Genomic DNA, 710,065 nt, shown 5'->3' on the forward strand with positions numbered 1-710,065 from the left:
CCAGTTGTTCGTCGTCGAACAGGGCGTCGCTCAAGATCAGGCCGCCTTCGGCTTCTTGCCGGACAGACGTCCGATGATGTCGTCGATCGGGTTGTCCACCTTGTAGCGGCGGAAGATCACGTACTGCTGGGCGATCGTGAGCAGGTTCGACCACGTGTAGTAGATGATCAGGCCGACCGCGAACTGCGACAGCATGAAGGTGAAGATGATCGGCATGTAGGCGAAGATCTTGCGCTGGACCGGATCGGCCGGCGGCGGGTTCATCGCCTGGCTCAGCCACATGGACACGCCATAGGCGATGCCCCAGACGCCCAGGTGCAGCGGGCCGTTCAGCAGGCCGCCCACCACCGGCAGGAGCGCCGGGTCGTAGGGGATGACGCCGAACAGGTTCCAGATCGTCGACGGATCGCGCGAGGACAGGTCCTTGATCCACCCGAAGAACGGCGCGTGGCGCATTTCGATGGTGACGGTCAGCACCTTGAACAGGGCGTAGAAGACCGGGATCTGCACCAGCATCGGCAGGCAGCCCATGAACGGGTTGACCTTCTCGCGCTGGTAGAGGGCCATCATCTCCTGCTGCTGCTTGGCCGGATCGTCCTTGAAGCGGCCGCGCAGTTCTTCGACCTGCGGGGCGACCTTCTTCATCTTGGCCAAGGACTCGTAGCTCTTGTCCGCCAGCGGGTAGAACAGCAGCTTCACCAGAACGGTCAGGGCCAGGATGGCCAGACCGAAGTTGCCCACCTGCTTGAAGACGAACTCCAGCACCAGGAAGATCGGGCGGGTGAAGAACCAGAAGTTGCCCCAGTCGACGGCCATGTCGAAGCGGGGAACGCCCAGCTCCTTCTGATACTCGCGCAGGACCGGCACGGTCTTGGCGCCGGCGAACAGGCGGCTGGTCTCGGTGATGGCGGCGCCCGGCTGCACGGTGCGGGCCGAGCCCAGCCAGTTGGCGTCGTAGATGTCGGAGCCGGCCACGGGGGTGACGCGGAACTGGCCCTTGATGGTTTCGGTCTGGGACGGGATCAGGGCCGCCAGCCAGTACTTGTCGTTGATGCCGATCCAGCCGCCCTTGGAGGCGAAGGACTGGTCGGGCTCCTTCTTCCACTTCTTGTACTTGGCTTCGTGCAGGTCGGGCTTTTCCGTGCCCAGCATGGCGATGCCGCCCTCGTGGACGATCTGGTTCGTGCCCAGGTGCTGCGGCACGCCCTGGCGCTGGACCGAGGCGTAGGGGGTCAGGCTGACCGGCGCGCCGCCCGTGTTGCGGACGGTGTCGCTGACGGTGAACATGAACTTGTCGTCCACCTCGATCCGGCGGCTGAACTGCAGACCCTGGCCGTTGTCGTAGGTCAGGACCAGCGGACGGCCCGGCGCCAGCTTGTCGCCCTGGGCCACGGTCCAGACGGTGTTCGGGCCCGGCAGGCCGAGCAGGTTCTGACCGACCCAGCCGAAGTCCGCGAAGTAGGCGTGCTCAGCGCCCTCGGGGCGGAACAGCTCGACCGGCGGCGAGTTGCGGGTCACCGCCTCGCGGTACTGGGTCAGGTAGAGGTCGTCGATGCGGGCGCCCTTCAGCGACACCGAACCCTTGAGGGCCGGGGTGTCGATGGCGACGCGCGGGCTGCCGGCGGCGGCCTGGGCGCGGTTCACGCGCTGGGCCGGGGCCGAAGCGTTCGGACCCAGGGGCCCGGCGTTGGACCCCTTCTGCGATTGCTCGACGGCGGCGCGGGCGCGCTGCTCCGCCTGACGCTTCTTGGTCGCCGGCTCCAGCACGAAGAACTGGTAGGCGATGAAGATGACGGCCGCGCACACGACGAAGATGATCGTATTGCGGGAGGAGTCGTTGTTCATGCGGGGCCTTGGAAGCGGGGAATGGAGCCTGCGGCTCATATAGGGGCGTCTTGGCCCTTTGCGGGCGCGCGTTCGGCCGCGAGGCTTATCAGCGCGCTTTTCACGTCGTCAAGCAGACGCGGCCAGGAGCGCGTCGCCGTGCCGCCCCTGGCGACGAACACATAGTCGCATCCAGGCTTGCCCAACTCGGGCAGAAGCAGCCGCGCGGCCTCGCGCAGTCGGCGCTTGCAGCGGTTGCGGACCACAGCCCCGCCGACCTTGCGGGTGGCGGTGAAACCGGCGTGGACCACGGGGTCGCCGTCGTTGCGAGGCAACATCTGGACCATGACTGCGCCGCGGGCCAGGTACGGCCCCTTGGCCGCCGCCAGGAACTGCGGCCGGACCTTCATGCGCTCGATGGTCAGGGACTGGATCATGGGTCCTGAAACGACAATCGCCCCGCCGACATGATCGACGGGGCGAGAGATGTCTTCAAGTTCCGCGTCGGCCATCAGGCCGGACGTGGATTAGGCCGTCAGGCGCTTGCGGCCCTTGGCGCGGCGACGCGCGACGACCTTTTGGCCGTTCTTGGTGGCCATGCGCGCGCGGTAGCCGTGACGGCGCTTGCGCACGAGTCGGGACGGCTGGAAGGTCCGCTTCACGATGTGGCTCCGAAATTGAGTTTCACGCCGGGAGAAGCCCCGTCGCGAGTGAGCGGCGGTGGATAAGGGAAGGCCGCCAGCCTGTCAACTTGAGTCTGGCCCGCCGGGCCGGGTTTCGACCCTGCGAGCGATCAGATCCTACCGCTTCTTGCCCAGTTCGGCGGCGATGTCCTTGGTCAGGCGGCCGACCTTGCGGTGCGCGGCGGTGATCTGGTCGCGCGTCACGCCCCAGCGCTTCATCCAGTATTCCACGGCCTGGCGCTCCGACAGGTCGAGTCGCTCCTTATCGATGAAGCCGCGCTTGTCCTTCAGTCCCGCCATATCCGCCTCCAGCGTCCCTGGCGAAGCGCCGACGCGGAGCCAGGATAGGCGCAAGCCTGACCGGAGCCTAGAGATCGGGGCGGATGACGGCCTTGCCCACCACCTGGCGGTCGGCCAGCAGGTTGAAGGCCTCGCGCCAGCGGTCCAGGGGCAGCTCGGCATGAACACGGGGTTTGATGCGGCCCTCGTCGGCCAGGCGCCAGACCGATTCCCGGTCCTCGGCGCCGCGCTCCGGGAACTGACGGCCATACTCGCCGGCCCGCACGCCCATCACCGAGAATCCCTTGATGAGCGGGATGTTGGCGTCGACGTTCGGGATGCGGCCGGAGGTGAAGCCCACCACCAGCAGGCGGCCGTCAAAGGCGACGCAGCGGCAGCTTTCATCGAAGATGTCGCCGCCGACCGGGTCGTAGATGATGTCGGCTCCCCGCCCGCCGGTGATCGCCTTCACCCGCTCACGGAAACCGCCGGTGACGTTCACCACCGCGTCCGGCGCGTATTCGGCCTGGAGAATCGCCAGCTTTTCGTCGGAGGCCGAGGCGGCGATGACCCTGGCGCCCAGGGCCTTGGCCAGATCGACGGCGGCCAGACCGACACCCCCCGCCGCACCGTGGACCAGAACCCACTCCCCCGGCTGCAGCCGCGCGCGGCGGACCAAAGAGACCCAGGCGGTCAGATAGGCCGCGCCATAGGCGGCGGCCTGGGCGAAGGACAGACGCTCAGGCTTGGGCTTCAGTCCGGCGGCGGACAGGACGGCGTATTCGGCGAATCCCCCCAGGCGCGCGCCGCCCACCACGGCGTCGCCAACCGCGAACGAGGCGACGCCCTCGCCCAGGTCGGCGACTTCGCCCGCCAGATCGAGGCCCGGCGTGAACGGCAGGGGTGGCTTCAGCTGGTACTCGCCCCGGGTCATCAGCAGGTCGGGGAAATTGATGCTGGCGGCGCGGACGCGGACCAGCACCTCGCCCGCCCCCGGTTGGGGCGTCGGAACCTCGCGCACGGCGCAGCCGGCATAGTCCTGGCCCAGGCTTTCAACGACCAGGGCGCGCATGGCCCCTACGCCTGCCGGCCGTCGTAGGCCTGGCGGATCAGGTCGGCGATCTCGCGGCAGGCGGCGTCGGCGGCGGGCACCGCGCCGGTGAAGGCGGTGAAGCCATGGGCCAGACTGTCATAGCAGCGATAGACCGTAGGGACGCCCTCGGCCTTCAACGCCTTGGCGTAGGCCTCGCCCTGGTCGACCAGGGGATCGAAGCCGGCGGTGACCACCACGGCGGGGGCCAGGCCGGACAGGTCCTTGGTCACGTTGGGCGACAGGCGCGGATCGGCGGGGCTGGCGTCCGGGCCGATGTAGTGGCCCATGAACCACTCCATGATCGACCGCGACAGCGGATAGGCGTCCGCATAGGTGGTCATGGACTGGGTTTCGCTGGCCACGTCCACGGCGGGATAGATGAGCAGCTGCAGGGCCGGCTGCGGCTCGCCCGCGCGCTTCATGTCCTGGGCGATGATGGCGGCGAAGTTGCCGCCCATGGAATCGCCGCCGATGGCCGCCACGCCGGACGGGGCGCCGAAGCGGTCGGCGTTGTCGCGGGCCCAGCGATAGGCGGCCAGCACATCCTCAAGCCCCGTGGGGAAGCGATGATCGGGCGCCAGGCGGTAGTCCACCGACAGCACCGCGCAGCGCACGCGCCGGGCGATGATCGAGCAAAAGGCGTCGCAGGTCTCCAGATCGCCGATCACCCCGCCGCCGAAGTGGGCGAAGACCAGGATCGGCGCCGAGGCGTCCTGGTCCAGGGGGCGATAGGCGCGCAGGGGGATGCTTCCGGCCGGTCCGTCGATGGACAGGCTTTCGGTCCGCACGCCCGGCTCAACCGGGCCGGAGACCGCCGCCAGGCCGCGGGCGCTGCCGATGCGCGCCTCCTCCGGCGACAGGGTTGTCATGGAGGGCAGCTTGCGCGCTGCGTGGGCGAAGAACTGGAAACGCGGATCGAGGGTGCGCCCGCCCTTCCAGACCACGCCGCCGCCCGACATGGCCCGCAGCAGCGGGGTCGGCAGGGACAGGATGGTCTTGAGGACCAGCTTCTGGACGGCGGGACTGGCCATGCTTGCTTCCTAGTCGGCGTAGAGGCGCGGCAGGCCGGCGACCCCGCCCATGATCATGCCCACCGCGAAATCGGCGGCGACGCGGGTGTCGATCGGTCGGCGCTGCAACATGCGCTCGCCGATCTCGCGCGAGACGGCGATGCAGGCCACGGCCAGATAGTCGGGGTCCACGCGGGGGGCGTCGCCGCGCTCCATCACCTCGGCCAGGGCGTCGCGGATCTCGTCGAACACCGCCGCCATCTCGGGCGTCTGGACATGGGTGTGAGGCAGGCGCTCGCCGGCCGGGCGGCGGGCCTGCCAGTTCTCGTGCTCATCGGCCAGGAAGTCGAAATAGGCTTGGATGGCGCCGCGGACGTAGGACTCGAAGCCCTCGGCGCTCTCATAGGCGGCGCGCAGCAGCGGCCGGAAACGGCGCGCGCCGTCGTCGGCCAGGGCCTCGAACACTTCTTCCTTGGAGCGGTAGTAGTTGTAGAAGGCGCCCACGGACAGGCCGGTGCGGCGGATGATGTCGCGCACCGTGGCGCTTTCGTAGCCCAGCTCCCCGAACACCTCGCGCGCGGCGTCGAGGATGGCGCGGCGGTTGGCCGCCTTGGTCTGTTCACGCTTGCCGACGGGCAGATAGGCGACTTGTGACATCGTGCGCTTCAGGCGCGGCTCGAATCTGACGCCGCGTCACGATCAGAGCCTCAATCGGCCCCCTCGCGCAAGCGGCTTACCGTCCGGGGCGCGCCGAGGAGACGCGGCCGCGCAGCAGGCCGAGGTTGCGGATCTCGCCTTCCACGGTCTGACAGCGGCTGCCGTAGTTGTCGTCTTCGCACAGGCTCCAAAGGCCCACGGCGCGGGCGCTCATGGCCTTGTCGTTGAAGTCCTGCTTGGCCAGACGGCCCGACTTCTTGGTCAGGACCAGGGTTTCGCCCTGGAAGTCCGGGGCGGAGTAGAAGGTCAGCTGCGGCGCGGCCTTGGCCGGCTTCGCCACGCCCGAACCGCGCACGAAGGCGGCGGAGGACAGGGCCGGCAGGCCGGCGGCGGCCAGATCGGGGATGTCCGCCGACACCACCTCGCACTTGCCGCGCAGGCGGGAGTCCTCGCACAGGCGCCATTGGCCGACGACGCGGGCGCTCTTGGCGCGGTCGTTCATGTGCAGACGGGTCAGGTTGCTTTCGGCGGTGCGGATGGTCACCGCGCGGCCGGTGTAGTGAGCCCCTTCGAACAGGACCAGACGGCGCTCCTCCTTCTTGGGGAAGACGCGGCCGGGGATCGCCCCGAAGTCTGGCAGGTTCGGCTTGGGCAGGGCGTGGGCGGAAGGGGCGGCCAGGGCCAGCAGGCCGGCGGCGAGGATCAGACGCTTCATCGGCGCGCTCCTGAAAAATTACGCGGGGCGCTGACAAATGCGCCTATCGCCGGTCTGTCGCGCTGAACAGACCGGCGGTCAAGCGCAGCTTATCGGCCCAGAGGACGGACCGAGGTGATCAGGCGGTTCATGCCCAGGACGCCCAGGTCGCCGAAATCGCCGTAGAGCATCTCGCAGCGGCGGCCGAAATCGCGGTCCTCGCACACCTGCCAGCGGCCGACGGTCCGGGCGCTCATGGCCCGGTCGTTGAAGCCGCGGCTGGAGAGGTTTCCCACCGTATCAAACACCTCGATCCGCTGGCCGCGGAAGTTCGGCTCGCTGAACAGGATCAGTTGCGGCGGATCACCAGGGCGCGGGCCGCCGCCGGGGAAGCCGGGACCGCCGGGGCCAGGCCCTGGGCCGTTTCCGGGGCCGGGACGGCCGTTCTCCACCCAGGCGGCGGAAGACACCTTACGATCCATGCCGAAGGCGCCGAGGTTCGCCACGTCGCGATCCACCACCTCGCAGCGGCTGCGATAGTCGCGGTCCTCGCACAGACGCCAGACGCCGCTGACGCGGGCGCTGCCGGCCCGGTCGTTGAAACCGGTGTCAGCCAGATTACGCACGCTGCCGGTGAAGGTGATCGAGCGGCCGCGGAAGTTGGGACGCTCGAACAGGGTCAGGCTCGGCCGCTCCCAGCCGCCTGGACGGTCGGGACGTCCCGGGCGGTCCGGCCGCCACTGGGCCGCCGCCGGAAGGGCCACGGCCGTGATGGCCGCCGCCAGGATCAGTCGTTTCATGGCTTTCATTGGCATCGTGCTCTCAATCCAGCGCCTTGATCAGCGCCTGCGCGGCGGCGGGCGCGCGCACCTTTCCTTCGTGGATGAAGAACGCAAAGACGTCCCTCGGTTCCCGTGAAGCTTCCTGGGCGGACACCTTGTGCAGGTCGTCCGGCGCGCCGCCGGCCGCATAGGTTTCGAATCGCTGGGCCCAGCGCTTGATCTCGGCGGGCTTGTAGGCGGTCGGAACCTCGTCCACGCCGGTCATCAGGCGGGCATAGACGAAGCTCGACGTCACGTCGGCGATCATCGGGAAGGTCTCGTGGTCGGCAAGGCAAATGGCGACATCGTGCTTGCGGCACAGGTCGATGAAGGCGGGGGTGCTGAAGCTGTCGTGTCGCACCTCCATAACATGGCGCAGGGCCAGGCCGTCCTGCTTGCGCGGCAGCAGCTTGAGAAAGGCCTCGAAGTCGTCCGGGTCGAACTTCTTGGTGGCCATGAACTGCCAGACGATGGGGCCGAGCCGGTCGCCCAGTTCGGTGATGCCCTGGGTGACGAACTTCTCGATGGAATCCCCCGCCTCGGCCAAGACGCGGCGGTTGGTGCAGTAGCGGGAAGCCTTGGCGGAGAAGACGAAGCCGTCGGGGGTTTCGTCCCGCCACTTGGCGAAGGTGGCCGGCTTCTGGCTGGAATAGTAGGTGGAGTTGATCTCGATCGCCGTCAGATGGCGGCTGGCGTAGGACAGCTCGTCCTTCTGCTTCAGGTCGTCGGGATAAAAGGTCCCGCGCCACGGCTCGAAGATCCAGCCGCCGATGCCGGCGCGAACTTTACCCTTGGACATGGCGACCTCCATTGGCGGGCCGCCAATTCAGCATTCCGCAGGCTGCTTCGCCAGCCCCGACGATCAGTACTTCACAGACACCCGCAGGCCAGGATTCTTGAACTGCGGCCGCACCACGACCGGTCCGACGGTCTTGGCGGCGGCCAGGACGGTCGGGCTCCAGCTCAGGCGGTATCGGACAAGATAGCCGTCGTGGTCCGAAAGCCGCGCCTTCAGCCCGTCGAAGCCGAACAGGGTGTCGATGCGGACGGGGCGGACATCCACCGGCCCCTTGCTGACGAAGGCCTGCAGATCCTGCGACTTCAGCCAGGGCTCGGCCACGGCGGCCTGGCCAACGCAGCCGGCCGACGGGCTGCTGCAGAACTCGCTGACCACCTGATACGGGCGGGCCGAGGCGCGCCAGCCGTAGCGGTCGGGGGCGTTCTTGACGTTGAAGTCCCCGCCCACCAGCAGGGGCCGTTCGGCGGTCCAGTTGGCCTTGATGAAGCCCAGCAGTTCGTCGGTCTGCAGGCGGTGCGCCTGCAAGGACCGCTCGGTGGGCACCTTGGCGGCCTTGCGGGAATTCATGTGAGTGTTGACGATGTCGATCTCACCCGGCCCGCCGGGCAGGGAAAGGCGCACCATCATCACGCCCTTGTTGGCCAGGCAGTCGAAGCCCGCGCAGTAGCGATAGGGCGCGGCCCGGACCTCGAGAATCGGCAGATCGCTGAGCACGTGCAGGCCGGCGCCCGTCAGCTTGCCCCACCCCTCGCCCGAGCGCAGGTAGCGGATCGGACGGAACAGCTTGGCCTCTTCCGGGGCCGGACCGGCGGCCCGCTCGGAGCGGCCGGGCCCGCGAGCCCAGTGTGCGTAGCCGCTGGCGGAGACCAGATCCTCGATCTCGTCGCGGAAGCCTTCCTGGATCAGGACGACGTCGGGCTGCCGGCCGTCGCGGCGCAGCTGAGCCAGCTCCTCGCCGATCTCGCGCAGAGCCTCGGCCCGCCCCTTGGCGATCGGCCAGGGCAGCCCCTTCACATTATAGGTCAGCACGCTGATTTCGGTGCTTTGCAGATCGGCCTTCGCCGTCAGTTCCGCTGCGGGCGTGACGGGGGCGGTGAGAATGGAAGGGGTTTCGTTGGGGATCGCCGCGGACGCCGCTGTCAAAGCGGCGGCCAGGGTCGCAGATGCCAGATACGCCATACGCCGCTCCTAGACATGCGGACCGCGATGCTTGGCCGAACTAGAGATGGCCGAGGTCCACGTTGTTCAGATGCAGCCGGATGTCTGTTGATCTATTCCCGGCGTCGCCTCTCTCCACGCGTTCGATGACGCTGTTATGAAAAGGCGGCGAAAGTTCCGTGGGGGTTTGTGACAGCCAGTGTCACAAACCCCATCGCGGATTTAGTCGTCGAGACGTTCGCGGACGATCTTGCCGGAGGCGTCGACGTCCAGATCCATGCGGCGGCCGTCGCGGGCGATGGCCTCGATGTCGAAGCCGCTGCGGTCGCGATCCATCTCCAGGATGGTGTAGCCAAGGGCCTCGACCCGTTCGGCGGCGACCGAGAACTTGGCTCCGCCTTGGGCGGGAGCCCCGGTCTGGGCGACAGCAACGGCGCCGCCGGCGACGAGGACGGCCGCGCCGGCGGCCAGGATCAGGTTGCGGGTCTTGAAGGTCATGGGTTCGCCTTTCGTGATTGAACTTCGCCACCTTGCGCCCCGCCTCCTGACGTCCCGCCGGTCTTGGCCGTCAGCCACGCGTCAGGTTTGATGGGGCAGAGCTTTCCCATGCGCGTCACACGCCTTCCCCTTCTGGCCGTCCTGGCCGCCCTCAGCCTGGGCTCCCCCGCCCTGGCCGGCGACTCCGATCACGAGCGCGCCCGCAAGGCCGTCGCCAGGGGCGAGGCCCTGCCGCTGGACGTCATGCTTCAGCACCTGGCCAAGGTCGCTCCGGGCACGGTCATCGAAGTCGATTTCGAACGTGAGCGCGGCCGCTGGGTCTATGAGTTCAAGGTCCTCCAGTCCGACGGAGCGATCCGCGAGGTGGAGATGGACGCCAAGACCGCCAAGGTCCTGGAGATCGAGATCGAACGTCCATGAGAGTGCTGGTGGTCGAGGACGACGCCGTCCTGCGCACGGATCTGGCGGAGGCTCTGACCGCCAGCGGCTTCGCGGTGGAGACCGCCGAGGACGGCGAGACCGCCTGGTTCCTGGGCGACACCGAAACCTTCGACGCGGTGGTGCTGGATCTGGGCCTGCCGATCCGCGACGGGCTCAGCGTGCTGAAGCTGTGGCGCGGCGCGGGCAACCGCACGCCCGTCATCGTGCTGAGCGCGCGCGGCTCGTGGATGGAGCGGGTCGAGGGAATCGACGCCGGCGCCGACGACTATCTCGCCAAGCCGTTCGAGATGGTGGAGCTGGTTTCGCGTCTTCGCGCCCTGACCCGCCGTGCGGCCGGGCAGGCGGCGGCCATCCTGACCCGCGGCCCGCTGGTGATCGACACCCGGCGGATGTCCGTGGCGGTGAACGGCCGGGCGCTGGAGCTGTCGCCGCTGGAATACCGCCTGCTGCATTATCTGGCGCATCACGCCGAGCGGATCGTGCCGCCGGCGGAACTGGCTGAGCATGTCTATGGCGACGCCGACGCCCGCGACCCCAACGCCCTGGAAGCCCTGATCGCCCGGCTGCGGCGCAAGACCGGTCCCAAGGTGATCGAGACCCGGCGCGGCTTCGGCTACGGCCTGGCGGCGGACGCATGAAGAGCGGCTCCCTGCGTCTGAGGCTGCTGGCCATGGCCGGCACCGCGATCGCCGCGGCTCTGTTCGTGGCCTTCATCGCCCTGTCGGCCATGTTCGAACAGCATGTGGAGCGGCGCTATGGCGAGCAACTGGATATGCACGTCCAGAGTCTGGCCGCCCGCCTGACCCTGACGCCGGAGCGCCAGCTGGCGCTGTCACGCCCCTTGAGCGACACGCGGTTCAGCCAGCCGCTCAGCGGCGTCTATTGGACCGTGACCGACCCTGTCACCGGCCGGCAGATCCACTCCCGCTCGCTCTGGGACCGCCAGCCGCCGCCGCCGGGCGCGGAGACCGAGGTGGGCCGCCCCCGCCGCGAGGCCGGACTTCTGGTGGCCGAACGCCGGGTCCGCCTGATCCGCGACGGCCGCCCCTACCCCGCCATCCTGCAGGCCTCCATGGACGACACCGCCGTGGCCGACGCCCGGCACGAGTTCAACGAGGACCTGGCCCTGTCGCTGATCGTGGTCGGCATCGCCCTGTCGCTGGCCGCCTGGATTCAAGTCGAGGTGGGGCTGCGCCCGCTGGAGCGGCTGCGCAGCGCCGCCGACCGACTGGACGATCCGCAAGCCCGCCTGGCCGAACGCCACCCCAGCGAGGTCCTGCCCCTGGTGGCCGCCATCAATCGGCTGCTGGACGCCCGGGCGGCCTCGATCCAGGCGGCCCAGGCGCGGGCCGGGGATCTGGCGCATGGGCTGAAGACCCCGCTGGCGGCCCTGCGCAATCAGGCCGGTCGCCTGGCCGCCGCCGGGCACGAGGACGCCGCCGCGGCCATGCAGGCCGCCGTGACGGCGATGGAGCGGCAGGTGAACCGCGAACTGACCCGCGTGCGCGCCGCCGCCGCCGCCGAGGCGCCGCGCCAGGTCTGCCGCATGCACACCGTGACCGGCCAGCTGATCCGGGTGATCTCGCGCACCACCGAGGGCGAGCGCCTGACCTGGCGCAACGAAGTGCCGGAAGACGCCGTCGGCCCGATCAGCCACGCCGATCTGGCGGAAGCGCTGGGGGCGATTCTCGACAATGCGGCCCGACACGCCCGCGCCACGGTTCGGATCGGCGTCGAGGACGCCGCCCTGGTGGTTGAGGACGACGGCCCGGGCATGGACGAAGCCCAGCGTCAGACGGCCGTGCGCCGAGGCGGGCGGCTGGACGAGCGGGGATCGGCCGGCCTGGGCCTGGCCATCGCGACGGAGGTTCTGGCGGCCTACGACTGGTCGCTGTCCCTGGAGAAAAGTCCGCTCGGCGGGCTTCTTGTCCGCCTTTCTCCAGAAAACTGACATCACATCGTCGTCGTCGTCAGCCGAACGTCAGGTTCGCGCGTTCAAGCTTCAGCACCGCACGCCAACCCGCTGACAGGGAGACGTCATGAACCAGATTTCCGAATTGCTGCAGGATGCCGCCACGGTCCTGTCCATGCCGCCGGAGCGCAACGAGGCCCGCTATCGCAAGATCATCCTGGAGCTGCGCCGTTCGGCCGGCAGCTTCGAGGCCCGCTACGACGACTATGTCCGCAGCGAGGTCTATCGCCGGGCGCTGAGCACCCGGTTGAACCGGTCGGCGCGAGCCTCCTGAACCGTCAGCACTCGACGCGGTTGACCGCCAGGCCGACCGCGAGGCCGCCGAGCGAGGTCTCCTTGTAGATCTCGCTCATGTCGTCGCCCGTGCGCTTCATGGTGGCGATGACCTTGTCTAGGCTGACCGAATGCTGCCCGTCGCCCAGCAGGGCGAGGCGGGCGGCGTCGATCGCCTTGATGGCGCCCATGGCGTTGCGCTCGATGCAGGGGATCTGCACCAAGCCGCCGATGGGATCGCAGGTCAGGCCCAAGTTGTGCTCCATGCCGATCTCGGCGGCGTTCTCGATCTGGGCGTTGGTGGCGCCCAGGGCCGCGGCCAGGCCGGCGGCGGCCATCGAGCAGGCCACGCCGACCTCGCCCTGACAGCCGACCTCCGCCCCGCTGATCGAGGCGTTGCGCTTGTAGAGCGCGCCGATGGCGGCGGCGGTCAGCAGGAAGGTGTGTATCTGCTCGGGCGTGCCCTTGTGGAAGCGCACGAAGAACCGCAGCACCGCCGGGATCAGGCCCGCCGCGCCGTTGGTGGGGGCGGTGACCACCCGGCCGCCGGCCGCGTTCTCCTCGTTCACGGCCAGGGCCCAGAGGTTCACGAAATCCATGGCGGCCAGCGGGTCGCTGATCTGCCGCTCCATGCGGTCGCGGACCTTGTCGTGGACCTGCTTGGCGCGGCGCTTGACGTTCAGGCCGCCGGGCAGAGCGCCCTCCTGGCGCAGGCCCCGGTCGATGCAGGCCTCCATCGCCCCGAACACGGCATCCAGCCCGGCTAGAACATCGGCCTCGGGACGGACCGCGGTCTCGTTGCGCAGCATCAGTTCGGCGATGGTCAGGCCGGCGGCATCTGCGCGAGCCAGCAGGTCTGCGCCGGATTCAAACGGATAGGGGACCTCGGGACCGGCTTCGTCCCGGTCGTTCCAGCCCATCTCCTCCTCGTCGCGGACGAAGCCGCCGCCGATGGAGAACCAGGTGCGCTCGTCCAGCGTCTCGCCGGCGGCGTCGAAGGCGGTGAAGGTCAGAGCGTTGGGATGTTGCGGCAGGCGCTCATGCCCGGCCCAGACGATGTCCCGCGCTTCGTCGAAGGCGATGGAAGCCTCGCCGGCCAGCTTCAGGTGCTGTTCGGCGCGAACCGTCGCCAGGACGCGTTCGCCCTCGTCCGGGTCCAGGGTGGCGGGCGCGAAACCGGCCAGACCCAGGATCACGGCGCTGTCGGTGGCGTGTCCCCGGCCGGTGAGGGCCAGCGAGGCGTAGAGCTTCACCTCCACGCGCGCGACGCGGGGCAGCAGCCCCTTCTCGCGAAGGCGTGCGCAGAAGCGGGCGGCGGCGGTCATCGGTCCCATGGTGTGGGAGCTCGAAGGACCGACGCCGAGCTTGAACAGGTCGAAGACGCTGGCGGTCATGGTGAGCGGCCGCCCGTGGGAGACGGGCGGCGCGATCCTTACTTGCGTTCGGACTTGGAGGCGTCGCGGGCGGCCTTGAACTCCTGCCCGTCGGCCCATTCCGGCCAGCGGTTGGAGTCCGCCAGGGCACGGCCCGTGTCGTAAAGCAGGCTCAGGTCGGCGACCATGCCGGTGAACGGCCAGCTTTCCTCGAACTCGTCCGCCGGCTGGTGATAGCGGTCGCGGCCATAGGTTTCGCCCCACGCCTTCGACGCTTCACGGCCGCCCACGACCATGTCGCGGCCCGACCCGAAGGACAGGGCCGGCACGCCGCGCTTGGCGAACGGGAAGTGGTCCGAACGGTAGAAGCCGCCAGACTGCTGGTTGGGGTCGCGGATGAAGGTGCGGTTGTTCTTGGCGCCCTCAGCGATCAGGTCGTCCAGCAGGCCGAACTCGGCCGATCCGCTGATGGTGAAGTCCTTGGCCGGGCCCTGCGGGCTGATGGAGTCCATGTTGATGACCCCGGCGGTTTTGGCCAGCGGGTACAGCGGGTTGGCGGCGTAGTACTCCGAACCCAGCAGGCCCTTCTCTTCCGCCGTCACGGCCATGAACACCACGGTGCGGTCAGTGCGCGGAGCCTTGGCGTAGGCGCGGCCCAGCTCCAGCAGGCCGGCGATGCCGGTCGCGTTGTCGATGGCGCCGTTGTAGATCGTGTCGCCGCGGGCGTCCGCCAAGCCGACGCCCAGATGGTCCCAGTGGCCGCTGTAGATCACCGTCTCGTCCGGACGGGTCTTGCCGGTCAGCTTGCCCACCACGTTCTTGGAGACGATCGTCTCCTGCTTCACGTCGTAGTCGGCCGAGAAGGTCACGCCGTTCAGGACCACCGGCTTGAACGCGCGGGTCTGGGCCTGCTTCTTCAGCGCCTCGAAATCCAGTCCGGCCTGCTTGAACAGGTCCACGGTCAGGTCGCGCTGGATCCAGCCCTCGACCGGGGCATGGGTGTCGCCGGGGTTCTTCCGCACCACGTCGAACATGGTGTTGGTGTTGGAGTTCTTGACCGTCGCCCAGCCGTAGGAGGCCGGCGCCGTCTCGTGGATGACGATGAAGCCGACGGCGCCCTGGCGCGCGGCCTCTTCGTACTTGTAGGTCCAGCGGCCGTAGTAGGTCATGGCCTTGCCGCCGAAGTCGCCCTGCCCGGTCTCGAAGTCCGGGTCGTTGACGAGGACGAGGGCGATCTTGCCCTTCAGGTCCATGCCCTTGAAGTCGTCCCAGTTCTTTTCCGGGGCGCTGACGCCGTAGCCGACGAACACCACCGGGGCGTCCTTCACCGACACGTGGCTTTCGCCGCGCATGTTGGCGCGGATGGCCACGTCCTCGCCCTGGCGCAGCGGCTTGGCCAGACCGCCGATGGTCAGGCTCAGGCTCGGCGTGCCGACGATGTCCGACTTGGCCAGCGGCACGTCCTGGGTCCAGGCGCGCTTGCCGTTCTTCAGGTCGCCGCCCGGCTCCAGGCCCGCGGCCTTCATCTGGGCGGAAATGTAATCGACAGTCTTGACCTCGCCCGCCGTGGCGGGCCCCCGGCCTTCGAAGGCGTCGGAGGACAGGGTCTTCACATCCGCCTTCAGGCGAGCCGCTTCCATGGGCGGCGCGGCGAAGGCCACGACCGGCAGAGCGGCGAAGACGGTGCAGAGCAGAAGCTTTTTCATGGACGTTTCCAGACGACCTTATCTTTGAGGCGGCGGACCCTAGCGCCGCCTTTGCGCCGCCGCTAGGGCCGTCCGAGAGACCATCGGTCACGGTGCCGGTCACGTCGCAAACTTGAGCTTGTGGCGCACGGATTGGAGCACCATCCGCGCCTTCGGACACCCGCGAAGGCCGAACGATCGTTTGAACCGCGCCCGACTTTGCGCCTAAGCTCCGCGCCAAAACACGCCGCGTCGGCAAGGGAGACCGCCTTATGTCATCGACCAACTTCGAACAGGGCCTGCAGCTTCATTCAAAGGTCACCTCCGGCGGCGAGCTGGAGCTGAGCCTGGCGAAGGTCGCCACCCCGACCCCGGGAGAGAACGACATCGTCGTGCGGGTGGAGGCGGCGCCGATCAATCCGTCCGACCTGGGCCTGCTGATCGGCCCGGCGGACATCTCCACCGCCACGTCCAGCGCCGGCGAGTTCGGCCCCGTGGTCCGCGCGCCGGTTCCGCAAGGCGCGCTGAAGGGCCTGAAGGCCCGCCTGGATCAGCCCATGGAGGTCGGCAATGAAGGCGCGGGCACCGTGGTGGCCGCCGGCTCGGGCGCGGCCGCCCAAGCCCTGATCGGCAAGCGCGTGGCCCTGGCCGGCGGCGCCATGTTCAGCCAGTTCCGCGTAGTCGACGCCCGCCAGGCCTTCGTCCTGCCGGACCACATCACCTCGGAACAGGGGGCCTCGGCCTTCGTCAATCCGCTCACCGCGCTGGGCATGGTGGAGACCATGCGGATGGAGGGCCACACCGCCCTGGTCCACACAGCGGCGGCCTCGAACCTGGGCCAGATGCTGAATCGCCTCTGCCAGGCCGAAGGGATCGGTCTGGTCAATGTCGTGCGCAGCCCGGCTCAGGCAGACCTGCTGCGCCAGCAAGGCGCCAAGCATGTGGTGGATTCCAGCGCCGAGAGCTTCATCAACGACCTGACCGCCGCGATCACCGAGACCGGCGCGACCCTGGCCTTCGACGCCGTGGGCGGCGGCCGACTGGTGGGCCAGATCCTCACCGCCATGGAGGCGGGCGCGGTGGCGCGCATGTCGGAGTACAGCCGCTACGGCTCCACCACCTTCAAGCAGGCCTATATCTACGGCGCGCTGGACACCCGGCCGACGGAGCTGTCGCGGGCCTTCGGCTTCTCCTGGGCCATCGGCGCCTGGCTGCTGACGCCGTTCCTGCAGAAGATCGGCATGGAAGGCATGATGCGCCTGCGCGCCAAGGTGGCCGCCGAGCTGACCACCACCTTCGCCAGCCGCTATCACCAGACCCTGTCGCTCAGCGAGGCCCTGGAGCTGCCGAACCTCGCCGCCTATGCGCGCCGCGCCACCGGCGAGAAGTACCTGATCGACCCCAGCCGCTGATCCGGCCCGCCGAACCCGCGCAACCCCTTGGCGAAGCAGCGGGTTCGGCATAGACCGGCGTTCAGGGACATACGGGGCTTCCATGCGGAAATTTTTGTTGGCGGCGGGAGCCGCCTTTGTCGCGCTGTCGGGTTCGGCCAGCGCGCAAGAGGTCTTCGTGGGCGTGTTCGGCCACGACGTGACGTTCATCGGCAGCGCCCTGGGCGTGGGCGCGGCGGGCAAGGAGGACGGGGTCGACATCATGGTCGGCGTGCGGTCCGACCGCTGGGAGCGCGCGCCCTGGCTGGGCAAGCCCAAGTTCTACGCCCAGGCCAGCGCCAACACGTCTGGCGACACCAGCTTCGTATCGGGCGGCCTGGTGTGGCCGATCGATTTCGGGGACGAGGACGGCTTCTACTTCCAGCCCGGCCTCGGTCTGGCCTATCAGGACGGCTATTCGAAGCTGCCCAGCTTCCGGGAGCCGAACCTGACGCCGCAGGAGCTGCAGCGCCGCATCGACCTGCGCGAGGAGCGCATCGAGTTCGGCTCCAAGATTCTGTTCCAGCCGGAACTGACCCTGGGCTACCGCTTCAACGAGAAGATCGCCGCGGAATTGTCCTGGGTTCACCTCAGCCATGGTCAAATCCTGGCCAGCGGCAAGAACGAGGGCCTTGACGACGTCGGCGTGCGGCTGGTTTACAGCTTCTGACTTTCGGGCGGCCTTCCCGCCGCCCTCCTGACAACCTGATAACCGCCCCCTGCCGAGACCTGTCGAAGGGCTTGGGGCGTCGCCGGGCAGGACGAGAAAGCGTATCCGAAAATGGCCAACGTCACCGTGATCGGCGCCCAATGGGGCGACGAGGGCAAGGGCAAGATCGTCGACTGGCTCAGCAACCGCGCCGACGTGGTCGTGCGGTTCCAGGGCGGCCACAACGCCGGCCACACGCTGGTCGTGGACGGCAAGGTCTACAAGCTGGCCCTGCTGCCGTCGGGCGTGGTGCAGGGCAAGCTGTCGGTCATCGGCAACGGCGTGGTCATCGACCCCTGGCACCTGCTGGACGAGATCGGCCGCATCGCCGACCAGGGCGTGGCGATCACCCCCGAGATGCTGGTGGTGGCGGACAACGCCTGCCTGATCCTGCCGCTGCACAAGGACCTGGACCAAGCGCGGGAAGCCGCCTCGTCCCAGAAGATCGGCACCACCGGCCGCGGCATCGGCCCGGCCTATGAAGACAAGGTGGGCCGCCGCGCCATCCGCGTCGCCGACTTGGCCGATCCGGAAGCCCTGAAGCCCAAGATCGAGCGCCTGCTGAGCCACCACGGCGCCCTGCGCCGCGGCCTCGGCCTGCCGGAAGCCGACGGCGAGGCCCTGCTGGCCCAACTGCTGGAGATCGCGCCGAAGATCCTGGCCTACGCCAAGCCGGCTTGGCGCCTGCTGGACAAGGCCGCCAAGGAAGGCCGCCGCATCCTGTTCGAAGGCGCGCAGGGCGCCCTGCTCGACGTGGACCACGGCACCTATCCGTTCGTCACCTCGTCCAACACCGTGGCCGGTCAGGCCGCGGCCGGTTCGGGCATGGGCCCGCGCGGCCCCGGCTACGTCCTGGGCATCGTGAAGGCCTACACCACCCGCGTGGGCGAAGGCCCCTTCGCCGCCGAACTGAATGACGAGGTGGGCAAGCACCTGGCCACGGTCGGCCGCGAGGTCGGCGTGAACACCGGCCGCGCCCGCCGCTGCGGCTGGTTCGACGCGGTTCTGGTGCGCCAGTCCGTAGCCCTGAACGGCATCGACGGCGTGGCCCTGACCAAGCTGGACGTGCTGGACGGCCTGAAGACCCTGAAGATCTGCGTCGGCTACAAGATCGGCGACCGCACCCTGGACTATCTGCCCGCCGGCATGCGCGACCAGGCCGCGGCCATCCCGATCTATGAAGAGATGGAGGGGTGGGACGAAAGCACGCAGGGCGCCCGCTCGACGAAGGATTTGCCCGCGAATGCGGTGAAATATGTCCGTAGAATCGAGGAGTTGATCGAAGCGCCGGTCGCATTGCTCTCGACCAGCCCGGAACGCGACGATACCATCCTGATGCGTGACCCCTTTCAGGGGTGAAGCGGATGTGGTTAGCCAAGCTCAACCACACGCGACGTGGTGGGGCTTTTGGCTACGGGGGAGGCGAGACTTTTGTCCGCCCTTGGGAAATTCGGATCCGGCGGCGGTGATCGCTCGGCGCGTGGCTTGCGCGCCCTGCAAAAGACCGCGTCGACCAGCCGTGTTCTCAATCTACCCGCCGTTGAGATGCAGAGCGGGACCCGTCCTGAGTATCTGGAATCACCGCTTTTCCGCAGCCGGGTGCTCAACACCGCGCTGATCATCAAGCACCGGCTGCGACCCGACGACTCCTACCTGTTCGACGACGCGCGGGCGACGGCGACCAAGATCATCATCCCCTTCGAGCGCAGCGACCTGGGCCTGGGCGGCCAGTCGCTGTTCGTGGGGCAGCGCGGCTGGACCGACATCCTGCGCGAAGCGTGCCGCGACGTGCCGGACATCACGGGCGACCTGCGCGTCCTGCGGATCATCGACGCCCTGCCCTCGCTGGACCCGTTCCTGCTGCGCGAGAACCTGCGCCGGCACGGGCACCGCGTGGCGCCCTGCTACTTCGCCATCTCTCAGGCGGACATGGAGCAGATGCAGAGCTTCGTGGGCGGGCAGATCTCCGAGCTCACGCGCCTGGCCTACGACGGCAAGACCAGCGCCAACGAGACCGGCAGCCTGGTGAAGGCCCTGCTGTCCACGGACGTGGACGAGCGCCTGGAGCCCCTGCGCCGCACCCTGGTGCTGGAGGGCGAAAGCTTCCGCGAGGGCGTGTTCAGTTGGAAGGGCGTCCTCTACTACAAGTGGATGTTCAGCGTGCTGGAGCCGCAGCTGCGCTCCGTGGTCCGGGAACTGGGCGACCTGGTGGCCAGCCGCGTGCCGGACCCCGACACGGCCTCTCATATCGACACCGTCCGCAAGCGCCTGCAGCGGTCGATCCTGCTGCAGAAGCGCGACGTCCAGCGCACGCTGGAAGTCTATAATGACGCCTTCCGCGACCTGACCATCAACGGCAAGGCCCAGGCCTTCCGCGCCTTCCTGCTGTCGGCGCCGGAACTGTTCCTGTCTTTGGGCGAGAAGATCGGCGCGATCTCTCACATCAGCAGCTTCTGGCGTTACCGCTTCCCGGCGGGTCGTCCGCCGGTGGCGCCGGTGGACGAGGTGTACGACATCCTCAACGACTTCGAGGCCAGCCTGCAACGGCAGCAGGAAGCGTAAAGCCGCCGCATGTCGCTCGATCCCAAGCTGAGCCGGGCGGTGGCCGAACGCGTGGCCCGCGTCCTCATCATCAACCGCGACGCCGCACCGGCCCGGATGCTGGCGACCCAGCTGCGCGACCTGGCGCCGAGCGAGGCGACGATCGTCGCCGACACCGCGACCGGGCTCAAGGCGATCAACGACCTGAACCCGACCCTGATCTTCGTGGAGCATGTCTCCGGCGAGATGGATGGGCTGGAGTTCACCCGCCGGCTGCGCCGCAGCATGACGCCCGCGCGCGGCACGCCGGTGATCCTGACCACCACCGAAGCCACGGCGGCCGTCCTGTTCGGCGCGCGGGACGCGGGGGTGCACGAGTTTCTCCGCAAACCCTTCAACCTGGGCGACCTGACCAAGCGGGTGGTGGCGGTGATCACCCCGCGCCCGTGGATTCAGGCCGAAAGCTATGTCGGGCCGGACCGCCGACGCTTCAACTCGGGCGACTACAAGGGACCGCCCAAGCGCCTGAGCGACAAGCGCGCCAAGGAGACCGTGGCCGTTCAGAAGGCGGTTCTGGCCTTGCTGCGCAACGCCGACGCAGCGTTGGATGTCAGCCCGGATGAAGTGATCGCCGCCCTGAAGGCTCGCGCAGACACCCTGTATCCCGCCTTTGAATCGATCCCCGGCGGCGGCCCGCTGGCCGTCGAACTCGCGACCTGGCTGGATCGGCCGGTGAGCAGCGGACCGCTGGCGCGCAATCAGCTCCGCCAGAAGATCCAGGCTCTTCTCGCCCTGGTTCCCGCTGGCTGATCCCTTGTGCGTCAAGGGGACGCACCAAGTGTTAACGCTCACAATCGTACGACAGACGACCCTCGTGGAGGTTCGTGTCGTGAATACGCCAACCTTGCTGCTGAACGACCCGGTCGTGCTGATCGTCGAGCCGCACGTGCATACGGCGCGCATGCTCGCCAGCCTATTGAACAGCCTGACCCGCTGCGACATCCACTTCGCATTCGACGTGGAGCTGGCGGTGGAGTTGGCCACGACGCGAACGCCCGACCTGCTGTTCATCGCCCATGCGCCGGAGCAGGTGGACGGCCTCGAGTTCACCCGCAAGCTGCGGGCCAGCGACTGGGCCTGCCGCGCGGCTCCGGTGATCCTGACCAGCGCCGAGCCGACCGCTGCGCTCATCAACAGCCTGAAGGATGCGGGGGTGCAGGAATTCCTCCGCCGCCCGTACACCATGGGCGGGTTGTCGCAACGATTGGAGTCAGCAGCGGCGCGGATTCAGAAGAGCGAGGCTCCCGTCGCGCCCGTGGACGAAACACCACGCGAGGAGACCCTCGAAGAGATCCGGGAGCGCATCGACCGGGTCACCGACACCATGAAGCTCCTGCATCAGGCGCTCACGCTGTTCGACACGAACCAAGCTGAGGCCTGCCGCGCCCTTCTGGCTCAGGCGGAGATTCTGCGGACCTTCGACATCCCCGGCCTGCCTTACGCCGCCGGGGACTTGAAGGACTACATCACCATCAGTGGTGAAATCCTGGAACGCCGGCGGTTGAAGGACTCCATCAACGCCATCGTCACCGTCATCGCCGACGGACTGAAGAACGCCGCTTAGGCCTCAACCAGATTGCGCTCGCGGGCGGCGGCCTGCATCGACTTCTGCAGCTTTTCGAAGGCTCGAACCTCGATCTGACGCACGCGTTCGCGGCTGACGCCATACTGGGCGGCCAGCTCCTCAAGCGTGGTCGGATCGTCCTTCAGACGCCGCTCGGTCAGGATGTGACGCTCGCGGTCCGAAAGCTCGGTCATGGCCTCTTCGAGCAGCCCCATGCGCAGGGACTTCTCTTCCGTCTCGGCGACGGCGTCTTCCTGGCTGACCTGATTGTCGTCGGCCAGCCAGTCCTGCCATTCGCTCTCGCTGTCCGAACGCAGCGGCGCGTTCAGCGAGGCGTCCGGGCCCGACAGGCGCCGGTTCATGGAGATGACTTCGCTGTCCAGAACGCCCAGCTTGGTGGCGATGGCGGAGACCTGGTCCGGATGCAGGTCGCCTTCCTGGAAGGCGGCGATCTGGCTCTTGGCCTTGCGCAGGTTGAAGAACAGCTTCTTCTGCGCGGCGGTCGTGCCCATCTTCACCAGCGACCAGGACCGCAGAATGTATTCCTGGATCGAGGCGCGGATCCACCACATGGCATAGGTGGCCAGGCGGAAGCCTTTGTCGGGCTCGAACTTCTTCACCGCCTGCATCAGGCCGACGTTGCCCTCGGAGATCACCTCGCCGATCGGCAGGCCGTAGCCGCGATAGCCCATGGCGATCTTGGCCACGAGGCGCAGGTGGCTGGTGACCAGCTTGTGCGCGGCTTCGGGATCCTGGTGCTCTTTCCAGGCCTGGGCGAGCATGAACTCCTCGTCCTTGGCCAGCATCGGGAACTTGCGGATTTCAGAGAGGTACCGCGAGAGGCCGCCTTCCGGCGACATGACGGCGAGTGCGCTTGCAGCAGCCATTGCGATGATCCCCTTTTCTTCTTGGAGCTGTCCGCGCGGCGATCCGCGCGACGTCCCAGCCCCCATTGAAGGCATCAGATAGGAATGCGTTGCGGCGAAGGTAAGACCGATGACGCAATTGTAATGTCCGAGCGCCGGACTAGGACATAATAGCCCTGTCGATGGCGGCCGGACAACCACTCCATGGCGTGCAAACTAGCCGCCCCGGCTCTCCCGCGCTTGTATGTGGCCGATGCGAATCGCCGGAGCTATTTGCGCTCGGGCAGCGGGACCTCGACGTGCGGCTCCTTGTAGATGCGGCCGTCCTGCAGCATCAGCCGGCCGTTGACGAAGGCGGTCTTCACCCTGCGCAGGGCCGCGAAGTCCTGATCGGGGTTTCCATCGACGACGATGATGTCCGCCAGCTTGCCCGGTTCGATCGTGCCCAGCCGGTCGCCCATGCGCATGATCTCCGCGCCGGTCTTGGTGGCCGCCACCAGCGCCTCGCTCTTGGTGAAGCCGATGCGGGTGAAGCTCTCCAGCTCGTCGATATAGGAGCCCGGCAGGAAACCCGTGCCGGCAAGCGCCACCACATCGAGCCCGATCCCCATCTTCACCCCCGCGCGGCGCATCTTGGCGGCCATGGCCTCGATGGTCGTTTCATTCAGCTCGAAGCGGCGCGAGGTGGAGCCGAAGTAGCCGCCGCTGCCGCGCTGGATCACGCGATAGGCGATCATGGTCGGGACCGAGGCGATGCCGCGCTTGGCCATCAGGGCGACCGCGGCGTCGCTGCGCGGCAGGGGGTGCTCGATAGAGTCCACGCCCGCCTTGATCGCCATGTCGATGTACTGGGTCTCGGCGTCGACGGTCACCGGCAGGCCCAGGGAGTGCGCTTCGTCCACGGCGGCGGTGATCTCGTCCTGCGAGTACTCGCTGGCGAGCTTGATGAGGTCTGCGCCCTTGGCGAACTGGATGCGTACAGCTTCGCGCCATCCGTCAGGACCGGAGGCGATCCGCGCCATGCCATTGGGGTTGCCGTTCGCCACCTCCGGCCAGCCGGGCCCAAAGGTATGGATCGCGGCGTGCCCGCCCGTCTGGGTGATCAGCTGGCCCGCCGTGAAGATGCGGGGACCGGGAACCTCGCCGGAGGCCTGAAGACGCTTGAGAACGAACGGCACGTCGCCATGCGAGGCGACGTCCCGGACGCTGGTGATCCCCGATTCCAGATAGACCGACATGCGCTTCACCGCGCGCATGGTGGATTCCGAGGCGCTCAGATTGGCGCTGGAATAGACGCTGGCCGCGTCGGAGCCTGCCATGAAGGTCAGGTGCGTGTGCAAGTCGATCAGACCCGGCATCACCGTCTTGCCGGTCACGTCATGGACCACGGCCTCCGCCGGCCAGTTGCGGTCGCCGGGTTCGAGCACGGCGGTGATGGTCTTGCCGATGACCACGACCGTCGCAGGCCGCGCCGCCTTGCCGGTGCCGTCGAACAGCCGCCCGCCGACCAGCACGAAAGACCCCTTAGGGGCGTTGTAAGTGGCCGGCGTCGGAACGCGCAGCACGTCGTCCGAGGTCGGAACCGAAGGCGGCAGCCATTGATCGCGTTCATAGATCGGCCGCGCCAGAGGACCGCCATCCTGTGCGAAGGCGGCTGGCGTGAACAGCAGAGAGGCGCACAACACCGCGCCCATGAACTTGCCGGTCATCGTCATTCTGATCCCTGGAAGCCGCCCTATAAGACCGGCGATTGTGTGGGCGGCCGCGTTGCGCGCAACAGAGGAAACTTGGGGCAAAGGCTGAGAGTCCCTGGTGCTCGGAGCTGTGCGGCTCTCATCCACAAACCTGCCCCGTGACGCTCACGGGATCTGTTTCAGTCCGACGAGCACACAAAACATTCGCCTCATCCGCCTGTCATCGACCAAGCTGCCGACCGCGTGGTTCAGCAGCGCTTAGGGGTGATGATGTTCAGAACGACCTTGATGACGGCCGCCGCCGCGGCTCTGACTCTGGCGAGCGGAGCCGCTGCTCAGGAACAGGGCGCTAAGCCCGCCGCCAAGGCCCCGAAGGCCATGGTCTCGTCGGGCCATCCGCTCGTCACCCAGGCGATGATCGAAGTGCTGAAGAAGGGCGGCAACGCCATGGACGCGGCGCTCACCGGCGCCATCCTACAGAACGTCGTCGAACCGCAGATGGTGTCCCTGGCCGGGGCCCTGACCGCGCTCTACTACGACGCCAAGACCAAACAGTACTATTACCTCGACGCCGATCTCGACCACACGGCCAAGGGCGCGCCGACGGTGCCGGGCTGGGCCCAGGTCACGGGCGGGCCGCTGCCGACGGAGGCCACCTCCGGCCAGCTCGTCGCCGTACCCGGCGCGGTCGCCGGCCTGAAGGCGGCGGCGGACAAGTTCGGCACCCTGAAGTGGAGCCAGTATTTCCAGCCGGCGATCAAGACCGCCGAGCAGGGCTTCCCCATGTACTCCTTCCTGTACGGGGAGATGGCGGATGCGGCCCTGGGCCGGCTGTCGGCCTATCCCTCCGGCCGGGAGGAGTTCCTGCCCAACGGCTATGTCCCGCCGGTGGGCTCGAACGTCCAGCGCCCTCGCCTGGCCGCCACCATGCGCCGCCTGGCGAACGAGGGCCCCGACTACTTCTACACCGGCGACTTCAGCCGCAGGTTCGTGGCCGAGGTGCAAAAGACCGGAGGCTCGCTCTCGCAAGAAGACATGGCCGGCTACAAGGTCCGCTGGATCGAGCCCCTGCGCTTCACCTACAAGGGCCGGGAGATCATCTCCGCCCCGCCGCCGGGCACGGCCGGCGCGCTGATGGCGGTGGCCATGAACGTGGTCGAGCCCTGGGACCTGAAGGCCGGCGGGCACTACACGCAGTCGGCCGAGTCCCTGTTCAAGATCCGCAGCGCCTTCGGCTTCGCCGAGGATATGACGGACGGGTTCATCCAGGACCCCGAGACTTTCAATGTCCCGACCTCCGTGCTGACGTCCAAGGCGTTCTCCGCCCAACTCACCGCCTTGATCGACGGCTCCATGCCGAAGGTCGCGGCCACGAAAAGCGCGGCGGCCGAGAACGACGCCCTGGTCCTGGCTGGCGGCTTCGACCACAGCGACGTCCACGCGTCCGACACGGACCACATCATCGTCGCCGACGCGCAGGGCAACATCGTCTCCCTGACCCACAGCGTCATGGGCGCGACCTTCGCCACCGGGCTGGTTGTGGACGGGGTGGTGGTCAATGGCGGCAACTACTTCCCCGGCCGGAACCTGGCGAAGGGGCGGCGAGTGGTCAGCGGCTTCGCGCCGACGATGGTCGCCGAGGCGGGCGTTCCCACCCTGGCCATCGGTTCCCCCGGCCTGACCTCACGCGCCATCGCCCTGACCCTGATCAACCACTACGGCTACGACATGCCGCTGGAGCAGGCGGTGGACGCCGCCCGCTTCCAGGGCTCGCAACAGGGCCGAGCCATGTCCATCGAGGGCCGCATCACCGATGAGGTGCGCGCCCAGATGAAAGAGCTCTACGGCGTCACCGTTAAGATCACGACGCCCTACAACTGGCACTTCGGATCAATCCATGCGGCGGCGAAGCAGCCGGACGGAACCTGGCTCGGCGTCGCCGATCCGCGTCGGGGCGGGTTCGCCGCCGGCTACTAGACGGCGGGCGCGGGGGTCGCGGCGGCGGAGCGGTACTTTGAGGCGTCGGTCGTGTACTCGGCGTGCCCATACCGGGCCAGCAGGCCGCGCACCCGCCGCACCAGCACGGCGTCGGTCAGGTCCCGAAGCACCGGGACCTGACCGGCCATGCGGAAGGCCGCCATCCGGCCGTAGACCAGCAGGGCGCAGGCGACGAACACCGCCTCGTCCAAGCGGGTGACCTCGATACCCAGTTCGCGGGCCCGGACACGATCCCCCTCCATGAAGTGACGCAGGAAGAAGGCCTTGGCGAAGCGGCGCTCGATCCGGTCGTGCAGGCGGTTGGCCGGCGACCGATCCGGCGGCAGATAGGCGTCGAGGGTGGCGCGGATCAGCGCTCCGCAGGTGGCGTCGTCGAAGCCGCGCCGCAGGGTGCTGTTGCGGGCGGTCATGATCCTCACGATCCCCTCCGGCGTGTCGGCCAGCAGGTCCTCCGGCAGGCCCAGCAGGAAGCAGCGATAACGGGCCAGCTCCACCTTCGCCCGCTCGTCGCGGGTGAAGGTCGTGCGCCCCTTTCGGATCAGGGCAAAGGCCATGAGGAAGATCGGGATCAGACCCGCCGGCATTTGGTCCACCTGCGGGATCGGCACGCCATAGACCCGCGAGTCCCACTGGCCGGAGCGCAGGGCGTTGATGCGGACCATGGAGTGCATCAGACGCACCATGGCGGCGGCCTTGAACCCTTCGCCATGACGTTCCAGCGCCCCCGGCAGGACGGTTGTGGTGAAGAAGGTCGCCGTCTCGTTCACCCGCTTGGCCGCCGTATCGTTGCTGAGCGTGCCGGTCAGCGCCATGGGCAGGGCGGAGTACTTGTTCAGGAAGGTGGCCATGAACGCCCCGCGGATGGCGAAGGGCGCCAGATGGGCCGTGGCGTTGCGGTCCAGGCGCGCACCCTCGCGGACCAGGTCCATGTCCACCCAGTCGGGCGTGGCCTCCATGTCCGCGATGAAGGCGGCGAGTTCGGGCGGCGCGTCCTGAACGGCCTCGGCGCCCTGCTCGCAGGCCTGGGTCAGCATGGCGATCAGGCGGCGGAAGCCGTACTGCGGGATGAGCGCCGCATAGGCGTCCGCCACCTGGTCGCCGAGCATGGTGTAGGCCCGCACCCGGTCCAGGTCGTCCCGGGTCACGGCCACGCCCATGGGGATGCGGTCGGTAGCGACGGCCAGGCTGGCGTCCTCGGTGAAGCGTTCTGGCGTGTGGTCGAAGTCGACTTGACCATAGAAAGCCGGCAGCAGGGTCTTCTGGGCGGCCACACGGGCCCGGACCTCTTCGATCGAACGGATCATCGCGGCTCCTGCGCGTTGCGGATCCAGAATGTGGATCCTGTCTTCGCCCCACAGGTTATGTAAGCATTGCTCACGTTCCTACTCGCCTTCCCGCAGAGGCTGCAAGGACGCAGCGGAGACGCCGCAAGTGACTGAAAGAACGAGACGTTTCCCAACTCAGGCGCGAGCTGCATCAACCGTCGAGGCCATTCTTGACGCCACCTTTCAGCTTCTGGAGGAGACGGGGTTCGAGACCCTGACCACCAACCACATCGCCGCGCGGGCGGGGGTGAGCATCGGCACGCTGTACCAGTACTTCGCGGACAAGAACGACATCCTTGCGGCCATGGCCCAGCAGCGCGCCGAGAAGGTCCGCGACAGCATCGCCGCCATGCTGATCGAGCAACCGAACCTGGGCAGCGTGCGGCCGATCGTGCGGGCGCTGATGAACGGCTTCGAAGGGTCGCCGGGGACGCGCCACGCCCTGCTGGGCGCGCTGTTCAGCAAAGGCGACGAGGTGCTCTACAGGCACCACGAGCTGTTCCTGGCCGCCATCGCCGGCAAGGCGCAGCTGGATATCGAGCTGACGCCGGAGCGGGCCTTCATCCTGACCCACGCGGCGGTCAGCCTGCTGCGCGCCTCGGCGGCGGAGCAGGATCTGGCCCTCGATCCCGAAGCGCTCGAGGACGAGCTGGTCCGCCTGATGGAGGCCTATCTGGCCGCGTTGCGGACCGCCTGAAACGAAAACGGCCGGAGGCGGACCTCCGGCCGTTCGTCCTGATGGGATGACAGGTCAGGCGGCTTGGCGGACGCCCGATGCATGGGCGGCGGTGTGCCCCTCGATCCGGAAGCGGTCCACCAGACCGCCCAGGGTCGCGGTCTCCCCGCGCAGGGACTGCGCGGCGGCGGTGGCCTCTTCGACCATGGCGGCGTTCTGCTGAACCACCTGGTCCATCTGGTTGATGGCCGAGTTGACCTGATGCAGGCCGGTGGCCTGCTCCTGGGCCGAGGCGGCGATCTCGCGGATGCGCTCGTCGATGCTGACCACCTGATCGACGATGCGGCGCAGGGCTGCGCCGGTCTGACCGACGAGATCGACGCCCGCCGACACCTGCTGCTCGGAGGCGCCGATCAGGGCCTTGATCTCCTTGGCCGCTTCGGCCGAACGCTGGGCCAGGGCGCGCACTTCCGAGGCGACGACCGCGAAGCCCTTGCCGGCTTCGCCAGCCCGCGCCGCCTCCACGCCGGCGTTCAGGGCCAGCAGGTTGGTCTGGAAGGCGATCTCGTCGATGACGCCGATGATGTTGCCGATTTCCCGCGAGGAGCTTTCGATCTGGCCCATGGCGCCGACGGCCTGGTCCACCACCTTGGCCGAACGATCCGCGTCCATGCGCGCGTCGGCCACGGAGGCCGACGCGGTCTTGGCCCCGTCGGCGGTCCGGCGGACAGTGGCGGTGATCTGGTCGAGGGCGGCGGCGGTCTCCTCCAATGCGGCGGCCTGCTGCTCGGTGCGGCGGGACAGGTCGGAGGAGGCGTTGGCGATCTCGTCCGAGCTCGACCGCACGCTGCTGGTGCTGACATTGATGGAGCGCATGGCGCTCATCAGTTCGCCCATCGCCCGGTTGAAATCGTCCTTCAGGCTCTGCGAGCGCGGCGCGAACTCCGCGGTGATGCGGTGGGTCAGGTCGCCGTCCGCCAGACGGCTGAGCGCTTGGCCGAGAGCGTCAACGGCGACGGCGTCCTCCTTGGCCTGACGGGCCTTGTCCGCCTCGCGGGCGGCGCGTTCGCTTTCCGAAAGATTGCGGTCGGCCTCGCTGCGGGCCTCCAGGGCGATCTTCTCCAGGGCGGCTTCCTTGAAGGACAGGACCGCGCCGGCCATGTCGCCCAGTTCGTCCTTGCGGCCGACAGCCGGCACGTCCACGGCGTTGTCGCCGCCGGCCAAACGGCGCATGGCCTGGGTCATGGCGGCCACCGGCGATGCGATGGTCCCCGACAGCAGCCAGTTCATCAGGCCGGCGATGGCGATGGCCGCCACCGCAGCGATCGCCAGGGTCGTCACCATGGCGGTGGCGGCCGCGTCCTGCGCAGCGTTGCGGGTCTTCACCTCGGCGTTGGCGGTCGTCTGAATCTCAGAATAAAGCGCGCGCAGTTCGCCCAGCGACTTCTTGCCGACCAGGGCGACGGCGGTTTCACGGCCAGCAGGGTCGCTCATGGCGGATACGGCTGGATCGCCGACCTCCGCCCGCCACTTCGTCATGGCCTCGCGCATCTTCTGGGCGCGGGCCTTCTGGGCCGGCAGCTTGGTGGTCTCCTCGAAGTCATTGAGGGCCGCATCGAAGGCGGCCTTCTCTTCGGTATAGGTTTCCAGGAACGCCGGGTCGCCCAGCAGAGCGTAGCCACGCACGGCGTTCTGCTGCTCCAGCACGCCCTTCAGCAGGCCCTCGCCCTTGCCCGCCACGAGCTGGCCGCGAAGAGCCGCCGTGGACGCCGTATCCAGCTGCGAAAGACTGCTGAGGATCAGCCCCGTCGCCACGAGAAAGGCGGCGATGACCGCGCCGAAAGCCACCACGAGCTTGGCTCGTATGCGAAGATTGTTGAACGACATGCTACGCCCCGAAGCAGAAATATCGAAGCGTAGCCGTAAGGGCCGAAATACAATCCAAGGTTAACCGAGTTAAACCTTGATCGCCTCGCGTTGCGTCAAGCTGACGCATCACCTGTTCAGCGAACAAGGCTCCGCGCATCGACATTCACTGCCTCGATCGGCTGTCCGCGACACCGGTCGTCCGTACGCAGAGCATTGCAGGCCGCAGCGGCGCCGTCCGGCAGCCGTACGAAGTAGCCCCCGGCGAAGCGCGGGTCGGGCCGCATGTAGTCGGTGGAGATGTACTGCGCGCCGCTGGCGAAGGCGGCGTTGCGGCGGCGCGGGTCATTGGCGCGCGCCTCCCAGGTGTCGGCGTCAGCACGGGTGCGCACGACGAAGCCGGCTTTCACGGCGGCCTTGATGCGCGCCTGTTCGGCGATGGGGTCGTTGAGTGTCAGATAGGCGGCGGCGGGGGACGTCTCGTCCGTGTTCACGAACATGGCGCGGCCTTCCAGCGACCGGCGCCCGCCGCGATAGACGGCGACCTTCTCCGGGCTCTCATCAAGGGCGAAGAACACCTTGCCCCGCGCCGCGCCGAGGGTCGGCCAGCCGCCGGCCAGAACCGCATCACGCAGGGTCGCCTTCTTGCCCTGGACCTGATCAGGGGTGATCAGCTCGGCTTCCGAAAAGACCGAGCGGATCTCTGCGTCCAGAGCGTCGAACGCCTTGGCGTCATAGGCTGGCGCGACCACGCCGCCGGGCAGGTTCGGCCCGCCCTCCTTGGCGTTGATCATGATCAGGATCGGCGCGTGGGTGGGGTTCGCCTTGGACCAGGCGCGGACTTCGCCCAGGCAGGCGACGAAGGTCAGACAGGTGGAGCGGAAGTCCACGTCCTGCATGTGCAGAACCTTGTAGCCGGGCCTCGCCATGACCGCGGCGACGGCGGGCGACAGCGTCTCCTCCTTGCCCAGCGCCGTCTTCGGATGGGCGTACAGACCGCCGGCCGGATCCCGGGCCACGTCGATTTCAAGCTGGCGCGCGCCGCCGTCCAACTGCTGCGTCAGAGGGAGATGGCCGTAGTCGATGCCCAGAGCGCGCTGACCGCCGGCGGCGACCATGGCCGCCAGTTCGGCCGGCGGAAGGTGCTGCTTGTAGCTGTTGTGGGTGCCGACCGCGACGAGGTCGTTGAGCTTCAGCCCCTGCTCCATCCGGCCGCGCACGCAGGCGTCCTCGGTCGATGCCGGCGTGCAGGAAATGGCGGACGCCGCCGAGGCGGCGAGGAGGAAAGCAAGCATGGAGCCTCCGACTTTTGCGGCAGCTCTATTCCGCTTTCACGACAGCACTGCGTCAGCGCGGCCTAGGCGACGAAGCGCTCACGCGTCTCCTGCAGCGGGGCGTGCGCCGCTCCCTGCTCCAGGGTGAAGCGTTCGACCATGGTGCTCAGGCCGACAGCCTGCTGGTCCAGGGCGCGGGTGGCCGAGGCGCTCTGCTCGACCATGGCGGCGTTCTGCTGGATGACCTGATCCATCTGGTTCATGGCCTTGTTGACCTGCTCCAGGGCGGTGGACTGCTCCACGGCCGAATGGGCGATCTCCTGAACGAGGTTGGAGATCTCGCCCACCTTGCCGACAATGGCGGCCAGGGCCTCGCCGGTCTGGCCGACCAGGGCGACGCCGTTCTCCACCTGCTGGCCGGATCCGCCCACCAGGGCCTTGATCTCCTTGGCCGCCTGGGCGGAACGCTGGGCCAGGGCCCGCACTTCGGAGGCGACCACGGCGAAGCCCTTGCCCGCATCACCGGCGCGGGCGGCCTCCACGCCGGCGTTCAGGGCCAGCAGGTTGGTCTGGAAGGCGATCTCGTCGATCACGCCGATGATCTGGCCGATCTCCTGCGAGGACTCGGCGATCAGGCCCATGGCGGCCACGGCGCGCTTGACCACCTGGCCGCTGCGCTCGGCGTCTTCACGGGCCTGGATGACCACGCCGGTCACCTGTTCGGCGCCCTGGGCGGTGCGGCTGACCGTGGCGGTGATCTGGTCGAGGGCGGCGGCGGTCTCTTCCAGGGTCGCGGCCTGATGCTCGGTGCGCTGCGACAGGTCGTCGGAGGCGCGGGCGATCTCCAGCGAACCGGTGCGCACGGCGCCGGCGGCGCCGGCCAGGCCGCGGATCGTGGTCTCCAGCTGGGCTACGGCGGCGTTGAAGTCTTCTTTCAGCTCACGGTACTCGGCCGCCACTTCCTCGGTCAGGCGGACGGACAGGTCGCCCTCGGCCAGCTTGGCCAGTTCACCGGCCATGGCGTCGACCAGCTTCTTCTGCTCGCGCCCCGCGGCCTCGAAGGCGGCTTCGGTCTCGCGCAGGCGACGGTCCACATCGCGGTGAACCTCGGCGGCCTGAGCTTCAAGCCGCGAGCGGGCCAGGCCGTTCTCGCGGAAGACCTCGACGCTGCGGGCCATCTCGCCGATCTCGTCGCGGCGGTTCGCGCCGGGAATGGTCACGTCGAACTCGCCCGAGGCCAGCCGACGCATGGTCGCCGACATGCCGCCCATGGCCGAGATCACCAGACGCTCGAAATAGATGGCGCCGAGGATCACCCCGATCACGGTGCCCACACCGACGGCGATGCTGACACCGTCAGCGATGCGCAGAATGGCGTCCGCACGGGCTCCCGCGCCCGCCACCATATGCAGCAGAGCGACGTTCAACGCCGCCAGCGCAAGCATGGCCACCATCCCCATGAACCAGGAGACGCGCATCCGCGACTTGATCGTCCGCAGCATCAGATGAGCTCCGCTCATAAACAGAAGCTCCACCGCTAAGACTGAGTCGTTTATGGCGCATTGATATGGATCAGTATTCTTTCGCGGCTTAGCGCCGCGCTTCGAACGCCATGCGGACGGCGAGACCTCCGAGCACCGTGCCCATGATCCAGCGCTGCACCTTGGCCCAGGTCGGTCGGGCCGCCAGGAACGCGGCCACGCCGCCGGCCGCGTACACCACCATCCCGTTCACCGAGACGCTGACGATGATCTGGGTCGATCCCAGAAACAGGCTCTGGCCCAGCACATTTCCATGCTCCGGGCGGATGAACTGCGGCAGCAGCGACATGTAGAGGACGGCGAGCTTGGGGTTCAGCAGGCTGGTGGTCAGCCCCATGCCGAACAGCCGCGCCGGTCGATGGGCCGGCAGTCGCCGGACCTGGAACGGCGACACCGCGCCGGGCTTGGGTGCGTTCCAGGCCAGCCACGCCAAATAGGCCGCCCCACCAAAGCGCAGGATGTCGTAGGCGATCGGCACCGCCATGATCACCGCCGTGATCCCGGCCGCGGTCAGCGTCATGTAGACGAAGAAGCCGAGCCCCACCCCGCCGAGGGAGATAAACCCCGCCGCGCGGCCCTGGCTGATGGAGCGGGACAGCAGATAGAGCATGTTGGGCCCCGGCGTGCAGGCCATGCCGAATGTCACCAGGGCGAACGCCGCCCAATCCTTGAACTCAACCATCGCCATCCCCCGAAACCGCAGCCACGGTTAGGGCTTCGAACACGCCGGAAGCAAGTGCGCGCAAGAATTCGCCATATCCGCCGGCTGGAAGTGATTACTCCACAAGCGGGAAGACAGATTCCGCATCAACCGCCAAGGTCGCCTCGGCACAAGGGGACCGTTTCATGAGCCAGACCGCACCGCGCCTGGACCGCCGCAGCCTGATCCGGATGGGCGCCGCCTTGGGCGGACTTCAGGCCTTGGGCGGCTGCGCGACCGTGGCGTCCCAGCCGACGTCACTTCTGATGCCCGCGCCCGGCCTCGCTCCCGTTCGGGCGCGACCGGAGAACATCTTCAACATCACCGTCTGTTCGCGGCCGTTCCGCGCCGCCGGTCCGCGGCTGGATGCGGAGACGGTGGGCGACAAGCTGGTGGTCCATAATTACGGCCACGGCGGCAGCGGCTGGTCCCTGTCCTGGGGCTCGGCCGAGATCGTCGTCGGCAAGGCGTTGGCCGGCGGCGAGAAGGATATCGCCGTCATCGGCTGCGGCGCCATGGGCCTGACCGCCGCCATCACCGCCCAGCGCGCCGGCGCACGAGTGACCATCTACGCCAAGGAGCTGATGCCGGACGTTCGCTCCGCCCGCGCCACCGGTGTGTGGTCGCCGGATTCGCGCATCGCCCTGAGCAGCCAGGCGCCCGCCGGCTTCGACGTCCTGTGGGAGCAGATGTGCCGCCGGTCGTGGAAGACCTATGCCCGCTATCTGGGCGTCGACGGCGAGCCGGTGAGCTGGACCGACCGCTATGTCCTGTCCGACAAGCCCTTCGCGCCCTCGGCTGATCCCATGGGCTTCGCGCATTACGAGCGCATGGTCCCGGACCTGACGCCGCGCCCGCAGACCTTGGCGCCCGGCGAGCACCCCTTCCGCGTCGCTCACGCCCGGCGCGTGCCGACCCTGATGTTCAATGTGATGGAGCTGGGACGCACCTTGATGGGCGACTTCCTGGTCGCCGGCGGCAGGCTGGAGGTCATGGACTTCAAGAGCCCCGCCGACCTCGCCGCCCTGAAGCAGAAGGTGGTCATCAACTGCACCGGCTATGGCGCGCGGGCGTTGTGGAAGGACGAGACGGTCACGCCGGTGCGCGGTCAGCTCGCCTGGCTGCCGGCCCAGCCCGAGGTGACCTATGGCCTTTATTACCGCCACGTCTCCATGCTGGCCCGCCGCGACGGCATCATCCTCCAGCAGACGGGAGCCGATGAAAGCTACGGCTACGGGATCGAGGACGAACGGCCAGACCGGGCGGAGGCGGAGGCCGCCATCCGCACCATCGCGGCGTTGTTCGCAAAGGCCTAGGCGGGACGACGGGCGCGGAGGGCCTGGGCGATGGTGCCGTCGTCCAGCCAGTCGAGGTCGCCGCCCACCGGCACGCCGCGCGCCAGGGACGTGACGCTGGCGCCGGAGGGACCGAGACGCTCGGCCAGATAGTGAGCCGTGGTCTGGCCGTCGACCGTGGCCGGCAGAGCCAGGATCACCTCACGCACAGAACCGCCGGTGGAGCGATCCACCAGTTCACGCACGCGCAACGCCTCGGGCCCGACGCCGTCGAGCGCCGACAGCAGGCCGCCAAGCACATGGTAGCGCCCGCGGAAAGCGCCGGCCCGCTCCATGGCCCACAGGGCGCCCACATCCTCGACCACGCAGATCAGGGTCTGGTCCCGCGCGGTGTCGGCGCAGACGGCGCAGGGGTCCGTGGTGTCCAGCGCCCCGCAGACGCCGCAGGTCTTCACCCGATCGCGCGCGGCGGCCAGGGCGTCGGCCAGGGGAGCGAGCAGTTGGTCGCGCCGCTTCAACAGGGCCAGAGTGGCCCGCCGGGCCGAACGCGGTCCCAGACCCGGCAGCTTGGACAGCAGGGCGATGAGGCGCTCGATCTCGGGTCCGGCGGAAGCGGCCATCAGCGAGCCCTCTCCTCCCCCGTATGACGGGGGAAGGAGACCATGCGCAGCATGGTGGAGGGGGCGCGACTGGGCTTAGAGGAAGCGGTCGCCCCCTCCACCGCTTCGCGGTCCCCCTCCCCCGCACGCTTCGCTACGGGGGAGGAGAAACACATCAGAACTTCAGACCCGGGATGCCGCCCATCATGCCGGCCATGGGACCGGCGGCGGCGCGCATCATCTCGGCCTGCTGGGCGTCTAGGGTCTTCTTGGCGTTGGCATGGGCGGCGACGATCAGGTCGGACACGACCTCGCCTTCGCCCGGCGCCATCAGGCTCTCGTCGATCTTGATGCCGACCAGTTCACCGCCGCCCTTCAGGGTGACCGTGACCATGCCGCCGCCCGAGGTCCCCTCGGCGGTCAGTTCGGCCATCTTCTCCTGGGCTTCGGCCAGCTTGGCCTGCATCGCCTGGGCCTGCTTCATCAGGCCGCCAAGATCTTTCACGCTCTACTCCTCGTCGTCTTCGATGGGGTCCGCGGCCGGCAGGGCCTCGACCACAGGGGGCGCGACACGCACGCCGACAATCTCCGCTCCCGGGAACGCCTGCATGACGGCGCGCACAAAGGGATCGGCCTCGATCTCCGCGCGGGTCTCCCGCTCCTCGCGCTTCTCCCGCTCCCAGGCGCTCTCGGCCCCGCCGCCGCCGTCGGTGGCGATCAGCCAGTGCTGGCCGGTCCAGTCCTTCATGGCGCGGGCCAGACGGCCGGCCAGGTTGGCCGGCGCGCCGGGGGCCGGTTCGTACTCGATGACGCCCGGGCGCACGTTGATGGGCCGCACGAACCGCTGGACGTCGAGCTTCAGCCCGATGTCGCGCTTGGCGTCGATCAGGCGGACCACATCCTCGAAGCTGGCGATGACCGGCGCCGCCTGCTGGGCGGACTGAGGCATGGCGACGCCCTGGGCGACCACGCCGCCTCCGCCGCCGGCGGCCATGCCGCCCCCACCGCCGCCGCCGCCCGGCCCGCCGCCGATGGGCGAGCCCTCGCGAATGGCCTTCAGCGCCTCTTCAGGTCCTGGCAGCTCGGCGGCGTAGGTCAGGCGGATGATCGCCATCTCGGCGGCGGCCGGCGCGTCGGGCGCGCGGCGCACCTCGTCATGCGCCTTGAGCAGCATCTGCCACAGGCGCGACAGAACTCCGGCGGAGACGTTGGCCCCGATGGCGGCCAGGCGCGCGGCCTGCTCCTTGGGCAGGGACAGGGCGTCCGGCCCCAGGGCCTTGGCCACGGACGAGCCGTGGCAATGCTCCAGCAGGTCGAGCATGACCACCGCCGGATCGGCGCCGAAGCCCCACAGGGTGCGGAAGGTCTCCAGCGCCGGGCCGACCTCGCCGCGCATGACGTGTTCGAACAGGGCGATGGTCTGGGCGCGGTCCGCCAGACCCAGCATATCGCGGACCACGGCGGCGGTGACCGTCTGGCCCCGCTCGGCCTGGACAATGGCTTGGTCCAGCAAGGACAGGCCGTCACGCACCGAACCCTCGGCGGCGCGGGAGATCAGGGCCAGGCCGTCAGCCTCGACCATCGCGCCTTCCTGCTTGGCGATGCGCGCGAAATGTGCGCTCAGCACGTCCGGCTCCACGCGGCGCAGGTCGAAGCGCTGGCACCGCGACAGGATCGTCACCGGGACCTTGCGGATCTCGGTGGTGGCGAAAATGAACTTGGCGTGCGGCGGCGGCTCCTCAAGCGTCTTCAGCAGCGCGTTGAACGCCGCCGTCGACAGCATGTGGACTTCGTCGATGATGTAGACCTTGTACCGCGCCTCGACCGGAGCGTAGCGAACCCCGTCGAGAAGCTCGCGCATCTCGTCGACCTTGGTGCGGCTGGCGGCGTCAAGCTCCAGCACGTCCATGTGCCGGCCTTCGATGATGGCGCGGCAATGGCGCCCCTCGACGCTCAGGTCGACCGAGGGGGCGTGGACGGTGTCGCTCTCGAAGTTCAGGGCGCGCGCCAGCAGGCGGGCGGTGGTCGTCTTGCCGACCCCCCGCACGCCGGTCAGCATGAAGGCGTGGGCGATCCGGCCGGTGGCGAAGGCGTTGGCCAGGGTGCGGACCATGGCCTCCTGGCCGATCAGGTCCTCGAAATTGCGCGGGCGGTACTTGCGCGCCAGCACGGTGTAGGCAGCCGACGGCTCTTCCGACACGGCCAAGGGCGCCTGCTCGGCGGCTGGAGCCGGCGCGGCGGCGGGCGCACCGCCGAAGATGTCGGCGGTGTTCTCGTCGCGCTCGGGAACCTCGTCCGGCTCGAAAGGCGTGTCGTCGTCGATCAAAAGGCGTCCTCGACTCAGGCGTGGCCCGAGTTAGTCGGAAATATCCAACGCAATCTAGGACATCACACCCCGCATCCGAAAGGATGGCGGCGTCCGTTAGCCAAACATTTTGGGGAAAGGTGAAGCCGGCGCGACCCGGAGCGAAACTCGTTGTGGCTGCTGCCTTCCGGCCCTGACCAGATTGGCGAGGCGTCCGCCCGCGCCGACTTCGAGCGCTATATCGCTCCGCCGAGCCGATTTCGCAAGCACGACCGCGCTTGACCGGCCAACGCGGGTCAGCGACGAAAGCCGTCATGCCGCTTCCCACACCGATCAACACCTTCGCCGGAAACCCTCTGGACCGCGCCAGCGAACGGCGCGGCGACGAAGCCTGGGTGGCCGAGAAACTGGCCGACCCGACCTCCCTGGGCCTGGCCCTGTGGAACGGCAAGCCGTTGGTTGAGGACATCGAAGGCGGCAAGGGCGTGCAGATCGCCTACTTCCCCGCCGATCTCGCCAAGGAGATGGCCGGCGGCGACGAACAATTGCTGTTCATGGGCCTGTGGAAGGAGACCGCCGTCTTCGCCGTCGATCTGGACGGCATCGGCGATCCCGCCACCAACAGCGGGCTTCAAGGCATCGGCCGGTTCGAGGAGCTGCGCGCGGTCGCGCCGCAACTGCCCGCCGCCGACGCCGGCATCCTGGCCACCGCGAAGGCCATGTTCGAATGGCGCCGCCGCCATCGCTGGTGCTCGGCCTGCGGCCAGCCGTCCAAGGTCGCCGACGGCGGCTGGAAGCGCATCTGCCCCGCCTGCGAGACCGAACACTTCCCGCGCACCGACCCGGTGGTGATCATGCTGGCGGTGCATGGCGACAAGTGCCTGCTGGGCCGTCAGTCCGGCTGGCCCAAGGGGATGCATTCGGCCCTCGCAGGCTTCCTGGAGCCCGGGGAGACGATCGAGGAGGCCTGCGCCCGGGAGCTGGACGAAGAGGCTGGGCTGAAGGCGACCTCGGTCCGCTATCACTCGACCCAGCCCTGGCCCTATCCGTCGTCGCTGATGATCGGCCTCATCGCGGAGGTCGACAGCGACCAAGCGGCCCCTGACCAGACAGAGTTGGAATCCGTCCGATGGTTCACCCGCGAGGAGGCCGGCGCCCTTATCCGGGGCGAGATCAAGGACGCGTTCGCGCCGCCGCCGCTCGCCATCGCGCATCAACTGCTGAAAGCGTGGTCGGAAGGCTTCTGAGACGCAACGCCCTGTAGCGTAAACGACCACGAATCGCCGACCTTCGTTTCGACGCGGGGACGATGGCGCACATGACGACGACTGGGGAAAACGGCGCGGCGCCAAAGGGGACGCCGGTCCGGCACGTGGCCGCCGTGGTGGCCGGCAACGCGCTCGAGTTCTACGACTTCCTGACCTACGCTTTCTTCGCGGCGCAGATCGGGCGGACCTTCTTTCCCTCCACCGATCCGACCAGCAGCCTGCTGGCGTCCCTGGCGACCTTCGGCGCGGGCTTCCTGACACGGCCGATCGGCGCGCTGGTCATCGGCCGCCTGGCGGATCGCGCGGGACGCAAGCCCGCCATGCTGCTGACCTTCAGCCTCATGGGGGCGGCCATGGTGGGGATCGCCCTGACGCCGTCCTTCGCGGTGATCGGCGTCGCGGCTCCGGTCATCGTGATCGCTCTGCGCCTGCTGCAGGGGTTCGCCCTGGGCGGAGAGCTGGGATCGAGCACCGCCTATCTCGCCGAGGCCGCCCCGCCTCGTCGCCGCGGCCTCTACATATCGCTCCAGTACATGGGCCAGGACGTGGCCATCCTGATCGCCGGATGCCTGGGCGTGGTCCTGTCGAACCTGATGACGCCGGCGGATCTGGACGCCTGGGGCTGGCGGGTCGCCTTCCTGGCCGGCGCGGTGATCGTCCCTCTTGGTCTGATCCTGCGCCGCTCGCTGGAGGAGACCCTCAATGCGCCAGAACAGGCGCCGACCGCCGTCACCACCGGCCGGGACTATCGCCGCGTCGCCGTGCTGGCCCTGGCGATCCTGTCCAGCGCCACGGTGGCCTCCTACCTGCTCAGCTACCTGACCACCTACGCCAACTCGACCCTAGGCATGCCCGCCAGCCTGGCCTTCGGGGCGACGGTGGCGACGGGCCTGGCCGGCACGGTGTTCGACCCGGTGGGCGGCGCCCTGTCCGACCGGTTCGGCCGCAAGCCGGTGATGGTCGGATCCTGGACCATGCTGACCCTGCTGGTGCTGCCGGTGTTCTGGCTGGTGGAGCAGGCGCGTACGCCGTTGGTGCTCTATGGCGGCGGCGCCCTGCTGACCATCGCCTTCGTGATCGGGGCCTCAGCCGCCCTGGCCGGCATCACCGAGGCCCTGCCCAAGCGCTCGCGCGCGGGCAGCCTGGCGATCATCTATGCGGTGTCGACCGCCGTGTTCGGCGGCGTCACCCAGGTGTCGGCCGCCTGGCTCACCAAGCTGATCGGCAGCCCCATGGCCCCGGCCTGGCTGATGATGACCGCATCGGTGATCGCCCTGAGCGCCGCCCTCGGCCTGCGGGAGACGGCGCCCGCCAAGGCCGCCTAGACCAGGGCCAGGACTTCCCGCGCCGTGATCACGATCAGCGCGATGGTCGACAGCGAGAACAGGGCGAAACGGGCCATGACCAGATTGACCGTGCCCTGCACCAGGCTGTGCGCCACCCGCAGGCCCACATAGCTCCAAGCCAGACCGATGTTCAGGGCGTCGGCGTGACCGGCGAGATGCACATAGACCGCCAACGCATAGAAGATCGTCGGCTGCTCCATGAGGTGGTTGTAGTTATCGGCCACCTGCCGGACCCCGTCGGGCAACACCGACAGCGAGCCGGGGAAACGCGCGCTTTGCGGCTCGATCCGCGCCTTCTGCATGGCCGGAATACGTGTGGCGTACATCCACAGCCAGACGGCCAGCGACCAAGCCGTCAGAGCCAGTATCGGAGTCAGGATCGAATTCATCGGACGCCCTCCCAAGCGTTGTTTTCAGCAACCTTAGGAGAGAACGCCGCTCTGTAAAGCTTAGGTCAAACCCGGTCGCGGAAGGGGTCCGCCGGGAAGACACCCAGGATCTCGAACTTCTCGGAGAAGAAGCGCAGCTCCTCGAAGGCCAGGGCCAGGCCGCGATCTTCCGGACGGGCGTCCACCTCGGCGTAGAAGGTCGTGGCGGTGAAGGCCCCGTCCTCCATGTAGCTTTCCAGCTTGGTCATGTTGACGCCGTTGGTCGCGAAGCCGCCCATGGCCTTGTAGAGGGCTGCGGGCAGGTTGCGGACGCGGAACACGAAGCTGGTGATGCAGCGGGTGGTGAACGGCGGCGCCGGCGGGTTCGCGTCGGCGGTCATCACCAGGAAGCGGGTGGTGTTGGTGCGCTCGTCCTCGATGTCCTTCATCAGGATGTCGAGGCCGTAGATCTCCGCCGCCAAGGCTGGGGCGATTGCGGCCCGGGTCGGATCGGGGTTCTGCGCGAGGGCGCGGGCGGCGCCGGCGGTGTCGCCGAAGCCTTCGGTGCTCACGCCCAGCTTCTTCAGGCTCTTTCGGCACTGGCTGAGGGCGATGGGCATGGAGACCACCGTCTTGATCTGCTCCAGCTTCACGCCCTTGTTGGCCATCAGCTGGAAGCGGATCGGCTTGAACCGCTCGCCGATGATCTTCAGGCCCGAAGACGGCAGCAGGTGATGCACGTCGGCGACGCGGCCCGCGATCGAGTTCTCGACCGGGATCATGCCCAACTCGCAGGCGCCTGACTTGATGGCGTCGAAGGCTTCCTCGAACGTGGCGCAGGGCGAGGCCTCATAGCCCGGAAAATAGGTGCGGCAGGCCTCGTGGCTGTTGGCTCCGGGTTCGCCCTGGAAGGCGATCTTGGGCATCACGCTCATGAGTTTGTCCTGTCAGCGAAGGCTCGGGCCGCGGCCAGGTCGGCCGGGGTGTCGACGGAGATAGGCGCGTCATCGGCGACGGCGGCCCAGATGGAGAGACCCAGCTCCAGCGCGCGCAGCTGCTCCAGCTTCTCGCGCTGCTCCAGAGGCGAGGGCGCGGCGGCGTGGAAGGCCTTCAGCGCGGCGATCCGATAACCGTAGATGCCGATGTGCCGCCACACAGGCGCGTCGCCATAGAGGGTGGAGCGGGTGAAATAGAGCGCTCGGCCACCCTGTCCGCCGGGGTTCATGGACAGCACCGCCTTGACCACGTCCGGATTGGACCGATCGCCAGACGAGGCCTCCGGCGCGACCACTGTGGCGATGTCGCAGGCGGGCTGAGTCTCAAGCAGACGCGCGCACGCCCCGACCACCCCGGGTTCGACGAACGGCATGTCGCCCTGAAGGTTGATCACCACGTCATGGCGGCCTTCTGGATCGAGCTCCGCGAGGGCGGCGAGGATACGGTCCGAACCCGACGGCAGAGCCGGATCGGTCAGCACCGCGCGGCCGCCCGCGGCGTCCACCGCCGCGACGATTTCAGGGTCGCCTGCGGCCACGGCCACGGGCCCCACGCCCGCCGCCTCGGCCTGGCGCAGCACGCGGACGATCATCGGCAAACCGCCGATATCGGCCAACGGCTTCCCCGGAAGCCGGGTGGCGGCGAGGCGCGCGGGGATGAGAACGATGGGATTCATGATCACATGTCAGCGGCGAAAGGGCGCGAAGTCGTGCTGCGGAAGCCGCTCCGTCTTGCGCATGGGCCGGTAGCGTGTAAGAGACGCCGACGCAATAAGGGGGCGCTTTTGCGCCGTGATGATGATCGCGCTCTGCGCGGTTCTGCGAGAGGCTGAGTTAGGCGGGCATGAGCGATTTGACGTTCAACAAGATCGCGGGCGCGGTTCTGGCGACCGGTCTGGCTATCTTCCTTCTGCGCGAGGCGTCGGACGTGGTGTTCCACAAGGAGCATCCCGAGAAGGCCGGTTACGCCATCGCCGTTCAGGAAGAGACCGAAGGCGGCGCGGCCGAGGCCGAAGTCGCTCCGGACTGGGGCACGGTGCTCCCGGCGGCCAATATCGAGGCGGGCAAGGCGATCACCGCCAAGTGCGCCTCGTGCCACACCTTCGAGCAAGGCGGCGCCAACGGCACGGGTCCGAATCTGTTCGGCACCCTGGGCAAGAAGCCCGGCACCCACGGCGGCTTCGCCTATTCGAGCGCCATGGTCGACTACGGCAACGCCAACCCGGTTTGGGACTACGACAAGATCGACGCCTTCCTGAAGGCGCCGCAGAAGGACATCGCAGGCACGAAGATGACCTTCGTCGGCCTGAAGAAGCAGGAAGACCGCATCGCGGTCATCGCCTACCTGCACAGCTTGGGTTCGACCCTGCCGATCCCGGCGCCGAAGCCGGCCGCTGCGGCGGAAGCTCCGGCCGCCGACGCGGCTCCGGCCGAAGGCGCGGCTCCCCCGGCAGGCGAGGCTCCGACCACGGAAGCCACGCCGACCGCGCCGGCCACGGCCGCCAACCCGCACTAAGGCCCAGGCCGAAGTCGAAAATGTTTGAAGGCCGCGGGTCCGCAAGACCCGCGGCCTTTTTCTCATTCAGGCTCACCCAACATTTTTACCCGGACATATTGATTCTGAAATTTTACCCGGATAGAAGCGCGGCCAATCGGAGACCCGCATGCAGCCGCCCACCCCCAAGCCGCTCTGGCGGATGTTCCTGACGTTCCTTTGGCCGATGATGCTCAGCAACGTGCTGCAGGCGCTGTCCGGCACGCTGAACAACATCTTCCTGGGGCACATGATTGGTGTGAAGGCCCTGGCCTCCGCGTCCGTGGTCTTTCCGGTGGTCTTCTTCTGCATCGCCACGGTGATGGGCCTGGCCAGCGGCGCCACCGTGCTGATCGGTCAGGCGTTCGGCGCGCGTGACGAAGAACGCCTGAAGTCCGTGGCCGCCGTCGCGGTCGGGGCCACGGCGATCACCGGCGTGGCCATGGCCCTCGGGGGCCTCATCCTGGCGCCGGCGATGATGCGCGTGCTCGGCGCGCCGACCGACATCTACGCCGACGCCGTCGCCTATACGCGGGCCATCGCCTTCGCCATGCCGGCCTTGGTCGTGTTCCTGCTCTACACCGCCATGCTGCGGGGCGTGGGCGACACGCGGACGCCGCTGTGGGCCCTGGCCGTCTCCACCCTGGTCGGGCTGGTGGTGACTCCGCTGCTGATCAAGGGGTGGCTGGGCCTGCCGCCGCTGGGCCCTGCCAGCGCCGCCTGGGCCTCGGCCGTGTCCAGCGTGGCGGGCATGTCCTGGCTGGGCTGGACGCTGCATCGGCGCGGCCACGTCCTCGCCCCAAACAAGGCCTTCCTGGCGCACATGCGCATGGACCCGGCGATCCTGAAGCTGGTCCTGATCATCGGCGTCCCCGCCGCCCTGCAGATGGTGGCCATGTCCCTGGCCGAGATCGTCCTGCTGGGGCTGGTCAACAGCTTCGGCTCGGACGCCACGGCCGCCTATGGCGCGGTGAACCAAGTGATGGCCTATGTGCAGTTCCCGGCCCTCTCCATCGCCATCACCGCCTCGATCCTCGGCGCCCAGGCGATCGGGGCCGGGCATGCCGAGCGCCTGCGGCCCATCGTGCGCACGGCGATGATGATGAACCTGATCATCACCGGCGGCGGCGTGCTGCTCTGCTACATCTTCGCCGAACCTATCGTGCGGGCCTTCATCAGCCGGGGCGAGGTGGTGGAGCTGACCCAGACCCTGCTGCACATCGTCCTGTGGAGCTGCGTGGTCATGGGCATGGGCTCGATCCTGTCGGCGATCATGCGCGCCAGCGGCGAGGTCTGGGTTCCGACCCTGATCAGCATCGCGATCATCTTGGTTGTCGAGGCGCCGACCGGCTGGATTCTGAGTCATCGCTTCGGGGTGACCGGCGTGTGGTGGGCCTGGCCCGCCGCCTTCACGATGATCCTTCTGGCGCAGACGGCCTATTACAAGCTCGTCTGGAGCAAGAAGACCATCACACGGCTGATCTAGCTCAGGGCGCCAGATTGACGAGCACGAGGATGGGCCGTTGGTGCGACCACTGAGGCCGGTCGTGCGGCGGGGCCGGCGGCTGAGTGAGCCAGGCCGTGAAGAGGCTGGCCAAGGCTAGGCCAGCGACCAGGGCCGGGCCGACGGCGGCGGCCTTAGGGCCGGCGACCATCTGGGTGACGCGCACCTCCAGCGGATGCGGCGCGGGCGCCGGCCAGGCGCAGCCCAGCGGCGGCGGGGCGGGTGAAAGCTGGGTCTTCAAGAGCGCCTCGGCGTAGGCGCGGCGCTGGCGCGGATAGCGGGCCATCACCGCCGCGTCGCAGGCCAGCTCCTGGTCCAGGCGCATCAGGCGCACGGCCATGAACACCAGGGGATTGAACCAGGACAGGCACTGAAGGACGGCAGCGAGCGCCACGGCGCGGTGATCGCCTCGCGCCAGGTGCGCCTGCTCATGGGCGCGGACCAGGCGACGCTCCTCGGCGCCGTAGCGCGCCTCGTCAGCGGGCATGATGATCTTGGGAGACAGCAGCCCGACCACCGCCGGCCCGGCTCGGCCCGCCTTCGCGGCCCTCAGAAACCGCAGTTGCATGACGCCGAACATCGCGGCCACGATCAGCGCTCCCGCCAGCCAGACAACCGTCAGGCCTGGCGCCAGCCCGGCCCCTTCCAGAAGACCCGGCAGGTCGGCGAGGAAACCACGCTCCCCCTGTGGTGCGGCGGTGAGCGGCGGCAACAGCGCGCCGAGCATGGCCAGCGGCGGGGTGAGCCAGAGACCGTAAAGCGTCTGCGGCGCCAGCCGGCCGCGCGCCAGCGGCCGGATCGCCAACACCAGCAGAACGGCGACGGATCCCGCCAGGTTGGCGCGGATCAGGGCGGCCAGCAGCTCAGCCATCATCCTCCAACTCCGCGATCAGGCGCTTGAGGCGGGCGATCTCGTCCGGCGACAGGTCCCGGTGCTTGGCGAAGTGCGCCACCAGAGGCGACAGCTCGCCCCCGAAAAGCCGGTCGAGCAGACCCTGGCTCTCGACCGTCAGATAGTCGGTGCGGCTGACCAGGGGCCGATAGCGCACGCGCCCGTCCGCACGCTCGGACACCAGGGCATTCTTCTTGAGCAGGCGGTTGATCAGCGTCTTCACCGTCGCCTCGCCCCAATTCTGGGACTCGCCGGTTTCGCGCACGAGCTCTTCAGCGGTCGAGGGACCGTTCGTCCAGAGCGCCTCCATGATGCAGCTCTCGGCCGCGGAGATCTTGATCATGCGAGGAGCTTACGCCCCTGCGCGCCGATGTACAGCCGTAAACCTAAGGCCGCTTCGCCAGCCAGATCATGTGCTTGGCGCCGCGCCCCGTGCGGCTGGCGCGCACGCGGGCTTCCTCGACCTGAAAGCCGGCGCGCTTCAAGCGGCGGGTGAAGGCGTCGTCGGGCGCCGAGGACCAGACCGCCAGGACGCCGCCGGGCCGCAGAGCCGCCCGCGCAGCATCGAGACCCGCAGGGCTGTAAAGGCCGTCATTGGCCGCGCGGGTCAGGCCGTCGGGCCCATTGTCCACGTCCAGGAGGATGGCGTCCCAGGCGCCCTGCCCGCCCCGGATCAGGTCACGGACATCGCCCACATGGATGCTGACGCGCGGATCGTCGAGGCAGCCGTCGAACACGCCGGCGAGCGGCCCACGCGCCCAGGCGACAACCTCGGGCACAAGCTCGGCTACGGTGATCCTGGCGTCCGCGCCCCAGGCCGCCAGCGCCGCGCGCAGCGTGAAGCCCATGCCGAGCCCGCCGATCATCACGGTCGGTTTCGCGCGGTCAGCCAGGCGTTCGTGAACGAGGGTGGCGAGCGCCTCCTCCGACCCGCTGAGGCGACTGTTCATCAGCTCGATGGCGCCGGCCATGATCGAGAATTCATGGCCCCGCTGCATGAGGCGCAGCTCACCGCCCTGGTCAGGGACGACGGCGGTGTCGAGGTGCTTCCACGGGATCATGGGCGACCCATAGCGGAGGCTTCGCGCGAGGCCTAGACGGGGTGCGTTTTTAACAAAATGGGCACTGGCGAAGACGGTAATCCGCCATATATGCAGTTACAGTTCGCGTAGAAGGAACGCCTCTCTCATGACCCAAGCCCGCACCGTCGCCGTCATCGTCGGCAGCCTCCGCAAGGCGTCGCTGAGCCGCAAGATCGCCCACACCCTGGCCGCACTCGCGCCCGACAACCTGACCCTCAAGATCGTCGAGATCGGCGACCTGCCCCACTACAATCAGGACCTGGAAGAGGAAGGCCCTCTTCCCGCTGCCTGGACTGAATTCCGCCAGCAGATCGCCGCCGCCGACGCGGTGCTGTTCGTGACGCCGGAGTTCAACCGCTCCGTCCCCGGGGCGCTGAAGAACGCGATCGACGTGGGCTCACGCCCCTATGGCAAGAGCGCCTTCAGCGGCAAGCCGGCCGCCATCGTCAGCCAGTCGCCGGGCGCCCTGGCGGCCTTCGGCGCCAACCATCACCTGCGTCAGTCCCTTGTGTTCCTGAATATGCCGGTCCTGCAGCAGCCCGAAGCCTATGTGGGCGGCTCCGCCACCCTGTTCGACGAGAGCGGCGAACTGGTGAAGGACGACACCCGCGCCTTCTTCACCAGCTTCATGGCCGCCTTCGCCGCCTGGATCGAGAAGACGGCTTAAGGCCTGCGGAACGCCGTCGGCGGGCCATAGATCGCGCCAATGCGTGAAAGCGCATCGGCCAGCGGCTCGATGGTCACGTCCATGAAGTGGGCGTTGGCGTGGATGATGCGGGTCTCGTCCAGCATCATCACCACGTGGCCCTTCCAGAAGACGAGGTCGCCGCGGCGCAGTTGGTCCTGGGTGATCGGCTCGCCAAGGCCCGCCGCCTGCATGTCGGTGTCGCGCGGACAGCTGCGGCCGCAGGCGTAGAGCGCCTGCTGCACCAGACCCGAGCAATCGAGCCCCAGGCTTTCGCGGCCGCCCCACTGATACGGCGCGCCGATGAAGCGCTCGGCCACGGCCGCCGGATCGCTGTCGAACTCGCCCAGCGGCGCAAGGTGCGCCTCCACGAACCAGCCCGCGTCGGCCGCCCTGGCGAAGCGGCCCTCCCGCGCCTCAATGGTCACGAGAGCGTTGAGAGAGAACAGCCCCAGAGGCTTGCTCTTGATGTCTGGCTTGCTGAACGCATAGGTTCGGATGGCTGAGACGCGATGGGTCGCCGGCTCTCCGACCGGCCCCAGCGCCGCGCTCTCCACGAACCCTACATAGCCGTCGCGCGCCGCCTGGCCCCAGCAGAAGCCGCCGGCCTCCTCCAGCACATCGAAGGCCTCGCCGAACAGAAGCTGGTCCCACTGCTCGGCGTCGTTGGCCGGCGCCTTGCGCAGGGCGGCGGAGGCCTTGGTCACCACCATGCGGCGCGGCTCGGCGAACAGGTCGGCGCGCACCAGGCCTTCCAGGCCGATGGCGGCGAGGTCGGAGCGGGCCAGGGTCAGGCGCGGATCGAAGGTCATGCGTAACGCCCCTTGAGAACGGCGTAGAGGGCGCGGACCGCCTGGGCGGCGGCGCCCGACGGATGGCCCGGCCGCGCCTTCGGATTCCAGGCGAAGATGTCGAAGTGGACCCAGCTTCCCTCCGCCGGGGCGAAGCGCTGCAGGAACAGGGCCGCGGTCACCGAGCCCGCCTGAGCCCAGGCGTCGGGGTCGTTCTTCAGGTCGGCGATGTCGCCGTCCAGGGCGTCCTCGTAGCCGGCCCACAGAGGCATGCGCCACAGCGGATCATCCACGGCCCTGGCGGCGGCGGCGAGGTCACCCGCCAGATCATCATCGGCCGTGTAGAACGGGATCACCTGCGGCCCCAGGGCCACGCGCGCGGCGCCGGTCAGGGTGGCCATGTCGATGGTCAGAACGGGCGACAGCTCCTCCGCCCGGGTCAGGGCGTCGGCCAGGATCAGGCGTCCTTCCGCGTCGGTGTTGCCGACCTCCACCGTCAGGCCCTTGCGGGTCTGCAGCACGTCGCCGGGGCGCATGGCGTCGCCGCTGATGGCGTTCTCCACCACCGGCAGCAGGACGTGCAGCCGCACCTTCAGGCCCGCCGCCATGACCATGCGGCCCAGCGCCAGGGCGTGGGCGGCGCCGCCCATGTCCTTCTTCATCAGGCGCATGCCGCCAGACGGCTTGATGTCGAGGCCGCCAGTGTCGAACACCACGCCCTTGCCGACGATGGCGACCACGGGATGCTTTGGATCGCCCCAGGCCAGCTCGATCATGCGGGGGGCGCGGTCGGGATGGGCCGCGCGGCCGACCGCATGGACCGCCGGATAGTTCTGGGCCAGCAGGTCGTCGCCGACCACCACGGTGAACTGCGCGCCGTGCTTCTCGGCGATCTCGCGGGCGATGGTCTCGATCTGCAGCGGGCCCATGTCGTTGGCCGGCGTGTTGACCATGTCGCGGGCCAGGGCGCAGGCGTGCGCCACGGCATGTAGCTCATCCAGATCAACGCCCTCCGTCACCAGCCGGGGGCCGGCTTCGCGCGCTTTGCGATAACGGTCGAAGCGGTAGGTCCCCAAGGCGAAGGCCAGGGCCGCCTGCGGATGATCCAGGTCCGTCGGCGCCGTCTCCACACGATAGTCGCCGGCAGGCAGAGCGGCGCCGAGAGCGCGGAAGCTCGATGCGCCGCCAGTCTCGCCGAGACCCAGCAGGGCGATGGCCAGGGCGCCGTCCTGCCCCGGCACGGTCAGGACCTGTCCGGCCTTGGCCTTGAACTCCTTCAGGGCGGCGTAGCCTGCCACGAAGGGCGGCGCGCCTTTCAGGAAGCTCTCAAGCTGCGCGGGGCGCAGGGCGTGGACCGGGAGGACGGTCCCTTCGGCGGCGGCGATCAGGCTTTCAGACATGCGGCTCACACCACGGATTTATGCTTAACGCGTCGTTGAAGCCGGGCGCGCGAGGAACGAACAAGATGTGTCGCGGGAACTTCCGCCGCAACCATCCGCGACCGGACGTGAAATCGCCATGGTGCTGTTATTTCAACGGCGACGCTGAACGAAGCTTCACCGCAGGAATTGTGTCCGTCAGCGGCCAGGGGATCATCAGGTTGAAACAACCCTGAAATCCCGTTGCAACGTCAGCCCCGCATCAGGAAGCCGATCAGGCTCGCCTGGCTTTCTCCCCGCGCTCCCGGGCGCACGCACCAACGCTCCAAGGAGCATCGAAACTTGTCTCGTACTCGTCAGCGCCTCGTCACCGGCGCTTCCGTCCTGACCCTGCTCAGCCTCACCAGCCCCGCCTGGGCGCAGACGGCTGAACCCGCCCCACCCGCGCAATCGGCGGCCGCGGCGCAGGCCGCCCCTGACGAGTACGCCGACGAGACCGAAGTCGAAGCCCTGGTGGTCACCTCCAGCCGCAAGGAGCCCGGCGCGGTGGTCGGCGACATCCCGCCCGAGCTGCAGCTCACCCCGCGCGACATCCGCGCCTATGGGGTCAGCAACGTCTCCGAGCTGATCACCGCCCTGTCGCCCCAGACCACCAGCGGGCGCGGCAGCGGCCGGCCGATCATCCTGGTCAACGGCCAGCGCATCGCCAGCTTCCAGGAAATCCGCGATTTCCCCACCGAAGCCATCATGCGGGTCGATATCCTGCCGGAAGAGGTGTCGCTGAAGTACGGCTATCGGGCCGACCAGCGGGTCATCAACATGGTTCTGCGCAACCGCTTCCGTGCGCTCACCGTCGAGGGCGCGGTGAAGACCCCGACCCAGGGCGAAGGCGAGGTGTTTGAAGCCAAGGCCAACCGCCTGCAGATCCAGCGCGAGCGGCGTCTGATGGTGGACGCCAAGGTGTCCAAGACCAACGACATCCTCGAAAGCGACCGCGACATCGCCAACACCGAAGGCGACGCGAACTACCGCACCCTGCAGCCCGATTCCGAGAGCGTGACCCTGACCGCCGTGCTGGCGCGCCCGCTGAAGGAGGGCCTGTCCGCCAGCCTGAACGGCTCGCTCGACGCCAGCCGCAATGTCAGCCTGCTGGGCCTGGCGGACGGCGGCAACCTGAACCCGGTCGATCCTTTCGCCTTGGCCGATCCCCGCGCTCTTCGCAGGACGGCGGACGGCTTCGCAGCCCATGCCGGCGGCTCGCTCACCGGAGCCTACAAGGGCTGGATGTGGTCGCTGACCGGCAACGCCGACCACAACGACAATCTCAACAAGACCGACCGCGAAGTGGCCGGCGTCAGCTATCGCGACAAGTCCCGCTCGGTGACCCTGTCGGCCGACGCGGAGCTGACGGCCAACGGCGTCTTGATGGACCTGGACGCCGGGGCGGTGTCGACCACCCTGAAGGCCGGGCTCGCCACCTCGAACGTCGAGACGCGCGCGCTGCGCGCCGGCGTGCTGTCCACCGGCGACCTCGGTCGCGACACGGGCAGCTTCCAGGCCAATATCGATGTGCCCCTGGCCAGCCGGAACAAGGAGGTCCGCGCGGCCCTCGGCGACCTGTCGGCCAACTTCAACTTCGCCGCCGACGAGTTGTCAGACTTCGGCACCCTGACCGCCATCGGCTACGGCCTGAACTGGTCGCCCATCAAGCCCCTGCGGGTGATTGCCTCGGTCACCGACGAAGAGAACGCACCGTCGATTGAACAGTTGGGCGCGCCCGTCCTGGTCACCCCCGGCGCGCGGGTCTTCGACTTCGTGCGGGGCGAGACGGTGGAAGTCACGCGGATCGAGGGCGGCGCCCCCGGTCTCGACGCCGCCAACCGCAACATCATCAAGCTCGGCCTCACCCTGAAGCCTTTCACCGAGACCGATCTGACGATCAACGCCAACTGGGTGCGGACCGAGACCAAGGACCTGGTGGCGTCCTTCCCGTCAGCCAGCAACCAGATCGAGGCCGCCTTCCCCGAGCGCTTCATCCGTGACGCCGAAGGCCGGCTGCTGCAGATCGACAGCCGCCCGATCAACTTCGACCGGCGCGAGACCGAGGAGCTCCGCTGGGGCTTCACCTGGCGCAAGGCCCTGACCAACAACAACGCCGCCAACGCAGCGGGCGGAGCCAATCGCGGCCAGGGCGCCGGACAGCGCCAGGGCGGCGACCAACCACCGCAGCCCCCGCAGGATGGACCGCGTCCCGAAGGCGGCGGACCTCGCTTTGGTCCAGGCGGCGGCTTCGGCGGCCCTGGCGGCTTCGGCCCGCGCGGCGGCGGCGGCAACCTGCAGCTCGGCGTGTTCCACACCCTGCGCCTGCAGGACGAGATCTTCATCCGCCCCGGCGCCCCGACGCTCGATCTGCTGGATGGGGACGCCCTGGGCAACAGCGGCGGCCAGCCGCGTCACCAGATCGACCTGCAGGCCAACGCCTCGCGCAATGGCCTGGGCGTGGCGATGAACGCCCGCTGGCAGAGCGGCACGACGGTGGAGGGTTCGCGCCTCGGCGACCTGGAGTTCGAGGACCTGACGACGTTCAACGTGCGCGTCTTCGCGGACCTCGGGGCCCAGCCGTGGGCGCGTCAGAACCCCTGGCTGCGCGGCGCGCGCGTGTCGCTGTCGGTGGACAACGTCTTCGACGCCCGCCAGCAGGTGCAGACCGCCAGCGGCGAGACGCCGATCAACTTCCAGCCGGACTATCAGGATCCCCTGGGCCGTCAGGTGCGCATCAGCTTCCGCAAGCTGTTCTTCACCCCGCCGCCGCCGGCTCCGCGCCTGCCGGGCGCCACGGGCCAGCAGCGTATGCCGAGGCCCTAGGCCTGCCAGGGAAGATGATCGAGATCGACATTGCCGCCGGTGAGGATGACGCCGGCGGAGGCCCCCTGCAGGTTCAGCTTGCGCTCCAGCAGGGCCGCGACCGGCACGGCGCTGCTCGGCTCGATGACGATCTTCAGCACTTCCCAGACCAGACGCATGGCGTCCTTGATGCCGTCCTCGCTGACCGTGACGAAATCGTCGAGCAGGGCGTTCAGGATCACGAACCCGCGCTGGCCCAGGGTCGTGCGCAGACCGTCGGCGATGGTGTTCGCCGGGTCGCCGACCGTCCATTCCCTGGCCGTCCAGGAGCGCCAGGCGTCGTCGGCCTGAGCCGGCTCGGTGGCGACGATGCGGATCGAAGGCTTGACCGCCCGGGCGGTGATCGCTGTGCCGGACATCAGGCCGCCCCCGCCCACGGGCGCGGTGATGACATCCAGATCGGGGCATTCCGCCAGCAGCTCCAGAGCCGCCGTCCCCTGCCCGGCGATCACGCGGGAGTCGTCATAGGGATGAACCAGCTCGGCGCCGGTCTCATCCATGATCTTGCCACACGCGGCCTCGCGCGCGGCCACGGTCGGCTCGCAGAAGACGATCTGGCCGCCGAGACGCTTCACCGACTCCACCTTCGCCTTAGGAGCATTGCTGGGCATGACGATGTGGGCGGCGATCCCGCGATTGCGCGCCGCCAGGGCCAGAGCCGCGGCGTGGTTGCCGGAGGAGTGGGTCACCACGCCCTTGGCCGCCTCGGCGTCGCTGAGCGAGAAAACCGCGTTGTGCGCCCCGCGCGCCTTGAAGGCGCCGATGCGCTGGAGGTTCTCGCACTTGAAGAACACCCGCCCGCCCAGAATCTCGTCCAGCCGATGCGAATGCAGGACCGGCGTGCGATGGACGAAGGGCGCGATGCGGTCGGCCGCCGCGCGGATATCGTCGAACGAGACGGGAAGGTCGGTCATGCAGCGGCCCTAAACAGAGTGATGCATCTTGCTAGCCTTGGCCGCGCCGGTCGTCTCCTCAGATTTTGCGCACAACGGCGCCGTGCAGGCGCACAGCCCCCTACCCCAACCGGCGTTTTGCTGGTTCGATAACAGCCCCAGATGCAGAAGGACTTTCCCCCGATGATCCGAGCCGCCTCTTTCGCTCTCGCCGCCGCCATCCTCGTCGCGACGCCGGCCCTGGCCGCGCCTGACAAGAACCCGGCCGCCGCCCCCACCGGCGACTACAAGCTCGACGCCCGCCACGCCGCCCTGATCGCGCGCGTCGGCCATATGGGCGGCGTGTCCAAGAGCGTCTTCCGCTTCGACAAGCTGGAAGGGACCCTGAAGTGGAACGCCCAGGACCCGACCAAGTCGGCCCTGTCGGTGACGATCGATCCGAAGTCCATCACCACCAACGTCGCCGGCTTCGCCGAGGAGCTGAGCGGCGAGAAGTTCATGAAGACGGCCCAGTTCCCGACCATCACCTTCGTCTCCAAGTCGATCACCATGGACGACGCCGACGAAGGCAAGGTGACTGGCGACCTGACCTTCATGGGCGTGACCAAGCCGGTGACGCTGGATGTGGACTTCGGCGGTTCGGTGCAGTCGCGCGGCGCGGCCAAACTGGGCTTCGAGGCCGAAACCACCATCAAGCGCAGCGACTTTGGCTTCACCGCCCTGCAAGGGCCGATCGGCGACGAGGTCGAGATTCAAATCGACATCGAGTTCGATCAGATCAAGCCGGCGGCCTGATCATCGCCGCTTGAGCAAGGACGCCAGGAAGGCGGGCTTCTGGGCCGGCGGGGGTTCTCGCCGGCTCAGGGTCCAGGCCAGTTGCTCGATGCCTCGCGCCGCCTTCGAGTCCGGCGCGATCTGGCTGACCATCCGGCTGTGATTGGCCGCGTCACCGAACAGGCGCGGCTCGAACGGCAGGACCAGCGAGGCTTTCACGCCCAGGGCCTCGCAGAAGTCCTTGACCGGTATCTCCGGCCGCCCCGGGACACCCACCTGATTGAGCACCAAGCGCGGCTGCATGGCGCGGGGGCGTGACTGCCGCAGCAGGTCCAGCAGGTTCTTGGCGTTGCGCAGGGCGGTGAGATCGGGGGTCGCCACCAGCACCACCTCGTCCGCCCCGATCAGGGCCTGACGCTTCCAGGCGCTCCAGGCCGTCGGCATGTCGAGCACGATAGTCGAGGCGGCGGTCTTCACCTTGTCCAGGACAGCGCTAAAAGCGTCGGCCGCGATCTCGTAGTCCTGATCCAGGCGAGCGGGCGCGCCGAACAGGGACAGCCGCTCTGAGCACTTCACCAGCATCTGGTCGAGCGTGTCGGCGTCGAGCTTGTCCGGCGACGACAGCGCGTCCGCCACGCTCTTGAGCGGATCCTTGTCGAAGTCCAGGCCAGCGGTGCCGAAGGCCAGGTCGAAGTCCGCCAGCAGGGCGTCCGACTGCAGGCGTTCAGCCAGCACGTAGGCGAAGTTGTGCGCCAGGGTGGAGGCGCCAACCCCGCCGCGAGCCCCGATGAAAGCGATCTGACGGCCAGCCTTGGCCAGAGCGCGGTCGAGGCGCAGGTCGGCGATCGCGTCCGCGAGCGCGGCCTCTTCGGCGATGCTGGGCAGATAGTCATCCGCGCCGGCGCGCTTCAGTTGACGGAACAGGCCGATGTCATTGGCCTCGCCGAGCACGATCAGCTTCACGGCTGAACCGCACAGGCGGCGCAGCTCCTCGACCATCGACAGAAGGCGTGCGGGCGCCTCGCTGCTTTCGACCAGGATGAGCGGCGGCGGCGGATGAACGGCGTAGTGCTCCAGCGCGGCCGCCAGACCACCTATCCGGACATCGGCGGCCAGTCCGTTCAGACGCCGATCCGCCGTCGCCGCTTCGATCAGGCCGCCCGTGCGCGGCAACAGATAGAAGGCGTGGATCGCCGCCTTGGCGGGCGGCGCCAGCTCCACCGGCGCGGCCATGACCTGCTCTACATCGGCGATGAGGTCGCCGACGGGATTGGCCGAGTCATAGGGGTCGAAATCATCGTCCCAGGCGCTTTCCGCCGCTTCCGCCGGAGGCGCGTCGAACGCCCAGTCCGCATCCGCTTCAGCAGTCCATTGACCGAGGTCTTCATCCCGCTCGGCGGCAGGGAAGTCCGCGAAGGGCTCCTCCGCTTGCGGCGCTTCGACCGGCTCCGCGGCTTGCACCTGCGGGTCCGGCGACGGCTTGTGGTCGAAAGCGTCGTCCCACGGCGCGGCGGGCGGCGGCGTGAACTCGTCGTCGAACAGATTGGAGTCGGCCGAGCGCGACGTCATCGGAGTATGAAGCTCGCCCCTTGCGCGATCCGCCGGCCCGCCCCGACGGTTCCAGCGCATTCCGCCGGATAGCTCGAACACTTTGGCCATTATGATTAACGACCTCTGAACGGCGCCGCGCCAAGCCTTGCGCGAAACGTCGCATCCGTCAGCTCGCGGGCACGACGCGGCCCTTTCGGTCGCTGCTCCAGCCCGCCCGCCAGCCTTCTGGGCAATCCCCGATCAGGCGATAGCGGCGCGTCTGCTCGCGCACGATCTCGCCGCCGTCGAGGCTGCGCATCCGCATATAGACCGAGAAATCCTTGTCCCGATCTCCGGCCGTGAAATTCTCCACCAGCATAGGGCGGTTGTCGGCGATGCAGCGGATCTTCACGCGGTTGGGCAGGAACTCCGGCTGATCATTGAGGGCGCAGGCCTTGCCTTCGTGCATCGGAACCATGCGCTCGAAGCCCTCTTTCATCTCGGCGCTGGCGCACAGAGTGACCTTGGCGGCCTCCTCCCCGTTCTTCATCACGGCGACGGACCAAAGCCTGGGCGGATTTTGCGCGTCGGCGTCGCGGCTCAGCCGCTCGATGGCGGTCTCCTGGCGGCAACCGCCAAGCAGGGCGAACGCGCAGGACGCCAGGACCCAAAGCCGCGACATGATCTCTCCCGCCAAGCCACGAACGCAGCCTGGCGGAATTGATTACATCTGTAAAATAGAAATCAGCCTTCGACCTCTTCCTCGTGCTCCGTGATGGAGCCCTCGACGAACAGGTACTCGCGAAGCTGGGCGTCGAATTCGGCGTCGTTGCGACGGATCCATTCCAGAGCCATGGCCGCGTGCTCGATCTCCTCCCGCGCATTGTGCAGGAGGATCTTCTTCAGCTCTTCATCGTCGGTGTCGTCCGCACGCTGGCGGTACCAGTCGACCGCCTCCAGCTCCTCCATGAGGGAGGCGATGGCGTAATGCAGGTGCAGGGTCTTCTTCTGCAGGCTCTCGCGCGGCACGTGCAGGTCGGTGGAATTGTCAGGCATCGGGGTCTCCGTCTTGGACCACCACAACGCCCGACACGCCTCACGGCTCCGCTTGGACAAGTTCGGATCGACATTCCAGAGGGGACAGGCGGCGAATTATCCGCCCCCATCTTTCCTCCCGTACTCTTCATCCGTTCCCATCACGGGAAGGGCGCGCGGCCAGCGCTGTGTCGTGGAGGGGATGCGGTCGAGCGGGAAGCGCGACCGTCGGTGGTGAGAACGCGGGAGCAATCCCTGTCCGGACACTGCTCTTGCCCCAAAGCGGCAAGACATCGGCGGCGCGCAACAGGCGTGAGGGGGTTACTCACGCGGTCCGGGGCTGGGAACGCTGATCCCACCCGCCCGTCGGAGGCTTCGTCGGCTAAGCGCTAAGAGCGCTGCCTACCGACAGCTCCCGGATAATGACCGTGCGAGCGGAACGACCTGCGTCGAACCCGGCACTCCAAAAACTTCACCGCCTGACAAAGGTCAGGCCGCTCCGCCGCCCTTCCAACCTTGCGGGTTCTCGCCCGTGGGGGTGTTTCCGCGCGCCTCCCTCTCCCTTGATGGGAGAGGGATCGAGGGTGAGGGTGATTGCTGAAGCTCAGCCACACAGAACCCAACCGTCGCATCACCCCCATCCCTGCCCTTCCCCCATTGAGGGGGAAGGGAAAGACAAGAGCCCATCACGCGAAGCTCAAACCCCGACGCACCTACGGCTGCAGACGATACCCGCGGCCCCGTCACCAGAATCCGAGCCGCGTCCGGATCCCCGCCGCACGGACGAGGAGGTGGAGTAAAAAGACCGAATATCGATCCGGACTAGTCCTCTTCGCGGATCGCCCGTGCGCCGACCTTGGCGACACGCAAGGCGTTGGTGCCGCCCGCGGTGCCGAAGGGCACGCCGGCGACCACGACGATCTCATCATGCAGGGCCGCCAGGCCTTGGCGGCGGGCGGTTTCGCAAGCCTGCACCACCGCGTCGGTCATGCGCTCGACCGGCGGCACATCCACCGCCTCGACACCCCAGGCCAGGGCCAGACGGCGGCCGGTGTTGATCACCGGCGAGACGGCGACCACAGGACGCAACGGACGCTCACGCGAGATGCGCAGGGCCGAGCCGCCGGTCTGGGTGTAGGCGACGATGGCGGCGGCCTCGATGGCCTCGGCCACCTGGCGGGCGGCGGCCGCGATGGCGTCGCTGGAGCTGCGCTCGGGCTTGGAGCGGCGGCGGTCGGTCAGGGTCCGCCACCCTTCGTCACGCTCCACGCGCGCCAGGATGCGGCTCATGACGCTGACGGCTTCGATGGGGAACTGACCTGCGGCGGTCTCGGCTGAAAGCATCACGGCGTCCGTGCCGTCGAATACGGCGCCAGCCACGTCGGAGGCCTCGGCGCGGGTCGGGGTCGGGGCGGAGATCATGCTCTCCAGCATCTGGGTCGCGACGATCACCGGCTTGCCCAGGCGGGTGGACACCGAGACGATGCGCTTCTGGGCCAGCGGCACTTCTTCCGGCGGCAACTCCACGCCCAGATCGCCGCGGGCGACCATGACGCCGTCCGACAGTTCGACGATGGCCTCCAGGTCAGCGAGGGCCTGCGGCTTTTCGATCTTGGAGACGATCCAGGCGCGGTCGCCGATGATCTCGCGCGCCTCGATCACGTCGCGCGCGCTCTGCACGAAGGACAGGCCCACGAAATCGACGCCGGCCTCCAGGGCGAAGGCCAGGTCGGCGCGGTCCTTCTGGGTCAGGGCGGCGATGTCGAGGGCCACGTCAGGCACGTTGACGCCCTTGCGATCCGAAAGGCGGCCGCCGACGATCACCTCGGTCTGCAGGTGATCGGGAGCCACGCGGGTGACCCGCAGCTGGACCTTGCCGTCATCCAACAGCAGACGCATGCCGATCTGTGCGGCGGAGATGATCTCCGGGTGGGGCAGGTTCACCCGGTCGAGGTTGCCCGGCGTCGGGTCGAAGTCGAGGCGGAACGGGCGGCCGTTGGCCAGGACCACATGCCCTGCCTGGAAGCGCCCGATGCGCAGCTTCGGGCCCTGGATGTCGGCCAGCACGCCGATGGGGCGGCGATAACGCGCCTCCAGCGCCCGGATGGTCTCAAGCCGCGCGGCGTGGTCTGCGTGGTCGCCGTGGCTGAAGTTCAGGCGGAAGACGTCGACGCCCGCCTTGAACAAGCTCTCGATCACCTTCGGATCGGCGCTGGCCGGGCCCAATGTGGCGACGATCTTGGTCCGGCGGTCGCGGGAGATGCGGGGCGAGCGGACGGATCGAGTCATGAGGCTCTTCGGCTTTCAGAAGGTGGGAGGCCCGGTTGATCGACCAGCCGTCACGCTACGTCAAGCACGACAAGATGACAGCCCAATCCTGTTGCAGCGCAACATGTTGCGTCAAAGCGCGGCTGCGATCGCGCCGAAAAGCCGGTGAGCCGGGAGCGATGCGCCATCGAGGCGTGAGATCGCGCGCAGACCGATCAAACTATTTGTGATGAAAGCCCCATCGCAGCCGCGCAAAGCCTCCGGCGTGAAACGCCCCTCGACCACCTCTGTCCCGATCCGTCCGGCCTGCTCGATGACCCGCGCCCGGGTTGTGCCGGCAAGCACGCCGCACTCCAGGGCCGGGGTGACCAGCTTGCCGCCGATGATCCAGAAGATGTTCGCCGCCGAGGCGCAGGCCGGCTCACCGCGATTGTTCAGCATCAACGCCTCGTCGCCGCCGGCGGCCAGGGCCTCCCGACGTGCAAGGACGTTGTCGAGATAGGCGAGGGACTTCAGGCGGGAGGCCGGCGAGCCTTCGTTCCGGCGCACATGGCTGGTGACCAGCTTGGCCGGCGCCAGCACCGCGTCCGGCGCGGAGGCGACAGTGACGAAGACTCGCGCCGTGATCGCCGCCGGACGCTCCAGCCCCCGCCCGCCCGAGCCCGCGGTGAGCGTGAGGCGCACAGCCGCCCGCCCCTTGTTCAGAAGCGCCGTCGCCAAGGCGTTGGTGCAGGCCACCCGGGTCTGGAACTCGTCGGGAAGCGGCAAGCCCAGGGTGGCGCAGCCCGCAGACAATCGGGCCCAGTGCGCGGCCCAGTGCTCCATCCGTCCATCGACGGCGAGCATCGTCTCGAAAAGACCGTCGCCGAGCAGAAGCCCCCGGTCGTCGACGGGGATCATGCGGACGTCTCCGTGAGGGCCCGGCGCAGGGCGCTGATCTTGTCTTCGGTCTCCTGCCGCTCCGCAGCGGGATCGCTGTCGGCCACGATGCCAGCGCCCGCCCGCGCCTCGAAACGCCAGCCGGCGTCATCCTCGACGAAGGCCAGGGTGCGGATCAGCACGCTGGAATCCAGCGCCCCGTCGAAGCCGGCCCAGAACATCGAGCCGCAATAGGGCCCGCGCGGCGCTTCCAGTCCCGAGATCACCCTCATGGCCTGCACCTTAGGCGCACCGGTGATCGACCCCGGCGGGAAGGCGGCGCGCAGCAGGTCTATGGCGGTCAGGCCCTGCGCCAAGCGGCCCGTCACGGTGGAGACCAGATGATGGACGTTGGCGAAGCTCTCGATGCGGAACAGCTCCGGCGCCGCGACCGCGCCCGGCGCGCAGACCCGCGCCAGATCGTTGCGCATCAGGTCGACGATCATCAGGTTTTCGGCGCGGTCCTTGGCGCTGCCGCGCAGGTCCTCGATCAGCGCCTCATCCTCATCCGGCGTGCGGCCGCGCGGACGGGTGCCCTTGATAGGCCGCGTCTCGACGCGATAGCCGCCGGCGCTGGAGGCCAGGAAGCGTTCCGGCGAGTTGGACACCACAGCCGCCCCCGGCAAGCGCAGATAGGCCGCGAACGGCGCGGGGCTGTCACTCGACAGCCGGCGGATGACGTCGAACGGCCGGACCCTGGCCGCCAGACGCCCGCTCCAGCCGCGTGCGATATTCGCCTGAAAGAGCTCGCCCTCGACGATACGGCCGACCACCTCCGCCACCGCATGCTCGTAGGCCTGCGGCGCCTGCAAGGGTGTGAAATCCTCGGCCAAGGCGCCCGTGACCGGCGCATGCTCCACACCGTTCAGCCAGTCGCCGGCCTGTTGGGCGCAGGCCTCCGCGCGGGCGGCGTTCTCGCCCCGCCCCACCGCCAGCACACGTTTGGCGGCGTGATCGAAAGCCAGAAACGCCGGATAGCGGCCGACAGACAGATCCGGCCAGTGGCGATCCCGAGGCAGATCTACCGGCTCGAAACGCGCACCCAGCTCATAGGCGGCGAGTCCCGCCACCCCGCCCTGGAACGGCGGCCCGGACGGATCGTGCGGCAACGCCTCGCCAAGCAGATTCCGCAGGATGGCGGCGGCATCCCCTTCGTCCCCGGCGTGGAGGACGGCGGTGCGATCCGGCTGACGCAGGACATAGGACCACCGGCCATGCGCGCCGCCGCCGCCCGACAGCAGTCCCATGGCGAACGGCTCCTCGGCGAAGGCGCACAGCACAGCCGCCGGCTCGCGCCAGGGGAACGCCAGGATCGAAATGGCCTGCATCGCGCCTTCCCTTAAGGTTACCGACCGGGCCGCGCACAAAGCTTCGCCTTGGACGGCAAGGCAAGAGCCCTCTTTTGACTCTCATCACGTTTCACGCGTCGCGCCGCTCCAGCGGGCCGCCGCCGCGTATGAAGGCGGTGCCCGCCAGTCCGGCGAGCAGTAACAGCGCGATAGGCATGAATCCCGCGCGCTGGCTGTCGAAAGCCGCCGTGGCGAACTTCACCAGCATGGAGCCCAACCACATGGTGACCGTGCCGGACAAGGCGTAGAGACCGAAAAAGGCCGCCGCCCGCTCCGGCGGCGCCAAGCGGACCATCAGGGTCCGGCTGGAGGCGTAGGAGCCGGTGACGAAAACCGCCACGCCGCAGCCCAGGGCGAGATAAATCACCTCCGGCAGAGTCCGGAACATCGGACCATTCCAAAGGGCCGGCGAAGCCGTGTCGAACGGCAGGACGAACAGCAGGCGGTCCCGCGCCATGCCGAGCTGCGCGGTCAGGCAAATCACCGCGCCTAGGATCTCAACCTGCACCGCCCGCTTGGGCCCGAAAAGAGTGTCGAACCATCCGGCCAGGATGCCCCCCGCCGCGCCGAAGAGGCTGAGGCAGATGCCGAAAGCCAGCATCTCCAACACGCCCCACCGCATGACGCCCGCCGCATAGACGCCGCCGAACAGCAGCAAGGCGGTCATGCCGTCGGTATAGATCATGCGCGCGGCCAGGAAGACGGCGGCGTCGCGATGCGCGCGCAGTCCCCGCACCGTGGCGATCACCTCACGCAAGCTGCTGCGCAGCGCCCGCAATGGATGAACATCCGTGGCCGCCACGTCGCGCGTAAAGAAGAATAGGGGCAGCGAGGCGAGCGCCATGAACGCAGCCACGAGCGGTCCCACGATGCGATCCGGCTCGTGCGCTCCGGGATCGAGACCGAACAGCGGCGCCGCCGGAATGAAGCTCCAGTCCACGCGCCCCGGCAGAGCGAAGGCCCACAGCACGAAGAGCAACATGGCCACCGAGCAGGCGCTGCCCAGCGCCAGGGCGAGACCGGAGGCGTGCGCCGCCTGCCGCGGACCAGCAGCCTGACCGAGCAGGGCGTTGTGCAGCACCTCGTTCCAGGCGAACAGGACACCCACGGCGATGAGGATCATCGCCACGCCGGCGATCGGCAGAGCTGAACCGTCCGGCGCGGCGAACCACAGACAGGCGATCAGCGGAACCATCAGTCCGACCATCAGCGCCAGCAGCGGCTTTCGCGCACCAGATCGGTCGACGGCCGCGCCGAGCAGCGGCCCCGTGATTGCGGCGATCAGGCCGTAGGTCATCCCGATATCGGCGACCATCGCCTGCCCCCGCACCGGATCGCCGACCATGACGTTCGCGAAGTATGGGCTGAAAATGTAGATGGTGACGAGGATCACATACGGATCCCGCGCGCCCTGGAACAGGGCCCAGCTCAAGGCTCCGCGCGACAGTCCTCGGCCATCCACGGTCGATCCCGCCGCCAACGCGGCGCGGCTGTCGCTCATCGTTCCCTCTCCCCTTGCGCTCCGTCTACGTGCGGATCGTCAAGGCGCGTGAAGCTACGCCAGATCGCCGGGTTGTCACTCGCAAAAGGCGACCGACCTCCCAGATTTCAGAATTATGTCAACGGTCTCCGATTTGGGCTGTCGGCGGCACAGCCCTGGCGCTCCACCGCTTGAAGACCCCCCAGAAGATGGCGATCACGACCACCCAGTAGGTCAGCTGCAGCGCCGTCAGATAGGTTGGCGGCCAAAGCGAGCCAGCGGAGAACGCGAAGACCACATGGATGGCGACCGCGACCAACTGAGCTCCAGCGGCGACGACCAGCCAGTGCTTGTGGGTGCGGAGCCACAACGCCGTCAGCAGAACCATCAGAAGGGCGTCGGTGACAGCCGTGGCGTACTGCGGCGCGGACCAGCTTCGACTGTAGACAAGCAGGGATACGGCCCAGGCCGTAAAGGCGCCGAGGGTGGCGCCGCGTTCGGCCAACCCGCCCCGTCGCGCCGAAAGCCCGCAGGCGATCAGCAGCAGCACGATCCATAGGATCGACGAAATCAAAGCAATCAAAGCAGCCCCCATGTGTCGGGACCAGGATGGCCCGGCCCCGACAATTGGGGAAGATCAGGCCGCCTGCTCTTCGCCTCGCGCTTGAACCGGCACTTGACCGAAGTCAGGCTTCTCGGTCGGCCCGAACGCCACGTGTCCAAGGCCGACTTGGCGCTGGGTCGCCTCGAGCTTCTTATGCAGGGTCCAAAGCTTGGCGCGAGCCTCGGTGAGCAGGACGGTCACTTCACCAGCCGCTTCCAGCATCTGCTGTCCGTGAGCGATGCTCAGCCCCGCGCGAGACCTCGTGGCGGGAAAACGCGACATGACCGCAGCCACGCTGGCCAGCGAATTGTCGAGCGCTTCTTCGCCAGCGAAGAGGGCGGCGGCGATCTCAAGAGCCGCAGCCTCACGAATATCCATGCTCATATTGTGTGTCCTTGGGCGCCGGTCCGGCGCGGGAGTTAGGGTCGAGCGGGCCACTCGCAGACGGACGTGGCGACGCAGAGTCGATTGAGGATGTTCAAGGCGCCTGAGGTCGCCGCCAGCAGAAGCACCAGCGCGATCGCCGCGGCCGCCAAGACGCCGAGCTTGGCGATGAGGCTCAGGTCATCGGCGCCTCCGGTCCGTCCTCGAGCCCCGCCGCGAAGTCCTGATCCAAGGCGCTGTGCGCCACGACCAGAATGTTCTGCAGGAGAAGCTCGGGGGTCATGAACGGCGCTTGCTTCAGCACCGCCGCCAAGGCTCCCCTGACCACCATCTCGTGGACCGGCGTATGGGTATGATCGAGCAGGACCTCCTTCAGAGCCTCCCAGTCGAAGACCGGAAGCGGCGGAGCCTGGGTGACCAGACCGCTCCACTCCTCCCGCAGCCTCTGAAGTTCGCTGCGAAGATACGTCTCCATGGGATTTTCCAGACCCGTCCGATTCGGCATGCGCCCTCACGTCGCCACCCGGCGATGGGAAATGGGCGAGACCGGATTGGGCCAGTGCCATCGGGTTGGATTGCAATTCGATTGCACCGTCCGGCGCACCTTCCGCAGCAGCGAGAAACCGCGCCGCCTCAAAACGGTCGGCGGCGCCGAGCACCTGCTTGGCCCGCACCAGACGCTTGTCGATGGTCGATTTCGACAGGTCCAGCCGACGGGCGATCTGCTTGGAGCTGTAGTGCTGATAGACGAGCCGGAGGCATGCGCGCTCGCCTTCGGTCAGCCGAGCGATGCGTTCAAGATCGGGGCGCGTTGACGCCATCGCCATCTCCGATTGTGAAGCTTGTTGATCTCAATCAAGCAATCAGAAGGAGGCGCGGCTGCCTAGGGGAAAGGCGATGCAGTTGTTGTAAACGCACACTCAGTTGTTGAACTTGCATTGCACACTTTTGACGCGTATCTCCGAAGACCATGCACGAGACCGCGCACAAGGATGATCGGACGACCGCCGACCCCGTCGACGGACATGTAGGCGCCCGCATCCGGCAGGTGCGGCGGGCCCGAGGCGTGAACCAGGAGCAGCTCGCGGAATCGCTCGGCCTCACCTATCAGCAGGTGCAGAAGTACGAGCGGGCAGCCAATCGGGTCAGCGCGTCCAAGCTCTATCAGATCGCCCGCCTGCTCGAGACGCCGGTCAGCGCCTTCTTCGAAGGCCTCGAGGCGACAGACGCCAAGTCGCCAGACGTGCCGCCCGCGCCTGACCTGACCGCCTTCCTGCAGACCGCGGAAAGCAGCGACATCGCGCTGTGGTTTCCGCAGATCCGCACGGCTCGCCAACGCAAGCGCGTGGCCGAGCTGATCCGCTCCATGGTCGAGGACGAGCCGGAGCCCCGCGCTTAGCGGAAAGGCGGCTCGTCGAAGGCCCGCAGCTTGCGCGAGTGCAGGTTCGTCCCCTCGGCCTTCAACAGCTCGATGGTTGCCAGGCCGATCTGCAGATGCTGGCCGATGGCGCGCTCATAAAAAGCGTTGGCCTGGCCGGGCAGCTTGATCTCCCCGTGCAGCGGCTTGTCCGACACGCAGAGCAGCGTCCCGTAGGGCACGCGGAAACGATAGCCCTGGGCGGCGATGGTCGCCGACTCCATGTCGATGGCGACCGCTCGGCTCTGGTTGAAGCGCAGGGCGCTGAGCGTGTAGCGCAGCTCCCAGTTCCGGTCGTCCGTGGTGACCACTGTGCCGGTGCGCAGGCGGCGCTTCAGGTCCGCGCCACTCTCGCCGGTCACCTGCTTGGCTGCGTCGTAGAGCGCGCGCTGCACCTCGGCCAGGGCCGGGATCGGCACCTCCGGCGGCAGCACGTCGTCCAGCACATGGTCGTCGCGCAGATAGGCGTGGGCCAGGACGTAGTCGCCGATGGTCTGGCTGGGACGCAGGCCGCCGCAGTGGCCGATCATCAGCCAGGCTTCGGGACGCAGCACCGCCAGGTGGTCGGTGATGGTCTTGGCGTTGGACGGGCCGACGCCGATGTTGACCAGCGACACACCGCGGCCGTCCTCGGCGATCAGGTGATAGGCCGGCATCTGGTGGCGGCGCCAGGCGCTGGCGGCGATCACCTGATCGGGGTCCTTGGTCTCCTTGGTGACATAGACGCCGCCGGCCCCCGACAGGGCGATGTACGGGCTGCCTTCGCGGGCCAGTTCGTCCAGGCCCCAGCGCACGAACTCGTCGACGTAGCGATGGTAGTTCGTGAACAGGATGTAGCGCTGGGTGTGCTCCGGCGGAGCGCCCGTATAGTGCTTCAGCCGCGCCAGGGAGTAGTCGGTCCGCAGGCCGTCGAAGAGGGCCAGAGGCCGCGGCTCGTCGAACAACGGCTCGAACATGCCGTCCACCACCTCGTCGCCGATGAAGGCGAGCTCCGTGGTCGGGAAGTGCCGGGCCAGCGCCTGGGCGGTGACGTCCGCCAGGGCCATGTCCGCGGCGCCGTCCAGCACATAGGGGAACGGGATCTCCTGCGTCGAACGCGCCACGTCGACCCGCACGCCGTAGTCGGCGATCAGCAGGGCGAGCTGCTCGGTCAGGTACTCGGCGTAGAGGTCCGGACGCGTCACCGTCACCGCATAGGTTCCCGGGCGCGACAGACGCGCATAGGCGCGGGTCAGCCGAGGATGGGCGTCGGCCTCGCCATAGGTGATGCGCAGTTCGGGATAGGTGAAGGCGCCGTCGGCGCGCAGCTCGGCGTCGGGCGTCACGCCTTCGCGCAGATAGGCCCGCAAGGCCCCGCGCAGGGATTCAACCGATTGCTGGTAGGTCTGGGAAAGCCGCTCTACGATGGCGGCTGCGATTTTTTCATGCTCAGTCATGGCGTCTTATAGCGGCGCCGCGCGACACAAGCGAGACGGCCTTGCGCGCCTGCTGGGCGAGGCCACATAACACCTCATGCGCAACACTCTTCGCACCTTCATGCTTCTGGCGGCCATGACCGCCATCTTCGTGGTCGCCGGCTACATGATCGGCGGAGCGGCCGGCATGCTGATCGCCCTGGCGCTTGGCGGCGCCATGAACCTGATCAGCTATTGGAACGCCGACAAGATCGTCCTGCGCATGTACGGCGCGCGGGAGGTCGATGCGCACGATCCCGATCCGATGGTTCGCAACTACGTCCTCGACACCCTGGCCATGGCCGACCAAGCCGGCATGCCGCGCCCGAAGGTCTATGTGATCGCCCAGGAGCAGCCGAACGCCTTCGCCACTGGCCGCAACCCCGAGAACGCCGCCGTGGCCGCCACGGTGGGTTTGCTGCGCCTGCTGGACCGCCGGGAGATCCGGGGCGTGATGGCGCACGAGCTGGCGCACGTGAAGCATCGCGACACCCTGACCATGACGGTCACCGCGACCATCGCCGGCGCCATCTCGGCCCTGGCCAACATCGCCTTTTTCTTCGGCGGCGACCGCGACCGCCCCATGGGCATGATCGGCTCGATCCTGCTCGCCATCCTGGCGCCCATCGCCGCCGCCCTGGTGCAGATGGCGATCAGCCGAGGCCGCGAATACGAGGCCGACCGCGGCGGCGCCGAGATCAGCGGAGACCCGCAGGCTCTTGCCGACGCCCTGAGCAAGATCGAGGCTTATGCCCGCGGCGGCATGGTCAACGAGACGGCGGAGCGCAATCCCGCCACGGGCCAAATGTTCATCATCAACCCGCTGGCTGGCGAAGGCGCCGACAACCTGTTCTCCACCCACCCGGCGACCCACAACCGCGTGGCCGCCCTGATGGAGCTGGCCGGGCGCTCCGGCCCGCCGCGCCGCCCGGCGGCGACCGCTGTCCCGAGGACGTCGGGCACGGCTGTGCCGGTGACCCGCAAGGACCCTTGGGGCTCGTAACTACCAGCGGCGCATCCTGGCGACGCGTTCGGCGAATTCCTCGTGGCTCTCGTATCCGCCGTCATCCGTGAGGACGACGGACAGCGACGCCGCCTCCAGCATCCATCGCTTGGCCTGGGCGTAGCGCTCGGTGTCGGCATGGCGGACCACGTCCCAGATCATGGCGCGCAGCAGAAGCGTGGCGGCGAGCGGGTAGCGTCCTTCCAGGGCGCGAGCCCCGCGCTCCAACAGCTCCCACTTAGCGCCTGAAAGGCTGTCGCCCCGCTCGGCCACCAACCGCGCCGCAAGGTCGAACTTGGGCCAGTCGAGCAGGAAGCCCAGGGCGGCGTGGACATCGCGATGATCCAGCGCCAGGTCCATGGCGCGGTCCTCGGCCTCAACGTCGTCGAACTCGGGCAGCCGGCGCAGATAGGCGCGCAGCACCCCGGCGTCGAGATCGCGTTCGAAACTGGCCCACCGCGCGGCCTGCGCGCCCTCGGCGTCGCCCAGCCCCTCAAGCACCTCGATGCGGACCTGGGTCCAGTCCATGGCTCCGGGATCACCGGCGGCGGAGCGTTCGGGGGTCGAACGATCCAAGGCTTTGCGGGCCTCGCCCAGACGACCGGCGCCTAGCAGCCGGCGCGCGATCTGCGCTCCGACGGGGGGCAACACAGCCTCTGTCGGCGAGAACAGGGCGATGAAGCCGTCCACGTCGCCCTGCGCGTCGGCGAGAATCTGGGCGGCCGAACGCCACGCGCGCGTGGCGCCGCGCCCGCGCGCCACCGTCTCCAACCGTCCGCGCAGATCGGCCAGTGCCGCGCCGTGCAGGGCGGGCGCCGTGGCTCGAAGCAGCGGCAAGGCCATTCCGGCCGGCGCGTGATGCACGATATCGAACAGCCGGTCGGCCAATAGGCCCGCATCGGCGAGCGTCGCCTTGGGCGCGATCTCGGCCGCGTCGGTCACGGCCTCGGAGAACACCTCGGCCAGCTCACCCTTGGTGTCCTTGATGCGCGTGGCGAGACTGGCTGAAAGACCGATCAGCCGGACAATCAGATCAAGCGCAAGGTCCGGATCAAGCTCAGCCAGACGGCCGGCGATCGCCTGACGATGAGCGTCCAGGTCCCGGACGAATTCCTTATACTTGCGCCAATTGATGCGCGCCCGGCTGTCGTCGATCGCATCGATGCGCCGTGCGATCTCGGCGGCCAAGACCCCGGCGCCGGCTTCGCCGGCAAGCTCCAGCTTCAAGCGGCGCTTGATGGATGCTCCGCCTTCCGCGACCTCCATGAGCAGGACGGCGAGGCGCTCGGGCCCCAGCTTGGCGAGATTGGCGGCGTTCAGCGCCTTGCGTGCACCGGCCTTCTTCACCGCCACGGCGGCCTTTTGCGCGTTGCTCAAAACCGGCCTCTCGTCACGCTTTCCAATACAGCCATAAGCTGGGCAGCCTTCCCCGGCAACCTTCGTAATCCCTTGTTCCAACAGGGACTTTTGCTCCTTGATGAGACGTTCTGTCGCAGCGCCCTCAAGGTCAAGCTTGTGACACAAGCGAATCATGCTTCAGCGCACCACGCTCCTACTGATTCTCTGTGGGATCGTCAGCCTCTCCCTTCTCGGCGGAGGCGGGACGCTTGTCTTTCGTGGCGAGAAGATCTGGATGCTCGCCGCCGGCGTCGGGATGATCATCATCGGCCTGATCGCCGGCGTGGTGGCCGTTCTTGGCGCGATCGGCGACGAGCAGGCTTAGCGCCAGTCGAGCCCCGCGGCCTTGACCGCCCGCGTGCGGGTCAGACGCCCGACATTCTCGCCATCCAGCGCGCAGGCGGCGATCACGCCTTCCTGGGCGCGGCGCAAGGTCCGGCAGGTGATATTGCGCGCGAAGCTGGCAGCCATCAGGTCCCCGCGCGTCTCGGCGCGCTGACCACGCGGCAGCCGCACCTGAACCCACTGGGACGGATCGGTCCCCAAGGCCACGCAAAGAGTCTGCGCGTCGACGACCTGAAGCACCGGACCCGAGAACTCGGAACCGACCACCGGCTTGGCGGCCAGGCACGGCGCGATGATCGAGTGACGGGCTTCGGAGATGGACACGGCCTGACGCGCGGCGTCATCGACACTGACCGCTTGCACAGGGGCGGCGGCGGAAAGGCTTGCTGCGAGAAGCCAACTGATCGAGATCATCGCCCCCTCCAGAAGGTCATGACCCGGACTCAATTCTTAACGCGCCGGTTCGATCCCTGATCGCTGAACGATCGTCTGGCGTCTTGAACGAAAGCCGCCCCTCAATCCAAGTGACTCAACTCGAAGTGGGAGCGCAGGGCCTGCAGCACCTCATCAGCCATGGCTTGGCGCCCCTCGCGTGTCGCGCTGCCGCGATGGGGCTGGAGCACCACGTTGTCGAGCGCAAGCAGGTCCGCCGGCACATTCGGCTCGTCGGCGAAGACATCAAGGCCGGCCCCGCCTAGTCGCCCGAACTTCAACGCCTCGACCAAGGCCGGCTCATCCACCACCGCCCCGCGGGCGACATTGATCAGCAGGGCGTCTGGGCCGAGCGCCTTCAGCACTGGACCGTCGATCAATGGACGACTGCCAGGTGCGTTGCTGGCGGCGACGAACAGCACTTCCGACCAGGACGCGAGTTCGATCAGGGTCGGCATGGCCTGCTCGTCCCGCCCCGGCACGGCTGAGCGGTTGAAGTAGCGCACCTCGCTGGCGAACACCCGGGCTCGATCAGCGATGGCCTTGCCTATCCGGCCAAAGCCCAGGACACCCACCCGCCGTCCTGACGCCCGCACCGACAGGGCCGGCGCCGGCGTGGAGGGCCAGGCCCTCGCGCGGATATAACGCTCGCCCTCTCCCATCCGCCGCGACGCCGCCAGCCAGAGGCCGATGGCCAGGTCGGCGACGTCATCTGTAAGCGCGTCGGGCGTGGTGGCGATCCGCACGCCCAAAGCCTCGGCTCGCGGGACATCGACCCGATCCAGGCCGACCCCATGCACCGCGACGAGCCCTAGATTGGGCAGCAATGACCACAGGGCGTCGGGGACGCCGTATGAACCGGTGGTGACGAGGGCGGTCACATGGCTGGCGGCCCGGATGACCGCGTCCGGGTCCGCCGCGAGATAGGGACGCAGGCAGTGGAATTCCCGATCAAGCGCCGGATCCAAGAACTCCGAACTCGGGCGCAAGACCAGGATCTCTTGGAGCGCGTCGGCCATCGGTGTTCCTCTCACGAAAGCAAGGAGCCCGGCGCATGCGCCGGGCTCCATGACCTTCGCAAGGAATGGCGCGCCTTGTCAGCCCGCCGCGCGGCCGGCGTCGCCGACGAAGACCCGCAGGCGGCTGCGGGCGTCGGCCACCGGGTTGAGCCCCGCCTCTTCGTGTCCCCAGCCACCGGTTTCACCGCCGGTGCGGAACTGGCCGACAAGGCGGGCGAGTTCGCGGGATTCCATGGTGAGGTTGGAGGCCGCGGCGGTCGCCTGCTCCACCATAGCGGCGTTCTGCTGGGTGACCTGGTCCATCTGGTTCACGGCGGTGTTCACCTGCTGCAGGCCTGTGGCCTGCTCCTGGGCGGAACGGGCGATGTCGGACAGCAGGCTGTCGATCTCGGCGACCTTGGCGACGATGCCTGACAGGGCGCTGCCCGTCTCGCCCACCAGCTTCACCCCGTGCTCCACCTGATCAGTGGAGGTGTTGATGAGCGCCTTGATCTCCTTGGCCGCTTCGGCGGAGCGCTGAGCCAGAGCCCGCACTTCGGAGGCGACGACGGCGAAGCCCTTGCCGGCTTCACCGGCGCGCGCCGCTTCGACGCCGGCGTTCAGAGCCAGCAGGTTGGTCTGGAAGGCGATCTCGTCGATCACGCCGATGATCTGGGCGATCTCACGGGAAGAGCTCTCGATCTGGCCCATGGCGTTGACGGCTTCGCGCACCACCTGGCCCGAACGCTCACCGTCGGCGCGGGCGTCGGAGGCGCGGCTGGAGGCCATGCGGGCGCCCTCTGCGCTGCGGTTGACGGTGGCGGCGATCTCGTCGAGGGCGGCGGCGGTCTCCTCCAGCGAGGCGGCCTGCTGCTCGGTGCGGCGGGACAGATCGTCCGAGGCCCGAGAGATTTCATCCGCTCCGGTGCGCAGGGAGCCCGCGGCGTCGGAGATCGAGGCCAGGGTCTGGCGGACGCTTTCAACCGCTCGGTTGTAGTCGTCCTTCAGCTTGCGGTAGGAGCCGTTGAACTCCGCCTCCACCGAAGCGGTGAGGTCGCGTTCCGCCAAGCGGCGCAGACTGTCGGCCAGCACCTCGACCACCCGGGCCTGTTCGGCCTCCGCCTGTTGGCGCGCCGCTTCGTTGCGGGCGAAGGTCTGCTCGGCCTCGGTGATGTCCACCGCCAGCTTGATGACCTTGTACGGACGCCCCTCGGTGTCGAGCACCGGATTGTAGGAGGCCTGGATCCAGACCTCTCGCCCGCCCTTGGCGATGCGGCGGTATTTCCGCGCCGAGAAGTCGCCCCGGTTCAGGGTGCGCCAGAACTCGGCATAGTCGGCGCCGGCCGCCTCGACGCGGTCGACGAACATGCTGTGATGCTGTCCCTGGATTTCGTCCAGGCTGTAGCCCAGAGCCCCAAGGAAGTTCTCATTGGCGGTGATGATCGTGCCGTCGAGGTTGAACTCGATGACGGCCTGGGAGCGACTGATCGCCTCCATAATCCCAGCCAGATTCTGCTCGTTCTTCCTGTCGCCGCTGGCGTTGCGGGTCCCGAACAGCTTCATCCATCCACCCTTTGGCGTCACGGTTTCGATCTGGCGGCCCCTCGTCGCCAAACATCGCCCCGTGATTGCAACCATAAGGTGAGCTAAACTTAGTTACGCACCCGTTAACCGCGAAAATGTCGGAAATCCGACATTCTCGACAGGCGCAGCTACACTCGGTGGTTGAGCTTAGAACCCCTTGTCAGTGCTTGGGTCGCTTGCGGTTCGCCGGATCGGTCGCGGTGTAGACGACCACCCCGCCGAGCACGGCGGCGAAGCCGGTGAAGGCGAACACGACAAGGGCGAGATAGGCGGTTTCGATGACGGACATGACGTCTCCTCCAGATGAGACGTCCAGCGTGACTTGACCGACCGACAAGGACCTTGACCTTGATCAAGCAGGGTTCGCCCCGGCTTTGCGCCGCATCAAGGCCGAGCCTCGCCCCAAGCGCGATTGTCCCTTCGCCGGCTGCGACCGGCCCTCATAGGGGATAAAGAAATGAAGACCACGACCCTCCTCCTCGCCGGCCTCGCCGCGAGCGCGCTGGCCGCGCCCGCCATCGCCCAGGAGTTCACGCCCAAGACCGCCGGCGCCTTCGTCGTCACCGCCCGCGCCACCGGCGTCATGACCAAGGCCGATGACGCCATCACCACCGCCGCCGGCGCCGCCAGCGGCCTGAACGTCGACGTCAAGGATGACGTCATGCCGACGCTGGGCTTCACCTACTTCTTCACCGACAAGATCGCCGTCGAGGCGATCCTCGGCACCACCCAGCACGAGATCCGCGCCAAGGGCGGCGCCACCGATGTCGAGGTTCACAAGACCTGGGTGCTGCCGCCGGTCGTGACCGTGCAGTACCACCCCATGCCGGCCGCCAAGTTCAGCCCCTATGTGGGCGCTGGGATCAACGCCATGATCTTCTACAGCGGCAAGAACAAGAACGGCTTCGACGTCGATCTGGACAACGGCATCGGCTGGGCCCTGCAGGCCGGCGCCGACGTGGCCCTGTCGGGCCCCTGGTCGCTGAACCTGGACGCCAAGAAGGTGTTCTTCGACACCGATGCCGACATCAACAACGGCGCCCTGAAGAGCGATGTGAAGCTGGATCCGTGGGTCCTGTCAGCCGGCATCAGCCGCCGTTTCTAGTCCTCCCCCAGGATCGGAAAATGCAGAACCCGGCCGCCGACGCGGCCGGGTTTTTCATGCCTGGTGCTCAGGAACCCGCGCGGCGAACAGCACCCGCCCGTCTTCCGCCAGACCTTTGACCGCAAGCACCTGGCCGCACAGCGCCAGGGGCGCGGGCCGATGCGAAACGACGATCAAGCCCTGACCGCTGGCGGCCAGGCGATGGTCGAGACGCTCCAGAACCAGAGCTTCGGTGGCGGCGTCGAGCCCCTCGGTTGGCTCGTCCAACAACAGCCAGTCCGCCGGACGCAGCAGAGCACGCGCCAGGGTCAGGCGACGGCGTTCGCCGCCGGACAATTGCCCCGCCCCCTCTCCCAGCCAGGTGTCGAGACCGGACGGCATCCGCCGGACGCGTTCATCCAGCCCGGCGGCGAACAAGGCTGACCAAAGGGCCGCGTCGTCCGCCTTCGGCGCCGCCAGGCGCAGGTTCTCGCGGACTGTGCCGGTCAGCAGGACGGGCTCCTGGCCGGCATAGGCGAAGCTGGCCCGCAGAAGTTGCGGATCGAGGTCCGCGACCTCCAGATCACCGAGACGGATCGCGCCGCGTGGAGCGGACCTCATCGCCATCAGCTGTTCCAGCAAAGTGGTCTTGCCGACGCCTGACGGACCGCTGACGCCCAAGCGTTCTCCCGCCTTCAGCCGCACGCGCGCCTCGCTGAGCTCTATGCTCGGCGCCGTCAGACGCAAGTGGGTAAGCGGCGAAGGCGCGTGGCTCAAAACCGGCTCCAACCGTGCGGCGGCGGCTCTGGCGTCGCTGTCCTGCTCAAGGGATTTCACCAAGGCCTGGACGCCCTCCATGGTCATGGCGGCGGCCAGAACCGCGAGCGCGGCGACAGGCGGCGACGCATTGCGTGCAACCAGCAGGACGCTCGCCGCCGCCAGACCCGTGAGCGCCGCCTGGATAACCGCTGACGCGCCGAGGACGCGCGCGAGCCCAAGACGGCTGTGAGCTTGGCGTTCGTCTTCCGCCGCCACGCGATCAGCCGCCCATTTCTCCAGGCCGTAACAACGCAGTTCCGGGGCCGAGGCCGCCATATGCGCCACCACATCCTTCAACCGCCCTACGGCCTGCCTCACCTCGGCGGCGGGTGCGGCCATGGCGCGCCGGTTGGTCCACCAAGCCCAGCCCGCCGCCAGGCCCGCGAACAGGGCCAGCGCGAACGCGGCCCGCCACCCGGCGAAGGCGGTCAGAATCAGGCCGGCGATCAGGCTCGCCACCGCGCCGGCATGCGCGGACAGCCGGATGAACATGCCTTCAATCGCGTCCACGTCCTGAATGAAGCGCGCCGAAACCTCGCCCGCCGAATAGCGCAGCGCGGTGCGCGGCGGCGAGGCAGCCAGGCTTGCGAACAGACGGGGCCGGATGGCCGCCAGGGCGCCGAGCGCCGCCTGATGGCCTTGCAGCCGCTCCAGATAGCGGAAAGCGGTGCGGAGGATGGCCAGCAGACGGATCATGGCGCTGGGCAAAAGGAAGTTGAACGTATGGGAGGCGGCCGGGCCCGCCACGCCGGCCAAGGCCGCGGCGGTGATGAACCAACCCGAGATGCCGAGCAGGACCACGGCGGCGACAGCGGCGATCACGGCGCTGAGCCCGGCGAACCATAGGCGCCCGGCCTGGCGGCGCCTCTCGCCGGCGATCAGTTGATCAAGGGCGGTCTTCACAGGGTCAGGACCTGCGGGGCCATGCGGACCAGGCGTTCGTCATGCGTGGCGATGATCGTGGTCCGTCCCCGCGCCGCCTCCAGGATGAGCGGCAACAGGGCCTCCGCGCTCTTGTCGTCGAGGTTCGCGGTTGGTTCATCCAGCAGCAGGACCGGCGCGGGCTTCAGAAAGGCGCGCGCCAGGGCGAGCTTGCGCCGCTCCCCGCCTGACAGGCCGCCCCCACGCTCATCGAGCAAGCTGTCCATCCCCTCTGGCCGGGTGTCGATCAGCATCCCCAGACCCGCCCGCCGCGCGGCGGCCTCGATCTCGTCACGGGTCGCCTGCGGCCAGGCCAGGCCGATATTGTCGGCGAGAGAACCGGCGATGATCAGCGGCGATTGCCCCGCCCAGGCGGAGGAGGCGGCCAACGACGTCCCGATCTCCAGGGGCCGACCGTCCACCACGATCTTGCCGCCGCTCAAAGGCGCAAGGCCGAGAAGAAGATGAAGCAGGCTGCTCTTGCCCGCGCCGCTCGGGCCGACGATCGCCGTCAGGCCGCCGGCCGGCACATCGAGAAACAGGCCGTCGAGTACGGGTCGATCTCCGCCGGGATAGGCCAGGGTCACGTCATGCAGGCTGATCGCCGGCGCCTTCCGCAAGGGCTGCGACACAGCCCGAAGCTCGGTCGGGGGTGTAAGACGGGCGACCGCCGGCATGGCCGCCTCCGCCGCCTGTCGGTCATGATAGGCGGCGGCCAGACGGCGGAGGGGGGCATAGACCTCCGGAGCAAGGGCGAGGACGAAGAAGGCCCTAGCCAGATCCAGCTTCTCCGGCACAGGAAACGGCAGCAGCCCCAGAAGATTGAACCCGCAGTAGACGGCGACAAGCGCCACCGACAACGCGGCGAAGAACTCCAGGACCGCCGAAGACAGAAACGCTTTCTGCAGCACCCGCCCGGTGCGGCGCTCAAGCTCCCGCGAGCGGATGGCGAGGTCGTCGGTCGTGCGCCCCTCGGCCTGGAACGCCAGCACGGCGGGCAGAGCGCGTACGCGGTCGAGGAACAGCCCCGACAGCCGCTCCAGCGCCGCGAACTGTCGACGCGACTCCTCGGCCGCCGCCATGCCGGCGAGCGCCATGCCTATGATGAAGGGCAGCAAGGTGAAGAGCATGATCCCCGCGGCCACGGGACTGGCGAAGGCGGCGACCGCGATGAGCAGAAGCGGCGTCGCGCCGGCGGCCAAACGCGACGGCGCGAAGCGGGAGACATAGCCGTCCAGCGCCTCGACCCCCTCGACCAATGTGGTGACGGCGGCGTCTCCGACGCGGCGAGCCGGGACGAAGAGACCTGCCATGGCCTGCCGTCGGAGGTTCGCCTTCACCAGACCCGCGGCGTGGGCGCCGGCCGTCAGCACGCCCCGGGCCAGCAATCCGCGCAGAGCCGCGCCGAGGACGAGCAGAAGCAGCCACGGCCAGATCGCGGCCAGGCCGCCCTCCAGCCGCGCGACCGACATGGCGACCCCGCCGGCGAAGGCGGCTGCCGCCACGGCGTCACCAATCAGAAGCAGCGAGCCGCGGCGGCTGGACTTTCCGCCCGCGCGCGTCGCGTGGCGAAGCAGGACCTGGGGAGTCATGCTCCGGTCAGCGAGAGCGTTCTGTGCGGCGTCCATACAATCTCCTACCGCCGCAAACATGGCTTCAACTTGATCCGGATCAAAGAAGCGGATTCCCTTCGCCCATAAGGAAACATCGACGCGGTCGTCGCTGACGGCCGTTCCAGCGGAGCCGACCATGGACTTAGCCGTCGTAGACCTATCGCGCCTGCAGTTCGCCCTCACGGCGCTCTACCACTTCCTATTCGTGCCCCTGACCCTGGGCTTGTCCTTCATGCTGGTGATCATGGAGGCCATCTACGTGATGACCAACCGCCCGATCTGGCGGACGGTCACGCGGTTCTGGGGGACGCTGTTCGGGATCAACTTCGTCCTTGGCGTGGCAACCGGCATCACCATGGAATTCCAGTTCGGCATGAACTGGTCCTATTACTCCCACTATGTCGGCGACATCTTCGGCGCCCCGCTGGCCATCGAAGGCCTGATGGCCTTCTTCCTGGAAGCGACCTTCGTGGGCCTGATGTTCTTCGGCTGGGACAAGCTGTCCAAGGTCGGCCACCTGTTCGTCACCTTCCTGGTGGCGCTGGGCACCAACCTGTCGGCCCTGTGGATCCTGATCGCCAACGGCTGGATGCAGAACCCGGTGGGCGCGGCCTTCAACCCCGACACCATGCGCATGGAGGTCGTCGATTTCGGCGCCGTGCTGTTCAACCCCGTCGCCCAGGCCAAGTTCGTCCATACCGTCAGCGCCGGCTACGTGATCGCCTCGGTCTTCGTGCTGGGCGTCTCGGCCTTCTACTTGCTGAAGGGCAAGTGGACGGGTTTCGCCAAGCGGTCGATGACCGTGGCGGCGGCCTTCGGCCTGGCCTCATCCCTGTCGGTGGTCGTGCTGGGCGACGAGAGCGGCTACGCCCTGACCGACAACCAGAAAATGAAGCTCGCGGCCTTGGAGGCCATGTGGGAGACCGAGCCGGCCCCGGCGGGTCTGGCGGCCTTCGGCATCCCGAGCATGGCCGACCGCGAAACCCACGCCGAGATCAAGATTCCCTACGTGCTGGGCCTGATCGCCACACGCAGCATCGACCGTCCGGTCGAGGGCATTTTCGAGCTCGTCGCCCAGGCCCATGACCGCATCGAATCCGGCGTCGTCGCCTATGGCGCGTTGGAGACGCTCAAGGCCAATCCGCAGGATGTCGCCGCGCGCGCCGTCTTCGAGGAACACCGCCGCGACCTGGGCTATGGCCTGCTGCTTAAGCGCTACGTGGCCGATCCGCGCCAGGCCGACGCCGCGCTGATCGAGAAGGCCGCCTGGGACACCGTGCCCAACGTGCCGCTGATGTTCTGGGCCTTCCGCATCATGGCGGGCGTCGGCCTGCTGATGATCGCCCTGTTCGCCACGGCGTTCGTGCTTTGCACCCTGCGCAAGCATGACACCCGATGGTTCCTGCGCATAGCCGTGCTGGCCATCCCCCTGCCCTGGATCGCCACGGAGCTGGGCTGGGTCCTGGCCGAGGTGGGCCGTCAGCCCTGGGCGGTCGAGGGTGTCCTTCCGACCTTCCTCGGCGCCTCGTCGCTGACCGTGGCGCAGCTGTGGAGCACGATCATCGGCTTCACGGTGTTCTACGGCGCCCTGGCGGTCGTGGAGGTCGGGCTGATCCTGCACACGATCAAGAAGGGGCCGTTCGCCCAGCAAGAAGAGTTCGATCCGCAACGCGCCCCCGGCGCCGAAGCCGTCGCCTGACGCGCGAAGCAAGGAGAACGAGTCATGGAACTTCCTCTCGACTACGCCACCCTGCGCATCCTGTGGTGGGCTCTGGTCGGCATCCTGCTGATCGCCTTCGCCCTCACTGACGGGTTCGACATGGGCGTCGGCGCCCTGCTCCCCTTCGTCGCCCGCAAGGACGAGGAGCGGCGCATGGTGATCAACACCATCGGCGCGACCTGGGAAGGCAACCAGGTGTGGTTCATCCTGGGCGGCGGCGCGATCTTCGCGGCCTGGCCGTTCGTCTATGCCGTCAGCTTCTCCGGTTTCTACCTGGCCATGTTCCTGGTGTTGTCGGCCCTGATCCTGCGGCCGGTGGCCTTCAAGTACCGCTCCAAGCGGCAGGACCCGCGCTGGCGCGCGTTCTGGGACTGGGCGCTATTCGTGGGCGGCTTCGTCCCGGCCGTGGTGTTCGGGGTGGCCATGGGCAACGTCCTGCAAGGCGCGCCCTTCCGTCTCGACGGTGACATGCGCGCCTTCTACGAGGGGCCATTCCTGGGCCTGTTCACGCCCTTCACCCTGGTCTGCGGCCTGCTTTCGGTGGCCATGCTGGTGCTGCACGGCGCGGCCTGGCTGGGCGTGAAGGCGGAGCGGGGCCCGATCCTCGACCGCGCCCGCGCCTACGGCACGATCGCGGCCATCACCAGCGTGGCGCTGTTCGCCGTCGGCGGCCTGTTCATCGCCTTCGGCCCGCTAGGCTTCCGCATCGAGGGCGCTGCCGATCCCTTTGGGCCGTCCAACCCGCTGCGCACGGCCGTGGCGGCCGCTCCCGGCGCCTGGCTCGACAACTACGGCCGCTATCCCTGGATGCTCATCGCTCCGGCCTTGGGCTTCCTCGGCGCCGCGGCGGCTCTGGCCGGCCTGTGGAAGCGGTCGGAGCCCCTGGCCTTCGCCGGTTCGTCGGCGTCGACGGTGGGCATCATCTCCACCGTGGGCCTGTCGATGTTCCCGTTCATCCTGCCCAGCACGATCGATCCGCGCTCGAGCCTGACGGTGTGGAACGCATCGTCCAGCCACGGGACGCTGTTCATCATGCTGCTGGTGACCGCCGTCTTCCTGCCGCTGATCCTGATCTACACCTCGTGGGTCTACAAAGTGCTGTGGGGCCGGACGAGCACCGAAGCCCTGACCACCAACCCCGACCTCTACTGAGCCTCAAGGAGAAACCGTCATGTGGTACTTCGCCTGGATCCTGGGGCTCGGCCTCGCGGTGGCGTTCGGCATCCTGAACGGCATCTGGCACGAGTTTCATCTCTTCGACGGCGGCGACGAAGGTCTGTCGGAGCCATGAACGCCATCGTCCCGCGCCCCTGCGCCGCCGCCGCGCCGAGCGAGCTGATCGCCCGCCACGACGGCCGCGCTCCGCGCTACACCAGCTATCCCACCGCGGCGCAGTTCACGTCGGATGTGGACGCCGAGGTTCATCAGCAGTGGCTGGCCGCCCTGCCGACCGACGAGGGGGTGTCGCTCTACCTGCACATCCCGTTCTGCGAGCGCTTGTGCTGGTACTGCGGCTGCAACACCCGGGCGGTGACGCGCCGGGAGACGATCTCCGGCTATGTGGACCTGCTGGAGACCGAGCTTGCCCTCGCGGAAAGCGTCCTGCCCGGCAAGCTGCGCGCCAAGTCGATCCACTTCGGCGGCGGCACGCCCAACATGCTGTCGCCGGACGATCTGACCCAGCTGTTCGGCGTTCTGCGTCATGTGTTCGACGTGACGCCCGGCGCGCAGATCGCCGCCGAGCTGGATCCGGCGGTCCTGACCCGCGAGTGGGTTCAGGCCGCCGCCTTCCACGGGCTGACGCGCGCCAGCCTGGGCGTGCAGGATCTTTCGCCTGAGGTGCAGGCGGCGGTGAACCGGATCGAAAGCTTCGAGGTCATCGAAAACGCGGTCGGCTGGCTGCGTGAGGCGAACGTCGGCTCGATCAACCTCGATCTGATGTACGGCCTGCCGCGCCAGACCACGGACTCGGTGATCAACACCCTCGACCAGGTTCTGTCTCTGCGGCCGGAGCGCATCGCCCTGTTCGGCTACGCCCACGTGCCGTGGATGAAGAGCCACCAGCGCCTGATCGACGAAGGCGCCCTGCCCGGCTCCGAGGAGCGGTTCGTGCAGTCCGAAGCCGCCGCCGCCTATCTGTTCGCGGCGGGCTACGTGCGCATCGGGCTGGACCACTACGCCCTGCCGGAGGACGGCCTGGCCGTCGCCCAGGCCGAGGGCCGCCTGCGCCGGAACTTCCAGGGCTATACCGACGATCCGGCACACACAGTGCTGGGCTTCGGCGCCTCGGCGATCAGCCAGTTGCCGCAGGGCTTCGTCCAGAACCTGACCACCGAGCGCGACTGGCGCACGGCGGTTTCGGCGGGCCATCTGCCCACCGCGCGCGGCGTCGAACTGACCGATGAAGACCGCTTCCGCGGCGACATCATCGGGCAGCTCATGTGCCGCTTCCGCGTCGATCTGGACGCTGTCTGCGCCGATCATGGCCGGAGCCGGGATGAACTGGCCTTCGCCCTGTCGCATCTGACGCCTCTCGAGGCCGACGGACTGGCCGAATTGTCAGGCTCCATCCTGACCGTGACCGAGAACGGCCGCCCGTTCGTCCGCACGGTCTGCGCCCTGTTCGACACCCATCTCGACCGCGCCGCACAGCGACACGCGCGGGTCGTCTGAGGAAGACTTCATGAGTGACAAGTCCCTGCGCCTGAAGATCATCAAGGCGCTGGATGCAGAACGGCTGATCCGCAGCGAGCGCATCGGCGTCGCGGCGGAGCACGCCGAGGTCATCCTGTTCGGCAAGGTGGCCAGCGAGCGCGAGCGGCAGCTTGCGGTCGGCCTGGCCAGCGCGGTGAAGCAGGCGCGGTCGATCCGCGACCTGCTGGAGATCGCGCCGCCGGCCCCCGCGCCCAGCACGCTCTACGATCACGACAAGACCTATCAGCCGCCGTTTGCGCCGCTGCATATGGAGATCAAGGACGCCATCAGCCGCTACGAAACGGCTGAGCCGAAGGGCGAACCCGAAACGTGGTTCGAGGCCTTCTCCGAAAGCCTGATCCTGCCGATCTTCGCGGATGTGCTGAACACCGCACGGCGTGCGGGCCATGACGGCCAGGTCCTGCATCGCAAGGACCGTGACGCCCATGTCTATCGTCTGGAGCTGGTGCGGGCGGACCATCCTGCCAACCAGCCCGCGCCGTATCTGGAGCTGTCGTCCGCCGAAAGCGGCCACAGGGTCACCGTGGCCCGCGGCGGCGCCTATCCCGGGCCGGCCGACCACAATTTCGTCGACACCGAGATGACCTGGGACGACGTGGAGCCCCGCGCCGTCCAGAAGGAAGTCGTGCGCTGGGTGAAGCGGGTCTTCCGCAAATACGGCGAATAGAAAAGAGGCGCGGATCCGGGAGAGATCCGCGCCTTATCAGGAACAGGTCCAGACGGACCGGGGGTTCTTCAGGCTGCAGCCTGAAGCAGGCGGCGGTCGCAAAGGACCACATGGCGGGAGGTGGCGCGGTTGATGCGGTTCTCACGCTCCATCTGGGACAGGATCCGCGAGACCGTCTCGATGGTCAGGCCCAGGTAATCGGCGATGTCGGTGCGCGACATGGGCAGGTCCACGCCGTCGCAGGCGGGGGCGCGCTCGGCCATGTCGGCCAGGAAGGCTTCGACCCGCTCGGCGGCGGTGCGGCGGCCCAGCAGCATCATGTGCGCCTGGGTGCATTGCAAATGCTGGTCGGTCAGGGCCCACAGGCCGGCGCCGACGGCAGGATCGCAAGCCGCAGCCTTCTGAAGGGCGACGCGGCGGACCAGCATCACCTCGCACGCGCCGACGGCTTCGGCGGACGTGCGGTGCGTCGGGCATAGCTCCATGCCGAACACTTCGCCCGGCATGTGAAAACCCACCACGAGGCGACGGCCGTCGTCCAGGAAACGAAGGGTGCGGACCACGCCCGAGACCACCTTGTAGGCGAACTCGGCCGGCTCATCTTCGCCGAAGATTTCCTCGTTGCGCGAGAAGGTCATGCAGAAACCCGCGACATCGACGCCGGCCGCGAAAAGCGCCGGGGTTTGCGGCGGGACGGCGTGGACGACTTCCAGAGAACGCATGGCTTTCTAAGCTCCCCTCGTTGATGGGGAGGGTTTAGGTCCGGCCATGACCACACGAAATTCAGGGATATCGCCTACGTAGAATCCACAGGGTGCGCGCAAATCCCTTGCACGTAAGACTTCGCGGCTTCTTCTCATCCCATGCCGCCCGCGCTACAGCGGTCGTCGCATGCGGCAGCTCTGGCGCAAAATGGACGATCAAGCACGCCCGCTCACCGAAGGGATCGGTCACGCGTGCACATTCGCGTCGGTCGTCATCTGTCTGGTGATCTGGGCGGCCTTCGCACCCTTTCTGCCGCTCGGCTCCCAGGTCCTGATCTTCATTCCCGCCGTCCTCGTCGGCGCGGGCCTAAGCGGGATCGCCGGCGGCCTGGCGGCTGGCGCGGCGGGCCTGGCCGCCGGCGGCTGGGCGGCGTCCCAGGGCGGCTGGACCTGGGACGAGATGTTCCCCTTCGCCGTCTTCGCGATCGCCGGCCTGTCGATCACCGCCACCGGCGCGGCGGCCCGCCGCTGGCGCTGGCGCCACATAGAGGCCAACCGCCACCTGGCTGAGCGCGAGGCGCACCTGCGCTCCATCCTCGACACCGTGCCGGACGCGATGATCGTCATTTCCGAGGAGGGGCGGATTCAATCGTTCAGCCCGGCCGCCGAGCGGTTGTTCGGCTGGTCTGCCGCCGAAGTGCTGGGGAAGAACGTCAGCATGCTGATGCCGAACCCCTATCGGGATGCGCACGACGGCTACATGGCGCGCTATCACACCACGGGCGAGCGCCGCATCATCGGCCGCGGACGCGTGGTGGTGGGCGAGCGTAAGGACGGCTCGACCTTCCCCATCGAACTCTCCGTGGGAGAGATGAAGCCGGGCGAGCGCCGCTTCTACACCGGCTTCATCCGTGACCTCAGCGAGCGCCAGGAGACAGAAGCGCGGCTGCAGGAGCTGCAGTCCGAGCTGGTCCATATCTCCCGCGCAACCGCCATGGGCGAGATGGCTTCAGCCTTGGCGCATGAACTGAATCAGCCGCTGGCGGCGATCGCCAACTACCTGCGCGGCGCCAAACGCCTGATGGAGGCGGCGCCCGCGGCCGACGCGCGCGTGGGCCAAGCGCTGGACAAGGCGTCCGACCAGGCTCTGCGGGCTGGCCAGATCATCCGGCGCCTGCGCGACTTCCTGGCGCGCGGCGACACGGACCGCCGCGTGGAGAGCCTCAGCAAACTGGTCGAGGAGGCCAGCGCCCTGGCCCTGGTGGGCGCCAAGGAGCTGGGCGTTCGGGTGCGGTTCGACCTCGATCCGTCCGCCGATCTCGTGGTCGCTGACCGTGTGCAGATTCAACAGGTGGTTCTGAATCTCATCCGCAACAGCATGGACGCCATGGAGCAGTCTCCGCGCCGCCGGCTTGTGGTCGAAAGCCGCGCCGCCGAGGACAACATGGTGACGCTGTCCGTGTCGGATACCGGCTCGGGCCTGGCGGACGAAGTGCGCGACCACCTTTTCCAGGCTTTCATCACCACCAAGCCGACGGGTATGGGAGTGGGGCTTTCGATCTGCCGCACCATCGTTGAGGCGCATGGCGGCAAGATCTTCGCTCAGAACAACGCCGACGGCGGGGCGACCTTCGCGTTCACCCTGCCGCGCGCCGTGGAGGAGGAGCCCGCTGATGACCGCTGAAGGACAGGTTCACGTCATCGACGACGACGACGCCATGCGCGACAGCCTGTGCTTCCTGCTGGAGACTTCGGGGCTGACGGCCCGCAGCTTCACCTCCGCCTCGGCGTTTCTGGAAGCGCTGCCAACAGTCGGTGGAGGCTGCGTGGTGACCGACATCCGCATGCCGGGCATGTCGGGGCTGGAGTTGGTGCGCGTGCTGCGGGGCATGCGGCCCGACCTTCCGGTCGTGGTGATGACCGGCCATGGCGATATCCCCATGGCGGTCGAGGCCATGAAAAGCGGCGTGGTCGATTTCCTGGAGAAGCCCTTCCACGAGGACGCCATGATCGGCGCCGTGCGCAAGGCTCTGGAAGGCGGCCGCAACCCTGTCCGCGCCGCTGTCGACAGCGGTCCGATCCTCGCCCGGATGGAGACGCTGGCGCCGCGCGAACGTCAGGTGCTGGACGGGCTGGTGGCCGGCAAGCCCAACAAGATCATCGCCTTCGACCTGGATATCAGCGTGCGGACCGTGGAGGTCTATCGCGCCAACGTCATGACCAAGATGCAGGCTCACAGCCTGTCGGAACTGGTGCGGATGGTGCTTCTGGCCGGCGGCTGAACCGTGTTGCGCCAGATCAAGGACGCCTGCCCCGCCCCGCCGCAGGATGACGCGTGACTCCAGGGGAGACGCGCCATGTACCGAAATTCCTACTGCGCGATCGTCGTCGATGACGATGCCGCCGTCCTAGCCTCCATCCGCTTCGTTCTCGAAACTGAGGGCCTGTACGTCCAGACCTATGACAGCGTCGCCGCCGTGCTGGAGGCCGACCTTCCGGAACAAGGCTGCCTGATCCTCGACCAGGTGATGCCCGGCGCGACCGGCCTTGAGGTTCTGGCCCAGCTTCGCCGCCGCGGGGTCGATCTGCCCGCGCTGCTGCTGACCAGCAGCGCAACCCCAGCGGTGCGCCGCATCGCGGAGGCCGCCGGCGCCCCCGTCCTCGAAAAGCCGGTCTTCGGCGAGACCTTGGTCAAGGCCTTCATGGACACGCTCGCGATCGGATCGCCCACGCGACGTAGTATCTATCCGAGAACCGCCGCCAACGATCATTCGCCCCTGGTCTAGAAACGTTCGGCGAGTCTCGTCCGACCAGAAGTCCGCCGCCTAGCGTTGCCGTTGCGGCAGCCATGCCCTACGATTCCTGACACCGGTTACCATAAGCCGGACGGGAGAACGCCATGAGCAAGACCGCCCTGCTGCTGGGCTGCGCCAGCATCAGCCTATTGACGGCCAACCATGCCTTCGCCGCTGAACACGGCCTGCTGTTCCACCTGTCTGGCGACAAGGGCGCGACCGCCGACTTTGCGGCCGGCGATCCCGTTCCGAACTTTATCGACAAGGTCCGCCCCATCGCAAAAGGCAAGGCCGGACCCGGTCTGCACGCCGAGGACGACGGCATCCTGGCCTGGAACGCGCCGGGCAACATCCAGGCCCAGCGCGGAACCCTGTCGTTCTTCTGGCGCTCCGGTTACCCGGTCGGCGTCGCGCCGTTCGTGATCTTCCGCGTCGGCTATGCGGACCACACCAGCTGGGACATGGCGTTCCTGCGCATCGACTGGAACGGTCACGGCTTCGACGCCTTTGTCACCGACAACGGCCTGGCCCGCAGCCGCGTGTCCTTCCGCCTGGACCAACCGCCCAAGGCCGACGCCTGGACCCACCTCGCCTTCACCTGGGACGAGACGACCGGCGTGCAGCTGTTCGTTGACGGCAAGCTGGCCGCCTCCAAGTCCGTGAAGGCGGTTTACGATTCCGGCCTCGACCAGTTCGGCATCGCCGGCCGCGTCATCGCCCCGCACCAGGTGCAGAGCCGCTACAACTTCCTGCGCGGCGGCGAGATGGACGAGATCCGCGTCTATGATCACGCCTTGGAAGGGGCCGCCGTCGCGGCCCTGGCCCGCAACGAGACCCCCGCGCCCAAGGCTTCGGTCGACAGTCTGGATGATCCGGCGACGCGCGCTGCGTGGAACCTGCGCTACGGCTGGAACAAGGGCCTGCCGCCCTATCTCGACGCGCCTTCAACCCGGGTCCGCAAGGTGGAGTTCACCGACGCCAAGGACATGAAGCAGTGGATGTGGCGGGCGCTGGACGGCATCTCCGAAACCACCTGGCCTGGCGTCTACAACCGCTCGCGCCTGGAAGGACGGGACGACTACTTCCCGCTGCCCGATTGGAACGTCTATGTGGAGGGCGGCAAGACCCTGCGCCTGACCCTGCCGGACGAGCCGGTGAACCGCATCGAGATCCAGGGCCCGGCTTTCGGCGACCTGACCTGGGCCAAGACTGACGGTGCGGACGGCGCAAAGGTCGCCGCGCGCCCGAAGGGTCAGGCCCGCACGATCACGACCCTCGACAAGCCGCTGACCGGCGGGGTGCTGAGCTTCACCAACACCCTGCAGGAAACCCCGATCCAGGAGATCTGGGCCTATGACGTGGGCGCGGGCGCCGAGCCAAAGGGCGCCTTCACCATGAACTACACGGTGAAGTCGGAGGTCGCTCCCGACTACACCAACCTGACCGCCCTGAACGCCTATGTGGCGGGCCGTCACCCGGCCGGCGAGCGGGCGGTCGTCACCGCCGTTCCGGACGGCGCGCCAACGCGCAAGCGGCCGGCGGCCGAGCTGGACGCCAAGAGCCTGCCCATCGTTCATGTGATGATCCCGTCGGGCTTCGGCGCGGCTCCGGCGGCTCAGCCCCTGGCTCGCAACTGGGCCTATGGCTGGGAGAACGCCCGTGATGGTCTCGATGGCATCGCCGTCGACCTGCCGGCGCTGAAGGCGGCTGATCCGAACGCCAAGCTGATCGCCCTGAACATCCAGGTGAAGGACCCGATCTGGCCGGGCCGCAACATGATCGACGTCAGCGTCTCGGTGAAGCCCGGCGAGGCGCGGACCCTGTGGCTGGACCTGCGCGACCGCATCCTCACCGACGACAGCCTGTACCTGACCGTGGCCTCCAACGACGCCGCCTTCGGCCCTCGCGCCCTGGACGGCGCCAAAATCCGGCTGGTGTTTAAGGACCGCGAGGCGGCCAAGGCCGAACACATCGCCGACCGCTTCAACCAGGTGAAGGACAACTGGGCCTTCCTGGTGGAGGAGCACACCACCTCCCAGCGGCAAGGCCTTTATCGCCGCATCTATGCCGACATCACCGACCTGCTGCGCGTCGATCCTGACCACAAGCACGGCCGCGAATACTGGGGCGACATCACCTTCGGCAGCCAGGGCTGGCCTGCCTATGAGCAGCCGAAGGCGCCGGACGGCGTTCCGCTGTGGGCGTTCCGTCAGACCGAGGACCTCAAGCGGGTCTCCAAGTTCATCAACTGGTGGATCGACGAGCGCCAGGTTCCCTATGGCGACTTCGGCGGCGGCATCTCTGACGACTCCGACCTCAGCCAGCAATGGCCGGGCCTGGCGATGATGGGCGTGCAGCCGGACAAGATCCGCAACTCCGTCAATGCCCTGGCCGACGCCGCCTACAAGAACGGCATGTTCACAAACGGCCTGGCGACCATCGCCACTGACGAACTGCACGCCTACGAGGAAGGCATCAACACCAACAGCCTGGCCCTGGTCTCCGACTATGGCGACCCGCTGGCGGTGGAGCGGCTGTTCACCACGGTGAAGGCCCTGCCCCGGATCATCGACCGCAATCCGGCTGGCCATGTGCATTTCAACAGCAACTGGTTCAGCGGTTCGATGTCGTACCGCGAGGGTCCCTGGGAGTGGCAGAAGCCCTACTCCTTCGGGATCGTGCATCCCGCCATCGCCATCGGCGACTACAACGGCGACAAGGCGGCCCGCGATCTGGTGATCGGCCTGGCCGACGGCTATCTGGCCCACGGCAAGCCGGGTCCCGACGGCCAGATGAGCTATCCCAACGAGATCAATTGGCGCACCGACGCGGAGCGGGGCGGCACGGTGCTGCAGGGGTCCGGCGCGGGCGGACCGTTCCAGCTCTTCTGGACCGCCTGGCGCTGGACCGGCGACGACAAGTATCTGGCGCCTATCCGCTGGCGCATCGGCCGCAACGGCTGGCGCTCGCTGAACGACATCAACGAGAACGCCTGGACGCAGCTCGGCCTGGATGACGCCGGTCGGGCGGCGATCCTGAAAGCCGCCGAACGCGGCGGCGGTTTCGAGCGCTACGTGGCCTGGAGCCTGACGGGTGACAAGAAGCACCTGGAGGACCTGTACGCCGCCGAGCTGCAGTGGGCCGACCAGCACATGTACATGCACACCGAGGGCCACTGGTGGTCCGACCGTGTGGAAATCCCCAGCGACCTTCTGCAACGCTCGCGCCTCGGCGGCATCGCCAACAAGCGCGGCCAGATGCTGGCCAGCCACCGGGTCAGCTGGACCTTCGGCGACGCCTCCGGCGAGGACGTGGCGGTCCTGATCAAGGACGGCTCGACGAGCGGCTTCAAGGTCATCGCCTACAACCTCACGGACAAGCCGGTGACCGCGGTCATGACCGGCTGGGACGTTAAGGAAGGCCAATGGAGCCTGACGCAGGGCGTCGACGCCGATGGCGATGACGCCATCGACGGCGAAGGCCGGAAGCAGTCCATCGCCTTCGGACGCACCGGCCAGGTCAGCGTGGTCCTGCCGCCGCGTCGCACGGCGATCCTCGACATGGCCCTGACCTCCCCGGGCGACGCACCGGAGCGCCGCGCCGACCTCGGTATCGGGCGCGGCGACGTGACTGTGAAGGGCAGGACTGTGACCGCCGTGGTCCACAGCCTCGGCGCCGCCGACACCAATCCGGCGATGGTCGAACTGGTCGATGCTCAAGGGGCGGTCTTGGCGAAGGGTGCGATACCAGCGCTCAAGGCGCCGGCGGATCTCGAACCCCGCACCCATTCGGTCGGATTGACCGTGCCGGGCGGGATCAAGGCTTCCGGTCTGCGCGTCCGCCTCGTCACCGACCAGCCGCAGATCACCCGCCTGAACGACGAAACGACGGTCCCCTGAACGGGGCCGTCGCCCGGCCGGAACCTTCAGCTTTACGTATTGTTAAGACAAAACTTCGGAACCGGCCGCCTCGTTGAACGCTCAACACGGCATGCAAACGGCCGCCCCCATTTTGATCGTCGAGGATGATGTCCTCGTACGAATGGTGGCGGCGGCGGCTTTGGAAGACGCCGGCTATCGCGTGATCGAGGCCGATTGCGCCGCCGAGGCGCTGGAATTGCTGGCGGCGGAAGAAAGCGTCTCGGTCCTTTTCACCGACATCAACATGCCCGGCATGGATGGCATCCAACTGGCTCGCCTGGCCAGCGAACGGCGCCCCGGACTGACTGTCGTGCTCACCTCCGGCTACGAACAACCCTCTCCGGACGAACTGCCGGCGCGTGGTCGCTTCCTGCCCAAGCCGTATCTCCCCGAAGAGATGATGGCGGTCATCACCTCCATCGCCGCCTGAGCCGCCGTGGCGGGACGTCGGGCCATGGCCAGTTCAAGGTCGGGACGGAGCGGCGGCTCCGCCAGGGCTGCCTGAGGCGCTAGGCGGCGCTCAACGGCTGGTCTCGCCAAACCGTCCAGCTTCGCTCTTCGCGCTCGATCCGGTCCGCATCGCGATCCATCTCGCGCGCCATGACCTCCAGCACGCCGCGAGCGGGTCCGTCAGGCATGAGCGCCGCCTTGCGACGGGACTGTTCGGCGATGGCGCGGAGTTCGAGACTGTCGGTCATGGGCCGCATTAAGCGGCGCTGAAGCCGTTTGGTTCCTCAGCCTGCCTGAGACTGGTCCGGCCGAACCGCCATCCAGCGTGCGTACAGACCTTCAAGCGAGGTCCCCGCCGCCCGGGCCGCCGCCTTGGCGTCGCGTCGAGGGTCGGCCGGGCCCTCGATCCATGGGGCGCCCGCCGCTCTGGCGCGCGCCGCGACGGCGCGATCACCGCCGCCAGGAATGATCACGTCCGGCGTCACCGTTTGAGCCGCGTCGACGACCGCGCGCAGCGTCTCGGCGGGCCCTTCGGCCCCGGGGGCCTGAAGCTTGACGATCCGGGCGCCGGCGCGGCGCGCCTGATCCAGGGTGAGCTCGACGCCGACCCCCTGCAGGGCGCATCGCACCCCCAGTCCCTGCACCTCTTCGATGAACACCTTCGCATCGGCGACCATGTCCCGGGCGATAGGACGCATTTCCAGCACCAACCGCCGCGCCACATCAGGCTCTGCGACGAGTTCGGCGAGAATGCCGATCCACCATTCATCCAGCCGCGCGCTGGCCGCGGAAATGGGGCAGCCGAGCTGCAGGTCAGGAACGCACCGCAGGAAGGCGATGGCGTGACGCACCAGCCGCCAATCGAGATAACGGGTCAGGCCGAGCCCCTCGATTCCCGGTCTGAAGGTCTCCAGGTCCGTCCGCTCTCCGTCTGCGCCGACAACGAAGACGACCCAAGGCTCATACAGAATGGTCGCGCCGTCCGCCGAGCGAACGGCCTGGAAGCGAAACTCCAGCCGCTCCTGAACCACAGCAGCGTGCAAGGCCGCCGCCGACGCCATGTCCTCCACCCACCCAGCGCCGGGCGACTTGCGCGCACGAGCCGCTGGCGTCGCGGTCTGTGCATAGTGCGCGTCGAGAATTTCAGCCGCCGGCATGACGACGGCGGAGCCGACCTCCACCGGTTCGGCGCAGACGGCGCGCAGCACTTCTTCACGCCAGGCAGGACCAGGATCGGCATCCAATGTGGCCAGCCGGAAAACGACCCCGTCGGCCTCCATTCCGCCTTGGGCCATTCGCGCCCAAGACAAAGACGCGACGCGGCTCCAGGCGGCCCACAGAACGCGCACGAGGCCGCCTTCGCCGTAGGCTGCGCTGATGTCTCCGAGATTAGTGATGCGCAGGAAGAAGGCCTGGGGCTTGCCAGCCGGCGGCGCGGCCGAGCTCGACCGCGGAAATCCAACCACTGAACTTGTCTTGCGAGCCATACCGCCCTCCAAGATCACAACCCTGGCGCGTTCCACAGTGCGCCAACAATCCAACGCCCGCTAGTCCCAACCGTTGCTTTAATCCGCGAACATTGGATACAAAATTGGCATAACGCGGGTGTACAACGAAGTCATCAGCGCGCCTTTATCCCAGCATCTGCGACTAAAATGGCCTAGCCAAGTCGATCTTTATGCCAATTATTCGTCGCTTTCTGCCAAACCATACGGACAGCACCTCAGTCCCTTGAACCGGGGACACTCCTCGATAGTTTGCACCTGCGACAGAACGCCCCAGCATTTACTGGCTCAAACAGCCGGCAAAACTCAATTTCGAGGTCAGATCCGCGTCTATGGCTGCGCTGAACCGCAAGGTCGTCCTTCTGGCGTTCGATGGGGTGGAGATCCTCGACGTCAGCGGACCGGCCGGAGCCTTCGGCGCGGCCAACCAGGAACTGCTCAATCCCGCCTATGCCGTGATCGTGGCCTCCGCCATGGGCGGGGCGATCCGCAGCAGCTGCGGCATGCAGATCAGCACCACTCCTCTCTCGGACATCGGGGACATGTCGGCCGGCACTTTCCTGGCGGCCGGGGCGCCTGATCTTGAGTCCTTGCTGGCGACCGGCGCCGACCCGGAGGTGAAGGCGCCCGCGCTATCGATGCTGCAGGGCTGCGAACGCTATGGCGCGGTTTCCTCGGGCGCGATGATCCTGGCGCAATGGAACCTGTTGAAGGGCCGCAAGATAGCCACCCACTGGGAGTTCCTGGAGGTCTTTGACCGCCTTCACCCCGAGGTGGACGTCGAGACCGGCGCCACCTTCATCAACCAAGGGCGGCTATGGACGTCCGCGGGCATGACCGCCGGCATCGACATGGCTCTGGCGATGATCGAGGCCGACCTGGGGGCCGAGGTGGGTCGCGCCGTGGCGCGACGCATGGTGTACCAGCCACGCCCTGGCGGCCGGGCTCCCGCCCCGCCGCTCGATGCCGGGGCGAGCCATGGCTACGGCGACCTCATCCGCTGGATGCTCGGCAACCTGGATTCGCCGCTGGACGTGGAGACTCTCAGCCGCCGAGCGGGGCAGTCGGTGCGAAGCTTTCATCGCAAGTTCTCCGCCGCCACCGGCAAGACGCCCGCCGCCTTCGTCGAAGCGCTACGGCTGCAACAGGCCCAGATTCTGCTCTCCCAGGGCCTGCCGATCAAACAGGTGGCCACGGCGGTCGGCCTCGCTGACGCCAACAAGTTCTCACGCGCCTTCCGCCGCAGCCACGGCATGACGCCCTCGTCGTTCCGATCGTTGAAGGACCATCCCCACGGCCCGCGCCGCAGCTAGATCGAGCTTACCGTACTTCTACCGGATGGGGTCCGGACCGTCTCACGCCTATCAAGACAGGCGAGAGTGATGAGGCGGCCATGTATCAATTGCAGGTCTTCATGCCGGGCGAACATGCCCCGATCGAGATGACCACCCTGCCGCGCGGCGGTGAGGTGCTGGAGACGGTCAGCCTGCTGCTGCGCCAGTTTCCCGGTTGTGATCGGATCGAAGTTTTCGCCGGGGCGCTTCGCCTGTTCAGCGTCGAAGGCGACAGCGCCGAAGCGCGCGAGACGATCAGCAGCCATCCGGTCGTCGCCCGTTACCACTGATCTGTTGCGCGGCGGCGCTTCAGGACGCGCTGCGTGACAGCTGCGGCACCACGGCCACGTGATAATCTCCGCCCGCGGACAGGACGATCCAGTCCCCCGGCGCGGCGACGGCCAAGCCGCCAGGCGTGGCGACCTCCACAAGTCCATGGGAATTCTTGAGACGGCCGGCGCAACCCAGCCAAGTTAGGAGACGGCTCCACCCCAGGCCATCGGCGGGGGCGGGAACGCGCAAGGCGGCTCCGTGATCAAAGGCGGGACTGAACGCTGACATGTCGATCCGAACGTTGACGTGCGGATGACAGTCTTCGGTGCGTCGGTGACCGGAGCCTTAACGGCGGAAAGACATCCGCCGAACGTCGTCGACCTCAGGTGACGGAGGTGATCACCGCGGCGGCGAAGGCCACGAACAGCGACAGGGTGACCAGATCGGCCATGGCGTCTGAGACGATGGCGGGGTCGATCTTCAGGGTTTTGGCGATCGTTTGCATGCCCGAAGCACATCACGCTAAGCGGCTCACACGCTATTCACGGTTTCGCCAGCGGTTCGTGTGATCGATCACGCCTTCGGGAGCACCTTCGCGATCGCCCGAGTGAAGCTCGCCGCATCGATCGGCTTGTTGATCCAACCATCGAACGCCCGCTCCTGGCTGGCCGGGCCGCCGTCAGCGGAAAAGCCCAGGATCGGCGTGGCTTTGTTGGGCCCCGGCGCAGTGCGAATGGCGTCGAAAGCCTCAACGCCCGCCATATCCGGCAGGCGCATGTCGAGCAATACGACGTCAAAGTCCGCCCAGGCGGCTTCATCCACGCCGGCCTGGCCGCTGGCCGCCTCGACCACCTCCGCGCCGCAGGCCTCAAGCAGGGTCCGAGCCAATTCGCGGTTCACCGCATGGTCGTCGATCACGAGAACGCGAGCCGCGGTCAGGTCGGCATAACCCTTCTCGACATCCGCTTCAGCGGCGCCGAGCGCGGGAGGAGCGGGCAGGCGCAGTCGAAAGGTCGAACCGACTCCCGGCGTACTCTCCACGGAGATCGCGCCGCCCATGGCCTCGGCCAACTCTTTACAGATCGCCAGGCCCAACCCCGTCCCGGCATGCCGGCGGGTCGAAGAGGCGTCGACCTGGGAGAACCGCTGAAACAGTTTGGCGGCGTCTTCGGGCGCCATGCCGGGGCCTGTGTCCGAAACGTCGATGCCCAGCATCTGGCCGGCTTCGTCGTGCGAGACAGTGACCGTGACGCCGCCGACGTCCGTGAACTTCACGGCGTTGCCGACGAGATTGAGCAACATCTGGCGGACATGCTCGACATCGATCAGCAGCCGCTCGGACACGGGGCCCGCGAGACGCACCTCCAAGGTCAGCCCCTTGGCCGCGGCCTGCGGCCACAGGAGATCGGCGGTGTCGCGAACCAACGTCTCGGCCGAAGCCGGACGGCGATAAATCTTGGTCTCACCCGCCTCCAGCTTCGACAGATCCAGCACGTTGTTGACCAGACCCAGCAGCACCTGACTGGCATGGGCGATCCGATCTACCCAGTGGCTTGCTTGAGGAGGCAGGTCTTCGCGCGCCTTCATCAGGCTTGAGAAGCCGATCACGGCCGTAAGGGGCGTGCGGATCTCGTGGCTCATATTGGCCAGGAACTGGGATCTGGCGGCGGCGGCCTGCTCGGCCACGGCCCGGGCGGCGGCCAGGGCCTCGTTCTGCGCCACCCGTTCGGTGACGTCCCAGTTGCAGCCCACACGGGCGAACGGCACGCCCTGGGCGTCGCGGCGGATCATGCCGAAGGCGCGGATGACCCGTGTCTCTCCATCCGGCCGAATGATGCGGAACTCGGATTCCAACGGCCCCGGACGGTCGAAGGAGCCCTCCACGGCGTTGACCAGCCGCTCCAAGTCCTCCGGATGGAGACAGCGGGTGAAGACCTCCATGGCCGGCGCAGCATCGTTGGGCAGGCCGTAAAGAGCGAACATCCGCTCGTCCCACCGCAGCTCCTCGCTGGCGAAATCCCATTCCCAGACACCGATCTGCCCGGCCTCCGCGGCGAGCAGCACGCGCTCCAGGTCACTCCGCTGCATCTGGGCGGCCGTCATGCGGGCCAGCAGGCGCAGCTGCTCCAGAACCTCTTCGTCAGGCCGTCCCCGGGGTTGGGCATCTTCTACGATCAGAGCGCCGAGCGCCTGGCCGCCGGCGACCAGGGCCGCGCCGACCAGAAGGCCAGGTTCGCCTTCGAGCCGGTCATCCTCGGCGATGACCAGCAGTTCGCCCTCGGCCAGATCCAGCACCCGCGCCGCCGTCTCTTCCAGCGCCTCCGGCGAACCCGCCAGGACGAGACGGGCGTCCGGCGCGTCGAGCAAACGCGCGGCCATGGCGGCGACACGGTCAAGCTCGGCGCGGGTCAGGCCGTTGGCTAGAGCCCGCGAGGTGCGGGGAAGCGGCAGATTCATGGCGCGCCTTCATGCCTCAAGACGAACAGTGCAGGAACACAGAAAAAAGCGCCTGACGCTGCTTCAGTTCTCGCGTTCCAACGCACAGCGATGGCGGAACGGTGATCGGCCATTGCGGCTTCATCAGGGCCGGGCGGAGCCGCCGCCCCACCATTAAAGAAAGCCTCAATGGCCAAGTTGGGCCTGACCGACGTCGGCGAGAAGATGCGCGACATCGACTTCACCCACGCTCCGGGCGGCAGCTGGCGGGCCGACCGATGATCAACAATCGCGACGTGGCTTATGAGAGCGACAACTGGTTCTTCGCTCTGGAATCGACCAGCGCGGTGCGGGAGATAGCGGCCGATCCCAACGTCGCCCTGTCGTTCGCCGGCTCCAAAGGCCTGCTGGGCAAGCCGCCGATCTTCATCTCCGTCAGGGGCGCGGCGAGCTGATCCGTGACAAGGTCCACTTCGCCGAGCACCGACAAAAGGACTGGAGCGCTGGTTCGAGCAGGGTGTCGATACGCCGGCCTGGTGCTGATCAAGGTGCATGCCTCCCGCATCGCCTATGGGGATGGCGATGACGATGGCGAGATCGCGGTCTAGGGCGTCAGGCCGAACGCCTTGGCGAGAATGGCGCGCGCCCTGTAGAGCCGCATCTCCACAGCCTTTGGGGAGGCCCCGAGCACTTCGGCGGCTTCACGGACAGTGATCTCACCGAAGCCCGCGATCACGAACGCCTGCTTCAAAGGCTCGGGCAGCTTACGAATCTCCTGATCAAGATGCCGAAGCCGATCATTTTCGAGAGCGACTCGTTCTGGCGACGGCGCCGGATCCGGGTGAGCCTCGGCGGCGTCAAAGTCGTTTGCGCCCTCGACGAACACGGCGCGCCGCGTCTTCGCGCGACGACCGAAATCCCGGCATTTGTTGAAAGCGATCGCCCGCAGCCAAACCAGGAAGGGCCGGTTGGGATCGAATCGCTTGAGCGCCAGCCAGGCCGAGACGAAGCTCTCCTGGACGATCTCGTAGGCGGCGTCCTCGTCGCCTACGTAACGCATCACGAAACGGAAAAGCGCCTGCTTGTGGCGGCGCATGAGTTCGGTGAACGCCCGCTCGTCACCGTCGACGGCCGAGCGTGCGAGACGACCGTCCTCGACGTCGTCGCGGCCGCTCACGGCTCTTGCGTTGTCAGGGCTTCGGAGACCCGCTTGTCCAGGCGCGCGGCCTGTTCGGGATTGAGAACGGCGCGCATTTCCAGAACGTGGACGATGGTCTCCTTCTGGAACTCGCCCATCGCATGGTGGAAACGCTCGACGGCGGCCTGAACCTCCGGCGTGTAGGCGTGCCCCTTGAGGATTGCGGCGGCGAGCTCGGCGTTAGCCATTCTGAGCTCCGCCTCCCGGCGTTTCCGCAGGCTCTCGTATTCGCCTTCCAGAACCTTCAGGCGCTCATCCTGCTCAGGCGTGGTCTTGATGTCCTGCAAGAGGAGATTGTGGACGGTCGCCGAGTGACGCCGCTCGCTGACCTTGGAGGCGCCCAGCCAGCCGCCGAAGCCGGCGGCCAGGATCGCGGCGATGAAGGTGAGGACGAAGCCGAGCGAAATCGGCCTCACCCGATCCCCTCCAAAAGGGTGGAGGGTGCAAGGTTGATGCGCGTGCCGAAGGCGGACATCTCACCGCCGACCTGGCCGGCCGCGGCGGCCGTCGCGCCGCCCACCGCCAGGCCCAGAGCCAGGGCGCCCGACACCATGGCCGCCTTCAATCGCCAGCTGGCGGCGTTGGTGTTCGCCGGCGCATGACGCCGGATCCGCGCCCACACCTGATCTTCCAGGCCGTCGAGCTCCGCGGGTTGCTGGTTGTCGGCTTCGGCCAGGAGTTGATCGAGGGTCGAGGTCAAGGACATCTCCAAAGTCGTCGACCCACTATACGCGCCAAACGGGCCGATCCCTCAACCTCACCATCCAGGCGGGTCACAGACCAAGTTCGGGGAGACGGCGGAAGCGTCTCCCCGGCGCGGCGCATCAGAACTGATAGCTCACGCGGACATAGCCGCGGCGGCCCATCAGGTCGTAGGTCATCGTGTCGGTATTGGCGTCGGTATAGGACGGGATGTACGGCGCCTTCTTGTCCCAGATGTTGTCGCCCCCGACCGCCACGATGGCCTTGTCCGTCAGGCGGTAGGAGAACTGGGCGTTGTGGTAGAAGACGTTGGGCGTGCGGTAGCCGATGGCCGTGGGCGCGGCGTTGAAGTCGGTGGCCCGGCCGATCCACTGGATCGAGTAGGTCGCCGACCACTTCGGGTCATCCACGGTGAAGCTGGTCAGGCCGCGCCACTTGGGATAGCCGCCGTTGCCGCCGCCGATATGGCCGCGATACAGGATCGGCGCACCGCCCGGATAGGGAACGATCGTGTAGTCGTCCAGATAGGTGACGCCCGCATCGAACATGGCCGAGCGACCGGCCAGATCGAAGCTGTAGCGCGCGGCCGCATCGACGCCCTTCATGGTCTCGGAGCCGACATTGACCTGTTGCGAGGACAGGAAGTTGACCTCGCCGGTGACCGTGCTGCGGGTGAAGTTTTGCGCCGAGCAGAACGGGTGGTTCATGCCTGGCGTGTTGTAGCAGACCGACAGCTTGGTCGAGCCGGTGATCGAGCGGATGGCGTCGTCGATCTTGATGTCGAAATAGTCGACGGTCAGCGACAGGCCGCGCGCGAAGGTCGGCTCATAAACCAGACCCACGGTCAGGGTTTCAGCCGATTCCGGGGTCAAGTTCAGGTTGCCGCCCGTAGTGGTCAGGATGGAGTTGTTCGGCTGGATGTAGGCGGCCGGCACGCCGCTGGCGCGGCAGTTGGCGGCGACGACGGCGTTGGTGGTGCTGGCGTAGCGGCTGCACGGGTCAGTCGTGGTCAGCTGGCCTTGCGAGAGGCCGCCGAACAGTTCGGCCACGCTGGGCACGCGGAAGGCGGTGCCCCAGGTGGCGCGGGCGCGCAGGCCCCAGCCCATGGTCCAGTCCAGGCCGAGCTTGTAGTTCGTGTCGCTGCCGAAGCGCGTGTAGTCGGAATAGCGCACCGCGCCGTCCAGACGCAACATCTCCAGGAACGGCAGATCCTTCAGCAGCGGCGCGCTGAGCTCCGCATAAGCCTCGGTCGCCTCGACCTCGCCGTCGATGGGGCTTTGCTGGTTGGAGTTGGCGATGCCCAGGACGATCAGGTTGTCCGGATTACGCCAGCCATGATCCTTGCGGTACGCCACGCCGACCGCAGCCTGAAGCGCGCCGGCCGGCAGGGTGAAGAGCGAGCCGGTGGCGTCGAAGTTGGCGTTGACCGTCTCGTTGCCGCCGTAGTCGCGGGTGGTGGTCATGATGTAGCGCAGCACATCGGGGGTCAGGTCGCCGGCGCCCAGATAGTCGCCGCAAGGAATAGCGGCGCCGGCAGCGGGGCTGCAGATCGCCGTGTTCAGCGTGTTGGTGACGTGCTGCTTGTTGGCGATGTTGGTGAAGCCGTCGACGCCGGTGTTGCGGCCGTAGTTGACCGCCGCCTCCCAGGTCCAGTCACGCACGAGGCTGCCGCCGGCGCCCAGGGTGAACTGGTAGGTGTTCGTCTCTTGGAACGCGTTGCGCGGACCGCCTTCAACAAGGCGGCGCTGGATGATGTTGATGGCGCCGCCCGTGGGGTTGGTCGGGTTGTTGGCCGCGACCGGGAACCCGGCGAGCGTGCCTGGCGCGGACAGCTGGGTGGTCTCGCGGTGGGTGTAGAGGAACTCGCCGAACAGCTTGATGTCGTCGGTGAGCTGATAGTCGCCGAACAGGCCCGTGGTGATGCGGTCGATCGGGTTGACCGCGTTCAGGTACGGGTTGCCGTTGAAGCCATGAAGGGCGGCGCTGTACGGCTCGTAGGCGTTGCCTGTGGTGAAGTTGACGGTCTGGCCGTTGGCCAGGCTGACCCGTCCGCCGGCGGTGGAGCCGCTGCCCAGGCAGACCAGCGAACCCGTTGCGCCGCTCAGGCCGCACGGCGCGCGCGTGGCCATGTTGACCGCGTCGGTCGTCTGGTAGCTGACCGCGAAGGCGAGTCCGCCGCGTTCGCCCCGGATGCCGTAAGAGGCGTCCAGGGTCAGGTCGCCGCCATCCCCCTCGCCCGAGAGGCCGTAGCGGCCGGCGACAGCGAAGCCTTCAAGATCGGTCTTGGTGATGATGTTGACGACGCCGGCCACGGCGTCAGCGCCGTAGATCGCCGAAGCGCCGTCCTTGAGCACTTCGATCCGACCGATGATGGCGGTGGGAATGGTGTTGAGGTCAGGCGCGCTGTTGGCGCCGGTGCCGCCGTTCACCAGGCGCCGCCCATTGAGAAGCGTCAGGGTGCGGTTGATGCCCAGGCCGCGCAGATTGACCTGCGCCGTGCCCCAGCCGCGGCCGGTCCAATAGGCGTTGGTCTGATTGCCCGCCGCGCCCGCCGAGGCCGGAAGACGCTGCAGCAGGTTCTCGACGCTGACGATGCCGGTGTTGGCGATCTGCTTCTCGTCCAGAACCGTAACAGGGCCGACGCCCTCGATGTCGGCGCGGCGAATGCGGCTGCCGGTGACGATGATCTCCTCGACCGACGCCTCCTGCGCCATGCCCGCTACAGGCGCCGAGAGCATGCCGCCGGCGAGCGCCGTGGCGGCCAATAGAGCTTTGCGTACACGCATCGAAGATCCCCCTGTCGATGAGGCCCACTGAGGACCGGTCCACCTCACGCTCTGTGAGATTGTATAGACATGTCAAGACAGCGGATTGCTCGAGATGGCAATTTTTTGGCGAAAATAACATCGCTTGGGCGCACACTGAGCATGCTGATTAGATATTTTGCGCATAAGCGGGAATAATATTCCCCGACCACAATGACATGCGGAAACGTCCGGAGCCGAACCGGACGCCATCGCCTGACCCTTCAATTACGCGCGGCGAGCTGACGCCCCTCAGGGACGATGAACTTTTTTCTCGTGAGGGTCCGGAGCGCCCCGGACGTATAGACAACGGACGCCCGCCTTCCGCCGGCGCGTCGAATGGGGGATGGCATGCGGTGGCCCTGGCTCGCTCGGAGCCTGCACAAATGGCTGGCTCTGATCGTGGGCGTTCAGCTCGCGATCTGGACGCTCACCGGCCTCTATATGGTCGTGGTCCATATCGACATCATTCACGGCGACCACCTCGTCAGGACGCCGCCGAAGCCGCGGTTCGACCTGACGGGCCTGCGCTCTCCGGCCAGTCTCATGGACCATGGCTCCGACCACAGCGCTCGTCTGATCGCGCTGCGCGGCGCCCCCGCCTATGTCCTGGACGGCGCCGATGGCAGACGCGTGGTCGACGCCCGGAGCGGTGCGCCCCTTATCCCCCTGAATCAGGCCGAGATCGAGCCCATCGCCAAGTCCATCTATGCCGGCGAAGGCTCCATCGAGACCGTGGAGCTGCTGGCCGAAGCGCCCATGGAGATCAAGAACCGCGCGGTGCCGATCTGGCGCGTGGAGTTCACGGGCCTAGGCGATCCGACGCTCTACATCTCACCCCAGACAGGCGAACTCGTCGCCCGCCGGCACGATCTGTGGCGGGCCTTCGACGTCGCCTGGATGCTGCACATCATGGACTACAAAGAGCGGACGGACGTGAACAATCCGCTGCTGCGCGTGGTCACCGCCGCCGCCGCCGTCACCGCGATCAGCGGCGCCTGGCTGCTTGTCTACAGCTTCCCCAAACGCAAGCGCCGTCGCGCGCGGAGCGCGACCTGATGAACCTTCTTCTCCTTCGACGCCTGCACAAGTGGGTCGGGCTGGTGCTCGGACTGCAACTGGTCATCTGGACCATCTCCGGCGCGGCCATGGCGTGGATCGACCATCACGCCGTGGCGGGCGAAGGCCTGTCGGTCGAACAGCCCGTCCGACATGACGACACGCCCGCCGCCCCCATGGAGACTCTCATCCGGACGGCGGGATCGAGCCAGGCCGAGGGACTTCGCACCTTCTTTGTCGACGGCCGCCAGGTGACCGAAATGGCCACGCCGAAGGGGCGTCTTCTGCTCGACGCGTCGACCGGCGCTCCGATCTTCATCGACAAGGACAAGGCTATGGCGATCGCTCGCGGCGCCTATGCGGGTGAGGGGCAGGTCGGCGGCGTCGTCCATCACGCGACCCCGCCGCTCGAGGCCCGCAACGCCAGCGGTTCGCTCTGGGCCGTCGCCTTCGACGACAAGCCCAAGACGACCTTTTACATCTCGCAGGCGACCGGCGAGATCGTTGAGCAGCGCTCACGCGCCTATCGCGCCTGGGACTTCTTCTGGATGCTGCACAATATGGACTACGCCAACCGCAGCAGCTTCAACCACCCGCTGATCATCGCCGCGGCGCTGGGCTCGGTGTGGATCGCGCTGACGGGTGTGCTGCTGCTGTTCAAGGTCTTCCGCGCCAGCGACTTCACGAGGCTGGCGCGCTGGCGGACCTGATCGCCGTTAGTAAGGGCGGATCGCCGTCACGGTCTGGCCGGAAAGGGTGAAGCGCACCTTCTGGCCAGGCTTCACCGCCGCCAGGCCGGCCTTGTCGGAAACCTTGAACGACATGGTCATGGCAGGCCAGTTGATGGCCGGCATCGGCTCATGCGCGATCACCGCCTTGCCCGCCTTCACGTCGACGGAGCGAACGACACCCACGCCTTCGGCCGCGGCCGGCTTGGCCGCCGGAGCAGCGTGATGGTCATGCGACTGGGCGAACGCCGGCGACGCGGCAGCAAGGATAGCGGCGGCGATCAGAGCGGACTTCATTTCGTGGATCTCCATTTTCTGGGATTTTGTTTGGTTCAGAACCAGGCGCGCAGGCCGACGACGAAGCGGGTCGCCTTGACGTCCTCGTTCGCGGCGCGGGCGTAGTCGGCCGTTTCCCCGAACTTTCGTTCGTGCATCAGGCCGATATAGGGCGCGAACTCCTGGCGGATCGCGTAGCGCAGACGAAGGCCGACCTCGGCCGACGAAAGACCGGCGCCTTCGCCGAGTTCGGGAACGTCTTGCGCCTGGAGGTCGATTTCCGCGCGCGGCTCCAGGATCAAACGCTGGGTGATGCGCAGGTCGTATGAACCCTCGAAGCGGGCGGACAGATCGCCCTTCTGCGACAGGAACATCGCGCCACCGACCTCGAACCAGTAAGGGGCGAGCCCCTCGACGCCGAGCACGGCGTAGGACCGCGACGGGCCCGGCTCGAAATCGTGACGCACACCGGCCTGCAGATTGAAGTACGGGCCGATGGTGCGGGCATAGAGCGCCTGGATCTCGGCGGACTCCAGCGCGTGATCGTCGCCCTCGCCGGACGAGGTCACCACGAACCGATTGATGTCGCCGCCGAACGATGCGCGGCCTTCCCAGCCATAGCCGTCGCCACCGTCGCCGATCCGGCGCTCCGCCGTCTCGAACATCACTTGCGACCAACGAATGTCGCCATGCTCGGTGCGCAACTGCGCGCGCGCGGCGGTCATGACGGCCGGATCGTAGAAACGCTCGGCGGCGAAATCCTTGGGCGCCTCGGGCGGCTTTGTCGCCTCACCCGATGGCTGAGCGGGGACCGCTTGGTGTCCCTCGTGGCCAGAATGATCTTCCTGTTCCGCCGCCCACGGCGGCGCGCCATGACCGGCGTCGTCATGCTTGGCGTGGGCCGGCGCTGGCGTGGCAGGCATGTGGTGGCCGGCATGCGGATCGGTCTGGGCCAAGGCCGGGACGGCGACGCCAGATAGAGCGAGGATAAAGGCGAGACGGCTCATGCCTTCCCTCCTTCCTTGCGGACGGTGACCACGTTGAACATGCCGGCGTGCATGTGGATCAGCATGTGGCAGTGGAAGGCCCAGTCACCCTCGGCGTCGGCGGTCAGGTCAAAGCTGACCTTGCCGCCGGGCTGCACAGTCACCGTGTGCTTGCGCGGATGATGGCCGTCATGCCCGTTCACGACCTCGAAGAAGTGGCCATGCAGGTGGATGGGGTGGGACATCATGGTGTCGTTCACCAGGGTCACGCGCACACGCTCGTTCAGTCGGAACGGGATGGGCTCGACCAGTTCGCTGAACTTCTTGCCGTCGAAGCCCCACATGAACCGTTCCATGTTGCCGGTCAGGTGGATTTCGAGCTCGCGCGAAGGCGGGCGTTGATCCGGGTTGGGCTCCAGGGCGACGAGGTCGGTGTAGACGAGAACCCGGTGCTCCACCTCGGCCAGGCCCACGCCTCGGTCGCCCACGCGATCGACCGGCATGGGCGAGATCATCTGCACGCCGGGCGTCATGGCCACCTGGGGCGCCATCATCGGATCGCGCATGGACATGTCGCCGTGGTCCATGCCAGGCATGGAGTGATCCATGCCCATGTCCTTCATGGTCAGGATCGGACGGCGGCGCAGCGGCGGGACGGGCGCGCTCATGCCGGCGCGCGGCGCCAGCGTTCCCCGCGCCATGCCCGAACGATCGGCCGCCTCGGCGACGATGGTGTAGGCGCGATCGCCGGGCGTGAGGATAAGGTCGTAGGTCTCGGCCGGGGATATCTGCAGCTCGTCCACCTCGACCGGCCGGACCGCCAGGCCGTCGGCCTGAACCACGCTCATGGGCAGGTCGGGGATACGCAGGTTGAAGACCGACATGGACGCGGCGTTGATCACCCGCAGCCGCACCCGCTGGCCCGGCTCGAACAGGCCGGTCCAGTTGCCCTTCGGGCCGTGGCCATTGAGCAGGTAGGTGTAGGTCGAACCGGTGACGTCCAGGATGTCGGTGGGGTCCATGCGCATGGCCGACCATTCGGCCCGCTCGCGCAGCGACTGATCCTTGCCCTGCAGCAGCCCCGCCAGGGTCTGCTTCTGCATATTGAAGTAGCCGGCCTGCTGCTTCAGCCGCTGGATCACCTTGTGCGGGTGCATGAAGCTGTAGTCCGACAGCACGATCACATGCTCGCGGTCGTAGGGGGCGGGCTCAGCGCCCTTTGGGTCGATGACGATCGGCCCGTAGTGGCCTTCCAGCTCCTGAAGGCCGGAGTGGCTGTGATACCAGTAGGTCCCGGACTGGATGACCGGGAACTCGTAGACAAAAGTCTCGCCGGGCTTGATGCCCGGGAAACTGACGCCCGGCACGCCGTCCATCTGGAACGGCACCAGCAGGCCATGCCAGTGGATCGAGGTGTCCTCGTGCAGGTTGTTGGTCACCGCGATGCGGACGTTTTGACCTTCCTTCAGACGGATCAGCGGAGCCGGAACCGTGCCGTTGATGGTCACCGCATGGCCCGTGCGCCCGTCGACCGTCAGCTTCGAATGGCCGATGTTCAGACGGATGTCTTCGCCGGTCAGAGCCGCCGGCGACTGGCCCTCGAAGGCGCGAGCCCAAGCGGGAAAGAGAGCGGCGGCGGCGCCCACGCCCAGCATTCGCCGGCGAGACAACGCGTAGGAAGACCGAGACATATGATGACAGCCGACGCCCATGGCGCCGGCCCCTTAGGGACTAGCAACGCGTCTTATACGTGCGAAGGGCGGTCAAACCCTCACGACCATGATCCCGGATCGAGGAAAGTCTTCGCCGGCTAGGGCGCGGCCGGAGGGCCGCCGATCGAGACCAGATGGATCTTGAAGAACAGGGTGGCGCCGCCCGGAATGTCGCCCTTGCCCGCCGCGCCGTAGCCGAACTGCGCCGGGGCGAAGACCAGCCACTCGTCGCCGGGAACCATCAACGGCACCACCACCTGCCAAGCCGGGATCAGCTTATCGAGCGGGAAGGTCGAGGGCTCGCCCCGCGCGTAGGAGGAATCGACCACGCGGCCATCGGCCAACTTCAGCTCGTAATTGACCGTCACCGTATCGCGGCGCGTCGGATGCTTTCCGTCGGTCGGGCCGGACTTCAGAACGGTGTAGCTGAGCGCCGGCAGGGCGACCTGCCCGGCCAGTTGAGGCGCGGGAGCCGGCGCGGCATGGGCGATGGTGAAGCTGCAGAGCGCTCCGGCGACCATCAGCACCGCGCCGCATGCCGTCAGAATCTTCCTCATCGCCCTCTGCTCCTCGCTCTTGAGACTCGTCCGAAGATCGACGCAGCCGAGTCCCAAGGTCAAGCCGGACAAAAAGAGGCCGACGCTTTCGCGCCGGCCGAGGGGAGAGGTCGAAAAGATCGGCGGAGAGGGTGCGCCCCTCCGCCCCGGCCCGAACTAGAAGCGGGCGGTCGCGCTGGCGTAGACCACGCGGCCTTCCACGTCGTAGGTGGCGGAGAAGGTGTTGTTGGCCGGCGCCGAGGAGCCGACGATCGGCGGGTCCTTGTCGAACAGGTTGCGCACGCCGACCGTCAGGGACAGGTCCTCGTTCACGTCATAGACGCCGGTCAGGTCGAAGTAGTTCTGGGCCTTGATCACCGGATTGGTCAGGGTCGCCTTGTCCGGAGCGGCGGCGCCCAGGCGCTTGGGCAGCAGGTGGCTGTCCACCGTCACCTCGCCGATGAAGCGGTGACGCAGGCTCAGGGTCGCCGGGCCAGAACGCCAGGTGACGCGCGAGACGCCCTTCCAGCGAGGGATCGGCTGGCCGCAGGTGGGGCCGAACGAACCCACGCAGTAGTTCTTGGCGGCCGGCAGGGCCTGGACCGGGGTGGCGGTGAACTCGTCGGTGTAGGTGAAGTTCGCACCCACATCGAAGCGGCTCTCGCCGAACGGACCCCAGTCCATGCTGAAGCGATAGCTGCCGTCGAAATCGACGCCGGAGGTCTTCAGCCCGCCGGTGTTGTTGTTGGTGGTGGTGACATAGCCCGGCGCGGCGATCTGGCCGGTCATGGGGTCACGGGTGATCGCCCGGCAGAACACGCTGCTCGCGTCCTGGACGGTGTTGTAGCAGAGGCTCAGGGTGTTGGCGATGCCGCCGCCCAGCGGGGCGATGGCCCCGTCCAGGTTGATCTTGAAGTAGTCGACGCTGAACGCGAGGCCCGACAGGAAGCGCGGCTGCAAGACCACGCCAAAGGTGGTGGTGTCGGACTCTTCCGGCCCGATGTTCGGGTTGCCGCCGGACACCTGGCTGATGAAGGTGTTGGGCTGGACCGCCAGGGTGAACACGGCTGCCGAGGGCACGCCGGTGGCCACGCAGATGGCGCGGACGGCGGCGGTCTGCTGCGCCGTCGGCTGACGGCTGGAGCAAGGATCGACCGCCGAAGGGCCGCTGGTGGTGTTGCCGCCGAACAGTTCACCCACGTTGGGTGCGCGGATCGAGTGCTGGAACTGGCCGCGCACGGTCAGGTCGGAGACCGGCGCATACTCGCCGCCCACCGAATAGGTCCACACGCCGCCGACGCCCGACAGGTCATAGTCGGAATAGCGGAAAGCGCCGTTGGCGCTGGCCCGCTTGCCCAGCGACGAGTCGGCCAGCAGCGGCACGCGCACTTCGCCGAAGATCTCCTTCACCGACTGCGAACCTTCGGTCGGCAGGGCGGCGTTGAAGCCGGACACGTCGCCGGAGGCCAGGAAGCTGTCGGCCACGAACTTGGCCGAGGCCTTGCGCCATTCCAGACCGGTGCTGAAATCGATCGGGCCGGCCCAGGTGTCGAACAGCTCGCCGGCCAGGCTGGCGGCGATCACCTGCTGTTCGGACTCGGTGTAGTTGGTCGAGGCCACGGCGATCGAATTCGCGGCCTGCGGCGACAGATTTGCGCCGAAGATATTCAGCACCGGCGCGGCGCCGCCCACCGAAAGCAGGCCGCTCTGGAAGCGGCTCAGCGACGCCGCACCACCCGACACGCTGGTGTCCGTGGTGCGGGTGTAGGTGTAGTAGGCGTCATAGGCGAGGTTGCGCAGGAAGTCCTCGGACACGCTGCCCAGGTTGCCGCGCAGACCAATCGCCCCGCGATAGGCGGAACGGTCAGCGATGTTGGTGCGGTCGCCCACGTCGGTCAGACGACGGTTGATGTTGAGCACCGCCAGGCCGTCGCCCGCGGTCGTCGTCAGCGACGACGCGCCGTTGGTCACCCGCGTCGTGCCCGTCTCGCGCAGGTCGAGCTGGCGCATCACTTCCTGAAGCTGCGGCGTCAGGTACGGGTTGTTGGTGTTGATAAGGAAGTTGCCGCCGATGCCGCTGGGCGGCAGCTGCATGGACACCTGGTTGTTGCTGAAGTTGGCCTCGGCATAGCCGGTCATGCGCTCGTTGAAGTCGTAGTGCGCCGACAGATTGGCCATCCACCGCTTCTGCGGGATGATCAGATAGGCGGCCGGACCAAGGTCGTAGTCGTCACCCGGCGTCACCGCCGGACGGGCCGCCGTGCCGGCGTCGTTGAAGGTGAAGCCCCGCGCGCCGATGCCGCCGAGACCCGCCGCGATCAGCGCCGCGTCCAGCGCCGGGTTCGAAGCCGACGACCCCACGCTCGGGATGTTGGCGAAGCGGCCGTTCGGGATCGTGCCGCTGCCGCCGAAGATCAGACCCGGACGGCCGCCGGCCGCAAGGCAGGTTTGACCACCGGGAACGGCCAAGGGAATGCCGGCTTGGGTCTTGCTGAAGCTGGCGGCGGTGACGCAGCCGTCCGCCAGGCTGGGGACAGCCCAGCCGCCGCGGTCGCCGCGGGTGTAGCCGCCTCGGTCCAGATAGTTCAGCGCCACAACCACATTGCCGCGATCATCATCGAAGTTGCTGCCGAAGGTCAGGTCAGCGGTATAGGTCGGCGTCCAGGTATGGATGTCGCCGCGCGCCTGGGCGGTCAGCTCCACGCCCTCGAAGTCGTCCTTCATGATGAAGTTGACCACGCCGGTGATGGCGTCCGAGCCATAGACGGCGGACGAGCCGCCGGTGACCGTCTCGACGCGTTTGATCAGCGCCGCCGGGATCGTGTTGATGTCCGTGGTCTGGTCCGGACCGGTGATGGTGAAACGGCGGCCGTTGACCAGCACCAGGTTCCGCTGCGCGCCGAAGCCGCGCAGGTTCAGGGTGGCGGTGCCGCCCGGGACCGTATTGGCCGTCGGGCCGTTGTTCTGGGAGCCGATGAACTGCGGAGTGTCGTTGAGAAGCGTCTCCACATTCTGGGTTCCGCTCAGGGCCAATTCTTCGGCCCCCACCACGTTGACGGGCGTCGGCGCCTGGAAGCCGCGCGCCGCGAGGCGCGAGCCCGTGACGATCACTTCGGTGACGGTTTCAGCTTCCGGCGATGCGGTCTGCGCTTGTGCCAGCGCTGGCGCCAGAAAAGCTGCGGCGAGCGCGACAGCCGTGTCGCAGCCCATGAAGGTACGACGCCCCCTGCGGATCATAGTCTCGTCTCCTGCCTAATGTTACCGCTATCATTTGCGGCTATTGAGAGAACGCTAGTTCGAAATTTCAACATATGCAATAGGCCCTCAAACATTGACACCACGACATTCTTGGTGCGCCGTTCGTCGAAAGCGGGTCGTCAGGCTGCAGGGAGAATGAACTTTGAAGGCGGATCCTCGACAAGCATCCGGGCTGTCTCGCCGCGCTCTCATGACCGCGACGGGCGCCCTGCTGACCCTTCCGAGCCTGGCGCGGGCCGCCGCCGACCCATGGACGAAAGCTGAGCAAATTCAACGCGCCGCCAAGCCGCCGGTCTTTCCGCCGCGCCGTTTCAGCATCGTTGAATCCGGCGCCATGGAAGGCGACGTCGACGCCACCAGCGCCGCCTTCGCCCGCGCCATTGACGACTGCGCGAAGGCCGGCGGCGGGCGTGTCGTGGTCCCCGCCGGGACCTGGCCCACCGGCGCCATCCGCCTGCGCAGCCGTGTCGAACTGCACCTGGAAAAGGGTGCGCTGGTGGTCTTCAGCACCGATCCCGCCCGCTACCCGATGGTCGCGACTCGGTGGGAGGGGGTGGAGCTGATGAGCTACTCGCCTCTTGTCTTCGCTGACGGCGAACGCGATGTGGCCATTACCGGACAGGGCGTTCTGGACGGTCAGGGTGCGGCCTGGTGGTCGTGGAGCAGCGGCCAGCGCTTCGGCTGGAAACCCGGTCTGCCCAGCCAGCGGGAAGCCCGCGCCAGGCTCTTCAAGATGGCCGAGGACGGCGTGCCGGTCGCCCAGCGCGTCTTCGGCGAAGGCTCCTACCTGCGGCCCATGATGGTGCAGTTCCAGAACTGCACCAACGTGCTGGTCGAGGGTGTGACCCTCAAGGACTCGCCGTGCTGGACGCTGCATCCCGTGCTCTGCCGCAACGTGATCGTCAGCAACATCACCGCCATAGGCCATGGCCCGAACACCGACGGCTGTAATCCGGAATCGGTGGACGGCATGCTGATCGAGGGCTGCACCTTCGACAGCGGCGACGACTGCATCGCCATCAAGTCCGGCCGCAACGCCGACGGCCGGCGCCTCGCGGTCCCCAGCCGCAATATCCTGATCCAGGACTGCGTGATGAAGGATGGTCACGGCGGGGTCGTGATCGGCAGCGAGATCTCCGGCGGCGCGCACGACATCTTCGCCCGCCGCTGCCGCATGGACAGCGCCGATCTCTGGTACGCCCTGCGGTTCAAGAATAACGCCATGCGCGGCGGCGTCATCGAGAGCATCTTTTTCCGCGACATCGAGGTGGGCCAGGTTTCACGCGCCGCGGTGATCTGCGATTTCAACTACGAGGAAGGCGCCAAGGGCGGTTTCAAACCGGTGTTGCGCGGCGTGCGGATCGAGCGAATGCACAGCCGCGCGGCCGGTCAGGTCCTGGACCTGCAGGGCCTGCCCGGCGCGCCGGTGTCCGACATCCTGCTGCGCGACTGCCAATTCGACGACGTCACGCGGCCGAGCGTCATCGCCCATACACAGGGGCTTTCCCTGGAGAACGTCCGGGTCAACGGCCAGCCGGTCTCCGCCCTCTAAGGCAGCGGACGGAGCCCCTCGGAGCGGACCACCCAGCCTTCGCGCGGGAAGCCCGGCGCGTGGCCGCTCGACCCGTCCCAGCCGCCCGCCATCATGCCGACCGCCAGCAGCAGCGAACCGTTGGACGGGAAATAGGTCTCCGCCGCCCGGCGATAGCCCGGCCCGTCGGAGCCCCCTTCGCCCGTGTATTGCGAGGGCGTCAGGAACTGCTCCAGGTGGACGCGCGGGGTCATGCCGCTGACGCCCCACTGGTTGTTCTTTTGTGGTTTGAACAACCAGTCCAAAGCCGCTTCGGGTTCGCCGAGCCGCGCCGCGGTCATGGCGACCATGGGATAGTCCCAGCCCCAGGTCTGGCGCAGGTCCCAATCGCGCTCCACAGCTCGCAAGGTCGCACGCATCGTCTCGCGATCCACGCGCTCAGAGCCGATGAGGCCATAGGACATCAGGAACGACGGATGGTCACGATTGGGGCAATCCTCGAGCGCATTCCCTCGGCATCTTTCGGAGGCCGACTTCACCCACAGGTCCCGGTCGTTCTCGACCGCCAGATAGAGCCCATCACGGCGGGCCATGGGAGCCAGCTTGGCGATCACCTTGTCCCAGTCGGCGTCTCGCGCCAGCCCCCGGCGCACCCGCCAGGACTGGGCGGTGATGAGCCCCTGGCGGAAGTATTCCAGCTCAAAGGCCGGGTTCAGGGTGACCATGGGATCATGGTTCTCCTGCACCGGGATGATCGGCGGTCCCAGCACGAAGCGATCACCCGCCTCGTCCCACAACGGCCAGGTCGCCAATAGACGAGCGCTCTCCTCCACCAAGGCTCCATAGTGGTCCAGGGTCGCGCGGTCGGGATGGGCGCGGAAGGCCAACTCGGCCATCAGGATCGGGTGGGGCTGCTGCCACATGATGAAGGGCGAGATGGAGCTTGGGCTGTTGCGCCCCTCCGGCCCTGACATCTTCGGCCACCAGGCGCCGGAGACCTTGCGCTTACGCGCCTCGGCACGGGCGGCGGGCAGATGCGACACGTACCAGGCGAGGCTGCGCTCCAACCTGTCGGGGCGGCCCCAGGTCGCGAAATGGGCGGCGTGCCAGGGGTGCATCTCCAAATGGAACTTGCCGTTCCAGCTGTTGGAGAACAGCCCCTCCTCCTGCGGGGGAACCTGCCCCGAGCCGTTCACCGCCATCAGGTACTGCGACAGCACCACGCGGCGCTCCAGCTCGACGGCGCGCGGGTCAGTGCTGCCGGAGAAGTCGATGACGCCGCCCTTGGTCCAGTAATCGCGCCAGCGGGAGTCGGCGACGGCGGTGGCCTGTTCGAAGCTTATCGGAGGCGCGGCTCCGCCGTTTCGGTCGAAATCGATGGCGGCCTCAAGGCTGTCGCCTGCCGAGGTGATCTCGAAAGCATGGGCGCCGGATTGCGTGATCGCCGCGCCGGCCGCCTGTATGGTGGAGCCGTAGGTCGTCCCGTCCAGACGTCGGCTCAACACGACCCGACCGGACGATGATGCGACCTCTACCGTGCGATGTTCGTCAGGATGCGCCCAGTCGCTGGGGTCGGGATTGAGCTTAGCGGAAACGCCCGGATAGCGGACGATGATCCCCAGCCTCCCGGCCTTCACCAGCGGTGAACGGACAGCGACCAGGATCGTGTCCCGACCACCGGCGACGCGGGTCTCCACCACCACCGGCTCGCCGTCATAACTGAAGCGGCTGGTCAGGACGCCGGTCCACAGGTCGAGCGTCTGGCGGGTGTCGGACAGGTCTGAGAAATTGGCGGCCTGCCCCGTCTTGTCCTTGATCGTCAGGGCCACCCGGCCGAGGGAGAAGCGATGCGGGTTCTCCCGCAGCCAGGCGTCGGCAGGATTGGAATTGGCTTCCAGCCCCTGGTTCATCCAGGCGAAGGGCAACCTCCCCCGCCCCGGCACATCCACCGTCCGCAGGCTGGACGCCTCGGTGTAGCCCTTGGGATTGGGAAAGCTGTGCCAGGCCCACTGGGCCATGGTCAGCAACGGCGCGAGGTCCGAATACTGCTCAGGAAAAGTCTGGAGCCCGGTGATGTCGGCGGTGAAGCCCAGGTCGCCATTGCCGATCATCAAAGGCGCGTGGGGATCCACCTTGCTCAGGGACACGTTGTGGCGCGAGACCAGCGCCTGGCGATCTATCGGCTGCGCCGTGGCGGCGGACGCCGCCATAAGGACGACAGCCGCCAGCAGGCGCGCGATCACGGCGTCACCTTTGAAACCTTGACCCAGTCGAAGTCGGCCACGCCCTGCTTGGCCTGAGCCGGATCGCCGTAGGTGAACAAGGCCGGCCGCGCCCCCTTCCACCAGCTGAAACGCAGCGGCGCCGGACCGCCGAAGTCGGTGAAGGTCTTGCCGCCGTCGAGGCTGTAGCTGTAGCGCGCCTTCTGGTCAGAGACCGCCACGCGCAGATCGAGGAAGCGTCCCTTCAGGACAGGTCCGACGGTCTCCGCGCCCATGGCGGAATAGACCAGATGGCGGCCGCCGGACTTCTGGACGACGCCGATCCAGCTGATCCCCTGGCCGAACATGGCAAGGCCCGCACGCTGCCCCTCCACAAGACCACCCACATCAAGCCGCGTGGTGATGACCGAGGACTCGCTCTGCAGGACCTGGGTCAGAGTGTTGCGGGCGCTGACCAGATTGATCGCCGGACTGGCGGTGAGGCGCATGAAGCCCGGACGCTGGGTCAGGCTCCATCGGCGGTCATCCGGATTGTGGTTCCACTCCCACTGCACACCCAGCTTGGCGCTGTCGAAGGTGTCTGAAGTCTGCGGATGGACCGGTGGGAAACGCCCGCCCACATCGGGCATGGGATGCTCGGCGACCGGCTGGCCGCCGACAGCGTCGGGGCCCGCGCCAGGAATCGGCTCGCCCATGAACGGCCAGTCGTCCTTCCACGTCACCGGCTGCAGGTGGACGATCCGCCCATAGGCGCCCGCGCTGTTGAAGTGAATGAACCACCCCTGCCCCGACGGGGTCTCAACCCAACCGCCCTGGTGCGGCCCCTTCCACGGGGTTCTGCCGGGAACCAGCACCTCGCGGTGCTCATAAGGGCCCCAGATGTTCCGGGAGCGCAGGACCGCCTGCGGGCCGGTCTCCACCCCACCGATGGGTGCGAAGATGTAGTACCAGCCGTTGCGCTTGTAGAGCTTCGGCCCCTCCAGGATTGGCAGAGCCTTGGGATCCTCGGCGATCACCTTGGCCTCGCCAAAGACGCTCTTGCCGTCCGGCGCCATGCGGTGAAGGACAAGGGGACCCGCGCCCACCTTGCCGTGGACGAGATAGGCCTGACCGTCGTCGTCCCAGAAGGGACAGGGGTCCTCCAGACCAGGCCCGGGCACGACCACTGTCGGCGGACTCCACGGTCCTTCCGCGCGCTCGGCAGTGGACATGAAGACCCCCTCGTAGGGCGTCGCGAAATAGACGTAGAACAGCCCGTTGTGATGCCGGATCGACGGCGCCCAGACCCCGCCGGCGTAGCGCTGTCCCGAGGTCCGCTGCGGCGGCGGCATGCGCGCGCCGGTGTCGTCAGTGGGAACCGGCCCCGGCAGGTCATACTCCGGCGCGAAGGGCAGCTTGGGAAGGACGTGGCCGACGATCGTCCAGTGAACGAGGTCCTTCGACTTAAGGATCGGAACGCCCGGCGAGAAATGGAAGCTGGACGCAACCATGTAGTAGTCGTCGCCCACCCGGATCACGTCGGGATCGGAATAGTCCGCCGGCAGGATGGGGTTGCGATAGGTGGCCGGCGGTTGCGTCGCGGCGATGGCAGGCGCGCCGACCGCCAGGGCGGTCAAGGCCGCGCCGAACACCATCGCGGGGCGGATCATGGAAGCGAACATGAGATGACCTACCAGTTGCGGGTCTGCGTGCCGTCGAACTGCTGATCCTTCAACCAACGACTGCCGAAGCTGCGGAAGGCGGTGACATCTTCGAGGTGGAAACTCGGGCCCTTGGGAAGGCGCAGGCGGAAGAGATCGACCTCCTGCACGTCCTTCATCCAGAAGGCCGGGCGCGCGTCGGGCTTGTCGACCACCACCTCCACATTGCTCATCTCGATATTGCGGGCGTGGCGGATGAAGAAGCCGGTGGCCGGCAGATCGCCGAACATGTCCGGGTCGGGATAGGCCTTGTCCGCCTCCGGCGGCTGGCGCTTGGCGAGCTCCGCCGAGCCGCCGCCGAGCTGGTGGAAGTAGACGTCCGAAATCTTGACGTCCTCCACCGGGTGGCCGGCGACGCCGACGATGAGCGAGGGCTGTGGCGTGGCCGCGTAGCTGACGATGTTCTGGATGACGATGCGGCGCAGCTTGCCCACCGGCACGCCGTCCGGTCCGCGCATCCGGCTGCCCAGACGCAGGAACAGCGGCGGGAAGCCGATGCCGCGCATGGTGATGTTGGAGATGGCGATGTCCTCGGTGAGGCCGCCGTCCATGGTCTCCAGCGCGATGCCGTAGCAGTGGTCGAACACGCAGTTGGTGATGGCGATGTTCTTGAAGCCGCCGTTCGACTCAGTGCCCAGCTTGATGCGGCCGTAGCCGTGGTGGCCCGGCGGCATGGTCCTCCAGGTCCCGTCGATCACCGACCCGATCTCGTAGTTTCCGGTCAGGTAGCAGTCGGAGATCGTCACGTTCTCGGTCGGGCGCGCATACCCCAACGCAAACGAGCTCTTGGGGCAGATGCCGTCGTCGAAGGGTGAGTTGATCGTGCAGTTGGTCACCCGCACGTTGCGGCAGCAATCGATGTCGAGACCGTCGCGGTTGGTGTCGATGACCAGATTGTCGATGGTCATATTATCGACGCCGGTGGCGAGCAGGGCGAACCAGCCGGCCTGCAGCATCTTGAAGTCGCGCAGCAGGACGTTGCGGCAGTTCTTCAGGGCGATGGCCTTATCGCCGACGCCGGGGCCCGATATGTCCGGCGCATCGCCGGGGAAACGGTGGCCGCGCGTCAGACCGCGCCCCCAGATCAGACCCGTGCCGATGATCGAGACGTCGTGCAGACCCTCGCCGAAGAACAGGCTGTTGGACCAGTGGCTGTGCCCATAGTCTTGATAGGCGTTGCCGGCGCCGGGCCCGGGATCATCATAGCCGTTGGGCGCCACGCCATTGGGCGTCGCCGCCAGGATCACCGCGCCCTCGCCGAGGTGCAGGGTGATGTTGCTCTTCAGGCGCACCGTGTAGCAGGCGTAGGTCCCGGGCGGAAAATGGATCATCCCGCCGCCCCGCGCGGCGACGTGGTCGATGGCCTTGTTGATGGCGGGGGAGTCGATCGTCGCTCCGTCGCCGACCGCACCGAAGTCGCGGACGTTGAAGACCTGGGGCGTCGGTTGAACCGCTCCGCCCCCCGAAGCGGCCTGGCCCAAGGACGGCGCCAGCGCGGCCGATCCCATGACGCCGCCGAGCATCAGCCCGCGTCGATCCATTCTCATGACGTCCTCCCAAGCCCCGTTTTCGGGTTTTGCGGCATGCAAGCAGCCGCCTCAGGTCCAGTCAATGAAACTTGGTACCGGTATCATTAAAAATTGCGATCACATTCCACATGTTGAGAATGTGACGTCCGAATTCCTCAGAAGGCGTAGACCACGCTCATGCGGGTGGTCGTGTCGGTTTTCTCTAGCGGGATCGGGGGACTGGTCTCGTGCTTGACCAGGACGGAGGCCTGGGTCGACAGGCCGCCTATCAGCTTGAAGGTCAGGGCCGTGGTCGAGGCGAGCGTGCTGTTCTCATCCTGGAGATAGGTGGTCGTCTCGTTGGTCAGGCTTACGCCGTCGCGGGGACGCCAAGCCGCCTTCACGGCCGCCCGCCAGGCCAGGGTCTCTTCTTCGGAGCCGTCCACGAACCAGGTTTGCCGCCAGCCGGGACCGCCTTCGAGGTCGAGATCGATGTCAGGACGATCAATGGCCGACACGCCAACACCCAGCGCCTCGCTGAAACGACGGTCGAAGCCGCCGATCCGGTCCTGCTCCCAACTGGCCACCGCCAGGGCGTAGGCGCGCTCGCCGATGCGGCGGTTGACCTGATGGCTGACCAGATAGCGCTCGCGAGAGACGAGGCCGTTCTCCTTGGAATAGTCGCCGGAGGCCTTGAACTCGTGACGCCAAAGCGCGCTCTGACGCGCCAGTGAGAGACCCAGCGTTGCGCCGACACTGTCGTTGTTGCCGGTGGTCAGCGACCCGCCCGCGCGCGCCTCGCCCTTCCAGACCGCCGACGGCTTCGGCGCGGGCGGCTCGGGCAGAACGACCGCCGCGACGGGTGGCGGCGGGGGCGGCTCCGGCGCCTGCGGAACAAGCTCGGCGGCCAAACGATCGACATCGGCCGCCTGTTCGGGATGGGTCCTGCGGGCAAGGCCCACTGTGGTTTCGAGCACGCGCGGATCGCCGCTCTGGGCGGCGGCCCGGATCATCTTCTCCAGGGCCTCGGGCAGGGGTTCGGCATTGGCCGCTGTCCCCAGCAACAAGGTGGTCAGGATGATCCCCGTCTTGCGCATGCCATTCTCCCGGCCGTTGTCCCAGCCCCTGCCTGCCCTGCGAACGGGGCAGGAAGACGGCGAACGGCGGTTTGCTGCGCTCCCCCATACCGGCGCCGTAGTTCTACCAAATAGCGCCGGCCGCGCCGTCGTGGTCCAAGGAGCATGTCCTCAAGGAAGCCGAGGGAACAAGGAACCCCGCCATGCAGACCGCCGCCCAAGTCCAAGTGATCGCTGCCGATGACCAAGCCTGGAGCCCGCGTCGTTCGGCCCTGTTCATCCTGTTCGGTTCGGCCGTTCTTTGGGCCCCGGTCTACCTGGCCGTCCGCATCCTTCTGGGCTGATCACGACGCCCAGATCGGCCCCGTCTCCCCTGGGCCGGACGGGCGCGCGCCGTCAGCGCCGATCGCCCGCGAACGCTGCTTCGGCGAAAGCCGGCTAAGAACGCTCTCATCATCCCAGACCTGGCGGCGGCCTTCGTGCCAACGCCAGGCGCTCGCCAGGATGGACCGCAGATCATGCTGCGGCGACCAGCCCAACTCCTTAAGCGCCTTGCGATTGTCGCCGACAAGAACCGGCGGGTCGCCTTCCCGTCTCGGCGCCATGACGGTTGGGATTTCGCGGCCGCTGACCGCGGCCACCCCGTCGACAAGCTGCCGGACACTCGTGCCCTGTCCCGTGCCGAGGTTGTAGGCGCACGCCTCGGCGCCGCCCAGCAGCCGCTTGAGCGCCAGGACATGGGCCTCGGCCAGATCCAGCACATGGACATAGTCCCGGATCGCGGTGCCGTCGGGCGTATCGTAATCGTCGCCGAAGATGGTGAAGTGCGGCCGCAGCTTCTGCGCCACCTCGATGGCGATGGGGATAGCGTGGGTCTCGGGCTCGTGCCACTCGCCGATGCGGCCCTGCGGATCGGCGCCGGCGGCGTTGAAATAGCGCAGGCAGGCCGCATGGAATTGCAGGTAGCGGGCGTAGTCCCATAGAGCCTGCTCGATCATCAGCTTGGTGCGCCCATAGGGGCTGAGCGGGTCCTGCGGATGGTCCTCGCACATGGGCATCGAACGCGGCGTGCCGAAGGTGGCGCAGGTGGACGAGAACACCATGTTGCGCACGCCCGCCCGGCGGGCCGCTTCGATCAGGGTGATCGCCCCGCCCACATTGTTGTCGAAGAAGCGGCCCGGATCACGCGTGGACTCGCCCACCTCGATCAGAGCCGCGAAGTGCATGACCGCCACGGGCCGGTAACGGGCGAAGACCTCGTCGAGACGGGTCAGGTCGCGGATGTCGCCGATCTCCAGCGGTCCCCATTGGACGAACTGCCGATGCCCGTTGGAGAGGTTGTCGTAGACCACCGGCCTGAAACCCGCCTGCGTCAGGCGTAGACAGGTGTGGGAGCCGACATAGCCGGCGCCCCCGGTGACAAGGACCGTTTGCATCGCCCCTCCTTCACGCCGCAGATCGCGTTCAAGCCGAAGCGCACGTCAGAACGGTTCGTTCCGCACCGCAGCAATTAGGGCGCAACAAAGGCAGGCCAAGCTTTGCGGGCGCCTTCAGACGTAGCTGAGCGCGCTCAAAACCTGGGCTTCGGTGACGCCTACGACCCGGATCAGGGCACCCTCGGCGAACCCAACATAGACGTCGCCATCCAACACCTGGATAGCTGAGTAGCGGGCGTAGTCGTGGATCTCGATCCGCTCGCCGGGCTCGAGGTCCATGATCGTATCGAAGCCATAGCCGGCCTTGAACACGAAGACGTCCTTGCCCGCGCCGCCAACGAGGATGTCGTTCCCGGCCCCACCGTCGAGGCGGTCATTGCCGCCACGCCCCTCCAGACGGTCGTCGCCATCCATGCCCATCAGCAAATTGGCGCCGCTGTTGCCGATCATGAAGTTCGCAAGAGCGTTGCCGGTCGCGGAAAGATCGGCGCCGCTGCGCAGGTTGATCTGCTCGATGTTGTCGCTCAGCGTCCAGCTGACATAGGCGTTGACCAAGTCGTAGCCGCCGTCCTGCGCCTCGATGATGATCTGGTCCGGATTGGTGACGTCGTAGATGTCGTCGCCTGCCCCGCCGATGATGGCGTTCCGCTCGGCCCATTCGGCGCGCGCCGACAAGCTGCTCTGCAAGGTCTCATCGGTCAACGCGTAAGCGCGGATGTAGTCGATCTTCATCTCCGCCGGCAGGGCGCCGGCGTCCACCGCGCCAGCCCATCCGCCGAGCGCCAGGTTGGCGATCAGATACATGGGCTTGTTCATGTCGGCCGGGGTGTGGCTGCGGAAGACCTCCACATTGTCCACGTACCAGATGATCTCGAACGGCGTCCAAAGCGCGCCGTAGGTGTGCATGCCGTCGGGCGTGGCCGGGGTGTAGTTGGACTGTCCGCTTTGCGTATGTCCGCCCACGCTGGAGTGCGCCGTCGTATAGGTGCGCGTGTCGTCGCCGAGCACCTCCATGATGTCGAGCTCGGGGGGCCAGGAGCCGTCAGCCGGCAGCATCCAGAAGGCAGGCCAGGCGCCGGCCGCCTTGGGCAGGTCGGCGCGCATCTCGAAATAGCCGTAGGTCTGGCTGAAGCCGCCCTTGGTCGTGATCAGACCCGACGTGTAGCCATAGCCGAAGATTTCCGGGTTGTCGGACGGACGGGCCCAGATCGACAGCGTGCCGTCGGCGTTGCTGACAAACGGGGTCTCGGCGAAATCCCCGGCGTGGCCGCGGAAATAGGGCGAGGTGTAGATCTGCTTCTCGTTGTTGCCGGTCAGGCTGTAGCTGGTGATGTCGTTGGCGGCCTTCTGATAGTCGGCCCGCCAGGTCCCGCCCGGCGCGAAGGTCTTGTGATAGATCGACAGGGGGCCGTTGAATTCGTCACCGAAGGTCTGGATCGACTTGTGGGTCGGATCGAGCTCCAGCTGGAAGTTGGCCTGGGTCAGGCTCGCTGCAATTACATTGCGCAGGATGAGCGCCTCGCCGTCGCCCAGGTCGATCCAGGTGTCCGCGCCCTGCTGAGACAGACGAGTCTGGACCTGGGTGAAGTCCCATAGCCCCGCCTTCAGCCGCACCTTGTCTTCGGCGATGTTGAAGTCGCCGATGACGTCGCTGCCCTCGCCCTTGTGGACGATGAAGACGTCCTTGCCGGCGCCGCCGAGCAGGTAGTCAAGGCCGCCGCCGCCGTAGAGCTGCTGGCCCCCTTCGCCGCCCTGGACGACGTTGTCGAACATGTCGCCGGCGGCGAACAGCTTGTCGCCTATGACCTTGATGTTCTCGATGCCGGTGTAGTCGAGCAGGCTGGCGCTCTTCCAGGCGACGAGCGTGTCGATCCCCTCACCCGGAAGCTCGACGATCTTCAGCGCGGCTCCTTGCAGGTAGTAGGTGTCGTCGCCGGCGCCGCCGATCAGGGTGTCGCCATTCCCTCCCCACAAGCCTTCGGCGCGAATGCCTCCGATGAGCGTCTCGACGCCATTCGACCCGTAGAGGTTGATTTGCGCGACAGCGCTGAGCGGCGCGAGTGCGCCGCCGAATTTGGCGTAGGCCACGGCAAAGACTTTCAAGGCTCGATTAAAAGCGACGCGCCGAGCCCCCTCGCCGCGTGTAACCCTTATACTACAAAGGATCTTAAGCGACTGTGATCATCCGCGCGGCGTGCGGTCGCAGGGATCACGACATCTGTCATCGCCAAGCTTCACTCACACCGAACACTGTTGTTCGATGCGGAAACATCAGTTGATCGGCGCCGCAACATCTAAGGTGGAGCTAGTCGCCCATGGCCGCGTTCATACCCCGCCGGTTGACGCACGGACGCTGTCTTGGTTGCCTGTCGCGGGGCGAGCGGAACGAGATTTCATGACGACGCGCCACATCCCCAATCCACAGAGGGCTGACGATCGGGAGCCGCGTTTGCGCGCGCGGGACCTCCGCGCCATCGCGTTTCTTCTGCTCAGCACCTTGGCCGTTCTGGCCGCTTCCTGGTCGGTGATGAGCAATCTGGCGGCGGCCCTCGTGGTCACCGCCGCCTATGCTGTTTGGCTGGCCACGCGCCCGCGCATGCTTCGCGTCGCCCGTCGCCTGCGCGGCGAGCGGGTCGAACACATCAGCTACTACTCCAACTGACCCGAGGCGGAGCCGCGCGCCCTCAGGATGGTCGGCGCTCCAAGACCCAGCCGCACAGCGGTCAGCACACCCGTAGCATAGGCCCCAGTGTCGAGACCGATCCGGCTGTCGCAGACGGTCGGCTCAGCATCGACCCAGCTGTGGCCGTGGACGATGACCTTTTCGAACGGCCCCTTGGCGTCGATGAAGGGCTTTCTGATCCACAACAGATCCTGGCTGTCCTGCAAGGCGAGCGGCACGCCCGGCCGCACCCCGGCATGGACGAAGTAGTGGTCCCCCAGCTCCAGGGCTAGCGGCAGGGATTCCAGAAAGCGCAAATGAGCCGCTGGCATCAGACCCAGCAGAGCATCCCGCGCCTGACGATAGGCGGCGGCGTCCGCTTGGGGCGCGGGCGGCTCAAGGCCGTAGGAGACCATCGTCTGGGACCCGCCATAAGCGACCCAGATAGCGCCCCGCACAGGATCATCGATGAAATCCAGCAGGGCTTGCTCGTGATTGCCTCGCAAGGCGTTCAGTTGCACGTCCGTCCGGCGCTGAAGCTGAACCAGCGCCTCCAGCACGGCGGCGGATTGCGGCCCACGGTCGATGTAGTCGCCGCAGAAGACGAGAACCGGCCGCTGGGATGAGCCGCTCTGCCGATGGTCGGCGACGATGGCCTCAAGCAGCAGCTTGAGCAGGTCGTAACGCCCGTGGATGTCACCGACGGCGTAGACCAGCTCTCCGTTCACGCCGGGCCACGGGGAGGTTTCACACCCCAGCTCGGCCGACGACTTTGCCTTAAGTCCCCTCATGACTGGGCGTAACGGTGGGTCGCACGGTCGTCCCGTGCGATGTTGGTGGCCCGGGCGAGATCTCCACTTAGAGCCAGATAACCGCTGACCAGCCGCTCCGGCCGGTCAGGCGCCTCACGCCTCAGGTCGTCCCACCGCTCGCGCGTCGCCACCAGCGTCGCGCGCGGCACGCCCGCCTTGGAGGCGCGGGCATAGGCCTTGCGCAGCCCCCGATCCGCCGCCATGACGTCGGCGTGAGAGCAGGACTGTCCGTCAGCTCGGCCTGGGCATCCCTTGGCGCGCGGCTCCACGCGCTGCACGACCGGCTTGACCGACGGACGCGCCGCGGGCTTCGCCGCCTTGGCGACGCGGACCTCGGCCGGAGTTTCCAGCTCTTCGACGACAAGCTCGGCTGGCGTTGGCGCCGCGTGAACCGTCCGCCGCAGCGCCGACACCACCGGGCGCACATTCCCGGTGGCCGTGGGCGTGACGGCGAGGACAGCTTGATCCGCCTCAGCCGGCGAGGTCGACGTAACCGAAGCCTTCGGCGCCAGATAGATTCCCGCGGAGACCCCGACCAGCATCGCCGCCGCCAATCCGCCGACCTTCGACAGACGCGGCGTCCGCGACACGACGGACGGCGTCATGGGGACTTCGCGTGACCGGACAGGCTCTGGCGCCGACACGCCCAATCCTTCCGGTCCGAACACCTGGGCCAGATCTTCGGCCACCCGGTCGGCCAACCAGGAGCCGGAGGGGACGCGGAACAGATCTGAGGGCGACAGCTTGGCCATGGATAGGAAGGCTCCTGACGGACGCCGGGCTAATGCCTCGACGTGGACTTCGATCCTCGAGCGACAAGGATTGTGGCGAGGCGCACTGACCCGATCATGGCGGCGTCAGCACGGCGAATGGACTGGAGCAGGCGTCCCGAACGCCCGTGAAGACGATCTCGGCGGCGGGGACGCCCCCCTCCTCCAGATAGTTGGTGGTCATCATGAAGGTGGTGAGCAGACCTCGTTCGATCTCCTCGTGGCGCTTGCCGGGGCCTGGCGCCTTGGCAAGCGCGGCGACGCCGCCAGGGATCGCCTCCGCCAGACGCAGAAGCGCGCCCTTCCATCCGTTCGGCAGCGGCTCGCGGCGTTCGAAGACGTAGATGACCGCATCCAGATGCGTGTCCGCCATGCGGAACGGTCCGACCACCCGGTGCAGGATGGCGCGCGCCACATCGCCGGAGCGGACCGAGGCGACGACGGCTGAGACACCCAGCCCCACGACAGCCACGCCGCCCACGGCGCCGACCACCAGACCGCGACGGGAGAGTTCGCTCTTCATGCTCGGCTCCGAGAGGCAAGCCGGTCGGCCGCCCGCATGGACAGGGCCGCCACGGTCAAGCTGGGATTGGCGCAGGAGCAGGTGGTGAAGGTCGATGATCCGACCACGACCAGGTTGCGATAGCGATGATGGATCATGTCGGCGTCGATCACCGACGAAGCCGGGTCGGCGCCCATGCGCAATGTTCCCTGCAGATGAGATTCCGTGGGCCGCTCGCGGCGAAACTGGATGTCCTCCACCGGCAGCGGCTCCAGCAACTTGGGAAGCTTGGCCAAGGCCTCCGACTGCCCCTTCTTCGTGTAGCTGGAGGGACCGCCGTAGTGGACCCGGGCGACGCCGTCTTCGTCGATCTCCACCCGATCGTCGTCGTTCACCAGTTCTTCGGTGACGATCATCATCGGCAGGATCTGGCGGTGACGGCCACGCTCGGCGCGCAGACCATGGGTCCAGCGGTTCTCGAAGTAGACCAGGGCCGCGCCGTAGTCGGAACGGAACGCCCCGTCATAGAGACCGAAGTTGAGCCCCGTGGTGATGGTGCTGCCGTCGAAGTTGTCCATGCCATCCAGCATGGCCTCCACATAGGTTCCGTAGCTTTCGTGCAACCCCCGTCCCACCAGCGGACCGTCCATGGCCGATCGCTTGAGGATGGCGGGGCTCTGGATCGCATTGGCGCCCAGCACGAAGAGGTCGCCCGTCACGGCGACATCCTTCCCATCGAGGTCGAACACCGCGCTCGAAACCGACGAGGCGTCGGCCTCCAAGGTCCGCACCTGCGCGCCGAGCACCAAGGTCACGCGCGGATCATCGAAGATGTCCGTCATGCCGTTGTTGATGGTGAACTTGGCGTCGGCCGGGCAGAGCTGGCAACGCAGAGAGGCGCAGCAGGCGCCCCGCCCGTTGGCCGCCACGCGGGCCCGCGCCGTGGGCATGATGAAATGCTCGCTCGGGCGGGCGGCCTTCATGGCGCGATCCGGCGTCGTCGGATGATGCGCCGGCTGGGGAAAAGGCGTGGAGCGCGGCATGACCGCCGCCATGTCCGGATCGCCGGACACGGACATGATCGACTCGGCCTGGCCGTAGTAAGGCTCGAGATCGTCATAGGAGATCGGCCAGTCGGCGCCGACGCCGTAGAGGCTCTTCAGACGGAAGTCGCTGGGGTGGAAACGCGGCGTTTGAGCGAACCAGCAGTTGGTCCCACCCCCAAAACCGATCGTATAGTTCCAAGGCTTCGGATTTTGGGACCGATAGGTGTCCTGATGGGGGAGCGCTGAGTTCGCCTCGTTCTCCATCTGCCACTGGTGATCGTGGCGCTGCCCCCATTCAAGAACGAGAATTCGCCCCCCGTTTTCACGCAACAGGCGATGCAGGAAGAAGGCCGAGCCAAAGCCCGTGCCGACGATCACCACATCGAAGTGCTCGCCTGCGAGACGCGCGGGATCGGTCTCCAAGGCCATGCTTCCCCCCGGGGGTTAAGACTTGGCCGACAACGCAGACGCGCCGGAGGGGTTGCCGCCCAAATTAAGGCGGCGGCCGAAAATTCGTAGGAGATCAAAAAACGGGCAAGCGCTGATCAGGGGCTCTGCCGAAACGGTGACGAAAGTATGCAAGCCAGACGGGCCCGGTCTTTCGGGCCAGGCTCCGTCCGGCCCATTGGGCGCTCGTCTCCTGCACAGCCCGGCGCAGCCGAGCTAGCTGCCCAACGCGACCAAGCAGGATCGGTTCCTCGCCACCAACCCCTTATACGGCAAGGGGTTGAACGCGTTGGACATGCTAGTTGAGGGAGAACCAGATCGCGACGCCGGCGCCGATCAAGGCGCCCCACAGGATCGCGATGCTGGCGACGATGAACAAAAACGTCTGACGTTTGGACCACTTGCCCTCACGCCGCATGCGGCGGCGGCGTTGCGCACTGACGGCGGCGGCCGACCCGCCGGCGGAAGCGGCGGTGGTGGCGTCGGAGCTGGCGCCGGGGCGGCTGATCATCCTGGTGCGGAGCCTGTCCTTGTCGGCGGTCGTGGCGACCGTCCGGTTTCCATCCCTGCCTGAACTATAGCTCTACGCCCAAGCCGCGCAACGCCGGCCGGCTCCCGCTGCGCGCGACATATGCGCCCCACCCACCAAGCCAAGCTTCCCGCGCTCAAACGGGGTTGGAAAGAAATTCGCCTGTGTCGGGAACGCGACTCCGAATCTCGCGTTGAGCGATTTGCGGAAATCACCACATCCCCTGGAAGGCGGCCAGCGGCCGCGCGATTTCGCACGTCTAATATTCAAAACATCATTATACCGTAATGGCGAAGCTTAACTGTTCGCCACGAAAGCAACATACGTTGCTGATCAAAATTTCATCTATTGTGCATTGCAACAGCAATCGTAACGTGATGCCCCTATTGCGCCCCATTTCTATGGCGAACGTCCCACTCATCTGATTTACCAGCCTCACGAAGCTAGGAGATCGCTGATGCGCCCCATCGAAAGCGCTGCGAGCCTGTCCGGACGCGTCGATCAACTCGGCGGCGGCTCACGCCTTCGCCGCACCCGTTCGTGGAGTCGGAACCTCGATCCGGCCGAGGAGGCCCTGATCCGGGGTCTCGATGTTCTGATCGCCCTGGCCGCGTTGGTGGCCATCGCGCCGCTGATGTTGATCATCGCCGGCCTCATCAAGGCGCAGGACGGCGGCCCCGCCATGTTCGCCCATGGCCGCATCGGGCGCGGGGGACGCACCTTCCCGTGTCTGAAGTTCCGCAGCATGGTCATCGACGCCGAGGCGCGCCTGCAGGCGCTGCTCGCCCAGGACGAGGCCGCTCGCCGCGAGTGGGAGGCCGACCACAAGCTGCGCAACGACCCGCGCATCACCCGACTCGGTCTGTTCCTTCGCAAATCGAGCCTCGACGAACTGCCCCAGCTTCTGAATGTGCTGCGCGGCGAGATGAGCATCGTCGGTCCGCGCCCCATCGTGCAGGGCGAGGTGTCTCGCTATGGCCGCTGGTATGGCCACTACTGCGCGGTTCGCCCCGGCATCACCGGCCTTTGGCAGGTCAGCGGCCGCAACGACGTCACCTACCGTCGGCGCGTGGCCTGCGATGTGATGTACGCCCGCCGCAAGAGCCTGTCGGTCAACGCGCGGATCATCGCCGGAACGATCCCGGCGGTGCTGCGCGCCGACGGCTCCTATTGAGGCGCGCGCGATGTTTGGCGAGCGCTTCAGCCTTTTCGTTGTCCACGCCCAAGGGTGGCGTTGGAGCCTGGTCGGTCAGGACGGCGTGACCGCCGCTGGCGGAGAAGCCGGCGATCTGGACACCGCCCTTGAAGAGGCGCGCGCCAGCGCCGCCGCCTTCTCCCGTTCCTCGTCGATGACCGTCTCGTCCGGTCCGAACGCTTCCTGAAGGAGACGCCATGCGCATCGCTGTCATCGGTTCCGGCTATGTGGGCCTCGTATCCGGGGCCTGCTTCGCGGACTTCGGCCATGAAGTCACGTGCGTGGACAAGGACCCCGGCAAGATTGCGCGGCTGCTGGCCGGGGACATGCCGATCTTCGAGCCCGGCCTGGATGAAATGGTCGCCCGCAATGTCCGTGAGGCGCGCCTGCGCTTCACCACCGACTTGGCGGAAGGCATGGCCGGCGCCGAAGCGGTGTTCATCGCCGTGGGCACTCCGTCCCGCCGCGGCGACGGCCATGCGGATCTTTCCTATGTTCACGCGGCGGCCGAAGAGATCGCCAGCCTGATCGACGGCTTCACCGTGGTGGTCACCAAGTCCACCGTGCCGGTGGGGACCGGCGACGCCATCGAATCCATCATCCGCGCCCTGCGCCCGGAGGCGGAATTCGCGGTGGCCTCGAACCCGGAGTTCCTGCGCGAAGGCGCCGCCATCGAGGACTTCAAGCGCCCCGACCGCGTGATCGTCGGCACAGAGGATGAGCGCGCCCGGCAGGTGATGCGCGAGCTTTATCGCCCGCTCTTCCTGAACGAGACGCCGGTGCTGTTCACCGACCGGCGCACCAGCGAACTGACCAAGTACGCGGCCAACGCCTTCCTGGCGATGAAGATCACCTTCATCAACGAGATGGCGGACCTCTGCGAGAAGGTTGGCGCCGACGTGCAGCAGGTGGCCCGCGGCGTCGGCATGGACAAGCGGATCGGGTCGAAGTTCCTGAACGCCGGCCCCGGCTATGGCGGCTCCTGCTTCCCGAAAGACACCCTGGCCCTGGCGCGCACCGCCGCCCATGTGGGCGCCCAGCTTCGACTGGTTGAGACCACGGTTGCGGTGAACGACGCCCGCAAGGCCGCCATGGCGGATCGGGTCGCCGCCGCGCTCGGCGGATCGGTGGAGGGCAAGACGGTCGCCCTGCTCGGCTTGGCCTTCAAACCCAACACCGACGACATGCGCGACGCGCCCGCGCTCGATCTTGCTCCGGCCTTGCAGGCCATGGGCGCCAAGGTAGTGGCCCACGATCCGGAGAGCATGATCCAGGCCGAGCCGCTGTTGCCCGGCGTCGAGATGCGCGCCGGCCCTTATGAAGCGCTGGAGGGCGCTGACGCAGCGGTGATCCTTACCGAATGGGACCGCTTTCGCGCGCTCGATCTTGGCCGCGTCCGGCGGACCCTGGCGCAGCCAGTCATCGTCGACCTGCGCAACATCTACCGCCCCGAAGATATGGCCGCCGAGGGCTTCACCTATGTGAGCATCGGCCGGGGCATCGCGCCGCTGGAGGGGCGCGAGCCTCTTTCCGCGCAGGAAAGCGTCGATGAAGAGGCCTGAGCAAACCGGCTCCGTCGGCGTGGTCATCGCGGCCTATCGGGCGGCGGACACCATCGGCGCGGCCGTCGCCTCGGCGCTGGCCGAACCGGAAGTGGGACAGGTGGTCGTGGTGGATGACGCCTCGGGCGACGACACCCCTGCCGCCGCCCTGGCCGCCGACGACGGCAGCGGCCGCCTGACCGTGCTGCGGCAGGCGGTCAATCAAGGGCCAGCCTGCGCCCGCAACCGCGCCCTGGCGGTCTTGACCACGCCCTGGGTCTGCGTGCTCGATTCCGACGACTATTTCCTGCCCGGCCGCACCGCGCGCCTGCTGGCGCTGACCGAGGGCCAGGACCTGGTCGCCGACGCTCTGATCAAGGTTACGTCCGGCGCCGCGCCGCCCGCGCTTTCGACGACCACTCAGGCGGAGCAGATCAACCTCGAAGCCTTCGTGCGCGGCAATGTCAGCCGGCAAGGCCGTGACCGCCAGGAACTGGGCTTCATCAAGCCGTTGATGCGCATGGCCTTCCTGCGCCGGCACGCGCTCACCTATGACGACAGTCTGCGGCTGGGCGAAGACTACGCCTTCTATGCGGCCGCCCTGGCGCACGGCGCGCAGCTGCTGCTGACCGGACCGCAAGGCTATGTGGCGGTCACCCGACCCGACAGTCTCAGCGGCCGTCATTCGGAAGAAGACCTGCGGCGGCTGCGCGACTGCGATCGCGACATCGCCGCCGTCCGCCCCTTGAGCCGCGCCGAAAGCGCCGCCTTGGACGCCCACGCCGTCAGCGTCGATCAGCGTCTGCAATGGCGCCTGCTGATCAACGCCGTGAAGGCCCGCGATCCGGCGGCCATGGCGGCGACCGTCACCTCCTGGCCGGTGGCGCGATTCCTCGCCGCCCGCCTTATCGAACAGCTTTGGCTGCGCACTCTTGGCCGCGTGAAACGCGCGCCGGAGCCCGCCGCCCTCCCCCTACGTCCCGAGCCCAAGGCGAGGTCTTAGAACTCCATGCAGACGCTCCACGGCGCCGCGCCGCCCCACGCCCAGAACACGCCAGACACCGCAGCCGGCAACCGCTTGCGGCGGCGTCCGCGACCGGCCTCCCGCCCGCAATCGCTGTCGGAAGCGATCGACCTACGCGGCCTGATGCTGGTCTTCCGGCGTCACATCCGCCTGTTCTGCGCCCTGGCCCTGACGGTGTTCGCCCTCGCCGCGTTGGTCACCTTCACGGCCGAACGCAAATACACCGCGATCTCGCAACTCATGTTCGAGCCGGGCACGGAGCGTGTGGTCCGATCCGAGTCCGTGGTCCCGTCCATGCCCGCCGAAGAGGCGGCCGTGGACACCCAGGTGGAGGTTCTGCAGTCGCGTGAGATGGCTATGCGCGTGGTCCAGGCGCTGAAGCTTGAACAGGACCCGCGGTTCAACACCCGCCTGCAGGAACGCTCCTTCCTGCGCAAGATCACCGACAGCATCTCCGGCCGTCCCTACACGCCCGCTCCGCCGCTCAGCACGCCGCAGGGCCTGCGCCAGGGTCGTGACGCCGCGGCCGGCACGGTGCAGCGTTCAGCGAAGATTCGCCGATCCGGCATGACCTATGTGGTCGATGTGGCGGTGACCACCGTCGATCCGCAGATGTCGGCGCGCATCGCCAACGCCTACGCCAACCAATACGTGGCCAGCCAAGTGGAGCGCCGCGTGGCCGCAACCAGCAGCGCCAATCAATGGCTGGTCCGCCGCCTGGCCCAGCTCGAACCCGAGCTGGCGGCCAAGGAGGCCGCCGTGGCCGCCTATCGCCAGAGCAACGGCCTGCTCAGCGCCTCCGGCGCGACGATCGCCGAGCAGGAGATCTCCACCTACAACCAGCAACTGGCCACGGCTCGCGCCGAGCAAGCGACCGAGGAGGCGCGTCTGCGCACCGCCCGTGACCAGCTGGCCCGCGGCTCGCTGGGCGACGATGTGGGCGAGGCGCTCGACTCCCCGGTCATTCAGGGCCTTCGCGGGCAACGCGCCTCGGTCAGCTCGAAGGTCGCCGACCTTCGCCAGCGTTACGGCGACCGTCACCCGCAACTGATCCGCGCCAAGGAGGAGCTGGCCGACATCGACGCCCAGATCCAGGCCGAGATCAAACGCGTCATGTCCAACCTGGAAGCCAAGGTTCAGGTGGCGCGCGGCCGCACCCAGTCGGTGGCCTCGACCCTGGGCGGCGCCCGGGGAACCCTGGCCAGCAACAACGCCGCCGCGGTGGATCTGAACCGGCTGGAGCGCGACGCCCAGGTGGCCCGCGCCGATTACGAGAGCCTGCTGGCCCGTTATCGCGAGACCTCCAGCCAGACCGGCATCCTCGGCGCCAACGCCGCCGTGGCCTCCAGCGCCAAGGCGCCCATCCGGCCCAGCAACCCCAACGTCCCGCTCAACCTGACCCTCGGCCTCGCCCTGGCCTTCGCGGTCGGCGCGGCTGGCGTGGCGGTGGCCGGCGGCATGGACGAAGGGTTGACTACAGCGGATGACGTGGAGGCCAAGCTCGGCGTCGCCGCTCTCGGCTCCATCCCGCTGCTGAGCAGCATCGCCCAGCGGCGGGACCGCAATCTCACGCCGGGCCAGCACCTGCTGGCGCGGCCGCTGTCGGCCTTCGCAGAGAGCTTCCGGGCCCTGCGAACCTCCCTGCTCTACGGACGGTTGGACAACACGGTCAAAACCCTGGCGGTCACCTCGGCCCTGCCGGGCGAGGGCAAGACCACCACCAGCCTGTGCCTGGCGCGCTCCGCCGCCCAGGCTGGGCTATCGGTTGTGGTGGTCGACTGCGACCTTCGCCGCCGCAGCCTGAACCGCGCGCTAAGCCTGTCGCCCAAGGTCGGCCTGGTGGAAGTGCTGAACGGCCGCGCCACGCTCGACGAGGCTCTGGTGGAGGACGAAGGCGGCACTCTGGTCCTGCCCATCGCCGGCGTCGACGGCGCCCAGGACATCTTCGCGGGCCAAGCCCTGACCGCCCTGCTCAAGGACCTGGAGGCGCGCTTTGATCTGGTGGTGCTCGACACGCCGCCGGTCCTGGCGGTGGCGGACACGCGCCTGCTGGCCATGAAGGCCGACGCGGTGCTGTTCCTGGCCCAATGGCGGCGCACCTCCAGCCGGGCGGTGGAATCCGCCATCGGCATCCTGGAACAGTCGGGAGCCGTGATCGGCGGCGTCGCCCTCAACCAGGTCGATCTGAACGAGCAGTCCCGATACGGCTATGGCGACCCCGGGTACTATTACCCGCAGGTGCGCAAGTACTACGCCGGCTAGGGGAGCGCCGGCATGGCCCGTGATCTCGCCAGCCCGACGGTCAGCGTGTTGATGGCCAACCACAACGGCGCCCGGCACTTGGCTGAGGCGGTCCGTTCGGTGCTGGCCTCGACCCTGTCGGGCCTGGAGCTGATCGTCGTGGACGACGCCTCCACCGATGACAGCATCGCCCTGCTGTCACGGTTGGCCGAGAGTGACCCGCGCATGCGCGTGCTGGCCCGTCCCAGCTCCGGCGGCCCCGGTGCGGCGCGCAACCTCGCCCTGTCCCAAGCGCAGGGTGAATTCCTGGCCGTGGTCGACAGCGACGATTTCATACATCCCGAACGATTGGAGGCTCTTGTCGCCGAGGCGCGGGGCAGCGGCGCGCACATCGTCATCGACGACCTGCTGATCTTTGCCGACGACGGCGGGAGCCAGCCGCGCACATTGCTGCGCGGCGATCTGGCCAAGCGTCCGCAATGGATCGCCCTGCCCGACTACATCCGCAGCAACCGCCTCTACGGCTCTGCGCCGTCGCTCGGCTTCGCCAAACCGCTGATCCGGCGGCAGGTCCTGGCCGAGGCAGGGGTGACCTATGCCGAAGACCTGCCCGTGGGCGAGGATTTCGATCTGATAGCCCGCGCCATGGGAAAGGGCATGACCCTGTGGTGCACGCCGAGGATCGCCTACTTCTACCGCAAGCATCCGCAGTCGATCTCGCATCGCCTCGACCGACCCCGGCTGGAGGCCATGGCCGCCAACGCCGTGCGGCTTCGTCAGGCTGTGGGCAGCTCGAAGACCGCCGCCGCGCTATCGTCGCTTGAGGCCAGCATAGACGCGGCCCTGGGCCTGGACGACATTGTCCTGGCGCTGAAAGCGCGCCGCCCGGCGGCGGCGCTGGCGGCGGCCATGAGGACCCCTGCTGGCGCGGCCCTGTTGCGCGTGCCGGTCCAAGACAAGCTCGGACAGGCCCTGGCGCGGCTGCGCGGCGCTGAACGCGCAGCGGACGGAGCCGGGAAGGTGGTCGTGCTCTCGCGCCAACGGGTGGTGGGCTCCACCAACGGCAGCTCCACCTATCTGCTCAGCCTGTGCCGCGCGCTCAGGGAAGCTGGCCATCGCGTGACTTGGCTTGGCCCGACGCCCGCCACCTTTGGCCGCTGGCCGGTGCTGAAGCTGTCGGATGAAATGGCCCTGTTCGATGCCGTGCGCATTCGAGGCGGCTTGCGCGTGGGGCGATGGGTGGTCGCCAAGGACCCGCGCATCCTGGGCCGCGCCCTGCTCACCGGCATCGAGAAAGGCCTCGCCAAGCTGAAGCTCAAGCCGTCCGGCTGGGTGAAGCCCGCGCCCTACGCCATCGCCGCGCCCGCCACACGCGCCGACCAGATGTTCGTCGCCCGCCACGCACGCGGCGCCAAGGCTCTGCTCTGCGACTACGCCTTCGCCGCCCCCCTGGCGCCCTACGCCCTGACCCCGGCCGCACGGCGGCTGGTGGTCATGCATGACCTTTTCTCCTCTCGGGCCGCACAGTTCGCGGCGGTGGGCGGCTCGGACTCGGTGGCGGCCCTCTCCGCCGAGGCCGAGTACGCCCTCCTCGGCCAAGCCGACATCATCCTCGCCGTGCAGCAGGACGAGGCGGCGGCCGTCGCCGCAAACCTGCCCGGACGGCAGGTGGTGACCACGCCCATAGCGGCGGATCCAGTCTCCTCCGCCGCCCCCGGACGTGCGCCGGAGATTCTGTTCGTGGGCAGCAATACCGCGCCCAATGTGGTCGGCCTGCACTGGCTGTTCGACAAGGTCTGGCCCGCGCTGATCGCCCGCCGTCCCGATGCGCGTCTGACTGTGGTCGGCAATGTCAGCCGCGCCCTGGACGGCGCGCCGCAAGGTGTGACTGTGCTTGGCCCGGTACCGGACTTGGCGCCGCTCTACGCCGGCGCGGCCGTCGTGGTCTCCCCGCTGATCACCGGCTCGGGACTGAAGATCAAGCTGGTGGAGGCCCTGGCCGCCGGCAAGGCCGTAGTCGCAACCTCGGTCAGCCTGCAGGGAGTCGAGCGAGAGCTGTCTTCCGTGGTCCGGCGCGCCGACGAGCCTGAAGTTTTCGCCGCCCATATCGCCGACCTGCTGGATGACGATGAGGCCCGCGCCGCCCTGGCCGCAGCGGGTCTTGCGGCTGCTCGTGACGTGTTCGGAGCGCGGGCCTGCTACGGACCGATGCTGTCCCTGATCGCCGAACCCGCATGAGCCTGGCGGCGGCGCCGGCGGTGGAGAGCCCCGCCCCCCGGTCCGTCGGCCAAAGTGCGGTCCGCTCTCGGCAGGTTCAGGTGATGCGCGGCATAGCCTGCCTGCTGCTGGTCTTCTTCCATGTGGTGGGCGGCGGCGCCTCGGACGGCCTGCGCGTGTCAGATGACACGGTCCTGCGCAAGGTCATGGATCTGCTGCTCTACATCCGCATGCCCATCTTCGGCTTCCTGTCCGGCTACGTCTATGCGCTCAAACCCATGCGGCAGGGCCAGGCCGCGCCCTTTCTGAAGGGCAAGGCGCGACGGCTGGTTCTGCCGCTCGTCGCCGTCTCGACCCTATTCTTCCTGGTGTGGAACGGCTGGTACGGAAGCCTCGGCGCGGCGCTGCCGGACATGTGGCGCATCTACCTGTTCTCCTACGAGATCTACTGGTTCCTCCAGGCCATGGTACTCATCTTCGTGCTCGTCGCCATGCTGGAAAGTCTCGGCGCCTTGAGCCGCTGGCAGGGTGTCGCGCTGGCGGCGGCCGTGGCCTTCATCGCCGGCCATCCTCTGGAGACCACGACGTTCCTGTCGCTGGGCGGGGCGCTCTATCTGCTGCCCTACTTCCTGGCCGGGCTGGCGACCTTCCGGTTCAATCTGGCCAGCCGCCCTGCCTTGCTGACCGGCGTCGCGGCTTTTGTTTCGATCGCCCTTGTCATCCACGGCTGGCGGGTCGCACACCTGCCGCATGAGGTGGTGGCGGCGCGGGTGACGGTGCTGTCGCTGATCATCGGCGCCGGCGGCTCCCTGCTGCTCCTGCGCAGCGTGCCGGACAACGTCTTCTTGGCGCGGATCGGCTCGGCCTCCTTCGCCATCTTCCTGTTTCACATCTTCTTCGTGGTGGCGGCACGCACGGCTCTGGGAAAGCTCGGCGCGCCGCTGGCCATGCAGATCACGGCGGGGCTGGCGGCGGGCCTGGCCGGACCGATGCTGTTGGAGGCGGTTTTGATGCGCTGGGCGGGGACCCGGCGCGTCTTCCTGGGTTTGAGGTAGGCGAACGCCGGCTTGAGCGAGCCGGCCCGGGGATGGGACATGGGCGATCATGCGACAGCCGGTCGGGGGACCGGCTCATCGGCAGGCGACCAGATCGAGGTCGTCGACTGCGACGTCTGCATCGTCGGCGCGGGGGCGGCGGGCCTGACCCTCGCCCAAGCGCTGGACGGATGCGGCCTGAAGATCTGCGTGCTCGAAGGCGGCGGAAAGAACATCGACCCCGCCGCCCAGGCGCTCTTCGAAGGCGAGTCGATCGGCGAACCCATGGCGGTGCCTCAGGGGCGCTATCGGGTGCTGGGCGGAGCCACCCGCAAGTGGACAGGGCGCTGCGCTGAGCTGGACACACTGGATTTCGAGCCTCGCGCCTGGACCCCGTGGTCGGGCTGGCCGATCCGTCACTCGGACCTCGCACCCTATTACCGGCATGCGGAATCTGTGTGCGGGTTCACCCGACCATGGCGCGCCGACGACGCGGCTCCCCGCCTTCGCCAGGCCCGTTCACGCTACGGCCTCGAGGACATCGACTTCTTTGTCTGGCGCTACGCCGCTCAGCATTGGCGCACCTACCAGGACTGGGGCGAGCGCTTCGGCCAGCGCCTCGCCCGCTCACCCCACACCCGCATGATCCTCGGAGCCGACCTCATCGCGCTCGAAGGCGGCGAAGGACGGATCGAAGCCGCCCGCGCATGCCGTCAGGACGGCGCTCAGCTTCGTATCCGAGCCAGCCGGTTCGTGCTCGCCTGCGGCGGGCTGGAGAACAACCGCCTTCTGCTCAACTTCGCGCGCGATCCGGACAGCGGCGTCGCCGATCCGCACGAGGTCCTCGGACGATGGTTCATGCAGCACCCTCGCGCGGTCACCGCCGCCGGACCGCCGAGCCGGCAAGCCTGCGCCTTGTTTCATCTTGGGCAGGTGCGCAGGGGCGCCCATCACGAGATCGGTCTCGCCCTGTCGCCCACGGCCCAGGCGCGCGAAGGCCTGCTGAACGCCAGCGCCGTCCTGCGATATCTGCCCGATCCGCGCGACGGCTGGGAGGTCGCCAAGCGGATGGCGCGCGGAGAGGATGTCCGCGCCGACGAGGTCGCCGCCATGGCGCGAGACGCCGGCAAGATCGCCGCCAACTTGGCCCGCCGCGCCATGGGTCTGGGGCCCGTGCCCAGCGCTCCTCTGGCGGAGCTCATCGTCGATCTGGAACAGAGCCCCGATCCCGACAGCAGGGTTCTGCTCTCCGGGGCGCGCGACCGCCTCGGGCTCTTCACGGCCCGTGTTGATTGGCGGATCAGCCGCCAGGACCGCGCCACGGCGGCCTTCATGACCCGCGTCTGCATCGACCAGCTGAGGCGCTTCGGGCTAGCCGATCTGAGGGCGGCGGATGACCTTGAGGAGACCGGCGGCCTGACGCTCGGGGCGATGCTGGAGAGCTATCATCACCTGGGCGGGACTCGCATGAGCCGCGATCCGCGCGAGGGCGTAATCGACGCGGATCTGCGCTTCCATGGCCTGCAGAACCTATACGTCCTCGGCGGATCGAGCCTGCCCACCGGCGGTCACGCCAACCCGACCTTCACCATCGTCGCCTTGGCCCTGCGCCTGGCCGACCATCTGAAGGCCGAGCCCGCCAGCCGGATGATGGTCATTGAGGAGCCTCATCCTCCAGTGGCGGAGGCGGCGCCACCCACGCCCAGGCCGCGAGCGCGAACAGCAGCAGCGTCGTCGGCTGAAACGGCATGAAGACGTTCTCCACCTTGGCGCGGACAGCCATCACCAGGAACATGGCGGTGACGAAGGCCGGCGCCAGACCCGGCCGGCTGACTGCGTTGACGATCAGGCGCACGCCGCTGGCCCCAAGGGCGAGGCCGATGACCGCCGCGCCCACCAGGCCGAAGTCCACCGCCCATTCGCGATAGTTGTCGTGGAAGTGGAAGCCCTTGCCGTCCGTCAGACCGGCCCAGCGCAGCAGGCCGATGGTGGTGGCGTCATCACCTAGCCAGATGGACCGGTAGCCATGGCCGATGAGGGGACGATCGGCGATGAGCCGGTCGGCGAACGCCCACAGCCAGTCGCGCCCGGTGAGCCCGGCGTCCTTGTGCAGAACATCGGAGGCGAAGGTCTGGGCCTCCTCCACCAGGATCGGCATGGCCGCCGCCAGCGGCGCGAGCATCAGCACCAGGATCGCCGCCGCCGCCGCCCGCCCCTTTGGAGGCAGCCAGGCCAGCCCCGCGAAACCGGCGAGCAGAACGAGGCCCAGTACGGCGGTGATCATGCCGCCCGCCGACTGACCGGTGGCCAGAACGAAGAGCGCGGCCGGAATGCCGGCAAGGGCCGGCAGACGCGCCCACAAGGGCTGTCGGCCATCGCCCAGCACCGCCACACCGCTGACCAGAACGAGCTGCGCGAGGAAGGCCATGGCGTTCTTGGAGCCGAGAATTCCGATCAGCACCGGCCCTTCGGCCGAGGCGCCGCGCCGGCCATAGACGATGCAGATCGCCAGGATCATCAGGGTGCTGAGGAAGACCCCCCGCACATAGGTCCGCAGGGGACTGACCGCCACCACCGCCACGGCGATGGCCAGGGTCACGGCCAGCTGCGCGCCATAGCGCAGGCTCACCCCGGGGACGGTGGACCATAGCGTGGAGAGACAGGGCAGGACGCCGACGATCAGCAACGGCCAGCCGCGCTTGAACGCGTCGATCACCGTCACCGGCTTGAGCCAGACCAGCGCGCCCAGGACCGCCAGCTGCAAAAGGATGCTCAGGGCGCCGAGGATGCCGGTCCAGCTGAGGGTGAGCGCCGCCAGGGCGAGGCCCGCGATCAGAACATCGCCCCAGTCGCCCGGGCGTTCAGCCGAAGGCGGCCAGGGCTCGTCCTGCGCCAAGGTCTCGCTCTCTCGCCATGGCGCATGTGCGACGCCGGTCATGCTCGCCCCCTTCAGCGGCCGCCTGTCAGGCTCAACATCCCAACGCAGCTTGGCCTTGCGGGTTTCCTCTCGACGCCTCGGCGCCATGCGATGGCCGCAGTGGGCAGGGTCAATAGGGCCTCATGAGGGCGCCTGGCTCCCCGGCGCCGCGATTTTGATCAACCAAACGAGGCGAGCATGCGCATCACCCTGATGCTTGGCGTCGCGACGGCGGCCGCCTGGATGACGACGAGCGGCGCGGAGGCGGCCAGAGCCGAGCCGAAACCCGCTCCGGCGGTGGCGGCCGCGGCGGGCGCGCCCCTGCGCCTGACCTTCGATGACGGCTTTGATCAGCGGCCAGATCCCAAGCGATGGCGCACCGCCTACAAGACCGCCGGGCCGGAGCCCAAGAGCCTTTCCGACCGCAGCCTCTACAACAACCGCGAACGGCAGGTCTATTTCGACAAGGCGTTCATGGGCCTTGGGGTCGATCCGTTCTCGACAGGGGGCGGGGTGTTGACCATCACGGCCAAGCCCTTGGCCGAACGCGAACGCGCAGCCTTGGCCCGGGCGCTGGACCTGCAGCCGCAGAAGCTGCGGGCGGGGCCGTTGAAGGATGTCCGCTACAGCTCCGGCGTCCTGACCACACGCGGTCTGTTCGAGCAGAGGTACGGCTACTTCGAGATCCGCACGCGATGGACAAGCGGCAAGGGTCTGTGGCCGGCCTTCTGGCTGCTGCCGTCCAACGGCGCATGGCCGCCGGAGATCGACGTGATGGAGGCCTTGGGCCACGACATGCGCACCGTCTATCAGTCGGTGCACACCAAGGCTGGCGGCAAGCATGTGGGCCGCACCCAGAAGGCGCGCCTGCAAGGCGACGACGCCGCGGGCTTCCATACCTACGGCGTGCTGTGGACGCCTGGCAGCCTGCGCTTCTTCATCGACGGCGTGCAGACGAACGAAGCTGCAGCGCCTACCGACGCCACGGGTCCGATGTACATGATCGTCAACCTGGCGGTGGGCGGCAAATGGCCGGGTGACCCGGACGTGCGGACGCGCTTCCCCGCCCGGATGGAGGTCGACTACGTGCGGGCCTGGAAGCTTGGCTAAAGGCCATTGGCGCCATCTTGCCCGCGAGGACCGCCGCTCGACGTGACGCCCCAATAAGTATATACACCTTGTATATCCAGGGAGGTGGTCATGACCAAGACAACGCTCTTCCAATCCAATCGCACGCAAGCCGTTCGCCTGCCCAAGGACGTCGCCTTTCCTGAAGGCGTCAAGTCCGTCACCGTGCTCCGAGAAGGCAACCGACGCGTCATTGTGCCGTCTGACGCAGTTTGGGATGATTTCTTTGATGAACCGGGCGTCGATCTTGGCGTGCGGGAACAGCCCGCTATCCAGACGCGAGAAGCGTTTTGATGCTGCGTTATCTTCTCGACACCAATCTTTGCATCCGCGTTCTGAGAGACCGCCCGCAAGGTGTGCGCGAACGGTTTAATACGAATGCAGAGGCGCTTTGCACCTCGACGATCGTACTGACCGAGCTGCTACATGGTGCGGCCAAGTCGGCTCGCCCCGACGACAATCGACGTCAGGTCGAGCACTTCGCCGCGAAGCTTGAAGTTCTGCCTTTCGATGATCTCGCAGCGGATCATGCCGCCGACATCCGCGCGGACCTGGAGCGCGCGGGCCGCCCCGTTGGTGGTTATGATCTACTCATCGCGGGGCACGCGCGCTCCCGCGGCCTGATCGTCGTGACCGGAAATCTATCGGAGTTCCAGCGCGTCCAGGGGCTCCGCTGCGAGGATTGGCTCGCCGGCGCGCACTGAGGCCGATCATCAGCCGTCAGAACCGCAGCTATACGTGCGGGTCATCCATCGTTTCTGCGTGACTGAAGCGTTCGCTTGCGGCGTCGCCTTTCATGGCGGCGAAGGCGCGCCTCTATCCGAGGCCAGAACAGTCCCGTAACGAGGGCCGCGACGGCCACCGCGCTGGCCAGGTAGATCATGGGCGGGCGGGCTCCCGCCGCAGGCGGCCCGCGAGCTTGTCGATCAGCGGACGGACGACGCCGAAGGCGTCTGCAAAGGCGGCGCGCCCGCCCTTGAAGGCGAGCACCACCGTCCAGGCGCCCACATAGGCGATGGCGGCCAGCAGCATCAGATCGACGATGGCGATCCCCGTGCTGAACCGTCGCGCAACGGCCAGCAGCGCCGCCGCCGCCGCCGCGCCCGCCGCGAAGGGCGCGGCCATGACATAGAGGGCGCGCGTGCGCACCGGCCCCTTACGGCCGACCCACCACCAGACGATAGGCATGCGCAGGAAGAGGTCGGACAGGGCGTAGGCCGCCGCCACCCCGATCGCACCCCACGGAAGACCCGCCGCGAAGGCGGCGATGGAGGTCACAGCGTTGATCATGCCCCACCGCGCGAACTCACCGGTGCGCTGCTGGCTGATGAACAACCAGCCCACGGTGGAGGTCATGGGCTGGTGCAGCCCGGCCAGACCCAGCCACATGAAGATCGGCGCGGCTGCCGCCCACTCGTCGCCCATCAGGGTCGCGATCAGCTTGTCGGCAGTCAGGATCAGGAACGTCACCCCGGGCAGCGCCGCGAGAAGGATCAGTCGCACCGTCCGCTCATAGGCGTGGCGATAGCGGCCCGGTTCGTCGCGCAGGCGCGACAGCACCGGCACCATGACCCGTGACAGAGGTGCATTGATCTGCTGCAGCGGCCAGAGCAGCAGCTTGTAGGCGCGGTCGTAGAGGCCCAGCGCATCTGCGCCGGCGGTCCGACCGATCAGCACCTTGTCGATGTTGCGGGCCAGAAAGTTGGTGAGGTTGAAACCGGTCAGACCGCCGCCGAACCGCAGCATGGCGCCGACCTCACGGATCGGTCCCGGGCGACCGGGCCGCCAGTCCGCGCTCAGCCAGGCGCCGATCATGCTGGTCGCCATGGTCACGGCCACCGAAGCGAACAGCGCCCAGGGGCTGGGGCGGATCAGGGCGAAGACCACGGCGGTCGCGAAACCGAGGATCGTGCCTGCGATGTCGATCATCGCCATGCGCGAAAAACGCATGTGGCGCGTGAGCAGCGCCATGTGCTGCGCGCCGAGCCCTGCGATCATGACCGTGGCGGCCAGGGCCACCGCCATGCCGACGGCGCGCGGCTCGCCATAGAAGGCCCCGATCAGCGGCGCCGAGGCGGCCAAGGCGATCGCCAGCACAGCCGATAAGCCCACATTGACCCAGAAGAGCGTGCTGGCCTGGCGAGGCGTGATGCTGGCGGAGGTGACCACCGCCTGAGCCAGGCCCAGGTCCTGGAACATCATCACGAAGGCGGTGATGGGCATGACCATGGCGAAAACGCCGAAGTCGTCCGGCGACAAAAGGCGCGCCAGCACCACCACCGAGAGGAACTGGACGACCATCTTGATCGTTTGGGAGATGCCCGTCACCGCGACGCCGCCTACCGCCCGCGCTCTCAACTGATCAGAGGGCGCGGCTATCGGCGCATCAAGAAGTTCTTTCGAAGACTTCATTTGGGCACATTCTCAAAACATACAGGCGAAGCCAAATAACGCCTTGACGCACATCTTCGCAAGTGCAGCATAAATGTGCCGACCAACCGCGATGCGAATGAGGGATTCTCATGCATTACCGCTCCGTGGCCGACATGAGCGATACGATCACGCGTCAGTTACGAAAACTGCCGCCGGATATTGATCTGGTGGTGGGGGTTCCTCGCAGTGGCCTGCTGGCCGGATCGATGATCAGCCTGGCGCTCAACCTGCCCCTGGCCGATCTTGAAGGCTTCGCCGCCGGCCGCCTTCTGGCTACTGGCCACACGCGGCGACGCTCCGACGACGGAGAGCCTGCCGCACCACGCAGGATTCTGGTGGTCGATGACAGCATCAACAGCGGCGGCTCCATGGTGCAGGCGCGAAAGGCGCTGATCGAGGCGGGCGTCGAGGCCGAGCTGATCTTCTGCGCCGTCTATGGCCTGAAGCCCGAGCATCCCGAGGTCGATGTGGTCCTGGAGGCCGTCCCTTATCCGCGGATGTTCCAGTGGAACGCCATGCACCACAGCTATCTGGCCGACGCCTGCTTCGACATCGACGGCGTGCTTTGCTGCGACCCCACCAGTGAGGAAAATGACGACGGCGACCGCTATCGCGCCTTCCTCACCTCCGCCCGCGCCTTTCTGCGCCCGTCCAAGCCGATCGGCCATCTGGTGACCAGCCGGCTGGAGAAGTATCGGCCCGAGACCGAGGCCTGGCTGGCCGCGGAGGGGATCGAGTACGGCAAGCTTTGGATGCTCGACCTGCCGGACGCGGCGGCGCGGCGAAAGGCGGGCGCGCACGGGGCCTTCAAGGCGCGCGTCTACGCCAGCCTGCCGGACGCCGCCCTGTTCATCGAGAGCGAGGAGCGCCAGGCGGTCGAGATCGCCCGCGCCTCGGGCAAGCCGGTGCTCAGCATCGAAAGCCAGACCATTATCTATCCGGACCGGGTCGAGGAGTTGACCGCCATGCGCCAGCGGCGCGTGGGCTATGAGCGCCGCCGCCGCGAGATCGAGACCCCCGCGCCTTCGGGCCTGAAGGCCGCCGCCCGCCGACTGCTCGGCGCGCCGCTCTACGACCAGCTCAAGCGCGCGGTCCGCGCGCCCGCCGGCGCCTGAGCACTATCGAGACGAGGCAGCCCATGACCACGCCGAAAGCCGCCAATGACCAGCCGCTTCCCGTCACCGTCCTGGTGCCGACCTACAACCGGGCGGACTATCTGCCCGAGGCCCTGAACAGCCTGCTCGCTCAGGACCGAGCGCCCGCCGAGGTCGTGGTCGTCGACGACGGCTCCGAAACGAACGCCGCCGAGCAGGTGGTCAGGAGCTTCGGCGGCCGGGTCGGCTATCTGCGCCAGGAGAACATGGGCAAGTCGGCGGCGTTGAACCTCGGCCTCGCCAACACCCGCCAGCCCTTCGTCTGGGTTTTCGACGACGACGACATCGCCGAGCCCGACGCCCTCTCCTCGCTCTACGCGGCCCTCGAGGCGAACCCGGACGCCGGCTTCGCCTACGGCCTTTGCGACAAGTTCACCGGCGCCTGGCCCGCGCCGGTCAGCGATGCCAACACCGCCTACTGGTCCGACAATCGGCGCGCGCTCTATGTGCGGCTGCTGGAGGACTTCTTCATGTGGCAGGGCGCGATGCTGGTGCGCCGCTGCGCCTACGACGCCGTGGGCCCCTTTGATGTGCGCATGGCGCGCTCCCAGGACTACGAGATGAACCTGCGCCTGACCCGGCGCTTCACAGGCGCGGGCGTGCCCAAGGTGATGTTCCACCAGCGCCACCATGACGGGGTGCGCGGCCCCAAGGCGGCCCAGGTGAAGGCCGACGCGGTGGAGGCCGCTTGGCGACGCTACAACCAGCTGATCTTCAGCGAGATCCACGTCAGCCACGACCTCGACGAATTCCATGCGGATCCGGCGCACGGCGAGGCGGACGATCGGCGGCGGATCACAGCTCTGATCCAGAGGGGCTGCATCATGGCGCGGCGAGGCCTGTGGCCTCAGGCGACCCGCGACTTCGACGAAGCGGCGGCGCTTTGCGCCGGGGGGACCCTTTCGACGCTCAACGCCCAGGAGGTCGCCGCCCTGCGACGTGTCTTCCAGCCCGGGGCGCGATCCACCTTCGCGGACGCCGCCGAGGCGAAGGCCTTCGGCCGCGCGCTGGGCGGGTTCGCCGATGCGGAGCTGACGGCCCGCATCAGAGGCAACCTGCTGCTGCCGGTGAGCCATCGCATCAAGCAGCGCCTGCGCCGCCAGCCAGCCCCGCGCGGGGAGACGCGCCAGATTCTCATGATCCTGAGTCATCTGGCCGGGCCGGGTGCGATGATGGAGTACTTCAAGGCCAGGCGCGAGACCCTGCTCATGTACGGCGTCCAGCCCCTGGATGTCGCTGCCGGCGCGGCGGCCTGAGGCCGCCATGCGCATCGCCTACTTCGTGCATAACCTGCGGGATCCGGCGGTGCGGCGCCGGCTGTGGCTGCTTCGGCTGGGCGGGGCGGAGGTCAGCCTGCTGGGCTTTCGGCGCTCCGAAGAGCCTGTCGCGTCGGCGCCCGGCGAACCCGTCGTCGATCTGGGCCGCACCCACGATGCGGCCATGGGCCAGCGGGCGCTGGCCGTGGCCAAGGCCGTGGCGCGCACCCCTTTTCTGCGCGCCGCCGTCGCCGGTCGCGACGTGATCATGGCCCGCAACCTGGAGACCCTGGCAGTGGCCTGCGCCGCGCGAGCCGTTCACGCGCCGAAAGCCAAGCTGATCTACGAGTGCCTGGATGTTCACCGCAGCCTGTTGGGCGACGGGTTCAAGTCCAAGGCCATGCGATGGGTCGAGCGGGCCTTGATGGCCCGTTGCGATCAGGTGGTGGTCTCCTCCCCCGCCTTCGTCGAACACTACTTCCAGCCGCGCCAAGGCCTGTCGCGCCCCTGGCTGCTGATCGAGAACAAGCTGGTCCATGATCGCGGCCTGGACGCCGCTGCGGCCACGCTCGGCGGTCCGCCGCCGGGGCCGCCCTGGACCATCGGTTGGTTCGGCGTGATCCGCTGCGCCAAGAGCCTGTCCATGCTGCGCCAGATCGCCTCGGCCCTGCCCGACCAGGTCCGCGTGGTCATCCGCGGGCAGGTGGCGCGCCACGAGTTCGACGACTTCGACGGCCAGGTCGCCGCCACGCCGGGCATGTCCTATCTGGGACCCTATGAGCCTGCGGATGTGTCGCGCTGTTATGGCGAGGTCCATTTCAGCTGGGCGATCGACTATTTTGAGGAAGGGCAAAACTCCCTCTGGCTGCTGCCCAACCGCCTCTATGAGGGCGGCCGCAACGGCGTGCCGGCCCTGGCCTTGGCCGGGGTGGAGACCGGGCGCTGGGTGGCCGAACGCGGTGCGGGCCTGGTGCTTGCCGATCCGGTGAGGGAGGCGATCGCGCACCTGTCGAGCCTCACCGCAGCCGAGTACGCCGCCTTGCGGATGCGGGTGGAGGAACTCCCCCCCTCCACCTTCACCTATGACAGCCGCGACAGCGCCCGCCTGGTGGCGGCGCTAGCCACCCGCGCAGCCTGAGGGATCAGCCATGAACACGGACAAGCACGCCGATGTCCTGGTGGTCATCCCCTGCCTCAACGAGGCGGCGCATCTGCCTCACCTGCTGGAATGGCTGACCGCCGAGACGGGTGACGACGCCCTGATCGTCGTGGCCGACGGCGGCAGCCATGACGGAAGCCGCCAGATCGTCGAGGCCGCCGCCGAGCGCTGGCCCAAGGTGCGCCTGCTGGCCAATCCGGGCCGCATCCAGTCGATCGGGGTCAACGCCGCGGTCGCTCAGTACGGACGCGGCCGCCGGCACCTGATCCGTATCGACGCTCATGCGGGCTATCCCAAGGGATTCATCCGGGGACTGATCGAAACGGCCAGAACCATCGGCGCGCAGTCCGTGACCGTGCCCATGAGGACGATCGGCGAAGGCTGCTTTCAGCGCGCGGCGGCGGCGGCCCAAAACTCCTTCCTCGGCGCCGGCGGTTCGGCCCATCGGCAAGGCGCGGCCAGCGGCTGGGTCGATCACGGCCATCACGCACTCATGGATCTGACGGCCTTCCGCGAGGTGGGCGGCTATGATGAGGGCTTCAGTCACAACGAGGACGCCGAGCTCGACCTGCGCCTGACGCAGGAGGGCGGCCGCATCTGGCTGGCGGCGGATCTGGCGATTCTCTATCGGCCCCGCAGCCGGCCCGGCGCTCTTTTCACCCAGTATCGCAACTATGGCCGGGGCCGCGCCATGACGGCGGCGCGGCACAAGGTGCGGCTGAAGCCGCGGCAGGCCGCGCCCCTGCTGGTCGCCCCCAGCGTCGCGGCGGCCGTCATCGGCCTGGGATTCGCGCCGATCACCCCGCTGGCTCTGGGACTGGCGGCGCCGGCCGCCGCGTGGGCCGGGCTCTGCCTGGGGCTTGGCGTGCTCACGGGCCTCAAGGTCCGCGACCGCTGCGCCATGCTCTCCGGGGTGGCGGCCATGATCATGCATCTGGGGTGGTCGCTGGGTTTCTGGGGTGAGCGGCTGTCGGCGACATTGCAGCCCCCGCGTCTGCCGCTTCTGGTCAGGCCCGCCGTGGCGGACGCCTGACCTCGCCGCATCACGTCGACAAAAGGTCGTCGCCCGCGATTGAACGCTTGATCGCGGCGACGCTTGGCGACATCAGGGAACGCCCGCCGGAAAGCCGGCCAAACACGGACGAGATGATGAGCACCGGTCTTGAGGCCTATCTTCGCGAGCAAGGCGCGCCGCAGAGCCTGAGCGAGCTGATCCTGGCCACGGCCGACGCCTGCGTCGAGATCGCCCAGCTCGTGCGCTTCGGCGCCGCCGGCGACCTGGCCTCGGCCTCCGGCGCCGAGAACGTCCAGGGCGAGGTGCAGAAGAAGCTCGACATCCTGGCCAACGACATCCTGCTGCGCGACTGCGCCAAGGCCGCCGGCCTCAAGGCCATGGCCTCCGAAGAGATGGACGACGTCGTGCCGGTGCGCGACCTGGACGGCGAAGGCTGGCTGCTGCTGTTCGATCCGCTGGACGGCTCCAGCAACATCGACGTCAACGTCTCCATCGGCACCATCTTCTCGATCCTGCCCGCGCCGCGCACTGAAGCACGCCCGGCGATCGAGGCGGACTTCCTGCAGACCGGCCGCGCTCAGGCGGCGGCCGGCTATGTGGTCTATGGCCCGCAGACCACCCTGGTGCTGACCGTGACCGGCGCACCTGCGGTGTTCACCCTGGCCGCCGACGGAAGCTGGACGCCTTCGGGCGCGACCATGTCGATCCCGGCCAAGGCTAAGGAATTCGCCATCAACGCCTCCAACCACCGCCACTGGAGCGAGCCCATGCGCGCCCACGTGGAAGGCTGGCTGGCCGGCGCCGACGGTCCGCGCGGCCGCGACTTCAACATGCGCTGGATCGCCTCGATGGTGGCCGATGTTCACCGCGTGCTCACCCGCGGCGGCGTGTTCCTCTACCCCTGGGACAAGCGCATGGGTGAGAAGGCCGGCAAACTGCGCCTGCTCTATGAAGCCAATCCCATGACCCTCTTGGTGGAGCGTGCCGGCGGCGCGTCCTTCGACGGCAAGAACGGCTCGATCCTGGATACTCCGGTCACCGGCCTGCACCAGCGGGTGTCGGTGATGCTCGGGGCCAGCGAAGAGATCGCGATCCTGATCGAAGCAGGTCTCTGAGCCCCACCGGACGCCGACGCATGCATTGACAGCATTGCGAGCACGGGATGTACTTCTTACCTCGTGAGGTGAGAAATGGCGACACTGACGGTTCGAAACATCGACAATGAAGTGAAGGAGCGCTTGCGTGTGCAGGCGGCTCGCCATGGCCGGTCGATGGAAGAGGAAGTCCGGGCAATATTGAAGCGCGCCGTTGGTGGGATCGATGGGGCTGGCCTGTGGGAGCTGTCGCGACAGCTCTTTGAGGATCGTGGGGTTAGCCTGGAGCTTCCGAGCCGAGCTTCGGACAGGGCCGCGATGTTGTTCGACCCGAGTGAACACGAGTGATCGTTCTCGACACCAATGTGCTGTCGGAGTTGATGAAAGCGCAGCCTTCCCCGGGTGTCCGCGACTGGCTTTTGCAGCTTGGAGACGTCGCCATCTCCACCACGACAATTTCGATCTTCGAGATCGAATACGGGTTGGCGCGACTGCCCAGCGGTCGCAGACGTGACGACCTGACGGAGCGGTTCAACACACTGACCAGCGCCATGTCCATCTTGCCGCTTGATGACATGGCCGCGCGCGCGGCGGGCCGATTGCGCGCGTCTCGTGACGCGTCGGGACTGACCTCTCAGCCGTCCGACATGATGATCGGCGGCATCGCTTTCGTTACAAGCGCAATGCTCGCGACCCGTAATATCCGCGATTTCGAAGGGCTGCCGCTTCGACTTGTCGATCCCTGGCGATCTCATTGAGCCTTGGCGGCTCGGCCGGAAGCTTGGCCTCAAAGCCGCCGCATCCCTGTGATGGAAAGTTCATCACATCACGAAGACTTGTGACGCTTGCGCGCGTCCGGGCGCGGGATGCACGGCCTGGGCGGTGGACGATCCGCCAAAGCTGTTCTTTGCTTGGGGCATGATCGCTAGTCGATCACGGGGTCTGTCGGGGACTTGGGCATGGCGAGCCGCAAAGCTGCGCGTCCGGGATTGAAGCGCCTCATGGTGATGGCGCTGATCACCCTTACGAGCCTGCCGCTCACCGGAGCCGTCTGGTCGTTGATGGCGGCGCGCAGCTTCGGCGACGCCCTTTTCGTTGTCGAGGTGCTGGCCCCTGCGGCCCTGACCTTCGTGGCCGGCAACATCACCGCCTTGATCATCATCCGGCGCTCGACGCGCCGGCCGGTTCGGCCGCTGACCAGCCGCCTGACGCCCAACCGCTTCATGCGGTGACGTCGGCAGTGCGGCTCCCGATCATCCAGAGACGATCGGGAGCGCCGGGTCTTGAAGGTTCAAGTCGGTCCCGCGGTGAGGCCCCAGCCCCCTGATCGCGTTACACACCGCCCCCAGCTCTGGCGCGCGCGGCTGTCGGCCACACGGCCGAGCCAGAAGCGCGAAACCCAAAGGTTCGCCCCCAGAACTGCCTTCACTGGCGCGGCGCGGCCCCGGATGCAAAGGCGCGGTTACTCATATCGTGCGCAGCCAAGACCGCATCCCGCACAACCTGTTTGTTGAGCCGCATGGTGGTTGTTCAACCACAGCCCACGATCAGGCTTCGCTGACCCAAAGATGCGAGACTCCAAGCCGGTCGATCCGCGCCAGCATCCGCCGCAGATCGGCGTCATTGGCTTCGGCCATCCGGTGTAGTTGCGGAAGGACCGACCTTGGCGGCGTCGCAACGCAGCCATGCGATCCGCGGTGACAGAAGCCGGCGTTCTCAAGCAGCTGAAGATGACGGCGGACCGTCTCCCGGCTGAGCGTCAGCCCAGCGGTGAGATCGACGATGCGCCTTGGGCGGGCGTAATCGTGCGGCGTCCGCACCCATGCCCCCAGATCCTCGGGGTCGACACCTTCGATGTTCTCCATGACCAGTTGAAGAAGCACCAGGCTGGTCAGCACGCTGCCCGTCAACGTCACCAGGGCCGGACAGATGCGCAGAGCGTACTCGGAGACGATGCGGTTGACGGCCCGGATCAGCGGGTCGGCCGCCGGCTCCACATCCGGGCTTGGATCAGCGACCACGCCGCCTCGCCAGAGCTCCAGAAATAGGTCACGCGTCCGATCATATCGCTCCTGCTGCAAGGCGATGTAGGACTCCGACATCACCGCGCTGCGCGGGATGACCACTCCGGCCGGCGTCGTCACGCAAAGGCCGCGCTCGACCAGCGCCACAAAGCGCCGACGCACCGTCTCGAAGGGCAGGCCCAGGGACTGGGCCACCGCATTCATGCTCACCGGACGGCGAAGCTCGTCGGGCGCCGACTCCTCCAGCCGCCCGTAAAGGACCGCCAGATCGGCGTCGCGATCGACCGGAGCCATGTTGGCGTCGAGCGCGGTGGTGAAAACGAGGGCCTCGACAAGATCGCCCTCCCCGCCGGTGATGCGCACCAGATCGCGGACATAGGCGAGGCTCGCCAAGGTGATCCGCTGGAAGGCCGGGTCCGTGTCGAACGCCTTCGGCGACAGAGGATCGAGCATGACGCCAAGGATAGCGTCACGGCAGCGCTTGGTAAATGCGGCGGGCCTCTGCGCCCAGTATGCCGCCTAGCGCCTGATCTGCCCGTCGACGTACTTGCGCATGCCCATGCCATAGGGTGGACGCAGCATCTTCAGCGGGCCGATGTCCTTAGGTATTTGGGTGAACACCGCCTTCTTGTGGCTGAACTCGCGAAAGCCGTCCTCGCCGTGATAGCCGCCCATGCCGGCGGGGCCGACGCCGCCGAACGGCAGCTCCTCCTGGGCCACGTGCATGATCACGTCATTGACCGTCACCCCGCCCGAGGTGGTGCGCGACAGCACCTTGTCCCGCTCTGCAGTGTCGGTCCCGAACCAGTAGAGCCCGAGCGGCCGGTCGTGGGCGTTGATGTAGTCCACCGCCTCGTCGATCCGCTCATAGGTCTTGATGGGCAGGATCGGGCCGAAGATCTCCTCGCGCATGATCTTCAGGTCGTCGCTGGGGTCGATGACCAGGGTGGGGGCGATCTTGCGATGCTCCTGCTGGGCGAGGGTCTCGCCGGCGGGGTTGATCTCGATGACGCGGGCGCCGCTGGCCCGGGCCTCGTCCAGATAGCCCTGGAGGCGGTCATGGTGCCGCTGGGAGACCACGGCGGTGTAGTCGGGGTTGTCGCGGATCGTGGGGAACATCCGCTCCACCGACTTGGCGGCTTCGTCCACGAAGCTTTCCAGCTTGTCCCGGGGAGCCAGCACATAGTCGGGGGCCAGGCAGATCTGGCCGGCGTTGAGGGTCTTGCCGTTCATCACCCGGGCCGCCGCCGTGGCCATGTCGGCCGAACGGCTGAGGATCACCGGGCTCTTGCCGCCCAGCTCCAGGGTGACGGGGACCAGGTTCTCGGCGGCCGCCCGCATCACATGGCGGCCGATGCTCGTGGCGCCGGTGAACAGCAGGTGGTCGAAGGCCAGGCGGGTGAAGGCCTCGCCGATTTCAGGCCCGCCCACCACCACGGCGATCTCCTCTTCGGAGAAGGCCGAGCCGAACATCCGGGCCATCAGGGCCGAGGTTGCAGGCGTGTGCTCCGACGGCTTGATTAGGGCCCGGTTGCCGGCCGCCAGCACTCCGGCCAAGGGCGTGAAGGTCAGGTTCACCGGGAAGTTCCAGGGGCTGATGATCCCCACCACTCCCTTGGGCTGGAACACCAATTCGGCCCTGGCGCCGAACAGACCCAGGATCGCCGGCGTGGTCTTGCGCTTCTGGGGGCGCATCCATTTGGCCAGGTTCGCCTTGGCATGTTTGAGCGCCCCGATGGAGGCGGCGACATCAGTGAAGGCGGTCACGTCCGGCGAGCGGGCGCCGAAGTCCTCGTTGGCCGCATCCTCGATCTCGCGCCGATGATCGACCAGCAGGGCGATGCAGCGCTCGATCCGCTCGACCCGCACCTGGGCGCTGGGCGCGCCGTCGCGCAAGTGCGCCGCCTTCTGGCGTGCAAGCAGGGCTTTCATCGGACCGGTCAGGCTGGCGTCGAGGAGGAGGCGTCCGACCGGCCGCCGCCACGAACGAAGTAGAGCAGAACGAGCCCGGCGAGCATCAGGCCCGCGACGGGAGCGAACCCGGCCTGCTGGCTTTTGAAGGCGCGGGTGAAGCCGTCCACCAGCAGCGGTCCGAGCCACATGGTGGCGGTCTGCGACAGGGCGAAGAGTCCGAAGAAGGCGCCGGCCTCCCCCGGCGGGGTCAACCGCACCATCAAGGTGCGCGAGGACGCCCAGGACGCGGTGCCGAACACCGACAGGACAAAAGCCGCCGCCAGATAAAGCACCTCCGGCGCCGTGCCGAAGAGACCACCCCAAAGTCTTGCCTGCTCGTCGGCGGCAAAGAAGAGGAGCAATCTGGTCGGCGAGGTGGTGATCTGGGCCAGGAGCGCCAGAACAGTGACGACGATCTCCAGCTTGAAGGCCTCCCGCGGCCCCATGCGATCATCAAGCCAGCCGCCGAGAACACCGCCGGCCACGCCGCTGACGCAGGAGACGACGCCAAGGATCAAAAGCTCGGTGACGCCCCAGCCCATGACCCCGGCCGCATAGACTCCTCCAAAGACCAGCAGGGCCATCTTGCCGTCGATATAGAGCATCCGCGCAGCCAGATAGATCACCACGTCCCTCGGCGCCCTGGCCCCACGCAGCAGGCCGATCAGATGGCGCGCGCCGGCGACAAAGGCGCGAGGCAAACCCATCCCCGTCGAAGGGGCGTCCTTGGCGAAAAGCAGAACAGGCAAAGCGCCGATAAGGAAGACCACCGCAACGATCGGACCGACGATGCGGTCCGGCTCATGAGCCGCGCGCTCAAGGCCGAACAGGGGTTGCGCCGGAAGGAAGCTGAGCCCCGGCGTGCCCGGCAGAACGAAGGCGGCCAGCACCGCCAGCAGCAGGATGATCGAAATCCCATTTCCCAAAGACAGGGCCAGGCCCGAGGCGCGCGCCTGTTCTTGCGGCTTGGCCGCCCCCATAAGCATGGCGTTGTAGAATACGTCGCCGTAGGAGAGCAGGATGGAGATCGCCAGCAGAAGCAGGAAGGCTGCGCCGACTCCAAGTCCTGCGCCGCCGGCCGGCGTCACCAGCCAAAGCGCCGCGATCAGAGGGACCGCCGCCAGGCTCAGGCCCGCCAGCCAGGGACGCCGCGCGCCCATCTGATCGACCGCCGCGCCGAGAAAGGGCGCGGTGAAGGCCACGATCAGGCTGGACAGCAGGTGATAGGCCGCCACGGTCGACTGCCCCTTGACCGGATCGCCGACCACGGCGGTGGCGAAGTAGGGGATGAAGACGTAGGTGCCGATCAGGATGATGTAGGGGTCGCGCGCCCCTTGATAGAAGGCCCAGCTCCAGGCGCTGAGCGACAGCGGCGATCGTGCGCTGGGGCGGCTCATGACTTAGTCGGCTCGACGCCGAAGCGGCGCAGGACGTTGCGGGTGATGACCTTCACGAAGGGATCGTCGGCGGCCAGACCGTGGGCCCATTCGGTGGTGCCGCTGTTGAAGACTTCGCCCGCGCCCCGCCTGAAGCTGGCCAGGGCGGCGTGGCCGCGCAGCACCTTGGCCTGGGCCTCGGGGCTGTCGTCGTCGAAGGCGATCTTGGCGATGACGTCGAGCTTCTCGGGCGGGATGATCGGCATATAGCCGCGCCCCGCCTCCTCGCCGAAGGCGCAGGGCGCAAGACCGATGATCTGCAGGTCCTTCGGCACCCCCAGTAGGGGGGTGGCGCGCGGCAGGCCGTCGTCCGCGAACTGGAAGCGGCAGCCGTCGCTCTCGTAACCGATCAGCGGCAGGTCGCCGCCGATGACGTCCCCATAGAAGAGGTCGGATCCCTCCAGCGCCCAATGGCGGTCGTCATAGACGGTGAAGCCGCCCTGCCCGCGCGCCACGCAAAGACCCAGGCGATGGTATCCGGCGAAGATGAAGCTCAGGCCCGTCAGTTGGGCCTCGGGCCGCTCGAAGGCGGGGTGCGACCAAAGATGGGTGGCGGCCTGAGGGTCAGCGCGATCGGCCTCGTCCTCGAACCCGCGCCACTTCTTGCAGACATAGGTCTTGCCGTCGTCGTCCCACCGCACCTTCCAAAAGCAGGTGTTGCCCGACAAGATCGCCAGGCCGCCGCCAGCGTCAACGAACCGCTCGACCTGATCGCGCTCCTTGCCCGACCAGTACTCGCTGTGGCCGACGAAGAGCGCGCAGGCGTAGCCTTCGAGCACATCATCTTCGACGTCGAGATCATAGTCGGTGTGATAGTCGAGGGCGTAGCCTTCGGCCTCGGCCCAGGCGGCGAAGGCGTGCTCCCATTTGTGCAGGAAGCCGGCCGAGCCGTCGTAGGGCGAGGCGCGGTTGGCCACCATCCAGGCCATGTCCGAGGCGAAGGGCGGCTCCTCGAAGCCGCGCTTCCTCATATTGACCAGACGCGGCGCGCCTTCCGGAGCGCCGACGATGAGCGGCGAGAAGGGACGCTGCGCCGACAGCACCCCGATCGCGCCTTCCATCGCCTCGGGGAAGGGCTTCTTGCCGGTCATCAGGCTGGTGACGTCGCAATAGGCGTTGGCCCCGCCCCACCAGTTATAGGCGTGATAGGTGTTGGTCGCCAGGATCAGGGCGGCGCGGGCGCGGCGCCCGCCGCGCGGCGGGCGCACGCAAACAAAGTGACGAGCGACCTCTCCCTCGCCGTCGGTGAGCACAAGATCGTAGTAGCCGCTCGTCCACTCGTCCCCGACCACGAAGCTGGTCGTGGCGCTCCAGCCGCACCCCTTGGCGTCGACATCGGCGGGGACGGGCTGCGGGCGACAATCGATCCCCTCCAGAACCAGCACCTCTTCGCGCTCGGCTCCGACCCGGACGGCCTGAAGGCGGCAGGGACCTTCGGCGCTGATGAAGAGGACGACGACCTCCCCCGGACGAGCGCTCAGACGATCGGAATAGAATGCAGGCATGCGTCTCCCCTCACCACCCCGCTACGGTAGTTTGAATTATCGTATGAGCAAGCCCGCCCCCACCGCTACCCCAAATCCGCCGACGTCAGTCTGCGAATTGGGCGCCGCCGCTCCGTTGACGCGCAAAAAGCGACAAAAGACGCCCCTTGCAAACATAGTCTTCGATATTGAATAGTCGCGACTATCATAAACTGAGCCACGCGCATCACGGCGCGAAAGTGCTCAGCCGTAGGGGGAGTGACTGATGAAAGCGTTTTGGTTCGCCACCGCAGCCGCCGTTTCGATCGCCGGAGCCGCCGCCGCACAGACAGAGCCGTCGACCGCCGGCTTCGCCATCGAAGAGATCGTCGTCACCGCTCAGAAGCGATCGGAAAACCTTCAGGACGTGCCGGTCTCGGTGACCGCCATCACCTCCCAAGCGCTTCAGAACCAGGGCGTGACCAATGTCATGGGCCTCAACAACGTCGCCCCGGGCCTGCGGGTCAGCGCCGGCGACGCGGCGGCCAATCCGAAGATCTTCATCCGCGGCGTGGGCCTGTCGGATTTCAATCCCAACGCCTCCAGCGGCGTCGGCGTCTATGTGGACGGCGTCTTCGTCGGCTCGCCGCTGGCTCAGATGGCGGGCTTCTACGATCTGGGCCAGGTGGAGGTGCTGCGCGGCCCGCAAGGCACGCTCTACGGCCGCAACACCAACGGCGGCGCGATCAACGTGACCACCAGGCGCCCGACCTTCACCTGGACGGGCGATGCACGCGCCGAATACGCCACCTATGAAGCGGTCAATCTGCAGGGCGGCGTCGGCGGCCCCCTGGTCGAGGACAAGCTGGCCTTCCGTCTGGCGGGCCAGATGGTCGAGGACAACGGATACACCTTCAACCGGGTCACCGGAGACGACGTCAACGCCACCAAGTACTGGGCCGGCCGACTGTCGCTGCTGTTCACCCCCACCGAAGACATCGAGGTGCTGGGCAAGTTCGAGCGCTTCTCCAACCGCGGCGACGCGACCGCGCCCCAGCACCGCGCCCTGTTCCCTTCAAGCGCGGCGGTGACCGGACCCAACGGCCTGTGCATGCCCGGCGCCTATGCCAGCGGCGCCTGCACCGACCTGATGGGCTATGCGGACACCGACAAAGACATCCGCGCCGGCGACTACAACCAGGAGGGCAAGGACCGGGTCGACACCTGGAACGCCTCGACCCAGATCGACTGGGACCTGGGCTCGGTGGCGCTGGTCTCCGTCACCGCGTTTCAGCACGCCAACCGCAACGCGCTGGAGAACACCGACTCCAGCCCGGCGCAGATGATCGAGATCAACTACCGCGCCCGCGCCAAGGCCTTCACCCAGGAGCTGCGTCTGCAGTCCGACGATCCGTCGGCGGCGCTGAAATGGGTGCTCGGCGGCTTCTACATGGACGAGACGATCCGCGACAACAGCATCCAGGATGTCCTGCGCGACTATCGCCCGTTCTTCCAGTCGCCGGAGAACCCGCTGGGGATCAGCCCCGACGACAGCGTCGCGATCTTCGGCTACCCCTATACGCAGAAGACCAAGAGCTACGCGCTCTTCGGCCAGGCCGACTACAGCCTCACCGAGCGCCTGACGGTGACCGCCGGCCTGCGCTATTCGGCCGATGACAAGAGGTTCGACTATCGCAGCGAAATCGAGAACGGCTTGGCGACGATCCTGACGTCGAAGCAGGACAAGACCTTCTCGGCCTGGTCGGGCCGGCTGGGCGCCCGCTACGCGCTCACCGACGATGTCAATGTCTACGCGACGTACAACCGCGGCTTCAAAAGCGGCGGCTTCTTCGGCGGCCTGGCGACCACGCCCACGGAGCTGGAGCCCTATGACAACGAAAAGCTCGACGCCTTCGAGATCGGCCTCAAGGGCGAGTTCTTCGATCGCCGCCTGCGCTTCAACGCCTCGGGCTTCTACTACGATTACCAGGACCAGCAGGTCTTCGCCCAGGCGCTGCGCAACGGCCTGACGGTGCTGGTTCTGGACAACGCCGCCAGCTCGAAAGTTTGGGGCGCCGAGTTCGAACTGACGGCCCGGCCGACGGCCAACCTGCAACTCGACGCGGGCCTGTCCCTGCTCGACGCCGAATACGGCGACTTCATCTCCGAGGGCCAGGACTACACCGGCAACCGTCTGCCGCAGGCGCCCAAGGCGACCTTGAACCTGGCCGCCAACCACATCCTGCCCCTGGGTTCGGCCGGCGAAATCGTCACCCACTTGGACGCCACCTATTCGTCGAAGATCTACTTCGACAACTCCAACGCCGAACGCCTGTCCCAGGACGGCGTCTGGGTGGCCGGGGCCCAGGTCAGCTGGCGCGCGCCGAGCGGCGGCCTGGAGGCCGGCGTCTTCGCCCGCAACCTGTTCGACGAGAACTGGTTCGTCTCGATCTCAAACATCGACAGCCTGGGCGTCGATCTTCTGACCTACAACCGCCCGCGCAGCCTTGGCGTTTTCCTGCGCTATAGCTACTGACGAACTGAACGGCGGGGCCTGGCGCCCCGCCGACACGCGCCCCGGCGCCGAGGAGACGAGCATGGCCAAGCGACGGCCGGCGCAGACATCGCAAGACACGCCGCTCGATCCGAAGCTCGCCCCGACCCAAGCGCGCGCCCGCGCGACGTTCGAGACGGTCCTGGCCACCGCCGGAGCGCTCCTGGCGGAGGTGGGTTTCGAGCGGCTGTCGACCAACATGGTCTGTCAGCGCGCCGGCCTGACGCCGCCGGCTCTCTATCGGTACTTCCCCAACAAATACGCCATCCTCAGCGAGCTGGGCCGTCGGCTCATGGACGCCCAGGACGAGGCGGTCTTCGCCTGGATCGCCGAGGGCGGACTGGAGGCGCGGACCCTGGAGGAGGCGGTGGCCAAGAACCTGGCGGTTCAGACCCGGGTCAACCAGATCACGCGCGAGGCGCCCGGCGGCGTCTGGATCCTGCGCGCCATGCGGGCTGTACCGCTGCTGCACGAGATCCGCGTCAACTCCCGCGATCGCGTGGCGCGGCACCTGGCCGTACACATGCAGTCTCTCTATCCGGGCGCGTCGGTGGAGGAGCTGATGGCCGCCACGCGGCTGTCGACCGAGCTGATGTACGCCGCCACGGAGATGGCGCTCGAAGAGCCCTCGACCGAGGAAGCGCGCATCAACGAGGAGGTCTGCCGCATGATCAGCCTCTACTACGCCCACTTCGACGCGAGGCGGTTCAAGGCCTGACGCCGGCTCACAGGCACGCCATGCGCCTGCCTTTTCAAGGGCGGCGACGGGGATGATCGATACGTCGCCCTTTGGCGCAGCGCCGCCATGGCCCCCCTCGATCATGAGTGGCAGCGGGGCCCGGCCCATGGCTTTGCTGCGCCCTGGCGAACAAGCGCTGCCAGGATTACGCCATAACCCCAGCCGCTCGTGATGGCGCTTTCAATTGGACGTTGGCGAACTTTCGGTTGGACGCCCACAGTCTTTCAATTGGACACCACTATCCTTTCAATTGGACACCCGCATGCCAGCCCTCCGCCCGCGGTTGTCGCCGACCGGTGGTGCATGATCGTAATCCAACCCATCATGACGGCTAACTCCCCTTCAGTCACAGTTGAAGGAACGCGAGGAGAAATTGCCGCCCCCGGGGTCCGGCCGAGAAGACGCTAGGCCACGAGAGCTTCGATCGCTCCGAGTTCCTCGCGCTTTTCAATGAGCGCCTTCGAAAGATCATGCTGCGCCTGCAGGTTCATCCAAAACTGCGCGTCCATGCGAAAGACGCGCTCCAGTCGAAGCGCTGTATCTGGCGTGACGGGCTGAGCTTCACGCGTGAGACGCTCGATGCGCGTGCGGTCCTTTAGGCCCATGGCCTTGGCCAAGGCTCCGGCGGACATCCCCAACGGCGCCATGAAGTCCTCGCGGAGGATTTCTCCCGGATGCGGCAGGGGCGAGACAAAGTCGTTGTCGAACGTGGCCATCACCATTCTCCCTTCAGCGGTCGGCGTAAGCCGAGTGCTAGTGGTAGTCACCAAACCAAACGTCCTGGGGGCCTTCGGGACCCCACACAAAGACGATCCGAAACTGGTCGTTGACGCTCAGTGACCATTTGCCGGCCAAGTCGCCGCTAAGAGCATGCAGCCGGTTGCCCGGCGGATGCCGCAATTGTTCAACGGCCGTCACCGCATTCAACTGCGCCAGGAGGCGACGGGTCTTCTTGACGAGGTCTGAAGGAAAGCCCTTCGGAGCGCGCCCTTCAAACACCTCCTTGGCCGCATGGCTTTTCCAATTGCGTATCATCTGCGCGCCCCAGGATGACGACACCAATGTAGCGAGCCACGCTACAGCACGCAAGTTAGCGTAGCGCGATGCGCCACAACATCGGAGGCGACCATCAAGCCCGGGCCTTTCAAGGTCCAGGCGCGCCCGCTCGCGAAGCGTCAGGCTTCAACGGGCCTGCGCCGTGTGGCGGCCACGATGGCCATGGAAAAGCCGATGGCCGCAGCGGCGAAGATCGCCACCCCCGCGATGCCCTCGCTCTCCACGAGCACGGAGGCCGCCAGCGGGCCAAAGGCGCTGCCCAGCAACTGAGCGGCGCCGAGCTGCATGGCGCCGCGCCGGCTCGGATCAAGGTCGATCAGCAGGGCGGTATGGAAGGGCAGGCTGAACAGCCACGCAAAGCCGTAGATCGCGGCCGCCGCGATGAACACCCCGGCCGCAGGCGCCGCCCAGAGCGCGGCCAGGGACGCAAGACCGGCCGTCATAGCCAGGATCAGGGCTGGAGCGGCGCCGAGGCGTCCGCCGGCGGCGATGGCGGCGAACCCGCCGACCACTTGGGCGGCGAGAATGGTCGCCGTCGCCAGGCCCGCCATGCCGGCGGGCATTCCGGCATGGTCCGCCAGCGGCTCCAGATAGACGAACAGCGAGACATTGAAGGCCATCTGCAGGAAGGCGGCGGCCAGACCCGCCCACGCCGCCTTCGGCAGGCCGCCGGTGGTCTTGTCCGCATGGGCCAGCGCCGTCAGGGCGTCCGGCCCGCGCCAGACGATGGCCGCGGTCAGGATCGACAGGAAGGCCAGACTGGCGAAACCGCCAGCCGCACCGGCGAGCGCCATGGCGGTGAGCGGCAGGATGGCCGCCACCGCGAGTTGGGCGAGGGTCTGGACGGTGACGAAGGCGCCCGCCAGCCGTTCAGGCCGCCGGGAGCGGGCGATCATCGCCACGCAGGACCACAGCATCAGACCGGCCAGGGCTCCGGTCAAACCACGCAAAGCGATCAGGCCGCCGCCGACGGCAGGGATGCAAGCCAGATTGACCGCCGCGTGGGCGATGGCCGCCAGACTGAGCACGAGACGCATCCGGCGGGTCGGCAGGAACGCCGCCGCCAGGCCGCAGGCCACGCCGATGGCCAGCAGCTCCACCATGGCGGCCACACCGATCTGGGAGAGGGTCAGACGCCCCTCGTGCTCGAGCGCACCCAGAACGACCGGCTGAAGCCCGGCGATGAGGATCGCCACAACCCCCACCGTGAAGAGAATGAGGCTGGGCGGCGAGCCCGCCTCGGCTTCGCCGCTCGTGGTCATGAGGTCTTCCCGGCTTGAGGCTTTTGTCCGTATCGCGCGAAGGCCCGGGCGATCTGGCCCATCTGGGCGTCGTCGAGCAGCTTGGGGCCCCCGATGGCCAGGCAGCCCCAATAGACCGCCGCCTGCTCCTCGATCTCCTCGGCCACCAGCAGGGCCAGATCGAGGTCCGGGCCCAGGGCGATCTGACCGTGATTGGCCATCAGGGCGGCGCGCCGTCCGGCGAGGGCCTCGACCACGCCCTTTGCCAGCTCCTCGGATCCGAAGGTGGCGTAGGGCGCCACCGGCACGCGCGGGCCGCCGCTGACGGCGACCATGTAGTGAAGGGGCGGGATTTCATGCCCGGCGCAGGCCAGGATGGTGGCGTGGCGCGAATGGCAGTGAACCACGGCGCCGGCGTCGGGCCGCAGCTCGAGGATGGAATGGTGCATCCGCCACTCGCTGGACGGCCTGGCCTGCCCTTCGGGGATGTTCCCCCCCGCATCGATGAAGACCATCTGCTCGGGGACCAACCGGTGAGGCGGCACGCCGCTGGGCGTGACCAGCACGCCTTCGCCCAGACGGGCGCTGATGTTGCCCGAGGTGCCGCGATTGAGGCCGCGGGCGTCCATGGCGAGCATCACCTCGACCATCTTCTCGCGCAGGGCCGCTTCAGTGGCGTCCATCAGGTCAGTCCTTCAAGGGCAGGTCATGCATGGCGCGCACGACCGTATCGAAGTCGCGCAAGGCTCCGAAGACCCCAAGGCCCTGGGCGACCAGGGCGGCGGCGGCCACGGCGAAGCGCGCGGCGTCCAGGGGCGTCATCGCCTCGGCCAGCCCCCGGATGAAGGCCGCGCAGAAGGCGTCGCCGCAGCTGGTGGTGTCCACGGGCCGGATGTCGTGAGCGGAAATTCGGGTCGACACGCCGTCCAGATGGGCCACGACCCCGCGCGGCCCGTCCTTGATGAAGACGCCGCGCGGCCCGAGGCGAGACAACGCTTCGGCGGCGGCGGCGAGATCGTCCTGCCCGGTCAGGAAGCGGGCTTCCTCCGCGCTGGGCAGCAGGAAGTCCACATAGGGCGCCAGCTGCTCCAGCTCCTGCAGCGCGGTGGGCTGCGGCGAGATCAGATCGAGGGTGACAAGGGCGCCACCCGCCTTGGCCGCCTTGAGCAGGCGCGCGCCTTCCCCGCCGTCAAGCTTGGGGCCGCCGATGCCGCCATAGTGGACGAACCGGCTCTCGCCGGCAGCCTTGAGCGCCGCATCGTCGACTTCTGCGAAGAGGCCCGCGCCCAGGGCGTGGAAGTTGGGGCGACGGCCCTGGCTGTCCACCGCCAGCACCGTGGTCGAGGTCGGAAAGCCGGGCAGGACCGCCAGATGATCGAGGGAGACATTCCCCTCACGCAGGCCCATCTGCACGCAGCGGCCGGTGAAATCATCGCCCACCGCGCCGAGCAGCGAGACCTCAAGCCCAAGGCGCGCAGCGATCAAGGCCGCCCCGGCCGCGGTGCCGGCCGGATTGACCGCGATGCCCTCGACGAGAACCGTCCCTTCCTTCTCAGGCAGGGCGTCTATGGCGCGCGCCGTCACGTCCAGCGTCGTCAGTCCCACGCACATCAGACTCTTGGTCATGCCATCTCCTCCCGCACGGCTTGATTCATAGCGCGACCGGTCTATGGTAGTCAAAGCTACTTTTCAGGAGATGCGGACATGGGCTGGACCAACAGCAAGGATCGGGCGCTGCGCGAGCGGGCCATGGCGGTGATCCCCAACGGCATGTACGGCCATCAGTCGGTCATGCTGCTGCCCGACGACTATCCCCAGTTCTTCAAGAGCGGCCACGGCGCACACCTGTGGGACGTGGACGGCAACCGCTACGTGGATTTCCTGTGCGGCTACGGACCGAACCTCTTCGGCTACGGACACGAGAGCATCGACGCCGCCTATGTGGCGCGCATGAAGGAGGGCGACACCCTCACCGGTCCGGGCGAGGCGATGGTCGAGCTGGCTGAGGCCATGACACGACAGGTGGCGCACGCTGACTGGGCGATGTTCTGCAAGAACGGCACCGACGCCACGACCATGGCGCTGATGACTGCGCGCAATCACACGCGCAAGAACACCATCGTCCTGGCCAAGGGCGCCTATCATGGCGCCGCGCCCTGGTGCACGCCTCTGAAGTTCGGGGTCGCCCCCTCCGACCGGGCCAACCAGATCTTCTACGAGTACAACGACGTGGAGAGCCTGGAGGCCGCCGTCCGCGCCGCAGGCAACGATCTGGCCGCCATTTTCGCTTCGCCGATCAAGCATGACACCTTTGTCGACCAGCAGGACCCGACCGTCGAATACGCCAAGCGCGCGCGTGAGCTGTGCGACGAGCATGGCGCCCTGCTGATCGTCGATGATGTGCGGGCGGGCTTTCGCCTGGCGCGCGACTGCAGCTGGTCGCGCGTGGGCGTGCAGCCGGACCTGTCCACCTGGGGCAAGGCCATCGCCAACGGTCATCCGATCTCGGCCTTGCTGGGTTCGGACAAGGCCCGTTTCGCCGCGGCGATGATCTATGTGACCGGTTCGTTCTGGTTCTCCACCGCCCCCATGGCGGCGGCCCTGGAGACGATGCGGCTGATCCGCGAGACCGACTATCTGGAACGCACCCGGGCGCTGGGCCTTCGCCTGCGCCAAGGCCTTGATGAGACGGCGACGCGCCACGGCTTCGCCCTGCGCCAGACGGGGCCGGCCGAGCTGCCGCTGATCATGTTCGAGGACGACCCGGAACTGTCCAAGGGCTACTTCTGGAACGAGCAGCTGCTGAAGCGGGGCGTCTACTTCCACCCCTGGCACAACATGTTCATCTGCGCGGCCATGACGGAGGCCGACATCGATCTGGCCATCGAGGCCGGCGACGAGGCGTTCAAGCTGCTGAAGGCCGCCGGCCCGCTCGAGCCGGTCGCCAAGCTGCAGTTCCTGCATCAGGTGATGGCCGAACAGGAGGGCTGAGCGCTCGGTCCGCCGCCTGTGCCGGGAGCGGCCGGCTCGGGCGCTTAAGCCGCTACCCGCCCGGGTGCAGCCCCGGCGCTTCCTGGCCCGTGCGGGCGACATATTCGGTGTAGCCGCCGCCGTACTGATGGACGCCCTCTGGGGTCAGCTCCAGCACGCGGTTCGACAGCGCTCCCAGGAAGTGGCGGTCGTGCGAGACGAAGAGCATGGTGCCCTCGAAATCCGCCAGGGCCGCGACCAGCATCTCCTTGGTGGCCATGTCCAGGTGGTTGGTCGGCTCGTCCAGGACCAACAGGTTCGGCGGATCGAACAGCATCTTGGCCATGACCAGGCGCGCCTTCTCGCCGCCCGACAGAACGCGGCAGGGCTTCTCCACATCGTCGCCCGAGAAGCCGAAGCACCCCGCCAGGGTGCGCAAGCTGCCCTGGCCGGCTTGCGGGAACGACCGCTCCAGCGACTCGAAGATCGTCTCTTCACCGTCCAGCAGATCCATGGAGTGCTGGGCGAAGTAGCCCATCTTGACGCTGGCGCCGATGTTGACCGTCCCCTGATCCGGCTTCGCGTCGCCGGCCACCAGCTTCAGCAGCGTCGACTTGCCGGCGCCGTTGGCGCCCAGGACACACCAGCGCTCCTTGCGGCGCACCAGGAAATCGAGGCCTTCGTAGATCGGCCTGTCGCCATAGCCCTTGTGGACGTTGCGCACGCTGATCACGTCCTCACCCGACCGGGGCGGGCTCTGGAATTCGAACTGGACAGCCTGGCGGCGCCGCGGCGCCTCGACGCGTTCGATCTTGTCGAGCTTCTTGACCCGGCTCTGGACCTGGGCGGCGTGCGAGGCGCGCGCCTTGAACTTCTCGATGAACTTGATCTCCTTGGCCAGCATGGCCTGCTGGCGCTCGTACTGCGCCTGGCGCTGCGCTTCGGTGAGTGCACGCTGCTGGTCGTAGAAGTCGAGATCGCCCGAATAGGTGATCAGGGAGCCGGCGTCGATCTCCACCACCTTGCCGATGATGCGGTTCATGAACGCGCGGTCGTGCGAGGTCATGAGCAGAGCGCCGTCATAGTTCTTGAGGAAGGCCTCAAGCCAGATCAGGCTCTCCAGGTCGAGGTGGTTGCTGGGTTCGTCCAGCAGCATGCCGTCGGGCCGCATCAGCAGGATGCGGGCCAGGGCCACGCGCATCTTCCAGCCGCCGGAGAGCAAGCCGACATCACCGTCCATACGCTCCTGGCTGAAGCTCAGGCCCGCCAGAACCTCCCGCGCCCGCGCCTCCAACGCATAGCCATCCAACTCCTGGAAGCGCTCCAGCACCTCGCCGTAGCGCTCCATGACGGCGTCCAGCCGGTCGGCCTGGTCCGGATCGACCATGGCCGCCTCAAGCTGGGACATCTCGGCGGCCAGGGCGCTGACGGGACCGACTCCGTCCATCACCGCGGCGACCGCGCTCTGGCCCGACATCTCGCCCACGTCCTGGCTGAAATAGCCGATCGTCATCCCGGGATCGATCGTGACCAGTCCGTCGTCGGGCTGCTCCTGCCCCTTGATCATGCGGAACAGCGTGGTCTTGCCGGCTCCGTTCGGGCCGACAAGCCCGACCTTTTCACCCTTCTGGACGCCCATCGAGGCTTCGATGAACAGGATCTGGTGGCCGTTCTGCTTGGAGATATTGTCGAGGCGGATCATGGGGCGGTCTGCTAACGCGGGAGCGAGCAGAACGCCACCCTTGCAGTCACGCCAATCCCGACCTCGGCTCCGGATCGGCTAGATCGCAGCCCGACGCTGAACATCCGCTCGGCGGGCCTGAACCTCCATCCGCGCCCTGTCGATGGCTTCCATCTCGGTGGCTTGCAGCAGATCCTCGATCACCCTGTCCAGGTGGGCGCGCATGGCCGCCCGCGCCGCCGCCGCGTCGCGATCGCGGAGCGCGGCAAGAATGGTGTGGTGATCGTCGATGGCCGGACGGGATCCGGCCTTGCGGGCCCTGGCCAGCATGGTGGCGCACAGCGGCGACTTGTAGCGCCAGTCCCAGAGGGTCTCGACCATCAAGGTGATGGCGGCGTTGCGCGTCGTGGCGGCGATCTTGACGTGGAAAGCCCTGTCGGCGTGTTCTCCGGCGACGTCGCCCCGGTTTTCCTGGACCATCTTGGCGATGATCGCCTCAAGCTCGCGGGCGTCATCCTCGGTCATGTTCACCGCCGCCAAGGCGCAGGCTTCGCCCTCGAACATCCGCCGCGCCTCCGTCAGCTCGAAGGCCCCGATATCGAGCTCCATGGGCACTTCGGTCTGCTCGGGCGCCTGCAGCACCCAGACCCCGGAGCCATGACGCGTCTCGACCACGCCGCGAATTTCAAGGGCGATCATGGCCTCGCGGATCGTAGGCCGGCTGACACTGAGCCATTCGGCGAGATCCCGTTCCGACGGAAGCCGCGCGCCGGGCTTGTAACGCTCCTCGCGGATGGCCTGGGTGATGCGTTCAGCAACCTGCTGGTAGAGCTTTTGGGCGGTCTGACTCATGTCACGCCACCCGTTCGGCCATCGCCGTCCGCACCATCACAGCCTCCCCTTGTTCAGACATTGATGGGTGCGTGCAAGCAAATTGGTCAAGCCATTAGCGAAAAATCCGCTGACCAGAACAGGCCTTGCACAGCAGGAGAACCACACTTAGCCCTTTGGTTTCTCTAGACTTTCCCACCTTCAAGCCTTCACTCGCCGTAATATTTAGGAAACCGGTGGCAATACCAATCTTGACGGATAACGCAGATTGGCCTGATAACTTCCTGACAGACGCCGACAGCGCGTCAGGGAGGGATACGATGAGAACTGCTGATCGCGGGGCGCTGCGCGCCGCGCTCCTGGCGTCCTGCGCCATGATGGCCGCCGCACCGGCCTTCGCTCAGACCTCGGCGCCCGAAGCGGCGGCCGATGACGCGGTCGAAGAAGTGGTGGTCACCGGCTTTCGCGCCGCCTACACCAACGCCATCGCCACCAAGCGCGACACCCTGCAGATCTCCGACGGCATCTCGGCCGACGGCATGGGCCGCTTTCCTGACCTGAACGTGGGTGAAGCCGTCCAACGCATTCCCGGCATCCAGATCAACCGCGAAGCCGACAGCCGCAACGCCACCATCTCTCTGCGCGGACTGCCGGGCACCTTCGCCCGCACCACCTTGAACGGCGGCGCCTTCGCTGATCCGATCCTCAACGGCTCCACGCCGCTGGGCGCCTTCAACTCCGATATCTTCACCGCCATCAACGTGATCAAGTCGCCGACGGCGGCGGACCTGGCGGGCGGTCTGTCGGGCAATGTGGACCTGCGCATCGCGCCGGCGCTTGGCCGCAAGGACGGCGGCTTCGCCAAGGCCTCCTACGAGTACAACGAGCTCGGGGACCTGGGCAGCCCGCTGGGCACCATCGGCTACAACAAGCATCTCACCGACGACTTCGCGGTGTTCGGCGTCCTGGCCTACAAGCAGGAGAAGTTCCGCCGCGACTCCATCACGGTGAACTCCTGGGCCAACCGCCTGGGCTCGATCCAGGTCGGCAACCAGGCCGTCCCCGGCCAGAACCCCGTCTATGACGCCCTGATCGCCCAGAACCCGGGCGGCGTCTATTATCCGAGCCAGACCCGCCAGCTGGTGAAGTTCAACCGCGGCGACACCTGGTCCGGCGCCACCGGCTTCGAATGGCGGATGAACGAGTACTGGAAGATCGGCGCCAACGGCTTCTTCACCAAGCGCAAGCTGGATGAAGCCACCAACCACCTGCTCTACATCGACGCGACCGCCGGCCAGAACACCAACACCGCCCTCAGCGCCACATCGGCCGTGGCGCGGATCAGCAATCTGGGCACGCCCTACATCGTCAAGACGCCGAACGGCGACCGCGCCTACATCAACTCGTTCTCGGCCGAGAACATCAACACCTTCGACTCCATCCGATCGGAGCCGGCGGAGAACTCGACCTGGGCCATCAACCCGACCGTCGAGTTCGACAACGACGAATGGAAGGCCACCGCCAACCTGACGATCTCGCGCGCCAAGGCCCGCGCCGACCAGATCGAATTCGACATCGTCCAGAACCCGTACCGCAACCTCGGCCCGGCGGGCCTGAACGGCATCACCACCTCGGTGGCCCTGGGCGGCACGGACCTGTCCAACTATACGGCGGTCCTGAACACGCCCAAGGCGACCCACATCCCGACGGGCGGCTACACGATCCCGGCCACACCCAACGCCGCCACCCAGGCCGGCGCCCAGATGCCGGGCCAGGCGGCGGGCACTCCGGGCGACCGTTTCGGGGTCACCGGCACCAACGGCATGGCCAAGAACGAACTGGACTCCTTCCAGCTCGACCTGGTCCGCAGCTTCTCTGAAGACGGTCTTCTCACCGCCCTGAAGTTCGGCGGCCGCGCGGAACGCCGCGAGTTCACCTCTTCGGGCTCACGCAACACGTCGCTGGGTTCGCAGACCCAGAACATCACGCCGGCCATGGCCCAGCAGCTGGCTTACGCTCGTGACTTCTTCGGCGGCAAGGCGAACGGCGCCACGTCCAACTGGATGGGCGTGGACGTGAACCAGATCCTGTCGGTGGTCACGCCGATCAACACCAATCCGCGCAGCGCCGCCAACCCCAACGGCCTGCCCGACCAGTTCGCGATCAACGCTCCGGGCGTGTTCCTGACGCCCTACGGCTTCATCAACAACTACTGGGACGGCAACTATTGGAACAACAACTTCACCAACGCCGCCGACATCTATGCGGCCTATGCGATGGCGGAGTTCAAGACCGACCTGCTCAGCATTCCCGTGCGGGGCGCCTTGGGCCTGCGCTACGAGTACACCCAAAACGACATCACGGCGCTGAACTGCATCAACTGCTCGGCGGCCACCTCCGTGGTGGCCGGTCCGGTCAACCACTCGCTGACCACCACCAAGACCGAGGAGACCTACGACTACTGGCTGCCGTCCCTGGTGCTGGCCGCCGACCTGCGCGAGGACCTTGTCCTGCGTTTTGCGGCCTACTCCACCTATGTGCGCCCGCAGCCGCGCGACATCGTGCCGACCAGCTTCGTCCAGGAGCCGATCAACCTGACGCCGCCGGTCGACCCGGTCTACACCGTGACCATCGGCGCCACGGGCCTGAAGCCCTACACGTCCGACAGCTTCGACCTGTCGCTGGAATGGTACAACCGCCCCGGCGGCCTGATCGCCATCGCCGCCTACCGCAAGGAGATCAGCGGCTATATCGGCCCGATCACCGACCCGGCTCAGCTGTGCCCGGCCAACGGCGTCATCCCGGGCCTGAACGTGAACCTCGGGACCCTGTCGATCGACAATTCCGCCGGCACCCCGCGCTGCATCAGCTCGAACCAGTTCGTCGGCGCCGGCGGCGTCCTGCGCAACGCCCAGGTCAACGTCTCCGGCCAGACCAACCAGAACGACATGACCGTCACCGGCGTGGAGTTCAACATCCAGCAGAACCTCGACTTCCTGCCGGGCTTCTGGCGCAACTTCGGCGGCGCGTTCAACTACTCCTGGACCAACATCGACGGGAAGGATCAGGCGGGGCGCGACATCACCCTGCCCAGCGTTTCGAAGAACAACATCAACCTGATCGGCTACTATGAAGCCGACAAGTTCGGCATCCGTCTCGTCTACAACTGGCGTGACAAGTACGACCTGGCGGCCGGCAACTCCTTCGTCGGCGACGCGCGCACGGTGAAGGCCCGCAGCCAGCTGGACGCCTCGGCCTCGTACAAGCTGACCGAGCGCCTGACAGTTTCGGCGGACGCCTTCAACCTGACCGACGCGACCCGCTCCGAATACGAGAACGACCCGATGCTGCCGCGCCGGATCGACTACGACGGACGCACCTATCAGGTGACCCTGCGGGCCACCTTCTAAAGACCCTTCCTCGCGGCCGGGCTCCTTCGCGGAACCCGGCCGCTCTCTTTTTGCGAGGAGCCCGACAATGCGGACGACGCTGATCTGCGCAGCCCTGCTGACCACCCTGACCGCCGCGCCGGCCCTCGCCGCCGGCGGTTTCGCCATCTGCGCGCCAGCCAAGGCGCCCCTCAGCCAAACCACCCCCGCCGTTCAGGCGGCCATGGAACGCGCGCGCGCCAACCTCGCCCGGCCGCCCGCGCCGCTTGCGCGCCTGCACACCGAGGGCACCCTGCCCGGCCACGGCATCCGCGACATCAGCATCAAGGCCAAGGCCGACCACCCCATCACGCTGGACTTCGCCCTGGCATGGCGGGTGACCGGCGACCGCGCCTATCTCGACCAGGCCGGCCGGTATCTGAGCGCTTGGGCCGACATCTACGAGATGTCGTTCAACCCCATCGACGAGACCGGTTTCGACGCTCTGATCCTGTCCTATGACCTGACCAAGGCTGACCTTCCGACGGCGACCCGCACCCAGATGGACGCCTTCTGGCGACGCATGGCCGTCGGTTATCTGGACGCCATGGACGCGGGTCCGAAGAACGCTCACACCAATTGGCAGAGCCATCGCATCAAGCTGGCGTCGATGAGCGCCTTCGCCACCGGCGACGCCGCACTGATCGCTCGCGCTCGCAAGGCTTACGAGGCTCAGGTGGCGGCCAACCTGAACACGGACGGCACGACGTTCGATTTCCACGAACGCGACGCCCTGCACTACGTCACCTACAACTTCGATCCGTTGCTGATGGCGAACCTTGCCGCCAAGGCCAATGGCCAGGACTGGTTCAGCTACAAGGCGCAGAGCGGTTCGAGCCTGCCCCGGTCGCTCGACTGGTTCGCCGCCTATGCGCGCGGCGACAAGACCCATATCGAGTTCGCCAACTCCAAGATCCAGTTCGACCGTGACCGCGCCGCGTCAGGTCAGTCGGAATACGCGCCTCACCCCTGGAAGCCGTCCGCGGCGGTGAACACCTTCGCCTACGCAGCGGCGCTGAGTCCCGAATACGCCGCGCTCAGCCGCAGGCTTTCGGAGCAGTACTCGCGCCCGGCGCCGGCCTGGATGTCGGTCTGCCTGCCATCCAAGCCCTAAGCGTCTGTCCGGAGTGAAGTGATGATCCGCGCCGCCCTCATCGCCAGTACGGCCGCCTTCGCCCTGGCGGGCGCAACCCACGCCCAGACGGCGCATCCCGATCTGTGGCCGCACGCCAAGAGCCCCGCGGCCATGACCGACGACGCCACCGAGGCGAAGGTGCGCGAACTTCTGTCGAAGATGACCCTGGAGGAGAAGGTCGGCCAGACCATCCAGGCCGACATCTCCTACATCAAGCCCGAGGACCTCAAGACCTATCCCCTGGGCTCCTTGTTGGCCGGCGGCAGCTCCGGCCCCTTCGGCGACGAGCGCGGCGATGCGGCCAAATGGCTCGCCATGGTCACCGCCTTCCGCGAGGCGGCCGCCCAGCGCCCCGGCGCGAAGATCCCGCTGATGTTCGGCATCGACGCTGTGCACGGTCACAACAACCTGGTCGGAGCGACGCTTTTTCCCCACAACATCGGCCTTGGCGCGGCGCACGACCCGGACCTGATCGGCCGCATCGGCGAAGCCACCGCCAAGGAGGTCGCCGCCACCGGCGCTGACTGGACCTTCGGCCCGACCCTGGCCGTGCCCCGCGACGACCGCTGGGGCCGCACCTATGAGGGCTATGGCGAGACGCCCGAACTGGCGCGGGCCTATGCCGGACCGATGACCCTGGGCCTCCAGGGCAGGCTATCGGCCGGCCATTCTTTGGCCGACGGACGCATCGCCGGCTCGGCCAAGCACTTCCTGGCCGACGGCGGCACCGAGGCGGGCCTGGACCAGGGCGACTTCAAGGGAGGCGAGCGCGAGCTGATCGACCAGCACCTGTCCGGCTATCGCGAGGCGATCGACGCGGGCGTGCTGACGATCATGGCTTCGTTCTCAAGCTGGAACGGCGTCAAGCACACCGGCAGCAAGACCCTGCTGACAGACGTTTTACGCGGGCCGTTGGGCTTCGAGGGCTTCGTGGTCGGCGACTGGAACGCCCACGGACAGGTGCCGGGCTGCAGCAAGGAAAGCTGCGCCGCCGCCATGAACGCCGGCCTGGACATGTACATGGCGCCAGACAGCTGGCGCGGCCTCTACGCCAACACCCTGGCTCAGGTGAAGTCCGGCGAGATTCCCCTGGCGCGCATCGAGGAAGCCGCCGCCCGCATCCTGCGCGTGAAGATCAAGTCCGGCCTCTTCGGCCCGCGCCCGGCCATCGAGGGCGACTTCTCGATGATCGGCTCGCAAGCGCACCGCGATCTGGCGCGCGAGGCGGTGGCCAAATCCCTGGTGCTGATCAAGAACGACGGGGTCCTGCCGATCAAACCGGGCGCCCGGCTTCTGGTCGCGGGCAAGGCCGCCGACGACATCGGCCTGGCCTCCGGCGGCTGGACCATCTCATGGCAGGGAACGGGAACCACCAACGCCGACTTCCCCGGCGGGCAGTCGATCTGGGCCGGCTTGAAGCACGCGGTGGAGGACGCCGGCGGAAGCGCCGAACTGAGCATCGACGGCGCCTTCACGCAAAAGCCCGACGTGGCCGTGGTGGTGTTCGGCGAGGACCCGTACGCGGAGTTCCAGGGCGACGTGGACAATCTCGACTACGCGCCGCAGGAGCCCCTGGCCCTGTTGCGTGACCTGAAGGCCAAGGGCGTGGCGACGGTGGCGTTGTTCCTGTCCGGCCGGCCCCTCTGGACCAATCCGGAGATCAACGCCGCCGACGCCTTCGTGGCCGCCTGGCTTCCCGGCAGCCAGGCCGGCGCCGCGGCCGACGTCCTGGTGTCGGCCAAGAACGGCAGGGCGCCGCGCGACTTCACCGGCCGCCTGTCCTTCTCCTGGCCGAAGACCGCCGTGCAGGGACCGCTCAACATCGGCCAGCCCGGATACGATCCGCAGTTCGCCTATGGCTATGGCCTGTCCTACGCCAAGCCCGCTCGCGTCGGCCTGCTGAGCGAGGCTTCCGGCGTCACGCCGGGAGCTGGGCCCAGCGCCCGCTATTTCGCCGACGGCCGCATCGTAGCCCCTTGGTCCCTGACCCTGCAGGATGCGGACGGGCGCACCATGCGGGTCGGCCAGCTTCGCGAGTCCCGCAGCCCCGGCGGCGCTGTGTCCTATGGGATCGTCGATGGCGGCGCTCAGGAGTCGGCGCGGCGCTTCACCTTCGCCAAGGCGGGCTCGGCTTGGCTGGGCGGGCGCGCCCTTGATCTGAGCCCGTTGGCCCGGGAAGGTTACGCCCTGAGCGTGCGGTACCGTCGGATCGACACGAGCGGCGCACCTGTCTGGTTCGGACCGGAAGGCGCCCGACGCTCCCTGCCGGCGGTGGGCGCCTGGGCCACCGCATCCACGCCCCTGTCCTGTTTCACGGACCTCGATCTGACCAAGGTCGGCAAGCCCTTCGTACTGCATGCGGAGGGCGCTGCTGTTGTGGAGATCGAGGACGTCCGGCTGGTCAAAACGACCGCAGGTGGATGCCCGGCCTAATCCGAAAATTGGCTTGACATCATGTCGCCATACTCAACAAATGGCCTGACCAATATCTCGTTGCGCATTGACGTCTCTTGGTGCGCGGCGAGATCATCTCCCCTGCTAGGCCGGACCCCGACTTCCCCTGGGGTCCGGCTGTTTTTTCAGGCCTGACGCCTTGGATCTCAGGGAGCCCGCATGATCCGCTCCATCCTCACCGCCACCGCCTTCACGGCCGCCCTGACGGCCTCGCAGGCCCTGGGCCAGGTTCTCACCCGCGCCGATCTGCGCGACGGCCAGTCCCTGACCGGCGCCTGGACCTATTCGATCGATCCCTATCGCGACGGCCTGCTCGGCTTTCATCGCGGCGAGGCGGGCGTGGGTCATCGACGCTATGAGGACAGCGACGTCGATGCGGTGACCCGCGCCGCCCCGACCGCGCTCTATGAATACGACATGCAGCGCTCGGCCGTCGCCGACCTGCCGTCATCCTGGCTGACCCATGCGCCGCAGCTTCGGCATTATCAGGGACTGGTCTGGTATCAGCGCCGCTTCGCGGCCGCGCCGCCGGCCGGGCAGCGGGCCTTCCTGCGTTTCGAGGCGGCCAACTACACCGCCAGGGTCTATCTGAACGGCAAGCTGGTGGGCCAGCACGAGGGCGGCTTCACCCCCTTCGCCTTCGAGGTCACCAACCTGATCCGGGCGGGCGAGAACAATCTCACGGTGGGTGTGGATTCGACACCAACGCCCGAAGGCGTGCCGCCCCCGGTCACGGACTGGGAGAACTATGGCGGCCTGACCCGCCCTGTGCGACTTGTCTACGCGCCCGCCACCTTCGTGGACGAGGCCTGGGTGCGCCTGGACCGACAGGGGCGCATCGCCGCCGACATCAAGCTGAACGGCGCTCAGGCGACGGGCTCGCCCATTCAGGTGCGCATCCCGGCGCTGGGCCTGACTCTGTCAGGCAAGGCCGACGCCGACGGGGCCTGGAAGGGCGCGGCGAGCGCACCGCGCGGCCTCAAGCGCTGGTCGCCCAAAAGCCCGACGCTCTACGAGGTCGAAGTCACGGCGGGCGCCGACCGGCTGCGCGACCGGGTCGGCTTCCGTACCATCGAGGTGAAGGGATCGAAGATCCTGCTCAACGGTTCGCCCATCTTCCTGCGGGGCATCAGCATGCATGAGGAGGAGATCGGCGAAGAGCCCTCACGCATCATCACCGAGGCCTCCGCCCGCGCCCTGTTGACCGAGGCTCGCGATGGTCTGGGCGTGAACTTCGTGCGCCTCGCCCACTATCCGCACTCGGAGATCACGACCCGTCTGGCCGATGAGATGGGCCTGTTGGTCTGGAGCGAGATCCCCGTCTACTGGCTGGTGGACTTCGCCAATCCGCGCACCTTGTCTCTGGCCCGCGCCATGCTGGCCGAGAACATCCGCCGCGACCGCAATCGCGCCTCCATCGTCTTCTGGAGCGTGGCCAACGAGACGCCCGTGAGCGAGCCGCGCAACCGTTTCCTCGGCGCCTTGATCGACGATGTCCGCGCCTTGGACGACACGCGCTTGGTCACCGCGGCCCTACTGTCCAACCGTGTCGGAAGGGGCGCGGAGCGCCGGACTGTCATCGACGATCCGCTTGGGCCTAAGCTGGATGTGCTGGCCGTGAACACCTACAGCGGCTGGTACGGCGACGACACGCTCGATCAGGTGCCTGACATCCGTTGGGCCGCCACCGACAAGCCGCTCGTGTTCTCCGAGTTCGGGGCGGACGCCAAGGCCGGCTTCCACGACCCGCAGCTTCAGCGAAAGTTCTCCGAGGACTTCCAGGCGCGCTATTACCGTCAGACCCTGGCCATGGTCGACAAGGCGCCGAGCGTGGCGGGCATGTCGCCATGGGTGCTGAAGGACTTCCGCGCGCCGCGCCGCCAACATCCGGTCCATCAACAGGGTTGGAACCGTAAGGGCCTGATCTCGCCGACCGGCGAGCGCAAAGCCGCCTTCGAGGTCCTCGCGGCCTACTATCGCAGCCGCGCGGTCACCTCGCCGGATCATTAGAGCAGTCGAACCGGCGAGCACCGGTGTCGGTCTGTCGCGACCGGGTCCCGCCGGGTCGCATCAGCGATAGGTCAGCGTCCAGCTGATCGAGAACGGCGAGGATACGGTACGCGGCCCCGACGTGCAGACCAGACGCGTCTTCATGGGCCCCGGCGGCGTGCCCGCGTCCGCCGCGCTTTCGAATGGCCGCGCCTCGCAACCGTCCAGACCAGTCGCCGCAAAGCCGGTGACGTCGCCTGCGCCGAAGGCGAAGCCCTGGCCGGTCCACGACGGTTCGGCCGAGTAGGTTCCCAGCTCCAGGTCGATGGCGCCGAGCGCCAGCGGCGCCTTGGGCGTGTAGAGATCCGTACGCACGATCTTGCCGGGACTGAACACATAGGTGGTCCGAACCGATAGGCGATCATCGGGCCGGGGAGCCTTGTCGCCCATGCGGTCCACTTGATCCTGGCGCCAGGTGATGGTGGTCGTCTTGCCCGCCACGGTGACCTTTGCGTCCTTGAAATAGGCCAGGGGCATCAACTGGACGCCGTCGGAAAGCGTGAAGCGCGGGAGGAGGTTCGGCGCGTCACCGTCGGCCACGCCCGACAACATCCCCGCCGAGAACGGCACGGGAAAATAGGGGCTATGCATGTGCTGTCCGGTTCCGCCGTTGATCACCGGCAGGCTGAGCACATGGTCGCCGTCGCGGAATGTGACCACGAAGCGGTCATATCCGCCGCGCGCGAACCAGGTCGTCTGACGTTCGGGCAGGGACTTCAGCCAAGCGTCGAACCGGGGTGAGGGCGCCTTGTTGCGGAAGCCCTGCTCGTCCCAGATCCGGCTGGTGTAGATATGCTGGCGAGCGAGGCTGAGGTTCTCGCCCAGGATGCGGTGCTTGCCGCGATAGGCGTCGGTTCGGCGGCCGTTCTCCCACATGTCCACCGACCCCATCTTCGGATCGAACCAGAAGTCGGCGTAGCGGGCGGTGACGCGGGACGAGAAGGCGTAGGCCATCTCCTTCTCCTCGTCGGTGAGGACGCCCAGCACGGCGGCGGCGGTCATCACCTCCAGGAAGGCCGTTTCGCCATAGGCGCCGATGCTGCGCCCGTACTCGAAGCCCTCGCCGTAGCGGTTGAAGCGCGGCAGCATCATGTCGACCGACTTGCGCAGCCAACCCTTCAGCTCGGGCGTGGCGGGGATGCCGCTTTCGATGAACCGATGAGCGATCTCGCCGATCAGCAGAACACTGTAGCGGTCGAAGCGGCCGTCGCCATCGGTCTCGTCGGCGAAGCCGTACTCGCCGGAATACTTGCGATAGTGATCCAGCATCCGGGCCAGCAGGGCCTCGCTGGCCGAGGCGTCTTCCCAGCCCATCTGGTAGCGCAGGCGCGCCACGCTGAAGGCCACGCCGTAGTAGTTGTTGGGCAGGTCGATGAGGGTCAGGTCGTCGGAGCGGACGAAATGCCGCCAGTCCAGCTTCGCTCTCAGCCTGGCCCGGGTTTGCGCCGACACCGCGTCGTCCAGCAGGCCGGCCTCCTTCAGCATGTGGAGCGCCTGGATGTAGTAGTAGACGCCCCAGGTGTCGTTCTTCTCCTCCACCGTCATGTCCGCGATCTCGCGGAAGCCGGCAAGGTAGCGCCGGAAGCGCGGGTCGTCGCGCGGAGTGTCCAGCAGCAAGTAGCTGAGCCCGATGGCGATCTTGCCGGGCAGGAACTTGTCGTCCGCCTCGAAAACCTTGACCCCATCCAGGGTCATGTTCCGCTTCTCGGCCAGCAGCTTGCCCATCAACACGTCGAGCTCGGGCAGGATGCGCTGCTCGACCGTCGCGTTCATGGGGGCGACGGTTTCGTAGGCGACGCCGCGAGGCGCCGGCGCGGCGGCGATAGCCGGAGAGACGGAGCCGGCGAGCACCGTCGCCAGGACGAACGGAACGGGTTTGAACATCAGGCTGCTCGGATAAGGAGGCGGCGCGAGCCTACGCGATCACGCACCACCCGCCGCCAGATGAATTGGCCTGACCATTTGCTATCGGCCTAACCAATTCTGTCAAGCAACCTAGCGGCTTAAGCGCAATTTGCGCACTTCAGAACCGGCCAGCAGGAATGCGCCGACGCCATAGAGCTGGCTGTCCTCGCGCTTCACCTGCTCGGGCGCATTGCCCACCTGCTGCACCCAGCCAAGCTTGCCGTCGGGCTCGACCGCCGCCAGCAGGGCCGACCAGCCCTTGTCGATGACAGGCAGATAGGTCGCGCGATCCAAGACCCCGTGGTTCACGCCCCAGGCCAGGCCATAGACGAAGAAGCCCGCGGCGCTGGTCTCGGGGTTTTGCCCGGCCCCGCCATGCAAGGATGCCGGCCAATAGCCGGCGGGCGATTGCAGGGGAGCGATGGCGGAGGCCATCTCGCGCATCAATTGCTCGTAGCGCGGACGGCTGGGATGGTCGGCGGGCAGGGCCTCCAGCATCCGCACGATGCCGGCGAAGACCCAGGCGTTGCCTCGGCCCCAGAAGATCTTTTCGCCCTTGGGCCCCTTGCGCTCGAAAAAGCGGCTGTCGCGATAATAAAGGTGGTCGGTCTTGTCGTAGAGATAGTCCGTGGTCGCCCAGAACTCCTTGTCGCCGTAGGCGGCGTAGCGAGGATCGCCGGTCTCGCGGCTCATGGCGGCCCAGACAGACGGGGCCATGAACAGCGCGTCGCTCCAGCACCACCGCGGCTGGCAGGCGGACTCCATGCCCGGAACGCCGGGGACGAACTCCAGGCTGTTTTTCGGCGGATCGGCGAGGATGGCGTCGAAGCGGGTCTTGATGGCCGCCAGGGCCGCGTCGTTGCCGGTCTTTTCGTGGACCCACACCCAGGTCTGGCCGATGGCGTGATCGTCGGCGTGCAGGGGCCGATGGCCCAGGGCGTAGTGACGGTCGGCGCCGACAGCCTCGATAGCCCGGGCGTACTTGGGGTCGACATTCATGTCCGCCAGCTCGGTCATGCCGACCCAAAAAGCGGCCTGCACCCAGCCCGTCGGATCCTCGACCCGGTCGCGGAAGGCGGTGATGTAGTCGAAGTTGTCCAGGTGGGCGAGCTGCCAGTCAGCGACCCGGCGCATGGCGGAGACAGGCGGCTCCTGAGCGGGCGCGGCGGCCTGGACGGAGCCCGCGGCCATGGCGGCGAAAGCCGCTCCAGCGATCAACCAGTTCCTCATGGACGCCTCCCGGTTTTGATTTTGGAGGTCAGTTGCGGGAAGCGCGCGCCAGTGGTCAAGCCAAAATCAGCGACAGCGGTTTTGGTCCGGCCAGTTCGACCCAAGCTCAGATCGAACCGCGGCGCGCCAGTTCGACACGTCGCGCGGCGGTTTCGCTGCGGGCCTTCTGCAAGGCTTCCATCTCGGTGGCGGCGAGCAGGTCTTCGATGACGCGGCCCAGGTGGTCGCGCATGGCCTGGCGGGCCTGAACCGGGTCGCGGGTGCCAAGCGCTTCGAGAATCAGCTGGTGGTCGTCGATCAGGGGGCGGGAGCCGGCCTCACGCGCCCGGGCCAGCATGGCGGCGCAAAGCGGCGACTTGTAGCGGATGTCCCACAGCTCCTCGACCACCGTGACCAAAGCTGCGTTGCGGGTCGCCTGCGCGATGGTGACATGGAAGCTGCGGTCGGCCTTTTCGCCCGCCACGTCAGCGTCGTTCTCGGCGATCATCGCCTTGACGATCCGGCCGAGTTGCTCGAGCTCCTCATCATTGATCGTGGAGGCCGCCAGGGCGCAGACCTCGCCCTCCACCAGCCGGCGCGCCTCGGTCAGCTCGAAGGCGCCGATGTCCAGCTCGGGCTCGGCCTCGGCCGCCTTCTTGGCGCCGTCGGTGACATAGATGCCTGAGCCGTGACGGGCTTCGACCAGTCCCCAGATTTCGAGAGCGATCATCGCCTCGCGGATGGTGGGACGGCTGACCCCGAACTCTTCGGCCAGGTCCCGCTCGGACGGCAGGCGGCCGCCGGCCGGATAGCGCTGACGACGAATGGCCGTGGCCACGGCGTCAGCGACCTGCTGATAGAGCTTTCGGGCGTCGGCGGTCGTGGTGGTCATGGGAACTTTGTATCGCGGCTCGGCCATGGTTGTCAGGTCCCGGATTGGCCCCGACTTCAGCGATCATTCCACGAAAATAGCCCGACGGTCATCGAGCCTGCCCTTGACGTCGGCCTGACAGGTGACGCATTAGTGGCCTGACCAATTTCTCTGAGTGCTCTGATGAACGCCCCTGTCGCCCTGCCCCCGCTCTCCGAAGCCAACCGGTTCGCCCGGCCGCTGAAGATCACCGGCGCGAAGGTGATCGTGACCTGCCCCGGGCGCAACTTCGTCACCCTCAAGATCGAGACCGCTGAAGGCGTTTACGGCCTGGGCGACGCAACCCTCAACGGGCGCGAACTGGCTGTGGTCAGCTATCTGGAAGATCACGTCATCCCCTGCCTGATCGGGCGCGACGCACACCAGATCGAAGACATCTGGCAGTACCTCTATCGCGGCGCTTACTGGCGCGGCGGCCCGGTGACCATGACCGCCATCGCCGCCGTCGATACGGCTCTGTGGGACATCAAGGGCAAGGCCGCCGGCTTGCCGGTCTACCAGCTGCTGGGCGGCGCGTGCCGCACGGGGGTGACCGTCTATGGCCACGCCAACGGCGAGACCATCGATGAGACCATCGCCGAGGCGGTGAAGTACAAGGCCATGGGCTACAAGGCGATCCGCCTGCAGACGGGGGTGCCCGGCCTGGCCAGCACCTACGGCGTCTCCAGGGACAAGATGTTCTACGAGCCGGCCGACGCGGACATGCCGACCGAAAATATCTGGTCGACCCCGCAATACATGGCTCATGCGCCCAGGCTGTTCGAGAAGGCCCGCGAGGTGCTGGGCTGGGATGTGCACCTGCTGCATGACGTGCACCATCGCCTGACGCCGATCGAAGCCGGTCGCCTGGGCAAGGACCTGGAGCCGTATCGCCTGTTCTGGCTGGAGGACGCGGTTCCGGCGGAAAACCAGGCCAACTTCCGCCTGATCCGCCAGCACACCACCACGCCGCTGGCCGTAGGCGAGATCTTCGACTCGATCTGGAGCTGCAAGCAGCTGATCGAGGAGCAGTTGATCGACTACATCCGGGCCACCGTGGTCCACGCCGGCGGCGTCAGCCACCTGCGCAAGGTCGCCAGCTTTGCAGCCATGCACAACGTCAAGACCGGCTGCCATGGCGCCACCGACCTGTCGCCGGTCTGCATGGCGGCGGCCCTGCATTTCGACCTTTCGGTCCCGAACTTCGGCCTGCAGGAATACATGCGCCACACCGAGGAGACGGACGCGGTCTTCCCGCACGCCTACAGCTTCAAGGACGGCATGCTGCACCCGGGCGACAAGCCGGGCCTGGGCGTGGATATCGACGAGGTGCTGGCCGGAGAATACCCCTACAGGCGCGCCTACCTGCCGGTGAACCGCCTGCGGGACGGCACGATGTTCGACTGGTGAGCCCAAGCGCGCGTCTTGGCTGAGCCGATGCTTTCGAAAAAAGGCCGGAGCGACCGCTTAGCGCGCGCTCTTGGCCGTCAGATGGAAGACTGAAGTCAGGTCGACCTGGACCGGGACGTTGTCGGGGCGGGTCTGCATGATGTCCGCCATCATCGCCCACCAGCGCTGCATCAGCTCGGTTCGGGGAAGTCGGGCCATGGTGTTGTCGATCGTGCGGGTGAGGACGGCGAACAGGTGATGCGTCTCCTCGTCGAGGAAGATGCGGTAGTCGCGCACGCCGGCCTCGGTCAGGGCCGATGAGAGTTCGGGCCAGATCTCGTCGTGACGGCGCTTGTACTCCGCGGCCTGGCCGGGATTAAGCGTCATCCGAAAGGCGATGGTCTCGAGCGCTTCGCTCATCTTGGCTCCCCATGAAGCGGCCGGGCGCCCAGGGTGTTGCGGCCCCAGAGCCGCGCATAAGGCCAGCCGGTCAGATCCTCGACAACCTCGCCGGCGGCGCGGCTGGAAGGCGCGGTCGCGCCAACGCGCAGGTGCTCGATCTCCGCCATCAGCACCTCGTGTGTCCGCGCATTGAGGCGGAAGCGCCAGGAGGCGGCCAGACCCAGCAGCATCACCACCGCCGGTCCCAGGACCAGCAGCCAGGCGACCGTGGCCACGGCCTGCGGACTTTGCACGAGGGCGCCGCCCGCCGTCTTCGGAGAGACATAGCCGCCCAGATCGATGATCCAGCCCGTGATGATGATGGCGCCGGACTGAGCCACCTTGCGCACCAGGGTCATCACGCCGGCGAAGATGCCTTCGCGGCGTTGCCCGGTGACCGCCTCGTCCACGTCCGGCAGGTAGTTGTAGACCGACCAGGGCACGAAGTTCAGGGTCCCGCGCCCCAAACCCGCCAGGATGATGGGCCCCATCACCCAGACGACAGATGCAGGGTCGGTCGCCACGAACGCCGCGCTCCCCCCCGCGGCCGGCCGCGTCAGATAGATGGCCAGCAGCCACAGGAGCGCGGCCCCGAAGAAGGCGATGGCGATCCGATAGGCCGCCGCCGGCCCGATGCGGATCACCAGATTGATGGCGACCATCACCGACACCAGCTGGGCGGCGTACATGAGGGTCATCATCTGCGAGATCATCACCGTCGCGCCCATCATCACCGTGGCCACGAAGATCGGGAAGGCGGTGTTGAAGATGTCCTGCGAGATGTATCCGCCCAGATAGATCGACAGGTGCTGGCGGAAAGCCCGGATCCGCAAGGTCGAGAACAGGTCACGGAACATGCGGGCCGGGATCAGGAGCGCGGCCTTAAGGCTGAACGGCGCCGAACGGACGGCGCGTTCCTCGGCCGTGTACGGGCGCTCCCAGCTCAGGCAGACCACCACAAGCACCGTCAGGCTGAACATCACCCCGAAGATGCCGCCCATGATGAAGAAGGTCTGGGCGGAGTCCCGGCCGCCTACGGCGTTGATGATCACGGTGGGCAGATAGGAGGCGACGATGGCCGAGCCCTGTCCCACCAGGATGCGGGCCCCGGCGAAGCGGGCTTTTTGCTTGTAGTCCTTGGTCATCTCCGCGGCGAGCGTCTCCCACGGGATCAGGAACATCGTGTAGAGCAGCTCGAAGAAGACGAAGACCGCCAGGTAGTAAAGGAAGGTCTGGCCGGTCACGAAGATCAGCGCGAAGCTGGGCAGCAGCGGAATGGTGATCAGCAGGAAGACCTTCCGGCGGCCGATACGCCGGCCGATCCGGGTGTGCCGCAGATTGTCCGACAGGTAGCCGATCAGGGGACAGGTGATCGCCTCCAGCAGGCGCGGCAGGCCCAGGATCAGGCCGGCCTCCACGGCGGTCAGACCGCAGAAGGTGGTGAAGAAGTAGAACAGCCAGCCGGTGATGACCGCCTGGGCGCCGGCGCCCAGCACGTCGCCCGAGCCCCAGCCCCAATAGTTCCACCAGCGGGGAACGCGCGGCGCGGACTGCGAGGACGTCGTCACGATCAGATGTACCGCCGCATGAACTCGGCCAGGCACAGGATCGCCAGCGACTGGCCATAGGGCATGGAGGTCAGCGGAATGTCGCGATAGCCCTGCAGGTCGTCAAAGACCGGCGTGCCGAAGGAGACCTGCTGCAGCTCGCCCTCGGGCGAGATGTTGGCGAGAACACCCTTCACCGCCTTCAAGGCGACCGCCTCATACTCTGCGCTGATGTAGCGCTTGCGGACCGCCTTCAGGATCCCATAGGCGAAGCCGGCGGTGGCGGAGGCCTCCAGATAGCTGGTATCGTCCGGGATCAGGGTGCGCCACAGGCCGCTCTCGTGCTGGTGCGCGGCCAGGGCTTTGACCTGCGCCTCCAGGGTCTCGATCAGGAAGCGGCGCAGGCTGTCCTCGGGCGGCAGATCCAGAAGCTCGATGAACTCGGGGATGGCGATGGTCACCCAGCAGTTCCCGCGCGCCCACAGGGCGTCGGCGAAGTTGTGCCGCCCCAGGAACGTCCACCCGTGGAACCACAAGCCGCTCTTGCGGTCGAACAGGTACTTGATGTGGATGAGGAACTGCTTCTTGGCCTCCTCCACATAGTGATCACGGCCCAGCAGCAGGCCGATCTTGGCCAGCGGCAGGACGCTCATCATCAAGGTGTCGTCCCAGAGCTCCTGCGGGTTCTCGTCATTGAAGACGATGTGCTGGAACCCGCCCTCCTCGGTGCGCGGCAGGCCGTCCATCAGCCATTCGGCCCAGGTGTCCAGATAGGGGATGTAGGTCTGGTCGCCGGTCTGCTCGTAGAGATAGGCCAGCGTCAGGAAGGGCGAGACGGTGTTGATGTTCTTGGTCGGGGTGCCGGCGGCGAAGCGGTTCTCGAACCAGTCGAGCATGATGTTCAGCGTGGCCGCATCATTCGTCTGCTCGAAGAATTTGTAGAGGCCGTAAAGGCCGATCCCGTGGGTCCACTCCCAGTCGTTCCAGCCCTTGGTGTCGATCACCCGGCCGTCGTCCAGACGCAGCAGGAACGCACCGGACTCATCCTTGATGTTCACCAGGTTGTCCGTCAGCCGCGCGATGGCGTCGCGGATGTCGGCATAGGACAGGTCATGGACGAGGTGGGGCATGATCACTCCAGGCGGGTATGAGCATCGAGCGTGCGGCTGCGAGGCTGAGCAGGTCCTTACGAGAGCTGCGACGCCCGTTCCATACAAACCAGGGCTATGTCGTCGACCTGGCCAGGAACGGTTGGTCCTTAGCCACCACGATGCGTCCCTGGCTGTCGAATTCGATGCGCACCAGGCCCGGCTTCTCGCGGAAGGGCGCGCTGTCGTCATTGCCGAAGTAAGTCTGCCACCAGCGCCCCTGGTGATCTTTGAAGACATTGCCGCCGCCCCCGCCCGGCACGCCCTCGTGGCGGGTGTGGTATGGGCCAAACAGCTGGTCGGACATGGCGAAGGCGAAGGAGTATCGGCCGTCGGTCTTGTGGACGACGCCCAGATAGTAACGGCCGTCGTGCTTGAAGAGCGTGACCCCCTCGAAGCCGAGCCGGCGACGGCCCTGAGCATCGGTCTGCGCCGTCGCCTCGTCCAGCTTCAGGGGAATCCAATCGCCCTCGAAGGCGCTGAAGTCGCGCTTGATCTGGCGGATCGCCTCCCCCGCGCCGAAGCTCAGCCAGACGCGTCCGTCGTCATCCTCGAACAGAGTGGAGTCGATGTTGCCCTTGATCGGCGCCACATCGGAGATCACCGGCCGGTAGGGCCCCTCGGGCTTGCCGGAAACGCTCTTGAGCAGCCCCACGCCGACGCCGCTGATGGAGGTGCAGATGACCCAGGCGCCGGCCACGAAGTGGATCTCCGGCGCCCAGATCGCCCGGAACGGCACGCCCTTGCGCATCGTCCAGTTCTTCTCCCAGGTCCCGTCGCGCTCGATGCTCCAGACCAGACCCAGGTAGTCCCAGGTCTCCAGATCGCGGGAGCGCCAAAGCTCCACCCCGTCGTTGCAGGCCCAGATGTTGTCGCCCGTCGAGCCGGTCATGTAGTAGGCGCCGTCGGGGGCGGGCCGCACGATGGTGTCGCGAATGTGCGCGTCCCAGATTGGCCGGATCGGCGGCAGAAGCCCGTCCTTGACCACTGAACCGGAGGACGATCCGCCCCAGGGCGCCGTGGGATAGGACCGCGGAACCGGTCCCTCATAGCGCACGTCCGGCATGCCCGAGACCCAGCCGCCGCCCTGAGTGCGCGCGCTCACGGGCGCGCCGCCGCCGCTGACGCCGGAATAGGGCCAGTAGTCGCGTCTCGGCGCAGGGATGATCCTGCGGCTGTTGTCCACATCCGCCGCCAGCGGCTTGCCCGGCGGAGGCGGCGCGTCGGTGTAGACGGTCTGCGCCAGGGCCGCGCCAGGCGCCAGGGCGGCGAGGCCCAGCACGATGTCGCGTCGGTGCGGCTTGTGTCGATTCATGGCGGACTTGCCTCAGACTTTCGGGCGCCAGCCGTCGGCGCCGGCCAGGAACACGGACTTCGACCAGCGGGCGGCCTGCGCCCTGGTCAGCTGGTGCGTGCGCGGCTCGCGCGCCGAGACGTCGCCTCCCGGTCCCGTCGAGGCGAACTCGGCGAAATAGGCGGTGTCCAAAGTAGTGGTCCGGCCCGGATGCCATTCGCGCCAGCCAGCGGGATTCAGCGGCGCGCGGATGTCGGTGCGCATGAAGATCACCGCCGCGTATGGCCGCCAGGCGCGGCCCAGATAGACGTTCCCGGCCCCCGGCTCGGCGGTGATCACGCAGCGGTCGAAAACATAGGCGCTGTCCTGATCGGGGGCGTTCTTGCTCTGCGCCGTGATCAAGATCTCGTCATTGGTGATGGCGTGGATATGGCACCGGTCGAAGAAGGCCTTGGCGTCGCCGAAGATGAAATCAACGTGCCCCTCGATGCGGCAGTCATGGAAGTACTGGCGACTGGGCGGACGCCCCTTGCGGCTGGCCGCGTAGAGGGTGTCCTGAGCGCCGAGCAGCACCACCTTGTCGAACACCGCGCGGTCGCCGGTGATCGACAGCGCCACCGCCTGGGATCGCTGCGGATCACGCAGGTGGTAGTCGTTCTGGATTGTCAGATTGCGGGCGGTGAAGTCGTCGCCCGAGACGTTGAGGGTCGAGGACTTGAAGGTGCCGCCGGCGGTTCGTGCGCCGTCGCCAAAGACCAGCACCACATCGCCCGGCTTGGCCCCGAGCCCGGTCAGGGTGACGCCGCCGGCCTCGATGGTCAGCTTCTCGCGATAGGCGCCAGGCGCGATGAGCAACTCGCCGCCTTGCGGCGGCAGGGCGGCGAGACCCGCCGCGACCGTCGGGTGATGGCCTGGCCCCACCCGGACGCGAGAATGCGCGGCGGCGGAGGCGGGAAGGGCCGGCGCCAGGAGCAGCCCGGCGGCGACCGCGCGGCGGGACAGGGCCCTGTTCATTGCGACGCCCGCTTGGGATAGCCGCCGACCTCGGCCTCGTCGTCGATGACCCTGCCTGTCCCGTCCTTGACCTGACGCACCACGCGAAGGTCGGTCGCATCGCGGTCCCAGGGGCGAGCACCCGCCCGGGCCAGAACCTTGGTCTCCACCTGCGACGCCGGGATCGCCTTCAGGCCGCTTGGCCAGAACGGCGCCTTGGCGAGCGGCCGCACCTTGGGCAACGGTTCGGTGGGCAAAATGCGCAAGGGCGCCATGACGCGACCGTCGGCCAGATGTGCGAGGTTGTCCTTGGCGAACAGCTCCAGATCACCCTGCCCCTCGACGATGAGGAACGGCAGGTCCGGTCGGGTGGAGCGGCCGCCCTTGAGCACGTTGCCCACCAGGACGAGCTGGCCGACCTGCCAGGGGTGGCCGACCCACTCGGAGGCGTTGAGGGCATAGTGCATGGCTCGTGTGCCCGGGTCATAGATCAGGTTGTTGACCGACACCGCGTGGACCCCGCCCTTGAACAGCTGATTGCGCTCGAGGTTGTGGGCATAGAGGTTGCCGACGATCAGGATGCCCGTGGCGTTGTCGTGGATCAGGCTGCCCTTGGAGTGCTCGCCCTTGACGTGGCTGGCGTTGGACAGGCCCTCGGAGACGATGTTGTTGCTGAAGGTCACGCGGCGCGAGGTTCCGGCGCGCCAACCGGCGACGTCCTCTCCTCCCTCGAACCTGGGGCCGGAGGCCGACAGGTTCTCGTCCGTCGCCCACGAGATCGAGCAATGGTCGATGATCACGTCGCGGGCGCTGCGCAGGGAGATTCCGTCGACCTCGTAGCCGCTCTTGTCGGGCGCCCCGTCGCGGCCGGCCCGCACGCGGATATGGCGCACGATCACGTCGTGGGTGTTGATGGCCAGATCCCCCCGGATGAGGGTGACGCCCGGAGACGGCGCCCCTTCGCCATCGATCGTCACGAACGGCTCGCGCAGCTGGAGGGTCTTGCGGCCAAGATCGATGACCCCGCCCACGGCGAAGCTGATGATGCGCGGGCCCTTGGCCTTGAGCGCCGCGCGAAGGGATCCCGGCCCTTCATTGGCGAGGGTGGTGACGACGATCCTGCGACCGCCTTCGCCGCCGCGGGTGCGCGTGAAGCCGTCGTCCTCCGATGCCGCCGCGGCGGTCGATACGGCCGCAGCCGCAAAGACGGCGGCGGTGAACGTTCGGCGGCTGATCCGCCCGGTGCAAGGTCCCATCGGCTCCTCCCGAGCGCGCTCTTCCAGGCGTCTTGCACACGAAATGGTTGCGCTTCGACGAGCCGGCGAAGCACCCCTTTCCGTAGCGTCCTTATGGCCGCGACGTCCTTGGCGGGCTCATCAAACGAGGGGAGCCAAGGCTCGGTCAAGAAAAAACTGACACCGGTGGCATTGTCAGCAAACGGGGTTCGAGTTAGCAATGATACCGGTATCTTTCGCGATTTCACGACGAAAGGGCCGTTTTCGCCTGTCAGGGCGGGAGCAGAGAGATGACGGCCGTCCCCTGGGCTGGGCGGTTGTGAGCGAGCATCGGCCGGCGGGCGCGTCCCGTTCAAATCAGGCCGGGCATCGTGGGAGGAGCCCGGGGAAGAGACCTATGATTCAGATCACGCCACAATTGCGTGCGCGCCTCGGTTGTGGGGCGTCGTCGCGGGCCATCGCCATGGGCGCGGCGCTCGCCGCCACCCTCGTCTGCGGCCCCGTCATGGCCCAGGAGGCCGCCCCGGCGGAAGACACCGCCGTCGATGAAATCGTCGTCACCGGGTTCCGCGCGGCTTTGCAGAGCGCCCTCGTGCAGAAGCGCGAATCCAACGTCATGGTCGACGTCATCAACGCCGAGGACATCGCCGACTTCCCCGACGCCAACCTGGCCGAATCGCTTCAGCGCCTGCCGGGCGTGTCGATCGACCGGGTCAACGGCGAGGGCAACACCATTTCGGTCCGGGGCCTGGGGGGTGATTTCACCCGCGTTCGCCTGAACGGCCTGGAGACCCTCTCGACCTCCGGCTCCAGCACCGCCGACGGCGCGCTGAGCCGCGACCGGGGCTTCCAGTTCAACACCTTCGCCTCCGAGCTCTTCAGCTCGCTGCAGGTGCAAAAGACCGCCTCGGCGGAAGTGGACGAAGGCTCGCTGGGCGCTACGGTGGACCTGATCAGCGGCCGCCCGTTCAACTACAGCGGCCGGCGCATGGCCTTCACCGCCCAGGACGCCTATTACGAGAACGGCGGCAAGCATAACCCGCGCCTGGCCGGTCTGCTCTCGGATCGCTGGGACACGCCGCTGGGCCAGTTCGGCGTCCTCGGCTCGGTGGCCTACAACCGCCGCGAACAGGTCATCGACAGCTATACGCGCGGCCTGGGCGGGCCCGACTACACCTATCGCGGCTCCACCTACAACAACGCCGCCGCCGCGGCCGCGGGCGACCCGCAAGGCTTCGCCCTGCCCACCAATGTCAACGCCGCCAACGTCATTCCGCGCGTCACCAATCCGGAAGCCCTGCAGTATCTGATCGGCTCCAACCCGCGCGCCTATGAGCTGCTCTACGGGCCGAACAACTACCGCGGCTCGCTGGTGCGCATCCCCACCCTCTCGTCGCTCAACCACCGCGAACTGGAGCAGGAGCGCCTGGGCCTGACGCTTTCCATGCAGTGGAAGCCGACCGAGCGCACCACCATCAGCTATGACGGCCTCTACGCCGAGATGGATCAGACCGCCGACAACTACCAGATCGGCGCCATCGGCCTGAACCGCAACAACACCAACGGCAACCGCACGCCCACCAACTTCAGCTACCAGACCGCCACAACGGCCTCCGCCGCGCAGAACACCTACGCCAACCGCCGCACCGCCTACGCCAACTGCGCCACCCAGGCGGCGACGTCATTCCGCGACGCCATCGACTGCGGCCAATCGCAGTACGGCAACACGCCGGTGTTCAACTCGACCATTTATGGCGCGGGCGGCCTGCCGGCCGGAGCCGGCAGCTTCAACCCCAACAATCTCGAGGTCTACGACTACTACAACCAGCCCGGCTCAGTGGGTTATGTGGCCCACCCGCAAGGCCAGGCCATGCGTGCACAGTTCCTGGGCCGTCCCGCCACGCGCCTCATCGATGCGGGCCTGACCTCCGCGGGTGACAGCGCCAACTACCTGGTTCTGGGCAATGTCGACTTCCGCTCGGCCATCGACCAGGGCTCGTTCACCAACTACTTCGCCCAGAACTCGATCGACATCGAGCACGAGCTCACCGACAACCTGCGGGTCCACGGCCGCTACGGCCGCTCGCGCTCGATCAACAAGAACCGGGGTCTGCTGGCGGACTTCATCCGCCTGGATTCGGGCAACGGCACGGCCGGCAACGGTTACTTCGTCTATGACGACCGCCAGGGCGGCGCCATGCCGTCCATGGACTTCGGCTTCGACGTTGCCGATCCGACCAAGTGGGACTTCGTGAAGGGCTACTCGGCGCTGCGCCACTACTACACGATCGCGCGCAACGACTACGAGGCGATCCAGTTCGACGTCGCCTACGACCTGAACCCCAACTTCACCTTCAAGGCGGGGGGAAGCCAGCGAGAATTCGGCTTCTACTACACTCGCTATGAACGCCTGATCGGCGACACCATGAACCCCAGCCTGCTCGAAGGCGTGCGCGGCGGCCTGGTGGGCGCGACCACGGTCGGCCAGATGGGCAAGGTGGTGAAGTTCGGCGAGGGCCTCGACCTGCCGGCCGGCACGCCGCAGAGCTTCTTCGCGCCGAACCTCGACGCCTTCCGCGAGCGCTTCGGGTTCGACTGCAACTGCATCAACAAGTTCGGCGACTGGCGCCTGTCGGACCTGCGCAACGGCGGCGTCGGCACCTTCGGCGTCGATGAGAAGGACACCGGCTTCTTCGGCCAGGTGGACTACAATCTCACCTTCCTCGGCCGCACCTTGCGCGGCAATGTCGGGGTGCGTCAGGTCAAGACCGAGATCGAGGCTCGCGGCCGCACGCCCAGCGGCCGGCCCGTGGTGGAGAACCACGAGTACAACGACACCCTTCCGTCGTTCAACGCCGCCTATGAGCTCAACGAAAAGCTGATGCTGCGCGTCGGCGTGGCCAAGGTCATGGCTCGTCCGCAGCTTGTGGCTCTGTCGCCCGGGATCAGCAACCTGACGGTGCCCACGGGCATCGGCACGCAGCCGGCGGACTATGACGGCAGCAACGCCGCCATCACCGTGGGAAATGTGCGCCTGAAGCCGTTCCGCGCCACGAACTATGACGCCAGCGTCGAGTGGTACTTCGACACCGGCGCGGTGCTGTCGGCGGCGGTCTTCCGCAAGGAGATCAACAGCTTCCCGCAGATCGTCATCCGCGAAGGACCGCTCAGCTCGATCTTCGACGCCGAAGGCATCGCCAGCATCCGCGCCACCTACGACGGCCTGACGGACGATCAGTCGGCCAGCCGCCGGGCCTATCTGGATCAGGACCGCACCTTCCAGATCCGCCAGTACAACGACGCGCCGGGGGGCTACCTTCAGGGCTTCGAGCTGAACTATCAGCAGAACCTGACCTTCCTGCCGGAGACCTTCGGGTTCCTGCCGCAGTGGACCGAGAACTTCGGGGTCCAGGCCAACTACACCTATATCGACAGCGAGCTGGAGTTCATCCTCGACCCGGTCGCCAACATCACCGGCAAGGCGCCGTTCCTGGGCGCCTCGCCCAAGTCGGTGAACGCCACGGTGTTCTACGAGACCGACAAGTTCAGCGGCCGCTTCTCGGCGGCTTACCGGTCGCCCTACAAGACCACCTATCCGCTGGCCTCGGGCGGCTGCAATCCGGGCGTCTGCGATGCGCCGCTGATCAACGACTTCGTGTCGAGCAGGAAGACCTTCAACCTCGACGCCTCGTTCTCATATCAGTGGAACGACCACGTCACCTTCACGGCCGAGGCGCTCAACCTCACCGACCAGAAGGACCAGCGCTATGGCTACGAGAACGACCCGCTCGTCTCGCAGTACGCCAGCACCGGGCGCCAGTTCTTCGTGGGCGCGCGCATCGTCTACTGATCTCGAAGACCCCTTGGATCCCCTCCAAGGAAACTTCCGGGCGCCGGTTCATCCGGCGCCTTTTCTTTTCCGGCGGAACTCGGGGCAAAGTAGACAACTTTGTCAATCGTAACGCGTCACTTGACAACGGGGACTTGAAGTCCAAACTAGAACAATGGAGATCGAGAGCATCCGCCACAAAGGGCTGAAGCGTTTCTTCGAGACCGGCAATGCGAAGGGCCTGGTAGGCGATGTCAGCCGATTGCGCAGGATGCTGGCCTTCATCGACGCGGCCGAGGCTCTTGGAGAGTTGGTTACGCCTCCGAATTTCGGGCTGCATCAGCTTACCGGTGATCGCTCAGGCTTTTGGTCGATGACCGTGACGAAGAATTGGCGCCTGACGTTCTGTATCAATGATGACGGCGCGCTCATCGATCTGGACCTGGAGGATTATCATGGCTCTTAAGATGCATCCGTCCCTGGCCGTTCATGTAGGTGACTGGCTCAACGCCGAGATCGTGTCACCCGCGGGTGTGAGCGTGACCGCTCTTGCCGAGCACTTCAGCGTCTCAAGGCAGGCGCTCAGCAACCTGCTCAACGGTCACGCCAAGCTGTCGGCGGATATGGCGATCCGCTTTGAGAAGGCCTTCGGCGTCAAGGCCGACACGTTGCTGCGCATGCAGACGGCATATGAGTTGGCTGAGGCGCGTGCGCATGAAAGCTCCATCAAGGTGAAGCCATTCGCCAAAGCCGCCTGACTACAGGCGTCCTTCCAGCAGAGCGTTTGCGCACTACGACGGTAGGACGCGGCCGGCATCATTGCAGATGACGCAGACAAGGCGGTCATCGGCCGGGGGCAGCGATCTTGCCAAGCGGCACGATCCTCAGCCTGGCGAGTAGAGCTCGAAGGGGTTGAGAACCGCCGAGCCGAGCGTTTCGACATCCTTCGTACTGCGTGTAACGAGCGTCAGACGGTGAACCAGTGCGGTGGCGGCCAGCATGCTGTCGATCTTGGGACAGATCGAATTGCGCTCAGCCTGCCCCACTGTTCAGCAACGGCGGTGTCGACACTGAGGATGCGTCCTTGAAACGCCACATGAACATCATTCAGCCAAGCTTCCAGCATTCGTGCCTTGAGTTCATCCCGACGACGAACCTGCTCGACCCCCTTGCGGATTTCTCCCAAGACAAGCGCGCTTAGGAAGATATCGTCCGCATCGATCGATGCGTACCAGCGGGCTAGATTGCGATCACAAGCCTCGCCCTTCCGCAGTTCGGAAATGATGTTCGTATCGATGAGAAAACTCATAGATCGACTTCGCGGCCGACGTCGCGGTCGCGATCAAGCTCAATCCCGTCAAGCGGTGCTGACGCGAGCAAGGCTTTCAGGTCCGTTTGCGCGCCGCGCTGGAAGCGATCGCGCAGGAGGCGCCCTGTCTCATGCTGGAGCACCGGATCAGACAGAGCAGACGCCACACTACGCAGCAGGCTTGCGTCTTGCTTATCGACGCTAACCTCCAACCGAACAAATCCACGACGCGCGAGCTTTGCTCGACGCTTCCCAAGAGCGGACTGAGCAGTTTTAGTCATGGCAAACTTTCCATTTCCGGAAATTTTTCCGGAAGTATCTGACAAGGCAAGCTTCTCCAGGGTGAAGCCCTTCGGCGCGGCGCTCGCCTGACCGAACACGACACCGTCGCCCGCCCGGGCCGCAGACGCGTCTATGCTGCGAGCGCCTGCTCGCGGACCTTCCGATCTGGGTTTCAGCGCTCAGATGAGCACGCCGAACAGCCATCGAGGGGAACGGCGCTTTAGCGCGCCGAACCGGACGCGCTAGTAGGCGGTCTTCTGGAAGAGGACGACGAGGGCGGTCTTGATGAGGATCTTGAAGTCCAGGCCGATGGACCACTTCTCGATATAGGATACGTCCATGCGCACGCGCTCGTTCATGAGGCTGTCGCAGGACTCGCCGCGAAGGCCGGCCACCTGGGCAAGACCCGTAAGGCCCGGGCGGACCATGTAGCGGGCGTCGTAGTCGGCCACCTGGGCGCGGCACAGGATGTCGTGGTCCACCGCGTGGGGGCGCGGGCCGATCAGGCTCATCTCGCCTTTCAGCACATTGATCAGCTGCGGCAGCTCGTCGATGGAGGAGCGGCGCAGGAAGCGGCCGATGGGGGTGATGCGGTCATCGTCGCGGGTGGCCTGGCGGAACGAGCCGGCCTCAGCCACGCGCATGGAGCGGAACTTCAGAATCAGGAAGGTCTTGCCGTTCAGGCCCGTGCGGCGCTGACGAAAGAGGATCGGGCCCTTGGAGGACAGGGCCACCAGGATCGCCGCGGGCACGGTGAGCGGCAGGGTGAAGATCAGCATGCCCAGCGCCACCACGATATCCATGGCCCGCTTCAGCACGCTCGTCACCGCAGCCGGCGCGCGCTCGGCGGCCAGCAGTTCGTCCGCTGTCTCGATATTGAACATCCCAGCACCCCATGCCCACAACCACGGGGGAGCGTGGCAAGGACGGGGCCAAACTAGAAACGTAGTTATCAAATGGCAAAGAGATTCGGCGAACAGCGGGATTAAGCTTACTCAAACGCTGCGCGAAGGGGCGCCGTTTGACTATTCGGCGACAAATCCGAGCGATCCGAGACACTTATGTCGCCTGTCCGACAATATTCGGCCCGCGCCTCGCTCAGTCCATCTCAGGCGGATTTCGGATAACTTTGTTATCCGTCATGCAGCATTGACCGCGCCTCTCGTGCAACTGAAAGCTGCGCCAGTTTGGGACTCAGCAGGCGTTGGCCGCCCTCCACCGTGAAGTGGTTGTGGTCGCGCAGAAGCACCGCCCCGCCCAGGATCGTCGCGCACCGCGCGCCGTCGCAAAGATCGTCCCAGAGCGGCGCCCAGCGCACCCCAGGGGTGCGCGCGGCGATGCGAGCGAGGATGGCGTCGGCGTCCCGCGCCTCCTTCGCATTGATCGCCGTCCCGACGCGGCAGGCCTTCTCGTCCCGGCCGGCCTGGCGAGCGCGCGACAGGCACTGGGCCGGCCAGAAATCGAAGGCCGGGGTCGAGCCGAGGACCACGATCTCCACATCGGGGCCGAGAGCCTCGCGCATCCGCGTGAGACTGTACGTGGCGGCGCGCTCGAAGCCGCGCCCCCCGTCGGCCTCGGCGCCCTTGCGCATGATCCACCAGCCGGCGAGGACGACGGTCTTCAAGTCGGGATTAGCGGCGGCCTGGGTGAGCACGGCTTCGTTGAAGGCCGCGCAGTCGGCGGTCATCACCCCGACATTGGCGGCGACGCGGCCGTCGGTGAGGACGGGTCGGCAGGAACTCTTGCTGGCCTGGCGGGCCGGCACGCCGAGGCGATCGGCGAAGGCGTAAACGGCCGGGGCGAAATGGTCGGCGTGGCTGTCGCCCCACAGCAGGATGGCGGCATGCTCGCCCCCGGGGGTGCAGGCCTTCGCGGGGGCGGGAGCGCCGCTGGCGCTGTCCACGTGACACCTGGCGCGCCGGGGGTTGATGCTGCGGCCCGCGGCCTCGGCGACCGCCACGCCGGGCGCGGCGCGTTGCCTGAAACCGTCGCTCAGAGCCGCCGAGGCCCCTGCCCCGGCAAGCACGGCCAAGCCGGCCGCCGCGCCGCCGAGCACTTTCAGGTCGGGGCGCGGCAGGCGCACGTGGGTGCGGAAAGGACGCTCCACGTACCGCCAGGAGAGCCAGGCCAGCAAAAAGGCGAGGGTGACGGCGGCAGCGGCCTCCGCCGGCTCGAAGTCACGGTTGAGCGCGACCCGACCCAGCACCAGCACCGGCCAGTGCCAGAGATAGAGCGAGTAGGAGATCAGCCCCACACCGACCATCGCCTTGCTTGACAGGAGGCGCGTGACGGGGCCCGCGTCACGGCCCACATGCAGCAGCAAGGCGGCGCCCAGACAGGGCGGGATCGCCCCGAAGCCGGGGAAGGGCGTCGTCGCCTCATAGGCAAGCATGGGCCACACGATCAGTCCCAGACCCGCCGCCGCCAGGACGGCGCGCAGACGCGCCGGGCGGACCCTCGGCGCCATGCCCATGGCCAGCCCTGCCCCGAGCAGGAGCTCCCAGGCGCGGTAAGGCGCCAGATAGAAGGCCGCCTCGCCATTGCGCCCCACCATCCACACGCTCGCGGCCAGGGACAGTGCGCCGAGCCCCAGGACGGCGGCGAACATCCGCCGCCGGGTGGCGTGGCGCACCAGCAGGGCCAAAAGGATCGGCCAGACGATGTAGAATTGCTCCTCCACCGACAGCGACCAGGTATGCAGCAGCGGCATGTCTTCCGCCGCCCGGCCGAAATAGCCGCCTTCGTTGAAGAAGAAGATGTTGGAGGCGAAGATCGCCACCCAGACCGCGCTCTTGCCCAAGGCTTCGAGCTCTCCGGGCGGCAGCAGGACCAGGGCGGTCAGGAAGGTGGCCGCCAGACAGGCGAACAGGGCGGGCAGGATGCGGCGGGCCCGGCGTTCATAGAAGCCGGCGAGGCTGTAGCGCCCTTTGTCGAGATCCGAGCGAAGGATGCTGGTGATCAGGAAGCCCGAGATGACGAAGAAGACGTCGACACCCACATAACCGCCGGACAAGGTCTCGAAGCCGGCGTGAAAGAGCACCACCGGAATGACCGCGACCGCCCGCAGGCCGTCGATATCGGGCCTGTAGCCGCCCGGCGCGGCGGCCGCGGGAGGGGCTTGGGCGTCATCGTGCATCCGGCGCCTCGTCAGTAACTTGCTGCGGTGCAAACTAACCCTGCCGCCCATGGCGAAAAAGCGGCGAAGCCGGGGCGATGTCAGGATTTGCCGTCGCCATGTCCGGTTCCTTGGCGCCGAACATCTTGGCCTGCCGCGAAAAACCCTTGCGCTAAGCTTAAGCTTATCGGCCGGCGTTCTTCATTGCTTAAGCATGTCCGCCGACGGTTTGTTTAGGCCCGCGATCTAAAAGACGGGCTGTTCCAGAAGGGAGCCGTCCGGTGAAGCATAAGCGCAAGGTTGATCAGGGCATCGACGACGTCGTCGATCCGGCCGCCCCTCGTCTGCATTTGGCGACGGGCCTGGAGGCCAGCGCCCAAAGCCCTGCCCGTCAGATGCAGTCCGACCTGGACCGCGCCTTCTCCGAGGAGGCCAAATGGCCCCCGCGCGTGACGCTCAGCTTCATCGTCGCCACCTGCGGCGCATTTTGGGCGATCGTGTTCCTGGCCCTCAAGGTGCTGCTGGGCTGATCCCGCCGGCGGCGCCAGAGCGGGCCGACCAGGAACTGTCGGGTCGCGGCGGACTTGAGACGGGATGCCTGCGCATCCAGACACCCTTCGGCCGATGGAGGCCCGCCCGGCGCCGCAGCTGCCGTCGACGGACGGCTGGTGGTACGAGCCCAAGTGGGATGGTTTTCGCTGCCTGGCGTTTCGTCAGGGCGCGCAGATCGACCTCAGAGCCAAGTCCGGCAAGCCGCTGGGACGCTACTTTCCCGAGATCATGGCCGTTTTGGCCGCATTGCCGTTTGATCGTTTCATCCTCGACGGTGAGCTGATTGTCGAGGTGAACGGCGAGACCTCCTTTGCGGCCCTGCAGATGCGGCTGCATCCCGCGCCCAGCCGCATCCGGCGCCTCGCGGCAGAGACCCCCGCCCGATACATGCTTTTCGACCTGCTGCTCGACCCGCAAGGCGGCGAGCTTCTGAACGCTCCGCGCCGGGACCGCGCCCGGCGCCTCGCAGCGCTCCTGCAGGGGACCGACAGCCGCCAACTGGCTCTCACTCCCGGAACGGCGGATCTGGCGTGCGCCCAGGCCTGGCTTGACGCCGGCGACATCGAAGGCGTCATCGCCAAACGCGACGACGGGCCTTATGCCCCGGGCGAGCGGGCGATGGTCAAGGTCAAGCGGTTGCGGACGGCGGACTGCGTCGTCGGCGGCTTTCGCTACGATCGGGCCGGCGCGACGGTCGCCTCGCTGCTGCTTGGCCTTTATGATGAAGATGGCCGGCTCAACCACGTCGGCTTCACCTCCGGCCTGGCGGCGGCCGACAAGCCCGCCCTGACCCGAAGGCTGGAGGCGCTGCGCGGGGGGCCGGGATTCACCGGCGACGCACCCGGCGGCCGCAGCCGCTGGAGCGACGAGCGCAGCGCCGCCTGGGAGCCGCTTCGTCCCGAACTGGTGGTGGAGGTCGCCTTCGACCACGTCTCCGAAGCCCGCTTCCGTCACGGCACGCGGCTCGTTCGCTTTCGACCGGACAAGTCGCCGCGGCAGTGCCGCTGCGAGCAGCTTCAGGCGTGAGGCCGCGATCACCGGACAAGCCTGCGGATCTCGCCCCCCTGCCGCCGCCGCCCCCCCCGCCCTTTGCGGGTGACGTCGCCGCTGCCGCCGGTTCAGCCAGAGCCTGAAGTTTCCCAGTCTTATCCGATGTTAAGCGCGGACCTAACGGTCGGGCGCTGTCGTTTGACGGGAGCCGGAGGACATCATGTCCGCCGGGGCTCGGGAGGACATGAAGATGCGGGCTTTCCAGATGGACGTCGCCGGCATGCGCTATTGGGGCAGCTGGCTGCAGCAGGGTGAGAACATAAAGGTGCGGTGTGACTACGGCTCGGCCACCTTTCCCCTGGAAGGGCGCGATCCGCGCCACGTGGCTCGAGAACGTCTGCTGCAGTTGTTGCCGCCCCGCCCGTCCTGGAGGTGACATGCCATCCGTGCGGGGCTGATCGGGTGCGGCTCTCAACGGGCGCAAGCCGCGCGGCTTGCGCCGACGAGGGCGCACCGGGCGGCGCAGGCCGCCTCGGTTCCGGCCCGAGCCAGGTCCCCGAGCGACAATACGCCCACGAGGCGCCTGTCGATGTTCAGCACGGGCAGGCGGCGAAGCTGATGCCTCGCCATGCATGAGGCCGCCGCCTCGAGGCTGTCATCCTCCAGACAGCACCTCACCGGGGCGCTCATCACCCCGGCCACCGGCGCGCCCGGCCGAAGACCGCCGGCCAGTGCGCGCACCACGATATCGCGATCGGTGACCACGCCGACCAGACGATCGGCGTCGCCGACGGGCATTCAGCCGATGTCGAGGCTGGCCATGGTCCTGGCCACCCTCTTCAGACTGTCGGCGGGTCGGCAGATGGTCGCGCAGACGGTCATGGCGTCGCGGACCCGCAGGCCGGTCAAAGGTAGGCCGTGGGGCGATGGTCGGCCCACCCCGCCCGTCCCCCGTGCGAGCGGCTGTCAGCAATGTCCAGAAGCGTCGCCAGGCGGTCCCGGGCCCGGTTGATGCGGCTCTTGATCGTGCCGACCGCGCAGCCGCAGACCTCGGCGGCCTCCTCGTAGGACAGTCCCGAGACCACAACCAGGATAAGCGCTTCGCGCTGCTCGGGCGTGATCTTGTCCAGAGCCTGCAAAAGCTCGCCGAACCTCAGGCGCCACTCCTGATCCGGCGCCTGCCCCAGCTGGGCTGCGTGCCGCCCCTCGACATCCTGGACCATCGAGCGTTCGCGACGAAGCCTGGAGTAGAACACGTTGCGCAGGATCGTATGCAGCCAGGCGCGCAGGTTCGTGCCCTCCTGAAACTGGCTGCGATGGCGGCAGACCCTGAGCAGCATTTCCTGAACAAGGTCGTCGGCGTCGGCCAGCGACCCCGTCAGACTGGCGGCGTAACCGCGCAGCTGCGGAATGTAAGCGGTGACGTCGCGCATGAACTTGTCCATGGCCCCTCAACGGCGAAAGTGGATTTTCGCCATCAAAGACCCTACGGTCCGCATACACCTTATCTTATGATAGTCTTCTGCAGCATAATTTATTGTTTCTTACAACAAACGTCGGGAACAAATTCCGCAAATATTAAATGCGACGGGAACACCACTTTCATCAAGCTTCACTTTACACTGGGAAGGCGAGAAACTTGGAGATGTCGCGGGTCTGCGGCCGGCGCACGAGGCCGCGAGCAGGTGCAGGCCAGGCGCTCCAGCAGGGCGCGGTCCTTGATGATGGTTCGGGCGCGCACGACGCGCACCGCCTGCGCCTGCTGCAATCTGACAGCCGCATGGGTCACGCTGGTGCGCTGCACGCCCAGCGCCATGGCCGCGTCGTCCTGGGTCATGGGGACGGTGGACAGGTCGCCTCCCAAACGACTGAGGTCGAGGATGCGGCGGGCCAGCCGCTGGGCGACGGAGTGGCGGGCCTGACAGGCCAGGTTGAGCGAAACGCGCTGGACCAGGGGCGCGGCCAGGGCGAGCACGTCGGGCGCGGGCCGACCGACGGCGGACGCCTGAGCCAGGAGCGCGTCGAGCGAGACTATGCCCAGCTCGCCGTCGAGCGCGGCGGTGAACTGCCCGTGCGCCGCCGTCGGCGGCCAGCCCAGCCAGTCGCCCGCGCCGGCCAGGGCCGCCTCGATCGAAAAGCCGTCATCAAGCTGCACGGCGACCGAAACGGCGCCCTTCAGCACGATTGCGAGCTGGCCGGGGTCGGAGCCGATATGAATCTGCTGACGCGCCTTGAACGGGTGCGGAATGACGCCGGCGCGAGCCAGGAGCCGTGCGAGATCGGCGGGCGAAAATGGCGTCCGGCGCACGTCGTCGAGGTCGGAGGTGAGCAACTTCGGTCCGGGGCAGTCTGCAACGAGCCCCAGCCTGCCGCGCGACGGCGCGCAGCGCCTTCACATAGGTTAGGACGCCTCAGCGCCCTTGTGCCGGGGGGCGCGCAGGGCGTCTTCGTCGTCGTCCAGCAGCTCCGGATCGGCGGCCGCCGCGATCGCCTGCTCCAGACGCCGACGGTCGGTGTTGGGCGTGACGACCGGGACGCCGTGGGCATGACGGGTCAGGGCGAGCACGTCGTCCGGAGCCAGACCGCTGGCGATGAAGATCACCGGCAGCCCGGGCAGGCGCTCGCGGACCCGCCGCAGGGCGGCGAAAGCGGTCTCGGCGCCGTCGCCGTTAAGATCGATCAGCGCAAGGTCGCACGGCGCCCCCAGGTCGAAACTGCGCGGATCTCGCTTGCGCACTTCGTAGCCGCACTGTTCGAGCGCCACGACCAGTCCCGGCGTCGGGGATCGGGCGGCGACGACGGCGTAGGCGCGACGGGCTGTCATACGGCCTTCGGCGGCGTCTGGCGCCGCGGCCCCGGGCCGCGCCGCGGGTCATGGTCGCCGACAGGGGCGCCGGGGCTGTGCGCGGCGTCAGCGGCGAGTGCGATGTCGAAGGGCATGCCAAGGCTCGGGGTCTGTCGGACAGATCTGCATTACGCGTGCCGGAGCCGAAGCGTTCCCGTGTCGGGTGGGCGACCCTGAAATCCTTTAAATTCAAGGATCTGTGCGCAACTACACTGTGCTCGACCCGACGGAACTTGCCCGATCGAGCGGTCGTTTAGGCCGCAGATCACAAGGAGCGCCGGGATGGAGCGACCAGGGTTCAACTTCACCATCGAGCAACGCGGCCGCCTTTGGACCTGGACGGCGCGTTCGCCATACGCGTCCACGGAGAGCGGGGTGGCCCGCTCGCGCCGGCAGGCGGCGGCCTGCGTCATCCGCGCACTCGTCCGCGCCGAGACGGATCGGATGCATGACGCCCCCACGAGGGCCGCCTGATGCGCGTGATCGAGCGGGCCGTCTATCGCGGCCCCCACCTCTACAGCAGCCGGCCGATGATCCGCATCATGCTGGACCTGGAAGCCCTGGAGGACATGCCGACAAACCGACTGGACGGTTTCACCGACAGGCTGCTTGCGATCCTGCCGGGACTGGAGGCGCACGGCTGCAGCCTTCGACGCCCGGGCGGCATGGTTGAGCGCATGCGCGACGGCACCTGGCTGGGCCACGTGATCGAGCACGTGGCGCTGGAGCTTCAGACCCTCGCCGGCGCCGCCGCCACGCGCGGCAAGACGCGTTCGGTGGCCGGCCGACGCGGGGTCTACAACATCATGTACGTCTATGAGGACGAGCACAGCGGACTGGCCGCAGGGCGCATGGCGATCGAGCTTGTGTGCGGCCTGCTGCCCCGCGCGCTGGGCCGGGTCGAAGGGCTCGACCTCATCGCGCCGCCGCTTGCGCCGGCGTCCGGCGACGGCCCCCTGCCCGGTCTTGCAGCCCTGAGCCGCCTTCGCGTCCGACACGGCCTGGGTCCGTCCACGCGTGCGCTGGTGGACGCCGCGCGGCGTCGGGGCATTCCCTTCCGTAGGCTGGACGAGCACAGCCTGATCGCCTTCGGCCAGGGCTGCCGCCAGCAAAGGCTGCGCGCCAGCATCACGGGCCGCACCAGCCACGTGGCGGTCGAGACCGCCGGCAACAAGGATCTCACCAAGCGGCTGCTGGCGCAGGCGGGCCTGCCGACGCCGCGCGGGGAAGTGGTCCGCAGCGTCGAGGCGGCCATTGACGCCGCCGCGAGGCTGCCCGGTCCCGTCGTGGTCAAACCCCTGGACGGCAATCACGGCCGGGGCGTCTCCATCGGCCTGATCGGTCCCGAGGCGGTCGCCGCCGCCTTCGCCATGGCGCGCGAACACAGCCCGAGGATCATTGTCGAGCAACAGCTCGTCGGCCGCGATCACCGCGCCCTGGTGGTGGGCGGCAGGTTGGTGGCCGTGGCCGAACGGCGCCCCGCCCGGGTGGTGGGCGACGGCGAGGCCGACCTTGCGACACTCATCGAGCGGCTGAACGCCGATCCGCGTCGCGGAGACGGTCATGAGAAGATCATGACCAAGGTCAGGATCGACGATGCTTTGGCGGCGCTGTTGCAGCGCGAGGGTTACGGTCTTGATTATCGGCCCGCGCCGGGTCAGACGGTGGTGCTTCGCGAAACGGCCAACCTGTCCACGGGCGGCGAAGCGATCGATCGGACCGCCGAGGTGCACCCCGACAACGTCGCCACGATCGAGCGGGCCGCGCGCGTCATCGGCCTGGACGTCGCGGGGCTGGACATCCTGATCCCGGACATCAGCCGCCCGTTCAGTGAGGTCGGCGGCGGGATCATCGAAATCAACGCCGCGCCGGGCCTGCGCATGCACCTTCAGCCCTCCGACGGCCAAGCGCGCGACGTGGCGGGGCCGATCATCGAACAGCTCTATCCGCGCGGCTCGCGCAGCCGCATCCCGGTCATCGCGGTGACCGGCACGAACGGCAAGTCGACCACCGTGCGCATGATCGACCACATCCTGCGCGGCTGTGGCTGGACGGTGGGAATGACCACCACCAGCGGCGTCTATATCGACGGACGCCTGATCAGGAAGGGCGACGCCAGCGGGCCCCGCAGCGCCCGCATGGTGCTTGACGATCCGACGGTGGAGGCGGCCGTGCTGGAAACCGCCCGAGGCGGCATCCTGCGCGAAGGTCTCGCCTTCGATCGGGCCGACGTGGGCGTGGTGCTCAATGTGGCCGAAGATCATCTGGGCCTGAAGGGCGTCGAGACGATCGAGGACCTGGCCAAGGTCAAGTCGGTGGTTGTCGACCAGGTCAGCAGACGGGGGGTGAGCGTGCTCAACGCCGATGACCCCTACACGCTTCGCATGGCCAGGCACGCCAAGGGACGGGTCGGGTTCTTCTCGCTTCGCGGCGGCGCGGAGATGCCCGCGCTGCTGCAGAAACATCTGGCCCAGGGCGGCTTGGCGGCGGTGCTGGAGCCGTCGGTCTACGGCGGCCTTCTGGTCATCCACGACGGATCGACAAGGATCGAAATCGCCCGGGCCGCCGACATGCCCGCGAGCCTGGGCGGCGCCGCAAGATTCAATCTGCAAAACGCTCTGGCCGCCTGCCTGGCGGCCTATGTGCAAGGCGTGCCCGTGGACAAGATCGCCGCCGGACTGGCGTCGTTCGAAAGCTCCTTCGAACAGAACCCCGGGCGCCTCAATCTCACGCGGGCCCCCGGTTTCACCACCATCGTCGATTATGCGCACAATCCGGCGGCCCTGCAGGCCCTCGGCGGTCTGCTGGCGAAGATGCGCGCCGACCATGACCGTGTGATAGGCGTGGTCAGCATCCCCGGTGATCGTCGCGACGAGGACATCCGCGCCATGGGACAGCTGGCGGCCGAGCTCTTCGACGAGGTGATCTTCCGCGAGCGTCCCGACGGACGGGGCCGGGCCCCGGGCGGCGTTCTGAGCCTGCTTTCGGACGCGGCGATCGCCACCGGGATGGCGCCCGAACGCGTGCGTCGCATCCTTGACGAGCCGGCGGCGGTGGACACCGCCCTTCGCCTGGCGCGCGCCGGGGATCTGGTCGTGCTCCTGCCCACCGAGGTCGAGCAGGTCTGGCGTCAGACCCTGGCGTTCCGCATGGCGGGCGGCTCCGAAGACGGACTGGAGGCGCGCATTCATGCCTGAGATTGATACGGGCCGCTGGGCCATCATCGTCCACGGCGGCGCCAAGGACATCCCGCCGCAGCTTGAGGCCCGGCACCGTCAAGGCTGCCTGATGGCCGTGGAGGCCGGGGTGCGCATTCTGACGGAAGGCGGCTCGGCCATACAGGCGGCGCAGGCCGCCGTCCGCGTGCTGGAGGACGATCCGGTGTTCAACGCCGGCCATGGCTCGGTGAAGAACGCCGACGGCGACATAGAATGCGACGCGGCGATCATGGACGGATCGGATCTTTCGGTAGGCGCGGTGGCGGCCGTGCGGCGGATCCGCAACCCGATCGACGCGGCCGTGGCCCTGCTCAGCGACAAGACCGTGCTTCTGGTCGCCGAAGGCGCCGAGCGCTTCGCGCGAGCCCGTGGCGTGGCCCTTTGCGAGCCGAAAGACCTTCAGGCTGTCCCTCAGGCCTGTGATGCGGGCTGCGACACCGTCGGCTGCGTGGTGATCGACGGCTATGGCGACGTGGCGGCGGCGACGTCGACCGGCGGTCTGGACGGCGCGCGCCCGGGCCGGGTCGGCGACTCTCCGCTTCCCGGCTGCGGCCTGTCCGCGGAGAACGGCGTCGGCGGGGTCTCCCTGTCGGGGGAAGGCGAGGCGATCATCAGGACGGGCATGGCTCACTGCCTGATGCGCGCCCTGGAGTTCAACACGCCCGGGGATGCGGCGAAGGCGGCCTTCGAGCGGCTCGCCAGGGTCGGCGCAGAGGCGGGCGCCATCGTCATCGACGCCGAAGGCCGCATCGACTGGATGCACAACAGCCGCGACTTCGCTGTCGGCTACGCCCGGCACGACATGGCCGCGCGCGCGTTCACCCGCCGGGAACAGGATCCGGGAGAAACGGCTTGAGCGAAGGCCCCCTCATCATCATCGGCGGTCACGAGGACAAGACCGGCGACCGCGTCATCCTGCGCGCCGTGGCCAAGGCCCTGCGTGGCGGCAAACTCGTGGTGGCGACCCTGGCCTCCCACAAGCCGGAGGGCTATTTCGACGGCTACCGCAAAGCTTTCGCCGACCTCGGCGCCGGCGAGCTGGTCGAGCTTTACCTGGAAGATCGCGCCCAGGCGCAGGATCCTGAAAAGCTCAGGCTGCTGGAGGGCGCGGCCGGCGTCTTCTTCAGCGGCGGCGACCAGCTGCGCATCAGCAGCCAGATCGGCGACACGCCCCTGGAGCAGCGCATCCGCGACATTTGGCGCGGGGGCGGCGTGCTGGCGGGAACTTCGGCCGGGGCGTCGGTCATGAGCGACACCATGTTGGTGCGCGGGGCGAGCGCCGAGTCCTATCGCATCGGCGACCTGCACATGGCGCCGGGGCTGGGGGTCGTTCGGGATGTCATCATCGACCAGCACTTCGCCGAACGCGGACGGATCGGACGCCTGCTCGGCGCGGTGGCCCACAGCCCGCGGGTGCTCGGCATCGGCATCGACGAGGACACGGCGATCCGCGTCGATGGCGATGACTTCCAGGTCCTGGGCTCCGGCGCCGTCTATGTGGTGGACGGCGAAGGCGTGACCCAGTCCAACATCGCCGAAGGCCGCTCCGAATGCGCGTTGTCGATCTACGATGTGCGCCTGCACGTGCTGTCATCGGGAGACGGCTTCGACCTGCGCCGCCGCCGTCCTCATGCGCAGCCGGCGCCGGTGGGGCCCGACCGGTGAACGCGACCATCGAGGACACCGTCAGCGCCCATCTCCTGCTGGCCCGCCTGCCCGTGTGCGTCCAGTCCCTGGCAAACGCCCGGGCCGCCGCTCTCATCGGCGTGCACGACCTGAATGACGACCCGGAAGGAATCGAAGCCTTTGCGCGGGACCTGGAGGACAGCTGCAGCGGCTATGAGCCCATGGCGCTGGACGTGTTGCAGCTGGCGGCGGCCGTCCGGCTGATCGGCGCGACGGCGGCGAGCCGCAGACGGCGATGACCGCTTTGTGGACCGCAAAGGACCAGCCTCCGACGAAGGAGGGGTCGGACGCCCTGGCGCAGTTCATCCGGGCGTTGGAGCGCCGCGGGTACCTGTTCGTCACGCCGGGGGGCGCGACCATCGCCCTCAACCGCCGCGGACGGGCTGACGAGGCCCGCACCTTGCGCGACATATTCGGCTGGAGTCTGGATTTCGCCGAGAAGGACCTGGAGCCCGGGCTTTTCGCCCTGGCGACGCGCGCAGGAATCCTGCGCTCTAACGGTGACCGTTGGCGCAGCCTCGTGCGCATCTCGACGGTGGAGGGACGCCTCTTCGCCCACTCGGCCTATCCGCCCAAGGCCGCCGACGCGGTCTTTCTTGGCCCCGACACCTATCGCTTCGCCCGTCTGGCGGCCGCCGAGGCGGCGAAGGGCGGACAATCCGTGCTCGACGTCGGAACGGGCGCCGGGGTGGGGGCGATCATCGCGTCATCGCGCCTTCCCCGGGCGCGGGTGACCGCCTGCGACATCAATGCGGCTGCGCTTTATCTGGCGCAGGCCAACGCCGAGGCCAACGGGCGCCCTGTCGAGTTTGTCCTGAGCGACGGGCTCAGCGGCGTGGCGGGCGGCTTCGACCTCATCATCGCCAATCCGCCGTTCATCAGCGGCAGGTTCGGCCGCGTCTATCGTGACGGCGGCGCCGACAGGGGGCTGGAGGTTCCCATGGCCTGGGCGCGCGAAGGCGCGCAACGGCTCAATCGCGCAGGCCGCATGCTGATCTACACCGGAAGCCCGATCGTGGACGCGGAAGATGCGTTTCGCCGGCGGCTGGAGCAGATGCTGCCCGGCCTTGGCCTGCGGCTGGACTACGAGGAGATCGACCCGGACATTTTCGGCGGCATGCTGGAGCGTTCCGATTACCGTGGTGTCGAACGCCTTGCGGCGGTGGCGGCCGTCATCCGACGTCCCTGAGCGCGCAGCGAAGCTCCCGCGGTCAGACGGTCTCCTCGTAGAGCCGCAGATAGGCCGGATCGAACTCGCCAAGCTCGACAAGCCCGTCCCAGTCCAGAACCGTGATCTGCACCCCGGTCCGCTCGATGAGGCCGGCCCGTCGAAGGGTCATCATGCTGCGGTTGGCGTGGACGGCGGTGATGCCCAGAATGTCGGCCAACTCGGGTTGCGTGAAGGGCATGATGAAGGCTTCCGGTCCGCCCAGGCCGGCTGCGCGGGAACGCAGGGCGAGTTCACAGATGAGGTGGGCGGTGCGGGCCTGGGCTTCGAGCCGGCCCAGGCCATAGAGCCACTGACGGTGGATCGCCGCGTCTATGACCGTCTCGAGCCACAGCAGGCGGGTCAGATGCGGTTGCTCCTCGGTCATGCGGCGCAGCCTGGCATGAGAGGCTGACATCACGACGCAGTCGGTGAGCGCCACCACCCCGTGGTCCATCTGCTTCATGAGGAAGCTGTGCAGATCGAGAAAGTCGCCCGCGAGGTTCACCTGGGTGATCTGGCGCGCGCCGGTCGGTCCGCCGACGAAGCGCGAGCAGAAGCCTTCGACGAGGAGCGTGCTCTGGCCGGGGCGTTCGCCGGCGCGGACGATCTCGCCCCCGCGCGGGACGCGGCGAGGCGGCTCCAGCAACCCTTCCAGGTATCGGGCCTCGGCCGCCGACACCTCGTCGCGACGCTTGAGCTTGGCGATGAGGTGGTCGACGGACATGACGTGACGCTCCCGGGTGGCTGAGCCAAGACAAAGCCTGTTCCTTCGGAGGGTTCCGGCCGTGGCTGGCGCTCAGCGCGGCGGCGACAGGTTGTTGGAGCCGTCTTGGGGCGCCCGGTCACCTCCCGGCATTGGCCGCAAGCCGTCGCATTGGCTCAGGGCGATGGCGCCCCAACCCAGAAAGACCACGAGGACCAGCCAGATGAGCGGATGGACCTTGTGACGCTTCATCCCGGACGGCGCGCGCTCTTCTTTCTGGTCGTTGAGCGGCTGCTTCATCGGTGATCGTCTCCGGCCAGGTCGTCTTCGGCAAAGTAGTGGATGGTTCCGGCGATGTTGTTGAAGCGGTCGTGGATGCGCACCTCCACCTCGTGGCCCAGCTGAGCCAGCAGCAGAGCGGTCTGGCGCGCGCATTGCTCGGCCCGGCCGCCGGAGAGAAACATCAGATCGCCGGTCGCCGGGCAAACCAGCCGCCACCCCCCGTCCACCGGGGCCACATCGAGCCGCGCCGGCCTTGCCTGCGAGCCGCCCTTCAGCTCGGCTTCCAGATTGACCGCCGACAAAGACGCCTTCGAACGATCCCTTGCTTGCATGATCATCCTCCACATCGTGCGCGGCGGAAATCATCGGGGAGGCATGCAAGTTCCGCCTGGCCGTGGGGATCGGCGCCGAACTCGGCGCAGAGCGACGAAGGCCGCCCCGGGAATCGAAACGCGCGCGGTCTCGGGGCCCGCCTGGCCGTCGGCGAGCACCTCCAGGGCGACGAGCGCGCCGCCCTGCTCGCATGCGACCAGCATCCGCCGCTCATCCTCCATAAGCATGAAGTGACGCGGGGAGGCGCAGCCGACAGGGGCGGTTCCCATAAGCTCTAGCGAGCCTTGTCCATCGACGGCGAAGGTCGTCATGCTGTCGTCGCCGCGCGTGGTCACATAGAGGCGGCGGCCTGCGCGATCGAGGGCGATGTGTCCGCCCAGATCACCATTTTCGGGACGGCGGACGGTCGGATTTCTCGCTAAGAGGCCAAGGCTTCCGTCGGCCCGGACCTCCAGCGTGCAGATGCAGCAGTCAAGCTCGGTGAGAAGCCAGGCGACCGGCAAGCTCGGATGAAAGACGATGTGCCTTGGCCCCTGGCCGGGATCGGCCGCGAAGGCCGGCCTGGCGCCGCTCAGCGCCCCGGATACGCCGTCATAGTCGTGAACCACGACCTCGTCGGTCCCAAGGTCGGTGTGATAGAGCCGCCCGGCATGGAACCGTACGCAGTGGGCATGCGGCCCGTCCTGACGCGTCCTGTCGGGGCCGCCGCCCGCGCCGGCGTAGGTCGATGGCGGCGAAGCCAGATATCCGCCCTCCCCGGCCACCTTGAAGAGCGCCACGCTGCCGCTGGCGTAGTTGGCCGCCGCGACGATCTCGCCGCGCGGGTCGAACGCCACGAAGCAGGGCGCAGCCCCGCCCGTCCCGGCCGCCGCGATCCGTCGCCAGCCGCAGCGGCCATGCGGACGCGCCATCACCAGGGCGCCGTCATCGCTTTCGTCGACGAAGCACCAAAGACCCCGGCGAGGATCGTACGCCCCGAACGACGCGTTGCGCAGCGCGCGGCTGCGGCCGACAAGAGTGAGACTTTCAGCGGCCCGATCGAAGGCGACGGTCGCGACGCCGCCGGGATCGTAGTTGCCGACGGTGAGGGCGATGGCGGGCTGCATGTCCGGCTCCGGGCGTACGGCCTGCGCGGCCGCCCTGGTCAACCGCCCGCCCGTCCGGCGGTTCCGGCCAGCGGCCCACAAGGGGTCCGGACCGGCGCCGCCCCAAGCCCGGCTGGCCGCGGCGCCGGCGGGTTGTGGTCCACCACTCATAGGCGATCGCGCACAGAACAGCCGCACCGGCCTGCGGGGCGCGCAGGCCTTCGGACCTCCGCAAGGCTCAGCCTTGTTACAGGCCCCTGCGGGCGGCGGGCTCATCCCGGTCCTGCAGGTGCAGATAGTTGGGATTGAACATGGCCGCGGCCTCAAGACGTCCGAGGTCCAGGATCTCCACGTGCCGGCCGCGAAGCGTGAGTGCGCCCGAGCGCCGCAGCTCCTGGAGGGTGCGGTTCACGTGAACCGTAGAAAGGCCCAGCGAGTCGGCCAGTTCGGCCTGGGTGAGCGGCAGTTCGAAGACCCCGCCGTCGGTCAGCTGAACCGCCGACAGCCGGTGGTAGAGTTCGCAAAGCAGGTGGGCCAGGCGCTCCAACGCCGTCCGCTGGCCGATATTGACGACCCACTCGCGGGTGATCGCCTCATCCACCAGCGTCGACCACCAAAGCGCCCGCGTCAGCCGCGGAAAGCGCTCAAGAATATCGAGCACGGCCTCGCGCGAGAGCGTCGCCACGGTGGTCGGGGTCAGGGCGCCGATCGAATGATCCATGCTCTCCAGAATGAAGACACGCAGATCGCAAAGATCGCCCGGCACGAAGAAGCCGAGAATCGATCGCCGGCCGTCGGGGAGCATCTTGTACCGGCAGGCCAGGCCTTCCTGGATGAGATTGACCCCGCCCGTCGGGTCGTTCTCGTGGATGATGGACTCGCCCGCCGCCAATCTGCGGGTGCGCCCGGCGGCCTCGACGAGGGCCTGCTTCTCCTCCGCGTTCAGCGGCGCGAAGTTCTCCAGCTTACGGATCAGGGTGAGGCCCATTGGTCGAACCTCGCTTTCGCGCTGACGGATCACCGCGGGGCACACTGCTTGGCGACGGAAGGCAGAAGAATTTGCAGATCGACCGGCTTGATCAAGTGGATTCCGCCCTCGACGGCATCATCCACGGCCTCCGGATCGTATCCCGTGGCGCTCAGCAGGCGGCGTTCGCGCTTCACCAGTGTTTCGCCGGGGCCGGCGACGACTCGGGCCTGCGCGGTCTTGCGGACGCCACCGCGCCCACATCGGCGCAGCATGTGTCGATCATCGCGCGCCTGCGGGGCGACTAGGGACCATCGGCGACGGCGTCTTCGCCCCCCACGCGGCCCGGTCAACCGTCGGCGTCGGTGACCAGCGCGCGGGCGCGCATCAGGCCAGACGGATGGACTGGGCGTTCAGCAAGGTCGTCAGGCGGAGGTTCTGCGCCTCCGGCAAAGCCGAGCGCAGGCGCGGAAAGACCGTGGCCTCCTCTTCGGCCATGTGGGTCTCCAAGAGCGCCTTCAGAGCCCTGGCGTCCTCGATCCAATCAGGATGATCGGCGGGTCGATCGCGCAGGGACGCCAGGAGAATCTTGATCTCGGCGTGATCGTCGAAGAGCGATTTTTCACCAGCGCCGCCCAGTGCGCGCAGGGCCGGATAGATCACGGTCTCCTCTGCATAAGCATGTTTGGACAGGCCCCACTCGATCTTGGCCAGCAGGAGCTTTCGCCTGAGGCGCGCCTGCGGGGGCGTGTCCATGGCGCGATCAAGGAGCGACATGACCACCTTGTGCTCGGCGGCCAGCACCTGGTCCCACGGTCCGGCGACCGCGCTGGCGCCCTGCGCGAGAAGCTTGCGCAGGTGAACCAGACCCAAACCCAGAGCGAAGCCAAGGGCGAGCGGCCCGCGCCAACGGCGCCTTGTGGTCCTGTCAGACATCGTTCGGGCTCTTTCTTCAGGTGAACCTTGCTTGCGCCCGGCCGGACGGCCGAAGCGCAGGCCTGTCGTTCGAAAGTTCAGGCATGGCCGGGTGTGGCGGGCGCTCCCGGCCGCAGCCGGCTCCAGAACCGTTCATGGAAGGCGAAGGCGACGGTCTGCACCATGGGCTCGACGATGCCGATGGCGAGCGCGGCCTTCCAGCTGCGGGTCAGGGCGTAGGCCACGCAAATCGCCACGGTCAGATGCATCAAGGCGTAGCTGGCGGTCTTGAGGCAGGTGACCTTCATGCACGACATGGCCGCCTACCGCGCAACCGGCGTGGTCGAACCCGCCCCGGGACCGGCGCCCAGGTCGGCGCCCGTCACCGGATCGGCGTCCGGCCGGGACATGGTGCGCAGGGCGAAGGCCTCGACCGCGGCCTGCTCGTCGGCGGCAAGCTTCACGCTGGCCGCCCCGTCTCCTCCGTCGACGGCCATCTGTCCGGCGCGGTCACTGACGACCTCCCATTGCTCGCCGGAGTTCCAGGGTCCGCGGGCGGCGCCCTCGACCTCATCGTCGCCCTGAGACATGTCGTAATACTTGTCCGCGAACTCCGGCCGCCCGGGCAGCTTGCCGGCGGGGAAATTGGGCTCGATGGAGTAGAGGGCCTTCTCGAAGGACTTCTGGTGGGCCACCTCTCGGGTCATGAGGAAGGACAGGGCGTCCTTGATGCCCGCATCGTCCGTGACATTGATCAGCCGCTCATAGACGATCTTGGCGCGGGACTCGGCGGCAATGTTGGAGCGCAGGTCGCAGGCCGGATCGCCGATCGAGTCCACGTACGCCGCCGTCCAGGGCACGCCGGCGGAGTTGATCAACGCGGGCGCCCCGCCGTAGAGGATCGACGTCGTATGGCTCTCGCCCCCCTGGTTGATCGCTATGTACATCTCGGCCTCCTCCATGGAGGCTTCGGCCAACTGGCCCTTGACGCCGCGATTCAGCATCGAGACGATGGACCCGATCACCTCCAGGTGGCTCAGCTCCTCCGTGGCGATGTCCAGCAACATGTCCTTGCGACCGGGATCTTCCTCGGCGAGGCCCTGAGTGAAGTAGCGCATGGCCGCGGCCAGCTCGCCCTGCGGGCCGCCGAATTGCTCCAGCATCAGGGTGGCCAGGGCCGGGTTGGGCTCGTCCACCCGGACGGTATACATCAGACGCTTGTTGTGCATGAACACGGCGACACCTCGCGAAGGGCAGATGGGAATGTGCTGTTCTTAAGCGCCGGGCCGGGCCGTCGTTCCAAGCTCTACTTATCAAACTCCGTCATTTTACTGAATAGATACGGCTCAATAGTGCAGTCAGATTAACTTATGTTATGGCCACGCAAGATTACCGACCAATATCGACTGCGCCGAAGCTTTTGAAGGGGGCGGTCGAGGTGGAGGATGCTTGTCCGATGGCATCGGCAAGAACCTCCCGGGTGAACGGCACGGGAAAGCGTCCTTCGAACGCGAGGCTTCACCTGGCCATCCGGTCGTGCAGCTCGAGCAGAAGACGAACCACCCGCTCCCCGGCGTCTTGACGTCCGAGCCGCACGACAGGGTCGAGCAGCCGCACATCCTCCGGGCAGCGGCCCTGCCGCAGGCCGGCGCCGCCCGTCCGCAAGGCTGCGCTGGCGGCAGGCCCATCCCGACAGCATGATGCGCGGTATCGCGTTGCTGTCGCCCTCGCACGAAAGATGGCGCCGATCGGATGCGTCTGGATCGGCTCGGCGATTTTGGTGAGACGGTCACGACAGATTTCGTCGAGCGGATGCATGACGTTGATGTCGCGAATGAAGTGCTGCAACCGATCCACTCCGCCGCCCCGCCTCGTCATCAGCCCGCCTCGGACGTGCCCAGCCCCGATCGGGCCGACAAAGAACCGGAGCTGATGCGACCGGGGCCCCTGACGGTTGACCGGGTCCGCTGACGGTTAATGCAGCCGCGCCCTGGCCCAGGCGCCGGCCACATCGAGGCTTTCGAAGGTCGCGCTGGGAGTGACGGCGCAGCGGCCAAAACCCGCCTCGAGGTAGAAGGCGCCCTGAAGCTGGCCGTGCTCGCTGCCGGCCAGCCTGACGATGACGCCGACAAGCTGGTCGTCGGCCAGCATGAGGAACCCCTCGCGATCGGCGCTGTCGGTCGCGACAGTCACGGGCGTGAAGTCGATGCGCATGTCGAACCCCTGGCTAGGCGTGCCCCGGAGTTACGAGCGATATCGCGTTTCGGATGACGCCCCCGTGAATGGGATTGTCAGCTTCGCCCGCGCGCTGCGCCCCGGTCACGCCGCCGGGCGCCGTCGATGCTCGACTTCGCCTGCGGATCAATCACTGCCTGCGGGTCGTTGGCGCAGGTACGCGCACGCGCAGATGGCCACCAGGCTCGACCGCTCCACCAACGCCTACGACGAGACCGGCGCAGGCGCCGCGGCCCGGTCCGAAAACCCGGACCACGCCGCCCACTTCCCCGGGCGCTGACGTTCCGCTCGCCGCGCTCAGCCGCGGCGGGAGCGGCCGAAGGGACGGCTCAGAAACGCCGACCCATCGAGCCCGAAACGCCAGGGCGTCGAGGCCCCCCTGGTGACGCCGATGCGAGGTCCCGACATCACGGTCACGGCGCCCACCGCCGGGCCGAGGTGGAACGGCGGCTCGAACATGGAAGCGCCATTGAGACTTCGGTCGACGCCGAGCGCCTGACACAGATTGCCCGGTCCGGCGCACAGACGGTGCAGCGGCGCCTCCGGCCGGCGCATGCTCATCGTCTCGATCCCGGTCGTCGGCTGCAGGGCGCGCAGAAGCACGGCGCCTCCGGGGCGAGGGCCGCAGACCAGGTTGAGACACCAGTGCAGCCCGAAGATCCGGTAGACGTATGCGCGTCCCGCCGGGCCGAACATGGGAGCGTTGCGCGCCGTGGGGCCGATGAAGCTGTGCGAGGCTTCGTCATCCACATCATAGGCTTCGGTCTCGACGATCATACCGCCGGCTCCCGCCACGGTGAGGGTCGCGCCTATCAGATCGCGAGCGACGCGCCAGGGCGGCTCGCCGAGGTCGGGCCAGGTCCGGTTCATGACGCCTTAACGCGTCCGGCCGCCGGCGGCTGCGCTCCGCCATCCCGCCTGCACGGCAACGCGATCCGACGAATCGCGCGGCCGCCAAGTCCGGTGGCGCGCGTCACGGCGACCGGCTTTGCGCCGCGACGCTGCGTCGTGAGCTTTTCCGGCGCCGGCTTCGAAACTGTGATCGACCCTCGGCGTTGTGGCCCAACCCGGGAAGAACTCATGCAGTCCGCGCCTCCTCCAAATCCGCTTGAAGACGCCGGCGTCCTGATCGCCGGCGGCACTACGGGCATCGGCCGGGAGATCGCGTTGGGTCTGGCCCGCCGCGGCGCCCGGGTGTTTGTTTTCGGGCGCGAGGGCGAGCCGCTCGCCGAAGTCGCTGAACAGGCGCAGGCCTTCGGGGCGACCATTCGCGGCGTGACCGCGGACATGTCGATGCGCGCCGATGTCGACCGCGCTTTCGCCGCCTTCGATGCGCAGGTGGGGCGACTGGACGCATTCGTCGGCTGCGCCGCCCTCGGGGCCGGACCTCTCGCGCGGATGGAAGAGGATGCCTGGCGCTATGTCGTCGAGACCAATCTGATCGGCACCATGGCGTGCACCAGGCGAGCCATCGATCGTCTGAAGCCCCACGGCGGGCGCATCGTGCTCATCGGTTCGGTCGCAGCCGATCTGCGCGCCGAAGGCGAGTCCGTCTACGCCGCCACCAAGGCGGGGGTTCAGGCGTTTGTGGAGGCTTTGCGCCGTGAGGAGCGCGCCCACGACGTCCGCATCAGCCTGGTCGAGCCCGGCGCGACGGCCACCGACATGCAACCGATGAACCAGGACGCCAAGGCCAGGAGCACCGCCAGAGCACAGATGCTTCACGCCGCCGATATCGCGCGGGGCGTCCTCTACATGCTGAGCGAGCCGCTCCATTGCGATGTCTCGCTCATGCGCATCGTTCCGGCCAGGCAAGCCCTCTGACAGAAACGCGAGAAAGGCGAACGTAATGGCCAAGGTAGCCGAGTCAGGTCCCGTCCCCGCCGTCAGCCCTTTCGTCCTGACGCTGCAGGAGGATCTACGCGGCGCGAAGATGAAGCGCCTGGGCGCGTTCGGCCTCGGCGATCTTGAGGTTGAGGTGGCGCAAGGCAGCGACAGCCTCTGGGCCCTGATCCGGAAGGAAGGCCGCGGCGGGCTTGCCCTGCGCGCCGTCTACACGGCGGGAGCGGACATGACTTGCCGGCTGGTCCCCCCGGCCGAAGGCGAAGTCTTCGCCGTGGAGGTGACGAGCACCATGGGCCGCCACAGGGCCGGCTTCACCACCAGCGGCGATGATCTGCATCGCCTTCGCGCCGAGGTGCGCCTGACGCCCGCCGCCCCTCTCGTGCTGCCCTACATGCCGCGCGATCTTTATCCCCTGAGCGACCGCGACGACCCTGCCGAGGCCATGGGCAAGGTCGAGGCGGCGCAACGCGGCGTCAACAGCGGCGTCCTCTATTTTCGACACGACGGCCCGGACTTCGGCAGCGTGCTCTACTTCCAGAACTTCACGGCCCTGAACGACTTCTTCCGGGCGACAGGAACGACGCCGAAAGATGCGGTGGGCGGCCGGTGGCCGGAGCTGGGCTATCTGCCTCCCGCCCCGCCGGCCACCGGCGAGGAGGCGTTGAAGCCGCTGGAGGCCGGCAAGGACTATGTGCTGAGCGACGCCCTGCTCGTCTTCCGCGACTGGGCGGCCGATAACGAGCAGGAGATGGCCCGCCAGTTTCTGCAGATGCTCGGCGTCGCCTACAAGGCGCTGCGCCCGCCGCGGGTCGACTATCGTGACTGGCGCCGACGGGCGGAGCAGACGCTGAAGGATCTGCTGGAGGCGCCGGCGGCCACGCGGCGGCACTACGACCACCTCTATGTCATGCCTTACGTGGACGGCGAGTATCCCGACGCCATGGTTCAGATGTCGGTGGCGGCCGCCTTGCACGATTATGAAAAATGGCGCGGCGAGCCGGTCCCTCTCAAGGCCAGGCTCATGGCCGGCATGGAGCGGTTCTACGACGACAAGCTGAAGACACTGCGTCGCTACCTGCCCAATGTGGGCAAGGAGAAGGACGCCGACGCCGTGGACGCCTGGTATTATTATCACCCGCTGCTGAACCTTGGGCGGCTGGCGCTGGACGGCGACGAAACCGCAAAGGATTTGCTGCTGCGCAGCGCCGAATACGGGATCGAGGCGGCCCATCACTTCAACTACGTCTGGCCGATCATATACGACGCCAGGGATTTTTCGGTGAAGACGGAGGCGCGCAACGACGACGGACTGGGCCAGACCGATGTCGGCGGCATCTACGCCTATGTCATGCTGCAGCTGCACCAGCTGACCGGCGAGCCCCGTTATGTGGAGGAGGCGCGCGCGGCGCTGGACGCCGCGAAGACGATGCGTTTCGACCTGATGTACCAGGCCAATCTGACCGCCTGGGGCGCGGCGGCGTGCATCAGGCTCTGGCGCATCACCAGGGACCCCCAGTATCTCGCCCAAAGCTATGTTTACCTCGCCAGCTTTTTCCATAACTCCGAGATCTGGGAGTCGCAGATCGCCAACGCGGTTCACTACCGCAATTTCCTGGGCGTCACCTGTCTCCACGATGCGCCCTACATGGCGATCTACGAGTGCTTCGACGCCTTCACGGCGTTTCAGTTCTACCTGGCCGACAGCGGGCCTGACCTGGACCCGGCGGTGCGCATGCTGGTCTCCGAATACTGCAAGTACACCCTTGACCGGGCCTGGTACTACTATCCGAGCGAGCTTCCCGCCGAGATCCTCGCCACCGAACATCAAAGCGGCCGGATCGACCGAAAGCTCTCCTTCCCGCTGGAGGATCTCTATGGGGACGGTCAGCTCGTCGGGCAGATCGGACAGGAGATCTACGGATGCGGCGCAGCCTTCATCTTCGCGACACGGTCCCACCACAAGGTCGAGGACGCTCCATTCACGCTCTATTGCAATCAGTTCGTACGGGCGAGCGAGCGAACGGGGCGACGCGCCTTCACGGTTCAGCTGGATGGCGGGGAGACCTGCCCCGCGGATCTGAGCCTGCTGCGTTTGCCCCGCCGCAAGTTGCCCGTCGCGGTCGTGCGCGACGCCTTTGGCGAGGAGATCACGCCCCATCACGTCGGCGATGATCGGATCGACTACAGGATCGCGGCCCACGGCCGGCTGGTCATCAACTGGACGTGACGCAGCCGCCCCACCCGGGAACGGCCAACGGCTAGTCCGGGGCCGGTTCGAAGCCCCCGGCCCCGGATGTCGTTGCTGACGGCGCCCTGGCCGGCCACTCCGACCCCAGGGGCGTCATCGCTTTCAGGTCGGCCTGCGCCAGTTCGCAGCGCACGCCCTCGTCGGTGACCGTGAGACCGGCGACGGCAAGCGCGTGAAGGCGCTCGCCCAGGCCGACCAGCCCGCCTTCGCTCACCACCACGTAGCTCGTGGACAGATCATCACAGCGCAACATCGCGTCGACCACGGAGCCGATCACGCGGCCGTCGGGATCAAGCAGCCTGGCGCCGGCAAGGCCGCCGGCGGGAAAGAGCGTCGGCGCGCGAGACGCGGCGCTTTTGCGGCTGGCCGCCGCTCCGCCCTGCTCGTAGCGCGCCTGTCGACCCAACCATCGCCAGACGCCGACGGCATTCACCACGGTCAAAAAGCCATTGGTCCACAGCAGGTTCTGCTGATCGCCGGAAAGCGCTACGGCGATCCAGGCCATGGAGCCGACAAGAAACACGATGAAGCCGCAACCGGTGACCCGCGCTCCGAGATTGGCGGCGGTCATCACTGCGGCGATCATGGTCGCGGCCGGGGCGATCCAGCCCGCCGCCTGCGTCACCGACACGGCGCTTCGCCCCGGGTCAGACGCAAGATCGCGTGCGCGGAGCGGGCGCACGCAGGCAAAAATGATCGGGGCGGAGCGGCGGGCGCATGGGGCTGCATCGCAACCTAATCGCCGCCATGGCCGCCCTGTTCCCGGCGCCTTGCGACGAGAGGGTTTCTCCGCGCGTCACCCCCCGCCCGGGCCGCGCGCCATGCGGCGAACAATCTCGCCAACGACGTGCCCTGCCGGTCTGGCGGGCCGTGGGCCGTCAACCGGAGGTCGCCATACGATGCTCGGTCCGGCGCCGGGCTTATTTGCCGACGCGCTCGATGCACGGGACGGCGCTGGCCAGATGCCGCGGCCCGGCGGCGCAGGAGCCCATCCAAGTTCGGACATCGATGCGATGAGGTTGCGAAAGCGGCGCCGGGTCTTCGCCGGTGATCGGATCGAAGCGCCGTCGGCGACGTTGTCGCCCAGACAGCCACAGGAGATCGGACATGTCCCTGTCCTCCCTCATCACCTCGCGCAGCAGACCCCAGACCCGCAACCCCGCGGCGCCGCGCGACGATCTGTTCTCCCGTTTCTCGACAGCGCTGCAGCGTGCGGCGACGCACGCTCCGCAGCCATTGCGTCCCGCCGCCGAGCGCGCGGCCGCGTCCCCGCGTCTCGTCGCCGCCGGCCTGGGCGTCGTGGCGGTGGGCGTCGGCCTCGCCTTGGCGACCAACAAGCGCACACGCGCCGGCGTCGCGGCGATGGCGGGCGCCGCCGTCGGCCTGTCGGCCCGGCGCAAGGGCGCGGCCCGCTCCGGCCACTAGTCGCCGTATCGGACCATCGGGATCAAACCGCCCCCGCGGCGGGGTGATCTCGCAGGAGGAAGATGTCCATGCAAAACCCGTCCGCCCGCCAGCAAGGCGAAGCCATCGAGAAGTCCGCAAAGCCCGCGCGCCCATATATCTGGGCTCTGGTGGCCGCCGCCGTGCTCATCGTCCTTGTTGTCCTCATCGCACGGCCTGGTGACGAGGCCGCCGACGGCGTGACCGCCGGGATGAGCCAAGTGGAAAGCGCCCGCGATCCGGCCGGGTCGGCCAGAACCCCGGCGACGACCGATCGCTGAGCGCCCGACCCAGGCGTCGGGGAATGGGCCCGGCGCTTGGCGCCGGGCCTTCAGTCGCGTCGCGGTAGGGTCGCGTCGCACAGAGGAACGCGTTCGAAAGCCGGCGGCTTTCTCGCGCCCCTTCCGGCGTCCGGTTCGCCGCCGGCCGTCGGGCGAGCCAAGAGAGGGCTTGAGCATCGGCCGTCTCGCTGAACGGCTCACCTCATCTAGGCGCCCAAATTCGCGGATGCGCGGTGATGCGTCGCCACGTCGCGCCCGGCTGCGTCGGAACCGACGGGAGGCTGGGCCGGTTCAAGGGTGATCATTTCCTGTTGCGGAGGCTTTCATGGACGGCTGGAGGACTACGCCGATGCGCCTTGGCGGCGCCCTTGTCGCCTGCATCCTGATCACGGCCGCCTGCTCGGAGCGCACGACCCCGGCCGCCGCTCCCGAGAGCACCAGCGACCCCGCGGTTGAGACTTCACCTTCACAGGCGCGGCAGAAGACGCCGCAGGGCGAGGTCCCCGCGGAAAATCCGCCGCGCAGCTAGGGCCGGTGCCTAAGCCGTGCGGGCGCGCTCGCCGGCAAGGCCGCTGGCCACGAGCAGCAACTCCTCGGTCTCGGGCAAGACGGCGCGCCGGGCGAGCACGGCCAGGCCCCTGGACAGGGCGCTCACATAGTCGGCCAGATCGGCCTCCGATCCGGTCTGCGAGCCAGGCGATGGGGCCATGATGCGTCGGCTGAGAAGCAGGTAGGCGGCCCCGGCGTCGGGACAGCCATCCAGCACGAAATAGCGGCTCTCCACCCAGATCGCCTGACCGCTGGGGCGGACATAGCGCTTTCGAAGCATGAAGGGCTGGCCGGTCTTGCCGGCCATGTCGAAGAACGTCTCGTTGCATTCCACGTCGTCGGGATAGGTGACGTCGCGCATCCTGAGGCCGATGACGTCGCTCAGGTCTCGTCCGAGGATTCTGGCGAAACGCGCATTGGCCGATAGCACGCGCGTGTCCCGATGTCCGACCGCGATGCCCATGCGCAGCCTGCCCAGAATTTCGCTCATCACCCCTCCAGCCTTGTGGGAAGCAATAGGCGTAGCGCCGGCGTAGGCTCAACCCGAGAGCGAGTGGGGCGTAAGAGCTTTCAGTGGAAAGGCGCTTTTGTCGCGGAGGCGGCGCAGGCGGGCGTCGCAAGCCCGACAACGTGACCCCCGTTCGCCATCTTATGGCCACGCTGCCCGACCATGGCCCCATCCTGCCCATAAAGCGGGCCGAGTTGGCGAATAAGAAGGATTGTACGGCCGATCGCCGCGAGGAATTGAACTTCCGTTGAACCATAAGGGTTTGCGCGGGTTGAGGCTGCAAGGCAAAGACACGGCCAAGCTTTAGGGCGCTTAGATTTTGAAGACACCCAGCATCGAGTCGCGGCTTCCCGGCGAGGCCCCCCTGGCCATGCCGGCCCAGGACCTGAAGCTCGGCGCAACCGCCCCGGTCGGCGCAAGCGCTCCTGCCGGGGGGCGCGCCGTCCTGTTCGCCGCCTTCGGCGTGCTCACCGCCATCGGGGTGGTCAGCGCCGGGGTTCAACTGGGACGCCAGGGCTTGGGGCCGGTCGAGGTCGCAGCGCTTGTGCTGTTCTCAATCCTGTTCGCCTGGGTGGCCTTCGGCTTCGTAAGCGCCGTGGCCGGCTTCATGGTCCGGCTGCGCGACAGAAAGACGGCGGGCCGATCCCAGCCCCAGCCGATCCTGTTCACCCGGACGGCCGTCCTGCTGCCGGTCTACAACGAGGATCCCGGCCGCATTCTGGCGGCGGTCCAGGCGATGACCGAGGACCTTGCGGATCGCGGCGTCGCCGAATTGTTCGACGTCTTCATCCTGAGCGACACGCGGGACATGGCCGCCGCGCGCGCCGAACTGGCGGGTGTCGATCGTCTGCGTGCCAAGCTGCCCGCCTCGCCGGGGATCTACTATCGCCGTCGAGAGGAGAACACAGACCGCAAGGCCGGCAACATCGCTGACTGGGTCGAGACCTTCGGGGCAGCCTACACTTCGATGGTCGTTCTGGACGCCGACAGCCTGATGAGCGGCGAGACGCTCATCGAGCTGGTCGCGCGCATGGAGGCCGACGACGAGCTTGGCCTGCTGCAGACCTCGCCCGAACTGGTCAATGCCGAGACGCCCTTCGCGCGCCTGCAGCAGTTCGCCTCGCGCGCCTATGGACGCATGATCGCGGCCGGTCAGGACTGGTGGTCGGGCGCAGAAGGCAACTTCTGGGGCCACAACGCCATCATCCGCACCCGCGCCTTCGCCAGCTGCGCGGGCCTGCCCAAGCTGCCCGGCCGCAAGCCGTTCGGCGGCCTGATCCTCAGCCACGACTTCGTGGAGGCGGCCCTGCTGCGGCGGGGCGGCTGGAAGGTGCGCATGGCCGCCGACCTGGGCGGCAGCTTCGAGGAGACCCCGCCGACCATCCTCGACATGGCGATCCGCGACCGCCGCTGGTGCCAGGGCAACCTGCAGCACGCGGGCGTGCTGGGCGCGGCGGGTTTTCACTGGATCAGCCGCGTTCATCTGCTGCGCGGGATCCTTTCCTACGCCACATCGCCCCTTTGGCTGATGATGCTGCTGGCCGGCGCCGGGGTCTGGATGAACGGCCGCTCGGGCGGACTGATCGGTCCCTCCAACGGCGCGGCTTGGCTTTTCGGGGCCACCATGGCGATGCTGATCGCCCCCAAGCTGCTGTCCAACATCCTCACGCTCACCGACAAGCGCGAGCGGCAGGCCTTCGGCGGCGGCGCACGCTACGGCGCCAGCGTGGTTTTCGAGATCATCGGCTCGACCCTGGTAGCCCCGGTGCTGATGCTCATGCAGAGCGCCTCGGTGCTGCAGGTTCTGGCCGGGCGCGATTCCGGCTGGTCGACCCAGAGCCGCGACCCGGGCCGCCTCAGCCGTCGTGAGGCCTGGAGGCTGCACCGCGGACACATCATGATCGGCCTGGCTGCCGCCGCCATCGTGCTGGCCATTGACCCGGTGATGCTGTGGTGGTCGGCGCCGGTCTATCTGGGCCTGGTGATCTCCACGCCTCTTGCCATGGCCCTGTCCAATCCGGGCTTCGCCTCGTGCTTTGGCCTGCTGACGACGCCGGAAGAACGCGACGTCCCCGCCATCGTGCGGCGCGCCGGCGAGCTTCGCGCCGCCTACGACGCCGAGGCCGCCACCCGCGCCGAGATCGAGCGCCTCATGCGCGCCCCGGCGGAAATCTATCTGCTGTCCGGCGCCCGCGCGCTTGGCGGCCGCCAGACGCTCGCCGCCCCCGCCAATCCCGGTCCGCCCGCCCCGCTGGCCCGCCGCTGGTGGCGCGCCTACCGCTCGGCCGCTCGCGCCATGGCGGGGTGACGAAACGCCGCCGAACCGCCATCTATGGCGTATGAACATCGGCATCCTCGAGACCGGCGGCCCGCCGGATGATCTGGCCGGCCGCTTCGGCGGCTATGGCGACATGATGCGCCGCATGCTCGGCCCGTCCTTCAGCGCAACGACCTACAATGTGCGCGCCGGCGAGCTGCCCGCCGACGGCAAGGAACGTGACGCCTGGCTGGTCACGGGATCGGCCGCCGGCGTCTATGATTCCGACCCCTGGATCGCCGATCTGAAAACCTTCCTGCGGGACGCCTCGGGCGCCGCGCCCATGGTCGGCATCTGTTTCGGCCATCAGATCATGGCCGAGGCCTTCGGCGGAGAGGTGATCAAGTCACCCAAGGGCTGGGGCGTGGGGCTGCACACCTATGCGGTTCAGGACGCTCAGCCCTGGATGGACGACGCCGCGCCCATCCGGCTTTCGGTGTCGCATCAGGATCAGGTCATCGCCCTGCCGCCCGGCGCGCGCGTTGCCGCCGCCAGTGACTTCACGCCCCTGGCCATGCTTGCCTATCGGGAACGCCGCGCCCTATCGCTTCAGGCGCATCCGGAGTTCGAGGCGGCCTATACCCGCGCCCTGATCGAGAGCCGTCGGGGATCGCGCATCGATGAGGCCTTCGCGGACCAGGCCATCGCCTCGCTGGAGGGCGAGGACGACCGCCTACGTGTTGCCGGCTGGCTTCGGCGGTTCCTGACCACAGCCTGATCGTTGAAGCTTAGCTGATCTGCGTCACCTCTTCCCAGAACGCGTTAACACCGTCTGGAAGGATTTCGCCACGAACCAGGGCCGCCGCCGCATAGGTGTGGGCGATCAGCAGGCGGCGATCAGCTCGCCTGACAGCATGATAGCGGCCATCGACGAGCTCCTCGATATCGGAGCCCGCAAAGTCCGCCGGATTGTGGGTGGCCAAGAGCACCGCGCCGCCAGCCCATGCCGTCTCCAGCACATGACGGTCTTCTTCGTCCCCCAGGAAAGGACGCCGACACCCCCCAAGGTGAGAGAGGGCCCCTGTCTAGCGTAGGCGGCGATCGCTTCGATATAGGCGTGCGCCAGTGCTCGATCAGCACCGAGTGCGATGAGAACATCGGATAGGCGGTTCAGCATGCCCCAAGACACCACCAGAGAAACGGGCCCAAGCGCGCAGGCCCCATCCCTCACCGAGCTCACGAGCCGCTGAGCGGCCGTATCGCTGCGCCCCGATCCGTCGGCTTTCGCCGCGCCCACCCAGATGTTGAGGTCAAGACAGACGCGCAGCATGACGCCCTAGTCCTTGCGCACGGCCTGCGTCACTGAGGTCATGATCTGATCTTCCGTCGCGTCCTTGGACATATCGCAAAGAATGCTCCCACCCAGTTGGGCGGAAAGCCTATCGAATTCGCTGTCGAGCAGCCATCGCCCGAGCGCCCAGGCAGCCTCTTCCGCCGCCTTGTCTCCAGACGCCTCGATTCTTCGCAAAGCGTCACGCGCGCTCGAGGGCAGCCGAAGATACCATCGCAGAGCCGCAGCCGTGATCTGCGATGGCTTGCGATCCTCCAGGCGCGCAGTTTCAGAAATACGGTGGGCGATCTCGGCGTCGATGTGAGTCGAAATTGTCGGCATGAACCACCCTTTCTATAGAAACTATAGAATATGTCGGATCGCATGTAAGATCGTGTTGGTTCACGGGTGGGCCTGACGGCGCCACCCTCAACTAGCTGCGCGACCTTTGAGCAGGTTCAGTAGGACAAAAAGCCCATTCCAGGCTTGCAACCGCCAGCCTTTTTCACGCGGCGCAGCTCCCCGACTAGCGACCCAAGCCTCAAATCGGACGCTACAGGACTATAAGATTGGCCGCTGTCGTCACAGACGCGCTCCGCTCGCGTTGAACACCCACAAGCCTAGCGCTGTGCCTCCGGCAATGGCCCGATATCCAGCGGATCGCCGCCGCCCAGGGCCCGGTAGAGATCGATGCGGTTGACCGCCGTCTCCAGCTGGATCGCCACCTGCGCCTGCTGGGCGCTGTAGAAGGTGCGCTGAGCGTCGAGGCTGGACAGGAAGGCGTCAACGCCGCCGCGATAGCGCGCGTCCGCCAGACGATAGCTGTCGGCGGCCGCATCGAGCCGCAGACGCACCGCCGCGCCCTGGTCAGCGATCGTGCCGTTGCGGGCCAGCGCGTCAGCCGTCTCGCGGAAGGCGGCCTGGATTGCGCGCTCATAGGTCGCCACCGCCGCCTCCTGCCGTGCTCGGGCAGCGTCAACACCGGCCAGGCCCGCGCCGGCGCGGAAGAAGGACCAGGTCACGCCCGGCGAGATCGACGAGGTGAAGGCCCGGTCGGTGAACAGCGAGGACAGGGCGTCGCTGGCGAAGCCACCCGCCCCGGTGATGGAGATGCGCGGGAAGAGCGCGGCGCGCGCGGCGCCGATCTCCGCATTGGCCGCACGCAGTCCGTACTCGGCCTCGATCACGTCCGGACGATTGAGCAGGACAGTGGAGCTGAGGCCTGCCGCCGGCAGGGCCACGGCGCTGGCCGCATCGTCGATGGACGAGGCCAGCAGGCCGGCGTCCACCGGACCGCCGACCAGAAGCTGCAGGGCGTTGACGTCCTGAGCCACCACCGAACGCAGGCGCGCCACATCGGCGCGGGCGGTGGCGAGGATGGTTTCGGCCTGGCGAAGATCGGTGCGCGGCGCGACGCCGCCCCGAAGGCGCGCGCTGGTCAGGGAGACGCCGCGCTCGGCGTTGGCGGCGGTCTCTTCGGCGATCTTCAGCAGGCTCTGGTCAGCCGCATGGTTCAGCCAGGCCTCGGCGATGTCGCCCACCAGGGTCAGGCGGGTGGCGCGGGCGCCGGCCTCGCTGGCCAGGTAGCGGTTGAGGTCGGCGCGGGCCAGGGAGCGGACGCGGCCGAAGAGATCGACCTCGAAGGCGTTGATCCCGATCTCCGCCGCATAGCTCTCGCTGTTGCGGTCGACATTGGCGCCGGCGCCGGTCTGACCATTGGCCAGCGACCGGCGCGACGCGGTGTAGCGGCCCGAGGCGGCCAGCTCCGGCAGCAGAGCCGCACGCTGGATGCGGTACTGCGCGCGCGAGGCGGCGATGTTGGCCAGCGCCACGCGCAGGTCGCGGTTGTTGTCGAGGCCCGTCGCGATGAGGCGCTGCAGGCGCGCATCCAAGATCACCGGATTGGCCGCGCCGGCCTCGGCCGCCGGGGCGTTGGTCGGATAGGGACCGCCGACTGGCCACTGCGTCGGGATCGGCGCGTCGGGCCGCACATAGCGCGGCTCCAGGGTGCAGGCGGCGGTGGAGGCGCCGGCCAGCAGGATGATCAGCAGGCGACGCATCACGCGGTCTCCCCGGCCGGGGCGTAGCCGTCGCCGCGCAGACCCTTCAGCCCGTCGCGGCTGACGCGCCGCACCAGCACGAAGAAGAGCGGGATGTAGAAGATGGCCAGAACCGTGGCCGCGATCACCCCGCCGATCACCGCCGTGCCGATGGCGATGCGGCTGTTGGCCCCTGCGCCGGTGGAGATGGCCAGCGGCAGCACCCCGAACATGAAGGCCAGGCTGGTCATCAGAATCGGCCGCAGACGAAGGCGCGCCGCCTCCATGGCCGCGTCGATCACCCTTGCGCCGCGCTTCTCCGCCTGCTCGGCGAATTCCACGATGAGGATGGCGTTCTTGGCGGTCAGGCCCATGGTCGTCAGCAGACCGATCTGCAGATAGACGTCGTTGACCAGCCCGCGCAGGGTCACCGCCAGGATGGCCCCGATGAGGCCCAGCGGAATGACCAGCAGCACCGCGATCGGGATCGACCAGCTTTCATAGAGCGCTGCAAGACACAGGAAGACCACCAGCAGCGACAGGGCGTAGAGCATCGGCGCCTGGCCGGAGGACAGGCGTTCCTGGAAGGACAGGCCCGACCAGGCGACTGTGGTCCCCGGAATCTGAGCCGCCAGCTCCTGCATGCGGTCCATGGCCTCGCCCGAGCTGACGCCCGGCGCGGCCTGGCCCTGGAGCTCGAAGGACGGCACGCCGTTGAAGCGCGACAGGGTGGTCGGGGCCGTCGACCAGCCGATGCTGGCGAAGGAGGTGAAGGGCGCCATCTGGCCGTCGCGGCCGCGCACGAACCACTGGCCCAGGTCCTCGGGCTTGGCGCGGTAGGGCGCGTCGGCCTGGACGAAGACGCGCTTGACCCGCCCGCGATCGATGAAGTCGTTCACGTAGCGGCCGCCCCAAGCGGTGGACAAGGTGGTGTTGACGTCAGCCTGGGTCAGACCCAGCGCCGCCAGCTTCTCCTGGTCGGTGTTGACCTGCAGGGTCGGGATGTCCGGCAGCTCGCTCAGGCGCACCGAGGCGAGCTTGGGATCGCTACGCGCCAGTTCGAACAGCTTCTCACGGGCGGCCTCGAACTCGGCGCGGGGCATGCCGCTGGCGTTCTGAAGCTGCATGGTGAAGCCGTTGGACTGGCCAAGACCGCGGATGGCCGGCGGCTGCAGGGCGAAGACCCGCGCGTCGCGGAAACCGGAGAAAGCGGCCGAGGCCCGCTCGGCGATGGCGCCGGCGCTGTTCTCCTTGCCCTCGCGCTCCTTCCAGTCGACGAAGTTCAAGAAGCCCTGGCCGGTGTTCTGGCCGCTGGAGCCGCCGCCCCCGCCGCCGCTGACCGTGAACATGGTCTTGAAGTTGTCGGCCTCGTGGGTGCGGAAATACTGCTCCACCTGCTTTTGAACTTCATAGGTGCGTCCCTGGGTGGCCCCGGCGGGAAGCTGGAACTGCACGGAGATGCTGCCTTGGTCCTCGGTGGGCAGGAAGCCGGTGGGCAGGCGGATGAAGAGCACCGCCAGGAGCACGACCGACAGGCCGTAGAGGCCCAGGAACAGGAAGCGGCGGTTGATCACCTTGCCGACAGCGCGTTCATAGGACGCGCTCATTTTGTCGAAGACCTCGTCGAACTTGGTCGAGGCCTTGTCGATAAAGCCGGCGACCGCCGGAGCGCGGCGCTGGATGAGGCTCTGCCTGGTCTCCCCGTCGCCGGGCTTGCGGTGCTGGCGCAGCAAGGTGGCCGTCAGGGCCGGGCTGAGGATCAGCGCCACGAACACTGACAGGGTCATGGCCGCCACGATTGTCAGGGAGAACTGGCGGTAGATGACGCCGGTCGAACCGCCGAAGAAGGCCATGGGCATGAACACCGCTGACAGCACCAGGGCGATGGCCACCAGAGCCACCGAAATCTGCTTCATCGACTGGACCGTCGCCTCCATGGGCGACATGTCCGGGTTCTCGTGCATCAGCCGCTCGACGTTCTCCACCACGACGATGGCGTCGTCGACGAGCAGGCCGATGGCCAGCACCAGGGCGAAGAGGGTCAGGGTGTTGATCGAGAAGCCGGCCACATAGAACACGGCGAAGGTGCCCAGAAGCACCACAGGCACCGCCAGGCCCGGGATCAGGGTGGCGCGCCAGCTCTTGAGGAAGACGAACATGACGATGATCACGAGGATGATCGCCTCGATCAGCGTCTTCACCACTTCCTTCACCGACAGCTTGATGAAGTCGGTGGTGTCGTTGGCGTAGCTGAACTTCAGGCCCGGCGGGAAGTTCTTGGCCTGACGCTCCACCTCGGCCTTCACCCGGTCGGCGGTTTTCAGGGCGTCGGCGCCGGGGGCCAGCTGGATGGCGAGCCCCGCGCCCGGGTGGCCGTTGACCCGGCTGCGGGCGTTGTAGTTCTCGGCGCCCAATTCGACGCGGGCGACGTCCTTCAACCGGACGCTGGCGCCGCCCTGGCTGGTTTTGAGGATGATGTCGGCGAACTGATCGGGGGTCTGCAGGCGGCTTTGCGCCGTGACCGTGGCGTTCAGCATGTTGGTGTCGGGCTGCGGCTGACCGCCGATCTCGCCGGCGGCCACTTCGGTGTTCTGGGCCTGGATGGCCGAGATCACGTCGCCGGGGATCAGTTGGTAGGCCGCCAGGCGCTGCGGGTTCAGCCAGATGCGCATGGCGTAGGGCGCGCCGAAGACGTTGGTGTCGCCGACGCCCTCAATGCGGGCCAGGTTGTCCTGCAGGTTGGAGGACATGTAGTCGGAGACGTCCTGGTTGGTCATCCGGTCGGTCTCGTCATAGACGCCGACCAAAAGCAGGAAGTCAGGGTTGGACTTGCTGACCCGCACGCCCTGCTGCTGCACCTGCTGGGGCAGGCGCGCGACGGACTGCTGGACCTGGTTCTGCACCTGGACCTGGGCGATGTCCGGATCCGTGCCCTTGGCGAAGACGGCGGTGATGTTCACCGCGCCGCGCGAGGACGAGGTCGAGCTGAAATAGAGCAGGCCGTCGATGCCGGTGAGCGACTGCTCGATCACCTGGGTGACGCTGTTCTGGATGGTCTCGGCCGAGGCGCCGGGGAAGCTGGCGCGCACGTTGACCTGCGGGGGCGCCACGTCGGGATACTGCCCGACCGGCAGCGAGGTGAGCGCGCCCACCCCGGCCAGCATGACGATGATGGCCAGAACCCAGGCGAAGATGGGCCGCTTGATGAAGACGCCGGAAAACATCGATCAGCCGCCCTGACGCTGGCCGCCGCCCTGGCCGCCGTTTGGCCCGCCGCCCTTCGCGCCATTCTGGCGCGGAGCGATGGTCTGGGCCTTGCTGGCGGGAACCGGGCGGATCTGGGCGCCGGGCCGAAGGTTGGCCAGGCCCTGGGTGATGACCTTGTCGCCCGCCTTCAGGCCTTGGGTGACAACCCAGAAGGTGTCCTGGGTGCGTTCGGCGGTGACCGTCTTCTGCACCGCCTTGCCGTCCTCGCCGACCAGCCAGACGCTGGCCTCGCCGCGCGCGGTGCGGCCCACGGCCTGTTGCGGCACGAGGAAGACATTGCGGTCGATGCCCTGGGCGAAGCTGGCGCGCAGGAACATGCCGGGCAGCAGCAGGCCCTGCGGATTGGGCACGCGCACGCGCAAGGTCACCGCGCCGGTGGAGGGGTCGACCACCACTTCGGAGAATTCGACGACGCCGGTGTGGGAATACTGCGACCCGTCCTCCAGGGTCAGGCGCACCTGCGCGCTGGCGGGGGCGACGCCGCCGGCGGCGATGGCGCGGCGCAGGGTCAAAAGCTCGGCGGCCGACTGCTGGATGTCCACGAACATCGGGTCAAGCTGTTGGATGGTTGTCAGCGGATCGGCCTGGCTGGCGGTGACCAGGGCGCCGACGGTGAACAGGGATCGGCCCACGCGGCCGGTGATCGGAGCCGGCACGGTGGCGAAACGCAGATTGATGCGCGCGGTCTCCAGCGCGGCGCGGTTCTGGGCGACGCTGGCTTCAGCCTGGCGCGCGGCGGCCTCGGCGTTCGTGTACTCCTGCTTGCTGACCGCCTCGATCTCGGCGAGGGGCTTGAAGCGGTCGGCCTGGGCGCGGGCGGCGGCGAAGCTGGCCTGGGCGCTTTGCAGGTTGGCCTGAGCCTGCCCCACGGCGGCCTGATAGAGGCTGGGATCGATCTCGTAGAGGGGCTGGCCCTGCCGGACCAGAGCGCCTTCGGTGAACAGCCGCTTCTTGATCACGCCCGTGACCTGGGGGCGGACCTCGGAGCTCTGATAGGCGACGGTGCGGCCCGACAGCACGGCGTTGAGCGGCGCCTGCCCCGGCTGGACCACCACGAAGCCGACTTCGACGGGGCGGCCGCCGGGTCCGCCGGGGCCGCGCCCGCCATCGGCTTTCTTGTCGCCGCCTCCGCAGGCGCTGAGGCTGACGGCGCAGAGGGCGAGAACGGCGGCGGCGCTGACGCGCTTCCCGAGGGTTTGAGTGAGGCTCATGAGACCTGAGACGAAGACAAAGAGGGCAGGCTGCGAATGGCTCTTAGCGCCATCGCATGCCTCCAACGTTTCAAGCGTGAAACAAGCTTCGTCGCAATTGTGGCGAATGTGGTTTTCCGCGCCATAGGGCGGGTGATCGGTTTGGTTGGCGCCTTGCTCTGGACCACTCAATGGTCTAATTTTCTGAAAGCTTGGAGACGCCCATGCAGGTTTCCGTTACCGAGGCCAAAGGCCAGCTGACCGAGCTCGTTCGACGGGCGGCGGCCGGTGATGAAGTGGTGATCACCAGACACGGGCACCCGGCGGTTCGCCTTGTCCCGATCAAACCGATCAAGAACGAGGCGGACCGCCGCGATCTGATCCTGGCGGTCAGGCAGTCTGCCCTGAAGCGGCGACGGGCTGGCGAGACGGCCGCGCGCAGCCAGGACTTCCTTTATGATGACGATGGCCTGCCCGAATGATCGTGGTGGACACTTCGGCGCTCATGGCGCTCCTGCTCAACGAGCCCGAGGCGGATCGCTGCGCGGCAACTCTGGAAGCCGAGCCAGATCTGTTGATCTCTGCGGGAACTACTGCTGAGGCCTTCATCGTGGCGAGCCGCCGAGATCTGGGCGCGGAGATGGAAAGCCTGATCCGCGGACTTGGCTTCGAGATCGTCGACGTCACGGCCGCCTGCGCCGCGCGCATCGCTCAAGTTTATGCCCGATGGGGCAAGGGGGCTCATCCCGCCGCCCTTAATTTCGGGGACTGCTTCGCCTACGATCTGGCCAAGCAACGCGGATGCGGTCTGCTCTATGTGGGCGATGATTTCGCCCGGACCGATATCGTGTCGGTCCTGCGGCCTTAGCTGCGCGCCCTGATCAGCAGCTGGTGCAGGCTTGACTATCGACGGCTGCAGGGCGCGACCGGATCAGGACCGTCGCCGCGCCGAGGATGGCGACCGCCATGAGCCCGAGCAGCACTACAGTCGTCACGTCGGCAGCTGAAATACGGACCAGGCCCCGCGCCGCCAAGTAGCCCGGTGCGATGAAGGCGACGACCCAGACCACGCCCGAAGCGGCGTTGGTCAGATGGAAACGCAGCGGCGACATGCCGACGACGCCGGTGATGACGGGCACGAAGGCGCGCAGCGGCCCGCCGAAACGACCGGCGAACAGCGCCAGGACCCCATGACGGAGTGCGGCGTCGCGCGCCTTGGCGACCACCGCCTCGTGCGGCGCCAGCCACCGGTGGCGCAGCACCTGCTCGCCGAGCTTGCGGCCAAGGGCGTAGGAGACCGCATCTCCGACGATCGCGCCGGCGATCGCGAAGACGATCACCGAGGCGGCGTCCAGGGTTCCGGCGGCGATCAAGCCGCCCGCCGCCACCAGCAGGATGGTGGCCGGCAGGAAGGCGCCGATGACCAGCATGGATTCGCCGAAGGTCAGGAGCCCGATCACAAGCCCCGCCCAGGCGCTGTTCTGGGCGATCCAGCCCGAAACGGCGTGGGTGAAGGCGTCCATGATCTCGATGTCTCGACTGATGGCGCTCCGTCGCGGCGCGCCGACAGGCCGGATGTAAGCCAGTACAGTAAAAATGCAATATGCGTTTGATGTACGCCCCGATCGTCGTTTGCATGTGTGCGATGAAAGTCACACACAACGGGCCCGAACAGGGTGAGAACCGTCACAAATGAGCGGCAATCTGCGCAAAGAACGCCATTGCAGCGAAGTGGCGCTTGCAACTCTTCCCGTTGGCGTCATACAGCGAGATGTTGCAGTCGCGATGCCTTTCGGGTCGTCGTGCGCTGGAACATGAATTTCTAAGAACCGGGTCGAGATTGGCGTTGAGCAGCTGGCCCCAAGGAGCAGGCCATGGCGCACGGCGTCGTCAAGTTCTTCAACACCACCAAAGGCTTTGGTTTCATCTCCCCGGACGACGGCGGCGCTGACATCTTCGTCCACATCTCGGCCCTGCATAACAGCGGCCTGGAAGCTCTGAACGAAGGTGACCAGGTCAACTTCGAAGTCGAGCAGGACCGCCGCACCGGCAAGCTGAACGCAGTGGACATCCAGGTGACCTCGGCTGCTCCGCCCCGCGCTCGCGGCGGCTTCGGCGATCGTGACCGCGGTCCGTCCCGCGACCGCGGCTTCGGCGGCGGTGATCGCGGCGGCTACGGCGGCGGCGGCGGTTACGGCGGCGGCTCCTACGGCGGCCAGAGCGGTTCGCTCGGCTCGGGCGCCGGCGTCGTGAAGTGGTTCAACTCCACCAAAGGCTTCGGCTTCATCCAGCCGTCGGACGGCGGCGCGGACGTGTTCGTGCACATCTCGGCGGTGGAACGCGCCGGTCTGCGCGGCCTCAACGACGGCCAGCAGGTCACCTACGACCTGGAAGCCGACCGCCGCTCGGGCAAGACCTCGGCCGTGAACCTGCGCGTCGACTAAGTCGGCGTCTGAAATGACCGAAGCTCCGCGCCGTCCGATCCTGAAGCTGAAGACGGCGCCCAAAGCGATAGAGCCCGCCCCGGTTCCCGAACCGGCGGCGGGCCTCCCGCGCTGGAAATGCAAACCCTGCGGCGCCGTCCTGACGGTCGCCGAGGACCTGCCCGCCGATGACGTCATCCGCTGTGGGTCCTGCGGCGCGCGCCTGGGCAAGGCCGGGGAGTTTCATGAGGGCGCGAGCAAGGTTCGCGCCCGCCGGCTGCCCGACTAAGTCGTCCGCAGCCCTACTTCGGGTCGTCCTTCACGGCGTCCTTGACGTCGTCGACCGTCTCCTTGACCCCGCCGACCACCTGATCCTTCTCACCTTCACGCTGAAGGCGCTCATTGCCGGTCACGTCGCCGACCGCCTCCTTGATGTCGCCCTTGGTGCGCTGAGCCGAGCCGTCGCTCTTGTCGCCGCAGGCCATGAGCAGGGTCGAGGCGCCAAGAAGCGCAAGAACGAGAGCGGTCTGTTTGCGGGCCATGCATGAACCTCCGAAGCTTGGCTGAAACATCTCCTTTTCAAAAGCGCGGCGGCTGCGAAGGTTCACGCACGACATTCGCCACCTTGGCAATTGATATCATTTTTACATAGCGATATCATCGACATCGTTCAAAATTGGATGCTGTCGAATGCCTGCCGTCACCATTCGAAATATTTCTGATGAGGTTCACCGAGCCCTCAAGGTGCGTGCGGCTCATCACGGCCGCAGCACCGAGGCCGAAATACGCCGCATTCTCGAGGCGGCGGTTCGGCCGGCAGAACGCCTGCGGATGGGATCGGCGCTCTCGGACCTGGGCCGTGGAGCCGGCCTGACCAATGAAGACGTGGAAGCTCTTGAGCGTGGCCGCGACCGGACGCCAGCCAAGCCCATGAACTTTGAATGATCGTTCTCGACACCAACGTCGTCTCCGAGGCGATGAAGCCGCATCCGGCTCAATCCGTCCTCGATTGGCTGGATGATCAGGCCGCGGAGACGCTCCACCTTTCCAGCGTCACCGTAGCCGAGCTCCTGTTCGAAATCGGCGTGCTGCCGGAAGGGCGGCGAAAACAGGCCCTCGCGACGACGCTCGACGGGCTTCTGGCGCTCTTCGAGGGCCGGATCTTGCCATTCGATACGGCGGCGGCGCTGCAGTATGCCGACCTGGCCGTGACCGCGCGCAACGCCGGCAAAGGCTTCCCGACGCCTGACGGCTACATCGCCGCCATCGCGGCCGCCCGCCGCTTCGCGGTCGCTACACGCGACGCCAGCGCCTTTGAGGCGGCGGGCGTCGCGATCATAAATCCCTGGCGGGCCGCTACTGACCGGCCGCGCTTGGCGTGATCCTTCTGCACCTGCGGTGCGCCAAGAACCAAGCGAAGGTTCACGAACCACGCGGTTAGCCCTCTAGGCAGCGCCCGCGCTTCGTTCCAAACAAGGGCGATGAGCGACAGGCCAGAGGGCGCAGGGGCGGCGCAAGGCGAACTGACGCGCGCCTATCTGGCGCGCCGCGGCGACCTCGTGCGCTTCTTCGCGGCCCGTCTGCGCTCGATGGCGGCGGCCGAAGACCTGGTCCAGGAGCTCTACGTCAAGATCCGTCAGGCGCCGGACGCCCCTGTCGCGAACCCCGACGGCCTGCTTTTCACCATCGCCAGCAACCTGATGCTCGACCGCCAGCGCGGCGACCGGCGCGCACGAGCGCGCGACGAGCGCTGGACCGAAGCCAATCTGACGATCCTTGGCGGCCAAGCGGTGCAGGAGACGCCCTCCGCGGAGGCCGCCCTGGCCGCCAAGCGGCGGCTGACGCGCATGCTGACCCTGATGAGGGATCTTCCTCCCCGCACGCAAGAGGCTTTCAAGCTGCACAAGCTGGAGGGGCTGAGCCACGCACAAACCGCCGCGCGGATGGGGATTTCCGCGAAGACGGTGGAAAAGCAGATCAGCGCCGCTCTACGCGCCATTCTCGAGCGGCTGGAGCCCGATGATGAAATTTAGCGACGCGCGATACGGGGGATGCGGCCCCACGTCGCCGTCTTCTCCTCAAGAGGTATGTTGATGAGCCGGCGCGAGGACGATCTGGCCGAGGCGTGCGATTGGGTCGCGCGGCTCGAAGCCGATGAGAGCGGACCAGAGGACTGGGCCGCCTTCACCGCCTGGCTCGATGGCGGCGCGGACCGCCGCGTGGTCTTCGACCAGGCGCAAGCGCTCTCCCTCATGGCCTCAACGCATCGGAGCCCTGCAAGCGGCGGCGTTCGCCGGACACGCACGCTGCGCACACCCCTGTCGCGGCGGACACTTCTATGGAGCGGATTGGCGGCGGCGGCCTGCGCCGCCCTGGTGGCGGCTCCGCTGCTGGTCGATCGCCAGGAGACGCCGGTCCAGACCTTCAGCGCGCCCAAGGGCGAGCGGCGTCAGATCGCCCTTGAGGACGGCTCTTCGCTCTGGATCTCCGGCCCCGCGCGCCTGGACGTGTCCATGAGCGCAAAACAGCGGCATGTGCGGCTGCTTGAGGGCGAGGCGGCTTTCGATGTGCGCCATGACCCCGCCCGTCCCTTTGTGATCGACGTGGATCAACGCAGGGTCACGGTCCTTGGGACCGAGTTCAACATCCGCCGTGATCCGGAGCGGATGATCCTGACCGTACGACGCGGCCTGGTTGAGGTGGCGCCCTTGGGCGATCCGCGGCGCGGGGCGGTCCGTGTGCCGGCAGGCCAGCGTCTTGTTCACGAGACGGGCGCTACGCGGGCCAAAATGGCCGCCGCCGATGTGGAGATGGCCTTTGCCTGGCGCGAAGGTCGCCTCGTCTATCGTGACGACCGCTTGGGCTCGGTGATCTCTGACCTGAACCGATACCTGGCGACGAGCGTGCGCCTAGAGGACGAGGCGCTGGCCGCCCGCCCGTTCTCCGGCGTCGTGCGGTTGGACGAGCCCGATGTGGTCATCGAGCGCGTCTGCCGCCTCGCAGGCTTGAAGTCGCGGATACAGAACGACGTTGTGGTGCTAGGAGCGGATCAGACCTGACGCCGTTCGAAAGGCGCGCCTGTTGTCCGTGCGAACCGCCGCCCTGCTCGCCGCGCTCGCCGCCGCCACACCCGCGGCGGCGCAGGGCCAGCGCGCCTACGCGGTTCCCGCAGGTCCCGTGAGCGACGCCATTGTCGCCTTGGCCGATCAGGCCAAGATCTCCATCGCCGGCTCGACCCCTTGCAACGGCGACAGCCCGGGCTTTCGGGGCCTGGGCTCGACGGACGCCGCTCTGACAGCGATCCTTGTCGGCTCCACCTGCCGCTTCGAGCGGATCGACGCGCGAACCTACCGGCTGCTTCCGCGTCCGACGCCTCGCCCGCAGCCGGCAAGGTCCACTTTCGTAGAGACGCATCCCGGCCCTTTGCCGGAACTCCTGGTGACCGCCACGCGGCGCCTCTCCACGCTGGACCGCATCGCCGGCGGCGCCAGCCTGGTGGCCGGCTCTGATCTGCGGCGCGCCGGGGTGCGCACCGCCAGCGACCTGACCGGGCAGCTCGCCGGGGTGACCATCACCAATCTCGGCGCGGGTCGCGACAAGATCATGCTGCGCGGCCTGTCGGACGGGGTCTTCACCGGTCAGGCCCAGTCCACGGTCAGCGTCTTCCTCGACACCGCTCCGGTCACCTACAACGCGCCTGACCCCGATCTTTTGTTGGTGGACATCGAGGCGGTGGAGGTGCTGCGCGGTCCCCAGGGGTTCATCGACAGCGCCGGCGCCATGGCCGGTGTCTATCGGATCGTCACCCGCAAGCCGAAGCTCGACAACTATGAGGGTGAGCTCTTCGCCTCGTTCTCGGCGACGACGGGCGGCGCCCCGGGGTCGAGCCAGCGCGGAATGATCAACCTGCCCCTGGTCAAGGACGCGGTCGGCCTGCGAGCGGTGGCCTGGCGCCAGGTCGACGGCGGCTATATCGACGACCTGACCTTGCAGGCCTCGAATGTGGGCCGCACCACCCGCGAAGGCGCGCGCGCAACCGTGGCCGCCGAGGACCTGGCGGGCTGGAGTCTCACCTTGAGCGGGACCTGGCAGGAAATCTCGGCCAACGACACCCAGTATGTGTCGCCCAGCATGGGCCGCTTCTCCCGGGCGCGGGAGATCAGCGAGATCTACGCCACGCAGTTCAGTCAACTGACCTTGAACGGCGAGAGGACCTTCGACGCGATGAAGGTCTCCGCCTCGTTCTCGGCCGGCCGGCGGCTCCTGGACACCCGCGCGGACGCCACCGCGGCGCTTCCTAACTTCGGCGCGCCCGGACCTGGCATCGGCGTGTTCGACGAGGCGATCGACCAGCGCTCGATCTTCGCCGATGTCGCCGCCTGGTCCACGGGCGAGCGCGCGGTCGAGTGGCTGGCCGGCGCCGATCTTTGGGTCTCGCGAGAATTGACGGGCGGCGAACTTCGCCTGCGTCAGCGCGTGGCCGCAGGCGTCGTGACCCGCGTGCGTCGCGAAAACCGCGAGGACGAGCGGCTCAACCTCGGCGCCTTCGGCGAACTGACCTCCAGGCTGCGATCAGACCTGACCCTGGCCGCCGGCTTGCGGGTCTCACGACGCGATCTGCGCACCCATTCGGACCTGATCATGCCTCTGGCCGGTGCGCCGACGCGCTTCACAGGCGAGCGCGACCGTTGGGAGCTGACCCCGAGGATCGCGCTGCAATGGGACCCCGCGCCGAACACCGTGGTCTATGGCCTGATCTCACAAGGCGGGCGCAGCGGCGGCTTCAACACCGCCGGCTTCCCCGACGGCGTGGTCGATCCGGAGTTGGCCAGGAGCGGTCTTGCCAGATCCTACGAGGCCGACACGCTCTGGAACTTCGAGGGCGGACTGAAGACGCGCTTGTGGGACGACCGATTGCGGGTTCGGGCCGCGGCGTTCCATGCGCTGTGGTCCGACGTCCAGACCAACCAATTCCTGTCCTCGGGCCTGGCCTATACGGCCAATGCTGGGGATGCGCGCAACCTCGGCCTGGAGGCGGAGCTCAGCTACGCCTCGCCTTCCGGCCTGCATGTGGCGGCTCAGGCCTTCGCCAACAATCCGCGTCTGCGCCGCGCCGCGCCCGCCTTCGCCCAATGGAAGGACGCTCGCCTTCCGGGCGTGCCTGCGATCTCCTTGGGCGCCAATGTCAGCCGGGCCTTCACCTTGAGGCCCGACGTGGCCCTGTCAGTCTCGGCGGCCGCCGAATACGTAGGCGCGTCGCGGGTCACTTTCGAGCGCGCCGCGCCACGCATGGGAGACTATGTGACGGCGCGCCTGAGCGCTGAACTGGCGGCGCGCCACTGGCGGCTGTCCGCCAGTCTGGACAACCCCTTCGACAGCTCCGGCGACACCTTCGCCTACGGCAATCCGTTCAACTTTCACCGCCAGCGCGAGATGACGCCGCAACGGCCGCGCACCCTCACATTGGGACTGGCCGCGACATTCTGACCAGCCGATGGGGGAACGCCGCCCGAGGCGGCGTCATCCCTTCAAAACGGAGGGAAGGCGATGTCAGGGGTGACGCTTTCGGCGGTCGTGTGCGCGCACAACGAGGAGGCGCGCCTGGAGGCGTGCCTGCGACGCCTCGCCTTCGCCGACGAGATCGTCGTTCTGCTCGATCGCTGCACCGACGGATCACAAGCCATCGCCGAGCGGCTGGCGAACAAGGTCGTCATCGGCGCCTTTCCGCTTGAGGGGCCCCGTCGCGCGGCCGCCGTCGCCGCCGCCAGCGGCGCGTGGATACTCGAAGTCGACGCCGACGAGGCGATCAGTCCCGCCCTGGCTGAGGAGATCCGCCAGCGCGTCGCCGCCCCTGGCCAGGCGGACTATTTCCAAATCCCGGTGGACAACTATGTGGGCCGGCGCCTGGTGCGCTATGGTTGGGGCGGCTCCTTCGGCACCAGCTCGGTCTCGCGGCTGTTCCGCGCCGGCATCAAGACCTGGGGCGACGAACAGGTCCATCCCACCACCCGCTTCGCCGGCGTGCGCGGCCCGTCTCTGACCAATCCGCTGGAGCATGACGTGGACCGCGACGTCACCGACATGCTGCATCGCTTCGACCGTTACACCGCCCTGCGCGCCCAGGACTTGGCGGTGCGCCCCAAGGGCGGGGTGCTGTCCAACCTATTCCGCGCCGTGCGGCGCTTTTGGAAGTGCTACGTGTCGCGCAAGGGCTACCGCGAGGGTGATTGGGGCTTCTTGATCGCCCTGCTGGCGGCGCTCTACCCGTTGGTCTCAACCCTGCGGGCACGGCTTGAGCGGGAGATGGCCGCCCCCGCAGGCAAGGCGTGACCCCCGCCGCCTGGACCTTGAAGCTGGAGCTCGCCGCCTGGCGGCGCGCCGGCCGACGGCCGCGCCTGTGGTGGCGCGACGATGACGCCGGCTTGGAGGATTCCAACCTCGAGCTTCTCCTTGATCTCGCCTCCGAAACGGGCGTGCCCATCGCCCTGGCGGTCATTCCCGCGGAGGTGTCGACCCAAACCGTGGTGCAGGTGAACGCCTGCCGGAGAGCCACGGTTCTTCAGCACGGCGTGGACCACCGCAACGCCGAGGCTGACACGGCGCCTCGCCAATTCCCCAGGGGTGAGGCGCCGAATGTCATTGCGCAAAAGCTGATCGACGGCGCCGAGCGCCTGAACGGCTTTAACCGCCGCTTGCCGGTCTATGTTCCGCCCTGGAACGCCTTTGACGACAACCTTCTGGAGGCCTTGCCTCTGGCGGGCCTTGAGGGGCTTTCGGCATTCGGCGACGCGCGCTCGTGCGACGTCGTCGTCCGCGTCGACGCGCACCTGGACATCCTGCGCTGGGCCGGCGGCGCACGGTTCAAAGGCGAAGGCCGGCTGCTGGGCCGCTTGACCCGTCTGCTGGCGGCACGCCGCCGCACGGGCGCCTGGGACGAGCCGATCGGTCTGCTCAGCCATCATCGCGATCATGATCCCGCCGCCTGGCGGTTTCTGGCGCTTTTCCTGACCAACAGCCTTGAGTGGGCCGACTGGCTGGACGCCGGGCGGCTGTTCTCGCCCCAAAGCCAACCCCGGATGGCGCATGCCTGAACGGCCGGCCGCGGCGCCAAGCGCCGCCGAAGAGATGACGACCTCCAACGCCTGGCGCACACGCCTCAAGGCGGCGGCGGGCTATTGGCTGTTGCTGCTCTGCGCGCTCTTCATCGTCAGCGCCTTCCTGGCGCCGCAAAGCTTCGCAGTCCTTGCTGCGGCCGGCGGCTTGGCCATGCTGGGCTTCGTTGCCCCGAGCCGGACCCGCGCGGCCGGCTTCTTGCTCCTGAGCCTGCTGTGCGCCTGGGCCGCCGGCCCGCAACTGGCGGCCATCACCTCCGCCAAGAGCGTGACCAGCTATGATCAGCTGGAGCGCCTGACCAGCCTCAAGCTCGTCTTGATGTCCGTCCTGTTCCCCGCCCTTTGCCTGGGCGCGATGTGTCTGCCCAAGGCGGCCCAAGACCGATTGTCGGCCATGATCGCCTGGGGAATGGCCTGGGTCGCGGGCCTGATCGTCATCGACGCCGCCCTGCAGGGCGCTGTGTTCAACGCCATCGCCACGGCGGCTGGATCACCACCACGCCCGGACTTGGCGCCGGTCAAGGCCGCGCAGGGCGCCTACCCCATCGCTGTGCTCATCGCGCCCGTAAGCCTTTGGATCTGGCGGCGAGGCCCGCGCTCCGCCGTCGGCGTTCTGGCGGCCGCGCCGGCGGCGGCCTGCCTTGGCCTTGGCGCCGACGCGCCCTTCGCGGCGGCCCTTGCGGCGGGCGCCGTCTTCGTCGCGATGACATTGCGTCCCGGCCTGAGTCTCAAGCTTCTGGCCGCCTTCGGGAGCCTTTATTTCCTCGCCGCACCCTGGCTCGTACGGCTTGTGCCCGCCAGCGGCGAGGGCTCCGCGCTTCCCGCCTCCTGGGCGCACCGCGAACGGATCTGGCGCTTCGTCAGCGACCGCATCCTGGAACGCCCGCTGCTTGGCCACGGCCTCGACGCCAGCCGCGGCTACGGCGACCAGGTGCCGCTTCACCCCCACAACAGCGCGCTGCAAATCTGGCTTGAGCTCGGCCTGCCCGGCGCGACGTTGATGGTCGCGCTTTGCGTCTGGCTGGTCTGGCGCATCGGCGCCGTAACCGATCCGCTGTGGCGGGCGGCGGCCGGGGCCAGCCTGACCGCCTACGCCGTCATCGGCGCCTTGAGCTTCGGCGTCTGGCAGGAGTGGTGGCTGGGTCTGGCGGCCTTCGCCGCGCTCTTCATCGTCACAGGCGCGCCCGCGCGCGCCATCCCATCTTCTTGAAACCTAGGACCTGGACACCGCAGTGGCTTACCTTCGTCGTCGTCGCATCATTGAAATGGCCGCCCTCGACCGGCCCTGGATCGGAGAGCTGTTCGTGCGCGGGCGCGGCGAGACGGCCTATGACCGCCCCGCCGATCACTGGGACAACGAGTTCGCCTCCGGCGCCTTCGACCGCCTGTCGCGCAGCGATCAGCGCCACCACCTGCGCCTGCTGGCCGGCATGATCGCCGAGACCTTCCCCAACCCCAAGATCATGGAGATCGGCTGCGGCGACGGCGCCTTCCATCGCGCCATCGCCTCGCACGGCCCCGAGCGCTATCTGGGCGTCGATCTTTCCAGCGTCGCCGTCGAGCGCGCCCGCGAGCGTTACGGCAAGCGCGCCGGAACCGAGTTCGTGGTCGGAAACGGCTCGAACCACCAGACCGATGAACTGTTCGACGCCGTGGTCTTCCCCGAATGCATCGAATTCCTCGGCGATCCGGTGGAGGTGCTGCGCCATTACGCCAAGAACCTGAAGCCCGGCGGCCTGTTCGGCATCACCCAATGGCTGGCGGCCAAGCCGTTGCGCATCTGGCGCGCGGTCAAGGACACCCACGAGGTGGTGGACGAGGCCGTGGTCAACGCCGCCTGGGGCGGCGCCTGGCAGGTGTGGACCTGCCGCCCGAAGAACGGCTGAGGAGGATCTGGCGGGGGGGGCCTGGCCGCCGGTCCTGAACAAGCGGCCGGCGTCGGGCTCAGCAAAGTTTCCTTACTGGAACCCGGGCGAGCTTCGCGGGATATGGCCGGCCATGCATTCCCCCCACCTTGCTTCGCGGCCCGCCAGGCGCGGCCATGCGAGCGGCCGCACCATCGTGCTCGCCGCCCTCGTCAGCCTCGCCGCCACTCCTGCTCTGGCCGCTGAGGAGGATTTCCAAAGCTGGCTTTCGGCGACGGGCACGACAGCGATTTCGCCCAAGATCGACGCGACCATGGAGGCGCATTTTCGCTTCTATGACGACGCCTCCTATCTTGGGCAGCTGCTGCTTCGCCCAAGCCTCACCTACAAGCTGGAGGGCGGCTGGTCCTTAAGCGGCGGCTACGCCTACGCCCGCACCGATCCCGGCTCCGCGGACGTCTCCCACGAGCATCGCGCCTGGGAGCAGGTGGGTTATCGCTTCGTTGGCGATGAGCGGTTGACCATCACCGGCCGCACGCGCTTGGAGCAAAGGTTCGTGGAGGGCCGGGACGGAACCGGCTGGCGCGTCCGCCAGCAGGTGCGTGCCGCCTTCACCTCGTCCGGCGCCGGCAAGGTTCAGGCCGTGGCTTGGAACGAGACCTTCTACAGCCTGAACGACACCGTCTTTGGCCAACGGGCGGGTTTCGACCAGACGCGGACCTTCATCGGCGCGTCCCTGCCCCTGGCGCGGGGAACCACCATCGAGCCCGGCTACCTGAACCATCGCACCTTCCGTGAAGGGCCGGACCGGGTGAACCACATTCTGGCGGTCAATCTCTTCACGCGGTTCTGAGGGCGGCCGCCGGTCTTGAGCGATCGGCGCCGGTGCGGTTTGCGGGCGCACCGCCAATGTAGTAACATGCCTACATTGAGCGGCGGAGCCTTCGCATGACCATAACCACGCTTTCCAGCAGGCAGTTCAATCAGGACGCCAGCGGAGCCAAGAAGGCCGCCGCGCATGGGCCGGTGATCATCACCGACCGTGGTCAGCCGCGACATGTTCTGCTGACGATCGAAGAGTATCGAAGACTGTCGGGCGGTCGTCGAAGTCTCGCCGACGCCCTTGGCATGGCTGATGGCGGCGAGATCGATTTTGATCCGCCGAAGGCCACGATCGCCTTGCGTCCCGCGGACCTGGACTGATGTTTCTCCTCGATACGAACATCGTCTCGGAGTTGAGAAAGTCACGGCGCGGCGGCGCCGACCCCCGCGTCGTCGCCTGGGCCGAGCAATCGGAGGCGGACGCCTTCTTTATTTCGGCGATCACGGTCCTTGAACTCGAACTGGGCGTGCTGCGCATGGAGCGTCGCGATCCTCGACAAGGCGCCGCGCTTCGCGACTGGCTCGATCATCAGGTGACGCCCGAGTTCAGGGACCGGGTCCTGCCCGTCGATGGAGCGGTCGCCAGAACCTGCGCCGGACTGCATGTGCCGGACTCGCGCGCCGAGCGAGACGCCTTGATCGCCGCGACCGCCCTCACCCACGGCATGATCGTCGCCACCCGCAATACGTCGGACTTCGTATCGACGGGGGTGAAGCTGGTCGACCCCTGGCAAGCTGACGGCAGCCGTTGACCCCGACATCCTCCATACCGCGACTTTCCCGGACGGCGGGGACTCAACGATGAGCATAGCGCGCCGCATCGTCGGCTGGCTGGGCGGCACAGCGGCCCTGTACATCGTGCTGGTCCTGGCGATCCTGGCCGGCGGCTTCGTCGCGCCCTGGATCAAGTCGCAGTGGCGCGACCCGGCACATCAGCTCGCCCTGGCCGACCGCATCGAACAGCAGGTGATCGCACCTCTAGCCAGGGAGCGGGACGAGGCGCAGAACCGCCTGGAGCGGATGGGCGTGGAGGCGCGCGCCCAAAGTCTCGACCAGCTCGACCGGTCCATCGCCAGAGCGCGCTCGGCCAGGAACACCGAGACGGATGCTCGGCGCGGGGGTGCGGCCAAGGCGCTCAGCCTGGCCCGAGGCGACGCCGGCGCCCTGCTTGAGGACGGTCGGCGGGAGCTGCGGATCAACGCTCTGGACGCCGAAATCACCGGTCTGACCGCAGCGCGGGAGCGCATCGTCAAGGGCGAGCTGGTCAATGCGCGTGGGCTTGATGTGGCCGCCGCCCGGGCGACCGCCGATGAGGCGCGGACCGCCTGCCGCGCCGCCCGGCTGGCCTTCGAGGCTGCCTCGGGCCGCTGGTCGGTGAAGGCCAGCCTCGGGATTTATGATCGCCGGAACGTCGAGGCTCTGCGCTCGGCTATGCAGACGCGTTGCGACGCCTCGCGGGCGGCGGATCGGCGCCAACTGGACGCCCAGAGAATCCAGGATGTGGCGGCCCGCTCCTATACGGCGGCGCAGACCTGGACCAACGTCCGCATCGCCCCGGTCACCGGCGACGCCGAAGCCTGGATCGCCGAGCGCCGCTTGGAGGCGCAGGGGACGCTCGGACAGAAACTCTCCTTGTGGGCCGAGCGTGTCCATCTGAACGCCGCCCTTTGGAAGGCGGGCGTGGCGCTGGCCCTGATCATCGCCTCGCCGTTCCTGATCCGCCTGTTCTGTTACTTCGTGCTCGCACCCCTGGCCATGCGCAGGCCTCAGATCCGCGTCCTCGATGGGGTGAGCGAAGGCGCGACGATCAGGCCGGCGGAGCGCTCTTCAGCCTCGGTGAGCGTGCGGCTAAGCGAGGGCGAGGAGCTTCTGGTGCGCCATGGCTACCTGCAAACCACCAGCGACGCCGGTCCCAAGAGCACCCAGTGGCTGCTGGACTCGCGCCACCCGATCACCAGCCTGGCCAGCGGTCTGGTCTTCCTCACCCGCGTTCGCGGCGAGGATCAGGTGACCACGGTCTCGGCCACCCGGGACCCGTTCTCGGAAGTGACGATCCTCGACCTGCCCCAGGACGGCGCCTGCGTGCTGCAGCCGCGCGCCCTGGCGGCCGTGGCCCAGCCCATAGGACGACGGCTGAAGATCACCAGCCACTGGCGGCTGTTCTCCCTCAACGCCTGGCTGACCCTTCAGCTGCGCTTTCTGGTCTTCCACGGCCCGGCGCGCCTGGTGCTGCAAGGCGGGCGGGGCGTGCGCGTCGAGCGCGCCGAGCACGGCCGGATTCTCGGCCAGGATCAGGTGGTCGGCTTCTCCACCGACCTCGCCTATTCGGTGACCCGCACGGAGACCTTCTGGCCCTATGTCCTTGGCCGCGAGCCCCTGCTCAAGGACCGGGTCGCAGCCGGCCAGGGCGTGGTGATCATCGAGGAGGCGCCGCTTTCGCGCCTGCGCGGCGGCCACCGGCCTCGGGGCATCGAAGGAGGCCTCGACGCCCTGATGAAGGTGTTTGGCCTGTAGGGGTAAGTTATCTTGCGGCGCCACCTGACCGGGGCAGCTTCAGGAAGATAGGATCCCGCCGCCATCGATGGCATACTTTGCCATCGTGTTACGCTTCGCGCCGGGAGGGCCCGATGGCCACGATGAATGTATCGCTGCCCGACCCGATGAAGGCCTGGGTTGAACGCCAGACTGCCGAAGGACGTTACGGCAACGCCAGCGACTATGTTCGGGATTTGATCCGCCGCGATCAAGAGCGTCGAGCGTCACAGGACGCCCCCCAGAGGGCGATTTGGGAAGGCGACGTCAGCGGCGAAGCCCAGCCCTTCGATCCGCAAGCCTTCAAACGACGCGTGCGCGAACGGCATATCGTTCGGTGATTCCCGATCTTACCGTCTGACGCCGAGAGCGCTGTCAGATCTGGAGGATATTGGCGATACACGGCAGAGACTTGGTCAATCGTCCAAGCCGACGGGTATGTGGACGACCTTGCCGCTGTGTTCGATATGATCGCGACCTTGCCCAGCCTTGGACGTGAATGGACGCTGTTCGATCCGCCGGTCCGCACTCATGTCCATCGACAGCAATTGATTGTCTATCGGCTGGAGGATGATCATCTGGCCATCCTGCGTCTTCTGGGCGGAGCGCAGGATTGGATCTCAATCCTGGCCGCTGCGGACCGATCCTTCGCCAACTCCGCCTGGCCGCCGCCGATCCACAGAGGCGCCAGACCGGCCAAGGCCGTGCGTCCGCCGTCGGCAACGCCTAGCTGACCCTGCAGCTGCGCTTTCTGGTCTTCCACGGCCTGGCCCGCCTGGTGCTGCAGGGCGGCCGGGGGGCGAGCGCGCCGACCACGGCCGGATTCTCGGCCAGGACCAGGTGGTCGGCTTCTCCATCGGCTGCGCCTATTCGGTGACCCGCACGGAGACGTTCTGGCCCCATGTCCTTGGCGGCAAGCCCTGCTCAAGGACCGGGTCGCGGCGGGCCATCGGGTGGTGATCATTGAGGAGGCGCCGCTTTCGCGCCTGCGCGGCGACCGGAACGCCCCCCAAGAACCGCGAGCCTTCCTTAGCAGCGCCTTTGGAAGTTTATCGCTTTCGATAAAACGCATGCCATGAACACTGGCGCGGCATCAATTTACTGCTTTGAGTAAAATCTACTTGCCGGCGAACGCGCGAGCAGTTATTTTATCGAATACGGTAAAGGTGAGCGTCATGACCGAGTTTGAACGCAGCAAGCTTGCCTTGGTGGGAGGACGCATACGCAAGGTCCGCGAAAGCAGCGGCTTGAACCTGCATGAGCTCGCCCGCCTTAGCGGCATCAGTGCCCCCGCCCTCTCTCTGATCGAGACCGGGAAACGCGATCTGCGCATCACAAGCCTTTACAGGATTGCCGACGCGCTGCGCACCCAAGCCCGTGATCTCCTCGGTGAGCCGCCAGCCGAGCCGCTGAAGCCAGAGCGCCCTGACGTCCAGGGCTACGACCTCACAGATTACACATGACGTCATCGGTTCCGGTCTGGTTCGGCGACCTCCAGGTGGGCGATGTCACGGTCGAGGACGACGGCTCTCTTGGGTTTGAGTACGCCGCACGATGGCGCGCGACCCAAGGCGCCTTTCCGATATCCTTGACCCTTCCGCTGACCGCTGGGCGTTTCGAAGCTGGCGCCATTTCGCCCTGGCTCGCAAACCTCCTGCCGGAGGAGCGGCAGCTCAAGGTTCTGACCCGCACCTATGGCCTGGACCATGCGGACACCCTGGCTCTGCTGAAGGAAATCGGCGGCGATACGGCCGGCGCGCTGTCGTTCGGCGCGCCGTCCACGAGGGCTAGGTGGACCTATACGCCGCTGACCGAATTCTACGGCGTCGACGATCCTCAAGCCGCGCTGGAGCGCCACTTCGAAGATTTGAGGGCCCGCCCTTTTCTTGCGGGCGAGGAAGGGGTGCGCGTCTCGCTGGCCGGCGGTCAGGAAAAGTCGGCCCTAGCGGTCCTGGACAGCAACGGTGTCGCCGTACTGCGGCTGCCGCAGGACGGCGACATCATCGCCATTCCCCGCGATGGCGCCCCTTCCACCATAATCCTCAAGCCGGACAATCCCATCCTGCCCGGCATCGTGGAGAACGAGACCTACTGCCTGCGTCTTGCGCAGGCGGTCGGCATCGAAAGTGCGGACGTCACGATACTTCCCGCCGGCGCTCGCAGGGCGATCTGCGTCCTGCGATATGACCGACGCATCGGGAGCGAAGGCGGCCTCCGGAGAGTTCACCAGGAGGACTTCGCGCAGGCAAACGGCGTGCCGCCGGGGCGCAAGTACGAGCGCGGCACGTTGAGGGGCCCGGACCTGAAGACCCTGCTCGGCACCGGACTTAACTTCTCGTCGGCAGACGCGCTCTCGCTTCTGGATCAGCTCATCTTCAATATCCTCGTGGCGAACACCGATGCGCATGCGAAGAACTATTCGCTGCTGCTGCCAATCGGGAGCGGCCCTCGGCTATCGCCGCTCTACGACGTATCATCCGTCCTGCCCTGGCCCGATGTGGTGCAGTATTTCGCCCAGAACATCGCCGGCAAAAAGCGCAAGCCCGGCGATGTGGATGCGCGCCATTGGGATGCTGTCGCACGAGCTTCAAACTACCGGCCCGGAGATACGCGCACACGGGTTGAAGAACTCATCGATCGCCTGGTCGCCAACCGCGTCGCTGTGACTGAAGCCGTCGTCAACCTGCCGGGATGCAAACCGGGCTATGTCGACCAAGTCGCCGCTCTCGTAGAGGAGAACGCCTTGCGAATAGGCGGTCGGCTAAGCGCTCGGTTGAGAGCGCTCGATCAAGCTGAATCGTAACGCCTTAGCTCGGCCGCACATGCCCCGGGCGGCTTCCACGTTCTTGATCAGAAGGTCGATTTGAGGGGCAAGACGCCCTGTGCCTGCCTGCCACCATCCTCGCCACCGGCGGCTTCGACATCCTGCGTGACTCCAACCGCAAATTCGCACGACGTCTAGAAGCTGAAGGCGTGGCGCTGACTTTCCTCAGCTACCCGTCGCTCAACCACAGCTTTCTGCAGCAGTCGGGAGTCATCGAAGAGGCTGACCGCGCCGCCACCGACAGCGCCGGCCTGTTCGGAACCGCGGTGCGCAGCCGCGCGGCCCTGCTGGCTTCGGCGACGCCATGACGGCGCCTCTGCTCAGAAGGCGGTAAGACGGATAGAGCCGGTGATGGTCAGTTGCAGATCCGCGCCCGGCGCCGCGCGATTTTTGGCCAGGTCTGGCTGACCCCCGCCGATCCACAGACGCACCGGACCGGAGGGGACCGTGCGGCCGCCGTCGGCGTCCACAAGGCTCAAGGCGCGAGCGGGAACCTCGAAGGTCACGGTTCGGGTCTCGCCGACCTTGAGGCTCACACGTTCGAAGCCCGCGAGACTGCGACGCAACGCGCCGTCCGCCGCCTTTCGGACCACATAGAGCTGGACCACTTCATCGCCGTCGCGGAGGCCTTTGTTGGTCACCCGGACACTCGCCCGCGCCGCCCGGCCCGCAGCGATGCGGGGCTGCTCAAGGCGCGCGCCTGAGTAGTCGAAGCGCGTGTAGCTGAGGCCGTAGCCGAAGGGATAAAGCGGCTTGCCGTCGAAGTAGCGATAGGTGCGCCCCTTCATGGCGTAGTCGGCGAAGGCGGGAAGGTCGTCGGCGCTGCGGTAGAAGGTCAGGGGCAGACGGCCGGCGGGGCTGAAGTCGCCGGCGATCAGCTGGGCCACCGCCTGGCCGCCGTCACCGCCGGGATACCAGGCTTCGATGATGGCAGGCAGATTGGCGTCGGCCCAGTTGACGCTCATGGCCGAGCCGTTGATCAGGACCAGCACCACGGGCTTGCCCGTGGCGTGCAGGGCCTCGAGCATCTTCTGCTGGGGCGCGGGGAGATCCAGGCTCGTGCGGTCGCCGCCGGCGAAGCCCGGCGCCTGCACGGACATCTCCTCGCCCTCGAACTTGGAGGTAAGGCCGCCGGCGAACACGATGAGGTCCGCCTCGCGGGCCGCGGCCAGGGCCTTGTCGCCGCCGACGCTGGGACGGCTCCATTGCAGTCGATGGGTGGCGCGGGCGCCGATCTGCTGGGCCTCGACCCGGATGGCATGAACCCTTCCCGCCGTCAGCTGAACGGTGCGGTCGGAGGTCGGCCATGCGGCGTCCCAGATGTCGGCCACCAAAGCCCCGTCGATATAGACGCGGTAGCCGGCGTCGCCGGTGTAGCGGAAGCGATATTCGCCGCTCTCTGGCGCCCGCACAAAACCGGTCCAGCGCGTGGAGGCCTTGCGCGCCTCACGGTCGGGCCAGCCCCACCGCACCATGACATTGGCGTCGTCCCGCGTGGTCGATGCGCCGCCCAGTTCGGAGGACTCGAAGACCTCCGCCTTCAGGCCCGGCTGGCTGCAGGCGGCGTCGCGGCAAAAGGCGGCGTCTGCGATGTCCTCCAGCGGCGGCGCCACCCAGCCGGTCCCCTCCACATAGGTCACCTTGGCGTCGGGAAAGCGCGCGCGAAGACCGGCGGCGATGGTGACGGGGTTGGACGGCGTGCCGTTGTAGTTGCCTACCAGCGCCTCGACCGTGTCGGCGTTGGGGCCGATGACGGCGATGCGGCGGGGCGCCGCGGCGAGCGGCAGGAGGCCATTGTTCTTGAGCAGGACCAGCGATTTTTGCGCGGTCTTCAGCGCCAGGGCGCGATGGGCGGGCGTGTCATAGTCCTTGGGGCCGATGGCCGCGTAGGGCCCCTCGGGTTCAAGGTCCATCGTGCCCAGGCGGTAGCGCGCGGTGAACAGACGAACCAGGGCCTGGTCCAGCTGCGCCTGCGTCATCAGGCCCTGCTCGACGGCGCGCACCGTGGTCTGCGGCTGGAAGGTGGCGTTGAAGCGAAACTCGCAGATCAGGTCGGTCCCCGCCTTGACGGCCATGGCCACCGCCTCTTCGGGGGTGCGCACGGTGGCGTGCGAGGTGGGCAGATAGATGTCGGCTACGGCGGCGCAATCGGAGACCACATGGCCGCCGAAGCCCCAGTCCCGGCGCAAGCGCTTTTGCAGATAGTCGGTGTTGGCGCAGGCCGGCAGGCCGTCGACGGCGTTGTAGGCGCACATCAGGCCCTGGGGCTTGGCCTGCGTGACCGCCGCATGGAAGGCCGGCAGGTAAGTGTCGGTCACATCATGGGCGGAAGGGTGGATGTCGTCGCTGTGGCGCGTGGCCTCCGGTCCGGAGTGGACGGCGTAGTGCTTCACCGCGGCGATGGTCTTGGGGTGCAGCGGATCGGGGCCCTGCAGCCCGCGGATATAGGCGACGCCGAAGCGGCCGGTCAGATAGGGATCCTCACCCCAGGTCTCCTGCCCACGCCCCCAGCGCGGGTCGCGGAAGATGTTGATGTTGGGCGACCAGACGGTGAGGCCGCGATACTGGGCCGAACTTCCGTCGGCGCCGCGCTTGTCCAGATACTTGGCGCGAAACTCGGTGGCGACGGTGTCGGCGACCTGCTGGACAAGGCCCGTGTCCCAGGTGGCGGCCATGCCGATGACCTGCGGAAAGACGGTGGCGATGTCGGCGCGCGCCACCCCGTGCAGTCCCTCATTCCACCAGTTGTAGGCCGGCACGCCGAGCCGGGGGATGGCCGGCGCGCCGTGCTGGATCTGCGAGGCTTTCTCCTCGAGGGTCATGCGGGCCACCAGGGCCGCGGCGCGCTCTTCAGCGACATCCGCCGCCCGGGCCGACTGAGCCGCCAGCATCACCGCCAGAGCAACCATCGTCGCCTCGAGCCCGGATCGCGCCATCGCAAAACACTCCCTGACCACGATCTCGCGCCGTGGCTTGAGCGGTTATGGTAGCGGTATCATCAGTAAGGAGAAAGACCTCGAATGCTCCGGCGCGTCGACGGTTCGCGGCGGCCGGTCAGGCCGCGCGAACCACGGCGGCCGCCCCTGCCTGCGTCAGGATGGCCCCGACCAGTTGCGACAGCTCCACGGGCTTTGCGACCACGTCGCGCATGCCGGCGGCCAGGCAGGCGTCCCGGCGATGCGGACGAACGTCAGCGGTAAGACCGATGATCATCAGTGACGGCCGACCGCGGACGAGGCGGCGCGTCGCCTCCAGGCCGTCCACCTGCGGCATGTTCAGATCCATCAGGACGAGGTCGAAGCCCTCAACCGTCGCCTGCTCCACCGCCTCGGCCCCGTCGCGGGCCTCAACCACGTGGCATCCCAGAGGCTCCAGCATCAGACGGATCACCCGTCTGTTCACCGGATGGTCGTCGGCCACGAGAACCCGCAGCCCCTGCAGCCTACCCAGGTCGACGGTGGCGTCGTCGCCTGCGCCCTCGTCGGGCGCGCTTTCTGCTGCGACGTCGCAGACGAAAGTCAGGGCGAAGACCGAGCCTTCGTCCTTGCGGCTGATCACCTCCACATCGCCGCCCATCAGGCGCGCCAGACGGCGGGTGATGTGCAGACCAAGACCGGTCCCGACCCCATCGACGAGCGCGTTGGCGTGGGTCTGTTCATAGGCGCCGAAGAGCCGATCCAGCGCTTCGGGGGACACGCCCTCGCCCGTGTCGGTGACGCAGATGCGCGCGGTCAGCCGGCCGTCGTGGCGGTCCTCCACCTCGTAGGACAGGCCGATGCGTCCGGCTTGGGTGAACTTCACCGCGTTGGACAGCAGGTTGGAGACGCACTGGCGCACGCGCAGATCGTCGAACATCAGAGGCGGCGCCGGCGAGGCCGGAGGCTGGACGTCCAGGGCGACGCCCTTCTCCTCGGCGAGGAGGGCGTAGAGTCTGGCCAGATCCTCGCAGGTGTCGCCGAGGCTCGCCGGCCGCGGATTGAGATCCAGCTTCCCCGCCTCGATCTTGGAGACGTCGAGCACGTCGTTGAGCACGGCCAGCATGTTGCGCCCGCAAAGGGCCAGCAGCTGAACCTGCTCGGCGACCGTCGCGTCGAGTTTCTCGCGCTCCAGGGTGCTGGCCAGGCCCAGCACCGCGTTCAGCGGCGTGCGCAGCTCGTGGCTCATGGTCGCCAGGAAGTCCGACTTGGCCTTGCTGGCGGCCTCCGCGGCGAGCCGCTCGCGGGCGACCTGGCGCGCCAGGCGGCGCTGCTGGACGGCGAAGGCGGCGCCAAAAGCGGTCACCAGCATCAGCAGTCCCGCCACCGCCGACCAGGCGAACCGAAGATTGCGGTCGAGGCGGGCCGCCTCGGCCTCGCGGTCGGCGCGGTCCCGTTCGAGGCTGAGCTGCTGCTGCAGGGCGCTGGTCAGTTCGGCGGTCTTCCTGCGCTGGTCGGCCAGCAGGCTGGCCAGGGCGGTCTTGCGCCAGTCGTCGAGGACGTTGAAGGCTTCGGCGTCCCGGCCCTCGGCGCGCAGGACGTGGGCGGCCGCAAGCTCCTCCATGGCCGCTGCGGTCGGCTTGGCGTCGCTCGGTGCGCGGGACACCCGCGCCAGGTCGGCCTTGGCGCCGGCCACGTCGCCGCGTTCGGCGCGCGCCTCAAGGCGCATGAGCAGGGCGGAGGTCTCAAAGCCGTTGGTCGGATGGTCGAGATCGGCCGCCATGGGCTCCAGGCAGCGCAGGACCTGGTCGGGCGCCCCCCGGCTTCTGGCCACGCGGGCGCAGACGTAGCGGTTGAAGAACATCGCCTTGCGGCCGCCGGACGTGCCCACCAGCGTGCGGTGCATGGCCAGGAGGCGGTCGGCGGCGTCGAGCTCGCCGGACTGGGCGGCCAGATAGGCGAGGAAGTAGACGCGCTTGGAGTCATGGCGCCGATAGCTGCTCTGTCGGTCCAGCTCGAGCGTGCGGCTGATGTGCTCCAGGGCGCCCTGGTGATCGCCGAGATCCGTAAGCACGCTGGCGGTGAGGAAATGAGTGTCGGCGGCGATCACGCGGGTGCGCGGATCACGCTCGGCGTCGGGGTTGAGGGACGAGACCAGGCGGATGGCGTCGCCATAGGCCTGACGGTCGCCCGCCACCCGAACCCGTTCGAGGCGCGCCGCCAGGGCCACGTCGCCGCCCTTGGCCTCCAAGCTGTTCCAAAGCGCGGAGGCCGGCTCGACGCCCTCGATCGACAGACGCATCACGGCGGCAAGATCGCGCAGGGCCGGATCGTTCTCGGCGCGGCCGGTCTCGTCGGCGGCGGCGCTCCACCAGGCCACGGCGGCGTTGTTCTGGTTGTAGCGATAGTAGGTCATCACCCACCAAAGCCCGATGACGCGGTCGCGCCCTCTGCCGCGAAGAGCGGCCTGGCCGGCGGCCTCCACGTCGCTGGCGGTCAGGGTTCCGGCTTCATGGAGCACGCCCTGGCCCAGGCTTTGAAGGCGATCGCCGAACGGTGAAGCCCTGACGGGGGTGACGAACGACAGGGCGAGAAGCAGCGCGCCGAACAGGGACGCGCAAGCGCCCAAGCTCCGCCACCTGCCGATCTCGCGCCCGCTCCGCATCGCCGCTCCCCTATCCTCGGGAAGGGGCTTAGAGACTCGAGGTTGAGGATTAGTGTCTACGCACAGCGCCGCAAAAGTTGTCGAAGACCGCGATCACTGGCGCGATCGGGGTCGGGCGCGGCGGTGACGTTGGCGATGCCGGCTTGTTCCGCCTCAACCCGCCTGTGGTGCATCGCGCCCGACCAGCCGGGCGAAGAACCGGGTGAGGGGCCGCGGCGTGTTTAGCCTCCTCGTCGGCCTCGAAGAGCGGGTCGCTCATGCGGGCTCGTCCCAAAGGCGGCTGAGTTTCCCGCGAAGCAGCTGGTCGATCAGGATTTCACGCTGCCGCCGCTGATCGTCGGCCGTGAGGGCCTGGTTCTCAAGTCGCACGGTGTGGCTCACGCTTGCGGTCTGCTCGTCGGCCCTCACTTCTGCTCGCTCGCGTATCATGTCCACCAGCGGACGGTTCGGCACCATGGCGTAGACGAGCTGGCAGTCCATCGCCTCGGCGGCCCGACGCAAGCTGGCCAGAGTTACCGTCTCATCAACCTCGCCCTTTTCAAGCGCGACCACCCGTGGCTGGCTGACGCCTAGCCGCTTGGCCAATTGCTTGGTCGTCAGGCCGAGCGCGTCACGGATGGCTCGCAGCCAGCCCCGCGGCGGCCGCGCGCCGAGCGAGTTTCGGGCCAAGGCGAGCTTCGCGTCGAGGGCGCGCGCGGCTCTGTCGGCGGCATACATGATAACCTCTGCATTATTGTAGCTGATGCTTCTTATAATATATAGATGATCGAAAATCCACAAATTGATAATCGATGGATTATATTCACGCCACGTCACGATCACCTTTATATTATCGCTTCTCGCGAGGGTGCGTTCACAGGGTGGGCCACGTATCACCCCACGCTTGGACTCCTCGCTCGACAGCTCCCTGATGGGGGAGGTGCGCCCCTACAAGACGCCGACGGAATCGACGCGAGCATCCACCGATGCAGATCTGGACGAAGCGGACGAGCAGTCGATCACTGCTGAGGACAAAGACCCCCAGCCGACGACCTCGCTGAAAGGCGGCGCTGGCGGCGTCCCCATGACGATCGCTTACGCCACGTGATCGGGCACGAGCGGCCGTCGCCTCACCGCGTTTACCACTGCGGTCGCCCCCCCGAGCTTCAGTCGAAAGGCGCGTCGATGGACGACGGCGGCTTCGAAAACCAGCGGGGGCCCTGCGCGGTCATGTAGAGGCAGTCTTCGATCCGCACCCCGAACCGGCCCGGATCATAGATGCCGGGCTCGTTGGAGAAGCACATGCCTGGCGCCAAGGGCGTCAGCTCCCCGTGCACGAAGTTGATCGGCTCGTGGACATCCAGACCGATGCCGTGACCGGTGCGATGGGTCAGGCCCGGCGTGGCGTACCCCCGAGCGTAGCCGCGCGAAGCGTAGAAGGCGCGCACGGCGTCATCCACCGAGCCCGCAGGACGGCCCACCCCGGCTGCGGCGAAGGCCACCTGCTGTCCCTGGCGCACGTCAGCCCACACCTTGCGGACCGCCGCGCTCGGCGCGCCGAACACGCAGGTGCGCGAGACATCGGCGTGATAGCCCTCCACGGTGCAGCCGAAGTCCATCAGGACGATGGAGCCTTCGCGCACCACCTGCGGCCGGGGGCTGCCGTGGGGGAAGCTCGTGGCCGCATCGATGGTGGCCTCGCCGGCCGGCGTGGCGCCGCCCAGCTGCGCCATCCGGGCATGCATGGCGGCGGTGATGTCCTGCCGGGTCATGCCGGCGGCGATGGCGGCGCCCACCTTGCGATAGGCGGCGATGGTGATGTCGGTGGCCGCCTGCATGAGGGCGATCTCGGCGGGAGACTTGATCATCCGGCAGCCATCCGCCACGGACGCGCCGCTCACCCCGCTGACGCCCGGCGCAGCCTTGAGAATTGCGTCCGACACGAAATGGCGGACGCCGGCGTCGAAGGCGATCTTGCCGGAGGTGATCTTGCGGTCCGTCAGCCAGCCGGCGACGAGGGCGTAAGGATCCTCGTGCTCCTGCCACACCCGCACGTCCGCCGGTATGGCCAAAAGTTCGCGCAGGCGATCCTCCTCGAACGCGGGGGTGATCATCTGCGCCTCCCCCTCGCGGGGGATCATCAGCAGGGTCGGCCGCTCACTCAGCCACCAGGAGACGCCGCAGAAGTAGATCATGGTGGAGCCGGGCTCGACGATCAGGGCCGCAAGCCCCGCTTGCCCAAGCAGCCCCTGCGCCTTGGCGATGCGCCGGGCGCGCTCCTCGCCGCTGATCGGCGCCGGCCGCGCCCCGGCGAAGCCGGTCGCCGGCGCCGAAGCCGCCAGGACGAGACCCGCCATTATTCCGCGACGATGCGGACGGATGAGGTCACCGCCCACCGGCGATCTCCCCGAGCAGCACGTTCCAGTAGGTCAGCTCCTTGTCGAAGGACGCCAGCGGCAGACGCTCGTTTGCGCCATGGGCGCGCATGTCGTCGGGGAAGACCAGGCCCAGGCTGCCGGCGCCATAGGTGGGAACGCCCGCGCGGCGGTACTCGCGTCCCTCGGTGCCGCCCGACGACAGGCTCGGCTCGAGGGTCACGCCCGGCCAGGTGGCGTTGGTCGCCGTCTGCAGGGCGGCCAGGATGTCCTTGCGCACCGGTGAGATCGGGCTCTCCACCGCCTCGCCCACCAGGCTGATCTTGATCCGGGGGCCGACGGCGGTCTGGATTTTGGCCTGCACCGCCGCGGCGGGCGTCCCCGGCAGGATGCGGCAGTTGACCGTGGCGACCGCGCCGGTGGGCAGGGCGTTGGGTGCGTTGCCGGCGCGCAGCATGGTGGCGACGCACGTGGTCCACAGGATGTTGCTGGAATTGGGGTGACGCTTGGCCTCGGCGATGGCGGCCGCATCGGTGGGATCCACCAGCAGACGCTCCAGCGCCGCGCCCAAGGCGCCGCCCTCGTCCTTGGCCATCTTGGCGGCCATGGGGCGGGTGATCTCGTTGAGCTCCACGGGGAAGCTCACAGCCTGCACGGCCTTGAGCGCATCGGCCAGCTCATAGATGGCGTTGTCCGGCCGCGGGGCGGAGCTGTGCCCGCCGGGATTGGCGGCGGCCAGCTCGAAGGTCGCCGTGGTCTTCTCGGCCGCCTGCATGCTGAAGGCGATCGGCTTGAGATCCTTGCTCAGCATGCCCACGCCCGCATCGGCGTTCAGGGCGTACTCCACGCCTTTCATCATCGGGTGGGCGATGACCTGGCGGGTGGACAGCATGCCGGTCTCCTCGTCGCCGCTGAAGGCGAGGAAAAGGTCGCGGTCGGGCGTCCAGCCTGCGCGCTTGAGACGGGCGAAGGTCTCGGTGAGCACCGTGACCGCAAACTTGTTGTCGGTGGAGCCGCGCGCGTAGAGGTAGCCGTCCTTTTCGACGGGAACGTAAGGATCGGTCGCCCAGCTGCCGGGGGCGATGTCGACCACGTCCATGTGGGCCAAGAGCGCCACGGGCTTCTTGGCGCCGGCCTTGCCCTTGTAACGGACGATCAGGCCTTCGGTGCGCTCGCCGTCGATGTCGACGGGCACGCGCACGATGTCCTCGGCGGCGAAGCCTGACGCCCTGAGGCGAGCGTCCAGAACGTCCACCACCTTGGGGACCTGTCCCCGCCCCTTGGCGCTGGGGATGGACACCAGGGTCTTGAGCAGTTCACGCGCCGCCGCGCGGTCGGCGTCGGTGGGGATCGGCCCCGCCGGCGCGGCGCCCGCCGCGCTGGCCTGGGCGAGCATGGCGGAGGCGGCGACGGCGGCGGCCAGCAGACGGGACTTGAAGATCGACATGATGAACCTCGCGATAGGGGACCTTGCGGGCCTGCCCAAGGGCAAGGCCCGCAAGGCGGAGTGCGGCGGTCGGGCGGGTCAACGACCGGCCGCCGAACCTTCTTAGAACGCCACCGTGATGGCGCCGAACAGATAGCGGCCCATGGCGTCGTAGAACTGCGGGTAGGTGTTGCCGTTGCCGCCGTCCTCGATGGCCGCCGTGGTGGTCAGCGGCGGGTCCTTGTCGAAGAGGTTGTTGACGCCCAGGCGCAGATCGACGCCCTCGCGCAGCGTGTAGGCCGCCGACAGGTCGAAGTAGCTGCGTGCGCCGAGCTTCTCATTGAGCTGCGAGAAGCTGCCGGCCAGGGCCGGCTGGCTGCTGGTCTGGGAGATCTTCACCTCCGAGATATAGCGCCAGGTGGCGTTCAGCTGGACGTTCCAGGGCGAGTTCCAGCTGGCCAGCAGCTTGTGACGCCATTCGGGGCGCGGACGGCCGCACAGGCCGGCGTAGAGACCCGAGCACTCATAGACGTCCGCTTCCGGCGAGTTCGGCAGCGGCTTGGTCTCGTACTTGTCGAGCCAGGTGCCCACGAGGTTGAAGTTGACGGCGCCCATGCTGTCGAGGCCGAAGTTGGCCAGGTTCAGGCGGTAGTCCACCGAAAGGTCGACGCCCGAGGTCTTCAGCGAGCCGGTGTTGATGTTGAACCGCTTGAAGTAGCCCTCGTCGGTCAGCCACAGGCTGCCGCCCGGACCGCGCTGGATCAGGCTGCAGAAGTAGGGATCGCCGCTGGCCAGGCAGTTGTTCATGGCCAGGCCAGGGTTCACCGAGCCGATCATGTCGGCCACCTTGATGCTGAAGTAGTCCACCGAAACGGTCAGGCCCGGCACGAAGCTCGGCTGAGCGACGACGCCCAGCGAGTAGGTGTCGGCCTTTTCCGGGTCGAGGTCCGGATTGCCGCCGATCAGCGAGTTGAACTGCCCGGCCGGGTTGTCGATGACATTGCCGTACTGGGTGGCGCTGACCCCGGTGCGGGCGCACTGGGCCGCCGTGGCGAACGGCGTTGCGCCGGCGCACGGATCGTAGAGGCCGTTGGCCAGTTCGGTCAGCTCCGCCTCGAACAGGCTTTGCGACGAGAACAGCTCGACGACATTAGGAGCCCGCACGGCGCGCTGGTAGGAGCCGCGCAGACGCAGCTCACGCACCGGCGACCAGTTCAGGCCCGCCTTGAAAGCGTCGGTCTTGAAGCCGGTGTTGTAGTCCGAGTAGCGATAGGCGCCCTCCACCGACAGCAGGTGGATGCCGGTGCGGCCCTCCACGAGCGGGGCGTTGATTTCGCCGAAGAGCTCCTTGGCCGAGGTCGTGCCGTTGACCGGGTACTCAGGGCTGACCGCGTTCTGGTAGGCCTCGTCCGGCACCAGATCGAGGGTGTTCTTGCGGTATTCGGCGCCGAAGGCGATGCCCACGCCGTTCTGCGCGAACGGGCTCGTGACGCCGTACTTGCCAAGGTCCCCGCTGATCGAGAAGACGATGTCGGTCAGGGCGGTGTCGCCGGTGATGCCCTTGGACTCGGCGATGTAGTCGATGGCCGCGGCGCTGGCGTTGGCGCCGAAGTAGTTCAGCGGCGAGCACTTGGCGTCATTGTTGCCGGTATTGGCGTCGGCGTTGATGGCGCAGACCGCCTGGCCGAAGGTGGCCGAGCCCGCGCGGCGGTCGGTGACCACGTTCAGGGCGTTGGCCACGCGCTGCTGGTTGGCGTCGCCGGTGAAGCGCGACCGGTAGCTGACATTGGCGTAGGAGGCGAAGACGTCGTAGCTGAACGCCTCGTTCAACTGGCCGCGCAGACCGCCCACGAAGCGGAAGGTGGTGTGGCGGATGTCGTCCTGACGCGTGCCGCCCTCGACGTTGCGCCGTTGCAGAACGATGCCGTTGGCGATGCTTTGCGGACCCAGATAGGCGCCGGAGGCGTCATAGTTGCTGCCCGTGGAGCGTCCGCCGGCGGTGCACAGGAAATTGGCCTGCTGGGCGCTGAGCAGCGGGTTGTCGCAGTTGATGCCGCCGGCGCTGCCGAAGATCCCGCCGGCCACCGTGCCCGGAGCGATCTGGGCGGTGGAGCGGTCGTCCATGAAGCCCACCTCGAAGTAGGGCTCGATCATGTCGTTGATCTTGTAGTGGCCGATGGCGCCGAGCGTGTAACGCTGGTCGGGGCGCTGATAGTAGTTGTAGGGCGCGAAGTTGAAGGTCTGGGTGCCGGCGACGAAGGTCCCGTTGGAGCTGCGGAACGCGGTGGGCACGCCGCTGAGAACCGCGGTGTTGGAGAAGTTGGCCGGGTTGTTGTAGCCCGAGCCCGAGCACGAATACTGGCTGCCGTTGGGACCGGTCGTGCCGAGCGCGCAGGCGCTGTAGTCGAAATCCTTCTGCAAGATCGCGTCGACCTTGCGGTAGGTGGCGTAGGCGGTGATGTTGCCGTCGCCGTCAGCGCTGTTGACGCCGGCGATGATCGAATAGTCCTGGGTGAAGCCGTTCCAGACGTTCTTGTCCGGCTTCAGATACTCGCCCGGCAGGCGCGCGTTGTTTTGATCAAGAAGGTCGCGCAGACCGCCGCGGTCGTTGTTGTGCTGGAAGGTCGAGAAGGCCGCCCCAAGCTTGATGCCCTCGAAGTTGTCGAGGAGCTGGAAGTTGACCACGCCGGCGATGGCGTCCGAACCGTAGACGGCCGAAGCGCCGCCGGTCAGGACCTCGACGTTCTTGATCAGCGCGGCGGGCACCTGGTTGAGGTCCGACGGGGTCGACTTGGGCGAGCCGTATGGCAGGCGCCGGCCGTTGACCAGAACGAGCGTGCGCGAGGGTGTCAGGCCGCGAAGGTCGACCTGCGCCGTGCCGGTGGCCTCGTTGGAGGCCGCCGAGCCTTGAGCGGCGAACACCTGCGGCAGGGCGTTGACCAGATCCTCGGTGCGGGTCGCGCCGCGCGCGGCGAACTCCTCGCCGCCGATCTGGACGATGGGGCTGACGCTCTCGACATTGGCCGAGCGGATGCGCGTGCCGGTGATGATGATTTCTTCGACGACAGCGTCATCCTGGGCGAAGGCTTGATCAGCGACCGCCATTCCCCCGAACAGGCTGGTCGCCAACAGCGCGCCTCTCAAGGTCGCGTACGGTCTTTTGGTAGAAGCCATTTTATCCCCCTATGGATTTGGCTGAGCCGGGCATCCGGCAAGGCTGGAGCAAGGTTCGGGCGTGGACCGCTTCGGGTGTCGAAGCGGCCTGGCCTTAAGCTTGGGTGGAACGTGTCGCCGGCGGTGGGTCGGTCAGTACCGCCAGCTGGTCAGATCGGCCCCCTTGGGCGCGGTCTGCTCGATGCGTTTCAGGATCTTGGGCAGGTAGAAGGTGTTGTAGCGCAGGCGTGAGATGGCGATCGGGTTGGCCTTGTCGCCGTTCCAGCAGTGCTCGTCGCGATCGCCGTAGGTCACCTCGCCGCCGTAGGGCGGATCGGTCTTCTTGAGGAAGTCCTCCATCAGATAGACGGCGTTGTTCAGGTAGAAGTTGTCCATGTCGCCGACATAGATGTTGACCTTGCCCTGCAGCTTGGGTCCGAGCGTCTTCCAGTCACGCTCCATGATGTGGCGCAGGTCATAGTTTTCACGCCAGTAGGCGGCGACCTTGGGGTCGATGACGCCGGTGCGCTTGTCCCAGATGCGTTGCGGGTAGCCGTCGTCGCCCATGGGCGAGAACACGGCCTCCCAGATGTCCCACTGGCCGCCGGACCGGGTCTTGTCGCCCATCACCAGCTCCCAGCGGTTCTCCATCTCCATCGTGTAAGGAACGTGGCCCAGATAGTTGCGCTTGCCGGGACGGGCGATGCGCGTGAAGGGCCCTTCACGCCAGTAGGCGTTCTTGTCCTCGTAGATGTTGGTGACCATCAACTGCCTAAAATCGATCGGATCCGGGCAGGCGGCGTAGGCGCCGTTATAGTCGTCGGGATACTTGACCTGGACGCCCAGGGCCTCCCAGCCGCCGGTGGATCCGCCGTAGAGGAACCGCGCCCAGCCGGCGCCCAGGCCCCGATACTTCTTCTCCAGGGCGGGGATGAACTCGTGGGTGATGGCGTCGCCGTAAGGGCCGATATTGGCCGAGTTCACCGCATAGCTATCGTCATAGTACGGGTTGGAGTGGTCGATCTCCACGATCAGCATGCGCGGGAACTTGTCCGACACCCACTGCTGATAAAAGGCGTAGGCCTCCTCCTGCTCGGTCTTGTTGTAGCAAGGCAGGTTGAAGCGCTCCGAATAGACGCACTTCAGGTTCGGATCGGGCGGCGTGGTGCGAAAGCCGCCGAAGTCGTCGGGGAAGTGGCCGTGGAAGATGGCCAGCGGATACTTGGCCTCCGGATGCTTGTCGAAATCCTTGGGCACCAGGACGTGGCCGCGGATGAAGGTGTCGCGGCCCCAGAACTTCGACAGCTTCTCGCTGCGGATCTTGAAGTGGCGGACGAACTCGGTGTCCTTGGGCTCCTCGATGGCCGGATTGACCCGGTCCAGAACCACCTCGATCTCGCCGCCCTTCGCAGGATCGAAGTCGATCTGCTTGGGCGTGGAGACCAGGTTGCCGGGCTCCTTGCGCCAGTTCTGGCCCGCGCCCCGGGCGGCCGGCAGCTTCACCGTCTTGCCGTTCTCAAGGGTGTAGGTGTCGTACTTGTGCAGGACCGCCTGCACGAAGTAGCGGCCGGCCGGAACCTGCGACAGGTCCTCAGCCGGGAAGCCGAGCACCCCTTGCCCCACACGCGTCGACTGGCCGGACTTGAGGCCGTCCACGTTCACACCGAACATCTGGGCGCCGAAATAGTCAGGCCTTGTCTGATCCTTGGGCTCGGTCTTGCCGTCCGGGGTCAGGATGACCATCACCCGGCCGTCATAGGCGCCTTGCGGCGTTCCCTTGGGAATTGTCACCTTGAAGCTCTCGGCCGACGCCGGCTGAGCCGCCAGCGCCAGGGCGGCGAGCGCGCCGCCAACCGCCAGAGTCTTGATCCGTCGCATCATATTTCCCCCTTGAACCCGCGCCCTAGTGGGCGCCCGGCCCGATCAGCGTGATCTTCGTCTGGCGTCCGTCCAGGAAGCGGACGCTCTGGCCGTCGAAGAAGGCGTTCTCCTCGGTGCGGAACTGCACCTCCTCGCCGCCCCACTCTGGCACCTTGGCGTAGGCGGCCAGTTCGATGGACCAGGCGGTGTCGCCGCGCACGATCCACTCGCCCTTGTCGTCGCCGTTCTGGTTGTCCCACATGCCGATGGAGGCCCCGGCGGCATGGCCGTGGTAGCCGAGCGGATGGGTGTAGATGGAGGGCTTAAGCCCCTGGGCGATCGACTTGTCGCGCGCCGCCTTGAGGATCTGGTTGCCGCTCAAGCCCACCTTGTAGGAGGACAAAAGCGCGTCCTGCACCTTGTTGGCCTGGGCCAGACCGGCCCGCAGGCCGGCCGGCGCATCGGTCTCACCATCCTTGAGCACATAGGCCAGATGCTGAGTGTCGGTGTTGAGGCGCAGATAGGTGATGCCGAAGTCGGTCCACAACATGTCGCCCTTCTGGATGACGGTGTCGCCTTCCAGCATGTCCTTGTGGCCCTGACGGATCACGGCGATGGAAGGCTGGAACCAGGCGATCAGGCCAAGACGCGCCAGACGTTCGCGATAGAACCAGACCACATCGGCGGTCGTGGTCACGCCGGGCTTGATCACCTGGCTGGAGAAGGCCTCGGCGATGATCGAATGGGCCAGGCGCAGGATGCCCGGATAGATCGCCATCTCGGCGGGCGTGCGGGTCTCCAGCCACCCTACGGATAAGGCTTCGCCGGAGACGATGCGGTCCTTGAACTTCGGATCGAGCGCCTTGGTCATCTCCCCGTACTGGCTGAGGGTCATGCCGTCGCCGAACGCAGTCAGGGCCGATGTGTTGATGGCGATCTTCTGCGGATTGCGGGCCGCGACGATGTCGGCGAACGCCTTCCACTGATCAGGCTGCTGTTCCGGAACCCAGGCGGCCTTGAAAAGGCCGCCCAGCCCATAGCGGCTGACGGTCAGACGCTCGATGGGCTTGCCCTCGCCCGGATCATAGAAGACCAGGATGGTGCGGCGGCGCGCGTGCATGCTCTCGGCGTTGAGCATGGTGGCGATGACGGGCTCTTCGAAATACTCGCGGGCCACCAGGACCCACATGTCGATCTTCTGCTCGCGCATGAGGCGCGGCACGACGGTGTCCAGACGCTCGGCCAGGAGCCGGTTTTGCACCTTGGCCCGCTCGCGCATGGTCAGGATCGGGGGCATGGCCGGCTTGGCCTGCTCCACCTCGCTCATGGGAATGACCGGCGGCTCGGCTGCGGTCGCCACGCCCGTCGCGGCAAGCGGCGCCAAGGCGGCGGCGACTGCCGCGGCCCAGGCCGCCTTGAGATTTCGGTTCTTGATAACGCCGGACATATTACCCCCCATGACGATGAACAGATCGTCAATTTGCGTGAGAATGGGCGCATCTTGAAAATCATGTCAAGCGAACGTCACACTTTGGAGGCGCATCTTGCCCGGCGCCCGATCAGCGTTCACAAGGCGGGTCTCGGCCGCCTCTGGCGGGCATCGCCCCGCTCGAGACGCCGCTCAAGATCTCAGCGCGTGGTCGGCAAGAGCCGATCGAGGTGCGGCCGGTTCGGAGACACGAAAATCCGAGCCCTTTCGACGACCCGCGTTCGCCCGTATAGAGGCGAACGCCAAAAGGACGCTCACTTGAACCCGACCTCCATGTTCGACCCCTCCAGCGCGACGTTTCGCTTGTCGAACTCGCCGTTCTACCTGATCGCCCATGCCGATTTCATGTATCATGACGCGATGGAGCGAACGCTCCAAAGACATGGAATTACAAGGCCGATCTACCGAATCTTGACCGTTCTTCGCGAGTACCAGCCCAGCAGCGTCACCTTCTTGGCCGACACCGCTCTCATCAAACGGACAACTGTCAGCCGGATCGTCGACAAGATGACCCAGATGGGCCTGGTGGCCACCGGCCAGGGCGGCGGGGACGGCCGCGTCACCGAGGTGCGCATGACGCCGCAGGGCAAGGCCCTGCTCGATACGCTCACCCCGATGATCGCCAAGCTGATCGCCCGGGCCACCGAAGGAATCAGCCATGCCGAACTGACCCGCCTGGTGGGCACCTTGCAGATCATGAGCGCCAATCTCAGCCGCTCGCCGCTGGAATAGGCACGACGCAGTTTCGTCGGAACCGCTAGACAAGATCGATTTGTTCACCCCCAATTGCGTGATAATGGTCGTAGTTTCACGACTGTGATCGGGGGGCGCATGTCGGTCGAAAGACGCACGCACGGGTGCGCGCAATGACGCGCTTGAGGCTGAGCGAGCCACGCTCCGGGCTGAATGCGCGCTTCAATCTGCTTGAGGAGCAAGCGCCCGGCGCTTGCGCGGCGCTCGTCGTCCTGGCCCGCCAGGGTCTTCGGCGTGCAGCCCTGCACGCGATGTGGACGGGCCCCGAAATCTCATGCCCGCTGCCCGGCAAGGATCTGCCCCTTGGCATCGATCTTGACCGCCTGACGGTCGAGAACCCGGTGCGTCATCCGTCGGCGGGCGATCTTGTTCTCACTCCCTTCACACCAGGGCCGGTCGGTCCCACGCGTCCCTTCGCCGAAGGCGGTCTCGACCTTGGCGTCTTTTATGGCGACGACGGCCGCCTGTTCTTCCCGGGCGGCTGGATCGAAGGCTCGCTCTGCGCCCAGGTTCTGGCCGAGGACTTGTCGGGCCTAGCCGAAGCGGCGCGACGTATTCGCCAGAACGGCGCTTGCGAGCTGATGTTGGACCTCGAGCCATGATGCGCAGGTCGCTCTGGGGCGCGGTCGGCGGCGGACCGGCGCCGCGGCCGACGCTCGACGGCCGCCAGGACGCCGAGATCGCCATCGTGGGCGCGGGCATCGCGGGCCTCAGCCTGGCTTGCGAGTTGGCGGCGGCGGGCCGGACGGTCTGCGTTGTGGAAGCCCTGACCCCGGGCGCGGGCGCCCTGGGCGCCAGCGCCGGCATCATCGCCCCGCAGCTGGTGCGCACCACGCCCGTCAAGGTCCTCGAGAAGCTGGGACCGGAACTCGGGGCCAGCTGGCTTGGCCTGGTCGGCGAGAGCGGCGGGCATCTGTTCGATCTGATCCGTGCGCTCGAGATCGACTGCGACGCGCGTCCCTACGGCTTCATCGCGCCGGCGCGCGGGGCTAACGCTCCCGAGCGCCTGCAACAGGTGGTGGAGGAGTGGCGTCCCTTTCGCCAGGACCTCAGCGTCCTGGACGCGGACGCCACGCACGCCATGACCGGATGCGTCGGCTACGGGGCCGCCGTGCTCGACGCCAGCGGCGGCGGGGTCAATCCGCTCAAGCTGGCCGCGGGTCTGGCCGCCCGGGCGGTGGAGACCGGCGCCGCCCTCTTCCATCACAGCCCCGCCACGGCCCTGGAGCGCGTCGGAGCACGCTGGCGCCTGGAGGCCGGCGGCGGCGTGGTGGAGGCCGACAAGATCGTGCTTTGCGCCAACGGCGGAAACCAGTTCCTTCATCCGAGCCTGGACGCCACCGTGCTGCCCATGCGCGTCCATGAACTGGCCACGGCGCCGGTCTCGCACCGCCTGCGCGCGTCGGTGCTGCCCGGGGGGCAATCGCTGACCGACCTGGAGCTCGACATCTTCTCCATCCGCTTTGCGGAGGGCGAGCGCCTGGTGACCTTCTATCCGGTCAAGCAGGAGGCGACGGCCGAGGCGATCGAGCAGGCGGTCAACCGGCGGCTGGCGGGCATGCTCGACGCCTACGAGCCCGTGCGGATCGAGCATCTTTGGGAGGGGGTGGCGTGGATCAACAGCAGCCTGCTTCCGCGCATCGTGGCGCTCGACGAGGGTCTGCTCGCCGTTCAGGCCTGCAACGGCCGAGGCATCGCCACCAACGCCATCGTCGGCCGCGAGATCGCCCGCATGCTGCTGAGCGACGGACGCTATCGCCCGGCGATCGCCATGGAGCGGCCGGGCCGGATCGGGCGTGTGCCCTTTATGCGCCATGTCCCCGGATTGATGCTGCGCCTGGGCCGAGCGATGAGACAAGCCCGCGGCCGCTTGCTAGGCAAGGACTCCTGAACGTGTGCGCCAGGGGAACGCATCATGGGCGGGCTGGTCCTCGCGAACATCGCCGAGAGCGTGCTGTTGCCGGCCTCTTTGGCGGCGATCATGTTCGCCATCGGCCTGTCGCTTCGTCCTCGCGCCTTCCTCAATCTTGCGATCGACCGTCGCCCCCTGGCCGCGGGCCTCGTCGGGATCGTCTTTGTGGTGCCCCTGGCGGGTGTGGCCGTCGCGGTCGCCCTGGCGCCGACGCCGGCCTCGGCCGTGGGCCTGGTGCTTCTGGCCACCTGCCCGGTGGGCATTTTGGCCAATGTCGCCACCGACCTTTGTCGGGGCAACACGGCGCTCTCCATCGCCCTGACGGTGATCGTCAGCGGCCTTTATGTGTTCGCCGCGCCGCTGGTGGCGCACTACGCGGTGGAGATCGCGTTCGGCGAGTCGCGCCGCATATCGGCGCCCACCGCCGACCTCTTCTGGAAGGTGGCCCTGGTCACGGTCGCGCCGGTGAGCGCGGGCCTCGTCTGCGCGCGCGCGGCGCCGGACCTGGCCAGGCTCTCCATCCCGCTCAAGACGGCCGGCTCGGTTCTTCTGGTCCTGGTCTTCGCCTGGGTGGCCGCCCGCCAGCGGGCGGTGCTCGCCGACACCATGGGGCTGATCGTCGGCCTTGTCCTGCTGGTCAACCTGATCAACGCCGCCATCGGCCTGGTGATCGCGCGCGCCGCAGCCCTGAACGACCCCGACAGCGCCGCGGTGATCTGCAGCCACATGGTGCGGCAGGAGGGCACGGCCATCTTCATCGCCGTCAGCGTGCTGGGCGCGCCGGACATCGCCGTGCCGCTGATCATCAACACCTTCGTGGGGCTCGCCGTCTGCGCGGCGCTCTTCGCGCCCCTGCGTCTTCGTCGCCCCCCGCCCGGGGAGGTGCGCCCCTAAAACCCGGAGTCTTCGGATGAAACCCGCCCTCACCTTGGCCTTGGGCCTCCTCATCTCGGGCGGGCTGTCCGGCGTGGCCGCGAAAGCCGGTGCGCAGACCTTCAAGGTCGTCGTCCCTTCGACCGCGCCCCAGAGCATCTATGACGGCCGGGTGCTGCTGGTGCTGACGCCCAAGGGCGCCTCCGAGCCGATCAATCAGGTGGACCGCACCTTCAGCTCCGCCCAGATCGTCGGCGTGGATGTGGACGGCCTGGCGCGCGGGGGCTCGACGCTCATCTCCCTCACCGAGACCGGATTCCCGGCTGAGGACCTGTCGCAGGTTCCCGCCGGCCGCTACTTCGTGCAGGCGGTCCTGCACAAGTACGACACCTACACCCTTGAGAACGGCAAGACGGTGAAGCTGCCGGCCGCCCGGGGCGCGGGCCAGAACTGGCGCAAGGAGCCCGGCAACCTGGTCTCCACGCCCAAGCAGATCGACTTCGACCCTGCGAAGGGCGGCCAGATCGAGGTGGTGCTCGACAAGGTCAATCCGGCCATCGAGGAGCCCAAGGACACCGAGTTCGTCCGCCACTTCAAGATCCGCAGCGAGAAGCTGTCGAAGTTCTGGGGCCGCGACACCTTCATCCGCGGCCACGTGCTGGTGCCCAAGGATTTCGACAAGCATCCGGAGGCCAAGTATCCGCTGGCCATCTTCCACGGCCACTTCCCCGACGACTTCGGCGGCTTTCGCACCACCCCGCCCGATCCGAACCTGAAGTGCGTCTATTCGGAGCGCTTCAACCTGCCTTGCTACAACAAGACCGAGCAGGAGGAGGCCTACGCCTTTTATCAGCAGTGGGTGTCGGACAAGTTCCCGCGCATGCTGATCGTGGAGATCGACCACTCCAACCCGTACTATGACGATAGCTATGCGGTGAACTCGGCCAACATCGGCCCCTATGGCGACGCCATCACCCACGAGTTCATCCCCGCCCTGGAGAAGAAGTACCGGGGCCTGGGGGCCGGCTGGGCGCGGTTCCTCTATGGCGGATCCACCGGCGGCTGGGAGGCCCTGGGCGTCCAGGTCAAGTATCCCGACGACTATAACGGCGCCTACGCCGCCTGCCCCGACAGCGTGGACTTTCGCCAGTTCAAGGTGGTGGACATCTACAAGGACGAAAACGCCTTTTGGCGCATCGGCCCATTCGGCAAGGTCGAGCGTCCCGTGGGCCGCAACTATCTGGGCCATGTGAGCCACACCAATGAGATGGAGAACCGCTACGAGCGGGTGCTCGGCTCGAAGGTCCGCTCCGGGGCGCAATGGGATGCGTTCTTTGCGGTCTATTCGCCGCAAGGCGAGGACGGCTATCCGATCCCCCTTTGGGACAAGACGACCGGCATCATCGACAAGTCGGTGCTTTCCTACTGGCGCGAGAACTATGACCTGCGCCACATCCTGGAGCGCGACTGGAAGACGCTCGGACCCAAGCTGCAGGGCAAGATCAACATCCATGTCGGCGACATGGACAACTACTACCTCAACAACGCCGTCTATCTGATGGAGGACTTCCTCAAGAAGACCGATCCGCCCTACGGCGGCGAGGTCACCTATGGGGACCGCGCGGAGCACTGCTGGAACGGCGACCAGGCCAATCCCATCGCCATCTCACGGCTGCGCTACAACACCTTCTACCTGCCCAAGATCCTCAAGCGCATCGAGCAGACCGCGCCAAAGGGGGCGGACCTCACCAGCTGGCGATACTGACTTGCGGCACGACCCGGCATCCCGCACCGATCGGCGCGGGCCTTGCCTGCGTCGGCCGCCCGGTCCGGCGATTTGATCTCGATCAAGTCGTTGATCGATCGCGTGCCCGGAGCGTTGTCAGCGCATGTCCCATCGGTGAGGAGACGACCCGTGCGCACCAATCTGGCCATCGCCCTTTTGATCTACCCGATGGTTCAGGCCGTCGTCTTCGGCCTGGGCTTCGTGCCGCTGGCGGCCCTGCGCGCCCCCGCCGAGCTCTTCTTCCCGGTGATCGCGGCGACCTTCGTCGTCGCCGCGCCCGCCGCGCTGATCATCGCGCCGCGCCTTCGGTCGCGCGCCTGGCGGCGAGAGCACGGCGAGCGGATCATCCCGGCCTGACGCCGCACATCCTTGGCCGCCTCCCAGCGGCGCCGGCGCTTTCAGGCCCAAAGATCTCTCACGCAGCGTCCCTGTGACGGAAGATCATCAAAGCTGTCCAGACCGTCGAAGTGATCGATCTTGAGATCCGCGACGCCCGCGAGGTCCGCCAGACGCAGATTGACCGCCATCCTGCGTCGACCGTCGGGCTCCAGGCGCAGACCACGCCAGTAAAGGACGCAGGCGCAGTCGGGACAGAACACCATCTCCAGGGCGGGGTCTTGCTTGCCGATGCGCCGATAGCTCTTGGTGACCCCATGAACTGCGATGCGCCCGCCTTCGTAGTCGTAGGCCCATAGCGCCCCGTAGCGCCGGCAAAGCGTGCAGTTGCACGCGGTGACCGACCCCGGATCGCCCACGAGGGTCCATCCCGCCTGTCCGCAATGACACGTTCCTTCAAGCACGCGTTTCCTCCTGTCGTCTCTGCCTGAACGTTTTCCGCTCAGGACCGACGCCGCGCCGGCAAAACGCGACTGTTGCGCAAGAGCACGGCGCTGACGATCGAGACCAGCAGGCCCACCGGAAAGATCTCGGCGAAGGTCACCGGCATCCGATAGAGCGGCGAGCGATAGGCCTGCGCCATCCCCGACAACTGCGCCTCGAGCCGCCCATAGGCCTCGCCGGAGAGACCTTCGGCTCTGCGCTGAGCCAGAGTGGCGGCCACGTAGCGATCCATGAAGACATAGTCGGTCGCCGCCAGATAGACTTCCCAGACGGCGACATAGGCCAGCGAGGCGATAACGGAGATCGCCAGGCCCACGCCCAAGGCCGGCAGGAAGCGGATCACGCCGCCCAGCGTCCGGTCCCGGTGCTGCTTCACGCCTATGAAGACGGCGGCCATGCCGAGCAGCATGATGAGATAGCCCAGCCAGACATTGCCGTGCGGCTGGTCGCCGCCCGCGGCCACCGTGGCGATGATGCCGCTGATGATGATCAGACCGGCGACGAGGCCGTAGATGATGATGATGCGCGTCATGGCGCCCTCCCCTCGAAATCGTGCTCCGAGCCTGCCGCCCGGCGAGGCCGGCGCCTATCGCCCGAATGGGTGAATTGCGCCCGATCGCAGCTCTCTTCGTGTGGTGCGCCTCCGCGACCGCGAAGATTGCGGAGGTCGCCGCCGCAGGACCGTCGTCGGCTTATGGGATGAGACTGAGATCGCGCGCCCTGGCGACCGCCCCGGTTCTGGTGGAGGAGCCCAGCTTGGCGAACAGGTTGCGCAGGTGCGTCTTTACGGTGTTCGGCGACAAGCCCAGGGCGCGCGCGATCTGCTTGTTGGGCTGTCCGGACGCCAGTGCGCCAAGAACGCGCAGCTCCTGTCCGGTGAGCCCCAGCGACCGCACCGCCGCGTCGTTACGCTGGAAGTTCGGGCCCTGGCGTCGCGCGGCGATCCGCCAGCCCAGCCACAGGCCGCCCGCCGCGAAGATCATGGCGATGATTGCGACATAAAGGTCCGGCCGCAGGCGCAGCGACACATGCCGCCATTCGAACCAGGCCAGGCCGAAGGCTCCGCAGGCGAAGATCAGACCGGCGCACAAGATCGTTCGGGCCACGGCGTTTTCCGAGATGACGTTCGCCCGCATCTGATCTTCCCGTCGGCGGCGATCAAGAATAATCGCCGACATGCCTTGGGACGGCCAGGGCCGCCGGAGACTGAACAGAGCTGCGAGCGAATGTAGCCAGCGTTGGTGTGATCATCAGTCGCCCAGATGTCGCTGGAATGCCAGCGTCGACGATCAGTAAGCGGTCTTCTGGAAGAGGACGACGAGGGCGGTCTTGATGAAGATCTTGAAGTCCAGGCCGATGGACCAGTTCTCGATATAGGATACGTCCATGCGCACGCGCTCGTTCATGAGGCTGTCGCAGGACTCGCCACGAAGGCCGGCCACCTGGGCAAGACCCGTAAGGCCCGGACGAACCATGTAGCGGGCGTCGTAGTCAGCCACCTGCGCACGGCACAGGATGTCGTGGTCCACCGCGTGGGGGCGCGGGCCGATCAGGCTCATCTCGCCCTTCAGCACATTGATCAGCTGCGGCAGCTCGTCGATGGAGGAGCGGCGCAGGAAGCGGCCGATGGGGGTGATGCGGTCGTCATCGCGGGTGGCCTGGCGGAACGAGCCGGCTTCAGCCACGCGCATGGAGCGGAACTTCAGGATCAGGAAAGTCTTGCCGTTCAGCCCCGTGCGGCGCTGACGAAACAGGATCGGGCCCTTGGAGGACAGCGCCACCAAGATCGCCGCGGGCACGGTGAGCGGCAGGGTGAAGATCAGCATGCCCAGCGCCACCACGATATCCATGGCCCGCTTCAGCACGCTCGTCACCGCGGCCGGCGCGCGCTCGGCGGCGAACAGGTCGTCAGCGGTCTCGGCGTCGAACATGCCCCACCCTAGTCCCGCGCCCGAATAACGAGCGTCACAAGAACAGATGACATCGAAGGCGCAGTTTAACGCCTCGTAAACCAAAATCCACTCGCGGTTGTGCGCTGCAGCACATTTGCCGCGCCTGTGGTCTGATTGCGATTCCGCCGCCTCGACTTCGGGCTAGCCAAGAAGTCGACCTCCCATATTGCGTGTCACCCATCGGACCGGAGCGGGGCGAGCTTTCAGACCTTGGGCGTTATCGTGAAGCTCTGCTCGATGAGCGTTGCCTTGCCGAAGATCGTCATGAAGGCGATGTCGGCCGCATCCCGGCCCGTGGCGACCCGGACGAGGCCCTCGATGGGCGCAAGCGCCGTGGCGTCCACCAGCCGCCATCGACCGCCAAGATAGACCTCGGCGATGGCGTGCAGGTCCGGCGGCTCCAGCTTCCAGGCATAGGCGCTGACGGCGCGGGCGGGAATGTCGGCGGCGCGGCACATGGCGATCACCATGTGGGTGAAGTCACGGCAGACGCCCGCGCGGTCCGTGAAGCTGTCGAGAGCCGTCGTCTGGGCGTGGCTGACGCCGGCGCGGTAGTCCACGTTGGCGCCGATCCAGTCGAGGATGGCCTGGACCTTCTGACCGCCGTCAAGATGTCCGAACTCACGATCGACAAACCGCTCCATGCGATCGGAAGGACAAAAGCGGCTGGCGCGCAGGTAGGGGAGAACAGAGGCGGGCAGGTCACGGATCGGCATGCCCACCGCGTCCGTCAGATCGTGATCACGCTTCATCACCTCCACGCTGGCCCGATAGAGCGCGTTGATCCGCCCGTGGGCGTTGAAGACGGTGCATCGTTCATAATCGCCCACATCGTCGCGCCCGACGGCGTCGACATTGGGCCAGAACGTCAGGGCCCAAGATCTGACCGCCTGGTCAGGCCCGTGCGCCGCCTCCACCATGAGCAGGACCTCGCAGGGCTGCGCAAAATCGTAGGTGAGGCTGGCCTCGACGTCGAAGAGCATGTCTTAACTCCCCTCCCCCGGGGTGCGGGGGCGTTGGCCGCATCGCATAAACCCGCCGCGGCCGGGGGAGTTTCAGGCCGCGGTGAACGATCGCCGCTTACGCGCCGCTCAAGAGGGCGCCGACCGCGCGCGGTCAGTCTTCGGCCTTGCCGGGCCACCAGCGCAGCATGTGTCTGGCGCTCAACGCCAGCCAGCACATCGCAAGACCAAGCAAGGTCAACGCCGCGCCGACCCAAAAGCCGAGGCCGTAACCTGTCGCCACCATGGCGAAGAACCCGCACACGGCGGTCGCAGCGCCCAAGATCAGGCCAAGGGTAAAAAACGCGGACGCCAAGCGGTACTGGGAACTCATGGGGGCGCTTATTCACCCGGGCGTCTTCGAGATGGATGTGGCGGGACGCCACTGCGACGCTTCGTCTCGTAAGGCCAGCCCGGCTTGCGGCGGCTTTCACACGGCGGTTTTGAGCGCCCCATCCCCCAAACGGGGAATGCGCTGCTTGCTAAATTCGGCGCCTCATGTAGCGGTGAAATGTGCATTTGCACTTCCCGCGCGCATCGCCGTCGCAAGCCTCAGATTCCCTCGCATAGCAAGGCGGGGGTGATCGCCTGCGGGTCGGGAGCAGAAGCGTCGCGCTTAAGGTTGGGGGATCTGAATGAGCATTGCCGGCACGCTGAACTTTTCGTCCGCGGTGGGCTCGCCCACCGCAGTCGCCGTCACCGACGGCATGGGCGGCTCCAGCGACATCGCAGGGATCACCTATCGAGTCTCAGCGCCCGGTGTTCAGCTCTTCTACACGCCCGATCAGAGCGGCCATGAAGGGCTTCTGGTCAGCAACTCCAACAACAGCTCGATCCTCATCGACACCGCTGAGGGCTCGGCGTTCGCCTTCAAAGGCGTGTTTCTGGGAGACTTCGCCGGACAGGCCCAGGTCAGGATCGAGGGCTTTCGTGATGGCTCCAGCACCGGCTCAGTGACGCTGTCCCTCACCAGCGGGGGAAGCGCCACCTTCAGCACCACGCAGCTGACACCCTCGATTTTCAATCATGTGGACGAGGTGCGGCTGACAAACCCTGCGCAGGCGACCTGGTCCCTGGTCGTCGACAACCTGGTGTTCGACGATCCGATCTCCCCGGTGGTCGCAGGCGTCGGCTCAAGCACAGCCAACGGGACATACAAGGTCGGGGACGCACTCACCGTCAACGTGGTGTTCAGTGAGACCGTGATCGTGACCGGTGCGCCGACCCTCGCTTTGAACAGCGGCGGTACGGCGGTCTACACCTCGGGCAGCGGCTCGGACGTGCTCAGCTTCTCCTACGTGATCGCCGCAGGCGAGGCCTCGGCGGATCTCGACTACACGGGCGCCGGGGCGCTGGATCTGGATGGCGGGTCGATCGCGGCCGCGAGCAACGGCGCCCCCGCCGTCGTCACCCTGCCAAGCCCTGGCGCCGCAGGCTCCCTGGGCGCAAACAAGGCTCTTGTCATCGATGGCGTCGCGCCGTCGATCGTCGGCCAGACGCCGCCGGCGAACGGCGCCTCGAAAGCCGGCGACGTGCTGACCTTCCAGATCACCTATGATGAGGCGGTCATGGTCTCCACCGGCGGCGGTATTCCGTACCTCGCCCTGAACTTTTCCAGCGGCGTCGTGGCGGCTGACTATGTGGGGTCAAGCAATGGCGGCCGCACCTTGTCGTTCGCCTACACCATCGTGGACGGCGACTCTGACCCCGGCGGCTTCACCGTCGGTTCGTCAATCGCTCTGAACGGCAGATCCATCAGGGATGCGGCCGGCAACGACGCTGCGACCAGCGGCCTGAGCTTCGCCACAAGCGGCGTGATCGTAGACACCCAGAAGCCCACGAGCACGGCCTTGTCCGTCGGCTTCTCGGCCGATAGCGGTGAACACGACGAGGACCTGATCACCAACGTCGCCGGCCAGACAGTCAGCGGGACCCTGTCGGCCGCGCCGGGCGCCGGCGAGCAAGTGCTGGTCTCCCTCGACAATGGCGGCAACTGGACTACGGCCTCCGCTTCGGGATCCAGCTGGTCGCTCAGCGGCGTGACCCTGTCCGGCTCCGGCACACTGCAGGTGGTGGTCGAGGACGCCGCGGGAAATCGCGGCACGCCCTTGAGCGCAAGCTATGTGCTGGACACGACCCAGCCTACGACCTCGGTCAGTACGGCAAGCTTCTCCGACGACACCGGAGCCTCTCAGGCGGACTTCATCACCCGCGAGGCGATCCAGACCATCAGCGGCACGCTGTCGGCTGTCCTTGCCGGCGACGAGCGCGTCCAGGTCTCGCTCAACGATGGCGCATCGTGGTCCTATGCGAACGCGGCGGGCAACGCATGGTCCCTGACCGGCCAGACCCTGACAAGCAGCAGCACCTTGAAGGTGCGTGTCATCGATGCGGCCGGCAACAGCGGCCCGACCCTGAGCCAAGCCTATGTCTTCGACACCACGGCGCCGTCTCTGAGCGGCGTATCGCTCAACTTCTCAAGCGACACCGGAACGGCGGGCGATCGTATCACCCGAACGGTCTTGCAGAGCCTGTCGGGCTCGGGCCTGGCGATGGGGGTCGGCGACAAGTTTGAACTGTCCCTCGACGGCGACAACTGGACCGAAATCACCCCGACCGGGTCGAACTGGTCGCTGGCCACGCCGGCGCTCCTGAGCGGCGGCGGATCAATCACGCTTCGGATCACCGACGCGGCGGGCAATGTCGGCTCCAGAGACTATGCCTACACGATCGACACCACGGCTCCGAGCCTTGTGATGTCGACAAGCGCGGCGAGCGTGACGTCCGACCAGACCGCCACCATCACCTTCCAATTCAGCGAAGCGCCGTTGGATTTCACCCTGGCCGACGTGACGGTGAGCAACGGCTCGCTCTCCAATCTCGCCGGCTCCGGGCAGACCTGGACCGCCCTCTTCACGCCACGCCCCGGCCTGGGGACGGCAAACCTGAACGTCGCCGCGGCGGGCTACAAGGATCTGGCCGGCAATGACGGGACGGCGTCCAACGCGCTGCAACTGACCGTGACGGCGCCGGTCACCACACAGCCCGAACCCGAGCCGGAGCCGCAGCCCGAGTTCACGCCCCCTGAGATCCGCGAAATCTTCGCCGCCGCGGCGGGTTTTGCGCCGAACTCGTCCAAGGCGCTGTCGAGCAACGTCACCCTGCCGGACGGCACGGTCGTTCCCAATCCGGCCTTCGAGACCGCCGTACGCCTGGCCGCACTGATCTCCCGCTTCCAGGCCGGCCTCATCGATCGTGGAGACTTGATCGACGGCGTGGTCGAACTTTCCGCCCCCACCTCCGGCGTGGCGCTGTCGGCCTATCAGTTCTTCACCGGATCGACGCCGACGAAGGCCGGCATGGCCTGGCTGATCGACAGCGCCAACAACGCCAACGATCTGACCGATCCCTACTACGCCCGTTTCAACGAGGTGAACCGCTTCATCAACTTCGCGGTCGCTCTGGGAACGCAGGGCGAAGGCAAGGCCGCCTTCGAAGCCAAATTCGCCGCGCTCGACTTCCAGGCCTCGGTGCGTCTGGCCTACGACATGATCATCGGGCTGGACATCGCCCGCGCCGCAGGCGTGGACGTGGACGCGGCGCTGGCCTGGATCGCCAGCCAGGAGGGTTACTTCGACGCCTTCGCAGGCTCGGACCTGGGCGGCAAGGCGGCCATGATCGGCTACATCATGCAGGCCGGGTTCGAAGCCAAGGTCGGGCGCTATTACGACGCGGCCTTCGGCTTCATTGAAGACAGCTTCGACGGATCGCCAGCCTATCAGGTCGACCTGGTGGGCGGGCAGCACCTGGGCGGGTGAGTGGACGGGGGCGGCGTTGACGCCCAGGAAGCAATCCAGGGCATTGGATACACAATGTATTGCGCAATGCCGTGCCTCGCCTGGCGGCCGCTGGCCTCGACCTGCAACTGACCCGCCGCGGGCATGACGGCCCATCACAATGACTCGAGCTTTGACGGTCTGGTGGGACAACACCACAGGCGGCTTCGACAGCGCGGCTCTGCGCGGCCATGTGGCTGTCATCACTGCACGCGCCCGGATGGTTCTGGGGCTCGACCAGATCGAAGCCGAAGCTTGATCCCAACGGCCGATGATCACCCCCATACGGGCCGCCGCTAGAGCCATTCGCCAAAAGAGGCTCGTCGGCCAAGCGCAGCGTCTGTCTCAAACCTCGTGCATCAAGGCTTGATGAGGCTCCACGACGAATGACTTCAAGGTGCTGATCTGACCGCCGGGGGTGGTGACCTTGTCCATCACTTTCAAGGTCGTGCGCCATTCAGCGGGAGTGACGTCGAAGAGCTGATAGCCGCGCTGCTGGTTGTGCAGTTTCAGGTTGGGATTGTCGCGCAGCAGCTGGGCCGAGAGTGTCATATCGGCCGTTCCGTCCCCTTCGGACGAGATCGACGTGGCGAGAAACTCTGTGGCCGCCGCACGGCCATCCGGCTCCTCGTCCCTGGCGGGCACAACGCCGGCATAGTGATGGTGCGCATCACCGCTGGCGATCACGACATTGGTAAGCCCCCGCGCCTCGATCGCCTCAATGAGGCGGCGGCGCGCGGCCGGATAGCCGTTCCAGGTGTCGGTTGAGCTTGTGCGGCGGCCGTCCGGGCCGGTGCGCGCCATGGGCATCATCATCACCTGCTGCGCGATCAGATTCCAGCGACGCCCGCCTTCCATTCCGCGGGCGAGCCAGGCTTCCTGCTGCGTCCCGAGCAGGGTGCCGTCTTGCCGGTCCTGCGTTCGGCAAGGCCCCTTGTCCCGGGGCGAGCACAGCTGATCATCGCGATAGCTGCGCGTATCGAGCAGGTGCAGGCGCATCAGCCGACCATAGTCGAGACGCCGATAGAGCTGCAGCTGACCATTCCGAGGAAACTGGGCGCGCCGCACCGGCATGTGTTCGTACCAGGCCTGCAGCGCCGCCGTCCGGCGCAGGGCGAAGATTTCGGCCGGCGTGCCGTCCTGGTCCTTGTCGGCCGCCCAGTTGTTGTCCACCTCGTGGTCGTCGAAGGAGACGATGAAGGCGGCCGCCGCATGGGCGGCCTGCAGGTCGGAATCGGATTTATAGAGGGCGTACTGCCGGCGGTACTGATCGAGGCTGTAGAGCTCCTGCCCAAGATGGGCGCGCGCGCGGATGCGGCCATGCTCGTCGGCGGTCCCCACCGGGCGACGCGCGGTGGCCTCGTAGATGTAGTCACCGTAGTGGAAGACGGCGTCGAGGTCGTCTTCGCGGCTCAGGTGGCCAAAGGCGTCGAAGTAGCCGGACTCGTAGTTCTGACATCCCGCCACCCCAAGCCGAAGGCGGGCCGAATCGGCGTCGGCCGGCGGCGCGGTGCGAGCCGTCCCGGTCGGGCTGGCGTCTGCGCCGGCCATGGTGAAACGATACCAGTAGCGACGCCCCGGCTTCAGGCCGTCGACCTCCACGTGAACGGCGTGTGCGAGTTCGGGCCGGGCGATGGCCTCGCCCGCGCGCGCCAGGTTCGAAAAGCGCTCATCTTCGGCGACCTCCCACCGGACGATCGCCGCGCGAGGCGGCATGCCGCCGGCCTCCTCGAGGGGTTTGGGACACAGCCTCGTCCAGATCACGAAGCCGTCCGGCTGTGGATCGCCGGCCGCCACGCCCAAAGTGTAAGGGTAGCCCTCAAGTCTGGGCTGGGCCCAGACGTCGTGGGCGCGGCCAAGTCCGGCCAGCAGGATGATGTTGCCCGATGCGGCGAGCAGGCGGCGACGATGCAGATCGATCATTGGCTTGCTCCGCTCAGCTAGAACTTGGCCCGAAGGCCAAGCGAGAGGGTGACGCCGTACTTTTGGTAGTTGTCGCCCAGGTCCGGACTCAGCCCCCCGGTGTCGACGGTGCGCACGAAAGGCTCGTCGAAGAGGTTCTTGGCGAAGACGAAGGCCTCCCAGCCGTCCCGCAGCTCATAGTTTGCAGAGAGATTGGTCTCCGAGCGCGCCTTGATCGTCATGCCGCTGGCGTTATCGGGCTTCTCGTCGGACCAGACGGTGTTCAGGTTGAGGCTCAGCCGCCGATAGCGATAGAGCAGTGAGGCGGTCACCAGGTTGCTGGCCAGCCCCTCCACGAGGGCGTCGGCGTCATTGTGGGTGTAGGAGGCGTTCAGGCGAAGCGTGCCCCAAGCCTTGGGCACGAACGTCAGGCCTCGATTGAACTCCAGCTCCACGCCCCGGACCGTGACGGTGTTCTCCGGCGCCGAGCGGGTCGTGCGGAACGTGTAGCCGTCGTACTCGCCGCCCTGATAGCCGAACTCCTCGGCGGTGAGATCGACCGACTGGAAGAGGCCCTTGATGCTGTTCTGGAAGACGTTGACCGCAATCAGGCCGACCGGATCGAAGTAGCGCACGAGACGCACCGACAGGTTGTCCGACAATTCGGGAGCCAGGTTGGGATTGGGAGCCGAGACGATCTCGGTGCTTTCGTTGACCGCCCAGACCCCGGCGAGGTTGTTGATCCCGGGGCGGCGGATGGTGCGGCTGTAGCCCAGCTGCAGATCGGTCTGTTCGTCGAAGACGTATTTGAGCGAGGCGCTGGGGAAGAAGTAGTCGTAAGCGCCCTTGCGATCAATGCGCGGCTGCGACTCGTACTGATACCTCACCCCTTCAATCGTGGTCGCTCGTCCGGTCGCCGCGCTGGCTGAGAAGCCTGCGGCCAGGACCTCGGCGTAGGTCTTCGCATCCGGCTCCTGCGCGCGTGTCCTGGTCTCTTCCCAGCGAAGGCCGGCGCGCACGGTCAGCCTGTCGACAGGCGTGGAGGTCGCCATGAGGTAGGCCGCGTTCATGTCTTCTTCGAAGTGGCGGCGGTTGGCGACGAAGGCGGAGTAGTAGTCGTCAGCGCTCAGGGACGCGCGGAAGTACTCGGGATTTGTGCGGTAGAGCTCACCCAGGGAGTGGAGGTTAGGGGTGAAGACGCTTTTTGCGCCCGAGGCGGTGCGCAGGAAGAAGTTGTTTTCGTCGAAATTCAGCTCCACCGGCGACTGATGGTCCGCCCAGAACGCTGAGGCCGCCACCGGGCCAACGTAATTGTACTTGAAGCCTTCACGCTCGTTTCGGAAATCGTAGACGTTGCGCCCCAGCTTCGCCCCGGTCTTGAAGGTGATCGGCAGGTTTGCGATCGCCGTATCCCAAGTCAGGTTGATGGCGGCGGCGGCAAGCTCGGTGCGGGCGTAGCGTCCGTCGTTCAGATACATGACCGGCCGCGCATAGCTCGCCGGATTGGCCCAGTCGGCGCCGGAAAGCTGCGTGACGGTCCAGTCGAAAGCCTCCAGGTCGCTGCGGGCGGCCCTGTAGGACCCCGCCGCCTGCAACGAGCCCGCGGAGTAGATCGAGCCCCGATAGTTCATCGGGTCGTATTTGCTCGTGGATTCCGAATAGGAAACCCATCCGTCGAGGACAAAGCTGTCGCCCTGAAGCTCGAACCTGGGGTTCAGGGTAAGCCCCTCGCCGCGCTTGGCGACCGCCAGGGACTCGGTGTCGATGCGGGCGTTGGGGTGGGTGGTCGTAAAATCCGCGAGCGGATCGCCGGTGACGGCGCGGGCCCGGTCACCTGTAGTGAAGAGCCACGAGCGCTGGCCCGACCAGGTGTCCGCCTCGTTGTAGAGGGCGGTGAGCGACAAGGTGAGGGCATCACTGGCGCGCAGATCCATGGACAAGGTGGCGGCCCGGCGCTCGACCGTCTGGTTGATCTGGCGCGCGCGCATGGAGACCAGGGTCACCGGGGCGGGGCTGGCCGCGGTCGGAACCTCGTTCCATCCGGCGGTCATCATCTCGCGCTGGATGTAGGCGTTGGATTCGCTGAGGCTGACGACAACGCCCAGACGCCGATCGAAAAAGACGTCTGAGTACTCGATCTGGGCGCTTGGAAGGATGCGGGCCTGCCGGCCGCCTCCTTTGTCGCCGGGGCCGCCTCGATAGTTGTCCCAAAGGTCGCTCTGGGTCAGGCCGGAGACCTGAGCGATGATGCTGCGGCCGCGTCGGTCGAAGGCGCGCTTGGTGCGAAGATTGATCGTGCCGGCCGGTGCGTTGGCGTCCACATCGGCGCTGATCGTCTTGGAGATTTCGATGGCGTCGACGCTGCTGAGCGAGACCTGTTCGAAACTGAAGCCGCGCGCATTGCTCACCGCCGCGCCGGCGTCGGCGCTGGCCAGCGCCACGCCGTTGACGGTGACCGAGGCGTAGTCGGAGGGAAGCCCCCGGACCCGCACGTAACGCACGGTGCCGTCCAGGGCGTCGGTGTCGACGCCCGGCATGTTCTTGATGAACTCGCCGACATTGCCCTCGGAGACATTGCCGAAAGCTTCCGCAGACAGGCTGTTGGTGATGTTCATGGACTGGCGCTGGCTCATGATCGCCCGCGCGTCGCCGTCTCTGGCGGCGATCACCGTCAGAGCCGCGACTGCGCCGTCTGCAGGCGTCAGCTCGATGTCGCGCTCCAGGGTCTGTCCGCCGGCCAGATCGACCAGCACCCTTGCATCCTCGTAGCCGGCATAGCGCACGACAATCTCCACCGGACCGGCCGCAACGCTGGCGCGATAGCCTGACCCATCTTCGCTCGACGCCGGGCGCTGGACGCCATCGGAAGCACGGATCGTCACATCGGCGTTGCGCAGATACTCGCCCGTCCCGGGATCGAGGATGCGTCCCATCACAGAGCCGACGGCGGTGTCCGGACGGCGGGTGGAGCGCAGGGTCAGCAACGAGCCGCTGTCCGAAGCGATGGTCAGGGGCGTGCCTTGAAGAAGCTGGCGCAGGGCGGCGCGCGCATCCATATCACCGCTGACCGCCCGGGTGCGCACCCCTTCCAGGTCGCGGGCCGGCGCCACGATCTGCAGGTGCGCCTGCCTTGCGAAGGCGGGGATGGCGGTGACCGCCGGCTGGGCCGGCACATCGAAGCGACGCACTTGCGCTGCGGCCTCGACGCTCGCGCACAGAACCGCAACCGCGACGCCGCCCGCGAGCAGGTTCTTGTAGGTGTTCATGGTCTTGTCCCCCGCGTCGCCGTGGGAGCAGGCGACGTTCGAGGGCTAAGAGATTTCGGCGGATGCTCTCCGCCACCTGTCACAAATCTTTATGTAGCTGACATGGAAATGACCACGTCATTCCCGCGTTCGACGACCTTCGCTCCAAAGACCGAAGCAACCGCGCGGCTGAAGCCGACGGGGTCGTTGGCTGCAAAGAGGCCCGTGATCGGCTCGCGGGCCAGGGCTTCATCCGTGATCACGATGCGCGGATCGCTGTAGCGCGAGAAGGCGCGCGCCGCAGTCTCGAGGGTCTCGCCCTGAAAGGCGATCTTGCCTTCGCGCCAGGCCAGATCGCGGATGATCTCGTCCGGTCCCACCTGGACAGGACGAGGCTCGGCTCGGTCGAGGAGAAGTCGTGTCTGCGGCCCCAGCTTCAGATCCGAGCCTCGCGCCGGCGTCGCCGCCTCGCCTTCATTGACCAAAATCTCCACGGGCGCGCCGGCCAATCTGCGGACTCGAAAGGCGCCGCCTTGCGACGTGATGCTGGCCGGGCCGGCATCCACGGTGAGCGGGCGCGAGCGATCCGCGACCGTGAAGTAAGCCTCGCCCTGCAGGAGGGCGACCTTGCGCGCGCCCCGGTCGTCGCGGACCTTCACGCGGGTGTCCGTGTTGAGCAGCACCGTCGATCCTTCGCCCAACGGCACAAGACGCATCTCGCCGCGCTCGGTGGCGTAGGCGCGCGGCGCCTGAACGCCGACCATAAGCACCGCCGATGCGCCGGCGACGCCCGCGGCGGCCAGCCCCCCCGTCAACAGCCTTCGCCGCGATAGACCGGCATTGGGCGCACCGCCGAACCTGGCAGGGTCATAGTCCGCGCCAAAGGCCGCCGCGGACCGGCTTCCCATGGCCACGGCGTTGGCGCGCAACAGCGCGCCCGGTCGACGGGCGTCGCCCGTCAGCCACGCCTCAAGCGCGGCCTTTTGCTCATCATCGAGGGGCGCGCGATCAAGCCGGGCGGCCCAGTCGGCCGCCGCTGCATCAATGCTTCGACTTGTTTCGCGTTGGGCCATGAGGGGCTGCGACCTTCGGTTGTTTCTTCATAGAGGTTTGAAGGGTGGGGTTTCCGCCACTGGCCGCCCATTCGATCAGGAGGCGCACGCCCCTGGCGATATGCTTCTCCACGGTGTTCTCGGACAACTTCATCCGCGCGGCGATCTCGCGCTGCGACAGACCATGCACCCGGCGAAGCGTGAAGGCCTGGCGTGTCTGGCCCGGCATGGCGGCGATGGCTTGCCCAAGGCGTCGCAGATCATCTCTTGCGATGGCGCAGTCCTCCGGAGACGGCGCATCGTCCGCTCCGGTGTCGATCATCAGGTCATCCATGGCCTGGATCGAGACGATCCTTGCTCTTCGGATGTGGCGAACGATCAAGGAGTGGGCCACCTGGAAGAGATAAGCTTTCGGGTGGGTGATGTCGGCGACGGTCTCGCGGCCTGCAAGGATCGTGTAGGTCTCCTGAACGATGTCGTCGATCTCGATGCCGGCATTGCGCTTGGCGCCGAGCCAGGCGCGCAAGGCCGGCTCATGCGGCAGAATGCTGCGCATGAACCAACGGGTTCTTTCTTCGTCCAGAACAAACATGGCGCGGGCCCAATTGCGGTCCAACGCCCCTAGGCCATCGACCGCAACGGATTGATGACGACTGCCCCAGTTCAGCTCAGGTCTTGCTCAGGCGTCGGCGGTTGGCGCGCACCTTGCGACGGTAGTGCTTGAGCGTCTTGTTCATGAAGGCGGGCGCCGTGAACCCCAGCGCCCCGCTAAGCGCCATGACCTGCAAGGCCTGCGCCGCCTCGACCTTCTCGTCGATCATGCGCTTTGCTTCACGCTCGGCCTGCGGACCTCCGGCGGCGATCTTCATGGCCCGAAGGCCGATGACTCCGGCGGATTCGGATCCGAGCATCCAGGCGTCCCAGGCGAGCCTCACATAGGGATTACGTGCACGCGTCATGGATGGCCTCCGACCGCTTCAACGCTTGGCGACCACAATCGGATGATGAGGGTCGGCCGCGGTCGATAGCCCGCCTATTGCAAAGGGGTTCAACCAAGGCCGACAAGTCGAGATTTAATTGTATGATATATCACTCACGTTGATAATTATGGGCTGATATGTCATACATGGAAAATGGCTCGCACCTCAGCTGCAAAGACAGCCCTTCCCGCACCTGCTCGCCGCGCCCTGAAGACTTTGGGCGCCGATGTCGCTGTTGCGCGTAAGCGCCGTCGTATTCCCCAACAGCTGCTGGCGGACAGGATGCTGGTGAGCCGGCAAACCGTTCAGCGCCTCGAGGCGGGAGACCCGACGGTCAGCCTCGGCGTCCTGGCCAGCGCGTTCTTCATCCTGGGCTTCACTTCGCGACTTGAAGCGCTGCTTTCGCCCCAAAGCGACGCTATGGGGATGAGTGAAGAGCTGGCCAGATTGCCCAAGCGCATACACACCCCCGTAGCGGACGATCTGGACTTCTGACGCCGATGCCCAGCGTAAGCACGATCGTCTTCATGCATCTGCCCGCAGGGCCCGTTCCCTGCGGCCGGCTGACCATGACAAGCGAGCCACGGGCCAGCTTCGCCACTTTCGCCTACGGTCGGCGCTATCTGGAGCGCGCCGATCGGGTTGCGGTCGATCCGGTTCAGTTGCCACTGCCCGAGCCAGGCGGCGAAGACATCGTGTTCCGTACCGAGGAAGGCTTTTCGAACTTCAACGGGATCCGCGACGCCGCGCCTGACGGCTGGGGCCGCTACCTCATGTACAAGGCGCTGGACGATCGCGAGCCGAGTGAAGCGGAGATTCTCCTGGCTTCCGGTGACTACAGGGTCGGCGCCCTGGCCTTTGGCCCGACGCCTGAATCTCCCGGGCGACTGACGCCGTGGGGCGAAGGAGCCGCGCCCGGCGAGCATTTCACGCTGGAAGAGCTGGCGGCGGCGGTCGAAGAGGTTCAATCGGTCGACGAGCTCGACGACAATCTGCGTCGCCTGTTGACTGCCGGATCCTCGCTGGGAGGAGCCAGACCCAAGGCGGCGACCGATGTCCTCGGACAGCCGTGGATCGCAAAGTTTCCGGCCAATGACGACATCTATCCCATCTGCCGCATCGAGCTGGCGACCATGCGCCTGGCCAAGCATTGCGGGTTGGATGTGCCGAACCTGGACTTCCGCGAGGTCCTTGGCCGCGACATCTACATGATCGAACGGTTCGATCGGATTTCGACTGCTGACGGGGCTCGTCGACAGCCCTTCGCATCCGGGCTGACCATCCTGGGCGCCCACGAAAGCGACGTGGGACGCCATAGCTACGCCGACTTGGCCGATGCAATTCGCCGCCATGGGGCCGATCCGCGCAAGGACCTTGTCGAACTCTACCGCCGCATGGTGTTCAACATTCTTGTCACCAATGACGACGATCATCTGCGCAATCACGGTTTTCTGTGGACGGCGCAGGGCTGGCGGCTATCGCCGCTCTATGACGTTGTGCCCAAGCCCCAGGTGGGGCTTGAGCGGACACTGGTGTTGGGGGTCGGCCCTCGGGGGCGGGCTGCCACGCTGGAGAACGCCATAGCGGGCGCCGGAGCCTTTGGTTTTACGATCGAAGACGCCCGTCGAGACGCCCTAGCCCTGGTCGATAGCGTGCGCGAAGGATGGATGAAGCAGTTCCGGGGAGCCGGACTGGGTGACGCCGAGATCAGGCGCTTTGCTACGTGCTTTCGTCTGGCCGATCACGGGCGCGACCTGCTGGAAGCCTGAACTCCGAACAATGCCCGCGGCGACCTGAAACTCCCCTGCACAGGCCCCTATGCGGCCAGATCTTCGACCGCGATCGGCCCCTTGGCGGCGGTGCGCCGCGTCTGCAGGAAGCGGCGCTCCTCGCCCTCCAAAACCACGGCGGTCAGGACGCCCGTGGCGTAGGCGCCGGTGTCGACGCCGATGCGGCGCTTGTCCGAGTGCGGGTCGTCGGCCGGGGTGTGGCCGTGGACGATCAGCTTTTCGAAAGCCCGCGTGTCGTTGAGAAACTCGCCGCGGATCCACAGGCGATCACGCCGGGTCTGCTGGTCGAGGGGAACGCCCGGGCGGGCCCCGGCGTGGACGAAGGTGTAGTCGCCAAGCGTGACGGCCTCCTCGAGCCCCTGAAGGAAGCTCACATGCGCGGCCGGCATGGCGGCCCGCAGCTCTACTTGCGCGGCCTTCCAGGCCTCGGGCTCGGCGCCGCGGGCCGGCGGCGTCACCCGATAGGACATCAAGGTCTCGCGACCGCCGAACTCGCACCAGGTCTCGCCCACCTGCGGGTCGGCGAGGAACTCCAGCAAGGTGTCGTCGTGGTTGCCGGCCAAGAAGCGCACCGGGATAGGCGAGCGCTCCTTGAGCATGACCAGGGTTTGCAGGACCGCGTCAGACCGCGGCCCGCGGTCCACATAGTCGCCCAGCATGACGAGGGCCGAGGCCTGTGACGGCCGCTTGAGCGCCTCGTCATAGATGCGTTCAAGCAAGGCGTTCAGCAGATCGGCGCAGCCATGAACATCGCCGATGGCGTAGATGCGCACGCCTTCCGGCGCGCGGATCGGCTTGGCGTTGGCGAAGGAAAACAGACGCTTGAACATCGAGCCCTATGTAGCCTCACGATAGCGGGGATGAGGCCGCCTCAACGGCATCATAAATCCAGCAGCGGTGCTTGTAGTGAGGAAATCACGTTCGGGCCTCTGGATCCCATTGATATCCAACAGCCACATAAGCGGCTTCCATAGAAGCTCCAGAATGATATAACTAAGATAATTATATTACTTGCTGTTCAATTTTAGGCATAACTACTAACATGCTATCACTTCTTACGCCTACGGGCGGCTTGGAGAAGCTCGCAGCCAACGTGAAAAGTCTCCGGTTGGCGCTCGGCCTGACCCAAGCGGGCCTTTCCGCACGCTCCGGCGTTCCGTTGGGCACTCTGCGCAAGTTTGAGCAAACCGGACACGCGTCGAGCGAAGCCCTCATGAAGCTGTTGATCGCAGTCGGCGCGGCGCAAGCGGTGATCGAGGCGACCGAGCCTCGGCCGGCCAGATTCTCGTCGATCGACGAAGTGCTTGAACCTGACCCCAGGCCCACGCGCAAACGAGGTTGGCGCAAATGAAGCTGTCGCCTGTCGCTGCCGTGAATGTCGGCCTGGATTTCGGAGAAGGCGTCATTCCTGTCGGTCGCCTGGCGACCCGCGACCGGCGCGTCTACTTCGAGTACGATCGGGCCTTCCTCGCGAGGGGCCTGGAGATCTCCCCCTATCGGTTGGCGCTGCGGCCGGGTCTTCAGAACTGCGACCCAATGTTGTTTGAAGGTCTTCCGGGCGTCTTCAACGACAGCCTGCCGGACGGCTGGGGTCGGCTCCTGTTCGATCGTGCGCTACGCGCGAGCGGCGTTCTGCCTGAGCAGATCTCGCCGCTTGATCGCCTGACACACGTTGGCGCACGCGGCATGGGCGCTTTGGTCTACGAGCCGGACCATGCTGAGACGCCGCCAACAGTCGACCTTGATCTCGATCGCCTTGCCGAGCAGTCGCAGCAAGTCCTTCAGGGCGAGGCTGACGAGGTGCTCAGTGAACTGATCGCCCTCAATGGCTCTTCGACCGGCGCTCGCCCAAAAGCGATGATCGGGCTGCAGCCCGAAACGGGCCTGATCACTCACGGCGTCGCGACGCCGCCCCAGGGGTTCGAGGCATGGCTGGTCAAGTTCCCCAACAGCCATGACGGCCAGGACGCAGGCGCGATCGAGTACATCTACGCACTGATGGCTGAGGCCGCCGGCCTCGTCATGACGAAGACGCGGCTGCTCACGACGGACAAGGGGGGCGCCTACTTCGCGACGCAGCGCTTCGACCGCAATGGTGCAGCTCGGGTGCACACACACACCGCCTCCGGCCTTCTTCACGCAGATCACCGCATCCCCTCGCTCGACTACGAGCGTTTGATTGCTCTCACGTCAGGCCTTACCCGCGATGTTCGCGAGGTCGAGAAGATGTTCCGATTGGCGGTATTCAATGTCTTCGCACACAACCGCGACGACCACGCCAAGAACTTCACCTTTCTGATGAACGATCAGGGCGAGTGGAGCCTTTCGCCGGCCTACGATCTGACCTTCTCGTCGGGCCCTGGCGCGGAGCAAACGACAACGGTCATGGGACAAGGCAAGACGCCATCCAGCATCGACCTGAGGAAGCTGGCTGAAATCGCAGGCCTCGCCAGCGATGCCGCACAGGACATCATCGATCAGACGCGAGACGCCGTGCGCCAATGGCCGCAGCTGGCGGCTCGGCATCACGTGACCAGGCAAAGGGTGAAGCTGATTGCGGAGCGCCTGGACGCAATCGCCTGACGAGCGCCACACCCGCACGCTGACCAGACGGCGCCTCACTCGTCCACATGAAGCTGTTGATCGCCGTCGATGCAACGCAAGCGACGATTGAGGCGACCGAGCTGCGGCCGACCAGCTTCTCGTGGATCAACGAAGTTCTTCAACTTGAAGCCGAACCTACACGCCAGAGCGGCCGCACGGTGAAGACGGTCGCGCTCATACGTACGGCTGCGCCGCCTCCGGGCGGATGAAGCCCGCGGTCGCTCCGGCGGCGCCCATGATCACGAACTGCACCGCCATGGCGCAAAGGATGAGGCCAAGAACCCGAACGACTACGGTCATTCCGACGCGACCCAGCATGCGCGTGATGATCGGCGTCGCCCACAGCACCAGGACGACGGCGGCGGCGGCGACGGCGATCGCGACGAGACCCGACGCTGCTTCCAGGCCGCCCGCCGCCGACTCGCTGGCATAGATCACCACAGCCGAGATCGCGCCCGGGCCCACGAGGATCGGAATGGCGAAGGGCACGACGATCTTTTCGAAGGTGCGTCGCGCATAGGTGCGCGGGTCGCCGTCCTCCAGGACGTCTTCCGCGTCGGAGCCGACGAGCGCGCCGCGCGCCATGTCGATGCCCAAGAGAAACAGGATGAGGCCGCCGGCGATGCGGAAAGCGGGCAACGAGATGCCAAAGACCTGCAGCAGGGCCACGCCCGCCACATAGAAGAGGCCGAGCAGTCCGATGACGAACACGCCCACATAGAGGGCGATGCGCCGCCGGGCGGCGCCGGTGGCCGATCCGGTCATGGCGGCGAATACCGGCAGGTTGCCGATGGGATTGATGAGCGCAAAGAGCGCGACGGCGAAGTTCAGCGCCAAGAGGAGCTTGGACATGGGGGTAATCCTGGGAGACGGCGCGGACGCCGGTTGAGAGAGGCGCTGGCCCCTAGAGGTCCATCCCCGGCGCGCCTTGATCGATCCTGCGCCCCAGCGGCGTTTTCTGGCGTCGCGGCCGTGCTTTGTTACGGCCGCCGCTTCGTCGGTTACGGTTGTAGGCGAATGCGCCTAGCGAGCGCCGCATCGGCGCGGCACACCCTGCGGTGGTTGACCCAGGTGTCGGCGCAGGAGCTTACCCATGTCCTCAGGTCTGATCGCAAGCGGCCGCAGCGTCGCGGCCTTCGGCCCGTTCGAGTTTCACTTCAACCCGCCTGGTCTGTTCGAGGCGGGCAAGCCGGTGGCCCTGGGCCGCAAGGCTCTGGAGATCATCGGCGTGCTGGTGGATCACGCGGGCGACCTTGTGACCCGCGCTGAGCTTTCGGCGAGCGTCTGGGGCGGGGTGACGGTCGTGGAGGCGGCGCTTCGGGTTCATATCTCCGCGGCCCGCAAGGCGTTGCGCGACGGAGAGGACGGCTTTCGTTTCATCGTCAACGAGGTGGGCCTGGGCTACCGGTTCGTCGCGCCCGTCGCCTTCGCCGCGCCGCTGCGTGGGTTGGAGGGAGAACCCCTTCTGATCGGGCGCGAGGATATTGAGCCGCGCATCGCTGCGTTGATCCCGGACCATCGCTGCCTGACCCTGATCGGGCCCTTGGGTGTCGGCAAGAGCGCCCTTCTGCGCCGTGTGGCTCAACGCCGACAATGGCCGCTGATCGATCTGGCTCGGGTCGACGACGAGGCCGGCCTGCTGGCCGCCGCGGCCGAGGCGCTCGACTGCGACGCCGACCGGCAATCGCTCCTTTCCGCGGTCGTCGATCGCGGGGACGACCTGCTGATCTTCGATAATGTCGAGGGCGCGCTCGAGCCTTTGGCCGCCGTCGCTGACGCCATCTTGGGCGCCACGCGCTGCGGTGTGCTGATCGGTGCGCGTGCGCCGCTGAACATTGCCGGCGAGGCGGTCTTGCAGACGCCGTGCCTCGAGGCTCCGCCGCTTGGCCCTCTACGAGCCTATGACGCGGCCAAAATCCCGGCGATGCGCCTTTTCGTCGAGCGGGCCGACGCGGCGACCCCCGGCGGGTTCGTCCTCGACGACGGCAATGTCGAGGCCGCGGCGGAGCTTTGCCGCCTGCTCGACGGCCTGCCGCTGGCCATCGAACACGCCGCCTGCGCCCTCCCCGGTCTTGGGCTCAGGGGCCTGCTGGAGATCTGGCGCTCCAACCAGGGGTGGGACCTGATCGAACGTCGTGGCGCTCAGGCGCGGCACGCAACTCTCGAGGCGGCCTTCGCCACGCTTTGGAGCGACCTGTCCTGCCTGGAGCGGTCGATCGTCCTGGCCCTGGCCGACCACCCCGAAGGCCTGCCCCTGACGGCCATCGAGAGCAGAACGGCCGGCGGCGGAGCGACCTTGCTGAAGACCCTTGTGCGCCTGACCGCCTGTTGCATCGTGCAGCGTCAGGGCGACGGAGACGAGCCCGTCTACCGGCTCGGCAATCTGCTGCGGCTCTACGCCCTTACCCAAGAGCGCCCCACGCCCGCTCAAGGCGCGCCCGGCATGACCGGCGGCGCGCCCGGGCGGAGCCTTCGCGCCGTCGCTGCCCCGCACCGCTAAGCGCACCAAGGAAATGTCTTTTCGACACGCAGCCAACTGACGGCATAAACACCGTTAAGAAAGCGGTTTACGCGCCACTTAACGCGACTTTACGCCCCGGTTCGGGCATTTTTTGGCCAAGGAAACAAAACAAAGGAGCGTTTCCATGTCCATCCGAGTCCTCACCCTGAGCGCCGTTCTGGCCGCCGCCGCCACCATGGCCGTCGCCAAGCCCGTGGCCATTCAGATCGGCGATCTGAACCTTGCCCGAGAAGCCGACCGCAAGGTGCTCGCCGCCCGGGCCGACCAGGCCGCCGATCAGCTATGCAACACCGCCGATTTCATGGCCTTGCAGCAGCGTCGCAGCTGCCGCCTGAGCGTCCACGCCGAGGTCGCCGACCTGGTGGCCGCCCGCACCGAACGTCATCGCATGGCTGCGGTCGCGGCCGAAACCCGCGCCGCTGAAGCCGCTTACACCCAGCCCTGAGGCGTTTGCGCCTCCGCCGCCGCGTGCGGCGGAGGCGGCCCTCAGTAGGCCGAGAAGCGCTTTCGCATGACCGCCTCTTCCTGTCGGATGCGGATGAGCAACAGCAGCGCATAAGGCCCGGCCAGGATCGTCGCCGTCATGGCGGCGTGCGCCGCCAGCATCAGGCCGGCAAGCTCCGGCAAGATGGCCAGGAAGTAGTTGGGGTGGCGGACGGTTCGAAAGAGCCGGTTGGTCACCAGTTTATGGTCAGAAGCCAAGATGAGCTTGATCGTCCAGATCGGCCCAAGGCCCCGGATCACCACAACGAGCATCACGGTGCCGAACGTCCATAGCGTCATGCCCAGGGCGGCCGCCGCGTCGAGCGTGGCCGGCCGGCCAAGGCTCTCGACTGCGACGCCCAGGTAGACGGCGATATGCGCCAAGGTCAGCAGCCGTGTGTTCGTTCGACCAAACTCCACAGCGCCTGCCGCCTTCAATCGGCGCTCGTTGCGCGCGGAGATGGCGACGCTGGCCAGGCGGACGGCGGCGGCGAGGCCAAGAAAGGCCAGGAGCCAGGCGGGCATGGATCGTCTCTCGGTTGCTGCACGCTAAGCTTTAGCGGCTCGAAAGCGTGCCCCACGAGGTCGTTCCGGCGCTGGATCGGCGCATTCTGCGGCCGCCAAGCGGCTGCTTCGCTTCAGACCTCGACCGGGTCGAGGACTGCGCAGAAGGCCGCGCGCAGGGCCGCCGCCAGGCCTTCCGGCGTGGGCGGCCATGGACAGGCGACGCAGCGGTTTTGCGCCCGGCTGAGGGCGAGGACCGAAGGCGCGGCGGTGGTGGACAGCACGACCGGCAAGTCCGGCCGCGCCGCCAGCAGGGTCCTGGCCAGGGCGACCGCACCGGCCGGATCCCGGTCGGCGACGATGGCTCCATCGAAGCGCGACGGGTCCTCGGCGAAGGCGGTCCTGGCCGCCGCCCCGTCGACAAAGGCCACCGGCTCATAGCCGAGCTCGGCGACCTGCTCTTCATCGAGCTCGGGCGCGCTGGAGCCGATGGCCGCCACCAGCAACACCTGTCCCATTCCGGCCGCCGAGCGCAGCGCCTCGTGGCTGCTCGGAAGCCAGACGTCGAATTGGGTCCCTCCGCCCTTCGGAGCGTGGACATCGACGCCGCCGCCATGCTCGCGGGCTGTGCGGCTCACGGTCGCCAGTCCAAGGCCGTTGCCTTGCGGCCGCGTGGTGAAGAAGGGTGCGAAGATGTGGGGGCGCACCGCCGGATCGATGCCTGATCCGCTGTCCCTGATGCTGATCACCACATAGTCGCCGGCTGGCAGGCCCCCGTCGTCGGCCGCGCGCGGCTCGGGCAAATGCCGACGGCTGACGCAAAGCTCGATCGGCGCGCCTTCGTCGCTGGCCTGGGCGGCGTTGGCCCCAAGATTGAGGATGAGCTGCAAGAGCTCGGAGCTGTCGCCGAACACCCCGTGCTCGTCCGCCGGGACCTCGAAGACGAAGCGTCCGCGGTTCTTCTCGGCCGCCTCCAGCAGAGGGATCGCCTCGCACAGAAGATCGGTGACGGCGACCCGTTCGAGGGCCGCCCGGCGACGGGCGCCATAGGCGAGAATCTGATCGACCAGCTGGCGGGCGCGGTCGACGGCGGCGACGATCTCCCCCTGGTGGCGGGCGATGTCGCCGTCCGCCCGGGCGAGCGCCATTTCGGCATGTCCGCGCACGGCGCCCAGGACGTTGTTGAAGTTATGGGCGATGCCGCTGGCGAACACCCCTACAGCCTCCATGCGGGCGGCCTGGCGCAGCCGCTCCTCGAGGGCGGAGCGTTCGCGCTCGCCATGCAGGCGACGTACGGCGCCGGCCATCACGCCCAACGCCATTCGAGCGATTTCGGCGTCGTTGACATCGATCCAGGACCGGCCCGCCTGGCGCACCAGAACCAGGCCTGCTCGCTCGCCGTCCTCACTGCGGATCATGGCGGTGAGCAGTCCGCTCTGTCGCAGGGCCGCCGACCGGGCGCGACGATCATCCGGCAGGGTCTGCTGGGCGAGATCAGCGTCCTCGATGCGGTCGAGGGCGACGTTGCGGCTGTAGTCGCAGTCGGCCTTGTCGCCCCAGGCGCGGTCGACCTCATAGACCCCCTCACCCACCAGGCGGGCATGCTCTGCGCCAAGCATCCGGCCCAGATGCTCGAGAGCTGCGCTGATGACCGCGCCGACTTCCGGGGCGGGTGCGTTGAGCAGATCGGCGGACAGCTGCGCCGCGGCATGCTCCAGTTTGGCGCGGCGGCTGAGGCGCTGCATGTGACGCGACAGCCGCACCGAGAACTCGGCCGACAAGACCACCAGCAAAAAGACTGCGATCAGCAGCACGCCGCGTTGCCACCAGGCGGAAGCGGCCGATTTGGCTCGCCCCTGCTCCACGAGCACGCGCAAGGCGTCGCGCGCGCGACGCTCTCGCTCAGCCAGCACGGCGGCCACGCGCTCATCGGTCTGCGGCAGCAGGTCGAGAAGCAGGACGGCGTGGGCCAACACCTGGGAGACGGCCTCCTCATCACCGCCCGCCGCGCGCAATTCAGCGATCCGGCGCGCCGCCGCCGCTTGGTGTTCCGGGGCTGTGTCGGCGCTCAGCCGCAGCAGGGCGGCCGAGAGCGCGCCAAGTTCTTCAGCGGCCGGTCCGAAACGCTCCGGCTCGGAGGCGACGGCGCCGAAATAGGCCAGACTGTTGCGGATCAAGGCGCTGTCGCTCTTGATCCTTTCGGTGAGGCGCAGCTGGCGCCGAATATCAGCCTCCAGCTCGGCGAGATGGCGCTGGGCCGCGGCGGGCGCCCGTTCGTCGCGGCGCAGAGGTTCAAGAGCGCGCTCCAGGCGCGCGGCGTCTTCGACCAGGGGATCGAAATTGCTGAGCAGGCCGGCTCTGATGCTCACCACGTCCCGACGCAAGCGCGCCTGAGCAGCGTCATAGTCGAGCAGCGCATGGTCGGCGGCCGCCAACGCCCGCGTCGCCGGCTCGATGCGCTCAAAGTAGATGAACGCGGCGGTCGCGATCATCGCCAGGGCCGCGACGCCCGCCACCAGCCTTCTCATGGTCCGGGCCTGCGCGGCGCATCGCCGGAGAGCGTTCGCAAAAAGGCGGCGATGTCGGCGACCTGACGGTCGTTGAAGCTGCGGTTCAGCTGGGCTCGCCCCATGGTGCGCACGGCCTGCTCGAGCGTCGCAGCGGACCCGTCGTGAAAATAGGGCGCGGTGCGGGCGACATTGCGCAAGGAGGGCACGCGCAGGCGCTCACGCTCGCCCCGGGTCACGGGGTGGAACACGCCGCTGACTTGCATCAGGTTCCCTCCGACGTTGCGTCCCTGGTGGCAGGCGGTGCACCCCGCCGACTTGAATAGTCCGTAGCCGCGCTCTTCCTGCGCGGTGAGCGCATCGGATTTGCCCATCAGCCAAAAGTCGAACCGTGCATTGGGGGTGATCAGTGTCCGCTGATAGGCGGCCAAGGCCTCGACGAGCACTTCTCCGTCGAGGTCGCGGCCGAAAGCCTTGCGAGCGCGTGCGTTCAAACCTCGGTCGGCGCGCACCCGCCGGGCGGCCGCTTCGGGCGTCGTCGCCATGATCCGCGGATTGAGCAGGCTGGCGCGCGCCTGGCTCTGCAGGTCACGCGCCGACCCGGACCAGTTGAGGCGAAAATTGAGGGCGGCGTTGTAAACGCTCGGGGTGTTGACGGGCAAAAGCTTGCCGTCCGCGCCCCGATCGAACCGGTCGGGGCCGGCGCCGAACGCCTGCGGACGGTGGCAGCTGACGCAGGCGCGGTCGCCCTTGGGGGAAAGCCGCCGATCAGCAAACAACATCGCGCCCAGCGTGGCGGCGGCGTCGGACCGTGGAGCCGGCGGCAGCGGCTGGATCGGTTCACGGACGCGGCTGGCTTGGCCCTGGCTGGCGGCCTGCGCGGCGGCGGCCGCCATGGCCAGGACAATCGCCGCGCCGGTCAAACGGGTCGCCAGGCGCCTCACGGATCCACGCCGCCCTTGAAGACATAGCCCACGCCGCGCAGGGTTTCGATGAGCCGCGGCGAGGTCTCGTCGCGCTCGAGCTTGCGTCGCAATCGAAGGATCTGCACGTCGATGCTGCGGTCGAAGATGTCCTCGTGGATGCGGGTGGCGCGCAGGAGATGCTCGCGCGACAGCGAGCGCCCCGGCGCATCGAGGAAGGCCTGCAGCAGCGCATACTCGCCCTTGGTCAGGGCGACAGGCTCGACGCCCTCGCGCGAGAGCTTTTGGGTGTTGCGGTCGAGCTCCCAGCCGTTGAAGCGGATCTTGGCGCGCCGGCGCTGGCGCACCGGATCAACCGCCTCGCCGCGGCGGCGGGTCACCGCCCGGATGCGCGCCAGAAGCTCGCGCAGGCTATAGGGCTTGAGCACATAGTCGTCGGCGCCCAGCTCCAGGCCCAGGACGCGATCGATTTCGTCCTGACGATGGCCGGTGGTGATGATCACCGGGACGTCGGACTCGCTGCGGATCACCTTGAGAATCTCCAGGCCGTCCTCGGAGCCCAGATTGAGGTCGAGCACAATCGCGTCAGGCGCCTCGCGAAGGCATCGCAGGACCTCAGCCTGGGTGGCTGCGCCCTGTCCTTGCAGACTGTTGTTGGCCAGGAACTCCAGCAGCATGGCGCGCAGCGCCGGATCGTCATCCACCACCAGCACCCGCGCGGCACGCCGCACCCCGCCGCTCTGCTCGATCTCCAACACCGTCGAGGCTCCGCCCGGGCCCTGACGGGCCCCACCACTCAAAGAGCGCCGTTCGATATCGGCGGACCTCTCACCGGTCTTGCCGGCTTCTGCTGCGTTTGGACCGATCCTGCCGTCTCCGGACCAAAAGGCCGCCGGCGACGCGGCGACAGCAAAACCCCACCGACCGCAAAAGCGGACAAGCCGGCCGGCCGTGGCGGCGGCTATCGGCCCCGCAAAACGCAACGGAACCACACCCATGACTCATAAAACCGCCTGGCTCGCCGGCGCCGCTGTCACCTTGGCCGCCACCGCCGCCTTCGCCGCGTCCCCGCCCCGCGCCACAAGCCTCTCGGCCGACCTGAGCCCCGGGGTCTATGTCCATTCCCGCGGCGAGTGCCGCGACGCGCCCGCCAAGGCCTTCCGCACATTCGACGGCGACAATCTCAGCGGGCCGGCCGGACGCAGCTGCCGCTCGCAGGTGGTTTGGAGCCGTGGCGCGGAGCATCGCCTGCGCCAACATTGCACGGCTGGCCAAGGATCGACCCCGAAGAGCTCGCAGTCCTTGCTGCGGGTCACCAGCCACGACAGCTTCGAGCTGATCGACGTCTACAGCCACCCGGCCGGCAAAACCCCCAGCGTCCGCAAGACCACGCGTTTCCGCCGCTGCGCCATCTCCGACGCCGCCGCGCTGCGCTAACCCCTTGCGCGTCCATCAGCCCTTCATCGACGCCGGTCATGACGCCCCGACCGCCGCCCGCGTCTGCGTCTTCACCGGCGCGGGCCTGCTTTGCGTGTTCATGGCGCTGGCGAGAGTGGACGCTGCAGGCTGGGACGAGCGCGGTCGGCAGGCGGTCATGGCGGCGCTTTGCGGCGCCGCCTTCTTGCCGGCCTGGTCGATCCTTGGCGATGTGAGGGTGCTGGCGGTCGTCTGCGCGCTGGTCACGGCCGTCGACGCCGCCCGTCGGCAGGCGCGCGCCTGTCTGGCGCTATGGGGCGCCGGGCTCACCAGCCTGGGCGCCAGCTTTGTGCTCAAGGCGGTCTTCGACCGGCCGCGCCCTCCCGGGGCCTTTGAAGCCGGGGCCAGCTTTCCCTCCACCCACAGCGCCATGGCCGCGGCGGTCTGGTTGACGCTGGCCCTGCTGCTGACGCGCCAGGCTCCTCGCCTGCGCCTCCCCACCGTGACCGCAGCGATCGTGGCCGCCCTCTTCACCGCTGTGGCCGGGGTGGCGCTCGGACGCCACTGGCCCAGCGACGTAGGCGGCGGCCTGGCGTTGGGGGCGGCGGTGGCGGGCGCAGCGGCTCTCGGCGCCAATGCCCGGCGCGGACGTCCCTCGCCTGTCGCCCTTTGACCGGGGGCGTGACGCCAGGATTGCGCGAGAGACCACAGGATCGGCCAAGCCCGGCTCCGCGGCCGCCTCATAAAGCCACGACAGCACAGAGCAAGACGATCAGGGAGAGGCCGGCTCGGCCCGAAACGCCATGAAGATGATCACCGCCTTCATCAAGCCCTTCAAGCTGGAGGACGCCCGCGCCGCCCTTATGGATGCGGGCGCCGAGGGGCTTACGGTCAGCGAGGTGCGCGGCTGCGGCCGTCAGCTGGGCAAGACCGAGATTCATCGCGGCGAGGAGTACAAGGTCACGTTCGTGCCGAAGGTGCGCCTCGACGCGGTGGTCAACGACCCAGTCGTCGAACCCGCCCTGCGGGCCCTGCGCGCCGCGGCCGCCACCGGCCGCATCGGCGACGGCAAGGTTTTCGTCACCGAGGTGGTCGAGGCCATGCGCATCCGCACCGGCGAGGCAGGCGCAGCGGCGCTTTAGGAACACCGCCGCGACGGGACGCGCTGTCGGCGAGCCGGCGCAGACCGGCGACCGGCGGCTCTCAAGGGGCGGACGGGGAGGTCCGCCTCACGGCGCGGGGACGGCGGCGGCGAACGAGAGAGCGCCGCCGATTCAAACGTCCTCGGGTCGGTTGCGGCGGGACGTCTGGGCGTCCCGCCGCATGACACCGGGCCATCAAAATCTCTGCCCGGCCTGCAACCGCAGGAGCCGCCGAACCAGGCCACGTCCGACCAAGCAAGCCGGCGCCGCAAGACGCTACCCAAGCGCCGCCGCGCTAGTTTTCGCCAGCCTCCAGACGCCGTCGCGGCCGCGGCCTGGTCGGGACGTCTGCATCCATGTCTTCACTACACTCCTGTTCCGTCGTCGCCGCGGCGACGTGCGCCATTCTTGGCGCCGGCGCGGCCCACGCCGCCGAGGCCGATGCGCTCGAGCCGGTGATCATCACCGCCGAACGTCGCCAAGCGTCGGTTGCGACAACACCCCTGGCGGTGACGGCGGTTACAGGCGAGGCCTTGATCGCCCGTGGCGCCGAGGACGTCTCGTCGCTGGCCAGGATCATCCCGAACCTGCAGTTGGAGGGCGCCGCGCCCCTGTCGGGCGGCGCCTTCAACGCCACCCCGTTCATCCGAGGGATCGGGCAGAACGATGCGTCGATCTTCAATGAGCCGGGCGTCGGCATCTATCTCGACGGGGTCTATCTGGGCCGATCCACCGGGGCGATCCTTGAATTGCTCGACGTCGAACGCGTGGAGGTGCTGCGCGGCCCGCAAGGCGCCCTGTTCGGCAAGAACGCCGTGGGCGGCGTGCTCAATGTCATTTCGCGACGGCCAAGCCAGGAGCCGAGCGCGCGCTTCGCCGCCGTGGTCGGCGACTATGGCCGCCGGGACGTCACCGCTGTGGTCGGTGGCGGCGTGGCGCAAAGCCTCAGCGCCCGGCTCGCGGTGGGACGCTTCGAGCGCGACGGCTATGTCAAACGCCTGGCGGACGGCGCCCGCCAGGGCGGCAAGGGCGTGTTCACCGCCAAGGGCTCGGTGCTCTACGAGCCGGACGCGGACCTGTCGGTGCAGGTCGGCTTGGACCTGACCCGCGCCGACCAGGAATCGGCCGCTTTGACCCTGCTGCAGGTGGCCCCGCGCGGCGCGCCGTTCCTGGACGTGTTCAACGCGGCGGTGGCGCCGCGTACAGGCATCCGCGCCCCGGACGGCGCCGCAGCGCTCAACGCCTCCTTCGTCACCGGCGATCCCTTCACCACCTGGGCGACAGGGCCGAACCGCAACACCCTCGATCAGGGCGGGCTTGCCGTGACGGCGCAGTGGCGCCCCAGCGACGCGGTGACGGTCAAGTCGATCACCGCCTATCGGCGCCTGAACGCCCTCTTCTCGCGCGACGGCGACAACACCCCCTTCACCTTCCGGGAGACCTCCGATTCCGTGCAGCAGGAACAGATCAGCCAGGAGCTGCAGCTGAGCGGCGAGGTGTTCGACGGCCGGCTGGAGTGGCTGACGGGGCTCTATGCCGGGCGCGAGATCGCCGCCCAGGACAGCCAGATCGTCCTGGCCAGCGGAGTCTATGATCCGGTGCTGCGGCCCAACACGGCCCTGGAGCTGGTCTTTCGGCAGTACAACAAGATGAACACTCTCAGCTACGGGGCCTTCGCCCACGGTCGCCTGGCGCTCACCGACAGGCTGAGCGCCACCTTGGGCCTGCGCTACAGCCGTGACGAAAAGCGCTTCCAGGTCTCCGAGCAGCGCAAGGTGTCGCGCACCTTCATCGTCGATCCACGTGATCTTGAGCTTTTGTGGGGGCGCTATCCGCTTCGAGGGGCGTGGGACGACCTGTCGCCCACCCTCGGCCTGCAGTACGCGGTCACCGGCGATCACTTCGCCTACGCGAACGCCTCCAAGGGCTTCAAGAGCGGCGGCTTCAACGGACGGGCCACCAGCGGGCCGGCCGACATCGCCCGCTTCGATCCTGAGACGGTCTGGAGCTATGAGGCGGGGATCAAGAGCCGCTGGCTGGACGGGCGGCTTGAGACGCAGCTCACGGGCTTTTGGATGGAGTATGAAGACATCCAGGTCACGGTGAACCGCACGCCGGCCAACTTCGTAGGCAACGCCGCGGAGGCGCGTCTGCGCGGACTTGAGCTGGAATGGCGCGCCGCCCCGTGGCGCGGCTTGCTCATCGAAGGCTCGGTCGGCCACAACCACGCGCGCTACACCAGGGTCGGCCAGGGGGGGCTCACCTTGCCGATCACCCGCGACAGCCGTCTGGTGCGCGCCCCGCAATGGACGGGCGCCTTGGCGGTCGAACAGAGCGTCGCAACCTCCTACGGCCAATTCCACGTTCGTGGCGACTGGTCCTACGTCGATCGCCAGCACTTCGATGCCGCCAACTCGCCATTGATCTCGCAAAGCGCCTACAGCCTGTTCAACGCCCGCCTCGGCTGGCGGGACGACGACGACGCATGGCAGGCGGCGATCTTCGTCAACAACCTGACCGACGAGACCTATCTGGTGTCCGGAAACGCTGCGAGCCCGGCCTTCGGCTCGATCACCGAAGGCGCCTATGGCCGCCCCCGCGAGATCGGGATCTCCCTCGAACGCCGCTTCTAGGCCGGGGCGGCCCCCGCCGGATCGCCGGCGGGGGCCGCCCCGGCGCACGTGATCGCCCGCCGGCCGGGCGCCTCACGGCGCTTTGAGTGCAAGTCGCCACAATTCAGGTGCGAACCCCTCGCAAAGCTGCATTGTGGTTCTAGCCGCAACCGAAGCGGTCGACCCGTCATCCGAGGTTCTCATGGCCAAGGTGGAGGCGCTGCAACGCCTGACGACGCCGGTGCCCACCGCGCGCGGCTTCGATGCGGCGTCGCAGACCTCGGGCCTTCGCGTCTTTCACATGCAAAGCGGCGGCGACGCCGAGATTGAGGGCCGCGCCGAGGTGATGCCGGCCTGGACAGCCTTCTTCCAGTTCGCCGACCATCCCGAGCAGGATCTTTGGGTGGACGGCAAGCACCGACGCGTAGCGCCGCTCGCAAGAGGCGAGGTCCAGTTTTTCGACATGCGCCAGGAGCATGTGGCGCGCCTCGACGCGCCGGTGGACACCTTGACCCTCACCCTGCCCGTGGCGCTGGTGGAGGAGCTGTCGCGCGAGGCGGGGCGGCGGCCGCCGGCGACCTTGCGATGCCCTGAAGCCTGGTCCCAGTCCGATCCCGTTTTGCAGGCCATGGCCCCCTTGCTGGCGGCGGCCTGCGCCGACCCGACCGCCGATCAGCTCTACCTGGACCACCTGGGCCTGGCCGCCGCTGTCCATCTGCTGGCCCGCTATGGCGAGCAGGGCCCGTCCGCGATCGTGCGCGGCGGCCTTTCGGCCTGGCAGGAGAGACGCGCCAGGGAGATGATCCGCGACCAGCTCGACGGGGATCTGAGCGTGGCCCGGATGGCGGCGGAGTGCGGCCTGTCCACCGCCCACTTCGCCCGCGCCTTTCGCCGCTCGACGGGCGCGACCCCGCATGGATGGCTCCAGGCCAGCCGCATCGAGCGGGCCAAGCACCTTCTGGAGCGAACGCCGTTGAGCCTTGCCGAGGCGGCCTTGCAATGCGGCTTCGCCGACCAGAGCCATTTCAGCCGCGTGTTCAAGGCTGTGACCGGCGCCACGCCCGCCCGATGGCGGCGAGAGCGGGCGCCAGGTCCGCTGCGCGGCGCCGTCGAGGACTGAAGGCCTCTGGGGAGCCGATGAGGAAGAGGCCCTAGTCCACCACCGAAAGCTCGCCCGTCCACAGGCGCGGCGCGGCGGCTCGGCTTCGATGCACCCGGCGCCAGGCGCTTGGCACCAGCCCGCACTCGCGCTTGAAGATCTTGGTGAAGTGGCTCTGGTCGGCAAACCCGCAGGCGACGGCGATCTGGGCCAGCGGCGTGTCACTCTCCTCCAGGAGGCCTCGAGCGGTCTCGACGCGGCAGGCCTGGAGCCACTGGTGAGGCGTCATGCCGGTGGACACCTTGAAGGCCTTGGAGAAATAGGTGACGCAAAGATTGCAGGCGCGGGCCACGTCGTCGACCGTGACCTCCTTGGCGAGGCTGGCGCGGATCAGGTCGCGCGCCTTGCGCTCCTGCCAGGGCGCCAAGCCCCCGGGCCGAAGATCGGTCGGAACGGCGGCGCCATGAAGCTGGGCGACCTGAAGAACGGCGGCGGCCATGATCTGATCGAACGCCAGGATGCTTTGGCTGTCACGACGAACGCATCCGCGGATGAGCGGCGCAAGACCGGCCAGAACCGCGTCCTGCTCGCGCCAGCTGCAGTCGCCGCCCAGACTTGCCGCCAGGCTGACCCCGCCGGCCTGGACGATATCCTCCACCGCCTTGTCGTCCATTGAGATGATCAAGGCCTCGAACGGCGCGTCGGAGCGGCCCTCCGGGGACTGCCCCGGCCCCAGGACGCAAAAACGAGGGTCGGTCCCGTCATCGCCGAAGCCCGCAAAGACGATGCGCCGCGCCGCGCCCACGGCAGTCGTCAGGCCCTTGGCTGTGGTGGTTGTCAGCTCCACCCGAAGCATCGAGCGCCGCGTCCGCACGATCGCGGCGGCGGTGCGGGGGGCGGCGACCCGAGGCGACATCGCCGTCCTGGGCGCGAAGCTGCGTTCGGCCGGATGGCGGCGGTCATGGGCCAGGCGGGTGTGGTCATGGGCGGTGTTGAGCATCGAAAAGCAGAACCTTGAGGGGCGATCAGCGCCCCTCAAGGTTCTCGGCCGGCGCGGCTGCGCTTCGATTTCACGCTCCGATAGAATGGTTACAGCCGTAGCGCGCGCGCGCTGCACAGCAGGATCGCGCCATTTCGAGCGCAACTGGTCGAGACCGCGCAGGCCGCCACAAGGAGGTTCGGCGACGTCCGGCGATGAAGCGCCGGCCTCTGCGAGGTTTCCATGAAGATCATCATCGCCGCCATGCCGTTCACCGGCCATCTCAACCCCATGCTTGGCGTCGCCCGCCATCTTGCCGACCGTGGCCATGAGATCGTGGTCCTGACCGGCGCGTCCCAGAGGGCGCGCGTCGAGGCGGCCGGCCTGGTCCTGCGCGCCCTGCCCGCCGCCATCGACTATGCGGACATGGATGCGCATTTCCCGCAGCGGGCGCGTCTTGAGCCGGGCCTGGCCCAGGTGAGCTTCGACTTCGAGCACATCTTCGTCGGCCCGATGACGCAACAGGCCGAAGCCCTGATGGCTCTCAGCGACAGCTGGGGGGCGGACCTGATCCTGGCAGAGCACCTCTTCTTGGGCACCCTGCCTCTGCTTATGGGTCTTCACCCCACGCGGCCCGCCATCATCCACTGCGGCGTCTGCCCGCTGCTGCTGGCCCGCGAGGACGGGGCCCCGATCGGTCCGGGCCTGCCCTACACGGACGACCCGGCCGTGCGCGCCCATTATCGCGATGTCGTCACCCCGATGGTCGAGGCGGTGGCGGCGCCGGCCCAGGCGTCCCTGGAAGCGCAGCTGGCGGCCCTGGGCGTGGGCGGCCGCCTCGTACCGATGATGGAAGGGCCCACGCGCCTTGCCGATCTGCACTTGCAGTTCGGCGTGCCCGGTCTGGATCTTCCGCGCGAGGCCATGCCCGGCCACATCCGCTTCATTGGCCTGCCCCCGACCACCCCGACCGATGCGCCGCTCCCAAGCTGGACCGCCGACGTGGACGACTACGGCTCGGTGGTCCTGGTGACCCAGGGCACAGTGGCCAACGAAAACTTCGATCGCCTGATCCGGCCGACCATCGAGGTGCTGGCCGATCGGCCCGACACCCTCGTGGTCGTGACCGGCGGCGGCAAAAGCCTCGAGGGTCTTGGCCCGCTTCCGGCCAATGTGCGCGCCGCCTCCTACTTTCCGCTCGACTGGCTGCTGCCCAAGCTGAGCGCCCTGGTCACCAATGGCGGCTTCGGCACGGTTTTGCAGGCCCTCGCCCACGGCGTGCCGGTCGTGGTGGCCGGGACGACCGAGGACAAGGCTGAAGTGGCCTGCCGCGTCGCCCATAGCGGCGCCGGCATCGACCTGCGCACCGACACGCCCGAGCCGCAAGCCCTGGCGGCCGCCATCGATGCGGTCTTGGCCGATCCGGCCTATCGGACCGCGGCGCGCAGGCTGCAGATGGAGTTCGTCGCCTATGACAGCCGGCTGATGATTGACGTTGCGGTCGCTGACGCCACGAACAAGACCGCTTCGCCGGCGGCGCGCCTGATGCGCGCGTGAGCAAGCAAGACGCCCCCGCACGGCCTGGCCGGCGGGGGCGCAGTCGCCAACGATCGCTGACGTCTCTAGGGACGACGGTTGGTCTTGAGGGACTTCTCGTAAAGCCGATAGGTCTTATAGGGGGCGGCGCCGACCCGCTCGCAGATGTTCACCATCGGCGCGTTGTCCTCCAGGATCCAGGACAGCTCCACCTGGCGGTAACCCTTGGCCCGCGCGGCGGTCGCCGCCTTATCTATCAGATGGAAGGGCAAGATCATGCCGCGCTGGACGCCGGCGAACCGGCGGCGCACGCCCATGAGTGGCACGCGCGCGGTCTTCAGCCCGCGGACCTTCAGCCGCCACAGCAACTTGGCGAAGCCAAAGGGCAGCAACCGGCCGTCGAGATCGGCGATCGCCTCATTGACGTTGGGCAGGAGCACGATGAATCCGGCGTCCTCGCCGTCGATTTGGGCGAACCAGATCAGGTCGGGGTCGATGACATCCTTGAGCGCCTTGGCCAGATGGCGGGTCTCCGCCTCGGTGGTCGGCGTGTAGCCCCAGTTATCGGACCAGGCGTCATTGGCGATGTCCGTCAAGGTCGACACTTCCGCCTCGAGGCGTTTCATGTCGAGCTTGCGCAGGACAACGCCCTCGGGCGCGCCTCGCCGCACGCGGCGAAGCACCGCCTCGGGCAGGTCCTTGTCCAGGTCCACCAGATAGGCGCGCAGATCCTTGGCCTTGCGATAGCCTTCGGCCTCGATGCGCGGTCCGGCATGGGGCGCGTCATGACCCATCATCACCATCGGCGGCGCATCGAAGCCGCTGACCAGCAGACCCACCTCCTCGTTGACCGACAGATTGAAGGGCCCAAGGACGGTGTCGCAGCCCCTCTCTTTCAGCCAGGTCTCGGCCGCCTCGAAGAGCGCGGAGAAGACGGTTGCGTCGTCTTCAGCGCAGATCAAACCGAAGTGTCCGACGGTCCGTCCCGGCGTACCTGGCGCCAGGGCATCGATCTGCGCGCTGATGCGGCCCACATCGCGGCCGTCGCGCACCGCCAGCCACATCCGGACCTGGGCGTGCTCGAAGAAGGGATTGGCGTCGGACAGGGCCGAGAGCCGCTCCATGACGAGGGGCGAAATCCAGTTGGGATCTTTCGCGTTCAGCTGCATGGGGACGCGCACGAAGCGTTTGAGCTCCGCGCGGCTTTGCACGGGCACGATCACGGTCATGCCCATGGTGGTTTCGCTGTCATAGGCCATGGATGGTCCTGGGTCCGGTGGGGCTGATGAAGAGCGCCCGGACGCACGGCTGGCCGTCGACCATCGCCGCTCAACGAAGCGCCGCCGACGACCAGCCGGCGGCGGCTCCCCGATAGAAGGGGGCCGAGGGAGCGCCGGCGTCGGATGCAGGGGGAACGCCTCCGACCAGCCTCTTGTGACAATTGGCGGCGGGGCCGGCGCGGTCTTCCCGGCGGGCTTTAGTGCTTTCCTGCGCTCGATCGCGCCGCCGCATCGAACCAAAGAGCGCAGAATGCGCCGCGAAGCGCGCCGCCGGCGGCGCCAGTGTGGGCAGACGGCGGCGCCTGCGCCCCGTCGGCCCGGCTGACCCCCGGGCGACGCCCCGCTTGCCTTGGCTCCCCCAGCGACCGGCCGAAGCGGGGCGTCTGCGGGGTCCCGCAGGCCGGGCCAGCAGCCTGGCCGCCCTTATCACATGAGGATTTTTCATGACCGAACCCAAACACGCGCTCGTCATCGGCGGTACAGCCGGCATCGGCCTGGCGGTGGCCCGGCGCCTGGCCCACCGAGGCCAACGCGTGGTGATCACCGGCCGCGACGCGGGCCGCGCCCAGGCCGTCGCCGACACGCTTGGCCAAGGTCACCTCGGCCTCGGGCTCGACCTTGCCGAGCCGCAGACTGTCGCTGCGGCCCTGGCGGCCGTCGGCGACATCGATCATCTGGTGCTGAGCGCCGTGGAGCGCGACGACAACAGCGTCCGTCAGTACGATCTTGCCGGCGCCCAGCGCGCGGTGACCCTCAAGATGCTCGGCTACACCGCCGTCGTCGCAGCCGTCCATGCTCGCCTGCGGCCTGGCGCCGCCATCGTGGTCATGGGCGGCGTGGCCTTGCTGCGTCCCTATCCGGGCTCGACGACGGTTTCGATGATGAACGGCGCCGCCGTCGGCATGGCGCGGACCTTCGCGGTGGAGCTCGCACCCGTGCGCGTCAATGTCATCCACCCGGGTGCGGTCGATGGCACCCGCTCGGTGGAGACCAAGCCGCAAGCCTTGATCGATCAGGTCCTCGGCCGCACACCCGCAGGCCGTTTGGCGGACACCGGCGACATCGCCCAGGCGACCTTGTTCATGCTCGACTGCCCGGGGGTGAACGGCGCGGAGCTTTTGGTGGATGGCGGGTTCCATCTTTGCTGAAGCCGAGCCGGGAGGGCGAACACGGTCGCCCTCCCGGCGCCCCTTCGAAGCGATCAGACCCGCAAGGTCTGCCGCCCCGTCCCGACCGACACGAGCATCATGGCGGCAAGGCCGCCGACCGCCGCCAGCGGCAGCAAAAGGGCGGCGAAGGCCGACGGGTCCGCGCCACGCGCCACCACAGCGCCCGCCAGCAGGGGGCCTGCCACGGCGCCGAGGCGGCCGACCGCCACCGCCGCCCCGACCCCCGAGCCGCGCATCAGCGCGGGGTAGGCCCCCGCGGCCAGGCCGTAGAGCACGAACTGCGCGCCGATGATGAAGAAGCCGGCCGCGGCGGCCGCCGCAACGGGATGGCCGATCCCGAGAATGACGGCGGCCAGGGCGAGGCCCATGCCGACATAGGTGACTGTCACCACCAGGCCTCGGCGGGCCGCGTCGATCATGGCGCCGAGCATCAGCGCCCCGAGGATGCCGCCGCCGCTGAAAGCCAGGGCCGAGCCCACGGCCAGCGAACGCGCCACGCCGCGCTGCTGCATGAGCAGGGGCAGCCAGTTGAGCAGCAGATAGAGCAGCGCCAGGGTGGCGAAGAAGGCGGCCCACAGGCTGACGGTGATGAGCCGCCGATCCGCGGCGAACAGCGTCACGGGCAGGCTCGGCGGCGGCGCCGCTTGCGCCTGCCCGGTGATGAGCGGCGCTGGATGCAGCCACAGGACCATCACGACCGCCAGGGCGATGGGCGCCAGGCCGCCTACGTGGAAGACCCGCTCCCAGTCCAGGTCGGGCAAGGACAAGACCAGGAGGCTGGCCAGGACCCCGCCCACCGGCATGCCGACCGAAATGAAGGTGGTGCGCGAGACGCGGCGCTCGGCGGATCCCGCTTCGGCGGCCAAAGACAGCAGCATCGGAAAGGCTCCGCCGAGACCCAGCCCGGTGAGCACGCGCGCCGCCAGCAACCATTCCTTCGAGGGGGCCGCCGCCGTGACCAGCGAGAAGAGCCCGAAGGTCATCAAGGAGGCGACCAGCACCCACTTTCGGCCGACCCGGTCGGAAGCCCAGCCCCCGATCGCGGCGCCGAACAGCAGGCCAAGCGTGTTGCCGCTGAACACCCAGGCCAGTTCGCCGGGTGTCAGACCAAAGGTGTCGGACAGCCCGGCGGCCACCACGCCTGCGGCCTGCAGGTCGAAGCCCTCGATCACGGCCGCGGCGAAGCACAGGGCCAGGACCTGTCCATCGGCGGATGAGGACGCACGCCCCGGCGTCCCGGCCTTTTCGCGCCGATCCGGGCTCGCGGCCCGCTCCGGGGCTCGCCGGCTCACGACGCCGCCTTTGGGGTCAGGCGCACCGCGCCGTCCAGCGGCTGCGCCGCGTAGAGGGCCTCCACCGCGCTGGACCGCCGCCGAAGGACGGCGCGCTGGTTCAGCGCCCCCTTCTCGGTGATCTCGTCATGACGCGCCGAGGGCGGCTCCGGCTGGAGCGAGAAGGCCGCCAGCCGCATGCTGGAGCCGTGCTGTCCCGCGTTGAACAGCTCCAAGCGCACCCGGATCGCCTCCACCACGGCGGGATGACGGGCCACCTCGGCGTCGCTGAGCCCGGGCTCGCAAAGCGCACGGCACGCCTGCAGGTTGGGGAACACCAGGGCGGCGATGGCGGAACGGCCCTCGCCGGCGATCACCAGGTCGGACACAAAGGGGCGGCCCGCCTCGATGAGAGCCAGCCGCAGGGGCCCGACATTCACCCAGGTCCCGGAGGTCAGCTTGAAGTTCTCGGCCACCCGGCCGTCGAACACCAGGCCAAGGTCGGGACGTGAGGGATCGGCCAGACGTCCTGCATCGCCGATCCTGTAAAAGCCGTCCTCGTCGAAGGCCTCGATGGTCGCTTGTGGGCGACGCCAGTAGCAGGGCATCACATTGGGGCCGCGCACCCGCAGCTCCCCACGTCCCTCCCCGCTCGCCACCACCTTGACCTCGACCCCCGGAAGCGGAACGCCGATGGCGGCGGCTTCGGGCGCGTCGAAATAGAGCGCGGTCGCGCAAGGGGCCGTTTCTGTGGCTCCCCAGCCCCCGATGATCGGCGGCGGGTCACGCACAACAGCCGCAGCGGCTGCGATCAGCCGCTTTCGGATCGCCTCCGGCAGGCCGGCGCCGGCGTTGAACAGGAAGCGCACCCCCGAGAAGAACTGCCTGGCGAACTCAAGGTCGCTCTCCAGCGTCGGCAGCAGCGCCTCGTAGCCGGCCGGCACATTGAAGTAGACGCTCGGCTGCAAAGACCGAAGCGCCGTCACCGTGCGTCCGACGCCCTCGAAGGTCGGCCGTCCGTTATCGATATGCAGGACGCCGCCGTAGTAGAGCGCCAGGTTGAAGCACAGATTGCCGCCGAAGGTGTGGTTCCAGGGCAGCCAGTCCACCAGAACGGGCGGCTCTGAATGCAGGAACGGCCACACCTGTCCCAGGGCCTGCATGTTGGCCACCATCATGCGCTGGGTGTTGACCACGCCCTTAGGCGCGCCCGTGGAGCCGGAGGTGAACAACAACTTGGCGATCGTGCCGGGCCCGACCGCGGCCATGGCGGGCTCGACCCTGGCGGGGCGACGCGGGACGCCCTCGAGCCACGCCAGGCCGCTCAGCAGGGCTGTGGTCGTGGGATGGCCGCTGGCGGCCACGGCGTCGGCGATCTCGGTGGAGCCGGCAAGAACCAGTCCGGGCGTCACGTCGGCCAAGATCGCCGGCAGCTTGCTCCACGAGCTGGCGCCGGCGGCGGCGTAGGCCGGAGAAACGACCGCGGTGGGCAGACCGACCATCATCGCCCCGAGCAGGGTGACGGCATGATCGATCCCGTTGCCGGCGATGATCATCAAGGGCCGCTCGGCGCCCAGGTTAAGACCGGACAAAGCCTCGGCGCAGTCGCGCGCGGCGGCCAGGGTCTCGGCGAAGGTGATGCTGAGGCGCCGCCCGTCTAAGGCCGCCTCACTGAGGAAAGCGGCGTCGGGCCGTTCCTTGGCCCACCGCTGAAGACGCGAGACCATGGTCTCCTGAGAGGGGATGAAGGCGATGGCGTTGCGCAGCAGCATGTCGCCGCCGGGGGTGCGGTCGCGCAGAATCCGCGGCTCGGCGAAGGTTGCGCCGAAAGGCGCCGCCGGGCGGCTCGTGGCCAGTGTCTCTCGTCTCAGTCGCGCCGCCATCGGCCATACTCCATGCATCATGCCGCCCCCATCGATCCATGGAGCCGCGGCCAGGCTTGCCGATAGGCCGGTCCTGCCGCTTCTGGTCCGAACCTGCTGTCGGCGAGGAACGGGGCGGCGCGCGATCAGGCGGGCGAGGCCGGCGGCTGCAGGTGCGCCATCAGTTCGACGCCCTCCTGCTCCTTCGGATCGGTGCGGGCGATGACGGCGACGAACGGCGTGTCGCGGCTTGGATTGTAAGGCAGGTGCGGCATGCCGGGCGGGATGTAGAAATACTCGCCGGCCTTCACCCAGTCGTGGTGCTGCAGGGTCTCGCCCCACCAGCAGCCGGATCGGCCGCTGAGCGCATAGATCGCTGTTTCGTGGCCCGCATGCCTGTGGGCGGCTCCCGCTGCGCCGGGCGGGATGGTGACGACCTGCAGATGGATGGCTTGTGCGCCGGTGGTCTCGGCAGAGACGCCGACGGCGTAGCCGAGGCCCTGCTTGCCCTGGCTGGGCGCGCAGGGGCGCACAACGCGGCATCGAGAATCCTGGGTCATGGTCACGGTCGATCTCCTGGTGGGATCGCCGAGCCTAGACCGGCGCCGCACCTGCGCGGCGGCTCGCCGCTTACGGCTGTAGCCGTCGAGGGGCGCCATCGCCTACAGGCGTAACAGGGGCGCTCTGGACGCCGGCTGCGGCGCGGCCGACAAGCGCTGCGGTGCGAGCCGCAGACGACCTGCGGGCAAGGCAGAAGGACCCGTCATGACCGCCGCCCCGCTTCAGCTTCGACCGCGTTCTGGTCAGCGCGTTCTGCTGGTCTGCACCGCGGTTCTGGTCACCATCACCTGGATCAGCGCGGCGTTGTTCGCCGCCTACATCGCCGCCTTCTACGGCGGCGCGGCCGCCGACCACGCCCCGGAGCGCTGGAACGAACTGCTCCCCGAGCTCTACGAGCCCGGCCGGCCAGGCGCGGCGGCCGCCATCGGGCTTCACTTCGCCGCCGGCGGCGTGATTCTCCTCCTGGGCCCCATTCAGCTGCTGGGGCCGGTGCGGCGCCGTGCGCCGGCTCTGCATCGCTGGCTGGGTCGGCTCTATGCGGCCTGCGCCCTGATGGCCGGCCTCGGGGGTCTGGCGTTCATCGCCATGAAGGGCACGGTCGGCGGCCTGCCCATGAACCTTGGCTTTGGCCTCTACGGCGCCTTGATGGTCATCGCCGCGGTCCAGACCGTGCGCCATGCCGTGGCGAGGCGCCTTGATCGTCATCAACTTTGGGCCGCCCGCCTCTTCGCCCTGGCGATCGGCTCGTGGCTCTATCGGCTGGAGTACGGGTTCTGGACCGCCTTCACCGGAGGGCTTGGCCATACAGAGGGCTTCGACGGCTGGTTCGACGTGGTGATGTCGTTCTTCTTCTATCTTCCCAACCTGGCGGCGGCCGATCTTGCGGTGCGCAATCTTGGGCGCCCTGCGGCCAAGAGCGCCTGGCCGGCGAGCGCCGCCATGGCGCTGGCGGCCGCGGTGGCGGCGATCGGCGCCTGGGAGTTCACCGTGCGGATCTGGGCGCCGGCGATCCTGGCGCGGTTTTCGTGACCTCGTCATCGGCCAGATCGCGGGACGGATCGGCGCTTCGGCAAAGCTGATAGGTGACGGATCGGCGGCGCGCCGCCGGAGCATGCTTGGGACCGTCCAGGGTGAACCCGTGCGGCGACGCCGCGCGCAGGACATGGACGGGCCGCTGCCGCCAGATACCCTCGGGCGCGTCCCTGATGCGGCAGATCTGGTCGAAGACCACGGCGCCAGTCGTTCTGCGGCGCACCTTGGCCCGGCACGATTGGCGGCTGTCGCTCAGACCCGAGCCGTCGTGGATGAGGACGTCGCCCGACGAAGCCTTGCTGCAATCTCGGCCGATCGGCGCATAGACGCCGCGCGCGACGCCCAGGGTGTCCGGATGCCGGGAGGAAGCGCAGGCCGGGCTGCTGGCCAGTGCAAGGAGAACCAAGGATGCGATGCGCATGAGGCTGGACCTGAAGGAGTTGGAGGCGGTCTGCCGGTCGGCGCGCAGCCAGCGGATCGGAACCAGCGGCTTTGCGCCCCGCAAGCGAAGCCTTCGCGTTTCGCATCCGTCCAAGGTTCGCGGCGCGACCAAACCTGACCCGATTGGTCGCTTCGTGGCTCATCGTCGCTCAAATCCGCGCAGGATCAGTCGGGAATGAGCAGAAACCGGCAATATCCGAAGCGCCCGCCTGTGTGACGGATGGCGTCACGGTGCGGCGCAGGTTGTCGCCGCCCGGAGCGCCCCTGCCCGAGGGTCGTGCTCGACAAGGAGGACACCCCGATGACCGGCGCTCCGGCCAATGAGACCTCACCCGCCCGCATCCTGATCATCGATGATGACCGCGCCTTCGGCGACCTGCTGGCCGAATACTTCAGCGCGGCGCGCCAGCAGCCGGATCTGGCGACGACAAGCGCGCAGGCCCTGGCCAAACTCGCTCAGGGCCAGGACATCGTCATCCTCGACCTCAATCTGGGGCCCGAGGACGGCCTTGAGCTGCTGCGCCGGATCCGCAGCCGCTCCGATCTGCCGGTGATCATCACCACCGGACGCCGCTGCGAGGAGATCGACCGCGTCCTTGGCCTGGAGCTTGGCGCCGATGATTATGTCCTCAAGCCCTTCGGCCTTCGCGAGCTCCTCGCCCGCGTGGTCGCGGTCTTGCGGCGCAGACGGGCGCCGACGGCTGTGCGTCAGCCCAATCGGATCACGTTCGGGCCGTTTGAACTTGATCGGCTGACCCGCACCCTGCATTGCGAAGACGCCGACCCGGCCCTCTTGAGCCTCGGCGAGCAGGCCCTGCTGCTCGCCTTCCTCCGCGCCCCGGGCAAGGTGCTTTCGCGTGAGCATCTCTTGCGCGCCACGCGCGTCAACGAAGACGTCTTCGACCGCAGCATCGACGTGCAGGTCCTGCGCCTTCGCCGCAAGCTTGAGGCCGGCGCCCGCGGCGGCGCCCTGATCACGACGGTTCGCGGCGCCGGCTATGTTTTCGACCTTTCCGCCCTCCCCTCGGCGGCGCAGGCGCACAAGGAGCCTGCGCGGTCGGCGGCCTGAGCTTGCCCGACGCTTACCGCCGCCGCGGCGCGCCCGGCGCCTGCGCCTCGGATGACGGCGCCTGCGGATCCGTCTCGGGAACATCGATCAGGCCGAGCGCCACGTGGCTCCTGCGGTAACCATAGAGGAAATAGACGACCAGCCCGATCAGCGCCCAGCCCACGAACATCAACTTGGTGCCGCCGGGCAGGTTGCAGAACAGATAGAGGCAGCCGGCGATCGCCAGGGGTGCGACCACGAAGACGGCCGGGGTGCGGAACGGACGGCGGCGGTCCGGATCGGTGCGGCGCAGGATCATCACCGCCGCAGCCACCATGAGGAAGGCGAAGAGGGTTCCGGAGTTCGAGATGTCCGCCAGCACGCCTACCGGGAAGAAGGCGGAGAACAGGGCCACCGCAACCCCGGTGATCGCGATGATCACATAGGGCGTCTTGAACTTCGGGTGGATCGCCGACAGGGAGGCGGGCAGAAGGCCGTCGCGGCTCATGACGAAGAAGATGCGGGTCTGACCGAACATCATCATCAGCACCACCGAAGGCAGGGCCAGGCCGGCGGCGAGGCCGACAAGATTGCCGATCTCGCGCCAGCCGATCTGGCGCAGGGTCCAGGCCAGCGCCTCCTTGGAGCAGACCACCCGGGCCTCGCCCGCCGAGGCGCAGGCGGCGGCGAGTTCGGGGCTTCCGGGACGCAGGCCGACGCCGGCCGCATCCAGGAGCGGCTGCGCCCCCACCGTGCCGATCACCCCGGCGGCGACGATGATGTAGAAGGTGGTGCACACCAACAGGGCCCCGATCAGGCCGATGGGCATGTTGCGCTGGGGATCCCTGGTCTCCTCGGCGGCGGTGGAGACGGCGTCAAAGCCCACATAGGCGAAGAAGATCGATGCGGCCGCCGCGGACATGCCCGCCACGCCCAGCGGCGCGAAGGGCGTGAAGTTTTGCATTTTCATCACGGGGACGGCGAGGACCACGAAAAGCGTGAGCGCCCCGATCTTGATGGCCACCAGGACGGCGTTCACCGCCGCCGACTCCTTGGTGCCCTTCACTAAAAGAGCCGTCACCGCCAGCGCGACCGCCATGGCCGGCAGGTTGACCAAGCCGCCGTCCAGGGGCCCTCGGACCAGGGTGTTCGGAATATCGATCCGCAGCAGGTTCTCGATCAGGCCGACCACGTAGCCCGACCAAGCCACCGATACCGCTCCGGCGGCCACGGCGTATTCCAGGATCAGGGCCCAGCCGACCACCCAGGCGACCAGTTCGCCCATCACCGCGTAGCTGTAGGTGTAGGCCGATCCTGACACCGGAACCATGGCGGCCATCTCGGCGTAGCAAAGGGCCGCCACCGCGCAGACCAGGCCCGCAATGATGAAGGCCACCAGCATGGCCGGACCGGCCTTTTGCGCCGCCTCGGCGGTCAGCACGAAGATGCCGCTGCCGATGACGCTGCCGATGCCCAGGAGGATGAGCTGGATCGGTCCGAGCGACCGGTGAAGGGACTTCTTCCGGGCGCTGGCCATGATCGCGTCCAGCGGCTTGACACGCCACATGTGGGTCTACCCCGATTACGCACTACACTGAGGCGTCGCGCCCGGCTCACACGGAGGCAGCCCTTGGCGAGTGGTCGCGACGCACCGCTTATCGGCAAGCGGGGGCCGTCCGGTCTTGGCCGCCCCTGAGGCGCCTGGATGTTTTCTGAGGCGCCGAGGTTCTCTTCTCAGCTTGGTCCACGACGCTCAGTAGCGACGGTTCTCGCGCCGCCACAGGCCCGGGGTCAGGCCCGTCTCGCGCTTGAACAGGCGCGTGAAGTAGCTTTGCTCGGCGAAGCCGCAGGCCAGCGCCACCTCGGCGAGCGGCAAGTCGCTGGTGGCGAGCAGATCGCGGGCGCGCGCCAGCCTGCGGGCCTGTCGCCAGGCATGAGGTGTTGAGCCGGTGGCGATCTTGAAGCCGCGGGCGAAGTGCGAAACCGACAGCCCGCAGGCGGACGCCACTTCGGTCAGGGACAGGCTGTCGCCCAGATCCGCGCCCAGGACGTCTTGGGCCAGGCGGACCTGGCGGCCGGACAGCCGCCCCGGCGCCAGGCGACGGGCCGGTCGCTCCCCATGGCGGCTGGCGATGTGGGCCACGGTGCTCAGCAGCAGGTGCTGACCAAAGAGCAGGTCTCGCTGCGACGGATCTTCGACAGCCGCCAGCAGCAACGGCGTCAGGTGGCTCAGCAGCGGATCGGGCGGCAGCCACTCCCCCGTCGCCTGCAGCCGCGCCCACGCCTTGACGCCCGGCTCACTCTCCAGCGCTGTTAGCGCTCCTTCGGGGATGTAGAGGTGCAGGGAGTTGACGGCGCTGCGCGTATGAACGACCGCGCCGCCGCTCAGGTCCATGAGGTGGAAGGCGCCTGCGGACAGATCAGCGGTCCTGTGGTGCCGGCGTCCCATCCACATGTCGTGAGCGGGGTGATCGGTCAGCTGCACGACCAGGACGTGGGCGGCCTCGGGCGGGCGGGCCAGCTGCACCCCGTCGTGCTCGGGGGCCTGTCTGAAGCGAGACAGGACAAAGCTTCCTTGCGCCGTGGGCGCATGAATCTCCGGAACGTCGGCGAGGGGATCGACCGGGACGGCCGACAGCGCAGGGCGGTGTTTGGGATCGGGCATCGTGCGGGCGGGCGGGCTTGGTCGAGCAGGCCTGTGCGCCCGGTCCGGGACTGAAAAAGGGCCGCGCGACGCTGTTCGGCTACCACCGTAACACAGACCGGTTCGCGCACCACCGCGCGCGGTTGAGGCCGAGCGCAGGCGTCAGGCGCGAGCTCCCGCTGCGGTTCTCGCGCCCGACGCCTGCTGCCGCGGCGCCGGCCAGGCTCAGCCCAGCCAGGGCTCGGCGACAGGAGACACGGGCGGACCCACGAGCTTGTCGCCATCGAGATCAAGCTCGAACAAGAGTTCCGCCTGCTTCAGGCCCGGCCCCGCAAACACCTCTTCGCCCACGAACCGCCCGTTGTCGTCCACAATCCAGGCGTAGTGCTGCGCCTCGTGGGGACTGGCGTCGAGGACCCGCAGGCGCCCCTGATCGTCTTGCGCTGCGGCCAGCAGACGAAAGGGCCCCCGCTCGATGGACACCGCGCCCCACCCCTCGCGGTTGAGGGCGATCGGCTCGCCATCGCCGATGACGATGAAGGCCTTGCCCGAATGGCTGTCAGCCCAGAGCGTGACCTCGCCCGTGTCCTCGATCACGCGCAGCGGAGCCCCGGACACCTCGCCGTCTCCGTCGAGGTCCTTGCCGAACAGTCGCTCGGCGGACTTGATGGTCGACTTGTCGAAGACCTGCTCGCCGGCCCACATGCCCTTGTCGTCGAGGATCCAGGCGTAACGCTGCTCGGCGCCGGGCGCGGTGTCGAGCACGCGGATGCGGCCTTGGTCATCCACGCCGACGGCCGACAGGCTCCACCCGCCGCGGCTTAAAAGGACGCCCTCCGGGGCCGCCCCGGTCTTGACCGTAATGCGCGCGCCGTCAGCGGTCTCGATGAGGGCCAGGCCTGTCTTGGGGTCCATCAGCAGGCGCACGCCGTCATTGGCGGCGATCACCCGGATCGGGGCGTCGGCGATGACCCCGTCGCCGTCGAGGTCGAGGTTGAACACGCCCTCGATGGCCGCGGCGTCCTTGTTCGTGTGGGTCGTCTCCCCGGTCCAGCGACCCTTCTCGTCGAGAATCCAGGCGTATCGCAGCTCGTTGCCGGGATTGGTGTCGAGGACGCGCAACCGACCGTCGCCATCGCGGCCGACGCTGGTCAGGGTCCAGCCGTCATGTTCGAGTTTGATGGGCTCGTCGCCGCTGCGCACGATGGCGACGTACTTGATGGCGCCGCCCTCGGCGCTGCGGATATAGGCCGCGCCGTTGCCTGTGTCCTCGACGAGGTCGAGGCCCTGGTTGCTGCGCACGGTACGCAAGGCGCCGGTCTGGACCAAACCGTCGCCGTTGACGTCGACGCCGAACTGCAATTCGGCCGCCAGAACGCCGGCGGCGCCGTCATAGCGCACCTCGCCCACATAGCGGGCCTGGGCGTCGAGCACCCAGCCCCAGTGCATGTTGGCCACCTTGTTGGTGTCCAGGACCATGATCTTGCCGTCCTCGCCCCGGGCGATGGCGTTGAGTTCGCCCATGGGGTCGGTGCGCTTGACGTCCACGCGGCCGCCGAAGTCCCGGCGGATCAGCGCGATGGGGTCGTTGTCGCCGTCCTGCACCCAGGCGTGACCGGTGGTCCGGTCCATGAACAGGGACAGGCCGTCTTGCTCGGCCACCAGGGCCAGCTCGCCTTCGGGCGGGTCGATCGGCAGATCGGCGGGCACGTCGGCGGGGCGATCGATCGATCCCTTGTCGGCGTAATCGAGGACATGGCGCGCGCCCGCCGCATCGATGGTCACCAGGCTGTGGGCCGCCACCTGGAGCACCTTGCCGTCCGTGAAGGTCACGGTGAGCGTCTCGCCGCCCGGATTGAAGGCCGAATAGGACATCTTGCCGTCCTTGGCGAAGGCCGCCGCATAGGGGCTGTCAGCCCGCACGTCGGCCTTCACCGCGCCCAGGCTGCCCAGTGTCTTCAGCCAGGAAAGGTTATAGGCCCGGGACTCCCCGGTGCCGCCGGGGAAGTCGGGGTCCGTCTGGTAGGAGGCCAGGGCCGACTGCGGATCGGCGAGCGCCTCATACATCCAAAACGCCATCTTCCAGTCGCGCGGCTCGCCGCCCATGGCCGCGCGGATCTCCTGCATGGCCTGGCGCACATAGGCGGCCTCTTCGGCGTAGAAGAGCGAGCCGCCGTTCATGGGCACCATGTTGATCCCGCGCAGCTGCGCCGGATCGGCGGGGAACCAGGTGACCAGGCCGCTGCCGTCGCCCCAGACCTGGGTGATCCCGTTGGGCTCGAAGCCTTCGGGAAAGACCTTTTCGTCGACATCCCACCAGTACTGCTCGACCGCTTCGCTTTCGACGGCGTGCAGATAGAGCCCTACGGTCTCGATCTCGGTCTGACCGGTCACCGCGCCCCAGCGCGCCACGGCGGCGGCGAAGTTGAGCGATTCCGACGCCGATTCCTGATCGCCGCCGGCGGCGAAGGCGCTGTGGCCCGAAGCCCAGCTGTGGCCGGCATAGGGATCGAAGGTGCGCAGATAGTCGTAGGCGCTGTCGCCGCGATCCCAGTTGGCCGCGGAGCGCACCAGCTCGTTGACCATCTCCTTGTGCTGCTCGCCCCAGGCGGGGTCGAACTGCGCCACCGTGGCGGCCGCATAGATCAGGTAGCCGAAGTGGAAGTGCTGGTCGTTGAGCGAGGTCGTGGATTCGAACTCGGTCTCCGGATAGCCGATCAGGGTCGACCAATCCTTGTCGTAATAGAAGTAGTTGCCGGTCCCGTCGGTGGCGTCGAACCAGTCGTTGAGCATGGACCTGACCTCGTCCACGAGCAGGTCGCGCGCGCGGCCGTACTCGACCTGCTGTGCGATCTGGGCGAGGTCGGAATACTTGGCCAGCTCGCGGGCGCGCCGATAGGTGTCGTTGCTCTCGGTGAAGCCGTTCTCGAGGAGGCCGCGCAGGCTCTCGTGGACGAGGCCGCGAAGTTCGGCCGCGTCAGCCTCGGAGCCCACGAACGGCAGGACCGGGAGGATTTGATCGAGCTGGTTGACGGCGGTGAAGCTCGAGCCTTCGAGGACCTCCATCTCGCCGCGCACCGAGGTGTAGGAGAACTCGGTCAGCTCGTCCTGGCTGGCGATGTATTGGTGACGATAGAGGGCCAGAAGCGGGTCGGCCGAGAGATCCCCGCCGCTTTCCTTGAGGGTGACGTCGACGTCGAAGGTGGTGGTCGCCGTGCCGGCCGCCTTGTCGATGGCGAAATCGGCCGAGGTGTCGGTGACGAAGGCGTAGGCGTGCTTGCGATACGCCATCAAGGTGTCGATCGAGGCGTCAGGCAGGACGGCGATGGAGAAGTAATCCTTGCCGTCCAGATCGGAGACCAGACCCTTGGCGGTGAACGACCACTGCGCGCCGGTGGGGCCGAAAACCCCATAGGATGCGCCGTTCACGGTCAGGCCGACGACCCCGTCCTCGGCGTACCAGATCTTGCCCGGGCCGGCGTAGCCGCCCTCGGACGTCTCGTCGACGAAGGTCGTGTCGGAGCCAGGCGCGTCCCCGGGGGTCGGCGCCAGAGCGCTCTGGTCATCGCCCGGCGTGGCGCCGCCGCGCACGAACAGCGGCCCGTCGACCGCCTTGCCGTCGATGGTGAGGCCCGACAGCGGCGGATCGATCCAGCTGTCGGCGCTGTCGGTCTTCAAGGTGATGTCGCCCGTCCCCAGGGCCTGCCAGACCTCAAGCTTGATCGTGCCGTTGGTCATGTCGCGCATGGCGCCCGTGGTCTTCTTCAGACCCAGCGCCTCGGTGTAGTCCTCGTAGGCGCTGATCGGATCGGTGGCGTAGAAGTTGTAGGTCTCGACGCGGTCGTAGCGCCCGTCGCCGTTGAAGTCGTAGGACACCCGCATCTGCGCGCCGTCGCCCACGTGCTGGCCGGCGTCCACCGGCAGGCGAAACTTCAGCCCTTCGCCGTTGGCCTGCCCGGAGACGCCCTTGATCACATAGGTCAGCGGATCGACGGGGTTGTCGATGGAGACGACCGGGCGCTCGTTGATGTTGATGACCGCGTCGGCGTCGCCGGTCCGCGTGACATAGGTGAACGGCAGACCCTTGCCGAAGGTCATCTGCATCTGGCCCGCCCAGTCGGCGGTGGCCGCCCAGTCGCTGGCGTCGGCCAGGCGCGTCTCGGCGGCGTTGAGGCCGGCCAGACCGACCGTCAGATCGACCCCATGGACGGCGTTGTAGCCCACATCGCGGATCTCCAGCTCCGGCTTGTAGCCGATCTCCATGCCCGCCGCGGTGGCCTTCAGGGTCATGGGGTGGGCGTACATCGGCGCCGAGTGGGGATCGCCGAACTTGGAGAAGGCAAGAGAGGTGAAGAAGGCGTGGGTGGGGACCGGGCCGGTGAAGCCGTCGGTCACCTTGGGAACGGCGGGCGATCCGTCGCTCATGATCGGGCCCTTAACGCCCGTGGGAAGTTCAAGAAAAATGCTGTCGCCGCCGATCGGCTTGGTCTGCGCCATGATGGAAATCCCCTAGGTTCGGGCGGCGCGTGTCGGGACGTCTTCGCCCTACCGGGCGAGACCGATCACGCGCAACGCCGGTCAAGCTCCGCTCAGGGATAGGACCGACGAATTGGGGCGGCCATCGGATTTGGGTTTCAGCTGTAACGCTGCAAATTTTGCGTGATTTCATAGGCCTAGCGACGAGCCCGCACGGGGCCGACCGGCCGATCGGCTCCGGGATGCGCAACGGCTCAAACGCGAAAAGGCGCTCCGGGCGGGTGACCGAAGCGCCGACCGCGCAGGGTGATCCGCGGCCCGGGCAAGGTGTGTCGTCGCCCGAGGCCTCGCTGGATAGCCGGCCGGCGCCCTGCCGCTTAGATCGTTTCGGGTGAGGTTGGCGATATCCTGCCGTCGCAGCCGCGCGTGACCCTGCGGCGCGTTCAAGCCGTCCCCGCCAAGGCCGTGGTGAAATGGCTCTTGCCGGGTTGCGACGGAACAGACGGGAGGGTTACGATTTCCCGCGCTCCGACCAGGCCCTCAGGGTGCATTGCGTTGTCGGTGAACAGTCGGCGCCAAAGGCCTTGCTGAGGGTCGCCAACGACCAGGCCTCGCGTTGATCATCCTCGCCGGCGACAGCGTCTTGAGGAACCCACAGGGCGTATTCTCGCATGTGGGCGTCCGCCGCGGTGAACAGCACGCATATGTCGGCCGCGACGCCGGTCAGCACCAACCGGTTGACGCCGAGTCTCGGCAGCAGCACCGGCAGGGTCGTGCCGTAAAAGCCCGAGACATGAGGCTTGATGACGAAATAGTCCCGCTTTCGCGGAGCGATCTGCTCCACGATGCGCCGGCCGGGCGCCTCCGGAGCGGTGCAGGCGGCCACGATCCGCGATGAGTCCGAACGCCAGTGCCCGTAATTGTCGTTGACGTAGAGGGTCGGCACGCCCAGCGCGTCGGCCTGCGCCCGCAGCTTCAAGGTCGCCTCCGCCACCCGATCCATCTTGGGCAGCAACTTGTCGGCTCCCGCAAAGTCGAACGGGTTGATCATGTCGATGATGAGGAGGCCGACGCCCTCAAAGGCGTCGGACTTGATGGGAGCGGCGTCCGCGTCCTGCGTCATTGGCCCGTCTCCGCCTCAGCCGCCCGCGCCCGGAAACGGGCTCGTCTTCAGAAGACCCGCCAGGTGGGCGGCGTTCGTCGCCGCCATCCTCGCGGTCTTGTCGACCATCTCGGGGACGGTCTTCAGATCCTTGAAATCGGTTGATCCCATCGCCTCGCCCACCCAGTAGCAGGCGGCGATCGCCGGAATGGTCCAGCCCACGTCGTTGAGCGCCTGGAAGATCAGCGCCGATGAGGCGTGGGCGCCGTCCTCGTTGCCCACGATCGCGCACAGCACGACCTTGCCGTAGGAAGGCATGCGTCCCTGGCCATCGGTCTCACTCAAAAAGGCGTCCATCCGCTCCATGACCCGCTTGGCCAAGGAGCTGGGCTGGCCCATCCAGATGGGCGTTCCGAAGACGAGCACGTCGGCGGCCAGGATCCGCTCGCGCGCCGCTGGCCAATCGTCGCCCTCGCCTTCGTCGGAGGTGACGCCGGGCTTGATGTTCAGCGCGGCCATCCGAAGTGTCGGCTCAACCTGCGCGCCGATGCCTTTGAAGGCCTTGCGAAGGACGTCGATCATCGCATCGGTTGAGCTGTCGCCCTCAACCTTGAGCGTGCAGTTGATGGGTTGAACGCGAACCGCCATGTCATCCTCCGGAGCCACCCGGGTTCAAGTCGCGCGTGCGGTCCGGTGTTCCCCAGGGACGCGGCGGACGCCGACTGCGCAGGCCTCAGCGGGCAGCGACACGCCACAGTTTGCGGACGCCGCCGCCGGCGTCTTGATCGAAGCGGCCGGCGAAGGTATCCGGCCGGTCGACGACCTGCGGGAGCCTCGGCCAGACGCGCTTGCCGGCGAGGCGGCCGCAACGGAGCTGGCGGCCCGGCTTCGTCATGGATATCGGCCTGACGTGTGGCCTGGTTCTGTTTCGGTCCGGCAAACGCGGGCCGGGCTCGCCGAAACGGCGTCTACTCGTCCACGCAGGCCTCGACGAGAGCGAGCTTCTAGCGCGTGCGGGCATCCACGCGACGCCAGTTGGCGATCAGGCGCGCGCCTTCGTCCGAGGCCAGGATGGCGTCCAGACCGCTGCGGTCGACCCTGACCGCCTGGGCGTGTCCGCAGGAACCCTTCGGGGAAGATGCAAGGCCCTCGAAGAACCAGGTGAACGAGACGTCCAGCGCTTGGGCGATCTGGTAGAGTTTGCAGGCGCTGATTGCCCCCGCCCTCGTACGTCGGATCTGCTGAAAGGTCAGCCCGACCATCTCGTCCAGCGCCGTCTGACTGACGCCCCTGAGCTTGCACTGCAGACGTACACGCCCTCCTAGATGGACATCGGCGGCGGCCTCGAGGCGCCGTTGGGGAGCTTCGATGCGGACACAAATCGCGCCCTCCGCAGATCGGGTCGACTTAACTCGTCAGATATGGCATAAAGATACTTGTATATCGTCATATATGGTTTTTTATGGGCTCTCCCAAGTCAAAGCCTGCATTGGAGCGATTGGGCCGCGATCTGCGAGGGGCCCGGTTGAGACGCGGCATGGCCGTTGCGGACCTGGCCGTGCGAGCAGGCACATCGGCGAGCACCGTGGCTCGCCTGGAAAAGGGCGAGGCCGGCGTGGGTATCGGAGCGCTGGCGGATGTGCTCGTCGCCCTGGGGCTTGTTGATCGGCTGGCCGCTCTGATCGACATCCGATCTGATGACCTGGGCCTGGCCCTCTCCGAGCAACGCGTGCCCAAGCGCGGACGGTCGTCAAGCGCGCGCCTTCGCAAAGCCGCGGCAGCGGATCAAGACGCGACGCGCGGCAAGACGGATGTTATCGATCCGGACGGAGCGGCCTTCTGATGACGGACTTTTCCGCTCAGGTCGCGCTCGGCGAAAGTCTGACACCTGTCGGACGGCTGCGCTTCACCCATACTGGGCCCCGTCAGTTCTCGAACTTCACCTATGATCCGGATTGGATCGCAGATGCGCGAGCCTTTGCGCTTCAGCCCGACATGCCGCTGGATGAAGGTAACTTCTTCGCCTCGGGACAGCCGGGTCATATGAGAGATGCTTTGACGGGCGTTTTCTCGGATGCAGCGCCGGACACTTGGGGGCGCCGCCTTCTGGAGCGCGCGTACGGCGCCGGGTTGTCAGAGTTTGAATACCTGACCCTGTCCGATGACGCCTGCCGGCAGGGCGCTCTTCGCTTTGTCGATGACTCCGGCGAAGTCATTCGCGGCGCGGCCGAAGCGGTTCCGCGCCTTGTTGATCTCGAAGCCATCACACAGATCGCGCGGGCCTACGAGCAGGGGCAGGAGATCTCCGCTGCGGACATCCAGACGCTCGCCGGCGCGGGAGGCTCCGGCGGCGCACGTCCCAAGGCCAATGTCGCAGATGGCGACACCCTTTGGCTGGCGAAGTTCACCTCGGCCCATGACCAAGCTCCGATTGAACGCGTGGAGGTCGCTACTTTGCGATTAGCCCGGGCCTGTGGAATTCGAACACCAGAAGTTCGCCTGGAATTGGCAGGCAGCGACTTCCCGGTGGCTCTGATCAGAAGATTTGATCGTCGCGGAAAAGCCCGTATCCCCTACATCTCGGCACGAACCGCGCTGGTGAAAACCGGCGTCGACCTTGGCGCCTATACCGAGATTGTCGATTTCATTCGCGGGTGGAGCGCCGACCCCGCGGCGGATTTTCGCGAGCTGTATCTGCGCCTGGTCTTCACCATCTTGGTCTCCAACAAGGATGACCACCTGAAGAACCACGGGTTCCTCTATGTCGGCGGCCAGCGCTGGCGTCTGTCTCCCGCATTCGACATAAACCCGGCGCCGGATCGTAACCCTCATCTGGAGACCGCGATCATGGAGGGCGGAACGCACGAGCGGTCGATCCTCTTGGCCCTGGAGGCCTGCCCCTTCTTCGAGATGCGGGAAACGGAGGCTCGAGCGATGATCAAGGCCACCGCTGAACGGATCGCTGCCGATTGGCGCGAGGCGCTCCGAAAAGTGGGCGTGAGCGGAAATCTCGCCCGGGCTTACGAGCCCGCTTTCAACCACGCTGAAGCTGATATCGCTCTTTCGCTATAAATGGTCAGCTTTAACCAATATTCTCCTATCAATTCACATTCGATAATATCGTCACAAGAAGTCGCCGGCCAAATTTCATAAATGGCGGGCTCAGCCGCTATGCCGCTCGCCTCTCAAGTCAACGGGCCGGACGTCGCCGTGCCGTGACTGATGTCGCTTATCTGATGGACATGGCCCTCGGCGAGGCGCCTCAACAGCCGATTGACCTTGTGGGGGTCTATGGCGGGACCGCGGACACGATCTTCTAGCGCGCGATGACACGTCATTTCGCGCGCTCGTCCATGACTCCGGGCGTGCATCGGCGTTAGGCCGGCGCGGGGTCGACCAGGCATGTGGCGGCCGCAGCTTGGGTCGTGACCGGGGTCGTGCGGCACACTCAACCGGGGGTCGGCTGCAACTCGTCATGGCATCAGGTGTTGTGGCCCTGCTCGCCCGGTAGCGGGCGCCAATCCGCAGAGTCCGCCCGCAATGGCCCAGGCCGCCAGCCCCTCACCCGCCGTCGGAGAAACGCTCGCCCCGGGGGCCCGAAGCCGCCACGCCAGGCGATCGGCAAGCCCCCAGCCGCCAGCCTCGGCCGTGGCGCTGACTCTTGCGCGCAGGCTTGCAGGCAGCAGGACGAGCCTGGTGCACCTGGCCTCCAGCGAGCGGCGCGCCGAAGAGATCGGCCGGGCCCTGGCGGGCTTCGCTCCCGAAGCGGAGGTTCTGGTCCTGCCGCCCTGGGACTGCCTGCCTTACGATCGCGCCTCGCCGTCGCGCGATATCATGGGGCGCCGCATGGCCGTGCTGCGGCGGCTGGGCGAGCCGAGGGGGCGTTGCGTGCTGATCACCTCGCCCGAAGCGATCGTCCAGAAGCTGCCGCCCGCGCCGGTCGCCCGCGAGGCTGTTTTCGACCTTGAGCGCGGCGCACCGCTTGACCGCGCCGATCTGGCCGCCTTCGCGTCGAGCGCCGGCTATGTGGCCGATGACCGTATCGATGAGCCGGGCGAGATCGCGTTTTTGGGCGATGTTATCGACGTCTTCCCCGCCGACTCCGCCCGTCCGGTGCGCATTTTGCTCGAGGCGGGCCGCATCGCTCAAATGCGCATCTATGACCCCCTCAGCCAGCGCTCGCAGGGCGAGATCGATGTTCTGCGCCTGGGTGCGGCCAGTGAACTGATCCTTAAGCCCGACGCATCCGCACCTGCGCCCGACCGCATGGCCGGCGACGAGCACGCCATGGCTGAGCATTACCAAGGCCTGGTGTCGCTCTTTGAGCTTTTGCCGAAGGCCCTCTTGTCGACCGACGCCAAGGCGCCGGCCAGGCTGGCCGAGGTGGAGGCCAATGTGCTGGACGCCTTCGAGGGCCGCCGGGCCCTGGGCGGCGAGGCGCATGCGCCCTGCGGTCCCGACGCTCTCTATGTCCTCGGCGCGGCCCTGAAGACCGCCCTGGCAGGCTGGCGGTCCGTACGCCTGGCCATGGGCGCCTTTGCGCCCATCCCCGGTCTCGCCCAGGCGACCAATCCCGGCCGGGCGTTCTGCGATCTGGTCGAACATCATCGCGCTGCCGGGCGGCGGGTGGTGCTGACCGGCCTGCGTCAGGAGCTTGGACCGCTGAGCCGCGCCCTGGCCCGCGGCCTCGACGTGAAGCCTCAGCCCCGCGACGACTGGGCCGCGGCGGTGCAAGGTCCGCCAGGCGCGGTCGTCGCCGTTCAACTCGATCTCGACACGGGCTTTGTCGAGGAACGCGCTGATCTTGCGGTCATCGCCGCCAGCGACGTTCTGGGCGGCCGCACCGCCGCTCGATCGACCGGCGCCATTCAGGACCTGCTGACCGAGCCGGACCTGCGGCCGGGCGATGTGGTCCTGCATGAGGATCATGGGGTCGGCGTGCTTCGAGACCTCGTCCGGATCGAGATCGACGGCGTGGGCCACGACACCCTTCAGATCGAGTATCACGGCGGCGACATTCTTCAGGCGCGGGTCGAGGAGATCGGCCGCATCTGGCGGTATGGGGCTGACGAAAGCGCGGTGACCCTCGATCGTCTCAAGGGCGAGGGGTGGGCCAAGCGGCGCGCGGAGGTCCATCGTCACCTCGAAACCGCGGCCGATCAGCTCGTGGCCCTTGCAAAGGCGCGCGCCGATCGGCGCTGCCCGCCCATCGCGGCGCCCAAGGCGGCCTACGCCAAATTCGCGGCGCGCTTCGCCTATCCCGAGACGCCGGATCAGTCGGCCGCCATCGAGGCGGTATTGAGCGATCTGGCCAGCGGCCGGCCCATGGACCGGCTGGTCTGCGGCGATGTGGGGTTTGGCAAGACCGAGGTTGCGCTGCGCGCGGCGGCGGCCGTCGCCCTGAGCGGCCGCCAGGTCGCCATCGCCGCGCCCACCACGGTTCTGGCGCGCCAGCACATGGAGACCTTCAAGCGCCGGTTCGCCGGAACGGGCATCGTGGTGGCGCATCTGTCGCGGCTGACGGGATCCGCCGAGGCCAGGATGGTGCGGCAAGGTCTGGCGAGCGGCGAGATCGGGGTGGTGATCGGCACGCAGGCCCTGGCGGGCAAGGATGTCGGCTTCGACAATCTTGGCCTGATGATCATCGACGAGGAGCAGAAGTTCGGCGCCCAGATGAAGGCCAGGCTGCGGGATATGGCCAGCGACGGGCACATCCTCACGCTCACGGCCACGCCGATCCCGCGCACCTTGCAGGCGGCGATGATCGGCCTGCAGGATGTCAGCATGATCGCCAGCCCGCCGGCGCGCCGGCGTCCGATCCGCACCTTCCTGGCGCCGTTCGACGCGGCCAGCCTGCGCATGGCGCTCATGCGCGAGAAGCGCCGCGGCGGCCAAAGTTTCGTGGTCGTCCCGCGCATCGAGGACATCGCGCCGCTGGCCCGGCGCCTGGAGAGCCTGGTTCCGGAGCTCGCCGTGCGCATAGCCCATGGCGACCTTCCCGCCGAGGAAGCCGACGCGGTGATGGTCGGCTTCGCCGACGGCCAGGGCGATGTGCTGCTGGCCACCAACATCATCGAAAGCGGCCTGGACGTCCCGCGCGCCAACACCATGATCGTCTGGCGGCCCGACCGCTTCGGGCTGGCGCAGCTCCACCAGCTTCGCGGCCGGGTCGGCCGCGGCCGCGTCCAGGGGGTGGCCTATCTTTTGTCGGACCCGGACGAGGCGTTGTCTGACGCCACGCGGGCGCGGCTGGCGACGCTGGAGGCCTTCGACCGCCTCGGTTCGGGCCTGGCGATCAGCGCAAGGGACCTGGACCTGCGGGGCGGCGGCGATCTCATGGGCGAGGATCAGGCCGGCCATCTGCGGATGGTCGGTGCAGGTCTTTACCAGCGCCTTATGGCTCAGGCCCTGCGGGTCGCACGCGGCGAGGCCGAGGGCGACGAGTGGACGCCCGACATCGACCTGGGCGCGAGCGGCTCTTTGCCACCGGACTATGTTCCGGATGCGGTGACGCGGATCAATCTCTACGCCAGACTGGCCCGCCTGGAGCAGGTCGGCGAGATCGACGCTCTTGAGGATGAGCTGGAGGACAGGTTCGGCCCGCTCCCCGCGCCCGTAAGCGCCTTGCTGGATGACGCGAGGCTTCAACGGCTGGCCAGGATGGCGGGTGTGCGCCAGGTGCGGGCTGGTCCCCGGGGCGTATCGCTGGTCATGAGCCAGTCGACCCCAGGCCAGGCGAAGGCTCGCCTGCGGCGCTGGCGCGAAACGCTGAGCATCGTCGAGGACAAGCTGATCGTGAGCCAGCCCGGTACAGAAGAAGCTGAACGCCGGGCCCTGGTGCAGGACCTGCTCATCGCCCTGGGCGCGCCGGCGCCCAGGCAGGGCAGGTCGCGGGGCCGCGCGCGAGCATCCACTGGCGGCGGCGGCCAGACCAAGGACTTCGACACGCCTTCAGCGCCGCGTTCGACGACCGGGACGGCCCGGAGCGTTTGACGGGTCCGCGGCAAGCATCAGCCCGCGAGCGCGGCTGGCGACCGTTAAGCTCCAGGAGGCGTTATGCGGGCTGCCGGCCTTTGCGCTTAACTCAGGCCGGCCGGGGCCTGCATGTCCCGGGCGGTGGGGGACCTGAGCGTTCCAACGGCTGTCCGACGCATTTCAGTTGTGTTGGGCGCCTGCCGCGGAGCAGGCTGACCGCCATCATGGTTTCAGGTGGGGCACCGAGATCCGAAGCCTGGCGCGCGCAGGGCGACGATGGTCGACTGGCGCTGCGACTTTTCGATGAGCCCGCCAGCTTCGAGAATGCAGCCGACGACGGTGTTGGAGTTGCGGGTCAGCAGGCCGTAGGTCACCGCCTCGTCGGCCAGGCGCTGGCGCGCCCTGTCGAGGCGCGCGTAGGCCCGGGCGATGTGCTCCGGATCGTCAGTGACCAGACGAAGCTCGTGCAGGGCCTGGCCTGAGCTTGGAAAGTCATAGGCCCGGGGGTCGTAGAGCGCGATGACGGCGGCCAGGTGGTCACGGTCGACCAGGGCGCCGAGCTTTCCGTTCTGGCTTGCCGAGAAGGTGAAGGCCGGTCCCCGCGGCGGCACGATCAGGATGTAGGCGTGCCGGGGAAAGAGCAGATAGTGGGCCGCATACTTGGTGACGGCGACGAGCGGCGCGGTATCAGGCCCCAGCGCATGGGCGCCCACATAGACGCCGGCCGGCAAGGTTCGCGCATCGATGCGCCCGAAGCGGCGAAGGATGTGATCGGCCATGACGTGGTCGAGCAGGAAGACGCCGTCGGCCGCCGCGGCCGCGTGGTGGGCGAGGATGGCCGCGCTCGAGGGCCGTGGGCCCAGGCGCTGACCATGGACCGCCGCGAACGCGCGATCGTCGACGCGCCGCCCTTCAGCAGGGCTGTATCGCAGCACCGCCAGCTCCTGGCGGGTGCGGGCGACAGGATCATCCCCCCGAAACGTCAGCAGGGACAAGGCGAGATTGACGGCGGCGAAAACGGCGATCACAGCAGCGGCCGCCATAAGGCAGCGTCCGGTCATCCTGACCCACCAGGCGCCGCGATGCCGTGCCTGCGGCGACGCAACGGCCTTCGAGCTTCTGGCGATACCGGGACGCAACCGTCTCATGCCGTGCCGGAAGCCTTTGTCAGGACGTAGCATCCTGAGTTCGCGGCCAAGTCAGGACGGCCACGGCGCCCGGATCGGACGGGGCGATGTCATAACGCCCGCCAAGTTGCTGGGCGAGGCCCGACAGGATCCGCAGGCCGAGGCTCTGGGCCGCCGCGGGATCGAAGCCCGGCGCAAGGCCGACGCCATCGTCCTCCACGGTCAGACGCCGGCTTTGCGCACTGTCCTGAAGGCGCACCTGCACGCGCCCGCCGCGATCGGGGAAGGCGTGCTCCAGAGCGTTGTTGACGCTCTCCAGCATGATGAGGACCACAGGCGTGGCCTCCTCGGCGCCGAGCACCGCGTCGCTGGCTTCGATCTCCACGGTCACGTCCGATCGCCCCGCCAGGGCCAGGGCATCGTCGATGACCTCGCGGGCCACGACGTCGAAGGGGACTGCGCGCCCGTCGCTGTCGAGCAGATTTCGTTGCAGGCGCGCGATCATGGCGGTCCGCGCCGCGGCATTGTCGAGCACGCGCCTGGCGCCGGCATCGGACGTGGTCCGCGCTTCAAGTTTCAGAAGGGCGCTGACGACCTGGATGTTGTTGGACACGCGATGCTGGACCTCGCGCAGCAGAAGATCGCGGCTTTTGGCCAGGGCGGCGTTGCGCTCCACCTGGACGGCCAGTTGTCGGCTCGCCTCGTCCATGCCGACGATGAAGAAGATGTCGACCGCGACCACGAAGACATAGAAGGCCAGGGCGATGAGAGTGGCCTCGCTCAGGTCCGGTCCCGGCGGCCCGATCCACAACCACCAGCCGGTCAGGCCCGACAGCGTCGCGGTCACGATCGCCGGCCGCAGCCCGGCGAAGTAGGCCGCAAGCACAACGGCGGGAAAGAACGTCAGAAACGGAAAGCCGGGCGCGAACCAGTGGGCCAGGGCGTGGCGAACGGCGAACGCGGCCCCCCAGGCTGCGACCGCAAAGCCGTAGGCCCGCCACGGCGAGGTTCTGAAGACGTCTCTGTGCAAGCCTGATCTCCGCGAGCGGGCCCGCGCCTGCTGCAGCGGTTCTTCCAGACAGGGTCGACTGTGTCCAGCCTACGACGCGACTGTCGTCAGCGCTTTTGGCGCAGATCGCGGGGCCGCAATGGATCGCGGACAGCCTGGAGGCGGCGCGGTGCTCAGGCGACCGGCGATCCGCCAACGGCCGGCTCGCTCCTGGGCCGGGCGACCGCAAGTGCGTGCATGAGAAGCGCCGGCTCGCCTGTGTATTGTCGGCGACGGCCGCCGTAATTACGGGCGGCGACGAAGAACCGGCAACCCCCTCAACAGCAATGCCTGACTGCGCCCCCAAAATGACTGGGGCGCTCCATGAGCGCCCCAGGGTTGGTCTAGCTGGCGTAGTACTTCTTGTATTCGCCGTAGTAGTAGCCCGCGTCGCCGTAGCCGTAGCGGGCCTGCTCCTTCATGTCGATTTGGGTCAGGGCGACGCCCGCCAGGTGAGCGCCGGTGCCGCGCAGCAGATCAAGCGCGGACTCGATGGCTTTCTGCGGGGTCTTGCGCCAGCGAGCCAGGAAGACCACGGCGTCGGCCTTGGGGGCGAGGACCCGGGTGTCGGCCACCGGCAGCAGAGGCGCGGTGTCCAGGATCACCATGTCGAAGCGGCGGCGAAGTTCGCCCAGCAGCTTGTCCATGGCTTCTGTGCCGAAGACGTCCTTGGGCGTGAAGTTGGTGGCCGCCAGCGGCAGGAAGGCGGCGCCGGTCTTGGGGTCGATCTTGAGGACCTGGTCCAGGGTCGCCTGGCCCGACAGCACTTCCAGCAGACCCACCGACGGCTCGACGCCGAGCACTCGGTTCACCGTGCGGCGGCGGAGGTCGCAGTCGACCACCACGGTGCGCTGGCCTTGCATGGCGATGGCGCGACCCAGCGAGATCGAGGTCGTGGTCTTGCCTTCGCCCGGCAGGGACGAGGTGATGGCCACCACCTGAACCTGTTGGCCGAGCTTGGCGTAACGGATCGAGGCGCGAAGGTTTCGGAAGGCTTCGGAGAAGCCCGAGAGCGGCTTTTCGACGACGAAATCGACCGGAGCTGACTTGGTGTCGGCAACGGAGGCCAGGGTCGGAACCCCGCCCAGATAGGCGACGCCGAGACGCTTCTCCACGTCGGTGGAGGTGGTCAGGCCGCTGTCGAGCATCTCAGCGACGATGAGGGCGGCGAAGCCCGCGCCGACGGCGAGGACGAAGCCGAGCGCCAGGTTCAGGGGGACCTTGGGAGCGCTTTGGCCGGTGGGGATCTTGGCCTTGGAGACGACGCGGGCGTCGGAGGCCTCGATGCCCTGCTGTGAGCTCGTCTCCTTGAAGCGGTTCAGATAGCTCTCATAGAGGGTGCGCACGGCTTCGGCGTCGCGCTCAAGTTCGCGCAGCCGCACAGCCGCCTTATTGTTGCTCGCCAGGGTCCCGCGCGCGGCCCCCAGGCTGCCGGCCATGGAGCCTGTGCGCTGACGCGCGATCTGGGCCTGGGTCTCGAGGTTGGTGATGATGCGGCGGGTCTCGGCCTGAATTTGGGCATCGACGTCTTCAAGCTCGCGTTGCGCCTTGAGCATCTCCGGGTGGCGGGCGCCGTAGCGGCCCGACAGGTCAGCGACCCGGCCGGAGATCGTGGCGCGCTGCTGACGCAGTTGCTGAATGACCTGGGAGTCCAGAGCTTCGCCGAGCTCCTGGCCCGAAGCGCCGGCCGCCAGTTGACGGCGAGCCGCCGAAAGCCGCGCTTCCTGCTCGGCCTGAGCGGCGCGGGAGGTGGCGACCTGCTGGTTGTAGGCGGAGATTTCCTGCTCGGTGAGGGTCGCGCCGGACGAGCTCAGCAGGTTATTGGCGATCTTGTACTGGGCGACGGCGTTCTCGGCGGTCTGCACCTGACCACGGAGCTCATTAAGCTTGGTGTTCAGCCACGTATTGGCCTGCTTGGTGGCGTCGAACTTCGCCTCCAGCTGCTCGAGCAGATAGAGATCGGCGAAAGCGTTGGCGATCTTGGCGGACTTGGCCGGATCGACCGAGGTGTAGCTGACATTGATCACATAGGTCAGGCCGCTGCGGCGGACGCCAAGACCACCAAGCACGCGATCGACGATGGCTTCGCGTTGGCGCTGGGCTTCGACGGGGTCGAGCTTGGTGTTGTCCGGTTTGGCCGCGCCGACGAGGGAAGCGATGCCGCCCACCACCATCTTGATGCCCGAAGGCTTGGCGACGAGTGGATTGAATTCGGGGTCCTGATCGAGCTTCAGACGCGTGACGACGCGCTCGGCCAACTGGCGCGACTTGAGGATTTCCACCTCGGTGTCCACGACCGCGGTGTCGGCGGGAAGCCCGGACATTACAGCGGCGACGTCAGTGACCTGCTCCTGACGGGTGTCCAGCATTACATTGGCCGTAGCCGTGTACTTCGGCGTCGACAGCAGGGTGAAGATCACCGCAGCGACGAACACCGCGAGCGCGACCGCCCCGAACAGGCGAAGCCGACGGCGGAAGATGCTGATCAGGTGCGTCAGATCGAGACTCGGCGCGAAGGCGAAGCCGCCAACATCACCGCCGTCTTGGCGAGCATCAGCGGCCGGACCAGCAGGATTGGGGGACATCGAGTTCATCGGACGCGCAACCTTCAAACTGTGCCAGCCCAGGACGCCTGAGGGCTTTCGCACACGCAACACGCAAGTGGCATACCAGCGTGCCAGTGACCAGAAGAAAGGCGCCGGAGGTGGTTAACCCCCGACGCCTTGTTCATTCCATCGAGAGAACCACAGCCTAGAAGCGGCCGGTGATGCCCAGCGAGATGGTGTTGACCTTGAAGTCCTGGCCGCCGTTGGCGCCCTTGGAATTCTGATCGAAGTAGGTGTAGCCGGCGACGACGCCGAGGCGACGGTTCAGCAGGTAAGTGGCGCTGACGCCGGCGGTGAAGCGCTTGTCGTTACGATCGATGCCTTCGTAGTCGTCATCACCGTAGTTGACCTGGCCGGTGAGGATGACGTTGCGCAGCAGTTCGTGATCGACCTGAGCGCCGACATTGTTCGACAGATAGCCGGACGAGCCGATGATGCCGCTGTCTTCCACCGAACGGGTGCCGTTGATGGTGACGGTGGTCAGCTGGGTCGGGAACCACTCCAGCTGGGCGCGGCCGCCGAAGCCGTCGACCTTGCCGTAGAGCGGGCTGTCGAAGTCCTGCGACAGATAGCCGGCGGCCAGTTCGCCGCGGACCAGGGCGCCGACTTCGAAGTTGGCGCCGGCCAGGATTTCATAGCCGTCGGAGTCGCGGCTCGGACGCGCCACGGTGCCCGGCAGGCGGTACTCGCGCTTGTTGACCGTGCCTTGAACAAACACGGCGGTGGCCGGGCTCAGCGCATAGTCGCCGCGAGCCAGGAAGCTGGTGATCTCGCGGTCGCGGTCATCCTGCTCGACTTCGGCGCCGGCCAGGGTGCGGCCGTCGTCGTAGTTGAACTTGCGATAGTCGCCGCGCGCCTGCAGGCGCAGGCGATTGAACTCGCGAACGCCGGCCAGATTGAACTGGGTCAGGTCGTACTGGATCGGCTTGATGGAGCCGGTGGGCGTGCTCGACGAAGTGCGCGGCTCGGTGATGCGGCTGTGATCGCCGCCGGCGGTGAGGTTGGTTCCCCGCACGATGTCGAGCCGGCCGTTGCCGCCGAACGAATACTCTTCGGTGTTTTCGCTGTCGTAGTCGGCGTAGCGGTTGATTGAGCCGCGCGCGAAGGCGTTCAGGGCGTGACGCGACCAAGTGGACTGCAGGTCGACGGACGGCTTCACACGGAAGATGAAGTCATCGATCTCGCCGGCCGAGGCGCCGTAGATGTTGTCGTTGTACTCGCCAGACACCGTCAACTGCGGGCGGGCGGTGAAGGCGCCCAGGCGCATGCCGGCGGCTTCATACTCCGGATGGGGGCGTTGGCGCACTGACACGTTGCGATCGCGGGCGAAATTGCTCTGCGCATCGGCGGCGCTGTTCAGCGAGCCGCGGACCGTTTGCGCCCAGCTGATGGAAAAAGGAACGCCCATCGCGGCCATCGTGGCGACGGCCACGGCCATAGGCATGATCTTGGACTTCATAAATCGCCTCCCCAGGCGAACACACACAGGTTTGAACACGCCCATCCCCCAAGGACGCGCGACGAGAAGAAAGGGCGGGGCCGAAACCCCGCCCGATCGACGAAACTAGATTAGGTGCCGGAGACCGGGTTGTAGCCGGTGCCGCCGCCGCCGCCGCCGCCCGAAGACGGGGGGGCGCCGACTGGCGGGGGAGCGCCCGGAGCGCCAGTGGCAGCCGGTCCGCCGGTGGAGGCGGGCGCCGGGTTGGAATTGGCCACCGCGGCAGCGACCACGGTTTGGACTTGCGCAACGGCCGCGGTGACGGCCGGCGTGGCGGTGCCTTGAGCAGTCATGGCGGCTTGAGCACGCGTGACAGCGGCGGCGACCACGGCCGGCGGTTGGGCGGACGCGGTGATCGCAGCTTGGACGGCGTTCGCCACGAAGGCGGCGGCGGCGTCGCCGGTCAGGCCCTGCGCCGCGGCTTCAGCCGAAGCGGTTTCAGCAGCGGTTTCGATAGCGGCGGCCAGAGCCGCGACGTCGGCCTCTTGAGCGACGGCCGGAACAACGGTCGCCACAGAGACGGCGCCGACAACGGCCAGCGAAGCGGCGGCGCGCAGGAGGAGGCCCGCGCCAAGATTCTTGATGCTCATAATCCCCAGTCCTTCAGAGCCGCCGGCCCGTCGGCCCCTCAACACCTTGTTGAGCAACCCGGACGACGTACTAAACAAACCCTTAACTCGCCTGCATTGTGCAGTGCATTAGCGCTACCGTCAACGTTTCGGCCGGCCAATCGGATTCAACCAGAAGGCGGCGACCATCCGGCCGGTCGGTGACGCAATACTCTTAAGATCGCCGGTCACATATCGCTGGTGGGCCGGATCCTCAAGCAGGAACTCCGCCTCACGTTGCACATATGCTCGGCTTTCCGGGTTAAGTTCGCCCCAGTGCTCGAGGCCAAAGCGAATGCGCCAGCGAGCGACGTAGGGGTCGATAGGGACGAGGTCGTAGGTTGTTTCAAACATCTTGACCGCATCGCGCTCCAGGCGACCAGAGCGCACTTGATCGATGTATACCAGTCGAAGCCAAGCTGCAGTGTCGTAGGGAGCAAGCTTGAGCGCCTCCTGGCTTGCGGACCGCGCCGCATCCAGGACCCCTGCCGAAGATCCGCCGGCCAGCAGTCGGTCCGCATGTCGGTCAAAGCCCACCGCTAGCCTCAAGAACGTCAGCCCGCCGATCGAGGCGGCGCCGGTTCCGAGCGCGCTGAGGACAAGCACCGCGCCGACCATGCCAGAAAGACCAGCGGTCGCGCCCGCCACGGGCAGCCAGGGGTGCGCCTTGCGCCCGGTCGGCTGCCGGCGCGAGCTTTGCGAGGCGCTGAACCCAATGCCCAGCAGAAGAGCCCAGAGCCCCGCCACCGACGGAGCCTGCAAGGCGAAGTCTGTCCATCCATGGAGCAGGATTATCGCGCTGCAGCCCAGCACCGCGACTATCCAGCCACGCATGCGCTCGCGCCTCAGGCCATGGAAAATGGTCAAGCCGATGACTGAGGCAATTGCGCCGAACATCGGCAGGGCCGCAGCAAGCCCCCCCTCTTCCAACCATTGGATATAGACATTGTGGGTGGAGTTGACGTTCCACAGCACAGGGAAGTTCTGGGCATCGAGATAGATGCGGTTGATCGCATTGAAGGAGCCGAGGCCGTAGCCATTGATGGGCGAGGCGAGGAAAGCCTTCCAGTGAACGCTGTTGAGCGTCCCTCGCACATCAGCGTCTGCGGACACGCTGAAGAGCCGCGCGATCAGCTGGTCGCCAGCAAAGGCGACGAGTGCAGCCGCGCTCGCCAAGCCGACCAGCAGAAGGGTCACGGGGCGGGTCTTGCCTCCACCTCGCAAGCCTTCTCCAACCAAAACCAACGCCGCGCCGACAGCTGTCGCCGCCATGCCGGCGCGAGAGGCCGTGCATATGAGACAGATCATAAAAATGAGTGTGGCGGAGGCCGCGGGGGCGACAGCCGCGATACGCCGTGACGGGTGCGCCTGACGGGCGCGGCGCATGGCGAGACCCAAGCCAAGCACGCCCAACATGCCAACCAACGTCGCAGGTGTATTGGCCGATAGAAAGTGGCCTGCAAGGCGCCGGCTATACTGCGCGGTCGGGTCGCCACCTGCGTATGCAAGGAACATCCAAGCGCTGAAAGCCGCGCCCGCGTAGACCGTCAGCGAAAGGGCCAAATGCGCGCGCTTATCGGACGCGCCAAGAGCCACACCGATCAGGAAAAGGCAGCCGATACCAATCAGCTTGATGAGTTCAACGACCGTTCCAGACGGATCGATCGAGGCAAACCCGCGCTCACCGACATAAGCCCATGCCGGATGAGGTCCACCGGGCACCCAGGGCGTCAACGACCAAAGAACGGCCAACACGCTGAGAGCGAAGAAAGCGACAGGCCAAATTAGGCCACGCACCTTTATCAGGTCCTGTCGAAACTCCCGGGTCGCCATGACGGCGACGACCAAAAGGCCGCTGACTAGGGTCAGCCCCATGGCCATCTCGGTGCGCTGCGCACCATAGAGCCAGTGAGCTAGATTGATGACTGAGGCGGCGGCGACCGCCAACCACGTTCCGGAGGGACGCTGTCGCCACCGGCTCGCCACCGACTGCACCAAAGAATCTTCCGACATTTCCCCGCCCGACGCGCGCTCAATCCATTGTTGAGCTCGCGTTATTTATTGGGCCGAGGCCAACATCAAGCGCTCTGAACGCGCCACGCCCCAGGTAAAGGCAGCGCCGAACTGCCGTTCACGCCACACGTAGCCAGCCTTGGCCCACGGCACGATGAAGGACGACAGGTTGTCCAGGACATATTCCCCCTTGTCAGTGTCGACGAGGAGAACAGCGTGGGTCTCGCCCCAGCTGGTGGTGACAATGGCCGCCGACATGGCCGATTGCGGCACGCCCGCCGCCGCCAGCGCCCGGCGCTTTTCCAGGACGTAATCTTCGCAATCGCCGTATGCGGCAGCGCCATCCGACAGCGGCGTGGCCCAATAGTCCTCGCGACCGTAGCCCTCTTGATCAGAGCGTCGCACTAGGTCGTGGTTGATCTTACGATTGACCTTGTTGAGCTGGGCCCAGAGCTTCTCATTCAAAACCGGATGAGCCGGCGCATCCTCAACGCGGCGCAGGACCGCCGGGATCGCCTCGAGGTTCTTTGAGGCGCTTGCCGCGGCAAAATGGGCCGACCAATCGAACTGACCGCTCGTCGAAGGCACAATAGCAGCCGGCGCGGGAGCGGCCTTGCTATTGAACACCTGCGACCACGCCACCCGCTGAGCTTCAATGCGATCGGCTTCGGCCGCAGCGCCTCCGCAGTCTTCAGGAGACCGCGAGCAGAAGTCCAGGAACCCCTGCGGCGCCGCCATGGAGGCGGCCATGGTCATACGGCTGCTCGGCTCGGGCAACGTCGCGCAAGCTGCAAGAGACATAACACCGGCAACAATTGCCGCGCCGCGAAGCACAGTAAATGCGAAGTTCACCATAGCTACATCTCCATAATTTCGAGATGCAACTTGGTCCGTTTATTTTAATTCACCGATAAAATACATGGTGTATGCAAAAGTTACCCAGTTTAACTAGGCAACAATTTCCATGGTTTCTTTACGTTAACTAAGGTTATGGTTGATTTTAACTTTACGGCAATTAATGCCGGATTCACCATGCGGCAGTGCGGCATGGCGCCTATTCCGTCTCGTGCGCGGCTGCGCTAGGAAGGAGAGACACGCTTAGAGGTACCCATGCTCCGCCAAGCTCGACTGCTGTTTGCAGCCTTCGCCGCCATGATGTTCCTGGGATCTGGAAGCGCCGCGCTTGCGCAGGCCGCTCCAACGACGGCCGCTGCGGTCGATCAACCCACGGTGCCGGAGTACATCCTTGGCTCAGGCGACAAGGTGCGGGTCATCACCTTTGGTGAAGAGCAACTGACTGGGGAGTTCTTCGTGGGCGGCGAGGGCCGCGTAGCGCTGCCCTTGATCGGCGAGATCAAGGCCGGCGGCCTGACGGTCCGGCAGTTCCAAACGAACATCGAAACTGCACTCAAGGACGGCTACATCAAGGAGCCGCGGGTCAGCGTCGAGGTTCTGAACTATCGGCCCTTCTACATTCTCGGCGAAGTGAAGTCGCCTGGTACCTACCCGTACACTAGCGGCCTCACGGTTCTGAATGCCGTTGCAACCGCTGAGGGCTTCAGCTACCGCGCCGACACCAAGAAGGTGCACATCAAGCGGGCGAACGAGACCGAAGAGCGGACCTACCCACTCACCCAATCGACGCCAGTCGCGCCCGGTGACACGATCAGGATCGGTGAGCGCTTCTTTTAGTGGTCGGCACGTCTGTATTCACGAGCGTCGCGGGTGAAGCACACGTTTGCTTTGCAGCTATTCACGCATTCTGGATCAACCTTAGGGCGCAAACGCGAGCATCCGCAGTTAAATTATGCGGACAACCTAGCCTCCGCTTGAGCTCGCCTTCTAGGTGTTGACGCTTTCGGATATTGCTACGATGCGGCATCGGAAAGCTGGTTAGGGGCTGGCTTGGGGGTGGTTATGTCGGCAAGCGTTACTTTGATCCGCACGCGCCGTTTCGGCGATGATCGCGGCTGGTTCACCGAGACATACTCGGAAAACAAGTTCGCGGCTCTGGGCATCGACGGTCGCTTTGTTCAGGACAACCACTCGCGCTCGGCGGCCGTCGGCACCATCCGCGGCATTCACTTCCAGTCGCCGCCTCACGGCCAAGGAAAGCTCGTTCGCTGCGTGCGCGGACGCATCGTCGACTATGCTGTCGATCTGCGGCGCGGCTCCCCGACCTACGGCCGCCATCTGGCGGCGGAGCTGACCGCAGAAGGTGGCGAGCAACTCTTCGTGCCGATCGGTTTCGGGCATGCGTTCGTGACCCTCGAGCCGAATACTGAGGTGGTCTACAAGGTCACCGACGTCTATGCGCCGGCCTGCGACGGCGGCGTGATCTGGAACGACCCGGACATCGGAATTGACTGGCCGCTGCCCGCTAGCGGGCCTGTGCTGTCCGGCAAGGACCAGACCTTGCCGACGCTGGCCGGGTTCGAAAGTCCCTTCGACTACGACGGCGTGCCGATGCCCGCCGAACTTGCGCTCATCGAAATCTGATCTCGCCTCTGGGGGGCGTCTATAAGATGCGTATTCTCGTCACCGGCGGCGCCGGCTTCATCGGCTCGGCGCTCGTTCGCCGCCTGATCAACCACACCGACCACGAAGTCCTGGTGTTCGATAAGCTGACCTATGCTGGCGTGCTGAGCTCTCTAGAGCCTGTGGCGTCTAGCAATCGCTACAGTTTCGTCCAGGCGGACATCTGCGACGCCGACGCCGTGTCTCGGGTTCTGCGCGACTTCCAGCCGGATGTGATCGCCCATCTTGCGGCCGAGAGCCATGTCGACCGATCGATCGACGGCCCTGGCGCATTCATTCAGACCAATATGGTCGGGACCTTCGTCATGCTGAACCAAGCACTGGGCTATTGGCGCGGCTTGGCTGGAGACAAGAAGGCCAGCTTCCGCTTCCACCACATTTCGACCGACGAGGTGTTCGGCTCGCTGGGCGAGGACGGCTTCTTCACAGAAACCACCCCCTATGATCCGCGCTCGCCCTATTCGGCATCCAAGGCCGGTTCGGACCATTTGGTGCGGGCTTGGGGCCATACCTACGGCCTGCCGGTGCTGGTGACAAACTGCTCCAACAACTACGGCCCCTATCATTTCCCCGAGAAGCTTATCCCCTTGATCATCATCCGCGCCCTCAACGGCGAACCCTTGCCGGTCTACGGCGACGGGTCGAACGTGCGCGACTGGCTGTTCGTCGACGACCACGCCTGCGCCCTGCAGGCCGTGTTCGAAAAGGGCAAGCCTGGCGAGACCTACAACGTCGGCGGCAACGCCGAGAAGAAAAACATTGAGGTAGTAGCCGCCATCTGCGCCATCCTGGACCGGCTGCGACCCAAGACGAACGGCAAGTACGCCGACCAGATCACCTATGTGACAGACCGCCCCGGTCACGATCATCGCTACGCCATCGACGCGTCGAAAATCCGCTCGGATTTGGACTGGACCCCATCGGTGACCTTCGAGCAGGGCATCGAACAGACGGTGACCTGGTTTTTGGAGAACCAGGCGTGGTGGCAGGACATTCTAGACGCCCGCTATTCGACCCAGCGCCTCGGTGTCGCCAATGGCTGATCCCGTCCACATCCTGATAACCGGCGGCGCGGGTCAAGTAGGCCTGGAGCTGCAGGCCGCCGACTGGCCCGAGGGCGTGATCCTACACGCGCCGACACGGGCCGAGCTGGATCTGAGCGATCCCGCCTTGGTCCGGGCCGCACTCGCCGCCACACCATTCGCCGCCGTGATCAATTCGGGCGCCCATACCGCAGTCGACAAGGCCGAGACTGAGGTCACGGCCGCCTTCGCCGCCAACGCCATGGGGCCGGCGGTGCTGGCCGACGCCACGCGCGAGGCAGGGATCGCTCTGATCCAGGTCTCAACCGACTATGTCTTCGACGGCTTCAAGGACGCCCCCTATGTCGAGACCGATCCGGTTGGGCCGTTGGGGGTCTATGGCGTCTCGAAGTTGGCTGGCGAACTAGCGGTGCGGACCGGCAATCCACGCTCGGTCGTGCTGCGAACGGCCTGGGTTCTAAGCGTGCATCGATCCAACTTCCTCAAGACCATGCTGCGCCTCGCCGCCGACCAGCCGGCTCTCCGCGTGGTCGGCGACCAGCACGGCTGTCCCACCTCTGCGCGCGATATCGCGCACGCCCTGAAGACGATCACTCTGAAGATGATCACCGAGGTTAATGCTCCGACCGGCATCTATCATTTCGTCAACGCCGGCGAGACGACCTGGGCCGGGTTGGCGACCGAGATTTTCACGCTCAGCGCCGCTGTCGGCGGCGCTTCTGCGTCGGTCGAGGCCATCCCCTCGTCCGAGTACCCGACCCCAGCCAGACGCCCGACGAACTCGCGTCTGTCGACTGACAAACTGACCCGCGACTACGGCATAGTCCCTCGCCCGTGGCAGGCTGCCGTCGCCGAGATCATCAACGCACTGCACGCCGAAAGGGCCGCCGCATGAAGGGCATCATCTTAGCCGGAGGTTCCGGCACCCGCCTGCATCCGATGACCCTAGTCACCTCGAAACAGCTGATGCCGGTCTACGACAAGCCGATGATTTATTATCCGCTGTCGACTCTAATGCTGGCCGGCATCCGCGAGGTGCTGATCATCTCCACCCCGCGCGACACGCCCAACTTCCAGGCCCTGCTCGGCGACGGTTCGCAATGGGGAATGGAGATTCAGTACGCCGTTCAGCCCAGTCCCGATGGCCTGGCCCAGGCATATGTTATCGGCGCGGACTTCGTCGGCGACAGCCCATCCGCCCTAATACTCGGCGATAATATCTACTACGGTCATGGCATCACGGACCTTTTTACCAGCGCTATCAGCCGGACCGACGGTGCGACGGTCTTCGCCTATCATGTCAATGACCCAGAGCGGTACGGCGTGGTCGAGTTCGACCGCAACATGCGTGCTCTGTCGATCGAGGAAAAACCCCAGGTAGCCAAATCGAACTGGGCCGTCACCGGCCTCTATTTCTACGACAGCGACGTGGTCGAGATCGCCCGCGACCTGAAGCCATCGGCCCGTGGCGAACTGGAGATCACCGACGTCAACAGCATTTATCTGGAGCGGGGTAAGCTATCGGTCGAGATTATGGGTCGGGGTTACGCATGGCTCGACACCGGCACCCCCGACAGCCTGATCGACGCGGCCCAATTTGTCAGTGTCCTGGAGAAACGCCAGGGCTTCAAAATCGCCTGCCCCGAGGAGGTCGCATACCAGAAGGGCTTCATCGACGCAGCCCAGCTGGAAAAACTAGCCGCCAAGCTCGGCAAGAGCGCGTACGGCGCATACCTGCGCGACAATGTTCTGAAGCGCGGAGCCTGAGGCATGGATCAGCCGTCCCTCTACATCATCGGCACGCGCGGCGTTCCCGCGGCCCACGGTGGCTTCGAGACCTTCGCCCATCGCTTCGCCCTCCATATGCGGAACAAGGGTTGGGCGGTCACCGTCTATTGCCAGGCGGACGAGGGGCCGAGCGGCCCCGTGATTGACGAATGGGAAGGGGTGAGGCGGGTCACCTTCGCCGCCGACAGCGGCGCCTTGGGCACGATGAAATTCGACTGGGCCTGCGTACGTCACGCCATGAAGGAACGTGGCGTGATGTTGGTCCTAGGCTACAACACCGCCGCCTTCAGCGCCCTGTTGCGGCTGACGCCCAATCCGGTCCTGACCAATATGGACGGGATCGAATGGAAGCGCGCCAAGTGGCCGCTGCACGGCCGGATCTGGCTGTATCTGAATGAATGGATCGGCGCCCTGACGTCGAACAAGCTGATCGCTGACCATCCGGAGATCGAGAAGCACTTGGCGCGGCGTCGTAGCAAGCGTGACATTGCCATGATCCCTTACGGTGCCGATCCGGTAACCGACGCGCCGGAAGGGGCGGTTCGGGGCCTCGGGCTTACCCCCGGCCGCTATCTGATCTCGATCGGTCGGGTCGAGCCTGAGAACAACATCCTGCCGATGATCCAGGGTTTCGCCGCCCGGCCGCGAGACTTGCAGTTCATCTGCCTTGGCAAGTTGGAGCCCAAGGTCAATGCCTACCATGCCGAGGTAATGAAGGCCGGCGAGGGCCGCGTGATCTTCCCCGGTGCCATCTACGACCCGGTTGTGGTCAAGGCTCTGCGCTTCCACGCTGCTGCGTACTGCCACGGCCATAGCGTCGGCGGCACAAACCCATCTCTGGTGGAGGCGTTGGGCGCTGGCAATGCGGTGATCGGGCACGACAACCGCTACAACCGCTGGGTGGCGGGCGACGGGCAGTTCTATTTTGCAGACGAAGCCACCTTCAGCGACATTCTCGACGTGATCGAGGCTGCCCCCATTCGCCTCAAGGACGCCGCTGCTGCCGCCCTTCGTCGGTTCCACGATGGCCTGACTTGGCCGCCAGTTCTTGAGATGTATCAAACCTTGTGTGAGCGGGCGCGCTAGCAGGCATCAAAGTTATGACCGCGGCTGGCATTCTTGACGCGCAGCGGCGTGATTCCGCGACAGGGGTAGTGGCCATCCAGTCACCTTCCCGACCGCAATCTGCAGCGGGCTCATGTTCACTGCGACAGCCTTGATCGCCGCCCATTCTCACTGAAATGCACGCATCTGACAAACGAGCTGGCAGGGGCGGAGAAGGTCGATAAACGGAGACTCGGATTATCGAGGGGTGGCGGTCGTTATGAGACGCGAGCCGCTGCCTCGGATGTCGGAGCAGCAACCCGTGAATCACGCCGAGCCCTGACTTTATCCATCAAGAATGCGCGCAACGGTTCATCGTAGAGTTTGAGAACGATGGCCGCAAACAGGACAGAAAAGGCGACTGACAAGAAAATCAGCGGCGCCCCATCGTAAGACGGAGCTATGATGCTAACAGTTCCCCCTGAAACGAAGATAATAGGAACGTGTACTCCGTAAAGTGGATATGACAGCCGCCCTAAATATTCATCAACGCGGCTCGGACCAATATTTACCGCCCCAGCGATCAGGATCGCTGGAAGGACAATAAGAACCAACCCTATCTGCCACCACACCGATTGCACGGGAAGCATTAGGGCTGCGACCAGAGCCGGGAGGGCGAGCAGCGATGTCCACCGGCTAGTGATTTTCGGCGCTAGACCAAGGCGGTAAATGAGAACGCCCAAGCCGAACCCGAAGGTGACGCGCACCAGCCCCCCTACGAACGACGCCCATTCCCACCCGATACTTGTCGTACCTGAAGCGACGGAAATCGCTCCGAAAATGATTGCTGCCGTGCCGACCAGCACTGCTAAGACTGCGACCCTCGCGCGGATTAGCCAGATGGCCCAAACGGCGTTGATTATCACTTCAAAGAACAGCGACCACAGCGGTCCATTTCCCGGAAACAGAGCGCCACCCGAGACGGGGCCAATCCATGGCTTTGGTAGCAGCGCCGCGTTTATGACCGAGCTACCGGCTATCATCCAAAGAGGGTCCGAATCCTCGGGTGACGCGAGCCACCGCAAGATCAAATAGACTGCCCCCATTGCGCTGGCGATGACCACGACCGGCATCAGCCGCACCAGGCGCAGCACCATGAACCAGCCCAGCGGCATCCCCTTCTCCAGCCTGTGCTGGTAAGCATGAGCAATAACGAACCCGCTCAGCATGAAGAAGAAGTCGACAGCCAGAAAGCCAGACGGAACCAGTTGTGGCGTGCCGACTCTGGCGCAGTGGTACAATGCAACGAGCAGTGCTGCGACACCGCGGAGGCGGTCCAAAACACCGTACCTTTCAGGCGTCAATCCTGTTGTCATTGCCTCCACCACGCTCGAGCTGTCTCCCGTCGGCGCCAATGGTACAGATTTGCGGTTGTGAAGTAAGGAGGATTACACTCGGATATCTCTGGCTGGATTACCCACCATGATAGAGTTGGGCGCAACACTCTTGGTCACGACACTGCCAGCTCCGATTTTAGCATCGTCTCCGATAGTTATGGCCCCCAATACTATGGCGCCAGCTCCAAACTCGACCCTATTGCCCACCACAGGCGATGCACTCTCGCCCTCTTTCGTCATCTTGTTTCCGATTGTTACGGAATGTCGAAAGATGCAATCATCGCCAATAACAACGGCTTCATTGATAACCAACGCCATGCCGTGGAAAAGAATGGGCCTCCGGCCGATCCGCACTTTGGTCGGCAGATCGACACCCATAACCCAATCAACTACAACGCGGTAAATAACCCGAATTGGTGCCGTAATTGCACGTACAATTGGCGATGAGCTCGCTCCGCTCGCAAAAGCTATTCTATAAAATGATAAAATGAACTTCGACTTTGCGTGCGGATTGCATTTTATATCTTCAAATATTAGCGCGATTGTGGACAATCTATCCATCGTTTTTGCCTCTGCGATCTCGACCGGTTCTGATCATACGTCGTACCCGTGAGAAGAATTTTGCTGGATAGAAAATGCTGGAAATAACAAGAAAAACTACCTTGAATGGATAATTAGACTCAAAGAGATACTTTCTATAAAATTTTATATGCACAAAATACATCCAAACGCGCATTTTTGGCGTTTGATCATTAAATATACGATCACGCAGTGCATAGGTCTTGCTGATCGTCGAAAAAGGCAAAATGTTCGACGCGCTTTTCTGGTGAACCCGGTAGCGCATTAGCACGCTGTCGATGTTGGCAAAACGCGCCCCCGCCGCAAGCATTCGCGCAAAAATATCGTAGTCTTCGGCCGGCACATTTTCTTGCACATAACGTTGCGATTTAAAGAAACTTGCGCGCGCCATGACGGTGGGATGAAGGACTCCATGCTCCCCAGCACGGATCTTCGCGGCGATATCATCATGCGTCAGAGGAAAATTTGTCTTCCCAAGGACACGCCCCGTATCGGAATGGAAGATTTCAGCATTAGACCCAACAATATCATACGCTCCAGAAGCGAGGATCTGATGCTGCACCTCGATCCGCTCCGGCAACATCACATCATCGGGATCAATGCGCATAATGAACCGGCAAGTGGCCTGCTCTATTCCAACGTTGAGGGCATTTCCGAAACCCTGATTACGCTCCAATGCAACGATTTTGAGGAACGGCAAACGGAAGGCGAATTTTTGGGCGATGGCCAATGAGTTATCAGTCGATCCATCGTCAACAAATATCAGCTCTCTCGGGGCACGAGTTGATGCGACGAAGGATAGGAAAAACTCATCAAGGTAAGGTCCATTATTGTAGTTCGCGCATACAACGCTGACGTCCAAATGCGAATTCGCAACCGGAATCTCATGGGGCGGAGCACTATTGAGGCTGTTTTGCCGAACCATTCTTGACTAGTTTCCACTCTAAGATCGATTTTAGGAATCATGGTACGATGCCCATTTAGCCGCACCATACTCGTTTCGGAGCGTAACGAACCGCGCGACTTATGGACTCTGCTCCCGAGCCTCCGCGCTACGCCCTCTGAGGGCCCGATCGTCCGCAAATGTAATTCAAATACAACGCCCCGTTAAATGAAAAAATGAAGGCTATGTCAGTAAGCGCAAAATTTAACGCCATAAACGAAGCCAGGACGCCGACAAATACTAAGAATTCAAGATAGTTTTTAGTGTACTTTACGACCAAAATCAACTGGTAAAACACGTACACAAATAGGCCAGCCAGCCCAAAGTCAATATACAAGCTGTAGATTGTGCTAAATCCAGCATTGTAAAGCCACGCCTTTGTAATGGGATTGTAGTAAGTCAGAGCTCCCTGCCCGAAAAGACTCACGCCTTCGGAAAGTATTTGCCCCAACGGAGAAAAGCGCGCGGCAGATTCCCACGATTCCCGGCGGTAAAACTCACTCGATGCACGCACAAAGAAATCTGCGAAGAAGTTCGAAAGTGGATTGTACATGACAAGTACGAAAGCTGTCACGACGAACGCGAGCATGATGTTAAAGCCATATCGGCTTGCATTCAGGTTGCGGTAGAAGCCATATGCAAACAGTGGAATGAAGAGCAATACACTTGTAGCTTTAGCGGCATTGGAGTTGCCGAGGAAGATTATTAGAACGGCCAGCGCGCATATGATAAGCCGATCGACCATTCTGCAGTAGAGAAAAAATGTAGATACTATTATCAATTCGCATACAGCCGCCAGGCTAGCGTCAGATTGTAGGAAAAATGTACCGAATATTGCGTCGATATATCCTATAGGCGCTTGCGAATATTGGATGAACTGGGATGTAAAACTCTTCTGAAGAATTACCACACTGAGCTCGATCAGAAGAAAGATCTTTATGATCTTGAAAAATGCACCCGTGCTAACAGACGCGGACAGGCGCATCGCATAAACTCGCCCAGCAACTGCGGCAACAATTGTGCATAGCACGTAGTACAAGTATGTAATTGTATTTGATAGTGGCGTTCCATGCTGTAGATAGCTTAGCGCTATAACTACGATCAAAACAGCCAGAATGGCCTCAACTTGCACGTGATACCACGCAGCGCGGGACAAAAAGACATGGCCGAAAAGTCCAAGCGCTAGCCAGTTACTCTGGGTCTGGGACAGAAGGCCAGCATACTGCAGCAGCCCCCCCGTAAAATAGATCAGTAAAATCGGCGCCAGCCAAATTACGCCGAAATTTGTATTTGCATCGACTCTATTCATCGAAATTCAATCTATCTCTGAGCGGGGCGCTTATTTGCTCGTCGCGATGTAGGCTTTAAGGCAACGCAGGAAGCTACGGCCGGCCATCAACGTGGCCGGCAATCCCGGACGGCCCTTGGAGTATGCATGCCGAAGCACCATTAGAGCACCCTTGAGATCTCCGAAGTTCGCCGTGACCTGCAAGGGAGTGGTTGCGCAAAAATCACCCATTATTCGACGAGATTTGTCTGAAAGCATATAGTCCGCCCAGGCGAGAATTTGCGGAGTACGGTTCGTCTTCGAGACGCCGGGAAGCGAAATATCGTAGTGAGTACGATGGCCGGCCCCAATGATTATCTGGCAGTCCGCATTCCGATTGGCCTCAATAACCCACCCCCAATCAGTGCAGACCTCCGGTAGCTTATTGAAGGGGATCAATACAGCTAGGCTCTTTGGGAACAACAACGATGATGATTGAATGAAATTATCGACTCTTCGCAAAGTCTTTCGAAGAAAGAGATATTCTTCCGGTCTTCTAGTCAAAACTGGAACATTATTCGTTCTCGGGCGCAATGCTTGGCGTCCGTCGGGGTAGTGAATTGTTAGCCCCGTCGCTGCGATCCAACCATCGCTGTGGGTGGATGTAAACTTTTGAACATCGCGGATCTGCTCAATGCATTTCCTCGGATCCCAATAATCATCGTCGTCCAGCAGTGCAATAATTTTGGCGCTCGCACTCTCCACGCCCATTTGTCGCGCCGGTCCTTGCCCTGGCGTCGCTCGCGCATCGATGACCCGCACACGCGGGTCGTCGAAGGACGGTAGAGTGTCCGTATTGTTCACAACAGCGAGAACTTCAACCTGAACTTCTTCCTGCGCTAACGCAGATTCGACTGCGCGAAGAAGAGAGGCGCGGCCCGATGTTGGGATGACCACGCTGATATGGGGGTAGTCGGCGCAATTGGCGACGGGATTCATTATCTTGCGTTTCTAAATGAAAATGGGTGAAGGAGGGGCTCTGACAACGGCATTGGCGGGCACATCTCCCACGACAAACGCATTGGCGCCGACGACGGCATTGTCGCCGATCATCACGCCACCAACAATCGTCGCGTTGGCGTAGATGGTGACGTTGTCGCCGATATTGGGATACTTTCCAGACCTGCTGCCGCCAATGGTCACGCCCTGATAGATGGTGACATTGCGCCCGATAACCGCTCCCATGCCAACGACGATGCCGAGCGGATGATGCAGATTTGGCGGCCCAGAGAACATGGCTCCCGGAGAAACGTCGCAGGCAAAAAGAACCCGGAGTAACTTGCGCGCCACGCGGCCTCTGAGGCCGCCACGCGAAGCCAGCATGAAGAGCTTTTGCGGCTTACTGGCCATTTCGCGCCCTCAGAGCTTGTAGGTCATATTTCCGGATGGCGACAATCGCCAGCGCGATTGTCGCACAGTAGGCCATAGTCCAAACCACGGAAATTAGGGTAACGGTCGACGACATACCAAGCGAAAACGTAGCCCCCGCAAGAACGCAAACAGTTATGCAGACGATCCTGAGGACCTGTAGACAAAACAATTCCCGTTGCATCCCCAGCATTGCCATGAGCGGGACCATAGGTACTGCAACCAACTGAAGGCACATCGGGAGCGCCAATATCTGAATGTACTCGCCCGCAGGAGCCCAAAGTGCGCCAAAGACCCAAGGCGTGAGCGGAGGAGCGATAATTGCTAAGGCCACGGCAGCGGCTACAGAGAACGATAACAGAAGAACAATCTGTCGGCGAAGGCCCGCCCAAAGCTTGCCGTTTCCGCTGCGAATGATCGCGGATGCATCTGCAACAATGATCTGGTTGATCCCCTGCCCTATCAGCCCTGTTGGAGCTCCCACAACTCTTTGGCTAAGACCAAGATAGCCAGCAGAAGCGGCCCCATAGAGTGGCGCCACTAACAACATGGGCATCTGCGACGCAAATGTACCTAACGCGTTAGCACCTGACCCTATCAAGGCTCTCAAGAAGCCCTTAGACACTTCGACATGATTTGGATGCGGCTCGCAACTCTTAGTCGACTTCAACAGGATTTGGCTAATCGCTCTACCAACAACCATACCCAGACCAAGCGAAATGGCGCTCGGATGCAAAATAGTGAACACTGCCTGAGTTATGGCAACAAATGCACCACCGAAAATATTGCGTTGGATAAGCTTAGGTATGTCGCTCTTTCGAATTAGAATCGAGTTCGCCACTGAATTTAGCGACATTGCGGCCGTCAAAAGAAATGTGGATGCGGCTAATTCTAATCCGCCCCCGCTCGAAATAAAAAACGATATAGTTGCCGCAAATAATGCAAAAATCGATGTGCTAAGAAGAGCTCGTCGAACCAGCGTCGTGACTTCGAACTCGTTGTGGGCCACCGGGACAAAGACATCAGTCTGAAAGATCGCGAATGGAAGCGCTATAAGCGCGATCGAAAGCGCAATCTGATAGTGGCCCATCTCCACAGGATCGAGCAGCCGCGTCAAAAGTGGAATGGTGGCAATCGGCATCACTTGGCCAAGTATCTGGCTCGCCAAAAGTTGAGCTCGAGTACCAAACCCCTCATGAATCGAGCGCCGCATCCTGGATATCATTTTGCCGATATATCCCAAGCCTTCAAAACATCTCGGATGTGCTGATATTTGTTCTGACCATGGTACGCAATGTTGTCAGCGCGATGGGAAACATAAGTTGCTTATCGGGCCAGCGGATCGCTACATCAAGACACCACACAATTGGGCGAATGTAATGGACGCCAGAAGCCAGTGGAATCGCGCAGGCGGGCCCCGTGATGAGACCGAGGCCACCCCTTTGCTTGCCGGCATTCTTATGTTTCCACGCGGCCGCTTACAGAGCACACCAGGATTTAAATATGTAGCGATTACGCCAAGGCACCGGCACGGGTTACCCGCGCTGGATGAGCCTGCTGGTGCCAACGCCAAGCTGTTTCGACGATGTTCGGCAGTGTCGAGCGTACTGGATCAAAGCCCAGTTCGCTTCGCGCTCTTTCGATCGAAGCGACTAGTTCGGATGGATCCCCGGGACGCCGTTGGCCGCTTGGTGCCACAAAGCTTCGACCGGTTGTCGCTGATATCGCCTTCAGCACCTCGGCCACCGAATGGCCATGACCACTCCCAAGGTTGAATATGCCGCTTTGCCTCCCCTGCTCGAGACGCTCTAACGCTGCAACGTGTGCATCAGCTAGATCACTCACGTGCACATAATCGCGGATTGCCGTCCCATCCCGCGTTTGAAAGTCATTTCCAAAAACTTGGAAGCTCTCGAGGTGTCCTTGCAGCGACATCATGGCGCGTGGAATGAGGTGGGTTTCGACTTCGCGTTGCTCTCCGATCTCCGCCTCGGAATCCGCACCGCAGGCATTAAAATAGCGAAGCGAGACGTACTTCAGTCCATATGACCGAGCGTAATCCGCTAACAAGCGCTCGCACATCAACTTGGTATGGCCGTAGGTGTTGATGGGGGCCGTCGGCGTATCTTCGTTGATCGCGCCCCCATCCGGCTGCCCGTAAACCGACGCCGTGCTGGAGAAGACGATCCGACTGCGGCCGGCGGAGCGAATCCCTTCAAGCACACCGAGAAGCCCCCTCACATTGTTGTCGTAGTAAAGCGCCGGATTTTCCTGCGACTCCGCCACGGAAGAAAGCGCGGCGAAGTGCATGACTGCAACCGCGTCATACTCACGGATGGCCCGCTCCATCGAGATTGGATCGCGAGTGTCGGCCTCAATTAGGGGGCCCCATTTAACGAACTCCCGTCTTCCTATCGACAGGTTGTCGTAGGCGACTGGGCGCCATCCGGCTATCGCGAGGGCTTTGCAGGCGTGTGCGCCAATGTAGCCCGCGCCACCTGTAACGATGACTGATCGCATAACCACCCCCAAGCCAGCCCTAACCAGCTTCTCGATGCCGCATCGCAGCAATATCTGAAACCGTCAACACCCAGCAGTTGTAAGAGTTTGAGATTGCTCGATGTTGGTACTCAGACCGTGCCGGTTCGATCTCGTCCGCCTCAGGATCGGCCGATGCTCACGTAGTTGAAGCCGCGGGCTCTCATGTCGGCAGGGCGGTAGATGTTGCGCAGATCGACAACCACCGGAGCATTCATTAGCAACTTGATGCGATCGAGATCGAGCGCCCGGAACTGGTCCCACTCTGTGATCATCACCAACACGTCCGCGCCCTCGGCGACATCGAACGGGCCGTCCTTGAAATCGACGTCCTTGAGCATGTGCTTGGCCTCATGACCTTCCGGATCGAACGCCTGGACCTTGGCGCCCATGGCCTGCAGAGCCGGGATAATGTCCAGGCTGGGCGCATCGCGCATGTCGTCGGTGTTCGGCTTGAAGGTCAGTCCGAGTACGCCGATGGTCTTGCCGCTGACATCGCCGCCTAGAGCGGCGGCGACCTTCGCCGACATGGCCTTCTTGCGCGCATCGTTCACAGCGACCGTCGCCTCGATGAGCTTGGTCGGCGCACCAAAGTCCTGGGCCGTCTTGACCAGCGCGATGGTGTCCTTGGGGAAGCAGGAGCCTCCATAGCCGGGGCCTGCGTTGAGGAACTTCTTGCCGATGCGGCCGTCAAGGCCAATGCCGCGTGCGACCTGCTGAACGTCGGCGCCGACTTTCTCGCAAAGATCGGCCATCTCGTTGATGAAAGTGATCTTCATGGCGAGGAAGGCGTTGCCGGCGTACTTGATCAGTTCGCTGGTACGCCGCCCCGTGAACACGATCGGCGTCTCGTTGAGATAGAGCGGGCGATAGAGCTCACGCATCACTGCTTGGGCGCGCTCGTCGTCGGTGCCGACGACCACACGGTCAGGACGCTTGAAATCCTCGATCGCCGCGCCTTCACGCAGGAACTCAGGGTTGGAGACGACGGCGAATTCGGCGGCTGGGCGCACTTTCTTGATAATGGCCTCAACTTCGTCGCCTGTACCCACCGGCACGGTGGACTTGGTGACCACGACAGTGAAGCCGTCGATCAGGCCCGCGATTTCTTCAGCGGCGGCATAGACGTAAGAGAGGTCAGCATGACCATCTCCGCGACGGGTCGGCGTACCAACAGCGATGAACACCGCATCGGCTTCCTTGATGGCCTGCGCGCCCTCGAGGGTGAATGACAGGCGGCCCTCGCGAACGTTGCGCGCCACCAGCTCGTCGAGACCCGGCTCGAAGATCGGGATTTCACCCGCCTCAAGGCGGCGGATCTTGGAGGGATCCTTGTCGATGCAGGTCACCACGTGACCGAAGTCGGCGAAACACGCCCCCGACACCAGACCCACATAGCCAGTGCCGATCATCGCAACGCGCATAGAAACACCCCTAAAGCCTCAGCAACCGACGCTCTCCTGCACCGCAGCATGGAGCGCCAACTCATATCCCGCCCAAGGCGAACTCCGTTCGAATTCGCCTGAAAATTCAGCCGTAGAAACTGCGATACCACTCCACGAAGCGGGGCAGCCCTTCTTCGATCGGGATCGCAGGCGTGTAGCCGGTGATCTCTTTCAGTTTTGAGACATCGGCGAAGGTGCGCGGCACGTCGCCCGGCTGCATCGGCTTGTAAATCTTCACAGCCTCGCGACCGATGGCCTTCTCCAAGGTGGAGATCATGTCCATCAGCCCCTCAGGGCGGCCGCCGCCGATGTTGAGGATGCGGTTCTCGCCAGCAGGCGGAACGTGATCAAGTGCGGCCACGACACCCGTGACGATGTCGTCGACGTAGGTGAAGTCGCGGGACATCTCACCTTGACCGAAGACCTCGATCGGTTCGCCGGCGAGGATCTTCTGAGTAAATGAGAAGTATGCCATGTCCGGCCGCCCCATGGGGCCATAGACGGTGAAGAACCGCAGGCCCGTCTGCGACAAACCATAGAGCCGTCCGTAGGAATGGCTCATCAGCTCGCCGCTGCGCTTGGTGGCGGCATAGAGCGAGACCGGCTCCACGGCCGCGTCGCTTTCCTTGAAGCCCTCGCCGTCTTGAGGACGGTCCCCATAGACTGAGCTCGAAGAGGCGTAGACGAGATGCTCGACGCCATTGTGGCGACAAGCCTCCAGCACCGACAGGTGCCCCGCCAGGTTCGAGCGTTCGTAAGCGAAGGGGTTTTCGAGGCTGTAGCGGACACCTGCCTGAGCCGCGAGGTGGATGATGCGCTTGGCGCCGCTGGCCTTCACCAGAGCCGCGAAACCGCTGGCGTCGGCGATGTCCATGCGCGCCATGCGAAAGCGATCCTGGCCTTCCAGCTTGGTTGCGCGGGCGGCTTTCAGAGCCGGGTCGTAATAGGTGTTGAAATTGTCGACGCCGACGACCGTCTCACCACGATCCAACAGACGCTGCACGGTATTCATGCCGACGAAGCCGGCCGCGCCGGTGACGATGACGGTCACTCGATATCCCCCACATATCGCGCCTCGACGAACACACAACGAGACGAGCGCGCGCAAACTAATTCAACTCGGTGACGAAAATCCCGCCTAAATCGAACGCCGCCCCAAGATTCCTACCCATTGCGGGCGCGTTGGCGCTCCTTCCTGCCCGCAACAACCCCATCTGCTTGCAAGAAGGCATCGCGACTTTGTGCGAGAGGTGCGCGCAGGGTCCAACAAAACGGCCGTCGACTAGAGCTCCCGCTCCATATCAACGCCGCGATGGCGCTCGATGATTGATCGAGAGGCCTCCATCGTCCGAGCCTCCTCTACACGCCGCTCCCGCCGCGTCAGCACCGCCGGCATATCAGCCACGAACCCCCGCACCTGATCTGCGAGCGTTCGATCCTCGTCACCGCCAAGCCGTTCAAGGTCATCGGCGATCTGGAGGTATCGGTCGCGAACAGCCTGTTGTGTGAGGCGGATCCTTTGTTCCCATGGCCGCTTGGCGCAATCGTCCCCACGAACGATGGCGAAGGCCTCATTGATGTCCGCCTCGACGTACCGTGGTTCCGGGGCGAGCCCGTCCAAATGCTCACGCTCCATGAGATGTACAGACGGTGCGAGAGGCTTTTCCACGACGCCCCGCGCCCATCTCGGGGCGTCCGTCGCCGCCACGCCGCGTTCCTTCAGATGCTCTGCAAATGCCCCCCTGAGGCGGTGCAGATCCGAAGGACCAAACTGGATGGAGGAGCCGTCATCCGCCTGTGCGCGAAGGCAGACGTGGAGGTGGGGGTGTGGGGCGTCGTCGTGTTGCGCCACCAAAAAAGCTGACCGGTCCAGGTGGGAATGGGCGAAATCCAGGCCGGCGTCGAACACCGCCTGGCGCGAAGAGCCGGCAGGCATGGAGAGCACCATGCTATAGGCGATCCGGCTTCGCCGTTCGAAAAAGTCGAACTTGTCGTCACGCCAGTCCTCGGCGCGCTGACGGATCTCATCCCTGCCGACGACCTGCTCGTGATCACGGGCGTGCAGCACAAGCGTCCCGTCCCGCGAGATGTAATCCAGGTGCTTTTTCAGATCCTTGATGGTCGTAATGGCGCCGGTGACGCGAAAGCCGGCCACTGGCGCTCCTGAAACCAGGTCGCGGATATGCGCGCGAAACCGTGGCGAGCGCAGCATGGCGGGTGTGAAGCGCGTCGGGCCGCGCAGCTGTCGCCAGAAATCTTCAAATCCGCGAGTGGCGGTCATGTCAGTCATCGGCGCATGCCCAATAGAGGAGACTTCCCGCCATGGCTGATCGCAGCGCGATAAGCTGACTGCGGGCGTCGGCCCAAGCATCCAGAAGCAGGCGCACGTCCTCGGAGCGAGCCGAGCTTTGAACCTGCTGGGCGGTGGCTCGCAGCACGCATCCGATCCTGTGGAGTTCGTAGCGGACCGCTGCGTGAAGCCGCATTTCCTCAGAGGAAAACTGCGGACGCGCGTGCAATCTGCTGACCACAAGAGCCCTGATCCAGCCCGCTCGCTTGAACCCTGCGCCGGCGGCGAGCTTCTGCGCCGCCAGAGCGTCACGCTTCGACATGGGAACGTTGACAACCACCAGCTCGGACATCCTCTGGGGTTTCTTGGGCGTGCGCAGCGACCGCATACGAGCCATCAGCAACAGCCTGCGAAACGCCTCGTCGGCGCCGCCGGCGTCGTCGACGGCCGCCGCCCAGACCTTCGCCAGCTCGGGCGGGAGCGAGAGTTCGAGCGTCAGTTCCGTCATGCCCCGCGCTCGGTCTCATAGCGCGCGCGCAGTTTTGCGAGCGTCCGCTCGTCGGCGCGCGCCGAAGTCGATCCCGAGGCCGCGGAAGACGACACGGATCGGGCGGCGGTGCGAAGCAAGCTTCGGGGCGCAACTTCGGGCGAGGGCCAAACGCGTTCCTTGAACGCGCGCAGAGCCTCGGCCTTGAGCCATCTTCCGGCGATGGGCGGCAGACCGCGCGCCAGTATGACAAGCCTGCCGCGCTCCATGCGCAAAAGCTCCTGGGGCATCATCAGATTGCGGCGCTGTCGACTGCGGCTCTCGCTACGTCGCCCGCCGGCCAGCCCCGCGGGCCGGCTTTGCGAGACAGCGACCTGATCATGCGTGCCCATCAGGTCCGACACCTGCCGCGCGTCACTCAGGGCGTTGGGCGCAAAATAAACCTGCAGGCCGCAGTTGCCGATGATCTCCTCAGCGCCTTCGCCGTATATCTGGTGAAGCTGGCTGCGGTTCTGAACGACGCAAACGAGCCTCACGCCATATCCGCCGATCCAAGCGAATGAGCGCGCAATGGATGAGAGGCGGCCGAGGGCCGCGAATTCGTCCAGGAGCATGAGGAGCCGTCGATCCTCAGGCCGGGCGGTCGTACGGCCCAACTGGTCGAGGAGAAGCTCGACCAACAGACTGAAGATCGGCGCGGCGCGCGCCAGATCTCCGGGCGCCACGCACAGATAGAGGGTCGAGGGGACGGCCCGCAGGGACTTCAGGTCAAAATCGCTCTGCGACGTCGCCGCGTCCACTCGGGCGTTGAACCAGGCCTGCAGGCGTGTGGTGACCGTCACCCGGATGCTGGAGAACGTGTTGGGCGAAGTTTCGCAAAAGCCCGTGAGCGCCAGAACGCACGCCTTGCTGAGCGGCTGTCCCTCACGGCTTCTGCTGGCGATCTGTTCGCTCAAGGTCTCGGCCACATCGGCTTGTGCAAATCGCGCGGCGATTTCGCCAAGAGTAAGCGCCTTGTCCGGTGTCTGCGCGACCAGCAGCGCCACGCCCATGAAGGCGTCACGGGCGGCGCTGTTCCAAAAGCCCTCCGATCCGCCCGAGTCAGGAAAGAGGATGGTCGCCACGCGCTGGAGCACATCATAGGTCTGCTCTTCGTTCTTGCGATCGATGTGGCCCAGGGGATTGAATCTGGCCGTGCGGCCCTCGGCCGCGAACGGCTCGAACAGCCACACATCCTGACCCATGGCTTGGCGCCAGCCTGCCGTCGCCTCCCAGCACTCACGCTTGATGTCGAGGACCACGGCCGAGCCCCCAACAAAGCTTTGCAGCGTCGGGATGATGATCCCCGAGCTCTTGCCCGATCCCGTGGGAGCGCAGATGAAGATGTGCTCGCGACCGTTCGAGCGCAGCAGCGCGCCGTCCTTTTGGCCGAGGATGACTCCGTCGGTGTCGCGCAGGCCGGCTCGCGCCACCTCGCCTGCGGTGGCGAACCGCGCGTCGCCGTGCAGCGGCTTGGGCTTTGGCCTCAAGATGGCGATCAGAATGCCGCCGAGCACGCCTGCCGCGACGCCGCCACCGATCAGCAGCCAGCGGCGCAGCTCGGGGTCGCCACGATAGTGCCAAAGCCAGGCCGGCAGACGCGCAAGCTGCATATCGGCGTTGAGGCGGCCAAGACCGGCCAGGGCGATGCAAAGCGCAAGGCCGGTGGCGGCGCCGAGCACCGTCGCGGCGGCAAGGGAAACCGCCGCGGCCCTAAGCGGCCAGGGCTGGCCGGCGAGCACCGCCATGACGCACCTCCGTCACCTCGAAGCGGCCATCGCGCCGCTCCATCTGAACCACGATGTCGATGAGCCCTTCGAAAAGCGCGCGGACGTCATCGCGCGGCAGATCGCGCCCGGCAGGGGTTTCCTTGACCAGCAAGGCCAGTTGGTCGAGGGCGAGATCGCAGCTGCCCGCATGGATGGTCGCCAAGGATCCCGGATGGCCTGAGGCGACGTTTCTCAGGAGGTGGAAAGCCGAAGCGCCGTCACGCACCTCCCCGAGGAGGATGGTCCGGACGCATGCGCAGAGCCGCCGCCAGAAGATCGCCCGGTCCGAGCTTGGCCATGCCCTGTCCTTCGCGCGCCCAGGTCAGATGCACGCAGTTGCGGTGATGCAGGTCGAGCTCGCGCGTGTCCTCGATGGTGACCAGCCGCTCGTGGTCGGGGATGTAGACGCAAAGGGCGCGGGCCAAGGTCGTTTTGCCGGAACCGGTGGCTCCGCTGATGAGGATGGTGCGCCGCGCCTCCACCGCCCGCATGAAGAAGCCGCCCCACTCGCCTTGTGTTCGCAAGGCATCCAGGCGTGCATCCACCCCTGCGGCGTGCTTGTCGACGCCGTTGAAGAGCCCGCCGTCGATCAAAGCGGATAAACGGGGCGTCACGCCCATGGGCCGGCGGATCGTCAGGGAGATGTTGCTGGCCGCCGGCGGCAGGACGATCTGGCATCGCGCCCCGTCCGGCAGGCTGGTGGAGCAGATGGGCGTGGCGGCGCTCACGTCCTGACCCGTATGGGCCGCAGCCGCCCGGGCCAGGGTCATCAACCAGCGCATCGTCAGGCGCCCATCGTCGATCCACCGCCAGCCGCGAGCGTCCTCGACACCGATCTCGCCGGGTTCATTGACGACAATCTCGCGAACGGCCTCGTCAGCAAGATAGGGGGCCAGCGGCTCCAGGTGATGGGTGAGGACCGCGCTCATCGGCCGCCGCCTTCGACGGACTGCAGACCGTAGACGTCGGAGAAGTCCAGGTCCTGAGCGACCATGATCGTCACCTGAGAGCCCTGGGGTTTGCGCAAGGTGGGCGCAATGTCGATCGACCGGTCCACGGCGATGCCGGCGGCCTGCGACGGCAGACGCGTCACATCGCGGCCTCCGCCATCGTCGAAGGCCGCCACCGCCGCGCCGTCGACCACGGACAGCAGGACCGCCCCGCCGAACCGCCGCCAAAAGTGCCGGTCGATCTCCCCGTCAAAGCCTGCACGCCCCAAGGCGTCCGCAGCGGGCGAAGCCAACTGCACGGCGACGCCGCCCGGGGTGACTACGCGCGTCCATAGGACGAACAGGCGCCCGTCTCCCGCCTTCAAGCCGCGGCGGTACTCACCAAGCACCCGAGCGCCCTTTTCCATGAGGACGACGGCGCCGTTGTCAGACCACACGTCGCGTCCCACCAGGCAGATGACCTGACCGGGCAAGGAGGAGTCCATGGCCGTCTGCAAAGTGCAGGGAACCGCGGCGCCCGCCGCCAGCAGGAGCTTGCGGTCGCCCATACGGCGCGCCTTGGTCCTCGTGATCGAGGACGCCTGGCGAAGTTGGCGATAGTCGTCATCGGGCTCGTCGTCGGCGCCGACGGCGATGAGCGCCTCCTCGGCCACACTGCGCGCGTGCTCGGCGCGAGCGCCGGTCGAGGCCGACCAAGCCAGGACCGGCGCCGGGCGCTCGGGCCGCGCCGCCGGAGCTCGGGACGACGGCGGCTCCCCTGCCCCGGGATCCGCCACGAGGTCGCCGTCGTTCGCGCCTTCTTCGTCGTAAAGGGTGGGCGCGTCGGGCCCCGGGTTGTCGAGGGTCGGGACATCTCGGGCCGGCTCGAAGGATACGGTCTGGCGCGGCGGCGCGGTCTTGGCCGCTACGGCCGCATCGCGCCGCTTCCAGGGCGCCAGGATTAGCCGCAGACCACGGCCAGAGCCGTCACCGCGGCGGCCCGCCCCATCCGCGAGGCGCCGAGATTTCCGGCGACGGGGCTGAGGGTGCGGTTGAGCGGGGCGTCGCTCTCTTGCGGCCTCGGCTCATCGGGCGCGCTCATGGCCGGCTCTCCTTGTCGATGCGTCGGACGCTCGTCGTCGCCGTGCCCGATGCCGCCCCGCCGGCTCGCGGGTCGTAAGCCTCGTTCCACAGACACAGCATCTGAGCGCCCTGGCGAAGGCGAAGCTGGGCATGAACCCCGTGAACCACGACGAACTCGCCGCGCACGTCGAAGGGGATCAGGCTTTCTTCGCCATCCGACGCGACCGCGAAGACGGCCGGAACGGCCTGCCCGCCCGGAAACCGCATCACCGTGAAGCGGCCGTTGTCGCTGACCTCCGAGGGCTGCAGCGCCGCCGCGCCCTGGAGCGACCAGGCGAGGTTGCGTGGCCCCTCCACGGCCCCTCGATCGAGACGAAGCTGCTGCAGCCGGCGTCGCAGCGCCGCCTCCTTGGCGTCGATGAGGGCGGCCACCTTGGCCCGCTCGGCGGCGGGGTAGGAGAAGCGGACCATCCAGGGGCCCGGCGACTTGGCCACACGAAGCTCGAAAGCGTAGTTTCGCGTGGATCCGTCCGGCGCCCGCGAAGCGACGATGAGGTTGGTCGTCCTGGCGGCCAGGGGCTTCAGGAAAAGCAGACGCCCTTCCGGCGCCGCCTCCCAGGCGGCGCTGTCGCCCAGCGCCACGTGCAGGATCTCCTCGCCTTCGGCCAATACGATCTGCACCGCGGTTGAGAACCGCCCTTCGATCCGAACGACCGCGTCGGGGTCATAGTCGACGGTTCGGATGCGGGAGTCTGCGGCCTGCGCAGCGGCAGGCGCCAGAAGCGCCAGGCAGATCAGGATGATGTGCATCATCGACCGGCCTCCTGGTCTACGCGGTAGCTGACCACCTGGAACCCCAGCGGGTTCTTGAGGCGATCGCGCTCCTTCATGGGTCCGTCCGCCCAGGCGAAGGTGATGGTGGCGATCCAGTCGCCGTCTTCGACCACGCCGCTGTGCTCGACACTGCGGGTGAAGCGCACCTGGCCCACGCTGGGTGAGAGGAAGGTCACCGAGCGCACCTCCACGACCGCTTGAGCGGCGGGGCCGAGGATCACCTGAGGGCTTTGCGGGTTGGTCGGGCGAAAGCGGTCGGCGAGCCTTTGCTGCTCGGCCGGGGCCGACAGGATCACGGCCTGATCGAAGTTGGCCTTTGCGGCGGCGGGCAGCCAGGTCTCTCGGGCCCGCACATAGGTGGAGAGGAAGTACTTCCCCACCGCCTCGTCGTAAGTGCGAGGCTCGGTGTCGGTAAGCGCGGTCATGACCTCCACCGCGCCGCTGGCGCGGTCGACACGCACCACGAAGGGCTCAACCGTCTTCAGGGGCGCCAGCATGGCGACCGCAACACAAGCGGCGGTCGCCAGCACCCCCGCCCCTGCCGCCACGGCCCAGGCCAGGCGCCGCGACCTCAAGGCCGCCGAGAGACGATCGTCATCCCAGCTGGAGGCGTCCTTCAGATAGACCGCCATGTCGGTGGGCCTGTTCATCGGCCGCCTCCGCAGGGTTTGGCTTCGGCCTCGACGGGAGAGGCGATCGACGGCGGCGCTGCATCGCTCAGGACAGAACCGTAAGGGTTGGCCGTGCGGCGATGCTTGCCGTCGCAGACGGGCGGGCGACCACTATCGCCGACGGTGGCGCAGCTGCAGAGCGCGACCGAGGTGCTGAGGGCTACGAAGACGAGGGCGCGGCGGCTCACTTTCGGCCCCCCTTGCGTCGTTGAGAGAAGACGATGTCGGACCGGCCGGCGTTCAGGAAGTCGGCGATCCCGAGGCTGGCGCCGCCCGCGATGCCCGCGGCCAGGGTCGGGGTCTGCAGGAAAAAGATCGAGCCGAGGAGAGACAGCGCTATGAACGCAAATCCAGCCGCCATGGCGTCTTGCGCCTGCAAGCTCTCCCATTGGTCGGCAACCATCGCCAGAACGAGTTGGAAGACGGCGAAGATCAAGGCGAACAGGACCAAGTAGTTCACTGCCTGGGAGAGCCAGCCGAAGAAGTAGCGGCGGGTCGCTTCGAAGAGAGACAAACCTATGAAGATCGGCCCCAAGGCGACGATGAGCGCCAAAGCGACCTTGGCGACGGTGACGATGCCGAACCCCAGGGCAGCCGCCAGCGCACCACAAATCCAGACCGCCGTGGCGATCAGCCAATCCATGACGTCCCAGATTTCCGCATCTTCGGTGATGCGATCCGCGAGCCAAGCGGTCTGGCCGATGTACCGATCGAAGGCGCCCCCTGCATCCTGGAAAGCAGCGCCGCCGAGGGCCCGCGACAGAGCGTCCGGAAGTTGGTGGAAGAGGGGCTGCGTGACGTAGTCGCCATAGGCGGGCGTGGTCGCCAGCAAGTAGATGATGGTGAGTTTGATGCTACGGACCGCGAAATCCATCAACGGCTCCTGGATGGCGCCCCTCAGGATCGCAAAGCCGTAGAGCAGCACGTAGAGCACAAGCGCCACCCTCATCGGGCCGGCCATCTCAGCGATCGCGTTTTGAACGGCGTCACCCAGAAAATTTTCCAGCCGGTTGTCGACCGTGCCGTAGGCCTGGCTGAAGACGGTGTAGGTAGTCTCCATCAGCGACCTCGCTCAAAGGTCCGCCGGGCCATCTCCATCCGAGCCCGTCTACGGATTTCACGTTCCGACGCATGCGCGTTGACGCATTCGTCGCCACGGTGGGCGCCCGCCTCACATGCCTCGAGTACGCGTCGGGCTTCTTCCGGGTGGGCGACGAAGTAACTCTCGCTGCGAGGCTCGGCCGAGCAGGCCGCCAGAAGAAGGCAGGCCCAGAGGCGGCGGATCATTGGAAAGTCCTTCTTGCAAGCTCCATACGGTCACGTCTCCGCTGGGCCGACCGCTCTCTAGCTTCCTGCCGCTCCATCCGCTCCTCGGCCGCCTGAGCCAGGGCGAGCGCCTGAAGCTTCATCTGGTCGTTGAGGATCAGGGCTTGTTCAGCGGCGATGCGGGCCTGCAGATCAGCCACGGCGCGAGCGCTGTCGGCCTGGCCGACCGCCGCCTGCAGGGCGCGAAGGCCTGTCAGACGCTCCGAACTTGCGCGCACCGCCGCCTCCCCTACCGCCAGGTCACGCGCGGCCAGATCGCCTTGTCGAGCCAAAGGTGAGGCCTCCTCCCCGGCGGCGGGGGCGAGCTTGCGGCGCGCCTCTCGGATTTGCCGCGCCCGATCGCCGATGGCGCCGAGGGCTTCGAACCTGCCGCTTGCCGCCTGCTCCAGGGCGCTCACGTCCGGGAGGGCTTTGCGCAGCTCCGGCGCGGAGAGCTCCGGGGCGATGGCGTCGATAGCGGAGCGAAGATTGAGGCTGTCGTGCAGCCGCTTTCCTTCGGCCAATTGAGCCTTGAGGGTGTCGAGCTGCTCGATGGCGGCTCGCACCTCATCGATGATCTTGGCGTACGCGACGGGGTCATGGACGATGACCGCAGCCCGCGCGGGATGACTCATGGCCAGAACGGCGCAGGCGACGACGCCGCATAGAAGTCGTCTCATGCCTTGTTCTCCGTGTGCTGGCGGAAGGCGGAGCGCCAAGCCGTGGGCGCATCGCCCAGTTCGGCGCGAAGCCGGTCGAGGGCGGCGACGGCCGCAGCCCGTCCGCTGAGGACGGCCATGTGGTCGTCGAGGCCGCTCAGATCGAGTTCGGCTACGGCGGAGGCGCCGGCCTGGCGAATGAGGAAACCCCGGCCGCCCACGCCCAGCTCATCGCGGACCAGCTGAAACTCACGCTCCGACAGCCCGAACCCGTCACGATAGTCGAGCGCCGCGGCCTGACCGTTGGGCAGGAAGACGTGCGTGGCGCACTGCTCGAGGATGGTCCGCGCGATCGGCGAGGCCAGGACGTCGGAAGGCGACTGGGTGGAAAGAACGAGGACGGCGTTTTGCTTGCGCCAGGTCTTCAGGCCATCGCGGGCAAAGGCGCGAAACGCCTCATCGCCCAACGTCTTCCAGAACTCGTCGATGGAGACGATGAGGCGGCGGCCGTCGGCCAGGGCGCCGATGCGATGAAGCAGGTACATCATCACCGGGGCGCGCGCCTCGGCATCGTCCAGGATGGTGGTCATGTCGAAGCCGACCAGAGGCGGCGCCAGATCAAGGGCGTCGTCTTCGCCGTCGAGCGCCCATGCCAAGGCGCCGTCGTCGCACCAACGCTCCAGCCGCGCGCCGAGACCTTCGGCGTCCTGCTGACCCAGAAGGCCGCGCAGGGCCGACATCGATCGTGATCGTCGCGGCAGACGCAGCACGGCCGCCACCGCTTCATCGAGCAGGGCGATCTGCTGCGGCGTCGCCTGTTCGACGGGCCCCAGCGCCATGCGCAGCACCAAGGCGCGCAGGAAGCCGGCGTCCTTCTCCTCCAGAGCCTTGAGCGGAGCCAGGCCCGTCGCCTGGCCGGAACGAAGCGTGTGGTAGGCGCCGTCGCAGGCGCGCACGAAAATCTCGGCGCCGCGATCCTTGTCGATCAGGACTTGCCGCGGAGCGAACCGCTGCGCCTGGGCCAGTATGAAGTTCTGCAACACCGTCTTGCCGGAGCCGGAGGGGCCGCAGATGAAGGTGTGGCCCAGGTCGTTGACGTGCATGCTGAAATCGAACCGGGTGCGCCCTCTCGTGCGCAGCGTGGTCAGAGGCTGCCCCCAATGCAGGCCTTCCGCTCGCCCCTCGGGATAGGCATGCAGCGGCGCCAGCCCTGCGAAGTTACGCGACGAGATCGCCGCCGGCCGCGTCCTGAGACGAAAGTTGCCCGGGAACTGCGCCCAGAACGCCGCCTCGAGCCCCACGTCTTCACGGGCGACAACGAGCCCGCCCCCGGCCAGCATGGCGCCGGCCATCGATAGGTCACGTGACAGGTCCGCCGGCGTATCGGCGAACACCATGACGCTGGCCTGATGCTCCCCCATGACGAACCGGCCGCTGGCCAGATCGTCCATGGCCTCGTCCAGTTGGTCGATCTGGGATGCAGCGCGGTCGGCGGCGCTGACCATCTGGTTTTGCCGACGCCCCAGCAGCGCCTCTCCGGCCGGCCGCGACAGAAAGGCGAAGGACTGGCTGATCACGAGACGGAACGGCGCCGCCAAAAGCGCATCCCACGCCCCCGGCCAGGTGGTCGCCGGATAGGCCTTCAGGCCCAGCATGGCCGCATAGGTGCTGCTGCCGTGATGGCGGATCTCCACGGCCTCCCGGCCGAAGATCAGCCGCGCCGAGCCAAGCGCTTCGCCCAGATGACCGCGGACGATCGGCGCCGTGCGTTCGCGACCCTCCAGGAGGCTCGCCAGAACGGCCAGGAGCGCGCTTGCATGGCCGCCGCCGTGCGCGAGGACGCCGAGTCTTCTGGGCCGCCAGGGCTCGAGAAGACGCTGAAGATCGCGCATGACCGTCTCGAGTCGGCTCAAGCGGTGCTGCAGTTCATCGCCGATAGCGCCCGCGCGCCTGAACAGGCTGCCGAGCACAGGCGCCTTGAGGACGACGGCCAGGTAAAGGCGGTTGGAGAAGAGGCCGTCGCGAGCGAGCTTGGCCCGCCACGCCTCATCGAGCTCCCCGGCATAGGCGCTGGTGAAAGTGTCTCCCGCCGGCGCCGCAGACGGCAGGCGCACCAGATGCTGCCACAGCGCCAGGTCCTCGGCGCCGATGGTGCGCCATGCCGCCGACAGGGCGTCATGCAAGCGATCGACGGCGGCCGCATCTGCGGTCTCGAAGGATGCGCCCTCCAGTTCGACCATCGCCATGAGCGCGCCGCCGTCCAGGGCGATCACCGTCTCGGTGGCGTGACGGGCGTAGGGCAACCGGCCGCGCACGGTCGTCTCGCGCTTGAGGACCGCTGGGGACGTAAGCCGCTCAAGCACGACCCACCTTGCGAAACGGCAGAGGGCTGAATGCTGCGCCGCCCCACAGTGTGGCGCAGCGGCTGCGGCCGCGCGTCTCGACCGAGAGCCACAAAAGGCGAAGCGCGTGATGGTCGGTCCGGCAGACGCCCCGCAGAACGAAGTGCAGCGCGGGCGCGATCAGCAGATAGAGCAGGCTTCCGCCAGCCAGGAACGCCACCGATGAGACGATCAGATTGACCCCCATGGCCTCCATGGGCACGCCGAGGACCAGCGCCGGACGGGTGCAGGCCAAAAAGAGTGTGTCCCGCGCAGGCTGTTGGCCGAGCGACGCCACGGTCAGGCTCCGCCGACGATCATGTCGACGATGGTGCCGGCGCCGAAGATCACGATGATCCCGACGACCACCGTCCCGGCGCGACGAAGATCGATCTGGCCGAACATCCAGGCGACGCCGGTGAGGATGACTGCCAGCACCGCCAGACCTCGGATGATGTCGGAATTCAAGAGGTCGATGATGTTTTGAATGAAGCCGCCGAGATCACCGCCGGCGGATTGCGCGAAGGCCGGGCCGGACAGCGAACTTAGGGCGAGGCAGACAATTGCCAGGTGACGATGTGATCGAACCACGAACGACCTCCTCTTGATGAGGACATCGTCAATCGGATCAGTCGGGCGGCGCGAGCTTTGCCATGAATTTTGCCGCGATCTTCCGTCGACTTTCGGGAAAGTAGGGGAGGACCGCACGCCGTTGGTGCGGATCGGCACCGCAGGTGTTCAACAATGGACAACTGCGGGCCACAAGTTGACACGGACGGTGCAATCCATCGGATCGCAAGCTGCTGCCGGTCGCCTAAGGGCGACTGCATGCGATCGATGCCGAACGGTCTCGCCTACTTTTCCAGGAGCTTGGGCAGAGAAACTCCCAGCGCATCAGCGATACGAGCCATCACAAGGAGGGAGGGATTGCGGCGCCCACGTTCGATGCCGCCGAGGTAGGTTAGGTCAATGCTGGAATCGACCGCCAACTGCTCTTGCGTCAGACCTTTGTCTTGGCGGAGCTGCCGTATGTTTCGGGCGAGAGTTGACTGCCAATCCATCCGCAGGATGGGCACCGAAAGGTCCGGGCCTCTCCAGGGACTATAATCCCTCCTGCGTCTAAACCGCGCTCATGGAAGAAGTCCGCCAACGTCGCGTCCAGGGCGGTAGCGAGACGAGCGAGCACCGCCACTGAGGGGTTTCGCTTCCCTCTTTCAATCTTGCCCAAGTAGCCTTCATCGAGCCGCGCGCTGAACGCCAGCTCTTCTTGAGTCCACCCTCGCGAGACTCTTAGATCTCGAAGATTGCCGCCCACTACGGCCCGCCATTCCATTTTGGGATAGGGCGCAATAGGGACTATAGTCACCAGGGACTATAGTCCCTATTGCGTCTTGGGAGACGTTGATGCGCTGGCCCCTTTCTCAACCGCAGCTACCGACTGCTTGGTCAGACTGCGAGCGCATATACCGAAGCCATTCTGCTTGGCTGGCCCGGTCACTTCGGCGCTCGTTGCCGCAAAACCAAATCGAAGAGGTGGTTCAGGAAACATTCGCGCGACTAGCTCAATATGAAGCTCTAGACGGCATTCGGAGCCCGAAGGCCTTCCTACTTCGCGTTGCGATAAACATCGCCGTGAAGCGCCACCAAAGGGAAACGCGCCTTGCAACGGAGCCTTTGAAGTCGACAGCGCTAGACCATCAGTATGGTCAGAGCGCCGATCAGATATCGCACCTCGCATACAAAGAGGTGATCCGAGCACTGCCCGCTACCTACCAAGAAACCTTCATCCTCAGCCGCGTGGTCGGGCTTACCTACGAAGAGATCGCCGTCCGGCTGGGCGTTTCGGTCAAAACCGTAGAATGGCGCATGAGCAAGGCCATCGCGCTTTGCAGCGCGCTCCTGAACGAAGGCGAGCCCTAAGCCCGCCGCGGGGCTCGCAGCCGCTTGCCTGTCCTGACCTCGTATGGTCGAATCTGATAAGTGAACTCTTCGGCCCGATTGCGAGAAATCTCGCAGCCACGACGGTCTGCATGGAACAAGGAGCGGCATGACCGCCTCAGATCGTGACCGTCCTGTAGTCGACCTCTTTTCCTGCGGCGGCGGCATGAGCGCGGGTTTCGCCGGTCGTCCGGGATGGCGTCTGGCCGGCGCGGTGGACCTGGAAGTCGCCAAGCCCTCCGGCAAGGAAGCCGGCGAGACCGGCTGCAATGCGATCTATGCGGCCAACCACAGCCTGCAGCCCCTGTCCGCCGACCTGAATCTGCTGTCGCCCGATGCTCTGATGTCGAAGTTCGAGATCACATCCGGCGAGGTCGGCTGCCTGATCTCCTGCGCGCCCTGCACCGACTTCTCCCGGGCCAATCCGGCGAACCACACCTCCGACAAGGACCGCAACACCTTGGTCGGCCGCTCGGGCGATTTCGTCGAGGCGATGATGCCCGACGTGTTTGTCATGGAGAACGCCCGCGAGCTATTGCGGGGCAATCATCCCCAGCATTGGAACGCCCTTAAGGCGCGGCTGGAGCGTCTGGGCTACGACGTGCGGGCGGACATCCACTTCCTCAGCCGCTTCGGACTGCCCCAGGTGCGCGAACGCGCACTGATCGTGGCCTCGCGCGTCGGTCCCGCCCGCACTCTGGAGGATCTTTGGGAAGGCCGGGAGATCGACACGAGCGCCACCACCGTCCGCACCGCGCTGCAGCGGCTGGCTGAGTGGCAAGCAACGGCGCCAGATGATCCCACGGGCGCCGCCAGCCCCGGAGCCGGGGCGGCCGTGTCAGCCCGACTTCGGGCGACCCCTACGGACGGCGGCGGTTGGATTGATGTGGCTCGTCGCGAAGAGACGCGCCGATTGTTGACGCCCCAGTGCCTGCAGCGCTGGACCAGCGGCGACTTCGGCTCGCACCCGGATGTCTACGGCCGCATGTGGTGGGATCGCCCCGCGCCGACCATCAAGCGCGAGTGCGCCCATGTGGGCAACGGCCGCTATGCGCACCCGACCGAGGATCGCCTGCTCACCGTACGGGAGATGGCCACCCTGCAGGGCTTCCCCTTCGACTACATCTTCCCGGTCAAATCGGTGGCCAACCGCTACCGGGCGATCGGCGACGCCGTTCCACCGGTCATCGCCTGGCAGATCGCCGCCTGCGTCGATTGGATGATCAGCGGCCGCAAGCCGGCGGTCGAAGAATGGGTGATGCCCGACACGACCTTGAGGCTGGCGGACATCAAGTCCGTGTCGGCTCGACGCGCAGCCTGATCCCTAGAGGCCGCACCATTCGGCCACCGCGTCCTTGAACCTCGTCCAATGCTCGGGATGGCGCTCGCGGCCGCCGTCCCAGCCCCAGCAGTGGTGCAGGTTGAACACGTGCGTGAACCTGATCAGGTCGCGATTGTTCATGGTCCGGCCCTGCTCCCCGCCGGCGAGGATCTCGGGATTGAGGATCGCCATCATCAAGAAGCGGTCCGTGCGAAGTTCGGTCTGAGTTTCACGTGAGGCCAGCCCCATACGCTCATGCAGATTGTTCGGATCGGTCGCCGTCTTCACTTCACCCACGGCATGTTCGTGCAGTTGCTGACGCCGCTGCCGCTGATCCTTGGCCACGGCGTTGTATCGCTGAAGAGCGTCCTTGGCGTTCAGGAAGGCTGCGCCGCCCAGGGGCTCAAAGATGTTGGCGTCCTTGCTGCCGGCGAACACCAAGGCCCGGCCGTTGGTGAGCAGAACGGCGCGCAGCGTGTGGGCGGCCTTGTTCTTCTCAAGCCAGGCGGCGACCTGCGCCGGAGACCGGACATCCGACGGTGCTATGGCGCCTACGGTGTCGGCGATGGCGGTCGGGTTCAGTTCTTGAATGGCGTCGACGAAAGCGATGGCCGCTCCGGCCGCGCCGATCTGGCCGCTTAGGTTTTGTCCCGCGCCATGGATGGCGATGCTGCGTTGGTAGGTGATGAACGCGCTCGGATCGAAGCCGCCTTCCCGCATCTCATCCAGCCAGCCGTTCAGACGCGTCAACTCATCAGTGAGCTTTTGCGGCGTGCTGGCCCCTCGGCCGCGAAGGACCGGAAAGAGCACCCGCTGCTGCTTTTCAGAAAGGCCGGTCAGCCCCAGGAAGAGTTCGCGCAGCCGCATGGCCCCGGGGTCAGCGGCGACATCGAAGTGAAGGTACTTGCGCCCCGCCCTTGCGTCGGCGTCGATCTGAGAGGGCTCAAGGCCGCTTTTGGAGAGCGCGTCCGCGTCGTCCCAATCGGGATCGAAGACCGCCTCCAGGGATGCAGCCTCCGCCATGGGCGAGCCGAGCGCCGCACGGATCCGGTCGAGCTTCACCTTGGCGAAGGCTTCTACGAAGCTCATCACTTCGTCCGGCGCCTGCGCGGCCTCCGGCAAATCTGCGCCGCCTTGTTCGGCCATCTCAACGCTCAGCTTGTTTTATCTGAGGTTGCAAATAGCAGGAGTCGATCAAGGTCGATAAGCTGATCGCGCGTCGCTTGCGCGTTGCGGTAAGCTCGGCGCTTCATGGACGTTCACACCACAGAACAGCGCCGGTTCAACATGAGCCGGGTAAAGAGCCGCGACACGCGCCCCGAGCTCATCTTGCGCAAAGCTCTCCACGCCGCGGGCCTTCGCTACCGACTGCATGCCAAGCATCTTCCGGGGCGGCCGGACATCGTCTTTCCCGGCCGCAAGGCGGCGGTGTTCGTTCATGGCTGCTTTTGGCACGGACACGATTGCCCCAAGGCCAAACTTCCCGCCACACGCCCCGAGTTCTGGCGAGAGAAGATCACGGCCAATCAAGTGCGAGATGAAGAGACCCGCAAGCGGCTCCAAGCGCTCGGATGGCGCAGCCTGGAGATTTGGGAGTGCGAACTCCACGGCCGCAGGCGGCTGCCTTTAGAGGTTGTTGTGGAGCGGGTCACCGCGTTTCGAAACTGTACTTCTTCCACGGAAGCGACCCTGCGTGAGGGTTAGGGTACGCCGAGACGGTAGTCCGCCACGTGCCCGATCACCTCGTCGGATCGTTCTCGGCCAGCCAGGATAGATCGCCGCCGGCTATCGCAGCAGCTCCGGCTCCCATGTGTTGGTTCCGGACCCGCAGCGGCGCGAGCCATGCAGCCCGAGCACAATGCCACGCGCAGCGTCCGGAATTGAGGGACGGATCTCAACCTTTCCGATGCGAGCGTTTTCGCCGGGCACAACCTTTTCAAACTTCAAAATGACCCAGGCCTCCCGTCCCGCCCCCCCGGCAATCGCCGGTGTGCGCCCGATCGCAACCGTCGCAGGCCCGCCGAGGACGGATGCGTTTTCACCGTCAAAATGAGAGTAGCATCCAAGATTGGCGAACAGCGCATCTTGGCCGGTCGGCACCGCTCCCGCCCACTCCGCCTGATTTTCAAAACTCATCGCGGCGACATTGAACACAGTCGTGTTCGGATCATCCAAACTGGCCTTCGCAACGAACAAGCGGGACGCAGCCCTATTTCGCGTCGTAATCGTGGAAGACTTGAAGAAGGCGTTGATGTCCGTCGTCTCGTCGACTGATCCGAGAGGAATGTTGGTCAAGGTTGCGTTCATCTCCCGGGCCGTCGGTGCTCGCCCCGGCGGCGGAGGAGGCGGCGCGCCCGTCTCCAGAACCACACCCGCTGTGGTCAAACTGTTCTTGTTAGCCTGTATGCAGCTTACTTGGTCGTAGACGCCGCTCGCGAGCGGCGCCGAACGCTTGCGCCCCAAAGCCCACACCACGAGGGCGGCGTCGCCCTGGCTGAGGCCAGCCTTCTGCAATCCCGCGTACACCTCGGTGCAGGCCTTGTTCACGTCGACCGGAGCCGTCTTGACCAGCAAGTCGTCGTAGCTGGTGGCGGCCACGTGCTTGGCCAACTCATCCATCGTACGAGCCGGCGAAACCGGCTCATTATAGAAAGGATGACTGAGTATAGGCAGGTAGTTATTGCCGGTGACGATGTTTGATGCGGATGACGCTAGCGGATTGAAGTAGGTGGCCACACGATGAATGCGCGCCTTTACGAGTATGTCGTGAGAGCCTCCGAAGACATTCTTGGAAACCTTCCAATCGGGTTCTTTCTCTAAGACTCCCAAAGCCGGATTGATCGAAAGTTCAACGCCGACCTCCTGGCTGATGTTGTACCCGCCTCCTCCGAGCGTCCGCGAGATCAAAAGCCCCAGGCCGTCAGCAAACGGCGCCGTGACTTGGCTGATTTTCAACGCGGCTGCCGACGCCTCCGCCGTGGAATTCAGAAAGTCCTCGGTCGGCTTCGTCCGCTGATGAAAGAGCGGAGATACGCGAAAGAACGTCGATGCGCTCGATTGCGTCGTGTAGAGGGGCGAGACGTACTGCGACCCACTTGCCTTCACGTTGCATTTTGTCTTGGAGATCAAAAGAACCTTCGTTCTTTCGACGGTGATCGTGATGGGAGCCAGCTCAATTGTCTTGCCTCCCGGCAAGTCAATACGCGTGCCGACAAGCAGCTTTTGATCGGCGTTAAGAAGCTGCTCTATCGGCGTCCCGAAAGCTTTGCCGGTGGGACAGGCGGAAATCTCTTCTGTCGCGGCTCCGCCATAGGCCACCGATGCAATCAGTTGGACATAGCCGTCCATTGAGGCCTCTGCAGGCGGCGACTGGTTCGCCTGCCGTGCAAGTGCGCTGTCAGCGGCGCAGCAGATCAAGGCGCAAGCGCCAGCCGCCGCAAAAATCCGTTTACCGGCCATTGAAATTTTCCCCGAACCCCGTTCGACGGTTAATCCCTCGTAAAGGTCAGTCAATAGAAAATACAATCTACGCGCGCTTTTTTACGGGTTGCCTTCTACGCGTCTTCTGAAATCGACTTCTCGAGCGGCGCCGCATCAACGCCGCGAGAGTCCGAGGCCCGTCATCGAGCCATTTTAACCCTTAAGCTTCACCAGTCATTCAGTTCGACTTCGGATTGTGGCCGGTATGGCCACAATGATCCCCTCCGCCCCCAAAGACTCCAAAAGCCCGGCAGAGGCGAAGGTGTGGAGGACGTTGGCGAAGCTTCCGGAAGACGTCTTCGTTTTCCACTCGCTCGATTGGATGGACGCCCCCCGTGGGCCGGCTCGCGAGGGGGAGATCGACTTCCTCATCATCGACCCCGCCTTCGGCGTGATGATCGTTGAGGTCAAAGGTGGTGAGATCGCTCACAGAAACGGGCAGTGGCTTCAGGGCCGAAAGGGCGAGCCGCCGACGATCGAAATCGATCCTTACCGGCAAGCCTCTGACAATGAGCACTATCTTCAGCGGTTGGTCAGCCGGAAGATTCCCGGGGGCTCGGGCATCATTTTCGGACATCTCGTCTGGTTTGCTGACGCCGACGTCTCCAACGTGGCGCTTCCGCCTTCCAACCCGCGAGAGATCACGCTGGACGGCAATGCTGTGGAACGCGCGCCCGAGGCGCTTCGTGAGGCATACGACTATTGGCGGGGCATGTGGCCGACCAAGCCGGCGCCCGGCCCCCGCCTCGCAGCCGACATCGTCGCGTATCTGAATCCGGACGTCGAACTGCCTTGTGTCGATCGCCCCGCTTCACCGCAAACGGATACGGTTGAGACACCGCCCACGCTGTCAGTCGTACCCACGCCCGCAGCAGCAGCATCGCCTCTACACCTGCGATTGATGCGACAGGCCGTAAGGACGCTGAGCGCAATCGTCCGCGACATTGTGCTTTTGCCGGTGCGCTTCGTCTTCGGCTTGGCGAGGCTGTTCGGCGCCCTGGCTTGGTGTCTGTGGGCTTGGTGCTGGGCCAAGTGCAAAGTCATCCTGGAACTCTGCATGGGAGTAGGCGTGCTGATTTTTGTCGGCGCGATGGTGTTGTTCTTCGCTTTCGACAAGCCTGGCGCCTTGGACTGGATCATCGGCGGCTTCGTCGGCAGCTTTGCGGCATTCGCCACCCACCATCTATTCGAACGGCTTGAGACCTATCTGACACCGATGCTCATCAAGTTGGGGCGTCAGCTCAACAGTGCGCTCCGGGTGCAATACTAGCGCGGCGCCCTGCTGCGCTAATGCCGCGCGAAAGCTCGTTGAAGGCTCTCTCGACCGGCCGCCCCATGGAGAGGCCTGCACACCTGCAGGTGCTCAAGCCAATGGAGGCTGACATGACTATCGAACTCATCCGGCTCGGCCACGCTCGGAAACTGACCCAAGGCGCCGACACGCCCGGGCCGATCGACGAAGACGGCCGTCCGGAATTCGTGCCGGTCGACTGACGCCGGAGGCGACGTCGGCCTTGCGTCGGCGTCGCTGCCCGCCCGCCGCCTGAGAAGCCCTGCGGAAGCCAGTTGAAGACTTTCGAACCCGAGCGCCCGATCGATGCGCCGCAATCGGCGGCTTAACTTTGCGGAGGCTCTGATGATCAATCCCGTTGTCATGATCGGCGACGCACGCCGGCTCACCCAAGGCGGCGCCGACCTAGGCCCCCTGGACGACGATCTGCGTCCCCAGTGGATGCCGAACGACTAAGACCAAAACGACGGCGCCGGCTTAAAGCCGGCGCCGTACGGAGCTCTCCCATGTCTCTCATGCTCGCCGCTGCGGCCGGTGTCCGGTTCGCCTTGGTCGACGATGAACTGGTCTACCTCGATCTGCGCACGGATCAGTACGGCATGATCCAGGGCGTCGGCGACAAGGTCGTGCTGCACGCCTCCGACCTCATGACCGCGAGCGACGAGCGCTTGGTCGAAGTTCTGTCGACGGCCGGACTTGTCTGCGACAAGGCTCCGACCAAGGTCTCTCCCCTCCGGATCGGCGCCGTCGATCTTCGTGATCAGACGGCTGACAGGTTGACCGCCGCCGACGCCCTGCGCTTCGCCGCGGTGCAGCTGGACGTGCTCACAAGTTTCCATCGGCGCCCGCTCGGCGCTCTGGTCGAACAGGTCGCGCGACGCAAACAGATCGGGATCATCGACAATGACGCCGCCTGCGCTGCCGCCCTGCGGTTCAGAGCGCTCCTGCCGCTGGCGCCGGTCGCGGGTCTTTGCCTGCAGCAATCCTTCATGCTCTTGGCCTGGCTGCATCGGCAGGGCTTAGGCGCCAGCTGGGTCTTCGGGGTGCGCACCTGGCCCTTCGAAGCCCACTGCTGGGTCCAGGCCGGACCGATCCTCCTTAACGACACCACCGAACGTGTCGCCACGTTCGAACCGATCTTGTGGGTCTGACATGGGCGCATTCATCTTTGTTCGGGCCGACGAGGGCGCAGGCGGCAAGCTGGATCTCGCCAAGGCCCTTCTCATCGAAGACGGATGGCGCGTCCGTCTTGAGGCCGACGGCGTCATGTTCGCCGTACAAGGTCCCGACGCGCCTTCGATCCGCAAATCGGCAGACGCAGACAGCTATCTCATCGGCGCGCTCTTTGATCGGCGCGGGCAGCCTGCCTTTGCGCCCTCGACAAACGGTCCACCACTCGAGCAGGCGGCCCGCCTCTGCAAAGACTACTGGGGACGGTACGCACTTCTGCTGTTTGACCGCAGCGGCGGAGTAGACGTGCTGACCGAACCGGGCGGCAGCATCAGTTGCGTCATGTGGCGCGTCGACGGCGCCTTTGTCGTCGCCTCTCGAATTCCGCAACGCCTCGGCCCGTTGACGCCGCAAGTGCGTCCGGACTGGCTAAGCGTGGCGCAGCGACTGGCGGACAGCTGGGCGGCCGATCCGCCGCCCCTGCTCACCGGCGTGACCCACAGCCGCGCAGGATCCTTGGTCAGCGCAGACGGGACCGAGACGCGGGTCTGGGACCCTTGCGCCTTCGCCGCCGACGCCGGCCGTGATCTTCAAGCCGACGGGCAAGCCGTCCGCGAGGCGCTGTCCATGGTGAGCGGCGCCTTTGCCCGCAGCAGCGCAAGGCCGGCCGTTCTCCTGTCCGGGGGCCTGGATTCCTCCGTGGTCGCCGGCATGGCTGCTGAGCACTTTCAGCCGCAACTTCTGCACTTCACCTCCCCGTCCAAAGCCGCCGACGAGCTGCGTTTCGCGCAGGCTCAGGCGCAGCATCTGCAGTCCGACCTGGAGACGCTGGCGCGACCGGCCGCTCCCTTCTGCGCCCCCGGCGACGATGAGCTCGACACGTTCGAGCCGGACCAGACGCTCTTTGCGCCCCAGTACCGCGACGCCCTATCGGTCTGGCGCCAGCGGCACGGCGTTGATGAGGTCTGGACCGGGCGCGGCGGCGACATGGTCTTCCTGCAGTCCGGCGTCTCGATCGCGCAGGATCTGATCCGACGGGACGGACCGGCGGCGCTGTTCGGCAAGGACCTCTACGCCTTCGCCATGGCCCGACGCACGACGCTATGGACCCAGTGGCGGGCCGCCATGAGCGGCGAAGGGGTCGATAATTCGCCGCCGCATTATGACTGGGTCGCCTCACCCCGTCGGGCGCAAAAGACCTCAAGCGTGTTCACCGCCGCCAAGTCGGTGCATCTGCGCATGGTCGCCACAAGCCCGCGGTCCTTTGACCGATCCACCGCCCGCGATTTTGTAAGCTACCGACATCCGCTATTGGCCCAGCCGGTTCTGGAGGCCTGTCTGTCGGCGTCCCCGGTCAACCTTTGCAAAGGCGGGCGCGACCGGGCCTTGGCGCGCACGGCCTTCGCCGAGCAGTTGGCGCCGGCCGTACGGCGCCGCCGCTCCAAGGCCTCCTTAAGCCCCCATCAAGGCCGGCGTTTCCTGGCCGGCCTTGATTTCATCCGCCCTTTTCTCCTCGACGGACTTTTGGCCGCCAAGGGCCTGATCGACCGCCCCCGCCTGGAGCATGCTCTGGCTCCCGCGACCCTGGCGTGGAGATGTGAGCAAGGCGCCCTGATCGACGCCTTGGCGCTGGAGGCCTGGGCTCGCTACTGGTCGGCGCGCGTTTCAAGATGAAGGCTGCGTTCAAGAAAGGCGAAGGCCTCCTTGAACATCACCTCCAGATTTGCGGGGCTTTCGATCACGTGCCCCTCGCCCCAGAACCGCGCCAGCCGCACATCCTTTCCTTGCCGACGCAGCGCCGCATAGAGGGCGATGGCTTGGTCCTCCGCCACATGGTCCAGGTCGCTGTGCAGCAGAAGCACCGGCGCCGAGACCTTGTCGGCGAAATAGAGCGGGCTGTTTCGGACATAGCGATCCTTCTGCGCCCAGGGTGGTCCTTTAAGATCGCCCTGCCCGCCCTCGGCCCAGTAGGCGGCGAAAGCGACCCCGTAGTTCAGATCATCCGATTGCTTGAGGGCAGGATGCTGCTGGCTCCAGACCGCCGTCAGATCGTAGAGCCCGTGTGCGGCGACAACCGCCTTGAACCTGTCGGTCTGTGTGGCGATGGCCAGGGCTCCGAAGCCGCCGAAGCTGTTGCCCCACAAGGCAAGCCGATCAGGATCGGCGTAGCCCTCTTTGATGACCCGGTCGACCAAAGGAAGCACCTGGTCGGCCAGCCGCAGGCCGGGCTCTCCTTCGCGAGCAGGCATGGCGGGGGTGAGCACCGCATAGCCCTGCCCGGTCATGACCGCCACATCGATGGACCAGCGCATCTGGTCGGGACGATAGACGGCGACCCGGTCTGCTCCCGGATAGGGCATGACGATCAGAGGATCACCGCCGGGTCGGGGACGGGCCGGCCGATAGAGCAGGCTGACGAGTTCATCACCGCCTGCAGTGCGATGCCGAAGCTCAACCGCGCTCGGAACCTCGCGATCCGCCAGCCAAGGATTATAGACCGACAGCGTCCGGGCCGCCTTGCCCGGTCCGCTGAGGACAAGCGCGGCGACGCCGTGACGGTCGTGCATCAGGGTGACGACCTGCCCGCCGGCTGCCGCCACGAGACGACCCTCGGGCTGAGGTGCGTAATCAAAGGTCCCTTGCGCCGAGACTGTGCCCCCCGGCGGCGTCGCACCGAACCGGCGCCGCGGGGCGCCGAGCTGAAGCAGCCGGGCCCGGGCGGCAAGCCGATGCGCGGTCTCAGACACCTCGACGGGACCTGAGGCGTCAAGCCGCCAAGGCGCATCTGCGCCGCCCGGATAGAGGGCAGGACCGGCGCCCGGCGCGCCTCGTCGCCAGGCCGGCGCCCCGCCTTGGCCGGAGCCGAAGACGTAAGGCGTCTCCCCCCGCCATTGCGCGGCGACGGCGATGTTCTGATCCGTGGTGATCACGCGCTGCGCGTCGATGTCGTCGATGACGCGCAGACGCTCCTGAGAACGAGACCAGATGCGCACCTGTCCCCATGCCCCGCCCGCGGGCCGCGCATGGAACATCAGCTGATCCCCGCTCGGCGACCAACTGATCAACTTGTTGCTGATGTCGCAGTCAGCACAGGGGGTCTGGGCCGCGCCGCTCTTAAGGTCGATCAGCATCAGATTGCGGCGGATGCCGGTCTCGCCGACCATGTCTCGGCTGTTCTTCAAGGATGCCGCGCCGGCGATGTAGGCGGCGGCCAGCACCGCGCCGTCGGGAGAGAGCTCCAGATCATAGAACCGCCCCGATGCGAGCGTCCTGACCGCTCCGTCACGTGCGTTCACCGACACGATGCGGCCCGGCGCAAAGCCGCACTCGCAACCCTCGTCACGGCTGTCGACCACCGTCATGCTCGCAAGACCCAAGGCCGCCCGTCGCTGCAGGTCGGAGGCCTTGGTCGCAGCGATGTTGTGCCGGTCGAGATCTCGATCAAAGTCGCTGCGTTGCTCGGCGACCACGAGGAGTTCGTCGTCGGAGCGCCACTGCATGTTGCGCGGCGACAGGCCGACGACCGCTCTGACCGCGGCCCACCGGACCGTGCGGTCCGCCAGGTTGACGACACCCACCTGCATGGCGCCGTTGTTAAATCGATAGACCGCAAGACGCGCGCCCGACGGAGACACAGGCCCCAGGCTGTAGCCATAGGGTCTGGACTGCGCGAAGAGAGGCTTGATCGCGCCGCCGCTCTTTAGGTCGGCGACGGATATGCGACCCGTGGTTCGCGCCTGCCCCCGTCCGTAATCAAAGCGCTGCGCCTGATCGCGTCCGAGACGATGCTCGATGAAGAGATATCGGCCCGAAGGCTCAAAGCCCGCCTGGACGAACTCTTCCAGAGCCACGAGATCGCGAGGCGTCAGAGGGGCGGCGACAACCGGCTGGTGAATGAAGGCGCAGAAGAGGGCGCCGGCGGCCGCAGCCGCCTTTCGGAAAGCGGATCTCATGGACGATCACCAGCGCTTGGTGACTTGGACGGCCAGCAGCCGCCCGACCGGATCGGCGTTGGCCGCATCGTATCCGTAGCCTGCAGGAGCTTGATAGAAGGGCGGATCGACGTCGAAGAGGTTCTGCGCCGAGACGCTGATGTCCAGCCCCTGCGCAAAGCCGGCCTCGGGCCGCCAGCCGAGATAGAGATCGGCTGTGGTCCAGGAATCCACGCTGCGTCCGGTCAGGCGGTCTCGATAGCCGTCCACGTAATTGATCGTGGCGCGCGCCGTCCAGGAACGATAGCCCCAGGTCAGCGAGCCCCGCGCCCGCAGATCCAGCGGAAAGCCGCCGGTGTCGAGCAAGTCGACCGCCGGCGCATCGGCCGTGACGCCACGCCGATAGCGCGTCAGATAGACCCCGTCGGCCTCGGCGGTGAAGCGATGCTCGCCCTGTGAGAAGTCGTAACGCGCCCGCACGTCGACCCCACGGGTCTGCAGAACCCCGGCGTTCACATAGCGGCCGTCGACGATGGCGCGAAAGCTCGTCGCATCGCTCTGGCTTGAGTTGCTGAAGTTCGGCTGGGCCAAGAAGGCGCGGACGCGCTCCAGGTCGGCGGTGTTGGTCGACGGACTGATCCGGGTCACCAAGGTGGCGTAGATCGGATCATTGAGCACGCCGGAGATGTTTTCGGCAGCCGGCTGGCCGATGCGGCCGCGATAGCGAATGTCGAACCATCCCAGGCTGAGCGACAGGCCGTCCAGCCACTGCGGCTCATAGTCGAACCCGGCGGTGAACGAGCGCGAGGATTCAGGCTTCAGGTCGTCATTGCCGCCGTACATCACGATGACCGGAACAAGCTGTGCGCCTTCGTTGATGAGGCTCGCCGCATTGGTCCGAGCCTGACGGACCTCCGCCAAGGTCGGGGCCCGGAAGGAGGTTCCGTAGCTGGCGCGGACCCGCAGGCCCGAGGCCGGCGACCAGACCGCGCCGAGCTTGGGGTCGGCCGTGGTTCCGGCGTCGTCATAGTCCTCAATCCGACCGGCCAGGGAGAGCTCCAGGCGCTCGATCCCGCGCACGGCGTTGTCGTCGCCGACGAGCGGAATTCGAAGCTCGCCGAAGATCGCGCCCACGCGACGATCAGCCGAAGGGCCGTAAGATGCGGTCGGCGTGCGCAGGCTTCCGGAGGTGTAGAACTCACCGCTGCGGTCGTAGGTCTCGGTGCGAAGATGCGCGCCGAACGCCAGGCGCACGGGCCCTGCGGGAAGATCAAAGACCTCGCCGTCGACCAACAGGTTGGCCGAGGTCACCGCCGTCTCAAAGGTGATGAGCGAGCGGCCGGAGGCGACGAAGTCGAGAACTGCGGCGCTGTTGGCCTTGCCCGCGCCGAACGGATTGAAGAACCCGTCGCGAGCGGCGGCATAGGCGGAGTCCGGATCATCGGGAATGTTGCCCAAGGCCTCGGACAAAGCCCTGGAGTGAATGGTGTTCTTGATCCGATGACGGCCGGTCTCCTCGCCGTAGGCCACATAGGCCTGACCGCGCCAGGTGCGGCCGAGATCGGCTGAGACTGAAGCCGAAGCGGCCAGGGCTTCGGCCACGCCTTCGAAGCGCTGAGGTCCGATGTCATTGAGGAAGGAGTAGCTGATCGAATGGCTCGACGCGCCGTTGGGGGAAACGAAGAAGGGATTGGCCCGCGAGACGTTGATGGTCGTCGAATTGCCACCGGCGCGTCCTTCATAGTCGCGCCGCGAATAGCGCATGTCCGCTTCGAACTTGAGGCCGCCCCAAGATTGCGCCGCGGCGGCGAAGAGGCCGTGCCGGGTCTGGCCGGCGATGATGTCCTGCCCCGCAAAGCCGCTGAACAGGTTGGTCTCGCCGGCTGCGAAGTCCGCAGGCGATCGCGCATAGCCGCGTTCTGAAGGGCGGATGGCGTAGAGGACCCGGGCTCCGGAGACGATGTTGCCCGGCGAGCTGAAATGGCGCCGCAGATCGGCGCCCCCGAAGGGGCGCAGATCCGCCGAAGCGGCGTAGTCCCGCTCGGCGGCCCGCAGGGCGTCCTTATGGCTGAACTCGTAGGAGACCACCGCATGCCCGCCGCTCCACGACGCCCCGGCCGTATGGGCGGCTGAGCCTTGGCCGAGGCCGCCCGGCGCGCCGCCGAACCGCAGGCGCGTCTCCTGTCTTTCGAAGGTCTTGCGAAGGATGATGTTGACCACCCCGCCGACGGCGTCGGAGCCGTATAGCGCCGAGGCCCCGTCCAGCAGCACGTCGACCCGCTCGATGGCCGCGGTCGGAATGGCGGAGACGTCGGCGAAGTCGCCCTTGGAGCCGGTGCCGGATATCCGCCGACCGTTGACCAGAACCAGGGTGGCGTTGGCGCCCAGGCCCCTCAGGTTGAGGCCCGTGGACATGGTGGTGTTGGAGCCACTGTTGTCGGCGGCGGTCAGACTGCTGTCAGGGGTCGCCGTACCGCCGAAGTTCTGCGGCAGGGCCTGAAGGAAGTCTGCGACGGTGGCCTGCCCCGCCTTGTCGAGATCGTCCCGCCGGAAGATCAAAACCGGCGAAGCGCCTTGATCGGCGCCCCGCAGCAGAGAGCCGGTGACCACCACCTCATCGAGCCTGACGGGTTCCTGCTGCTCAAGCGCCGCCGACGAAGACGGCGTCTTGATCGGCGCCACCACGAAGACCCCCGGTCTCGGCTCGACTGCCTCCAGGCCGGTGCCGCCCAGCAGGCGCTGCAACGCTTCGGTCGCGCTCATCGCGCCTCGAACGCCCCCCGTCCTGCGGCCGGCGGCGACGCCGGAATCGACGACCACCTGCACGTCGAAGGTCTTGCCGAACGCCTCCAGCGCCGGGGCGAGCGGTCCGGGGGCGATGTTCACATCCGCTCGCGCGGCCTGAGCTTGGCCCGTCTGAGCCTGGGCCGCCGAGCAAGCGGCGACCGCCGCCGTCACCCCGAGAAACGCTGCTGCATAGTTCATTTCAGTCCCCTCCTTTGTGCGACGGAACCGTCGCTTGAGAGGGGAGAGTTCGAATATGCGTCGACACCCTAACCGGCTTGTCGCAAAATTTTCAAAATCGGTTGGTCAGCCCCGCGGCCGCAGCCGGACGGTGCGTCCGTCAGCCTCAAGCTCCAAGCGGTAGAGGGTGGCGATGGCTGATGCGAATGCGGCGGTGTCCCCCGTCTTGAAGACGCCGCTCACCTTCACGTCTTCCAGCCCTTCATCGGCCAGCTCGACCTTCTGTTGCGAATAGCGGTTCACTTCGCCCACCGCGGCCTGCAGCGGCGTCTCCTTGAAGATCAGCTTGCCATCGCGCCAGCTGGTCTGAACCTGCATGTCGACCTTGCGCCGCACCACCGCGCCGTCGGTCGCGGCCAGCTGATCGCCCGGCGCCAGGACCGGCGATTGCGCGCGGTCGCCGTGAAGGTTCTCAACCTTGACGGCGCCCTCCATCAGACTGACCTGAACTTGATCGCCGTCCTTGCGCACCTCAAAGCGCGTGCCCAGGGCCTCTACCCGCTCATTACCGGCCTCGACCACAAACGGCCGGGTTTTATCATGCGCCACGTCGAAGAAGGCCCGGCCCCGACTGAGGGTCACGCGTCGCCGGTCGCCTGCGAAGTCCACGACGATTTTGGTCGCCGTATCGAGCGTGACTTTGCTGCCGTCGGACAGGACGGCGATCCGGCTTTCACCGACCTTAGTGACCAGACGCGGCTGCCACGGCCGCCAAACACCCACCGAGAGGACGATCGCCGCGGCCAAGAGGCCGGCGCCGACCGCAGCGCGGCGGCGGCGGCGCGCCATGGCCGAAGGAGAGGTGGACGCCAGCACATCGGCGGCAAGACGCTGCATGTCCGGGTCGTCGACCAAAGCGTCGCCGCTGCGCCAAAGACCGTCGATCTCGTCGTAGGCGCGACGATTGGCGGGATCTTGCCGCCACTTTCGAAAGGCCGCCACCCGCTCGACCGAGATGCTGCGGTTCTTCAGCTCGGCGAACCAAAGCGCCGCTTCGCTGCGCGATCTGGACGTATTGGCCTCAGGCACGTCTTGCACCCTTCGTCGTCATCGACTGCACATTGCACTGATGCGCCGGCGCCCGCCGGACATCACCCTGCAACGCCGCCGTATCGACGGGCTGATATATCATCGCCCCGACCCTTCGTCGCCAGAGGAAGTGGCGCCGCTCACGGCCCAGAAGCGCCTCGCGGCGCCGTGCCCGGCCAGCATTCGGCGGGCCGGGCCTTGGTCCGAAATCCTCCCCGCCCGCAGCAGGATGATCCGGTCGGCGGCCGAGGCCAGAGCTAATGAATGGGTCGCCATGATGATTGTCTCATGGCGCCGAAAACGCCTCATCCAGGCGATCACCGCCGCTTCGGCGGCAGGGTTCAGGCCTGCGGTCGGCTCGTCGAGAACCCAAAAGCTGTGTTTGCGGCAGACCAGGCGAGCCAACATGACGAGACGGCCCTGCCCTCCCGAAAGGTCGCCGCCCGACTTGCCCGTCGTGACCCCGAACTTCGCCGAAAGTTCCACCAGGGCCTCCATGCGACGATCACAAAAAGACGGCGATGAGCCGAGCAGCATGTTGCGCCGCACGCCGATCCCGAACATGGCGTTGCGCTGAGGCAGGTACCCGCACCTCGCAATAAGATCGCGCGCATCGGTCGGACGTCCGTCCGTCAGAACGGCTCCCCCTGCAAGCCGAACCGATCCCGCCAGCACTCGGCACAAGGTCGATTTGCCCGAACCGCTCTCGCCGATCACGGCCACCCGCTCTCCCGGTGCGATCGCCAGATCAAGCCCTTCAAGACGGACGTTTCCGGCCTCATCTCTGACGACGCCGCCGATGATCGCCACAGCCGCCGGCTTGCGCGCCACGGGCGCGCATTGGCTTACAGGCCTTTGGGGAAAACCTTCGATATGCTGCAGATCGCTGAAGGCGTTTCGGACGTCGCGAAAGATGAAGCCGAATGCGCCCAGCGGCGCCAGGAGCTGCAGCACCGAGGCCTCGACGAGCACCATATCCCCGAGGGTCATTTTCCCGGCATGCACCTGGCGCACACAGTAGACGAGCGCAGCGGCGTGCGCGCACGCAGAAAGCAGCACCCACACTGCATTGAGCGATGAGGATCGGGTCTGAGCCCGGATCGCCCGGCCGGCGCGAACGGAGGAAAGCCGACCGATCCTCTGAATGGCCCAGCGTCTTGCTGAGACGCCTCGCACGGCGTCGGACTTATCGACGGCGTCGAAGAGAAACTGAGTAAATGCGGCGTCAGCGAGATTGAGGCGGCGGCGGGCGGCGACCGCCCTTTGCGTCACCACCACCGCAACGAAGCCGTAGAACCCCGCCACAACCAGCATCAGCGCGCCCACCGCCGGATCAAGGACCCGCCAGATGATCACGCTGAGCATGACGCTCTCAATCATCAGCGGCGCCAAAGAGACGATCATGCTTTGGAAGATGAGCCCGACGGCCGCGCCGGCTCGCTCAATCGCTTTGATGACCCGGGGCGGAGCATCACCGACCGCCGCGTCGCCGTCTATCACGCGTGAAGCCGCCTCGCAGACCAAACACCGTCGAACAGCTTCAGCAAACGGTACGAGCGCCACCGATCGCACCATTCCCGCCAGACCCGCGCCGAGGCGTAAGGCCGGGTAGGCCGCACCCGCAGCCAGGAGCGGCGCAAGATCCGCCATCCTTCCCCCCGGACCTAAGGCGTCGACGAGCCGTTTGAGCTGAAGCGGCGCCGCTGAGGCCAGAACTGACGACGCCACAATCGCCGATGCGCCCAGCATGATCCGGGCTCGGTCTTTGATCGTCGCCGCACGCCATGCCGCAGCCGCAGCGCCGACGAGCATCACGGTGCGGCGCCGTCATTGTTGCGGCTCTCGCTCTTGATGGGTCCGGCCAAGGCGGCGCGTCGCTCGTGGAGATCGGCGATCGCGCGTTCAAGCTTGCGGGCGTCACCGGCCTGACAAAGGGCGTCGATCATCGCCAAATCGACCGCCGCGGTCTCCACGCATCGGTCTTCGGCCGTCGCTAAAAAGGCCAACCGATCGGACAGGCGGTCGTAGAGATAGGTAAGGGCGTCGCTTCCGGCGCGACGGACAAGTTGCCGTAACTGAAACTCAAGCCGGTCCACGTTCGTAAGGTCGATGCGGGACTCTGACGGTAGGGAAAGAGCGGCGGGCCGCCCGTCATTAGGCGGCCAACGCGCAATCGCCAAACCCACGAGACGACCGCGAGTGCGGTACAGATCGCTGATGTCTTCGGTGTCCGCCTGCGGCACGAAATAGCCGTCACCGGCTCGACCGTCGAGCAGGCCCTGGCCGGCCAGTTGCGCCAAGGCCTGGCGCACCGGCGTCGTGCTCAGGCGCAGCTCCTCCGCAAGTTCGGCGGCAGAGACACGTCCCCCCGACGGCAATGCTCCGCTGCGTACGCGACGGCGCACGGTCAGCAGCACACGCTCGAACTTTTCCTTGGCTTTTCCCATGGACGGCTCCTGCATCCATCGCGCGCCATACGGGGCCCGCATGCAAGTTCGAGCGCCTGGTTCCGGGGCATTCGCTGCCATGCGGAGAGCGTTCAGTGCGGACTGCACCTCGCAGGTGCAAATTCGCACGACGAAGGTGCGGATGCGGATCTCTGAGGTGCAGTTGTGCACGGCTGAAGAGAGGCGGTCGCCGCAACGTTCAGCAGTCAGACCTGCGCAAGCCCCTAAAGGATACGGCCGACTGTTTGCGAGTTGCGCGGGGCGCGGCACTCGCTAATGGATTCAATCGTGAGTAGAGGATTGTTTGTGAACGATGGACGCAGAGGCGCTTATTGAATCCGCTCACAACAGAAGGTCTAATCTTGCTCAAATCATTCGAACACTGAGGCTCGCCGCTAACCTCAGCGTGACGGAGACCGCCCGCCGGATGGGCGTGACGCGCCGCGTGTATCAAACGTTCGAAAAGGGCGACTCAGCCGTCGATATCGGCCTAGTTTACCGGTTCGGCGAGGCCGTCGGTGCCGACCCTGCCGGGATCATCGTTTCGTTACTTATCGGCGATGCACGATTTGCTTACAGGGTCGCCGAAAACAAGGTGATGTTGATGGCCATCTTGGCCATCGAGGAGTGGAACCGAAAATTCGGTGACGACTTGGAGTTGGCAAATCCGAACGAGTTTTACTCCATCCTCTCCGTCGCCTTAGGCAAGATGATCGAGAACGCTCGGTCTCGAGAGACCGTCGGCGAGATGGTTCTCCAGCAGCGTTTTCCAAGATTGTCTTTTTCGCTCTTCAATCGGTTTCGCAAAGAAAGCCGCGAGCGTTAGGCGAACTCGGGCCGCCCGTATCTTCCCGAGGAACGCCGTCGCCAAAGCGCAACGTTCAAAGACGAGACGAAGAAGCGGAGCGTTGGCTGGAGCAGAACATCGGCATGATGTTCGTCGCCAAGCCGGACCGCGAAGACGGTTGCGGGAAACGCGTCCCACACGTCGGTGACGCAGCGCGCCCTTCTCGCCCATTCGCGACGCGGCCCGCACTTGACCAGGCTGAGCAATCTCGCCGGCCGCCGTGCAGTTACTCGAAGGCGAGCGCTATGAGGAGGCTGCGTCAGGCCCCTGCGGCTCAGCGGCAGATGCGCCCCTCGCCAAGTTCGAGATGGAGATGGTCGGCGTGAGCGAGGTTGTAATCAGGCGATAGCGTCGTCTGAAAGACCTGGCAGGCGCCGTCGCGAATCCGCCTCAGGAACCGACCTTCGGCGGCGGCGCCGTCGGACCAGTGCGCCTTCACACTGATCCGTCGCCCGTCACTGAGGCGTACGCCTGCGATATCCATCGCAGATGCGCGAGCGTGAGCGCTCGGTCGCGCGCCGGGTGTATTGTTGACCGGCCGGCACGCGTAGACGCCCAGATGGTCGATCTGGGTCACGCGCGCGCCGAAGATTTCAAGAGCGGCGGCGTCGACGGCCTGGCGACGCCAAAGCGAGACCGCCGCCGCCAGCGGGCAAGTCATCATCGGCCGTGGCGGGGCGTAGCGGACCCCATCATTTTGCAGCGTGCCCGCTGCGATGACCCGGCAGGTCTCCGACTGGATCTGGTCGGCGACCGGTCGAAACGGCACCGCCGCCGCGGCCAACCATGCCTGGCATGAGGCGCTCTCCGACGTCGCGTAAGCCAGTCTGGCTCGCGAGGAGCCGTCGAGCGGCTCGGTGATTGCAATTGGACGACGGTCAAGACCGGGTCGAACGGTCGAGGTGCAGCCGCCGAGGGCCGCGATGATGAGCGCGGGCGCAATCACGGCCACGCGCAGGGCCGCCTTTTCCAATGGAAGAGCTGTCGGTCTTTCACGCACTGCTGCTTGCCTCCATGCCAGCCAACGGCCGGCGAGATCTGTCGATCCCGAGACGGCGGGGCCTAAGGCTCCAGCCGTTCGCGAGCGGGCCGACCTATGGAAAACCCGATCAGCCATCTGCCTGACCCAACCAAAAGGAACCTTCACCATGTTCTTGCATTTGCCACTCCGGTTTCCGGCGAACGCCATTCTCGAAGGGGCTCTGAATGGTTGAATATGAGTATCGCGGCTACGCGATCAGCCTCCAGCATGGGTGCCTGGCTCTGCTGGCCAGCGCCACCTGCCTGCGCACGGGCGCGCCGCTTCCTCGTCTGGTCACCGCGACATTTGCGGAAGGCGTCGAGGTGCTGATGCGCCGGATCAAGATTGCGGTGAACGAGGAGTTGAGAAGCAACCCGACCGGTGAGCGTCAGGCGCCGCCCAAAGCTGCCTGAGGCTCCGGATCCGGGGATTCCTTCGCCGAACGGGCCTCTCGAAAGCCGGACGCCTGCATCCTATCTGAACGCCAAGAGGTCACACCGGACCTGAAGCAAAGCCTGGCCGTCTTGCGCCGCATCCGCACCATCGATCTGGAGACCGCCGGCAATGGCCCGCACGACGTGTGCGAGATCGGCTGGCAGGATGTCGAACAAGGAGGCGATGGCGTCTGGGTGGTCAGCGAAAGCAGAGGCTCGCTCCTGGTCAATCCCGGCCGCCCGATCTCGCCCGAGACGATGGCGGTTCATCACATCCTGGACGAACACGTCGCCGCAGCTCCCTTCTGGAAGACGGTGGCGGGATCGGTGCTGCGGCCGCCAGGCGGCGTCCTGGCGCTCGCCGCCCACCGGGCCGCCTTCGAGCAGAAGTTCTGCAGGCCGCGGTTCACCGGCGCGGTCGACTGGATCTGCACTTGGAAATGCGCCCTGCGTGTCTGGCCGCATCTGCCGGGCTTCTCCAATCAGCGCCTGCGCTATGGGCGGATGCCGCGAGGTCTTGTCCATGAGCTGGGCCTGCCGGCGCATCGCGCCTTGCCCGACGCCTATGTCACCGCCCATCACCTGCGTGACTTGCTGAACGCCTCTTCGGTGGAGCAGTTGATCGCCTGGAGCCGTGAGCCGGGCCTGCTGCCCCGCGTCCCCTCCGGCCCTGATCGCGGCAAGGCCTTCTGCGACCTGCCGAACGACCGCCTGCTCATCCTTGCCCGGGACCGCGACTTGGATGTGCGGTTCTCAGCGCAAACCGAGCTTCACCGGCGTGGCGATCAAGCTGAGCCCCCGCAGGCGCCGCCGGCTCAGCAGACCCTTCTCTAGGAGGTTGTTTACGCCGTTCGAATGAGCCGGAGCCCATCAGCTGCAATGCCCCATCGCAATGGGCCACGCCGCGAGGAACGATTTTCCTGCGTCGATCCTTTCGTCCGGAGCGCGGACCGACAAAGTCCTGCGTCGACCCCAGCTGTTGTGGTGCGCGACCCTCGTGACGGATGTGACGGATCTGGAGGATGAGGCCGACGCGCTGCTGTCGCGGATCATGATGATCCGTGACGACCTTGATGCAGGTCGGCTGACCGCGTTTCAGGTGCAGGTCTACCGCGAGCTTGGGCGTCAGGTGGAGCGCGTCACGCGCGACATGGACGCCGCTGCAGACGCCGAGGCCGCAGACGCGCTCTGGCGTCAGGGCGCCGATCTCATCCATGCGTTCCTGGACGAGCACTTTCCGGACCCGACCTGCCACTGAGGCTGAAGGGCGAAGGGCTGGCGCCGTGCGCCATCACGCGCCTGCGGCGCGGTCATTCGAAGGCCGCTTTCGAGATCGCCGCCGTCGTCAGTTCATTTCATCAAGGCCCAGGGCGGTCCAATCCACCGTCGCCGCAGCCAGATCGGCGCGAGCCGCCGCGATACGGGTCTGAGCTTCGATCAGTCGCACCGCGGCATCGGTGGCGGTCTCTTCACGCTGATTGACGAGGAAGAAATCGCTGGAGCCGAGCTGGAAGCGACGCCGCTCCGCCGCAGCCAGGCGGTCGGCCAGATCGCGCTCCTGCTCGGCTGTGGCGGCGAGCCGTTCGGCGGCGTTCAATGCGATCGAGACTCCTTCGACTTCGATCGTGATCTGATCGCGCAGCAATCGTGCGCGGGCCTCCAGAGCGTCGATCTCCGCGCGGGCCTCAGCAAGCTTGCCTTTGGCGGCGCGGTTTTGAAGCGGGACGGCGAACCGAAAGCCGATCGCCGCCTCCGCGGGTGTGCGGCTGGCGCCGCCGCGACCTTCGTCGCCCACGTCCTTGCCAAACTCCGCGCGCAGATCGAAGCGCGGCTTCAGGTTGTTCTCTGCGAGGGCGAGCTTTGCCGTGGACTGGTCGATCCGCTCCAGGAGGCTTTGCAGATCGGGCCGTTCCGATGCGTTGATGCGATGTGCGGGCGAAGCGTCCACGGCCAGCGCCGACAAAGCCCGGGGCAGGCTCGTCTCGTCGACAATCCTCGGCTGGCCCGCCGCGTCGCGGTAGTAGAGCGACAGGGCGTTGGAGGCGGTGCGAAAATCGCCTTCGGCGCGCACGACCAGGGCTTGGCGGCGAACCCGGTTTTGCTCGTTTTCGGTGATCAGGATGTCGGGCCTCGCCCCCAGCGCCACCTGACGCTCGATGGCTCCGCGGCGGCTGTCGGCGAGCTCGACAAGCTCACGATAGGCCCGCAGCCTCCAGCCCGCCGCCACCCAGGTCTGATAAGCCTTTACGGCGCGCGTCTGGACGCCCACCGCCACGGCGAGCCGTTCAAATCGGGCGATGTCGATATCAGACGCCGCCAAGGTGCGCTGGGTGCGCCGCTCATCGATGAGCCGATCGCGCAACATCGAGTAGAGCACCCCGATCTTGGCCTCGCCCAGTTCGTTGGTGTAGACCTCGTCCTCATAGATCGGGAACGCGCCCCGCGAGACGCGGTAGGCGCCGTATGCGTAGCCGCCGTTCGTGGTGAAGGGCCGGGTGGCCCGCGCCTCCACCACGTCCCCGTCGTAGTAGCCGAGCATGCGCGATCGCCCCTCGACGCCAAAGACGGTGTCAAACGCGCCTTGCGCGCTCAAGGCGCGTCCCTGCGCCTGACGCTCACGCGCCAGCTGCTCGATGATCTGAGGAGAAGCGCGGGCCGAAGAGCGCAGGACCTCCGCCAGCGTCAACGGCTCTGCCGCCGCACTTACCGCCGCCGGCGCAAGGATCGGTTGTGCGCCCTGCGCTGGCGCCGCCAGCAGCAGGATCATGGCGAGTGTCGCGGTCACTTGGCTTGGGCCGAGGTGTTGGCCGCCGCCTTGTCGATCGCAACGGAGGTCGCGGTGGGCCCGCCGGGACCAAAGTCCAAGGGAAAGTCGTTCAGCTGGCGCCAGAGCTCGTAGCCGACCGTGACGGTGCGGCCCTGCACCCAACCTCGAACCTTGCCGCCCAGTCTGACGAACCGCTGGTCGGGCCAGGGCGCCTTGGCCGGCGCCGGCTCCACCAGCACGCGAAAGAGGCCTGACGGGGAGGCTGTCGGATCGATGGCGCGCACCTGCCCGTCAAACAGCCCCTGAGCGATCACGGGCCAGCCGCTGAACTGGATCGCCGGCCAACCTTCGAATTCGAGACGGACCGGCCCGGACACCTGGACGAGCGGCAGGTCGCGGCCATCGATGTAGAGCTCCACGACCCGCTCGGTGCGCTCAGGAGCGACAACGGCAAGCACGGTTCCTGCAGACACCAGGCCGCCGCCGGCGGCGGCGTTGAGGTTCTGGATGCGGCCGGTGCGCGGCGCAGTCACAAGCTGCGCGGACTGGCGATTGAGCTGCACGTCGATGCGGTTGAGCTTGGCGCGCGACTCCGCCAGCTTGGCCTCGGCGTCGGCGACCTTGATCTGAGCCTGCTCAAAATCCCTTCGCGCGGCCAGCCCTTCTGCAAGTAGCTGGCGTGTGCGCCCGACATCGATGGAGGCGACCGAGCGCGCCTGTTGCACGGCGGCGATTTCGGCAAGCACCTGCTCGCGCTCCTGCGCCAGCCTGCTGAGGAGGTCGGGATCCAGATCGACGATCTGCGCGATCGGATCGCCCGCCTCCACGTGCTGGCCGTCGCGGACGAACCAGCGCTCGACCCGCCCGCTGACCAGAGCCGACACTTCTTGGGCCCTGTCGCCGGGATCGGTCGTGGCGACCTGTCCGCGTCCTTGGGCGGTCTGCATCCAGGGCACGAAGAGCAGCACGGCGACAGACAGAGCGACACCGACGATGATCATCCAGCCGATGGCCGCAAGCACTTTGGGCGGCTTCAGCTGCGACAGGGTCTTGAAGTGCGCCAGATGTTCAGGACGGTAGGGCATTGTTCTCCCCCCTATCGGCCAGGTGACGTTGAAGGTCCGCAAGGCAGGAGAAGCGCCTTTGCTCGTCCAAGCCATAGTGGAGCCAGCCGTCGAGCGTCATGTCCTCGGGCCGACGCGTAAACAGCAGGACGGTCGTGCCGCGCGCTCTCAGCGCGGTCAGCACCGCCTCGAGCCGGCGAGGCGGCAAAAGATCGTAGACCTGGCCCAGCATCAGCAATTTGGGGGCGACGAGCATGGCGTTGGCCAGACGCAGAGCCATCATCGAGCTGAGGCTCAGGGGATGGCCCGTGGAGGCCAGCTGGGTGTCCAGGCCAAGCTGCAACTGCGCGATGCGCTCTTGCAGACCGACCATCTCCAGCGCCTCCATCATCTGTCCGGCCGTCACTTGCGACGAAGCCATGGTCAGGTACTGACGGATCGTCACCTCGGCGATGGACGGCCGGTCAAGAACCAGAACCTGCGAGCGAAGCAGGTACATGTCGAGGCCGCCCAGATCCGCGCCTCCGATCGAGATGAGGCCGCGCTGAGGGTTGAGGTGTCGCTTCAGAACCAGCGCCAGCTTTCGCTCGGCGCCCGGCGTGGCCACGATGACAAGCTGCTCGCCGGCCTCTACGGAAAAATCGAAATGCGCATCGTCGAACATGACATTGCGCAATCTCAACGCCCCGTCCTTTGGAGCGCCCGCGCCCCTGGCCTGAGGCGCTTCCTGGGGAATGGAGAAGAGGAGCGAGATTTCTTCGGAGCTGGCCACCAGCTCGTAGAAGTTGTCCAGGTAGTAGCCCAGCTGCGCGATCCCGTAGAAGACGCTGGCCAGGATCAGTTCAGCGGCGACCAGCTGGCCGATCGACAGTTCGCGGCGCAGGATGAGGTCGCCCCCAAGCATCAGCAGGGCGGCGCTGGCGAAGGCGTAGAGCAGCAGGTAGCCGAGGGTCTGGGCGAAGCTGTAGCGAAAGTAGAGTTTGTGGGCTGCGACATAGTCGGCCGTCACCGCATCGGACTTGTCCATGGCGAAGGCGAGGTGGCGGCTGGACTTGTAGAAGCCGTTCGAGCTGCCCACGCTCTCAAGCCATCGCGCGGCGTTGTGCTTGGCATGGCTGAGGGCCACCGCGCCGCTTATGGCCCCCCGGCGCCACGCCAGCCAGATTGCGATGACAATGGCGATGACCGTGACGTTAAACGCCAGGAAGAAGGGATGGTAGAAACTTGTGACCACCAGTCCCACCAGCCCCTGAAGCACAATCGTGAAAGCGCCGATGACCAGCGCCGGCACGGCCTTTTGAATGACCGAGACATCGAAATAGCGGTTGAACAGATCACTGCGGTTTGCGTCGCCGAAGAACGGGTTTTGAGCATGCACCGCCCGAATGGTGATCTCCGCGACGATGCGGGCAAAGACGCGACGCTCAAAAGCCGCCATCAGATGGACCCGAAGCGCGCTCAATCCGGCCACCAAAAGCAACAGCACGAGCAATACCGCTGACAAGGTCCAAAGCGGCGCCGGCAGCGCAATGTTGGCGACGCTGTTGATCAGCAGCTGAACCGAGATCGGGGTGGCCAGGGACAAAAGGCCGATCGCCAGGGTGTAGACCAACCCCAGGCGGACATAGGCGGCCTCCGGGCCGACAATTTCCGCAAGCCAGGCGACCGCTTCTTTAAATCCGATCCGATCGTTCGTCGCCAATTGCGCCTCGTCACAACATCAGGCGAAGCGCGGATCGCTTGTGCATGAAGCGCCACGCTCCGCGCGCAGAAGCGCGTTTGCGCACCGCCACGTCCGGCGGCGATACACCAAGACCTCGCCAAGCATGAAAGGCCATTTCGTTACAAATTGTGTACGCCGCTCCACCGCCGATGGGCGCTCAGGCGCGCCTCTTGGGCGGCCTTGTGAAGGCGCGTCTGACTGCAGGATACGGAACTAGGCGAACACGCGCTTCAACGGGTGGGCGGCGCTCTTCGTCGGACTTCATCCGTGCCGAACATGTGCCCCCCTTTGAGCGCGTGAAGGTTGGCGCTGGATAGCTTCAGGCAAGGCCCCTATCGGCGCCCCCGACGCTGAGCCTTGGATGTCGGGACGCGCGGCGCAAGGCGCCTATGATTGCGCTGACGACCTCCGAATGACGTAGCTGGAGCATCCCAACTACGACCATCACATCGAGGGCGCGGCAGGCGCAATTGATCACGCCGAGCGTTCAGCCGGATCACCGGCGGCGACGGGCCTCGCCTGTGTTTGCTCCACCGCAAAAAAGCTGTCCGATTTGTCATTTGAGGATATATGTTAGCGCTTATAGATTGGATCAATGATCCGATCCCAACGCACGCCCGGCGTCCTCCTGCGGCGCCTGATCGAACACCTCGATGGCGCTGTCGAGCAGTCCTACAGGGACGCTGGGCTGGATTACCGTCCTCGGTTCACGCCCATCGTGCGCGCCTTGCTGAACGATGGGCCGGCCAGCCTGCGGGCCTTGTCTTTGCGGATCGGCGTCACCCACTCGGCCATGAGCCAGACTGTCAGCCAGATGGTTGCGCGCGGTTGGGTGGCCCTTGAGCCCGGCCTCGACGGGCGCGAACGGATCGTGTCGCTGACCCCCTTCGCACAGGAGCGGTTGCCCCAGCTGGAGCGGTGTTGGAGCGCCACCGCAGCCGCCGCCGCCTCCCTGGACGCCGACATCGGCCAACCCCTCGCCGAAGTGCTGACCCGCGCGCTCGACGCCCTTGAGCACCGCCCCTTTTCCGCTCGCCTCGCCGAAGCCATCGCCCCTCGATCTGGAGCTGACCAATGATCAGTCTGCGTCTTGCCGCCTCAATCTGCATGCTGGGCAGCCTCGCCGGCACGGCTGCTTTGGCCCAGCAGGCGCAGCCCATAGCCGTGGCCCGGGCCTCTGTCGCGCCGCTGACGGCGGCCGAACGCGCCGCCGCCGTCGCTGCTGTCATTACGGCGGTCGAGGCACGCTACGTCTTTCCTGACCGCATCGCGGCCATCCGCGGTCGGCTGAGCGACAGCCTCTCAAGCGGCCGCTACGATGTCACCGATCCGCAGGTTTTCGCCGAGCGGATGACCACGGACTTGCGGGAGTCCAGTCAGGACCGGCACATGTACCTGACCCACAATCCCGGCGAGTACGCCGCGGCCGTCAGCTCCAAGGGCGACGTTTTCGACAATCCCGAGGTGAAGGCTCTCTGGGCGGCGGCGGAGAAGCGGGCCAATGGCGGCCTGTCCGAGATGCGCATTTTGCCCGGGAACGTCCGCTATCTGAGGATCACCCAGTTCCACTGGGTCACCGACCGGACGGGCCAGGCCTATGACGGCGCCATGAGGTTCCTGCGCGACGGCGATGCGGTGATCATCGACCTGAGGGGCAACGGCGGCGGCAATCATGCGGCGGTCCGCTATCTGCTCAGCCATTTCATGAAGCCTGACACGCTGGACATCACATTCCTCCAGGCTGGCAAGGAACCGATCCAGTCGCGGACGCTGGACCACCTTCCGGCGGGCCGCCTGACCGACAAGCCGCTCTATGTCCTTACCGACGGCACGGTGGGCTCAGCAGCCGAGGCTTTCGCCTATGACGTTCAACAGTTCCGCGTAGGAACGGTCGTCGGCGCGACCACCGGCGGGGCGGCCAACAACAACGAGTTTGCGCCCATCGCCCCCGGCTTCGTGCTCAGCATCTCGTCGGGCCGACCAGTCCATCCTGTCTCCGGCGGCAACTGGGAGCGGGTGGGCGTCATCCCCGACGTCGCCGTCGATCCGGCCATCGCCTTCGACACCGCCGCCGCCCTGGCCCTGAAGGCCCTACTCGACCGGGGCGAAGGCGCGCCCGACGATCGGGCCGCATGGGAATGGGCCCGTGCCGGCGCCGAGGCGCGCCTGAAGCCGGTGAGGGTTCCCCTCAAGCAATTGCGGCCGCTCGCCGGAACCTATGGCGGGCGCACCATCCTGTTCCGGAATGACCGGCTGATCTGGCGCCTCGCCAATGGTCAGGATTTCCCGCTCACACCCATGACCGCCGACGGCCTGTTCGCGGTCGAAGGAACCAACGACCGGATGCGGGCTCGGCTGGATGGAAAGGTGCTGGAGGTGCATCGCCTGGACGCCGCCGCCCCCTCCCGTTTCCCACGAGACTGAAGGCCGCGCTCATTGTCGGGCGGTCCGCATCGCCGATGGGCGCGACATTCAGGTCCGCAATGACGATCCGGGTCTGTGGGCCGATCCGATCACCTCGAAGCTGCGCGCCCTCATCCCGCTCAAAACCTGCGTCCGGGCCTGATCGAAACAGGCGCGGGTGCGGGCAGCCTTTCCGCTTGCGGCGAATGACGAAACCAAAAGTTCCTTGCGCCGCTTAACACCGTTGCGCCGCGCTGGCGGCTGCGAGCGACAGGACTGTGGTGTTGAAACAGCAGGATGACTGGCGCCTCACCGACGAGGTGCATCACGAAGCGGGGCGCGGAGATCCCTTCGCCGCGGCGATCCGCGGGACGCGGATGCCGATGGTGATCACCGATCCGCGTCTGGCGGACAATCCGATCGTCTTCGCCAACAAGTCCTTTCAGACCCTCACCGGATATGACCGGGAGGAGATCATCGGTCGCAATTGCCGCTTCCTGCAAGGTCCGGGCACCGATCACAACGCCGTTCGGGCGATCCGCGGCGCCGTGGACGCCGGAGAAGACATTCAGATCGACATCCTGAACTACCGCAAGGACGGCTCCACATTCTGGAACGCCTTGTTCCTCAGCCCGGTGCGGGGCCACGATGGCGAAATCCAGTTCTTCTTCGCCAGCCAGCTCGATGTGACGGATCGGATCGAGGCGCACCGCGAGATAGCCGACCAGAAGGCTGATGTTGATCGCCTCGTGGCCGAACGAACGGCCGAACTGGAGCTGGCGCTGGAGGCCAAGACGCTGCTGCTTCATGAGGTCGATCATCGTGTGAAGAACAACCTCACCATGATCGGCTCCTTGTTGCGACTGCAGGCCAGGACGCTTCCGGATCCGGACCTGAAAGCCACGCTGGAATCCATGTTGGAACGCGTAGACGCCCTGGCGACGGTGCACCGACGACTTTATCAGTCAGACGACATAACCCGGTTCGACATCGGCGCGCTGGTGGAGACCCTGGCTCTCGATCTGGTCGGCGCCGCTGGCCGAAAGGACATCGTGCTTGAGCTCGAAACCGCCTGCGTCATGGCGCCGTCGAGTCTCGCCTCGGCGCTGGGCCTCATCATCAACGAGCTCCTCACCAACGCCCTCAAACATGCGTTCTGCGACGGCCGTCCAGGACGTCTGCGGGTGGCTGTGACCGCTTCGGGCGGCCTTGGTCGGATCATCGTGGCCGATGACGGTCCGAACGCCCGAACGGACGGACAGCCCGGGCTCGGGCGCAGCCTCATCGGTCGCCTGTCGCGGCAGATCGGCGGCGAGACCCGCTGGACGGCGTCGGACAAAGGCATGACGGCGACGATTGATTTTCCGGTAGGTGGTTCATGACGCCTCCTCGGCCGCTCGGCGTGTTGATCGTCGAGGATGAAGCTTTGCTGGCTATGGATATCGAGGCCATGGTCGAAGATTGCGGCCATACGGTCGTCGCCGACGCGATGTCGCTGAGGGAGGTCACCGCCCTTGCCGACCGCCCGGCGCCGGATCTCGCCTTCGTCGACATCCAGTTGGCCGAAGGATCCAATGGCCTGGATGTCTGCGCCTGGATACGCGAGCACTGGACCGGCACGGCCGTCGTCTTCGTTACAGCCAATCCCGCAATCTTGCCCGAGGACTTCGCCGGGGCCCACGGGGTCATCGCCAAGCCGTTTTCACGCCACGGTCTGGCGTCGGCCATGCGGTTCATCAGTGAAGGGATCACAGATCCGCCCCCCAAGAGCGGACAGCCGCCAAGCTTCACGCCCTCGCCACAGATCGCTGAACTCTGGTCCGTATAGTCCGCCGCCGACGCCGTCGCCGCCGATGCGCTGCGGCGTCAGGGCGCCGATCCGGGGTTCGCCTTTCCGGACGAGCACTTTCCCGGAGCCGACCTGCCGTTGAGCAGCGCTGCGCCCGCGCCCCGACGGCTTCGTGCCGGCCCATGCGTCAAATGGAACATTCCATGAACAAATGATTCGACTCTCCGGAGACTCCGGGCCTAGGAGTCGACCTCCAGGAGGTTTTCATGTCCATCCGATCGACGCCCGCCCCACCCCGGCGGGCGAGCGAGCCCCGATGCCTGATGCAGGGCTTCGACCCGTCCCTAAGCTACGCCATGGGTGACGATCGGCACCTTCGCGCGCGTTGCCGCTGCAAACTGATGGTGGCCGTTCCGATCCAGCAATGGCTGGACCAGGGCCTTGTGGGTCATCGCCTGAGCAGCCTGGCCGATCGCCTGCGCTGTCAGTGCGGCGCGCGTTCGGTGAGCCTGGAGGTCTGGTCGGGGCCGGCCGATCCGCAGGCTTTGGCCTATGGCGGCATCTATGTCTTTCGGTGACCCATGGGTTCTTGGGAAGTGAACCCCAAGCCCGATGACCTTTGGGGCGGCGCAAGGGCTGAGCGGCCCAGCGCACCGCCGCGCGGCTGGCTGATCGAGAACGACACCCTCGTGCGCGATGACAGCTTGGCCGGCTATCAGGCGCGCGGCCAGCAGGTTCGGGCCTCCTGCTATCAGCGAGACTGCAAGCGCAGCTGCTGGATAGACATCGACTTCATGGTCAGCCGCCGGATGGGCCGGCTGTCCATGGCCGAGTGCAAGCGCTTGCTCAAGTGCGGCGCCCTTGGCGGGTGCGGGCTCGACTTTCGTGAAGAGCCGCAGGCGGGGGTGACGCTTCGCACCCTTGCGGCGGCGGGCGAGAAGGTCCGGATCGCGTTTCGGTGCGCCGCCTGCGGCGTGGCCAAGGCGACGTCTCCCGCGGCGGCGATCGCACGCCTGAAGGCCGGCAAGCGCGGCGACGAGGACACCTTGCATACGGATCTGGGCGCCAAGCTCACCAAGCCCTGCAAATGCGGCAAGACCCGTTGGGAGGTTCAGGTCCGGTGGCCGGATCCCAACGCGCCCACCCATGGCGGCGAGGCGGCGCGCGCCTACGACAAACGCATCCGATCCTGAGAGGGCAGAACTCATGCCGACGCAGCGCAAGATCGCCGAACTGACCAAGGTCTATGGCGCCGAAAAGCAGCTCCTCTTCTACACGATCCCTACCCTCACGGGCGGCGGACGGCGCTCTTCGTCCGACTTCATCCGTCCCGAACATGTGCCCGCCTTTGAGGGCGAGAGCGCCTGGTTCGAGCTGGAGAGCTTCAGGGAAGGACCCTGGCGGCAGTGGCGGGCGACGCGGCGCGTGGAGCCTCCCTATCGGCCCAGATAGGCGATAGCGCCCACGCTTGGACCATTCCCCCTCCGCGGCAGAGCCTCCAAAGCGTTGCGTTGCAGGCTCTGGCGGGGCGTTCTGTGGCGGGGCGTCGCCGGCACGGCCCGGCGACAAGATTGCAGCGTCAGAATAGATAAAGAACACCGTTTGCTCATTTTGAGTAACAGCCCGACGTCGCCCCTTGTGCCCACAGGCTCTAGAGATTTTGCAGGCGATCATCGGCGTCCCGACCGGCCGAACGTCGACTTTTCGCCGGCGCGTTATTGCAAAGTGCAAGGGCGCCGCCCTATTGACCGGCAGGCTTGCTTTCGACCGTCACAATTAAGCTCTCGCAAAGGCGGCGCTTGTTGTTGCGGGCGATTCTTCACGACGCAGTGGGGGCCGGTCGTTCGCCGCCGCGACAACCAGGGACCCCCAGATGGCCACCGACACCACCCCGCCGTCCGTCTTCGCTGTCACCGTGCCCGAGAACGGCTCCTACAGGGCGGGCCAAACGCTGACCTTCGCCGTGACCTTCGATGAGGACATCATCGTCGTTGGCTCAGACGCCACGCTTGGCCTGAACATCGGCGGCGAGGCCAGGAATGCAGCTTACTCATACTCCGCCGGCCGGGTCGTCACCTTCACCTACACGGTTCAGGCAGGGGATACGGACGCCAACGGCATCTCGATCGGCGCGATCACTCTGGGCGCGGCGAGGATCCAGGATGCGGCGGGCAACGACGCTGCCCTGTCCTTGAGCGGGCGTGTGCCCTCCACTGCGGCAATCCTCGTCGATACGACCGCCCCCGCCGCTGTGGGCGTCGCCGTGCCGGCGAACGGCGTCTACGTCGCCGGTCAATCCCTGGACTTCACCGTGGCGTTCGATGAGAACGTCACGGTCAACGGCGCCGACAGCACCCTGGGACTGACGATCGGCTCCGCAACGCGCAATGCGGCCTTCCATTCGAACTCGGGCAATACGGTCACCTACCGCTACACCCTGCAGGCAGGAGAAGTCGACACGGACGGCATTGTCGTCGGCTCCCTGGCGCTTGGCTCCTCGACCATCCGGGACGCGGCCGGCAACAACGCTTCTCTTTTGCTTTCGAACGTGGGGGCGACGGGGAATGTTCGCGTCGACGCCAGCGTTCCCAGCGTCTCGGGCAACGTCAGCGTCCCGCCGGACAGCGTCTACGTGGCCGGCCAGACGCTTTTGTTCACGATCGCCTTTGACGAGAACCTGACAATCACGGGCACGACCAGCACGCTGGCCCTGACGATCGGCGGCGCCTTGCGCAGCGCCGCCTACGAAGAAAAGACCGCCAATTCGGTCACTTACGCCTATACAATCCAGGCCGGCGACCTGGACGCCGACGGGATCACCATAAACGGGCTGGCGCTCAACGGCTCGACGATCCGGGACAGCGCGGGCAACAACGCCAATCTTTCCTTGACCGGCCACCTTCCCTCCATGACCGGCGTGCGGGTGGACGCGGTCGCGCCAAGCGTTGCGATCACATCCAGCGCCGCCCAACTCAGACAGGGTCAAACGGCGACAATCACCTTCACCTTCAGCGAGACGCCCGTCGGGTTCTCGGCAGCGGACATCGTCGTCAGCGGTGGCGTCCTTGGCGGATTGTCCGGGAGCGGAAACGTCTACACCGCCACCTTCACCCCCACGGACGGGATCGATGGCGGCTCCGCGAGCATCACGATTGCGGCGAACAGCTTCACGGACGCCGCCGCAAACGGCAACAGCGCGGGCTTGTCCCCTTCGCTAAGCTTCGACACCCGGGCCCCGACCGCGCCGACCCTGGCCCTGGAGCCGGCCTCCGACACCGGCGCGTCCGTCTCGGACGGCGTTACGAACAACACGCGTCCCACCCTGCGGGGACTTGCCGAGTCCGGCTCGACGGTCAGTCTTTATGACGGCCAGGGCAACGTCCTGGGGTCGACGACAGCCGTCAACGGCCAGTTCTCCGTCGCGCCCGTCCTGGCTCTGGCGCAGGGAGATCATACGATTACCGCTCACGCCGTGGACGGCGCGGGCAACGCTTCGGCCGTCAGCAACAGCGTCGACCTCACCATCGACACGACGGCTCCGACGGTCGCCATCACAAGCAATGTCTCTCAGCTGAAGGTCGGGGAGACGGCGGCCGTCACCTTCACCTTCAGCGAAGCGCCCGTTGGATTTTCCGCCGCGGACATCACCGTCATCGGCGGCACGCTGGGCGCGCTCAGTTCCGCCGGCGGCGACGGGCGGGTCTTTACGGCCGTGTTCACCCCCACCGCCGGGCAGAACGCCACAACGGCGAGCATCACGATCAGCGCCGCCTCCTACATGGACCTCGCCGGCAACAACGGCGGGAGCGGGACCACGCCTGCGCTGACCTTCGACACTCTTGCGCCGGCGGCCCCGTCAAAGCCGAGCCTAACCTCCGTCAGCGACAGCGGAGCGCCCGACAACATCACCAATATCGAGACGCCGACCTTCGTCGGCACGGCCGAAGCCGGAGCCTTGATCAAGCTCTTCGACACCGATGGCCTCACGCTTCTTGGCCAGGCGACGGCCAACGGCCAGGGCGACTGGACGATCACGAGCTCAGCCTTGCAAGGCGGCCATACGGTCAAGGCCCAGGCGACCGATCTGGCGGGCAACACCTCGTCCCTGAGCGCGGGCCTTGCCCTGGTCGTCGATACGACGGCCCCGTCCGTCGCCATCACGTCCTCCAAGGCAGCCTTGGCGGTTGGAGAAACCGCTCTTTTGAGCTTCACCTTCTCCGAGGCGGTCAGCGGCTTCACCATGGCCGATCTTGTGGCCACAGGCGGCACGCTCGGCACCTTGACCCCGACGGCCGACCCGAAGGTCTACAGCGTAGACTTCACTTACAACGGCTCGGCCGGACCGGGCGTGTCGATCGCCGCCGGCGCCTACACCGACGTCGCCGGCAACGCCAACCCGGCCGCCAGCCTGGCGTTGAGCGTGCTCCAACCTGCGCAGCCCGAGCCGCAACCGCCCCTGACCGCGCAGGAGATCCGCCAGACCTTCGCTTCGGCGGCGGGCTTTGCGCTCAATTCCGACAAGGCGCTCGCCAGCAACATCACCCTGCCTGACGGCACGGTCGTGCCCAATCCGGCCTTCGAGACCGCCGTGCGCCTGGCGTCGCTTATCAGCCGGTTTGAGCTCGGCCTCATCAATCGCGACGCCCTGATCGACGGCGTGGTGGAACTGGCGGCCCCCACATCGGGGGTGGCGCTTTCGGCCTATCAGTTCTTCACCGGATCGACGCCGACGAAGGCCGGCATGGCCTGGCTGATCGACAGCCCCGCCAACGCAAACGACCTGACCGACCCCTATTACGCCCGCTTCAATGAGGTGAACCGCTTCATCAATTTTGCGGTCAATCTGGGGACCCGGGGCGAAGGCGCCGCCGCCTTCGAGGCGAAGTTCGGCGCGCTGGATTTCCAGGCGTCAGTGCGCCTGGCCTATGACATGATCATCGGCCTGGACACCGCTCGCGCTGCAGGCGTGAATGTGGACGCGGCGCTGGCCTGGATCGCCAGCCAGGAGGGCTATTTCGACGCCTTCGCCGGCTCAGACCTCGGCGGCAAGGCGGCCATGATCGGCTACATCATGCAGGCCGGCTTCGAGGCCAAGGTGGGGCGCTACTACCAGGCATCCCACGGCTTCATTGAAGACAGCTTCGATGGATCGCCCGCCTACCAGGTCGACCTTGTGGGCGGTCAGCATTTGGGAACGTGATATCGCCGCCCCGCGCCGGGCCGCCAGGGAACCGGGAGGCTCCAGTCGGCTTCCCTTCCAAAAGGAGGACGCCATGTCGGACGATAGAACCCGGGTCGGCGAGCCCGATCGCAGCTTCATCGCCATGGGCGAGGATCACGAAGTCCGCTACTGGAGCGGCAAATTCGGCGTCGATCGCGAGACGCTGCAGCGGGCGGTCGATCAGGTCGGCAATAGCGCCGACGCCGTCGAGGAGTTCTTGCAGGGTCAGCGGGCGGGCTGACCATGCCCCTGGAGCCCATCAAGATCACGCATCGCGGCCAGACCTGGAACGGTCAGTGGTCCATGCGCGGCCGGGCGCTTCATATCGACAGCGCCTACGGCTCCCTCACCACCGACCCGCGTCGACGACGGCCCAAGCTTGTCGCCGCAGAAGCCCTCACCGAGCTGGTGGAGACCTGGCGCCGATCCACCGCTTCGCCTGTGCGGCCGACGACGGATCTGGCTGGGAGAAAATCGCGCAAGCAAGGTGGGCCGCCCGCAGGGGGATAAGTTACGGACGGCCCAACAGCGCGGCTCAATGACACGCCGCATGGTAACGCTTGTTTTCAGCCGTGGTTCCATAACAAACGGCGCCTAAGACAACGCCGGCCGCGCCTCCTGTGGACCGGCCCCGCCGGGCCAAATACGCTGCTCGCATGTGCAATGAGATCAAGCGCAAGAAGGACATCGGCCAGGTGATCGGGGAAGCCGGCACGCTTGGCCTGCCGCTGACCTGGGCCGAGGCCCATCACGCCACCAACCGCCATCCGGACGACTCCATCAGGATCACCGACCGCACCGAAATCATCCGGCCGGCCCCGGCTGGTGGTGAACTGCAGGTCCTGCCCTGGTCCTGGAAGGGCGCGCACGGCGCGCCTGTGTTCAACTTCCGCTCCGAAGGCCGCACTTTCGCCCGCGAGGCCCGCTGCCTCGTCCCGATCACCCACTTCTACGAGTTCGGCGAAGGCAAGCCGCCCAAGCCGAAGTTCGAGTTCTCGGCGGTGGGCGACGCCCCCTTCGGCATTGCGGGCATAGTCCGTGAGGGGGCCTTCACCTTGCTCACCTGCGAGCCTGGCGCGGATGTGGCGCCCTACCACAAGCGCCAGGTCGTTCTCCTCTTCGGGGATCAGATGGTCGACTGGCTGCATGGCGGCGCAGAAGCTGATCTGCTCTTGCCAACGCCTGCGGGCCGCCTTCAGGTCGAACGGGTGCGATGAAGCAGCATCTCGCAAAGTCCGCGATGTTGATCGTGGTGACGCTTGCCGACTTGCTTCGGCGGCCACCGGCTCCGAACGCCCGATGAGTGCTGACGCCGCGGCGTTCGGGTTCGACGCACGCCGCGATGGCGCCGCCTTCCAAGCCGCCGCTCAAGGGGGACGGCCCGCATAGGTCACCCATGCGGGCCTGCCCTTGGGTCAGGTCATCTGACCGCCGTCGACATTGAGGATCGTGCCGGTGATGTGCCGGGCCGCGGGGCTCGCCAGGAAAACCACGGCAGCGGCCACATCCGCCGGCTCGCCGAAGCGCCCGAGCGGCGACAGAGAGCGCTGGAAGTCAGCGGCCTCACCGTCGGCGGGATTCATCTCGGTGTTGGTCGAGCCGGGCTGCACGAGATTGACCGTGATGTCGCGCGGCCCAAGCTCACGGGCGAGGCCTCGGTTGAAGGACTGAAGCGCCGACTTGGTCATGTAGTAGACCGATCCGGGCTCGCCCACGATGCGGTCGGCGCCGGCCGATCCGATCGAGATGATGCGCCCGCCCGCCTTCAGGTGAGGGATGGCGGCCTGCGCGGCCAGGATGGGCCCGCGCACATTGACCGCGAACATCTCGTCGATTTCCCTGGCGCTGATGTCGGCGATCAGGTTGTAGTGAACGATGGCGGCGTTGTTCACGAGGATGTCGAGGCCGCCCAGAGCGCCCACGGTCTCGTCGACCGACCTTTTGACGGCGGCGGGGTCGGCGCTGTCTGCCCGGATGGCCACAGCCTTGCGCCCTTTGGCCTCGATCGCCTTGACGACCCGGGCGGCGCGGTCGGCAGAGCCCGAATAGGTGATTGCGACATCTGCGCCCGCATCAGCCAGGGCGGTTGCGATCGCAGCGCCGATGCCTCGCGATCCGCCGGTGACCAGGGCGCGTTTACCGTTCAGGTCGATCATGATTGCACCATTTATGCAGTGATTGATGCACAATAGGTAGGGCGTTGATTTTCGGGGTCAATAGATTTATACAGCGTTCGATGCACAAAGATGATGCTGAGCAGTCCGGCGACCTGACCCTGAGGCGCTCTCGCGGGCGGCCAAGGGCGTTCGACCGTACAGCGGCGCTCGATGCGGCCACGACCCTGTTCTGGACTAACGGCTATGAAGCCACCTCCATTTCGGACCTGACCGAGGCCATGGGCATCGGCGCCAAGAGCCTCTATGCGGCCTTCGGATCGAAGGACGCGCTCTTCACCGAGGCGCTGCACCATTACGTGCGCAAGTATGGCGGTCTGGCCTGGGATCGCGCGCGTGAGGCGCCGACGGCGCGCGAAGCGGCGTCCGCCTTCCTCTATGACTCCGCCGCCGCCCTCTCGGGATCGGTCTGCGACATGCCGCGCGGCTGCATGGCGACCATCGCTTCATTGGGCTGTGAAGGCCTTGCAGCGGTGGGCGAGTTCGCTGCGTCCATCGAGACCACGTTTCAGCGTCTTGAGGCGCGCCTGAAGAAGGGCGTCGACGACGGCGACCTGCCCCCGTCCGTCGACGTGGCGCAGCTGGCGCGGTTCGTGGAGACGGTGCAGAGCGGCATGTCGGTCAAGGCGCGCAACGGCGCGGACCGCGCCGAGCTTGAGGGCGTGGCCAAGGTCGCCATGGCCGGCTGGGATGGCATCGTCAGGGCCGCGAACGCCGAAGGCTGACCGCCAGGGGCGCGTCTCGTCGCCTTCGAATGCCCGTCAGTCGACGACGGGCCTCAGCAGGTAGGTAAACACGGCGCGATCCTCTCCGGTCATGCCCCGCATGTAGTGCGCAAGGCACTCCGGGTCACTCTCGACCGACCGCACGACGCCTGCGGCCGTCAGCCGGTCATCGATGGACTTCAGCCTGGCGGACCAGGTCGCCGCGCCAAGGGGTTGGTCCACCATCCTGGCTTCGCGACCGCGGACGAACCTGACGGTGTATTCGACGCCGTAGCTGGGCCCCTCGTCGGACGTGCGGTCCGTGCGACATCCGCCGACAATCTCGGTCGCCTGCTCCCAGGCCTGCCGCGCTTTCAGCGCGCCGCCGCTGAACCACTGCGCTTCGGTCGGGGTCGCCACACCAAAACGGCGCCCTCCGATCGCAAGCGCGGTCAACGCCTGCACGACCAGCACTACGACGCATCCAAGGACGACGAGGATGCGTCCGGCCGCAGTCAGGTTCGGCACGAGCCGGCGATAGCGAAGGCCAAACGCACCCGGCACAGTGAACATGGGCAGCGCAATCGCAATGGCCCCAAGAAGGCCTTCCCAGCCCTCCCTGCGCCACCAGACAATCATGCCCGAAACCCGCAGGGCCGCGGCCGTCTCGCGTCTGAGCGCAATGCCGTCCGTCCAGCGAACGATCAAGAAGGCCGTAAACGCCAGGACGAAGGCGAGAGCGATGCCGACAAACCGCCAAGCGATATGATCTTCGCGGTCGCTGATCATCGATGGGCGCAGCGCCCCGCAGCCAAAGCCGCACCCGGCGGCCTCAACTGGCGCCTATCCGCCAAAGCTGCCGGCTCTCAGGCCAAAGCCGCCCCGGCTGCGGGCCGTCGAGCGCTGACCGTCCGCGTAGGCCCGCCGCTCTTCGGCGCTGGAGCCTCCAGCTCCGTAGCCGTAATAGCCGCCGCCCCCTCCTGATCCCCCGCCGCCCTGCTCCTCCTCTGTGCGCCGGGTCTCGCTGCGGTACCGGTAGACCGGCGTGCCGCCATAGCGGCCGTCGAGCATCTGGCCGATCACAAAGCCCGTAAGCAGGGGTGCAAAGTAGCTGCCGCCCGAAGCTTGGCGCTCCAGGCACTGCCTGTCGCCATGCACCTCCTCGCAGCTCTTCCTGTCCCAGTAGCGAGAGCCGTTCTCCAGGTCGGCGCGCACCGCCTGCTCGTGCGCCTGCCTGCAGGCGGCCTCCTCGGCGCCTGGATCCACGAGGCATTGCTCAACCGTGGTGTAGCGGCGCGGCGCAGCCTCGGTCGTCTCCCATTCGGCGACGGCGCCGGGATTGACCCTGGGGCCGCATGCGGTGGCCATAAGACTGGCGCTGGCCATGACCGTCGTCAGGCGAAGAGTCGATGAGCGCTTCATGAGGGCTCAGGCGCTCATGCAGGCGGCGTTGAGAAGGCCGACGGCCAGCGACAGGGTCGCAAGATAGATCGCCGCGGCGATCTGGCCGTCCTCGATACGCGCCTTCACGTCCGGCAGGAGCACCAGGCGCACAAGCGTGAAAACCAGAATCTGGACACCCCCCGAGACCAAGGCCCAGGCGCAGAACTCCACCAGGCTGACCGTGTGGTTCAGGGCCGAGACCAGCGGCATGACATAGCCGAGGATGGCCCCCGCCAGAGCGATCGCGGCGGCGATGTTTCCCTGCCGGATCAGGGCCCGCTCATTGTAGGGCGTGACCAGCTGATAGATGAACTTGAAGAGCCCGGTGAACAGCCCGGCCGCGGCGAAGGCCAGGGCGAAAGCAGCCACGCCCGTGGTGAACCCAGTCAGATCAAACATAACGCCCCCGCGTCGACAACGTATGCGCCGACGCATTTTCCTTGTGGAACAAGGCAAGGCGACGCAGAACCTGCGCACAACTATAGGGTGCTTCGGGCGCAGCTCGTCAACGGTTCAGTGGAGCTGATGACGACCCGCAGAAGCGAGCATCCGGGACAGGAAGGGACCTGCATGCGGCGCCTGCCGATCGAGGAGCGAGCCGACTGGCGATCCGCAGCCGAGGCCATCGGCTTTGTTTTCCATCACATGGACGGGCGCCGCTACTGGGATGAGCGGGCGTACTACGCCTTCACCCTCGAGCAGGTCGAGACCGACCTGGAGCCGGCGGCGCAGACGTTGCACGCCATGTGCCTCGAGCTCGTCGCCGAGGCCTGCGCCAGTGAGCGGCTCATGGAGCGTCTGGCCATTCCCCGGATGGCCTGGGATCTTGTCGCCGCGTCTTTTGGCGCCGATGAGCCCAGCCTCTACGGGCGGTTCGACTTCGCCTATGACGGAGCCGGCCCGCCCAAGCTCTACGAGTACAACGCCGACACGCCGACCTCTGTCTTCGAGGCCTCGGTCGTGCAGTGGCTCTGGCTCGAGGACCAGATCAGGGCTAGGCGCCTCCCGGCCCATGCCGACCAGTTCAACAGCCTCCATGAAAAGCTCGTCGCGCGCCTCGGCGGACTCGTGCCGCCCGCAAGCACCCTCACCTTCACCTGCGTCGAGGACGCCGTGGAGGATCGGCAGACCGTCCGCTACCTGGAGGACGCCGCCGCTCAGGCCGGACTTCGCACGAGGTTCACCGATATTGCGCGCATCGGCGTCGATGACCACGACCGCTTCGTGGACGCCGAAGACTATGTGATTCAGACGCTCTTCAAGCTCTATCCGTGGGAAGACCTGTTTAGGGAGCCGTACGCCTTCAACATCGCCGCCTCCGGTACCCGGTTCATCGAGCCGGCCTGGAAGGCGGTCTTGTCCAACAAGGCGATCCTGCCGCTCCTGTGGGAGCGCCACCCGGGTCATCCCAATCTGCTGCCGGCCTTCTTCGACGACGACCCGAAAGCTGCGAGCCTGGGCGTCTCGTTCGTCCGCAAGCCCTTCTTCTCACGTGAAGGCGCCAACATCGAGCTGGTGGAGGATGGCCGCGGCGAGGCGGTCCTCGATCAGGGCTACGGCGCCGAAGGGCATGTCCGGCAGGCCCTTCATCCCTTGCCGCGCTTCGATGCAGGCTATCCGGTGATCGGAGCCTGGATGGTCGGCGATGAGGCCGCCGGCATCGGCGTGCGCGAGGACGATCTTCGCGTAACGCAGGACCGCTCACGCTTCGTGCCGCACGCCATTGTCGATTAAGGCGCTCAACGCCCAACTCGAGCGTGGTTATGCGCTGGATTTGCGGGCGGCGCCTTGTGGCGTTCGCGCAACATTCGCCGTGCCGGTCCGGCAAGTCCGCGTCGCTGCCGCAAACGTCGAGGCGGACAGCGAAGAGCTCCACATCGATCCTTGGTGCGAACGGGGCTGGCCCAGCCGATAGCGGTCAGCCGTGGCATCTCTCCACGCTGATCGCCGCCCGATCGCGGAACCTGTGAGCTCTGCTCGGTTTAACTTGGCAGCATCCGCCCACGAGGAGACACGCCCATGAAGATGCGAGGCTTCACGATCGCCGACGCCCTCATGGAGCGGTCTCCAGGACAGGACGGCGAAATCTTCGCCGGCAACCTAGTCGACGAAAAGGACGGCGGTCCGATCAGCATCGGCTATGGCCGCTACGGCCCCGATGAGACGCTCACCGAAACCATGGCGGTCGATGATGTCATGATCGTGCTGGAGGGTGAGCTGACGGTCTCGACCGAGGCGACGGCCGTCACAGCCGGTCCCGGCGGCATCGTTCATATGCCCAAGGGCGAAACGGTGACCATACGATCGGGGCCGCAGGGCGCCCTGACCGCTTATGTGACCTACCCCCACTGGCGCACTGCCCGCGGCTGACCTGCGCCGCCCCGGCGGCAGATGCGCTGCAGGCAAAAGCGTCCTTAGAGTTCGTCTATCCGCCCTTCCTGAGCGCCGAAGCCGTCAAAATTTCCGCAAGGACAGCGGGCAGGCTGTCAGCCCCCAGGAACCCGTCAAAGAAGCCCCGGAGCCGCTGAAATGCGCAGCCAATTCGCCCCCATCAGGGTCGCTATGTCCTGCTGCGCCGCCGCGCTTGCGCTCTTAGTCGCCACATCGGCCCCCGCCGGCGGCGCCCCTGACCGCTGGGCGCCTTTCTTCGATATGGGCAGCGCTACAATCAGAACCGAACTGCCGAAAGGCAGGGTGACACGCCTGATGTCCGGCGCCGCCCGGTTCGAAGACGGGCGCTGGCTTCGTTGGCGTGAACAGTGGAGCGGGGGACGCATAAGCGGCCTCAGCCAGGTCCGCGTTGTGGACAGCTATGAGGCTCCCACCGAGCCGGCGCCTCAAGCTGCCCCTACGCCGGCTGGCCGGGGGACGTGCGAGGCAAAAACGATGGGATGGAGTCCGCTCGTCCTGTGGAACTGCAGCAAGGTCGCACACAGCCTCCTGGGCGCCGTAACGCCCGCCGGCGACGCCGCAGTCCTCCTGGAGCTTGACCGTCGGTACGACGCGATCGTTTCACTGCCGATGATGCACACCGGCACAAGATGGGTGAAGCTTGTGGGATCGGACGCCAGCCAGGGCGAATTCTACATGTTGTCGCTGGGATGGCCCTATGAGGCCCAACGCCCCTATCTGCGCGGGCAGTAAGCGGCCCGGGCAGGGCGTCGGAACTCAACCCGGGGCGCAGCCTTCCGCGGCGACGGCGGCTTCCAAAGAAGCGGTGTCCAGGTCCAGGAAGTCGGCGTTCATCAGAACAACCAGGGTCATGTCCTTTTCCGGATAGCGGGCCATCCAGACGGAGAAGCCGTCGATGTCGCCGGTATGCCAAAGTCTCGCACCGAGCGGAGACGCCGAGCGGAACAGACCCATGGCGTAATCGGCCTGCAGACCTTCGCGCCAGGCTTGCGGCATGCCTTCGCGGGTCGTGCGGCCGTCGCTGAGACGTCCAGGCGAGGTCATCAGTTCGAGACTTTGACGGCTCACGATGCGGCCCTCGAAAAGCGCGCGTGACCAGGCCAGCAGGTCCGAGGCTGTGGCGCGCATCGACCCGGCCGCTCCCGGCACACTCGGATCGATCCAGTCGGCGTTACGAAGCTGCAAAGGCGAACGGCCTGCCCGACTGTAGCCGCGGACCCGCATGGGCACGATGTCTTCCATCCGATCCACGGCGCTTGCCGTCATGCCGGCTCGCTCGAGGATGCGCGTGTGCAGGAAGTCGCCATAGGACGCCCCCGTCACCTTCTCGATCAGCAGACCCAAGAGGACATAGTTGCTGTTGCTGTAGGTCCAGGCCTCACCCGGCCGAAACGTCTGAAGCGGTTTCAGCTCTGCTATGACCGCCGCCATCTGGTCGGGCGTGCGCCGCACGGACTTCGTCCCGTCCCTGGCGAGCGTCTCGGCATAGTCGGCGAGCCCGGCGGTCTGGATCAGGAGCTGACGCACAGTGATCTGCCCGGCGAAGCTCTGATCGGGAAGGTAGTCGGCGACAGGGCGGTCAAGGTCCACGCGCCCTGTCTCGGCCAGCGCCAGGACGGCCGCGGCGGTGAACTGCTTGGTCAAGGAAGCGATCTTGAAAACCGATTGCGGCTGCATGGGAGCCCGGGCTTCCAGGTCGGCGAGCCCAAAGGCTGTGATGACGGGCGTCCTGCCGGGCGCGTCCACCGCCACGACCAGTCCCGGCGCGCCCTTGGAAAGGGTCTTTTGGCCGAACGCGTCGACGGCGGCGCCAAGGCTCGTGCAGGCCGGGACCGAAGGATTGGCGTGCGCCGCCGGGGTGAGCGCCCACGCCCCGACCATAAGCGCGGCGATGAGTGACGAGCGAAGCATGCAAAATCCTGAAAGTGCTTTCGGAGTCGAACTCCTATTGCTCTGCTGGCGCCGGCGCAAATGAACACCGCGCAACCTGCGCCTTCGATCCGCAGCGGCCGATCGAAGGTCAGACCGGCGGTCCTGGCGACCAGCAGAGGTGACGTCTGAGTTTCTGAGTTCCGGCGTCATTAAGCCGAGCTCCCTCGTCTGATGCTCGCTGCTGGGACAAACAATCTTAGGGCGCAGCGGACACACCGGGGGCTGGACGTTGGCTTTGATGGAATTAGAAACGTAGCGCTTCTTCTCAGATCTCAAGCGCGAGGAGGGAGCAAATCCGCGCGTGACCCACCATAGTTCCGCACTTTGGACAGACGGTGACCGCAAGCGCGTTCGAAGCGTTTGGGAATTACCTGTACGGAATGCTGGGAATTCTAGGCGGGATAACTGAGGCTGAGCTTCACGCGGCTGCCGGTTGGACGCAGAGCGGAAACGACGGGTGGGACTTCTGGTACAAGGTGGCTCTGCTGAAGATAGATCACACGTCGCAGCAGGCATTGCCGCGGGCAAAGCGTTCCTGAATGGCAACCCGATGACCAATCAAGAGATCTTCACAATCATTCAGGCGGCGTGCTCGTGATTATCCGCTTGAGCGCGCTTTGTTTCGCCGCCCTGCTGACAGCGGGCTGCTCTGAGGTGCAGGCGCAAAGCCTCTTCTGTGGCGCTCTTCCACCGGCGAACGCCGCCCCCAGCGCAGCCATTTTCGTCGACACCGATGGCGCACCAAGTGGTCGAGACGCTGTGCATGTGGCGCTTTGCGACGCTGGACATCGATGCCGCAAGCTCGTCACGACGCATGACCAAAGACTTTTAGCCATCGCACGGGCGCCTGGCGGCAAGGTTGAAGTCATCACCGCCTCCCGGGATCTCGCGATCGCTGATCGCGACAAGGCCGTGATCACACAGATTCCCGAATCCTCATTCAAGACGAGGGTTCGCAGCGCCATCAACAGCGGCGCCGCAGTGCTGGACTACAGCAACGCAATGTGCCGCGCCGATGCAGACTACAAGTTCTAGTTCTCCACAGGGGCCGGCCCGAGCCGGGTATTCCGCTGAGGCCAATCTCTGCTGTCTTTACTGACGCTATTGGCTCTGGCGTCCTTAAGCGCTGACGAGCCGCTCGCTCCTGGACTTTGGGAGTTCGACAGAAAGTTCCATTACCTTCCAATGACCCCGCAGAACGTGGCGTCATCGCTGGTCGAACGGGTATGCATCGGCCAAACGCCGCAATTATGGATGGCTCACCCGCCGCACGTGGCGGTCCGCGGCGCGCCGTGCGGGGCCAGCTACAAGATCGTGGCGGCGTCCAACCACAACGAGCGTAATCGGTTCGAAGGCGCGTTCACCCCTCACTAGCCTCACTCAACTGAAGGGAGATTGCCTTCAGGACCGCGCCGCGAGCGTGAAGACGACCACCTGACCCTTTTGGGTCGGGTCGAAGTTGTCGTCGGCCATGAGCACCAAGCTGCGACGCTTTCCCACGACTGGCCCCCAAGCCATGGCCTCCAGATTGGCGGCGGCCACGTCGGGCAATCGGTCGAAATTGACCAGCAGCCGCTTCGTCAGCGGGCGGATGTCGCCATTGGCCAGGCTTTCCTCGCCGGAGACATCGAGAGCGCCGCTCACATCGACGACGTAGATCCGGCAATGGAAGATGAAACGCCCCTGCGCATCCTCGACGCCCGAGCGCTCCAGGATCAGCAGCTGGCGCTCGTCGACCGCGAGAATTTCGCTGATCCCGTTGTCGCCGCGACGGGCCGGAGCAGCCTGCACCGGATCGAGGCGATAGGCGTATTGCGCCTGGATGCGGCCTTGCCTGTCGAGCCGGGTCAGGCGGACGACACCGGCCTGCGCCACCGTACTGACCGGGCCGTCCTGGATTAGCGGCCCCTCCATGGCGGCCCATAGCGTCCGGCCATCAGCGGAGAAGCTCAAGCCTTCGAGAGTCTGGTTGCGCCGGGCGCCGCGCCGGAAGCTGAACATATCCGGCAGGGCGACAGCGCCCAGTGGGTTGCCCTGGCGATCCATGCGCCGGATCGCCGGATCGAAGCGGCGCTGCGGATCACCTTCGGTGGACCACAGCAGGCTGCCATCGACCGGGTCGATGCGGATGGATTCCGCGTCGGCGCGCTCGCCCGAGGGCTCGCGAGCGGAGGGAAAGGTCGATCCATCTTCTCGGCGAAGCGAGACGACGCGCTGAAGATGAAGGCCGCTCACCGTCTTGGCGTCGAACTCCAGGCGACCGACATAGAAGCGCGCCGGAGCCAGATCGGATTTGTCATCCGAGATCATCAGCCACTCGTCCGTCGTCGGGTCGTAGTCGATGCCGGAAACCCCGCCGAAGGACGCGCCGTCGACGACAAGCGTCTTCGGAATCTCCAGCGCCCCGATCAGCCGCAGATCCCCCGGCGACAAGGGCGCGGCAAGAGCCGCGGCGGCGGTCGCCAGGGCGGCGAGGCCGCCAAGGAGCGCATGACGGATCACTTCAGGACCCGCACGGATTCGCGCGCCACCAACCGCACGCTAAACACCTGACGGCTGGGCGGCTCGCCCTTGGCGCCCAAGCGGCGGATCAGGGTCTCCACCGCCGCCGCGGCCATCTCCTCCACCGGCATGTCGATTGTTGTCAGGGACGGCGTGTGCAGTTGGGCCCAGGGGATGTCATCGAAACCCACCACGGAAACGTCGTCAGGCGAGGACTGACCGATCGCCCGGACGTGGCGCAGAGCGCCGATGGCGATCAGGTCGGCCCCGGCGATGACGGCGGTGGCCTCCCGCCGCTCCAGCGCCTCCCTCACTTGCGGCTCGAGATCGACGGAAAAGGCGTTGTGGACGTGCCAAGCCAGCTGCGCCTTCTCTTCCACCACGGCGATGGCCGCCTCGGCGCGCTGGCGGGCGCTGGAGGCGGCGTGCGGTCCGGAGATGACGCCGATGCGGCGATGTCCGGCAGCGATCAGATGCTCCGCCGCCAGACGGCCGCCCTGTGCGTAATCGGCCTGGATCACGTCATAGCCAGGCAGGTTGCGGTCGAGCACCACGGCCGGCACCCCGTCGATGATCTTGGAGACCGCTCCGGTATCGTCGATGGGAAACCAGATCACGCCGTCCACGCCGTGCTGGACCAGAAGGCCGGCGGCGTTCTGCTCCGCCTCGGGCGAGCCTTCGGTATCGGTCAGGAAGACGCTGTAGCCATGGGTGCGCGCCGCCTGGATCACCACCTGCGCCAGGTTCGGAAAGAAGGGGTTGGTCAGGTCGGGCACGATCAGGCCGATGGCGCCCGTGCGCCCGGTCTTCATGGCCTTGGCGCTCTGGTTGGGGCGATAGCCCAGCTCGGAGGCCACCTTCAGGATATGGGCGCGGGTCGCCTCACCCACCGAGCCCGCGCCATTGATGGCGTAGGAGGCGCTGGCCAAAGACACACCGGCCGCCTTGGCCACGTCCTTGAGGGTGGCGCGTCGCGATTGCGGAAACTCGGATTCGGCCATGAACGGTCCCTGCGGCGCCCCTGGACTGAGCCTTGGCGACGCCAGCGTCAAGCGGGCCCCGCACCGGACGGGGATCTGCGGCGCGGCGCCCTTACGTGGGTCAGAAGCGAGCGCGGACGGAGAAGGTGTAGGTCCGCGGCGCGCCGACGAAGTAGCGGTCCAAAGTGCGGACGGACGGGCCGCTGGTCAGGCCGAACTCCGGCTGGGTGGCGGTCGAGCTGCTGACCGCGCCGATGTAGCGCTCGTCGAACAGGTTGTCGACGTTGAACTGGATGCGCAGATCGGGGACGCCGGCGCGCTTCAGATCGTAGGTCGCCGACAGGCCGGTCAGGGTGTAGCCGTCGATCTTCTCGACGCCGACCTCCCCGAAGGTGGTCGGGGCGATGATGTGACCGCCGACCCGCTCGCCCACGTGGCGGACGCTGGCTTCAAGGCGCAGGCCGTCGATCGGCTCGATGCCCGCCTGGCCGTAGAAGCTGGTCTCTGGGATGTCGCGCACCCCGGCCCCGCCGATCACCCCCACCGAAGCCAGGGCCAGGCGCTGGGCGCTGCCTCGCGCCGGGTCGTCATGCTCGGCGTCCTGCTTGGTCCAGGAGCCGTAGAGATCGATCATGCCGAAGTCGTAGAACCCGGTCAGCTCCACGCCCCGCGTGCGGACGCCGGCGATGTTGGCGGCCTTGGTGGCGACGTTGCCGCGCACCACTTCCTGCGGATCGAGGGTCTCGGTCGGATCGCGTGGGACGATGCCGACATTGTTCTTCAGCTCGACATTGTAGGCCTGGACCGACAAGGCCATGTTCGGCTTCACATAGCGCAGGCCGGCGTCGAGGTTCTCGGTCTGCACCGCATCTAGATCGCCCGGATTGATCACCGCGGTCGAGCCGAGGAAGGCGTCCTCGGGGATGCCGGCGAAGTTCTTGGCATAGCCGCCGAACATCTCCAGCTCCGGCGTCAGCTGGTAGGTCGCGCCCAGCTTCGGATTCACATCCGAGGATTGCGAGAACTTGACGTTGGCCCGGTACTCCAACGGCGACTTGGCGTCATAGCTGACGTCGTACCACGTGACCCCCAGGTCGATCTTCAGGCGGTCATCCAGCAGACGAAACTGGTCCTGAGCATAGAGCATCAGGGTCTCGACCGAGGCCGTCCGCTCGTACTCCACATAGTTCAGACGCGAGCGGTCATAGGCCGTCGACTGGGCGGAGTTCAGGATCGGATAGAAGTTGCGGCGCTCGGTTGAGTCGCCGCCTTCCCACCAGGCGCCGACGCGCAGGTCGTGGCCGCGGCCGAACAGATTGTTGACCTTCAGTTCGCTTGTCAGGCCATAACGTTCCCGTTCACGCGGGGTGACGCGCATGTCGGCCGGACCGCCGACCGCATTGCTGTTGCGGATGGTGGTCAGGGTCGGACGCACGGCCCCGCCGTTGGCGTTGTAGCTGCTCACTGCGCGCGGATCGCCGCCGGTCAGGACACGCTGGCGGTCCTGGTAGCGGAAGGATTCCCCGTCCAGGGTCTGGTAGTACGGGTTCACGTCCAGGCTGATGTCGTCGGACACCTGCAGACGGCCTTTCAGATAGGCCATCCAGTCCTTGCGCCAGCCGCCCAGGGCGCCGCCGAAATCGATGTCGCGCGCCGGGATGCCGGTAATGACGTCGAGGGCGCGGTCGCTCTTGGGGTCGGCTTCGAACTCGCCCTTCGTGACGATGTTGAAGTCGTTGTCGGTCTGGTCGTTGTAGGAGACTCGGGCCTTCAGGAACGAGCCGTTGGCGAAGTCCTTCACCACCTTCAGCTCGTAGTGTTCACGCTCGGAGCCCCGGCTCTGACGGCCGGCCCACACGTCGTTCTGCTGATGCGAATAGGTGAAATATCCCGCAAGGCCCGGCGCGATCTCGCCGCTGTCGACGCGGCCGTAGATGCGGCGGAAGTCGAACGAGCCCGCCCCCGCCTCGACCGTGGCGCCGAAGTCCGGACGCGGCGCGTCGGTGACGAAGTCGATGAAGCCGCCCAGGGCGAAGCGCGACGGCGCGCCGATGTCGCCGGCGCTCTGGGAGACGGTGATCCGCGAGACGTTGCTGGACTCGATGAAGCGCTGCGGCGGCGAGCCGCCGTTGAAGCGGGAGTCCCCGGTGGGGATGCCGTCCAGGGTCAGGCCGATCTGCTCGTCGGTCAGGCCGCGCATGTAGATCTCGAACGAGAAGCTGCCGCCGCGCGCGTCGCCGGTGGAGACCTGGACCCCCGGCGCCTTGACCAGGGCTTGGGTGATCTCCGCGCCCAGCGGACGGGCCTGGATGTCCTCGGCGCCCAGTGTGAACACTGCGCGGGTCAGTCCGGAGCCGAAGCGCTCGGCGGTGACCACCACCTCATCGAGAGTTTCGGCGGACGTCCCCTGCGCCATGGCCGGCGCGGCGGAGAGCAGCGCACAGGCCGCGGTGGAAACAAGCCAGACGGACGTCTTCATCACTCAAAAAGCCCCCTACTTCGCACCGCCGGCGGCGCGGAATGGAATTAAGTGAAACGTTTCATATTCGGATTAGGTGACAGTTTTCCGATCCGTCGAGAAAGCAGCCGCCAGCCCGAAATGAAAAAGCAGGCGCCGGGGACGGGCGCCTGCTTTCACCAAAGGAGCCGGCGCCTTATGGCGGGGGCGGCTCTTCCGGAAGACTAGACCGTATAGAGCGCCTTCAGGCGGGCGACGCCGGCGGCGTTCACGCCAAGCTCACGGTCGAGATAGGCTTCGACCGAGCCGTAGTCGCGGTCGATCACCGCGAACACGGCCTGCAGGTAGCGGGCGTCCACACCCATGAACACCGCGCGGATGTCCTCGGGCAGACGGGCGAAAGCGGCGGCCTGGGGATTGCTGGCCGCCATGGCCGCCGGATCGGGGCGGTAGTAGCGGTTGGACAGCTCGTAGTCGGCGAGGATCGTCTCGCGCGGCACGCCCAGGGCCGACAGGATCAGGGCCGTGGCCATGCCGGTGCGGTCCTTGCCCGCCGAGCAGTGATAGAGCACCGCGCCCTCGCCCTTCAGCAGATCGGCGAACAGGGCCCTATGCTGCTGGCGCTGCATCTTCAGCATCTGCGGATAGGAGTTGGCGAAGACCGTACGCGCGCTCTCGACCGTCGCGCCGCCGCGCAGCAGGCCGGCCATGGCGGAGTGATCCATGGAGTAGTCGAAGGTGGTGATCTTCGGCGCCCCGGTGCCGGTCCAGGCGGTGGGCTCGGCCTGACGCTCCTCCACCGTGCGCAGATCATGGATAGCGCTCACGCCCTTGCCCTTCAGCACCGCGATATCGGCGTCGTCGAGATGCGACAGCTCGGCGGTGCGGAAGATCACGTCCCACTTCACGGTGCGGCCGTCGACGGTGCGATAGCCGCCGATGTCGCGAGCGTTCTGGACGGTCCTCAGCGGCAGGAGCCGCTGGTGTGCGGCCTGTTCGGCCGGGGCGGCCTGACGGGCCGGAGCCGCCGGAGCGGGGCCGGCCAGAAGCGCCAGCGCCGCCGCGCACAGAAGAAACTTCTTCATTTTGTTTTCCTTGTCCTTGCGATCAGAAGCGGAAGCGCACGCCGGCCAGATAGCGGCGGCCGACCTGTTCGACCTCGGTGGGGTGACGACGGTCGCCTTCGTAGGCGACGTAGGTCTCGTCGGTGAGATTGTTGGCGTCGAAGTAGATCGAGACGTTGTCGTTGATGGCGTAGCGCACCGACAGGTCGAGGTTCTCGTAGCCGTCGCGCATCTGGTCGCCGAAGCCCTCGAAGGTGAGGGTGTCGATCCACTTGGAGCGCCACTGGTAGCTGAGGCGCGCCGACAGGCCATGCTTCTCGTAGAAGATCGAGGCGTTGGCGATGGTGTCCGACACGCCCGGGAAGTCGACCGTGCGGCCGTCCGGCGACTTGAAGTCGCCGCTCAGTAGCGACAGGTTGCCCTGGAAGCCGAAGCCGTCCCAGACGCCCGGCAGGAAGACGAACTGCTGCATGTAGGCGAACTCGACGCCGTACAGCTTGCCCTCCCCGCCGTTCAGGGTCGTCACATATTCATAGCCCGTGCGGTCCAGGCCCGGCGCGTCGAACAGATCGCCCGACACGCGGGTGCTGCTGTCGAAAAGGACGTTGTCGACGTTGCGGTAGAAGCCGCTGACCGAAGCCAGGCCCGAGCCCGGCAGATACCATTCCAGGGAGGCGTCGCCGCCCCAGGTGCGCTCGGGCTCCAGATAGGGGTTGCCGGCGGTGACGCGGCGGCCGGTGTCGTCGATCGTGGCGCTGGTGCGCACCACCGCGAAGGACGGCCGGGCGATGCCGGTCTGGGCCGCGAGGCGCAGCACCAGGTCGTCCTTCAGGTCGAACTTCACGTTGATGCTCGGGAACAGGCTGGTGTCGTCCTGACTGGCGTTCACTGCGGTGAAGCCGCTCGTGCCCGGGACGAAACCGCCGATGTCCTGCGAGAGGCGCTCGACGCGCAGGCCGGCGACGAGCTGGGCCGGGCCAGCCTCGAACTTGGCGCTGGCGTAGGCGGCGGTCAGGTCTTCCTTGATTGCGTAGCGTGCGTTGGGCGCCGTCAGTCCCTCACGGCTGTACAGCCCCGCACCTCCGAGCGCCTGCAAGATGGCGTCGATGTCGCCGCGCATGGCGCCGTTGTCCACCCAGTTGATCCGGAAGCCGAGCGGGAAGCCGGTGTCCCAGGGCTTGTCGGTGACGTACTTGCCCGGGGTGAAGGTCATGCCGACGCGGGGAAGCAGTGAGGGCAGCATCAGGACCGAAGTCGTGGCGATGGCGGCGCCCTGAACTTCGCGGCTGTCATGCGCGGCGCCCATGGAGAGCTCGACGGTGCGGCCGCCCCAGTGGAAGGTCCGCGTTCCGTCCAGCTTGTAGACCCAGCTGTCGGTCTCCACAGCGCTGGTGATCGGGATCATCAGGCTGACGTTCGGATTGTCCTGACGCAGCGCGTCGCGAGCGGCGCCCCGGGTCAGACCGCCGGCTCCGGCGACCGTGTCATAGAGCGTGATGATCGGCAGATTGGCGTCGGAACGGTCGTAGGAGATCGACGGCGCGGTGCGCGGATCCACCCACATCTGGCGCATCATGGGCAGCCAGGTGGTGTTCTCCGTCTCGGTGTAGTTGATGCGCCAGCTGACATCCCAGGCCGCGAACTCGTGGTCGCCGCCGAGCGTGTTGATCCAGTTGCTGTTGCGGTATTCGCCGTAGTTGAAGGCGCCGGTGACCGGCACGCCGACCAGATCGCCCGAACGCTCGCCCACGGCGCCCGAGGCCGCATCGGCCAGTTCGAGGACGTACTGGTTGCGCTCCTCGTCGTCGTTGAAGTTCGAATAGAGCGACTTGAAGAACAACTCGTGGCCGTCCGCCGGGCGCAAGGCCAGGCCCAGCATGGCCGCCTCGCTGGAGCGGGTGACACGGTAGCTGCGGATGTCGAAGGCTTCCGGCAAGCCGGTGGTCGGATTGTAGGTGAACTCCCGGTTGTCGGTAAGCTGCTCGCGCTCGTAGTGCGACGCCGCCGCCATGATCCCGAAGCGGTCATTGGACCAGGAGGCGCGCAGGGCGGCCTGCTCCTGCGGCCCGCCGCCAAGGTTCATCTCGCCGTAGCCGAGGTCGCCCTGGACGTGGAATCCCTTGCGGTCGAAGGGCGAGAAGGTGCGCAGATTGACCCGCGCCAGAATGGCTTCGCCCGGCAGGTCCGGGGTCAGCGATTTGTTGACCTCCAGCGAGCTGAGGATCACGGCCGGAACGGCGTCGAAACGAAAGGCGCGCGACACGCCGCCTTCGTCCACGCCGACGATGTTGACGCCGTCCACGGACACGCTGGTCCAGCGGTTCGGGCCGCCACGCACCTGCAGATAGCGCTCCTGCCCCTGGTCGCGTTGTACGGCGACGGCCGGGAGGCGGGCCAGGGCGGCGGCGGAGTTCTGATCGGGGAACTGACCCACCGTGTCGGAGGCGATGACGTTGATGAGGTTGTCGGCGTTGCGCTGCTGGACCAGGGCGGCGCGCTGGCTGCCGACGATCGGCGAGGCGGTGACGATGATGTCGTCCACCGTCCGGGCCTCATTCTGCCGGGCTTGGGAGTCCGCCGCCGTCTGGGCCTGCACGGCGCCCGCGGCGATCAGAGCCATGGCCGCGACGCCGCCGCCGAGAACAGCCCGCAGAGAGAGGATGGATGGACTTTCGCGCATGGCCGCGCCCCCGTCAGATGATGATGGGAGGGCTAGTTAGAACGTTTGTTCTGCATCTTCGCGACGCCAGTGCGACACCTCGGTGACATCACGCCGCCCGTTGCCACCCAGCGCGATTAGAGGCACACCCACAAGCATGACGAAGTCGCCCGAACGCGCGCCCGGCAACGTTAATGATGCCAATAGCGCCGCAGACCGCCGCACGGAGCTGGTGGACGCCTTTCTCGCGCAGATGGCCGACGCCGGTGTCGACGGCGCTTCTTCGCGCAGCGTGGCCGCCCGGGCGGGCGCATCCGCCTCCGCCATCAACTACTATTTTGGCTCAATTGAACATTTGTACGGCATCGCTCAGAACGACGCGGTCGCCGAGGCGGAGCGCTGGCTGGATCGCCGCCTGGAGGAAATCGAAGCCGGCGAACCCTGGCGGGCGGACGCCTTCCCCGCCTTCGCCGCCGCTCTGATCGACAGCTGGTGCGCCGACCGCCGCGTGCAGGCGCATGCCGAGGCCTGCGACTTCACGGGATTGCCCTGGCGACCCTCGGACACGGCGGTTCGCTGGCTGAAGGTCTGGCGCGACTTCTGGACCACGGTGCTGCCGCGCTTCGGCCTGGACGCCAAGCTCGCCGTAGTGGTCGCGCCCATCCTGCAGTCCGAGCGCTTCGGACATCTCGCCCGTTGGCGCGCGCCTCACGACCGGGCGGGGCTGGAGGAGGTCTGCCTCAGGCTCGCCGCGCGGCTGTCGCGCGACCCCGAAATGCTGGCCCGCCCCACGCCCTGGCGGCTCGCCGCCGAACGCCTGTCGCAGGAGACCGTCGTCTTTCGTTCGCTGTCGCCCGCGGCGGAACGGATCGCCGACGCCGTGGTGGCCGCCGTCGACGAAGGCGGCGAAGGCGCCCTCACCCACCGCACCGCCGCCGCCAAGGCCGGCCTGAGCCTGGGCGCGGTGACCCATCACTTCCCCACCCGCAGCGCCCTCATGGCGGCAGGCTACGCGCATCTCTACCAGACCAACTTCGAGGCGGCGGTCAGCGCCCTGACCACCGTTGATGCGCCCGAGGCGGCGGCGGCGAACACAGCCGCCCGCCGGGTCGCCGATCATGACGATATCGGCCAGCACATGGTCAGCTTTCTCGACGTCGGGCGTTCGGCGCCGAGAGGACGCGGCTTCGAGGCCTTCTTCTTCGCGGCGACCCGCGATCCGTCCCTGGCCGACTTCGCCGCGCGCGTCCGCTACAGCCGAGGCTTCAACACCTTCAAGCACCTCGGAGCGGTCGCGCCGCAGCTGACGCGCATGGACGCCTTGCTGATCTCACACTGGATCTCTGGCGTCGGGCGCGCCGTCTCGGCTGATCCGTCCGAGGCGGCCAGGCTGGAAGCCGACATGTGCGCCTACGGAGGCAGCATCTTCCCGCCCAAGGCCTGATTTCACGGACTGCGAGGCCGCCAAGGCCAAGGTTTTCACGCGACCGTCACCGTGGGCTGCTAGCCCCTCCCCGGCTTCTCCCAAAGGCGGCTCACATGCAGAAGACCGATCGGCTCGGGCCGGGGCGCATCGCCTTGTTCTCCCTGCCGCTTCTGCTCTTCCAGGCGATCGGGGTGGCGTGGCGGATTTACCTCCCCGCCTTCATGGTCGGGACCATCGGCCTGTCCCTGGGCGCGGCCGGCGCGGTGATCATGATCGTCCGGATTCTCGACGCGGCGGTGGAGCCGCTCGTCGGCTGGATCAGCGACAACGCAAAGGGCGTTCTGGGCCGCCGCAAGCCGTGGATGATCCTCGGCGCGCCATTCGTCGCCGCGGGCGCGCTGGGCCTTTGCCTCGCGCCTCCCGGCACCGGCTTCGGGGTCGCCCTGGCCGGCAGCCTGGCCCTGAACCTGGGCTACACCCTGATCACCAATCCCTATGGCGCCTGGGGGCTGGAGCTCGGTCGCGACAGTCAGGAGCGCGCCGCCGTGGCGGGCGCCAGAATCTGGTTCGCGTCGGCCGGGATGATCCTGGTGCTGTTCTCCATGGCGGTTCTGGAGCGCCGCTTCGGCTTTGGCCAGACCGCGACGGTCGCCGCGCTGGGCCTCGCCATCGCCTTGATCACACCAGTCTCGGTGGGACTGGTCATGGCCCTGTTCGCGGAGCTGCCGACGGCCAGGATGACGCCGCCTGATGTCCCGGCGTTGCTGCGCGACATGCTGGGCAACAGGGGCCTGATGGTCACCCTGGCGCTCTACGGCCTGGCGGGCGTCTCGGACGCCGCGAGCATGGCCAGCTTCCTCTTCTATGTTGAGAACGTCCTCGGCCTGTCCGGATGGGGAGCAGGCCTGATGCTGGCGCCGACCGGCGTGCTGCTGGCCGCTCTACCCGCCTGGGCGTGGCTCAACAGGCGGATCGGCCGATCGCGCACCATGATGAGCGCCTACGCGCTGGACATTCTCATCGCGCCGCTCGTGTTCCTGGCGCCGGCGCATAACCCGCTTCTGCTCCTGCCGGTCCTGGTCCTGAAGAGCGTGCCCTCGGGGGTCGACTACATGCTGCTGCTCAGCCTGTTCGCTGAAGAGACGGCGAAGGACTCCAAGGCCGGACAGCGCCGCGCGGGCATCTATCAGGGGATCACCCATGTGACCTTGAAACTGGCTATGGGTGCGGGCGCGGCGGGCGCCCTTTGGGTGATCGGTCTGACGGACTTCGATGCGGGTGAACCGCTATCGGCAAGCGCTGAGCTGGCCATTCGCCTGGCCTACGCCGCGCCGCCGGCCATAGTCGGCGTCATCGGCCTGCTTATCTGGCGACGGGGCCTGATCCGCTGATCCAAGCCAACCTCGACTTCATCGAAGAAGGCCCTCCGCGATAGGTCGCGAAGGGCTTTGAATTATTCCCACTCCCCCGATGTGCCTGAGCATGAGGCCATTGCGGACCTGTATCTACCGATCCAGACGTCAACAAACCTGGCTGGGAGCGTGCTGACAGCTGTTCCCCAACCTTCAGCCCGCCACTCCCCCCAATCGCCTGCCGCCAAAGCAGACGCGCCTGGCGGCCGCTAAGCGCCACTTCCGGACATTCACTCCACGCCCGGAACAAGTCATTGTGGGCGTGAGTGCGGGTCCTGCTTTTCATCGTTGGTCCCTATTTCGCCTATTGTCCGATGCCGTCACTGGTCGAAAGTAGGCTCTGTCGAATTACAGGCGCCTTACAGCAGGGCGAGGACAGGACGCGCTATGGCCATCACTTCAGCGGGATACACTACCCACAAGAGTGCACTAATCAGCACAATGTAGACTGCTAATACTGGGACGACTGAAACTCGGTAGACCCATCGGGCCCGAGAGACAGGTCGGGTTACGAGATCCATCCACTGCTTCTCGGACATGAAGGCGTAAAGGCGCTGCCGCCATTGCGCACGCACTTGCTTGGCGAGAACATCAAATCTCCAATTGGAAAGCACGGTGGTCAGCAAGCTTGCAAACAGCAAAGCCGCCGCGCCTAGCGAAGCAATGTTCACCGTAAAGGAATTAGTTGTAGCCGAACGTAACGCAAATGCTGCACCCGCAATGGCTGCATCTCGCCAAAGAGCAGACAAAAGATCGCGCGTAGCTGTATGCGATCGCGCAACCTCTTCCTGCAGCGCTTTCCGGAGATCGCCCAAGGATTTGATCGCTTCCTTGCTGTCGTCCAGCAGGTGGAAAGCAAAGGCCTCTCGAGCGCTTGCCAGCGCGTGGTCCAATACACCTGCAAGACCCATGGGCCATTTGGCTTTCTCTGGCCAGTACAGAGCCAAGTGATTGTTGAGAAGGTGGAACTTGGTCTCCGTATCACGCTGTTGATCGTAGACCCACCGGACCGCATCCGTGACAACGTCGAAAAGCTGAGATTGCGGCATGCCGAGATCTACATCGGCGAAGGCAGACCTAGCGCCTTTCAGCACGACTTGTCTGGTTCCATTCGAAGCTCGAATTTCGGTTGGCAGGCAAAAGATCAGGTTTCTGACGGCAGCTTCTTTCCAAGCGGCGAAAATGCTGGAAGTCGCATCACCTGGGATCATAAGGTACCAGGGTCTGATGTCGGCAGGCGCCGACCGATAGCTCTGGTCCCGAACCAACCGCTGTGGGCTATCAAAAATGTCATCAAGGTGCTTGTGTTCGACTGCGCTCCCCCAAGGTGAATAGAGGCATGATCTCGTAGAGAAGGGCAAGAAGTCTTCAGCGATCCAGATTTTGCGAGCATCCCGCATGAAATCTGCATCACTAAGGGCGGTCTCGAAGCCTCTTCGAGTGATAAAATACGCCGTCTCTGCTTCGACCTTCTTCGTCAGACGAACGGAGACAGCTTCACCCTCTATGCTCGACACGTCACCATTTGCGAGTTCAACCTCTCCGCTGATGCTCCCAAACATGGCCAGCTTTCCCCGATCGGTCTGGGCCAGCACCGAGGCCAGCTCAGAAATCCGTTCGAAGTCCGCAGCGGAAATATTCGAAATCTGATCGACTCGGCAAACCGACGCCGTCTCGGCAAAGACCGCACCTTTCGATGCGGCCATTCGCTGAAGCAGGACACCGAGTTCGATCATCTCGTCGAGCGTCATAGGTTCGTCAATCGGCTCGTCGTGATGGTGATGACGGTACCCACTGCCGTCGTCGTCGTCTTCACGGTATCCGAAGCTTGTTCCGGCACGTCGATCTTCACGCCCTCAGCAGTCTTATATTTCTGTGGACGCTGCTTTCTCACGGCACCTTTGTCAAAGTTGAAGACCTCGCCTTCCATGCCCTTTTTGGCCAAACCTTTGTCGAAGCTGGCCCGCACCGCATCAGTGCCATGTGCACCGAAAAATTCGGCAAAGAAATCGGTGGCGTTGAACTTATCGCGCTTCTGAACCGTATCGTAGTACCGATCCCGCACGTTCTGGGTGATATCCGTAGGCAGGTCGTTCTGATGCTTTTTGACTACCTCCACGACCAGGTCCTCTACGGCTTTGGTCATTTGCTTGTCATCGAAGAGCCGCTTGCATGCCAGAAATCCACGGAAGAAATCGGTGATCTCATGACGGACGGTTTTGTCTACAACAACGATGCTGTCACCTTCATCGCCATCAAGAATTTCTACTAAAGCAGATTTTTGCAGCGCGTCGGCGGACTTCGTGAACGAGTTCGCGATTGCTTTCAGGATCGCCTTCGCATCGTCAGTAATGTCGTAGGTGACTGCCTCTTCGTGGTCATATTTCAGCACGGACAACAGCTTGCGCTGTCCGGTGACCAGCGTCATTAAGATCATTACGCCTGGTTTGATGCGCTTATCCCTGCCAGCGTGAAATGTCTGCGCGAGCGTCTTCGACACCGGTACGAACTGGTTTTCGTCATCCAAGACCTGCTTCAGCAGGGTCCTAGTTATGGAACCGTCGGCGAAGGTGAATCGGTTTCCCCGTAACGTTTCCATCGCCCTCTCGAGAAAAAAGCCCTCGAAATCTCCGATGGGCGTTTCATCGAGCAAGATCGGCTCATCGTTGCGGTGATGAACGACATGAAATATGAATTTGTCGATTGAGAGATTTTTGATCTCTTCTTCTGATAACTGCATTTCTTCCCCCAAAATGAGACCACGCGCAGCGCAAGCTATAGTCACTGCTCGAGAACCCAATTTGTTTATGTTTCGTTCTATCGCTTACCGGGATCGCTGTGAAGGCCGTTTGGCGCCAAGCTGGGTCGCTATGGAGGGAGCCTCTAACTAGCTCGCCAACGCAACGACGCTAAGCGTACTTGTCTTTTTCACGGCCCGGTCTGGCTGAACCAAGAGATCGTATCGTGAGAGGACATTCCGAACCGCCGCAATGCGCCGAAGGAAGCCGCCTTGCCGACGAGGCAGCGGAGGGTGTCTTGGCCCGCACCGCAGCAGACACCAGATTTACTAGCTCGTGTGACAGCTCGGGCAGCAATACGCGCATCCGTTGGATTTTGCATAAGTGCGCTTAGCTTGCTGCACAGCACCGGCGCAGGTCGCGTGATAGCCGAGATCCACGCGATTCGACCAATCCGGCAGCCGCTTGCATGTACCTGTATCGTGGACCTCGTGGTCGCCATTCGATTGGGCATTCCGATTCACGCAGTAGTAGGGCATTGGAGCTTCTCCCGCATAGGTGGCGGCCACGAGTAGCGAGCGGATCTAACTACTGTCAAGCTTCGGAGAGCGATGATTTGCGAAGTCGCGGACCGGTGCCTTCTCGGGTCGGCGCGCAGCCCCTGGTCTTAAAGCGAACGAGGCTCGACACAGGGTAGATCCGGATTTGGCGGCTCAGGTCGTTCGCTCGGCACCATCATTTGCCGTGCAGATGAGCGTGCGCTGCTCTGGCTCGCGCCGCGGAGGCGGAAATCTCGCTTCAGAAATGCAAGCCCTATGGTTCCAATAACGGGCGGGTTGGACGACGCATAGTTGTGTCATGCGTCATGTAGACGCGGGGAGTTGCAAAGCTTCACCATATACCTCCAACTGAACACGGGTCGCCCGCGCAGAACGGGTGGACGGGAGGGAAAAATGAAAGCTCTAGTTATAGCAGCGGCGCTGGCCGTTGGATTCGGCAGCGTAGCCGCTGCTGATCAATATGTTCGCGGCTACACGAAGCGCGATGGCACTTACGTTGCGCCGCACTACCGCTCGTCGGCAAATGGAACGACGTCGGACAATTATACGACGCGGGGAAACACTAACCCCTATACCGGCCAAGCGGGAAGCAAGCCCGATACGCGTCCTTCAACTACATACACACCTTACACGTCACGGCCTTCCGGCTCGCCACGGGCCAAGACCTCTTGCACCTCGATCTATGGGTGCTGAATTGCGTAGGATATTGAGGATTGGTGTGGTCCCGGCAATCACCGCTGCTTTTGCTGGGGGCCCCGTTGCGGCCCATCCTGGCGGCCTGAATAGCGAAGGTTGCCACAACAATCGAAAGACGGGCGATTACCATTGTCATCGTGGTAGCAGCCCACCCAAGAGCCTGAAGAGGGCAGTCTCCTCACCTCAATCCGGGCGCAGCTACGCAAATTGTTCCGCTGCTCGGGCTGCCGGTGCCGCTCCCGTATATCGCGGTCAGCCTGGATACGGTTCTCACCTTGACCGAGACAATGACGGCATCGGCTGCGAGCGATAAGGTGCCGCCTCAACAGGCTGCGAGCCCGTGCCTTCGAGCTAGCGGTCCTTCAAAATGGCTGCTTTGAGCCGAGTACGGTCCCCCGTCCGCTTGCAATGCGCCAAGAGCGGCCGCCCGGCCCGCCAATACGTGAGCTTGCAGTCGCCACCGCTCCGCTTAATGTCGGCCCATGGCAAATCTCGACTTGAGCGGCATGACCGTCAACGAGCGGCTCTTTACATGCGGCCTGATCGACGCTTTCGATCAAGCCGCAAAGCGACGGGACCGAGAGTCTATGGTGGCGCTTCTTTCGGAGGTTGAGGTCGGCTCCGAGACCGCCGATACGATCCTGCGCGATCCGAAAAAGTACGGCTATTAACCGACGCTAAGGGTCCTAATGCAGCCGCTGCCAAGAGCGGCTTTGAGCCGGGTACCGCCAGCCCTGCTCGGAGTGCTGACCAGTGCAATCAAACTCAGGGACACCGTATGCGAAGGGACATTCCCCGGAGGGGCCGACTCGGCCGAGGTGATCTTTTCGAGATAACCGCGCCAGACGGCCGGCTGGGATACGGTGTCGTGCTCAAGCCTAGCGGCCTCGACATCTTCCTCTTTCGCTCATTGCGCACTGAGCGACCCACTATCGCGGCGCTTATTGAAGACGAGGTTGCCCTGATCGGCACAACCCAGGACTCCCTCTTCTTTCATGGTGACTGGACTGTCGTGGATTGCGGCTTTCCAATTCCAGCAGACCTACCCTTCCCCAACTGGAAGGTTGGTATCGACGGCGAACTGCGAACCACAAACTATGACGGCGATCGCCACTGGCCAATGGAACCTAGCGAGATAGAGCTCTTGGACTTCAAATTTAGCGCAGCGCCTAAAGCCTTTCAGGCTGCTCTCCAGGCACTCAACGGGATTGGCGAATGGCTTCCACGCTACGAGAGGCTCACGGTCGCCTACGCCAAAAGGCGCGTGACCCGAGCGCTAGAAAACTAAGTGTGCCGGCGCGCCTTAGCGGCTGACGCCTCCTCCACTTAGCGGTCCTTAGATCTGACTGCTTTGAGCCGCGGGCGGCCCCTCGCCTGCTGGCGGATCGGCGCCATCAGGTGTTCCCGGCCGACCTATGACGAAGGCTTTTGGAAAATCTTCTCAAGGAGGAAGACGACGCCCAGCAGCATAGCGAAATGCACAAAGGCGATAGGAGCCAGCAGGATGGTTGGCTTCACTTGAATGCTCCAGTCGACCGCGAAGAGCACTAGCGTATGACCGACGATCACGAATGCGAAGAAAGGCCAATACCAACCCTGTTCGCGCAAGTCCCATCTGAGATAAGCGGTCACCACGATCACCGCGACCATGATGGAGGCGACAAACCCTCTGTCAGCCTGACCTGAGAAGGCAAAAGCAAAGAAGACCACAGCCATAATAGCGAAAAGGCAGAGTCTCCAACGCAGGCTGATCGGTCGCTCGTCGATCTCGTTCATTGACGCTTTGCGCCTCAACACCTTCAGCCAGCACACAGTCGTTGGCAGCTGACTACACCGGCTAAGCGGCGGACTTCGCCGCCACCCGCCGAAACTTACCCTGCAGCGCCCACACACCAATGATTGTGTAGAGCAGCGCCAGCACAATGGAGAACCGTTGCCACCCGTTGATTGTCCCATCAGGCGAGTCTGCGCGGATGAGAGCGCCTGAAGATTTCCAGAGGCAGAGCAGATAGCTGAACGCGCCGCCAAGGGCGATGAAGCTGCCGATGGCTGACAGGGCTGATTGGCCGTCAGGGCTTGTGACACTTAGGCTCTGACCGATGCCTAGCAAAGTCGGCGGCAAGATGAACAACCATCGTCTTTCGCCATCCTGCGGCTGAGTGCCTGAAGCGAGGTCAAAGATCGAGTACATCCAAAATGTTGGAATACCGATCACAGCAAAAAGGGTCATACCCGCGACTAGTGGGCTTGGCCCGGCCTGAGACCCGATGGAGGCCATAAGGACCGGCAAAAAATAGGAAATCAGGAAAAATAGCGTCCAGCGAGCCGGACGGAGCAATGAGTGGCGCGGCATGGTCCTTCGAGGAGCAAAGCGCTTCTAAGGCGAAGCTTCACCACCATCCATTGATCTTGATGCTCATAGCAAGCGATGATGGCGCCGAGAATTTGACGCGACCTTGCTAACGACAGCTAAGAGCCGGCTCCGGCCCCTCCAGTCATTCGCTCTGCGTCAACTGCGTTTATCAGCACGCGAAGATCGAGAGTGCGCGCATAGCTTCCGCGCCAAGCGGCAGAGGCGACAGGCTGCGGCGCATTTGTTCGAGCTGGGTCGTCATCATCATTAGCCGGCATGCGGGTGCGGGGTGACGACTGACGTTCACGGCGTGCCCGTGGAGCACGTCCGCGCCAGATCGCCAGCTTCTCTATGATATTACGCAGACGCTGAACCGCCCTCGTATAACTGACCCTACTTGCTGCGAGCCATGTCACTGCCAGCAGTTCGACGGCCATTCCGACATCGACCGCTAGAAATACTGCGAAAGCCTCGGGCGCTGCGAGGCCGGCCATTATGAGGCCCTCGAGCTGGCCGTACGCAATCAGTCCCGCGAACGCCGCGGCCACTACAAAGAAGCTTACAAAGGTTAGGGGGTGAACCTTCGCAAACCTACGGACCGCCCTTTCCGCTAGTTGCTGGAAGAAGAGGCCCAGCCAGCTTGAAGGCATCCACCAAGCGAAGGCGACCAGAAGGATTAGAATTGTCGGCAACATGGCAGCCCTCCCAAGCTCTCATGTAACTGGGAACAGGAGCGGGCCATAAAAGGCCTCACCACGAAAATTGCAGCTCTGGAAGCGTGGCGGGAGTTCACTCAAAGCGAGTAGCCCACCGCTCAAGGCTGGACATCCGGCCCCGGCTTGGCCTTCCGAGACGTCGCACGTCGATAGATCAGAGCTGCGCCACCGATGACCGCCACCCAGGCGACCGCCGACCATAGCCCGAACACAGCGTTGATGATGATCGCGCTCAAGATGAGCAGCTTTCGTGGCCAGCCAAGTTCTGTTGGCTGAAGCCAGATGTTCTCTGGCTTCCTCTCCCAGGGTCGCGTCTTGGGGTCTTGTGGGATCATCGATCCATACAGCTGACGGTCTAAAAGCCGCGTCAACCTGGCCCGGACATCAGGCTGCCTGGGAGAGATGCGGATCAAAGCTGACGCGTTGTGTGCGCCGTGGTTCTACCCGGGAGCGGATATTTTCTACGCCCGCTAAGAGCCGCTTTCGGCAGTTGAAGTTGTGCTTTTCGCCACAGGCCGACGTCGAGTGGAGGCTCGATGCGGTTCAAGCATCAAGCGGCGGCTCATCGTTCTCCGGCTCGCCTTTGGCGGGCTCTGCCGCCTCTATCGCATGCTTAGACGGTGGATCTACAACTGAGCCCAGGCCAAGAAGCACCGAGGCCAGCATAACGCCCCCTTTGGCTTTCGAGCCGAGCCGCCTCGCGAGCCAGGCAACACCCGGCACGATTATTACTAGTGCAGCGAATGAAACCAGGTATTGAATCCATGAGGCCATGCTTCCCTAGATAGGGAACCATCAAGCAGGGCCAAGTCACGCTGCGCTTGATATCAAGCGATGGCGGCAAACTGACTCTGGCAATGGCGGGTTAGAGCCGTAGCGCGCCCTCGCCTGCTGCGGCTTCGCGCCGACCTTGCAGTTCAGGTCGCTCGCCCAGCATCACTAGCGCCCCTCATCTGCTGACGGATCGCACCACCTCCGGACATTAGGTGAGCTCCAAGGACTCGATGCTCTGATTCTCTATGACAACAGGCGGAACCAAGACCTAACCGCCAGATTTAGTCTGTCTTGCTCTAGTTCATCAGTGGGATTGCAATGAGCAATCGGCCCTCTCAAAAGATTGAGTTGGTTCGATACATTGCTAACAGCTGTCTTCGAGTTAAAAACTGGATCGAACAAATCCCAGTTATCTGTGATGAGCTGAGACAACTCTCCGAACGTAGTATAATCGATTAGTCGCTCAGATCTCGGTGTTATGCCGCTATCGATTTCCTTTTTGCGACGTAGTATCACTGGCTCCCTTAAGCGCTTCTCATCGACTCTATCGCTATACCACCAGTCGACGCCCTCAGCGTCAAAAAGTATGTCAGAAACTAGGCCCCTAATTGAATTCTCAAGACAATAAAAAACCTCGTAGAATTCAGACATTCGCGCGGCCTCGGCACGCGTTGATGCTTCAAATTGCTCATACTCAGTTGCTTTTCGCCCATGAGGGGCCCCAGGCATGCAGCCCAAGTCAATGCCGTACCTTTTCTCGACTTTGGCCATGCTGGTAGCAATTTGGAGCCCGGTCATCCCGAACGCCCGAATAAGACCGTCTGGACGACTAGGCATCGTCAGGCCGCAGCAAATGTGTTTTCAGGCTTTTGAATATCGCATCAAAGACCTCTGGATCTGCCGTTGCGGGAAGATTCAAGTTGATGGTGTAGCCAAGGTTCAGGCCAATTCCATGTGATTGATGCTTCGGTTCCTCGTGATGGCGGCGCCCTTGATTTTGATCTTGCTGGACCGGAGTGGCAACCGTGGCTGGGTCCGCTCCCTGCTTAAAGTTTGCGAACGCTTTAAGGTGCTTGATCGAATTGAAGGTCATTTTGACCGGTGCAGAATCATGCGCCAGGCCGGTTTCCTCAGTAATCAAGCCAACGAGCGCGTCGTCGGCTAATTCATGCATGAACTCGTTGCGAATATAGAGTGGCGCGTAAGCGCTGCGAATAGCAGCGGCAGCCGCAGCACCCGATTGGGCGGGGTTTCGGAATTTCTTGTAGATATCGCTTGGCGTTCCATCGACACCTGCGAAGCCGATTTTCTTTAGGAACGTCGTCATCTGATCACCGGAGCCACCGGGTATCTTCAAGATCGTCTTGACGAAGTCCTGGCTAACTCGCTCCGGGACGGCAGCCTGCTTGATGCCATTGAGCGCGCGATCGATATTCCCCGGCGAAGTCACATAGGGGAGTCCGGCCATTCGGTGTCCTCTTGCTAGTTAAGGGGCTCGATCTGCATAGATTAGCGGTGACCACACAATTCACAACATGCCGAGTAGCTCTCACCAGGCCGGTTTACCGGACCTTTCTAGACTGTTCGTTTGTCGCGGGATTAGACCTTGGTTTCCGCCCTTAAAGCGGATCCTCCAATGAGTTCTTGGATCGCTTCATGGACGGCATCGACGTCCAACTCGTCGGACGTACTGACTGTCCCACACCGGAGGCGACCAATATTGGTTGCGCACTTGAACGGTGCACAGAGCAGACCTTTTCAGTGACGGCTATGAGCCGCTTCCGGCATCACCAGCGACCGACCTTCGCCCCCTCCATCAACGCACTGACATCGCTTCGAAGAAGGACACCTTGTCGGACTTGTTCTGTAGCTGCAGAACGGAGACGCCGCGCGCGGTCCCCAGCTGAACTGTAAACTGCTGCCATCTGCGCCGGCGTGAAGGGCCGATGATAGCCCTGGCTCGCGCAGCCCGGCCCTCCGGAGTTCGCTCCGACGTCTATGCCGATCGGCGCGGTGTATGTGGGCAACTGAATTCCGTCGACGACGCGCCCCGTATCGCTTCGAACGAGCTCTGTAGAACCACCGGTCGTGCGGCGGCGCGCGAGACGCTGAATTGATCTGGGCGGAACTCCGCTTTCAATCCACCGTCGCATCGCCTCGAAGCCTGCATGAAGAACAAACCTCGCGGGCGTGGTCGTTCCAATCGCGGTCTCCTTGCAGGTTCCCGCTATAGCGGCTTGGGTGGACTGACCGAGGTCGCGCAACTCCAGCGGCTCCCTGGCGCTGCGCAGGTCGCGGTCGACGTGGGACGCTCCGGCGATCTCCCACTGCCTGAAGAGCGGGCCGTCAGGGATATGCATGGACGCCTCGTCACCCCGAACGTCGCCCTCTGGGACGATCCGCAGCACTGGCTTGCTAAGATCGCCGGCGATTACGCTCCCAATCGCGGCTGACAGCACAAAGCCATCGAATGGTCCGTCCGCGGCAAGGCCCGCGTTGAGGTAGGTCGTCAGCCAGATGCCGCTTTGCGATTGACCCGCCGCGACGAGGTGCTTCGGACCGCCAACAGAACGTAGCGGACCTTCCTGAGCGCGCAGAAGCCGGCCGACGTCATCGAAGATTCCGAGCGCATACGGCTCCGCCGCCATCTTCCCACCATTGGGGATGGCCAGGCGTCCGTAGCGAGAAGAGTTCCAATTCCGAAGCCGCTCCGCCCCGCCGAAACCTTGCGCAGTGACGCCAACCCAGACGTATCCGGCGCGCATCAAGTGTTCCGAACCGGCGAGCCAGATGTTGCCGGAGGGAAACCCGTTCGAGACGTTTTCCCACTCTACAACGGCGACGCCGTTGAAGCGGCCAGGAGAAAGCGGGCGTCGGACAAGGATGCGGGTCACATAGGGCGCTGGCTCACCGACGAACGTCCCGGTCCTCCTGCCGCCGTAGGGGACGGCATGTGCCCGTGCCTGCCCGTTTACGATCCACTCTTCCTCCACGTAGCCGCGGCTCTGAAGTTCGCCTTGGACGCTGAAGAAGGGACGGTCAGCACTGCTCGACTGGAGAGCGGCCGTTGGCTCCGCCAAAGCCGGCCCGCCCAGCATCACCAGCGTGGCGATGAGCATTGACTTGCTGACTGACAGGGAGCGGCGCATGCCCGATCTCTGACATGATTTTCCCTCCGCATCCCTCGGAAGAACGTCGGCCGAACTACTCTTCCCCCGATGACGTCCTCCAGCGACTTCCGGCCGGCACAAGCGGACCTGCCAAGCGGCACCTATGAGCCGGATTGGGAAGGTCACTGCGGGCCTTGGCTCTCCGATGCTGCCCCGCCTGCGAGGATGTGGTCGGCGAGGCATGCGACCACGACGTGTCCATCCTGGATCAGGCCCCGCAGGCCGGCAGCCGGGCAGCCACACGCCGCAGCTTGCCGCTTAGCGCCCACATGCCAATCAGATTGTACAACATCGCGGCGACCGTCGCGAAAAGCCGTGCGCCTTCAACCTTGCCGCCATCAGTGTCAGCCCGCTCCAGCGCCGTCGCCGCCGCCCACAGGCACAGGAAGTAACTGACCGCACCCAGCGAAAACACAACGCCGCCGGCGGAGTGCAAGGTCGACCCAGCTGCCGCGACGTAGGTCGCCGCAACGCCTGCAACAGTGCAGACAGGGGGAAGGATAAACAGCGCCCGGCCCCGGCCCGTGTTCACCGGCGCCGCCGAGGCAAGGTCATAGATCGCGTAAAGCCAAGCTGTCGGAACGGCAGCGGTCACGGACATTCCCAAGGCCGTCGGCCAGGGATTCGACCCAAAGTCCGGCAGCAGTACGAGAGGCGGCGTGAAGAAGCTGATCCCCAGCAGCAGAGTCCACCAGATCGGATGAAGGGTCGCGGCGGCGCGCATGCTTGGACTCCAGCCAACGGGGCGCTTCTACGGCCACGCTTGCAATCCTACGCATCACGCCACCGCGCCCGCAACCGATGGTTTGCGGCACGGATTACGTGGTGCAGGTGAGCGCCAAGGCCACATAGGAAGAGCGCCGTTAGTCACGCCCTCCATTCGGCCAACTTAGCGTTCACAGCCAACCCCATCGCCGTCGCGGTCTAGATGGCGCCCGTAGCCCGGACTACCGCGATACACCGGTGCGGCACCGGCAGCTCGTGCCTCCGAACAATTGCGAAACCTCCCGCCACCGCCGGCCGCTTGGATGGGCGTTACGTACGCCGCGCGCGAGCTCGCAGTAGAAGCGCGGTGGCAGTGGTAGCCACCCCGCTTTCGATCATTGTGACATCCCTCGGCATTGAGACCGCCAGGGTGGCTGTGAGCCAGACCAGCAGACAGCAGCAAGACTCCGACCGCGCAGAAGTAGAGCGTGCTGTAAGACGCGAAGTTGTTGACCATGGAGCCCCCGCTCGTTGCGCGAACGTGGCATACGAGCCCCGCAACTGTAAACTCAGGGTTGCGCCCCGCGACACGCCGACGCATCCAGTTGCAAAGCTCCACTATAAGCGCGCACGGTCTCTAGTTGGAGGAACTGGGGCGAGCATATGAGCGACGGTGGCAATGCATGGAGATGGCTATTTGCGCTCGCGCTCGGCAGCTTCGCGATTTCGAAGTGCAACGAAGACAAGCGCTCAGCCTCGGCCGACACGTACTCCGGCTACACCACAAATTACTCCGATGAGGCGGAAGATCGTGCCGAAGAAGCCGCGGCTGGTGCTGTGGCCGGAACGACATACGAGGGAATCGGCAGCCCTTATGGCTGCACTGACGACTGCGCCGGACACGACGCCGGCTACCAGTGGGCGGAAGAAAATGGCGTTACCGAGAGCGGCGAGTGCGACGGGAACAGCCAGTCATTCATCGAGGGCTGCCAAGCCTACGCCGAAGCGTATCAGGAAGCGAAAGACGAGGCGCTCGAAGAGAGCGATGACGAGCCATATGACCGATGACACCCTTCCGCAGATTGGAGCTAGCGCTTCGATCCAATTAGCTCCCGCGACGGTCCAAGCGACAGCGAAGAGTTTCTATCAGCTACCTGAAGCGCACCCCGTGTTTGCTTGTATCGGGCGGATGTCGACGCTTTGGGGCCAATTCGAACATGTACTAGATTTGATCATATGGAGGCGCTTGGGACTGACCCGGCGACAGCGTCAGCAGAGACATCGAAGATTGTTCAATACTCGAAGCGTTTCGAACGCGTCCGAAGCGAGCTCGCCACCAACGGTAAGCTCATAGCTTTTGCCACCCGGCTTCAAGCCCTCGAGGATGACGCTGACAAGGTTGCCCAGGCTAGGAACCGGATCACTCACGACCCGTGGTATATCGACAGCGACGGCGAGCTGTTTCGCCAGCAGTCTGAAACCCCAAAGAAGGGGCTAGCCTTCGGGTTTGAGAAAGTTACGGACGCTGATCTGATTGCCCTAAACGCATCGCTTGATGCTCTCTGCGCAACCGCGTGGCAGCTGCGGAGCGATGTGATTCAGCATCCTTCGACCAACATCTCATCTCACTCGCCTGTCTGAAGGCTGACCTTCTCGACAGCCGCTTAGAGCCGGCTTCGACAGCATGGTTCGCTCATTCAGCATCAGCGGCAGCCGAGCATCACCGGCGGCGTCAGAATGAGGTGGAAGCCCGAGTTGCTTGACTGGACACCAGCCCCCGAACGCCGCCAAGCTACATTGATAGACGCTGTCGCTGCTCTCGCGGCTATAGGGAACCGGCAAATGAAACTCAAGTCTGTCGCCATCGACGCGGGCTTCTACGCGGCCCTCCTGGTCGGCCTATTTCACGCATTCATCAGTATCTCCGTCGGAGCTTTCGGGTGGTCGTCGTCAGGTTGGCTGGTGAGGGCTTTCGTTATCGCCTGGTTCGTCGGGCCGCTTGTCGCGGTCGGCCTCGGCTGGCGCGAGGAGAACCGAGAGCTGAGCCGGATCATCGCCATCGGGATCATCCTGGGGCCGGTGCTGCTCTGGTTCGCACTATTCGTGAGCTATCCGGGGTGGGAAGCTCCGGCGAATTCGTGGCCGCAGTGGATATTTCGCTAGGTCAAAAAGAGCGAACATCGGGCCCACAAAGCAGCCACTACCAGAGACCGCTTAGAGCCGAAATGGTCCTGCGGCCAGCTGAGAGGTGGCGCACCTGCTGCCCATGGGCCAGAAACGAACCTGACAGCTTACGGTGTTGAAGGCCTGCAGCCTGAGTTTACGCCGACCGCATTTCGGGTTCGCTAACCGCTCGGTTCACAAAATGACATTCCAATCCTTTACGGAAGAAGATGTTGTGAAAGACGAGCATCCATCAGGCTTGAGACCACCTGAATACTTCATTCCCTGGAAGGATTCCTCGGCAACCGCGCTCCGGTATATTGAGGGGGTCGCTGTAGCTCTCGCATTGGGCACCCTCGCCCTCCGAACCAAGTCCCCGGTACTTATCGCGCTGGCGACGCTATGTGTGTTGGCGTTGATCTCGTGGTCACTAGCCACGCTATCTGAGGCGCTCGGCCTACGGCCGCGCCAAGGACCCCAAACCTTCCGATCATTGGTCGAGAGGCAGACTGAAAGCGATGATCTTGGTCGCCCTCGCTATCGGCACGGTCGCGATCTTCCCAGGCACTATTCAGCTGCTCGAAGCTGCCTGGAGCGCTAATCAAGGGTGCGCATGAGCCTTGAGCGCCGCTGACGAGGCCATTTGAACGCCGGAAGCCCAGCAGAGAATCTGCGGGCCTAGGAGCGGACGTCATTGGCGGCAGCTTCGAGCCGATTGAGGTCGCTCGTCTCCGCCTGTGTCTCGGCCGCAAGGCTGAAGTGCACCACGGCTTGAGCGGGGCATTATTACTGGTGAGGCTCAACCGAACTCGCCATGAAGTCAGCGGCGTTCATAAACGGCCATGCTGCGACTTCGCCTTCGGCGGCAAAACGGTCGTCAGCCCGTCTGATGCGCGCCTTAATCCAGTGGTCCAGCGGCCAAAGCAACCCGAGGCTCAGTGGGACGAGAACACCAAGACCAGCGATGCCGACGAAGTTGTCCCTCGACCACGAGTAGGGAAGGTCGGTATCCAGGAAGGCCGCATAGCGCGCCAGGTCGGACCGACGATTGGCGTCCACACCATCCTCCCCAACGAGAGCGTGCTCTCTGCGGTCGTCATAGAGGCCCCAGATCATCGAGGCCACCGCACGAAGCGCCCGGTCCGTCGAGCTATGAGGCCAAGCGCTTTCAAATTGGTAGTTTGTGAGAAGGCCGTCCCGAAGACGCCGCACTAAATCGGCCGCCGCTCTGCGGGCCTCTCGGTCAATCATATCGAGCTCCCCAATACAGTAAGGCAATCAAGCGCTAGCTTGTTGGCGATGCACGCATTCCGCAAGCGGTGACCTGTCCGGACAACTGATAGTTCGGCAGTCGAAAGCAGACCTAACTAGTGACCGCCTTGAGCCGATGGCGGTCGTCGCGTCCGTTATAGGGTGCAGCTACTGACGTTGGTCTCCGCGCAGGAGCATAGCGCCCGGCATACGCGGAATTTTCGTATATACAAATATGTTGCACGCCATCCCAATTAACGTATATACGAAAATCCGATGGAAGTTACGTTCGATCCGGACAAAAACGCCAGGAACGAGGCTGAACGTGGCCTGCCGTTCGCGAGGGTCGAGGGCTTCATCTGGGATACGGCGCTAGTCGCACCTGATGAGCGGTTCGACTATGGCGAGGATCGCTGGATCGCCCTTGGCTACATCGGCGCTCGTCTGTTCGTGTTGGTGTTTACCGAAACCAAGGACGGCATCCGCGTCATTAGCTTCCGCAAAGCCAATGGAAGAGAGGCCAAGAAATATGCCCAAGCGACCCAATCGTGAGAACACCGACGCAGAATCTCCCGAACTCGACGACGCGTTCTTCGCGCGCGCGCGACCGGCTGGTGAAGCCTTGGGGCCTGCCTTTCTGATTAAGGCCAAGCGTACGCCTGGTCGGCCGAAGGTTGAGGAGCCAAAGAGGCCGGTGAGCATCCGACTCAGGCCCGAAGTTCTCGACCACCTCCGTTCAACCGGAGCCGGCTGGCAAACCAGGGTTGATGACGCCCTCGCAAAGCTGATCAACGAGGGGCGGCTCTAGCTTTCGTCAGCGCTTCGGATCCAGGAGGGCGGCGCCGAAAGGCCTGCCCGCCGCTCGACGACATTGATTGACGCCAGGCCCAGCCATCAAGGCCGCCCGAAGCAGACTCAGCCAAGGCCTGCCTAGAGCCGCGAGCGTCCCCCTCACCTGCCAGTGACACCGCGTCGTCGCGGGCAAGCGCTTCGTTACGGCTGAAATCGAGACCAGCCCCCTCGAAACGCGGACGAAACGGCCCTGCCGCACCGCAAGGCGCTGGATCGCGCGCTGTGCTCGATCCTTGGAGCAGCAGCCATGACGTCACCCAAGGACACCTCGTCGCCCATCCCCGCTGAGCGAGCGCGCGGCCATCAACCGCGGGACAGTCGCGCCCGGGCGCTGTCGGGTTTCGTACGCACCACCCACGCGGCGCTGGCGGTGGACGACATCCCTGGCGATGGCACGCCCATCGTCTTCATCCACGGCAACTCCTCGTGCCGGCAGGTCTTCGACCGCCAGGTGTCGAGCCCGCTTTTGAGGGGGCGCAGGATGATCCGCCTGGACCTGCCCGGGCATGGGGCGTCCGGGGACGCCTTTGATCCGGAGCGCACCTACAACCGCTCCGGGCTGGCTGATTGCGTCATGGAGGCGCTCGATAGCCTTGGGGTAGACCAGGCGGTCATCGTCGGCTGGTCGCTTGGGGGACACGTCGGCATCGAGATGCTCGCGCGGTTCGCGCTCGTGCGCGGCCTGGTCCTGATCGGAACCCCGCCGGTGCGTCCCGGCCGGTTCGCCGACGGCTTCCCCAGCTCCCCGGCCGCGGGCCTGCCGGGCCAGGGCGTGCTGTCCGCCTACGAGGCCGACGTCTTCGCCGCCATGATGTTCGGCGCATCGCCGCCGGATTTCCTGACGCGGGCCATCGCCCGAACCGACCGCCGCTTTCGGCCGGCGCTCTTCGCCGCCGCGCGCCAGGGGGACGGCGCTGACCAGCGCGAGGTGGTGGAAAGCACCAAGGTCCCGACGGCGGTCATCAACGGGTTCGACGACATGTTGATCCGGCTCGACTATCTGGACGGCCTGTCCTGGGGAAACCTGTGGCGGCGTCAATGCTTCCGGCTCACCGGCGCGGGGCACGCGGCGCACTGGGGGGCGGCGGACAAGTTCAACGCGCTTTTGGACCGCTACATGGTCGACCTGGACGGCGAGGCCTGAACCCGCCTCGCTCCTGAAGTCGCCACGCCGCCTCCATCCGCGCAGCACGCGGCGGTCGACGGCGGCGCCGTCCTGGTCGCCCGATCTGTCCTTCGTCTCGCTTCAGCCGCGGCGGGGCGGCGCGGGCGGCGGCGCCTTGGCGTCGCCGCGCCCCGTGGCCTGGCGAAGACGCCTTTGCGCGCCGCGCAGGCGAACCTCGGTGGATCCCATCCTCGCCAGCTCCATCAGGGCCCGCGACTGATCGGAGGTCAGTACGCGCGGCTTGCGGTCGATGACGCATAAGGAGCCCACCGGATAGCCATCCTCGTCGAGGATCGGCGCGCCGGCGTAGAAGCGAAAGCCGTCGTCGGCCGCCACCGCCGGATTGTCGGCGAAGCGCGGATCGGCCGAGAGGTCCTCGACCGAGAACACTTCTTTGCCCATGAGGGTGTAATTGCAAAACGCCCAGCTTCGCGGGGTCTCGGCCATGTCCAACCCAAGACGCGACTTGAACCACTGGCGCGCCGGCGTGAGGAGGGTGACGAGCGATATGGGCGCCTCCAGCGCCCGGGCCGCCAGCCAGGTGAGCCTATCGAAGGCCTCCTCCGGCGGCGTGTCGAGCAGCCCCGTGCGCTCCAGGGCCACCAAGCGGTGAGCTTCGTTGAGGGCCAGCGGGTACGGCGCGGCCGCGGCCTTGTCGAGGCCCTGGCCCAAGACCTCCCTGGCCGCCTCGAAGGCCGCCTTGGGGGTCTCCACGGCCCGCGCGCGGGGCAAATCGCCCGCCGAGCCGGCGCCCACGGCCAGAATCCGGACGCCGGAGGCTTCGTCCGCCAGGCGGTGCAGTTGGTCCATCCGGGCCGGGTCGGCGCCGTCGATGTCGATGATGAGGATCCTGGGGGGGGCCTGGCTCAGGGCGCGCTCGGCGGCCGATGGGTCGTCGAACACCAAAGCCTCACCCTCGGCCAAGCCCACGGCCAGGTCCCGGTAAAGCGCGGCGCGTGGCGCGGACGCGACCGCCAGGATGCGCGCCGACGGCGGCGCGGCGGCGGCGGCCAGCGGCAGGTCGATCAACCCCTCCACGTCGGCACGGTAGACCCGTCGGTGCCCCCCTGGCGTCTTCCAGGACGGCACTGAGCCGCCCTCGATCAAGAGCTGCGCCGTTCGGGTCGACACCCCGAGTATCTTGGCGGCCTCGGCGGTGGTCAGGATGTCCTTGTCCATCTGGCCTTTCTGGCTCCTCGCCCGGTTCCCGGGGGCTTGAGACACCCACCCCTACCAACTGATGTGGGCATTTTGCAAAATATTAGTATTGATAGATTTGATAGATTTGATACCTCTACCTCGCCGCTGGCCTCCTGGCCATCCCCCGCGGCGCTCCCCACGCTCCAGCGGCGGAGCTTGATCGGCCCGGCGCGCACGACGCGAGCCCGGCCTCCACTGGCGTGAACCTGGTCTTGCCGGGCGCGATCGCCGGCCTCGTCGAGCGACGCGGCCGGAGACGCCCGCGCGTGGGCGCGCGCCGCGACGAGAAAGGACGAGCAGATGACTGACACCGCCCCCCCCATGGCCCGACAGGCCGCCATCGCCGAGCAGTATGACGTGATCGTCTGCGGCGCAGGTTCCTCCGGCTCGGTGGTCGCCGCCAGGCTATCGCAGAACCCCGACGTGAAGGTCCTCCTCCTGGAGGCCGGGCCCGACGACGAGGCCGAGACGGTTCTTGATCCGGCCCGATGGCCGTTCAACCTGGGCTCCGAGCGCGACTGGGGTTTCCAGGCCGAGCCCAGCCCCCACGTCAACGGCCGGGCCCTGTCCATGTCCATGGGCAAGGGTCTGGGCGGCGGCTCCAGCATCAATGTCATGGTCTGGGCGCGCGGCCACAAGAGCGACTGGGACAGCTACGCCGCCGACACGGGCGACGCCTCCTGGGGTTATGACAACGTTCTTGGCGTCTATCGCCGGATCGAGAATTTCCAGGGAACGCCGGATGCGCTGCGCCGCGGCACAACCGGCCCGGTCTGGGTTCAGCGGGCACAGGATCCAAGCCCCCTGGCCCTGGCCATGCTGGAGGCCGCCGGGGAGGTCGGCGTGCCGACCTTCGACAGCCCCAACGGCGAGATGATGGAAGGCCCCGGCGGCGCGGCGATCAGCGAGATGCTGGTGCGCGACGGCCGAAGAAACTCCCTCTACCGCGCCTATGTGCGCCCCAACCTGAACCGCCCCAACCTGACGGTGGTGACTGGGGCTCTGGTCTTGCGGGTTCTCATCGAGCAGGACCGCGCCGTGGGTGTGGAGGTGCTGCGCGGCGGCGAGACCTTGAAGGTGCGCGCCAGACACGAGGTGGTCCTGAGCCTGGGCGCCATGCACACGCCCAAGGTGCTCATGCAGTCGGGGATCGGAGAGCGCGAGGAGCTCAGCGGCGTAGGCATCGGCGTGATCCGCCACCTGCCCGGCGTCGGCGCCAACCTGCAGGACCACGTCTCGTTCGGCTGCCTTTGGGAATACGAAGAGCCGCTCGCTCCGCGCAACAGCGGCAGCGAGGCGACCCTCTACTGGAAGAGCCGCCCGGACCTGGAGGCGCCCGACCTGCTCTTTTGCCAGGTGGAGTTCCCCGTTCCCAGCGACAAGACGGCCACGCGCGGCGTGCCCTTGAACGGCTGGACCATGTTCGCCGGCCTCGCCCACCCCAAAAGCCGGGGCCGCGTGCGCCTCGGCGGATCTGACCCCACCGCCCCGGTGCGCATCGAGGCGGGCATGCTGTCGGATCCCGACGACCTGCGCGCGGGCCTGGCCTGCGTGAAGCTCTGCCGCGAGCTCGGCGCGGCCCGCGCCTTCGCGCCCTATGTGCGCGGCGAGGCCCTGCCCGGCGATCTGACGGGCGCGGCCATGGAGGACTTCGTGCGGGACGCCGCAGTGACTTACTGGCACCAGAGCTGCACCGCCAAGATGGGGACCGACGACCTGTCGGTGGTCGACGGCCGACTGAAGGTCCACGGGATCGAGGGCCTGCGCGTGGCCGACGCCTCGGTCTTCCCGCGCGTGCCCACCGGCAACACCCAGGCGCCTTGCGCCGTGGTCGGCGAACAGGCCGCGCGGATGATCGCCGAGGACCACGGCTTCTAAGCGCCGCCCCAAGAGGGCCGTCCGGCGCCGGGGGGCGGCCGGACGGCCGCCTCCCACCACCATTCCCTCACCCGCCGCCCGCCGGCCAGCCTCCTCTTACAGCCATGTTCCTCAGACACAGTTTCCCCGCCGCGCGATCGGCCGCCCCGGACGCGGCCTCGCCGCACCCGTCGCGCGTGCTCGTCGCCGGCGCGCCGGGCCCGGCCCGCGCCGCCATCGCCGATTACCTATCCGAGCGGCGCTGCTCGCCATTTTGCTGCACGCCGGAACAGGCGCCCGCCCAGCTCGCGCGCCTGTCCGCCAGCGTGGTCATCCTCGACCTTCGCGGGCGCGCCTATGATGACCTTGAGTTCCTAAGGTCGGTGCGTGACCAGTCGCGCGCGCCGCTGATCATGCTCGGTGGCCAGGGCAAGGACGCCTTCGACCGCGCCCTGGCGCTGGAGCTGGGCGCCGACGACGTCATGGCCGAGCCGCTGGACCTTCGCGAACTGCTCGCCCGGGCCCGGGCGATCCTCCGCCGCCAGGAGCTGGCCAGGCGCGGAGGGACCAGCGCCCCCACCGGCGGCTACCGCTTCGAAGGCTGGGAGCTTCGGCGCGCCACAAGGGTGCTCACCGACCCCGCCGGCCAAGTCGTCCCCTTGAGCCGGGCCGGCTTCGCGCTGCTGGTGGCTTTGCTGGAGGCGCCAAGGCGGGTGCTCAGCCGCGCTCAGCTCATCGCCGCCACCCGCGCCCATGACGACGCCTTCGACCGGAGCGTCGACGTGCAGGTGCTGCGCCTTCGGCGCAAGCTGGAGGCCGATCCGCGCCGGCCGCGCCTCGTGCGCACCGAGCGCGGCGTGGGTTACGTGCTGGACGCCGCGGTGGAGCGGCTGTTCTGACCTATCCTACGAGGAAAGAAAGTCCCCGACGGCGCGACCGAAACGTCCGCGATGGGTCCAGGGCATGAAGTGCCCCGTCCCCTCGTGCACGAAGAGCCGCGCGCCGGGAATGGCCGAGGCGATCCAGGCGAAGTGAGCGGGAAGGATGAACTCGTCCCGCGCACCGCCGGCGATCATCACCGCCCGTGCCCGAACCCTGGCCAGGCCGGCGCTCCCGCCGGAGAAGCCCTTGGCCTGCATGGCCCTCACCTGATCGACGAGGGCGTCGTATCCGGCGGGGACGGGCGAGACGGCCTGGTAGTCGGCGCGCAGGCGCTTGGCCACTTCCGCCACGATGGGCGCGGTTCCGGCGTCGGGACGGACGGCGCCAGGGCCCATGTCGGCGCCGAAAGCCAAGACGCGGCGCACCGGGCGGCGATCGTCCATGGCCATCCTCAAGGCGACATTGGCGCCGTCGCTCCAGCCGATGAGGTCGGGCCGGATGACGCCAAGATGGTCGAGCACGAATCCCAGATCGGCGACCAGCCGCTCATAGGTCAGCGCGCCGCTTCCAAGCGTGCTTTGGCCGTGGCCCCGGCTGTCCACCAGGATCACCCGGCGGCCGGCCTGGACAAGCGACGGGATGTGGTCGGCCCAGGCGCGGCTGCTGCTCAGGCCGCCATGGAGGAGGAGGACGGGCTCCCCCCGCCCGATCCAGCCATGCCACAGGCTGGCGCCCTCGCGCTCGAGGCGCCCCTGCCCGTCCAGAGCCGGCAACGCGCGCTTGGGCCAGGGCGCCCGCTCGCGCCCGATCATGAAGGCCGCGCCCGCGCCGCCCAGGGCGAGATTGGCGCCACCGCCCAACCAAAGAAGGCGCCGGTTCAGGACAGGCCCGTTCATGGTCACGCCCGCGCGCCCGGGACGACTCATCGGCGAGCCCCCGCCGTCAAGCCGGCGTCCCCGTGGCCAGCGCTCCATCCCAGGCGTTCGAGGAACCCCTCGATGAGCGCGCTGACCGCGGCCGGCCGCTCCAGGGCGCTGGTGTGGCCGCAATCGCCGATGACCGCCAGTTCGGCGTCCATGATGTCGGCCATGATCCGGCTCTCCTCGGCTTGCGCGTGGCGCAAGGAAGTGGCCGGCGGAAATTACGCGGCGGCTACGGCGCCGCCGGGTGAGGTTGCGGATGAAACGGGCTGGCCCTGGCCTAGCGGCCAGGCGGCCGATCCGGCGCCCAGCGGCCGATCCTGGCGTAGAGCGCGTCGCGAAGGCCGCGCACCTTGCCGTTGAGGTCGCCAAGGTCCGCGGGCGTCTGTCCCGAGGCGGCCAGAAGCGCCTCGCCCAGGCACCCGGCGCGCTCGCGCATGGCCGCGCCCTCGTCCGTCAGCTCGATGATCACCTGACGCGCGGTCTTGGTGCGGCGCACGAGGCCGGCGGCCTCCAGCCGCTGCAGCAAGGGGGTCAGGGTGCTGGGCTCCAGGGCCAGATGCTCGGCGATCTCGCCCACCGGGCGGCCGTCTCGGCTCCAGAGCACGTTGAGCACCAGGTATTGCGGATAGGTCAGGCCAAGCTCGTCCAGCAGGGGCTTGTAGGCGCGTTGGATGGCGATCCCCGCCGAATAGACGGCGTAACAGAGCTGATGCTCCAGGGGCGGCGGCGCGGACGGGCGTCGGTTCATGTCGGTCTCGTTCAAGAAATGTCGCTTATCGCGATAATTATAGCTTGCGCCCGGGGAAAAGCCAAGGTAGCTAACATTTATCGCGATAAACGTTGTCGCGAGGACGGGCGGCCAAGGCGGCCTCCGGTCCAGCCGGCAAGAATTACTCAAAGGAGCAACGCCATGACCCGCACGTTCAAGTCCGCCATCATCGCCGCCGCCGCCGCGACCGCCGTCTTCGGCGCCGCCCAAGCCCAGACCAACCCGGCCCAGACCCCCGCCCCATCCAAGGCCGCCTCCGCGGTCAGGAACATCGTCCTGGTCCACGGCGCCTTCGCTGACGGTTCGGGCTGGCGCGGGGTCTATGACGAGCTGACCCGCCGCGGCTACCGGGTGAGCATCGTGCAAAACCCGCTGACCTCCCTGGCCGACGATGTGGCCGCCACCCGCCGGGTCCTGGCCCGCCAGGAAGGCCCCTCCATCCTGGTCGGCCACTCCTACGGCGGCACGGTGATCACCGAGGCCGGCTCGGGCGCGGATGTGGCCGGCCTGGTCTATGTGGCTGCCCTGGCGCCGGACGCGGGTGAATCCACGGGCGACCAGTTCGCCAAGATCCCGGCGCCCTCCGGCTTTGTCATCGAGCCCCAGAAGGACGGGTTCGGGTTCGTCAACGGTCCGAAGTTCAAGAGCGGCTTCGCCGCGGACGTGAGCGACGCCGACGCCGCCTTCATGCGCGACAGCCAGGTGCCGATCAACATGGCCGCCTTCGGCGACAAGGTCTCCAAGGCCGCCTGGCGCGCCAAGCCCAGCTGGTTCGTGGTGGCGACCCGGGATGGGGCCATCGAGCCGGCGCTGCTGCGCCAGACCGCCAAGCGCATCGGGGCGACGACCCGCGAGGTCGAGGGCAGCCATGTGGTTTTCATGAGCAAGCCCAAGGCCGTGGCCGACGTCATTGACGAGGCCGCCCGGCACGCCGCCCACGCCGCGCGCTGAGGCCAGACAAAGATCAAAAGCGCCGGCGGCGCCGGGCGAAAGCTCGGCGCCGCCTTTGCTTCGCGGAAGGACGAGGTCAGCCGGTCTCCCCGACGGCCGCCTCGTCGTCCTCCCCCACGAACCCGTCCTGCGTCCGCCCGCGGGCCGATCCGTGAAGGCGGCGCCAAGCGCCGGGGCTGATCCCGCATTCGCGCTTGAACGCTTTCGAAAGATGGCTCTGGTCGGCGAAACCCACGGCGGCGGCCACCTGGGCGATGGCCAGGAACTCCTCGGCCAGCAGCCGGCGCGCCTCGTCGATACGAGCGGCCAGACGCCAGCGGTGCGGCGTGCAGCCGGTGGTCACCTTGAACGCCTTGGCGAAATAGGCGGCCGAAAGACCGCACTCGTCGGCCACGGCCTGCACGCCGCGGTCCATGCACAGGTCCGTCGAAAGCAGCCGCTTGGCGCGCGCCGCCTGCCACGGGGCGAGACCGCCCTGACGGACCGATGCGTCGTCGAGGGCGCCGAAGGCGCGGATGGCCTGGAGGCAGCAGGCAAGGACGAGGTGGCGAAAGTAGAGCGGCTCTTCGGCGCCGTCATCGAGACCTTGGCCGACCACGGCGGCCAGGCGGGCGACCGCCGGATCCGGCACGGCCCAGGCCGCCTCCTCCATGGGGGCGTCGCGCAGCGGCGCGCCCGCGTCCGAGGCCAGATCTTCCAGCGCCTTGCGGTCGATGGTCAAAAGCAGGAGATCCAGAGGACCGTCGAGCAGGCCCGCGTGCTCGACGCCCGGACCCAATACGCAAAAGTCGCCGGGGCCGACCTGAGCGGCTCGCCAGCGTTCGTCGCCCGTCCAGCGATCGTGCGACGCGCAGGTGCGAAGCGGCACGAGGATGCAATGGGCCTCGCGAGCCGATGCGACGATCCGCACCGGCGCGCCCCGGCGCTCGCTGACCAGACGGTTGACCGAGATCCTGGAGCGGCGCGTGCCGACCCAGAAGGTGCGCGAGCCCGACGGCAACAGGTCCGAACACGACAGGTCCCGCCCTGGCGCGGCGGCGCCAGGCCCCGGGCCACCAAAGAAGCTTGGCCGCCTGAGCGGCGCGTTGGATGAGTTCATGGCAAGCGGCGTCCCTTCCGGCGGGCCAAGGCGCCCGCGGGCGACGTCATCACCGCGTCGGGCGGCGGCGCGATTACGCCCGGGGAGAAACGGGTTACGGTTGTAGCGGGCGCTCGACGGCGTCGGGACGCACCTCGACGATCTCGAAGCCCTGCGGATCGAGGACGCGGACATAAGGCCGGCCGGTCTCCCCCCATCGGCCGTGCTCCACGAGGCAGGCCAGGCGAAGACGCTGGACGCCCTGGAGACTCCAGAGCCGCTCGGAGCGGCATTGGCCGCCTCTCCACGACCGGAGCGTCGCGCCGTCATATGTCTTGGCGCCCGCGGTCGGCGCGAGGCAGGAGCGGCCGGCTTCCACGTAGAGGCCGCGTCGAAGAGCCAGGAGCTCCGGTGCCGGCGGCGTCCCACGCGCCGGCGCCGCCTCGGCGATCCGACCAAGCGCGCTGACGGCGAGGATGGATACGGCCAGGACGGCGGCGAAGCGCATGTCTGTCACCTGTGCTGGCAAAGGGCTGAGAGGAGGTGAGTTTCGTTGGCGGCCGTCGCGCGGTGATGCTCGATGACCCGCGCCGCCTCGGCGACCTCGTCGAGCACTGCGGCGCGGCAACGGGCGCCGTCGGTCAGGAGGCTGCGAGACCCGGCGCCGCAGACTTGCCGGGCGGCCCGCTTGGCGCGCTGGCGCAGGACGTCCTTGCCGCTGGGGCTCGACAGATCGAGATCACCAACGCGCACCCGCGCGTCGCTCGCGGCTTGGGCCGGCGCGGCGCCGAGCAAGGCCAGCGCGCAGGAAGTCGCCAAAGCGGCGAAGAGCGACGACGCCGGACGGATGGATCGGGGTTTGAGCGAAATGGACATGGGGGAAGTCTCCGTGAGGGGGGTTCGAAGAGCCGCCCTCATGCCCCCGACACGCGCTCAAGGCGTGTAATCGACTGCCCTTCCCTGTACCCGCCTGCGGTTTAACGCCTCCACGATGCGCGGCGAGAACCGGAACGCCGAGGCGCGCCGCAGTCAGCGACCAACGGCGACACGAAGAGACAATCCGCGCGCGGGTGTCGGCGTCTACGCACTGGGGCGTCCCGATCAGGAACCGCCATGACCCCTTCGCCGCCCTCGCCCTTCCTCACCACTCCACGCCCCGCGGCGGCGTCCCGCGGCGATCACCCGGCGCCGAACGAGCAGCGGGCGGTCCGCCTCGTCCCGGCTTGCGCGGGCATCGCCCTAACCGCGCTCGGCGCCCTGGTGTGGGGCGCGCGGGGTGAGCCGCTCCCTTGGGACGAGCCCGCGCGCGAGGCGCTCATGAGCATCTTGAGCGACGAGCCGTTGCTGAAGGCCTGCTCGGCCTTGGGAGACGCGCGCCTGCTGGGCCTGATATGCGCCGTCGCCACGCTCCTTTGCCTTCCCGCCAGGCGGGCGCGACCGGCGGCCATCTTGTGGTGCGCGGCGGGCGCAGCCCTGTCGTCGAGCTTCTTCTTCAAGGCGATGCTGGATCGGCCGCGGCCGCCCGGCGCCTACGAGGCCGGCGCGAGCTTCCCGTCGACCCACGCGGCCATGGCCGCCGCGGTCTGGCTGACCCTGGCCTGGGCGGCGAGCCGAGGCTCGCCTCGCCTGCGCGCGCCGGCCGTCGCCTCGGCCCTGGCCGCCTCGCTCATGGCCGCCCTGGCCGGCGTCGCCCTGGGGCGCCACTGGCCAAGCGACGCCCTTGGCGGCCTGTTGCTCGGCATGGCGGTGGCCGGCCTGGCGGCGCTGGCCATCGACCGGCGGCCCGCCCCTGACGGCGGCTCCGCCCGCGCTCCGGGCTTTTGAAAAATGCGATGAACCGCGCCGCGCCGGCGAGGAATGGCCGGCCATCGACGGGCGCGCTCAACCAGCGCCGTCGACGACCAGCCGGCTCGGTCCCTCGATAGAAGGGGGCAAGGGACCGGCGCCCGTCGCCTGGGGAAGCCGCGGCGGGCGCTTGCCTATCGCCCATGCCGCGCCTGTGGGGCGCGGCCTTTCCTGTCGGCTTTGGTCGGTTTCGGTCGGCGCGGCGCCAAAGCGCAGGAAGGTCATAGGCGCGCCAGGATCGCGCCATCTCGCGCCCGCGCACCCGGCTAGGAGTTGTGATCCCTCCACCGCGCAAGGAAGACCCATGAGCCCCTCACCCGCCAACAGATCACGCGTCGCCCATCGCCGCCTGCCCCCCGGCGGCCTGGCCGCCGCGCTCGTCGCTCCCCTCGCCGCCATGGGCCTGGGCGGTTGCCAGCCCTCGGCTCCGGCGACGCTCGCGACGACCGAGGTTGTCGGTCCCGACGACATCGCCATCGGCCGCCATCTCGTGGCGCTTTCGGGGTGCAACGACTGCCACACAGCCGGCTTCTTGGAGGGCGAGGTTTCCGAAAGCCAGTGGTTGAAGGGCGCGCCCATCGGCTTCAAGGGGCCCTGGGGGATCAGCTACGCCGCCAACCTTCGCCTGAGCACCGCCTCCATGAGCGAGGACGAGTGGGTGACCATGGCCGCCACGCGAGACGGCCGCCCGCCCATGCCGTGGCCGAGCCTCAAGGCCATGACCGATCGCGAGCGCCGCGCGCTCTATCGATACATCCGAAGCCTTGGCGAGCCTGGAGAGCCGGCGCCGCAAGGCCTGGCGCCCGGCGTCGCGGCCAAGACGCTTGTCGTCGACATGACCCCGCGCTGACCCATGGGGTGCATGCGCATGGCCTTGGCCGGGCTTGGGCTGCCGAGCCTGGACCAGCTCATCCAGGGGGTCGGGCTCTGGGGCCCGCTGATGACGACCGCGCCTCGACTGCTTGGTCTGCTGGCCCTGCTCTGGACAGGCGTCCTGGCCGCCGTGCTCATCGTCTCGACGGCGATCAGCCGACGGCCGCGCCGCTAGGAAGGCGCTTCAAGCAAGCCATCGACCAGGACGTTCCTCGTTGCGCCCCGGATGGCGAGCGACGCGAGGACCTTCAGGCGAAGGCCCTCGCTCGATCCTCACCAGGCCAAGTGAAGCTCGTCGACGCCCCGGATTCCGGCGTAGCCGCGAAGTTTGGGCGGCGGTCCGATGAGCCGCATCGTGGGAAAACGTCGGCTGAGCGCCATGAGGCATTCCTCCAGCTCGGCCCGCGCCAGGGCCTCGCCAAGGCAGCGGTGGACACCGCCGCCAAACGCGACCGGCCATCGCGGCTGATCGGCGCGATGGATGTCGAACCGGTCGGGATCGTTGAAACGATGGGGATCGCGAAGGGCTGACAAGGTGGAGAGCGACACCATGCGGCCAGCTGGGATGGTGAAGCCGTCCAGGACGATGTCCGCGAGCGAAAAGCGCGGGACCGATCCCACCGGCGGATCATAGCGCAGCGCCTCCGAGACCGCCGAGGCGCTCAGCTGGGAATCCGAGGCGAACAGGCTCCACGGGCAGCCATGGGCCAAGGTCAGGGCGACGACGGAGGCGATGGCGGTGCGCGTGGTGTCGCTCCCGCCGAGGATCACGGTGGCCAGCTGCGCCTTGGCTTCGGCCGGAGAGAGCTCGCCGGCGGACAGGCTCTCCACCAGGCCCGAAAGTCCCGCGCCGGCCTGCGCCGCGCTCGGCTCGCCGTCGAGCAGCGCCTCGGCGTAGCGCGTGAGGTTCTCGGCTCCCTCGATCATGCGAGGGATGTCCTGGGCTGGCGAGGCGGCGGAGAAGGCGGGGGACACCTGGTAGACCCAGCGGGAGAATTCCGGAGCATCCTTGGCGGGCGCGCCCAGTACGTGGCTGATGACCAGCGGCGGAAGGGGGGCGGCGAAGCGGCTGACGAGCTCCACCTGCCCATCATTCTCGAACTCGTCGATCAGGCTCTCTGCCAGGGAGCGGATGAGAGGGCGCAAGGCGTCGATGGCGCGGGCCGACATCATGCGCGACATGGGCGCGCGGCGCGGCTTATGCCGGGGAGCGTTGGATAACAGCATCGACGTCGAGAGCAGGTCATGCAGCGCGCCCTGGGGAACGCCCCGGATGGCCGCGTAGGTCGCGCCATCGAGCTGCTGGGTGCGGGGGTCGAACAAAAGATCCTCGACGCCGTCGGCCCGCAGGACGATGCAGACGCCGTCGTCCCGCTCGATGGCTGGCGCGGCGGCGCGCCAACGGCGCAGGGCCTCGTGGGGATTTGCGTCCAGCTCTGCGTGGCTGACGACAGGCAGGCTCGAGGCTTGGGGGATCGGGTACTGGGACAATGGGGGCTTCCGCTTCAAGGGGATCGGGACACCCCGCCCGGCCCGATCGGCGCCCCGTTCGTTGAGCGTCGACGCGGGGTCGAAGAGCGGCAACGCGGCGGCGATGACCATCGGTCAGGCGGGCGCGGGACGTCCCCGAACCGGAGACCGCGCCGCGCCCGCAGTTGACCTCCGGCCCGTTACGCGACGATGCCGCCTGGCCGCCGTTCGACTTCAACTGAAACCCCGGGGGCGTGAAGCCCCGCCCCTATCGCTTGGCGACACGTTCGGCGGGCCTCGCCGAGGCGGGCTCCCGGCCGCGTTACATCTGAAGCGTATCGCCCGGTCTTGGACATGATCCGGCCGCGCCGCGCGCCCACCGTCACCGTTGAGCGTTCACGAACGACACCAATCGCGTTTTGATCACGAAAGGATCGCCCAATGACCTTCTTCCGCCTCGGCCTCGCGATCGGCCTTCTGGCCGCCACTCAAGCCCACGCCTCGTCTCCCGACGCCTGGGCCGATCTGCGGCGCCGCTCCGATAGCGCTTGCCTGGCGCAGGCGCGTGACCTGCGGCAGGCGCGCGTCGTCGCCTACTCGCCGGATTTCAGGGATCACACGGTCTCAAGCGTGCAAGGGGCCTATCGTCATGGCGCGATGCGGGGCCAACAAGCGCGTCTGACGTGCCTGTTCGACAAGCGCACGGCGCGCGCTGAAATCGGGGAGTTGAGCCCCCGTCGCTAGTTTCGCTGCAACAGCAAGCCTTAGCGCAATTCGGCTTCGGGGAGGTCCGTCCAGCGCCAGAAGCGGAACTTAGCGTCGTGCCGGAAACCGAACGTTCACTCCAACCGAGAAGCAGGGTGATCCTCCGGGTTCGAATCCCTCGCATCGCCAGGGTAGAGCACATCCTTGAGCTTCTGCAGCTCCTGCTCCCGGCGCTCGACACCCAGCCCTTCGAGATTCTGAACCCTGAACTTTACAGCCGGTAGTTCGGCGACATGTGGCAGCCCCAGCAGGTCCCAATCGGGCTCGCCGCGCTTGAAGGACAGCAGGAACCGGCGATGGTCATCCGGCATGTTGGCGACCATGATGTCGATGAGCTTCTCGCGGATCTCGAGCAACGCCTCGAGCGGTACGTCCTTAGCCGCCATTCCCACGAACTCCTGCTCGTACTTCTGCGAAAGGTCGTGCCGCTGCGGCTTCAAGACGGCGTTGAGCGCTCTCCGGCTGCTGAGGAGATAGGCGATGAACGCGCGCCGCAGCTCGTCGCTGACGCCTTCGTTTTCGAGAAGGAGTTTCACGTCGTAGAGGTCGCGCGGATGCTGGCGATCCAGCGCAGCGATGATCTTGCCGGCATAGAGGTCGGCCTGGGAAACCACCCAGGTTTCCGCAAAGCCGTACTTCTGCTCGACGGCGTCGGTGACGGTCATCAACTTCGGTTCGTACACCACGCCGCGAAGGACAGGCGTGACCTCGATCTTGATGGTGACACCCGCTTGAACGTGAAGCCGTTCGACATGGCCCTCGGCCGAGCGTTGGACGTTCACTTTGGCGCCGGCGATCGTGTTCTTGATGCCGTTGATGATGGTGTTCAGCCCCGTGTCGATGCCCTTGATGGACTCCTCCCGCGATTGGACCGGGATGTAGGTCAGATCGAGATCGACCGAGAGACGCGGGAAGTCGCGGACGAACAGATTGATGGCCGTGCCACCCTTGAGGGCGAACATCTTCTCTGTGGCCAGGATCGGTAGGATGCGCACCAACAGCGCGACCTGCTGCTCATAGGTCTCACGGTTGGCCATCGAGATCCTTCGGGACCGTGATCATGAAGCGCGGGTCGAGCCTTCCGCCTTCGACCAGCATGCGTTTGCCAGAGCCGAGATCGAACGGCTCTGGGTCCAGATGCGAGAGCCAGCGGTGATTGTGGCGAAAGGCGAAGAAGAAGAAGAGACGCTTCACCTTCACGCTCTTGCAGTCGTGTAGGAGCTTCGACAGGCGGCGCGGGCTGAGCGTCGTCAGGCTCTCCATCATCTTGTCGACCTGATGGAAGCTCTCCTTCTTCGGGAGCTGATCCAGCATTTCCAGGATGGCGCGCTCGGGCGTGGAGACTGTCAGAGGCCATTCGAAGTGGCCCCAGGGCAGTGGCTTGGCGCTGCCGTGGATGGGGTCGTTGCCGCTGCCCTTATTGTTCGCGACGTCCCACACGAGGCTCGTCAGCCCGAACGTGATCGGGTCGTTTCGAAAGAGCTTCTCGTTGTTGTGGTAGTGGAAGCGAACACCGACGTTCAGATGCTCTACCCACCCGGGCAACGGCTTCGGCCCGTAGAGATGCACCTCTCGAAAGTTGGCGGAGAGGTAGTGGCTGAACCCCTGAAGCTCTAAGGCGGTACGGCCGCCCACAAGGTACACCTGATGCAGTACGGTCTGCAGCGAGATGACCACGTGCTCCCAACGTAGTGTACCACGTGGTCGGCGATAAACCCGGCGCGTGGGCTGTTCCAGCCAGCCCGCGGACACATATTGGCTACGGAGCGCGGTGGAGTAGCCGTGGTCGCTCATCCACGCCGAGTCGACCAGCAAACCCTCAGGCAGCTGGGACATAAGGCGGTTTAATTTGCTGTCATTTCGCTTAGCCACACTTAGCATGATGGCGCATTTTTAAACCAAGGTCTAGTTTAACGTTTCCTCAGTTTGCTAAGTCAGACTTTGCAAAATCACATAGTTCCAAACTTATCAGACGCGACCCAAGCGGCCGCAAGGCCGCCCAGGCAAAGCGAAGATCCCATGGGGCGGGGTAGCGCTCCGCTCGGCCACCGGCAGAGTGAGGTCGCTGTACCAACCCACTCGCCGGAGACCGCCTGATGCACAAACACCAACCGCAAGACCAAACCGCCATCCGCACCGATCTCGGAGCGATCTTTGTGTCGCTGGAACTCAGCCGTTCAACCTGGCTGATCACGTCGCTGTCGCCGGGAGCCGGCGAAAAGCTGTCCAAGCATTCGGTCTCGGCCGGAGACACCTGCGGCCTGCTGGCACGGTTCGCGCAGCTCCAGCAGAAGGCGGCCGGACGTCTTGACCGTGTGTTCCCAATCATCGCCATTCAGGAGGCCGGCCTGGACGGGTTCTGGATTCACCGCGTCCTCGATAGCGAAGGCATTGAGAGCCATGTCGTCGACGCGGCGTCGATCCTGACTTCCCGCCGCCGGCGCCAAGCGAAGACCGATCGGATCGATGGCGAGACCATGGAGCAAACCCGCGGCTCGCCACGCTTGTAGGCCAACAGCGTACGGACCAGTGTGAAGCCGCCCTCGCCCGAGGAGGAAGATCGTCGCCGCCTCTGCCGCGAGCGGAAAACGCTGCTCGCCGAGCGGATCAAGCACACCAACCGGATCAAGGGACTGCTCTGCGCACAGGGCATCTTCGACTATGATCCGCTGCTCCGGAGCCGACGTGGCCGACTGGACGCCTTGCGAACCGGAGACGGACGCGAACTGCCGGCGCGCCTAAAGGGGCAGATTGGCCGCGAACTCGATCGAATCGAGTTGTTGATGGAGCAGCTCAAGATCGTCGAGGCCGAACGCGACGCGCTTCTCGAGCCGGAGGCCGACAGCATCCCGACGCCAGCGGTGATGTTGGCGCAGTTAAAGGGCATCGGCTCGCAGATCGACACCCTGCTGTGGTCCGAAGCGCTCTATCGCCACTTCGACAATCGAAGGCAGGTGGCAGCCTACGCAGGCCTAGCGCCGACACCCTGGAAGAGTGGGTCGATCGATCACGAACAGGGCGTGTCCAAGGCCGGCAACCCACGCCTGAGGACAACGATGATCCAAGTCGCTTGGCTCTGGACGCGCCACCAGCCCACATCGGCGTTGAGCCAGTGGTTCTTTGAGCGGGTGGAGCGCAACGGAGGCCGGATGCGCAAAACCACTATCGTCGCCCTGGCGCGCAAGCTCCTGGTGGCCTTTTGGAAGTACGTGACGAGCGGCATCGTCATCGAGGGCGCAGCCATGCAGACCGCCTGATAGGTTTCAACACCATCCCAGGGCCTGATCAGTCCTGACGGATCCAGGTGAACGGACCGGTTGCAGCCATGGCCCTTAACCAGCCGCAGATGAAGAGTGGTCCCGTTCTCCTGAGCCCAACGCCATCGAATGCGGGAAGTTGGTTGGCCACCACTTGGCGGCCACCGAATGTGAGGTTGATCTGGCCTCGGAGGCCTGATCCGACGAACGGGCTCAGACTCTGGTTACTCGTTGGGCTGGCTGTGCATCGGCGACACCGAAGCGGCGCGCTAAGGCGCGTCGTTGATTCCGATGGCCTATTGCGTGCTTCGTCTAGCCGTCTAGCCGTCTAGCACGTCCCTGATCTTTGCGCCGAGGCTCTCCAGAGTGAACGGCTTGCTCAGATAGTTTGTGCCCGGATCGATCACGCCGTTATGCACTACGGCGTTGCGCGTATAGCCGGTCGTGTAGAGCACCTTGAGCTCAGGCAAGCGCGCCACGGCCGCGTCGGCCAACTGCTTGCCGGTCATCCCCGGCATTACGATGTCGGTGAACAGCAGTGTGATGGCCTGACCGGAATCGAGGAGTTGGAGGGCTTCCTCCCCATTGGCGGCGTGAACGACGGTGTAGCCAAGCTCCCGGAGGGCGTCGACTGAAACGATCCTGACGCGATCCTCGTCCTCGACCACCAGGATCACCTCTTCTGACAGGCCTCGCTTCAGGGCGTTCTTCAGCTTGCGCGGTTTTGCGGGCGTCTCCTCGCCAACAAACCTGGGAAGGTAGAGCTTGACGGTCGTCCCCACGCCGACCTCTGAGTAGATCTTGACGCTGCCGTGGCTCTGGCGAACGAAGCCGTAAATCTGGCTCAGCCCAAGTCCTGTTCCCTTTCCGACGCTCTTCGTCGTGTAAAACGGGTCAAAGGCTCGCTCGATTACCTCCGCCGGCATGCCTCCGCCGGTATCCGTCACCGCGATCATCACATACTGGCCCGGCTTTATGTCGTTGAGTTCGCCGTAGCTTTCGTCGACCGATGCGTTTCCGGTCTCGACTGTCAGTTTCCCGCCTTCGGGCATGGCGTCGCGAGCGTTCACCGCAAGGTTCAGGATCGCGTTCTCAAGCCCGCCGGCGTCGATGTGGACCCGCCAGAGGCCGGCGCCGAGCGCCGTATCCAGGCGCACACGCTCGCCCAGCGACCTCATCAGCAAGTCGGTCATCCCGCCAACGAACTTGTTCGCATCCAGAGACTCTGGAGCAAGCGGTTGCTGACGGGAAAAAGCCAACAGGCGCTGGGTGAGCGTGGCGGCGCGGGCGGCGCCATCCTGAGCGGCGTCAACGTACTTCTGGACGTCGGTGTCGCCACGCTCAAGGCGACGCGACAACAGAGTCAGGGCGCCGATCACAACGGCGAGCATATTGTTGAAGTCGTGCGCGATCCCGGCTGTCAGTTGCCCGACAGCATCGAGCTTCTGAAGCTGGCGGAGCTGCCCTTCGGCGGCGTCGCGGTCCGCCGTCATTAACGCCAAGTCGCGGGCGCCTTCGGCCATCAGGTCATCCTGGCCGCTGATCTTCAGGCGGAGCGCGATCCTCTCCCTCTCGCCGGCCTCGCCGCCAAGATGAACATCATCGATATCCGTGTTGGTGCCGAACCAGCGGGTGATCTCCCCGGCCGAATTACGAATGGGCCGTGCGCGGGACAAGAACCAGCGATAGCTTCCGTCCGCGGCACGCAGCGGAAAGGTGTCTTCCCACGGATCGCCTGAGCGGAACGCCTCGGAAATGCGCTCGACAACGCCATCAACGTGCTTGGGATGGTGGACCGATTGCCACTTCCAGCCCTGCATGTCCGTGAGCGTGGTGCCGGTGTAGTCGAACCAACGGTCATTATACCAGAAGATGTGCCCATCCGGGCGCGCCATCCAGGCCAGTTGCGGGATGGACTGGGCGAGCGTCAGGAACTGCTCTTCGCTTTCAGAGGCCTCGACTCGCAGCTTGTGGTCGGCTTGCTCGGACTCAGCGAGCAAAGTGCGTAAGGTCTCTTGGGTCTTTGCGAGTTCAACTTGAAGGGTTTGATTCTCGGCTCTCAGCCGGCGACCGGCGAACATATCGGCCAACAGGGACATCGTGTCGTGGTCTCCGGATCCGGTCGACCAGCGTCCACGACGCGACCTCCTGCTGGCTACAATGGGCCTGTTGGCTATCAGTTGCCAGATTTTCCATGATCGAGGCTCTGGTCCGGTTCGCCGATGCTCGCGGTCACCCGGTCGCCTGGGCGACCGTGGACCCCGCCAACACCGGATCCCTGCGCCTGCTGGACCACATGGGCTTTAGGCTGGTCGAACGGGCGCACGGCGGCGATCCCGGGTCCGACCTCTATCAACGTCTGGCGCCAAACGACGCCTGATCGGATGAGCGCCTCGCACCAGGCTCCCGATCAGGCCCAGACTTGCCGACGTCGAGTTCGCCACACAGTTTGAGTTGATGTCATCCACTCCCCGCCTGCCTGCACCGGTCCACACCCGCCTCCTGGCTTGGGGAATGACCCCGGACGGCGCACTGATCACGACCCGCGTCCAGTTGGGTTCTGCCGGTCACGGGCCATCCCGGCCGCGCCGTTCTGAAGATAGCCCGCGTTCCTGACGAGCGGGTCGGATACCGGTTGATGTCCTGGTGGGCCGGATCGGGCGCCGCACGAGTTCTCCCGGCCTCGGAGGGCATGCTCCTCCTCGAACGGGCCTCCGGCGCAGGAAGCCTGTCCCGGATGGCTCGGGAAGGTCATGATGACAAGGCCTGCAGGATCCTCTGTCGCACAGCGCACAAACTGCATGCGGCGCGCGATCACGCTGCCCCGGAGCTCCATCCCCTTAAGGACTGGTTCCAGCCACTGTGCGAGCTGGCCGATCGTCATCCTGCCTGGCGCGGTCAGCCGGGTCGCCAGGGACTTGCTGGCCGAACCGCGGGACATCCGCCCGCTGCACGGCGACCTCCATCACGACAACGTCCTGGATTTCCAGGAGCGAGGAGGCTCGCCATCGATCCTCATGGCCTCATCGGCGAGTGAGGATTCGACTTCGCCAACATCTTCACCAATCCCGATCTCTCCAATCTCGTCCCCGCGGTTGCGACCCGGAAGGACCGGTTCGATGCGCGGCAACCGCTTAGGGCCGGCAGCGGCCATTTAGGCCGCCGGTAATCTCACCCTGCAAATCCCGACACCAGGATATCCGCATCCTGTTCATGGCGCCGCGGCTTAGAGGGCCCACGCCCTGGCCTGACGCAGATCACGTTTCGGCACGGAACGTTGTTCTCTCATTTTGGGTAACCCGGCCTTTGCCCGACGGCCCGGCGCCAGCCAAAACGCTTGTGTCGTTCCGCCGCAGCCAGGCCGCTCGACGATGCCGCCTCCCCCTCGATCGAGGCCCGCCAGAAGTCCCGTATGACCGCGCCGGTTTCTTCGGGCGCGCCAGTAAAAGTGAGCTTGCCCATGGCCCTGAACAACCTGCAGCCGTCACTCGTGCTTGGAACCTACTTCGTGCTGACCGGAGAGTATCCGGAGCGGATGGGTCAGGGCGAGACGGTGGAGCCCCTCGGGCACGGCGGCTACACCATCGGCTTCATCCGCACCACGGGTTTTGGCTGGGCGGAGGCGCTTCCGGCCGACGGCGTGCCCATGCCTGTCGCCCGGTACGTCAACGCCTACAGCGTCATCGGCGTCAACTTCGGCGGAAACGGCGTGCACGACTTCCGGCTGCCCAACCTCGCCGGCCGGATCTCCGCCGACGATGGCGCCAATCATTACGTTGGCGACACAGCGGGCGCGTCGGATGTTTATCTCATCCGCCCGAACCTGCCCGCGTCGGTCGGCGGCTCCGCGGTCGCCGTGCAGAACGAGCAACCCGCCCTGACCGTCAAATGGCTCGTTCGCGTCGGCGTCGACGAATACGGCCTGGCCGGCGAGCTTGCGCAGTTCGCCGGACCCTTCGCCCCCAACGGCTTTGTGGAGGCCAACGGACAGTCGCTCAGCAAGGCCGACTATCCGGAACTCTACGCCAAGCTGGGCGATCGCTACGGCGCCGATGCGACCACCTTCAAGGTGCCCGACATGACCGGGCGCACCGCTATCGGGGTCGATCCGTCCAAGGGGCTTGAACTGGGCGAGACGATCGGTTCTGAAGCCTTCGTCATCACCACCGCCAATCTGCCGACTGTACGCGGCGGCCAGGGCGCGGCGATCGACAATCATGCGCCCAGCATGGCGGTGAACTACTACATCGCCACCCAAGGCATCTTCCCCTCCCGCGACGTTCTGGACGACCAACAGATCTATGTCGGCGAAATCCGCGCCTTCGCCGGCGCCCCGCCCGAGGCCGGCTGGCTGCCCCTGGATGGCCGAAGCGTCGGACTCGGGACCTATCAGGCGCTCTTTGCGCTTCTTGGGACCCGGTTCGGTGGAAACGGCACCACCGCCTTCAACCTTCCCGATCTTCGCGGCAGGGCGGTCGTCGGCTTCGGACAAGGTCAGGACGGACAGACCTACAGCGTGGGCCAGCAGTTCGGCTCGCCGACCATCAACCTGCTTGAGTCCGATCTAGGCCTCTACCGCCCGGTGAACACCGCGCCAGGAGAGGTCACCCTCGACGCCGATGGCCAGGCGGCCTTCAGCGGCGCGCAGGCCCTCACCGTACGGGACATGGACACCGCCAACCTGACCGTCACCCTCACCGTGTCGAACGGCTCCCTTACGGATGGGACCAACACCGGCGCCGTCCTCACCCGGTCCGGACACCAGTCCGACCTCAACACCTGGCTCTCCACCCTCGTCTACACGCCGGCCGTCGGCGCCTTCGCCGGCGCCTCGCTGACCATCACCACCAGCGACGGCTCGGCCCAGGATGTGGACATGGTCGCCATCAAGGGCATCCCGAACGAAGCGCCGGTCATCGACGCCGGCCAAAGGTTCACCATCGGCGAGAACCAGACTTCGATCGGCGTCGTGAAGGCCAGCGACGCCGAGGACGACGCCATCACCTATGCTCTGGTCACCGGCCAGGGCGCCCAGGCCCACAACGCTCTGGTGACCATCAACCCAACCAGCGGAGCCTTGAGCTTCAAGTCTGCGCCCGACTTCGAGCGCGGCCCGGTCAATCTGACCATCAATATCATCGCCACCGACGCGGCCGGCCGGACAAGCGCGCCGCAGACGGTTTCGATCACGGTCACAGACGTCAACGAAGCGCCGGTGATCACCTCCCTGCGCGGCGGAACCTCGGCGACCACTTCCACCACCGAGAACACCACCGCCGTCGGCGTCATGACCGCCTCCGATCAGGACGCGGGCACGGCCTTGGCCTGGTCGATCGACGGCGGCGCCGACGCCGCAAGGTTCGTCATCGACGAGGCCACGGGCGCGCTCGCCTTCGTCGATGCTCCGGATTTCGAGACCCCGGCCAGCGCGGCGGGAACCAACGACTATGTGGTCCGCATCAAGGTGTCGGACGGACAGTTAAGCAGCCTGCAGACCATCACGGTCAAGGTGGCCGACGCCAACGACAACGCGCCGGTCCTGAGCGGCGCCGCCTCGGCGACAGTGTCCGAGAACATCGCCGCCTCCACGGTTCTCCGCACGATCACAGCCACGGACGTCGACACCGTGGGCGGCCCCGTGGTCCTCACATTGGGCGGCGCCGATGCGAGCTTTTTCGAGCTCGACACCTCAGGGCGGCTTCGGTTCAAGGCCTCGCCCGACTTCGAAGCGCCGCGCGACGCCGACGCGGACAATGTCTACGCGCTCAGCATCACCGCCGGCGACGGGGCGGGTACGATTTCGCACGACTTCACGATCACGGTGCAAGACGCCAACGACGCGCCGAGGGCCGTGACCCTGAGCAACCTGCCGCGGCTCGAGGAAGGGCAGCAGACGGACCGTATCCGCCTGGCCGACATCACCATCGACGACGACGATCTTGGCGATAATCAGATCATTATCGACGGGCCCCATGCGGCCCTGTTCGAGATCGTGGACGGCGCCCTGCATCTTCGCGCCGGGGTGGAGCTCGATTTTGAGACCACGCCCGCCGTACAGGCCCGCATTGTGGTCACCGACCCGACCCTGCCCGACGCCATATCGGTCGAGCGCATCTTCACCCTGCATATAAACAACATCAACGAAGCGCCGCGCATCACCTCCAACGCGGCGGTGAGCATCAATGAGAACAACCAGTCGGTCGTCACGGTCGCGGGCTCCGATCCCGACGCCGGCACGACCCTGACCTACAGCATTGTCGGCGGCGACGACGCCGGCCTCTTCGAAATCAATTCCGCAACCGGCGTGCTGCGGTTCAGGGCCGCGCCCGATTTCGAGGTTCCGCAAAGCGCGGCCGGCGACAATTTCTACAGGGTGCAGGTCCAGGCGAGCGACGGCCTGCTCGCGGCGAGCCAGACGATCAGCGTCCAGGTGGTCGACGTCAATGACACCGACCCGAGGATTACTTCGGCGACGTCGGCGAGCGTGCGCGAAGGCGCCTCGCCCGCCACGGCGATCTACATTGCTACGGCGACCGATCCCGACACCACCGGCGAGACCATCCGGTTCAGCCTGGGCGGAGCGGATGCGGCCCACTTCACCATCGACGCCTCAGGCGAGGTGCGCTTCATCACCGCGCCAAGCTTCGCGGCGCCGGCCGACGCCGGCGGCGACAATATCTACGACTTGGTGCTCACCGCGTCCGACGGGCTCAACAGTGCGCACCAGGCTCTCACCATCCGGGTCACCGCACAGCCCCAGCCGGAACCTGAGCCCGACCCGGAACCGGAACCCCCGGCGCCGCAGCCGGGCAGTGAGCCCGACTTCGTCCAGACGATCGGCGGCGCTTTGGGGGCGGACCTGACCGGCGACAAGGCCCTCTCGCCGACCGTGATCCTGCCTGACGGACGCGTGGCGCCCAACCCGCTTTACGAGACCGCCCAGGCGGTGGCGGCTCTGCAGGCCCAGCTTCGCGCCGGCCTGATCAGCCCCCGGGCGGCCCTCGAACAGATCGTCCAGCTGTCGGCTCCCACGCTCGGCGTGGCCGCCGACGCCTACACCTTCTTCACCGGCTCTGCGCCGAGCGAAGCAGGCATGGCCTGGCTGATCGACAGCCCCGACAACCAAAACGACCTGACCGATCCCTACTACGCCGCCTTCAGCGTCGAGAACCGCTACATCAATTTCGCGGTCAATCTGGGCAAGAACGGCGAAGGCCGCGCCGCCTTCGAGGCCGACTATGGCCCGCTCAGCTTCGAGCAGGCCATCGACAAGGCCTATGACGCCATCATCGGCGAGGACGAAGCGCGCGAGGCGGGCGTCGACGTGGCTGCAGCCCATGCCTACATCGCCTCCCAGCAGGCCTACTTCATGGCCTTGGGCGGTGATGCGCTCGGCGCCAAGGCGGCCATGGTCGGCTACATCCTGGCGGCGGGCACGGTCGGCAAGGTGGGCCAATACTATGAAGCTCTTGAGGATCGCCTGGATGACCAGGTCGGCCTCGCGGGGATCGGCACATCCGGCGCCGGCGTCGACATAGGCTTCGCAGCATAGCGGACCCACACAGGTGGGGGCGGCGCGTCTGGGCGTTGGCCGGCTCCCCTATACCGGTTTGTTGCTCCCAGGCGGCTTCACCGTGCTCGATTGCCCGGCCGCCGTCCGAGAGCCGCGGGAGAGCCCGCGAGATGAGAGCGATGGACGGCAGCCTCAGCAGAGGACACCTTAGCGCGAGGTAATACCTTTCGCTAAGGAGCGCGCGACCATGGCGGCGGCAACTTCCATCAAGCTGGATGAGGGCCTTGAGAGGCGTGTGCAACACTTGGCCGACGCCCGCCGACGCAGCTCGCACTGGATCATGCGTGAAGCCATCGCGCAGTACGTCGATCGCGAAGAAAAGCGCGAAGCATTCAGACAGGACGCCATGCGGGCATGGGCCTCCTATCAGGAGACAGGCCTGCACCTGACGCTTGAAGAAGCCGACGCCTGGCTGGCGAAGCTGGAGAAGGGCGAGGATGCGGAATCGCCCAAGTGCCACGTCTGATCTGGACGCCGGCCGCGCTGGCTGATGTTCGGCGGCTGATTACCGGGAAAAGCTGATCGAGCTCGGGAACAGCGGATACGTCGTCTTCTATCGCTTCAGCGGCGAAAGGGTGGTGCTGCTGGCCGGCAGGCGTCAAAATGAGGCTGGCTATCCGTAACCGGCGGCCTGGCCATCCCGTTGAAGAAGAGCTCCGCCGGGCATTGCGTTTCGCAGCGCGAGCGAGCCGGCAAGCTACCGAGGCGCCTTGGCCCGGACGGCGCAGGGGCGATAGAACCGCTCCATGACCACCGCATCCACCTATCCCATCGGAACGCCCGGCCAGCCCTGGGGCGAGGCCGAACGCCAGCAATGGCGCGCTCGCCAGCCGCGTCTCAGGTCCTATTCCGAGGACGTCCTGCCGCGGATCGCGGCGCTCGCCGGGCGCTTCGAGCGCATCGCCTACGGGCGTCTCGACTATGCTGGCGAGACCTATGACCTCTACGCCCTGAGCTCGACCGACTGGGACGCGGCCCTCCCGGCCGCCCTCATCACCGGTGGGGTCCACGGCTATGAGACCAGCGGCGTCATGGGGGCCTTGGAATTCCTGGAAAACCACGCCGGGCGCTATGCCGGTCGGGTCAACCTGCTTGTGGCGCCCTGCGTCAGCCCTTGGGCGTACGAGCGGATCAACCGCTGGAACTACGACGCCGTCGACCCCAACCGAAGCTTTCGTGCCGACAGCCCGTCCACGGAGGCGGCGAGCCTTCTGGCCCTGGTGCAGCCCAGGGCCGGGCAGTTTCGCCTGCACATCGACCTGCACGAGACCACTGACAGCGACGAGAGCGAGTTTCGACCCGCTCTGGCGGCGCGTGACGGCAAGCCGTTCGAGCCGGGCTTCATCCCGGACGGCTTCTATCTGGTCGCAGACACCGAAAACCCGCAGCTGGCCTTCCAGCAGGCCGTCATAGCGGCGGTCGCCGAGGTGACCCACATCGCCCCGCCGGACCCCGACGGCGATCTGATCGGCTGCCCGATCCTGAGCGATGGCGTCATCGCCTATCCGGTGCGGACCATCGACATGTGCCCGTCGATCACGCCCGCGCCTTACGTCACCACCACCGAGGTCTATCCTGACAGCCCGCGGGCCACGCCCAAGCAATGCAACGACGCTCAGGTTGCGGCCGTGTGCGCCGCGCTCGACTACGTTCTTTCCAGGTAGGCGGGGGCGGGCTCCTGTCCAACGGCGGCAATGCCCGCGCTTCGGAGGCGGTGGAGCAGCGGGCGCAAAGCGCCGCCGAATATCGGGGGCGTTGTCGACCGGCCGACGGAGAGGAAGGCCGCGCATAAATCAAGCGGAACCATTCGGCCTCAGTCGCCTTCTTGTCCGATAGGGTGGAGGCGTGCATGGACCGGCCTGACTTCGATGTGCTGCTGGCCGGCGCGGGACTGGCCAACGGGCTCATCGCCCTGGAGCTGTCCGACCGCTACCCGCAACAGAAGATAGCGCTGGTCGATCCGACGGGCTTGCGAAGCGCCATCGACCACACCTGGTGCTTGTTCGAGACGGACGTGCCGTCGCATCACTGGCCGCGGCTTGAAGGTCTGCTCGAAGCCCGATGGAGCGGCTACCGCGTCGCGTTTCCCAACCGGTCCCGCCAGCTTGGAACGGGCTATGCCTGCATCACGGGCGATCGCCTCGCGGCGGCGCTGCGCGATCGACCGCGGATCGAGATCGTATCAAGGGCCGTCACCCGTATCGGCGCCGGCGCCGTCGACCTGGACGATGGCTCGCGAATGGCCGCGCCCCTGATCATCGATGGCCGCGGCGCGCGCGCCTCGAAGCATCTGCGCATCGGCTTTCAAAAGTTTGTCGGGCTTGAAGTGCGGCTCAGGCGGCCGCACGGCCTGGACCATCCCATCGTGATGGACGCGACCGTCGCACAGAACGGCGACTACCGCTTCATCTACGTGCTGCCGCTGGGGCCGGACCGGCTCCTGGTCGAGGACACACGCTACGCCGATGGCCCGCAGCTTGAGATCCCGGCCATCGAGACCGCTGTGCTGCGCTATGCGCGGGCGCGCCGGTGGATGGTGGCCGATGTCCTGCGGCGAGAGGTCGGCGTCCTGCCTGTCGCGCTGGATGGCGATATCGATGCCTATCTGAAGCAGGCCGACAGCCCGGCCGCTGAAGTCGGGCTGCGGGGGGCGTTCTTCCATCCGACCACGGGCTACTCGCTGCCGGACGCCCTGGCGGTGGCGGACATCGTCGCCAGGGAGGCCACGGGCGGCACGGCGGCTGTCGCCAGGGCCTTGCAGGAACACGCCCGCCGCCTGTGGCGCGAGCGCGGCTTCTACCGCCTGCTGAACCGGATGCTTTTCAAGGCCGCGAAGGGCGACGAGCGCTACCGTGTGCTCGAGCGCTTCTACGGCCTGCCCCAGCCGCTCATCGAACGCTTCTACGCCGGCCGGTCAACCTTCGCCGACAAGGCGCGCGTCCTCAGCGGGCGCCCGCCCGTACCTTTGTGGCGCGCACTGAAAGCCGCGCCCCCCGCCTGGAGACACGCTCATGTCAGCGCCTAGCGCCATCGTCATCGGCTCCGGCTTCGGCGGCCTGGCCGCCGCCATCCGCCTTCAGTCCATGGGCATGCGCACCACGCTCTTAGAGGCGCGCGAGCGCCCGGGCGGCCGCGCCTACGTCTATGAGCAGGATGGTTTCACCTTCGACGCCGGACCCACGGTGATCACCGACCCGTCCAGTCTGGAGGAGCTCTTCGCGCTCTCGGGGCGCAGGATGGCCGACTATGTAAGCATGCTGCCCGTCGAGCCCTTCTACCGCCTGCTTTGGGAGGACGGGGTGGTCTTCGACTACGTCAACGACCAAGCCGAGCTCGATCGTCAGATCCAGGCGCTCAACCCGCCGGACGTGGCCGGCTACCGGCGCTTCTTGGACTATTCGCGAAAGGTGTTCGAAGAAGGCTACCTGAAGCTGGGGCACGTAGCCTTCCTGGACCCCGGCTCCATGCTCAAGGCCGCGCCCAAACTGATGCAGCTCCAGGCCTGGCGCAGCGTCTACGCGATGGTGGCGAAATTCGTGAAGGAGCCGCACCTTCGCCAGGCCCTCTCGTTCCACACCTTGCTGGTGGGTGGAAATCCGTTCGCGAGCTCTTCGATCTACGCCCTGATCCACGCCCTGGAGCGCAAATGGGGCGTGTGGTTTCCGCGCGGCGGCACCGGCGCCCTGGTCCAGGGGCTCGTACGCCTCTTTGAGGATCTCGGCGGCCAAATCCGGCTGGCCTGCCCCGTGTCGCAGATCACCGCCGCCGGCGATCGCGTGACGGGCGTGCGCCTGGCGTCAGGCGAAACGCTCCAGGCCGATCTGGTGGTCAGCAACGCCGACGTCATGCACACCTACGCGACGCTCCTCAAGGATCAGCCGCGAGGGCGCGCCATGGGCCGTCGGCTGTCGCGTCGACGGTTCTCCATGTCGCTGTTCGTGGTCTATTTCGGCCTCAGGCGCCGGCATGAACACCTGCGCCATCACACCATCCTTTTCGGACCCGAGTACAAGAGCCTGGTGGACGACATCTGCGCAGCCCGGCCCCTGCGCGAGGACTTCTCGATCTACCTTCACTCGCCGAGCGCCACTGACGACAGTCTCGCCCCGGAGGGCTGCGCGACCCACTACGCCCTCGTGCCGGTGCCCAATCTTCGCCAGCCCATCGACTGGTCGGTCGAAGGGCCGCGCTTCGCCGACAAGATCCTGGCCTCCATCGAGGTGCGGGCCATCCCGGGCCTGCGCGACGATCTGGCGACCCTGAAGATCTTCACGCCCGACGATTTCAGGAGTGAGCTGAACGCCCATCTGGGGGCGGCCTTCTCCCTCGAGCCGATCCTGAGCCAAAGCGCCTACTTCCGGGTCCACAACCGCGACGCGGTCCTTCGAAACCTCTATTTCGTGGGCGCCGGCGCCCATCCCGGCGCGGGCGTGCCCGGGGTTGTCGGCTCGGCCAAGGCCACCGCCGGCGTCATCACCGAGGACCTGCGAAAGCAGGGCGTTGATCTGAACCCCGGTGCCGGACTTGACCGGAGCCTGGACGCGGCGTGAGCGACGCCGTCATCGAGCACGGCAAGTCGTCCATCGAGCAGGGCTCGACGAGCTTCGCCGCCGCCTCAAGACTCTTCGGCAAGACGCTTCGGGAAGACGTCTGGCGTCTCTATGCCTGGTGTCGTCACTGCGACGACGAGATCGACGGCCAGGACCATGGCGGCTTGTCGACGGCCCTGACCTCGCAGGAGCGCCACGCGCGGCTGGCGCGGCTGCGCAGCAAGACGGCGCAGGCCATGGCGGGCCATCCCATGGACGAGCCGTCCTTCGCGGCCTTCTCGCACGTCGCCCTCAAGCACCGCTTCGACCCGGCCTGGCCTGATGCATTGCTCGACGGCTTCGCCATGGACGTCGACGGCCACAGGTTCGCAAATCGGGCCGACACCTTGGGGTACTGCTGGGGCGTGGCCGGCGTAGTCGGGGTGATGATGGCCGCGATCATGGGCGCGCGTGATGAGGCGGTGCTGCGCCGCGCCCAGGATCTGGGGTTGGCGTTTCAGCTGACCAACATCTGCCGCGATGTGCGCGAGGATGCGTTGAACGGACGCGTGTACCTGCCGGCCGATGCGCTGGCGGCCGTCGGCGTGGCGTCCGATCCGGCGACGGTGTCGGATCCGGCCCATGCAGCGGCTGTGTTCAGGGTCGTCACCGACCAACTGGAACTGGCGGAGGACTACTACGACAGCGCTCGCATCGGACTTCGGGCCCTGCCGTTCCGCGGCGCCCTGGCGGTGGCCGCCGCACGCCGTATCTACCGGCGGATCGGCCGCGAAATCCTCAAGGCCGGTCCAGTCGCGCTTCAGACCCGTCGGCGGGTCGCCAGGCCCGTGATGGTCGGGCTGCTTTTGCTGGGCGGGATTGACGCGCTCTGGAGCCGACTGGAAAGGCTTGCGCCCGGCCCGCCCCGCGCCGCCCTCTGGTCACGTCTCTAGGGAAGCGTTTCGCGCTGGCGCTTGAGTTTCTCGGCCAGGCGCCGCGGATCGAGAGGGACAAGAAACCCGAAGGACACGGCGCCGAGCCGCTCGTGATGCAAGTGGTGCAGATGGTGGGCCTGCACCAGCCGCAGCAGATAGCCGCGCCTGGGCTTGAGGGGCAGCCAGAACCGCCTGTGCACCAGTCCGTCGTGCACCAACGCGTAGAGCGCGCCATACGCGGTCACGCCGGCGGCCGAGAAGGTGAAGGCGTCGATCCTGGTCGCGGCCCCCACGGCGAAAAGCCCGATCGCCAAGCCGGCGAAGACCACGGCGAAGAGGTCGTTGAGCTCGAAGACCCCGCGGCGCGGCTCATGGTGCGAGCGATGCCAGCTCCACAGGGGCCCGTGCATCACGTAGCGGTGCGTCGCCCAGGCGACGCCTTCCATGGCCGCCAGGGCGCCGAAGAACCACAGGAGGTTGGCGATCATGCTCCACATGGAGCCAGCTTACGCCGCTGCCGGCGAGACCAGAAGCTCAAGATAGCCGTCCATGGTCGCCAGCTGGGGCGGGCCGCGCCTCAACGTCTGACGCGCACGCTCCATCCGCCGCTGCGCTTCAAGGCGCGCGCCGTCGGCGCCAAGGACCGAAAGGAGATTGCTGGCGGCGCGTTGGCCGTCCAGCTCCTGGCGGTCGATCAGGTCATCGATGGCCTGGAACGCCAGACCAAGCTCACAGCCGAACAGCCGCAAGGTCTCGCGGGCTTCGGGCGTGGCCCCGGCGGCCAGGGCGCCGATCTCCACGGCCGCTACGAAGAGAACGCCCGTTTTCTCATGGTGCAGTCGGCTGAGCTCGTCGAACGACCGGCTGTCGCAGGCCAGAAGATCCCGGTCCTGACCACCGATCAGGCCGTTCACGCCGACGCAACGCGACAGGACCGCGATCATCTCGACACGGGCGGTTTGTGGAAGCGTGTCGGCCCTGGCGATCACCGCATAGGCTTCGTTGAGCAGTCCGACCCCGGCCAGGACGGCGACATCCTCGCCATACGCGCGATGCACGCTCGGCTCGCCGCGCCGCTCGTCGGCGTCATCCATGCAAGGCAGGTCGTCCAGGACCAGCGAGGCGGCGTGAACCATCTCGAGCGCGCACGCCGCGGGCATGGCGGTCGCCGCGGGGCAGCCGAGCTGCCCGGCGGCGAGCAGGGTCAGCAGCGGCCTGATGCGCTTGCCCGGCGACAGCAGCGCATGGCGCATGGCGTTGGCGACGCGATTGTCGGACAGGCTGGCCGGCGCGATCTGATCCAGCGCGGCGTTCACGTCCCTTCGCAGACGGCCAAGTTGCGCAAGCCGAGCTGGACCGTCCATGGCGTCTCCTGCGCGCTCGCTAAGTTTCTTTGGCACGTAATCAGCCCAACGGCGTTCCCATAGTCTAGGTTCCGCGGGGCGCAGCTTTCGACATGAGTGACAGCGAGGCGATCGTCCGCCGCAAGGACGAGCATCTGGACATCGCCCTGGCGCAGCAGGCGCGGCGTGATTGGGAAAATCCCTTCGACGCCTACGCCTTCGACCATTGCGCCTTGCCCGAGATCGCCTTTGATCAGGTCGACCTCAGAGCCCGGTTCCTCACGTGGTCCTTGCGTCTTCCGTTCATCATAAGCTCGATGACCGGCGGGCCTTCACGCGGCTCGGCGATCAACGCACACCTTGCTGAGGCCGCCGAACATCTTGGCGTGATCCTGGCGGTCGGCTCCCAGCGCGTCGCCCTTGAGGGCGCGGGCGCGGCGGGCATCGACGAGGCGTTGCGGCGACGCATGCCGACCGCGCCCCTGCTGGGCAATCTCGGAGCCGCCCAGCTTGTTCTCGGTTACGGGGTCGATGAAGCGCGGCGGGCCATCGAGATGATCGGAGCCGACGGGCTTATCATCCACCTCAATCCCTTGCAGGAGGCGGTGCAGCCGGGCGGCGACGGCGACTGGCGCGGCGTGCTCAGCGCCATCGAGATGATCTGCGCGCGGATCGATGCTCCCGTCCTGGTCAAGGAGGTCGGCGCCGGCCTGTCAGCCAGTGTGGCGCGTCGCCTGCACGACGCCGGCGTCGCGGCCCTGGATGTGGCCGGGCGTGGCGGCACGTCCTGGGCCGGCATCGAGGCCGACCGCACTGAGGACGGGCCCGCCCGAACGGCCGCAGCGCCCTTCAGGGATTGGGGCATTTCGACGCCGCGCGCCTTGCAGGAGGTGCGTGAGGCCTTGCCGGGCATTCCCCTCATCGGCTCCGGGGGCGTGCGTCATGGACTGGACGCAGCCAAGGCGCTTCGGCTGGGCGCCGACCTTGTCGGCCAGGCCGGATCGGTCCTGCAGGCCGGCATGACCTCAGCCGAAGCGGTGATCAACCACTTCGAGATCATGGCCCGGCAACTTCGTATCTGCTGTTTCGCCACCGGCTCAGGGGACCTGACGGCCCTTCGCCAGGCCCGGCTGGTTTGTCATGCGCTTCCTGTTCACGACGTTTGAGGGCGGCGGCCACGTGCCGCCGCCGCTGGCGGTGGCCAGCGCCCTGACCGCCAGGGGTCACGAGGTGCTCTTCGTCTCAGACGAGGCCAACCGCGCGGCCGCTGAAGCCTCGGGCCTGACATTTGAATCCTGGGCGACGGCGCCCAATCGGCTGGTGCTGGGGGATGGCGACGATCCCTTGCGGGATTGGAGACCGCGCCTGCCATGGACGGTCGTCAAAGCCGTCTGCGAGGGCGTGATCGGGCGTCCGGCCCGCGCCTACGCCGCCGACGCCGCTGCGTTGATCACCCGTTTCGCACCGGACGTCGTGGTGTCCAACGAGCTTCTCTTCGGCGTGATGATCGCCGCGGAAGCCACAAATACGCCCCTGGCCCTGCTGACCTCGAACGTCTGGTGCTTTCCAACGCGCGCCGATCAACCACCCTTCGGGCCGGGCTTTCCTCCCGCGCGCACAGCCTTCGAGGCACGCCGCGAGATGGCCGCACGCCAGATGATCGCCCGCTGGTACGATGTGGCGCTGACGGATCTGAACCCTGCGCGTGAGGCCTTCGAGCTAAAACCGCTGGAGCACGCCCTGGATCAGCTGACGGCGGCGGACCGCATCCTGCTCGGCGTCAGCCGGGCCTTCGACTATGACGCGGCCGAACCTCCGAGGCCTTTCGTCTATGTGGGCCCCCTGGGCCGTCGGCCCGCATGGGCGCAGACATCGAGCGATGAGGCCGGTCTGATCGATCCAAGCCGGCCCAATGTCCTGGTCTCCTTCAGCACGACCCACCAGGGTCAGTCGGCGACGGTCAAACGCGTGGTGCGCGCCCTCGCCGGCCTCGACGTGCACGCCATCCTCACCCTGGGGCCAGCCCTCAAATCGGTAGCCCTGCCCCGCGCCGCCAATGTCACGGTCGTGGAGAAGGCCGATCACGATGTTCTGGCGCCGCTTTGCGACCTGATGATCTGCCATGGGGGACACGGCACGGTTTTGCGCCCGCTGCTGCATGGCAAGCCGGTGCTGGTCATACCCACCGGGAGGGATCAGCCGGACAACGCCGCACGCATCGCCTTCGCGGGGGCCGGGATACGCCTGCCGCGCTGGTCCGGCGTCCGTCGCATTAGAAACGCGGTCGCCAGGATCCTGTCCGACAGCGCGTATGCAAGCGCCGCTAGAGACCTGGCTCCGAGGCTTGCCCGTGACAATGTCGGGCCTGAGCGAGCGGTGGAGGTTCTGGAGGCGCTCGCGACTAGCGCAGCTGGATCACCTGGCGGGTCCCTTCGGGAGGCAGGGTGAACCTGGCCGCGTTCCAGGCGGGCGGTCCGAACCGGCCACGGCTGTTGTTGGAGAAGCCGTAAGGTTCGGTGGGCAAGCCGATGGGCAAGGTGTTGAGCTTCAGATCGCCGTTGCGATCGTGATAGGCCATCACGCCATATTCGCCGGGCGGCAGGTCCACCACAACGGAGCGCCCGACGGGCGTGACGCCGCTGCGAAGGGCAGGACCGCGACGGCCCCATGATCCGCCGTCGCCGTGAACCGCCCAGGCCACCTCGCCTTGCCCTTTAAGATTGGGGAACGACAGTTGCAGGCTTGCGGCGCGAGCCGGCGCCGCCAGGGCCAGGGTCAGCCCCAGAGCGAAGAAACATGCGATCACGACGACAAGTCTGGCGGCCTTGCGCGCCTCCCGCCAGGAGCGCCCTCGGACGTGGATGGGTCCCGCCGCAGGCGGATTGTCGAGCCAGGTCCAAAGAGGCTGCTCGGGAAAGGCGGCGCTATGTCGGCGAAAGGCATCGGCTGGCGCATCCCCCTGTCCCCTCGTCGATCGTTGCGACCGGCCTTCGGACAGCGGGTTTTGAAGATGCAGGTCCAGATCGGAAGCAGCCCTGGCTTTACGATGAGGTCTCAAGCCCTCGCCTTCCATTCGGTCAGCCCAACCCTTTAAGCCTCTCCCACCCGAAGGTGTTCCACAAGCGACGCTCCGGTGGGCTGGAGCAGCCTGGCCGATAATCCGCGGCATCCCTCAGCCCGGCATTCCAAAGCTCGCACACGGCCGTTGGAGGATGCGTTCGGCGACGGCGCATGTCCGTCCCTGGCGCGTCCCGGCCCATCCCCGCCCTGCGAAGTCCGTTAAACTCAGGGAAAAGCCTACGCCCGGCTACCGGCATTTTTGCGAAGCTAAAGCCGCATTAATGCCGTTTGAACAATCCGCCTGAACCCCCGATCCCTTGGCGGACGCAGGACCTATCCCGTCATTGCCAAGGAGGAATGAGATGCAGAACGCCGCCATCATCAAGGAAACCGCCTATCTAGGCGTGCCGTGGGAGGATGCTTATGGCTACGCCCAGGCGATCAAGGTCGGAAACACGATCCGTGTCTCTGGCCAACTGAGCCATGACGATGAGGGCAGGCTGATCGCCCCCGCCTCGCTGAACTCGCAAGGCAAGCCAGCCGAATTTTCCGCAATGGAGGCCCAGATGCGCGCGACCTACGCCAACGCGGTCAAGGTGCTGGCGAAGTTCGGCGCAAACCTGGATCACGTGGTCGAAGAGACCCTTTTCGTCCTGGACGTGGACGCCGCGTTCGCGGTCGCGGGAAAGGTCCGCGGCGAGGCGTATGACGTCGCCCGTCCCCAGTGCGCCAGCAACCTCATCGGCGTTTCTCGCCTCGCCTTCCCCGAACAACTCATCGAAATCACCTTCACAGCGATCCTGCCGGAAAGCTGAGCGCTCGGCGCAGCAGGTCGGGGGCGCTTGCACCTAAGATGTCACCGCGACGTCCCTCGACCAGGTCCCGCTGGCGCCCGATGGCTTCGACGCAGTGGTTCATGAATGCGAACACGCGGCCTGATCTGCGGATGTCGGGATGGGTCAGAAGCCACAGATGATCGTCCAGCTCCGGCTCCAGCGGGCCGATCCGCTGGAGATCCGGCGACAGGTCGCCAAGCATGCAGGGCAGATAGCCCGCGCCCAGACCCGCGGCGATGGCGGCAGCCGCTCCGGCGACCGAGTCGGTCCGGTATCCGATGGCGTCCGCAGGCACCCGTGAGTCGAGCAGCCTACACGCCCGCAAAGCCGAAAGTCGGCCACCATAGGAAACCCACGCCCGAGCCCCGGACAGGCGATCATCGGACGCGGCCAGGCCACTCGACGACCTGGCCGTGTAGGCGCACCACGCGATATTGGCCACCTTTCTCCCGAACAGATTCTCAGGCGGGGTGTCGGTGGCTCGCACCGCGATATCGGCCTCGCCCCTCGCCAGGTTCAGCGCGCCGTTGCCGACGCTTACCTCCACCCTGACGGCCGGATTTCGGGCTTTGAATGAGGCGATCATGGGCGTGAGGAAGTAGAGCAGGATCGAGTCGCTCGTGGTGATGCGCAGGTCGCCGGCGTGGGCGTGCCCGGACACTCGCCGCGTCACGCTCACCACATCCAGCTCCATGCGCCCGGCCAGCGCGATGACTTCTTCCCCCTGAACGGTGGGGACATAGCCCGTGCGCCTGCGGTCAAACAGCGCGACGCCCAGCGCCTCTTCGATATTTGAGAGCCGCCGCACAATCGTAGAGACGTTCAGGCTCAGGGTTTGAGCTGCTGCCGCCACCGTTCCGGCAATGGCGACCGCTTTGACGATGCGAAGGTCGTCCCAAGAGAGTGTGTCCATGGCCGCTGATCCAGACAATCGCTCCGCGACAGTGAGGTGACGAAATCTAGGCTGTTCCGCCGTGGTGCGCACGGCCTGAGGAGCGAAGCTTGAGAAGCTGCGTCCGGAACGTCGTTCTGGCGGTCTGAGACGCCCCCTTGCTGCGGCCGCAAGCGCCTCCGCCCTGCCTTGGGCCGGCCGGACTTTGAACGCCGGCCTCGCGGCGGCGTCCCCTCAATCAGACGGCCATCGCTTCGCGACAGACGCCGTTGGTCAGGCGCCTAGTCCACTGCTCGGCTTAAAAGTTCGATCAGTCCGTCAGCCATGAACGGCTTGGGCAAAAATCCCAGGGCCCCGTGCGCCATCGCTTCTTGCCGCAGCCGCTCTTCGGGGAAGGCGGTCATCACGATCAGTGGGATGTTGACGCCCCGATCGATCAGGGCCCGCTGCAGCTGCAGACCGCTGAGGCCCGGCATCTGCAGGTCGGTGATCACGCACTCCACAAGGGCCAGTTGCGGATCGCCGAGGAAAGCCTCGGCGCTCTCGAACTCGCGGACCGCAACCTTGAGCGAGCGTCCGAGCCTGGCGACCGCGCTTCGGACTGACGCATCGTCGTCGACGATGGCGATGATGCGGGGCAATGGCACGCAGGAAACTCCTACGCCGCGGCCGCCAAAATCGGCGATACCCGCAGCGCAGCGTACATGGCGCGCGCAACAGGCGCCCACAACCATACTAGGGTTTCGGTCGTCAGGCCGACGGAGGCGATTCCGCCTCCCCGACACGATCCGCCATCCGCAGAAGCTCGACCACGGTGCGGGCGCCCATTTTCTGCATCATGTGCCCCCGATGGATCTTCACGGTGATCTCCGCAATCCCCAGGTCGCTGGCGATCTGCTTGTTCAGGCGTCCTTTGATCACATGCCCCATGATCTCGGCCTCGCGGGGCGTTAGGGTCTGCACCCTCGCCCTGAGATCGGCCAGACCCTCGGTTAACGCCGCGCGCTGCCGGTCGCGTTCCAGCGCCGTCCAGACCGCTTCGAGCAAGTCCTGCTCACGGAAAGGCTTGGTCAGGAAGTCCACGGCCCCGGTCTTCATGGCCCGCACCGACATCGGAATGTCCCCATGCCCGGTCATCACGATCACCGGAAGCGGATTTGCCTGCCGGGCCAGCTGCGCCTGAAGATCGAGCCCGCTGAGGCCGGGCAGCCGCACATCGAGAAGGATGCAGGCGGCCGTCTTCGGCGGCGGCGCACGCAGGAATTCCGTCGTCGAGCCGTAGGCCTCCGATGTCAGTCCGACCGATCGAAACAGGCGCGACAGACCGTCCCGGATCGCGGCGTCGTCATCAACGATCAGGACGGTGCCGGCGTGATCGGCGTCCTGGCTCATTGCACCGTCTCCACGGGCAGGGCGAAGGCGAATTCGGCGCCGCCCTGCGCCAGATTGCCGGCCATGATCTGCCCTCCATGGCTCTCGACGATGGAGCGGCAGATGGCCAATCCCATCCCCATGCCTTCGCTGCGGGTGGTGTAGAACGCGTCGAAGAGTTGGTCGAGCGCGTCGATCGGGACACCGGCGCCGTGGTCGCGGACCGACACGCGCAGCCGACCGTCGTTCAAACCTGTGGCCACGGTCAGGACGCGTCGCTCCGGCGCCTGATCGCTCATCGCCTGCGCGGCGTTGACCATCAGATTGATGAGGACCTGCTGCAGCTCGATGCGGTCGCCGCGCACCAGCGGCGGATTTTCCGCAAGGTCCAGCCGAAGGACGACGCGGTGGCGCTGCAGGTCATGCTCCAGAAGACGGCCCGTCTGCGCCACGACGACGTTCAGGTCGACGGGCTCCATCGACCGGTTTGTCTTACGGCTGAGATCCCGAATCCGCTTGATGACCTGGCTGGCGCGATCGGCGTCGCAGACCATCTGGCGTAGACCGTCGCGGGCCTCGCCGATATCCGGCGGATCCAGGCTGAGAAAGCGCAACGAGCCCTCACCGTTGAGCATGATCGCCGAGAGGGGTTGATTGAGCTCATGGGCGATGGACGCCGACAGCTCTCCCAGAGTGGTCAGGCGCGACAGATGAGTGAGCGTGCGCTGCGACGCCACCAGTTCGTCCTGCGCCTTCTCGAAGGCTGTCATGTCGGACAGGCTGACGAGCACGCGGTCCGGAGCAGGGCGGTCGGAAGGGAAGGTGATGATGAACTGAACCGAGAGCTGTCGGCCCCCTGCCCCGTTCAGGATCGCCCGGCCACGCACCTCGGGCAGGCCGCCCCACATGGCCTGAAGCACCCGGGTGAACGCCGTCGACGCTTCGGCTATGACCGAGCTGTGGGCGGCCAGGAAAGCCGCCTTGTCAGCGAAGCCCAGGCTTTCCATGGTCGCCGCGTTGGCGTCCACGATCCGAACGCGCCCAAGCGCCCGGGCCGGAAAATCCGGATGCCGCTCGAAATAGGCGCAGAGGTCTTCGACGCCGCGGGCGCGAAGATCGTCGAGCATGGCGCGGACGTCGGAATAGTCCTCCTCCCAAAGCATGACGCCGGCCGACTCGAAGATCTGTCGAAACCGCGCCTCGCTCGCGGCGATGACCTGACTCGCCGCTTCGTTGCGGGCGACGAGGATGGTCGTCAGGGCGATGGCCGACAGGCTGACGAGCATCCGCACGACCGAGCCGTCCTGAACTGTCGCTCCGTGCACGAGCACGAAGCTGGCGACTGTCAGGGCGGCGCAAAGACCGCCTACGACATGAAGGGCGTTGCGGCTGGCGCGTGAGGCGAAAAGGACGACGACAACGACGTAGAGGACAGCCACCGCGACGGTCTGGGTCGCCAGTGTGTCGTAGAGGAAGATCGCGACGGCGAGTGCGAGCGCGGCGGCCTTCCTGGCGCGCGCGGCGATCTGAGACGACACCCCGGCTCGCAGCCGTTCAGCCACCGTCATCACCATTGACCCCCGCTGCATGCCCCGGGCGCTTTCCTAGCGTTGACCGCCTTGTCGGCCAAAGGATTCCGCGAACGACAGCGTCAGATTCATGCCCTGATGCGGCGCTCTTGAGCAGTCGCGGTCAGCGTGCTGTCGGCGAAGCGGGATAAGCGCACGCCTATCGTGTCGCCGGGCGCACTTTGTCCGTTATGATGCTCAGCCGTTCAGGAGGTTGAACAGTGCCGCCGCTCCTCCACCTGGCTCTCGCGATCACGGCTTCCACGCCGCTGGTCGTCGGCTCGGGACTGCAGTGCTCCGCAGGCCATGCGTCCGTCATGAAGGCGCTGGCGCAGACGCCAGGGATCGTGGCGCAGCCGGTGGCGGCAGCGGCGCCGTTCGGCGTCTATGCCGATGCCGCGACCCGGTCGCTCTATACGTTCACGACGGACAAGCATGCCGCCCATCCTGCCGTGTTCAAACGTCGTGTCGTGAACCTCGACGGCCGGGCCGCGATCGAAGTGTCAGCCTGCGGCTACGGCGACGCCGCCAGCTTTTGGAGGCTTGTCCAGGAGATGAACGCGCTCTCAAGCGGGGCCCTGAAAGCAGGCCCCTCAAGATCGAAGCGTGCATCATTCTAGTGAGCAGTTAAACACTCGGCTGTATCGCAGACCGGCTCGTCTGCGCCATCGCCGCTACGTCTCCGAATAGAAGCTGCGATTTTCGCGGCAGTGCCAGAGGCGCAGAATGAAAATGGTCGCGTTCGCGATCTCGTAGCGTATCTCGTAGTCGCCAACGATGATCCTGCGGACCTCGCGCGGCTCATAGGCTTCCAGCTTATCGCCGATCCTTGGATAATCGAGCAGCCGACCTGGCGCATTGGCCAGTTGCCGGACCACGCGCGCCGCCGCCTCTGGTGCGACCGGGCTTAGATGCTGGTGCAGACGCACAAGGTCCGATGAGGCCTTGCTGGTCCACTGAATCTTCATTTGACCGGCGAGGGCAGCGGCTTGTCCGTCCCGAGGCTATCGGCCCAGGCGGTGACTGCCTGGTGTTCGATCAGTCGTCCGGCATCGACATCGCCCAGAGCCTCGAGCGTCATCCGGTGACGTTCCTCCTCCTGATCGACCCACGCGGCGAGCGCCTGTTTCATCACCCAACCCCGCGACCGTTCGAGCCGCGAGGCCATCGCTTCAACCTTTTCGGCGAGCCGCAAAGGGACATGCGCGGTCAACACCTTCGTCTCGATAGCCATGTTTATCGCCTTCTATCCGCACGATTAAAAGATAATCGAAGTGATGAGAAAAGGCACGCGGGGCCAGAGGGCTTTGGCCTGCTTTTCGAAGTAGGTCGCCTTTCGCCGCCGTAAGCAAGGTAAGCGGCGGGCGTGTACGCCATCTCCAGTGTGCTGGGGGAAAGCAGCACGCCCGCGCGCTAGGCGGGATCCAACTTCAAGAAATCCGCCGCCGTGCTGACAATATTGGCGGCGCCGAGCAGGGCCCCGCTGTAGTAGCCCTTGCGGCCGTCGATCAGCACTCGATCGGAATCATACCGATGAGGATAGTCGTAGTTGAGCCCCTGATCGGGCTTGCCGCCCGCATTTAGTCGTGACGTGCGAAATGAGCTCGCCGCCATCCACGACGGCTGGAAAATGTTCCGCTCGACATAGGAGTCGAAGCTCATGCCCGATCTTTGCCCGACCAAACTGGCGAGCAGGGCGTAACCGAGATTGGAGCACCACCACGGTTCGCCGGGGATAAACTTGAGTGGCTTGCCGGCAAGCGCGACAGCCATGGCGACGTCGGAGGACTGCATTTCACGTCCCGTGCGCGGCATCTGGCAGCGGCTGCCTGACGAACGACGCAACGCCTTTCTTGAGGCGCTAGTCCACGCACGGGAGGGCCAGCTTGTGGCCGTCCGCGGTTCAAAGGCCGTGGACCCGGCTGCTGAGATTGAAGCAACGCGGGATGAGTTGGCGCGCATCCTCCAGCTCGGCAGAATGGAATGGCTCAAGCGTGAGATGAGAAGCTTGCAGGCGGAACAAAGAAACCCCGATAGCTGCGGCGATCCTGAATTTCTGACACGGCACAAGCCGTAGCGTGCAGCAGCCGACAAATCGCCTGGCGCATGGAGGAGTTCAGCGCTCAGATCAGCACAGGTTCGACACGCGAGCGAGGCCCGAGCCTCTGTTGGTCTCTCTCCCCCGGCGCAGGGGCCGGGGGAGAGACGACCCGTGACCTATGCGCGGGCGTCGCCCAGATCCGTACCGGGCGGGACCGCCGGATCATCGATCTCTTCACCGCGCGCGACTTCGGCGCCCTGGAAGCTTCGCGTTTCCGGCGGCGGGACCCCCTCGCGCTCGTACTGCGCCATCAGTTCGGCTTTGCGCGCCGCCATGGCCTCGCCGATGGCGACCATGTCGGCGCCGGTGGCGCGAGCCTGAGCAAACATGCCTTCGGCCGGCCTTTCTTCTTCCTTGACGTGGTGCTCGATCTCTTCGCCGAGCACCTTAACCTTGGCCTCGAAGAATTCGGCGTCGGGCCCGTTCTGAAGGATTTCGGCAATCAGCACCTTGGCGCCGTCATGCTCCACATAGGCTTCGTCGAGGAGATCGTCTTCGATCTTGCCGCGGAAAGCCGGGTAGAAGATCTCTTCTTCGATGGCGGTGTGGACCACGAGCGCGGTGCAGACCTTCTGAGCGATGGCCCATTTCTTGGCTTTGCTTTCGGTCGCTTCGAACTGTTCGAATAGCGCCTCGGCTTCATCGTGATCGGCCTTGAGAAGCGCGATGGCGTCCTTGGGGGTCTGGGTGGGCATGACGGGCTCCCGGGATTGAAACACCCCCTGTGAACACCAACGCTTCGACTTGGTTTCTGATCGCATATACTTGCGAGTCACTCTCACCGATAAATGTCGGGAGGTAGACCAAGGCGCCAGACGGCCAGTTCCTTCATGCGACATTTGGTGAGGCGGCCAGGACGCAGCCGCGCAACGTCGGCGCGGGCGCGGCGTTTGCGTTGCTCCAGCCAGGAGGACATGGCCATGAAAGAACGCCAGGACGACAACCCCGCCCCGCCGCAAGAGGTGCGCGACCGCATCTGGGAGCTCGCCGAGAAGATCGACATCGGCATGTTCACGACTTGGGACGGCGAGCGGCAGCACAGCCGGCCGCTTTCGGCGCGGGTGCGCCGCGACGAGCACGCTATCTACTTCCTTGTCGATGTCGCAGGGGAGAAGAACGCTCAGATCGAACGCTTCCCCGCCGCGTCCTGCGCCTGGGCCGACAACGCAAACTACAAGTACGTCCTGATCTCCGGACAGGCGGCGCTGTCCAACGACCGCGCCAAGATCACCGAGCTTTGGACCAAGGCCGACGAGGCCTGGTGGGAGGACGACTCAGATCCCACGATCCGCCTGCTCAAGCTGACCCCGGAACAGGGCGAGCTGTGGGACAGCCCCGGCAAGGCCGTGGCGCTGGTGAAGATGATCGCCGCGGCCGTGACCGGCGGTGCGCCCCAGATGGGCGACAACGCCAAGGTCGAGCTCTAGGGCCGGTCCGGAGCCGCCGTTCGCCTGCGGCGGCGGCTCCGCTTGGGCTTGCTCAGTCCTGTTCCTGCAGCAGGGGCTCGATCTGCATCGCGACCACGTTGCAACGCGTCGGCTGGGTGAGCGCATAGTGAACGCCGACGGCGATATCTTCGGCGCGCAACATCTTCTTGGCGTTGATCTGCTCCACCTGCTCCTCGGGCGAGCTGTCGAGAAGATCGCTGCCCACGAGGCCGGGTTCGATCAGCGTCACGCGCACGCCGCTCGAAGCCAGCTCCTTGCGGAAGGACTGGGCGAACCCCTGAATGCCGGACTTGGCCGCCACGTAGACCGACGAGCCCGCGCTGCGGTGGATGGCGCTCACCGAGCCGATAAGCACGATATGTCCGTCACCCCGGGCGACGAGGCGTTTGGCGCCCTGGCGGGCGGTGTCCAGGAAGCCGGTGAAGTTGGTGTCGACGGAGTAGCGCCACTCGTCCATCTCGGCGAGCGCCTCGCCCCAGATGGCGGCGTTGTTAATGAGGATGTCGAGACCGCCAAGGGCTTCGTCGGCCCGGGCGAACACCCGCTCCACATCTTCGGGTTTGGCGACATCGGCGGTGACGCCGTGCCCCTCGCCGCCCACGGCCTTGATGGCCGCCAATGTGTCGGCCAGCGGCTCGGGCTCTCGACCGAAGACGAACAGACGCGCGCCCTCGCTGGCCAGCAGCAGGGCGATCGCGCGGCCAATCCCCGTGGTGCCGCCGGTCACGACAATTCGCTTGCCCTGCAAGGCCGGCATGGCGGTGTGGACGTCCGTCTTGGGGTCAGTCATGGAAAGGTCCTTCAAAGGGCTGCGGAGGAAAAAAAACATCCCCTGGCGCGGTCAGTTCCGGTCGAGTTCGATCCAGACGGGCGCGTGGTCGCTTGGTCGGGGCTGCGCGCGCACCTGTCGGTCGACGCCGGCGGCGGTCAGCCGGGAGGCAAGATCGGGGCTGAGCAGCAGATGATCGATGCGCAGGCCCGCGTCGCGTTCGAAGGCCTGGCGCAGATACTTCCAGAACGTGTAGATGCGCTCGCCGGGATGGAGGCTGCGAAGCGCGTCCGTCCAGCCCTGGTCCACGAGGCGCGCATAGGCCTCACGCACCTCCGGCCGAAAGAGCGCGTCATCGCGCCAGCGCTCCGGCGCGTAGACATCCAGATCGGTCGGCATGACGTTGAAGTCGCCGGCCATCACGACCGGAACCTTATGGTCGAGCAGCGTCCGGGCCCGGCTCGCCAGTCTCTCGAACCAGCGCAGCTTGTAGTCGAACTTCGGACCCGGGGCCGGATTGCCATTGGGCAGGTAGAGGCAGGCGACGATCATTCCGCGCACCGCCGCCTCCAGGTAGCGGCTCTGCGCATCATCGGGATCGCCGGGCAGCTGATGCAAGATGGGCTCGGGCGTGGCGCCCCGCGCCAGGATCGCCACGCCGTTCCAGCGGGCCTGGCCGCGCCACAAGACGCCGTATCCGGCCCGCTCCAGGGCCGCGGCGGGAAACCGGTCCTGGGGCGCCTTGAGCTCCTGCAGGCAGACCACGTCCGGGCCTGTCGCCTCCAGCCAATCGAGCAGGGCCGGCAGACGGCTGTTGACGCCATTGATGTTGAAGGTGGCGATCCGCATCGGCCCGGCTCAGCAACCGCTCGCCTCGCCGGTGGCCGCATCGAGCACGAAACAATGCTCGTCGTGGCCGTCGTGGGGGCGCACCACGATCCTCAGCTCTCCGTACTCGGCGTCGGTGATCTCCAGCCAGGCCAGAGCCGCCGCCTGAGGATTTTCGGCGCGGACCACATGGGCGGCGTGGTGGCCCGAGCGCCGGACCAAATAGGTGCGTTCTTCATCGGTCATGAGACTGATCCTTCAGGTCCGTTGAGGCGTCGACCCCGGCGCGGCGCATGCTTCAACCCCTCGCCTTGCGACGCGCTTGCGCCAGGCGGCCGGTCAGCGCCTCGTTTTCCTTTTCGAACGCCGCCTCGAGGGTCTGGGCCTCGGCGTCCAGATCGTCGCGGCGCCTGGCGATGTCCTCGCGGGCCGCTTGAGTCCGTGCCTCCAGCGCCGCCAGCTTGTCCGTGAGCGATTTGATCTGACGACGCGCCGCGCTTTGCGCCTTCGCGTTCTTCGTCGATGCCCGGACCTTCGGGATTCTCACCGGCCCTCGCCGGCCGCCCGCCGGGCGCTCCACGACCTGGCCGGGCGTTCGGGCCGCGGCCTTCACCAGCTCCGGCTCATCGGTTTCACGCGCCGCGCCGGACTTGAAGAGGTCCTGATGAACGTCCCATGCCGCCAGAGCCTTGGGGCGGGACGTGGCGGCCACGATATAGTCGGTCAGGCCGTCCGAAGTGACGAATGTCTTGAGGCGCGCCATGGGCTCAGCGCGCCTCCGCAACGCTGCTCACGCGCCTAACGAAAGGACCGTCGTGCGGCCGCGGTCACGGCCGCGGCCAGGGCCCCTGCGCCGGCGCGGGTGCGCTTGCGGGTGACCAGATAGAGCCCGGCGCCCAGCGCCATGACCCCCAGCGCCCCCGCCGCCAGACGGGGCGAGCGGGCGGCGCGGGCGGCGGCCGGACGGATGAAGGCCGGTCCGCGCTTGCCATAGCCGTCCAGCTCGGCGGCGACGCGGTCGAAGAACGAGGCGGGGCGGCGCGGCGCCGTCGGATCATAATGCTGCGCAGCGGGCGAAGGGCGCTGGAAAAGCTTGCTGATGGACATGAGCGATCCTCCTTGGTCGTCGCCACCGCCTAACGTCGATCCTCAAGGTTCGATCCGCCCGGCGAGGGCGCGCCGCGACGGCGGCTCGCTTGCATCGGGAACGGCGTGCGCCCTTCGGGATTTTCCTCTCGCCGCAAAGGGCGGCGCGGAGATTTCGACATGGATGAGCAAGTGACGGGCGCGGCCAAGCAGGCCTTCGGCGGCGCGCAGGCTGCGGCGGGCGACCTGACGGGCGATGCGACGCTCAAGACCAAGGGCAAGCTGAAGAAGGCGGCGGGCAGCGCCCAGCAGGCCTACGGCGAGCTGACCGATGGTGTTCGCGATGTGGTGGACGATGCGGTCGACACCCTGCGCAGCCAGTTCGACGGCCAGCTGGAGACCGTGGAGGCCTATGTGAAGCAAAAGCCCCTGGCGGCCATCGGCATCGCGGCCGGCGTCGGGCTGGTGGCGGGCCTTCTGCTGAGAGGCGGCTCCAAGACCATCTATGTCCGCGATCACGCCTGAGGATCTGGAGCGGCGGGTCGCGCTGCATTGTCGAGCAGACCTTCCGCATCAGCCGCGTCGAACCGTCGCTGAACCGCGCGCCGGCGTGAAGGCGCGTCAGGTCTCGTCGAGGACCGCACGGACGCGCGTGGCCAGATCCTCGATGCTGAACGGCTTGCCGATCAGCTGTACGCCCGGATCGAGCACACCGTTATGAACGACGGCGTTTCGGGTATAGCCGGTCGTGAACAGCACCTTCAGGTCCGGGCGGCGGCGGCGCGCTTCATCGGCCAGCTTGCGCCCGTTCACCTCGGGCATCACCACATCGGTGAATAGCAAGGCGATGTTCGGATGGGCGTCGATCAGCTTGAGGGCCGCCTGCGCCCCGTCGGCCTCCAGCACCGCATAGCCGAGCTCCGAGAGGGCCTCGACCGAGAACCGCCGCACCCCGGCGTCGTCCTCCACGACCAGCACCAGCTCCGCCTCGCCCTGCGGCAGATCATGCGCCGCCGCGGACTCTTCGGCCGCGTCCATGACGCCGGTGAAGCGGGGCAAATAGACCTTCACCGTGGTGCCTTGGCCGACCTCCGAATAAATCTTCACATGCCCGCCGGACTGCTTGACGAACCCGTAGACCTGGGAGAGCCCCAGGCCCGTGCCGCGCCCTACCTCCTTGGTGGTGAAGAACGGATCGAACGCCTTGGCGGCCACCTCGGGCGCCATGCCCTGGCCCGTGTCGGTGACGGCGATCATCACGTACTGGCCGGGCGGAACACCCAGATGGTCGGCGGCGTAACGCTCGTCCAGGTGGCAGTTGGCCGTCTCGATGGTCAGCTTGCCCCCGCCCGGCATGGCGTCGCGCGCATTGACCGCCAGATTGAGAATAACGTTCTCCAGCTGGTTGGGGTCGGCCAGGACGCGCCATAACCCGCCGGCGAGGACGGTCACGGGCAGCAGGTCCCCGCCCAGGGAATGCCGCAGCAGCTCGGACATGCCCGAGACCAGCTGATTGGCGTTCAGGGCCGCCGGTTTGAGCGGCTGCTGGCGGGAGAAGGCCAGCAGACGTTGGGTGAGCTGAGCGCCGCGCCGGGCCCCTTCGCCAGCGGCGTCGATGAGGCGCTTGGCGCGCGGGTCTGCATCCGCGAGTCGGCGCTCCAGCAGATCAAGAGATCCGATGACGACGGCCAGGAGGTTGTTGAAGTCGTGGGCGATGCCGCCGGTGAGCTGGCCCACCGCCTCCATCTTCTGGCTTTGACGCAAGGCCTCCTCGGCCCGAACGCGTTCGGCGACTTCCTCAGCGACCCTGGCCTCCAGCCGCTCATTGAGGTCCCGCAGCGCCTCCTCGGCGGCCTTGCGGGTGGTGATCTCCATGGCCACCCCGACCACGCGGACACAGGCGTCGCCCTCGAAGACGCCGCGCCCCTTGGCGGCCACCCAGCGAAGGACGCCGTCGTCGCGGCCGATGGCCCGGTACTCCACGTCATAGAGCGAGCGCCGCGCAGGATCGGCGGCGGCTTCGAACGCCTCGCGGGTGCGCTCCAGGTCCTCGGGATGCAAGGCGGCGTAGAAGTCGGCCATGGTGGTCGGCAGGTGCGGCGCGATGCCGAACATCGCCCGCGTGCGGGGCGACCAGATCAGTTCGCCCCCCACCATGTCCACGTCGAAAAATCCGGTGTCGGACGCCTCGGTGGCCAGGCGCAGACGCTCCTCGCTGCGCGCCAGAGCCGCCTGGGCCGCCTTGCGGTCGGAGAGGTCGAGCATGGCGCCGATCATCCGGATCGCTTCGCCCTGCGGGCCGCGCAGCACCGCGCCGCGATCGAGAATATCGGCGTATGAGCCGTCGGCGCGCAGGAAGCGGTATTCTTCGGTCCAGCTTTCGCCGCCGTGGTCGATCACCGCATGGATGCTGGCGTCCACCCGCGCGATATCGTCGGGATGGATATGATCCAGCCACCAGCGAGCGCTGCTCTCGCTCAGGTCGTGACCGAAGAGGGTGCGCAAGGCTTCGTTCCAGACCACATGGCCATCGGCTATCCGCCAGTCCCAGATGGCGTCGTTAGTGGCGCGCGCGGCCAGGCGGTAGCGCTCCTCCACCTCGCGATGGGCGGCCTCGGCGTCCTTGCGGTCGGTGATGTCGAGCGAAGCGCCTACAAGGCCTACGACCTTGCCCGCGTTGTCGCGCAACGGAGACTTGGTCGAAAGCCAGACCGCCCGGCGGCCGTCGGGGAAGTTGATCTCCTCCTCGAGCTGTTCGGAGCGTCCGCTGGCCATAATCCGCTCGTCGGTGGCCATCACCTCAGCCGCCTGCACGGCGTCTTCGAGAATCTCGGCGTCTGTGCGGCCGATATAGTCTTCCGCGGGCTTGCCGATCAGCTCTGTCGTGCCGCGGTTGCCGATCAGCAGCCGGCCCTGGCGGTCCTTGGCGTAGACAACGCCGGGCACCGCCTCGACGAAGGTGCTCAAAAGGCCTTGGGCGCGGTCCCGCTCTTCGCGGATGCGCCGGCGCTCGCCCACATCCATGAGCACGCCCGAGAACCGCAGCGGCGATCCGTCGGCGGCCAGATCGACGCGGCCGTTGGCCTCGATCCAGTAGTACTGATCGTCGCTGCGCCGCACGCGGTACTGATTCACATAGACGCCGCCGCGACCGAGCGCCTCCTCGATCGCCGCGCTCAGGTCCGCCTTGTCCTCAGGATGGACGCTGGCCACGATCTGATCGAGGCTGATGCCTCTGCGCCCAAGGGCGGGATCAATCCCGAAGGCTTCGGCGAAGGCGTCGTCCACGGTGAAGCTGTCGGCCGGCACGTCCCAGAACCAGGTGCCGATGATCGCGCCGGCGGCCAGGGCCAATTGGATGCGTTCATGGTCAAGCCGGGCCTGCTCTTCGGTCGAGGCCTGCGCCCGGCCGCCATCACTGCTCATGTTCAAGTCCCTGCTTTCACCGCTCCTTATAGCCCGGGGCGGCGGCGCGCCACAGGAACGGCGCCGCAACCGGGACACAGGTCGTGCGCTGCCACGATGAATTCGACGCCGACACCGATGTCCACGAAGAGGTCCGAAACGCCGCCAGGGCTCTTTTGGAAGGCGTCCAGGCGACACGGGTCGGCAAGATGGTCTTGGCTGGGAACGCGCTGGAGCCGCCCGCCAAAAGTAGATCCGGGTTGCGCCCGGCGACATAGGCTGATGATCGACGCAATTCGATGCGCTTAAATGCATCGACAACGATGTCTGATATGGTTTTATATATCTGATGTCGTCGTTGTCGCTTTCAGAGCAAATCCGCCTCGCCCGCATTGGCAAGGGGTGGTCGCAGCGAGAGCTGGGTCGTAAGGCCGGCATGCCGCAGGCGCATATCTCCCGTATCGAGAGCGGCGCAGTGGACGTTCGCCTCTCAACGCTCATGGAGATCGCGCGCCTCGTCGATTTAGAAGTGCTGCTGGCGCCCAAAAAAGCCATTCCGGCGGTATTGTCGCTCGTGCGGCAAGCCGGAAACTTGCAGGACGCCCGTGTCGCTCGCGGCGCCATGGCCAGGCTTCACGCGGTCCTTGAAGAGTTCGAAGGCTTTGCAGCAGCCTATCCCCGGTCGGAGCGGCTCGAGGCCCTCACGACGTCGGCGGCCGAGATCGCTGCCTTCGTAGGGCCCCGGGATGCGGATGAGTTGGAGGCGGCGCTGGCCCCTCTTCGTCACACAGATGGCAGCGCGCCGATCGACCCGGCCCGTCTGGCCGAAGCGGCGCAACGGCTGCGGGCGCTGCGGGATCGGCTGGCCCGACCGGCGGCGGCGCGCCCGGCCTACAGCCTCGAAGACGAGGATTGATCCATGCAGGTTCTGGAGGTGCTTCTGCATGATCGGAAGATCGGAACCCTGACCGATCTGGGCGGCGACCGCAGCATCTTCGCCTTCGACGAGGACTATGCCCGCGATCCCTTGCGGCCGACCCTGAGCCTCTCGTTCAAGGACGAGCGGGGCGGGCTCCTGGTCGACCACGCGCCGACACAAACCAAGCTTCCCCCCTTTTTCTCGAACCTTCTTCCGGAGGGAGCATTACGCACCTTCCTGGCTCGGGGGGCCGGCGTCAAACCAATGCGGGAGTTCCGGCTGCTGTGGGCTCTGGGGGCGGATCTTCCCGGCGCCGTGGTCGTTAGGGCGCCCGACGGATCAAGGCCCGAGGCCGGCCGGCTTCAAGAGCAGGCCGCCGGAGCCGCGGGCCCTTCGGACGCCCTGCGTTTTTCTCTCGCCGGTGTGCAGCTGAAGTTCTCGGCGCTCGCCGACAATGAGCGGGGCCTGACAATTCCCGCCAGCGGCCAGGGAGGCGACTGGATCGTAAAGCTGCCGTCCCCTGGGTTCGCCGGCGTCGCTGAAAACGAGTACGCCATGATGCGCCTGGCCGCCGCGTCGGGAATCGAGGTTCCCGCCACGCGCCTCGTTCGAATGGAGGAGATCGGCAACCTTCCGGCAGGCCTCATCGACAAAGCCGAGCTGGCCTACGCCGTCGAGCGGTTCGACCGCTCCGCGAGGGGACGCGTTCACATTGAGGACTTTGCTCAGATCCTCAGTGTCTACCCCGAAGACAAGTATGATCGCGCCACCTACCGATTCATCGCCAAGGTGCTCTGGCTCGAGACCGGTGAGGCGGGCGTCACCGAGTTCGTTCGCCGCCTCGTGTTCAGCGCCCTTATCGGCAACGCCGACATGCATCTGAAGAACTGGTCGCTGATCTATCGGGACGGTCTCAACGCCGCCTTGTCGCCAGCCTACGATCTGGTCTCGACCATGGTCTATATTCCCGACGACGGCGCCGCCCTGAAGGTCGCACGATCAAAACGCTGGGACGAATTCTCACTCGAGGAGCTCGTCAACCTGGCCGAACGCGCCCGGCTTCCGAAGCAGTTGGTGCTGACCACGGCCCTGACGATGGTGGAGGCCTTTCGGGAAGTTTGGACGGCTTCAAGCGCTGATCCGTCGATCCCCGCCGGTGTGCGTCAGGTCATCGAACGGCAACTGCGGACCGTCCCCCTCGCCCGGCGGTGATCCTTTCGGCGCTAGGTCGAACAGCCTCCCGTGCGGCGCACGGCCTTTGCATGGACAGCCCCCGGACGTAGGAACGCTCGTCGCGGCCTATCCAAGAACCGATGCGCGCTTTGAGGGTTGTAATTCTTCGTGCCGCCAGCCGCAGGCGGATGGACGCGGGACCGAGGCCGACATTGACGAAAAGTGCTGACTCCGAGACCACCCTGCGGGCCCTCGACGCTGAGCGCATCGCCAACGAGCTGGTCGGTCTCGACCGCGGCACAGATCCCTTCGTGGCCGCCGTGCGCGCCACGCGCATGCCGATGGTCATCACCGATCCGCGCCGGGCCGACAATCCGATCGTCTTCGCCAATGATTCCTTTTGCGCCTTCACAGGCTATGACCGCGCCGAGGTGCTTGGCCGCAACTGCCGGTTCCTCCAGGGACCGGACACCGACGCAAAGACTGTCGAGGCGATCGCCAGGGCGGTCGATGAGGCCGCATCGCTGAAGATTGATATCCTCAACTACCGCAAGGATGGCTCGGCGTTCTGGAACCGCCTGTTCCTGGCCCCCGTGCCCGACGCACATGGCGATCTTGCCTACTTCTTCGCCAGCCTTGTGGACGTGACGGATGAGCGCGGACGCCTGGAGGGCCTTGCGCGCGACAATGAACGTCTCACCGCCGAACTGACCGCCAAGGCCAACCTGGAACGCGAACGGGACCGTGAGCTGGCGCTGGCGATGCAGGCCGGCGGCATGGGGGCTTGGAGCGTTGACGTGCAGACCCGGTCGCTGACCGACACCGAAGGTTACAGGCTGCTGATGGGATGGCCCGTCGACCGGCCCATGTCCTACGAAGACCGGCAGACCCTCATTCACCCCGAAGACCGGGACGCGGTCCGGGCCCAGAGCCAGGCGACCATCAGCGAGGGGGCGGAATACAGGATCAATCACCGGATCGTCACGCCCGCGGGCGAGACCCGCTGGATGGCCGCGCGCGGGGTTCTTATCGAGGACGCCGACGGCGCACCCTTGCGGATTGCCGGGGTGACGATCGACGTAACCGCCCAGCGGCGGTCCGAGCGCATGAGGTCCGCCCTGATCGAGCTGAGCGATCGTCTCAGGGATCTGCAGGATCCGGCCGACATCTCCTACGCGGCCGCAGAAATTCTCGGCCGCACCCTCGAGGTGAGCCGGGCCGGCTACGGCTTGGTCGACAGGGAGGCCGAAACCATCACCATCGAGCGGGACTGGAACGCCCCGGGCATCAAGAGCCTGGCGGGCGTGCTGAACTTCCGCGAATTCGGCTCCTACATCGAGGACCTGAAGATCGGCAGGACGGTGCTGATCACCGACGCCAGGACCGATCCTCGCACGACCCAGTCCGGCGCCGCCCTGGAGGCGATCAGCGCCCGCGCGGTGATGAACATGCCGCTGACCGAGGACGGCGGGCTGGTGGCTCTGCTCTATCTCAACCATCGTGACGCCCGCGCTTGGCCCGAGGATGAGATGGCCTTCATCCGCGACGTGGCCGAGCGCACGCGGGCGGCGACCGAGCGCCGGCGCGCCGAGCGCGATCTGGCCCTTCTGGCCGCCTCGCTCGAACAGCAGGTGGAGGAACGCACGGCGGCCCTGATGGAAGCCGAGTCTGCCTTGCGGCAATCGCAGAAGATGGAGGCGGTGGGCCAGCTGACCGGCGGCATCGCTCACGACTTCAACAACCTTTTGACCGGCATCACCGGCAGCCTCGACATGATCGCCAAGCGGCTGGCCGAGGGACGAGTCCTGGAGACCGACCGTTTCATCACCGCCGCCCAGGGCGCGGCGCGTCGCGCTTCGTCGCTCACGCACAGGCTGCTGGCCTTCTCCCGGCGCCAGACCCTGGAGCCTCAGCCCACCGATATCTGCAAACTTGCCGCCAGCATGGAGGATCTCATCGTGCGGACAATGGGTCCGGCCGTGCGTGTGGAGAGCGTCCATGCCGCCGGGCTGTGGCCCGTTCACGTGGATCGCGGGCAGCTGGAGAATGCGCTTCTCAACCTGTGCATCAACGCGCGCGACGCGATGCCGGACGGCGGGGTCCTGACCATCGAGACCGGCAACCGCTGGCTCGACCGTCGATCGGCCGAGGAGCGGGAGCTGGAGCCGGGCCAGTACGTCTCGCTTTGCGTGTCGGACACCGGCGTCGGCATGCCCGCCGAGGTGGTCGCCCGCGCCTTCGAGCCCTTCTACACCACAAAGCCCATCGGCCAGGGCACCGGCCTGGGGCTGTCGATGATCTACGGCTTCGCCAAGCAGTCCGGCGGGCAGGTCCGAATCTATTCCGAGCCGGGCCAGGGGACGATGGTCTGCCTCTACCTGCCCCGTCATCTTGGACAAGTGGACGACCAGATCGAAGAGGAGGCCGATCCGCAGCAACCGCCCCGGGCTGACGACGGCCAGACCGTCCTCATCGTCGATGACGAACCGACCGTGCGGATGTTGGCCTCCGAGGTCCTGGCCGAGCTTGGTTATACGACCATTGAGGCGCACGATGGCAAAAGCGGCCTCGCCATCTTGAACACCAACAGGCCGGTGGATCTGCTCATCACCGATGTGGGCCTGCCCGGAGGCATGAACGGACGCCAGGTGGCCGACGCCGCCCGGGTGGCGCGGCCGGACCTGAAGGTGCTGTTCATCACCGGATATGCCGAAAACGCCGTCCTCAGCCATGGCCACCTGGACCCCGGCATGCAGGTCATGACCAAGCCGTTCGCGACCGACGAGCTCGGGCGCAAGGTCAAGGCGATGCTTTCGGATCAATGACGCCGCCCACGGGGCGTCGGGGCGCGATCATCCGAACGTGACCGGCGCGCGCCCAAGCCTTCGGATGACAAGGCAGGTTTGTCGCATGGACGACATCGCCGTGGAAGAATCTAAGCTAGACAACATGCGGGCGGCGCAGGACGCGGCCTCGTCCTTCGACCGTAAATCCGCTCCTGGTTTCATCACCGGGCGTCAGCCTCGGAGCCCTCATGCTGCGCATCGCCTATTTCAGTTCAGCAGCGGGCCAGCCGGACAGCGGCGCCCTCGACGCGATCATCTCGACGTCACAGCGCAACAACGCGGATCTCGGCCTCACCGGCCTCCTGTGCCATCACGACGGCAGCTTTCTCCAGTTCCTGGAAGGGGAGGATGACGCGGTGAACGCGATCTTTCAGCGCATCGTGCGCGATCCGCGTCACAAGGACGTGCTCAAGATGATGTGGGAGCCGGCCGAGCGGAGGGCTTTCGCCGACTGGTCCATGGCTCTCGTTCACGTGGACGAGGTGGGGGCGGAGCATCAGGCCTTCTGTTCCGGCCTTCGCCAGGTGACGGCCGGCGCCCCCGGTTTCGACTCCGGAATGCAAAGCCTGCTCGACAGCTTCCGACGCTGGCTGCGCTGAGCGCGCTTGCCCTTGCCCCGACCGTCCGAGCGGGCCACATCAGTCAGATGATCACCTGCGTCGTCGAGTACACGATCGATCCGGCGAAGATCGAAGCCTTCGAGGCGTTCGCTCGCGCCTGGATCGTGCTGGTCCGCAAACACGGCGGGGTCCACCACGGCTATTTCCTTCCGGGCGAGGGCGCCAGCGACAAGGCCATGGCGCTCTTCAGCTTCGAGAGCCTCGCGGCCTATGAAGCGTACCGCGCCCTATTCGGGGTCGATCCGCAGTTCGTCGCCGCGGACCGCATCCGCGACGAGAGCGGCTGCGTCCTGCGCTACGAGCGCACCTTCATGCGGCCTCTGCTGCCGGAAGCGTGAGCCGCGGCCTCGCCGCCGACCACCCGCGCCGCCGCCAGATCCCAGGTGACGTTGCCCACGGTGCGCCACAGGTCAGGAAGCGTCTCCACCGCCAGGAGGATCGGCAAAAGACCCACAGGCACGCCCATCGCCAGGCAGATCGGGGCGATGGTGGCGAAGAACGACACCTGGGCGGGCAGCCCGACCGCGGCGAGACTGACCGCCGCTGCGACCGCCACGCCGACGCCGATGGCGCCGGGCTCCAGCGCCACGCCGTGGGCCGAGGCCAGCCAGAGCGCCACCGCCATATTGGCCGCCGCGCTCGACATTCGGAACACCGAGACCGCCAGGGGCAAGATGACCTGCGTCGCCTGCGGGGCCACGCCGATGCGGGCGGCGGCGGCGGCCATGGCCGATAGGGACGCCAGGGACGACTGGGTGCCAAGAGCGACGGCCTGGACGGGGACCGCTGCGGCGGCGAAGCGTCCGAAGCCGTTGCGGGTCCCCAGAGCCACGAACAGATAGGCCGCCGCGGTCACCGCGGCGCAAGCCGCGGATATGACGAGCAGATAATGCACCAGCGCGCCGGTGACGCCGAGCCCGAACCGCGCCCCGACGCCCGTGGCGAGGGCGAAGACGCCCAAGGGGCCGATCACGAGCACCCAGCGCACGATCACGAGAACCGCAGCCGTCACCGCCTCGAAGAAGGTGATGACCGAGGCGCGAAGGCGCTCATCGATCCGGTTGACGGCGAGCGCGAACAAAAGAGCGAAGACCACCAGGGGCGCGATCGCCGTCTCCGCCGCCGCCTTGATGGGGTTGGTGGGAATGACGCCGCGCCACCAGGGCGCGTCAGCCGGCGCAGGAACCGAAGCGGCCGCCGAGGCGGCCAGATCGCCGGCCGCCCGCGGCTGGGGCAGGCCCCAAAGGACCGCCACGCTGACCACGGCCGAAAGCGCGCAGGCGCCAAGGAGAAGAACGGCGAACCACGCCGCTGTGCGCGCCACCAGCCTGGGCGCCGCCTCGCCGCCCGCCGCGGCGACGCCGGTGACGATGAGGCCGAATACGAGCGGGACGACCGTCATGGTCAGGGCGTCCAACCACAGCTGGCCGAAGGCGGCGGCCAGTTCCAGCGCGCCTTGCGCGGGGGCGCCGATCCGCCCCGCCCCGACGCCGGCGCCAAGGCCGAGGATCAGGCCGGCCAGCAGCAGCAGCGAGCCGCCGGCCACGGGCCTTGCGGAAGCGGCCGGCGACTTGGCGCCGGGGGCCTCGGCGGTGGACGGGGGCGCCTGTTTCATGAGTGCTCAACGCCGTCGAACAAACTTGGCTGCACAAGAAGAAGCGCCATCAAAACAAGCCTTTGTCGGGTCGAGCACTTAGGAACGTCACCTCACACCGCGCCTTATGGGGCCATGGATCAGGCGACACCAGAGTTCACCATCGAGCTGGCGGAACATCTGCCGGCCATGCGGGCCTTCGCGGCGGGACTGTCGGGCTCGCGCGTCGAAGGTGACGAGCTTGTGCAGGAAGCCTCGCTTCGCGCGCTCACTCACCACGACAAGTACATGCCCGGCACCAACATGCGCGCCTGGCTGCTGACCATCATCCGCAACTGCTTCTACAGCCAGCATCGCAGACAGCGGCGCTTCGTCGACCGGCCGGACGATTCCCTCGATCCCGCGGTCGAGCCGGATCAGGAATGGCGGATCCGCCATGGCGAACTGCTCGCCGCGCTGGACGAGCTGCCGTCCTATCACCGCGAGGCGCTGCTCCTGGTCGTCGTTCACGACCTGTCCTATGAAGAAGCCGCCCTCGCCCTCGACTGCAGCATAGGCACGATCAAGAGCCGCGTCTTCCGGGCCCGCACGATGCTGGCGGACGCCCTGGACACCGAGCGTCCGCGGCTCAGGCAGACCCGTTCATCGGCGGAGCACGCCGCGCTCTGAGGTTCGCCGGCAGACTGGCTCACCTGGTCTGCGAGCTTTACCACCGCTTGGCCGCGGCGAGTCTGGCCGCCAGCGAAGTGATGGAGCTTCCGCTCACCCAGACTGATCTTGCCGATTGCCCGGGCCTGTCGGCGGTGCACGTGAACCGCACCTTGCAGAAGCTGCGCCGATCGGGGCTTCTTAGCCTGGGCGTCAAGACCGCGGAGCTCCTGGATCTGCCTGCGCTCGAAGCGGTGGCCTCCTTCTCGGCCGATTACCTGCATCCGGACCGCCGCACGATCTCCGCCCGGCGGCGAGAACGCCTCTGAGGCCTTCGGAACGCCGCTGCGGTCAGATGTGTTTTCGTCAGGCTTTACCCGAACAGGCTCACCGGACGGCCATGAAGACCTACTACTTCCACACCGAGGACGGGCGTCCTCACAATGACGAATTCGGCGTCGATCTGCCCGACCGGGCGGCGGCGCAACAGGAGGCCGTGCGCATGATGGCGGACCTGATGAAGGACCGGCCCGGAAATGTGCTGGAGAATGGCCACTGGCAGGTCGTGGTCGGCGACGAGACGCGCCGACAACTGTTCAGGCTCGAATTGCGCCTCGTGGAGGAGTGAAGGCCCCGCCGCGGTCCCGGCAAACGCCTCTCGCCCGCCGGGCGACTGGCGGACACCCGCCTCAGCGGCCGGGGTAGCGTTCGTCCAGGGCGCGTATGATTTCATCGGCTTGTTCGGGGTCGACCCGCCTGAGCAAGGCGTCCAGCTTGCCCTCCATGCGCTCGTCGTCACCCCGCGATTGAGGCGAGCCGGCATAGTAAAGCAAGGCTAGTCCGCCGACCTGCCAGGCCAGCTGCAGGAACTCCGATTGCCAGTTTTCGAAAGTGTCTCGCGCCATCAGATTGAGGTACGGCCCGACCTCGACGGCCTGATGGTGGGCCGCTTGCTCGTCGGCGAAGGCTAGCCAGCCGAACAACCAGTGTCCGACCAGGGAGCCGGCAAACAGGATCAGGGTCACCCATAGAAAACTGTATCGAGCCATAACGGCGCACTCCATGCGGACATCAGCTCTTGCAACGGCGCTCACCGCAGGTTGCTTCCGCGCCCTTGCACATTGCGCCGGCCCATGGCCCGGCAGGGGGGCGATATAAATTTGCCGCCAAGCTGAAACTCTTCGGGCGCCGGCCGGTTGGGGCGACGTAGACAATCGTCAGGACCTTCCGATGACCCGCCACACCCCTTCGCGCCGCGGCCTTGTCGGGGCCATGACCTCCGGCGCGGCCGTGCTCGCCGCCGGCGCCGCGCCGGCGGCCGGTCAGGCCCGGCCCGCCGCCGACGCCTTGCCGCAGGCGGTCATGCGCAATCCGCTCACCCAGCATCCCAAGCCCCCGTTTCCCAAGCAGCAGCAACCCTGGCCCGGACTTGCCAGCCGCATGAACCCGCGGCCCGATCATGGGGAGGAGAGTTATAAGGGAACCGGACGGCTGGTGGGCCGCAAGGCGCTGATCACGGGCGGGGACAGCGGCATCGGCCGCGCCGCCGCCATAGCCTATGCTCGCGAAGGCGCCGATGTGGCCATCAATTATCTGCCGGCCGAGGAAAGCGATGCACGCGAGGTCGTGCAACTGATCCGAGCCGCGGGGCGCAAGGCCGTGGCGATCCCCGGCGACATCACCTCCGAGGCGTTCTGCGGGCAGCTGATCGATCGCGCGGTCAGGGAGCTGGGCGGTCTCGACATCCTGGTCAACAACGCCGCCAAGCAAGGCTCGCAGCCGTCGATCCTCGACATCACCACCGAGCAGTTCGATCAAACCCTGAAGACCAATCTTTACGCGCTCTTTTGGATCACCAAGGCGGCGGCGCCCCATCTGCGTCCCGGCGCGGCGATCATCAACACCGCCTCCGTGGTCGCCTATGATCCGCCCGAGAACCTTCTCGACTATTCGGCCACCAAGGCCGGGATCGTCAACTTCACCAAGTGCCTCGCCAAGCAGCTCGCCGCCAGGGGCGTGCGGGTCAACGCCGTGGCCCCGGGCCCGTTTTGGACTCCGCTTCAGCCCAGCGGCGGACAGGACCCCCAGAAGCTGCCCCAGTTCGGCGCCGACACCCCCATGGGCCGGCCCGGCCAGCCGGCCGAGTTGGCCGCGGTCTATGTGACCTTGGCCTCGCAGGAATCCAGCTACGCGACCGGACAGGTCTATGCCGCAACCGGGGGGAGCGGCGGGCCGTAAGCCGACCAGAAGACCATTTCAGCCGGCGGCTCCGGTTTGAGGACCGCTCGGCGCCACCGGATGAAAGACGTCAGCAGACAGAACAGCGAGGATTGCATGTCCGACGAACGAACAGGGGCGGCCACATCCGCCCGCCTCGACAAGGCGCAGAGCCGCGCCCGGGCGGCCCGCTACCGGGCCAGGGCTTTGGGCCCTTCGGACCGGGCGTTCGGCGCGCGACCCGGCTTCGACGCCGACCGACTTCGGGAGGCGTTCGCATGATGCTGCGTCTTCCCGCCATGGCCACCCTGGCGGCGCTGAGCGTCGCCGGTTGCTCCGAGCGCACGCCGCCGGCCACCCCGGAGAGCCAGAAGGACGCGGCTTCGGCCTCCGCCCCGGCCGGGTCGGCGGCGCAACGCGCTCCGACCGATCCGCAGGCGCCGGCGCCCGGGGCAGCGGCTCCCGCGCCCACTGCCGACACCCGGGGCCATGACAATCCGAACCAGGCGCCTCAGCAGCCGCGCTGACCGCCTTGACCCAGAAGACTTGCGACGGCCGCTACATCATCGTGCGGGGGCGGCTTTGGCGAGCCAGCAATCCGGCCTTGCCCGCCTCGATCCGCGACGAACTCGTCGGGCGGCTGATGGCCGCGCGCCGTCAGGTGGCCGCCGCCAGGCGCAGCGGCGACCTTGCGGCGCTGCGGCAGGCGCGCCTCGCCGTGGACAGCGCCAAGCACGGTTTGGGAGAACGTGGTCCGGTCTGGTGGAGCGACGGTGCGCCGGATCTTTCCAGGCGTCTGCTTCGCAACACCCCCTACGCGGGGGAAGACGCCCCGCCGGACAAATGAAGGTCTGCGCAGCTGCCGGGAACTAGCGGCCCCGCGGCCGGCTTGCCTTTGCGAGACGCCAACGGAGACGAGACATGTCATTCATCACCTGGGAGATGGCCTTCCCTATCGGGGTCATCCTGCTTGGGCTGGCCCTGGCCTGGGGCCTGCTCAGATACAAGAGCCGCAACAAGGCCATCGACCGCGTCAGCGAGGACGCAACCCGCGCCCAGTACGCCGACCCCGAAAGCTACGGCCGCAAGGAGCAGGGCTTTCGCGAGCAGTTGAAGGACTGAAGCCCCGGCGCGCCCGCGGCGTTCCTGCCGCCGCCGCCCCACCGGCAGATTACAACCTTCGCCCTGGGAACTGGGGGGGCGTCCGCAGGTTTGCCCCGCATCAAGGAGAACGAGATGGCCTCGCAAGAAGAGAACCTGCGGCGCGCGCTGGAGAGCGACGCGCCACTCACAGCCGCGGTGCACCAGCGCGACGTCGCCAGGCAGGCGGCCGAGGCGCGCAACTGGGACGAAGCGTCGATGGTGGGGCGGACGGTGACCATCAACCGCCCCCGCGAGGAGCTCTATGCGTTCTGGCGCGATTTTCGAAACCTGCCCCTGTTCATGGAGAACATCGTCTCGGTGGAGGTGCTCGACGACCGGCGCTCGCGCTGGACGGTGGCGGCTCCGGCCGACCGCACAGTCCAGTGGACCTCCGCCATCACCGACGACGAGGATGGCCGGCTGATCGCCTGGGAGGCCGAGCCCGGCGGCGACATCAAGAACGTCGGCCGCATCACCTTCCGCGACGCGCCTCCCGGACGGGGGACGGAGGTCACCGCCGAGATCGTCTACGATCCTCCCGGCGGCGACCTCGGCAAGCTGATCGCCAAGCTTTTCGCCAAGGAGCCCAAGATGCAGGCGCGCCACGATCTGAGGCGGTTCAAGCAGCTCATGGAGACCGGCGAGATCTCCACATCCCAAGCCCCCGACGCGGCGCCCCGCGCCTGACCCCGACAAAAAGGATCGCCCATGCGCGCCCTCACCTGGCACGGCAAACACGATGTCCGGATGGAGACCGTTCCGGACCCGAAGATCGTCAATCCCCGCGACGCCATCATCAAGATCACCTCAACGGCGATCTGCGGCTCGGATCTGCATCTCTACGACAGCTACATTCCGACCCTGCACAAGGGCGACATCCTTGGCCATGAGTTCATGGGCGAGGTGGTGGAGACCGGGCCGGGCAGCACGCTGCGCAAGGGCCAGCGGGTCGTCGTCCCCTTCGTCATCGCCTGCGGCAAATGCTTCCATTGCGAGAAGACCCAGTTCGCCGCCTGCGACAACTCCAATCCCGCCGAAAAGGCCGACATGTCGGAGGTCATGTACGGCTATCCCATGACCGGCGCCTTCGGCTACTCGCACCTCACCGGCGGCTATGCCGGGGGGCAGGCCGAGTATGTCCGCGTCCCCTATTCGGACGTCGGCCCGATCGTCATTCCGGACGGTCTGGAGGATGACAAGGTTCTGTTCCTGTCGGACATCCTGCCTACCGGGTGGATGGCGGCGGAGAACTGTGACATCGAACCGGGCGACACGGTGGCGGTCTGGGGCTGCGGCCCGGTGGGGTTGTTCGCCATCCAAAGCGCCTTCCTGCAGGGCGCCCACAGGGTGATCGCCATCGATCACCACCCCAACCGTCTGGCGCTGGCCCAGTCGATGGGCGCGCAGATTCTCAACTATCACGACGTCAAGGTGCGCGAGGCGCTGTTCGAGATGACGGGCGGCATCGGCCCGGACGCGGTCATCGACGCCGTGGGCCTGGAGAGCCATGGCTTCACCATCGACAATGTCCTCGACGCGGTGAAGGCGACCGTGAAGCTGGGCACCGACCGCCCCCATGTGCTGCGTGAAGTGATCCTCGCATGCCGCAAGGGCGGACGCGTCTCTGTGCCCGGCGTCTATGGCGGGATGGGCGACAAGATCCCCATCGGCGCCCTCATGGAGAAGGGCCTGCAGGTCAAGACCGGCCAAACCCATGTCCAGCGCTACACCAAAAAGCTTCTGGAGATGATCGGCGAGGGCGAGATCGACACCACCTTCCTCATCAGCCACCGCCTTCCGCTCGAGAATGCGCCGGAGGGCTACAAGATGTTCAAGGAGCAACAGAACGAGGTGACCAAGGTCGTTCTCAAGCCCGACTGGGACAAGGAGGTCGTGCAATGACCGAACTTCGCCCTCTGGCCGTCGTCACCGGCGCCTCCAGCGGCATCGGCTACGAGCTGGCCAAGCTTGCCGCGCAGAACGGCTACGACCTGATCATCGCCGCCGACGACCTCAGTCTGGTGGAGGCGCGAGAAGCGCTGAAGGCGACGGGCGCGGCTGTCGAGGCGGTGATGGTCGACCTTGCGACCACCGACGGCGTCGACGAACTGCTCGACCGCATCGGCGGCCGCCAGGTCGACGCGCTCCTGGCCAACGCCGGCCACGGCCTTGGCCACGCTTTCCTCGATCAGACCTTCGACGACATCCGCCATGTCATCGACACCAACATCACCGGCACGGTCTACCTGCTCCATCAGATCGGCCGGCAGATGCGCGACGCCGACCAGGGCCGCATCCTGATCACCGGCTCCATCGCCGGTTTGATGCCGGGCAGCTTTCAGGCGGTCTACAACGCCACCAAAGCCTTCATCGACAGCTTCGCTTGGGCTCTGCGCAACGAGCTGAAGGACACCAACGTCACCGTCACCTGTCTGATGCCCGGTCCGACGGACACCGAGTTCTTCGCCCGGGCTGATCTGCTCGACACCAAGGTCGGCGCCGATCCCAAGAAGGATGATCCGGCCGAGGTCGCAAAGACCGGCTTCGAGGCGATGATGAAGGGCGAGGGCGACGTGGTGATCGGCTGGAAGAACAAGCTTCAGGCCGCCATGGCGGCGATCACCCCGCAGAGCGTCCTTGCCGAGCAGCATCGCAAGATGGCCGAGCCCGGCGCCGACAAATCCTGACCAACCTTTGAGGAGTTCAACGTGACCGACGCAGAACGCGAAAGCGATATCGACGCCCTGATCGCCGCAACGCCCAATCTCGTGGCCGAAATCAACGCCGTAAAGGAAGTCGTTCGCCGGCTGGCTGCCCTGGCGGCGCGCGACGAAGAAGCCCGCAGCTTTCTGGCGCAGCCGGTGGGATACGGCCAAGAGGCCGATCCCGAAGCCGAAACCCTGGCCAGACAGGTGAGCGAGAAGATCAGTCAGATCGTCGGCGCCGCGGCCTGATCAGGGGAGGAAGAAGCCATGGACCTGACAGATGAAACCGTCGCCGACGCCCTGGAGGTGCAGGTCGTCGATGGCGGCGTGAGACTGAGCGGATTTGACGGCGCATCGACGCTCCTCACCCGCTCGGCCGCGGCCGAGACCGCTCGGCGCCTGCTGCATGCGGCAGGTGAGCAGGAGGAGACGGCGACCTATCAGAAGCCGCTGGGCTGACCCAGCGGCCGCCACGTGTCCCGGCGTCGGACAGATTAGAACCCTCCGCCGCAAGGCCGCTCGCCGGGCCCGATGTACGGGGCGACGCGCTCAAGGCATGGCCCGGGTCGCGCCCTTGGACCCGCTGGGCGTCGGAATCAAGGCCGCCGGGCTCCGTTCGAGGACGCGATCCAGGCTCTTGCATGCGCCAGATCCAGGGTCACGACGTGGCGGCTGAGGAAGGGCTGACCCAGGTTGCCGTCCATGATCATGTCGGCGACCACCACCGGACTGTCGGCGACGATCCCGGGCGCGACCTCATAGACCAGGCGTTGCTCCTGCCGCTCGGGCCTCAAGCCGAAAAGCTCGGCGTAGTCTTTGGCGATCAGGCTGACGCCGCCCGCTCCGCTGTCGAGGGTCAGCCACGCCATGCCGGCCTTGGTGGGCACGCCCATGAAGACGGTGAGACAGGCCCCCGAACATTCGCGCGCCAGCCGCAGCGGAACCTCGGTCGCCGTGGCGACCCGCCGGGCCAGACTTTCGTCGGTCTCCAGGGTGAGCGTCGCGGCGGCCTGATCCAGGGTGATGACCTTGCCGTCGAAAGCGTCGAGCGACAGCAGACCGTCGGGCTTGCGGTCGGCGCCCCAGCGATCGCCCCAGTCGATGACTCCGACATCGGCGCTGGTCAGCGCGACCTGGCCGGAGGCGATCGCCGCCTGATCGCAGCGCGGTCCCGATCCCGGCTCGCCGAACATGTTGAAGCCCGTCGTCCGGCCCCAGAACCGGCAGTCGACGCCCTTGGCGAACTCGGTCTCCAGCAAGGTTCGTCCGCCGCCGGTGTCGAGGAAGAAGCGGCCGGTCTTTCCGTTGACTGTGACCGACACGGTCCAGAGCGCCTTGCGGAAGCGCTCGAGCTTGATGACTTGGGGCGGTGTCGCTTCGGCCGCCGAAACCGGCGTCGCCGGCGCCGTGGACGCAGTCCAGAAGAGCCCGCAGGCGATGAGCGCCGCTCTCATAGACCCTCCGTGGGATAGGCGATCCCGGCAAGCTCGATCCGGCTGGCGATGAACTCGTGAGCGGCCTCGTAGTAGTGACCGACCTGCGATTTGACGCCGGCGCTGATGATGTAGCCGACCATGGCCGCCTTGGCGCCAAGCTCGCTTGCGCCCAGGGCGCGGAAGTAACTCTCCTTGCCCTCAATGTAATCGAGCGCCAGCTGCGGATCGAGGCTCGCCGCCCTCGCCTCGTCCTCGCCGATGATGGCGTCATAGGCCTTGGCGACGGCCGCCTCGAAGGTAAGCTCGCCGTAGGCGGCGGCGAAGCCGGCCTGGCCGGCGCCGTGTACGCCCAGGTTCACCGCGAAGTTGATGTAGCGGTTCTCGATGCTGAACACGGCGTAGTAAGCGTCGGTCAGGTCGTTGGGATTGGCCGCAGAATCGATCAGCCATTCAAGTCCTTGCGCTGACGGCGCGCCGCCCGTGAAGAACCGGTAGGCGTCATGGGCGACGCCCGTGGTCGGCATGGCCAGTTCGATCAACGCCTCGCGCGCCTCGGCCTGCGAGATCAGCCCCGCCTCGAGCTTGTCGGCGACGGCCTGCGCGACCACGGCGACGGCATGCAGCGGATTGGCCACGACCCGGCCGTCGGCGAGTGTCACCGTCGGCGCAGCGGCCTTGGGCGACTGCAGATCGGCGCCGACGGCGACGCCGCCCAGGTCCATGAGGCCCGGCTGCTGACCCGGCTGAGGCGGAGGCGGAGCCGGCGGGGTGTCGTCACCCCCGCCCTGGGGCGGCGGGGCGGCGGTGAGATTTTGCACCGGCCGGCCGCTGAAGCCCGCCGCGTCGACCCCGGCCAGGCTTTGCACCACATTCTCGTCATCGGCGGCCGGGTCGGGATCGGCATAGCCGACCGTCACCGCCTGATCGTGGGCGACCGGCGCCGCCAGGGTCAGCACGACCGTATGGCCGTCGGCGCCGAAGCCCGCCGAGGCGACATTCGCCGAGGCGCCGTCCACAAAGACGGTGAACGCCGCCGGATCCAGCGCCGTGGCTGCATCGAGCGCCAGATCGAACCGAAGGATCAGGTGCGCTCCGGCGACATTGCCTGAAACCAGCACCGGGCCCGTCGGGGCGGGTGTCGCTCCTATGATGATGTCGCGGGTCACGGTTGAACTTCGATTGCCGGCCGAGTCCCTGGCGACAGCGCTGAGGGTCTCGCCGCCATCGCCCATGACGGCCAGATCGTCGACGGTGAGGGTGTAGGTCCAGCTGCTCCCCGCAACCTCCGCGGCCCGCGTCACGCCCGCGAACGACAGGGTCACGGTGGAGCCGGCTTCGGTCTGGCCTGAGATCACCACATCGGTCTCGCCGGCGTCGATCACGTCATCGCCGGCGACCGTCCCGATGCTCGGCGTTGTCGGCGCCACGGTGTCGATAGTGACCGTCCGCGTAGTGCTGGGGCCGACATTGCCCGCCGGATCCACCAGCCAGAAGGTCAGGATGTGCGCGCCGTCCCCCAAGGCCTCGATCGCGGCGGGCGACAGATCGAACGTGAAACTGCCGCCGGACGCCGCCGCCTGACTGTCGACGCCGCCCAGACGCATGAACGCCGTGGAGCCGGCCTCCCCCGAGCCGCTGATGGTGAGGGCGTGCGCCTCGGCCGCGTTGATGACGCTGTCGCCGGCGATGGCGTCGATCGCAGGCTCGGCCGGCGCGATGGTGTCGACCGCCAGCTGACGCGTCGCAGTCTGGCTCGCATTGCCGGCGGCGTCCACCGACCTGACCGTGATGAACTGAGCGTCCTGTCCCAGATTGACGTAGTCCGCGGCGACAAGGGCGTAGCTGTAGCCGCCGTCAGGGCCTGCCGTCACTGAACGGGTCAGGCCGCCGAGGGTGATCTCCACGGTCGATGCGGCTTCAGCCTTCCCCTCGATGACCACCGTTGATGCGGCTTCGGTGATGTTGATGCGGTTGTCGCCTGCGATTGCGTCGACGTCGGGCCTGTCCGGCGCCACGGTGTCGATCTCGACATTCACCTCCACCGTATTCCAGGACGCCGAAGCGGAGGCTCCGTCATTGGTGCGGATCCGGGCGCCGGCCAGCTGAAGTCCCTGCATACTCAGATCGTGACCGTGATCGGCCGACTGAACCGTGTAGACGAACGTCAGGTTCGTAGTCGTGGACTCGGTGGCGCTGTAGAGGGCGCGTCGGCCGTTCCCGAGATCGAGATAGGGCGCGCCGTCGACACTCACCTCCTTGTCTGACGCCACCTCGAAGATGATCGTCTGCCCGGCGCGCACGAGCCCGACGCCGGAGGAGGTGGAGATGGTCGGCTCCGAGAGCACCGCGCCTTCGCCGGGCACGGTCACCAGAACCGAAGCGCTTTGCGTTCCGTCGAAGACCGAGACCGTCACCGCGGTGAGGAAGAGCTCATAGATCGCCGGATGGGTCTCAGGGGCGATGTAGCCCTCGAAGAAGCCTCCCCATTCGACCTCGTCGGCGACCTCGATCTGGATAGTGACCGCGTCATCGCCCGCGCCGAAGGTGACCTGCAGGGTCGAGCCGGGCGTCGCGCCCTCGCCCCGGATGGTGATCGGCTCGCCGCGCTCCGGGCCGGCCAGGTGGTTGTCGTCGCCGACCGTGAAGATGATGGACATGAGGTGCGTCCTTTCGAAGGGCGGCCGCATGCGGTCCGCGAGGTTCAAGGCGTGCGCCATCGCTTCGCGCCGACGAATTTCGGCGCGATGAAGACGGCGCGTCCGCGCCGCCGGCGAGGCCCACACCGCTCAGCAGGGGCCACGCCGAAGGCACGTCCGGTGGATATCGAGGGTGGGCCGGCGCCGAACATGGGGCTGCGACGCCGACCCGACCGGCTCAAGGGGCGCCGGTTGGTGATATTCGCTATTACATCAATTTATTCACTGCAACAGCGAATTGGGGGTTCGTTGATTTTTGTTCGCCGACCCACGTCGCCTCTTGCGCCGCGAGTTTTGATGTAATAGCTAATTACATCAATGACGAGCACGACCCGCCCCTACAACAACACCCTGCGGCGCGAGCAGGCCGACGCGACGCGAGACCGTATTCTCGACGCCACGGCGCGCCTGCTCGACGAGGGCGTCGCCGAGCCCACCAACCGAGCCGTGGCCGAGCGGGCCGGCGTGACGCAGGTGACGCTCTATCGTCACTTCCCGAGCCGCCAGCTCCTGCTTCAGGGGGTGTGGGCGCATCTCAACGCCAAGTCCGGCATAGCCGGCGGCATGCCGCGCGATCCAGACGATCTGCGCCAGCGCATCACCCCCCTCTTCGAAAGCTTCGACGCTGCGCCCGGGGAGATCACCGCCCGGCTGACGACGCCTCAGGGCCGCGTGGCCCGCGCCAGTCTTGATGATGAGCGCCGGGCCGCCTTCACCGCCCTTCTGGAGACCGCCGCCCCGACCCTTGATCCGGCCGAGCAGGTCAAGGCGGCAGCCGTTCTGCAGCTTCTGTATTCGGCCTACAGCTGGCTGTCCCTGCGCGAGCAGTGGAACCTGACCGGCGAGCCGGCGGCCGAGGCTGTCGGCTGGGCCGTCGACGTCCTTCTCAAAGACCTGAAATCGCGCGGCTCGGAGGCCATCGGCCCCGACCGCCCCAGCAAAGACCACTGACCATGATCGCTCACTTCTCCATCCCCGCCGCGGACCCGAAATCGGTTTGCGAGGTCTTCGGCGCCATCATCGACGGAATCGTCATGCCGTTCCCCGTGGTTGAAGGCGCCTGGGTCGCCATCGCCAGGGACGGCTCGGGCCTCGGCGTTGAAGTGTTCCCGCAGGCGGCCGTGCACCATCAGGGCGAGGGCGTCAGTGACGGAACCGCCGCGCAGGGTCCCTTCGTCATGCCCTGGGAGACCCAGATCCGTCACGACGGTTCGGCTCAGTCGGCCAGCGGCTTCCACGTGGCCATCACCTCGAAGCTCGACGCCGAACAAATCATCGCCCTGGGCGAGGCGCGCGGCTGGCGCGCAGTGCATTGCGAGCGCGGCGGCGTCTTTGATCTGGTCGAACTTTGGATAGAGAACCGCGCCCTGGTGGAGGTTCTGCCGCCGAAGGGCGCCGAGCGTTACCACGCCTTCTACACCCCCGAGGTGGCCGGCAAGATGTTCGCCGGCCCGCCGCCCGGCGCCGTCTGAGCCGCGATCGGTCGCGCTATGCGGCCGGATCGGGCGGGACGCCGACGAGCGTGGTGATCAAGGGCGCGCTCTCAAGCGTGCGTTGCACGGGACACTTGGCGGCGACGTTAAGCAGGCGCGTCCGCTGCTCATCGGTGAGATCGACCCCGTGGATCAGAATCGTCTTTTCGAAAGCGTCGACCGGCGAGGACGCCCCGGCGACCACCTTCTTGCTGTAATCCACCGCCACTTCGATGCGCTCGACCGGCCAACCTTGTTGGTTTGCATACCAGCGCAGGGTCATGGCGGTGCATTCCGCCAGGGCCGCCGAAAGCATCTCGAATGGCGAAGGCCCAAGGCCGCCGCCCCCGGCCGTCAGGGACTCATCGCCGACGAACGCGTGCCCGCCGATGTCCATGCGCACGGCATAGGGGCTTTGTCCGGTCTCCGCGACCGACGCACGAGCGTGGACAGCCATCAGATCTTCTCCTTCGCCAAACGGGTCGCGATCACCACCCCGCCTTTGTCCGACTGCTCACGCCTGTTCACGCCTGTTCACGCCAACGTCGACGGCGTGATCCTCGCCTCCTCCGGCAAGGGCGTGAACTCCTGATCGTCGCCGACGGGCAGCTTCATGCGGCCGGTCTTCCAGTCCTCGGCGGCCTGGCGAAGACGCTCCTGGGAGGACGACACGAAATTCCAGTAGAGGAACCGCTCGCCGACCGGCTCGCCGCCCAGCACCATGACGGTGGCTGCAGATGTGGCGCGCATCGACGAGGCAAGCGGGCTCAAGACCGCCATCTGGCCCGAGGACAGGCGCTGGCCCGCCACCTCGATCTCGCCTGTCGCCACATAGACCGCCCGCTCGCTGTGCCCGGCGGGGATCTCGGCGGCGGCGCCCGCCTCAAGATCCAGATGGGCATAGAAGAGCGGCGAATGGGTCCGGGCCGATGCGGTCAGCCCATAGGCGGCGCCGGCGATCAGATGGCCGCGCACGCCATCGGCCTCCCAGGCCGGCAGATCGGCGCCCGAGTAGTGGGCGAAGTCGGGCGAGGTTTCCTCGTACTCCGTCGGCAGGGCGACCCAGGCCTGGATTCCGTGGATGCGGTCGCCCACGGCGCGGGCCTTCTCCAGACGCTCGCTGTGAGTGACGCCGCTGCCGGCTGTCATCCAGTTGACCTCCTGCGGCCGGACCACCTGGTCACAGCCCAGGCTGTCGCGATGCATCATCTCACCGGAGTAGAGATAGGTGACGGTGGAAAGCCCGATGTGCGGGTGCGCCCGCACGTCCAGATCGCGGCTGACCCCGGCGGCAAGATCGAGCGGCCCGATATGGTCGAAGAAGATGAAGGGGCCGACCATCCGCCGCTTGGCGAAGGGCAGCACGCGGCCCACATCCAGACCGCCGCCGAGGCTTCGACGACGTTGCTCGATGATCATCTCAATCATTCAGGTCTCTCAATGCTGCAGAAGCGCGTCGCAAGGCGTTGTCGGACAGGTCTGTCGACCTGTCCGACGCGCGTTGGGATGGTGTGACTAGACGCCGATGCCCGGCTCGCTCGGCACGGGGGTGTGCAGCAGCTGTTGCTCCCACAAGAAAGCGGTCCCGGCCGCCCCCCCATGATCCACAAGCACCTTGGCGAAGCCCTTGCCGGTCTCCGTGCGTGCGTGGTCACGCTGCCATTCGGCCGCGACCGCCAGCCAGGTCATCACATTGGCGCCGGCTGCGATCATGCGCTGGATGGCGACCTGGTGGGCCTCAAGGGAGACCCCGCCGCAGGCGTCGGTGACGACTGTGACATCCCACCCCTCGCCCAGAGCCTGGATCGTCGGCATCGCCACGCAGACCTCGGTGTAGAGGCCGGCGATGATCAGCTGCTTGCGCCCGGTGGCCTTGACCACGTCGACGACCGCCGGGTCCTCCCAGGTGTTGATGAAGGTCCGGTCGATCACGTCCTGTTCGGGGAAGACCTCGGTGATCTGCGGAAAGATCGCGCCGCCCTGCTTGACGATCACGCTCGTCAGGATCGTGGGCACATTGAAGACCTTGGCGGCCTTGGCCAGACCCGCCGCATTGTTGATGACCATCTGCGGATCATGGCTGTTCAGGGACAGCAGCTGGAACGGCTGGTGATCGATCAGGACGAGAACCGAATCCTCAGGGCGAAGGAGGGACTTGAGGCCGTTGCGGAAGGTCATGAGGGCTCTCCGATACTGCGGATGATGATGTGTTCGGGGGAGGTCAGACGCCGCCGTGAGCGCCGCCCTTCGGGACATTGGCATTTCAATTTTCAGCGCGGTATGCCCTCCTGGCGCTACGCCGTGTCGCGATTTGGGGAACGCCAGCTTGGATACCGAAGACCTGAGAACCTTCGTGGAGGTAGCCGACGCCGGAGGGGTTTCGCAGGCGGCGCGCAGGCTCGGCGTCGCCAAATCCATCGTCAGCCGAAGGCTCTTTCGGCTCGAGGCCGAGCTTGGGGTCCAGCTGCTGGCCCGCACCACGCGCGGGACCGTGTTGACCGAGGCCGGATCCACTTTTCGGGACTATGCCGCCCGTATCAGCGCTGAAGCCGATGTGGCCCGCGAGACGATCCTGCCCGAAGGCGAGCTTCGCGGCCGCTTGAGGGTCTCCGCGCCCCTGACCTTCGGGCCGACCCATTTCGCCCCCGCCCTGGCCGAGATGGCCAGACGCCATCCCAGGCTCAGCATCCAGACCTGCTATACGGACCGCTTCGTCGATCTCGTGGGCGAGGGCTACGACTGCGCGATCCGGGTCGGCTATCTGCAGGACTCCAACCTGGTCGCCCGCAGGATCAAGCCGGTGCTCGGCAAGCTGGTGGCCAGCCCCGACTACATCAGGACCCACGGCGCGCCGCAAACGCCTGAAGAAGTCCTCGACCATGAGGCGCTCATGCAGGGCACCGAGGCCTGGCGTTTCATGGACGGCGAAAGGGTCGTGACGATCCGTCCCCAGGGGCGGTTCAAGGCCGACAACGGCACCGCGCTCATCGCCGCGGCGCTGGCGGGGCTGGGAGTCGCCTGGCTTCCGGACGACTTCGTCGACGAGCACGTGGCGTCCGGCGCGCTGGTGGCGGTCATGCCCGGCTATCCGCCGCCGCCGGCGGCGATCTATGTGGTGCGCCCGCCGGGCCCAAATCCGGCGCGCAAGATCCGCGTCCTGAGCGAACTGCTGATCGAATGCCTCAACCGCGGACCGGAGCATGCTGATCGCCGGTGATCAGCACGCGCCGTCAGTCGAGCCCTTCGCGGGCTGGCGCGGTCGATCAGATCCCGAGAATCTGCCGATAGGTCGCATGCACGCCGCCGGCGTGCTCGGGGTGTTTTTGCAGATAGCCGGCGAAGAACGGGCAGACCGGCAGGAGCGGCAGTCCCCGCGCCTTGGCGTCGGCGATCACATGTTTGGCCAGGCGGCTGGCGAGGCCTTTGCCTTCGAGGCTTACCGGGACGATCGTCTCGGTGATCATCAGTCCGGCGGCGGAGAGGTTGTAGGTCACGACCGCAACCTCACCATCGACCTCAAGCTCGTAGCGCTTCATCTCGGCGTGGTCGCGGATTTGCGGATCGATCATGGCGTGGCTCCAGGCTTTGTGGCTGTCGTCGGCTTCGCCGCAGCGAAGCTGCAGACCTAACCTGCCCCGAACACGATGTCCCCGCCCGCGGCGTTCCGAATATCGCGACACGGCGGTCCGCAATCCGGCCCTGCCGTCGAGGCGCCGCAACCTTCGGCCTTGTCTGAAGCAGTTTGGGCAGGTCACGCCGTCCAACGCCGCCCCCGGCCCCCGGAACCCTCGCCGCCGTGGCCCTGGCCCGGGGCGGACGATTCGGCAGGCGCACCCTGTTCTCGGGACTGGTCTACGCCCCCATGGTCAGGCCGGAGGTGATCCTGGGCCCGTCCCTACTGCTGCTGTTCGTGGCCCTGCGGCCATTAAGGCCGCTCGCCCCGTTGCTCCGAACAGAATATTGCCTAAAATCTGTACGAGGAGGACCTCATGCCCAGATCCCTGAACCTAAACGTGAGAGTAACCGGACCGCTGAGCGACTACGTGTCCGCGCAGGTTGGGGCGAACGGCGCCTATGAGAATGTTAGTGAATACGTTCGTGACTTGATCCGCCGCGATAAAAGCCACGCAGATCAGGTCGCCTTCGATCGGCTGAAGGCCGAAATCACGCTCGCGTTCTCGGCGCCGGATGAGGCCTATGAGACGCTCGATGCGGCCACAGTCATCACTCGCAATAGCCGCCGATAGATGCGCGCCGCGTTTCGTGTCCAGAAGGCTGCCGGGCAACGCTTAGACGAGATTTACGAATACACGCGCGGCGCGTGGGGCGACGAACAGGCCGAGCGCTACATCAAAGGACTGTTCGCCAAGTTCGAGGATCTGGCTGCCAGACGTGCGCCATGGCGACGAATTCCGGCGGAATTCGGCGTCGACGGCTTTTTCTGCCGGTATGAGAAGCACGTGATCTATTGGAAAGTTCTGGATGACGGCGTCATTGGCATCGCCACTGTGCTGCACGAAAGCATGCACCAGATAAGCCGCTTTAGCGAAGACATGGGGGAGCCTCCTGCCCAAACCTGATCCTGTCACAATCGTTGGGCGCCGAGGATAGCAGCACACGTCAGTTCTGTGCGCGACCGAACGCTCCCTAAAAAGGACCGACGGCGGGACCTGCCGCCGCCGGCCACATCGGTCAGGTGAAGGTGATGGTCTTGGCGACTTCTTCTGCGCGCAGCTGGGCGTCGATCTGCTGCTGGCGCAGCTTCATCATGTCGACGCCGAGCATCTCACCCTTGCGCTTCTTGGCCTCGCCCGCGACCCAGACGCTGTCCACATCGGCCCAGGCGCCGAAGTTGACCACCCGCGCGGCCAGGCTGCCGTGCGGGGCAAAGCCGAAGCGGTCGGTGCGCAGCAGCACCATGTCGGCGCGTTTGCCGACGGTCAGGGAGCCGGCATAGTCCTGCCGCAGGGCGCGAGCCCCCATGGTGGTGGCGAAAGCCAGCACATCCTCGGGCTCGTACTCGGCGGCCGCCTTTGCGCCCTCCGGCGTGCGGTACATGTTCCAGAACGCGGCCCGCACGGTCTCGAAGTAGTCGTTGTTGAGCGCGATCGGCACATCGATGCCGATGCTCGCGGCCACGCCGGCGGCGCGGGCGCGCCAATGTGACGGCGGGACCGCGTACGGGAACTCACCCATGACCGTGGAGCAGGTGCTGGCGCCGGCCTTGGCCAGGATTCTCAGATCCTCGTCGGTCAGATTGTTGGCGTGATCGAAGTGGAGGTCCGGCCCCATCAGACCGGCGGCCTCCAGATCGACGATGCCGCGCCAGCCGCCGGGCGGCGGATCAACCGGCGTGTGGTAGTGCTGCAAAATCTTGCCCGCCCCCAGCTCCCGGCACCGGGTGATCTCGCGGCGCTGGGCCTCCAGGCTCTTCACATTGGCGCTCAGGGCCAGGCCGAACTTCAGCGGCGCGCTGCTGTCGGAGAAATACTTGTCGCGCATCTTGGCGGCATGCTCGTAGCGCCACGGCTCAGGGGACGCGCCGCGCTCGGCCTCGGCCTGGGCCAGTGGAATGGTGGCGCCGGGGCCGTAGGTCGGCGAGTGCGAGGTCTGCCAGCAGTACCAGCCGGCCACCCCCGAATCCTTGAGGCCCTTGGCGGCGGCGTCCGCCTTGTCGGGCGTATGCTGGATATGGGCGTAATCGATGAGCGAGGTGACGCCGGTGGAGAGCGCGGTGAGCCCGCCCACATAGTTGGCCAGATAGTTGTCCTCCGGGGTGAAGGCGACCATCAGCTTCATCTTGGAGTCCTGGTAGCGGGCGCTGTATCCGCGCTGGTTCTTGACCACCAAGCCCAGGTGGATGCCCTCCCAGACGTGGCGGTGGCCGTCCACCATGCCCGGCATCAGGATCATCCCGCGCGCGTCGATGACTTCGGCGCCATCGACCTTGAGGTCCTTGCCGATGGCGGCGATGGTCTGGCCCTCCACCAGAAGATCCATGCCGTAGAGCTGGCCCAGCTTGGGGTCCATGGTGAGAAGGTCCGCGCCCTTGATCAGCAAGCGGCGGTTCGCCGCCTTGGCCTGCGGCGCGGCCTTGGCGCCGGAGGCCAGGGCGAGGCCGGCGGCCGTCATGGCCGAGAGCCCGAGGAAGCGCTTGCGCGTCATGTCGGTCATTGCTTCATCCCTTGAAGGAAAAAGGCGGGACGCCGCTCATGCGGACATCCCGCGCGGCGCCTAGAAGCGCTTGGTGAGGTTTGCGCCGATGATGCGCGGCGGGATCGACAGGGTTTGCTGTTCGGACAGCACGCCCGAAGAGACCTTCAGACGGCCCAGCGTGTCGAACAGGTTCTGGGCGAAGAGATACGCCCCCCAGCCATCGCCCTCGAGACCGGCGCGAAGGTTGAACTGGCTGAAGTCGCCCATCTTCTCGTAGGTCGAGCTGGTGGGGCGGAACTCCGAGTAAGACTTGCCGGTGTAGCTATAGTCGACACGCACCATGGCATCGACCTCGCCGAAGGCGGGCCAGGCATACTCCGCCGACAGCGCGCCGGTGAACGACGGCTCGAACGGAATGCGGTCCCCCGAACGCCCCGGGGCCTCGACGATGCCGAGCACCTGATCCTCGCGCAGCTTGCCGTCGACGATGTTGAAGTTGCCGTTCAGGGTCAGGCCGCGGATCGGCCGGGCCGCCGCTTCGAATTCGAAGCCCCGGATGCGGGAGGCGCCGACATTGGCGATGAAGCTGAAGTTCGGAATGCGGGCCGAGACCTGCATGTCCTTCCAGTCGATCTGATAGGCCGAGGCGTTGGCGGTCAGGCGGCCGTTGAACCAGCTGGTCTTGATGCCCGTCTCGTAGTTGATGAGCTCGTCGGAGCTGTATGGGATGTAGTCGGCGGTGAGGCCCGGCGTGTTGTTGATGCCGCCCGGGCGGAAGCCCTCCGAACGCGTGGCGTAGACCATGATGTCGGACGTCACGTCATAGGAGACGTTGAGCTTGGACACCCACCCGCTGGCGTCGCTGTCGTAGACCGTCAGCGGGCCCGCGATCGAGGCGTTGATGTAGCTGGTCATCAACACCTGGGATTCCGAGTTCTTGTCGTAGCTGTAGCGACGCAGACCGGCGGTGATGGTCAGGGGCTCGATGGGCTTGTAGCTGACCTCGCCGAAGAAGGCCGTCTGCTTGAGGTCCACCGCCACAGTGCGGGCGAAGTTGTAGACCAGCGGCGTGTAGACGACGCCGGTCAGAGGGTCGGCCTCCACCGTCGAGCTCTGCGACCAGTCCTTGCGGTCTTCGAGGAAGGCGCCCACCGTCCAGGTGAACGGCCCGTCGCCGTTGGACGACAGGCGCGCCTCGTGAACCCAGGTGTCGACGTTCATGGGCTGCCATCCGCTCAACGGCAGGATCGAACGCACCCAGTCGCGATAGACGTTCTTCTGCGCTTCGGAACAGGCGCCGGTGATGCCGAGATAGCGGGCGCAGTGGGTCGCCGGGGTGATCACCGACAGCGCCCCGCGTGTGCCGTCGATCGTCTTCACCGACTTCCAGTCGTACATCGAGCTGGTGCCGGTCAGGGTGGCGAAGCCGAGGTCCCAGTCCGCCGACAGGTTGAACAGGCGGAAGGAGTTGGGGAAGGGCAGCTTGTGATAGTTGTCGCCCTGGTATTTGCCGACCGCCGGATACCAGTAGTTGGAATCGCGCGCGCGCTGCTCCTGGATGTTCACCGAGCCCTTGATGGTCAGCGCGTCGATGGGCTTGAAGGTCATCAGGAAGCGCCCGCCGTACGAGCGAGCTTCATTGATGTCGGTCTCGTTCAGGCGCGGATTGTCCACATAGCCGGCGCGCAGTTCGTCGTAGAGCACCAGACGGGCGGCTAGCTTGTCCTCGATCAGGGGGACGTTGATCATGCCTCGGGCCGCGTAGTTCGTGCCGCCCGACCTGATCGACGACAGGGTGCCGTCCACGGCGCCTTCGTACCGCGTGGTGTCCGCCTCGTTGAAGATGATGCGCAAGGTGCCGCTCATCGAACCGGAGCCATAGAGCGTGCCTTGCGGGCCACGCAGAACCTCCACGCGCTGGACGTCGAACATGTTGAGGTCCGGCGTGATGCTGCTGGGGTCGGAGGTCGCCGAGTTGGGTCCGGTGATCGGCGTCTCGCCCAGATAGAGGCCGGCGGTGCTTTCGCCGGCGCTCTGCACGCCGCGGATGGTGACGCGGCGCTGACCGGTGTTGCCTTCGGTGAGGTTCAGGCCCGGCACGGAGCGCACCATGTCGGTCATGCCGCTGGCGCCCATCTTCTGCAGCTGCTCGCCGCCGATCGCCGAGATCGAAAGCGGCGTATCCTGAAGGTTGGTCTCGCGCTTCAGGGCGGTGATGATCACCTCACCCAGTTCGTAGTCCCGGTCGTCCTGGGCGACGGCCGGTGACGCGGCCAGGATCGCCGCGCCGGCGAGGAGGCCGGCGCGCAGGTTTGATGAGAATCCCATCGGTCTATCCCCCATGTGGACCGCTGAGCTGCGGCCGCAGGGAGGACGAACGGCGAGGCGTTTACCTCATCTTCAGAAACGGCGGCTGAGCGAAAGGCTGAGAGTTCGAGGCTCGGCGCTCAGGGTCATCCGTTCGAGCCCGATGTCGGATTCGACCTTGAAGCGCCCCACCGCCGACAGGGCGTTGCGCACCTGGCCGATGACCGACCAGTCGGCGCCGTGCAGGCCGACGCTCAGGTCAGCAACCCAAAAGCCGCCCATCTGCTCGTAGTAGATGCTGTCGGTGCGATACTGCGAACCGGCCGTTCCCGTATAGGCGGCCGACAGGCCGAACGAGGCCGCAAGACCGTCAGAAACGCGACGGCGATAATCGAGTGAGGCCGACCCGGTGAGGGAAGGCTCAAAGGGCAGGTGGTCGCCCTCACGACCCGGCACGTCGGCCATGCCCTGGGCTTGATCCTTGATCAGACGACTATGGGCGTAACCGGCGGCGGCGCGCAGACGAAGGCCCGCCGCCGGCACCGCCTCGACCTCGGCCTCCAGACCCAGGATGCGTGACGCGCCGCCATTGCTCACGAATGTGAAGCTGGGAATGCGCCGGCGAACCTGCATGTCGAACCAGTCGATCCGATAGGCGGCGGCGTTGATCAGCAGCCGTCCGTCGAACAGCCGGTGTTTGATCCCCGCCTCGAAGCTGGTCACCTGGTCGGGTCTGAAGGCCACGAGGTCGGCGGGCAGGTTGGGCACGGTGTTCACTCCGCCCGGGCGAAATCCTTCCGACAGCTGCACCCAGGCCAGGGTTGTGGGCGAGGCCTGCCAGGCAAGATTGGCGCGGCCCACCCAACCCCGCGCCTCAGCGGATTGGCTGACCGGCGGCCCCGCGGCGGAGCCGTTGAGATACCCGGTCTGGATGACCCGGGCGACCGAAGCCTTGTCATAGGCGTATCTGCGGCCGCCCAGGGTGAGGGCCCACCCGGGCGAGAACGCCAGCCGCGCTTCGCCGAACAGGGCCGTCTGCCCTGTCTCCACCGCGATGGTGCGCAAGAAGACCTGGCGCGCGGGCGTATAAGGCTCGCCGGTCGCCGGATCGGCCTGAAAGGTCCCGCTTTCGCTGTGATCCTCGCGGCTTTCCAGGAAGGCGCCGAGTGTCCAGCTGAGCGGGCCGTCGCCGCTGGAGGTCAGGCGCGCCTCGTGCGTCCAGGCGTCCACACGCGCGGGCTGACGGCCGACCACCGGAAGGACGCCCCGGACATAGGCGCGGTAAGCTTCCTTTTGGGCGGCGTCGCAGCTGGCGACCTCGGCGTACAAAGGACACCACGTCGCCGGCGCGATCACCGCCGTGGTCGGCCGGTTGCTGTCGATGTAGCGCACGGTGTCCCAGCTGTAGCGCGCGCTGGTGACCGTGAGGCCCGCCCCGCCGAGGCTGGCGCGCAAGGTCGCGCCATAGAGGTCGAAATCGTTGGGAAACGGCAGGCGCACGGCATTGTCGGTGACGCCCACGCCAAGATGCTGGAACCAGAAGCTGGCGTCATCCACGCGCTGGCGCTGCGAAAGCGCGATTGCGGTCAGCTCCACGTCCTCGCGCGGCGCGAACATCGCCTGGAGACGCCAGCCGCGCGTGCGGCTTTCATCGACGTCGGACAGCCCAAGCGCGACATTGTCCACCTGCCCGGGCGTGGCCAGATCGTAGACCACCCCCCTGATCGCGCCTCGGCCGCCCGCGAAGGGCAGATTGCCGACCGCTTGAAGACCGGTGGCGCCCGATCCGCCCCTGGCGCTCCAGACACGTCCGCGGACCCGCCCGTAGCCTTCGTTTGGATCGGGCGGGTTGAACAGCAGGCGCAGCGTGCCGCTGATCGATCCCGCTCCATAGAGCGTGCCTTGCGGGCCGCGCAGGACCTCGACCCGCTCCATGTCCACGAGCGCCAGGTCAGGGCTCATCTGGCTGACATCGGACGTGGCGGTGCTGGGCCCGGCCACCGGCGTCTCTCCGAAATAGAGGCCCACCGTGTTCTCGCCCGAACTTTGAACGCCGCGTATGGTGAGCCTGCGCTGGCCCGGACCGTTCTCGGTGAGGTTGAGGCCCGGCGCGAGGCGCTTGAGGTCGTCCAGGCCCTCGACCCCGAGGTCCTCCAGCCTGGGTCCGGTAAGGGCGGAGATGCTGGCCGCCGCGCCCTGCAGCAGGGCCGGCCGTTTGAAGGCGGTGATCATCACCTCGGCCAACTCCAACGGCGGCTCGACGAGCCTTGGGCCGTCGTTGCGCGGCAGCGGCGGAGCCGCGCCCGGCCTGCGACGGACCAGAAATGCGCGGGGGCCCGTGCGCACCGCCTCCAGATCGGCCTGGCCGCTGATCGCGGCGGCGAGAGCCCGCTCGGCGTCCATCCGCCCGATCACCGGCGCGGACTGACGTCCGGCCATCAGGTCCGGCGCAAAGAGCGTATCGATCCCGGCTGTGAGCGCCACGGCGCGCAGGGCCTGCCCGAGAGGCTGCGCCGGAAGTTGGTAGGACCGCTCGGCGACATCGGCTGCGGCGCGCGCGACACCCTGCGCTCCGCGCGCCGCCTGCGCCTCCTGGGAGGCGGCGGACGCGGCGGCCAGCAAGGTGGCCGCCAGGAGGCCCCGCCGCGCCGCCAAGGCGTCAGCCGGCGCCGCCGGCCCGCGGCGTCAGACGGATGACGCCGTCGCGGCGGACCACATCGACCGGCAGGATCTGCGCCGCCGCCCTGGCGAAGTCGAGGCTGCGGCCCGTCTGATAGACGCCGCTGACCTTCAGGTCCGCCACCGCCGGATCGGCGACGAGCGGGGTTGCGCTGTAGCGGTTGAGTTCAGCGCAGGCGGAACCCAGCCGGTCCTCGTCGAACACCAGGCGACCCAGACGCCAGGCGGTGAGCTTGTCCATCGAAGGACGATCCACGCGGCCCGCGGCGTCGACCCGGTCGCCCGCGACGAGCACCACGCCCGGACCCGATGGACCGTCCATGCGGGCGCGGCCCGAGAGCACCGCCGCCGAAAGGCCGTCCAGCTCAAGCCGGACGTCGGCGTTCACCGCCGTGGCCGTCAGGGTGCAGCCGCCGCCCTCCAGCACGACGCCATCGGGCGTGAGCATGGCGGCCGCCAGATTGATGCGCCCTCGATCGAGCTGAAGGTGCAGACTGTCGGCGCGCCGCACCCGCACCTTGGTGTCGGTGTCGAGCACCAGACTGCACCCGCCGCCCAGGTCCACGCTGCGGCGCTCCCCTACGGCGGTTTCGATCGTCTGGGATCGCGCGGTCGACCAAAGGCCGATCCCGACGCCCCCGGCGCAGACCGCGCCCAGACCGGCGAACACCGCACGCCGATCAACCGTCCTGCGCGGCTTCTCCGCCTTCAGGCCGGTAGCGGCCGCTTCGAACACCAGAGTCACCCGGTCAAAGGCTTCGGCATGGCGCGGATCGGCGGCCAGCCAGGCGCGGAAGCGCGCCTCGTCCTGGCGCGTGCGGTCGTCGGCGTGCAGCCGCGCCACCCAGGCGCCGGCCGCCTCCATGATGGCCGTCGGAATCTTCTCGGAGGGACGCGACATTCACCAACCTTCGGACCAGGTCGCCAGGAAGACGGCGGCCTTGGCGATATGCTTTTCGACCGCGCTTTGGCTGATGCCCAGCTCCTGCGCGATCTCACGATACTTTTTGCCCTCGACGCGCTGCATCAGAAAGATGCGTCGCGTGGTGGGGGAAAGCCGATCAAGCCCTTCACGCACGCGCTTCAGGCGCTCCCGCGCCACCAGCGCCTCGTCCTGCGCCACCTGATCGACGGCGGCGGATGCGCAGACCGTCTCGAACGGCTTGTGGTCGATCCACTTGCCCCGGCGTTGCTGGTCGATGCCGATGTTCACGGCGGTGCGCAGCAGGAAGGCCTCGGGATCCTGGACGGCATGAGTCTGCCGGTAGCGATGCAGACGCAGATAGGCCGCCTGCAGCAGCTCCTCTCCATCCGCCGACGGCCAGAGCCGGCGCTTCAGGCGGCCGAGCAATGACGCCCAGCTTTCCTTGTCCACTTCCAACATGCGGTCCCCTATCCGCCCTGGCGGAGGACGCCCTCCGACAAGGGCGATGATGGGGCATGAGGCGGCGGCGCAAACCGCCCGACGCGGTGCGCGGAACGCAATTGACGCCGATCGCGCAAAATGACGGCGCCATGATGAAAATGTGAACGATTTCCGTAGGTTGAATACAATCTAGGCGCGTGTCGACGCGGCCCGGACGCAGGGTTCCGGCCGTGGGCTCGGAGCGACGTCGCCGTCGCTCCGATCCGTGGGGAAGGCGTGAGGTGGAGGGCGCCTTCCGGGTACTGACGCCGCACCGTCGCGCACGGCTCGGCGCCTTCAGCATCAGCTGAACTTGATGCTCTGGGCCTGCGGGCCGAAACGAGCCTGAGCCTCGGCCAGCTTGCGTTTGAGCCGGGTGAAATCGTGGCCGATCATGCGCCCGCCGCGCTTCTTGGCGACGCCGCCGATCCAGACGCTGTCGATGTCGCTCGACTGGGCGAAGGTCACCACGCGATCAGCCAGCGTGCCGAGCATGCCAAAGCCGATCCGGTCGGTCTTGACGAGCAGCATGTCCGCCCGTTTGCCCACCGTAAGGGTGCCCGTGACATCGCCCAGGCCGATCGCCTGCGCCCCCATCCGCGTCGCAAAATCCAGCACATCCTCGGACTTGTACGCGCCGTTGATCTTGCGGCCTTCCGGCTCGAGATAGAGATTCCAAAAGCCCGCGCGCACATGCTCGAAGTAGTCGCTCGGCAGGGCCAGGCTCACATCGACCCCGACGCCGGCGGGAACGCCCGCGGCCCGGGCACGGCCATGCACCGAGGCGCCGCGGCCCGCCGAGACATACGGGAATTCGCCCATGGCCGTGGCGCAGATCATGCCGCCGGTCCGGCGAAGCAGGGCCAGCTCCTCGTCGGTCAGTTGATTGCCATGCGCCACGTGGAAATCGGGACCTAACAGGCCGGCGTCGAACAGATCGGCGATGCCGCTGCCGCGATGGCCCACATGGCCGACCGCATGCGGCTTTTCGGGACGATGGATGTGAGCGGCGATCATCTTCACGCCGGTAGCCCGCGCACGCGTCCATTCGGCCTTCACCAGATCAATGGGGTCGCCCAGGCCGGTGCTCGGGCACAGCCCCATCTGCAAAGGTCCCGAACCGCTCAACACTTCGGACTGGATGGCGGCGGCGGTCCGCCAGTGGGTCTCGGTGCTGCGCGCGATGCGCAGGGCATGAGCTTGCTCGAGTGAGACCGTCGAGCCGGGCCCGTAGTTGGACGACACGCCCAGTTGGAACGCGAACCAACCGGCGACGCCGGATTCCTTGAGGCCGCGCGCGGCGCCCAGGGCCTGCGCCTGGGTCGGCTGGCCGTGAGCGAAATCGATAAGGCTGGTCACCCCGCTGTCGATCGCCTGCAGTCCGCCGATCAGGCCGGCCAGGTGATTGTCCTCAGGGGTGAGGCACACGATCGTGCGCATCTTCCACTCCTGATAGGTGGAGTAGCCCTTGGGGTGAAACTTCGTCAGGCGGCCGGCGTCGGCGATCTCCCACACGTGCCGGTGACCGTCGATCATGCCGGGCATGAGGATGTGGCCAGTTGCATCCACCACTTCGGCTCCGCCAGCCGACAGTCCCTTGCCGATCGCGGCGATCTTGCCGTCGGCGACCAGGACGTCGGCGCCCGCGACCTCGCCGGTCTTCGGGTCCATGGTCAGAACATCCGCGCCCTTGATGAGGAGCGGACGGACGGTCTTGGGCGACGGCTGGGCCTTGGCGGGCGCGGCGGCCGCGGTCGCGGCGGCGGCCGACAGACGCAAGAAGGCGCTGCGGGTCAGGCTGGTCACTGGTTCTTCCCCCTGTCATCGGCGAGAGGCCGGCGCAGCAAGGACGAACGAGGTCGCGTTTACCTCACCCTCGCCGCGGGTTTTCCTCCAAGCCGCACGAACGGCCCAAGCGAGCGCGCCGATGCGTCGGCCTTGCAGACCGCAATTTCCTTAATTAAATTGAATTAAATAGTGATCGATCGGCGGAGCGCGCCAGATCGGCGTCGAGGGGCGGCGATGTTATATATCGGAGTCGATCTGGGCGGCACGAAGATCGAGGCGGCCGCCCTCTCCGACGACGGCGCCGTACTTGCCCGCGAACGCACCGCCACGCCGGACAACTACGACGCCGCTCTGCAGACCATCCGACAGCTGACCACATCCGTCGAGGGCGCGGCCCGCAACGCCCTGCCTGCGCTCGGGCTTAACCCCGGCATAGGGGTCGGCGCCCCGGGATCCGTGTCGCCCAAGGCCGGCATCGTGCGCAACGCCAACGCCGTCTGGCTCAACGGAAGAGCTTTTCGGGAGGATCTGCAGACCCTGCTCGGCCGCCCCGTGGCGGTGTCCAACGACGCAAACTGCCTGGCCCTGTCAGAGGCACTGGACGGCGCGGCAGCCGGGGCCGCAAGCGTCGCGGCGATCATCCTGGGCACGGGATACGGCGGCGGGCTGGTGATCAACGGCAAGCTGGTGGAGGGCGCCAACGGCCTCGCCGGAGAAATCGGCCATGTAGGTTTGCCCTGGCCGAATGAAGACGAGGTCCCGGGGCCGGCCTGCTGGTGCGGCCGCCACGGCTGCGCCGAGACTTTCGTGTCGGGGACCGGGTTCGCCCGGGACTTCAAGACCAGGACAGGCCGAAATCTCACCGCCCGCGAGATCATCGCCGCCGCCCAAGCCGGCGACGAAGACGCAGAACAGGCCTTCGATCGCCTGCTTTCGCGTCTGGGTCGCGCCTTGGCGGGCCTTGTGAACACATATGACCCCGAAGTCTTTGTCTTGGGCGGAGGGTTGTCCAACGTGACGTCGCTCTATGAGCGGCTTCCGGCATACGTGGCGCCCTATGTTTTCTCCGATGCCTGGGCGGCCAGGTTTGTCCCGGCCCGTTTCGGAGACAGCTCCGGCGTGCGTGGCGCCGCCTATCTATGGCGCGAGACCGGCGCGGCTGATGCGCCACAGCCGATCGCCCCGAGCTTGACTTTGACAGCGTTGTCCGCTGACGGTTCGCTTTCTGTCTGAACGCGCCAAATGTCCTTGATCCCACGATCCGCCGCCGCCCTCGACAGCCTGTCGGGCACCAATCTGGAGCGCGCCGGAGAGCACAATCAGCGCGTCATCCTGCAGGCGATCCGCAGCGCCGGTTCGATCACCAGAAGCGACCTGACCGCCATCACCGGCCTGACCGCGCCGACCGTCTCCAACATCACCAACCGCCTGCTCTCCGACGGTTTCATCAAGAAGGCCGGCAAGACCGAGGGCGGCCGAGGTCAGCCGGCCACCAAGTTTGTCATTGACGCCGACAGCGCCTATGCGCTGGGTCTCAATATCGACCGGGACCACACCACCCTGGTGCTCATGGACTTCATCGGCCAGGTGAAGGACCGCGTCTGCGTCGAAGGCCACTTCGCCCTGCCGGACGCCGTGCTGAGCTTTGTCCAAAATCAGCTGGCGCGTCTTCGGAGCGAGGGCCGCATCGACCTGAGCCGCTTGGCGGGGATCGGCATCGGCATCCCGGATGATCTTGGCCGCATCCCCTTGCCCAACAAGCCGGCGGCCTACGAGGCCTGGTCGCAGATCGATGTATGCGGCTTCTTCTCCGACGCCCTTGGCCTGCCGGCCTGCATGGAGAACGACGCCACCGCAGCGGCCATAGGCGAACTGCATTTCGGCAGCGGCGCGCCGCATCAGAACTTCATCTTCACCCTGATCAGCGCCGGTCTCGGCAGCGGCCTGATCATCGGCGGCCAGCCCTATCGCGGGTCGGACAACAGGAGCGGCGAGATCGCCTTTGTCAGCCGAGATCTGATGGCCGCCGCAAAAGGCGGCGGCATTCTGCAGGACGAGGTGTCCCTCTACGCCCTCTACGCCTTCATGGGAAAGCGCGGCCTGGCGGTCTCCACTCCGGAGGACGTAAACTTGGAAGATCCCGAGCATGTGGCGGCGCTGCGGGCTTGGGCCGATCACGCCGCCGATGAGCTGCTCGGCACGGTCGCGATCATCAACTGCGTGCTGAACCCCGCAGTCCATTTCATCGGCGGACGACTGCCCAAGCTTGTCGCCGAGCACGTCTGCGACCGGCTGAACGCAAGGATCGGGGAGGCGCTGCCACGCGTGCCCAAGATCGCCCCCTTCAAGCCGGCCACCGCCGCTGAGGACGCCGCGCCTATGGGGGCAGCCATGCTGCTCTTCCAAAACCGCTTCCTGCTCAATCCGGAAGCGCTGATGAAGACGCAGGCCAGCTGATCTGACCTCACCAGGGCTTTGCGCCGGCCCTACAGGGTCTCGGGAAAATTTCTGAAGCGCCCACCCGGCCCCGCCTTATGCGGCGGTCAGACATCCTGCGTTCGCGCTCACAGCTCGACATCATCGAGAGGCGCCGGCCCTGCATCGAAATCGTCCGGAAAGGCGTCTTCTGGCTCCATCGGCGACAACCGCTTCAAAAGCTCGACGAAACTCGGCTTACTTTCAGGTTCGAGGATCAGTCTGTCACCTTGCCTGTGAATGCGTACGCACGGGCCCGAAACCAGAGCCCAGCCGAAATACGAACGGCCCGGCCGCGACCGTTCCGAAACCAGCTTGGCCTAAGGAGCGTCGCAGCGAGCAGCAGGCCCGCACCATGACAACTTCCAGCCATATGCCATGCCGGGTGCTGCCCGCCCATTTGAAATTTCATCCGCCGCTTCGGCGATGGGAGAACACGTGCGGCTGCGCATCGACAGCCTTGATGATCGCCTCGGCGATGATCCGGTCGTCCTCCAAGGAGGGGTGCCAGGCGCAGCCGCTCATGGCCAGCTTGTTGACCGCCACATAGGACAGCCTCGTCTCCCCGTCCTCCTGGAGCTTACGAACCACTTTCTCGACTTGGGCCTGGACCTCGCCCTCGGCCACGTCCGCCGCCCACAGAACGAAGCGGGCCTGCGGATTGAGCCGCCGAAGATCGCGCATGAAGGCCACATAGGTCTTCACGAAGTCCGCCTGGAGAGCCGCACGGTCGGCCCAGGGCTCCCCCGGGGCCAGGGCGGTGGAGAAGTCGTTGGTCCCCAGGGCGATGACGATGAGATCGGGCCGCCATCCCTGCCCGTCGTATGCGTCCGTCGTCTCGAGCAGGGCGTGAGGATAGGCCTGAGGCAGGGTTCGCCCCGGGCGCCCGGCATAGTTGCGCACCACGCCGCGGCCGCTGATGGCGTTGACCTGATAGTCGGCCTTGAAGTGGCGGGCCACCATCGGCCCGTAGGCCTGTGAAGTGTCCGTCGTCGCCCAGACCTCGTCCTTGGTGCAATCGCGCGTGGCCGAGGTGTTGCCGAAGCCCACCGTATGGCTGTCGCCGATGAACTCGATCTGGCGTCCGGGCCGCGGCGCGGCCGCGGCGCGGCCTTCGCCGTCCAGGAAGAAGCCGCCGAACTGGTTGGGGGCCGCCTGGCTTTCAGTGACGATCTCGACCCGAACCACGTGCGGCCCTTCCCCGAGGCCATCGACGCGGTAGCGTCCCGAAGGTTTGGTCAGGTGCGCCGCAGGCTCGCCGTCGACCGTGACCCGAACGATCCGGTCGCCCGGACCGATGTCGAAGAAGATGCGCGGTCCTTCGAACGCCGCCTCGAAATAGACCCCCGGCCATTGATGCGACCAGCCTTGAGCCGTGCGAACCGCACGCCCGATCACCACAGTTTCGGCCGCCGTCAGCCCTTCGCCCGCCAAGGGGGCCGGCAACACCTTCGGCTGCGCCCAGGCGCCTGAGGCCAAGATGCATGAGGCCAACAAGCCTGAGGCGGCGGCGCGCCCGATCTCGCGGCCAAGCATCGCGATCAGCTCCTGATCCGCCAGGTCACGGGCGTCGACAGCTCGGCCGCTGTCGTCTTCACCCAGGCCTCGAAGGCCTGCGGCGTGCTCACCCCGCTGAGATCCTTGGACCAAAGGGCTGCAAAGCCGTAGCGCAGCGCCGGACGGGCCTTGAACACCACCTTCAGCGAGCCGCCGTCGTCCAAGGCCGGACCGGCCACGTCCTCGGCACGGTAGAACAGCACCAGGCCCAGATCGTCGTCATTGAGGCTCTGACGGCCCCAGGAGGCCACATACCCCCAGCCGCCCGGCGCGGGCGCCTGCTGCAGCACCGTCACGCCCGGATGCTTGACCACCCCCGTGGCCAGGGTCGGCGCGCGGCCGCTCACCGACACGTCGGCGATCGTCACCGGGCTTTGAGCCTGGATCGTATAGCGCGTGTCGACCGTGGCCGAGGACGCCGCGAAGCCTTCGGCGCGCACCCGCAGGGATGCGGTCACCGGCCCCGGATTGATCACCGTGGTGGTCAGCCTGCGGGCCGCGGCCTGCATGGCCTTGCCGTCCTTCTCCACCCCGATCGCCCCGATTCCGAGGGTCGGTCCGACCTTGAGGACGTCCATCCCCCAGTCGGCCAGCTTGTGGTAGTCGTCCTTGCCCTGGCCGATCCAGGTGAGCACCGGCAGGGGCTGACGCTTGCCGAAGACGTCGGTGGCCGCCCGCTCATCGAGATAGATCCGATAGGCGGCCTTGTCGCTCTCCCAGCCTGCGCCCTCGAAGGCGACCTGGCCGTCGCCGATCTTGTGGCCGGCGGGGGTCTGGTAAGCGCCTCGGGCGCTGTAGCCGCCATCGTGGTCTCGGGCGTAGAGACTAGCCTGGACGAGATCCGTGAGCGGCGCCGCCTGAGGATAGACCTTAACCTCGACGCTCTGGCGCGCCTTGAGCGGCAGAACAAAGCTCAGGCGCGCGGCCTGCCCGCCCGCGGCGGGTTCGATCTGGGCCGGATAGAGCACCCCGCCGACCCGCACGGACGCCCCGGCGCCAAAGTCGGCGCCCTTCAGGGCCGAGACGGGAATTTCCACCAAGGCTGCCGGGCGGTCGAACGAAGAAGGGTTGGTCACGGTGAGCCCCGCCGCCACGGGCGCAGGCGCGGCAAGCTTCAGCTTGGAAAGCTCCGAGGCGGCCAGAAGGAAGGCCCCGTAGCCGTAGTCGTGGGTGTCGTCATAGGAGACGAAGGCGGGACGGTCGCTGATCGGCTGCACCCAGCCCAGGCGGCCATCGGGGTGGATGGAGCGCACAAGCGCCGTCCAGCCCTTGCGGACGACCGGCTCGTAGGCGGCGCGGTCGAGAAGGCCGGCGTTGATTCCCCAGGACATGCCATAGACATAAAATCCCGTGCCGCTGGATTCCGGCGACGACGAGGCCGCGTCGTTCAGCAATGAACCCGACCAGTAGCCGTCCGGCTTCTGGATCGCTTTGAGCTTGGCCGCCATCTTCTTGTAGACTTCGATGAAGCGCGGGCGGTCCGGATCGTTCTCGGGCAGAAGCGGGATGATGCGGGCCAGGCCCGCGAACACCCAGCCATTGCCGCGGCTCCAGAACAGCTTCCTGCCGGCCGCGTCACGCTCTTCAAAGAACGAGCTGTCGCGGAAATAGAGGTCCTCGCTCTCGTCCCACAGATAGTCGGTGGCCGCCCAGAACTCCTTCTTGGCGAAGTCCGCATACTTGGCGTCGCCGGTGACCTTGGCCATCTCCAGCCACGCGGCCGGCGCCATGAACAGCGCGTCGCACCAGCACCAACGGTCGACGCAAAGCGGCTTCTTGCGGTCGAATTCCAGGCTGATGGTGGAAGGTTGGGCGAGGATCTTGTCGAAGTTTTCGCGCATGTGGGCGATGGCGACATCACCGGCGCCGTTGCGGCGCGCCCAGAAGTAGGTCTGGCCGATCATATGGTCGTCGGCGTGATAGAGCCGTTCGCCCAGCTTCCAGTCATTGCCGACGCCGCGCTGGAGGATCATCTGACGATAGCGCGGCTCGCCGCTCAGCTCGGCGAACTCCGTCAGACCGATGAGGAAGGCGCCCTGCTCCCATCCCTTCCAGTCCAGCGGCCAACGGTTGCCTGTGCGAACCTTGGGATAGGCGCTGCCGCCGGCCAGCTGCGCGATGTGGTAGTCGGCCACTCGTTCGCCCAGCGCCGTGATCGCCGCCTGATCCCAGGGCGTCTCGCCCAGGGCGGTCAGGTGAGCGGCCGCCGGTGCGGGGGTGGGCGCCTCAGCCGCCGCGCCGGCGGCGATGAAGACCGCCGCTGCGGCGATGGAGAGCAAGAGCCGTTGTTTCATCGTTTCCTCGAGGCATGCGCGCCCGCGGACGGGCGATTATGGATTGGACCCGGGCGCTAGGGCCGGGGCCGGAAGGGGTTCGGCGGCGCGCTGAAGCGACGGGCCCACACACCGGGCTCCTGGGCCATGGTCAGCTCCAGGACTCCTCCGGCCGCCAGTTCCTGGTGGGTGATCCAGGCCCGGTCGATCGGCTTTCCGTTGAGCCTGGCGCCGACCACATGGATCGCCTCGCCCGCCCCCTTGGCCGACACCGTGAAGGTCCTGCCGTTCTCCAGCGAGATGACCGCGCGCTCGAAGATCGGCGAGCCTATGTAGTAGAAGGGCTGGCCGGCGTTGGGGAACAGGCCGATGGCGCTCCACACGTACCAGGAGGACATGGCGCCGGCGTCGTCGTTGCCGGGCAGGCCGCCGTGGGTGGGGCTGTATTCTTCCTTGAGAATATGGCGCACACGCTCGGCGGCGCGGTCGGGCCTTCCGGCATGGATGTAGAGATAGGGGGCCAGGAAGTCCGGCTCGTTGCCCTGCTCGTAGCCGCCGCTGTCGAACAGGCGGTCGAGCCAGGAGACGAAACCCGCCTCGCCTCCAAGCTTGCCGATCAGGCCTTCCACGTCATGCGGCACATAGGTCGAATACTGGGCGCTGGAGCCTTCATAGAACGGCGCATCCCACCAGGCGGACGTATTGTCCGGATAGAGATGGTCGCAGCTGAAGTTGGCCATCCAGGCGCCATCGGCGTAGCGCGGCCGGATGCATTTGAGTTCTTCGTCCCAAAGGTTTGTCCAGTTTTGCGAGCGCTTCAGATAACGCGCGGCGTCGGCCTTCTGGCCGAGCGCCTGGGCCACTTGGGCGATGGCGAAGTCGTCATAGGCGTATTCCAGGGTCCGCGAGGCTGACCGGGTCTGCGTCTGCGACATGTAGCCGAGGCTAAGGTAGTCCTTGAGGGCCCGGCCCTGAGCGATCTGATCATCGCTTTCGACCTCGCCGTTCTTGCGGATCGCCTGGAAGGCGAGCTTCGCATCGAAGCCGCCCAGTTGCTTGACCACCGCATCGGCGATCAGCACGTCGCTGTTGCTGCCGCCCTGGGTCATGCCGTTTGCGCCGGCGATGCGGGCGTCCGGCAGCCAGCCCGTGCGCCGATAGGTCTCCAGCAGCGAATTGATCATGTCGCGCTGACGCTTGGGCTGGATGACCGTCAGCAGCGGATGCAGGGTCCGAAACGTGTCCCAGAGCGTGTAGTAGTCCTCGTAGTGAGGACCAGGGCCGCTCCAGCCGGCGTTCTCGCCGGTGACGTCGTGAGGCATGACGTGGCTGCGGTAGAGCCCCGAATAGAAGCTTCGACGCTCATCGGTGGAGCCGCCCTCCACCTTGATCTTGCCGAGCGCCTCGCCCCAGGCTTCTGCGGCCCGCCCCTGGATCGCGGCCAGCTCGAAGTTCGGGATCTCGCTCTCCAGGTTCGCCCTGGCTTGCTCCACGCTGGTGAAGGAGACGGCGATCCTCATGCGCACCCGGGGGTTTTCGCGCGCGTCGAAGACGGCGTAGGCGCCCAGGCGGTTGGAATGGTCCTTGGTCTGGTCACCGCCACTGATCGCAGCGCCGCCGGTCTGGAGCGCCAGCGAACCGCGCGTGGCCGACCACGTCCCGTAGGCTGTGGGCGAGCGGTCGAGCACCGCATGGAAGTAGAGGGTCAGCGGCGCCTCGTTCCAACCGCCGGTGAAGCTGGCCCTGCCGGCGAAGGTGCGCTCGTCGATGAACCAGGTCTCGGCGGACGTGGCGCGAGGCCCCGAACCCATCAGCTGCACGGCCGAAGTGGCGTCGAGGATCAGGTTGGCGTCGGCCCGCCTCGGAAAGGTGATTTGGGCGATGCCGGCCATCCGGCTGGCCGCAAGTTCGACAGTGATGGACTGGCCGGCGCCGGCGGCAAGATCGGTGCGATAGAAGCCCGGCGAGCCGGCCTCGTTATGACGCGCGAACACCAGGTTGCGCGGATCCACCGGTCCCACCGACGGGGTGATGCGGAAGTTGCCGTACTTGCTGTTGCCGCCCGTGCCGCTCACATGGGTGAGGGAAAAGCCGACGGCGGGAGACTTGGAGTCGTAGCCGTTGGTGGAGCCGCTGACAGTGTCCGGTCCGAAGCTGACGAAGCCAAACGGCGTCTGCGCTCCGGGCGTGGTGTTGCCGTTGTTGTCCGACCCGACGAAGACATTGACCTCGTCGAGCACCGAGCCGCCGTTCAAGACGGCTTCGGCGGCGAAGGCCGTGGCCGCGCCGCCGCTGAACATCCAAGACAGGGCCAGCACCGCCCCGAACCGACTACGCATCTTTCCTCCGCCATCCGACAAAAAAGAGCGGCGATCGGAGGAGAAGGGATTCCGATCGCCGCAGTCTAGGAGCTTAGTACCGGTAGGACACGCCCAGCGTGAACGTCCGGCCCTGGTGCGCGTCATAGAGCGGGTCCATGCGGCGCGAATCCACCAGGTGGATGGTGTGCTCGTCGGTGAGGTTCTGACCCTCGAAGGTCAGCTTGAACTGCTCGGTGAGCTTGTAGGTGGCCGAGAAGTCCACGTAGGTCGTCGACTTGGTGGTGTCGATGTCGCTGCCCGTGCCGATGGACGGCACCGAGCGGACGAACTTGGAGCGGTAGTTGGCAGACACCCGGGCGCTGAAGACGTCATCCTCGTAGTAGAGGGTGGCGTTGGCCTGGTTCTTCGACATGCCCACCAGCGGCTGGATCGTCGTGCTGCCCGTGGTGGCGTTGAGGATGTATTCGATGTCGGCGTCCACATAGGTGTAGTTGAACAGGACGCCGGTGTTGGACAGCAGGCCCGGCAGGAAGCGCAGAGGCTGCTGATAGTTGACCTCGACACCCTTGACCGGACCGCCTTTGGTGTTGGTCAGGTTGGTGACGGTGAAGAGGTCGGCAGGGGTGGCCTGGGTGCCGGCCAGGAGCTCGCCGGGCAGCCCCGTCTCGGTGAACGGGATCAAGCGCTGCTGAGCCTGGATGTAAGTCTTGATGTCCTTGTAGAAGTAGCCGACTGACAGCAGGGCGCCGCGGGCGAAGTACCACTCGGCCGACACGTCGATAGTGTTGGCCCGGATCGGTTCCAGGAGCGCGTTGCCCACCGATACGGTGCGGATCGTCGGGTTGAAGCCGCCCGAGGGCGACAGCTGGCCGAGGTCTGGACGCGCGATGGTCTTGGCCGCCGAGAAGCGCAGCAGCAGGTCGTCGCGCAGCTCCGCGGTCAGGTTCAGGGCCGGCAGCCAATCGTCATAGTCGCGCTCCACCGTCACCGGCTGGAAGGTGCGGCCGTTGACCGGCACGCCCAGGGTCACATAGCCGAACGAGGTCTGGTCGGTCCTGGCGTAGCGCACGCCGACGTCGCCGCGCACCGGGACGGCAAGGCTGTCGATCTCGAACTCGGCCTGGATGAAGGCGGTCTTGACGGTCTCATCGATGGAATAGTTGCCGCCCAGCGAGGTGCCGGTCTCCGCCCCGGTGAACAGGAAGTTGCCGGTGTTGCTGGAAAGGCCGAAGGCCTGCTCGAATTTTGCGTGATCGGGCTTGACCCAGCTCGACGGCAACCCGCCCTTCAGACCCTTGCCGAAGTCCGTGACCTGCGTGGTCAGGGAGGCCAGGGTCGTGCCGGCCGGCAGGGTCGGCACGAAGGCCGAAATCGGACCTGCGCGGCCCAGCTCCACGCTGGTGAACTCCGCTTCACGGTACTCGGCGCCCGCCCGCACCTTCAGACCGTCAAAGACGGTGAAGACGCCGTCGAACTTGAAGAGGTTGTTGTCGAAGTCGGTGAACACCTTGCGGCCGCCGAAGGTGCCGTTGACCGTGCCGTCGGCGGTCGCCGGGCCGAAGGTGAAGTTGGCCGGATTGGTGATGTCGAAGCCGTAGCCGATCGTCGGCAGCGTCGGATGACCCCGAAGATCGAAGGTGTAGTTGTTGACGTTGTTGGCGTCGATGCGCAGGTCAAAGCGCAGCGGTTCGTCAAAATCGGTGCGCGAGACGCCCACGAGGCCCGACACCTCGAAACGGTCGTTGAACCGGTGGCGGCCGTTCAGGGTCACTTGCGTGAACTTGGTGGTGAAGATGTCGTGGGTGGAGATCGAGCCCACATCGACGCCGTTGAAGCGGCCGAACAGCACCGTGCCGTCAGGAGCGACCTCGGCCTCCACCACCGAAGTGTGCGGTTTGCCGTTGTTGCCGACGCCGCGGCCGAACGAGTGCGCCATTAGCGCGTCGTCATAGCGCTCCACATCGTACTTGGAGTGCAGAACGTCGAGAACGAACTCGGTGTTCTCGCTGGGACGCCACTGCAGGGCGCCGGTCAGGCCAAGACGCGAATAGTCCTGGGCGCTGCGGTAGGGACGCGGCAGGCGCGGCATGAAAGCGTTGGCGCTGGACACGGCCGTGTAAGCCGCGGCGTTCGAAGTGCGCGGCACGCCGGTGGCGCAGTTGGCAGCGTTCGTGCCCTTGACGGGATCGCTCGCCGGGTTCTGCGGCGCAAACCCGATGGGGCTGCAATAGCCGCCGTCGACGATGCCGTTGAGCACGTTGGCGGGGGAATAGCCCTCCTCCACCGTGCGTCGCTCGGCGTAGGCCGCCGAGAACAGCACGCCCAGGGTGCCGTCGGCGTTGCTCTTGGCGATCAGGCCGGCGAAGCGCGGATCGAACTTCTCGGTCAGGTCGTTGAACGAGCCTTTGACCGAACCGGCCAGGACGAAGTCGCGGTTGTAGTCGAGGGGACGCGGCGATCCGAGATCAACCGTGGCGCCGAGCGAGCCTTCCTGAACGTCAGCGGAGTAGGTCTTGCGCACGGTGAGGTTCTGGAAGACCTCCGAGGCGAAGACGTTGAAGTCGAAGCCCCGTCCGCGGCCGCTGGCGCCCTGGACGTCGGTGCCGCCGACGACGCTGTTGGCCTCCATTCCGTTGACGCGGGTGCGGGTGAAGATGGGTCCCAGACCCCGCACGGTGATGGCGCGCCCTTCGCCGCCGTCGCCACGTTGCAGGGCGACGCCGGGCACGCGCTGCATGGACTCGGCGAGGTTGGCGTCCGGGAACTTGGCGATGTCCTCGGCGATGATGGTGTCGACTACGCCGGTGGCCTCGCGCTTGACCGCCAGCGCCTTGTCGAGGCTTGAGCGGAAGCCGGTGACCACCACTTCAGTGACCTCTGCGGCCTCCTGCGCACGGGCCGCGCCGCCAAAAGCCGAAGTCGCCGCCAGGACGGCGATCGATGCGCCGCGAAGATATTGGATTTTCATTCCCAAGCCCCTTGATCCCCAAGGCCGGGACAAGGGTCGGCTCAAGCCTGCGCCGCCTTCGACGCAAGTCCGCCCCTGCCTTCCGGCTCGCATTTCCTTCCATGTCCGGACTTGGCGTCCGGCTCTTAAGCTCACAGGTCGGATCGTTCGTCCGACTTAATTAAATTAAATTGCTTTTTTGGAGACTGTCAACGCTGTCATGCTAGCGGCGCTGGGATTGCAAGGCGTGAGAGATGGGAGGGGTTAGACGGACGCCACTCATTTGGGCGAAACCGAAGCGCAAGCCAAACTTGGGCGTCGCCTCGGGAGGTAGCAGTAGCTTCAGGCGAGAATGGCCCGCCGGGCGCTCATCCTGCGCCGTAAAGTCCGAGCAGCGCTTATCCGGCGCCGACCGACGCACCCTCCGCAGGCTAGCGGTCAGCTGCAGGAGGATGCGTCGGCTTCAGCAGCCTTGGGCGCTAGTGCTTGAGCATGTGCTTGATGTCGCGCATCTGGTCGTGGCCCGACTTCACCGAGGTCCAGGCCTTTTCGATGGCCGCACGGGTCTGCACGTCCACATCGGTGTCTTGAAGGGCCTTTTCATACTTGGCCTTGATATGGTCTTCGCCGGCTTCGACCTCGTCGACGACAGCCTGGTCGCCCTTGGTCACCGCGTCCTTCAGATTGAGGAACACGCGATGGGCCGCCGCCAGGATGGTCCCGTCATCCTTGGGCTCGCCGCCCAGGCGGCGCACCTCGCGCTGCAGCTCCACCGCGATGGTCCGGCGTTCCTGGGCACGCTGTTCGAAGAGGTCCTTGAACCTGGCGCCGTCGGCTTCCTTGGCGGCCGCTTCATAGCCGTCGGCGCTGTCGATGGTGGTTTCGACCAGGCCGTTGACGAGTTTGATATGGTCTTCGTTGGTGTGCATCCGGAGGCTCCAAATCCGAGATTGGGGGAGCCCTGCTAACGCCGCAGACGCGAGCGAGTTCATGCGGGCTCCCGCCCGGGCAGCCAGCCTCATCGTCGACGATGTGCGCGCCATGGCTGGCGGCGCCATGATCGCCAAAGGCCTGCGACCGCGCCTGCCGCCTCAGGCTCGGCGGCGGCCTACGGTCGAGGCCACAACGGCGGTTCCCGCCGCAACGATCATGGCGTCTTCGATCACGCCTGAAGGCGTCTGGCCGATGCGTTTCATGGCCTGCTTTCGGCCGGCCAGGGTCAGGTAGGCCAGAGGTACGGCGGTCGCCACCGCCAGGAGCGCGCCGGTGCGTTCACGCCCCTTGGGAGCAAGCGCAGCGCCGGCGACGCCCGCGCTCGACACACGCGCGAGAAGCCCCAGGAACACGGTGCGGTCCGGGGCGGACTTCATCTTGTCCCCGAGCAGCTCGCCGACACCCATGGCGAGCCCGCCGAATTTGAACAGCGGATGATCGAGCAGAAAGAGGCGCCCCGGCGTGCGCCTGCCGGCCAGGCGCGCCGCCGCCAGGGCGGCCATGGGCGTCATCGAGCGGGCGCTGGCGACGGCGCCGATGAGCACCGACGGCAAAAACGAGAGGGCGCGCATCAGTTGGTCCCTTGAGGGGCCGCCGGCGCCACGCGCCAGACGGTGTTGGAAAGGTCGTCCGCCACCAGAAGAATGCGTTTGGCCGGGTCGAACGCCACGCCTACCGGGCGGCCGCGCGCCTTGCCGTCCTTCAGGAAGCCGCTCACGAAATCCGCCGGCGGACCGGAGGGGCGTCCGGCCTGGAAAGGAACCCAGACGACCTTGTAGCCGGAGGGGTCCTGTCGGTTCCAGCTGCCGTGCATGCCGATGAAGGCGCCTTGCGTGAACCCGCCGCCAAAGCCGCCCGCCCGCGCAAAGTCGAGGCCGAGCGCCGCCACGTGAGAGCCCAGGGCGTAGTCCGGCTTCACCGTCTTGGCGACGAGATCCGGTCGTTGCGGCCTCACACGCGGATCGACGTTCTGGCCCCAGTAGCTGTAGGGCCAGCCGTAGAATGCGCCGTCGCGCACCTGGGTCAGGTAATCGGGCGCGAGCTGCGGGCCCAGTTCATCGCGCTCATTGACCACCGACCAGAGAAGCTGGGTGTTCGGCTCGATCGCCAGGGCCGTCGGGTTGCGGATGCCGGTGGCGATTGTGCGCCGCGCGCCGGTGAGGCGGTCGATCTCCCAGACCACCGCCCGTTCCTCCTCCACCGCCATGCCGCGCTCGCCGACATTGCTGTTGGAGCCGATCCCCACATAGAGCTTGGAGCCGTCGCCGCTGAGAGCCATGGCCTTGGTCCAGTGGTGATTGAGGCGTGAGGGCAGCTTGGTCAGCTCTTGCGCCGGAGCGGCGATCCCCGTCTGTCCCGGCTGGAACGGCAAGCGCAGAACCGCGTCCTGTGCGGCCACGTAGAGGAAGCCGTCGGCATAGGCCAGGCCGTAAGGAGCGTTGAGGCCTTGGGCGAGGACCGTCCGGACCTCGGGCACGCCGTCGTTGTCGGCGTCGCGCAGAAGCGTGATGCGATCGCCGCCTTCGATCTGGGTGTTGCCCTTCTTCTTGATCATGCCCGCGATCACGTCCTTGGGACGAAGGCGGGGCGCGCTGTCCCCTCGTCCTTCGGCCACCAGCACATCGCCGTTGGGCAGGATGAGCATCTGGCGCGGAATCTTAAGGTCGTTGGCGAAGGGCGTGATGGCGAAGCCGGCGGGGACCACCGGCTTGTCATCGCCCCAGCCGGCGGGCGGCGAGATCTTGATCGGCGGGACGAGGCTCTGGTTCTGCGCCGGCAGGTCCGGATTGGGCCCGGTCTGGTTGAGCTTCGGATCGCTGGCGTTTCCGCAGGCCCACAGACCCGCGCTCAGGGCGATGAGGGCCGCGCCTGCGGCAAGACGTGATCTGATCATCGGGCGTCCTCCTCGGGCGCGTAGGCCAAGAGGCCGGCGACGATCGCCAGGAGCGTCGAGAGGATCGACAGGATCATGCCGAAGGTCTCCACCGAGCTCCAGCCGTCCTGGCTGTGCTTGAAAGCGTTGACCAGACCCAGGCCCCAGGCCAGGGCGAGAGCGATCGCGCAGGTCATGGCGTTGCGGCCGTTGGCGCCGCGGGCGATGGCGGCGGGGACTTCAATCAAGGCGGCGATCAGGGCGAGCGCGCCCGCAACGAGAGCGCCCGTGATCAGCCAGGCGGAGAAGTTGGACCACTGCAGCTCGGCGGTCTTCAGATAGGCGATATCGGTGAGCATGGCCGATGTGAAAAGGGCGATGGGAAACCCCAGAAGAAGATCCCGCACGGCCCTCAGCCATGCCTCCACGCCGCCGCGAGCCGTCATGGCCGCTCCTCCCTTGTGATCTGAACCGTGGAGCTAACCCCGTCGGGAGCCGAAGGTTCACCGGCGGCGGACTTTCGCCCCTAGACGGGCAGCAGCAGCGGAAGGGACTGGAAGACGACGCCGATGGCCGCCACGAGGCCGCCGGTCAGCCCGAGGCCGAGCGCAAAGACCTGCACCGGCGCGTTCGATGCCCGACGAAGCCGCCTGGCGAGCATGACGGCGTAGAGGGCGGTCGCAAGCAGGCAGGCCAGACTGAAGCCGAGCCCCGCGGCGCGCCATCCGTCCGCGCGGCCCGTGGCCAGATCAGCGACGCTGGCCAGTCCGTAAAGGCCCAGAAAATGAAGCGCCCAGATCAAAAGGCCGCCAAGTCCCCACAGCCAGAACCTCATGCGCCCCCTCCGGGCAGGAGCCGCACGAGCAACAGGCTGGCTGCGCCCTGCGCGGCCGTGTAGCCCAGGAAAAGGCCGATCAGTTCGAACGTCGCCGGACGGTCCGGCGTGACGAGCCCGAAGAGCCGGCGCATGAGCGCGAACAGCCCCATGAGCAGCCCGATGCCGGCGAACACCCCTTGCCAGGCCAAAAGGGCGAAGACGGTCGCGCCCTGGCTGTTGGCGTCGGGGCGAAGACCCGAAGACCACCAGGCGCCGGCCTCCACGGCGAAGGCGGCGGCGGCGGCCAGGCTGGCGGTCAGCATGAGCGCCGCCGCCAGGCTTGGCCTGGCGCCTTTGAGGCTCCTCACCGAACCGAAGGCGCCAAGAGCGCAGGCGGCGAGCAAGCCGAGCGTGATCAGCAAGGAGGCCGCATCCGGCGGCGCGCGCCAAAGATCGGGACGACGGCTCCAGAGGAAAACGTAGGAGAAGCCCGCCATCACCGCGACCATCCCCGAGACGGTCAGGGTGATGACCATCGCCCACCAGCCATGGCTCATCGGTCCGCTTACCGAGGTGGGCAGGCGCACCCCGCCGCCGACATCGGCGGTCGCTGCACGATGCGGCCGGTCCAGCCGCCAGGCCCATTCCCAAAGGCAGTAGACGGCCAGGATTCCGCTGACCACGGCGGCGACATAGGCCTGAACGGTGAGGATCAGGAAGAAGCCGGCGGTGAACACGGCGCCCCAGACATGCCAGCTGGAGGGACGCGGCATGCGCAGCAGATACTGCGGCTGGGCGGTGATCGGGCTGGTGACGATGGTCTCGCGCTCGCCGCGCGGCGCGCCGGGAAGGAGGTAGCGGCCAGCGGCCACGTCGCGGCCCAGGCCCTTCTGCTCCCAGACCGGATAGAGGCTGGTGATCACAGGGATGGAACGCAGCGAGTAGAAGCCGGCGGGAAGCCACTCCAGGCCCGGACCATTGAAGAGGTTGCCCGCCTCCTTGTCGCCGAAGGGGCGGAAGTTGCGGATCATGTCGATGATCCAGAGCATGACCGCCAGACCGAAGAGGAAGGAGCCGAACGTGGAGATCAGGTTCGGCAGCTCCCAGCCGCGGTCGGGAAGATAGGTGTACACGCGCCTGGGCATTCCCATCAGGCCGCTGAGGTGCATGGGCATGAAGGTGACGTTGTGGCCGATGAACATCAGCCAGAAGATCCACTTGCCCCAACGCTCGGACAGGGGCCGCCTGCTGCTCATGGGCAGCCAGTAGTAGATGGCGGCAAACAGCGGAAAGACCATGCCGCCGATCAGCACGTAATGCAGATGGGCGACGATGAAGTAGCTGTCGTGGGCCTGCCAGTCGAAGGGCACCATGGCCACCATCACCCCGGTCAGCCCGCCCATGACGAAGATCACCAGCCCCCCTACGGCGAAGAGGCCGGGGGTGTTGAAGCGCATTTTGCCAGCCGCCAGGGTGGCGATCCAGGCGAAGACCTGCACCCCCGCCGGCACGCTGACCGCCGCGGAGGCGGCGCTGAAATAGTTGATCGACAGACGCGGCATGCCGGTCGTGAACATGTGGTGGGCCCACACGCCGAAGCTGATGAAGCCGGTGGCCAGCATCGCCATCACCACGAGCCGGTGGCCCACCAGCCTGGTCTGGGCCACGGCGGGAATGATGGTCGACATGGCTCCCGCCGCCGGCAGGAAGATGATGTAGACCTCGGGGTGCCCGAAGAACCAGAAGAGATGCTGCCAAAGCAGCGGATCGCCGCCCTTGGCCGCATCGAAGAACGGCCAGCCCAGAGCGCGCTCCAGCTCCAAAAGCAACGTCGACAGGATCACCGACGGAAAGGCGATGACGATCATGCAGGCGAAGATCAGCATGGCCCAGGCAAAGATCGGCAGCTTGTCGAGGGTCATGCCCGGAGCGCGGGTCTTCAGGACGCCGACGATGATCTCGATGGCCCCGGCTATGGCGGAGATTTCGATGAAGCCGATGCCCAGCAGCCAGAAGTCGGCGTTGATGCCCGGCGAATAGGTCGTCCCGGTGAGCGGGGGATACATAAACCAGCCGCCGTTGGGCGCCAGGCCGAAGAACAGCGAGCAGAAGAAGCTCAAGCCCCCGACCAGATAGGCCCAGAAGGCGTAGGCCGAAAGGCGCGGAAACGGCAGGTCTCGCGCCCCCAGCATCTGGGGCAGCAAAAGGACCCCCAGAGCCTCCACCGCCGGCACCGCGAAGAGGAACATCATCACCGTGCCGTGCATGGTGAAGATCTGGTTGTAGGTCTCCTGCGCGAGGAATCCCGTCATGGGCAGGGCCAGCTGAGTGCGCATGAGCAGCGCCAGCACCCCGGCCAGGACGAAGAACAGCATGGCCGCGCCGACGTAGTAGACGCCGACGAAGTTGTTGTTGATCGCCGTGATCCATTCCCACGGCTTGGTCGGTCCGCACCAGACCGCTTCGAGCGTCTTCAGCTCGTCCCTCGGACGGCGTCCCTTCGTGGGGAAGCGTTCGTAGATTTCGGGATCCAGCCCCGGGTCCCCGTTCACTTGAGGCTGTCCAGATAGGCGGCGACGGCGCGAAGGTCGCGGCCGCTCAGCACCGGATAGGAGGGCATGCGGTTGCCCGGCTTGATGCCCTGGCTGTCGGCGATCCAGCCGGCGAGCGTGCCCTGGTTGTTGGGCAAGATCCCGGCGCCGAGGGTGCGTCGCCCACCCACATGGGTCAGGTCGGGTCCCGCCAGCCCGTTGGCGTCCGTGCCCCGGATCGTATGGCAGGCGCCGCATCCGGACGCATCGAAGACCTGGCGCCCCCGCTCGATCAGCGGCGCTGTCTGCGGCGCGGCCACGGGCTTTGCCTCCTGCGCCTGCATCTGGCGCCACGCCGCGAAACGCTCGGGTTCGAGGGCGACGACCGTGAGACCCATCAGGGCGTGAGGTCCCCCGCAGTATTCGGCGCACTGGCCCTGATAGTCGCCGGGCGCGTCGGCCTGCAGACGCATGAAGTTGCGCCGGCCGGGGATCATGTCGGTCTTGCCGCCCAGCCTCGGCGCCCAGAAGCTGTGGATCACGTCGGCGCTTTCCAGTTCCAGCACCACGGGCCGACCGACGGGAATGCGGATTTCGTTGGCGTCCTGCAGGACTTCGCGGCCCCGCTCATCGAGATAGGCCACGCGCCACCACCACATCTCTCCGGTGACGCGGATGCGCATCTCGCCGGGCCTGGGCTCGGCGCTGAGCTTTGCGGTCGTGGACAGACCGTAGATCAGAAGGCCGGTAAGGACCACGACGGGAAAGGCCAGCCCCCCGACCCACACCAGACGCTCGGCGCCGACCCGCTGCCTCCAGGGGCGCGGCCCGAAGAGCGCTACGCCCAAAGCGGCCAGAACCAGAGCGAGGACCACCCCCGCCATGACAAAGAGCACCCAGGCCACCGTCTCGATGGGGCCGGCAAACGGCCCCGCCGGATCGAGCACCACGGGCGGCCACCGGGTGGTTCCGGGGATGGGTTCACTGGTCATCGAGCGAATAGAGATAGGCCGCCACATGGCGGGCTTGGTCCCGGGTCAGGGCGAAAGGCGGCATGGCGGTGTCCGGATCCAGGGACGGGGCGTCGATCACCCAGCGCATCAGAATCTCCGGCTGGTTGGGCAGGCGCCCGGCGATGAGGGGCTTTGCGCCGAACCCCGCCAGGTCGCCGGCGCTGCGTCCTTTCGGCCAGGCGACGCCGGGGACCGCATGACACACCGAGCAACCGGACTGACGAATGACAGCCAGGCCTTCAAGCGGATCGCCCTGAGCCACCGGCCTGGGCAGATCGGCCTTGTCGACACACGCGGCCAGAAGCAGCGGCGCGGTCATAAGCGCCCCTCTCATCCTCCGACCGGCCCTGGTTCGCTGCATCAGCCCCCCGAAAAAGCTTGGCTGAACAATCCGTGGCGGCTGTCGGGGTTCCACAGAACCGGCGGCATGTCGGAACCTTCGCCGCAACGACGGGTTCGCTAGCGGTGCGCGCGCCTGCCCTCCTCTCTCTCCTCAGCTTCGGCCTGCTGGCCGCTTGCGACGCTGCGCCCGGCCGCACGGACCGCCTCTTCTCCGCCGACGGACGCACCATCGCCTTCAGCGGGGGCGCCGGCGGCGCGGCCAACGCCTGCTTCACCTGTCACGGGCTGGAAGGCCAGGGCGACGGCGCCGCCGCCCCTCGGCTGGCCGGCCTGGAAGCGGGCTATCTGCAAAAGCAGATGGAGGACTATGCGGCGGGACTTCGCCCGGACGACCAGATGCAGCGGATCGCCAAGGCGCTCGACCAGGACGGCAGACGGGCTGTGGCGGCCTACTACGCCGCCCTGCCGGCTCCGAAGGCAGGAGCCGCAGCTCCGCCGCCGGCGCTCTATCTCCACGGAGACTCAAAAGCCGGGATCATGTCCTGCGCCGCCTGCCATGGACGGGATGGCGAAGGCGCCGGCGCCGCCGGCCCGGCCCTGGCCGCCCAGCCTTACGCCTACACGGTCGAGCAGATCGAGCGCTGGCGCGCGGGCGAGCGGCGCAACGATCCGCGGGGCGTCATGGCCGCAGCGGTCAAGTCGCTTTCGGACGAACAAACCCGCGCCATAGCCCTTTGGCTGTCGAAGCAACCTGCTTCTCCAAGGCCCGCCAACGCCTCTGCCAGCGTGTCCGCCTCGGTCGAAGCCGCGGCGCGACCGGCAGCATCGCGTGAAACACGTCGTCCCGATCGATCAGGTGGTGTTTGAGCGCCGCGCCGGCGTGAATCGGGATCATCAGCAGCAAGGCGAGCACAAGTCCCCAGTGCATCCATTCGGCCGCGGCCTCGATCGCCCAGAGCCGGGTGTTGGACAGGTCCTGCAAAGGCATCAGCGGCCAAGGAATGAAGCCGAGCGTCTCAAGCTGGCGGGTGCGGTCGGTTGCGGAGATCATCGCCCAGCCGCTCAAGGGCAGCCCGAAGAGGCAGATGTAGAAGACGTAGTGAGTGACGCGGGCGGCCAGGCTCTCCCAACCCGGCTTGTCGGCGTCATTGACCAAGTCAGGAGCCATCAAGCGCCAGGCCAGCCGGCCGACCACCAGGATCAGCATCAGTATTCCAACGGCGAAATGAACGTCGTAGGCGGCGACCATGGCGCCGCCGACCGGCTGGCGGCCCATCCAGAAACCCCAGCCGATCTGGAAGATCACGAGGACGACCATGCTCCAGTGGAAGACGATCGCCACGGGCGAGTAGCGCCCCTCGTCATGATGGCCGGCCGCCCATTCCAAGGCTTCCTGGAAGAGCCGGGCGATCACGCGGCCATCACCTTGGCCGGAGCCAGAAGACGGTTGAGGCGAAGCAGAGCCGCGATGAGATAGATCGCCGAGGCCGGCGCCCACATCAGAAGTCCGGCGGTCTGCTGATCCTCCAGAGGCGTCAGACCGAAGGCCGTCGTCGTCAGCAGATGCGGTGCATAGAGCGGCAGGTCCGCGAAGGTCAGGACAGCGCCGAGCAGCCCCATGGCGATCATCGCCGCCAGAAGCACGCCGATGGAGGCCGGCGCCGAAGCGGCGGCGACGGAGCGCCAGAACAGAACCGAGGCTCCCAACAGGCTGAGCTGCATGAGCCAGTAGGTGAGATCATCGGATAGCGCCGCCCCATAGGCCGCGGGCGCATGCCAACCCCATAGAACCGCGGTCTGAAGCGCGAGCATCAAGGCCAGCGGTCCCGCTCGACGCGTGGGCGTCGCGCAGGCCAACAGCGGGGCCGCGGCGCCGACGAGCAGGACGTGGTGGACCGTCCTCGCCGAAAACAGGGCCGAACTCAAAGCGCAGAGCGGCGAAACGAAGCTGATGGCGAGCACGCCCATCGCCGCGATCCCGAATGCGCGTTCGCGCGCCCTGAGCCGCAGGATGATCGCCAAGGTCGCGGCGGCCAGCACCGCCAGCAGGACCGGGTCGAGGTTCCACGACGTCCACAGGTCCGAGGGCTTCGGCGCCGCCCCGCAGTAAGGCGTCCAGACGTCTTGCTCCAAGTCCTCCCTCCCTATGGCTCCAGGCTCAACGCAAAAGGAGCCGAAATGGTTGGCGCAGGATGTGAACAGCGACGCCGTCGGCTTGCCGACAGAGGAACGCCTTTGAAGTTCATGCCGTTTTGTCGGCCACACGCGCATGAGACTGCGCGCAAGATATGGGACATCGATATGTTTGGTGGCGACAAACTGGCCGCGCTCGGCGCCTTCAGCCCGCAGTTTCCGGACGCCGAGGCGCTGCACAGGGGTCTGGCGCACTGGAACCATCGCCGTCTGGCGACCGCCGTTCCCACCGACGACTGGCGGGAGGAAATCAATGAGAACGCCCGCATGCAGCGCATTGAGGGTCACTTTATCGAGGCGTTCCGGGCGATGGTCGCGCCGCTGGTCAGCGACGTGCCCAGCGATCCCGATGGTTTCATCGCCTGGTTCGAGGCTCTGAAGGATGACGGCCCGGGCCAGTGGGATCCTCTGTTCGACTGGCTGGAAGGCGAGGCTTCCTACGAGGATCTCAAATGGTTCCTCACCCAGGAGGCCGCCGGCGAGGCGGGCTTCGACGATCTGGTGGCCATGACCCAGGTGAAGGTTCCGGATCGCGCCAAGCTTGAACTGGCGCGCAACTACTGGGACGAAATGGGCCGGGGCAACGCCAAAGGGATGCATGGCCCCATGCTCACCCGCACGACGGCTCTGCTTGGTCTGACGCCCACCATCGACACGACGCTCTGGCAGTCGCTCTGCCTCGCCAACACCCTCACCGCCTTCGCCACCAGCCGCCGCTATGTCTGGCACTCGATCGGGGCCCTGGGAGTCGTCGAACTGACGGCGCCCACGCGGGTTGCGTGCGTGGACGCCGGCCTCAAACGGGTCGGCGCGCCGCCGGAAGCGCGCAAGTATTTCGCGCTTCACGCACAGCTGGACATCGAGCATTCGAAGGCTTGGAACGCCGAGGCGCTGATCCCGCTCGTCTCCGAGGATCCATCACGCGCCCGGTTCCTGGCGGAAGGCGCCCTCATGCGCCTGATCTGCGGCGAGCAGTGTTTCGACACCTATCGGGCGCACCTTTGGGCGCACACCCACCCGGTCGTCTACGCCGCTGAGTGAGCCTTTAGGTCCAGCGACCGCCATTGCCCCGCCGTCGGCGCCGATCCGGTGAAACCGGCTAGCTGGCCCCAAGTGTCAGGCTGCTCGGCCCTTTGAACCCTTCGCCGGCTTCGCGGATCCACGCAACTTGGCGCCCCGCCTCCGAAGCGGTGCGCGGCATCCGGCAGTGGCTGGTGCGCAATGCTCATATCTGCTAAATGACCAACTAGATGGTCAGGAGCCGTGAGATGGACATGATCAGCCTGGCCCAGGCCAAGGCCCATCTGAGTGAGTTGGTGGACCGTGCTGAAGCGGGTGAAGCCATAGCGATCACCCGCCGCGGCAAGACCGTCGCGCGCCTTACAGCGGCTCCCAGCCCTCGCAAACCGGTCGATGCGATGGCCCTGAAAGCCCTGACAGCCTCCGCACCGGTGCAAGAGCAGGGCGCAGCCGAGTTCATACGCTTGATGCGCGATGATGATCGGTACTGATGCTGTACCTCGACACCTCGCTCATCATCGCTGCACTTTGCGCCGAACCGGCCACCCATCAAATTCAGACCTGGCTTGCCTCGCAAAAGCCCGATCAGTTGCTGATCAGCGATTGGACCGTCACCGAGGTGTCTTCAGCCTTGGCGCTTAAGGTTCGAACAGATCAGATCGATCTTGCGCATCGCGCCGCGGCGACTGCAGCCTTCAATTCACTCGTCGCCGAAAGCTTCACCGTAGTGGGCGTCTCGAAGACACAATTTCGGACCGCCGCGCGCTTTGTCGAGCAGCATAGCTTGGGGCTTAGAGCCGGCGATGCGCTGCATTTGGCGGTCGCCTTTGATCATGGCGCACGGGTGCAGACCCTAGACAGACGCATGGCTGACGCCGGCATGAGTTTGGGAATTCCTACCGAGTTGTTGGCCTGAAACGCGCAGCATCGTCGACGTGTCGCCCACCTGCTCGTCGATGCCTGTCACCCCGCCTCGTACGGGGCAGGGCTGATCGCCGAAGAACCATTCGTCTCGATCACCTCTTCTAGCCGTACGCGCGGCCAGGCCGCCTCCTATCGGAAATCCGAAAGCCAGCGATGGAAGGCGGCCATGCGGGTGTGGGCGTCCTTGTCGGTGATCTGCGCGTCGTCCGCCGGCGGCCGCGTGGGGATGAACAGGCCCGAACCGCGGATTTCGCTCGGCGCATAACCGAACTGGCGCCGGAACGCCCGGCTGAAATGCGCCTCGTTGGCGAAGCCGAAAGCGTCGGCCACATCGGCGATGCGGCGGCGCTCGTCCGGATCGGCCAGGGCCTGGTGAACCGCTGCCAGGCGTCGGGACTGGATGTAGCGCGCCACCCCGCCCTCCTCGTTGAAGAGGGCGTAGAGGGTCGAGCGCGAAATGCGCAGGCGAGCCTGCAGGGTCTCGGCCGACAGGTCCGGGTCGAGCAGCTCCGCCTCGATCAGGCGCCGGGCCTGCCGGCGAAGGGTGGCGTGCAAGGGCGCCGCCGCCCGCTCGTTGTTCTCGGCGCCGGGGGCGAGACAGGCTGCCAGCAGAGCCTGGGTCGCCGCCGCAGCCCGCGGCGCCTCCTCCAGGGTCATCTGATCGGCGGCGTCGGCGAGGGAGATCATGTAGTCGCCCAAAAGCCGGCCGAGCGCCCCGTCGACGGTGCGGCCATGCAGAGCGTCGGCGTTGTTCATCACCGCATCCATGGCGTCCCGGGACACGAACAGGCAGACGCAATCCATGGCGGCCGGCGGACGCACCAGCGCCTGCCCCATGTCCATGATCATGATCGGCGTGCGGTCCACCGGCCGGTTGTCGGCGCCGCGGATGAAATCGAAGCGCACCACATAGTAGTCCAGCTGGTCGGCCCGGATTTTCAACGGCGTGCGCTCATAGGCCAGGGCGTCCACCCGCGTGCCGCCGACGATCACCGGGCCCAGGTGAGCGCTCAGCGCCTCGCCGGAGAAACGCTTCGGATCGTCCGGCGTGGCGGCGATGTCGAACATGGGCGCGATGGCCGACCGCCAGGCCTCCAGGCGCTCGCGCTCGTCAAAGTCGCCGGTTGAGAACTTCAACAGCGGAATGGTCGACATGGCCCGTCACTCCAAGCAGGACCGCCCCCTAGCGGTCGCGGATGGGGCCGTCAGCCCTCCACCCGACACTGCTGGACGTCAGGACAAATCTTTGGACGCCGGGTCAATCCCTTCTGTGCGCCTGCACGCTAGAGGCGAACCTCAATCAAAAGGGGAGGCGGTCATGGCAGGGTTGTTTCAGTGGCAGGGCGGCAACGGAAACTGGTTCCAGATTTACCGCGGCCTGAGCAGGGACTTCGTTGCAGACGACTTCTACACCGCCCTCAGCCCGCTCGCCGGTCAGACCTTGCGGATCACCTATGACGCGTCGGCGGATACCGGGGAGGCTGCGTCCAGTCCGTATCGCGTCGAGCTGGCGTCCAGCCAACATGTCCTCCTGTCCGAACAGGGTTACAGCCTCGTGGGCCACCTGCCCGTGCGGTTCGACGCTTCGGCCTTCACCGCGGCGGTCAATCTCGCCTCGGGTCCCAGCGCGGACATCCTGATCGGCGGCTCTGCGGCGGACCGCCTGCGCGGCGGTTCGGGCGCCGACACCCTGACCGGCGGCGCCGGCGACGATGTCTTCGCCGGAACCCTGGCCGAGATGGCCGGTGATGTGATCAGCGACTTCGCGCCCGGGGACGTGCTGCAGATTTTTGACGCCGCCGGCCTGACGGCGGTGCTCGGCGACGGCAATGTGCTGACCATCGGCGGCGTCGACATCACACTGGACGCCGGCGCCGACTATAGCGGCTATGTCCTGCGCCAGGGCGATCTCTTCGGCTATCGCACGATCAGCTTCGCCTTGCCCTCGACCGCCATCGAAGCTGTCGACGCCGACAAGGACGAAGGCGGCGCCGCCGACCTCACCCCCTTCACGTTCCGCGTCACCCGCGACGGGCCGCTCGACGCGGCGGCCAGCGTCACCTGGACGGTGAGCGGCACGGGCTCCGACGCCGCTGACGCCGACGACTTCATCGCCGTGACCGGTCTCGTCGAATTCGAACCGGGTGAAGACAGCGTCGAGATCACCATCCAGGTGCGCGGCGACGACGAGCGCGAGCCGCACGAGAACTTCGTCGTCGCCCTCAGCGACCCGACCGGCGTGGCGCTCGGAACGCAGTCCGAGGCCTATGGCTGGGTGCGCAATGACGACGGCCCCAATCAGAGCGTCGCCATCGACCCCAACGCCATGTGGACCAGCCTCTATGGCGCCGAGGGGTGGATCGACGAGGGCCGGGAGATGTCGGTCGAGCTCACCCGTTCGGGCGACCTGCGCGAGGCGCTCGAGATCGACTGGTCGGTCGGGCCGGCGACCGCGGGCGCCTCGGCCGACGAGGACGACTTCGAAGACGGCGTCTGGCCGTCCGGCACGGCGCTGTTCGAGGCGGGCTCCTCCACGGCCATCGTGCGCTTCCACGTGCGCGGCGACGCGGATCATGAGCCGGACGAGCGCTTCATCTTCAGCATCGCCCCCGACCCGGCCAAGGCCGATTTCGACCCTGACGCCCTGACCATCGAGGGTCGCATCAACAACGATGACGCCACCTCCACGCCGGGGGTGTCGATCCGCAGCGACGCGCCGGCCCGGGCCGAAGGCGATGAGGGCGATGAGACGGTCTTCACCTTCACCGTGGAGCGGTCCGGCGATGACCTGTCGCAATGGACCTATGTGGACTGGACGCTTGCGCCGCGCGGCGCCCATCCCGCCGATCTCGATGACATGGTCGACGGCCAGGACTACGAGGGCTACCTGACCTTCGCTCCCGGCGAGACCACAAAAACCATCACGCTCATCGCCAAGGGCGACGCCGATCCCGAAGCCGACGAGACCTTCAGCATCATCATCACCGCCCGGGGCGCGCAGGTGGAGATCGATCGCGTGAACGGAACGATCCTCGACGACGACACCCCCGAGCCCGAGCCGGAGCCCCAACCGGAACCGGAGCCTGAACCCGAACCGGAACCGGAACCGTCGCTCACACCCGACCGCATCGAAAGCGGCTTCGACGCCGTCGCGGGACTTCAGCCGGGATCAACCAAAGGGGCGACCCCGAATCTGACCTTGCCGGACGGCTCGATCGTCGCCAATCCGCTCTATGCGGCGCAGCGGGCGCTCTTGGACCTGATCGCCCGGTTCGAGGCGGGTCTCGCCACGCGCGAGCAGGTTGTCGAGGGCGTCGTCGAGCTGGCCAGGCCCACCTCGGCGGTGGCGCTGCAGGCCTATCAGTTCTTCACGGGTCAGGCGCCGAGCCGGGCCGGTCTGTCCTGGCTGGTGGACAGTCCCGACAATCCCAACGACCTGACCGACGCCTATTACGCCCGCTTCAGCGAGGCGAACCGCTATTTGAACTTCGCGGTGAATCTCGGTGTCGAGGGCGAGGGCGCAGGCGCGTTCACCGCCAGCTATGGCGCACTGGATTTCGCGAGCGCCGTGCGCAAGGCCTATGACGTCGTCATCGGCCTGGACGAAGCCGGCGCCGGCGGCGTCGACGTTGAGGCGGCGCTGGCCTGGCTGACCAGCCAACAGGCCTACTTCGAAAGCTTCGCCGGCTCTGCGCTGGGCGGCAAGGCGGCCATGGTCGGCTACCTGATGTTCGCGGGCATGGAGGCCAGGGTCGGGCGCTACTATTCAGCCACGCACGACTGGCTGGAAGGTGCGTTCGACGGCGAAGGAGCCTACGGCGCCCCCCTGCTGGGCGCCGCGCAGAGCCTCCCCGCCGGACCGGACCTGATCTAGGTCCGCCGATGCGCAGCTTTCGGCATGTGCTCTCAAGCCTGGTCTGCCGGCATGTCTGGCGCCCCAGCCTGTCGTGGCCCGGCGTGATGGTCTGCCGGCGCTGCGGCAAGCGCATTCACCTGGACGGCTGATCGCCGGCGGCGGCATGCCCACAAGCTGCACCGTTGAGACAATCTCCGCCTGACCGATCCGAGGCCGGGCGGGTCTGTGCGGCTTCGGGGGGAGGGTCGTTCTGTGGAAACTACGTAGTGGCAACCCACAAATATCGCGGCTGTGCGCTCGGGGATATCAAACCGTCATCCGGCGAACCTGATCGCCGCACAGCACAAGGGGTCAGCCATGACCGCGCCTATCGTCGACATCGTCCACCATAACCCCAAGGGGATTTCGGACCGGATCGCCTACGGGTTCGTCAAGGCGCTGCGCTTTTGCGCCGACACCTTCTTCGCCAAGCGCTACGGCCACCGCGCCATCGTCCTGGAGACCGTGGCGGCTGTGCCCGGCATGGTCGGCGCCACGCTGACCCACCTGAAGTGCCTGCGCCGGATGGAGGACGACCGCGGCTGGATCAAGACGCTGATGGACGAGGCCGAGAACGAACGCATGCACCTGATGACCTTCATCGAGGTGGCCAAGCCGACCGCCTTCGAACGGTTCGTCGTCGTCGCCGTCCAGTGGGTCTTCTATCTGTTCTTCTTCGGCCTCTACCTGATCTCGGCCAAGACCGCCCACCGCGTGGTCGGCTACTTCGAGGAGGAGGCGGTGATCAGCTACACCCACTACCTGGCCGAGATTGACGAAGGCCGCAGCGAGAATGTCGCCGCGCCCGCCATCGCCAAGCAGTACTGGAGCCTCCCGGACAACGCGACGCTGCGCGACGTGGTCGAGGTTGTGCGCGCCGACGAGGCCCATCACCGCGACGTCAACCACGGCTTCGCCAATGAGATCGCGGGCCTGGAAGCCACGCCCATCGCCCCTTGCCCGCCGCACTGGGCCCTGGAGCCGATCTGGAAGAAGGCCGCCTAAGAGTGGCCCGCGCCTCGTCGCCCCGCACCGCCGGGGTGACGAGGATGCGCGTCAACACATGCACATGATCATGACCGCTCCCGCCCTTCAGCCGGATCCGGAAGATCAACTGCCGGCCCTGATGGAGCGCTTGTACGCGCGCGCTCGCGAAGACGAGGCTCTGGGGCCGGTGTTCAGCGGGGCTATCGAGGACTGGCCGCACCATCTGGGCGTGCCGGCCGATTTCTGGTCGTCGGTGATGCTGACCACCGGCCGCTTCAAGGGCAACCCGATGGCCGCCCGCTTCAAGCACGCCAAGCCGATCGAACGCAGATGTTCGAACGCTGGTTCGCCCTTTGGAAGCTCACCACGCAGGAGCCGTTGAACCCCGCCGCGGCCGCGCAATTGCAGGCCCGGGCGGAACGGATCGCCAACAGCCTTCGCATGCCCTTCAGTTCAAGGCGACCTTGACTGAACCTGCGGCGCCCGCTTCGCGCCCTTATCGAACACGCCAGTGTTCGACGCCGACACCTTGCCGGCCAGTCTTCGCGAGGCCCACAGCACGCGCGCAGGCGTCTGGGGAGTCATTCGCGTGCTGGAAGGCTGTGTGCGCTATCACATCGAAGGCAAGGATCACGATGTGATCCTGTCGCCTGGCACACCTGGACTGGTGACGCCGCAACAGCCCCACCACGTGGAGCCCGTCGGCCCGATGCGGATGCAGGTGGAGTTCTACGACCACCCGCCCGGGGGATGATGAGCGCCGACCGCGTCAGCAGAAGCCCCCGCAAGCAGAAAAACGCCGGTCGTCATCCGGCTGTCGCGCAACGCACGTAAAGCCGCCCAAACTCCGAGGCGGTATAATGTATCATTCGTGTTCGCGCGTTGCGCTGTTCGCTGCTCTCCTTGCCGCCGGTCTGATGGCGGCTTCGGGGTCTTCGGCGCAGTCCGTCGCGCCTGTCGTCGACCGGGCCGCCAAGGGCGATCTCAGCCAGCATGGCGGCGCGCGACGCACCACCTCCGAACACACGCAGCGGGCCCGCAACGTCATCCTGCTGATCGGCGACGGCATGGGCGACTCGGAGATCACCGTGGCGCGCAACTACGCCCGCGGCGCCGGCGGCTATTTTCCGGGCATCGACGCCCTGCCGATCAGCGGCCAGTACACCCACTACTCTCTCGACGCGGCCACCGGCAAACCGGTCTACGTGCCCGACTCCGCCGCCACGGCCACGGCCTGGGCCTCGGGTGTGAAGACCTACAACAGCGCCCTGGGCGTCGACATCCGCGGCCGCTCTCACGCCACGCTTCTGGAGCTCTCCAAGAAGGCGGGCCTGGCCACCGGCAATGTCTCGACCGCCGCGATCCAGGACGCCACGCCCGGCGCCCAATACGCCCACGTAGCCACCCGCGCCTGCTTCGGGCCGGCGGACGCCACGAAGAACTGCCCGGACCAAGCGCGCCAGAACGGCGGCGCAGGCTCGATCAGCGAGCAGCTCCTGGACGTGCGCCCCGATGTGAGCCTGGGCGGCGGCGCGGCTCCCTTCGCCGAAGCCGCCCTGGCCGGCGACTGGAAGGGCAAGACCCTCATCCACCAGGCCAAGGCGCGCGGCTTCCAGATCGTTGAAGACGCCGACAGCCTGGCCAAGGTGACGGCGGCCGATCAAAAAACGCCCGTACTGGGCCTCTTCTCGCCCGGCCACATGCCCGTGCGCTGGCTGGGCCCGACCGCCATCCGCCACGGAAATCGCGACGTGGCGCCAGTGACCTGCGCGCTCAATCCCGCGCGAACCGCACAGATCCCGACCCTGGCGGTCATGACCCGGAAGGCCATCGACCTGCTGAAGGACGATTCGACGGGCTTCTTCCTGCAGGTGGAGGGCGCGTCCATCGACAAGCAAGACCACGCGGCCAATCCCTGCGGCCAGATCGGCGAGACCGTCGACCTGGACGAAGCGGTGCAGGTGGCCCTGGCCTTCGCCAAGGACCGCACCGACACCCTGGTCATCGTCACCGCCGATCACGCCCACACCAGCCAGATCGTCAGCCCCGACGCAAACTCCCCCGGCCTGACCCTCAACCTGGTGACCAAGGACGGGGCGGTGATGGGCGTGAACTACGCCACCGCCGAGACCGGGTCGCAGAGCCACACGGGCACGCAGCTTCGCATCGCCGCTTTCGGCCCGAACGCCGAGCGGGTTCAGGGTCTGACCGACCAGACCGACCTGTTCTTCACGATCCGCGACGCCCTGGGGCTCAGGTAAGACCGCGCCGGCCCTTAGAGCGCCGGCGCTCTGCCGGCGAACTCGAACCGCGCGCCATCCAGCTCGACCGCCAGATCATAGCGATGGTTGGCGTCCGACCACGCTACCGGCAGGCGGGCGGTCTGGCGCAGGGGCGTCGTGCTCAAGCCTGTCGCACTGGTCAGGCGCACGCGGCCTTCACCGGCCAACGCCAGGAACCAGGCGCCGCCTTCACGCTCCAACCGCGCGCAGAACGCACTTTCGGAGGACCCCGCGAACCGTCGATGGAAGCCGTCCGGGCCCATGACCTGCAGGTCGAACCCGCCCGCCGCCGCCCACTCGCCCTTCAGCCTCTTGCCGCCCTCGACGGTATAGCGCCGGGGACCGGCTTCGAGGTTCGTCCGATCATAGACGTGGAACACCGCCGCCCTCGCCGCCTTGTTGACGAAGGTCAGCAAGACCGCGCCGTCCCGGCGCTCCATCTCGCATTCCAGATCGTAAGGGCTCGGGCAGGCCGGCTTGAACCCGGCCGCTTGAACCGGCATGACCGGGGTCCTCGGCGTCGGCGGGGTGGTGGTTTTGTCGCTCAGGGCGGCGGCGCGCTCGGCCTCGGCTTGGACCGACGGCAAGGGAACGGGCTTCGGATCGGCGCCCGTGAAGTCGAAGCAGGAGGTCAGGTCGCCGCAGACCGCTCGGCGCCAGGGGGAGATGTTGGGCTCGACGACATCGAAGCGGGCCTCCAGGAAGCGGATGACCGAGGTGTGGTCGAAGACCTCCGAACTGACCCGCCCGCCCCGACTCCAGGGCGAGACAACGTACATGGGCACACGCGGCCCAAGCCCGTAGGGCCGCCCGCGATAGGCGGGCAGATCCAGGCGGGCGTCATCCTTGCTGGCCCTGAGGTGATGCTCGCCGGTCAGATCGACCGTGGAGCCGCCCTGCAAGGCTCCGTCGGCGCCGCGCCCCGGGGGCGCGGGCGGCGGCACGTGGTCGAAGAAACCGTCGTTTTCGTCGAAGTTCACCAGCAGGACCGAGCGCGCCCAGACCTCCGGGTCGGCGGTGAGGGCGTCGATGACCCGGGCGGTGTAGGCCGCGCCCTGGGCGGGACTGGAGGGACCGGGATGCTCCGAGCCCGTTGCCGTGGCGATGACGTAGGAGACCTGCGGCAAGCGGCCGGCAAGCACATCCGCCTTCAGACCGTCGAGCGCCCGCGTGGTCAGTCCTCGCTGCGCCAATAGAGGATCAGAGCCGGGAGCGCCGGCGGCGGCCTTCTGGAAGCTCTCGAACCCGACCAGCGGGTTGTCGGTGAAGTTGTCCGCTAGGTCCTGATAGACGCGCCAGTCGACGCCCGCCGCCTGGAGGCGCTCCACATAGGTCGTCCAGCGATAGGGCGTCAGGGACTCGCCGGCCTTGGGCAGAGTGTCGTGGGAGTTGCCGATGCACGGGCCGCCGCGCTCGCCGCTCCCGTCGATCGTCCCCGACCACAGCATCACTCGGTTGGGATTGGTGCCCGTCTGCACCGAACAGAAATAGCCGTCGCAGAGTGTGAAGGCCTCGGCCAGGGCGTACTGAAAGGGGATGTCCTCACGGTCATAGTGTCCCATGGAGTGAGGCTGTTTGGCTTCCGGCCAGCGCCCCATGCGCCCCTCGTCCCATGCCGCCTGCGCGTCGGGCCAGCTGTGCGGCGTGCCTTCCACGCGCATGTGGGCGAAGGTCTGGCGCGTGTTGAGCGCGAAGGGCGCCAGCCACTCGGGACCGCCGCTCACCGCGTCGCGCTGCAGGAAGACGTTGCGCTCACGCCCCTCGACCGTCGGCGCCGGGGCGGGATGCGGATCGCCGTAGCCGCGCACGCCGGCCATGGTTCCGAAGTAGTGATCGAAGGAGCGGTTCTCCTGCATCAGGATGACCACGTGCTCGACGTCGCGGATCGTGCCGGTGCGCACGCGCGGCGCGATGGTCAGGGCGCGGGCGATGGACGGGAAAGCGGCCGCGGCGCCGAGGCCGGCGATCAGACCCCGCCTATGCATCTTGAACTCGGACATATGCACCCCCGCCCTCACCGCAAGCCGCGGTCATACAGGGCGTTTGTGACAGACCACCCAAGGTGAAAACCGGCTTTACATGGCAGCTTAACCATGAGCTCCTTGGCGACATAAAAACGACGATCGCTGTCCGGGGGGAAGCGAATGAGGTCATCAAACAAGCTGATGCTTGGCGTGCTCATGACGCTCGGCGTCCTTACCGCGCCCGCCTTCGCGCAGGCTCCGGCCGCCTTGAGCGACAACGCCCTTAGGCGGCAGATCATCGCCGACGGCATCGCCGCCTATCCGGCGCCATGTCCCTGTCCCTACAGCATCGGCCCCAGCGGAGGGCGCTGCGGAGCCAAGAGCGCCTACAGCCGTGGGGCTGTCTTCGCTCCACGCTGCTTCCCCGAAGACATCAGCAAGGCCGAGCTGACCCAGAAGCGCCAGATCAGCTATCAGCGCTGAACGGCTCAGACGAAGGTGATCGTCCGCGCCAGGGCGTGAATGCGCTCCTGGATCGCCTGCAGCTTTGCGTTCATGGCTTTCCAATCGACGCCGATCATGCGGCCGCCGCTCTTGCGCAGACGGCCCGCCACCCAGACGCTGTCGATGTCGGAGCGCGCCGCGTAGTTGACGATGCGGTCGGCCAGACTTCCGGCTGTCGGAAAGCCGGGTCGATCCGTAGCCAGCAACACCAGATCGGCGCGTTGCCCCACCGCGATCTTACCCGCCACGCCGCCCAGGTTGATGGCGTCGTAACCGGCGCGAGTGGCGATATCGAGCAGGTCGGCTGACGTGTAGTCGGCGACGATGGCGGCGCTCTCCTCGTGCTGGGCCATGGCGTAGTAGGACGCCCGGATGTGCTCGAAGAAGTCGCTGGTCATGGCCAGCGGCGCGTCTATGCCGATGCCCGTGCGCACGCCCGCCTTGCGGCCTCGCGCCATGGCCGGGTCGCGGCGCGCCTGCGCGTTGCGGGGGAAGGTCTCGGCCATGCAGGTGGCGCACAGCATGGCGCCGGTCTGGCGCATCAGGCCCAGCTCGTCATCGGACAAGCCGACGCCGTGGGAGCAGTGGACGTCATCGGCCAGGAGCCCGGCCTCGTGAAGATCGCGGATGCCCAGCCCCCGATGGCCGAAACGGCCGGCCGGATAGGGCGGAATACGGTTGGCGTGGAAGGTGATCAGCCTCACGCCCAGGCGGCGGCCCGGCTCGAACTCCTCGGTCCGCACCCGCTCGACGGGCTGTCCCTGCGAGCCGACGCTGAGCGCCATGCCAAGGTTCAGCAAGTCCGATGAGCCGCCGAACACCTCCGCGCGCAAGCGCCGCATGGCCTCCCAGTGAGAAGCGTCCGTGAACGCTGTCGCCTGCTTGCTGGCATGGGCGAGAGGGACCGTGTCGCCCGGGCCGTAGTCGATGGTGTGGCTGACCTGATGGGCGTACCAGCCGCTCACCCCCGAGGCTTTCAGCCCGCGCGCCGCGGCGAGGGTTCGGTCGGCGGTGTGGTGGCCATGAGCATGGTCGATGAGGGCGGTGACGCCGCTGTCGATGGCCTGCAGTCCGCCGTAATAGGCTATGAACTCATGATCCTGCGCCGTGGCGCAGGGCATCCATTTCATCTTCCAGGTCTGGTACTCGGCGCTGAACTGGCGATGGTTGGTCTTCACCACCCGGCCTGCCTCCACGCACTGCCAGATGTGACGGTGGCCGTCGGCCATGCCCGGCATCAGGACCATGCCCGAAGCCTCGACCACGTGAGCGCCGGCGACATTCAGCCCCTTGCCGATGGCGGCGATGCGTCCCTGGTCGATCAGAACATCGACACCGCTCAGTTCGCCCCGGGCGGGATCCATGGTCACCGCATCGACGTCGCGGATGAGCGTGCGGACCGGCGCCTTTGCGGCCGCCCCAAGCGCCGGCGCCGGAGAAGCGGCGACAGCACCCAGGGCGGTCATGGCGCGCAACAGCTGCTGCCGCGTCAGATGGGCCATGTCGATGCTCCTGAAGACAGATCACGAGCTTGGCCTTGGAAAGCGCCTCAGGACAAGCAACCCTCAGGGGAATTTCAGGCGGCGCCTTCACGCGCGACACCATGCCCGGCAAGGCTTGGCGGACTTTGACGCCTTGGGCTGCGCGCCCGAATGTGCATACTCACAACTATCGAGTGCCGAGTTCGAATGCGTATGGATCACGTTCGTCAGGCGCGGATCGCTCTTACCTGCCTTCGGTATGTGCGGGACGCCGCGTCCATCACCCGCGGCGAGCGTGACGCTCACGACGCCTTCATCCTGTCGACGATCTCGAATGTCAGCGCCGCCTTCCTGAACCAGGCCACGGAAAACGCCGTCCGGTTCGCCACCGCGGACTCGCCGCTTCCCGACGAAGTCTTGCGGCCGATCAGCATCAACGCTCTGGCGCAGTCTCTGGGCATGCCGTTCGAGACGGTGCGTCGTCGCGTGGGCGGCCTTCGACGCCAGGGCCTGATCGAGGCGTCGCCTGCCGGGGTGGTCATTCTTTCGAAGACCCTCGCCTCGCCAGCTCATACAGCCATGGTGGAGGCTCATTTCGAACGCGCCCAGCAATTCTATGAAGCGATGAAGACGTTGAACGCCCTGCCGCTGATTTCTGATGCGCCGCTTTCAGAAACTCCGCCGCCCGCGCCGCCGGTCCGCGCGGTGAGCAGGGCTGTCTCCGACTATTTCCTGCGCTTCGCCCAACCGATGATCGCGCTTTGCGGCAACCTGATCACCGCTGCGGTCCTGGCGGAGATCATTTTGGGCAACACCGAAGAGATGGACGATGCGGCGATCGCACGCTGGCTGGCCGACGCCGGGGCTTGCGGCCGGCCGGTCAAACTGGCCGAAGTCGCCGAACCCATCGGCTTTTCGCGCGAAACAGCGCGCCGTCACGCCAATCTGCTCGAAGAGCGCGGCCTGGTGACGCCAATCCGGCGAGGCTTCGTAGCGGTCGCCCCGCCACAGCTTCATGAAGCTTTGACCAATCTGGCGGACTCCAACCTGTCCGACGCCCGTCGTTTCTTCGCCACCATCCACCGCTTCGGCGTGCTCGCCCGTTGGGAAGCGGAGAGGCGCGACAGCGGCGGCTCCTGACCCACCCACCCAGACGACCGGCTCTGGATAATGCGTCCATTGGGCGACGCGCGCGTCTTCGGTTGAAGCTTGAGTGCATCCGATTGCGAGCTGAAGCATTGGGCTTTGATGTTCGCAATCTTGGCCGCCTCGCTGGCGGGCGCCTGTCTGATGCCGCTGCTTGCGCGCGTCATCGGCAGGGGCGCGGGGCTGATTATCGCGATGCTGCCTGCGGGCCTGTTGGCCGCCTTCGTGTCGATGGCGCCGATCGTCGAACGCGGCTGGGTGATGGGCCAGGGGCGCGCGTGGGCTCCGGCGCTTGGGCTGGATTTCACCCTGCGGCTCGACGGCTTCTCTTTTCTCTTCTGTCTGCTGGTGACCGGCATCGGCGCCCTGGTGATCATCTATTCAGACGGGTACCTGACCAACAAGACGCGCGCTGAACGCAGCCGCTTCTACACGCTGATCCTTTTTTTCCTCACCGCGATGCTGGGCTGCGTGCTGGCCGAGAACCTGCTGGTGATGCTGATGTTCTGGGAGGCCACCAGCGTCCTTTCCTTCCTGCTGGTGGGTTTTGACAGCCGCAGCCCAAGGTCGCGTCGCGCCGCCTTGATGGCGCTGCAGGTCACCGCCTTTGGCGGGCTGATGTTGCTGGCCGCCGTTCTCATGATCGGGGCCACGCTGGGGACCTACTCCATGGCCCAGGCGGTCAGCCAGGCGCCGGCCCTGGCGGCCAGCCCAATGGGAGCGCCGATCGTCGCCTGCCTGCTTATCGCCGCCTTCACCAAGTCGGCGCAGTTTCCATTCCACTTTTGGCTGCCCAACGCCATGCAGGCGCCGACGCCGGCTTCGGCCTACCTGCACTCGGCAACCATGGTGAAGCTTGGCGTCTATCTGCTCGCGCGCTTTGAGCCGGTGTTCGCCTCGGTCAGTTGGGGGCGGCCTGTGGTGATCTTCGTGGCCTGCCTGACCATGCTGGTGGCCGCGCTTCAGGCGCTCCGGGCCGAGAACTTCAAATCCGCACTGGCCTACTCCACCATCGCCTCCTTGGGCATTCTGGTGCTGCTAGTCGGGCTCGACGGTCCGGCGGCCACGGTGGCCATGGTCGGCTTCTTGCTGGCGCACGCACTCTACAAGGCCGCTCTTTTCTTCTGCGCCGGGTCGGTTTTGCACGCCACAGGCCACCACAATCTTCGCACGCTCGGCGGCCTCGCCCGCTTCTTGCCCCTGACCGCCGTCGCCTGTGCCGGCGCCAGCCTGTCCATGGCCGGCATCCCGCCCTTCATCGGATTCATCTCCAAGGAGTTTCTCTTCGAGGCGCAGCTGCAAAGCAGTTGGGAGCTGGCGCCGCTGGCGGTGGCGGTGCTTGTCAACGCCGCCATGGTCGGGGTGGCCGGCGTCATCACCCTTCGCCCCTTCTTCCTGGGCAAAGGCAAGGTGACCGAGGTCGAGCACGGCGAGACCTTCTGGCTGGTCGCCCCGCCGCTAGTGCTGGCCTTGGCGGGCCTGGCCATCAGCCTGGAGCCTGACTGGATCACCCGCGTGGCCCTTCGCCCGGCTGTGGCGGCCGTGTACGGCAAGGCGGTGGAGGTCGACATCTCCGTCTGGCACGGCGTGACCCCGATGCTCCTTTTGAGCGGCGTCGTGGTGACGATCGGCGCGCTCATCGTACGGTTCTGGCGGCAGATCCATGAGCGCCTGCGCGCGATCGAACGCTTTGATCTCTATGCTCTGGAGCGCCTATGGGACCATGCCCTCCAGGGCCTGGCGTCAGGATCGCGCGCTGCGACGCTGTGGATTCAGCACGGCGATCTTCGTCGCTACCTTGTCATGGTCCTGGTCGCGATGGCGGCGCTCATCGCCTGGTCAACGGCGGCTGTCGGTCAAAAACCTCAATGGCCGGCGATCGGCGAGCTGCGCGCTGCGCCAATCATCTGCGCACTGGTGGGTCTTGGCGGCGCGGTGGCCGCCACGCGCGCCAAGTCCCTGGTTGCGGCCTTGGTGGCCACAGGCCTCACGGGATTCGCACTCGCCATAACCTTCATGACCAACGGTGCGCCCGACCTGGCGCTCACCCAATTCACTGTGGAGACGCTGATTGTCGTGCTCCTGACTGCTGTTCTTCTGGCGGTGCCGCTGGCCAATCCGGTCACGCGCACGCGGCGCATGCAGATCACGGACGCCGCCATCGCTTCAAGCGTGGCCCTGCTGCTTTTCATCGCCGTTGTCGACATGGCCGCTCGCCCTCACGACGCTGCTGCGAGCGCCTTCTTCGGGGAGATGAGCTATGTGGCCGCCAAGGGCCACAACGTCGTCAATGTGATCCTGGTTGATTTCAGGGCGTTCGACACCTTGGGCGAGACCACCGTGATCGCCGTGGCGGCGATCCTGGCCCGATCGCTTCTGATGAGGCGGGGCCGCACGCACGACGTGGTCGCCGACCTGCCCGTGCATTTCTCTCTGCGGGCCGCCGGCCGGACTCTCGCCTGGCTCTTGCTGGCCGCCTCCGTGGTGATCCTTTGGCGCGGGCATGACAGGCCTGGCGGCGGATTTGTCGGCGGCCTTGTGGCCGCCCTGTCCTTCGCACTGATCGCCTTGGCGTACGGAGTCGATCGGGCCGAACGCGCCTTGCGTCTGCAGCCGCTCGCCGTCGTGGGCGTCGGCCTGCTTTGCGTCCTTCTCAGCGGGCTTGCGGGCCTGGCGGTCGGCGAACCCTATCTGACCCATCTTTGGTGGGAGCCCGCAGGTCTACCCAAGCTCGGCACGACCCTGATCTTCGACGTTGGGGTCTATCTGGTCGTTCTGGGATCCGTCTGCGCATTCCTCTTCGGACTGCAAAGGGAGGCGTCGCGATGACCGTCCTCTACGCCTTGGTCGGCGCGGCCATTGTCGGATGCGCGATCTTCATGATTCTCTCGCGCAATCTGGTGCGCATGCTTCTGGGCCTGTCGTTGCTGGCCACCGGCGCCAATCTTCTGCTGTTCATCGCCGGCCGCATCCGCACCGATCAGGCGCCGATCATCAAAGAGGGTGCAAAGGTGCTGGAGGACGCCGCCGACCCGGTCGTGCAGGCCCTGATCCTCACCGCCATCGTCATCGGCTTTGCGCTCACCATCATCATGGGCGTGCTCGTGCTTCGCGCCTGGCGGACCCAGGCGACGGTGGACGCACGCAAGCTTGAATCCGCTGAAGCGATGGGCGCCGCTCGCGCCAGGGACGGCGCCGATGAGTGACACCCTGTTGCTCATCGCGCCACTGATGATCCCCTTCCTGGGAGCGGCCTCGGCCTTGCTGTTGCGCTCACGCCCCGCCGCGGCGACGGCCATCGGCCTGATCGCCGCTGCGCTGACAGCTGCCGTCTCGACGGCGTTGCTGCTGCGGATTTTCCAAAGCGGTCCCCCGGCGATGAGCGTCTTTGGGGGATGGCCTCATGGATTTGGCGTGAGCTTTTCGGCGACGCTTCCGGGCGCGGCGCTCGTGTTCATCACAGGCCTAGTCGCGCTGGCCGCGGCGATCTACGCCCTTGGCGACATCGGCCCGCGGCGACGCCGGGCGGGATACGACGCCCTGATGCTGGCGATGATCGGCGCGGTGAACGGCGCGTTTCTCACCGAGGACCTCTTCAACCTCTATGTCTGGTTCGAGCTCGCCTTGCTCTCGGCGCTGGGTCTGCTCACGCTCGATCGGCGCGCCGCGCAGATCGACGGGGCGATCCGTTATGCCGCCTTCGCCATGCTAGCGGCGACCTTCATCCTGCTAGGCGTGGGGATGGTCTACGGGCTGACCGGAACCTTGCATATCGGCGCTGCCGCGAGCGCCCTGGCGAAGGCTCCGCCCAGCTTCGCTTCGGCGACGGCGGCCGCTCTGCTGCTGGGCGGGCTGATGCTGAAGTCCGGGCTGGTCCCGTTCCACCTTTGGCTTCCCGCTTCCTATCATACGGCGCCGATCACTGTGGCGGCCGTGTTCGCCGGCCTCCTCACCAAAATGGGGTTCTTCGCCCTTCTGATCGTGCTCGGCGGGGTCTTCGGCATAGGCTCCGGCGGCGTCGGAGCTGCTCAGCTTGTCCCTCTTCTGGGAGCCTTCGCCGCCGCCACGATGCTGATCTGCGTGACAGGCGCTCTGGCTCAGACCGACATGAGAAGGATGCTGGCCTACCACGTCATCGCCCAGGTCGGTTACATGATGGCGGCGCTGGCTCTGGCGACCCGCGACGGCCTGGCGGCGGCGGTGTTCTACATGATCCATTCGATCGTGGTGCAGGCCAATCTCTTCTTCGGCGCCGGCCTTATCCGCCGCGCCTGCGGCAGCTGGGACCTGACCCGAACCGGCGGCGTCGTCCGTAAGGAGCCGCTGCTCGCCTTGTTGTTGGCCGTGCCCATCCTGTCGCTTGCGGGAATACCGCCTTTCTCGGGCTTTTGGGCCAAGCTGATCGTCATCCGCGAAAGCTTCAGCGCCGGCATGGCTTGGCTTGGCGCAGTCGCCATACTGGCTGGCCTGCTCACGATCATATCCATGGCCAACTTCTGGTCCGACGCGTGCTGGCGGCAGGCGCGCACGCCGATGCGCCGCGTGCCGCGTTCCGGCCTTGCGGCCATGGCCCTTCTGTCGATCACGACCCTGATGATCGGCGTGGCTCCGCAGTGGCTCCTGAGCATCGCAAGGATGTCCGCTCGCATGATCGGAGACGCTTCATGAGGGCTTTGCGTCGACTGCGCGCCGTCTTGGTGCTGCTGGCGATTTTTCTGTGGGACCTTGTCGCCGCCTCGGTCGGCGTCGCGCTCATCGTACTGGCGCCGCGCATTCGGACACGCCCTGCGATCGTGGTCGTGCCCGTGACGGTCCAGCGCCCATGGGCGGTGGCGCTTTTCGCCTATTTCACCTCGCTGACCCCGGGCTCCACCTGCCTTCACGTCTCCGAAGATCGCCGGCGCCTCTATGTCCACGTGCTGGACAGCACTGATGCCGAGGCCTCTGCGACACGCTTCAAGCGGCTCTATGAGCGCTGGATTTCGGATTTGGAGCTTGGTGCATGACACCCTTGTTCACCGCGGCGCTCTCCATCGTCCTGGCGATCGCCCTCATCTTGGCTGCGTGGCGCATGGTCCGCGGGCCCAGCTTCGTCGACCGCTTCATCGCGCTGGACATGCTCACCGCCGTGGCGGTCAGTTTCGCGGCCCTGACGACCGTAGCCACCGGCTCCAGTGTTTTCCTGGATATCGGCCTGGGCGTAGCCCTGATCGCCTTCGTGGCGACCGCCGCCTTCGCTGTCTTCATTGAACGCAAGGGTCGCAAGCCATGATCTTCGTCGCAGCCGGCCTGATGACTCTGGGCGCCGCCTTCCTTCTGGTCGCCGCCATCGGGGTGATACGACTGCCCGATCCCCTGCAGCGCATGCATAGCGCCACCAAGGCCGGAACCGTCGGCGTGGCGCTGGTGCTCGGCGGCGCCATGCTCTTGGACGGCGGCCTTGGCGCGACGGCCGCCCTCACCATCATCTTCCTGCTGCTGACCTTGCCGATCGGCGCACAGCTCCTTGGAAGGGCCGCCTATGTGTCTGGGGTGAAGCTGCAGGGCCTGAGCCAGGACCCTTTGGCGCAGGAGCTGGAGAAAATCGACCATCCCCTCGAGCCCGGCTCCTGAGGGCGCCGATCGATCAGGAAGGAAGAGCTTTGAGGCCGACGGCTTCGCTGACGGGCGGGCGGCCTGGTGCGATCTGGCGACGAACTTCGATGAAGACCTCCAGCGCTTGGGCCGAAAGCTCGGGACTGACCAGATAGCTGTCGATGAGCCGCAGCAAGCTGGCCTTGGAGTCACGGCCGGCGGCCTGCGCCGCCTCGTCGTTATCATCGAACCACTGATCGATGGTCAGCCGCAGACGGTCGATCAGGCCGGTGATCCATCCACCCGCTTCTTCGGAGCCATCTGCACGCACCTGGGCGCTCAACGCCGCCAGGCGCTCGGCGCGTCGTGACAGGGCCGCTCTCAGAGCAGGTTGCTCCGCCACTCCCGCCGCCGCGCGGTGCACGCCAGCAGCGTCGGCCAAGGCGTCCGACAGCGCATTCAGCGCCGAATGGTCTTCGCGGTTCAACATCTTCCAGCCTTTCGTGACATCAAGTTTCCCGGCGCGCGCCCTAGTGAGAAGCGCCAGTCACATCGGCAGTCTCAATCCGCGCCAGGTCGACGATCGTGACGTCGCAGTGAAGCTTGGCTTCGACGCCGCGAAGGAAGCCGCGCCGCGCATGGCCTGCGTCTACGAGCACCTCCATGCGCCGGTCCGCCGGCGCGGCGCCGCTGATCTCGCGGATCAACCCGCGAAAGGGGATGATGCTGTTGACCAAGGTGCGGCCGCCGGCCTGCGCAAGCTTGGCCGCGCGGCTTTCTCGAAGCGCCTGCGCGCCGCCGATATCGGGGCCCAGCACCTCGTCCAGCGCCGCTCGTTCAGCATGGGCGGCATCGCAGCTGTCGAGCCCCTCCAGGCTGTAAGGCGCATCCAGGGCGCGCTGCAGGGCCGCCGGAATCTCGCGCTTGGTCATGCCCAGATCGCGCGCGGGCTGAGCGCCTACGGTCACCAAGGCCCGACCAAGCCCACCTTCTTGGACCGGGGCCGTCGGCTGGGACTTGTCCAGGGCGATGACCGGGCCGGCAGACAACAGGCTCGCAAGGAGCAAAGTGAGGATTGTGTTCGAAGGTCTCATCGTCGGTCGCCACATGATCGTGGTTCACCAACGACCCCTCGCCCCGACAGGTTCCTCGCAAAGCCCTTGCCGGCGCCTTTGCAGGTTTAGGCCTGCATCAAGCGCCATTTCATCGGCGAATTCCGCCACCTCGCTCAAACTGAGTAACCATGTTTTTGCATTCCCGCCCCGGTTGATCCAGCGTTCTGGCGGGGGCGTGCATGACAGCTGCGCGGGGCTTGCGATCCCAGTCCGCGCCGCGCGTCGGCCCGTGGGCGCTCCCAGCCTTTTATACGCAGGACATCGAAGAGAAGCGGCAATGCAGGCTCAAGCCTCATTCGCGTCCGGCCACGGCGCGAAACGCCCCGGCAAGGGGCCTCATCCAGCCATTCGCTGGATGTTCTTCTGGCTCCCGCGCAAGCGCGGCGGCAAGCCGTCGACATCGACCATGCGCAACCCACGCCTGGGGGCCGGCCCGTCCATGTCGGACTGGACGCAGGCCCTGACCACGCGCGATGCGGACATCGACAGGCACTGATTTTGGCAGGGCGCGTGCGTACACCCGGCATCGCCGACGCAGGCGGACAACCCTTTACCCGATAAGGCGTTGTGATAGCCGGCGGTTGACCCGCCGCCTGCCCGCGCCGCATAGCCAGCGGCCTCAACCTTTCGCCGCCTTCGCCGATGGATGCCGCCAACCAGGACGCCGCTCGTCAGGCCCGGATCGCCCTGACCTGCCTTCGCTTCATTCGTGACTGCGGCGCGATCGCGCGCGGCGAACGCGACCCTCACGACGCCTTCATCCTGTCAGCCATCGCCAACGCCAGCCTGACGCCGGTCAATCGGGACCCAGAGGCCAACACCTACTTCAGCCCCGCCGATCAGCCCCCGCCCGATGAGCTCCTGCGGCCGATCAGCATCAACGCGGTCGCCCAGTCGCTCGGCATGCCGTTCGAGACCGTGCGCCGCAGGATCGGGGGGCTAGCGCGCGAGGGCCTGATCGCCGTGACGCCCGCCGGGGTGATGGTGCTGTCCAGCACGATCAGTTCTCCGGCCTATGTGGCGATGCTGACGGCGAGCTACGATCGCGCCGGGCAGTTCTATCGCGACATGCGGGCCCTGAACGCGGCTCAGCACGTACCGTCCCCCACGCTTGTGCGTCAGGATGACGGCCCGCCGGTGCGTGTGGTGGGACGCGCCATCTCCGACTACTTTCTGAGGACGGCGCACATCCTGATGCGGTTCGGCGGCAACCTGCCGACGGCCGCGGTTCTGGTGGAGATCGTCCTGGAGAACACCGCCGATCTGGACGACGCCGGCCTGACGCAATGGATATCGGCCTCGGGCGCAGCGGGACGCCCCGCCAGGATCGCCGACATCGCGCGCCCGATCCGTTTCTCCGGCGAAACCGCCAGACGCTACGTGAATCTGTTGCAGGCGCGCGGCCTGGTTGTCCGGGGCCGGAGCGGCTTCTTCGCGGTGACGCCCGACGCCCTCAAAGACCTCGTGGCGCAGGCCGCCGCCGCAAGCGCGGCCGATGCGCGCCGCTTCTTCTCCATCCTCGACCGGTCGGGCGTTCTGGCCGCCTGGGCCTGACAACCTTAACCGGACGCCACGGCCCATGACGTCGATCTGGTGGGCGGCGCTCAGACGCGCCGCCCGGCATGACGTCGAACGACCCTCTACGAACGGCAAGCGCTCAGTCCTTGGGGACAAGCCCTGCCGTTTGCTTTAGGCCGGTCTTCAAGGCCGCGCGGATGGCGGCCCGACCGACTTGAGGGAGAGGTCGCGCATGGGCGCTTTGAGAACGCATCTTCTATTCGCCCTGATCGCCGTCGTCGGCGCGGCGGCCTTCGCGGTCGTCGCCCTCAATCGCGGCGAGAGCATCAGCGCTGTGTGGATGGTGGTCGCGGCGCTCTGCACCTACACGGTCGCCTATCGCTACTACACCCGCTTCCTGGCCAGAAAGGTTCTGGCGCTCGACGGCGCGAGACCGACCCCGGCGGTGCGGCGCGACGACGGGCTCGACTACGTGCCGACCCCGCGCAACGTCCTCTTCGGCCACCACTTCGCCGCCATCGCCGGCGCAGGCCCTCTGGTGGGTCCGGTGCTGGCCGCTCAGATGGGCTACCTGCCCGGCATGATCTGGATCCTCGTCGGCGCGGTCGTGGCCGGCGCCGTGCAGGACATGATGGTGCTGTTCATGTCCACCCGTCGGGACGGCAAGTCCCTGGGCGACATGATCCGCACCGAGATGGGCCCGATCCCCGGCGTCATCGCCCAGGTGGGCGTCCTGCTGATCATGGTCATCATCCTGGCGGTCCTGGCGCTGGTGGTGGTCAAGGCCCTGGCCGAGAGCCCGTGGGGCGCCTTCACGGTGGCCGCCACAATTCCCATCGCTGTTTTCATGGGGCTCTATTCGCGGTTCCTGCGGCCCGGCCGGGTGGGCGAGGTGTCGCTGATCGGGGTCGTGCTGCTGATCGCCGCGATCATGGGCGGCGGCCATGTGGCGGCTCACCCGGTCTGGGGCCCGGCTTTCACCCTCACCGGTCCGACCCTGGCCATCCTGATGATGGCCTACGGTTTCATCGCCTCGGTGATCCCGGTGTGGCTGCTGCTGGCGCCGCGCGACTATCTGTCGACCTTCCTGAAGATCGGCGCCATCGCCGCCCTGGCCGTGGGCATCCTGATCGTGCGGCCGCACGTGCAGATGCCGGCGATCACCCCGTTCATCGACGGCACGGGCCCGGTCTTCGCCGGGGCCCTTTTCCCGTTCCTGTTCATCACCATCGCCTGTGGGGCGGTGTCGGGTTTCCACGCTCTGATCTCGTCCGGCACCACGCCCAAGCTGATCGAGAGCGAGACCCAGATCCCGCTGATCGGCTACGGCGCCATGCTGTGCGAAAGCTTCGTGGCGGTGATGGCCCTGATCGCCGCCACCATTCTGGATCCGGCGATCTATTTCGCCATGAACAGCCCCGCCAGCCTCATCGGAACCGACGCTGCCTCCGCGGCCGCCGCCGTGGCGCAATGGGGCTTTCACATCACACCGGCCGAGCTGGAGCAGATCGCCCGCGACGTGGGCGAACACACCATCCTGTCGCGCGCCGGCGGCGCGCCGACCCTGGCGGTGGGCATGGCCCACATCCTGTCGTCGGTGATCGGCGGCAAGGCGATGATGGCCTTCTGGTACCACTTCGCCATCCTGTTCGAGGCGCTGTTCATCCTCACTACCGTGGACGCCGGCACGCGCGTCTGCCGCTTCATGATCCAGGACCTGCTGGGACTGGCGGTCCCCAAGATGCGCGAGACCCATTCGTGGAGCGCCAATGTGGTGGCCACCGCGCTCACCGTCGGGCTATGGGGCTACTTCCTCTACACCGGCGTCGTCGACCCCTTGGGCGGCATCAACAGCCTGTGGCCGCTGTTCGGCATCGCCAACCAGATGCTGGCCGCCGTGGCCCTGATCCTGGGCACCGTGGTGCTGTTCAAGATGAAGCGCGAGCGGTTCGCCTGGGTGACCCTCGCCCCGACCGTCTGGCTGCTGATCTGCACCCTGACCGCCGGATTGCAGAAGCTGTTCCACCCTGATGTGCGGATCGGCTTCCTGGCCCACGCCCGCGCCTATCAGGCCGCGTTGGCCGATGACCGGCTCCTGCCCCCGGCCAAGTCGGCGGCGCAGATGCATCAGGTCATCGTCAACGACTACGTCAACTCGACCCTCACGGCGGGCTTCCTGTTCGTGGTGGTGACGGTGGCGGTCTATGGCGTCGCCGCCTGCCTGAAGGCCAAGCGCACCGCGCAGCCGACCGCGCGCGAAATCCCGGAGGCGGCCCATGCTTGAGGACGCCGTCTGCCGTTGCCGGGACACGGCTCTGGGGTGGGGACGTCAATTCCGTCGCACCGCCAGTCTGATGATCGGCCAGCCGGACTATGACGCCTATGTGCGCCACGCGGCGGCCCGCCATCCCGATGCCGCGCCGATGGATCGCAAGGCGTTCTTCCGCCTGCACGAGGAACGCCGGTTCGGGGCGGGGGGAACGTTCAAGTGCTGCTGAACGCGAAGACGGCGCGGCCCCAAAAGAGACCGCGCCGCCCGAGCGCTTAGTAGTTGTTGTTGGCGATGATCGAAGCGATCAGGCCGGTGGCCAGGGCCGCCATCACCACATCGCCGTTGTCGGCGCGGTAGTAGCCGTAGCCGCGGGGCGGCGGGGCCCAGCCGTAGCTGCGGTAGTTATGCACCCGGTACTGCGGGCTGCGGTAATGGGCGAACCGCTGACCGGCGCGATAGCGCGGGGCATGCCCGTAACCGTAGCCGCCGCGGCGATTGTCGAAACGGTCGCGATGGTCGGGGCGGCCGTCACGATCGCGGTCGAAGCGCCGCTCGGCGTAGTTGGGACGGCCATCGCGGTCACGGTCGCCGTAAGGACCGCCGCGGCCGCTGTAGGGCTGGGCCGAAGCGACGGCGCTGACCAGGGTCATGGCCGCCGCGGCGGTGATCAGAAGCGTCTTCTTCATGGTGGTCTCCTTTTCGTCGAAGACCACAATGCACGCCGCCGCCTGAACGATCCGGGGGCGGGCGGTTCATCCGCCGTTCACCCCCGCCTCAGCCGGGACGCCACTCGCTGAGCACCTGGCCTTGCGCATCCTCGAAGGCGACTCGATCCACACTCGCCGCCGCCACGCAGACCGGGCGCTGGTCGCTGCTTTGGCTGCGGCAACGGATCGCCGCGCCGGTCGAGAACGCCGCAAAGCGTCCTTCCAGCACCAGACGGTAGCCTCCGACCGGCGGCGTGGGCGGCCCGCCCTCGCCGCGGACGCTGAAGTCGTAGCTGCGGCCGTTGCGCCTTCCGATGCGCGAACCGCCGGCCTCGAACACCGCCGCGATGGCGATCGTCTGCGGGGTAGGCGCCGCCGGTCCGCTGGCCAAGGGGTCGGCCTTCACGCCCGGACAGCCCTCCGATCGCAGCCAGGGCCGGGTCAGCCAGAAGCCCTCGACCGCCTCCCAGTTCTCTGCGCCGCCCGCCATCAGAGCCGACTTCGCCCAGTCCCCCGGCGAAACGCTGACCCGGATCACATCGCGGCGCTCGCTCCACGACCAGCGGCCGAGGCCGTCGCCCGGGGCGTCCGCGGCCAGGGGCGGCGCCTCTTCACAACCAAACGCCTGTCGCACCACGAACTGTTTGCCCGCGAGGTCGTCCGGCTTGGACTCGCCGGCGGCATAGGCGGCGGCCGCCGCATCCATGGCCTCAAGAAGCCTCGCCCTGTCGTACGGGGGAGAGGCGGCGGCCTTGATCGGCGGAGTATCGATCACCGGCGGCTGGACGGGCGGCGGCGGGGCCGCTTCCTCCTTTTGGCAGGCGGTCAGGACAAGGGCGGACGCCGCTAGCGCGACGACCGGCGTTATGCGCGGCGCGATCGTTTCGAGCATGGAACCACCTTAACATGCGATCCGCTGTCAGGGTCCCGAACCCGGGCAAAAAGGTTGACCTCAGCTCGATACAGGGTCCTCAAGAGACGATGACCTTTGACCAGATCGCCGCCCTGATCGTGCTCGTCGCCGTGGTCGGGCTGATGATCCACGGCAAGATGCGCTCGGATGTCGTGGCGCTGCTCGGCGCTGCCGTGCTTCTGGTCCTGGGTGTCGTCCGGCCGGTGGAGGTGCAAGGCGCCTTCGCCAGCCCCGCCGTCATCGCCCTGGCCGGCCTTTTCGTCATCGCCTACGCCATCGAGCTTTCGGGCCTGCTTGGCCTGATGATCCGCAAGGCCGTGCAGATCTCCAGCCGCATCGGCGCGCGGGGCATCTGGATGGTGATCGGCCTTTGCGGCTCGGTGGGCGGCTTTTTGAACAACACCCCGGTGGTGGTTCTGGCCGCGCCCGTGGTCCGCGATGTCGCCCGATCTTTGGGCCTGTCGCCCAAGCGTTTCTTGATGCCGCTCAGCCACGTTACGGTCATGGGCGGTCTGCTGACCCTGATCGGGACCTCGACCAATCTTCTGGTCAACGACATGGCCCGCAACGCCGGCCAGCCGGTGTTCCGTCTTTTCGAGATCACGCCTGTCGGACTGGTCATCGCCTCGGTGGGCGGGCTTTGGCTGTACTTCGTCGGCGCACGCCAGCTTGGCCGCACCGCCGATGGCGACGAGCCCGGCCAGGCTCCCTTGGGATTGTCCCGACTGGGTGAGGCCAGAGCTCAACCCGATGGATCGGGAGACGCCCATCTTGGGGACGTGTCGCTCTACAGCGCCGCCGACCGCCCCTTTCAGCTTCGCCCGGCCCTGCTGTCGCTGGGCGTCTTTGTGCTGGTGATCATGGCGGCGGCTCTGAGCTGGGCGCCGATCGCCGCCGCGGCCTTCGCCGGCGCGGTGGCCCTGATCCTCATGAAGGTCATCACACCGGAGGAGGCCTATGCGGGCCTACGGCCCGAAATCCTGCTGCTCATCGCCGGCATGGTGGTCGTGGGCACGGCCATCGAGGTCACGGGCCTCGCCAAGGCCGGCGCCGACCGCCTGATCGACATCATTCGCCCCATGGGGCCTCTGGGCGCGCTGATCGTCCTCTACGGGGTGACCCTGGCGGCCACGGAGCTGCTGTCCAACGCCACGGTCGCGGTGTTGATCACGCCCATCGCGGTGGCGCTTGCGGAGAGCCTGGGCGTCGATCCACGCCCCTTCCTGGTCACCGTGATGATGGCCGCTTCCGCCGCCTTCGCCACGCCGTTCGGCTACCAGACCAATGTCCTGGTCTTCAACATGGCCGGCTACAGCTACATGGACTTCGTGCGGGTCGGCCTGCCGTTGAATCTGATCACCTGGGCCGCCGCCATGGTCGCCATTCCCATCTTCTTTCCCTTCTGACGCCGACCCGGGTTCTTGATTTGACGCAAGGGCAAGCGGCGCCGAAGGAATAAAGCTCCATCGTCGAGGGAGCCCCATTTCATGTCGAGCCGCATCGCCTGCCCCCAACTGCGCGCCAAGGTGACCACCGCCGAACAGGCCGCGGCCATGATCCAACACGGCGATGCTGTGGGCATGAGCGGCTTCACCGGCTCGGGCTATCCCAAGGCCGTGCCCATGGCCCTGGCTTCGCGGATCGAGGCCGAGCACGCGGCGGGACGCCCCTTCCAGATCCGCGTCTGGACCGGCGCCTCCACGGGGCCCGAGCTGGACGGCGCCCTGGCCAAGGCCGACGGCATCGAGTTTCGCCTGCCCTACAATTCGGACCCCGTCGCCCGCGAGAAGATCAATCGCGGCGAGATGAACTATTTCGACATGCACCTGAGCCAGGTGGCCCCCATGGCCTGGCAGGGCTTCCTCGGCCCGCTGAACACCGCCGTGGTCGAGGTGTCGGGCGTCTATCCGGACGGCTCGCTGATCCCGTCTTCATCGGTGGGCAACAACAAGACCTGGCTCGACCGCGCCGACAAGGTGATCCTCGAGGTCAACAGCTGGCAGAACCCGGCGCTGGAGGGGATGCATGACATCTACTATGGCACCCGCCTGCCGCCGCACCGGCAACCGATCCCCCTGACCCGCCCCGACGACCGCATCGGCCAGCCCTATCTGCGCTGTGATCCCGCCAAGATCGTCGCCGTGGTGGAGACGGATGCACCCGACCGCAACCTGCCCTTCGCCGCGCCCGACGCATCGGCCAGGGCCATCGCCGGCCACCTGCTGGAGTTCTTCGCCCACGAGGTGAAGATGGGCCGCCTGCCAGCCTCGCTGCTGCCGATCCAGTCGGGCGTGGGCAACATCGCCAACGCCGTGCTGACCGGCCTGGTCGACGGGCCGTTCGACGACATGACCGCCTATACCGAGGTGATCCAGGACGGGATGCTCGACCTGCTGGACGCCGGCAAGCTGCGCATGGCCTCGGCCACCGCCTTCTCCCTGTCGCCGGAGGCAGCGGCGCGTATCAACGCCAACATGGGCGCCTATCGCGAGCGCATGATCCTGCGGCCCCAGGAGATCAGCAACCACCCCGAGATCATCCGCCGCCTCGGCTGCCTGGCCATGAACGGCCTGATCGAGGCCGACATCTATGGGGCCGTGAACTCCACCCACATCATGGGCTCAAGGATTCAAAACGGCATCGGCGGCTCGGGCGACTTCGCCCGCAACGCCTATGTGTCGATCTTCATGACCCCGTCCACGGCCAAGAACGGCGCCATCTCGGCCATCGTGCCCCAGGCCAGCCATGTGGATCACATCGCCCAGGACGTGCAGGTGCTCGTCACCGAGCAGGGCCTGGCCGACCTGCGCGGCCTGGCGCCCAAACAGCGCGCCAAGGTCATCATCGAAAACTGCGCCCACCCGACCTATCGGCCGCACCTGCAGGACTATTTCAAGCGCGCCCTGGCGGGCTCCTACGGCCTACAGACCCCGTCCCTGCCCGCCGAGGCCCTGAGCTGGCACCAGCGGTTCATCGAGACCGGCTCGATGCTGGGCTAGCAAGTAAGTCGACGGCCCCGCGCGTTCGGGGGAGCACCGCGCGAGGCCGTCGGATGCGCTTGGGCGCAACCTGGTCAGATCAGGATCAGAAGTTGACCCGCACGCCGCCCATGAAGCGGCGCCCGTAGCCTTCCAGCTCGTAGGGACGGCTGCGGTCGCCCTGCCAGCGCATGCCTTCCTCGTCCGTCAGGTTGTTGGCGTCGAAGAACAGGGCGTAGTTGCGGTCGATCTGGTAGCGGACCGACAGGTCGAGACGCTGCTGCGAGGCCCACCAGAAGTCGGACGTCTCGGCGGCGCCGACCTCGTCCAGCCACTTGGTGCGGTGCTGCCAGCTCAGGCGCGCCGACACGCCGTGCTTCTCGTAGAAGGCGGTCACATTGGTGATCCGCTTCGACGTGCCGGGGAACCCGGTCTTGCGGCCGTCCGGGGTGGTGAACTCGCCGTCCAGCAGGGTCAGGCTGGTCTCCACGCCCAGGCCCGACAGAGCGCCCGGCAGGAAGCGGAACGGCTGCACGTAAGCGAACTCGACGCCATAGAGATCGCCGTCCTCGCCGTTGACCGTGGTCGAGAAGTCATAGCCCGAACGGTTGAAGCCCTGGCCGTCATAGCGGCTGTCGCCGACGGTCGTGGTGCTGCCGAACAGGACGTGGTCCACCTTGCGCCAGAACACATTGGCCGACAGCACCGAGGCGGGCGCGAAGTACCACTCGATGGCGCCGTCGAGGCCGTAGGCGGTCTCGGGCTTCAGATCGGGATTGCCGCCCGAGATGGTGGCGTTGGCGTCGTTGATGTTCACATTGGCCGACAGGGCGCCGAAGCTGGGACGGGCCGAGCCGCTGACCAGGGCCGCGCGCAGCTGCAGGTCGTCACGCGCCTCGTAGGTCCAGTGGATGCTGGGGAAGATCCGGGTCTGATCGTTCTCCAGGTCCAGCGGCTGGCGCGTACCGCCGATCACCGCCGTGCCGGCAGACTCGATCTTGGTGTTCTCGATCCGGGCGCCGGCCACAACCGTATGACGGCCGATCTCGGTGCGGCCGCTGGCGTAGGCGGCGATCAGACGCTCGTCGACGGTGAACAGCTGCTGCGGGGACAGTTGCGGCACTGCGTAGTTGGCCCCGCGGGCGTTGGCCGCGCGCGCCGCGTCGAACAGGGCCTCGGCCTGACGGCGCATGAGGCTGTTCTCCACGTAGTTGAAGGTGAAGCCCCGCGACAGGTCTTCGTCCACGGCGCGGGTGGAGACCAACGCGCCCGGCGTCCATTGCACGCCCAGCGCCGCCGCGACCTGACGGGCGTCGAAGGCGCCGCCGGTGACGCCGGCCGGGGTGGTGTTGACGTAGCTGCCCACGTCGCGGAACTGGCGGTCGTTGTACTGCAGGCCGGCGGTCACCCGAACCGGCGCGCCGAACAGCTCGACGTCCCGGGTGTAGTCGACCTTCGCCAGGTCTTCGCGCGTCTTGCGCTCCGATCCCGACCAAGTGATCAGCTCCTGGTCGAAAGCCATCTGATCCAGAGCCGTGACGCGCCCGCCGCGCACCGGGGACGCGCCGGCGCGGTTGGTGTGGTAGAGCGCGATGGTCGGAAAGCCGCGGCCGTCAGCCTGGAAGGTCAGGGACGGACGCAGACCGGCGCTCTGGTTCTGGTTGATCAGAGGGCTGCCGCTCTCCAGCACCGAGCGGCTGTGCGCCAGGTCCCAGGTCAGCTGGCCGCCGCCGATCTCATGCTCGCCGTGCAGGATGTTGTAGAGGCCCGAGGTCTCCTGGCCGCCCTTGTTGAACTGGCCGCGCACCTCGACGCCCACCAGATCGCCGGCGGTCTTGCTGCGCGTGCCCGCCCGGGCGCCGTTGAACATGAAGGTGTACTGGTTGCGCTCCTCATCATCGATGAACTCCGAATAGATGGAGTTGAAGGTGATGCGGTGGCCGTCGCCGGGAGCGAACTCCAGGCCGGCCGACAGGGCGTTGGTCTCGCGCTCGATCACGTACTTGGCGACGCGCAGCTGGCTCATGCCCGCAGCGTCAAAGCGCGGCTCGGCGTTGTCGGTCTGTTGTTCGAAGACGTAGTGCGAACCGGACAGCACGATGCCGAACTTGTCGTTGGACCAGGACAGGCGCGCGGCGGCATGATCCTGCGGGCCGTCGCCCAGGTCCACGTAGCCTTTGCCCAGGGCCGCCTGCATGTGGAAGCCGGGATCGGACATCGGGCTGTAGGTCTTGATGTCGATCTGGCCGGACAGGGCCTCGGCCGGCATGGCCGGGGTGAGGGTCTTGTTGAGCTCGACCTGATCGATCAGCGTCGACGGCACCGCGTCGAAACGGAAAACACGGTCCTCGGCGCCGAGGATGGCGACGCCGTTCAGCGCCACCGAGGTCCAGCGCGTCGGGGCGCCGCGCACCTGGACATAGCGCTCCTGACCCTGGTCGCGTTGCACGCCCACGCCCGGCAGGCGCGCCAAGGCGCCGGCGGCGGTCTGGTCGGGGAAACGGCCCACCGTGTCGGCGGCGATCACGCTTTTGACGTTGTCGGCGGCGCGCTGGATCTCCAGCGAGCGGGTCAGGCTCTGCAGGATGGGGGCGGAGACGACGATCTCCTCGACCTGGGCTTCGGCCTCCACCGCGGCGCGGGCGCCGGCCGACAAGATCACCACACCGCCCTGGTTGGAGGCGATGCTCAGGCCCGAGCCGACCAGCGCCTGCCGCACCGCCGCCATGGCGTCCATCTCGCCCTTCACCGCGGCGATGCGGCGCCCTTGCAGGTCGGGCAGGGGCGCGATGATCTGCAGGCCGCTCTGGAGCGCCAGCTGCGGCACGCCGGTCACGGCCGCTTGAGCTTCGATATTGAAGGTGCGGACCTGGGCCGCGGCGGGTTGAGCCGCGCAAACGGCGGCCGCGGCGACGGTAGAAAGAAACAGAGACTTGGAAATCGTGTTGGCCATTGCGCCACCCCTTTGCGATTACAAAGGAGCGACGCCGCTAGATGAAATATCCGCCAAACTTTATTGTGAAATTTTCAAGAATAACAATTTTTACAACTTGCGATATACATGATCATCCGATGTATATCGCGTCACTATGAACTTGCACGCCCACCGCCAGACTGGCGGCGGCGGCGCGGGCGAAGGCCTCCGGCTCTCGAGCGCGGAAGACGCCGACGACCCGAAGCTCTCGAGCGGCCTCACCGACCGTGATGGCGCGAGCATTGTAGCGATTGAACTCCGCCGCCGCCTCGGCGAGCGTGACCCCGTCCAGGACGATCGCGCCCGTGCGCCAGGCCAGATTGGCCTGCAGCACGGCCGGCGCCACGGTGGAGACCGCAACGCCCCGGAGGTCGGCCACCGCCACAGCGCCAGCCTCCACCAGCCGCTCGGAGGCCTCCAGGCCCAGGCGCTGGAGCCGCACAGCGCCGCGCTCCACATTGACCCTTACGCGGTCCACATCGCGGCGCACGGAGAAGTCCGCCTCGTCAGCGCTCAGGGCGAGCAGACCCACATCGACCCGGAACGGCCGCGCCGCATCGCGCGACACCTCGAACCAGACCTCGCCTTGCGAGAGGTCGACCTGTCGCGAAGTACGATCAAACCGGACCTTCACCTTGCTGTCGGTGTTGAGGTCGAGGCTGGAGCCATCCTCGAGCGGAACACGCCGCCCTTCGCCCACACCCGTGGCGATGCGCTTGCCCCCCACCAGCAGCGGCGACAGCGTCACGCTCGCCAAGCCGGCGGCGAGAGCCGCGCCGCCCCCGATCAGAAGGCCGCGCCGCGCCATCATCGGCTGGCGCATGAGGAGCGACGGATCGAGGGCCCGTCCACGGTCCAGACTCATCCAGGCGGCTTCAGCGCGCACGAAGGCGCCGCGCTGACGCGGGTCCGCGGCGAGCCAGGCCTCCAGCTCGGCCGTCTCGGCCGCGCTCAGACCCCGGTCCCGCCTGACGACCCAGTCAGCCGCGGCGGCGTCGATCGGATTGGATGGGTTGCTCAAGCTTCACTCGCCCCGGCTGCGCGGCCACGGCGTCCAACAGCAGGCGCAGCCCCTTGGCCGCCTGCTTCTCCACGACGTTCTCGGTCACGCCGAGCTTGTGGGCGATCTGCCTTTGGCTCAGGCCCTGCACCTTGCGCATGACGAAAATGGTGCGGCATCGCTGGGGAAGAGACTCGATAAGCGTGTTGATCCGGCGCAGCTCGAGACGCCCGCCGGCGAGCCGCTCGGGAGAAGGGCTCTCATCCACGACGTTCGACCACGCCAATTCCGCCACGTCGTCGAGTCCGACCACACGATTTTTCCGCATCTGGTCCAGGGCGACGTTGCGGGCCGTGGTGAAGAAGTAGGCGCGGGGGCTGGCGATCGTCTGCGGATCGACGGCGGCGGCGATCCGGCAATAGCTCTCCTGGATCACGTCATCGATCTCCACGAGCCGCAGGCTGCGACGCAGCCAGGCGCGGACGTCCGCCTCGTGGGGCAGGATCTCGCCGGCGATCCAGCGGCCCATATTCTGATGATGAGAGATCGTGGCCCCTTAAGGCTGCGCCAAAGCTTCGGGCGCCCCGTTAGGGTCTTCTGGTGACAGGGGTTTGAAGAGCCGCGTTACGCAGCGTCAGGTGATCCGCCCGTGTTGCGGGCGGATCACTTCAGGACGGCGTCTAGAACCGCGCCGACGGCGACAGGTGGTTGGAAAAGAACAGGCTGTTGAGCAGCAGGCGCTCGGTGTTCAGCCAGTACTTGCGGTGCGCCGGGTCGTCGGCGAACAACACCACATTGCCCTCACCCACGCGCGCCACCTGCGCCCAGACCGTACCCGCCGCCTGCTTGCGCAGGGCCTCGGGCAGGTAGCCGTTGACCACCGGCTGGGCGTCGATCTTGACCACGTTGGAGAAGGCGTCGGCGACCGGCGACAGCGTCACATCGGTCTCCTTGTTCACGAACAGCGCCCGTTGCGACAGACCGAAGGCCAGCGGGTGGGTGATGTCGGCGTCGGCGGACAGGGCGTTGCCGGAGCTGCGCTTCTCGGCCAGGGCGTCGCGGCGGGCGGCGAAGTCAAGGCGCTCGGCCTTGTCCTCCGCCTTCTCCTCCGCCGCCTTTGGCGCCGGCCCGGCGAGCCCCTTGGAGACCGCCCACTTGGAGCCGGCGCCGAAGGTCACCAGCGAACCGCCGCCCTGCACGAAACGGCGCAGGCCCGCCACGGTGTCGTCGCCCAGGTCGTCATAACGGCCGCCCGCCAGGACGATGCTGGTGTAGGCGCCCAGCGGCAGGCGACGCAGCTGCGCCGGATCGAGCTTGGTCGCCGGCCAGGCCAGCCGCTCGCTCAGCGAAAACCAGGTCGAGCCGATCTCGGTGGCGTTGACGCCTTCGCCCATGACCAGGGCGACCCTCGGCTTGCGCACAGGACGGACGCTTTCGCTGCCCAGGTCGATGCCGGCCGCGCTCTGGCCCGAGGCGAGACCTTGAGCGACCACGCCGGCCGAACGCGCGGCCTCATCGATCGCGGCGCGCAGCTGCGGCTCCGCCAGGGTCTGGCCGGCGGTCGGGATGACCAGCGTGCCACGCCCGAAGGCGGTCTCGCCGCCGTCGGTCCGGGCCGTGAACGGCTCGAAGGCGGCGCGGACCTTCACGCCCTGCTGCAGCAACGCCGACAGGACGCGAGGGGCGTTCAGGTCGCGCCAGTCGACGGCGTAGGCGTAAGCGCGTTCAGGCCCGGCCACCCCGCCGACGGCGGTCGGAAGTGCGGTGACGACGGCGCCCAGCGACGGCGCGCTCTTGGCGCGACCAACCGTCAGGCCGTAGGCGGGCGCCACCGCATAGGAGGTGCTGCCATAGACGCCGCCGTTGGTCGGCGGGGTCGGCTCGAAGATCGAATGGATCAGGCGAAACTGCGGCTGAGCCGACGGCACGACCCAGGCGCTGCCGGGCCGGAAGGTCTTGCCATCCAGGGTCACCGGCGCGGCCAGGGCGTGGACGCGGATCTTGTGCTGGGCCAGCAGGTCGAGGGTCTGGCGCGACAAGCCGGGATTGGCCGGGTCGCCGAACACGAAGGCGGCGTGCTTGTAGCGACGCCCCTCTTCCGTGGCCGAGCGGAAGAACTCGCGCTGCAGGTTGAACAAGCCCTGGCGCTCGGCCACCGCGCCGCGCACCGAGGCCAGACCCGTGGCCACCTGGTTGCGGATGGTGAAGCCGAAGGTCAGCGGGCCGTTGGCGGTGTCCTGGACGAGACCGCGAGAGCTGGCCTGTTCCACCGTCACCCCGACGCCCCCGTGGAAATCCGGGTATGTAGACCCATAAACTGCCGAGAAGTTGTCGTAGTTCTCGCCCGTGTAATAGAGTGAGCCCAGATCATCGAGGGCCTTGGCGTGATACTTCGCCAGCACCTTGTTGAACGCGTAGGACGCCTTGGGCAGCAGCGGGCTTTCCATGCTCGCCGGCGACGGCTCGAAGTAATAAGTGCTGCCCGAGCCCATCTCGTGGAAGTCGATCTGCACGTTGGGCAGCCAGCGATGGAAGACCTCCAGCTTGGCGCGCGTCTCCTTCTGGGTGACGGCCAGCCAGTCGCGGTTGAGGTCGGTGAAGTAGTGGTTTGTCCGCCCCATGGGGAACGGCTCCACGTGCTCCTTGTCGGCCGGGTCGGAGACCGGCGGATTGTTCTTCCAGGCGTTGTGCCAGTTGGCGGCGCGGTCGCGGCCGTCCGGGTTCTGAGCCGGGTCGATGATGACCACCGCCTTGTCGAGCCAGTCCTGCACCTCGGCCGAGCGGCTGGCGGCCAGGTAATAGGCGGTCAGAAGGGCCGCTTCGCCGCTGGAGGTCTCGTTGCCGTGGACGCCGTAATAGAGGCCGACCACCACCGGCGTGCGGGCCAGATCCGGCGCGGGCGCCGAGGGATCGGAGACCGCCGCGTGGGCGGCCTGCAGTTCGGCCAGACGTCCGTGGTTGGCGCCCGACGTGATGGTCACCGCCAGAAGCGGGCGGCCTTCATAGGTGCGGCCGATCTCCTCGACGCTGACCCGGTCCGACAGCCGGTCCAGTTCCCGCAGATAGGCCACCACCTGATCGTGCCGCGTGTAGTGCGAGCCGATCGGATAGCCGAGGAAGGCTTCCGGGGTCGGGATCGCCGCATCGAAGTCGGCGGCTGCGGCCTGCGGAAAGAAGTAGCTGCTCTGGGCGGCGGCCACGGTGGGCGCGGAAGAGAGCACGGCGGCGGCGAGGAGCGCCGCGGGAGCGGCGTTCCGGAGCCAGGACTTGAAGGACATCGGGTCTATCCGGAGAAAAATTGAGACTGCGGTCTAGCTTGGCTTAGAGACGATAGTCGAAGCCGATCTGGAAGTAGCGTCCCCGCAGATCATACTGAGTGAAATCGTAGGGCGCGCGGATGCCCGGGAAGTTGGCGTCATAGGGCGGCGCTTCTTCGAAGACGTTTTCGACCTTGGCGTAGAGGGTCGTGTTCTTGATGCCCGTCCAGCCCACATAGAGGTCGAACTGGTTGTAGTCGTCGACGCGCTTCTGGCCCGCCACGTTGGGCACCAGGTCATAGCCGGCGGTGTAGAACCAGGTGACCGAGGCGTCGAGATCGCCGAACGACCAGGCCGCGCGGGTCGTCGCCTTGTCGGCCGGCAGCGAAGGACCGCGATTGTTGCCGGCATAGTTCACCAGCGGCCCGCCCACGGTGACCGGACGGCGATAGTCGATCACGTGGGTGTAGGCGGTCGATACGGTGAAGTCGCCGAAGGTCTCGGTGCTGAGCTTCTGGCTCAGCTCGACATCGAAGCCCGAGGTCCGCAGCTCGGTCAGGTTCTGATAGCGGTTGTAGACGGCCTGCAGCTTGCCGCGCGCGTCGCGGATCACATCGGCCGGATTGTTGGCCAGAACGATGTTGGTGGTGTTGTTGGTCCCCACCAGGTTCTCAAGCTCGATGCGGTACCAGTCGACGCTCAGCACCGTGCCCCGGCGCGGCGTCAGAACGACCCCGACATTGTACGACTTGGTGCGTTCCGGCTCGAGGTCGGTGTTGCCCACCGTGAAGAAGGTCGGGCTCTGGCGCGAACCGGGGAGGTCCGGATCGTAGGGGTCGACCACCGTGCCGTAGGAGATGTTGGTCGAGGCCGAGTTCTCTGACAGGGACGGCGCACGGAAGCCCTTGGAGGCGGAGGCGCGCAGGGTGACGGCGCTGATCGGCTTCCAGCGGATGCCGGCCTTGGGCGAGAAGGCGCTGCCGAAATCGCTGTAGTGGTCGGCGCGGCCGGCGACCTGGATCTCCAGGTTCGACAGGATCGGCAGGTTGGCTTCGGCGTAGCCGGCCACCACGTCGCGTTCACCGTCCACGGCGGCGATGGCGGGGCGGATCTGCAGGCCCGCGTCGATCTGCCAGGGGTTGGAGGAGACCAGGGACTCGTGGCGGTACTCGATGCCCGCCGCGTAGCCGATCGGCCCGGCCGGCAGGTTGAACAGCTCGCCGGAAATCTTGAAGTCGGCGCCCGCCAGCTTGGACTTGGCCGGACGCACCGTGCTCAGGCGGATGGCGTCCAGCACCGCCGGGGCGGTGGCGCCGGGCTCGTGCAGGTTCAGGCTGCCGTTGGCGAGGGCGGCGGCCAGGGTGAAGCGGTTGGCGAAGCCTGCGGCGACTTCCTCGCGCTCGTCGCTCTCGGCGGCGAAGGCGGCCAGCTCCCAGTCGAAACGGTCATGCTTGCCGCGCACGCCGCCCAAGACGCGATAAGCCTTGGAGATGTTGGTCTTCAGCGACTGGCCGAGATCGAAGAAGGTGTACTCGATCTGGGTCGGCGCGCCGAAGGGGTTGTAGGGATTGTTGGCCGGCAGAACGTTCGAGACCGGCTCGGCCAGACCCGTATTGGCGTTCAGCGCAAAGCGACCCGCCTCCAGCGTAAAGTAGGGGCTGGAGCCGAAGATCGAGCGGCCCTTGATGTAGCTGTAGATCGCCTCGCCGAAGACCTCGATGTTGTCCGAGATGCGCGCCGTGCCGCGGATGTAGGTCTGGTAGCGGTCGGTGGAGGGGATCAGGGTGGTGTAGGGCGCCAGGTTGATGGCGCAGGTGTTGCCCGGCAGGCCGTCGATCGGCGCGCTGGCGGTCAGGCGCATGCCTTCGGGGCAGTTGCCCTGGGCGTCGAGGAAGGGAACCGAGGCGCCGTTCACCAGGAAGCGGGCGCCCTTGGCGCTCCAGCCGTTCCAGCGCCCGCCAGGCAGTCCCGAATAGATGCCGGAGTCGGTCAGGTCGCGCTGGTCCTGATCGAGGCGCTCGCGTTCATAGGCCTCGGCGCTGAACAGGACGTTCCAGCCGTCCGACTCCAGGTCGCCATAGCCCGTCACCACCTTGCCGCGCCAGGTGTCCAGGCCGCCCTGGTCCGACGTGCCGTAGCTGGCGCCGGCCTCCACGCCCTGGAAGTTCTCACGGGTGATGATGTTGACCACCCCGGCCACGGCGTCCGAGCCATAGATGGCCGAGGCGCCGTCCTTCAGCACCTCCATGCGCTGCACCGCCACGAGGGGCAGGGCGTTCAGATTGACGAAGGTGTCCGACAGGCCGCCCGACGGGAAGCCGTAGTTCGCCACCCGGCGGCCGTTGAGCAGGACCAGGGTGTTCTTCTGCGACAAGCCGCGAAGGCCGATGCCCGCCGAACCGGAAGCCCAGCCGCTGTTGCTGGTCTCGTTGGTGGCGTTGCCGGTGTTGGCGCTGATGGAGCGCAACAGGTCGGCCACCGTCACCTTGCCGGAGGTCTGCACCTCTTCCTGGCCGATGACCTGCACCGGATTGAAGCCCTGGGCGGCGGCGCTGCGGATGTTGGTGCCGGTGACCACCAGAGCGTCCACATCGGTCGCCTCGGGAGCGGACGTCTGGGCCAGGGCGAGGGCGGGAAGGCTGGCCGAGGCCAGGAGGGCGAGGGCTGCGAAGGTCGATTTGGACATGGGAGAGGGCCGGCTGCTAAATTCTATCCAGCCAGTGGGATAAGCGGTGAAGCTCCCGCACACCTTCCAGAAATTCTGGAGGCGCGATCAGCCGCCCGATCCACGATTCTGTTGCTATCCATGGACTCCAGCCTGGGTGGCATTGGAGAATTCCTCACGATATCGGCGAGCGGGACATTGATCCACGCCTACCGGCGGTAGCCCGTCGTTGCGGAGCGGGGACGTGCGGGGCAGGTGAACCCGAACCCCGCGCCGGAGAGCAGGCATGAACCCCAAGTCCGCCGATCGGCTCGAAGCCGCACTCCACGACGAACTCTACGGCCTCGTCGCGACTGCCTATGACGACAATCCTGTCGCCGCGGTGATCCGTCTGCGCGCCCTGTCCGAGATCGGCGAGGCGTTGGAGTTGGAGGCGCTCATCAACCTGGCGGCCTGCCTGGCGCACCTCAAACGCGCAACCCGTCCTGACTGATCAGAGAATTAAGTCCACCGCCGGTTGGTGCGCGATTGCGCGTCTGGGGGACGACGGCATGGTCTAGGGGAGGCCTCCCCCTAAAGGTCTCAAGCGGCCCGGTGGCCGCGACCCGTGCGGCGTGGGAACCACCACCACAGCCCCGCCCACCGCGCGGGCGCCATTCGGCGGGGCCCGTCCGTGAAGCAGCCGCGGACGGGCCTGTCGAGGCCGCCTCAGGCGGCGCTCTCCAGGCCGCGGCACACCGTGCGGACGAAGGTGCGGCGGCTGGCCGGGATGCGATTATAGGATTCCAGGAGCTGCAAGGCGCCAGGGGTCGCCAGCAGCGGCGTGGCGTCAAAGACCGGACCCGTGTCCACGCCCTCTTCCCCCAGCAGCCAAGCCACCGAGGTCTCCAAAGCATGGGCGATCGCTACGAGGCGAGAGGCCGAGACGCGGTTGGCGCCATGCTCGTACTTCTGAATCTGCTGGAAGGAGACCCCCACCAGCTCCGCCAAGGACTTCTGCTTCAACTGCAGCATCCGGCGCCGAAGACGCATGCGCGCACCGACCTTCACATCGAAAGCGCCGATCTTTTCTTCCCTGTGCATTCGACTGCCCTCCACGTATTTCTGGACCGCCTCGGACGGCGGAAACTCAACCGACGCGAGATCATTTTCCCTCGCCCGCTCCGGTAGAGCTCATTTTGGGGATACACCCACGCTTTTGATCTTGGCAATACCCATTTTGGGTTTACCAAGCTTCCGGCAAGCGCGCCGATCACTCGCCTGCGGGTTGCGTCAACGAGCAGATCCCTGATGCAGCAAGACTTTCCGAAGGCCTGAGGCGCGGCATCGACGAACGCGGGTTGGCAAAACGCCGCACCGGTTCCGCCGCCATCGGGCGCCGCTCTTTGACAGTCGAAGACCCGTCCGCGATCGCCCGAGGCCGCCGCAGGCCGCGAAACTCGGCGAACCCACCCATCGCGAGCGCCCGCCTCGCGCGACATAACGACGCTGCAGCTACCGGTGATTGAGCTTCTGAGGCAGCCTTGGGCCGGCGGCCTATCCTTGCCCGGCAAGGAGAACGGGGAAGAAAATGGACTACCCGACAGACTGGCTCAAAGACCTACGCGCCGCGGTCAGACTTCTGGCGAGACTGGATGCCGACAGCCGCGAGGAAGCCCGCCAGATCGCGGCGGATATTGCTGCTGGCATGGGCGCGGTGTCCGCTGGCGTGCTGTTGGAAGTCGCCCGCTGCTTTGACCTCCATCGCGCCGCCCTCGACGATTACTACGGTCAGGAGGACGCCATCATCGCCAGCCTGCGGGTGCACGCCTGCCTGTGCGAAGCGCCTCGGCGCGGACGGACCCACACGCCCAGGTTGCCGATCATCGACGCCCACAGCCTTTAGCGACGTTAACCGCACCTTAAACGCGCATGGCGCCGATTGCTATCGGAAGGCGAGTTAGCTCTAATAGTTCGCCATGCGTGCACCCAGTTTGGGTCGCGGGAGGTTGTGGATGAGACCGCAAGCGGTCGGCCGGCTGTTGATCGGGTTTGGCGCGGTGCTGGGGGTCACCCTCATCGCGTTCGGCCTGTGGCGCGTGCTCAACCCGAGCGAGTCCCCGGTTCAGACCGCCGCACCCAAGCATCAGCTGGTGGTCGCCGCCAAGCCCATCGCCCGCGGCAGCGTGCTGTCGCCCGCCGACCTGCGCGTCAGCGACGCGGACACTGCGCCCCCCGCCGACGCCTTGCCGTCCCCTTCCGCCGCCGGCGGACAGCTGGCCAGCATGGACATTCCCCAGGGCGCAACCGTGACCCGCGCCATGCTCACCCCGATTCAGACTGCTCCGCTGGCGCTGCAGGTGCCGCAGGGTCTTAGGGCCATCAGCCTGGACGCCGATGTCGAAGCCGGCGTCGCCCGCCGTATCGCTCCCGGCGATCGCGTGGACGTGCAGGCCGTGCTCGCCGACCGCGTCTTCGGCGGCATGGGTTCGGGCCCCGACGCAGGCCGCGCGGTCACCTTGATGACCAACGTCCTCATCTTGGCCGTGGGCGAGGCGGGGGCGGCGGATCAGGGCGTGGGCGCGCGCGCCGTCACCCTCGCCCTGTCGCCCGAGCAGGTGCCTGATTTCATGCTCGCCCGCAGCCTGGGCAAGGTGTTCCTCGCCCTGCGCCGACCCGGCGATCAGGATATGGTCACGCCGGTCTCCACGCTGGCGAGCCTGACCGGCGTCTCGGCCCCGCGCGCGCCAGCGGCCACGCCCGTGGCCGTGCGCGCGCCGGCCCGACCGCGGCCCGCCGCCATGCCGGTGGAAGTCGTCCTCGACGGACGCTCGATGCTTCAGATGCCGTCGGAGGGCGCGCGATGAGAACGCTCCTGACGGCCCTCCTCGCCACGACCATCCTGGCCGCCGCTCTCAACGCGACGGCCCGGGCGCCCGCCTCCTCGTCCGCTTCCGCCTCGGCGCCGCTGATCATCGAGGTGGATCAAGGCCGCACCCTGGCCAGCCGGCAGCCGATCCAGCGGATCGTCGTCGATGGGTCCACGATTGTTGAAGCGACCCTGAAGAGCCCCCGCGAGATCACCCTGAAGGGACTCGCCGCCGGCGTTGCGCGCATTTCGTGGGAAAGCGCCGATGCGCGCCAGACCCTCACCGTTCATGTCCGCCCCAAGGGCGCCGGTCAGGCTGACGCCATCGGCCGCCGACTCAACGAAACTGCCGACCTCAAGGGCGTCACCGTCGAAGCCGGCGTCGAGACGCCGATCGCCAAGGGCGCCGTGACGGATCTGGAGTCCTGGTCCACCGCCGACACTCTCGCCAAGGCCTATGGCGCAGGCGAGGTCTCGGCGGTGAAGGTGACCGGCCAGCAGATGGTGGCCGTGGACGTCCAGTTCATCGTCGTCGCCTCGCGCACCCTGCGCCAACTCGGCTTCAACTTCACCAAGATCGACAATGGCTTCCAGGGCGGGCTCTTCGCGCCAGGCTCCCTGCAGAGCTACCAGTTCGACCGCACGGGACTGCAGCTCGACACCAGCTCGCCGCTGTCGGGCGCCTTCGATCTTGTTCTGGGCGACGCCGGCAACGGCGCCCTTGGCCTGCTCAGCGCCCTGTCCGGCGCCGGACTGTCTCAGGTCCTGGCCCAGCCCACCTTGCTGGTGCGCTCGGGCGAGACCGCCGACTTCCTGGCCGGCGGCGAGGTGCCGATCCCGGTGCCGCAAAGCGCCGGCGGCGCGAACGGCGCCGTCGTCACCATCGAGTACCGCCCTTACGGCGTGCGGCTGGACGTGGCGCCGGTGGTCATGAGCGACGGCCGCATCATCCTCAAGCTGTCGCCCGAGGTCAGCGAAATCGACTACGCCAACGGTGTGCAGCTGCAGGGCTTCACGGTGCCCGGCTTCCGTCGGCGGTCGGCCTCGACCACCGTGCAATTGGGCGACGGTCAGTCCTACATCATCGCCGGCCTGAGCTTCTCGGCCAGCAGCGCCACCGACAACGCCGTACCTGGTCTGGGAAGCCTTCCTGTCATCGGCTCCTTGTTCAAGGCCCGCGAGAACACCCTGGAGCGCCAGGAACTGATCATCGTCGCCACTCCGCGCCTGGTCGATCCGCTGGATCCTGAAGAGGCGCGCGCCCTGATCAATCCGCCCAAACCGTCGATCGCCTCCGAGACCGACCTGCTGCTCAACATCGACACCACGGGCCGCAAGGCCAAACGCTTCGGGTTGCAGTGATGGCGAGGATCGGACTCATCAGCGCCGACGAACGGCTCAGGCTGCGGTTGGAGACCGCCTTGGAGGACAACGCTCACGTCTTCGCGGTGGGCGCGGATCCGGCCGGGCTCTTCCAGGCCGTATCGGTCTCGCGGCCGGACATCGCCATCCTCGACCTGGACCGCATCGACGGCTTCCGCGGCTCGCTGAACACGGCGACGGAGTTGTTGCGCAAGTTCGATCCCGGCCTGCCGGTGATCGCCTTCGGCGACGCCCATGATCCGTCGCTGGTGCTGTCCGCGGTGCGGGCCGGCTGCGTGGACGTGCTGTCGCGTGACGACGCCACCAGCGCCATCGTCACGGCCATCGACCGCAACCTGAAGGCGCTCGCGCGGCCGGGCCGTGAGGATGTGCGCTTCACCTTGGTGCTGTCGGCTTTCGGCGGCGACGCGGACGCCCATCTGGCGGTCAATCTGGCCCTGGCCCACGCGCGCAAGGGCGAGACGCTGCTGATGGACGCCGCCTCCGGCGCGCCGGAGGCCTGCGCCCTGCTCGACCTGGCGCCCACCTACTGGCTTCAAGACGCCTGGCGTGATCTGGCGCGTCTCGACCGCACCCTGCTCAAGTCCGTGCTGCCCCGCCATGAGGGCGCCGGCATGAAGCTGATGGCCGGCTCGGCTTCGGCTCACGAAGAAGCGATCGGTCCGGAAGCGGCCTTCCGCGTCGTCAGCGCGGTCCGTTCTCTCTACCGTGAAGTGATCCTGCGCATGGGCCCGGTTCGCGACGAGACCGTCCTGGCGCCGCTGGTCGAGGGCGCTGACGAGGTGCTGATGGTCTGCCCGCAGACCATCACCGGCGTGAAGGAGGCCAAGATGCTTCTCAGCCGGGTCGCCTCGCAAAGCGACACCCGCGCCAAGGTCGCCCTGGTCATTCCCGAATACGACCCGTCGATCAACCTGAGCGCCGACCAGATGCAGCGCGCGCTGGATGTCCGGACGGTTCATCGCCTGCCGCCCGCCCGGACGGAGCTGGTCAACGCCATGAACGCCGCCCGGCCGAGCATGATCGAGAACCCCAACGGGGCCTACGCCAAGTTCGTCGAGCGCCTCGCCTTGGGCTCCAAGGCGGAGGAGAGCTCGCGGGGCGGGGGCCTCATGCGATTTGCGCCGCGCCTGCTGGGTAAAGGCCGATGAACGCCCAGGCCGACATCGCCCGCACCGACGACCTGGTCCTGACCGATCTCTACCAGGACGCCAAGTTCGCCATCTTCGAGCGGCTTCTGGAGCAGCTGGAGACCAAGAGCATCGTCGGCGGAGCCCGATCGGCTTCTGTTCGGGCGGAGATAGAGGAGGCCATCCACCGCCACAGCGCGCGCGCCGGCATGGCGCTCAACAGCGTTGAGCGAATCCGCCTGGCGGACGACCTGCACAACGAGGTGGCCGGCCTCGGTCCGCTGGAGCCTCTGCTGCGCGACCCGTCTGTGGACGACGTGATCTGCAACGGCCCCTTGCGGATATTCGTGGAGAAGGGCGGCCGCCTGCATCGGGCCGCGGCGCGCTTCCGCGACACCGCCCACATGATGACCATCATCCAGCGCATTGTCGGCGCGGTGGGCCGGCGGGTCGATGAATCCACGCCCTATGTGGACGCCCGACTGCAGGACGGCTCCCGGGTCAATGTGGTGGTGCCGCCGATCGCCCTGGACGGGCCGATGCTGTCCATTCGGAAGGTCCGCGCGCAACCGCTGACCGCCCAGGAGATGGTGCGCAGCGGCTCCATGTCCCAGGAGATGCTGGACTTCCTGGAGCGCGCCGTGCGCGCCCGCCTCAACATCCTGATCAGCGGCGGCACCGGCTCGGGCAAGACCACTTTGCTCAACATGCTCTCCGGCTACATCGGCGACCATGAGCGCGTCATCACGATCGAGGACGCCGCCGAACTCAAGTTGCAGCGCGATGACGTGGTGCGGCTGGAGACCCGCCCGCCCAATGTCGACGGCACCCGTGAGGTCAGCCCCCGCGACCTGCTGCGCAACGCGCTGCGGATGCGCCCGGACCGCATCGTCCTGGGCGAGGTGCGCGGCGCCGAGGCCGTGGAGATGCTGCAGGCCATGAGCACCGGCCACGACGGCTCCATGGCCACCCTGCACGCCAACAACGACCGTGACGCCTTCGCGCGCCTGGAGATGCTGCTGTCCTTCGGCGGCCTCGGCGGCGATCCTCGCGCCCTGCGCCGCTATGTGGCCTCCAGCATCCAACTGGTGGTGCAGATACAGCGCAGCTTCGACGGCGCGCGCCGCATCACCTCGATCAGCGAGGTCACCGGGGTCGAGGGCGAAGTCTACAGCCTCAACCAGCTCTTCCTGTTCGATGAGGCGGCCGGTCCCAAGGGAGAGCACAGGACTCTCTCCCGTCGGCCGCATTTCGCGCAGCGCCTGTCCCGCGCCGAGGTCGCGCCCGCCTGGAGCCGCCCATGATCTGGATGCTGGCGGGCCTCTTGGTGATCTTGGGTCTGGCCGGCGGCCTGATGCTGGAGCGCCGCGCCCGCGAGCGCCGCCTGGCGGTGCTGATCAAGCGTCTGGAAGCCCTTGAGACCAAGGTGGATGAAGAGGCCGCCCGTCGCAGCCTTCAGCACTACGCACGGCGTTGGCGTTGGGCGCGGACCCTGTTGGTCCAGGCCGATCTGGAAGCGGAGCGCAGGAGGATCAGCATCGCGGTGGCCGTCGCAGCGGCGCTCGCCGTTCTTGCCGGCTTCATCAAGGGCCCGATCGGCTTCATGGTGATCGCTGCGATCGCCGTCGCGGCGGCCTTCGTCACCACCCTCGTGGTGGCCGCCCGTCGTCGCCACGCCTTCGTGGCGGGCCTGCCGCATCTGCTGGACGCCATTCGCCAATCGCTGTCCTCCGGCTCGTCCCTGCATCAGGCGATCCTGCGGTCCGTCGGCGCGGCGCCGGCGCCGGTCCGGCGCTATCTGGAGTCGGCCGCGCGCCGCATCGACCACGGCGACGCCGTTCATGACGCCGTGGGCTGGGCCGCCGACCAGGTGGACATCGAAGAGCTGCACATGCTGGCGGTGGCGCTGGAGATCAACGCCCGGCACGGCGGCGCCGTGACCCCGATCCTGATGGGCCTGTCCCGCCTGCTGCGCAATCGCGCCCGCACCGAGCGCGAACTGAGCGCGGCCACATCGCAGACCCGCATGAGCGCCAACGTCCTGACTCTGACCCCCATCGTCGCCGGCGCGCTCGGGGCGAGCATGAACCCCAAGTACGTCTCGTTCCTCCTGGCCACGGAGCAGGGGAACATGCTGCTGGCGACCGCCGTCACCTTGATGCTCATCGGCGTGGTGCTGATCCGCCGCCTGCTGAGGTTGGACTATTGATCGCCGCGATCGTCAACCGGCCCTTCGAGGCGGGCCTTTGGATCGTGGCGGTGGCCGCCATGGCCTGGGGTCTGCGCCTCATGGCCCAGCAGGTGCGCGTCGACGAGCGCCTGCACGATCTGGACGATGCCGCCGTGGACCGAGCGGGCTTCCAGCCGCCTCGCGTCCTGCAGGTGCTCTCCCCGGTCCTGCTCACTTCGAAGGGCGATCGCGAGGAGATCGAGGCCAATCTCGCCGCCGCCGGCTACCCGGCCAACGGCGCGCTGGTGTTCGGCGCCCTGCGGCTGGGCCTTACGGTTGTGGGACTGGCCGCCGGCGCGTTCCTTGCCGGTCCGCTGAAGCTGGAAGGCTCGGCCGCCATGCTGGCCGCCTTCTGCGGCGCGGGCGCGGGCTTCATCGGCGCCAAGCCGATCCTGGCCAGCCGCGCCGACGCCCGGCGCCGCAAGATCCTGGCCGAGCTGCCGTTCACCCTCGACGTGCTGCTGATGATGCTGGAAAGCGGCGTCAGCCTTGACCTGGCGTTCCGCAGTCTCGCCCATGGCGAGGGCCGCGCCGCTCCGATCACGCGCGAGGCCACCGTCGCCCTGGTCTCCGACCTGCAGCGCGGCATGGCCTACAACCTGGCCCTCGACCGCTGGGCCATGCGCCTGGGCGTCACAGGCGCCCACGAGTTGGCCGAGGTCTTCAAGCAATCCCTCTCCCAGGGCACGGAGCTCGCCCGCACCCTGCGCGAGTTCGGCGAGGAATTCTCCGAACGGCGGCTTTCGTCCGCTCGCGAGTCCATCGGGCGAAAGACGACCAAGATGACGGTGATCATGATCCTCTGCTTCATTCCAAGCCTGCTCATCATGCTGGCCGGTCCGGCGATCTTCATGTTGTCGGCTCAGATCGAAGGGGTCGGCCGATGAGACGCCTCGCCGCCTTGTGCGCCGCCCTGGCCTTGGCGCCGCTGGCCCCCACGCTCGCGCAAGCCGCCTCTACGCCCCTGGAGATCGAGGCCATCGACGCGGCCAAGTCGCGCAAACTCTATCTGATCACCATCGAGAAGATCGCCAAGGACCGCCCCCTGGCGGCGCTGGCCTATCTCGACGACTACGACCGCCGCCACAAGGGTGATCCCAAGGCCTCTCTGCTTCGCGCCGACTGCCTCATGCGCGTCGACGAGCGCACCGCCGCCGAGCAGGTGTATCGCACCCTGCTGAGCGGGGGCCGCGGCAAGCTGGCCGATGTTGATCAAGGCGCCGCCTGGGCCGGCCTCGGCCGCGTGCTCGCCGCGCGAGGCCAGTGGATCGAGGCGGTCAGCGCACTCAGCGACGCGGTGGCCAAGCAGCCGGTCAACACTGCTTTCATCAGTGATCTGGGCTACGCCCAGATGATGGCCGGCGACGCCCGCGGCGCGGTTTTCCGCCTGCGCCAGGCGCGAGAGCTGGCGCCGCAGGACGGTGTCGCCCGCAACAACCTGATCCTCGCCTTGTGGGCCGCCGGCGAGACGCGGGAGGCGGAGCAGATGCTGCAGACCCTGCCCGACCCCGACGAGCGGCAAGAGCTGCGAGGCCAGATCGCACGTCGCTCGGTCGGCGGCCTGACCGCCACCTCGCCGCTCACGGAAGCCGATCTCAAACGCCCTCTGGGCGCGGGGAAATGACCATGCTCCTGTGCGCACTTCTTCTCGCCGCTGACCTCTCGGCCCAACATCCGGCCCCGCCTGCCGCCAAGGAAGAGCCCTTCTCGGCCCGGCGGCTGATGGAGCTGCAAGCCTCCAAGCGCGCCACGCGCTCGCCGGCCGTCGGCCTCGACGCCGCCGAGGCCGCGCGCATCAACCAGATGCGGATCGAAGCCGTCGGCAAGAAGGTCCAGAAGTCGAGCGAGGATGGCTCCCGCGCGGCTTCCGGCTCGGGGGGGTCAGGACCGAGATGATGGCGAAGATCGCACCGTCCTGGCAGGCGTTCCGCGCCAGCGAGACGGGCGCGACGGCTCCGGCCGTCGCGGCGATCACCTTTGTTCTGTTCGGCTTCATCGGCCTCGCGGTCGATACGGGGACCTGGTATCTGGCCCGGCGCGAGCTGCAGGGCGCCGCCGACGCCGCCGCGCTGGCCGCCGCGCCCTTCGCCGCCAATCCGGGCGAAGCCAACAGCCGCGCCAAAGCCATGCTGGCGGCCAACGGCGTGCCGGACCCCGATGAAAGCCTCATCAGCCTGACCACGGGCGTTTGGTGTCCGGAAGGCTCGTGGGAGACGTCTGCACGGTTTCGGGCCGACAACCTGCAATGCCCGAACCTGCCGGACGCCCCCCGCCCCACGGCCGTGCGCTTAACCGTACGCGACACCGGCCCGCTGATCCTGGCGCCGCTGATCGCCACCGGCATCACGGCCCCGGTGTTCAACGTCCGGGCGACGGCGGCCCAGGTGAACATGGCGGGCCTAACCGCGGGTTCCGGCGTGCTGGACATCAATCAGGCCTCGGGCGTCAACGCCATTCTCGGCGCGCTTCTGGGAACCGGGCTCAATCTCTCCGCCCTGACCTATCAGCAGATGCTCGCGGCGCAGGTGGACGTGCTGTCCCTGCTCGACGCCTTGGCTGTGAAGCTCAATCTCCAGGCCGGCGATTACGAACAGGTCCTCAACGCCAACGCCACCGTGGGCCAGGTGTTGGACGCGGCGGTCGGCGTTCTGGAGCAGCAGGGCCAGACCACCTCCATCAGCGCGGGCCTGGCCGGCGCCAAGGTCATCCGGGACCTGTCGCTGAACGCCCCGAACCAGTCGGTGAAGGTGGGCAAACTTCTGAACGTCGGGGTGTGGAAGGACATGCCGGTGGGTCAGGCGCGGCCGACCGCCCTGACCGCCGGCGTCGATCTGCTGCAACTGGCCAGCGCCAGCCTCCAGGTCGCCAACGGCGCCAACGCCCTGACGCTAGCGGCGCCGATCGACTTGGGCGTCGTGAAGGTGGGGCTGGAGAGCACGCTGATCGAGCCGCCTCAGACCGCCTACTTCACTTTTGGTCCTGAGGGCACGCGCGTGCGCACGGCTCAGGCGCGCGTGCTGCTGACGGCCAAGATCGACCTGCTCGTCGTTAAGGGCGACTTGCCTGTGTATGTCGAGGCTGGCGCCGGTGACGCCGAAATTACGGCGATCAGCTGCCAAGGCGACCCGCGAAACGACACGCGAGTCGATGTGGCTGGTCGGGCGAGCGCCGTCGCGCTCCACGTGGGCCGTCCCAACGCCGCCGGTATGAATCTCATGCGCAACTTCACCCAGCCGGTGGCCGCCGTTAACATCACGCCCGCCGAAGTCGACGTCATAGGCTTGGCGAAGGTTCAGGTAGGCACGAACACCTATATCGGCCAACGCGCCGATGCTTTGCAGTTCAGGCAGCCCGCGGGTTCGGCGCCCCTTCCGCCCGTTCTGACCAAGGTCGGCTTCATCGGCCGCTCAGCCACGCCCACCGACCCGGGGTCTCAAGCCATACCGGCGCGAGCCGGAGGTTCGGTCGGTCTGTCGGTGGATGATCTGACCTTGAACACCTGCACGGTATTCACCGGGTGCCTTCCTATCGGCGCCGCGGTCTCCGGTGTTCTCAAGCCGGTCCTGACCACCGTTCTTGGACTGCTCAACCCTCTCATTTCCGGGCTCCTCACGGGGCTCGGCATCCATCTTGGCTATGTGGACGTCACCGTACCCGGCGTCCGCTGCGGCCAGGCCGTCTTGGTCGAATGACTGGCGCGACCATGACGCAAACACCAGCCAGCAAAGGAGAAATCAGATGATCTTCGCACAGATCCGCACCCGCGCCGCCACCTTCCTGCGCGATGAAAAGGGCCTTGCTGCCCTTGAGTACGCCATCATGGCGATCGTTCTCGTCGGCGTCATCGGCATTATCGTTGAGGGCCCGATGCAAACTGCAATGAAGGACGCCTTCGAGGCGGTCGGTACAGCCGTTAAAGACGCCGCGTCCTGAGCTACAGCGTGTCGTCCGCTGGACTTGATGATGAAGAAGGATCGGCGGCGGTCGAGTTCGCGCTCATCGCCCCGTTCCTTCTGCTCATCCTGCTCGGGATCATGGTGGCCAGCATCTACCTGGCGACCTTGCTGGCCGTGAGCAACACAGCCATCGAGGCCGCGCGCGCCACCATCCCCGGCATGACCACCGCCGAGCGATCGAACCTCGCCACGGCGCGCGCCAACGCAATCTTCACCGCCTACAGCCCGTTTCTGGATGTCAGCAAGGTGACCGTCGCGCCAGCTGACAACGGCGCCAACACCTTCCGCGTTCAGGTCTCCTACAACCTCTCTGACTTCGGCTTCACCGGCCTCATCGCCAGGATGGGACTGCCCACCCAGGTCGCCCGCACCGTGGTCGTCGCCAACGGGGGGTTCTGATGGACGCTTATGACCTGGTGGCCCTGGGCGTGCTGGTCATCACACTTCTGCCGATCGTGCATTTCGACCTGACCCAGACGCGAATTCCCAATCTCGCGAACCTGGCCCTGGGCCTCGTCGGACTGGGCGTCCACCTGATCGCCGCGCCGGACTGGCGCGCCCTGGCTCTGGACGCCGCCCGCATCGTCGGCGTCTTCGCCGTCTTCGCCGGCACGGGCTGGATGGTGGCGCGATGGCGGCCCAACGCCCGCATCGGCGGGGGCGACATCAAGTTCCTGATGGCCGCCGCGCCCTGGGTGGGGTTCGCCGGGACATTCTACGTCTTCGCCCTGGCCTGCGGAATCCTGCTGGCGGTCAGTGTTTCACAAGCCGCCTTCGCCCCGGCGACCGGCGACCTTTGGCGGCCGCGGCCGTTCGGACCGATGCTGTGCGTCGCTCTCGTCTTGATTTTCCTGCTGACCCGAATCAACTGAGCCGCGAGTATCGCAAAGCGACACTGTCGCCGCCGCATCAACCAGGGGGACTGATTTGAGCACCGCGACTTTCAAAGGCCTGATCATCGCCGCCGCCGCTCTGGCGGCGACCACCACCGCACACGCCCAGACGGCGACGGCCTCCGCCCAGAACCAGCTGAAGCTCATCGAGGCGAGGCGTCTGGTCCAGGCGCTCGGGCCCGATTCCGGCATCAATCAGGCCACCGCCGAGGTCAACGCCACGGTGATGACCGAGCTGGAGCGCGCCGCTCCGGCCGGCGACAGCCAACGCGCCGGCATGCTCACCGCCGCCGGCAAGCTGGCCGTGGCCAACATGCAGGCCCAGGTGGCCGAGGCCACCGCCGCCGCCTACGCCGCCAACTTCACCGTCGAGCAGCTGCAGGCCATGAGCGCCTTCTTCGCCTCCTCCGCCGGCAAGGCTCTGCTGGAGCGCCGCGAGGTCGTCACCCGCCAGAGCGCGACCCTGGCGCGTGGCCTGCTGCCCGACGTCTTCAACCAGACCGCGTCGTCCTACTGCAAGCAGGTGACCTGCACGGCGGCGGAGTGGCAGGCCTTCGCCACCCTGCTCGCGCGAGCGGCGAACGAGCAGACCGCTCGCCCCTGAGCTGATCGCTTGGATATCGCGTCGGGATCGCGGCTAGACTGGCCGCCTCGTCCCGCCGCGACGCTCGCGAAGGCGCCGCGGATCGACTAATAGGGATGCTTGTCCGCGACGGGTCGAGGATGTTCGGATCGAGAAGACCAGAGGCGCCAAGCCTCACCGCGCCTGCCCGCGCGCCCGGCCTCGCCGCGGCGCGTCGCGGGGCGGCGGTCGCCCGGACCCTGGCCGATCTGCGCCGCGACTTCGACGGCGATCTCGAGAAGCTGCTGATCTATCTGAGCATCGCCACTCTGGAGATGGAGCAGGGCGGCCGCGACGGCTGGGCCGGCGCCACCGCCATCTCCATCGCCGAAGCCACCCTGATCAGCCGCGAGACCACGCGCCGGAAGCTTCTGGCCATGGCCGGCGACGGCCTGCTGGTGCGCGACGCCGCCGACGCCTATCGGGTGCGCGACCTGCTGCACGCCCAGAAGGTTCTGGATGAGCTGGCGCCCGCCGCCAACGGCCCCGTCCCGCAAGCCGCGCCCGCCGCCGGGCACCAGGACTGGCGCGTCCGCGCCCGCTCCCGCGCCGACGTGGCGGCCCGCGCCGCCGGCGCCGCCGTCTGGGAATGGGACCTGTCGGCCCAGGAGTTCGACTGGGATTCCCAGATCTGGAGCATGCTCGGGCTCGACGCCGCCGAACCGCCGAGCCTGCGCGCGCTCTTCCGCAACGTGGCCCCGCAGGATCGCGGCCGCCTGGCCGACGCCATCGAGGTCTGCCGGCAGGGCCTCGGCGACGTGGACGAGGAGGTGGTCATCCTCGACGAGGGCGCGCCCAAGCGCGTCCGCTATCTGGCCGAGGCGGTTCAGGACGGCGGCGGCCCGCCCCGCCGCATCGTCGGCGCCTGCGTCGATGTCACGGGCTGGCGCGCCCTGGCCGACGACCTTCGCCGCCAACGGGAGCTGACGGACGTGGCTCTGGCCGCGGTGGGCGAGGCGGTGCTGATTGTGGGCGTCGACGGGCGCGTGATGGAGGCCAACGCCGCCGCCGCAGGCCTGCTGGGCCAGACGGAAGCCAAGCTCATCGGCCGACCATTCACCGAGGCGGCGCCTCTGGAGGACGCCGAGGGCCTGCGCGGCGCCCTGGACCCGGTGGCCCAGACCCTCTCCAGCCTCGCGCCCACCCACACCCACGGCGACATCGTCCTGCGGCGGGTCGACGGCTCGTCCTTGCAGGTGCAGGCCAGCGCCCGCCCTATGCTCGACCGCAGCGGCGAGCCCATCGGCGCCGTCGCGGTTCTGCGCGACCTGTCCCCGCAGCGCGCGGCCGAGCGTCGCCTGGCCTGGCTGCAGGCGCATGACGACCTCACCGGGCTCGTCAACCGTTACGCCTTCGAAGAGCGCCTGGCGGCGGCTCAGTTCTCCCAGCGCCCGGAAGGCCAGGGCGACTGCATCCTCATTGTCGACATCGAGCGCTTCAAGGTTCTGAACGACGCGGTCGGCCACATGGGCGGCGACGTCTTCCTGCGTGAGGTCGCCGAACTTCTGGGCCGCTTCATCGTGCCCAAGGATGTCCTGGCCCGCCTGTCCGGCGACCAGTTCGCCATCCTCCTGCGCGACACCGGGCCGGAAGGCGCGGAGCGTTTCGGCCAGGAACTGGTCGAGGCCGTGGCGGACCATCGCTTCGTCTGGAGGGGCGAGGCCTATCACGCCGCGGCCCGCGTCGGCGGCTGCCTGATCAAGGGTTCGGCCCTGTCGCCCCAGGACCTCATCGGCCGCGCCGAGCTGGCCTGCCAGGCCGCCAAGAGCGCCGGCGCGGTCCGCATCCTCGCCGCCGACGCCGATCAATTCCGCGAAGAGCACACCCTCAACACAACCGTGGCCAACCTGCCCCGCTGGATCGAGGAGGGCCGTCTGGTCCTCTTCGCGCAGGGCATCGTCTCGATGGATGAAACCCAGACGGCGCAGCGCCGCTTCGAGGTGCTGGTGCGCCTGCGCGGAGACGACGGCGAGCTGCTGTCCCCTGCGGTGTTCATTCCGGCGGCGGAACGCTTCGGCATGATGGGCCTGGTGGATCGCTGGGTGATCAGCGAGGTGCTGAGCCGCGTCGCGCCGCGGATCGACGACAAGGCTGGCCTCTCCCTGGCCATCAACCTGTCGGCCAACACCCTCAATGATCCGTCCTTCCCCGACTTCGCCGTGGCCATGTTCAAGCGTTCCGGCCTCGAGCACGGGCAGGTCACGCTGGAGGTGACCGAAACGGCTGTGCTCGATGGCCTGGGCAAGATCGGTCAGGTGCTGGAGCGCTTGCGGCGAGAGGGCTTCAAGGTCGCCCTGGACGACTTCGGGGCGGGCCGCAGCTCCTACGACTACCTGAAGAATTTCACCGTGGATTCGGTGAAGATCGACGGCGCCTTCATCCGCCACATGCTGCAAAGCCCGGTGGACACCGCCATCGTGGAGTCGATCAACGCCCTGGCTCACCGGTTGAACATCGAAACCGTGGCCGAGTACGTGGAGGACGCCGAGTGCGCGGCGGCCCTGCGAACCCTGGGGGTCGATTGGGCCCAGGGCTACCTCTACGGCAGGCCCGCCCAGCTTGAAGCGTTGCTTGGTCTTGGCGGCGCCGCGAAGGACAGGCTCGGCGTCGCCTGACGTCGCTCGCAATGCGACAACCCGCCACAACCGCGCGCTTAGGTTGATGTTTACGAGCGGCGCCGATTCATCGTGTCATCAATCCAACAGACCAAGGGAGACTTGGCGTATGGGGAGAGCTTTCGACACGGGTGTTTTGGAGGCGGCGTTCAAGGACGAACTCTATTGTCTGGCCGCCAGTGCTTATGACGACAACCTGATCGCGGCGGTGGCCCGCCTTCGGGCTTTGGGCGAGATTGTCGCTCATCTGGATATGGACGGCCTGCTTATTCTGGCCGCGGATGTGACCGACGGGCGCTGGGCGCCGCCGCCACATTCGCCGCCGAGCCTCTGAGCATGTTGAAGCGCCGCCGCACTCCTGTGCGGCGGCGCTTCACACATCAGGCGGCGCAGAGACGGTAGGTCTTGGCGTGCAGGGCCGGAGCGGCCTTGCCGGCGGGATGGGTCTTGCGCTGGGTGAGCTTGAAGCTGTCCGCGCCGGTGACGCGGATCCAGGCGTCGCCGCTGTCGCGCCAGGCGTTCTTGGCGCCCGAGGCGGTCAGGGTTTGGCCGTCATAGTTGAAGCTCGCGCCCGCCGCGCAATCGCGGCCTTCCTGGACATAGGCGCCAGGGGTCAGGCCCAGCGCGCCCTGCGCCTGGGCGCTTGAAGGGGCCGTGAAGGCGAGAGCCGGCACGGCGGCCAGGGCGGCGACGGCCGCAACGCGGTTCAAGGAAAATCTCATACTGGAGTCCTAGGCTTGGGACGCGCGCGAGCGAGCGCCCCTGGTTGACGCTTCGCCGGCTCCAACGGCGTGGATTTTTGCTGGCGCGAGACCGCGCCGCGCGCCCCGTCCCTTGAGCGCAATTGAACATTTAGGGACGCAAGAGCGCCCGGCAAGAGGCATTCAGCCCAATTTCAGGGCGAAGCCGTCCTGTTTGCAGGCATTTTTGAGAGCTTCGCGCGATTTTGGCGCGAAATGCCGATCTGGCGATTGACGCGCCGAAGCGCCTAGAACGGCTCGCTGCGCGTCAGCCAGACGGCGATGCCCTCGTGCGCCTGGCGCACCAGGGCCGAAGGTCCGGTGAGGTAGAATTCGCTGCCGGAGAAGGTCCGCCGCTCACGCCAGCGGAAGCTTTCGGCGGGCTCGGCTTCGAGAAGCGCCCGCAGCTTGGCGCACTTGGCCTTGGGCACGAAGGACATGAAGGTTGCTTCGGTCATGACCAAGCTCCGAATCTACGAGACCAAAGCTTGCCGCGATTCCCAGGCGACAAGGGTGTCGGCTCAGCCTCTCATCGCCGAAACAAGCGCGCAGAGGCCTTGAAGCAACACTGCCCCGGCCGCCAACGTCGCACCCAGGAGGACAACCGCGGGCCAGCCCCCGGCGCTCCAGGCTGCGGTGGCCGCGGCCGATCCGCCAGCTCCGCCAAGGAACATGGAGCCCATGAACAGGGTGTTGAGCCGAGCGCGTGCGCCCTGGTCCAAGGCGTAAATCTGGTGCTGATTGGAGACCAGAGCACCCTGGACGGCGAAATCCATAATGATCACCCCGACGACGAGACCCGCGAGCGATGTCCAAGCTCCGAAGACCAGCCATGCAGCCAAGGTCAGCGCCGCTCCGAGCGCCACCACCAACACTGGTCCTCTGCGGTCGGCGATGCGACCGGCCAAAGGCGCGGCCACGACCCCCACTGCTCCAACCACGCCGAAGAAACCGGCCACGTCCGCGCCCATCGCGAAGGGTGGCTGCTGCAGCCGCAGAGCCAGGATCGTCCAGAAGACCGTGAAGGCCGCGAAAAGAAGCGCCTGCGTCAGGGCTGCAATCCGCAAGGCGGCGTGGCGACGCCACAGATGGATCAAGGACGCCATCAGTCGGCCGTAGCTCAAGCCCGGCTCTGACCGGCTGGCGGGCAGGCGAACGGCCATCACCGATCCTCCCAGCAAGGCTAGAGGCGCTGCGAGCCAGAACATCTCTCGCCAGCCAGCGTGTGTTGCGACCAATCCAGCCAGCGTGCGGCTGAGCAAGATGCCGCAGAGCAGACCGGCCATGACCGAGCCCACCAGCGCGCCGCGCCTTTCGGGCGCTGCCATATGCGCCGCCAGAGGAACGATCTGCTGGGCGACTGTGGCGGCCAGTCCGATCACGAAGGACGCCGCCAACAAAGCCGCCCCGGAGGGCGCGAGCGCCGCCGCCGCCATCGCCGCCGCCAAGACCACAAACTGCACGACGATCAGCCGTCGCCGCTCCACGAGATCGCCCAGCGGGGTGATCAGAAGCAGACCAAGCGCGTAGCCAAGCTGCGTCGAAGTCGGAACGAGCCCCACCGCCTCGCCCGGCAGTTCGCGCTGAATCAGCCCGAGCATGGGCTGGTTGTAATAGATGCTCGCGACGGCCAAGCCGGCTGCTCCAGCCATGGCGAGGACAGGCGGGCGCGCCGCGAGAGGAGTCTGCTCCGAGACCTTGGGCTGATGTGCGCCTTGAACTTGCATCGATCGGCTCCTGATGGATGCAAGCAATCTAGTTGGGGGTGCGACACCCTATTAGACTTGATGCGATACCGACCAGTCGATCATATGGCGATGCAATGGACCTGACCGATGTCGCCATCTTCGTCGCCGCGGTGGAAGCCGCCAGCCTAGCCGCCGCTGGGCGCCGCCTGGGGGTGGCGCCGCTGATCGCCTCACGCCGATTGGCGTCCCTTGAAGCTCAGCTTGGGGTGCGGCTGATGCATCGCTCCACCCGAGCCTTGGCCCTGACGCCGGAAGGCGAAGCCTTCCTTCCCCATGCCCAGGCCCTGCTGCAGGCGCGCGACGAAGGCTTCGCGGCCCTAGCCAGCGACGACGCCTCAGCCTCCGGCCTGCTGCGGATCACCAGTTCCGGTCCGTTCGGCCGTCGTATTCTCACTCCGATGGTGGGGGATTTGCTGGCGGTCCATCCGAAGCTGAAAGTCGAACTGCTGCTCAATGACGCCCTCGTCGACATCGTCGCCCAAGGGGTCGACGTGGCGGTGCGCATCGCCCCTCTGCGAGACAGCAGTCTGCTGGCCCGCCGGGTCGGATCCAATCTGCGGGGGCTTTATGCGAGCCCAAGCTACTTTCAAGGCAGAACCCCGCCGACAACGGTGGCGGATCTGGCCGCTCATGAATGCCTCGCGTATCATGGCGAGACTGCCTGGACCTTCGATGGCCGGCATGGAGCGGTTCGGCAGCCTATTCAGGGCCGGTTTACGGCTACGGGAATGGAGGCGGTCCGTGAAGCCTGCCTGCAAGGCTTGGGCTTGGCACGGCTGGCCCATTGGGACGCTGCTGAAGATGTGGCGGCCTGCAAGCTGATAGAAGTTCGTCTGATCGACGGCGCTTTGGCTCCGACGCCGATCTGGGCGGTGTCGGCGCGCACCCGCTCTACGCCGGCCAAGGTGCGGGTCTTCGTCGAAGCCCTTCAGGTTCGGCTCAGATCACTCGCCTGACACCTGAGTCGAAGGAGGCGTGCGGACACGCCCCCTCCGTTGTCGTCAGATCGAGTCGACGAAGACGATCTCGCTGTCCTCGACGGCGGTGATCTTCACCGAGGCGAGATCGCTGATCGCCAGGCCGTCGCGGGCGTTGACCCGGACGCCGTCGACCTCCACCGCCCCGACGGCGGGAACGAGATAGCCCTTGCGGTCGGCGCCCAGGGCGTATTGCGCCGTCTCGCCGGCCTTCAGCGTCGCGCCCAGGACGCGGGCGTCGGTGCGGATCGGCAGCGCGTCCTCGTCACCCTTGAACCCGGAGGCCAGGGTCACGAAGCGGCCGCTGCGGTCGCCCTTGGGGAAGGGCTTGGCGCCCCAGGACGGAGCCTCGCCGGTATGGGTCGGGATGATCCAAATCTGGAAGATTTTCGTCGTCACGTCCTCGCGGTTGTACTCCGAGTGGCGGATGCCGGTGCCGGCCGACATCACCTGGACATCGCCGGCCTCGGTGCGGCCCTTGTTGCCCAGGCTGTCCTCGTGGGTGATGGCCCCTTCGCGGACATAGGTGATGATCTCCATGTCGCGGTGGGGGTGCGGCGGGAAGCCCGTGTGCGGCGCGATGGTGTCGTCGTTCCAGACGCGCAGCGCGCCCCAGTGGACCCGGTTCTCGTCGTAGTAGCCGGCGAACGAGAAGTGGTGCTTGGCGTCCAGCCAGCCGTGGTTCTCGCCGCCGAGGCTGTTGAAAGGGCGAAGTTCGATCATCGGTCTTGCTCCTGTCTGGCGGCCGCTCATCGGGGCCGCGTGGATTTCGATGACCGTCTATCTATTCCCTGCGACCTTTTTCGATTAGCCACTTAAAGTCATTCAAAATGTTCGAAGGATTTGAAAAGTGGCCAATCCGGGACTTCCGACCTTCGACCAGCTACGCATCTTCCTGGCTGTGGTCGACGAAGGAAGCCTGGCGGCGGCTTCGCGCAGGCTGAACCGGGCCGTGTCGGTGATCAGCTACGGGATCTCCAAACTGGAGGAGCAGCTGGGTCTGGAGCTCTTCGAGCGCGAAGGCACTCGCAAACTGACCTTGACCATCGCCGGCCGCGCCCTGCTGGCCGAGGCCCGCACCGTCGCCCAGGGCGTCGACGGCCTGCGCGCCAAGGTGAAGGGCCTGCTCGACGGGCTGGAGGCGGAGATCGACCTGGCCGTCGACGTGATGCTGCCTTCCGAACGCTTGGGCCGTGTGCTGCGGGCCTTCAACGAAACCTACCCGACGGTCTCCCTTCGCCTGCACCAGGAGGCGCTGGGCGCCATCACCGCCATGGTCCTAGACCGACAGGCGGTGATCGGCATCTCCGGCCCCCTGTCGGCGGGGGTCGAGGGGATCGAGAGCATCTCCGCCGGCTCGGTGGCAATGGTCCCCGTGGCCGCGCCTGATCACCCGCTAGGACGCAAGGACAAGATCCAGCCGGGCGAAGGCCGCAACTACATCCAGCTGGTGCTGACCGACCGCTCGCGCTTCACCGAGGGCAAGGACTTCTCGGTGATGAGCCCCCGCACCTGGCGCCTGGCCGACCTGGGCGCCAAGCACGCCCTGCTGCGCGAGGGGATCGGCTGGGGCAACATGCCGCTGCCCATGATCGAGGCCGATCTGGTGGCCGGCACGCTGCAGCGCCTGCACCTGCCCGACCATGTGGGCGGCACCTATCGCTTTTCCGGCATCTGGCGGCGCGACACCCCGCCGGGCCCCGCCGCCGCCTGGCTGCTGGATCAGTTCGTGGCCATGGGCGCCGACGATGTGGAGGAAGAAGGCCTCGGCGACATCTGACGCCTCCGGCTCACCGGCGCTTCACCTTGATGAGCCGGACCGCCTGGGTCAGCACGGGATCGGAGGCCGGCTCCAGGATCGGCGTCTTGATCGCTACGTCCGGCGTCACGCCGCGAGCGGCCTTGCCGCCGTTGGGCCGCGTGATGAGCGCCTTGGGAAAACCGACGACGACTCCAGTGCGCGGCAGCTTGAAGGTCTCCATGGCGCCGTAGGTCGTCCCCAGATCTGAGGTCTCTTCGCCAAGCACGGTCGACCCCCACGACTGGGGCGTCTTCATCAACCGCGCGGACCTTCACATCCTGGCGGGCCAGCCAGAGGCTGGGCTTGGCCTGCTGGAGCGCGCCTATGACAGCATGCAGAGCTAAAGCCGCGAACCCGCCCGTATCCGGCCCTGGCAATCCAAGCTGGGCGTGGAGATCGCGCGCCGTCACCGCGACGCCGGCCGGGACCATGAGGCCGACCTATGGCTGCGGCGCGTAAGGGCCGACGATCCAAGCACGCGGCTTGAGGTGGCCGGGCGGCCGCTAGGGGAAAGCTGACCGTCACGGCTGCGCACGCCTTGATTGTACAAGATTTCGTACATATCATGGGGTGCAAGGAGTTGCCCAATGAATGTTCTCACCTTCTCCTCCACACGGGCCAATTTGAAGGAGGTCATGGATCGGGTCGTTGATGATCATGCTCCGGTCGTGATCTCACGCCAGCGCGGGGAGGCGGTCGTCATGGTCTCCTTGGCCGACTGGAACGCCATGGAAGAGACGACGCGACTGCTGTCGACCTCGACCAATGCCGAACGCCTGACAAAGGCGATCAAACAGCTGGACGCGGGCAAGGGCGTTGAGCGCGACCTCATCGAGCGATGAAGCTGGTTTTCTCCGATCAGGCCTGGGAGGACTACCTCCACTGGCAGGCTCATGACGCCAATACGCTTGATCGCCTGAACACACTCATCAAGGAATGCCGGCGCGATCCCTTTCGGGGCATGGGCAAACCCGAGCCGCTCCGTGGCGACCTTCAAGGGTGGTGGTCGCGACGCATCACCACCTCGGATCGGCTCGTCTACCGGGTATCCGGCTCAGGGCCCGCGCAGGCTCTGGAGATCGCGCAATGCCGCTTTCACTATTGAGCCAAGATCAAGCCTAGAAGCTCCACAGCGTCTCGGCGCCGATCATGCCGATGGCGTCCGAGGGGCCCGTCTGGCGCAGGAAACCTCCCGGCGCGAAGACCGACATGGAGCCTGTAAGGGTCAGGCGCTCATCCACCTGCCAGGTCACGGCCGCCTCGACCTGCGCTCCGACGAAGCGGGCGCGGCTCGCACCGCTCTCCCGGATCAACTGACCCGGAACATCGTAAAGGCCGTCACGCGTGCTCGCCCGCCAATAGGCGGCGGCGCTGAGGTCGAGGCCGACGCCGCGGCCCAGATCGAGGCTGACGGTCGGGCTGATGTTGGCGATGTTGTACGGCCCGATGGGCGACAGCTCGCCGAAGTACTTCCCCTTGGGGAAAAGCGCGTTGAAGGTGCCGAGCTTGCCGTCGTCGGGATCACGATCGCCGCTGACATAATTGGCCCGCAGGCGGAATGCGGGCTTCAAGGGCGCGTCCGCAAACCGATAGCCGGTCTCCGTGCCCACGGACCAGGCGGCGATGGCGTCGTCGCCGAAGCGGCCCCGCTGCACCATGGCCTCCCAGTTCCACGACCAGTTTTCACGTTGGCCGAAGAAGCGGATTCCGTAGGTGTCGCGACGCTCACGCGCGGCGCCTTGTTCGAAGCGTGCGCCGTCGTTGGCGTAGTCGAGCCAGTAGACATCCAACCCCGCGCCCTGTCCGAGATCGGCGGTCGCATAGACGCCTCCCAGCCTGCGGGTGCGCGACGGCCGGTCATCGAAATTCCCGGGCGCCACGGCCACGGGACGAAGATCGAGCAGGTCCACCTTCAGGCGGGCGGTCTTCACGGTGGCGCGCAGACCATCGAAGGCCTGAGGAACGTTCGGGCCATAGCGACGGCCAACCAGGCGCTCGGAGCCCAGCGGCGTCAGCGCCCGGCCGGCCTGCAGGACGAGCTGCGTCTCCTCACCAGTCGGCAGCACGACCTCGACGAAGGACTGCAGACGGTCCAGCCCCGTGGTGTCTACCGGCCCCTCGCCCAGCCCCACACCCCGCGCCTGGGTGGCGGCCAGTTGCACATAGGCCCGCACCGGGCCAGCCTTCACATCAGCGTTTGGTAAGGCCCGCAGCCACAGATAGCCGTCATCGGCGGGATCGACGGCGCCCCAGAAGTTGCTCTCGAACCCTTCGTAGCGGGCGCGCAAATCCAGGCCGAAAATGGCCTCCACCGGCGCCTGAGCGACGGCCGAACCGGCCAGCCCGAGGCCGGCGATCAGGCCGGCCGCCGCCGTCCGCGACGCCCGAAGGCGCCGCGCTGAGTGGGAAGCGGTCATGACGTCCGCTCCTAGAAGGGGCGCAGCAGGTGGCGGACCACCGGCGGACGGTCACCAATGTGGAAGGCGTTGAGCAGGTCCTGCTCCACCCGGTCGGCGTTGGTGACCCGGGCGTGCTGACGCTCGTGTTCCAGCCAGCTCTCGACCACGAAAGCCTCGATCACGCGGCCGGGCTCGGCATGGTCTTCCCAGACATCCCAGCGGATGGCGCCGTCACGGCGGCGCACGGCGCGGAACTTGCGTAGGGCCGCGACAAAGGCGTCCCGCTGCTCGGGCGAGACCTGATACTCGATCTCGATCATCACCGGGCGATCGCCATGTTGGGCGCCCGTCGCCTGCGGCTCGACCCAGTGGCCGGACGGCGTCAGATCGGCGCCTTCGCCGGAGGGCAGACGCCAGATGAAGGCGAGCACCAGGGCGGCTACCTGACCGGCGGCGGCGATCGTCAGAGCGGTCGGCACGTCGGTCCGGGCGGCCAGGGAGCCCCAGATCAGACTGCCGCCGGTCATCGCCCCTTGGAACACCAGCAGATAGACCGCCAAGGCGCGCGCCTTGACCCAACCCGGCGCGGCCATCTGGGCCGCCACGTTAAGCGAGGTCAGCATGCCGATCCAGGCGAGCCCCGCCGCCACCATCACCGCCCCGGCGACGACAGCGTTGGGCGCCGCGGCGAGACCCAGCCCGGCCAGAGCGAACAGGATCGTGGCGCCGATCGACAGGACGTTGGCGCTGACCTTGCCGCGCAAGCGGCGCAAGGCCAGCGCGCCCATGACCGCCCCAAAGCCCATGCAGCCCAGCAAGGCGCCATAGCCGGCGGCGTCGAGGCCGAGGCCACGCCGCGCGATCAGGGGCAGCATGGCCCAAAGCGCGCTGCCGAACAGGAAGAAACCCACCGCCCGGATCAGCACCAGGCGAAGGGCGGGCGCGTGACGGGCGTAGCGGACGCCGGCCTTGAGCGCGCCGACGAAGTGCTCGGACGGCAGGGCGCCGCGCGTGGTCGGGCGCTTCCAGCCGATCAGCACGGCCAGGACCGCCACCACCGAAACGGCGTTGAGGGCGAAGACCGCCGGGGTGCCGGCGAAGGCGACGATGACCCCGCCCAGGGCCGGGCCTATGGCGCGGGCGATGTTCACGCCCAGGCTGTTCAGCGCCACGGCGTCCGGCAGGGCAGGCTTGGCCACCAGCTCCGGCACGATGGCCTGGAAGACCGGCGCGCTGAGGGCGGCGGCTATGCCGGCTACGAAGGTCGCCCCGAGCAGCACATAGGGCGTCGTCAGGCCAAGGGCGGTGAGCACCGCCAGCACAGCGGCGGCGCTCAGGCCCAGCACCTGGGCGCCGATCAGCAGGCGGCGGCGATCGACGATGTCGGCCAGGGCCCCGGCCGGCAGGGCCAGCAGGAACATGGGCAGGGTGGTCGCCGCCTGAACCATGGCCACCATCAGGGGACTGGGCGACAGGGAGGTCATCAGCCAGCCGGCGCCCACGTCATGCATCCAGGTGCCGATGTTGGAGACGATGGTCGCGATCCAAAGGGCCCGGAACAGGCCGTAGCTCAATGGGGAGGTGGAAGCTGTGTCGGCGGTCTTGGAAGCGGTCATGGCCGTCGCCCTTTCGAATGGAATGTCTTCGATGGAACGGTAGGCAAGCTCACAGGCGCGAAGTAGTTGGATAAATCGCGAGACGTTTTTCCAGAAATCCGAAAAGGCGCCTCGCGATGCTCAGGTCAGGCCTGCTCCCGCTCGGCGAGGATCGCCGCCAGCATGAAGGCGCCGATCAGCCCCACATGCTCCAGAAAGGTGTTGGTCTCGTGGAAGCGGGCCATGGGATCGGCGAGCGTCCAGAACGGATGGGCGATCAGGGTGGCGATGGCGGTGAACACCCCCAGCGCACCGGCTGCCAGCCAGGACAGCCGCCCGGCGATGATCAGCGCCGAGCCGCCGACCTGGACAAGGATCGTGGCGGCCACGATCAGCCAGGCCGGCTGCAGCCCGAAGTGGGCGGCCTCGCCGAGAGCGGCGTCGAGATTGGCCAGCTTGGACAGACCGCTCCACCAGAACGGCAGGGTGAGAAGGATGCGGGCCGCGATCAGCGTCGCCCGCGAGCGCAGGATGGCGGCGATGGGAGTCGGTGTGGCGGTCGGGTTCATGATCACACCGCCCAGCAGCCGCAGCCCATGACGCCCCAGAAGGAGCGCGCATCGGCGGTGGGCGCCTCGGCCGCATAGGCCGAGGCGTGGTCGTGGCCGTGGACATTGCAGGCGCTGTCGCAGGAGCAGGCCCGGCTGAGCGCGGCGGCCAAGCCCGTCTTGCCGTCGTTTCGGCTGCGGTTGTGATAGCCGCCGAAGGTGCGCACCGGCGACCAGTCCGGCATGGCCGGCGGCAAATCCGGGGCCAGCTTGGAATAGCCGCCGTCGCCATGCACCACCTTGCCGCCCAGGATGGTCAGCACCGAAGACAGGTGGGCGATGGCGTCCTCGGGAACCGAGAAGTAGTCGTCGGAAAGCACGATCAGGTCGGCCAGCTGGCCTTCCTTGATCTGGCCCTTCTTGCCCTCTTCGTTGGAGAACCAGGTGTTGCGCTCGGTCCAGAGGCGAAGCGCCGTCTCGCGGTCCAGCAGATTGCGCTGCGGGTACAGGCGCATGCCGCCGACGGTCTTGCCCGTGGTCAGCCAGGACAGGGAGACCCAGGGATTGTAGCTGGCCACCCGGGTGGCGTCGGTGCCCGCGCCCACCGGCACGCCGGCGTTCAGCATCTTGGCGATCGGCGGAGTGCTTTCCGCCGCTCGGTCGCCGTAGCGCTCGACGAAGTACTCGCCCTGATAGGCCATGCGGTGCTGCACGGCGATGCCGCCGCCCAGCGCAGCGATACGGTCGATGTTGCGCTCGCTGATCGTCTCGGCGTGGTCGAAGAACCAGTGCAGGCCGTTGAACGGGACGTCCTTGTTGACCTTCTCGAAGACGTTCAGGGCGCGGTCGATGGTCTCGTCATAGGTGGCGTGCAGGCGCCAGGGCCAGCGGTTTTCCGACAGCAGGCGGATGACCGGCTCCAGGTCCGTCTCCATGTTGGCCGGCATCTCGGGACGCTCGACGCGGAAGTCCTCGAAGTCGGCGGCCGAATAGACAAGCATCTCGCCGGCGCCGTTGTGGCGATATGTGTCGTCGCCGTCGCCCGGCTTCACCTGCTTGGCCCAGCCGGCGAAGTCGGCCAGCTCTTCCTTCGGCTTCTGGGTGAAGAGGTTGTAGCTGATGCGCAGGGTCAGCTGATCGTCGGCGTGCAGCTTCTCGATGATCTCATAGTCGTCCGGATAGTTCTGGAAGCCGCCGCCCGCATCGATGACCCCGGTCACGCCCAGGCGGTTCATCTCGCGCATGAAGTGGCGCGTGGAGTTCAGCTGATACTCTGGCGGCAGCTTCGGCCCCTTGGCCAAGGTCGAATAGAGAATGGTGGCGTTGGGCTTGGCCAGCAGCAAGCCGGTGGGATTGCCTGCCGCGTCGCGGACGATCTCGCCGCCCGGCGGGTTGGGCGTGTCCTTTGTGTAGCCCACGGCGCGCAGGGCGGCGGCGTTCAGCAAGGCGCGGTCATAGAGGTGCAGGATGAACACCGGCGTATCGGGCGCGGCGGCGTTGATCTCCTCGATGGTCGGCAGGCGCTTTTCGACGAACTGGTGCTCGGTGAAGCCGCCGACCACGCGCACCCACTGCGGCGGCGGGGTGTTGGCGGCCTGCTTCTTCAGCATGGCCATGGCGTCGGCCAGGGTCGGCACCCCGTCCCAGCGCAGCTCCATGTTGTAGTTCAGCCCGCCGCGGATGATGTGCATGTGGCTGTCGATCAGGCCCGGGATCACCCGGCGTCCGCCGGCGTCGATCACCTGGGCCTTCGGCGCGATGGCGCGGACCTCGGCCTCCGAGCCCACGGCCAGGAACTTGCCGTCGCGGATGGCCACGGCTTGGGCGGTCGGATTCTCGCGGTCGAGGGTCGAGACCTTGGCGTTGACGAGGATCAGGTCGGTCATGGGTCGGTCCTTGGCGGCGAAGGCGGGGGAGGCGAAGGCGGCGGCGGCTGCGCCGGCGAGAGTCTGGCGGCGGGTCGTTCGGATCATGGGCGGTCCTCGCGATCGGTCGGTTGGGAGATCTGGCTTTGCGTGACCGGCGCGGCGTGGCCGGTCAGTCGCTTGGCGACGGGGATCATCTGTTCGCCCATCAGTATGCCCAGCAGGCCGATGAGGGCGACCATCGGGGGCGCGGGCGAGCGCACCCCCAGGAGGTGATAGATCACGCCGACAAGAAGGCCGGCGCCGAGGGAGACGAGATAGATCTTCATGGCGCCGGTTCCTGTTCGACTTTTAAGGCTCAGCTGCGGACGAAGGCCAGCAGGTCGGCGTTGAAGCGCGCCTGCTCGGTCTGGGCGAGGCCGTGAGAGCCGCCCTCATAGACCTTCAACTCAGCGCCCTTGACGATCTTGGATGAAAGCTCGCCCGAATTGCCGATGGGCACGATCTGGTCGTCGTCGCCGTGGATGATCAGGGTCGGCACGTCGATCTTCTTCAGATCCTCGGTGTAGTCGACCTCGGAGAACTCGCGGACGCAGGCGTACTGCCCGACGATCGAACCGGCCATGCCCTGGGCCCAGAAGGCCTGACGCAGGCCCTCGTCAGCTTCCACCCCTTCGCGGTTGAAGCCGTAGAAGGGCGTGGTCAGGTCCAGGTAGAACTTGGAGCGGTTGGCGGCGACGCCGGCGCGGATGCCGTCGAACACCGCGATCGGCAGGCCGTTCGGATAGGCCTCGGTCCTGGCCATGATCGGCGGCACTGCGCCGACCAGCACCATCTTGGCCACCCGGCCCGTCCCGTGACGGCCCACATAGCGGGTGATCTCGCCGCCGCCGGTGGAGTGGCCGACCAGCACGATGTTCTTGAGGTCCAGGGCCTCGATCACCGCCGCCAGGTCGTCGGCATAGGTGTCCATGTCATTGCCGCCGGCGGTCTGGGCGGAGCGGCCGTGACCGCGGCGGTCATGAGCGACCACCCGATAGCCCTGCTGGGCCATGAACAGCATCTGTCCGTCCCAGGCGTCGGCCGACAACGGCCAGCCATGGGAGAAAACGATCGGCTGGCCGTCGCGCGGACCCCAGTCCTTGAAGAAGATTTCGGCGCCGTCCTTGGTGGTGATGAAGCTCATGGGTCTGATCCTTGAATATCGTGATGTCGGGGGAGGTCGGGCGCCGCGCCTGGCGGCGCCCGAACCGGTCAGTGGCCGCCTTCCGAGGCGCCGAACATGGACTTGGCGTAGGTGATGCCGATGCCGTAGGCGCCGCCCACCTTGCGGGCGATGCCCGTGGTCAGGTCGTAGGTCTCGGCGCGGGCCCAGTCGCGTTGCAGCTCGAGCAGATATTGCAGCGAGGTTATGGGGCGGGCGCCGGCCTGGACCATGCGGGCCACGGCGCGCTCGTGCGCTTCCTCGGAGATGTCGCCCGAGGCGTCGGTGATCACGTAGGCCTCGAAGCCTTGCTCCAGGGCCGACAGAACCGGGCCGACGATGCAGACGCTGGTCCACAGGCCGGCGAAGACCAGACGCTCCTTGCCGATGCGGTTGACCTCCTCGATCACCGCGGCGTCCTCCCAAGTGTTCATGGAGGTGCGGTCCAGCAGCTTCTGGCCGGGGAAGGGGGCGGTGACTTCCTCGAACATCGGGCCGGAGAAGCTCTTCTCGGCGACGGTGGTCAGGATGGTGGGAACCTTGAAGCCGGCGGCGGCCTGGGCGACCAGGGATGCGTTGTTGCGCAGCAGCTCCGGGGCGATCGACTTGGTGGCGAAGGCCATCTGCGACTGGAAGTCGATGAGGACCAGGGCGTGATCGTTCGGGGTCAGCAGGCCCTTGGCGGCGGTCGGGGTGGCGGTGATGGTCATGGTCGTCTCCGTTGGATTTCGCTGCGGCGTTCCTCGGGACTGACTGTTCCCCCCGCCGTGAGCTCATTGATAGGGCCGGCTGAGCCATGGATGTAGTTGGATAAAATCACACCGAATGTTCTATATTTTTGAAAAGCCGGCGCATCTCGACTTTCATCGCCGCAGTGCGTGCGGGTGGCCCAAGGGCCTGAACCTCGTGTAGACCAGTTTCATGGTCCGGCCCTTCAGAGCCACATCTCCGTTGCCCGGAGGTTTCGTCGCCCGCTCCATCCTGGTGGTGGTGGCCGTAGTCGTGGTTCAGCTGCTGGCGAGCGTGGCCTTCTACCAGGCCATCGACCGGCAGACCCTGCGCGAGGACCACGCACGCCGCATCGCCGAGTTCCTGGTCGTCGGAGACCGCGTAAGCCGACTGGAGACCGATCTCAGCCAGATCATGACCAGCCGCTATCTCGAGGCCTCGATCGCGGACCAGAAGCCGGCCTGGCCCCGGACGCGCGAGGAAAACGCCGAGGCCATCGAAGGCTATGTGCGCCAGTGGGAGCCCTCCCTCGCCCAGCGCCCCATGCGCCTCTGGGGAGAGACCGGCCCGGGCGGGCGCCGCTATCTGGCGGGCGCCATGGCCTTGGAAGACGGCCGCTGGCTGACCTTCCGCTCCAAGGACTTTCCCCGCAGCTGGCCCATCGCCCTGCGGGCGGTGGCCATGACCCTGGCCTTCGCCCTGGCCTGCCTGGTGCTGGGCGCCGTGGCGCTGCGCCAGCTCGGCGCCCCCCTGCGGCGCCTCGCCGAGGCGGCCCGTCAGTTCGGCAAGGGGCCGCCCGTCCTGGTGAAGCCCGAGGGGCCGCCGGAGCTGGCCGACCTCAGCCACGCCTTCAACGACATGCAGGGGCGCATCACCGGTCTGATCGAGGACGAAGCCCGCGCCATGGAAGCTTTGAGCCACGACCTGCGCACCCCGCTCAGCCGCCTGAAACTAGCCTCGGATCTGATCGGCCCGAAGGACGTGCGCGGCCTGGTCTCGGACAATGTCGACGAGTTGGAGGAAATGCTCCGCTCCCTCTCCGCCTGGCTGCGGGCCCAGCACCAGCCTAGCACCGCGGAGGAGACCGACCTCGCCGCCCTGATGCGCGATGTGCTGGCGCGCTGGCCGGAAACGGCGGCCTATGAAGGGCCCGACAGCCTTATGGCCGTCACCCATCGCGGCCCGTTGGAACAGGCGCTTGTGCAGTTGATCGACAACGCCGTGCGCCATGGCGGCAACGCCGTCGTACGGCTCGAGGCGACCGAGGACGGCCCGTTGATCACCGTGCTGGACAACGGTCCCGGACTGTCCTCGGAAAGCCTGGCCCGGGTCTATGAGCCCTTTTTCAGGGGCGATCCCGCCCGCGCTCGTGACACCGCCGGCTTCGGCCTGGGCATCCCGACCGCCGACCGGCTCCTGCGCCGCTTCGGCGGGACGCTTTCGATCAGCAACCGGGAAGCCGGCGGGCTGGAGGCGAAGCTTCGGCCCCCGAGCGGCTAGCGGCTGCGGGCGCGGAGCGACGGATTGACCCCAAAAGCGCGTTGAGAGGCCTGGAAAAAGGCACGCGACGCAACCCAAGCCATGCGCCGCTTCGCCCCCGCCCCGTCGCAACGGCAGCTACCGGGGCCAGTCGTGCCCGGTGCTTATCCACCCGCGCGCTCGCTGTCGGGCGCCCATCGGGGCTGCATCCGCAAAAAGCCGCGTTCGGCGGCGGGAAGCCGGATTGCGTCGCGGCCCTGAGGGCCTATTTGGGTTTCAGCGCCGCAGGCGCACCCTCCCCTGACGCCTCCCGGTCCGGCCAAGATGACATCCTCCACGCCTCCGGCGCCGACGCGCGCCGGACCTGCCGCGCATGTGCGCCTGGCGCTCCTCGCCCTCAGCATGGGCGGCTTCGCCATCGGCACCACCGAATTCGCGGCCATGGGCGTTCTGCCCGACTTCGCCGCCGGCCTGGGGATCGATGAGCCCACCGCGGGTCACGTGATCAGCGCCTATGCCCTGGGCGTCGTGGTCGGCGCGCCGCTGTTGGCGGTGCTTGGCGCGCGTCTGCCGCGCCGCACCCTTCTGATCGGCCTCATGGCGCTGTTCGCCCTCGGCAACGGCCTGTCGGCCCTGGCGCCCAGCTACGAGTGGATGCTGCTTTTCCGCTTCCTCAGCGGCGTGCCGCACGGCGCCTATTTCGGCGTGGCGGCGCTGGTGGCGGCGTCTCTGGTCCCGCCCGAGAAGCGCGCCCAGGCCGTGGCCCGCGTGCTGATGGGGCTGACCATCGCCACCATCATCGGCGTGCCTTTCGCCAAGACTGTCAGCCTGGAGTTCGGCTGGCGGTCGACCTTCGCCATCGTCGCCGCCCTGGCCGCCCTGACCATGCTCCTGGTTCATGCCTACGCACCGAAAGACGCGGGCGATCCGAACGCGAGCCCCCTGCGCGAGCTGGGTGCGCTGAAGCGTCGGCAGGTCTGGCTGACCCTGGGCATCGGCGCCATCGGCTTTGGCGGCATGTTTGCGGTCTACGCCTATCTGGCCTCCACCCTCATGGCGGTCACGGGCGTCAGCGCCCAGACGACCCCGATCGTCTTTGCGGTGTTCGGCGTCGGCATGACCGTGGGCAACCTGGTCGGCGCCTGGGCCGCCGACCGCGCCCAGATGCCGGCGGCGGGCGGCATCCTGCTTTGGAGCGCCGCGTCGCTGGCTCTTTACCCCTTCGCCGCCGGGCACCTGTGGTCCATGCTTTTGGTGGTGTTCCTGATCGGATGCGGCGGCGGACTGGGCTCAATCCTGCAGACCCGCCTGATGGACGTATCCGGCGACGCCCAGACCCTGGGCGCCGCCCTGAACCACAGCGCCTTCAACACCGCCAACGCCATCGGCCCCTGGCTGGGCGGTATGGCGGTGGCCGCCGGCTATGGCTGGACAGCGACCGGTTGGGTCGGCTGCGGCCTGGCGCTGGGCGGCCTGCTGATCTGGGCGATCTCGTGGTCCGACGACCGACGCCGGGGCATGACGCGCGCCACGGCCTAAGCGTCGCCGTCGGAACCCCGCTCACAACCTGGCGTTGCCAAGGTGAAGGAGCGCCCCATGGTTCAGCGGTTTTGCGTCGAAGCCTTTGACAGCGTGGGCGACCGCTCGCCTAGTCATACGGAGATCGTGGGCAGCAGCGCGCAGGCCGAACGTCGCGCCGCAGAGCTTGGCTTTCGGCATCCGGAGGTGCGGGTGATCGACCTTTCGGACGACGAGCCGACGGCCCGCCCAGCGTTGCCGACAAGCGCCTTCGAGGACCGCTTCCTTCGTCGCCAATAGACTTCGCTCAGACGAGATAAAGAGCTCAAACGACAAGCGGGCCGGCGATGTCGCCGACCCGCTCATTCGTTGGGCTAAGAGCGCCCGATCAGCGGTAGTAGTCGCCGGGGCAAGGATCGCCCTTGGCCACCTGGTTGCCGACCACGCCGCCGACCACGCCGCCCGCGATCGTGCCGGCGGTGTTGGAGCTGTTGCCGGCGATGGCGCTGCCGGCCAGGGCGCCCAGAGCGGCGCCGGCGACGGTGCCCGCGGCGCGCTGGTTGGCGCGTTCGCCGCGGCAGCGGTCTTCATAAGAGGCGTAGCGGCCGCCGTAGCCATTGCTGGCGCAAGCGGAAAGACTGGTGAGGGCGGCTGCCGAGAGCAGCACGACGGCGATGGCGCGCATGTTCAATTCTCCTGGGTCGGAAGCGACCTTGGAGCACGAATGCGTCGCCGGCGGCGAAGGTTCCCCGGCGTCAGGCCGCAGCGCCGTCCGACAGCAGTCCGTCAAAATAGGCGATGGTCTTGCGCAGGCCGTCCTCGAGATGGACGGTCGGCTCCCAGTCGAGGATGGCTTTGGCCTTCTCGATATTGGGCTGACGTTGACGCGGATCATCCGAAGGCAACGGCTTGTAGATCAGCTTGGACGACGAGCCGGTCAGGGCGATCACCTTCTCGGCCAGGGCCTTGATCGTGAACTCGCCGGGGTTGCCCAGATTGATCGGACCGGTGACGTCGTCACCGGTTCCCATCAGGCGCAGGAACCCCTCCACCAGATCGTCCACATAGCAGAACGACCGGGTCTGGGCGCCGTCGCCATAAAGGGTGATGTCCTCGCCCTTCAGCGCCTGGACGATGAAGTTCGACACCACGCGGCCGTCATTGGGATGCATGCGCGGGCCGTAGGTGTTGAAGATCCGCGCCACCTTGATCCGCAGCTTGTGCTGGCGGTGATAGTCGAAGAACAGGGTCTCGGCGCAGCGCTTGCCCTCGTCGTAGCAGGAGCGGATCCCGATCGGGTTCACGTTGCCCCAGTACTCCTCCGGCTGCGGGTGCCAGGTGGGGTCGCCATAGACCTCGCTGGTGGAGGCCTGGAATATTTTGGCCCGCCGGCGCTTGGCCAGGCCCAGCATGTTGATCGCCCCGTGGACGCTGGTCTTGGTCGTCTGCACGGGGTCGTGCTGGTAGTGGATCGGGCTGGCCGGGCAGGCGAGATTGTAGATCTCGTCGACCTCCACGAAGAGCGGGAAGGTCACGTCGTGGCGCAGCAGCTCGAAGGCCGGGTTGTCCAGCAGATGCGCCACGTTGCGGCGGGTGCCTGTGTAATAGTTGTCGAGGCAGAGGACCTCGTGGCCCGCTTCGAGCAGCCGCTCGCAAAGGTGGGAGCCGATGAAACCGGCGCCGCCGGTGACCAGAACGCGTTTGCCGTGCATCAGACTCGCCTCTCCCCTAGCCTTGGGATCGCTGACCCGCGCCGGAGTGTCAACGTCGGGGCTCAGTAACCCCTGGCCATGTCCACGGCTTGCGGCAACACGCCTTGCGCCAGCCAGCGACGGATATTGCCGGCGACGATGGCCGAAGCGGTCCGCCGGTCAGTCACCGCCGAGATGTGCGGAAGGACCGTCACCTTCGGGTGGCTCCACAGCGGCGAGCCGGCCGGCAACGGCTCCTGGTCGAAGACGTCGAGCACGGCATGGGACAGATGGCCGGCGTCCAGCGCCGCGATCAGATCATCGGCCACGACGATCGGCCCGCGCGCGAAGTTGATCAGGGCCGCGCCGGGCTTCATCTGCTCCAGGCGCTCCGCATTCAGCAGCCCCCGCGTCTGGGCCGTCAGCGGCGTCAGACAGACCACGATGTCGGCGACCTTCAACACCCGCGAAAGATCGGTGTGAGCGGCTACGCCGGGCATGTCCTTCGGCGTGCGGCTCCAGCCCGCGACTTGGAAATCAGCCTCGGACAGACGGCCGGCGGCGGCGGCGCCCAGAGCTCCGAGGCCGAGCAGTCCGACCGTCATCTCCTGCGGTCGGCGATAGGGACGCGGCTCCCAGCGGCGCTCGCCTTGTGACGCCGCATAGGCCGGCATGTCGCGCTGGAGATAGTAGGTCCAGGCGAGGACCGCCTCGGCCATGGCCCGGGCGAGCTCGGGATCGATCAGGCGGACGATAGGCGGCGCGTCCGCCCCAAGCTCCGCCACCATGCGTTCGACCCCGGCCCAGGTGCTGTGAACCCATTGCAGGTTCGGCAAGGCCGCCAGGTCGGCCGGATCCGGATTGGCGACCACCGCGACCCTGACCGCATCACGTTCGGCGGCGTCGATATCGCGCAGGGTCCGCACGGCCAGCTCCGGCATGGCCGAGGCCAAGGCCTTCAGCCACTGCGCCTCGGCCTCGGCGGGCAGTCGGTTGACGAAAGCCACCGTGGTCATTGTGCGAACACCGCACCCATGTCGGCGAAGCCCTTGATCTCGATCGGATTGCCGCTGGGATCGACGAAGAACATGGTCCGCTGTTCACCCGGCTCGCCCGCGAAGCGGATCACCGGCGGAATCTCGAACACCGTGCCGGCGGCCGTCATCCGGTCGCTCAAGGCCATCCATTCCGCCATGGGCAAGACCACCCCGAAGTGCGGCATCAGCACCATGTGCTCGCCCACCTTGCCGGTGCGTCCCGTGGCGAAGGGCTCGCCGAGGTGCAGAGAGAGCTGATGTCCGAAGAAGTCGAAATCCACCCAGGTCTCGGTGCTGCGCCCCTCTTGGCATCCCAACACCCCGCCGTAGAAGCGGCGCGCCTCATCGAGGTCGGTGACATGGAGGGCGAAATGAAACGGGTGCGGCATGGTGAAGCTTCCGGCGGCGTTCCTTCTGCTCTTAGCTGGGCAAGCCATCCACGGCGAGGCTAGATAGCCGCCGAAGCAATCGGGGGGGATTTTGTGATGACGCGCATCGGCCTGATCCTTGGCCTTGGCCTCGCGGTCACCGCCTGCGCCAAGCCGCCTGAAGTGATCGCCAAAGGCGAGCTCGGCGCTCTGCGCGGCAAGCGGGTCGCCCTGCTGACCGTTCCGCAGACCAGCGGTCCCGCTGACCAGCCGGTGATGACCCGGCTTCAGGCCCTCGGCGCCCAGCCGGCGGGCGACAAGCCCGAGATGCTGATCCAGGTGGCGCTGAGCGACCTGCCGACCGCGGTCGGGGTGTCGGGCGGCGCCGGGGCCGAGGAGACGCCCAAGGCCTGGATCGCCGCGCCCGGCCGCTCGCGCATGGGCGGCGCCCGCCCGGGCCAGTCGCTTTCCGTCGTCGCCCTCGACGCCGCCACCGGCCTGCCGGCCTATCAGGTCACCGCCACCGACCACCGCAAGGCCTTCGACGCCAAGACCCTGGCGCGCCTGCTCGACGCGGCCCTGCCGGTCACGCCGCCGGCAAGCTGACCGCGAAGACCGCCCCGACGCCGGGGGCGCTGCACAAGGCCACCTGCCCTCCATGCCGGGTCACGGCGGTCTGCACGAAGGCCAGACCCAGCCCGACCCCGTCAGTCTGCGCCTGAGGCCGCTCGAAGGCGGAAAAGGCGCCGAACAACCGCGCCTGCTCCTCGGCGGTGAAGCCCGGTCCCTCGTCCGCCACTTCGACCTCCACGACGCCGTCCTTCGATGAGGCCGTCAGACGGATGATCGAGTGCTCCGGTCCGTACTTCACCGCATTGCTGAGCAGATTGACGAAGACGCGGGTCAGGATCTCCCGGTCCCCACGCACGAAGCGCGGCTCGTCGAGGCCCGCCTGCTCGATGGTCATGCCGCGCTGGCGGCTCTGAGGCCAAAGCTCGTCAGCGGCCTCCATCAGAACATCGCTGAGGTCGACCTTCTGCCGGCGCGGCGTCGCGTCCTCCGCCCGCGCCAGACGCACGAAGCCGTCGGCCAGGGCCAGGGTGCGGCGGGCATAGGCGGCGATGCGGCCGCCGAGGCTCGCCTCCACCGACGCCTCCGGCGCGCTCTGCAGCAGGGCCAGGATCGAGGTCTGAGGCGAGCGCATGTCGTGGGTCAGAAGCTGCAACGCCTGCTCGCGCTGGCGCAGGGCGGACTTCAGCAAGGTCACGTCGGCCAGGCGCACGATCCAGCCCGCCGGCGCCCCGGCCTCATCCAGCCGCCAGACCGACTGCATCTCGAACGCCCGGCCATCGGTCAGGACCAACTCCACGGGTGGGGCGGCGTCTTGCGGCGGCCAGACGTCGAGGTCCGGTCCCCTCTTCGGCGACAGGCTCCCGATCAGAGCCGACGCCGACCGCCCATGCACCGCTTCACCGAACAAGGCCCGCGCCGCGCCATTGGCCGCCAACACCCGGCGGTTCGGGTCGAGCACAAGGGTGGCGTCGGGCAGGCTGAACAGGGCGTCGGCGGCGAACCGGCGCAGGTCGTCCACCTGCTCGATCGCAAGGCTGATGTCCTCCATCTGCCGGGCCAGCACATCGCCGCCCGCTTGACTTGACGCGACCGGGGCCTCCTCGCTGCCCGCCAACCGCGCCCTCAGCCTGGTCAATTCCAACGCCAGGCCGTCACTGGTGGCGGCGAGACGGCGCCATCCCCACAGCGGAAACACCAGGGCGAGCCCCGCCACGCCAGCAGCGGGCGGCAGCCAGAAGCCCAGGCCATAGAGAACCATGCTGACGCACAGCAGCAGGGCCGCCAGACCGGCGCCAACCACCAACGTCCAGCGCGGCGGGGCCAGCAGGAAGGCCGCGAGCAGCAGCCACAGCGGCAGGATGCAGGCGGCGATCACCAGCGCGCGGGGCACATCCCGCACCATGTGGCCGCCCAGCAGGTTGTCGATGATGTTGGCCTGCAGCTCGACCCCCGGCATGTTCGCCGCCCCGCCGCTGAGCGGGGTCGGGAAACGTTCGCCAAGCCCCGCAGCCGTCGCGCCGACCAGGACGATGCGGTCCTTGATGAAGGCGTCCGGAACCTCGCCGGCCAGCACGCTGGCGAAGGACGCGGTTGCGTAACTCGCCTTCGGATCAGCGAAACGGATCAAAGGCGGTGACCCGGGCGCGACGGCGGCTGGTGCGAGGTCGCCATAGAGCGCCCAGGCCAGCGGCTCGGCCGCGACGGTCCCGAACGCCGCACGCCGCACCAGTCCGTCCTCGTCCAGATGAACGTCAACCGCGCCGACGCCCGCCGCCTTGGCGGCAAGGGTGGGGATGGGCGGAACCAGGGTTCGGTCGGCCAGGACCGGCAGATAGACGCGCGCTCCCCTCATCGCCCGGGCAAGGCCCGCGTCCTGCGCCGGATCGGCCGCCGGCTCGGTGAACAGAACGTCGTAAAGCACGGCGCGCGGCCGCGCCTCGGCCAGGCGTCTCAGAAGGGCGGCGTGCCGGTCGCGCGGCCAGGGCCATGCGCCCAGTTGTGCGAGACTGGCGTCATCGATGGCCACCACCACGATCTCGGCGCCGGCGGCGCGCGGCAACAGCCGGGCGGCCACGTCATGGATCAGGTTGTCGGCGCGGGCCGTCAGTGAGAACCCCGCCAGCACCGCCACCAGCACGGTCGAGACCGCCGCCACCGCCGCCCATTCGATCAGGACGCGGCGGCTGACGCTCCGCAAGGCCTGGCGCGGCGAACGCACGCCTTACTGACCGATGCGTAGCTGCTGGATCGGGCCGAGCTTCTGGGTGAAGGCGCCGTCCTTGTAGCGCACGGACACCACCCGCCAGTACCAGGTCCCGGCCGCCAGATTGGTGACGGTCGCCCGGGGTTCAGTAAGGCCCGGCTGGTCCGCCGTCAGGGTCTTCATCTGCGGATCGGCGGAAAGCTGGAAGCGGTAGGTCCGCACACCTTCCCCCGTGGCGTTCCAGCGGAAGAGGAAGCGCCGCATCTTGCGGTCACCCTCCGGCTGCGGCGGCGCGCCCGGCTCAAGCACGTTCAAGGTGCGGTCGAAGCTGTAGACGCTGGGCAGGCCTTCCAGCCCATTGCGGTCAAGCGCCGTCAGCCGGACGAAGTAGGTGCCGTCGCGCACCGACGGGAACGCCGCCTGACCGTCCTGGCTGTCGCCCTCAGCGAACAGGTCGACGAAGCCGGCGTCATTGGCCAACTGGAAGCGATAGCTGACCGCGCCCTCCAGGGGCTTGGCGGCGAAGCGAAGCTGCGGCTCCTCCTGCACGGCGCCGCCGGGGCCGAGGTCAGGAGCAGACAGCAGGGCGGACGGCTCGGCCACGCCCCGGGCGCCGGCCGTGACGCCGAACGCCGCCTTGACCGCCGTCTCCGGCGCAGCGGCGGCGACAGCGCCGACGCCCACCAGACCCTCGATCACTTCGGTGGCCGAACGGTCGCCGGCCTCGGCGTGAACCACGCGGAACTCAGTGCCGCGGACGGCGGTCACCGACAGCGGCGTGCGGACGCGAAACTGCGAGCCGGCGTTCTCCGCCGGGGTGGCGCTGACGCCGCTGCGGCCGCTCTCCAATTCGAACAGGCGCTGCAGGCTGCCATCCAGCAAAAGGCGCCGCATCTGCACGATCCGCATGCGCGAATTGGACGGCAGGGTCACGCGCGAGCCGTCCGCCAACTGGAAAGTGGCGAAGGAGTTGGCGCCGGTGATCAGGCGATGGCCTTCAAAAATCCGGGCGTCGCGCACGGCGGGAGCCGAACCCCGGGCGTCCTGCAGGGTCACCGCCCCGCTGACCGCCACCAGCCGCGCCTCGATCGGTTCGAACCGCAGAAGCTGAGGCTCGATCTTCAGGGTCGATCCGACCCGCAAGGCCCGCACATTGCGCACGCCGCTGGCCGTGCGCACGCGCTTGTAGTCGCTGAGCTTGATCAGATAGCGCTGGGCCAGGGTGTAGAGGTTGTCCCCCTGCCGAACGACATAGGCGATCGGCGTCTCGGCGGCCTGCGGGACGGGCGCGGCGAAGGCCGGCGTGGCGAGCATGGCGAACGCGGCCAAGGCGAGAGCTGGGGCTTTCATTGATCCTGAAGGCTCATGGAGGCGGCCGTCATTTCGCAGGGCTCCAGGCGGTAGCCGAAGCCATAGACGGTCACGAGGCGGAACCCGTTGTCCGGCCGCAGCGACAGCTTGCTGCGCAGCCGCGAGACGTGGGCGTCGAGGGTGCGGCTCTCCAGATCGGGACGCTGCCCCCAGATTTTCTCGAGCAGATACTCCCGGGACAGCGCGCGTCCGGCGTTGGCGAAGAGCTGCCGGGCGAGCTGGAATTCCTTGGCGGTCATCACCACCGCCTCGCCCGCCAGGTGGACGGTGTCGCTGGCGGGGTCGAGCCGGTAGGCGCCGAACTGCTCCGGCGCGTCGGCGGAGAGGGTGCGGTTCAGGCGGCGGACCAGAGCGTTGACCCGCGCCACCAGGACCGCCGGATCTGCCGGCTTGACGATGTAGTCATCGGCTCCGGCGTTCAGGCCGGCGACCACGTCGCTCTCCTGCGACCGGCTGGTGACCAGCAGGACCGGCGGCGGGGCGGCCGGCAGGGCGTTCATGGCGGCGATCACCTGCAGCCCGTCCATGCCCGGCATGTTCCAGTCGACCATCACCAGGTCGAAGGTCTGGCGGCGGAAGGCGGTGAGAAATTCCTGAGGCCGGGTGAAGCACGCGCAATCCCAGCCCGCCGCCTCAAGGAGGCCTCGGGTCAGCGCATTGTGCGTCTCGTCGTCGTCGAGCAGCGCGACCTGCATTCGCCTCCCCCGTCGCCCGCAACCGGCGATAGGTGCGAGCCTGCGCCTAGTCATAGTGAAGCTTGGTCTGACGCAACCTCAAAATGCACCGCCGGCATGGGCGAAGTGTCGCGTTCAGCACGTTCGGCCCCACCTCCCGCCGCTTGATGGCAATCAAAAATCCTCAATGAATTCAAATGTAAAGCATTGTAAAATCTGAGCTTCGCCCTCGTGATATTCAAGCTCGACCATGGCACGTCTCGCCCCACGCAATGCGGCGCGGGGAGGGCGAACATGGGAAACCTGGTGAAGATGCAGGCGGCGGGCTGCGGTCCGGACGTACGCGGCCTGTTCGCGAAGATCGATCAGACCAGCCTCGCCTATTATGAGTTCGAGACCGTGGCCGAGGGCGACGATCTCGCACGCACGGCGTCTTCGGACGTGACGTCCAGGACAAGCCTTTTGCGCGGCTGGCGCTCGCCTGAAGCCCAGCCTGCGGCCCACGCCTCGTTGCGTCTCGACGCCCTGTTCGCGAGGCTCTCCGCCAGCGCTCGCGGCGAGACCTGATCGTGGCGCGCGGCCTTCCCACCTCCATCCGCGTGTGGCGTCTGATCCTGCGCGTCAACATGACGGTCGGCGCCCTGACGGCCATCGCCGCGATGGTCCTGATTACGGCGCTCCAACCGGACGGCCTGATCGCCCTGGTCGGCCTGGCCTTCGCCGCCGGCGGCGCCATTCACGCCTGGGTCAGCGCCAGCGCCCTGCACCGCCTGCACTGGCGCTGGGTCGTGAACTGCGAGGAATAGTCGATGATCCGCACCATCGCCCGCGCCGTCCGCCGCATATGGTCGAGACCGGATGACCCGCGGGCCGAAGACGACGTCGTTCCCCATTTCCCCGGGCGCCGGCGCGCCGATCGGCGGGACCGCCCGCGCGCCTGGTCCGTGCGGCGCACGGTGCTCTTCGTCCTGGTCATGTGCATCCCGATCTGGATGCTCATCGTCTGGCTGATGCTGCGCTAGGCGCCCGACAGGAAATCGCGGCTGATGCGCAGGGACTCAAGCACCGGGCGTGCGAAGGGCGCCTCCTGCTCGACAAAGGCCGCCCGCACCCCGGCCGCCTTGGCCGCCGGGATCACGGCGCTCCAGTCGATCGTCCCGCGGCCGAGCTCGACCGTAGTGAGGGATCGCCCGGGATCCTGCTTCACGGCCAGGTCCTTGAGGTGCAGCAACGCGATGCGCGCCCCATGCTTTTGCAGCAAAGTCACGGGATCGAGGCCGCCCGCGGCGGCCCAGGCCACGTCCAATTGCATGCAGACCAGATCCGGCTGGGTGCGCTCCAGCAGCAGGTCGTAGGCGCGCACGCCTTCGTAGAGGCCCGCCTCTGCAAGATGGTTGTGATAGCCGAGCCGAAGCCCCGCCTTGGCCGCCCGCGCGCCGAAGCGGTTCAGCAGGTCGGCGTTGTGCTTCCAATCGTCCAGGGTCATGGCCCGCGCCAGGGCCGTGTTCCAATCGATCCCCTTCTGAAGCGGCCGGACCGGCGCGGGCGATGAACAGACCAGGTATCGGGCGCCGAGGTCCCGGGCTACGCAGATCGCCCGGTCGGGATCGTCGCGCAAATCCGGCATGGAGACATGGGCGCTGTCGCAGGACAGGCCCGCCGCCTCCAAAGCCTTGCGGAAGGTGTCCGGCGTGCGGCCATGCAAGCCTGCGGCCTCCACCCGCCGATAGCCGATCTCGGCGATGGACCGCAGGGTCGCCTCAAAATCGGCGGCAAGCTGCGCATGCGCCGTCCAGAGCTGCACGCCCAGCGGCCAGGGCGAGCGCGTCGCCAGGGCGGGGGTCGCCACTGCCGCCATGCCGGCCGCCAGCAGCGATCGCCGCGACAGCATCAGACCGTGACCGGAGTCAGGTCGAGCTTCGGCGCGGGACAGACCTTCGCCAGGAACTCGTCATGTGTCGGCAGGGTGGAGACGAACTGCGCCATGCGCGGCCCCGCCTGATCGAGGGTGTTCTCGATCACCGAATAGGGCAGGCGGTCCACCAAGGGATGATATCGCTTGGGATGAACGCCCATGCCCTCCATCACCGAGCGCCAGGAGACTTCGCGGAAGAGTTCGTCCACCCCTTCGCGCAGGGTCGCCGCTTCACGGAAAAGGTCGATCTTGGCCTGCAGGCTGGGCGTGGGCGCCATGGCCTTGTATTCCGCCCAGAACGGCGTGTCGTCGCGCTCGGTCATGCAGTAGTGCAGCACGATGAAGTCGCGGATCTCTTCGTATTCCGTCCGGATCCGGCGGTTGAACTCGTCGGCCAAAGCCGGCGCGCAGGTCCGGTCGGGGAAGTAGCGCAGCAGATAGTCCATCGCCCGATAAACCAGGTGGATCGCGGTGGACTCCAAAGGCTCGATAAAGCCCGAAGCCAGGCCGATCGATACGCAGTTCTTGTGCCAGATTTTCTCCCGGACGCCTGTGCGGAACGGGATGATGTTGGGCTTGATCAACGGCTCGCCGGTGATCCGGCTCATCAAGGTCGCCACCGCCTCGTCGTCGCTGATGTGGCGGCTCGAATAGACATAGCCGTTGCCCGCCCGATGCTGCAGGGGGATGCGCCAGCGCCAGCCGCAGTCCTCGGCGTGGGCGACGGTATAGGGATGGGTGTCTCCGACGTTGGTGGTCTGGATGGCCACCGCCCGGTCGCAGAGCAGCACGTCGGACCAGTCAACATAGCCGACGCCGAGCGCCTTCTCGATCAGCAGGGCGCGGAAGCCCGAGCAGTCGATGAACAGGTCGCCCTCGACCTCCCGGCCGTCCTTCAGCCGGACCTTCTCGATGAAGCCGTCACCGGGGCGGGTGACGACCTCGGTGACCATGCCCTCGGTGCGCACGACGCCCTTGGCTTCGGCGAACCTGCGCAGATAGGCGGCCACGTGCTTGGCGTCCACGTGGAGAGCATAGCCGGCGCCGCCGATGGGCGTTCCTTCCGCCTTGAAGGGCAGCATGAACCGTCCCTGCTCGGCCATGACTGCGGCGGGGGCGAAGTCCAGAAGGCGGGAGGGATGTCCCTTGGTCTTCGCCTTCAGCCAGCAGTCGTAGAAATCGTGGATGTCGAGTTGGCCGCCGATGGATCCGAAGGGATGGAAATAGGTCTCGCCCTTGCGGCGCCAGTCGCGAAACTGGATGCCGAGCTTGAAGCTTGCGTGGGTCGCCTTGATGAAATCCTGTTCGTCGATCTCAAGCTTGCGCAGCAGGTAGACGAAGGGCGGGATGGTCGACTCCCCCACGCCTATCGTGCCGATCTCATCGGACTCTATGAGCTCGACAGCCGCCTGCCCCTGAGCCTGATGGCCGAGCATGGCCGCCACCATCCAGCCGGCGGTGCCGCCGCCCACCACGACGATCTTGCGGATGGGATCGTTCATGCCGGCATCTCCTCTGCGGCCTCGGCCAGATAAGGACCGCAGTAGCGTTCCAGAAAGTCCTGATGGGTGGGGGCGTCCGCAACCGCCCGCGCCACGGAGCGGCGCATCTCCTCCAGGCTGCGGGCGAGGCCGTCGGCGTCGAGCATGTCCACCGCCGGATCATAGTCGTCGGGCATGATCCCGAAGCCGTCGTAGATCGCCAGCCAGCTGGGCGGCGAGAACATCTCCCACCGATAGCGGATGAAGTGCCCGCGACTGCGGAACATCTCGACCTTGTGCGCCAGGGTGTCGGGAATCTCGGCGTCCCGGCAATGCCGCCAGAACGGCGTGTCGGCGCGCTGAGCAGCCTTGTAGTGCAGGATGATGAAGTCGCGGACGCGCTCGAATTCGCGCCTGGACCAGTCGTTGAACTCGTCGATCAGGCGCGAGTCGAAACGACGGTCGGGGAACAGTTGCTTGATCTTCTCGATGCCCGTTTCGATCAGGGCGATGCTGGTGCTTTCCAGCGGCTCCAGGAAGCCGGAAGCCAAGCCCAGGGCCACGCAGTTCTTGTTCCACGTCTTATTGCGACGGCCCGGCATGAAGCGGATGGGGCGCGGCTCGAACAGCAGTTTGTCGGGAATGGTCGAGATCAGCTCGGCCTTGGCGGCCTCGTCGTCGATGAACCGGCTGGAATAGACATAACCGTTGCCGAACCGGTGCCGCAGCGGAATGCGCCAGCGCCAGCCGCAAGAGAGCGCCAGGACGTCGGTATAGGACGGAGGCCCGGGCGTTCCGACGCTCTGCACCGCCAGGGCGCGGTCGCAGAACAGCCAGTGGCTCCAGTCCTCGTAGCCGGTGTTCAGCGTCTGCTCGATCAGCAGGCCGCGGAAGCCGGAGCAGTCGATGAACAGCTCGCCTTCGACCACTCGGCCGTCATTGAGCTCCACCGAGGTGATGAAACCGTCCTCGGCGCGCTGATTGACCTTGCCGATGGTTCCCTCGATGCGCCGCACGCCGTCCGTCTCTGCGGTCTTGCGCATCAGCTGGGCGAAGAGGCCGGCGTCGAAATGCAGGGCCCAGTCGAAGACCGACAGGCTGGAGGGCGGATTGGGCGACGGGGTGACGAACTTGCTGGCCGCCGCCAGGCTGGCGCCGAGGCTGTATTCGCCCAGCGGCCCGGCCTTCCCCGCCTGGCGCATCTTCAGCCAATAGTGATGGAAGCCGACGCCGCGCAGTTCCTGGCCATAGAGGCCGAAGGGGTGGACGAACGACGAGCCGGGCGCGTTCCAGTCGCGAAACCGGATGCCCAGCTTGCAGGTCCCCTGCGTCGCCTTCAGCACGTCCAGGTCGGTCAAGCCGAGCGCCTGATAGAAGCGCCGGATGGTGGGGATGGTCGCCTCGCCCACGCCGATCGTGCCGATCTCGGCGGACTCGATGAGGGTGATCTCCACCGGCAGCTTGTGGAAATGCCGCCGCAGGCTGGCGGCGGCCATCCATCCGGCGGTGCCCCCGCCGACGATGACGATGCTCTGGATGCGGTTGTCCGCCACGTCGGCCTCCCGGTCCGATCTTTCCCTGCATAAAAAAGGCCGCCGTGAGTTTTGTCACGGCGGCCCCTTCCGGTTTGAGGGTTCAGCTTACCAGCGGGCGCGGACGCCCAGGGTGTAGCGAGGCTCGAACTCGTTTTGCCAGACGTATTGGGTCTGACCCTTGGCGAAGCGAGCGTAGTAGTTCTCGATCTCGCCGGTGACGTTGGAGCCGTTGAGGTAGACGGTCACGTTGTCACGCACGGCGTAGCTGACGTTCACGTCCACGTACTGGGTCGAGTCCTGGTAGATCGGGATGTTGTTGCTCATCACCTCTTGCAGGCGGGCGCTGCGGAAGTTGTAGGCCACGCGGACCTGCAGCTTGTCGTCCTGGTACCAGCCGATCAGATTGAACTGGTTCTTGGAGTTCTGGGCGAAGGGCAGCTTCTCGCCATCGACACCCAGACGCGACTCCTCGCTGGGCGAGTAGGTGTAGTTGGTGTCGAAGCCGAAGTTCTCGAGGATCGGCGAGCTGATGAAGTCGCTCATGGCGACCTTGGCGCCGACTTCCAGACCCTTCACTTCGCCGCCGTCGCCCTGGATAGGCAGGGTGACGTTGACCGGACGGCGGATGACGCCGTCCTGATCGGGGAAGCTGCCGGTGGTCGTGCCGTTGGTGACGAAGCTGTCGATCTTCAGCAGGAAAGCCGAGATCGAGAACATCGAGGCCTGACCGACATAGTACTCGAGCGCGGCGTCGAAGTTGTCCGAACGCCAGGGATCGAGGTTCGGGTTGCCCTTGGCCTCGGCGCTGGTGACGATGCGGATGCCAAGACCCGGATCGTCCGCCGTGTTGATCTTCAGCGCGCCGCCGTAGTTGAGCAGGTCGAGCGGCTGCATCGTCTTGGAGTACGAGAAGCGCGCCTTCAGGGCGTCGGTGACCGCGTACTGAGCGTTGATCGACGGCAGCAGGTCCGTGTACTTGCGGCGGGTGACCGTATCGCCCGCATCGGCGTTGGTGTCGCCGTAGTTGCGGGTCTCGCCAGTGATGTTCTGGCGCACCAGCAGTTCGGTGCGGATCATCTTCAGACCCATATCGCCCGACAGCCTGCCGATGGCGAAGTTGGTCGCGGCATAGGCGCTCTGCTCGCGCAGGTCGACGTCGTAGGATTCGCCCGGAACGGTGACGCGGATGGCGCCGCCGAACACCTTCTTGTGGAATTCAGCCGGGTTGTCGAAGTCGCGCGGATCGACCGCCCACACGCCGGGCAGGCCGGCCGTGACGCCGCCGTAGTCATCCACCCAGATGACGTTGTTGTAGGTGTCGAGGCGGGTCGGGGCGTTGACGGTGTAGGGTTGGAATTTCCGCACGCCGGTCAGCGGATCGATGATGAACTCGCCGGCCTGGCACTGGCTCTGGTCCATCACGACGTCGATGGCCTTCCACTGGGCCTCGCAGCCACCGGCCGGAACGGGCGAGCCGTTGGCCTGCACCGCGCCCGGAACGCCGCCGTAGAAGCCCGAGAACAGGTGGAACTGCTCGGCCTCGACCGAGCGGTCGCTGATGCGCGCGCCCACGTCGATGTTGGTGATGAAGCCCAGGAACGGCTCGTCTTGGAACTTGTAGTGGCCGTCGGCGCGGAACACCGACATCTCCGACTGGATCTCGTTGTTGCCTTCGGACGAGAACGCGCCGATCGCGTAGCTGTCCTTGTTGGCCATGTAGTCCTTCAGCGTCTTGCCGGCGCCGAGGCCGCCGCTGATCGGACGGTCGAAGCCGCTCCAGACCGCCTTGTCGCCCGAGATGTTGTAGTGCAGCTGCGGGTTCTCGCCGTAGCCCAGCGGGTTCGGGTCGACGAACCGGCCGCCGGCGCTGCCGACGATGCCGTTGGTGTAGCGGGTCGGGAACTTCGACGCGATCGCGGCCGGATAGAAGGTGCCGCGCGTGCGGTCGGTGGCGTCGCGGAACAGGGTGAAGCGGCCCGGCGCATAGCGCCAGTTGCTCAGGTCGCCCTGGGCTTGGCCGTTCATGCTGAGGCGGTCGCCGTCGGCATAGATGGCGCGGACTTCGGCGGTGAACGGACCGTCGTTGTCGTAGTTCAGCTCGACGTTGAAGTTCTTGGTTTCCGACTTGGTGACGCGGTTCACCGAGAACGAGTTCACCCACCAGGCGTCGATGTCGTACTCGTCGACGGCCAGCCAGGGACGGCCGTTGGTGGTCGAGCCCGTGTTCTGGGACACGGTCGGACGGGACCACACGCCGAAGGCGTCGCCCGACCAACGGTTGGAGATGTTGAGGCCGACCTTGCGGTCATATTCGTCGAGCTTGGCGTAGAAGCCCTCGGCCACCAGGGTGAAGCCTTCACCCAGATCGAACTCGAAGGCGCCGTTCACGGCCAGGCGTTCACGCTCCACGGTACGGGCGAAGCTTTCGAAGCCGTGCGGCGAGATGAAGTTGTTCGGCGCGGTGCCGCCCCAGTCGTTGTTGCCCGACAGGGCCACGGTGCCGGAATAGTTGTTGCCGAGGTTGGCGTTGCTCGCCGCCACGCCCACCAGGGCGCCGACGCGGTCGTTGCGCCAGGAGGCCAGGGCGTTGACCAGCCAGTCGTCCTTCTTGGTGTCGTCGCCGCGCTGATATTCGGCGCCGCCGCTCAGCTGCAGGCCCGACGGCATCTGGAACGGACGGCGGGTGCGCAGGTCGATGGTGCCCGAGATGCCCGACAGGGCGTTGGTCGGGTCGGTGGTCTTGTAGACCAGCACTTGGTTCATCAGCTGGGCGGGGACGTCCATCAGGTTCGGCTGGGCCTCGCCCATGTTGCCGGCGCTGAGGTACTGTTCGCCGTTCAGCAGGGTGATGACCTGCCGCAGGCCGCGGATGTTGACCGTCGCGCCTTCACCGGCGTTGCGCTGGATCTGGATGCCGGACACCCGCTGCAGGGCGTCGGCGATGGTGACGTCGGGCAGCTTGCCGATGTCTTCCGACGAAATGGCGTCCACGAGAGCGGTTTCGGTCCGCTTGACGTCCACGGACTTCATCTGCGAGGCGCGGATGCCGGTGACGATGAGCTCTTCGACTTCGGAGTCCTGCGCATGCGCGATGGTCGAGATCGCCAGGGGCGAGGCCCCCGCCAGCAGCACCGCCGCCAACTTCGTGGTCAGCTTCCTCACGGTCGCTTTCTTGCCTGAAGACACGTTGTTTCCCCTTCCCCGTTGGGTGATGGTTTTCTTTTGAGTGTGAACAGATGAGCGCCCGCGCGCCGGCGCGCGCCTGGCGCGGTCCGGACGTCAGCGATCTCGACGCTCTGGATAGGTCCGACGTCGCCTAGGCGGACGGACTCGAAACTGTGCTGTGCATTGGCCTTGCGTCCTCCCAAACGCGGTCCGGGCGGTTTTCCGCCTGTTTATGATGCTAACTAACGACGCATTGACAGCGCTGTCAAGCGGTCAGACAAAGCTTCGCCACGTTTCCGTCACGCCCGCGGATACCCGCGCACCTTAAGCTTGGCGGTTAGCACCACCTTTAGATGTAGTTGTCATGCTTGCCGCATGACCGCTCTGCGCCGTCCCATCATGCGAGCCCTGGCCATCGGCTCCGTCACACCCGCCGTGGCCTTCCTGGCGTGGGCGTGCGTGGCCCTGACGATGCGGCACAAGCAGCTGACGCCGATCTGGGCGGCGAACGGCCTGGCGCTCACGGCGCTGCTTCTGGCGCCCTGGCGCTACTGGGGCTGGATCGTGGCCGCGGCGGTCGGGGGCAATCTGATCGGGAACGCCGCCGCGGGCGCGACGCCGATTCTCGCCTTCGGCCTGTCGGTCACCGACGCAATCGAGTATCTCGCCTGCGCCTATATCGTCCGCCGCATTCTCGGGGCTCAGGTCGATCTCAGCCAACCACGCCACCTTACCTGGTTCGTGATCGCCTCAGTGGTCAGCGTCCTGGGCTCGGCCCTGATCAGTTCGCTCATGCTGCACGCCCTGGGCCGCGGCATGATCATGCAGAACTTCACCCTGTGGATCCTGGCCAACAGCCTGGGCCTGCTGATCATCACCCCCGCCCTGACCACCCTGGCGCGACGGCCCGACGCCTTCCGCGCCAATCTCTTCGACCGCATATCCATCGCCGCCATCGCGGCCATCGCCGCCATGGTGGTCGCGGTCTTCCACTTCGGCCCCTATCCTTTCCTGTTCTTCGTGCCGCCGCTGGTGTTGCTGCTGGCGGTGCGGATGGAGGCCCTGGGCGCCATGATCGGGGTGGCGGTCACCGCCATAACCGCCGTGCTGCTCAGCGCCGCCGGGGTCGGCTCGCTCGACAACCAGCCCATGGGCGCGGTCGAAAAGGCCATCGCCCTGCAGCTTTTCCTGGCCGTGACCACCCTCACCGCCCTCTTCGTCGCGGCCATGGCCACGCGCGGGCGCCGACTTCAGCAGGAAGCGGTCGCCGCGCGCGACGCCGCCCGTGAGCAGAGCCGGCGCGCCGAGATGGCCGAGGGCGTCGTCGGCCTGGGTCACTGGCGAATGGACCTGCACGACCAGGGCCTCACCTGTTCGCGCCAGATGTTCGACATCTTCGGCGTGGACGAGAACGAAACCAACCTTCTGGAGCTCTCCCGCTCCATCATCGTCCCCGCCGACCGCGCGCGACTGAAGCAGGAGCTGATCAGCATCGTCACCGGCAAAGCGCCGATGAATGACATCAGCATCTCCATCGTGCGGCCGGACGGCGCGGCGCGGCGGCTGTCGATCCGGATGCGCCTTGATCACGATGACGCCGGCGTTCCCGCCGCCATCTTCGGCACGACCCTCGACATCACCGCCCAGGTCGCCAGCGAAACGGCTCTGGCCGAGAGCGAAGCCCGCTTCCGTCTGCTGGCCGAAAACGCCACCGACCTCGTGCTGCAGTGCAATACGCGCGGCGTGCTGACCTATGTCTCGCCGTCCTCGAAGACCTTGCTGGGCTACGATTCCGAAGGCCTGGCCGGCCGCAACGCTCTGGACTTCCTGGTTCGGCAGGACGTCCGCGCCATGCTCGACAGCCTGATCGCCCAGGGCGCCCAAGCGGGGGGCAAGCCGGCGCGCATCGAATACCGCATTCGCAAGCACAACGGCGAAACCGCCTGGTTCGAAGGCCAGCCCGTGATCGTGCGCGATCCGAACACGGACCGCATCACCGGCATCACAGACATCGTCCGCGACATCACCGCCCGCAAGGCGCTGGAGGCGCAGCTCCATGAGGCCCGGGTGGAGGCCGAAGCCGCCGCCGCCGCCAAGGCCGAATTCCTGGCCAATATGAGCCATGAGCTGCGCACGCCCCTGACCGCGGTCATCGGCTTCTCCGAGATGGCCGCCCGCCGACCGGGGCAGGACGTGCAGACTGTCGAATACCTGGAGCTGGTGACCACCGCCGGCCGCGCCCTTCTGGCGACCGTCAACGACATCCTGGAGTTCTCGAAACTGGAAGCCGGCCAGGTGGAGATCAATGCGGTGGACGTGGATCCGCGCGGCCTGGCCGAGCGGACCGTCGCCCTGTTCTCCATCCAGGCCGCCCAGAAGGGCCTGACGCTTTGCTCTACCGGCATAGGGACCCTGCCCCCGTCCGTGCGGATCGACGCCGACCGCGTGCGCCAAGTGCTGCTGAACCTGCTGGGCAACGCCGTGAAGTTCACCGAGACGGGCGAGGTTCGCTTGGACGCCGCCTATGACGCCGACACCCAGATGCTGCGCATCCAGGTCGCCGACACGGGCCCGGGCATTCCGCCCGAAGACATGGAGAAGCTGTTCAAGCGCTTCTCACAGATCGACGGCTCCTCGACCCGCGCCCACGGCGGCACCGGTCTGGGCCTGGCGATCTGCAAGGGGCTGGTCGAGGCCATGGGCGGCGGCATCGCCGTCGACAGCACGCCGGGCCAAGGCTCCTGCTTCAGCTTCTACATCCCGGCCCCGGTCGGGCAGGCCGAGATCGAAGAGGCCGAGGCGGCGCCCCCCGCCATGGCGGGCCGCCGCATCCTTTTCGCCGACGACAACCTGGCCAATCGCCAGCTGGTGCATGTCCTGCTGAACGCCGTCGGCGTCGATGTCCGTCTCGCACGCGACGGCCTGGAGGCGCTGAGCCTCGCCGAGGCCGAAACCTTCGACGCCATCCTGCTGGACCTGCGCATGCCGGGTCTCGATGGCGAAGGCGTCGCCCGCCGCCTGCGGGCCGATGAGCCGGAGGGCGCGCGCCGCCCGATCATCGCCTTTTCCGCCGGCGCCGCGACCCCGGCGCTGATGGAGGTGTTCGACGCCTGGGTCGGCAAGCCGGTGATTCCCGAGACCCTGCTCGCCACCCTCAGCGCCCTTGTCTCCGAGACTGCGCCGGCGCCCCGCAAGACCGCCCGGCAAGCCGCGAAAGGCTGATCGCTCGGATTTTTCCGCAGAGCGCGGCTGCAATCACCGCCTTCTGGGTCTAAGGCAGGGGGCTACAAGCACTCGGACGCTTTCATTCATGGACGTCGAACGTCTCGCCATTCCCGAAGTGATGATCCTCAAGCCGCAGCGTGTTCGCGATGCGCGAGGATTCTTCACTGAACTCTACAGCCGTCAGAAGACCGCCGAACTTGGCCTGCCGGCCTTTGTTCAGGACAATATGAGCCTGTCGGAGAAGACCGGCACTCTGCGGGGCCTGCACTTCCAGACCCCGCCGCATCCGCAGGCCAAGCTCGTCAGCGTGCTGAGCGGCGCGATCCTCGACGTGGCCGTCGACGCCCGTCGCGGCTCACCGACCTTCGGCCGGCATGTGAGCCATGTTCTCGACGCCGACGGCGGGGAGCAGATGTACGTGCCGGTCGGCTTCCTGCACGGTTTCGTCACGCTGAAGCCGGACACCCGGGTGATGTACAAGGTCTCCGACGTCTATGCGCCCGGCTGCGACGGCGCAGTGCTTTGGAGCGACCCTGATCTGGCGATCAATTGGGGGGTCGAGAACGCCATCCTGTCGGCCAAGGACGAAGGCGCCCAGCGCTTCGCCGATTTCGACACGCCCTTCGAATATGCCGAAGCGGAGCCCGTCCCTTGAAGCTGATGGTCACGGGAGGCGCCGGCTTCATCGGCTCGGCGGTCGTCCGCCTGGCGATCGCGCGCGGGCTGTCGGTCGTCAATGTCGACAAGCTCACCTACTCGGCCAATCCGGCGAGCCTGGCTTCGGTCGAGGACCATTCGGCCTACGCCTTCGAACAGGCCGACATCGCCGACGCCGAAGCGATGAAGGCGGTCCTGGCGCGCCATCAGCCGGATGCGGTCATGCACCTGGCGGCGGAGTCCCATGTGGACCGCTCCATCGACGGCCCCCTGGCCTTCGTCCACACCAACGTCACGGGGACGGCCGTCCTGCTGGAGGCGGTCCGCGCCTATCTGCCGACGCTGGAGGCCGGCAAGCGAGACACCTTCCGCTTCCACCACGTCTCAACCGACGAGGTGTTCGGCGCCCTGGGCATGGCGGACCGGCCCTTTGACGAGACCACCGCCTACGCTCCGAACTCTCCCTATTCGGCCAGCAAGGCGGCCTCGGATCATCTGGTCCGCGCCTGGGGCGAGACCTTCGGCGTTCCCTATGTCCTGACCAACTGCTCGAATAACTACGGGCCGTTCCAGTTTCCCGAAAAGCTGATCCCCGTGGTGGTGCTTCGCGCGCTCGCCGGCCTGCCCGTCCCCGTCTACGGCCAGGGCTTGAACGTCCGCGACTGGCTGTACGTGGAGGATCACGCCGAAGCCCTGCTGCTTGTCCTGGAGAAGGGCCGGCTGGGCGAGACCTACTGCATCGGCGGCGAGGCCGAGCGGCGCAACATCGACCTGGTGAAGACGCTCTGCTTGTCGCTGGACGCCATCCAGCCCGCCGCGTCGCCACATGCCCGGCTGATCGAGTTCGTCACCGACCGCCCGGGCCACGACCTGCGCTACGCCATCGACATCGCCAAGATCCGCGGCGAGCTGGGCTGGTCGCCGCGCACGCCCATCGAGGAAGGCCTTGAGCGCACCGTGCATTGGTACCGGGACAACGAGACTTGGTGGCGACCGCTTCTGGAACGCGACGGGGTGGGCCGCCGGCTCGGGCTTTCGTCCTTTTGAGGCGCAGCTGTAGTATCCGTCGAGATTGGCCTTACGGGTCCAAGGAAAACTGAAGAATGCGACGTGGGATCATCCTGGCGGGAGGCGCCGGAACGCGGCTGCACCCCCTGACCCTGGCGGTGTCGAAGCAGCTGCTGCCCATCTACGACAAGCCGATGATCTACTACCCGCTGTCGGTGCTCATGCTGGCCGGCATCCGCGAAGTGCTCATCATCACCACGCCGGAAGACGTCGCGGCGTTCCAGCGTCTGCTGGGCGACGGCTCGCGCATCGGCATGTCGCTGAGCTATGCGATCCAGCCCTCGCCTGACGGTCTGGCCCAGGCCTTCATCCTGGGCGAAGAGTTCTTGGACGGCGGCCCCAGCGTGCTCGTGCTCGGAGACAACATCTTCTACGGGGCGCAGTTCGGCGCACGGCTTGCCGACGCCAATGCGCGCCAGGATGGCGCGACCATATTCGGATATACCGTGGCCGACCCCGGCCGCTACGGCGTCGTGGAGTTCGCGCCGGACGGCCGCGTCCTGTCCATCGAGGAAAAGCCGCAGAAGCCCAAGTCGAATTACGCGGTGACCGGCCTCTATTTCTACGACGGACGCGCCTCGGCCATGGCGCACACCTTGAAGCCGTCGCCGCGAGGCGAGCTGGAGATCACCGACCTCAACCGCCTCTATCTGGAAAGCGGCGACCTGCGCGTGGAGCAGCTTGGCCGCGGCTTCACCTGGCTGGACACCGGCACCCATGACAGCCTCATCCAGGCCGGCGAATTCGTCCGCACCCTGGAGCAGCGCCAAGGCCTGCGCATCGGCTCCATCGAGGAGATCGCCTTCAACAAGGGGTGGATCGACTCGGACGCTTTGCTGTCCATCGCCGGCGGCACGCGCAACGATTATGCGGACTATCTGCGCGGCCTGGCGCGCGGCGAGATATCGGTGAACGTCACCTACTGACGGAGCCTGCCATGAGCGATGACCAAGCCCCTCCCGGCGAGACGCCGATCCAGAAGGCTCTGCGCCTGAAGAACGCCGCGATCGCCGCGCGCCCGAAGCCGCCGCGCGGCGGGCGTTTTCAGCGCGAACAGGCCATGGGCCTGAACAGCTCGAAGTCCCGCAAGCCCTGGACAGGCGGCTAGATCACCACTTCGGCCGCAGGCTGAAGCTGACCCCGACCATGGACGAGTTGATGGTGTCCATGCCGCGGAACTGGTCCTTGCCCTTGATGCGCCGGCCGACATAGCCGAGCGAGGCCTGCATGGCGCCCTTGCGCCAAGCCACCCCGGCCTGGGCGTCGCCTACCAGACGGCTGGTGGCGTCGGTGGACCAGCCGGCCCGCTCCCAGCCGCCGGAGCCTTGCATCAGGTTCATGCCGACCGCGCGGCCCGACGCCGCCGCGAACAGATACCAGCGGCCCTTGTCGCCGAAGCTGGAGCCGTCCTGAACGCCGACCCGGCCCAGGGCGCCGTCCACCCGCTCTTCGAGGTTCTTGCCCACGCGCAGCATGGCGCCGGCCTCGGCGCTGTTGCCGCTGTCGCCGAACCCGATGGCGGCGTGAGGCGACACATCGATGTCCAGCTTGCCCGCCGAGAAGGCGACAGCGGCGGGCCAACCCCTTGTCAGGGTGACGTCATAAGCGTCGACGCTGGCGAAATCCTCGGCGTCGACGCCGGGACTCGGCAGGGTCAGGCCGCCCGCGCGCGGGGCGTAGCTGGCGACGCTGACGCGCACCGAGTCCACGCGCTTGCCGCTCTTGCTGGCGGTGACGGTCTCGCGCGTCGACCAGTCGACAACGCCGTGGGCGGGGTCATAGCGCGTGGGAGAAAGGGATAGCGGAGAGGCGGTCGGTCCCTGCGCCGCGAAGGCGCCGCTCAGGCCAAGCGGGCGCTCACCTTGCACCGCGGAGTCTTGCGCGCTCGTGCTTTCAGCCGACGCCGCGCCCGCGACCGCGCAGGCCGCCAGACAACCAATTCCAACCCAGATCCGCATGGCGGATCCCCCATCCTCCCGATCAGTCCGCGGCCTAGCCCATCCGGACCGCGAGATCGTCATTCGCTGAAACAATCGTTGATCGGGGCGTCCGGTTCCGAGCCGTGCTGCACCGCGGCGGGTCAGGCTTTTGTGATGTTCGTAGTGAATCCGCCGGACGGTGGAGCTGTTGACGCTCCGAATGACCATGGCCAGAGTAAGTCTTTAAACAGGACCAATAAACGCATGACCGACGCCGCCGTCGCCCTGACCCCGTATTCCAGCCTTGTCGAGGGCGTCCGAAGTTCCGGTCGGGCCGACATCCCGGGCGACTGGCTTCAGGGGCGGACCACCTATGGCGGGCTGTCAGCGGCCCTTTGCGTGGAGGCGGCCCAGCACGAGCTCGAGAGCCTGCCGCCCTTGCGCTCGGCCATGTTCACCTTCGTCGGGCCGGCAGGGGGCGAAGCGTCCTTCACCACCGACATCTTGCGGCGGGGCAAGTCGGTCACCGTGGTCAATGTCGACATGCATAGCCAAGGCGGCCTGGCGACCCGGGCGACTCTGTGCTTCGGCGCGGCGCGAGCCTCGAAACTGGACGTCACCAGCATTGCGAAGCCGACGGTCTCCGCGCCGACGGACTCCGTCACCCTGCCCAGCCGGGCCGGCCCCGGCTTCAGCCAGCATTTCGATCGGCGCATCGCCGGCGGCTCGACGCCGCTGGCCGGCGGAGGAGACCCGGAGCTTCTCTGGTGGATCCGCCATCGCGACGAACGGGCCGGGGCGAAGGCCGCCTCGCTTCTCGCGCTCGGTGACGTGCTGCCGCCGGCCGCGGCGGTGCTCTACAGCGACTGGGCGCCGATCAGCTCCATGACCTGGATGGTCGAGTTTCCCGAAGTCGAAGCCACCCCGCAGGACGGCTTCTGGCTCTGCCAGAGCCGGGCGGAGGTGACCGCCGCCGGCTATTCCGCCCAGGCCATGACCCTGTGGGGCGAGGGCGACCGCCCGATCCTGATCGGCCGCCAGACCGTGGCCGTGTTCGGCTAGGCCCCAAAGCAGAAGGGCCGCCCCTTTCGGAGCGGCCCCTCGATGCTTCGGATGCTTCGCCTTACTGGCAGGCGAGGCATTCCTCGTAGTCGGTGCGCGGCGTGCTCATGGTCTCGGCCGCCGCAGAGCCCTCGGCGCCGTCCGCACCGGCGTAGGCCGCGCGCTGAACCGACTTGGAGCGCAGGTAGTAGAGCGACTTCACGCCACGCTCCCAGGCCTGCCAGTGCAGCATGTGCAGGTCCCACTTATCCACGTCGCCCGGCAGGAAGATGTTCACCGACTGCGACTGGCAGATTTCCGGGGTGCGGTCGGCGGCCAGTTCGACCACCCAGCGCTGATCCAGCTCGAAGGCGGTCTTGAACACGTCCTTCTCGTCTTGGGTCAGGAAGTCGAGGTGCTGAACCGAGCCTTCCTGTTCCAGGATCGAGCCCCACACCGCTTCGGTGTTTTGGCCCTTCTCGTCGAGCAGGCGCTCCAGATAGGGGTTCTTCACCGCGAACGAACCCGACAGCGTCTTGTGGGTGTAGATGTTGGCCGGGATCGGCTCGATGCCCGCCGAGGTGCCGCCGCAGATGATCGAGATCGAAGCGGTCGGGGCGATGGCCAGCTTGTGCGAGAAGCGCTCCATCACGCCGCGCTCGGCGGCGTCCAGGCACGGGCCCTTCTCTTCGGCCAGCAGCTTGGAGGCCTTGTCGGCCTCTCGGCGCAGGTGCTTGAACAGGCGCATGTTCCAGCTCTTGGCCAGGGCGCTCTCGAACGGGACGTTCTGAGCTTGCAGGAACGAGTGGAAGCCCATCAGGCCCAGACCCACCGAACGCTCGCGTTGGGCGGCGTAGACGGCGGCGGCGGCCGGCGACGGGGCGCGCAGGATGAAATCTTCCAGCACGTTGTCGAGGAAACGCATGACGTCCTCGATGAAGCGGGGCTCATCGCGCCACTCCAGGAAGGTCTCGGCGTTCACCGACGACAGGCAGCAGACCGCCGTGCGGTCGTTGCCCAGGTGATCGGCGCCGGTGTGCAGCATGATCTCGCTGCACAGGTTCGACTGGCGCACCGACAGACCCAGGTCCTTCTGGTGCTGCGGCATGGCGCGGTTCACGGTGTCGGAGAAGATCAGGTAGGGCTCGCCGGTCTGCATGCGCAGGTCGAGGATCTTCTGCCACAGGTCACGGGCGTCGACTTCGCGGACCACTTCGCCGGTCTTGGGCGATTGCAGACCGAACTTTGCGCCGTCGCGGACGGCCTCCATGAAGGCGTCGCTGATCGAGATGCCGTGGTGCAGGTTCAGGGACTTGCGGTTGAAGTCGCCCGACGGTTTGCGGATTTCGAGGAACTCCTCGATCTCCGGGTGGTGGATGTCCAGATAGACCGCCGCCGAACCGCGGCGCAGGCTGCCCTGGCTGATGGCGAGGGTGAGGGAGTCCATCACGCGGATGAAGGGAATGATGCCGCTGGTCTGGCCTTGGCCCTTCACCTTTTCGCCGATGGAGCGGACGCCGCCCCAGTAGGTGCCGATGCCGCCGCCGTTGGCCGCCAGCCAGACGTTCTCGTTCCAGACGCCGACGATCCCGTCGAGGCTGTCGGACACCGAGTTCAGGAAGCAGCTGATCGGCAGGCCGCGGTCGGCGCCGCCGTTGGACAGCACCGGGGTCGCCGGCATGAACCACAGCTTGGAGATGTAGTCGTAGATCCGTTGGGCGTGATCGGCGTCGTCGGAGAAGGCGGTCGCCACGCGGGCGAACATGTCCTGGTAGGACTCGCCCGGCAGGAGGTAGCGGTCCTCCAGGGTGGTCTTGCCGAAATCGGTCAGAAGGGCGTCGCGCGAACGGTCCACCTGGACCTTGCTGACGACATGCAGGTGGGGCCGCTCGGCTGGCCGCATCGGCGCCGTCCGGGCGCTGGTGGTTGCCTGCTGCTTCGCCGCTTCACTCGCCATCATCTGCCCCAAGATCCTGTACTTTAAACACTTTCGGCCGGGTCCGCTCCCCGCCGTCAGCTGTCTAGATGTTGTGCCGGCTGCCCTGCACCGACCTACATATGGGGCCATGCAGGCTCTGAATCGTCAACGGGGTGAATGGGGCTTAACCAGACTTTTTCGTTAACAACCTGTTGACGACCAAAGGTCCGGGGCGGGTCCGTCAACCCAATGTTCAGCAATGGCGGGCCCCTGCGGGGCGCCGACCTTTCGAGCCGTCCGAAATGAAAATTTTTCGGCCCGCGGATTGTCCTGCGGGACAACCCTTAGGGGTTCTCTTCGCCCCGCTCGGCGGACAGCTTGCGCGCCAGGGCGGCCAAGTGGTCGAGAGTAGTGCGGGACTTGGTCAGAACCTCGTCCACGCTCTCGAAGGCCCCATCCTCAAGCTCCTGGGCCGAGAACACGATCACGGGAATCGCCTCCCCGTTCGCCCCCTTCAACAGCGGCAGCAGCTCCAGGCCTGAACCGTCGGGCAAACCAAGGTCGAGAATCACCAGGTCAGGGCGACGCGCCGCCAGAATCGCGCGCGCCTCGATCACGCTCTGAGCCCGGATCACCTCGCCCGCGTCGCCGAGCGCCTCGCCGACCAGGTGCAGGACGTCGGGATCGTCGTCCACATGCAGAATCAGCGGCCCGTCGTGGCGCGACCTCTGGATCACCGTCTCGATGGCCGAACGGATGCGGGTCGAATCAAGCGGCTTGGCGATCCAGTCGACGATCTCTACCGCCGCCCCCTTCAGATCGTCGGGACTCGGCGCCTCCAGCGAGACCACCACCACCGGCAGAGCCCGGTTGTCGCCCTGAAGGCGCAGCCGCTTGAGCAGGTCGAGGCCGTGCCCGTCCGGCAGGTTCAGGTCCAGGAACAGGCCCGCATAGGCGCGCTCCGACAGAACGGTCTCCGCGGTGGTCAGGTCGGTGACCAGTTCGGTCCGAACGCCCTCCGCCTCAAGCAGGGCCTGCAGCAGAGCGCCGGCCTGGGGATCGCTCTCGCAGATCAGGAAGGTGGACGCGCCCTCGATCGCGCGCGGCGCGCGGGGCGTGAGGACGGGCAGGTCCATGTGGAACACGGCGCCCTTGTCTGTCTCCGATTCGAACCACAGCTTGCCGCCGTGTCGGTCGGTGATCTCCTTGCTGATCGCAAGGCCCAGGCCCGTGCCGCCGTCCTCGCGGGTGCTGGAGCCGTCGGCCTGGGCGAACTTGCTGAAAATCCGCGAACGGAACACTTCCGGCACGCCGGGGCCATGGTCACGCACGCTGGTGCGGATCGTGTCGCCGTCCAGAACAAAGGAGACCTCCACCGGCTTGCCGGCCGGAGAGAAGCGCGCGGCGTTGGCGATCAGATTGCTCGCCACCTGCGTCAGGCGGTCGGCGTCGCCCCGCACCATCAGCGGCGCCTCGGGCGCGGCCACCATCACCTCGATCCCCAGCCTGCCGGTGTAGCCGCGCAGGCCCTCGACCGCCTGATGCACGACCTGGATCAGATCAAGCTCCGCCTCGGCGAAGCGCATCTTGCCGGACTCGATCTTCTGGATGTCCAGGATGTCGTTGATCAGGCGGACCAGACGCTCGCAGTTCTTGTGGGCGATGGTGATCAGACGATCGGCCCGCTCCTCCAGCGGTCCGGCGACCCCGCCCTTCAGCAGGCCCAGCGACCCCGCGATGGAGGTCAGCGGCGTGCGCAGCTCGTGGCTGACGGTGGAGATGAACTCGTCCTTCAGCTGCTCGATGCGCTTGCGCTCGGAGATGTCGCGCACCACCGCCACCACATGCAGGCCGCGGCTGAGGCGCATGGAGCCGAAGGCCACGTCCACGGGGAAGGTCGTGCCGTCGGCCCGGCGCCCGGTCCCCTCGATCACCACGCCGTCGCGCAGGGTCTCGCCCGTCAGGCCGATTCGCTTGAGGAAGGCCCCCTCGCCCTTTGAAGGCAACTCGATGACTACGCCCAGGTCACGGCGCTCCAGCTCCGCCGCCTTGCGGCCGAAGGTGCGCTCGCCGGCCCGGTTGATGGTCTCAATGCTGCCGCTGGGATTAAGCGTGATGATGGAATCCACGGCGCTGTCGAAAACCGCCTGGTGGCGGGCCGCCGCCTCCTGAAGCCGCAGGGAGATGGCCTCCCGCTCGCGCAGGGTCCGCAGGATGGAGACCCCTGCTCCCAGGATGAGCAGGGCCAGGAAGATGAAGAGGCCGCCGGTCAGAAGCTCCGTTCCACGGCGCGCGCGCTTGGCCTCGTCCAGGCGATGCTCCAGCAGGGCGACCTGGTGCCCTTCGATCGCGGCGATGGTTGTACGCGCTTCGTCCATCAGCCGCCGGCCGACGCCCGAGCGTATGCGGGCGAGGCCTTCGTCGGTCCGGCCATCACGGCGCATGGAGATCGTGAGCTTCAGCTCCGCCATCTTGCCGTCGGCGACGCGGCGCAGCTGCCGCATGCGGCCAGCCTGGGCGGGGTCCACCAAGGACTCCAATTCGGACATGGCGTCCGGGATCTCGTTCGTGGCGACGAGGTAGGGCCCAAGGAAGGCGTCATCGCCCGTGATCATGTAACCGCGCTGACCGGTCTCCGCGTCCTGCAGCAGGGACAGCACCTTCTGGGTCTGGGTGCGCGTCAGGAACGACTGGTTGAGCGCGTCGCGCATGGCGTCCTCGCGCCCGAACGCCTGCATCAGGATGTAGCCCGCCAGAAGCAGAATGGGGACCACCGCCAGGGCGGCGGCCAGGGCCACGCGCACGGCGCGGCTTTGAACGGCGGGAAACGTGTCGGCCATCAGGCGCCTCGAAACGAAGATCCGGCCCGCTATGGCCCAGAGCGGTTGAAGTAACCCTTACTACACAGGCGCTGCGACAATCGAGCTCAGCCCTGCGGCCTAGCTACGAGTTTAGACGGCAACCGGTTGTGCGGGCGCACGTTCAACCGCAATGGCGCCGCTTGCCCAAAGAATCACCGCCTTACTCGAGCGCGCCATCCGGTTCGGCCGCACCGAACTGGCCGCTCTGTGCGCGTTGCTCACCGCCGCCGGCGGCGGCCTCGCCTTCATAGAGATCGCCGACGACGCCAGCGAGGCGGACGGCCAGCGATTCGACCAGTTCATCCTGGATTGGCTTCGTCCAGGGGCCGACCCGCGCGACGCGCTGGGGCCGCCCTGGCTGGAACGGGCCATGGGCGAGCTGACGGCCTTGGGCGGGATCGCGCCTCTGGTGCTGATCGCCAGCCTGGCCGTGGCGTTCTTGCTGCTGAAGAGACGGGGCGGTTCGGCCCTGCTGGTCGCCCTGTCTCTCAGCGGCGGCGTGGTCATCAGCCAGACCCTGAAGGCGCTCTACAACCGCGACCGGCCGCCAGACATCTTCCGCGCCGAGGAGGTGATCAACGCCAGCTTCCCCAGCGGCCACGCCATGCTGTCGACCATCACCTACCTGACCCTCGGGGCCTTGCTGGCCCAGGCCATGGATCGCCGACGCCTGAAGATCTTCATCTTCGCGGCCGCCGTGCTGATCGCCGCCTTGGTGGGAATGAGCCGGGTCTATCTGGCCGTGCACTGGGCCAGCGACGTGCTGGCCGGCTGGAGCCTGGGGGCCGCATGGGCCATGGCCTGCTGGCTCGTCGCCTGGCTCGTGGAGCGACGCCGCGGCTTGCTTTCGCCGGCGCCGCGGCCTAAAGACCCCACCGTCACTGGGGAGTAGCCGCCCGCGTCCATCAGCGGGGTTCGCGTCAACAGACTTGGGTTTCGGCCCATGGCGCGATCAGCCTTCAAAGGCCTGGCGAGACCTTTGGCTTTCACGCGCGGTCTAGCGGGGCCGTGGGCGTGAGACGCCATAGGTCCAACCAACGCGGCCCCGCGAACGACGAATTCATGGAAGCCTTCCTCGTCTCCACGGGTCTCGTGGCCATCGCCGAAATCGGCGACAAGACCCAGTTGCTGGCCCTCCTCCTGGCGACGCGGTTCCGAAAGCCCGTCCCCATCATCGCCGGCATCCTTGTGGCGACCTTGCTCAACCACGCCTTGGCGGCGGGGATCGGCGCGGTGGCGGGCCAGTTCCTGCAAGGCCCCTGGATGCGCTGGGTTCTGGGCGCGGCCTTCCTCGCCTTCGCCTTCTGGGCGCTGATCCCCGACCGGCTGGAAGAGGACGACGAGCCGAAGATGCGCGGCGGCGGCTCGGTGTTTCTGACTACGGCCATCGCCTTCTTCTTCGTGGAGATGGGCGACAAGACCCAGGTGGCCACCGCCGCCCTGGGCGCGCGATTCGAGAACATCGCCCTGGTCACCGCCGGCACCACCCTGGGCATGATGATCGCCAACGTGCCGGCGGTGCTGATCGGCGAGGCGGCGGCGACCAGGCTGCCGCTCAAGGCGATCCGCTACACCGCCGCGGCGTGCTTCGCCGCGGTCGGCTTGTGGGTGCTGATCGCCGGCTAGAGGTTCAGCAGGCTCGGGTCGCCGCCTTGGGCGGTGATGTTGACGCTGACCGCTCGCTCCACGCAGTAGCGGCGGAGCGAATGCGGTCCGCCGGCCTTTGGGCCAGTGCCCGACAGGCCTTCGCCGCCGAACGGCTGCACGCCCACCACCGCACCGATGATCGAGCGGTTCACATAGACGTTGCCGGCCGGCACGTAGCCCTGGACCGCCCGGGCGAAGGACTCGATGCGAGAATGGACGCCCAGGGTCAGGCCATAGCGGCGCGCCGCCAGGGCGCGGGCCACCGGCTCCAGGTTTTCGGGGTCGTAGCGGACCACGTGCAGGATCGGGCCGAACACCTCCCGCTCCAGGAAATCGGCGCTCGGAATCTCCGCCAGGACCGGGCCGAAGAATGTGCCGCGGGTCGGGGCCGCCAGACGGTGGATCACCTTGGCGTCCTTCTCCAGCCGGGCAAGATGCTTCTCCAGCGCCTCGCGGGCCTCCTGGTCGATGACCGGGCCGACGTCGGTGGCCGGATCGGCGGGCTCGCCCACCACCAGGGCGTCCATGGCCCCCTTCAGCCCCTCGATCATGCCGTCGGCGGTGTCCTTGGGCAGGAACAGCAGACGCAGGGCCGAGCACCGCTGACCGGCCGATCCGAAGGCCGACAGGATCACGTCGTCGATCACCTGTTCGCGCTGGGCGGTGGTGTCGATGAACATGCCGTTGAGGCCGCCGGTCTCGGCGATGAACGGCACGATCGGCCCCTCACGGCCGGCCAGGGTCAGGTTGATGCGGCGGGCGGTATCGGTGCCCCCGGTGAAGGCGACGCCGTCGCAGCGAAGATCGGCCACCAGCGCCGCACCCACCGTCTCGCCCCTGCCCGGCAGCAGGGCCAGCAGGCGCGGATCGAGACCGGCGGCGTGATAGAGGCGCACGGCTTCGGCGGCGATCAGCGGCGTCTGTTCCGCCGGCTTGGCCAGAACCGCGTTGCCGGCGGCCAGGGCCGCGGCCACCTGGCCGGTGAAGATGGCCAGGGGGAAGTTCCACGGGCTGATGCAGACAAAGACGCCGCGTCCGGCCAGGGCCAGGGTGTTGGTCTCGCCCACGGGCCCCTTCAGCACCTCCGGCGCGCCGAACTGGGTCTCGGCGAGGTTGGCGTAGTAGCGGCAAAAATCCACCGCCTCGCGCACCTCGGCGACGCCATCGGCTAGGGTCTTGCCCGCTTCACGGACGCACAGGCCGATCAGCCGGTCGGTGTTGGCCTCCAGGGCGTCGCCCATGGCGCGCAGGATCTTGGCCCGCGCGAGGCCTCCCGCGCGGTCCCAGTCGGGCTGGGCCGATCGAGCGGCGTTGAAGGCGGCGTCGATATCGGCGCCGCTCGCGTCGTTCACCCAGCCGACGATGCGGTCATGAGCAGCGGGGGAGACGGCCGCCACGGCGGCGCCCGAGTCGACATGCCGCCCCACGACCATCGGACCGGCGGACAGACGCTGACCATCCAGGGCCACGGCGGCGCTGAGCAGACGCACCCGCTCCTCGGCGATCGACAGGTCGACGCCGGCGGAGTTGAGGCGCTGTTCGCCATAGATGAGCGCCGGGACAGGGATCTTGGCGTGCCGCTGGGCGCCGGCCGCCTCCACGGCCTCGATCGGGTCGACCACCACGCTTTCGGCCGGAACGCGCTCATCAAGCAGAGCGTGGACGAATGAGGTGTTGGCGCCGTTCTCCAGCAGGCGGCGGACCAGATAGGGCAGCAGGTCCTCATGGCCGCCCACCGGGGCGTAGGCCCGCAGGGTGACGCCGTCATAGAGATCGTCGGCGGCCTTGTAGAGCGCCTCGCCCATGCCGTGCAGGCGCTGGAACTCGATCTTCACGCCGGCCGCCTTGGACAAGCGCTTCACCGCCGCGAGGCTGTGGGCGTTGTGGGTGGCGAACTGCGAATAGATGTGGGGCGACGCCTCGATCATCGCCTTGGCGCAGGCCAGGTAGGACAGGTCCGTGGCGGCCTTGGTGGTGAACACCGGATAGTCGGGACGGCCGTTGACCTGGGCGCGCTTGATCTCGCTATCCCAATAGGCGCCCTTGACCAGACGCACCATCAGCCGGCGTCCGCTGTTCCTGGCGATGTCGGCCACGGTGGCGACGGTGTGGGTCGCGCGCTTCTGATACGCCTGCACAGCCAGACCGAGGCCCCGCCAATCACCCAGCTCCGGCTCACGGGCGAGGCGGTCGAGCAGCTTCAGCGACAGGGCGAGGCGGTCGGCCTCCTCCGCGTCGATGGTGAAGTTGATGTCGTGGCGCGCGGCGATCTGGGCCAGGCGCTTGATGCGCGGATAGAGCTCCTCCCAGACCCGCGTCTCCTGCACAGCCTCGTAGCGTGGAGACAAAGCCGAAAGCTTCACGGACACGCCGTGTCCATTCTCGGGGCCGGCGCCGTTGGACAGCCTGCCGACCGTGTCGATGGCCTCGGCATAGGCTCGCTCGTAGCGGGCGGCGTCCGCGGCGGTGCGCGCGCCCTCGCCCAGCATGTCGAACGAGCACATATAGCCCTCGTTCGCCGCACGCTTGAGCGCCGCCTCGATGGTGCGGCCTAGGACGAACTGTTCGCCCATGATGCGGATGGCCTGGCCGACGGCGGCGCGGATCACCGGCTCGCCCACGCGGGCGGCCACCCGCTTGATGAAGCCCGGCAAGTCGCTCTGGGCCTCGTCATCCACCTCAACCAGCCGGCCGGTCAGCATCAGACCCCAGGTGGAGGCGTTGACGAACAGGCTGTCGGACTTGCCGAAGTGGCTGGCCCAGTCGGCCGAACCGATCTTCTCGGCGATCAACCTGTCCTTGGTCTCTTCGTCCGGCGTGCGCAGCAGCGCCTCGGCCAGACACATGAGCGCGAGGCCTTCCGGGGTGGACAGGGAGAACTCCTGCAGGAAGCTCTCCACAACCCCATGGCGTCGCGCGATGCGGCGTGCGGTGCGCACCAGGCCCTCAGCCTCGGCGCGCGCGCCGGCTCGCTCCTCGGGGGTCAGCGGCGGCTTGGCCAGGAGAGCGGCGAGGACTTCGGCTTCGTCGCGGTACTTGTGGGAATCGAGACTATCCATAGCGACGACCGAGTTTCGAGAACGAAGTTGCTTCGACATATCCAAGCCTTCTCGAAATGTGCGCTGTTTGATAAGGCGTCAGCCAAAATATTATTCGGAGCGAACGCCATGGACCGGAGGCCTTTCAGCCCGGATGAGACCGATCGCCGCCTCATGCGCACTTTGCAGGCGGACGGCCGCATCACCAACCAGGAACTGGCCCGCGTCTGCCATCTCAGCCCGGCCGCGTGTCTGGAACGGGTCCGCCGCCTGCGCGACGCCGGCTACATCACCGGCTATGCCGCGATCCTGGATCCGACCAAGGTCGAGCGCGGGCTGCTGATCTTCGTGGAGGTCGTGCTCGACCGAACCACCGGGGACATTTTCGAAGCCTTCGCAGTCGCCGCGCGCCGCGCGCCAGACATTCTGGAATGCCATATGGTGGCGGGCGGCTTCGACTATCTCATCAAGGCGCGCGTTAAGGACATGGAGGCCTATCGCGCCTTCCTGGGGGACACCCTGGTGCAGATGCCGGGCGTGCGCGAGACCCGCACCTATGCGGTGCTGGAAGAGGTGAAGAGCGACGGCCGCCTGCCGATCTAGCGCCTTCAGCGCTGACCGGCAGACGACCATCAATACCTTAGCCCAGGGCCATCAGACTGGCGTTGCCGCCGGCCGCCGTGGTGTTGATCGAGGTCGAAACCTCCTCCAGCAGCCAGTCCAGATCATAGGCCCGGCCCTCACGGCACGTCGCCGACGACGCCGCGTGAACCGACACGATGGCGCCGGGACGATCAGCCATGGCCCGGACGGCGGCCGTGACCACCTCGCCCTCGCCTTCGACCAGCACCCCGGCGAGCGGGCCGCCGGCCTTGGCCGTCAGTTGCGCCGCGACGGCGTTCGGCAGATCGCCGGGCAACGCCATGCCTTCGACCTCGCCCACGCAACCCGCCGCCAGCACGGCGGCGATCTGCTGGTAGAGCCCGCGCTCGGTCTGCGGCCGCAGTTGAATGAGGCCTCGAGGATGCAGGGCATAGAGATTGCGCTCGCCGACCGGCCCCGGCAGCTCGACGACCTGACCGAGCATGGACCGCGCGCCGTAGTCCTTCGCCTGCTGCGCCGCGTCTTGTTCGCCCTTGGCCTCGAGCCAGCCCAGGAACGCCTGCAAGGCCGCATCGGGAGAAGCCACGGGAGCGACATCCGAACGGGGAGCAGCCTGGACCAGACGGCCAAGATAGAGCGGGCCGCCGGCCTTGGGTCCGGTCCCGGACAGACCGCGCCCGCCAAACGGCTGCACCCCGACGATCGCGCCGATGACGTTGCGGTTGACGTAGAGGTTGCCGGCTTTGATGCGGTCCGTGACGTGGTCGATCATGGTGTCGAGCCGCGTGTGGACGCCGAACGTCAGGCCATAGCCCGTGGCGTTGATCGCATCGATAAGCGCGTCAAGGTCGGCGCGCTTGAAGCGGATGACGTGCAGGACGGGCCCGAACACCTCCCGCTCCAGATCGGCGATGCTGTCTAGCTCGATGATCGTCGGGGCGACGAACGTGCCGTGCGCCGCTTCGGCCGGCAGGTCCAGTTGCTCGACCTTGCGCCCCTTGGCGCGCATGGCCTCGATATGGCGCTCGATATTGGCCTTCGCCTCGGCGGTGATGACCGGCCCGGTGTCCACCGACAGACAGTCGGTCGACCCGATCCGCAGTTCGGCGAGCGCACCCTTCAGCATCTTCAGCGTGCGGTCGGCCACGTCGTCCTGCAGGCACAGCACGCGCAGCGCCGAACAACGCTGACCGGCGCTGTCGAAGGCCGAAGCGATCACGTCCGCCACCACCTGTTCGGCCAGGGCCGAAGAGTCGACGATCATGGCGTTCTGGCCGCCGGTTTCGGCGATCAGCGGGATGGGCTTGCCGGCCGCCGAGAGACGCGAAGCCAGCTGCTTCTGGATCAGACGGGCGACTTCAGTGGATCCGGTGAACATCACCGCCGCGGTCTGCGGAGCGCCGACCAGGGCCGCGCCCACATCGCCGGCGCCGCAGACCAGCTGCAGGGCGTCCTTGGGGACACCAGCGTCATGCATCAGGCGCACGGCCTCGGCGGCGATCAGCGGGGTCTCCTCGGCCGGCTTGGCCAGCACCGGGTTGCCGGCCACGAGCGCGGCAGCCACCTGACCGGCGAAGATCGCCAGCGGGAAGTTCCAGGGGCTGATGCAGACCACCGGCCCCAGCGGAGCCTGGGACGGACCGAAAGTCCGACGGGCGCGCTCGGCGTAGTAGCGGAGGAAGTCGATCGCTTCGCGCACCTCAGCGATGGCGTTGGGCGTCGACTTGCCCGCCTCGCGCACGAGAACGCCAAGCAGAATAGGCATGCGCGCCTGCATGGCGTCGGCGGCGCGCTCGAGGATCGCCGCCCGCTCTTCGACCGAAGTCGCGCTCCAGCGCGATTGCGCCGCGCGCGCCACGGCCTGGACCGCCTGATCGGCGGAGACTTCGCGCACCGTGCCGACCACATCGCGGTGATCGGCGGGATTGAGGACGGGGCGCGCCTCGCCGGCGTCGCCGGCCGTCCAGTCCATCCGCGCGCTTTCCAGCAGCGCCCGGGCCAGATCGGCCAGGGTGTCTTCGTTGCTCAGATCCAGCCCGGCCGAATTGCGACGGTCGGGATACAGCCCGGCCGGCGCGGCGATCTGGTCGTGACCGGCGCCCGGACGCGCCTCCGCCCGGACCTGGCTGACCGGATCAACGGTCAGTTCGTCGATCGAGACGCTCGGATCGCCGATGCGGTTCACGAAGGAGGAGTTGGCGCCGTTCTCCAGAAGACGGCGCACCAGATAGGCCAGAAGCGTCTCGTGCGTCCCCACCGGGGCGTAGATCCGGCACGGCCGCGCCAAGCCGTCAGCGCTGACGACGTCCTCGTAGAGGTTCTCGCCCATGCCATGCAGGCACTGGAACTCGAAGCGGCCGATCTCAAACTCGGGACCGGCGAGCTGATAGATCGTGGCCACGGTCTGGGCGTTGTGCGTCGCGAACTGCGGGAACACCGCGTCGGTCGCCGCCAAGAGCTTGCGGGCGCAGGCGATGTAGGCGACGTCGGTGTGGACCTTGCGGGTATAGACCGGGAAATCCTCCAGTCCGTCCACCTGGGCGCGCTTGATCTCCGCGTCCCAGTAGGCGCCCTTCACGAGCCGCACCATGATCCGGCGGCCGGCGCGGCGCGCCAGCTCGATGATCCAGTCGATGACGAACGGGCAGCGCTTGCCATAGGCCTGGACCACGAAGCCCAGGCCATTCCAGTCGGCGAGCGCCGGGTCGAGCGCCAGGCTCTCCAGCAGGTCGAGCGACAGCTCAAGACGGTCGGCCTCCTCGGCGTCGATGTTGAAGCCGATGCCGTAGGACTTGGCCGTGGCCGCCAGGGAGCTCACCTTGGGCAGCAGCTCGCCCATCACCCGATCGGCCTGGGCGCGCGAATAACGCGGGTGCAGGGCCGACAGCTTGATGGAGATGCCGGGGCCTTCATAGACGCCGCGCCCCTGCGACGCCTTGCCGATGGCGTGGATGGCGTTCTCATAGTCACGGAAGTAACGGGCGGCGTCCTGCGCCGTCGTGGCCGCCTCGCCCAGCATGTCGTAGCTGTAGGTGAAGCCCTTGGCCTCCATGACGCGCGAACGCTTGAGCGCTTCGTTGATCGTCTCGCCGGTGACGAACTGCTCGCCCATCATCCGCATGGCCAGGTCGACCGCGCGACGGATCACCGGCTCGCCCGTGCGGGCGATAAGGCGCGTCAGAGCGGCGGCCAGGCCGCTGTCATTGACGCTGTCCAGCAGCTTGCCGGTGACCACCAAGCCCCAGGTAGCGGCGTTGACGAACATCGAGCGGCCGCCGCCCAGATGCGATTTCCAATCACCGTCGGCGATCTTGTCGCGAATCAGCGCGTCGCGGGTGGCGTCATCGGGAATCCGAAGCAGGGCCTCGGCCAGGCACATCAGGGCGACGCCCTCCTGGCTCGACAGGGAGAACTCCTGAACCAGGCCCTCCACGCCGCCGCCGGTCCGCTTCTCGCGCAGAGCGCCGATCAGCTTGGCCGCCGTGGATCGGATGGCGGCCTGGGTGTCGGCCGGCAAGGTCGCCGCCTCCAGCAGCGGCGCGAGGCATTCCGGCTCCGAACGCCGATAGGCGGCGGTGATGGCGCGGCGGGACGGGGACGGCTGGCGCACGGGCGGCGCGAAGCTGGCGAAGGGGCTCGGCGTGTTCATACGGGAAATCTAACTCCAGGCCGAACGGCGTTTCGCCCGCAGATGAGATCAGATTGAGATTTTTTGACTTTTCTTGTGCCTCTTGATAGCCGTTTCGTATGGCAAACGGCGCTCAAGAAGTCGATTTGGACGAGTTCGATCGCAAGATCCTCGCCAATCTCCGCCGCGATGGCCGAATGACGTTCACGGAGTTGGCCACCCGGGTCGGCCTGTCAAAGACCCCCTGTCAGCAACGCGTAAAACGCTTGGTGGACAGCGGCGTGATCGTCGGCTTCCGCGCCATCGTGGATCCGGCCCGGGTCGGCCTGGATCACGTGGCCTTCACCGAGGTGAAGCTGTCCGACACGCGCGAACAGGCGCTGAAGGACTTCAACCGCGCGGTCCGGCAAATCCCCGAGGTGGAGGAGTGCCACATGATCGCCAGCAGTTTCGACTATCTTCTGAAGGTCCGCACGCCCGACATCCGGCGGTATCGGACGGTTCTGGGCGAGAAGATCTCGACCCTTCCCCATGTGGCCAGCACATCGACCTTCGTGGCCATGGAGACGGTGCGCGAGTCCGCGGGCTGACCACGCCTCGGGGCGGATAGCGCTCTCGACCCGGTCAACACCCCAAAAGCAAAGAGCCCGGCCTTTCGGCCGGGCTCCCGCTAGATCTGCCTTGCGGCGTTTGGATCCGATCAGAAGTTGATCGAGATCGTCGAACGACGGTTCAGCGGTTCCTTCACACCGTCGCCGGTGGCGACGGCCGGAGCCGTTTCGCCCTTCCAGTCGACGGACAGGGTGGACTGACCCACGCCCAGGCCCACCAGGGCGTCGGCGACGGCCTTACCACGACGCTCCGACAGGCGGGCGTTGTAGGCGTCCGAACCCGAGGTGTCGGTGTGACCGACAACCACGACCTTCGTCGCATTGCCCGAGGTCGCGTACTGAGCGGCCTCTTGGACCACCGTCTGAGCTTCCGGCGTCAGGACGTACTGATCGAACGGGAAGTAGACGATGAACTCCTTGGCTTCCGGAGCAGCCGGCGGAGGCGGCGGCGGCGGAGGCGGCGGAGGCGGCGGGGGCGGCGGCGGGGGCGGCGGGGGCGGAGGCGGCGGCGGCGGCGGCGAAGCGAACGAATAGCGCAGGCCGATGGTCACCGACTGGTCTTCATACTCGCCCGAGAAGGTGCCCGGAGCCGGAACGCCCGACGAGGTCGAGGCGAAGTCCACGTCCGAACCGCCCAGGTAGCGGTAGGTCAGGTCGACGTTGAGCTTTTCCGTGGCGGCCCACGACACGCCCGCGATGCCTTGGTAGGCGAAGGTCACGTCGTCGTCGTCGATCGTCAGGGTGGTGCCCGGAGCGGTGTTGAACTGGCCGGTGACGTTCACGTCGACGCGGTTCACACCGATGCCGGCGCCCACGAACACGTTGAAAGCCGAATCCGGGAAGAAGTCGTAGAGGACGTTCCCCATCAGGGTCCAGCTGTCGATGTCGCCATCCGGAGCCGGGCAGGCGTAGCCGGTGGTGCCGCCGACGCCGACCGAGCACAGCGCGATCGGTTGCGGACGGTCAGCGCGGCCGCGGATCGTGTCGATGCCGCCGGTGCGGTAGCCGCCTTCCAGTTCCACGCGCCAGTTCGGAGCCACGCGATAGCCGAGGCGGGCGAAGCCGGCCCAATCGGGATCGGTGTCGAAGTCGTAGCGGTAAGGCGCGCCGTCAGCCATGTTGGCGCTGCCGTCCGCACGGAGCGGCTTCTGCCAGTGATAGCCGAGATCAACGGCGCCGTACCAACCCGGTTCGGCCGCCGAAGCGCCCGTCGCGGCGACGACCGCGGCGAAAGCGGCTCCCGCCAGGAGTTTCAATTTCATTTCAAGAGCCCTCTCTTGCCCACTGCTCCAGCTGGAACAGCTGGACTTGTTATATCAGCGCGGTCAGGTCGCGAAAGTGTCGGCGAAGCAACACCTTTTCGTTTTCCCTGCCCGCGAGCACACGCCAGGACGATACACAATAATCAGCGCCTCGCTCGACCGCGATCTTTCGCGGACCTTTGGAGCGAACGAAGCGCCCAGACCTCTCCGCCGCGCCTGGCGTGCGGCGGGGAAGCCTGAAAACCTGCGAATCTGCGCCGAGCGTCGGTCGATAATCGCCGAGTCCCTGAACGTCAGAGCCGCCATTATTGGAAAATTCGACAAAGGGACGCAGGGACCACGCGTCGCGGCCGCCCGTCGCGGCGACGCCGCGGACGATGCTGTCGTCACGCCCCGAACGGGCGAAATGACCCTGCGCTTGAACCATAGTGCTCCCAGGCCCTGCGTACTGCAGAGCGCCCCTTACGACCGGCGAAATGCCCGTCACGCGCAATGGTTCCGATTGTTTGTCCGCAAATCGACATTTTTCTTCCGCCGACCCGACGGGAGAAGCGCCGTTGAATCAGCGGCGGGCCTTCTGGCGATAGCCCCTCGTGCGTCCGCCGAGGGCTTCGGGATGGTTCAGCTCCTTGCGGAACTCGTCGCGCCGCTCGTGGATCGAGGCGATGACCAGGCCCATGGGCACGCCGATGTCGACCAGCACGGTCTCCGACAGCTGCAGACTGGCCTCGATGGTTTCCGGCACCGCGTCGGTGACCCCCAGCTCGTAGAGCCGCGCCGCATGGCGGGCGTCCTTGGCGCGGGCGACGATGGGCAGGTCCGGGCGCAGATCGCGCGCCGCGCCCACCACGGCTTCCGTCCCGTCGGGATTGTCCATGGTCACCACAAGGGCCCGCGCATGGTCCAGGCCGCAGCGGCGCAGGAAATCCGGCCGCGAGGCGTCACCGAAATAGACCTTGCCCGTCGTCCGGCGCCCCGCCTCCACCAGGCGCGGGTCGCGGTCTGCCGCGATCCAGGCGATGTCGTGGCGAGTGAGCATCTCGCCGACCAGGCGGCCGACGCGGCCATAGCCGACCACCAGAACCGACGGCGCCTCTTCCGGGTCCGGCACGCCGGCGGACGGGGGAGAGGGGATCGACGCCTTCTCACTGCGCGGGACGGCCGCGACCTTGCTCGCCAGGGCGGCGAGCGCAGGGATCGAGAACATGGACAGGGTTGACGCCACGAGGATCAGCTGGCCCGCGCCCTGGGCGACAATGCCTTCCTGCATGGCGGAGCCCAGGATGACGAAGGCGAACTCGCCGCCGCCCGCCAGCAGCAGCGCCGCCTCGGCCGCGGCCTCCCAGCTCAGCTTGAAGATCCGGCCCAGAACGAAGACGACGCTGGCGTTCAGAGCTATCATGCCCAGCGCCATGCCGATGATGGGACCCGGGCTTTGAGCCAGAAGCGACAGGTCCAGGCCGATGCCGATGGACACGAAGAACAGGCCGAGCAGCAGGCCCTTGAAGGGCTCGATCTTCACCTCGACTTCGTGACGGTATTCGGTCTCGGCCAGCAGCAGGCCGGCGACGAAGGCGCCCAAGGCCATGGACAGGCCGGCCAGGGCGCTGATCAATCCAGCGCCGATGACGATCAACAGCGACGCGGCCATGAACATCTCGTCGCTCTTGGCCTTGGCCACCGACCGCATCATCGGGCGCAGCAGCACGCGGCCCGCCAGGACGATGGCGCCGACGCCGATCACCGCCGGAGCAGCGGCCAGCAGCATGGCCGGCGACAGCGCCTCGCCCCGCCCGCCCATGATCGCGATGGTGATCAGGATCGGCGCCACGGCCAGATCCTGGAACAGCAGCACCGAGAAGGTCGCCCGGCCCGCCGGGCTATGCTGGCGCTTCTGCTCCGCCAGGATGGGCATGACGATGGCCGTGGACGACAGGGCCAGGGCCGCGCCGATGGCGCAGGCGGCCGCCACCGGCTGCCCCAGCAGCCAGGCCGCCGAGGCGATCACCAGAATGCAGAAGCTGACCTGAAGGCCGCCCAGGCCGAACACCAGCCGCCGCATCAGGCGCAGGCGCTCCCAGGAGAGCTCCAGACCGATCATGAACAGCAGGAAGACGACGCCGAACTCGGCCAACTGGGCCACGTCGGCCGGATTGCCGATGGTGAAGTAGGACAGCCACGGCGCCTTCTCCCCAAGCGACCCGAGGCCGAACGGCCCCAGAACCACGCCGGCGAACAGGAAGCCCAGAATGGGATTGAGCCGCCAACGCCGGAACAGGGGAACGACCACCCCCGCCGTCGCCAGGAACAGCACCAGATCCTTGTAGTTCTCCGCCGCGACCCCGTGGTCCAATGTCAGCCCGCTCCTAGACTTTGAAAACTATCCGACCAGCCGCACGCCCGGCCCGGCGCTTTCGCCCACCGGTTCGCCCGGCCCGATCAGCATGACGCCGCCGTCGCGCAAAGCCGCCATCAGCAGACGCTCGGTTCCGCCGTGCAGCTCATGGCGCCCGGTCTCGAAATCGCGCACTGTGCTGCGCGAGACTCCGGCCCGGCTCGCCAGATCCTCTTGGGACCAGTCGAGAAGGCCGCGCGCCGCGCGGCACTGGGACGGACACAGTATTTTCGTATGAGGCATGGTAGCCAATCCGGGTGAAGTCACCCATATTGGGCGAGTATCACCCTCACAGGATCATATCGTCAAGGAGACAGGCTTGCCGCATCACGTGCCGCTGATCGCCACCATCGTCGCCGGCCTCGTGCTGGCCTTCATCTTTGGCGCGATCGCCAATCGTCTGCGACTGCCCGTGCTTGTAGGATATCTCCTCGCCGGCGTGGCGGTGGGTCCGTTCACCCCCGGCTACGTGGCCGACCAGCCCCTGGCCAATCAGCTGGCCGAGATCGGCGTGATCCTGCTGATGTTCGGGGTCGGTCTGCACTTCTCGCTCAAGGACCTCATGGCGGTGCGCAAGATCGCCATTCCCGGCGCCGTCGCCCAGATCCTGGCCGCGACGCTCATGGGCATGGGGATGGCGACTCTTCTGGGCTGGCCGATCGGCGGCGGCGTGGTCTTCGGCCTGGCCCTGTCGGTGGCCTCCACCGTCGTTCTGCTGCGCGCCCTTCAGGAGCGCCGCCTCATCGAGACCGAACGCGGCCGCATCGCCGTGGGCTGGCTGATCGTCGAGGACCTGGCCATGGTCCTGGCCCTGGTGCTGATCCCGGCGGTGACGCAGGCCCTGAGCAGCGACAACGGCGGCGGCCTGGTCGGCATGGCCGGCGCCCTGGGCATGACGCTCGGCAAGGTGGCGGCCTTCATCGCCCTGATGCTGATCGTCGGCCGCAGGGTCATCCCATGGGTCCTGCACTGGACCGCGCATACGGGCTCGCGCGAACTGTTCCGCCTGGCGGTGCTCGCCATCGCCCTGGGCGTCGCCTTCGGGTCGGCTGAGCTGTTCGGCGTATCCTTCGCGCTCGGCGCCTTCTTCGCCGGCATGATCATGAGCGAGTCCGAGCTCAGCCAGCAGGCGGCCAACGAGACCCTGCCCCTGCGCGACGCCTTCGCGGTGCTGTTCTTCGTCTCCATCGGCATGCTGTTCAACCCGATGATCCTGATCCAGCACCCGCTGCCGGTGCTGGCCACACTGGCGATCATCGTGGTGGGCAAGTCCATCGCCGCCTACCTGATCGTGCGCGCGTTCAGGCACGCCACCGGCACGGCCCTGACCATCTCCGCCTCCCTGGCGCAGATCGGCGAATTCTCCTTCATCCTGGCGGCGCTCGGCACGGACCTGAAGCTTCTGCCCCCGGAAGGCCGTGACCTGATCCTGGCGGGCGCCATCCTGTCGATCCTGGTCAACCCGATCCTTTTCCGACTGGTCGACCGCCAAACCCAGAAGTCGCTCAAGCCGACGCTGGCGGCGGAAGAGGTCGCGCCCTCCAAGCCCGCCTCCTGCGTGGTGCTGGTCGGCTACGGCCGCGTGGGCAAGGCTGTGGCCGAAGGCTTCAAGGGCGCCGGCCTGGTGGTGGTCGAGACCGAGAACGAGCGCCTGGATGAACTTCGCGCCCAGGACATCAAGGTGGTCGAAGGCAACGCCGTGAAGCCGGAGATTCTGGCCGAGGCCGGTCTGGAGAACGCCACCCATCTGCTGGTGGCCGTGCCCAACGCCTTTGAGGCGGCGACCATCGTGGAGCAGGCCCGACGCATCAATCCGAAGGTGCGGATCATCGCCCGGGCCCATTCGGACGCCGAGGTGGAGCTTCTGGCGGCCAAGGGCGCCGACAACACCATCATGGGCGAGCGGGAGATCGCGCTCGGCATGCTGGCTCTCACCAAGGCCAAGCCGCGGCCGGCTTGACCCGAAGGCAGGGCGGCTTTAGGGGCGACGTCATGCAGGTCGCGCGGGGACATCGACGCACGGGAGGCTGGCTGCTGTGGCTGGCGGTCCTGTCCATGCTGCTGCCCGGCTTCAGCGTCGGCGCCGCCGCCGCGACCCGCGACGAGACCCTGATCCAGATCTGCTCGGCCGACGGCGCGATGACCATCATCGTCGATCAGGCCGGCCAACCGGCCAAGAGCGGCTTCGCCGGCCTGCCCTGTCAGGACTGCCTGGCCGTCGCCCTGGCCGTGGTGGAGACCCCACCCGTCGCCGTCGCCCCTGTCCGCTATGCGGTCTCCATCCCCATGGCGACGGCCGAACGCCAACACGAACGCCCGCGCGCCCGCGCGCCGCCACGGCCGCCCAGCCAGGCGCCGCCCCTCAGCTGACCGACATCGCCTGATCGACGCGCGCGGCCCGCCGTGCGCGACCGCCTGTCGTTTTAGCTGGATCCTTTCATGTCTATGCACTTGCGCAGCGCCCTCATGCTGGGCGCCGCCATGGCCGCCATGCCGGCCCTCTCCCTCGCCGCCCCGATGACCACCGGGGCCGAACCCACCGTCGACTCGGTGATCGTCACCGCCGCCCCCAACCCCGAAGACCCCGCCGTAGTCTCGGCGGCGCGCAAGCGCCTGTCCGAAACCCCCGGCGCGGTGTCTGTCATCTCCGCCGAGTCCTACGCCAACCGCTTCGCCCTGGCCCTGGACGACGTGCTTCGCGACGCCCCCGGGGTCTATGCCCAGCGCAAGTGGGGCGGCGACATCCGCATCTCCATCCGAGGTTCGGGCATCGGCAACGCCAACCACAACCGCGGGCTCCTGCTCGCCCAGGACGGCGTGCCGCTGAATGAGGCCGACGGCTATGGCGACAGCCAGATCGCCGACCCGCTGCTGGCCCGCTACACCGAGGTCTATCGCGGCGGCAACGCCCTGCGCTTTGGCGGCGCCCTGCTCGGCGGCGCGGTGAACATGGTCACGCCCACCGGCAAGAACGCCGGGTTCGAAAACCGCGTCCGCATCGACGGCGGCTCCTTCGGCTATCTGCGGCAGAACCTCGCCGTCGCACGCCATTTCGGTGACTGGGACGTCTACGCCGCCGCCACCAACCAGCGCAGCCAGGGCTGGCGCAGCCAGAGCCAGCAGAACATCCAGTTCGGCGCCCTGAACATCGGCCGCAGCTTCGGCGAGGACCGGGAAATCCGGCTGATCATCAACGGCTCCAGCATCAAGCAGGAGATCCCCGGCGCCCTGACCCGCGCCCAGTTCGACGCCGATCCGCGCCAGGTGGCGGCCGGGAACTACGCCAACGACCAGGGCCGCGATCAGCGCGGCGTGCGCACGTCCCTGCGGACCACCTGGCGGCTGTCCGACAGCACGGTCTTCGAAGGCGCGGTCTATGGCGTGTGGAAGGATCTGGACCACCCGATCTTCCAGGTCATCGACCAGGAAAGCCGCAATTGGGGCGCCTTCGGCCGACTCGACTGGGACGGCCGTCTGGGCGGCCTGCGGGCTGACGGCTACGCCGGCGCCTGGCTGCGCACGGGCGATCTCGACTCCAACTTCTACGTCAATGTGAAGGGCGCCCGGGGCGCGCCGACCTCGCGCAGCCTGCAGAACGCCGACGCGATCGACCTGTTCGCGGAGGGCCGCCTGTTCGTCGCCGATCGCCTCGCCGTGGTCGGCGGCGCCACCTGGGGCTCGGCCAAGCGGGACTACCGCAGCTTCGCGGTCCCCGGGCAGCCGGCCACTTTCAATCTGGAGGCCTCGAAGGAATACGACTGGCTGGCGCCGCGCATCGGGCTCTTGTGGGAGAACGAGGGCGGCGAGCAGGTCTTCGGCAACCTCACCCGCTCGGTGGAGCCGCCGAACTTCAGCTCCATGTCGCCCACCAATGTGGGCTTCGCTCCGGTTGAGGCCCAGAAGGCCTGGACGGCCGAAATTGGCACGCGCGGCCGGCGCGGCCCCCTGACCTGGGACCTCACCTTCTACCGCGCCTGGCTGGATGGTGAGCTGTTGCAGTACACGCAAGGACAGAACGGCGTCCCCGCCTCCACCTTCAACGCCGACGAAACCGTCCACCAGGGCATCGAGGCCGCGCTGGACTGGCAAGCGACTTCGCGCATCCGCCTGCGCCAGACCTGGACCTGGTCCGACTTCCGCTTCAAGGGCGACGTGCAGTACGGCGACAACCGCCTGCCCATCGTGCCCGAACACTTCTACCGCGCCGAGCTGCGATACCAGGACCCGCGCGGCTGGTTCCTGGCTCCGTCGGTGGAATGGTCGGCCTCGGAGCAATGGGTGGACTTCAAGAACACCACCAAGGCCCCGTCCTACGCCATCCTCAACCTTGGGGCCGGCTGGGCGGTCAACGACAAGGTCGCGATCTTCATGGACGCCCGCAACCTGACGGACGAGGACTATGTCTCGAACGTTCAGGCCCAGATCACCGCCGCCGCCGCCAGCGCCGCCTACTGGCCCGGCGACGGCCGCTCCGTGTTCGGCGGCGTGACGGTGAGCTTCTAGATGCAGCACCCCCCTTTTCCGCTTGTGGACGCCTCCTCCCCCATCGCACCTTCTACCCACGGGCCGGCTGACCGCCGCCCGCAAGGCAGGATTCTCATGAACCGAATGCTTCTCGCCGCCGCAGCCCTGATCCTCGCCGCCTGCGGCCAGTCAGCCGACGCCGCTCCGCCGTCCGTGGCCGTCACCAACGCCTGGTGCCGGGCCGCTCCGGCGGTGGCGCCGGCCGGCGGCTGCTACGTGTCGCTCAAGGCCTCGTCCGAGGATCGGCTGGTCGCCGTGGAGACCAAGGCCGCCGACCGCGCCGAGATCCACACCATGAGCGTGGAGGGCGGCGTCATGCGGATGCGCGAACTGAAGGAAGGCGTGGCGCTGAAGGCGGGCCAGACCACTGAGTTCAAACCCGGCGGCCTGCACATCATGGTCATAAAGCCGAAGTCGCCTCTGACAGAGGGCTCATCGGTGACCGTGACCCTGAAATTCGCCAAGGCGCCGGCCCAGACACTTGCCCTGCCGGTGCGGGCCATGGCCGCCGCCGGCGGACATCAACACTAGCCGGCCAGCGGCGAAGCGCCGCTGAACATGAACGATTTGTAATCGAAGCCGACGGGCGGCCCATGCAAACTGCCGCCCGTCCAAATCCGCTTAACAATCAACAGGACAACAGGAATGAAGACGGCATGGCTGGGCGCCGCGGCAGCGGGCGCCCTTCTGATGAGCGCCGCTGGCGCTTCGGCCCACGAACACAAAGATTGCCTCGACGCGCTCTGCCACATGCAGTCGCTCGACATGCTGGCCCAAGGCGCCGCCTCGGGCGGGACCGTCACGTCGCTGGAATCCCCGCGCTACGGGACCTGGGGTTACGACCTGTCGGGCCGCGACCTGACCGCCAAGCCGGGCGACGACTTCTTCAAGTTCGCCAACGGGACCTGGGAGAAGAACACCGAGATTCCGGCCGACCGCACCCGTTTCGGCAACTTCGACAAGCTGTCCCTGCTGTCGGAAGCCCGCTCGCAGGCGATCATCCAGAACGCCGCCAGCGGCAAGCTGCAGGACAAGGACGCCGCCAAGATCGGCGACGCCTACAACGCCTTCATGAACGAGGCCCTGGCCGAGCAGCTGGGCGCCAAGCCCCTGGCGCCCGAACTGGCCCAGATCCGCGCCGTGAAGACCAAGGTCGAGTTCGCCGGCCTGATGGGCAAGACGCATTCCACCGGCTTCGTGTCGCTGTTCCCCAGCTACATCAGCGCCGACGAGAAGGATCCGTCCAAGTACGCGGTCTATCTGCTGACCGGCGGCCTCGGCCTGCCGGACCGCGACTACTATCTCGAGGCCAAATTCGCCGAGAAGAAGGCCGCCTACCTGGCCTACGTCCAGCAGATGCTCACCCTGGCGGGCTGGGAGAATCCGGCGGAGCACGCCAAGGCCGTCGTCGATTTCGAAACCAGGCTGGCTCAGGTTTCCTGGACCCGCATCGAGAAGCGCGACGCCAACAAGACCTACGCCCTGAAGACCCGCGCCGAGCTCGACGCCTATGCGCCGGGCTTCGACTGGGGCGCCCTGCTGACCCCGGCCGGTCTGGGCGGCGTGAAGAGCGTGGTCCTGACCACTGACACCGCCTTCCCCAAGTTCGTGGCGGTTTACAACGAGACTTCGCTCGACACCCTGAAGGCCTGGCAGGCCTTCCATCTGGCCGACGATAGCGCGCCCTACCTGTCGAAGGCTTTCGTCGACGCCCAGTTCAACTTCCGCGGCAAGACCCTGAGCGGCCAGCCCGAACAGCGTCCCCGCTGGAAGCGCGCCGTGGCCAACGTCAACGGCATGATGGGCGAGGCCGTGGGCCGCGCCTACGTGGCCGAGTACTTCCCGCCGGAATCGAAGGCCAAGATGCTCAAGCTGGTGGCCGACATCCGCGGCGCGCTGCATGACCGCATCGAAGCCCTGCCGTGGATGGGCGCCGACACCAAGGCCAAGGCCCTGGAGAAGCTGTCCAAGTTCACGGTCAAGATCGGCTATCCGGACGAGTGGCGCGACTATTCGGGTCTGACCGTCAAGAAGGACGACCTCTACGGCAACGTGCTGCGCTCCAGCGCTTTTGAGTGGAAGCGTGACGTGGATCGCCTGGGCGGCCCGGTGGACCGCAAGGAATGGGGCATGACGCCTCAGACCGTGAACGCCTACTACAACCCGCCGCTGAACGAGATCGTCTTCCCGGCCGCCATCCTGCAGGCGCCGTTCTTCGACCCGCAGGCCGACGACGCCATCAACTATGGCGGCATCGGCGGCGTGATCGGCCACGAGATCGGCCACGGCTTCGACGACCAGGGCCGCAGCTATGACGGCGACGGCGTGCTGAAGGATTGGTGGACCGCCGAGGACGCCGCCAAGTTCAAGACGCAAGCCGACAAGCTGGGCGCCCAGTACTCGGCCTTCGAACCCCTGCCGGGCGCGAAGGTGCAGGGCGGCCTGACCATGGGCGAGAACATCGGCGACCTCGCCGGCCTCACCCTGGGTCTGGAGGCCTATCACCGCTCCTTGAACGGCAAGCCGGCCCCGGTGCTGGACGGCCTGACCGGCGACCAGCGCGTCTTCCTGGGCTGGGCCCAGGTGTGGCGACAGAAGATCCGCGACGAAGCCCTGCGCCAGCAGGTCGTCACCGATCCGCACTCGCCGGCCTATTATCGGGTCAACGGCACGATCCGGAACATCGACGGCTGGTACAAGGCCTTCGACATCAAGCCGGGCGACGCCCTCTACATCGCGCCGGAGAACCGCGTCCGCCTCTGGTAGACGCTCCACTCAGGCAAGCTTCAGCGCCCGCTCCGGTCTCCGGGGCGGGCGTCTTGCTTTGAACGCTTGTTTGATGTTTTTGGCGCCTTAGCCCAAAAACACTGAACCCGCCGCGGGGGATATCGCGGCGGGTTCAGCTATTGCTCGATCACTCGATCTTTAGAGGGCGTTTCCTCCCCGAAACGCCTAGGAGCTGAACCGTTCTGTGGCGGCCCTCGTCTCCCGGTAAGGACAAAGAACGGCATATTCAGAAAGCTGTCAACGTCGCAAAGCCGGTTTTTGCAAGGCGTTGAAAGAAAAACCGTACATTAGCGTCGATAAGTCTTAACCCGGCGGGTTAATTTTATACACTAGAGTCAGTTTTTGCCCTTCAAGCGTCCGGCCAAGCTTTCGATGGCCGCAGATTCGGCCTCGAAGACGTAATCGGGCCGCGCCACGGTCACCGGCTCCACCCGCGCGGCGCCCAAAGCGGCGCACACATCCAGCAGATCGCCCTTGTCGAGCAGCAGCCCGTTGGCCCGGCGTGTGGCGCCGCGCGACAGGAAAGCCTCGGTCGCCTGACGCGCCGCGGCGTCCTGCTCCGCCGGCCAGACAAGCGTGGCCAAAGCCATGGCCCGCGCACGCGACTCCACCGCGATGACCAGCCGGCGGGCCGCAGCGAGGTTTTCGGCCGTCCATGCCGCGCCCAGGCTGGCGGCGAGTTGAGCCTGGCTCTTCAGGATCACCCCGTCGGACAGCACCTTCAGGCCGTTGGCGGCCAAGGTCGCGCCGGTCGTGGTGATGTCCACCACCAGCTCCGCCGCACCAGCGGCTGGCGCACCTTCGGTGGCGCCGCTGGATTCCACGATGCGGTAATCGGCGACACCCCGGCGCGCGAAGAAGCTGCGGGTCTGGGCCAGATACTTGGTGGCCACTCGCAGACGGCGGCCGGTGCGGGCCAGATGGATGTGCCCCACCTCGTCCAGGTCGGCCATGGTGTCCACGTCGAGCCAGCTCTTGGGCGCGGCCACCACCAGGTCGGCGCGGCCGAAGCCCAGGGCGCGCAGCAGCACCACGCGCGCATCCAGGTCGTCGCCCTGTTCGCGCAGCAGGTCCTCGCCGGTGATGCCCAGGTGGACCTCACCCGCCGCCAGGGCCGCCGCGATGTCGCCGGCCGACAGTAAGCGCACCGATACGCCGGGCAGGCCGGACAGCTCAGCGCTGTAGCCGCGTGATCCGCCGCTGGTCTCCAGCCGGAAGCCGCAATCGGCCAGCCAAGCCTCGACCTGTTCCTTGAGCCGCCCCTTGGAGGGGATGGCGAAGATCAGGGGTTCGCTCATTCCACGCCTCCCGCATAGGCCCGCGCCGGGCGCACCATGCAGCCCACGGCGCCCGCCGCCTTGCCGCCCAGGCGCGGCAGCAGGCCGTCATAACGACCGCCCGCCGCCACCGGCCGCTCGTCGCCGAGGGCGGCGCTGCGAACCTCGAACAGCATGCCGTCGTAGTAGCCGAAGGCCCGCCCGAACCCGGTGGACAGGGTCATGCGGCTCTCGTCCGCGCCGAGTTCGGCCAGGGCCGAAAGACGCACGTCCCAATCCTTCAGAGCGGCGTCGAGCGCCGCCGCCTTGGGCCCGGCCAGGGTCTTCACCGTCGACAGGGCGGCGCGCGGTGAGGCGCTGACCGCCAGATAGCCGCGCACGGCGGCGATCTCGTCGGCCGACAGGCGGCCCGCATCCTGCGCCTCGGCGCGGACGATCAGGCGATGGACGATGTCGGCCGGACGGCGGCCGCCCACGGGCTCGACCCCGGTCATGGCCCACAGCTCGCGCAGAACCTCCTCGGCCTCCGCCTCCGGCAGACCCGCCAGCAGATTGGCCAGCTTGCCGGACCCCGACGGCGTGGCGGCGACCGGCTCTGCGTCCAGCTCCGCCTTCAGCAGACGCGGATGGCTGAACGCTCGTTTCAGGCGCGCCGCCAGGGGCGCGGCCAGATCCAGGCTGTCCACGAAAGCGCTGAACAGCGATACGTCGCCCAGCAGCAGGGTCAGGTCGTCACGACCGCCCGCCGCCGAAGCCTTCCAGGCCAGGGCCGCCACTTCGGCGTCGGCGCGCGGACCTTCCGGCGGCCCAAAGGCCTCGATGCCGATCTGCAGGAACTCCTCGGCGCGGTCGGAGCCGGCCGGCGCCACGCGGAAGGCCTTGCCCTCATAGACGTAGCGGCCGATGGCGGTCCCCGCCTCGATGTGGCTGCGGGCCACGCCGATGGTGAAGTCCGGCCGCAGGGCCAGCTCTTCGCCGCCGTCGCCCTGCACTACGAACAGACGCGCCCGCATGGATTCGCCCGACAGGTCGAGCAGCAGGCTCAGCGGCTGCAGGACCGGCGAGTCCGCCGTCTGCGCGCCCGCGTTCAGGAACGGCGCACGGATGGCTTCGAGCGCCGCCGCCGGAATGGCCTTCTCAAGGCGCATCAGCCGCCCTCCACGATCCGCTTCACCGCCGCGATCAGCTCGCCCCGCGCGATGGTCTGCTGACCCGGACGCGTCGCCTTCCATTCGGCGTTGTCCGAAACACCGGCGGCCAGTTCGCGGCCCAGGTCCAGGTCCTTGATGGTCACCGTGCCGGCGGCGATCTCGTCTCCCCCCAGCATGATGGCGGCCGGCGACATGCGGCGGTCGGCGTACTTCATCTGCGCCTTCATGCCGGATGAGCCGAGATAGACCTCGGCCGGGATGCCGGCGGCGCGCAGCTCGCCCGCCACCGCGAAGTATTCCGGCATGTGCGCCTGATCGAAGGCGATGATCACCACCGGTCCGCGCGCCGCCCGGGCCGCGTCCCGCCCGGCCGCCTTGAGCGCCGCCGCAAGGCGCGACACCCCGAAGGAGAAGCCGGTGGCCGGCACGGGCTGGCCGGTGAATCGGGCGATCAGGTCGTCATAGCGGCCGCCCCCGCCGATGGAGCCGAAACGCACGGCCTCGCCCTTCTCGTCGGTGGTGGTCAGCAGCAGCTCGGCCTCAAACACCGCGCCGGTGTAGTATTCCAGCCCGCGCACGATCGACGGGTCGAACAGCGCCTGATCGTCGGCCACGCCCAGACCCTTCAGCGCCGCGTCGATGGCGGCCAGTTCGGCGAGCCCCTCGTCGCCCTCGGCCGAACCGCCGATCACCGCCGAAAGGGCGTCCAGGGTCGCCGAGCGCGAAGAAGCCCCGGCGGCCACGAAGGCCAGCACCGAGTCGATCGCCTTGGCCCCCAGGCCCGCGCCCTTGGTGAAGGCGCCGCTCTCGTCCTTGCGGCCTTCGCCCAGCAGCAGCTTCACGCCCTCGGCGCCCAGGCGGTCCAGCTTGTCCACCGCGCGCAGCACGCCGAGCTTCTGGCCGGCGCTCTCCACCCCGGCGGCGGTGAGCAGACCGTTGAGGAGCTTGCGGTTGTTGATCTTGATCACCGCCTGACCACGCGGCAGGCCCGCCGCCTCAAGCCCCGCCACCGCCATGGCGATGATCTCGGCGTCCGCCTCTGGGCGGGCCGAGCCCACCGTGTCGGCGTCGCACTGGATGAACTCGCGGAAGCGGCCCGGGCCCGGCTTCTCGTTGCGCCACACCGTGCCGAAGGCGTAGCGGCGGAACGGCTTGGGCAGGGTCTCCCAGTTCTGCGCCGCGAACCGGGCCAGGGGCGCAGTCAGGTCGTAGCGCAGGGCCATCCACTGCTCATCGTCGTCCTGCAGGGCGAAGACGCCCTCGTTCGGACGGTCGCTGTCGGGCAGGAACTTGCCCAGGGCGTCGGCATATTCGAAGGCCCCGGTGTCCAGCGCCTCGAAGCCGTAGCTCTCATAGACCTTGGACACGGCCTCCAGGATGGCGCGCTCGGAACGCAGCTGCGGCGCGCGCTTGTCGGCGAACCCTCGGGGGGCGCGGGCTTCGGGGCGGAAGGTTTCTTCGGTCATGGCGCTTTTCGTCGGTTCGAGAGGACGACGGAGCGCTTGCTGCAAGCCTCCGCCTTGGCGGGGGCTTTGGCCGGGATGTGCTGGGCTTTAAGCCGCGCGACCCTGGCCCGTCCCCCATGAGGTCGGGTGGTGGTGGCCGTGATGGTGGTGCGCGGTGCAGGTCACGGGCGGGGCTATAGCCGAGAAGGGATTAACTGACCATACCCCGCGCGCGTGCTCAGGCTTTCAGCTTGTCGATCAGCGCGGTGGTCGATGGATCGTGCGCCGCCGGCGCCCCGCCCTCCAGCTCCGGCAGGATGCGGCCCGCCATCACCTTGCCCAGCTCCACGCCCCATTGATCGAAGCTGTTGATCCCCCAGATCACGCCCTCCACGAAGGTCTTGTGCTCATAGAGGGCGATCAGGGCGCCGAAGGTCTCCGGCGTCAGGCGGTCCAGCAGGATCAGGGTCGAGGGCCGATCCCCCGGGAAGGTGCGCTGGGGCGCCATGATGTCGATGGTCGCCGCGTCCACGCCCTTGTCGGCCAGCTCCCTGCGGACCTCGTCCTCCGACCGGCCAACCATGAAGGCCTCGGCTTGGGCCAGCAGGTTGGACAGCAGCTTGGCGTGCATGCCGGCCGGGCCTTCATCCGTCGCCGCCAGGCCGATCAGCTCCATGGGCGTGATGTCGGTCCCCTGGTGCATGGCCTGGAAATAGGCGTGCTGCACATTGGTCCCCTCGCCGCCGAAGACGATGGCCGAGGTGGCGTGCGAGACCGGCTTGCCGTCCTTGCCGATCTGCTTGCCGTTGGACTCCATCTCCAGCTGCTGAAGGAAGGCCGACAGGCGGCTCAGACGATAGGCGTAGGCGACGACGGAGCGCGCGGGACGGCCCAGGCCGTTGCGGTTGAACACCTGGGCCAGGGCCAGCAGCACGGGCGCATTCTTCTCCAGCGGCGTGTCGCGGAAGTGGGCGTCCATGGCCGCGCCGCCCGCATGGAAGCGCTCGAAGGTCTCCCAGCCGGCGGCGACCGCCACCGACAGGCTGACGGAGGACCATAGGGAATAGCGGCCGCCCACCCAGTCCCAGAACCCGAACACCCGCTCGTCCGGCACGCCGAACGCAGAGGTCTTGTCGAGGGCGGTGGAGACGGCGGCCAGGTGGCCCTTGGCGCCCTCCTCTCCCAGGGCGGCGCTCAGCCAGTCGCGGGCCGCCTGGGCGTTGGCCATGGTCTCCTGGGTGGTGAAGGTCTTGGAGACAACGATCACCAGAGTCTCGGCCGGATCCATGTCGGCGGTGACCAGCTCGAACTCGGCGCCGTCCACATTGGCCACGAAGCGCACGTCGATCTGCGGCTTCACCGGCCGCAAGGCGTCCCACAGCAGACGGGGGCCGAGGTCCGAACCGCCGATGCCGATGTGCAGGATGGCCTTGAACGGCTTGCCGGTCGCACCCTTGAGCGCGCCGGACCGCACCTGCTCGGCGAAGGCCTTCATGCGGGCGCGCACGTCCTCGACGTGGCCCATCACCGCCTCGCCCCTGGCTTGGTAGCCCGCGTCCTTGGGCGCACGCAGCGCCACGTGCAGGACGGCGCGGTCCTCGGAGGTGTTGATCGCCTCGCCCGCGAACATGGCGGCGCGGGCGCCCTCCACATCCGCGGCGCGGGCCAAGTCCAGGGTCGCGTCGAAACCGTCGGCGGTCCAGCTCTGCTTGGAAAGGTCGAGCGACAAGCCCGCCGCTGACACGGTCAGCTTCGACAGACGGTCAGGCTCGGCGCCGAACAGGTCGACGATGCGCTTGGCGGCCGCGTCCTTGGCGGCGGCTTCGAGACGGCTCCAGGCGGCGTCCAGCTTGCTCATCGTCATTCTCCCTCTGCTGACCTGACGCGATTAGCAGAGGGAGAAGGCGGCGTCATGAAGACCAATGCCGGAAAGGGCTCGTGGCCCCGCTACGCCTTGTATTTGACGCTGCAGCCGTAGGGCTTGCTGACCGCCACGACGGGCTTGCGGCCGGCCTTCACGTCGGCCAGGGCGGCGGTGACGTAGTTCTTGGCGGTCTTGATGTCCTCGACCTTGTTGGTCGGCTTGTCGTCGATGCCGCCCTGATAGACGAGCTGGCCGGTCTTATCGATGACGTACATGTGCGGCGTGGTCTTGGCGCCGTAGGCCATGCCCATCTTGCCGTCCGGGTCGAGCAGGATGGCCGAAGGCGACGCCTTGTTGGCGGCCGCCCACGTCTTGGCGGCCCCGCCGTCGGCGAAATAGCCCTGCTCGCCGGGCGCGGAGGACGCCACGGTCAGCCACACCACGCCGTCGGCCTTCGCCGCGCGCTGCAAGGCCTGCATGTTGCCGCTGTAGTGCTTCTTCACATAGGGGCAGCCCTCGTTGACCCATTCCAGGACCACGGTCTTGCCCTTGAATTCGGAGAGGGAGCGGATCTTGCCGTCCGCGTCCTTCACAGAGAAGGCGGGCGCGGGGGCGGCCAGGGCCAGGCCGGGCGCGAGGGACAGCACCGGCGCGGCGGCGACGAGAAGACGACGGGTCAGGCTCATGGGAGTCTCCAATCGAAAATTCGATCAGCGCAGCGCCGCGGCCTCCACGGCTTCGGTCACTGCGCCCGGGGTCAAAAGCTGCGGCAGTATGACCGCGTCTCCGCCCTTTGCGCCATACACAAGATAGAGCGGCACGCCCGCGCGGCCATGATCGGACAGGGCCTGGGCGATCTTGGCGTCCCGATTGGTCCAGTCGGCGACCATGTAGACCGCGTTGGCGGCCTTGAAGGCGTCGACCACCGGCTGGGTGGACAGGGCGACCTTGTCGTTCACCTGGCAGGTGACGCACCAGGCGGCGGTGAAGTTCACGAACACCGGCCGGCCCTCGGCCTGCAGGGCGGCCACCCGCTCTGGCGACCAGGGCTCGGACGGCAGCTCGGCGGAAGCGACGGAGGCGGCCGAACCTGTCGTCGGCGCCGCGCCGCCCTTGGCCAGCGGGATCATGACCGCCACCACGGCGACGGCGGTCAGGATCGCCGCGCCACCCGCCAGCCAGCGGGTGCGCGCGCCGGACTGGCGCTGCGACAGGCCGAACAGCCAGGCGACGAAGGCCACGACGAGCGCGCAAGCCAGCAGGGCGGCGAGGCCAGGCGAACCCGCCTGCAGGGAGAACACCCAGACCAGCCAGGCCGCCGCCCCGTACATCGGGAAGGCCAGCACCTTCTTCAGCACGTCCATCCACGGACCGGGCTTAGGAAAGCGGCGCAGCAAGGCCGGCGAGAAGGAGATCGCCACATAGGGCGCGGCGAGGCCGAGGCCCAGGAAGAGGAAGATCGCCAGCGAGCCCAGCGCCGGCTGGGTCAGGGCGACGCCGATGGCCGGGGCCATGAATGGCGCCGTGCAGGGGGCGGCGACGATCACCGCCAGCACGCCGGTGAAGAACGATCCGGCCAGCCCGCCCCTGGACGCCAGCCCCTGGCCCGCGCCCTGGACGGAGGTTCCGACCTCGAACACCCCCGACAGGTTCAGCGCCGTCAGCAGCATGACTAGGGACAGCATGCCCACCACCGCCGGCGATTGCAGCTGGAAGCCCCAGCCCACCGCCTGGCCGGCCGCCCGCGCGGCGATCAGGGCGCCGGTGAGGGCGAGAAAGGTGACCAGCACCCCGGCCAGAAAGGCCAGCCCCTGGGTGCGGGCCTCCTTGGCGTCATGGGCGTGACCCGCCAGGGACGCCGCCTTCATGGACAGCACAGGGAAGACGCACGGCATCAGGTTGAGGATCAGCCCGCCGAGAAAGGCGAACAGGATGGCCAACGGCACGCCGCCCCCGCCGCCGGTCGGCGCCTTGGCCAAGGGCGCGCCGAGACCGGCCGCCCCGGCGGGCGCCTGGCCCGGCTTGGCCGAGATTTCGAAGGCCTGCTCGCCGATGGTCAGCACGCCCTCGACCACCTCGGGAACTTGGCCGGACTTCAAGGCGATCCCCGCCGGGATGGTCAGGGTCAGGCCATCGGGCCCCGCCTCCACCGCCTGCTTGCCCGGATGGTCGATCAGGGTGCCGTCGAAAGGAAAGAAATAGGCGTCCGGAAACTGGCCGCCCTTCAGCGGCCCGCCGATGACCGCCAGCTTCAGGCCGGTCTCCGAGGCCTGGAAAACGGCGTCCAGACCCGCCGGCTTCGGCGCGGCCGCCAGGGCGTCGGCGACGATGCGGCCCGTGCGCCAGTTCGGCTCCGGGGCCTCGTCGCGCACCTCGACCGCGAGGTCGAGCTTGGCGTTCTCCGGAATGCAGATGTCGGCGCAGACCAGGAAGGTGACGTCGGCCTTGAGAGTCACCGTCTCGCCCGGCTTGGCGGTGGCCGGAACCTGGACCGGCACCGGCAGGATCACCGTGTCGGCGTAGCCGTAGTTCATCAGCGGCCCGGTAGGCTGGCGATGCGGCGTGGCCCAGACGATGTCCCCCGCGCTCCAGCCGGCCGGCAGGGTCCAGTCGATGCTGGTCGCCTCGCCGCTGTCGCCGCTGTTGCGCCAGTAGGTGTGCCAGCCCTTCTCGATCTTCTGGGTCACGGCCACATAGACGGTGGAGCCGGGGACGGCCCAACTGTCCTGAGCGATCAGGTCGGCCTGGATATGGCCGGTGTTGACCGGAGCGGCGAGGCCGGGCGCGGCGGCGGCCAGGCCCAGGGCGGCGGCAAGTCCGCCCAGCAGTCGTCGGGCCAGTAGTCGGCGAGAAAAGCGAGCGATCATGGACACAAGCTATAGAACGGCGGCGCGCCTGACGAAATACGCCCTATCGACAAGCGCGCGGCGCGGGTGATGATCCGAATCATGCCCGCATCCTTCGACGAAATCGAAATCGGCCACGTGGTCTCGCTCGGCGCCGCCGCCGTGAACCCCGACGCCCTGACGGCCTTCATCGCCGCCTTCGCGCCCGGATGGGATGCGGAGCGGGGCGCGCCGGACGCCTTTATCTTCGCCCTGTGGTCCAAGCTGGACGAGACGGCCTCCGCCGACTGGCCTCAGACCAAGCGCCTGGGCATCGACGCCTTGCGCTGGGCGCGCAATCCGCCATCGGGAGAGCTGCTGCGCGGGCGCATGACGATCATGGGCAAGGATGCGGTCGGCGAGAGCAAAGGCATCGTCATCGCCCAGCATGACCTCCTGGATGAGGCCGGCCGCTTGGTCTTCTCCTGCCTGACCCGCAGCGTCTTCGCCCGCTAGCCTTCTTTCGGCGAGAAGCTCCGGGGCTCGCCGGCCCGCCTCGGCGTCTCCAGCCAGGTGCGTTTCAGGATGGCGGCCGCGTCAGCCGCCAGCACCCGGGCTTCAAGCTCGGTGGCGGTGACCATCAGCACGCCCTCGTCCGAGGCGACGGCCCAGCCGTCGCCATGAGGGTGAACCAGAAACGGACGGGACGACAAACCGAACTCCGCGATCGCTGCCTCTCGGTCCGTCACGGTCGCCGCCGCTTGCGGCCTCAATGAGGCCAATAGCAACGCTTGGTCGGCTACCCGACAAAGAAAAACCCTCCCCCGCGGCGCGGGAGAGGGCTGTTCAAGTTCGTTCTGACCGGTCCGCTTATTGGACGGTCTGGCCGCCTTCGCCGAGGCGCTTTTCGATCTGCATGGCGATCAGGCGCTCCCAACCCAGCAGCGAGGTCAGGTGAGCGTAGATCTGGCCCAGGGCGCCGTTGTCGCGCAGCTCGACCAGCTTTTCCGTCGGCAGGGCCTTCAGCTTGTCTTCCGACACGGCGAAGTACTCGGCGATGACCTGCGGCTCACCGCGGGTGCCGTCGGTGTTGAACGGGGTGTAGTGGGCCTGCTTGGTTTCGAACAGGTCCAGGTCCGTCAGCAGTTGGACGAAGCTTTCGGTGCGCATGCGCTCCAGCTCGAAGTCGTCGCAGAACTTGATGGCGTTCTGGGTGAATTCGGTCGGCTGGCCGTTGGCGTCGAAGAACGGGGTCTCGGCGTTTTCCTGGATCAGCTTCGACGGACGGTCGATGCAGACGACCATGCGCTTTTCGGTGTCGTCATTGGCCAGGACGAAGGGATAGCGGCGCAGGAAGCCCGGGATGTAGGCGCCGGTCAGGTAGCCGCCGTCGTCCTTCACGAACAGGTTCTCGCCGGCGTTGATGCCCATCACGGCCACCGGCAGCTTCTTTTCGCCGATGAAGATGATCGGGAACGACAGGGCGGCCGGAGCGAACTCGGTCACCACCGCCGGAACGATATGGCCTTCGCGGGCGAAGGCGTACGGCTTGTCGTTGGCGTTCATGCCAAGCTTGCCGTGGGTTTGGGCGTTGAGCGGCTCCGGCTGGGAGTAGAACAGCACGCTGCCGGTGATCGGGCTCTGATCGGTCATGAAGAACTCGGATGCAGGAGAAAGGTTGGCTTCTAGCATCAGCGGTTCAGTAGCCCCGCGACGCCTGATGGGAGCGGCTTCTTAGCCGATAGGCCGCTCCCCGGCAATGCGACGGGCTAACGCCGATCTAGAAGCGCCAGGCCACCCCGCCCCGCAGCGACCGGCCCGGCGACGGGGCGATGTCCTTCAGGAACGAGGTGTGCTCACGCACTTCCGCGTCGGTCAGGTTGCGGCCGTCCACATAGAGCTCCAGGCGCGGGTCGCCGAAGGGCTTGTAGGAGACCCGGGCGTTCAGGACCGTATAGCTGTCGGTGGGCAGCTCGAATTCCGCCACGCGGGTCTGCTTGCCCACCTGGCGCACTTCCAGGCGGCCGCCCCAGTGCGGGCTGTCGGCGATGCCGCGCACCGACACCGAATATGGCGGAATGCGCGCCGGGGCGCCCAGATCGGTGTCGCCGCGCACATAGTCGGCCCCGCCTTCGAGGGTGAAGCTCTTCCGGTCCTGCTCCCACAGCTTGTAGGAGACCTCGGCCTCGAACCCGTGGAAGTCGGCGTCGGTCTGCTGGTAGGCGAACACCGTCAGGCCGTCTTCCTCCTCGCCGGTGGGGCGGGCGTCGATAAAGCCGTCATACCTGGCCGCAAACAGGTGCAGGTCGGCCTTCAGGCGGTCATTGCCATAGTGGATGGTCGCCTCCAGCGAGTAGGCGATCTCCGAATCCAGGTCCGGGTCGCCGATCTCGAAGCCGCGGGTGGCGATGTGCGGCCCCCGGGCGAACAGCTCCGCCTCGGTGGGGGCCCGCGCGTTGCGCGACAGGGCCACGCCCAAGAACCAGTCGTCGGTCGGGGTCAGGAACACGCCCACCGAACCGGAGACATTGGTGAAGTCGCGCTCGCCCACCTGGCTGTCGAGCTTGCGGTTGTCGACGCGCAGGCCGCCTTCGTAGCCCCAGCCGTCCTTGTCCAGCCGCTGCTGGGTGAAGGCGCCGAACTCGGTGATGCGGACCTTGGGCACATAGGCTTCGTCGCCCTGGGCGTCGAAGTCGCGGCGCAGGGCCTGGAGGCCCACTGCGCCCTTCCAGCCGTCACGCTCGGCCTGGACCAGCTCCAGCCGGCCTTCCAGGCCGTCGGACAGGAAGCGGGTGCCGACCTCGTCGCCTTCGAACTCGGTGTGCTTGTAGTCGGCCCAGCCCCCCGAGAAGCGCAGCTTGGCGAAGGGGCCCATGTCGCCATCGTACTCGCCGCGCAAATCCACGCGGGTCTGCTTCAGGCCGATGGTGACGGGCGCTTCTTCCTCGTGCTCATGGTCGTGATCATGGTCGTGGTCATGATCCTCTTCTTCGTGGCCGTGCTCGTGGGAGTGGCCCGGCACGCCGTACTTGGTGTCGGTGTGCTTCACGGCCAGGCCGATATAGCCCTTGGAGCCCACATAGGAGACGCCCGCGCCATAGGCCTCCAGGTCCACGGCGCTGTTCTCCAGCTTGCCGCTCTTGCGGCCTTCCGGGAACTCGCCCTCTGACAGGATCTGGCGCACGGACTCCGCCGGCACGGGGATCTCATAGTCCTTGCTCTCGCGCTTCAGGCCGTCGAGCGAGAACACCAACGGGCCGGCCGCCGCGCGCACCGCCGCTGAAGCGGAGTAGCTGTTGTCCACCGTGGCGCCGGAGACGTTCACCCGGCCTTCCGGCTTGGCCGGCGCGTGGGTCGGGATGCGTTCGTCGATGACGTTGACCACGCCGCCGATGGCCGAGCCGCCATAGGCCAGGGCCGAAGGGCCACGCAGCACCTCGATCCGCTCGGCCTCGCCCGGATCGGAGGCCACCTGGTGGTCGGGAGACAGGGCGCTGGCGTCGATCATGCCGACTCCGTTGTTCAGGACCAGCACGCGCGGACCGGACAGACCGCGCACCACCGGGCGGCTGGCGCCCGCGCCGAAGGCGGTGGAGCGCAGGCCCGGCATGCCGGCCAACACGTCGCCCAGGCCGCCCTGCGGGGCGAGGTCCAGGTCCCTGCGGGTCACCACCGCCACGCTGGCGGTCATGTTCTCGGCCTGCACGGCGTAGGGAGCGGCGGTGATCACCACCTCCGACACGTCATGAGGCGGCGCTTCGGCGGCGAAGGCTGGAACAGCGGCGGAAAGCGCGACGAGGCTGACAGCGCCGAAGAGCACGCGGACGGACATGAGACAGGAACCCGACTGAACGATGAAGGCTTTCTGTTATGAAATAACGTATCCCGCCGTCAAGCAGCTTGCTTGACGGCCGGCCTGCGGACCGCTTCAACCGCCGCCCTGCCCAAGGACGCATCACATGAAGCTCAAAGCCGCCCTTGTTCTCGTCGCGCTCGGCCTCGCCGCCTGCGCCACGCCGACGCAACCGACCTGGCGGATGACCGGCGACAGCTCCACCTGGACCACGGCGCCGGCGGGCTATCTGGCGGCCGGGACCGCGCCTGAGGGGCTGATCATCCTGCCGGCTCCGCCAGCCCCGAACACGCCGGCCGGCCGGGCCGACCGCGCCGCCTATCTTGAAGGCCGCAAGCTGGTGGACACGCCACGCTGGGATCAGGCCATCGCCGACGCAGATTTGTCGGGCGTTCAGGCCTGGAAAGGCTTCTCCGAAGTGATCGGCGCCCCCATCGGGCCGCAGACCACCCCGACCCTAGCCAAACTGATGCTGCGCATCGTGGGCGACGCCGGACCACTCTACGAGCACGCCAAGGCGCAATATCAGCGCCCCCGCCCGCCTGTCGGCGACGAGCGGCCGATCTGCACGCCGCGCGAAAGCTGGATCGAGAAGAACGGCTCCTATCCGTCCGGCCATTCCCTGATCGGCTGGTCCTGGGCTCTGGTGCTGGCCGAACTGGCCCCCGATCGCCAGAGCGAAATCCTCAGGCGCGGGCGGGAGATCGGCGACAGCCGCGTGGTCTGCGGCGTGCATTTTCCGACGGATGTGGAGGCTGGACGCCTGCTGGGCGCGGCCCTGGTGGCCCGCCTGCACAGCGATCCGCAGTTCAAGGCTGATCTGGAGGCCGCGCGCGGCGAACTGGCCGCCGTGCGCCGCTAGCTACTCGGCGGTCGCCAGCACCGGCTCGTCCGGCAGGCGCACGCGACGAGCGGTGATCAGGCGGGTGGCGTCCACGCGCTCGCCCGACTTGATCATCTCCAGATGCACGTGGTCGCTGATGCCGGGATATCGCTTCTGAAGGCTCTTCAGCACGCCGACCGACTGGCCGATGCGCACCGCCTGACCGAGCTCGACGTCAGGCTCGATGTAGAAGACCCGCGCCGCATAGCCGATGGCCGGATTGGTGATCTCCACGAACTGCAGATCCCGGGCCCCGGGATAGGCGTAGCCGATCTTGGTCACGTAGCCGGAGACCGGCGCCTTCACCGCCTGACCGGCGTGGCCCAGATAGTCGACGCCCTCGTGATCGCGGGAGCCCCCGTCGCGGGAAGCGCCGAACGCGCCGTCGCCGAATACGTCATGCACACGAGGCGCCTGGCCCGTCGGGTTGGCGACGTCCGCCGCGCCGTCTCCGTCGAGATCGGCGCCCACCCAACGAATGGCGTAACGCGGCTCGACCTCCTCGACCTGCGGGGCCGAGACGGCGGCAAGCGCTTTTCGAAGGGGCTTGAAGCCGTGGGTCTGGACCGTCGCCGCGGCCGCGCCGCCCAACAGGATCGTCGCCGCGATGGCCGTAGGGATCACCCAGCGGCGCGCCGAGCGCCCTTCGATCGCCATATCCATGGATCGCCTGTTCTTTGTCGCAAGCACGACAAGTTGGGATTTGGCCCGCCCCGGCTGCGGAACGATGTGGCGGAGATGATCGGATCGACCAATGCGGCGCGTCGCCGCAAGCGGTCAGCGAGGCTCTATGGCGTAGACGACGTGCGGGCGCAACCTGTGGCCCTCCGGCACGGCTGGATGGTCGAAGTCGAGGTCCGCCCGGCGGGTCATGCCGATGCGCTGCATCACCGCCTGGGAGCGCAGGTTCTCGGTGGCGGTGAAAGAGACGATCTGCTCCAGGCCGAGCGTGTCGAAGCCATGCCGGATGGCGGCCAGGGCCGCCTCCGACGCATAGCCCGCGCCCCAGGCTTCGCGGGCCAGACGCCACCCTATCTCGACGCCGGGCTGAAGCGGGTTCTCGGTCTTCAGGGTCATCATGCCGGTGAAGCCGAGGAACGCCCCGTCCGCCTTCCGCTCCAGGGCGAAGAAGGAGAAGCCGTGATCAGCCTGGTGCGCGACCATGCGCTCGACCACCGCATCGCTCTCCGTCCGGTTCAGGGTCGCCGGAAAGTGACGCATGACCTCGGGATCCGCGCACATGGCCGCGAAGGGCTCGCGGTCGGCGTCGGTCCAAGGGCGCAGTATGAGGCGTTCTGTTTCGATCACGGGCGCGGCTGGTAGAGGTGGCCGTACAGGTCCGTACGCCGGTCGCGGAAGAAGCCCCAGGCCGCCCGGTGCGTGGTCAGAAAGTCCAGGTCGAACTCCGCCGTCAGCACGCCCTCGTCGTCACGACCGAACTCGGCGACCAAATCACCGCGATGGTTGGCGATGAAGGACGAGCCATAGAACCGCTGACCGCCGTTGGCATAGTTGTCCCACGGCTCGAAGCCCGTGCGGTTGGCGCCCACTACAGGGATCACGTTCGACACGGCATGGCCCTGCATGGCGCGGCGCCAGGGCAGGGCGGTGTCCAGGGTGTCGTCATGCGGCTCCGAACCGATGGCGGTGGGATAGAGCAGAACCTCGGCCCCCATCAGCGCCATGGAGCGGGCGCATTCGGGGTACCACTGGTCCCAGCAGATGCCGACCCCGATGCGGCCGAAGCGCGTGTCCCAGACCTTGAAGCCGGTGTCGCCGGGCCGGAAATAGTACTTTTCCATATAACCCGGACCGTCCGGGATATGGCTCTTGCGATAGACGCCCATCAGCGAGCCGTCGGCGTCGATCATCACCAAGCTGTTGAAGTAGTGCGGTCCCTCGCGCTCGAAAATCGAGACGGGGATCACCACGCCCAGCTCGGCGGCGAGCGGCTGCAGCGCCACCACGCAGGGGTGCGTGCGCCAGGGGTAGGCTTGGGTGAACCAGTGCTCCTCCTGGGCCACACAGAAGTACGGCCCCTGAAACAGCTCCGACGGCAGGATCACCTGCGCGCCCTTGGCGGCGGCTTCGCGGATGAAGCTTTTGGTCTTTTCGATATTAGCGTCCAGGTCCATGCCGTAGCTGGTCTGGATCGCGCCGAGGGTGATCGTGCGGGCCATGCTTAGGCGGGCTCCTGCTGGCTGATGCAATGGAACGAACCCCCGCCCGTGAGGATGGCGTTGGACGGCAGGCCGATGACCTTGCGCTCGGGGAACAGGGTCTCCAGCGCTTCCACGGCGAGGGCGGCGCCCGCCTCGCCATAGGTCGGAACGATCACCGCCTTGTTGGCGATGAGGAAATTCATGTGCGAGGCGGGGATGACCTCGCCGTCCTCGTCGACGATCCGGCCCGGAGACGGGATGCGCATGACCTGCAGCGGGCTGTTCCGCGCGTCGGTCATCGAGGCCAGCATGCGGGCCGTCTCGTTGTAGATTTCGGCGTTGGGATCATCCGCGCCCACGGCTACCGGACAGGCGACGACGCCCGGCCCCACGAAGCGGGCCAGGTTGTCGATGTGGCCGTCCGTATGATCGTTGACCAGACCGTCGCCCAGCCACAGCACCTTGCGCGCGCCCATGGACTCGGCCAGCGCCGCTTCCGCCGCCTCCTGGGTCCAGCCCGGATTGCGGTTGGGATTCAGCAGGCACTGACGCGTGGTCAGGACCGTGCCGTAGCCGTCATGATCCACCGAGCCGCCCTCGAGGATGAAGTCATTGGCCTTCAACGGCGCGCCCGCCGCGGCGGTTATCTGGGCCGCCACGTCGCCGTCGTGCTCCAGCGAGTACTTGCCGCCCCAGCCGTTGAAGCCGAAGCCGGCGGCCACGCCGTCGGAGCGGAAGATCGGGCCGGTGTCGCGCAGCCAGATGTCGCCGAACAGCCCGCGGACGATCTCCACGCCCGCCACGTCGCCCAGCAGCTCGCGCGCGGCGGCCTCAGCGTCATCGCCGCAGACCATCAGGCGCACACGCTCCCCGCCCGGACCCGCCAGGGCGCGAGCCAGGGCCGCGACCTCGGCCTGGGCGGCAGCGAGATCCTCCTCCCACAGGTCGGCGTGGCTGGGGAAGCCGAGCCACATGGCGCGGTGGGGAGCCCATTCGGCGGGAATGTTCAGGGTCATCATGGTGCGCGCAGGTGGGGGATGAGGGAGGCTACGTCAATGCCGGCGCAAAGAAAAAGGGCGGCGCAAGCGCCGCCCTTTCCCGTTCACAGGTCCAGCGAACCTTAGAACTGATACTTCAGGCCGACCTTCAGCTGCCACACCGAAGCGTTGGTGAAGCCGAACGGACGGATCGGCTGGTCGCGGTTGGCGACGCCGGCGGCCGGGTTGGCGCCCACCGCGGTCTGCAGATCGCTGTAGGTGTAACGGGCCTGACCAGCGCAGATCCCGCCAGGGCCTGCGCAGGTGGGGTTCACCACCGGCACGCCGCGGTAGAAGTCGTACTGTTCCAGAGCGCCCCACTTACTGTTCAGCAGGTTGCCGAAGTTCTCGATCGTCACAAAGCCCAGCAGCTTGGCGCCGCCGGGGAAGAAGGCCGGGAACTCCTGCTGGATGTTGATATCGGTCTTGAATACGCTCGGCTGACGGAAGCCGTTACGCGGCGCGATCTGGCCGGCGTACTTGATCAGGCCGGTGTTCTTCAGGAACGAGTTGAAGTTCGCCACGTCGAAGCCGGCGGCGTAGGTGATCTTCGGGTCGCTCGTCGCGGTGACATTGCCTGAGGAGTCCGTCGCCGGAACGTAGAGCAGCTGGTTCGACTGAGCCTGACGACCCGAATAGGTCGACACGTAGTTGCCGAATTCGGTTTCCGGACGGCTGTTGACCGCCGAGGCGAAAGTATAGCTGAACGGCAGGCCCGAGCGGTACTCGGTGACCACATCAATCATCGTCAGATTGTCACCGAAGAAAGCGCGCCGATAGCCAAGGTGCAGCATGCCTTTGTGACGGATCTCGTAGTCCGAGGTCGCCAGGGCCGGGTTCTGGGCGTCGTAGGTCGCAAAGCGCGTGTAGCTCGAGTCCGCGATCGAGCTGGTCATCGGGTTGCGGTCCTTGGCCTCCGTATAGGTGTAGGACACCAGAGCGGTTAGGCCTTCGAACCAGCCATCGTTCCACTGCTTGCGCAGCGAAACGGCCGCCGAGTCGGAGCCGCCGCCATCACGCTTGTTGCCAAGCATCATGTCGAACACGTTGGCGCCGACAGTGCCATTGGTGGTGCGCTGATAGACCGGACGGCCGTCCGGGGCCACGCCCAAGACATGCGGCTCGGCGCGCAGGTCGAACCAGAACAGGCTGTCCTGGTTCTTCTGGTGGAGCAGGTCCACCTGGACGCGCCAGTCGCGGCCAAGGCCGAAGCGTTCGACGTCGAAGTTGTAGCCGGCGGTCAGCGTGGTCTTCCAGGCCGACGGGATTCGCCAGGACGGCGACATCGCGTTGGTGTTGCCGTTGCCGGGGGTCGCCGTACAGCCGGCCGGAACCGCGCTGAGGCTGGTGATGGTGTAGGGGCCGGCCGGGCAAACGACGTTGGTCTGGACCACGCCGCTGTTGCCGATCGGGTTCACCAGCCACACGCCCAGGCCCTGCGACGAGAAGCGGCCGAAGCCGACGCCCACGTCGATGTCACTGGTCGGATTCCACTTGGCGAAGAAGCGGGGCAGCAGAATGCTCTTGCCATCCATCGTCGCGGTGTTGGCGAAGCCGTTGCGCGACACGAAGTTGACGTTCAGGTCGGGCTGATCGTTCTGCACGTACCAGTCATAACGTAGACCGGCCAGCAGGCTGAGGTTGTCGGTGATCTGGTAGGTGTCTTCGGCGTAGATCGAGTTCACGTAGAACTTGCCGGCCGCAGCGTTGCGTTCGGCGGTGCCTGTTTGGGCCGGGACCGTGCCGCCGTTTGGCTCGACCGCGGCGGTCAGCTGGACGGCCGAGGCGCGGCCGGCCAGGAAATCGGCGTAGGACGCGAAGCTGTAGGTTGGCAGATAGTTACGGCCGAAGATGTTCAGGATGTCCTGACGCTCGATGCGGGCGCCGAGCAGGAAGTCGTGATCGCCGGCATGGTAGCGGGCGCGCAGTTCAGCCGTATCGGTCTTGGTGTTCAGGAAGTTCGGCTGGCTGTTGAGCTCGGTGCCGAAGCGGATCGCCGGCGTGCCAGACCCCGCCTGAACGCCCGGCAGGTCGGCGACGTTGACGGTGATTTCACCCACGCCTTCCGGACCGAAGGTGCGGCGGTTGGTGGTCGTCTCCTTCTTGCCGAGGCGCAGCTCGGTCGAGAAGTTATCCGTCCAGCGCGAGTTCAGCTGGACAGTGTAGTTCTCCAGCTTCTCGTCCTTGATGTACTGATAGGTAGACAGACCAATGCGCGCCGAGCTGGAGCTGCTGCCGCTGGCGAACAGATCGCTGACCGAACCGTTGAACGACGCCGACTGGGTGTTCATGTAGGTGAAGGTCAGACGGTGATCTTCATTGATGTCCCAGTCCAGCTTGCCGAGCCACTTCTCGTCCTCGATCGGCGGAACCGACGAGACCCAGTTGCCCGGATCGACGTTGTAGCGAGCCTTGGTGGCGGCCTGGAAGGTGTTCAGCGCCTCTTGCGTGATGCGCGGAATGGTCGAGCTGCGGCCAGAACCGGTCGGGCCTTCGTCAAGGTTGTACTCGCCTTCGTACTTTTCATACGAGACAAAGAAGTAGAGGTGGTCCTTCAGGATCGGACCGCCCAGGTTCGCGCCCCAGACCTTCTCCTGGAAGGTCGTGGAGACGTCCTGGGTGACCCGGCTGCCGCGGGTCGGGCTGTTGGTGCGGGTGTCGTAGAAGCGATACTTGTCGCCACGCAGGCTGTCGTCCAGGATTTCGCCATACAGCGCGCCGTGGAACTCGTTGGAACCCGACTTGGTGACGGCGTTGACCGAACCGCCGAGGAAGCCGTTGTTCACGGTCGAGTAGGGCGCGATCGAAGCTTGAACGGCAGCGAGCGCTTCGGTGGAAATTGGCGAGCGCTGGGTCGGATAGCCGTTGTTGTTCAGACCGAAGTCATCGTTCTGACGAATGCCGTCGACGGTGATCTGGTTGAAGCGGGTGTTGGTGCCGGCGAACGACAGGGCGTCTTGGTTGGTCGGGTCGAGGGTCGCGAACGGATCGAGGCGGACCACATCCTTCAGGTCGCGGTTCAGCGACGGCAGGCTGGCGATGTCCGAAGCGGTGAAGTTGCTGCCCAGACCCTGAGACGGCGTGCTGGCCGCTGCCGTGACGACCAGTTCAGAGACGTCGGCGCCGCCCTCGAGGCTCAGCGACGCGTCGGTGGGGTCGCCCAGAGCCACATTGCCCAGGTTCCGCGCGATGGTCTCGCCCGAGGGAGAGGTGACCTGGATGGCGTACGGCCCGCCGACGCGCAGACCGCGCACCGTGTAGAACCCGCTGTCGTTGGTCATCGTCGTGACGGCTTGGCCGGTCGGACCGTAGGTGATCACGACTGTGGCGCCAGCAACGCCGGCGCCCGTGGCGTCGGTGATCTGGCCGCGCACGGCGCCGGTGGTTTCCTGAGCGTAGACGGCCGAGGCCGAGGCGGCGGCGGCGAGCACGCCAAGGGCCGCGCCACAGGCGAGCCTCTTCATCGAAAGCATGGATATCCCCTCGTTGCGAGATGCGGAGGGTCTCCTCAGACCGTCCGTCAATCTTCGGCCCCATTTAGCGTTGGTTTACGAACCTTTGGTGACAGTTTCGCCACGGCTTGTCACAATCCGCCCACAGGTCTGTGTCATAGGCGCCGCGCCTCGAAATTGGACAAATCCCTTGCAACGGGACAAGCAGGGGAAATGACCTTGTCCGCCAAGCCTTTCACCGACGATCGCGCCTTGCGCACGGCCTTCGCCATCGTCCTCGCAGTCTTGGCTCTGCGGCTATTCGCCCTGTTCACCTCGCCCCTCGAACTCTATCCGGACGAGGCGCAGTACTGGCTTTGGTCCCGGACACTGAGCTTCGGCTACTTCTCCAAGCCGCCCATGATCGCCTGGCTGATCTGGGCGACAACCGCCATCGGCGGCGACGCCGAACCCTGGGTGAGGATTTCCGCTCCCCTGATGCACGCGGGCACAGCCCTGCTTCTCTTTTTTATCGGTCGGCGGCTGTTTAATCCGCAATGCGGCCTGGCGGCTACGGCGCTTTATGTGCTCATGCCGGGGGTCGCCCTGTCGTCCGGCGTGATCAGCACCGACGCCCCCCTGCTGTTCTTCCTTGCGGTGATGCTGTGGGCCTATGTGGAGCTGCCGCTCGCCGAAGGACGCCGCCGCCCGGGTCTGGCCGCCGGCATGGGGACCGCCCTTGGGCTGGCGATGCTGAGCAAATACGCGGCGGCTTACGCCTTGGGCGGCCTTGTCCTTCACGCCCTGATCTCGCGCGACGCCCGGAAAGCCTGGACGCCACAGGCACTCATCGGCTTCGCGGCCGCGCTGCTCATCGTCATCGGGCCGAACATCGCCTGGAACGCCGCGCACAAGTTCGCGACCATCGAGCACACCGCCGCCAATGCGAACCTGGGCTCCTCGAACCTCTTCGACCCGGCGGAACTGGGCAATTTCCTCGCCTCGCAGTTCGGGGTGTTCGGGCCCCTGCCCTTCGCGGTGCTGCTTGGCGGGACCGTCCTGCTCATCGTCCGCCGCAGGTTGACGCCGCCCGACATCCTGCTGCTGTGCTTCTGCCTGCCGCCCCTGCTGGTGGTCTCGATCCAGGGCTTCATCTCCCGGGCCAACGCCAACTGGGCGGCCGCGGGCTATCTGGGCGGCTGCCTGCTGGTCGGCGCCTGGATGCTGCGCTGGAACGCGCGGAACTGGCTGATCGGGGGTCTGGTCTTTCAAGGCGTGATCGCCGGCTTGTTCCTGATGTGGACGGTCAATCCGCGCACCGCCGACGCCATGGGCGTGTCCAACAGCTTCAAGCGCGCCCGCGGTTGGGAGCAGTCCGTGGACGCCATCGTCCAGCGCGCCATGCGCGAAGGCGGGGCGGAAACTCTGTCGGCCGTCGCCGTGGACGACCGCTTCCTGTTCAACGCCGCCGCCTATTATGGGCGCGACTATTTCGGCCAGGCTGGCGCCCCGCCCCTGCGCATGTGGGTTCATGAAATCCGCGCCCGCAACCAGGCGGAGACGGAAGCGCCACTGACAGCCAAGGACAGCGAACGCGTTCTCGCCGCCAGCCTGGACAGCGTCTATCGCGCCAAGATGGGCGCGGACTTCCGCGAGGCTTCGAGCAAAGAGATCGCCCGCGTGCGCCTGGACGCCAAGCGCACCCGCAAGATCGACATGTTCATCGGCGAAGGCTTCGCCCCCGTCCCGCGCGACCCGGTCACTGGGCAGCCCCCTTCCCCGACCGATTAAGCAACGACTTCTATGACTTTACCCTCTCGGGTTACCCGCAAGACTCTCTTTGCGGCAGCTATAGTTTCCGGGCGGTGCGCAACAACGATCCTTGTCACCGTCAGTTGGGCCATCATGGCCGCTATTAGTCGTTCACGTTCCACATCTAGATGAGAAGTAGCCTCATCCAGCAGGAGGACTGAAGGTTGACGATAGAAAGCTCGCGCCAATAGAATCCGCTGCTTCTGCCCTGATGACAGGCGTTCGCCAATATCGCCAACCACAGTTTGAACGCCCAGTGGCAGAGCCATAACCTCGTCTTCAATAGACGAAATCTGCAATGCATGCTTTAGGCGGTCCGGATCCGTAATTCCTGAAAAGAACGTGATATTTTCTTCAATAGTCCCGGCAAGTAAGTAGTCGTCTTGCATTACAGCTCCGATCGACCGGCGCACCCTTTCCAATCCTATGTTCTCGATCTCCTCGCCATCGTAGGAAATCAATCCGGATGTCGGCTCGTACAACGCCGCTATCAATTTCAGTATCGTTGTCTTACCTGAACCTGATGGCCCTATGATCGCAACATGCTCACCATGCTCGATGATAAAGCTTGCGTCTGAAAGCACGTCGCGATCGGCTTCTTCGTACGCAAATGACACATTACGAAATTCAATTCTCCCCGAAAGCCTTGGATGTTCTCCGCCCACTGAGTAATCATCTCCGACCTTCTCCCTCTCTGATCGTACTATATCGGCAAGACGATCTGTGTGGGTCTTGAGCAGCCTCCACGCGATTATCTGTTCAAAGACCGCGGCCGCACGCTGAACAAATTGGCTGTGGTAAGCAATCGCCGCAACGAGCGTTCCCGCAGTCATTGCACCATTGGCAATCCCCGTAGCGCCGACGTAGATCGCTGCCACCCCCGTCAAACCATTTATCGCCGCTTGAACGCTCGAAAAGTAGCTCGTCATAGTTCCAGCGCTCTGCGCTGCATCTATCGAGCTATGGAGCGCGCCAAACCAATCCGCTTTGCGCTGCTCTTCACCACTATTCATCTTTATCGACTGGATCGCGCGCAGCGTTTCAATGCGTTTGGATTGTTCCGACGCGGAGGCCTCGATAGCTGCTTTAGCGAAACGCATCGAGATTGGAACTGTAAGCATTCTGTACACGACATACAGAAATACACCCGATAACGTGACCACAAGTATTGCTGGTGAAACCAAGTACAACAACACAACTGTCGCTAGTGAGAGAACGCCATCCAAAAGGACGGTAAGCGAACTCGTGAAAGTCAATCTGATTTGGTCTATACTGGCCGCTTTAGACAAAATGTCGCCGGTCGCGCGAGCTTGGAACCATTTCAACGGAAGCCCGACAAGATGTGCTAACAATCTCGTCGTCATGTGCCAGCTAAGGTTTGACGCTAACAGCTGGCCAGTTAGTCCACGCATTGCCGCGCCACCAGCATTTAGCAACGCCAAGCCGGCAAAGCAGATAGCTAGGGTATTGAGCAGTCCCATGCTGCTTCCCGCCGATACTCCGTCCACCACGTATCGCATAAACATTGGCGATGCCAACAAGCAGATCTGAATGAATATCGAGAGTATAATAGTATTCCAGACGCCATTGCGCACCGGAGTCGATCGCGGAATCATCCGAACAACATCGAGAAGTTTCAGCCCCCCGCCCGCCAAATCGCCCACCCCGGGTTCCTCTTTGGCGTTCTGAGACCATTTAGATTCCCAGCTCATCCTCACAACCTCACTCAGCGCAGTCGTTCACCTACACCCCAAGTATCCACGCAACGATCGGCTTGGTCGCTATGGTAACCTTTGCCTTCACAGTCATGCCAGGTCTAAGCTTTAGCCTCTCCTCGCGCGCCATAATGACGTCGTTGTTCAACCGAATTCGTACTGCATATTGCGCCGCGCCCCCCCCAGGGGCTCGCAGGTCAAACTTCACCGGCACTTCTGAGATACTGACAATGTGCCCAAGCCCCCCCTCTGATCGCGCTGAAGCTACGACGTATGAGATTTGCACCTCCGTTCCGGGCTTCAGGTAAGGAACGATGTCAGCCGGGGCTCCCATGTGAGCTTCAAGGCGTGAGCCATGAGGAACAATCGTTGCTAGCGCTTCGCCAGGCCGCGCCCGCGCTCCAAGCTTCACGGCGACAGAGCCGACTCGACCTTGCACAGGTGCGATCAACATGAATTTGTTTCCCGGAGCTGCGGATAGTTCCACGTCTGACAATGCTGCGCGCTCGCGCGCTTCCGCCGCTTTGTTGCGGTCTATTCGAACTCGCAAACTCGCCCCCTGTGCGTCGATTTCGCTGAGCTGGCTGTGCAAGCTCTCGACTTCCCGCCTTAGATCGATGAGCCGCAGCTCACTAGACAGCACGGCATCACGGGCATTCTGAAGCTGCACTTTCGACACAAACCCGTCCGCAGCAAGACGCTCCAAATTGTCGACGCGTTGCTGCTGAACCTCTCCTTGAGAAACGTAGAGACGGCGCTGCGAGTCAAGAAGACTTAATTGGCGTTCTATGCCGCTTCTTTTTTTAGATACGCTCTGCAACTCTTGCTCTTCAGCAGCCCTGTTGGCGCGCTCGACGACCGCCGCAGCTCCCCCCCTGCGGCCGACGTTGGCCTCCCTCAGTTCGCCGAGCGCGACGCCGCCGCTAGTTGCAAGCGGATCTCCGATAAGCGCCACCGGAGCACCGTAGGCGACGTCGTCGCCTTCCTTGACAAACAAACGCTCTACTGTGCCCTGACGCGGAGCGACAACATCAGCATAACCTCCATCTGGTGCCAGCACGCCGGTCAGCTCCACCTTCTGGGAGTGAGGAAAGATGAACGCGCCTGCCGTTAAGCCGAGCGAACAGATCGCGTAAAATCCCACGATTAGGCGCAGTCGTCGCCCTCCGAAGGCGGGCCAGCCTTCCGGTGTGAACCGAGTCATTTGCACCGCATCTCGAAATGAATCAGGGCATATGTACTTACTGTGATAAAATAGGCCCTGGACCAGGCGTTGGCAGCTCTAAGCGGCGCCTCAACGAATAGGTGCATCTGAAGTGAACCTGCTTGACAACATCTACCCCGGACATTGGTCAAATACATCGGCAAGCCCCCCGAGTGATACTGAAATCGATCAAATTGCAGTTATAGCGCTTGGCAATGTCATCTCAGATATAACCACCGCCTTCCGCTTTGGTTCGAGCACGGTCAGTGAGCTTGGACGTCTCAGCGACGTCGACATACTTGCCACCTCTTCCTCGTGGTCGACGCATGGTCGATTTTGCTTCGTGCAAGACGGCATACCTTTCGACATTCATGTTGTTGGTGACAGTAATGTGGAGAAGTACTGCGCCTGGGCTCGGCAGTCGGGCTACCAGATGGCGCTCGGGGCCGGGCATGGGCGCGCGATATTGGGCGACCCAAGGCGTATTAAAGAGGTTCGCCACAGCCTTCTTTCGTCCCTTAATTCTGGCCCCAGCCTTTGGTCTGAAAAGATATCCGCAATTAGGATAACTCTAACAGAGCTATATCTCGATCTGCTCGTCGCTGAAGGAGTAGAACTAGAGATGATTGCCTTGGCCGCCTACGATTCAATAACAACTCTTTTCAACAGTGTTCATGGAGAGTGGATCTATAAGGGGAAACAGCTTCCACGCCAGTCGTCGATTATCGCGGTATATCCCGAATTCATATCGAGTTTTCGCGCTGCTTTAACGGGGGACGCATGCCGGCTCGTTAAAATTATAGAAGATATACTCCAATATTCGGGAGGCCCTCTGTGGTCGGATTACCGGGCAGGTAGCAACCCTAGCGGCCAATGATTCCGTCTAACAAAGCATACCAATATTTGTACTTCGGATGATCCCCCTCGGGTGAACACGCGCGGAAGCAGCCTTCTGCCGCCGTTCGTGCTCCGATCAGATGAAGACTATGTGCCTCGGCAAGAGTAATGAGTGGTTCGTGGCGACTGGCGAACATGCGCCTCACGGTATTGAAACGGTTCGTCATTTCCTCCGGGGAACGAGGCCAAGACGCGGCAAACGCCGCGATAGGCTCGCTGACGTTCTTCATCCGGAACACGGCAGATTCGTCAATCATATCGGCAACCACGTCAAATTGGTGAAGAATTGGCGCAGTCATTGCCATTAGCCAAGGCTGCATTGGCGTCCACCAATCCTGATGAAACACGACACCTGATCGCGCGACGATTTTGGGGACCCATTGCCAAAGGATATAGGAGTAAGTCTGCGGAGACTTGGCTAGGTCTATGAATGCCATAGATATCGGCTCGTCGACCCGGCCAACTCTCATCAAATCACCCGCCCTGACTTCAACCTTTTCCGCTCTTCCTGACAGGTTTTTCAGGAATATCGGAAGAAAGCTCTCGCCTAGGCGAATATCTACCGGCACCTTCCACAATTCCTCTAAGACGTACTGATCGTCGGCGGTGAACCTATCAATCGCTATGACAGGTGGACGTTCGCAGCTTTCGGACGGAAGCCCCTCCAGAATCGCTACCGTTGATGCCCCAAGGAAGGAACCGCCGTCGACGATACGACCGCTACCAGTAGGGAGCTCTCTAGTGATGGCGGTGAGAGCCTGGCGCTCTGCAGTAGTTATCAAACCCGGTACGTCGGAGATTGGGATTGATCGCCCAGCCTGGATCATGTCGCCAGATCCATAAGGAGGACGTTTGGAACGGCAGGATCGTGGTAACGGAGCAGGCTGTAACCGATGCCCGCTAGCCCGGTCATTAGGCTGGGCGTGTCTTCGACAGGGTCGCATCTCCAACGACCATCCTTGGCTGCACGGTGCAGGAGCTGATCCACCGCCTTTTCAACGAATGCGGCATCTACATGCTGCCCCACTGTTAGGCAGGTTAAGTTTCCGAAGGAGCCGTGGCAGAGACAATCACTGCCTAGCGTGGAAACCGCTCGAGTCGTGGTTGCGGCAGCGTCGATAGAGCGACTGAGAAAATCCGGCTCGCCTTTAAGACCTAGCCTTTGAATAGAATTCCGCGCCAGAGCGATACCGGGCGCGCCATGGCACCACGCGACACTGAATTCGCCGGCGCTATTCGTTCTACGATCTGCCCAATTTCTCTGCGCGGTGCTAAACTGTGTCTCTTCGAACCTAAGCGCAGCCCATGCGAGATCTACCAACTCTTGATCGCCGACTGTCGAGCCGACCTTAGCTAGCGCTAGGGCGATCCCTGAGGCTCCATGTGAAAAGCCCGAAAGCGCCGGCTGGTCCGGCACGGTGAACCAGCTCGCCAGTCCATCGTCGCGCACCGCGGTTGCTCTTAAGCGTTCAGCACAAGCCACTGCGGCGGCCAGTCCAAGCTGCTCAAACTTGCCGATCGCGCTGACATTGACGCAGAATATCGCGGCGCCCGCCGCACCAGAAATTACATCCAAATTTTGGTCGTGATGCGCCCACCGCGCTATGTGTGAGAGAATGCGGTTCGTAATTTCGGGTTCGTCTGCGCCCAGCAGGCTTGAAATGCGCATCTCTGAATAGGCGAGGCCCGCTGAACCAGTGTAGGCACCGATAGGGCCGCGTAAGCCTCTTCTCACTTTTTCCCGTGTTCCGCTTAGGCAGCGCTCGGCGACAAGCTTGAAGCGGGCCTCTCCGGTTACCCGGAAAAGTTCGGCGAAAAACAAACCTATACCGGGTGAGCCCTCGTAAAGGTTCCAGTCCGCCAGCTTCAGCGCAAATCCATCTGGGACCAACCTCTCAATAACGGGCCATACAGCATGCCCGCTAGTTACGATCTGGTCGGCTATTAGCTGGTCGCCGATTTGTATAGCGGCTTCGATCGGCGTCAGTGCTGATGCATGCGCGCGCCTTCCACCATTCCCATGCGAAGCGCCCGCCGCTGCCGCCATAGATAGACGGACTAGTCGTGTTTGATTGTCTAGATCTTCCAGGCCAAGGCGCCGCACGCGCTCAGTAAATGCCCTTATGCCCGATCTACTGAACACACCTCGGATGGTCCTACCATCCGCCCCCTCGACGTCTTTGGAGTTTGCCCGCGCAACAAAGATTGGAATGTCGCCCCGCCACAGGTCCTCAAGTTCACTACGCACTAGGTCCCGGTGAACGCCTCTCGGTCGACCGTCGGCCTCTCCGAGCGGCGAAAACGCCATATCGCGTTCGCAGGCATCTCTCATGAATCTAGGGTGATGCGAATTTCGCAAAATCGTTCCGTACGCACTAGTTGCCCTCGCAACCCAGCGAAATTCCATTTCGCTATACTTGCGCCCGAGAGCGATCAGATCACGCTTCTTATTCAGTAGGGCAAGGTAGGCTCGCTCGAACCCCCTACACATCTCCTGCACGAACCGATCGGGGGTCTGGCGCACATTGCCCAACGAGGGAAGGTTGTTCAGAGGAACCAGTTTGCCCCGCGTTTTGATTGTACGGACGTCGTCGCGTCCGAGGTCCGTGAGGACGTCGACTAGCGGACCCTCAAGCTCCTGAGAGAGCCCTGCACCGCTCACATCGATAAATGTGTCCCCGAACCTAAACCGCTGGGGGAGGTAGCCCGTTCTCAACACGGACTCGATGGTAGTAATCGAGTTAGCAGTTAAGGGCGCTGATTTCGCCATAGCTGGCCATGGAGAAAGCACTGTCTCTAGGTCTACGATAAATGGGTGAGCCCCCCGGCAAATTATGTTCTCATAATGAACGTCGCTGGCTCCAGAAACGTAAAGCACACATAGCAGCGCACCTATACGCTCGTAACACTGCTTTACTTCGTTTTCGCTGACACAAGGCGTGCCTTTTATATATTCGACCCACCCATGGTCCGACCTCGAAATCATCTTTGGTCGGGCTGCTGCTCGCTCCGATTCAGAAGTCGCCGCTTCCAATATTTCATAAAAGAATTCGTCCGATGATAAGCCTCTTGGCTTATATATCAACTTATCACCACCAAATTGCACACAACAAACGTTTCGCGCACCCCTATGTGGATCGCCTAGACCCATCTCTATTCTATCAATCGACTTAGCATTAACTCCAAATGTCACCTCCAGATCGAAGGCATCACAAATTACACGCCCGGCAAACTCCTCCACAGCATCCGATATGTCCGAGGCGATCTGAAGAAAAGACCGCTCCAAGACGGGAAAGCTCGCGAGAAACTCCCTCCTGCCATCAGCACGCCCCAGGCGATCCGCGAAGTGTCGCGCCCTGTCTTCAGCCGTCTCGCCGGTTAGTTCCGACCGCTGTCTCGCTATATTTAACGAGATAGCTACCGACGGCGCCGCAATCCGAGCCAGTCGCGCTGAGGCATATGCCGCGATGTCATACTTGGCAGCCTCACTTATATTTAGCGTGTTGCTGAATGCCTCGTTGAAGCGGCGCTGAATCCACAAAACATACGGCGCAATTAATTCGCGCACCCCGGATACACTACTTAATATGGGTGTATCACCCACCTCAGCATGCAGGTCGATTTCTGACTTGGCAGCCCGCCATCCCGTGTCACTAGGCTCAGACTCAAGGAGGCCGTCCATCTCAACTAAATGCTCAACCTTCCGGCGCGGCCCAACCCCGATCAACCTCAACCAATTGTCCAAACTTCTCGGGTCGTTTTTGAAGTATCCCTCGACCCACCATTCTGTCCGCGCTCTTGCTTCTGAAGACTTGCTAGGTCGCGAAATTTCAGCACTGACGGATGCCCGCAGGCGCTCGGCAATAGTTAGCTGGCGTAGGTTCACGATCCCCCCAGATAATACAGTTGCCGCCCATCATTGATGGGCGGCTTAGATTTCTAGACAGCGCACTGCGGCTGCACAGTCGTGCAGTCCGGCACCAAAGTTGAACATTGGCAAGTCGATGTATAGTCGCCTGGGCAATCCATGGATGCGCCGGTGTAGCAGTCGTAGTCGCTAGTCGGCAACGAACAATCCCATGTAAGGTCGTCGCACCAAAACTCGGTATAGGTGCCAAGCCGCACCGTTGAAGACACATTGGGGTCCCCAACCGGCGAGCCGTCGAGGTCCAACAGAGCCTCTTTGGCTGCCTCAAAGTCGCCCGCGTAGCCGGCTGCTCGCGCATATGCCTCGGGGTTTAGTCGAATCTGACGAGCAATAGCACCGTCAAGCCATGCATCCACCGTCGCACGTCCGCGCAGGCTTAATACTGAATGCGCTCCACCATCAACTTGATCAACCATCTGCAATTCCCTTGATCGCATGAGTGGCGCCATTCGCCACCACGCAAGACTGCATCGCTAAGACCGTCGCTATCAAGGGTTGTTTTCTGAGGCCGAGCGTTTATTTCTATCCGAGATGGCTTTTGCAGGGATGCTTGGCACCCCACGCGGCTAGAGGGCACACATGCGACAACTCAGTGACGCGACGATACGCATCTCCTCGTACACCGGACTATTGGTGCGATCTATAGAGTTGTGCTGCGGCGCAATTCTGTATTCCGCAGAACTGAAGGATAAGATTTCGGCTGGAATATTCGTTGGCAAGCTCGGATATGTCGCGTCACTAGCTTATAAGAGAATGGAGGAGCTCCGATTTGGCCAACTGTTAATCGAATCTTCGGCTGCCGAAGCGTTGGATCGTATTGCTCGCGATCTTCATCCTACTGAAGCTATTTCGGCAATACAGTCTCTTGTTACATCCATATCCGCACGAAACGCTTCGCGTGATGAGATTATCGATCAGCCATCCCAGATGGTATACGAGATCGGCGCAACTACGTTCCACATTCGCTCGTCGCCAGATCAAGCGCCAGCTTTCGAAGCTGATAAGACGACACCTTATACTGGCAATGAATTAATTGCTGCGGTGCCAGTGTTTCCAGCTCGGCCGCGCGGCATGGCAATTCGCACCGATCGCCCAATTAATTTTGACGCGCGCATGAAGACTGTGGAAGGTCGATGCTCGATTATTCACGACATCTGCATCGATGTTGAAATATGCGCGTCTGAAGTCTGCGCCATGACGGTATTACTCTACAGGAAGGCCCCTTTACTTTTGAAACTGGATATGGCTCGCCAAGTCTGGGATGAGGCTCGTCATGCTGAGTTGGCTCTTGAGCGGTTCGAACAACTAGGTGGCGAAAGCTCAAAGCAGACCTACACCTTTGGGGTCATTCAGCGCTGGCGAATGGGGGGCGAACTATCAGAGCGCTTGGCGGTCCAGCAGGTTCTGTCAGAAGGCAATGCTTTGGATGGTGTTACCTCCCTCGCCGCTGCCTTCGCTGCAGCGGGCGATCACGAGACCTCGCGAATGTTTGAGTTTTTTACCGCCGATGAGGAAGCGCACGTCCGTTTCGGCAACCGTTGGATACGACAGCTCGCTCGAAGTGAAGCGGGATACAACGAGATCATTCAGCGGATGTCGAGAAGGTTAGGCATCCCCATTCCCGGCTTCCCCACCGTGAATGTCCCATCGCGGCGAAATGCGGGCTTCACCGATCACCAGATCGAACTCATGGTCGAGGCCCAACGTAATCGCCCAATTACACACTAGTGGACGCTTCAGTGCGCGCGTGGTTGTTTAGCTCAGGTCACGCTGGCGTCCCGCAGCGTAATCACATCCAAGTGGGCGAGCTGCCAAATACTCGCCGTAAGCGATTCACGTGATCGCTCGGAAAGGCGTGAGTGAATATCTAAGAAGGCGCACCAACCGAGCGCCTGATCACGCAAAACGCCTAGCACTTCGAGCATTTCAACTGATAAATTGGACCCTTCCCTGAGAGCTCTTTCAGGCGGATTTAGATAGATTAGTGCGAGATCGGATATGGGTGGTGGAAGCTTGGAAACTCCAGCCGCCAAGTTCACTGAGGATGGCGCAGGAGGCAGGCGAGTCTCATCGACGATGAAGCGGCGGAGTAGCCCCTCATCTTTGATCATGGCGGCAACCGCCTCCGCCGCGGCGTTTAGCGCTTGGGGCGACCAAGCGCCAGGCACCAACCCCTGCCTCATGCAGGCATGCTGCGCCATAAAGCCGCGCGACAACCAATCAATGTAGTCTAAGAACGTCGGGACATTGAGGCCAACAGCAGCGTGAATGGTTTCGCATCCCTCGACAGGTGTCACGTTGTGATACCAGCCACGCGGTATATAGAGGACGTCTCCCGCCTCAAGTAACACGCTCATGGCTAACGGCCCGGGTTCTTCGGCACCTCCGCCCCGCGCGCGCTTCACGGGCAACGGGCTAGCCGGGTGGAAGACCTCCCACCTCTTTTTGCCTAACAACTGCACCGCAAATACGTCATGGGGATCACAATGCACCTTCGTCGCGGCTGAACCGCCAAAGGAGGCATAACCATTCACCGTAGTGCGGGCGCACAAATACTGTGAAATGACACGGGCTAGGTCTGCGACTGGCGTAGAAACGACATCAAGTCGGCCTATAATTAAAGTCGCTCCTCGGGACATGTAATCATAGACTTTTTCTTTTATAAGACGCCGGCGCTTTAATACGCCATCAAAATAATCTTCAAAAAAGTCAAACTCTTCATTGCGCCCTGGACTCACGAGCTTAATGAAATTCGTCGCCCCATCGCCCCTATTGATGACATCGTCGATAGTCGCCCAAGAAAACTCTTTGCTTAGAGCTTTTCTCTGAAGAAAGGGTTGTTTCTCAAAGTATTTCGCAATGAACTCTTCTCGATCAATATCGAACCTGAGCATCCGGCCCACCAAGCTACAATTATTGCGCGTCCAATCGCGTTCTATGCACACACAGTGCGACGCACTTTGCAATGCGGGAGGCGGAAAGCCACTACCTCCCCCATAAGGTCGCCAGGCGCGCATCGCGACCACAGCCAGCGCGATACAGCTCGTATCGGACCTTGTTTTTCTTGGCGTAGTCGCGGTGATAGGCCTCGGCCAGATAGAAGGGCGCGACGTTCAGGACCGGCGTCTTCATGGTCCCGCGCTTCAGACGCTTGGCCGCCTCCGCACGCGACGCCTCGGCCTCGGCCCGCTGGCTCGGCGTGACGAACACCGCCGGGCGATAGGACGGGCCGCGATCGCAGAATTGGCCGCCGTCATCTGTCGGGTCCACCACTTTCCAATAGCGCTCCAGCAGGAAGCGATAGGGCAGCTTGGCCGGATCGAAGGTGACGCGGACCGCCTCGTAGTGGCCGGTCTTCTCGGTCAGCACGTCTTCATAGCGCGGGTTCTTCAAGCGACCGCCGGTGTAGCCGGACTCCACCTTGAGAACGCCCGGCATCTTCATGTCGTGCTCCATGCACCAGAAGCAGCCGCCGGCGAAGATCGCGGTCTCGGTCTTGGCCGGCGCCGCGCTGGCCGGCATGGCGGCGGCCAGGAACATCAAGGGCGCGCAAAGCGCGGCGAGGAGGAAGGACTTCATGCTCAGAGAGATGGTCCGCCCGCGCCGCTACGCAAGACCACCTCTCTAGGCGTCGGCGTCCGCCCGCTTCTGTTCGGCCTGCGCCTTGGCGATGGCTTCCGCCGCTTCGGGATTGAGACCCCGCCCGCCGTGCTTGGGCTGCACCAGGGGCGCCGGCTCGGGCGTTCTGATGTTGCCGCGCATGAGGGAGCGGCCGGCGGTCAGCCCGCCGACGATCTGCATCTCCAGCCGCATCTCGTCGCGCACCCGCACGTCGTTCATGGTCTCCTCGGCCACTTCTTCCGAGAAGCCGAGATCGAGCAGCAGGGCATGACCGAACGCCATGGCGGACTCGAAGGTCTCGCGGATCTGGTAGTCCACTTTCTGCTCGATCAGGCGCAGCACATGGCCCCGGTCGAAGGCGCGGACGTAGAGCTTGGCCAGCGGGAACTCGGCCTTGGCGAGCTTGACGATCTGGTCCGCCACCTCTGGCTTGTCGACACAGACGACGATGGCTTCGGCCCGGCCCGCGCCGCTGGCGTGCAGCACGTCGAGGCGGGTGCCGTCCCCGTAATAGACCTTGAACCCGAACTTGGAGGCGGCCTGGATCATCTCCACGTCCACCTCGATGATCGAGATGTCGACGCCGCGCGCCAGCAGCGGTTGGGCGACCACCTGGGCGAACCGGCCGAAGCCGATGATCAGCACCCTGCCTTCCAGATCCGCCGCTGAATCCACGCCGTCCATGGACACCTCCTCCTCGGGCAGGAAGCGGGTCACCGCCATGACCACCAGGGGCGTCAGCGCCATGGACAGGATCACCACCGCGCTCATGGCCGCGCTGGTCGGGCCGTCCAGAACGCCAGCCGCCAGGGCCGCGGCATAGAGGACGAAGGCGAACTCGCCGCCTTGGGCGAACAAGGCCGCGCGCTCCGCCGCCTCCCGCGCCGAGGCCTTGAACAGACGGGCCACGCCATAGATGCCAGCGGCCTTCACCACCATGAAGACGAGGGTCCCGGCCAGGATCATCACCCACTGGGCGGCAACCACCGACAGGTTCAGCGACATGCCGACGCTGAGGAAGAACAGGCCCAGCAAGATGCCCCGGAACGGCTCGATGTCGGCCTCCAACTGGTGACGGAAGCTGGACTCAGACAGCAGCACCCCGGCCAGGAAGGCGCCCATGGCCATGGACAGGCCGCCCACCTGCATGACCAGCGCCGCGCCCAGAACCACCAGCAGGGCGGCGGCGGTCATCACCTCGCGCGCGCCGGAGGAGGCCAGCAGGCGGAACATCGGGTTCAACAGCCATTTGCCGACGGCGATCACGCCGCCCACAGCCGCAGCGCCGATCAGCACCACCTGCCAGACCGGGCGGGCGTCCGCCGCGCCTCGGCCTTCGAGCGCCGCCAGCACAGCCACCAGGGCCAGCAGCGGCACGATGGCGAGGTCTTCAAGCAGCAGGATCGAGACCGCGCGCTGCCCGGCGGGCGTGCCCGTCTCGCCCCGCTCGTTCAGCATGGTCATGATCACGGCGGTGGAGGACAGGACGAAGCCCATGGCCCCGACCACCGCCATGGCCGGCGACAGCCCGGCCGCGACGCCGATGCCCGAAAGCAAGGCGCCGCAGACCAGGACCTGGGCCGCGCCGAGACCGAAGATCTCCTTGCGCAGGGCCCACAGCTTGGCCGGACGCATCTCCAGCCCGATGACGAACAGGAACATCACCACGCCCAGCTCGGCGACGTGGAGAATGGATTCAGGGTCCGAGAACAGGCGCAGGCCGAAGGGACCGATGGCAAGGCCGGCGGCCAGATAGCCCAGCACCGAACCCAGGCCGAGCCGGCGGAACAGCGGCACCGCCGCCACGCCCGCCGTCAGCAGGGCGACAGCTTGTCCAAGAGCCAGACCAGAAGGTTCGCCCGCCATTCCATCCTCATCGCGTGATCAGAGGACAGACAAGCCGAAGCCGGGCGTGCTGCGCAAGCAGCGATCGCCCGGCCCGGTCGATTGTGGCGTTATTAGCCGAGCGCGACCGTGAAGGCGGCGTCGGTCTTGGCGGTGATCTCCTCGACCGTCACGCCGGGCGCCAGCTCGGTCAGGGTCACGCCGGCGCCGCGGCCGACCTGGAATACGCCCAGGTCGGTGACGACCATGTCCACCACCTTGGCGCCGGTCAGCGGCAGGGTGCAGGCCTTGACCAGCTTGGCCGCTCCGGACTTCTCCGAGTGCTCCATGACCACGACCACGCGGCGCACGCCGGCGACCAGATCCATGGCGCCGCCCATGCCTTTGACCATCTTGCCCGGGACCATCCAGTTGGCGAGGTCGCCGTTCTCGGCCACCTGCATGGCGCCGAGAATGGACAGGTCGATGTGGCCGCCGCGGATCATGGCGAAGCTGTCGGCCGAGCTGAAGTAGGACGAGCTGTCCAGTTCGGTGATCGTCTGCTTGCCGGCGTTGATCAGGTCGGCGTCCGCTTCACCCTCATAGGGGAACGGCCCCATGCCCAGCATGCCGTTCTCGCTCTGCAGCGTCACATGCATGCCGGCGGGGATGTAGTTGGCGACCAGGGTCGGAATGCCGATGCCCAGATTCACATAGAAGCCGTCGCGCAGCTCCGTGGCCGCACGGGCGGCCATCTCGTCACGGGTCCAGGCCATCAGACGGCTTCCTTCTGGCGAGTGGTGACGCGCTCGATGCGCTTTTCGAACACGGCGCCCTTGAAGATGTGATCGACGTAGATGCCGGGGGTGTGGATGTTGTCCTTGTCGAGCGCGCCGATCTCCACCAGCTCCTCCACCTCAACCACCGTGACCTTGCCGGCGGTGGCCATCATCGGATTGAAGTTCCGGGCGGTCTTCCGATAGACGAGGTTGCCTTCGCGGTCGCCCTTCCAGGCCTTCACGATCGACAGGTCGGCGGTGAGGCCGCGCTCCATCACATAGAGCTCGCCGTCGAACTCGCGCACTTCCTTGCCCTCGGCCACCAACGTGCCGACACCGGTCTTGGTGAAGAAGGCCGGGATGCCCGCGCCGCCGGCGCGGATGCGCTCGGCCAGGGTGCCCTGCGGATTGAACTCCAGCTCCAGCTCGCCGGAGAGATAGAGCTGCTCGAACAGCTTGTTCTCGCCCACGTAGGAGCTGATCATCTTCTTGATCTGGCGGTTCTCCAGCAGGATGCCGAGGCCGAAGCCGTCCACCCCGCAGTTGTTGGAGATGACCGTCAGGTCCTTGACCCCGGTCTCGCGTATCGCCGCGATCAGGTTTTCCGGAATGCCGCAGAGGCCGAAGCCCCCGGCCATGATCGTCATGCCGTCGAACAACAGACCCTTGAGGGCCTCGACGGCGTTCGGCTTGACCTTGTCGGCCATTGATCCCTCCCTTGGGCGCCTGCTTGGCGTCGATCTCGCCCGGAATGGCAATAAATTCAACCCTTGATGAATTTATTGGACAAGCCAGAGGCTAACACCATCCCCCACGCCGCCTTCCACCAGGGCTTTGTGACGATTTCTAGGAGGCAGGCGGCGGCTCCGGCGCCACCTGCCCAGGAGCAAGGCCGCCAGCCAGCAGCGCCTCCCAGACGCCCTCCGCCGTCTCGGCGAACTGGAACAGGTCCATATCCTGAGGGCTGATCATGCCGTGCTCGATCAGGGCGTCGAAATTGATGATCGAGCGCCAATAGGCCTCGTCGAACAGGACGATGGGGATGCGCGGCGCCTTGTCGACCTGGCGCAGGGTCAGAATCTCGAAAAGCTCGTCCAGGGTGCCGAAGCCCCCCGGGAACACCACCAGCGCATTGGCCCGCATGGCCAGGTGCATCTTGCGCATGGCGAAGTAGTGGAAGCGGAAGGTCAGCTCCGGCGTGCTGTAGGGATTGGGCGCCTGCTCGTGCGGCAGGGTGATGTTGAAGCCGATTGACGGCGCGCCGGCGTCGGATGCGCCCCGATTGGCCGCCTCCATGATGCCAGGGCCCCCGCCGGTGGCGATGACGTTGTCGCGGACAGGCTTGTTCTCGATGATCGCCCCGCCCCGTTCGGAGGCGATGCGGCCGAAGACCCGCGCCTCGGCGTACCAGCCGCCGCGCCGCCCATCGTCCGCCTCGCGCACCCGGGCGGCGCCGAAGACAACGATGGTGGAGCGGACGCCCCAGTTGCGCAGGGCTTCGTCGGCCTTGGCGAACTCCAACAGGAACCGCACCCCGCGCATGGACTCCCCGAGCATGAAGCTCTGATCCAGGGCGGCGAGCCGGTAGGAGGGAGAAGCCAGCTGGGCGGCGTTGGCGGCGGCGAGGGTGTCGGCGTCTTGATCCATGGCGGCACCTTAGCCGGTGCGCCATCAACGAAAAACGCCTCCCCGGACATTCCGGAGAGGCGCTGATCGGAAAACGAAGCCGAGTTCTACTTGCTGACCGGCTTGGCCTCGGGCTTGACGCTCTTGGCCACCAGGTCGGCGACCTTGGCCGCCGGCTTGGGCAGCTTGGGCGTGGCAGCCACCGAACCATGCTTCAGCACCTCAAGGGCGCGGCTCAGCTGGAAGTCGCCCTTCTTGTCGTCGAAGGACGGCGGCGGGGCTTCGGCCGGCTCGTGCACGCCGCGACGGGTCTTGCCCTCTTCGGCGTTGAGCGCGTTCTTGAAGCTGGCCTCGCTGAACCAGGCTTGGTTGGCGATGGACTGGGCCTGCTCGCGGGTCTGGGCCACTTCCAGGTCCGGATCGATGCCGGTCTGCTGGATGGAGCGGCCGGACGGCGTGTAGTAGCGCGCCGTGGTCAGCTTCAGGGCGCCGTCCTGGCCGCCGCGCAGCGGGATCACGGTCTGCACCGAACCCTTGCCGAAGCTGGTCAGACCGATGATCTCGGCGCGCTTGCGGTCCTTCAGGGCGCCGGCGACGATTTCGGAGGCCGAGGCCGAGCCCTGGTTGATCAGGACGACGATCGGCATGCCGTTGGTGATGTCGCCCGGGCGGGCGTTGTAGCGTTCGATATCGCGCGGATCGCGTCCGCGCTGGCTGACCACTTCGCCGCCTTCCAGGAACAGGTCAGCCACGCCGACCGCCTGGTCGACCAGGCCGCCCGGATTGTTGCGCAGGTCGAAGACATAACCCTTGAGCGCCGGGTTCTTGGCCTTCAGGTCCTTCACTGCGGCCTCGACCTCGTCGGTGGCCTTCTCGTTGAAGCTGCCGAGACGGACATAGCCGTAGTCGCCTTCCAGACGGGCGGTGACGGTGCGCGGCTTGATCACCTCGCGGGTCAGCTTCACCTCCACCGGGTCGCTCTTCTCGCGCGCCAGGGTCAGGCCCACGGCCGAGCCTGGCTCGCCGCGCAGCTGCTTGACCACGTCGTTGGTGGACAGGCCCAGCACGCTCGCGCCGTTGACGGCGGTGATGTAGTCGCCCGGCTGGACGCCGGCGCGCTCGGCCGGGGTGCCGTCCATCGGCGAGATGACCTTCACCACGCCTTCTTCGCTGGTGACTTCAAGACCCACGCCGCCGTATTCGCCGCGGGTGTTGTCCTGCATGTCCTCGAACCCGTCGGGGCTCAGATAGCCGGAGTGCGGGTCGAGAGAGGACAGCATGCCGTCCAGCGCGGACTCGATCAGCTTGGTGTCGTCGACGGGCGCAACGTACTGGCGCTCCACCGTGTCCACCACGTCCCCGAACAGCTCGAGCATCCGGTAGGTCTTGGCCTTGGGCTGCAGGGCCGCTTGAGCCATCGGGCTCAGATAGGCCATCGCCCCGGCGCCGAGGACGAAGGAGGAAACACCGATCACCAGGTACTTGCGCATATCAGCCGTCTGGCTCCCTTGCGGCGGATACATCCGTCGCGATCAAAAATTCGCCCCTTGCCCCGGTGGCGGACAGCCGTGTCAGGCCGTCGGTTTCAGGCGTTTGGCCGGATCAACCGGCGTCTCGCCTTCTCGGACCTCAAAATAGAGCTCCACCTCCGAGTTTCCACCATCGGTCGCGCTCCCAACAGGGGCGCCGGCCGCGACGGATTGTCCGGGGACGACGGAGACCCCCCCGAGCCCCGCGAGAACCAGATGGTAGGCGCCCTCCGAGCGGAGAATCAAGACGAGGCCCCAACCCTCGAGCGGACCTGCATATTCCACGATCCCCCGGGCGGGGCTTCTGACCGTTTCTCCGGCGGCCGCCGTCAGGCTCAGCCCCCGCGAATGACCGCCGTTGGGCAAGGTTTCGCCGAACTTGCGGACGATCGCCCCTTCCACCGGGCGGATCAGCGACAGCGGGCCGGCGGCGCGCACCTGCGGCGCGAGGCCGGCCAAGGCGGCCTGCCGTTCCAGGTCGGCGGCCTCCGTCAGGCGCTTCTCGATCAGCCCTCTGCGATCCGCCAGCGCGCTTTCCGTGGTGAACAGGTCCTCGGCCGAAGCCGCCGCCTCGCGACGAAGAGCCGCGATCACCCGCGCCCGGCTGGACACCTCGTCCGCCCGCGCCTTCAGGTCGGGGGTCATGGCCCGCACCAAAATCGCCGCACGCACCGCCTGGCGGGCGTCCTGCGGGCTGACCATCAAGGCCGGCGGCGGATTGAGGCGATAGAGCTGCAGCATGGACAGCAGCTTGGCCAGGCTCGCACGGTTCTTGCCGAGCTCGACGGTCAGCGCCGCCTCCCGGACATTCAAGGACTGCAGCGCGGCGCGCTTGGCGTCCACCCCCACCAGATCCTTCACCTGTTCGGCCTGAAGCCGGTCCAGTTCGTTGCGCAGGGCGGCCACATCCCGCCGGGCCTGAAGCGCGGCGGCGTTGCTGGCCGCGCGCTGGTCGAACTGCAGCGCCGCCACGGCGCCCCCCGCCGCGAGCGCGACGAGGACGACAGCGACGGTCACGAAGCGGCGGGCCATGGCGCTTGGTAGCTTGGCCTCAGTCGCGATGATAGGGCGAGCCGGCCAGAATGGTCACCGCGCGGTAGATCTGCTCCGCCAGCATCGCCCTGGCCAGGGCGTGCGGCCAGGTTTGCGGCCCGAAAGCCAGCTTTCCGTTCGCCGCCGCCAGCAGGGATGGATCCAGCCCGTCCGCCCCGCCGATCACCACGACCAGCTTGCGCACCCCGTCGTCCCGCAGCTTGCCGATCTCCGCGGCGAAGGCGCGGGAGGGGCGCGCGGTCCCATGCTCGTCGCAGCAGATCACGTGCGCGCCCTCGAAATGGGGACGCAGCACCTCGGCCTCGGCGGCCTTGCCCGGCTTTCGGGATTCGACCTCGACAATCTCAACCGGCCCAAGGCCCAGCGCACGGCCGGACGCTGTGGCGCGCTGGCAGTAGTCGAGCGCCATTTGCGCCTCGACCATCCGGCCCAGACGGCCAACGGTAAGCAGGGTGATGCGCATGAGGGGGAGCGACGGCCCGTCTCAGGGGACGGGCCGCGGGGTCAGTTGGCGATGGTGCGGACCGGCGGCTCGACCGACCAGATCTTCTCGATGTTGTAGAAGGCGCGCACTTCGGGGCGGAACAGGTGAACGATCACGTCCCCCGCGTCGATCAGCACCCAGTCGCAATGCGGCAGGCCTTCGACACGCGCGCGGCCGAAGCCCTCTTCCTTGAGAGCGCGCAGCAGGTGGTCGGCCAGAGCGCCGACGTGACGATGCGAGCGGCCGGACGCCACGATCAGGCTGTCGGCGACGCTGCTTTTGTCCTTGAGATCGATGAAAACGACGTCCTGAGCCTTGTCGTCGTCGAGACGGGCGAGGATCAGTTGTTCCAGCGGCTTAGTCGGGCCCTGGTCGTCAGAAGAAGGCTCGGCGGCGGTCGCCTGGCCTTCCGGCGCGCTGTGCGCGGACTCGCGGTTCAGCGGAATGCTCCTATGGGTGGTCACGCAAGCGTCCGACCCTATCACAGAAATCCCCAATCCGTGAGCGGTTTGACTCAGCCGGGCATCTTGGCTCCGTCCTGGCGGGCCCGATCACGCAGCGCGGTAGACGAGGCGAAGTTCAGCGGCCCTGTCAGATAGACCCAGGACGGCGGGTTCGTCCCCGGCAGCAGATGCGCCCGGGAAGCCGGCCGGCGCGCATGGGCGAACCGCCGGGCGGTGGGCGAGGTGCGCGCCTTCAGCGCCGCCCAGGGACGCGAGACCACGGCCACCGGCACCTCGCGCATGATCTGGGTCCACCCCCGCCAGCGGTGGAAGGTCGCCAAGCTGTCGGCCCCCATGATCCAGACGAAATGCACGCCCGGATGCCGCGCCTTCAGCAGGCGGATGGTATCGAGGGTGTACTGGACGCCCAGCTGGGTCTCGACCCCGCTGACGATCATCTTCGGTCCTCGCGCCCAACGAGCGGCGTTGGCCATGCGCTTGGCCAAGGGCTGGGTCTCGGAGGAGGCCTTCAAAGGGTTCTGTGGCGAAACGAGCCAGATCACCCGGTCGAGCTGCAATCGCGACAAGGCCGTCTCCGCCACGTGGGCGTGACCCTCATGCGCGGGATTGAACGAGCCGCCGAACAGACCGACGCGCATGCCGGGCTGGAGGGTGAACCCCAGCCGCGACGCCGCCGGCCTGCCAGCCTCAGGGACGAGTCTGGCCGGTCCCGCGAACCACATACTTGAATGTCGTCAATTGCTCGGCCCCAACCGGGCCGCGGGCATGAAGCTTGTCAGTGGCGATGCCGATCTCCGCGCCGAAGCCGAACTCGCCGCCATCGGCGAACTGGGTGGAGGCGTTGACCAGCACGATGGCGGAATCGACCGCCGTAATGAAGGCCTCGGCCGCCGCCGCGTCCTCGGTCAGGATCGCGTCGGTGTGCCCGGAGCCGTAGGCGGCGATGTGGGCCGCCGCGCCGTCGACCCCGTCGACCACCGCCACGGCGATGATCGGAGCGAGATACTCGGTGGACCAGTCCTCCGCCGTCGCGGCGCTCATGGGCGTGATGGCGCGGGCGGCTTCATCGCCGCGCAGCTCGCATCCGGCTTCAGCCAATGCAGCGGCGATGGTCGGCAGCAAGCGCGCGGCGGCGGCCTTGTCGATCAGCAGGGTCTCGGCCGAGCCACACACGGAGACCCGGCGCATCTTGGCGTTCACCACCACGGCCTTGGCCTTGTCGAGATCGGCCGCGGCGTGGACGAAGACGTGGTTGAGGCCTTCCAGATGGCCCAGGACCGGCGCTCGCGCCTCGGCCTGGACCCGGGCGACCAGCCCTTTGCCCCCGCGCGGGATGATCAGGTCCACCGCCCCGTCCAGTCCGCCCAGAATCAGGCCGACAGCCGCGCGATCAGCGGTGGGCACCGCCTGGACGCAGGAGACCGGCAGACCCGCCGCCTCCAGTCCTTCGGCCACCGCGGCATGGATGGCAAGGTTGCTGCGCAGGCATTCCGACCCGCCGCGCAGGATGACGGCGTTGCCGGACCGCACGCACAGGGCCGCCGCGTCGGCGGTCACGTTGGGGCGGCTTTCATAGATCATGGCGATCACGCCGATAGGCGTGCGCACCCGGGCGATGTCCAGGCCGTTGGGGCGATCCCAGCGGGTGATCTCGGCGCCGACGGGGTCGGGAATGGCGGCGATGGCGTCCACCGCGTCGGCCAGGGCGGCGATCCGACCGGCGTCCAGGGCCATGCGGTCGATCATCGCCGCATTGAGGCCGGCGGCGCGGGCGACGGCCTGGTCTTCCAGATTGGCGGCGAGGATGACTTCGGCCCGGCGGCGGATGGCGGCGGCCATGCCGGCGATGGCGGCGGTGCGGACTTCGGAAGCGGACAGACGCAAGGCGCGCGCGCCGTCCCGGGCTTCACGCCCGATCCGCGCCATCACCGCCTGCAGGGATGAACCCGCGTCGTCCATGGGCCTCGCCACTTATGCTCAAAGTGAGCCTTAGCCCTTTGTGACAACGACCGCCATAGTTCAGGCCGTTTCCCGCGCCGCCAGGGCCAGGTCGTCGGCGTGGACCATCGGCCCTTCGGTGAAGCCCAGGGCCGCCTCGATGGCGTCCGAACGCAGGCCGGCGATGCGGGCCGCGTCGGCGGCGTCGTAGCGGACCAGCCCGCGCGCCAGCTCGAGCCCCGCCTCGTCGCGGACAACCACGGCGTCGCCCTTGCCGAACCGCCCTTCGGCCGCCTTGACCCCGGCGGCCAGCAGGCTTTTGCCCCCCCGAAGCGCGTTCGCCGCGCCGTCATCGACGATCAGCGCGCCCTGCGGCGCCAGCGAACCGGCGATCCAGGCCTTGTAAGCGGCGGCCGGCGTGGTGGAGGCGGCGAAGGTGGTCGACCGCTCCCCCCTCTCGATGGCCAGCAACGGCGACGGACGCGATCCCAGGGTGACGATAGTGGCGCAACCGGCGGCTGCGGCGATGCGGGCGGCGGCCAGCTTGGTGGCCATGCCCCCCGTGCCGACGCCGGCCCCCGCGTTGGCGCCGCCGGCCATGGCCTCGATCTGCGGGGTCAGGCGCTCCACCAGGGCAATGTGCTCGGCGTTCGGGTTGCCGCGCGGGTCAGCGGTGTAGAGGCCGTCGATGTCCGACAGCAGGACCAGGGCGTCGGCGCCGGCCATCTGGGCCACGCGGGCGGCCAGACGGTCGTTGTCGCCGTAACGGATTTCCTCGGTGACCACCGTGTCGTTCTCGTTGACCACCGGCACGACGCCGAGGGCCAGCAGGGTCTCCACGGTGGCGCGGGCGTTCAGCCAGCGGCGGCGCACCTCTGTGTCGTCCCGGGTCAGCAGCACCTGGGCGCAGGCGGCGCCGTGCGGCTCGAACGCTTCTTCCCAGGCCCGCATGAGCAGGCTTTGCCCGGCGGCGGCGGCGGCCTGCTTTTCCGGCAGTGTCAGGGCGCGCTTGGGAAGACCCAGGCGCCGGCGGCCCAGCGCCACAGCGCCGGAGGACACCACCAGAACCTGCCGCCCTTCGGCCCGCAGCCGGGCGGCGTCGGCGCAGAACGCCTCCAGCCAGGCTCGGTTCGCCGCGCCGGTCGCGGAATCGACCAACAGGGCCGAGCCGACCTTGACGACGATCCTACGGGCCCCGGCGAGAGACATCCTAGGGGGTCCAGCCTTCGGCGGAGGGTTCTTCGTAGTCCTCGTCGTTCTCGGGGGCGACCTCGCCTCGACGCTCACGAACCTTTTTCCAGGCGGCGCGCAGCAGCTCCGTCACACCCTCGCCGGAGACGCCGGAGACCAGCATGGGTTTCACCCCGGCCACGGCTTCAAGTTCCGCCGCCTTTTCGGCGCGGGCCTCGTCGTCCAGGGCGTCGACCTTGTTGAGCGCCAGGATCTCGGTCTTCTCGGCCAGGTCCTCATCATAGGCCTCCAGCTCGGCGCGGATGGTCTTCCACACCTCGCCGACATTTTCCTGGGTGGCGTCGATCAAGTGGATCAGGGTCGCCGAGCGCTCCACGTGACCCAGGAAACGCGTGCCTAGGCCCGCCCCTTCCGAGGCGCCCTCGATCAGCCCGGGAATGTCGGCCATGACGAAGCGCTCGTTGGGCGACAGGTCCACGACCCCCAGGTTCGGAGTCAGGGTGGTGAAGGGATAGTCGGCGATCTTCGGCTTGGCTGCGCTGGCCGCCGCCAGGAAGGTCGACTTGCCGGCATTCGGCAGTCCCACCAGACCCACGTCGGCGATCAGCTTCAGGCGAAGCCAGATCCACTTCTCCTCGCCTTCCTGACCAGGATTGGCGTGCTTGGGCGCCTGGTTGATCGGACCCTTGAAGCGGTCGTTGCCCCAGCCGCCGTTGCCGCCCTTGGCCAGCAGGATGCGCATCCCCGGCTCATTCATGTCGGCGATCAGAGTCTCGCGGTCCTCCTCCAGCACCTCGGTGCCGACAGGGACTTTAAGGACTACGTCGGCGCCAGCCGCGCCGTGGCGGTTGCGCCCCATGCCATGGACGCCGGTGTCGGCCTTGAAATGCTGCTGGTAGCGATAGTCGATCAGGGTGTTGAGGCCTTCGACCGCTTCGACCCACACGTCGCCGCCGCGGCCGCCGTCGCCGCCGTCGGGACCGCCGTATTCGATGTACTTCTCACGCCGGAAAGACACGGCGCCTCCGCCCCCGTTGCCGGAGCGGATGAAGATCTTGCACTGATCGAGGAACTTCATGGGCGTCTTTTGTCGCAAGCGGGCCCCGGCGTCGAGCCTGCCGCAGACATGATTCCGTCGTGGAGACGAATTGTTAGGGTGAACCTGAGACAACAGGACGCAGAGCGCCGTGAAGCGCCGCAACAACTTCGATGATTAACGACCATAGGTTGTATTACTAGGGAGTTGCAAGGTTTGTCTGGTCCGCCGCCCAAAGCCGAAGTCTTGCAGGACCTCAAGAACCTGACCCTGCCGACGCTCGCCAAGAAGTACGAGCGCGAGAGCAACATCCACCGCAACATCATGATGACCCGGGGCACCGGCATCACGGGCAACTGGCGCGATTTCCGCACCTTCCTGAACGAGCTGGGCCCCTGCCCCGGGGAAGGTTTCAACCTCGTCCTGCTGAACCGCTACGAGCGCACCTATGGGCCCGGCAAGGCCCGCTGGATGAACGCCGCCCAGCAGAAGAAGCACGAAGAAGAGTTCGACAAGCAGCTGGCGGCCAAGGCCGCCGAACAGAACAAGCTGCTCATGCAGGCCCAGGCCCTGAAGACCGCCAAGATGGGCGGCGTGCCCACCATGGGTCAGTGGACGTCCATGGGCGGCCGCACGGTTGGCTATTCCGAAGTCGCCAAGCGCCTGAACATCCCTGTCTCGGCCTTGTCCAAGACCCTGAGGGACGGCCGCACCGCTGACGACCTCGTCAAGCGCGCCGGCTCGGCCGACGAGTTGATCGACCGCAAGGCCCCTTGGCTGCCGCCCGAAGAGAACAAGAAGGACAGCTTCCTGGAGGCCTTCCGCGTGTGGCACATGCAGGTGCTGCCGCCCTACAGCCGCGCCGCCACCCCGACCTTCCTCTTCCTGTTCATCGCTCTGCCGATGATGAAGGAGTGCCGGGACGAGCTGATCGACCTGAACCTCTGGACGCCCCTGGGCCACCGCGCCGAAGCGGCGCGCGACGCCCACGTGGCGTGGAAGAAGTACACTGAGCTGATGCCGCGGGCGCAGGCGGCGATGATGGAGATTCCCATCTACGCCTCCTATTCGCTGCTGTCGGAGCTGGACAAGCTGTGTGAGCGCATCGTCACGGCCGAGTCGCGCTTCCGCGCCGGCCCCAAGGGACCGGGCGCGCAAGCGGCCTGACCGGGCCGGCCGTCAGGCCAGCCACACCATCATGCGCGTGTCCGCTGGCTCGCCCCGGGCCCGCGACGGCTTGGCGTCGACGATCCCGGTATAGAGAAAGCCCGCCTTGCACAGGACGCGGCCCGACGCCGGGTTGTCCGCGAAATGCCCGGCCACCACCAGGCGCTTGCGCCAGTCCCTCGACGCCCAGCTCAGAGCGCCCATGAGGGCCTCGCTCGCCAGGCCCCGACCCCAGTAGGGACGGCCGATCCAGTAGCCGACCTCGGTCCGGCCTTCCGGCGTCAGGAAGAAGCCCAGCACGCCGATCAGGCCCTCGCCCTCCAGGGTGATGGCGAAGGTGTTGTCGCGGCGGCGGTCCTGCATCTGGACCTGAACCACGAACGCGTCCGCATCCTCCGGCGAGTAGGGCCAGGGCATCCGCGTGGTCATCTTGGCGATGTCGTAGTCGATCAGCTCGGTCAGGCGCTGCGCATCCGCCGACAGGGGCTCGCGCAGCGCCAGCCGGCGCGTCTCGATGATGGGGGTTCTGCCGATCACATTCATGGCGACCTCCCTGGTCGATCCGCCGCTCTTCCAGACCCCCGTCCGGCGTTGCGGCCAAAAAGAAAGCGGGGAGCCCGGCGTTCCCGGACTCCCCGCTTGGATCGTCTGTCCGGATCGCCACTCAGGTGAAGCGCGATCCGGGAAAGGTCTGGACCGCGCTTATTCTGCGGCCTGAGCCTGTGCGACCGGATCGATCGTCACGTAGGTGCGGTTGTCGCGCTTGGTCACGAAGCGCACGGCGCCGTTCACCAGAGCGAAAAGGGTATGGTCCTTGCCCATGCCCACGTTCACGCCCGGCCAGAACTTGGTGCCGCGTTGACGCACGACGATGTTGCCCGCGAGGACAGCTTCGCCGCCGAACTTCTTCACGCCGAGACGGCGGCCAGCCGAATCGCGACCGTTGCGCGAGGAGCCGCCAGATTTTTTGTGAGCCATTGTGCTCTCCTGATCCTATGCGACGGGGCCTTAGGCCTCGCCGGCGTCCTTCTTGGCGGCGGCCTTCTTCGGCGCAGCCTTCTTGGCGGGGGCGGCTTCACCCTCGGCCTTGGCGGCCTTCGGAGCAGCAGCCTTCTTCGGCGCGGCGGCCTTGGCCTTCGGAGCCGGAGCGGCTTCCTTGGCTTCGACCGGAGCGGCGGTCACGGCGGCGTCGCCGAGGCCGCGGGCGCGGGCGTCCAGGACGCGCTTGCTGGTCAGGTCGACCGTGCCGTCCCACTTGTCGGCCTTCGAGCCGTTGGCCACCGAGGTGACGCGCAGGACAGTTTCGGTCTGGCGGTGACCGCGGGTGCGGCGATAGCCCTGACGGCGGATCTTCTTGAAGATCTTCACCTTCTCACCCTTGCGGGTTTCGATCAGGGTCGCGTTCACCGCAGCGCCGTCCACCAGCGGGGCGCCGACGGTGACGGCGTCGCCGTCGCCCAGCATCAGGACCTGGTCGAACGCGATTTCCGCGCCCGGCTCGCCTTCGAGCTTCTCAACCACGAGCAGATCGCCCGCCTGAACCCGGTACTGCTTACCGCCGGTCTTGATCACCGCGTACATCGGTCGCGCCTTAAGCTTATGAAGTCCGAAGACTTGTTCTCAAAATGGATTGCGCCCGCGGGGCCAGCCTGCGGGCGAGGGAGCGCTCTTATACAGCGCAAGACCGGGGAGTCAACGCGGCGGCGGGCGAAAACCCGTCGCGACCGGCCGCATATAGAGTGCTTCGCCTTCTTCGCCAGCATGCTCTGGCGGCTATAGTATAGCATCCTGTAGAGAGGGCCTGTGACCTCGCCCCTCTTCGCCTCCATCGCCGCCACCGGGTTCGCCGTGGCCTTTCTGCACGCGGCGCTGCCCACCCACTGGCTGCCGTTCGTGCTGGTCGGCCGTGGTCAGGCATGGTCCGCGCCCCGCACCCTGGGCGTGGCCATGCTGGCGGCCGTGGGCCATGTGGCGGTCACCACCCTGCTCGGCGCGGTCCTGGTCACCGCCGGCCTGGCGCTGGAGGAGCGGCTGGGCGGCGTCTTCGGCCTGCTGGTGGCCGGCGGCATGGCGGGCCTGGGACTCTATTACCTATGGCGTGGCCGCAAGCACGCGCATCTGCATGGCGCGCCCCGCTCCTATCGCTCCGACCGCGCGGCGATTCTCGGACTGGTCACCCTGCTCGCCCTCTCTCCCTGCGAGGCGTTCCTGCCGATCTTCCTGGCCAGCACGCCCTATGGCTGGGGCGGCTTCGCCGCTCTGACCGGGGTGCTGATGGGCGCGACCGCGCTCGGGATGCTGCTGTTCACCGGCCTCAGCCTGGCGGGGGTTCAGCGCCTTAAGCTCGACGCCCTGCAACGGCACGAGACGACCATCATGGGTCTGACCTTGCTGGTCATGGCCGTGATCGTCGCCATTCTCGAGGTCTAGGTGTCGTTTCCAAGGAGGTTGGTCACACGTTGCCAGGGTGTGAGGCCGGCGATGCCTGAGTGTGGTCGATCAAGATTA

Annotated in this window: 667 protein-coding genes, 1 other RNA gene, 5 pseudogenes and 1 riboswitch (1 of these 674 only partly in view); of the genes and pseudogenes, 303 read left to right on the forward strand and 370 right to left on the reverse strand. The window is 66.8% G+C overall.

What is annotated here, in order from left to right; genetic code table 11:
• The 13 genes from yihA to P7B02_RS01440 all read right to left on the reverse strand — a co-directional run.
• Window positions 1–34: the beginning of a ribosome biogenesis GTP-binding protein YihA/YsxC gene (gene yihA, locus P7B02_RS01380; protein ID WP_277784508.1), read on the reverse strand. 614 nt of this gene lie to the left of the window's left edge; the window shows 34 of its 648 coding nt (coding positions 1–34); the start codon lies at window positions 32–34; the stop codon falls past the left edge of the window.
• Window positions 35–36: 2 nt separating this feature from the next.
• A complete protein-coding gene (yidC, locus tag P7B02_RS01385; protein ID WP_277784509.1) occupies window positions 37–1,845 on the reverse strand; it encodes a membrane protein insertase YidC in 1,809 nt (602 codons plus the stop codon).
• A 35-nt stretch (window positions 1,846–1,880) separates the two neighbouring features.
• On the reverse strand, window positions 1,881–2,261 hold the full coding sequence (gene rnpA, locus P7B02_RS01390) for a ribonuclease P protein component (RefSeq protein ID WP_277784510.1): 381 nt from the start codon (window positions 2,259–2,261) through the stop codon (window positions 1,881–1,883).
• Window positions 2,262–2,351: 90 nt separating this feature from the next.
• The gene (gene rpmH, locus P7B02_RS01395) at window positions 2,352–2,486 is read right to left on the reverse strand and encodes a 50S ribosomal protein L34 (protein WP_166573095.1); all 135 of its coding nucleotides are present in this window, start codon (window positions 2,484–2,486) and stop codon (window positions 2,352–2,354) included.
• A 138-nt stretch (window positions 2,487–2,624) separates the two neighbouring features.
• Entirely contained in the window at window positions 2,625–2,807 is a 183-nt protein-coding gene (locus P7B02_RS01400) for a DUF3606 domain-containing protein (RefSeq protein WP_277784511.1), read from the reverse strand.
• 67 nt (window positions 2,808–2,874) lie between these two features.
• The gene (locus tag P7B02_RS01405) at window positions 2,875–3,858 is read right to left on the reverse strand and encodes an NADPH:quinone oxidoreductase family protein (RefSeq protein ID WP_277784512.1); all 984 of its coding nucleotides are present in this window, start codon (window positions 3,856–3,858) and stop codon (window positions 2,875–2,877) included.
• Between the two features lie 5 nt (window positions 3,859–3,863).
• Window positions 3,864–4,910: an alpha/beta hydrolase gene (locus P7B02_RS01410; protein WP_277784513.1), complete on the reverse strand. Its 1,047-nt coding sequence runs from the start codon at window positions 4,908–4,910 to the stop codon at window positions 3,864–3,866.
• Window positions 4,911–4,919: 9 nt separating this feature from the next.
• Window positions 4,920–5,546, reverse strand: coding sequence for a TetR/AcrR family transcriptional regulator (locus P7B02_RS01415; protein ID WP_277784514.1), 627 nt, complete (start codon window positions 5,544–5,546; stop codon window positions 4,920–4,922).
• 76 nt (window positions 5,547–5,622) lie between these two features.
• Window positions 5,623–6,261, reverse strand: a complete 639-nt coding sequence (locus tag P7B02_RS01420; RefSeq protein ID WP_277784515.1) for a beta/gamma crystallin-related protein — start codon at window positions 6,259–6,261, stop codon at window positions 5,623–5,625.
• A gap of 89 nt (window positions 6,262–6,350) precedes the next feature.
• A complete protein-coding gene (locus tag P7B02_RS01425; RefSeq protein ID WP_277784516.1) occupies window positions 6,351–7,040 on the reverse strand; it encodes a beta/gamma crystallin-related protein in 690 nt (229 codons plus the stop codon).
• 22 nt (window positions 7,041–7,062) lie between these two features.
• Window positions 7,063–7,860 (reverse strand): DUF72 domain-containing protein, encoded by a 798-nt coding sequence (locus P7B02_RS01430; RefSeq protein ID WP_277784517.1) that lies wholly within the window; start codon window positions 7,858–7,860, stop codon window positions 7,063–7,065.
• A 63-nt stretch (window positions 7,861–7,923) separates the two neighbouring features.
• The gene (locus P7B02_RS01435; protein ID WP_277784518.1) at window positions 7,924–9,039 is read right to left on the reverse strand and encodes an endonuclease/exonuclease/phosphatase family protein; all 1,116 of its coding nucleotides are present in this window, start codon (window positions 9,037–9,039) and stop codon (window positions 7,924–7,926) included.
• Window positions 9,040–9,240: 201 nt separating this feature from the next.
• On the reverse strand, window positions 9,241–9,516 hold the full coding sequence (locus tag P7B02_RS01440; RefSeq protein ID WP_277784519.1) for a PepSY domain-containing protein: 276 nt from the start codon (window positions 9,514–9,516) through the stop codon (window positions 9,241–9,243).
• Window positions 9,517–9,624: 108 nt separating this feature from the next.
• Between P7B02_RS01440 and P7B02_RS01445 the strand changes: the two genes are divergently transcribed.
• From P7B02_RS01445 to P7B02_RS01460, 4 genes are all read left to right on the forward strand, one after another.
• Window positions 9,625–9,936: a PepSY domain-containing protein gene (locus P7B02_RS01445; protein WP_277784520.1), complete on the forward strand. Its 312-nt coding sequence runs from the start codon at window positions 9,625–9,627 to the stop codon at window positions 9,934–9,936.
• Window positions 9,933–10,595, forward strand: a complete 663-nt coding sequence (locus tag P7B02_RS01450; RefSeq protein WP_277784521.1) for a response regulator transcription factor — start codon at window positions 9,933–9,935, stop codon at window positions 10,593–10,595. Before P7B02_RS01445 ends, P7B02_RS01450 begins: the two co-directional genes overlap by 4 nt.
• Window positions 10,592–11,908 (forward strand): sensor histidine kinase, encoded by a 1,317-nt coding sequence (locus P7B02_RS01455; RefSeq protein WP_277784522.1) that lies wholly within the window; start codon window positions 10,592–10,594, stop codon window positions 11,906–11,908. The genes P7B02_RS01450 and P7B02_RS01455 overlap by 4 nt, the downstream gene beginning before the upstream one ends.
• Window positions 11,909–11,996: 88 nt before the next feature.
• The gene (locus P7B02_RS01460) at window positions 11,997–12,203 is read left to right on the forward strand and encodes a hypothetical protein (RefSeq protein ID WP_277784523.1); all 207 of its coding nucleotides are present in this window, start codon (window positions 11,997–11,999) and stop codon (window positions 12,201–12,203) included.
• A 4-nt stretch (window positions 12,204–12,207) separates the two neighbouring features.
• Here P7B02_RS01460 and P7B02_RS01465 read toward each other — a convergent pair whose 3' ends face one another.
• Entirely contained in the window at window positions 12,208–13,596 is a 1,389-nt protein-coding gene (locus tag P7B02_RS01465; protein WP_277784524.1) for an L-serine ammonia-lyase, read from the reverse strand.
• 38 nt (window positions 13,597–13,634) lie between these two features.
• Window positions 13,635–15,281, reverse strand: a complete 1,647-nt coding sequence (locus P7B02_RS01470; protein WP_277784525.1) for a M28 family metallopeptidase — start codon at window positions 15,279–15,281, stop codon at window positions 13,635–13,637.
• 251 nt (window positions 15,282–15,532) lie between these two features.
• On the opposite strand from P7B02_RS01470, the gene P7B02_RS01475 reads away from it, so the two are divergent.
• The 6 genes from P7B02_RS01475 to P7B02_RS01500 all read left to right on the forward strand — a co-directional run bounded on the left by P7B02_RS01475 (window position 15,533) and on the right by P7B02_RS01500 (window position 21,564).
• A complete protein-coding gene (locus P7B02_RS01475) occupies window positions 15,533–16,672 on the forward strand; it encodes a zinc-binding dehydrogenase (protein WP_277784526.1) in 1,140 nt (379 codons plus the stop codon).
• Window positions 16,673–16,754: 82 nt separating this feature from the next.
• Window positions 16,755–17,360, forward strand: a complete 606-nt coding sequence (locus tag P7B02_RS01480; protein WP_277784527.1) for an acyloxyacyl hydrolase — start codon at window positions 16,755–16,757, stop codon at window positions 17,358–17,360.
• 111 nt (window positions 17,361–17,471) lie between these two features.
• Window positions 17,472–18,758, forward strand: coding sequence for an adenylosuccinate synthase (locus P7B02_RS01485; RefSeq protein WP_277784528.1), 1,287 nt, complete (start codon window positions 17,472–17,474; stop codon window positions 18,756–18,758).
• A gap of 126 nt (window positions 18,759–18,884) precedes the next feature.
• Window positions 18,885–19,961 carry a hypothetical protein gene (locus P7B02_RS01490; protein WP_277784529.1) on the forward strand — a complete coding sequence of 359 codons (1,077 nt, stop codon included), beginning with the start codon at window positions 18,885–18,887 and terminating at the stop codon, window positions 19,959–19,961.
• A 9-nt stretch (window positions 19,962–19,970) separates the two neighbouring features.
• Window positions 19,971–20,750 carry a response regulator gene (locus P7B02_RS01495; RefSeq protein WP_277784530.1) on the forward strand — a complete coding sequence of 260 codons (780 nt, stop codon included), beginning with the start codon at window positions 19,971–19,973 and terminating at the stop codon, window positions 20,748–20,750.
• Window positions 20,751–20,829: 79 nt separating this feature from the next.
• The gene (locus tag P7B02_RS01500; RefSeq protein WP_277784531.1) at window positions 20,830–21,564 is read left to right on the forward strand and encodes a response regulator; all 735 of its coding nucleotides are present in this window, start codon (window positions 20,830–20,832) and stop codon (window positions 21,562–21,564) included.
• Here P7B02_RS01500 and rpoH read toward each other — a convergent pair.
• The gene (gene rpoH, locus P7B02_RS01505; protein WP_431355766.1) at window positions 21,561–22,451 is read right to left on the reverse strand and encodes an RNA polymerase sigma factor RpoH; all 891 of its coding nucleotides are present in this window, start codon (window positions 22,449–22,451) and stop codon (window positions 21,561–21,563) included. The genes P7B02_RS01500 and rpoH overlap by 4 nt on opposite strands.
• 248 nt (window positions 22,452–22,699) lie before the next feature.
• Window positions 22,700–24,145, reverse strand: coding sequence for an amidohydrolase family protein (locus P7B02_RS01510; RefSeq protein WP_277784532.1), 1,446 nt, complete (start codon window positions 24,143–24,145; stop codon window positions 22,700–22,702).
• Between the two features lie 249 nt (window positions 24,146–24,394).
• Between P7B02_RS01510 and P7B02_RS01515 the strand changes: the two genes are divergently transcribed.
• Window positions 24,395–26,101 carry a gamma-glutamyltransferase family protein gene (locus P7B02_RS01515; RefSeq protein WP_277784533.1) on the forward strand — a complete coding sequence of 569 codons (1,707 nt, stop codon included), beginning with the start codon at window positions 24,395–24,397 and terminating at the stop codon, window positions 26,099–26,101.
• Here P7B02_RS01515 and P7B02_RS01520 read toward each other — a convergent pair.
• A complete protein-coding gene (locus tag P7B02_RS01520) occupies window positions 26,098–27,426 on the reverse strand; it encodes an oxygenase MpaB family protein (protein WP_277784534.1) in 1,329 nt (442 codons plus the stop codon). The genes P7B02_RS01515 and P7B02_RS01520 overlap by 4 nt on opposite strands.
• Window positions 27,427–27,553: 127 nt before the next feature.
• Here P7B02_RS01520 and P7B02_RS01525 point away from each other — a divergent pair, with 127 nt between their 5' ends.
• Window positions 27,554–28,144, forward strand: a complete 591-nt coding sequence (locus P7B02_RS01525; RefSeq protein WP_277784535.1) for a TetR/AcrR family transcriptional regulator — start codon at window positions 27,554–27,556, stop codon at window positions 28,142–28,144.
• A 54-nt stretch (window positions 28,145–28,198) separates the two neighbouring features.
• Here the strand turns inward: P7B02_RS01525 and P7B02_RS01530 are convergent, their stop codons facing one another.
• The 4 genes from P7B02_RS01530 to P7B02_RS01545 form a co-directional block, all read right to left on the reverse strand.
• Window positions 28,199–30,010 (reverse strand): methyl-accepting chemotaxis protein, encoded by a 1,812-nt coding sequence (locus P7B02_RS01530; protein WP_277784536.1) that lies wholly within the window; start codon window positions 30,008–30,010, stop codon window positions 28,199–28,201.
• A 116-nt stretch (window positions 30,011–30,126) separates the two neighbouring features.
• Entirely contained in the window at window positions 30,127–31,284 is a 1,158-nt protein-coding gene (locus P7B02_RS01535) for a phosphatidylinositol-specific phospholipase C1-like protein (protein ID WP_277784537.1), read from the reverse strand.
• A gap of 62 nt (window positions 31,285–31,346) precedes the next feature.
• Window positions 31,347–32,765: a methyl-accepting chemotaxis protein gene (locus P7B02_RS01540; protein WP_277784538.1), complete on the reverse strand. Its 1,419-nt coding sequence runs from the start codon at window positions 32,763–32,765 to the stop codon at window positions 31,347–31,349.
• Window positions 32,766–32,853: 88 nt separating this feature from the next.
• Entirely contained in the window at window positions 32,854–33,486 is a 633-nt protein-coding gene (locus tag P7B02_RS01545) for a LysE family translocator (protein ID WP_277784539.1), read from the reverse strand.
• A gap of 164 nt (window positions 33,487–33,650) precedes the next feature.
• Here P7B02_RS01545 and P7B02_RS01550 point away from each other — a divergent pair, with 164 nt between their 5' ends.
• The gene (locus P7B02_RS01550; protein ID WP_277784540.1) at window positions 33,651–34,820 is read left to right on the forward strand and encodes an FAD-dependent oxidoreductase; all 1,170 of its coding nucleotides are present in this window, start codon (window positions 33,651–33,653) and stop codon (window positions 34,818–34,820) included.
• Here the strand turns inward: P7B02_RS01550 and recR are convergent.
• The 4 genes from recR to ffs all read right to left on the reverse strand — a co-directional run bounded on the left by recR (window position 34,817) and on the right by ffs (window position 37,936).
• Complete coding sequence (gene recR / locus P7B02_RS01555; RefSeq protein WP_277784541.1) at window positions 34,817–35,419, reverse strand: recombination mediator RecR; 603 nt, start codon at window positions 35,417–35,419, stop codon at window positions 34,817–34,819. The two genes, P7B02_RS01550 and recR, sit on opposite strands and share 4 nt — an antisense overlap.
• Before the next feature lie 154 nt (window positions 35,420–35,573).
• A complete protein-coding gene (locus tag P7B02_RS01560) occupies window positions 35,574–35,903 on the reverse strand; it encodes a YbaB/EbfC family nucleoid-associated protein (protein WP_277784542.1) in 330 nt (109 codons plus the stop codon).
• A 3-nt stretch (window positions 35,904–35,906) separates the two neighbouring features.
• On the reverse strand, window positions 35,907–37,724 hold the full coding sequence (locus P7B02_RS01565) for a DNA polymerase III subunit gamma/tau (protein WP_277784543.1): 1,818 nt from the start codon (window positions 37,722–37,724) through the stop codon (window positions 35,907–35,909).
• Window positions 37,725–37,840: 116 nt separating this feature from the next.
• An RNA gene (gene ffs, locus P7B02_RS01570) (signal recognition particle sRNA small type) lies at window positions 37,841–37,936 on the reverse strand.
• 81 nt (window positions 37,937–38,017) lie between these two features.
• Here ffs and nudC point away from each other — a divergent pair.
• Window positions 38,018–38,950: an NAD(+) diphosphatase gene (gene nudC, locus P7B02_RS01575; protein ID WP_277784544.1), complete on the forward strand. Its 933-nt coding sequence runs from the start codon at window positions 38,018–38,020 to the stop codon at window positions 38,948–38,950.
• A 71-nt stretch (window positions 38,951–39,021) separates the two neighbouring features.
• Window positions 39,022–40,296 (forward strand): MFS transporter, encoded by a 1,275-nt coding sequence (locus P7B02_RS01580; RefSeq protein ID WP_277784545.1) that lies wholly within the window; start codon window positions 39,022–39,024, stop codon window positions 40,294–40,296.
• On the opposite strand, the gene P7B02_RS01585 is transcribed toward P7B02_RS01580, so the two are convergent.
• The 3 genes from P7B02_RS01585 to P7B02_RS01595 form a co-directional block, all read right to left on the reverse strand.
• Complete coding sequence (locus P7B02_RS01585; protein ID WP_277784546.1) at window positions 40,293–40,706, reverse strand: MAPEG family protein; 414 nt, start codon at window positions 40,704–40,706, stop codon at window positions 40,293–40,295. The two genes, P7B02_RS01580 and P7B02_RS01585, sit on opposite strands and share 4 nt — an antisense overlap.
• Window positions 40,707–40,771: 65 nt before the next feature.
• Window positions 40,772–41,620, reverse strand: coding sequence for a prephenate dehydratase (locus P7B02_RS01590; protein WP_277784547.1), 849 nt, complete (start codon window positions 41,618–41,620; stop codon window positions 40,772–40,774).
• Complete coding sequence (locus tag P7B02_RS01595) at window positions 41,617–42,357, reverse strand: 3-deoxy-manno-octulosonate cytidylyltransferase (protein ID WP_277784548.1); 741 nt, start codon at window positions 42,355–42,357, stop codon at window positions 41,617–41,619. The genes P7B02_RS01590 and P7B02_RS01595 overlap by 4 nt, the downstream gene beginning before the upstream one ends.
• A 167-nt stretch (window positions 42,358–42,524) precedes the next feature.
• Here P7B02_RS01595 and P7B02_RS01600 point away from each other — a divergent pair, with 167 nt between their 5' ends.
• Window positions 42,525–43,196 (forward strand): c-type cytochrome, encoded by a 672-nt coding sequence (locus P7B02_RS01600; RefSeq protein WP_277784549.1) that lies wholly within the window; start codon window positions 42,525–42,527, stop codon window positions 43,194–43,196.
• A gap of 148 nt (window positions 43,197–43,344) precedes the next feature.
• Window positions 43,345–44,700, forward strand: a complete 1,356-nt coding sequence (locus P7B02_RS01605; RefSeq protein WP_277784550.1) for an MATE family efflux transporter — start codon at window positions 43,345–43,347, stop codon at window positions 44,698–44,700.
• Window position 44,701: 1 nt separating this feature from the next.
• Here the strand turns inward: P7B02_RS01605 and P7B02_RS01610 are convergent, their stop codons facing one another.
• From P7B02_RS01610 to P7B02_RS01620, 3 genes are read right to left on the reverse strand one after another with little or no spacing between them, the layout of a single operon-like run.
• Window positions 44,702–45,589: a M56 family metallopeptidase gene (locus tag P7B02_RS01610; protein WP_277784551.1), complete on the reverse strand. Its 888-nt coding sequence runs from the start codon at window positions 45,587–45,589 to the stop codon at window positions 44,702–44,704.
• A complete protein-coding gene (locus P7B02_RS01615) occupies window positions 45,582–45,950 on the reverse strand; it encodes a BlaI/MecI/CopY family transcriptional regulator (RefSeq protein ID WP_277785159.1) in 369 nt (122 codons plus the stop codon). Before P7B02_RS01615 ends, P7B02_RS01610 begins: the two co-directional genes overlap by 8 nt.
• Before the next feature lie 46 nt (window positions 45,951–45,996).
• Complete coding sequence (locus tag P7B02_RS01620; RefSeq protein ID WP_277784552.1) at window positions 45,997–46,671, reverse strand: spermidine synthase; 675 nt, start codon at window positions 46,669–46,671, stop codon at window positions 45,997–45,999.
• 127 nt (window positions 46,672–46,798) lie between these two features.
• Between P7B02_RS01620 and P7B02_RS01625 the strand changes: the two genes are divergently transcribed.
• Entirely contained in the window at window positions 46,799–47,359 is a 561-nt protein-coding gene (locus tag P7B02_RS01625; protein ID WP_277784553.1) for an NADPH-dependent FMN reductase, read from the forward strand.
• On the opposite strand, the gene P7B02_RS01630 is transcribed toward P7B02_RS01625, so the two are convergent.
• Window positions 47,356–48,189, reverse strand: a complete 834-nt coding sequence (locus tag P7B02_RS01630; protein ID WP_277784554.1) for an NlpC/P60 family protein — start codon at window positions 48,187–48,189, stop codon at window positions 47,356–47,358. The two genes, P7B02_RS01625 and P7B02_RS01630, sit on opposite strands and share 4 nt — an antisense overlap.
• The gene (locus P7B02_RS01635; RefSeq protein ID WP_277784555.1) at window positions 48,186–49,568 is read right to left on the reverse strand and encodes a leucyl aminopeptidase family protein; all 1,383 of its coding nucleotides are present in this window, start codon (window positions 49,566–49,568) and stop codon (window positions 48,186–48,188) included. Before P7B02_RS01635 ends, P7B02_RS01630 begins: the two co-directional genes overlap by 4 nt.
• Window positions 49,569–49,889: 321 nt before the next feature.
• On the opposite strand from P7B02_RS01635, the gene P7B02_RS01640 reads away from it, so the two are divergent.
• A complete protein-coding gene (locus P7B02_RS01640) occupies window positions 49,890–52,412 on the forward strand; it encodes a TonB-dependent receptor (RefSeq protein WP_277784556.1) in 2,523 nt (840 codons plus the stop codon).
• On the opposite strand, the gene P7B02_RS01645 is transcribed toward P7B02_RS01640, so the two are convergent.
• Entirely contained in the window at window positions 52,409–53,365 is a 957-nt protein-coding gene (locus tag P7B02_RS01645) for a pyridoxal-phosphate dependent enzyme (protein ID WP_277784557.1), read from the reverse strand. The two genes, P7B02_RS01640 and P7B02_RS01645, sit on opposite strands and share 4 nt — an antisense overlap.
• A gap of 162 nt (window positions 53,366–53,527) precedes the next feature.
• On the opposite strand from P7B02_RS01645, the gene P7B02_RS01650 reads away from it, so the two are divergent.
• Window positions 53,528–54,139: a YceI family protein gene (locus tag P7B02_RS01650; RefSeq protein WP_277784558.1), complete on the forward strand. Its 612-nt coding sequence runs from the start codon at window positions 53,528–53,530 to the stop codon at window positions 54,137–54,139.
• Here P7B02_RS01650 and P7B02_RS01655 read toward each other — a convergent pair whose 3' ends face one another.
• The 11 genes and pseudogenes from P7B02_RS01655 to P7B02_RS01705 form a co-directional block, all read right to left on the reverse strand.
• Window positions 54,140–55,687: an AAA family ATPase gene (locus P7B02_RS01655; protein ID WP_277784559.1), complete on the reverse strand. Its 1,548-nt coding sequence runs from the start codon at window positions 55,685–55,687 to the stop codon at window positions 54,140–54,142. It abuts the gene before it with no gap.
• 148 nt (window positions 55,688–55,835) lie between these two features.
• Entirely contained in the window at window positions 55,836–56,330 is a 495-nt protein-coding gene (locus P7B02_RS01660) for a hypothetical protein (RefSeq protein WP_277784560.1), read from the reverse strand.
• Between the two features lie 62 nt (window positions 56,331–56,392).
• Window positions 56,393–56,704: a ferritin gene (locus P7B02_RS01665; RefSeq protein ID WP_277784561.1), complete on the reverse strand. Its 312-nt coding sequence runs from the start codon at window positions 56,702–56,704 to the stop codon at window positions 56,393–56,395.
• 801 nt (window positions 56,705–57,505) lie between these two features.
• A complete protein-coding gene (pyk, locus tag P7B02_RS01670) occupies window positions 57,506–58,972 on the reverse strand; it encodes a pyruvate kinase (protein ID WP_277784562.1) in 1,467 nt (488 codons plus the stop codon).
• Window positions 58,973–59,083: 111 nt separating this feature from the next.
• Window positions 59,084–59,851, reverse strand: a complete 768-nt coding sequence (locus tag P7B02_RS01675) for an aminotransferase class IV (RefSeq protein WP_277784563.1) — start codon at window positions 59,849–59,851, stop codon at window positions 59,084–59,086.
• Window positions 59,848–61,197 carry an anthranilate synthase component I family protein gene (locus P7B02_RS01680; RefSeq protein WP_277784564.1) on the reverse strand — a complete coding sequence of 450 codons (1,350 nt, stop codon included), beginning with the start codon at window positions 61,195–61,197 and terminating at the stop codon, window positions 59,848–59,850. The genes P7B02_RS01675 and P7B02_RS01680 overlap by 4 nt, the downstream gene beginning before the upstream one ends.
• 91 nt (window positions 61,198–61,288) lie before the next feature.
• On the reverse strand, window positions 61,289–62,719 hold the full coding sequence (locus P7B02_RS01685) for an MFS transporter (RefSeq protein WP_277784565.1): 1,431 nt from the start codon (window positions 62,717–62,719) through the stop codon (window positions 61,289–61,291).
• Between the two features lie 118 nt (window positions 62,720–62,837).
• A complete protein-coding gene (locus P7B02_RS01690) occupies window positions 62,838–63,281 on the reverse strand; it encodes a hypothetical protein (RefSeq protein ID WP_277784566.1) in 444 nt (147 codons plus the stop codon).
• A 54-nt stretch (window positions 63,282–63,335) separates the two neighbouring features.
• Window positions 63,336–63,686 (reverse strand): hypothetical protein, encoded by a 351-nt coding sequence (locus P7B02_RS01695; protein WP_277784567.1) that lies wholly within the window; start codon window positions 63,684–63,686, stop codon window positions 63,336–63,338.
• A 175-nt stretch (window positions 63,687–63,861) separates the two neighbouring features.
• Window positions 63,862–64,161: a hypothetical protein gene (locus tag P7B02_RS01700; RefSeq protein ID WP_277785177.1), complete on the reverse strand. Its 300-nt coding sequence runs from the start codon at window positions 64,159–64,161 to the stop codon at window positions 63,862–63,864.
• 205 nt (window positions 64,162–64,366) lie between these two features.
• Window positions 64,367–64,513, reverse strand: a pseudogene (locus tag P7B02_RS01705) (sigma factor-like helix-turn-helix DNA-binding protein); the annotation flags it as partial.
• Between the two features lie 143 nt (window positions 64,514–64,656).
• On the opposite strand from P7B02_RS01705, the gene P7B02_RS01710 reads away from it, so the two are divergent.
• Window positions 64,657–65,085 carry a helix-turn-helix domain-containing protein gene (locus P7B02_RS01710; RefSeq protein WP_277784568.1) on the forward strand — a complete coding sequence of 143 codons (429 nt, stop codon included), beginning with the start codon at window positions 64,657–64,659 and terminating at the stop codon, window positions 65,083–65,085.
• Here P7B02_RS01710 and P7B02_RS01715 read toward each other — a convergent pair.
• Window positions 65,082–66,539, reverse strand: coding sequence for an AMP nucleosidase (locus tag P7B02_RS01715; protein ID WP_277784569.1), 1,458 nt, complete (start codon window positions 66,537–66,539; stop codon window positions 65,082–65,084). The two genes, P7B02_RS01710 and P7B02_RS01715, sit on opposite strands and share 4 nt — an antisense overlap.
• A 76-nt stretch (window positions 66,540–66,615) precedes the next feature.
• Here P7B02_RS01715 and htpX point away from each other — a divergent pair, with 76 nt between their 5' ends.
• Window positions 66,616–67,560 carry a zinc metalloprotease HtpX gene (htpX, locus tag P7B02_RS01720; RefSeq protein ID WP_277784570.1) on the forward strand — a complete coding sequence of 315 codons (945 nt, stop codon included), beginning with the start codon at window positions 66,616–66,618 and terminating at the stop codon, window positions 67,558–67,560.
• Here htpX and P7B02_RS01725 read toward each other — a convergent pair whose 3' ends face one another.
• Complete coding sequence (locus P7B02_RS01725) at window positions 67,561–68,937, reverse strand: DUF6880 family protein (protein ID WP_277784571.1); 1,377 nt, start codon at window positions 68,935–68,937, stop codon at window positions 67,561–67,563.
• A gap of 154 nt (window positions 68,938–69,091) precedes the next feature.
• Between P7B02_RS01725 and P7B02_RS01730 the strand changes: the two genes are divergently transcribed.
• Window positions 69,092–69,283 carry a hypothetical protein gene (locus tag P7B02_RS01730; protein ID WP_277784572.1) on the forward strand — a complete coding sequence of 64 codons (192 nt, stop codon included), beginning with the start codon at window positions 69,092–69,094 and terminating at the stop codon, window positions 69,281–69,283.
• On the opposite strand, the gene P7B02_RS01735 is transcribed toward P7B02_RS01730, so the two are convergent.
• The 4 genes from P7B02_RS01735 to P7B02_RS01750 form a co-directional block, all read right to left on the reverse strand.
• A complete protein-coding gene (locus tag P7B02_RS01735; protein WP_277784573.1) occupies window positions 69,280–69,717 on the reverse strand; it encodes a hypothetical protein in 438 nt (145 codons plus the stop codon). The two genes, P7B02_RS01730 and P7B02_RS01735, sit on opposite strands and share 4 nt — an antisense overlap.
• Window positions 69,718–69,818: 101 nt before the next feature.
• Window positions 69,819–70,805, reverse strand: a complete 987-nt coding sequence (locus P7B02_RS01740; protein ID WP_431355769.1) for a 2-hydroxyacid dehydrogenase — start codon at window positions 70,803–70,805, stop codon at window positions 69,819–69,821.
• Window positions 70,806–70,832: 27 nt separating this feature from the next.
• The gene (locus P7B02_RS01745) at window positions 70,833–72,296 is read right to left on the reverse strand and encodes a methyl-accepting chemotaxis protein (RefSeq protein WP_277784575.1); all 1,464 of its coding nucleotides are present in this window, start codon (window positions 72,294–72,296) and stop codon (window positions 70,833–70,835) included.
• Window positions 72,297–72,477: 181 nt separating this feature from the next.
• A complete protein-coding gene (locus P7B02_RS01750; protein WP_277784576.1) occupies window positions 72,478–72,606 on the reverse strand; it encodes a hypothetical protein in 129 nt (42 codons plus the stop codon).
• 168 nt (window positions 72,607–72,774) lie between these two features.
• On the opposite strand from P7B02_RS01750, the gene P7B02_RS01755 reads away from it, so the two are divergent.
• Window positions 72,775–73,422 (forward strand): OmpW/AlkL family protein, encoded by a 648-nt coding sequence (locus P7B02_RS01755; protein WP_277784577.1) that lies wholly within the window; start codon window positions 72,775–72,777, stop codon window positions 73,420–73,422.
• Between the two features lie 54 nt (window positions 73,423–73,476).
• Here P7B02_RS01755 and P7B02_RS01760 read toward each other — a convergent pair whose 3' ends face one another.
• Window positions 73,477–75,123, reverse strand: coding sequence for an amino acid ABC transporter ATP-binding/permease protein (locus P7B02_RS01760; RefSeq protein WP_277784578.1), 1,647 nt, complete (start codon window positions 75,121–75,123; stop codon window positions 73,477–73,479).
• A complete protein-coding gene (gene cydD / locus P7B02_RS01765; protein WP_347276629.1) occupies window positions 75,120–76,769 on the reverse strand; it encodes a thiol reductant ABC exporter subunit CydD in 1,650 nt (549 codons plus the stop codon). Before cydD ends, P7B02_RS01760 begins: the two co-directional genes overlap by 4 nt.
• A gap of 121 nt (window positions 76,770–76,890) precedes the next feature.
• Between cydD and P7B02_RS01770 the strand changes: the two genes are divergently transcribed.
• Genes P7B02_RS01770 through P7B02_RS01790 form a run of 5 tightly spaced genes read left to right on the forward strand, consistent with a single transcriptional unit; the run spans window position 76,891 to window position 81,856 of the window.
• Window positions 76,891–78,453 (forward strand): cytochrome ubiquinol oxidase subunit I, encoded by a 1,563-nt coding sequence (locus tag P7B02_RS01770; protein ID WP_277784579.1) that lies wholly within the window; start codon window positions 76,891–76,893, stop codon window positions 78,451–78,453.
• 24 nt (window positions 78,454–78,477) lie between these two features.
• Window positions 78,478–79,626: a cytochrome d ubiquinol oxidase subunit II gene (cydB, locus tag P7B02_RS01775; RefSeq protein WP_277784580.1), complete on the forward strand. Its 1,149-nt coding sequence runs from the start codon at window positions 78,478–78,480 to the stop codon at window positions 79,624–79,626.
• A 19-nt stretch (window positions 79,627–79,645) separates the two neighbouring features.
• Entirely contained in the window at window positions 79,646–79,765 is a 120-nt protein-coding gene (gene cydX / locus P7B02_RS01780; protein WP_277784581.1) for a cytochrome bd-I oxidase subunit CydX, read from the forward strand.
• Entirely contained in the window at window positions 79,762–81,147 is a 1,386-nt protein-coding gene (hemN, locus tag P7B02_RS01785) for an oxygen-independent coproporphyrinogen III oxidase (RefSeq protein ID WP_277784582.1), read from the forward strand. Before cydX ends, hemN begins: the two co-directional genes overlap by 4 nt.
• Window positions 81,148–81,157: 10 nt before the next feature.
• On the forward strand, window positions 81,158–81,856 hold the full coding sequence (locus P7B02_RS01790; RefSeq protein ID WP_277784583.1) for a BON domain-containing protein: 699 nt from the start codon (window positions 81,158–81,160) through the stop codon (window positions 81,854–81,856).
• Between the two features lie 68 nt (window positions 81,857–81,924).
• Here P7B02_RS01790 and P7B02_RS01795 read toward each other — a convergent pair whose 3' ends face one another.
• The gene (locus P7B02_RS01795) at window positions 81,925–82,578 is read right to left on the reverse strand and encodes a helix-turn-helix domain-containing protein (RefSeq protein WP_277784584.1); all 654 of its coding nucleotides are present in this window, start codon (window positions 82,576–82,578) and stop codon (window positions 81,925–81,927) included.
• Window positions 82,579–82,768: 190 nt separating this feature from the next.
• On the opposite strand from P7B02_RS01795, the gene P7B02_RS01800 reads away from it, so the two are divergent.
• The 5 genes from P7B02_RS01800 to P7B02_RS01820 all read left to right on the forward strand — a co-directional run bounded on the left by P7B02_RS01800 (window position 82,769) and on the right by P7B02_RS01820 (window position 89,705).
• Window positions 82,769–84,244, forward strand: a complete 1,476-nt coding sequence (locus tag P7B02_RS01800) for a PAS domain-containing sensor histidine kinase (protein WP_277784585.1) — start codon at window positions 82,769–82,771, stop codon at window positions 84,242–84,244.
• Window positions 84,234–84,842 carry a response regulator FixJ gene (gene fixJ / locus P7B02_RS01805; protein ID WP_277784586.1) on the forward strand — a complete coding sequence of 203 codons (609 nt, stop codon included), beginning with the start codon at window positions 84,234–84,236 and terminating at the stop codon, window positions 84,840–84,842. Before P7B02_RS01800 ends, fixJ begins: the two co-directional genes overlap by 11 nt.
• A gap of 75 nt (window positions 84,843–84,917) precedes the next feature.
• Window positions 84,918–85,346 carry a response regulator transcription factor gene (locus tag P7B02_RS01810; protein ID WP_277784587.1) on the forward strand — a complete coding sequence of 143 codons (429 nt, stop codon included), beginning with the start codon at window positions 84,918–84,920 and terminating at the stop codon, window positions 85,344–85,346.
• A gap of 113 nt (window positions 85,347–85,459) precedes the next feature.
• The gene (locus P7B02_RS01815; protein WP_277784588.1) at window positions 85,460–89,254 is read left to right on the forward strand and encodes a LamG-like jellyroll fold domain-containing protein; all 3,795 of its coding nucleotides are present in this window, start codon (window positions 85,460–85,462) and stop codon (window positions 89,252–89,254) included.
• 91 nt (window positions 89,255–89,345) lie between these two features.
• On the forward strand, window positions 89,346–89,705 hold the full coding sequence (locus tag P7B02_RS01820) for a response regulator (RefSeq protein ID WP_277784589.1): 360 nt from the start codon (window positions 89,346–89,348) through the stop codon (window positions 89,703–89,705).
• 79 nt (window positions 89,706–89,784) lie between these two features.
• Here P7B02_RS01820 and P7B02_RS01825 read toward each other — a convergent pair whose 3' ends face one another.
• Both P7B02_RS01825 and P7B02_RS01830 read right to left on the reverse strand, forming a co-directional pair.
• Window positions 89,785–89,973: a hypothetical protein gene (locus P7B02_RS01825; RefSeq protein ID WP_277784590.1), complete on the reverse strand. Its 189-nt coding sequence runs from the start codon at window positions 89,971–89,973 to the stop codon at window positions 89,785–89,787.
• Window positions 89,974–90,009: 36 nt separating this feature from the next.
• Window positions 90,010–91,212, reverse strand: a complete 1,203-nt coding sequence (locus P7B02_RS01830) for an EAL domain-containing protein (RefSeq protein WP_277784591.1) — start codon at window positions 91,210–91,212, stop codon at window positions 90,010–90,012.
• 350 nt (window positions 91,213–91,562) lie between these two features.
• On the opposite strand from P7B02_RS01830, the gene P7B02_RS01835 reads away from it, so the two are divergent.
• Entirely contained in the window at window positions 91,563–92,543 is a 981-nt protein-coding gene (locus P7B02_RS01835) for a GlxA family transcriptional regulator (protein ID WP_277784592.1), read from the forward strand.
• A gap of 80 nt (window positions 92,544–92,623) precedes the next feature.
• Window positions 92,624–92,854 carry a hypothetical protein gene (locus P7B02_RS01840; protein ID WP_277784593.1) on the forward strand — a complete coding sequence of 77 codons (231 nt, stop codon included), beginning with the start codon at window positions 92,624–92,626 and terminating at the stop codon, window positions 92,852–92,854.
• A gap of 19 nt (window positions 92,855–92,873) precedes the next feature.
• Here the strand turns inward: P7B02_RS01840 and P7B02_RS01845 are convergent, their stop codons facing one another.
• The 3 genes from P7B02_RS01845 to P7B02_RS01855 all read right to left on the reverse strand — a co-directional run bounded on the left by P7B02_RS01845 (window position 92,874) and on the right by P7B02_RS01855 (window position 95,294).
• The gene (locus P7B02_RS01845) at window positions 92,874–93,086 is read right to left on the reverse strand and encodes a hypothetical protein (protein ID WP_277784594.1); all 213 of its coding nucleotides are present in this window, start codon (window positions 93,084–93,086) and stop codon (window positions 92,874–92,876) included.
• 133 nt (window positions 93,087–93,219) lie between these two features.
• Window positions 93,220–93,342, reverse strand: coding sequence for a hypothetical protein (locus P7B02_RS01850; RefSeq protein WP_277784595.1), 123 nt, complete (start codon window positions 93,340–93,342; stop codon window positions 93,220–93,222).
• Between the two features lie 68 nt (window positions 93,343–93,410).
• Window positions 93,411–95,294 carry a hybrid sensor histidine kinase/response regulator gene (locus tag P7B02_RS01855; protein WP_277784596.1) on the reverse strand — a complete coding sequence of 628 codons (1,884 nt, stop codon included), beginning with the start codon at window positions 95,292–95,294 and terminating at the stop codon, window positions 93,411–93,413.
• 257 nt (window positions 95,295–95,551) lie between these two features.
• On the opposite strand from P7B02_RS01855, the gene P7B02_RS01860 reads away from it, so the two are divergent.
• A complete protein-coding gene (locus P7B02_RS01860; protein WP_277784597.1) occupies window positions 95,552–95,728 on the forward strand; it encodes a hypothetical protein in 177 nt (58 codons plus the stop codon).
• A gap of 149 nt (window positions 95,729–95,877) precedes the next feature.
• Here P7B02_RS01860 and P7B02_RS01865 read toward each other — a convergent pair whose 3' ends face one another.
• The 4 genes from P7B02_RS01865 to P7B02_RS01880 all read right to left on the reverse strand — a co-directional run bounded on the left by P7B02_RS01865 (window position 95,878) and on the right by P7B02_RS01880 (window position 99,959).
• Window positions 95,878–96,450, reverse strand: coding sequence for an RNA polymerase sigma factor (locus P7B02_RS01865; protein WP_277784598.1), 573 nt, complete (start codon window positions 96,448–96,450; stop codon window positions 95,878–95,880).
• A complete protein-coding gene (locus tag P7B02_RS01870; RefSeq protein ID WP_277784599.1) occupies window positions 96,447–96,887 on the reverse strand; it encodes a Spy/CpxP family protein refolding chaperone in 441 nt (146 codons plus the stop codon). The genes P7B02_RS01865 and P7B02_RS01870 overlap by 4 nt, the downstream gene beginning before the upstream one ends.
• Window positions 96,884–97,171 (reverse strand): hypothetical protein, encoded by a 288-nt coding sequence (locus P7B02_RS01875; RefSeq protein WP_277784600.1) that lies wholly within the window; start codon window positions 97,169–97,171, stop codon window positions 96,884–96,886. Before P7B02_RS01875 ends, P7B02_RS01870 begins: the two co-directional genes overlap by 4 nt.
• Window positions 97,172–97,295: 124 nt before the next feature.
• Complete coding sequence (locus tag P7B02_RS01880; protein WP_277784601.1) at window positions 97,296–99,959, reverse strand: TonB-dependent receptor; 2,664 nt, start codon at window positions 99,957–99,959, stop codon at window positions 97,296–97,298.
• A 369-nt stretch (window positions 99,960–100,328) separates the two neighbouring features.
• On the opposite strand from P7B02_RS01880, the gene P7B02_RS01885 reads away from it, so the two are divergent.
• Together P7B02_RS01885 and P7B02_RS01890 are read left to right on the forward strand one after the other, a co-directional pair.
• The gene (locus P7B02_RS01885) at window positions 100,329–101,036 is read left to right on the forward strand and encodes a PepSY domain-containing protein (RefSeq protein WP_277784602.1); all 708 of its coding nucleotides are present in this window, start codon (window positions 100,329–100,331) and stop codon (window positions 101,034–101,036) included.
• Window positions 101,036–101,746, forward strand: a complete 711-nt coding sequence (locus tag P7B02_RS01890) for a PepSY domain-containing protein (RefSeq protein WP_277784603.1) — start codon at window positions 101,036–101,038, stop codon at window positions 101,744–101,746. Before P7B02_RS01885 ends, P7B02_RS01890 begins: the two co-directional genes overlap by 1 nt.
• Before the next feature lie 6 nt (window positions 101,747–101,752).
• On the opposite strand, the gene P7B02_RS01895 is transcribed toward P7B02_RS01890, so the two are convergent.
• From P7B02_RS01895 to P7B02_RS01915, 5 genes are all read right to left on the reverse strand, one after another.
• On the reverse strand, window positions 101,753–102,061 hold the full coding sequence (locus P7B02_RS01895; protein ID WP_277784604.1) for a copper-binding protein: 309 nt from the start codon (window positions 102,059–102,061) through the stop codon (window positions 101,753–101,755).
• Window positions 102,062–102,096: 35 nt separating this feature from the next.
• Entirely contained in the window at window positions 102,097–103,047 is a 951-nt protein-coding gene (locus tag P7B02_RS01900) for a copper resistance protein B (protein WP_277784605.1), read from the reverse strand.
• A complete protein-coding gene (locus tag P7B02_RS01905; protein ID WP_277784606.1) occupies window positions 103,044–104,717 on the reverse strand; it encodes a copper resistance system multicopper oxidase in 1,674 nt (557 codons plus the stop codon). The genes P7B02_RS01900 and P7B02_RS01905 overlap by 4 nt, the downstream gene beginning before the upstream one ends.
• A 119-nt stretch (window positions 104,718–104,836) precedes the next feature.
• Complete coding sequence (locus P7B02_RS01910; RefSeq protein WP_277784607.1) at window positions 104,837–105,295, reverse strand: FKBP-type peptidyl-prolyl cis-trans isomerase; 459 nt, start codon at window positions 105,293–105,295, stop codon at window positions 104,837–104,839.
• 156 nt (window positions 105,296–105,451) lie between these two features.
• On the reverse strand, window positions 105,452–108,511 hold the full coding sequence (locus tag P7B02_RS01915; protein ID WP_277784608.1) for a TonB-dependent receptor domain-containing protein: 3,060 nt from the start codon (window positions 108,509–108,511) through the stop codon (window positions 105,452–105,454).
• Window positions 108,512–108,722: 211 nt separating this feature from the next.
• Between P7B02_RS01915 and P7B02_RS01920 the strand changes: the two genes are divergently transcribed.
• On the forward strand, window positions 108,723–110,084 hold the full coding sequence (locus P7B02_RS01920) for a glycoside hydrolase family 28 protein (RefSeq protein WP_277784609.1): 1,362 nt from the start codon (window positions 108,723–108,725) through the stop codon (window positions 110,082–110,084).
• On the opposite strand, the gene P7B02_RS01925 is transcribed toward P7B02_RS01920, so the two are convergent.
• The 4 genes from P7B02_RS01925 to P7B02_RS01940 form a co-directional block, all read right to left on the reverse strand.
• On the reverse strand, window positions 110,081–112,306 hold the full coding sequence (locus tag P7B02_RS01925; protein WP_277784610.1) for a hypothetical protein: 2,226 nt from the start codon (window positions 112,304–112,306) through the stop codon (window positions 110,081–110,083). The two genes, P7B02_RS01920 and P7B02_RS01925, sit on opposite strands and share 4 nt — an antisense overlap.
• Complete coding sequence (locus tag P7B02_RS01930) at window positions 112,303–113,946, reverse strand: glycoside hydrolase family 43 protein (RefSeq protein ID WP_277784611.1); 1,644 nt, start codon at window positions 113,944–113,946, stop codon at window positions 112,303–112,305. The genes P7B02_RS01925 and P7B02_RS01930 overlap by 4 nt, the downstream gene beginning before the upstream one ends.
• A gap of 8 nt (window positions 113,947–113,954) precedes the next feature.
• On the reverse strand, window positions 113,955–115,532 hold the full coding sequence (locus tag P7B02_RS01935; protein ID WP_277784612.1) for a rhamnogalacturonidase: 1,578 nt from the start codon (window positions 115,530–115,532) through the stop codon (window positions 113,955–113,957).
• A gap of 137 nt (window positions 115,533–115,669) precedes the next feature.
• Window positions 115,670–116,590, reverse strand: coding sequence for a DUF481 domain-containing protein (locus tag P7B02_RS01940; protein ID WP_277784613.1), 921 nt, complete (start codon window positions 116,588–116,590; stop codon window positions 115,670–115,672).
• A 182-nt stretch (window positions 116,591–116,772) separates the two neighbouring features.
• On the opposite strand from P7B02_RS01940, the gene P7B02_RS01945 reads away from it, so the two are divergent.
• Window positions 116,773–116,913, forward strand: a complete 141-nt coding sequence (locus P7B02_RS01945; RefSeq protein ID WP_277784614.1) for a hypothetical protein — start codon at window positions 116,773–116,775, stop codon at window positions 116,911–116,913.
• Here the strand turns inward: P7B02_RS01945 and galE (P7B02_RS01950) are convergent, their stop codons facing one another.
• Both galE (P7B02_RS01950) and P7B02_RS01955 read right to left on the reverse strand, forming a co-directional pair.
• Window positions 116,914–118,005: a UDP-glucose 4-epimerase GalE gene (galE, locus tag P7B02_RS01950; protein WP_277784615.1), complete on the reverse strand. Its 1,092-nt coding sequence runs from the start codon at window positions 118,003–118,005 to the stop codon at window positions 116,914–116,916.
• A gap of 114 nt (window positions 118,006–118,119) precedes the next feature.
• Window positions 118,120–120,093: a family 16 glycosylhydrolase gene (locus P7B02_RS01955; RefSeq protein ID WP_277784616.1), complete on the reverse strand. Its 1,974-nt coding sequence runs from the start codon at window positions 120,091–120,093 to the stop codon at window positions 118,120–118,122.
• 307 nt (window positions 120,094–120,400) lie between these two features.
• On the opposite strand from P7B02_RS01955, the gene P7B02_RS01960 reads away from it, so the two are divergent.
• Window positions 120,401–120,667, forward strand: coding sequence for a hypothetical protein (locus P7B02_RS01960; protein ID WP_277784617.1), 267 nt, complete (start codon window positions 120,401–120,403; stop codon window positions 120,665–120,667).
• On the opposite strand, the gene P7B02_RS01965 is transcribed toward P7B02_RS01960, so the two are convergent.
• The 5 genes from P7B02_RS01965 to P7B02_RS01985 form a co-directional block, all read right to left on the reverse strand.
• Window positions 120,655–121,395, reverse strand: coding sequence for a metallophosphoesterase family protein (locus P7B02_RS01965; protein WP_277784618.1), 741 nt, complete (start codon window positions 121,393–121,395; stop codon window positions 120,655–120,657). The genes P7B02_RS01960 and P7B02_RS01965 overlap by 13 nt on opposite strands.
• A gap of 59 nt (window positions 121,396–121,454) precedes the next feature.
• Window positions 121,455–122,231 carry a hypothetical protein gene (locus P7B02_RS01970; protein ID WP_277784619.1) on the reverse strand — a complete coding sequence of 259 codons (777 nt, stop codon included), beginning with the start codon at window positions 122,229–122,231 and terminating at the stop codon, window positions 121,455–121,457.
• Between the two features lie 94 nt (window positions 122,232–122,325).
• The gene (locus P7B02_RS01975) at window positions 122,326–122,772 is read right to left on the reverse strand and encodes a hypothetical protein (RefSeq protein ID WP_277784620.1); all 447 of its coding nucleotides are present in this window, start codon (window positions 122,770–122,772) and stop codon (window positions 122,326–122,328) included.
• The gene (locus tag P7B02_RS01980; protein ID WP_277784621.1) at window positions 122,769–124,226 is read right to left on the reverse strand and encodes a GMC oxidoreductase; all 1,458 of its coding nucleotides are present in this window, start codon (window positions 124,224–124,226) and stop codon (window positions 122,769–122,771) included. Before P7B02_RS01980 ends, P7B02_RS01975 begins: the two co-directional genes overlap by 4 nt.
• A 316-nt stretch (window positions 124,227–124,542) precedes the next feature.
• A complete protein-coding gene (locus P7B02_RS01985; RefSeq protein WP_277784622.1) occupies window positions 124,543–124,755 on the reverse strand; it encodes a hypothetical protein in 213 nt (70 codons plus the stop codon).
• A gap of 475 nt (window positions 124,756–125,230) precedes the next feature.
• Between P7B02_RS01985 and P7B02_RS01990 the strand changes: the two genes are divergently transcribed.
• The 8 genes from P7B02_RS01990 to P7B02_RS02025 are packed head-to-tail and all read left to right on the forward strand — an operon-like array spanning window position 125,231 to window position 135,777.
• Entirely contained in the window at window positions 125,231–125,947 is a 717-nt protein-coding gene (locus P7B02_RS01990; protein WP_277784623.1) for a sugar transferase, read from the forward strand.
• Window positions 125,948–125,957: 10 nt separating this feature from the next.
• Window positions 125,958–126,155 carry a hypothetical protein gene (locus tag P7B02_RS01995; protein WP_277784624.1) on the forward strand — a complete coding sequence of 66 codons (198 nt, stop codon included), beginning with the start codon at window positions 125,958–125,960 and terminating at the stop codon, window positions 126,153–126,155.
• A gap of 10 nt (window positions 126,156–126,165) precedes the next feature.
• On the forward strand, window positions 126,166–127,530 hold the full coding sequence (locus tag P7B02_RS02000; protein ID WP_277784625.1) for a UDP-glucose dehydrogenase family protein: 1,365 nt from the start codon (window positions 126,166–126,168) through the stop codon (window positions 127,528–127,530).
• Window positions 127,517–128,512, forward strand: a complete 996-nt coding sequence (locus tag P7B02_RS02005; protein WP_277784626.1) for a glycosyltransferase family 2 protein — start codon at window positions 127,517–127,519, stop codon at window positions 128,510–128,512. Before P7B02_RS02000 ends, P7B02_RS02005 begins: the two co-directional genes overlap by 14 nt.
• 6 nt (window positions 128,513–128,518) lie before the next feature.
• On the forward strand, window positions 128,519–130,795 hold the full coding sequence (locus P7B02_RS02010; RefSeq protein ID WP_277784627.1) for a GumC family protein: 2,277 nt from the start codon (window positions 128,519–128,521) through the stop codon (window positions 130,793–130,795).
• A 12-nt stretch (window positions 130,796–130,807) separates the two neighbouring features.
• Entirely contained in the window at window positions 130,808–133,012 is a 2,205-nt protein-coding gene (locus P7B02_RS02015) for a glycosyltransferase (RefSeq protein WP_277784628.1), read from the forward strand.
• On the forward strand, window positions 133,009–134,046 hold the full coding sequence (locus P7B02_RS02020; RefSeq protein ID WP_277784629.1) for an acyltransferase family protein: 1,038 nt from the start codon (window positions 133,009–133,011) through the stop codon (window positions 134,044–134,046). Before P7B02_RS02015 ends, P7B02_RS02020 begins: the two co-directional genes overlap by 4 nt.
• A 12-nt stretch (window positions 134,047–134,058) precedes the next feature.
• A complete protein-coding gene (locus P7B02_RS02025) occupies window positions 134,059–135,777 on the forward strand; it encodes a GMC oxidoreductase (protein ID WP_277784630.1) in 1,719 nt (572 codons plus the stop codon).
• On the opposite strand, the gene P7B02_RS02030 is transcribed toward P7B02_RS02025, so the two are convergent.
• A complete protein-coding gene (locus P7B02_RS02030) occupies window positions 135,680–136,963 on the reverse strand; it encodes an O-antigen ligase family protein (RefSeq protein ID WP_277784631.1) in 1,284 nt (427 codons plus the stop codon). The two genes, P7B02_RS02025 and P7B02_RS02030, sit on opposite strands and share 98 nt — an antisense overlap.
• 177 nt (window positions 136,964–137,140) lie before the next feature.
• Here P7B02_RS02030 and P7B02_RS02035 point away from each other — a divergent pair, with 177 nt between their 5' ends.
• The 3 genes from P7B02_RS02035 (at window position 137,141) to vapC (ending at window position 138,774) form a co-directional block, all read left to right on the forward strand.
• On the forward strand, window positions 137,141–138,052 hold the full coding sequence (locus P7B02_RS02035) for a glycoside hydrolase family 16 protein (RefSeq protein WP_277784632.1): 912 nt from the start codon (window positions 137,141–137,143) through the stop codon (window positions 138,050–138,052).
• A 90-nt stretch (window positions 138,053–138,142) separates the two neighbouring features.
• Window positions 138,143–138,364 carry a type II toxin-antitoxin system VapB family antitoxin gene (vapB, locus tag P7B02_RS02040; protein WP_277784633.1) on the forward strand — a complete coding sequence of 74 codons (222 nt, stop codon included), beginning with the start codon at window positions 138,143–138,145 and terminating at the stop codon, window positions 138,362–138,364.
• Entirely contained in the window at window positions 138,364–138,774 is a 411-nt protein-coding gene (vapC, locus tag P7B02_RS02045; RefSeq protein WP_277784634.1) for a type II toxin-antitoxin system tRNA(fMet)-specific endonuclease VapC, read from the forward strand. The genes vapB and vapC overlap by 1 nt, the downstream gene beginning before the upstream one ends.
• Window positions 138,775–138,949: 175 nt before the next feature.
• Here vapC and P7B02_RS02050 read toward each other — a convergent pair whose 3' ends face one another.
• Window positions 138,950–140,482 (reverse strand): lipopolysaccharide biosynthesis protein, encoded by a 1,533-nt coding sequence (locus tag P7B02_RS02050; protein ID WP_277784635.1) that lies wholly within the window; start codon window positions 140,480–140,482, stop codon window positions 138,950–138,952.
• A gap of 110 nt (window positions 140,483–140,592) precedes the next feature.
• On the opposite strand from P7B02_RS02050, the gene P7B02_RS02055 reads away from it, so the two are divergent.
• From P7B02_RS02055 to P7B02_RS02090, 8 genes are all read left to right on the forward strand, one after another.
• Complete coding sequence (locus tag P7B02_RS02055) at window positions 140,593–141,618, forward strand: phosphoribosyltransferase family protein (RefSeq protein ID WP_277784636.1); 1,026 nt, start codon at window positions 140,593–140,595, stop codon at window positions 141,616–141,618.
• Between the two features lie 23 nt (window positions 141,619–141,641).
• Window positions 141,642–142,913: a glycosyltransferase family 2 protein gene (locus P7B02_RS02060; protein ID WP_277784637.1), complete on the forward strand. Its 1,272-nt coding sequence runs from the start codon at window positions 141,642–141,644 to the stop codon at window positions 142,911–142,913.
• Window positions 142,914–142,920: 7 nt separating this feature from the next.
• Complete coding sequence (locus P7B02_RS02065) at window positions 142,921–144,051, forward strand: glycosyltransferase (protein ID WP_277784638.1); 1,131 nt, start codon at window positions 142,921–142,923, stop codon at window positions 144,049–144,051.
• 10 nt (window positions 144,052–144,061) lie between these two features.
• A complete protein-coding gene (locus tag P7B02_RS02070) occupies window positions 144,062–145,105 on the forward strand; it encodes a glycosyltransferase family 2 protein (protein WP_277784639.1) in 1,044 nt (347 codons plus the stop codon).
• Between the two features lie 116 nt (window positions 145,106–145,221).
• Window positions 145,222–146,202: a class 1 fructose-bisphosphatase gene (locus tag P7B02_RS02075; protein WP_277784640.1), complete on the forward strand. Its 981-nt coding sequence runs from the start codon at window positions 145,222–145,224 to the stop codon at window positions 146,200–146,202.
• Window positions 146,203–146,277: 75 nt separating this feature from the next.
• Complete coding sequence (locus tag P7B02_RS02080; protein WP_277784641.1) at window positions 146,278–146,529, forward strand: FitA-like ribbon-helix-helix domain-containing protein; 252 nt, start codon at window positions 146,278–146,280, stop codon at window positions 146,527–146,529.
• Complete coding sequence (locus tag P7B02_RS02085) at window positions 146,526–146,939, forward strand: PIN domain-containing protein (RefSeq protein WP_277784642.1); 414 nt, start codon at window positions 146,526–146,528, stop codon at window positions 146,937–146,939. Before P7B02_RS02080 ends, P7B02_RS02085 begins: the two co-directional genes overlap by 4 nt.
• A gap of 201 nt (window positions 146,940–147,140) precedes the next feature.
• Window positions 147,141–147,413 carry a hypothetical protein gene (locus P7B02_RS02090; protein ID WP_277784643.1) on the forward strand — a complete coding sequence of 91 codons (273 nt, stop codon included), beginning with the start codon at window positions 147,141–147,143 and terminating at the stop codon, window positions 147,411–147,413.
• 315 nt (window positions 147,414–147,728) lie between these two features.
• Here the strand turns inward: P7B02_RS02090 and P7B02_RS02095 are convergent, their stop codons facing one another.
• The 4 genes from P7B02_RS02095 to P7B02_RS02110 all read right to left on the reverse strand — a co-directional run bounded on the left by P7B02_RS02095 (window position 147,729) and on the right by P7B02_RS02110 (window position 153,099).
• The gene (locus P7B02_RS02095) at window positions 147,729–148,658 is read right to left on the reverse strand and encodes a DeoR family transcriptional regulator (protein WP_277784644.1); all 930 of its coding nucleotides are present in this window, start codon (window positions 148,656–148,658) and stop codon (window positions 147,729–147,731) included.
• Between the two features lie 66 nt (window positions 148,659–148,724).
• Complete coding sequence (locus P7B02_RS02100) at window positions 148,725–150,137, reverse strand: coniferyl aldehyde dehydrogenase (RefSeq protein WP_277784645.1); 1,413 nt, start codon at window positions 150,135–150,137, stop codon at window positions 148,725–148,727.
• Between the two features lie 8 nt (window positions 150,138–150,145).
• Complete coding sequence (locus P7B02_RS02105; protein WP_277784646.1) at window positions 150,146–151,555, reverse strand: MFS transporter; 1,410 nt, start codon at window positions 151,553–151,555, stop codon at window positions 150,146–150,148.
• Window positions 151,552–153,099: a N,N-dimethylformamidase beta subunit family domain-containing protein gene (locus tag P7B02_RS02110; protein ID WP_277784647.1), complete on the reverse strand. Its 1,548-nt coding sequence runs from the start codon at window positions 153,097–153,099 to the stop codon at window positions 151,552–151,554. The genes P7B02_RS02105 and P7B02_RS02110 overlap by 4 nt, the downstream gene beginning before the upstream one ends.
• 244 nt (window positions 153,100–153,343) lie before the next feature.
• Between P7B02_RS02110 and P7B02_RS02115 the strand changes: the two genes are divergently transcribed.
• Complete coding sequence (locus P7B02_RS02115; protein ID WP_277784648.1) at window positions 153,344–155,593, forward strand: TonB-dependent receptor; 2,250 nt, start codon at window positions 153,344–153,346, stop codon at window positions 155,591–155,593.
• Window positions 155,594–155,654: 61 nt separating this feature from the next.
• Entirely contained in the window at window positions 155,655–156,329 is a 675-nt protein-coding gene (locus P7B02_RS02120; RefSeq protein WP_277784649.1) for a TetR/AcrR family transcriptional regulator, read from the forward strand.
• A 425-nt stretch (window positions 156,330–156,754) separates the two neighbouring features.
• Here the strand turns inward: P7B02_RS02120 and P7B02_RS02125 are convergent, their stop codons facing one another.
• The 5 genes from P7B02_RS02125 to P7B02_RS02145 form a co-directional block, all read right to left on the reverse strand.
• Window positions 156,755–157,066, reverse strand: a complete 312-nt coding sequence (locus P7B02_RS02125; protein ID WP_277784650.1) for a HigA family addiction module antitoxin — start codon at window positions 157,064–157,066, stop codon at window positions 156,755–156,757.
• 37 nt (window positions 157,067–157,103) lie between these two features.
• Complete coding sequence (locus P7B02_RS02130; RefSeq protein ID WP_277784651.1) at window positions 157,104–157,385, reverse strand: type II toxin-antitoxin system RelE/ParE family toxin; 282 nt, start codon at window positions 157,383–157,385, stop codon at window positions 157,104–157,106.
• A 140-nt stretch (window positions 157,386–157,525) separates the two neighbouring features.
• Window positions 157,526–158,668, reverse strand: coding sequence for an MFS transporter (locus tag P7B02_RS02135; RefSeq protein ID WP_277784652.1), 1,143 nt, complete (start codon window positions 158,666–158,668; stop codon window positions 157,526–157,528).
• Entirely contained in the window at window positions 158,665–159,330 is a 666-nt protein-coding gene (locus tag P7B02_RS02140; RefSeq protein ID WP_277784653.1) for a class II aldolase/adducin family protein, read from the reverse strand. Before P7B02_RS02140 ends, P7B02_RS02135 begins: the two co-directional genes overlap by 4 nt.
• A gap of 4 nt (window positions 159,331–159,334) precedes the next feature.
• Window positions 159,335–160,273, reverse strand: coding sequence for a carbohydrate kinase family protein (locus tag P7B02_RS02145; protein ID WP_277784654.1), 939 nt, complete (start codon window positions 160,271–160,273; stop codon window positions 159,335–159,337).
• 78 nt (window positions 160,274–160,351) lie between these two features.
• Here P7B02_RS02145 and P7B02_RS02150 point away from each other — a divergent pair, with 78 nt between their 5' ends.
• A complete protein-coding gene (locus P7B02_RS02150; protein WP_277784655.1) occupies window positions 160,352–161,638 on the forward strand; it encodes an aminotransferase class III-fold pyridoxal phosphate-dependent enzyme in 1,287 nt (428 codons plus the stop codon).
• Between the two features lie 52 nt (window positions 161,639–161,690).
• Here P7B02_RS02150 and P7B02_RS02155 read toward each other — a convergent pair whose 3' ends face one another.
• Both P7B02_RS02155 and P7B02_RS02160 read right to left on the reverse strand, forming a co-directional pair.
• The gene (locus P7B02_RS02155) at window positions 161,691–163,319 is read right to left on the reverse strand and encodes an ABC-F family ATP-binding cassette domain-containing protein (protein ID WP_277784656.1); all 1,629 of its coding nucleotides are present in this window, start codon (window positions 163,317–163,319) and stop codon (window positions 161,691–161,693) included.
• 78 nt (window positions 163,320–163,397) lie between these two features.
• Entirely contained in the window at window positions 163,398–164,150 is a 753-nt protein-coding gene (locus P7B02_RS02160) for a FadR/GntR family transcriptional regulator (protein ID WP_277784657.1), read from the reverse strand.
• A 299-nt stretch (window positions 164,151–164,449) separates the two neighbouring features.
• Between P7B02_RS02160 and P7B02_RS02165 the strand changes: the two genes are divergently transcribed.
• From P7B02_RS02165 to P7B02_RS02180, 4 genes are all read left to right on the forward strand, one after another.
• Entirely contained in the window at window positions 164,450–167,539 is a 3,090-nt protein-coding gene (locus P7B02_RS02165; RefSeq protein WP_277784658.1) for a TonB-dependent receptor, read from the forward strand.
• A 67-nt stretch (window positions 167,540–167,606) separates the two neighbouring features.
• A complete protein-coding gene (locus tag P7B02_RS02170) occupies window positions 167,607–168,671 on the forward strand; it encodes an alginate lyase family protein (RefSeq protein ID WP_277784659.1) in 1,065 nt (354 codons plus the stop codon).
• Window positions 168,672–168,692: 21 nt separating this feature from the next.
• A complete protein-coding gene (locus P7B02_RS02175; RefSeq protein WP_277784660.1) occupies window positions 168,693–171,125 on the forward strand; it encodes a glycoside hydrolase family 3 protein in 2,433 nt (810 codons plus the stop codon).
• Window positions 171,126–171,305: 180 nt separating this feature from the next.
• Complete coding sequence (locus P7B02_RS02180) at window positions 171,306–173,156, forward strand: glycoside hydrolase family 2 protein (protein ID WP_277784661.1); 1,851 nt, start codon at window positions 171,306–171,308, stop codon at window positions 173,154–173,156.
• A gap of 60 nt (window positions 173,157–173,216) precedes the next feature.
• On the opposite strand, the gene P7B02_RS02185 is transcribed toward P7B02_RS02180, so the two are convergent.
• The 3 genes from P7B02_RS02185 to P7B02_RS02195 form a co-directional block, all read right to left on the reverse strand.
• Window positions 173,217–175,079, reverse strand: a complete 1,863-nt coding sequence (locus tag P7B02_RS02185) for a hypothetical protein (protein WP_277784662.1) — start codon at window positions 175,077–175,079, stop codon at window positions 173,217–173,219.
• 111 nt (window positions 175,080–175,190) lie between these two features.
• Window positions 175,191–176,330 carry a glycoside hydrolase family 88/105 protein gene (locus tag P7B02_RS02190; protein WP_277784663.1) on the reverse strand — a complete coding sequence of 380 codons (1,140 nt, stop codon included), beginning with the start codon at window positions 176,328–176,330 and terminating at the stop codon, window positions 175,191–175,193.
• A 106-nt stretch (window positions 176,331–176,436) separates the two neighbouring features.
• Complete coding sequence (locus P7B02_RS02195; protein WP_277784664.1) at window positions 176,437–177,201, reverse strand: FadR/GntR family transcriptional regulator; 765 nt, start codon at window positions 177,199–177,201, stop codon at window positions 176,437–176,439.
• A 162-nt stretch (window positions 177,202–177,363) separates the two neighbouring features.
• Between P7B02_RS02195 and manD the strand changes: the two genes are divergently transcribed.
• Window positions 177,364–178,629, forward strand: a complete 1,266-nt coding sequence (gene manD / locus P7B02_RS02200) for a D-mannonate dehydratase ManD (RefSeq protein WP_277784665.1) — start codon at window positions 177,364–177,366, stop codon at window positions 178,627–178,629.
• A 57-nt stretch (window positions 178,630–178,686) separates the two neighbouring features.
• Here manD and rhaM read toward each other — a convergent pair whose 3' ends face one another.
• From rhaM to P7B02_RS02230, 6 genes are all read right to left on the reverse strand, one after another.
• On the reverse strand, window positions 178,687–179,028 hold the full coding sequence (gene rhaM, locus P7B02_RS02205) for an L-rhamnose mutarotase (protein ID WP_277784666.1): 342 nt from the start codon (window positions 179,026–179,028) through the stop codon (window positions 178,687–178,689).
• On the reverse strand, window positions 179,025–180,617 hold the full coding sequence (locus P7B02_RS02210) for an MFS transporter (protein ID WP_277784667.1): 1,593 nt from the start codon (window positions 180,615–180,617) through the stop codon (window positions 179,025–179,027). Before P7B02_RS02210 ends, rhaM begins: the two co-directional genes overlap by 4 nt.
• Before the next feature lie 2 nt (window positions 180,618–180,619).
• Window positions 180,620–181,726, reverse strand: coding sequence for a glycoside hydrolase family 88/105 protein (locus P7B02_RS02215; protein ID WP_277784668.1), 1,107 nt, complete (start codon window positions 181,724–181,726; stop codon window positions 180,620–180,622).
• Between the two features lie 94 nt (window positions 181,727–181,820).
• Window positions 181,821–183,059: a family 43 glycosylhydrolase gene (locus P7B02_RS02220; RefSeq protein WP_277784669.1), complete on the reverse strand. Its 1,239-nt coding sequence runs from the start codon at window positions 183,057–183,059 to the stop codon at window positions 181,821–181,823.
• A 12-nt stretch (window positions 183,060–183,071) separates the two neighbouring features.
• The gene (locus P7B02_RS02225; RefSeq protein ID WP_277784670.1) at window positions 183,072–184,052 is read right to left on the reverse strand and encodes a pectinesterase family protein; all 981 of its coding nucleotides are present in this window, start codon (window positions 184,050–184,052) and stop codon (window positions 183,072–183,074) included.
• Window positions 184,049–185,287 carry a pectate lyase family protein gene (locus tag P7B02_RS02230; protein WP_277784671.1) on the reverse strand — a complete coding sequence of 413 codons (1,239 nt, stop codon included), beginning with the start codon at window positions 185,285–185,287 and terminating at the stop codon, window positions 184,049–184,051. The genes P7B02_RS02225 and P7B02_RS02230 overlap by 4 nt, the downstream gene beginning before the upstream one ends.
• A 376-nt stretch (window positions 185,288–185,663) precedes the next feature.
• On the opposite strand from P7B02_RS02230, the gene P7B02_RS02235 reads away from it, so the two are divergent.
• The 3 genes from P7B02_RS02235 to P7B02_RS02245 all read left to right on the forward strand — a co-directional run bounded on the left by P7B02_RS02235 (window position 185,664) and on the right by P7B02_RS02245 (window position 189,853).
• On the forward strand, window positions 185,664–189,116 hold the full coding sequence (locus P7B02_RS02235) for a TonB-dependent receptor domain-containing protein (RefSeq protein ID WP_277784672.1): 3,453 nt from the start codon (window positions 185,664–185,666) through the stop codon (window positions 189,114–189,116).
• 154 nt (window positions 189,117–189,270) lie between these two features.
• Entirely contained in the window at window positions 189,271–189,561 is a 291-nt protein-coding gene (locus tag P7B02_RS02240) for a type II toxin-antitoxin system RelE/ParE family toxin (RefSeq protein WP_277784673.1), read from the forward strand.
• Window positions 189,551–189,853 (forward strand): HigA family addiction module antitoxin, encoded by a 303-nt coding sequence (locus tag P7B02_RS02245; RefSeq protein WP_277784674.1) that lies wholly within the window; start codon window positions 189,551–189,553, stop codon window positions 189,851–189,853. Before P7B02_RS02240 ends, P7B02_RS02245 begins: the two co-directional genes overlap by 11 nt.
• A gap of 209 nt (window positions 189,854–190,062) precedes the next feature.
• Here P7B02_RS02245 and P7B02_RS02250 read toward each other — a convergent pair whose 3' ends face one another.
• The 4 genes from P7B02_RS02250 to P7B02_RS02265 form a co-directional block, all read right to left on the reverse strand.
• Window positions 190,063–190,404 carry a type II toxin-antitoxin system VapC family toxin gene (locus P7B02_RS02250; protein WP_277784675.1) on the reverse strand — a complete coding sequence of 114 codons (342 nt, stop codon included), beginning with the start codon at window positions 190,402–190,404 and terminating at the stop codon, window positions 190,063–190,065.
• Window positions 190,401–190,784 (reverse strand): hypothetical protein, encoded by a 384-nt coding sequence (locus P7B02_RS02255; protein ID WP_277784676.1) that lies wholly within the window; start codon window positions 190,782–190,784, stop codon window positions 190,401–190,403. The genes P7B02_RS02250 and P7B02_RS02255 overlap by 4 nt, the downstream gene beginning before the upstream one ends.
• A gap of 144 nt (window positions 190,785–190,928) precedes the next feature.
• On the reverse strand, window positions 190,929–191,570 hold the full coding sequence (locus tag P7B02_RS02260) for an exopolysaccharide biosynthesis polyprenyl glycosylphosphotransferase (protein ID WP_277784677.1): 642 nt from the start codon (window positions 191,568–191,570) through the stop codon (window positions 190,929–190,931).
• A 248-nt stretch (window positions 191,571–191,818) separates the two neighbouring features.
• A complete protein-coding gene (locus tag P7B02_RS02265; protein WP_277784678.1) occupies window positions 191,819–193,822 on the reverse strand; it encodes an acyltransferase family protein in 2,004 nt (667 codons plus the stop codon).
• Between the two features lie 260 nt (window positions 193,823–194,082).
• Between P7B02_RS02265 and P7B02_RS02270 the strand changes: the two genes are divergently transcribed.
• The 3 genes from P7B02_RS02270 (at window position 194,083) to P7B02_RS02280 (ending at window position 195,779) form a co-directional block, all read left to right on the forward strand.
• A complete protein-coding gene (locus P7B02_RS02270) occupies window positions 194,083–194,331 on the forward strand; it encodes a hypothetical protein (RefSeq protein ID WP_277784679.1) in 249 nt (82 codons plus the stop codon).
• Window positions 194,332–194,395: 64 nt separating this feature from the next.
• Window positions 194,396–195,379 carry an ATP-dependent DNA ligase gene (locus P7B02_RS02275; RefSeq protein ID WP_277784680.1) on the forward strand — a complete coding sequence of 328 codons (984 nt, stop codon included), beginning with the start codon at window positions 194,396–194,398 and terminating at the stop codon, window positions 195,377–195,379.
• Window positions 195,380–195,563: 184 nt separating this feature from the next.
• The gene (locus P7B02_RS02280; protein ID WP_277784681.1) at window positions 195,564–195,779 is read left to right on the forward strand and encodes a hypothetical protein; all 216 of its coding nucleotides are present in this window, start codon (window positions 195,564–195,566) and stop codon (window positions 195,777–195,779) included.
• 35 nt (window positions 195,780–195,814) lie between these two features.
• On the opposite strand, the gene P7B02_RS02285 is transcribed toward P7B02_RS02280, so the two are convergent.
• The 4 genes from P7B02_RS02285 to P7B02_RS02300 form a co-directional block, all read right to left on the reverse strand.
• Window positions 195,815–196,141, reverse strand: a complete 327-nt coding sequence (locus tag P7B02_RS02285; RefSeq protein WP_277784682.1) for a CBS domain-containing protein — start codon at window positions 196,139–196,141, stop codon at window positions 195,815–195,817.
• A gap of 107 nt (window positions 196,142–196,248) precedes the next feature.
• The gene (locus P7B02_RS02290) at window positions 196,249–196,788 is read right to left on the reverse strand and encodes a sigma-70 family RNA polymerase sigma factor (RefSeq protein ID WP_277784683.1); all 540 of its coding nucleotides are present in this window, start codon (window positions 196,786–196,788) and stop codon (window positions 196,249–196,251) included.
• Window positions 196,789–196,955: 167 nt separating this feature from the next.
• Window positions 196,956–197,675, reverse strand: a complete 720-nt coding sequence (locus tag P7B02_RS02295) for a Crp/Fnr family transcriptional regulator (RefSeq protein WP_277784684.1) — start codon at window positions 197,673–197,675, stop codon at window positions 196,956–196,958.
• Between the two features lie 69 nt (window positions 197,676–197,744).
• Window positions 197,745–198,167 carry a hypothetical protein gene (locus tag P7B02_RS02300; protein ID WP_277784685.1) on the reverse strand — a complete coding sequence of 141 codons (423 nt, stop codon included), beginning with the start codon at window positions 198,165–198,167 and terminating at the stop codon, window positions 197,745–197,747.
• A gap of 303 nt (window positions 198,168–198,470) precedes the next feature.
• Here P7B02_RS02300 and P7B02_RS02305 point away from each other — a divergent pair, with 303 nt between their 5' ends.
• Genes P7B02_RS02305 through P7B02_RS02330 form a run of 6 tightly spaced genes read left to right on the forward strand, consistent with a single transcriptional unit; the run spans window position 198,471 to window position 204,281 of the window.
• Entirely contained in the window at window positions 198,471–198,662 is a 192-nt protein-coding gene (locus P7B02_RS02305) for a hypothetical protein (protein WP_277784686.1), read from the forward strand.
• Window positions 198,662–201,385, forward strand: a complete 2,724-nt coding sequence (cphA, locus tag P7B02_RS02310) for a cyanophycin synthetase (protein ID WP_277784687.1) — start codon at window positions 198,662–198,664, stop codon at window positions 201,383–201,385. The genes P7B02_RS02305 and cphA overlap by 1 nt, the downstream gene beginning before the upstream one ends.
• Entirely contained in the window at window positions 201,378–202,262 is an 885-nt protein-coding gene (locus P7B02_RS02315; protein ID WP_277784688.1) for an isoaspartyl peptidase/L-asparaginase family protein, read from the forward strand. The genes cphA and P7B02_RS02315 overlap by 8 nt, the downstream gene beginning before the upstream one ends.
• Window positions 202,259–203,071, forward strand: coding sequence for a cyanophycinase (locus P7B02_RS02320; protein WP_277784689.1), 813 nt, complete (start codon window positions 202,259–202,261; stop codon window positions 203,069–203,071). The genes P7B02_RS02315 and P7B02_RS02320 overlap by 4 nt, the downstream gene beginning before the upstream one ends.
• Complete coding sequence (locus P7B02_RS02325; protein ID WP_277784690.1) at window positions 203,068–203,331, forward strand: hypothetical protein; 264 nt, start codon at window positions 203,068–203,070, stop codon at window positions 203,329–203,331. Before P7B02_RS02320 ends, P7B02_RS02325 begins: the two co-directional genes overlap by 4 nt.
• Window positions 203,328–204,281: a class I SAM-dependent methyltransferase gene (locus P7B02_RS02330; protein ID WP_277784691.1), complete on the forward strand. Its 954-nt coding sequence runs from the start codon at window positions 203,328–203,330 to the stop codon at window positions 204,279–204,281. Before P7B02_RS02325 ends, P7B02_RS02330 begins: the two co-directional genes overlap by 4 nt.
• 22 nt (window positions 204,282–204,303) lie before the next feature.
• Here P7B02_RS02330 and P7B02_RS02335 read toward each other — a convergent pair whose 3' ends face one another.
• The 5 genes from P7B02_RS02335 to P7B02_RS02355 form a co-directional block, all read right to left on the reverse strand.
• A complete protein-coding gene (locus P7B02_RS02335) occupies window positions 204,304–205,026 on the reverse strand; it encodes a Crp/Fnr family transcriptional regulator (protein ID WP_277784692.1) in 723 nt (240 codons plus the stop codon).
• 72 nt (window positions 205,027–205,098) lie between these two features.
• Window positions 205,099–205,305, reverse strand: coding sequence for a hypothetical protein (locus P7B02_RS02340; protein ID WP_277784693.1), 207 nt, complete (start codon window positions 205,303–205,305; stop codon window positions 205,099–205,101).
• Complete coding sequence (locus P7B02_RS02345; protein ID WP_277784694.1) at window positions 205,302–205,619, reverse strand: hypothetical protein; 318 nt, start codon at window positions 205,617–205,619, stop codon at window positions 205,302–205,304. The genes P7B02_RS02340 and P7B02_RS02345 overlap by 4 nt, the downstream gene beginning before the upstream one ends.
• Window positions 205,620–205,649: 30 nt before the next feature.
• Complete coding sequence (locus tag P7B02_RS02350) at window positions 205,650–206,726, reverse strand: lactonase family protein (RefSeq protein WP_277784695.1); 1,077 nt, start codon at window positions 206,724–206,726, stop codon at window positions 205,650–205,652.
• A 226-nt stretch (window positions 206,727–206,952) separates the two neighbouring features.
• Window positions 206,953–207,693: a Crp/Fnr family transcriptional regulator gene (locus P7B02_RS02355; RefSeq protein ID WP_277784696.1), complete on the reverse strand. Its 741-nt coding sequence runs from the start codon at window positions 207,691–207,693 to the stop codon at window positions 206,953–206,955.
• Between the two features lie 71 nt (window positions 207,694–207,764).
• On the opposite strand from P7B02_RS02355, the gene P7B02_RS02360 reads away from it, so the two are divergent.
• Window positions 207,765–207,980 (forward strand): hypothetical protein, encoded by a 216-nt coding sequence (locus tag P7B02_RS02360; RefSeq protein ID WP_277784697.1) that lies wholly within the window; start codon window positions 207,765–207,767, stop codon window positions 207,978–207,980.
• Window positions 207,981–208,059: 79 nt separating this feature from the next.
• Here P7B02_RS02360 and P7B02_RS02365 read toward each other — a convergent pair whose 3' ends face one another.
• The 6 genes from P7B02_RS02365 to P7B02_RS02390 form a co-directional block, all read right to left on the reverse strand.
• On the reverse strand, window positions 208,060–208,608 hold the full coding sequence (locus P7B02_RS02365) for a hemerythrin domain-containing protein (protein WP_277784698.1): 549 nt from the start codon (window positions 208,606–208,608) through the stop codon (window positions 208,060–208,062).
• Window positions 208,609–208,685: 77 nt separating this feature from the next.
• Window positions 208,686–208,895 carry a DUF2061 domain-containing protein gene (locus P7B02_RS02370; protein ID WP_277784699.1) on the reverse strand — a complete coding sequence of 70 codons (210 nt, stop codon included), beginning with the start codon at window positions 208,893–208,895 and terminating at the stop codon, window positions 208,686–208,688.
• A gap of 15 nt (window positions 208,896–208,910) precedes the next feature.
• On the reverse strand, window positions 208,911–209,816 hold the full coding sequence (locus tag P7B02_RS02375; RefSeq protein ID WP_277784700.1) for a manganese catalase family protein: 906 nt from the start codon (window positions 209,814–209,816) through the stop codon (window positions 208,911–208,913).
• Window positions 209,817–210,105: 289 nt separating this feature from the next.
• Window positions 210,106–210,435, reverse strand: coding sequence for a hypothetical protein (locus tag P7B02_RS02380; protein ID WP_277784701.1), 330 nt, complete (start codon window positions 210,433–210,435; stop codon window positions 210,106–210,108).
• Between the two features lie 126 nt (window positions 210,436–210,561).
• Complete coding sequence (locus tag P7B02_RS02385; RefSeq protein WP_277784702.1) at window positions 210,562–210,801, reverse strand: hypothetical protein; 240 nt, start codon at window positions 210,799–210,801, stop codon at window positions 210,562–210,564.
• 318 nt (window positions 210,802–211,119) lie between these two features.
• Entirely contained in the window at window positions 211,120–211,692 is a 573-nt protein-coding gene (locus P7B02_RS02390) for a DNA-3-methyladenine glycosylase (protein ID WP_277784703.1), read from the reverse strand.
• Window positions 211,693–211,785: 93 nt separating this feature from the next.
• Between P7B02_RS02390 and P7B02_RS02395 the strand changes: the two genes are divergently transcribed.
• Both P7B02_RS02395 and P7B02_RS02400 read left to right on the forward strand, forming a co-directional pair.
• Window positions 211,786–212,646 carry an SDR family oxidoreductase gene (locus P7B02_RS02395; protein WP_277784704.1) on the forward strand — a complete coding sequence of 287 codons (861 nt, stop codon included), beginning with the start codon at window positions 211,786–211,788 and terminating at the stop codon, window positions 212,644–212,646.
• A 25-nt stretch (window positions 212,647–212,671) separates the two neighbouring features.
• Window positions 212,672–214,894 carry a hypothetical protein gene (locus tag P7B02_RS02400; RefSeq protein ID WP_277784705.1) on the forward strand — a complete coding sequence of 741 codons (2,223 nt, stop codon included), beginning with the start codon at window positions 212,672–212,674 and terminating at the stop codon, window positions 214,892–214,894.
• Window positions 214,895–214,925: 31 nt separating this feature from the next.
• Here the strand turns inward: P7B02_RS02400 and P7B02_RS02405 are convergent, their stop codons facing one another.
• Entirely contained in the window at window positions 214,926–215,546 is a 621-nt protein-coding gene (locus tag P7B02_RS02405) for a PRC-barrel domain containing protein (RefSeq protein ID WP_277784706.1), read from the reverse strand.
• 289 nt (window positions 215,547–215,835) lie between these two features.
• Complete coding sequence (locus P7B02_RS02410; protein ID WP_277784707.1) at window positions 215,836–216,024, reverse strand: hypothetical protein; 189 nt, start codon at window positions 216,022–216,024, stop codon at window positions 215,836–215,838.
• Between P7B02_RS02410 and P7B02_RS02415 the strand changes: the two genes are divergently transcribed.
• The 3 genes from P7B02_RS02415 to P7B02_RS02425 all read left to right on the forward strand — a co-directional run bounded on the left by P7B02_RS02415 (window position 216,023) and on the right by P7B02_RS02425 (window position 217,168).
• Window positions 216,023–216,340, forward strand: coding sequence for a hypothetical protein (locus tag P7B02_RS02415; RefSeq protein ID WP_277784708.1), 318 nt, complete (start codon window positions 216,023–216,025; stop codon window positions 216,338–216,340). The genes P7B02_RS02410 and P7B02_RS02415 overlap by 2 nt on opposite strands.
• Before the next feature lie 68 nt (window positions 216,341–216,408).
• Window positions 216,409–216,639 (forward strand): hypothetical protein, encoded by a 231-nt coding sequence (locus P7B02_RS02420; protein ID WP_277784709.1) that lies wholly within the window; start codon window positions 216,409–216,411, stop codon window positions 216,637–216,639.
• A 325-nt stretch (window positions 216,640–216,964) separates the two neighbouring features.
• A complete protein-coding gene (locus tag P7B02_RS02425; protein WP_277784710.1) occupies window positions 216,965–217,168 on the forward strand; it encodes a hypothetical protein in 204 nt (67 codons plus the stop codon).
• Window positions 217,169–217,177: 9 nt separating this feature from the next.
• Here the strand turns inward: P7B02_RS02425 and P7B02_RS02430 are convergent, their stop codons facing one another.
• Window positions 217,178–217,678, reverse strand: coding sequence for a PAS domain-containing protein (locus tag P7B02_RS02430; protein ID WP_277784711.1), 501 nt, complete (start codon window positions 217,676–217,678; stop codon window positions 217,178–217,180).
• Window positions 217,679–218,015: 337 nt separating this feature from the next.
• Here P7B02_RS02430 and mdoH point away from each other — a divergent pair, with 337 nt between their 5' ends.
• Together mdoH and P7B02_RS02440 are read left to right on the forward strand one after the other, a co-directional pair.
• Entirely contained in the window at window positions 218,016–220,004 is a 1,989-nt protein-coding gene (gene mdoH / locus P7B02_RS02435; protein ID WP_277784712.1) for a glucans biosynthesis glucosyltransferase MdoH, read from the forward strand.
• 31 nt (window positions 220,005–220,035) lie between these two features.
• Window positions 220,036–220,731: a glutamine amidotransferase-related protein gene (locus P7B02_RS02440; protein WP_277784713.1), complete on the forward strand. Its 696-nt coding sequence runs from the start codon at window positions 220,036–220,038 to the stop codon at window positions 220,729–220,731.
• 10 nt (window positions 220,732–220,741) lie between these two features.
• Here P7B02_RS02440 and P7B02_RS02445 read toward each other — a convergent pair whose 3' ends face one another.
• From P7B02_RS02445 to P7B02_RS02465, 5 genes are all read right to left on the reverse strand, one after another.
• Window positions 220,742–220,972 carry a hypothetical protein gene (locus P7B02_RS02445; RefSeq protein ID WP_277784714.1) on the reverse strand — a complete coding sequence of 77 codons (231 nt, stop codon included), beginning with the start codon at window positions 220,970–220,972 and terminating at the stop codon, window positions 220,742–220,744.
• A gap of 317 nt (window positions 220,973–221,289) precedes the next feature.
• The gene (locus P7B02_RS02450; RefSeq protein WP_277784715.1) at window positions 221,290–221,625 is read right to left on the reverse strand and encodes a hypothetical protein; all 336 of its coding nucleotides are present in this window, start codon (window positions 221,623–221,625) and stop codon (window positions 221,290–221,292) included.
• Between the two features lie 278 nt (window positions 221,626–221,903).
• Window positions 221,904–223,343, reverse strand: coding sequence for an efflux transporter outer membrane subunit (locus tag P7B02_RS02455; RefSeq protein ID WP_277784716.1), 1,440 nt, complete (start codon window positions 223,341–223,343; stop codon window positions 221,904–221,906).
• Window positions 223,343–226,546 (reverse strand): multidrug efflux RND transporter permease subunit, encoded by a 3,204-nt coding sequence (locus tag P7B02_RS02460; RefSeq protein ID WP_277784717.1) that lies wholly within the window; start codon window positions 226,544–226,546, stop codon window positions 223,343–223,345. Before P7B02_RS02460 ends, P7B02_RS02455 begins: the two co-directional genes overlap by 1 nt.
• Before the next feature lie 3 nt (window positions 226,547–226,549).
• Window positions 226,550–227,800, reverse strand: coding sequence for an efflux RND transporter periplasmic adaptor subunit (locus P7B02_RS02465; protein ID WP_277784718.1), 1,251 nt, complete (start codon window positions 227,798–227,800; stop codon window positions 226,550–226,552).
• Between the two features lie 203 nt (window positions 227,801–228,003).
• Between P7B02_RS02465 and P7B02_RS02470 the strand changes: the two genes are divergently transcribed.
• A complete protein-coding gene (locus P7B02_RS02470) occupies window positions 228,004–228,261 on the forward strand; it encodes a type II toxin-antitoxin system Phd/YefM family antitoxin (protein WP_277784719.1) in 258 nt (85 codons plus the stop codon).
• A complete protein-coding gene (locus tag P7B02_RS02475) occupies window positions 228,258–228,647 on the forward strand; it encodes a type II toxin-antitoxin system VapC family toxin (protein ID WP_277784720.1) in 390 nt (129 codons plus the stop codon). Before P7B02_RS02470 ends, P7B02_RS02475 begins: the two co-directional genes overlap by 4 nt.
• 13 nt (window positions 228,648–228,660) lie before the next feature.
• Here the strand turns inward: P7B02_RS02475 and P7B02_RS02480 are convergent, their stop codons facing one another.
• Complete coding sequence (locus tag P7B02_RS02480) at window positions 228,661–229,302, reverse strand: DedA family protein (RefSeq protein ID WP_277784721.1); 642 nt, start codon at window positions 229,300–229,302, stop codon at window positions 228,661–228,663.
• A gap of 351 nt (window positions 229,303–229,653) precedes the next feature.
• On the opposite strand from P7B02_RS02480, the pseudogene P7B02_RS02485 reads away from it, so the two are divergent.
• The 3 genes and pseudogenes from P7B02_RS02485 to P7B02_RS02495 form a co-directional block, all read left to right on the forward strand.
• Window positions 229,654–229,845 (forward strand): annotated as a pseudogene (locus tag P7B02_RS02485) (cold-shock protein); the annotation flags it as partial.
• 183 nt (window positions 229,846–230,028) lie between these two features.
• Window positions 230,029–230,223, forward strand: coding sequence for a cold-shock protein (locus tag P7B02_RS02490; RefSeq protein WP_277785161.1), 195 nt, complete (start codon window positions 230,029–230,031; stop codon window positions 230,221–230,223).
• 13 nt (window positions 230,224–230,236) lie between these two features.
• Entirely contained in the window at window positions 230,237–230,491 is a 255-nt protein-coding gene (locus tag P7B02_RS02495) for a hypothetical protein (protein WP_277784722.1), read from the forward strand.
• A gap of 13 nt (window positions 230,492–230,504) precedes the next feature.
• Here P7B02_RS02495 and P7B02_RS02500 read toward each other — a convergent pair whose 3' ends face one another.
• Window positions 230,505–230,744: a CsbD family protein gene (locus tag P7B02_RS02500; RefSeq protein WP_277784723.1), complete on the reverse strand. Its 240-nt coding sequence runs from the start codon at window positions 230,742–230,744 to the stop codon at window positions 230,505–230,507.
• Between the two features lie 148 nt (window positions 230,745–230,892).
• Between P7B02_RS02500 and P7B02_RS02505 the strand changes: the two genes are divergently transcribed.
• The 18 genes from P7B02_RS02505 to P7B02_RS02590 all read left to right on the forward strand — a co-directional run bounded on the left by P7B02_RS02505 (window position 230,893) and on the right by P7B02_RS02590 (window position 245,725).
• Entirely contained in the window at window positions 230,893–231,147 is a 255-nt protein-coding gene (locus P7B02_RS02505) for a FitA-like ribbon-helix-helix domain-containing protein (protein ID WP_277784724.1), read from the forward strand.
• Window positions 231,144–231,584, forward strand: coding sequence for a type II toxin-antitoxin system VapC family toxin (locus P7B02_RS02510; RefSeq protein ID WP_277784725.1), 441 nt, complete (start codon window positions 231,144–231,146; stop codon window positions 231,582–231,584). The genes P7B02_RS02505 and P7B02_RS02510 overlap by 4 nt, the downstream gene beginning before the upstream one ends.
• 99 nt (window positions 231,585–231,683) lie before the next feature.
• Window positions 231,684–232,235 (forward strand): RNA polymerase sigma factor, encoded by a 552-nt coding sequence (locus P7B02_RS02515; RefSeq protein WP_277784726.1) that lies wholly within the window; start codon window positions 231,684–231,686, stop codon window positions 232,233–232,235.
• A 60-nt stretch (window positions 232,236–232,295) separates the two neighbouring features.
• Window positions 232,296–233,261 (forward strand): FecR family protein, encoded by a 966-nt coding sequence (locus P7B02_RS02520; RefSeq protein ID WP_277784727.1) that lies wholly within the window; start codon window positions 232,296–232,298, stop codon window positions 233,259–233,261.
• Between the two features lie 28 nt (window positions 233,262–233,289).
• Window positions 233,290–235,689 (forward strand): TonB-dependent receptor, encoded by a 2,400-nt coding sequence (locus P7B02_RS02525; RefSeq protein WP_277785162.1) that lies wholly within the window; start codon window positions 233,290–233,292, stop codon window positions 235,687–235,689.
• Between the two features lie 60 nt (window positions 235,690–235,749).
• On the forward strand, window positions 235,750–236,532 hold the full coding sequence (locus P7B02_RS02530; RefSeq protein ID WP_277784728.1) for a glycosyltransferase family 2 protein: 783 nt from the start codon (window positions 235,750–235,752) through the stop codon (window positions 236,530–236,532).
• Window positions 236,529–237,293, forward strand: coding sequence for a polysaccharide deacetylase (locus P7B02_RS02535; protein WP_277784729.1), 765 nt, complete (start codon window positions 236,529–236,531; stop codon window positions 237,291–237,293). Before P7B02_RS02530 ends, P7B02_RS02535 begins: the two co-directional genes overlap by 4 nt.
• A complete protein-coding gene (locus P7B02_RS02540; RefSeq protein ID WP_277784730.1) occupies window positions 237,286–238,524 on the forward strand; it encodes an O-antigen ligase family protein in 1,239 nt (412 codons plus the stop codon). The genes P7B02_RS02535 and P7B02_RS02540 overlap by 8 nt, the downstream gene beginning before the upstream one ends.
• 22 nt (window positions 238,525–238,546) lie before the next feature.
• Entirely contained in the window at window positions 238,547–239,200 is a 654-nt protein-coding gene (locus tag P7B02_RS02545) for a class I SAM-dependent methyltransferase (RefSeq protein WP_277784731.1), read from the forward strand.
• 112 nt (window positions 239,201–239,312) lie between these two features.
• A complete protein-coding gene (locus tag P7B02_RS02550; RefSeq protein WP_277784732.1) occupies window positions 239,313–240,032 on the forward strand; it encodes a DUF2490 domain-containing protein in 720 nt (239 codons plus the stop codon).
• Window positions 240,033–240,127: 95 nt separating this feature from the next.
• Window positions 240,128–240,382 (forward strand): type II toxin-antitoxin system Phd/YefM family antitoxin, encoded by a 255-nt coding sequence (locus tag P7B02_RS02555; RefSeq protein WP_277784733.1) that lies wholly within the window; start codon window positions 240,128–240,130, stop codon window positions 240,380–240,382.
• Window positions 240,382–240,813, forward strand: a complete 432-nt coding sequence (locus P7B02_RS02560; protein WP_277784734.1) for a type II toxin-antitoxin system VapC family toxin — start codon at window positions 240,382–240,384, stop codon at window positions 240,811–240,813. Before P7B02_RS02555 ends, P7B02_RS02560 begins: the two co-directional genes overlap by 1 nt.
• A 49-nt stretch (window positions 240,814–240,862) precedes the next feature.
• Complete coding sequence (locus P7B02_RS02565) at window positions 240,863–242,575, forward strand: hypothetical protein (RefSeq protein WP_277784735.1); 1,713 nt, start codon at window positions 240,863–240,865, stop codon at window positions 242,573–242,575.
• 113 nt (window positions 242,576–242,688) lie between these two features.
• The gene (locus P7B02_RS02570) at window positions 242,689–242,934 is read left to right on the forward strand and encodes a type II toxin-antitoxin system ParD family antitoxin (RefSeq protein ID WP_431355771.1); all 246 of its coding nucleotides are present in this window, start codon (window positions 242,689–242,691) and stop codon (window positions 242,932–242,934) included.
• A gap of 99 nt (window positions 242,935–243,033) precedes the next feature.
• Complete coding sequence (locus P7B02_RS19650) at window positions 243,034–243,327, forward strand: type II toxin-antitoxin system RelE/ParE family toxin (protein WP_431355772.1); 294 nt, start codon at window positions 243,034–243,036, stop codon at window positions 243,325–243,327.
• A gap of 441 nt (window positions 243,328–243,768) precedes the next feature.
• The gene (locus P7B02_RS02580) at window positions 243,769–244,056 is read left to right on the forward strand and encodes a helix-turn-helix domain-containing protein (protein ID WP_277784737.1); all 288 of its coding nucleotides are present in this window, start codon (window positions 243,769–243,771) and stop codon (window positions 244,054–244,056) included.
• Window positions 244,053–245,396 (forward strand): type II toxin-antitoxin system HipA family toxin, encoded by a 1,344-nt coding sequence (locus P7B02_RS02585; protein ID WP_277784738.1) that lies wholly within the window; start codon window positions 244,053–244,055, stop codon window positions 245,394–245,396. The genes P7B02_RS02580 and P7B02_RS02585 overlap by 4 nt, the downstream gene beginning before the upstream one ends.
• A gap of 83 nt (window positions 245,397–245,479) precedes the next feature.
• Window positions 245,480–245,725, forward strand: coding sequence for an alpha/beta hydrolase (locus P7B02_RS02590; protein WP_277785164.1), 246 nt, complete (start codon window positions 245,480–245,482; stop codon window positions 245,723–245,725).
• A 12-nt stretch (window positions 245,726–245,737) separates the two neighbouring features.
• Here the strand turns inward: P7B02_RS02590 and P7B02_RS02595 are convergent, their stop codons facing one another.
• The 3 genes from P7B02_RS02595 to P7B02_RS02605 form a co-directional block, all read right to left on the reverse strand.
• Entirely contained in the window at window positions 245,738–248,353 is a 2,616-nt protein-coding gene (locus P7B02_RS02595) for a glycoside hydrolase family 3 protein (protein ID WP_277784739.1), read from the reverse strand.
• 118 nt (window positions 248,354–248,471) lie between these two features.
• On the reverse strand, window positions 248,472–250,961 hold the full coding sequence (locus tag P7B02_RS02600) for a hybrid sensor histidine kinase/response regulator (protein WP_277784740.1): 2,490 nt from the start codon (window positions 250,959–250,961) through the stop codon (window positions 248,472–248,474).
• 291 nt (window positions 250,962–251,252) lie between these two features.
• On the reverse strand, window positions 251,253–251,714 hold the full coding sequence (locus P7B02_RS02605) for a mobile mystery protein A (RefSeq protein ID WP_277784741.1): 462 nt from the start codon (window positions 251,712–251,714) through the stop codon (window positions 251,253–251,255).
• A gap of 166 nt (window positions 251,715–251,880) precedes the next feature.
• Between P7B02_RS02605 and P7B02_RS02610 the strand changes: the two genes are divergently transcribed.
• Window positions 251,881–252,084, forward strand: coding sequence for a hypothetical protein (locus P7B02_RS02610; RefSeq protein ID WP_277784742.1), 204 nt, complete (start codon window positions 251,881–251,883; stop codon window positions 252,082–252,084).
• 58 nt (window positions 252,085–252,142) lie between these two features.
• Here P7B02_RS02610 and P7B02_RS02615 read toward each other — a convergent pair whose 3' ends face one another.
• From P7B02_RS02615 to P7B02_RS02635, 5 genes are all read right to left on the reverse strand, one after another.
• Window positions 252,143–253,372 carry a M24 family metallopeptidase gene (locus P7B02_RS02615; protein WP_277784743.1) on the reverse strand — a complete coding sequence of 410 codons (1,230 nt, stop codon included), beginning with the start codon at window positions 253,370–253,372 and terminating at the stop codon, window positions 252,143–252,145.
• Window positions 253,362–254,798 carry a M20/M25/M40 family metallo-hydrolase gene (locus P7B02_RS02620; RefSeq protein WP_277784744.1) on the reverse strand — a complete coding sequence of 479 codons (1,437 nt, stop codon included), beginning with the start codon at window positions 254,796–254,798 and terminating at the stop codon, window positions 253,362–253,364. Before P7B02_RS02620 ends, P7B02_RS02615 begins: the two co-directional genes overlap by 11 nt.
• A 102-nt stretch (window positions 254,799–254,900) precedes the next feature.
• Complete coding sequence (locus P7B02_RS02625; protein ID WP_277784745.1) at window positions 254,901–257,906, reverse strand: TonB-dependent receptor domain-containing protein; 3,006 nt, start codon at window positions 257,904–257,906, stop codon at window positions 254,901–254,903.
• Between the two features lie 177 nt (window positions 257,907–258,083).
• Window positions 258,084–259,811 (reverse strand): hypothetical protein, encoded by a 1,728-nt coding sequence (locus P7B02_RS02630; protein ID WP_277784746.1) that lies wholly within the window; start codon window positions 259,809–259,811, stop codon window positions 258,084–258,086.
• A gap of 22 nt (window positions 259,812–259,833) precedes the next feature.
• Window positions 259,834–261,237, reverse strand: a complete 1,404-nt coding sequence (locus tag P7B02_RS02635; protein ID WP_277784747.1) for a M24 family metallopeptidase — start codon at window positions 261,235–261,237, stop codon at window positions 259,834–259,836.
• A 402-nt stretch (window positions 261,238–261,639) separates the two neighbouring features.
• On the opposite strand from P7B02_RS02635, the gene P7B02_RS02640 reads away from it, so the two are divergent.
• The 6 genes from P7B02_RS02640 (at window position 261,640) to P7B02_RS02665 (ending at window position 266,960) form a co-directional block, all read left to right on the forward strand.
• Window positions 261,640–262,011 carry a MarR family winged helix-turn-helix transcriptional regulator gene (locus tag P7B02_RS02640; protein WP_277785165.1) on the forward strand — a complete coding sequence of 124 codons (372 nt, stop codon included), beginning with the start codon at window positions 261,640–261,642 and terminating at the stop codon, window positions 262,009–262,011.
• Window positions 262,012–262,145: 134 nt separating this feature from the next.
• Window positions 262,146–262,634 carry a DUF3830 family protein gene (locus P7B02_RS02645; RefSeq protein ID WP_277784748.1) on the forward strand — a complete coding sequence of 163 codons (489 nt, stop codon included), beginning with the start codon at window positions 262,146–262,148 and terminating at the stop codon, window positions 262,632–262,634.
• On the forward strand, window positions 262,634–263,923 hold the full coding sequence (locus tag P7B02_RS02650; protein WP_277784749.1) for an NAD(P)/FAD-dependent oxidoreductase: 1,290 nt from the start codon (window positions 262,634–262,636) through the stop codon (window positions 263,921–263,923). Before P7B02_RS02645 ends, P7B02_RS02650 begins: the two co-directional genes overlap by 1 nt.
• 24 nt (window positions 263,924–263,947) lie before the next feature.
• Window positions 263,948–264,838: a bile acid:sodium symporter family protein gene (locus P7B02_RS02655; protein WP_277784750.1), complete on the forward strand. Its 891-nt coding sequence runs from the start codon at window positions 263,948–263,950 to the stop codon at window positions 264,836–264,838.
• 16 nt (window positions 264,839–264,854) lie between these two features.
• Window positions 264,855–266,582 carry a hypothetical protein gene (locus P7B02_RS02660; RefSeq protein ID WP_277784751.1) on the forward strand — a complete coding sequence of 576 codons (1,728 nt, stop codon included), beginning with the start codon at window positions 264,855–264,857 and terminating at the stop codon, window positions 266,580–266,582.
• A gap of 150 nt (window positions 266,583–266,732) precedes the next feature.
• A complete protein-coding gene (locus P7B02_RS02665) occupies window positions 266,733–266,960 on the forward strand; it encodes a hypothetical protein (RefSeq protein ID WP_277784752.1) in 228 nt (75 codons plus the stop codon).
• Window positions 266,961–267,001: 41 nt separating this feature from the next.
• Here P7B02_RS02665 and P7B02_RS02670 read toward each other — a convergent pair whose 3' ends face one another.
• The 6 genes from P7B02_RS02670 to P7B02_RS02695 all read right to left on the reverse strand — a co-directional run bounded on the left by P7B02_RS02670 (window position 267,002) and on the right by P7B02_RS02695 (window position 270,730).
• A complete protein-coding gene (locus tag P7B02_RS02670; protein WP_277784753.1) occupies window positions 267,002–267,403 on the reverse strand; it encodes a GFA family protein in 402 nt (133 codons plus the stop codon).
• Between the two features lie 38 nt (window positions 267,404–267,441).
• The gene (locus P7B02_RS02675) at window positions 267,442–267,975 is read right to left on the reverse strand and encodes a DUF4199 domain-containing protein (protein WP_277784754.1); all 534 of its coding nucleotides are present in this window, start codon (window positions 267,973–267,975) and stop codon (window positions 267,442–267,444) included.
• A gap of 160 nt (window positions 267,976–268,135) precedes the next feature.
• Complete coding sequence (locus P7B02_RS02680) at window positions 268,136–268,549, reverse strand: response regulator transcription factor (RefSeq protein WP_277784755.1); 414 nt, start codon at window positions 268,547–268,549, stop codon at window positions 268,136–268,138.
• 183 nt (window positions 268,550–268,732) lie between these two features.
• Window positions 268,733–269,374 carry an exopolysaccharide biosynthesis polyprenyl glycosylphosphotransferase gene (locus tag P7B02_RS02685; RefSeq protein ID WP_277784756.1) on the reverse strand — a complete coding sequence of 214 codons (642 nt, stop codon included), beginning with the start codon at window positions 269,372–269,374 and terminating at the stop codon, window positions 268,733–268,735.
• 224 nt (window positions 269,375–269,598) lie between these two features.
• Window positions 269,599–270,378 (reverse strand): transglutaminase-like domain-containing protein, encoded by a 780-nt coding sequence (locus P7B02_RS02690; RefSeq protein ID WP_277784757.1) that lies wholly within the window; start codon window positions 270,376–270,378, stop codon window positions 269,599–269,601.
• A 133-nt stretch (window positions 270,379–270,511) separates the two neighbouring features.
• A complete protein-coding gene (locus tag P7B02_RS02695; RefSeq protein WP_277784758.1) occupies window positions 270,512–270,730 on the reverse strand; it encodes a hypothetical protein in 219 nt (72 codons plus the stop codon).
• Window positions 270,731–271,031: 301 nt separating this feature from the next.
• Here P7B02_RS02695 and P7B02_RS02700 point away from each other — a divergent pair, with 301 nt between their 5' ends.
• Together P7B02_RS02700 and P7B02_RS02705 are read left to right on the forward strand one after the other, a co-directional pair.
• Window positions 271,032–274,214 carry an Ig-like domain-containing protein gene (locus tag P7B02_RS02700; protein WP_277784759.1) on the forward strand — a complete coding sequence of 1,061 codons (3,183 nt, stop codon included), beginning with the start codon at window positions 271,032–271,034 and terminating at the stop codon, window positions 274,212–274,214.
• A 139-nt stretch (window positions 274,215–274,353) separates the two neighbouring features.
• Complete coding sequence (locus P7B02_RS02705) at window positions 274,354–274,491, forward strand: hypothetical protein (protein WP_277784760.1); 138 nt, start codon at window positions 274,354–274,356, stop codon at window positions 274,489–274,491.
• An 86-nt stretch (window positions 274,492–274,577) separates the two neighbouring features.
• Here the strand turns inward: P7B02_RS02705 and P7B02_RS02710 are convergent, their stop codons facing one another.
• The 5 genes from P7B02_RS02710 to P7B02_RS02730 all read right to left on the reverse strand — a co-directional run bounded on the left by P7B02_RS02710 (window position 274,578) and on the right by P7B02_RS02730 (window position 281,390).
• A complete protein-coding gene (locus P7B02_RS02710; protein WP_277784761.1) occupies window positions 274,578–276,155 on the reverse strand; it encodes an alkaline phosphatase D family protein in 1,578 nt (525 codons plus the stop codon).
• Window positions 276,156–276,172: 17 nt separating this feature from the next.
• Entirely contained in the window at window positions 276,173–279,400 is a 3,228-nt protein-coding gene (locus P7B02_RS02715; protein WP_277784762.1) for a TonB-dependent receptor, read from the reverse strand.
• Between the two features lie 89 nt (window positions 279,401–279,489).
• The gene (locus tag P7B02_RS02720; RefSeq protein WP_277784763.1) at window positions 279,490–280,452 is read right to left on the reverse strand and encodes a FecR family protein; all 963 of its coding nucleotides are present in this window, start codon (window positions 280,450–280,452) and stop codon (window positions 279,490–279,492) included.
• A complete protein-coding gene (locus P7B02_RS02725; protein WP_277784764.1) occupies window positions 280,421–280,987 on the reverse strand; it encodes an RNA polymerase sigma factor in 567 nt (188 codons plus the stop codon). The genes P7B02_RS02720 and P7B02_RS02725 overlap by 32 nt, the downstream gene beginning before the upstream one ends.
• 112 nt (window positions 280,988–281,099) lie before the next feature.
• Complete coding sequence (locus P7B02_RS02730) at window positions 281,100–281,390, reverse strand: hypothetical protein (protein WP_277784765.1); 291 nt, start codon at window positions 281,388–281,390, stop codon at window positions 281,100–281,102.
• A gap of 174 nt (window positions 281,391–281,564) precedes the next feature.
• Here P7B02_RS02730 and P7B02_RS02735 point away from each other — a divergent pair, with 174 nt between their 5' ends.
• Together P7B02_RS02735 and P7B02_RS02740 are read left to right on the forward strand one after the other, a co-directional pair.
• Window positions 281,565–281,906: a helix-turn-helix domain-containing protein gene (locus P7B02_RS02735; protein ID WP_277784766.1), complete on the forward strand. Its 342-nt coding sequence runs from the start codon at window positions 281,565–281,567 to the stop codon at window positions 281,904–281,906.
• 32 nt (window positions 281,907–281,938) lie between these two features.
• Complete coding sequence (locus P7B02_RS02740; RefSeq protein WP_277784767.1) at window positions 281,939–283,180, forward strand: type II toxin-antitoxin system HipA family toxin; 1,242 nt, start codon at window positions 281,939–281,941, stop codon at window positions 283,178–283,180.
• A gap of 47 nt (window positions 283,181–283,227) precedes the next feature.
• Here the strand turns inward: P7B02_RS02740 and P7B02_RS02745 are convergent, their stop codons facing one another.
• Window positions 283,228–284,031 (reverse strand): metallophosphoesterase family protein, encoded by an 804-nt coding sequence (locus P7B02_RS02745; protein WP_277784768.1) that lies wholly within the window; start codon window positions 284,029–284,031, stop codon window positions 283,228–283,230.
• Window positions 284,032–284,273: 242 nt separating this feature from the next.
• On the opposite strand from P7B02_RS02745, the gene P7B02_RS02750 reads away from it, so the two are divergent.
• Window positions 284,274–284,552: a helix-turn-helix domain-containing protein gene (locus P7B02_RS02750; RefSeq protein ID WP_277784769.1), complete on the forward strand. Its 279-nt coding sequence runs from the start codon at window positions 284,274–284,276 to the stop codon at window positions 284,550–284,552.
• Entirely contained in the window at window positions 284,549–285,784 is a 1,236-nt protein-coding gene (locus P7B02_RS02755) for a type II toxin-antitoxin system HipA family toxin (protein WP_277784770.1), read from the forward strand. The genes P7B02_RS02750 and P7B02_RS02755 overlap by 4 nt, the downstream gene beginning before the upstream one ends.
• A 195-nt stretch (window positions 285,785–285,979) precedes the next feature.
• On the opposite strand, the gene P7B02_RS02760 is transcribed toward P7B02_RS02755, so the two are convergent.
• On the reverse strand, window positions 285,980–286,657 hold the full coding sequence (locus tag P7B02_RS02760) for a MarC family protein (protein ID WP_277784771.1): 678 nt from the start codon (window positions 286,655–286,657) through the stop codon (window positions 285,980–285,982).
• Between the two features lie 241 nt (window positions 286,658–286,898).
• Between P7B02_RS02760 and P7B02_RS02765 the strand changes: the two genes are divergently transcribed.
• Window positions 286,899–288,305 carry a winged helix-turn-helix domain-containing protein gene (locus tag P7B02_RS02765; RefSeq protein ID WP_277784772.1) on the forward strand — a complete coding sequence of 469 codons (1,407 nt, stop codon included), beginning with the start codon at window positions 286,899–286,901 and terminating at the stop codon, window positions 288,303–288,305.
• A 145-nt stretch (window positions 288,306–288,450) separates the two neighbouring features.
• A complete protein-coding gene (locus tag P7B02_RS02770) occupies window positions 288,451–288,771 on the forward strand; it encodes a UrcA family protein (RefSeq protein WP_277784773.1) in 321 nt (106 codons plus the stop codon).
• Window positions 288,772–288,812: 41 nt separating this feature from the next.
• Here the strand turns inward: P7B02_RS02770 and P7B02_RS02775 are convergent, their stop codons facing one another.
• The 4 genes from P7B02_RS02775 to P7B02_RS02790 all read right to left on the reverse strand — a co-directional run bounded on the left by P7B02_RS02775 (window position 288,813) and on the right by P7B02_RS02790 (window position 293,501).
• Window positions 288,813–289,334 carry an isoprenylcysteine carboxylmethyltransferase family protein gene (locus P7B02_RS02775; protein WP_277784774.1) on the reverse strand — a complete coding sequence of 174 codons (522 nt, stop codon included), beginning with the start codon at window positions 289,332–289,334 and terminating at the stop codon, window positions 288,813–288,815.
• Between the two features lie 113 nt (window positions 289,335–289,447).
• Complete coding sequence (locus tag P7B02_RS02780) at window positions 289,448–291,829, reverse strand: DAHL domain-containing protein (RefSeq protein WP_277784775.1); 2,382 nt, start codon at window positions 291,827–291,829, stop codon at window positions 289,448–289,450.
• 8 nt (window positions 291,830–291,837) lie between these two features.
• Window positions 291,838–292,743: a cytochrome-c peroxidase gene (locus P7B02_RS02785; protein ID WP_277784776.1), complete on the reverse strand. Its 906-nt coding sequence runs from the start codon at window positions 292,741–292,743 to the stop codon at window positions 291,838–291,840.
• A gap of 17 nt (window positions 292,744–292,760) precedes the next feature.
• Window positions 292,761–293,501 carry a response regulator gene (locus P7B02_RS02790; protein ID WP_277784777.1) on the reverse strand — a complete coding sequence of 247 codons (741 nt, stop codon included), beginning with the start codon at window positions 293,499–293,501 and terminating at the stop codon, window positions 292,761–292,763.
• A gap of 238 nt (window positions 293,502–293,739) precedes the next feature.
• Here P7B02_RS02790 and P7B02_RS02795 point away from each other — a divergent pair, with 238 nt between their 5' ends.
• The 5 genes from P7B02_RS02795 to P7B02_RS02815 all read left to right on the forward strand — a co-directional run bounded on the left by P7B02_RS02795 (window position 293,740) and on the right by P7B02_RS02815 (window position 299,033).
• Window positions 293,740–294,180 carry a hypothetical protein gene (locus tag P7B02_RS02795; RefSeq protein ID WP_277784778.1) on the forward strand — a complete coding sequence of 147 codons (441 nt, stop codon included), beginning with the start codon at window positions 293,740–293,742 and terminating at the stop codon, window positions 294,178–294,180.
• Between the two features lie 4 nt (window positions 294,181–294,184).
• Entirely contained in the window at window positions 294,185–294,832 is a 648-nt protein-coding gene (locus tag P7B02_RS02800; protein ID WP_277784779.1) for a phosphatase PAP2 family protein, read from the forward strand.
• 130 nt (window positions 294,833–294,962) lie between these two features.
• Complete coding sequence (locus tag P7B02_RS02805; RefSeq protein WP_277784780.1) at window positions 294,963–295,301, forward strand: P-II family nitrogen regulator; 339 nt, start codon at window positions 294,963–294,965, stop codon at window positions 295,299–295,301.
• Between the two features lie 356 nt (window positions 295,302–295,657).
• Window positions 295,658–297,934, forward strand: coding sequence for a TonB-dependent receptor (locus tag P7B02_RS02810; RefSeq protein ID WP_277784781.1), 2,277 nt, complete (start codon window positions 295,658–295,660; stop codon window positions 297,932–297,934).
• Between the two features lie 133 nt (window positions 297,935–298,067).
• A complete protein-coding gene (locus P7B02_RS02815) occupies window positions 298,068–299,033 on the forward strand; it encodes an AraC family transcriptional regulator (RefSeq protein WP_277784782.1) in 966 nt (321 codons plus the stop codon).
• A gap of 31 nt (window positions 299,034–299,064) precedes the next feature.
• Here the strand turns inward: P7B02_RS02815 and P7B02_RS02820 are convergent, their stop codons facing one another.
• On the reverse strand, window positions 299,065–300,012 hold the full coding sequence (locus P7B02_RS02820) for a helix-turn-helix domain-containing protein (RefSeq protein ID WP_277784783.1): 948 nt from the start codon (window positions 300,010–300,012) through the stop codon (window positions 299,065–299,067).
• A gap of 222 nt (window positions 300,013–300,234) precedes the next feature.
• Between P7B02_RS02820 and P7B02_RS02825 the strand changes: the two genes are divergently transcribed.
• The gene (locus P7B02_RS02825; protein WP_277784784.1) at window positions 300,235–301,548 is read left to right on the forward strand and encodes a glycosyltransferase; all 1,314 of its coding nucleotides are present in this window, start codon (window positions 300,235–300,237) and stop codon (window positions 301,546–301,548) included.
• Window positions 301,549–301,613: 65 nt separating this feature from the next.
• Here P7B02_RS02825 and P7B02_RS02830 read toward each other — a convergent pair whose 3' ends face one another.
• A complete protein-coding gene (locus P7B02_RS02830) occupies window positions 301,614–302,786 on the reverse strand; it encodes a dATP pyrophosphohydrolase (RefSeq protein ID WP_277784785.1) in 1,173 nt (390 codons plus the stop codon).
• Window positions 302,787–303,250: 464 nt separating this feature from the next.
• Between P7B02_RS02830 and P7B02_RS02835 the strand changes: the two genes are divergently transcribed.
• Entirely contained in the window at window positions 303,251–303,955 is a 705-nt protein-coding gene (locus P7B02_RS02835; protein ID WP_277784786.1) for an SDR family oxidoreductase, read from the forward strand.
• A 53-nt stretch (window positions 303,956–304,008) separates the two neighbouring features.
• Here the strand turns inward: P7B02_RS02835 and P7B02_RS02840 are convergent, their stop codons facing one another.
• The 3 genes from P7B02_RS02840 to P7B02_RS02850 all read right to left on the reverse strand — a co-directional run bounded on the left by P7B02_RS02840 (window position 304,009) and on the right by P7B02_RS02850 (window position 307,669).
• The gene (locus P7B02_RS02840; protein ID WP_277784787.1) at window positions 304,009–305,268 is read right to left on the reverse strand and encodes an MFS transporter; all 1,260 of its coding nucleotides are present in this window, start codon (window positions 305,266–305,268) and stop codon (window positions 304,009–304,011) included.
• Complete coding sequence (locus tag P7B02_RS02845; protein WP_277784788.1) at window positions 305,265–307,130, reverse strand: AMP-binding protein; 1,866 nt, start codon at window positions 307,128–307,130, stop codon at window positions 305,265–305,267. Before P7B02_RS02845 ends, P7B02_RS02840 begins: the two co-directional genes overlap by 4 nt.
• Before the next feature lie 125 nt (window positions 307,131–307,255).
• Complete coding sequence (locus P7B02_RS02850; RefSeq protein ID WP_277785166.1) at window positions 307,256–307,669, reverse strand: cupin domain-containing protein; 414 nt, start codon at window positions 307,667–307,669, stop codon at window positions 307,256–307,258.
• A gap of 205 nt (window positions 307,670–307,874) precedes the next feature.
• Between P7B02_RS02850 and P7B02_RS02855 the strand changes: the two genes are divergently transcribed.
• Complete coding sequence (locus tag P7B02_RS02855; protein WP_277784789.1) at window positions 307,875–308,699, forward strand: DUF2306 domain-containing protein; 825 nt, start codon at window positions 307,875–307,877, stop codon at window positions 308,697–308,699.
• Here P7B02_RS02855 and P7B02_RS02860 read toward each other — a convergent pair.
• The gene (locus P7B02_RS02860) at window positions 308,653–309,207 is read right to left on the reverse strand and encodes a hypothetical protein (RefSeq protein ID WP_277784790.1); all 555 of its coding nucleotides are present in this window, start codon (window positions 309,205–309,207) and stop codon (window positions 308,653–308,655) included. The two genes, P7B02_RS02855 and P7B02_RS02860, sit on opposite strands and share 47 nt — an antisense overlap.
• Window positions 309,208–309,444: 237 nt before the next feature.
• On the opposite strand from P7B02_RS02860, the gene P7B02_RS02865 reads away from it, so the two are divergent.
• The gene (locus tag P7B02_RS02865) at window positions 309,445–310,212 is read left to right on the forward strand and encodes a response regulator transcription factor (RefSeq protein WP_277784791.1); all 768 of its coding nucleotides are present in this window, start codon (window positions 309,445–309,447) and stop codon (window positions 310,210–310,212) included.
• A gap of 13 nt (window positions 310,213–310,225) precedes the next feature.
• On the opposite strand, the gene P7B02_RS02870 is transcribed toward P7B02_RS02865, so the two are convergent.
• The 6 genes from P7B02_RS02870 to P7B02_RS02895 form a co-directional block, all read right to left on the reverse strand.
• Window positions 310,226–311,758, reverse strand: coding sequence for an amino acid permease (locus P7B02_RS02870; RefSeq protein ID WP_277784792.1), 1,533 nt, complete (start codon window positions 311,756–311,758; stop codon window positions 310,226–310,228).
• Between the two features lie 186 nt (window positions 311,759–311,944).
• Window positions 311,945–312,856 (reverse strand): helix-turn-helix domain-containing protein, encoded by a 912-nt coding sequence (locus tag P7B02_RS02875; RefSeq protein WP_277784793.1) that lies wholly within the window; start codon window positions 312,854–312,856, stop codon window positions 311,945–311,947.
• Window positions 312,857–313,060: 204 nt separating this feature from the next.
• The gene (locus P7B02_RS02880) at window positions 313,061–317,332 is read right to left on the reverse strand and encodes a glycosyl hydrolase (RefSeq protein ID WP_277784794.1); all 4,272 of its coding nucleotides are present in this window, start codon (window positions 317,330–317,332) and stop codon (window positions 313,061–313,063) included.
• Window positions 317,333–317,822: 490 nt separating this feature from the next.
• Entirely contained in the window at window positions 317,823–318,434 is a 612-nt protein-coding gene (locus P7B02_RS02885; RefSeq protein ID WP_277784795.1) for a cysteine hydrolase family protein, read from the reverse strand.
• A gap of 15 nt (window positions 318,435–318,449) precedes the next feature.
• Window positions 318,450–319,061 (reverse strand): flavodoxin family protein, encoded by a 612-nt coding sequence (locus P7B02_RS02890; protein WP_277784796.1) that lies wholly within the window; start codon window positions 319,059–319,061, stop codon window positions 318,450–318,452.
• A 356-nt stretch (window positions 319,062–319,417) separates the two neighbouring features.
• Window positions 319,418–319,795, reverse strand: a complete 378-nt coding sequence (locus tag P7B02_RS02895; RefSeq protein WP_347276636.1) for a helix-turn-helix domain-containing protein — start codon at window positions 319,793–319,795, stop codon at window positions 319,418–319,420.
• 80 nt (window positions 319,796–319,875) lie between these two features.
• Between P7B02_RS02895 and P7B02_RS02900 the strand changes: the two genes are divergently transcribed.
• The 3 genes from P7B02_RS02900 to P7B02_RS02910 all read left to right on the forward strand — a co-directional run bounded on the left by P7B02_RS02900 (window position 319,876) and on the right by P7B02_RS02910 (window position 325,406).
• Entirely contained in the window at window positions 319,876–320,256 is a 381-nt protein-coding gene (locus P7B02_RS02900) for a helix-turn-helix domain-containing protein (protein ID WP_277784798.1), read from the forward strand.
• Window positions 320,256–321,485 (forward strand): type II toxin-antitoxin system HipA family toxin, encoded by a 1,230-nt coding sequence (locus tag P7B02_RS02905; protein ID WP_277784799.1) that lies wholly within the window; start codon window positions 320,256–320,258, stop codon window positions 321,483–321,485. The genes P7B02_RS02900 and P7B02_RS02905 overlap by 1 nt, the downstream gene beginning before the upstream one ends.
• 624 nt (window positions 321,486–322,109) lie before the next feature.
• Window positions 322,110–325,406: a DEAD/DEAH box helicase gene (locus P7B02_RS02910; RefSeq protein WP_277784800.1), complete on the forward strand. Its 3,297-nt coding sequence runs from the start codon at window positions 322,110–322,112 to the stop codon at window positions 325,404–325,406.
• Between the two features lie 212 nt (window positions 325,407–325,618).
• On the opposite strand, the gene P7B02_RS02915 is transcribed toward P7B02_RS02910, so the two are convergent.
• The 7 genes from P7B02_RS02915 to P7B02_RS02945 all read right to left on the reverse strand — a co-directional run bounded on the left by P7B02_RS02915 (window position 325,619) and on the right by P7B02_RS02945 (window position 335,143).
• Window positions 325,619–326,449 carry a hypothetical protein gene (locus tag P7B02_RS02915; RefSeq protein WP_277784801.1) on the reverse strand — a complete coding sequence of 277 codons (831 nt, stop codon included), beginning with the start codon at window positions 326,447–326,449 and terminating at the stop codon, window positions 325,619–325,621.
• A gap of 106 nt (window positions 326,450–326,555) precedes the next feature.
• Entirely contained in the window at window positions 326,556–327,545 is a 990-nt protein-coding gene (locus P7B02_RS02920; protein WP_277784802.1) for a sensor histidine kinase, read from the reverse strand.
• Window positions 327,546–327,907: 362 nt separating this feature from the next.
• Window positions 327,908–330,157, reverse strand: a complete 2,250-nt coding sequence (locus P7B02_RS02925; protein ID WP_277784803.1) for a GumC family protein — start codon at window positions 330,155–330,157, stop codon at window positions 327,908–327,910.
• Between the two features lie 157 nt (window positions 330,158–330,314).
• Window positions 330,315–331,628 carry an outer membrane beta-barrel protein gene (locus P7B02_RS02930; protein ID WP_277784804.1) on the reverse strand — a complete coding sequence of 438 codons (1,314 nt, stop codon included), beginning with the start codon at window positions 331,626–331,628 and terminating at the stop codon, window positions 330,315–330,317.
• Between the two features lie 110 nt (window positions 331,629–331,738).
• Window positions 331,739–332,257: a hypothetical protein gene (locus P7B02_RS02935; RefSeq protein ID WP_277784805.1), complete on the reverse strand. Its 519-nt coding sequence runs from the start codon at window positions 332,255–332,257 to the stop codon at window positions 331,739–331,741.
• Window positions 332,258–332,377: 120 nt separating this feature from the next.
• Window positions 332,378–334,222: an O-antigen ligase family protein gene (locus P7B02_RS02940; protein WP_277784806.1), complete on the reverse strand. Its 1,845-nt coding sequence runs from the start codon at window positions 334,220–334,222 to the stop codon at window positions 332,378–332,380.
• A 111-nt stretch (window positions 334,223–334,333) separates the two neighbouring features.
• Complete coding sequence (locus P7B02_RS02945; protein WP_277784807.1) at window positions 334,334–335,143, reverse strand: transglutaminase-like cysteine peptidase; 810 nt, start codon at window positions 335,141–335,143, stop codon at window positions 334,334–334,336.
• Between the two features lie 255 nt (window positions 335,144–335,398).
• Here P7B02_RS02945 and P7B02_RS02950 point away from each other — a divergent pair, with 255 nt between their 5' ends.
• From P7B02_RS02950 to P7B02_RS02975, 6 genes are all read left to right on the forward strand, one after another.
• Entirely contained in the window at window positions 335,399–335,980 is a 582-nt protein-coding gene (locus tag P7B02_RS02950) for a polysaccharide biosynthesis/export family protein (protein ID WP_277784808.1), read from the forward strand.
• Between the two features lie 243 nt (window positions 335,981–336,223).
• Window positions 336,224–336,787 (forward strand): dTDP-4-dehydrorhamnose 3,5-epimerase, encoded by a 564-nt coding sequence (rfbC, locus tag P7B02_RS02955; protein ID WP_347276630.1) that lies wholly within the window; start codon window positions 336,224–336,226, stop codon window positions 336,785–336,787.
• 26 nt (window positions 336,788–336,813) lie between these two features.
• The gene (rfbB, locus tag P7B02_RS02960; RefSeq protein WP_277784810.1) at window positions 336,814–337,869 is read left to right on the forward strand and encodes a dTDP-glucose 4,6-dehydratase; all 1,056 of its coding nucleotides are present in this window, start codon (window positions 336,814–336,816) and stop codon (window positions 337,867–337,869) included.
• Complete coding sequence (gene rfbD / locus P7B02_RS02965) at window positions 337,862–338,764, forward strand: dTDP-4-dehydrorhamnose reductase (protein ID WP_277784811.1); 903 nt, start codon at window positions 337,862–337,864, stop codon at window positions 338,762–338,764. Before rfbB (P7B02_RS02960) ends, rfbD begins: the two co-directional genes overlap by 8 nt.
• Complete coding sequence (rfbA, locus tag P7B02_RS02970) at window positions 338,761–339,636, forward strand: glucose-1-phosphate thymidylyltransferase RfbA (protein ID WP_277784812.1); 876 nt, start codon at window positions 338,761–338,763, stop codon at window positions 339,634–339,636. The genes rfbD and rfbA (P7B02_RS02970) overlap by 4 nt, the downstream gene beginning before the upstream one ends.
• 3 nt (window positions 339,637–339,639) lie before the next feature.
• Entirely contained in the window at window positions 339,640–340,743 is a 1,104-nt protein-coding gene (locus tag P7B02_RS02975) for a DUF1972 domain-containing protein (protein ID WP_277784813.1), read from the forward strand.
• 236 nt (window positions 340,744–340,979) lie between these two features.
• On the opposite strand, the gene P7B02_RS02980 is transcribed toward P7B02_RS02975, so the two are convergent.
• The 28 genes from P7B02_RS02980 to P7B02_RS03110 all read right to left on the reverse strand — a co-directional run bounded on the left by P7B02_RS02980 (window position 340,980) and on the right by P7B02_RS03110 (window position 364,078).
• The gene (locus P7B02_RS02980) at window positions 340,980–342,089 is read right to left on the reverse strand and encodes an acyltransferase family protein (RefSeq protein ID WP_277784814.1); all 1,110 of its coding nucleotides are present in this window, start codon (window positions 342,087–342,089) and stop codon (window positions 340,980–340,982) included.
• A 60-nt stretch (window positions 342,090–342,149) separates the two neighbouring features.
• On the reverse strand, window positions 342,150–342,659 hold the full coding sequence (locus P7B02_RS02985) for a serine O-acetyltransferase (RefSeq protein WP_277784815.1): 510 nt from the start codon (window positions 342,657–342,659) through the stop codon (window positions 342,150–342,152).
• Window positions 342,652–343,602: a glycosyltransferase gene (locus tag P7B02_RS02990; RefSeq protein ID WP_277784816.1), complete on the reverse strand. Its 951-nt coding sequence runs from the start codon at window positions 343,600–343,602 to the stop codon at window positions 342,652–342,654. The genes P7B02_RS02985 and P7B02_RS02990 overlap by 8 nt, the downstream gene beginning before the upstream one ends.
• A 127-nt stretch (window positions 343,603–343,729) precedes the next feature.
• Window positions 343,730–344,929, reverse strand: a complete 1,200-nt coding sequence (locus P7B02_RS02995; RefSeq protein ID WP_277784817.1) for a hypothetical protein — start codon at window positions 344,927–344,929, stop codon at window positions 343,730–343,732.
• Between the two features lie 30 nt (window positions 344,930–344,959).
• Window positions 344,960–345,886 (reverse strand): glycosyltransferase family 2 protein, encoded by a 927-nt coding sequence (locus P7B02_RS03000; protein WP_277784818.1) that lies wholly within the window; start codon window positions 345,884–345,886, stop codon window positions 344,960–344,962.
• Window positions 345,887–345,898: 12 nt separating this feature from the next.
• The gene (locus tag P7B02_RS03005) at window positions 345,899–346,297 is read right to left on the reverse strand and encodes a serine O-acetyltransferase (RefSeq protein WP_277784819.1); all 399 of its coding nucleotides are present in this window, start codon (window positions 346,295–346,297) and stop codon (window positions 345,899–345,901) included.
• Window positions 346,287–347,528, reverse strand: coding sequence for a lipopolysaccharide biosynthesis protein (locus tag P7B02_RS03010; RefSeq protein ID WP_277784820.1), 1,242 nt, complete (start codon window positions 347,526–347,528; stop codon window positions 346,287–346,289). Before P7B02_RS03010 ends, P7B02_RS03005 begins: the two co-directional genes overlap by 11 nt.
• A 299-nt stretch (window positions 347,529–347,827) precedes the next feature.
• On the reverse strand, window positions 347,828–348,835 hold the full coding sequence (gene galE / locus P7B02_RS03015; RefSeq protein WP_277784821.1) for a UDP-glucose 4-epimerase GalE: 1,008 nt from the start codon (window positions 348,833–348,835) through the stop codon (window positions 347,828–347,830).
• Between the two features lie 140 nt (window positions 348,836–348,975).
• Window positions 348,976–350,277: a UDP-glucose dehydrogenase family protein gene (locus tag P7B02_RS03020; protein ID WP_277784822.1), complete on the reverse strand. Its 1,302-nt coding sequence runs from the start codon at window positions 350,275–350,277 to the stop codon at window positions 348,976–348,978.
• 106 nt (window positions 350,278–350,383) lie between these two features.
• The gene (locus P7B02_RS03025) at window positions 350,384–351,349 is read right to left on the reverse strand and encodes an NAD-dependent epimerase/dehydratase family protein (RefSeq protein WP_277784823.1); all 966 of its coding nucleotides are present in this window, start codon (window positions 351,347–351,349) and stop codon (window positions 350,384–350,386) included.
• Window positions 351,350–351,580: 231 nt separating this feature from the next.
• The gene (locus P7B02_RS03030) at window positions 351,581–352,588 is read right to left on the reverse strand and encodes a relaxase/mobilization nuclease domain-containing protein (protein ID WP_277784824.1); all 1,008 of its coding nucleotides are present in this window, start codon (window positions 352,586–352,588) and stop codon (window positions 351,581–351,583) included.
• Window positions 352,581–353,096, reverse strand: a complete 516-nt coding sequence (locus tag P7B02_RS03035; protein WP_277784825.1) for a hypothetical protein — start codon at window positions 353,094–353,096, stop codon at window positions 352,581–352,583. Before P7B02_RS03035 ends, P7B02_RS03030 begins: the two co-directional genes overlap by 8 nt.
• Entirely contained in the window at window positions 353,093–354,862 is a 1,770-nt protein-coding gene (locus P7B02_RS03040; protein ID WP_277784826.1) for a type IV secretory system conjugative DNA transfer family protein, read from the reverse strand. The genes P7B02_RS03035 and P7B02_RS03040 overlap by 4 nt, the downstream gene beginning before the upstream one ends.
• The gene (locus P7B02_RS03045) at window positions 354,828–355,109 is read right to left on the reverse strand and encodes an ATPase, T2SS/T4P/T4SS family (RefSeq protein WP_277784827.1); all 282 of its coding nucleotides are present in this window, start codon (window positions 355,107–355,109) and stop codon (window positions 354,828–354,830) included. The genes P7B02_RS03040 and P7B02_RS03045 overlap by 35 nt, the downstream gene beginning before the upstream one ends.
• On the reverse strand, window positions 355,102–355,812 hold the full coding sequence (locus P7B02_RS03050) for an ATPase, T2SS/T4P/T4SS family (RefSeq protein WP_277784828.1): 711 nt from the start codon (window positions 355,810–355,812) through the stop codon (window positions 355,102–355,104). Before P7B02_RS03050 ends, P7B02_RS03045 begins: the two co-directional genes overlap by 8 nt.
• Window positions 355,809–356,609: a type IV secretion system protein VirB10 gene (gene virB10, locus P7B02_RS03055; protein ID WP_277784829.1), complete on the reverse strand. Its 801-nt coding sequence runs from the start codon at window positions 356,607–356,609 to the stop codon at window positions 355,809–355,811. The genes P7B02_RS03050 and virB10 overlap by 4 nt, the downstream gene beginning before the upstream one ends.
• Window positions 356,610–356,773: 164 nt before the next feature.
• Window positions 356,774–356,914 (reverse strand): hypothetical protein, encoded by a 141-nt coding sequence (locus P7B02_RS03060; protein WP_277784830.1) that lies wholly within the window; start codon window positions 356,912–356,914, stop codon window positions 356,774–356,776.
• Complete coding sequence (locus tag P7B02_RS03065) at window positions 356,911–357,708, reverse strand: TrbG/VirB9 family P-type conjugative transfer protein (RefSeq protein ID WP_277784831.1); 798 nt, start codon at window positions 357,706–357,708, stop codon at window positions 356,911–356,913. The genes P7B02_RS03060 and P7B02_RS03065 overlap by 4 nt, the downstream gene beginning before the upstream one ends.
• The gene (locus tag P7B02_RS03070) at window positions 357,705–358,379 is read right to left on the reverse strand and encodes a virB8 family protein (protein WP_277784832.1); all 675 of its coding nucleotides are present in this window, start codon (window positions 358,377–358,379) and stop codon (window positions 357,705–357,707) included. The genes P7B02_RS03065 and P7B02_RS03070 overlap by 4 nt, the downstream gene beginning before the upstream one ends.
• Complete coding sequence (locus tag P7B02_RS03075) at window positions 358,376–358,588, reverse strand: hypothetical protein (protein ID WP_277784833.1); 213 nt, start codon at window positions 358,586–358,588, stop codon at window positions 358,376–358,378. The genes P7B02_RS03070 and P7B02_RS03075 overlap by 4 nt, the downstream gene beginning before the upstream one ends.
• Window positions 358,585–359,460 carry a type IV secretion system protein gene (locus P7B02_RS03080; protein ID WP_277784834.1) on the reverse strand — a complete coding sequence of 292 codons (876 nt, stop codon included), beginning with the start codon at window positions 359,458–359,460 and terminating at the stop codon, window positions 358,585–358,587. Before P7B02_RS03080 ends, P7B02_RS03075 begins: the two co-directional genes overlap by 4 nt.
• A complete protein-coding gene (locus P7B02_RS19655) occupies window positions 359,460–359,687 on the reverse strand; it encodes an EexN family lipoprotein (RefSeq protein WP_431355773.1) in 228 nt (75 codons plus the stop codon). Before P7B02_RS19655 ends, P7B02_RS03080 begins: the two co-directional genes overlap by 1 nt.
• Window positions 359,684–360,385 carry a type IV secretion system protein gene (locus P7B02_RS03085; protein ID WP_277784835.1) on the reverse strand — a complete coding sequence of 234 codons (702 nt, stop codon included), beginning with the start codon at window positions 360,383–360,385 and terminating at the stop codon, window positions 359,684–359,686. Before P7B02_RS03085 ends, P7B02_RS19655 begins: the two co-directional genes overlap by 4 nt.
• Complete coding sequence (locus tag P7B02_RS03090; protein WP_277784836.1) at window positions 360,382–362,727, reverse strand: VirB4 family type IV secretion/conjugal transfer ATPase; 2,346 nt, start codon at window positions 362,725–362,727, stop codon at window positions 360,382–360,384. Before P7B02_RS03090 ends, P7B02_RS03085 begins: the two co-directional genes overlap by 4 nt.
• On the reverse strand, window positions 362,720–363,043 hold the full coding sequence (locus P7B02_RS03095) for a type IV secretion system protein VirB3 (RefSeq protein ID WP_277784837.1): 324 nt from the start codon (window positions 363,041–363,043) through the stop codon (window positions 362,720–362,722). Before P7B02_RS03095 ends, P7B02_RS03090 begins: the two co-directional genes overlap by 8 nt.
• 2 nt (window positions 363,044–363,045) lie before the next feature.
• Window positions 363,046–363,474, reverse strand: coding sequence for a TrbC/VirB2 family protein (locus tag P7B02_RS03100; RefSeq protein ID WP_277784838.1), 429 nt, complete (start codon window positions 363,472–363,474; stop codon window positions 363,046–363,048).
• Window positions 363,475–363,599: 125 nt separating this feature from the next.
• Window positions 363,600–363,806, reverse strand: a complete 207-nt coding sequence (locus P7B02_RS03105; RefSeq protein ID WP_277784839.1) for a helix-turn-helix domain-containing protein — start codon at window positions 363,804–363,806, stop codon at window positions 363,600–363,602.
• A complete protein-coding gene (locus P7B02_RS03110) occupies window positions 363,746–364,078 on the reverse strand; it encodes a helix-turn-helix domain-containing protein (RefSeq protein ID WP_277784840.1) in 333 nt (110 codons plus the stop codon). The genes P7B02_RS03105 and P7B02_RS03110 overlap by 61 nt, the downstream gene beginning before the upstream one ends.
• Window positions 364,079–364,149: 71 nt before the next feature.
• Here P7B02_RS03110 and P7B02_RS03115 point away from each other — a divergent pair, with 71 nt between their 5' ends.
• Window positions 364,150–364,665, forward strand: coding sequence for an RNA polymerase sigma factor (locus P7B02_RS03115; protein WP_277784841.1), 516 nt, complete (start codon window positions 364,150–364,152; stop codon window positions 364,663–364,665).
• Window positions 364,666–364,792: 127 nt separating this feature from the next.
• Window positions 364,793–366,004 (forward strand): DNA cytosine methyltransferase, encoded by a 1,212-nt coding sequence (locus P7B02_RS03120; RefSeq protein WP_277784842.1) that lies wholly within the window; start codon window positions 364,793–364,795, stop codon window positions 366,002–366,004.
• Between the two features lie 3 nt (window positions 366,005–366,007).
• Here P7B02_RS03120 and P7B02_RS03125 read toward each other — a convergent pair whose 3' ends face one another.
• The gene (locus P7B02_RS03125) at window positions 366,008–367,150 is read right to left on the reverse strand and encodes a hypothetical protein (RefSeq protein ID WP_277784843.1); all 1,143 of its coding nucleotides are present in this window, start codon (window positions 367,148–367,150) and stop codon (window positions 366,008–366,010) included.
• 105 nt (window positions 367,151–367,255) lie between these two features.
• Here P7B02_RS03125 and P7B02_RS03130 point away from each other — a divergent pair, with 105 nt between their 5' ends.
• Window positions 367,256–367,708 (forward strand): very short patch repair endonuclease, encoded by a 453-nt coding sequence (locus tag P7B02_RS03130; protein ID WP_277784844.1) that lies wholly within the window; start codon window positions 367,256–367,258, stop codon window positions 367,706–367,708.
• Between the two features lie 81 nt (window positions 367,709–367,789).
• On the opposite strand, the gene P7B02_RS03135 is transcribed toward P7B02_RS03130, so the two are convergent.
• Complete coding sequence (locus tag P7B02_RS03135) at window positions 367,790–369,463, reverse strand: hypothetical protein (protein ID WP_277784845.1); 1,674 nt, start codon at window positions 369,461–369,463, stop codon at window positions 367,790–367,792.
• Between the two features lie 235 nt (window positions 369,464–369,698).
• On the opposite strand from P7B02_RS03135, the gene P7B02_RS03140 reads away from it, so the two are divergent.
• The 3 genes from P7B02_RS03140 (at window position 369,699) to P7B02_RS03150 (ending at window position 373,619) form a co-directional block, all read left to right on the forward strand.
• Window positions 369,699–370,754 carry a nuclease-related domain-containing protein gene (locus P7B02_RS03140; protein WP_277784846.1) on the forward strand — a complete coding sequence of 352 codons (1,056 nt, stop codon included), beginning with the start codon at window positions 369,699–369,701 and terminating at the stop codon, window positions 370,752–370,754.
• 527 nt (window positions 370,755–371,281) lie between these two features.
• The gene (locus P7B02_RS03145; RefSeq protein WP_277784847.1) at window positions 371,282–371,926 is read left to right on the forward strand and encodes a lasso peptide biosynthesis B2 protein; all 645 of its coding nucleotides are present in this window, start codon (window positions 371,282–371,284) and stop codon (window positions 371,924–371,926) included.
• A 1-nt stretch (window position 371,927) separates the two neighbouring features.
• Window positions 371,928–373,619, forward strand: coding sequence for an asparagine synthase-related protein (locus tag P7B02_RS03150; protein ID WP_277784848.1), 1,692 nt, complete (start codon window positions 371,928–371,930; stop codon window positions 373,617–373,619).
• Here the strand turns inward: P7B02_RS03150 and P7B02_RS03155 are convergent.
• From P7B02_RS03155 to P7B02_RS03175, 5 genes are all read right to left on the reverse strand, one after another.
• A complete protein-coding gene (locus tag P7B02_RS03155) occupies window positions 373,592–375,898 on the reverse strand; it encodes an alpha/beta hydrolase family protein (RefSeq protein WP_277784849.1) in 2,307 nt (768 codons plus the stop codon). The genes P7B02_RS03150 and P7B02_RS03155 overlap by 28 nt on opposite strands.
• A gap of 6 nt (window positions 375,899–375,904) precedes the next feature.
• Window positions 375,905–378,862 (reverse strand): TonB-dependent receptor, encoded by a 2,958-nt coding sequence (locus tag P7B02_RS03160; RefSeq protein ID WP_277784850.1) that lies wholly within the window; start codon window positions 378,860–378,862, stop codon window positions 375,905–375,907.
• A gap of 105 nt (window positions 378,863–378,967) precedes the next feature.
• Window positions 378,968–379,939 carry a FecR family protein gene (locus P7B02_RS03165; protein WP_277784851.1) on the reverse strand — a complete coding sequence of 324 codons (972 nt, stop codon included), beginning with the start codon at window positions 379,937–379,939 and terminating at the stop codon, window positions 378,968–378,970.
• 90 nt (window positions 379,940–380,029) lie between these two features.
• Complete coding sequence (locus P7B02_RS03170; RefSeq protein ID WP_277785167.1) at window positions 380,030–381,742, reverse strand: ATP-binding cassette domain-containing protein; 1,713 nt, start codon at window positions 381,740–381,742, stop codon at window positions 380,030–380,032.
• Complete coding sequence (locus P7B02_RS03175) at window positions 381,742–382,377, reverse strand: GntR family transcriptional regulator (protein ID WP_277784852.1); 636 nt, start codon at window positions 382,375–382,377, stop codon at window positions 381,742–381,744. Before P7B02_RS03175 ends, P7B02_RS03170 begins: the two co-directional genes overlap by 1 nt.
• A gap of 313 nt (window positions 382,378–382,690) precedes the next feature.
• Between P7B02_RS03175 and P7B02_RS03180 the strand changes: the two genes are divergently transcribed.
• Window positions 382,691–383,203 (forward strand): helix-turn-helix domain-containing protein, encoded by a 513-nt coding sequence (locus P7B02_RS03180; RefSeq protein ID WP_277784853.1) that lies wholly within the window; start codon window positions 382,691–382,693, stop codon window positions 383,201–383,203.
• 295 nt (window positions 383,204–383,498) lie between these two features.
• Here P7B02_RS03180 and P7B02_RS03185 read toward each other — a convergent pair whose 3' ends face one another.
• The gene (locus P7B02_RS03185) at window positions 383,499–384,224 is read right to left on the reverse strand and encodes an extensin family protein (RefSeq protein ID WP_277784854.1); all 726 of its coding nucleotides are present in this window, start codon (window positions 384,222–384,224) and stop codon (window positions 383,499–383,501) included.
• Between the two features lie 206 nt (window positions 384,225–384,430).
• Between P7B02_RS03185 and P7B02_RS03190 the strand changes: the two genes are divergently transcribed.
• From P7B02_RS03190 to P7B02_RS03200, 3 genes are all read left to right on the forward strand, one after another.
• Window positions 384,431–384,658 (forward strand): hypothetical protein, encoded by a 228-nt coding sequence (locus tag P7B02_RS03190; protein ID WP_277784855.1) that lies wholly within the window; start codon window positions 384,431–384,433, stop codon window positions 384,656–384,658.
• Window positions 384,659–384,769: 111 nt separating this feature from the next.
• Entirely contained in the window at window positions 384,770–385,513 is a 744-nt protein-coding gene (locus tag P7B02_RS03195; protein ID WP_277784856.1) for a DNA polymerase III subunit epsilon, read from the forward strand.
• 163 nt (window positions 385,514–385,676) lie between these two features.
• A complete protein-coding gene (locus tag P7B02_RS03200; RefSeq protein ID WP_277784857.1) occupies window positions 385,677–385,937 on the forward strand; it encodes a hypothetical protein in 261 nt (86 codons plus the stop codon).
• A gap of 87 nt (window positions 385,938–386,024) precedes the next feature.
• Here the strand turns inward: P7B02_RS03200 and P7B02_RS03205 are convergent, their stop codons facing one another.
• Genes P7B02_RS03205 through P7B02_RS03215 form a run of 3 tightly spaced genes read right to left on the reverse strand, consistent with a single transcriptional unit; the run spans window position 386,025 to window position 390,212 of the window.
• The gene (locus P7B02_RS03205; RefSeq protein WP_277784858.1) at window positions 386,025–387,464 is read right to left on the reverse strand and encodes a TolC family protein; all 1,440 of its coding nucleotides are present in this window, start codon (window positions 387,462–387,464) and stop codon (window positions 386,025–386,027) included.
• A complete protein-coding gene (locus P7B02_RS03210) occupies window positions 387,461–388,531 on the reverse strand; it encodes an efflux RND transporter periplasmic adaptor subunit (RefSeq protein WP_277784859.1) in 1,071 nt (356 codons plus the stop codon). The genes P7B02_RS03205 and P7B02_RS03210 overlap by 4 nt, the downstream gene beginning before the upstream one ends.
• Window positions 388,515–390,212: a hypothetical protein gene (locus tag P7B02_RS03215; RefSeq protein WP_277784860.1), complete on the reverse strand. Its 1,698-nt coding sequence runs from the start codon at window positions 390,210–390,212 to the stop codon at window positions 388,515–388,517. Before P7B02_RS03215 ends, P7B02_RS03210 begins: the two co-directional genes overlap by 17 nt.
• A gap of 616 nt (window positions 390,213–390,828) precedes the next feature.
• On the opposite strand from P7B02_RS03215, the gene P7B02_RS03220 reads away from it, so the two are divergent.
• The 11 genes from P7B02_RS03220 to P7B02_RS03270 all read left to right on the forward strand — a co-directional run bounded on the left by P7B02_RS03220 (window position 390,829) and on the right by P7B02_RS03270 (window position 400,863).
• Window positions 390,829–391,311, forward strand: coding sequence for a MarR family winged helix-turn-helix transcriptional regulator (locus P7B02_RS03220; RefSeq protein ID WP_277784861.1), 483 nt, complete (start codon window positions 390,829–390,831; stop codon window positions 391,309–391,311).
• Complete coding sequence (locus tag P7B02_RS03225) at window positions 391,308–392,657, forward strand: S41 family peptidase (RefSeq protein ID WP_277784862.1); 1,350 nt, start codon at window positions 391,308–391,310, stop codon at window positions 392,655–392,657. Before P7B02_RS03220 ends, P7B02_RS03225 begins: the two co-directional genes overlap by 4 nt.
• Window positions 392,658–392,917: 260 nt before the next feature.
• Window positions 392,918–394,018, forward strand: a complete 1,101-nt coding sequence (locus P7B02_RS03230; RefSeq protein ID WP_431355775.1) for a histidine kinase dimerization/phosphoacceptor domain -containing protein — start codon at window positions 392,918–392,920, stop codon at window positions 394,016–394,018.
• A 20-nt stretch (window positions 394,019–394,038) separates the two neighbouring features.
• Window positions 394,039–394,464, forward strand: a complete 426-nt coding sequence (locus P7B02_RS03235) for a response regulator (protein WP_277784864.1) — start codon at window positions 394,039–394,041, stop codon at window positions 394,462–394,464.
• Between the two features lie 227 nt (window positions 394,465–394,691).
• Window positions 394,692–395,003, forward strand: coding sequence for a hypothetical protein (locus tag P7B02_RS03240; protein ID WP_277784865.1), 312 nt, complete (start codon window positions 394,692–394,694; stop codon window positions 395,001–395,003).
• A 3-nt stretch (window positions 395,004–395,006) separates the two neighbouring features.
• Window positions 395,007–395,618 (forward strand): hypothetical protein, encoded by a 612-nt coding sequence (locus P7B02_RS03245; protein WP_277784866.1) that lies wholly within the window; start codon window positions 395,007–395,009, stop codon window positions 395,616–395,618.
• A gap of 13 nt (window positions 395,619–395,631) precedes the next feature.
• Window positions 395,632–395,877 carry a hypothetical protein gene (locus P7B02_RS03250; RefSeq protein ID WP_277784867.1) on the forward strand — a complete coding sequence of 82 codons (246 nt, stop codon included), beginning with the start codon at window positions 395,632–395,634 and terminating at the stop codon, window positions 395,875–395,877.
• Between the two features lie 421 nt (window positions 395,878–396,298).
• Window positions 396,299–399,625 carry an Ig-like domain-containing protein gene (locus P7B02_RS03255; RefSeq protein WP_277784868.1) on the forward strand — a complete coding sequence of 1,109 codons (3,327 nt, stop codon included), beginning with the start codon at window positions 396,299–396,301 and terminating at the stop codon, window positions 399,623–399,625.
• A gap of 73 nt (window positions 399,626–399,698) precedes the next feature.
• Window positions 399,699–399,887 carry a DUF3606 domain-containing protein gene (locus P7B02_RS03260; protein WP_277784869.1) on the forward strand — a complete coding sequence of 63 codons (189 nt, stop codon included), beginning with the start codon at window positions 399,699–399,701 and terminating at the stop codon, window positions 399,885–399,887.
• Between the two features lie 2 nt (window positions 399,888–399,889).
• The gene (locus P7B02_RS03265; RefSeq protein ID WP_277784870.1) at window positions 399,890–400,156 is read left to right on the forward strand and encodes a hypothetical protein; all 267 of its coding nucleotides are present in this window, start codon (window positions 399,890–399,892) and stop codon (window positions 400,154–400,156) included.
• 146 nt (window positions 400,157–400,302) lie between these two features.
• Window positions 400,303–400,863 (forward strand): SOS response-associated peptidase family protein, encoded by a 561-nt coding sequence (locus P7B02_RS03270; protein WP_277784871.1) that lies wholly within the window; start codon window positions 400,303–400,305, stop codon window positions 400,861–400,863.
• A 198-nt stretch (window positions 400,864–401,061) separates the two neighbouring features.
• On the opposite strand, the gene P7B02_RS03275 is transcribed toward P7B02_RS03270, so the two are convergent.
• Window positions 401,062–401,802: an SDR family NAD(P)-dependent oxidoreductase gene (locus P7B02_RS03275; protein ID WP_277784872.1), complete on the reverse strand. Its 741-nt coding sequence runs from the start codon at window positions 401,800–401,802 to the stop codon at window positions 401,062–401,064.
• An 80-nt stretch (window positions 401,803–401,882) separates the two neighbouring features.
• On the opposite strand from P7B02_RS03275, the gene P7B02_RS03280 reads away from it, so the two are divergent.
• Window positions 401,883–402,545: a TetR/AcrR family transcriptional regulator gene (locus tag P7B02_RS03280; protein ID WP_277784873.1), complete on the forward strand. Its 663-nt coding sequence runs from the start codon at window positions 401,883–401,885 to the stop codon at window positions 402,543–402,545.
• A 36-nt stretch (window positions 402,546–402,581) separates the two neighbouring features.
• Here P7B02_RS03280 and P7B02_RS03285 read toward each other — a convergent pair whose 3' ends face one another.
• Genes P7B02_RS03285 through P7B02_RS03295 form a run of 3 tightly spaced genes read right to left on the reverse strand, consistent with a single transcriptional unit; the run spans window position 402,582 to window position 404,366 of the window.
• A complete protein-coding gene (locus P7B02_RS03285) occupies window positions 402,582–403,313 on the reverse strand; it encodes a hypothetical protein (RefSeq protein ID WP_277784874.1) in 732 nt (243 codons plus the stop codon).
• 54 nt (window positions 403,314–403,367) lie between these two features.
• Window positions 403,368–403,946, reverse strand: a complete 579-nt coding sequence (locus P7B02_RS03290; RefSeq protein WP_277784875.1) for a DUF1190 domain-containing protein — start codon at window positions 403,944–403,946, stop codon at window positions 403,368–403,370.
• A gap of 6 nt (window positions 403,947–403,952) precedes the next feature.
• Window positions 403,953–404,366: a DUF350 domain-containing protein gene (locus P7B02_RS03295; protein ID WP_277784876.1), complete on the reverse strand. Its 414-nt coding sequence runs from the start codon at window positions 404,364–404,366 to the stop codon at window positions 403,953–403,955.
• Window positions 404,367–404,537: 171 nt separating this feature from the next.
• Between P7B02_RS03295 and P7B02_RS03300 the strand changes: the two genes are divergently transcribed.
• From P7B02_RS03300 to P7B02_RS03310, 3 genes are all read left to right on the forward strand, one after another.
• Entirely contained in the window at window positions 404,538–405,701 is a 1,164-nt protein-coding gene (locus P7B02_RS03300; RefSeq protein WP_277785168.1) for a glutathionylspermidine synthase family protein, read from the forward strand.
• A gap of 285 nt (window positions 405,702–405,986) precedes the next feature.
• Window positions 405,987–406,337: an ethanolamine utilization protein gene (locus P7B02_RS03305; protein WP_277784877.1), complete on the forward strand. Its 351-nt coding sequence runs from the start codon at window positions 405,987–405,989 to the stop codon at window positions 406,335–406,337.
• 516 nt (window positions 406,338–406,853) lie between these two features.
• Window positions 406,854–407,111: a hypothetical protein gene (locus P7B02_RS03310; protein WP_277784878.1), complete on the forward strand. Its 258-nt coding sequence runs from the start codon at window positions 406,854–406,856 to the stop codon at window positions 407,109–407,111.
• A gap of 24 nt (window positions 407,112–407,135) precedes the next feature.
• On the opposite strand, the gene P7B02_RS03315 is transcribed toward P7B02_RS03310, so the two are convergent.
• A complete protein-coding gene (locus P7B02_RS03315) occupies window positions 407,136–408,290 on the reverse strand; it encodes a serine hydrolase domain-containing protein (RefSeq protein WP_277784879.1) in 1,155 nt (384 codons plus the stop codon).
• A gap of 609 nt (window positions 408,291–408,899) precedes the next feature.
• Between P7B02_RS03315 and P7B02_RS03320 the strand changes: the two genes are divergently transcribed.
• Window positions 408,900–409,346 (forward strand): hypothetical protein, encoded by a 447-nt coding sequence (locus P7B02_RS03320; RefSeq protein WP_277784880.1) that lies wholly within the window; start codon window positions 408,900–408,902, stop codon window positions 409,344–409,346.
• 366 nt (window positions 409,347–409,712) lie between these two features.
• Here the strand turns inward: P7B02_RS03320 and P7B02_RS03325 are convergent, their stop codons facing one another.
• The 5 genes from P7B02_RS03325 to P7B02_RS03345 form a co-directional block, all read right to left on the reverse strand.
• Complete coding sequence (locus P7B02_RS03325) at window positions 409,713–410,813, reverse strand: esterase-like activity of phytase family protein (protein WP_277784881.1); 1,101 nt, start codon at window positions 410,811–410,813, stop codon at window positions 409,713–409,715.
• On the reverse strand, window positions 410,810–411,814 hold the full coding sequence (locus P7B02_RS03330) for a LacI family DNA-binding transcriptional regulator (protein ID WP_277784882.1): 1,005 nt from the start codon (window positions 411,812–411,814) through the stop codon (window positions 410,810–410,812). Before P7B02_RS03330 ends, P7B02_RS03325 begins: the two co-directional genes overlap by 4 nt.
• Window positions 411,815–411,914: 100 nt before the next feature.
• Window positions 411,915–414,272: a TonB-dependent receptor gene (locus tag P7B02_RS03335; protein ID WP_277784883.1), complete on the reverse strand. Its 2,358-nt coding sequence runs from the start codon at window positions 414,270–414,272 to the stop codon at window positions 411,915–411,917.
• 203 nt (window positions 414,273–414,475) lie between these two features.
• Window positions 414,476–415,336, reverse strand: a complete 861-nt coding sequence (locus P7B02_RS03340) for a tyrosine-protein phosphatase (protein ID WP_277784884.1) — start codon at window positions 415,334–415,336, stop codon at window positions 414,476–414,478.
• Between the two features lie 22 nt (window positions 415,337–415,358).
• A complete protein-coding gene (locus P7B02_RS03345; protein ID WP_277784885.1) occupies window positions 415,359–417,995 on the reverse strand; it encodes a TonB-dependent receptor in 2,637 nt (878 codons plus the stop codon).
• Window positions 417,996–418,206: 211 nt separating this feature from the next.
• Here P7B02_RS03345 and P7B02_RS03350 point away from each other — a divergent pair, with 211 nt between their 5' ends.
• Complete coding sequence (locus P7B02_RS03350) at window positions 418,207–419,418, forward strand: TetR/AcrR family transcriptional regulator (RefSeq protein ID WP_277784886.1); 1,212 nt, start codon at window positions 418,207–418,209, stop codon at window positions 419,416–419,418.
• A gap of 95 nt (window positions 419,419–419,513) precedes the next feature.
• Complete coding sequence (locus P7B02_RS03355; protein WP_277784887.1) at window positions 419,514–420,791, forward strand: MFS transporter; 1,278 nt, start codon at window positions 419,514–419,516, stop codon at window positions 420,789–420,791.
• A 380-nt stretch (window positions 420,792–421,171) separates the two neighbouring features.
• Here the strand turns inward: P7B02_RS03355 and P7B02_RS03360 are convergent, their stop codons facing one another.
• Both P7B02_RS03360 and P7B02_RS03365 read right to left on the reverse strand, forming a co-directional pair.
• Window positions 421,172–422,563, reverse strand: a complete 1,392-nt coding sequence (locus tag P7B02_RS03360) for a hypothetical protein (protein ID WP_277784888.1) — start codon at window positions 422,561–422,563, stop codon at window positions 421,172–421,174.
• The gene (locus P7B02_RS03365) at window positions 422,560–423,552 is read right to left on the reverse strand and encodes a nucleoid-associated protein (protein WP_277784889.1); all 993 of its coding nucleotides are present in this window, start codon (window positions 423,550–423,552) and stop codon (window positions 422,560–422,562) included. Before P7B02_RS03365 ends, P7B02_RS03360 begins: the two co-directional genes overlap by 4 nt.
• A gap of 1,240 nt (window positions 423,553–424,792) precedes the next feature.
• Between P7B02_RS03365 and P7B02_RS19625 the strand changes: the two genes are divergently transcribed.
• The 3 genes from P7B02_RS19625 to P7B02_RS03375 all read left to right on the forward strand — a co-directional run bounded on the left by P7B02_RS19625 (window position 424,793) and on the right by P7B02_RS03375 (window position 426,094).
• Window positions 424,793–425,119 carry an excalibur calcium-binding domain-containing protein gene (locus P7B02_RS19625; protein ID WP_347276631.1) on the forward strand — a complete coding sequence of 109 codons (327 nt, stop codon included), beginning with the start codon at window positions 424,793–424,795 and terminating at the stop codon, window positions 425,117–425,119.
• A gap of 169 nt (window positions 425,120–425,288) precedes the next feature.
• Window positions 425,289–425,477, forward strand: a complete 189-nt coding sequence (locus P7B02_RS03370) for a hypothetical protein (RefSeq protein ID WP_277784890.1) — start codon at window positions 425,289–425,291, stop codon at window positions 425,475–425,477.
• A 197-nt stretch (window positions 425,478–425,674) separates the two neighbouring features.
• A complete protein-coding gene (locus tag P7B02_RS03375; protein ID WP_277784891.1) occupies window positions 425,675–426,094 on the forward strand; it encodes a hypothetical protein in 420 nt (139 codons plus the stop codon).
• Window positions 426,095–426,219: 125 nt separating this feature from the next.
• On the opposite strand, the gene P7B02_RS03380 is transcribed toward P7B02_RS03375, so the two are convergent.
• From P7B02_RS03380 to P7B02_RS19630, 7 genes are all read right to left on the reverse strand, one after another.
• Window positions 426,220–426,582 carry a hypothetical protein gene (locus P7B02_RS03380; RefSeq protein ID WP_277784892.1) on the reverse strand — a complete coding sequence of 121 codons (363 nt, stop codon included), beginning with the start codon at window positions 426,580–426,582 and terminating at the stop codon, window positions 426,220–426,222.
• Window positions 426,583–426,643: 61 nt separating this feature from the next.
• Window positions 426,644–427,036 carry a hypothetical protein gene (locus tag P7B02_RS03385; RefSeq protein ID WP_277784893.1) on the reverse strand — a complete coding sequence of 131 codons (393 nt, stop codon included), beginning with the start codon at window positions 427,034–427,036 and terminating at the stop codon, window positions 426,644–426,646.
• A gap of 1,856 nt (window positions 427,037–428,892) precedes the next feature.
• Complete coding sequence (locus P7B02_RS19660) at window positions 428,893–429,486, reverse strand: Swt1 family HEPN domain-containing protein (protein ID WP_431355777.1); 594 nt, start codon at window positions 429,484–429,486, stop codon at window positions 428,893–428,895.
• Window positions 429,479–430,117, reverse strand: coding sequence for a DUF5343 domain-containing protein (locus P7B02_RS03390; protein ID WP_277784894.1), 639 nt, complete (start codon window positions 430,115–430,117; stop codon window positions 429,479–429,481). The genes P7B02_RS19660 and P7B02_RS03390 overlap by 8 nt, the downstream gene beginning before the upstream one ends.
• A 319-nt stretch (window positions 430,118–430,436) precedes the next feature.
• A complete protein-coding gene (locus P7B02_RS03395) occupies window positions 430,437–431,798 on the reverse strand; it encodes an alpha/beta hydrolase domain-containing protein (RefSeq protein ID WP_277784895.1) in 1,362 nt (453 codons plus the stop codon).
• Window positions 431,799–432,027: 229 nt separating this feature from the next.
• Window positions 432,028–432,543: a hypothetical protein gene (locus tag P7B02_RS03400; RefSeq protein ID WP_277784896.1), complete on the reverse strand. Its 516-nt coding sequence runs from the start codon at window positions 432,541–432,543 to the stop codon at window positions 432,028–432,030.
• A 165-nt stretch (window positions 432,544–432,708) separates the two neighbouring features.
• Window positions 432,709–433,125, reverse strand: a complete 417-nt coding sequence (locus tag P7B02_RS19630) for an excalibur calcium-binding domain-containing protein (protein WP_347276632.1) — start codon at window positions 433,123–433,125, stop codon at window positions 432,709–432,711.
• Between the two features lie 62 nt (window positions 433,126–433,187).
• On the opposite strand from P7B02_RS19630, the gene P7B02_RS03405 reads away from it, so the two are divergent.
• The 3 genes from P7B02_RS03405 (at window position 433,188) to P7B02_RS03415 (ending at window position 434,687) form a co-directional block, all read left to right on the forward strand.
• On the forward strand, window positions 433,188–433,592 hold the full coding sequence (locus P7B02_RS03405) for a hypothetical protein (protein ID WP_277784897.1): 405 nt from the start codon (window positions 433,188–433,190) through the stop codon (window positions 433,590–433,592).
• A 168-nt stretch (window positions 433,593–433,760) separates the two neighbouring features.
• Window positions 433,761–434,165 carry a hypothetical protein gene (locus tag P7B02_RS03410; RefSeq protein WP_277784898.1) on the forward strand — a complete coding sequence of 135 codons (405 nt, stop codon included), beginning with the start codon at window positions 433,761–433,763 and terminating at the stop codon, window positions 434,163–434,165.
• A gap of 201 nt (window positions 434,166–434,366) precedes the next feature.
• Window positions 434,367–434,687 carry a hypothetical protein gene (locus P7B02_RS03415; RefSeq protein ID WP_277784899.1) on the forward strand — a complete coding sequence of 107 codons (321 nt, stop codon included), beginning with the start codon at window positions 434,367–434,369 and terminating at the stop codon, window positions 434,685–434,687.
• Between the two features lie 786 nt (window positions 434,688–435,473).
• Here the strand turns inward: P7B02_RS03415 and P7B02_RS03420 are convergent.
• Window positions 435,474–435,803, reverse strand: coding sequence for a hypothetical protein (locus tag P7B02_RS03420; RefSeq protein ID WP_277784900.1), 330 nt, complete (start codon window positions 435,801–435,803; stop codon window positions 435,474–435,476).
• Window positions 435,804–436,214: 411 nt separating this feature from the next.
• Here P7B02_RS03420 and P7B02_RS03425 point away from each other — a divergent pair, with 411 nt between their 5' ends.
• From P7B02_RS03425 to P7B02_RS03430, 3 genes are all read left to right on the forward strand, one after another.
• Window positions 436,215–436,490 carry a BrnT family toxin gene (locus tag P7B02_RS03425; RefSeq protein WP_277784901.1) on the forward strand — a complete coding sequence of 92 codons (276 nt, stop codon included), beginning with the start codon at window positions 436,215–436,217 and terminating at the stop codon, window positions 436,488–436,490.
• Window positions 436,468–436,746, forward strand: a complete 279-nt coding sequence (locus P7B02_RS19665; protein WP_431355778.1) for a BrnA antitoxin family protein — start codon at window positions 436,468–436,470, stop codon at window positions 436,744–436,746. Before P7B02_RS03425 ends, P7B02_RS19665 begins: the two co-directional genes overlap by 23 nt.
• A gap of 291 nt (window positions 436,747–437,037) precedes the next feature.
• Window positions 437,038–437,934 carry an alpha/beta fold hydrolase gene (locus tag P7B02_RS03430; RefSeq protein ID WP_277784902.1) on the forward strand — a complete coding sequence of 299 codons (897 nt, stop codon included), beginning with the start codon at window positions 437,038–437,040 and terminating at the stop codon, window positions 437,932–437,934.
• 102 nt (window positions 437,935–438,036) lie between these two features.
• Here the strand turns inward: P7B02_RS03430 and P7B02_RS03435 are convergent, their stop codons facing one another.
• Window positions 438,037–439,134, reverse strand: coding sequence for a GAF domain-containing protein (locus tag P7B02_RS03435; protein WP_277784903.1), 1,098 nt, complete (start codon window positions 439,132–439,134; stop codon window positions 438,037–438,039).
• 321 nt (window positions 439,135–439,455) lie between these two features.
• Between P7B02_RS03435 and P7B02_RS03440 the strand changes: the two genes are divergently transcribed.
• Both P7B02_RS03440 and P7B02_RS03445 read left to right on the forward strand, forming a co-directional pair.
• On the forward strand, window positions 439,456–441,033 hold the full coding sequence (locus P7B02_RS03440) for a GMC family oxidoreductase (RefSeq protein ID WP_277784904.1): 1,578 nt from the start codon (window positions 439,456–439,458) through the stop codon (window positions 441,031–441,033).
• Window positions 441,034–441,137: 104 nt separating this feature from the next.
• Window positions 441,138–441,911: a winged helix-turn-helix domain-containing protein gene (locus tag P7B02_RS03445; RefSeq protein ID WP_277784905.1), complete on the forward strand. Its 774-nt coding sequence runs from the start codon at window positions 441,138–441,140 to the stop codon at window positions 441,909–441,911.
• A gap of 6 nt (window positions 441,912–441,917) precedes the next feature.
• Here P7B02_RS03445 and P7B02_RS03450 read toward each other — a convergent pair whose 3' ends face one another.
• The 3 genes from P7B02_RS03450 to P7B02_RS03460 form a co-directional block, all read right to left on the reverse strand.
• The gene (locus P7B02_RS03450) at window positions 441,918–442,820 is read right to left on the reverse strand and encodes an alpha/beta fold hydrolase (RefSeq protein ID WP_277784906.1); all 903 of its coding nucleotides are present in this window, start codon (window positions 442,818–442,820) and stop codon (window positions 441,918–441,920) included.
• Window positions 442,817–442,984 (reverse strand): alpha/beta fold hydrolase, encoded by a 168-nt coding sequence (locus P7B02_RS03455; RefSeq protein WP_277784907.1) that lies wholly within the window; start codon window positions 442,982–442,984, stop codon window positions 442,817–442,819. Before P7B02_RS03455 ends, P7B02_RS03450 begins: the two co-directional genes overlap by 4 nt.
• 110 nt (window positions 442,985–443,094) lie before the next feature.
• Window positions 443,095–443,565, reverse strand: a complete 471-nt coding sequence (locus P7B02_RS03460) for a MarR family winged helix-turn-helix transcriptional regulator (protein ID WP_277784908.1) — start codon at window positions 443,563–443,565, stop codon at window positions 443,095–443,097.
• A 162-nt stretch (window positions 443,566–443,727) separates the two neighbouring features.
• Between P7B02_RS03460 and P7B02_RS03465 the strand changes: the two genes are divergently transcribed.
• A complete protein-coding gene (locus P7B02_RS03465) occupies window positions 443,728–444,537 on the forward strand; it encodes an alpha/beta fold hydrolase (protein WP_277784909.1) in 810 nt (269 codons plus the stop codon).
• A gap of 76 nt (window positions 444,538–444,613) precedes the next feature.
• Here P7B02_RS03465 and P7B02_RS03470 read toward each other — a convergent pair whose 3' ends face one another.
• From P7B02_RS03470 to P7B02_RS03480, 3 genes are all read right to left on the reverse strand, one after another.
• Entirely contained in the window at window positions 444,614–445,636 is a 1,023-nt protein-coding gene (locus tag P7B02_RS03470; RefSeq protein ID WP_277784910.1) for a helix-turn-helix domain-containing protein, read from the reverse strand.
• Between the two features lie 94 nt (window positions 445,637–445,730).
• Window positions 445,731–446,123, reverse strand: coding sequence for a hypothetical protein (locus P7B02_RS03475; RefSeq protein ID WP_277784911.1), 393 nt, complete (start codon window positions 446,121–446,123; stop codon window positions 445,731–445,733).
• 5 nt (window positions 446,124–446,128) lie between these two features.
• Complete coding sequence (locus tag P7B02_RS03480) at window positions 446,129–446,491, reverse strand: UrcA family protein (RefSeq protein ID WP_277784912.1); 363 nt, start codon at window positions 446,489–446,491, stop codon at window positions 446,129–446,131.
• 237 nt (window positions 446,492–446,728) lie between these two features.
• Here P7B02_RS03480 and P7B02_RS03485 point away from each other — a divergent pair, with 237 nt between their 5' ends.
• From P7B02_RS03485 to P7B02_RS03495, 3 genes are all read left to right on the forward strand, one after another.
• Window positions 446,729–447,439, forward strand: a complete 711-nt coding sequence (locus P7B02_RS03485; RefSeq protein WP_277784913.1) for a phosphatase PAP2 family protein — start codon at window positions 446,729–446,731, stop codon at window positions 447,437–447,439.
• 325 nt (window positions 447,440–447,764) lie between these two features.
• Window positions 447,765–448,310, forward strand: a complete 546-nt coding sequence (locus tag P7B02_RS03490; RefSeq protein ID WP_277784914.1) for a cytochrome C — start codon at window positions 447,765–447,767, stop codon at window positions 448,308–448,310.
• Window positions 448,311–448,322: 12 nt separating this feature from the next.
• Window positions 448,323–448,508 carry a hypothetical protein gene (locus P7B02_RS03495; RefSeq protein WP_277784915.1) on the forward strand — a complete coding sequence of 62 codons (186 nt, stop codon included), beginning with the start codon at window positions 448,323–448,325 and terminating at the stop codon, window positions 448,506–448,508.
• A 98-nt stretch (window positions 448,509–448,606) separates the two neighbouring features.
• Here P7B02_RS03495 and P7B02_RS03500 read toward each other — a convergent pair whose 3' ends face one another.
• Window positions 448,607–449,824 (reverse strand): cytochrome P450, encoded by a 1,218-nt coding sequence (locus P7B02_RS03500; RefSeq protein WP_277784916.1) that lies wholly within the window; start codon window positions 449,822–449,824, stop codon window positions 448,607–448,609.
• A 420-nt stretch (window positions 449,825–450,244) separates the two neighbouring features.
• On the opposite strand from P7B02_RS03500, the gene P7B02_RS03505 reads away from it, so the two are divergent.
• A complete protein-coding gene (locus P7B02_RS03505) occupies window positions 450,245–450,547 on the forward strand; it encodes a hypothetical protein (protein WP_277784917.1) in 303 nt (100 codons plus the stop codon).
• Between the two features lie 95 nt (window positions 450,548–450,642).
• Here the strand turns inward: P7B02_RS03505 and P7B02_RS03510 are convergent, their stop codons facing one another.
• Together P7B02_RS03510 and P7B02_RS03515 are read right to left on the reverse strand one after the other, a co-directional pair.
• The gene (locus tag P7B02_RS03510) at window positions 450,643–451,605 is read right to left on the reverse strand and encodes a nucleotidyl transferase AbiEii/AbiGii toxin family protein (RefSeq protein ID WP_277784918.1); all 963 of its coding nucleotides are present in this window, start codon (window positions 451,603–451,605) and stop codon (window positions 450,643–450,645) included.
• Window positions 451,592–452,449, reverse strand: a complete 858-nt coding sequence (locus tag P7B02_RS03515) for a type IV toxin-antitoxin system AbiEi family antitoxin domain-containing protein (protein WP_277784919.1) — start codon at window positions 452,447–452,449, stop codon at window positions 451,592–451,594. The genes P7B02_RS03510 and P7B02_RS03515 overlap by 14 nt, the downstream gene beginning before the upstream one ends.
• A 215-nt stretch (window positions 452,450–452,664) precedes the next feature.
• Here P7B02_RS03515 and P7B02_RS03520 point away from each other — a divergent pair.
• A pseudogene (locus P7B02_RS03520) lies at window positions 452,665–453,825 on the forward strand (IS110 family transposase).
• Window positions 453,826–454,145: 320 nt separating this feature from the next.
• Here P7B02_RS03520 and P7B02_RS03525 read toward each other — a convergent pair.
• Complete coding sequence (locus P7B02_RS03525) at window positions 454,146–455,924, reverse strand: hybrid sensor histidine kinase/response regulator (protein ID WP_277784920.1); 1,779 nt, start codon at window positions 455,922–455,924, stop codon at window positions 454,146–454,148.
• A 95-nt stretch (window positions 455,925–456,019) separates the two neighbouring features.
• On the opposite strand from P7B02_RS03525, the gene P7B02_RS03530 reads away from it, so the two are divergent.
• The 9 genes and pseudogenes from P7B02_RS03530 (at window position 456,020) to P7B02_RS03570 (ending at window position 466,880) form a co-directional block, all read left to right on the forward strand.
• Window positions 456,020–456,205 (forward strand): hypothetical protein, encoded by a 186-nt coding sequence (locus tag P7B02_RS03530; protein WP_277784921.1) that lies wholly within the window; start codon window positions 456,020–456,022, stop codon window positions 456,203–456,205.
• Window positions 456,206–456,382: 177 nt separating this feature from the next.
• Window positions 456,383–456,691, forward strand: a pseudogene (locus tag P7B02_RS19670) (aminoglycoside phosphotransferase family protein); the annotation flags it as partial.
• On the forward strand, window positions 456,627–456,983 hold the full coding sequence (locus P7B02_RS19675) for an aminoglycoside phosphotransferase family protein (protein ID WP_431355781.1): 357 nt from the start codon (window positions 456,627–456,629) through the stop codon (window positions 456,981–456,983). The pseudogene P7B02_RS19670 and the gene P7B02_RS19675, both read left to right, overlap by 65 nt.
• Before the next feature lie 302 nt (window positions 456,984–457,285).
• The gene (locus tag P7B02_RS03545) at window positions 457,286–461,377 is read left to right on the forward strand and encodes a tail fiber protein (protein WP_277784922.1); all 4,092 of its coding nucleotides are present in this window, start codon (window positions 457,286–457,288) and stop codon (window positions 461,375–461,377) included.
• Between the two features lie 208 nt (window positions 461,378–461,585).
• Window positions 461,586–461,864, forward strand: coding sequence for a CopG family ribbon-helix-helix protein (locus tag P7B02_RS03550; protein WP_277784923.1), 279 nt, complete (start codon window positions 461,586–461,588; stop codon window positions 461,862–461,864).
• A 280-nt stretch (window positions 461,865–462,144) separates the two neighbouring features.
• Entirely contained in the window at window positions 462,145–463,062 is a 918-nt protein-coding gene (locus P7B02_RS03555) for a M14 family metallopeptidase (protein WP_277784924.1), read from the forward strand.
• A 185-nt stretch (window positions 463,063–463,247) separates the two neighbouring features.
• Window positions 463,248–464,423, forward strand: coding sequence for a lycopene beta-cyclase CrtY (crtY, locus tag P7B02_RS03560; protein WP_277784925.1), 1,176 nt, complete (start codon window positions 463,248–463,250; stop codon window positions 464,421–464,423).
• Entirely contained in the window at window positions 464,410–465,948 is a 1,539-nt protein-coding gene (locus tag P7B02_RS03565; protein ID WP_277784926.1) for a phytoene desaturase, read from the forward strand. The genes crtY and P7B02_RS03565 overlap by 14 nt, the downstream gene beginning before the upstream one ends.
• Complete coding sequence (locus P7B02_RS03570; protein ID WP_277784927.1) at window positions 465,945–466,880, forward strand: phytoene/squalene synthase family protein; 936 nt, start codon at window positions 465,945–465,947, stop codon at window positions 466,878–466,880. The genes P7B02_RS03565 and P7B02_RS03570 overlap by 4 nt, the downstream gene beginning before the upstream one ends.
• Here P7B02_RS03570 and P7B02_RS03575 read toward each other — a convergent pair.
• On the reverse strand, window positions 466,877–467,350 hold the full coding sequence (locus P7B02_RS03575; RefSeq protein ID WP_277784928.1) for a sterol desaturase family protein: 474 nt from the start codon (window positions 467,348–467,350) through the stop codon (window positions 466,877–466,879). The two genes, P7B02_RS03570 and P7B02_RS03575, sit on opposite strands and share 4 nt — an antisense overlap.
• 18 nt (window positions 467,351–467,368) lie before the next feature.
• Window positions 467,369–468,226 (reverse strand): polyprenyl synthetase family protein, encoded by an 858-nt coding sequence (locus tag P7B02_RS03580; protein WP_277784929.1) that lies wholly within the window; start codon window positions 468,224–468,226, stop codon window positions 467,369–467,371.
• 92 nt (window positions 468,227–468,318) lie between these two features.
• Between P7B02_RS03580 and fni the strand changes: the two genes are divergently transcribed.
• Together fni and P7B02_RS03590 are read left to right on the forward strand one after the other, a co-directional pair.
• A complete protein-coding gene (fni, locus tag P7B02_RS03585; RefSeq protein ID WP_277784930.1) occupies window positions 468,319–469,371 on the forward strand; it encodes a type 2 isopentenyl-diphosphate Delta-isomerase in 1,053 nt (350 codons plus the stop codon).
• Window positions 469,346–470,653 (forward strand): glycosyltransferase, encoded by a 1,308-nt coding sequence (locus P7B02_RS03590; protein WP_277784931.1) that lies wholly within the window; start codon window positions 469,346–469,348, stop codon window positions 470,651–470,653. The genes fni and P7B02_RS03590 overlap by 26 nt, the downstream gene beginning before the upstream one ends.
• On the opposite strand, the gene P7B02_RS03595 is transcribed toward P7B02_RS03590, so the two are convergent.
• Window positions 470,607–471,011, reverse strand: a complete 405-nt coding sequence (locus P7B02_RS03595; RefSeq protein WP_277784932.1) for a DUF2141 domain-containing protein — start codon at window positions 471,009–471,011, stop codon at window positions 470,607–470,609. The genes P7B02_RS03590 and P7B02_RS03595 overlap by 47 nt on opposite strands.
• A gap of 616 nt (window positions 471,012–471,627) precedes the next feature.
• On the opposite strand from P7B02_RS03595, the gene P7B02_RS03600 reads away from it, so the two are divergent.
• Window positions 471,628–472,080: a Rid family hydrolase gene (locus P7B02_RS03600; RefSeq protein WP_277784933.1), complete on the forward strand. Its 453-nt coding sequence runs from the start codon at window positions 471,628–471,630 to the stop codon at window positions 472,078–472,080.
• Here the strand turns inward: P7B02_RS03600 and P7B02_RS03605 are convergent.
• The 4 genes from P7B02_RS03605 to P7B02_RS03620 form a co-directional block, all read right to left on the reverse strand.
• On the reverse strand, window positions 472,055–473,014 hold the full coding sequence (locus P7B02_RS03605) for a LysR family transcriptional regulator (RefSeq protein WP_277784934.1): 960 nt from the start codon (window positions 473,012–473,014) through the stop codon (window positions 472,055–472,057). The two genes, P7B02_RS03600 and P7B02_RS03605, sit on opposite strands and share 26 nt — an antisense overlap.
• A 260-nt stretch (window positions 473,015–473,274) precedes the next feature.
• The gene (locus P7B02_RS03610) at window positions 473,275–473,640 is read right to left on the reverse strand and encodes a response regulator transcription factor (RefSeq protein WP_277784935.1); all 366 of its coding nucleotides are present in this window, start codon (window positions 473,638–473,640) and stop codon (window positions 473,275–473,277) included.
• 103 nt (window positions 473,641–473,743) lie between these two features.
• The gene (locus tag P7B02_RS03615; RefSeq protein WP_277784936.1) at window positions 473,744–474,385 is read right to left on the reverse strand and encodes a response regulator transcription factor; all 642 of its coding nucleotides are present in this window, start codon (window positions 474,383–474,385) and stop codon (window positions 473,744–473,746) included.
• Window positions 474,382–475,953, reverse strand: a complete 1,572-nt coding sequence (locus P7B02_RS03620; RefSeq protein ID WP_277784937.1) for a sensor histidine kinase — start codon at window positions 475,951–475,953, stop codon at window positions 474,382–474,384. The genes P7B02_RS03615 and P7B02_RS03620 overlap by 4 nt, the downstream gene beginning before the upstream one ends.
• Before the next feature lie 200 nt (window positions 475,954–476,153).
• Here P7B02_RS03620 and P7B02_RS03625 point away from each other — a divergent pair, with 200 nt between their 5' ends.
• Window positions 476,154–476,552 carry a hypothetical protein gene (locus tag P7B02_RS03625; RefSeq protein ID WP_277784938.1) on the forward strand — a complete coding sequence of 133 codons (399 nt, stop codon included), beginning with the start codon at window positions 476,154–476,156 and terminating at the stop codon, window positions 476,550–476,552.
• Between the two features lie 54 nt (window positions 476,553–476,606).
• On the opposite strand, the gene P7B02_RS03630 is transcribed toward P7B02_RS03625, so the two are convergent.
• From P7B02_RS03630 to P7B02_RS03645, 4 genes are all read right to left on the reverse strand, one after another.
• A complete protein-coding gene (locus P7B02_RS03630; RefSeq protein WP_277784939.1) occupies window positions 476,607–476,900 on the reverse strand; it encodes a type II toxin-antitoxin system RelE/ParE family toxin in 294 nt (97 codons plus the stop codon).
• On the reverse strand, window positions 476,897–477,166 hold the full coding sequence (locus P7B02_RS03635) for a CopG family ribbon-helix-helix protein (protein ID WP_277784940.1): 270 nt from the start codon (window positions 477,164–477,166) through the stop codon (window positions 476,897–476,899). The genes P7B02_RS03630 and P7B02_RS03635 overlap by 4 nt, the downstream gene beginning before the upstream one ends.
• Window positions 477,167–477,345: 179 nt before the next feature.
• Window positions 477,346–477,894 carry a serine hydrolase domain-containing protein gene (locus P7B02_RS03640; protein WP_347276633.1) on the reverse strand — a complete coding sequence of 183 codons (549 nt, stop codon included), beginning with the start codon at window positions 477,892–477,894 and terminating at the stop codon, window positions 477,346–477,348.
• 255 nt (window positions 477,895–478,149) lie between these two features.
• Window positions 478,150–478,728 carry a hemerythrin domain-containing protein gene (locus P7B02_RS03645; protein WP_277784942.1) on the reverse strand — a complete coding sequence of 193 codons (579 nt, stop codon included), beginning with the start codon at window positions 478,726–478,728 and terminating at the stop codon, window positions 478,150–478,152.
• Between the two features lie 225 nt (window positions 478,729–478,953).
• Here P7B02_RS03645 and P7B02_RS03650 point away from each other — a divergent pair, with 225 nt between their 5' ends.
• The gene (locus P7B02_RS03650; RefSeq protein WP_277784943.1) at window positions 478,954–479,460 is read left to right on the forward strand and encodes a pyridoxamine 5'-phosphate oxidase family protein; all 507 of its coding nucleotides are present in this window, start codon (window positions 478,954–478,956) and stop codon (window positions 479,458–479,460) included.
• Between the two features lie 52 nt (window positions 479,461–479,512).
• Here the strand turns inward: P7B02_RS03650 and P7B02_RS03655 are convergent, their stop codons facing one another.
• From P7B02_RS03655 to P7B02_RS03675, 5 genes are read right to left on the reverse strand one after another with little or no spacing between them, the layout of a single operon-like run.
• Window positions 479,513–480,271, reverse strand: coding sequence for an SDR family oxidoreductase (locus tag P7B02_RS03655; RefSeq protein WP_277784944.1), 759 nt, complete (start codon window positions 480,269–480,271; stop codon window positions 479,513–479,515).
• A gap of 51 nt (window positions 480,272–480,322) precedes the next feature.
• On the reverse strand, window positions 480,323–481,099 hold the full coding sequence (xth, locus tag P7B02_RS03660; protein ID WP_277784945.1) for an exodeoxyribonuclease III: 777 nt from the start codon (window positions 481,097–481,099) through the stop codon (window positions 480,323–480,325).
• Between the two features lie 9 nt (window positions 481,100–481,108).
• A complete protein-coding gene (locus tag P7B02_RS03665; RefSeq protein ID WP_277784946.1) occupies window positions 481,109–481,324 on the reverse strand; it encodes a DUF5961 family protein in 216 nt (71 codons plus the stop codon).
• Window positions 481,325–481,376: 52 nt separating this feature from the next.
• On the reverse strand, window positions 481,377–481,841 hold the full coding sequence (locus P7B02_RS03670) for a hypothetical protein (protein ID WP_277784947.1): 465 nt from the start codon (window positions 481,839–481,841) through the stop codon (window positions 481,377–481,379).
• Between the two features lie 35 nt (window positions 481,842–481,876).
• Window positions 481,877–482,185, reverse strand: a complete 309-nt coding sequence (locus P7B02_RS03675) for a hypothetical protein (RefSeq protein ID WP_277784948.1) — start codon at window positions 482,183–482,185, stop codon at window positions 481,877–481,879.
• 159 nt (window positions 482,186–482,344) lie between these two features.
• Between P7B02_RS03675 and P7B02_RS03680 the strand changes: the two genes are divergently transcribed.
• Window positions 482,345–482,689 (forward strand): DUF883 C-terminal domain-containing protein, encoded by a 345-nt coding sequence (locus P7B02_RS03680; RefSeq protein ID WP_277784949.1) that lies wholly within the window; start codon window positions 482,345–482,347, stop codon window positions 482,687–482,689.
• Between the two features lie 96 nt (window positions 482,690–482,785).
• On the opposite strand, the gene P7B02_RS03685 is transcribed toward P7B02_RS03680, so the two are convergent.
• On the reverse strand, window positions 482,786–485,590 hold the full coding sequence (locus P7B02_RS03685; RefSeq protein WP_277784950.1) for a PAS domain-containing hybrid sensor histidine kinase/response regulator: 2,805 nt from the start codon (window positions 485,588–485,590) through the stop codon (window positions 482,786–482,788).
• 328 nt (window positions 485,591–485,918) lie between these two features.
• Between P7B02_RS03685 and P7B02_RS03690 the strand changes: the two genes are divergently transcribed.
• From P7B02_RS03690 to P7B02_RS03710, 5 genes are all read left to right on the forward strand, one after another.
• Window positions 485,919–486,485 carry a helix-turn-helix domain-containing protein gene (locus P7B02_RS03690; protein ID WP_277784951.1) on the forward strand — a complete coding sequence of 189 codons (567 nt, stop codon included), beginning with the start codon at window positions 485,919–485,921 and terminating at the stop codon, window positions 486,483–486,485.
• Window positions 486,486–486,488: 3 nt separating this feature from the next.
• Window positions 486,489–487,700 (forward strand): type II toxin-antitoxin system HipA family toxin, encoded by a 1,212-nt coding sequence (locus P7B02_RS03695; RefSeq protein WP_277784952.1) that lies wholly within the window; start codon window positions 486,489–486,491, stop codon window positions 487,698–487,700.
• A gap of 173 nt (window positions 487,701–487,873) precedes the next feature.
• Window positions 487,874–490,486 (forward strand): PAS domain S-box protein, encoded by a 2,613-nt coding sequence (locus P7B02_RS03700; RefSeq protein ID WP_277784953.1) that lies wholly within the window; start codon window positions 487,874–487,876, stop codon window positions 490,484–490,486.
• A 209-nt stretch (window positions 490,487–490,695) separates the two neighbouring features.
• Window positions 490,696–491,106 carry a BLUF domain-containing protein gene (locus tag P7B02_RS03705; RefSeq protein ID WP_277784954.1) on the forward strand — a complete coding sequence of 137 codons (411 nt, stop codon included), beginning with the start codon at window positions 490,696–490,698 and terminating at the stop codon, window positions 491,104–491,106.
• Between the two features lie 47 nt (window positions 491,107–491,153).
• On the forward strand, window positions 491,154–491,465 hold the full coding sequence (locus tag P7B02_RS03710) for an NIPSNAP family protein (protein ID WP_277784955.1): 312 nt from the start codon (window positions 491,154–491,156) through the stop codon (window positions 491,463–491,465).
• On the opposite strand, the gene P7B02_RS03715 is transcribed toward P7B02_RS03710, so the two are convergent.
• A complete protein-coding gene (locus P7B02_RS03715; protein ID WP_277784956.1) occupies window positions 491,423–492,742 on the reverse strand; it encodes a dicarboxylate/amino acid:cation symporter in 1,320 nt (439 codons plus the stop codon). The two genes, P7B02_RS03710 and P7B02_RS03715, sit on opposite strands and share 43 nt — an antisense overlap.
• A 114-nt stretch (window positions 492,743–492,856) precedes the next feature.
• On the opposite strand from P7B02_RS03715, the gene P7B02_RS03720 reads away from it, so the two are divergent.
• The 3 genes from P7B02_RS03720 (at window position 492,857) to P7B02_RS03730 (ending at window position 493,997) form a co-directional block, all read left to right on the forward strand.
• Window positions 492,857–493,390, forward strand: coding sequence for a sigma-70 family RNA polymerase sigma factor (locus tag P7B02_RS03720; protein WP_277784957.1), 534 nt, complete (start codon window positions 492,857–492,859; stop codon window positions 493,388–493,390).
• Between the two features lie 14 nt (window positions 493,391–493,404).
• Window positions 493,405–493,698 carry a helix-turn-helix domain-containing protein gene (locus P7B02_RS03725; RefSeq protein ID WP_277785171.1) on the forward strand — a complete coding sequence of 98 codons (294 nt, stop codon included), beginning with the start codon at window positions 493,405–493,407 and terminating at the stop codon, window positions 493,696–493,698.
• A gap of 71 nt (window positions 493,699–493,769) precedes the next feature.
• The gene (locus P7B02_RS03730; RefSeq protein ID WP_277784958.1) at window positions 493,770–493,997 is read left to right on the forward strand and encodes a DUF6894 family protein; all 228 of its coding nucleotides are present in this window, start codon (window positions 493,770–493,772) and stop codon (window positions 493,995–493,997) included.
• Between the two features lie 61 nt (window positions 493,998–494,058).
• Here P7B02_RS03730 and P7B02_RS03735 read toward each other — a convergent pair whose 3' ends face one another.
• Complete coding sequence (locus P7B02_RS03735; protein ID WP_277784959.1) at window positions 494,059–494,418, reverse strand: DUF6766 family protein; 360 nt, start codon at window positions 494,416–494,418, stop codon at window positions 494,059–494,061.
• 181 nt (window positions 494,419–494,599) lie between these two features.
• Between P7B02_RS03735 and P7B02_RS03740 the strand changes: the two genes are divergently transcribed.
• The 10 genes from P7B02_RS03740 to P7B02_RS03785 all read left to right on the forward strand — a co-directional run bounded on the left by P7B02_RS03740 (window position 494,600) and on the right by P7B02_RS03785 (window position 499,893).
• The gene (locus tag P7B02_RS03740) at window positions 494,600–495,607 is read left to right on the forward strand and encodes an SDR family oxidoreductase (protein WP_277784960.1); all 1,008 of its coding nucleotides are present in this window, start codon (window positions 494,600–494,602) and stop codon (window positions 495,605–495,607) included.
• Between the two features lie 96 nt (window positions 495,608–495,703).
• On the forward strand, window positions 495,704–495,868 hold the full coding sequence (locus tag P7B02_RS03745; protein WP_277784961.1) for a hypothetical protein: 165 nt from the start codon (window positions 495,704–495,706) through the stop codon (window positions 495,866–495,868).
• A complete protein-coding gene (locus P7B02_RS03750) occupies window positions 495,865–496,113 on the forward strand; it encodes a hypothetical protein (RefSeq protein ID WP_277784962.1) in 249 nt (82 codons plus the stop codon). The genes P7B02_RS03745 and P7B02_RS03750 overlap by 4 nt, the downstream gene beginning before the upstream one ends.
• A 5-nt stretch (window positions 496,114–496,118) precedes the next feature.
• Complete coding sequence (locus P7B02_RS03755; protein ID WP_277784963.1) at window positions 496,119–496,433, forward strand: hypothetical protein; 315 nt, start codon at window positions 496,119–496,121, stop codon at window positions 496,431–496,433.
• Between the two features lie 74 nt (window positions 496,434–496,507).
• Complete coding sequence (locus tag P7B02_RS03760; protein WP_277784964.1) at window positions 496,508–496,708, forward strand: hypothetical protein; 201 nt, start codon at window positions 496,508–496,510, stop codon at window positions 496,706–496,708.
• 114 nt (window positions 496,709–496,822) lie between these two features.
• Window positions 496,823–497,416 (forward strand): SRPBCC family protein, encoded by a 594-nt coding sequence (locus P7B02_RS03765; RefSeq protein WP_277784965.1) that lies wholly within the window; start codon window positions 496,823–496,825, stop codon window positions 497,414–497,416.
• Between the two features lie 21 nt (window positions 497,417–497,437).
• Window positions 497,438–498,631, forward strand: a complete 1,194-nt coding sequence (locus P7B02_RS03770) for a zinc-dependent alcohol dehydrogenase (protein WP_277784966.1) — start codon at window positions 497,438–497,440, stop codon at window positions 498,629–498,631.
• A complete protein-coding gene (locus P7B02_RS03775; RefSeq protein ID WP_277784967.1) occupies window positions 498,628–499,416 on the forward strand; it encodes an SDR family NAD(P)-dependent oxidoreductase in 789 nt (262 codons plus the stop codon). The genes P7B02_RS03770 and P7B02_RS03775 overlap by 4 nt, the downstream gene beginning before the upstream one ends.
• Window positions 499,417–499,437: 21 nt before the next feature.
• Window positions 499,438–499,683 carry a hypothetical protein gene (locus P7B02_RS03780; protein ID WP_277784968.1) on the forward strand — a complete coding sequence of 82 codons (246 nt, stop codon included), beginning with the start codon at window positions 499,438–499,440 and terminating at the stop codon, window positions 499,681–499,683.
• 18 nt (window positions 499,684–499,701) lie between these two features.
• Complete coding sequence (locus P7B02_RS03785) at window positions 499,702–499,893, forward strand: hypothetical protein (protein WP_277784969.1); 192 nt, start codon at window positions 499,702–499,704, stop codon at window positions 499,891–499,893.
• Window positions 499,894–500,030: 137 nt separating this feature from the next.
• Here P7B02_RS03785 and P7B02_RS03790 read toward each other — a convergent pair whose 3' ends face one another.
• Entirely contained in the window at window positions 500,031–500,888 is an 858-nt protein-coding gene (locus P7B02_RS03790) for an aspartyl protease family protein (RefSeq protein WP_277784970.1), read from the reverse strand.
• Window positions 500,885–503,527, reverse strand: coding sequence for a SwmB domain-containing protein (locus P7B02_RS03795; RefSeq protein WP_277784971.1), 2,643 nt, complete (start codon window positions 503,525–503,527; stop codon window positions 500,885–500,887). Before P7B02_RS03795 ends, P7B02_RS03790 begins: the two co-directional genes overlap by 4 nt.
• A gap of 357 nt (window positions 503,528–503,884) precedes the next feature.
• Between P7B02_RS03795 and P7B02_RS03800 the strand changes: the two genes are divergently transcribed.
• Both P7B02_RS03800 and P7B02_RS03805 read left to right on the forward strand, forming a co-directional pair.
• Window positions 503,885–504,517 (forward strand): TetR/AcrR family transcriptional regulator, encoded by a 633-nt coding sequence (locus P7B02_RS03800; RefSeq protein ID WP_277784972.1) that lies wholly within the window; start codon window positions 503,885–503,887, stop codon window positions 504,515–504,517.
• 2 nt (window positions 504,518–504,519) lie between these two features.
• Entirely contained in the window at window positions 504,520–505,038 is a 519-nt protein-coding gene (locus P7B02_RS03805) for a hypothetical protein (protein ID WP_277784973.1), read from the forward strand.
• Between the two features lie 16 nt (window positions 505,039–505,054).
• Here the strand turns inward: P7B02_RS03805 and P7B02_RS03810 are convergent, their stop codons facing one another.
• The 3 genes from P7B02_RS03810 to P7B02_RS03820 all read right to left on the reverse strand — a co-directional run bounded on the left by P7B02_RS03810 (window position 505,055) and on the right by P7B02_RS03820 (window position 507,216).
• The gene (locus P7B02_RS03810; RefSeq protein WP_277784974.1) at window positions 505,055–505,495 is read right to left on the reverse strand and encodes an OsmC family protein; all 441 of its coding nucleotides are present in this window, start codon (window positions 505,493–505,495) and stop codon (window positions 505,055–505,057) included.
• A 77-nt stretch (window positions 505,496–505,572) separates the two neighbouring features.
• Window positions 505,573–506,466, reverse strand: coding sequence for a pirin family protein (locus tag P7B02_RS03815; RefSeq protein WP_277784975.1), 894 nt, complete (start codon window positions 506,464–506,466; stop codon window positions 505,573–505,575).
• Window positions 506,467–506,553: 87 nt separating this feature from the next.
• Window positions 506,554–507,216 (reverse strand): hydrolase, encoded by a 663-nt coding sequence (locus tag P7B02_RS03820; protein WP_277784976.1) that lies wholly within the window; start codon window positions 507,214–507,216, stop codon window positions 506,554–506,556.
• Window positions 507,217–507,364: 148 nt separating this feature from the next.
• Here P7B02_RS03820 and P7B02_RS03825 point away from each other — a divergent pair, with 148 nt between their 5' ends.
• Window positions 507,365–508,255 carry a LysR family transcriptional regulator gene (locus P7B02_RS03825; protein WP_277784977.1) on the forward strand — a complete coding sequence of 297 codons (891 nt, stop codon included), beginning with the start codon at window positions 507,365–507,367 and terminating at the stop codon, window positions 508,253–508,255.
• A 46-nt stretch (window positions 508,256–508,301) separates the two neighbouring features.
• On the opposite strand, the gene P7B02_RS03830 is transcribed toward P7B02_RS03825, so the two are convergent.
• Window positions 508,302–508,607 (reverse strand): GNAT family N-acetyltransferase, encoded by a 306-nt coding sequence (locus tag P7B02_RS03830; RefSeq protein WP_277784978.1) that lies wholly within the window; start codon window positions 508,605–508,607, stop codon window positions 508,302–508,304.
• A 420-nt stretch (window positions 508,608–509,027) separates the two neighbouring features.
• Here P7B02_RS03830 and P7B02_RS03835 point away from each other — a divergent pair, with 420 nt between their 5' ends.
• Window positions 509,028–509,285, forward strand: coding sequence for a ribbon-helix-helix domain-containing protein (locus tag P7B02_RS03835; protein WP_277784979.1), 258 nt, complete (start codon window positions 509,028–509,030; stop codon window positions 509,283–509,285).
• The gene (locus P7B02_RS03840; RefSeq protein ID WP_277784980.1) at window positions 509,286–509,618 is read left to right on the forward strand and encodes a type II toxin-antitoxin system RelE/ParE family toxin; all 333 of its coding nucleotides are present in this window, start codon (window positions 509,286–509,288) and stop codon (window positions 509,616–509,618) included.
• A 112-nt stretch (window positions 509,619–509,730) separates the two neighbouring features.
• On the opposite strand, the gene P7B02_RS03845 is transcribed toward P7B02_RS03840, so the two are convergent.
• The 6 genes from P7B02_RS03845 to P7B02_RS03870 all read right to left on the reverse strand — a co-directional run bounded on the left by P7B02_RS03845 (window position 509,731) and on the right by P7B02_RS03870 (window position 519,391).
• A complete protein-coding gene (locus P7B02_RS03845; RefSeq protein ID WP_277784981.1) occupies window positions 509,731–511,212 on the reverse strand; it encodes an amidohydrolase family protein in 1,482 nt (493 codons plus the stop codon).
• Between the two features lie 60 nt (window positions 511,213–511,272).
• Window positions 511,273–513,522: a TonB-dependent receptor gene (locus P7B02_RS03850; RefSeq protein ID WP_277784982.1), complete on the reverse strand. Its 2,250-nt coding sequence runs from the start codon at window positions 513,520–513,522 to the stop codon at window positions 511,273–511,275.
• 72 nt (window positions 513,523–513,594) lie between these two features.
• On the reverse strand, window positions 513,595–516,156 hold the full coding sequence (locus P7B02_RS03855) for a TonB-dependent receptor domain-containing protein (protein ID WP_277784983.1): 2,562 nt from the start codon (window positions 516,154–516,156) through the stop codon (window positions 513,595–513,597).
• Window positions 516,157–516,160: 4 nt separating this feature from the next.
• Window positions 516,161–517,081, reverse strand: coding sequence for a FecR family protein (locus P7B02_RS03860; RefSeq protein ID WP_277784984.1), 921 nt, complete (start codon window positions 517,079–517,081; stop codon window positions 516,161–516,163).
• A complete protein-coding gene (locus tag P7B02_RS03865; protein WP_277784985.1) occupies window positions 517,082–517,564 on the reverse strand; it encodes an RNA polymerase sigma factor in 483 nt (160 codons plus the stop codon).
• A 324-nt stretch (window positions 517,565–517,888) separates the two neighbouring features.
• Window positions 517,889–519,391 (reverse strand): amidohydrolase family protein, encoded by a 1,503-nt coding sequence (locus tag P7B02_RS03870; RefSeq protein WP_277784986.1) that lies wholly within the window; start codon window positions 519,389–519,391, stop codon window positions 517,889–517,891.
• A 216-nt stretch (window positions 519,392–519,607) separates the two neighbouring features.
• On the opposite strand from P7B02_RS03870, the gene P7B02_RS03875 reads away from it, so the two are divergent.
• The gene (locus P7B02_RS03875; RefSeq protein WP_277784987.1) at window positions 519,608–520,606 is read left to right on the forward strand and encodes an ROK family protein; all 999 of its coding nucleotides are present in this window, start codon (window positions 519,608–519,610) and stop codon (window positions 520,604–520,606) included.
• Window positions 520,607–520,615: 9 nt separating this feature from the next.
• Complete coding sequence (locus P7B02_RS03880) at window positions 520,616–521,830, forward strand: ROK family transcriptional regulator (protein ID WP_277784988.1); 1,215 nt, start codon at window positions 520,616–520,618, stop codon at window positions 521,828–521,830.
• 426 nt (window positions 521,831–522,256) lie between these two features.
• Here the strand turns inward: P7B02_RS03880 and P7B02_RS03885 are convergent, their stop codons facing one another.
• From P7B02_RS03885 to P7B02_RS03940, 12 genes are all read right to left on the reverse strand, one after another.
• Window positions 522,257–523,384 (reverse strand): SGNH/GDSL hydrolase family protein, encoded by a 1,128-nt coding sequence (locus P7B02_RS03885; RefSeq protein WP_277784989.1) that lies wholly within the window; start codon window positions 523,382–523,384, stop codon window positions 522,257–522,259.
• Window positions 523,385–523,389: 5 nt separating this feature from the next.
• Window positions 523,390–525,699: a glycoside hydrolase family 88 protein gene (locus P7B02_RS03890; protein WP_277784990.1), complete on the reverse strand. Its 2,310-nt coding sequence runs from the start codon at window positions 525,697–525,699 to the stop codon at window positions 523,390–523,392.
• A gap of 56 nt (window positions 525,700–525,755) precedes the next feature.
• Window positions 525,756–528,017 (reverse strand): GH92 family glycosyl hydrolase, encoded by a 2,262-nt coding sequence (locus P7B02_RS03895; RefSeq protein ID WP_277784991.1) that lies wholly within the window; start codon window positions 528,015–528,017, stop codon window positions 525,756–525,758.
• A 73-nt stretch (window positions 528,018–528,090) separates the two neighbouring features.
• Window positions 528,091–530,967 (reverse strand): TonB-dependent receptor, encoded by a 2,877-nt coding sequence (locus P7B02_RS03900; protein WP_277784992.1) that lies wholly within the window; start codon window positions 530,965–530,967, stop codon window positions 528,091–528,093.
• 458 nt (window positions 530,968–531,425) lie between these two features.
• Window positions 531,426–531,875 carry a PA2169 family four-helix-bundle protein gene (locus tag P7B02_RS03905; protein WP_277784993.1) on the reverse strand — a complete coding sequence of 150 codons (450 nt, stop codon included), beginning with the start codon at window positions 531,873–531,875 and terminating at the stop codon, window positions 531,426–531,428.
• Between the two features lie 162 nt (window positions 531,876–532,037).
• Entirely contained in the window at window positions 532,038–532,511 is a 474-nt protein-coding gene (locus tag P7B02_RS03910; RefSeq protein ID WP_277784994.1) for a hypothetical protein, read from the reverse strand.
• A complete protein-coding gene (locus P7B02_RS03915; protein WP_277784995.1) occupies window positions 532,511–533,833 on the reverse strand; it encodes a PQQ-dependent sugar dehydrogenase in 1,323 nt (440 codons plus the stop codon). Before P7B02_RS03915 ends, P7B02_RS03910 begins: the two co-directional genes overlap by 1 nt.
• Complete coding sequence (locus P7B02_RS03920; protein WP_277784996.1) at window positions 533,830–534,258, reverse strand: DUF2231 domain-containing protein; 429 nt, start codon at window positions 534,256–534,258, stop codon at window positions 533,830–533,832. The genes P7B02_RS03915 and P7B02_RS03920 overlap by 4 nt, the downstream gene beginning before the upstream one ends.
• Window positions 534,259–534,338: 80 nt before the next feature.
• Window positions 534,339–534,647, reverse strand: a complete 309-nt coding sequence (locus tag P7B02_RS03925) for a hypothetical protein (protein ID WP_277784997.1) — start codon at window positions 534,645–534,647, stop codon at window positions 534,339–534,341.
• On the reverse strand, window positions 534,644–537,181 hold the full coding sequence (locus tag P7B02_RS03930; protein WP_277784998.1) for a cbb3-type cytochrome c oxidase subunit I: 2,538 nt from the start codon (window positions 537,179–537,181) through the stop codon (window positions 534,644–534,646). The genes P7B02_RS03925 and P7B02_RS03930 overlap by 4 nt, the downstream gene beginning before the upstream one ends.
• On the reverse strand, window positions 537,178–538,152 hold the full coding sequence (gene coxB / locus P7B02_RS03935; RefSeq protein ID WP_277784999.1) for a cytochrome c oxidase subunit II: 975 nt from the start codon (window positions 538,150–538,152) through the stop codon (window positions 537,178–537,180). The genes P7B02_RS03930 and coxB overlap by 4 nt, the downstream gene beginning before the upstream one ends.
• Complete coding sequence (locus tag P7B02_RS03940) at window positions 538,142–538,492, reverse strand: cytochrome C (protein WP_277785000.1); 351 nt, start codon at window positions 538,490–538,492, stop codon at window positions 538,142–538,144. The genes coxB and P7B02_RS03940 overlap by 11 nt, the downstream gene beginning before the upstream one ends.
• Before the next feature lie 146 nt (window positions 538,493–538,638).
• On the opposite strand from P7B02_RS03940, the pseudogene P7B02_RS03945 reads away from it, so the two are divergent.
• Window positions 538,639–539,202: pseudogene (locus tag P7B02_RS03945) on the forward strand (c-type cytochrome); the annotation flags it as partial.
• A gap of 7 nt (window positions 539,203–539,209) precedes the next feature.
• Here the strand turns inward: P7B02_RS03945 and P7B02_RS03950 are convergent.
• Both P7B02_RS03950 and P7B02_RS03955 read right to left on the reverse strand, forming a co-directional pair.
• Complete coding sequence (locus P7B02_RS03950; RefSeq protein WP_277785001.1) at window positions 539,210–539,929, reverse strand: cytochrome b; 720 nt, start codon at window positions 539,927–539,929, stop codon at window positions 539,210–539,212.
• Complete coding sequence (locus P7B02_RS03955; protein WP_277785002.1) at window positions 539,926–540,648, reverse strand: cytochrome c oxidase assembly protein; 723 nt, start codon at window positions 540,646–540,648, stop codon at window positions 539,926–539,928. The genes P7B02_RS03950 and P7B02_RS03955 overlap by 4 nt, the downstream gene beginning before the upstream one ends.
• A gap of 168 nt (window positions 540,649–540,816) precedes the next feature.
• Here P7B02_RS03955 and P7B02_RS03960 point away from each other — a divergent pair, with 168 nt between their 5' ends.
• From P7B02_RS03960 to P7B02_RS03970, 3 genes are all read left to right on the forward strand, one after another.
• On the forward strand, window positions 540,817–541,749 hold the full coding sequence (locus P7B02_RS03960) for an iron-containing redox enzyme family protein (RefSeq protein ID WP_277785003.1): 933 nt from the start codon (window positions 540,817–540,819) through the stop codon (window positions 541,747–541,749).
• Between the two features lie 227 nt (window positions 541,750–541,976).
• Entirely contained in the window at window positions 541,977–542,219 is a 243-nt protein-coding gene (locus tag P7B02_RS03965) for a type II toxin-antitoxin system Phd/YefM family antitoxin (protein WP_277785004.1), read from the forward strand.
• The gene (locus P7B02_RS03970; RefSeq protein ID WP_277785005.1) at window positions 542,219–542,644 is read left to right on the forward strand and encodes a type II toxin-antitoxin system VapC family toxin; all 426 of its coding nucleotides are present in this window, start codon (window positions 542,219–542,221) and stop codon (window positions 542,642–542,644) included. Before P7B02_RS03965 ends, P7B02_RS03970 begins: the two co-directional genes overlap by 1 nt.
• Before the next feature lie 137 nt (window positions 542,645–542,781).
• Here P7B02_RS03970 and P7B02_RS03975 read toward each other — a convergent pair whose 3' ends face one another.
• A complete protein-coding gene (locus tag P7B02_RS03975) occupies window positions 542,782–543,807 on the reverse strand; it encodes a helix-turn-helix domain-containing protein (RefSeq protein ID WP_277785006.1) in 1,026 nt (341 codons plus the stop codon).
• Between the two features lie 163 nt (window positions 543,808–543,970).
• Here P7B02_RS03975 and P7B02_RS03980 point away from each other — a divergent pair, with 163 nt between their 5' ends.
• The 5 genes from P7B02_RS03980 to phoA all read left to right on the forward strand — a co-directional run bounded on the left by P7B02_RS03980 (window position 543,971) and on the right by phoA (window position 549,795).
• Window positions 543,971–546,526 carry a Calx-beta domain-containing protein gene (locus P7B02_RS03980; protein WP_277785007.1) on the forward strand — a complete coding sequence of 852 codons (2,556 nt, stop codon included), beginning with the start codon at window positions 543,971–543,973 and terminating at the stop codon, window positions 546,524–546,526.
• A gap of 339 nt (window positions 546,527–546,865) precedes the next feature.
• Window positions 546,866–547,552: an alternative oxidase gene (locus P7B02_RS03985; RefSeq protein WP_277785008.1), complete on the forward strand. Its 687-nt coding sequence runs from the start codon at window positions 546,866–546,868 to the stop codon at window positions 547,550–547,552.
• Between the two features lie 58 nt (window positions 547,553–547,610).
• Window positions 547,611–547,916: a group III truncated hemoglobin gene (locus tag P7B02_RS03990; protein ID WP_277785009.1), complete on the forward strand. Its 306-nt coding sequence runs from the start codon at window positions 547,611–547,613 to the stop codon at window positions 547,914–547,916.
• Between the two features lie 129 nt (window positions 547,917–548,045).
• The gene (locus P7B02_RS03995; RefSeq protein ID WP_277785010.1) at window positions 548,046–548,288 is read left to right on the forward strand and encodes a DUF1971 domain-containing protein; all 243 of its coding nucleotides are present in this window, start codon (window positions 548,046–548,048) and stop codon (window positions 548,286–548,288) included.
• 106 nt (window positions 548,289–548,394) lie between these two features.
• Window positions 548,395–549,795: an alkaline phosphatase gene (gene phoA, locus P7B02_RS04000; RefSeq protein ID WP_277785011.1), complete on the forward strand. Its 1,401-nt coding sequence runs from the start codon at window positions 548,395–548,397 to the stop codon at window positions 549,793–549,795.
• A 14-nt stretch (window positions 549,796–549,809) separates the two neighbouring features.
• Here the strand turns inward: phoA and P7B02_RS04005 are convergent, their stop codons facing one another.
• On the reverse strand, window positions 549,810–551,816 hold the full coding sequence (locus P7B02_RS04005; RefSeq protein ID WP_277785012.1) for a phosphocholine-specific phospholipase C: 2,007 nt from the start codon (window positions 551,814–551,816) through the stop codon (window positions 549,810–549,812).
• 144 nt (window positions 551,817–551,960) lie between these two features.
• On the opposite strand from P7B02_RS04005, the gene P7B02_RS04010 reads away from it, so the two are divergent.
• Window positions 551,961–552,263, forward strand: a complete 303-nt coding sequence (locus P7B02_RS04010; protein ID WP_277785013.1) for a hypothetical protein — start codon at window positions 551,961–551,963, stop codon at window positions 552,261–552,263.
• Window positions 552,264–552,268: 5 nt separating this feature from the next.
• Here P7B02_RS04010 and P7B02_RS04015 read toward each other — a convergent pair whose 3' ends face one another.
• Window positions 552,269–553,786 (reverse strand): amidohydrolase family protein, encoded by a 1,518-nt coding sequence (locus P7B02_RS04015; protein WP_277785014.1) that lies wholly within the window; start codon window positions 553,784–553,786, stop codon window positions 552,269–552,271.
• A 186-nt stretch (window positions 553,787–553,972) separates the two neighbouring features.
• Between P7B02_RS04015 and P7B02_RS04020 the strand changes: the two genes are divergently transcribed.
• The 7 genes from P7B02_RS04020 (at window position 553,973) to mnhG (ending at window position 560,524) form a co-directional block, all read left to right on the forward strand.
• On the forward strand, window positions 553,973–554,905 hold the full coding sequence (locus P7B02_RS04020; protein ID WP_277785015.1) for a hypothetical protein: 933 nt from the start codon (window positions 553,973–553,975) through the stop codon (window positions 554,903–554,905).
• A 108-nt stretch (window positions 554,906–555,013) separates the two neighbouring features.
• Entirely contained in the window at window positions 555,014–557,740 is a 2,727-nt protein-coding gene (gene mbhE, locus P7B02_RS04025; protein WP_277785016.1) for a hydrogen gas-evolving membrane-bound hydrogenase subunit E, read from the forward strand.
• Window positions 557,737–558,117, forward strand: coding sequence for a sodium:proton antiporter (locus P7B02_RS04030; protein WP_277785017.1), 381 nt, complete (start codon window positions 557,737–557,739; stop codon window positions 558,115–558,117). The genes mbhE and P7B02_RS04030 overlap by 4 nt, the downstream gene beginning before the upstream one ends.
• Window positions 558,110–559,579: a proton-conducting transporter membrane subunit gene (locus P7B02_RS04035; protein WP_277785018.1), complete on the forward strand. Its 1,470-nt coding sequence runs from the start codon at window positions 558,110–558,112 to the stop codon at window positions 559,577–559,579. Before P7B02_RS04030 ends, P7B02_RS04035 begins: the two co-directional genes overlap by 8 nt.
• Window positions 559,576–559,917, forward strand: a complete 342-nt coding sequence (locus P7B02_RS04040; RefSeq protein ID WP_277785019.1) for a Na+/H+ antiporter subunit E — start codon at window positions 559,576–559,578, stop codon at window positions 559,915–559,917. Before P7B02_RS04035 ends, P7B02_RS04040 begins: the two co-directional genes overlap by 4 nt.
• Window positions 559,914–560,183 carry a monovalent cation/H+ antiporter complex subunit F gene (locus P7B02_RS04045; protein WP_277785020.1) on the forward strand — a complete coding sequence of 90 codons (270 nt, stop codon included), beginning with the start codon at window positions 559,914–559,916 and terminating at the stop codon, window positions 560,181–560,183. Before P7B02_RS04040 ends, P7B02_RS04045 begins: the two co-directional genes overlap by 4 nt.
• The gene (gene mnhG, locus P7B02_RS04050) at window positions 560,180–560,524 is read left to right on the forward strand and encodes a monovalent cation/H(+) antiporter subunit G (protein WP_277785021.1); all 345 of its coding nucleotides are present in this window, start codon (window positions 560,180–560,182) and stop codon (window positions 560,522–560,524) included. Before P7B02_RS04045 ends, mnhG begins: the two co-directional genes overlap by 4 nt.
• Window positions 560,525–560,537: 13 nt before the next feature.
• Here mnhG and P7B02_RS04055 read toward each other — a convergent pair whose 3' ends face one another.
• Together P7B02_RS04055 and P7B02_RS04060 are read right to left on the reverse strand one after the other, a co-directional pair.
• The gene (locus P7B02_RS04055) at window positions 560,538–560,975 is read right to left on the reverse strand and encodes a hypothetical protein (protein ID WP_277785022.1); all 438 of its coding nucleotides are present in this window, start codon (window positions 560,973–560,975) and stop codon (window positions 560,538–560,540) included.
• 40 nt (window positions 560,976–561,015) lie between these two features.
• Entirely contained in the window at window positions 561,016–561,417 is a 402-nt protein-coding gene (locus tag P7B02_RS04060; RefSeq protein ID WP_277785023.1) for a hypothetical protein, read from the reverse strand.
• Window positions 561,418–561,877: 460 nt separating this feature from the next.
• Here P7B02_RS04060 and P7B02_RS04065 point away from each other — a divergent pair, with 460 nt between their 5' ends.
• From P7B02_RS04065 to P7B02_RS04080, 4 genes are all read left to right on the forward strand, one after another.
• The gene (locus P7B02_RS04065; protein ID WP_277785024.1) at window positions 561,878–562,096 is read left to right on the forward strand and encodes a hypothetical protein; all 219 of its coding nucleotides are present in this window, start codon (window positions 561,878–561,880) and stop codon (window positions 562,094–562,096) included.
• A 146-nt stretch (window positions 562,097–562,242) separates the two neighbouring features.
• Entirely contained in the window at window positions 562,243–563,154 is a 912-nt protein-coding gene (locus P7B02_RS04070) for a hypothetical protein (RefSeq protein WP_277785025.1), read from the forward strand.
• A 196-nt stretch (window positions 563,155–563,350) separates the two neighbouring features.
• On the forward strand, window positions 563,351–565,402 hold the full coding sequence (locus tag P7B02_RS04075) for a carbon starvation CstA family protein (RefSeq protein WP_277785026.1): 2,052 nt from the start codon (window positions 563,351–563,353) through the stop codon (window positions 565,400–565,402).
• Window positions 565,395–565,616, forward strand: coding sequence for a YbdD/YjiX family protein (locus P7B02_RS04080; protein WP_277785027.1), 222 nt, complete (start codon window positions 565,395–565,397; stop codon window positions 565,614–565,616). The genes P7B02_RS04075 and P7B02_RS04080 overlap by 8 nt, the downstream gene beginning before the upstream one ends.
• Window positions 565,617–565,662: 46 nt before the next feature.
• On the opposite strand, the gene P7B02_RS04085 is transcribed toward P7B02_RS04080, so the two are convergent.
• Together P7B02_RS04085 and P7B02_RS04090 are read right to left on the reverse strand one after the other, a co-directional pair.
• Complete coding sequence (locus tag P7B02_RS04085; protein WP_277785028.1) at window positions 565,663–566,076, reverse strand: RcnB family protein; 414 nt, start codon at window positions 566,074–566,076, stop codon at window positions 565,663–565,665.
• Between the two features lie 88 nt (window positions 566,077–566,164).
• Window positions 566,165–566,989, reverse strand: a complete 825-nt coding sequence (locus tag P7B02_RS04090; RefSeq protein WP_277785029.1) for a hypothetical protein — start codon at window positions 566,987–566,989, stop codon at window positions 566,165–566,167.
• Window positions 566,990–567,078: 89 nt separating this feature from the next.
• Here P7B02_RS04090 and P7B02_RS04095 point away from each other — a divergent pair, with 89 nt between their 5' ends.
• Window positions 567,079–568,416: an SLC13 family permease gene (locus P7B02_RS04095; RefSeq protein ID WP_277785030.1), complete on the forward strand. Its 1,338-nt coding sequence runs from the start codon at window positions 567,079–567,081 to the stop codon at window positions 568,414–568,416.
• 81 nt (window positions 568,417–568,497) lie between these two features.
• Complete coding sequence (locus P7B02_RS04100) at window positions 568,498–570,009, forward strand: acetyl-CoA hydrolase/transferase family protein (RefSeq protein WP_277785031.1); 1,512 nt, start codon at window positions 568,498–568,500, stop codon at window positions 570,007–570,009.
• Between the two features lie 85 nt (window positions 570,010–570,094).
• On the opposite strand, the gene P7B02_RS04105 is transcribed toward P7B02_RS04100, so the two are convergent.
• From P7B02_RS04105 to P7B02_RS04125, 5 genes are all read right to left on the reverse strand, one after another.
• Window positions 570,095–572,941, reverse strand: coding sequence for a TonB-dependent receptor (locus P7B02_RS04105; protein ID WP_277785032.1), 2,847 nt, complete (start codon window positions 572,939–572,941; stop codon window positions 570,095–570,097).
• A gap of 112 nt (window positions 572,942–573,053) precedes the next feature.
• Window positions 573,054–573,983: a FecR family protein gene (locus P7B02_RS04110; protein WP_277785033.1), complete on the reverse strand. Its 930-nt coding sequence runs from the start codon at window positions 573,981–573,983 to the stop codon at window positions 573,054–573,056.
• The gene (locus P7B02_RS04115; RefSeq protein WP_277785034.1) at window positions 573,943–574,491 is read right to left on the reverse strand and encodes an RNA polymerase sigma factor; all 549 of its coding nucleotides are present in this window, start codon (window positions 574,489–574,491) and stop codon (window positions 573,943–573,945) included. The genes P7B02_RS04110 and P7B02_RS04115 overlap by 41 nt, the downstream gene beginning before the upstream one ends.
• 151 nt (window positions 574,492–574,642) lie before the next feature.
• A complete protein-coding gene (locus P7B02_RS04120; RefSeq protein WP_277785035.1) occupies window positions 574,643–577,240 on the reverse strand; it encodes a M14 family zinc carboxypeptidase in 2,598 nt (865 codons plus the stop codon).
• Between the two features lie 43 nt (window positions 577,241–577,283).
• On the reverse strand, window positions 577,284–579,905 hold the full coding sequence (locus P7B02_RS04125; RefSeq protein WP_277785036.1) for a TonB-dependent receptor: 2,622 nt from the start codon (window positions 579,903–579,905) through the stop codon (window positions 577,284–577,286).
• 265 nt (window positions 579,906–580,170) lie between these two features.
• Here P7B02_RS04125 and P7B02_RS04130 point away from each other — a divergent pair, with 265 nt between their 5' ends.
• On the forward strand, window positions 580,171–580,377 hold the full coding sequence (locus P7B02_RS04130) for a hypothetical protein (protein ID WP_277785037.1): 207 nt from the start codon (window positions 580,171–580,173) through the stop codon (window positions 580,375–580,377).
• A 215-nt stretch (window positions 580,378–580,592) separates the two neighbouring features.
• Here P7B02_RS04130 and P7B02_RS04135 read toward each other — a convergent pair whose 3' ends face one another.
• A complete protein-coding gene (locus P7B02_RS04135; protein ID WP_277785038.1) occupies window positions 580,593–580,967 on the reverse strand; it encodes a helix-turn-helix domain-containing protein in 375 nt (124 codons plus the stop codon).
• 487 nt (window positions 580,968–581,454) lie between these two features.
• Here P7B02_RS04135 and P7B02_RS04140 point away from each other — a divergent pair, with 487 nt between their 5' ends.
• The 16 genes from P7B02_RS04140 (at window position 581,455) to P7B02_RS04215 (ending at window position 595,895) form a co-directional block, all read left to right on the forward strand.
• Window positions 581,455–581,769: a hypothetical protein gene (locus tag P7B02_RS04140; protein WP_277785039.1), complete on the forward strand. Its 315-nt coding sequence runs from the start codon at window positions 581,455–581,457 to the stop codon at window positions 581,767–581,769.
• A gap of 109 nt (window positions 581,770–581,878) precedes the next feature.
• Entirely contained in the window at window positions 581,879–582,730 is an 852-nt protein-coding gene (cpaB, locus tag P7B02_RS04145) for a Flp pilus assembly protein CpaB (RefSeq protein WP_277785040.1), read from the forward strand.
• A complete protein-coding gene (locus P7B02_RS04150) occupies window positions 582,727–584,094 on the forward strand; it encodes a type II and III secretion system protein family protein (RefSeq protein WP_277785041.1) in 1,368 nt (455 codons plus the stop codon). Before cpaB ends, P7B02_RS04150 begins: the two co-directional genes overlap by 4 nt.
• 59 nt (window positions 584,095–584,153) lie before the next feature.
• Window positions 584,154–585,266 (forward strand): AAA family ATPase, encoded by a 1,113-nt coding sequence (locus P7B02_RS04155; protein ID WP_277785042.1) that lies wholly within the window; start codon window positions 584,154–584,156, stop codon window positions 585,264–585,266.
• Window positions 585,263–586,549, forward strand: coding sequence for a CpaF family protein (locus tag P7B02_RS04160; protein ID WP_277785043.1), 1,287 nt, complete (start codon window positions 585,263–585,265; stop codon window positions 586,547–586,549). The genes P7B02_RS04155 and P7B02_RS04160 overlap by 4 nt, the downstream gene beginning before the upstream one ends.
• Entirely contained in the window at window positions 586,546–587,454 is a 909-nt protein-coding gene (locus tag P7B02_RS04165) for a type II secretion system F family protein (RefSeq protein ID WP_277785044.1), read from the forward strand. The genes P7B02_RS04160 and P7B02_RS04165 overlap by 4 nt, the downstream gene beginning before the upstream one ends.
• Window positions 587,451–588,362, forward strand: a complete 912-nt coding sequence (locus P7B02_RS04170; protein WP_277785045.1) for a type II secretion system F family protein — start codon at window positions 587,451–587,453, stop codon at window positions 588,360–588,362. Before P7B02_RS04165 ends, P7B02_RS04170 begins: the two co-directional genes overlap by 4 nt.
• The gene (locus tag P7B02_RS04175) at window positions 588,359–589,099 is read left to right on the forward strand and encodes a tetratricopeptide repeat protein (protein ID WP_277785046.1); all 741 of its coding nucleotides are present in this window, start codon (window positions 588,359–588,361) and stop codon (window positions 589,097–589,099) included. The genes P7B02_RS04170 and P7B02_RS04175 overlap by 4 nt, the downstream gene beginning before the upstream one ends.
• Window positions 589,096–589,371 (forward strand): hypothetical protein, encoded by a 276-nt coding sequence (locus tag P7B02_RS04180; protein ID WP_277785047.1) that lies wholly within the window; start codon window positions 589,096–589,098, stop codon window positions 589,369–589,371. The genes P7B02_RS04175 and P7B02_RS04180 overlap by 4 nt, the downstream gene beginning before the upstream one ends.
• A complete protein-coding gene (locus P7B02_RS04185) occupies window positions 589,371–591,167 on the forward strand; it encodes a pilus assembly protein TadG-related protein (RefSeq protein ID WP_277785048.1) in 1,797 nt (598 codons plus the stop codon). Before P7B02_RS04180 ends, P7B02_RS04185 begins: the two co-directional genes overlap by 1 nt.
• 46 nt (window positions 591,168–591,213) lie before the next feature.
• Window positions 591,214–591,408, forward strand: coding sequence for a Flp family type IVb pilin (locus P7B02_RS04190; protein WP_277785049.1), 195 nt, complete (start codon window positions 591,214–591,216; stop codon window positions 591,406–591,408).
• Window positions 591,409–591,416: 8 nt separating this feature from the next.
• Window positions 591,417–591,830, forward strand: coding sequence for a TadE/TadG family type IV pilus assembly protein (locus P7B02_RS04195; protein WP_277785050.1), 414 nt, complete (start codon window positions 591,417–591,419; stop codon window positions 591,828–591,830).
• On the forward strand, window positions 591,830–592,303 hold the full coding sequence (locus tag P7B02_RS04200; protein ID WP_277785051.1) for a prepilin peptidase: 474 nt from the start codon (window positions 591,830–591,832) through the stop codon (window positions 592,301–592,303). Before P7B02_RS04195 ends, P7B02_RS04200 begins: the two co-directional genes overlap by 1 nt.
• A 55-nt stretch (window positions 592,304–592,358) precedes the next feature.
• Window positions 592,359–592,928, forward strand: coding sequence for a DUF2059 domain-containing protein (locus P7B02_RS04205; protein ID WP_277785052.1), 570 nt, complete (start codon window positions 592,359–592,361; stop codon window positions 592,926–592,928).
• 119 nt (window positions 592,929–593,047) lie between these two features.
• Window positions 593,048–595,561: an EAL domain-containing protein gene (locus P7B02_RS04210; RefSeq protein ID WP_277785053.1), complete on the forward strand. Its 2,514-nt coding sequence runs from the start codon at window positions 593,048–593,050 to the stop codon at window positions 595,559–595,561.
• Window positions 595,562–595,670: 109 nt separating this feature from the next.
• Window positions 595,671–595,895 (forward strand): hypothetical protein, encoded by a 225-nt coding sequence (locus P7B02_RS04215; protein WP_277785054.1) that lies wholly within the window; start codon window positions 595,671–595,673, stop codon window positions 595,893–595,895.
• Window positions 595,896–595,941: 46 nt separating this feature from the next.
• Here P7B02_RS04215 and P7B02_RS04220 read toward each other — a convergent pair whose 3' ends face one another.
• The 3 genes from P7B02_RS04220 to P7B02_RS04230 form a co-directional block, all read right to left on the reverse strand.
• Window positions 595,942–596,271 (reverse strand): hypothetical protein, encoded by a 330-nt coding sequence (locus P7B02_RS04220; protein WP_277785055.1) that lies wholly within the window; start codon window positions 596,269–596,271, stop codon window positions 595,942–595,944.
• Between the two features lie 278 nt (window positions 596,272–596,549).
• Entirely contained in the window at window positions 596,550–596,759 is a 210-nt protein-coding gene (locus tag P7B02_RS04225; protein ID WP_277785056.1) for a hypothetical protein, read from the reverse strand.
• Window positions 596,760–596,822: 63 nt separating this feature from the next.
• Window positions 596,823–597,935 (reverse strand): MFS transporter, encoded by a 1,113-nt coding sequence (locus tag P7B02_RS04230; RefSeq protein ID WP_277785057.1) that lies wholly within the window; start codon window positions 597,933–597,935, stop codon window positions 596,823–596,825.
• Window positions 597,936–598,123: 188 nt separating this feature from the next.
• Here P7B02_RS04230 and P7B02_RS04235 point away from each other — a divergent pair, with 188 nt between their 5' ends.
• On the forward strand, window positions 598,124–599,005 hold the full coding sequence (locus tag P7B02_RS04235; protein ID WP_277785058.1) for a LysR family transcriptional regulator: 882 nt from the start codon (window positions 598,124–598,126) through the stop codon (window positions 599,003–599,005).
• A gap of 45 nt (window positions 599,006–599,050) precedes the next feature.
• On the opposite strand, the gene P7B02_RS04240 is transcribed toward P7B02_RS04235, so the two are convergent.
• Complete coding sequence (locus P7B02_RS04240; RefSeq protein WP_277785059.1) at window positions 599,051–599,749, reverse strand: pirin family protein; 699 nt, start codon at window positions 599,747–599,749, stop codon at window positions 599,051–599,053.
• Window positions 599,750–599,876: 127 nt separating this feature from the next.
• Here P7B02_RS04240 and P7B02_RS04245 point away from each other — a divergent pair, with 127 nt between their 5' ends.
• Window positions 599,877–600,806, forward strand: a complete 930-nt coding sequence (locus P7B02_RS04245) for a LysR family transcriptional regulator (protein ID WP_277785060.1) — start codon at window positions 599,877–599,879, stop codon at window positions 600,804–600,806.
• A 10-nt stretch (window positions 600,807–600,816) separates the two neighbouring features.
• Here P7B02_RS04245 and P7B02_RS04250 read toward each other — a convergent pair whose 3' ends face one another.
• Complete coding sequence (locus P7B02_RS04250) at window positions 600,817–601,083, reverse strand: hypothetical protein (RefSeq protein WP_277785061.1); 267 nt, start codon at window positions 601,081–601,083, stop codon at window positions 600,817–600,819.
• 331 nt (window positions 601,084–601,414) lie between these two features.
• Between P7B02_RS04250 and P7B02_RS04255 the strand changes: the two genes are divergently transcribed.
• Window positions 601,415–601,669, forward strand: a complete 255-nt coding sequence (locus tag P7B02_RS04255; RefSeq protein WP_277785062.1) for a type II toxin-antitoxin system Phd/YefM family antitoxin — start codon at window positions 601,415–601,417, stop codon at window positions 601,667–601,669.
• On the forward strand, window positions 601,666–601,932 hold the full coding sequence (locus P7B02_RS04260) for a Txe/YoeB family addiction module toxin (RefSeq protein WP_277785063.1): 267 nt from the start codon (window positions 601,666–601,668) through the stop codon (window positions 601,930–601,932). Before P7B02_RS04255 ends, P7B02_RS04260 begins: the two co-directional genes overlap by 4 nt.
• Window positions 601,933–601,945: 13 nt before the next feature.
• Here P7B02_RS04260 and P7B02_RS04265 read toward each other — a convergent pair whose 3' ends face one another.
• From P7B02_RS04265 to P7B02_RS04295, 7 genes are all read right to left on the reverse strand, one after another.
• Entirely contained in the window at window positions 601,946–603,244 is a 1,299-nt protein-coding gene (locus tag P7B02_RS04265) for an alginate export family protein (RefSeq protein ID WP_277785064.1), read from the reverse strand.
• Between the two features lie 11 nt (window positions 603,245–603,255).
• The gene (locus P7B02_RS04270; RefSeq protein WP_277785065.1) at window positions 603,256–604,842 is read right to left on the reverse strand and encodes an MFS transporter; all 1,587 of its coding nucleotides are present in this window, start codon (window positions 604,840–604,842) and stop codon (window positions 603,256–603,258) included.
• 125 nt (window positions 604,843–604,967) lie between these two features.
• On the reverse strand, window positions 604,968–605,390 hold the full coding sequence (locus tag P7B02_RS04275) for a DoxX family protein (RefSeq protein ID WP_277785066.1): 423 nt from the start codon (window positions 605,388–605,390) through the stop codon (window positions 604,968–604,970).
• 2 nt (window positions 605,391–605,392) lie between these two features.
• Entirely contained in the window at window positions 605,393–607,342 is a 1,950-nt protein-coding gene (locus P7B02_RS04280) for an amidohydrolase (RefSeq protein ID WP_277785067.1), read from the reverse strand.
• Window positions 607,339–607,563 (reverse strand): DUF1427 family protein, encoded by a 225-nt coding sequence (locus P7B02_RS04285; protein WP_277785068.1) that lies wholly within the window; start codon window positions 607,561–607,563, stop codon window positions 607,339–607,341. Before P7B02_RS04285 ends, P7B02_RS04280 begins: the two co-directional genes overlap by 4 nt.
• A gap of 29 nt (window positions 607,564–607,592) precedes the next feature.
• Window positions 607,593–608,420, reverse strand: a complete 828-nt coding sequence (locus tag P7B02_RS04290; protein ID WP_277785069.1) for an alpha/beta fold hydrolase — start codon at window positions 608,418–608,420, stop codon at window positions 607,593–607,595.
• Window positions 608,421–608,488: 68 nt separating this feature from the next.
• The gene (locus P7B02_RS04295; protein ID WP_277785070.1) at window positions 608,489–609,148 is read right to left on the reverse strand and encodes a hydrolase; all 660 of its coding nucleotides are present in this window, start codon (window positions 609,146–609,148) and stop codon (window positions 608,489–608,491) included.
• A 241-nt stretch (window positions 609,149–609,389) separates the two neighbouring features.
• On the opposite strand from P7B02_RS04295, the gene P7B02_RS04300 reads away from it, so the two are divergent.
• The 3 genes from P7B02_RS04300 to P7B02_RS04310 all read left to right on the forward strand — a co-directional run bounded on the left by P7B02_RS04300 (window position 609,390) and on the right by P7B02_RS04310 (window position 612,464).
• Complete coding sequence (locus tag P7B02_RS04300; RefSeq protein ID WP_277785071.1) at window positions 609,390–610,667, forward strand: ATP-binding protein; 1,278 nt, start codon at window positions 609,390–609,392, stop codon at window positions 610,665–610,667.
• A 303-nt stretch (window positions 610,668–610,970) separates the two neighbouring features.
• Window positions 610,971–612,185 carry an MFS transporter gene (locus P7B02_RS04305; protein ID WP_277785072.1) on the forward strand — a complete coding sequence of 405 codons (1,215 nt, stop codon included), beginning with the start codon at window positions 610,971–610,973 and terminating at the stop codon, window positions 612,183–612,185.
• A gap of 57 nt (window positions 612,186–612,242) precedes the next feature.
• Window positions 612,243–612,464: a hypothetical protein gene (locus P7B02_RS04310; protein WP_277785073.1), complete on the forward strand. Its 222-nt coding sequence runs from the start codon at window positions 612,243–612,245 to the stop codon at window positions 612,462–612,464.
• An 88-nt stretch (window positions 612,465–612,552) separates the two neighbouring features.
• Here the strand turns inward: P7B02_RS04310 and P7B02_RS04315 are convergent, their stop codons facing one another.
• The 4 genes from P7B02_RS04315 to P7B02_RS04330 all read right to left on the reverse strand — a co-directional run bounded on the left by P7B02_RS04315 (window position 612,553) and on the right by P7B02_RS04330 (window position 615,281).
• The gene (locus P7B02_RS04315; RefSeq protein ID WP_277785074.1) at window positions 612,553–612,849 is read right to left on the reverse strand and encodes a glycine zipper 2TM domain-containing protein; all 297 of its coding nucleotides are present in this window, start codon (window positions 612,847–612,849) and stop codon (window positions 612,553–612,555) included.
• A 70-nt stretch (window positions 612,850–612,919) separates the two neighbouring features.
• Window positions 612,920–613,876, reverse strand: a complete 957-nt coding sequence (locus P7B02_RS04320) for a UDP-glucuronic acid decarboxylase family protein (protein WP_277785075.1) — start codon at window positions 613,874–613,876, stop codon at window positions 612,920–612,922.
• 62 nt (window positions 613,877–613,938) lie between these two features.
• Window positions 613,939–614,871 carry a 2-hydroxyacid dehydrogenase gene (locus tag P7B02_RS04325; protein ID WP_277785076.1) on the reverse strand — a complete coding sequence of 311 codons (933 nt, stop codon included), beginning with the start codon at window positions 614,869–614,871 and terminating at the stop codon, window positions 613,939–613,941.
• On the reverse strand, window positions 614,868–615,281 hold the full coding sequence (locus P7B02_RS04330; protein WP_277785077.1) for a VOC family protein: 414 nt from the start codon (window positions 615,279–615,281) through the stop codon (window positions 614,868–614,870). Before P7B02_RS04330 ends, P7B02_RS04325 begins: the two co-directional genes overlap by 4 nt.
• Window positions 615,282–615,377: 96 nt before the next feature.
• Here P7B02_RS04330 and P7B02_RS04335 point away from each other — a divergent pair, with 96 nt between their 5' ends.
• The gene (locus tag P7B02_RS04335) at window positions 615,378–615,866 is read left to right on the forward strand and encodes a hypothetical protein (protein ID WP_277785078.1); all 489 of its coding nucleotides are present in this window, start codon (window positions 615,378–615,380) and stop codon (window positions 615,864–615,866) included.
• On the opposite strand, the gene P7B02_RS04340 is transcribed toward P7B02_RS04335, so the two are convergent.
• Genes P7B02_RS04340 through P7B02_RS04350 form a run of 3 tightly spaced genes read right to left on the reverse strand, consistent with a single transcriptional unit; the run spans window position 615,847 to window position 620,102 of the window.
• Window positions 615,847–618,051 (reverse strand): CHASE2 domain-containing protein, encoded by a 2,205-nt coding sequence (locus tag P7B02_RS04340; protein ID WP_277785079.1) that lies wholly within the window; start codon window positions 618,049–618,051, stop codon window positions 615,847–615,849. The two genes, P7B02_RS04335 and P7B02_RS04340, sit on opposite strands and share 20 nt — an antisense overlap.
• A 3-nt stretch (window positions 618,052–618,054) precedes the next feature.
• Window positions 618,055–619,386 carry a FecR domain-containing protein gene (locus P7B02_RS04345; RefSeq protein WP_277785080.1) on the reverse strand — a complete coding sequence of 444 codons (1,332 nt, stop codon included), beginning with the start codon at window positions 619,384–619,386 and terminating at the stop codon, window positions 618,055–618,057.
• Entirely contained in the window at window positions 619,383–620,102 is a 720-nt protein-coding gene (locus tag P7B02_RS04350; RefSeq protein ID WP_277785081.1) for a response regulator transcription factor, read from the reverse strand. The genes P7B02_RS04345 and P7B02_RS04350 overlap by 4 nt, the downstream gene beginning before the upstream one ends.
• A 273-nt stretch (window positions 620,103–620,375) precedes the next feature.
• Between P7B02_RS04350 and P7B02_RS04355 the strand changes: the two genes are divergently transcribed.
• From P7B02_RS04355 to P7B02_RS04365, 3 genes are read left to right on the forward strand one after another with little or no spacing between them, the layout of a single operon-like run.
• Complete coding sequence (locus tag P7B02_RS04355) at window positions 620,376–620,648, forward strand: hypothetical protein (RefSeq protein ID WP_277785082.1); 273 nt, start codon at window positions 620,376–620,378, stop codon at window positions 620,646–620,648.
• Between the two features lie 2 nt (window positions 620,649–620,650).
• Entirely contained in the window at window positions 620,651–620,887 is a 237-nt protein-coding gene (locus P7B02_RS04360) for a hypothetical protein (protein ID WP_277785083.1), read from the forward strand.
• Between the two features lie 3 nt (window positions 620,888–620,890).
• Window positions 620,891–621,103: a hypothetical protein gene (locus P7B02_RS04365; protein WP_277785084.1), complete on the forward strand. Its 213-nt coding sequence runs from the start codon at window positions 620,891–620,893 to the stop codon at window positions 621,101–621,103.
• On the opposite strand, the gene P7B02_RS04370 is transcribed toward P7B02_RS04365, so the two are convergent.
• The 4 genes from P7B02_RS04370 to P7B02_RS04385 all read right to left on the reverse strand — a co-directional run bounded on the left by P7B02_RS04370 (window position 621,100) and on the right by P7B02_RS04385 (window position 628,174).
• Window positions 621,100–621,972, reverse strand: coding sequence for a sugar phosphate isomerase/epimerase family protein (locus tag P7B02_RS04370; protein ID WP_277785085.1), 873 nt, complete (start codon window positions 621,970–621,972; stop codon window positions 621,100–621,102). The genes P7B02_RS04365 and P7B02_RS04370 overlap by 4 nt on opposite strands.
• Entirely contained in the window at window positions 621,972–623,498 is a 1,527-nt protein-coding gene (locus P7B02_RS04375; RefSeq protein WP_277785086.1) for a tryptophan halogenase family protein, read from the reverse strand. The genes P7B02_RS04370 and P7B02_RS04375 overlap by 1 nt, the downstream gene beginning before the upstream one ends.
• On the reverse strand, window positions 623,495–625,030 hold the full coding sequence (locus tag P7B02_RS04380; protein WP_277785087.1) for a tryptophan halogenase family protein: 1,536 nt from the start codon (window positions 625,028–625,030) through the stop codon (window positions 623,495–623,497). The genes P7B02_RS04375 and P7B02_RS04380 overlap by 4 nt, the downstream gene beginning before the upstream one ends.
• An 87-nt stretch (window positions 625,031–625,117) precedes the next feature.
• Window positions 625,118–628,174: a TonB-dependent receptor gene (locus P7B02_RS04385; protein ID WP_277785088.1), complete on the reverse strand. Its 3,057-nt coding sequence runs from the start codon at window positions 628,172–628,174 to the stop codon at window positions 625,118–625,120.
• Between the two features lie 378 nt (window positions 628,175–628,552).
• Between P7B02_RS04385 and P7B02_RS04390 the strand changes: the two genes are divergently transcribed.
• The 5 genes from P7B02_RS04390 to P7B02_RS04410 all read left to right on the forward strand — a co-directional run bounded on the left by P7B02_RS04390 (window position 628,553) and on the right by P7B02_RS04410 (window position 634,235).
• The gene (locus P7B02_RS04390) at window positions 628,553–631,399 is read left to right on the forward strand and encodes an ATP-binding protein (protein ID WP_277785089.1); all 2,847 of its coding nucleotides are present in this window, start codon (window positions 628,553–628,555) and stop codon (window positions 631,397–631,399) included.
• Between the two features lie 88 nt (window positions 631,400–631,487).
• Entirely contained in the window at window positions 631,488–632,057 is a 570-nt protein-coding gene (gene rfbC, locus P7B02_RS04395; protein WP_277785090.1) for a dTDP-4-dehydrorhamnose 3,5-epimerase, read from the forward strand.
• On the forward strand, window positions 632,054–633,106 hold the full coding sequence (gene rfbB / locus P7B02_RS04400) for a dTDP-glucose 4,6-dehydratase (RefSeq protein ID WP_347276635.1): 1,053 nt from the start codon (window positions 632,054–632,056) through the stop codon (window positions 633,104–633,106). The genes rfbC (P7B02_RS04395) and rfbB (P7B02_RS04400) overlap by 4 nt, the downstream gene beginning before the upstream one ends.
• Window positions 633,107–633,162: 56 nt before the next feature.
• Window positions 633,163–634,053, forward strand: a complete 891-nt coding sequence (rfbA, locus tag P7B02_RS04405; protein WP_277785091.1) for a glucose-1-phosphate thymidylyltransferase RfbA — start codon at window positions 633,163–633,165, stop codon at window positions 634,051–634,053.
• Window positions 634,054–634,064: 11 nt separating this feature from the next.
• Window positions 634,065–634,235 (forward strand): hypothetical protein, encoded by a 171-nt coding sequence (locus P7B02_RS04410; protein WP_277785092.1) that lies wholly within the window; start codon window positions 634,065–634,067, stop codon window positions 634,233–634,235.
• 1 nt (window position 634,236) lies between these two features.
• On the opposite strand, the gene P7B02_RS04415 is transcribed toward P7B02_RS04410, so the two are convergent.
• Window positions 634,237–634,995: a lipid A-modifier LpxR family protein gene (locus P7B02_RS04415; RefSeq protein WP_277785093.1), complete on the reverse strand. Its 759-nt coding sequence runs from the start codon at window positions 634,993–634,995 to the stop codon at window positions 634,237–634,239.
• Between the two features lie 315 nt (window positions 634,996–635,310).
• Here P7B02_RS04415 and P7B02_RS04420 point away from each other — a divergent pair, with 315 nt between their 5' ends.
• Window positions 635,311–636,108: a thioesterase family protein gene (locus P7B02_RS04420; protein WP_277785094.1), complete on the forward strand. Its 798-nt coding sequence runs from the start codon at window positions 635,311–635,313 to the stop codon at window positions 636,106–636,108.
• Window positions 636,109–636,169: 61 nt separating this feature from the next.
• Here P7B02_RS04420 and P7B02_RS04425 read toward each other — a convergent pair whose 3' ends face one another.
• Window positions 636,170–638,047: a ribonucleoside-diphosphate reductase subunit alpha gene (locus P7B02_RS04425; RefSeq protein WP_277785095.1), complete on the reverse strand. Its 1,878-nt coding sequence runs from the start codon at window positions 638,045–638,047 to the stop codon at window positions 636,170–636,172.
• Window positions 638,048–638,349: 302 nt separating this feature from the next.
• Window positions 638,350–640,845, reverse strand: a complete 2,496-nt coding sequence (locus P7B02_RS04430; RefSeq protein ID WP_277785096.1) for a CHASE3 domain-containing protein — start codon at window positions 640,843–640,845, stop codon at window positions 638,350–638,352.
• Window positions 640,846–640,996: 151 nt separating this feature from the next.
• Here P7B02_RS04430 and P7B02_RS04435 point away from each other — a divergent pair, with 151 nt between their 5' ends.
• Together P7B02_RS04435 and P7B02_RS04440 are read left to right on the forward strand one after the other, a co-directional pair.
• Window positions 640,997–641,758 (forward strand): phosphatase PAP2 family protein, encoded by a 762-nt coding sequence (locus P7B02_RS04435; protein ID WP_277785097.1) that lies wholly within the window; start codon window positions 640,997–640,999, stop codon window positions 641,756–641,758.
• A riboswitch (yybP-ykoY riboswitch) is annotated at window positions 641,738–641,835 on the forward strand. Its footprint overlaps the gene before it by 21 nt.
• Window positions 641,836–641,928: 93 nt before the next feature.
• A complete protein-coding gene (locus P7B02_RS04440; RefSeq protein ID WP_277785098.1) occupies window positions 641,929–642,492 on the forward strand; it encodes a TMEM165/GDT1 family protein in 564 nt (187 codons plus the stop codon).
• On the opposite strand, the gene putA (P7B02_RS04445) is transcribed toward P7B02_RS04440, so the two are convergent.
• Window positions 642,489–645,572, reverse strand: a complete 3,084-nt coding sequence (gene putA, locus P7B02_RS04445; protein WP_431355789.1) for a bifunctional proline dehydrogenase/L-glutamate gamma-semialdehyde dehydrogenase PutA — start codon at window positions 645,570–645,572, stop codon at window positions 642,489–642,491. The genes P7B02_RS04440 and putA (P7B02_RS04445) overlap by 4 nt on opposite strands.
• Window positions 645,573–645,680: 108 nt before the next feature.
• On the opposite strand from putA (P7B02_RS04445), the gene P7B02_RS04450 reads away from it, so the two are divergent.
• Complete coding sequence (locus P7B02_RS04450) at window positions 645,681–646,154, forward strand: Lrp/AsnC ligand binding domain-containing protein (protein WP_277785100.1); 474 nt, start codon at window positions 645,681–645,683, stop codon at window positions 646,152–646,154.
• A gap of 37 nt (window positions 646,155–646,191) precedes the next feature.
• On the opposite strand, the gene putA (P7B02_RS04455) is transcribed toward P7B02_RS04450, so the two are convergent.
• Entirely contained in the window at window positions 646,192–649,803 is a 3,612-nt protein-coding gene (gene putA / locus P7B02_RS04455) for a trifunctional transcriptional regulator/proline dehydrogenase/L-glutamate gamma-semialdehyde dehydrogenase (protein WP_277785101.1), read from the reverse strand.
• 125 nt (window positions 649,804–649,928) lie between these two features.
• On the opposite strand from putA (P7B02_RS04455), the gene P7B02_RS04460 reads away from it, so the two are divergent.
• Window positions 649,929–650,372: an Lrp/AsnC family transcriptional regulator gene (locus P7B02_RS04460; RefSeq protein WP_277785102.1), complete on the forward strand. Its 444-nt coding sequence runs from the start codon at window positions 649,929–649,931 to the stop codon at window positions 650,370–650,372.
• Between the two features lie 110 nt (window positions 650,373–650,482).
• Here P7B02_RS04460 and P7B02_RS04465 read toward each other — a convergent pair whose 3' ends face one another.
• The 4 genes from P7B02_RS04465 to P7B02_RS04480 form a co-directional block, all read right to left on the reverse strand.
• Window positions 650,483–651,655, reverse strand: coding sequence for an OmpA family protein (locus tag P7B02_RS04465; protein ID WP_277785103.1), 1,173 nt, complete (start codon window positions 651,653–651,655; stop codon window positions 650,483–650,485).
• 49 nt (window positions 651,656–651,704) lie between these two features.
• Window positions 651,705–652,082: a hypothetical protein gene (locus tag P7B02_RS04470; protein WP_277785104.1), complete on the reverse strand. Its 378-nt coding sequence runs from the start codon at window positions 652,080–652,082 to the stop codon at window positions 651,705–651,707.
• A 135-nt stretch (window positions 652,083–652,217) separates the two neighbouring features.
• Window positions 652,218–654,008 carry a cation:proton antiporter gene (locus P7B02_RS04475; protein ID WP_277785105.1) on the reverse strand — a complete coding sequence of 597 codons (1,791 nt, stop codon included), beginning with the start codon at window positions 654,006–654,008 and terminating at the stop codon, window positions 652,218–652,220.
• Window positions 654,009–654,035: 27 nt separating this feature from the next.
• Window positions 654,036–654,293 (reverse strand): helix-turn-helix domain-containing protein, encoded by a 258-nt coding sequence (locus P7B02_RS04480; RefSeq protein ID WP_277785106.1) that lies wholly within the window; start codon window positions 654,291–654,293, stop codon window positions 654,036–654,038.
• 76 nt (window positions 654,294–654,369) lie between these two features.
• Here P7B02_RS04480 and ybaL point away from each other — a divergent pair, with 76 nt between their 5' ends.
• From ybaL to P7B02_RS04505, 5 genes are all read left to right on the forward strand, one after another.
• The gene (ybaL, locus tag P7B02_RS04485; protein ID WP_277785107.1) at window positions 654,370–656,010 is read left to right on the forward strand and encodes a YbaL family putative K(+) efflux transporter; all 1,641 of its coding nucleotides are present in this window, start codon (window positions 654,370–654,372) and stop codon (window positions 656,008–656,010) included.
• A 32-nt stretch (window positions 656,011–656,042) separates the two neighbouring features.
• A complete protein-coding gene (locus P7B02_RS04490; protein WP_277785108.1) occupies window positions 656,043–656,420 on the forward strand; it encodes a DUF2946 domain-containing protein in 378 nt (125 codons plus the stop codon).
• Window positions 656,421–656,489: 69 nt separating this feature from the next.
• Window positions 656,490–658,553, forward strand: a complete 2,064-nt coding sequence (locus P7B02_RS04495; protein ID WP_277785109.1) for a TonB-dependent receptor family protein — start codon at window positions 656,490–656,492, stop codon at window positions 658,551–658,553.
• A 96-nt stretch (window positions 658,554–658,649) separates the two neighbouring features.
• Window positions 658,650–659,105: a copper chaperone PCu(A)C gene (locus P7B02_RS04500; protein ID WP_277785110.1), complete on the forward strand. Its 456-nt coding sequence runs from the start codon at window positions 658,650–658,652 to the stop codon at window positions 659,103–659,105.
• Between the two features lie 114 nt (window positions 659,106–659,219).
• Window positions 659,220–661,340, forward strand: coding sequence for a M13 family metallopeptidase (locus P7B02_RS04505; RefSeq protein ID WP_277785111.1), 2,121 nt, complete (start codon window positions 659,220–659,222; stop codon window positions 661,338–661,340).
• A 356-nt stretch (window positions 661,341–661,696) separates the two neighbouring features.
• On the opposite strand, the gene hisG is transcribed toward P7B02_RS04505, so the two are convergent.
• The 6 genes from hisG to P7B02_RS04535 form a co-directional block, all read right to left on the reverse strand.
• On the reverse strand, window positions 661,697–662,659 hold the full coding sequence (hisG, locus tag P7B02_RS04510) for an ATP phosphoribosyltransferase (protein ID WP_277785112.1): 963 nt from the start codon (window positions 662,657–662,659) through the stop codon (window positions 661,697–661,699).
• Window positions 662,656–663,786, reverse strand: coding sequence for an ATP phosphoribosyltransferase regulatory subunit (locus P7B02_RS04515; protein WP_277785113.1), 1,131 nt, complete (start codon window positions 663,784–663,786; stop codon window positions 662,656–662,658). Before P7B02_RS04515 ends, hisG begins: the two co-directional genes overlap by 4 nt.
• Window positions 663,786–665,255, reverse strand: a complete 1,470-nt coding sequence (gene hisS / locus P7B02_RS04520; protein ID WP_277785114.1) for a histidine--tRNA ligase — start codon at window positions 665,253–665,255, stop codon at window positions 663,786–663,788. The genes P7B02_RS04515 and hisS overlap by 1 nt, the downstream gene beginning before the upstream one ends.
• 217 nt (window positions 665,256–665,472) lie before the next feature.
• Entirely contained in the window at window positions 665,473–667,092 is a 1,620-nt protein-coding gene (pgi, locus tag P7B02_RS04525) for a glucose-6-phosphate isomerase (RefSeq protein WP_277785115.1), read from the reverse strand.
• Window positions 667,093–667,181: 89 nt separating this feature from the next.
• Window positions 667,182–667,784: a redoxin domain-containing protein gene (locus P7B02_RS04530; RefSeq protein ID WP_277785116.1), complete on the reverse strand. Its 603-nt coding sequence runs from the start codon at window positions 667,782–667,784 to the stop codon at window positions 667,182–667,184.
• Between the two features lie 24 nt (window positions 667,785–667,808).
• Window positions 667,809–669,965 (reverse strand): protein-disulfide reductase DsbD family protein, encoded by a 2,157-nt coding sequence (locus tag P7B02_RS04535; RefSeq protein ID WP_277785117.1) that lies wholly within the window; start codon window positions 669,963–669,965, stop codon window positions 667,809–667,811.
• Between the two features lie 81 nt (window positions 669,966–670,046).
• On the opposite strand from P7B02_RS04535, the gene P7B02_RS04540 reads away from it, so the two are divergent.
• Complete coding sequence (locus P7B02_RS04540; protein WP_277785118.1) at window positions 670,047–670,439, forward strand: acyl dehydratase; 393 nt, start codon at window positions 670,047–670,049, stop codon at window positions 670,437–670,439.
• Here the strand turns inward: P7B02_RS04540 and P7B02_RS04545 are convergent.
• The 3 genes from P7B02_RS04545 to P7B02_RS04555 form a co-directional block, all read right to left on the reverse strand.
• Window positions 670,436–670,636: a hypothetical protein gene (locus P7B02_RS04545; RefSeq protein WP_277785119.1), complete on the reverse strand. Its 201-nt coding sequence runs from the start codon at window positions 670,634–670,636 to the stop codon at window positions 670,436–670,438. The genes P7B02_RS04540 and P7B02_RS04545 overlap by 4 nt on opposite strands.
• A 157-nt stretch (window positions 670,637–670,793) precedes the next feature.
• The gene (locus P7B02_RS04550) at window positions 670,794–671,576 is read right to left on the reverse strand and encodes a SapC family protein (RefSeq protein WP_277785120.1); all 783 of its coding nucleotides are present in this window, start codon (window positions 671,574–671,576) and stop codon (window positions 670,794–670,796) included.
• Window positions 671,577–671,703: 127 nt separating this feature from the next.
• Window positions 671,704–673,755, reverse strand: coding sequence for a TonB-dependent receptor (locus P7B02_RS04555; RefSeq protein WP_277785121.1), 2,052 nt, complete (start codon window positions 673,753–673,755; stop codon window positions 671,704–671,706).
• 127 nt (window positions 673,756–673,882) lie between these two features.
• Here P7B02_RS04555 and P7B02_RS04560 point away from each other — a divergent pair, with 127 nt between their 5' ends.
• Window positions 673,883–674,638, forward strand: a complete 756-nt coding sequence (locus P7B02_RS04560; RefSeq protein WP_277785122.1) for an acid phosphatase — start codon at window positions 673,883–673,885, stop codon at window positions 674,636–674,638.
• Here P7B02_RS04560 and P7B02_RS04565 read toward each other — a convergent pair whose 3' ends face one another.
• The 5 genes from P7B02_RS04565 to P7B02_RS04585 form a co-directional block, all read right to left on the reverse strand.
• Window positions 674,639–675,322: a M23 family metallopeptidase gene (locus P7B02_RS04565; RefSeq protein ID WP_277785123.1), complete on the reverse strand. Its 684-nt coding sequence runs from the start codon at window positions 675,320–675,322 to the stop codon at window positions 674,639–674,641. It lies immediately after the preceding gene.
• Between the two features lie 114 nt (window positions 675,323–675,436).
• Window positions 675,437–675,967 carry a GNAT family N-acetyltransferase gene (locus tag P7B02_RS04570; protein WP_277785124.1) on the reverse strand — a complete coding sequence of 177 codons (531 nt, stop codon included), beginning with the start codon at window positions 675,965–675,967 and terminating at the stop codon, window positions 675,437–675,439.
• Window positions 675,964–676,839: an N-carbamoylputrescine amidase gene (gene aguB, locus P7B02_RS04575; RefSeq protein WP_277785125.1), complete on the reverse strand. Its 876-nt coding sequence runs from the start codon at window positions 676,837–676,839 to the stop codon at window positions 675,964–675,966. Before aguB ends, P7B02_RS04570 begins: the two co-directional genes overlap by 4 nt.
• A 2-nt stretch (window positions 676,840–676,841) precedes the next feature.
• Window positions 676,842–677,837, reverse strand: coding sequence for an agmatine deiminase family protein (locus tag P7B02_RS04580; RefSeq protein WP_277785173.1), 996 nt, complete (start codon window positions 677,835–677,837; stop codon window positions 676,842–676,844).
• A gap of 104 nt (window positions 677,838–677,941) precedes the next feature.
• Window positions 677,942–681,322: a TonB-dependent receptor gene (locus P7B02_RS04585; protein ID WP_277785126.1), complete on the reverse strand. Its 3,381-nt coding sequence runs from the start codon at window positions 681,320–681,322 to the stop codon at window positions 677,942–677,944.
• Between the two features lie 207 nt (window positions 681,323–681,529).
• On the opposite strand from P7B02_RS04585, the gene P7B02_RS04590 reads away from it, so the two are divergent.
• Window positions 681,530–683,080: an ArnT family glycosyltransferase gene (locus P7B02_RS04590; RefSeq protein WP_431355787.1), complete on the forward strand. Its 1,551-nt coding sequence runs from the start codon at window positions 681,530–681,532 to the stop codon at window positions 683,078–683,080.
• Here the strand turns inward: P7B02_RS04590 and P7B02_RS04595 are convergent.
• Both P7B02_RS04595 and P7B02_RS04600 read right to left on the reverse strand, forming a co-directional pair.
• Window positions 683,077–684,813: a peptidase domain-containing ABC transporter gene (locus tag P7B02_RS04595; protein WP_277785127.1), complete on the reverse strand. Its 1,737-nt coding sequence runs from the start codon at window positions 684,811–684,813 to the stop codon at window positions 683,077–683,079. The two genes, P7B02_RS04590 and P7B02_RS04595, sit on opposite strands and share 4 nt — an antisense overlap.
• Before the next feature lie 31 nt (window positions 684,814–684,844).
• On the reverse strand, window positions 684,845–686,020 hold the full coding sequence (locus P7B02_RS04600; RefSeq protein ID WP_277785128.1) for an HlyD family secretion protein: 1,176 nt from the start codon (window positions 686,018–686,020) through the stop codon (window positions 684,845–684,847).
• 112 nt (window positions 686,021–686,132) lie between these two features.
• Between P7B02_RS04600 and P7B02_RS04605 the strand changes: the two genes are divergently transcribed.
• Entirely contained in the window at window positions 686,133–686,897 is a 765-nt protein-coding gene (locus tag P7B02_RS04605; RefSeq protein WP_277785129.1) for a hypothetical protein, read from the forward strand.
• On the opposite strand, the gene P7B02_RS04610 is transcribed toward P7B02_RS04605, so the two are convergent.
• The gene (locus P7B02_RS04610; protein WP_277785130.1) at window positions 686,884–687,744 is read right to left on the reverse strand and encodes a hypothetical protein; all 861 of its coding nucleotides are present in this window, start codon (window positions 687,742–687,744) and stop codon (window positions 686,884–686,886) included. The genes P7B02_RS04605 and P7B02_RS04610 overlap by 14 nt on opposite strands.
• Window positions 687,741–690,599, reverse strand: a complete 2,859-nt coding sequence (gene lanM, locus P7B02_RS04615) for a type 2 lanthipeptide synthetase LanM (protein WP_277785131.1) — start codon at window positions 690,597–690,599, stop codon at window positions 687,741–687,743. The genes P7B02_RS04610 and lanM overlap by 4 nt, the downstream gene beginning before the upstream one ends.
• Before the next feature lie 825 nt (window positions 690,600–691,424).
• Here lanM and P7B02_RS04620 point away from each other — a divergent pair.
• Complete coding sequence (locus P7B02_RS04620) at window positions 691,425–692,573, forward strand: DUF455 family protein (protein ID WP_277785132.1); 1,149 nt, start codon at window positions 691,425–691,427, stop codon at window positions 692,571–692,573.
• Window positions 692,574–692,605: 32 nt separating this feature from the next.
• Here P7B02_RS04620 and P7B02_RS04625 read toward each other — a convergent pair whose 3' ends face one another.
• From P7B02_RS04625 to obgE, 14 genes are all read right to left on the reverse strand, one after another.
• Window positions 692,606–693,739 carry a JmjC domain-containing protein gene (locus P7B02_RS04625; RefSeq protein ID WP_277785133.1) on the reverse strand — a complete coding sequence of 378 codons (1,134 nt, stop codon included), beginning with the start codon at window positions 693,737–693,739 and terminating at the stop codon, window positions 692,606–692,608.
• Between the two features lie 91 nt (window positions 693,740–693,830).
• A complete protein-coding gene (gene msrA, locus P7B02_RS04630; protein ID WP_277785175.1) occupies window positions 693,831–694,385 on the reverse strand; it encodes a peptide-methionine (S)-S-oxide reductase MsrA in 555 nt (184 codons plus the stop codon).
• Window positions 694,386–694,469: 84 nt separating this feature from the next.
• Entirely contained in the window at window positions 694,470–696,332 is a 1,863-nt protein-coding gene (locus P7B02_RS04635) for a monovalent cation:proton antiporter-2 (CPA2) family protein (RefSeq protein WP_277785134.1), read from the reverse strand.
• A 92-nt stretch (window positions 696,333–696,424) separates the two neighbouring features.
• The gene (locus P7B02_RS04640) at window positions 696,425–697,066 is read right to left on the reverse strand and encodes a 3-oxoacid CoA-transferase subunit B (protein ID WP_277785135.1); all 642 of its coding nucleotides are present in this window, start codon (window positions 697,064–697,066) and stop codon (window positions 696,425–696,427) included.
• Window positions 697,066–697,776, reverse strand: coding sequence for a CoA transferase subunit A (locus P7B02_RS04645; protein WP_277785136.1), 711 nt, complete (start codon window positions 697,774–697,776; stop codon window positions 697,066–697,068). Before P7B02_RS04645 ends, P7B02_RS04640 begins: the two co-directional genes overlap by 1 nt.
• A 139-nt stretch (window positions 697,777–697,915) precedes the next feature.
• On the reverse strand, window positions 697,916–698,716 hold the full coding sequence (locus P7B02_RS04650; protein WP_277785137.1) for a TIGR00730 family Rossman fold protein: 801 nt from the start codon (window positions 698,714–698,716) through the stop codon (window positions 697,916–697,918).
• A gap of 86 nt (window positions 698,717–698,802) precedes the next feature.
• Window positions 698,803–700,185 carry a S41 family peptidase gene (locus P7B02_RS04655; protein WP_277785138.1) on the reverse strand — a complete coding sequence of 461 codons (1,383 nt, stop codon included), beginning with the start codon at window positions 700,183–700,185 and terminating at the stop codon, window positions 698,803–698,805.
• Window positions 700,186–700,266: 81 nt separating this feature from the next.
• The gene (locus P7B02_RS04660; RefSeq protein ID WP_277785139.1) at window positions 700,267–701,256 is read right to left on the reverse strand and encodes a murein hydrolase activator EnvC family protein; all 990 of its coding nucleotides are present in this window, start codon (window positions 701,254–701,256) and stop codon (window positions 700,267–700,269) included.
• A 19-nt stretch (window positions 701,257–701,275) separates the two neighbouring features.
• A complete protein-coding gene (gene rlmH, locus P7B02_RS04665; RefSeq protein ID WP_277785140.1) occupies window positions 701,276–701,740 on the reverse strand; it encodes a 23S rRNA (pseudouridine(1915)-N(3))-methyltransferase RlmH in 465 nt (154 codons plus the stop codon).
• Between the two features lie 41 nt (window positions 701,741–701,781).
• On the reverse strand, window positions 701,782–702,201 hold the full coding sequence (rsfS, locus tag P7B02_RS04670) for a ribosome silencing factor (protein WP_277785176.1): 420 nt from the start codon (window positions 702,199–702,201) through the stop codon (window positions 701,782–701,784).
• Between the two features lie 74 nt (window positions 702,202–702,275).
• Window positions 702,276–702,947, reverse strand: coding sequence for a nicotinate-nucleotide adenylyltransferase (locus P7B02_RS04675; RefSeq protein WP_277785141.1), 672 nt, complete (start codon window positions 702,945–702,947; stop codon window positions 702,276–702,278).
• Window positions 702,913–704,184, reverse strand: coding sequence for a glutamate-5-semialdehyde dehydrogenase (locus tag P7B02_RS04680; protein WP_277785142.1), 1,272 nt, complete (start codon window positions 704,182–704,184; stop codon window positions 702,913–702,915). The genes P7B02_RS04675 and P7B02_RS04680 overlap by 35 nt, the downstream gene beginning before the upstream one ends.
• A gap of 60 nt (window positions 704,185–704,244) precedes the next feature.
• Entirely contained in the window at window positions 704,245–705,372 is a 1,128-nt protein-coding gene (proB, locus tag P7B02_RS04685; protein ID WP_277785143.1) for a glutamate 5-kinase, read from the reverse strand.
• A gap of 1 nt (window position 705,373) precedes the next feature.
• Window positions 705,374–706,432, reverse strand: coding sequence for a GTPase ObgE (gene obgE, locus P7B02_RS04690; RefSeq protein WP_277785144.1), 1,059 nt, complete (start codon window positions 706,430–706,432; stop codon window positions 705,374–705,376).
• 204 nt (window positions 706,433–706,636) lie between these two features.
• Here obgE and P7B02_RS04695 point away from each other — a divergent pair, with 204 nt between their 5' ends.
• Window positions 706,637–707,557, forward strand: coding sequence for a hypothetical protein (locus P7B02_RS04695; protein WP_277785145.1), 921 nt, complete (start codon window positions 706,637–706,639; stop codon window positions 707,555–707,557).
• Between the two features lie 12 nt (window positions 707,558–707,569).
• Here the strand turns inward: P7B02_RS04695 and P7B02_RS04700 are convergent, their stop codons facing one another.
• The 3 genes from P7B02_RS04700 to rplU all read right to left on the reverse strand — a co-directional run bounded on the left by P7B02_RS04700 (window position 707,570) and on the right by rplU (window position 709,138).
• The gene (locus tag P7B02_RS04700; protein ID WP_277785146.1) at window positions 707,570–708,100 is read right to left on the reverse strand and encodes a GNAT family N-acetyltransferase; all 531 of its coding nucleotides are present in this window, start codon (window positions 708,098–708,100) and stop codon (window positions 707,570–707,572) included.
• A gap of 159 nt (window positions 708,101–708,259) precedes the next feature.
• Window positions 708,260–708,535, reverse strand: a complete 276-nt coding sequence (gene rpmA / locus P7B02_RS04705; protein WP_277785147.1) for a 50S ribosomal protein L27 — start codon at window positions 708,533–708,535, stop codon at window positions 708,260–708,262.
• 30 nt (window positions 708,536–708,565) lie between these two features.
• Window positions 708,566–709,138 (reverse strand): 50S ribosomal protein L21, encoded by a 573-nt coding sequence (rplU, locus tag P7B02_RS04710; protein ID WP_277785148.1) that lies wholly within the window; start codon window positions 709,136–709,138, stop codon window positions 708,566–708,568.
• Window positions 709,139–709,360: 222 nt separating this feature from the next.
• Between rplU and P7B02_RS04715 the strand changes: the two genes are divergently transcribed.
• Window positions 709,361–709,987 carry a hypothetical protein gene (locus P7B02_RS04715; RefSeq protein WP_277785149.1) on the forward strand — a complete coding sequence of 209 codons (627 nt, stop codon included), beginning with the start codon at window positions 709,361–709,363 and terminating at the stop codon, window positions 709,985–709,987.
• The last annotated feature ends 78 nt before the right edge of the window (window positions 709,988–710,065 follow it).

The sequence above is a fragment of the Caulobacter segnis genome, assembly GCF_029543125.1.
Classification (GTDB): Bacteria; Pseudomonadota; Alphaproteobacteria; order Caulobacterales; family Caulobacteraceae; genus Caulobacter; species Caulobacter segnis_D.

What these genes read in the sequence shown, in the direction of transcription:
- yidC (WP_277784509.1), bottom strand. Translation starts at nt 1,845, where the DNA reads ATGAACAACGACTCCTCCCGCAATACGATCATCTTCGTCGTGTGCGCG.
- rnpA (WP_277784510.1), bottom strand. Translation starts at nt 2,261, where the DNA reads ATGATCCAGTCCCTGACCATCGAGCGCATGAAGGTCCGGCCGCAGTTC.
- P7B02_RS01400 (WP_277784511.1), bottom strand. Translation starts at nt 2,807, where the DNA reads ATGGCGGGACTGAAGGACAAGCGCGGCTTCATCGATAAGGAGCGACTC.
- P7B02_RS01405 (WP_277784512.1), bottom strand. Translation starts at nt 3,858, where the DNA reads ATGCGCGCCCTGGTCGTTGAAAGCCTGGGCCAGGACTATGCCGGCTGC.
- P7B02_RS01410 (WP_277784513.1), bottom strand. Translation starts at nt 4,910, where the DNA reads ATGGCCAGTCCCGCCGTCCAGAAGCTGGTCCTCAAGACCATCCTGTCC.
- P7B02_RS01415 (WP_277784514.1), bottom strand. Translation starts at nt 5,546, where the DNA reads ATGTCACAAGTCGCCTATCTGCCCGTCGGCAAGCGTGAACAGACCAAG.
- P7B02_RS01420 (WP_277784515.1), bottom strand. Translation starts at nt 6,261, where the DNA reads ATGAAGCGTCTGATCCTCGCCGCCGGCCTGCTGGCCCTGGCCGCCCCT.
- P7B02_RS01425 (WP_277784516.1), bottom strand. Translation starts at nt 7,040, where the DNA reads ATGAAACGACTGATCCTGGCGGCGGCCATCACGGCCGTGGCCCTTCCG.
- P7B02_RS01430 (WP_277784517.1), bottom strand. Translation starts at nt 7,860, where the DNA reads ATGTCCAAGGGTAAAGTTCGCGCCGGCATCGGCGGCTGGATCTTCGAG.
- P7B02_RS01435 (WP_277784518.1), bottom strand. Translation starts at nt 9,039, where the DNA reads ATGGCGTATCTGGCATCTGCGACCCTGGCCGCCGCTTTGACAGCGGCG.
- P7B02_RS01440 (WP_277784519.1), bottom strand. Translation starts at nt 9,516, where the DNA reads ATGACCTTCAAGACCCGCAACCTGATCCTGGCCGCCGGCGCGGCCGTC.
- P7B02_RS01445 (WP_277784520.1), top strand. Translation starts at nt 9,625, where the DNA reads ATGCGCGTCACACGCCTTCCCCTTCTGGCCGTCCTGGCCGCCCTCAGC.
- P7B02_RS01450 (WP_277784521.1), top strand. Translation starts at nt 9,933, where the DNA reads ATGAGAGTGCTGGTGGTCGAGGACGACGCCGTCCTGCGCACGGATCTG.
- P7B02_RS01455 (WP_277784522.1), top strand. Translation starts at nt 10,592, where the DNA reads ATGAAGAGCGGCTCCCTGCGTCTGAGGCTGCTGGCCATGGCCGGCACC.
- P7B02_RS01460 (WP_277784523.1), top strand. Translation starts at nt 11,997, where the DNA reads ATGAACCAGATTTCCGAATTGCTGCAGGATGCCGCCACGGTCCTGTCC.
- P7B02_RS01465 (WP_277784524.1), bottom strand. Translation starts at nt 13,596, where the DNA reads ATGACCGCCAGCGTCTTCGACCTGTTCAAGCTCGGCGTCGGTCCTTCG.
- P7B02_RS01470 (WP_277784525.1), bottom strand. Translation starts at nt 15,281, where the DNA reads ATGAAAAAGCTTCTGCTCTGCACCGTCTTCGCCGCTCTGCCGGTCGTG.
- P7B02_RS01475 (WP_277784526.1), top strand. Translation starts at nt 15,533, where the DNA reads ATGTCATCGACCAACTTCGAACAGGGCCTGCAGCTTCATTCAAAGGTC.
- P7B02_RS01480 (WP_277784527.1), top strand. Translation starts at nt 16,755, where the DNA reads ATGCGGAAATTTTTGTTGGCGGCGGGAGCCGCCTTTGTCGCGCTGTCG.
- P7B02_RS01485 (WP_277784528.1), top strand. Translation starts at nt 17,472, where the DNA reads ATGGCCAACGTCACCGTGATCGGCGCCCAATGGGGCGACGAGGGCAAG.
- P7B02_RS01495 (WP_277784530.1), top strand. Translation starts at nt 19,971, where the DNA reads ATGTCGCTCGATCCCAAGCTGAGCCGGGCGGTGGCCGAACGCGTGGCC.
- rpoH (WP_431355766.1), bottom strand. Translation starts at nt 22,451, where the DNA reads ATGGCTGCTGCAAGCGCACTCGCCGTCATGTCGCCGGAAGGCGGCCTC.
- P7B02_RS01510 (WP_277784532.1), bottom strand. Translation starts at nt 24,145, where the DNA reads ATGACGATGACCGGCAAGTTCATGGGCGCGGTGTTGTGCGCCTCTCTG.
- P7B02_RS01515 (WP_277784533.1), top strand. Translation starts at nt 24,395, where the DNA reads ATGTTCAGAACGACCTTGATGACGGCCGCCGCCGCGGCTCTGACTCTG.
- P7B02_RS01520 (WP_277784534.1), bottom strand. Translation starts at nt 27,426, where the DNA reads ATGATCCGTTCGATCGAAGAGGTCCGGGCCCGTGTGGCCGCCCAGAAG.
- P7B02_RS01530 (WP_277784536.1), bottom strand. Translation starts at nt 30,010, where the DNA reads ATGTCGTTCAACAATCTTCGCATACGAGCCAAGCTCGTGGTGGCTTTC.
- P7B02_RS01535 (WP_277784537.1), bottom strand. Translation starts at nt 31,284, where the DNA reads ATGCTTGCTTTCCTCCTCGCCGCCTCGGCGGCGTCCGCCATTTCCTGC.
- P7B02_RS01540 (WP_277784538.1), bottom strand. Translation starts at nt 32,765, where the DNA reads ATGCTGCGGACGATCAAGTCGCGGATGCGCGTCTCCTGGTTCATGGGG.
- P7B02_RS01545 (WP_277784539.1), bottom strand. Translation starts at nt 33,486, where the DNA reads ATGGTTGAGTTCAAGGATTGGGCGGCGTTCGCCCTGGTGACATTCGGC.
- P7B02_RS01550 (WP_277784540.1), top strand. Translation starts at nt 33,651, where the DNA reads ATGAGCCAGACCGCACCGCGCCTGGACCGCCGCAGCCTGATCCGGATG.
- recR (WP_277784541.1), bottom strand. Translation starts at nt 35,419, where the DNA reads ATGGCCGCTTCCGCCGGACCCGAGATCGAGCGCCTCATCGCCCTGCTG.
- nudC (WP_277784544.1), top strand. Translation starts at nt 38,018, where the DNA reads ATGCCGCTTCCCACACCGATCAACACCTTCGCCGGAAACCCTCTGGAC.
- P7B02_RS01580 (WP_277784545.1), top strand. Translation starts at nt 39,022, where the DNA reads ATGACGACGACTGGGGAAAACGGCGCGGCGCCAAAGGGGACGCCGGTC.
- P7B02_RS01585 (WP_277784546.1), bottom strand. Translation starts at nt 40,706, where the DNA reads ATGAATTCGATCCTGACTCCGATACTGGCTCTGACGGCTTGGTCGCTG.
- P7B02_RS01590 (WP_277784547.1), bottom strand. Translation starts at nt 41,620, where the DNA reads ATGAGCGTGATGCCCAAGATCGCCTTCCAGGGCGAACCCGGAGCCAAC.
- P7B02_RS01595 (WP_277784548.1), bottom strand. Translation starts at nt 42,357, where the DNA reads ATGAATCCCATCGTTCTCATCCCCGCGCGCCTCGCCGCCACCCGGCTT.
- P7B02_RS01600 (WP_277784549.1), top strand. Translation starts at nt 42,525, where the DNA reads ATGAGCGATTTGACGTTCAACAAGATCGCGGGCGCGGTTCTGGCGACC.
- P7B02_RS01605 (WP_277784550.1), top strand. Translation starts at nt 43,345, where the DNA reads ATGCAGCCGCCCACCCCCAAGCCGCTCTGGCGGATGTTCCTGACGTTC.
- P7B02_RS01610 (WP_277784551.1), bottom strand. Translation starts at nt 45,589, where the DNA reads ATGGCTGAGCTGCTGGCCGCCCTGATCCGCGCCAACCTGGCGGGATCC.
- P7B02_RS01620 (WP_277784552.1), bottom strand. Translation starts at nt 46,671, where the DNA reads ATGATCCCGTGGAAGCACCTCGACACCGCCGTCGTCCCTGACCAGGGC.
- P7B02_RS01625 (WP_277784553.1), top strand. Translation starts at nt 46,799, where the DNA reads ATGACCCAAGCCCGCACCGTCGCCGTCATCGTCGGCAGCCTCCGCAAG.
- P7B02_RS01630 (WP_277784554.1), bottom strand. Translation starts at nt 48,189, where the DNA reads ATGACCTTCGATCCGCGCCTGACCCTGGCCCGCTCCGACCTCGCCGCC.
- P7B02_RS01635 (WP_277784555.1), bottom strand. Translation starts at nt 49,568, where the DNA reads ATGTCTGAAAGCCTGATCGCCGCCGCCGAAGGGACCGTCCTCCCGGTC.
- P7B02_RS01645 (WP_277784557.1), bottom strand. Translation starts at nt 53,365, where the DNA reads ATGACCGACCTTCCCGTCTCGTTCGACGATATCCGCGCGGCGGCCGAC.
- P7B02_RS01650 (WP_277784558.1), top strand. Translation starts at nt 53,528, where the DNA reads ATGATCCGAGCCGCCTCTTTCGCTCTCGCCGCCGCCATCCTCGTCGCG.
- P7B02_RS01655 (WP_277784559.1), bottom strand. Translation starts at nt 55,687, where the DNA reads ATGACGTCGCGCTCGGCCGACTCCAATCTGTTCGACGACGAGTTCACG.
- P7B02_RS01660 (WP_277784560.1), bottom strand. Translation starts at nt 56,330, where the DNA reads ATGTCGCGGCTTTGGGTCCTGGCGTCCTGCGCGTTCGCCCTGCTTGGC.
- P7B02_RS01665 (WP_277784561.1), bottom strand. Translation starts at nt 56,704, where the DNA reads ATGCCTGACAATTCCACCGACCTGCACGTGCCGCGCGAGAGCCTGCAG.
- pyk (WP_277784562.1), bottom strand. Translation starts at nt 58,972, where the DNA reads ATGACTCGATCCGTCCGCTCGCCCCGCATCTCCCGCGACCGCCGGACC.
- P7B02_RS01675 (WP_277784563.1), bottom strand. Translation starts at nt 59,851, where the DNA reads ATGATCCCCGTCGACGACCGGGGGCTTCTGCTCGGCGACGGTCTTTTC.
- P7B02_RS01680 (WP_277784564.1), bottom strand. Translation starts at nt 61,197, where the DNA reads ATGCAGGCCATTTCGATCCTGGCGTTCCCCTGGCGCGAGCCGGCGGCT.
- P7B02_RS01685 (WP_277784565.1), bottom strand. Translation starts at nt 62,719, where the DNA reads ATGAGCGACAGCCGCGCCGCGTTGGCGGCGGGATCGACCGTGGATGGC.
- P7B02_RS01695 (WP_277784567.1), bottom strand. Translation starts at nt 63,686, where the DNA reads ATGAGCATGGATATTCGTGAGGCTGCGGCTCTTGAGATCGCCGCCGCC.
- P7B02_RS01700 (WP_277785177.1), bottom strand. Translation starts at nt 64,161, where the DNA reads ATGGAGACGTATCTTCGCAGCGAACTTCAGAGGCTGCGGGAGGAGTGG.
- P7B02_RS01710 (WP_277784568.1), top strand. Translation starts at nt 64,657, where the DNA reads ATGCACGAGACCGCGCACAAGGATGATCGGACGACCGCCGACCCCGTC.
- P7B02_RS01715 (WP_277784569.1), bottom strand. Translation starts at nt 66,539, where the DNA reads ATGACTGAGCATGAAAAAATCGCAGCCGCCATCGTAGAGCGGCTTTCC.
- htpX (WP_277784570.1), top strand. Translation starts at nt 66,616, where the DNA reads ATGCGCAACACTCTTCGCACCTTCATGCTTCTGGCGGCCATGACCGCC.
- P7B02_RS01730 (WP_277784572.1), top strand. Translation starts at nt 69,092, where the DNA reads ATGCTTCAGCGCACCACGCTCCTACTGATTCTCTGTGGGATCGTCAGC.
- P7B02_RS01735 (WP_277784573.1), bottom strand. Translation starts at nt 69,717, where the DNA reads ATGATCTCGATCAGTTGGCTTCTCGCAGCAAGCCTTTCCGCCGCCGCC.
- P7B02_RS01740 (WP_431355769.1), bottom strand. Translation starts at nt 70,805, where the DNA reads ATGGAGCCCGGCGCATGCGCCGGGCTCCTTGCTTTCGTGAGAGGAACA.
- P7B02_RS01745 (WP_277784575.1), bottom strand. Translation starts at nt 72,296, where the DNA reads ATGAAGCTGTTCGGGACCCGCAACGCCAGCGGCGACAGGAAGAACGAG.
- P7B02_RS01750 (WP_277784576.1), bottom strand. Translation starts at nt 72,606, where the DNA reads ATGTCCGTCATCGAAACCGCCTATCTCGCCCTTGTCGTGTTCGCCTTC.
- P7B02_RS01755 (WP_277784577.1), top strand. Translation starts at nt 72,775, where the DNA reads ATGAAGACCACGACCCTCCTCCTCGCCGGCCTCGCCGCGAGCGCGCTG.
- cydD (WP_347276629.1), bottom strand. Translation starts at nt 76,769, where the DNA reads ATGGACGCCGCACAGAACGCTCTCGCTGACCGGAGCATGACTCCCCAG.
- P7B02_RS01770 (WP_277784579.1), top strand. Translation starts at nt 76,891, where the DNA reads ATGGACTTAGCCGTCGTAGACCTATCGCGCCTGCAGTTCGCCCTCACG.
- cydB (WP_277784580.1), top strand. Translation starts at nt 78,478, where the DNA reads ATGGAACTTCCTCTCGACTACGCCACCCTGCGCATCCTGTGGTGGGCT.
- cydX (WP_277784581.1), top strand. Translation starts at nt 79,646, where the DNA reads ATGTGGTACTTCGCCTGGATCCTGGGGCTCGGCCTCGCGGTGGCGTTC.
- hemN (WP_277784582.1), top strand. Translation starts at nt 79,762, where the DNA reads ATGAACGCCATCGTCCCGCGCCCCTGCGCCGCCGCCGCGCCGAGCGAG.
- P7B02_RS01790 (WP_277784583.1), top strand. Translation starts at nt 81,158, where the DNA reads ATGAGTGACAAGTCCCTGCGCCTGAAGATCATCAAGGCGCTGGATGCA.
- P7B02_RS01795 (WP_277784584.1), bottom strand. Translation starts at nt 82,578, where the DNA reads ATGCGTTCTCTGGAAGTCGTCCACGCCGTCCCGCCGCAAACCCCGGCG.
- P7B02_RS01800 (WP_277784585.1), top strand. Translation starts at nt 82,769, where the DNA reads ATGGACGATCAAGCACGCCCGCTCACCGAAGGGATCGGTCACGCGTGC.
- fixJ (WP_277784586.1), top strand. Translation starts at nt 84,234, where the DNA reads ATGACCGCTGAAGGACAGGTTCACGTCATCGACGACGACGACGCCATG.
- P7B02_RS01810 (WP_277784587.1), top strand. Translation starts at nt 84,918, where the DNA reads ATGTACCGAAATTCCTACTGCGCGATCGTCGTCGATGACGATGCCGCC.
- P7B02_RS01815 (WP_277784588.1), top strand. Translation starts at nt 85,460, where the DNA reads ATGAGCAAGACCGCCCTGCTGCTGGGCTGCGCCAGCATCAGCCTATTG.
- P7B02_RS01820 (WP_277784589.1), top strand. Translation starts at nt 89,346, where the DNA reads ATGCAAACGGCCGCCCCCATTTTGATCGTCGAGGATGATGTCCTCGTA.
- P7B02_RS01825 (WP_277784590.1), bottom strand. Translation starts at nt 89,973, where the DNA reads ATGACCGACAGTCTCGAACTCCGCGCCATCGCCGAACAGTCCCGTCGC.
- P7B02_RS01830 (WP_277784591.1), bottom strand. Translation starts at nt 91,212, where the DNA reads ATGGCTCGCAAGACAAGTTCAGTGGTTGGATTTCCGCGGTCGAGCTCG.
- P7B02_RS01835 (WP_277784592.1), top strand. Translation starts at nt 91,563, where the DNA reads ATGGCTGCGCTGAACCGCAAGGTCGTCCTTCTGGCGTTCGATGGGGTG.
- P7B02_RS01840 (WP_277784593.1), top strand. Translation starts at nt 92,624, where the DNA reads ATGTATCAATTGCAGGTCTTCATGCCGGGCGAACATGCCCCGATCGAG.
- P7B02_RS01850 (WP_277784595.1), bottom strand. Translation starts at nt 93,342, where the DNA reads ATGCAAACGATCGCCAAAACCCTGAAGATCGACCCCGCCATCGTCTCA.
- P7B02_RS01855 (WP_277784596.1), bottom strand. Translation starts at nt 95,294, where the DNA reads ATGAATCTGCCGCTTCCCCGCACCTCGCGGGCTCTAGCCAACGGCCTG.
- P7B02_RS01860 (WP_277784597.1), top strand. Translation starts at nt 95,552, where the DNA reads ATGATCAACAATCGCGACGTGGCTTATGAGAGCGACAACTGGTTCTTC.
- P7B02_RS01880 (WP_277784601.1), bottom strand. Translation starts at nt 99,959, where the DNA reads ATGCGTGTACGCAAAGCTCTATTGGCCGCCACGGCGCTCGCCGGCGGC.
- P7B02_RS01885 (WP_277784602.1), top strand. Translation starts at nt 100,329, where the DNA reads ATGCGGTGGCCCTGGCTCGCTCGGAGCCTGCACAAATGGCTGGCTCTG.
- P7B02_RS01890 (WP_277784603.1), top strand. Translation starts at nt 101,036, where the DNA reads ATGAACCTTCTTCTCCTTCGACGCCTGCACAAGTGGGTCGGGCTGGTG.
- P7B02_RS01895 (WP_277784604.1), bottom strand. Translation starts at nt 102,061, where the DNA reads ATGAAGTCCGCTCTGATCGCCGCCGCTATCCTTGCTGCCGCGTCGCCG.
- P7B02_RS01900 (WP_277784605.1), bottom strand. Translation starts at nt 103,047, where the DNA reads ATGAGCCGTCTCGCCTTTATCCTCGCTCTATCTGGCGTCGCCGTCCCG.
- P7B02_RS01905 (WP_277784606.1), bottom strand. Translation starts at nt 104,717, where the DNA reads ATGTCTCGGTCTTCCTACGCGTTGTCTCGCCGGCGAATGCTGGGCGTG.
- P7B02_RS01910 (WP_277784607.1), bottom strand. Translation starts at nt 105,295, where the DNA reads ATGAGGAAGATTCTGACGGCATGCGGCGCGGTGCTGATGGTCGCCGGA.
- P7B02_RS01915 (WP_277784608.1), bottom strand. Translation starts at nt 108,511, where the DNA reads ATGATCCGCAGGGGGCGTCGTACCTTCATGGGCTGCGACACGGCTGTC.
- P7B02_RS01920 (WP_277784609.1), top strand. Translation starts at nt 108,723, where the DNA reads ATGACCGCGACGGGCGCCCTGCTGACCCTTCCGAGCCTGGCGCGGGCC.
- P7B02_RS01930 (WP_277784611.1), bottom strand. Translation starts at nt 113,946, where the DNA reads ATGTTCGCTTCCATGATCCGCCCCGCGATGGTGTTCGGCGCGGCCTTG.
- P7B02_RS01935 (WP_277784612.1), bottom strand. Translation starts at nt 115,532, where the DNA reads ATGAGAATGGATCGACGCGGGCTGATGCTCGGCGGCGTCATGGGATCG.
- P7B02_RS01940 (WP_277784613.1), bottom strand. Translation starts at nt 116,590, where the DNA reads ATGCGCAAGACGGGGATCATCCTGACCACCTTGTTGCTGGGGACAGCG.
- P7B02_RS01945 (WP_277784614.1), top strand. Translation starts at nt 116,773, where the DNA reads ATGCAGACCGCCGCCCAAGTCCAAGTGATCGCTGCCGATGACCAAGCC.
- galE (WP_277784615.1), bottom strand. Translation starts at nt 118,005, where the DNA reads ATGCAAACGGTCCTTGTCACCGGGGGCGCCGGCTATGTCGGCTCCCAC.
- P7B02_RS01960 (WP_277784617.1), top strand. Translation starts at nt 120,401, where the DNA reads ATGACGACGCGCCACATCCCCAATCCACAGAGGGCTGACGATCGGGAG.
- P7B02_RS01970 (WP_277784619.1), bottom strand. Translation starts at nt 122,231, where the DNA reads ATGGCCAAGCTGTCGCCCTCAGATCTGTTCCGCGTCCCCTCCGGCTCC.
- P7B02_RS01975 (WP_277784620.1), bottom strand. Translation starts at nt 122,772, where the DNA reads ATGAAGAGCGAACTCTCCCGTCGCGGTCTGGTGGTCGGCGCCGTGGGC.
- P7B02_RS01980 (WP_277784621.1), bottom strand. Translation starts at nt 124,226, where the DNA reads ATGGCCTTGGAGACCGATCCCGCGCGTCTCGCAGGCGAGCACTTCGAT.
- P7B02_RS01985 (WP_277784622.1), bottom strand. Translation starts at nt 124,755, where the DNA reads ATGATCAGCCGCCCCGGCGCCAGCTCCGACGCCACCACCGCCGCTTCC.
- P7B02_RS01990 (WP_277784623.1), top strand. Translation starts at nt 125,231, where the DNA reads ATGCGCCCCATCGAAAGCGCTGCGAGCCTGTCCGGACGCGTCGATCAA.
- P7B02_RS01995 (WP_277784624.1), top strand. Translation starts at nt 125,958, where the DNA reads ATGTTTGGCGAGCGCTTCAGCCTTTTCGTTGTCCACGCCCAAGGGTGG.
- P7B02_RS02000 (WP_277784625.1), top strand. Translation starts at nt 126,166, where the DNA reads ATGCGCATCGCTGTCATCGGTTCCGGCTATGTGGGCCTCGTATCCGGG.
- P7B02_RS02005 (WP_277784626.1), top strand. Translation starts at nt 127,517, where the DNA reads ATGAAGAGGCCTGAGCAAACCGGCTCCGTCGGCGTGGTCATCGCGGCC.
- P7B02_RS02010 (WP_277784627.1), top strand. Translation starts at nt 128,519, where the DNA reads ATGCAGACGCTCCACGGCGCCGCGCCGCCCCACGCCCAGAACACGCCA.
- P7B02_RS02015 (WP_277784628.1), top strand. Translation starts at nt 130,808, where the DNA reads ATGGCCCGTGATCTCGCCAGCCCGACGGTCAGCGTGTTGATGGCCAAC.
- P7B02_RS02020 (WP_277784629.1), top strand. Translation starts at nt 133,009, where the DNA reads ATGAGCCTGGCGGCGGCGCCGGCGGTGGAGAGCCCCGCCCCCCGGTCC.
- P7B02_RS02030 (WP_277784631.1), bottom strand. Translation starts at nt 136,963, where the DNA reads ATGACCGGCGTCGCACATGCGCCATGGCGAGAGAGCGAGACCTTGGCG.
- P7B02_RS02035 (WP_277784632.1), top strand. Translation starts at nt 137,141, where the DNA reads ATGCGCATCACCCTGATGCTTGGCGTCGCGACGGCGGCCGCCTGGATG.
- vapB (WP_277784633.1), top strand. Translation starts at nt 138,143, where the DNA reads ATGACCAAGACAACGCTCTTCCAATCCAATCGCACGCAAGCCGTTCGC.
- vapC (WP_277784634.1), top strand. Translation starts at nt 138,364, where the DNA reads ATGCTGCGTTATCTTCTCGACACCAATCTTTGCATCCGCGTTCTGAGA.
- P7B02_RS02050 (WP_277784635.1), bottom strand. Translation starts at nt 140,482, where the DNA reads ATGAAGTCTTCGAAAGAACTTCTTGATGCGCCGATAGCCGCGCCCTCT.
- P7B02_RS02055 (WP_277784636.1), top strand. Translation starts at nt 140,593, where the DNA reads ATGCATTACCGCTCCGTGGCCGACATGAGCGATACGATCACGCGTCAG.
- P7B02_RS02060 (WP_277784637.1), top strand. Translation starts at nt 141,642, where the DNA reads ATGACCACGCCGAAAGCCGCCAATGACCAGCCGCTTCCCGTCACCGTC.
- P7B02_RS02065 (WP_277784638.1), top strand. Translation starts at nt 142,921, where the DNA reads ATGCGCATCGCCTACTTCGTGCATAACCTGCGGGATCCGGCGGTGCGG.
- P7B02_RS02070 (WP_277784639.1), top strand. Translation starts at nt 144,062, where the DNA reads ATGAACACGGACAAGCACGCCGATGTCCTGGTGGTCATCCCCTGCCTC.
- P7B02_RS02075 (WP_277784640.1), top strand. Translation starts at nt 145,222, where the DNA reads ATGAGCACCGGTCTTGAGGCCTATCTTCGCGAGCAAGGCGCGCCGCAG.
- P7B02_RS02080 (WP_277784641.1), top strand. Translation starts at nt 146,278, where the DNA reads ATGGCGACACTGACGGTTCGAAACATCGACAATGAAGTGAAGGAGCGC.
- P7B02_RS02090 (WP_277784643.1), top strand. Translation starts at nt 147,141, where the DNA reads ATGGCGAGCCGCAAAGCTGCGCGTCCGGGATTGAAGCGCCTCATGGTG.
- P7B02_RS02095 (WP_277784644.1), bottom strand. Translation starts at nt 148,658, where the DNA reads ATGCTCGATCCTCTGTCGCCGAAGGCGTTCGACACGGACCCGGCCTTC.
- P7B02_RS02100 (WP_277784645.1), bottom strand. Translation starts at nt 150,137, where the DNA reads ATGAAAGCCCTGCTTGCACGCCAGAAGGCGGCGCACTTGCGCGACGGC.
- P7B02_RS02105 (WP_277784646.1), bottom strand. Translation starts at nt 151,555, where the DNA reads ATGAGCCGCCCCAGCGCACGATCGCCGCTGTCGCTCAGCGCCTGGAGC.
- P7B02_RS02110 (WP_277784647.1), bottom strand. Translation starts at nt 153,099, where the DNA reads ATGCCTGCATTCTATTCCGATCGTCTGAGCGCTCGTCCGGGGGAGGTC.
- P7B02_RS02115 (WP_277784648.1), top strand. Translation starts at nt 153,344, where the DNA reads ATGAAAGCGTTTTGGTTCGCCACCGCAGCCGCCGTTTCGATCGCCGGA.
- P7B02_RS02120 (WP_277784649.1), top strand. Translation starts at nt 155,655, where the DNA reads ATGGCCAAGCGACGGCCGGCGCAGACATCGCAAGACACGCCGCTCGAT.
- P7B02_RS02125 (WP_277784650.1), bottom strand. Translation starts at nt 157,066, where the DNA reads ATGGCCACGTTCGACAACGACTTTGTCTCGCCCCTGCCGCATCCGGGA.
- P7B02_RS02130 (WP_277784651.1), bottom strand. Translation starts at nt 157,385, where the DNA reads ATGATACGCAATTGGAAAAGCCATGCGGCCAAGGAGGTGTTTGAAGGG.
- P7B02_RS02135 (WP_277784652.1), bottom strand. Translation starts at nt 158,668, where the DNA reads ATGACCACGAGCGGCGAAGCCGAGGCGGGCTCGCCGCCCAGCCTCATT.
- P7B02_RS02140 (WP_277784653.1), bottom strand. Translation starts at nt 159,330, where the DNA reads ATGGACGCCACTGAAGCGGCCCTGCGCGAGAAGATGGTCGAGGTGATG.
- P7B02_RS02145 (WP_277784654.1), bottom strand. Translation starts at nt 160,273, where the DNA reads ATGACCAAGAGTCTGATGTGCGTGGGACTGACGACGCTGGACGTGACG.
- P7B02_RS02150 (WP_277784655.1), top strand. Translation starts at nt 160,352, where the DNA reads ATGGGCTGGACCAACAGCAAGGATCGGGCGCTGCGCGAGCGGGCCATG.
- P7B02_RS02155 (WP_277784656.1), bottom strand. Translation starts at nt 163,319, where the DNA reads ATGATCCGCCTCGACAATATCTCCAAGCAGAACGGCCACCAGATCCTG.
- P7B02_RS02160 (WP_277784657.1), bottom strand. Translation starts at nt 164,150, where the DNA reads ATGAGTCAGACCGCCCAAAAGCTCTACCAGCAGGTTGCTGAACGCATC.
- P7B02_RS02165 (WP_277784658.1), top strand. Translation starts at nt 164,450, where the DNA reads ATGAGAACTGCTGATCGCGGGGCGCTGCGCGCCGCGCTCCTGGCGTCC.
- P7B02_RS02170 (WP_277784659.1), top strand. Translation starts at nt 167,607, where the DNA reads ATGCGGACGACGCTGATCTGCGCAGCCCTGCTGACCACCCTGACCGCC.
- P7B02_RS02175 (WP_277784660.1), top strand. Translation starts at nt 168,693, where the DNA reads ATGATCCGCGCCGCCCTCATCGCCAGTACGGCCGCCTTCGCCCTGGCG.
- P7B02_RS02180 (WP_277784661.1), top strand. Translation starts at nt 171,306, where the DNA reads ATGATCCGCTCCATCCTCACCGCCACCGCCTTCACGGCCGCCCTGACG.
- P7B02_RS02185 (WP_277784662.1), bottom strand. Translation starts at nt 175,079, where the DNA reads ATGTTCAAACCCGTTCCGTTCGTCCTGGCGACGGTGCTCGCCGGCTCC.
- P7B02_RS02190 (WP_277784663.1), bottom strand. Translation starts at nt 176,330, where the DNA reads ATGAGGAACTGGTTGATCGCTGGAGCGGCTTTCGCCGCCATGGCCGCG.
- P7B02_RS02195 (WP_277784664.1), bottom strand. Translation starts at nt 177,201, where the DNA reads ATGACCACCACGACCGCCGACGCCCGAAAGCTCTATCAGCAGGTCGCT.
- manD (WP_277784665.1), top strand. Translation starts at nt 177,364, where the DNA reads ATGAACGCCCCTGTCGCCCTGCCCCCGCTCTCCGAAGCCAACCGGTTC.
- rhaM (WP_277784666.1), bottom strand. Translation starts at nt 179,028, where the DNA reads ATGAGCGAAGCGCTCGAGACCATCGCCTTTCGGATGACGCTTAATCCC.
- P7B02_RS02215 (WP_277784668.1), bottom strand. Translation starts at nt 181,726, where the DNA reads ATGCCCCACCTCGTCCATGACCTGTCCTATGCCGACATCCGCGACGCC.
- P7B02_RS02220 (WP_277784669.1), bottom strand. Translation starts at nt 183,059, where the DNA reads ATGAATCGACACAAGCCGCACCGACGCGACATCGTGCTGGGCCTCGCC.
- P7B02_RS02225 (WP_277784670.1), bottom strand. Translation starts at nt 184,052, where the DNA reads ATGAACAGGGCCCTGTCCCGCCGCGCGGTCGCCGCCGGGCTGCTCCTG.
- P7B02_RS02230 (WP_277784671.1), bottom strand. Translation starts at nt 185,287, where the DNA reads ATGGGACCTTGCACCGGGCGGATCAGCCGCCGAACGTTCACCGCCGCC.
- P7B02_RS02235 (WP_277784672.1), top strand. Translation starts at nt 185,664, where the DNA reads ATGATTCAGATCACGCCACAATTGCGTGCGCGCCTCGGTTGTGGGGCG.
- P7B02_RS02240 (WP_277784673.1), top strand. Translation starts at nt 189,271, where the DNA reads ATGGAGATCGAGAGCATCCGCCACAAAGGGCTGAAGCGTTTCTTCGAG.
- P7B02_RS02245 (WP_277784674.1), top strand. Translation starts at nt 189,551, where the DNA reads ATGGCTCTTAAGATGCATCCGTCCCTGGCCGTTCATGTAGGTGACTGG.
- P7B02_RS02250 (WP_277784675.1), bottom strand. Translation starts at nt 190,404, where the DNA reads ATGAGTTTTCTCATCGATACGAACATCATTTCCGAACTGCGGAAGGGC.
- P7B02_RS02260 (WP_277784677.1), bottom strand. Translation starts at nt 191,570, where the DNA reads ATGTTCAATATCGAGACAGCGGACGAACTGCTGGCCGCCGAGCGCGCG.
- P7B02_RS02265 (WP_277784678.1), bottom strand. Translation starts at nt 193,822, where the DNA reads ATGCACGATGACGCCCAAGCCCCTCCCGCGGCCGCCGCGCCGGGCGGC.
- P7B02_RS02275 (WP_277784680.1), top strand. Translation starts at nt 194,396, where the DNA reads ATGCCTGCGCATCCAGACACCCTTCGGCCGATGGAGGCCCGCCCGGCG.
- P7B02_RS02280 (WP_277784681.1), top strand. Translation starts at nt 195,564, where the DNA reads ATGTCCGCCGGGGCTCGGGAGGACATGAAGATGCGGGCTTTCCAGATG.
- P7B02_RS02285 (WP_277784682.1), bottom strand. Translation starts at nt 196,141, where the DNA reads ATGCCCGTCGGCGACGCCGATCGTCTGGTCGGCGTGGTCACCGATCGC.
- P7B02_RS02290 (WP_277784683.1), bottom strand. Translation starts at nt 196,788, where the DNA reads ATGGACAAGTTCATGCGCGACGTCACCGCTTACATTCCGCAGCTGCGC.
- P7B02_RS02300 (WP_277784685.1), bottom strand. Translation starts at nt 198,167, where the DNA reads ATGACAGCCCGTCGCGCCTACGCCGTCGTCGCCGCCCGATCCCCGACG.
- P7B02_RS02305 (WP_277784686.1), top strand. Translation starts at nt 198,471, where the DNA reads ATGGAGCGACCAGGGTTCAACTTCACCATCGAGCAACGCGGCCGCCTT.
- cphA (WP_277784687.1), top strand. Translation starts at nt 198,662, where the DNA reads ATGCGCGTGATCGAGCGGGCCGTCTATCGCGGCCCCCACCTCTACAGC.
- P7B02_RS02315 (WP_277784688.1), top strand. Translation starts at nt 201,378, where the DNA reads ATGCCTGAGATTGATACGGGCCGCTGGGCCATCATCGTCCACGGCGGC.
- P7B02_RS02330 (WP_277784691.1), top strand. Translation starts at nt 203,328, where the DNA reads ATGACCGCTTTGTGGACCGCAAAGGACCAGCCTCCGACGAAGGAGGGG.
- P7B02_RS02335 (WP_277784692.1), bottom strand. Translation starts at nt 205,026, where the DNA reads ATGTCCGTCGACCACCTCATCGCCAAGCTCAAGCGTCGCGACGAGGTG.
- P7B02_RS02340 (WP_277784693.1), bottom strand. Translation starts at nt 205,305, where the DNA reads ATGAAGCAGCCGCTCAACGACCAGAAAGAAGAGCGCGCGCCGTCCGGG.
- P7B02_RS02345 (WP_277784694.1), bottom strand. Translation starts at nt 205,619, where the DNA reads ATGCAAGCAAGGGATCGTTCGAAGGCGTCTTTGTCGGCGGTCAATCTG.
- P7B02_RS02350 (WP_277784695.1), bottom strand. Translation starts at nt 206,726, where the DNA reads ATGCAGCCCGCCATCGCCCTCACCGTCGGCAACTACGATCCCGGCGGC.
- P7B02_RS02355 (WP_277784696.1), bottom strand. Translation starts at nt 207,693, where the DNA reads ATGGGCCTCACCCTGATCCGTAAGCTGGAGAACTTCGCGCCGCTGAAC.
- P7B02_RS02365 (WP_277784698.1), bottom strand. Translation starts at nt 208,608, where the DNA reads ATGTCTGACAGGACCACAAGGCGCCGTTGGCGCGGGCCGCTCGCCCTT.
- P7B02_RS02370 (WP_277784699.1), bottom strand. Translation starts at nt 208,895, where the DNA reads ATGAAGGTCACCTGCCTCAAGACCGCCAGCTACGCCTTGATGCATCTG.
- P7B02_RS02375 (WP_277784700.1), bottom strand. Translation starts at nt 209,816, where the DNA reads ATGCACAACAAGCGTCTGATGTATACCGTCCGGGTGGACGAGCCCAAC.
- P7B02_RS02385 (WP_277784702.1), bottom strand. Translation starts at nt 210,801, where the DNA reads ATGCGCATCGACTTCACGCCCGTGACTGTCGCGACCGACAGCGCCGAT.
- P7B02_RS02390 (WP_277784703.1), bottom strand. Translation starts at nt 211,692, where the DNA reads ATGAACCGGACCTGGCCCGACCTCGGCGAGCCGCCCTGGCGCGTCGCT.
- P7B02_RS02400 (WP_277784705.1), top strand. Translation starts at nt 212,672, where the DNA reads ATGGCCAAGGTAGCCGAGTCAGGTCCCGTCCCCGCCGTCAGCCCTTTC.
- P7B02_RS02415 (WP_277784708.1), top strand. Translation starts at nt 216,023, where the DNA reads ATGTCCCTGTCCTCCCTCATCACCTCGCGCAGCAGACCCCAGACCCGC.
- P7B02_RS02410 (WP_277784707.1), bottom strand. Translation starts at nt 216,024, where the DNA reads ATGTCCGATCTCCTGTGGCTGTCTGGGCGACAACGTCGCCGACGGCGC.
- P7B02_RS02420 (WP_277784709.1), top strand. Translation starts at nt 216,409, where the DNA reads ATGCAAAACCCGTCCGCCCGCCAGCAAGGCGAAGCCATCGAGAAGTCC.
- P7B02_RS02425 (WP_277784710.1), top strand. Translation starts at nt 216,965, where the DNA reads ATGGACGGCTGGAGGACTACGCCGATGCGCCTTGGCGGCGCCCTTGTC.
- P7B02_RS02430 (WP_277784711.1), bottom strand. Translation starts at nt 217,678, where the DNA reads ATGAGCGAAATTCTGGGCAGGCTGCGCATGGGCATCGCGGTCGGACAT.
- P7B02_RS02440 (WP_277784713.1), top strand. Translation starts at nt 220,036, where the DNA reads ATGAACATCGGCATCCTCGAGACCGGCGGCCCGCCGGATGATCTGGCC.
- P7B02_RS02450 (WP_277784715.1), bottom strand. Translation starts at nt 221,625, where the DNA reads ATGCCGACAATTTCGACTCACATCGACGCCGAGATCGCCCACCGTATT.
- P7B02_RS02455 (WP_277784716.1), bottom strand. Translation starts at nt 223,343, where the DNA reads ATGCGTCGCCTGCTGATCATCCTGCTGGCCGGCGCCTCCACCGCCGCC.
- P7B02_RS02460 (WP_277784717.1), bottom strand. Translation starts at nt 226,546, where the DNA reads ATGTTTTCCGGCGTCTTCATCAAGCGGCCCATCTTCGCCTGGGTTCTG.
- P7B02_RS02465 (WP_277784718.1), bottom strand. Translation starts at nt 227,800, where the DNA reads ATGAGCCTCACTCAAACCCTCGGGAAGCGCGTCAGCGCCGCCGCCGTT.
- P7B02_RS02470 (WP_277784719.1), top strand. Translation starts at nt 228,004, where the DNA reads ATGCAGGTTTCCGTTACCGAGGCCAAAGGCCAGCTGACCGAGCTCGTT.
- P7B02_RS02475 (WP_277784720.1), top strand. Translation starts at nt 228,258, where the DNA reads ATGATCGTGGTGGACACTTCGGCGCTCATGGCGCTCCTGCTCAACGAG.
- P7B02_RS02480 (WP_277784721.1), bottom strand. Translation starts at nt 229,302, where the DNA reads ATGGACGCCTTCACCCACGCCGTTTCGGGCTGGATCGCCCAGAACAGC.
- P7B02_RS02495 (WP_277784722.1), top strand. Translation starts at nt 230,237, where the DNA reads ATGACCGAAGCTCCGCGCCGTCCGATCCTGAAGCTGAAGACGGCGCCC.
- P7B02_RS02500 (WP_277784723.1), bottom strand. Translation starts at nt 230,744, where the DNA reads ATGGCCCGCAAACAGACCGCTCTCGTTCTTGCGCTTCTTGGCGCCTCG.
- P7B02_RS02505 (WP_277784724.1), top strand. Translation starts at nt 230,893, where the DNA reads ATGCCTGCCGTCACCATTCGAAATATTTCTGATGAGGTTCACCGAGCC.
- P7B02_RS02510 (WP_277784725.1), top strand. Translation starts at nt 231,144, where the DNA reads ATGATCGTTCTCGACACCAACGTCGTCTCCGAGGCGATGAAGCCGCAT.
- P7B02_RS02515 (WP_277784726.1), top strand. Translation starts at nt 231,684, where the DNA reads ATGAGCGACAGGCCAGAGGGCGCAGGGGCGGCGCAAGGCGAACTGACG.
- P7B02_RS02520 (WP_277784727.1), top strand. Translation starts at nt 232,296, where the DNA reads ATGAGCCGGCGCGAGGACGATCTGGCCGAGGCGTGCGATTGGGTCGCG.
- P7B02_RS02530 (WP_277784728.1), top strand. Translation starts at nt 235,750, where the DNA reads ATGTCAGGGGTGACGCTTTCGGCGGTCGTGTGCGCGCACAACGAGGAG.
- P7B02_RS02540 (WP_277784730.1), top strand. Translation starts at nt 237,286, where the DNA reads ATGCCTGAACGGCCGGCCGCGGCGCCAAGCGCCGCCGAAGAGATGACG.
- P7B02_RS02550 (WP_277784732.1), top strand. Translation starts at nt 239,313, where the DNA reads ATGCATTCCCCCCACCTTGCTTCGCGGCCCGCCAGGCGCGGCCATGCG.
- P7B02_RS02555 (WP_277784733.1), top strand. Translation starts at nt 240,128, where the DNA reads ATGACCATAACCACGCTTTCCAGCAGGCAGTTCAATCAGGACGCCAGC.
- P7B02_RS02560 (WP_277784734.1), top strand. Translation starts at nt 240,382, where the DNA reads ATGTTTCTCCTCGATACGAACATCGTCTCGGAGTTGAGAAAGTCACGG.
- P7B02_RS02565 (WP_277784735.1), top strand. Translation starts at nt 240,863, where the DNA reads ATGAGCATAGCGCGCCGCATCGTCGGCTGGCTGGGCGGCACAGCGGCC.
- P7B02_RS02570 (WP_431355771.1), top strand. Translation starts at nt 242,689, where the DNA reads ATGGCCACGATGAATGTATCGCTGCCCGACCCGATGAAGGCCTGGGTT.
- P7B02_RS02580 (WP_277784737.1), top strand. Translation starts at nt 243,769, where the DNA reads ATGACCGAGTTTGAACGCAGCAAGCTTGCCTTGGTGGGAGGACGCATA.
- P7B02_RS02585 (WP_277784738.1), top strand. Translation starts at nt 244,053, where the DNA reads ATGACGTCATCGGTTCCGGTCTGGTTCGGCGACCTCCAGGTGGGCGAT.
- P7B02_RS02595 (WP_277784739.1), bottom strand. Translation starts at nt 248,353, where the DNA reads ATGGCGCGATCCGGGCTCGAGGCGACGATGGTTGCTCTGGCGGTGATG.
- P7B02_RS02605 (WP_277784741.1), bottom strand. Translation starts at nt 251,714, where the DNA reads ATGTATGCCGCCGACAGAGCCGCGCGCGCCCTCGACGCGAAGCTCGCC.
- P7B02_RS02620 (WP_277784744.1), bottom strand. Translation starts at nt 254,798, where the DNA reads ATGTCGATCTTCAAGTCCCGTCTGCTGGCCGCCGCCGTCGCCGCCTCC.
- P7B02_RS02630 (WP_277784746.1), bottom strand. Translation starts at nt 259,811, where the DNA reads ATGATGCGACGGATCAAGACTCTGGCGGTTGGCGGCGCGCTCGCCGCC.
- P7B02_RS02635 (WP_277784747.1), bottom strand. Translation starts at nt 261,237, where the DNA reads ATGTCCGGCGTTATCAAGAACCGAAATCTCAAGGCGGCCTGGGCCGCG.
- P7B02_RS02640 (WP_277785165.1), top strand. Translation starts at nt 261,640, where the DNA reads ATGGAGCGAACGCTCCAAAGACATGGAATTACAAGGCCGATCTACCGA.
- P7B02_RS02645 (WP_277784748.1), top strand. Translation starts at nt 262,146, where the DNA reads ATGACGCGCTTGAGGCTGAGCGAGCCACGCTCCGGGCTGAATGCGCGC.
- P7B02_RS02650 (WP_277784749.1), top strand. Translation starts at nt 262,634, where the DNA reads ATGCGCAGGTCGCTCTGGGGCGCGGTCGGCGGCGGACCGGCGCCGCGG.
- P7B02_RS02655 (WP_277784750.1), top strand. Translation starts at nt 263,948, where the DNA reads ATGGGCGGGCTGGTCCTCGCGAACATCGCCGAGAGCGTGCTGTTGCCG.
- P7B02_RS02660 (WP_277784751.1), top strand. Translation starts at nt 264,855, where the DNA reads ATGAAACCCGCCCTCACCTTGGCCTTGGGCCTCCTCATCTCGGGCGGG.
- P7B02_RS02675 (WP_277784754.1), bottom strand. Translation starts at nt 267,975, where the DNA reads ATGACGCGCATCATCATCATCTACGGCCTCGTCGCCGGTCTGATCATC.
- P7B02_RS02685 (WP_277784756.1), bottom strand. Translation starts at nt 269,374, where the DNA reads ATGTTCGACGCCGAGACCGCTGACGACCTGTTCGCCGCCGAGCGCGCG.
- P7B02_RS02690 (WP_277784757.1), bottom strand. Translation starts at nt 270,378, where the DNA reads ATGCTCTTCGACGTCGAGGCCAGCCTCACCTACGATTTTGCGCAGCCC.
- P7B02_RS02695 (WP_277784758.1), bottom strand. Translation starts at nt 270,730, where the DNA reads ATGAGTTCCCAGTACCGCTTGGCGTCCGCGTTTTTTACCCTTGGCCTG.
- P7B02_RS02700 (WP_277784759.1), top strand. Translation starts at nt 271,032, where the DNA reads ATGAGCATTGCCGGCACGCTGAACTTTTCGTCCGCGGTGGGCTCGCCC.
- P7B02_RS02705 (WP_277784760.1), top strand. Translation starts at nt 274,354, where the DNA reads ATGACTCGAGCTTTGACGGTCTGGTGGGACAACACCACAGGCGGCTTC.
- P7B02_RS02710 (WP_277784761.1), bottom strand. Translation starts at nt 276,155, where the DNA reads ATGATCGATCTGCATCGTCGCCGCCTGCTCGCCGCATCGGGCAACATC.
- P7B02_RS02715 (WP_277784762.1), bottom strand. Translation starts at nt 279,400, where the DNA reads ATGAACACCTACAAGAACCTGCTCGCGGGCGGCGTCGCGGTTGCGGTT.
- P7B02_RS02720 (WP_277784763.1), bottom strand. Translation starts at nt 280,452, where the DNA reads ATGGCCCAACGCGAAACAAGTCGAAGCATTGATGCAGCGGCGGCCGAC.
- P7B02_RS02725 (WP_277784764.1), bottom strand. Translation starts at nt 280,987, where the DNA reads ATGCGCAGCATTCTGCCGCATGAGCCGGCCTTGCGCGCCTGGCTCGGC.
- P7B02_RS02730 (WP_277784765.1), bottom strand. Translation starts at nt 281,390, where the DNA reads ATGACGCGTGCACGTAATCCCTATGTGAGGCTCGCCTGGGACGCCTGG.
- P7B02_RS02735 (WP_277784766.1), top strand. Translation starts at nt 281,565, where the DNA reads ATGGCTCGCACCTCAGCTGCAAAGACAGCCCTTCCCGCACCTGCTCGC.
- P7B02_RS02740 (WP_277784767.1), top strand. Translation starts at nt 281,939, where the DNA reads ATGCATCTGCCCGCAGGGCCCGTTCCCTGCGGCCGGCTGACCATGACA.
- P7B02_RS02745 (WP_277784768.1), bottom strand. Translation starts at nt 284,031, where the DNA reads ATGTTCAAGCGTCTGTTTTCCTTCGCCAACGCCAAGCCGATCCGCGCG.
- P7B02_RS02755 (WP_277784770.1), top strand. Translation starts at nt 284,549, where the DNA reads ATGAAGCTGTCGCCTGTCGCTGCCGTGAATGTCGGCCTGGATTTCGGA.
- P7B02_RS02760 (WP_277784771.1), bottom strand. Translation starts at nt 286,657, where the DNA reads ATGTCCAAGCTCCTCTTGGCGCTGAACTTCGCCGTCGCGCTCTTTGCG.
- P7B02_RS02765 (WP_277784772.1), top strand. Translation starts at nt 286,899, where the DNA reads ATGTCCTCAGGTCTGATCGCAAGCGGCCGCAGCGTCGCGGCCTTCGGC.
- P7B02_RS02770 (WP_277784773.1), top strand. Translation starts at nt 288,451, where the DNA reads ATGTCCATCCGAGTCCTCACCCTGAGCGCCGTTCTGGCCGCCGCCGCC.
- P7B02_RS02775 (WP_277784774.1), bottom strand. Translation starts at nt 289,334, where the DNA reads ATGCCCGCCTGGCTCCTGGCCTTTCTTGGCCTCGCCGCCGCCGTCCGC.
- P7B02_RS02795 (WP_277784778.1), top strand. Translation starts at nt 293,740, where the DNA reads ATGACTCATAAAACCGCCTGGCTCGCCGGCGCCGCTGTCACCTTGGCC.
- P7B02_RS02805 (WP_277784780.1), top strand. Translation starts at nt 294,963, where the DNA reads ATGAAGATGATCACCGCCTTCATCAAGCCCTTCAAGCTGGAGGACGCC.
- P7B02_RS02810 (WP_277784781.1), top strand. Translation starts at nt 295,658, where the DNA reads ATGTCTTCACTACACTCCTGTTCCGTCGTCGCCGCGGCGACGTGCGCC.
- P7B02_RS02820 (WP_277784783.1), bottom strand. Translation starts at nt 300,012, where the DNA reads ATGCTCAACACCGCCCATGACCACACCCGCCTGGCCCATGACCGCCGC.
- P7B02_RS02825 (WP_277784784.1), top strand. Translation starts at nt 300,235, where the DNA reads ATGAAGATCATCATCGCCGCCATGCCGTTCACCGGCCATCTCAACCCC.
- P7B02_RS02830 (WP_277784785.1), bottom strand. Translation starts at nt 302,786, where the DNA reads ATGGCCTATGACAGCGAAACCACCATGGGCATGACCGTGATCGTGCCC.
- P7B02_RS02835 (WP_277784786.1), top strand. Translation starts at nt 303,251, where the DNA reads ATGACCGAACCCAAACACGCGCTCGTCATCGGCGGTACAGCCGGCATC.
- P7B02_RS02845 (WP_277784788.1), bottom strand. Translation starts at nt 307,130, where the DNA reads ATGGCGGCGCGACTGAGACGAGAGACACTGGCCACGAGCCGCCCGGCG.
- P7B02_RS02850 (WP_277785166.1), bottom strand. Translation starts at nt 307,669, where the DNA reads ATGACCCAGGATTCTCGATGCCGCGTTGTGCGCCCCTGCGCGCCCAGC.
- P7B02_RS02855 (WP_277784789.1), top strand. Translation starts at nt 307,875, where the DNA reads ATGACCGCCGCCCCGCTTCAGCTTCGACCGCGTTCTGGTCAGCGCGTT.
- P7B02_RS02865 (WP_277784791.1), top strand. Translation starts at nt 309,445, where the DNA reads ATGACCGGCGCTCCGGCCAATGAGACCTCACCCGCCCGCATCCTGATC.
- P7B02_RS02870 (WP_277784792.1), bottom strand. Translation starts at nt 311,758, where the DNA reads ATGTGGCGTGTCAAGCCGCTGGACGCGATCATGGCCAGCGCCCGGAAG.
- P7B02_RS02875 (WP_277784793.1), bottom strand. Translation starts at nt 312,856, where the DNA reads ATGCCCGATCCCAAACACCGCCCTGCGCTGTCGGCCGTCCCGGTCGAT.
- P7B02_RS02880 (WP_277784794.1), bottom strand. Translation starts at nt 317,332, where the DNA reads ATGGCGCAGACCAAGCCGATCGGCGGCGACAGCATTTTTCTTGAACTT.
- P7B02_RS02885 (WP_277784795.1), bottom strand. Translation starts at nt 318,434, where the DNA reads ATGACGCAGGACGCGGACGCCGCTCCCATCAAGTCCGACGCCTTTGAG.
- P7B02_RS02890 (WP_277784796.1), bottom strand. Translation starts at nt 319,061, where the DNA reads ATGGCGGTTCGCGTTCAACCCATCAACTGCACGCTCAAGGTTGAGGGC.
- P7B02_RS02900 (WP_277784798.1), top strand. Translation starts at nt 319,876, where the DNA reads ATGGGCTCTCCCAAGTCAAAGCCTGCATTGGAGCGATTGGGCCGCGAT.
- P7B02_RS02905 (WP_277784799.1), top strand. Translation starts at nt 320,256, where the DNA reads ATGACGGACTTTTCCGCTCAGGTCGCGCTCGGCGAAAGTCTGACACCT.
- P7B02_RS02915 (WP_277784801.1), bottom strand. Translation starts at nt 326,449, where the DNA reads ATGACCGGACGCTGCCTTATGGCGGCCGCTGCTGTGATCGCCGTTTTC.
- P7B02_RS02925 (WP_277784803.1), bottom strand. Translation starts at nt 330,157, where the DNA reads ATGAACTCGATGTCCCCCAATCCTGCTGGTCCGGCCGCTGATGCTCGC.
- P7B02_RS02930 (WP_277784804.1), bottom strand. Translation starts at nt 331,628, where the DNA reads ATGAAGTCCAAGATCATGCCTATGGCCGTGGCCGTCGCCACGATGGCC.
- P7B02_RS02935 (WP_277784805.1), bottom strand. Translation starts at nt 332,257, where the DNA reads ATGAGCATCAAGAATCTTGGCGCGGGCCTCCTCCTGCGCGCCGCCGCT.
- P7B02_RS02945 (WP_277784807.1), bottom strand. Translation starts at nt 335,143, where the DNA reads ATGGTGAACTTCGCATTTACTGTGCTTCGCGGCGCGGCAATTGTTGCC.
- P7B02_RS02950 (WP_277784808.1), top strand. Translation starts at nt 335,399, where the DNA reads ATGCTCCGCCAAGCTCGACTGCTGTTTGCAGCCTTCGCCGCCATGATG.
- rfbB (WP_277784810.1), top strand. Translation starts at nt 336,814, where the DNA reads ATGCGTATTCTCGTCACCGGCGGCGCCGGCTTCATCGGCTCGGCGCTC.
- rfbD (WP_277784811.1), top strand. Translation starts at nt 337,862, where the DNA reads ATGGCTGATCCCGTCCACATCCTGATAACCGGCGGCGCGGGTCAAGTA.
- rfbA (WP_277784812.1), top strand. Translation starts at nt 338,761, where the DNA reads ATGAAGGGCATCATCTTAGCCGGAGGTTCCGGCACCCGCCTGCATCCG.
- P7B02_RS02975 (WP_277784813.1), top strand. Translation starts at nt 339,640, where the DNA reads ATGGATCAGCCGTCCCTCTACATCATCGGCACGCGCGGCGTTCCCGCG.
- P7B02_RS02985 (WP_277784815.1), bottom strand. Translation starts at nt 342,659, where the DNA reads ATGGATAGATTGTCCACAATCGCGCTAATATTTGAAGATATAAAATGC.
- P7B02_RS02990 (WP_277784816.1), bottom strand. Translation starts at nt 343,602, where the DNA reads ATGGTTCGGCAAAACAGCCTCAATAGTGCTCCGCCCCATGAGATTCCG.
- P7B02_RS02995 (WP_277784817.1), bottom strand. Translation starts at nt 344,929, where the DNA reads ATGAATAGAGTCGATGCAAATACAAATTTCGGCGTAATTTGGCTGGCG.
- P7B02_RS03000 (WP_277784818.1), bottom strand. Translation starts at nt 345,886, where the DNA reads ATGAATCCCGTCGCCAATTGCGCCGACTACCCCCATATCAGCGTGGTC.
- P7B02_RS03005 (WP_277784819.1), bottom strand. Translation starts at nt 346,297, where the DNA reads ATGGCCAGTAAGCCGCAAAAGCTCTTCATGCTGGCTTCGCGTGGCGGC.
- P7B02_RS03010 (WP_277784820.1), bottom strand. Translation starts at nt 347,528, where the DNA reads ATGCGGCGCTCGATTCATGAGGGGTTTGGTACTCGAGCTCAACTTTTG.
- galE (WP_277784821.1), bottom strand. Translation starts at nt 348,835, where the DNA reads ATGCGATCAGTCATCGTTACAGGTGGCGCGGGCTACATTGGCGCACAC.
- P7B02_RS03020 (WP_277784822.1), bottom strand. Translation starts at nt 350,277, where the DNA reads ATGCGCGTTGCGATGATCGGCACTGGCTATGTGGGTCTGGTGTCGGGG.
- P7B02_RS03030 (WP_277784824.1), bottom strand. Translation starts at nt 352,588, where the DNA reads ATGACTGACATGACCGCCACTCGCGGATTTGAAGATTTCTGGCGACAG.
- P7B02_RS03035 (WP_277784825.1), bottom strand. Translation starts at nt 353,096, where the DNA reads ATGACGGAACTGACGCTCGAACTCTCGCTCCCGCCCGAGCTGGCGAAG.
- P7B02_RS03040 (WP_277784826.1), bottom strand. Translation starts at nt 354,862, where the DNA reads ATGGCGGTGCTCGCCGGCCAGCCCTGGCCGCTTAGGGCCGCGGCGGTT.
- P7B02_RS03050 (WP_277784828.1), bottom strand. Translation starts at nt 355,812, where the DNA reads ATGAGCGCGGTCCTCACCCATCACCTGGAGCCGCTGGCCCCCTATCTT.
- P7B02_RS03060 (WP_277784830.1), bottom strand. Translation starts at nt 356,914, where the DNA reads ATGAGCGCGCCCGATGAGCCGAGGCCGCAAGAGAGCGACGCCCCGCTC.
- P7B02_RS03065 (WP_277784831.1), bottom strand. Translation starts at nt 357,708, where the DNA reads ATGATGCACATCATCCTGATCTGCCTGGCGCTTCTGGCGCCTGCCGCT.
- P7B02_RS03070 (WP_277784832.1), bottom strand. Translation starts at nt 358,379, where the DNA reads ATGAACAGGCCCACCGACATGGCGGTCTATCTGAAGGACGCCTCCAGC.
- P7B02_RS03080 (WP_277784834.1), bottom strand. Translation starts at nt 359,460, where the DNA reads ATGGAGACTACCTACACCGTCTTCAGCCAGGCCTACGGCACGGTCGAC.
- P7B02_RS19655 (WP_431355773.1), bottom strand. Translation starts at nt 359,687, where the DNA reads ATGATCCGCCGCCTCTGGGCCTGCCTTCTTCTGGCGGCCTGCTCGGCC.
- P7B02_RS03085 (WP_277784835.1), bottom strand. Translation starts at nt 360,385, where the DNA reads ATGAGACGACTTCTATGCGGCGTCGTCGCCTGCGCCGTTCTGGCCATG.
- P7B02_RS03105 (WP_277784839.1), bottom strand. Translation starts at nt 363,806, where the DNA reads ATGGATTGGCAGTCAACTCTCGCCCGAAACATACGGCAGCTCCGCCAA.
- P7B02_RS03110 (WP_277784840.1), bottom strand. Translation starts at nt 364,078, where the DNA reads ATGGAATGGCGGGCCGTAGTGGGCGGCAATCTTCGAGATCTAAGAGTC.
- P7B02_RS03115 (WP_277784841.1), top strand. Translation starts at nt 364,150, where the DNA reads ATGCGCTGGCCCCTTTCTCAACCGCAGCTACCGACTGCTTGGTCAGAC.
- P7B02_RS03120 (WP_277784842.1), top strand. Translation starts at nt 364,793, where the DNA reads ATGACCGCCTCAGATCGTGACCGTCCTGTAGTCGACCTCTTTTCCTGC.
- P7B02_RS03125 (WP_277784843.1), bottom strand. Translation starts at nt 367,150, where the DNA reads ATGGCCGAACAAGGCGGCGCAGATTTGCCGGAGGCCGCGCAGGCGCCG.
- P7B02_RS03130 (WP_277784844.1), top strand. Translation starts at nt 367,256, where the DNA reads ATGGACGTTCACACCACAGAACAGCGCCGGTTCAACATGAGCCGGGTA.
- P7B02_RS03135 (WP_277784845.1), bottom strand. Translation starts at nt 369,463, where the DNA reads ATGGCCGGTAAACGGATTTTTGCGGCGGCTGGCGCTTGCGCCTTGATC.
- P7B02_RS03140 (WP_277784846.1), top strand. Translation starts at nt 369,699, where the DNA reads ATGATCCCCTCCGCCCCCAAAGACTCCAAAAGCCCGGCAGAGGCGAAG.
- P7B02_RS03145 (WP_277784847.1), top strand. Translation starts at nt 371,282, where the DNA reads ATGTCTCTCATGCTCGCCGCTGCGGCCGGTGTCCGGTTCGCCTTGGTC.
- P7B02_RS03150 (WP_277784848.1), top strand. Translation starts at nt 371,928, where the DNA reads ATGGGCGCATTCATCTTTGTTCGGGCCGACGAGGGCGCAGGCGGCAAG.
- P7B02_RS03155 (WP_277784849.1), bottom strand. Translation starts at nt 375,898, where the DNA reads ATGAGATCCGCTTTCCGAAAGGCGGCTGCGGCCGCCGGCGCCCTCTTC.
- P7B02_RS03160 (WP_277784850.1), bottom strand. Translation starts at nt 378,862, where the DNA reads ATGAACTATGCAGCAGCGTTTCTCGGGGTGACGGCGGCGGTCGCCGCT.
- P7B02_RS03170 (WP_277785167.1), bottom strand. Translation starts at nt 381,742, where the DNA reads ATGCTCGTCGGCGCTGCGGCTGCGGCATGGCGTGCGGCGACGATCAAA.
- P7B02_RS03175 (WP_277784852.1), bottom strand. Translation starts at nt 382,377, where the DNA reads ATGGGAAAAGCCAAGGAAAAGTTCGAGCGTGTGCTGCTGACCGTGCGC.
- P7B02_RS03180 (WP_277784853.1), top strand. Translation starts at nt 382,691, where the DNA reads ATGGACGCAGAGGCGCTTATTGAATCCGCTCACAACAGAAGGTCTAAT.
- P7B02_RS03190 (WP_277784855.1), top strand. Translation starts at nt 384,431, where the DNA reads ATGGTTGAATATGAGTATCGCGGCTACGCGATCAGCCTCCAGCATGGG.
- P7B02_RS03210 (WP_277784859.1), bottom strand. Translation starts at nt 388,531, where the DNA reads ATGCCCTACCGTCCTGAACATCTGGCGCACTTCAAGACCCTGTCGCAG.
- P7B02_RS03220 (WP_277784861.1), top strand. Translation starts at nt 390,829, where the DNA reads ATGATCCGATCCCAACGCACGCCCGGCGTCCTCCTGCGGCGCCTGATC.
- P7B02_RS03225 (WP_277784862.1), top strand. Translation starts at nt 391,308, where the DNA reads ATGATCAGTCTGCGTCTTGCCGCCTCAATCTGCATGCTGGGCAGCCTC.
- P7B02_RS03240 (WP_277784865.1), top strand. Translation starts at nt 394,692, where the DNA reads ATGTCCATCCGATCGACGCCCGCCCCACCCCGGCGGGCGAGCGAGCCC.
- P7B02_RS03245 (WP_277784866.1), top strand. Translation starts at nt 395,007, where the DNA reads ATGGGTTCTTGGGAAGTGAACCCCAAGCCCGATGACCTTTGGGGCGGC.
- P7B02_RS03250 (WP_277784867.1), top strand. Translation starts at nt 395,632, where the DNA reads ATGCCGACGCAGCGCAAGATCGCCGAACTGACCAAGGTCTATGGCGCC.
- P7B02_RS03255 (WP_277784868.1), top strand. Translation starts at nt 396,299, where the DNA reads ATGGCCACCGACACCACCCCGCCGTCCGTCTTCGCTGTCACCGTGCCC.
- P7B02_RS03260 (WP_277784869.1), top strand. Translation starts at nt 399,699, where the DNA reads ATGTCGGACGATAGAACCCGGGTCGGCGAGCCCGATCGCAGCTTCATC.
- P7B02_RS03265 (WP_277784870.1), top strand. Translation starts at nt 399,890, where the DNA reads ATGCCCCTGGAGCCCATCAAGATCACGCATCGCGGCCAGACCTGGAAC.
- P7B02_RS03270 (WP_277784871.1), top strand. Translation starts at nt 400,303, where the DNA reads ATGTGCAATGAGATCAAGCGCAAGAAGGACATCGGCCAGGTGATCGGG.
- P7B02_RS03275 (WP_277784872.1), bottom strand. Translation starts at nt 401,802, where the DNA reads ATGATCGACCTGAACGGTAAACGCGCCCTGGTCACCGGCGGATCGCGA.
- P7B02_RS03280 (WP_277784873.1), top strand. Translation starts at nt 401,883, where the DNA reads ATGCACAAAGATGATGCTGAGCAGTCCGGCGACCTGACCCTGAGGCGC.
- P7B02_RS03285 (WP_277784874.1), bottom strand. Translation starts at nt 403,313, where the DNA reads ATGATCAGCGACCGCGAAGATCATATCGCTTGGCGGTTTGTCGGCATC.
- P7B02_RS03290 (WP_277784875.1), bottom strand. Translation starts at nt 403,946, where the DNA reads ATGAAGCGCTCATCGACTCTTCGCCTGACGACGGTCATGGCCAGCGCC.
- P7B02_RS03295 (WP_277784876.1), bottom strand. Translation starts at nt 404,366, where the DNA reads ATGTTTGATCTGACTGGGTTCACCACGGGCGTGGCTGCTTTCGCCCTG.
- P7B02_RS03300 (WP_277785168.1), top strand. Translation starts at nt 404,538, where the DNA reads ATGCGGCGCCTGCCGATCGAGGAGCGAGCCGACTGGCGATCCGCAGCC.
- P7B02_RS03305 (WP_277784877.1), top strand. Translation starts at nt 405,987, where the DNA reads ATGAAGATGCGAGGCTTCACGATCGCCGACGCCCTCATGGAGCGGTCT.
- P7B02_RS03310 (WP_277784878.1), top strand. Translation starts at nt 406,854, where the DNA reads ATGGGATGGAGTCCGCTCGTCCTGTGGAACTGCAGCAAGGTCGCACAC.
- P7B02_RS03315 (WP_277784879.1), bottom strand. Translation starts at nt 408,290, where the DNA reads ATGCTTCGCTCGTCACTCATCGCCGCGCTTATGGTCGGGGCGTGGGCG.
- P7B02_RS03330 (WP_277784882.1), bottom strand. Translation starts at nt 411,814, where the DNA reads ATGGCCGAATCCGAGTTTCCGCAATCGCGACGCGCCACCCTCAAGGAC.
- P7B02_RS03335 (WP_277784883.1), bottom strand. Translation starts at nt 414,272, where the DNA reads ATGAAGACGTCCGTCTGGCTTGTTTCCACCGCGGCCTGTGCGCTGCTC.
- P7B02_RS03340 (WP_277784884.1), bottom strand. Translation starts at nt 415,336, where the DNA reads ATGAAGAAGTTTCTTCTGTGCGCGGCGGCGCTGGCGCTTCTGGCCGGC.
- P7B02_RS03345 (WP_277784885.1), bottom strand. Translation starts at nt 417,995, where the DNA reads ATGCGCGAAAGTCCATCCATCCTCTCTCTGCGGGCTGTTCTCGGCGGC.
- P7B02_RS03355 (WP_277784887.1), top strand. Translation starts at nt 419,514, where the DNA reads ATGCAGAAGACCGATCGGCTCGGGCCGGGGCGCATCGCCTTGTTCTCC.
- P7B02_RS03360 (WP_277784888.1), bottom strand. Translation starts at nt 422,563, where the DNA reads ATGACGCTCGACGAGATGATCGAACTCGGTGTCCTGCTTCAGCGAATG.
- P7B02_RS03365 (WP_277784889.1), bottom strand. Translation starts at nt 423,552, where the DNA reads ATGCAGTTATCAGAAGAAGAGATCAAAAATCTCTCAATCGACAAATTC.
- P7B02_RS19625 (WP_347276631.1), top strand. Translation starts at nt 424,793, where the DNA reads ATGGGTGCTGAATTGCGTAGGATATTGAGGATTGGTGTGGTCCCGGCA.
- P7B02_RS03370 (WP_277784890.1), top strand. Translation starts at nt 425,289, where the DNA reads ATGGCAAATCTCGACTTGAGCGGCATGACCGTCAACGAGCGGCTCTTT.
- P7B02_RS03380 (WP_277784892.1), bottom strand. Translation starts at nt 426,582, where the DNA reads ATGAACGAGATCGACGAGCGACCGATCAGCCTGCGTTGGAGACTCTGC.
- P7B02_RS03385 (WP_277784893.1), bottom strand. Translation starts at nt 427,036, where the DNA reads ATGACCCTTTTTGCTGTGATCGGTATTCCAACATTTTGGATGTACTCG.
- P7B02_RS19660 (WP_431355777.1), bottom strand. Translation starts at nt 429,486, where the DNA reads ATGCCTAGTCGTCCAGACGGTCTTATTCGGGCGTTCGGGATGACCGGG.
- P7B02_RS03390 (WP_277784894.1), bottom strand. Translation starts at nt 430,117, where the DNA reads ATGGCCGGACTCCCCTATGTGACTTCGCCGGGGAATATCGATCGCGCG.
- P7B02_RS03395 (WP_277784895.1), bottom strand. Translation starts at nt 431,798, where the DNA reads ATGCGCCGCTCCCTGTCAGTCAGCAAGTCAATGCTCATCGCCACGCTG.
- P7B02_RS03400 (WP_277784896.1), bottom strand. Translation starts at nt 432,543, where the DNA reads ATGCGCGCCGCCGCGACCCTTCATCCGATCTGGTGGACTCTGCTGCTG.
- P7B02_RS19630 (WP_347276632.1), bottom strand. Translation starts at nt 433,125, where the DNA reads ATGCGTCGGCGTGTCGCGGGGCGCAACCCTGAGTTTACAGTTGCGGGG.
- P7B02_RS03405 (WP_277784897.1), top strand. Translation starts at nt 433,188, where the DNA reads ATGAGCGACGGTGGCAATGCATGGAGATGGCTATTTGCGCTCGCGCTC.
- P7B02_RS03410 (WP_277784898.1), top strand. Translation starts at nt 433,761, where the DNA reads ATGGAGGCGCTTGGGACTGACCCGGCGACAGCGTCAGCAGAGACATCG.
- P7B02_RS03415 (WP_277784899.1), top strand. Translation starts at nt 434,367, where the DNA reads ATGAAACTCAAGTCTGTCGCCATCGACGCGGGCTTCTACGCGGCCCTC.
- P7B02_RS03420 (WP_277784900.1), bottom strand. Translation starts at nt 435,803, where the DNA reads ATGATCTGGGGCCTCTATGACGACCGCAGAGAGCACGCTCTCGTTGGG.
- P7B02_RS03425 (WP_277784901.1), top strand. Translation starts at nt 436,215, where the DNA reads ATGGAAGTTACGTTCGATCCGGACAAAAACGCCAGGAACGAGGCTGAA.
- P7B02_RS19665 (WP_431355778.1), top strand. Translation starts at nt 436,468, where the DNA reads ATGCCCAAGCGACCCAATCGTGAGAACACCGACGCAGAATCTCCCGAA.
- P7B02_RS03430 (WP_277784902.1), top strand. Translation starts at nt 437,038, where the DNA reads ATGACGTCACCCAAGGACACCTCGTCGCCCATCCCCGCTGAGCGAGCG.
- P7B02_RS03435 (WP_277784903.1), bottom strand. Translation starts at nt 439,134, where the DNA reads ATGGACAAGGACATCCTGACCACCGCCGAGGCCGCCAAGATACTCGGG.
- P7B02_RS03440 (WP_277784904.1), top strand. Translation starts at nt 439,456, where the DNA reads ATGACTGACACCGCCCCCCCCATGGCCCGACAGGCCGCCATCGCCGAG.
- P7B02_RS03445 (WP_277784905.1), top strand. Translation starts at nt 441,138, where the DNA reads ATGTTCCTCAGACACAGTTTCCCCGCCGCGCGATCGGCCGCCCCGGAC.
- P7B02_RS03450 (WP_277784906.1), bottom strand. Translation starts at nt 442,820, where the DNA reads ATGAGTCGTCCCGGGCGCGCGGGCGTGACCATGAACGGGCCTGTCCTG.
- P7B02_RS03455 (WP_277784907.1), bottom strand. Translation starts at nt 442,984, where the DNA reads ATGGCCGACATCATGGACGCCGAACTGGCGGTCATCGGCGATTGCGGC.
- P7B02_RS03460 (WP_277784908.1), bottom strand. Translation starts at nt 443,565, where the DNA reads ATGAACCGACGCCCGTCCGCGCCGCCGCCCCTGGAGCATCAGCTCTGT.
- P7B02_RS03465 (WP_277784909.1), top strand. Translation starts at nt 443,728, where the DNA reads ATGACCCGCACGTTCAAGTCCGCCATCATCGCCGCCGCCGCCGCGACC.
- P7B02_RS03470 (WP_277784910.1), bottom strand. Translation starts at nt 445,636, where the DNA reads ATGAACTCATCCAACGCGCCGCTCAGGCGGCCAAGCTTCTTTGGTGGC.
- P7B02_RS03475 (WP_277784911.1), bottom strand. Translation starts at nt 446,123, where the DNA reads ATGCGCTTCGCCGCCGTCCTGGCCGTATCCATCCTCGCCGTCAGCGCG.
- P7B02_RS03480 (WP_277784912.1), bottom strand. Translation starts at nt 446,491, where the DNA reads ATGTCCATTTCGCTCAAACCCCGATCCATCCGTCCGGCGTCGTCGCTC.
- P7B02_RS03485 (WP_277784913.1), top strand. Translation starts at nt 446,729, where the DNA reads ATGACCCCTTCGCCGCCCTCGCCCTTCCTCACCACTCCACGCCCCGCG.
- P7B02_RS03490 (WP_277784914.1), top strand. Translation starts at nt 447,765, where the DNA reads ATGAGCCCCTCACCCGCCAACAGATCACGCGTCGCCCATCGCCGCCTG.
- P7B02_RS03495 (WP_277784915.1), top strand. Translation starts at nt 448,323, where the DNA reads ATGCGCATGGCCTTGGCCGGGCTTGGGCTGCCGAGCCTGGACCAGCTC.
- P7B02_RS03505 (WP_277784917.1), top strand. Translation starts at nt 450,245, where the DNA reads ATGACCTTCTTCCGCCTCGGCCTCGCGATCGGCCTTCTGGCCGCCACT.
- P7B02_RS03510 (WP_277784918.1), bottom strand. Translation starts at nt 451,605, where the DNA reads ATGGCCAACCGTGAGACCTATGAGCAGCAGGTCGCGCTGTTGGTGCGC.
- P7B02_RS03515 (WP_277784919.1), bottom strand. Translation starts at nt 452,449, where the DNA reads ATGCTAAGTGTGGCTAAGCGAAATGACAGCAAATTAAACCGCCTTATG.
- P7B02_RS03525 (WP_277784920.1), bottom strand. Translation starts at nt 455,924, where the DNA reads ATGTCCCTGTTGGCCGATATGTTCGCCGGTCGCCGGCTGAGAGCCGAG.
- P7B02_RS03530 (WP_277784921.1), top strand. Translation starts at nt 456,020, where the DNA reads ATGATCGAGGCTCTGGTCCGGTTCGCCGATGCTCGCGGTCACCCGGTC.
- P7B02_RS19675 (WP_431355781.1), top strand. Translation starts at nt 456,627, where the DNA reads ATGCGGCGCGCGATCACGCTGCCCCGGAGCTCCATCCCCTTAAGGACT.
- P7B02_RS03545 (WP_277784922.1), top strand. Translation starts at nt 457,286, where the DNA reads ATGGCCCTGAACAACCTGCAGCCGTCACTCGTGCTTGGAACCTACTTC.
- P7B02_RS03550 (WP_277784923.1), top strand. Translation starts at nt 461,586, where the DNA reads ATGGCGGCGGCAACTTCCATCAAGCTGGATGAGGGCCTTGAGAGGCGT.
- P7B02_RS03555 (WP_277784924.1), top strand. Translation starts at nt 462,145, where the DNA reads ATGACCACCGCATCCACCTATCCCATCGGAACGCCCGGCCAGCCCTGG.
- crtY (WP_277784925.1), top strand. Translation starts at nt 463,248, where the DNA reads ATGGACCGGCCTGACTTCGATGTGCTGCTGGCCGGCGCGGGACTGGCC.
- P7B02_RS03565 (WP_277784926.1), top strand. Translation starts at nt 464,410, where the DNA reads ATGTCAGCGCCTAGCGCCATCGTCATCGGCTCCGGCTTCGGCGGCCTG.
- P7B02_RS03575 (WP_277784928.1), bottom strand. Translation starts at nt 467,350, where the DNA reads ATGATCGCCAACCTCCTGTGGTTCTTCGGCGCCCTGGCGGCCATGGAA.
- P7B02_RS03580 (WP_277784929.1), bottom strand. Translation starts at nt 468,226, where the DNA reads ATGGACGGTCCAGCTCGGCTTGCGCAACTTGGCCGTCTGCGAAGGGAC.
- fni (WP_277784930.1), top strand. Translation starts at nt 468,319, where the DNA reads ATGAGTGACAGCGAGGCGATCGTCCGCCGCAAGGACGAGCATCTGGAC.
- P7B02_RS03590 (WP_277784931.1), top strand. Translation starts at nt 469,346, where the DNA reads ATGCGCTTCCTGTTCACGACGTTTGAGGGCGGCGGCCACGTGCCGCCG.
- P7B02_RS03600 (WP_277784933.1), top strand. Translation starts at nt 471,628, where the DNA reads ATGCAGAACGCCGCCATCATCAAGGAAACCGCCTATCTAGGCGTGCCG.
- P7B02_RS03605 (WP_277784934.1), bottom strand. Translation starts at nt 473,014, where the DNA reads ATGGACACACTCTCTTGGGACGACCTTCGCATCGTCAAAGCGGTCGCC.
- P7B02_RS03615 (WP_277784936.1), bottom strand. Translation starts at nt 474,385, where the DNA reads ATGAGCCAGGACGCCGATCACGCCGGCACCGTCCTGATCGTTGATGAC.
- P7B02_RS03620 (WP_277784937.1), bottom strand. Translation starts at nt 475,953, where the DNA reads ATGCAGCGGGGGTCAATGGTGATGACGGTGGCTGAACGGCTGCGAGCC.
- P7B02_RS03630 (WP_277784939.1), bottom strand. Translation starts at nt 476,900, where the DNA reads ATGAAGATTCAGTGGACCAGCAAGGCCTCATCGGACCTTGTGCGTCTG.
- P7B02_RS03635 (WP_277784940.1), bottom strand. Translation starts at nt 477,166, where the DNA reads ATGGCTATCGAGACGAAGGTGTTGACCGCGCATGTCCCTTTGCGGCTC.
- P7B02_RS03640 (WP_347276633.1), bottom strand. Translation starts at nt 477,894, where the DNA reads ATGCGCGCCAACTCATCCCGCGTTGCTTCAATCTCAGCAGCCGGGTCC.
- P7B02_RS03645 (WP_277784942.1), bottom strand. Translation starts at nt 478,728, where the DNA reads ATGCCCACCCAGACCCCCAAGGACGCCATCGCGCTTCTCAAGGCCGAT.
- P7B02_RS03650 (WP_277784943.1), top strand. Translation starts at nt 478,954, where the DNA reads ATGAAAGAACGCCAGGACGACAACCCCGCCCCGCCGCAAGAGGTGCGC.
- P7B02_RS03655 (WP_277784944.1), bottom strand. Translation starts at nt 480,271, where the DNA reads ATGACTGACCCCAAGACGGACGTCCACACCGCCATGCCGGCCTTGCAG.
- xth (WP_277784945.1), bottom strand. Translation starts at nt 481,099, where the DNA reads ATGCGGATCGCCACCTTCAACATCAATGGCGTCAACAGCCGTCTGCCG.
- P7B02_RS03665 (WP_277784946.1), bottom strand. Translation starts at nt 481,324, where the DNA reads ATGACCGATGAAGAACGCACCTATTTGGTCCGGCGCTCGGGCCACCAC.
- P7B02_RS03670 (WP_277784947.1), bottom strand. Translation starts at nt 481,841, where the DNA reads ATGGCGCGCCTCAAGACATTCGTCACTTCGGACGGCCTGACCGACTAT.
- P7B02_RS03675 (WP_277784948.1), bottom strand. Translation starts at nt 482,185, where the DNA reads ATGTCCATCAGCAAGCTTTTCCAGCGCCCTTCGCCCGCTGCGCAGCAT.
- P7B02_RS03680 (WP_277784949.1), top strand. Translation starts at nt 482,345, where the DNA reads ATGGATGAGCAAGTGACGGGCGCGGCCAAGCAGGCCTTCGGCGGCGCG.
- P7B02_RS03685 (WP_277784950.1), bottom strand. Translation starts at nt 485,590, where the DNA reads ATGAGCAGTGATGGCGGCCGGGCGCAGGCCTCGACCGAAGAGCAGGCC.
- P7B02_RS03690 (WP_277784951.1), top strand. Translation starts at nt 485,919, where the DNA reads ATGTCGTCGTTGTCGCTTTCAGAGCAAATCCGCCTCGCCCGCATTGGC.
- P7B02_RS03695 (WP_277784952.1), top strand. Translation starts at nt 486,489, where the DNA reads ATGCAGGTTCTGGAGGTGCTTCTGCATGATCGGAAGATCGGAACCCTG.
- P7B02_RS03705 (WP_277784954.1), top strand. Translation starts at nt 490,696, where the DNA reads ATGCTGCGCATCGCCTATTTCAGTTCAGCAGCGGGCCAGCCGGACAGC.
- P7B02_RS03710 (WP_277784955.1), top strand. Translation starts at nt 491,154, where the DNA reads ATGATCACCTGCGTCGTCGAGTACACGATCGATCCGGCGAAGATCGAA.
- P7B02_RS03715 (WP_277784956.1), bottom strand. Translation starts at nt 492,742, where the DNA reads ATGAAACAGGCGCCCCCGTCCACCGCCGAGGCCCCCGGCGCCAAGTCG.
- P7B02_RS03720 (WP_277784957.1), top strand. Translation starts at nt 492,857, where the DNA reads ATGGATCAGGCGACACCAGAGTTCACCATCGAGCTGGCGGAACATCTG.
- P7B02_RS03730 (WP_277784958.1), top strand. Translation starts at nt 493,770, where the DNA reads ATGAAGACCTACTACTTCCACACCGAGGACGGGCGTCCTCACAATGAC.
- P7B02_RS03735 (WP_277784959.1), bottom strand. Translation starts at nt 494,418, where the DNA reads ATGGCTCGATACAGTTTTCTATGGGTGACCCTGATCCTGTTTGCCGGC.
- P7B02_RS03740 (WP_277784960.1), top strand. Translation starts at nt 494,600, where the DNA reads ATGACCCGCCACACCCCTTCGCGCCGCGGCCTTGTCGGGGCCATGACC.
- P7B02_RS03745 (WP_277784961.1), top strand. Translation starts at nt 495,704, where the DNA reads ATGTCCGACGAACGAACAGGGGCGGCCACATCCGCCCGCCTCGACAAG.
- P7B02_RS03750 (WP_277784962.1), top strand. Translation starts at nt 495,865, where the DNA reads ATGATGCTGCGTCTTCCCGCCATGGCCACCCTGGCGGCGCTGAGCGTC.
- P7B02_RS03760 (WP_277784964.1), top strand. Translation starts at nt 496,508, where the DNA reads ATGTCATTCATCACCTGGGAGATGGCCTTCCCTATCGGGGTCATCCTG.
- P7B02_RS03765 (WP_277784965.1), top strand. Translation starts at nt 496,823, where the DNA reads ATGGCCTCGCAAGAAGAGAACCTGCGGCGCGCGCTGGAGAGCGACGCG.
- P7B02_RS03770 (WP_277784966.1), top strand. Translation starts at nt 497,438, where the DNA reads ATGCGCGCCCTCACCTGGCACGGCAAACACGATGTCCGGATGGAGACC.
- P7B02_RS03775 (WP_277784967.1), top strand. Translation starts at nt 498,628, where the DNA reads ATGACCGAACTTCGCCCTCTGGCCGTCGTCACCGGCGCCTCCAGCGGC.
- P7B02_RS03785 (WP_277784969.1), top strand. Translation starts at nt 499,702, where the DNA reads ATGGACCTGACAGATGAAACCGTCGCCGACGCCCTGGAGGTGCAGGTC.
- P7B02_RS03790 (WP_277784970.1), bottom strand. Translation starts at nt 500,888, where the DNA reads ATGAGAGCGGCGCTCATCGCCTGCGGGCTCTTCTGGACTGCGTCCACG.
- P7B02_RS03795 (WP_277784971.1), bottom strand. Translation starts at nt 503,527, where the DNA reads ATGTCCATCATCTTCACGGTCGGCGACGACAACCACCTGGCCGGCCCG.
- P7B02_RS03800 (WP_277784972.1), top strand. Translation starts at nt 503,885, where the DNA reads ATGACGAGCACGACCCGCCCCTACAACAACACCCTGCGGCGCGAGCAG.
- P7B02_RS03805 (WP_277784973.1), top strand. Translation starts at nt 504,520, where the DNA reads ATGATCGCTCACTTCTCCATCCCCGCCGCGGACCCGAAATCGGTTTGC.
- P7B02_RS03810 (WP_277784974.1), bottom strand. Translation starts at nt 505,495, where the DNA reads ATGGCTGTCCACGCTCGTGCGTCGGTCGCGGAGACCGGACAAAGCCCC.
- P7B02_RS03815 (WP_277784975.1), bottom strand. Translation starts at nt 506,466, where the DNA reads ATGATTGAGATGATCATCGAGCAACGTCGTCGAAGCCTCGGCGGCGGT.
- P7B02_RS03820 (WP_277784976.1), bottom strand. Translation starts at nt 507,216, where the DNA reads ATGACCTTCCGCAACGGCCTCAAGTCCCTCCTTCGCCCTGAGGATTCG.
- P7B02_RS03830 (WP_277784978.1), bottom strand. Translation starts at nt 508,607, where the DNA reads ATGATCGATCCGCAAATCCGCGACCACGCCGAGATGAAGCGCTACGAG.
- P7B02_RS03835 (WP_277784979.1), top strand. Translation starts at nt 509,028, where the DNA reads ATGCCCAGATCCCTGAACCTAAACGTGAGAGTAACCGGACCGCTGAGC.
- P7B02_RS03840 (WP_277784980.1), top strand. Translation starts at nt 509,286, where the DNA reads ATGCGCGCCGCGTTTCGTGTCCAGAAGGCTGCCGGGCAACGCTTAGAC.
- P7B02_RS03845 (WP_277784981.1), bottom strand. Translation starts at nt 511,212, where the DNA reads ATGACCGACATGACGCGCAAGCGCTTCCTCGGGCTCTCGGCCATGACG.
- P7B02_RS03850 (WP_277784982.1), bottom strand. Translation starts at nt 513,522, where the DNA reads ATGGGATTCTCATCAAACCTGCGCGCCGGCCTCCTCGCCGGCGCGGCG.
- P7B02_RS03860 (WP_277784984.1), bottom strand. Translation starts at nt 517,081, where the DNA reads ATGTCGCGTCCCTCCGAGAAGATTCCGACGGCCATCATGGAGGCGGCC.
- P7B02_RS03865 (WP_277784985.1), bottom strand. Translation starts at nt 517,564, where the DNA reads ATGTTGGAAGTGGACAAGGAAAGCTGGGCGTCATTGCTCGGCCGCCTG.
- P7B02_RS03875 (WP_277784987.1), top strand. Translation starts at nt 519,608, where the DNA reads ATGTTATATATCGGAGTCGATCTGGGCGGCACGAAGATCGAGGCGGCC.
- P7B02_RS03880 (WP_277784988.1), top strand. Translation starts at nt 520,616, where the DNA reads ATGTCCTTGATCCCACGATCCGCCGCCGCCCTCGACAGCCTGTCGGGC.
- P7B02_RS03885 (WP_277784989.1), bottom strand. Translation starts at nt 523,384, where the DNA reads ATGCTTGGCCGCGAGATCGGGCGCGCCGCCGCCTCAGGCTTGTTGGCC.
- P7B02_RS03890 (WP_277784990.1), bottom strand. Translation starts at nt 525,699, where the DNA reads ATGAAACAACGGCTCTTGCTCTCCATCGCCGCAGCGGCGGTCTTCATC.
- P7B02_RS03895 (WP_277784991.1), bottom strand. Translation starts at nt 528,017, where the DNA reads ATGCGTAGTCGGTTCGGGGCGGTGCTGGCCCTGTCTTGGATGTTCAGC.
- P7B02_RS03900 (WP_277784992.1), bottom strand. Translation starts at nt 530,967, where the DNA reads ATGAAAATCCAATATCTTCGCGGCGCATCGATCGCCGTCCTGGCGGCG.
- P7B02_RS03905 (WP_277784993.1), bottom strand. Translation starts at nt 531,875, where the DNA reads ATGCACACCAACGAAGACCATATCAAACTCGTCAACGGCCTGGTCGAA.
- P7B02_RS03910 (WP_277784994.1), bottom strand. Translation starts at nt 532,511, where the DNA reads ATGCGCGCCCTCTCGTTTTTGCCGTCGGTGCTCATCGGCGCCGTCGCC.
- P7B02_RS03915 (WP_277784995.1), bottom strand. Translation starts at nt 533,833, where the DNA reads ATGATCAGATCACGTCTTGCCGCAGGCGCGGCCCTCATCGCCCTGAGC.
- P7B02_RS03920 (WP_277784996.1), bottom strand. Translation starts at nt 534,258, where the DNA reads ATGACGGCTCGCGGCGGCGTGGAGGCATGGCTGAGGGCCGTGCGGGAT.
- P7B02_RS03925 (WP_277784997.1), bottom strand. Translation starts at nt 534,647, where the DNA reads ATGAGGTTCTGGCTGTGGGGACTTGGCGGCCTTTTGATCTGGGCGCTT.
- coxB (WP_277784999.1), bottom strand. Translation starts at nt 538,152, where the DNA reads ATGACCAGTGAACCCATCCCCGGAACCACCCGGTGGCCGCCCGTGGTG.
- P7B02_RS03940 (WP_277785000.1), bottom strand. Translation starts at nt 538,492, where the DNA reads ATGACCGCGCCGCTGCTTCTGGCCGCGTGTGTCGACAAGGCCGATCTG.
- P7B02_RS03960 (WP_277785003.1), top strand. Translation starts at nt 540,817, where the DNA reads ATGTTTGGTGGCGACAAACTGGCCGCGCTCGGCGCCTTCAGCCCGCAG.
- P7B02_RS03965 (WP_277785004.1), top strand. Translation starts at nt 541,977, where the DNA reads ATGGACATGATCAGCCTGGCCCAGGCCAAGGCCCATCTGAGTGAGTTG.
- P7B02_RS03970 (WP_277785005.1), top strand. Translation starts at nt 542,219, where the DNA reads ATGCTGTACCTCGACACCTCGCTCATCATCGCTGCACTTTGCGCCGAA.
- P7B02_RS03975 (WP_277785006.1), bottom strand. Translation starts at nt 543,807, where the DNA reads ATGTCGACCATTCCGCTGTTGAAGTTCTCAACCGGCGACTTTGACGAG.
- P7B02_RS03980 (WP_277785007.1), top strand. Translation starts at nt 543,971, where the DNA reads ATGGCAGGGTTGTTTCAGTGGCAGGGCGGCAACGGAAACTGGTTCCAG.
- P7B02_RS03985 (WP_277785008.1), top strand. Translation starts at nt 546,866, where the DNA reads ATGACCGCGCCTATCGTCGACATCGTCCACCATAACCCCAAGGGGATT.
- P7B02_RS03990 (WP_277785009.1), top strand. Translation starts at nt 547,611, where the DNA reads ATGCACATGATCATGACCGCTCCCGCCCTTCAGCCGGATCCGGAAGAT.
- phoA (WP_277785011.1), top strand. Translation starts at nt 548,395, where the DNA reads ATGTATCATTCGTGTTCGCGCGTTGCGCTGTTCGCTGCTCTCCTTGCC.
- P7B02_RS04005 (WP_277785012.1), bottom strand. Translation starts at nt 551,816, where the DNA reads ATGTCCGAGTTCAAGATGCATAGGCGGGGTCTGATCGCCGGCCTCGGC.
- P7B02_RS04010 (WP_277785013.1), top strand. Translation starts at nt 551,961, where the DNA reads ATGAGGTCATCAAACAAGCTGATGCTTGGCGTGCTCATGACGCTCGGC.
- P7B02_RS04015 (WP_277785014.1), bottom strand. Translation starts at nt 553,786, where the DNA reads ATGGCCCATCTGACGCGGCAGCAGCTGTTGCGCGCCATGACCGCCCTG.
- P7B02_RS04020 (WP_277785015.1), top strand. Translation starts at nt 553,973, where the DNA reads ATGCGTATGGATCACGTTCGTCAGGCGCGGATCGCTCTTACCTGCCTT.
- mbhE (WP_277785016.1), top strand. Translation starts at nt 555,014, where the DNA reads ATGTTCGCAATCTTGGCCGCCTCGCTGGCGGGCGCCTGTCTGATGCCG.
- P7B02_RS04030 (WP_277785017.1), top strand. Translation starts at nt 557,737, where the DNA reads ATGACCGTCCTCTACGCCTTGGTCGGCGCGGCCATTGTCGGATGCGCG.
- P7B02_RS04035 (WP_277785018.1), top strand. Translation starts at nt 558,110, where the DNA reads ATGAGTGACACCCTGTTGCTCATCGCGCCACTGATGATCCCCTTCCTG.
- P7B02_RS04040 (WP_277785019.1), top strand. Translation starts at nt 559,576, where the DNA reads ATGAGGGCTTTGCGTCGACTGCGCGCCGTCTTGGTGCTGCTGGCGATT.
- P7B02_RS04045 (WP_277785020.1), top strand. Translation starts at nt 559,914, where the DNA reads ATGACACCCTTGTTCACCGCGGCGCTCTCCATCGTCCTGGCGATCGCC.
- mnhG (WP_277785021.1), top strand. Translation starts at nt 560,180, where the DNA reads ATGATCTTCGTCGCAGCCGGCCTGATGACTCTGGGCGCCGCCTTCCTT.
- P7B02_RS04055 (WP_277785022.1), bottom strand. Translation starts at nt 560,975, where the DNA reads ATGTTGAACCGCGAAGACCATTCGGCGCTGAATGCGCTGTCGGACGCC.
- P7B02_RS04060 (WP_277785023.1), bottom strand. Translation starts at nt 561,417, where the DNA reads ATGACCAAGCGCGAGATTCCGGCGGCCCTGCAGCGCGCCCTGGATGCG.
- P7B02_RS04065 (WP_277785024.1), top strand. Translation starts at nt 561,878, where the DNA reads ATGCAGGCTCAAGCCTCATTCGCGTCCGGCCACGGCGCGAAACGCCCC.
- P7B02_RS04070 (WP_277785025.1), top strand. Translation starts at nt 562,243, where the DNA reads ATGGATGCCGCCAACCAGGACGCCGCTCGTCAGGCCCGGATCGCCCTG.
- P7B02_RS04075 (WP_277785026.1), top strand. Translation starts at nt 563,351, where the DNA reads ATGGGCGCTTTGAGAACGCATCTTCTATTCGCCCTGATCGCCGTCGTC.
- P7B02_RS04080 (WP_277785027.1), top strand. Translation starts at nt 565,395, where the DNA reads ATGCTTGAGGACGCCGTCTGCCGTTGCCGGGACACGGCTCTGGGGTGG.
- P7B02_RS04085 (WP_277785028.1), bottom strand. Translation starts at nt 566,076, where the DNA reads ATGAAGAAGACGCTTCTGATCACCGCCGCGGCGGCCATGACCCTGGTC.
- P7B02_RS04090 (WP_277785029.1), bottom strand. Translation starts at nt 566,989, where the DNA reads ATGCTCGAAACGATCGCGCCGCGCATAACGCCGGTCGTCGCGCTAGCG.
- P7B02_RS04095 (WP_277785030.1), top strand. Translation starts at nt 567,079, where the DNA reads ATGACCTTTGACCAGATCGCCGCCCTGATCGTGCTCGTCGCCGTGGTC.
- P7B02_RS04100 (WP_277785031.1), top strand. Translation starts at nt 568,498, where the DNA reads ATGTCGAGCCGCATCGCCTGCCCCCAACTGCGCGCCAAGGTGACCACC.
- P7B02_RS04105 (WP_277785032.1), bottom strand. Translation starts at nt 572,941, where the DNA reads ATGGCCAACACGATTTCCAAGTCTCTGTTTCTTTCTACCGTCGCCGCG.
- P7B02_RS04115 (WP_277785034.1), bottom strand. Translation starts at nt 574,491, where the DNA reads ATGGGCCGCTGGATCGCCGGCGAGATCCTGCCCCACGAGGCGGACGTC.
- P7B02_RS04120 (WP_277785035.1), bottom strand. Translation starts at nt 577,240, where the DNA reads ATGTCCTTCAAGTCCTGGCTCCGGAACGCCGCTCCCGCGGCGCTCCTC.
- P7B02_RS04125 (WP_277785036.1), bottom strand. Translation starts at nt 579,905, where the DNA reads ATGTCCAAATCGACCTTCGCAGCCCTCGCCCTCCTGGCCTCGGCCAGC.
- P7B02_RS04130 (WP_277785037.1), top strand. Translation starts at nt 580,171, where the DNA reads ATGAACCCCAAGTCCGCCGATCGGCTCGAAGCCGCACTCCACGACGAA.
- P7B02_RS04135 (WP_277785038.1), bottom strand. Translation starts at nt 580,967, where the DNA reads ATGCACAGGGAAGAAAAGATCGGCGCTTTCGATGTGAAGGTCGGTGCG.
- P7B02_RS04140 (WP_277785039.1), top strand. Translation starts at nt 581,455, where the DNA reads ATGGACTACCCGACAGACTGGCTCAAAGACCTACGCGCCGCGGTCAGA.
- cpaB (WP_277785040.1), top strand. Translation starts at nt 581,879, where the DNA reads ATGAGACCGCAAGCGGTCGGCCGGCTGTTGATCGGGTTTGGCGCGGTG.
- P7B02_RS04150 (WP_277785041.1), top strand. Translation starts at nt 582,727, where the DNA reads ATGAGAACGCTCCTGACGGCCCTCCTCGCCACGACCATCCTGGCCGCC.
- P7B02_RS04160 (WP_277785043.1), top strand. Translation starts at nt 585,263, where the DNA reads ATGAACGCCCAGGCCGACATCGCCCGCACCGACGACCTGGTCCTGACC.
- P7B02_RS04165 (WP_277785044.1), top strand. Translation starts at nt 586,546, where the DNA reads ATGATCTGGATGCTGGCGGGCCTCTTGGTGATCTTGGGTCTGGCCGGC.
- P7B02_RS04175 (WP_277785046.1), top strand. Translation starts at nt 588,359, where the DNA reads ATGAGACGCCTCGCCGCCTTGTGCGCCGCCCTGGCCTTGGCGCCGCTG.
- P7B02_RS04180 (WP_277785047.1), top strand. Translation starts at nt 589,096, where the DNA reads ATGACCATGCTCCTGTGCGCACTTCTTCTCGCCGCTGACCTCTCGGCC.
- P7B02_RS04185 (WP_277785048.1), top strand. Translation starts at nt 589,371, where the DNA reads ATGGCGAAGATCGCACCGTCCTGGCAGGCGTTCCGCGCCAGCGAGACG.
- P7B02_RS04190 (WP_277785049.1), top strand. Translation starts at nt 591,214, where the DNA reads ATGATCTTCGCACAGATCCGCACCCGCGCCGCCACCTTCCTGCGCGAT.
- P7B02_RS04200 (WP_277785051.1), top strand. Translation starts at nt 591,830, where the DNA reads ATGGACGCTTATGACCTGGTGGCCCTGGGCGTGCTGGTCATCACACTT.
- P7B02_RS04210 (WP_277785053.1), top strand. Translation starts at nt 593,048, where the DNA reads ATGTTCGGATCGAGAAGACCAGAGGCGCCAAGCCTCACCGCGCCTGCC.
- P7B02_RS04215 (WP_277785054.1), top strand. Translation starts at nt 595,671, where the DNA reads ATGGGGAGAGCTTTCGACACGGGTGTTTTGGAGGCGGCGTTCAAGGAC.
- P7B02_RS04225 (WP_277785056.1), bottom strand. Translation starts at nt 596,759, where the DNA reads ATGACCGAAGCAACCTTCATGTCCTTCGTGCCCAAGGCCAAGTGCGCC.
- P7B02_RS04235 (WP_277785058.1), top strand. Translation starts at nt 598,124, where the DNA reads ATGGACCTGACCGATGTCGCCATCTTCGTCGCCGCGGTGGAAGCCGCC.
- P7B02_RS04240 (WP_277785059.1), bottom strand. Translation starts at nt 599,749, where the DNA reads ATGATCGAACTTCGCCCTTTCAACAGCCTCGGCGGCGAGAACCACGGC.
- P7B02_RS04250 (WP_277785061.1), bottom strand. Translation starts at nt 601,083, where the DNA reads ATGAAGACGCCCCAGTCGTGGGGGTCGACCGTGCTTGGCGAAGAGACC.
- P7B02_RS04255 (WP_277785062.1), top strand. Translation starts at nt 601,415, where the DNA reads ATGAATGTTCTCACCTTCTCCTCCACACGGGCCAATTTGAAGGAGGTC.
- P7B02_RS04260 (WP_277785063.1), top strand. Translation starts at nt 601,666, where the DNA reads ATGAAGCTGGTTTTCTCCGATCAGGCCTGGGAGGACTACCTCCACTGG.
- P7B02_RS04265 (WP_277785064.1), bottom strand. Translation starts at nt 603,244, where the DNA reads ATGACCGCTTCCCACTCAGCGCGGCGCCTTCGGGCGTCGCGGACGGCG.
- P7B02_RS04270 (WP_277785065.1), bottom strand. Translation starts at nt 604,842, where the DNA reads ATGACCGCTTCCAAGACCGCCGACACAGCTTCCACCTCCCCATTGAGC.
- P7B02_RS04275 (WP_277785066.1), bottom strand. Translation starts at nt 605,390, where the DNA reads ATGAACCCGACCGCCACACCGACTCCCATCGCCGCCATCCTGCGCTCG.
- P7B02_RS04280 (WP_277785067.1), bottom strand. Translation starts at nt 607,342, where the DNA reads ATGATCCGAACGACCCGCCGCCAGACTCTCGCCGGCGCAGCCGCCGCC.
- P7B02_RS04285 (WP_277785068.1), bottom strand. Translation starts at nt 607,563, where the DNA reads ATGAAGATCTATCTCGTCTCCCTCGGCGCCGGCCTTCTTGTCGGCGTG.
- P7B02_RS04290 (WP_277785069.1), bottom strand. Translation starts at nt 608,420, where the DNA reads ATGAGCTTCATCACCACCAAGGACGGCGCCGAAATCTTCTTCAAGGAC.
- P7B02_RS04295 (WP_277785070.1), bottom strand. Translation starts at nt 609,148, where the DNA reads ATGACCATCACCGCCACCCCGACCGCCGCCAAGGGCCTGCTGACCCCG.
- P7B02_RS04305 (WP_277785072.1), top strand. Translation starts at nt 610,971, where the DNA reads ATGACATCCTCCACGCCTCCGGCGCCGACGCGCGCCGGACCTGCCGCG.
- P7B02_RS04310 (WP_277785073.1), top strand. Translation starts at nt 612,243, where the DNA reads ATGGTTCAGCGGTTTTGCGTCGAAGCCTTTGACAGCGTGGGCGACCGC.
- P7B02_RS04315 (WP_277785074.1), bottom strand. Translation starts at nt 612,849, where the DNA reads ATGCGCGCCATCGCCGTCGTGCTGCTCTCGGCAGCCGCCCTCACCAGT.
- P7B02_RS04320 (WP_277785075.1), bottom strand. Translation starts at nt 613,876, where the DNA reads ATGCACGGCAAACGCGTTCTGGTCACCGGCGGCGCCGGTTTCATCGGC.
- P7B02_RS04325 (WP_277785076.1), bottom strand. Translation starts at nt 614,871, where the DNA reads ATGACCACGGTGGCTTTCGTCAACCGACTGCCCGCCGAGGCCGAGGCG.
- P7B02_RS04330 (WP_277785077.1), bottom strand. Translation starts at nt 615,281, where the DNA reads ATGCCGCACCCGTTTCATTTCGCCCTCCATGTCACCGACCTCGATGAG.
- P7B02_RS04335 (WP_277785078.1), top strand. Translation starts at nt 615,378, where the DNA reads ATGACGCGCATCGGCCTGATCCTTGGCCTTGGCCTCGCGGTCACCGCC.
- P7B02_RS04345 (WP_277785080.1), bottom strand. Translation starts at nt 619,386, where the DNA reads ATGAAAGCCCCAGCTCTCGCCTTGGCCGCGTTCGCCATGCTCGCCACG.
- P7B02_RS04350 (WP_277785081.1), bottom strand. Translation starts at nt 620,102, where the DNA reads ATGCAGGTCGCGCTGCTCGACGACGACGAGACGCACAATGCGCTGACC.
- P7B02_RS04355 (WP_277785082.1), top strand. Translation starts at nt 620,376, where the DNA reads ATGGGAAACCTGGTGAAGATGCAGGCGGCGGGCTGCGGTCCGGACGTA.
- P7B02_RS04365 (WP_277785084.1), top strand. Translation starts at nt 620,891, where the DNA reads ATGATCCGCACCATCGCCCGCGCCGTCCGCCGCATATGGTCGAGACCG.
- P7B02_RS04370 (WP_277785085.1), bottom strand. Translation starts at nt 621,972, where the DNA reads ATGCTGTCGCGGCGATCGCTGCTGGCGGCCGGCATGGCGGCAGTGGCG.
- P7B02_RS04375 (WP_277785086.1), bottom strand. Translation starts at nt 623,498, where the DNA reads ATGAACGATCCCATCCGCAAGATCGTCGTGGTGGGCGGCGGCACCGCC.
- P7B02_RS04390 (WP_277785089.1), top strand. Translation starts at nt 628,553, where the DNA reads ATGACCGCTCTGCGCCGTCCCATCATGCGAGCCCTGGCCATCGGCTCC.
- rfbC (WP_277785090.1), top strand. Translation starts at nt 631,488, where the DNA reads ATGGACGTCGAACGTCTCGCCATTCCCGAAGTGATGATCCTCAAGCCG.
- rfbA (WP_277785091.1), top strand. Translation starts at nt 633,163, where the DNA reads ATGCGACGTGGGATCATCCTGGCGGGAGGCGCCGGAACGCGGCTGCAC.
- P7B02_RS04410 (WP_277785092.1), top strand. Translation starts at nt 634,065, where the DNA reads ATGAGCGATGACCAAGCCCCTCCCGGCGAGACGCCGATCCAGAAGGCT.
- P7B02_RS04420 (WP_277785094.1), top strand. Translation starts at nt 635,311, where the DNA reads ATGACCGACGCCGCCGTCGCCCTGACCCCGTATTCCAGCCTTGTCGAG.
- P7B02_RS04425 (WP_277785095.1), bottom strand. Translation starts at nt 638,047, where the DNA reads ATGATGGCGAGTGAAGCGGCGAAGCAGCAGGCAACCACCAGCGCCCGG.
- P7B02_RS04430 (WP_277785096.1), bottom strand. Translation starts at nt 640,845, where the DNA reads ATGGCCGACACGTTTCCCGCCGTTCAAAGCCGCGCCGTGCGCGTGGCC.
- P7B02_RS04435 (WP_277785097.1), top strand. Translation starts at nt 640,997, where the DNA reads ATGGCGCCGCTTGCCCAAAGAATCACCGCCTTACTCGAGCGCGCCATC.
- P7B02_RS04440 (WP_277785098.1), top strand. Translation starts at nt 641,929, where the DNA reads ATGGAAGCCTTCCTCGTCTCCACGGGTCTCGTGGCCATCGCCGAAATC.
- putA (WP_431355789.1), bottom strand. Translation starts at nt 645,572, where the DNA reads ATGGATAGTCTCGATTCCCACAAGTACCGCGACGAAGCCGAAGTCCTC.
- P7B02_RS04450 (WP_277785100.1), top strand. Translation starts at nt 645,681, where the DNA reads ATGGACCGGAGGCCTTTCAGCCCGGATGAGACCGATCGCCGCCTCATG.
- putA (WP_277785101.1), bottom strand. Translation starts at nt 649,803, where the DNA reads ATGAACACGCCGAGCCCCTTCGCCAGCTTCGCGCCGCCCGTGCGCCAG.
- P7B02_RS04465 (WP_277785103.1), bottom strand. Translation starts at nt 651,655, where the DNA reads ATGAAATTGAAACTCCTGGCGGGAGCCGCTTTCGCCGCGGTCGTCGCC.
- P7B02_RS04470 (WP_277785104.1), bottom strand. Translation starts at nt 652,082, where the DNA reads ATGGTTCAAGCGCAGGGTCATTTCGCCCGTTCGGGGCGTGACGACAGC.
- P7B02_RS04480 (WP_277785106.1), bottom strand. Translation starts at nt 654,293, where the DNA reads ATGCCTCATACGAAAATACTGTGTCCGTCCCAGTGCCGCGCGGCGCGC.
- P7B02_RS04490 (WP_277785108.1), top strand. Translation starts at nt 656,043, where the DNA reads ATGCAGGTCGCGCGGGGACATCGACGCACGGGAGGCTGGCTGCTGTGG.
- P7B02_RS04495 (WP_277785109.1), top strand. Translation starts at nt 656,490, where the DNA reads ATGTCTATGCACTTGCGCAGCGCCCTCATGCTGGGCGCCGCCATGGCC.
- P7B02_RS04500 (WP_277785110.1), top strand. Translation starts at nt 658,650, where the DNA reads ATGAACCGAATGCTTCTCGCCGCCGCAGCCCTGATCCTCGCCGCCTGC.
- P7B02_RS04505 (WP_277785111.1), top strand. Translation starts at nt 659,220, where the DNA reads ATGAAGACGGCATGGCTGGGCGCCGCGGCAGCGGGCGCCCTTCTGATG.
- hisG (WP_277785112.1), bottom strand. Translation starts at nt 662,659, where the DNA reads ATGAGCGAACCCCTGATCTTCGCCATCCCCTCCAAGGGGCGGCTCAAG.
- P7B02_RS04515 (WP_277785113.1), bottom strand. Translation starts at nt 663,786, where the DNA reads ATGCGCCTTGAGAAGGCCATTCCGGCGGCGGCGCTCGAAGCCATCCGT.
- hisS (WP_277785114.1), bottom strand. Translation starts at nt 665,255, where the DNA reads ATGACCGAAGAAACCTTCCGCCCCGAAGCCCGCGCCCCCCGAGGGTTC.
- pgi (WP_277785115.1), bottom strand. Translation starts at nt 667,092, where the DNA reads ATGAGCAAGCTGGACGCCGCCTGGAGCCGTCTCGAAGCCGCCGCCAAG.
- P7B02_RS04530 (WP_277785116.1), bottom strand. Translation starts at nt 667,784, where the DNA reads ATGAGCCTGACCCGTCGTCTTCTCGTCGCCGCCGCGCCGGTGCTGTCC.
- P7B02_RS04535 (WP_277785117.1), bottom strand. Translation starts at nt 669,965, where the DNA reads ATGATCGCTCGCTTTTCTCGCCGACTACTGGCCCGACGACTGCTGGGC.
- P7B02_RS04540 (WP_277785118.1), top strand. Translation starts at nt 670,047, where the DNA reads ATGCCCGCATCCTTCGACGAAATCGAAATCGGCCACGTGGTCTCGCTC.
- P7B02_RS04550 (WP_277785120.1), bottom strand. Translation starts at nt 671,576, where the DNA reads ATGACCGATCAGAGCCCGATCACCGGCAGCGTGCTGTTCTACTCCCAG.
- P7B02_RS04555 (WP_277785121.1), bottom strand. Translation starts at nt 673,755, where the DNA reads ATGTCCGTCCGCGTGCTCTTCGGCGCTGTCAGCCTCGTCGCGCTTTCC.
- P7B02_RS04560 (WP_277785122.1), top strand. Translation starts at nt 673,883, where the DNA reads ATGAAGCTCAAAGCCGCCCTTGTTCTCGTCGCGCTCGGCCTCGCCGCC.
- P7B02_RS04565 (WP_277785123.1), bottom strand. Translation starts at nt 675,322, where the DNA reads ATGGATATGGCGATCGAAGGGCGCTCGGCGCGCCGCTGGGTGATCCCT.
- aguB (WP_277785125.1), bottom strand. Translation starts at nt 676,839, where the DNA reads ATGGCCCGCACGATCACCCTCGGCGCGATCCAGACCAGCTACGGCATG.
- P7B02_RS04580 (WP_277785173.1), bottom strand. Translation starts at nt 677,837, where the DNA reads ATGACCCTGAACATTCCCGCCGAATGGGCTCCCCACCGCGCCATGTGG.
- P7B02_RS04585 (WP_277785126.1), bottom strand. Translation starts at nt 681,322, where the DNA reads ATGAAGAGGCTCGCCTGTGGCGCGGCCCTTGGCGTGCTCGCCGCCGCC.
- P7B02_RS04595 (WP_277785127.1), bottom strand. Translation starts at nt 684,813, where the DNA reads ATGAGCTGGGAATCTAAATGGTCTCAGAACGCCAAAGAGGAACCCGGG.
- P7B02_RS04600 (WP_277785128.1), bottom strand. Translation starts at nt 686,020, where the DNA reads ATGACTCGGTTCACACCGGAAGGCTGGCCCGCCTTCGGAGGGCGACGA.
- P7B02_RS04610 (WP_277785130.1), bottom strand. Translation starts at nt 687,744, where the DNA reads ATGATCCAGGCTGGGCGATCAATCCCAATCTCCGACGTACCGGGTTTG.
- lanM (WP_277785131.1), bottom strand. Translation starts at nt 690,599, where the DNA reads ATGGACGGCCTCCTTGAGTCTGAGCCTAGTGACACGGGATGGCGGGCT.
- P7B02_RS04620 (WP_277785132.1), top strand. Translation starts at nt 691,425, where the DNA reads ATGCGACAACTCAGTGACGCGACGATACGCATCTCCTCGTACACCGGA.
- P7B02_RS04625 (WP_277785133.1), bottom strand. Translation starts at nt 693,739, where the DNA reads ATGCTCAGGTTCGATATTGATCGAGAAGAGTTCATTGCGAAATACTTT.
- msrA (WP_277785175.1), bottom strand. Translation starts at nt 694,385, where the DNA reads ATGTTCCTGGCCGCCGCCATGCCGGCCAGCGCGGCGCCGGCCAAGACC.
- P7B02_RS04635 (WP_277785134.1), bottom strand. Translation starts at nt 696,332, where the DNA reads ATGGCGGGCGAACCTTCTGGTCTGGCTCTTGGACAAGCTGTCGCCCTG.
- P7B02_RS04640 (WP_277785135.1), bottom strand. Translation starts at nt 697,066, where the DNA reads ATGGCCTGGACCCGTGACGAGATGGCCGCCCGTGCGGCCACGGAGCTG.
- P7B02_RS04645 (WP_277785136.1), bottom strand. Translation starts at nt 697,776, where the DNA reads ATGGCCGACAAGGTCAAGCCGAACGCCGTCGAGGCCCTCAAGGGTCTG.
- P7B02_RS04650 (WP_277785137.1), bottom strand. Translation starts at nt 698,716, where the DNA reads ATGGATCAAGACGCCGACACCCTCGCCGCCGCCAACGCCGCCCAGCTG.
- P7B02_RS04655 (WP_277785138.1), bottom strand. Translation starts at nt 700,185, where the DNA reads ATGCGCAAGTACCTGGTGATCGGTGTTTCCTCCTTCGTCCTCGGCGCC.
- P7B02_RS04660 (WP_277785139.1), bottom strand. Translation starts at nt 701,256, where the DNA reads ATGGCCCGCCGCTTCGTGACCGTCGCTGTCGTCCTCGTCGCGCTCGCG.
- rlmH (WP_277785140.1), bottom strand. Translation starts at nt 701,740, where the DNA reads ATGCGCATCACCCTGCTTACCGTTGGCCGTCTGGGCCGGATGGTCGAG.
- P7B02_RS04675 (WP_277785141.1), bottom strand. Translation starts at nt 702,947, where the DNA reads ATGTGGTTCGCGGGACCGGCCAGACTCGTCCCTGAGGCTGGCAGGCCG.
- P7B02_RS04680 (WP_277785142.1), bottom strand. Translation starts at nt 704,184, where the DNA reads ATGGACGACGCGGGTTCATCCCTGCAGGCGGTGATGGCGCGGATCGGG.
- proB (WP_277785143.1), bottom strand. Translation starts at nt 705,372, where the DNA reads ATGTCTCTCGCCGGGGCCCGTAGGATCGTCGTCAAGGTCGGCTCGGCC.
- obgE (WP_277785144.1), bottom strand. Translation starts at nt 706,432, where the DNA reads ATGAAGTTCCTCGATCAGTGCAAGATCTTCATCCGCTCCGGCAACGGG.
- P7B02_RS04700 (WP_277785146.1), bottom strand. Translation starts at nt 708,100, where the DNA reads ATGAATGTGATCGGCAGAACCCCCATCATCGAGACGCGCCGGCTGGCG.
- rpmA (WP_277785147.1), bottom strand. Translation starts at nt 708,535, where the DNA reads ATGGCTCACAAAAAATCTGGCGGCTCCTCGCGCAACGGTCGCGATTCG.
- rplU (WP_277785148.1), bottom strand. Translation starts at nt 709,138, where the DNA reads ATGTACGCGGTGATCAAGACCGGCGGTAAGCAGTACCGGGTTCAGGCG.